Origin of the sequence: Microbulbifer sp. SH-1 (genome assembly GCF_011326135.1) — a bacterium.
GTDB lineage: Bacteria > Pseudomonadota > Gammaproteobacteria > Pseudomonadales > Cellvibrionaceae > Microbulbifer > Microbulbifer harenosus.
Map to the genome: position 1 here is coordinate 3,681,374 of NZ_CP046948.1, position 773,627 is coordinate 4,455,000.

The window sequence follows — 773,627 nt, forward strand, 5'->3', positions numbered from 1 at the left end:
TCTTGCAGGCGGGTCTGTGCGGGCCATTCCTTTTCCGGCAGCGGGGTTTTTTCCGCATAGCTCACCAGCTGGCACATGCCTTTTTCCAGGTTGAACGGCGCCAGTGCCAGTTCCGCGGCGTTCAGCTGCACCGCGGCGCGCAGGTTTTTCTGCAGCGCCAGGGTGTCGGCACCGGTGGTTTGCGCCACCCAGGTGAGGTTGGTCTTGCCGGACAGGGTGACTCTCTTCTGGTCTGCCGCTTGCGGCTCGTCGCTGGCGAATAGTGCTTCCTGCACCTTGGAGATTTCCACGCCGGTAAGGCCGCCGCTCAGCTCGCCGCGGGCGGAATCGCCGCGGGCGTTGAACACGCCGGTGCTGTTCAGCTCGCCGCCGTAGAGGCCGGCGGCCAGTTTGTTCAGCTGGTACAGGCCGTTGTTCACATTCACCGCCAGCTGGGGTTTGTCGATGTCGAAATCCAGTGCATGCAGTTTGTCGAGGGTCAGGTCCAGCTTGGCGTTGAAGCCGCGCATGGATTCCAGTGGCAGGGGCACCGGCTGGGCTGCGGCCACGTCGGCACTGAGTTCGCTCTGCTCCGGTGTGTCGACTGGGGGTGGGAGATAGTCGTCCACGTTCAACTCACCACCCTTGAGGCTCAGTGAAACACTGGGAACGTCTTTGGCGTTGGTGGCGGCCTGGAAGCTGGCGCTGCCGGTGAAGTTGTTGTCGTCGAGAGCCAGTTGCAGCGGTTCCAGGAACATCTGCTTGTCGGTGCCGCTGATGTCGGCTTCGATGTGCAGCTTCTTCAGGGCCGCGGTGCTTTGGGGCCGGTAATCGCTGCCGACGGCGGCGAGCCAGCCGGTGACGGGATTGACGTCCGCGTTGAGGTTGAGCTGGATCTGCCAGGGAGCGTCGGCCTTGGCGCGGCGCACATTGCCGCGCAGGTTAATCTGCGCCTCCGCGCCTTCGGCGCCGGTGAGTTTGATGTTGGCGGGCTGCACCCGCAGGCCGTTCAGGCCCTCGTCGATGGCGAGGTTGCTGTGGATGTCCAGGTTGACCGGCTCGGGGAAGCCGCTGCCTGCGAGCGCCGCGCGCAGGCGCACGTCGCCGGGTTTGCCGCCGGGCACCAGATTGTCGGCGCTGATGTGCAGTTGGCTGATGGCGTATTCGCTGCCCGCCTGCTTATCGGTGTAACGCAGTACGCCGTCTTCCAGGCGCAGCTTTTCCAGTGCCAGTTCGAGGCCGCCGGAGGTGGGCGCTTCTTCCTTGGGAATCTCGAGTGTGGGCGGCGTCTGCTGTTTCTGCTGTTCGTCCAGCTTGGCCTTGGCTTCGATGGCGTCGATAATCAGTTCCCAGTTGCCCTTGCCGTTTTGGTCGACGGTCAGTTCGACACGGGGGGCGAGCAGCACGATCTCTTTGGCTTCGACGCGCTTGTCGAGCAGCGGCATCAACGCCACGCCGACCGCCATCTTGTCTGCTTCCAGCAGCGATTCGCTGGGCAGTGCCAGTGGTGCAACCTTCACGCCTTCGAGCTTGAGCGCAATGTTCGGCCACAGCTGCCAGCCGATATCGCCGTCGAGGGTCAGGGCAATGCCCTGATCCGCGGCCAGCTGCACGATCCTGGATTTGTACTGGTTGGCGTCGAGACTGAATAGGAACCAGGCGATTACGCCGGCGAAGAGGAGAAACAAAACAACGAGGGTAATAAGTCCGCGTTTGATCCAGGCCATACAGAGGCATCCTTATTCTGGAGGGCACCTCCAAAAATCTACGGCGCGTGCGCCTTGCGGCGCCCGGCGGCCACCACCAGCCACCCGCGACGATTTTTAGAGATGCCTGGAATTGGCAGAGAGAAACGGCGCCCGGGAATCTTGTCTTGAGGTGGGTTCCCGGGCACCGCGGATGCAGACTATTGAAGCAGTTGCCGATCAGAAATGAAACCTTACTCCGGCTTCAATACTGCGTCCGGCTTCCGGCGCGAAGTCGCGCAGCAGTGAGGTGGCGTTGCGGATCTCTTCGTCCAGCAGGTTGCGCGCGTTGGCGAAGAGCACAGCGTCATTACCCGCCAGTTTGAAGTTGTACTGGGCGCTGAGATCCATACGGGTATAGGCGTCGGTGGCTTCTTCAAACGCGCCGGGGCGGTCCTGGGCGGTGGCGTGGGTGTTGCGCCACTGCCAGTTCCAGTTGGCGTAGTCGCCACCCAGCGCAAAACCGTAACGCAGTGGTGGCAAACGCGGCACTTCGCTCGACTGGCCGGCGATGGGGTCGTCGAAGCTCGCACGCACACTGTCGCCGAACAGGGTCACGCTGAGGCCATTGGTCAGCGGGAACTGCAAAGACGCTTCGGCGCCGTAGAAAGTGGCGTCGCGATTCTGGTAGCTATAAATGTCGAATTCGCTCTCCTCGTCTACGAGACCTGTGTTGGCGGCGTAGATGTAGTCAGCAATGCGGTTGTAGAAAACGCTGGCCTCTATCCTGGCCGCGTGCCAGCCGCTGGCCTCCTGGTTGTGGTGGTGATAGCCCAGCTCCAGGTTGACGGAGTTTTCCTTGTCGAGGTCTTCGCTGCCGATCAGGTAGCGGGACTCCGCCAGGTGTGCACCGTCGGCAAACAGTTCTTCCGCCACCGGCGCGCGCTCGGCACTGGTGAGGCCGAGGCTCAGGTGCTGATGCTCGGCGAGGAAGTACTGGATAGCGCCGGACAGCCCGATCAGATCAAAGTCTTTGTCGCTGCCGTACTCCGGATCGATGGTGACATTTTCCAGGCGCGCGCCCAGATCCATATGCCATTTTCCCCACTCGCGCTCCTTCATGGTGAAGGCGCCGATGCTGTCGGTGACGGAGGGGCGGATGAAGGCCTCGTCGCCAATCGCGGCAAAATCCTTGCGCGACAGCTGCAGGCCGTAGGCGCCGCGCCACTCGCCGCCGTCGTCGTGGGTCAGTTCTATGCGGCTCTCCCACGCCTTGTTGGTAAAGCGCGTACCCTCGTGGAAGTGGTCCTCGTGGGCTTCCAGTTCCACGTGCTCGTAGTCGTTGTGGCCGAGGCGAAAGCTGAGTTTGTCCCAGTAGTCGCTGTTGAAGTCGTGCTCGCCCTTCAGGTCGTAGCGGGTCTGGGCCAGGTCAATGCGCACGGCGCCGGGACCGTGTTCTTCGTGTTCTTCCTCGTGGCCTTCCTCCAGCGCGTGTTCCTCACCTTCCTCTTCTTCGTGGTGGTGCTCGTGGGTACCGAGGGGAATACCGTAGTTGTTCTCCAGGCGGTTGACGGAGAAACCCACAAAGCCGCTGTCGGTGATCCAGGACAGGCCGGCACTGCCGCTCTTGGCACGGGCGCTGGTGTTGCCGACGAAGCCGTCGGTGTTGAACTCCTCGTCGTGGTGTTCCTCGTGCGCTTCCTCGCCCTCGTGCTCGTGCTCTTCATGCTCGCGGATGGCGAGGCCGGGAATCTGGGTGTTGCCGTTCTCGCGGTAGACTCCGTCCAGGTACCAGGCGAGGTTGCCCGCGCCGCCCTGCAGGCGAAAGACGCCGGCGTCCTGGCCGTTGGCGGTGTCGTGGCGCATTTCCACCGCGCCTTCGATTGCCTCCGGCACTACGGTGGGAATACGGCCGTCGATCACGTTCACCACCCCGCCGATGGCGCCGCTGCCATAGCGCAGCGCAGCGGGACCGCGCAGGATCTCGATGCTGTTGGCCAGCAGCGGCTCGATACTGGCGGCGTGGTCGGAGCTGGTGTTGGAGGCGTCGGCCACGTCCAGATTGTCGCTCAGTATCTTCACCCGGTTGGCACTCTGGCCGCGAATGACCGGCAGGCCCACGCCGCCACCGAAGGAGGCATTGGCCACGCCCAGCTGGCTGTCCAGGGTCTGGCCCAGGGTGGCGGCGGCGGATTTGCGCAGCTCGTCGCCTTTCAGCACGGAAACCGGCGCGGCCACCGCATCGGCGGGCTTGGCCAGGGGAGAGACGGTGACGTTGACCTCTTCCAGGTTTTCATTCCTGTTGTCGGCCCCGTTTTCGGCGACCTGGGCGGAAACGGCAGAAGACAGCGCACAGACAATTGCCAGCGCCAGAGTATTTACTCGGTACATTGTTGGTTATTCCTGTCACGGACGGGCAGCAGCCACCCAAAGGCCGGTGCCGGAAATGCAAAAAAGTGGTTTTTTAGCGGAGTGACAGGAGTGCGGGCGGGCCGCGGGCGGACTGGCGTTCCGGCTGGCAGTCGAGTGCTACTGGGGACTGCTGTTCGGTATACAGCGGCGCCAGGTCTTCAGTGGCAAAGGCGAACTCACTGCCCACGGGCGCAGGCGTGTGGTTGTGGGACAGGTCGCACAGCTGGTGCGAGCGGTCGTCGATGTGAATATGCTCCGCCAGCACCGGCTGCGCGAGCGTGAGCGCGAACAGCAGCACAAGGCTGACCCAGACAGGGGTCTTATGGCGGGGGTACATAGTCATGGGCGGTATGATATTTGATATCAGTGACGAATCAAGTTTCATCTGAGACTAACCGCCAAATTCCGCCCCATTTGGGCGTATAATTCGCGCCTTCTGTCTCAGGCCGGCCAACGGGGCCGAACTGACTTGCAAACAAGCTCGCAATCAAGGATGCAGACCTCATGCGCACCGCCAGCGTCAACCGCGATACCCTGGAAACCAAGATCCAGGTCAGCGTCAATCTCGACGGCAAAGGCACCGGCAAATTCAACACCGGTGTACCCTTCCTTGAGCACATGATGGACCAGATTGCCCGCCACGGCATGATCGACATGGATATAACCTGCGACGGCGATGTGCACATCGACGACCATCACACCGTAGAAGATATCGGCATCACCCTCGGCAAGGCCATCAATCAGGCGGTGGGCGACAAGAAAGGCATGACCCGCTACGGCCACGCCTACGTGCCACTGGACGAGGCGCTGAGTCGGGTCGTCATCGACTTCTCCGGTCGCCCCGGTCTCACCATGAATGTACCCTTTACCCAGAAGCGCATCGGCAACTTCGACACCGAGCTGTTCTACGAATTCTTCCAGGGCTTTGTAAACCACGCGCTGGTGACCTTGCACATCGACTGCATCCGCGGCTTCAACGCCCACCACCAGATCGAAACCGTATTCAAAGCCTTCGGCCGCGCCCTGCGCATGGCCCTGACCCCGGACCCAAGAATGGAAGGCGCCATGCCCTCTACCAAAGGCGTACTGTAAGGAAACGACTGTGCAAAAGATCGTCGTCCTCGACTACGGCATGGGCAACCTTCACTCGGTTGCCAGCGCACTCAAGAAAGTCGCGCCCACTGACGAAGTTATACTCGCCACCACCCCGGAAGAGGCTCACGGCGCAGACCGCCTGATCGTCCCCGGCGTTGGCGCCATCCGCGACTGCATGGAAGGCTTCATCCGCCCCGGCTTCGTACCGCTGCTCAACCAGTGCATCGAAGCCGGGCTGCCGATACTCGGCATCTGCGTGGGCATGCAGATCATGATGAAACGCAGCGAAGAAAATAATGGCGTCGACTGCCTCGGCCTATTCCCGCAGCCGGTAAAATTCTTTGGTCCCGATCTGCATGAAAACGGCGCGCGCCTGAAAGTCCCGCATATGGGCTGGAACCAGGTGCAGCAGAAAATCGACCACCCGCTGTGGCGCGATATCGAAAATGGCAGCCGCTTTTATTTTGTGCACAGCTACTACGTGCCTGCGGAGAATAACAACGCCGTTGCCGGTGAGTGCGACTATGGTGTGAAGTTTGCGGCCGCCGTCACCCGCAACAATATTTTTGCCACCCAGTTCCATCCGGAGAAAAGTGCGGATGCGGGGATGCAGCTGCTGAAGAATTTTGTCGGTTGGAACGGCGCAGCATAGAAGTTGCAGACCGCTTTTGTAGGAGCCTGCTTGCAGGCGAATACCCGCGGTGGTTTTACAGGTTCGCCTGCAAGCAGGCTCCTACAGGTCAGTGCAAACACGGCTGACGAAGTAAAAAATTTGCATGCGAAGGCGGAGTGCCGGGGAAGGGGTTTCGGAAGCGTCGGCAACAGGGATGTTGCCGACGCAGCGTACAGGGACGTATTCACAGCGGTTCCGAAACCCCTTCCCCGGTGCTGCGCCGCCACCGGACCGGCTTAGAACGATGCGGGCCCGGATCAATCTACAGGAAGTGAATTCAAATGATCGTAATCCCAGCCATTGATCTGAAAGACGGCCAGTGTGTACGCCTGCGCCAGGGTGAGATGGAAGACGCCACTGTCTTCTCCGACGACCCGGTCGCTACCGCCGAACACTGGCTCAGCCACGGCGCCAAGCGTCTGCATATCGTCGACCTGAACGGCGCCTTTGCCGGCAACCCCGTTAACGGCGATGCCGTCAAAGCCATTGCCCGCCAGTTCCCCAAATTCCCGATCCAGATCGGCGGCGGTATCCGCGATCTGAAAACCATCGAGCGCTATATCGACGCCGGTGTTACCTGGGCCATCATCGGCACCGCCGCGGTGAAAAATCCCAAACTGGTGAAAGAAGCCTGTAGAGAATTCGAAGGCCACATCATCGTCGGCCTCGACGCCAAAGACGGTCTGGTCGCCACCGAAGGCTGGGCCGAAGTCTCCGACGTGCAGGCCACCGAGCTCGCCAAGCAGTTCCAGGATTGCGGCGTGAGCTCCATCGTCTATACCGACATCGCCCGCGACGGCATGATGCAGGGCGTCAATATCGAGGCCACCATGGACCTCGCGCGCGCCGTGCAAATTCCGATCATCGCCTCCGGCGGTGTCAGCTGCATCGAAGACATCCAGCAGCTGCTGGAAGCCGGCGACGAAAACACCGAAATTTTCGGCGCTATCACTGGCCGTGCCATCTACGAAGACAAACTCGACCTGCGCGCCGCGCAGGAACTGTGCGACAACTGGAAGAAGTAACTGCAGGGATTATTCAATGGGTCTCGCTAAACGCATCATCCCCTGCCTGGATGTCGACGCCGGCCGCGTCGTCAAGGGCGTCAACTTCGTCGACATTCGCGATGCCGGTGACCCGGTGGAAATCGCGCGCCGCTACAACGAAGCTGGCGCTGACGAAATCACCTTCCTCGACATCACCGCCACCCACGAAGGTCGCGATACGACCTTGCACACGGTGGAAAAGATGGCCTCACAGGTATTTATCCCGCTCACCGTGGGCGGCGGCGTGCGCGAGATCCAGGATATCCGCAACCTGCTCAATGCCGGTGCCGACAAGACTGCAATCAATTCCGCCGCGGTGCACAATCCCGACTTCGTGCGCGAAGCCGCCGAGCGCTTCGGCAGCCAGTGCATCGTTGTTGCCATCGACGCCAAGCAGGTAGGCAATGACAAAGAGCCCAAGTGGGAAATCTTCACCCACGGCGGCCGCAAACCCACCGGTATCGACGCGGTGGAATGGGCGAAAAAAATGGATAGCTACGGCGCCGGTGAAATCCTTCTGACCAGCATGGATCGGGATGGCACCAAGAACGGCTTTGACCTGGCCCTGACCCGCGCCATTTCCGATGCGGTATCGGTACCGGTGATTGCTTCCGGCGGTGTCGGTAATCTGCAGCACCTGGCGGATGGGGTCCTGAAAGGCGGGGCCGATGCTGTACTCGCCGCCAGCATTTTCCACTTCGGCGAATACACCGTGGGCGAAGCCAAGGCCTTTATGCAGCAGGCTGGAATAGAAATGCGGATCTGAGTCCGCAGGTCAGAATTTCTGTGTGCGATACCAATGGCGTGCGCGCTGGCTACCGAATGGCCGCACGTTGCCGGAGTATTTCTGCCGCGGATTGAGGTAGTTGTCCACGGCTTTTTCCGCCTCTTCGCGGCAGCAAAAAGGGCCGAAGGTCTTGCCGCCGCGCACGGTGAAATACCAGTCGTCGTCCACCTTGAAGAAGCGGTCGGCGCGGGGGGGGATCGGGGCTCCCTGTTCGCCACGACGATACTGCTGCATGACTACCTCGCTACTGCTTGTGGGGCCCAGCGCGACAACTATAACCAGATACCGCGCTTAACCCGACGATGGCCGGGCACCCCGGAATTCAGACGTCGCCCTATCTTAAAGGTCTTCCGCGCGAATCTGCGCAACCTGGTCTTTCACTGCCGGCGCACTGCTTTTTTCGCTCGGCACGGGCGCGCGGTACCCATAAAGGTTCAGGCCTTTCAGCACATTCAGTGCCTCGAATACCTGATTGTCGCGGTCATACCAGTCGTCCTTGTCCGCCTTGGCGCGTTTGCGGTCTTCCGACCCGCTCTCCTTGCCGCCGTTGCCGTTATCCAGATGTCCTGCCAGGTCCGCCTCGGTGGTGCGAGCCACGCCGTCCAACCGGGTGACCTGTACCCGTTCAACGGTGATGTCCGGCTTGATTCCCTGGGCCTGGATCGAACGGCCTTTGGGGGTGAAATAGAGCGCGGTGGTGAGCTTGATGGCGCGGTCGTCGGTAATGGGGATGACGGTCTGCACCGAGCCCTTGCCGAAACTGTCGGTGCCCATCACCACCGCGCGGCGGTGATCCTGCAGCGCGCCGGCAACAATTTCCGCGGCAGAGGCGGAGCCGTCGTTGATCAGTACCACCAGCGGTGCGCCATTGGTAATGTCGCCGGGGCTGGCGGAGTAGCGCAGGTTGGAGGATTCATTGCGGCCCTCGGTGTACACCACAAGGCCGTCCTCCAGAAAGGCGTCCACCACTTCCACGGACGACTGCAATACGCCGCCGGGGTTGTTGCGCAGGTCGACCACCAGGCCCTTGAGTTCGCCTTCTTTCTTGAGTTTTTTCATCGCCCGCATCAGGTCGCCGCCGGTGTCCAGCTGGAACTGACTGATGCGCACATAGCCGTAGCCATCTTCAAGCATCTCGCCGCGCACGCTGTATACGCGCACTTTGTCGCGCTTCACCGTGACATCGAAGGGCTCCTTGTGTCCCTTGCGTCCGATGGTAAGCGTGACCGAGGAGCCCACCGGGCCGCGCATTTTCTCCACCGCCTCATCCAGGCTCACACCGCGCATGGACTTGCCGGCCAGGCGCAAAATCACATCGCCTGCGCGCAGCCCGGCGCGTTCGGCCGGCGTGTCGTCCATCGGCGTGATGATGGTGATGTAGTCGTCCTCGACCCCCACCTCGATACCCAGGCCGGCAAACTCGCCGGTGGTGTTGGCCTGCAGATCGTCGAACGAGCGGCTGTCGAGATAGGCGGAGTGCGGGTCCAGCCCCTGCAGCATGCCCTTGATGGCGTATTCCAGCAGGGTGCTGTCGTCCACTTCGTTGACGTAGCCCTGGCGTATCTGCTCGAACACCTTGGCGAAACTGCGCAGGTCTTCCAGAGGCAGGCGCGCCTCGGCTTCCAGCGAGGTGCGCTCGCTGCTGCCGCCCTGGCTGAGTCCCATCAGTGGCAGGGCGGTGAGAGCTGCCGCGCCTATGAGGCTGGCGAGCGTTTTGCGGGTGAACATAATCTGCACGTCCTTGGCAATTATCTTTACTGTCTACAAATTCGGGATGCTCAAAAAGATTGTAGACCCGGCACTCCGGCCGGGTTTGAAGTTGGCGGATAACTGATCCGGCGCGGCGGGATGACAAATGTTCGCTGCCAGGTCTTTCATGTCGCAAGGGCAGAAACACCCCGGGGCACGCGACTACGGGGCCGTCGCGGAGGTTTGGAGGGTCACGTTCACGCCTGCCAATCGCCGACCATTTCGACATAGCAGTAGCCGCTGACATTTTCGCCGCGCACTGAGCCGCTGACCGAACTCGCGCCCTCGTAGCGCGCATGCAGGCCCCTGACTTCCTGCTCGCGCGGTCTTGCGATGACCTGCAACCGCATATCGAGCGCAGGCACCAGCACCTGCCATCGGGTCGGGAAGCGGGCGCCGGATTGCGGGCTCAGCCAGTAGTCGCAGGCGCCCTCGGCGAGTGGAATCAGGTCGGCGACGAGGTGCTTGCCGCTTTCATCAATCACGGTAACCCAGGCATCCGACTTGCCGTCGACGCCTGTCGCATCCCAGAGACTGATCCGCCAGCCGTTGCTGAGGTTGAGATCCATCCACGTCCACCTGCCGCGCGGTGCGCCCAGCGGTTGGTTCTGCCATTGTCGATCGAACCAGCTCATGCCCGATGCCCGGAATTCGCGACCGTCGATGGTGAGACTCCCCGTGGTTTCCAGCGTCGGGATGGAATACTGGAACACGTCCATGCCCAGCATGTCGAACCGACCCGTGCCCTTGTTGTAGAGCGGGTGGCCGACCGCTCTCAGGACCACGTCGATGCTGGCACCCTTGATTTGCGCACGAACATGCATTTCGTCGAGCGTTCCCGAGAGCGAAATGTGCGGCGTTGTGACCAGCAGTCGATCCGAGCGAGCGTTCGCGCGAAAGACCGGGTGAAAGCCGTGCCGTACTCCGTACCAGCCCGTAGTCTCGTCGGTGATGCTGGCCGCGCTGTCCACGCCCACCGTGATCCCGCCGATGCTGAGCGCAAACAGGTGGACGAGATAGTTGAGCGTGTGACCCTCGGACTCAAAGTGGCCGACCACGAACCAAGAGTTGAGCGTGTAGTCGCGCTTGTGAGCCAGATCCGCCGCTATGTCGAGGGCTGGAGCGGCCCCCGTTGGCGTTGTCGCCAGGTTATTGGTCAGTAAAGGGATGTTCATAGGCTTGCTTCCAGAGTTGGGTTCTGAACACCGCACGCCAGGCGTGGCGGTGTATGACGGAGGCAGTTGTTGCTGAGCCTTCCGACTGCGCGATTCACTCGCGAAGGATCACGAGGCCCAGGATGTGGAATTCCTCCATGTCATGCGCGTCCGCCAGTTGCTTGATGTTCTGGTCGGGTGTCGCGGTGACGCCGTGTGTTTTGAGCCTCGCTAGAAGCTCCGCCGGTTCTGTGCGCGTCACGTCAGCGAGTGCGGACAGTGGGGCCTCGATAAGCGCATTGGAGATTGGCCACTTCAATTGAGGGGCCGTGATGCGCCCGAAAGAGAACATCGAGACCAAAAGAATGATTGCGAAGATGGCAACGTTGGCTCTCCCCCAGTTCGATTTGAGATGCTTCGCCAGAGGACGGATGTTCACCGCGATATGACCGCCTGCGCCGACAAGAAAGAACCATGAGAACCACTCGTGTGCGAAGGAGAGGTAACCCGGCACTACGTCGAAGAACATCAGGGCACCGGTAACGGCCATCAAAATGAAGGAGCCGATGGTCAGTGGCGTGGACCAGGTGCGCAGAGTGAAAGGTTTGGTTGTTTTCATCTCAGTTCTCTGTCGCGTCGATCGCTGGTTGCTGTGGCGTGATGACGATGCGCTCACCGGATCGGGAAGCCTCGCACCACACCTGCTCTACGTTGCGAAGTGGCACGGCCTTCACGTCGATGCGGAACGTGCCGCGTGTGATCTCTTTCGCCAGCGCGGGCAGTTCCGTGAGAATGTCGCGGCCGGACACCGAGCCGTGCCCGCTGCCCACGATATGGAGATTGGCAGAGCGCAGGAAGGCGCCGGGAATGGCGGCAACTTCACCAGCCATTGAGCCGACGTGAATCCAGGTGAGGGGCCGGCTGCGATCCGCGCGCTGCTTCAGTACGGTTTCCATGACACGCAGCGAACTGTCGCCCCAGAGGAAGTCGAGTACGCAATCGACTTCACATGCGACGGCACCCGCCCCATGCTGCGCATCACTCAACGTCATGATTTCTGTGGCACCGAGTGCCAGCAGTTTCCCGAGCCTCTGCTCGTCGCGCCCCACGGCGATGACTTGCGACGCGCCGAGATGCCGGGCGATCTGCACGGCCATGCTTCCTGAACTTCCGGTGGCGCCGAGGACGAGCACCTTCTGTCCACGCTCAAACGGAACGCGGCAACGCAGTGCAAGCCAGGATGCCATTGCCGGGTTCATCGCGCCGGCGATGGCGACCGGGTCGCTTTCGCTCGACAGCTCGATGCTGTGGTCGAGTTTGATCACTGTCTTGTCGGCCATCGTGCCGATCTGGCCGGGACTCTGTGCGAAATAGCGCAGCTTGCCGTCGGCGTCACGCCCGACACCATCGACACCCACAACGAGCGGGAGCCCGCGGGTGCTGGAGTAATGCGTGCCTGAAGCTCTCCCTCGGGTGAGGTGATGCAGGCCGACAGCGAGCACTTCAACAAGTATTTCTCCGGGTCCATTGGGCGTCGGATCAGGGAAGTCGCTGTAGCGCGGCGGTTGGTCGGACGAAGTGATGACGGCTGCTTTCACGGGGCTCTCCTTGGGTGTCTGGGTGGGCGCGCAGCCCACATAGTTCGTATTACGATCAATTATTGATGCGTAATACGAACCATGTCAAGATCGGGCCACGATGAAGGAGCAAAAATCCATGAAAGAACCCCACTCACCCGGTGAAGGACTGGCCGACGCACTCGTGCCAACCGCCTTTGTCACCATGGCCGTGCTCAACAAAATCGGCGCCGAGAACGACCTGTCTCTGACGCTGATCCGCGTCCTGGGCATCCTGTCGGACCAGCGCCCGCGGATGACCGAACTGGCCGACTACCTTGGGTTGGAGAAGCAAACGATGTCGGGGCTTATTGCCCGAGCGGAGAAAAAGGGGCTCGTAGCGCGCGCACCCAACGCGGAAGACGGCCGGGCGACGGATGTTTTTCTGACAAGTGAGGGGGCCAGGCTCGCCAAACGCCTGCATGCACAGACGCAACAGGCATTGGCGCCGCTCACCGAACAGCTCAGCGCGGCAGATCAGCGACAGCTTCAGGAACTGCTTCAGCGCATGCTTGAGAGCCGGAAGAGTTGAAGGCCAGGTGATTGTCGGGCGGAGTTGGCCCCGGCGCGATCAGCCGCGGCACCAGGCGGTGGGGTCTTGGGGTTTGCCGTTGCGGCGGATTTCAAAATACAGGCCGGGCTGGCTCATGCCGCCGGTATTGCCGACGCGTGCGATGGTATCGCCGCGCTCCACCCACTCGCCGATGGCGCGGGTGAGGGACTGGTTGTGGCCGTACAGGCTCATGTAGCCGTCGCCGTGATCGAGGATGATCAGCATGCCGTGGCCGCGCAGGTAATCGGAAAATACCACTCTGCCGCGGTGGATGGCGTTGACCGCGTTGCCCTCATTGGCGCGGATGGTGACGCCGGTCCAGGTGATGCCGTTGGCGCGGCGCTGGCCATAGGCATTGGCGCGACGACCGGCAACCGGCCACTGCATGCGGCCGCGCTGCTTGGCGAAGGGGGTCTGGTCGCTGGGGTTGATCAGGCTGGCGATGGCGCGGCCCACCTCGTCGACAAGCCTCTGCAGGCGGCCGCGGTCGCTGTGCAGCTGGTTCAGTTCGCCGCTTTTGCTGGCGAGCTGCGAAGCCAGTTTGTCGAGGGTGCGCTGGCGGTTTTTCTGCGCGCTGGCCAGCGCCCGGTGTTTCTCCTCCAGCTGGCTGCGTTCGCGCGCGAGGGTGTCCTGTTCGCGCTGGATGCCCGAGCTAACGGTGGAGAGTTGATCGAGGGTGCTGACGTAATCGTCGATGACGCGGCTGCGTTGCTTGAGGAAGTAGTCGTGGTAGCGGAGTTGGCGGGCGATGTGCTGAGGATCTTGTTGATTGAGGAGCAGTTTTATCTGCTCCTGGCGACCGAGTCGGTAAGCGGCGGCGACTTCCTGCTCGACCCGCCGCTGCATACTTCGGCGGGAATCCTCGAGCTGCTGCTCTTCCTTCTTGAGTTCCTGCAGTTTGTCGCCGCGGCTCTTCATGTCCGCCTTGATCTTGTCGATACGTTGCAGCAGTTCCGAGATGTCCTTCTCGTTGGATTCCAGGTCTTTGAGCAGCTGGTCGCGCTCGCTTTTCACCTGGTTCAGCTCCCGCTGTAGCGTTTCGATGCGCTGTTTGATTTCCGCGAGCCGCGCCTGCTGCGCCTCGTCATCCGCCTGTGCGAAACAGGCGGGAACCAGGACCAGAGACAGCAGGGCTGCGATGACAAAGGCAGAAAATTTCATAGCGTCGGCTGCGGTTTCGTTTTGTTGCGTTCTTTCTATTGAACAACTTAGTTGAGTTTGACCAGCGGCTCGCCGCTCATTTCCACCGGCTGCGGCAGGCCCATCAGCGCCAGCATGGTGGGCGCGACATCCGCGAGGCTGCCGCCATCGCGCATGGTCACACTGCGCTCGCCAATGTACACGAAGGGCACCGGCAGGGTGGAATGCTGGGTGCTGACCTGGCCGGAACCGGCGTCGAACATCTCTTCCACATTGCCGTGGTCGGCGGTGATCAGCACTTCGCCGCCGGCAGCCAGTGCGGCCTTGGTGACGCGGTCCACGCATACGTCCAGTGCTTCGACGGCTTTTACCGCAGCCTCGAACACGCCGGTGTGGCCCACCATGTCGCCGTTGGCGTAGTTGCAGATGATCGCGTCGAACTTGCCGCTCTCAATTGCGGCTACCAGCTTGTCGGTGACCTCCGGTGCGCTCATCTCCGGCTGCAGGTCGTAGGTGGCCACGTCCGGTGATTTGATCAGGATGCGCTCTTCGCCATTGTAGGGCTCTTCGCGACCGCCGCTGAAGAAGAAGGTCACATGTGCGTACTTTTCTGTCTCGGCAATGCGCAATTGGGTCTTGCCCTGGTTCTGCAGGTACTCGCCGAGGGTGTTGGTGAGGCTCTCCGGCGGGAAGGCGCAGGCCGCGTCGATGTCGCTGGCGTATTCGGTGGTCATCACGAAGTCCGCCAGCTTGGGGGTGGCGGCGCGCTCAAAGCCATCGAAATTCGCGTCGGTAAAGGCGCGGGTGAGCTGGCGCGCGCGGTCCGGGCGGAAGTTCATGAAGATCAGCGCGTCGCCGTCCTGCATGGGGGCCGGCGCGCCGATCAGAGTCGGCGCCACGAATTCGTCGTTCTCGTCGCGGGCGTAAGCGGCGGCCAGGCCGGCCAGCGCATCGTCCGCCTGGTATTTTGCTTTGCCCTGGGTGATCAGGTCATACACCGGTTGCACGCGGTCCCAGCGGTTGTCGCGGTCCATGGCAAAGTAGCGGCCGCTGAGGCTCGCGATGCGCGCGGTACCGAGGGCGTCGCACACCTGGGTGAGACGCGCCAGCGGGGTTTCCGCGCTGCGCGGCGCGGTGTCGCGGCCGTCGGTAAAGGCGTGGATATACACCGCCTTGGCGCCGCGCTGGGCGGCGAGAGTGGCCATGGCGACGATGTGGTCGTCGTGGCTGTGCACGCCGCCGTCCGACAGCAGGCCCATGATGTGCACCGCGCGGTCGTTGGCCACGGCCTTGTCCACCGCGGCGGTGTAGGCCGGATTGGTAAAGAAGTCGCCGTCTTTGATCGCCTTGTTGATGCGGGTGAAGTTCTGGTACACCACGCGGCCGGCGCCGAGGGTCATATGGCCCACTTCGGAGTTGCCCATCTGGCCTTCCGGCAGGCCCACCGCCATACCGGAGGTGTGGATCAGGGTTTTCGGGCGGGTGGCCCAGATCTGGTCCCACACCGGGGAGTTCGCCGCGGCAATGGCGTTGTGTTCGGCGTGTTCGCTATAGCCGAAACCGTCCAGAATCAGCAATACCAGGGGGCGTTTGGACGAAGACTCGGTTGCCATGGGATCAGACTTCCTGTGTTGGGTGTTGTAGGTCGGTGCTGCGGAATACGTGGATGGTGGATCGTTCGGCGTCACTGCCAGAAGACGGAACTCTTGCACGAGTTGTACCGCAGGTGGCGGATTTTAACCTGTTTGCACCGTCGGGGTCAGTATTTGCGCAGCGATCGGGGCAATAATCGGGGCAATAAACGCGAGACAACGCGGGTAAAAGGCTGATTAAGAAATGGCCATTTCCGTGTATACTCCGCCCCCTTCGAGCCGTCGGCGTTAATGTTTTACAATGCCCGGCGCAAACGTGACCGACCGAGCAGTCGGTGGTCGCAATCAGAACAACAAACCAGAGATTTTGGGGGCGGAGTTGGATTTTTTCGTCTTTATCAGCGAGCAGTGGCTGCTGGTGAGCCTGTTGGTGGCGCTGATCTACGCGCTGGCCATTTCCGAGCGGATCAGGGCGGGCAAACCGGCGTCGGCCCACGAGGCCACCCTGCTGATCAACAGGGATGGCGCCAAGGTCATCGACCTGCGCGATCGCGCCGAATTCACCGCCGGGCACATTGTGGACGCGATCCACATCCCCCATGGTGAGGTCGAGAAACGCATGGGCGAATTGGCACCTTATAAAGAGAAGACCCTGATCCTGGCCGACAAGATGGGCCAGCACGCGGGCCCGGTAGGTCGCCAGCTGAAAAAAGCCGGCTACACCGTGCGCCGCCTGGAGGGCGGTATGTCCGAGTGGACCAACCAGAAACTGCCGCTGGTGAAAGGCTGATCGGCCTGAGCCCGCCGAATTGCAACGCAAAGAGGTTATCCGGTCGTGAAAGACGTCATTATTTACACCACCCGCTACTGCCCCTTTTGCATCCGTGCCAAGTACCTGCTGGACAACAAAAACGTCTCCTACACGGAGATCTCCGTGGATGGAAAACCGGAGCTGCGCGCGGAGATGACCGCCAAGGCTGGGCGACACACCGTGCCGCAGATCTGGGTCGGCGGCCACCACGTGGGTGGCTGTGACGAGCTGATGGCCATTGAGCGCAGCGGCGAGCTGGACAGACTATTGGCGTAACGCGCCATTCCAGTCGGTAAATTCATACCCTACGCCTTGAAAGGGTATTTCGAGGCCCCCATAAGTAAGGCTCTTACAGGGAGTCTTCTTTCAGGGAAGGCAGTCAAAAACTAATTCGATAACAGGCTTTAACATGGCTGAAGAACTCAACGGCGCCGCGGCGAGCACCGAAGCGCAACAAGTCCAATTCGCAATGCAGCGCATCTACCTGAAAGACCTCTCTTTCGAAACCCCGATGGGCGCCGAGGTTTTCAAAAAGCAGTGGAAACCGCAGGTAAACCAGGAACTGAACACCAAAACCGCCAAGATCGACGAAGATCTTTACGAAGTGGCCCTGACCCTGACCATCACCGTAAAAATCGAAGACGACACCGCGTTCCTGGTGGAAGTGCAGCAGGCCGGCCTGTTCGGCATCAAAGGCCTCGAAGGTGCGCAGCTGGCCCAGGCCCTGAACACCGCCTGCCCGACCATCCTGTTCCCCTATGCCCGCGAAGTCGTGGACAACGTTGTGACCAAGGGCTCCTTCCCCGCCCTGATGCTGCCGCCGATCAACTTCGACGCCCTGTTCGCCGCTGCCATGCAGCAGGCCCAGCAACAGGCCGCCGCGCAGAGCGCAGAGAAAACCGACGCTTAAGTCGCGTTTTTCCAGAGAAAGGCTCCTTCGGGGGCCTTTTTTGTTTCGGTGGCCCCATAGTCAAGGGCGAAGGTGCTGATGCCAGGTGCGCGTCCGCCACAGGCCGATCTACGGAGTACAATTTCCATGAACTGGGACCTGCCCCAACCCTATATCCAGAAAGTCCGCGTGGAACCGGAGCACGTCGACGGCCTGCACCACGCCAATAACGCCGAATACGTGCGCTGGTGCGAGCGCGCCGCCTGGTCCCACAGTGTAGAACTGGGCCTGGATGTCACCAATTACCAGTCGCTGGACCGGGGAATGGCCATCCGCCAGGCGGAGTACGACTATATACTGGCCGCCAGAGAGGACGACGAACTGCTGATCGGCACCTGGCTCACCATGGTGGACGGCCGACTCAACATGACCCGGAAATTCCAGGTATTTCGCGCCGGCGACCAAGCCCTGATCCTGCGCGCCACCTGGCAGATGGTGTGTATCGAACTCTCCAGCGGCAAACCCAAGCGCATGCCGCAGACCTTCAAAGACATCTACTGCCCTGCGGTGGTGGCAGAGCTGTAATCGCCGCAAAATCGGAAAACGCCAACGGAGCGCCCGCATGAGCGAAGAGATCACCCTCACCAAAAACACCGGCGCCCTCAAGGGCAAAACCATCTTCATCACCGGCGCCAGCCGCGGTATCGGCCGCGCCATCGCGCTGAAGTGCGCGGCCGACGGCGCCCATATCGCCATCGCCGCCAAATCCGCCGAACCGCACCCCAAGCTCCCCGGCACCATCTTCAGCGTCGCCGAAGAGATCGAAGCCGCCGGCGGCAAGGCGCTGCCGATGCAGGTGGATGTGCGCGAGGAAGACCAGGTAGCGGAGGCGCTGAAAAAGACTGCCGATACCTTCGGCGGCATCGACGCGGTGATCAACAATGCCGGCGCCATCAACCTCACCAACGTCGAGAACACCCCGCCCAAGCGCTACGACCTGATGCTGGATATCAACGCCCGCGCCGTGTACCTCACCGCGCACCTGGCGATTCCCTACCTGAAACAGGCGGAGCGCGGGCATATCCTCAGCCTGTCGCCGCCGCTCAACCTCGAACCGCGCTGGCTGGGACCTTTCGCCCCCTATGCGCTGTCGAAGTTTGGCATGACCATCCTGAGCCTGGGGCTCGCGGAGGAGCTGCGGGAAACCAACATCAGCGTTGCCACCCTGTGGCCGCGCACTCTGGTGGCGACCGCCGCAATTGAATTCGCGGTGGGGAACCGCGAGATGTTTGAGCAGAGCCGCAAGCCCATGGTGATGGCGGACGCGGCCTATGAAGTGCTGATCACCCGGAACCAGGGGCTCAACGGTGCGCAGCTTATCGACGAGGAACTGCTGCATGAACGGGGGGTGGAAGATTTCACCCAATATGCGCACAATCCCGCCAAGGCCGGCCAGTTGGCAGTGGATCTGTTTCTCGATCCCTGAGCGACTGCCGGCGCGAGAGGTACGGGGGAGAATGTGGACAAGACCGATCTGGATGAATTTCGCGGCGCCATGGGCGCGCTCGGCGACGTAAAGCCGCTGGCGCCTGCGCAGCAGGAGCGCGCCCTCAGAAAAGACACCTCCGACCGCGTAAACCAGCGCGCCCGCCGCGAGGCCGCTACCGCGCAGACCCAGCGCGAACTGAACCCGCTCGGCGGCGAATTCGTCGAGCCGGTAGAACCCCACGACCCCATCGAATTCAAACGCGACGGTGTGCAGAACGGCGTCTACCGCAACCTGCGCCTCGGCAAATACACTGTCGATGCGCGCCTCGACCTGCATCACCACACCGTCGACATGGCCCGCAGCGCGCTGTACCAGTTTGTGCGCGATTGTATGGAAGCGGATGTGCGCTGCGCGCTGGTGACCCATGGCAAAGGCGAGGGCCGCAAGACCCCGGCAATGCTGAAAAGCTGCGTCAATGCCTGGCTGCCGCAACTGCAGGAAGTGCTTGCTTTTCACAGTGCACAGAAGCAGCACGGCGGTCTGGGTGCCACCTATATTCTGCTGCGCAAGAGCGAGCGCAAGCGCCAGCAAAACCTGGAACAGCACCAGCGGCGCAAGCGGCCCTGAGGTATTCAACAGGTAGTTTGTAAAAAAATTACCGGGAAACAAGAAAATTTCCTGTTTCGTAATCTGATTGTCACGTCTGACAACTACTCTGTACCCACAACGAAATTTTGCTTGTCCGGCTGTTTCATCGCTCAGCCGCTTAAGTTTTCGTTGTTCTTCTCTCTTTGCATCGCACCAATTTTATTGGTGATTTTATGCTTCCGAGTTTGGAAGTGCCTCCAGTTGGAGGACTGGTATCGAGATCCGCACTTGCGGGTGGAGATCCTTCTTGAATGATTCAGGCGGCCCCAGTGGCCGCCTTTTTTATGGGGTCGCTGCCAAAGAATTCGGTGTCAGGGGGCTACTTGATCACCCGCCTGCTTAAACTCCAGACGGGTGCCGTCGCTGCCTTCGAGAATCAGCATGTCGCCCTGGGTGTGAGCGCGGGAGATGCGGGGCATGGCCAGCAGGAAGTCTTTTTCCAGCGCATCGCTGTCGCGGCGCCCCGCCATGCGGGAGATTTTTGGCGGCTTCAACCAGCGTACACTGCCGCTGTCCGCCAGCTCAAATTTGCCGAGGTACGGGTTGGCGCCGGCGCTGCCGCGCACAAAACCGAGCTTGTCACAGGTGAAGTAGGGGCGGTCCCGCCACATTTTTTGCCAGAACATGCGCGGCTTGTGCTCCCGTCCGTCCACCGTGAGGCTGTCCAGAATCCACTGGTGTTCGCAGATGCTGCGGCCGCCGGTTTCAGCCATCGCCGCTGGCTGGCTGCTGTGGTTGCCGCAACCGCTGAACGCCAGGGCAGCGACCAACAGTGAAAGCAGGCCCAACACAGGGCGGGGAAAGCGCGTTGGGGAAAGCGGGGACTGAAGCAGGGGAAGCATGATTCCATCCGGTGGCCGTTTGCGCCATTTAACACGAAATGGCCGCCGGCGTCTGTGACCCCATCGGTCTGATGTGTGGCCGGTCAAGTCACTGGCGCGGCGTGCGCGGCGGCATCACAGCCCCGCTTTGATGTACTCGAGATAGATGTTGCCGGAGGCATCCCGCAGGATCAGCCGGCCGCCTCCCCCTTTCACAAACGCCTGACTGGTGCCGGACAGTGCCCGCAGATACTGGTTTTCCTGCTCCATCAGTTGCGGCGGCCCGGCCATCTTGGTGGAGGCAAAACTGGCGGAATCCCACAGCAGGCCCCCATTGGCAGTGATCTGCAGGGTGCCGCGGTAGGTATTGAGGCCGCTTTTGCCCATGGCCTCGCCGCCGGCGTTACACAGAAAAGTGAACTCCCGCGGCTGGTCGACAGGCACGGCCTGGCCGTTGATGCGCAACAGGCGCAGCTCCCACTTGTGGCCGCACACGCTGTTCATGGAACCCGGCGTCTGGCTCGGCCCCGAATCCTTGCCGCCCATATTCATACAGCCCGCGATAACAATCGCGAGGCCGAGAAACCACACCGGAACCGCTTTGCTCATTCTCTTCCCCTTTCCCTGGTTTTGGCCGTTCCCTGGCAGATAGATCAAGCTTAGTCAGTCCGCCAGCGGGCGAGAGGATTTTGGCGACTAAGGGGGAATGAGCGCTCGCACGGACAGGGGCTGGTTCCAGCCTGATATCGGCGCCGAGTGGATTAGTCCGGTTGGCGCACGCAGCGCACCACCACCTTGGCATCCAGCTCCTGCTCGAAGCAGCGAAAGCGGGTGCCGTTGACATTCAGTGAGCGCGGGGCGTCTCGTCTGCCACTGCGGGGGCGGCGGTCGGAAGATCTCACTGAAAACTGTGCGGAATCCATATGGGGGGGAACGGCGCTGCTGAAAGCGCGGTTTGCATGACTTTCCATAGGCGCGGTTGTGGTGCAACCGGCAACAACTCCTGTCGCTATCGCCACAGCCAGCAGAATACGACTCAATTTCTGCACGCTGGTACCTCGATGGCTGGTAAGAGAAGCGGCGTCACTGCCGCCCTCTCATTTCAGGTTAGAAGAGGCTTCCGCCAAAGTGAGGAAATTGATGCCAATTTGTTTAAGTCCGCGCCGGACTGGGGATTGCTGCGACAGGGAAGTTTGAAGACGGAGAGGAGAGCAAAAAAGGGGCCCAGTGGGCCCCGCAATGATAGTGCAATGAGATGACGTCAAAGACGAGAGACTAGAAGTTGTAACTACCGGTGAGGGCGATGGTGCGCGGAGCACCGTAGAAGGCTGTATTGAAGGCGCCGCCGAAAGCGTAGCCCGCCACTCGATACTCTTCGTCCGTCAGGTTTTTACCCACCAGGCTTAAGTTCCATTTGCTGTCCGGGCTGTAGTATGTCGCGGTCATATCCACGAGGGTGTACGCCTCCTGGTCAAGAGCGCTGGGTGTTTCAAAGATCTGGGTATCTGCTCGATAGGATACCGTCGGCAGGAATACCAGTTCTGCACCACTGTTCATTGGCACCGAGTAGTTCAACTGGAACATCGCCGTGGTATCGGGCGTGTTCTGCATGTCGCGGTCATCCGACACGTCGACGCCGCCGGAGATGAACTCCAGAAACTCGGTATCGGCGAGACCCAGTGACATATTTGCCAGCAGGTTGTCGGTCAGCGCCAGCGTGGCCTCAAGCTCCAGCCCCTGGATGCGCGCCTCACCGGCATTGAGTACCGCACCGGAGAAACCGCCGCCGGGAGTGAATTGCTGAACGGTGATCTGCATGTCCTTGTAATCCGCGCGGAACGCGGCGGCATTCAGGCGCAGCCGGTTGTTGAACAGATCGGACTTCACGCCGAATTCATAGGTATCCACCGTTTCCGGGTCGAAGCCATCAACGGTGGAGGGCAGCACACTGGCATCGCCGCGCATGTCAAAACCGCCGCTTTTAAAGCCGGCGCTGTACTTGGCGTAGACCATGTTGTTGTCGTCAATCTGGTAGTCCAGGCCCAGGTGAGGAGTGAATTCGCCCCAGCTGTCGCTGTTTTCGTAGTCGGTCAATGCTCCGAGGAATACTGCGGCGGGTTGGCCGGGATTGTACTTGCCAGCAAATAGCGGGCTGTAAACACCGGCAAAGTTGCCCTTGAAGACAGACGCATCCTTGTCATCTTTGGTGTAGCGGCCGCCGACGCTCAGGTTCCAGTCCTGTGCGAACTGCCAGTTGTAGTGGGCATAGGCGGAAAGGCTGGTGGTATCGACAGAGCCCGCCACCTGTTGTGTCAGATTGATGTAGCCAAGAACCGCGTCGAATGCGCCGGCGGCCTTACCCGTGTAGTAGTACAGGCCGCTGACCAGGTCCGCATTGTCGCCCTCCCAGATTAGCTGGAATTCCTGTGTGGTCTGGTCGTCTTCATAGTAGGCGGGCACATCAAAATCCGGGCGGTTGACACTGTCGAAATCAATCGCGGTTTCGGTTTCCCCGCTGCGGTAGGCGGTAATGGATTTGATGGTGACGCTGTCAGACATTTCCCATTCTGCGGTCAGCGACATGCCGCTGGTTTCCACGCGGTTTTCGGAAGGCATGTTGGATTCGGTATCGTAAATGCTGTCCAGTACCGGTTCCTCCCCCAGGCCCGGAGCTAGGCGGTGGCCATGGCGGGGTGCAGATTCATCAACCGTCTTGTCTCCGGCCAGGCGTACCCAGACGGTGTCCGAGGGATTCCACTCCAGCGCGATCCGACCGCTGAAAATGTCCTTGTTGTACTGTTCCGCTCCAGTAATGACATTTTCACCGTAGCCGTCGCGCTGGAAGCTGGCGATCGCGCCACCGATATTCACGGTATCGGATACAGCGGTAGAGGCGGCAATTTTAAGGTCGCGCTGATTATAGGAACCAAGGGCACCGCCCACGTTGATTTCGGTATCGCCGGTCATCTTTTTGGTGACGTATTTGACTGCCCCACCAATGGTGTTCTTGCCATACAGGGTGCCCTGGGGACCGCGCAGGATTTCCACGCGCTCCACGTCGAGGATGTCCAGGACGGCGCCCTGCGGACGTGCGATGTAGACGTCATCCACGTAGATGCCGACGCCCGGCTCAAAGCCCCACAGGGGGTCCTGTTGGCCGATGCCGCGGATAAAGGCGGTCAGGGTGGTGTTGGTACCGCGGCTCACTTGCAGGGTGGTATTTGGGGATAACTTTTGGACGTCGGTCAGATCGGTGACACCGTTTTGCATCAACTGATCCGCGTTGATGGCGGTGACCGCCACCGGTACTTCCTGCAGCGACTGCTCGCGTTTCTGCGCGGTTACGGTGACTTCTTCCAGCTGTGGGTCTGCGTAGGCGAGGGTCGCGCCGCAGGCGAGCATGATGCCCACGGCGAGGGGATTGAACTTGATTGTTTTGCGCATGGCTCTCTCCGATCACCAGATTATGGTTATTTTGTAGTTTCGGATCTGCACTCTATCGGTTGGCCGAGGCCTTGCCTGCTAGACCAAGGTATGACGCATGCGAGCCTCTGTAAGCAGGACAAAAAATACCCGATGGGTTAGGCTTCCAATCATAAACAGAATAATGAAAGAGGCGCCAATTGTTCAGCCTTACCCTGCTTGCCACTGTGGGCCTGAGCTATCTGCTGCTGCTGTTCGCCATCGCCTTTTGGGGTGACCGGCTGCCGGCGGCGCGACTCCGCCCGGTGAAACCCCTGCTGCTGGCGCTCGCCGGTACCTATACCAGTGCCTGGATGTTCTTCGGCGTGCCCGCCCAGGCGGTGAGCGAGGGCTGGCTGGTGCCGCCCACCTTTGTCGGCGCCTGCCTGATGCTGATCTTCGGCGCGCCCCTGTTGATGCGCTTTGTGCGCCTGTCCAAACAGCAGGGCTCCACCTCCATCGCGGACTTTATCAGCGCCCAGTACGGCGGTTCCCAGTGGTTGGCGGCGGCGGTGGCACTGCTGGCGGTGGTCGCCATCGTGCCCTATCTGTCGCTGCAGCTGCGCGCGGTGGCAGACAGTTTCCTGCTGTTGGCCCGCAGCGCCGAGTACCGCGAGCTGAGCGCCTCGGTGGTGACCGCCGTGGTGGGGGCGACCCTCGGATTGTTTGCGCTGTTGTTCGGCACCCGTCATATCGACAGCAGCGTGCACCGCAACGGCATGTTGCTGGCGGTGGCGTTCGAGGCGCTGGTGAAGATCGGCGCGCTGGTGGCAGTGGCCTGGTTTGTGGTGCACTCCGCGTTCGACGGCACCGCGGAACTGGCGCGCAGCGCGCTGGCAAGCCCGCGGGTGGGGGCCATGGCCGAGGCGCGCCCGGCGGATACCGGTTACTTCGCGGTGGTGGTACTGGGGATGGCAGCGATCTTCTGCCTGCCGCGGCAGTTCCACATCCTGATGATCGAAAGCGACGGTGAGCGCGATATCGGCCCGGTGCGCAAACTCATTCCGCTGTATCTGGCACTGGTGTCGGCGGCGGTTCTCGCTGTTGGCTACGGCGGGCTTTTGTGGCTCTCCGACAACTACAGTAATGCCGAGCGCTTTGTGCTCGGCATACCCCTGGAGAGCGGCACTCCCTGGCTCGCGCTGTTGGCGTTTATCGGCGGTCTCTCCGCCGGTTCCAGCATGGTGATCATTGCCACCATCGCGCTGTCCACCATGATCGCCAACACCATGGTGGTGCCCTGGTGGCTGAAGCGGCTGCAGCAGCGCCCCGCGGGTGTGGCGCTCGGCAGCGACCTGCGCCGGGTGCGGCGGGTCATCATCGGACTGCTGATGCTGGCGGCATTTGGCGTGAGCGAGCTGATTGGCTCTGGCGTCAGCCTGGGTACCTTTGGCCTGCTGTCGCTGGCACTGGTGGCGCAGCTGGCGCCGGCGATGGTCGCGGCGGTGACCTGGCCCGCGCGCTGGCCGCGGCTGCGCGCCGCCGGCGTGATGGCGGGGCTGCTGCTGGGTGCACTGGTGTGGGCGCTGTCCGCACTGCCTGTCGCCCTCGGGCAGGAGGACCTGATCGCCACCGCACTGGGGCTCAAGTGGAATGCACTGACCACCAGCTGCGTGTTCGGCCTCGGCCTCAACGGTGTCGCGCTGGTGGCCGTGTCGCTGCTGTTCGCCCGCTGGCAGCCCGGCGGCGCCGCGCTGCCGTCGGCGCCGGTGGACAAGACGCGCCTGCGCCAGCTGTTGGCGCGCTTTGTGGGCGCGGATGCGGCGGAGCGCGCGCTCATCGAAAATACCGAGGGCAAATCCGCAGCGGCGGACTACCGCGAAACCGTGGAGAAAATTCTCGCCGGTATCGTCGGCAGCACCAGCGCCCAGCGCCTGGTGCGCCAGTTGAGTGAGCCGGAAATAGCCGCGCAGCAGCTGGACCAGGCCTCCGACATCTATCAGTTTGGCCGCGGCCTGCTGCAGAGCAGCATCGACAATATCGACCAGGGCATCTCAGTGGTGGATGCCAACCTCAACCTGGTGGCCTGGAACCGCCGCTACCTGGAGCTGTTCCACTATCCCGAAGAAATGATCTACGTGGGCCGGCCGGTGGCGGAACTGGTGCACTACAACGCGAGCCGCGGTGAGTGCGGCCCCGGTGAAGTGGAAGAGCATGTGCAAAAGCGGGTGGAGCACCTGCGCAACGGCACCGCCTACCGGGTGCAGCGCAACCGCACCGATGGCACGGTATTGGAAATTCGCGGCAACCCGCTGCCGGGCGGCGGTTTTGTTACCACCTATACCGACGTGTCTGACTACCAGCGCGCGCTCGCCGAGCTTACCGAGATTCGCAATTCCCTCGAGCAGAAAGTGGCGCACCGCACCGCCGAGCTGGAAGCGGTGAATGACGAGCTGCAGGACCTGAACCGCGAACTGCAGGCGGCGAGCGCCGGCAAGACCCGCTTCCTGGCCGCCGCCAGCCACGACCTGGTGCAGCCGCTGAACGCCAGCCGCCTGTTTATCGACGCCCTCGCGGCGCACCCGCTGGAAGATGGCAGCCGCCAGCTGCTCACCCGCGCCGACCGCGCGCTCGCCTCCGCCGAGCAGTTGATCACCGATATGTTGCAGATCGCGCGTATGGACGCGGGGGATATCCGCCCCAGTTTTACCGCAGTGTCCCTCGACAGCATCCTCGACGACGCCGTGGCCCAGGCGCGCCTTGCCGCCGGCAGTCGCGGCATCCGCCTGCGCTACCGCCGCAGCCACCTGTGGGTACACAGCGACGAGAAAATGCTGCGCAGGGTGATTCAGAACCTGTTGGACAACGCGGTCAAATACACCACCCGCGGCGGCGTGCTGGTGGCGGCGCGCAGGCGCGGTGCGGATATTTCCCTGGAAGTGTGGGACACCGGCGAGGGCATCGCCCGCGCGCAGCAGCAGGCTATCTTCCGCGAGTTCTGCCGGCTGACACCACAAACTGCCCCGCAGGATTCCCCCAATACCGCCCGCCAGCACGGTTACGGCCTCGGTCTCGCCACCGTGGAGCGCCTGTGCCGCTTGCTCAGCAGCCCCATCAGTCTGTCATCGGTGCCGGGCCGCGGCAGCGTATTCCGGGTGCGCCTGGCGCGGGCCAGCGCCCGGATGGAATTCCGCCCGCCGATTGCCGCGGTTTCCGGCCGCGGTGCAAAGCTGGACCTGCGGGTGCTGTGTGTCGATAACGAACCCTCGATTCTTGAGGCCATGGCGGCACTCCTCGGCGGCTGGGGCTGCAGCGTGCACTGCGCGCGTACCCGCACTGAGGCACTGGCGGCGACGGAGCCGGATCTGCTGTTGATGGACTTCCACCTCGACGACGGCGACAACGGCATTGACCTGGCGGCAGAGCTGCTGTCCCACTGGGGCGGCGAAGGTGGTTGTAACGTGCCCTGCGTGATCATCTCCGCGGAAAACACCAACACCGTAAAGTCCCGCGCCCACAACGCCGGCTGGCAGTTCCTGCAAAAACCCCTGCGCCCGGCGGCGCTGCGCGCGCTGTTACAGCAGCGGCAGAAAACCCGCCGCGAACCCCGTGCGACCAAGGTCGTATAGCGATGGGGGGGTGCGGAGACGCACTCTTGTGCGAATTTATTTTTGGAATGGGTTCGCCTGCAAGCAGGCTCCTACGGGCGCGTTGTAGGAGCCTGCTTGCAGGCGAACCAGCGTGAATACATTCAAAGCAAAGGCGGTATAACAATGAAAAAAATCCTGCTCGAAATCCTGATGTTCAGCGCCTACGCGCTGTTCGCCGCGAGCTGGGTGTCCGGGGCCATCCTCACCCCGGCGATCCAGGCGTCCTTCGGAGAAGAGGGCTTCGCCAATGCCACCTGGGGCAGTAATGTCATCACGATTGCCAAGATCGTCGGCAATCTCGCCGCCGCGGCGCTGCTGATGCGCCTCGGCGCCAAGCGCGCCTTTTCTATTGCCATTGTGTTGATTGCTGCCGGCGGTTTCGGCGCGCTCGCCGACAGCTATGGCGGCTGGCTGCTGTCACGCCTGGCGCTCGGCCTCGGCGGTGCACTGGCCATCGTATATTTCGCACCGGTGGTGCTGCACTACTTTGCAGCCGACGAGCGCCCGCTGATCAACGGCATCAACGCCGCTGCCTTCAATACCGGCAACCTGCTCGCGCTGCTCACCACCTCCGCGCTGCTAGCCTGGCTCGGCAGCTGGCAGTCGGTCGTCGTACTTTACGGGGTGATGGTGCTGGCACTGGGGGTGCTGTGGTGGCTCACCGCGGAAAACTTTCCGCTGTCTGGCGGCAGTGGCGCGCCGCAGGAAAGCTACGGTTTTAAGCAGGGCGTAAAAGAGAGCTTCAACTGGTGGCTGCCGCTGGCCTACTGCGGCGTATTGTTTTGCTACATCGCGGTGTTTGCGCTGTTCCCGCTCATCGACGGTTTTGCGGTGGCGAGCCACCACCTCTCCGCGGTGATGATCGCCGCCGGCATGGTGGGCACCGTGGCCGGCATTATCGTCACCAAGCGCTACGCGCTGCGCCTGCCGGTGCTACGCTTCGGTGGTCTGGCGCTGGTGGTGTTTGCCGCACTTATGGTCACCAGTCGCGATCCCATCGTCGCCTACAGCGCCGCCGCGCTCGCGGGCTTCTGCATGTTCCTGCCGATGACCGCGCTGGTGACTTTGCCGCAGGAACTTCCCGGCATGACCCCGGCAAAAATCACCGTCACCTTTGCGATGTTCTGGTCCATTTCCTACGGAGTGGAAACTGCGCTGATGTACGGTGCCGGTGTACTCGCGGATATCACCGGTGAACCGGCGAGTGCGGCCTATTTTGCCGTGGCCTGTTCCGCTTCGCTGTTCGTGTTTTCTTTCCTGCTGCCAGAGAGCGGCAAAAAAGCCACCGTGGAGAATCTGGAGGTCGACAATGCGGCAGCTTGAGCCGAAGCTTGAGGAGTGGTTGGCGGCGGTCAACACCCAGATTGCACAACTGAAAGCCGCAGGTTTTGAAGCTACGCCGGTCAACGCGCGCGAAAGCCTCGCCAACCTCACGCGCACGTTCGTCGAGCCCGGCCCCGACATGGCGGTGGCGGACACGCTGGTTACCGGTGGGGAGTATGCGGTGCCGGTGCGGGTTTATCAGCCTGTAGATGCTATCGATGGTGCCGCGATCATTTACTGCCACGGCGGCGGCCATATGGCCGGCAGTGTTTCCGTCTACGATCCCATATGCCGCCGCGTGGCTGCGGCCTGCCAGCGCCCGGTTATTTCCGTGGAATACCGCCTGGCCCCGGAAAACCCCTATCCCGCAGCGCTCAACGATCTGATCAGTGTGGTGCGCCACCTCGGTACGGCACTCGACCGCAAGGGCGTTGCCCACAACGGCCGCTGGATTCTGATGGGCGATTCCGGCGGCGGCGCACTCTGCGCGTCCGCCTCCCGACTGCTGCAACACCAGCCGCACAATATCGACGCCCAGGTACTGATTTACCCGAGCCTGGACTACACCATGCAGACGCCGTCTATTGAGGAAAACGGGCGGGGTTATCTGCTGGAAAAAGAGAAAATTCTCTGGTACTTCCAGAATTATTTTCAGCACGCGGAAAATCCATACCAGGCGTCACCGCTGCACGGCGAGTTTACGCGGAACATGCCGGCTGCGCTGGTGGTTACTGCGGAGTTCTGTCCGCTGCGGGATGAGGGAGTGGAATATGTACGCAAGGTGCGCGAAGGTGGCGCCAATGCCGAGCACCTGCACTTTGGCGATATGATCCATGCGTTTTTGAATATTGAGAGTCTGGTGCCGGAGGCGTGTGGGCGGGTTTATCGCCACGTTGCTGAGTATTTGCGGGGCGTTTAGCTTTGTGGTTTTTCGGAGCTCTGTTTATATTTCTGTGGCGGCAGGCTACCGGGTGCGGGTTTTCAGGACCGCTGTAAACCCATCCCTGGGCGCTGCGGCGCAAACATCCTGTTTGCGACGCTCCTGAAAACCCGCACCCGGTATCCTGCCTTAATTGAAAGCGATTTACTCCGTAAGCGGGTAGAAAAATATCGAGCTAACGGAGTACAAAAATTTGAATTGAAGGCTAAGTGCCGACGCAGCGTACAGGGATGTATTGAAGGGGGGCGCCTAGCCCGGTTTTGAAAACAGATACCCGGTGCTTTGCCGCCACCGGGTTCCAAGCAAAGCTCGAAACGCTACGAAGTGCAAACCAAGAATCAAAGCTGAATCAGCGCCTGAGCCTCACGAATCAACTGCTTGCGATCCCGCAGCTCAAGCTTGCGCAAAATCGCCGTAACGTGGCTTTTCACCGTGGGCTCGGTGATATCGAGATCAAACGCAATCTGCTTGTTCAACATCCCCTGCGCAATCATCTGGAAAATTTTCAACTGCTGCGGGGTAAGCTGACTCAGTTTTTCGGCCAGCTGCGATTCCGTCTCCGCCTGCAACGCCTCCTCACTGAACCACTGATCCCCCGCAAGCACACACTCAATACACTGCAGGATTTCATCCGGCCGCGCCGTCTTGGAAAGAAAACCACTCGCCCCAAGCCCCGCCGCCTGCTGGATCACCGCATGCTTGTCACTACCGGACACCACCACCACCGGCACCGCCGGAAAATCATTGCGAATCCGCGCCAGTCCACTGAAACCCTCACTGCCCGGCATATTCAGATCCAGCAGCAACAGGTCGATTTCATTCTGGGAAAGGCGCTGCAGGGTCGAATCCAGATCCTCACTCTGCAACAGGTCCGAATTCGGGAAATGACTGGAAAGCGTCGTCGCCAACGCATCGCGATACAGCGGGTGATCGTCAGCAATCAACAATTGATAATTCACGGCAGCACCCTGAAGAAGGAAAGGAGCGGGTGCAAAAGATACTACTGCGCGCTCCATCCACCGTCCACCGGCAGAGCCGCACCGGTAATGGTGCTGGCGAAGTTGCCACACAGATACAGCGCCAGTTCACCGATGGCATCGGGACTTGTCGCCTTCGCCATCGGCTGCTTCGCGCCGACCAGTTCCGCGCGCGCGGCTTCTATATCCACCTGCTGCTCGCGCGCAATGGCCTCGATCTGGGGTTGGATCAGTGGTGTCTCCACCCAGCCAGGGCAAATGGCATTAGCGGTGATATTGCGGTCCGCATTTTCCAGCGCCAGCACTTTGGTGAGCCCTACCAGTCCGTGCTTGGCTGCACAGTAGGCAGCCTTGTGTTCCGAGGCCACCAGACCGTGTACGGAAGCGATATTGATGATGCGCCCCCAACCGGCGTTGCGCATGGCGGGGAGCAGGTCGCGGGCGAGAAAAAAACCGGCGCTTAGGTTTATGGCGAGGATCTGGTGCCACTTTTCTGCGGGAAATTCGTGGGCCGGCGCGGTGAACTGGATGCCGGCGTTGTTGATGAGCACCGAGGGATTGCCAATGGCCTCGCGGGTATCCGACACCAACTGGGCGCAGCCGGCTTCGCTGGAAATGTCGGCGCTACTGAAGCCGGTGCGGCCGGAGTATTCCGAGAATTCAGCCAGCAGTGCCTGTTCGGCAGCCGCATCGGCGAGTCCATGCAGCATCACCTGGTGACCGGCGCGGGCAAAGCAGTGGGCTATGGCGAGACCTATTCCGCTGGTGGAACCGGTAATGAGAACGGTGTGTGGCTGACTGGGCTGCACGGCAAACTCCCGCATGCTTATTCATTCTTTGCAGAAATCCTAGCAGTGGCGGGAGCTGCGGGTCTGTATGACCAAGGTATGAAGTGGGCCTCACACCGAGGTCAGTTTGCAGGAATCAGCGGCGACGATGCACGGTGCCATGGGAGCGGCCGTGGTAGCTCGGTCTCGCCGGGCGATTATAGCCGGGGCGATTGTAGTGCCGTCCAGGGCGGTTGTAGTGGTACCCCGGACGGTTGTAGTACCCGGGACGGTTATAGTAGTGGCGGCCGTGATAGCGATAGTAACCGCCGCGGTAATAGCGCGGGTAGTAACCATAGCGGTAGTAGCGCGGCGATGTGTAATAGAAGGAGACATTGCCTGCGGGATAGACGTAGGGGCGCGAGTAGGGATAGGTGGAGTATCCCACGCTGCCGGAGCTGTAGTAGCCATCGGACACACAGGCTCCCAGAGTGAGCGAGCCAAACACGGTTGCGGCCAACAGGCCTTTTTTGACGAGTCTGTTCATGCGAGACCTCCGCGGACAGAAAGCCGATGCAGTACGGCGCTCGCCGTTACACCGGTGTTTGAATTGCATTGAAAAGAGCGGTTCAGCGTGGCGGGTTGACGCGTGATGAGCGTACATCCATACGGTAATCGCTACCGTGTATGTAGTAGGTGGGGTGCCGCACATTGTGGCAGCGACCATTTTCGTGGCAGTGGTAATAACGGCCCTGAATGCTGTAATAGCCCGGGCGTTTGTCCGGATTGATGGCCGTTGTGGTGCCAGTCATGTCGTCCATGCTGGTGCAAGCGGATAGCGTCAACAGTATCGCAGCCCCCAGAGTACCTGCTAATCCTGCGAGTGAACGCGTCATGAAAACCTCCACGCCGAGTGGCGGGTGCGCCTTTTCAACTTTCTTAAATTTTCGATCCGATCACTCGCCGGAAACGGCGGGCAACAAACCGAAACCCAAGTGGAAGTTATTTAAGCGTCGCGAAACGGCGATCACGAAGATTTTCGCTGAATATCAACAACTAAAATGAAATAAAAAGCGACTGGGTTAGGCTGAAATCAACTGATGTAACTGGTTGTCCAGCAACTGCTGCAATTTCGGATTGAGTCCCGTGACCTCCGCGCCCCAGCTGGTGGTGTGGCATTGGATGCGATTTTCCAGCGACTCGTCGGCAATTAACTGCGGGTGCAGAGTCAGGCCGCGGGGCTGGCTCAGCAGTTGCTCGCCGTTGAGGTCGAATTCGTCCGGTTTTGTCGGCAGTACCGCCAGTGCCAGCTGCAGTCCGGTGGCGCGGCTGGATTGTTGCAGGCCGCGCAGCAGCAGGCCTGCACAGATTGCGCGGAAGGCGGCGTCGTCGCCGGCGAAGCCGAGTCCCACGGCGGGACCGGCGCTGGGGAGCGGGCGGGCATCGTAGATACGGGTGAGAAGTTGCAGGCGCTGTTCCAGCTCGGCCTGCAGATTGTCCAGTGCGCTGCGCGACAGCTGGTTGCCGAGCTGAGCCCAGTTCAGCGGGCGCAGGTACAGGCCGGCGGTCACTTCCGGTGGCGGTTTGGGTTGGGCCTTGGGCACCAGCAGTGGTTTGCGTTTCGGCTGCGCCGACTGCAGCTGGGTGACCACCAGAGCGCACGTGGCGCTGAACGGCAGGGCGAAGATCAGGCACAGTAGCAGGCTGGCCCAGGGGTAACCTGCGCTGGCGCCGGGCTGAATGTTGAGCGCCACACTGCCGGCCAGGCTGTCATGCAGCACCACCGGCTCGGTAATCACCTCACCGCGGTCCCGTTCGCCGGCCTGAGCCAGCGGGCTTGAGTCCACATCCTGGATGGTTACTCCGCGCACCGCGGGCAGTGCGAGGGCCTGCTGGGCCAGCAGCTGCAGGCTGATCCGGTCGCCGGCGACGATCTGCTCCAGGCTCTGGCTCGCCAGCAGCTTGGCCATGGCGGCGGCGCTGGCGCGGTCGCGTTGAGTCGTGGCGGCTTTCTGCTGGCCCCAGGCGTGACCGAGGGTGGCTAAAGCGAAGCCAGCCAGCGTCAGCCAGATGGCGGCGGCCAGCAGCTGGCGCTGTTGGTTGCGACTCAGACCCCTGAGCCACTGGGGCAGGCTGGTGGACAGTTCAGACAGGCTGGCGAGGAGCTTTTTCATCTTGTTATCGACCGCGGGCAGTTCAGGGAACGGATTTTAACGCATTCTTAACCGGCTTCTTCAGCGAAAAAAGGCGCCGGGCTATAATACGCGGCCAAGTCGCCGGCTATCGCCGGCCCGCCTACCGAGAATCCAGCAAGAGTCCGCCATGGAAGCAACCGCTCACTCCGACCTCTTTTCCTCACTGGCCAGTCTGTGTCAGCAGAATTTTTCCCTGCCGGTTGAGGGTGGCGCTCCGACGGACGTGACCGCCCCATGGTGCCTGACGCTGCTGGCGATGGAGATTGAAGGCGCGCAGCTGGAAAAACTGGCGGAATTCCTGCGCGAGTGCCGCTGGCAGCCGGTTGCCACGGATATTCTCGCCGCGCGCGACGGCTGCTGTGTGGTGCGTTTACAGCTCGACGGCGACCTCGTGTTCAGCGACGCGCGTCTGGCGCTGCTGGAGTTGGGCCAGGAGTTGGGGCTGGAACTGGTACTGCAGGCGGGCCACACCCAACGCGCGCCGAAACTCGCCTGCTTCGATATGGATTCCACCCTGATTCAGGCGGAGGTTATCGATGAGCTCGCCAAAATCGCCGGCGTTGGCGACCAGGTGGCGGAGATTACCCTGTCTGCCATGCGCGGCGAGCTGGATTTCCAGCAGAGTTTCCGCAAGCGCATGAGTCTCCTGAAAGGCTTCACCGAGGCCAGCCTCGCTGAAATTGCCCCGCGCATCCCGCTGATGCCCGGTGCCCAGCGTCTGCTTCTGGCCCTGCGTGCGCTGGGCTGTAAAACCGCCATACTCTCCGGCGGTTTCACCTATTTCGCCCACTATCTGCGGGACAACCACCTCGCGGTGGATTTCGTGCACGCCAATCAGCTGGAATTCAACGGCGGCGCGCTTACCGGCGGTGTGATCGACCCGATTGTGGACGGCGCACGCAAGGCGCTGCTGTTGCAGGAAATTGCTTCGGAGCTGGATCTGTCACTGGATCAGGTGATCGCAGTGGGAGACGGTGCCAACGATCTGCCGATGCTGGCGTTGGGGGCGCTGGGTATTGCGTTCCACGCCAAGCCCAAGGTGCGCGCCGAAGCGCCACAGGCGATCGATGGCTTTGGTCTGGATGCGGCACTGTACCTGTTTGGTCTGAACGACCGTCAGATCAGCGCGCTGCTAGGCGAGTCTGCCGAATAACTTCAGGAATAACTTCAGTAAGGGTGGGCAAGTGCGAGTAGTGGCGTGATATCGCTGCCGATGCTGGCGAAGGGAATAGTCGGCTTGCGCCCCCGGTCGCCGTCCCCGTAGCAGACCTGCCGATCACAGGCCATGGCGGCCATTGCCATGAATATTACCAGTGCCGTTGCGATGAGCTTGCGCATGGGGTTCCCTGTGTGCGAGTTGCTGTGTCTTCCGGGTTGATGCCAGTTAGACGACCAGTGGGGGTAAATAGTTGCGGTCGGCGCAAGAGATTAAGAGAAATACGCGGCATTGGATAGCCGCATGAGGAAACAGGCGCCACTCCTTGCTGAGCGCTCGCGGATTGATCAGTTGGAAACTGGTGTAGCGACTGGCGTGTGACGCCTGCAGCTGGTGTTCGTTCCCGATACCAGCTGCAGGCTGCGCTTTGAAGCAGATGGCTTCGCAGCGCTGGGTTGAATCAATCCCCGTAAATTACTTTACTGTTTACCTTCACCGTCAGCGGGTGGTAGCCCGGTTTGGCTTTCTCGAAAATGCGCTTGGCTTCGTCTTCCATGCCATTTTCCATCATGGCGCGGTACAGCGGACGCACGAACTTGTTGCGGCCGATGCCCACCAGGAATTCTTCCAGGCGCGCATTGGCGGGCGCGTAGTTGTTGCGCACTGCGATCATCAGCCAGCTGAACGCCACTTCATTGTTTTTCGACTGGGTGAGTTTGAAGGTGCTGTCCAGTTCCTTCAGCTGTTCGTCACTCAGTTTTTCCGGCATGCCGTCGAGGAAGTATTTCCACTGGTGGAAGGTCCAGCCTTTGGTATCGATGTCGCTCGCCTTGATCTTGCCGTCCAGCCACTGCTGGCGCACGGGGTCGATTTTGCTGAACGCATCCGACTGCGGGTGCGGGGCGCCCTCGGGAATGCCCGGCTCAAATACCCACTGGTTGATGCGCTCGCGGCTGAGTTTATCCGGGTACTGCTTCAGCAGGGTTTCATCCAGGTACTTGAGGAAGTCTTCCGTGGTGATGCTCTGGAAGGCGAAGTTGTTGAAATAGTCCATCAGGAATTTGTCGAAATTCTCGCGGCCGACTTTCTGCTCCAGTTCGTACAGGAACAGCGAACCCTTCTCGTAGGGAATATTCGAGAAGACTTCATCCGGATCGCGGCCGCGCATGTCGATGGCCATGATCTCGTCCTTGTCCGGGCGATCGTTCAGGTCCGCCTGCAGGTCGTCGTAGCCCAGCGCCATCTCCATGTTGTAGCGCTCGTCGCCATATACGAACTGCATGATGCGGTTGGTGAGATAGGTGGTGAAGCCCTCGTTCAGCCACAGGTCGCGCCAGCTGGCGTTGGTGACCAGGTTGCCGGACCAGGAGTGGGCCAGTTCGTGGGCGATCAGGGCCACCAGGCTTTTGTCGCCGGCGATTACGGTGGGGGTGATGAACGACAGGCGCGGGTTTTCCATGCCGCCGAAGGGGAAGCTCGGGGGCAGGATCAGCAGGTCGTAGCGATCCCAGCGGTAGGGGCCGTAGTTTTCTTCGGTGACTTCGAGCATGTCCTCGGTGTCTTCGAATTCCTTGGCCGAGGCGTCGAGCAGTTCCGGCTCGGCGTAGACGCCGGTGCGCTCGCCCATGGGTTTGAACTCGAGGTTGCCGATGCCGAGTGCGATCAGGTAGGACGGGATCGGCTGCGGCATGTCGAATTCATACACGCCGTCTTTTTCCGTTTCAGGATCGTTGTTGGCGCTCATCACCGCCAGCAGTTCTTTCGGGGTGCGGATGGTGGCCTTGTAGGTCATGCGCACCTGGGGGGAATCCTGCAGCGGGATGAAGCTGCGCGCGTGGATGGCCTGGGCCTGGGTGAACAGGAAGGGGTGTTTTTTGCCGGCGGTCTGCTGCGGTTCCAGCCACTGCACGCCGGAGGCGTCCGGGGAGGTCTGGTACTGGATGGCGACGCGGTTGGCGCCTTTGGGCAGTTCGATCTTGAGCGGGGTGCCGAGGTGCGGGTCGGTTTTGCCGAGGCTGAATTTCACGTCTTTGAGGTTGTTGCCTACACCGGCGCGCACGGCTTTGATGTCGAGGTCGCGGGTGTCGAGGATCAGCGACGGGTTTTTCTGGGTGAGGCGCTGGATGTCGAGGATGGCTTCGCCCTTGAGCACTTTGTTGTCGAAGTCGGCGGTGAGGTCGAGGTCGAGGTGTTTGACGCGGTAGTCGTCGGTGTTGGCGAAGGAGTGGTAGTCGACGCCGGATTTGGGCTCGGCGTCAGCGGTTTTCTCCGCGGGGGCGGCGTCTTTTTGTGGCTGATCGGCGGTGGCGGCCGGCGGTTCTTCAATCTGCTTCTGCTGTGCAGGGTCTTCGGATTTGCTGCAGGCGGTGAGGGTAGTGAGGCTGCAGGCGAGCAGGCCGGCGCCGATCAGGCGGCCGAGGCTTGGGGTAAACAATTGGGGAAGCATTCGGGGCTCCATGATTGTTGTATTGGAAAAATTGGAATTGGGTAAATTCGTCGCGGCACAGAATACCCAATTGAGGGGGCGACGTGGAAATCCGGATTCAGCTTTGCTGTTTAAAGTAGACCCAAATCGGGTGAAACGGCGGGCTGTTAAAGTGTGGTGGCGGAGCAGCTACCGTGCACCCATTCGCGAGACACGCCGTGAACCCATCCCTGGGGGCTCTTCTAAAACATCCCTGTTTTAGACTAAGCAGAGTAACTGCTTAGGACGCCGCAGGCGCCCGAAGGGTGAGGGCCCGAGGCCCGAATCAACGTCTCGCGAATGGGTGCACGGTATCTGCTCCTTCGCATCCAGTTCAGTGGATCTGAACGATCAATCCAGACTGAAATCAAAATCCATCTCATCCCCCGGCGGCTGCACATAGTAGCCCTGGATGTAGTCGGTGCCGGTCTGCCACAGGGTGGGCAGCATGCTGGCCTGTTCGACGTGGGGGACGATGACCTGGGTGTTGATTTCCTTGAGCTGGCCGACGAGTTTGACCAGCGCGTCTGCGCCCTCGCCTTCGTCCTGTACTTCGCGCACGAAGGAGGCGTCGATTTTGGCGATGTCGACGTTGACGTGTTCCAGCGCTTTGAATGGGCTCAAGCCGGTGCCGAAGTGACACACGGCGACGCGGCAGCCCATGTCCTGGACTTGTTTGGCGAAGTCGCGGGCGGCGTGCAGGTTGCTGTTGATGTCTTCGGCGCGCATCTGGAAGGTGACGGTTTTGGGGGGCACTTTGGCGGCCTTGAAGGCGACGCCGAGCCACGCAGGGAGACTGGGGTCTTTGAGGGAGGCGGCGGTGAGGTGCAGCAGCAGGGATACGTCCTGACCTTTGGCGATCTGCGCGGCGGCGGCTTTGACGGCGGCGAGGATTACCCAGCGGTCCATTTTGGTGGAGAGGCCGGCGTCGCCGAGGGCTTCCAAAAAGGCGATGGGGGCGAGTTCGTCCTTGCCGTCCACCAGGCGTACCAGTACTTCGTAGATTTTCTCGCCGCTGCCCTGCAGGCTGAGAATCGGCTGGAACAGCAGTTTCAGGTTGCCGGCTTCCAGCGCCTGGACCACGCGGGCGCGGTGGTAGGTGTCGGTGTCGCCCTGGGTGTCGCTGTCGGGTTCGAACAGGGCGAAGGTGTTGCCGTCGCCTTTGCCTACGGCCTGGCTGTGGGCTTTGGTGGCCTGTTCCAGCACCTTGTCGGCGTTGCCGGAGGTTTCGCTCAACAGGGAGATGCCGGTGGAGGCGGTGATGTGCAGGGTTTTGCCGGCGGCTTCGAAGATGGTGTCGGCGACTTTCTGCAGCAGTTCTTTCGCGCGCGATTCGGCGCTGTCCGGGGTGGTTTCCGGCATCAGCAGGCAGTAGCTCTGTTCGCCGTAGCGGGCGATGATGTCGCCGCGGCGCACGCCGGCCTGCAGCAGTTCGGCGAATTTCATGTGCAGGTGGTCGGCACCGGCGACGCCGACGATCTGCTGCACGGATTCCTCGAAGCGGTCGATTTCGATATACATCAGGCCGCCGGTGCGCTGGGAGCCGGCGGCAGACTGGATGGCGTTGTCGAGCAGCTGTACGAAGCGCTGGCGGTTGTACAAGCCGGTGGCGGCATCGCGGAATTTGGCTTCGTTCAGCTGGGCTTCCAGCTCCTCGGTGTTGCCGCTGCTGGCGGCGATGCGCACCTGCAGGCAGCGCTCTTCTTCGTACACGGTGGAGAGCACTTCGGCGCGGGTGGGCAGCGGCGCGCCGTTGACGGTGCGCGCGGTGAATTGCCACTCCTGGGCTTCCACTTCGTTGTTGCTGATGGCGCACTGGCGCAGGAATTCGCGGGCATCCGGCTGCTCACCTTCGGTGAGCATATCGATCAGCGGTTGGTATTCGATGTCGTCGCGGTCTTTGTAGCCGAAGCGCTCGGCGAAGGAGTCGTTGGCGTAGACGATCAGGCCATCGGAGACGTAGGCGATGGCGTCTTTGGAGCTGTCGAGCAGCTCGCGGGTGCGCTTGAGGGTGGCGACGTAGCGGCGCTCGTTGAGGCGCGACTTGCGGCGCTCTTCCAGGGCGATGAGTTCGCGCTGAATGACCAGCAGCAGATGCTGGTCTTCATCCACGGTGACTACGTCGCGGGCGCCGATCTTGAGCCCTTCCACGGCGGGTTGCGCCCCTTCGCGCTCGCTCAGCAGGATGACAGGGACGTCTTTCTGCAGCTTGCTGATGGTGCGGATGGCGTTGGCCGCCTCCAGCTGTTTGGTCTGCTCTGTGGCGATCAGCAGGTCCCAGGTGTGTTCCTGCAGGAGTTTGGTCAGGGCCGCCTCACTGGCCACGTGCTGGGCCCGGTTGGGACGGCCGGCGTTCTGTAGCATGCTCACCAGGCGCTGGGCTTCGGCGGGATTGTCGTTGATCAGAAGTAGGCGGATGGTGTTGTCGCTGCTCATTATGTTCCTGTTGTACTGCGTTGCGGCGGTGCTGTCTGGTTATGTAATACCGCTTCCTTGCCGTACCTGGGATCTGTTTGAAATCTGTCGTGCGGAGCGGCCCAGGTGTTCCTGCCATCAGCCGCGAACCTGGTAGTTTGTCTGCCGCGGGCCGCGGGCACAAGTGCGGGGGGCGCACTCTGCGATGCGGTTCGCCAAATCCACAGCGGATTATTGCGGTGATATGCGTTTGCTGCGGCCCTTCAGGCGCACTCAAATATCGCAATTGAGGAGGGAGGTGACTCTTTTGGACTGGCCCTTCCCTTCGGATTACACCGGCGTTTTTGACTTTTCTGCGGGGATTTCCCGCACCAGTTTCGGCACCAGATAACCGGGCAGGCGCTGACGCAGGGCTTCCACCAGCGCGCGCGCGCGCTCGTCGCTCACCTCAAAATGCGCGGCGCCCTGTACCCGGTCCAGCTGGTGCAGGTAGTAGGGCAGTACACCGGCATCGAACAGGGTTTCCGATAGTTCCGAGAGTGCGTCTTCGCGGTCGTTCACGCCTTTCAGCAGTACCGACTGGTTGAGCAGGGTGACGCCGGCGGCCTTGAGTCTGCCCAGTGCCGCGCGCACTTCGCCGTCGATCTCGTTGGCGTGGTTGCAGTGCAGTACCAGCACCGGTTTCAGGCGGCTGCCCGCGAACCACTGGAGCAGCTCCTGGGTGACCCGCGAGGGCGCGACAATCGGCAGGCGGGTGTGGACGCGCAGCTTGTCGAGTTGCGATATCTGTGCCAGTTCGCCGGCGAGCCAGCCGAGCTGGCGGTCGCTCATCACCAGCGGGTCGCCGCCGCTCAGAATCACCTCGCGCAGATCCTGCTGTTCGCGGATATAGTCCAGTGCCCGCTGCCATTGGCTGCGGTTCAGGTGGTTGTCGTTGTAGGGAAAGGCGCGGCGGAAGCAGTAGCGGCAGTTCACTGCGCACTGGCCGGCGGCAATCAGCAGCAGGCGTCCGCGGTATTTGTGCACCACGCCTGGTACCGGGTTGGCATTGGCCTCTTCCAGCGGATCGTCGCTGAAACCGGGGGTGGGCTGTAGTTCGGCGGCGCTCGGTAATACTTGCAGCAGCAGCGGGTCGCGCGGGTTGCCGCGCTCGATACGGCGCAACAGCGGACGGGGTACTCGCAGCTGGAACAGGCCGGCGGCGGCGCTGAGTTGCGGCAGCTGCGAGGGGGCCAGCTGCAGCAGCTCGAGCAGTTCCTGCGGGTCGGTGACCAGGTCGGCCATTTCGTCCTGCCAGCGGCGCGTTTGGGTGTCGTCGCTGCGCTGGCGGGCGATTTCGATGCGGCTGATTTCACTGGGGGGCTGGGCGTGCTGTATCATAGGCGGCTGTTTTTGGCGCGGTCGGCGGCGGTACTGCTTTTGTGACGGGTATCTTTACTGGTCTGACCCGGTGTGGGGCGCGCGAAGTTTAATCAATCTGACGGCAGAATGCTGAATATTTCGAGGAACCCATGGCTAGTTATTCCACTAACGAATTCAAAGGCGGTCTGAAGGTGATGCTGGACGGCGACCCCTGCTCCATTGTGGAGAATGAGTTCGTGAAGCCCGGCAAGGGCCAGGCGTTCAACCGTGTGAAGCTGCGCAATCTGAAGACTGGTCGCGTGTGGGAGCGCACTTTCCGTTCCGGTGAGAGCCTGGAGTCGGCGGATGTGATGGACCGGGAGATGGAGTATCTCTACAACGATGGTGAGTTTTACCATTTCATGGAGCCGGAGTCGTTCGAGCAGCACCAGGCGGATGTGAATACGGTGGGCGATGCGGCGAAGTGGCTGAAGGAGCAGGATATCTGTGTGGTGACGCTGTACAACGGTGCGCCGCTGGCGGTGACGCCGCCGAACCATGTGATTCTGGAAATTGCGGAGACTGATCCGGGTGTGCGCGGTGATACTGCCCAGGGTGGTACTAAGCCGGCGACGCTGGTGACCGGTGCGGTGGTGAAGGTGCCGCTGTTCCTGGAAATTGGTGATTCCATCAAGGTGGATACCCGCTCTGCGGAATACCTGGGTCGCGCCAAGGAAGATTGATTTCCTGAGCTTGCTGACTCAAGGGGCGGGTACCTTCGGGGCCCGCCCTTTCTTGTTTTGATTCTTTCGTTTTAGTTCCGTGCCGCCCTGGCCCCGTGATTTGCCTGGCTAGCCCGCCGGCGGCAAAGCACTGGGTGCGGGTTTTCAGGACCGCTGTGAATACCCGCGAGCGGGCCCGGCCACCAATCATAGATTGGTGTCGTTAGACTGCACGCGAAGCAGTGCTTCGCAAACGTTTGCCTAACCCCTGTACGCTTCGTCGGCAACATCCCTGTTGCCGACGATCCTGAAAACCCGCACCCAGCACTTTGCCTTCGCTTCCAAGTTCTGTGCGGTTGGCCAACTAGACTGAACCGAACTCTTATATCCGTTGCGAACTTATGTCTGAAACTTCAGTTTGGCAGCCCACTGCCCCGCTCGAAAACCTCCGTCGCCGCGCGGCTCTGCTCGCAGATATCCGCCGTTTTTTCAGCGAGCGCCAGGTACTGGAAATGGATGTGCCTATCCTGTCCCGCCGCGCCACCAGCGATCCGCATATCGATTCGATTACCGCGAATTGCAGTGGCGAGCCCGCGTATATGGCGACGAGCCCGGAGTTTGGGCTGAAGCGTTTGGTGGCCGCGGGGATTGGGGATTGTTACTACCTCGGCAAGGCGTTTCGCAATGGCGAGGCGGGGGGGCGGCACAATCCTGAGTTTTCGATGCTGGAGTGGTACCGGGTGGGGTGGGACGATCACCGCCTGATGATTGAGGTGGGGGAGTTGCTGTCGTGGGTGCTGAGGATTCCGCAGGTACATTCCTACAGTTACCGCGCGCTGTTTTTGCAGCATGTGGGGCTGGATCCGCACCGGGCGTCGTTTGCGGAGCTGAAGGATGCGGTGGCGCGGGTGTTGGAGTTGTCGTTTGAGCCGGCGGGGCGGGATGAGTGTCTGGATCTGCTGATGAGCCACCATATCGAGCCCCAAATGGATGGAGATGGAGGCGATAGGATCACCCTGGTGTATGACTTTCCGGCGACCCAGGCGGCGCTGGCGCGGGTGGAGGAGGATGAGCTGGGGGTGCCGGTGGCGCGGCGGTTTGAGGCGTATGTGAAGGGGATGGAGCTGGCGAACGGTTACTGGGAGCTGACGCACGCGCCGGAGCAGCAGCGGCGCTTCGAGGCGGATCACCGCTTCCGCGAGGCGCAGGGCAAGCCGGTGTATCCGTTTGAGGAGCGGCTGGTGCAGGCGCTGGAAGCGGGACTGCCGAATTGCGCCGGGGTGGCGCTGGGGTTTGACCGCCTGCTGATGCTTGCGTGCGGGGCGAGGCGTATCGACGAGGTAATTGCATTTCCCATCGACCGCGCCTGATTTAGGCAGCAAAGAGGCTCAGTTCAGGCGCTCTGGCGGTCGTCGTCGTCCGTTTCGCCGTTGGGGATATGGGCGCTGCCGCGCTCGGGGATGAAATCGTAGCGGGCCACTTCGCCGACGGCGTAGAAACCGGCATTCAGCCAGATATCCTGCTGTTCTTCCCCCACCAGCGCCACGGCGTGCTTGTGGTGGCTGTGCAGTACTTCGTTGACCAGGTGTTGCATCATTGTGGTGCCGATGCCGCGCCCGCGGTAGGCGGGTAGGGTGCCGAGGTCGTAGAAGCCGAGTGCGTCGGCGGAAGAGAAGAGGCAGCCGGCAGCGGCGGGGGTGCCCTGGAATTCGCCGAGGAAATACTTGAGCCGGCTGTGCTTGTGTTCCGGCAGTTCGGCAAGCTGGCGGTAGAATTTCTTGATCTGGGCGGTCTCGCGCGGGCAGTTCTGCATTTCGGCCACCAGGTCGCCATAGACCAGCAATTCGTCGGCGCTGTGCACCGCCTTGATCTCCAGCCCTTCCGGCATTTTTTCATCGGTGGCCAGTTGCTTCACTTCCGCCGCCATCGCGATCATCGGGGCCTGGCGGATCAGGCCTAGCTCCGCCAGCGCTGCGTCATCCAGCGGTTTGCTGGCGCAGTGCCACAGGGCAAAGGGGCTGTGGCGCTCGGCGAAGTAATCCACAACAAAGCGCTGCAGGATACGTGGCTGCATCACGGTGTTACTGACCACCTGATTGAAGCGGGTGGAGAGCAGGCCGCTGTCGGTGCGCAGCAGGCCGGTAATTTCCTTGCTCTGTTTAGGGTTGAGCAGGTCGGCGCAGTACCCGGCTTTGTTCTCCAGGTTGCGGCACACGAGATTCTTGGCGCTGAGACTGTATTTCATGGTTACAGGATAGTCCTGCCGTTGCCCGGCGTTTCTTTTGTTCGCATCCTGTGACAGCAGAATCAGCGCAATTGATCCACCTGCGACAGCGCGCATTGGTCCATGGACAGCGCCGGCTGCTCGCAGCTAGCGGTGCCGATCACTTTCGCCGGCACTCCGGCCACCAGCGATTTCTCAGGCACGGCCTTCAGCACCACGCTGCCCGAGGCAATCTGCGAGCAGCGGCCGATTTCGATATTCCCGAGAATTTTGCTGCCGGCGCCGATCAGTACGCCGCAGCGCACTTTCGGGTGGCGGTCGCCGGATTCCTTGCCGGTGCCACCGAGGGTAACCGACTGCATGATGGAGACGTTGTCTTCCACCACCGCGGTCTCGCCGATGACGATGCCGGTGGCGTGATCCAGCAGGATGCCCTGCCCAAGTTGTGCCGCCGGGTGAATATCCACCCCAAACACCACTGAGATGCGGTGCTGCACAAACAGCGACAGCGAGCGGCGCTGCTGTTGCCAAAGCCAGTGCGCCACGCGCCACGCCTGCAGGGCGTGGAAGCCTTTGAAAAACAGGAAGGGTTCGTACAGCGAGTGGCAGGCGCTGTCGCGCGCCTCAATCGCGGCGAGGTCCGCGCGCGCCGCCAGTCCGATGCCCGGATCCGCCTCCAGCGCCTCGTCGATCACTTCGCGCACCAGCAGTGCTGGAGCCACCGCGCTGTCGAGTTTGTTGGCGAGGTGGAAGCTGAGCGCCGATTCCAGCGTCGAGTGGTTGAGGATGGTGGCGTGCAGGAAGCTTGCGAGAATCGGCTCCCGCTCCACCTGCACCGCGACATCCCGGCGAATCTGTTGCCACAGCTGATCCTGTACTGCGGCAGGTTTGAGACTTTCCATGATGAACTGCTCCTTATGCGATTACACCGAGCCCAGCGTGAGCGGCGGCTCCTGCAGCGCCGACAGCTGTTCGCGCAGTGCGAGAATGTGCTCCGCCCAATAGCGTGGCGTGTTGAACCAGGGGAAGGCCCGTGGGAACGCCGGGTCCTGCCAGCGCCGCGCGAGCCACGCGGCGTGGTGCATCTGGCGCAGACAACGCAGTGGCTCGATCAGCTGCAGCTGCTGCGGATCGAAAGGATAGAAGGTCTCATATCCCTCTACCACCGCGTCGAGATAAGCGGTCTGCTCCGCGCGATTGCCGGAAATCAGCATCCAGATATCCTGGATCGCCGGTCCCTGCAGGCAGTCGTCGAGATCCACAAACCAGGGAGTCTCGTCGCGCCACAGGAAGTTGCCGCTGTGGCAGTCGCCGTGCAGGCGCAGCGTGGTCCACTCGCGCTCAAACAGCGGCGCGATGCGCTCGATGATGTGCGCGGAGGTGGTCGCGTAGGCTTCGCGGTTCTCCCGCGGCAGGAAATCCCCGCCGAGAATGAATTCGCGGCTGTCGATGGCGAAATGCTGCAGGGTCAGCGTGGGGCGAAACTCAAAGGGTTTGGTCGCGCCGATGGCGTGGATGCGCCCGAGCATGGTGCCTACCTGCTCCAGGTGGTCGAAGTTGTCCAGCTCCAGCTGGTGGCCGCCGCGGCGCGGAAACAGCGCAAAGCGGAAGCCGTGAGCCTCGTGCAGGGTGTGGCCGCCGTATTCAAGCGGTGCCACCATCGGGATTTCCGCGTCGGCCAGCTCCAGCGCGAAGCGGTGTTCCTCAAGGATCTGCTCGTCGCTCCAGCGCCCCGGGCGGTAGAACTTGGCGATCAGAGGCTGCGCCTCGTCGATACCCACCTGGTAGACGCGGTTTTCGTAGCTGTTGAGAGGGAAGATGCGCGCGTCCGAGAGCAGTCCCACGCTCTCCACGCAGTCGATCACCCGGTCCGGGGTGAGCGCATCATAGGGGTGTGACATATTGGTCATGTCGGTCATGGAAGCGCTCCGGTGAGCCTCGCGAGGCTCATACAAATTGGGGCGCTATGCTAACGCGGTTACCCGATACCACCAAACCCCCAACATCACATGTAGGAGCCTGCCTTGCAGGCGAACCAATAGCCGGAATGCACTATGAAATATATCTTCGAAGTGAAAATCCGCGAGGGCCACACCGCCGAAGAATACGCCGACGCCTGGGTGCGCGCCTCCGAACTGATCCAGCAGGCCCCCGGCGCCCTCGGCACCGAGCTGCACCGCAAGATCGGCGAACCGGACAGGCTGATCGCCATTGCCCACTGGGCCAGTAAGGAACAGCGCGACGCCATGGAGGCGGTACACGATCCGCAGATCGACGCCATCATCAAAAGTGCCGCGCCGTTTGTGGAAATCCGCAGCCTGGGCGCGTACGAGGAACCCGAGTGGGTGGTGATGCCCGCTATACCGCGGCACCACACATGATGCGAATTTACAGGCCTTCGCTCGACCAGACCTTCTGGGTCTGCACCGCGAGTAGCCGGCACACCCCGTTCATTTCCACATAGGTGCGCATGAACTGGTAGCGCAGGGTGCGGAAGCTTTCGCCACCGGGATTCCATTTTTCCACGCTGCTCAGGCCCTGCAGCACCGCGGTGTTGCCGAGACGTTGGCGGGAAATATCGTGGGAGCGTCGCTGCTTCATGGGCCCAGGGCCTTTGCCCAGCCGCGCCAGCAATTGCGCCTTGTTTTCTTTCATGCTGGCCAGATTGTGCACCCACACGAATTCCGGCGCGAGAAGCTCGTCCAGCAGCGTGACATCTCCGATTTGCAGGGCAGTTTCGTAGCGGGTATCGAGTGCCAGTAACTGGTCGGGCTCGAGGCAACTTTGCGCCTGGGCAGCCGGTGCCAGCGCAGCGCCCAACGCGATTATGGCCAGTCGTTTTTTCACGCCGCTCACACCGCGACTTTCTCTAGCGCCAGGCTGCCGATGGAATAGCCCGCTCCGAAGGAGCAGATCACCCCCCTGCTACCGACCTCCAGATCGTCGCTGTGCAGGTTGAACGCGATCACCGAACCGGCGCAGCCGGTGTTGGCGAAGCGGTCCAGTACGATGGGGGCGCGCTCGGGGGTGGTGTCATCGCCCATCAGCTTTTTCGCAATCAGATGATTCATGTTGATGTTGGCCTGGTGCAGCCACCAGCGGTCGATGGCATTGGGCTCGAAGCCCAATTCCTGCACCTGGTTTTCCAAATGCGCCGCCGCCATCGGGCAGACTTCCTTGAACACCTTGCGGCCGTTCTGGCGAAACAGCTTGCCCTCGCCGAACGGATCCACATCTGCCGCGCGCGAGGTGTAGCTGACGTTGGAGCGGATATTGTTGGAGAACACGGTCTTGGCCTTGGTGCCGAGAATTTCCCAGGCGGTGTCCGCGCTACAGCTCTCTTTGCGCTCCACCACTGTGGCCACTGCTACATCGCCGAAAATAAAGTGGCTGTCGCGATCGGTGTAATCCACCTGCGGTGACGCCAGTTCCGGATTGATCACCAGCACCGCTTTGGCGGAGCCGGAGCTGATGGCATCCACCGCGCGCTGCAGCGCAAAGGTGGCGGAGGAACAGGCCACTTCCATGTCGAAGGCAAAGCCGTCGATGCCGAGAGCGCCCTGGATCTCAATGGCGATGGCGGGGTAGGCGCGCTGCAGGTAAGAGGCGCCGACGATTACCGCGTCGATGTCTTCCGGCTTCTTGTTGGCCTTTTCCAGCGCGCGCCTGGCCGCGTTCAGGCCCATTTCCGCCTGCAGGCACAGCTCGTCGTCGGCGCGTTCCGGCAGGTAGGGGCGCATGCGCTCGGGGTCGAGAATGCCCTCTTTGCTGATCACATAGCGGCTCTTGATACCGGAGGCCTTCTCGATGAATTCCGCGGAGGAAAACGGCTTGGCGGCGAGTTCGCCGGCCTCGATGGCGGCGGCATTCTCGCGGTTGTACTTCTCCGCGAAGGTGTTGAGTGCGTGTACCAGCTCTTCATTGCTGATCACATCCGGGGGCGTCCACAGGCCGGTGCCGCTGATCACGATGCCCCGGGGCATTTTGTATTCGCTCATCATGCTAAATCCCGTACTTCACGCCTGCGCGGCGAGCTTCTTTTATAACGTTAGCAGCCGGTGATTTTTTGCACAGCGGCTGTAAAGGGCGACTATTGTGACGCCGAGGGTCACCTTGGTCTACGAATGAGTACGCGAGTACCGAATGGTCATTGGGGGAGATTGGCTGAGTGCTAGGGGGTTCTGGCCAGAGCGTAGGTGCTCACGCGAACTGCACCGGAATGGAGGAGTGACTGAGTGGCCGCTTCCACCGTAGCACCAGTGGTGATCACATCGTCCACCAGCCCGATATGCAGTCCAGCCACCCGCGGGGAGGCAGCAAAGCTGCGCGCGAGGTTTTTCAATCGCTGGCTGCGGCGCAGTTGCTGCTGGCTGCCGGTGTGAGTCACCTTGCGCAGGGCGCGGCTGTCTACCGGGATCTGCCAGTGTTTGCCTAGGATGTCGGCGATCAGCTGGGCCTGGTTGTAGCCGCGGGTGAGTTGCTTGCGCCAGTGCAGGGGTACAGGAATGAGCAAGTCCGGACGCTCGCTGCTGTGGAGTTTCCGCCCGATCTGCTCCGCGGCCAGCTCCGCGAGGGTGCGGCCGGCGGCGAAGTCGCGCCGGTATTTGAAGCGCTGCACCAGCTGCGCCACCGGGTAGGCGTAGTTCCAGCAGACGTAACTGCGGCTCTGGGGTGGAGGCTGTTGCAGGCAGCGCGGGCAGGTGTGATCAGAGGCGTTTTTGAGCGGCAGCGCGCAGCGCGCGCAGGCGTGCTGAATACTGGGCAGGTCGCCTTGGCAGGGTGCGCAGATTCCCGCGTGGATCTCTTCGCCGGTGCCGCACAGAAGGCAGCGGGCCAGACGGCGGTCCAGCAACTGGTCCAATAATTTCAGCATCCGTGGCAATCCTCCCTGATTGCATGGGGCTTTTGCCGGCGTGCGGACTTGTAAACCGCGCCGGGTTCTCTCAGTTGACAGCGCAGAGGCCACCGCTACACTGGCAGGCCTTTACCGACCGAAAAGTCCGATCCCCGGCCGCGTAGTGACCATCAGGTCCCGCGGCCACCGAGGAGAGTAATCCCTGTGACCGCCAACCCGCAAATGTCTTCCGCTTCGTCCCAGTACGGCCAGGTCCGCCACGACTGGACCCGCCAGCAGGTGCTGGATCTGTTCGCACTGCCGTTCAACGACCTGCTGTTCACCGCGCAGCTGGTGCACCGTCAGCATTTCGACGCCAACCGGGTCCAGGTGAGCACCCTCTGCTCCATCAAGACCGGTGCCTGCCCGGAAGACTGCAGCTACTGCCCGCAGAGCGCCCGCTACGATACCGGCCTCGAGCGCGAGAAGCTGATGAAGGTGGAAAAAGTGGTGGAAGAGGCGCGCGCGGCTAAGGCCAGCGGTGCCACCCGCTTTTGCATGGGCGCCGCCTGGCGCTCGCCGAAGAACAAAGATATGCCCTACGTTACCCAAATGGTGAAGGAAGTGAAGGCGCTCGGTCTCGAGACCTGCATGACCCTCGGCATGCTCAGTGACGAGCAGGCAAAAGATCTGGCGGACGCCGGCCTCGACTACTACAACCACAACCTGGACACCTCGCCGGAATACTACGGCGACATCATCACCACCCGTACCTACGAAGACCGCCTCAATACCCTGGCGAATGTGCGCGCGGCGGGTATGAAGGTCTGCGCCGGCGGCATCATTGGCCTCGGCGAGGAGGAGAAGGATCGCGCGGGCCTGCTGATGCAGCTGGCGAATCTCGCGGAGCAGCCGGAATCCGTGCCGATCAATATGCTGGTGAAAGTGGCCGGCACGCCGCTGGAAAACAACCAGGACCTCGACCCGTTCGAATTTATTCGCTGCATCGCGGTGGCCCGCATCATGATGCCGAAATCCCACGTGCGCCTGTCTGCCGGTCGCGAGTCCATGAACGACGAGATGCAGTCGCTGGCATTTCTCGCCGGCGCCAACTCGATTTTTTACGGGGAAAAACTGCTCACCACTGCCAACCCGGAAACCAACAAGGACATGCAGTTGTTCGCGCGCCTCGGCATCAAGCCGGAGGAGTACCAGCAGCACGCCGACGAGTCCGCGGTGGAGGCGGAACTGCAGGCGCAGATCACTGAACAGCAGAACGACCAGTTCTTTTACGACGCCGCCAAGGCGTAAACATTGATCTGTTGTGAATGATGTTGTGACCAGCCTGCAGGATTTTCTCGAAGCGCGTCTGGCCGAAGGCCGGGCGCAGCAGTTGTACCGTTACCATAAACTTCTCACTGCGGCCCCGGGGCCGCTGGCCGTGGTGGACGGGCGCGAGCTGGTTACCTTCAGCAGCAACGATTATCTCGGTCTCGCCACCCACCCCGAGGTTATCGCCGCGCAACAGCGCGGCGCAGCACTCGGTGCCGGTGCCACCGCCTCGCACCTGGTCAACGGCCATTTCGAAATCCATCAACAACTGCAAAATAAAATTGCCGAAGTCACCGGCCGCGAGGCCGCACTGCTGTTTGGTAGCGGCTATATGGCCAATGTCGGAGTGATCAGTGCGCTGGTGGGGCGCGGCGATGTGGTGGTGCAGGACAAACTCAATCACGCCTCGCTGATCGACGGCGGGCGGATTTCCGGTGCCGATTATCTGCGCTTTGCTCACAACGATGTGGCGGCGCTGGAAATCCAGCTGCAGCGCGCGCGCGAAAAACGCGACGGAAAAATTCTACTGGCGGTAGACGGTGTCTACAGCATGGACGGCGATACCGCGCCACTTGCCGAGATGGCCGGCCTGTGCAAGCAGTACGACGCCTGGCTGATGGTGGACGAGGCCCACGGTTTCGGCGTGATGGGCAGCGAACAATTTCCCTCTGCCGGCAGTGCCGCCGCCGCGGGGCTGGATCAGGATACCGCGCCGATCATTATGGGGACCCTCGGCAAGGCTGCCGGCAATGGCGGTGCATTTGTCGCCGGCTCCCGTGCGCTGATCGACTATCTCACCCAGTTCGCGCGCACCTATATCTATACCACCGGCATGCCGCCGGCGGTGGCGGCAGGAAATCTGCGCGCGCTGGAGTTCATGCAGGAATTGCCGTTGCGTGAGGCATTAAACACGCGTATCCGGTATTTCCGCCAGCGCGCGGCCGCGTACAGTCTGCCGCTGGAAAATTCCACCAGCGCCATCCAACCGTTGCTGCTCGGTTGCGAGAAAACCGTGCTGGCAGTCAGCGAACAACTGCAGCAGTCGGGTTTTCTCGTCGGTGCCATCCGCCCGCCCACGGTGCCCGCGGGCACGGCGCGTTTGCGCATCACCCTGTCCGCCGCCCACAGCGAGGCGCAGATCGACGGCCTGCTCAGTGCGCTGGCAACCGCGCTCCAGTCTGTGGCGGTGCCCGTATGAATCTCGCACTGATCCACGGCTGGGGCGGGGATTCCCGCTGCTGGCAGCCGCTGCTGGATGAATTGAACAGTTTTCCCCGGCAGGTGGTGAGTATAGAACTGCCGGGCTTCGGTGCGCGCGCGCAGGAATCCTGGCCGGATTCGGAAGCGCTGCTTGCCGAACTGGACGCGCGGCTGCCGCCGGACTGTCTGCTGCTGGGGTGGTCGCTCGGTGGCATGCTGGCGGTGAAGCTCGCGGCAATGAGCAAAAAAGTCCGCGCGCTAATTACCATTGCTGCCAACGGCAGTTTTGTTGCGCGGGGGGATTGGCCCGGGATGGATGCCGAAGTCTTTGCGGAATTCTGTCGCGCCCAGCGCGACGCGCCTGCGAAAAACTGGCAGCGTTTCTGTGGTCTTGAAGCCCGCGGCGACTTGGAGATGCGCGGCCTGTTGAAAACTCTCAAGGACTGGCAACCGGAGACGATTCCCCGCAGTTGGGGCGATGCGCTCGACTGCCTGGGCGAGCTGGACAATCGCGTGTTGCTCTCCGATCCCGGCGTGCCGGCGCTACATATTTTCGGTGAAAATGATGCACTGGTACCGGTGGTAGCCGCGCGCCAGATTGAAAGCCTCGGCGCTCACGTAAAAATCATCCCCGGTGCGGGCCACTGCCCGCACTTGAGCCGCCCTGTAGAATTTGCTGCACTGATCGAACGCTTCGCCACGGGGCTGGAGCAGCCCGCACCGCTGGAAAAAAATGCCGTGGCCCGCGCCTTCGGTCGCGCCGCCGCGAGTTACGACGCCGCCGCACATCTGCAGCGCGCGGTGTGCCGCGACCTGCTCGGCCGCGCCGGTGAGCACTGGTCGCCCGCGCGGATTCTGGATCTCGGCAGCGGCACCGGCTACGGCAGTGAACTGCTGCGCAGACGCTTTCCCGATGCGGAGATCATCGCGCTGGATCTGGCGCCCGAAATGCTGCAGTACGCCCGCCTCCACCGCCCGGTCAGCAATGGCTATGTGGCCGCAGACGCGGAACAGTTGCCGCTGGCGGACCACTCGTTTGACCTGGTGTTCTCCAGCTTCGCGCTGCAGTGGTGCTACCGACTGCCGCAACTGTTTGCGGAAATCCGCCGGGTGATGGCACCCGGTGCCCACGCACTCATTTCCACGCTGGTGCCCGGCACCCTGGCAGAGCTGGAAAGCAGCTGGGCTGCGGTGGATCGCAATGTACACGTCAACCGCTTCCTTTCCGTGGACGATTGGCGGAGGGCCTGCGAGGGCAATCTGTTGGAATGCTCAGCAAATGTGGAACAGCGCGCGCTGCATTTCGACGATGTGAAAACCCTGATGCGCGAACTCAAAAGCATCGGCGCCCACAATGTCAATCGCGCTGCGGGCAAGGGATTGTTGAGCCGGCAAAAGCTGCGCAGGCTCACCGAAGCCTATGAACAGCAGCGCACCGCAGCCGGCCTGCCGGCGACCTATCAGGTGTTGTATCTGCAACTGGTGCGGCGCCAGGAAAATATTGCGGCGCCGGGCGCGGCGGCTTCCGGCTGAAACCGTTATTTTTCCGGCAGAAAAGCTACGACTCGCGTAGGCCCGCCGCTGCCGCCGCGGATCTTCATCGGCAGTGCGATCAGTGTGAAGCCCTTCTCCGGCAGTTCCGCCAGATTGGCGACATTTTCCAGCGCCGGGATGTTGCGCTCGAACAGGGCGCGGTGGGTTTCAAACATTTGCGATGCGCCGTAATCGATACTCGGTGTATCCAGCCCCACCGCCTTGACCCCGCGCTTTTCCACCAGGAACTGCGCTGCCTCCGGTGACAGGCCGGGGAAGTTCAATTTTGCCACGGCTGCCTCACCGCGCTCCGCGGTGCCCAGGTATTTCACCGGGTCCGGCCAGAATTGCGCACTGCCGGTGTCGAACAATACGATGCTGCCGTGTTGGATAACGCCGTGCTGCTTTTCCCAGCGCTCGATGTCGGCAATGGGAATCTGGTAATTGCGGTCCCGACCGATGCGATCAGCTACCCGGACTACGACGCCGGGACCGATCAGCTGTTCCAATGGAATTTTGTCCACAGACTGGCGATCGCGCCCGAAGTGCACCGGTGCGTCCACATGGGTGCCGCCGTGTTCCGCCGCCGCGAGATTGTAGGCGGAGTAGTAATAACCTTTTTCGGTCTCGCCCGCGAATACCGTGGTCTTGGCGAACTTGTCCGCGGTGGGCCAGTACAGGGTGTCGTCGGCAAAATCGTGTGAGAGATCCACCCAGCGCCCCTGGGGAAACCCTTCGGCCGCGGCGTTGGCTGCGCTGAGCAGGAGCAGTGTTAATGTGAGGGGAATGTAGTAAGGCATCCTGCGGAGCATAGTTTTCTCCAAGAAATTTCCATTATTTTGCGACCGGCAGTGCTTGAACCTGATGGTCGGTAGGAAGATAGTGGACCGTGCCACTATTATTTCGACTCCATTGACGGAAGCACCGCTGTTGAAAGCCTATACCAAAGTGTCACCACTGCCAGTGGCGCGCGCCCGCGCACTGGTGCTTGCGCGCCAACATATCCACAACCCCTGGGATGGCAGCCTGGCGGATCTGATCACACACCTGGGCGCCCTGCAATTGGACGCCATTCAGGTGATCACCCGTGCCCACCTGCATCAACTGCACATCCGCCTGCCGCGGCTGCGGGAGGCAAAGTTGCTGGACACGCTGGAGCGGGCAGAACGTGAGCGGCAGATTTTCGAATACTGGTCCCACGCCGCCGCCTACCTGCCTGTGGAAGACTACCGTTTCGCGCGGGTGCGCATGGACCGCATCCGCAAGGGGCAGAATCACTGGTTCAAAAAAAACGCGAAGCTGTGCCGCTTCGTACTCGACCGCATTCGCGCCGAGGGCCCGCTGAAGGCGAGCGACTTTGTGCGCGCCAAGGGTGGCTGGTGGAGCTGGAGCGAGGAGAAAAAAGCGCTGGAGCAGCTGTTCCACGAAGGCGAGCTGATGGTGAGCCACCGCGAGGGCTTTCAGAAAGTGTTCGATCTGCCGGAGCGCCTGCTGCCTGCGAGCGTGACAACCGCCGCAGCCAGTGAAACCGAGTACGGGCAGCATCTCGTGCGCCGCTTCCTGCGCGCCCAGGGGCTCGGCCGCGCTGAGGAGATGAGCTACCTGCGCAAACACGATAAACAATTAGTATTGGACGCGACCGCGGCAATGCTGAAGAGCGGCGAGCTGACTCCCGTTGGCAAGGAGTGGATGCTGACAGAGGACCTGGAAATGGACCCGCCAGCGGCACCGCGCAAGGTGCGGCTGCTGTCGCCCTTCGACCCGCTGGTACTGCAGCGCAAGCGCCTGAAGCGGCTGTTCGATTTTGACTATCAGCTGGAGTGCTATGTGCCGGGTCCCAAGCGCAAGTTCGGTTACTTCTGCCTGCCGATCCTGTACCGGGACAGCTTTGCGGGGGTGGCGGATCTCAAGGCGGACCGGGAGGCGGGCGTGCTGCGGGTCAAGGCGCTGCACTGGCGGCAGAAACCGGGGGCCGGATTACTGGCCGGATACAACAAGGCCCTGGGTGATTTTGCCCGCTATCACGGACTGGTCACCGAGAGCCCCTAAAACTACTGCGCGGGTGGCTACGTTTTAGAGTAATCAGAACTCCATTTAAACCTGGACCACCACGTACACCTCGTGTCCGTCGCGCTGGGTGGGCATGAAGTAGTGACCACCGTAGCGGTAGTACTGGATACCGTTGATCACTTCCGCGGTGTAACCCACCGGCAGTTCATTGACCACCTGTCCCGGCGCGTAGGCCGGCTGGGTCGCACCCACCACGGGGGCTGCGGCCACCGGTGCAGCACTCGCGACTACGGTCACCGGCTGTGGCACCACTACATAGCGGCCCATGTGTGGCTGCCACTGGTAATAGGCACTGTCGTACTGGTAATAGGTGAATCCACCGATCTGCACCTGCACAGCGCTCGCCGGCAAGGTCACTACCGCCGCACCCAGTGGCGCATTAACCACCACGTAGCCGGAAGGTGCCGGACGGTAGTAATACCCGCCGTGGTAGTAGTAGGGCACACCGCCTACCGCCAGGTTCACAAAGCCCGCGGGTAGAATGGGTACGGTAAAGCCGATGCCGATACGCGGACCGCGGTAACGCGGGCCCCAATAACCGTGGCGGTGGCCATGGCCGTAGCCGTGCCCGTGATAATGTCCCCGATGGCCTGAATGCGCATCGGCTGGTGCCGCAAAGGCAAAAGACAATAGAGCGACAAGTCCTGTTCCAAACAGTAGGAATTTGACTGCCTTGTTCATGAAATCCCCCGCGAGCGAGTACTTACTATCTGGATAAATAATAACCGCATTCCCGGGCAGGCGCTACGCAACGGCAGCGCTTGAACGTTAAGAATTGTCAGATCACCGCTAAAGTTATCCACAGGTACGGCGCCGGGCGATGGCAATTTTTCTGACCACCCGGTGCTTTTCCACAGGGTCAGCGCTGGTTGCGCTGGACGATACCCATCAGTTTGTACAGCAGATGCGCCGCCCCAAACTCGTAGGCGTGGAAGCCTTCGATGGGGGCGAACTCCAGCAGATCAAAGCCGATGATTTCCCGCTGCTTCGCCACCGATTCGAACAGGTTCAGTGTTTGATACCAGCCGAGGCCGCCGGGTACGGGAGTGCCGGTGGAGGGGAAGACCGACGGGTCCATGCCGTCGATGTCGAGGGTGAAGAACACTTTGCTGGGGAAATTTTCCGGCAGCTCGAAGGACTGCACCTGGGTGGGCACCAGCTGGTGGGCGTCCAAATAGCCGACGTTGTACTGCTTGCGCGCTTCCATCTCCTCCTCGCAATAGGCGCGGATGCCGAGCTGGAACAGCGGTATGCCGGCTTCGCACACGAGGCGCATAACGCTGGCGTGGCTGTGCTTGTGGCCTTCGTAGCGGTCGCGCAGGTCGGCGTGGGCGTCGATCTGCACTACACCGAAGTCGGTGATGCCGGCGTCCAGGTAGCCTTTGATGATGCCCCAGGTGACTGAGTGTTCGCCGCCGATGCCGACGGGCATTTTGCCCATGGCGAGGATCTCGCGGGTGGCGCTGGCGATGTTTTCCATGACCTGCTCGGCCGGGCCGCTGACATCCACGGCTTCGCGGGTGTAGATGCCGAGTTCGCAGGGGGAGGAGAAGTTGTCGAAGGTCTCCAGCTGGTGGGAGGCTTCGATGATCGCCGCCGGACCTTTGCCGGTACCGCCGCCGTAGGAGACGGTTTCTTCGTAGGGGATTGGCAGGATATGGAACAGGGCTTCTTCCGGTTTCGGTTGTTCGATTTCGGAGCCCAGGAAAATGTTGGGGTCTTCGTTGTGCATGAGTTCTAAATAACCTTTGGTGGCGACAGAGCACCGGGTGCGGGTTTTCAGGACCGCTGTGAACCCATCCCTGGGCGCTGCGGCGCAAACATCCTGTTTGCGACGCTCCTGAAAACCCGCACCCGGCACTCTGCCTTCGCATCAAGTGTTTTACTTCGTAGCCTCAAGCCGTCATTCAACCCAAGTCACTAACGAAGCGACGAAATCAGAAGTAAAGGTGAAGCGCCGGGTGGAAGGTTTCAAAAGCGTCGGCGACAGGGACGTCGCCGACGCAGCGTACAGGGATGTATTCACAGCGGTTTTGAAACCTTCCACCCGGTGTTTCACCGCCACTGCACTTAAATCCAAGCGAGAAGCGGCGGACTAACACCAAATCAGGAAAGACGACCTTTAAAGTCCTCATAACCAAATTCTTTGATGACCTGAAGTTCATCGGTATCGGAATTCCATAGTGCAATGGAAGGCAGCGGAATGCCGTTGAATGTGTTGGTCTTGACCATGGTGTAGTAGGCCATCTCCTCAAACACAATTCGGTCGCCGATTTTCAGCGGATCGGCAAAACTGTATTCGCCGATACGATCGCCGGCGAGGCAGCTTTGTCCGCCCAGCTGGTAGCTGTGTGGCAACTCGCCCGGCAGCGACGCGCCGGTGATTTCCGGGCGATAGGGCATCTCGATCACATCCGGCATGTGGCAGGTGGCCGACACATCGAGGATCGCCTGATTCTTTCCATTCCAGGTCAAATCCACAACCTCGCCCACCAGCACACCGCAGAACAGCGCAACTGCTTCACCGGGTTCCAGATAAACCTGCACATCGTGCTTTTCGGAAAACGCCTTTACCGCTGCAATCAGCTCTTCCACCTGATAATCACAGCGGGTGATGTGGTGGCCACCGCCGAAGTTGATCCACGCCATCTGCGGAATCAGATCGCCAAATTTTTCCTCTACCGCCGCAATCGTGCGCTCCAGCGGTTTGAAATCCTGTTCACACAGGGTATGAAAGTGCAGGCCGCTGATGCCGGTGAGATCCTCGCCGTCAAACAGTGAGCGCACGATGCCCAGGCGCGAGCAGGGCGCGCAGGGATCGTAAATCGGTGTGTGGCCCTCGGAGTGTTCCGGGTTGATACGCAGGCCGAATTGCAGTTCCGGGCGTTTTTTTTGCGCGTCCAGGCACAGTGACTTGTAGCGTTTCCACTGCGAAAACGAATTGAAAATCACGTGGTGGGCAAACTCGAGGATTTCCTTCAGCTCCTGCTCCTTGTAGCCGGCGCTGAACACGTGAACTTCCTTGCCGAGATCCTTGCCGCCGTACTCCTCGAATCCCAACCTGGCTTCGTTAATACCACTGGCGCAGGTGCCGGAGAGATACTCGGCAACGATGTGCCCGACGCTGAACATGGAAAACGCTTTCAGCGCGGCCAGTACCTTGGCGCCGCTGCGTTTCTGTACATCGGCCAGGACTTCGAGGTTGTCGCGCAGGGCGATTTCGTCCACCACGAAACAAGGCGTGGTTACGCGGGTTGGGTCGAATTCGCCGAAGTAGTCTTTGCGGGGGGTTAAATCCATTGCGAGGTGCCCATCGTCCGAAAATGTTGGGCACGCTGCGCTTTGCCCAACCTACGTAATCTCTGTAGGAGCCTGCTTGCAGGCGAACGGGCGTGGTGCCGGGTTCGTTCGCCTGCAGGCAGGCTCCTACAGGGTGGTCGTCGTCATGCCGGCGCAGGCCGGCATCCAGTGAAAGATCAGACGAACGGCTTGTCGAGCCAGGTCTCCTGCCAAGGCAGGCCGTACTGGTTCAGATCGTCCATAAAGGGATCCGGGTCCAGTTGTTCCATGTTCCACACGCCGGGTTTCATCCACTTGCCTTCCATCATCATCTTCGCGCCGATCATAGCCGGTACGCCGGTGGTGTAGGAAATCGCCTGAGACTGCACTTCCTTATACGCTTCCTGGTGGTCGCAGATGTTGTAGACGTAGTAGATCTTGTCTTCACCGCCACCTTTCGGCGTACCCTTGATGATATTGCCGATACAGGTCTTGCCTTTGGTCAGCGGGCCGAGGCTCGCCGGATCGGGCAGCAGCGCTTTCAGGAACTGGATTGGAACAATCTGTTGGCCCTGGAACTCCACGGGCTCAATGCTGGTCATGCCCACGTTCTGCAGCACTTCCAGGTGCTTCAGGTAGCTCGCACCAAAGGTCATCCAGAAGCGCGCGCGCTCGATTTCCGGGAAGTGTTTGGACAGGGATTCCAGTTCCTCGTGGTACAGCAGGTAGAGGTCTTTTTCACCGATGCCTTCCGGGAAGGAAAACACGCGCTTTTCTTCCATCGGCTTGGTGGTTACCCACTGGCCGTTTTCCCAGTAGCGACCGTTCGCGGTGATTTCGCGAATGTTGATTTCCGGGTTGAAGTTAGTCGCAAACGGCAGGCCGTGATCGCCGGCGTTGCAGTCGAGAATATCGAGGGTCTTGATGCGGTCGAAGTGGTGTTTCTTCGCGTAAGCGGTGAACACGCTGGTGACGCCCGGATCGAAGCCGCTGCCGAGCAGTGCCATCAGGCCGGCTTTTTCGAATCTGTCCTGGTAGGCCCACTGCCAGCTGTACTCGAACTTGGCCTCTTCCGGCGGCTCGTAGTTGGCGGTATCCAGGTAGTGCACGCCGGTTTCCAGGCACGCATCCATGATGTGCAGGTCCTGATAAGGCAGCGCGACATTGATGACCATGTCGGGCTTGACCTTCTCGATCAGCGCGACCATCTCGCTCACGTTATCGGCGTCTACTTCCGCGGTGTCGATTTTGCGCGGCAGCATGTCGGCGATCTTGTCGCACTTACTTTTGGTGCGGCTGGCGAGGGTAATGTTCTCGAACACTTCCTCTACTTGCGCACACTTGTGTGCTACCACCTGACCGACGCCACCGGCGCCGACAATCAGAACGTTGGCCATTTATTTCTCCCTTTTTTGGGTGCTAACGGGGTTCGGGGCCCCGCTAGATGGTTACCGGGCGGGCCTGCTGCCGGGATTTGTTTGCGGGACACGCCGTAAACCCATCCCTGGGGGCTCGGCTGCGGCCATCCAGGCCGCAGACGGTCCCGCAAACAAATCCCGGCAGCACGCCCTTCGCATTAAATCGCGTACTCCGACACTAGCAACGCAGTGCATCGCTACGAAGTGCAGAAATTTAAAGTTAAGGCGGAGTGATGGGGATCTGTTTTCAAAAGCGTCGGCGACAGGGATGTCGCCGACGCAGCGTACAGGGACGTATTTACAGCGGTTTTGAAAACAGATACCCAGCGCTCTGCCGCCACCGGACCAGCGAAAGAACTCGGTCTCCGCCGCCCTAGCAACAAGGTGGAGAGGCCATTTACCAATCCACCTAAAGAAAATTCCAACTAAAAAATCATTTCTCGAAGTAGGTATACCCACTCATGCTCGCCGTATAAGTGTGCAGAATTTCCTTACGCTGCTGCGCGGTAATTCTGCCACTCTTCACTGCGCTCTCCGCCAGCTTGCGGAAACGCTCGAACAGATCCTGCGGCGAATACTCAACATAGCTCAACACATCGGCAATGCTGTCACCGTGAATCTCACGGCTGTAATTCACATGGCCGTCTTCCTCAATGTGCACACTCACCACATTGGTATCGCCAAACAGATTGTGCAGATCGCCCAGAGTCTCCTGGTACGCGCCCACCAGGAACGCCCCAAGAATATACTCCTCGCCATCCTTCAGCGCATGCAGCGGCAGCGTCTTGCGCACATCCTGACGGTCGATGAAACGGTCGATCTTGCCGTCGCAGTCGCAAGTAATATCCGCAATGATCGCCGAGCGCGTCGGCGCCTCATCCAGGCGGTGTACCGGCGCCAGCGGGAACAGCTGGTCGATGGCCCAGATATCCGGCAGCGACTGGAACACACTCATGTTCGCGTAGTAAATGTCCGACAGCACCTCCGGCAGCGCCTGCAGGTCCATCGGGATTTCCTCAACCTCGTCCAGCAGTTTGCGGATCTTCTGCGCGCATTGCAAAAACAGGTTCTCCGCCAGCGCGCGATCCCGCAGGCTCACCTGACCGTGCAGGTACAGCGCGCGGATCTCATCGCGGTAGTAGAGCGCATCATTGTAGCTCTCCTGCAGATTCTTCAGCGCCACATTCTTCAGCGCATGCTGCAGGTACTTCAGCATCGGGTGCGCGTCCTCACCGATCTGGTCGTCCTCAAGCTCAATGGGCTCAAAGCTGGTGGTGTCCAGGATGTTGAACAGCAGCACCGACGAATAGGCTACCGTCGCGCGGCCCGACTCGGTAATGATTACCGGGTGTTCCACGCCCTCGCTGTCCATGGTGCCCATGATGGCTTCCACCACGTCCACGCAGTACTCGTCCAGCGAGTAGTTCTTGGAATGGGTGTAGTTGGTCTTGGAGCCGTCGTAGTCCACCGCCAGGCCGCCGCCCAGGTCCAGAAAACCCATGGCCGCGCCTTCTTCCACCAAATCCGCATAGTAGCGACAGGCTTCCAGCACGCCGGTACGGATATCGCGGATGTTCGGCACCTGTGAGCCCAGATGGTAGTGCAGCAGCTTCAGGCAGTGCAGCATGTTGTGGTCGCGCAGTTTGTCGACCATCGCGATCAGGTCGTTACTGCCGAGGCCGAAAATGCTGCGGTCGCCACTGGTGGCGTTCCAGTAGCCGCCCACCTTGCTCGCCAGCTTCACGCGCACGCCGATATTGGGCTCCACCTGCTCGCGCTCGGCACAGCGGATAATGGTGTCCACCTCAGAGGGCGTCTCCACGACGAAGAACACCTGCACGCCAAGGCGCTGGGCCTGCAGGCCCAGATTGATGAACTCCTCATCCTTATACCCGTTGCACACGATCAGTGCCTCGGTGTTGTCGAGGATCGACAGTGCCGCGATCAGCTCTGCCTTGCTGCCCGCCTCCAGGCCGTGGCCGAACTGGCGGCCGACCTTGGCGATCTCCTCGATCACCTGGCACTGCTGGTTCACCTTGATCGGGAACACGCCGCGGAACTTGTTGCGGTAGCCGCAGCTCTCGATGGCGCTGCGGAAAGAATTGTTGATGCGCGCCACCTGTGCCTCGAGCAGATTCTCGAAGCGTACTAGCAGCGGCATGCCAAGACCGCGGGCATTGGCGCCGTGGGCGATGTCCATCAGCGACACGGAATGCGTGGTGCCAGCGGTGTTCGTTACCTCAACCGTGATCTCACCGGAGTCGTTCAAATTGAAATAGCCGGCACCCCAGTTGCGGATGCCATAGAGATCTGCGGAATCTTCGCAGGTCCAGTTTTCGATCTGTTGCTGTTTCATGGCGCCTCGTTCGTGAAATGAGGGACGGTAAGGGTAATCAGGGGCGCGAATCTTGGGGCCTGAGTATGTGGAAAGCAATAACTATAGAAAAGAAAAATGGCCGTTTTTTAAAGGATAAAACTAAATTTTTATTCGGTTTATTAGTCGAAAATAAACTATAGCGCCGGATTCCTGCCAGCCCAATAGGAGAAAAATTTCGTCGCAGCAATAAAAAAGGCGACTCCGAGGAGTCGCCAGGGGCAACAACCGGACTTTCATCCGGTTTTGGGGTTGGATGTGACAATCCGTCCTGTGAGACAGGGTGTGCGTTGCGAGTACTGATTCAGAGAAAGCCGGGGTTGGGCACGACCAGGTAGCCACGGCGGTGATCGTCCCAGCGGTAGTAGGTGTCATAGGCCACGTAGTAGCTGAGGCCGTTGAAACTGACGTTCACCGCAGTGCCTGGCAGGGCCTGCACAAAGGCGCCGACCGGCGCTTGCGCCACCACATAGCCAGCGCCGTAGGGGCGGTAGAAAATGCCCTCACTGAAGTAGTAACCCAGGCCGCCAAAACTCAGGCTCACGTAAGTCCTGGGCAGGCGTGTCCAGCGGTAGCCGTAGCCATAGTGGGCCGGGCGCCAGCGGTGCTTGTGCGGCAGATGCACCGGGCGGTGGGGCTTGTGATAGCCGTGACCATGACCGCGATCATGACCGTGTCCATGACCTCGATCGTGGTGGCCGTGGCGGTTCCTGTCGTAGCGCGGGTCGTAGCCGACGTATTTGACGAACTTGTGGTCGTCCTTGCCCCGGCGGTGATCGCGGCGATCGTCGCGTCTGTCTTCACGTCTGGCTTCGCGTCGATCCTCTCTTCTTTCTTCCCGCTTGTTCTCGCGGTACTGTTCACGCCGCTCCGCGCGCCACTCATCGCGGCGGTCGCGCTGTTGCTGCACGAACTGGCGGCGGTGGTCGTTGTTGTGGTGGCGCTCGTCCCTGTCTGCCAGCGCCGGCACAGCGCCGAGCAGCAGGCTGGCGGCGGTAACGGCTGAGATCAGTGTTTTCATGGTCGCTCTCCACGGCCGCCGGGGCGGCTTCAGGGGTGTTTTCTCTTACTGTGGGAGCCATTCTGCTCTCTGTACACTGAATCCTTCCTGAACCGTCCCGGGGAATTTGCCTACCGGTGCACGAAAAACCGAATTTGACGGCGGTTTTTGACTGCTCGCTGCGCATTTGTTCCCATCGGCGCCGGGGGGTAAGATGCCGCGCGTAGCAACCTCTGGCGGAACTCCGGCAATGCAAGTTTTTCACCACGTGGCCAGTCTGCGCGAAGCGCTGACCGCGGCCCGCCGCGACGGCAAGACCATCGGCTTCGTGCCCACCATGGGCAATCTGCACGACGCCCATATCGAGCTGGTCAAGCGCGCCCAGCAACTTTGTGACGTGGTGGTCGTGTCCATCTTCGTCAACCGTCTGCAGTTCGGCCTGAACGAGGATTGGGACAAATACCCGCGCACCATGGAGCAGGACATGGCGCGCCTGCGCGCGGCCAACTGCGATTTCCTGTTCCACCCGGACGAAAGCGAGATCTACCCCAATGGCATGGACCAGCAGACCAAGGTGATCTGCCCGGCGATGACCGACGTGCTGTGCGGCGCGAGCCGTCCGGGGCATTTCGAGGGAGTCACCACGGTGGTGGCGAAGCTGTTCAATATCGTGCAGCCGGACAAGGCCGTCTTCGGCATCAAGGATTTCCAGCAGCTGGCGGTGATCCGCCGCATGGTGGAGGATCTGTGCATGCCGGTGGAAATCGTGGCGGCGCCGGTGCACCGCGAGGACGACGGCCTGGCGATGAGCTCGCGCAACGGTTATCTCACCGAGGAGGAGCGCCCGAAGGTGGCAATCCTGAACCAGACGTTGAACTGGGCGCGCTCGGAGATCGAAAAAGGTCGGCGTGATTTTGCTGAGCTGGAGGCTGAGTCGAAATCCCGCATCGAGAACGCGGGTTTCCGGGTGGATTATTTCTCCATCTGCAATAGCCGCGACCTGCAACCGGCGGCGCACGACGATCGCGAGATCACTTTGCTGGGTGCGATGTACACCGCCGGTGCGCGCCTGATCGACAACGTTTCTCTGAAAATATAGTTTCCCTGAGTATGTGACGGGAGGATTCTGCTGATGCAAATCGAGATGCTGAAAGGCAAGCTGCACATGGCGGCGGTGACGCAGGCGGAGCTCTGGTATGACGGTTCCTGCGCGATCGACGAGGATCTGGTGGAGCTGGCGGGCCTGCGCGAGTTCGAGAAAATCGATATCTACAACGTTTCCAACGGCGAGCGTTTCCACACCTATGTAATCCTCGCCGAGCGCGGTTCCGGCATCATTTCCATGAACGGCGCCGCCGCGCGACGTGTACAGGTTGGCGACCGTGTGATCATTGCCGCTTATGCGCAGATGTCTGAAGCCGAAGCGGATTCGTTCAAGCCCAAGTTGGTTTATTTGAATGAGAAGAACCGGGTTGAGCGGAGTACCAATACCATTCCGGTGCAGATGCCTGAGCCTGCCTGACTTCGGGCTTTTTCTTGGGGGGCGCTTTGAAGCTGGTTCTGTGGCGGCGGAGTGCCAGGTATAGGCTTTCGGAACCGCTGTGAATACATCCCTGTACGCTGCGTCGGCGACGTCCCTGTCGCCGACGCTTCCGAAAGCCTATACCCGTCACTCCGCCTTCAATTTTAACTTCTGCACTTCGTAAGTATTTTTCTTACTCGGTTATAGTCGTAACTGTTCAGCCAGATTCGCTCACGAAGCACAAGACTCTAAGCGAAGGCAAAGTGCCGGGTGCGGGTTTTCAGGAGCGTCGCAAACAGGATGTTTGCGCCGCAGCTCCCAGGGATGGGTTCACAGCGGTCCTGAAAACCCGCACCCGGTGCTTTGCCGCCACAAGACCCGCTAAGTACCTGACCACCGCAGAAGGGTTGTGACCACAAGGCCACCCGCCTACCATGAACACAACAAAAAGGTAGGTAGCCAGTCAGAGCAATGTCATCCCTGTCCCATCCAAAAACCGGCGACCCGATCCCCTGGGATCAACTGCTGAAAAGCGGCTGTCGGATATTCCTCGGTTCCCACGCCGCCGTCCCCAATCAACTGATGGCCGACCTGATCGCTAACAGCCGCGGTCTCAACGACATCGAAGTCACTCAGGTATTCACCCTCTCTGACAACTTCTGGGCCGAGCGCAAATACGCCGAACTGTTCACCGTCAACGCGCTTTATATTGGCGGCACTGCTGTGCGCAACGCCGTGGCGGAAGGGCGTGCGGACTACACGCCGACGTTTCTTTCCGAAGTCCCCAAATTATTCAGCGACCATGTGCTGCCACTGGATGCCGCGCTCATCATGGTCAGCCCGCCGGATAAACTCGGTTACTGCTCGCTCGGCGTCAGCGTGGACGTGGTTTCCTCCGCGGTGAAAAATGCCAAAACCGTCATCGCCCAGATCAACCCCAGCATGCCGCGCACCAATGGGCACAGCTTTATCCACCGCGACCAGATCCACGCCTGGATGACCGCGGACGCACCGATTCCGGAATCGCCGCCGCCGGAAATGGACCAGGCTGTGGAACAGATCGGCCAGTACGTATCCGTGCTGGTGGAAAACGGATCGACCCTGCAGATCGGTATGGGCAAGGTGCACGACGCAGTGCTGCGCTACCTGGGAAACCACAAGGATCTCGGCGTGCATTCGGAAATGATTTCCGATGGTGTCGCGCGGTTGATGAAAAGCGGCGTCATCAACAACCGCAAGAAAACCTTCCACCGCGGAAAAACCATCACCAGCTACTGCATGGGATCCAAAATGCTGTACGACTTTGTCGACGGCAACCCCCATGTGGAACTGTACCCGGCCGAGCATGTCAGCTCACCGGTCAATATTTCCCGCAACGAGAAAATGGTCGCGATCAACAGTGCGATTGAAGTGGACCTGACAGGACAGGTGGTATCGGATTCCATCGGCCGGCTGTTGTACAGCGGTATCGGTGGTCAGGTGGATTTTATCCGCGGTGCGGCCCTGAGCATGGGGGGGAAGCCGATCATCGCGCTGCCGTCTACAGCCAAAGACAAGAATGGCAAATTGATTTCCCGCATTGTTGCCTCCCTTACCCCGGGTAGCGGTGTGGTCACTTCGCGTGCGCATGTGCACTACGTCGTCACCGAATACGGCATCGCCTCGCTGCGCGGAAAAAGCATTCGCGAGCGCACCCTGGAAATGATCCGCATTGCCCACCCGGAATTCCGTCGCGAATTGTTGGAAAAGGTGCGGGAATTTTACTGGGTACCGGAATACCAGGAGCAGGCACCCACTTCGGTTCCCGAGCTTGGGCCGGTAGAGCAGAAGAAGTATATTTTTGGCGGCATCACCTATACCCTGCGCCCACTCAGACCTGCGGATGAACGGCTGTTGCAGGAATTTTTCTACACCCACAACAAAGAAACCCTGCTGATGCGTTACAACCACCATGTGACACAGATGTCCCGGGAAAAATCCTGCAGCCTGGTCAGTGTCGATCAAAGGCGGGATCTGGCGCTGTGTTTTACCGACCGCGACGGCGCGCGGGAAGTGATTCAGGGAGTGGGGCGCTACTATTTTTACGAAGCCGACAACAGCTGCGAAGTGGCGTTTGTCATCAAAGAGAGCCGCCGTGGCAAGGGCATTGCCTCCACCCTGTTAAAAGAAATGGAAAGCATCGCGCGCAAGCGCGGCATTGCAAAAATGTTCGCCTGCGTGCGCCGCGACAACAAGCCCATGCTGTCGATTTTTGAAAACAACGGCTTCACCACCCGCGCCGGCGACAGCATGGACGAACTCTATCTCGAACTCGCGCTCGACGGAGAAAAGGACTGAACATGGCCAACGTAGGATTTTTCTCCGACCCCGCCTGCCACCGCCACGATATGGGCGAGGAGCATCCCGAGAGCCCCGCGCGACTCGATGCCATTCAGGATCAACTGCTCAGCAGCGGCATGGAATACGTGCTGCGTTTCTTCGACGCGCCCCAGGCTACGCGAGAACAACTCCGGCGGGTACACACCGCGGAATATATCGAATCCATCTTCAACCGCGTACCGAGGCAGGGAATCGAAATCCTCGACGAGGACACCCGCATGTGCCCGCATTCACTCACCGCCGCGCTGCACGCCGCCGGTGCCGGCATTGACGCCGTCGACCGCGTAATGAGCGGTGAAATCCACTCCGCCTTCTGCGCCGTGCGCCCTCCCGGCCACCACGCCGAGCGCGACAAGGCTATGGGCTTCTGCCTGTTCAACAATATCGCCATCGCCGCCGCCCACGCCCGCGAACATCACGGCCTAGAGCGCGTCGCCATCCTCGACTTCGATGTGCATCACGGCAACGGCACCGAAGATTTTGTCGCCGGCCGCGAAGGCTATTTGCTCTGTTCCAGCTTCCAGTCCCCATACTACCCATTCACCGGCACAGGCAATCTACCCGACAACATCGTCAACACGCCGCTCGAAGCCGGTGCCGGCGGCGATGCACTGCGCCAACTGGTACAGCAGGAGTGGCTGCCGGCACTGGAACAATTTCAGCCGCAGATGCTGTTTATCTCCGCCGGCTTCGACGGCCATATCGAAGACCCCATGGCGCAATTGCGCTTCCGGGAAGAGGATTATTTCTGGGTGACGGAAAGGCTGCGGGAATATGCCGACTGCAATTGCGAGGGGCGAGTGGTATCTATGCTGGAAGGAGGTTATGCGCTTTCCGCGTTGGGTCGCAGTGTGGTCGCACATCTAAAGGGGCTAATCGGCAACTAAAGGACCGGACGCAATGGGCGTGACGCGAAGGCTGAGTGGCGGCCCCGCCTTCCGCAACCCGCAACAACTTCACCGCCATATCGCCCACCTCAATGTCAAAATAGAAATGTGATCACTAACTTCGGCCATTTTGCCCACCCACCCCAAAAAAGGCACGGTATTCCAGACTCAGGGGTGGGAAACCAAAAAGTCGTCAGGCTATGATGGTACGACAGGACTTGTGACAGCGTTGTCATTCAGCGGCTGCCAGTGGTATAACTTATCGGGATTCGTGCACCTAAAAAGATGGAGTGCACAACTGCAATACCTGCAGTCAACGGGTCTCCAGCAGCGAGACCGCGCAGCGCCCGATAATACTAATAAGGGAGAAAATGATGTCTGAAGTGCACACTTACCCGGTGCCCGAAACCTTTGCCGCCAACACTCTCGTCAGCAGTGACGACTACCAGCGGATGTACCGCCAGTCGGTGGAGAACCCGCAAGCATTCTGGTCCCAGCAGGCCAACGACTTCCTGCAGTGGAGCAAGCCCTTTACCAAAGTGGTGGAGGAAGACCTCAAGAAAGGCCACGCCGCCTGGTTCGCCGATGGAGAACTGAACGTCTCCGTCAACTGCATCGACCGCCACCTGCCGGCCCGCGCCGGGCAAACTGCCCTGATCTGGGAAGGCGACGACCCCGCCGACAGCAAGAACATCACCTACAAGGAGCTGCACGAGCAGGTATGTCGCCTGGCCAACCTGCTCAAAGCTCGCGGCGTTAAGAAGGGCGACCGCGTGTGCATCTACATGCCGATGATCCCCGAAGCGGCCTACGCCATGCTCGCCTGCACCCGCATCGGCGCGGTGCACTCGGTGGTGTTCGGCGGCTTTTCCCCGGATTCACTCAAGGATCGCATCCTCGATTCCGACTGCCGTTTGGTGATCACCGCCGACGAGGGCGTGCGCGGCGGCAGAAAAGTGCCGCTCAAGGCCAACGTGGACAAGGCACTGGCCCACTGCCCGGATGTGCACACCGCCATCGTGGTCAAGCGCACCGGCGCCAACATCGACTGGGACAGCAAGCGCGACATCTGGTACGCGGAATCCGTTGCCGAGCAGAGCGTCGAGTGCGCGCCGGAGCCGATGAACGCGGAAGACCCGCTGTTTATCCTTTACACCTCCGGCTCCACCGGCAAGCCCAAGGGCGTGCTGCATACCACGGCGGGCTATTTGCTGATGTCCACCATGACCTTCAAATACGCCTTCGATTACAAGGAAGGCGATGTGTTCTGGTGTACCGCCGATGTGGGCTGGATCACCGGCCACAGCTACATCGTGTACGGCCCGCTGTGCGCTGGCGCGATCTCGCTGATGTTCGAAGGCGTGCCCACCTATCCCGATGCCTCCCGCTGCTGGCAGGTGGTGGATAAGCACAAGGTCAATATTTTCTACACGGCACCCACCGCCATTCGCGCGTTGATGGGCGCGGGCGACGACTTCGTCACCCGCTGTGACCGCAGCTCGCTGAAACTGCTGGGCACCGTTGGCGAGCCGATCAACCCGGAAGCCTGGGAGTGGTACTACCAGGTGGTCGGCGAGAAGCGCTGCCCCATTGTCGACACCTGGTGGCAGACCGAAACCGGCGCCCACATGATCACCCCGCTGCCCGGCGCCACCGCACTCAAACCCGGCTCCGCCACCCGCCCGTTCTTCGGCGTGCAGCCGGCGCTGCTGGACGAGAAGGGGCAGGAAATCGAGGGACAGGGCGAGGGCGCGCTGGTGATGAAGGCCAGCTGGCCGAGCATGATCCGCAGCGTATACGGCGATCACCAGCGCATGATCGACACGTACTTCTCCACCTTTCCCGGCTACTACTTCACCGGCGACGGCGCGCGCCGCGATGCGGACGGCTACTACTGGATTACCGGTCGTATCGACGATGTACTGAACGTCTCCGGCCACCGCCTGGGAACTGCAGAAATCGAGAGTGCGATTGTGCTGCACGAGGACACGGCCGAGGCGGCTGTGGTGGGCTACCCGCACGATATCAAGGGGCAGGGCATTTACTGCTACGTCACCCTGAAAAACGGTCGCGAGCCGTCCGAGGAGTTGCGCAAGGAGCTGATCGACCTGTGTGTGAAGGAGATCGGCCCCATCGCCAAACCCGACATCATCCAGTGGGCTCCGGGTCTGCCAAAAACCCGCTCTGGCAAAATCATGCGGCGCATTTTGCGCAAGATCGCCTGCAATGAGTTGGATTCGCTGGGAGACACTTCGACGCTTGCCGATCCTTCGGTGGTTGATGAGTTGGTAGATCATCGGGCTAATAAATAGCTTTGATCTCCGCCACTGGGTGCTCTAAAGCTGGTCCGGTGGCGGGCAAGCACTGGGTGCGGGTTTTCAGGACCGCTGTAAACCCATCCCTGGGAGCTGCGGCGCAAACATCCTGTTTGCGACGCTCCTGAAAACCCGCACCCAGTGCTTCCCCTTCAGTTTTCACTCCTCGACTTCGTAAGTGTGTAAGGCTCTCTCCTCGCCAGCTCACGAAGCGCTTTGCTCAATGCGAAGATGGAGTGCCGGGTATAGCTTTTCGAAAGCGTCGGCGACAGGGACGTCGCCGACGCAGCGTACAGGGATGTATTTACAGCGGTTTCGAAAAGCTATACCCGGTGCACCAGCGCCACGGAGGTCAATCAAGGCGGACCTCGGACTATCCAACGCCCAATTGACCTGAACCCAAGACAAACTTGAGATCCGGTGATTTAATTGCCTGCAAAGGTATTGATCAGATCCCAGTAGCACCGGAGGCCGCATGCAGAACATTCTCGTCATCCTCGACAAGCCCAAGCACGAACAGATCGCCCTGCAGCGGGCGCTGGAACTGGCGGAAAAGTCCGGCGCAAAACTGCATCTGGTGAGCTTTGTATACGAGCCATTGGCCTCCATGCCCATGCTCTCCAGCTCCATGCTGAATGTCAGTGAAGAACTGGAAAAAGAGCGCGGCAAGTGGCTGCAGGCCCTGCAGAGCGAGCACTCCCTCCCCCCGGGCTCCACCGCCGAAGTCATCTGGCACCACGATATCACCTACTGGACCCTGGAATATCTCGACGACAACCCCTGCGACCTGGTGGTAAAAACCGCGCAGAAGCAGTTCGGACGCGGCGGATTCGGTTCCATAGACTGGCGCCTGATCGAAAGCCTGCCCACCGCTCTGTGGCTTGCCGTCAGCACCCACTGGGTCAAACGCGATCGCATTGTCGCCGCACTCGACCCGGCGATTGATAACCCGCTGCATGTAGAACTCAACCAGCGTGTGCTCAGCCTCGGCGGCATCCTGTCCAAATTGCTCGACGCTGAACTCGAATCGGTCGCCTGTGTGCCCGTGCACAGTGAAGTGGCCGACCTGGATAAATTCCGCGAAGAAACCGGCGCCTTGCTCAAGGCCGTGGACAAAGTCATCGCCGACAGCGGGGTTAACTGCAGCCGCACCCATTTCGTTACCGGTAAGCCCGCTGCCGAGGTCAACCGCGTGGTAGACAGAAACAAGGCACGCGCTATTCTGGTCGGGCGCGGTGTGCGCAAGGGCCCCAAAGGATTCCTGCTCGGCAATACCGCCGAGCGTATTCTCGGCCGCGCCAATACCGATGTGTTGATCGTACCCTGAGAGATTGGCGGGCAGTGAAGCGATGCAAAACGAACAGCAGTACCTGTGTGATCACTACCGCTTTAACGCCGAGCAGCGGCTTAAGGCGTTCAATTTCTTCGTCGTGCTGTCCATGTTTGTGGATGGTGGCGTGTTTACCGCGGTGGAGAAAAATTTCCACCCGCTGATCGTGATGTTGCTGGGCGGCTTTGTGGTCATCGTTTCCGCGGTGTTTTGGGTGATGGACCTGCGCAGCCGCCAGCTGTTGAGCCTGGCAGTGCCCGGACTTCGCGCCTTGGAGCAGCATTTGTCAGAAGAGGCGCGGGTATTTACCCGCGACCTCAACTCCCACAGCCGCTTTATTCGCTATACCTTCGCCATCCGTGCGCTGATTCTCGGGCAGCTTCTGTGCGGGACAGCGGTGGTGCTATACGGCCTGGTTACGTTTTTCAGTTCCCCATAATTTCTTTTTTTCCTCATCTCCTGCGGCCGTCGGCGCTTCTATACTGAGTTTCCGAATTGCAGAACATGCTGGCGACAGGAGATTTCCATGCTGGACCATATTGGTCTCATCGTGCACGACTACCAACGCAGCAAGGCGTTTTATCAGTCTGCGCTGGCGCCGCTCGGCTACGAGCTGGTGATGGAAATGGGCGACTGGGCGGGTTTTGGCTGGGGAGACAAGCCGCAACTGCTGATTAAGGGCGGCTCCAGCACCGCGCCGGCGGTGCATATTGCATTCAGTGCGGAAGACCGGGAGACGGTGCGCGCCTTTTACGATGCGGCGCTGAAAGCTGGCGGCAAGGACAGCGGCGCACCGGGGCTGCGCCCCGAGTATCACGATCATTATTACGCTGCTTACGTGCTGGACCCTGACGGCCACAAGATCGAAGTGGTGTGCCATATTCCCGCCGACGCCTTTTGACCGTCATCGGATACCGAACAAAATCTTTGCTGTCTGCGTTATTTGACGCAAGAAGGACCTTTCCTGTTCTGGCAGTCTAACCCTCCCTGATTATCCCGAAGCGCGGCCGGTTTACATTGATCGCCGCTTCTCTGCCCAATCGTCCGCAAAAAAATAATCCGAGGTATGCATGTCCCTTGCCCTGGTCCTTTCCCTTGCCGCCAATGGCGCCATTGAATCCGCCAACCCTCTGCCGGGGCCGGTAAATGGCGAGGATTTGGTGGAAGAGATCTCGGTACTCGGCCGCCAGCTGAACCTGAACGGTGAGGCGATTTCCGCCTCTCAGGGGGAAGTCGGGCCGGCAGAAATTGGCGCCTGGCCACTGATCCGCACCGGCGACCTGATGGAATTTGTGCCCGGTATGGTGGCCACCCAGCACTCCGGCAGCGGCAAGGCCAATCAGTACTTCCTGCGCGGATTCAATCTGGATCACGGTACCGACTTCGCCACCTTCGTCGACGGCATGCCGGTGAATTTGCGCACCCACGGCCACGGCCAGGGATACACCGATCTCAATTTCGTGATTCCGGAAACCGTCGCCCGCCTGCGCTATCGCAAGGGGCCCTATTACGCGGACGTGGGGGATTTCTCCTCCGCAGGTTCCGCCAGTTTTATGCTGGCGGAGAAACTCTCCACCGGTCTCGCCGAGCTGAGCGTTGGCGAGCATGGCTACCGCCGTGGCGTAGCGGCAGACTCGGTGGAGACCGGCAGTGGCGACCTGTTGTTGGCTGCGGAGTGGCAGGCCTATGACGGCCCCTGGAGCGATATTCGCGAGGATGTAGGCAAGGTCAATCTGCTGGGCAAGTTGTCTGGGGATCTCGCCGGTGGCCGCGCGCATCTCACCTTGATGGGATATGACAACGCCTGGAATTCGCCGGACCAAATACCGGCGCGGGCGGTGGCGCAAGGTGCTATCGACGCCTACGGCTCCCTGGATACCAGCCTCGGCGGCGATACCCGTCGCTACAGTCTCTCCGGCGGCTGGAATGGTGCATTTTTCCGCGGCGAACTGGCGGCCAGTGCCTACGCCGTCGACTACGACTTCAATCTCTGGTCGAACTTTACCTATGGTCTGGAGCACCCGGATACCGGCGATCAGTTCCTGCAGCGAGACGCGCGCCGCATCTATGGGTTTGACGTGACCCAGCAGTGGCAGCGGGAAGCTACCCGCTGGCAGCTGGGGTTGCAGGGGCGCCGCGACGACATCGACCGCGTGGGGCTTTACCACACCGCCGACCGCGAGAGGCTTGGTGTGGTGCGGGAAGACGCCGTGGTCGAAGACAGCCTGGGGCTTTTCGCCGTCAACCAGACCCAGTGGAGCGATACCCTGCGCAGTTATCTTGGGCTGCGCTACGACCGCTACGCGTTCGATGTGAATGCGGGGCTCGTCGCCAACAGCGGCCGGCGCAGCGACGGCAAAACGTCACTCAAAGCGAGCCTTGCCTGGCAGCCGTGGCCGGTTTCGGAGTTCTACCTGAGTTACGGCCAGGGTCTGCACTCCAACGACGCCCGCGGCACCGTGATCAAGGTCGATCCACTTTCCGGCGAGACAGTGGATCCTGTGGATCCACTGGTGGAATCCCGCGGGGCTGAACTGGGTTCGCGCCTGTTCATCACCGACCAGCTGCACGCCACCCTGGCCCTGTGGCAGCTGGATCTGGACTCGGAACTGTTGTTCGTGGGCGATGCCGGCAACACTGAGGCCAGCCGCCCCAGCGAGCGCAAAGGGGTGGAGGCGGGGATCTACTGGTTCGCGTCCGAGCGCGTCAGCGGCGAGCTGGAGGTGTCGTACACCGATGCGGCTTTTGCCGATAGCGACCCTGCGGGAGGCAAAATTCCCGGCGCCATACCGCTGGTGGCCAGTGCCGCGCTCAACTACCGCGGTGACGGCGGCTGGTTTGCCGCCCTGCACCTGCGCCATTTTGGCGCCTATCCGCTGATCGAAGACGGCGGTGTTGAGTCCGCTGGTTCCTCCCTGGTGAATCTGCGTTTGGGGCGGGAAGTCCTTCGCTGGCGCCTGCAACTGGATCTACTCAACGCCCTGGATTCCGACGACCACGATGTAGACTACTTCTATGCCTCGCGCCTGCCAGGCGAGAGCGCCGATGGCGTGGAGGACACTCACTTCCACATTTTTGAGCCGCGCACCCTGCGCGCCTCCTTGCGCTACCGCTTCTGACTGAGTGGACATGCCGGTATGACATCGCCGCGGGTCAGCCCGCGGTGTCCCGGTCGGCGATTTCCGCATCCAGCCGGGCCAACAACTGCTCCGCCCAGCGGATCCAGGTCTTTTCCGTTTCGATGCCCAGCAGCAGCGGCTGGTGGGAAATCCACAGCTTTTGCTGCTGTTCCGCCGGGCGACGGTAGAAGCGCGCGTTCTGCGCCTCGTAGGTGGCGAGCTTGTCGCGGTGCTCACTAAGGTGACGCTGCAGTTCCACGCGCATCTGCGCGGGGGGGAGGTGGTGGCCGGCAAACACCTGGATCAGGAATGGGTCGCGGATCTTCTGTGCAGCGGCAGGTTTCGCTACCCAGGCCTCCAGCGCCCCGCGTCCGGCCGCGGTGAGGCTGTAGACCTTCTTGTCAGGACGTCCATCCTGTATCTCTTCCACGCAATCCAGTAACCCCTCGCCGTGCAGTTTGTGCAGCTCGCGGTACATCTGCTGGTGGCTGGCGCTCCAGAAGTGATGAACGCTGCGCTCGAAGCGGCGCTTCAGGTCGTAGCCGCTACCGGGCTCAATATCCAGCAGGCTCAGTACGGCAAATCTCAGTGACATGGTTCAGATGTTCGCGGCGTATCGGTTGTTGTGAATACCCGGTCCGGGGTGCAACCGGTCTCCATGCGGGCAGAGGTACAGCGTGGCGCAGTGTACTGGCTCTTGCGGCTACTGGCACAGGGCGCGAGGGGTGCAGGGGCAGCCTGATTGGGATGTTCATATCAGAAACAAGAATGAAATGTTATAGGTATCCTTCATTGCGCATGTATTTAGGATGGTAATAGATTGAATAACAAAAAGTTAATATGGGGATACTAGTAATTACCACGCTGGTGGATATAATCGCCAGCGCCACCAAAAGTGGTCGAATATTGTGCAGTCACTATCCCATCGTCCAGTAGTACCGCGGCCGTCCGCCACAAGCCCAGCGCCGCCTCTCAGGTAAGCAGTCACCATGTCGCCGCAATCTCTGTCTCAGGCTACTGAAGCCATCCCTGTCTCGCCGCCTGTAATGGTGCTGGAAGACGAACAGCCGGTTGAGACACCTCAATCCACCAACTCCCAGCGCAATCGCCGTACCCGTTGGAATGAGTGGCTGTTGGACGTGTTTGCGATGAACAGCTTCTCCTGGGCGATCGCAATCCCCATTGAGCTGATGCTGGCGGGCATGAGCTGGCGTGAACACCTGAAAGTGCGCCTGCTGGCGGTGGTGTTCAATACCCTGATTGCCCGCCCGTTCAGTCTCTATCGCAACTGGATACTGGTGCGTTTTGGGCGCGGCAGCGCCATGCACAACTATGCCGTGGACACCTTCGTATTCCTTAGCTTCCAGCTGCCGCTGTACATCCTGAATATGCTGCTGGGAGGCGCTTCCAGCGGCGAGATTGCCACCGCCTGTATCACCTTCATGCTGATCGCCGGCGCACTGGGTCGCCCTTACGGCATGTATCTGGATTGCCTGCGCCGCCTGTGGCTGGGACGCAGGGCGGTGGCGGATGCAGCGGCCATTGCTGATTGAGCGGATGTAACCGGTACGAGTGTTTATTTGCAGGCTATCTACCGACATGACACGGTTTATCTGGAAGATGGCGTAGAATACACTTGTTTGTCGCGGTACTTTGCAGTATCAATCGCGCTGAATACCCAAGACTCAACATGACAGGTAGTCATTGATCGCTGAGATGGGTTCACAGGTTTGAGCAAGTAGGCTCCACTTACCCAGCGGGCTGCAGGATTGGCCCGCCGCACCAAATGTGGTTACAAGGATGAATAACACCATACCCTTATCCCGCCCCCTGGGCGGTTGTCAGTCTGTTATTTCTTTTTCCCGATCGCTGTTACCGGCGGCGCGAGTGTCTCTCGGCGGGCTTGCCGTCCTGTTGCTAAGTCCGGCGGCCCAGGCCCAGGTCGGTGCCGGGCTTCTGGAAATCCAGATACCGCTGCCTTGGGCGCTGGTACTACTGCTGGCTGCGACGGGGTTTGCGGCGGCATGGTTGGCGGCCAGAGTCAGGGAGCGCGCAACCCGTGAAGCGGGAGCGGTTCAAGTGACCGATCTGCAGGTGGAAAATGCCAAGCTGTTTCGCCAGGTGCAGTCGAGGCTGCACGAGTTGATGGCGCGGGACAAACTGCTGGACGAAGCCAGGCTGGCGGCGGAACAGGTGCGGGAGGATCACTGCGATTTTCTCTCCATTACCAGTCACCGTATGCGCAAACCCCTGGAAACCCTGGTCAGCACCATGAACTTGCTCGCCCGTGCCACCAATGGCGAAGTGCGGCAACTGGCCGAGGCGGCAATCGGGCAATGCCGGCAGCTGCGCAGCTGTATTGAAGAACTCCAGCGCTCGGGTCAGCAGGCCGTGCCGGGGGCCGCAAGCGCCTCGATACCCGAACCGAGTCTGCGTGAGATGGCTATCCTGCTGGTGGAAAATGATACCCACACATCACTTTGCCCGCGGCTTGAAGCCCGTGGCCACAAGGTGCGCCGGGAAACCAATGGTGTCGATGGCGCCGACGCGGCGCTGCGCGGAAAATTTGATCTGGTGCTGATCGACGTGCGGCTGCCATTGATTGATGGCGTGGAAACCGCGCGCAAGATTCGCGGGGATTTCGGCAACTCCGAACTCCTCATCGTCGGGTTGGTGACGGATATTCGCGCCGGAGACCAAGAGCGGTACGTGCAGCGCGGGCTTTCCGGTGTGTTGCCGCTGCCCGCGAGCGATGCCCAGCTGTCGCAGATACTGTCGTGGGCGGAACAGAAAACGCGCCAGGGCTCCGTTGCCGCCACGCCCGGGCGCACCGCTAAAATGCTGAACCCCAGTACGCTGGAGCGCCAGCGCGACACCCTCGGGCATCTGGCCTTCGCCGAGCTGCTGGGAGACCGCGTCGCCAATCTGCCGAAAAAGATCACTGCCTTTACCAGTGCGCTGACCGGCCGCCACTGGCTGGATGCCCAGCAGCAGGCCCAGGCCATTGCTGCACAAGCGGAGAGCGTGGGGCTCGAAGTGGTGGCCAACAGGCTCAAGGCGTTGTCGGCGCGACTGTCCATCGACAGTGAACGCGATTACTGCCGCCACCAGCGTACCGAGATCCTGGCGCTGATGCGCACCTCAATCCAGCAGCTGAAATCCTGGCGCGAAAAAAACGTGCACACGGAGTGGGCTTTGAGGTAGACGCCGCGCTAACTGCGACCGGGCGCCGTCCCGCGCGGTTATCGTCAGCGCGATTTGCGCCTACACTTAGCGCTTACCTTTCACAATGGAACCTCTGCCCATGTCCGAGCAGTACCCCGCTCCGCAACAGATCGAGCGTGAACGCGCCGGTCGCGACATCGCCACTCTGGTCTACCTGATCCAGGCCATCAGCCTGTTTACGGCGGTGCCTTTTTTCATCGGGGTGATCATCAATTACGTCAAACGCGGCGATGTGCGTGGCACTCTGGCGGAATCTCATTTCCGCTGGCAGATCCGTACCTTCTGGTACAGCCTGTTGTGGTTTGTTGTGGGCTGGGCCACGGTGTGGATTCTGGTGGGCTTTGCGGTATGGGGTATCAGCTGGATATGGATGGTGTATCGCGTGATCCGCGGCTGGCTGACCCTGGCGGACAATCGCCCCGCCTACGGATAAACGAAATCGAGCCTGCGCTTTCAGCTTATGCCGGTAAACGGTGAGAGAAACGTTGGCTGACAATTCATGAGAGAAAACGTTGAGCGGCCCGAAGGCCGCTTTTTTTTGTGGGGGCGGCGGAAGGGGAAATCAGAAACCGCTGGTCATTGCCAGTATGAAAAGGTCGGCCGGCAATAACTGGCCGTTGACCTGAAGATTGCCGCGTTCCAGCTGCAGCAGCATATTCAGTTGCCCGTCCCTCTCCTGCAAAAAGCCGTACTGTTTCAACGCGCTGGCCTGGGCAATCAGAGGTGACTGCATCAGCGCCTGCTCCGCAGCACTGATGTTGGCCGTGCCGTTCAGGTTATCGAGCCAGAACAGTTTGTCGTTCTGCACCGAGTGGTTTTTCGGTGTGCCTTTCCAGTCCACATCCAGCTGCAGCTGCATAGGACCGTTGGCGGTGGCGATATCCAGTTGCTGCTGCAACTTGAGCGGGCGCGCGAATACCTGCGGCCAGCTGCGCTGCGCGGACGGGCTGAGCAGCAGGCTGTAGAGGTAGTGGTGCAGGTCGTCGTAGCTGATCTCCGGCAGGTTGACCCGCTGGGTCAGGCTGCTGGCCGGGGTGGAGGACTGAATTTCCGGCAGCGACAGTTCGGTTTGCACATTCAGGGTGTGCCTGGCTACCAGTTTACCGGTGTAGCTCAGAGTCACATCCCGCAGCTCCAGCGGTCCGGAATCGTTGTTGGTGCGCACCAATGGCAGTTTGAGTTGCAGGGTACCGGCGCCGCTCGGGTCCAGCTTGAACTCGCCACTGCCAGACTGCAGGTAGAGCGCTTCGCGGTGGCCGTCCATACGCACGAACTCGCCGAGCTTGAAGCTGCTGTCCTGCTGCTGGCCCCGATAGTCGGTGACCAGGCGGATGCTGGCTCCCTCGAACTGGATCTGCTGGTCGCCTTCATTGCGGTCGATGGGCTGCAGGCGCAGGGTGTTGGTGACACGGTTATTGGCGCCAACCACGGTCTCTACCAGGATCGGGCTGTTCTTCAGCCCGGGGCCCAGGTCGTCGAGGGAGCCGTAATAGGCCTCCAGCTGACGGCGCAGCGCCGGTTCCAGCTCGTTGCCGGTCAACCGGGTCTTGGCGTAGAGCACACCGATGCGGGGGCCGCGGCTGGTGAACAGCAACGGGCCGTGCTTAATCTCGCTGAAGACCTCGGTCGCGCCGTCCTTGCCCTTCAGCAGGGTCAGGGCCTCAGCGCTGAACCAGCCGCGCTGGTAGCCGGTCAATTCGATGTTGGGCTGGTTGGCCAGCTGCTGTTGCAGCACTTCTTCCACCTTCGGGCCAATCAGGCGGGGCGCAATCAAGGCGGCCAGCAACAGCAGGGCGGACACGGCGATGAGGAGGTAACGTAGGGCTTTCATCTATCGACAACTAGTTTGGGGGCGAATTGGGAACAAACAAAAAGGGCGTTCTTGTGAGAACGCCCGATGTTAGCAGATCGAGATGAATCCAGAGACTCCTAATCGCCCTCGATGGTTCCGCACTCGCCAGCAATAGCCCTTGCCACTTTCGAGTTGCTCTCGCGCCCGAGCGCGCGGGAGATGAAGTTGCCGGCCTCCGCCAGCTTGCCCAGGTCCACGCCGGTGTGAATGCCGAGGCCGTCGAGCATGTACAGCACGTCTTCGCTCGCCACATTGCCCGAGGCGCCGCGGGCATAGGGGCAGCCGCCGAGCCCGGCGACTGCCGAATCCACCACACTGACACCCGCCTGCAGCGCCGCATAGATATTGGCCAGCGCCTGGCCGTAGGTATCGTGGAAGTGCACCGCGAGTTTTTCCATTGGAACCTGCCGCGCCACGGTTTCAATCATGTAGCGCGCTTTTTCCGGGGTGCCGACACCGATGGTGTCGCCGAGGCTGATCTCGTAACAGCCCATGTCCAGCAGCGCGCGGCTTACTTCCGCCACTTTTTCCGCGCGGATCTCACCCTCGTAGGGGCAGCCCAGCACACAGGAAACATAACCGCGCACTGGAATGCCGTCGGCGCGGGCCTGTTCGGCGAGCGGGCGGAAACGTTGCAGGCTCTCCTCAATGGAACAGTTGATATTTTTCTGCGTGAAACTTTCGGAGGCTGCGCCAAACACGGCCACCTCGTCCGCGCCGGCGTCGCGCGCGCGCTCGTAACCCACCATGTTGGGGGTAAGCGCACTGTAGATGACGCCCGGTTTGCGCTGGATGCCGGCGAGCACCTCTTCGCTTGCCGCCATCTGCGGCACCCACTTCGGGCTGACGAAACTGCCGGCTTCGATCACTTTCAGGCCGCTGTCACTCAGCAGGTCGATCAGCTGTATCCGGGTCTGTACCGAGATGGGTTGCTTTTCATTTTGCAGGCCATCGCGGGGGCCCACTTCGACCATTTTTACCCGATCCGGCAGGCTCATGGTGTCTCCTCGTGTGTGTTCTCCGCAGCGAAGTCGATCAGCAGGCTGCCGCCATCCACCAGTTCGCCGGCGGCGCAGAAGAACTGATTCACGGTACCGTCCGCCGGTGCGCGCAGTGTGTGCTCCATTTTCATCGCCTCCATCACCAGCAGCGGCTGATCTTTTTCCACCGCCGCACCGGGCTCCACCAGCAGCGCAACAATGGTGCCGTTCATGGGCGCTTCCAGGCCGTGGGCGGCATCCGCGCTTTCGCCGATATCCGGCGGCAGAATTTTGAAATCCAGCTGTTCACCGCTGATAAATACCGTGCCCTCGTTGTTGTGGGCGACGCTGGAGTAATTCACCCGGCGGCCATCCAGCACTGCCACGCCCTGGCCGTGAAATGCCGTTATGTTGCCGCTCTGCGCGTCCACCGCGGCGCTGCACTGCCATTGCAGATTGCTTTCACTTCCCGCAAAGCGGATCTCGATCTCACGGCCGTGTACTTCCACTTTCTGGCTGCGCCACAAGGTCAGGCCGTTGCGCCAGTTGCTGCCGCTGTGCCAGGGCGAGAAGGGGTCGGTCTTGGGCGCGGCGCGGTGCTGGGCGCGCGCTTCGCGGTGGTACAGGAAGGCGGCCATGGCGGCGCACTGCTGTGAGCGCAGTTGCTGTTCCTGTTGCAGGATTTCCTGTTCGTGGTCGCCGATGAAATGGGTGCTGACGCGGCCATTTACAAACGCGGTGTGGTTGATCACCCGGCGCAGGAATTCGATATTGTGGCGCAGCCCGGCGATCTGGTATTGCTGCAGCGCGCGGTCGAGTTTGCCCAGCGCCTCGCGGCGGTTGCGCCCGTGCACGATGAGTTTGGATATCATCGGGTCGTAATGCACGCTGATTTCGTCACCGGTCTGAACGCCGGTGTCGACGCGCACGGATTTGTCTTCCATCGGCGGCTGGTGCCGCAGCAGTTTGCCGGTGGCGGGCAGGAAGTCGTTGTCCGGATCTTCTGCATAAATGCGCACTTCGAACGCGTGGCCGACGATGTGCAGGTCGTCCTGCTCCAGTGGCAGCCCGTCGCCGGCGGCCACCGCCAGCTGCCAGGCCACCAGGTCCTGGCCGGTGATCATCTCGGTCACCGGGTGCTCCACCTGCAGGCGGGTGTTCATTTCCATGAAATAAAACGCACCGCTGGCATCCAGTAGAAATTCCACTGTGCCGGCGCCCACGTAGCCGATGGCATTGGCGGCGCGCAGGGCGGCCTCGCCCATTTTCTTGCGGGTCTCCGCGGGCAGGCCGGGGGCTGGTGCTTCTTCCACCACCTTCTGGTGGCGGCGCTGTACGGAGCAGTCGCGCTCAAACAGGTACACGCCTTTGCCCTGCTTGTCGCAGAACACCTGGATTTCCACATGGCGAGGGTTGACCACGTAGCGCTCGATCAGCATGTGGTCGTCGCTGAAGGCGTTTTGCGCTTCGCGCTTGGCGGCGGCGAGGGCCTCGTGGAAGTCGTTGGGCTTGTCGACCCGCCGCATGCCTTTGCCGCCACCGCCGGCGGCGGCTTTCAGCAGTACCGGGTAGCCGATGCGGTTGGCATGGCCTTCGAGGATGCCGGGATCCTGATTGTTGCCGTGGTAGCCGGGCACCAGCGGTACCTTGGCTTCTTCCATGATGCGCTTGGCGGCGGATTTGGAGCCCATGGCTTCGATGGCGGCGGCGGGGGGGCCGACAAAGATGATGCCGGCTTCTTCGCAGGCGCGGCAGAATTTGGCGTTTTCGCTCAAGAAGCCGTAGCCGGGGTGGATGGCGTCGGCGCCGGTCTGTTTGGCGGCGGCGAGGACTTTGTCGATGTCGAGGTAGGATTCCCTGGCGGGCGCGGGGCCGAGGTGCACGGCTTCGTCGGCCTGTTGGACGTGCAGGGCGTTGGCGTCTGCGTCGGAGTAGACCGCGACGGTGGCGATGCCGAGGCGACGCGCGGTGCGGATAATACGACAGGCAATTTCGCCGCGGTTGGCGATCAGCAGTTTGCGAATCATGTCTGGCTCTGTTCGTTTCTACCCAGGTTTTTTGGGTGCTCTGTTCTTGGTCTGTGGAGGCGGTGAGTGGTGCTCTGTTGCCGCGCCGTGGCGGCCGGTCACCGGGGATGGGTTTTCAGGACCGCTGTGAATACGTCCCTGTACGCTTCGTCGGCAACATCCCTGTTGCCGACGATCCTGAAAACCCATCCCCGGTGCCCGGCCTTCAATTCAAATTTTTGTGCTTCGTTAGCTCTGGATTCCGGATGCTTTTGTCATGCCGGACTCGATCCGGTACCGGAATGACGAGACTTGTAAATCACTTTGAATGCCGTCATCCCGGACTTGATCCGGGATCCAGCTGCGAGGTTTATTCCTCGCTGGTATTCATCCAACTGGGCGCGCGCTTCTCCAAAAACGCGCTCAACCCTTCCTGCCCTTCCGATGAAACCCGCACCGCCGCAATCAACGCACTGGTCTGCCCCTGCAGCTCTTCATTAATCACCCGGTTCGACATGGACATGGCCAACTGCTTAGCCATGGTCACGGCGTTGGGGCCGTTGTCGACGATGCTGTTCACCAGTTTCTGCACGGTCAGGTCCAGTTCACCTTCCGCCACGACCTCGGAAACCAGCCCGATTTCCCGCGCACGCTCGGCGGAGAAGCGCTCCGCGGTGACGAAGTAGCGGCGTGCCTGGCGCGCGCCAATGGCGTTGATCACGTAGGGGCTGATGGTGGCGGGGAGCAGGCCGATCTTTACTTCGCTCAGGCAGAAGCTGGCGCGCTCGGCGGCGACGGCGATATCGCAGCAGCTCACCAGGCCGACCGCACCGCCGAACGCCGCGCCCTGTACTCGGGCAATGGTGGGTGCCGGAAACTGGTCGAGTTTGTGCAGCATGGCGGCGAGCACCGCGGCGTCATGGCGATTTTCCTCTTCGCTGTAATCCGCCATGCGCTTCATCCAGTTGAGGTCGGCGCCGGCGGAGAAGTTCTTGCCAGTGGAGGCGAGGATCAGTGCGCGGATGCCGCCACTGCGGGCGAGGTTATCGAAAGTCTCGCCGAGCTGGCGGATCAGGTCATCGTCGAAGGCGTTGTGAATTTCCGGACGGTTCAACGTTACCGTCGCTACACCTTCGTTGTCGATTTCGCACAGCATTTTTTCGGTCATGGCTTTTTCGCTCAAAACAGTTCCTTGATTCTCTGGCTGGCAGGACCTCTGGGTTCGAAGCTCGAGAGGTCCTGATGCCGGAACTTGTTTGCCGGACCTTCTAAAACAGGGACGTTTTAGAAGAGCCCCCATGGATGGGTTCACGGCGTGTCCGGCAAACAAGTTCCGGTAGCAGGGCCCGCACTGAACTTAGAACGGACCACCAAGCTACATTCGAAAGACCCCGAACTTCGTTTCCTCGGGTTCCTTGTACGTCGCCGCCGCAAGACACAGACCCAGTACGGTACGGGTATCTTTCGGGTCGATCACGCCGTCGTCCCACAAGCGCGCGGATGCATAGTAGGGGTGGCCCTGGTGTTCGTAGTCATCGATGATCGGCTGCTTGAACTTCGCGATCTCTTCCGCGCTCCAGTCCTCGCCCTGCGCCGCCATCTGGTCCTTCTTCACCTGTGCGAGCACGCCCGCCGCCTGCTCGCCGCCCATTACCGAAATGCGTGCATTGGGCCACATGAACAGGAAATTCGGATCGTAAGCGCGGCCGCACATCCCGTAGTTGCCGGCACCAAAAGAGCCGCCGATCAGGATCGTGATCTTCGGCACCTTCGCCGTCGCCACCGCCGTCACCATCTTGGCCCCGTGCTTCGCAATACCGCCCGCCTCATACTGCCTGCCCACCATAAAACCGGTGATGTTCTGCAGGAATACCAGCGGAATATTGCGCTGCGCACACAGCTCAATGAAGTGCGCGCCTTTCTGCGCACTCTCGGCAAACAGGATGCCATTGTTCGCCACGATACCCACCGGATACCCGTGAATACGCGCAAACCCAGTCACCAGTGTCGTACCGTACAGCGCCTTGAATTCATCGAACTCGGAACCGTCCACCACCCGCGCAATAATCTCGCGCACGTCAAACGGCTGGCGGGAATCCTTTGGCACAATACCGTAAATCTCTTCTGGTGAATAAATCGGCCCCACCGGCTTGGTGACGTCCAGCCCCGGATTCTTCACCCGATTCAGCCGCGCCACCGAATTGCGCGCGATCTGCAAAGCATGAGTATCGTTATTGGCAAAATGGTCGGCAACCCCGGAAATCTTGCAGTGCACCTCCGCACCCCCGAGATCCTCCGCGGAAACCTCTTCCCCGGTCGCCGCCTTCACCAGCGGCGGTCCCGCCAGGAAAATCGTCGCCTGTTCCTTCACCATGATCGACTCATCCGCCATGGCTGGCACATAAGCGCCGCCGGCCGTACAGCTGCCCATCACCACCGCAATCTGCGGAATGTTCTTCGCCGACAGATTGGCCTGATTGAAGAAGATACGCCCGAAGTGCTCGCGATCCGGGAACACCTCGTCCTGGCGCGGCAGGTTGGCACCGCCGGAGTCGACGAGATAAATGCACGGCAGATTGTTCTGCTCCGCAATCGTCTGCGCGCGCAGATGCTTTTTCACCGTCAGCGGATAATAGGTACCACCTTTCACCGTCGCATCGTTGGCCACGATCACACAGGGCTGGCCAGACACAGTACCGATACCGGTAAGAATACCGGCTGCGGGCACGTCTTCACCGTACACCTCATAGGCGGCGAGCTGGGAAAACTCCAGAAACGGACTGCCCGGGTCCAACAGGGCATCGATGCGATCCCGCGGCAACAACTTGCCGCGAGAAACGTGCTTCTCCCGCGCGCGCTCATTGCCGCCCTTGGCGATGGTTTCCAGCTTTTCCCGCAAGTCGTCGACGATCTTCTGCATCTGCGCGCGGTTTTCAGCAAATGCAGGATCGCGGGAATTAATCTTGCTCTGAATCTGATTCATAAAAATTACGAGGCCAATTCGTAGTCAGAACCTGGATGCGAAGGTGCTGATGCCGGGGCGGGTTTGCCAGACCTTCTAAAACAGGGATGTTTTAGAAGAGCCCCCATGGATGGGTTCACGGCGTGTCTGGCAAACCCGCCCCGGCAGCAGCACCGCCACCAAAATAAAAAAGAACTTAGCGGGTCTCGTTGAACAGCTCGCGGCCGATCAACATACGACGGATTTCAGAAGTGCCGGCGCCAATCTCATACAGCTTGGCATCGCGCAACAGGCGACCAGTAGCGTACTCATTGATATAGCCATTGCCACCCAGCGTCTGGATTGCCTGCAACGCCATCTGCGTCGCACGCTCCGCAGTAAACAGGATTACCGCCGCAGAATCCTTGCGCGAATCCTCACCGCGGTCACACGCCTTCGCCACCGCATACAGATACGCGCGGCTCGCATTCAGGTCCGCGTACATATCCGCCACCTTGCCCTGCATCAGCTGGAACTCACCAATCGCCCGGCCAAACTGCTTACGCTCGTGCAAATAAGGCACCACGATATCCAGACACGCCTGCATGATCCCCACCGGGCCACCGGACAAAATCGTGCGCTCGTAATCCAGACCGCTCATCAGCACCCGCACACCGCCATTCAGCTGACCCAGGATATTCTCCTCCGGCACCTCACAATCCTGGAACACCAGCTCACAGGTATTCGAGCCGCGCATCCCCAGCTTGTCCAGCTTCTGCGCCTGAGTGAACCCCTTGAAGCCGCGCTCCACAATAAATGCCGTAATCCCGCCGGAACTGATACCCGGCTCCGTGCGCGCGTAAATCACATACGTATCCGCATCCGGACCATTAGTGATCCACATCTTGTTGCCGTTCAGGATAAAACGGTCGCCTTTCTTCTCCGCCTTCAACTGCAGGCTCACCACATCGGAACCGGAATTCGGCTCGCTCATCGCCAGCGCGCCGATATGCTCACCGGAACACAGCTTTGGCAGATACTTTGCCTTCTGCTCCGGCGTGCCGTTCTTGCGGATCTGGTTCACACACAGATTCGAATGGGCGCCGTAGGACAGGCCCACCGACGCAGACGCGCGGGAAATTTCCTCCATCGCCACCGCATGGGCCAGGTAGCCCATGTTCGAGCCGCCGTACTCCTCCTCCACGGTCATGCCGAGCAGGCCCAGATCACCGAACTTCTTCCACATATCGGCGGGGAACAGATTGTCCTCGTCGATCTGCGCCGCACGCGGGGCCAGTTCCGCCTGACAGAACTTGTAGACCATGTCCCGCAGCATATCGATGTCTTCGCCGAGGCCGAAGTTGAGGGTTGGGTAGGGTGTATTCATGGATTGCTCCGCTTGAAGTCAGTCAGAGGTTTAAAACGGTCAGATTCAGGATGTCTGTTCTTTCAGCGCCGCCCGGGTGCGGGCGGTTGCCTCATCCAGCTGCGCGAGCATCTTCTCGATGTCCCGCTGCTGCTGGCGCAGCTGCTGGCGCTTGGCGTCGATGCGTTCAAGGAGGCGGTTCAACTGGTCCACATTGCCCTTGCTGGGATCGTACATGTCGATGATTTCCCGGCTCTCATCCAGCGAGAACCCGAGGCGCTTGCCGCGCAGGATCAGCTTCAGGCGCACCCGGTCTTCCGGCGAGTAAATCCGCGTCTGCCCGCGCCGCTCAGGGCTGAGCAGCCCCTTGTCTTCATAGAAGCGGATGGTGCGGGTAGTGATCCCGAACTCCTGGGCGAGCGCTGAGATGCTGTAACTGGTAGTGGTTGTACTCATGGGGTTGGGCCGTTGTATGGGGCATTCCTCAGATGTGTCTGAAGGATAGTTGACCTTTACGTTAACGTAAACGTCAATCTGAGCCAAAGAGTGACTGTTGGTGGGATTGTGGTTTCCAAGTGTCTCGGGAGTGTTAACTTGGCAAAATTCTATCTTGCCAATGGGTTGGCGGGACTGTCGCGGATCAGCTGGAGATACCCCCAGCTATGCATAGGGGAGAGTTTAAAATTCAACCAGTTCACAGGCCTCCAATTGCGTGTCTTGGGTGTTGAGATGAGAAATAAGTCGCTGTGCCGGGCTGTCGTCAGGCGCGTTCGCGGGCCACACGGCGTAGGCGGGCAGCGGGGGTAGCTTCCATTCCGGTAGCAGCTCTTCGACACCGTCAGCGGTATCAAACAGAAACCTTGGCGGCACAGCCAAGCCGAGGCCGCACGCGGCCAAACGATAAGAGGCTTCGACGCTATCCACCGTTGCGACTGGATTATAAAAAATCTCGAAGCTGCCCTGGCTCGGGTGAAAAAAAGTGCGGCTGCTTGGGCGCATGGTGAGACCGATCCACGGGAGCTCCTGTAAATCCCGGGGGTGTTTCAGTGGCCCGTAGCGGCGCAAAAAATCAGTACTGCCAACTAGGACTCTGTCCAACATAAAGATCTTACGTGCCTTGAGACCGCTATCGGGCATATCGCCGAGACGGATCGCGAGGTCGATACCCTCACCAATGATGTCGTTGTGATGATCGCTGCACTGCAGGTGCAAATGTAAATCCGGCTCGCGAGCGGCAAATGCAGAGATCTTACATACCAGTCGACTGTGTATAAGAATGGCTGGAATGGCAATTTTTAGCCTGCCGCCTCCCCGTCTCTTGGCATTCTTGTAATCACAGAGATTGTCGGAATACAGCTGAAGCATTTGCTGCGCGACTTCAAATACGGCCTTTCCATCCTGCGTTAGTGAAAGCTTGCGTGTATTGCGATACAGAAGCGCGATACCGAGGCTTTCTTCCAGCTTGGAAACGTACAGGCTGGCACTGGATATAGACATATCCAATGCTTGTGCTGCAGAGCGAAAAGAGCCTTCCTCAACTACTTTCGCGAATACGATCAGATAGCGGACATCCCTTAACACGCCAATAACTCCATTTATATGACCTGAGCCATGTTGGTAAATAAAAAGTATATTTTAATTTTTCGTGGGTAATCAATTGGAAGTGTCTGGGATAGAGTCTCCGACCGATGAGCAGCACTATCCGGGCTGTATCGCTTATCCAGGAAAGTTGCCAAAAAGGCACTGCATCATAAGTGTGATCAAAAATGGTGCGTTACGGCTTGTATCAAAAATATTCTGCTTGCCGGCTGTAACTTCTGTGGATCATTGATGAATGGATTAGATGCCGATAAGGGGCCGTATCATGTCTGATAGAAAATGTGTGCTGATTATAGATGAGGACCTACCGGTTGGTGTGGTGGCCAACACCGCCGCTGTTTTGGCTGTGAGTATCGGTAAGTTCTGCCCGGATATTGTTGGTAGAGATCTGTTCGACTGTGCCGGGGATGTGCGCCGTGGAATCACAACCATGGCTTTGCCGACCCTAAAGGGTAGTGGCGAGTTACTGCGGGATATGAGAGGCAAGCTGAAAGAGTATGAGCCGGACCTCGTGGTGATAGATCTTGTTGGCGCTACCCGGGTAACCAAATCCTATGAGGAGTATGCCGAGGCGCTCGCGGAAACACCAGAGGAAGAACTGCAGTATCAGGGTATCGCATTGTACGGCGATAAAAGGATTGTAAATAAGTTCAGCGGTAATCTGCCTTTGTTGAGGTAGTTGAGATAACCAGTCGCTTAGTGATCAACCAACAGTCAAGGAGAGTCCTGTGGACACAAGAGATGTAGCTGAAGTGAAAGCCGTAGAGGGTGCAGCAGTGAATCGCGAGGTGAGGTATCTGATTCCTGAGAGCGTTTACGATTACGACCATCCGGAAGTCATCTACTGGACCAAGTATTTCCAGGAAGAAGCGGCAAAGCACAACGTATTTGTCAATATCAATGCCACTATACAAAGTAAGCGCAGCATTACTGCCGCAGAAAGTATGGCTACCGCCTGGTATGACTTCACTCGTTACGTTCCCGTATTTCTCTGTAAGGCAGTTGCTCTCACGACCGATCCGGAACGTCAGCATCACCTGATCCAGATCGCCTATGACGAGCTCGGTGGGCGGGATAAAGAATATATTCATTCCAACTTGTTTCTCGATGCCATTAAGGATGCGGGAATCAATCTGATCAATGAGTCTGCCGCCTCAATAAAAGAAGTGCTTTCCGGTCTGGACCGGACGCTGGTGGGGATCAGTAGCCAGTTCGGGATCGTTGGCCTTCTTCTCAGTTTTGAAATTATCGCTGAAGAAAACATTGAGACTCTGTTCAATTGCCTTTGTCATGATAAAAAGTGTGAAAAGCCCTTGTCAGATAGCCCCTTCTTCAAGATACACAGAGCGGACGAGACGGAGCATATCAGGCATTCGGTTGCCAATTACTTGCGTTTTTGTAAAACAGAGACGCAGAAGCGCGAGTTCAAGCAATCATTCGATGCAGGTATCGATTTCTGGCAGCGTTTCTGGGATCAAAACGCCCGTATTATCAATATGGAAACCGATCTAAGAGCGACAGCGTGAGAGGGCGGTGCCAATGACTACAGTCGTGTTTATTGAAACGAATTTCAGTGGCTTGGATGCCATCCTGTACTGCAAGTCGAAGGGGTACAAGTCTGTGCTGGTGAGCGACAGCCACGAACGCTTCCAGAAATGGTTCCCGGAATCCTGCATGTACAAACTGGGTCAGGTGGATCAGCTGATTCAAGTCAGAAATTCAAATGACATCGCTGAGGTCAAGCAGGCTCTCGAGGATAACCTGGACAGGGTCGACGCCGTACTCACCTTTGCAGAAATACGCACGGAGATGACAGCGCGTCTCGCGCGAGATCTGAAACTCAAGGGGCCGGATCCGGAGTCGATTCAGATCGCGCAGGACAAATACCGGTTCCGCGAAGTCTTGTTGGAAAAAGGGGTGGATGATGTTGGCTGTATCAAAGCGGATACGGCCGAATTTCTGGCTGCGGTTAAGAATGACATTGCCTACCCCTGCTTCATCAAGCCGGTTCAGGGGCATTCAAGTATCGGCGCCGTGGTCTGTCGGGGAGAAGATGACATGGAGGCCCTGATCGGAAAACTTGCAGGTATAGATGAAGATTGGATTTCCAAGGCATTTGTAGTCGAGGATTATCTGCAAGGAAGGCTGGTCAGTGCGGAAATTCTTACCCTCAGTGAAGGGATCCATCAGGTCGTCGGTATCGCGGACCGGGATCTTATCAACGACTGTGTGGAAGTTGGTGCTTCTTTTCCTCTCCAGCATCCGTTGGCGGAGCAAATCGAAAAGAAGGCCTGCGCCGCCCTGGATGCCATCGGTTACCACCACGGCCCCAGCCATGTGGAGATGATAATCACCGAGACTGGTCCACATTTGGTGGAAATCAATACGCGGGTTGGTGGTAGCGGCCACTCCATTATGCAGGACCTGACGACAGGTCGGTCGATTGTTGGCGATTGCGTGGAGCTTTGTCTGGGTAATCTGGATAAAAACACACGTCTCTACCGACACAGCAAGGGCGCTGCCTGGAAGTGTTTGGTGTCCAGTGAAAGTGGTGTGCTTGAGGCCTTGCCAACGGAAGAGGAGGTTGCCAGCTTGCCGGGTGTCGAGCATGTTTGGTTGCACAAGAAGACCGGTGAAAAAATCGACGCCGCGAGCTCCAACTATCACTGGATACTTCAGGTAATGTGCACTGGGGAGCACCAGGTGCAAGCCAAGATAAATGCGGACAATGCCATTAAGAGAGCCGCAGAACTTACCCGTATCCGCAAGGAATAAGGCGGGCATTGCCCTGCCGGCTTAGGCAGGGCTTTCTTCCATGGAGGGAGGCGGGTTCCTTCGATTCAGGAACGTTGTTGCCGCATATTTTGCGTTTGAGCGAGTCCCACGGATTTTTTTGGCACTACCTAAGTGCAGGTTACTATGAGCACATTGAATGACGCCGTGGTTTTCCGCGGAAGACTGAATCTTATCCTTGGTGCGACTGCATTCACTATATCTTCGGCGGGGTCTGTGCTCTTGCACATTGTTCTCGCTCTTGCCATATATGGTGAAACAGGATCCGGTTTGGTTACTGCTATATTTATTTCTCTGCAATGGCTTCCCGTATTTATCGTTATTCTGTACAGGAGCGATTGGGACTTTGGCATGGAGCCGCGTAAGCGCTGGTATCTTCTGGATATCATCAGTGCCTTGTTGACGTTGCTGATTATTCCGTTCGTCGGCGAAGGAAACTACATTGCTATTGTTTTACTTCTTCTGCTGCGTGGTCTGTTTGATCATGTAAGTAGAATTACCAAGACTGTTATCGTTCCTTACATATTTCCCAGAGAAAAGCTCAGTTACTACGCCTCGTTCATGCAGAGCGGCTATCATGTCGGAATAGCCATGGCTGCAATTGCGGGTGTATTCCTGGTTTCGTCAGTGAGCCTGGAGACTGCAGTTCTGTTTGATGCCGTAACATTCCTCGTTTCTGCTTTTCTTGTATATTTGATCCGAAATGTCAGTGAAGACAAGTTCCCGGAGTCAGGTAGAAAGCGTCCTATTGGGCAGAGATGTGCGGACTATTTTTCAAGTCTGAAAAGTGATCCTCGGCTTTTTTTCTGCTGCATGCTCCCTCCGCTGACTGCTGCATTTTTCCAGGGCACTTACAGTGTTTTGCAGCCTATTTATCCGGGCGAGCAGTTTGCACTGGGTTCGTCGGCAGTATCCGCCTCATACGTCATGGCGAGCATCGCAATTGTTCTGGGTTCTTCTCTATTTGCAGTATTTTGCAAGTACTCCAGGATTTTTGAGCGGGAATTCTCCGGTGTCCTCCTGGTTGCTTTAGTCGGGTCATTACTTGCTTGCGGAAGCTACTTGGCCTCAGTCTATACCGGTTCGGCAATCGCCTGTGCAGTATTTTTCATCATTATGGTATTCCTGTTCGAGTTTGTGTGGATGCTTGGATACAGCGGAATTGTCACCCTTTCGCCGAAAAATCGCGTGGGATCAGTATTTGCAATTACTTTTGCCGTAGGCTGTTTTCTCGGCAGCGCCACAGCGCTCGTTACTGGTGCCTTGTTGGATATGTTCAATAACAACTTTGTTTATACCGTCAGTATATTCATGACCGTATATGGCGTATTGATTCTGGTGAGTTACGCGCTTTACCGACGCTGGTCATATTCCGTTGATCGCGCACAGCTTTCCAGAGCTTCCGCGGGTTAGTGAAAAAAGGAACAAATGGAGTTGAAGATGGGAAATTGGATATCTAGTGAGTTGCATGATCTGACGCCTGAGAACATGAGCTTACTGTTGGAGCACAAAATTCCGGCTATCAGAGTGCAGGATTTTGTCGATCGGAAAGTCTGTGATGTGGTTGCTTCACGTCTATTGGAGATGCGATTTGCCAACTATGACCATCTGAAAGACATCCCAGTGCACCAAATTGGCTTGTGCCACAATCAGTGGGCGCACGATGATAAAAGCATTTACTTCGGGAAGTGTGAGGAAGCCAAAAGGATTGTTGACGAAATCTACCATGAACTGAATATAGATCCGGTTCAGATGGTGATTCAGTCCATCCGCGACAATGGTGGTCGGCAAGTCTCTGTATTTCACGAGGACGGCTTTGGGGAATATTTTGCCGGTGCCTTTCGCAGCTTCAAGGGGCATGGAAAGCTACATGCTGATCATGCGCCCAGTCATATCAGCACTCCCTGGTCGGTGACGAAAATTAGCAAGCAGCTCACCTGGAACATCTATTACTGCGCCGAATCGGATTCCGGGGAGCTGGTTATCTACGACACCATTCATACTCGTGAAAACGACAAGTTGAAAGTCGAGGGGGACTACTATTTCCCTTACGAAGTTTTGGAGCGGGAGGATTGTGTGAGGATTATTCCGAAAGTGGGGGACCTCATTATTTTCAATACGCAAAACTTCCATGAGATCCTCGGAACCCCGGATGGTAACCGGATTTCGCAAACATCGTTTATCGGTTTGCGAGAGGATGGCAGCCTGGGGCTCTGGTCTTAGACAAGAGTGTGGCAGGTATAGCCGCGGTAATCCTGTGTCATTTTATAAGTGAAATGAAGAACCGAAACTCCGGTATTAATCATGAATAAAGTATTTGCATTGCTGACGTTTTACTCGGCGGTACTGGTGTCAATGCCAGCTTTTTCCGCGAGCAACCTGGTTTACTGCTCTGAAGGAAGTCCTGAATCCTTTAACCCGCAGATAACACTGTCTGGAACAGCGAGAAATGCTACTGCCCCAACGCTGTACAATCGTTTGCTGGACTTTGAACCGGGTACGACCAAACTGGTCCCATCACTGGCAAAGCGCTGGGAAATCTCTCCGGACAACCGCAGCTACACCTTTGAACTGCGTGATGATGTGTCCTTTCACAGTACCGCCTACTTCACGCCAAGTCGCAAAATGAATGCGGACGATGTGCTCTTCTCCTTCAATCGACAGCTGGACAAGGAGCATCCGTATCACATGGTGGGCGGCGGTACTTACCAGTACTTTCAGGGCATGGGTATGGATAAATTGATCACCAAGGTGGAAAAATTGGGAGATCACAGGGTGAGAATCGAGTTGTCACAACCCGAGGCTCCGTTTTTATCCAACCTCGCTATGCCATTCATGTCCATTCTTTCCAGTGAATATGGCGAGCAATTGCAGGGGGAGAACCGCAAGGCCGATATCGACATGCTGCCGGTGGGTACCGGGCCGTTCAAGTTCCGCCGTTACCAGAAGGGCACCAGCATCCGCTACAAAGCGAATGAAGCTTACTGGCAGGGGCAGCCAGCAATAGGCAACCTGGTTTTTTCCATTACCCCGGACCCCAGTGTCCGTTATATGAAGCTTAAGAAAGGTGAGTGTGATCTGGTTGTCTACCCGTCTCCCAGCGACATTGCACAAATCAAGTCTCAGTCCGGCATGGTACTGGCGGAGGAGGACGGTCTCAATATTGGCTACTTGGCGATGAATACAGAAAAGCCGCCTTTCGACAATGTCCAGGTACGCCGCGCCATTGCACACGCACTCAATAAGCAGGCGTATATCAATGCGGTTTATCTCGGCAACGCGGAGCTCGCGATTAACCCCTATCCCCCGAGCATGTGGTCCCATAACGACGAGGTCGCGCAGTACGAGTACAACCCGGAAAAAGCCAGGAAGTTGCTTCAGAAAGCGGGCTACTCCGATGGTTTCAAAGTGACACTCTGGACCCTGCCGGTCAGTCGCCCGTACAACCCCAACGGTCGGAAAATGGGCGAGATGATGCAACAGGACCTGGCCAAAATTGGTGTCGAGGTCGAGCTTGTCAGTTACGACTGGGGCACTTACCTGGATAAGGTCAAGCGTGGCGAGCACGACATGGTGCAGCTAGGTTGGGCCGGTGACAACGGTGACCCTGACAACTTCTTGTACACCCTGTTCAGTTGCGATTCGGTACAGCGTGGGTCGAATAATTCCCGCTACTGCCAGCCTGAGTTTGAATCCCTGATCAAGCGGGCGCGGCGAGAGAGTGACCTGGCTACCCGCGAGCAGCTGTACCGCGAGGCGTTGAGAGTTTTCAGTGAAGACGTACCGGTTATTCCCATCGCTCATTCGAAGGTTTTTCGTGCGCTGAGCTCAAGGGTTGAGGGTTATGTAATGGATCCCTTCGACGTGGACAACTTTTTCCCTCTGTCCGTTTCGAGCAATCGTCAGCAGTGAACATGCTTCGTACCATAGGGCTCAGGCGGTTGCTGGAGGTGGCTACCACATTGTTGGGGGTCTCGCTATTGGCATTCTTCCTGATCCGCGTGGCGCCAGGCGACCCGGTGCTGTTGCTGATCGGTGAACGTGGTTCAGACCCTGAACAGTACCGGGAAATGGCCGCGCATCTTGGCCTGGAGCAGCCGCTGATCGCACAGTATCTGCAGTTTGTCGCCAATGCGCTGCAAGGCAACCTCGGTGTTTCCGTGGTTTCCCAGCAGAGTGTCATTGAGGAGTTGTTGGCGCGCTGGCCCGCGACCATTGAGCTTGGGGTCAGCGCGCTACTGATCGCCTGTGTTTTGGGAATACCCGCCGGTGTAATTGCGGCCGTCTACCGCAACAGCGTGGCGGACTTTCTGATTATGACAGTTTCGATCTTTGGTTATTCGATACCCGTGTTTTGGTGGGGCCTGGTGTTGATCCTGTGCTTTTCGATCGGACTGGATATCACACCGGTAGCTGGGCGCATCGACATCCTCTACGACATAGCGCCCATAACAGGCTTCATGCTGGTGGATACGCTGGCGCCGCAGGTAGTGCAGGAATACGGCTTCTCCGCGTTTGGCAGTGCTCTGGCGCACCTCGCCCTGCCGGCCCTAACCATGGCTACTATACCGCTTGCCGTGTTTGCCAGAACAACGCGTTCGAGCATGCTCGAAGTGCTGTCTGAGGACTATGTCCGAACTGCGCGTGCCAAGGGTTTGAGCGAATTTTGGGTTATATGGCGTCACGCTTTTCGCAATGCGCTGATCCCGATTATCACCGTGGGCGGTGTGCTGTTTGTCACTACAGTGATCACCGGTGCCATTCTGACGGAGACTATTTTCGCGTGGCCCGGTGTTGGGCGCTACATCGTTAACAGTGTTTATGCGCGCGACTATCCAGTGATCCAGGCCAGCATTCTGCTGATCGGTATTTTTGTGGTGCTGGTAAACGGGCTGATCGAGTGCGTTTATAGAGCGATTAACCCCGCAGTTGGGAGGGACAGTGCAAACTAGTATCACGGCTGTTCATCGCCTGATGCCGGGCGGCTGGGGAAACATCGGCTTTTTCGCGCTGGTTACCATGGTGCTATTGGGGTTCCTGGCGCCGCTGCTGCTGGACCTGTCTCCCTATCGGATCGGTGCCGAGCTGTTGGTACCGCCGAGCTGGAACCCGCTTTCAGCGCCGATACTGGGCACGGACGATCTGGGTCGGGATATGTTTGCGCGGCTCGTTTACGGTGCGCGCTGTTCGCTCGGTATTGGTTTTGTGGTGGTGGCGGTATCGCTGGTTGTCGGTGTCGGACTCGGGCTGTTGGCCGGCGTCTATGGCGGCTGGCTGGATGCCGTGATCATGCGGCTGGTGGACTTGCTGATGTGCCTGCCCAGTATCCTGCTGGCCATTGTCATCGTCGCGGTGCTTGGTTCCGGATTGGTCAATGCCGTTGTCGCAGTAACCATTATTGGTATTCCGCGGTTTGTGCGCGTGGTCCGCTCGGTCGCGATTCAGGAAATGCAGAAAACCTATGTGATGGCAGCCTTCGCTAGCGGCAGCTCCCGCTTCCGCGTGCTTTGGTCCGAGGTGCTGCCGAACTGTGTACCGCCGGTAATAGTGCAGGCGGCCCTCGGCTTCAGCGATGCGATTCTGGAAATTGCTGCGCTCGGATTTCTCGGGCTCGGTGCTAAGCCCCCGGTGGCGGAGTGGGGGGCGATGCTCGCAGACGCGCGCCCGTTTATCGAGTCTCACCCTCTCCTGGTTGTGATGCCAGGTGTCTGTATCCTGATTACGGTTCTTAGCTTTAATTTGGTGGGAGACGCGCTGCGCGACCGCCTCGATCCGAAGTTGGCAAGGCTATGATTCTGTCTGTCAAAAACCTGTGTATCGCAATCGACGGAAAACCGGCGGTGCGCGATCTGACATTTTCTGTGGCGGCTGGGGAAGTTCTCGGGGTTGTTGGCGAATCGGGCTGCGGGAAAAGCATGGTCAACATGGCCTTGATGGGGCTATTGCCAGACGGTGTGAGCGCATCTGCCGAGCGGATGGAGGCCTGCGGGATCGACCTGTTGCGGGCAAGGTCACGTGACTGGCGTGCGCTGCGCGGTGGCAACATGGCGATGATATTCCAGAATCCCATGAGTGCCCTCAATCCCTGCCTGACGATCGAGCGTCAGCTGACTGAATCCGTATTACACGCGCATAGCGGTCTGAGCCGCGCCTCCGCTCGTGCCGAGGCACTTCGCTTGCTGGACCGAGTGGGAATCGCCCACGCCAGCGCGCGACTGAAAAGTTATCCGCATGAGCTGTCCGGCGGCATGGCGCAGCGAATCATGATCGCCATGGCGGTGGCCTCCGCGCCACAATTGCTGATTGCCGATGAGCCGACCACCGCACTCGATGTCACGGTGCAGGCGCAGATACTGCAGCTGCTGGAGGAGATCCGCCAGGATACTGGCATGGCGATGATGATGGTGTCTCATGATATCGGCGTCATTGAGCAGTGCGCGCACCGGGTACAGGTAATGTATTCCGGGCAAATAGTGGAGAGTGGGAATGTTGGTGAAGTCATCGCCTCACCCCGCCACCCCTATACGAGAGGTCTGGTGGCGGCCCAGCCTGGCCGCAACAGCCAGCGGCCTAAGAGTCGGCTGACCACGATTGATGGCAGCGTGATACCGATAACCGAAGAGGTCGAAGGTTGTCGCTTTAGATCGCGCTGTAGCCGTACCGATCACCACTGCGTGCAGCCGCCGACGATGCAGCGTACGGAGGCGAATTCGCACAGGGAAAGCCGATGTCACTGGTAAGCATACCCAGCGCTGACACCAATGAAGTGGTGCTACGCGTCGAAAATCTATGCAAGGTGTTTCGCCTGCCGGGGGCGCGCAGTCAGGTATTTAACGCGCTCAACCAACTCAATCTGGCGGTGACCCGTGGACGCACGCTGGCGGTCGTGGGGGAGTCGGGCAGTGGTAAGAGCACTATGGCGCAGCTGATTATGAAGCTGCAGAGACCGAGCGCCGGCCGGGTTAGCTTGCGTATGGACAGTGGAATGCGCGATGTCGCCGATCTTCCAGCACGAGACCTGTACCGAAAGGTCCAAATGGTGTTCCAGGATCCTTACGCCTCGCTCAATCCGCGCCAGAGAATCTGGCGCATAGTGTCGGCCCCTCTCTGCAATTACGAGAACTTGAGTCGTGACGAGCGCTGTCAACGCGCGCTTCACTATCTGCAACAAGTAGGGTTGGGGGAGACCCAGTTACACGCCTTTCCCCATATGCTTAGCGGCGGCCAGCGCCAAAGGGTGAATATTGCCCGCGCTTTGGCCACGAATCCGGAAATTCTGATACTGGATGAGCCGCTATCTGCGCTGGATGTTTCTGTGCAGGCGCAGATCATAAATTTGCTACAGGATCTCCAGCGAGACTTGGGTCTTACATACATTTTTATATCTCACGACATTGCCGTGGTGCGTCACTTTGCCGATCAGGTACTGGTGATGAAGTCCGGTGACATGGTCGAGTGGGGTGATGTGGATCAGGTGCTCGAAAATCCGTCCCAAGCCTATACCCGGCAGTTGTTGGGTAGCATGCCGGGTAGGCCCAGGGAATTGCCGGTGCGAAAGGAGTCGATAAACGTGATAGCCGGTGGTTGACTGTCGCGGGTTTTCAGGGAAACGGGCCGCCCTCTGTGAGGGTCGGGCCAGGAATAGATCGGGGGCAAACATGGAAGCTGAAGCGCTGTTGCACGAACGCGAGGCAGACAGTGATCTCGTCCGCCTGAGGGTCACCATCAATGGCCACAGGCACGAGGGAAAGGGAAGCAAGAAGCTGACGATTCTCGAAAACATCGAAAAAATGAGGCTGCCAATTCGCAGTTCCTGCCGCAGGGGCCGTTGCGGATCTTGTCGGGTAAGGGTTCTTTCCGGAGAGCTTCGCGATAACGGTGTTCGTCTAAACGAATATGTACTTTCCTGTTCCTCTTATCTGCAAGGGGATGGGGATATTTTGCTACCTTATTGAACCTTTTTTCTGGATTCCATTCTCTACGGTATTTCGCTGCGCAACCTGCACTTGCGTGAGATTCCACATGTATACCTGTATGGTGAAAAATTGGTGAGTATAATATGTCAGACTTAATTGAAAATATTCTTACAAGAAAGTCCCAGCCGATAATCGACGGCGATATTGCTCTGTCGGATATAGAGCGTATCGTGCAGTGTGGACTAACCGCACCCGATCACCGGGCGCTGCGACCTTGGCGATACATTCTTTGCTCGAGGGAGGATTGCGAAAAACTGGTTCGCAGGGTGGGGTTGGTGGCCCTGGCGCAAGAGGCCGGTGATACCTCAGTTGAGGAAATTACTGAGGCATTGCAGCGGCTGTTTGCTACGGCGCCGCGGGTTGTCATCTGTGTGCTGGATGTGGATCGAAGTGGCCGAGTTCCGGAAATCGAACAGGTACTTTCTGCCGGTGCCGCTATCCAGAGTATGCTGATAGCGGCGGAAGCAATGGGCCACAGTGGTTACTGGCGGACCGGTAAACTGGCCTACAGCCCGCTTTTGTCTGCAGCTTTGGGATTGGAGGAAAACACGTTGATCTGCGGACTGTTGTGTCTGGGGCGTTTGCAGAAGCGATCACCACTGCCGGCTGCGCAGCGACCGGAACTACATCGGCATTTTTTTAATTTGAATTCGATGCCGTGCGGAGACTTTATCTAAACTTTTTTTGAACATGGCAGTTCGGGTCCACTTTCAGTGGGATTTCAGCCTTCTGGGGCGGACCCGGGTGCTACCCTAAAGCCGGATAATCACAATAAATTCAGGAATTGGCTATGTCACTTTTTTTTGCAATGTTCGGTTTTTCCCTGGTTATGTCGATCACCCCTGGGCCTGTAAATATGGTGATTGTATCCTCTGGTGTCAGCCATGGATTCGGACGCACCATGCCGTTTGTCTCCGGCGCAACCATAGGATTTACCCTGCTGTTGGCGGCCATTGGGTTTGGCTTCTACCAGCTACTGGAAATTTACCCTCAGTTTCTCAAGTACCTGGCGCTGATTGGCTCGGCCTATGTTATTTACATCGGCAGCAAAATCGCCGGGGCGTCCGGATCTATCGATATCGCCGAGCGCGCCAGACCCCGCTTTCACGAGGGCTTCCTACTGCAGTGGCTGAACCCCAAGGCCTGGGTGGCTTGTGTTTCCGGAGTTGCGTTGTTTTCCAGACCCGAAAGCCACGCCAGCCTGATTGCCTTCGTTTCGATATATTTTCTGGTTTGCTACGCTTCGCTTGCCTTGTGGGCCCTGGCGGGGGACCGGGTACGGCTGTTGCTGGGTACCGAAATGCGGGTACGTATTTTCAATGTGATTATGGGAAGCCTGCTGATTGCCTGCGCTGCATATCTGGTTTACTTGCAATTCTTTGGCAGCTGACCGGCTGCCGGTTTACAGTGCCGGGCGTAGATACGAAGAGGCCGGGAAAATTCCCGGCCTCTCTATTTTAGATAGCCGACACTCATTTGTGCTGGGTTAAGAATGTGCGAAATCCCTGCGGCTTGCGCTGCAGGCGAGGCGTCAGACGCTTGGCAGTAGTCCCGCCGGCGTAAAGTCCAGATAGTTGCCGCTGGCTATCAGTTGCTTGGCCTCTTCGATATCCGGCGCGAAGTAACGATCTTTATCATAGAAAGAAACCCGCTCGCGCAATTTGGCCTTGGCGGCTTCCAGTTTTTCCGTCGATTTCAGCGGTGCGCGGAAGTCGAGGCCCTGGCAGGCGGCCAGCAGTTCCACCGCGAGAATGCCACAGGTGTTGTCGGCCATGTCGCGCAGGCGGCGGCCGGCGAAGGTCGCCATGGATACATGATCTTCCTGGTTGGCGGACGTCGGCAGGGAGTCGACGCTCGCCGGGTGTGCGAAGGTCTTGTTCTCGCTCGCGAGTGCCGCGGAAGTGACCTGCGCGATCATGAAGCCGGAGTTGACCCCGCCGTTGTCCACCAGGAACGGCGGCAGGCCGGACAGGCTCGAGTCGATCAGCAACGCCATGCGGCGCTCGGACAGGGCGCCGATTTCCGCAATCGCCAGTGCCAGGTTGTCCGCCACCATCGCCACCGGCTCCGCGTGGAAGTTGCCTCCGGAAATGATGTCGGAGTTTTCCGGGTTTTCCTCATCCGTGAATACCAGCGGGTTATCGGAAACGCCGTTGGCTTCTGCCAGCAGCACCTCGGCGGCGAAGCGGATCTGCTGCAGGCAGGCACCCATGACCTGGGGCTGGCAGCGGAGGCTGTAGGGGTCCTGCACCTTGGCGCAGTCGTGGTGGGATTCACCGATCTCGCTGCTGTCGCCCAGCAGGTCGCGGTAGCTCGCAGCGACATCGCGCTGGGCTTTCTGACCGCGGGCGGCGTGGATGCGGTCGTCGAACGGACGGCGCGAGCCCTTGGCGGCCTCCAGGGTCAGGGAGCCGGTTACCACTGCGCCCGCGAACAGGTCTTCGGCGGCGAACAATCCTTCCAGTGCGAACGCGGTGGACGCCTGGGTACCGTTCAGCAGGGCCAGGCCCTCTTTTGGCGCCAGCACCAGCGGGCGCATTTCCGCAAAGCGCAGACCTTCTGCGGCGGATTTGCGCTCGCCATTGATAAAGCACTCACCCTCGCCCAGCAGCACTACACTCATGTGCGCCAGCGGCGCCAGGTCACCGGAGGCGCCCACGGAACCCTTCTCGGGGATTGCCGGGTAAACGCCGGCGTTGACCAGTTTGATCAGCGCTTCGATCACTTCCAGGCGGATGCCGGAAAAACCGCGCGCGAGGGAGTTGATCTTCAGCACCATCAGCAGGCGCACGGTATTCTCGCTCATGAAATTGCCGGTGCCGGCGGCATGGGAAAGTACGATGGCCCGCTGCAGGGTTTCCAGGTCTTTCTTTTCGATACGAGTGTTCGCCAGCAGGCCGAAACCGGTGTTGATGCCGTACACGGTGCGGCCCTGTTCCAGCACATCGGCCACGGTTTTAGCTGAGGCGGCGATGGCCGGGTGTGCGTCCTTGTTCAGGCTCAGCTGCACCGGCGCGCGGGCGACGCGGCGCAGTTGTTCCAGGCTCAGTTGGCCGGGGGTGATTTCCAGTTGGTACATAAATTTTTTACCGAAATCCGAAATTGATTCTTGCCTGTAGGAGCCTGCCTTACAGGCGAACAGTCTTGGCGCTTTGCCCGGTTCGCCTGCAAGCAGGCTCCTACAGGGTGGATATGTTCAGGTTCTGGGGTTAGTCCTTGAGCATGGGCAGATCCAGGCCCTGTTCTTTCGCACATTGTTTGGCGATGTCATAGCCCGCGTCCGCGTGGCGCATCACGCCGGTGGCCGGGTCATTCCACAGTACGCGGCCGATGCGTTTTGCCGCTGCCTCGGTACCGTCACATACGATGACCACACCACTGTGCTGGGAGAAACCCATGCCCACGCCGCCGCCGTGGTGCAGGGACACCCAGGTGGCACCGGAGGCGGTATTCAGCAGTGCGTTCAGCAGCGGCCAGTCGGAGACCGCGTCGCTGCCGTCCAGCATGGATTCGGTTTCGCGGTTGGGGCTGGCCACGGAGCCGGAGTCGAGATGGTCGCGGCCGATCACTACCGGTGCTTCCAGTTCGCCGTTCGCCACCATCTCGTTGAACGCCAGCGCCAGACGCGCGCGGTCTTTCAGGCCGACCCAGCAGATACGCGCGGGCAGGCCCTGGAACTGGATTCGCTCGCGCGCCATATCCAGCCAGTTGTGCAGCTGCGGATTATCCGGGATCAGTTCTTTTACCTTGGCGTCGGTTTTGTAGATGTCTTCCGGGTTGCCGGACAGGGCCGCCCAGCGGAACGGGCCGATGCCTTCGCAGAACAGCGGGCGGATATACGCCGGTACGAAGCCGGGGAAATCGAATGCGTTTTTTACGCCCACTTCAAACGCCATCTGGCGGATGTTGTTGCCGTAGTCGAGGGTGGCGGCGCCGCGCTCCTGCAGCTTCAGCATGGCTTCGACCTGGATACCCATGGATTCCTTGGCCGCTTTAACGACTGCCGCCTCGTTCTTTTTGCGCATTTCGCCGGCGTATTCCATGGTCCAGCCTTTCGGTAGGTAGCCATTCAGCGGGTCGTGGGCGGAGGTCTGGTCGGTAACGCAATCCGGTAAAATGCCGCGCTCGACAATTTCCGGGAACACATCGGCGGCGTTGCCGAGCAGGCCCACGGAAATGGCTTCGCCCTTTTCCATCGCGGCGTTGATCATCGCCAGGGCTTCGTCGAGGCTGGTGGCTTTCTTGTCCACGTAGCCGGTGCGCAGGCGGAAGTCGATGCGGGTTTCGTCGCACTCGACGGCGATCATGCAGAAGCCGGCCATGGTGGCCGCCAGTGGCTGCGCGCCACCCATACCGCCGAGGCCACCGGTGAGGATCCATTTGCCTTTCGCTATTCCGTCGAAATGTTTGCGCGCAACCGCGGCGAAGGTTTCGTAGGTACCCTGGACGATGCCCTGGGAGCCGATGTAAATCCAGGAGCCGGCGGTCATTTGGCCATACATGGCGAGGCCCTTTTTATCCAGCTCGTTGAAGTGTTCCCAGTTGGCCCAGTGGGGGACGAGGTTGGAGTTGGCAATCAGTACACGGGGGGCATCGGCGTGGGTTTTGAATACGCCGACGGGTTTGCCGGATTGCACCAACAACGTTTCGTTGTCTTCGAGGCGTTTGAGTACTTCGACAATTTTGTCGTAGCACTCCCAGTCGCGCGCGGCGCGGCCGATACCACCGTAGACCACCAGATCTTCCGGGCGTTCGGCAACATCCGGGTGGAGGTTGTTCATCAGCATGCGCAGCGGCGCTTCGGTGAGCCAGCTTTTTGCATTCAGTTTGGTGCCGGTGGGGGCGATGATTTTGCGGCTGGGGTCGTGACGTTTGTCGGTCATTTTGGCCTCGCTGTTTCCAAATTCTGTGGATAACTTTGAATCGGAGTTCTGTGGGCTTTTGGCCCGGAGTTTTAAAACTGGTTTCGTGGCGGCGGGGCACCGGGTGTAGGTTTTCAGGACCGCTGCGAGTACATCCATGTACGCTTCGGCGCCGCCATCCATGGCGACGACGATCCTGAAAACCTACACCCGGCACCCCGCTTTAAATTCGTATTGCTGCGTTCTTAACTAGAGGCACCCCGTAGGAGCCTGCCTGCAGGCGAACCGCCGCGGCCTGCGACGAATTAGAAAAACTTAAAACCTGATCTGCGCGCCCAGCCGGTATCTATTCCCCGGATGCACCAACCGCGCAAAACTCACCGTACCCGCACTGCTTTTCGTGCGCCGCCAGATCTGCAGGCAGGCCGTCCCCGGTTTGATTTCCAATGCCTTCCCAACCGCCTCATCCGCACCAATCGCCTCTACCGTGGTATCCACTTCCGTCAGCGGCGCCACGCGGGTGAGATATTCGTTGGGAGTGGCCGCGGTGAAGTCCTGCTGCAGGTATTCCGGCACCAGTGTCGGGCTGGTATAGCGTTCCTCGAACTGAATCGGCAGGCCGTTGTCCAGGTGCACGATGATAGAGTGGAACACAACACTGCCTTCGGTCAGGCCGAGGGCGACGGCCACTTCGGTGTGGGCGACGGCCTGCTCCAGTTTGAGGATGCGCGCGGCGTAACTGTGTCCGCGGGCGGCGATTTCGTCGGCGATGTTGCGCACTTCCAGCAGGGAGCCGGCGGGGACCGGTTCGGCGACGAAGGTGCCGAGGCCCTGGGAGCGCATGAGCACGCCTTCGTCGGTGAGCTCGGACAGGGCGCGGCGGGCGGTCATACGGCTGACCCCGAAGTCCTGGGCCAGCTGGTTTTCCGAGGGCACACGGAAGTGCGCGGGCCACTCGCCGCTTTCGATCTGCGCGCGGATATGCGCCTTGATCGCGGCGTAGCGGGGCTGGCTGCTGCTTTCTGCGGCTGTCGTTTGACTGCTCATGCTTGTATGGTCTTCGTCTGCTCGGGTAAAGTGCCTGTCCTGTTGTACATTCTTGTATATACAAGCTTGTGGATGGTGCAACTATGGATTTGGTGGGGCCGGCTGTCAATGGGGCGGGTGTTCGCCTGCAGGCAGGCTCCTACGGAGAAAGGACGGTGCGGTTTCGGATTCGGAGCGCTGAAATCGGAATTGAAGGTGGAGTGCCGGGTATGGCTTTTTGAAAGCGTCAGCGGCACGGACGCCGCTGACGCAGCGTACAAGGATGTATTGAAGGGGGGCGCCTAGCCCGGTTTCAAAAAGCCATACCCGGTGCTCAACCGCTGCAGGTTCAGAACAGTGCGATTGAACAAGAGAATCCACGCCAAAAAATCCCAACCCGGGCTATTGTTAGAATTAACGCCAACTCAGTGAGCGAAGATGACTGAACGCTGTGATCTGCTGATTACCAATGTGCACGCGGCCACCATGGACCCGTCCCTGCCGGGGGCCTACGGTGCGATTGAAGACGCTGCGGTGGCGGTGACCGGCAACAGAATTGTGTGGATAGGTCCGCGCCGCGAGCTGCCCGAGACTGCCGCCGACCAGATCGTCGACGGCGAGGGCCAGTGGCTGACCCCCGGGTTGATCGACTGCCACACCCACCTGGTCTACGGCGGCCACCGCGCCGGTGAATTCGCGCGCCGCCTCGGTGGCGAAAGCTACGAAGACCTCGCCCGCGCCGGTGGCGGCATCCTCTCCACCGTGCGCTCCACTCGCGCCGCCAGCGCCGCCGACCTCTACCGCAGTGCCGAGCCGCGCCTCAAAGCTCTCATCCGCGAAGGCGTCACCACCGTCGAAATCAAATCCGGCTACGGCCTCGACCTCGACACCGAACTCAAACAGCTGCGTGTCGCCCGCCGCCTCGCCCAGCACTACCCGGTAAATGTGACCACCACCTGCCTCGCCGCCCACGCCCTGCCACCGGAATACGACGGCCGCGCCGACGACTACATCGCGCTGGTGTGCGACGAAATCCTGCCCGCGGTGGCGAAAGAGCAGCTGGCGGATGCGGTGGACATGTTCTGCGAAAACATCGCGTTCTCCGTCGAACAGTGCCAGCGCGTCATCGACGCCGCGCACAGGCTCGACCTGCCGGTAAAAGTCCACGCCGAGCAGCTCGCCAGTACCGGCGCCACCCGCATGGCGGCGCGCGCCAGCGCCCTGTCCGTGGACCACATCGAATACATCACCGATGAGGATGTCGCCGCCATGGCCGAGAGCGGCACCGCCGCAGTGCTGCTGCCCGGCGCCTTCTATACCCTGAAAGAAACCCGCGTGCCGCCGGTGGACAAGCTGCGCGCCGCCGGCGTGCCCATGGCTATTTCCACCGATCTGAACCCCGGCACCTGTCCTATTGCCTCCCTGCGGCTGATGATGAACATGAGCTGCAACCTGTTCGGCCTGACCCCGGCGGAAGCCCTCGCCGGCGTGACCCGCGCCGCCGCTCGCGCCCTCGGCATCTGCTGTTCCCGCGGCGTGCTGCGCGCCGGCCTGCGCGCCGACATGGTCTTGTGGCCGATGGAGAGCCCGGACCAGCTCGCCTATGAACTGGGCGCGCTACAACCTGCAGACGTATTTTTTGGGGGTCGCCATGTTACAGCTGGCTGATATGCGCTTATGGAGCGGTCGGATCGACAGGGAGGACGGCAAGGCCGGCCGCCGCTGGCACCAGGACATCGTGCCGCTGCACCTCGACAGCCCGCCCGGTTTTGCCATCCTCGGCTTTGCCAGTGACGAAGGGGTGCGCCGCAACAAGGGGCGCATCGGCGCGGCCAAGGGCCCGCGCATCCTGCGGCTGGCGCTGGCGAACCTGCCGAAGACCTTCCGCGCACCGCTCTACGACGCGGGCAATGTGCGGGTGGAGAAGGAGGACCTGGAGTCCGCCCAGGCGATGCTTGGCGCGCGTATCACCGAACTGATGGCCGCCGGCCACTTCCCCATGGTGCTCGGCGGTGGCCATGAGATTGCCTACGGCAGCTATCAGGGCATTGCGCGCTGGATGCGCGAGCAGCACCGGGACAGGACCCTCGGCATCATCAACTTCGACGCCCATCTGGATATCCGTCTGCCGGCACCGAAAGGTTCCTCCGGCACGCCGTTTTACCAGATTGCCGAGCAGTGCGACCTGAACGGTCGCCCTTTTCACTACCTGTGCGTGGGTGCCGCCGCCACCGCCAACACACCCGCGCTCTACCAGCGCGCAGAAGAGCTGGGGGCACAGGTAATCTCCGATCGTGAGATCGTGCCCTGGCGCATTGAACTGGTACAGAAACAGATTGCCGACTTTATCGACCGGGTGGATTTCGTGTATCTCACCGTCGACCTGGACGTGTTCCCCGCCGCCATTATGCCGGCGGTGAGTGCGCCCGCCGGGCGCGGGGTGGCGTTTGAATTGTTCGAACCGCTGCTGGATACGGTGCTGGAATCGAAAAAGGTGTGCCTGGCGGACATCGCCGAGTTCAACCCCTACTTCGATATCGAGGACCACGCCGCGCGCACCGCGGCGCGGGTGATCTTCCAGATCGCCAACGGCATCAAGGGCTGAACGGCGGCCGCCCCCTCAGGGTGACTGCCGCTCCGGTGGCGCCGCTGCCGGCGGCTCTTCCGGGGGCAGCTGCCGCGGCGGACGGCGCATTTCCAGATACCGCTTGATATACGGCTTGTGGGTGTAGATCACATCGTCCGGCAGCCGGTGCAAGTCGAAGAAGCGATAACCGTAGATTTCCCCGTCGCCAATGGCGATGTGCTGATCCTTCAGGCGTCCGCGAATGGCGATATTAATGATTCCGGAGCGCGGCACCTTGTTCACCTCCAGTACCTCGAACTCGTCGATCTTGATATTCAGTTCCTCGCGCAACTCGCGGCGCGCCGACTCCTCGAACGACTCATTGTGCTCCATCCAGCCCCCGGGCAGTGCCCACTTGTCCTGGTAAGTGTGGCGCACCAGCAGCAGCTGATTGTTGCGCTCGACGAAGTAGACCATCCCCACCACAAACTTGTCGGTGAGTGCGTAAGAGATATTCCAGCGTATTTTCGGCGGCAGCTTGCGATAGAGCTCGTATTTGAGCCCGGGAAATACCACAAAGGCGCTCGCCGTCAGCAGACCCAGCGCCAGCAGTAGGAGAATGGCTTTTTTCACAAATGATCGCATGGTCCCGGGACTGCTTCTTTCACCACAATGACTGTCAGAGTGTATCCGACCCGTGTCGGCGCTTTCGAGTTCGGTTGCGGGCCCGGAATTTGTTTCGGGCTATAGTGCACTAACTGCCCGCTGCATGGTCAGACCCCAATAATAACCCGCGGTTTCGCCGGCCCCGTTACGCGGCAGCCCGCCAAGGAATCACGTTATGTCGTCAATTCGTTCCCGGATTCTGGCTGCCTGGCCTCCTCTCACCGGTCTGCTCATGGCGGGGGTGGTTGGCCTCGCCTCCGCGCAGGCAGCGGAAGACGGTCCGGCTGCTGCCGCCACTGAGCCCGCGCGGCTCGAATCCGTGGTCATCGCCGCGATTGAGCCGCTGGTGGAAAAATACCAGATACCGGGGATGGCGCTCGCCCTAACTATTAACGGTGAACCCTTTTTTTTCAACGTCGGTGACACTGCCCTCGAAGGCGGGGTGCCGGTCACCGAGCGCACCCTGTTTGAAATCGGCTCGGTGAGTAAAACCTTTACCGCCACCCTGGCCGCCTACGCGGCGGTGAAAGGTTCGCTGGATCTCGGCGAGCCCGTGAGTACTTATCTGCCACCGCTGCGTGGCAGCGCCATGGATTCCGTCTCTGTACTCAACCTCGCCACCCACACCGCCGGGCATTTCCCGCTACAGGTGCCGGCGGAAGTGCGCAGCGACCAGCAACTGCTGGACTATTTTCGCACTTGGCAACCACAGTACACACCCGGCAGCAAACGCACCTACTCCAACCCCGGCAGCGGCCTGTTGGGGTTGGTCGCGGCGCGCAGTCTGAACCAGCCCTTCGCCCGCGCGATGGAGGAGCACATCTTCCGCGGCCTGGGGTTGTCCGAGACCTATATCGACGTGCCGCAGGAGAAAATGTCGGGCTATGCCGAGGGTCACAACAGCAGTCACCAGCCGGTGCGCCTGGATATGGGGCTATTGGGGAGGGAAGCCTACGGCGTGCGCTCAAGCGCCGCCGACCTGACCCGCTACCTGGCGGCGCAGATGCAGATGGTTAAAGTGGGGGCGGACCTGGGGCGAGCGTTGCAACAGACCCGTCACGGCTATTTCGAAACGGATTACTATGTGCAGGACATGGTGTGGGAACAGTACACACTGCCTGTGGATCGGGGCCAGCTGCTGGCGGGAAATTCGCGGGCGATGATTGCCGGCGACCACCCGGTGCGCGGGATTGTGCCCGCGCTGCAACCGCAGAACAATGTCCTGATCAACAAGACCGGCTCTACCGGCGGCTTCTCTACCTATGTGGCGTTCATTCCGGAAAAACGCTTCGGTTTCGTGCTGCTTGCCAACAAGTATTTTCCCAACGAAGAGCGGGTAGCGGTGTTGTATGAAATTCTGGAGTCCTTGATCCCCCAGGCTACTGCGGCAACCACAGAAAAGGAGTGACCTTGTGAAACCAACCTATGTCCTGATGGCAATCGCGGCCACGGCGCTAGCCGCGTGCAGCAACCAGCAGCTATACGATGGCATCCAACAGAATCGCATACAGCACTGCGAGCGGTACCCGGACAGCCAGTATGCCCAGTGTGTGGCGCAATACCAGAAAGATTACCGGGAATACGAGCGCGAACGGCAGGAGCTGCTGAACGAAAGCGGAAACTGATGGTGTAAGCAGGAATATCGCATGCGCGACGCAGCCGCGAAGAAAATGTCGGTGAATGAACGCCCCTTTGTCGGCACGGTGCACTCCGAAACGGACGCGAGAACCGGCGTGCGCCATGTGCGCTGTGAATTTGATTCTGCCGGCTACCAGGCGACGTTATACGCGGAGCTGGGCATTGCCATGCCCGAGGCTATCGCGCGTTCGGTGCCCAAACGACAGGCAGAGTTTCTCGCGGGGCGCTACGTCGCGCGGCTGGCTCTGCAGGACCTTGCGCCGGCGCACTACCGGGATATGCAGGTGGGGATTGGCGAGCAGCGCAATCCGCTGTGGCCGGACGGTGTGGTGGGCTCCATCTCCCATATGGACCGTGTGGCGGTATGCGCGGTGAATCACCGTGTGGACATGGATTATCTCGGTATCGATGTGGAGGCTCTCATCCCCGCCCGGGTCTGCCGCGAGATCGCCACAATAGTGGCAACTCGCCAGGAGCGGGAACTGCTCAGCAATCAGGGACTGTCCGAGCGGGTCGCGCTCACACTCATCTTTTCCGCCAAGGAGAGCCTGTTTAAAGCGCTGTATCCTTCGGTGCGGGATTATTTCGGTTTCGAAGTCGCCGAGGCCGTCGAACTGCGCCTTGAGGAGCAGACGCTGGTGTTGCGCCTTACCGAGCACTTCGCCGCGAAACACGGCCTGCCGCGGGATTACGTCTGCCAGTTCACGCTGGGTGAGAAATGGATTCAGTCGGTCACCTGTGGCAAGTTTCCTGAACCTGTGTGTTAACGAGTTGTTGAATAGGATGTCGGTCTGCTTCCTGCATGGTTGATCCCCCTGGGCTGTTTGCCGGATTTTTCTGACCGGCCGCAGCCCGCTCTTCCGGGCGTGGTGCTCCCCCCGTCCAGCCTATATGATGGACCGCAGGCGGCCGCACAATGAACAAGGCCGCCTGCGGTCCATCTTTTTGTCTGTATGCAGTGTAAAAATAATGAAGCAGATGTTGCTGCCGCGCCGCGTCGCGCGCGTCTTGTGGTCAATTGTCACCCTTCTGGTCATATTCTCAGCCGAGGCAGAGCCAGTGAGCACGGCGGAATACCAGGTGGCGCCGCGCCCCGACTGGGTGCAGCCGCTGGCGCTGCCGGAGGGCGAGAGCCGCGGCGAGGCACCGGCGGACGACGGCCTGCGCAATCTGCTGCTGGACAGCCAGATCAATCTCGCCGGCGACAAGAAAGAGCGCTTTTTCCGCTTCGTGATGCAGCCGCTGCGCCAGCAGGGCCTGCAGCAGATTTCCAGCATCAGCCTGGGCTTCTCCCCGGCCTATGAAGAACTGATCATTCACGATGTCAGCGTGGTGCGCGACGGTGTGCGCAGCGACCGACTGCAATCGGCGGACATCAAATTGTTCCAGCGCGAAGAGGAGCTCGACAAGGATCTGTACGCGGAGCGCTGGACCGCGATGCTGCTGCTGAAAGACCTGCGTATCGGCGATATCGTCGAGTACAGCTACACCGTGCGCGGCAGCAATCCGGTGCTGGGCGACCGCTTCTTCGGCCGTGAACTGCTGGCCTGGGGCGTGGCTATCGAACGGATATACATCGGTCTGCTGAGTCCTAAGGCACAACCGCTGTATGTGCGCACCAGCGATGGCATCACCAGGGTCAAAAAACGCAGTGAAGGCGAACTGACCCGCTACTTTGTCGACATCCGCAACAGCGCGGCGCTGCGCCAGGAAGACGGCGTGCCCGAGTGGCTCTCCCCCTATCCCTATCTCGAATACACCCAGTACGCCGACTGGCAACAGGTAAACGGCTGGGCGAATACTCTCTACGGCGCCGCCGCCGATCCGGTGCCGGCGGAGTTTGGCCGCTGGCTGCAGGAACTGCGCGGCAGCCCCGCGCACAAGGCCGCGGCTGCAACCCAGTGGATTCAGGAGCACATCCGCTATTTCGGCATCGAACACGGAGTGAATTCCCACCTGCCGTCATCGCCGCTGGAAACCTACGACCGGCGCTTCGGCGATTGCAAGGATAAAACGGTGCTGCTGATCGCGGCGCTGCGCCACCTCGGCATTGAGGCGCACCCGGCGCTGGTGTCTTCGGTGGAAAACCTGGACCTGGATGCGCGCTTGCCGTCCCCGGGTCAGTTTGACCATGTGATTACCACGTTTGAACTCGACGGCAAGCGCTACTGGGTAGACCCCACCGCTACCAGCCAGAGCGGTGCGTTGCAGGCCATGTCGCTGCCGGATTTCAACTGGGCGCTGGTGGTCGACGGCGAGGGCGAAAACCTCACCAGAATCGAGCCGGTAGCGGCGGAGCAGCTGAGCGCGCGCATTTCCGTACAGGAAACCCTGACCCTGGATCACAACCGCCAGTCGGCGGTGTTCGAAGTAGTCAGCCACTATGTGGGCTGGAGCGCGGAAGACATGCGCGCTTACGCCGGCTATCGCGATGTGGACACCGTCACCAATGATTTCCTGCAGTTTTACGCGCGCTATTTTCCCTCCATCGAAAAGCTCGAACCGGTGGAAATCACGGAAGTCGAAGGGAGCAACGAGCTGCGTGTGCGGGAAAAATATCGGCTGCGCAATCTCGGCGAGAACAGCGGCGGCCAGAACCTGCTGAAGCTCGCTGCCGCCAGCGTGGTGGCGAATATTTCTCTGCCGAAGGCGCGCCAGCGCGAACACCCATTTCGCTTGCCGGGGCAACTGCAGGTGGATGAGCGCTTCACCGTGATCGCCAAAAACAGCGGCGACCTGCGCTGGCTGAATGGACAGAATGCCGAGACCATCAATAATCCCTGGTTCGAATTCTCCCGCGATGTGGAGAAGTCGCCGAAACAGGTAACGGTGAATTACCGCTATCAGTCACTGGACAAATCCGTTGCGCCGGAGCGCTTCGGCGAATACCTGCAGGCCATCGACCGGCTCGACCCCAGCCTGACCTATTCCATATGGCTGGCACCCGCATCGGTGACACCGAACGAGCGGCGCGACCGCGCGCGCAACCTGGCGCGGGAGCTACTCGAGCGCAAATAGCGATGCGAGAAAATCAGACAGGAAAAATTATGGCCAATTTCAAAAGACACTGGCTGTGGGCGGGGTTGGCTGCGTTGCTGAGTGGCTGCGCGGCGCCCGGGGCTGTGGACTCCGGCACACCGCTAACGTCAACGCGCGAGTCGCTGCCCGCTGCGGCACCGGCCGATACCAGCGCCTTTTCACCGGAAATGTATCGCGAGGCCAACGCAAGGTTGGACGAGCTTGCGCAGAGAATACGACGCGATCCCGACGCGGTGCCCTTCGCGGAATTCTGGTCCGCGTATCTCCAGAGTTCGTACCTGCTGACCGCGGTGGACGATCGCGAGTCCTTCCAGGCGGAAATGGCCCGGCTGGCCGCCGATGAAAACAACGATTGTTCCGCGATGGACTGGGAGCTGTGGAGCGCGCGGAGTTTCTTCGAGCTTGAACCACACCTGGCGGCGCAGGAGTGTTATCAGTACCTCGGTGAGACCGAGCTTGCCCGCCAGCACGAGAACGCGGTGCAGTATATTTTGCGCGGCGTGCTTGGCAGTGGCGACGGTCAGAGCATAGACACCGCCTATGAAATCGCGCTGCTGGACCACGCGGGTGAAATCCTGCATCTCGCCGGCTATCAGGTGCGCGACAGTGTGTTGCAGCCGGTGGTGGGCGGTATCGGGCTGGTGTACGTGGTGACCGCGGAAGACCCGGACACTGGTGTGCAGCGGGAAGTATTCTTCGAAAACGAGCGCGCGATTAATGTCCTGCTCGGCGCAACTTATCCCTTTGCTGGTGTCGGTGGCAATTACGTCGAGCAGATCGTGCGTCCGCTGGCCGAGAGCGCTACCCCCTCGGCACAGATCGGGCTCGGGCGGCTGCTGGAAGACAGCGGTGAGACGGAGCTGGCGGCACAGCAGTTTTTAAATGCCACTGGCGCCGGCAGCGAGACGGCCGAGTTTCGCCTCGGGATACTCGCGCTGACCGGTAAGCTGGCCTCGCTGTCGCAGGCGGAGGGCGTCGATTTCCTGATGTCCGCCGCGCAGAAAGGCAGCGCGAATGCCATGGTCGGGCTTGCATTTGCCTATCGCCAGGGCCTCGGCGTTGAACCGAATGAGGAACTGTTTGAGCAGTTCATGGCGGCGGCGGACCAGCGCCTGGAGCCCGGGCGGGCGTGGATGCTGCTCTCTACGTACTTTTTTTCCGAGCGCTGGGATGCCTCACTGCACCAGGGCATTCCGTATGTGCGCCGGGCGGCCGAAGAGGGATTCCTCCCCGCGCAACTGCTGATACTGCAATCTGAACTGAAGCAGGGATGGCAGGACGCGGACCTGGAAGCCCTGTTGCCGCGTCTGCAGCCGATCGCCGAAGCGGGCGACACCGGTGCCCGCGTCGCTTACGCGCGCCGGGTGCTGACCGCACCCTCACCGCAGTCCGCTGCGCGCATCGCGCTTGCCAAGACTTATTTGGACGCCGCGCTGGCGGTGCACTCGGATGCCGCCTACGCTCTGCAGGGCGATCTGAGATGGGGCGAGCGCGATTTCCCGGGCGCTGAAAAAGCCTACTGGCAGGCCGTGTCGGATAGCGCCGGCCAGTTAGGGATGGCGAAGCTGCACCAGCAGCAGCGCCTGCCCGGTGCCGACCCGGAGCTTGCGGTGCTCTGGTACATGATGTGCGCCACCGCCGGAGACAGTGAGTGTCTCTACCAGATGGGCAAGCTGTTCCTGAGTGGCGAGGGCGTGGATCCCAACCCTGAGCTGGCGCGCACAGCGTTTAGTGAGGCGGCACAGAAGGGGCACCGGCAGGCATTGCTGGAGCTGGAAAAGGAGAGGTTGCGGCAATAAGCGCTTGGCGGGCATTCAGGCGGCCGTCTGAGTCACCGCGGTCGCGCTCAGTGGGGAAAGTGGCATTTCGGCGGCGTTTTATTGCACGTTTGACCAATAAATGACCTTTGTATAGGGTTGCGCCTTTATGTACTGAAGTACAAGGTTCCCCAGAATTTTCGCCCGAGGCGTGATCCATGGTTTCCAGTAGTGGAACTCAGCACAAGACTTCAGCCAGTGGTGGCCGCCAGTCGACCGTCAACAAGAAGGCAGAGAAGCGGGAAATCGCCAAGCGCAAGATCCTCAACGCCACTCTGAACCTGATCGCAGACGAAGGTCTCTCGTCTCTGTCGCACCGCAACATCGCCAAAGCCGCCGGCGTGCAGCTGGCGATGACCACCTATTATTTTCAGACATTCGACAATCTGCTGTTGTCGGCTTTTCATCTGTTTCTCGAGAATCTGCAGCCGGTGCTGGCGGAGCTCGGTGAGAATCAGAAGACGCTGATGCGGGAATGTGTAAACAGGGATGGGGTGCTGGTAGAAAAGGAAGCCTACATCACTGGCATCGGCGATCTGTTTGAGGCGTATTTTGACAGCGCGCTGGAGTCGCGGCGGCGGCAGCTGACCATTGAGAGCCAGTTCATGTTTGCGCAGTTCCTGCCAGACGTCCTCGCACGCGAAGTTCAGCAGTACACCGCCACCCTGAAAAAAGTCGCGGAACAGTTTTGCGCTCCTCTGTCGAACCACCACCTGAAGACCGATGGCGCCCTGCTGCTGGCGGTAGTTCAGTATCTCGAGTTCAGCGCCGTCGGCAGCGCCCCCTCTGACCGTCGCGAGGGCCGCGAGATGGTCGAGCGCTTGTTGCGCGGCTTCCTGCGGTCGTAACCGGCAGAGGGCTGAGTCCGCGGCCGGCAGCACCGGAAATCTGAGGTAATGGCCAAGGCCCGGTCGCGGTCGTTCAATGGTTTCCTGAACCTGACGGGGGACCTATGCAGAACTTCACCTTTTCCACCACCAAAACCATCGTGTGTGAGGCCGGCGCTGCCAGGCTATTGGCAGAGAGCTGCCGCGCCGCTGGCGCGGGCCGGGTTTTGCTGGTTACCGATGCCGGTATTCTCAATGCGGGTCTACTGGACGGCGTGCTGCCGGGCTTTGACCGTTCGGATCTGCGCCTCGGCATCTTCGACCGGGTGGAGGCGGACCCCAGCAGCGCCACGGTGGAAGCTGCGGTACATGCAGCGCGTGCGCTCGGAGCGGAAATGATCGTCGGCTTTGGCGGCGGCAGCGCCATGGACGTGGCGAAGGTGGTCGCGGTGCTGGCGCACCCCGATTGTCGCCAGTCACTCGATGAGCTCTACGGTGTTGGTAGCATCTGCGGACCGCGGCTACCCCTGTTGCAGGTGCCCACCACCGCCGGTACCGGTTCCGAAGTGACGCCCATCGCCATCATCACTACCGGCAAAACCACCAAGGCCGGTATCGTCTCCCCGCACCTGCAACCGGACACTGCGCTGCTGGACCCACAGCTCACCCTGGGGCTACCGCCGAAGGTGACTGCGGCTACCGGTATCGACGCTATGGTGCACGCTATTGAGGCCTATACCTCCGCGCACAAAAAAAATCCGGTCTCCGACATGCTGGCGCGCGAGGCGCTGCGGTTGCTCGCTGGCAATATCGCCAACGCCACCCACCGCGGGGATGACCTGAACGCCCGCAGCCAAATGCTGCTGGGCGCGCTCTATGCGGGCCAGGCATTCGCCAATGCACCGGTGGCCGCCGTGCACGCGCTCGCGTATCCGCTGGGGGGCTACTTCCATATTCCCCACGGCCTCAGTAATTCCCTGGTGCTGCCGCATGTTCTGCGGTTCAATGCCTCGGCGGCAGCCCCACTGTACGCGGAGCTGGCGCCACTTGTGATGGGTGGCCAGTGTGTTACCGGCAGCCCGCAGCAGAAAACCGGGCAGCTAATCGACTGGCTGGAAAGCCTGATTGTCGAACTGGGCCTGCCCAGCCGCCTGCGGGACTGCGGGGTAACGGAAGATCGCCTGCCGCAACTGGCAGAAGATGCCATGCAACAGCAGCGACTGCTGGTCAACAACCCCCGCGCTGTCACCGAGGCAGACGCCCTGGCGATCTACCGCGCCGCCTTCTGAAGCACCGGGAAGTAAGCACAGCCATGACCCATGACGATACGTTCACGCGCGATCACTACCGCGTGTTTTACCCCATCACCACCCGCTGGCACGACAACGATATTTACGGCCATATCAACAACGTGACCTATTACAGCTATTTCGACAGCGCGGTAAACCGCTACCTGATTGAAGAGGGCGGGATGGATATCCACAGTGCGCCTGTTGTCGCCTTCGTGGTCAACTCCAACTGTGATTACCGCGCCCCCCTGGCCTACCCGCAGCAACTGGAAGCTGGTATCCGGGTGGAGAAGCTGGGCAACAGCTCCGTGGTGTACCGGGTGGGAATCTTCGCTGCGGGGGAGAGGCAGGCGGCCGCCAGCGGAAGTTTCACCCATGTGTTTGTCGAGCGCGCGGTTCAGCGTTCCGCCCCGATTCCCGCCGATATCCGTGCGGCACTGGAGAGCATCACCTAGCGAGACGACAGGTTTGTTGCCTGTCTCCCGCAATCCCGCATCTGGCAGTTGTTCCCGGAATGGTCGACACCTGCTTTGACCGTTGCCGATATTTCGGTTAAATTAATTTGAATTGCAAATCAATTTATTGGCCGGATGCTATGACCAACCATTCAAGTAACGTGCGCGAACACTTTGGTATCCGCTTTTCCCTGCTGGCGCGGCGCTGGCGCCGTGCCATCGATACCCATCTCGCTGCGGCGGGGCTCACCGACGCCACCTGGGTTCCGCTGGTGCACCTGCAGGAGAGTGGCGATGGCATGACCCAGAAAACGCTGGCGGCACTGGTGGGCATCGACAGCTCCAGCCTGGTCCGGCTGCTGGATATCCTTTCCCGCGAGGGGCTGCTGGAGCGCCGTGCCGATACCACCGATGGCCGCGCCCGCCGGATCTACCTCACTCCTGCCGGCAGAAAACGCGTGGCGGAAATTCGCGCGCAGTTGTTGCGGGCGGAGGAAGCGCTGCTGGCGGATCTGTCTGATGCGGAGATCAGCACTATGCTCGGGCACTTTGAACACATTGCGCAGCGGATCGATGCACTGCAGCCGGAAAAACCGGAGGCGCAGTGAAGAGTCGGTGGTGGCCAACCGAGGGCCGTGCCGAGCCGGTACGACGTAGGGACGCAGCACGCCATCTTCTGCGCCCTGCGCGTGTACGCGAGAGCCTGGCATTGGCGCCGCAACCATTTATGCGCAATTCCGCCCTGGCGGGTATGCAGGCGGCGCTGACAGGCGTTATCGCGCTGCCGCTGGTGTATCTCTCCCCCTGGTCGCACCTGATTGGCTACGCGTCCCTCGGTACCCTGGCGGCACTGTTCGGGCGTTTCGCCCAGGGTACCGGGCGCAACCGGATCGTACTGGCCAGCGGTTTCTGGCAAACCTTTGCGGTGCTCAGCGTGTCCGCGGCCATCTGGCTCGGCGCGCCGTTTGCGGTGCAACTGCTACTGCTCGCGGTGCTGTGTGGACTGTTTGCGGTGGTGGCCGTGCAGGGGAAGTTCGGTCCCCCGGGTCCGCTGATCTTCATCTTCGCGGCCGGCGCGTCGATGAGCGAGGTGCAGAGCTGGCAGGCGGTGCTGGAGCGTGGCGCGGCGACGGCCGGTGTGGCCGCACTGGCCTGGGTGGTGTGTGTACTGACGGAATTTATCCGCCAGCAAGCGCGCGACGGCATCTCCTTCCCCGCTGACCCAGTGCGGTCTCCCCGCCAGCACCTAGTGGTTGCGATGCGCATCGGCAGCGGTGCACTGGCTGCGGCCTGCGCGGCTAAAGTCATGGGCGCACACTTTCCCGCCTGGGCCGCAATGGGCGCGGTGGCGGTGATGCAGGGGGCACATCTGCACACCAATATGCACCGTGCGCTGCAGCGTATGCTCGGCACCGTGCTGGGCGCGGGGTTGGTTTGGTTGATCCTGTCATGCGGCCCCTCGGTCTGGGTGCTGATCGCGCTGATCGCCATATTCCAGGTTGTGACAGAAATCGTGATTGGCTCGAACTATGCTCTTGGGCAGATCCTGGTAACGCCCATGGCACTGCTGATGACTTATCTGGCCAGCCACGGAGAAGCCGCAAGCGCGCAACTGGTACCCGAGCGAGTGCTGGATACTCTGGTAGGTGCGGTTGTCGGCATGCTGCTGGCGGTAGTGTGTTCCACATTGGAAGACCGGGCGTCCCTCGCGCGCCACCTTGTCTCCTCGGAGCAAAATTGAGGGCCGCTTTCGCCGCTGCACAAGCGCAATCGCGGCGTGAGAACAACGCTTTGTGTTATTGCGGTTAGTGTCTTGTTGTTAACGGAAGGATGGCAAATCATGCCGGAAAATATCCTGCAACCGGAAATTCTGTTTGTGTCTCACGGTGGCGGACCACTGCCGTTGCTCGGAGACCCGGGGCACCGGGAAATGGAGGTGTGCCTGCAAAATATTGCCGCTCGTCTGCGCAAACCATCCGCGATACTGGTTGTCAGCGCCCACTGGGAAGAGCGAGTACCCACCATCACTGTCGCCAGCAATCCGCCGCTGGTTTACGACTACTACGGTTTTCCCGAGGCGGCTTACCATATCCAGTACCCGGCCCCTGGCGATCCGTCGCTGGCGCAACAGGTCTTTGAGACGTTGTCCGGAGCCGGTATTGAAACCGCGAGGGATGCGAACCGGGGATTTGATCACGGCCTTTTCGTGCCATTGAAAATCCTGTTTCCAACGGCGGACATTCCCTGTGTTCAGCTATCCCTGAAGCGCACCCTGAACGCGCAGGAGCATCTGGAGATAGGCGCCGCACTTAACGAATTGAAATGGGAGAACCTGCTGGTTGTGGGTTCCGGCTTCTCATTCCACAACATGCGCGCTTTCTTCGCCGAGGAAACGGAGGAATCCCGCGGGCTAAACATCGCGTTCGAGCAATGGCTGCAGGAAACCTGTGCCAGCGAGGCGATGTCCGAATCCGAGCGGATGCAGCGGTTGGCTCTCTGGGAAAAAGCGCCGGGTGCCCGTTTTTGCCATCCGCGCGAAGAGCACCTGTTGCCACTACATGTCTGTTGCGGGTTGGCGAGCAGACCCTGTACAGAAGCGTTTATGTTAAACATTCTCAATAAGAGAGCGAGTATGTATCTCTGGCAGTAACCTTATCCTTGACGATACCTCTGGGGGTGCAGGATGAGACGCTGGAGAAAGCGCGCCTCTCTACTCGCGTATCGTTCAGGGCTTTTTTGCGCTGAGTCTTGGCCAGACCTGAGTGGTGCCAGCAGCGAACAGCATCCCAATCCCCAGGCATATCCCCGAACTGACGAGCCAGAACAGCAAACTGTTACCCGGAAACAAGGCGGTGATACCGAAAAAGGCAACACCGCGCAGAAGAAAGATAGAGGAAATAGTGCACAAGCCTGTGCGCAACAGCGGTAGCCGGAGGATCACGCGAGCGCCAGAAAGAGCATAAAGCGAGCACAGCAACAAAATCGCGACGATAGTTGAAGTTACTGCGGTGGGATACCAGTGGCCCTGTTCAGACAGCTGGGCCATTTCCTCCCCCGCGCCAAAGAAACGATACCAGTCGCCACCAAAAACAATACATCCAAGGTGAGCAATTGCCGCAAGAGCCGTGCACATTGCCGCTAAAATAAGCAGGCGGTTTTTATCCGAATCCATGGTTCCTTCCTGATTCCAATGGCGAAACAAATCGCATCCACGCTTTACGAGTTTAATAAGGCCAATTTAGCTCCGAAGCCAAGAAAGAAAACGCCGGTGACGGATTTCAGCCATCTGGAAAATCCGGTGCTAACTGACAGCCCTTTCAGCTGAGTCAAAAGAATGACCATGGCTGAAAACCAGACCAGGTTAACGGCGGCGTGGGCGGAGACCAGAATATAAGCAAGTGGCGCGCTATCGCTGAATGGCAGAAATTGCGGAAAAGCCGCCAAGTAAAACATGGATACTTTCGGGTTTAGCGCATTGGTAATAAAGCCTTCAAGAAAAGCTACGCGCATAGATTTTCTATTCTCGCGCGGATCGGAAGGCGAACTCGCTGCGTTCGGTGCGACTCTCCAGGCGGACAGGATTGATTTAATACCAAGCCAGCAGAGGTATGCTGCGCCAAGAATTTTAAAAACAAAAAATATCTCTGCTGATTGTAAAAGCAGAACCGAAATACCGAATACAGACAGCGTTCCGTGAACATAAAATGCTGCAATGAACCCCAAGATATTGGCAAACCCCGCCTTGCTGCCAGAGGTGGGTACTGTTTTTACGATCAGGGCACCATTGGGGCCGGGCGATATCACAAGCAGTGTCGCCATGAGTACGAACGTAGCTATATTTACCAAGTCCATGTTCAGAGTCTATCGTGTATAAATGTTACTGGTGGAAACTCGCAGAGCCAGCAGGATCAAAGTCCGTGAAACCGCGCTGCGCATAAAAATGGCTTTCCACCTGGAGCGATCTGGCGCAACCAGTAGTGGCTGCTGACTTTGTCAGATTTTTTCCGGCAGGGCGGGAAACTCGGGACTGTCCTGTATGCTCTCAACCCAGGTGCACCTGTCTTCGCAAAATATCCTGTCATCCGGTGCAATTTGCAGATTCTCGTTGAGGCTTCCCGCTGGGATTACCAGGCGTGTACCAGCGCGATTTATATAGGGAACCCCGGAACCACAAACCTTGCAGAATTGTTTTGCCCAACTCTGGGCTGAGGCCAACTCGAAGCGTTGAATGGAATCCTCTCCAGATATCCAGCAGATATTCTTGGGGTCGGTAAAGAGGTTTGATGCATGGGCGGAGCCGGTAGAGTGCCTGCAGCGGGAGCAATAACAAATATGGAATGCTGATATTGTGCCGTTTACTTCAAATCTAACGGTTCCACACAGGCACTGGCCGGAAGCTCCTGCTAACTCTTTGCTCATAATCTGATCTCAGTTCTTGGATCCCTGGTTTAACCGCTCCGTGGGCTGTCGGAAAAACAGCCTGCCCGACCGGGCCGAGGGTGGCCGCCTTCTGCGGTGTTAGGTATTTCCCCCCGGGTGGGCGGTTAAATATATCTGCAAAGCCGGTTTATGTTCGATTTTTTTCTTCCGATCTGAGCGTAAGTACTTCGCAGCCCTGATTCGTCACCAGCACGGTATGTTCCCATTGCGCAGACAGTTTTTTGTCCCGTGTTACCACTGTCCAGCCGTCTTTCTTGGTTTTGGTTTTATACGTGCCCTGGTTGATCATGGGTTCGATGGTGAAGGTCATACCTGCTTGCAGTGCTTCACCGGTGCCCGGGCGGCCATAGTGGAGGATCTGCGGGGCTTCGTGCATTTCGCGGCCGATGCCGTGGCCGCAGTATTCCCGTACCACGCTGTAACCTTGCTTCTCTGCATACTGCTGGATGGCGTGGCCAATGTCGCCGAGGGTTGCCCCGGGGCGCACGGTTTCAATGCCTTTCCACATGGCCTCGTAGCTGGCCCGCACCAGCTGGCGGGCGGCGGGGGCAACGTCGCCGATCAGGTACATTTTGCTGGAGTCGGCAATAAAACCGTCTTTCTCCAGGGTGATGTCCAGGTTGACGATATCGCCGTTTTTCAGCTTGCGTGAGGCGCTTGGCATACCGTGGCACACGACTTCGTTGATGGAGCTATTCAGGGAATAGGGGTAGTCGTACTGACCTTTACTGGCGGGGCGTGCCTTCAGGGTGTTGGTGATGAAGTCCTCCACCTGGCGGTCGATTTCCATGGTGGTGATGCCGGCGGCGACGAAGCCGTCCAGCATCTGGAAGACCTGACTCAGAAGCTGTCCGGAATGACGCATCAGCTCCTGCTCCCGCGGCGTTTTCAATTGCACCTTAGTCACGGGTGAGAGCCTCCAGGCTGGGAGCGGGGTTGCGCAGCAGCATTTTGCACAGCTGGTTGTAGGTAAGGTCCGGGTTGAGTTCTGCGAGCATGCCAATCCGCACCCAAAACTCGGCCTGAGCGTTGATGGAGCGCGACATGACCGTACTGGCCTGGCGGATCTCATCGTGCAGTGCATCGGATATTTTGACGATTCCCATGGTGGTCTCCGCTTGTGTGATTGCACGCATTATATATGGATCGTATATGAAGCGTATATCCCGGTGGGGTGGCATGTGGCGACGGTGATTCTGCCGTGCGCGCAGTCCGGTGGAAAATTGCGTAAGCTTGCGGATTCCAACAACCCCGATGTTCTCCGAGTTCTGTTTTGCGCCCGTATTCCCCGCCTGTCGAACCTTATCTCGATGTTGTCTACAGCGATGCCTACCTGTTGGTGCTGGACAAGCCCAGCGGCCTGCTCACCGTGCCCGGGCGCCATCCGACCCACAGGGACTGCCTCGCCAGCCGCGCGCAGGCGGAATACCCGGATGCACTGATCGTGCACCGCCTGGATATGGATACCTCTGGGTTGGTGGTAATGGCGCTTGGGTCGGAAGTGCATCGACAACTGAGCGCGCTGTTCCAGAACCGACAGGTGGAAAAAAGCTATCTTGCGCAGGTGTGGGGAGAGCCGGGAGAGAGCAGCGGTGAGGTAAATCTGCCGCTGATCTGCGACTGGCCGAACCGGCCAAAACAGAAAGTGGATTTCGAGCACGGCAAGCCGTCGCTGACCCGCTGGCGGAAACTCGACAGCGACGGCGCAACGAGCCTGCTGCAGTTGACCCCGGTCACGGGTCGTTCCCACCAGTTGCGTGTACACATGCAGGCCCTCGGCCACCCGATTCTGGGTGATCCTTTCTACGCCCACAGGGAGGCGCTCGCCGCGGCACCGCGTTTGCTGCTGCATGCGCAGGAACTGGGTTTTGAGCATCCGGTGCTGGGAAAAGAAATGCACTTTTTGTGCAACCCGGGAGCGGAATTTCAGCTCGGGAAAAATTGAACGAATAGGGTGGTAAAAGATTCGACGCGGAGGAAACACGCCTCGCCTGTCCAGGCACTTCTTATGACTTGTTGACGCCACCCGCGCTCACAAATTTGATCACATTTTAAGGCGGGGATAAACATGCCCCCGAGCATGTCGCTCTAGACGTCCCGCATGAACTTCTGCATGAACTTCTAAAGGTAACTGGGTATCATTCCCGCTCCGGCACAAGGTTTGCAAAAGACACTGCGCGGAAGACGCTGCAGAAGTCGCTGTATTAGGTGCGTACAAAAATAGAGTCAAAGGGAGTTCGACGGTGGTTGTCTCTATTCAAACCCTGGGCGGTTTGGCGCTTTTTAATGACGGTATTGAAGTCAAATTACCGGCCTCAAAACGCACGCGCGCACTGCTTGCCTACCTGGCCATTACCGGCCGCCCCCATCGCCGCGACAGCCTTTGTGAAGCCCTGTGGGAGACCCCGAATGACCCGCGGGGAGCGCTGCGTTGGTCGCTGAGCAAACTGCGCCCCCTGGTCAATTCGCCGGAGCGAGAGCGCCTGCAGGCCGACCGCGAGCGCGTATCACTGGTGATCACCGATATCGCCATTGATACCCATAACATTGCCGAAGAACTGCAGAATCCCGAGTTGCCCGCCTCCCGGCTGCAGGAAATCATCAGGCTCCTCAGCACCCCCTTTCTCGAAGGCCTGGACCTGCCGGAACAGAATGTGTACCAGCTCTGGCTCAATGCGGAGCGCCGTGCGCTGGAGCGGCTGTTCGCCGGAGTCTGTGCCCGCCTGGCGCGTCATAACGAGAGCCCTCTGGATGAACAATTGCTGTGGGCCCGGCGCTGGCACGAACTGGAGCCGTTGAACCCGTCCGCTGCGACAGCACTGGTTACACAACTGGATCGCATGGGGCTGGCCCTTGAGCTCGCCTCTCTCGGCGCTGAGCTCGACAGCCGGTTCACCAAGGCCGGTATCAGCTGGTCTGCAGATGCGCGCGCCGCGGCGGACAGCAAAAGCAATCCCTCCGCGGGCCCCACGGAGCGCGAGCTGCTGGCACGGCAGAAAATCCACTTCTGCAAAGCTGCAGATGGGGCGCGCATTGCCTACGCCTCGGTGGGAGAGGGAGCGCCCATCGTCAAAGCCGCCAATTGGCTGACACACCTCGAGCACGATTGGGACGCGCCCATCTGGAGCCCGCTGTTTCGCGATCTCGCGTCTGACCATCGTTTTATCCGCTACGACGAGCGCGGCAACGGTCTGTCTGACTGGAATGTCAGTGATATTTCATTTGATGCGTTTGTTACCGACCTGGAAACAGTGGTGGATGCCTGCGGGGTGGAACAATTTTCCCTGCTCGGTATTTCACAGGGCGCAGCGGTATCCATTGAATATGCGGTGCGCTATCCCGAGCGGGTGAAGCACCTGATACTGTTCGGTGGTTATGCGGCCGGGTGGCGTATTGGCGCCAGCGAAGCGCTAACCCGCGAGCGGGAAGCGGTGATGACTCTGACCGCCACCGGCTGGGGGCAGGATAATCCGGCCTACCGCCAGATTTTTTCTTCCACGTTTATGCCCACCGCCAATGCCGAAGAGTTTGCCTGGTTCAATGAATTTCAGCGGTTGACCACATCGCCGGAAAATGCGGTGCGTTTCCTGTCGGTGTTTGCCGACATCGACGTGCGCGAACAACTGGCCAGGGTCAAAGTACCCACTCTGGTGATCCATTCACTGGGTGATCAGCGTATTCCGGTGGATGTGGGGCGAGACCTCGCAGCGTCGATTCCCAATGCGGAATTTGTCGGGTTGGACAGCAACGGCCATTTGCTGTTGGGGCGAGAGCCTGCATCCAAGTTGTTTGTGGAAACCGTGCGCGAGTTTATTGCCCGGAACTAGCGCGCTTTTACCGCTGGCGCCACTGCCTCGAATTCCTGGTTGGCGATGTCAGCGATCCTGCATTCTTAGCGACGACATCACGTTTTCTTTTCAAGTATCTCTTCCATGCGGGATTTCCACGCCACTCGCGTTATTTTCATTCCAATTACCACGGTTGTTACTACGCTCGCTACCACACCGCTCGGCTAACCTCCATCCCGCAATCGAAGCTCTCACAGGCGAAGTACGGATCACAGGATGGATACAACATGAGCGAGCACGCGCGCCTGGCCAAACTGAACGTCTCGCTCGCATTTACCTCGCACCAGTCGAACATTCTCTATCGCCACCAGGCGACATTGGGAATGCGCTACGCATTCTGAGCCAGAGGTAAAACTACCTTTTTCGCTATCGGGGGGCTTATGCCCCCCTTTTTTTTCGCTGCGCCCTCAGGTGGTGACATGCAGGCGCACGTCGATATTGCCGCGGGTGGCATTGGAGTAAGGACACACCTTGTGCGCCTGCGCCACCAGCGCTTCTGCATCAGCCTGGGCAAACCCGGGGAGGTTTACGTGCAGGTCGACCTCAAGACCAAAGCCGCCCTCCACCTGGCCGATACCGACCTCGCCGCGCACGCTGGCGGTTGCCGGGATTGCGACCTTGGACTGGCCGCCGACAAATTTCATGGCGCCGATAAAACAGGCGGAGTAGCCCGCGGCGAACAGCTGCTCCGGATTGGTGGCCGCGCCGCCACTACCGCCCAGTTCTTTCGGGGTGGTGAGCGCGAGGTCCAGCACGCCGTCTGAAGAAACGGCTTTGCCGTCGCGTCCACCGGTCACTGTGGCTGAAGCGGTATAAAGAGTTTTCATGATTCCATCTCCTCTGTCGTTCGTGTTTGCGGTGATGCCGGCTTGCATCGTCGCTGTCGTGATTGCGGGAATAAAGTTATCGCGATAACAGTTATTGCGATAATTGATTGTGGCTATGTGCCCGATAGCACTGCCGGGTTGTCAGCGGCTCGGGAGGCAGGGTGGTCCTGCTCGCGGTGATGGACTGGGAATCGCGACTGGGCGCTAACGATGGGCGCGGGTGAAGGTCAAAGATGGGTATTGAGCGTATCGCGCAGTGTATCCAGCTGCAGCTTCAGTTTGCGTGCGGTTTTCTCATCCAGCCCGCTGATGCAGAACACCCGTTCGGGGATATCTTTGGCCTGTTGCTGCAGCCTGCGGCCCGCCGCCGACAGCTGAATCAGTACCCGGCGGTCGTCTTGCGGGTCGCGCTGGCGCTCGATCAGGTCCTGGCGCTCCAGGCGGCGGATGACTGGGCTCAGGGCACCCTTGTCCTGCATCAGGCGGGCACTGAGGTCTGTAATCGTGATGCCGTCCTGTTCCCACAGCACCATCATCATCAGGTACTGGGGGTAGGTGAGTCCCAGCTCATCGAGAATCGGCTTGTACAGTTTTCCCATCGCCAGCGAGGTGGAGTAGAGACTGAAGCAGAGCTGGTTGTCGAGTCTGAGGTTGTCGTCTTGAGATTTGGCCATTAGCGCCGGACGCCTTGCATCGAACGTGGATGGCAAGTGTAAAACAAGCCGGCGCGGAATAGGCATGATGCCCTGAATGAAAAAGGGCGGTCCGAAGACCGCCCTGTCGCTTGCGCGGCCAGTTATTTCTTGCCTTTCATCGCCGCCGCCAGTAGGTCGCCCATGCTGCCGCGGCCGCCGTTGCCCGCGGGTTGCTGGCGATTTTTGTTATTGTGGCGCTGCGCCTGGCGAGACTCGCGATGGTCGCCCTTCTGCACGCCGCCGCTGCCCTGTTCGCCGGGCTCGTCGCTCATGCGCATGGACAGGCCGATACGCTTGCGCGCCACGTCCACTTCCATCACTTTCACCTTGACGATGTCGCCGGCCTTCACCACTTCGTGCGGATCCTTGACGAATCGCTCCGACAGCGCGGAGATGTGGACCAGACCGTCCTGGTGTACGCCGATATCCACAAATGCGCCGAAGTTGGTGACATTGGTGACGGTGCCTTCCAGCACCATGCCCGGGCGCAGATCCTTGATCTCTTCCACGCCCTCTTCGAACTTGGCGGTGCGGAATTCCGGGCGCGGGTCGCGGCCGGGTTTTTCCAGTTCGGCGATGATGTCTTTTACCGTGGGCAGACCGAATTTTTCATCGGTGTAGTCCATCGGGTTCAGCTTGCGCAGGAACGCGGAGTCGCCGATCAGGCTGTTGATCTCGCGGCCGTTTTTCTCGGCGATGCGCTTGACCACAATGTAGGACTCCGGGTGCACGCCGGAGCGGTCCAGCGGGTTCTCGCCGTTGTTGATGCGCAGGAAGCCGGCGGCCTGTTCGAACGCCTTGGGTCCGAGGCGCGGCACTTCCTTCAGCTGGTCGCGGCTCTTGAAGGCGCCGTTCTGGTCGCGGTAGGTCACAATGTTGGCGGCGATGGAGGCGGTGAGGCCGGACACCCGCGCCAGCAGCGGCGCGGAGGCGGAGTTCAGTTCGGCGCCCACGCCGTTCACACAGTCTTCCACCACCGCATCGAGCGAGCGCGCCAGCTGGGATTGGGATACGTCGTGCTGGTACTGGCCCACACCGATGGACTTGGGGTCGATCTTCACCAGCTCCGCAAGCGGGTCCTGCAAACGGCGCGCGATGGAGATGGCACCGCGGATGGTCACGTCCAGATCCGGGAATTCCTTGGCGGCAAATTCGGACGCCGAGTACACCGAGGCGCCGGCCTCGTTGACCACAACTTTCTGCACATTGAGTTTGTACTGCTTGATGGTGTCGCCGACGAACTTGTCGGTCTCGCGGCTGGCGGTGCCGTTGCCGATGGCGATCAGGCCCACGTCGTATTTGTTGCAGAAGGCGGCGATGATCGCGGCGGATTCCTGGATGCGATTCTGCGGCGGCGTGGGGTAGATGGCGGTGTGGTCCAGCACCTTGCCGGTGGCGTCCACTACCGCGACCTTGACGCCGGTGCGCAGGCCCGGGTCGAGGCCGATGGTGGCCTTCTGGCCGGCGGGGGCCGCCAACAGCAGGTCTTTCAGATTGCGGGAGAACACCTTGATGGCCTCTTCTTCCGCCATTTCGCGCAGCTGGCCAAGCAGGTCGGTTTCCAGGCTGGTGAGCAGCTTGATGCGCCAGGTCCAGCGCACCACTTCACCCAGCCATTTGTCGGCGGCGCGGCCCTGATCTTCGATCTCCACGTGGCGCGCGATCATCGCTTCGCAGGGGTGCGCCTGCGAGGGCGTGCGCTCTTCGTCACCGTCGAGGCCCAGGTTGATGGCGAGGATACCCTCGTTACGGCCGCGGAATATGGCCAGCGCGCGGTGGCTGGGCACCTTGGAGAAGGGCTCGGCGTATTCGAAGTAGTCGCGGAACTTGGCGCCTTCCTCTTCCTTGCCCTCCAGCAGCTTGGACTTGACCAGGCCGTCGCGGCTCAGGAAGTCGCGCAGCTTGCCCAGCAGTTCGGCGTCTTCGGCGAAGCGCTCCATCAGGATGAACTTGGCTCCGTCCAGCGCGCTCTTGATGTCTTTCACGTGCAGGGCGGGGTCTTCGTTGTCGCTGGTGAGGTACTTCTGCGCTTCCTCTTCCGGGTTCAGGGCCGGGTCGGCATAGAGGGCGTCGGCTAGTGGTTCGAGGCCTGCTTCGATGGCGATCTGGCCCTTGGTGCGGCGCTTGGGTTTGTAGGGGAGGTAGAGGTCTTCGAGGCGGTTCTTGGTGTCGGCGGCGTTGATCTGCGCGGCCAGTTCCGGGGTCAGCTTGCCCTGCTCGTCGATGCTTTTCAGGATCGCGGCGCGGCGCTCTTCCAGCTCGCGCAGGTAGCGCAGGCGCTCTTCCAGGGTGCGCAGCTGGGTGTCGTCCAGCTCGCCGGTCACTTCCTTACGGTAGCGGGAAATAAAGGGCACGGTGGCGCCCTCGTCCAGCAGGCCCACGGCAGCGGCCACCTGTTGCGGGCGCACGTTGAGTTCTTCGGCAATACGGGCGTTGATATCCAGCATATTGTTCTTTACATCCTCGGGAAGTCATCAGGGTTCACGGTTCGACGGCCGCGCCGGACCCGGTCGCAAATACGGGCGCGCTAATGGGCCTTGGCAGCGATAGCGGGTGAACGGTTAGTGTCCAACTGCGGGTGCTGACCGAAAAAATTCGGCGGCCATTATGGGCCATGCGAGGGCACTGACCAACATGGAAAGGGCGTGAAATTGTGCGGCGTGAATTGCGCACAGTACGCATTTGCGGTCAAGCGCATTTTGCTGCGACGGCCTGCACCCGGGGACAGTTCCAATGTTGTGCAACACCTGTAGAATGCCCGACTAGTTAAATTTTGATCAGTGGAAGCATCTGTGAATCCTTCGAACAAAAGTACAAGTAAAAACAAAGTCTTGGGTCTTGTGGTTCTAGTTGGTGCGGCTGCGATAGCCGCGGTTGTGTTGATGGCGCCAAAACCTGAGGAAAAAGTTGCTGAAGCGGCGGTGCCGCCGGTGGCGGATATTCTCTACGCGGAGCCTGGCCGCCACACGTTATTGGTACCGAGCCAGGGTTCGGTGCACGCCCGTCACGAGATTGAAGTGGTGGCGCGGGTTGGCGGCGTGATCGAGAGCGTGAGCGATGCGTTCGTGCCCGGTGGCTTCTTCAAGCAGGGCGATTCACTGATCCAGATCGAGTCCGCGGACTACCGTCACCAGCTGACCCGCACCGAATCCCAGGTGGCTACCGCCGCCGCGTCCCTGGCCCAGGAGCAGGGGATGGCGAAGCAGGCCAAGCGCGAGTGGCGAGACCTGGGCACCGCCACCGCCAACGATCTGTTCCTGCGCAAGCCGCAGCTGGCCGCCGCGGAAGCCGCGCTGGCCGCCGCCAAGGCGGACCGCGACCAGGCCAGGCTGGATCTCGACCGCACCGCGGTGAAAGCGCCGTTCGCCGGCCGCGTGGTGGAGACTCTGGTGGATATCGGCCAGTTCGTGTCGCCGGGCACCAAGCTCGCGCGCATTCACAGCACCGGTGTGGCGGAAGTGCGCCTGCCGCTGACGGACCATCAACTGTCGCTGCTTGAGCTGCCGCTGGGCCGCGCCATCGACAATGGCCCGGCCGTGCGCATGACCGCCAACCTGGCCGGCCAGCAGCGCGAGTGGCGCGGGCAGATCGTGCGCACCGAGGCGGCGATCGATCCCAACAGCCGCTTTGTGTACGCCGTGGCGCAGGTCGCCAACCCCTACCAGGGTGAGGCGCCGCTGATCAACGGCCTGTTCGTGGAAGCGCAGATCGCAGGCAAGACCTACGACGACATCACCCTGCTGCCGCGCCAGGCGCTGCACGAGGGCAACCATATCCTGGTGCTGAACGAGGAAAACCAACTGGGCTTCCGCGACGTGGAACTGCTGCAGGCGGTGGGTGACCAGGTGTGGCTGCGCGGCGATATCGCCACGGGTGACAAGGTCGTGGTCTCGAGCCTCGGCTATTCCCGCGAGGGCATGGTGCTGAGCCCGAACCCGCTGAATGAAAAGCCCGCGTCTGGCCTGATGCTCGGTGACAAGGCCCCGGAGTCCGATGACGTCGCCGAGCAAGGCGCCAAGGGCAGCACCGCCTCCGCACAGGGAGCCTACTGATCATGCAGCGCATCATCGGATGGTTCGTCCGCAACAGTAAAGCCGCCAACCTGCTGATGTTCATGATCATCATCGGCGGGATCTTCGGCATCATGCATATCGGCCGCGAGGTGTTTCCGGCCATCAATCCCGGCGTGGTCAAGGTCGATATCAGCTACCCCGGCGCCGGTCCCGCGGAAGTAGAGCAGCAGGTTACCCAGCGGGTAGAGCAGGCCATTTCCGAAGTGAAGGGGATCAAGGAAATCAACTCCTGGTCCGCCCGCAGCCACAGCACCGTGCGCATCCAGGCGGTGGACGGCTACGACGAGCTGCGCCTGCTGAATGACATCAAGGTGCAGGTGGACTCCATCAACACCTTCCCGGGTGATATCGAGCGCCCGGTCATCGCGCTGGAAGAGTGGGAACAGCAGATGATGATGATCGCCATCGGCGGTCCCGTCTCCCCGCGCCAGCTCAAAGAAACCGCGATGGACCTGCGCGACAAGCTGATGCTGCTGCCCGGTGTGCGCCGTGTGGACGTGTGGGGCGACCGCGCCGATGAGGTCTCCATCGAGGTTTCTGAAATCGACCTGCGCCGCTACAACCTGTCGTTCGACGATGTCGCCGGTGCGGTGCGCCGGTCCTCCCTGGACCTGCCCGCGGGCATGGTGCGCTCCGACCGCGGCGACATTCAGGTGCAGACCCGCGGCCAGGCCTACAACGCCGAGGACTTCGCGCGCATCCCGGTACTGAGCCGCCCCGACGGCACCCAGCTGCTGCTGCGCGACGTGGCCACCATCAACGACGGTTTCGAGGAAGAGGGTTCCATCATCCGCTTCAACGGCAAGCCGGCGATGAACCTGCGGGTGATGCAGGGCGAGCCGCTGGATGTCGTGGCCACTGCCGAAGCGATCCGCGAGTTTATGAAAGAGGCGCGCGAGACTCTGCCCCCGGGCATGGAGTTCGAGGCCTGGTTCGACTTCTCCGAAGCCTACGAAAGCCGCATGAGCATGCTGTTCTGGAACGCGGTCACCGGCCTCGCACTGGTGTTCGTGTTGCTGATGCTGTTCCTGCGCCCGGCGCTGGCAGTGTGGGTGACCATCGGCATTTTCACCGCCTTCATGGGCGCCTTCTGGCTGCTGCCGATTACCGGTATCACCCTGAATATGCTGTCGCTGTTCGCCTTCCTGATGATTCTCGGGATCGTGGTGGACGATGCGATCATCGTCGGCGAGGCGGTGCACGCCGCCCACGACCGCGGTGAGGTGGGGCTCAAGGCGGCGGAAGCGGGGGTAAAAAATATCTCCGCGCCGGTGATCTTCGCCGTGGTCTCCACCATGGTGTTCTTCGTGCCCATGCTGTTCCTGCCGGGCTACACCTCGCAGATGATGATGTCGCTGCCGGTGGTGGTACTGCTGAGCCTCACCTTCTCCCTGGTCGAATCCCTGCTGATCCTGCCGGCGCACTTGGTAGGTCTGAAACCCGAGAAGCCGGCGACGTCCGGCTTCGGCAAAAAAATGCAGGACATACGCGGCAAGTTCGCCTCGGGCATGAAGGCCGCCGGCGACAAGTACTATCTGCCGCTGCTGGAGAAAACCCTGAGCAACAGCCGCGCCACGGTCATGATCTTCTTTATGGCGCTGATCCTGTCGTTCGCACTGTTTGGCGGCGGCTATATCGGCAAGGCCTTCTCGCCGGAAGTTCCCTCTGATCTGCTGGAACTGCGCACCACCATGGCTCAGGGCGAGTCGTTCGAAGAGACCAAGCGGGTGATGGAGAAGTTCGAACAGGCCGGTGAAATCCTCGCGAAAGACCCCGAGATGCTGGCGCTGAACGGCGGCAAGGAATTTGTCGAGAACACCATGGTGTTCCTGTGGCGGGGCAACGTCACCGTGCTGCTGCAGCTGACCGACGGCGAGAATCGAGATGTGACCTCCGAGCAACTGGCGCTGAAGTGGCGCGAGTATATCGGCGAGCTCCCCGCCAGCATCGAGGAGATGAACATCCAGCACACCATCAACGATGGCGGCAAGGGCATGTCCCTGAACCTCAGCACCTCCTCCGGCAACATGGACGAGCTGCGCCGCGCCGCGGACGAGGTGAAGCAGGCCCTCAACAACTTCTCCGGTGTGTACGACGTGCGCGACAACCTGATTGCCGCGCGCCAGGATATCGAGATCCAACTGAAACCCCACGCCACCAATATGGGCATCGGCCTCGCCGATGTAGCCAAGCAGGTGCGCCAGGGTTTCTACGGTGAAGAAGTGCAGCGCATTCCCCGCGGCCGCGAGGACGTGCGCGTGATGGTGCGCTACCCGCAGGAAGAGCGCGCCAGCGAAGACCAGATCGACCGCATTCGCATCCGCACCAGCGAGGGCGAGATTCCCTTCAGCGCGGTGGCGGACGCCGTCTATGTTCCCGGCTACACCACCATCCGCCGCAACGACCGCGAGCGCACGGTGCAGATCACTGCGGAAATGATTCCAGGCACCTCACCGGCAAACGAGATCCTGAAGGAGCTGCGCGACAAGAACCTGGCAACCTGGGAGAGCCGCTACCCCGGTTTCAGCCTGAAGACCGCGGGTGAAATGCAGGAGGAGGAAGAATTCAGCACCTCGATCATCGCGTTCTTCTTCCTGTCGATCTTCGCTATCTACGGGCTGCTGGCCGTCGCCTTCCGCTCCTACTCGCAGCCGCTGCTGATCCTGACCGCGGTGCCGTTCGGCTTCTTCGGCGCGATCCTTGGCCATATGTTGATGGGTTACGACATCAGCATCATGTCCATGCTCGGCTTCCTCGCTGCGGCGGGCGTGGTGGTGAACGATAATCTGGTACTGATGGATCGCATCAACCAGTTGCGCGCTGAGGGTGTGGCGGTGATGGACGCGGTGGTACAGGCCGGCCGCGACCGCTTCCGCCCGATCATCCTCACCTCCCTCACCACCTTTATCGGGCTGGTACCGATCATGTTCGAGCGTTCGATCCAGGCGCAGTTCCTGATCCCCATGGTGGTGAGCCTCGCGTTCGGCGTCCTCTGTGCCACCTTCGTCACCCTGCTGCTGGTGCCGAATCTGTACAAGATCATCGAGACCCTGCGCATCAAGGTGAAGGGTGACAAGATCCACGAGGAGCTGCCGGTGAGTTTCGAGAAAGGTTGATTGAAGTGGTGCGCCGCAAGCTAGTTTGGTGGCGCGCCCTTATCGGGCCGGGGTAATCCGGTACTCAACAACCTGTCGGCAATCGTTTCGCACCGAATCACCCCGTCCCGATAAGGGCGCTTCGCGTTGAAGCGCGTGATGTCCTTGAAAGGATCGAACGGCTTACGAAGTACAACGCTTCGAATTAAAGGTGGAGTGCCGGGGATTCGTTTTCAAAAGCGTCGGCAACAGGGATGTTGCCGACGCAGCGTACAGGGATGTATTCACAGCGGTTTTGAAAACGAATACCCGGTGCTCCGCCGCCACAACACTCCAAACAGAGCTCAAACAAACCCTGAACAGAGCACCAAAAGACCCCGAAGCGCCCTACAACTTCTCCCGCGCCTGTATTACCCTTCACGCAACTCCAATTCCGCACGACAGGATGAACCGTTGCGAATCCCCCGTATCTTCTCCACCGAACCGCTGGCGGGTAAATCCGAAGTCCGGCTGGACGAAGCCGCCTCCCGCCATCTGGTCAAAGTCCTGCGCCTCGGCCCCGGCCGCCCGCTGATCCTGTTCGACGGCACCGGCGGAGAGTACGAAGCAGAACTGCTGGAAGCCGGTAAAAAAGCGCGGGTGCAAATTGGCGCGCATTCCGCAGAAGACAACCAGTCTCCACTGGCCATCACCCTCGTCATCGGAATCTCCCGCGGCGACCGCTTCGACTGGGTCATCCAGAAAGCCACCGAGTTGGGCGTGAGCGCCATCCAGCCACTGTTTACCGAACGCTGCGAAGTCAAACTGAGCGGCGAACGCATGGACAAAAAACTCGGCCAGTGGCAACAGATTGCCATTAGCGCCTGCGAGCAGAGCGCCCGCAACCGCGTGCCGCAAATCCTGTCGCCACAGAAATTCCACCAGTATCTGGAACAGGCGAAAGACGACAACGCGCTCAAGCTCGTGCTGCACCACCGCACCAAAGCAACACTGGCAGAACTGGAACAGCAGGCGGGCAAGCCGCAGGCCACATTATTATTGGTGGGTCCCGAAGGCGGGCTCTCCGCGGACGAAATCGAACTGGCCATGGCGCAGGGCTTCCATCCCCTGCGCCTTGGCCCGCGCGTACTGCGTACCGAAACCGCGCCGGTAGCCGCGCTTTCGGTACTGCAATTCCAATGGGGCGACTTTTAATCGGAGCACACTATGAAAATACTAGTCTGGTTGATTGGCGTGGCGATCACCGCTATGTCCATTCTCGTAATCCTGAAACCGCAGATCGCCCGCGATCTGAGCGAACGCATGAACCCACGGATGTTCTATTTTGGCGCCTGGGCTCGGATCGTGATCGGCATGATTTTCCTGGTGATCTCGGAAACCCGCAGCTGGGCCACGCTGTTCAATGGGCTCGGGATTCTGCTGGTGGTCGTCGGCGCCTATGCACTCCAGTCCGGCTATGAGCGCACGCGGGAATTCGTGCTCCGCGTCGTGCACGGCAATGAAAATGTGGTGCGCGTTGCCGGCGCGGTCGGCGTACTGGTGGGCATTCTTCTCATCTCCGCAACTTGATGGCACGCCGATGGTGAATCCCTATTCAAACACCCGGCTGGTGATTTTCGACTGCGATGGCGTACTGGTAGACAGCGAAATCATCGTCTGCCGGGTGCTGGCCGAGGAAATGACGAGGCTCGGTATGCCGGCGACCGCGGAAGAACTGGACGAGCAGTTCAGCGGCCGCCCGTCGCAAGACTGCATTCTCGATATCGAGACCCGCTACGGTGGGCCGCTGCCGCAGTCCTACTTCAACGCCACCGAGAAGCGTATCCGCGAAGCGTTCCACAACGAACTCGAAGCGGTGGCGGGCATTCGCGAAGTGCTGGAAAAACTGCAGACCACCGACCTGCAGACCTGCGTGGCCTCCTCCGGCCCGCACGCGAAAATGCAGATTACCCTGAACAAAACCGGGTTGTGGGAGTATTTCGCTGGGCGCATTTACAGCGCCGACGATGTGGGGCGCGGCAAGCCCTGGCCGGACCTGTTCCTGCACAGCGCGCGTCAGTTCGACATCGCTCCCGAGCACTGCCTGGTGGTGGAAGACTCCATCGCCGGCGTGAAGGCCGCGGTGGCCGCCGGCATGCCGGTGATCGGCTACAGCCACAACGGCGCGCGCGCCCGCCAGCTGGAAGCCGAGGGCGCGCGGGTAATCAACGATATGCAGTTACTGCTGGATTATTTTTGACGCCTGCCGGCGCCGCTAGATCAGATCCTCACTGCCCTACGGATCAACATTCGCCGATCCTACAATCCGCCGTACGCTTACCATCCTGATCAGCCATCTGACACAGAAGGAGCCGGCCTCATGTCTGTTATCCGGCAGAGCCCCCTTTGGGCATCGATATTAGTGGTTGTTTCCGCACTGTTGCTGTGCGGCTGCCCCGACCCCACCAAGAAGTACACCCTTGATCCTCGCGAACTGGTGAGTAATGGGTTTGGGGAGAAAGTCGCGCGCGAGTCGGAACCTTTCGGTGACGATATGGTGCGCTACCTGATGGGGCAGCAGCGTAAGGACGGCGCACTGTTCGTGCTGGATGTGGATTTCGAACCCGGCGGCTTTGCGCCGAAGATGGAAACCCTCGGAGACATCGAAGCGCTGCTGGTGATCATGCGGGACTTCCCTGCGCTCAAGATTGTGGTCGAAGGTCACACCGACAATGCCGGCGACCCGGAAAAAAACCGCAAGCTGTCGGAGTGGCGCGCCAACTGGGTGCGCCAATTTCTGCTGGAGCGCGGGATCAGCGCCGAGCGGGTGGAGGCCGCGGGCCTCGGCGATTCTGATCCGGTGGCAGACAACAGCACGCCGAAAGGCCGCGAGCAAAACCGCCGGTTGGTGGTGCGGGTGATCGACTTCGACGGCAAGCCGGTCAATGTGGGCCTGAATCGCGAAAAACCGAAGCGAGCAGAGTAATCAGCTTTTTCTGGCCAGGTACCAGAAACACAGCGCAAACCCCGCCAGACCAAGCCAGGTTGCCAGGGCAAAGTCGCCAAGGTAGGGCACTCTGCCCGGCGCGCTCACCGCCAGTATGGCGACAATCACGCCCATCAGCGCCTCGCCGGTGATCAGGCCCGATGCCAGCAGCAGACCCTTGCCCTCCGCCTCATGGGTACCGCGGCGTTTCTGTTGCCAGTGTGCCAGTAGCCCCCCAAGAAAAATCGGAATCGACAGCCCGAGCGGCAGATACACGCCAACCGCAACTGCCAGCACCGGGAAGCGGAACAATGCGCCGCGGCGTTTCTGGATTTCGTCCAGCAGGATTAGCACTGCGGCGAGGACAAAGCCGATAAAAATGTAGTTCCACTCGATGCCCGCGCCAAAAATGCCGGTGGACAGGTCGCGCATCAGGCTCGCCTGAGGTGCGGACAGCGGTGTCGCTTCCGGGTTGAGTGGGCTTACCCGGCCGATGCCGTAGCCCTGGTCGAGAATTGACAGTACAAATGGAATCGCGCCCGCCGCGGCGACAACGCCGATAATCTGGAACACCTGCTGGCGCCAGGGCGTGGCGCCGAGGATATGGCCGCACTTCAGGTCCTGCATATTGTCGCCGGCAATGGCGGCGGCGGAGCAGATCATCCCCGCCAGGTACATCACCGCGATCGGGCCGAGCCTGCCAGCGATGCCCTCGTTGCCCATCAACTGCAACAGGATCAGTGCCGACACAATCACGGTAGCAATGGTGACGCCGCTGATGGGATTGTTGCTGGAGCCCACGAGACCCGCCATATATCCGGCAACGGACGCGAAAATGAATCCCAGTACCAGCATCAGCCCCGACATGATGGCCGCGATCCAGTAGCGTTCGGGATAGCCGTCCAGCGCGTGCAGGAAGATGAAATACAGCGGTATCGCAGACAGCAGTACCAGCAGGCTCACATAGGGAATTGGCATGTCCTGTTCGGTGCGCAGTGCCACCTCGCCGGCCTTGGCCTGGCGGTGGGCGTGCAGCGACGCCTTAACCCCGGCGATCAGGGGGCCGGCCAGTGTGATCAGCGACCACACTCCACCCACCATCATGGCGCCGACACCGATGCGCCGGCACTGCTGCCAGGAGGCACCGGCGAGATTTTCCCAGTCCTGTGCGCTCCAGCCCGCCATATTGCCGCTGACACCGGCGAGCTGCATCAGCTCGTCGCTGTTGATCAACCAGTTGACCGGGACGCCAATGAGCGTACCGATCACCCCGCCGATAAACACCAGCGCCGCCACGTTCAGGCCGACGATATAGCCGACGCCGAGCAGTGCCGGACTCAGGGTGATATTGCCGGTAAACAGCCAGTTGCCACCGAGCCAGCTTTTGGTCGCGGCGACGCCGCCGACCAGCAGGCCGACGCCGGATTCCAACAGTTTGATCAGGCCGCCGAGACCGGCCGCTGCCAGCAACACGCGAAAGCCGCGCTTGGCCTCCGCACTGGGGCGGTACTCCGGGTGATCCCTGTCGGTTTGTATACCGCCGGTTTTCAGTACCTGGGCGGTGGCCACCCCTTCGGGAAACGCCAGCTCCGTTTCCACGATCAGCGCGCGCCGCAGCGGAATGGTAAATGCCACCCCAAGCACCCCGCCGAGCAGCCCGATCAGCGTCATGGTGCCCCAGTGATAACCGCTCCATGCCCCCATCATGACCAGCGCCGGCAGAGTGAAAATGATCCCTGCGGCGAGGGACTCGCCGGCGGAAGCGGAGGTCTGCACCATGTTGTTTTCGAGGATGGTGGAGCGGCGGAACAGCCGCAAAAGCCCCATGGAGGTGGCGGCGGCGGGAATGGAGGCGGAAACGGTGAGGCCGACCAGCAGGCCGATATAGGCGTTGGCCGCGGCGAGCACCGCCGAGAGTACCGCGCCGAGGATCAGCGCTTTGAGGGTGATTTCGCTGATCACCTGATCAGCGGGGACGAGGGGACGATCGGCCATGGACAACTCCCTGTCGGTGAGTTTTGAAATTATTTCCTCTCAAGATAGCAAAAAGGGGCGCAATGCCCCTTTTTTGTTGGATTTGTGTGGCCAGATCAGATCGCGCGATCGGCGAAATTCAGCGCGCGCAGTATATCGGCGCTCGGCGCCACCTGGTTCATGGTGTAGAAATGCAGCCCCGGGGCGCCGCCTTCCAGCAGGGTTTCACACAGGTCGGTGACGATTTCCAGGCCGAGCTTTTTCACATCTTCCGGATCGCGGTAGCTCTCCATACGGTACTTCAGCCAGCGCGGAATTTCTGCGCCGCAGTTGCGGGAGAAGCGCGCGAGGTTGGCGAAGTTGGTGATCGGCATGATGCCGGGGTAAATCGGTGCGTCGATCCCGGCCTTCTCGCACTGGTCGAGGAAGTAAAAATACGCATCCGGGTTGTAGAAGTACTGGGTCAGCGCGCTGTTGGCGCCGGCCTCGAACTTGCCTTTCAGGAAGCGCAGGTCGGCATCGTAGCTTTCCGCTTCCGGGTGGATTTCAGGGTAGGCCGCCACTTCCAGGTGGAAGTGATCGCCGGTGTGGCGGCGGATAAATGCCACCAGCTCGTTGGCGTATACCAGCTGTGCCACCGAACCCATACCGGAAGGCATATCGCCGCGCAGTGCGACGATGCGGTCCACGCCGGATTCTTTATAGCGTTTGAGCAAACCGAGCACGGTTTCTTCATTGTCGCCGCCAAAGGACAGGTGTGGCGCAATGGAAACACCGTCGCGGCGCAGGTTGCACACGATGTTGGCGGTGGTGTCGCGGGTGGTGCCGCCGGCACCATAGGTTACGGAGAAAAACGCCGGATTGAACGCCTGCAGTTCCTCTCGGGTCTTGTACAGTTTTTCCCGGCCCTCTTCAGTCTTGGGGGGGAAAAATTCGAAGCTGATTCTTAAGTCGCTCATGGTTCACTTCCACTCCCTCGGGCTGGATTCCGGCCTGCGCCGGAATGACGGCATTGGTCATCCCGGGCTCGACCCGGGATCCAGAACGGAGGTCAATTAATACTTGTAACTTTCCGGCTTGTAAGGGCCGTCCACAGAAACGCCAATATAGTTGGCCTGGGTCTCGGTCATGCGGGTGATTACACCGCCGAAGCCTTCCACCATGTATTTCGCCACTTCTTCGTCCAGTTTTTTCGGCAGTACTTTTACGTACAGCGCGGACACTTTCTGGTCTGCTGGCAGGTCGGCGAATTTTTCCTGGAACAGGTGAATCTGGGCCAGTACCTGGTTGGCGAAGGAGCCATCCATGATGCGGCTGGGGTGGCCGGTGGCGTTGCCCAGGTTCACCAGGCGGCCTTCGGACAGCAGCAACAGGTGATCGTTGGTTTCCGCGTTGCGCACGATCTTGTGGACCTGCGGCTTCACTTCCTGCCACTCCCAGTTTTTGCGCATGAAGGCAGTGTCGATCTCGTTGTCGAAGTGACCGATGTTGCACACCACCGCACCGCTCTTCAGCGCTTTCAGCATGTTGGCGTCGCACACATTGACGTTGCCGGTGGTGGTTACCAGCAGGTCGGTGTTGGCCAGCAGCTCACGGTTGATGCAGGACGCATCGCCGGTGTTGATGCCGTCGATAAACGGGGATACCAGCTCGTAGCCGTCCATGCACGCCTGCATGGCACAGATCGGATCGATCTCGGTCACTTTTACGATCATGCCTTCCTGACGCAGGGACGCCGCGGAGCCCTTGCCCACGTCACCGTAGCCGATCACCAGCGCTTTTTTGCCGGACAGCAGGTGGTCGGTGCCGCGCTTGATGGCATCGTTCAGGCTGTGGCGACAGCCGTATTTGTTGTCGTTCTTGCTCTTGGTGACCGAGTCGTTGACGTTGATTGCGGGCACTTTCAGCGTGCCGGTTTTCAGCATGTCCTGCAGGCGGTGCACGCCAGTGGTGGTCTCCTCGGAAATGCCGTGACACTTGTCCAGCAGCTCCGGGTATTTGCGGTGCAGCAGTTCGGTGAGGTCACCGCCGTCATCGAGAATCATGTTCGGCTGCCAACCGGCCACGTCGGCGCCGATGGTGCGCTCGAGACACCACTCGTACTCTTCCTCGGTTTCACCTTTCCAGGCAAACACCGGAATACCGCGCGCGGCGATGGCGGCAGCGGCGTGATCCTGGGTGGAGAAAATATTGCAGGACGACCAGCGCACTTCCGCACCGAGAGCCACCAGGGTTTCGATCAGCACCGCGGTCTGGATGGTCATGTGGATACAGCCCATGATGCGGGCGCCCGCCAGCGGCTGCTCCGCGCGGTATTTTTCCCGCAGGGTGATCAGCGCGGGCATCTCGCCCTCGGCAATTTCAATTTCCTTGCGGCCCCAGTTGGCCAGTTCAATGTTCGCGACCTTGAAGTCTTTGAATTCGGTGCTCATCTGGTTCATTACTTAACTCTCTGAAATTTCGTCGCCGTCATACCGGCGCATGCCGGTATCCAGTTTCGTGGCAGCTGGATTCCGGCATGCGCCGGAATGACGAGTGTATGTAAATTAAATTCCGGCCTGTGCGCGCAAAGTTTCCGCCTTGTCGGTTTTCTCCCACGGGAAGGCGGTGAATGTTTCGGACTGCTCGTGACCGTTGCTGTCGATCCACTTGTAGGTATGCTCGAACGGCTCGCGACCGAAGTGGCCGTAGGCGGCGGTGAGCTGGTACATGGGGTGCAGCAGGTCCAGCGCCTTGGAAATGGCGTAGGGGCGCAGGTCGAAGTTTTCGCGGATCAGTTCGATCAGCTTGTCATCGCTGACCTTACCGGTGCCGAAGGTGTTCACGGAAACCGACGTCGGTTCGGCTACACCGATGGCATAGGACACCTGGATTTCACAGCGCTTGGCGAGCCCGGCGGCGACGATATTCTTCGCCACGTAACGGCCGGCGTACGCCGCGGAGCGGTCCACTTTTGACGGATCCTTGCCGGAGAAGGCACCGCCGCCGTGACGGGCGGAGCCGCCGTAGGTGTCGACAATGATCTTGCGCCCGGTCAGACCGCAGTCGCCCACCGGGCCGCCGATCACAAATTTGCCGGTGGGGTTGATGTGGAACTTGGTATTTTCATGCAGCAGTTCCGCCGGCAGCACGTGGTGCACGATCAGTTCGAGCACGGCTTCGCGCAGGTCTTCCTGGGAAACTTCCGGGCTGTGCTGGGTGGATAGCACTACGGCGTCGATGGCGCAGGGCTTGCCGTCTTCGTCGTAACGGAAAGTCACCTGGCTCTTCGCATCCGGGCGCAGCCACGGCAGCAGGCCGGACTTGCGCGCTTCGGCCTGACGTTCTACCAGGCGGTGGGCGTAGTAGATCGGGGACGGCATGAAGGTGGGGGTTTCGTCGGTGGCGTAGCCGAACATCAGGCCCTGGTCACCGGCGCCCTGGTCTTCGGGCTTCACGCGGTCAACACCCTGGGCGATATCCACGGACTGTTTGCCGATGACGTTCAGCACACCACAGGTCTCGCCGTCGTAGCCGACGTCGGAGGAGGTGTAGCCAATATCGGTGATGACCTTGCGCACCAGATCTTCGAGATCGACCCAGGCGGAGGTGCTGATTTCACCGGCGATGATGGCGATACCGGTTTTCACGAGGGTTTCGCAGGCAACACGGGCGTTCTTGTCGCGCGCCAGCAGTGCGTCCAGGACTGCATCGGAAATCTGGTCGGCGATTTTGTCCGGATGGCCTTCGGAAACGGACTCCGAAGTAAAGATGCTGTATTCACTCATTGTGAGTTTCTCCTTTTTCCCGCTGCTGGCGGTTGCGTAAAACTTGTTTTGTGCTCCGTAGCTTTGGAGCGCTGTTTGTATTCTGGTGGCGGCCAAGGGGGCGGTGAAAGGTTTCAAAACCGCTGTGAATACATCCATGTACGCTGCGTCGGCGACGTCCCTGTCGCCGACGCTTTTGAAACCTTCCCCCGCCCCCTTGGCCTTCAATTCGTATTGCTGTGCTTCGTCGCTAACTTTGCTTACGAAGTAAATGAGCTCATCGTGAAGCCAGAGCACCGGGTGCACCTTTTCGGAAGCGTCGCAAACAGGATGTTTGCGCCGCAGCTCCCAGGGATGGGTTCACAGCGGTTCCGAAAAGGTGCACCCGGTGATCTGGCGCCCGGTACTAAAAACAGAGCACCAAAGCTACGAAGCTCAGGACTTTACAAATTCCTGAATCTGAATCTGAAACCCGTTGCGCAAAGCACTGTGCACACTGCGGCCTTTCGATAATCCTGCTTCAGAAGCCCACTCAACCAACTGCTGTGGCGCAAACCCAAGCCACAGATCGCCACAGGCATCCCGTGCCCAGTCCTGCTCGTGGTCGTGCAGTTCCGTAATCAACAACTGCCCCCCCAGCTTCAGGGACTTCTGCAAATCCTGAAAAATCTGCGCCGGCTCCGGGGTGTGGTGCAACACCATATTCACCACAATCGCATCGCAACTCTCCGGGCGCGACGCCGCCGCGCGGGTGTCGTCGCACACAAACTCAATATTCTGCAGGCCTTTCTCGTCCGCAAACGCCTGCGCCCGCTCCAACATCGTCTTCGACAGGTCCAGCGCCGTCACCGTGCCAAAGCGATTCGCCAGCTCCGCCAGAAATTCACCCTCACCGGGTCCAACTTCCAAAGCGTGACGCCCCGGTTTCAGCAACTGCGCCACCTGTGGGCCGTACACGCTATAACTGGCGATCAACTCCTGCTGCTCGCGGAAGCGGTTGCCGTAGTCCGCAAAGAAGCGGCGCGACGCCTCCGCGCGCTCCGCCGCAATCTGCGCCACGGTCTCCGCGCGCTCCTCGGTCAGCGGTAACAGGTCGAGGCCGGCAAACAACTGCTGCAGCAGCTCGCTGCCCGCGGTGCGGCGGTAAAAGAGGTTGTTCCCCTCGCGGCGCTTGCTCACCAGGCCCGCCTGAGTCAGCACCTTCAAATGGTGCGACAGGGCAGGTTGGCGCAGATCAAAGATGCGGCACAGCTCCAGCACGCTGTAAGAGTCCTGACTCAGCAGGCGCAGGACCTCCAGGCGCAGCGGGTCGCCGGCGGCCTTGAGGGTCGCCGCCAGTTGCGGAATCTGGTCGCTCGCGCGTACTTCGCGGCTGGCAGGGGCGTGGCTGGAGTCAAACATGGTGGGGAGTCTAGCAGCGGCCTGAATCTATATCAAAATTTTTTGATTTAGGTGTATCAAAAATAGTTGATAGAGGTGGGAGTGGGCCATCGGTTTGCCAAAAGATCGCCAAACACCGGGAAAATGTTGCATTGCTGGCCGTGAATTGAACCCTCAGCCTTTGCGCCGGCGGGGCGATTACGGGAAAATACCGCCCCCCGTTTGTCACAGGCTCCTGTTTTACTACCGGCGCCGCAGACCGCAACGGGGCCGCGGCAACTGGCCGTCAGAGCCGGGCTCGCAGCACATCTGATGAACCGAAGACCCCAAACCGAGAGATCCCTATGTCTTCTACTCCGTCTCGCACAGAAAAGGCCAATGCCATCCGCGCCCTCGCCATGGACGCGGTCCAGAAAGCCAATAGCGGCCACCCCGGCGCCCCCATGGGCATGGCCGACATCGCCGAAGTGCTGTGGAACGACTATCTGAAACACAATCCGGCCAACCCCGAGTGGGCGGACCGCGACCGCTTCGTGCTGTCCAATGGCCACGGTTCCATGCTGCTGTACTCCCTGCTGCACCTGACCGGTTACGACCTGTCCATTCACGAGCTGCAGAACTTCCGCCAGCTGCACTCCAAGACCCCGGGCCACCCCGAGTACGGCTACGCCCCGGGTGTAGAAACCACCACCGGCCCTCTGGGCCAGGGCATTACCAATGCCGTGGGCATGGCGCTGGCCGAGAAAGTGCTGGCGGCCCAGTTCAACCGCGAAGGCTACGAGCTGGTGGACCACCACACCTACACCTTCCTGGGTGACGGCTGCCTGATGGAGGGCATCTCCCACGAAGCCTGCTCCCTGGCTGGTACCCTGGGCCTCGGCAAGCTGATCGCGTTCTACGACGACAACGGCATTTCCATCGACGGTGAGGTGGAAGGCTGGTTCACCGACGATACGCCTAAACGCTTTGAAGCCTACGGCTGGCACGTGATCCCGGGTGTGGACGGCCACGACCCGCAGGCGATCAAGGCCGCCATCGAGGCCGCCCGCGCCGAGACCACCAAGCCCACCCTGATCTGCTGCAAGACCGTCATCGGCTTCGGCTCTCCCAACAAACAGGGCCGCGAAGAGTGCCACGGTGCGCCGCTGGGCGCGGAAGAAATCGCGCTGGTACGCGAAACCCTCGGCTGGAAACACGAGCCCTTCGTGATTCCCGAAGACCTGTACCACGCCTGGGATGCGCGCCCCAAAGGCGAAGCCCAGGAAGAAGAGTGGAACGATATTTTCGAAGACTATAAAGAAGCCCACCCGGAGCTGGCGGCCGAGTTTGTGCGCCGCATGAAGGGCGAGCTGCCGGCAGACTTCCTCGCCAAGGCCGACGAGTACATCAAAAAGTGCCAGGCCGACGCCGAGAAAATCGCCTCCCGCAAGGCCAGCCAGAACACCCTGAACGCCTTCGGTCCGCTGCTGCCGGAATTCCTCGGCGGCTCCGCTGACCTCGCCGGTTCCAACCTCACCATCTGGTCCGGTGCCAAAGGCGTCACCGCGGACGATGCCAGCGGTAACTACGTCTACTACGGCGTGCGCGAATTCGGCATGAGCGCCATCATGAACGGCGTCGCCCTGCACGGTGGCCTGGTGCCCTACGGCGCCACCTTCCTGATGTTCATGGAATATGCCCGCAATGCCGTGCGCATGGCCGCACTGATGAAACAGCGCGTCATCTTCGTGTACACCCACGATTCCATCGGCCTCGGCGAAGACGGCCCCACCCACCAGCCGGTAGAGCAGCTCACCGCCCTGCGCGTGACTCCCAACCTGCACACCTGGCGCCCGTGCGACGCCACCGAATCCGCGGTCAGCTGGAAAATGGCCGTGGCCCGCAACGACGGCCCCAGCGCCCTCATCTTCAGCCGCCAGGGCCTTGCCCCGCAGCCGCGCACCGATGAGCAGCTGGCAGCGATCGAAAAGGGCGGCTACATCCTGCGCGACTGCGACGGCACTCCGGAAGCGATCATCATCGCCACCGGCTCAGAAGTAGAACTCGCCACCGCCGCTGCCGACAAGCTCGCCGGCCGCAAAGTGCGCGTGGTTTCCATGCCGTGTGCCGAAGCCTTCAGCGCCCAGCCCGCCGATTACCGCGAATCCGTACTGCCCTCCGCCGTGCGCGCCCGCGTTGCGGTCGAGGCCGGCCACAAGGACTACTGGTACAAGTTCGTCGGCTTCGACGGCGCCATCATCGGCATGGACACCTTCGGTGAATCCGCCCCGGCCGGTGACCTGATGAAGCACTTCGGCATCACCGCCGATAAAGTCGCCGAGGCCGTCGAGTCTCTGCTGAAGTAACGCCTGGCACCCTGTAGGAGCCTGCCTTGCAGGCGAATTGGATGAAGCAAACCAAGCAACCGTCCATGGAGCAATGTCCGGCCAGGCCATCCTTGGCCTGGCGTCAGCTAGAGCAGCGAGCAGTGCTCGCTAAACACTCTGGCTGACCCTGCAAGGCAGGCTCCTACAGAGTCCGACTCCGAATCAGGAATCCATGATAAGACTCGCCATCAACGGCTACGGCCGTATCGGACGCAGCGTCCTTAGAGCCCTCTACGAATCCAACCTGCGCGACCAGCTGCAGATCGTCGCCATCAACGAACTGGCCGACTGCGCCACCATCGCCCACCTCACCAAATACGACACCGTCCACGGCCGCTTCCACGGCGAAGTTGCGGTGCACCACGAAACCCTGCACATCAACGGCGACAAAATCGCCGTCACCCACCACCGCAAACTCGAAGCCCTCGACTGGCGCAACCCGCAGGTAGACATCGTCCTCGAGTGCACCGGCAGCTTCAGCGAGCGCGAGCGCGCCGAGCTGCATTTAAAGGCCGGAGCAGAAAAAGTCATCTTCTCCCAGCCCGCCAGCCGCGACGTCGACGCCACCATCGTCTACGGCATCAACGACACATCGCTCAGCGGAAAAGAGACCATCGTCTCCGCCGCCTCCTGCACCACCAACTGCAGCGTCCCCGTGATCGCCGCACTGGAAAATGCCTTCGGCATCGAAGCCGGCGTCATCACCACCATCCACTCCGCCATGAACGACCAACCGGTAAGCGACGCCTACCACCACACCGACCTGCGCAAAACCCGCTCCGCGATGAACTCCATCATCCCGGTCGACACCGGCCTCGCCCGCGGTATCGAGCGCATCCTCCCCGGCATGGCCGGCAAATTCGAAGCCCAGGCCATGCGTGTGCCCACCATCAACGTCTCTGCTATCGACCTCTCGGTGCAGTTGAAAAAACCTGTCACCCAGGCCGAAGTCAACACTGTACTCAAAACCGCAGCGGAAACCCGCTACTCCGGCGTGCTCGGTTACAGCGAAGAACCCCTTGCCTCCTGCGACTACAACCACGACCCCCGCTCCGGCATCGTCGACGCCAGCCAGACCCGGGTCGCTGGTGGCAAGCTGGTGAAGGTGCTGATCTGGTTTGATAACGAGTGGGGCTTTGCCAACCGGATGTTGGACGTGGCGCGAAAACTTCAGGTCTGAATCCGTGCAGATTATTCTGCTGACCCACGAGCGCGAAATGGCGCGGCCGAGCAATACCGGACAACTGGTGTTATCCGCAGTTTCTGAGGTCGGTGTAAGCGCAGAGCGCCTGGCCTGGCGACGCACTGAGCCGGATAAAACCTTGCTCTCGATACTGGGTAGCCCCTGCACCGGTCTTGTGTATCCGGATACTGAAACCGCGGGCACGCCGTACAAAGCGCTGGGTATTGAAACCTGTGAGCGGTTTATCCTGCTCGATGCCACCTGGCAGGAGGCGCGCAAGATGTACAATCGCAGCCCGTATCTGCACGCGGTGAGTAGGGTGACTCTGAATTCAGCGCGGGGCTCTCGCTATCGCCTGCGGCGCAATCAGAAGAAAGAAGGGCTGTGCACTGCGGAATGTGTGGTGGAAATCCTGCGGAGCAAAGGCCGTAAAGAGCTCGCCGACAGGCTCGAAGAGCAATTTATCCAGTTTAATGTGGCCGGCGGCTAGCGGGTGCGCGATCTCTATTGTTACCGCACACCGCAACAACCCTGTGCCACTGTCTGCCACCGGCCTGGCTATACACTGCCCTCATGTTCCACGACCAGTACACGCACTTCACCTTGGGGGTGCGCAACATGCTCGGTTCCAACTGACGCAAAAAATATATCGCCGGCTTCCAGTGTCACCGAGAACTCTTCGCCATTTTCTCGATAGCGCATTTCTACAATGCCATCTAAAACAACGAAAACCTCTTCCCCGTCATTTACGTGCCATTTGTACGGCGCATTCGTCCAGTGTATTTTGGTGGTAATTCCGTGCATGTTCGCAATTTGCTTTGCGCCCCACGCACGTTCCGAAATGAATTTCTTGCCTCTTACTACTTCCATTCTCTACTTCTTTTTTAACAACAACTTAACGAACCAGGAAATCTCTAACCATTGGGCGTTTCCAGTACATGAGCAACCGTTACATCCGTCGTCACGGTTTCGTGCTGGTATAAACAATGTTTCATCTATTGTCCGGCGAGGAGTTTTTGCCCGCTGGTAACCACATCAACAGCGCGATCCCTGCGACGGCGGAAAAAGCGGATGCGAGTAAAATTCCCAGTTTGGCACTATCAATCAAGCTCTCACTGAAAGCCATGTTCGCAATAAACAGCGCCATGGTAAAGCCGATTCCAGCAAGCAAACTGCCACCGGCGAGCAACCCCCAACTGAGTTCCGGGGGACGAACCGCGATGTGCGAACGCACGGCCAGCCAACTGAACAACAGAATACCAATGGGTTTACCCAGTACGAAGCCACAGAAGACCGCCACAGTCACCGAGCTGCCAAGGCTATTTAATGTGAGAGACAATCCGGCGTTGGCAAGTGCGAACAGCGGCATGATGACAAAGCCCACCCAGGGGTGTAGCGTAATTTCCAGGCGCTCTACCGGAGAGAGCGTTTCGCGCGCGGCGACCTCCGCCATCTGCAATGTCCGCCGGTCTTTCGTGTCCGCGCTGCTTTCGTCACCGGCAGGATGCGCAATGACTTGATTCAAGATGGCATACAAGCGTTCATCGCTAACCCATCGACGCGCTGGCGTCATCAATCCAAGTACCACCCCAACGACAGTGGGGTGAATCCCGGACGCATCAACCGCCAGCCAGATGCCCGCCCCGGCCAGTATATAGAGTGGAAAACCGCGAAAGCCGAGTATTGCCATGGCGCGAACAATAGCCACGCCAAGCACGGCCACCGCCAACGGCCACCACGCGATGTGGCTGCTGTAGCCAATGGCGACGACAAGAATGGCACCGATATCGTCAACTATCGCCAGAGAGAGCATGAATACACGCAAGCTGCGCGGGATTCGCGCACCCAGCAGTGCCAGGGAGCCGATCACAAACGCGGTGTCGGTTGCCATGACGGTACCCCACCCGCTCTGGCCCGGTTGACCTATCTGCAGTGCCAGATATATCGCTGCGGGGACGATCATCCCGCCGATGGCGGCAGCTATGGATAGTCCTGCCATACGAGGCTTTTTCAGTTCCCCGAGAACCAGCTCCCGTTTGAGCTCCAATGCGACAAGAAAGAAAAACAGCGTCATCAGCCCGTCGTTGATCCACTCGCGCAATGAGCGCATAAACGTGAACGAGCCAAGCTGAACGCTTAACGGCGTTTCCCAGAACTGTTCGAACGAGTCGGTCCATGGCGAGTTGGATAGTGCAAGTGCAACCACAGCGCACAGGAAAAGAACGGCCCCACCAGCGGACTCAATGTGCAAAAAACGCACAAAAGGATTCGCCAATCGTTCAACAAACACCTTTGGCAACCCAGTGGCTTCTGGATCTGCTTTCTGATCTTTGATCATCAACTGTCTTTCCGGCCGTCAAGTGCTCAGGTCGAGCCCTACCCATGTACCAGACTAGCTGCCGCCTGAGTTCTTCAGGCGACAATTAGGCGGATACAAAGCGGGATTATGCAGCATGTTCCTCAGAGGCTGACTCTTCCTGGAAAATCAGTCCCTGAGGAAGCCGGCGTGGTTCATTTGACGCAGGTTGATCAGGTCAGCCGGACTTAAATCTGGCTTGCCCGTGGTAGGATTCGGCGGCTAACTGAGCCAACTGAATGTGCAGGTTGTGGTGATCACCACGGGGACAAGTGGAAGAGCGGGCCCAGGCAGGCTGGCGCCTGTGCCGTCGCCTTGTATGGCGCAATTAACCGAATCAACACCATTTATGTTGCCGGAATGCGAGCCATTGCAAAGTCCGCCTAATGGGGAGTCCGGAGAGCAGGTTGCCGAAAAAATATTGCCGGCGCCTACAGGGACGGCATATGCGCCATTGACTACTCTGTCAGTCGTTTGACCAACTTGAACGGCCGTCACAGTTGCTTGCATTGGATAGGACACGTTGGGTGTTTCGACTTCGAGATTGGCGAAGCAAAACTCCTCCTCACCGCCAGACGTCGCGATCAGCTCTATGGTCGCAGTATTGGGAGTCCGCGTGCCTGTGTAGGTGCAAGTGTAGCCTGCCTCGGCATTATCGCTGGCGCCAAGTAGCCCCACGCCTGCCAAGATGCAGATGCCTGCTGCACGCAGGGCTGATGGGATTCTGCGAAAAATGTGTTGTGCAGATAATTTCATGGACGTTTCCTTCATGTGCTGGACTATTTTTTCAAAAAACCGCGAGGTTCTTGAGGAAAGGAAATACACATCAATCAAAAAGCTTCTAAAGAGTGATGTGGTAACGTCGCAGATCTTAAATACTTCATTGCGCTCGGTTACGGAAATAACTTTATCCAAGTAATTTTTCTAAATAGAGGTGTTTTTTACAGAGAAATAAAAACTGCTTATTGATTAGCAATCTGACAGGGTGTGGCGCGCCAAGGTGCTGAAAACATAATTGCCTGTAAGGGGGTTCCCGATAGCGGGTTCAGCAGGGGTGGCGGCTATTTAAGCTGGAGACGAGAGCAGTCGATGATCGAGATGCCGATTCGACAAAAATTTGTGAAGGTGCAGTCCAGCGTAATTCGAAGCACTTTGCGTTGTTTGGCTAAAAGTGATCTTCTTCGGGAATTCTGATCAACAGATCAGTCACACCAACATCCCTGCCTGCCTGAGACAGCAGCGTAGAAACCTGCCCACGATGATGGGTTTGATGATTAAAGAAGTGGAGAATCACGCTCGAAAATCGCTTGTTGGCCGGTACTCCCTTGGTGCTGCGGTAACTCAACACAGAGTCCAGATCAGCTTCGGTGAGTGTATCTATCCAGTGGATGATCTGGCTGTCCAGCCAGACCCTGTGCTCAGTGAGAGCTGCAAAATCGTTAAAGAGTATCTGATCCAGACTGTCAGGATTCGGAAGTACAGAGATCTCACGTAGAGACGTCCGGCTGGATGGGTGTGTCGCGAACCGCTTCAACCATATGGTGTCACCAACCAATATATGATTGAGGGTGCCCAAAATAGATCCAAAATAGGCCTGACGATCTTCGGCTAACTCTTCAGCACTGAGGTGGCCAGCGGCTCCATAGATCTGTGAATTCATTGACTGATTGTAATCAGCCATCATTTGAAAATGGTTTTTCAGGCTCATCGGAATCCCTTCACATATACAGGTCCGGCGTTCGGATAACCTATTCGCGCACGCCAGTCATCCGGCACTATTAACAATATTGGATGTTCTAGAGAACTGAACTGACTTCAGCGTAGAAGTCTTCATATATACACGCCGGGAATTAGAATTCCCAGACGCTTGATGCACCAACGTACCATCCGGAGCCGATGCGTCTCAAATCCGCGCTAGATGATTGGCATCCCCGTGACATGTCCGCTCACTCATCGACGGTTGACTGTTGGTAGCGGTAGCAGTTTTTGTGGCGAGAGCTCCTTTTTTACAACTTGCAAACGCTAAGCATTCTCATTAGCATCGCTTTTTTATGAAACCGATGGGAATACAGGATGTACAAAAAAACATCAGCCGGATGCCCGTGTTTTGCACGCCGGAGTCTCGCTGCGGCGATTGCCTGTGCCGCGCTCAGCCCTCTGGGACATGCGCAGTCTTCTGGAAACCCGCACGCTGAAAAGCAAGCCATAGAGGAGGTGGTGGTGATCAGCCGCTACACCACCAAAGACCGTCTGGATACCGCAACCGGACTCGGTCTCACCCTCTATGAAACGCCGCAGTCCGTGAGCGTGGTCACTGCGCAGCGTATTACCGATCAGAACCTGGAATCCCTGACGGACGTTATCAACAATGCTACCGGTGTTTCCGCCCGCGGCCAGGACAGCACCCGGCATACCTATTCCTCCCGCGGATTCGCGATCAACAACTACCAGGTGGACGGTATTCCTATCTACTGGCAGCCGGGTGGCAACGCCGGTGAAACCCAGTCCGATATGAGCCTGTATGAGCGGGTGGAAATTGTGCGCGGCGCCACCGGCCTGCTGACTGGCGCCGGCAACCCTTCTGCGTCGGTCAATCTGGTGCGCAAACACGCAGACAGCAGGACGTTCACCGGTAATGCAGATGTGTCCGCCGGCCGCTGGAACACCTACTCTGCCACCGCCGATGTGAGCACACCGCTGAATGCCAGCGGCTCTGTCCGGGGGCGATTTGTCAGCCATATTCTGGACGGAGACTCTTTCCGCGACCTGGCAGGCGAACAAAAAACTGTATTTTACGGCGTGGTTGATGCCGACCTTACCGACAATACCCTGTTGCGGATTGGTGCCAGTCGGCAGGAAAACGACCCCACCGCATCCACTTGGGGTGGCCTGCCCACCTGGTATGCCGATGGCAGTCGCACCGAGTGGGCTCGGAGCAAAACCATAGGGGCGGACTGGACGTCCTGGTCCTCCACGGTGGAACACTACTACCTGGATCTGGTGCAGCAGTTCGGTGGTTGGACCGCCAAGTTCAGTGTCAATAACAACCGTAACGCGTCAGATCAGAAGCTGCTGTACCTGTTCGGTACCCCGGACAGGGAGACCGGACTCGGTATGGGTGCCTCTCCGCGCAATGCGGCCACTGACCGCGATCAGACCAGCGTCAGCCTCCAATTGAGTGGAGCCTACACGTTGTTGGGGCGAGAGCACGAACTCACCCTGGGTGCGATAGACCACAAGGACGACAGCTACGCAACCTCCCGCTCCCGCAGCAATGTTGCTCAGGTGGGTAATTTCAATACCTGGGATGGCCATTATCCCGAAGCCACCTGGGGGGACAACAATCTCGACATCGATCAGACCACGGAGCAGTTCGGCCTCTATGCCGCCACTCGCCTTTCCGTCACCGACGATTTGAAGGTGATCGCCGGCGGGCGTGTCGCAGACTGGGAACAGCGGGGCTTCTACTACGGTGCTCAGCAGTCCTTTGGCGACGACGATGTATTTATCCCCTACGTCGGTGCACTGTATGAATTCAGCGACCAGCACACCGTTTACGCCAGCTATACAGAAATCTTCCAGTCGCAGAATCTGCAGAACCGCCACGGTGATTTTCTCGATCCGGTTACCGGCGAGAGCAAAGAACTCGGTCTGAAAAGCCAGTTTTTTAACGGAAGTCTGCAGACCACGGTATCCGTGTTCGATATTCTGCAGGACGGACTCGGCCAGCCCGATGGCAACTTGCCGGTACCCGGCATTGAAAACAGTCAGGCCTATTATGCCGCGGAGGGTGCCAGCAGCCAGGGATATGAACTGGAAGTGGTTGGTGAGCTGAAGCCCGGTTGGGATCTCAGCTTCAGTTACACCAGTTTTGACGCAGAGGATGCTGCAGGCAACGCGGTCAACACCAGTCAGCCCAGTGAGTTGTTAAAGCTGTTTACTACCTATCGTTTTGCCGGACAGCTGGAAGGGCTGATTCTGGCCGGTGGGGTCAACTGGCAGGGGCGCAACTTCACTGATACCACCAACCCCGTCACCGGCCAGGCGGAACGGCTGGAGCAAAAAGCCTACAGTCTGGTCAGCCTGATGGCCCGCTACCGATTCAGCGAGCAGATTTCCGGCCAGATCAATTTTGACAACCTGCTGGATGAGACGTACTACAGCCAGATCGGCTTCTATAACCAGCTTGAGTATGGAGAGCCGCGCAATGTCACAGCCTCCGTCACCTATCAGTTCTAATCCCGTCTGAGTTGACTGACGGAAACGCTAAGGCCCCGATGACAATCTCATCGGGGCCATTCTTTTGTACAGTAAACAAAAAAGTATCGGGGGCTCAGATATGGGGTTGCACGGCTGGCGGCTGATCTCGCTGATCGGTGCCGCGTTGTTGGGAGGATACATACTGGCGACTGCCGCGGGCATCTTTCTCGCCGGTGTGCTGCCGTTCTCTATCGCTGAAAATACCCTGATCGGACATCTGTCGGGGTTTGCGTTTTATACCGGCGCCATTCTATGGGTATTTCATACGCGCAGACCCGGCGTCGCCTGGGCGAGCCTCATACTCGCCAGCACTTTGCTGGCGAGTATCGGTCTCGCACTGCGTCAACCGGCAGTAGGCTGAAAGCGGTAAACAGTATGGCCAAAGAAACAGATCGCAACGTCGCTCCTGCCGTGAAAGCGGGGTTCCGTCAGACCATGTCCTGGGTACACACCTGGGCGGGACTCACCCTGGGCTGGCTGTTGTACTTTATGTTCGTCACCGGCACCGCCGGTTACTTCGATACAGAAATCGACCGCTGGATGCAGCCGGAGTTACCACCGGCGCAGATCAATCGCGACCCCACGCAAAGTGCAGCCATTCTGCTGGATAAACTGCAGACCGAAGCTCCGGGTGCGGAGCAGTGGCTGCTCACGCTGCCTGCTGACCGCAACCAACCCTTCGCGGGTATTTACTGGCGTGGTGCAGACCTACAAGCCGGCGCGGGCGCCGCCAGTGGCAATAAGCTGGTGGACCTGAATACTGGCGCAACCTTGCAGGCGCGAGAGACTGGAGGCGGCCAGCAGCTTTACCAAATGCACTGGTTGCTGCACTACACCTCTCGCAGCTATTCCGACTGGCTGATCAGTATCGCCACGCTGTTCATGCTGGTCGGCTTGGTTACCGGTGTCATTATTCACAAGAAAATTTTCAAGGATTTCTTCACTTTTCGCCCGAACAAGGGCCAACGCTCCTGGCTGGATGCCCACAATGTACTGAGTGTGATCACGCTGCCCTTTCAATTGATGATCACCTATTCCGGGCTGATCTTCATGGGCTTCTCCTTTATGCCGTTGATCGTCGCCGCCCAGTACGGCGGCGAGGGCCGCGGCCAGTTTTACAATGAAGTGTTCAGCCCGCCGGGGATGACTGATGCGGCCGGCAGTCCCGCAAGGCTCGCGCCACTTGCACCCGTCATTCATCTGGCCGAACAGTACTGGGGGGAGGGACGAATACGCAGTATTGATATTCGCTACCCCGGCTATAGCAACGGGCGCATCGTACTTTCGGAGAGCATCGATGGCACTGTTGCCACCGGTGCTGGCCGTCTGGTGTTCGACGGTGTGACCGGTGAGTTGCTGCACAATGCGCCGTCCGGCTCGTCACCGGCCAAGCGCGTGCGCGACGTATTTCTTGGCCTGCACGAAGGCCTGTTTGCCGCGCCGGCAATCCGCTGGCTGTATTTTTTCTCCGGCTTGCTCGGCACCGGTATGGTTGCCACCGGTCTGATCATGTGGGCGGTAAAACGCCGCCAGCGCGCTGAACGCACTAGCGGCCATCGTCCGCATGGTCTGGTGCTTGTGGAGAAGCTCAATGTGGGAACCATTGCCGGCCTCCCCACTGCCGTCGCTGCCTATTTCTGGGCCAACCGTCTGTTGCCCGCAGACATGCCGGCACGGGCCGACTGGGAAGTGCACGCGCTGTTTCTCACCTGGCTGCTGATGCTGGTGCACGCGGCGCTGCGCCCAACCCGGCGGGCCTGGACGGAGCAACTCGCAGCCGCCGCGTTTGCGTTTGCGGCGATACCGCTTATCAATGCCCTGTCCACCCCGCGGCATTTGCTGCACAGCTTCGTCAGTGGGGACTGGGTGTTCGCCGGGTTTGAACTCACCGCGCTCGGCATCGCGAGTCTGTTCGGCGGCGCCGCGTGGCTCTCCCGCATATCGCCACGAGCAGCGCGTCGCGTAAACGCTGCTGACCATCCGGCAGCTTCTGCCGCCGGTGCCATAGGAGATCTTTCGTGAGCACGCCATCCCTTGCCCTGCTGGCTCAATGTCTGCTGGTATTGTCCGCGTTCGCGGGATTCTGTCTCGCCGGTAAAAACCCCGGGCCGAAGGGTGGCGCTACACACTTGGTGAGGTGGCGCGGATGGCTGCGCGGTTACGGCTGGATCACATTGAGCGCCACCGCCGTTATTGCAGTACAGGCTGCGGGATGGGGGCCGGGGCTGGCCGGACTTGTGGGGGTGATCAGTTTCGCGGTGTTTATCGTGATCGGTCTGGCGACTTACCGGAGGCAATTTCTGCCGCGAGTATTTGTAATTGCGGCGGCTGCGGGTGCAGCCACACTGGTGCCACTGACTCGAGCTTGGCTTTGAACTGCAGCCGCGGGCCAGGTCTTGCGGGGCGCCCTGGCCAATTCGCGGCGCAGTAACAAGGGCGCCTAGCGCACGCCGCAGGAACCAAGCCGCTGTTTATAGGGTTGGTGCTGGCTGAGAAAAGTATTGTATTCCTTGCGGAAATCCGCACAGGATTGAGTGCTGTCATCGGAGCTGCCACAGCAGCGGATGGTCTCATCGAGCTCGCGCACAGACACACTGTCAAACGCCTGCGAATGTCCCGCACCGTACATAATGCTGTCTGACCAGGTCTTTACCGGTCGCCAGGAATTATTTCCGTAAGCGCCGCCATAGTAGCAGCCCGCGCCCTCCAGGCAGTCCAACCCTATGTCTTCACTGCCCCAGGCCGGTGTGCACTGGGAGGCGAAGTAATCGTCCTTGGCTTCGTCGGACCAGGCGCAGCACTGGTAGTTACCGTCGGCGTCTTTTGTACACGCGCCAGTTTCGGAGCGATTAAAACTGGTGCAGCTGTCCCTGGTGGTCAGCGTGGGGCAGGTGGCGCTGGCAGACTGGGTATACTCCGACGCGGGTTTGTAACTGCCGCACCACTTGCTGCAACCCGGGCCGTCGAGGTTGCGCCATTCCCGGGAAAGCTCGCTCGGCCAGCCCTCGACAGCGGTGCCGCTGTCATCAATACCGGTTTCGTATAGATCCGCAAGTCCGAAGTTGTGCCCGACTTCGTGAACGACGATATTGCGCAAATGGCGCAGCGCAGTGGTGGCGTCGGGCCAGCTGCTGTCGCTGCCGAGATAGATCACCTCGCCACCGGATGCCCCGTAACCGGTATCTGCCACCACAATCTTGATGATGCCGTAAATGTCATCCGCGCCGCACTGTTGATCCATTGCCTGCATGACCTTCGTATCATCACACGCGAATGCCGTTCCTTCCTGAGCCTTGCAGCCCAGCGCGGCAAAGTCCTGCAGTTCAATGCGGTAAAACGCAAAACGGGAAAACTGTTCGGCGAATGGCGACAGAGCCCGGAACTGATTGTCGATGGCATCGGTGACGATCTCATCGAAATACGGGGCGTTGTCCAGATTGGCGAGCAGGACCTTGAACTCTGCGGTTTCGCTGCCGGCAATTGGTGTGCATCTGCTCAGGCTGGCGTAATCGCCGGGCGCCACTGCGGTAGCGTTGCTGGGCGTTGATACCTCTCCGGTAGTGCCACCGGAGGAATTGTTGGAGCCCGGCGCCGTGGATGTCGGTGGCGCTTCGACCGGTTCCTCCGGCGGTGCGATATCGCTGTCACCCGCGCTGCTGCCGCCGCCGCAACCGGCGAACAGCAAAGGCAGAGTACAGAGAGAAACAAGAAAAAGGTAATGGCGGCCCTTGGCCAGCCAACTGGATGACCAGGGTGAAACGATGGATGAAATCATAATACGGCGTAGGGGGTTTTATTGTGTTAATCCCTGCGCCTAGATACCAGTGACCGACTGGTATCCGCTTCCGTGAACTTTTGGGTGCGCGAAAAAAGACCCGATTCTAAAACCGAAAAACGATTGAAGCCAGCGGCGAAAACACCGAAACTGATTGTGAATTACCGGTCGGAAATCCAGGTAAAAATCACCCGTGTGAGAAGGTTCTGTTAAAGGAGAAGAATATGAGAAAGCTGTTCTACGGAATGTTGCTGTTAGTAGCAGTGGTTCCTGCTATGGCCGTTGAAGTGGGCGAGCCGGCGCCGGAATTTTCGTTGCAGGCGTCCGATGGAAAAACCTACACGCTGTCGGATTTCAAAGGCAAGCAGGCAGTGGCCATTGCCTGGTACCCCAAGGCGTTCACCAAGGGTTGCACCATCGAGTGCAAATCCCTGGCGGAAAACGGTCATTTGATTCGCGAGTACGACGTCGCCTATTTTATGGCGAGCACCGATGAGGTGGAGGAGAACAAGAAATTCGCGGCGGAACAGAAAGCGGATTTCCCGCTGCTGAGCGACCCCACCGGTGCCGTCGCCGAGACCTACGGCGTGAAAATGCCGGTATTGAATATGGCCAAACGAGTCACCTTCTACATCGGCAAGGATGGAAAGATTCTGAAAATCGATGAGAACATCAAGCCGGCTACCAGTGCCGAGGATATGGCGCGCACTCTGGGTGAGTTGGGTGTGGCAAAAAAACAATAAAAAAAGGCCGCATATTGCGGCCGAACACTTGGGGGTGTTGAGTAATCGGTAGCAGGACCATCGGCGGTCCTGAGGAAATTATTTTTTGGCAATCAGTTCCATTCCCAGCAGTTCAGGGATGGACTGATGCAGTTTTGTTTCCAGTTGGTCCAGCGCGTGCAGTTGTTGGCACAGTGACTCCGTGCGGGCTTCCAGTTTTTCCGCTTTCATTTCTATTGCCGCTTCGGCGGCCTCTGCCGCGGCTTCCGCGTTCCTTTCAATACTTGCACCACCGGTAAATACCGCTTTCATCGCGTGCCAGGAAATATTACGGGCAGACTTCATCGCCAGTTTTTCGATCTGTGGTTCCAATTCTCTTTCGAAAGCTCCTCCGAAGGAGTCGCCAACCCATGGGGTGCCGAAGGTATATACGTCGCCTTGCCGCTTGGTCTGCGCCAGCAGTTTTTCCCGCAGCGCTTCGGACGATTGCAGAAACTCCTGGGTGTCTGAGTCATCGGGACCGGCAAGTGCGGCGAGGGCAATGCCGACGCCGTTCATGGCGATATCCATGGCATCCATCGCAATCTGCGACACCTGGCGCCCGGCCGTGTGCAGTCCCTGTTGGTAGGACTGCATCATTTCCTGTTGCTGGCGATTGAGAAGCAGCCCTGTATCGCCCACCGCCAGTTGGTCCGGGGCGTTGTAGGCGAACAGCGGTTGGTTATCGTCTCCGTCGCGGGCTTCCATAAAGTCCGGCCCGACGGTGATCTGCTGGTGGATATCCACGTCGCAATAGTGATGGTCATCCGAGTCCAGATGGATCTCGGCTGCCTGCACCGGCGCGGTGACGGAAAGGGCCATTAAAGAAGCGAGGGTCAGCAGGCGAATCTGGTTCATCATCATGTCCGGTCAGAAACTGTTCCAGGTGGAATAAGAGGCTTGATCTGCAGGTATGACGCAAGCCATTGCCATTCTGGATGCAGTGGATGCGAAAAATGATCAGAAATTTTCTGGCACGCATATTGCTGAATTTAGGTTAAGCCGTACCGACGGGCATTTAGTGCCGCCGTCAGGCGCAGAAGGGCACAGGTCGCAATGACCGTCACTGACCCTTAACAGAAGTATCCGTTGTACCCGATGTCCAGTTTCACCGCGCAATCTGATACGTACGCGGTGCGGGGTTTCTTTGCCCGAAAAAATCAAAACTCAACAAAAAGTTATGGCGTTTTTTTAATAAAGAGGGGTGGCTCATGAAGCGGAAGTCTCTAAGTTGTGCTGTGGTAGCAATTATCGCCGGAGGTGCCATGGCACCGGTTCCAATGGTGGTGGCAGATGAAATAGAGGAAGTAGCGGTGACCGGAGTGCGGGGCAAGCCGCGCTCGGTTTCTGATTCGCCAGTGCCGGTGGACGTATTCGGCAGTGAGGCGCTGGAGTCGGTTTCCCACACCGATACCAATGATGTGCTGATGACCCTTGTTCCCTCCTACAGCCTGGCGCGCCAGCCGATCAGTGACGGCGGTACCTTTATTCGCCCGGCACAGTTGCGCGGTATGCCTACGGATAAAACCCTGGTACTGGTGAACTCCAAGCGCCGCCACCGAGCCGCACTGGTGGAGATCGGCGGTTCCGGTACCCAGGGCCCGGATATCGCGACCATCCCCAGTTCCGCACTCAAATCCGTCGAGGTGCTGCGCGATGGTGCGGCGGCTCAATACGGCTCCGATGCCATCGCCGGTGTGATCAACTTTATTCTGAAAGACAATGATGAAGGCGGGTCTTTTGGCGTTCGCACCGGTGAGTACAGCGAAGGTGATGGCTTCCAGACCACCGCCACCGGCAACGTGGGTATGCCGCTTGGGAGCCGTGGCTTCCTGAGTATTTCCGGTGAGGTGTCTTCCGCGGATTTCACATCCCGCTCAGAACAGTACTGCGAAAGCTGGTTCTGTATCGACGATCAGGATGCGGCGTATATCGAAGCGGCAAAAAAAGCATCTCTTGAAGGGGATGTGGTGCAGCCCTGGGGGCAGCCCAATTCCGAAGCCGCGCGGCTGTTCTTCAATGCCGGCTACGATCTCGGCGAGGGCAGGGAACTCTATACGTTCGGCAACTACTCCGAAAGCTCGGCGGACGGTGGTTTCTATTACCGTTATCCGGGCAATGGCACTATTGAAGACTTGCGGCTGGAAGACGGTTCCATCTACAGTCCGCTAGAGAAATTCCCCGGTGGCTTTACCCCGCGTTTTTTTGGCGATGTCACTGACTATGCGCTGGTCTCCGGGCTTAAGGGCGAAATGATTTCCGGTCTTGCCTACGATCTGAGTGCGCGCTACGGCTACTCGGAGGTGAGCTATACCCTGAAAAATACCATCAACCCGTCCATGGGACCGGATAGCCCCACATCCTTTAAGCCGGGCACCCTGGCGAATGAGGAAGTCCAAATCCAGGCGGACTTCTCCAAAGAGTTAATGCTGGGGTTAAGCAGCCCGGTGGTGGCCGCGTTCGGTTTCAGCTATATGGATGAATCCTACGAGCTGACCGGCGGTGACGAGGCTTCCTACGAGGCGGGCCCATATGCCACACCAGATCCCTGGGGCCTCTGCAATGCCGATGGCACCGCCTCCAGCGCGGGTCTTGCTGCCATTGCCGATGGCTCCAGTCTCGATTGTGCCGATCCGGATGATGCGGTCTATCAGGTGGTGGGTGTGGGTTCCAACGGTTTTCCCGGGTATTCGCCGGAATACAGCGGCAGCTATTCCCGCGACTCCTATGCCATCTACGGCGATCTGAGCACCGACCTCACCGATCAATTGTTTGTGCAGGCCGCTATGCGATTCGAGGATTACTCCGACTTTGATTCGGAGCTGGTGGGCAAGCTCGCGATGCAATACGACATCACCGACAGCATCGGGCTGCGCTCCTCAATCGGCACCGGCTTCCGCGCACCAACGCCGGGCCAGCAGGGTACCACCAACGTGTCCACGCGCCTGCCAAACGGCTTCCCGGTGGCGACCGGCCTGTTTCCCGCCAGCAGCAGTGTCGCCCAGGCGCTGGGCGCCGAAGCCCTGAAGCCGGAAACTTCAACCAATTTTACCTTTGGGTTCACTGCGGATTTTGACAAGTTCAATCTGACGGTGGATTTCTATCGCATCGACGTGGACGACAGGACTTACGCGATCTCCACCCTGGATGTTTCCGCAGATACTGACAGTGGCGCGGCCTACGAAAACTATCTGGCACTGGTGGACGCCGGTGTGGTGGGGGCGGAATCCATTGGCGGTGTCTTTTACTTCACCAATGCCTTCGACACACGTACCCAGGGCGTAGATTTGGTGGCGACCTATCCACTGGAGTGGTCCGCAGACAACACCACCAACATTACCGCTTCGCTCAATTACAACAAGTCGGAATTTACCTCGGACCCCAGTGAATACCTGAACGAGGAGGATCAGCACGACTTCGAAAACTTCGACCCGAAACTGCGCGGCGCCGTGACCGCGATGCACGATATTGGCCCCGTCTCGCTGATGGCCAGGGCCAATTGGTACGGGACTTCGGAAAATTACGAGGATGGCGAGGTGCAGAAGTACGGCTCCGTGGTACAGGTGGATCTGGAAGGTAAATACCACTTTACCGAAGCCACCAGTGCCAGTATCGGCGGTCGGAATATTTTTGACGAATACCCAGACGAGGATCTACTGGGCGACTACTGCTGCGGTGCTATCTATCCCACCGGTTCCATCGTCGACTGGCAGGGCAGTTTTTACTACCTGAGTCTCCAACACAATTTCTAGTCTTCCATTGCCTTTCACGTGCTTGATCCCCGCTTTGCGGGGATTTTTTTGCGCGACAGAAGTTTGTCGAGCCGGTACTCACTTGCGAGTCGGTTGGATTAATCACACTAACCGTGCGCAGTATCCGGATTTCCGCAAATCACGGCCAGTATGCTCGTTTGCCTGTGGCGGCGGGCGCTGCGTGACGCGAACTAAAAGCGATAAACGTTTTCGCGAATCGGATACCGGCAGAAAAATGGCCAGCAGTGCTGGCCATTTGGAGGAACAGGCGTTTGCTCAGCCCAAGCGATGAAGAACTTTTGGCAGTGCGGAAGTGTATTTCTCCACATCCTCGATAAAGCCCATACTGACCCGCGACCAGTTGGTGTAGTCGCGGTAGATACCGCGGATAAACACACTTTCTTTTTCCATCTCCGCGCGGAAAGTTTCCGCATTGAGATCGCCCAGATTGACGAACATGAAGTTGGTGACGGAGGGGAGCGCAGTTAGCCCATTCTCTTTAACCGCCGCACTGACCATCTCCCGCGCTTCTTTCACCTTGTTGCGGCAGTAATCCATAAACGTGTGGTCTTCGTAGCTGGCGATGGCGGCGGCGAGGCCGGCCTGGTTGAGCCCGTACCAGCCCACACCGTACTTTTCGATTTCTTCTATCTTCTCCGGTTGCGCAATCAAGTAGCCCACGCGCATACCCGCAAGCCCGTAGATTTTGGAGAAGGTGCGTGCAACGATAATGTCATGTCCCTGCTTCACCAGGGGAATGACGGTATTGGCATCGCTGTTGTCGGTGAGTTCGTTATAGGCCTCGTCCGCCAGCACGGTACACTTTTTGGAAGCTTTGATGCAGAAATTCCGCATAGCGATCGGGTCAATCAACAGACCCGTGGGGTTGTTCGGGTTGGTGACCTGTACCATGGAGATGGAATCGTCAATGGCTGCGTACATGGCATCCAGGTCGATCTGCAGAGACTCCAGTTTCGGCAGCCTTTTGATTTCGCCCAGCTCCTGAACCTCCACTACCTGAGCTGTGGTATCCCAAAACAGATCGGGACCGAGAATGTTGCCCTTGCGCCCGGCGACGATGGCGGCCGCTGTGAGTCCTGCACTGCTGCCAGAACCGAGGGAAATGTAATCCGGTGTCAGACCGTGGCGTTCAGCAATCATTTCCTTGAGCCGCGTTACACTGTCGTAAACGTAGTAGGCCCCTTTCTGGCTTGCCTCCATTATGGCTTTGAGGGCGGCGGGACTGGGCCCGTAGGGATTTTCGTTTGCGCTGAGCCTGGCCACACCCGGCGGTGGGCCGTACAGCGGTTTGGGTCTGATAATTTCCTTGGCGGAGGCGCTGCTCGCAAGTCCACCCATGGTAGCCGCGGAAAAGGCCGCTGTTGCCCCTTGTAAAAACAACCTTCTGCTCAGTGATTTGTGCATTATTCTGCTCTCCTGGCTGTGTGTTTTGTGTTTTGTGTTTTGTGTTTATGTGTGTTGGATTAACGCTGTAATCAGGCCTTGGCAAACATCGCCAGGGAGACGGCAATCAGGTACACCCCGAACAGCCGCTTCAGATGCAGCTCATTAAGACTGTGTGCCCAGCGCGCACCGATAGGCGCGGAAATGATAGAGAACGCGGAAATCGCAATCAGCGCCGGGATATTGATGTAGCCGATGGAGCCCATGGGCAGATTCGGTGCGTCGAGCCCCATAATGAGGAAGCCGATGGCTCCGGGCAGACCGATCAGAAAGCCGATACCAGAAGCGGTTGCAACCGCCTGATGCGCAGGGCGGTTGCACAGCACCATGGTCATCACGGTAATGGTGCCGCCGCCGATGCCGAGCAGAGACGAAAACCCACCGAGAAAACTGGCGAGCCCGGCGCGGGCGAGGCCGGTAGGCATTTCGAGTTTGCCCTTGAGGCCATCGAACAGATTCGGAAACAGGAAATAGATGGAGTAGAGGAGTACACCGGCCGCAAATACATAGACAAGGCTTTTGCTGTCGGTAAACGAGGCAATATACAGACCGGCGCCGACGCCCAGCACAATCCATATCGACCAGTCCCGCAATACCTTGAAATCCACCGCCCCTCGCTTGTGGTGCGCCTGCACCGAGCGCGCCGAGGAAATCACGATGGAAGCGAGGGAGGTACCCACAGCGACCCGCATCATTTCATCCGAAGCGCTGTGCAGAAAGGGAAATACGGCGAGCAACGCGGGCACTACCACAAAGCCTCCGCCATTGCCGAACAGTCCCGCGGTAATTCCCGCGATAAGACCTGCGGCGCACAGCAGCAGGATGAACAGAGATACTTCCTCAATACTCATAAATTTCCCCGTTTGTTCCCCGTTGAACAAAGGGTGAAAAGCATTAAACGTGCCAAAAGCCGGGCATACGCGGTGAGTGGAGTCGGGGCGAAAGAAATCAGGGATCGGGGGAGTGGGATCTGAGAATGCGAACAGTATGCACGTTGCAGTTCGGCCGCCAATTCGCTATCAAGCTCGCGCCAATTTTAAGTTGGCGAAATTCCGGTACTTCATTGGCCAGAGGAAACGTTAAGTCGGTGCTGCCTGTTTTGCCGATATGATTAGCCGCCCGGGTTCTATGACAGACGTAGGGGCGAGAAACCATTAACAGGCCATCGAAGATAGTGGAGGCAGTAAATGAATCCTTGTCGAAGCGGATCGGAGTCGAGGTAACGGGTATAGTTCTGGTTGATTATCACTCATATTGTGGTTTTACTAACTCTTGTGTTTTTTTATTGTTCGTTTTGTATTTTTTGTGGTCGGCTCTAACGAAATTACACTTCATTACACGCTCTGGACTGGCGTCGATCACTGTTTTAGCCTTGATCGCTATTTTCTGGGGGGCTTCGCCGTCACTGTAGTCTGGTTGTTCAGGGGCTCCAGTTATTGCTGCGCGCAATGACCTCTGGCTGTATTTGACGTTAATAACCGGATTGCCCATGAAACACGGACTTTTCTCCCGAAATCTTTTCACTTTACTGTTTTCAGTTGTGCTGGCGTTGTCGGGCTGCGGCGGCGGGGGCGGATCGAGCGAATCGCCCCAGACTGGTGGTTCCAGCAGCTCAAGTTCGGGCAGCTCCGGGGGCGGATCCAGCAGTTCCAGTGGCGGTGACGTTGTGTCCATGGATGGCATATTCCTGGACAGCCGCGTGGTGGGACTCTCCTACACCACCACCTCCGGCCTTGCCGGTACCACCGATGCCCGCGGGAAATTCCAGTTCAGGCAAGATGACCACATTGTCTTTTCAGTGGGGAATATCGCTTTTCCGGAAGTAGCCGCCTTACCGGTAATGACGCCTTTTGATTTGTTTGCGCTCCGGGATTTCAGCAGCAATGAAGTGATCAACACGCTTGTGCTGTTACAGACCCTTGATGACGATGGTGATATTGAAAATGCCATCGTTATCCCGCAGGTGAATATTGATGCACTGGCCGCCGCCGACATTAAATTGGCCGATTTGTCCGAGTCATATAAGACGTTTCTGGCTAGCGCAAAGGTCAAGGCTCTTATTGCGTCGCTGCCAGGAAGAGACGGCCCGGTGATGCCAGCCAATGCCATTCGACACTTTTCCCGTCAGTTGGCGGAATCCACGCTGCTCGATTTTGACGGCGATGGTCTGATGAACAACGTCGACCCGGATGATGATAATGACGGTGTCGCGGATGAACTCGACCAGTTGCCTTGGAACCCCGATGAACAGCGGGATTTTGATGGCGACTATCTGGGGGACAATACCGATAAAGATGACGATCAGGATGGACTGGAAGACGCAACCGACAACCTTCTGGAGCTGGTGCATATTGGTGCCAGCGCAGCTGAAGGCATTGCCGATACCTATGTAGATGCGGATCGTGGCCTACTCTACATATCCAATAAAAGCAGAAAGCGTGTTGAAGTACTGGATCTATACTCCGGCGACCTTTTGCAATATTTCACCTTTGACCACGCTCCCGAGCGGATGGCGGCTACTCCGGATGGGCGCAAGCTTTATGTGGCGCTTCTGGAGCAGGAACATAGCTCCTACTGGTGGGAGGAAGATCAGCTGGGCCACGTAGCGATAGTCGACCTCGAGTCCCGCACTCTTGTTAAAACCCTCACACTCAATATCGATCCATTCGATCTGGTAGTTACCAGTGGCGGAAAACTGGTAGTGACGTCGGGATCCGGGCAGTGGACCAACATCATCGCCTACGATGCGGATACTGGCGTAGAGCTTGGCCGCATGAGCAATCACATTTACCAGGGTTCATATATCAGCCTGCACTCGGATGAACAATCCGTATTTGTCTCCAGGTCCAGCTCATCGGAAATCGAAAAGCTGGATATCAGTGGCGCGGGTATTGTGCGCCCCTCTAATGTATCCACCAACTACAATCATCGCGCTGGTTACGACGTCTGGACCACGCCAGATGGTAAGTATGTCATTGCTGGTGCCGGGGACCTGTTCTTAGCCAGTGACCTTTCCTATGTAAAAAGTATTACTCCGCCGTCGGTAACGATCCATCACGTACATTTTGATACTGCGCGGGGTCTTGCCTGGCTCATGCTTTCCGACAAGAGCATTCTGATTGTCAATCTGTCTACCTTCGAGGCAGTAACCACAGATATGTATTTTGGCAATGCTCTCGGAGTCCATACCCATGGGGACAGTGTCAGTTACTTTCTGGTTGACCAGAATGAACTAATCACCATCAAGAAACAGCACCCCTGCGCCGATTGCGGTAACAATTCAGCACCCGTCGCGCGCTATGCTTACACTCCGACCGATGGCAACACGACCGATCTATACACGTTCGATGCATCGACCAGTAGCGATAGTGAAAGTAGCGTAGGGCTTAAGTACCGCTGGGATATCGACAACGATGGTCAGTGGGAAGCGGACTTCTCTTCCAGTCCGATATTGAAGCATCGCTTCACACTGGCGGGCTTGCGCTTTGTTCGCCTGCAGGTAAAGGATCCGGGGGGGGTGGTTTCCACGGCTGTCAAGAGCGTCAACGTTGCGCAGGGGATTGATCCCGGTGTGGTTGTAGAGGATGCTGTCGCCAATAGCCTGAACTTCAATGTTACCGAAGTACAGGAGGACAAAGCGCGCAACCTGCTCTATATCACCGACAAGGCCGGCAAACGTCTGTATGTAGTGAATGTCACCACCGGCCTCACCGAGCGATATTTCGAATTCGATTTCATGCCTGAGCGCATGACCATGACATCCGACGGTTCTACCCTGTATCTGGCATTGCTTGCCCAGGAGCACAGTTCTTATTGGTGGGAGGAGGAGCAGTATGGTTATATCGCAGAGATCGACCTGCAACAGCTTGCATATGTCCGCACATTCAAGATAAATACCGACCCCTACGATCTGGTGGTTACAGACGCCGGCAAGCTGATCGTGTCGTCGGGTTCTGGTCAGTGGACCGATATCTACGCGTACGAAGCCAGTACTGGCAAGGTTCTCGGCAATGCATCCATTAGTCAGGCATCCCGCCTAACTCTCCATCCGTCCCAGAATTGGGTGTTTGCGGCGGACACGGGTTCGTCTCCATCCGATTTTGAAAAATTTGATATTAGTGGCGCAGGTATTGTGAGTGTGGGTGACTCCCCCTACCACGGCGACCACCGTATAAACGGCAACGTATGGGCTACGCCGGATGGAAAGTATCTGATCACACGCGGTGGTGATATTTTCAATGCCTCCGACATGACGTTTGTTACGAACCTCACCGCCCAGGGTGTTTACATTGAACAGCTGACTTTCGATCCGGTGGAAAACACGGCTTTCGCTCTGACGTCTGCCGACAGCCTGCAGTATTTCAATATGACCAGCTGGTTACAGGTTGGCAGTGTTCCTGTACTGAATGGGAGTGAATGGATTTCCGTAATGGGTGGCAAAGTCGTTGCTCTGGCCGGTACGGAGTCTGAATCCCTGCTTACGGATATGGAGCATCCCTGTACGGGTTGCGGTGCTAATACTGCACCTACGGCATCTTTTGAGTATGCCCCGGAAACAGGTAATACCTCGAACGTATATGAGTTTGACGGTAGTGCAAGTAGTGATTCCGAAGATGGGAGTGCAGTGCTCTATCGCTGGGATCTGAACGGTGACGGAAAGTGGGACTCGGCGTTCTCCAGCAACTCTACCGCGGAACAGAAATACCTGCTCTCGGGCAGCTATCAGGTGCGTCTTCAGATCAGGGATTCCGGCGGTCTGACCTCCACCAGAACAAAGGTGGTTTCGGTTGCCCAGGGCATCGACAATGGTGTTGAAGTCTCAGACAGCGCGGCCCATTTGCTTGACTTCACTGTGACAGAAATGGAAGTCGATCTTCTGCGCAGCAAGGCTTACATCAGCGATAAATCGGAAAAGCGGTTATATGTAGTCGACCTGTTAACCGGATTGACTGAACGTTACTTTGAATTTCCGGCAATTCCGGAGCGCATGGCGATTACTCCAGATGGCAGTAAGTTGTATCTCGCGTTACTTTCTACGAGTTCTAATGCATACCGCAGTTTGGAAGAGCAGCTCGGCTATGTTGCTGTGTTTGATCTCGAGCAACAGGCCCATGTAAATACACTGCCGGTTGCGATTGACCCCTATGACCTCGTGGTGACGGATGCAGGGCAGCTGGTTGTCTCTGGACGTTGGAATCACGTCCAGGCATATGATGCTGACAGTGGCAATCTGCTTAGTAGTCTCAGTGTGGCAAGCCAGCTCGTGTTGGCCTTGTCTCCTTCGCAGAAGCAGGTGTTTGCGGTTCAGTCCGACTCATATTCCTATATCTACAAACTGGATATATCGGGTATTGGTATTGATGATTCGGTGGATTCCGTTTATCTGAGCAATCATCGCGTGAATGGCAATATTTGGGTTTCCCCAGATGGAAACTACCTGATCAGCCGCGGCGGCGATATTTTTCGCACATCAGATCTCTCCTTTGTGTTTGGGTTGACCTCGGAGGAGGTGCGGATAGAGCAACTGGCTTTTGATACAGCGGAAAAACTGGCGTTTGCGCTATTGTCAGACGGAAGTGTTCAGTACTTCAATCTAAGCAGTTGGTTGCAGGTTGACACCATGTCGGTGCCGGCAGATACGGTATCCATTTCCGTAGTTGGCAGCAGTGTGTTCGTTGTTTCCGAAGGGCAGACGGCATTCCAGCTGAGTGAATACGTACATCCCTGCATTGGCTGCGGCGCTAACACCGCGCCGGTGGCCGCGTTCAGTGTTGATGCAGCGGCGATGGATACGGCGAACACATTTACCTTCGATGCCTCGGGCAGTATTGACAATGAGGATGGTGATGCACTGCAGTACCGCTGGGACCTGAACGGTGATGGTGAGTGGGATGGTGACTTCTCTACCAGTTCTTCTGCCAGTCACAACTATATACTGGCGGGTAGCTACCTCGTTCGCATGCAGGTCCGCGACTCGGGAGGGCTTGCTTCGATTGCGCAGAAGAGTCTCTCTGTCGCGCAGGGTGTGAACACGGGGATAGAGGTAACGGGCAGCATTGCCAATCAGCTGGATTTTGCCATAGCCGACTTTGTGGTGGACCAGACGCGGAATAAGGCTTACTTCAGCGATAAATCAGCTAAGCGTCTATATGTGGTAAATCTGTTGAGTGGTCTTACCGAACGCTACTTCGAGTTTGAACAAATGCCGGAGCGATTGGCGATCACACCAGATGGCAGCAAGCTCTATCTTGCGCTGCTGGTGCAAGAGCATAGCAGTTACTGGTGGGAAGAGGACCAGTATGGTTATGTGGCTGAGTTTGATCCTGAGCAACAGGCCCATATCAACACTATCCTGGTGGCGACAGATCCTTACGATCTCGTGGCTACTGATTCCGGTAAACTGGTGGTGGCGTCGGGTTCCGGCCAGTGGACAGATATCCTCTCTTATAATGCCGAGACCGGCGTCCTGCTTGGGCAGAATGGCATCCGGCAGCGTTCACGCCTCGCGTTGCACCCATCGCAGAACTGGGTATTTGCCGCGGACAGTGACTTATCTCCTTCCGATATTGAAAAATTCGACATTAGCGGTACTGGCATCACCCGTCTCGGCGATTCACCCTATCACGGATACTACCGAATGAATGGCAACATCTGGGCGACGCCTGATAGCCAGCACGTTATAACCCGCGGTGGCGATGTATTCCTCGCCTCCGACATGACCTATGTCCTCAGCCTGACTGCGACTGGCGTAATGGTGAACAGCTTGGTGTTCGATGAATCTGCCGGTGAAGTTCAAGTACTGGGCTCGGACGGCACACTGTATGAGCATGACTATCTTACGAGCTTTGCCCGTACTGGCAGCGCCAACAATCTGGTAAATCCACTGCATCTGTTGCGCAGCGGAGACAAACTGTATGTTATCTCCCAGGGAATCAGTGGTCTGGAGTTACAAGAGCTGAGTCAGGAGTAAGGTAATTCGGAATAAAACAACGGCACCGAAAGGTGCCGTTGTTTTATTACCTCGCCAATTAAGCAAGAATTGCGACTGATTAATACCGGCTATACTAACCGCGCACAAACTGCGACTTTCTGATCCAGTGCTTACCGCGATAACTGCGGGTGGACGCCGAGGTGGTTTTCGCCCAGAAGTATTCCCGGTTGAACTGAAATTCCACTTCATAACCTTCCGCGAGTGCCGCCAGCGGCATGGCCTGCCAGCTGGACTGGCGCCGTTTGCTGGTGGCTTCGAGCAGGTATTCCGTGTTATTGACAACAGCCACGACCCAGGCGTGGCCCTCACCCTTATGGGTACCAAGTGCGACCCGCGCATCCACCCCGAGATTGATCAGCCAGTCCGCCAGCAGGATGGCGTGGTCTTCGCAGTCACCGCGTTTCTGGTAATACGCTTGGCGGGAGGTCTGCCAGATATCTGCAAGCCCTGCGTACTGCAGATGGTCGTACTGGTATTCCTTGCGCATGGCGAGAGTGTACAGCGGGACCCAAAGCTCCTTGGTCTCAAAAGGCTGGAAGCCGACGAGATAACTGTTGGCGAAGTGATGGTGACTGTCGAGGCCGCGGGCAGAGGCGGTGACGTTTTCCAGCCCTTGCCAGTTCCAGATAGAAATGTAGCCGCTCTCTGCATCCGAGCGTTTCCCCACCGCCTGTTGCACCATTTGTTCCGTGAGTGGCGAGCGGCTGCCTTCCACCAGTACAGTGCCGCGCTGGTTGTCGCTGACATCGGTAGGTTCGCCCTCCCCAGCGGCGGCGCGCTGGTGGCTCAGAACAACGCTGTCTCGCAGTAACTGGTTCCGCTGTTGGAGCAGCTCCGGCAGCATCATCAGTATGCTCAGTAGTACTCCGGTGAGCAAAAGGCGCACGGGAAATTAACCTCAACCTTTCAAACCAAAGGAAATGATCATTGCTACAAACACCAGAATGGTGGAAGCAAATATCGCTACGGCGATGTTGCCGTTTTTGAGTTCCTGTTCGATATCCACATGTTTCAGCAGCTTTTTGTCGATCACGAGCAATGCAACCATACCCACGATGATGGCCAGTACGGTGTAGAGCAGGTTGATACCGAGATTGAACAGGGTGGCGGTAAGAAATTCTGGTTGCACGTTTTTTGTCCATTTTGAACCAATAAGGACTCAATTAGATCATATTGAAGACCAGTTTTCCGCTTTCTTAAAATGCGCAGTATTGACAAAACCAGGCTTCTGAAAAGGGTCGGTTGTGAACCACCGGATCAGAAAATTTATCGGGAAATTCGTTGGGGACGGCGGTCGGGCGTGAGTAGACTTCGTGGCACGTTGGAAGAGGAGGAGTTTTCCATGCGTTACTTAATACCTGTAGTACTGTTCTGTTCACTTTCCGGTGCCGCCCTGGCGCAGCAGCCGATATCCCAGCTTCCTGCTGGTGCTTCGGAAGTTCAGATCATGGGCACCACCTACTGGAGAAGTGGCAATAATTTCTATCAGTTCAACCAGGACACCGGCCTGTTCTATCAGGTACCTCAACCTACCGTACAGGCTCATAAGGACCGTGTATTGCAAGCGCATATGTATCAGCGCAGCCAGACATTGCCGGGTACAGGCCTGAGCAGTGATCAGCTTGAGGGTTGTCGGAACGTGGCAGCGGATAAATCCAATGCGGTCCCGAACCGGGGCAGTGAGGTATTTATCAATGCCTACAACAGCTGCATCCGGGATCTGCAGCGGTAAACGTCAAAGGATCTGTGAGAGCGAAAAGGTTTGCCGGTTAGCCGGCAAACCTTTTTATTGGAATGGTATCTGGTGGTCCATGCGGCATCAGATTCCCGCGAGATGTGGGGACGCGTTAGTTACGACTTCATTAAAGTCCAGCGCCATACTGACGCTGAGTGCGGTGATGATAAAGATAGAAAACGCGAACACCTGTCGCGCCCAGCTGTGAATATCCACATCCCTCCGGTAACCCCGCAGTGCCATCACCAGCCACCAGAAACTGGTGGTGCAGGCCACCGCCGTAAAAGCCACGCCGGTATAGCCGTTCAGTGGCAGCAGGATGCTGACCAGTGAAAACACCGCGATATACAGCACGATATGTAGCCTGGCCTTGCCGACGCCCTGCGCCACCGGCAGTACCGGGATATTCGCCGTTGCGTAGTCGCGGAAACGGAATATCGCAATGGCGTAGGAGTGCGGCATCTGCCACAGGCAGAACATCAGCAGCAGGATCAGGGCCGCATTGTCGCACTGGCCGGTGACCGCGCAGTAACCCACCACCGGCGGCACTGCACCGGAGAGCGCGCCCACCAACGTGCCGTATACGGAATTGCGCTTCATATACAGGCTGTAGACAACCACATAAATCACAAAACCCAGCGCAGCGAAAGCGACGCTGACGGCGTTGGTGAATACCGCCAGCAGCGCAAATCCCACAACGCCGAGCGCTATTCCAAACACAAGCGCCGCGCGCACCGAGAGGGCGCCGGTGACGGTCACCCGATTGCGGGTACGCTGCATACGCGCGTCGATATCGCGGTCGATGCAGTTGTTGATAGCGCAACCGGAGGCCACCACCAGTGACAACCCGATTACCGTGGCGGAAAACAGCTGCCAGTCGATGTCCCCGCGGGCGGCGAGAAAAAATCCCCCGGCGACCGAGATCAGGTTGCCGGCGATGATGCCCGGCTTGGTGACGTGAATGTAATGTTTGAGCATAGCCATTCCCGAATCGCCAAAAGCGTCAGTGCATCATCATGGCGTTGGAGGCGTAGATGATCCATATCGACAATCCAACCACCATGACGATGATCAATGCGGTAAACAGGAAGGCGAATGTGTTCGCACGCCCTTGTTCGGAGAAGTTCAGGTGCAGGAAATATTTGAGATGCACCACCACCTGCACGATTGCCATTGTCACCATCAGCCAGATATTGGTGGCCTTGTCGAATTGAGCGGTCATCACCGCCCAGAATGGAATGGCGGTGAGAATGACCGACAGTGCAAACCCCACCAGGTAAGACTTGACGCTGCCGTGATCCGTTTCATGAGAGTGATCGGCATGTAAATCTGTCTGCGCGCTCATTAAAGAACCCCCATCAGGTAGACAACGGTAAATACACACACCCAGACGATATCCAGGAAGTGCCAGAACAGGCTCAGGCAGGACAGCCGCGTGATGGTCTGTCTGCCGAGACCGCGCTTGACCACTTCGATCATCATCACCGCCATCCAGATCAGGCCGGCGGTAACATGCAGACCGTGCATGCCGACCAGAGCAAAGAACGAAGACAGGAAGGCGCTGCGCGACGGGCCATTACCCTCGGCGATCAAGTGATGGAACTCATTCACTTCCATGCCGATAAACACCGCGCCGAAGGCAAAGGTCACCAGCAGCCATCCGAGGGTGGCACCTTTGTTCTGGCGGTGTGCGGCGATCATCGCAAAACCGTAGGTGATGCTGCTGAACAGCAGTGCCGCGGTTTCGATAGCGACATAATCCAGTTCGAAAATATCGCGTCCAGATACGCCACCGGCAGTGTTCATAAACAGGACTGCGTAGGTGGCGAAGACTGATGCGAACAACAGGCAGTCGGTCATCAGATAGAGCCAGAAACCGAAGATGGTGTTCTCACTCGTGTCGTGGTGGTGATGATCGTGGTGATCCAGTGTCGTGTTGGCACCCTGATGTACGTGAGCGATCGCGGTCATGCGGACACCTCCTCGATAGATTCTTCGGCAGCTTTTTTGCGGCGCTTGGCCGGGGTGGCCTGGTGGTGAGCGGGAGCGGGATTCACATGGCGCAGGTGCGCGTATTCGATACGTGCGATTTCATCCGGTTGCACGTAGTAATCCACATTCGAGGCGTAGGCGCGCTGCAACAGAAAGACCACCGCGGCCACAAGGCTCGCCACCGCCAACCAGGTGATATGCCACACTGCGGCAAAGCCGAACGCGGTGGCTGCACTGGCGATTAGAATTCCGGCAGCGGTATTTTTGGGCATGTGAATGGGCGCATATTTGGCGGGGCGCTGGTATGCGGTGCCTTTTTCTTTCATATCAGTAAATGCATCGATGTCGTCCACCTGCGGCAGCACCGCAAAGTTGTAGAACTGCGGTGGCGAAGCGGTGGACCACTCCAGGGTGTGGCCGTTCCAGGGATCGCCGGTGAGGTCGCGGTTCTGCTCGCGGTTGCGAAATGCCAGATACAGCTGCACAAATTGCAGCACGATGCCCACGAGAATCACGAAGGCACCGGCACAGGCGATATACAGCCAGATATTCCAGTCGGGGTTGTCCGTGTGGTTCAGACGGCGGGTCATGCCGAGGAAACCCAGTACGTACAGCGGCATGAACGCCATATAGAAACCGATCTGCCAGCACCAGAAAGAGGCCTTGCCGATGCGCTCGTTCAAGTGGAAGCCCATGGCCTTGGAGAACCAGAAGGCGAAGCCGGCGAGGTAGCCGAACACCGCACCGCCAATGATGGTGTTGTGGAAGTGTGCGATCAGGAACAGGCTGTTGTGCAGCACATAGTCCGCCCCCGGCACTGCCAGCAAAACCCCGGTCATGCCGCCGATGGTGAAGGTCACCATAAAACCCAGCGTCCACAGTACCGGCACCGTCATACGCAGGCGGCCGCGATACATGGTGAACAGCCAGTTAAACAGTTTTACGCCGGTGGGTACCGCAATGATCATGGTCATGATGCCGAAGAAAGCATTCACATTGGCGCTGGAACCCATGGTGAAAAAGTGGTGCAGCCACACGATGAAGCCGAGGATGGAAATCGCACCGCTTGCCCACACCATGGATGTGTAACCAAAAAGACGCTTGCCGGTGAAGGTGGAAATTACCTCGGAGAAAATCCCGAACGCGGGCAGCATCAGGATGTACACCTCGGGGTGACCCCAGGCCCAGAACAGATTGATATACATCATGGCGTTACCGCCAAGATCGTTGGTGAAGAAGTGGAAATCCAGGTAGCGATCGAGGGTCAGCAGGCCCAGCACCGCCGTCAAAATCGGAAAGGAGGCCACGATTAGCACGTTGGCCCAGGTGCAGGTCCAGGTGAAAATCGGCATGTCCATCAGCTTCATGCCCGGTGCGCGCATCTTGAACACGGTCACCAGAAAATTCACCCCTGTCAGCAGCGTGCCGACGCCGGAAATCTGCAGTGCCCAGATATAGTAATCCACGCCCACGCCGGGACTGAATGACAGCTCCGACAGCGGGGGATAGGCGAGCCAGCCGGTCTTGGCAAATTCACCGAGACCGAGGGAAATATTGATCAGCACAGCGCCGCCCGCAGACAACCAGAAACTTAGATTGTTCATGAACGGGAAGGCCACGTCGCGCGCGCCGATCTGCAGCGGCAGCACGATGTTCATTAGCCCGATCATGAACGGCATCGCCATGAACATGATCATGATCACCCCATGGGCGGTGAATATCTGGTCGTAGTGCTCCGGCGGCAGATAACCGGCGGCGCCGTTGGTGGCCATGGCCAGTTGCGTGCGCATCATAATTGCGTCGGAAAAACCGCGAATCAACATGATCAGCGCCAGCAGGATATACATCACGCCCAAGCGCTTGTGGTCGACGGACGTTATCCAGTCAAACCACAGGGTGTCCCACTGTTTCGCGCGGGTGATGGCGATGGCGATGAGAATGCCGGCGATGCCGACCACCGCAAGAGTGCCCATGATGATGGGCTCATGATAGGGAATGGCTTCCCAGGATAAGTTTCCGAGCAGATTCATGGGTTACTCCTCCGCTTTGCCATGATGCATGGTGGGGTGCATGCCAGTGGCACCGTGCCCCATTTCTTGATGGACAGGGGCCTTGTTCCAGGTGTTGTAGTGCTGCATGTACTTGAACATGATCTGGTGGAACAGCCCGTCGCTCACCGCGCTGAAATATTCCACTGGGTGGTCTTCGCTGGGCTTGGCGAGCTCGGCATAACGGGTACTGTCGAGGGTTGGATGACCTTGTTTCATATCGCTTGCCCAGCGCTCGAATACTGCTTCGTCCACCGCTTTGGTTTCGAAGTGCATACCGGAAAACCCCGCACCGCTGTAGTTGGCCGAGAAGCCCTCAAAGGTGCCTGGCTCGTTGGCGATCAGGTGCAGTTTCGTCTCCATGCCGGCCATGGAATAGATCTGACTTCCCAGTTGCGGAATGAAAAACGAGTTCATGGTGGATTCGGAGGTGATCTTGAAATTCACCGGCACGTTAGTGGGGATCACCAGCTCGTTGACCGCGGCTATGCCCTGTTCTGGATAAATGAAGAGCCACTTCCAGTTGAGGGAAACCACTTCCACGGTGAGCGGTTCGCGCTCGTGTTCCAGTGGTTTGTAGGGATCAAGACTGTGGGTGGAGCGCCAGGTAATGACGCCGAGAATGACCACAATCACCACCGGGATAAGCCACACGGTGGCCTCGATCTTGGTGGAGTGGGCCCATTTGGGCGCATAGATTTCATGCTCCCGCCCTTCGCGGTATTTCCATGCGAAGTACAGGGTCATGACGATCACCGGGATCACCACCAGCAGCATCAGCACGGTGGAGATGATAATCAGGGATTTTTCATCGACACCCACTTGTCCCTTGGGGTCGAGCACGCCGCCGTCGCATCCCGCCAGTGCAAGCACGGCGGCAGACAGCGCAGCGTTTCTGAGGCTACGAATAAACACGAGGAGCATTCCTCTCGCTATGGAGGTTGATAACAACTACCGGGGGTAGTGAGAAATGCGCTGGCTAATTTCGAGCGAACAAGTCCAGCCCCTGCTGCCGCAGGCAGTCAGGTCAACGGATTTGTTGATTCCGGAAAAAATCAGCGCGCACGGTCGGAAAGACCGAACTGTTTACGCGCGGAAGGGGGGCGCCCGAGAGGAATGGGCGGAGCGGTGTGCGGAGCACAGTGCCGGAGTCGGCGGTTGCTGTGCGCGGAGAAAATGTTTGAAAACGGCGCGCAGGCTTCTGAAAAAACTGAGCAGCAGTTGCAGCCAGAAATGCCGGAAAACGAAGATGCTGGTAATCAGCAGGGCGGCGCAGGCAAGCGCGACGATGGTTTCCGAGGTGATGCCGCTTTCAAGGATCGGCATAAATTCAGCGGGGTTTGGCGGAAACCCGAATTGCAGCAGCAGGTTGGAGAAACCGAAGAAGGCGCTGCCCAGCAGCCAGAATACGAATGCCGCCTTGACCTTTGGGTCAAGGTTGGCCGGAGGTATTCCGGGGGCATTGGTAAGACGGCTGATCGCTTTCAAAAACTCATCCAGCGGGTAGTGCTTGCAGGTGACACCCTGCGTCTTGAACCGGGGATTCGTTCAAAGAATGTACTTTCCCCGGCGGTTGCGCGCGAAGCCTACCAAACAATCCCGGGGTGTACAAAGGGAAACCGTCTGCTGACCGGTCAGTAGGCGCCGCGGATCAGCTCGATTCCCGGTTCGAGTGCCCGGCGCCAGGCCTGCGCGGTGGCGTCCTCAAAGTACGGGTCGTATTGCTGCAGTGTTGCCAGCAATGCGTCGAGCCACAGGCCGTACCATTTCGGGCGGATATTGTAGCCGCTGCGGGAATGACTACATCCCAGCGCGCGCAGCTTGGTATCCGGCATGCCGCGAGCGTGCAACACCAGCTGCATGATGCCGTTGCGCAACAGATGCCGCTGGGCGGCCATGTCGGTATTGGCGAACAGTGCACGGATTTCTTCGGAGCTACCCATGAAACGATCATAAAAATCGACAAAGAAATGTTCGTTATTACAGCAGCGTCCATAGCTCTGAAACACCACATCGCTGTCGGCATTCCCCATCGTGGATCTCCGTGAATTTTGATACCAGTAAATACGGTCGGCGGTGCACCGCCCTCTACGCACGTCGCTGATCGAGGCGGGGGGATTCTATTGGCAGGGTTTTTGGAGAAAATTGATCTAGATCAAGCCGGTTGATTAAATTGATCTGGATCAATTCGCTCTTTCTGGTAGTAAAAAATTTTCCATGGGCTCGGAAATAGAAAAGGGGCCCATTTGGCCCCTTTCTTTTGCTTGTTGTACTCAGCTGCAGTTTTTGCCTTTGTTGGGACTTTCCCGGTAGTTGTTCAGCTGCCGCCCGCTATTGGGTGTCCGTCCACATTCAGCTCGGAAATAGTTCCAATTTCCAGTTGTGCGATTTTTTCTGCAATTTTTTCCTTGTCACCCACTATCACCCACACAAATTGTTCCGGCTTGATGGTCTGCTTCGCCAGTTTGCGTACCCGCTCCAGGTCGATACCGCGCACCTGCTCGGCGTAGCTGTCCATGTAATCCAGTGGGCGTTCATAAGTGACGAGGGATGACAGGGCGCCGGCCACAGCGTTGATGGTTTCAAAGCGCCCTGGCAATTCGTTGATGCGTTTGTCCTTCAGTTTCTGCAGTTCATCCGCCTTGGCTGGATTACTGCCGATATACGCGCGCAGTTCCTTTTGCAGTTCCGCGAGGGATTCACTGGTCTTGTCGGTCTGCACCGGGGCATACACCAGCAGTGGTTGCTGGCCTTTGGCGCCGGTGAGGAAGGAGTAGGCGCCGTAGGCCCAGTGCTTGTCCTCTCGCAGGTTCATATTGATGCGCGCGGTAAAGGTACCGCCCAGAATATCGTTCATCATGTGCAGGGTTTCGCGCTCGGGGATTTTCTCCGAGGGTGCGAGCAGGCCGCCGATGATGATGGACTGTTCCGATCCGGGTTTGTCGATCAGGTAAACGCTGGCTTTTTCCGGCAGCGCCACCTGCGCGAGATTTTTCATCGGCTTGGCAGATTGCGGTGCGGTCCAGTCGGCGAAGTGCTGCTGCAGTTTTTCCTGCAGTTGCGGCATGGTGATGTCGCCGGCAACGATCAGGGTGGCATTGTCTGGGCGCAGCCAGGTTTGGTGGTAGTTCATCAGGTCGCCGCGGGTGAGTGTGGCGATGGACTCCTCGGTGCCGCTGCCGGTAAACGGAATGCTGTAGGCATGCCCCTCACCGTACAGCAGCGGCGGCAGGTTGCGCAGGGCCATCTGCACCGGTTTGGTTTTTTCCTGCTGGATGCCGGCGATCCAACGGCTGCGCTTGCGCTCGATTTCTTCATCGGCAAACGCGGGGTTCAGCAGCACATCCGCGAACAGTTCGATGGAGGCGTCGAGATTACTGGTGAGGGCGTTCAGGCTCACGCTGGAAGTATCGAGGTCCGCGCTGGTACCGATGGTGGCACCGAGGATTTCCTCGCGCGCGCTGATCTCCAGTGCACTCAGGTGTTTGGTGCCTTCCTTCAGCATGGACATGGTGTAGCTGGACGTGCCGAGGCGCGCGCCCTGGTCCGCGGCGTAGCCCGCGTCAAATTGCAGCTCCATGTTCACTACCGGCACCGAGTGACGCTCGGCCAGCACGATCTTCAGGCCGTTGGGCATTTCCGCGGTCTGGATATCCGGGAAGGGCACTGACGGGAAGTCGCCCAGCGCCGGCAGTTTGCTGCGGTCGGCGCCGCTTGCAGCGGTTTTGTATTCAGGGAAGGGGTGCACTTCGATCACGTGATCACCGCTCGACAGCCACCTCTGTGCGGCGGACTGCACCTGCGCCTGTGTCAGTTGCTGGCGGTGCGCCATCGCTTCCAGGTAGCCGTTGGGGTTGTCCAGATAGAGCTCGCCGCGGGCGAGGATCACGCCCTTGCCGCTCCAGCCGCCCACTTGTTCCAGGGCACGCGCGGTGGCGGCGTAATCGGTCATGTTGACCCGCGCCAGCTCTTCGCTGCTCGGGCCCTCGGCGAGAAACTTCTGCAGTTCCTCGTCGATAGCCGCTTCCACAGTGGCGAGATCCACACCGGGTTTGGCGTCGGCCACCACCTGGATCATCGACGCCAGTTCAAATTCGTATTCAGACACGTACACACTGGTGGCGATCTGGTCCTGGTAGACCAGGCGTTTGTACAGCCGCGAGTTTTTGCCATCGCCGAGGATGGAGGCGGCGAGGTCGATGGCTCCCGCGTCTGCGTGGCCGATGTTGGGGGTGTTCCAGGCCTTGTAGATGCGCGACTGCGCCACGCGGTCAAACATACTCTCGCGGGTGGACTGGTCGCGCTTGGCGATCCACGAGTCCTTCTTCGCCAGCGGCGGGCCCGCGGGAATATCACCGAAGTATTTGCTCACTTTCTCTTTCGCGGTGGCGACATCGATGTCGCCCGCCAGTACCAGCACAGTGTTGGCCGCGCCGTAGTAGGTTTTGAACCACTCGTGCACGTCTTCCAGGCTCGCTGCATTGAGATCTTCCATGGAGCCGATGGTCTCCCAGGAATAGGGGTGGCCGGCGGGGAAAATGGCCTGCTGCATCTTGCCCATGACCTTGCCGTAGGGTTGGTTTTCCCCCTGGCGCTTCTCGTTCTGCACTACACCGCGCTGCTCGTCGAGTTTTTCCTGGGTGATCACACCGAGCAGGTGGCCCATGCGGTCGGATTCCATCCACAGGGCCATGTCCAGCGCGTTGCTCGGCACCGTTTCGAAATAGTTGGTGCGGTCGAGCCAGGTGGTGCCGTTCATGCCGGTGGCGCCGGCCTGTTCGAAGGGCTTGAAGTATTCGTCGTCGTAATTCTCCGAGCCGTTGAACATCAAATGCTCGAACAGGTGGGCAAAGCCGGTGCGCCCGGGTTTCTCGTCCTTGGAGCCCACGTGGTACCACACGCCCACAGACACGATTGGCGCCTTGCGATCCTCGTGCACGATTACCCGCAGGCCATTGGGCAGGGTGAATTTCTCGTAATCGATACTGAGTGCTTGCGGGGTGGCTGCGGTGGACTGCAGTACTTCTGCGGCGCCTTTGTCGGGCGTGGAGATCTTGCCGCTTTCGTTGCCGTTGTTGTTGGGGTCGCCGCAGGCGGCGATGGCGAGGGCCAGGGTGGCTGGCAGCCAGAGTCTGTTTGCCATAACAGGTTTCCTTATTGTATTGGCTTTCATTATTCAGGGTGTTGTGCGTTCGAGACCGCACCGCGGAGATATCCCGCGAACTTATGTCGACGCCTGTTTATAGTTGCCGGTGGGAGAGGCTGCAATGCCGGGGGACCATCTCCCGGCTAAACGTCGCCCTCGTGCTTGAACTCCACCGTCCAGTGGCCTTCCATATCCTCACTCACCAGAACCTGGATGGGCCGACAGCACACAGCACAGTCTTCGATGTAGTGCTGGCTGCCGGCGGAAGTGTCGATGAGCATCAGGATGGTTTCGCCGCAGTAAGGGCAGCGATCGCTGAACTCCTCAATCTTTCCTGTGGGTCTATTCATGGCTCCTCCTCTGAACCGGTTGCCGCGGGCAGGGCCTCTAGGTAAGGCGCGGCCCAGGCCGCGAGGGTGTCAGCCACGTACACCGCGTCTTCCCGCCGGGTGAGCAGGTGATCGGCGCGATCCAGGCTGATAAAGCTTTTGGGATGCAGGGCGCGGTTGTAGATATCGGCAGCCTCGTCGATGGACACCACCTGATCTACCGGTGAATGGTAGATCAGCAGCGGCCGTCCCAGACGGTGGATATAGCCCTCGACGATGGATTCCACGTCGTCCACGAACTGCTTGCGGATGATGAACGGTCGCCCGGACAGTTTCACCTCCGCCCTGCCCTCGCTCTGGATGGTGTCCAGTGCGCAGGAAAACTGTTTCAGCACATGTTCCGGGTCCGCCGGTGCGGCGATGGTGACGATGGCCTTTGCCTCAGGCACCGATGCCGCTGCCGCGAGCACGGCAGCGCCGCCCAGACTGTGGCCGATCAGCAGGCTGGCGGGTTGATATTCGTCGCGCAGGAAACTGGCGGCACTTTCGAGGTCTGCCACATTGCTGGAGAAGTTGGTGTCGCTGAAGTCTCCCTCGCTGTCGCCGAGGCCGGTGAAGTCGAAGCGCAGGGAGGCGATGCCGTGATCCGCCAAGCGGCGGCAGATACGGGAGGCGGCGAGCACGTCTTTGCCGCAGGTGAAGCAGGGGGCGAACAGCGCGAAACCGAGCGGGGAGCCCGCCGGAGTTTCCAGAATCCCGGCCAACCGTTCGCCGCGGGCATTGGGGAAGGTCACTTTGTGGCGGCGATTGCGGCCGCTGCCGGCGTCGGACATGGACACTCCTGTCTATGGGTAATGGTGCGCATCCGCGAGGGGCTTCCGGGCAATGGTAGAGAGCCGGAATTACCCGGGCAACGCACCACCGCGAACTTTTTTGCCGTCTTGTAATAATGACAGCGGTGTCAGATCGTTTTGCGGAGTGTGCGGTAATTCATTTACAAAACGGGTTGATATACTCCGCGCCGAATGCCCAGTGGCCCCCGTGTGGGCAGGGACAATCGCAACAGCTTATAATCCGCGCCCGCTTTCTCTGGCCTGAGCTGGGAAGGTCGGAGTGAGTAAGTATTCAGCAACCAGAAAGCAAAATGAGGATTGGCTATGGCGGTTAAATTGATGAAGGACCAGGATCTGGCGGGCAAGCGCGTACTGATCCGCGAAGACCTGAACGTGCCGGTAAAAGACGGAGTGGTGACCTCCGACGCACGCATCCGCGCGGCACTGCCCACCATCAAGGCCGCCGTAGATGCAGGCGCCAAAGTCCTGCTGATGTCCCACCTGGGACGCCCCACAGAAGGCGAGTATGAGGAAGAGTTCTCCCTCGCGCCGGTGGCCGCGCACCTGGGCAAGCTGCTGGGCAAAGACGTGCCGGTGATCAAAGACTGGCAGAGCAGCGCGGAACTTGCCTCCCTGGAAAATGGCGAGGTCGCCCTGCTGGAAAACGTGCGTTTCAACAAAGGCGAGAAGAAAGACGACGAGGCGCTGGCCAAGCAATACGCGGCCCTGTGTGACATCTTTGTAATGGACGCCTTCGGCACTGCACACCGCGCCCAGGCCTCCACCCACGGAGTGGCCAAATTCGCCCCCGTCGCCTGCGCCGGCCCGCTGCTGGCGGCGGAACTGGACGCGCTGGAAAAAGCGCTGGCGAATCCGGCGCGCCCGATGGTGGCCATCGTCGGCGGCTCCAAAGTCTCCACCAAACTGACCGTACTCGAGAGCCTGTCCGACAAGGTGGACCAGCTGATCGTGGGCGGCGGCATCGCCAACACCTTCCTTGCCGCCAGCGGCAAACCGGTGGGCAAGTCCCTGTGCGAGCACGACCTGATCGACACCGCCAAGTCACTGATGCAGAAATGCGATATCCCGGTACCCACCGATGTAGTGACCGGTAAGGAATTCAGTGAATCCGCCGCGGCGGAGACCAAGCCGGCCGACGCCGTGGCCGAAGACGACATGATCTTCGACATCGGCCCGGACACCTCCGCGGCGCTGGCGGAAATCCTCAAAAACGCCAAGACCATCATCTGGAATGGCCCGGTGGGCGTGTTTGAATTCGACCAGTTCGGCGCCGGTACCGAGCACCTGTCCCGCGCCATCGCCGCGAGTGACGCCTTCTCCATTGCCGGCGGCGGTGACACCCTGGCCGCGGTCGACAAGTACGGCATTGCCGACCAGGTTTCCTATATTTCTACAGGAGGGGGTGCCTTCCTTGAGTATGTGGAAGGCAAGGAGCTGCCGGCGGTAGCGATTCTGGAAACCCGTGCCGGCGAGTAATCACCCGCGTTATTGGGCATCCGGGACGCGCAATCGTCCCGGATGCGCAGCAAGAAGTACTCGTTTGTAAGTAGTACCCATCATTAAAAAGAGATGCGGCCGGAGCCTGGCTCGAGGAACCGCACAACTGAGTGGGCCGCTCATAGAGTTCTGTTACCGACCTCTATGAGCGGCCCACTCCAATACCAGCTAAATTTCGACGAGAAAGGGTTTTTTTTCATGGCTTTAATCAGCTTGCGCCAACTATTGGACCACGCTGCCGAGTTCGGCTACGGCGTGCCCGCGTTTAACGTTAACAACCTGGAGCAGATGCGCGCGATCATGGAGGCGGCGGACCAGACCAACTCCCCGGTCATCGTGCAGGCATCCGCCGGCGCACGTAAATACGCCGGCGCCCCCTTCCTGCGCCACCTGATCCTGGCCGCAGTGGAAGAATTTCCACACATTCCGGTGGTCATGCACCAGGATCACGGCACCAGCCCCGCCGTGTGTCAGCGCTCCATCCAGCTGGGCTTCAGCTCGGTGATGATGGACGGCTCGCTGATGGAAGACGGCAAAACTCCGTCCTCTTACGAGTACAACGTAGACGTGACCCGCCGCGCGGTGGACATGGCGCACGCGTGCGGCGTGTCTGTGGAAGGTGAGCTGGGCTGCCTGGGTTCCCTGGAAACCGGCATGGCCGGCGAGGAAGACGGTGTCGGCGCCGAGGGCAAACTGTCCCACGACCAGCTGCTGACCGACCCGGAAGAAGCCGCCGACTTCGTCAAGAAAACCCAGGTGGATGCGCTCGCTATCGCCTGTGGCACCAGCCACGGCGCCTACAAGTTTTCCCGTCCACCGACGGGCGACATCCTCGCCATCGACCGTATCAAGGAAATCCACGCCCGCATCCCGGATACTCACCTGGTCATGCACGGCTCCTCTTCCGTACCGCAGGAGTGGCTGAAGGTGATCAACGAGTTCGGTGGCGAGATCCCGGAAACCTACGGTGTGCCGGTAGAACAGATTTGCGAGGGCATCAAATACGGTGTGCGCAAGGTCAATATCGACACCGACCTGCGCCTTGCTTCCACCGGCGCGGTGCGCCGCTTCCTGGCGGAAAACCCATCTGAGTTCGACCCGCGCAAGTTCCTCGCCGCCACCACCAAGGCCATGAAGGAAATCTGTGTGGCCCGCTATGAGGCCTTCAACACCGCCGGCAATGCCAGCAAGATCAAGCCGATCAGCCTGGAAACCATGTTCCAGCGCTATGAAAAAGGCGAACTGGTGCCGAAGATCAATTGATCTCAGTGGCATGAAAAAAGGGCGAACTTCGGTTCGCCTTTTTTTTAGAAAAAGCAGTACCATTGGGTCATGGATCTGCTCAACGACCTCAATGCCGTCGAGATAAGTCCGGTTATCCGCCGGCCGGATTACTCCGCCCTGCGCAGCCAACTGCCGCAACTGGACTTCGCCTGCGACCAGCCCCTACCAAAATCGGTAGTCTCCTACCGCAATTTCTATCGCCTGAATTTTGATGAAGCCAGCGCTACCGGAATTGGTACTTTCAGCGCCGCCGGCTTTGAGCTCGTCGCCCAGTACTGGCTGGTGCAGAACCCCACAGGCACCCTGTTTATCTGCCACGGCTACTTCGATCACACCGGCGTCTACGCCTCCGCCATCCGCTTTGGTCTCGAACGCGGTTTCAATGTCGTTGCGGTGGATTTCCCCGGACACGGATTGTCCAGCGGTGAGCCGGTGGCCATCGACAGCTTCATGCAGTACCGGGAAGTGCTGGAAGCCCTGCTATGGCGAGCGCGGGACCGTATGCCGCAACCCTGGCACGGGCTGGGGCAGAGTACCGGTGGCGCCACGCTGCTGGCCTACCTGCAGTTCAGTCACTGGCAGCCGTTCGACAAGGTCATGTTACTCGCGCCGCTGGTGCGCCCGGCCAACTGGCATTTGCGCAAGTGGATGTTCTACCTGGGACGCTTCCTGATGCCTCGCCCCAATCGCGGTTTCAATATCAACACCCACGATGCGGAGTTCGCCCGCCGCCAGGCCCACCGCGACCCACTGCAATCGCCGGTGATGTCGATTCGCTGGCTTGGGGCGATGGTGGACTGGTTGCATCTGTTTCCCAGGTCCGCGCGCAACCTGCGCCCGATTCTCGTGGTGCAGGGCACCGACGACAAAACCGTAGACTGGCGCTACAACATGCGCGTGATCCGCGACCGTTTTCCCAACAGCAAGCGGGTCATCGTGCGCGGTGCGCGCCATCAGATGATCAATGAGACCCAGCCCTACCGGCAACAGATCATCGCTGCCCTCGACGGCTGGCTCGCGCAGTAATTCCTCTTCTCGATTTCCCTACAGTGCCGTCTTCCGCAGCTGGTGCCGTTTGCGCCGCTGTAACAGTGCGTCCGCGGAATACAGCAGCAGCGCAAACCACACGATGGCGAAGGTGATGAGTTTGTTATCGCTGAGCGGTTCGCCGTAATAAAAGGTGGCCAGCAATAACATCAGGGTCGGTCCCAGATACTGCAGGAAACCCACGGTGGAGAGGTTGAGGCGGCGCGCAGCGATATTGAACAGCAGCAACGGCGTCAGGGTGACGGGGCCGGCGAGCAAAAGCAGGCCGTTCAGTTCCCAGCTGTTGTGCAGCAGGTTGCTGCTGGGGCTGTCGGTCCAGATCAGGAAACCGACGGCGAGCGGCAGCATATACAGGGTTTCCACCGCGAGCCCGGTGAGACTTTCCACCGGCGCGCGCTTGCGTACCAGGCCGTAGAAACCGAAGGTCAGCGCCAGGAACAGCGCGATCATTGGAACCCGCCCGAACTGCCACAGTTCATAGCTGATTCCCACTGCGGCGATCGCCACCGCCAGCCACTGTAGCGGGCGCAACCTCTCCCCCATAAACAGCACACCCAGCAGTACGCTGATCAGCGGGTTGATGTAGTAGCCGAGGCTCGCATCCAGAATGTGCTGGTTGGTGATGGCCCAGATGAATACCAGCCAGTTGCTGCCGATCAGCAGGGTCGACAGCAACAGCGTGCGCATTTTCCTGCCAGAGCGCAGCGTGCCGCGCAGGTCTTCCAGCTTGCCCATGGCCGCGAGCATCAGTAGAGCCAGTACAAAGGCCCAGATACTGCGGTGGCTCAGGATTTCCGGTGCGGAAATACCGTCCAGCAAATTGAAATACAGTGGTGCCAGCCCCCAGATAAGAAAGGCACCAATGCCCGCCAGCAGACCGCTGGCGGCGGATTCGGGATTCTGGTTTTGCACGTGGAAACCGCCTTGGCGCACCGGATGGGAAAACGGTGGGCCGTAAGATTCGGGAAGACAGGGAAAAAGAAACCCGGACTTCGCAGCTGCTGGTGCAGTGCGCCGTCCGGGTTCGGGAGAGTTTAACAGACGCGTCTGCGCCCGTCAGTCTGCGCCCATCAGATTGGGGATCAGAAAAGTACGCGACAGCGCAGGGTGCCGGGAATGTTTTTCAGTTTTTCCAGCGCCAGGTCCGAGTACTCTGCATCCACGTCGATCACCACGTAACCGACGGTCTCGTTGGTCTGCAGGTACTGGGCCGAAATATTGATGCCGTTTTCCGAGAACACCTGGTTGATGGCGCCGAGCACGCCGGGCACGTTCTTGTGGATGTGCAGCAGGCGGTGCGCGCCGGCGTGGCCGGGCAGTGCCACCTCGGGGAAATTCACCGAGCTGGTGGTGGTGCCGTTGTCGGAGTAGAGCGCCAGTTTGTCGGATACTTCCACACCGATATTTTCCTGGGCTTCCACGGTAGAACCGCCCACGTGCGGGGTCAGCAGAGCGTTGTCGAGGCCGCGCAGGGGCGACAGGAACTCGTCGTCGTTGCCGCGGGGTTCCACCGGGAATACGTCGATGGCGGTACCGGCCAGGTGGCCGCTCTTCAATGCTTCCGCCAGCGGTTCGATCTCCACCACGGTGCCGCGCGAGGCGTTGATCAGAATCGCGCCTTTCTTCATCTTCGCGATCTGCTCGGCGCCGATCATCCACTTGGTGGAGGGCAGCTCTGGGACATGCAGAGAGACCACGTCAGACTGCGCCAGCAGCTCGTTCAGGCTGTTCACCTGAGAGGCGTTGCCCAGCGGCAGCTTGGTGACCACGTCGAAGAAGATCACGCGCATGCCGATGCCTTCGGCCAGGACAGAGGTCTGGGAGCCGATGGCGCCGTAGCCGACAATACCCAGGGTTTTGCCGCGGGCCTCGTAAGAGCCCACCGCGGATTTCTGCCAGCCGCCGCGGTGGCACACCATGTTCTTCTCGGGGATGCCGCGCAGCAGCATGATCGCTTCGGCGATCACCAGTTCGGCTACGCTGCGGGTGTTGGAGTAAGGTGCATTGAATACCGCGATACCGAGCTCGGTGGCGGCTTTCAGGTCCACCTGATTGGTGCCGATACAGAAGCAGCCCACGGCGATCAGTTTGGGTGCGCTCTCGAGTACCTTGCGGGTCAGCTGGGTGCGGGAGCGAATCCCGACAAAATGCGCGTCGGCAATCTTCTCGATCAGTTGGTCTTCTGGCAGCGCGGATTTGATGTATTCCACATTGGTGTAACCACGGGCAGACAGCAGATCCACCGCGGACTGGTGAACACCTTCCAGCAGCAGGATACGGATTTTGTCTTTCTGAAGAGAAGTCTGAGGAGCCATAACAGGTCTCTTGGCCGAGCGCGAAAAAACCGCGACAGTTTAGCGAAAGTCGTTGGGAATCGCCGGGGACCCGGCGAGGGCGGCATCATACCACAACGGCTTTGCAAAACTTTATACGCAATTTTTATCCTAGTTATCGAATTTGGTTATGTATAAACACGCTTTCACCTGCAAATCTCCCGTCGAGCTGCCTCTCCGCAAGATCGTGTGTGTCGGGCGCAACTACGCCGCCCACGCCGAGGAACTCGACAACCCGGTGCCGGAAGAGCCGCTGCTGTTCATCAAGCCCGCCACGGCGGCGGTACCCATGGCTGAGCCGGTGCACCTGCCGCGCGGCCGCGGCAGCTGTCATTTCGAGGGCGAGCTGGCACTGCTGATCGGCGAGAAACTGACGGACGCCAACGCCTCCGAAGTGGCGCCGGCCATCGCCGGCCTCGGGCTGGCACTGGACCTGACCCTGCGGGACCTGCAGGCGGACCTGAAAAAGCAGGGCCACCCGTGGGAAAAGGCCAAGGGATTCGACGGCTCCTGCCCGTTGTCGCCGTTTGTAAAGCTGGACTGGCTGCCAGACTGGGACAACCTCACCTACACCCTGTGGTTGAACGATGAGATCCACCAGCGCGGCAAGACCAGCCACATGCTGACACCGATTCTGGATCTGGTGGCGTATATCAGCAGCTATTTCACTCTGCTGCCCGGCGATGTGGTGCTGACAGGCACCCCGGCCGGTGTGGGTGAATTAAAGGCCGGGGATAAGATCGCGATGGGACTGGAGGACGACTGGCTATTCATCGAGTCTCGCGCTGTGTGATACGCCCGGCGGGCCGGGCGCGAAACAGCTGGGTGCAAAATTACCTGGTGGAAATAGCCAGTCACCGAAGTATTTGCGCGGTTAGATACCGCGGCGGAAACTCGCGATCTGAAAACGGTGCTCGAAACCCAGTTGTCGATAGAGCCCCTCACCCATGCGCGAAGCCTGCAGCGTGGTGTAGCGTGCGCCGGAGGCTTGGCAGTGGGTGAGCACCGCCTGCATTAGTGAGCGCGCGATACCGAGGCCGCGAAAATCCTCGGGCACGCCCACCATGTGGATGCCAGTGACCACTCCGGTGCGAAACAGCAATGCGGTGGCCACCATCTCACCGTTGCGCTCCGCCCACCACAGGCTGGCATCGGGATGCCGGACGAGCTGTTCGATTACCGCGGCGTCGATGTGGTAGCTGAATGCCGCGCTGCACACCTCGGTCCAGCTTGCCGCTTCATCGGCGGAGCGGACCCGGTGCAGTGGCAGTCCCCCAGCGGCCGGCGCCGGCTGCCAGTGCGCCAGGTCCAGATGCATCGCCTGCTGTTCCAGAGCGACTCCATAGCCAGCGTCCCGCAGTCCCTGCTCCAGCTCCGGATCTTGTGCAAAAACGGGCACCATAGCGCGGGCGGGTAGTTGACGTAGCAGTGTCTTCAGAGACTCGGCCGCTGGCAATGCGCCCTCTCGGGGAAACCAGAAGCGGTTTGGCCAGCGGTCGCAGGCAAGCACCCCGGCATGGTCGGGTAGGGGCGTTGCCCCCATCGCCGTCCACAGCGCGGTCAAGTTGTCGATATTGGCTTTGTCCAGCGCGTCGCCGTTTAATTGGACTTCAATCATATTCCCCGGCGTCAATAGCTTACCCATGTGTTACTCCCAGTTGATCAACAATATGCCCGCTGCAAGTGCCGCCACACCCAGCCCGCGGGCCCCGGTGATTGGCTTTTGCGGAAGATCGAACCAGCCGAAATGGCTGCTGATCATGGCCACCAGAATTTGCCCGGTCAGGGCAAAAGACATCATCTGTCCCACGCCCATGCGGGGAATCAGGAAATAAAACATCCCTACACCAAACGCACTGAGCAATCCGCCAAACCACAGATAAACCGGCACCGCCTGGAGTACCGAATACGAAACGGGTTGTCGCAACGCAGTTAGGGCCGCACCTGTCGTTACCAGGCAGCTGATACCAAACACGATGGCGGTGGCGAGCAGGGAGTTGCGCAGCAGGACGCCCAGTTGCGCGTTCATGCCGGCCTGCAGCGCAATGGCGGCTCCGGCAGTCATGGCCAGGGCAGCGAACCACACGCTACACCACCTGCACGAATTCGCGCGGTGCCAGGCGCACTTTGGGGAGGTCTGCCTGATCGTCGTCCGGGTGGCGGTGCCCCAGCACGCACAGCGTGGTTGCGGTCAGCCCCTGTTCCGGCAACCCCAGCACCCGGTCAAAACCCGCCGCTTCGAATCCGGTGATCGGGCAGCTGTCAATGTTCTGCAGCGCGGCGGCGGTCAGCAGTGTGCCGAGGGCAATAAAGGCCTGCTCTCTGGCCCACGCCTGGCGCTCTGTCGCCGTCATCCCGGATAGCACCGTTTTTATATGGTCGGCCATGCCGGACTGTGCTTCCGGTGTCAGATCGTGCAGGCGGCCTCGCAAGGCCATATAGCGATCAACCGTCGCGTCACCGGCGTTGGTTTCCGTGGCGAGGACCAGCAAATGTGAGCATTCCAGTACCTTTTGCTGCCCCATTGCATGGGGCAACAGCTGCGCGCGGAGCGCCAGGGAATCCACCTGAATCAGGCGGTAGGGCTGCAATCCATAGGATGATGCGCTCAACCGCGTTGCTTCGACCAGGCTGTGGATAACCTGATCGGGCAGGCGCGCCTGCGTAAAGCGGCGCGCCGCGTAGCGCCAGTGTAGTGCGGACAACAGTTGCATGGCTTTCTCCCGAGTATCCAGCGGAGCCGGAGCGGCTCTGTGTGATGCGGGCGAGTGTAGGCAGCCGATGCGGTAGAAGCATTTACATAGGTTGATCGATCCGTTTTTTTCTTATTCGGCTGAGCTGTGTGGGGGTAACCCCCAGGTGGGAGGCGATGTGATATTGGGGCAGCCGGGATACCAGGGTCGGATAGTCCTGCATAAATTTTTGGTAGCGTGTGCCGGCGTCATCCTGCACCAGGGTTACTTCGCGGATGTCCTTGTCCAGTAGCCAGTGCCGTTCAAGGTACTGGATGTGATACAGCTTGAGATCGTCGTATTCCTCCAGCAGCCGGCGATACCCCGCGTGATCAATTTCGATGATGTCAGAATCTTCCAGCGCTTCGATGACGAATTGCGAGGGCTCCCCGCGCAGCAGCGCGGTCATGGCACCGGGAAAGCGGCCCTCGGGGAAAAAATTTTTGTTGTACTCGGTCCCTTTCTTATCCAGCACATAGGCGCGGAACAGACCCCGATAGACATAGGCAAAGGAGCGCGGTGTTTCTCCCGCAGGGTAGAGGATCGCCCCCTTATTGATCTGACGCCGATTGCAGATCCGGCGATAGGCGGCCCAGGTGCGTTGAGTCAGCGGATAGTAGCTATTGAGCTGCTGACGCAGGGAAGAGAATGCGGCATCTTCTATTTGTTCGGACACTGGTAGCTCTGCGATTCGTGGGAACTTGGGGGCGCGGGTTATGTCCCGGTGTCGGAGTGCGAAGAGTATATAGGGTAAGCGGGGAGAACGGACGTTGTACCGGGCCGCTTACCGCGAGTGGCGAAACAGGATGCGAGTCGTTCAGGTTGAAACTAAGATTGTCCCGCTCCGCAACCCCCTCTAAGATGCGCAGGCTTGTACTCAATCAGCGGGAAAAACGATGACAGATCTCAACCAAAAGACCACCATCCGCATCCTCACCACCGGTGGCACCATCGAAAAGAGTTATTGCGAATCCGATGGCACCCTCAAGAACCGCGCTTCCATCATTCGCGACGGTCTGATCAGCAGCCTGCGCCTGCCCTATACCCATCTCGAGCTGGAGAGCGTGCTCAACAAGGACTCTCTGGAAATGGACGACAGCGACCGCGATCAGATCTGCGCCGCCATTGCCCGCACTGCGGAGAAGGGGGATCCCATCGTCATCCTGCACGGTACTGACACCATGTCCGTGACGGCGGACTACTGCCACGCCAAGATGGGCACGCCGAAAGTCCCGGTGGTCTTTACCGGAGCCATGAAACCTATGGGTTTTATCGACTCCGACGCCCGCCAGAACGTTACCGAAGCCCTGTTGGCGGCGCGACTCGTGCAGCCCGGCTTTTACATCGCCTTCCACAACCGGGTGTTCCCCATCCCCGGCGCGCGCAAAAACCTGGAAGCCGGCACCTTCGAGGCGGTTTGAGCCATCCCCGGTCTATCCTAGAAGCCTGTAGGAAGCCGCTGTGACCGCCATGGGCGGCGGGATGCCGCCCAGCAGAAATGCAAATTTTGCAGGAGCAAAAATTTGTCAGGCGAACTCCGGCGCTGCAAATCCCGGATTTTGATTTGTGATCACATTTCATATATAAACTGAGCAATCCTTCAGTTTACTTTGCAACCCAGGAATCGAGGTGCGCATGACCGACAACCGGACCCAGAAGCCAGTTCCACAGACGCTCCAGGAATGGCTCGCCCTGGCCGAAACCCTCACCATCGAGGGCCGCGCCTTTATCAACGGTGAGTACGTGGACGCCTTGAGCGGTCAGACCCGCCCCTGTACCAGCCCCGCCGATGGCCGTGTGCTGGCGCAGATCGCCAATTGTGGCCCGGAAGACGCCGAGCGTGCGGTCAAGGTGGCGCGCGATACCTTTGAATCCGGCGTCTGGTCGCATATGCCGCCCATGGACCGCAAGAAAATCCTGGTGCGCTTTGCCGAGCTGATCGAACAGAACAAGGTGGAAATCGCGCTGCTGGAAAGCCTTGATGCCGGCAAGCCCATCAGCGACACCATGAATGTGGACGTGCCGAGCGCCGTGACCACCATCCGCTGGAACGCCGAGGCCATCGATAAGATCTACGACGAAATCGCCCCCACCGGCCCCAACGAAATCGGCCTGATCACCCGCATGCCCCTGGGCGTGGTGGCGGCCATCGTGCCGTGGAATTTCCCGCTCTCCACCACCGCCTGGAAGCTGGGGCCGGCGCTCGCCACCGGCAACAGCGTGATCCTGAAGCCCGCCTCCAACACCCCGCTCACCGCCATCAAACTGGCGGGGCTGGCGAAAGAGGCCGGTCTTCCGGACGGCGTGCTGAACGTACTCCCGGGCCCCGGCAGCACTCTCGGCAAGGCGCTGGGTTTGCACATGGATATCGACGGCCTGACCTTCACCGGCTCCACCGAGGTGGGCAAGACGCTGACCGAATACTCCGGCCAGTCCAACCTCAAGCGCACCTTCCTCGAACTCGGTGGCAAGAGCCCGAACATCGTGTTTGCCGACGCCGATCTGGACAAGGCCGCCGAGGCCGCGGCACTGGCGGTGTTCTACAACCAGGGCGAGACCTGCACCGCCGGCACCCGCCTGCTGGTAGAAAAGAGCATTGCCGATACCTTTATCGAGAAAGTCGCCAAGGCCGCCGAGCGCTTTGTGCCCGGCCACCCGCAGGACCCGAACACTGTGATGGGCGCGCTCATCGACCAGAGCCAGTTCGATACTGTCGAGTTCTATGTGGCGAAAGGACTGGAGCAGGGCGCGCGACTGGTTTGTGGTGGCAAGCCCGCTGCGGCGGTGGAGGGGGGGCACTATTACCAGCCCACCATTTTCCGCGGCGTGAACGGCGATATGAAGATCGCCCGCGAGGAGATCTTCGGGCCGGTGCTGTCGGTGATTGAATTCGAAACCGAGGAAGAAGCACTGAAAATTGCCAACGATTCCATCTACGGCCTCGCCTCCGGTGTCTGGACCCGTGACATCGGCCGCGCCCACCGCATGGCGCGCGATATCCGCGCGGGCTCGGTGTGGGTGAACAACTACTTCGGTGGTGACATCACCGTACCCTTCGGTGGCTTCAAACAGTCCGGCAACGGTCGCGACAAATCATTGCACGCGCTGGATAAGTACTGCGAACTGAAATCCACCTGGATTGATATCAGTTGATCCCGGCACCGTCGGAATCCGACTCTATTGGGCCGCTATCGCGGCCCTTTTTTGTGCCAGGTCTGGATGCCGCGGCGGCGGTAATTTTTTGCGTGATTCAGACTTGATTCAGCTGTCGTGGGCGAACATGCTACAAGCACTTTGTATCGAGACCGGGAGCCGCCATGACTCAATGGAACAGGAACAATATTGCCGCCGCTGCCCTGCTGGGCATTGGTGTACTGCTCGGCCTGGCTGTGTTGGGCGGCTTTACTGTGAAAGCGGTGGAGCGGTTCAAGGGTTACGAGCGCACGGTCACGGTCAAGGGGTTGGCGGAGCGCGAGTTCCCCGCGGACATCGCCATCTGGCCGATCCAGTTCACTGCCGCGGACAATGACCTGGCGGCGCTCTACCAGACCATCGCCAGCAGCAGCGAGAAAATCCAGAAGTTCCTGCAACAGCAGGGGATCGACGCCGCCGCGATCTCGGTGTCTATGCCGTCAATCACGGACAAATCCGCGCAGCAATACGGCGGCAACGAGAATTCCCCATACCGCTATACCGCGTTGCAGACGGTCACCGTATATTCCGACAAGGTGGCAACAGTGCGCGAAGCGATGAACGGACTCGCGAATCTGGGGCGCGACGGTATCGTCTTTTCCCAGGGCAATTATCAGGCGCAACCGGAATATATATTCACCCGTCTGAACGAGGTGAAACCACTGATGGTCGAGGAAGCCACCAAGCAGGCGCGCTTCGTTGCGGAAAAATTTGCCGAGGATTCCGGCAGTCGCCTGGGCAAGATCCGCCGCGCGTCACAGGGGCAGTTCACGATCGGCGACCGCGACAAGAACAATCCGCACATCAAGAAAGTGCGGGTGGTATCCACCATCGAGTATTACCTGGCAGACTAAAAGGTTAGTGATATGCAACATCCGCTTCTTTCAGTACTTCTGATCGCGTCTTTGGCAATGGGAACAACCGCAGCGATTGCAAAGCCGGACAAAAACGGTGAACTTCCCCCGGGACTGCAGAAGAAAGCAGAGCGCGGTGGTGAACTGCCCCCCGGCTGGAAGAAGAAGCTGGTGCGCGGCCATGTACTGGAAGATTCGATCTACAGTCATGCGGTCATCGTGCAACCGGTAGACCGCCACGGCCTGGTCACCGTGCGGATTGAAGGCGAGCTGGTGCGGCTGGTGCACGCCACCCACGAAATCGTCGACATTCTCTCCCATTGATCCCTTCCCACTGAGCGGGGAGCCGGAAATTTGCCTTCTGGCGGAAGCCATCCTATACCAGCGGGGAGATTGAATTCTTCCGCCAGCAGGTTCCGCCATGAGCGAATTTCAGCACGGATTTTCCATCAGTATCCAGCGCACCGGCGACGAACGGGTGCTGCTCGCCATGCATGCCCGCGGTAAACTCGAACATCAGGATTACGAAACCCTGGTGCCGATGCTGGAGTCCGCGATTGCCGGTATGCAACACCCTAAAATCGATGTGCTGATGGATTTGCGCGAGCTCGAAGGCTGGGAGATCCGCGCGGCTTGGGACGATCTCAAGCTGGGTTTGAAGCACGGGCGCCAGTTCAACCGCGTGGCCATTGTAGGCAACAAATCCTGGCAGGAAACCGCAGCCAAAATCGGCAGCTGGTTTATCGGCGGCGAGGCCCGCTTTTTCGAAGACAGGGCGCCGGCCTTGGCGTGGCTGCAAGAAACCGCATAAACTCCCTTCCGTTTCTAATTCTCCCAGCCGGGCCCGGTTATAGCGCCCGGCTTCCTCACAATAACGTCACAGGAATTTGTGTATGTTCGAATGGATTGCAAGCCCGGAGGCCTGGATTGCGCTGGCCACGCTGGCTGCCCTGGAAATTGTCCTGGGTATCGACAACATCATCTTCATTTCCATTCTGGTAGGGCGCCTGCCGGAAAAGCAGCGCGAGTCCGCGCGCTTTATCGGCCTGGCACTGGCGATGCTTACCCGCTTGGCCCTGCTGTTTTCCATCGCCTGGATCATGGGGCTTACGCAGCCGTGGTTTACCCTGTTTGGAGAGGAAATCTCCGGGCGCGATGTCATCCTGATCGGCGGTGGCCTGTTCCTGTTGGCCAAGGCCACCCACGAGATCCACAACAGTCTGGAAGGCGCCGAAGGTGGGCACAGCAGCGTCGCCACCGCGACCTACGGTATGGTGCTGGTACAGATCGCAGTGCTGGATATCGTGTTTTCACTGGATTCGGTGATCACTGCTGTGGGCCTGGTGGACCACGTTTCCATCATGGCCATCGCCATCATCCTGGCAGTGGGCGTAATGCTGGTTGCCGCCAAGCCCATCGGCGATTTTGTCGATCGCCACCCCACCATCAAGATGCTGGCGCTGTCGTTCCTGATCCTGGTGGGGGTAACACTCATCATCGAAGGGTTCGATGTACACGTACCCAAGGGTTATATCTACTTCGCCATGGCGTTCTCCGTGGCCGTGGAGATGCTCAATATCCGCCTGCGCAAGAAACAGGTGGAGGCGGTGGAGCTGCGCAAGCCGTACCGGGAAGACTGAAAAGACGGAAACCGGGCGTGGATTGCCGCAGGCTACATCCTCCCGGTTGCCATTGCTGTTGTACTCCCCCATATAACTGCATAACTGCCGCCGGTCGGGGGAGGGTTGCGCTCACGCCACCTGTCGCAGGCGCCGCCGGGGTGTGCTCGGGCGTGTAGGGTAATTGGGGCCGGTGGGCGTCGAACTCTGCTGTAGGTATTGGAGAATGGCATCGCGCAGTTTTGCTGTGCCACCCTCGATCCCCTGATTGCCAAACAAGCGGTTGAACTCAATCACATAGGGGTGCTCACCCACCATGGCGATGTCCCAGCCCGCGTGATTGATGTCGAGGGTGCGCGCCAGATGCAGCGCCAGGTCGATTGCCGCCTGTGGTACCGGGGCGCGATCCACCGTGCCGCCCTTGGATACGTTGTTGTAAAAGCCCTGCGCTGCCTGCAGCCGCCAATAGGCCGTCACCACCTGGTCGCCGACGATCACGATACGGATATCGCGGTCGATGGGGAGCCACTCCTGTACGTACAACACATCGGTTTTTCCCAGGTAACTGCGCCAGTCGTCGCAGCTTTCGATCAGCCATACACCGCAGCCGCGAGAAGCCTTCGGCAGCTTGGCGACAAATGGGTGGTCCATGGCCTCCCACAGACGGGCGGCATTTTCCGGGGTGTTGGCGAGGATGCGTGTGCTGGGCGTATTGCCTGGTGCAACAAGCTCGAAAGCGCGGGTCATTTCGATCTTGTTGTGTCCCAGCCGGTAGCTGGCTTCACTGGGAAAGACGCGGGCCTTGAGGCCATAGGTCAGCGCGTTCAATTGCCAGTACTCGGGGAACAGCACCCATTCCGCCTCGGCAATTTCCGCTTTGTATTTGAAGACTTCTTCGGGTTTCAGTTGCAGGGTATCTGCGAAACCGAGGGTTCTGAATACGTCAAAAGAGATCCAAGCCACCGGTCAAAACACACACAAGTTGAGATGCGCGTTTTTACGGCGGCCCGGGTTTTTCGTCAAGCGGATTTATATCCGCCGGCGAGAAAAATGCCGCTATTTGGGTAACCGTGCGGTCACCTGTACTTCGATCTTCATCGCATCATTCAGCAGGCGCGCTTCAAACACGGTGGCGGCCGGCCGCACGTCACCCAGCCACTTCTGGAACACCGGCCAGCAGGGTTCGAAGTCATCGCGGTTTGGCAGGATATAGGTCACGCGCACAATGTCCGCCACCTTGGCACCGGCCTGCTGCAGGGCCTGCTCGATGTTGGCGAAACACTGGTCCGCCTGCTCCACCACGCTGTCGCTGATGCTGTTGGTTGCGTAGTTGAAACCGGTGGTGCCGGAGACAAACACATAGTCGCCGTCCACTACCGCACGGGAATAGCCGATCTTGCTTTCAAACTCCGATCCGCTGGAAATCAGTTTTCTGCTCACAGAAATGCTCCTTGGAGAAAGGCTCTGGGAGAGCCGATAAAGCGCCACGGGTGTGGCCGGTTACAGGTTGGGCGCGGGATGATGCCATAGGCCAGAGAAATCCCCTAGTGGCACAAGGTGTCGGGGAGCGCGAATGCGGTGTTGGGTGCTTATTAGCACCTTTGAGCGTTGAATGGCCAGGTTGAGCAATTTTTATCTGATTCTAGCGGTAAAAATAACGAAATAGAGCCATTGTGGCGCGCTTTTGTGTCATGCATCATGTGCCCCGGCGCGGCCAATGAGAATTGCATCACACACTTGGCGCGGCTTTGTTTGAGTAAGTCACACGGTTCGTACCGCAGTCTGCGGACCTGGAATACGGACTGCGGGAGTTATCTGAGTGACTCTTTGTTAAAGGAACGGGGGAAAATAGGAATGTACAAGAAACTCGCATTGGCCTTGGCGGTCACGGCGCTCACTGCCTGTGGAGGCGGCGGTGGCGGAAGCTCCGATGGCGGCGGTGGCAGCTCAAGCAGTAGTTCCAGCAGTGGTGGCAGCTCGAGTTCCTCCAGTTCTAGCGGCGGCAACGGCAGCCCGGTTTCAATTGGCGGCACTGCGGCCAAGGGCATCATTTCTGGCGCACTTGTGGAGGCGCACAAAGCGGATGGTACCGTGATCGGTACTGCCACTACTGCGGCCGATGGTAGTTACCGTATCGATCTCGGAAGGTATAGCGGTGCGGTAAAGCTGGTGCTGACGAATCCGGCCGAAGGCAAGGCGATGGTGACCTGTGACACTGCCAGCTGTCGCGCCGCCGGTACCGATGATGCCGACACCGATAGCGACGGTGTGATTGAGTTCGGCGAGCAATATGCGCTGGATTATGAACTGAGTTCCGTCGTGTACGTAGACGAAACCGCGACCGAAGTATCCAGTAGCATTACCGCGCTGACTACGCTGGTTTCTGAAAAGGCGGGAGTTCAACTTGACCAGGCGAGCATTGCTGCGGCCAACAGCTTTGTAAAAAATGCCCTGGGGCTGGATGCCAACCCGGATACGATTGCGCCGGTGGATCTTACCAAGGCTACTGAGGCGAACGAGCAGCAGTTGCGCTTTGCACTGGTTAACGCCGCGATAGAGCAAGCGGCAGACGGAGATGTAGCGGCACAATTGGCGGGCTTGACCGCAGGCTTTGCTTCCAACGCGATAGGCGCCACTGCGCTGCAGGGAATCAGCAATGCTATTACCTTAGTGGCGGAAACCGCCGGTGCCAATAACACTGCACTGGGCGGTGTTGCCGATGCCGCGGCTGGCGCAGGACAAGATATTGCCAGTGCGATAGAAGACAACTGCAGTGACAGTGGAACCTGCCTGCCACCGATAGAGTTCAGCGGAGAGCTGGCCACTAATCTGCAACAAGCCAAGGCTCTGGTTGCTACTGCGCGTAAAGTTTCCGTAGAAGCCCTGGCTGCTATAAATGCGGAAATCGATGTGGACTCCGAGAGTTACAATCCGGACAACATTGTGGTGAAACTGCAAAGTGCCGAGTCGCTTCTCGACAGTGAAACCCAGCATGTATTGACCGCCTTCCGCGAAGTCAGCGATGTACTGGTCAATCAGATTTCCGCAGTAGAGTTCGGTGTAGAGCCTGCGCTTGAAACACCCTTCTTCAACCTCAGCGACGCGGCGGGCTATCTCTGGGACAAGTATCTCGAAGATACCGACTACGACTCACGCGCGAGCGCTATGGCGCACTTTCCCGCTGGCAGCATTGTCAAAAATGGCACTGTGTGGACCCTAAGCAACGGCGTCTATGATCTGGATGGCAGCCATTTCACCACGGATGACCAGGTCGCGGTAAATATCACAATTACCCTTCCCGACCTGAGCGGTGAGCCCGGTAGCATTTCCATGCCTGCGGGAGAAAATATCCTCTCCATCGAAGGCGCGACGGTGCTCGGAGATAATCGGTTTGCGCTGGGTGATGGCTCTAAAGTAACCCTGGCATTGGCGGAATCCTTTGCCGAAGATGCTGAAGGCGATCCGATAATCGAGAGTGTCAGCATCGCAGTGAACGGTAGCCTGGAAAATGCCAGCTACGGTTTTGAAGGCGCGATTGCGCTGGCATTGAGCGAAGGCGAGTCCTATCAGCAAATGATGCCGGATAACGACGCGCTTTTGCTGTTACCGGAAAAACTGTCCCTGCAGGGTACATTTACCGACAAGGCGAAGGTCACAGACGTAGCGGCGGGTGTTACCCTGACCATCGACAACGTCAATGAGTACGGCTTTTACCCGAGTGGCTATCAACGGCAGGATCTTGTCAGCTATGTTTACGACGAAACGGATAACAGCCTGACAGTGACTTTCGGTACCGAAGCAAATCAGGTCGTCGCCCGGTACACCTTGTCCGTGGATTCAACCGAAACCTATACCGACTACTACATCACTGCCGAATGTGTCAGCGTAATCGGTGAAGCAGAGTGTAATCTTCCTGCGCGTACTTACTTTGGGGGCCTCGCTACCGCCGAGCAGATGTCCTATGACGATTGCTGGAGCTTGGACTTTGCATGGAACTGGGAGAACGGTATTTGCTACTACAGCATTCTCGCGCAAGACACCGGCGTTCAACAGGATATCCGTGTGGCATTCGACGAGTACTATGGCGAGTGGTTGTTGGCCGGCAGCCTGAAGGCGCGTGTGCCGGGAGAGGGCACCTATGTCCCGGGACCTGACGACTGGTACGAAACACTCGGCTTTGCTTCCATTGTGCCATCCGATGCCGCAACAGGTGCCATCTCTGCGACCCTCATTTATCCGGAAATGGATGTGGACGCCGAAGGCCGTTATGCCAAAGCCACCTTCCGTGCAAATGCCAGCGGAAAACTCTCCGCCACCCTGCCGGAGATGGATATCGAACTGGTGCTCAAGCGCACCGGGTACGAGGTGGCAGATCTGTCACTTGCGCTGGCATGGGGCAGTGACTCGCTACGTGTGGAGTACACCTACGAGGGCGAAGACAGCGCGCCGGTAATTTTGCTCACCGATGGCGAAGGCAGCGTGTTCGAGCTGAGCTTCAGCAGCGAAGGCGAAGCCGTCGGCACCATTAGCAAGGATGGCACCGTCTACGGCACCCTGACGGAAGAAGGTGACGATATCTACGTGATTACCTGGATCGACAATGCTATCGAAACTCTGCTCTAAGCGGGGGAGATCGCAACGTCATGCAAGAGGCCACCATTGGTGGCCTCTTCTTGTTCTGGCGTCTGCGAGCCTGCCTGTACAGTCCGTCGCCCAGCCGGCCGGCATCACGCTGGATTTTACCAGCCGCACCGTTAGTGAAGCATTGCCGATCAGTGAATTTGCCGGTGACTGGAAAAACGCCCCCGGCGCCGGCGACAGCACCTGGACGCGCAACCGTCTGGAGCTGGGTGCCAACTATGGCAACTGGACGGTCGGCTACACCCAGCGTTTTGACTACCGCCTCGAATACAACCGCGACACTGCGGACCTGTATTACCGCAATGAAAATAACTTGCCTGCAAGACAGGGGGATGTGCCGGTTTTCCTGCGTATCGACCAGCTGCGCGCGCAAGGGTTCAAAATCGGTTACCGCCACCGGTGGCAAAGCGGCATCTTTGCGCGTGTCAGTGTCACCGCGCTTGAAGCCAGCGATTTTCAAGCGGGGCAACTGACAGGCACCCTGAATGCGGAGGGCGACTTTTTCTCCGGCACTGCAGACCTCGACTATCGCTACACCGAAGACCTGTTGTTGGAACACCAGTTCGACATGCCCCAGGGGCGGGGCTTCACGACAGATCTCGCCGTCGGCTACAGCGGCAGTGAACGCACGATACAGATACAGCTGCAGGATCTATACAACCGCATCGACTGGGAGCTGGCGCCGCACACGTATGGTAAGTTCGACACCATCGACCGCGATGTGGAAGACAAGGTACAGCTGAACCCGCTGTTCTCCGGCAAGCGCCTGCTGGAAGATTTCCGGCAAACAATACCGATGTACGGGCTCGCCAGCTACACCGAACATGCCCGCGGCGGCGCCGATGTGAAGCTCGATGTCGAGTACTACGGTAACGACCTGCGCTATACGACGGGGCTGCTCTGGGACCATGTCCCGGGAAACCCCTATCTTGGATACGAATTGGTGGATCGGCAGTGGTTGTTGTCTGTTGGTGATGACAACGGCATTTGGAAATTACAGCTGGGGTTCGACGATCCCGATCTGGAAAAGGCGCACAGCCTGACCATTGCCATGGCGGTGGCGGCGTATTGGTAAAGCGGTGTGACGCACGTAGAAAATTCACTCTGACACGATTTTATAATTGCTGAGCTTGGCGGCAATAAGTGATGTAATACGGGCCGGTTTTCCAACGGCCTCCGCCAACGCCGACGGGCGGACGCCATCACGGACTGAATACAATCACAGGAGGTGACTGCCGTGCCCGTCTTTGCCTATCAATCCCTCAATTCCGGCAACCATACCGATCACGGTGTACACGCATCGAATTCACAAGGGTTTACTGAGAAGACCCACAACAACATTGCCGCCGGCGGCGGCCGCTGGATGCTGGCGATGCCGGTTGCCGACAGTGCGGCGCCGGATATACCGATACACGGCCCCGCGCAGTTACTGCCCAGCGCGCAAAAAAACTACATCCAAAAAGGTAAACACACGGATGTGAGCTTTCGCAAGATGGTGGAAGGCAAAGCGCGACAGACTCACCAACACCTGATCCGCTCCCTTGGGCAGTGCAGCCTGATGGTCTACGGGGAAATGGATGGCAACCACAGCGACTGGCAGAGTATGCAGAATCACGCCGGCAACCTGCTCGGTGCTTTCAGTTCCGGCAAGGCGTGCAACAGTTTCAGCGTACATACCAATGGCAGTGGCAGCCACCAGATTCTCGGGCAGGGGATGGGCTGGATCGCCATTAAGAGCGATGGAATCCGCGCTCTGTTTGTGCATGTTCCGAACAGCGTGGCCACCCAGGAAGCGCTCACGAAAAAGTTTTACCGCGATATTCAAGACTCTCTACTGGGCGTTGCCGGTGGCGGCGTGATCGATGTCATCATGGGCGACACCAACCAACCGCGCCTTGGCTACACCCAGGAAGTGGTGTCCGCGGCGACCGGGCAGAATTTTTCGGTGTTTCACCAGGGGAAGAATATTCAGCCGGAAGACGCCCACCAGCGCAGCTTTGGTGGCACCAACAGTAATGCCTCAAAAAAATACGATGTAGCTGTCTACAATACCGCGACGGTAACAATCGAAGATCTGGTCTATCTGTCCCAGTGCACGGAAGTGGCTGGTGAAAACGGCAGTCTCGCCGCTGCGGTTACCGACCATATGGGTATTGGCATCAGAGTAGTTAAAAACTGAGTCTTTGCCAGGGTCGGGAGCTCTTGACAGTATCGGGTAGTATTTCGTTATGCTCTCGACTCCGGCATGTACTTGGGTGTGACTGTCAGTAAAAACAAAAAGGCCGCAGATGACTAATCTGCGGCCTTTTTGTTATATCGCTTGTTGAGCGTTACTTATCCGTTTCCGGCAGCTTTGCTTCCGCTTCCTTGCGAAGGAAGCCCGCCGCTTCCTCGTCGTGTACCAGACTGTGATCGTCGGGCATGGCGCGGGTCTGCTGATTCAGTTGGTGAATCTGCGAGGCGTTGCCCAAGTCGCGGTTGCTGGTGATGGAGGCAATGGACTCGCGATCCTTCAGGAAATTCACCACGTCATTCTTGATGCTCTGAAGTTCGCGCTCGTCCCGGTGCATTTCCAGAATGTGACGCGGATGCTCCAGGTTTTTCATACCGGTTGAGGCGAAGGTGCTGGAAACGATGCGAGATACAACCACCCAGGGGGTAATGCTGCTGCGCACCAGGGTGTTCTCGGAGCGGGTGCTGTCGTGAATACCGGTACCGGTGGAAATCTTCGATTCGGTAAAGGTGCCCTCACATTTGAAATACACCAGCAGGGATTCAAATTGGATCTCGGCAAAGTGCAGGTGCGCCGCGTTAGAGAGTAGCTGTCCAAAGGACTTCAACAGGAAGCCAATCAGGAGGATATGCACTGCGCCCATGCTGAGGCCCAGCAGCGTGAACACCTGCTCGCTGTTCAGGATCTGCTTGATGGAGCCGGTAGCGGGGTTGGCAATGAAGCTGTAAATATCCACCGCCTTGTAAGCCAGCATCAGCGTGAAGGCAATGGCGATTATGCTCAGAACATTGCCCGCAACCAGGGCGGCAAAACGCGCTTTGCGGAAGGTCTCGCCGAGTTCCATGGGCTTTACGCGGGGCTGGACCTCCTGAATCATTTCACCGCGAAACCCGCCCTTGCCATCGGTCTGTTCCTGCAGCTGCGGGTCGAGTTCGCGGTACACGCGATTGGGAACTTCCTTGTAGCGGCGGTTGGCCATTACCAGGTTGTCGAGATTGATGAAAATTTCGTTCGGGTGAACCGACTCCTGCCAGTTCTCGCGCAATTCCGATACCTCTGCCACCGGATTGGCGACGGTGAGGCGCTGGCGCAAAAGTACAAAGCACAGCGCACCGCTGGCCGCGCCGAGCAAAAGTGCGGAAATGATGTACAGTCCCGGATTCAGGTTGGGCACCTGGGCCAGGAAGCCGTCCAGTTGCTCCGGGGTGACACGGCTCTTGGCAAGCATCCAGGAGACGGCGAGGCCGGCCAACACGGGCACGATCAGGGCCAGGGTAATTGCTCGGGACAGTGTGCCGCCGCCGAGAGATTCGATGTTGTGCTCGGCACTGCGCTGGATCGGCTTGCCCGCGCGCCGCCAGATTGCCAGCAGATAGACCATCAGCAGCACGGAATATACCGGGAACAGCAGCTCCCCGGCTGTGCCGGCGAAACCCGCCAGGGATACGAATGCCACCAGGGCAAAAGCCACAAGTGCGAACAGCGTACTGGTCCAGGCTCCGAACAAACGCTGGGCGAAGTTGCGCACCGGGTAGGGCATAAACAGCAATTTGGGGATGAAGGTGTGTAACAGGCGCGCCAGGAATCCCTGTGGCTCGGTAAATGTCGCATTCTTGCGGCCAATGAGCATTTCTTCCAGCTGCTGCGCGTTGTAGGCCACATAGGCGGCCTCTTCCTTGGCGGTACTGCTTTCCGATTTGCTGCGGTTTGGGGCCAGCGAGGTGGGGTGGTTGCGGCCCACGAAGTAACGCAGCACCGCGTAAATACCGCCAGCGAGTACACGGATGCCCGAGCCTAACAGAAACAGGCCGAACGCCATCAGTATCCAGCCGGCACCGGCATTTTCTTTGACCGTGCCCGCGGCAGAAATCAGCAGCACCAGACCGGAAATGGTCTGCAGGCCGCCGCGGATGGCGGTGACAGTGCCTTCGGTTTTGAATGGATTTTTAAGCCCAAGATCGATCGATCCATAATCGAACGCCATGCTTGTCCCCTCTTGTTTTAAATACTCATGAATCCGCACTGCTAACGCCGCGGATTATCGGTGTTACTGATGAAAAAAACGGTGACTGGTCGCACTGAAAACTGTGACTCAGTGCGCAATTATCTGGCGGAATGGGTTATACCACGCTTGGATTGCGGGCGCGAGAATCGAGATCACTGCGAGGAATTGAAAATGAAATCTTCGCTACTGTCGGGTTGTCACTCAGCCCCCTGAATTTCGGGGGCTGAGTGAGTGTGGCTAGCGTTTTGTCGAAGCTCAGTTATTGGCCTGGTGCTGTAGCGTATCCATAGCTCTGCACCATTCGCTCTGCTGGCGGCGATCTTTCAACACGCGGCCCAGGGCCGGCATGAGATTGGTGCTATTGGTGAGCGCACTGTTGTAGGCCGCGATATCCTCTTTAACACACACCACCGGGAACAGCATGGCGTAGGCCTTGTTGTAGAGGGTGTCGCCGGTGCTGCTGACCTGCGGCACCGCGGCAAACAGGCGCGGGGCGAGTTGGCGGTAAAGGTCGAGCTGTTCCGCCGGGAACAGGCTGCCGGCAGCGGCGCGGATCTGGCTCAGTTTGAGGGTGTCGCGCTTGTCGAGGATGTTATCCAGCCACAGGCTTTTTGCCTCCAGGGTCGGGCGGCCGGCACGGGCACTGATGGCGGCAAGTTGCGCCCGGTCACTGCTGTCGTTTTCCAGCTGCCGGTTGATGCGCTCTTCATAGTCGCCGAACAGATTGCGATTCAGCAGGGCGATCAGCGGCCAGCTGCGGTCCTTGTCGATCTCCAGGCCTTTGATTGTCATTTTATGGTCGAGCAATCGCTCGGCACGCTTCAATGCGGTCTTGCTCTGGGCGAGATCAGACCAGGTCTGGAACCAGGTTTTCTGTGCATCACTTTTTTGCGGTGCCGCATTCAGCTGCCTCCAGGCAAAGTCCTCGATGGCCTGCAATTTTTCCTTGCGCAGGGATTGCGGAATATCCAGGCGGAACAGATAGGCGCGCGCGCTTTCCAGATGGCCGGCAATCAAACGGATGACGTTGATGTCGGTTTCCTTGCTGGCATTGGCGAGGGCAAACTCGATCCAGTCGGTAAGCGGCAGCTTTGCATCCGTGACCGAATCGTACAGGCTCTGCCACAGCATCAGGCGCGTGAACGGGCTTTCGATGTCGTTGATATGGCGGTTGATGGCCGCCACAGAATTGCCGTCGAGACTGGTTTTCACGTAGGCCCAGTCTTCATCGTTGGGGCTCAGGATCTGCGGGCAGGGCATGCCGACGGCATCTTTCACTTCCGTGCGCGCGCCGCTGTAGATCGCGGGCACCTTGGCGACCCGGGTCATCTTGCCGCCCTGCATACGGTAAATACCCAGCTGCACCTTCTGCGAGCGCAGTACCGGGTACTGCTCCGGTGCGCTCTGCTCGATGGTGAGCGAAGTAATGCGGTCGCGGTCGCACTGAAAGCTGGCGGAAATGGTGTTGACGCCGGCCTTGTACAGCCAGTTCTGCGTCCACTGCTGCAGGTCCTTGTTGGCGGCCTTGCCGAGCGCGCCCATAAAGTCGTCGAGCTCCGCGTTGCCGTAGGAGTACTGCTTGAGATAGTTGCTCACGCCTTGGCGGAATTCTTCCTTGCCCAGGTAGTAGGGCAGCTGGTTCAGCACCGAGCCACCCTTGCCGTAAGTGATGCCGTCGAAGTTGGAGAAGGCCTCGTCGGTATTCGGCACCGGCACTTCAATGGGATGGGTGGTGGGCAGCTGGTCGGCGCCGTAGGCCCAGCGCTTGGAGCCCAGGTAGAAGTTCTGCCACACATCCTCGAATTCGCTGTTTTCCGCCAGGGCCAGCGATGCCATATAGGTGGCGAAACTCTCTTTCAGCCACAGGCCGTTCCACCACTTCATGGTTACCAGGTCGCCAAACCACATGTGCGCCATCTCGTGGGCAATCACATTAGCGAGGCGCTGGCGCTGGGCCTGGGTTTTGGCTCCGCGGCTGACGTAGGCGGCTTCATTGAAGGTCACCGCGGCGACATTTTCCATGGCGCCGATGGTGAAGTCCGGCACGATCACCTGATCGTATTTGCCGAACGGATAGGGAATGTCGAAATACTTCTGGTAGAAGTCAAAAGACTCGCGGGTGAACTTGAACCAGTCTTCCGGTTTGACGTACTCCGCCATCGCCTTGCGCGCGAACAGGCGCAGGGGAATACCGTTGGCGTCGCTCTCCCACACGGCATAGGGGCCGGCGTGCAGCGGGAAGATGTAGGAAGAGAATTTCTTGGTCTGCGGGAAATACCAGCGCTTCAGACCATTTTCCACTTCCTTCACTTTTTCTTCGCGCGCGGTAGTGATCACCTGCCAATCCGCCGGCGCGGTCACTTCCACGGTGTAGCGGGCCTTGAGATCCGGCTGGTCGAAGTGCGGGAAAAAGCGGTTGGCCTTGTAAGGCTCGAAGTGGGTGTAGAGGTAGGTGCTGCCGTCTTCCTGGTCCTTGAAGCGGTGCAGGCCGGAGCCGTCGCTGGAATAGGGATGGCTGTATTCGATGACGATGCTGTTCTCGCCCTTACGCAGATCCCGCGGGGCGATACTGATGAAGTTGCCGTTGTAGTGGAATTTGACCGGCTTGCCGTTGGCGCGTACCGACTTCACGTCACCGCCGGCGAAGTCGACCGTCAGCGGCTGTTTCAGATCGTGGGCGAGGGTGGTGTCGGCGGTGACCACGCCGGTGAAACTCTCGGCATCGCCGTCGAGTTTCACCGCAATGGTGTAATCCACATCGGCGATCTGCGCGCGGCGCAGCGCCGCGTATTCCGCCGTCAGCAGCGGTGCATTCGGCCGTTCGATCAGACTTGCTTGGTTATTGTCACGTGCCACTGCCGCTGCAGTGACACTCAAGGTGCTGAAAACAACCCCGGCAATGGCGGTGCGACGGATCGTACTGACGAGTGAAATTCGGGGCATTGAATTCTCCGGTAGGTATTTCAGTTGTGCAGCGCCCTGTATTCAAAGTATTCCGTGCCCGGATGACCAGCGGCGTGAGAGCACACAGGATACCCCAGACCGTTTGGCCATCCCATTGCCGAATCGAATTACCTGGGCTGTACCGGCGTGTCGCTGCCAAGCAGGAACAGCAGCGGCTCTGCAAGTCGCAGGCGCCAGGAGTCTTCATCGTGAGCGTGACCTTCGAAGGTGCGCGTCTGCCAGTCCGGGCTGTGGTAACCGGCCTGCTGCATAATGGTATCCACCTGCTGTTGCAGTGGCGGATAGTAGGCGTCCAGGGTTTTGGTGCCGTAATCAAAATAAAAGCGGTGTGTGCCAGGCTCCGGCAGATTCTGCTCCAGATAAGCGCGGATGCTCGCTGCTACAGGGAGTTTGTCTTCCGGGCCTATCCCCGGCCAGTGGGTGGAGATCGCAGCCACGGCGGAAAACACTTCCGGGTATTCCAGCGTGGCATACAGCGAGATAAGGCCGCCCATGCTGGAGCCGGCGATAAATGTGTGGCTCGCATCCCTCGCGACCTGGAAATTGCGGTCGATATACGGTTTCACTTGCGTGACCAGAAACTTCAGGTAGTTATCTGCGCGCAGTTCCGCCTGGTTGAACGGGTGTTGCTGAGCCTGCGCCGTTTCGGGCATCAGTGCCCGCGCCTTCTGCGGAAAGTAGTCCTGGTGGCGGGTTTCGCTGATGTTTTCGATGGCCACCACGATGAAGGGTTTTACCTTTCCCTGGCGCTGCAATTCTGCGGCAACTTCATCCACGCCCCACTCCTGTTTGTTCCAGGTGGTGCGGCGGTCGAACAGCATCTGCCCGTCGTGCATGTAGAGGACGGAATAGGGCTGCTGTAATGGGTATCCCTCAGGCAGCCACACATGCACGGGACGCGCCGCAATATCGTGAAATTCAAACGCGGGCAAGGTCATCAGCTTCCCCGACGAAACTTCCATGGCAACGACCGGCAGGCCGGGGAGGAGTAACCACAAAACACTGAGATTTCGGAACAACCGCTGTAACATTTTTATTTCCTCGCGTGTGAATGTTCAGTGCGGATAGTGGTCGGCGCGCGCCTGAAGTGCATCCGCCTGCAGGGGGGGGAGGGTATCCGATAGATCGAAGGACTTGGGCGCTGAGTCGAGTGTCGCGCGACGTGCAATAAAAAAGGCCCCGCAGGGCCTTTTTTATCCGCTGGCCGATCAGCCGGCGGTGTTGCCGTTGATGGCTTCCGCCATGTCCAGGCAGCTCTGGTTCTTGAAGCGGCGGTTTTTCAGCGCTTTTTCCAGCAGCGGGTTCAGGGTTTTGCCGCTGTCGAGGATCTCGCTCACCTGCTGTACACCCTTATCGCTGCAGTTCAGCGGGAACAGGCGCGCGTAAGTGCCGACAAACTCGGAGGCGTCGCTGGAATTTACGTCGTCCAAGGCAGCGATGACGCGCTCGACATTGGCGTCATACAGGCTGCCCTGCTCGGTGGGGAATAGGGCATCGGCGGCGTATTTCAGCTGCGCCAGTTTGAAGTTGTCGCGCTTCTCCAGCAGGTTTTCCAGCCACTTCACCTTGGCTTCCTGCTGTGGGCGGATGGCTTCCGCGGCGATGGCGTTCAGCTGCGAGCGGTCGGAGTTGTCCTTCGCCAGCTCGGTCTTGATCGCCTGTGCGTAGTCGCCGAAAAGACGCTGGTTCTGCAGAGTGATCAGGCTCCAGCGCATATCCGGGTCGAGCTTCAGGCCGTCGATGACGAGCTCACCGCGCAGCAGGTTGCGGGCGTTGGCCAGCGCCTTGTCGGTATGGGCAACACCGGTGAAGGTGCTGAACCAGGTCTTCTGCGCATCGCTGCCCGCCGGCGCTTTCTGCAACTGGTCCCACACGAAGGTTTCAATAGCCAGTTGCAGGCGGGTGCGCTTGGCGTCGTCCATCTGGAACTGATCGAGGAACGCATAGGAAGTGCCCAGGTAGCGGGACACCAGACGGATCACGTTGATATCGGTTTCGACACCGGCGTTGTTGATGGCGAAGCTGACGAATTCGTCCAGCGGCAGCTTGGCGTCGCTGACGGAGTCGAATAGGCTCTGCCACAGCATCAGGCGGGTGAACGGCTTGTCGATGTCATTGATGTGCTTGGACATGTTGTCCACAGATACCTTGTCCAGGTTTACCTTGGCAAACGCCCAGTCGCCCTCGTTGGGGTAGACGATCTGCGGGCAGGCCTCGCCCTTGGCCGCGGCCACTTCGGTGGAAGCGCCGGCGTAGGTCACCGGAATGGCCTTGCTCAGCACCATTTTGCCGCCGGCCATGTTGTACAGGCCAACCTGGGTGCGCTGTTCGCGCAGCACCGGGTAATCCGCGGGGGCGGACTGCTTGATGGTCAGGCTGGCAATCTTGCCGTCTTCACACTGGAAGCTGGCGGCGATGGTGTTGAGACCGGCGTTGTACAGCCACTGCTGCTGCCATTGGTCCAGGTCCTTGCCGGCGGCCTTGCCCAGGTGACCCATGAAATCGTCCAGGGTGGAGTTCTTGTAGGACAGGTCCTTCAGGTAGTTGGATACACCCTTGCGGAACTCTTCCTTGCCCAGGTAGTAGGGCAGCTGCTTGAGGATGGAACCGCCCTTGCCGTAGGTGATGCCGTCGAAGTTGGCGAAGGCCTCATCGGTGTTTTGCACCGGCAGCTGGATCGCGTGGGTGGTGGGCAGCTGGTCTTCGCCGTAGGCCCACTGCTTGGTGCCCAGGTAGAAGTTTTCCCACACATCGTCGAACTCGCTGTTTTCCGCCAGTGCCAGGTTGGCCATGTAGGTGGCGAAGCTCTCGTTCAGCCACAGGTCATCCCACCAGTTCATGGTGACCAGATCGCCGAACCACATGTGCGCCATCTCGTGGGCGATCACGTTGGCGAGGCGCATGCGCTCGGCCTGGGTTTTGTCGCCGCGGGATACGTAGCGCTCGCTGAATGTCACCGCGGCCACGTTCTCCATCGCACCGGCATTGAAGTCGGGCACGATCACCTGGTCGTATTTCACGAAGGGGTAGTCCACTTCGAAATACTTCTGGAAGAATTCAAAAGACTGTTTGGTGAAAGTGAACCAGTCGTTCGGCTTCACGTATTCGGCCAGGGTCTTGCGCGCGAACAGGCGCAGCGGGATGCCGTCGGCATCGTTTTCCCACACGTGGAACGGGCCCGCGTGCAGGGAGAAAATGTAGGAGGAGAATTTCTGGGACTGTGGGAATACCCAGTGATTCACCTCGCCCTTCTGCTCGACGTTCTTTTCACGCACGGAGGTGATCACGCTCCAGTCTTTCGGCGCGGTCACGTCCAGGGTGTAGTGCGCCTTCAGGTTCGGCTGGTCGAAGTGCGGGAACAGGCGGTTGGCATCGTAGGGTTCGAAGTCGGTGTACATGTACACCTCGCCATCCACCGGATCCTGGAAACGGTGCAGGCCGGAACCGTTGCTGGAGTAAGCGTGGGTATAGTCCACAGCGATCGCGTGTTTGCGGCCTTTCAGGTGCTCGGGGGAAATGGTGATGAAGTGGCCATTGTATTCGAAGGGTACGGTCTTGCCGTCCACCTGCACGCCCCGCACTTCACCACCGGCGAAGTCGATGGTCAGAGGTTGCAACAGGTTGCGACGGAACTGGGTATCCGCGATCACGCGGCCGGAAAATGCCTCGCCGGTTTTGGCGATAGTGACAGACAGCTTGTAGTCCACCTGCGCAATCTGCTGTTTGCGCAGCTTGGCGTACTGCTCCGACAGGCCCGGTGCGTTGTCGCGCGCGGCTGCGGACTCGGCCAGTGCATGGGCGGTGCTGGTGCCGGCGGTGGCCTGCAACTGGTTCGGCTCCAGGCTACAGGCGGCGAGTACCGCACTGCACAGCACGCCGACGGCGAATTTTCCGGATCTGTTCATGGGAACCCCTTGGTCACTTCTATAGGTTATTTGTAACGCGGGCGACCAGATGATCCGCAGAAAATCTCAAGGAACCCCCGCATGGGAAGAGCCACCTTATATCACGCTCCCCGTAAATTGAGCCGGCGCTTTGTCCCGCCGATTGGGCGCTTTATCGCGGGGTGAATTTTCTGAATATTTCGCGCTGACAGCGCCCCTGAAAATTGTTTTTTATTTCGCAGGAGCAGCTTTTAATGGTCAAAAATATTGGGGGCAGGAACAATGCCTGCGCGATTCGCCGGCATTGTTCCGCGGGTAAGCGCGCCGGGACATATTTCCATATATTGTAATGTGTACATCACTGCACTTTCGCCGTTGAATGCTTTTCCCCCGGAAAAACCGGGGGAAAATTTGCACAGAGATCAGTGGTTCGGGAATGAGAACTGCGCACCCTCGCGCACGCCGCTGGACGGCCAGCGCTGGGTGATGGTCTTGCGGTTGGTGTAGAAGCGCACACCGTCCGGCCCGTAGGTGCCGAGGCTGCCGAACAGCGAGCGCTTCCAGCCGCCGAAGCTGTGGTAGGCCACCGGTACCGGCAGCGGCACGTTGATGCCCACCATGCCCACGAGGATGTTGTCGCTGAAGTAGCGCGCCGCTTCGCCGTCGCGGGTGAATATGCAGGTGCCGTTGCCGTATTCGTGATCGTTGATCATCTGCATCGCCTGTTCCATGGACTCGGCGCGCACCACCAGCAGTACCGGGCCGAAGATTTCCTCTTCGTAGCAGGTCATGCCGGGTTTTACGTGATCGATCAGGGTGCCGCCCACATAGAAGCCCTTCTCGAACCCCGCGACTTGCGGGTTGCGGCCGTCCACCACGATGGTGGCGCCCTGCTGTTCGGCGCTGGCGATATAGCCATTCACCTTATGCTTGTGCGCCTCGGTGATCACCGGGCCGAAGTCGTTGCTGCTGTCGGTGTAGGCACCCACTTTCAGGCCGGTCATGGCTGTGGACATTTTTTCGATAAAGGTATCGGCAGCCTCGTCGCCCACACACACGGCGACAGAAAGCGCCATGCAGCGCTCGCCGGAGGAGCCGAAGGCGGCGCCCGTCAGTGCGGCCACGGTGTTGTCCATGTCCGCGTCCGGCATGATGATCGCGTGGTTCTTGGCACCGCCCAGCGCCTGGCAGCGTTTGCCGTGGGCTGTTGCGGTGGAGTAGACATATTCGGCAATGGGGGTGGAGCCGACGAAGCTCACCGCCTTCACGGTGGGAGAGGTGAGCAGGGTGTCCACCGCCACCTTGTCGCCGTTTACCACGTTCAGCACGCCGTCCGGCAGGCCCGCTTCCTGCAGCAATTGTGCCAGCAGCAGCGAGCAGGAGGGATCGCGCTCGGAAGGCTTCAGCACGAAGGTGTTGCCGCACACGATGGCGAGCGGGAACATCCACAGCGGCACCATGGCGGGGAAGTTGAACGGGGTAATGCCGGCCACCACACCCAGCGGCTGCATCTCGCTCCAGGAATCGATACCGGGGCCCACGTTGCGGCTGTGTTCGCCCTTCAGCATCAGTGGGGCACTGCAGGCGAATTCCACATTTTCGATGCCGCGGGTCAGTTCGCCCATGGCGTCGTGGGAAATCTTGCCGTGCTCCTCGCCGATCAACGCGCAGATCTTCTCCGCGTTGTCTTCCAGCAGTTGCTTGAACTTGAACATGATCTTGGCGCGCTTCGCCGGCGGCGTGTTGCGCCACTCCGGGTAGGCAGCTTGCGCGGCGGCGATGGCTTCTTCCACCGTGCTTTTGGCAGCGATCGCCACCTGGCGGACGACCTCACCGGTGGCCGGGTTGAAAACATCCTGGGTGCGCTCGGCGGTTTCCACCACCTCGCCGTTGATAAAGTGGCCGACTGTGTTCATGTTTTTCTCTCTCAAGTCTGATGTTCTTCTTCGTCATACCGGCGAAGGCCGGTATCCAGTGCTGCGAAGCCGGAAGTTACCGCGCCCACTGGATCCCGGATCGAGTCCGGGATGACGGTGGTAGTTGGTTAGCCCGCAGCAACCTCATTGATTGCATCGCCCAGCGCACTGACCAGTGTGTCGACTTCTTCCGGGCTCGCCACAAACGGCAGCCCCAGCTGGATGGTGTCGCCGCCGTAGCGGACGTAGAAGCCCTTCTGCCACATGTTCATCGCGATCTGGTATGGGCGCAGCAGCGGCTCGCCGGGCGCCGCCTCGATGGTGAGGCCGGCGGCCACACCGCAGTTGCGGATATCGCTGATCAGCGGGGTGCCTTTCAGCTGGTGCACGCGCTCTTCCAGTACCACCGCCAGCTCCGCCGCGCGTGCAAACAGGTTTTCCTTCTCCAGGATATCCAGCGAGGCCAGTGCCGCGGCACAGGACACCGGATGCGCGGAATAGGTGTAGCCGTGGGGCAGCTCCAGCAAATATTCGTGACCGCCGTTTTCCATAAACGTATCGTAGATTTCCTGCTTGGCGATCACCGCGCCCATGGGTACCGCACCATTGGTCAGCTGCTTGGCGACGTTGAGAATGTCCGGCGTCACCCCGAAGGTCTCGGCGCCGGTTGCGGCGCCCATACGACCGAAGGCGGTGATTACCTCATCGAAAATCAGCAGGATGTTGTGCTGGGTACAGATTTCCCGAAGGCGCTGCAGGTAACCCACCGGCGGCGGCAGCACCCCGGCGGAGCCCGCCATCGGCTCCACGATCAGCGCGGCGATATTGGAGGCGTCGTGCAGCGCGATCATTTCCAGCAGTTCATCCGCCAGATGCGCACCTTCCTCCGGCATGCCTTTGCAGAACCTGTTCTGAGGCAACACCGTGTGCGGCAGGTGGTCGGCATCCACCGCGGTGCCAAAGAGCGCGCGGTTGGCGCCGATGCCGCCGACGCTGATGCCACCGAAGTTTACGCCGTGGTAACCCTTGGCGCGGCCGATCAGCTTGGTCTTGGAGGCAAAACCCTTCTTGCGCCAATAGGCGCGGGCGATTTTGAGTGACGTTTCCGCGGATTCGGAACCGGAGCCGGTGAAGAATACGCGGTTCAGCCCGTCTGGCATGAATTGGGTAATGCGTTCGGCCAGTTCAAACGCCTTGGGATGACCGAACTGGAAGGCCGGCGAGTAATCCAGGGTACGCAACTGCTCACTGACCGCATCGGCGATCTCCGCGCGATTGTGGCCCGCCCCACAGGTCCAAAGACCGGACAGCCCGTCGAAAACCCGGCGGCCGTCGGCGCTGGTGTAATAGCACCCCTCTGCCCCGGTGATGATCCGCGGGTCCTTCTTGAACTGGCGGTTACCTGTATAGGGCATCCAGTGGGCATCCAGCTGAGACTGGCTGAGCCCGGCAAACTTGTCGCTCACTCTTCTTCTCCGGCTCGTTCGACGATTGAGTTGCGGTAACTGTAGATGAGCTTTAATGTTTCATGAATTGTGACTTATAAACGTTAAGTTTCACTTACATGAAACTAAGCTTTGCCCTATTGTCGCTCCCTTGTAGGAGCCTGCCTGCAGGCGAACCGCCGCGACGCGGCGCCCACCCCCGGATTCGCCTGCGGGCAGGCTCCTACAGAGAGCGCGCACGTAACGAGATATCCATGGCAAGAACCCAAACCGCCCTGCTGGGCCAGCTCAGCGACATCGACCTGCGCCTGCTGCGGGTCTTCCGCGCCGTGGCCGAGGCGGGCGGCTTCTCCGCTGCGGAGCTGGAGCTGAATGTGGGCCGCTCCACCATCAGCCGCCATATCAAGGATCTGGAAGTGCGCCTTGGAGTAACCTTGTGCCAGAGGGGGCGAGGCGGGTTTGCGCTCACCCGCGAGGGCCGGCAGATTTACGAGGCCACCCTGCGTTTATTGGCCTCTCTGGACACCTTTCGCGGTGAAGTGGCGGACGTACACCGGCGCATGACCGGCCACATCTCCATCGCCCTGTTCGACAAGATGGTCACCAACCCGGCCGCCCATGTGGCGGAAGCCCTGCGCCAATTCGACGATCTGGCGCCGGAGGTAAGCCTGGACATCCACATCGAACCGATCAATGAAATCGAGCGCGGAGTCATGGAGGGGCGCTTCCAGCTCGGCGTGATTCCCGCGCATCGCACCTCGCCGAGCCTCGAATACCAGCACCTGTTCTACGAGCAGATGTATCTCTACTGCGGCTACCGCCACCCGTTGTTCGGCACCGCGGATATCTCCATCGACGACGACGCCATCCGCGTGAGCAAATACGCTGGCCTCGGTTACCACTCCCCGAACATGGAGGTAGGCAACCGCCTCGGCCTCAAGCGCGATATCACCGTCAACGACCAGGAAGCCATCGTCCACTGCCTGCAGTCCGGTCGCTATATCGGCTATCTGCCGGACCACTATGCGGAAACGTTTTTGAAAAAAGGAGAAATCCGCGCAATCTGCCCGCAGCGCTACCAATACGAGTGCGATTTTGTTGCGATTCGCCGGCTGTCGCCGCGGCCTTCAAGGATTGTGAAGGTGTTGTGGGATTGTTTGGTGGAGGCGCACTACTTGGGTAGCTCGAGATAGTCATGTATGTTGAGCGACCTCGGCAGGGGTGCCGGGACTGTTAATGGGTTTCAGGGGAGTAAAGTAGTGAGGCGAATTGATCGGCTGGATGCACTGCGGGGAATTGCCGCGTTGCTGGTCGTGTGGCAACACACCTCCGAGTCGTTTGTAAGAATTCCAGGTGTGGCGGACAAAGGAACGTGGCTCGCCGATGTGGCGTGGAGTGTCGATTTTGGTCGAATCGGCGTGGTGTGTTTCTTCCTGATTTCCGGTTTTATTATTCCACACAGTTTTTCGGCTGGCGCCGGCGCTGTGAAAAAATTCGCGGTAAGACGATTTTTCAGATTGTACCCGGTCTATTGGTTTTCTATTTTCCTGGCGGTATTCACTGGGGCAATTTTTGTCGGTAAGCAATGGACCATCTCCGAGATAGGTATCAACCTTACGATGTTCCAGTCACTGTTGGGTATGCCTCATATACAGGGATTGTATTGGACCCTGCAAGTTGAACTGGTTTTCTATATTTTGTGCGGTTTTCTGTTTTATATCGGGAAAATGCACGACGGTCGGTTCCTGACTGTGTTAGCCGGTGTGTTTCTATCAGTTTTTGTTGGTCAAAAATTGCTCGAAAAAATGTTTGGCTATCAGAGTTCGCTATCGCCGGAGCATCAATATATCCCCTACTTGCTTGCGATCATGCTCTGCGGAACGATTTTGCGCGAAGTCTTGTTTGGTACCCATACCACAGCAACAAAACTGTTTTTCCTGATGGCACCCGCTACAGTATTTGGTCTGCCCGCGCTTGCGCTGATGCTCCATGCTGCTGGTGTCAACCTTGTCGACCAGCCCATAAGGTTTGGGGCAGCACATCTTATTGCGCTTGGTGTCTTCTGCATGGCTATCGGTTTCCACTGGCGGGTACCAGCAATGCTGGCTTGGTCGGGTGTTGTGAGTTACTCCGTCTATTTATTCCATCCGGTGGCAATGACGGTCGTCCATTGGTTGCGTCACCAAACGTGGGCAAGCTTTACCGGAGATTGGGCGCTGTGGGGATATATGGCCGTGGCAATAACACTGACCATGGTGATTGCTATCGCGACATACTACCTGATTGAGCGGCCCGCCATTGAGGCCGGACGCCGCCTGAGCCGGAATAGCGTGGACAAAGATCTGGCGGCGGTCGCTTAATATTTAACCTGGCAATGAGATATTGGCGGGGCAACAGTGACAGATCATGCCCACTCATTCATCCCGGACGATATGAAACCTGCTGCGGCGCGCCATGGCATCTTCTGCGCGACGGCGGGTTTGGCGCTCAAGACGGCGGCGCAGCTTTTCCTCATCGCTTGGCCAGCGATCGGCTTCCTGGAGGGTGTGACGCACGGCTTTGAACAGCTGTGCGCAGTCCAGCCGCAGCGGGTTTTGGATGATGGGGTAGCGATGATCGGCATCGCACACCTTTAGCCAGCCGTGCAGCCGGTGATGCACCATCAGCGTAGCCCTGACTTCACCACCGCTGGCGGCAAGGCGCACGAACGCAGCGTGCAGTTGCGCGCGAAAACTGCACTCACCGGCGGCGAAATCCGCGGAGTCTTCGCGAAATTGCAGTTTCAGTTGGTACCACTGGTTAGAAAACATGGTGCATTGGATTGGTCGTATTCAATAAGAGTTCCGAGCGCCGGATTGGGCTGGAGTCATAGCGCAACCGCTGTCAGGCACTCTAACCGAAACACGGTTTCAAGTACATTTGGCGCATAACCGGCTGTTGAAAATGATGCAGGTACCTCCCGGCAGTGTTCTGCGCCGCTTTCCGGAGAGGTCGATTATAGAGGGGTACTGATCCTTAATCTAAACTCCTTACAGGACGCACCGTGGGCGCGATCACTTTCACCCTGAACCAACTTCAGGAGATAGGATGAAATCCAACTGTATGCACCTGGCCATTCCCGCCGGGGATTTGGAAACTGCCAAGGAGTTTTACTGCGACATACTCGGCTGTAAGACCGGTAACAGCGAAGCTGGGCACTGGATCGACATCGACTTCTGGGGCAATGAACTCACCCTGCATCAGAGTACTGAGCAGTTGCCCAATGTGCGTCATGAAGTTGATATGGGCGCAGTAGCGGTACCGCACTTTGGCGCACATCTGCCCAATGAAGAATTTCAGGCGCTAAAGGCACGTATCGAAGCTGCGGGTCTGGAATATCTGGATAAACCCTATCGACGATTTGTTGGTAGCGAATATGAGCAGGAAACATTTTTCATCAAAGACCCTAACGGCAATGTGCTGGAGATGAAGTCGATGAAAAATCCGGAGCTTATGTTCAAGTAGTTAAAGGCTGCCGGAAGCGTATTTTTTCGCAACCCTTTCTCGTGTTCATGGTTTTCATTAAACGCCGAGAAAGGGCTGTTCTTCAATTATAAAATTTCCATCACGCCTATACCTGTTTGTGATTCAACACCAGGTGCGACCAGGCAACTCAAAAGATCGAGCGATGCCTGCACAAGCTGTTCACTAAACGTCAAACCGGCAAACGGCCCGGAAATGATCGGGCCCGTCAGCAGGTGCACGGTTTGCCCTGCGGTATCCGTACTCTGCGTGGTGGCATCCACAACGCTTGTCTGACCGTTATCCCAGTAAATTTCAATGGTTGCCGAGCCGCTGGGCGGTAGTGCAAGACAACTGCGTGAACCGGTAAAACTGCCTGAGCGGCTGCCACCGGTAATTGTCGATCCGGTCAAGGAGGTGCACCCTGAATAATCCACATCAAAGCTGATGTCAGTTTGTTGCGAGAACAAACGCAATCCGGGTGAGTAAGAAATGTCAGCGCTGGCCGTACAGGTGAGTTCACCAACCGCCAGCGCGTTGTTGAATGGAAGCGCTACAAATAGAAGAGTGAATATTTTAATAAAATTCGCAATTTTCATGATGCCTTCCTGAAGGTTGAATAATGGGCGAGATGCTATGAAAATTTTGCAATACCTTTATGGATGGTAAATCTCTATTCAGAAAGGATTGCCAGGCTGATTCTAGTGGTGGTGTCCGAGTTGTCCGCTTTTGACAAGGAAAAGCGTGTCTGAAATCTGTTTTTGCTAACTGCTGAGCAAAACGACTTGGATTTATCTTCCATTCAATGCTAATCCTGGGGTGGATATCATGTGCTCTGTATGTACATCGGAATAGTGATATGGAAGACCGGGAGGTTTAAGGCAACGGTTGATAGGCTGATAAAGCCTGGTGTGACCAGGTAAGTGATAAGTTTAAATCGTGCATGTTGTCGACACCTCGGTTTCAATGCAGTGTGCGGATATTCAGGTACGCACAAAGATCCAGTCCGAGAAGCTCGAAGCAGAGAGCGGGATTCTGGTGAGCCGATGGTCCATGGGCGAAGTCCGGTAGCATTAGGCCCCGATCCGGGAAGTATTCAGTGAATCCCTGGTTTTGCGTTCACTGTGTCTTGTCCTTATCTTCGGAAATAGATAGCAGCCCCGCTACTCTGAATGGGTATATACAGATTCTTGAGGCGCAAAAAACAACGAACTAGGCTAATTGAACCAACATGGTCAATGATGTAGAGGTTTCTATGAGTTCTTGGAAATACCTGGTCGCCTGCATGGGGTTGTCAGGGGTTCTCGTCGCTCTTCCCGGTCAGGCCGATGCGGCGATAGTCAACTATCAAAAACACGATCACTCCGAGAGGTTTGATAAGTTCTGGATGACGCTGGAAGAAAAGCTGGCGCTCAGAAAGGAGCAGAAGGAGGAACTCAGAAAGCATCGAGAGGCGGTAAAGGAGGAAAGAAAGAAACTGAAAGAAGAAAGTAAGAAACTTCACAAGCAGATCAAAGATGCGCTTGAGTCCGGGGCGGACCGGTCCACGCTCGATAGCCTGGGTGCACAATGGGGCAAAGTCCAGGTGGCGAAAATGGAAATGGCTCACAAGTACCAGAAGAAATTCAAAGAGATCCTCGATGAAGAGCAGAAAGCCAAGCTTGAAAAGTTCAAGGCTGAACATCGGGATGAGTGGGAGAAAAAATATCGGGGAGGAGACGACGATTAATGTCGTGTCAACCTGAATGAGAAGTCATTCTTTTTGATGCCTTTTCACCCCAGCAACAACGGCGACGGTTAAACCGTCCCCGTTGTTGCCTGATTCGGAATACATCGTCAGGAAGACGTTCTTCCTGAGTGACTGAATGCCGGGCGCGGTGGTGAAGGCGGCTCCGGGTGGGCCGCAAAATATGTGATCGCGCGCCGGATATCCTCCGTCAGGAGTGCGGCCATATCGCGGCTGATACCGTGGCGGACCATGATTCTCTGAATCACGGTGTGTTCCCGGTTTGTCGGCAGCGGGTAGGATGCAATCTGCCATCCACGCATGCGCAAATGGTCGGAGAGATCGTAGAGATTGAAGCCCCAATCGCCGGGTTTTTGCGTATAGCTGATGGCTGGCAGACCACCTTCTCCATTGTAAAACAGCTCAAACGGCCCCATATCCGCAATTTCCTTACCAAGCCAGATTGCGGTATCTATGCAGCTCTGCTGAATTTTTCGGTAGCCGTCGAAACCGAGGCGAACGAAATTATAGTACTGGGCGATCACGCCACCGCCGGCACGGCTGAAGTTCAGGGCAAAGGTAGGCATATCGCCACCGAGATAGTCCACGTGGAATATAAGATCCTCAGGTAGCTCGGCAGCATCTCGCCACACCACCCACCCCACACCGAGCGGCGCCAGGCCGTACTTATGTCCGGAACTGTTAATGGATTTCACTCGCTTTACGCGGAAATCCCACACCAGATCCGGTTGTACAAACGGCGCCACAAATCCGCCGCTGGCGGCATCCACATGAATGGGGATGTCAAAACCGGTGTCTGCTTCAATCTGGTCCAGGGCGCGGGCGATTTCCTCTACGGGTTCGTAAACACAGGTGAAGGTTACACCGAGGGTGGCAACTACACCGATGGTGTTTTCGTCGACATACTGATGAATTTTCTCCGCACTCAAGCAGACTTCATCGCCATCAAGTGGTACCTCGCGGAGTTCCACATCGAAATATCGCGCGAACTTGTGCCAGCAGACCTGGACCGGCCCGCAAATCAGGTTGGGCTTGTCCGTGCTTAGATTCAGCTTTTGCCGCCGCTTGCGCCATTGCCATTTCAATGCCAAGCCACCGAGCATCGCGGCTTCGGATGAGCCTGTGGTGGAACAGCCGATGGTGTCTTCCGCATCCTGTGCGCCCCATAACGCGGCGAGCATATGTACACACCGGGCTTCGATTTCTGCCGTTTGTGGGTACTCGTCTTTGTCGATCATGTTTTTGTCAAAACAATCCGACATCAAACGATGCACTTCGTCTTCGGCCCAGGTGGTGCAGAAGGTGGCTAGGTTCTGGCGGGAATTGCCGTCCAGATACAGCTCATCTCGCACCAATTGGTAGCCGGTCGGCGCAGCCATCGAATGAGTGGGCAGGCTGTAGCGGGGTACGCTGTGGCGACTGGCGCTGTCGGCGAATATGTCCTCGCCGACATCCCGCGAGACATGCTTACGCTTACTTTTCCGGTGTAATGGCATCGGTGAATCCTGATTCGCTGCGCTAGGCGGACATAAAGGCAAATGCAGGAGTCGCGACAAACCTGCCACTCACATCTCCTACCAGGTCCTCTTGGCTGAGATCCAGCTTCTGGCTTTTACTGAGATCCAGTTTGTGAAGCTGTACCCAGATGATGTCCGGGCTGAAGGAAGATTCGAACGCGTAAACACCGCGTTTGAGATCGATCAGGGTACGCCAGATGGTCATGGAGATATGCGGGCGGGCCGGGTCGGCGACACCGAAGGGTTGTGCCGCATTGCGCATTACGCTCAACAGTGCTGCATAGGCCTGCCTCGGGGAGTCCGCCGGTGGCAGTTTCGAAAGGTAGTAGCTCGCACGAACAAACCGGTCTGCCGCCTCAGTAGTTCCTGGCAGTGGGAGGTCTCCCCCCAGCCCCTGATACTTGGCCAGGTGCTGCAGCTGCTGATCAAATGGCGGTGAATTGGTCATCACTGTGTATTTCCGGCTGTGATGCACCTTCGCCACGCCGTCGATATATTCGATCACCGCGGAATCGCCGGTAGCATCACTGAGCGCCAAGTGCACCGTTGACCAACGGCCGGACACCGGGTCGCCCTGAGGTCGTACTTGAATCTGGTGTTTCTTGGTATAGGCAACACAGGCTTCGACGCTGTCAAACTGGTCCAGATAAAACTGGGCCCACAGAGAGACGGACAATCCCAATTGTGCCGGATCGCGCTCGCCGTAGTCGGATTCGGTGAGCCACAGCACATGGGTTGCCAGGCCCTTCTCATTCAGGCCATCTACCGTTGCCAGATCGTATGCGGTGGCGACCAGGCTTGCGTGTTTTGACTTCCACTTCAGCGGGTTCGGGTCCTTGTCGATACCGGTGCGTTCTGCGCCCGCCGGCAACACCCAGAGATTGGTTCCCAGGCTCTGCGCCCAGTCCATGTTGCGCCCCGCAATGGGGCCTTGCCCACTTTCAAGCCATAGTGTTCTTGTACACATAGTGTTTTTCCAGGGTAGTACTCTGTCGACCTGTGCGGCGACGTTGTGTGTGGAGTAATTTTCCGAACGGTTGGTTCGGCCTCAGAATTTGTAACTGAACCCTATGGCCGGCCCATGTAGTGTGGCATCGAAACGGTAGAGCGAATTACGGTAGTCGATACTTATGCGGCGGAATCCGGCCATGATTGCGGTGCAGTCATTTATCCGGAAGCCCGCAAATGCGGTGAGATCTGTAGTGCGATCGGAGCGCGTTCCGGTCAGGGCCATGCCTTCAATATAGAAGCGTGAGGAGAGGTTCGCGTGACCGCGAATGCCGAGTTGCCCGTCATGCCAATCGGCGCCCTCGGAAACATCCAGATTGGCAATTGGCACCGAGATATCCACGTCGGTTTCTATCGACCAATAGCGGTAGCCGGCCATCAGGTCCACAAAACCGCCCGGTCTATCCAGGACTCTGAATGTCGCTGCGAGCAAACCGGTGGAGGTTTTGTTAACGATATCAATATCCACGGGGAAGGGCAGTGGCAGGTTGGTTAACGACACATCATCGGAAAGATCGACGTAAAGCCCATCCACCAGAATTCCGAACTTGCCCTTTTGTGCTTGAAAGGCCCCCATGCCACCCCAGTTAAGGTCAGACCACAGGTCGCTGAAACTGGCGTCTGCTATGAAGTGGTACGGGCCGTGGGAAATGTTTCCATCAAGACCCAGCCCCCAGGCATAGGGCGCGATATAGAATTCCCAGTCAGCGGTCTCCGCCTGTACATGGGTGGGATTGCATTGAAAAGTAAGCAGCAGAGCGTGCGCAACAAGCCATGTACTAAGGCCATTTCGATAGCGATGTCTAAAGTCAAAAGTGAACAATCCCGCCATGCGCGAAAAATCCTCTGCCGTTTAATCTGAAAGTCTAAAAATCTTAGACTGTCAGGTTGCGGTCGGAGGAAAGCGACGGGTACTTGGCGCGCAAATATGGCGGAAGTGTTCTTGCTGTATCGGAGTCGTCAGAAAAATTCAGAAACTCCGGTACCGGTCTGCGTCTCGTCAGAGCGAGAAAATGAACGACTCAATGGCTACAGAGGGGCAGTTGTGGGGCAGGTAAACAGAAAAGGAAATGTCAGCACGTTGCTCTGCTGACATTTCACTGCGGAAAACTATGCGGCGCGCGCCGTGCTTTCCCGGTGCGCCAGATACTCTTCATAGGTTCCCTGGAAGTCGATCAGGGTCTGGTCCTTGATTTCCAGCACACGGGTTGCCAGTGAGGAAACAAACTGGCGATCGTGGCTGACAAATATGAGTGTGCCTTCATACTTGGCCAGTGCCTTGTTCAGTGCTTCGATGGATTCCATATCCAGGTGGTTGGTGGGCTCGTCCATGATAAGCACATTGGTGTCCATCATCATGAGTTTGCCGAACAGCAAGCGGTTCTTTTCACCACCGGAACACACCCGTGCTTTTTTATTGGCGTCGTCGGCGGTAAACAGGAGACGGCCGAGCATGCCGCGCACTACCAGGTCGTCGTGCTTGGGCGAGCGCCATTGTGACATCCACTCGAAGATGGTGAGATCGTTATCGAAGTCGGCACTGCTGTCCTGTGGACAGTAGCCGATGGCCGCGTTTTCGGACCATTTGAGCACGCCGCCGTTGGCCTCGAGTTCATTGACCAGGCAGCGCAGAAAAGTCGTTTTGCCCACGCCGTTTTCGCCAATTACCGCCAGGCGGGCGCCTGCTTCCAGAATCATCTCGCCACCGGCAAACAACATCTCGCCGTCAAACCCGTGAGTCAGTCCCTCCAGGGTCAGTGCCTGGCGGTGCAGCTTCTTGCACTGTTGGAACGTGATGTAGGGTTTCACGCGGCTGGAAGGCTTGATTTCCGCAAGCTTGATTTTCTCCATTTTCTTTGCCCTGGAACTCGCCTGTTTGGCTTTGGAGGCGTTGGCAGAGAAACGGTTCACGAAGGATTGCAGCTCTTCCAGCTCCGCGCTTTTCTTGGCGTTCTCCGCATGGAGCTGTTCTTGGATCAGGGTGGATGCCGCAACAAAATCCTCGTAATTGCCGGGAAAAATACGCAACTCGCCGTAGTCGATATCCGCCATGTGCGTGCACACCTGGTTCAGGAAGTGGCGGTCGTGGGAAATGATGATCATGGTGGACTTGCGCTGGTTCAGCACTTCCGCCAGCCAGTGGATGGTATGGATATCCAGGTTGTTGGTGGGCTCGTCCAACAGCAGGATGTCCGGATCGGCGAACAGGGCCTGTGCCAGCAGCACCCGCAGTTTCCAGCCCGGAGCCACCTGCTTCATCAGACCGAAGTGAAAGGACTCCTCAATACCCGCCTGCAGCAGAATCTCACCCGCGCGGCTCTCCGCGCTGTAGCCGTCCAGTTCGGCAAACTGCACTTCCAGTTCCGCAACACGCATACCATCTTCCTCGCTCATCTCTGGCAGCGAGTAGATGCGGTCGCGCTCCTGCTTGATTGCCCACAGGCGCGCATCGCCCATGATTACCGCGTCTACCACGGTGTACTCCTCGAACGCGAACTGGTCCTGGCTCAAGATGCCGAGGGTACAGCCGGGCGCAATGGATACATTGCCTGCGGTGGGCGCCAGCTCACCACTCAGGATCTTCATAAAGGTGGATTTGCCGCAGCCATTAGCCCCGATCAGGCCATAGCGGTTGCCGTTGCCGAACTTTGCGGAGATGTTTTCAAACAGCGGCGAGGCACCAAACTGCATGGTGATGTTGGCGGTGGTAATCAAGAGTCTGTCCCGAGGGGTATAGCTGAAAAGATGCGCCGGGTTAATGCCGTGCAAGGACACATGGCGCGGGTCGCGAACTATACGGCGACAGTGGCGGAGTGTCGAGGGATTTGTTTGATAAATGAGCAACTCCGGGGCCGCATGGCGTCGCCCCGGGGTGTCGCATCAGAAACTGGCCACACTCGCCAGCCCGGCGATTGCAGCGGCTGAGCTCAACAAGGCGATATAGACCACGCCGAGTACGAAAAACTTCATTGCGGTCATGGGCCAGCCCTGCCGGTATACGCGTTTCTGCATCAGCAACAAGTAAACCGGCACCCACAATGCGAGCGCCAGTAGCGCCAGATTGAACAGCGCGTGCGGCAGCGTGTGTGGTTCGCTGAGCCAGGCGCGCAGATCGAACAGCAACACCGCCAGCAGCAGCGAGAGGGACAGGAAGGCGTGACTGTGAAGCGCGACGATCAAATGTTCCATATACAGGCGGCGTTTGAACACATACAGCACTCCCAGGCTCAGGGCAAAAAACGGCAGCATGACAAACAGCGCGGACGGAATGGCTCCGAACAGGGCGTCTTTGAGCAGGTTCGGGTCCTTCTCAATGCGGGAAATATTCAATGTCAGCCGCGCACTCTGGCGGACGAACCAGGCGTTGACCGCCGACGGCGCACCGTCGATCTGCAATGGCTGAATTTCTACCTGTCCCTCCTCCGCCAAGTGCTGCAACGCCGTCGGGTCCAGCTGCGCGATGCGCTGGTTCGCGTGTTTGCGTACGATCTGCTCCACGCCGTTCATTAAGCCGGAAATACCGGGCACATCGCTGCTTTCGCGTGCCACTTCGGCGATTTCCGCCAGCGCCAGATCGCGCTGCCGCAGCACCTCTTCCACACTGGTGGCTGTGGCGATGGAATGCTCCATCTGGTCCAGGTTGGACTCGGCCATCGCCTGACTGGTGGTGGAATCGTTGAAGTTGAAGGTGGTTTTCCAGTCGCTGCTGAGTTTCGCCGCAAAGAACGCCGTGAGGCACAGGAACACAAACAGGCGCACCGGGCTCACATAGCGCACACGGCGACCGGCGAAATACTCATTGGTGAGAAAGCCTGGGTTCAGCAGCAGCGGGCCGAAGGTGCGCGCAATGCGTGAATCCAGCCCGAACACGGTGCCGAAAAAATCTCCGAGTAGCTCTGGGAATTGTCGCACCAGGCTCTTTTCGGGCTGTCCGCAGGCGTAGCAGTGGGGCCCGAGCAGTGGCTCGGCGCAGTTGCCACAGCGGGCGGCATTGGGTGCCGCGGAAGGTATATCACGGATGGCCTGTGCGGGTTCGGTCTGCGAACGGGGTCCGGCCGCCAGGTCCGGCTTGATGGGACTTGCAATTTCACTCATGGCGCACCAACGCGAAAGTCGTGGATTTCAACATGCCAGTGGCAGTTTGCTAGGAAATGAACGCGATGGTGCCATGAAATGGCGCGCCGGTTAATCTCTGCTTCACCGCTGGTGGGCCACAAACAAAAACGGACCCCGAAGGGTCCGTTTTCACATCCGAAGCGCGATTACACGACTACGATGTTTTCTGCCTGCGGGCCTTTTTTGCCCTGAGTTACGGTGAACTCAACGGCTTGACCTTCGGTCAGGGTGCGGAAGCCGGTGCTGGCGATTGCGCTGAAGTGTGCGAATACGTCTGGGCCAGACTGCTGCTCAATGAAACCAAAACCTTTCGCTTCGTCGAACCACTTAACGGTTCCTCTTACTGCATTAGACATTTTTAAATCCTGAGATTGAATCGGGTTGTGCCTGGTAATTCAGGCGGGTGGTGCTTGGAAAATTAGCCGCGACTTAAAAACTGCAGGACGAGGTATTACGAGTAAAACAGCGAAATGTAGCGTGTAAATGTGAGGCTTTCTTTCTAGCAGGGAGCAACTCTACTGGGTAAGGGATAGGGTTGTCTACAAATTGTTCTGCCAATCCGCGTTTGGCCCCGAGCCGGCATTGCCCCATATACTGGGTGACCGCGCACTCCGTTTCGCAAACAGACGTAAAAGTAGCCAAGAATGCCAAAGATGCAGGATTCCTCCACCAGTCATGCCAGAATTGACCCATCGGCCACACATCCCGCTGCGGCCTCCAGCATGAGCGCCCGCGCCATGGTGGCGGTGCTCTGGCGGTTTGTTCGCCCCTATGGCGGCGTTCTGTGCGGTGCCGGGGTGGCGCTGGTGTTTACCGCAGGCGTTACCCTGGCTATTGGCCAGGGAGTGCGCCTGTTGGTCGACCAGGGTCTGACCGGGGATTCCAGCCAGGCGCTCGGCCGTGCGGTGCTGGTCATCATGGCGCTGGCCTTGTTGATGGCTGTTGGCACCTACGCGCGCCATTATCTGGTGTCGTGGCTCGGCGAGCGCGTGGTGGCAGATCTGCGCAAGGCGGTGTTCGACCACATCATTACCCTGCACCCGAGTTTTTTCGAGACCAATCGCAGCGGCGAGATCATGTCCCGCCTCACCACCGACACCAGTCTCTTGCAGCACATCATCGGCACTTCCTTCTCGATGGCGCTGCGCAGCGCGCTGATGTTTGTGGGTGCACTGATCCTGCTGTTGTTCACCAACCTCAAACTGAGCGTGATGGTACTGGTGGGGGTACCCCTGGTATTGCTGCCGATCGTGTTCTACGGTCGCCGCGTGCGCAGGTTGTCCAAGGCCAGCCAGGACTCCATCGCCGATGTGGGCAGCTATGCCGGCGAAATCATCCAGCACATCAAGACCGTACAGAGCTATACCCGCGAGCAGCACGAGCAACAGGCCTTTGCTGCCGAGGTGGAAACCGCGTTCAACGTCGCCCGCCGTCGTATACGTCAGCGCTCACTACTGGTGGCGGTGGTAATACTGCTGATGTTCGGCGCCGTCAGTGCGCTGTTGTGGGTGGGAGGCAATGACATGATCGCCGGGCGCATGAGCAGCGGCGATCTCGCCGCCTTCGTGTTCTACGCCATTATGATGGGTTCGGCGGTTGCGACTATTTCAGAGGTCTACGGCGAACTGCAGCGCGCCACCGGCGCCACCGAGCGGCTGGTGGACCTGCTGAATGTGAAAGCGGAAATCCCGGCGGGCGATCGCGACGCGGTCACCGGGTCTCTCACCGGCGAAAATGAAGCGCAGGTCGAATTTGAGAGCGTGGAGTTCAGCTATCCCTCGCGCCCAGACCAGCCCGCCATTCTCGGCCTGGATCTGAGCGTGGCTGCTGGCAGGAGCCTCGCTCTGGTCGGCCCCTCCGGCGCGGGCAAATCGACGCTGTTGGAATTGCTGCAGCGCTTCTACGACCCGCAGCGGGGACGCATCACGCTGAACGGGACCGATATTCGCGATTTCGACACCGCCGACCTGCGCCGCCAGATGGCAGTGGTACCGCAGCAGCCGGCGCTGTTTACTGCGGATGTCTGGTATAACCTCCGCTACGGTAAACCCGATGCGAGCGATGAAGAGGTCATCGCCGCCGCCAAAGCCGCCCACGCCCACGACTTTATCCAGCAGTTGCCGGATGGCTACAACAGCCATCTTGGTGAGCAGGGCACCCGTCTCTCCGGCGGTCAGAAGCAGCGCCTCGCCATTGCCCGCGCAATTCTCAAAGATCCGAAGATCCTGCTGTTGGATGAAGCCACCAGCGCGCTGGATGCCGAGAGCGAATACCATGTGCAGCAGGCATTGCAGGCGCTGATGCACAACCGCACCACGATCGTCATCGCGCACCGCCTGGCCACCATCCTGCACGCGGACAATATCGCGGTACTGGAGCATGGGGGGGTGGTTGCACAGGGAACTCACACAGAGCTTATACAGGCTTCGCCACTGTACCGGCGGCTGGCGGAACTTCAGTTTCAGAGTCCGGAGTCGCAGCAGCCGGTGGCGGAGTAAACCCCGTAAGCTGATCGGCGTAATTTGTCTGTAAGCGCATGTAATACCGTGTAATCGGCAGTTACTTTTTTAATTTATTTTCCAAATCAGGAAGTTGTCAGAGACGGGCCCATAGATTTTTTTCACGGCGATTTTTTCTGTCGCGATAAGCGTTTCGTGCAATTGCCGATAAAAATATTACTCTGCTATTCTCGCCGAACTCTGAAACAGAGCCCGCAAGTTACTTCGGGCACTGCAACTGCCTTTCTCTCCCAGTTCTGAGTTCAGAGCCATTTCAAACGCTGTCTGGTTTTAGCAGGATTTAAAGCCAGGTTTGATCGTTACACTCATCCATAAAAAGGACTTTAGCGATGCCAGATATCAATGAACCCAAGGCAATTCAGTTCAGCGAAGCCGGACAGCCAGCAAAAATCAATTATCAGGTGCCATTGCCCGGCGCCCATACCGGGCGGCGGATCATTGAGTTGGATCTGGGGCTCGGCCACAAAGACTTCACCGCGCTGGCGAGAACCGCCGGCACCTCCTACAAGGATTCGCTCGGCATAGATCCGAAAGTGAAAGACAAAATCCTGCCCAACAACACCAAGGTGCAGAATTTTCTGAGCGAGAGTATTCACCGTATCAGCACGCGGATAACCCGGCTGCCGGAGAATGTGAAGCCTCAGCGCGCGACGCTGGATAAAGCAGCATCAGGCAATACCAGCCCACAGATGAAAACCATCACCGCGCTGAACAACGCCATCGATGCGGATATCTTCAAGGAAAACATCCATGTTGGCATGGTCATGGTCCCAAGTGTGGGCTGGGCGGGCAACCTGACTTACACGCCCCACCCGGTTGATTCCCCGGAAAAACCGAAGATATTCCTGGTGGAACGCTACGGTGTCAGCTCCTTCCTGGGTGACTATGGTATGGGCAAAACCGTGAAGACCTTCACGCTGTTGCCGGGAGAGACCACAAAGATTTCCATGCGCACCTGGCAGAGTACCAAGGAGAGCCGTCAGGAATCCTCCAGCATTATCGACTCCCACGAGCAGTCCGCGCGCGAGCGCTTCGCCGACAAGATCCAGAACGAGACCACCGACAAACAGACCAAATCCAAGACCGAAGAATGGCATGTGGAAGCGGAAGTCTCTGCCAGCTGGGGCTTTGGCAGCGCCAGTGTTTCTGGCGGGGGCAGTGGCGAATACTCCAGTGGCCGCGAGCAATTTGCCAAGCAGGCCGCAGAGTCCGTCAAGGAACATGCCGCGGAGGCATCCAGCAAACGCGAAATGTCCGTAACCAGCAGTTCCGAGCGCGAAGAGGAATCCGGTTCCGAAACCATCATCGAACGCACCATCAGCAATGCCAATATGCGGCGCGTACTCAACTTCATCTTCCGCGAGCTCAATCAGGAATACATCACCAAGCTACACCTGAAGGACGTGCGCGTGGCATTTACCAACGGCCGCCGCGACTCCTGGCGCGAAGTGCCGATCTCCGGGCTGCTGGGCTTTCTGCAGGAGTTCGTGGTCGAAGCAAAAATCCCGAAAGTAGCGCGCGCCATCTTGAAGATTGCGGGGTTTATTGCCGATAGCGAAGACGTAATGGTGCCCACGCTTGAGCGGGTAAATCTGGTCGACCACGGCACGCGTATTGAAATCACGCCGGCCACCCTGGACGAAAACGGGGAGTTCCCGGTGCCGACCCCCAATAGCTACTACCGCTTCAAAACGGGGCCACTGCACCAGGACGATGCCAGCAATCCGGTTGACGGCGTGCTGTTGAATGAATCGCGTATCACCATGCGCACCGACAGCGTCATCGTCGAAGCCCTGCTCGGCCAGGCCGATGCGCTGGATGAATACGCAATGTCCATCCAGCGCGCCGCCGCCAACAAGGAAACCCTGGCCAACGACCGTGAGCGGCTAGTGCAAGCCGCCATTGCCGAAGCCAAGCTCGAGGACCGTCTTGAGACCATCGTGGATCTCAATCGCCTGTGTGCACTGGAAACGGCGGAATAAGGAGGAATCCCCCATGCCTCCAAGACATCCCGTTACCGATGTTGGGAGGGTGCTCAATGCGGCCACCCTCACCAACTCACCGGTGAGCGACACCAAAGCGGCCACCGGTGGCGGATCGCCCGCAACCGCGGGGCCAACAATTCATACACTGATGGTGTACGACAGCAGTGACGCCAGGATCAGTGCATTCGCCCCGATTCTGGCGCGGGCATACTATCCCAAGGCAAAACTGGTTGGCATCAAGTCACTGTCAGCACTCGCTTCCGCACTCAGTAAATACAGCAGGATTGATACGCTGATCATCGACGTGCACTCCGGGCCGGGTTTCCTGCTGATCGGCGGCGCGAGTCCCTCGCTCTCCACCGTGCAGCAGGTGCTGGCGAAATCCGGAGTCACTGTACAATCGAAGATCGTTTTCGAAGGGTGCAAGGTCATGGAAGATCCCATCGGCACCTGCCAAATGGTGGAGAAAATCTGTGGACCGAAAACCCAGGTGGTGGGCTTTACCTATTACAGTGTCACCACCACATTTGATATCGACTTCACCGACTTTGACGACGCCGCGGAGATCCAGTCGTTCTATAACGACTTCTCCATGCCATACATGGTTCCAGGGCTTCCCAGCGCCGAAAACTCGGTGGGCAAGGTCATTACCCACGGGCGGCGCTGGTTTCGGGACGAGTACGATGCCACGCTGCCGGAGGACGGTAACTTCCGGCATATCGAGAGCCTGGAGAGCCTCAAAAGCTATACCATCAACACTGCCGAAGAAGCCCGGCGGGCACAGGCAGAGTTCTCCGGTCCGGTTGTACCGGGAGCCAAGGTAACGGTAACGAATGTCTCTGCGGTTGCCAGGGCAAACAAGGAGGTGGAAGCGACGGCAGAACCCTGAGTGGGTACATTCTCGAAAAACTTAAAGGACTGCGGAAATCACCGCAGCCCTTTTTTAACAGAAAGAATTTTCAATACCGCGTCTGTTAAAGGGGCAGTTCGCCATTCACACCAACGGCCGCCAAAAAGACCGGGTCGTGAGAAACAATGAGGAAACTACCCGGATACTCCCGCAGTGCGCCTTCCAGCAGTTGGCGTGAATCCAAGTCCAGGTGATTATCTGGTTCGTCCAGCAGCAATAGGTCCGGCGCCTGCGCACCGCGGGTGACGGCGAGCAGCGCGACCTTTAAGCGCTCCCCGCCGCTTAATGTATTCAGGGGGCGAAGCGCCAACTCACCGCGAAGTCGCATGCTGCCCAGTGCCGTACGCCAGTAGGTCGCATCCTTATCCGGATGCAGGCGCAACAGGTTGTCCAGTGCCGAACAGTGAATATCCCGCAGCGTGAAATCCTGATCCAGGTATAGACAGGTACCGTGTACATGACATTCACCCGATTGCGGCCGCATTTCCCCGCTGATCACTTTCAGTAGAGTGGATTTTCCACTGCCATTGGCACCATTGATATGCCAGCGGGCACCACTGTGCAAGGTCAATGAGATCGGTTTCCGGCTGCCGAACGGTAAACGCAGATTTTCCAGATGCAAGCGGATGCCACCGCGCAACCCCGAGCTGGTCACTGCCAGGCGCTGGATACGATGCTGTTCAAGCTGGCTTTTATCATCGGCCAATTTTTGCTGCAGATGAGCCTGCCGATGAGAATGCTGTTGTTTTAGTTTGCCGAGGCTGTTCCCGGCACGGTTTTTTTGGGCGTCGAGAAGCAGCTTGCTCTGTGAGCCTCGATCATTCTCTCCTTGGCGCTGTCGTTGTGCCGCACGCTGCAAGGCCTTCTGCTGCTGCTGTTCCGTGAGTTGGATTTCTTTGCGTGTGTTTTCCAGGCGCTGCTCCAGTCCTGCAAGCTCCGCGGAGCGAACTTGCTGGTAGAAACTGTAATTACCGCCGTAGTGCCTAAGGCCGGATTCGCCGAGCTCAAACAGGTTGTCCATACACTCCAGTAATTCACGGTCGTGACTGGCAACCAGCGCGCCACCGGGATGTGCGCGCAGCTGTGCGCTCAGCCAGGCACGTCCATGTCTGTCCAGGTGATTGCTGGGTTCATCCAGTAACAGGTAGTGCTCCCGGTGCATAAATGCCGCGGCAAGCGCGAGCCGCGTACGCTGTCCTCCACTCAATTCTGTAACCGGCGCATCCAGCGGACCATGCAGGCCCGCGCTATCCAGTTGTTGCTGCCACAACGCGGGGAGGTGCCAGTAGTCTGCAACAGCGACGAGGTCCGATTCGCTACCGCAACCGGCTTCAATGCGCTGGAAGCAGTCGAACAATTCGCCGCAGTACAGCGCGTCCACCAATCTGTGCCCCCGCAAGCGCTCCAGCTGATCAACGACATAGAATGTGCGACGCCACTCGATTCCGCCATCGTCCGGGCGCCAGTGCCCGGATAGCAGTTTCAACAGTACCGACTTTCCGCGACCATTGGGTGCAACGAGCCCGGAAAGACCCGCTGGCAGGTTGGCACTGAGATTGTCGAGAACAGAATGCCCGTCCAGAGTCAGGCTAATGTTGTGTATGTTACAGATGGTTGTCATAGGCCCCTCCGGGGATCGGAGCGGGCAGCGCATCGGGTGGTATTGCCCGGAAACCTGGGCGAAATAGGTCTCGGGAAAGAGAGCGTTGGAATGGCCATGCGCCGCCTGCCACAGGAATCAGATAGCTCCAGGCTGGAGCCAGTCGGTGTCCGGTGTAGTGCAGGGTTAATTCATCGGCGTAAGGCGTCTCTGAGTGGGAAATGGAGTGGACGGGAAGAGTAGCGAAATCCGGCGAAATGCGCAATGTGACGCATGGGTTTCCTTCTGTCGCGACGTGATCAGTTCGACTTTGGGGGCGTGGGTTACCTCCATATTCCGGGTATTGTGCCCAGCCAAATCGGGGGCCAGCGGGCCTGACTGAAAAAATTTTCAAAAAAATCGTAGATCTGTCGAATTTCGCCAGCGCCATTCGACTAACTTCAAACGGCAGGATCTTACCGGTCCGCTGCAGCTTGAGGGTTCACGCCTCGCGCGGGAACTGACAGGACAAAAAACCAGGCCGGTGGCAGCGCCGGTTGAATCCATAGAAAAACATCAGGAGAAATAACATGACTGGCACCGTAGGTTTACACCGCGTCCTGCGGGCGCCCGCCGAGCGGGTATACCGCGCCTTTATGGACCCGCATGCCATGGCCAAATGGTGCCCGCCAGACGGTTTCTACGCCATCTACGAGCACCTGGAGCCTAAGGTGGGCGGCACTTTCAAGGCCTCGTTTACCAACTTTACCACCGGGCAGAGCCACTCCTTTGGCGGTGAATTCAAAGAACTGGTGGAGAACGAACTGATTCGCTATGTCGATACTTTCGACGATCCAAATCTGCCCGGCACCATGAATGTGACCGTCACGCTGAAGGCCGTCTCTTGCGGTACCGAACTCAGTATCGTTCAGGAAGGCATCCCGGACGTGATTCCCGTAGAAATGTGCTATCTCGGCTGGCAGGAATCCCTGGCGGCACTGGCCCGCCTGGTGGAGCCGGAAATTAGAGAATGACGATTGTTTCGCACCGTAAACCGTAGAAATAACCTAAGGAGAAAACATGAAAAACTTCCTCGCCATGTATCTCGGCGCCCCGGACTCAATGAAAGGATGGGAAAACCTGTCGGAAGACGAGCGTCAGCAGCGTATACAGGAAGGCATGGCTGCCTGGGGCGGCTGGATGGAAAAACACAGCGATATTCTTGTCGCCGAGGGCGGCCCGCTGGGCAAAACCAAACGTATTGACGCCACTGGTATCGCCGATGTCCGCAACGAGATGACCGGCTACGTCATCATAAAAGCGGAAACCCACGACGAAGCCGCGAAGCTCTTCGAAGACCATCCGCATTTCAGCATCTTTCCTGGCGACTGTGTAGAAGTAATGGAGTGCATGCCCATTCCTACACCGTGATTCCATCCGCCCCGAGGTTCGCCCGCAGTGACAATTGCCGGCAGACCTCGACCAAGCCACAGCTGAAAATATGTGGAGCTTATAATGATCAAACTATACGGAACACCTCCAACCCGTGCTTTGCGTGTAATCTGGCTGCTCAATGAGCTGGGCGTGGAATACGAAATGCTGCCCATAGATGTTGCCAACGGCGAGTGTCAGGAGGACAGATTCCTTGCGCTCAACCCCGCCGCTAAAGTTCCGGTGCTAGTCGATGGGGAGCATGTGTTGACCGAATCCGCTGCCATCCAGCTCTACCTGGCGGATAAATATCCTGAAGCTGGCTTTATTCCGGATACGGTGGAAGATAGAGGACAGATGCACCGCTGGATATTCTTTCTGATGACCGAAATCGAGCAGCCGTTGTGGCGTATTGCTCGTCACACCTTCGTGTACCCGGAAAGCAAACGAATACCTCAGGATGTCGAGCTCGCTAAGCAGGAGTGTTCAGCAATGCTTGCCGTGCTGGAGAAGCACATGGCGGATCGCGAATTTATGGTGGGAGACCGGGTAAGTGTTGCCGACTTTAATGCCGCCTACACCCTCGACTGGGCAAATGAAGAGGAATTGCTCAAAGACACGCCGAATTTGAAAAATTACCTGAAATCCATGTACGCCCGACCCGCAGCGCCGATGACCCTCGCCGAGGGGTTCGCGGCTATGGAGACCCAGTAGCCGGCGCGCCTCCTGACCCTTATTGACGCTCCCGACCTGTCTATCGCCGTTAAGTTCTATTGCAGCGCGACAGGTCTGGAGCGTTTCCTATTAAGGACAAGGGCAGTATGTCACCAGGTGGCGATATATCTTTCCGACAATCAGCTGGACTGTTGCACGGCGGCGGGGTCCATCCACATGATTTCCCAGATATGTCTGTCCAGATCCCGGAAGGAGCGGCCATACATAAAGCCATAATCTTCCGGCTCGCGGAAGTTACTGCCGCCGGCTGCTACGGCCTTGCTGAGCAGCGCATCGACCTCCGCGCGGCTGTCCGCAGACAGGCACACCAGCACCTCGGTGCTCTTGCCGGTATCGCAGATTTCAAGACCGGGCGCAAAGCCGCTGAACTTCTCACGGGTGAGGAGCATGACGAAGTTGCTTTCCCCAACAATCATGCATGTGGCCGTTTCATCGGTGAACTGTGGGTTGAACTCGAAGCCGAGTTGAGAGAAAAACTCGATGGATTTCCCCAGATCGGCAACAGGGAGGTTCACGAACATCATTCTGGACATAGCAATTCCTCAGGTAGAGTCAACACAGGATTGCGTTGATACACAATAGTCGCAGCAATCAGTGGAAAATCGACAGTAACGGAAAATTTTTTTGGCGGATAGTGCTGAGATACTCAGAAGCGTGTCTCAGTCGTCATTTGTGCAACGGCCTCAAAAAGGGAAGTCTCTATGGTGACCCAACAGCGCTTGCAGTGAGGCAGAGCCCTCAGCGGAGTGCAACCAGATCAAAGCGCCGAGGTTGCCAAGCACGGTAAACCAGAAGATGAACCTGAATGGCTGCTTGCGGGTTTTGTGTCTCAGCCGCTGTTGCGCCAGTAAGGCGCCGGGCCAACCGCCCAACAGTGACATCAAGTGCAGAGTACTTTCCCTGGTGCGCCAGCTGCCATTGCGCGCCGCGGATTTGTCGAGGAAATAAAGCAGATAGGTCAGCAGGCTCATGAAGATGTAGAGCATTGGCACCAACGGAGGCAATTTACCGAGCGTCGTCGAGCCGACCACCAGACCAAAAAAGGCCAGGCCGACCAGCAGCGGGCGCGAACTGCCGGCATTAGTGCCCGCTGATTTGTGCTTTACCTTCGTCTTTCCCGAGCGCGACATCTATCCTGACACCGGGGTGCTTTTGTTGTCGAAGTCGATCATTTTTTAATGGCTCCCCAGGGTGTTTTACTGGCAGGCTGCGCGGGCTTGGTCGCGTGGCGCGGTTTCTTAATGTCGCCAGTGCTTTTACCACTTTTCGGTGAAAAGTTTAAATTCGACGGCGGCAGGTCCTTCACCACGGGAAATTCCTCAATCGTCACGCGGTCGATGATCCTCCCCAGCCGCCGCTCGACCGCGCACAGCCGTTTGAAATCGTCTTTGGAGACCAGCGACACCGCCTCGCCGGAAAAGCCGGCGCGTCCTGTGCGGCCGATGCGGTGAATGTATTCGTCGGCATCGTCTGGCATGTCATAGTTGACCACGCGCGCGAGCCCATCAATATCAATGCCGCGTGCCGCAACCCCGGTCGCCACCAGCAGACCGATCTTGCCGGATTTAAAGTCTTCCAGTATCCGCGTGCGCGACGCCTGGCTCTTGCCACCGTGAATGGATTCCGCCGCAATACCGCGCTTCTCCAGCTGGCTTACCAACTTTGCCGCACCGTGTTGTGTGCGGATAAAGATCAGCGCCTGGGTCCAATTGCGCTCGCTCACCAGATGGCTGAGTAATGCCGACTTATTGTGCTTGTCCACCGCAATCAGCCACTGAGTAATTCTGGGTGCAGTTTTCTGATGGCTGGCGATGGATACTTCGAAGGGATCTTCGATAACAGATTTCGCCAGCGATCGCACCTGGCTCGACAGGGTTGCGGAGAACAACAGGCTCTGGCGCTGTGCGGGCAGGCGCGCAATGATTTTGTTGAGGTCGTCGATAAACCCCATATCCAGCATCCGGTCGGCTTCATCCAGCACCACCACTTGCAGCTCATCAAAATAGAGGGCGCGCTGATGGGCCAGGTCCAACAAGCGACCCGGCGTGGCCACCACAATATCCACACCTTCGATCAGCTGCTGCTTCTGGGGCTCCAGGTCAACGCCGCCCACCATGCTCATGGAGGTCACCGCCAGATGCTTTCCGTACAGCTGGATATTCTCTTCCACCTGCATCGCCAGTTCGCGGGTGGGCACCAGAATCAGCGCGCGGAAGCGTTTGGCGCGCCGCTTGCGCTCACCGCGCAGTGCTTCCAGTATCGGCAACACAAACGCGGCGGTTTTACCTGTGCCTGTCTGCGCAGTCGCGATCACGTCCCGGCCCTCGACAATGGCGGGGATCGCCTTGCGCTGGATCTCGGTGGGGGTTGAGTAGCCTTTCTCTTCAAGGGCTTGCAGGATCGGGTTGCTCAATCCTAAGGTACGGAATGTCATCTGGGTTCTCTGTACGGGCGTTGGCCGATAATGGATCGGCGGCTGGTTTTAGCGCGGCATGGTAACAGCAATGTACAGAATAGTTGGCAGTCTTTGAGCCCTGGGGCACAGGAGCCAGCGACTGTGAATTCGCAATCGGGGCAGGGGCTCGCTTTCGGCGAGAACTAGTCCATCTGCGACGGGTGGTATCCGAATGGCAAGTCTGGCCGGCCCGGTCTATAGGCCAGACAAATCAAACAGAGCATTCATTTCTTTATCGCTGGAAACCGGGTACTCCATGCCCTCTATTGTTTCCAGCACCGCGCGCCATATATACGGATCGTTCTTCTTGCTCCGCTGTTCCGATTCCTCCCAGTTTGTGCTGTTTATACCTCTATCTTTCGCGGCAATGCGGTCCAGTTTTCCAAGCGTCTCCAGTAACTTTCTAATGAAATTTTTTCCAACATCCGCTCTATCACAGCGCAGTATCAGTTCGTTCCAAAACGTGTTTGCCGCATAGGTTTTACTGAATAATTCTCGCTGTTGAGTACTGGTGCGAGGAAGCGTGCTCCCGGGGCCAAGACGGCCATTCATCACAAACTCAGACCACCTGGCGGTCCCCTCTGTATACCAGGGATTTTTGAAATAGGTATATCCGTTCTGGTAAAGATGAAACAACTCGTGCTCAACAGACCGGTTCTCCCAGCTGAGCGAAGCGGATAAATCAATCAACAGAACGTTGACCGAGTCTTCGCCTGCCGCAGCCCGGTCAAGCTTCGGCGTGCCATCGTAGGCGATGCCATTCATCGGGCCATTTTTGTGGGCGGGTAGGTTCAGCAGGTTTACATCAATATACAGCGCGTGTCCCCGGTACCGATCGCCATCCAACGGCGATATCAGCCCCACCTCCTCTCTGTAGAACTTGTCTACCCGTATGAATCGCTGCGCCAGTCTCTCTATATAATCCGGGGTACCGCTGTTATCCAGGTCCACATGCCGTTCGGCTGGCAGTGCATCCACTCCCTGCAAGGCGTAAAAAAATCTAAAGCGATCATATATCGCCACCTTGTCCAGATTTTCTCGACGAGTAGCCAAAACTTCACCACTAACCAAGTCTGAGAACATTAAAACAAGTACTGAAAATAGAGTTTTCAAAAGTGTCGAGTGCTAGAAAATCATCGTTCTACTAATACTAGCTGAGTGGAAAAGTGCGCCAGGCACTTTTCCGCCACGGAAGAAATTTACCTAGTTGGTGGCGCAATTTGCGTCTGGATTTCGGTGGCGTGCAAATCTCTAAGGTTATTACTTGGATATTTACTTAGGTGGCTGGATGGGAAAAATGGTTATCAGGATTTCACCCGTGCGGCAAATCACAACGCTGTTTGCAGCGTTACCGATGTCGTATCTGAATTCGGATCCAATAGATCGAATATCCCTTCCTCCCGCAATACCCGCATTCCTAGCCGTTGATCGGAAATACCCGGGCGCAGTCGGTAATCAAAGAGCAGCCGCTCGCCTGTCTCCACCGCCTCGAAATAGCGGCAGTCGACCTGGTTGTGCAGCCGTTGCAAATCATCGCTGAGTTCGATGAGGTGGGAGGAAAACATGAATAGACAATTGTCCCGCCTGGAGAAACGCTCGAGGATCGCCAAGGATGCTTCGAATGCGTCTTTCACGTTGGTTCCCTTGAAGGGTTCATCCATCAGCGCCAAGACCCGCTCCCCCCGTGCCACGGCCTCAGCCACTGCTTTAACGCGCAGCGCCTCCGCACGGAAGTAGCTGACGCCCCGCCGCAAATCGTCGGTCAACGAAATGGAGCTGAATAGCCACTGCACCGGCACAAAGCGAAACGTCTGTGCGGGTACGCCCATCCCCAGGTGGGCGAGGTAGAGCGCGGTGGCAAAGGCGCGCAGATAAGTGGTCTTGCCGGCCATATTGGGTCCGGTTAGGAACAGGATGCGGTGTTGCTGGTTGAGTGCAACAGGATTGGCGACAGGGTTAGCGAGATACGGATGGTAGAGGCCTTCGGCTTCAACCTGCATCTGGCCGGTGCAGATTTCGGGTATAGAAAAGTTGTGTTCGCAGGTGGCATCGGCCATGGATACCAGTGCTTCCAGTTCATAGTTGATTGCCAGCAGGCGGTTGAGGGCGTCCTTCTCTTTAACGCGCAGTATTTGGTCGAGTTTGAGCATTTTCCAGGTGCCCCAGGCGCCCACATCATAGTCGGGTATCAATCGGAAGTTCGGACGTGACAAGTGCGCGCGCAATCGTTGCAACAGCGGCCCCAGTTCGCCGGGCGGCTTTTTCAGGGACGGCTGTGTCACAAATGCCCTCAGCGCCTGAATTAATCGGCAGGTCGCCTGGGCACCGCGCACAATGCTGAAATAGTGACTGTCTTGATTGGCCCAGACCTGAAAGGCACCCAGAACAAAATCCAACCGGTTGCGGAAGTCCAGATTTGGCAGAATTTCCTGCAGATAGTTCTGCGTACCTTCAACTGCATACACGGAAGGCATCTGGTTGAACAGTGCGCGCCACTCTGTGATATAGCGAATAGCCTGTTGGGTGAATTCAATACGCTCGCCACTGGCCCAGGGATTTTGCATACGCCGCCGTAAAACCACCGCGCCACCGACGGATCGCGTTCGATTACAGAAATCGAATAGGCTGGCATCGTCAGTATCGGACTCGAATATTTCAAGGTCTTTGACGGTGTGGGAATCGATACCGAGAATATCGGAACTAATAGGGCCAGGCAGCATAAGCGGGATTCCGGTTTGCAAAGCGAAACCGCGATGGAGGCGATCGCTCCCGCAATTCCGATCAAATGGTTATTGTCATGTGCGTTGACTATACAGGATTGCTGATTATAGATGGATATGGCTACCCCATCCTGCCTGCCAACTTACGCTGCCGTCATCGTCAATAGTCTCTCCGCATGGCGATGCAGCTCATCTCGCAGGGCAGATGGCGTAAGAATCTCGAACGCAAAGGGCAGCCGCACCAGTTGGGAAGCGAGCCAGTTCAGGCAGCCGGTGTGGGCGCGCCATAGCACAGCCTCCCCTTTAGGCGTAAGCAGGCCCAGCTCATCACCGAGTACGGCGCTGGCGCTCGCAAGGTCCGTGTGCAGCAGCAGCTCTACTTCGTAGCCTGAGTCCATACTGGCAAAACTGAAGTTGAGGTAGGCGGCGGCATCGAAGTCCTGGGGTCGCTGAAAGGGCGTTTCCAGTTGACGTAGCTGCTGGATACGGTCCAGGCGGAAGGTGCGGAGCTCGGCACGCAGGTGGCAGTGGCCCACCGCGTACCAGCGGCCACGGCGGAACACCAGGCCATAGGGGTCGAACTCACGCCGTGTTGTTTCCTGGTTCCCGTCGTCCTTGCCGTTGCCTTTACCGCTGCCGCCAACGTAGTCGAACACCGTGCGGCACCGGTTCTGGGTGGCGGCGGCCAGAGTTGCCAGCGTGGCACTCTCCGGTGCCGCGCTCGGTACCAGATCCAGCGTGACACTCTTGTCGAGTGCACGCAGCTGTTGTTTCAGTTTCTCAGGCATCACCCGTTCAAGTTTTGCCTGGGCACTGGCTGCAGCGGTGGATATCTCGCCTACACTGAGGCTGCGCGCCGCCAGCAGGCCAAGGGAGATGGCCAGTGTTTCGTCGTTGGTAAACATCATTGGCGGCAGTTTGTAGCCAGATACCAGCCGATAGCCGCCGTGTCGCCCACGTTCGCTCGTCAGTGGTATACCAATCTCTTCCAGCGTCGCGATATAGCGGCGCAGGGTGCGGCCATCCACGCCCAATGTCTGTGCCAACTCGCTACCACTGGCATTGCCATTGCTCTGCAGCAGCTCCAGTAGCGCCAATACACGCGTCGTCGGATTCGACATAAATTTCATCCCGCCAGATTTATTAGGGCGGAATATAGCCTATTTAGCATTTACAGTGCTCGCACTCGGGCCACAAGCCCCCAAACAACCCATGAGCAACGGAGAGCTGCTATGCAAGATGAAGTCATCCTCTATACCAACCCCCAGTCCCGTGGTCGTATTGCGCGCTGGATGCTGGAGGAAGTGGGTGCGCCGTACAAAACGGAAGTACTCGAATACGGCGGCAGCATGAAAGCGCCGGCTTACCTCAAGATCAACCCCATGGGCAAGGTGCCGGCCATTGTCCACCGCGGTGAGGTCGTAACTGAAGGCGCGGCCATCTGCGCCTACCTGGCGGAAGCCTTCCCGCAAGCGGGACTGGCACCTAAGCCCGAGGAGCGCGCCAGCTATTATCGCTGGTTATTCTTTGCCGCCGGGCCGCTGGAATCGGCAATTATCGACACCAAGACATTCGGCGTGGAGCCGGATGCAGAAAAGCAGATGATGGTGGGCTACGGTAGCTACGCTGCAGTGCTCGATAATCTCTCCAACTGGTTTATGGGCCACACCTATGTCACCGGCGAGCGCTTTACCGCTGCCGACGTCTATGTGGGAGCGCAGATCAACTGGGGCCTGAATTTTGGCACTATTGAAAAGCGCATCGAATTCATCGACTACGCCAAGCGAGTCACCGACCGCGACACCTACCGCCGCGCCATGGAAAAAGACGACGCACTGGTGGAGAAGGCCTGATGAAAAAGACCTACCAAGGCAGCTGCCACTGCGGCGCCGTGAAATATGAAGCGGATATAGATCTCAGTGCCGGCACAGGCAAATGCAATTGCTCCATCTGTACCAAGACCCGCGAGTGGGGCGCGATGATCAAGCCGGCGGACTTCCGCCTGCTGCAAGGGGAAGACGCGCTCAGCAACTATCAGTTCGGCAGCAAGCAGGGACACCATTTGTTCTGCAAACACTGCGGCGTGCGTTCGTTCGGCAAAGGCTATGTGGAAGAAATTGGCGGTGACTTTGTCGCCATCTATGTGTCCTCACTGGACAATGTCACCCCGCAGGAACTGATCGACGCACCGATTCAGTATTTCGATGGGCGCAACGACAATTGGTTTAGCGCACCAGCGGAAACCCGCCACCTGTGACCATCTGGGCGGCTCGACTAAGTGTTGGGTCGCCACTTTCTATCAGCCAGAGTGCAATGGACTGCGCCTGGCGGATTAGTGACTCGAAATTCATCTATCTCAGAATTCCGCATTCAGATTTCTATTCCGATAAATATTCCACTCTGACACGAATTTAACTAACCGCACCTGCTGATTTCCTTTCTTGACATGGTTGGTTAGCATCTCATTTTCCTGCTAGAACTATTACTTTCCTCCTTGGTTGCAAAGCTAATAACTCTATGGGATAAAAACCGTCTTTATCGATGTGCCGTTCAAGTAGATTTAGATCAATTGGTACAAAAATGAAGTTTACTGGTCGGCGGATTTGACGAAGTTTTAATTAAAGGGTGCGAAAATGTCTAAAAAACGTAGTTTTGATGGCTTTTCGATGGGTGAAATCGCTGAAATTGCATCTGAGGCTGGCCTTAAAGCCCGTAAGGAAAGCCTGGAGGCTGGGCTGGAAGTCCTGTCACAAGCCCCGGAAACAGGAGATTTTTTTTATGAAAAACTGGATGAAGAGGGGAATGTTATCAAGCGAAAAAAGCCAGTTCTACCTTCTTGAAAATACTTCTATCGGGCTGGGGTTAAACTGGAACGTTTAAGGCCAAATTGTCAACAAAGGACGTGAACCATGTTACATAAATTAATTCGCGATCGTCACCTTACCCTACCTCCGTTCGATCAAGCTCCTTCCGGGGTAAACCAGAACTTTCCCAACGATTTTTCCCCTGTGCCAAACCGAAATTACAATATTCAGCAGTCGACAAATATCGGAAGTTTCTTCCATCGTAAACGATCCAGTCAGATCGTCGCGGGTGCTCATGGAAATAAAGCACACCGCACCTTTCGATGGCTGCCTTGGATTATCGGTAAGGTAAGCTGTGTGCCACTAGCGGGGGCGGATATTCTGACCGGGAGAATGAGTGGCTGTTGGCTTGTCATTTTTCGTTTCCAAGGTGTGGATTACGCCGGTCATATAGGTACTGATACCGCTCCTGATACCCCGGCCTCTCTCCAAGCGAAGGCGGCTTGGCGTAATGCAGTCAATACGCAGCAAATACAACCCATTGCAGCATTCAATCCTGTGGGCCCCAATCTCCCTGCAACGAATATGCTTAACATCAGGGGGGAGGCGCCGGAATTCTACGGTGCGTTCGAACAGTCCGGGCAGGTTTACACCGTAGTCCTCACCGCGCCTGGCTATGGCGGTACTGCACGGCGAATAGCGCGCGTAGTTCAAATGCAGACAACGCAGGATGTAACCGATTTCTAAAATTAAAAATTCGCGAATAAGTTAGAATGTTATCCATAAAGCGTATGAAGGTTTTCGTCAAACCGAAGATTTAAAAGGGATTTCATAAGTGGCGCCATAGATAGGGAACCTTGGAAATCCAGCCTGGTTCTCATAACGAGTACGCGTTTTTCGATAGTTGAACTTTTGTCGCGTCTCTCTGCAAATGACTTCGCAAGTAATATTTTGTTCTCTTCATATTCTAGGTTAGTGGTGCTCTGACACGTTCAGCCGGTAATCATCCTTATGCATAGGAAAATGGCACAGCAACGTTCAGGTATATAGCCATTTCCTACCGCCATATTGAAGCCGAGTAATTTCATCAGATCATCTACACGCCTGGCTGGTTCAGGTAAAGCCTGCGGCGCCTACGTTGTCATCTACTTCTCAAAAACCTGTTAACTCGCAAGTGTTACTTGCATATTCCTCAGCAGCAAGCAGGGACACCACCTGTTCTGCAAACACTGCGGCGTGTGCTCGTTCGGCAAAGGCTATGTGGAAGAAATTGGCGGCCCAGCAAGTGCTGCGCCGCCGCTTCGCACCAGCTGGTATGTAAAAGAGGGGATAAATGTCTGGCAAGCGCGCGCCTACGCTACTCTTTGTAGCGCAGCATCAGTATATGGTTATTCTCTTGGTTGATAGCGAAGTACACCAAGTGATCACCAGCGACCATCAGGTAATCGTTGTAACCGGCTTTGGGGATCGACATCTGGCCCAGCGGCTCACCGGCGGGAGAGTAGCGCACCAGGCGGCCTGCTTCCCGATCCAGATGGTAGAGGTGCTCACCAAACCAGGTAGTCGTCGCGGGAGAGAGACCCGGAACTTCCGCCACCATATTCTGGAAGCGATCAATGATGCCCTCGCTGGTCAGGGCCAGCTGGCCATCGGTAGACACTGCGGGCCAAGTGCCTGTGTCATCAAGTGTGCGTCTGCAGGGATCAGCCTGCGGATCTCCGCTGTCGTTGGCAACAAAAGTGCCGCTTTCCGTGTCGAAGTAGAAGCCGCTGGTGCAGAATGGGCCAAGATCGTGCGATCGGAAATTGATGTCATCACTTGCCGCATAGTCGCTTGGCACTTCACTGACGTAGCGATCAAGCACTTCTCCATCTCGCCCGACGGCGACATAGTTACGCTTTGTTCTGAAGGCCGAGCCTAAGATCAGGGCAGACCCGGTATGATCAAAAACTCGGCTTTGCATCCCCAGTTCCAGGGCAGCAAAGCCTTCCTCGTCGAGAAAGAGTGTTTCTGCAAGTCTGTCGGTCAGGTCGATTCGCATCATAAACCGGGTTTGAAACGATGAGCCTAAAAGCACATAGATCGCATCCTGTAAGGGCGTGTTGATGAGCGTATTCTTGTCGGAATAATATACTTCACCAAGGGCACCAGGATTCATATCTACCGGCTCAAGAAAGTGCCCGCTCTTGGAGTCCCAGCGATACATATCCTGCACATCGGAGTGCCAGAAGTAGACGATGCCGTCGCTACCCATAAAGGCGCTGCGTCGATCGTAACCGCTGCCCAGCACTACTCGCTGCAGGCACACTTCCCCATTCGTATCGCTTTCGATACTGCAAAGAAAATCCAGGGGCTGAACGTCATCGGTATCCACGACACCATCCCCGTCGTCGTCCTCATCGGCGTTGTCGTCAATGCCATCGCCATCCGTATCCCGCCATTTAGAAGGATCCATTGGCCAAGGATCATCGTCGTTGCTGACGTCGTCACCATCCTTATCCGAATCGAACAGATCCGGATTTCCGTCCCCATCCGTGTCCAGGTATACGGGCATTTCCACCAGCAGTGTTTCCTCGGAAACTTCGCCGTGACGATTGCGCGCCGTCATCTCAAAGGTGTACACCAGCAACGGACTTTGGATCTCCGAGGAAAGAACAAAATGGCCCGCGTGATCCTGTTCCAGCTGAAAGTCGACAGACTCCCGAACCTCGATCTCCTCTCGGGGATCGGATAATTTATCTCCCAGTACTTCCTCCGCTTTTGTCAGTGCCGCGGAATAATTCAACAGGTTTCCACCGGGGTCGCGGAAGAAGGGCGCTGCATCAAAACCGGCACGAGTAGCTCCCAGGTTCTCCACATCCTCCGCCCTATTCGGGCTGGAGCCTCGCAACAGCGGTGTTGCGAGACCGCCCCTGGCAAATGGCTCCTCCAGGTACTCATCCAGCGTGGCAAACAGGGTGTTATCCCGATAGCCATCCCCATCGCCATCAAAGCCCAACTGCATATACATGTTGTTGGGATACCAGCCCCCCACGAGCATACTGGCAGCGGCTTCAGTAGCACCGCTAAAGCGCAGCGCCAGCGGCTCCGTACCGGAGTGCAGAATCTCTACCTTCCCGTCGGAAAACTCAAGGGTACCGGAAACTCTTTCAATCACATTATGGAAGTAGACCCCGTACTGGTTCCGGTACAGGTCGAACAACAGGTTTTCCGCGCGGATATGGAAGCCGCTGTCGTCACGAATGGAGAGGTCCAGCAGCACATCTCCCGGGCGTCCGTCGATGCGCGAGTTGAAGAGTTCGGTAACTCCGTCTATAGCCAGGGTTCCGCTATCGGCGACTATGCGATAACCGTCGTATTCGTGCCGCATATAGCGCTCACCAGCTTCATCCCACAGAAAGCTCTGGCGCTCCGCTCCGGACAGGGTTACCGGCCCCTCGATCCCCGGGAGGCTCTCCACACAGTCAGAGTAAAATGCGGATAAGACGGTATTTCCTTCGGAGTAACGCATTTCCAGGGAGCCACCATAGCGGCAGTCGAAAACACCATTCTGGACATCAAGGGAATTAAAACCCCAGGTATATTCGTCGAAGTAGGTATAGTAGAGCTCTTGCGCAAGCGCGTAGAACTCATAGAAGCTTCCGGAGAGCAGCGGTGTGTTTTCCAGAGTGATTTCTGCCGGGGCGCTGTCGATGGCGACCCGATCGCGCAGCTGCTGTGGAGTGGCTGTAAACTGGGAGGGCTCCGGCGGCTCATCTCCACCGCTGCTCTGCCCGGGACCGCTGGAACTCGACCCCCCGCCGCCGCAACCGGTAAGCAACAACAGCAGGGTCCACAAAAACCCCTTTCCTGAAAATCCGTTTTCGCACATTTATTTTCCAACATTGATTGGTTGACTATTTGATTGGCAGAAAACCATAAATGGCGCACGAGAACCAGCTCATACAGCGCTAGTTTGATGAAATGGACGCCACTACTGGCAAATGCGATGTGATCACAGCGAGCAATGAATAATGAGTGCGTGAATTGGGGCAGAATACTGACTTTGAACTTCTTTGATTATTGACCTGGCCCAATTTGCTTCGATCTCAGTTCTGCCCGCCTTGTGCGCAAAAATGTGTAAGAAAGGCCTGGACTTTAGGCGAATCCGCTAGCCTGCCATGATAAACAGCATGAATGGCTTGTCTTCCCCAGTCCACATGCCTTGCTATAGCCACTAGCTCGCCCCGTTTTAACTCCTCTTTGACCTGATATTCAAAAAGCCTGGCCACACCCATGCCGGTCAGACACAAGGTCTTCAAGGTCGCATAACTGTTTGCGCTGTAGGCGGTGCGAGTGGCAAGTTCATGATGGATGTTGTCATGAACATAATCCCATTGATCGTACAACTCTCTGTGCCGAAAATTCAGGCAGGCATGATGGGTGATTTCCTCCGGCTCCTGCGGAGTGCCCGCTCTTTCCAAGTAAGTTGGCGACGCTACTACTACCCTGGCTACTTCAAATAGTTTTCGGGACGTTAACGTCGAATCTTCCAAGACCTGGCTGCTGCGAATGGCAACATCAATATTTTGAGAGGGTAATCGCAGCATCGTATTGCTGAATAGCAGGTTTACCCCTATCTGCGGAAATTGCCGGGCAAAATCCGCCAGCGACGGGGCAATCAAGTATTCTCCAATGGTTGAGCTGGCAGTAATGGTTAGGGTTCCGGCCGGCGCTTGATCAAAGGCACCGACATTTTCTACTAACGCCTCCAGCGCCAGAAGCTGTTTGAGACCTTCAGCGTAGATGTATCGCCCCACCTCCGTAATCTCAATTGCCCTCGTCGTGCGGTTGAAGAGCCGCTTGCCAAGCAGCGTTTCCAGCCTGGCTAATGACTTGCTGATCGCCGGGGGCTGTACATCCAGGCGATCCGCTGCCGCTGACAGACTTCCAGCTTCAGCCACTGCACAAAACACACGCAATAGTGCTAGTAGATCTTTATCCATTGATTCCTTGCTGGAAAATATCAAATTCCGTAACAAACCTTAATCGGAAATTATATGGGGCCCATACTAGCGCCACAACTATTGGAGACTGTCTGATGATACTAAAGCTTAAGAAAAGAAATCCCGTCAATAAGGCGTTGCAGGTAGCCTACATTGCTGCGGCTGTTATCTGCTCAGCAATTTGTGCTCCGAGCCTTGCCGGCGTTGTGGATACCAGCCGCACCGAGTTGCTTGACTTGAAATTGCCAGAAAACTGGTATCTCGGTGAAGTCGCGGGGCTGGAGTTTATGCCATCCGGCGATCTTGTAGTTTTCAATCGGGGCCTGCATCCGCTGATGCTCTTCAACCGGAAGGGCCATTTCAAGCGCGAACTGGGCATCGGATTGTTCAAAATGCCGCACGGACTATCTGTCGATAAGGAAGGCTATATCTGGACCACTGATCAGGAGACCCACCAGGTGCTCAAAATGGATATAGAGGGTAAGATCCATCTGATCTTGGGACGTCGCGACTCTCCGGGGACCGGCTGGTTTGATAACGGTTACCAACTTAACTTGTTGAACGCTCCCAGTGACGTAGCTCTGGATAGCAATGGCAATATTTACGTGGCTGACGGCGGAAACTTTCGGATTGTTAAGTACGACGCGGATGGCAATCTACTGGGCACCTGGGGGCACAAAGGCGAAGAGGCTGGATTATTCAATTTTCCCCACTCTGTCTACATTGACGAGCGGGATCGGATCTACGTCACTGACCGGCAGAACGCCCGCATCCAGATTTTTGACACCGACGGTCATTTCATCAATCAGTGGCGGGATATCGGTTACCCATATGAGTTGGAACGCTATGATGAAAACACACTGATCCTGACCGACGCCAGAAGTGGTGAAATCAACAAAGTGAGCATGGATGGTGTTGTGATCGAGCGTTTTGGAAAGTGGGGCAAACGTGAGTCGGAATTCGGCTTTCCGCACGGCTTGGCTGTCGACAATCAGGGTGTGGTCTATGTCGGCGAATTGCTGAACTGGCGCACCCAGACTTTCAGGTAATCCACCCCGGCTCCAGCGCAAACACCAGCACACCGTTCTAGACCAAGCAAGGATAACGAGGGTGATAAAGATCGCCAGTACGGCGAAATAGGTCTAAGCGGGTATGGTTTCAGGATCGGCGACCAGTAAGAAGCACCAAAAGCACAAGGGCGTACCCATGTCTATTGCGCGGAGTTCCGATTACCCTACCAACCAGGTCTGGAGTGCCGACGCGACGTATATTTGTCTGGTTCGAGGCTTTGCTCACGGGATACATTCAAATAGTGTATCCCGGTACCTGATTCCATTTTAGAAATGATTTGCCGCTTTGCGCTTCAATACAGCCCGGCACTGTGTTCACAGCGCATAGCGCGCAATATAGTGCGAAATATCCACGAGCCGTGACTTGCCACTGAACTCGAAACGCACCTTGCCAACTTCAGAGAAATACATCTCCAGCTCGCTGTCGATATCGAATGTGCCGGAGGTTTCTACCGACCAGGCCACGATATTCTTGTAGGGAAGGGAAGTGAAATCTTTCTTGCTACCGGTAAGGCCTTGCACATTCAACGCGATGATACGTTTGCTCGTAAATACCACGCCGTCGCGCATGGATTTGAACGAGTCCAGCACTTCTTCACCATCCAGAAGCAGCGGTGCCACCTTCTCGGCGAAGTCCGAATTCTGTTTGAGCTTGAATACGCTCTTATTACTGAAATCGATCATTTCTTGGCGGCTCCCTGGGTCTTGCGCAGTCATTGAACAACATACGGCAAGTCAGGCTACCCTTTGACGTAGGTAAAGCCGTTGCCGTTATTTTCATTGATGGTAACTTCATAGCCTATATTTTTATAGCAGTTTATCCATGCGTCAAAAAAACTATAAGGATCGGCTACATGGTAAACGCCACAGTTTGAATCGAAAAAGTAAAGTTTATCGCCGCGGCTTCGGTAGGCTCCCACCGCATGGCCACCTCCCTGCTTGCCTTCGACAGTAGAGCGCAAGGTAAAACTAATATAAACACCGCGGCCCATCTTAAGATGTTCTCGCTCGCAAGCATTTAATATAGAAGGCAATACCTCGATTTCACGCAAAAATCCGCGTTCTACATAACCGCTCATTGTTGTCCGTTGGAAGGGCGTCATTTTAGTTACAAGGACATCGTTACCATCTGGGTAAGAAAGAGGCTTGAGTCCGTATAGTTTAATAGGGGAGTTTTTCTGAAAATTAGATACGTACTCAATCTGGTATGTTGCCGCCGCAGCCACAGTATCAAGGTTTTTACCCGTGTGGATATTACCGCCGGCGGAGTTTCCCCTGAAAGAGTTCCCGCTGGTTTGCTTTTCTTTAAGCCAGGCGCAGGTTAAGGATGCGCAAACACCACCCTTGATTAGATTGAACTGATCACTCGGCAACGCGACATGGTTGATGGCTCCACCATTTATTTCTCCATGGGGATCCAACGCGAAAATAGATTTTCCCTGTTGAAACTTATAAACCTTCTGTGAAAACTCGCGCAGGGATTGAAAATTGTTATTACCGGCCATAGCGTCTTCCTTTGTCACATTGGCGTTGATCCTAGGATTTCCCTACACATAAGATCCCGTTTTTCCGTCAAGCTTTGCGTGGGCTTTTTGTTATGTTTCTCGGTAAAGATTAGTCGCTGATACAAAACCTTGGGGCGCGGATTGGCTTCTGAAGCATCCAGCTTCGCAATAGGCAATTTCTTTCGATGCGCCGCTTTCAGAAGTTATAAATCACGCCAAGTCGTTAAAATCGCGCGTTCCATAAAATTACTGACTCTGTTTGAGCCATTCCAACATTGGGGCGAGACCATTTACGCTGATCAGACTTTGCCCCTGTCCGATCTGATCCACCTTACGGACTTCGAGTTTACCTCCAATCGGTTTGAAATAATAACCATCGTAAGCGCAGAATGACCCGGTTTGGCTGTAAAGCAGGTTTTCACGCGCCGGTGCAACAAAGGTGATTCCTTCCCGGGTAAGGGCACAATTGGAGATGGGAAGTTCCTCCGCCCAAGTACCGGGTTTACTGCCGCGTCCGTAATAGTATGCCAGGCCGGCTAGAGACGGTGGCTCATTGAAGCCGAATATGAATGATTGCTTCTCATGATCGAACAGGAGCTGTGATCCATCTGTTAGAAGAAGGGCGGAACTCTCGCCGTGATGCACGATGTGTGCAATGGAATTACGACCGAGCAGGGGGAAGTGCTTTCGAAGCGAGGCTTCAAATTTATCCTGCGTGTAGAAGTTGGCCATGTCAGGCCCCATGGTTGCCAGCGGCTCTAGAGGTTCTTTCCTGTCCAACTTCAAGCCCAACCGATCAACCGCATGCTTTACAACCGCCTCTCGCTCCGAGTCGACGGTGTTTTGGTAGCAGAGCATGCTGGATTTATCAGAGATCCCCTCGAAACAGAGATATTTTTCTTTCGCCCAGATATCGGATGATCCGAGAGATGCTAGAAGTATCAGAATTGATTTCGCCGCAATGGCGGTTCCGTGATTTCGATTCATTGTTTTCCAGAGTTTGCCAATATGCGAGTACGTCCAACCCTTGTGCGGTTTTAAGGGAATCTCCGCTTTCAAGTGTTGTGATAACCATGCTAAGTAATACTTAGTGGTCGGACAAGCAAAATCTAAACCTGTCTTAAGCTTTGTACAGCGGCTAAATGTCTGTTATTGGGAAGCGGCTAAAAGAAGCTCGATCACGCCTGGGGCTCTCTCAAGAGCGTCTCGGTATTCTGGCCGGCATAGATGAAATGTCGGTCAGTGCGCGGATGAGCCAGTACGAGCGTGGGGTTCATACGCTCGGGTATCCACTGGCAGAGCGCTTCGCCGAGGTATTGGAAGTGCCGGTTGAGTATCTCTATGCGAAAGACGACGCCACAGCGGAGTTGCTACTGTATTTCCATCGGCTGTCTGCAAAAGATAAAGCGCGAGTTGTAGAGATAGCGAAAAACATAGACCTTGAAAAATAAGCCCTCGATGTACATCTTTGTACCAGCGGCATGATCATGGTCTTGCTAGTTGTTGTTTTGATGTTATGTGAAAATTTGCATCCTAGCCCCATGTGGCGGAGTGGTGGACACCGCCAACAGAATTTACTACTGATTCCACTCAGGCAATTGCCCATGCAATGAGTCCTAGCACCAGCCCTACCAGCAGGAAGATCAAGCCTTTGATCATCAGTGATTTCGGGTATGAGGCTTCCTTGTAAATTAGGGAGTATGGAAATCCCGTTATCGGACCGAGAATAATCGCCGATAAGCCCCAACCCCAGCGGTTGTTACCCAACGCCGTAAGCGCAGCCATCAGGCCACCGAACCAGAAGAGCGTAATACCGATTACCAGGATGATGAATATCGGTATGGTCAGCCACTGGTTGGCGAGAAACACCTTTAGAATTTCTTCTTGCATAATTTTTCCGAGACATATTTTGTCGCGAGTGTAACAGGGTTGAGTACAACAGAGTACAGGCCGTACTACCAGACGCCCGCGCTCCGCAAGGCCTGCATCAATTTCTCGGCAATCTCAAACCGTGGCACCTCCGCCGCATTGGTCAGCACTACGATACCGTTGCGTTCCTGTGGATAACTGATCAGCAGCGACTTGTACCCGCGCAGACTACCCAGGTGCTGGGCTACGACTCTGTCGTCTTTCTTATAGACCTGCCATGCCAGTGCAACCTGGACATCTCCCCATGGCGTGTCCGCACGTGGTTGCAGCATTTCCGCATAACTGGGCGCGGTCAGAATACTGTCGTCCTGGTTCAGTGTGGCGCTGAGCCAAAGACCCAGATCTCCGGCACTGGAGACCAATCCTTCACTGGGATAAAAGCCAGGATCGAAAGCCCGCCGTTGCGCCTGAGTCAGAACCTTACCCTGATAGGTTGGCTGTGCAGAGGGTGCTATACCATGCTGACCATCATAGTAGCCGCTGTGTCGCATATGACTGGGCTCCAGTATGTGTTGTTCCACATACTGATCGAAGGGCATACCGGACACCGCACTGACGATGGCTCCCAGCAGGTTAAATCCGGTATCGCTGTATTCGAAATTATGAACGGCAGTATCAGGCGTGCCTTGAGCCACTATCAGCGACAGATAATCGGCTTGCGAACGACGCTGTGAAGTGTCCACAGGCCGTACTGCATCCTTGATTCCCGCAGTATGGGTGAGCAGTTGGACGATGGTTATAGGGGAACCCTCGAACAAGGGAAGATGCTTTGATACCGGGTCGGACAGTTTTAGTTTTCCTGCCTCCACCAGCTGCATGATGGATTGCGCGGTAAAAAGCTTGGAAATAGATGCGATACGAAACGTAGTCTCGCTGGTGACCGGCAACTGCCGATCTTCATCGATGTAACCCGCACCGCCCGCATACACCAGTTCCCCGGAAGCGATCACCGATACCGCCAGTGCCGGAATCTGAAACCCGGCTCTTAACTCGGCGAGCGTTCGATCAAGTGCCGCCTGTGCGGGCTCATCAATAGCCAGCCCCGGCTGTGACAGCAGGGCGAGCAACAGCAGAAGTGCTCTGAACGGATACAATGGCTATCTCCTTATATATTCGGGGTTACCCCGTCCTGCCGGCGCTGATGCAGGTACTTCCTGCAACTGCTATTGAGGCCGAGTTCAAATTCACGTCTTGAACCCGAGCGGTCGCTTAATCGGTAGCCAGCCGAAGTGCACCAGTAGAATCCAGTTCATTATTCAGAGCGGGCGCCTTGTCCTTGAGTACTTTCATCGCCGCACGCTTGGCAGCAGGCTGGACGAGGGTAATGCTGTCTACTTGCTCGACTTCGAGTGTTGACCAAAGTTCACCCAGTACGGTGCCGATACGGATGAGGAAGAAATCGCTATTGATGTTACACATGGCCATATACTCGAGGGGACCAAGAATATCCCCAATGTCATGCTTGAGTATTTCAGGAAGTACCGCCAAACGCTGGTCATCACTCAGTTTGTCATCGTCCAACTGATCCAGCAGTTTAAAAAGCTCTCTCTTGTTTTTGTCGAGAGACCGTTCCTGAATTTTTTTGTAAAGCAGCTGCAGAGATAACAGCGAAAAAAGAATCATCGCCGGCAAGGCGTAGCGCATTGCATTTTCGTGCTTGCTGCGAATTTTCGGAGCCACATCCTCATAGGCAATGATCTGCTGGCCGTCGATGGTTAGATCCCAGAGGCGATAACTGTCGCCTTCCGGCTTGCCAAGGGCCGTAACCCGCATATCTTTTTCAAACAGCTTTTCGCCCCATTTGTGGTTGCAGAGGCAATCGTAACTGACGTCAAGGTTGCCGCTATCGGTGCGAATTACTCCGCTGCTCTTGCCGATTTTCTGTACTGAACCACTTATTGGAATCAGGTTGTGCTTTTCTGGGGCTGGATTCATGAATGCTTCGAAAGAAGTACAAAGCAGAAAAAGCGCTACCCATGGAGCGATGTTGACAAAAAACTGGTAAATCGGATGCGAGAATAATTTCTGCATTTTTCTTCCTTGAGATTACAGCAGGAGAATGTGCGAATTTACTAAGATGGAACTCAAATCGGTATCAATACCTGTGTCCATTTATGGGGTCATGTTAATGGTTGAACCATTCTGCAATCTGGAAATGCCGAACAGCCCAAGAATTTCTTGCCCGCATTCGCACCACGCTTGCTGGTGCGCTTGAGCATTCTGCACCCACATTTTGGGCAGAGCTTTTCCGCCAAAGGATTATTGCGGGCTTCAAGTTGTTGCACATGTCGCCGATGCGTATCCCGTGTGGGCGCAAGGCGGCCGGATTGGATCTGGTCAACAATGGCCTCAACTTCGTTTTCGGTAAGCACTGGTGTCGTGAATGATTTAACGTAGCGGATATAACCGCCTTCTTTGGTGACGTTGGCTGGCATCGGTGTTTTAAAGGTACTATTCCCGACAAATACCACTACGGAGTGAATGGTATCTGTGGAAACATCAAGCAGCGCTTCCAACGCCTTTACATGCTTGTAGTTCTGTCTGAGAGGGTTCTGGAACTTGAATGACTTTTTATAGATCCGCTGGGTCCACTGTGCCTGATTCTCGCCACCAAAAATCCAGCCTTGCATATTCTTGGTTTCCACTACGAAAATGCCGAAGCGTGACACAAAGATATGGTCTATCTGCGTGGAGCCGCCCGGGGTCTCCAGCGTAACATTGTGTACTCGTCGATATACGCCTGCGGGTAGAAGTAATCGGCCAAAAAATTTGGCCAGTACCTCACCCCAGAATCCTTTGAACCAAGGTGATTTCAAGATGCTGGCGATCATGGCTATAGGAACTAGCCAGGATGCTATCGACAGTACTTGATTGATGAGTGGATCGAAATTCATTTTTAATTTCGTTAAGTCAAGACTTAATCTTTGTCCGTTTGCGCCATAGCCACTTGTTTAGAACTATGGTTTGCAAAGTATATGAGCTTGGACCCCAAAATCTTTACATGAACTAATAAAAGTGTTGATTAACCATATTAGTTGTATATAGTGGGGTTTACATTTCTGACCGCTAGCGAGCTTGGTTAGCTCACTATGCAACTGTATTTTCCTCAGGAATGGTGTTGCTAAAACTACTTTCTTTATTGAGTTAGGGTTCTGATTAACAGAATCAATAGCTTGTCCTAATTCCGACCAATCATTAGCGCCAATAACTCTCTTAATTCCTGTGTCTTCATAGTTTTTACACCACTCATTATCGTACTTCACTTTGTATGAACTTTTTTCCGCTTGGGTTCGTCCAATATTTTTCAAAGCTTGCGCAACCACTTCATGAAAAGCGCTAGCTCCATAAGTATCTTTTTTAATGAATTTAGAATGTATAAAGGAGATAGAGGGAGTAGCACTAGACTTATCAATGGCAATATGATCGGCCCACTCATCATTCATATCATCACATATGATAATATCGTGTTGGCTACAATACTTGTCTTCTATAGCTCTAAATAAAGATTTTTCTGGAAATCTTGTCAAATGAGTAGCGTGTGGTTTTTCCTTTTCACTAGAAACACTAGAAAAATCATAGCTGTCATCAAACACATTCAGAATAGATGGGATATTGTTCAGCAGCTGCTTGTCTTCAAAGCATGACCGGGAGAAATATGAATATTTGGGAGAGTCAAAGACTGCAGAAAAAGGTTTGCTTCTATTAATAAAAGATCCAATGCTAATATTTGGAACTCCATTTTCCACAATAGTAATCTGATCTAGTATCTTATTTTTAATAGTTATCACACTTTTTGAATAACTCACCTTTCCGGCTAAGATTACCCCCTTACTTTTCAAAACGTCTCCGTCGACCTGTAGAGGCGCCTTTAGATGGTTGAAGAATCTATTGAGCTCTTTCGTGTTAAACTTTTTTCCGTTTTCTCTTTGTAGCTCGGCAACGCCGGAAATAACTTTGTTCTCTATTTCAGTCAAATCTAGCAAAATAGCTACAACTTTATGGCCTCTATCAATAATTTCCTTCAAGCAAATAGGGGAGGAGAAGTTACTTATAAACTCACATGAATCTGTTGTTGCCTTTATTTCTTCTTTTACTTCAAACGCCCAATTAATTAATTCATCAAGTCCGTTTTTTTTATCGCGATGGATAACCCTTGAGGTACTCGGAGTTAGGGTGTATGAGTTTTGTCCAACTCTCATTCTGAAGCTAGTAGGGATTGATCTGCTTGAGGAATTAGTGGGTAGTATCCCATTTAAATTTTTTGCTTCTAATGACCGAGCCTTAATAACAGAATTAGATATGTTCATATTTCTCATTGTTACCCGCTCGTATTCTGGATTTTTATTTCCATGTAAATGACAAAATTTTTCGTAATCATATTCATCAATGAATCTAGAAAAGTAATCCTCTGGAGAATTCACATATTTTTTTAGGATTATCAATGCATCATCAAGCTCAATTAACAGTAAATAAGCATACTTATATTCTTTAGTGGTAGTTCCCTCTAAAAAAGATGGTTCAGTTTCAATTTTATATGAGCACAAAGAATATGTTGCTTGTCTTCCTGAAGTTGTTTGAAAATCTTCCTTTATATCATTTATTAAGTAGTTTCCAATGCGATTCTTGGAAATGTCTCTAAAGGAGTCGGTAACCGATTGGCGGCTCAAGGGTTTTTTCAAACTATAGAATTGTCCATTTTTCTTTAAGCTCAAATTTTTTATCATTTTTAGAAGCCTTTTCTTTGTGGATTCGAAGGGGGTTAAATGGGCCGAATTTCTAGATTTTTTGGTATCTGATTCTATTGTTATTGCGTTGATTATTTTCCCAGTATTTTTGTACTTACCGCCACGCACCGATGATTACTTGTAGTCTTACTTAGCAAAATCTTTGGCTGTCAATTTCAAGTACTCTTTATTTTCACCAAAGCTAGCCAACGCTAAGATTTGTTGTCCTAATCAGAGCTAAAAGCGGACTACAGATCGCTGCGCCTACGTGGGATCGATAATATACGTGCTCGGATATATCAAATTGATGGTATGGCAAGATAGTGGTCATGATTTATCCTTTTTGTTGGTGACCTACCTAGATAAGAAATGGGACGTTCGTCACAGTTTCTGCCTTTCTCGTTTTATAGCGCGCGGGCTGTCGGCTGGCAAGATATGTGTAAGCGCGTGTAATTTCCGAAGTTTGCACTCACTTACCTCGTGAGGCGCAAGTGCATTACATATCTGAACATTGTCGTAGAGGCGTTCGCGAATTTTATATGCGGGGTGAGGATGTTTGGCCTGACAGAAGGTGCTGGCCATTGCTTTACTTGTCGGGAATTAATGCGCAAATGGGAATCCACTGCACGGGATATGACGCTAGAACAAGCCCGGGACCTTCCCGGGCAGGTTTTATAAGGTTACCTCAACCAATCGGACAAGCCGCATTCTCCCCCTCACCCCAAGCCATCACCGGCTGCATAAACCAGTCTGAGCCCCACGGCGAATAGCCGGTAATCGACACGCCGGTATCCTGCTGCTGCTCCACATTGATCACTGCGACGATATTGCCGCCTTTGTGTTGTGGGCCGGTGAGGCCCAGGGCTTCTCTGCGGATGGTGAACTGGGTGAGGGTGTCGGTGACGGCGGTGATGGCGTAGTGCCAGATGCCGGAGGCGCCGCCGATAAGGTTGTCGAGGGTATTGATGGTGGCGTCCTGGCGGATGCCTTCCACACAGGTGTCCATATTGATCTGCAGGTTGCGCACGGAATCCCGGTAGGGGATGGCGGGGGTGGTGCTGTATACCCGGCCGAAGGCGGAGTCGCTCAGTTTTTCGGCAAATTCGTCGGGGTTGTTGGGGGGCAGCAGTGTGGCGCAGCCCTGTAGAACGGTGGCCCCAAGTAGCAGGGAAAGAGTCTTTTTCATGTGGGATCTGCTCTTTTAGTGTTGTTTATTATCTGGCGGCGGAAGCGTGCTTCCGGCAGAACGCTGGACCGGTTGGCCGGTCGGAATGGCGTCTGCAGGCCGTTTGACGTGTGTTATATCACGCAAGCCGTTGGCGGACGATAGTGCGTGCGCGGATATGTGGACTACGCCGATCCGGCGCTCTCACTGAGGGCGCCTGTGGAAGCGGCACAGAGAAAGGAGGGCGGCATTGCTCTTTGCCGCCCTCCGGGGTTGTGGATCAGTCGGTTACTCTCAGTAAGCTTGCTTGGCGTGCCCTGCCAGCGTATCGCAATAGCCGCTGTTGCTTGCGGGCATATAGAAGGCGCGGTCGACCGCCTCGTAACCAAAACTCGCCACCTGCGCATCGGCTTCCGCGCTGTAGCCCTGGCCGATCAGGTCGAAGTAGGGGCGATAGTCCAGGCCGGTGGCGCGGCTAGCGGTGATCAGCAACCAGTCGTTGTTGTCGATAGCGTTGGCCTGGGTGCGGGTGTAGCTGCCGAAGCCCAGTGCGTCCTTGCCGGCGGCCCAGTCGGTGTCGTTGCCCTTCGCGGCGTTGAACGTGCGCTCGAGGATGTGCAGCCTCGGGATCAGGTTCCAGCCGTCCGTCAGTGCGCCCTCCTCTTCGGCGTGCATCATCATTTCAATGATCAGCGCTACGCCGTAGTTCCAGCTGCTGTAGCCGCGGGCGGCCATATAGGCGGCGGGGTCGGGCTCACTCCGGCTGGCCTGGATGTCGGCACTGATGGTGTCAAACGGCAGGCTCTGGCAGTTGGCGGCCACACCGTCTTCGTCCTGCGCGCGGGATTTGGCGTAGTAGGAGTAGAAGTTGGTGGTGGCGTGGCCTTCAAAGCCGTTGAACTTGAAGCGGCCGCTCTCCACGGTGTGCCCGACTTCGTGCAGGTCGCCGTGGCCGAGGATGGAGAAATCCCAGGTGGCGTCGTAGGGGTTGCCGGAGCAGCCGGCACCGCAGGCGGACTGGTCCATATTGCCGTGGTGCACCTGGTCCCAGGTTGCGAGAGTGAAGCCGTTGCCGGTGGCGAAGTCGTGTATCTCCGGCACGGCGTCGATGTCTTCACCCTGCACGCCGGTGAGTACGCGGAAGTAGTTGTGGTGGTACTTGGTGAGATAGCGTTCCAGCTCGCTCGGGGTGTCCCAGCGGCTGTCCTGGGCCAGGGTGTTGGCCATGCGGCTGTTGAGGGAGTGGATCTCGAAATAGTCGGTGGCGATCTCCGCCCAGTCGTACTGGTCTGAGGCCAGTGCCGCGGCGAACGCCGCGTCGTCACCGCCGGTTTTCCAGAAGGGGTGCAGGCCCACGTTCTCGAAGGCGAACGTCATGGCGGTGCCCTTGTCGGCGAAGCCGATCTGCACCGGGCCGCCGTAGGGGGAGGTGAGCACCAGCGTTTCCCCGGCCTTTATCGGTATGCGCTGGGACTGCAGGAACTTGGGCCGCACGTAACCCCATGTGTTGCCACTGGTTGAGGGGTACATATGGCGGGTGGAACTGTCGCGCTGGGTGTTGATGAACACGCTGGCGGCAACCCCGCTGTTGTTGTCGGTGCGGGTGACGGTGATGGTCTGGCCTGGCAGGGCGTAGACGCCGGCGGCGCGGAACGGGCGGCGGCTGGTAACGGCGACGGTTTTGTTCGCGGGCGTAATATGGCTGAAGTCGGAACGGCTGAAGCTGCCGAGGTCCGGCTGCCCTGGGTTGTGCGCGCGGGTGGTGTACACCATGCCGTCGGCGAAATAGCTTTTCAGGAAGTCGACCGTGGGGGTCTGGTCTTTCCACATGGGGAAGTCCACGGTTTCGCGGTACTTGTCGGCAAGCAGGATCAGCAGTTTTTCGAGGTGGTATTTACCGGTTACCGCAAAGATATCCACAGCCCGCTGATCGAAGCGCTGAGGGATACCGCGCAGCGTATTGGCAATGGTGCGGAATTCGCTGTCGTAGGCCGGCAGGTTGCCGCAGTTGTTGTCCTCGTCGGCGCATTGGCTGATCTGGAAGCTAAAGCTGTTGTCCTTGAAGCGCCCTACCAGTCTGGCCACCCCGGTGAGGGTGGAGTGGCTTGCGCGCATTTCGGTGGCGGAGGTCCACTTGGCCGCGTCTTCAGAGAAGTAGTTGCCTGCACCGCCGGGGCTTTCCGTCTGCACCTCGAAGAAATGGAGGATGGGATTGGTGAGCGCGGTGGAATTCCAGCTGTTGGTGTGCACATACAACAGTGACTGCTGGTTCGCCACCGCATGCGCCAGCGCCGCGGAAACGGATGCCTCCGCCATGGCGGTATCGGCCGCGCCGGTGATGATCAAATGGGCACCATTGAGGCAGCCGGCCAGCTCGGCCTCGACGGTACAGCGGGTAATGGCGACGTTGGGGTTCTGCGCCTGCAGCCAGTGCTCGCTGGCGTTCATGTTGCTGGAACTCATCTGCATCAGTGCAATGTTCACGGTGCCCTGGTTGGAAAGAGCCACGCCTTTCGGGGCCAGCAGCCAGTCGAGCAGGCTTACCATCGGCTGCGCAAATGCCGCGTGGCCGCCGCCATCGAGCTCGACAATCACATTGTCGCCGAGGGCGACGGTGCGGTACTGGTCTTTATCGGTGGCGGTGACAAAGCTATTGCCCTTGTTGCCCACCACCACTTGCAGCACGTCGCCGAGGCTGTCGAGGGAGAAGTAACGAGAATTCCTGCCGGGATCGAATACCACCGCGTCTGCCCCAAAGATTTCTTCGTGCAGTGCGGCAATGCTTTGCTGGCGTTCGGCAACCCGTTCGAGGATACGCTGTTCCAACTTGCTCGCGTCTGTCGGCAGTAGTGTGGGGTCGCCGGTGTGTACGGCTTCGGCGATGCGGTCTTTGAGGGTGACGGTGATGGTGTCGCTGTCGCTATCACTGGCATTGCTTGCGGTAAGGCGGAATTCGAAAGTCTCCGTCTGCATGGAGGGGGCGTAAGTCACATCGGTCGCCGCCGTATTGGGTGTGGCAAAGGTCACGCTTGGGCCGGATACCTGCTGCCACTGGTAGCTGAGGGGGCCGTCGCCGGTTGCACTGCCGCTCAGGCGGAGCGCCTGGTCGTTGTACTGGGTGATCTGTTCCGGCAGATCCACGGAAAGCGGGGATGGGTTGGAGTCGTCACCGCCGCCTCCACCGCCATTATCTCCGCCGTCGTCGCCGGGTGTTTCCACGCTGTCGCCCGGCGAGGCGTTGTCAGATGAGCCGCCACCGCCGCCACCGCAGCCGACGAGTGCGAGGAGCGCGAATATCAGGAATGATTTTTTTATGTGGTGAGTGAGCATTGTGTTCCTTGATTGAAACTTCACATCCAGGTTCATTTTTTCAAGAGGGAGCGCCGATTCTACGGGCGATTGAAGTGGCGCATTGTGCGCAATTCTTCACAACGCGCTTGCGCTCTGACGCTTGGGGAGGAGTTTTTGGTGCGTTTGGGATATCGGTCATCTTTTGAAGATGCTGACCGTGGAATTGGCTGGCAGGGGCAAACAAAAACGGGCGCCGCAGCGCCCGTTTTTTAGTGGGTGAATCTAGCCCGGGACTAGAGCTGGTAGCTCCAGCCCAGCTGCAGTATCTCGTCGTCTACCCCAAAAGGCAGCCGCCCGGAGGAATATCCCACGAAGGCGTAACCGCGTTTGTTGTCGCTGGGCATACGCAGGGAGAACTGCGACAGGCGGCTGCGGTGCAGGTTTGCGTCTTCGATGGCTGCCTCGGCATCAATTTCCCGGAAGTAGCGGTAGTCATACGCGAGGATCACGTCCTTGCCATCGAATTGTGCCAGTGGCGTGGTGAGGGATATTTCCGCGGCGCCGCGGTAGTAACTGTCCAGTTTGCCCAGCAGTTGCTCGCGCACCGTGTCTTTCTGCGGGTCCACTTGCCCCGCGGTGAAGGATACGATCGGTTCCTCAAGCAGCAGGTCGTCACTGCCCGGGCGGCCGGTGGTGGCGCGGATGACACTCGGGACAAAATCCAGCAGGGAGTAAAATTGCCGGAATACATAGCTCTCGTGCGCGGATGGCATCTCCCACGCGGCGGTCAGGCCTGCGACGGTATTTTTGTTGGAGAAATCCTGGTCTGTCTCGTAGGTGAGTTCAGACATCAAGCGCCAACTACCGAAGGGGCATTTGTTGCGCGGCGGGGTATCTGTCACGGTGCCCGGCACCGTTCCCGGCACCGTTCCCGGCACCGTTCCCGGCACCGTTCCCGGTTCAACCGCAATCGGGCCGCCGTCATCCAGCGGGACATCGTAGCAGTCGCCCGTGGTCACCAGTGAGACGTTCATGCCGAAGCTCATCAGGTCTTTTGCGCGAATCTTGTCATCGAACGAGTAGGTGCCGCGCGCGGAAAATTTCACGGCCCCGAGCTCGAGATCCTGCACATTGAAATCCACGCCGATACCGGTGCGCTGGTTTTCACTGGAAGTCAGCGAGACGAACTTGAATGTGTTTTTGTCCGTACTTTCCGCCGTCACGGCGGCCGCGCACAACATGCCAATGGCGCACAGGCCCGACTGAATGCGTCTGTTCATTACGCGGTCTCCAGTTCATCGGCAAACACCAGGTGCTCGTCCAGCAGTTCCGCCAGGTCATTCAGGGTTTTGCCTTCCGGGGCCTTGAACAGTTCCGCCAGTTTGGTCTCCAGGGCTTTGAGGCGCGATACACGATCTTCGCCCGCAGGCAGGTTTTCGAATCCCGGGCGGTAGAAGTGAAACAGGTAGGCGGTGAACTTGTCGGCCAGATTGACCGCTTTTATATCCTGATGCAGGTCCGAGGCGTGCGGGTTGTAGTAGCGCAGCATGGCCAGTGAGTAAGTGCCGGCGCTGGCAAAAGGTGTCAGCTCCTGGTTGATCTGTGCCAGATCGTGATGCGCCAGAATGCCCCAGGCCGCACCGGCGGCCATGTTCGTTTTGTTCCATGACATAGGAATATCCCCTGATTATTGTTGTGTGGTCGTGCTGCATAGTGAGAACTGCGTCACGCAGGAGGGTACTGTGCCGCACCTGTCGCGAAAAGAGCAATTCCGGGGCTGTGGGGAAATTTGGCGGCAATTTCGTTTTTTAGGGCGAACGGACTACTGCCTTGGGCGACGCGGGCATCGGGCTTCGAGCGCGCTCTGTCTCCCGGTCACTGTCGCCCGGCGCCACCAGTCCTGCTATCTTCCAGCGCATCAAAACGCACAGGAAAGCACCATGTTCAGGAATCTTCTGGCCCCGGCAGCGTTCATTGCTGCGGCCATTGGTCTGGTCGGCTGTGACAGGCCGGCGAATGAGCCCGCCTCCAAATCCGCATCCCAGGCTGAATTCGCCATCGACTATCAACAGTTCCAGCTCGAGAACGGGCTCAACGTGCTGTTCCATGTGGACCGCTCCGATCCGGTGGTGGCGGTGTCGCTGACCGCGCATGTGGGCTCGGCGCGGGAGAAGGCCGGGCGCACGGGGTTTGCGCACCTGTTCGAACACCTGCTGTTTCTGGAATCCGAGAACCTGGGCAAGGGCGGGCTGGATGCGATGAGTGCACGTATCGGCGGTTCCGGGGCTAATGGTTCCACCTCTCGGGACGTCACTAATTACTACCAGACGGTGCCGAAAGACGCGCTGGAAAAGATGCTGTGGGCGGAGGCCGACAAGCTGGGCTGGTTCATCAACACGGTGACCGAGCCGGTACTGGCGAAAGAAAAGCAGGTGGTGAAGAACGAGAAGCGCCAGAGTTACGACAACCGCCCTACGGCCACACCCAGTACGTGATCGACCGCAATCTGTACCCGGCGGACCACCCCTACCACTGGCAGGTGATCGGTTCGCTGGAGGATCTGCAGAACGCGACCCTCGACGACGTGAAGGAATTCTTCCGCCGCTGGTATGTGCCGAACAATGTGGTGCTGGTGGTGGCGGGGGATTTCGATACCGAGCACGCCCGCACGCTGGTGGAAAAATACTTCGGCGAAATTCCCACCGGGCAGGCCATCGAGCGCGCGGCGAAGCAGCCGGCGGAATTGAAAGAGTCCAAACGCCGCTATCACGAGGACAACTTCGCCCGCGAGCCTGCCCTGACCCTGGCGTGGCCGACGGTGGAACGCTACCACCCCGACAGCTATGCGCTGTCGGTGCTGACGGAATACCTGTCCAACGGCAAACGCGCGCCCCTGTACCGGGTGCTGGTGGAAGACCAACAGCTGACTGCCGACGTGAACATGGGCGGCTACGAATCGGAACTGGCGGGGCAGACCCAGCTGGAAGTGCAGGCGTTTGAGGGCCGCGATCTGGACGAGGTGTACGCGGGGATCGGGAAGGCGTTCGCGCTGTTCGAGAAAGAGGGCATCGCCGAGGAAGACCTGCAGCGGATAAAAGCGGGCCAGGAGGTGGCCTTCTACAACAGCCTGTCCAGTGTACTGGGCAAGGGTTTCCAGCTGGCTCAGTATGAGGTTTACGCGGATAACCCCGGTTATGTCACCGAAGATATCCAGCGCTTGCTGGCCGTGACTGCCGAGGATGTGCAGCGGGTTTACGAAAAATACATCAAGGGCAAGCCCTATGTGGCGGCGAGCTTTGTGCCCAAGGGGCAGAAGGAGCTGGCGCTGGCAGACTCCACCGTGGCGGAAGTGATGGAAGAAAAGATCGTCAACGGCGCCGAGGAGCAGTTTGATGCATCCGCACAGGCGCAGTACGAGAAGACCGAGTCCCGCTTCGACCGCTCCAAAGAGCCGGCCTACGGCGATCCAGCCGAGACCGCGGTACCGACGGTATGGCGGGATAAATTCGACAACGGCCTCGCGGTATACGGTATCGAAAGCAGCGAAGTGCCCACGGTCAATTTCAGCATCGTGGTCGACGGCGGCCAGCTGCACGAGCAGCTCGACAAGACCGGCGTGGCCAACCTCACCGCCATGTTGATGGAGCGCGGCACCGCCAAACGCACTCCGGAAGAACTGGAAACCGAAATCCAGAAACTCGGTGCCAGCATCAACGTGTCCACCGGGCAGGACAGCTTCCGCTTCGACGTGACCACCCTGGCGCGCAACTTCAACGAGGTGTTCGCGCTGTTGCAGGAAATGCTGCTGGAGCCGCGCTGGGATGCGAAGGAACTGGAGCTGGCGAAGAAGAACGTCACCAGTCAGATCAAGCGCGCCGCCGCCGAGCCCAACGCCATCGCCAGCAAAACCTTTGCGCGGTTGCTGCACGGCAAGGACAGCATCCGCGGTCACAGCGGCCTCGGCACCGAGCAATCGGTGGCCGCCATCACCATGGATGATCTCAAGGCCTACTACAAAAATTACCTGTCGCCGTCCGTGGCGCGTGTGCATGTGGTGGGCGACATCAAACAGGTCGATTTCCACAGCGCACTGGCGGTTCTGGTGAAGCGCTGGCCGGCAAAGCCGGTCACCATCCCCGACCCCAAATCCGTTTCGGCGGAACCGGGTATTTATTTTGTTGATGTGCCGGGGGCCAAACAGTCCGTGCTGCGCATCGGTCGCCCGGCCATGAGCGCGCTGTCGCAGGATTATTACCCGGCGGTGTTCAGCAATTACATTCTCGGCGGTGGCGGCTTTGCCTCGCGCCTCACGCAACAGCTGCGCGAGGGCAAGGGCTACACCTACGGGATCGGTTCCAGCGTGTCTGGCGACAAGACCGAGGGTCGGTTCGCCATTGGTACCGGTGTGCGCGCGAATGTCACCGCGGAATCGGTACAGCTGATCCGCGACATTCTCCAAGACTACGCGCCCACCTACACCGAACAGGATCTGGCGACCTCGCGCTCCTATCTGACCCGCAGCAACGCCCGCGCCTTCGAGACCGCCGGCGCCAAACTCGGCCTGCTGGAAAGCATGAGTAAATACCGCTGGCCCGCGGACTATGTGCGCGAGCGCGAAGCCATCGCCAGAGCGATGACGGTAAAAGACGTGCAGGACATTGCCGACCGGTATATGCAGCCCGATTCCATGATCTGGGTTGTGGTGGGCGACCGCGCGAGCCAGTTCCGCCGCCTGGAACAACTGGGGCTCGGTAGGCTAACGTTACTGGAAGACGAAAAGCGGGTGGAGGACGCGGCATTGTCTGCTGTGGACTGAATCCCGCAAAGGCCCGGCAGCTTTGCTGCGCCGGGCCGTTTCACGGAAGAAATCCCGGGAGGTACCATGGACTACAGGCTCTATTACTGGGACCTGCCGTTTCGCGGCGTGTTTATCGAAATGCTGTTGGCGGATGTGGGTGCGGGCTACAGCAATCACGACGCCAGCGGCATTTACCCGGAGCGCAGTCTCAAACTTCACAATCCGGGCATGGCGCCGCCCTATCTCTACGACTACAAGTGCAAAAAATATTTCGCGCAGATGCCAGCCATCCTGATGCATCTGGCGCGAGACTATGACTATCTGCCAACCCGCGCCGAACTCCACACCCTGGCACTGAAGACCATCCTGGACTGCAACGACATCCTGCTGGAAATCACCAATTACCACGGCGTGAAAATGTGGGATAAAAACAGCTGGGAGGAATTCCGCCACGGCCGCCTGGCGGAATGGATGCAGATATTCGAGCATACCGGCCGCGAACACGGGTTGAAGATCGGCGACGGTTATCTGCTGGGCCCGACTATTTCCGTGGCGGACATCGCTACTGCGGCACTGTTTGGTACTTTGCTGTATGCATTCCCCGCATTGCGACAAGATCTGCAGGACAATGCTCCGCACATCGCCCACCTGGTGGACAAGGTCGAGGCGCGCGACTCCATCAAGGCCATGCTGGAAAAGCGCCGGGCGCACTGGGGGCGAAACTACTGTGGCGGGCAGATAGAAAAGTCGCTGCGCAAGATGCTGCCGGAGGGCAGCGGAGACTGAAGCGGAAATCTCAGGGTTTGATCCAGGGATTGTCCTCGCAGAAGGTGGCGATATACAGCGCTTCCACCTTGCTGCGCGCCCAGGGCGTTCTGCGCAGGAACTTCAGCGTGGATTTCACCGACGGGTCGTTCTTGAAGCAGTTGATATCTATCCGCTCCGCCAGCCCTTCCCAACCGTAGTGCTCTTCCAGCGCTTCGACAATGTCGGCGAGCTTGACTCCGTGCAGCGGATTGTTCGGTTGAGCGTCTTGCATGTCGGTATTTCCCGGGCAGAGTGTTGAAATTTTCCCGAGCGGATTATGCGTCGGTGCCCCGCCGGTATCCACATTTTCAGTAGGCATCGGGGTTGCGGATGATGGCGCGGGCGCGCTGTTGCAGCGCGGCCAGCTCGTCGCGGCGGGTGAGGAAGTGCTCACTGTCATACGTCTATGTTTCGATTCTCAGGTCATCGGCTAGCTGTTTGAGCTGCTGGTCGAGGCGGTATTCGTCGGGCAGCTGGTACTCGAATTTACGGATACCATGCTGCTGGATCAGGTTGGCAATATTGGTGCCGAGTTTCTGGGCGTTTTCCGGATGGTCGAGCCGGTAGTGGACGACTTGTTTACCGCGGACGCGCAACCATTCGGCGAAGGCCTCCATGGCCTCAAAAAAGGCGACCACCTTCTGGATATGGTGTTTTACATAGTCTGTTTCCTGGCGCATTTCAGCGATGAAGTACAGGGTGTCTTTATCGTCGCTGCGGTACCAGGAATGCTGGTGATTGAGCTGGTCGCCCAGAATGAGTCGCAGGGTTTTCACGTTGGCGCGCCAGCTCGGTAATACAGACAACCGGGCTGTACGCATACCGGTGCTGACTGGATCATTTTTCCTTGAGCAACTCGCGGGAAATGATCAGTTTCATAATTTCGTTGGTGCCAGCGTAAATACGCTGCACCCGCGCGTCCGCCCAGGCGCGGGCGATGGGATATTCCCACATATAACCGAAGCCGCCGTGCAGTTGCATGCACTCGTCCAGTAGCTTGCACTGGAAGTCAGTGGCCAGCAGTTTGGCCTTGGCGGCGGTGGATACGTCTAGTTTTTCCTCGTAGTGCAGTTCCAGACAGCGATCGACGAATACGCGCAGCGCGCTGAGTTCGCTGTCCAGTTCGGCGAGTTTGAACTGGGTGTTCTGGAATGCGGCAATGGGTTTGCCAAAGGCCTTGCGCTCGCGCACATAGTCAATGGTCCAGCCGATGGCGGCTTCGCAATTGGCGATGGCGTTGAGCGCGACGCTGAGGCGCTCCTGGGGCAGTTCCTGCATCAGGTAGATGAAACCCTGGCCCTCGCCGCCGAGCAGGTTTTCCGCGGGGATCTTTACGTCGTCAAAGAACAGCTCGGAGGTGTCCTGGGCTTTCATGCCCACTTTTTCCAGGTTGGTGCCTTTCTTGAAGCCGGGCCAGGCGGCCTCTACCAGAAACAGGCTGGTGCCGGCGGCGCCGGCCGCGGCATTGGTTTTGGCCACCACCACCACCAGGTCCGCATGCTGGCCGTTGGTGATGAAGGTTTTTGATCCGTTTAGCACATAGTGATCGCCATCTTTCACCGCGGTGGTGCGCACGCCCTGCAGGTCCGAGCCGGCACCGGGTTCGGTCATGGCGATGGCGGTAACGATGTCGCCGCTGATGCAGCCGGGCAGGTATTTCTGTTTCTGCTCCTCGGTACCGTAATTGACGATGTAGGGCACCGCGATGTCCGAGTGCAGTCCCCAGCCGATGCCGGTGAGCCCCTGGCGTGAGATTTCCTCATCCACGATGGCGTTGTAACCAAAGTCCAGCTCAAGGCCGCCGTAGGCTTCCGGCACCTGCGGGCACAGAAAGCCCATGGCACCGGCTTTGCGCCACAGTTCGCGGTCAACCTGGCCATCTTTTTCCCACTGGTGGTGAAACGGCGCCGCTTCGGTTTCGAGGAATTTACGCACGCTGTCGCGGAACTGTTCATGCTCGGGGGTGAATACGGTTCTTGGGATCATGCTGACTTCCGCTTATGGTGGCTTTTGTGGGGCTTCCGGTCTGGTGAAATGCGGTTCTGATAACTTAGCCCAAGTGGCTTCTATCGCCACGTCTTGATGCAGATTGAAGCGCCATTCGGAATCCTGCTAGATCTCCGGGAAGCTTATTCAGAATCAACCTAACCGGTGGATTTTGCTGCCGTACACTGTTGAGAGTGGTTCCGCTGGGAGCAATGGTCGCGCACAACGGCCACAAACAACGTGAGGTACACAAATGGCTGACAATCTTCTGGAAATGGCGGTTCGCCATTTGGGTTCATCTGGTCTCGGCGCTCTCGGTAACGCCCTGGGACTGCCGGAGGGGAAGAGTGAATCGGCGTTCTCGACCGGCGCTGCGACAGTGCTGGCGGGCATGCTGAACAAAGCCGGCAGTGAGAGCGGGCTGGGCACACTGCTGAATATGGCCACCAAAAGCAACAGTATGGACCTGTCGAACCCCGCCGATATTTTTACCAGCCCGGACAAAATGACCAGCCTGCAGGAAGTGGGGGGCAACCTGGTTGAATCCATATTCGGCGACAAGCGCGAGGGTGTTATCAGTACGCTGACCAACTCCCTGGGCTTGAGCGGCAGCAAGGCCACCAGCCTGTTGCGGATTGCCGCACCGGTGATCATGTCGCTGGTGGGCAAACTGGTGAAAAGCAAAGGGTTGAACATGGAGGGGCTGGCGGCGCTGCTGCTCGGCCAAAAGGCACATATCAAAGACAAGATTCCTCCGGGCCTGCTGAGCCAGCTCGGCGCGTCCAATCTGGATGAGCTCGCCGAGCGCACCGTGGTGGAAACCACGCCGCGTCCGACCGGGAAAGTGAGGTCCGAACCGCCGCCGGCAAAAAACAGCGGCTGGGGCAAATGGCTGTGGCCGCTGCTGATTGCGCTGGGCGTGCTGTGGGCACTGAACATGTGCGCGAAGAAAGAGCGGATGGATGATGGCACCGGTGCCGTGATCACCGAGCAGGACGAAGTGATCGTGGAGGAAACGCCGCCGACCCCGGACACTACAACCACACCGGTTCCCGATACCACCGAAGCGCCCGCCGCGACCGGTGACTTCGGTCAGCAGTTCCGCGACTATCTGGCCAATGCCAGCCGCGATCCGAACCGCGAATTCCCGCTGAACATCGAGTTTCCCACCGACGGCAGCATGCCCAATGCCGCGTCACTGCCGGATGTGCAGACGCTGATTGCGATCATGCAGGAAAACCCGGGTCTCGCCATCGCCATCGAAGGCCACACCGATTCCGACGGTGACGCCGGTGCGAATCAGAAACTGTCTGAATCCCGGGCCCAGGCGGTGATGAAAATGCTGACCGATGCCGGTATTGATGCAAGTCGTGTCACGGCAGTGGGGGTGGGGTCCGCTAACCCGGTTGCGGACAACAGCACCGAGGAAGGCAAACAGAAAAACCGCCGCATTGCGGTGAAGGTGACAACCTACGAGCAGCAGTGACCGCAGCTCGACGTTCGTGGAAAAACCCGCGGTTCGCCGCGGGTTTTTTGTGCGCAGAAATAAACTGAAAAATCAGCTGCGGTGTTTTTCCCGGTAGGCGCCGGGGGCGAGGCCGGTCCACTTCTTGAAGGCGCGGTTGAATGCGCTGGGCTCGGAAAAGCCCAGGCGCTCGGCGATTTCCGCCACGGCAGTTTCCTGTTGTTTCAGCTGGTACATGGCCATGTCGCGGCGCACCGAATCCTTGATGTCCTGCCAGCTGTTGCCTTCGTCTTTCAGGCGCCGGCGCAGAGTCTGCGGCGAGGTGAACAGGCGCTCGGCCACGTCGTCCAGGGAGAGGTTTTCGATACTGTTGTGGCTCTGCAGCATGCGGCGGATGCGGCCGGTAAAGCTGTTGTCGGATTTGTACTGGGCGAGCAGGCACTCGGGTGCGCGGGCGAGAAAATCACTCAGCTGCTGCGCGTCGCGCACCAGCGGCATGCCAAGATAGCGGGTGTTGAACACCAGGCATGTTTCCCGTTGCTGGAAGTAGTGACGACAGGGAAACATATCGTTGTACTCCTCGTCGTAATCCGGCGGCGGAAATGCGAGGTGCACCCGTTCGAGCAGTATGGTGCGGTCGATCAGCCAGCTGAAAAACCGCAGCCAGATCACCGCGAGGGACTCGACGAAATTCTGGTTTGGCAGCTGCTTGTGGTTGCCGTGATGGAAGATCAGTTTGGCTTCCTCACCGTCTTCCACCAATTTGATATGCAGATCGTCGCTCACCATGGCGACGAAGCGCGCGGCGCAGGGTGGGACAGTCGAGGGTGGCGTGGCCCATCATGGCGAAGGTGCCGGGCAACCAGGGGCGCGCCAGGTAGCCGCCGGATTCGTCGTTGAGCTGGTCCCACAGCAGCCGCAGTAGCCGCGCCAGCTGTTCGCGGCCGATGCGGGCGTCTGCCTCGCGCACACTGGCGGGGGTAATACCGGCGTCCAGCAGCAACTGGTCGCAGTCAACGCCGGCGGCGCGGGCGCCGGCCAGATGCGCGAAAACCGCGGCGGCGAGAATGCCGCGCGCCTCAAAGCCGGGGGCGGCTTCGTAATCTGTTGTTATGGAATCTGTCTCCACGGTCACACTTCCCGATGGCGGCATCTGTAATGTATGTGACTGGATTATGCAAAAGAGTGCATAAAAAGTCCCGCCCCGAAACAGTGCGGTGCGGCGAATGGGCGTCTGCGGCTTGCGGATGTGGGTATATGGTGTGCTACAAATGACCGCAGAATACCTGATTCATACCGGAACAGTGGAGCTGTCATGGCCGCGAATGCTTACCGCGAACTCAATCCCACCATCTGCCGCCGCCTGCTAATCGCCTATCTGATCGAGCGGCTGCCGCGCCCCAATAATCCCGCGCTGGAAGAAGTGACGGGCTGGCCCCGCCGCACCATTCAGGACGTGATTGCCAAGGGGTTACCGGGGCACGGAACCCTGGTGGAGTTTGTGCAGGAGGGGGTGCGCAATAACGATGGTTATTACGTGCTGAAAGACTGGGGATCAATTGACGGCGACTGGGTGCGCGCCCACCTGGACGCAATCACCCGGGTGCTGGAGCTGGCGCCGGAGCGATTGCCGGCGCCATAGCGGTTTTGGGCGTTACTGGGCGGCGGCGGTTTTCTGCAGTATCTCGTTTACCCTCTGCAACAGCTCCGGGTCGCTGCGCAGTTTGGTGGCAATCTCCTGGTACTGCTCCTTGCTCAGTCCCGCGCCCTGCACCGCGGACAGCATTTTCGCTTGGGCTTCCACATTGATGGCCTCGGCGGCGGCCGCATCGGCGGCGGTCTTGATCTTGGGGGCATACTCCTGGCTCAGGACCACGATGGAGCGGTAGGCGTCGGCAAATTTCTGCAGCTGCGCGTCGGACACGGCAGTTTCCGCAAAGGCACTGGAAACAGCGAGAGCCAGGGCGAGTGCGGCGGAGTAAATGGCGGTTGGCTTCATGAGCACCTCGGTTTATGGAGATTGCGCTTCTGTGCATCGTGCACGCCCAGCGTCGCGTGAGGGCTACAGGCCTTGGTAACGATCTAGAAATAACTATCTGGCAATAACTATGCGTTGTAGCAAAGCGCTGTCTTGCAAAGGGTAGTTGGTATTCCGGCGCGGTTGCGTTTTTTGCCGCCAGTCTGCGCGTCCCTGCGTCAGACCGTTGGCAGGCGGGGGTAGGGGTTTAGAAAATACCGAGGAATTTTTTCCGCTTTTTCAGCGAGGCCTCGCAACTGTTCAATTGCTGCTGATAGGTCTGCGCCCGCGACGATACCTTGTGGGCCACGTTCTGTAGCCATTTTTTGTTGCGGTAGGTGCGGCGGTTAAAACCGCCCTGACCCTCGTGATAGGCGAGATACAAGTGGTAGGTGTCGTTGGGCTTGATGTTGCACTGGCGTTGGCTGGTGTTGTGGTACCAGCCAACAAAATCGATGGCATCGGCGAAATCGTCGCGGTCAGCGCCGTAGCTGCCGGTGGCGCGCTGGTAGCCTCTCCAGGTGGTGCCGAGTGCCTGGGAGTAGCCGTAGGCATCGGACGGGCGCGGGCCGGGGATGATCCACAGGATCTTGGTGCGCGGTGGCTTGGCATCGTGCACAAAGCGGGATTCCTGGTGCAGCGTGGCCATCATGGTGGCGATGGGGGTATTCCACTTGCGCGAGGATTTGGCGGCATCGTGATACCAGTCGTCCTTTTCGCGAAAAATTTCGCACAGGTCGTCGGTATTACTGGGCGGTGTGGTGGCGCAGCCCGCCGCCAGAAGCACTGGCAGGGCGAGAAGCGCCAAGGTTAATTTTTTATATTTATCAATCATCAGCTCACAGGCAGGTCATTAAATTTTTGATTTGATGGTCTTCACGCCGTCGGCGGTGCCGAGCAGCAGGATATCCGCCGGGCGCGCGGCAAACAGGCCGTTGGTGACGACGCCGGTGATGTTGTTGATGGCCTCTTCCAGCGCCAGCGGTTTGGCGATCTGCATATTGTGCACGTCGAGGATGACATTGCCATTGTCGGTGGTCACTCCTTCGCGGTACACCGGGTCACCGCCCAGCTTGACGATTTCGCGGGCCACGTAAGAGCGCGCCATGGGAACTACCTCCACCGGCAGCGGGAAGTTGCCCAGTACTTCCACCCACTTGCTTTCATCGGCAATGCAGACAAACTCATCAGAGCAGGCCGCGACGATTTTTTCCCGCGTGAGTGCCGCGCCGCCGCCCTTGATCAGTTGCAGCAGCGGGTTGGTTTCATCGGCGCCGTCCACGTAAACGCGCACGCTGTCGACGGCATTGAGGTCGTAGACCGGGATGCCGTGGGACTTGAGCCGCTCGGCGGAGGCCTCGGAGCTGGCCACGGCGCCATCAAACAGGCCCTTCTTCTCCGCCAGGAAGTCGATGAAGTAGTTGGCGGTGGACCCGGTGCCAACACCGACAATGGTGTCCGCGTCCAGCATGGGGGTGATGTATTCCACCGCGGCGCGCGCGACGGCCTGCTTGAGTTGATCCTGATTCATGGGCTTCCTGGGTCCTTGTTCACGGGGTTAGCGCAATATTTGCCATTAAAATACCCGCTTGCGAATATTTTTTCGCGCAAAAATGGCTTAAAAGTGGCTTTGCTGCTGTATAGCGATTAGACTGGCGGGCTCGTTAACATTCATCGGCTGCCGATTTCTGCCATGCCCAAGTCCTATATAAAGCGCATTCTAGACGCGCGTATTTACGATGTCGCCATAGAAACCCCGCTGGAGCCCATGCGCCAGCTGTCCTACCGCTTTGGCAACCGCATTCTGCTGAAGCGCGAAGACCTGCAGCCGGTGTTTTCCTTCAAGATTCGCGGTGCCTACAACAAGCTGCTCAAGCTTGCGCCGGAGCAGCGCGCCAGGGGGGTGATCTGCGCCTCCGCCGGCAACCACGCGCAAGGCCTGGCACTGGGTGCCCAGCAGCTGGGTGTGCGCGCCACCATTGTGATGCCTTCCACCACACCGGCGATCAAGGTAAACGCGGTGCGCATGCGCGGCGCGGAGGTTGTCCTGCACGGCGACACCTTCGATGAGGCGGCGGCGCGCGCGCGGGAACTGGTGGAAGAACGCGGGCTGGTATTTATTCACCCCTATGACGATCCGGATGTCATCGCGGGACAGGGCACGGTGGCCATGGAGCTGCTGCGGCAGCACCCGGGCAACCTGGATGCGGTATTCATTCCCGTGGGTGGCGGCGGCCTCGCCGCGGGCATGGCCGCCTACATCAAGTATGTGCGTCCGGACATCAAGGTTTTCGCGGTAGAGCCGGAAGACGCGGCCTGTCTCAAGCTGGCGATGGACGAGGGCAATCGCGATGGGCGACTGCCCCAGGTGGGGCTGTTCGCCGACGGTGTGGCGGTGGCGCAGATTGGCGAGGAAACCTACCGCGTGCTGCGCGAGACCATCGACGGTGTTCTCACCGTGACCACCGATGAGATCTGCGCGGCGATCAAAGACATCTTTGAAGACACCCGCTCCATTGCCGAGCCCGCCGGTGCGGTGGGGCTCGCGGGGCTGAAGAAATACGCGGAGCAGCAGGGGGAGCAGAATCTGACCCTCGCCACCGTGTGCAGCGGCGCCAATACCAACTTCGATCGCCTGCGTTACATCAGTGAGCGCACCGAGATTGGCGAGAAGCGCGAGGCGGTGCTGGCCGTGACCATTCCGGAGCGACCCGGCAGTTACCTGCAATTCTGCCGCGACCTGGGCGACCGCTCCATCACCGAGTTTAACTATCGTTTTGCTGGCGGCGCCGGGCGATCCGGCAACAGCGGGGAAGCGCATATCTTCGTCGGTATGCAGGTCGCGACGGATACGGACCGCGCGCAGCTGGTAGCGCAGTTGCAGGACAAGGGCTATCAGGTCGCCGATCTCACCGACAACGAGATGGCCAAGCTGCATATCCGCCATCTGGTCGGCGGGCGCGCACCGGGGATAAACGACGAGGTGGTGTACCGTTTCGAGTTTCCCGAGCGCCCGGGAGCGCTGCGCAAGTTCCTTGAGCAGCTGGCGGGGCGCTGGAACATCACCCTGTTCCACTACCGCAACCACGGCGCGGCCTATGGGCGGGTACTGGTGGGCTTGGCGGTGGCGGAGGCCGAGCGTCCGGCACTGAAAGCGCTGCTCGACCAGCTGCAGTATCCCTTCTGGGAAGAGACCGATAACCCGGCCTATCGCCTGTTCCTGTCCCAGTGTGAATGAATTCTGATGCTGTCGGCAGATTCAACGGTGAGCGGTTCACCTGTTTTTGCGGTGAGTAGTTCACACTCCCGGATCTGTCGAACTTGTATTTTTGAAAACGTGACATTTCTCTCAAAAAAAAGTGCTTGACGGGTTACTATTTGGCCACCGATCGAGTATCTTTTGAGCACTGTTCAGCCCTTGAGTATCAGATGAAAGCGGCGGGCTGCCGCGGGTATTTTTTACCGCCTGCGGTGGAACTTCCCTCCTGTCTCTGGTCTAACAGCGCACCGGCGGCGTAGATCGCCGGGCAAAAAGAACTCGGTTTAGAAGTTCGATAACGATTCAAAAAACAAGAATTCGATACCTTACAGGATGGTCCCCATGAAACCCGATGCATTGACACTCGCGGTAGTTGTCTTTGTTGCGGGCGTGTTGCTTAGCAGCAGCGGTTTGACCGAGGTGTTCTCTTCCGATCAGGAAGAAGCGCCTTCAGCCCTGCAGCAGGGCGTGGTCACTCGCTGATCGCTTCCGGCCGCACGCCACAAAAAAGCCGAACCCCAGACTCTGTGGTTCGGCTTTTTTGTGCCTGTAGGAAATGTGGGGGGGGCGGTGGCTGCGGTCAGCGGCAGCGGTACAGGCGCTCGTCGGTGGCCACCAGCACCAGCGGGATGTCCCAGCTTTCCAACGGCAGCTGCGCCACGCACTGCAGCTGGTGTGCGATACCCACGAGCACCGGACCCTCGCCGGGATTTCTTCGCTTGAAGGCGAAGCTGCGGTCGTAGTAGCCGCCCCCCATGCCGAGGCGTGCACCTTTCGGGTCGAAGGCCACCAGCGGCAGCAGTACCAGATCCAGCTGCGCCGGCGTGCGCTGCTCGCTGCGACCGGCAATCGGCTCGGGAATACCGTAGCGGTTGCGAAAGCGCAGGCGGGCACCCGGCGGCCAGTGCCGGAAGGTCATGGTGTTGCGGGAGGCACGCGGCAGCACGGGAAGATAAAAACGCTTGTGTGGGAAGCGCTGCAGCAGCGGGCGCGGATCGATTTCACCGTCCATCGGCCAGTAAATGCCAATGTGCTGCGCGCGCTTCAGCTCCGGGCTCAACGCCAGGCGCGCGCACAGTCGCTGGCTGGCCAGGCGCTGCTGGTAGAGGCCAAGCGCACGGCGCGCGGCGCGGATCTGCTGGCGCAACTGTTGCTTGGAGGGCGCGGGCATAGGTGTCTGGCAATCTGGGTGCGGATATCCGGTTGCCTGGCGGAGCCAGTACCGGGGAAGGAAGAATCAGGAGCCCCGAAATGCGGCTGAAGACGTAGCCTTGAACCGTAAGGCTCAAGGTGGGGGCTCCCGGAATGCATTAGGCTTTCCGCTACAAGGCGGACTTGCGCACCAACATCCGCTGGAAGCCTCCAGGGTAGAATTATCGGCTCGAGGACATAGTCAACTGGCCAACACTTCAGGGCGAGTGGGAAGTATACCTCTTCGAGCCGGTATTGGCTAAACGCACTTTCGCGCCAAATTGTGCTTTTTCGCGATAGTCAAGTTTGCCTGCAGCCGGGAAACGCTAAAGGTTTCCCGCAGCGAGGAGGACGTGTAAAAAATTGGGGAAAACGGTTGTGGATCAGGCTTTGTCGATTTTCGCCAGCGCGGCCTGAACTTTTTCGTGCAGGCGGTCGAGCATTTGCTCCTCCACCGGCTGACGCGCCAGCTCGGCCTTGGCCTGGATTAATTCGTGAGCGATATTCAGTGCCGCCATTACCGCAATGCGCTCGGCACCGATCACGGAACCACTGAGGCGAATTTTTGCCATGCGCTCGTTGAGCAGCTTTGCGGATGCCTGCAGCCCGGCCTGTTCTTCTTCCGAGCAGGCAACGCGATACTCTTTGTCGAGGATCGTTACGGCTACGGCGGAAGAATTGTATTTTTTGCTGCTCATGAGGTTTCTTGGCTCAGGCCTTTGAGCCGGCTGATCATGGTCTCAACCCGGCTGCGGGCCACTTCATTGTTTTTGATCAACCGTTGGCGTTCGCGCTGCCACTCGCTTTCCTGCTCGCGCAGCATGCGATTGTCCGCCGCCAACTGCTGGCACTGTTGTATCAGGGAGTCCAGCTGGTGTTCCAACGCCTGTAGTTTGTCCATAATTCCTGCGTATTCGATGCGCCGCCTGCTCCTGTGACCTGCGCAAGCTGGGGGATTCCGCTACTATATTGCCGGCGTATTTGGGGGTCAATTCTCCCGTACGGCCAAAAAATCAGTTCGCACATTCGTTTTCCACCTCCGTATTGTCCGGCAGTGCCGGCGCCATTTCCCGGGTACCGTTCAAATTTCGGGCGGAAAAATGGCGTAACTAATGTGTGTGTTCATTGAACAGCCATAAGCGTATGGCGTTCGAGTCTGCCCGCTACTGCGTCAGGAGTCGTTTATGTCCGCACCCCAATTATCCTTCGACGATCTCGCCAATCAGATATTGGCGGCCGGGGGCGGCATTGGCCCGAGCGAACTGCACGGTTTCATCTGCGGGTTGCTTGCGGCCGGGGCGCGCCCGGACAAGTCCCGATGGCACAGAGAACTGGCGGAGTTTCTCGACCTGGATGCGATCCCCGCGGATCTTGCGCGCAACGCCCTGGCGCTGGCGGAGCAAAGCGAGCGGGATCTCGGCGACCGGAATTTTTCCTTCCAGCCACTGCTGAGTGGCAGTGAGGAACTGGCCGAGCGCGGACAGACCCTGTGTCTCTGGTGCGAGGGGTTCCTGCACGGCTTTGGCATCGGCAAATATACCGGCGAGTTGCTGCCCACCAGCAGCGAAGCGCTGCGGGATCTGGCGGAAATCGCCCAGTTGGATGCGGCTTCCATGGAAAACGGTGCGGAGCAGGAGCGCGAGCTGTTCGAAGTCCAGGAGTATGTGCGCATGGCGGCACTGAATATATTTATCGAGTGCAGCCCATCTCCCGCGAACGGGAGCGACGGCTCCGTCTCCGGCCCCACCCTGCACTGACTGGCTGCCGCCGATGAGTATCAGCAAGGCCGAATACGCCCGCCGCCGGCAGCGCCTGGTCGAAGGGCTGCCGCCGAACAGTCTTGCCATTGTTCCCGCGGGGCGCGAGCAGCTGCGCTCGCGCGACACCTATTTCCCCTTCCGCCAGGACAGCGACTTTCTCTATCTCACCGGTTTCGGTGAACCGGAATCCCTGCTGGTGCTGGTGCCTGGGCGCGGTGCCGGTGAAACGCTGTTGTTCTGTCGCGAGCGCGATGTGGAAAAGGAAATGTGGGACGGTCCACGCCTCGGTCCTGAGCGTGCCGCCGAGGCCTGTGGTCTGTGCGACGCATTTCCCATCGGCGATCTCGACGATATCCTGCCGGGGCTGATGGACGGGCGGGATTTCATTTACTACACCATGGGGCGCTACCCGCAGCTGGACCGGCGCCTGCAAGGTTATCTGAAAGCGATTGAGCAGGCTCCCGGGAGCTGTCTGCCGCCGGAAATGGTCAGTCTTGATCCTCTGCTGCACGATCTGCGCCTGTTCAAGAGCGCCGCAGAAATCCGCCTGATGGCCCGCGCCGCCGAGATCAGTGCCGCGGGCCACCGCCGCGCTATGCAACGCTGTCGCCCGGGGATGTACGAATACCAGTTGGAGGCGGAGCTGCTGCACACTTTTGCGACTCTGGGGGCCCGCGAGCCCGCCTACCCGAGTATTGTCGGCGGCGGGCGCAATGCATTGGTGATGCACTACATCGCCAACAGCGCACCACTCAAAAATGGCGATCTGGTATTGATCGACGCCGGCTGTGAATACCGCGGTTACGCGTCGGATATCACTCGCACCTTCCCGGTCAACGGGCGCTTCAGCGGTCCGCAGAAGGCGGTGTATGAAGTCGTACTCGCCGGCCAGCAGGCGGCCATCGATAGCATCGCGCCCGGCAGCGACTGGGACCGCCCCCATCTCGCCAGCGTCGAGGTGATCGTACGCGGTCTGAAAGACCTGGGGCTGCTGAACGGCGACGTTGATGGTCTGATCGAGTCCGGCGCCTATCGCCGTTTCTATATGCATCGCGTGGGCCACTGGCTGGGAATGGATGTGCACGATGTGGGCGATTACAAGGTGCACGGCCAGTGGCGCCAGTTGGAGGTCGGTATGGTGATGACGGTGGAGCCGGGGATTTATATCGGTACGGAGGACGGCGCGGTGCCGGAGAAATTCCGCGGTATCGGCATTCGCATCGAAGATGATGTGGCACTCCTGAAAGACGGCGCGCAGGTACTCTCCGCGGGCGCGCCGAAAACGGTGGCGGATATTGAATACCTGATGCGCGAAGGCGACCTGATCCAGGAGGCGCTGCTGTGACCGATCCGCGAACCCAGACAAGTTCAATGCCTATAACACATACCGATGTCGCGATTGTCGGCGGCGGCATGGCGGGCGCCTGTCTCGCGCTGCTGTTTGCGCACCACTGCCCGCAACTGCGTGTCACCCTCCTGGAGCGACAGCCGCTGCCAGACAGCAGTGCGGCACTGAACCTGCCGAGTTTTGATACCCGCGCTACCGCCATCGCTGCCGGCAGCCTGCGAATTTTTGACGAACTGGGGTTGTGGCCGCAGTTGCGCGAATTCGCGGCGCCGATCACGCGAGTCCAGGTATCCGACCGCGGCCACAGTCTCGGTGCCAGCCTGGATGCGGGGCGGGAAACGGGGGCGAGCTTCGGCGGAATGCTCGGCGCGGTGATCGAAAACGCCGCCCTCGGGCCGCTGCTCTATCGCGCACTGGGAAACACGTCGACAGAAATTTTGGCGCCAGCGGATGTCTCTTCGGCAACCATGACCGCCGCAGGTGCCACACTCACGCTGGCGAACCGCGGTGAGCAGTTGCATACCCGGTTGCTGGTGGTGGCGGACGGTGTCGGCTCCCCCCTGTGCCGCCAGTTGGGGATTGCCAGCGACGAAGTGGACTATCAGCAGGAGGCCCTGGTCACCACCGTCGGCCTGCAGCAAGACCACGCCGGTGTGGCTTTCGAGCGCTTCACCGACAGCGGCCCCATGGCGCTGCTGCCCCTGCCGCGGCGCGACGGTATACACCGCGCGGCGCTGGTGTGGACCTGCGAGCGGGCCGACCGCGCGCGTCTCGAGGCGCTGCCGGAAGCGGAATTCATCCAGCACCTGCAGCGCGCCTTTGGCTGGCGTGCGGGCCGATTCCTGCGCGCGGGGCGGATACAGGGCTACCCGCTTAAACTGTCGCTGGCGCGCGAGCAGGTGCGCCGCGGACTCGCGCTGGTGGGCAACTGCGCCCACTTCCTGCACCCGGTGGCGGGACAGGGCTTCAACCTGACCCTGAGGGATTGCGAGGCGCTGGCCCGCACGATTGCGCGAACGATGGCGCCGCAAGCCCCGGAATCCGGGCAAGCCGACCCCGGCGAGCTAGACTTACTTGAGGCTTATTGGCGCGAACGTCAACATGACCAGCGGCTCACCATCGGCTTCAGCGACCGGATTCCGCCGCTGTTCGCCTCCCGCAGCCTGCTGACGGCTGGCCTGCGACAGGCGGGACTGCTTGGTCTCGCGCTTGTTCCGACGCTGCGAACGGCATTTGCCCGTCAGGCGGCTGGGCTTGCGCCATAAGCACACTATAACGGTGCAGATCGCAGTTGCGGATTGGGGATGATTCGAGTCCGGCACGCGACCTTCTACAAAAAATCCATCCCGGAGAAATTCTGCCTATGAACAGACAGCGAATGGACGTGACCATCGTCGGTGGCGGTATGGTGGGTATGGCGCAGGCGGCACTGCTGGCCGTGCGCCACCCGCAGCTGCGGATTTCGCTGCTGGAGTCCTCCACGATGGAGCCGCAGGTCAGCGCGGACGCATACGACGCGCGCGTAGTGGCTCTCACTGAGGCGTCGCGGGCACTGTTGGAAGAAGTCGGCGCCTGGCAGTTGATTGCCGGCCAGCGCGAGTGCCCTTATACGCAGATGCGGGTGTGGGACGCGGAAGGCACCGGCTCGGTGTACTTCGACTGCCGCGACGTCAAACTGCCGAACCTCGGGCATATTGTCGAGAACAATGTGATCCTCGCCGCCCTGCGCACGCGCATCGGCGAGCTCAGCAATGTGGACATGGTGACGGGCTTCAAATTGGAGAGCTGGTGGCGCGACTGCGGCCTGTGGCATCTGCAATCCCGCAGCCCGGATCGGGATGCGGTGGAGGGGCTCGACACCCAATCGCCGGTGTTCACCACCCGCCTGCTCATCGGTGCCGACGGCGCCCGCTCGCGGGTGCGCGACCTGCTGCGCATCCGCACCCGGGACGTGGAATACCGGCAGACCGCGCTGGTGTGCGTGGCAAAGTGCGAACAGTCGCACCAGTTCACCGCCTGGCAGCGCTTTCTGGATACTGGCCCGCTGGCGTTTCTGCCGCTGTCCGGTCTCGGCGACGACCGCCACTGCGCGGTGGTGTGGTCTGCGGATGACAGTCTCGCGCGCGAGCTCGTCATGCTCGACGACAAGGCGTTTGCACTGAATCTGGAGAAGGCGTTTGAAAGCCGCCTGGGCGCCATCGAATCCGTCAGCGAGCGTTTTTCCTTTGCGCTGCGCGCGCGCCACGCGGAATCCTACTTCGGCCCCGGCGCGGCGCTGATCGGCGACGCCGCCCACAGTATTCACCCGCTTGCGGGGCAGGGCGTCAATCTGGGGTTGATGGACGCACTGGTGCTGGCGGAGGAGATCGGCCGCGCGCTCAAGCGCGACATCTCTCCCGCCCACGCGTCGGTATTGTCGCGCTACCAGCGCCGTCGCCGCGGCGAAAATGCGGCCACGCTCAAGGCCATGAGCACGTTCAAGTCCCTGTTCGGTGCCGGCGACCTGCACTGGCGCTGGCTGCGCAACACCGGCCTTAGCGTGGTGGACGCGAGCCCGCTGCTGAAAAAACGCATTATTATGCGCGCCATGTCGGTGTGATGGCGCAGCCGGTGATAGACAAAACGCGGCCCCCGCCGCGTTTTTCATATCTGGTCGATTAGTTTGGTACAGTCCCCCGTCCGATATTTTTCCGATACCCGATTTTGCATTCTGTTGAAAGGACCCGGATTTGAGTAACTGGATTACCGTGTGCGAATTTCCGCTGCAGCAGGATCTGTCTGCACTGGCGGCGTTCATCCAGCGCCACCAATTGCCTTTGCGTATCAGCGAGGAGAACAATCGCCAGCGCGTGGCGAGTCTGGCGCCACAGCTGGTGCAGCCGATGCAGCAGTTGCTGGAGCGCTGGCAGGCGGGGCAGGTGGACCTGTCGCAGTTGACTGTGCATGTATACGACGAAAATCCGGCAGCGTCGGCCCAGGAAACGGCGACTTCCGCAGCGGAAAGTGGCGTCGGGGAACATCAACCACAAGGCCGCGATACCGCCGACGATGTCGCGGATTCTGCCGATGCCGGCCGGGGCCCCGCCGCCGCATTTACCGTGATTCCCCAGTGGCCGCTGCGGCAGACGCCGGTCTGCCTGGTGCTTATCGCCCTGTGTTTTATTGGCTGGCTGCTGCTGCGCCAGGGCTGGATTGAGGCTCTGGTCATTTTCCCGCAGCGCGACGGCGGTTTCGATATGTCCGGTTCATCACTGGCGTGGCATCTTTCCCGGGGGGAATTCTGGCGCTTGTGGACACCGGCCATCATTCATTTTTCGCTGCCGCACGCGCTGTTCAACAGTCTCGGGATCTGGATTGTCGGCCGTTCTCTCGAGGCCCGTGCCGGCAGCGGGTGGTTTGCGTTGCTGGTGTTGCTCAGTGCGCCGGTGTCGAATCTCGCACAGTACCTGTGGTCGCCGCAGACGTTGTTCGGCGGTATGTCCGGCGTGGTGTACGCACTGGTTGGCGCCGCCCTGGTGATACAGCGCTGGCAGCCTCAATGGCGCGATGTGCCGGCCTCTCTCATTTGGCTGGCGGTGGTGTGGTTGCTGGTGTGTATGCTGGGAGTGGTGGACTATTTCATCGCCGGCGGCATCGCCAATGCCGCGCATATCGGCGGTTTTGCCGTGGGGTTGATACTCGGCCTGTTGTTCTGCGTTGCTGGTGGTGGGCGGCGCTATTTTTCCGGAAACGTCGCCGAAGCGGTGGGTACCGGACCTACACACAAGATATTCTGATTCATCATGTTGCTACTGATTATTTATGTACTCGTCGCATTGGGGTTTTCCTTTCTCTGCTCTATCGCCGAGTCGGTCATCCTGAGCGTGACCCGACCCTACATCACTCTGCTGGAGCGGGAGGGGCACAAATCCGGGCGCCTGCTGCGCCGGTTGAAAGACGATATCAATGCGCCGCTTGCCGCCATTCTCACCCTCAACACCGTGGCCCATACCGTGGGTGCCGCCGGTGCCGGCGCCCAGGCCGCGACGGTATTTGGCAATGAGTATCTGGGCATTGCCTCGGCGATCCTGACGCTGTTGATCCTGGTGTTTTCCGAGATCATTCCCAAAACTCTCGGTGCTATGTACTGGCGGAAGCTGGCCCCGGCCACCGGTTACTGCCTGCGTTATATGGTGCTGGTGCTGAAACCCTTTGTGTGGTTGTCGGAATGGCTCACCCGGGGGTTGTCGTCGGGGCACACACTGACCGGTTTCAGCCGCGAGGAATTTGCCGTGATGGCGGAACTGGGCGAGGCGGAGGGACAGCTCGATCGCCAGGAGTCCAGTATTCTGCGCAACCTGTTTTTCACTCTGCGGGATCATACGGTGCGCGAAGTGATGACGCCGCGCACTGTGGTGTTTTCCCTGTCTCAGGACATCACGGTTGCTGATGCCTATGAGGCGGTGGAAAACAGCCGCTTTTCCCGCATCCCCGTCTACGAACACGACGACCCGGATCTGGTGGTGGGGTTTGTACTGAAGCAGGACCTGTTGCAGGCCTTTTGCCGCGGCGAACGGGATGGTCAATTGCGCGAGTTGCGCCGGGACCTGCTGATGCTGCCGGAGACGGCGGCGATCTACCAGGCATTCCACAAGATGCTCGCGCGACGGGTACAAATCGCCGCCGTGGTGGACGAATACGGTGGCCTAGAGGGGCTGTTGGCGCTCGAAGACATACTCGAGACCCTGCTGGGGGAAGAAATTGTGGACGAGGCGGATAAAACCCCCGACCGCCAGGAACTGGCCAAACGCCTGTGGCGTCTGCGCGCCAAGCGCCATGGACTGCGGGTCGACGAAGCGGCCCAGCGCGAGCAGGAAGGCCCCGAGCCGCAGGAAAAACTGCAGGAAGAAATGCGCCGGCATGTACAGCAGGCCGACAAACTGTACGGGGAACAGAATTCCTCACAGCAGGGAGCAGACGCATCCCCATCAAAAAAGTCTGCGAACAAAGCGGAAAAAAGTTAGAACCTTGGTGCTGATATCGGGTCTCAGTTGCCGTGGCAGTTGTGCGCTGCCCACGGCGTTCATCTTGCGCTGAAGTGAAAAAAACAACGGTTCACCGCAAGCCCCTTGAAAAAACACGTCTGCGGGCGGATAACAAACAACCTGTCACAACGAATTTTTAGTGAGCATGTAACGTGCGCTTTGGAATCCTGCTGATACTGCTGCAATCCATGCTGCTCTGCGCCGAAGGTCGCGCGGAGTCGCAGTCTGTGCAGCTGGATTCCGCCGACAAGGTCGTGCGTGTTTTGCTGCACAGTGGCAACCAGCAACAGCAGGAGGAGACCGACTCCGCCGCGCTGGCTCCGCCACAACCCCGTGTCGTCCCGGGCGCGCTGGCCGAGCCCATTGCCAGTCCCGTCGCTTTTCCGTCTTCCGCGGCTCGCGCCGCCCACACCATCCGCGGTCCACCCGCCCGCCAATAATTTTCTTTCTTACACATGTTATCGAACGGCGTCGGCAGCGTATTTGTTCGCTGAAGGCTCTCCGCTTTGCCGCCGGCGCCGACAGACTCATTGGGTCGCATACGCGTGGGGTTTCCGCTTTCTCCCCTCAGCGGCAGTTTGCGCCCGAAAAACCGAAGAGAATTGTTGTCATGAAAAAACTGGATCTGATTCCGCTGGAAGATGCGGACAAACTGGTTTTCCCGGAAGAATTTCACGAGCTCACGCTGGATTCCCCGGCGCTCAAATTCGTTACCGATTTCAAGAAGCATCACCCGGCGGTGCTGACCGCTTCCATGTCTGCTCTGGACGCCGCGCAAGTACTGCGCACCGGGCATCTTTCCTGGGTGCTGGTGATGGATCACCGCGGGGATTTTATCGGCCTGCTCACCGCCGATGATGTTTCCTACCAGCGCGTCATGCAGTGTGTGGCGGCGGGGCACAATCGCGGCGATTTGACCGTGGGCGACCTGATGCGCCGTCGCAATCGCCTGCAGCAGCTGAGCTACCAGCAGCTGCGCAGCGCGTCGATCCGCGATGTGCTGGAAACCATGCGCCGCAGTGGTTTACACCACTGTCTGGTGGTGGACGTGGACAATCACCATGTGCGTGGCGTAATCAGCTCGGAAGATGTGGCCGCGCGTTTGCAGCTGGAGTTCGCCATCGACCGGCCGGAGAATTTCGCCGAACTGCTGCGCGCGGTGGCGGCGGTTCATTAAATGAAGTGAATTTAGGTTTCGAAAAAGAAAACGTTGTAGAAAATTAGGTGGAGGTGCTGCTGCCGGGTGCAACCTTGTGAGAGACGCCGTAAATCACTCTGTAACCGTTGATATTACAGGATTTTTCACTAGCATTTTTCGCGGGTAGGCCGCCCGGTAGGCCACGCATTCGACATTTGGCCTACTTGGTGGATCAATACGCCAAGTAAGGCCGCTTCTGGCAGATTCTAGCTCTTTTCCGGTTGGGATTCGCGTCTGGGGTGATATTGGGTGGGACTATGCGCCAGGGTTGGGCCGCTGCTTCTCGTCTGCCGGTATGATAGATGGAACCAATCAATGATAATCACATAGTTTACGTGGATATTACCCTCTATTGTGTTCTACGCCATGGCAAAAGGAGAAATGGAGTTGACGGCCTATAAGCTAAGGATGCGTGATGATTTGGAGCGTAGGTATGCCCAACTACGCCGGCAATCTATACAGATGGCCAATCAAGCGTTAAGAGTCCCTGATACCAGACTCGCGCTTGTTGATCATGCCTCATATACCGCCTTTCAACGCTGGCAGAATCATCCCGACAGAAGGGTTGATTGGGATTGGCCAACTTCATGGCAAAGCTGGAAGCTCAACTATCCCAAGCGTTTTGAATGCGCAACATGGAAGGGTGATCGGTTGATCGGCTTTGCGATGGGGCGGCCAACATATCAGGCAACGGGGCTGAGACTGGATTATATAGAAAAGTCACCTGAAGCCAATGAGCCGCATTTGGATTTGACATATCTTGCCCTTTACGCCTACGCAACTTTACTGGGTGCCACACATGTTAAAATCTTGAACCCAATAAATAATGATGTTCGCGATTATTACGAACAAAAAGGCTTCAGGTATGATCCGAAAAGTAATAGCTGTATTCGGAGGATTGTATGAGGGATAAAAAAGTTAAAGATTTTGATTCTGCGCACAAAGAAAAACTCGGGCATCTATCCAAAGAGGAGCGAGCTAAAGCTGGATTGAAAAAGCTGGCTCAGGAGCTGGAAGCAAGCCGGGATAAAATTAAAGAGCCCAAGGGGTTGGCCTCTGGAAAAACTGACAAAAATGGGAAAATGATTGTTGACCTAGAGGAGGATTGCGACGATGAACGATAAGCCGTTAACGGACAGGGAAAAACAATTTACTGTTCTGCCGGAGGAGGCAGACCCCAAAAATGCTTTAGCAAAAGCCAATCAAGCTGTGATCAAGGCGCTTGCGGAAATAAAAAAAACAAAGCATCCACATTAAGCCAATAAATATCGGGGGCTTGTTAGAGCCCCTATCTTCCAATGGTGGCACCGCCCATTATCCTGGCTGGTGGTGAACTTTCATCAGGGCGCTGCTTTCTCGGCAATCCGCCCTGTCCACGCTGGCGAGGATCATCCAATTTTCCGGTAAGCCATGCTCTGTTGATCTGGCAGAACGGACCGCAAATCTCACCCCTGAAATGGCCGTATACCTGTTCCGGCGGCTGGGGTGCTGGCGGTGGCTCCGGGGCCAGAACTTGGGGCTTTTCTCCGGGCCTACAGGCCACACCAAACCGGCTGGTATTGTCAGGGTGCCAGCATTCCAAGCCGTCGCTGTAGAGTGTCTCAGAAGGCTTCACCGAGATGCCGAGTTCGATAGGCTGGCCGAGTATGCCACCAAGATTCAGCAAGCACTGGAAACTGAGTAACCCAGCGCTGGTATCACAGAAAGCCGCCCACGGGGCGGTTTTTTATGTGCGGCACGAACAACCGACAACTACGACTACTTGGTAGGCACCAATCCTTGCAGGAAAGGTAAAAGCCATTGGGTGGGCAGGGCTTTTTCCCGGGGCGCCTTCAGGGCAATAAAAAGACGAAGATAAAGCGAATTCGCGAACAGTAATTGTTGGCGCTAAAAATTTTCTTAAAAAAACCAGTAGTCAACGTTCCTGATCGTTTTTTATACCCGCTTAGCAACTACGGACGTCGCAGACTAGGGACAAACAACACGGCACAGTCTGCCCACAAATTACCCACAGGTTATTCAGTAGTTACCCATCTTGAATTAGCATCCCAATCGCATTACCTTGTCGAATATGGACGGGAAAGACGATTAAGTCTGAAAAGGTGTGTGGATAAAGTGAAAATTTTATTCAAACTACTTTTTGTACAGCTCGGACCCCGAAAAAAGAAAAGGCCCGAACGGGTACCAGCCATTCGAGCCTTTTCATCCCCACACGGGTGATCAAGTCACACCCAATATGTATGGGGGCCAGACCGAAGTCCGGCGCACTTCATGTAGCAATGCAACTGTGCCCCATGGGTTCGGCAGGTGTCAAGATGACTTGGCTTGCGGCTTAATAGCCGGGGGTCACTATTTGAACCAAGACCGTATTGCTCGATTGGGCAAAAGTTGGTATCTGCTAGGTGCAATTTGCATCACATCACTAGCTAAGATGTACATGAACGGATCTTTAATTATCGTTGTAGTGCAAATTAGCTAATCAAGGAAGCACCATGTCGGATTGTATTATCGGCATGGTGCGACTTCGCCCGCACCAGAAGCTGATTGCTATTAAGTTGGCATATAGATCAGCCAAAGGGTGCCCCCCAACTCGGAAGGCGCACGACATACCGTTAGTAGGCCCCATCTGGCATATAGGTCAACCAGAGGGGGCCAATGTCGGATGGCTGGCCTACGGGCGGCCTACCCGTGAAAATCGCCAGTGAAAAATCCTGTAATATCAACGGTTACAGGGTGATTTACGGCGTGTCTCACAAGGTTGTCCCGGCAGCAGTGCCGCCACTCAACCAACTCGTAGCCCCTCATCAGCGGGCAGGATCAATGGTCTCGCCGAGACTGTTGTTCACCCGGAACCAGCCGGTAACGCTGTAGCGCGGCCGGTTGCTGGTCAGTACTTCGTGGGGGAATTCTTCCGAGAGGAAGATCACCATCTGCCCGAACCTCGGTGCCACCTTCTCGATCACCGTATCGCTCTCCGGAGCATAGATCTGCAACTCGCCGCCATCCTGCGGCTGCCAGTTCGGCGTCAGGTACAGCACCGTGCTGACGATGCGATTGGTGCCGCCCTTGAAGGCATCCATATGCTTTTTGTAGTAGCTGCCGCGGTCGTAGCGCGCGTAGTGGCACTCGTAATCGAACAGACCGAGGAACAGCCGGCGGTTCAGGCCCAGGCGCAATGTCTCCGCCCAGTTCAGGTAGGCCGCCACCGCCGGGTTGGACTTATCCAGCCAGAAAATCTCATCGGTGCGCACAAACTGGTTCAGCTGGTGCTCCTGATCGCGACCGACACCGGCGCTTTGAAAGCGCGCGCGGTCGATGGAACGGAAATGCCGCAGTAGCGAACCGAGCAGCGCCGGGGGAAGAGGCGCGGGCAGAACGATATACCCGGTTTCACGCAAGGCGCTGGCGATGCGATCCAGCGGGTCTTCGTCGTCGGGTCCGCGGCGCCAGGTTTCGTCCACAGGTGACAGGGCTGCGTCGGCAATGGCAGAAGGTACAGAGGGTACGGCGTTCAAACGGGTATTCCGGGGTGCGCCAGGGCGGCGGGTTGAATCGGTCGCTATTTATACAGCCGGTTCCCCCGCCGCGCCAGCAAAAATACCCAGGCCCGGATTATTTCGCCGCGGTCAGATCCCAGCCGGTGAGCAGGATGGTGATGGTCACCGCGCCCACCAGTAGGTTCATGGGCAGGCCCACTTTGAGATAGTCCGAGAACTGGTAACCGCCGGGGCCGTACACCATCAGGTTGGTCTGGTAACCCAGCGGTGTGGCGAAGCTTGCGGACGCACCCATCATGATCGCGAACATAAAGGGCTCCGGATTCAGTCCGGCACTGCCGGTCATCTGCAGCACAATGGGCACCATGATGATGGCGGCAGCGTTGTTGGTGACCATTTCTGTCAATGTGGAAACACACAGGTACACCAGAATCAGCATCAGCCACGGATAGCCCTGGGACAGGGAAATGACCGTTTCCGCGATCGCGCCGGCGACACCGGTTTTCTGCAGTGCGACGCCCAGCGCAAAAGAGGCGGCAATGGTGATCAGTACCGGCAGGTCGAGGCTTTTCTGCGCCTGGTTCACCGAGCAGCAGCGGGCAATCAGCATGGCGCCGGCGCCGAGCAGCGAGGCGTTCAGCATACTGATCACACCCGTACCGGCGGCGAGCACGATGGCAATGAGAATCAGCCAGGCGGTGAGGCCTTTTTCGTGACGCGGGCTCTCAGCTTCCAGATCGTTGATCAGCAGGAAGTCCTTGCTGTAGCGCTGGCGCAACACGAAACCCGGGCGGGCTTCCAGCAGCAGTGAGTCGCCCGCCTTCAACTTTATGCTGCCGAGGTTGCCGGGCACTCGCCGGCCTTCCCGCGCCACCGCCAGGACCGCGGCGCCGTAGCGCTTGCGGAACTGGGCGTCGCGGATACTGCTGCCGATAACATCGCAATGGGGCGAGACGACCACTTCCACCAGGCGGCGCTCTTCCGTGGATGCTTTGAGCGTGGCCTCGCCATCGTCATGATCCGAGGGCACGATACCGCGCATGCGCAGCAGATCGGAAATGGCCTCGGTATCGCCGGCGAAGACCAGGCGATCGCCACCGCGCAGTTTTTCGTCCGAGCGGACCGGCGCAATCGCGCGATCACCGCGCTCGATTTCCACCAGGTAGACCCGGCGCAGGCCCCGCAGGCCCGCGTCTTCCACTGTCTGGCCGACCAGGGGGCCGCTGCTGTCCACCGCTACTTCCAGGGTGAACTCCCGCAGATTGCCGAAGGGCTTTTTCTCGCGTCGGTCCGGCAGCCAGCGGGGGAAAAAAACCAGCATGAACGCCACGCCGATCAGCGCCGCCGGCAAACCCACCGCGGCGATGGAGAACAGCGAGAACCCCTCATTGCCGGTGATGGCCTGGTACTGGCCGTTGACCACGAGATTGGTGCTGGTGCCGATCAGGGTAAGGGTGCCGCCGAGAATCGCGCCGTAGCTGAGCGGGATCATCAGTTTGGAGGGGGCAATGTCGATGCGCTTGGCCCAGGCGTTCAGCGCCGGGATCATGGTGGCTACCACCGGGGTGTTGTTGAGATAGCCGGACAGCGCCACCACCGGCGCAAACACGCGTAGCATGGCGCCGCGGATGGTTTTGGGCCGCCCCAGCAGGTGTCTGACCAGCATGTCGATGCCGCCGGACGCGTGAATGCCGGTGGCCACCACAAACATCGCGGCAACGGTGATCAACCCGCTGTTACCGAAACCGGAAAGGGCCTCCTCCGGAGTGAGGATGCCGCTGACGCTCAGCAACGTGAGCGCGGCCATCATCACCAGATAGGCCGGGATACGGGTGAAAATCAGCGTGGCCAGTACGGCGAAAACGAGAAACAGGGAAAACCAGCCAGACCAGTCCATAGCAGCGTGTATTTGTCCGAAACGATTGACGGCTAAAGCTACTGCAATCGCCTTAGTACCAAAAGTTCTTTTTTCGCATATTTATATAGCCTGGCGCCGACCAAGGGCCTGCTGTGCTGCCAGTCGCGGGCGGTGGGTAATATTTTTCACTGCGGCTGCTAGGCTTTGCAGAGGTTTGGCGTCTGGCTTCCGTGGTTGTGCGGCCGGTAGAATACGCCGCTTTGCCGGCAGGCCGGACCCAGGCCGCCACTTTGATTTCACCACACGGGATTCAGCACAGAATGGGAAATAAAACCGCGCTTTACGATACCCACGTCGCCATGGGCGGCAAAATGGTGGATTTCGGCGGCTGGGACATGCCGCTGCACTACGGTTCACAACTGGAAGAGCACCACAAGGTGCGCAAAGATGCGGGCATGTTCGACGTTTCCCACATGACCGTGGTCGATGTGGATGGCGCCGGTGCGCGCGACTACTTGCGCACCCTGGTGGCGAACGACGTCGCCAAGCTCGACGGCAATCCCGGCAAGGCGCTGTATACCGGCATGCTGAATGAAAAAGGCGGCGTGGTGGACGACCTGATTGTGTACCTGCGCGATCCCGGTTACCGAGTGGTGGTGAACTGCGCCACCCGCGAGAAAGATCTTGCGTGGATGAACGCGCAGGCGGGCAATTTTGACGTCACCCTCACCGAGCGCCCGCATCTCGCAATGGTTGCTATTCAGGGGCCGCAGGCCATCGACAAAGTCAAGCAGGTGCTCGGCATCGATTGGACCGCTGCCATCGACGGGCTGAAAGTCTTCAGCAGTGTCGCCCGCGGCGACTGGTTTGTGGCGCGCACCGGCTACACCGGTGAAGACGGCCTTGAAATCATGCTCAACAACGAAGATGCCCCCGGTTTCTGGCTGGCACTGGCGGATGTGGGTGTGGCTCCCTGCGGCCTCGGCGCGCGCGACACCCTGCGTCTGGAAGCGGGCATGAATCTGTACGGCCACGAGATGGACGACGACACCTCGCCGCTGGAGGCGAATATGGCGTGGACCATCGCCTGGGAGCCGGCGGAGCGCAAGTTCATCGGCCGCGAAGCGCTGGAGCAGGAAAAAGCGGCGGGTGTTGCCAACAAGCTGGTCGGTCTGGTGCTGGAAGACCGCGGTGTTCTGCGCGCCGGACAGCAGGTAGTGGTAGACGGCGCTGAAAGCCGCGGTATCATCACCAGCGGCACATTCTCCCCCACCCTGGGTTACTCCATAGCCATGGCCCGTGTGCCGGTGAGTGTTGGTGACACGGCGCAGGTGGAAATCCGCAACAAACTGGTTCCGGTGCGGGTGGTGAAGCCGAGCTTTGTGCGCAACGGCAAATCGCTGGTGTGAGTCTGGTGAGCGGCGCGGCCGCTCGCCGCAATGAATACCGAATACACTGTTTAGCAGCTTAATTTTTAAGCCAATTTTGAGGGAAGAGCCCATGAGCGAGATTCGCAGCGAACTGAAATACGCCTCCAGCCACGAGTGGGCGCGTCTGGAAGAAGATGGCACCGTCACCGTCGGTATCAGCGACCACGCCCAGGATGCGCTGGGTGATGTGGTGTACGTGGAAACCCCGGAAGTGGGTCAGGTCCTGTCTGCCGGTGAAGAGGCCGGTGTGGTGGAATCCGTAAAAGCCGCCAGCGATATCTACTCACCGATTTCCGGTGAAGTGATTGCGGTGAACGAGGAACTGGCCGATGCGCCGGAAACCGTGAATTCCAGCCCCTACGACGACGGCTGGTTCTTCCGCATCAAGCCGAGCGACGAGAGCGAGCTGGACAAGCTGCTGGACGCTGACGCGTATAAAGCGGAGAGCGAAGAGGACTGATTTTCCTCTGAGCAGATGCAAAAACGCCGGGCAATGCCCGGCGTTTTTGTTGGTATGAACTATGCGGAGTTTGAATTGAGTGGCGGACAAGCACCGGCTTGGGCATTTCGAAATGCCCAAGCCGGCACTTGCCCTTCGCGTCTAGCTCAGTGGTTTGAACGCTATGATCCGGAACTGACCTCAGTCTGTTGCGGTTGCACAAGCCCGCCGATCCCCAGGTCCTGCAGATAGCCCCGCAATTTCTCCTCGATCTGCTCCGGCGACTCCATCAGCAGCACCTGCTGCAGCAACCGGTCCAATTCCGATTTGTTCACTTCCCGCAATGCAGCTTTTACCCGCGGCAGGTTGGTGGCGTTCATGGAAAGCACGTCGTAGCCCATCGCCACCAGCAGCAGGGCACCACCCGGGTCGCCAGCGAGTTCGCCGCAGATACCCACTTTGGTACTGGTCTCGTGGCCCGCGGTCACCACCTGCAGCAGCGCTTGCAGCACCGCCGGGTGGAAACTGTGATAGATACTGGCGACACGGCTGTTGTTGCGGTCTACCGCCAGCAGGTACTGGGTCAGGTCGTTGCTTCCCACCGACATGAAGTCCACGCGCTTGGCCAGCTCTCGCGCCTGGTACACCGCCGACGGCACTTCCACCATGATGCCGAGCGGAGGTCGCTGGATCTGGTAACCCTCGTCCAGCAATTCGTCGTAGGCGCGGTCCACCAGTTTGCGTGCGGCTTCCAGTTCGCCCACACCGCTGATCATCGGCAGCATGATGCGCAGGTTGTCGAGGCCGACGCTGGCTTTCATCATCGCGCGCACTTGGCCCAGGAAGATTTCCGGGTGGTCCAGGGTCACACGGATACCGCGCCAGCCGAGGAATGGGTTGGTTTCCTCGATGGGGAAATAGCTCAGCGCCTTGTCGCCGCCGATATCCAGGGTGCGCATGGTGACCGGGCGCGGGGCGAAGGCCTGCAGCTGTTCGCGGTAGATTTCGCGCTGCTCCTCTTCGGAGGGGAAGCGATCGCGCAACAGGAAGGGGACTTCGGTGCGGTAGAGGCCGACACCCTCGGCGCCGCGCTCAAGCGAACGCACCACATCCGCCATCAGTCCGGTGTTCACCCACAGGCGCACGCGATGGCCGTCGGCGGTCTCGCCGGGAAGCTTGGCCAAGTGGTCCAGATTGCGCGCAAGCTCGCGCTCCTCCTCGACAATGGCGTCGTAGCGGCGCTTCAGCTCCGGCCCGGGGTGGATGTACAGCTCGCCGCGGTAGCCATCCAACACCAGGTCCACACCGTCCACCTGCTCCCAGGGCAGCTCCTGGGCGCCCATCACCGCGGGCACGCCCATGGCGCGGGCGATAATCGCCACGTGGCTGTTGGCGGAACCCTTGACCGAGATCAGCCCGGCGAGCTTTTCCCGCGGCACTTCGGCCAGCACCGAAGCGGTTAATTCCTCGCCGATCAGGATGGTGTTTTCCGGGTAGTCGCGCTGGCTCTGTTGTTGCTGGCGCAGGTGCATCAGCACCCGCGCGCCGAGATCGCGCACATCGGCAGCGCGGTCGCGGAAGTAGGAGTCAGACATGGCCTCGAAGCGGCGCACATGCTCCAGCATCACTTCCGCCCAGGCGCGGCTGGCGGTGAGTTGCTGGCGGATGCGCTCGCACACTTCGACGGCGATGGAGCTGTCGTCGAGCATGCTGATGTAGGCATCGAACAGCGCGCGCTCTTCCTTGTTCAAATCGTTTTTGAGGCGATCGCCCACATCGCGGATTTCGCTGCGCGCCGCGCCCAGGGCCTGGTGGAACAATGCCAGTTCGGCATCGATATCCATGGTGCAGGCATAGGGTACGGTGGCCAGGTTTGCCTGCGGGGCGATGATGTGAGCGCGGCCGATGGCGACGCCAGGGGAGGCGGCGAGGCCGCTGAATTTGGTTTCGTTGCGCTGCTGGCCCATGGTGGCCAGGGCACCGGTGGCCTCGGCGTGGGCGATAACCCCGGCGAGCTGGGCGGAGAGGGTGACGAGAAAGGCCTCTTCGCCCTCGTCGAAGCGGCGCCGCTCCGCCTGTTGTACCACAAGCACACCGAGTACCACGCGGTGGTGAATGATGGGGGTGCCGAGAAAGGAGGAAAAGCGCTCTTCGCCGGTGGCGGGGAAATACTGGTAGGCGGGGTGGGCTTCGGCCTGTTCGAGGTTGATCGGCTCCTCGCGGGTGGCGACGTTACCGACAAGGCCTTCGCCAGGGGCCAGGTGCACCTGGCCCACCGCGTCCTGGTTGAGGCCCTCGGTAGCCATCAGTACATAGTTGCCGGATTGTTTGTCGCGCAGGTACACCGAGCACACTTTGGTGTGCATGACCTCCCGCACCCGCCGGACAATGATGTCCAGCACCGACGGCAGGTCCCGTGCGGTGTTGACTTCCTGAACGATACTGCGCAGTGATCCAAGCAAAGTGGCTTTCCTCGCCGTCGTTATCCGACTCCGCGCCGTGTGCGGAGCCCCGCTGGGCCGATGCCCGCCTGCGATACCCGGCGCCGGCCGGGTGTCACGAGGTTACTGGGTGCGATTCAGCCAGCGTCTTTCCAATTGTATTTGCGTGGGCGCCAGCTCGGTGAGCGCGCGCCGGTAGACCTCCCGCTTGAAGGTCACCACTTTGGTCAACGGGTGCCAGTAACTCACCCATCGCCAGTGATCAAATTCCGGTTTGTAACCATTATTGAAACTGATGTTGCTTTCATCGGCGGCCAGCTGCAGCAGAAACCATTTCTGCTTCTGACCGATGCACAGCGGCTCTGAGCGCTTGCGCACCAGCCGCTGCGGAAGCCGGTAGCGCAACCAGCCGCGGGTACTGCCGAGCAACGTGACCTGGCTGCGGGTCAGCCCGATTTCCTCGTACAGTTCGCGATACAGCGCCTGTTCCGCTGTCTCACCGGGATTGATGCCCCCCTGGGGGAATTGCCATGCGTCTTTGCCGCCGACCCTGCGCGCCCAGAGAGCCTGTCCGCGCTCGTTCAGAACAATGATGCCGACATTGGGACGAAAGCCCTCGCTGTCGATATTGTTGCTGCTGTCTGAATTGGTACCAGCGGTCTCCGCGCCCGGCCTGCGGGCTGGTTTGCCGCCGGAATTGTCCTGTTGCGCGGAGGCTCTGGCGGGTCTGCGGCGGTTCTTTCGCCCGGCGGATGTCTGCTTGCCGTCGCCCAAAATGCCGTCCTCAAATTTTCGTGGTGCGGATTGCCAAGGCTTTGGTTGCCCCGCACACCATAATGTTCTGCATTGTTCCACAGGGACTGAATTACGGCAATTCAGTGACGCCAGTCGGTGTAAGCCCGGCGGCGTCGGGGTAAAATCTCCCGCCTTGGGCACTTTTCCGCGCCAGCCGGTCACACCGCGCGGAAATGGCAAGATCGGGCGTCAGAAATGCCCTGTGTGCCCTATAGTCAACTAAGGAGATTTTTGTGCAGCTGGCGATTTTTGATCTGGACAACACCCTGATCGGTGGCGATAGCGACCACGCCTGGGGGGAGTTCCTGGTGGCTCGCGACTGCGTGGACGGCGAGCGTTTCCGCAGTGAAAACGACCGCTTCTTCCGCGACTACCAGAGCGGTGACCTGGATATTTTCGCCTATCTGACATTTGCCCTGGAGCCGCTGGCGCAGTTGTCCCGCGGTCAGCTGCAGAGCCTGCAGCGGGAATTCATGCAGGAGGTGATCAGCGAGATCTGGCTGCCCCACGCCGAGACCCTGATCCAGAACCACCGCGACGCCGGTCACCACATCATGGTCATCACCGCCACCAACCGTTTCGTGGTGGAACCCATCGCCGCGCGGCTCGGCGTCGACACCCTGCTCGCCACGGAGCCCGAGGAAGTGGACGGCCGCTTCACCGGACAGGTGGCGGGGCATCCCTGTTTCCAGGAGGGCAAGGTGGTGCGCTTGCAGCAGTGGCTGGAGCAGAACCCGCAGTACGCCCGCGGTGAAAAATGGTTTTACAGCGACTCCATCAATGACCTGCCACTGTTGTCTCAGGTGGAACACCCGGTAGCGGTGGACCCCGACGCGCGGCTGCGCGATGAAGCCTTGAGTCGCGGCTGGCAGGTGATCAGTCTGCGTGGCGATATCGACGCTTTCGTCAGCGCATTGGATCTTTGAGCGGGCGGCTGCTACAGGGCAATTGCCGGACGCTTTGAAGCACAGTCATTCAATGTTCAGGAATTCGGGACAACACGTGAAAAGCGCAGTACACAAGCATCATTTTTTCCACGCTGTCTTATTTCCCCGCACCGCACTGGCACTGGCCGTGTGTGGGTTGTTGTTCGCCGCGGGTTGCGAGCGCCAGAAGGTCGAAACCGGCGCGGAGCAGAGTGCGCCGGCAGCGCCCGCCGCGGTGATTGATCAAGCCGCGGCCGAGGGTTTTTCCACCGAGTACTGGAGCGCCGGGCAGGCGCAGGTGATCGACGCCGAGGCGGCGGCCCAGGCGCTCACCCGCGCGGTGACCCAGCTGTTGGCGTCGCCGACGGAGGATCACCTGGAGGCGGCGAAGCTGGCGTGGCTTGACGCCCACCGCGAGTTGGCCGCGGCACTGCCGTTTATCAAGGTGGCTTTTTCCCCGGCGGACCTGCAGCACGAGGGCAGCGAATTGCTGCTGGCCCTGAACAGTTGGCCCGTGCAGGCCGGGTATCTGGATACCGTGCCGGGCTATTCCAACAGTGGGATCGTCAATGACACGGCGATCGAGCTGACGCTGGCCAACCTGCGCAAGCAGCACCGCCTCACTGCACACGAGGAGGCCAGTACCGGGTTCCACGCGTTGGAGGTCATGCTCTGGGGGCCCACCAGCGAGCGCAGTGCGGAGCAGTTTGTGGCTGCCAGCGGCGGTGAACAGCCGGAGGCCCAGGCCGCCAACCGCCGCCGCGAGCTCACTCGTCTTATTGCCGAGGGAATCAGCGAGGACCTCGCCGCGCTCGCCGCCCGCTGGCCGCTGACGGCCAACGACCTGTCGCAGCGCTACCTGGCGCAGGTGCCGGTGGCGCGGGTGCAGTGGATTCGCTCGGCGCATCTGGACATGCTGCGCAATGAGGTGTTGCCGCGAATTCCGGAAAGCTCCGAAAGCGATGTAGAAAGCCCGCTCGCCGCGGATTCCAAACAGGCGCTGCTGGCGATGCTGCGCAACCTGCAGGCCTGTTGGCTGCCGGAGAGTGGCAGTGGTCTCGCGGAATTGCTGCTGGACCAGCGCCAGACTGCCGCCCTGGCGCAGACCTTTGGCGAGCTTGAAGAGCGGCTGCTGAAAATGGAGGACCCGATCGAACTTGCCGCTCCTGCGGAATTGCAGCGCAGCCGTCAGCAGATCGACGTTCTGATTGGGCTGATCTCCGGTGATACCCGGGTACCGGCGCGGGAAGAGGACATCACTCCGGTTAGCCTGCAGGCGCCAGCGGAGTAACGCGGCACCCCACGCCGGCATAAAAAAACCCAGGGGAACCTGGGTTTTTTCGTTTCTGGCGGTTGTCGCTGATTACCAGCGGCGAACCGGGCCAGTGTCTACGTGCACAAAGTTGCTCTTCGGGTAGTAGCCGACACCACCTGCCTTGAGGTCCAGTGCCGCCTGGCGCAGCTTGGCCAGCGAGACACCCGGCATGCGGATGTCGAGCGCCATACCGCGAGTGTGGTAGCTGCGGCGCGCCACGCCGCGGCCCGCTGCGCGCAGCTTGGCGTTGGTCTTCGGCGAACGGTAGCCGGAGATGATTTCGATCTCACCGTTGAAGTTCAACTTTTCTTTCAGTTTGTAGACAATGTCGAACAGCTTCGGGTCCATGCGCGTCACTTCGTTGGCGCGGTGGTCCCGCAGCAGCCGGTTGAACTGCTTGAGGCCGCTGCTGTCGTAGTCGCCCCCCGCCCAGTAGGCGGCATTCAGGCGTTCACCTGTATGCAGATTGCGCATTTTGAGGTTGCGCGACGTGCCAACTTTTGCCAGCGCGGGGCCGGCCGAAACCGCCGCCGCGGTAGCTGCAGAAACTGCCAAAAACCTGCGTCTGGAAAGTTCTTTCATACCCTGTTACCGCCTTTGGTCTGTAGTGAGTGTGTCTTTCAATCCTCTGAATCGTGAGTTGCTTCCTGTGCCAACTCGGTATGACAGCACTGTACAAAAAATAATCTTTGGTTACAAACCAGGCAGAGCTAATGACGTATTGATCGAAAAACAGCCTTGATATTTTTTTCTAGCACGCTAACGGCGGTGAATTTTTTTTGCCTGTTCTGGTAGGAAATTACCCGGAAACCTGGTGACAACGTTGTCATAGTTGGAACTTTATTTTTTTGCGACCGAAGATTCAGCTTTTCCGGAGGGTGGGATATCTGCCTGGGGAACGGCTTCGGAGCCTTGGATTCCCTGGCTTTGGTGGCGCTAGGTAAGTGCTGCAGGTGGCGCAGCCGGTTTGCATGCCGGGGTGGACAATATACTCAAATCGGTGAGATCCGGATGCCGCCGTTGGCGTTCCACTACGGAAACCGGCGCGATGGTTACTGGTCCCGATGGTAGATGTCGGGTCGGAACTGCACGCGCCCCAGCGCATCCACCCAGGCGGTCAGGTAGGTGATGAACAGTCTCGGCGGATTTTCTACCTTGATAGTGAGAGATTCATCCCCGGTGGCGGCCTGGGCGACCTGGGTGCGGTCCCAACCCTGTGCGGTCAGCAGCGCGTAGGCCAGTTCCTCCGGTTGCTGCAGGCGGATGCAGCCGTGGCTGAAGGCGCGGTGACGGTGCTCGAACAGGCTCTGCGCCTGGGTATCGTGCAGGAAGATCGCCTGTTTGTTGGGAATCACAAACTTTACCCGCCCGAGGGTGTTACCGGGACCCGAGATCTGGCGCAGGGTGGCCTTGCCGCTGGCGGCGCTCTCGATACTCTCCTCGCTGATCGGGGTGGTGGTATTGGTGCCGTATTTCACCACCCGGTAGCCCCGTTTGTGCATGGCCTCGGGGTTGTTGCGCGCTTTGGGTAAAAGGTCCGTGAGCAGGATGCTGCGGGGCACGGTCCAGGTGGGGTTGAATACCACCGATACAACCCGGGTGGTCATCTCCGGGGTGCGCTTGCTGCTTTTTCCCACCACGGTTTTCATACTCAGCACCACCTTGCGGCGGTCGACCAGTTGCAGCTGGTAGTCGGGCACATTTACCAGAATGTAGCGGTTACCGGGGGCGGCCGGCAGCTGGTCCCAGCGCTCGGCGTTCAGTTCCAGCAGGCGCGCCAGCTCCTGTGGCGGCTTTGCCAGTTCTTTCAGTGTGGATCTGTCCACCCGGCCGGTGACTTCCATACCGTGGCGGCGCTGGTAGGACTCAACCGCCAGCTGCAGGCTCGCGTCGAAACGCTGGCGGTCGACACCACCTGCGGTCAGCGGGCCGGGTTGTCCGGTGTAGTCACCGTATTGCTGCAGCAGTTTGCGCAACTGTGCGACTCGCGGGCCGCGATCGCCGGGTTTCAGCGGTGCGCCGGGGGTTATGGCCTGCCAGTGGCTGGTCAGTGCGCGGTAGCGCGCGGCCTGTGCGCGCAGGGCATTGCCCGCAGTGGCAAAGTCAATGGCGCTGTCTTTGTCCGGGTGCCGGTCCAGAGGCTGGCCGTTGTTCGTCGCGGCGGGTGTGCGCTCGCCGGACGGGGCGGATTCCCCGGGGGGCGTGTCCCGGCGGTCGCTGTCATTTTCACGCTCTTCGGATTCCTGGCCGCTGCTGGAGGATTCCGTGCGGTCGACGTCAATTTCCGCATTTACCGCAATATCCGGGTCGTTCACGATCTCACTGGCATGGGCCGCGAGGCCCGCCTCTTTGCCGGCTCCGGTGGGGCCGGTTTCTGGGGCTGCGCTGGTGGTGGCCTCGGTCGGCAGTGTCTCGCCCCGGGCAATCTCCGCCATGGGCAGTAGCGCGCAGCAACCGAGCGCGACCATCAGGGAGAGATGGCGGGCACGGATGTGCAGCGGGATGGGCTCTGTGGTGCAGTTTTTATGGCGCATGGGACCCCCGTTTCTCACTCGTCGGCGGCGCGTGGATCTTCGCCGTCAGCGCGTACAGCGGCACTGTCTTCTTCCGCGGCCTCATCTTCCACTCGGTCGCGACCATAGATGTCCGGGCGGAAATTCAGCATTCCCTCTTGATCCACCCACGCGGTCCAGTAGGCGATATGCACGGGGATGGGCTGCTCGAGGGTAACCGCGCGGGTGCGGGTGCCACTGGTATAGCGGGTCAGGCGTTCGCCGTTCCACTTGTGCGGCTTGGCGGTATGGCTGGCGAGAATGATCTGTGCCAATTCCTGGGGCTTTTCCAGACGCACGCAGCCGTGGCTGAAAGCGCGCTGGCTGCGCCCGAACAGTTCCTTTTTCTGGGTGTCGTGCAGGAAGATGGCCTGCTGGTTGGGGATGACGAACTTGAAGCGCCCGAGTGCATTGCCCTCGCCCCCGCGCTGTTGCAGCGCCACGCTGCCGAGGCGCAGGGCGCGCAGGTTGCCGCCGCTGAAGGGCACCGATTTGCCGCGGTTGTTGACCAGCCGGTAGCCGCCTGCACTGAGATTGGCGGTGCCCTTTGGCAACAGCTCGCGCACGGCGATATTGCGCGGCACGGTCCAGGTGGGGTTGAACACCACCTGGGTCATGCGGGTGCTGAGTTGTGGCGTCGGGTGCTTGGCTTTGCCCACCACCACACGCATGCGGTACTGCTCCTGCTCGCCATCCACCAGGCGCAGCGTGTACTCGGGGATATTCACCAGAATGTAGCGGGAGCCGAGATCTTTGGGCATTTTCTGCCAGCGCTGCAGATTCGCGGCAAGTGTGGTGAGTCGATGCGCCGGCGGTGTGTTCAGGTGCTCGCGGGTCGAGCGGTCGACGATGCCATCGGCGCGCAGCCCGTGGCGGCGCTGGAAGCGTTCCACTGCCTGGCGCACGCTGTGATCGTAGAGCTCTGCGGGGGCGTTGTCCCTTTGACTACCAGGCGTGTGCGCGGCATCCGCCATGTCTCCGTTCAGAGGGAGGTCGCCGTACTGCATCAGCAGCCCGCGCAGTACTTTGACGCGGGCGTCGCGCACACCGGGGGCGAGGGTCTGCCCGTCGGGCAGTGGTTGCCACTGGTCCCCTTGGCTGAGGGCGCGATAGCGGGCCAACTCTTCCCGCATCAGTGCATACTGCCGTCCATAGGGCGTAAAGGGGCTGTAAGCATTGTCGGGAGCGTCAGTGCTTCTGGCGGTCGGCGGCGATGTGGTGGCCTCTGCGCCGGATGACTGGTTGGCCAGTGTTTCCGCGGTGAACGTCAGTATCACGGCGGCGCTGAAACCCAGTGGAAGACCCAACTTGTTTCCCATCTCTGACCCCTGAACTACCAATTGCTCGAACCGAAATACACAGAAACCGAGATTCACAGCGCGCGCTGGGCGGAAACTGTGTTCCTAATTGGTAACTTGTGACCGGATTGGCGCCAAATACGATTGGGGTATTCGCAGAGGGGACTTCGGGTCCTTTCGGAATAACTGCCGGGTGTTTCCTCCACCCGGCAGTGTGGTGGGCAGTGAGAGAAGTGGGGTTGAGGGGATCAGTTGAACTGGTTGGCGGCGAGCCCGTCCTTGCCGTAGATGTCCGGGCGGAAGTGCATCCGGCCCTGGCCATCGACCCAGGCGGTCCAGTAGGTGATGTAGACCTTCACGTTCTGGCTCATTTTCACCTCGGTGGTCTCGTCGCCGGTGGTCAGTTGCTCAATGCGGTAGCGGCTCCAGTCGCCCGGTTCGTCCCGCAGCAGTATTTCGGCCAGCTGGCGCGGTTTGGCCAGGCGCACACAGCCGTGGCTGTAGTCGCGGTCGGTGAGTCCGAACAGGCTCTTGGCGCGGGTGTCGTGCAGATAGATGTCATCCGAGTTCGGGATCTCGAACTTGACCCGGCCGAGGATATTCTGCTCGCCGCCCTTCTGGCGCATCAGGAAACCGCCGGCCGCCGCAGACTTGAGGTTCTGGGAGGTGAGCGGCAGATAGTCGCCGCTGCCATTTACCACCCGGTAACCCATGTTTTCCATGCCGTGGGGATTGGCGCGGGCCTTGGGCAGTATTTCGTTCACGAGGATACTGCGGGGCACTGTCCAGGTGGGGTTGAACACCACGCGTGCGACGCGGGTGTTGATCTCCGGGGTCTGGTGCACCTTCTTGCCCACCACCACGTTCATCGACAGCTTGATCCGGTCATGTTCCACGTAGTTGAGGGTGTAGCCGGGCACATTCACCTGAATGAAGCGGCTGCCGAGGTCCGCCGGCAGTTTTTCGCGGCGGCGGATATTGGTCTCGATGATGTGGGCGCGCGCGGAGGGCGACATGTTCATGCGCTCCCGGGTCTGCTTGCCCACGATCCCGTCGGGTTTGAGACCGTGGCGGATCTGGAAGCGCACCACCGCCTCGTGCAGCCGCTGGTCGAACTTGTTGCTGCTGAAGTCGGCGCCGTAGCCGTAGCTCGGATAGTCGCCATACAGGGCCAGCATGTTGCGCAGGTGCACGACATTGGCGTGTTTGGCACCGAGGGTCATCGCCGGCCCCGCGGGCAGAGGCCGCCACTGGCCGGTTGCGGCCATATCGCGATAGCGCGCCAACTGTTCGCGCAGGGCCTGGGCGTCGCTGCCAAAGGGGGTGTTCTCCTCGATCAGCATGCCCTCGCCGTGGGCGGGAGCGAGACCTGTGCCCTCATCCTGCAGGTTGCGGAATCTCGGCATCACCCGCGGATAGCTCTGCGGATAGGCGCGTGTGGAATAGCGCGGAGCATAGCTGCCGCCGCCGTAACTGGAGCTGTAGCTGGAACCGCGGCTGTAACTGCCGCCCTGGGTGACGTAGCGGGAGCGGTCGATGGTCTGTGCGCTGCGGTTTTCGCGGTTATAGCCGCGGAAATACTGGCGCCCGGTGTCGTTGGCGGCGTAAAGAATTTCCTCCGCGGCATCACTGCGGGCGCTGGCCATCTGGAAGCCGCCGTCGGTGAGGTTCACCGGAGTGATGTCGCGGCCGCGCAGTCGCGGCTGGTTTTTTCGCCCATCCGGTCTGAGCTTGTCCAGCTGGGTATCCTGAGCATAGGAAATGAACGCATCGGTGAGCAGCACATCCAGCACCGCGGCCATCTGCAGGCGCTGCGGCGTATCGCGCAGGGTGCGGTCGAAATAGCCCAGGTGGTAGCGATAGTCCACCATGCTACTCGGGTTGCCGGAGCTGGATGCCGTGAGCTGCTTGAGCAGGTCGTTGGCGGTATCGCTCAGGTTGTAGTTGTCGAACCACAGCAGCCGGTAGTCGGTGCGACGGTAGATGCGGCGCACTGCCACCGGGTTGAAGATCGGGTCCTGGGCGGGCCATGCATCCGGATTGTCTTCCAGCCAGTTCACCAGATGCGGGCGCACGGCATTTTCCGGCAGCACCGGTACCGTTTGCTGATTGGCATTAAAGGCGTAATAAAGCGCGAAAGCGCACAGTCCGCCGAGAAAGATGGCCGGCAGTGGCGATTTGCGTTTGCGTCGCTCTGGAATGAAATATGACATGGTACCTCAGCGATACTGCAGGGCGCCGGATTACAGTGCGGAAGCCGGGGGCCCGATCGTTCATACCTTCCCAACCTTCGGTGCACCTCTCCCGAAGCCCCGGCGATGACTGCTCACCGCCGACGGCGCACCTAAGCCGAGCATCCCGCGCGACCTTCCTTTTATGTAGGCGGAATTCGAGTGCGCATTGCGCGTTTCTCAACATCCGCGTGCCTGTGAAAATAAGTATGGCAACAAATACGGAATTTGCTTGGCGCCAACTTCATTTCACCTTAGGGAGATGTAGAGCGTGCAGAGGGGAGGTAAAAGTGTCGCAGCGCACCGCTGACCAGTCCGTCGGCAAAGCCCTGCTCCCACAGTTGCACTCCTCCGTCGCTGTCTACGGCTACCAGCGTGCTGGCGCGGGTGCCGTAGCCGTCGACCATCGACGGACGGTCGCGGGCAAGTTCCTGCGCGGTGATGCGCACGAAGATGGAAGAGAGCGCGGACTCCATCGCGGCGCTCACGCCGGTTTCCGGCAGTTGTGACGGCGGTGCGCGTTTGGTGTCAGCGAGCAGGGCGAGCGCTGGTGCGGCAAAGTTCTCACTGTCCAGAGTTTCGGGGAGGTTCTGTACCAGCGCCGCCAGTGCGTTGCAGCCGCGCGTGACTTTGGGCCAGGGATCGTCCGGCGCGCCGTTGGAGATGCCGTGGAGGCCCGGTGTCATGGCAAACGGGTGGTGGCGGTTGCCGGCGCACACCAGCGGCGGCTCCGCCCGCGGGTCGAACAGCAGGGCGTTGAAGCCCCGGTAGCGCGCGCCGGGCAGGGCGTGTGCGTAACTGGTGGGATTGGTATTGCCGGTGAGAAACCCTATGGGGATTTCACCGCGGGACAGCAGATCGGCGGGTTCCGGCGCTCCTGGCTCGCGCATGTTGGTCACCGCCGCCACTCGGCCGCCGGGGGCGATACCCAGCCAGGTACCGCCCGCCTCCAGGTCCCGACCGGCGACGACGTTGCCATCTTCCCACGGTTGTGCGGGCGCGGTGGGGCGGCGGTAAAACTCATCCCGATTGGCCAGCAACAGCAGTGGATAGCGGGGGTGCTGGCGGTAGGCAATCAACAGCAGGCACATGTCAGCTCGCATTCGTCATTTTGTCAGTGCCATAATAACGCCCACTTTGAACAACCGCGGTTTGAGCATGCTGACTTACCCCGAGATTGATCCCGTTGCCCTGGCCATCGGCCCGCTCAAGATTCACTGGTACGGGCTGATGTACCTGGCGGGGTTTGCCGCCGCCTGGTGGCTGGCCATGCGCCGGGCCGCCAAGCCCTGGTCACCGGTAATCAAGTCCGAAGTCGAGGACCTGATCCTGTTCTGTGCCATCGGCGTCGTGGTGGGCGGTCGTCTCGGTTACATGTTCTTTTACAACTTCAATGAGTTGATCGCCCACCCCCTCAGCCTGATCAAGGTTTGGGAGGGGGGGATGAGCTTCCACGGTGGTCTCATCGGCGTGATGGTGGCGGCCACCATATACGCGCGCAAGATCGGCACCACCTTCCCCACTCTGATCGATTTCGTGGCGCCGCTGGTTCCCATCGGCCTCGGGCTTGGGCGTATCGGCAACTTTATCGGTCAGGAGCTGTGGGGTCGGGAGACCGATGTGCCCTGGGGTATGGTCTTTCCCCGCGACCCCGAACAACTGGTGCGCCACCCGTCCCAGCTGTACCAGGCCTTGCTGGAGGGGCTGGTGCTGTTCGTGGTGCTGTGGATCTTCTCCAGCAAGCCGCGCCCGCGCCTTGCCGTCGGCGGCCTGTTTGTCCTGCTGTACGGCATCTTCCGCTTCCTGGTGGAGTTCGTGCGCCAGCCGGATGTGGGGGTGCCGGTCCTGTTCGGCTGGTTGACCCGCGGTCAGCTGCTGTGTCTGCCAATGATTGCCGCCGGCATCATCATTCTGGTGTGGAGCTACCGCACCCAACCGCTGCCCGACGGGCGGGGACAGGGTGAGGCGGCAGGCAAAGACACCGCCAGGCTGAAAAAAAGCGCTGCCAAATAAACCGGATTCAAGAACACGTATATAGATGAAGCAATATCTCGACCTGATGCGCCATGTGCGCGACAACGGCACCCTGAAGAGCGACCGCACCGGCACCGGCACCCGCAGTGTATTCGGCTACCAGATGCGTTTTGATCTGTCCGAGGGGTTCCCCCTGATCACCACCAAGAAGTGCCACCTGCGGTCCATCATTCATGAGCTGCTGTGGTTCCTGCAGGGGGATACCAATATCGGCTACCTCAAAGACAACGGCGTGCGCATCTGGGATGAGTGGGCCACCGAAGACGGCGAGCTCGGCCCGGTCTATGGCTACCAGTGGCGCTCCTGGCCCACCGCGGATGGCCGCCATATCGACCAGATCAAGGAGCTGGTTCATCAGCTCAAGACCCGCCCGGATTCCCGCCGTCTGATCGTCAGTGCCTGGAACCCTGCGGACCTGCCGGATGAGGGTGTTTCGCCGAGCGCCAACGCCGCCGCTGGCAAGATGGCGCTGGCTCCGTGCCACGCCCTGTTCCAGTTCTACGTGGCAGACGGCAAGTTGTCCTGCCAACTGTACCAGCGCAGCGCGGATATCTTTCTCGGAGTGCCCTTCAATATCGCCTCCTACGCTCTGCTGACTCTAATGCTGGCGCAGGTCTGCGATCTGGAGCCCGGCGATTTTGTGCATACCTTTGGCGACGCCCACCTGTATTCCAACCATGCGGAACAGGTGGAGGAGCAGTTGTCGCGGCAGCCGTTGCCGCTGCCGCAGATGCGCCTGAACCCGGAAGTGAAGGACCTGTTCGAATTCCGCTTCGAGGATTTCGAACTGCTGGGCTACGAGGCGCATCCCCATATTCCCGCGCCGGTGGCGGTGTAATGGCTGCGGTCGATAAACCGCTGGCGATGATTGTCGCCATGGCGCGCAACCGCGCCATCGGCCGCGAGAATACGCTGCCCTGGCGGATCTCCGGCGACCTGCAGTTCTTCAAGCGCACCACCCTCGGCAAGCCGGTGGTCATGGGGCGCAAGACCTTCGAATCCATTGGTCGCCCGCTGCCCGGGCGCGAGAACATCGTTATCACCCGCAATCCCGACTGGCGCGCGCCTGGGGTGGCGGTGGCGGCATCCCTGGAACAGGCGCTGGCACTGGCGCAACAGGCGGCTGTGCGCGATGGCGCAGAAGAGATCATGGTGATTGGCGGCGCGGAGATCTACCGCCAGGCCATGCCGCTGGCACGGCGTTTGTATATCACCGAAGTGGATGCGGAGGTGGAGGGAGACGCCTTCTTTCCGGTGCTGGACAGCGACTGGCAGGAGTCCGGGCGGGACTGTTACCCCGCCTCGGATAAGGATGAATACAACTACTGCATAGTCCAGTACGACAGGTTTAATAAAAAACAGGTTGACTAAAAAATACCCAATCGGGTAGTTTTGGCCAACTGTTGCACAGCGTAATCCGCCGCAAATGTGTGCATGAAACCCGAGGGTGTTACCCGAGTGTTACCCAGCTACACAGCTTCGGCGGTGCAGTCAATCGGCATTTGAATAATCAAATCGGCTGTTTACAATGTGCGGCTCTTAGCTGTCTTCAAGCCTAAAACTACCGCGTTGTGGCAGCTAATTCATCGCGACCATGTTGTGAAATATCGAACCCACTGGGGGGTCTAATGAAAACCAAGCGATTCATGGCTGTGGCGCTGACCACTGCGCTGTCTGCCGGCGCACTGTACGGTAGCGTAGCCACTGCGGATACTCTCGACACCGTACTCAAGGTTGGCGAGCAGAAAACTGCTGCCGCAACTGCATCTCAAAAGCGCATCGACAAGATCGCTCAGGAAACCTCTGACCTGCTTCAGCAGTTCAAAGTGGTAAACAAAGAGATCGACGGTCTGCGCGTATACAACCGTCAGCTCGAAAAGCAGCTGGCCAACCAGCTGGCCGTGATCAAGGATCTGGACGAGTCCATCGACCAGGTAACCGTGATCGAGCGTCAGATCCAGCCGTTGATCCTGCGTATGCTGGACGGCCTGGAGCAGTTCATCGAACTGGACGCCCCCTTCAAACTGGCCGAGCGTAAGGCCAACCTCGAAGGCGTCAAGAATAATATGGACCGTTCCGATATCACTGTAGCGGAAAAATTCCGTCAGGTGCTGGAACTGTACAACTTCGAAGCGGAATACGCGCGTAAGATCGACAGCTACGGCGACACCCTGAACGTGAACGGTCAGGATCGCGAAGTAAACGTGCTGCAGGTTGGCCGTATTGCCCTGGTAGCCCAGACCACCGATTCCAAAATCTCCCTGGCTTACGACAAAGATCAGAAAGCATGGGTTGAGATCGACGCTGGCGAATACCGCCGCGCCATCATGCAGGGTCTGAAAATTGCCAAGAAACAGGCTACTACCGACATCATGACTATGCCGATTCCGGCTCCGGAGGCTGCGCAATGAAAACCTCTATCGCCAAACGCGTCCTTGCCGTAGCGGCGGCTGGCCTGATCAGCGTTTCCGCTGTGGCCCAGGACAAAGCTACCTCCCTGGACCAGCTGCTGAAGATGGTTCAGCAGTCCAAAGTTGCAGAATCTGCCGAGCACAAGAAGCGTGAAGACGACTTCCGTCGCCAGAAAGCCAACCAGGCTTCCCTGCTGAGCCAGGCCGAGAACACCCGCACTTCCGAAGAAGCCCGCTCCGCGGCGCTGGAGAAGAAGTACGAAGAACAGGAACTGCTGGTTCAACAGAAGCGTCAGCAGCTGGACGAGCGCCTCGGTTCTCTGAAAGAACTGTTCGGTCACCTGACCTCCACCGCTGGCGACCTGCGCGCCAATCTGGATACCTCTCTGGTATCCGCCCAGTATCCGGGCCGCGCCGAGTTCCTCGATCAGCTGATCGACAAAATGAACTCCGCCACCAAGCTGCCAACCATCCAGGAAATCGAGCGTCTGTGGTACGAACTGCAGCGTGAGACCGTGGAATCCGGCAAGGTTGTGAAGTTCAGCGGCACTGTGATCAAGCCCGACGGCGAGCAGGCCGAGCAGGAAATCGTACGTGTTGGTAACTTCAACCTGGTTTCCAACGGCAAGTACCTGGAAATGAACGAAAACCAGAAGATGGCGGAACTGATTCGCCAGCCTGACGGTAAATACCTGAGCATGGCGGCTGACCTGCAGGCAGCGACCAGCGGCTTCACCCCCTTCGGTGTTGACCCGACTGGTCCTACCGGTGGTTCTTACCTGAAAGCCATGATCGCAAGCCCGAGCATTGTCGAGCGTTGGCACCAGGGCGGCATCGTAGGCTACATCATCTCCGCGGTTGGTGTTGTTGCTCTGCTGCTGGCCGTATGGCGTCTGCTGGTACTGTCCGGTGTGAATGCCAAGGTAAATGCACAGCTGCGTTCCTCCACTCCGAACACCAACAACCCGCTGGGTCGTGTTCTGGCTGTGGCGGAAGAGAACAAAGGTGTAGACGGTGAGACCCTGGAACTGAAGATGGAAGAAGCGGTGCTGAAAGAGCGTCCGGCCATCGAATCCGGTCTGAACCTGCTGAAGATCATCGCCATGGTGGCCCCGCTGCTGGGTCTGTTGGGTACCGTTACCGGTATGATCATCACCTTCCAGGCGATCACCATCTTCGGCGCGGGCGATCCCAAGGCAATGGCCGGCGGTATCTCTTCTGCCCTGGTGACCACCGTTCTGGGTCTGGTTGTGGCTATCCCGACCGTGCTGCTGCACACCATCGTGAACGGCCGCGCCAAGCGTATCCTGCACATCCTGGACGAGCAGAGTGCCGGTATCGTTGCAGAAAACGCTGAGCGTAAATAAGAGGAGGCGGCAACATGCACGCATTGAATGACGCATGGGCCGCCGTCAACGCCTTTATGGCGTCGGGCGGGCCAGTACTACTCCTGATCGCCGGCCTGACCTTCTTCATGTGGACGCTGATTTTCGAGCGGGTCTTTTACTTCAAAGGTGGTCTGAAGCGCGATGTTCAGACTGCCATGGACGCCTGGGAGGCGCGCCCCGAGCGCAAATCCTGGAACGCCCACCAGATCCGCCACGCACTGGTTTCCCGGGTATCCGAGAAAATCGACTCCAACTTGGACATGATCCAGACCTGTGTCGCCCTCGCGCCGTTGTTCGGTCTGCTGGGCACTGTTTGGGGCATGATCAACGTGTTCGAGGTTCTCGCGATCACCGGTGGTGGTGATGCCAAGCAAATGGCCAGCGGTGTATCCATGGCCACCATCCCGACCATGGCGGGTATGGTGACCGCACTGTCCGGGGTGTTTGCCAACACATACATCACCCGTACCGCACAGCGTGAAACCCAGCTGCTGGAAGACCATCTGACGATGGATCACTGACGGCACCACAGTAAAGGTGCGCGGGCCAGTCTCCCCGGAGACGGGTCCGCGAACCGGAAGGTTTAGCCAATTCAGGGCGCTCTCACTGTCACGTTGTGAGGTGAGGGCGCCACAAGGCCAAATCTCGCTAATAGCATTTCGCTAGAGAGAGTTGCAATGAGCAGAAAACAGACTACGGCGGAAGAAGAAGGGCAAGCGATTGACCTCACGCCCATGCTGGACGTGGTGTTCATCATGCTGATCTTCTTCATCGTCACCGCGACCTTTATCAAGGAACCGGGCGTCGATGTTGTCAAGCCGGAAGCGACTACCGCTGACCTCAAAGCCGCCTCTATTCTGGTAGCGATTAACGACAACGACGAAATCTGGATTGCCAAAGAGCAGGTAGACGATCGCCTGGTGAAAAACACCCTGGAGCGTCTCTACGCGGAAAACCCGACTGGGTGGTTGGTGATTCAGCCCGATAAGAAAGCGAGCATCGAGAAGGTTGCCCTGATCGCGGACGCGGCCAGGAAGATCGGAATCGATAAAGTGTCGGTCGCTACAGAGAAGAGTTAACAGCTATGAACCCGGTAAGACTTGTAGGGGCGGGTGCGCTGGCGGTAGCCACCACTTTTGCCCTGATCTTCACCATGCATGCGCTGATCGAAGCGAACCTTGGTGCTCCGAAAGAAGAGGAGCAGATTAAGGTAGCCGACGTTGTGATGCCGGAGCAGAAGATCGAAACCCAATACGATACCAGCAAACCGGACAAACCAGACGAGCCCGAAACACCGCCACCGGAAATGCCGGAGCCGGAGTTTGACCAGCCGGATGTAGACAATGCCCTGAACATGTCTGCCCCAGCGGCCAATGCCGATCTTAAGGTCGGTGGCATCGGTGGCTTCGCCTCTGAGGGCGATTACCTGCCGATCGTAAAGGTCCAGCCGGAGTACCCGCGTCGCGCACTGCAGCGTGGTATCGAAGGTTGGGTGGTTGTGGAATACACCGTGACCAAAAACGGTTCTGTACGGGACCCGAAGGTAGTGGAAGCCTTTACCCTTGACGGCAACCCCACCACCATCTTCAACAGTGCTGCCGTTAAGTCAGCTCTGAAGTACAAGTACAAGCCGCGTGTTGTTGACGGTGAGCCGATTGAAGTACCTGGTGTAAAAACCAAGATCAGCTTCAACATGGCCAAGAACTGATAGGGGACGCATATGAACATGACGACCGTGACGAAAGGCCTGTCCAGATTCGTCCTGCGCACGTCCGTAGCGCTGCCCCTGCTGCTGGCACCGGCCGTGAGCGTGACCGTACTGGAGGCCGTCGGTGTATCCGGTTCTTTTGCCCAGGCGCAGGCCGCCGAGCAGAAGACCCGTAAGACCCCGGCGATGCGCGAAAGTGCGTTCAAGTATCTGGGCAAGGCGCAGGAAGCTGCGGATGCCCAGAACTGGCAGGCGGCACTGGCTGCGCTGAAAGAAATGGAAGCCGGTAAGGACAAGCTGAACGGCTATGAAGCCGCGCAGATGTACTACTTCTACGGCTACGTTTACTACAGCATGGAGAAGTATCCGCAGGCGATTAGCTACTACAAGAAAGTACTGCAGCAGGGTGAAGAAAACCTGCCGGTAGCGCTGGAAGTAGGAACCCTGTTGACCGTTGCCCAGCTGTACTTCGTGACCGAAGACTACAAATCGGCAATTGACTACCTGAATCGCTGGTTCAAGGTTTCCGATACCGTTAACGCCGACTCTTACGCGCTGCGCGCCCAGGCTTACTACCAGCTGGGTGACAATGCCAAGGCACTGGCCGATATCAATCAGGCCGTGTCTATGTACGAAAAAGAAGGCAAAGTGCCTAAGGAAAACTGGTTCGGCCTGCAGCGTTTCCTCTACTACGAGAAAAACGACTACAAGCAGGTAGCCAATATCCTTGAGAAGCTGGTGAAGCACTACCCGAAAGGCGAGTACTACAAGCAACTGGCGGGTATGTACGGCGAACTGAAACGTGAAGACGACATGCTTCACATGATGGAAGCCGCCTACATTGCCGGTGCCCTGCAGAAAGAGAAAGAGCTGTTGAATATGGCCTATCTCTTCATGGGCGCGGAAACCCCGTACAAAGGTGCCAAGGTCATCGACAAGGGCATCAAGGAGAAAAAGATCGAGCGCACCTCCAAGAATCTGGAAACCCTGGCTCAGGCTTACCAGATGGCTCAGGAGCTGCAAAAGTCGATCCCCGAGCTGGAAGCGGCCGCAAGTATGTCCGACAAGGGCGAGATCTACTCTCGTCTGGCCAGTATCTACCTGGACCTGGACAAGAACGAAAAAGCCGTAGACATGGGTGCGAAAGCGCTGAAAAAGGGTGATCTCAAGCGCCCGGACCAGCTCTACATCGTGCTGGGTATGGCCAACGCCAACCTGAAAAAGTACGACGACGCCTTGAAGTACTTGAAGAAAGCAAAGGATGACAAACGCTCCGAGAAGTTTGCCTCACAGTGGATTGCTTTCGTAGAAAGTGAAAAGGAGCGGGAAGAACAGCTGGCGATGTAGTTGATAGATTCGCTGGAGGTTTAGACCGAACCGGGAAGGGCCGCACTTGTGCGGCCTTTTTTTCGTCTGCAATTCGGCATTGCTGGCGCAAATATAGACAATTATTGAGAATTATTTGCACTTTCGCTCAAAACAACTAAATACTGTAAGTAGCTGATCAGCTTTTTCCGCCGCAATGCCACATACCTTTTGCGTATGCAGGCTGTGCGATCTTTCAACACCCTAAAATAAAAAGTGAGGTGTTTATGGAACAGGCTTATCCGCCCAAAAACCTTTCTGCCACCCTATCTGCGATAGCCAATCCACAACTATTCAATCCGCTGTCTTTCACCATGACTTCCGCGCAGCTGCTGCGCAGTGGGGCGTTTGCCCTGGGGGTAACCGGGCTTCTGCTGCTGGGTATGACCCAGCTGATCGCCACGGACTATCGGGCGCCGCCCGATGAACTGCCGCCGAAAGTGTTGGGCATCCACATGCCGAAAATAACGCCGACGGTGCAGAAATCCGATCCGGTGCTGAAGCCGCAAGACGTACCGCCACCGCTGCCGCGAGTGGAGATCAACCACAAGGTAGAGCCACAGGACCTGCCGACAGTCATCAGTCCACCGGTGGTGGGAAATGAGCGCAGCGGTCCGATTCCGATCACCGCGGACCCACTGCCCATCTACAAGCCGGCACCGCAGTACCCGCGCCGCGCGCTGGCGAGGGGCATTGAAGGCTATGTGGTTGTGGAGTTCACCATCACCAGCAATGGCAGTGTGAAGAATCCGCGGGTCGTCGGTGGCTATGACAGTGCCGGCGCTCCTACGGATGTCTTTAACAATGCGGCATTGAATGCGGTGGAGCGCTTCAAGTACCGCCCGCCGATGTCGGAAGGACAGGCCGTGGAACAGCACGGTGTGCGCAACCGTATCAGTTTCAAGTTGGCTGAATAACAGGAGAGATAAAGAAATAGCGGGCTAAGCCCGCTATTTCTCATTTGAGATCAGTCGATTTCCCGCACCGCACCGCGATCGGCGCTGGTGGCGAGCAGGGCGTAGGCCTTGAGGGCCTTGCTAACCTTGCGCGGGCGTGGTTTGGCCGGTTTCCAGCCGTCGCTGCCTTTGTGGTTCATGGCCTCGCGGCGGCGGTGCAGTTCCGCTTCCGGGATATCCACTTCGATCCGGCGGTTGGGGATGTCGATACGCACCAGGTCGCCATCCTGCACCAGGCCGATATTGCCGCCGCCGGCCGCTTCCGGGGAAACGTGGCCGATGGACAAGCCGGAGGTGCCGCCGGAGAAGCGGCCGTCGGTGATCAGCGCACAGGACTTACCCAGACCCTTGGACTTCAGATAGCTGGTTGGGTAAAGCATTTCCTGCATGCCAGGGCCGCCTTTCGGGCCCTCGTAGCGCACGATTACCGCTTCGCCTTCTTTCACCTTGCCCTCGAGAATGTGCGCGACGGCATCTTCCTGGCTCTCGACAATATGCGCCGGTCCCTCGAAGTGCCACAGCTCTTCCTCCACCCCGGAGGTCTTTACCACGCAGCCATCCGGTGCCAGATTGCCGAACAGCACCGCGAGGCCACCCTCGGAGGAATAGGCGTGCTCGACGGAGCGTATACAGCCATTTTCGCGGTCGCCGTCCAGGTTGTTCCAGCGGCAGTCCTGGCTGAAGGCCTGCTGGGTGGGGATGCCGGCGGGGCCGGCGCGGAAAAACTTGTGCACTTCCGGATTGTCGGTGCGGCGAATGTCCCACTCTTCCAGCGCTTCGCGGAAGGTGCGGCTGTGCACCGTGGGCAGGCTGGCGTCGAACAGGCCTCCGGCTTCCAGTTCGCCGAGAATCGACATCACGCCGCCGGCGCGGTGTACGTCCTCGATGTGGTACTTCTGGGTATTGGGCGCGACCTTGCACAGTTGCGGGATCTTGCGCGACAGGCGGTCGATATCCGCGAGGGTGAAGTCCACCTCGCCTTCCTGGGCGGCGGCCAGCAGGTGCAGGATCGTATTGGTGGAGCCGCCCATGGCGATATCCAGCGCCATGGCGTTACTGAACGCAGCGCGGCTGGCGATGGAACGGGGCAGCGCGGACAGATCGTCCTCTTCGTAATAGCGCTTGGCCAGGGCGACGATCTCGCGGCCCGCGCGCAGGAACAGCTGCTCGCGGTCGGCGTGGGTGGCGAGCATGGTGCCGTTGCCGGGCAGGGAAAGACCCAGCGCTTCCGTCAGGCAGTTCATGGAGTTGGCGGTGAACATTCCGGAACAGGAGCCGCAGGTGGGGCAGGCGGAGCGTTCGTACTCGGCAACTTTTTCATCGCTGGCGTCGTCGGTAGCGGCGATCACCATCGCGTCCACCAGGTCCAGCTTGTGGTCGGCGAGCTTGGTCTTGCCCGCTTCCATGGGGCCACCGGACACGAAGATCACCGGGATATTCAGGCGCAATGCCGCCATCAGCATTCCGGGAGTGATCTTGTCGCAGTTGGAAATGCACACCAGCGCGTCGGCGCAGTGGGCGTTCGCCATATACTCCACCGAGTCGGCGATGATCTCGCGGCTGGGCAGGCTGTAGAGCATGCCGTCGTGGCCCATGGCGATGCCGTCGTCCACGGCGATGGTGTTGAACTCCTTCGCCACGCCGCCGGCTTTCTCGATCTCCCGCGCCACCAGCTGACCCATGTCTTTCAGGTGCACATGTCCGGGCACGAACTGGGTAAAGGAGTTGGCCACGGCGATGATTGGCTTGTGGAAGTCTTCATCCTTCATGCCGGTGGCGCGCCACAGGGCGCGGGCGCCGGCCATGTTGCGGCCGGCGGTGGATGTGCGGGAACGGTACTGAGGCATAGTGGTTCTTGATCTGTCTGTGCGAAACGCGATTCGGTTACGGGCGCCGCGTGCGCGGCAAGCGCATCAGAGTAGCAAAATGCAACGAATTTTGCGCGGCTCCCGGCCCGCCGGGGAAATCGCGCAAGGCCTGTCCGAAACAATGGGTTATCTCGGCAAACCTATTGCCGGGCGAGCCGCTTGCGCAAAACGCGGGAATTGCGCTGGATGTTGTACATCGACTTGCGGGTGGCGGGCAGGTCGCTCACCTCCACCTGGGTAAAGCCGTGCTCGATGAACCAGTGTTCGGTCTGGGTGGTGAGCACAAAAATCTCTGGCAGTTCCAGTGCCTTCGCCTGCCGCTCCATATGCGCGAGCAGCTTGGCACCGCGGCCGCCGCCGCGGAACTCCGGGTGGATCGCCACGCAGGCGATCTCCGCGGCGACCGTGTCACCCTGTTCGTCGAGGATCGGGTACAGTGCGGCACAGGCCACCGGAGTACCGTCCACTTCCACCAGGGTGAAATGGTCGATCTCCGCCTCAAGTTTTTCCCGCGAGCGGCGCACCAGGATGCCCTGCTTCTCCAGCGGCCGGATCAGGCCGAGGATCCCGCCGACGTCGTTGATGCGCGCGCGCCGCACCACTTCGTAACTGTCGCGGTAGATCATGGTGCCGGTGCCTTCGCGGCTGAACAGTTCCTGTAACAGCGCGCCGTCTTCCGCATAGCTCAGCAGGTGCGCGCGCGGTATGCCAGCATTGCAGGCGAGGAGCGCGCAGTTGAGGGTTTCGCTGTCGATGGCTTCCGCTGCTTCCTCGGCCTGGTTGATGCTGAGGTCGTACACCGCCTCGCCGTCGATTTCGAGAAAAGGCTGATCGCGAAACAGGATCAGCTTTTCCGCCTTCAGCGCCCTGGCGGCCTCGGCGGCGAGATCGAGGTAATTGAGGCTGAACAGCTCACCGGTGAGCGAGGTGCCGAGTGGCGAGAGCACCACCAGGGAGCTTTCGTCCAGCGCGCGGGTGATGGCCGATACCTCCATGCGCCGCACCTTGCCGGTCCAGCCCATGTCGGTGCCGTCGATGATGCCTACCGGGCGCGCGGTGACGAAGTTGCCGGAGACCACTTTCAGCGCGGAGCGCGCCATGGGGGAATCCGGAAGCCCTTGGGAAAATGCGGCCTCGATTTCAAAGCGCAGTTTGCCGATGGCGGCCTTGATAATTTCCAGGGTCTCGCGGTCGCTGATGCGGGTATTGCCGTAAAAGCGACTCTGGATACCGGTGCTCTCCAGCGCGCGGTTCACCTGCGCGCGCGCACCGTGCACCAGCACCAGGCGCACACCGAGACTGATCAGCAGGGTGAGGTCGTGCACCAGGTTGCGGAAGTTTTCGTGCTCAAAACCTTCACCGGGAATCGCAACCACCAGGGTTCGCCCGCGCAGGTCATTGATGTAGGGGGCGGCGTTCCGGAACCAGTTGAGAGTTGAGTTTTCGGTTTCCAATGTCTCTTCGCTTCAGCAGGTAAATTCGTTAGCGGTGCAATATACCGCATTTTCTGCAGATTTGTTCGGGGCTTGTACAGATCTTCGGCGGACTCTCGCTGTAGGAGCCTGCCTTGCAGGCGAACAGTTCAGTGCTCCGGTCCATTCGCCTGCAAGGCAGGCTCCTACAAGTTCAGAGGCAGAACCTGCCGATCACTCCCCGCAAAATCTCCACCATCGGATCAATCCGCTCCAGACCCAGATATTCATCCGGCTGGTGCGCCTGGTCGATATCGCCGGGGCCGAGCACGATGGTTTGCATCCCCAGCTTCTGCAGGAATGGCGCCTCGGTGGCAAACGCCACGCTCTCCGCGCTGTGGCCGGTCAGCTTTTCCGCTACCTTCACCAGCTCCGATTGCGCGGGCTCCTCGTAGGCTTCCACATCGCCGATCAGTGGCGCCAGTTCGAACGAGATTCTCTCGCCGTGAATGCAGTTTTGCAGTCGCTGGTGCAACTCCCCGCGCAGCGCCTCCATCGGCATCCCTGGCAGCGGGCGCAAATCGAACTGCAGCTCGGTGTGGCCGCAGATGCGGTTGGGGTTGTCACCGCCGTGGATGCAGCCGAGATTCAGCGTCGGCACCTGCACCGCAAAACCGGGATTGCGGTAGCGCTCCTGCCACTCGCTGCGCAGCTTGAGAATCTCGCCCATGGCGCCGTGCATGGCTTCCAATGCACTGGCCCCATAGGCGGGATTGGACGAGTGGCCCGCCTGTCCGGTAATGCGCAGTGCATGCATCATCATGCCCTTGTGCATGCGGATGGGTTTCAGCCCGGTGGGCTCGCCGATGATCGCGTAGCGCGCCTTGGGCCTGCCTGCTTTTACCAGCGCGCGGGCGCCGGACATGGAGGTCTCCTCGTCGGCGGTGGCGAGAATAATCAGCGGCTGTTGCAGCGGCTTGTCGACAAAGCTTTTTGCCGCCTCAATGGCGATGGGGAAAAAGCCTTTCATATCGGTGCTGCCGAGACCGTAAAAACGGTTGTCGCGCTCGCTCAGTTTGAACGGGTCCGACTGCCAGCGGTTGTCATCATAGGGCACGGTATCCGTGTGGCCGGCGAGCACCAGGCCACCGTCGCCCTGTCCCAGAGTGGCAATCAGGTTGGCTTTGTGGGGCTGGCCCTCGATGGGCATGATTTCAATATTGAAGCCCAGGGTTTCCAGCCACGCCGCCAGCAGGTCGATGACGCCGCGGTTGCCCATGTCGAGTTTCGGATTGGTGGCGCTGACGCTGGGGCTGGCGACCAGTTGCTGGAGCTGTTGCTGCAGTGAGGGCAGTGTGCGGGCGTTCATGGTAACGATCCTTGCGTGAACGATTTGTGATGCTACTGGCGTTTACTGTGCCATTCACTGAAGGCAACTGCGACAAAAATTAGCATACCGCCGGTGAGCAGTCTCGATAGATCCGCGTCGCGATTCCAGATCAGCAGGTTCACCAGCAACCCCGCCGGAATCAGCGCATTGTTCATCGCTGCCAGGGTACCGGGGGAAACCTGGGTGGCGCCCTTGTTCCACAGGAAATAGCCGAGTCCCGAGGCTACGGCGCCGAGCCACAGTAACACTCCCCACTGGACTGGCGTGGTGGGGTATTTGGCGGTGCCGAGGGCGAACCAGGCAATACCGGCCACGATACTGGCGCCGATAAAAAACCAGCCGAAAGTCTGCCGCGGCGGCAGCGATTTCGTGCGCGCGTGGGAGGATTGCATAAACTGCCTGTAGGCCACCTGGCCTGCCGCAAAGCAGAGGTTGGCGCCCTGCACCACAAAAAAGCCTTTCCAATAATCGCCGTTCAGGTTGTCCCAGCGGATGATGGCGGCACCGAGCACGGCGGTGGCGGCCACCAGTAAATTCCAGGGCGAGAAGCGCCGCGCCAACAGGTCGTAGATCAGGGCGATGTACACCGGCGTGAAAATGGTAAACAGCAGTACTTCCGGTACGCTCAGCAGCAGAAAAGATTGATAGTAGAACAGATACATCAGTCCCAGCTGCACGGCGCCGATGGCGATAAGCGTCAGCGCGATGCGCGGCGGTGTGCGCCAGTTGAGAAATGGCAGGAATACCAGGGTGGCGAGTAGTACCCGGGTGAGTACTGCAAAATAGCTGTCGACCTGGCCGGCGAGATAGACGCCGATCAGGCTGAAGGAAAGGGCCCACAACAGGGTGATAAGTATCAGCAGAAACATGAATAGGAAGTTTGTCCGGTGACGATTGGCCTGGATTACAAATCGCTCGCGGCGTTGGCGCAACTGTGCGAGCGGTTAAAGAAAGTCCGCGCTTTCAGTTTCAATGCCAGCAATGGTCCGGGCTCGCAGACCAATTGGCGTGGGCATGGGCGCGGGGAGGTGGAGGTTACCAGTTTTGGCGCGCACATTCTGTTTGCGGAGCGGGCTAAGTTTACCGATGCGGATGGCCACAAAATTGATTTGCAAAATACTTACCGCTGGACGCGCTGTGTGGACTTTGTGCGGCTGGAGCATCTGCGGCGGGAGGAGCCGGTGATGTTGTTCAATCTGGTGCCTGTTACCGAGCACGGGTTCCGTCACCAGTCGCCACATCTGTGTGGGGAGGATACCTACACCGCGGATCTGATTCTTCATCCGGATGAGATTGAGTTGATCTGGCAGATTGATGGGCCGCGGAAGAATGAGCGGTTGCATTACCATTACTGGTAGTTTTTGGCGTGCTTCGTAGCTGGCTTGGTGGCGGTGCCACTACCGGTGCAGCCTTGCAAGACACGCCGTGGACCCATCCATGGGGGCTCTTCTAAAACATCCCTGTTTTAGAAGGTCTTGCAAGGCTGCACCGGTAGTGGCACCTTCGCGGCGAGTTCTGACATTCATCCCACCAGTTACAGGCTGATTTGACCTCTTAAGTAAGTCACCGCGCGCCCGCGCATGACTACCCGCTCACCTTTCAATTCACAATCCAGCTCGCCACCGCGCGGTGAAATCTGTTTTGCCTTGAGTGAGGTCTTGTCGAGTTTCTGTGCCCAGAACGGCACCAGCCTTGTGTGTGCGGAGCCGGTCACCGGATCTTCGTCGATGCCGATGGCGGGGGCAAAGAAGCGGCTGACGAAGTCGCAGGCGAAGCCGTCGCCGGGAGCGGTGCAGATCAGGCCTTTGTAGGGCAGGTTTTTTACGGCGCGGAAGTCCGGGGCGAGCTCGGCGACGATGTCGGCGGAGGGGAACTCCAGCAGCAGCTGGTCGTTGGAGCCGACCACTTCCATGGCTTTGACTGGAGCTGTACCGAGTGCCTGTGTGTAGCTTTCGTCGAATGGGATTTCGCTGTTTTTCTGCGCGGGGAAGTCCAGTGCCAGCAGGTCGCCCTCTTTGCGCACGATCAGCTCGCCGCTGCGGGTGTGGAAGTGGATTTCGCTGTCGGTAAAACCCAGTTCGGTCCACAACAGGTGCGCGGTGACGAGGGTGGCGTGGCCGCACAGGGGGACTTCTTCACCGGGGGTAAACCAGCGCAGTTCGAAGCCGTTGCCGGCGGGCACGGTGAAGGCGGTTTCGGCGAGATTGTTCTCCGCGGCGATCTGTTGCATCAGCGCGTCGTCGAGCCAGCTTGTGAGGGGGACGTAGGCGGCGGGGTTGCCTTTGAACAGTTTGGAGGTGAAGGCGTCGGCCTGGTAGATGGACAATTGCATGGAAATTTTTCCTCCTCGACTGCGGGAATGAATAACAAATAAAAAAGGGAGCGCGAGGCTCCCTTTGTAGCAGGCGATGGCACTAGTGGCCATCGCCAATCGGTATGTGGCCGCCTTACCAGCCAAATACACCTTTGAAAAAGAAGAAGAACAGGATGGCCAGGCCCGCACCGGCGGGCAGGGTGACGATCCAGGAGGCGACGATGGTGGTGATCATGCGCAGGTTGAGTGCGCCGATACCGCGCGCCAGTCCCACCCCGAGTACCGCGCCCACCAGGGTGTGGGTGGTGGAGATGGGAAGGCCGGTGCCGGAGGCCAGAACCACGGTAGAGGCGGCGCCCAGCTCGGCGGCAAAGCCGCGGCTGGGGGTCAGCTCAGTAATCTTCTGGCCGATGGTGGCCATCACCTTAAAGCCGTAAGTGGCGAGGCCCACCACGATACCGACACCACCGAGCAGCAGGATCCACGACGGCATCACCGCTTTGGCAGTTACCGCACCCTGCTGCACCGTGTTTACAATCGCTGCCAGTGGGCCGACGGCGTTGGCCACGTCGTTGGAGCCGTGGGCGAAAGCCATGGCGCAGGCGGTGAAAATCATCAGGATGGCGAACACCCGCTCCACGTTGGCAAAGCGGTTGCTGCGCTCGCGCTCGGGGTCGCGTTTGATGCGCTTGATCATCGCCATGCCCACGCCCATCACGATCAGGCCGACAACGCCGGCGATCAGCGCGTCCTGCCAGAAGACCAGATTGATGTTCGCGTCTTTCAGCACGTGCTTGAGGCCCTTGGTGAGGGTCACCATGGCGATCATCCAGCCCACTGCGAACATATAGACTGGGATGTAGCGTTTGGCGTTGGTAAATGGATCTTCGGTGTTGAGGATCAGCCGTTGAACGCTGCGGAACAGCAGGAATGAAAAGGTGCCAGCCAGTACCGGTGAGACGACCCAACTGGCGACGATACTGCCCACCTTGCCCCAGGCCACCGCGTCTACGGAAATGCCCACCGCCGAGAAGCCAACGATGGCGCCGACGATGGAGTGCGTGGTGGACACTGGCCAGCCCAACACACTGGCGATGGCCAGCCAGGTACCGGCGGCCAGCAGCGCAGAGAGCATGCCGTAGATCAGCAGTTCGGGATTATCGGTAAACAGATCCGGGGAAATGATCCCCTTGCGAATGGTGGCAGTTACTTCGCCACCGGCCAAATAGGCGCCGGCGAATTCGAAGATCATGGCGATGATGATCGCCTGCTTGATGGTCAGCGCGCGGGAGCCTACGGAGGTTCCCATGGCGTTGGCCACGTCGTTTGCGCCCACGCCCCAGGCCATAAAGAAGCCGAAGACGCAGGCCAGAATCAGGAAGATGTGGCCGTACTGTGCAATGATTTCCATGGAATTCCCCCTTTAACGCGCCAGCAACAATTGCAATCGGTTGCCGACAGCGTGCGCGCGGTCGGCCAGGTCGCCGACCCACTCGATGACGCGATAGAGGAAAATCACATCCACGGGAGGCAGTTCTTTTTCGATCTTGAACAGGGCAGCGCGCACCTGAACTTCGAGTTTGTCGGATTTGCGCTCGAGTTCGTCCAGCTCTTCGGTCATGCGCTGGGCGATATCCACTTCGCGCCCGGCGAAGCCGGACTCCAGCAGCTCATCCAGCTCGTTAATGGCGGTGAGGGCCTGGGCGGAGGCGGCTACGGCGCTCTCGACGAAGGTCTGCATCTGCGTGCGCAGAGCCTCGGGTACCAGCATCTGGCGGCCGATGGCGAGACCGGCGATGTCCTGGGCGGTGTTGGCCACTTCGTCCTGGGCGTGCAACAGCTCCAGCAGGTCGGTGCGGGAAACCGGCATGAACAGACTGTCCGGCAGGTGCAGGCGCAGATCTTTCTTTATGTCGTCGGCGCGGTTCTCGGTCGCGGAGATGCGCTGCTGGATGGTTTTGGCGGTGTCGAAGTCCTCATGCATAAGGGCTTCGAAGAAGGGCACCAGATCCGCTGACGCCTCGTGGGCGGTCGCCATGTGCTCCTTGATGGGCTTGATCGGCGAGCGGCCGAACAGGTTGGCGATATTGGACAGGGGCATGGTCTGTTCCTTTTTCCGGTCCTGACAGTTGGTTGAAAAGCCACCGGGGCGGCCAAATTTGGCGGCATGGTACCCCAACATCTGCCGAGGGCACAGTGACGCCTGTTTTTGACTAAAGGGTCTCGGCAATTTTCTGCGGACCGGTCGCACTGTTGCCGTCCGCCATAAAAGCTACAATGCGCCATCACACTAAGCGTAGACGGGTGCAAGGGTATGGCTGTGAGCAGAATGGCAGACAGGTTTCTCGACCTGGCGGGGTTGCTGGAAGACCTGGTAAGCCAGGGCTATGTGGGCCGCCCGGACGCCAATCGCCTGATCGGCACCCCGCGCACCGCGGAGCAGGCGCAGATGCACCCGCTCAGCTATATCGCCAGCTGTGAGCTGCCCAACCTGAAAAAGCCCGGCAAGGTGCTGGATGCGTTCTTTCTTACCCAGTGGCTGGCGGATACCTCCTCTCACGGCCTGTACCACATCGACCCGCTGAAGGTGAACGTAGCGGCGGTGACTGAGGTGATGAGCTTCCAGTTCGCCAAGCGCCACCAGATCCTGTGTGTGGAGGCCAGCAAGGAGATGTTGCTGGTGGCCACCGCTCAGCCCTACACTTCCGGCTGGGAGGAGCAACTGGAACACACCAGTGGTCGCACCGTGCAGCGGGTGGTGGCAGACCCCGCGGATATCAAGCGCTATTGCACCGAGTTCTACTCCCTGGCCCACTCCATCACCGGCGCCAGCGGTCTCAAGGGCACCTCCGGCGCCAACAATTTCGAACAGCTGCTGGAACTCGGCAACCTGAAGGACCCGGAAGCCAATGACCAGCACATCGTCAATATTGTCGACTGGTTGCTGCAGCACGCCTTCGACCAGCGCGCCAGTGACATCCATATCGAGCCGCGCCGGGATGTGGGGCGCATCCGCTTCCGCATCGACGGCATCCTGCACCCGATCCACGAACTGCCGGACCAGGTCAACGCCGCTGTCACCAGCCGCCTGAAAATTCTCGGGCGCATGAACGTGGCAGAGAAGCGCAAACCCCAGGACGGCCGCATCAAGACCAAGCGCCCGGACGGCAGCGAGGTGGAACTGCGCCTCTCCACGCTGCCCACCGCCTTCGGTGAAAAGCTGGTGATGCGGATCTTTGATCCCGAGGTACTGGCGCGCTCCTACCACGACCTGGGTCTCGCCGGCGAGGATCTGGCCCGCTGGCAGACCATGCTCGGGCGCCCCAACGGTATTGTGCTGGTCACCGGCCCCACCGGCTCCGGTAAAACCACCACCCTGTATACGGCGCTCAAGCAGCTGGCCTCCACCGAGGTGAATGTTTCCACCATCGAAGACCCTATCGAGATGGTGGAGGAAAACTTCAACCAGACCCAGGTGCACCACAGCATTGGCCTGGATTTCGCCGCCGGCATCCGCACCCTGATGCGGCAGGACCCGGACATCATCATGGTGGGGGAGATCCGCGACCTGGAGACTGCACAGATGGCGGTGCAGGCCGCGCTCACCGGTCACCTGGTGATTTCCACCCTGCACACCAACGATGCGCCCACCGCCGTGACCCGCCTGCTGGACCTTGGCTTGCCGCACTACCTGCTGAAATCCACCGTGCTCGGGGTGATGGCCCAGCGCCTGGTGCGCACCCTGTGCCCCAACTGCAAGCGCAAGGCAGAGATCAGCGACGAGGACTGGCAGGCGCTGGTGAAACCCTGGAAGGCGCCGAAGCCCGAGGTGGTGTATCAGCCGGAGGGCTGCCTCGACTGCCGCAATACCGGTTACCGCGGCCGCCAGGGCATCTACGAAATCCTGCCGTTTTCCGAGGGTGTGCAGGCGCTGGTCACCCACGACTGCGACCTGCAACTGGTGCGCCGCCAGGGCATGCGCGAGGGAATGAATAGCCTGCGGTTATCCGGCGCGCGCAAGGTGGCAGCGGGAATTACCACCGTACAGGAAGTTCTGCGGGTGGCGCCGCCGCCGGATATCGCTTTCTGATTTCGCGCGGTGTGTTTGCATTCTCGCGCCGATACGCCATAGTCAGGGAAGCGACCGCAATGACGGATAAACAATAAAAAGGACGATAAAGATGACGATTGAATACGCTTTGCTGGATGTATTTGCCAACGCCCCATTTCAGGGCACCCAGATCCCGGTGGTGAACCTGGCGGGCCACACTCTGGATGAAGCGGCAAAAAAAGCCATCGCCAGCGAATTCCAGCAGACCGAGACCGTTTTTATCCAGCCGGAACATCCGGTTCCCGCCAGCGTATACACCGCTAAAGGCCCGCAGCACTTTGGTGCCCACACTATCCTCGCCGCTTCATTTATGGCCTTTGAGCTGGGCCTCAGTAAAAGCGAAGGGGCCTTTGCCTCGTTTCTGCTGCAACAGGACAGTGGGCTGATCGAAAGCTTTATCGATGACCGGGACGGTGTGCCAGGCGCGATCCAGTTTGCCCGCGTGCTGTCGCCCACTGTCGACCGCTACACCCCGGAAGTGGCCCGCCTCGCGGCGGCGCTCAACACCGAGGAAAAACATATTTCCTTCAGTAAATATAAACCCATGGTGGTGAGCGTCGACCGGCCCACTCTGATCGTGCCGTTCACCCGCCCCGAGCATGTCGTGGCGGCGAGCCTGAATCACGAGCGCTGGGCAGAATTACTGGGAGATATGTACACTTCCGAGCTGTTCCTGTTTGCACCTGGCTCCATTACCGGCGGCACTGAGTTTCACGGTCGCCTGCTGAATCCCGGTTTGGCGAAAGACGTGTATCCGCCCATCGGCAATGTAATGCCGGAATTCATTGCCTACCTTGCCGAGCAGCAGGAAACCGCCACGGGCACCCACACCTTTTCCGTAGATCGCGGCAGTGTGGCCACTCGCAAGAGTGTGCTGCATGTGGAGTTTGATAAGAAAAATGGCCGGGAAGTACGCTGCCGTATCGGCGGCAATGTGATCAAGATGGGAGAGGGCAAGCTGTTCTACTCATGACCTTGCTCCGCAATAATGAGCACCCAATAAAAAACCGCGCGTTTGCGCGGTTTTTTATTGGCGAGTGAATTACGCGGCTGGATCTTCCAAATCCTCCTGTTTATCACCTTCCGCGGTTTGTTCCTCTTCCTCCCGCTCCACTAGTACCAGATTGTCGTGGCGCTTGTCCGTTACGCGATCGAAATCGTACTTGGCGATTTCAAACGCCTGCTCGCGGTCACTCCGACGCACATAGTATTTGTCGTCCGCGTGCAAGAAGCGGTAGCGCAGTTCGCCGTCTTTGGTCTGCACAAGTACTTCGGTTTCCTCGACTTCTGGTACCTCGGAAACTGGTGCGGTGATACGCAGCTTCTCCAACGTACTGGCGAGCTCGCGGGCTTTGCCGGGATCGACTGCGGGTACTGCGTCACTTCCAGTGTCTGCGAATTTCCAGTTTTCGCCATCTTTGCGCAGCTGGTAGTCGGGTCCGTCGATGCGCTGGATGTCGCCGGCGGCGAGCAGGGATTTGTCCAGCCAGCTGTCGGCCTTTTCCGGCAGGTCGAAGCTATTCAGCTCCACCGCATAGATGGCGTCGTCATCCGCGCGGCGCACGTGCACTTTGCGGAAACCCGGCGAGGTACCCACAAATAACTCCAGCGCTGGCGTGTCGCCCTCCGCGGTGTACAGCTTCAGGTGTTTGCGGAATTTGTCTTCCGCCACCTCAAAGCGCTCGCGGGCGCTCGCGCTGGTGGCCACCGGCCAGTTGCCTTTGAGCGCGCTGAGCTTTTCCAGCAGTGTGTCGAGCTTGTCGCTGTCGACCGGCAGATCGTGCAGGTTCGGCAGCTGCCACTGGCCGTTTTTTCTGGCCAGGGTGACGCTGTTGCCGTCGCCGGCAATTTCCAGACGCTTGAGTGCGTCGGTTTCGGCGTCTACCAGCCGGGTCTGCTGGGCCTGCGCCTGTTGCCGGGAGGTCGCATCCCAGAACAGGCCCGCGGCGAGTACCAGCTGCAGTGCCAGCACCCCGCTCAATATTTTTTGCAGATTCTTCATGCTTCAGTTCCTCCTCAGCCGGCCAGCAGCTGCTGATAGCGCTGCTGGCGGGCGCGGCTGCGCAGGGTCTGGATCAGGGCGACGATGCCCAGTGCCAGCAGCGCGGCAATGTAGTTCAGGGTTTCCCAGAACAGGCGGCTGTCCTGTTCCATCGGCGGCAGGGTGCGGTTGAAGTGGCCGCGCGCGCGGATGCCGAGCAGGCCCGCGTCCTCGAGAGACCAGTCCACACTGTTGGCCGCCAGCTGCAGGGTGTTGAGGTAGTCACCGCCGGCGGCCGCGCCGCTCATGCGCACCACCTGATCGCGCAGGAAGTCGTTGGAGGCGAACAGGATGATGCGCGCGGACTCCGGCGAGCGGCTGATCTGGCTGGGCAGGTTTTCCAGTTTGGTGGCGTCGCTCGCGCTGTCGGCTTCGCCTTCGGCCTGCTCTTCTGGCTGTTGGGCCAGCGGCAAGGGCTTGTCGGCAAAGTAGGAGTCAAAGCGCCCGGCACTCACCACACCCAGCAGCTGGGAGGCGCGCTTGCCCTCCGGGGTAAACGCGCTGATCTGCCCGTCCACATAGCGCGGCATCACGCTGGTACTGCTGGACAGCCAGGACTCGTCGGAGCTGTGCAACAGTGGAGTGATGGTGCGTTCTGTGGACTTCTCCTCGTCCACACGAATGGGTGAGGCCCAGCTCAGGGTGGCCTGGGGCAGGCTGCCGGTGATGGGGTTGTCGGCGTTGAGGCCGTCGCCGCGCACATCGATAAAGTAGGGGTAATCCAACATGCGCAGCTCCTGCAGCTGGAAGCCGCCCACATTGCGGGTCACCGGTACCGGGAAGGCGCTGTTCTGCGGATCCAGCACCAGTTGGTTGTCCACCTTCAGGCCCATGTGTTCGAGCCAGGGTTCCAGGCCGCTGTTGACCCGGTTCAGGCTGAGGCTGCGGTTGGAAAGGTTGGCGCTGTAGGGGGAAGTGGCGGCGATCACGGTGCCCCCCTGCATCAGGAACTGGTCGACGGCATACAGGGCCTTTTCGCTCAGGTTGCGCGGCGCCAGCAGCATCAGGATATCCGCATTGCCGGAAACGCGGCCGTCACTCAGGTCCTCGCGCTCCACATTCAGCTCGGCGCCGAGCAGGGTTTCCAGCTGGCTGAAGCGGGCACCGCCGCCCATACCCTGGCTGAAATCGTCCGCCGGCGTCACCAGCGCCACGGTCTTGGTAAAGCCGCTGGCGAAGCGCTTGATGCCCGCTTCCAGGTTGCGCTCGAAGGTGTCCGCGCTGAGGTCGTCCAGGGGAATCTGCACGATCTGGTCATCGCGGGCGAGGGTCAGGTAGAAATAGAAGGGGCGCCCGATCAGGCTCGCGGCCATGGGCTGGAAGCCGAAGTCCTCGGCGATCTGCTGTGCCACCATACCGCCGTCCGCTTGCGGGTCCACAAACTCGACGCTCAGGCGATCGCCGGCGTCCGCCTGCATGTTCTCCACGGATTCGCGGATGGCCTGTTTGAATTCCGCCAGCTGTTCGGGCAATTGCTCGTCGGCGGAAACATAGGCGGTAAACGCCAGCTTGCCCTGCACCGTGTCGAACAGGTTGCCCTCGCTCTGGTAGCTCTGCAGAACTTTCTTGATCGCGCGGGTGAGGTCGTATTCCGGGTTGCGCAGCTGCACGTCGATATCCGCCTCGCGCTCCGCATTCACCTCGATCAGATCGCGGAAGCCCAGTACCTCGTACTCGTCACCGTACTGCACCAGCACATCGAAATAGGAGCTGACGATGGAAGCCTGGTAGCGGTCCGCCACCTGGAAGGGCACCGGCGCTATGCCGTATTTGCGGTTGGCCTCTTCCTCCAGTTCGGGCTCTTGGGTCGGATCGATGATTTCCACCCGCACGCGGCCGTCGCCGGCCACTTCATATTCGCGCAGCAGATCGCGCATCTGTGGCACCAGCGGGGCGAGCAGCGGATGGGTTTTGCCGCTGAAATAACCGCGGATCAGCAGCGGCTCCTGCAGCTGGTTCAGATACTGCTCGGTGGCCGGGGAGATGGAATACAGGTTGCCCTCGGTCACATCCGCGCGCAGGGATTTCAATTGCCCCAGCCACAGGTTGGCCCCCAGGGCGTTGACCACCAGCAGCGCGGTAACCGTCTGCCAGGTCTGGCGGTGCTGGCGATCGCCGCCGGCGGCCCAGCGCTCGCGCTCCAGCACCAGCGTATTGAGGGCCAGGAACACCGCGCACAGGCTCAGGTAGTAATAGAGGTCCGGCAGATCGATGACGCCGCGGGTGATGGCGTCAAAGCGCGCACCGGTGCTGAGACTGCGCAGCCACTCGCCGGCGCTGTTGCCGAAAAAATCGGTGAGCAGCGGTGTGCCGACCAGGTAGAAAACCCCGCACAGGGCCGATGCCACAATCAGGCTGACGATCTGGTTGCTGGCGCGGGCGGACACGAACAGGCCGATACTCAGATACGCGGCACCCAGCAGAAAGGTGGCGAGATAACCCGCCCACACCGGGCCCCAGTCCAGCTCGCCGATCAGCGCCACGGTGATGGGCAGCGGCAGGGTGATGGCCAGCGCAATGCCGAGCAGCGCTAAGCAGCCGACAAACTTGCCCACCACAAACTGCCACAGCGGAGCGGGTTGGGTGAGGACATGTTCCAGCGTGCCTTTGGCGCGCTCGTCGCTCCACAGGCGCATGGTGAGCGCGCTGCTAAGGAAAATCAGCAGCAGCGGCATCCACTCGAACAGTGGGCGCACGTCGGCGATGTTGCGGGCAAAAAAGGCCTCGCCCCAGAAAAACACGAACAGGCTCACCGCGGCAAAGGTGGCGAGGAACAGATATGCCACCGGCGAGGCAAAAAACAGGGTGAGTTCTTTGGCGGCGACACGCTGGATCAGTTGTCTGCCGCTGACTTGAACGTTGGAATCAGGCCGCATCTTCCATTGCCTCCGTGTGTTGTTCTTTGTTGTTTTCATTTACCTGACGGAACAGGCTTTCCAGATCCCGCTGTTCCGGTTGCAGGCGGTAGAGTTCGCCGCCGGCGGCAATCAGCGTGCGCGCGATGATCGCGCTGGCGCTGCGCAGGTTGGCACCCTCTGCGAGGACGATGCGGAACTGCCCGGCAGTTTTCAGAGCCTCTACCCTGTGAATACCCTGCTCCTTGCCAAGGCGCGCGAGTACGTCGCGGGCATCGGTGGCGGAGGTCTCAAGCCAGATACTGTTGGCGCGGCGCAGGCGGTCGAGTTTTTCATCTACCGCGAGGCTGCCACTGTGAATGATCAGCACCCGGTCACACAGGGCTTCCACTTCCTGCATGATGTGGGTGGAGAGGATCACGGTGGCTTCGCGCGCGATGTCTTTTATCAGTGCGCGCATCTGCCGGGTCTGTGTCGGATCGAGGCCGTTGGTGGGCTCATCCAGGATCAGCAGCCGCGGGCGCCCGAGGATGGCCTGCGCGACGCCGACGCGCTGTTTGTAGCCCCGTGAGAGGGTGTGGATGCGCGCGTGCAGTTTGTCGCCGAGCTCCGTGGCTTTGATGGCGCGGCGGATTTCGTCGATTTTTTCCTGGCCGTCGAGGCCTTTCAGTGAGGCGGCGTAGTCGAGGTAGTCGGCGACGCTCATCTCTCCATAAACCGGAAGATTTTCCGGCAGGTAGCCCAATTGCCGTTGCAGGGTTTTGGGCTTGTCGGCCATGTCGATGCCATCAATCTTTACGCTGCCGGTATCCGGTTCCAGATAGCCGGAGAGCATTTTCATGATGGTGGTTTTGCCGGCGCCGTTGTGGCCGAGCAGGCCGACAATTTCGCCTTTGCCGATGTTAAAACTGACGCCGTCGACGGCTTTGAAGTCGCCGTAGCAACGGCTGAGGTGGGTGACTTCCAGCACCTTGTCCTCCTTTTGGTTTGGTTGTCAGGGGGTGGTTGGACTGCGTGAATAGTTTCGTGGCGGTGCCGCTACCGGGTACCGCCTTTTGAGACACGCCGTGAACCCGGCCCGGCCGTTCCGTGCACTCACGGCGCCTTCGGCCCATGGGGGCTCTTCTAAAACATCCCTGTTTTAGAAGGTCTCGCAAGGCTGTACCGGACAGTGACGCCTTCGCGCGAAGTTGAGTGGTAATAATTCGAAAGTGATTACGGTGGTGGACGCGAGATGGGCAGGTAGATGGGTACGCGTCGCATGGCGCGGCGACAGGTTGCCGCGGCCCGGAAGTTATGGGGGTGCTTGAGGTGAAGTGTGTAATCAGTCGAAATAGTCATGCTCGTAAAACGGGGTGGCCCGCAATAAAAACAGGGTTCTGACGAAAGATTGGTGGCAATGGATCGTCGGTTAGATAGGGTCTTCTAAAGAAAGTTCAAGAGCGCGGGCGCAGGGCGGCGAGGATTCCGGTGACGGCCAATGTATACTCAGGCTCTTACCGTAAAGATGGGCTGGAGCCCGTTCACAGGAGAAGCCCGGATGCCATTGACCGATCTCTGCCCCCCGCAACACCAATCCCTGTTTGCCCAGCGCTGGAATACCTGGAGCGCTGCAGTCGGTATGGAGGCTGCTGCGCAGGTTGAGTCTTTGCTGGCGGATAGAGCGAAGGCCATGAGTGTGGCCCGGGGGTTTGTGGGCTCGGATTTTTTTGTGCAGCAGTGCACGCGCCAGCCGGATCTGTTGCCGGCGCTGCTGGCGGAGGGCGATTGCGGCCTGGTGGCTCCCGCGCTGGATGAACTGGAGAGCGAGGAGCAGCTGGAGCGGGCGCTGCGTCGGTTGCGCAACCGGGTGAATGCGGAGGTAATCTGGCGGGATTTTGCTGGCCAGTGGGATATTCCCGCTGCCTGTGCGCGACTTACCGGGCTGGCAGAAGTGTGCATTCAAGCAGCGCTCGATTGGCACTGGCAGTCGCTGGTTGCGCGTCATGGGCAACCGCGCAACCGCGAGGGCGTCGCGCAGCCGATGATCGTGCTGGGCATGGGCAAGCTGGGGGCGCGGGAGCTGAACCTGTCGTCGGATATCGATCTGATTTTTGCCTACCCGGAACCCGGACAGAGCGATGGGCAGAGCCCGTTGGAAAACCAGGCGTTTTTCCAGCGCCTGGGCCAGCGGCTGATCAAGTCCCTCGACGCTACCACCGCCGATGGCTTCGTATTCCGCGTGGACATGCGTCTGCGCCCCTACGGCGACAGCGGTCCGCTGGTTAGCCACTACGCCGCGCTGGAGGACTACTACCAGACCCAGGGGCGCGAGTGGGAGCGCTACGCCATGATCAAGGCGCGCCCGGTGGCCATGAGTGGTGAAGGTGCGGCGGAGGCGGCGGAGGAATTGATGGAGCTGCTGCGCCCGTTTACCTATCGCCGCTATATCGATTTCAGCGTGATTGAAGCGCTGCGGGAAATGAAAACCCTGATCCAGCGCCAGGTGCGCGCGCGCGGCATGACCGACAACATCAAGCTGGGCCGCGGTGGTATCCGCGAGGTGGAATTCATCGCCCAGGCCTTCCAGTTGATTCGCGGCGGGCGCGAACCAGACCTGCGGGTGCGCAATATTCTCAAAGTGCTGCCGCTGCTGGAGGCCGGTGGGCATCTGCCCGAAGGTTGCGCGGCGCAGCTGCGCGAGGCTTATCTGCTGTTGCGCCGGGTGGAGCACGGCCTGCAGGCGGAAAAAGACCAGCAGACCCAGACCCTGCCAGCGGAGCCTGCGCGTCGCGAGCAGTTGGCGTTCGCTCTGGGCTATGCCGACTGGACGGCATTGGCGCGGGAACTGGCGGAAGCCCGCGCGGTAGTTGAGCGGGAATTCGACGAGGTGATCGCGCCGCCGGAAGAGAGTGGCGAGATCAATCCCAGCGAGCAGTGGCAGATGTTATGGGCCGGTTGCGCGCGTGCGGAGGAGCGGGATACCTGGCTGGAACAGTTGCATGAGGGCGGCTTTCAGCCCGCGTCCAAAGCACTGGAAATCCTCGCCGAGCTGCACGGAGACCGTATCGTTGCCGCGCTGCCGGCGTCCGGTCGCCAGCGTCTGGACCAGACCATGCCGCTGTTGCTGGCGGCGGCGTCCGAAGTGAGTGAGCCATTACTGGCGCTGGCGCGGGTGATGCCGCTACTGCGCTCGATATTGCGCCGCAGTGCTTATCTGGTACTGATCATTGAGAACCCGCCGGTGCTGGCGCAGCTGCTGCGGCTGTGCAGCGCTTCGCCGTGGATCGCCGAGCAACTGGCGCGCCACCCGATCCTGCTGGATGAAATGCTCGACCAGCGCCGCCTGTTGCAGCCGTCCACGGCAAAGGACATCGCCGACGATCTGCGCCAGCACATGCTGCGGGTGGACCCGGAAGACCTGGAGGCGCAGATGGAAGCGTTGCGCCATTTCAAGCAGGGGCAGAGCCTGCGCACCGCAGCCCAGGAAATTACCGGCGCGCTGCCGCTGATGAAAGTGAGCGACTCGCTGACCTGGCTCGCCGAGGCGATACTGCAGCAGTCGCTCGCGCTCGCCTGGCAGCAGGTGACGGAAAAACATGGTGCGCCGGCGGATACCAGCGCAGAGGAAATGCGCTTTGCCATCGTCGCTTACGGCAAGCTCGGCGGTCTTGAGCTCGGTCACGGCTCGGATCTGGATATCGTGTTCGTGCACGACGCCGAGGCGCAGCAGTACACCGACGGCGAGAGACCTATCGACAACCTGAGTTTCTACACCCGTCTCGCCCAGCGCCTGATTCATATTCTGCAGACCCGCACCCTGAGCGGTCCGCTGTATGAAGTGGATACCCGCCTGCGCCCATCCGGCAATTCCGGCTTGCTTGTCACCTCGCTGGCCGCGTTCGAGAAATACCAGCGAGAGAGCGCCTGGACCTGGGAGCACCAGGCGCTGGTGCGCACCCGTCCGGTGGCGGGCAGTGAACGCCTCGGCGCGGCATTCGAAGCGCTGCGAACCGACCTGTTGTGCTCCCAGCGTGACGAGCAGAAATTGCGCGATGAGGTGGTAGAAATGCGCAATAAGATGCGTGCACAGCTGGATAAGAGCAATGATCGGGAATTCGATCTCAAGCATGGTCGGGGCGGTATTGTCGATATCGAATTTATGGTTCAATATGCCGCATTGGCCTGGGCGCACGGCGCCCCATCAATCGTGCGATATACCGACAATATCCGCATTCTTGAGAGCCTCACCGAGGCGGGCCTGATGCCGGCCCACCAAGCCGAGCATTTGATCGACGCCTACAAAGCCTACCGATCAGAAGGTCATCGCCTGGCATTACAACAGCTGCCGGGGGTTGTATCCGGTGACCACTTCGAAGCGGAAAGAAAGACCGTTGAAAAAACCTGGCAGCAGATACTGGGCTGAAGCATCCCCCGGGAGAGTTTCCATAACCCGTGTCTAAATTGGCTGCCCGCTTAAACTGTTTTTCACTGGCTCTGTGCTGTAGGAGCCAGCCTGCTGGCGAACTGATTCGATCCTCCCGCTTGTTCCGGGCTCGATTTCCCTCCCCAGGCCTAGACTCCTACAGAGTGCGTAACTGAATTCTTGCAGGAGTTTCCCCATGTCTTTTGCCGATAGAGACGGCGTTATCTGGTTTGATGGTGAGCTGGTTCCGTGGCGCGATGCCCGTGTCCACGTACTCACCCACACTTTGCACTACGGAATGGGCGTGTTTGAAGGCGTGCGCGCCTATCAGACCGCCGACGGCGGCACCAGTATCTTCCGCTTGCAGGAGCATACCCGCCGCCTGTTCCGCTCCGCCAAGATCATGAACATGCCCATGCCGTGGGATGCCGAGCAGCTGAATGAAGCTCAGCGTCTGGTGGTGCGTGAAAATGGCCTGAAGGAGGCCTACCTGCGCCCGATGGCGTTTTACGGCTCCGAAGGCATGGGCCTGCGCGCTGACAAGCTTGAAACCCATGTAATTGTCGCCGCCTGGGAGTGGCCGAGCTACATGAGCCCCGAGGCCCGCGAGCTGGGTATCAAGGTCAACACCTCGTCCTACACCCGCCACCATGTGAACATTGCCATGTGCAAGGCGAAGGCCAATGGCAATTACATCAACTCTATGCTGGCGCTGCAGGAGGCAATCCGCAACGGCTGCGAGGAAGCCCTGCTGCTGGATCCGGAAGGCTACGTGGCCGAGGGCAGCGGTGAGAACTTCTTCCTGGTGAGCGACGGCGTGATCTACACCCCGGAACTGACTTCCTGCCTCGACGGGATTACCCGCAAGTCGGTGATCCAGCTGGCGGAGGAGTGTGGCTACAAAGTGGTGGAAAAACGCATTACCCGCGACGAGGTGTATATCGCCGACGAGGCCTTCTTCACCGGCACCGCCGCGGAAGTACTACCGATCCGTATGCTCGACGGCCGCACCATCGGTGCCGGCCGCCGCGGACCCATCACCAAGCGCCTGCAGCAGATGTACTTCGATGCGGTGCAAGGTAAGAGCCAGGCGCATATGGGGTGGCTCAGCGACGTGTTTAATGACGGAATCAATGAGCGTCTCGCCGCAGTTTAATCGTTCAAAGCTCTTCTCCGTGTAGGGGGAGAGCTTTTCGCCTTTCTTTTTTCTCTCTCTTTATTTCATTCCCTGAAATTTGTCTGTCTCTAAATATTAAGTTTCTCGATCTGAATTGGGGTCGTATTTTTCCACGGAGAGCAATACAGGATAGTGGTTCGGTCTATTAATTGCTTACATTTATTCTGTAGCTTCTGATACGTGAGTGCCAGTTCCGGAATTTTTCCGATACGTTCGTGCCTATTGCGCTGGTTCTGTCTGCATTTTTTGAAAAAACTTGCTAATCCGCAAAGATTGCGCTTTACGCGTCTAATTTCAATGCTTAGTATCCCGCCGCCTAAAATCATCAATGGAAGGTGAAACTATTTATGCGCAAGAGTATTTGTTTTTTTCTTTTTATTGTTTTTCCCGCTGTAGGGTTTGCAAAAAATTACTGGCAGGGACCTGTCGGCGGCACTGGGGGGAATTATTTTCAGACCGTTGTGGCGGATCATGAGCGTGTCTGTGGGGTTTATATTCGACATGGAAGTCGGATTGATGCGATTCAATTGAAAGTTTGCGACAACAGTGGAAATTCGTATCGTTCACAGAGATTTGGTGGGGGTGGCGGTAGTGAGTCCTTTTTTGCCATTTCCAGTGCTGAATATCTTAGTGGCTTGAAGGTCTACCTTGGTAGGCGAGATGGCGGTGAGCGCATTTTTGGGTTGCAGCTTGAAAAAAATAGAATTGGAAGCTCGTCTTCCTCCTCCAGAGTCACTTCACCACTCTACGGAACCAAAACAACTAAGCTTCTCATTCAGGATGGTGTGTCATATCAATCAATATCCCCCTTTGATTATTCCGTTCCGGGAATTGTGGGGCTTTTCGGGCGGGCAAACAAAGAGCTGGATGCAGTGGGTCTGGTGTTTTCTGATGGGCAGCGCGGCAATGATCCAGATAATTTATTGCGCACCGCTATCGGCGGGAAGAATGGAGTTTATGACGACTTTTTTCAATTTACCGATGGGAATATTTGCAGGTTTGATGTTCGCCATGGAAGTCGAATCGATGGCTTGAGGTTCAAGAAGTGCACTGATAATGGTGGTTCCTTATATTCCCCGTGGTACGGCGGTAGCGGCGGTTCGATAAGTAGTTTTATCCTTCAGGATGGGGAGTTTCTTGTTGCGATAAGGGGGTCGCTGGTTACCCGTAATGGTCGCGTTACACTATCTTCCATCTATTTTGTAACCAATAAAAGAGTGTCTCCGATATTTGGGGAGACTACATCTCGTGAATACAAAGTGGAAATTCCTGTGGGTAAGGCAGTGTATTTATTGCAGGTAGAGAGCAAGGATGAGATAACCTCCTTGGGGGTTTGGACTTTGTAAGTTCTGAGTATACGTATCCATTGGTCCGGCTGTGCAGGTTTACCTGTGCAGCCGAAGCGTTGATGTTTTCCTGCTTTTTAACTTGATTTTTTGTTTGCTTGCTTTTGGCCTTTCATTTTTTTGCACAGATCGTAGAAGTTGTCAGCTATGTCGTTACGGTTATACTTTTTCATCTGGTTAAACGCGAGCGCGACTTCCCTGTATGTTTGATTAATTGCCCAGTTTCTTATGGAGTTTGCCAGTGATTCAGGATCAGGAGGGAAGTACTCTATCGCTTTGTCGAGAGGGCTTTCGATTATGTAGTTGGAGGGGATTAGCGACGGTTTTCGATATCGTAAAATGTCGTTTTCAACTCCTGACATTTTGCTCTTGCCGTAAACTTCCCGATATTTTTTGAAGTGAGTATCAATCTTTATTGGAGCGATAAAAAAATCCACTGATGCCACCTTCTTTTCAAATTCCTCTGCTGGCACGTAATCAGTGCTGTAATCTAGGTGGAATCTGTCAGATGTCAGGCTCTCAAAGTTCCGGATAATATTGCCAACCTGCTTGTGTCCGGCGTTGCCCAGTAGGGTCAGTTTGACTCGTGGGGAGTTGGGGTCTTTCAGGTATTTTCTAAGCGCGCGGTAAACCAAAGTGAAGTCTTTCTTGCTGTTGGTCACTTTGCCAGTGATGGCAATATTGATTGTATCGCGTTGGTTGATGTCGGGGATTTTCCTGAGTTCTTTTTCTCCAAGGTAGCCAAAAGGCAACACCGGGTCGAGAATCTTTTGTGGGTCTACCCAGTTGTGGTCTTTGACATAGTGAGTGATGGTTTCATTAGGAAACATCACATAGTCAATTTTTTCAAATAGGCTTTTCCTGAGGTTCCACTCCCGGCCGATCAGCACTTTGCGCAACAGGTGGGAGAGTATGGCAGGGCTGTTTAATACCGGGTTCCGAAAGTGTCTGAGCGGGCTCAGGTCGCAGTGAGCATTGTGGATCCTGATGATCGCCGGAGCGGTAAAGCGAATGCGGTTTACCTCTTTCCAGTAACCGGCGACGGTATTGAAGTAGATGATGTCGGCAGATGCGAAGATCGGTGCCATTCTCTGTAGAAAATCGGCAATGTATTCTTCCGGCTTCTTGAGTTGAATATCAAGGCGCGGGTCACTGCCTGCTGAAGGCAGGCCAGAATCTTTGTAAACCTTGGGTATGGTGACAAGGGTTAGCTTGAAATTATTCAGCTTCAGGGTGTCGTAAAGATTCTTCAACAGTTCACCGTGGTGGTGCAATTCCAGCACCACCAGATGAATAATTTCAGGGTTGCCTTGTTCGGGCATATGGGACTTTCTCTAAATGGAACTCGGTTGCGTTGCTGGGGGGAGGCAGGCTTCAGCTCGCGGGCGCCCCACACAGAAATATTCAAACCCGGCTTCTGCCATATCCAGCGGATCGTAGAGGTTGCGACCGTCGAATACCACCGGCGTTTTCAGGCTGTCGCGTACGGTATTGTGGTCCAGTGATTTGAACTGCTGCCACTCGGTGGCAATGATCAGCGCATCCGCGCCGGACAGGGCGCTGTCGCGGGTGCCGCACAGTTGCAGGTCGTCGCGATTTCCGTAGATGCGCTCGCACTCGTGCATGGCTTCCGGGTCAAACGCGCGCACCTTCGCTCCCATCTCCCACAGGTTTTCCATCAGCACGCGGCTGGGTGCCTCGCGCATGTCGTCGGTGTTGGGCTTGAATGACAGGCCCCACAGCGCGAAGGTCATACCGGAGAGATCCTTGCCGTAGCGCTGCACGATTTTTTCCAGCAGGTAGTGCTTCTGGCGCTGGTTGCGCTCTTCCACCGCGTTCAGGACTTTGGGTTCGAGCCCCAGCTGGGTTGCGGTGGTTTTCAGAGCCTGCACATCTTTGGGGAAGCAGGAGCCGCCGTAGCCGATGCCGGGGTAGATGAAATGGTAGCCGATGCGCGGGTCGGAGCCGATGCCCTGGCGCACGGCTTCAATGTCCGCGCCCACTTTGTCGGCAATCACCGCCATCTCGTTCATGAAACTGATTTTGGTGGCGAGCATGCAGTTGGCCGCGTACTTGGCCAGTTCCGCGCTGCGCACGTCCATCACGATGACCTTGTCGTGATTTCGGTTGAAGGGCGCATACAGCTGGCGCATCTTCTGCTCGGATGCGTGTTCGCTGGTGCCGATAATGATGCGGTCCGGCTTCATACAGTCCGCCACCGCCGAGCCTTCCTTGAGAAATTCCGGGTTGGAAATCACATCGAACTCAAGGTTTAGCGCGTTGCGCTCCTGCAGTGTGCGGGTCACCTGCTCGCGTACCTTGTCTGCGGTGCCCACCGGTACGGTGGATTTGTTAATGATGTATTTCTTGCCACTCATGTGCTCGGCGATGGTGCGCGCCACTGCGAGTACGTAGCGCAGATCGGCGGAGCCGTCCTCGTCCGGTGGTGTGCCGACGGCAATGAAAATCAGGTCTCCGTGGGCGACGCCAGCGGCGGCATCGGTAGTGAAGTTGAGATTGCCGGATTCGTTGTTGCGCTTGACGATCGGTTCCAGGCCCGGCTCGAAGATCGGGATATGACCCTGCTTCAGGCGCTCAATCTTGTTTTCGTCGATATCCACGCAGGTAACCCGGTGGCCGGCTTCCGCCAGTACAGCGGCTTGTACCAGGCCCACATAGCCGGTGCCAAATACGGTAACGTTCATTTGTCAGAACCTGTTAATTTTGAAATTTTGGATTGGGATGATCGGCATTTATACGGCTGGTCAGCTGACTGCGTGCCAGCAAAACCGCCAGTGGTATCCAGTAAAAGAACCAGATATAGCTGGGTTTTACCAGGGGTTGTTGAGCGTAAATCAACATCGCGAGGACACCGAAACCAAGCCAAATAGCGTAGAGTCCGGGGATCCACTGGGTCCAGGTTCTACGGTGACGCATTGGCCAGGCAGCCGCAAATAATTGAGCCAGAGCAGCAGTAACGCCTATCAAGCCGGTAAAGCGTGCGATATCGAATAAGTAGTTGTGGGGGTGCGGCAGTACGGCTGGACCCAAATTAAGGAATTGCTTGTACATCAGGCCCGAGCCAACGAGCGGCGATTCGGCAAACTGATTGAAGGTCATGAGCCAGAGGTCGATGCGGGCGGAGTAGGCAATGTCTCGGTGTAAAAGAGGCAGGTCGCCGTATATAGCCAGATAGATAAGGGGCAGGGCGATGACTCCGCCGACCAGTAGCAGCGCCTTCAGCCAGCGAGAGCCGCCGCTGATTAGTGTTGCCAGAATTATGGCTACAAGCACCATCACAATCGGGATTTTCGTTTGTGATAACAGTATGTAAATGCAGCAGAGCAAGAGACCGGTCCAGGACAGCCAGCGCCAATACTTGCCTAATGTAAGACCGTAACAGCAAAAGAGTGCGAGGAAACCGTAAAGCATTCCGGTCTTGTCGATATCTCCTTCGAGCGATATGCCGCCAATACGGCGAAAACTCTCCAGGCCACCCGCTACTACATAATTAATTAAGGAAATTGCACAGGAAATGATCCCGATGGGGATCAGCCACTGGAAGATGCGAACTAATATTTTATCGCCATGCTTTTCCAGTGTCAGATACAGGGCCACGTAAAACAAAGCCAAATAAAGTGTGACTTTCAGGTAATAGGAAAACTCACGCTGAATATCCGCCTCTTCACTCGAAGCCCATAGCGAGGATATTGCCAGTAATAAAGGCAGGGTGCAGAAAACGACAAATTGCCATGACAGTAGAAAGGAAAGATCCCGCCTTGTCATCAATAACAAGAGTGCTGGGAGCAGCAACGTAAGATAAAAGGCTGTCTGGAGTTTGGCGACGTGTGGAACGACATAGAAACCGCACGCCAGGATAAGTAATCCCACCCCAGTTAATTTCAGCAATCCGGAAGCCCAGCGTTCGCTCCAGCGGTAATCGTTGGCGCAGGAGTCGAGAGTGATGCTATTTGATCCAGACATAATTATGGCTATACGGCAGGTGCATGGCGCTCTCGACGATGTATTGGGCGTAGAGCGTATTATTGATTTCACGGTGAAAGAAGTCGCGGCATCGCGCAGCCCAGTGCCGACGCTTATCGTCGTCATGATGGAATTCTAAAAGGCGTGCTTCCAGCGAGTCTTTACCGTCGAAATATACCAGTGTCTCCTCCGGCATGAAATCATCAAAGCGGGCTGCGGCGTGAGTGAAGACCAATAAGCCATTGCCGGCCATCTGTGCAATACGGGCAGAGGAGTACCACTGGTAGCCTTCCTGACGATTCAGGTTGAGGCCCATCTTGCTTGCGGCCAGCTTGTGTTCGTAATCGCGTCCCCACAGGGTAGGCTGATCGAACATGCCGGGTGTGTGGAAACGGAAATCCGCGGGCAGGTGCTCACGGAGCTCACTGACCAGCTGGCCGCGTTCGGTGTATTGGTGTGACTTGCTACAGAACAGCAGGTCGGTCTGCAGCCGCGGGTCGTCGGCCGCCAGTGCACTGGCGTCCGCAGTCTCCACCGCTGGGTCCACTGGATTGGGCATATGCCAGAGGCTTGCGCGTTTACCTTTGAAAATCTGCAGATCGTCGACGCCGGTGGACACAAACATAGCGTCGGCGATTTCACAGCGCTTTGCGATGTTGGCAGCATTCGTGGGCACGAACAGTGGGTCGTTGTTGCATGCGGCAATGACGATGTCCGGGTGCCGCTGCCGAATTGTTGCGAATGTCTCATTGTCGATCAGGTCGCAGTGGCCGATCACAACCAAATCGGGCTCGAAGGCCTCCACTGTCTGCAGCAGGCGCAGGTTGGTTTTCTTCCTCCCCAGTTCGCGGATGCGAAGCGGCGCCTCGAATGCGGCGACGTCACGGTCACTGAACGCCAGAACATTGTGACCGGCGCGTACCAATCCCGTGTATAGCTTGAGGGCCCAACTGACGCGTGTGTGACCGTATTTTCGCTGCTGGTGATTGTCGACGTGGATGATGCGCATGGAGATTTTGTCGGTGATGAGCCGGTAGGGGGGCCGCTGCGGAGAGAGTGGGCATTATACTGACGACCTCGATGCGAGCAAATTGAAGGTATGTTTCCGGCAGGTTTGATGCATTACCTCGGCGGACTGAGTTAGCATGCGCCGGAAAGCTGGCTTCGGGTGCTGATATTCAAAGCGAGATGCACTTCTCAACGGCCATTTGCGGGAATCTGGAGAACTACTGTTGCGGCTCATCATCTGGCGTTTTCTCGACGGCAATCGCGCCCATGAAAAACAGAGTGCGGCTCTGGTCAGCGGGCTGCGCAGTTGTCTCGGCTCGGACTCGGTGGATTGCCACGACCTCCACTGCCTCGAGTTAAGCATCTCATTGTGGCGTGGGCTACCTGAACAGCTGCACCAGTTGCCTAAACCGGACCTGATCGTGGGTGCCGGTCACCGTAGTCACTGGCCTATGTTGCGCGCCCGTCGCCAATTCGGTGGTCGCAGTGTGGTAATCATGCAGCCAAGCCTCCCTCTGCACTGGTTTGATTTTGCCATTATTCCTGAGCACGACCGCCCGCCGCCTCTGGAGAATGTGATTCTGACCCATGGTGCACTTGCCGAGCCATTGCCGGATCTGGAGCCGGAAGCTGGGCGCGGCCTGCTGCTAATCGGCGGACCCAGCAGGCATTACCGTTGGGATACACAAGCGGTGGCTACCACCGCGGATCGACTTTTTGAGCAACCCTTGCGTTGGGTAGTGTCGGACAGCCGCCGCACACCTGCAGACACGCAGGCAATCCTGGCCGGCAGCAAGGCCGAGTTTTACAGCTGGCGCAGTTGCCCGCCCGGGTGGCTGGCGGAGCAAATGGCGAGGTCGGCACAGATATGGGTGACCTCGGATAGTGTGTCGATGATCTCTGAAGCCCTGCAGAGTCGCGCCAGGATCGGCGTCATCCCGTTGCCGAGTCGCACCAGGGCTAACAAGGTGCGCAGCGCCGTGCAGCGCTTCATGGATCTGGGGCTGTTGAGCGATCGCCCAGAGGAGATTGGCGGTGCCTGGGCGCCGCGGGAGCCGTTCAATCAGCAGATAGTCTGTGCGCGGGCACTGTTGCGTCGCTGTGGCCTCAACACATTGAAACAGGTGGAAGCGGACGGGCAACTGTTGTGATCGTTAGTTCAGACATCGTTCCGGTAGAATCACCTCTGCGCATTTGTCACCTGTTTACCAGCCAGGAGACGGGCGGGCTGGAAAAGCATGTACAAGAGCAGTGCCAGTGGCAGTTGGAGAGCACGGATGCCGAGATATTTGTAATCGCGCATCCGAGATATCGAGCCATGTTTCCCGAGGGGGTGCGGTTTCTGCCGATGAATACGGACCGCAGCCGCCGCAATCCAGTGCTGAATCTTGCCCTGCTACGGCAATTGCGTCGCTACCGCATCGACCTGGTTCATGCTCACGGCGGTAAACCCGCCCACTTGCTGTGGAACCTGCGACGTTTTCTGCGGGCGCGGGTGGTGATTACCCGTCACAACCGACACCACCCCAAAGACAAGATTGCTCGCCATTTTGAGCACCGCATTGCGGTCAGCCTCAAGACGGTTGCGAACTCTTCTCTGGACTGGACGATTATTCCCAACGGCACCCGCTTGCCGTCCGCCGGTGAGCATCACTGTGACCAAGTTGACTGCAATCGCGCAGTGGTGATCTCGGTGGCGCGTCTGGTGCCCGCCAAAGGCGTAGATGTCCTGCTGCGGGCGTGGTGTCGTGCTCAAGTGAACAGCGCTGTGCTCTATATACTGGGCGACGGTCCTGAGCGTGCGGCGCTGGAGGCGTTAGCAGCGGAGCTGAACCTGGAAGAGAGTGTGCGTTTTATGGGGTATCAGCGGCAGGTGGCGGATTGGTACCGCGCTGCCGACCTGACGGTAATCGCTTCGCGTTATGAAGGCGGCCCCTATACGGTGGCGGAAGCGTTGCTGGCGGGGTGCCCGGTTGTGTCGACGGACGTGGGCTATGTGGCGGAAAATATCCCGGCGCAGTATCTGGTTCAAATAGAGGATGTCCCTGCGTTGGCGGTACGTCTGACTGCTGCTCTGGGAGACGTTGAGCGATTGCGTGGCGAATTTGCGCCCTATATTGCCCGTGCCCGCAACAGACTTACTCTAGAGGCTATGGCTGGGGAAACCTGGAAAGTCTACCTGCGTGCTCTTAGCGGCGACTGAGTTTTTCCGCCTGTGCCCATGATAGTGAACGGTCGGAAACTTCCCAGTGAATGCGTTTCCACATTTTCTCGATACGGCGCTCGATATAGCGCCGGCGGGAAAAAGCGAAATACTCCGCAAATGGCAGGAAGGCCGCACTGCCGAGGCCGTCAATCAGAAACAGCTCCGGTTGGCCGTGGCGATGGCTTAGCACCAGATTGTGCGGCAGCAGGTTTTTGGTCAGTACACCGGTGGCGCGCAGCCATTGTGAAAAGCGCGCCAGCGCGCCGCGGATCGTGTCGTCCAGTCCGTACTGCTGCAGGTAATTTTCCAGCGTGATGCCGGGTGCTCCGTCCGCATCCAGAATCAGCTCAGACACCGCGCCCACGCCGATACTCGTGTCCTCCACGCCATACCAGCGCGGCAGGTGCGCCCACACCGGGCTCGCCGGCTCCGCATTGTTTAGCACCTTCTGCCGGTAGCCATCCACTTCGCGCGCGTTGTCGTCGAACTGACGGTCACTGCCCAGCGCCTTATACCAGGGAGCACGTCTGCGCAGCTCGGCGACGCGCCCGGGTCGCATCACCTTTACGCAGCGATCCGCGAACTGCGGGTGGCGGTAGCAGTGGCGGTTGCCGCCGGAGGCGAATGGTTCGGCGTTGGTAAGGTCGATCAAAACGTCAGCTCTATGGGTGTGATGGGCGCTGTTCTAAAAGACGCTGGTACAGCGCCATGGTGCGTTGCGCCAATGTGTCCAGGGTGAACTCCGCCGCGAGGTGTGATAGCTGCGGATTCGCGAGCAGGGCGCGGGTTTTCTCAAGCAACTGCCTGCCGTTGCCGTTTTCCACCAGCCCCTGTGGGAAGCACGCACGCAGCGATTCCGCCGGTCCGCCGATGTCGTAGCCGATGATCGGCTTGCCCATGGCGGCGGCCTCAATCACTGTGCGTCCGAAGGGTTCGGGTTTTTTCGACAGGTTGAATACCAGTGCTGCGTATCGGTACCACTCGCGGATGTCGCTGCGGTGTCCGGTGAAGGTGATTTTGTCGGCGACACCGAGTTCTGCCGCCAATGCGTGCAGTTCCTCGGCGAAATGCTCTTTGTTTTTTTCCGCCCCGCCGAGCACGATCCCGTGGATGTCCGGTTCCTGGCGCGACAGCGCGGCGATCATGTGGATGAAATCTTCCTGTCCCTTCCAGCGGCTGAGACGTCCGGGCAGTAATAACCAGCGGCGATCACGCAACGCTGGGAATTCCCCCAAGGTGTTTTCCAGCCAGTCCACCGGCGGCGGAGTATCTGTGGAAAACTCCTCGGTATCCACACCGCGGTAGATCACCTCTGGCTCTGCGCGCAGGTCCGCGGCGTAATTCGCCAGCAAATAACTCTTCACGCAGTCCGAGATGGCGATTACCTGTTCGGCCTTGGCCATGATCGCGCTGTAGCGGTTGATGGAGTAGAGACCGTGGGCGGTGCTTATCAGGCGCGGGCGGGTGCGCGGGTCGAGTTTGTTCCAGGCGAGCCAGGTAAGCCAGGCGGGTACTCGCGAGCGCACGTGCAGAATATCCGGCTGCAGTTCGCGGATGAGCCGGCGCAGTGGGCGCACCTGCAGTAGGCTCGCGAGCGATTTTCTGTGAACCGGCAGCGCGATATGCCGGCTGCCTTCCATTTCCAGTTGCTGCACCAGGCGCCCGCCACTGGAGATGACGATGGAGTCGTGGCCCGTGCGCACCAGGGCGCGGGCCAGGTCCAGGGTGCCCCGTTCCACACCGCCGGAATTGAGGGCGGGCAGTAGCTGGATGACTTTCATTGATGGGGGTCCGTGCGGGCGCGAAGTGGAGAGAATGGTGCTATGTAATCCGCGCAGAAGTATACCGATGTAGTCATGTTCGCGCAAAAAATAGCCATTCTAGACATCCCGGAATTGGGGGTATAGTCTGCCGGCCCTGGTTTGAGGGAGCCGCATGCTCCAGAGGGGCGGAATTGGATAGGTTACTGAATATCGGTGTCTGTAGTTATCGGCGACCGGATCAACTGAGGCGTCTGCTGCAAAGTTTCGCAGGTATGAGAGTTCCCTCAAGCCTGCAATTGCTTGTCACCGTGATCGACAATGATCCCGCCGGCAGTGCGCAACCGGTGGTTGCCGAAATGAAGGCGTCGTTGCCTTTCTCTCTCGGCTATTGCCATGAAATGCGCAGGGGTATCCCCTGTGCCCGCAATCGGGCAATCGCGGAGGCGCTCATCGCTGAGGCTGACTACCTGGTTTTCGTGGACGATGACGAATGGGTCGAAGTGGACTGGCTGGAACAGCTTTATAATTACGCCCTTTTAAAAGACGGCGCGGTTATTTGTGGGCGGGTCAAAGCTGAGGTGCCAGAGGGAACTCGAGCGGTGATGGCTGAGTTCTTCGAGCGCAAGGTATATCCGACAGGTGCGCGGCGCGCCTATTGCGCCACGAACAATGTACTTATCCCAATTGCGGTGGTGCGAGACCTCAGCTTGCGTTTTGACGAAAGTCGCCCTTTTGCGGGAGGGGAAGATACTCTCTTTTTCACCGAGGTCTCGGCGAGGGGAGTTGAAATTCTCTACTGCGCAGAAGCGGTGGTCCATGAGGTAATTCCAGCAGAGCGGATATCGGTGCGCTGGCAGTCCCGCAGAAAATTTGCGGCGGGAACGACACAAGCGGTGCAGAAGCGTGCCTGCGGTCGTGGCCGCATGGGGATCATTCAGTCCGGTGTGGCGCAGTTGCTGGGAGCCTTGATCAGTGCGCCTTTGTACTTCGCAACAGGGCGGACAGACAGCGGGTATCGCAGCTGGTTAAAAGCCTGCCGCTCAGCCGGGTTGATCGGCGGTGCAATCGGGGTTCGATCTGATTTTTATCGCCAAATTGCTGAATAGCAAGGTTAACGTAGTCTTGTCACGATTGGGTGCAACAACATACTAGATGCGTCATCTATACACTTGGTTTTTCCGCCTCACACTCCCGCTGATGCTACTGCATCTGTGGTGGCGCGGCCGCGCTGACCCCGCTTACCGCAAGCGCTGGAGCGAGCGCTTCGGGCTGGTGCCGTCGCGCCCGGGTGCCCGCCGCCGCTGGCGCGAGCGTTTCGGGGTGGTGCCGGACCGCGCGAGCCGCGCGCCGCTGATCTGGATTCACTCGGTATCGGTGGGGGAAACGCTTGCGGCCATCCCGCTGATCAAGGAACTGGCCGCGCGCCATCCGCGCTGGCAGTGGTTGGTAACCACCACTACCCCCACCGGTTCACAGCGGGTGCACGATGCACTTGAACCCATCCTCAATGGGCGGCTGCTGCACTATTACCTGCCGTTTGATCTGCCGGAATGCCTGACCCCGTTTCTGGATGCGCTGCGCCCGAACATTCTGGTGAGCATGGAAACGGAGCTGTGGCCGAATCTGTTGGCGATCTGTGATAAGCGCGGTATCCCTGCAGTACTTGTGAACGGTCGTCTCAGCGCCAAGTCTGCGAAGGGGTATGGGCGTTTCCCGGGGCTCGCCCGGGACATGATGAAAAATCTCATGAAGGTGGTTGCCCAGTATCCCGCGGATGCCGATCGCTTTGTCGCCCTGGGAATGCCGTCAGACAGGGTGGTGGCTGTAGGCAATATCAAGTTCGACCTGCATATCGGCTCCGGACTGGAGAGCGAGGCGCAGGTATTGTCGCATCAGTGGCGCGGGGCTGCGAAACGGCCTGTGTGGCTCGCCGCCAGTACCCACGGCGGCGAGGACGAGCCGGTGCTTGAGGCTCACCAACAACTGTTGCGGGAGTTTCCCGACCTGCTGCTGGTACTGGTGCCGCGCCATCCGGTGCGTTTCGACAGTGTGGCGCGCCTGTGCCGCGAGCGGGGGCTTTCCGTAGTGCGGCGCAGTGACGGGCGCCCGCCCGCGGCCGGTGATCAGGTGTTACTGGGAGATTCCATGGGGGAGCTGCTGCGCTTCTACGGTGCGTGCGATGTGGCCTTCGTGGGGGGTAGCCTGGTGCCGGTAGGGGGGCACAATATGATTGAGCCGGCGGCCTGGGGTGTGCCGGTAGTGTGCGGCCCGCACCTGCACAATTTCAGCACCGTTGCGAGCCTGATGCAGGAAGCCGGCGGTCTGGCAGTGGTGAACGATGCCTCGCAGCTCGCGGCGCAGCTGGCCCAGTGGCTGCGGGACGCCGCGCTGAGGGAAGAGGCCGGTGCTCGCGGCCGCGCGGTGGCAGGGCAGAACAGTGGTGCGCTGGCGCGCACCGTGCAGGAAGTTGAATCCATGATGCCTCGCTGAGCCGGTGTGTTCCGGCAAACGCCGCACACAAACGAAAAGGCCGACCGCTTCCGCGGTCGGCCTTTTTCATTATCGGGGAGTTGTGCCCGCTACTGGCTCTTGTCCGTCGCCTTGCGCACGCTGCTGCGGATCTGGGTATTGAGCCTGCTGCCGGTGTATCGCCCCTTGCTGATATGGCGGATGCGGTAAACCCCCGGGATTTCCAGCGGTGTGCCCTGAGTGCCCAGCAGCCAGCGGAAAGCGCGGTCCTCGTGGGCTTTGCACCAGCTGTCAGCGGGCTTTTGGTAGTAGGCGAGGCAGTCGCAGTAACCGCCGGCGCGGGCCACGTCGCCGTGGGCAATCTGCAATGGGCCTGTGGCGCGGTCGCGCGTCTGCTCCACAAAGCGCGTATCGTCGATGTCGGCGATACGCAGTTCCGCCGGATCGAAGTTCAGCATGGGATCGTCGTCGGCCAGCAATGAGGTGATGCGCTCGCGGGATGGGAACACCAGGCTGTCGCGGCGACCCTGTAGCAGGTCTGCCAGCTGGTCGATGCAGTTCTCGCGGAACATCAGGTCGCAGTCGGTGAACCAGATCCAGTCGGCTTTAGTGGCGAGTGCGGCCTGATTGCGGCCGATGGCGCGGCGGAACAGGGACTCTTTGGGCAGTTCACACCAGTTCCAGGTCACACCGGGAACCTGCTGGTGGCCGATAAAATCGAGCACCGCCGCGGTGCGGGTGTCTTCGCTGTTGTAGTAGACGGTCATGGTGACCGTCGCTTTGGTGGGCGGGAACAGCGCCAGCGAGCTCAGCTGGTAAATCAGGAAATGCGAGTACTGCCAGCAGTGGCTGACAATCTCGATATCCAGCACACCGGTGCGCGCCGCGCGCTGTGTTTCCGTCGGCAGCGGTTTCTGGAACAGGGACGGCGGCACCAGGCCGCTGGCGGCGAGGCGCAGGAAACGGCTGACGAAAGGGTCGGACCAGTGTTTGTGACTTGTCATGGGCGTTCTGAGTTAATTGGCGTTCGGGGTTATTCGGGGCGCGGATTATTCAGGGGGCGCACTATTCAGGTTGGTAGCCACTTTCCAGCAACTGGCGGATTCCCTGCGGGGTTTCAATGACGCCCTCTCTGGCGACTCGCAGACGCAGTGCCTTGTTGCGTGCCACGATCGCCGGATCGGCGTAGCCCCGCGGGTGATCCAGATGCACGCAGATGGCGTCGAAACGCACATGTCGCGGCCTGATGCCGGCGTTTTCCAGGCGCACACCGAATTCGCGGTCGAGCCCGCCCCAGGCCATGCGTTCGTCGAAACCATTCACTTTCAGGATGTCGGCTTTCCAAGCGGACGCATTGGAGCCCTTGAGGTTGCACGCGGTGGGGGTGAGGCGATTGAGCAGCGGTGCCCAGCGTGCACTGGCGCGAAGTTTCAGGGTCTTGCGGCGGGTTTTGAGGCCGTTGGCGCGCAGCCAGGCATAGTCGAAGCAGCGCCCGGAGAGAATGTCGTCTTTGGTGATGGCTTCGCTGGTGCTCATGGGCAGCTTGAAGTAACTGCCGGAGAGAAAGTAGCCCGGCGCGGCGCGGCGCTTGTGTACCGCGAGGAAGTCCGCGCGCGGAATACAGTCGCCGTCGGTGAAGACGATGTAGTCGCCGCGGGCGTGGAGGATTGCCTTGTTGAGAATCCGGCACTTGCGAAATCCGTCGTCGCGCTGCCACACATGGCGGATATCCAGCCCGGTCTCCTCCCGCAGCCGCGCCACCAAGTCACCGGTTTCCGGGCGCGAGCCGTCGTCGGCGACGATCACTTCCAGCGGCATTTCCGTCTGGCAGCTGTAGCCCCACAGCACTTTTTCCAGCCATACGGGGGAGTTGTAGGTGGTCATGATGACGGACAGGTTCATGGATATTCCGAGTGATTCCGCTGTTACTTTACCGCCGCCGGGGGCGGGCCGGGGAATTTAACCCATTGCCAAGGGTATTGCGACCGTCCAACTGGCCCCATTGGCCTGAGGCGTGGGTTCATCCGGGTGTCATCTGGCGTTGCCACGCTATGGCGGTGCAGTTGTGGCTGGGAGCGATAAGTCACGGCAGTGGCAGGCAGCTTTTGGTATGCTGCGCCGGCCCAGCAAACTGCACTGTGTAAGCCGAGAGCCCATGCATATTTTTGTTTTTTCCTTCAATCGTGGCCCGTTTCTGGAGAACTGCGTCCGCTCCATTGAGGCCTGCGCGCCGCAGTGCAGGTTGACGGTGATCGACGACGGCAGCAACGATCCGGAGACCCGCCGGATACTGGCGGACATTGCCAGGCGCCATGAGGTCATCGACAAGACCGCGGACTCCGGCCACAAACTCGGTGGCCTCTACGCGAATATGCAGGCCGCGTTTGAGATGGCCGCAGACGACCAGTTGATGTGCTTCCTGCAGGACGACACCCAGATGGTGCGCGCACTGTCCGATGAAGATGTGCAGGACCTGCGCCGGAGCTTCGAGCAGCAGCCGGATCTCGGTTTTGTTTCGCCGGCCTTTGTGCGCGGCTTTTCCCTGCGCAAAAAAGCCGATCGGGATTTTCGCTTTGACCGCGAGCGCGGCTACTGGTTCTGGTATCCACAGAAGCGCTCCACCGGCACCTGGTTTTCCGCGCTGCTGATTGCCGACCCCAAGCGTTTGCGGCAGGTGGAGTGGCGCTTTGAGGTGGGGGAGTCGGTAAACAACCGCAAGGCGGCACAGCTGTTCTGCCGCATGGCGCGCATGCGCGCGCCCTTTTCCATGTGGCTGCCCAATGGGCGCGCCTACCGCGGCAAGCAGAAGTCGCTGGCGCTGCGCTTTGGGGAGTGGTCGCGCCGCTGCGGCCTGTATCCGCTGCAGATTATGCCGGATAGCGAAGTGCAGGCGCTGAAGCAGGCGGATCCCGTGCGTCTGCCAGTGGCGGAAGATTGGCTCAAAACGACCCGTGGCGAGTTGAAAACGCCCTGGGCTTACGACCCCATGCAAGGCGCCGGCTGGTTAAAACTGCTGGACCGTCTGGAGCGCAAACTACGCGGGCTGTTCGGCTGATCGGGACGGGCGCGCTATTGGGGGCTGGCGCGGACAGCGGTAGAATGCGTAGGACTTTTGTTTCCAAAATAAGACCTGAGACGGAACCGGGTTGCAATATAAAAGCAGGATGACGGCAAAATTAGGGTAAATATTCCGTGGGGTATCGGCAGTTCACAAGCAAGCTCGCCCGGGTGATCTACGACGATGAAGTGGTGGATGCCGGCTGCGAAAAGCTGTTCCATTGCGATTGGCTTGCGGCCAACAGCCTCTGTGCGCTGGTGGAGCGGGGTAAGGCGGTCATGTTCGCGTACCGCGGCCGGGAGCTGGTGTTCAAACAGTATCACCGCGGCGGACTGGTCGGACGTCTGGTGGAAAAGACCTACCTGTACAGCCCTCTGTCCAACACCCGCGTCTGGCGGGAATTCAATATGCTGCGGGCCATGCGCGAGCTGGGTCTGCCGGTGCCGCGCCCGGTGGCGGCGCGCTGTGTGAGTGTGCCGCCGCTGGCCTACCGGGGCGCACTGATTACCGAGCGGATTCCCGATTCGCGCACCCTGACGGAAATACTGTGCGAAAGGCCGCTGGATAATGCAACGTGGGCAAAACTGGGCGCGCTAATAGCCCATTTTCACCACAAAAATGTGTATCACGCCGATCTGAACGCCAGCAATATCCTGTTGACTGGCAGCGGCGATTTTTACCTGATTGACTTCGACAAGGGCGCCATCCGCCGCGCTCTGTCCCGCCAGGATGCCAATGCCAATGTGGCGCGTCTGCGCCGCTCCCTCTGCAAGCTGCAGAAGCGGTGTCCCGAATTCCACGTTGCGGAAGACAACTGGCAGGCGCTGGAGCGTGCCTATCGCGCCGCGATTGACCAGCCTGAAAATCAGCCAGGATAGTGGTCACACCGAATAGTACTCCCGGTACCAGTCCACGAATTTCCGCACCCCCTCGCGCACGCTGGTGTCGGGTTTGTAGCCGGTGGCCTGTTGCAGTCTGCGGGTGTCCGCGTGGGTATCCGGAATGTCCCCCGGCTGCATTGGCAGCAGTTCGCGAATCGCCTTTCTCCCCAGCGCGTCTTCCAGTGCGTCAATATAGTCCGACAGCTGCGCCGGGTCGCCGTTGCCAATATTGAAAATACGGTAGGGCGCGCTGCTGGTAGAGGGGGTCGGGGCGTCTCCGGACCAGTCGGCGTCCGGGCTCGCGATCTGGTCACTGGACTGGATCACACCCTGCACTATGTCATCGATATAGGTGAAATCCCGGCTGTGGTGACCCCGATTGAACACCGGGATTGGCTTGCCCTCGAGAATCAGACGGGTGAACTTGAACAGCGCCATATCCGGGCGTCCCCAGGGGCCATACACGGTAAAGAAGCGCAGTCCGGTGGTGGGCAGGCGGAACAGGTGGCTGTAACTGTGGGCCATCAGCTCGTTGGCCCGCTTGGTGGCGGCGTAGAACTGCAGCGGGTGGTCGGCGCCGTGATCCTCGCTGAATGGCATGCGGGTATTGCCGCCGTATACGCTGCTGGTGCTGGCGTAGGTCAGGTGCGGGATGGCGGCCTGGCGACAGGTTTCCAGCAGGTTGGAGAACCCCACCAGATTGCTCTCGACATAGTCTTCCGGGTGGTCGATGGAGTGGCGCACTCCGGCCTGGGCGGCGAGGTGGATCACACGGTCGAAACGGTGTTGTTCAAAGCAGCGGTCGAGGGCAGCGCGATCGGCGATATTGGCGCGCACAAACGCGTATTCGGCACCGCTTTGCTGGGCGGTGATGTCCAGCGCGCGCAGCCGATCCTCCTTCAGGGCCGTATCGTAGTAGCCGTTGACATTGTCGATGCCCACGACGGCATCTCCCCGCGCCATCAGGGTGTTCGCCACATGAAAGCCGATAAAGCCCGCATTGCCAGTGATCAGATACTTCATGGATTGAGTCAGACCGCAGTTAGCCAGTGGGTGTGGCGGACGTACATCCCCGGATTTCGCAATGGATGTCCCGACATTGTAGTCAGCCCATAAAAAAGGCCGGCACTATAACAGTGCCGGCCTTTGATTTCTGCGCGGGTATTCTGATTTGCCTACCTTATTTGCTGAGGGGCGCGGCACCGCTGTCGAGGATATGTGCGCGGGACACCGGCATCGCCGGGTTCAGGCTCGCATCCAGTTGTTGCAGATCCGCTGGTCCCAACAGCCCCGCCACCAGCTTCAGGTTCAGGGTGTTGAGGATGTAGTCGTACAGTGCATTGGCGTAATCGGTCTGGGACTGTGCCAGGGTGCGCTGGGCCAGCAGCACGTCGACGATATTGCGGGTGCCTACCTCGTAACCGGCCTGGGTGGCATCCAGTGCACTTTTGGCGGAAACCACCGCCTGTTCGCGCGCCTCCACACGCGCGGTGTCGGTAGTGACAGCGCGGTGCAGGGTGCGGGTGTTCTGGATGGTATTGCGCTCGGTCAGGTTGCGCAGGTCTTCCGCCTGGAATGCCAGGTTGCGCGCCTCGCGGCGGCTGGCGCTGAGGCGGCCGCCGGTATAGAGCGGCATGTTGAGGGTAATGGCTGCGACAGTAACTTCGGTGCTGCCGTCCGCGGGAATGGTGGTGCGGAAGGTTTCATCCAGAATGGGCACCCGCGTGGTGGTATTGCGGTCCCCCTCGTCCTCGTCATTCTGATAAATGATGGAGCCGCCCAGGGTGGGCAGGTGTTCGGCGGCTGCGGCGCGGGCGCCGTAGCGGGCGGCATCAGCGGACAGGCGCGCGGCCTTCAGCGTGTAATTGTTGGTCAGTGCGAAGTCGACCCAGGCGGCGCGGTCCGCGGGGTTCGGCGCGGCGACCGCAAAGCTCGGTTGCAGCGGTGCCACCACGTCGTGGTGTGTACCGGTCAGTACGGACAGCGCGTCAAACCGGCTCAGCAGGTCATCCTGCGCGGTGAGTCGGCGTGCCACGGCACTGTCGTAAGCGGAACGGGAGTCGTACACGTCGGTAATCGCGCTCAGGCCCACTTCGAAACGCTGCTGGGTCTGCTCCAGCTGTTTGGCCAGGGCTTCTTCCTCGGCGCGGGCTGCTTCCAGTACATCGTGGGCGCGCAGCACGTCAAAGTAGGCGCTGGCAACGCGGAGCATCATGTCCTGCTGGTTGGCGCTGAATTCGGCGGTGGCCTGCTCGCTGACGGTTTTGCCCTGTTTGTAGCCGAACCATGCGGGCAGATCGAACAGCGCCTGATCAAGGCGCGCACCGTAGGAGGTGGTATCGACCTTGCTATCACCGGACTGGATAGATTCCAACACCCCCAGAGCATTGTCGAACTGTACGCCTCTGGACTCAAAATCGGTTTCGGTCCTTCTTCTTTCCGCGGAGGCATTGATCTGCGGCAACAGCGCAGAGCGGCCGAGGTTTTTCGCTTCAAGGCCGGCGCGGTAGGCGGCGCGGTCGGCGGCCAGCTGCGGGTCGTTGTCGAGCGCCTGCAGGTACACTTCCCACAGGGTATCTGCCTGGGCCTGTACCGCGCCGAGACCGGTACCCAGGCCGATGACAGCGGCGGCGAGCAGAGATTTGAGCGGGCGGCCAAATTGGTGAGCGAGGCGCCCTTTTGCACTTCTTGTCATTACTGTTGATTTCCTGTGACAGCTGCGGTCTTCAAGTTTCCGGTAGCAATGGATTCTGCCCCGGGCTTTCCTGTAAACCCCGCTTTCCTTGTTATAAGGAGTGGAGCCAGTCTGTAATGTGCTCTGAAGGCGTCGCTGGCTTGGCCCGGGGCGGTGTTGTTATTCCGCTGAATACATGGATTCAAGACGGAGTCCGGGCCTGCGGTCGCGAGAGTGTACCCTCCGGCCGCAGGAGCGTCGAGGCGACGGTCGGGGCAAATTGGTATATCTTCGTTAAGCTGACGCGAATGTGCGTCCAGTAACCAAAATCAACCTCTGACCGGCACGCCTGGGCATTTCCCGACCTTTGTGACGCGGTATCGACCGCTGGCGGATGCAGTCCTGGTGCGGCCGCGGCGAAATATTCTAACGAGCAGGAAGTTGGCGGGACATGGAGCAGGACTCCGGGCAAGACGCACAGCAGTACAGGCCGCAGCTATTAGATGCCGGGCAGTCCCGCGTCTGGCAGCGCGCCTGTCACCAGTGCGATCTGTTGCTTACCCGCGCCCATGCGCCGGTGGGGCAGCGGCTGCTGTGCCCGCGCTGCGGGGCCACGCTGCATCGCAATATGGAGCGCAGTGTTGCCCATACCGCGGCTCTGAGCCTGAGTGGACTGCTGCTGTTTATTCCCTCTGCAACCCTGCCGTTGCTGGAGTTTTCCCTGTTTTCCTTCGGCGCCGAAAACACTCTGCTGAATGGCGTGCAGGCACTGTTTGCCGCCGGTTATATATGGCTCGCGTCGATCGTACTGTTCTGCAGTGTGCTGGCACCGCTCGGCAAATTTCTGCTGCTTGCTTTTATCTGCTGGGGTAGCGGCTGGGCCTCGCTGGCAAAGCCGGTGGCGCGCGCGTTGCGCTGGTATCACCACCTGCAGGAGTGGGGCATGTTGGATGTTTACATGCTCGGCATTCTGGTGGCGCTGGTGAAAATGTCGGATCTCGGCAAGATGACGGTGGAGCCGGGGCTCTATTGTTTTGTTGCGATGATGGTGATTTCCAGCGCGGCCACCGTGTCGTTCGATGCGGAAACCGTGTGGGCGAGGTTGGCGCGGCGCGCGGCAGCGACCGGCGGCGGAGACAAAGATAGGAAGGCAGCACAATGAACCGACCGGCGCGCGCCCTGTCTCAGGGATTCTGGACCTGCCTCGGCTGTCGCCTGCTGGTGAAGGCGCCGGAAAAGCGCAATACCCTCTCCTGTCTCTGTCCGCGCTGTGGCGCGCGCATGCACGGACGGGTGGAGGGCAGCATCATGCTCACCTGGGCGCTCACCATCACCGGCGCGCTGCTGCTGATTCCGGCGAATATCCTGCCGGTCATGACGGTGATCTACCTGGGCGCGGGCGAGCCGAGCACCATTGTCGGCGGCACGCTGGAGCTGTATCAGAACGGTCTGTGGGGTATTGCTCTGATCGTGTTTGTGGCGAGTGTCGCGGTACCGGTAATGAAACTGGTGGGGCTGGTGATCCTGTGCCTGATCGTGCAGTGGCGCCTGGACGTGGCGCCGCGCCAGGCAATGCGGATTTACCGGGTGGTGAATGCCATTGGCCGCTGGTCGCTACTGGATCTGTTCATGATTTCCATACTGGTGGCGTTGGTGGATATGGGAGCCATCGCCGAGGTGGCCGCGGGCGCAGGCAGTACGGCATTTGCCACCGTCGTGGTGGTCACCATGTTTGCGGTGCGGGCATTTGATCCGCGTTTGATCTGGGATATTTACGAAGAAAAAATGGCGGCAGTCGACAGCAAAGCCCGGGATGAGGAGCGCGAATGAGCGATCCTCAGGTCGAATACGATACCCAGCCGGAAGGTGTGGCGCGCCGCAGTCGCGGCCTTTCGCTGGTGTGGCTACTGCCGTTGATCGCGGCCCTGATCGCTGTGTGGCTGTTGTACAAGGATTTCACCCAAGGCGATATCCGCGCCACCATCCTGTTTTCCAGCGGCGATGGCCTGGTGAAAGGAAAGACGTCGGTGAAATACTCCGGCGTGGAAATCGGCGTGGTCAACGATTTCAGGCTTGTGCCAAACGCCAAGGAACTGAACGGCCAGGATGGGGTGCTGGCGGAAGTTACCTTCAACCGCAGTGCCGGTTATCTGCTGACGAAAGACACCAAATTCTGGGTGGTCAGGCCGGAAGTTTCCCTCACCGGGGTGCGCGGCCTGGAGACGCTGGTTTCCGGTAACTACATTGCGGTAGAGCCGGGCAGCGGTCCGCCGCAGAGGCACTTCGTCGCGGTGGCTGAGCCTCCCGCCTATGTACGCGGCGACGGTCTGCGAATCACTCTCAAGTCCGCGCGTCTGGCCTCTCTCAGCCGGGGGTCCCCGGTGTACTACCGCCAGCTGGAGGTGGGGCAGGTAGAAAATTACCGCCTGGCGGAAGACGCCAGTGAGGTGGAGATCAATCTGTTCATCCGCCGTGAATACGCGCATCTGGTGCATCGGGGCAGCCGTTTCTGGAATGCATCCGGCGTGTCGATTCAGGGCGGAATCAGTGGCGTCAATGTGGAGCTGGAGTCTCTCGCCTCGCTGATTGCCGGCGGCGTGAGCTTCTATACCCCCGATTCCCAACAGAATTCACCACTGGCGGTGGATGGCAACGAATTCAAGCTGTACAAGAGTTTTGCCGAGGCGGATGCCGGTATTCCCATCACCCTCAACTTTGATCGCGGGGTCAGCCTTTCCGAGGGTTCCACCCAGGTGATATATCAGGGCATCCAGGTTGGGGAAGTGAGCAGCGTCGAAGCCAACAAGAATATTGACGGCATGTCGGTGAAGGTTCTGATGGACCCCATTACCGACGACCTGTTGAGTGAAAACACCCAGTTCTGGCTGGCGCCGCCAACACTCGATTTCACCTCCGGGGTCAACGATTTACTCAAGGGCAACCGTATTGAGGTGGACCTGCGCCGGGGGCAGCGCTCGGTACGGGAGTTTGATGCCCACGCGTCGCCGCCGCCGCGGGATCCAAGGGTGCCGGGGCTGCACCTGACACTCACCGCGCGCAATACCGGGTCGCTACAGCGCGGCGCCTCGCTCTACTACCGGCAGATGGAGGTGGGGCGCGTGCAGGGCATGGCATTGAAGGGAGATGGTTCGGGCGTTGAGGTGTACGTGGTCATCGACCCGCCCTACGCCCACTTGGTGAACAATGAAAGTCGCTTCTGGAATGTAAGCGGCCTGCGCGCCAGCGCCAGCCTCAAGGGCATCGAAGTGGAGACGGATTCTCTATTGTCGATGGTGCGCGGTGGCATTGCCTTTGGCAGCGGCCCCCACGACAGTAAGAGCGCCGGGCAGGCGGTCAGCGGAGACAGTTTCCCGTTGTATGGCAGCCGCGACGAGGCCATGGAGGAGGGTATCAATATCTACATTGACCTCACCGGTGACGAAGGGCTCAAGGTGGGGGCGCCGCTGCGCTACCGCGGCATTCAGGTGGGGGAAATCACCGCCATGCGGCTCAATCTGAATCTGGACGGTGTGCGCGCCCGCGCGCGACTCTATCGGCGCGCAGAGCGCTTTGCCCGCAGTGGTACGCGGATGTGGGTGGTGGGGCCGAAAATCGGGCTCGGCGGTGTCGATCATCTGGATACTCTGGTCACCGGGCCTTTCCTGGAGCTGGAACCCGGCGCCGGCGGTGAACCGCAAACGGAATTCGTCGCGCTGGCCGCGAAGCCGGAACCGGATCTGGCGGACACCATGATGATGCCGGGGCTGGCGCTGATTCTGGACGCACCGCGGCGAGGCTCCCTCAAGCGTGGCAGTCCGGTCTACTACCGCCAGGTGCAGGTGGGGCAGGTGACCGGCTACCAGTTGGGGGAACTGGCGGACCGGGTTTACATCTATGTTTATATTGAGCCGCAGTTCCGCACCCTGGTGCGGGAACACTCGAAGTTCTGGAATGCCAGCGGGGTGGACGTGAATTTCGGGGTGATGACCGGGCTCGACGTGCACACGGAATCCGCCCAGGCGCTGCTTGCCGGCGGTATCGCCTTCGCCACACCGAACAATGCGGAGATGGGGCTTGAAGTGGAATCCGGCAGCCACTATCCACTGTATGGCAAGCCGGAAAATGACTGGCTGCTGTGGAGCCCGAAAATTGAGCTTTACCCGGCGCTGGAAGAAAGTTTCAAATAAATCCAGAAGCCTGTCAGTGATTCGTCACCCGCGGTTTCGGGATCCGTCAGGTTCGTCGCTTCGAGCAAGTACACATAGAAAGGGAGAACGGATGCGCAATTCAAATACCGGGCTGACAGCCACCAGTCTGTTGGCGGGGGTTGTCTTGTCCCTCGGCCTCGCCGGCTGCGGCACGCCCACACAGATAGACCGTATCGAATCGCGCAGTGCGCCGGTCAGTTTCCAGACTTACGCCTGGGGCACCGAGGCGCTCAGCGCCGAATCCGGCGCCCCGGCGCAATTGGTAGAGCTGGACAGTGAGCTGCGCCAGGTGGTCGGCGCGCTGATGCAGTCGCGCGGCTACCGTCAGGTGCAGGGCACCGACAATGCGCAGATGGTGGTGGACTACCAGATATCGATTGTCGAGGAGGAGTTTGCCAGCGAGGACAATAACACCAGCTGGGATGCGCAGTTCGACAGCAACGCCCAGCGCGGCGTGGTGGAGCTGCCCGACCGCAGTGGCGCACCGCGAGTGACCCTGTCGGTCGGTATTGGCCCCCAGCACGGCATGCCCATTTGGGGTGGTAGCGCCACCAAACTGATTGTGCGCCCGGAGGACAGGAGCGAGCGCCAGCGCATTCTCAACAATGCCGTTGGCGAACTGCTCAGGGACTTGCCGCCGGCGGCCTGATACAGTTCGTGCGAGAACATTTTCAAAAACGGATCGGCAGGGACGCCGTTCTCTCAACGCATCAGCGGGAGTACACATGGCTTCACTGCTCAGATTCTTTTCCGTCGCCTTTCTCGGCCTGTTACTGGCCGCGGGGCTCGGCGGCTGTGCCGCCCCCAATCCGGTCGCGGTCGATTACGATCCCGGCTTTAAATTTGCCAACCTCCGCAGCTACCATCTGCTGGATACCCTCGCCAACGGCCCGGTTTCCCCTTTTGAGAGCAAGCGCGCCAGCCAGGCCGTCGACGAAATGCTGAGAGGCACATACACCCCCGCCGCCAGCCGCGATGCGGCGGATTTCCTGGTGCGCGTGCAGCTGTTCAGTGCCGACAAGGTGGCGGTATACGAAGACCCGTTCAGTATCTACGGCGGCTACCGCTACTTCGGTTTCGGCTGGCGCGCACCGCTGCGGGTGCGTGAATACCGCGAAAATACCCTGATCATCGACGTGCTGTCGCCGGAAGAGGCGCCGCTGTGGCGCGGCAGCATGCCGTCCACTGCCACGCGCTACGAATCCCCGGAGCAGCAGATGTTTCGCCTGCGCGAAGAGGCGGCCATGATTCTCGCGCGCTTCCCGCCGTACAACGACGTCGGCTACGACTGATCCCGGTAAAGGGCCGCCCCTGCAAGGATTTCCATGAGCGATAAACCGGACCTGAAACCGCCGTTCACCCGCGGCGCAGTGGATATCATCTCCCGCAAAACGGTGTACGACGGCTTCTTCAAAATGCACAAGCTGCGCCTGCGGCACCGCCTCTATCGCGGTGGCTGGGGGGGAGAGATGGAGCGCGAACTCTTCGTGCGCGGCAACGCGGTGGGGGTGTTGCTATACGATCCGCAACACCAGCTGGTGGCGTTGATTGAGCAGTTTCGCATTGGCGCACTGGAGCGCGAAGCCGGACCCTGGTGTCTGGAAGTCGTGGCGGGTATGGTGGAGGAGGGTGAATCCATTGAGGACGTCGCCCGCCGCGAACTGCAGGAAGAGGCTGGACTCGAGGTGCAGGGCCTGCACTTCATCCGCAGTTACCTGCCGAGTCCCGGCGGCGCCTGCGAGCGCATGTATCTATTCTGCGCCTGCGCGGATCTGCGCGGTATCGAAGGGTATTTCGGTCTCGCCCACGAACATGAAGATATCCGCCTGCGGGTTTTCCCTCTGCAGGTGGTTCTCGACGCGGTCAACAGCGGTGATGCCGCCATCGACAACGCGGCCAGTATCATCAGCCTGCAGTGGCTGCAACTGAATCGCGACCGCTTGGGCGGATGATATTCTTTCCGGGCTGTTTGACAGCAGGCAGATTTGCGTCAATAGCCCTTTGGGGCCCTACAATTCGCAGGTTGGAAGCGCGATTTCGTCGAATCGCGGACAATTTGAGAGATCAATCACGGCGCGGACAGAACAGGAGTGTCGATAATGGCGGTACCCGCTGGCACAGACCGCAACAAGACTGCGGTTCAGGCCCGCACCGGTGTGAATAAAGAAACGGGGGGCGGCGCCAAAGCGCGCTACCGAGTTGACTTGTCCAATTATCACGCCGACTGCGATGCCAACTACCTGCGTCTGTGCAAGCTGATGCCAGAACTCGCGAGCAATCAGTGCTGGCGCTATCAGGTACCCGGCGGTTTCCTGGAGGTCGCGGTGCTTGAGCGCAGCCGGTACACCACCGAGGTCAGTCTGCAGGCGTCTGCGGAGCCCGGCAGCCGGGGCCGCAACTGGCTGCGGCCGCCGCCCATCACTGTTCGCCTGTACCACGACGCACGCATGGCCGAGGTAGTGGCGGTGGATGGCCAGGGGCCGGTAGGTGGCGATGGACTGAACTTCAGCTATCCCAATTCGGCCATGCACAATGAGGACGAGCGGCAACAGGTCAATCGCTACCTGAGTGAATGGCTGGCCCACTGTCTGGCGAATGGTCGCGTCGACGTCGAGCTCACCTTTGGTGACCGGCGACGCTGAGTACACGCCGGGCATCGCAAAGATAACACGGATGTTTCGGCAAGGTGAGAAAGTGAAGATCGAGGCAGTACAACCGGCAAACCGGCTGATCCAGATTACTGACCCCCATATTGGCGGTCGGCCGGATTACCAGTTGCTGGGCCTGGATACCGGCCACACGCTGGACGAGGTTCTCGCTGCCATTGCCGCCGCTCCCTCGCAACCGGAGCTTATGGTGGTGACCGGCGATGTTTCCGCCAACGGCGCTGAAGCCGCCTATCGCCGTTTCCTGCACAAGATGCAACCGGTTGCCTGCCCCTGGTACTGGCTGCCGGGCAATCACGACAACCCCCAGCGTATGGACGAGATAGCGCCGAAACGCCGCCCGGAGCTGGTGGCGCTCGGCAACTGGCGCCTGCTGTTACTGGATACCAGCGTGCCCGGAAATATCTGCGGCGGGCTCAGCGAGGCGGAACTGGCGCGTGTGGCGCAGCTGATCGAGGCCCATCGCGCGCACCCGGTCCTGCTGATGATGCACCACCAGCCGGTGCCTGTCGGCAGCCACTGGATCGACGGCCATATGTTGAAAGAGGGGCGCGAGTCGTTCGTCGACCTGATCCAGCGCGCTGACAATGTCCGCGCCGTGTGCTGGGGGCATGTGCACCAGCAGTTCGACGACGAGCTGGGGCATGTCGGTCTGCACGCCACGCCCTCCACCTCGGTGCAGTTCACTCCCGGCAGCGGCCCATTTGCGGTCGACAGCGAGATGCCCGGCTACCGCTGGTTCGAATTGCGGGACGATGGCAGCTACGAGACCGGCGTCGAGCGGGTCACTGTCGCTGAGTACAGCGTCGATCTGGCATCTTCCGGCTACTGAGAACCGAGCGTCGGACCGTTTCCCGGGTTGCCGGGTGACCGTTCGTCGAATCATCGTGTCCGCCTGACTTTCATGACTTCCCGGCCTGTTCTTTACTTGTAGAATGGCATCCGAATCCGCGAATGTGTGGTACCGGATTTGGAACGCGGCCGGGTTGTCTAATGGCCGCGCGTTTAACTCCCGGAAACAGGAAGTGAGGTCACCATGCACACAATCCATAACAAACTGCTGTCTCCACTGCTTCTTTCGTTCGTGCTACTGGCCGGCTGTGCCCAGCAGTCCGCGATCAGCCCGGAGGATGCCAAAGACGGCCTGCTGCCGCGCCAGACCGGCCTCGACAGCGTCAGCGCGGCCTATGCCTTCGACCTGAGCGGCGCCAAGGTTTACCTCGAGCCGGTTGGCGTCGCCTACAACAAACGCCACACTAACCCGGGTTCGCCATTGCGCGCGGAAGATTACGAGCTGAGCGAGAAGGATCTGGCGCGGCTGCAGGAACTCATGGGGGAAACTTTGAGTGAGCGCTTCCTCGCACCGCGGCAGAGCCAGTTGGTGGCGGACAAGTCCGAAGCCGACTACGTCCTGCAGTTGGATCTGAGCCGTTTCGCCCTCGGTGCACCGCTCGACCCACAGCCCTGGCTGTGGCGCGTCTACACCGACAAGAGCGCCTACGGCGTGTTGTCCGGTGAACTGCAGGACAACAGCGGCAACGCGGTGATGCGCTTCAGCGACCGCCGCGATATCGGCGACAATTTCGCCGGCCTCGGGCTCGCCGGCCGTATGGACCGCTTCACCAGCGTTACCTTCTGGCACGATATGAAAGTGGATCTGCGCCGCGCGTTTGGCAGCCTGGATGAATCCCTGCGCTAGTTGTTCGAGCCAGCAAACGCAAATAGCGCAAGGCTGCCGGTGCATCTGCCGGCGGCCCCGCTATAATCCCCGTCCATGCAAGCACCACAACACTCGAACCGCGAACGCCCGCTGCTGATCTATTTGCACGGCTTCCTGTCATCCCCGCAGTCCTACAAATGCCAGCTGCTGAAAGACTGGCTGCAACAGTTGCGCCCAGACATCGTATTCTATGCACCGATGATCTCGCCCTATCCCGGAGAAGCGGCGATGGCGCTGGGGCAGATGCTGCGGGATTTCCGCATCAACCACCGCGGTCCCATTGGCCTTGTGGGCAGCTCCATGGGGGGCTTCTGGTGCACCTGGTTGGCGGAACAGCATGGATTGCCCGCCGTGGTGATCAACCCCGCGGTTGAGCCTTCCCGTTTCATCCCGGGTTATGTAAATCAGGACTTGAAGCCCTACAGTGGCGAGATGCAGACCTATCGTCTGCGCCCCGCGGATGTGGAAGACATGCGCAGGCTGGAAGCCTCGGTTCCAGCCGACTTGCAGGGGCGCTACTGGCTGCTGGCCCAGCGCGGCGATGAAACCCTCGACTGCCGCGATGCCGAGCAGTTCTACCGCAGTCAGCAACAGACTATCGAAGATGGCGGCGATCACAGTTTCCAGGGATTTGCCCGCTACACCGAGGCACTGGTAGATTTCCTGTTTCCCCAAGAACTGAACACCACAAAGCAGTACGGCGAATAAAAACTCTATGGCCAATTACTCCGCAGAAGACATTGAGGTATTGACGGGGCTCGACCCGGTGAAAAAACGCCCGGGCATGTACACCGACACCACCCGTCCCAACCACCTGGCCCAGGAAGTCATCGACAACAGCGTCGACGAAGCCCTCGCCGGCCACGCCAAAAAAATCGAAGTGGTGCTGCACAAGGACCACTCCATCACCGTCAGCGACGACGGCCGCGGCATGCCGGTGGATATCCACCCGGAACAGGGCCGCCCGGGGGTGGAAGTGATCCTGTCCACCCTGCACGCGGGGGGCAAATTCTCCAATAAAAACTACCAGTTTTCCGGCGGCCTGCACGGTGTGGGCATCTCGGTGGTGAACGCGCTGTCGAAGGTGCTGGAAGTCACCATCCAGCGGGACGGCCAGGTGCACCGCATCGGTTTCCAGAATGGCGACAAGGCATCCGATCTGGAAGTCATCGGCGAGTGCGGCAAGCGCGCCACCGGTACCAGCGTGCGTTTTTTGCCGGACCCGCAGTACTTCGACTCCTTCAAGTTTTCCGTGCCGCGCCTGCGCCACCTGCTGCGCGCCAAGGCGGTGCTTTGCCCGGGCCTCAGCGTCACCTTCATCAATGAGCAGGACGGCGAGTCCGACCAGTGGTACTACGAAGACGGCCTCAAGGACTATCTCGCCGCCGCCAACCAGGGCTGGGAAGTGCTGCCGGCGGAACCGTTTGTGGGAAGCTTCGCCGCCACCAGCGAGGCCGCCGACTGGGCAGTGCAGTGGCTGCCGGAGGGAGGTGAAGTCACCGCGGAATCCTACGTCAACCTGATCCCCACCGCCCAAGGCGGCACTCATGTGAATGGCCTGCGCGCGGGCCTGCTGGACGCCATGCGCGAGTACTGCGAAATCCGCAACCTGCTGCCGCGCGGTGTGAAACTCGGGCCGGAAGATATCTGGAACCAGTGTTCTTATGTGCTCTCCGCCAAGCTCGCCGACCCGCAGTTTTCCGGCCAGACCAAGGAGCGCCTGAGCTCCCGCGAGGCCACCGCATTTATTTCCGGCGTGGCGAAAGACGCCTTCGGCCTGTGGCTCAACCAGCACACTGAGGAGGGCGACAAGCTCGCCGAGCTGTGTATCAGCAATGCGCAGAAACGCCTGCGCTCGGCGAAAAAAGTCGCGCGCAAAAAAGTCACCCAGGGGCCGGCGCTGCCGGGCAAGCTCGCCGACTGCTCCAGCGGCGATGCCAGCCGCTCGGAACTCTTCCTGGTGGAAGGGGACTCCGCCGGTGGCTCCGCCAAACAGGCGCGGGACCGCGAATTCCAGGCCATCATGCCGTTGCGCGGAAAAATCCTGAATACCTGGGAAGTGGACTCCAACGAGATCCTCGCGAGCCAGGAGGTTCACGACATCGCCGTTGCTTTGGGGGTGGATCCCGGCAGCGACAATCTCGAAGGTCTGCGCTACAACAAAGTCTGCATTCTCGCCGACGCCGACTCCGACGGCCTGCACATCGCCACCTTGCTGTGCGCGCTGTTCCTGCGTCACTTCCGCCCGCTGGTCACCAATGGCCATGTGTACGTCGCCATGCCGCCGCTGTTCCGCATCGACATCGGCAAGGACGTTTACTACGCGCTGGACGACGCCGAACGCCAGGGAATCCTCGATCGCATTTCCGCCGAGAAAAAGAAAGGCAAGATCCAGGTCACCCGCTTCAAGGGCCTCGGTGAAATGAACCCGCTGCAACTGCGGGAAACCACCATGGACCCGAACACCCGTCGCCTGGTGCAGCTGTATATCGACGCCGGTGACGACAGCAATCAACTGCTGGATATGTTGCTGGCGAAGAAACGCGCGGGAGACCGCAAGCAATGGTTGGAAAGCAAAGGTAACCTCGCCGAGATCAGTTAAAAATGCGGATTTTACCGAAATCTTATAAGTTTGCAGGGAAAGCTTATAAAATTTGTGGGGGAAAGCTATAAGCGGACCGTATAATCTGGGCAAGGATGCTCAGAGTACGACGAAATATGAATATTCCCGCCCGCAAGCTCAAGAAATCATCTGTTAAGAATATCAATCGTTTTACGCCCACAAAGGCAAATGGCGGGAAGACCATCTTGGTAGAGTCTTGCTTAGAAGCTCTGTACTGCTACCACCTAGAATTTGACCCCAACGTAGAAACATATTTTCCTCAACCGCGAACGTTTACCGTTTCTAATGGTTTTGAGGAAAATACATACACGCCGGATTTTTACGTCCGTTACTTTTGCGGTGCTCAAAAATACATCGAAGTCAAACCGCAAAAAAATGCAGAATTAGATAGTTTTCAGAGCCTTTTTATTCGGTTCAAAGAATCACTTGTAAATACCAATATTGGTTTTTTGGTGGTTAATGAGCTCGATATCGAGAAAGAACCGTTAATTTCTAATTTCCAGAAGCTCTATCAATTCAAAAAACGCCCGACGCTAGATCTGAGTAAACTCTATCGGTGCTCTGAAAGTATCAGTACTTCCCTATCGTTGGGAGCATTGATTAAAAGTCTAGAAGGAAAAGCGAACTTAAGAGAGATATATACCTGGTTAGCTTTGGGATACCTTGTTTTTGATATCGAATCCGAAAAACTAACTGTAAATACGCTGGTGGAATTTCATGTCAATTGAGCTTTGGGTCGAAGGTGTAATAGTCGAGTTCAAAGGTGGTGAGCCTTGTCTGAGAGCAATCGTAAGGCATTCCACAAAAAATGAAATTGTCCTGGCGGATATTAAAAAAGGGACTGTATTAAAATATCCAAGAAAGGAATTGGAAGAAGCATCTAGCCAAGGTCGAGTTAAATTTCTGGCAGAGTCACGTGATTTTGGTGATCTAACATTTTTTGATCTTACTGAAAATGAGCAGAGAGAAACGAATAGAAAGTATCGCTACATAAAAGCCCTGCAGGAAAGTGGAATAAGCAAAATTACGGAAAAATCCTCTGAGGACGTAGTTAATAAAATCGCAATGGAGCTTGGGGAAAAGGCTCCACATTGGCAGTCAGTAAGAGGTTGGTACAAAAATTATGTTGATTCGGGTCGAAAAATGCGAGGCCTCTACCCAAAGCATCGTCTTAAAGGATCTAGAGACCCAAAAATAGATCCAAGAGTCTTAGATATTATCAATCAAGAGTCTAAGAGATACTACAAAGTCAACCAACCAACTATGGCTTCGATCTTTCGAAATGTTGAAGAGAAAGTCATCGCGCATAATCTCCAAAACCCTAACGATGTTCTACGTGTGCCAACTTACAAAACAGTCCAATCTAGAGTACTTGATCGGGACTATAAAAGTAGGCAGAAAGGAAGGAAAGGTAGAGAGTTTAAAGCAGAACTATCGGGAGCAAACAGTGGAATTGAAACTACAAGGGTGTTAGAACGAGTCGAAATTGACCATACGTTACTTGATATACATGTAATTCATGATGATCTCAAGTCACTACTTGGGCGTCCAAGCCTAACAGTTCTCATCGATCACTACTCGCACATGGTTCTCGGGTTTCAGATTTCATTTGAAAAACCTTCGTTTGCATCTGTCTCAATGGCTTGCCTAAATGCATTTCTTCCCAAAGAAGAATTTATGAGTAATTTGGGGTGTGAATCTCGCTGGCCTGCTCACGGAATACCTTCAACAATTGTAGCCGATAACGGTAGTGAATTTTGGGGTGATGCATTTATTGGTGTATTGGATGAGCTTGGATCAAACTTGCAATATTGCCCAATTAGGAAAGGAAACTACAAAAGTCGAGTGGAGCGCTTTTTTTTGCGGGTGAACTCGATGGTGCTTGATGACTTACCTGGGGTAGTTCGCAAGCTTGGGAAGAGTGGTGAAGAATACGATGCTAGGCAGGAAGCGAAGATGACCTTTGGAGAGTTCAAGGCCTATTTCGTAAATTGGCTAACTGGAGTTTATCACAATCTTCCGATTGAATCGAAAGGCATGACGCCTAATGAGCTGTGGGAGCAATCAGCAGGAATTTTTCCAATTGCAATTGAAGATGAAGCTGAGTTAACCCAAATTCTAATGGCGAAAGAAGAGCGGAATTTAAGTAAAGACGGCATTAGAATTTTTTCCTTGGACTATAATTCGGCAATACTCAAAGATATTTATCGAAGGGATGGGCCGGGAGCTGTAACAGTAAAATACAACCCTTTTGATATAGGGTACATACTGATACTAGACAGGTTGAACAATGTATATATAAAGGTAGATTGTGAAAATTTTGCATATGCATCTGGACTATCTTTGTTTGAGCATAGAAAAATTAGATCTGCTGCAAAGGAAATAGTTAAATCTAAGATGGAAAGCCTACCTCTTCAGCAGACGAGAGTGAAGTTGGCAAGGCAGCGTGATGAACTGCATTCCAGAAATTCGAGAAGAAAAACACAGGTAACAACATCAGGTGCGGCAAGATCGGAAAAAATAGGGGTAAATAATATTAGGTTGGTGGCTGACAATACGAAGAAAGCAGTTAATTTTGATGCTGAATCCATTGAACTGGATTTGGACGGTTGGAGTGCTGAGTAATGAGCAGTGCTTATATTGAACACCCCTTCATTAAAAATCCGTTCACAATGGAGATGCTCAAGCTTTTTGATACGTTGCGTTATAAAAAAACAAACTTCAACGTTCAATCGTGTGCACTAATTACGGGGGAGTCAGGTAGCGGTAAAAGCGGGCTGGCCAAATTTTTTTTGAAAAAAAATCCAGTAATTGAGCAATCTCAGCGGACATATATCCCAGTCTTTTACTTCAAAGTCATTTCTGTGTCTAAGGCTGAGTACCTATTAAAGTCAATATTAGTAGAACTTGATGATCCACAGATGGGAGAGGGAGATACTGACCAGCGTAAACTTCTTACAAGGCTGGTTACTTTGCTGAAATCAACCGGGGTTGAACTAATTATTATCGATGAAATTCAAGTGGTCTTTGAAAGACGTAGTGCAAAGATAATTAGCGGAATTGCTGATTTATTTAAAGACCTGATTGAAGAGTCGAAAATACCAATTGTATTTATGGGGATGCCATGGAGCACATATTTGGTAGAGTCAAATAGTCAATTGTCTACGCGCATTTCACATCGCCATACTATACCGCCATACAAAATAAGTGACAATAAATCAAGGGATGATTATCGCAGACTTCTTCATTTTGTCTCGAGTGCATACGGGTTCACAGAGAGCATTAAACTTGAAGAAGTTTCTACAGCTTTTAGATTTTTCAGCGCTACCAGCGGGAACTTAAAACTCACCTTAAAATTAATTCAAGATGCATTTATTCAACAAAAAATGACTGGAGAGAAAGTGGGTAATAATCTCTTTGCTGATATTATAAAAAGCTATGGTGTAATCGACGAATGCAATCCGTTTTTGTTGCCTGTCGAGCGATTGGTTCTTAGAGAGCTCGTTACGCATTCTGATTTCCATTTTGGATACAGAGCAAATAAGAATGCAATTATTGATGCTGAGTATATAGAATTCGGAGTCTCGAAAAGTAATAAACTATACGTTGTTAATAATGTAGCTTAATTTATGGGGGATTTTTGAAGCTTCTATATCGAGGGGATAAATTCAATGATGAGAGTCTCCCTGATTATATTTTTCGATTAGCCTATTGGAATGGGTTTGACAGCGGAAGTCGTTTAATAGACTTACTCCGTATTCATTACAAAGAGTTGGCTAAGCACTACTTCTGTGATGAGCGTTTGCATGTCGCGAAAAAACTTTCGGTGTGGTATGAGTGCAAAGTTGCATTAGAATTTATCCTCAACAAGTCGTTTCATGAGTCAGAGCTAAATCTAGAAATTGGTTTACTTATTAAAAAAAAATATCACACCCACTGGATTTGTTCTGAATGTTGGAAGGAATATGCTTACGTCCGCTTCTATTGGCACAGTTGCGATTATCGCAATTGTCACGTGCATGATAAGCGGTTGCTCCAGGTAGAATTCATACCATATGAGCCATCTTTGAATCCAGAGCGTATAGCTATGTCGCCACAAAGGGATTGGCCTTTTCCAGATTGCGAGGTGACACCGATTTTTTTGAAAAAGAGGATTGGGAATAGCTGCAATTATTCTGATATTGAAAATGAAAAAAGTATTTCAATAGATGAGGAAATGTTTTGGTGGAATGTAATAGTTTTTTTACGAGATAGGTTCAAGATTGATTTTAAAGTTGATAGTGTGTATGAGTTGATACCCATAGATGAGCTAGTCGGAGCTCCTGTTACACAAAGATTACAAAAGGTAAAGGATTCATTAATTCGCGAGAAAGAGGTGTTTGCGACATTAATTTCCGTATCGATTGTTGCAAAAATTATTCAAAAGAGAATGTTTGGATTTGAAGATTATGGTTATTTACTTGGCTCTCGCGAATTAAAAAATTGGCTGCTATCTGAAGCATATTCAGTAAGTCGCAATTTTTATACTTATTTGGTGGGTGTTGGTGATCACATATTTTTTGGATCGGAAAATCTTGTCGATCGTAGGGTTCCCCCAATTGATTTAAGAAAAGTTTCTGATAAAGGTTTATGTCAATTTATTCTTGAATCATCAATTTTAACGCCTCAAGAAATAAGAGATATTACTTCGGAATGGGAATGCACGAGCAATAGTGCTATTAAAATTGAAGGCTACGTTGGGCGTCGTCATTATTATTATAATAAATATATCCAGGCCGCTGATTTAAATGTTTTTGATATGGAGCCTGAGCCTAGGTGATTACAATCTTCCTCGGAATGAGACGGTGGTGGTTTCGATGGCGAAATTGTTATACCGACCTGAAATGTTCTCGGATGAATGTTTGGCCAGCTATCTAATTCGTGTCTCCGGAGGAAACGGATTTAAGCATATTGGATACTTTTTAAGGTATGCGGGGCTCGGATGGAAAAATAATCGAGCCCCAATACATGGCTTGCTAACAGGGAAATCGGACCTTTCTCAGACTCTTTCGCAATTTGGGCTTCATATAAGAATATCGAGAATAAAAGACACGTTTCTAACGTTAAGGAAAGTTATTGATACTCCATATCTGGTAGCTTCAAATCCAAAAATTTGCCCGGATTGCATTGAAGAGCTTGGTTACTGTAAGTATCAATGGTCTATATATCCTTCTATCGCGTGCGCTAAACATAATAAAAATTTGGTAGATGTAGATCATCGTACTGGAAGTCGACTAAGTTGGTATCGTCGAGAATTAGATTATTTTGATGGTAGCCACAAAAAAATTGTTTCGCCTTTCGAATTTGCAGATCCTACAGTGATAAATATATCGCGGTATTTTGATTCTCTTTTGGCCGGCGAGAAAAAATGTAGTTTTAGTCCATTAATACTTCATGGTCTTGAGCTAAGAGAGTCGCTGTCTCTTATTCACTTTGTCGCTCATTTTCAGTCAAGAATGTTCGGAATATCATTCAACCCAAGTGGGATGGAAAATAGCGAATTAGGTCAGCACTATAAGAAAGTATGGGATATGCTTACGGGTTGGCCTGATAGTTTTTACCTTTTTTTGAGCCAATATATTGACCATCCAATGAGCAATAAGGGGGTAGGGGGATTAAATAAACATTTCCGAGACCTTTATGAACAACTCCATCGTCAAAGGGAAAACAATGGTATCGCGCGAATAAAAAAAGATTTCGACCATTTTATAGATTCACAATGGCCAGGATTAATAGATCCCGGGCGAATGAAACGTATACAGTTATCGTCATCATCAAGAAATATAATATCAAAAAAGGAAGCAGCAAAAATACTAGGTTGTCGACTGGCTCGGTTTGATAAATTGATCTATCAATCAAAGCTGAAAGTCGTGCTCTTTAAAGGAAAAGCACATTATTTTCGAGATCAAGTCGAACAATATTCAGAGTTAATTAAGTCAAATTGGACAATGATAGAGGCCTGTGAGGCCTTGCAGTTATCTCGGTATCAATTAAAACAACTATTGGATGGTGGTATTATTGGAACCTTACAGGTACCAAGCGATTTAAATCGCGACTGGGTTATAGATAAAGACCAGTGTAAAGTCTTCATAACTAAATTGCTTAGTGGAGCTCGGAATACCTCACCCTCTAAAGACGGACTTTCGCTGGCCGGAATTCATCGTAATGGCTTCTCAATAGTCCAACTTGTTTTGGCGATGCAGTCGGGACAGGTAGAATATAGCACCTTGCCAAATCCAGAATATCCTCTGAGTTTTAAGCAATTTACTAACTTTTCAGTGTGCTAACTGAGCAGTAAGCCATTGGCGTAAAAGTGTTCTTCCTGGTTGGCGTTGGGTGCATACTCTAGTATTAATGTGTGGCAGTACTAGCTTGATTTGATAGCTACGGGTTTTTGGGTGGAGGAAACTAGGGGCTTGCCGGATCGTTCTAGAACGCTAACACTAACACTGATCCCATCGGGGTCACCAGCAAACCTCGCTGCCGTTAAAATATAGTCTGTCGGCTCGACCACAAAATTATCTGACTCTTCATCGAAATAGGCCAGATCATGGACGTAAATGTCGATCGACGTAGTCGTGGAAGACATTGCTTCTACAGCTACTCGCTTGAAAGCTTTCAGTTCCGAAGATGGTCTGTCGACGCTTGAGCAAGGTACATTCACGTAGATCTGAACAACTTCTTCACCCTTGAACTGACCATTATTGAAAATGCTAAGTGTAATTTGTATAACCTCATCGGCATACACGCTCTCAGACGATACTTTAATGTCTGTATAGGTATATTCGTTGTAACTTAAGCCAAAGCCAAACGGAAAAGCAGGGATATTGTTGTCAGCATCGAGCTTTCTATAGCCATGCCATAGGTCATAAGTTATTTCTTTCGCGTCCTTATCAAAGCTGGGGAGTTGTTTGGAATATTTTGGTATAACAAATGGAAGCTTCCCACTCGGAGTGCGATCACCAAAAACAAGTTCCGCAAACGCATTCCCACCTTCCATTCCTGGATACCACATCATTAGAATTCCCTGAGGGAAATCCCTCCATTCTTCCATAGTAACAGCGCTTCCAGACATTACTGCTACAACAACTCTGTCATTCAATAGGCATGCTTGTTCAATTAGGTGCACATCCTTCTCAGACAATCCAAGGGAAATGCGATCGCCACCTTTCCCCAATCTCGACTTCCCAGAAGGGTTGTTCTTTTTGTTCTTTTTATCTTTATACCTAAGTATTTTTTTGTTGATCTTTGGCCACAGATTTTTGGTAAAAGAATTAGTGAAAATCCAGCTAATAGCGGGCGGTGGTGGAATTTGCCGGGCAAAATCAGACAGCTGTGGTGGCTCGATATGCTCCCCTTCATCAAGGTAGGTATATCCAACTACTACGATAACGGAATCTGCTTTACTGACCGAATGACAGATTTCTGCGTTATCGATATTTTCAAAGTGCTGAATATTTGATCTGGCCAGGTTTCTAAGGCCTTCTAGCGGAGTGATAACATAGTCCGGCCTGCAGTCAGACGATCCACGGTCACCTAAATTTGGTGTATCCGCCAATTTGCCAAGTACAACGATTTCGTCCGACTTACTCAGCGGAAGTACCTGATTCGAATTTTTTAGAAGAACCATTCCCTGGCATGCTGCTTCTTTAGCTATCGCTCTATGGTCAAAATTCTCGAGTAGATTTTTTTTGTAGTTATCGCCATTCGACAATCCCAATTGTGGAGTAATTAATCTGACCAGTGAAGAATCAAGTTGCGACTCAGATATTTCGCCACACTTTACTAAGTCGAGAAGATTGCTCCCCCAAACCATAGAAAAAGGCATCTCCAAATCCAGTCCATTCTCTTTTGATTTTTTGGGATCCCTGACGCCAAATACGAAATCACTAAGAACAAACCCAGTGAACTTCCAGCGATCTTTCAGTATGTCTACAAGTAACTCTCGATTCTCGCCACACCACGCGTCGTTGACAGAATTATAGGCAGTCATTACTGCAGACGCGCCAGCATCAATGCACCTTTTAAAATGTGGAAGATACATCTCGTGAAGAGCACGCTTCGAGATATTCACATTCACTTGGAATCGTGCATTCTCGATAGAGTTTGCTGCAAAGTGCTTCACGCAAGCCAGCGCATGCCTTTCTACCCCTCTTGTCAAAGCTGCTCCCAAGATTCCGACATGCATCGGATCCTCACCATATGTTTCTTGGGCGCGTCCCCAAGACGGATGTCGCAGCAAATTTATACAAACGCCACCAAATAGGTTCCCGCCTAAAGCACGTAGCTCCTTACCAATAACTTCTCCAACTCGTTCTTCCAGTTGTGGATTCCAAGTGGCACCGCGAGCCATTGTGACAGGAAAACAGGTAGCTCCACCCTTTAGAACTACACCTCTTGGCCCATCAACGAACGCAAGTCCAGGGATCCCCAAGCGTTTGTTCGCAGCTGCTAGAAATGGTTTGTTGTGATAACAGTCTTCTTTAATTAGTGCGTGCATCCCTCGGTAAAATTCCATATCACCTGACAGCATGGATATTTTTTCTTCAAGAGTGAGATCTTGTACTAATTGCAATGCACTATTCATTTCAGATGCTATCTATAGGCTTACACAAAGAAAGTGTATTTCGATGGGTGTTAGAATGAAATTGACAGGTAAAACAGACAGAGGCCTTAAATTTATAAAGCTCTGCCGTTTAAATCATTACAGTCTATTTGATAAAAATATCTGTAAGATCCGTATCTGCTGAACTTCCACCAACATAAACAGTAAATTTGCCCTCTGGAATAATCCAGGTTCTCTGCTTGGTGTCGAATGATGAAATTGCCAATGGATAGTATTCCACTGCCACGGTCTTACTTTCGCCAGCCTCAAGAGTTACGCGGGACCAGCCTGCTAGTTGTCGTGGAACCAATTGTTCACGGACAGGAAGCGACACATACACCTGAGCTACTTCAGTGCCCTTGATATCCCCAACATTCTTGAGCGTAAACTCCACGCCATTTTCTGTCGTGATCAAATCCGAATATTCAAATTCAGTGTAAGAAAGTCCATGACCGAAAGGAAATAGGGGTTCCTTACCATTTTTTTCAAACCATTTGTAACCAACTAGAGCACCTTCACTGTAATGGATGTCAAAAGGTGCTTTAATCTTAAGGTTAAGATCAGGAAATATAGAATTCGTATCAGGAACCATAGGGACATCGATTCCATGTATTACCGGATGCGGCAAGTCAATTTCAGATTTCGGAAAGGTTATCGGCAATTTACCACTAAAATTGACATTTCCAAGCAGTAGATTTGCTATCGCTTCGCCACCTGCGGCGCCAGGAAACCAAGCAGCAATAATTGAGTTGACCTTATCGACCCAGGGCATTTTGACTGCACCCGATGTTTCCAATACAACGACAGTTTTATTATTTACTGCTGCAATGGATTCAATAAGTTTGTCTTGTTCATATGGCAATTCAAGACTAGTAACATCGCTATGTTCTGCAGATGGTGAGTATGCAAAAACAATGGCCATATCCGAGTCTGTCGCCAAAGCCGAAGCTTTCTTCAGATCGTTACCGCTATCGTACACAAACTGAATATTCGGCGCTCCGGCACGCAATGCCGCTAGAGGTGATGACGGCCACCAAATTTGCGGAAAGTGAATTTCTTCAGGTGTTATGAGTGTATCTGTCCCTTTGGATTTAACAGCATTTCCCCCCGGGGGATCTACCTGTCCGGAACCACCACCAGTTAGAACCCCTACATCTGCATGACCGCCAATTACCGCTACAGTTTTCATATTCTTTGCAATCGGTAGTAGCGAGCGTAAATTTTTCAGAAGAACGGCCCCTTGCTCTTCAACAGTTCGAGCGACATTAAGGCCATTCGCAACGTCAACAACGTGCATTTTGGGGGGGTTATCTACCACTCCAGTAGAAAACATACTTCGCAGTATTCGACGAACGGAGCTATCGATCTTGCCTACAGGAACTTTACCAGCTAGAACAGCTTGTTTTAGAGGTTCACCAAAATACTTTGACCCCGGCTGCTCTTGATCAAGGCCAGCCATAATGGAATTCACGGTTGAATGGGCTGCGCCCCAGTCGGTAACAACCCACCCCTTGAACCCCCATTCATCTTTCAATGTATCGCTCAACAGTTCCTTATTTTCACATGACTGTTGTCCCCAGACACGGTTATAGGCACACATAACCATAGCTGGTTGGGCCTCCCGTACGGCAATTTCAAATGCCAAAAGGTCACTTTCCCTAGCCGCGCGATAATCAATCTCTATATTTGCACTATGTCGCCCGGTTTCCTGATCATTCAGCGCAAAGTGCTTTAAATTCCCGATAACATTCTGATCCTGCATTCCGCGTATTGCGTGAGCGGTCAAAAGGCCGGTGAGAAGTGGATCTTCCCCTCTATATTCGAAGGCCCGACCATTCCTCGGTTCGCGCATCAGATTCGCACCTCCAGCTAATGAGGCATTGTAGCCCTGAGCGCGTAACTCCTGCCCCACCAGAGCCGCATAATCGTATGCAGCCTTCTGACTCCATGTGGAGGCCTCAGCAATTGTCGAAGGCATTAGAGTTGAATAGCGACTTTTCGTCGCCCCCCTTGTCACCCCGACGGTTGAGTCGGCCATATTGAGATCGGGAATCCCTAAGCGCGCTATACCAGGTACAAATCCTGCTCCTCCGTTTGAGCCCTCTGGTATAGGAAAGAATCCCCCCCCATGCAGAAGTTGAATTTTTTCTTCCATAGTCAGTTGGTCAAGAACCAGCTTTGCCCTGGTATCTGGATCAAGCTTCCGATTCATCCATGGAAAGTCTTTTTCTGATTCGGCCGCACTGCGAGAAAGATCCATGACGATCGGTTTGGTATTCCGATCTCCACTCTGAAGTTCTCCATGAGCTAGCGTGGATAGAAACGCAGCCAATGTCCCATAAATGTATTTTCGTAGTTGCGAAATATTGATAACTCTGGTTGCCACGGAGCCATATTTGTCTGAGTGGGATACAGGATAAAATTGTTTAGTATTGTCAATACGCCGGCGTATACATTTAAACATTCATTACTTACCACAAAGAGGATATATAAATAATTTTTTATCTACTGAAATTTGTGAAACTAGGCCTGATAAGAAGTAAATCACCAAAGCGACTGTAGTCATTATAAATATGAAACTGGATACGTTACATATTCTTAAATTGACACGTTGTGTTTCCAAGAAAAATGGCCTCTATAAGAGGCCATTTTTCTTACATCAATGAATCCAGCAGTATGGATTTAGCATAATCCATTGCGCATAGATCTTATCTGGAGAGCTGTAGCGATGTTTCCAATTAAAACTTCTTGTTAATTCCTAGGATTGCCAGTCGACCTAACGTTGAACCGTTGGTAAACCCTGGGAGACTACCGAGCTCTGTGCCACTAAAGAACGGCGGTTCCTCATCCAATACGTTTTTTACATTGAAAGTTAGAGAGGTGTTTTCAAGAGCCCCTTGGCTTTCAAGGTTATACTTGAAGAACAGGTCCATGGTGTCGAATGAGCCTACTTTGCCTTGCTCCCCGAACCTTGCGGTAGTTACAACGGGATCAAGTTCATAGCCACTCGTGTGGTTCCAAGTTGCCTTTGCCGTGAAGTTGTCGAGCTGCCAGCTTAAAGATGCTTGCAGAGCCAATTCGCTTTCCCCTGGGGCCTCCAGGACATCTACGAACTCTTGTCCAGGTCCGGACATAACTTCACGATGAAGGGTATAAGTACCACCCAGTGTCGCCAGTAAACTACCGCTCGCTACATCTGTCAGATAACTGGCATTGAAGTCAACGCCATTCTGCTTTACTTCTGCAAGGTTGTTTCTGCGGAAGTCCAGAATTGCGTATACGCCATTGCCGAATCCAGGTGTGTACAGTGTCTCAATGGGGACCCCAATATACGGAGCCCCAGCGACTGCAGCCTCAACCTCTTCCTGTGACGGGTTCATCACCCAGTAAGGTGCTGTCGCGTCTGTATAAAATGAAGTATTTAGGGAAATCTGATCCTCGAAATGAATGTCGTAGTATGAAGCACTAAGTGTCAAACCGGGCACAAACGGCAGGTCAATCTCGGCACCCAATGACCACGTTTCAGCCTTTTGTGGATCCAGATCAGGGTTACCACCCAGCAGCGTAATCAAATTCTGGGCCATTGATGCCGGGGGAACTGCCGGGTTCAACGCCAGGAATGCAGGCAGTGACTGAGATCGTGTATCAGGTGCGTGTGTATCTGCCAGGCTCGGCGCCACAAATGACTTACCCCAGTTACCGCGGATGGTCACACTGTCGACTGGAACGTAAGTAAATCCAACTTTGGGATTTGTGGTGTCGCCGAAATCGGAATAGTTGTCATAGCGACCGGACACGGACAGTGTAAGCTCCTGAATACCGGTAACCGCATTTTGACCACTTACTACAGGGACAACAAATTCAGCAAATACCGACTCGATGTCACGGTCAGCGCTTGTTGTATTGGCGCCTGCGGCACCAGTTGTAGCTGGGAACTCACCATAAATAATGTCACTGAGCCCCTGCGCCGTGTATTCCGCTCCAAAGGCGACACCTACAGCACCTGCGCCAGTTTCAAACCAATCGCCATCCGCAACAAAGCGGACATTTGTCATTTCCTGTGTTCCAGAACCGATAAAGTTTCCGAAAGCACCGACCACCGCATTGGGGTCCGTTGAACGGGGGTCATATGGGTTAAGTGCGCCAGAAGCAATTACAGCACGCTGTCCTGCCCCATTGACCAACTGGTTAAATGACTCGGTTGAGCTTTCACCATAACTAGCTTGCGCTTGCAGTCTCCAACCATTCGCCAGAGAGAAGGTCAGACTTGGCAGCACTTGGAATGCTTCCATGTTGTTGGTTTCCCGATCATCAATCAGACCGGCATAATTAAACTTAACAGTTTGGAATCCCACATCACCGGCGACTGGGGTATAGCCCGGGAACACCACACCACCTAACGCACTACAAGTAGCCCCCAAAGCTGGCGAACAAATTACGACAGTCTGACCGCCGCCGCCGGCATCATCGCTTTCGGGATCTGCCCACGATATGCTTTCACGGTCAGAATAAAAGGCTTTCAGGTCGAAATTGATATTCTCAGAGATATCCTGAGAAAACCCGGCGAAGACAGAATGGCGAGTTACCTCTGGATAGAAAGTAGCGTCATCAGTCACATCACAATCTGTGATTGTACCCGGTTCCAGATTTGGTAAGGCATGAGGTGTCGAGCCGGAAAAAACTGTTCCGGAGCCACACTGGCCACCGTTAACAGTGACTTGCTGCATGAAGTCTTTATCTCGCCCATAGATCGCTTCGTTTCCTGCATAGGTATAAGAAACAAAGGCAGACCCCGAACCCCAGTCATGTCCAGCGCTGAGATTCAAATCGACCTGGTCGTACGAACTCTCTACACCGTAGTTCGCTGATATCTCTACGCCATCAAAATTTTTGCGTGTGATAAAGTTAATTACACCACCAACAGCATCCGATCCATAGATGGAAGAACCCCCATCAGTAAGCACCTCTACGCGCTCAAGCATTGAAGGAGGAATTACGTCGGGGTCAGGAGAAGTAGCGAGAAGCCCGGCGTTGATAAGGCGGCGCCCGTCCATAACCACGAGAGTTGTCGCGGCAGCAGAGGGACCAAAATTGCGCAGGCTTGGAGCAAGATTCAATGCACCGCCACCAGTAAGTGCGCGAACATTGTTAAAGTTACTGGATACTTGTGGAATTGATGCTAGCGCCTCACTGGCAGACATTGCACCCGTGGCTTCAATGCCTTCCAGGTCCAGGGAGACGACGTTCGCACCGGTTGGTGCTATGCCCCGTATTAATGTGCCGGTAACTGTGACCTCTTCGAGGTCAGTTTGCTGAGCATCAAATGCGCCATTCTCAGCTTGCTCCGATTGGGCTACCGATTTAGCCGCTATCAGCATCATCATGGCCGTGTACAAAACACGTCTTTTGCTATTTATCATTATTATCCACCTATTTTTACAGGCTATTGTTATAAGCCCCAAATAATGAGGCTCACTCTCCGATCATCATTTCGTCACACACTATCATTACCAATCATCTTAGGTCAACAAGATCCACATTCGATCTTCGTGCGTGCCGAGTACTGTAGAAAAGTGCGCCATACAGCCAATATTACCACGACAACAGAAGTACTGATCAAAAGGTGATCAGTCGACTCGTACAGCTCGAAGATACGTGATTCATCTTCGTAATAAGTAGGCCCCAAACCAAGTAAGCCTCATGTTTCTGCTCTTCCCTCTTGCCGCTATCTAAGTGCACCCTGAAGGTGCTACTAAGTAAGAACTGACCAGGAGTTCAGTCAATTCCATGCACAAACCGTTGCATAATCAATCACAAACAGCTAAATTTCGCTGAATTTGATTGATACGAAGGCGACCACTCAGTGCTGGAAAAACAACGACATCAGCTCATACTCGATATTCTCGATGAGCGGGAATTCGCTAGCGTGCGACACCTAACTGAGGAGCTGAATTCATCGGAGGCAACCATTCGCCGTGATTTGCTGAAAATGTCCGAGCAACAGCAAATCGAGAAGATTCGAGGTGGAGCTCGCTCGTTACATACGAAAGGCTCTATTCACCGCCCCCATATCAGCGGTGACGCCTTCCTGGTATCAAAAGAGAAACAATCGGACGCCAAAAGATTGATCGCTAAACGAGCCGTGGAGCATTGTGAGGATGGCGAGTCCATCATTATCAATGGCGGCAGCTCAACCTTTATGATGGGGGAGTTCTTAGCGCAGCGTGAATTGAGCATTCTTACGAACTCATTTGTGCTTGCTCAAGAGCTGATTGAAAATAGTAGCAATCAGGTCACCCTGCCGGGTGGCGAAGTGTATCGTCGCCAAGGCATTATTCTTAGCGCGTATGAGCAGGACGCCATTCAGCATTATTCCGCCAGCAAGATGTTTATGAGCACATCCGGAATAGTAGAGATGGGAGTTACAGAGTCGGACCCTCTTCTAATTACCGCGGAGCAAAAATTACTTCGCCAGGCCGAGCAGCTTATTATCTTGGCTGACAGCTCGAAGCTGGACAAGCGCAGCAAGTTTATACTGTGTCCGCTTGATCAAGTAGATCTACTCATCACAGATAGCAAAGCTGATCCAGCTATTATTAAAAAACTAGAAAAGAGAGGGGTAAATGTTGAGGTCGTGGAGCTTCCGTGACCCTTGAATGTTGTTTTTGTGATTGAGTTTTAACCCGGAAGATTACTCTATAACCTGGCATTGCCAATGATCACGTCAATGAAAATCAAGGCCCCTGCTTTACGGGCGGCTCAAATGAATCCTGTTAGCTAAATCCATACTGGCGCTCCAAAGGAAAATTTTCACTGTCCGTTTGAGTGCACGTAATCATCCCCATTCGACATTAAATTATAAAAACACCATGAATTTAATGCTGAGATAGAAATGCCCTCTAAAGGATACCACCAGCATACCCCCCTCTCTATCTCAAGGGGCAATGCCGGCACAATGTTTTCTTGACTACCATTTTCAGGTATAAAATTTACCGCCAATGCAACTCCGGAAGCTAGGGCCGCGCCATTAAAAATTTTCATGGTAAGCCCTGGTGAAAGCTGGCGTTTCATTTAGAGCTCGCCTGCAATTTGACGCTCTTTATAATGCTGAGCCGCTAGTTGATTTCTGACCACGTAACGCTGAACCTTACCCGAAGGAGTCTTCGGTAAGGATTCCAAGTAATGTATTCTCCGCGGATAGGCATGTGCGGCGTACTTTTTCTTAACCCAATCCTGCAAGGTAGCAGTAAGGCTTTCGGATGATGGGGTGCCGGAACGCAGTACGACTGCAGCAACCAGTACCTCACCTCGAATTTCATCAGGTACAGCAACGACCGCGCACTCGATAATTGATGGGTGGCTGGCAAGGACTGACTCGATTTCAAATGGGCCGATTCGATAGCCCGCCATGATAATTATGTCGTCATCGCGAGACGCGAAGAAAAAATCACCTTCACTATCAGTGCGAGCTAAGTCCCCGGTAAGATACCAACGTCCATCCTCAGAAAATTTTTCTGCAGTTTTAGCTGGCTCATTTACATATCCATCAAACCAGGCCAGCGGGCTATGATGTAAATCAATAGCTACGCATCCCAATTCTCCTTCGTCGAGAGCCTCCAGATTTTCAGTAGAGACCACTTTTGCAGACCAGCCGGGAAGTTCGCAGCCCATAGATCCATCCTTAAGGTTGCGGCTCAGCGGTGTGTACTGGAGGTTGCAAATGGTCATCCCGGTCTCTGTCTGCCCGTAGTGATCGTGAACTTCCACGCCCAAATTGGCTGAAGCCCATTCGTTTACTTCTGGCGTTAAGGGCTCCCCTGCACTGGAGGCGCAGCGCAGGGAAATTCCTGCAGGAACGGGGGCAGATGAAGCGCGAAGAGATCTATAGACCGTTGGCGCTGCAGCAAAATTGGTAACTTTAAATTTGGAGAATATATAGAACGTTGCCTCAGCAGAGAAATTTCCTTGGTACATCACACTTTTGACGCCGGTCAAGAAGGTGCCAATTACCCCGTAATAAAGGCCGTATGCCCAGCCTGGATCAGCACCGTTCCAGAAGACATCATCTGGATTCAATCCCAAGCCGAACTCCATATATGCATAAAAGGAAGCTAAGGCGCGCTGAGGAACGATGACCCCTTTTGGTGTACCTGTTGTTCCTGATGTGTATATCTGTATCAGGGGGGCATTTCCACCTAACGTGGCACGCTCAATCTTGGGATAGTTGGTTTCAACCAAGATACGAAATGATTCAGCTTCCGAGGTGGTATCGCCCGTCGTTATCACTCGACAAGGAAATCCCTGAAGCTTGCTTCGTTGATCTTCATCGCATACCACTAAGCGACTTCCACTTGCTTCCAGCCGCATTTCGATGGCAGGTGGAGCAAAAGCCGTGAATAACGGGACGTGTACAGCTCCCAAGCGCCAAATTGCTTGTAGGGTCACCAAAAATGATCGGCTTTTACCCATAAGAGTCGCTATCCGATCACCCGCCCTGAACCCGATAGCATAAAAGGCTGCAGCAAGTTTCTCTGACTCCTCGCGCAGCTCGCCATAGGTGATTGAACTAGCTGTTAAGTCCGATGCTATTAAGGTATATGCCGTGAGCTCGGGAGGGTGCCGATCGCAAAGAAGATAGGAGGCACTAGCTTCTGGGGCGCCGTACTCACCTAAAAGCTGCTTAACTCGCTCAAGGGAGGCTGGGGCCGTGCCCCTATTTGTCACTGTCATTCTGAGACCCTGCCAAATTTCTTGGTGTTGTTATTGTGTGCAAGTTCTGGGAAGTGACCATCCGCGAAACCGGTGTGGCGATAATGGGAGGGGACGCATGAGCACTTCATCGCTCATGATAAGTCATAATCCACCAAAAGCAATCTCATTGCTTCAGGCCGTACCTGCGCCGATGTACAGCTCGAACACCGACGACTTGCAGGCTTTTCGGTAACCGGATGCCCTCTCTGCCACGAAAAGCTTGTGAAGTTTTCTCTGGAGCTGATCCAATTTTCCTGACTGACCGGTTTCTGTTCCGGTGGTACCCGCAGAACTGGCCGCCCCCCCCTGAAATCATTCAATAGTTCTTAGGGGGGTACACCCGACCACATTTGATGCCATCTTCCCAGCCAATCCTGTTTGATTGATTTCCAGCCCTTTCGGGCCGGAAAATCACCTTGTAACGATCACTTGCAATCATTTAATTGCACCTGCAATCACACATCGCTACAATCGATCGAGTTTCGACTATTGCTAAATCGGACTGTACTCGAGTCCGGAGTGCCCAGGGCCGCCACACTGGGGCCCCAAATATAAGAAAAATGAATAAGCCGCCACGTCGCGGCCCGCGACAAAAATGTATAAGCTGACATTTCACAGCTACTCATAAAAACGTATAAAAAGTGAGCATGATGAGCACCCAGGAATTTGAGAGAGAACCGGTCCGCCCGGAAAAACTGCAGCCCGCCAGAAACTTTGCCGCAAGCTACGCAGGTGAGCATGTTGCGGGTACTGAATTTGTGATTGGCGCCATGTTCGTCACATGGGGAGTGGGCACCGGAGACATACTTACCGGGCTACTTTTGGGTAACCTCCTTGCCGTCCTTAGTTGGGCATTGATCTGTGCACCTATAGCGGCAGACACCCGGCTAACGTTGTATGCCTACCTCGAAAAGATCGGCGGACCAGGCACCGTCAAAATCTATTCTGTTGTTAACGGGATACTGTTCTGTATTCTGGCTGGCGCCATGATTACGGTATCTGCCTCTGCGGTACGCATCCTGTTCGATCTCCCGTCGCAGGTTCATTGGTACCCAACCAGCGTCGGGTTTGTACTGGTTGCTCTTCTCGTAGGTATCGTTGTCGTCGCTATTGCGATGCGGGGGTTCAGACGTGTGGCTCAATTCGCCGAAGTCTGTGCTCCTTGGATGATCCTGATGTTCCTTGCAGGCTCCCTCAGCATGTTACCTGTACTCGTCGGAGCAACGCCGGGTATCAGCTCCATTGAAAACTTTTCTCAGTTTAAGGCTATCGCTGACACCTATATTTGGGTCGAAGGTGAGAGTGAGATGGGGATGTGGCATGTGGCCGCATTCGCATGGATCTGTAACCTCTCAATGCATGGCGGACTGTCTGACATGACCGTCCTGCGATTTGCCCGAAAAAAGCAATACGGATACTTCTCAGCGTTTGGCATGTTCGTAGGCCACTTCCTTGCGTGGATTTGGGCTGGAATCATGGGGGCCGGGGCGGCGTTGCTCATGAAAACCACTGTCACGGAGCTTGACCCTGGCGCAGTGGCATTCCAAGCACTGGGCGCTGCGGGAATCTTGGCAGTAATTATCGCCGGCTGGACTACGTCAAACCCCACAATCTACCGTGCGGGCCTGGCCTTCCAATCGATAAACCCATCATGGAATCGGACGAAAGTAACGGCGGTAGTGGGAGCTGTTACAACCGCCATTGCCTGCTTCCCATTTGTATTCAGCAAACTGATGGATTTTGTAGGTCTGATGGGGCTCCTTCTATCTCCCGTCGGCGCAATTATCGTAACTGAACACTGGGTATTTCCAAAAATTGGAAAAACCAGATATTGGGCTCACTATAAGAAGCTTACGACCAACATTGCTGCAATTTTTACCTGGATGAGTGCACTACTTATTGCATTTGTACTCAATCAGTTGGGTTTACACCTGTTCTTCCTTTTGATTCCCACGTGGATATCAGCAATGCTGATATACACGGTCATGGCATCACGGATGGGTGCGGCTGGTGATTATCGAGAGCAAGCAGCAATCGATACCGCGGCCGAAGAAAAACGAAAGAATGAAGAAAAACGGTACCTGCAAGAACTTGCCGATAGCAAATTCAAGGGCCATGGGAATATACAGCCCAGCATTTTTATGAATATGTGGGGGGCATTATCTCTCGTAAGCCTTGGCGCATGCCTACTTCTCGCTGTATTGGCCTATGTCGGCATCATCACGCTTGATGAATTCCGAAATGTATTAATTTGGCCGACTCTACTGTACTTCGTCAGTGCAACTCGCTGGGTTATTTACAGAGAGTCGACTCAAGAGTCTCATTCTTCAGTGAATGTGGCCGGCGACACCCCCGACTTGGCTTAACTTGTCAGCGACGTTTCATGCATATGGCTCACCAAACCAGGTGAGCTATATGCAGCGTTTTCCGAAGTTTTAAGGAGTTTTCCATGTTCAACCCTAAACTGATTTACGCCGGGCTGGTCAGTGTCTCGCTTTGTATTGATGCGGCTTTTGCCCAAGGGCTGGATCCCAAAGTGTTCATGGAGCCGCCTTCAATCTACCGGCCGACGATTACCATTGACGAAGGCGCTGGCTACAACGCCCCCTTAGAGCAGGCGGCCGAGCGGGCCATAAAGGACCTGCAAGCAGGTGGAATTCTCGTAAGTCCACAAGGCGACCCAGAACGGAAAAAGCCTTTTGATTTCGCGACCCTTTCCAAGCTCCGTGTTGGATTGCTTGACGAGTATCCAGAACACGCGAGTCCATGGTTACCAAAAGCACTTCCCGGTGAAGCACGGTTTGGTAGTTACCTCAATGATGGCAATGCCGGGCCTGGAAAGCCGCCGAGCCTTGGGTATATGACGCCTGAGTGGTTCTCCACAATAGATAAAATACTAGATGACACGAAGTCAAATGACCTTTATGCCATCTATTACGATGAGGCAGGCTTTCCAAGCGGAAGTGCTGACGGAACAATTCCTCCGGAATACTACCGGAAAGTTCTACATCGTCAGGAGCTAACTGTTTCTGGAGGACAACCCTACAGTTCTGAACTGGATCCAGAAACGAAAACTTTGGCTTTAATCGCAACTGATACATCAACCGGGGAGCGTGTAGATCTTCTCGCTACCGCAGAAAACAAAAAGGTCTCTTGGGTGGCACCTCCGGGAAATTGGAGGGTTCAGCATTATTACGTTGCCACCTCATCAGCGAAGGGCACCAGCCCGGACTATTACGGTACCGCGGACTACCTAGATCCAGAGGCTACAAAATGGTTTATCAACGCCAGCTATAACCGTGCGCATGAAGGATTTTCAGATCATTTCGGATCAACAATCAAATATACATTCTTTGACGATGTGGGCATTTTCAATGACGAAAAAACCTGGCACCCATCTATAGATGAGCGTTTCAAGGAAATAACGGGGAAGCCCGCGGCGAAATACTATCCTGCGCTATGGGAAGATATTGGGCCAGAAACCGCGGCGGCTCGTGTCGGATTCTTCAAAGCAAGATCGGAAATTCTAGGCGAAACCTTTCCTAAGCTCATTACCGATTGGGCACACGAACACGGCGTAAAATCTACTGGGCACGCTCCGGGCAACTATGATCTGCAACCAACAGACACCATTGGTGACCCCTTCAAGTTTTATGCCTACACAGATGTCCCAATGGCTGACGTACTTTGGGGGGTAGGCTTTGCAAGAGGGGGGTTCAAACTGATTAGTTCCGTCTCCGCAGAAAGAGATCTTCCACTTACTGCTGCTGAAGCATTCAGTGTCAACAATGACGCCAATGGCTATCGTCGGATGATCGAACTATATATCAGAGGTTTCAATCACTTCATTACCGGTGCTCGGCAACCATCCACACCGATCAGTACCCCGGCAGAATTCAACCGCTGGGCAGGTCGAAGCTCTTACCTTCTTCAGGGAGGCCGGCACGTAGCTGATATTGCCATTCTATTCCCAATTGAGTCTTTGCAGGCGTTCTATGCATTCAATGCGAAGGAACATTCGGCAGATCTTCCATCAGGAACTTTCGCCTACCAAAATGCGGACTATCAGGCGATTGGTGAAATGTTAGTTAGTCAATTACATCGCGATTTTACTTTTATCCATCCTGACACACTCGCAAGCGATAAGATAAAAGTGGAAGGTAAGTCACTGGAGATGAAAAATCGCGTCAACAACGAAAAGTATAGAGCCCTGATTCTTCCGGGTGGAGACGTCATATCTGCTGATACGCTGCTAAAAATCAAAGAATTCTGGAATAACGGTGGGACTGTAGTTGCAACTTCCCAGCTGCCTTCTCGATCAGCGGAGTTTGGAAGAGACTCTGAAATTCAAAGTTTGGTGTCCGAAATTTTCGGAAGCTCCCCGAGCTCCAAGATAAATTTGAATTCATCGGGCGGAAAATCTGCATTCCTTGAAAAGCCTGATCCAGTCTCAATTGAGAAAGTACTTGGCCAGGCAGGGATTACTCCCGATGTCGCGTTTTCCAATAAACCGATCCCAAAATCTGGAAATGGTCAGTTTGGATACATTCATCGTCAGCGCGAAGGCAACGATATCTACTATTTTGGAAATTCCAGCGATGAAACTGTAGAGACGACAGTGAAACTTCGTGGTCAATTCAAAGCTTTATCTCTGTGGAATCCTCATAACGGAACATCAGTGCCGGTCAAGAAATCACGTAGAGTCAAGCACAATGGTGAAATCTACACAGAAGTTTCATTGTCAATACCAGGGGTTTCATCCATGGCCATAATTGGCTCACAGGGTTAAACGTCGAATAAGACTGGAGGCTGTCCCTTACAGAGCGGGCAGCCCAAGCTATTTCAACTCACAATCTCCCTGATTAACCACATAAAACGGTCTCGAAGCCAGCAACAACTACAACTTCTGGCCGCCAAAAGACCGGTTACATGAATTAGAAATAGCGTGGTAGATATTGATGAAGCCGACGAGACTTTTCTGTGCCTTCTTATTGACATCCGTCTTAGCAGGCTTCCAATTCCAGACTCAGGCAGCGGCGTCTTCGCCAAAGCCGCCTCCACCCGCTGCACTGACTGTTAATGAGGGTCGAGTAAATCCTGTAGGGTTTCACGATAGTACCCCCAGATTTTCGTGGAAGCTTCAGGATGGTAGGGTCGGGGCGCTCCAATCGGCATATCAAATACAAGTCATTGAAGAAAATTCAACAAAAGAATCCATTCTATGGGACTCAGGCAAGGTAGCGTCAGAGCAGTCCGTGTACGTAGATTACAAAGGACCTGAACTGGAATCACGCAAGCGTATTGGTTGGAAGGTGCGCTACTGGGATCAATTTGACGAAATTTCAGATTGGTCAAAAATGTCAACTATAGAAATGGGGCTAATCAATCCTGATGATTGGAAGGCATCATGGATCCATGCAGATACGGAAAACTTCAAAAGTAATAACCACGGAAATCCGGCGGTATATCTTCGCAAGTCATTCAATATCGAAAATGTACCTGATTCTGCACGACTCTATTTGACCGCCAAAGGACTTGTTGATTTTCGAATCAATGGTCAGAAGGTGTCAAGTGATGCATTCATCCCTGGGTGGACTAATTACAATCAGCGAATAGACGTGTACACCTATGAGGTTACTTCGCTATTGAAACCAGGAGAAAACATCCTCGCGGCTAGCATCGCAGATGGGTGGTATGCAGGAACTATATCCGGACAGCACTACGGAAAATACCCGGAACTACTGGCACAGCTCGAATTCCTTACAAATGAAGGAAAGATCGAGAGGACGATCGTAACAGATAAGTCATGGTCCTATACGCTGAATGGACCAATTACCATGGCGGATATTTACCATGGCGAAGACTACGATGCGCGCAAAGAAATCATCAACTGGGATACCTCCTCAGCATCTGGCAAAGATCAATTTTCGCCAGTTGCCGAAAAAGCACTAGATGACGATGTACAGTTATTGCCAAAGCCATTCAGAAGCGTCCGAGCAATAGAATCTCTTCCATCAAAGTCCGTTCATCGGACAAAAGATGGAAGCTTAATCTTTGATATCGGCCAGAATATTGCTGGCTGGATTCACATCAATCTTCCGGGAAAAAGTGGACAGCAAATCCAGATCCGGATGGCTGAAATGTTAGAAAAAGACGGAACCCTATACCGAGATAGCTATCGTACGGCACGATCGATGGCAACCTATATTCCCAAGCGAGATGGGCTTGTCGATTACAATCAAACGTTCACATTTTTCGGATTCCGATATGTAGAGATATCAGGTTACGACCAATCCAAAGAGCCTAATTTGGATTGGGTAACAGGAAATGTACTCCATACTGATTTCCCAAGAACTGGAACGTTTACATCCTCAAACAATAAACTCAATCAACTCTATCAAAACATCGTCTGGGGTCAGAAAGGGAATTTTCTCGATATACCTACGGATTGTCCTCAACGGGATGAGCGTTGGGGTTGGACAGGCGATGCTCAAGTGTTCACACCTACCGCACTGTTCAATTTCGATTCTCATGCATTTCTGGTCAGCTATCTCGATACGATGAGATCAGAAATGGGGAAGGATGGCAGTGTGCCATCTGTCGTTCCAAAGGCCCACCTTGACATCTTTGGAAATTCTGCGGGATGGGGTGATGCGGCATTTATCATTCCATGGGAATTGTATCTCCGTACTGGAGATCTTGAAGTATTAAAGAATTTCTACTCCATGATGGTCCGTCACTTTGACTACTACGATCGAAAGGCAAAAGGAGGGCTAGTGGATGAACCAAAAAGTTTTGCCGATTGGCTACAGCCAAAGCGTTATGGTAGCGATACAGTAGGTTGGGATGAGCGCAGTGGAGAAACATCAACGTATCTCATCGCCAGTAGCTACTACGGCCTCGGAGCCATGATTCTGGAAAAGTCTGCAATGGCATTGGGGAAGCAAGACGATGCTGCACGCTTTAGCATTGCATTTACAAAAACTTCGAGTGCAATCCAGAATACATTTTTTGATTCCAATGGAAAATTTATAGCAGGTACAGAGACACAGACCGCCTACCTTCTTCCATTAGCGTTTGAATTGTTGGATTCCGAGTTTTCCAAAAAGGTCGCCGCACGTCTTTCCGAGCGTATTCGACAGGATGGAAATCAATTGAATACCGGATTTCTTGGGACGTCTGTTCTCATTTCTACTTTGGAGAAATATGATCTTTTAGATCAAGCTATAGCTATTCTTTTTTCAAATGAATATCCAAGTTGGTTTTATTCTATTGATCAGGACGCAACTACTATCTGGGAAAGATGGAACAGCTACTCCAAAGAAAGTGGTTTTGGCGATGCCAGTATGAATTCTTTCAACCACTACGCGTACGGTGCGGTAGGAAAGTTTCTATTCGAAAGGTTAGCCGGTATCACACCTACAGAACGCGATCCGGGCTATAAGCAAGTTTTGATCAAGCCTGTTCTCAACGACCTTGTGCCTTTACATTCAGCTGGCGCCACTTTGGAAACTCGATACGGAACAGTTGAAAACAGTTGGAAACGTATGCATAACGGCTGGGAAGTAACATCTACTATCCCCCCAAATTCGACAGGTAAAATCATTATCTCCGCACTGCCATCTGATATTTCTCTATTATCTGGGGATCTAGATTTTACGAAAAATTCTGAGCAGTCAGAGGCCATAGCGGGTCCAGGAACCTTTAGATTCTTCGTAAAGCAAAAAGGTGGTTGATCTAAAACGCGGAACTTATAGAAAAGTTTCGAAGGTGCCAGGTAGTTTAACTAGCACAAACCATTGAAGAATAATTTTGTGCTTAAGTGAGCGTTATCATTTAAGCCTTACATTGCGAGAGGTCATTTTTGATGTCGGCTAATACACAAAAGAATACGTCAGAACCGGGCATCGGAAGAATCATAAGTTATGGTTTTGGTGATTTTGCGTTCAATCTAAGCTTTACATTCTGTTCACTTTTTCTACTTTATTTCTACACTGACATTCTCGAGATAAAGGCCAGTGTGGCCGGCATGATCATAATGATCGCCCTGGCATGGGAAGGCTTTACGGATCCAATTATTGGCATGATTGCCAATCGAACCTCGACAAAATGGGGGAAGTATCGTCCTTACCTCTTGTTTGGATGTATTCCCCTAGCCATATCCATAGTTGCGATGTTTGTTCCGACAGGACTTACCGGTACAGCACTGGTTGTTTATTGCTTCGTAACACATCTTATCTATCGCACATTATTTACTGTGGTAAACATTCCATACATCGCTATGTCTGCTCAAATGACACGGAGTAGTGATACGCGCGGTAAGCTGGCTGCCGCGCGAATGATTTTTGCAATCATCTGTGGATTGATGTTAGCAGCATTAACTCTTCCTCTGTCCAATACACTTGGGGGAGGAAAAGTTGGATTTTTCTACCTGTCTATCGTATATGCATCGATAGCGACACTCATATTGCTGTTCTGCTTTTCAACAACAAAGGAGGTTGTAAAGGCTGAGAGCGAAAGCCACCCAAGTGCTAAAGAAATGATCAAGATGCTGGGGATTAACCGGCCATTTCTTCTTCTTTTTATCGCTACCATACTCGGCGCTACTGGCTACACCATGTCAGGAAAGGCGTTAATCTATTACTTGAAATATTGGGCTGGATCGGAGGCGGCGGTAACTACCGGTCTGGTTGTCACACTGGGTGCTGCTGCGTTGGCGATGGTTCCGTGGGTTCTGATTTCTCGCAAGACCAGTAAGCGATTGGTGTGGATTGCCAGTGTTGCCATCAATATCCTGTGTTATCTGGTATTTTTACTCGTTGCTCCAAAGGAAGGCCTACTTCTTTGGTCACTGCTGTTCTTAATTGGCATAGGTAATGCCGGGTTTATTTTGACGTTCTGGTCAATGCTTCCAGATACTGTCGAGTATGGCCAATGGAAGACTGGTGTGCGTGCGGAGGGTGCAATTTTTGGTCTCATTGCCTTCGCTCAGAAAGTCGCTCTTGGACTTGGTACTGGCCTCATCGGCGTTTTTCTTGATTCTATCGGATATATTGCAAATCAGCCGCAATCTGAAGGTACGCTCCAGGGCATTGTCTCTATTTATGGCGGTGGGCCATTGCTACTATTTCTGGCGAGTGTCGTCGCAATCTGGGCATATCCCATTAATCAGAAGACACATCTCGAACTTGTGGAAGCACTTGATTCTCGAGAGGTCAATCGTGACTTCGCAAATAATAACGACAGCCTTCCGGGTAATGCCTCCACCACTTAACCCTATTTATGGTTGGTAGTCAGCATTGGAATTTTGTTTAACGGGCCTTTTATAGAATTGGATTTATGAGTTCTAACAAGAGTAAGCGCCGCAGCCAATTGAGCTATGGAAAATTGGACAAAGATGGATTTATTCACCGCTCGTGGATGAAGGCACAGGGGTATCCGGATCATTGCTTTGATGGTCGTCCTGTTATTGGTATATGTAATACCTGGTCAGAAATAACGCCTTGTAATTCAGGTTTGAGAGAACTCGCTGAATATGTAAAGCGCGGTATTTGGGAGGCCGGTGGCTTACCCCTGGAGTTTCCGGTAACAAGTCTTGGTGAGACGCAAATGCGCCCTACCGCCATGCTCTTTCGTAATCTGCTGTCCATGGATGTTGAGGAATCAATTCGTGGTAACCCGATTGATGGTGTCGTTCTTCTTGGAGGCTGTGACAAAACTACTCCTGGGCAGTTGATGGGCGCAGCCAGTGTCAATTTGCCGACTATCGTCGTCTCCTCCGGACCAATGCTCAATGGTAAGTTCCGTGGAAGAGATATTGGCTCTGGGACAGACGTATGGAAGTTTTCCGAAGCCGTCCGAGCTGGAGAAATGAGCCAGGAAGATTTCATCGCGGCTGAAAGTAGTATGTCGCGCTCCCGCGGTGTGTGTATGACTATGGGAACCGCCTCTACAGTGTCGAACTTGGTCGAAGCTATGGGGCTATGCCTTCCATATAATGGCTCAATTCCGGCGGTTGACGCGCGCCGCCAAGCTATGGCGCACATGAGTGGTCGTGAAATTGTCCGGCTCGTACATGATGGTGTACGGATGAAGGACATTGTCACTAGAGATTCTCTTATCAATGCCATCAAGGTGAACGCGGCGGTTGGAGGTTCTACCAACACAGTAATGCATCTGCTCGCATTGGCCGGGCGACTGGAAATCGATCTTCAGCTTGAAGACTTTGATCGCTACAGTCGCGACTTACCGTTGATCGTAGACCTGATGCCTTCGGGGCGGTTCCTGATGGAAGATTACCATTATGCGGGTGGCCTACCCGCGGTGATGAAAAAGGTGCGAGGCTATCTCAATCTGACAGTAAATACCGTTAGCGGCATCAGCCTCGGTGAACAGATTGAAAATGCCGAGTGTTACAACCACGAGGTCATCCGCGATATTGACAACCCTGTAAAGGCGAACTCTGGTATCTGGGTATTGCGCGGAAATCTTTGTCCTCAAGGGGCAATTATAAAACCCAATGCAGCATCGCCAGAATTATTGAATCACACTGGCCGCGCGGTGGTATTCGAGTCTATCGAGGATTACCACGCTCGGAAGGACCTACCGGATCTGGATATCGACGAACATTGCATCATGGTTCTTAAGGGCTGCGGTCCTAAGGGCTACCCTGGTATGCCCGAAGTTGGCAACATGGCACTGCCGAAAAAACTCCTTGAAAAAGGTGTCAAAGACATGCTTCGGATATCGGACGCACGCATGAGCGGCACTGCGTTCGGCTCTGTAATCCTTCACGTAGCACCGGAAGCCAGTGCTGGCGGCCCGCTGGCCGTTGTGCAGAATGGAGATCTAATTGAGTTTAATGGTGAGGCCAGGAGTCTTAACCTCAAGATCTCTGAAGAGGAACTGCGGTCACGCTTAGATAATTGGCAAGGCAACAAACCGCTATCTACTTATCAGCGAGGCTACGCAAAACTCTACGTGGACACTGTACTACAAGCAGATCGAGGAGCAGACCTTGAGTTCCTTGTAGGTGGCTCTGGAGACGATGTCTCGCGGGAGTCACACTGATTCCGAAAGGGACTAAGTCAACGAAAATCGGGAGGGATTCACATCCCTATCCGTATAAATTTTTCTGAGCTTTTCACATCCAGTTAAGAGCGAAAATTCCTATACATAAGCCAAAGTCATGGTCTGTGCAGATCACGTGCCAGCAGTTCCGTCTGTAGAAACTCTCTGGATTGACCAAATCAACTGCTTTGGGGCTCTGGATAAAATTGAGCCCACGCCCACATCAATAGAGAAGATAATTCTATGACTTCGAACCAGCTTGACGATTTTGACCAAGTATTTTCCAGTGGTGAGCTGGAGAAGGTCACTCGATATCGGGACCTTGAGGGAAAGCGAGTATTTATCACGGGAGGAGGCTCAGGAATAGGTGCCTATCTGACCGCGGCTTTTGCACTACAGGGTGCTCAAGTGGCCTTCGTGTCTTTACGTGAAGCACCGGCACAATTGCTGTGCGACCAGATAGAGACGCGTACCGGGATCCGCCCACATTTTAAAGCTTGCGATATTCGTGACTTGGATGCATTAAAGGCCGCCATGGATGATATGGTTTCGAAGCTCGGTGGTCTGGATGTGTTGGTCAATAACGCTGCACGGGATACCCGACACTCCATCGGCAATCTCACCGTTGAGGAGTGGGACGACGCACTGAATACGAATCTACGTCCGCAATTCTTCGCTCTACAGTGGGCAGAGCGGGAGATGGAAAAGGCCGGTGCGGGCAGTATCATCAACTTAGGATCTATTTCTGCCAACTTGGCCCTGGCCGGCTACCCGGCTTATGTGACCGCAAAAACGGCCATAGTCGGCCTTACACGGGCGGCCGCACGTGAGCTCGGCGCGAAGAATATCCGTGTGAATACACTGATTCCCGGCTGGATTATGACTGAGCGGCAGAAGCGCCTATGGGTTACCGAGGAGGCACTGGAAGAATGCCTGGCCGAGCAGAGCCTCAAATTTGCGCTCGAGGGTGAGGATCTAGTGGAGTCAGCATTATTTTTGGCTTCCCGTGCATCACGGGCGATTACCGGGCAGCAACTGATTGTCGATGGTGGTCGTGTCTGAAGGGTGAACACGAGCGAACCATATCAAATTTATTGATAATGCGGGTTATGGATATGTACATAATTAATCCGCCAACAGATCAAAGATATTTGATCGCACCTGTCGGATAAAGTATTTATAGAGTCTCGATCGGTTATGTGATCAAGTGGGAGCTGGTAGTCCGGATAACAATATCCGGACTACCAGCTCCTGCATCCTGAGAGATACAGTTAAACGTCAATTACTACATACAGCTATAGCTCGCGGCATCGGTCGACGATCCTGAACCATTGTAATGTGCAGTTTGCGGCCACGGGCACGCCGGATGGTTGGATGTTGATCCTTCATCTGTCACCACAATCCGATCAGGAGCTTGTCCCTGCTCGACCCAATTTTCAAGGTGCTGTACAGCGTCAAAACTACCTGCACAATGTTGCTGCCCCGGCATCATGAAAAGTCGCACATTATCTTGAACGTTTGGACCTAACGCATTCGCGACCGATTCATAATAACGTACCGAGTTAGCGCCAGGTACGATAGCGTCATTCCAACCGTGATAAATGATGAGCTTGCCACCATTCTGAGCGAACGCGCTAATGTCAGGGTCATCGGAGTTTACAATCGGTTGTACAAGCGCACGTGAGTTGGGGTAGTCGGTATCGAGGTTGAAACCAAAACCACTCCACCAAGAGTTGTTGTACACCATATACTTGTAGTATTGCTCGCCTCCCGCCAAGTCAGTAAGAGCGGCAGCCGCCCATCCCATTCCTTCACTACCAACGGCCAAACCGGGAATGACTTGCTCACCATTGGAGAGCTTTGGCCCCGCGTAAATTTTTCTTAGTGCACTGATTTCCTGATTGGTCAGGCAGGAATTATTACTAAAAAAGCCGCACTTGATTACCGCAGGATCAAAGTTACAGTTCTGTGGATTTTCAAGTACACCATCAGTTACGCCATCTAGGGCATCGCACTTATTCATGACCGCAGCGTTGATTGCGCTCATTTTGTTAAGTAGGTTTGGGGCCCAGAAAGCGACTTGTCCACGCCAGATCTGGCTGGACATAAGTTCACCCCAATGCATCGGCGGAGCGCCTGCAATGACACCATCGTAGTCCTGAGGATAGCGGCTGACTTCCATCAAAGCCTCTCTGCCACCGCCCGAACAGCCTTGGAAATATGCTCGGCTCGCAGGAATTCCGTAGTAGTCGTTGATTACTTGTTTGGCTGTGACTGAAACCAAGTGGTTGGCTCGGTGACCAAAGTCGACGACTTTCTCTGGCTGGTTGAGTGCCCATTCCACACTTGCGCCGGCTTCATGCCCCAAATCACTTGTCGCAGCCACATATCCCCGAGCCAAGCCGTCGTTCATACCCTCTTCACTTTGGCCAAGTCCACCGGAGTAGCCACCCCCGCCGTATGCGAACATTTTTTCGTTCCAGGCATCCGGCAACCAGACATCAACATTGATTTCTGAACTGGATGTGGGAGTCAGCACCATGCTTACGCGGCAAAAATCAGCCGCTGCGTCGACAGGAACACCACCCCAGATATTTCCAGCGGTAATCGAGTCTCCCTGAGATACTCGAACAGCGTTGGTCACAACGCCTGTTTGGACTTGCAGGCCAATTAACTCTGCACAACTTACAGCAGGGGGAGTGTTTTGGGCGTTTGCAACACCCGAAAAAAGACCTGTGATGAAAAGACCCGATAGGGCACCAACTTTCATACACAGCTTTACGGTATTACTTCTCATTATTTTATTCTCCGTATGTTTTACTTCTCTATACATCGCTATTTAGTTATTTGGCGAAGAAAACCGCTACCCTCTTGTGCCCTCCAATTATCAACAGCATAAAAATTCTTGCTGCCCATAGCAGCGCACAGATAATTCCATCAGGACGCTTCGTTCATCCTTGCCAATCAAGAAACCGCTGTTGACCATCTTTTTGATAAAACTTTACTGCTAAATCAGCAGGCGGCTTCCAATGAACAAGCTAACTTCTGAATCAACCATAGTCAATCATAATTGGTCATCGGCGATCTTTGGTCGTCAATATCGAGCGGCAGTTGGAGTAAATGGCGCCAAGATCTTTCCGCTGCTTGAATTTATTTGTGAGTGTCGCGATAAGGTGCCTACCCCCCTAAAGCCCCAGAAAAATCAGGTATCTGAGCGGAAGTGTTAATTGATGGACCCCAATTAGGGATTTAAAGCACTCCAAAGTTGTCATTTAGAGCTACATAGCTTTCGCAGATCCTTTGACTGTTCTCGATACTGATGAAGAGCGTTTGAACCTGAGTTAAGGAACTGCGGCACCACGTGCTGGATTTTTCGCTTCCATCTTCATGATAAAGGCGCTGATTTGGCGCTGAGGGTTTCACATAGGCAAAGCTAGGCTGGCCGCGATGAGGTCCGGGAATGGGTGGCACTGGGCTTAGGCCCGAAGACGTAAAACAGGTACCCAGTGAATCCATCCTGACGCGACATTGGTTAGTAGATACGGGCTTTTTGATTCCGGCACCGCAAGGGCAGCCCCCAGACGTGGAGTCACGGTATACGATTAGCGGGCATGCAATTGATGCGTTCGGCAGTAGGCTAGAGGGAGCCCGACCGCTGCGTCACTACATACATGGAAGATCCCGCTCGTTGCTTTTCGATTTTCTGACATCCGTCTCACTGTCCCAAGGAAAAGAAGTTCCTTTTCCCTTTGGGCCACCGCACGACTCTATATTGGGCTTATTCGCTTTGTCCTTTAGTCGCCATCTGAATGGCGGCCAAGCATCCTGATAGTTGGGCAGGCTAATCCTGGGAGAGATGAAAAATAGACGGGTAGGTAACACAATTCATGAAACCTGAACTGGGAGGCGTATTAGGGCTACCATTTTTATGCCTCGAGTTAGCCGAATGAGGACATTTCTCCATGAGTGGACCGCGTGAAAATACACATCAAACCGCTGAAATGCTGCTCCGACTGTTTGGACATTGGCGACTAACTCTTAGCCAACAACTAACGGTACTGGGGCTGTCTGATACCAGCGACACCGAGCTTGGGAAGTACTTAAAACATTCTTTCTCCATAGACAGGGATAAGCTTGAGCGCGCCAACATCCTACTGGGGATACACAAATCCCTCCGAGTACTGTTTCCGCAGAATCGAGATTTAGCATATCGGTGGATTTCGCAACCTAATAAAGCCTTCGACGGTTTGCCTCCGCTGAAGGTTATCGAGCGTCAAGGAATGCTCGGGATGTATATGGTGCGCGATTACCTCGATCAGTATGGCGCTACAGAGGGGCTGACAATTGAGGCTCTGATCGAAGGAAGCCCTGACGTCAAGTTGATGCGCAGTGAAAAGGAATGGATTGATGAGGTACCAGTAGGACGCGAACTCCCGGATGGCGACAGAAATTTCAAGAACGAAGAAATTTGCGCGATGCTTGATGTTTGGACGGCTGTATTACGGGTGTTTGAAAATGAAAATCATGCAAAGCACTGGATTAAGACTATCGTACCCGCGCTAGGGTGCACGCCGATCGTCTTATTACCCCGCAAGGATGGGCGCGAAAGAATAATGGATGTACTAAAACGAATTGAGCGGTCAGACTTCGGCTGACAACTCCGGAGAGTGGCTGCCGCGAGAATTGTCGAGAAGCTAAAGAATTAATGCACCAAATGATAATTTTTTACATCATATCCGCGGTGCGTATCCAATGTCCGTATGGAGTATCTAATTAGCATGTTAACTCACACTTTCGGCGTTGCAGTATTAAAATTTGGGCAGGAAATTTTTAATCGTGGACATCGATCGAATTTTTAGCGAGTGGTGTCATTGGAGAAAATATGTATAGCCGATATTATAGATAATTATAACCGCTGGAGATTGTTATGGGTAAGACCGCAAGCCCTATACGTCTGGATCAGGATCTTATGGATAGTGCCGCGCACGCAGCGCTCATCGAATCGCGTTCTGTAGCAGAACAAATCGAATACTGGGCGCGCATTGGCCGGGTCGCATCACGCTTTCTTACACCCAGCGACATCACGCTGCTTGTCACCGGAGGCGTCCAACTGACGTTGAAAGTTAAGCCCTATGTAACTCCAGACCCAAAGCAAGTGTTCGATGCTGTGGAAGCAGCGCAGAACAGTGGAGACTTGGCAAGTTCGGTTACAGGAGCCTCCGTCCGCTATCAGGCATCCAAGACACATCCGGGCGAATTGGAGCGTATTGACGATCTTGGAAAGGTGACAGTTGGCACATTTCAAGGAGGCAAATTCCAACCAACTAAGGGTAAGGATTGAAGATCTGCCGCAAGTCAGGCTTCTTGGTGACCGTCGGGCAATCCCATCTTCCCAACCAGATTACGCGATGTAGTTTGGGGGGCGTCTATCAAAACAACGCATAGTTTTCGTTAACTGGCCAGCAGGTTAATAAATTTCACCCGCGCCTGAGTTTTGTTCAGGTGCATTAATCGATCATTCTCAATGCAGAGCTGATTAATTCGACGGATAATCCTGTTATTTTTCAGTACTCTGAAGTGCGCTAAGGCCAGTGAGTTAGCGTTAAGTTAATTTGAATCCGAAAAACTAAATGGTCTAGAACCGCGCGAATATTATATTCTGGGTTGCCGCAAGCTTCCTCGGTCAGAAATAGTTGAAATCATTGTGATGGTACTGCTCTGCAAATTTCGAGTTTCGCAATGATCAGGTAAACATGCCTATTTCGATGATCGGGAAGCCGGATCTCTTATCTAAATTTGTTCCCCTATCGTTCTTCTGTCAGTAAGCGGACAGGACCCAACAATCCGGAGGGTTGTAGTGGACTGTTTTCATCAAAAGGGTTGTACGCGGCTTGCGCATATTGACGTTTCGCATCGGGCTGCCGATCGCCGATAAGTCGATTGGGCCAAAGATTTGCAACCGCGATTTCAATCTGGTTATTACCCTCATGTGCGAGTTCGGTAATGTCTAATTGATATGGAGCTTTCCACGCAATACCTGCAGTACTTCCGTTGACTGTGACTTCCGCGACATTGGCGACGTTCCCGAGGTCGATCAGGAGGCGCTCTCCCTTTGATATCTTGTCAATTGATACCGTCTTGCTATATCGGGCAGTCCCAGAGAAATAGCGAATACCTGCGGACTCGCTTTCTGTCCATGAGTACAGATTGTCAAAGATTACTGTACGTGGTGTGCCCCGATCGTCAGGGAAACTGAGCTGCCAGGGCCCAGTTAGGGTTTGTAGTGTTGTGTGCTTAATTGCAGGCATATGATGCGCTGTCGCACTTGCAGACTTCCGGAACATCACGAAGATCGCGTCGTGCGCGGTAAGTGTCAGCGGAACATTTGTGCGACTGTCGATGATGTCATAACTAGTAGTTTCTACCGTGCCGCTGTCTGCCCGCCAGACTTCAGGAGTCTTTTCGGTAACCCTGAATGAGGCCACTGCGTCGAAATCTTCATCACTCAAGTTTGCGATGAAATAGAGATCACCATCCAACAGTTTCCGGTGAACGAAAGACAGTTCTTCTCCTTCGAACTTCACGTCTGGTTCAAGCTTTAACGACGAGACTGCCGCTTCAATTGTTAGAAAGGTCTGACCTTTCCTACTCCATATGGCTTCGGTAAGCGTGGAAAATTCACCGGTGTCGTCCGCCAAGCTGGGAGAGTGTGTGGGCTTGGGCCCAGCTATGACCAGCCCCGCAGTGGAAAGCGCATCGAGCTTGCGTAAAGTCGCTAGCGTGATCCGCTGTACATTGGGATCGATGGCGAGCAAGCGATACGTAGCGCCACTGGGCGCCACCAGATTTTTGTTTTCCATGAACAGCAGGGAACGAATCGCATCTGCATTGACGAAGTCAAATGCATAGCCCTTCGGAACGGTCGGAGGTCGCTCATCATAGAGTGCTGTGATGTTGTCGTCCTCTCCATAGAACCAGGCGATATCGGCGGAGAACCGGCCTTGCTGTAGGAGGTAACTTGACCGGGCGAGATATTCCATCCACGGACGGGCCATCTCTGCCCAGGTTTCCTTGCGTGTGAACCATTGCCCTACAGCCCCCAAACCGATACCAGGTCCTGGAGCATCATCGGGCTGGTGGGCTGAGGTATGTATCACGAACCGGTTTACGCCGTTCGCCATCATTTTATCCGCGATTGGCTTCAGTCGCGCAGGATCGAAGCCGTATGCAGGAAAGAGCCCGGTGAATGACTCCGCTGCGACAATGTTCTGCCCATAGAGATGTGCGACTGAGGCCGATTCACGTAAATCTGGAAGCTGCCTGGGAAGATTCGGCATGGCCCAAGTGGCGCCCATCGGTACATCGGCAGTTTTCTTCACTTCCATACCATCGCCGACGAATGCGCGCAGGGCTTCATGGGATTCGCCATAGCGGCCCATTCCGCGGGCGTGAAGCTCGTCTGAGATCGTTCCGTAGTGCTCTTCGGCGATGAGGTCAGCGAGCGTCCGGCGGTAATCCCAGAGGAAACGATCACTTTCTTCAGCGCTATTTACGATCCGCCCTGTCAGCACGGGCAGCCACGGTGTGGGGCTGTAGCCCCGGCGGTGCTTGAACTCCTCCAGCATGTCATCGGTCCAGTTGGCGGCCATGGCTTCATAGCTGTCATTGAGCATGTAGCGAATCCCGCGCTCCCCCATATTGGCTTGGCCGACAGCCTGCTCGTAGATACCGAGATAGGCGTCCATATAAGCCTTCACGTGCTTCCTGTTGAGCTTATCAACCTCGAGCCCCGTCCCCTCTTCGGAAGCCGGATTGTTCTGCTTGCCAGTGAGCGACCACCCCATCCGGAGGATACGCCATCGGCCTTCCGGAGCTGCCCAACGGAGGGTGCCGTCAGCCTCCATCTTGTCACTGATATCCAGGACGTCATTAGCCTGCACGACGGAATCCGCATCGGCTGGTGGCGTCTGTACTTCGCTGAGTCCTGGAATCGTGGACCATCCAGCCTTGTCTTCAAACCGGTGAACACGAGCCTCCGAAACAAATTTGATCCTGGCTATTTCATGCGCAGTGATCAGCATTTCAGGGGGAGCAAAGGCCTTTACTGGAAATGGGCTGAAACGTGGTTCAAGGGCCAAGCGAAAGTGCTGTGCCGTGGTCGCAGGAAAGGCAACAGTTTGCTGTGGTGCGCCGCGAGCCGGGAGCTCGGCGACTTTCCAATACCTTTGGCCATCGTCGCTTGCCTCAATACGACCTCTTGGCCACGATGGGTAAATCGGCCCGATGCGTTGTCCGGGTTGCAGTACGAGTTCAACTGCACGCATTGTTACTGGCTTCGAATACCCAAAATCGACCCACGCGAGTTGTTCTGGGTCTATTTCAAGCTTTTGGAAATGGGTTCGCCCCCCTTCTTGCAGTCGAGTGATGTCCAGTGGACTTGAGGAAGTGATTTGCGCTTCTCTATTCTGATCGGCAGTCGGTATGCGGTACGCAATTACTCGGCTATCGCGATAGAGCATTGGGAGATCGGCAGGAGGCACTTTGGAGGGTTCAGAGCCTCCGCCGGGGATATCCTGAAATGGGCCACTTGTGCTCGGAGGTAAAGGCAGCAGCTGAGATATTGACTGACCACCTTGGATCTCGGTTTCGCTCCATGCCAGCTTCTTCATTGCCTGCTCGGGGCGTACCCAAGGGCCGCCTGTCTCGCTCCAGCCTGGGGAGCTGGCAATAGTAAACTCGAGATTGTGCGTTTCAGCCTCGTTGACTGCGTGACGGATCACCGTGCGCCATGAGTCACTAAGGAAGGGCACACGAGTCTCAACGATTTGGGGGGTCTCCAGTGATCCGTCGAAGTACTGTATTCCTCCAATTCCGACCCGCGTCATCCAGTCCAGATCTTTCGTGATCCCCTCTTTGGTGACGTTGCCATCCATCCAGTGCCACCATACGCGAGGTAATGTGTGAGAGGGTGGACTAGCGAACTCCACTAAAAGTTGATCGGGTGCTACTTCCGCCGAGCGCCCTGCAGATGTACTACTGGAATCACACCCTGAATGGAGCATAACCAATGCCAGCGGTGCAAAGCTGGCTAGACTGCAAATGCGCTTGCGAAGGAAGGGAACCTGAAAACTTATAAATGAAATTTTTGACAAAACAACGCACTCAAAAATTGGTTAACGAGACCAGGAAAACAAGAGTTGGTAGGAGAGATTTGGCTTTAAAAAAGATTGGATGCTCCTATAGCAAAGCTACCAGGAGCAGATCCAATTATGTAACGCTATTAAATGCCGGCACCAGCTTCATCAGATGTACATACAAAGCTTGTGTCGACAGCGCTATCTCCGTGTCCCTTATACTTGGCGATTTTTGGCCAAGGACAAATTGGTCGCGTAATCACCGGCTTACCTTCGGGATCACTATCAGAGAATTTACTTACTACGATTTGATCAGGGGGCGTACCTTCTTCAACCCACATATCGAGTACGCTCAATGCATCGAATGTGCTGGGGCCTGGGCCACCGCCACAATGTCCGACACCAGGCATCATAAACAGCCGGGCACTATCATTTATTTCTGAGCCCATTTCAGATTCAAGGTCCGAATAATATTTGATTGATGCACCGGCGGGGATTGCGGGGTCCTCCCAGCCGTGTGTCATCAATAGTTTTCCGTGGCGTTCCACAAAACCACTTACATCTGGATTGGTTGCATCAATAGTACTCCCGAGCTTGGATTTGGCCTTGTCATAATCTTTCTGAACATCAAAGTTTTCGATGACCCAATCCGAATCACCTGCAACAAACCAGCGGAAATAGGGAATAGCTAGCCGTTTGGCTCCAAGCCCGCCGGGAGTAATAAACGTCTTCCACCCTAGTTCGCTACCCATGGGGAGGCCTGGAAAGGGCACCTTTTGAGCACCAAGCTGGGCTCCGGCATACAGTTCTTTTGCTGCGATAACCTCCGCATCCGTGAGGCAGGAATCAGACTCATTGCCCTCAGCACACCGAAGAGACTCCGGGCTAAAATCGCAGGCTGGGGGATGGGAAACTATGCCATCTTTTACTCCATCGATTTCATCGCAATGTTCGAGTACCGCAGCATTAAGAGCCTCAGCCTTGTCTGTGAAGTTCCCGGAAGCTGGTAGGCGATACTCGCGAGTTGCGTTCCAGAGGCCGGCTGAAAATAGACCGCTCATATCTCCAGCAGGAGCCCCGGCGATAATACCGTCGTAGTCCTGAGGATACATTTGTGCTGCCATTAGTGCCTCGCGACCGCCACCCGAACAGCCTTGGAAGTAGCTGCGAGTGGGGGCTTTTCCATAATGCTCAGAAATAATACTTTTCCCTGCATTAGCAACGATATGGTTGGCTCTGTGTCCAAAGTCAGCTACTTTATCGTTGTTTCCATTTGCCCATTTTCCGGGAGAAAATAATGATCCGTCATGACCAAGGTTACTTGTTATTCCTGCATACCCTTTTGCTACCGCTTTAACAAGGTCTGACTCTGTATTGTTAAGGCCACCGTTAATTCCACCGCCTCCTTGGCCAAGCATTTTTCCATTCCAATCTCGCGGAAGCCACATCTCGATTTTGATCTCTGAAGTGCCAGTTGTGGTTGCTTGAATACGACATAGATCAAGTGGGGCAACAATTTTCTTTATAAGAAAGATTCTCTTTATCTTGTCTCCCTTCTCAATAATATCTGCGGAATCAATGATTGCAGAGCCAATTGTTTTTCCCTCTAATCCAGAACATTCTTCCTTGAATATCTGGAATCTATCGTCTTTGACATCAGCGGTCGTTGGTAAGCATATTGCGGAGAGCAGAATACCAACACCAATTAATGAAAGGTTCGATATTGAGCTATGAGACTTTAAGGGTTTTTCATTCATTAGATGTAGACTCTACAACTTGCTTATTAATATATGGATCGAAAGTGAAATTGAATTCATATTAACCCTTGTGATCTCAACCAGGATTCAAACTCCTGTGGCCAAGAGTCAATCGGCATTCCCTGCGGCCGCATGCCGAATCCGTGACCACCTGTTTCATAGATGTGGAGTGCGGAAGGTCGATTTATATCATTCCACAACTCGAATATTTCAATACTACTTTGCACTGGAATGGTTGAGTCATCTTGCGCTGCCACGATAAAAATAGGTGGTGCATCTTTGGCTGGAGTGCCAGAAATCATTGTCATTCCGTAAATGGGGGCAGCAAAGTCAGGTTGGTTCTTTCGAGGTGACTCCAGTAAAACTCCCATCGTTGTCACTGCACCAGCAGAAAAGCCAATCATCCCTACTTTATTTCTGTCAATCTCAAGCGTGTCGGAATTCTCGCGAATAACCTTGATGGCTTGTGTTGCATCGGCAACGGCGATTTTACGCCCCGGCTCAAGGATTTTTATAAGGTCATCCAGAGACATCGGTACGTTATCTCCAGCCGAAACAGGCCAAGATTTAACGCGATACTTTAAGAGGAATGCAGTGATTCCTCTTTCCGATAGCCACTGAGCTATCTCAGTTCCCTCCACATCCCATGCCAAAGCACCAAATGCACCACCGGGGAGAACCAGCATCGATGTATTATTTCTTTTCTCCGTGGCTGCGGGGAAAACAGTCAGTGTTGGGGTGGAAACATTTCTCTTCAGGATGACTTTACCTGCGGGTAATGTTTCGGTAGTGGTTTCCTCCCTGCCACTCCAATTCTCAGCTCCTGGTGCGCCACTAGGCCAAATTTCAATGATCTTGTTGTTAACTTCACTCGCCAGCGAAGGGCTGGGGGAAGTCGCGCACAGTACTGAGCAGGTGACCATTACGTTAAGCAAAAATTTCATCTTATTTTTCAATAGTTGCAATCAATAGAAATTTATTAGATTTTGGTTGGGGCGTGATGGATCATGGAGGTAGATGCAGAGAGGGGCGGCGGATTTCCATTTCATGATGAATATCCGCCTTCAGCTTTTTATTTACACTGGAAGCTGCTTGCCACATCCTCAGGGCCAGTACCATCGTATGTTGCGACTTTCGGCCAGGAGCAAAGCGGGCGTGTTCTCACCACGGTTTTTCCGGGAACAGGTATTATCTGAGTGGTCTCAAACTGAGTGGCAACCAATTCCTCGGGAACCTGATCTTTTTCAACCCAATCTTCGAGTGCTGTAAGGGTATCAAAAGATGTGGGTGCGTCTCCCCCGAAGCAATGCTGCATACCTGGAACCATAAACAAGCGCGTATTCTGTGACGCAATGGGTCCAGTAACTTCCTGTACCTTATTGTAGTAATCGATGGTGGCCTGCGGAGAAATTGCAGCATCATTCCACCCGTGATAGATGAGCAATTTGCCTCCATTATTCATGAAGGTAGACAGGTCAGGCTTGTCGGAATTGAACACGGCCTCAACTTGCTTTAATTTTTTATGGTCATTTTCCAGATTGAATTTGGTTACATCCCATTCCGGATCGCGCTGCACCGCCCACTTCATGAACTCTTCGCTCATATGCATGCCAGGACCATTTTCCTTGGTAATCCAAAGGTCCCAGTTGTTTTCGAGTGCTTCTCCGCCTTTAGCAAAGCCCGGATACAAGGGGCTCCCATCCGAGAAAACTGGCCCTCGGTAAATTTTAGTTACTGCTTCAACTTCCTCAGCAGTAAGACAATTAGATGTATCACCGTCCGAGCATTGAAGTTCTATAGGATTAAAGTCACAAATTGCGGGGTTTTGAATCAGGTTATCCTTGAGGCCGTCGATAGCGTCGCATTTCTCCATCACTGCATTCTGAATAAGTGGTAGCTTCTCTTCCAAGTTATCGGTTTCCGGGCTACCCAACACGGAAGTTTCAAGCCAGGCAAATGTGGAGGTAAGTTGGATCCATGAAGAAGCCGGAGCGCCGGCGATAATGCCGTCGTAGTCGTCGGGATATCTTGATGCTTCCATGAGAGCATCTCTGCCGCCATTCGAGCAGCCGTGGAAGTAAGCTTTTTCTGCTTGTGCGTCGTAGTACACGTTGACCAGCTCTTTGGAAAACTTGGCTGCTACGTGGTTTGCGCGGTGAGCAAAATCGGTAAGTTGCTCAGGATTATCATATGCAAACTTACCTGAATCGCTCTCTTCGTGACCCGCATCGGTGACGAAAGTTGTGTATCCCCGGCCGAGAGGTGAGGCCATCATCATCGGAGCTGTCGCGGTAAGCCCACCGTTCAGGCCACCTCCACCAAGTGCTAAGAGCTTGCCATTCCAATACTGGGGCAGCCAGGCTTCAACAGTGATCTCGGAACCGCTGACGGGCCGCAATTTGGCGGTAGCACGGCAGAATCCCAAGGGGGCCTGCAGTCCGTCAAAGTCAGGTACGAAAAAGCCGATCATTGTCCGCTGGAAAAAATTGTATAGCTCATCCCCTGCATTGACGTACTTAGTTTCTACGATCGTACCGTTGTCGATGGATGCGGTGGTTAAGGATTCGCAACGCTCCGTGCCGTCAATCGTTGCAGCGGCGTCAGTCTGAGTGATTGAGACTGTTGGGCGGATTGGGCTATCTCCAGAAGGGGTGCACGCGGCAAGGCAACTGGCAACGGCAAGTACTTGGGGCAATGTCTTTACTTTAAGCATGGGTCCACCTGCTAATTGTTATTACTTATGTTGGGCCTGGAAGCTGACTGTTCAGTCCGCTGCGTAGTTGGATTGGGCTTAGGAGGAGTTGAATCTGACTGCCTATCCCACCATCGAATGATCAATGGCTGAACAAAATTCTAAGTTTTCAGCTAAAAATCAGTTCTGAATTGACTGGCGGCTCGAATACTTCTTGGACTCTCATCCTATATCCCCTTTTTATATTCTTGATTCATCCTTTCGATCAGGCCTTTGGATGCCAAGGCTGCTGATGTGTTGGTGATCATGAGGTTTTCTTGATTCTACGATCAAAAAGCATCATGAGCAATCATCTCGAAGCAACCTAGATAAAAGGTGGATTTAGCTAGATTTTAACCATATGTCTGGTTGCATCTAAGAGTAATGGGAGAATTCTGGGCTTTATGACTTTGGCGAGGCCAAAGTTGGGAAGCGGAGCGCACCACAATTTGAGGTGTCTACATGACTGAAAATGATTGACGGTGACTGACTGGTGAGGGACTATGTAGAGATTGTGTTCAATTCCGATGACCGCTGGTCAGGAGTTTTGCGGACAGTTAGAGCTTCAGAGTCTCGGTGGTGTATTGCCTGGCTCTACGACGGCAATGTCAGGTCTCAATGCAAGACTTGAACCAAACAATGATAAGTGATGATCAAGAGGTGTTTATGACAGTCGGTTTTCCCGAGGGTTTTATTTGGGGCGCTGCGACCGCTGCCCATCAGGTTGAGGGCGGCAACAGCAATTCCGATGCATGGGTACTCGAGCATGCCGTACCCTCTATCTTCCGCGAGCCATCAGGTGATGCAATAGATCACTGGAACCGATTCGAGGACGATGTTGCTCTGTTGGCCGCACTTGGCCTGAGAGCGTACCGTTTCTCGATTGAGTGGGCTCGGATTGAGCCGCGCGAGGGGGTATTTTCCAGGGCGGCTATTGATCACTACCAGCGATGTATAAATGCTTGCCTTGAGCGAGGCGTGCAACCAATCCCGACATTTCACCATTTTACAGCGCCGATCTGGGTCGCGCGTGATGGCGGGCTTACGAGCGCCAAGTTTCCTGAGCGATTTGCGCGCTATTGCGAGAAGGTGGCGCGGGAGCTAAGTGGATTCCAGTACGCGTGTACGATTAACGAGCTGAATCTGCCGTTGTTCATGAGAGAGAAGTTGGTTGCCGCGGTGAATGGTGACCTGAAAGCTGCAGCGGAAGCAGCACTTGGCTCTAGTCTTGACAGTTTCTTCCTGTTTTCACCCCGAGAAGCCATCTTAAAACAAGGTCTGAAAGCGCATGCACTGGCACGGGATGCGATCAAGGCGCAGCACCCGAATTGCCAGGTTGGCGCAACGCTGTCTATTCAGGATGAGCAGGCTGAATCGGGCGCAGAAGCATTTCGAGATGAGAGAAATGCACAGTTCTACGATGAGTGCCTGGATGCATTGAAGAATGATGATTTCATCGGTGTACAAACCTACACGCGCCTGATAGCGCGAAAAGACGGCTCGGCGACTGGTGCAGAGGGCGCCCCGCGAACAATGATCGGTTGGGAGGATTATCCGCAGGCGCTTGCCAACACATGTCGGTATGTATTCGAAAGAACGGGTGCGCCGATTGTCATCACCGAGAATGGTTGGGCGGGTCTTGATGATACTCGGAGATCGGAATTTATCCGTGAGGCACTTCAAGGAGTGCATCACGCCATTCAAGATGGCGTGGATGTCCGCGGGTACTTGTACTGGACGCTATTTGACAATTATGAATGGATGTCTGGTTACGAGCCCAAGTTCGGATTGATAGGTGTAGACAGAAACACTCAGGCGAGAAAGATAAAGCCTTCTGCATTAGTTTTGGGCGATATAGCACAGAACAACTCGCTCGTGGCGCCGGACATCGTGCCTACGCCCACGAGAAATTTTTCTCCGGATCAGGAAAGCTCTCCAGTTGGTATTGGGTGACTGGAATAAAGGGTTTCAAAACGTATTGATTTCCTAGGCTCAGTCGTTTTAATGGACTATACGTTTGAGTCTCAGTTTAGATCCAAATTTTCTTTCTATTTGATCCCGACAAAAATAACTAAGGTGTCGAACGTTGAATAAATTAAACAACATCATATGTACCGCAAGTATTGCCTGTTGTGGTGTTCTGTCTGGATGTGACTCAGTTATAAATCGAACAGACACTGATAATTGCAATTCTTTAACAGGTATTCAATCGACCTTCGGAGTTATTGAGAAAGCAGAATTGGTAGAAGAGGGAAAGCCATTTATAGGGTTCTTTAAACGTGCATTCCTAAAATTTGCGGCGCCGGGATTTCCTGAAATGCGCGCATCCGCCAATTTCTGTCGTGTGACTGCAAAATTACACCCCGAGCCAGGATCAGAGATCACAGCGGAAGTATGGTTGCCCGAGAAGTGGAACGGAAAGATGGTTGGTTCTGGCGGTGCTGGATTTAACGGTGGACTCTCCGGGGCTGGACTATCTCTAAACTCACCTTTAAAAAAGGGATATGCCGGTCTGGTTACCGATGCGGGACATCCGGAAGATGTAGAGACATTCAAGTTTGCGTATGACTCAAGTCAGCAGCTTATTGATTATGCATATCGAGCTAATGAGGTCGGGACACTGTTTGCGAAGAGCTTGATTGCAAGGTACTACGGTAACCCAGTCGAGCACGCATACTTTATGGGCTGCTCCAATGGCGGGCGAGATGGATTGATGCTTGCTCAGCGTCTTCCTGATGAGTACGACGGAATCATTGCAGGTGCTCCTGCAGCTGGATATTCAAAGTTGGCGGTTAGCTTTGCTTGGAATCAGCAGGCAGCATTAACAGCCCCTGGGTTGAAAGAAAAGCTGACTCTGATATCAGACGCCGTCATAAAACGGTGCGATACAATCGACGGTGTCGCTGATGGGATTCTGGAAAATCCATTGCAATGCGATTTTGACCCAGCTGAACTTCTATGCAAGAACGGTAGCACGTCTAATTGCCTTCTCGAAAATGAGGTCGCAGCGTTAACAAAAATATACGAAGGGCCACGATTGGACAATGGTAACCCAGTATACCCTGGCCTCTCTGCTGGTGGAGAATCGTTGGAAAGCAATTGGGATGAGTGGGTTATGGGAAATGTTCCCATCGCAGCGGAACTCTTCCGTTGGGCGGTGTACAAAGATCCTAACTGGGATATTGGTCGTTTTGAAATTGATAAGGATTACTCCGCAGCCGTAGAACAGATGGGCCCGATTTTAGACGCCGATGACCCGGACTTGAGTGAATATTTCGGCAGTGACGGAAAGTTGATCCTCTACCACGGCTGGAATGATGCGGGAATTCCATCCCGGGCATCAGTCAACTATGTTGAGGCAATACATGGGATTTTTGGAGATAGTGCTGAAAATCACGTGAAGCTATTTATGGTCCCTGGCTTGATGCATTGCGCTGGTGGGGTTGGAGCAACAAGCTTTGATATGTTTGATCATCTGGTGGAGTGGGTTGAAGAAGATAAGGTTCCAGAGCAGGTGATTGCAATGGAAACAGATCCGCCTTCATTTTTTGGGCTTGTCCGACCAGATGTTGAAGTAATTCGTACACATCCACTGTGCCCTTGGCCACAGGTCGCGATTTACAATGATAAGGGATCAATTACTGAGGCAGAAAGTTACTCTTGCGGAATTCCTGAAGGTGTAAGCAATACCAAGGCTGTAGCTGATCTATAGGACGAAAGCTGCCTCTGATCGGTAATAGGCCAGAGGCTTTTTTTCAAGCGTTATGCTTCTGACTGGAATAAAATGAAATACTTACATGGTCGAGGCTGGTCGAGACGGTAAGGGAAACCACTATAGATCTAGTAAAATAACAGAGGGTGCTTAATATTTTCAGAATTACCCTCGTGGAAAGTTGTGTGGTCTTCTACCGGATAAAGTGTGTTGAGGGCTAAATTTGGATCAGATGCAAATGAAGCCGGTCCCAAAGCTCCGACCATGAGGCTAACAGAGTAAAAATTTCTTACTTCGCCCTGATATTCCAACTCGACGCGGTAGCTGGTCATCGGTTCCCGTTTGGAGGCTGACTGCTGCCAATCAACTGGAACGTCCGGGAGGCTGCTCAGTTCGCGAACCATAGCAAAGTAGGCAGGATCGTTGGTCAACAAAGCCTCTTGTTGGGTAGACATCAATATTACAGCTAGGGTGTTTTTCCATTGATTTGAGGCCTTACTGGAGCGAGGGCGTGTAAAAAGCAATTCGTAATGATTTTTTACATTGTCAAGATCGTTTTTAGAATATACGTCTTGATGGAAGCTAACCCAACTCCTGTTTACCATCAGTAAGTTTCCATATCTATCCATCAGTGACGAAGGGTTTGGGTCCATAGCCTTGAGAGATAGAAGCATCGCTTTCCGAAGCCATTTATAGTTTGGCGAGTGTAAATCCAAGCTTTGGCCTTTGGTTAGGTAGCCCGCAGATAGACGTAAGTAGCACTTGTCACGTTCACCAAGATTTAATTCTTCGGCCAACGCATCGACCAATACTTCACTTGGGCGAGATTTTCCAGTTTCGATGAAACTGATATGGCGGGTGGAAAAACCTAGGCCATGTGCCAGATCTTCTTGAGTCTTATCCCGGATTTTTCTCCAGAATCTCATTAAGTTACCGAATGCACTCTGTTCCGTAATAGTCATTCGCACTCCAATTCAGACTGATAAATAGCGTATTTCACAGGATATTACAGCGTGTCGATGTTAACCCAACAGGTCATGGTTCGGCTAAAGAAATGAGATGACAATGGGTGTGCTCCTGGTGTTTTATCTAGTTCAATTCCTATACAGAGGTGTTAAGTGGAAGATAAGGTTCTCAATCAGCGTGACATTGATTTCATGCTTTATGAACTGTTTGACGTCGAGTCGCTGAATAGTCGAACTCGTTATGCAGATCACAGTCGAGAGACGTTCAACGCCGCAATTGACACAGGTAGGGCGGTAGCTTTCAAACACTTTCTTCCCATAAGGAGCAAGATAGATGCTCGTGAGCCCACGTTTGATGGTGAACGCGTTCAACTTATTCCTGAAATAAAGCCGGCATTAGACGCTGTTTTTGAATCCGGTCTTGCCACCTCTACATTAGATTACGAATCCGGTGGCATGCAGCTACCCATGGTTGTAGCTAATGCGGCTCAGTCCTATCTTTCTGCGATTGCGAGTACAACTCTTGGCTATATAACGCTTACCGGAGCTAATGCCAATTTAATTGAGGCTCATGGTACGGAGGAGCAGATCAAGAAATGGGTTGTTCCCATGCGAGAAGGACGTTTCATGGGGACCATGGCAATGACGGAGCCTGGGGCGGGGTCAGGGCTGGCTGATATCACGACTTCTGCGACTAGAGATGAGTGTGGTGTGTATCGTATTTTCGGAAATAAGATATTTATTTCTGGTGGCGATCATGATTTGAGTGAAAATATCGTACATTTGGTGCTAGCTCGGATTAAGGTTGCTCCCAAAGGGGTTAAGGGGATCTCACTTTTTATCGTTCCCAAATATTTGGTGGACGAAAGCGGGAAAGTAAAAGAAAAGAACGACGTATCACTCGCAGGATTGTTTCACAAGATGGGTGGCAAAGGACATACGTCAACTGCGCTATCTTTTGGTGAGGGTAATGGTGCGATAGGTTATCTCGTTGGAGAGGAGAATAAGGGGCTATCGTACATGTTTCATATGATGAACGAAGCCCGAATAATTGTGGGGACTAATGCGGCATTAACGGCATTGACGGGATTTCAATATTCCCTCTCTTATGCCAGGGAGCGTCCACAGGGCCGCCTTCTGTCAAATAAGGATCCTGATTCATCAGCGATCAATATAATTGAGCACCCTGATGTTCGCAGAATGCTTTTGGCCCAAAAGGCGTATTCAGAAGGAGCTTACGCTTTGTGCCTATACGGCAGTCTTCTCGCTGACAATGAAAAGACAGCGGAGAGTGAGGCTGAGAGAAAATACGCGAAAAATCTACTCGATTTTCTCACTCCAATTATTAAAAGCTGGCCATCAGAGTATGGTCTAAAGGCAAACCATCTTGCAATTCAAGTACTTGGTGGCCACGGATATATCAATGAGCACCCCGTAGAAATGTTCTATCGGGATAACCGATTAAACCCAATTCATGAAGGAACAACAGGGATCCAGTCTTTAGATTTACTTTGTCGAAAAGTTCCCTCAGGTGGTTTTTCAGGATACAAAGCAATCATAGCTGAAATAGAATTGACGATAGATGATGTTAAAAATACTCAACTAGAACCTTTCGGTGAGCAACTTTCAAGTGCACTATCTATATTGCAGACTACAACGTCATCGGTATATTCCGCAAAAGATGACCTATCCCCAGACTTGGTGTTCTCGAATTCTGTCAGCTATCTAGAAATGTTTGGACACATAGTGATTGCCTGGATGTGGCTCCGGCAGGGAATTGCAGCAAATCAAGGAATGAGTGGAAACCCACACGACCTGGATATGAAATTCTATCTTGGAAAAATTCAGGCAATGAAGTTTTTCTTTAGGTCGGAACTTCCAAAAATTCATCACTGGTCAAAACTTGTTAGTGATATAGATAGCACAAGTTATGATATGAGAGATTCGTGGTTTTAACTTTTATATAAACTCGATTTTTGGTTAACATTCTAAAGTAATTGAGCGCGATCTAAACAATCGCGCACAACAACTTTTACAAACATCAACTATTCAAGACCGAGTGGCCTAGCTAATTGAGCTGGCGCGCCTTGCTGCATCAACCATGATCTTCGCTTTGTATGCAATTTGTGTAGCATTATCGCCCGGGGCGTAGATGTTAGGCGCCAAACCAAATCCACGTGCGCCAGCTCTCCAGAACTCTTCCATATTATTCTCGGTTACTCCTCCTACCGCCAATGTCAGTATGCTTTTCGGGATCACTGCGCTTAGAGATTCGAGATATTGAACCGGAAAATCCGCAACGGGAAACATCTTTAAAACTTGCGCTCCTGCTTTCAATGCACTGAATACTTCAGTCGGAGTTAGGCACCCGGGTACAGAAATCAAATTTTCACTGAGCGTTTTTTTGATTATCTCGGGATCACAATTTGGCGAAACTATTAGCTCGCCCCCCGCATTTTTTACGCTATCAACTTGTTCCGCTGTTATGACGGTACCAGCGCCACAGACTGTGAGTTCTTCAAAATCATCCATAATTGCGGCTAATCGCTCTAGGCTTTTTAGCGGCTCGACGGGTGAATTAAGTGGAATTTCAATAGCTCGAACGCCGGCGTCCAGCAATGTATTGGCCACCATATCAATCTCACCTGGAGTGACACCCCTGATAATCGCGATGATTGGGCATGAAGTTAGTGACTGCCGCATTTTTTCCAGCATATTCGCCTCCCTTTTTAAGGTTATTCTTTAGCAATCTAAAATCCGAACATCGATTAAGTAGGATAGTTTCCGGGCAACTTAGCCAGTCGAGAAATATGGCTTGAGTTGATATCGGAAATTTTACTTACACCTAGAAGAGTCATTGATCTCTCAATTTCACTTTTCAAGATACTTAAGCAACGTTCCACACCTGCCTGGCCTCCTGCAGCGAGTCCAAATAAGTAGCCTCGTCCGATGGAGCAAGCATCAGCACCTTGTGCTATTGCTTTTATTACGTGGGTGCCGCGTCTGATGCCGCCATCAACAATAAGCTCTAGCTTGTCTCCTACTTTATCCCGTATCGCTGCCACTGAATCAATTGGTGCGGGTGCGCTCTCAAGTTGTCGTCCGCCATGATTGGATATCATGATGCCTGACGCTCCAATCTCCATGGCTTTTTGTGCATCGGACGGTGATTGAATCCCTTTTATAATGAACGGGCCATCCCATTGTTCGGCGAGCCATGCGGCGTCTTCCCAGGTTACACTGCGGTCAAACTGGCTATTAATGTAATCTATAAGTGCCATTGATCCATTGCCTAGAGCGTCAACACGATGTGCAACGTTTGCCAGTTTGAAATCTGGGTTCAATGCCATATTGAATAGCCATTCAAAACTAGTGGCATAGCTGAAGAAATTTTTGAAGCTTGTCACTTTCGGCGGCATGGTCATTCCATTGACAAGGTCTCGTTCGCGGTTCCCTGCGACCATCGTATCTACAGTCAAGCAGAGGGCTTGATACCGACTTTTTTTGCAGCGTTGCACGAACTCTTTAGTCAATTCTCTGTCTTTCAGGATGTAGATCTGGAACATTTTTGGACCGCTTGTCTCTGCAGCGATATCTTCAAGACTTGTTGTGGCAAGTGTGGAGAGGCTATAAAGCGTCCCAAATTTATCGGCCGCTCTGCATGCTGCCGGCTCTTTCTCATGATTGAATAAGCGAGACATCCCTGTAGGGGATAGAAAGAAAGGAAGTTCCAATTCGCAGCCTAAAACCTTGGTTTTCAGGTCAATATTAGAAACGTTCCTTAAGTAGTTAGGCTCTAGCTGATAGTCATTGAAGGCTTCGGTATTTCTCCTTAGAGTCCATTCATCATCTGATCCACCGTCAATATAGTGAAACATCGGAGCTGGCAACTTACTTTTCGCTAGCTTACGAATGTCGGATATGTTGTTGCACTTTTTCAGCTTGTTCATTTTCGCTACTTTCCAATTTTTTTGTTTATTGGTGTATTACTTAGAAAGACAGATGCTTGGTTGAACACAAAGTTCTGTCCATCGTTCTTTATACTTGTTTAGGTTATTGAGCTTTATTGCCGGAATCTTAGTAGATGTCATCACAGGCGTGGCATGAACCTTGTTGGTTAACATTACCGAACCGGTTACTGTTCCTGTTTCATCATGAGAGATGAAAACTTCTTGATTGCCGCGCAGAGCAGTAAAAATTTGTAGTAGCAGCATGTTTTTTTGATAAGCCCCTTCCAAAAAGATTGGGCCTTTTGAAGAGATGAGTTCAAGCTGCGTGTCGAGCATTAGTGCCAAATATAGTGTTGCGAGCGCTGCAGGTGGTGTACCTTCCGGAAGTTCTCCTGCTATGCATCCTTGAGCGTCAGGGTAAGGACCTGTACCTTCCGCCCAAGTCGGTAAGCAATAGCAGGCATGGTCGATTACATTCTGTATGTCCGACTTTGTAAATTTTTCTTCAATATCACCTTTCAAGAAGCGGCAAATCAATTGTGCTTCGCGACCTGCCATAAACCTTGAGCACACTATTGGCGATCCATGCGCATCAACATTCAAGAGAAGATCCCTCGTTTCAGGAAGCTTCTCTGGAGATGAGTTGTTGGACATGGCAATTGACCAAGTACCAGTTGAGATTACCGTGAACTCTTCATGTTGCTTATGGGCCAGATAGCGGTAGTAGCTCGCGTTGCTATCGTGAATTCCAACGTACACTTTGCAGGTGTCGGAAATTCCAGTGGAGGCAACGACATCGGGGGAAATAGAACCGGCGATATCGCTAGCTTTTCGCAGCGGTGGAAAAAGGTGAGTCCATCCCATTTTCTCTACAAGGCTGGAGAAATTTCCATTCTCAGGATCCCACAAATCGGTGTGACAACCGAGAGACGTAACCTCTGAAAAAACACATCCAGTCAACCGCCAAGCCCAATACTGCGGGTACATCAGTATCTCGGTTACCTTGGCGAATTCATCCGGAAACGTTGATTGTTGCCAAAACAACTGTTTGGCGAGGTTAAGTCCTGCGGGCAGGTTGGGTGAGCCCGTTTCTGCGAAGCTAGGACGGATTTTTTGATAGGAGTCTTCCGTACACTCTATTCCGATGTACTCGTAGTCGAGAATCGGTAGAACCAGTGGGTTCTGAGGGGAGCGGCGGTTTATAAGTGCCGCCGTTGCGCCATGAGTAGTAATAATGATCTTGGATATATTTCTGTTGACTTGCCAGCTGCGGAGATTCTCGATTATCCATTCCCAAGTACTGTCAACGTCGAAGTGGGGATATGGTGGTAAGTTAGATACGGCATTGGGCTTGGTGACTTGCGTTACAGGGACTCCCACTTCTGAGCGCAGATGTAACTTTATATTGGTTTTGCCTATGTCCAGTACTGCAATGTGGTTCATGTTCGAGTTCTTCTAATTGTTAACTATCGGAGCTCATGGCTCTGGTCCTGACAGCCACATCCAGCTTCTACCAAAGCCATGGGAATTTGCAGCACTGATCTGTGGCGGGAGGCGGTTTCAGTACCTGAACCGCCCATCTTCACGAATTCAAGATCAAAATTTGCGCGCTTCCATGATTGAATTCGGTGTGGCTGGTTGGTCATGACTTTTTGATGCTGCTCAGTGCCCGAATGATGGGAAAGGTTATCCGTGAGTGATCGTTGTTACAACAAAAATATCGAATATGATTGCTTGCGGCCCTAAAACCAATCAAATACAATCGTACTCAATCGCGCTGGGGTCCGTGAATGTCGAATCCGCGCGTTCTTGATGGTCGGGGCACACGACGGTGATGTTCCCGATGGACCACAGCTGACGCACATACAGTGAAGTAATAACTGACAATAATGGGTTTTACGATGACCTCTACCCTCTCTAACCTTTGGGATGACGCCGCGGCCTCGAAACTGGGCGAGCCAGAACTTTTGCAGTACAGATCAAACCTCCTGGGCAGTGATCTGCGAATTACCAACTATGGTGGTGGTAACACATCCGCGAAAATTGAAATGCAAGACCCTCTAACCGGATCTGGGGCCACCGTTTTGTGGGTGAAAGGTTCTGGTGGAGATCTTGGCTCTATCGAGCTGGATGGGTTCTCAACGCTCTATATGGACAAGCTGCAGCAGCTCAAGTCCCTTTATCGTGGAAAAGAGTACGAGGATGAAATGGTGGGGTACCTTCCCCATTGCACGTTCAACCTTAATTCTCGCGCGGCGAGCATTGATACTCCCCTGCACGCGTATATCCCTCATCCCCATGTTGATCACATGCATCCTGACTCCGTGATTGCTATTGCTTGTACCAGCGATAGTCGGAAACTGACAGCAGAGATTTTTGAGGGAGCTCTCGGTTGGTTGCCATGGCAGCGTCCTGGATATGATCTGGGTCTTAAGCTTGAAGCCATTTGTGCAGAGAACCCGACAATCAAAGGCGTTGTACTCGAGGGGCACGGATTGTTCACGTGGGGAGAGACGTCTAAAGATTGCTACTTGAATACCATCGAAGTGATTCAGAGAGCATCAGATTGGCTTGCGCGAAACAATAGCAAGGAAGCTTTCGGTGGATCTTCAATCGTGCTCGGTTTGCACCAGGGCTCTCGTGAGCGTGTTGCCACGCGGCTGATGCCATTGATTCGTGGGAAAATAACTCAAGGACAGAAAAAAGTCGGTCATCTGAACATGTCCGAAACTGTGCTTCAGTTTGTTAATTCTGTGCAGTTGGAAAAACTCGCCGCTATGGGAACTTCGTGTCCCGATCACTTTCTGCGAACCAAAATCCGTCCCCTAGTGTTGGATTTTAACCCCGACGCAGTTGATCTGGAGAAGGAAATTGACCGTTGTGTGGACGGCTTAGATGCACAGTTGGAAAGCTACCGCGCTGAATATGCAGCATATTATGAGCGCTGTAAAAATCCTTCCAGCCCGGCAATGCGCGATCCAAATGCTGTTGTGTACCTTATTCCTGGTGTGGGAATGGTGACTTTCGCGAAAGACAAATCTACAGCTCGTATTGCTGGTGAATTCTACGTAAATGCAATAAATGTAATGCGTGATGCCAGTGGCGTCAGTAATTATATGGGCTTGGACGAACAAGAGGCGTTCGATATCGAGTACTGGTTGCTCGAAGAAGCTAAGCTGCAGCGTATGCCAAAACCCAAATCATTGGCTGGCCACGTGGCATTTGTATCAGGCGGTGCTGGTGGAATTGGAAAAGCAACAGCACGTCGTATGCTGGATGAAGGTTGTTGTGTAGTACTGGCCGATATCGATGCGGAAGCACTGAGTATCGCTGAATCGGAACTATCGAAAGCCTATGGTAAGGACGCTGTGCGCAGCATCGTTTGTGATGTAACTAGTGAAGATAGTGTCGTCGCTGCATTCGCTGCTGTTGCCCGCGAGTATGGCGGGGTGGATATTGTCGTTTCAAATGCGGGAATAGCTTCATCAGCACCGCTGGATGAAACTTCGCTGGAACTTTGGAATAAGAATATCAGTATTCTTACAACAGGTTATTTCATTATCAGCCGTGAGTCTTTCAAATTACTGAAAGCCCAAAATACGGGTGGAAGTTACGTGTTTGTTGCAAGTAAGAATGCGCTTGTAGCTTCACCGAATGCCTCGGCGTACTGCACTGCGAAGGCGGCAGAAATTCAGTTGGCTCGTGCCGTCGCCCTTGAAGGGGCGCCTTTCGGAATCCGCTGTAATGTAGTCAATCCGGACGCAGTTCTGCGTGGTTCCAAAATCTGGACAGGTAAGTGGAGGGAGGAACGGGCTGCAGCATATAACATGGGCGAGGAAGAGCTTGAGCAGCATTACCGCAACCGTAGTATGCTGAAGCTGAACGTTTTTCCAGAAGACATTGCCGAAGCTGTCTATTTTCTTGCCTCAGACAAGTCTTCTAAATCTACTGGCAATATCATAAACGTCGATGCCGGGCATGCCCCGTCGTTTACCCGATAGAATTCACCCGATAAGTTAAGGGTATACAATGGATAATAAAATCAATATAGACATGGTCGCTGAGCACAATGCGGCCAGAATCAGCGCGCTGGAAGAAGATTTTTCCTATCTTACACGTCGCCTCGCCCGGGATGGGATCGACTCCGAGACCCTGGTTGAGAAGGCCCAGAAGTTTCAGATTGCGGTGCCGTCATGGGGTGTGGGTACCGGCGGTACCCGGTTTGCGCGTTTCCCTGGCATTGGCGAGCCGCGCAATATCTTTGAAAAGCTCGAAGATTGCGCTGTAATCAATCAATTGTCGACATGTACGGAAAGTGTATCTCCGCATTTCCCGTGGGATGTCGTCGATGATTTTACTGAGCTGAAGCAGTACTCTGACGCCTTGGGTCTTAAGTGGGATTCTATTAATTCCAATACATTTCAAGATCAGACTGGCCAGTCTAAATCGTATAAGTTTGGTAGCTTGACCAATACAGATGCCAAGACCCGAGATCAAGCGATCGCTCATAATATTCAGTGTATAGAATGGGGCGAAATTTTAGGTTCCAAGCGCTTAACAGTCTGGATTGGTGACGGATCTAATCACCCTGGTCAGCAACATTTCCAGAGAGCATTTGAGCGTTATCTCGATAGCATGAGGGCTATTTACCGCGCTCTCCCGTCGGACTGGGAGCTGCATATCGAGCACAAGATGTTTGAGCCCGCATTTTATTCCACTGTTGTTCAAGACTGGGGCAGCAACATCCTTGCAGCAATCGAGCTCGGTGACAAAGCCAAATCCCTGGTTGACCTCGGGCACCACGCACCCAACGTAAATATTGAAATGATCGTATCCCGTTTGATTCAGTTCAAGAAACTGGGGGGGTTCCATTTCAATGATAGTAAATACGGGGATGACGATCTTGATAGCGGATCTATTCATCCGTATCAACAGTTCCTGATTTTCAATGAGCTTGTGGACGCTGAAGCCCGTGATCAAGATGGTTTTGCTCCTTCTTATATGCTGGATCAATCCCACAACGTTACCGATCCTATCGAAAGTTTGATCAATTCCGCAATTGAAGTGCAGCGCTCCTATGTCAAAGCTTTGCTCATTGACCGTGATGCTCTTTACGAATACCAAGAGAGAAACGATGCATTGATGGCAAGCGCAACACTAAAGCAGGCGTTTAACATTGATGTAAGCCCCATACTGGCAATGGCTAGGTACCGTAATGGCGGTGCTATTGAGCCAATATACTCCTATCGTCAGTCTGAATATCGCGCACGTGTAGCAAAAGATCGCCCTGCCGTGGCAGGTAGTGGTTCAGGTATCGTGTAGCTCCCCCTTCCACTCATCATCTCGTCGCTTGGATGGAGACCTTGTATGCGCCGCTTTGCGGCGCTTTTTTTTGAATGAATTCGCGTTTGTCATTTGGTGGGCATGCTGTTGTTTGTGCAAAAGTGATATTAGTTAGATTCGAAACCGAGTAAGTCAGTGGGGATTTAATGCTAGAAAGCGAACGGCATCAGTTAATTCTAAGCACGCTGTCTGAGCATGATTTCATTAGTGTTCGTACACTTTGCGGTCACGTCGACGCTTCTGAGGCAACAGTTCGGCGAGATTTGATTCAGCTTGAGCGAGAGGGGAAATTGACGCGCAGGCGCGGTGGTGCTGAAATCTCGGATACTGAGCGTGCCAAGCAACTACTTCAGCGGCGGAGTGGTGGTTTTTTATTGGATCTTGAACGGAATATTCCTGAAAAGCGTCAGTTAGCCCGACGCGCCGTGGAGATGTGTGATGAAGGAGAAGCCATAATTATTAATGGTGGTTCGTCCACATATATGATGGGGGAATTTTTAAAGAACCGAAAACTAAGTATTCTTACAAATTCCTATTATTTGGCATTAGATCTAATTGAAAATAGTGAAAACCAGATAACACTGCCCGGAGGCGAAATCTACCGAAAGCAGGGGATTGTTCTAAGCCCATTCGAAAGCGATACAATACCATTTTATCATGCCAGTAAAATGTTCATGGGAACCCCTGGGATAGGAGGTTTTGGGGTTATGGAATCCGACCCCCTACTCATACGTGCGGAACACAAATTGCGAAAGCAAGCTGAAGAATTAATTGTTCTCGCGGACAGCTCGAAGCTTGGAAAACGCAGTAATTTTATATTTGAGCCATTGGAAAACGTTGACGTGTTAATTACAGATTCGTTAGCTGATGATCGCTATGTTCAAATGTTTGAGCGGAGTGGTATTGAGGTTATTTTGGTAGAGTGTTAGGTGCCGGAGTGATAGAAATATATAGCGCACTAATAGCGACGAGCAAAAACTACCTGGTACAGGGGTTACATCACTCTACGTCACTTGATTGCTAGTCGAAATGTAGCTGCTTGGTGCTTTCAGGTTGGATTCAATTAAAGAGCTGGGCTAGGAACTTGGTGTTTGATTTTTGTTCAGATTGAGATGCGTGTCATAAGTAGTCGCTTTTCTCGCTTGTGACCAATTGGTCAAGCTGCACAATCTTACATCCTTTTAAATCATAAGATTAGGAAAATGGTGCTATTGGTTTTTGTAGGGGGAAAACATAAGATCTGCTGAACTCTCGTTACCAAATCCCGTAATTTTCCCGCCTTATAATAGGCAGGGTCGATAACTTAGAGAGTTGCTGTAATGCACAAGGTTGGAGGTCCGCGCGATAATGCTCAAGATCTCTCGAATCAGCCCATCACCGGGGGAATTGACAATGACTCGTAATGCCGAGAGTAAGTACTTGGCCGTGGATGGGAGCGCTATCATTGCTTCTCAAGCCGTTCCCGGCGTTCAGTGCCTTGTGGACCCTTTTGCGATCCAAGTCTGGATTGGTGACAAAATATGCACATTGCACTGTGTCGCGTTCGTACTGGCCTGTTCTCGCCTGAAGTATGTAGGTCTATCACTCCATCCTTTGGATCAAGAGAGTTTTATCCATCTGCATGACAAAGCTTTCCGGTATTTTGGAGGGGTTACCTTCGAATGCCTTTATGACCATGCCGTTCTGACGACTATTGACGAACAATGCCGCAAGCTGCACGTAAGTCAGGTTTTCAAGCAGTACGCCACCACTGCCGGTTATCGTATACGCACTTTTGGTTTTGATTCGAAGAGCAGATGCTATTTGGAGCGTGAGGTCAATTTCATCTCGCGGGCATTACAGAAAGTCTTCGATGTCGCGCGCTTTGCTGATGATGGAGCTGTGCACGCGTATATAAGTGATTGGCTCGAGGTAGACGCCAACGCCCGCCTTCACGACACCACGTTGCGCGTGCCACGTGAACATTTCGTTACTGAAGAGCAATCCCAGCTTCGTCCTTACCTGGTACCGGACAGTTTGCTGTACAAGAACTTGGCCAAGGACACACAGCAGGTCAACAAAACCGATCCGCGCGCCTAAAAATTAACAAACTACAAGAGATGAATTTTCACTGAAGCAGGCAGGCTGGAGCCTGCAGTCTACTTCGGGGAAAAAGGTGGGGCGGGCAGGAACATCCGCCAACGGCGTGGATAAGTAGTTCGACATGTTGACCACTACAAGGTAAATCTTGAATTAACTGTGAGTATCTTGTTTGGGTTGGAAGTATGGGCTTCTGCAACATTGAAATGTGTTATGGAGGTGCTTATGAAAGGTTCATTCGTTAAGTCATGCGTATGGTGCGGGGTGGCATTTATGCGGGGCCATGGTGGGACACTTCCAATCCAGATGAGAGGTTAGCGGTTATAAATGAATTTTCCTGGCTGGGAAAAATGTAGAGAGGTGCAAGTCCTCTCCCTCGCACCATATGTTTCGTGAGTGCGATGGATGCGCTCACTCGGTTGATTAAAGCGATAGGCAATGAAGCAGAAGATTGAACAGGTTCTAAGCGCGACGCCAGGGTTAAAGGGGCGTCAGATCGCCCATAAGTTGGGGTTGGACAAAAAGGATGTGAATTCGTATCTGAACAAGCAGGATGGTCATTTCTTCAAAGATGAAAACCACTGCTGGTTTGTCGTTCAAAATGAGCTCATGGAAATTCATCTTGATGGTGAAACCTGGATAGACGGCTTGGCATTGGATCGTTCAATCGCTAAGGTCGGATCACCATTGGAGTCAGCGTGTTCTTCTATCCATTTCATTGTGCCTGAGAGCTGTAAAATATTTCTAGATGCGGAAGCAAGGTTGCTCGCATATTCAAATCAGTGCATTCATGCCGGAAAGCGCGTTGTAATTGATTTTAATAATTGCATGAACACGCTGAGCTGGTTCGATAGAAATGGCTTTTTTGAAATGCTACATAAGGACGTTGTGGTAAAACCCAATCGTCCGATGTTTTCTAGCGCAGAGTTATTTAAGGGTAATAGTGAAGCCGTTTATGAGTTCGGTGAGGTTGACCCTATGGATCTCGATGAGGATATTCCCCAGCGATTAAAGCACAGTTTTGTGAACTATGCTGGCGTGCAATATTCGCAGCCAGCTTTTACTGTTTTATCCGAATTATTCGGCAATGTTCGCGACCACTCTGAATCCCCGATACCTGGATATATAGCGCTTCAGCACTATAAGGGCTTTAAGGGGAGGAGAGGCTTTGGCGGCGTTAAGCCCCATATTCAAACTATTGTTTCTGATAGTGGGCGCGGGATCACGGGGACGCTAAAGCCGGTACTTCAGGCGCGGTATCCCGAGATTTTCAGCATGTTCGATTTCTCTGATCCAAAGTCTGATCCCTTGCTTGTGCGAGAGGTTTTTAAAAGAGGGCGGATTTCTCAATCTAGCGATGAAGGTCGCGGTTTGGGTCTAAAACGAAGCGGAGATGTGGCCGCATCTTATGACGCAGTAATCTTCGTGAGGGAAGGTAAGTTTGAGCTTAAGCTCAATTATAAATCCGGAAAATTACACAAGACAGATTACGAATTAGGTCTTCCAAAATTGATGGGAACGCATATTTGTTTTGACTTCATTCTTGCGAAAGATTAGAAGATCTGGTTAAATTAAGAAGATGAACCAGAAAGTGATTCCTATGCGCCTTCGCGATTTTACTAAAGACGATCATCCCTTCGGTAACAAGCAGGGGAGAGAAGTGCTTTCATTACTTTCTGATTATGTCGATGATAATCCTTCGGATATCTACGAGATTTCTATAGAAGGTATTGAAGCCACGGATGCTTCTTTTCCTAGAGAGAGCGTGATCTCGCTGGCCAAACTTTGTAAGGGGGAGAAGGGATTTTATCTGAGCGGTTCATTCACCAAAGACCTTCTTGATAACTGGCACTATGCCGCCATAGCCAAGGAGCAACCTCTTATTCTCAAAACTGATGATGGATACTCGGTTATTGGCCCGGCTCTGAGTAAAGGGGCAAAAGAACTGCTCGACTTCATTATGAAAGAGGGAGAAGTTACCACCTCTAAGGTCGTTCGGAAGTTTGGTGGCTCGGCTCAAAATGCGAGTGCTAAGCTCAAAAAGCTCTATGCTACCGGCCTGATTTTAGGCAGTAAGGCTGTTGCCGAGTCTGGTGGTCTGGAATTTGTCTACAGAGCAATCAAATAAATCTGTTAAAACGGGTTGACTTTAGCAGAATTGATCAGGTATTCTCTGATTCATGGGCTTAAGAGCCTTTTTTATTGGGGTCTGGTAAAACAGATTAAGTTTAGCAGAAGTGAGGGGAATCGCATGGCTAAAAATCCACCAGTAGGAGACGGACACCGCAAAGGCGCGGTTAAAGGACGGTCTCAAACACAAACGCCCTCAGGGCACTATGTGAAGCGTGATACGTCCACAGGCAGATTTATGGATGTGAAAACGACTGACAAGACGCCTTTCAAGGGCGTTCGCAAGGAGAAGTAGCATGGCCAATGGAGCTGATCATATTGCGGCAGGCGCATTAACAGGAGTGGCGATGGCGTGCTATGGCCAGAGCCAGAGTGAGAACGTTAATCCGTTACTGGCAATTGGTGCCAGCACAGTTTTTTCCAAGTTGCCCGATTGGATAGAGCCAGCCACCAATCCGCATCACCGACAGTTTTTCCACAGTGTTAGCTTTTTGGCGATGCTGGGTTATGGCTTGAAGAAGGCCTATGACTGGAAGCCCAATGATAAAGAGGGGAGGTTATTGCGGTTTCTGACCTTATGCGCAGGAGCTGGTTATATCAGCCATCTGGTGCTTGATGGGCTGACGCCAAGATCACTGCCCTTGCTGGGTAAAGTGTAAGGACGAGAGGGAGTAGTCATGGTTTCAGAGGTTACGAGGCATATAACCGATCAGGTTCAGCGAGAGCTATGGGCGCGGGCTGCTGGCCGCTGTCAGTTCGAAGGGCATAACAGGCTGCTCCATACATCCTGTGTGACGAAAGAATCTGTCAATGCAGCGCAAAAAGCTCATATCTACGCATTCTCGGAGAACGGGCCTCGGGGGCATGGGCCGTACAAAGCTAATCGCGAAGCCCTCAATGATGTTAGTAATCTGATGCTGATGTGCTATGACTGCCACAAAAAAATCGATCAGGATGGCGGCGGAGACCGATATCCTGCTGACCTTTTGATTGCATGGAAAACGCAGCATGAACAGCGAGTGGAAATTGTAACGGGCATTGCTCCTGACAAAAAATCCAATGTCGTGCTGTATGGAGCCAATATCGGTTCTGAGAAATCGCCGATCCAATACCATGCCTGTGTTGAGGCCATGTTTCCGCAGTGGTATCCAGCTACCGAACGCCCTGTGCCCGTTTCCATGACCTCGGAGCTGAATGACAGCTCACCGCAATATTGGCAAGCAGAATCCCAGCATCTTCTGAAAGCCTTTCAGCGGAAAATTCTATCGATTATCGAAGATGAGCCCTGCAAGCATTTTTCTGTGTTTGCGCTCGCACCCCAGCCAATGTTGATACAGCTCGGTGCTTTGCTTACGGATAAAATCGACGTGGAGACCTACCAGCTTCATAGAGAGCCTAAGGGCTGGGTGTGGCAGGACTGCGCAGATGAGTTTGATTACATCATAAACAGACCAGATAGCTTTGACGGGAAGCCTGCACTGATTGTATCGCTGAGCGATCACGTCTCGCCTGAGCGTATTACCAGGGTGATCGGTGAGGACACGTCGATCTGGGAAATAACCCTTAAAAATCCGCACAACGATTTTATGCAGGCCAAGCAGCAACTTTCTCTGTTCAGAAAGCGCCTGAGAAGCTTGATTGTCGAAATCAAGCGCGCGCACGGTGAAGCGACGCCGCTTCATATATTCCCCGTGATGCCGGTGTCGTGCGCTATTGAATTCGGGCGGGCAAGAATGCCCAAGGCCGATATGCCGTGGTTGATTTACGACCACGACATGAAGACTCAGGAATTTATTAAAGCTATTGAACTGAAAGGCGATTTACATGATGTCTAATCGAAGTAACGAAGTGCTGAAAGGCATTCTTGAAAAAATTGAACTGCCCAATGGCGCCTATGAAAAGGCGGAAAAGCGGTATAAGGATATTGGTGAGTGGTTGCACCGTGAGGATTCAAGCTGTCTTGAATATGACCCGTTTGTTTTCTCGCAAGGCTCGTTCAGGCTGGGCACGGCTATTAAGCCTGATGCCGGTGAAGGATATGATCTCGATATGGGGTGTAACCTGCGCCAGGGATTGGGCAAAGGCGATATCACGCAAGAGCAGCTTAAAAACCACGTCGGGGCTGAATTGGAGCTGTATCGCAAGGAGCGCGGCATCAAGGAAGATCTTTCCGAGAAAAAGCGCTGCTGGCGGCTTGAATATGCCGATGGGCTGAGCTTTCACATGGACATCGTGCCATGCATTCCTGAAAGCGAAACCGGCAGGGGCGTTTTGAAGAAGCGCATGGTTGAAAACTCCCGCTTTGATGATGCGCTTGCTCAAAACGTATCCGAGCTGGCGGTGTTGATCACCGACAACACTAATCCTGGCTATAAGATCACGACGGATGACTGGCGTATCAGCAATCCTGAGGGCTATGCGCGCTGGTTCGAGATGCGTATGAGAACCGCGCAATCGATCATCAACGAGCGTGAGATGAGCTTTAATGCCAGTATTGATAGCCTGCCTTACTATCAGTGGAAAACGCCATTGCAGCAGGCCATTCAGCTCTTAAAACGTCACCGCGACACTATGTTCAAAGATAACGAGGACAGCAAACCCATCTCGGTGATTATCACCACCTTGGCGGCAAAGGCCTATAACGGCGAGAGTGATCTTGCATCGGCCTTGACCAATATCCTCTCGCGCATGGGTGATTACATCAATGGCTCAGTGCCTTTGGTACCTAATCCTGTAAACCCTGCGGAAGACTTTGCGGATAAGTGGTATGACGAGGGCTCGGCCAAGCATAAATTGAAGGAGAACTTCGACAAGTGGCTTTATCAGGCCAGAGCCGACTTCAAGGCCTTATGTAGCAAGGATAATAGCCAGCTTGTAGTTGAAGCGGCAGATCGTGGTCTGGATGTCAGCCTGGACGCCATGTCTGTTGCACTGGCCTTGGGCTTGTCTGCGGCAGTGATTACGCCGACCAAAGAGATCCATGCCTCTGATCCGAAGCCGTGGTTTGATCAATAGATGCGCCATTGGGATGCTTTAGGACTTGAAGACTTTCTGGCGGCTCATCCGCGGATCAGGATTTTGGAAATCAACGATGAGCGGCTTGTGCTCGCAGGCGAGTACCATTTAAGGGCTCAGCTAGCAGGTAGTCAGCTCGTTGAGCAGGCCTATCGACTCAAGTTGATTTGTCCTCGTGATTACCCTGTAAAGCTGCCTAAGGTTATTGATGAGGGAGAGTATTTCCCGCGTAATCAGGAACATCATACTTATGCCGATGGCTCGTTTTGTCTTGGCTCAGAGCTGAAAATTAAGTCACTGCTAAAGGGTGATCATTCACTTTCGGCATTCTTTGAGAAAATTGTTGACGGGTTCTTATACGCTGTAACACACCGCGGTGAATTTGGGAGTTTTCCCTATGGAGAGCTCGCTCATGGTGAGCAGGGCTTGATCGATGACTACGGGGACATGTTCGGCCTTAGAGGAAAATTGGCGGTATTGCGTGCATTACAGGCTCTTGGCAAGCGTAAGCGGGAAGCCAATAAACTGCCTTGCCCGTGCGCTTGCGGCCTGAGGCTAGGGCGTTGTGATTACCGCTTTGTCTTGAGCAAGTTCCGTGATATCGGGCGCCGTCGCTGGTTCAGGCAGCATTTAAAAGCCTCCTTCAAACCGATTGAAAAAGCCAAGAAGGCTAAAAGCAAAGCGGGTGTTTTACGTACGATGCGTAAAGCGGCTTGAGTTCTTTTTAACCAATTCATTCTGAATATTCTCAATGCTAGCCAGGGCGTTTCGGCGCTGATGGCTGTCAGGCTTGCTTTTGGCTAGTTCGTTGAAGGTGGCGCACAGTAAAATGTGTAGCTCCTCCACTTTCATGGCGGCCAGTGGTAGCTTTGCCGCGGAATAGGTGGCAGGCTTCGCGTGGAATCAGTGGCAGGCTTGGTCTGATATACGCGCCCTGAATCACCTCCCAAAGGACCAATCTGAAAATTTTTATAAGCTTTTCCTATAAAATGGCTTATAGGCTTTTGGTAAAAACGACCGAAATTAGGTGGGTGTAGGTCGCTTCTTCTATAATGTTTTCCTAAAATCCACAAAAAAGGAGCCTGCTTCAAAGGGCTTTGTTATTTAATGACGGGACAGGGAGAGAGGTTGATGGAAACTGAGTGCAGGTTTCAGGCGGAGCTGTTGCAGCCGGTAAGCCCCGGCGAGAGTTCATCATGGTTGTTTGTCGTTTTGCCAAAGGATGTGAGTGATACACTTCCGCGTCGCGGCCGAACGACGGTGGAGGGCCTGCTCAATGGCCATGCATTTCAGGTAACACTGGAGCCAGATGGTAAATTGAGTCACTGGTTAAAGGTCGGCAAGGAACTGCAGCAGGCTGCGGGCGTTGCTGCTGGTGATTCGGTTACGCTTGAAATCCGGCCGGTGGAGAAGGAGCCGGAGCCTGAGGTGCCTGGGGATCTGCAACAGGCGCTGGCTGCCAATCCTGAAGCGCGCAGTTCCTGGGAGGCGACCACCACGATCGCGCGGGTGGACTGGATACACTGGATCGTCTCCGCCAAGCAGGCGAAGACCCGCGTGAAGCGGATCAACGATGCCTGCAATATGCTGGCCGAAGGTAAAAAGCGGGTGTGCTGCTTTGATACTTCGGGTTTCTACAGCAAGGCGTTACGCGCGCCGGAACACGCGTAATCGGTTGTTGCGCAATCAGTCTGTTCCGTCGAATGAACGGTGCAGGAAGCTGATCATGTCGTCCAAGGTGTCCGGCGCATCCCGGTCAAAGCAGGTGCCGAGATACTCGTTGCAGCCGTTGTCCAGAAACGCGTGGTTTTTCCCCGGATAGAGTCTGAATTCGGCCGGTTGGCCTGCGGCGCGCAAGCGCTCGACAAAATCCTCGACCGCCGCGGGCGGGGTGGTGGCGTCTTTGCTGCCGACGTGTGCAAATACCGGTGGTAAACGGTAGTCCGCGGCTGCGGGAATCTGATGGATGGGGGATACCGCCCGGTAGAGTTCCGGCTGCTTCTCCACGCTGTAATTTTTGCCGAACAGCCCCCGTGCCTGCGTATTCCCCATTTTCCAGAAAATATTCTGCGGGCTTTCAAAACCATTCTGGGCAGCATTGAAAATATCGAAGGCGCCGTAGCTCAGTACCGCCGCCTGCACCCGCAGGCCGTCTTCCGCCGCAATCTGCTCCGGGGTTTTTCCGCTGGGGATGTAACTCGGCTTAAAGGCGAGGTTCGCAGGCGAGAAGTCCTCGCTGCTGAGATTGCGCGCGGCCAGTAATACCATCGCGCTCAGATGCCCGCCGGCGCTGTCGCCAGTGACGGCCACGCGTGCAGGATCACCGCCGTAGCGTGCAATGTTTTCTTTCACCCACAACAAACCGCCCAGTGCGTCCTCGACGATGTCATCCATCGTGGTGGTGTTGCCATTGTCGCCGAGCAACCGGTAGTTCATGTTGGCCACCACGAATTGTCCGTGGCTTGCGAGATATTGGGCGGTGGAATCCATGATGCGGTTGTCGTTAATCAACCAGCCGCCACCGTGATAGATCACGACAACCGGCAGGGGTTTATCGGCGTCCTTTGGTGTAATGATATCGGCGGTCAATTGCCGGTCGCCGGCTTGGGTCCAGGGGATATCGCGCTGGATCGAGAGCGCGGAATTCTTCTGGGAGATTTCCGCGGTGCAGGCGGATAGGAAGAGCAGGCCGAACAGCAGCACCGGGAAGCGGATCTTCAGAGATTGGAACATGGGTATGCCTTATCGGAAAACAGGTGAGACACACTTTATTGCGCAACGTCAGTGGGTGCCAGCGTTCGGGCGTGCCATGTTTATTCCGGGACTGTGTTTGTGCGCTCGGCTACGAGTTCTGGTTCCGGCTTCTCGCCTTCTGCCCACCTGCGCGCGAAGGCTACCAGCAGAAAGCCGATAGGAAACATGATTACGCCGTAAATGGCGGAGGGAATGGACATATCGCCGGACTGCAGCAGCGTCAGTGTCACCATCAACCCCAGGGTGCCATTCTTGATGCCCAGTTCAGTGGCGATGGCGATGCCCTCGCGTTTGCCCAGCCCTATCATTCTTGCGCTGAAAAATCCGAGCGCAATACCGAGCAGGTTCAACGCAATGGTGGCCGGGCCCGCCTGGATCATCAGATCAAGAAAGCGATCGCGCATCCCGTATACAATACCGATTACCAGCGCCGCCAGCACCAAGCCACCGAAGACACTTACCAGACCTTCCGCGCGCGCCGCGAGGGCGGGGCTCGACCGCTTTACCAGCATGCCGATGGCGACCGGCAGCAGCACAATCAGTGACAGCATCAGCACGGTTTTCCCAAACGGCAGCTCAATGGCCTGCTGGGTGCCGTAATTCAGCTCCAGGGCATAGTTCGCAAATATCGGCAGGGTCATGATGGTAATCAGGCTGGCGGAAATCGTGAGCACTATAGAGAGCGCCACATTGCCACGGGCTAGCAGGGTGAACAGGTTGGACGTGGTGCCGCCGGGGCAGGCGGCAATCACCACAAGTCCCACCGCCATTGCCGGCGGCAGTCGCAATGCCCACGCCAGGGCAAACGCCGCCGCAGGCATCAGCAGTATCTGGGTGACTGTACCGAGGATCAGGCCCGCGGGTTTGACCGTGACCTGGTGAAAGTCCCGCGCAGTCAGAGTCATGCCGATACCGATCATGATGATGAACAGGGAGATCGGCAGGCCGATAGAAATCAGGGGGCTCGATTCCATGGGAGGCTCCGGAAATTATTATTAGATCTTGTGTTTATAGCCCACAAAGCGCAAATGCATTGCCGCGGATACTCCAGAAAACGCGCGCGGGGCGAGAATGTCAACGAGTTTACGCCTGGTCGGGCGGGGTTTGGCGGTTTCGATGTCTGCGCTGCAATAGCGGTACCGGGGCCTTACTGAAGTTAAAACTGGGCAGTCTGCGGCACTGTGGTATAGTGCCGCGGCTGGCACTAGCGCCAGTTGCGTCATCTGTAGGCTGGAATGTTTTCTGGCTCCTTTCTGAAACACTGCACCCAGCGGTGTGTCCGAACCCTTTCTACTGAATGCCGCACCCGGTCGAATTGAAATCTTCGACCACAGCCTTTGGCGGCAACTTGAGCTCACCCGTGGAACACCGGAGTTTTCTGCTTCTACCTGGCGAGTTTTCCGAATTTTTATCCGGCAGCCTGTGCTGATTCAGCGCCCGGCCCCGGTCATCTGTAAGAAGAAACTTTATGCTGTTTGAAGATCTCGGCCTTGTGCCGGAAATCGCCCGCGCCGTAGCGGAGCAGGGCTATACCCAACCCACCCCGATCCAGGCGCAGGCCATCCCCGTGGTCATGCGTGGGGGCGATGTGATGGCCGCGGCCCAGACCGGTACCGGCAAGACCGCCGGCTTCACCCTGCCGCTGCTGCACCGTCTGTGCGCCGGCGAGCGCGCGCGCAACAATCAGGTGCGCGCTCTGGTACTCACGCCCACCCGCGAACTGGCGGCGCAGGTGTTCGACAACGTGCAGAGCTACTCCAAGTACCTGCCGCTGCGCCACAGCTGCGTATTTGGCGGCGTGAAGATCAATCCGCAAATGATGCGCCTGCGCGGCGGTGCGGACATTCTCGTGGCGACCCCGGGCCGCCTGCTGGATCTCTACAACCAGCGCGCGATCAAATTCGACGCTCTGGAAGCGCTGGTGTTGGACGAAGCCGACCGCATGCTGGACATGGGCTTTATCCACGACATCAAAAAAATCCTGCGGGTGCTGCCGGCCAAACGCCAGAACCTGTTGTTCTCCGCGACCTTCTCCCCGGAAATCCGCGCCCTCGCCAAGGGCCTGGTCAACGATCCGGTGGAAATCGATGTGAGCCCGCGCAACAGCACCACCAAGACGGTACAGCAGAAGCTGCACCCGGTGGACAAGGCGCGCAAGACGGCGCTGTTGAGCCACCTGATCCGCGAAAACAACTGGCACCAGGCGCTGGTGTTCAGCCGCACCAAGCACGGTGCCAACCGCCTGGCACAGCAACTGGAAAAAGACCGTATCACCGCTGCAGCCATTCACGGCAACAAGAGCCAGAATGCGCGCACCAAAGCCCTGGCGGATTTCAAAAGTGGCAAGGTACAGATTCTGGTGGCAACGGATATCGCCGCCCGCGGTATCGACATCGACCAGCTGCCGCAGGTGGTCAATTTCGACCTGCCGAACGTGCCGGAGGATTACGTGCACCGCATCGGCCGCACTGGCCGCGCCGGTGCCAGCGGTCAGGCGGTTTCGCTGGTCTCGGCAGACGAGATCAAGCAGTTGCGGGATATCGAGCGCCTGATCCAGAGACCGATTGAGCGCGAGGAAATTGAAGGCTTTGAACCGGACCACCAACTGCCGCTTTCGGATGGAAAAGGCGGTGGCAAAGTCGGCAAAGGCAACCAGGTGCGCCGCGGTGGCAACCCGCGTCCGCAATCTGCGGGCAATGGAAATTCTGCTGGCAGCGGCCGTCCGTCTGCCAACCGCTCCGGCAATCGCAGTGGAAATGGCGGTGGCGAGGGGCGCGCTGGTGAAAACCGCGGAGGCAATCGTCGCGGCGGTAATGGTTCCGGTGGCAATGGTGCTGGTGGCAATGGCGGCGGACAGAGCCGCAATCGCAACAGCGATGGCCAGGGCGAGAACCGCTCACAGCAGAACCGCCGACGCCGTCCGCAGCGCCGTCCGGAAACGGCGTGAGTCGATAGCAACAAAAAAGGCGATCACTGATCGCCTTTTTTGTGTCTACCTGTTTGTCGCTAGGGTTTCGCCTGGCTGGCAAAATAATCCAGCGTCAGCTGGGTAATCGCTTCAGTACCTACTTTCAGCGCGCTTTCATCCACATAAAAACGCGGCGAGTGGTTGCTGGCCGCTGTGGCCGGGTCGGTGCCCTTGGGAGTGACGCCGAGAAAGTAATAAAAACCGGGAATCTCATTGGCGAAGAAGGAAAAATCTTCGGCGCCGGTCACTTTCGGTACCACTATGACCTTGTCTTTACCGGCCGCTGATTGCAGCGCGGGAATCGCGGCCTGGGTGAGCGTGGGGTCATTGGCGGTCACCGGGTAGCCTTCGATGATTTCCACTTCGGCTTCTGCACCGCTGCTTTTGGCAAGGTTTTCCGCCGTCACTTTAAGGCGTTTGAAAATTTCCTGGCGGTTGTCCATGTCGAAATTGCGGATAGTGCCGTTCAGGAACACGCTGTCGGGGATGATATTATTGCGCACACCGCCGTCGATTTTGCCGAAGGAAACCACGGCGGGTTCCTTGGTGATGTCGATCTGGCGGCTGACAATGGTCTGGGTGCCCATGATGATCTGCGCCGCTGCGGTGATCGGGTCGACACCGCCCCAAGGGCGTGAGCCGTGGGTCTGGCGCCCCTTTACGTTGATGCGGAATTCATCGGAGCTCGCCATTAGCGGGCCGGAGCGGTAGCCGATCATCCCCGCGGGCAGGCTCGAGGTCACATGCTGGCCAAAGGCCACGGCCGGTTTGTATTTCTTGAACAGCCCTTCCTTCAGCATCAGCTCCGCACCACCTTCCTCACCGTCCGGTGCACCTTCTTCAGCGGGCTGGAAAATAAACAGCACATTGCCGGCGAGTTCATCGCGCATGCCTGCCAGTACCTGTGCCGCCCCCATCAGCATGGCGACATGGGTATCGTGGCCGCAGGCGTGCATCACGCCCACTTCCTCGCCGTTGTATTTGGTTTTGGCCTTGGAGGCGAAGGGGATGTCCACCTGCTCGGTCACCGGCAGCGCGTCCATATCCGCGCGCAGTGCCACAGTGGGGCCGGGCTTACCGCCTTTCAGAAAACCGACCACGCCGGTGTGGGCGATGCCTGTCTCCACCTCCATACCGAGGGATTTGAGGTGTGCGGCTACGTATTTGGCGGTTTCGAATTCGCGATTGCCCAGTTCCGGGTTCTGGTGCAGGTGACGGCGCCACTCGATGACCTTGTTTTCGGTCTGTGCCAGTTGTTTTTCCACATCGGCGGCCTGAGCCTGAGTGGCGGCGAGCGCAAGAGCGAGTGAGAGTAAGGTTTTTTTCACGCGGAATTCCTTGGTTGCAGTGCATGGCCGGCTCACAGGAAACCATGCACTGCCGCGGGAATCAATCCTTACGCGCGTTGACGGCCTTTACCCGCTCAGGGAAATCGGAGACGCCTTTCTCGGTGCGCTCGACTTTCTGGATGGTGCCATCATCATTGAAGTACAGGTACTCCGCCGCGGAGTGGCGCTGGCGTTTTTCGCAGCTGGAGGGGTCGGATTCCAGCCAGCGGTGGTAGAACAGAATCCACTGGCCTTTGTACTCGACGATGGAGTGGTGGTTGTTTGCGTTGTGCTCTTCGTCCATGAAAATCCCTTTGTATTCCCAGGGACCCTTGGGAGAATCGGACATGTAGTAGGCGAGGGCGCGGTTATTTTCCGGCATGGTGAAGTAGTACTTGTCCCCGCGCTTGAATACCCAGGGGCCTTCCATTTTTGGCTCGTAACCGCCCATGTCCATTTTGTGGAAATCGCCCTTGATGCTGCGCATGTCATCGGCCATCTCGACCACGTAGTAATCGAATTTGGTGCCGTGGAAATACAGGTAGGCCTTGCCGTCGTCGTCCATGAACAGCGCCGGGTCATTGGCGTAGGGCTTGCGCCACAGGGGGCCGCCGATGACGTCTTTGAAGGGACCGGTGGGGGAGTCGCTCTCGGCGATACCGATGCCCATCCATTTGGTGCTCTTCTCCGGGTTTACGCGGTCTTTGTGGCCGGTGCCGGCGGGGAACACGAGATAGTATTTGCCGTTTTTGTAGGCGGCGTCCGGCGCCCAGGCGTAGTTGTCGGCCCAGCTGAGGTCGTCGACGGACAGCACCGCGCCGTGGTCTTGCCAGTTGACCAGGTCTTTGGACGAGAACACGTGCCAGTTCTTCATCCAGAAGTCTTCCTGGCATTCCTCGTCGTGGGAGGTGTAGAGATACATTTTGCCGTCCTGCCACACGTGGCCGGAGGGGTCGGCGGTTTTGATATCGCTGCCGAAATTCAGGGGGTTTTGTGCTTGGGTCGCGCTGGAGCCGAGCATCAGCGCCAGCAGGGCTGTGTGAAGTTTGTTTATTTTCATGGGTACTCCGTCATCGCTGTCAGGTAACTGTCAGGCCGTTTATTTTTTTGGTCTGGCCGATTTTACAGGTCGCGTAGTGAAAATAAAGCTCTGTGCCCTGTTTTGGTCTTTCGGGGTTCTAGGCTGGGGTGGTGGCGGCAGAGCTCCGGGTATGGGTTTTCAAAACCGCCATGAATACATCCCTGTAGGCTGCGTCGGAAACATCCCTGTTTCCGACGCTTTTGAAAACCCATACCCGGATCTCTGCCTTCGATTCAGTGCAAAGTGCTTCGTAAGCAAAGAGTGAGGAGAGGCAAAGAGCGGGAGTTGAGAGAAAAAGCCTGGGAAGCAAAAGCTAACGAAGTGCAGTTCTGTGAATTGAAGGGAAAGTGCTGGGTAACCCTTTTTGAAAGCGTCGGAAACAGGGATGTTTCCGACGCAGCCTACAGGGACGTATCTATGGCGGTTTCAAAAAGGGTTACCCAGTGCTTTCCCGCCACCGGAGGTCAGTCAAAACCACCGAAAACCCATAAAACCCGAATTACATGGAGAAGTAAGTAGCAGCCCCAGGCCCAACCGGAAGCCCCGCCACAAACACCCACAGGAAAAACAGCGCCGTCCAACCCACAAAGAAGAATATGGAGTACGGAATCATCGTCGCAATCAGCGTCCCGATGCCGAGATCTTTCTTATAACGGGTGGCAAAGGACACGATCAGGCCGAAATAGCTCATCATCGGCGTGATGATATTGGTCACCGAATCCCCAATCCGGTAGGCCGCCTGGATCACTTCAGGGGCGTAGCCTACCAGCATCAGCATCGGTACAAAGATCGGCGCAGTCACCGCCCACTGCGCAGACGCGCTGCCCAGGCTCAGGTTCACCACACCGCACATCAGGATAAAGAAGAAGAACAGCAGCGGACCGGTGAGGCCGATGCTCTGCAGCGCTTCCGCACCCAGCACCGCGAAAATAGTGCCCAGGTTGGTCATGGAGAAGAAGGCCACGAACTGCGCCGCAAAGAACACCAGCACAATGTACATGCCCATGGTGCTCATACTCTTCGACATGGCGTCGATCACATCGCGGTCGTTGTTTATGGTGCCCACCACCTTGCCATAGACAAAGCCCGGGATCGCAAAGAACACCACGATCAGCGCCACAATACCTTTCAGGAATGGTGAGCCGGCGACTTCGCCCGTGGCCTGATTGCGCAGCACGCCCCACTCCGGAACGATGGTGAGTGCCAGCAAACTGCATACTCCCAGTACCGCAATGCCGGCAAATTTTAAGCCGCGCTTTTCGGTGTCGGTCAGGTCGGTCATCTTGTCCTGGGACAGGTCCACCGAAGCCTCGCTGTTGTCGTACTTGCCCAGCTTGGGTTCGACGATCGCCAACGTCACCCAGCTGCCGACAGCGGTGATCAGGAAGGTGCTGGCGATCATGAAGAACCAGTTTACCTCCGGGCCTACCACATAGTTGGGATCGACCATGTGCGCGGCGGACTCGGTGATACCGGACAGCAGCGGGTCTACGGTGCCGAGGAACAGGTTGGCGCTGTAGCCTCCGGACACCCCGGCAAAGGCGGCGGCGAGGCCCGCCAGTGGGTGGCGGCCGAGGGAGTGGAAGATCATCGCCGCCATCGGGATCAGCACCACATAGCCGAGTTCGGACGCGGTATTGGAGATGATGCCCGCGAACACCACGATCACCGTCACCGTGCGCTTGGACGCCTGCAGCACCATGCCGCGCACCGCGGCCGAAAGCAGCCCCGAATGCTCGGCAATACCCACGCCGAGCAGTGCCACCAGCACCGTGCCCAGCGGTGCAAAGCCGGTGAAATTGGTGACGAGTGAGGTGACGATGGTGCGCAACCCTTCACCGGATAGCAGGTTTACCACGTGGATAACCCCATCGGCGGAGCGACCGGCGGCGCCTTCAGGGCGCGGGTCGACGACAGACAGACCGAAATAGGAGGCTATGCCGCTCAGGACCACCACGCCCAGGGCAAACATCGCAAACAGGGTAATCGGGTGGGGCAACAGGTTGCCGAGCCACTCGACGGTATCGAGGAAGCGGGTAAATGCGGTTTTCTTGCCAGAGCCGGCGGTCTGTACGTCACTGGGGGAAGCGGAAGTTGTCATTATTTCTCCTGAGTGTCGCCCGCAGGCCAAAAAATAGTCAGTTGCGCGCCATCATACACAAAATATGACAGCGATAGTTTTTGTGGATGGAGAACCGGTGTTTATTCTCGAAATTCGTGAATTTTCAGCAATGATCGCTTCAATTCTTAGGTTGAAAAAGGTCTGAGTGCCAGTGCAGCGGCGGCGGAAGCGACGTGTGGCGTTGAGAATGTGATTCAGCGGCGCCAGGGTAAGCGGTCGAGTGCGGCGGAACGGCGAGGCAGAGGGGCGGGCGCGGTGCTTCCGCTGGAATCTGTCAGAACTTATAGCCGAGACCGACGGAATATACCCAGGGGTCTATGTCTACATCGGTTCTGATCCGTGTTTCGTACCCCTGTTCGCTGCGGAAATAAATCTTGGCGTCGCTGTCGATGTCCAGATACCACACCGCGGCATTGAACAGCCAGTTGCTTTCGCGGCCGAACAGTATGTCTATGCCGAGTTCGCCGGCGAGCCCCCAGGAATCGTCCAGTCTCAGATCCGCGGGCGTCCAGGCGTCGAGAGCGTCCGCGAAGTACTCGTCGGCGGTGCTGCTGATTTCCTCGTTGCTGAAGGTGGTAAAGTTCACTCCGAATCCCACGTAGGGCTGTACCCAGGATTCCTTACACACCGGGAACCACTGCACCGTCAGTGTGGCGGGGAGATGCTCCAGGCTGCCGAGATCCACCTGGCCGAGGCGGGCGTCGGGGTTGAGTGGGTCGGGCAGTCCCCCCACTTCCAGATCGTGCTCGAATGGCAGTGCCGCCAACAGGCCGAGGCCGAAGTGGTCGGCGAACAGCCAAGTGGCGGTAATGGTGGCGCTGTCACCAGTGTCCACGTACACGCGGGTGTCGGGCAGTTGGCCAACGCCGTCGATGGCGAGCCAGTCGGATGCGTCGTCGGGGTCCACATAGCCCCAGCCGACACGCAGGACAAAGTCGCCCTGTTCGTAATCCGCCAGGCAGGGGCTGGCGCCGAGGATGGTGGCCAGTGTGGCCGCGATGACGGAGGTCGCCTTGCTGGCTGTTTTCATGAATCCGCTCCTTGAACTCCCCGGGGGTGAGGCGCAACACTTTGATTCTAGCCGGGCCTTTAAATCTGCGATGTTTTCGCGTTTTATCTGGTGTCAGTCCGGACCCGCTTGAGGGTCACGGGGATGGGCGCAATAATGTGATCACATGTTTGGCTATCAGTTGTCTCTGGAAATGGGTAAGTAAAATGAAGATAGGTGTTCTGAAGACCGACGATGTCCGCCCCCAGCTGGTGGGGGAGTTTGGCGAATATCCGGAGATGTTTGCGTCGCTGCTGCAGCGTGAGGAGCCGTCGCTGGAGTTTGTGACCTATGAGGTGCAGCACGGGCACTACCCGCAGGATGTCGACGAGGTGGACGCTTACCTCATTACCGGTAGCAAGACGGGTGTTTACGACGATAAGCCGTGGATTGCGCCGCTGATGGAGTTCGTGCGCGAGCTGCACCGGCGCGAGAAGCCGACACTGGGGGTCTGTTTCGGCCACCAGTTGATTGCGCACGCGCTGGGTGGTGAGGCGCGCAAGTCGGAGAAGGGTTGGGGCATTGGGGTGCACAGTTATGAGGTGCAGGAGACGCCGGTGTGGATGGTGGAGCCGCAGGGCCAGTTTAATCTGTTGGTGAGCCACCAGGATCAGGTGACGGCGCTGCCGCCGGGGACGAAGGTGATTGCGTCCAGTGATTTCTGTCCCTATGCGATGTTGCAGGTGGGTGAGCACATGCTCACCATGCAGGCGCATCCGGAATTCACCAAGCCCTATTCCCACAGCCTGATGGAGCTGCGCCGCGAGATGTTCGGAGACGAGATGCTGGAGAGGGGCAAGGATTCCCTGCAGAACGATATTCATGCGAGTGCGGTGGCGCGCTGGATGCTGGCGTTTTTGAAAAGCGCTTCGTAGTTTTTGGTATTTTGAGCAGGTTTGGTGGCGCCAGAACACTGGGTATCTGTTTTCGAAACCACTGTGAATACATCCCTGTACGCTGCGTCGGCAACATGGCCCGGCCGCTCCATCGCGGCGCCTTCGGCCCCTGTTGCCGACGCTTTCGAAAACAGATACCCAGCACTCTGTCTTCAATTCAAGTAATTTACTTCGTTAGCAATCTTTGCTTTCAACCTAATCCAGAAAAAATCAGGCCTGGTTTGTCAGGATGAAACTCCCTCGTTCATCCTGCCCATATTCTCTCCGTCCACTGCGCACGGGCTCCCTTCACAATCTACGTCAAATGACGCATACCCCTCCCCGGGGAATCTTGTTTCCATTGGCTCTGAATCCATCCTGTGGCTCCGGCTTTCAATGCGGGCGGCGGGTTTGAGCTGCTGGTCTGTAGATGAATCAACTCGCCATTGTCGATATTCCCAACATTGCCGAAGCGCGGGGCACGCAGGCCAGTCGCTGGTATGCGGATCTGGAACTGTGGTTCGAGCGCGACGCGCGCGGTTGCCGGCTGGCGCGCAACCGGCACAGCGGGCCGCTGTATGTGCAGAAGCCGTTTTTCCCGGAGGGCCGGGACCTTGCCCATGTGTATCTGTTGCATCCGCCCGGGGGACTGGTGTCGGGGGACCGGCTGGATATCCGTGTGGAAGTGCGTGAGAACGCGGCGGCGCTGGTGACGACGACGGGGGCGGGGCGGGTTTACCGGGCGCGTCCGGACGGGTTGTTGCAGGGCCAGAATACGGTTTTGCAGGTGGCGGCCGGGGCGAGCCTGGAGTGGTTGCCGCTGGAGAATATTGCCTATCCCGGAGCCAATGGCGCGATGCACACGCGAGTGGATATCGCTCCCGGTGGGAAATTTGCAGGGTGGGAGATCACATCGCTGGGGTTGCCGGCCTGTGATGAACCGTTTGCCAGCGGCCGGTTGACACAGCGGCTGGAAATTTTTCGCGCGGGGGTTCCGCTGTTGGTGGAATCCCTGCGGATCGGTGGTGCGGACGACAGTGTCCTGAACGCGGGTGCCGGGCTGAGGAATTTTCCGGTTAACGGCCTGCTGGTGATGGGACCGTTTGCTGCAACCTTGCCGGAGGAGTTGATGACGAGCTGCCGGGAAATCATTGCCGGCTACGGGCAGCGTTGTCTCGCGGGGATCACGCAGGTGGCGGACATGTTCGTTGCGCGTGTGCTGGGGCATTGTGCCTTTGACGTGCGCCGGCTGCTGACGGCCTTGTGGGCGCAGCTGCGCCCGGAACTGCTCGGGCGCGAGCCCTGTGCGCCGCGCATCTGGCGCACCTGAATTAAAAATTTTCACTGCAGGTTTTTGCATGGAATTACTGCCGAGAGAAAAAGACAAGCTGCTGATCTTTACCGCCGCGGTACTGGCGGAGCGACGGCTGGCGCGGGGGCTGAAGCTGAATTACCCGGAGGCGGTGGCGCTCATCACTATGGAAATCATGGAGGGCGCGCGGGACGGAAAAAGTGTCGCGGAGTTGATGGGTTACGGCCGCGAGATCCTGCGCGTGGACCAGGTCATGGATGGCGTGGCGGAAATGATTCACGAGGTGCAGGTGGAGGCCACGTTTCCCGATGGCACCAAGCTCGTCACCGTGCACAATCCGATCAGCTGAATGGCCGCGGAGAAAAAAATGATTCCCGGAGAAATCCAGGTTGCGTCAGACAAAGGCGACATCGAACTGAATGTTGGCCGCGAGACCCGCACCCTGCGGGTGGAAAACATCGGCGATCGCCCGGTGCAGGTAGGTTCCCACTATCACTTTTACGAAGTCAATCCGGCGCTGCGTTTCGAGCGTGAACAGGCGCGGGGGTTTCACCTGAATATCGCGTCCGGTACCGCGGTGCGATTCGAACCGGGGCAGGGGCGCGAGGTGGAGCTGGTGGCCTACGCCGGTGAGCGCGTGGTGTACGGCTTTCGCGGTGAGGTAATGGGTGCATTGGATGAAGTGGGAGTCGTTGAAACATGAGCCGTATGGATCGCGAAAGCTATGCCCAGATGTTCGGTCCCACCACGGGCGACCGTGTGCGTCTCGCCGATACCGAACTCTGGTTGCAGGTGGAAAAGGATTTCACCCGCTACGGTGACGAAGTGAAATTTGGCGGTGGCAAGGTGATCCGCGACGGCATGGGCCAGAGCCAGCGTCCTTCGGCGCAGACGCCGGACCTGGTGATTACCAATGCGCTGATACTGGACCACTGGGGCGTGGTGAAGGCGGATGTGGCGGTAAACGCCGGGCGCATTTCCGGCATCGGCAAAGCGGGAAATCCCGATGTGCAGGAAGGGGTGGATATCGTCATCGGCCCGGGAACGGAAATCATTGCCGGTGAAGGTTCCATCCTCACCGCCGGTGCCATCGACGCGCACATTCATTTCATTTGCCCACAGCAGGTGGAAGAGGCGCTGATGTCCGGCGTCACCACCATGATCGGCGGCGGCACCGGCCCGGCCACCGGCACCAATGCCACTACCTGCACCCCGGGACCGTGGAATATCGGCAAGATGCTGCAGGCCACCGACAGCCTGCCGATGAATTTCGGCTTTCTCGGCAAGGGCAATGCGAGTCTGCCACACGCTATCGAGGAGCAGCTGGAAGCGGGCGCCTGCGGCCTGAAACTGCACGAAGACTGGGGCACCACGCCGGCGGCCATCGACTGCTGCCTGACGGTTGCCGACAAGTACGACGTGCAGGTAGCCATCCACACCGACACCCTGAACGAATCCGGATTTGTGGACGACACCCTGAATGCCTTCAAAGGCCGCGCCATTCACACCTACCACACCGAGGGCGCCGGCGGCGGCCACGCGCCGGATATTATCAAGGCGTGCGCGTCTTCCAACGTGCTGCCGTCGTCGACCAATCCCACGCGCCCCTATACCGTCAATACCGTGGATGAGCACCTGGATATGCTGATGGTGTGCCACCATCTGGACACCAGTATCCCTGAAGATATTGCCTTTGCAGATTCCCGCATCCGCAAGGAAACCATCGCCGCGGAAGATATTTTTCACGATCTAGGCGCCTTCAGCATGATCGCGTCGGATTCGCAGGCCATGGGGCGCGTGGGCGAGGTGATCACCCGCACCTGGCAGACCGCGCACAAAATGAAAATGCAGCGCGGAACTTTGTCCGAGGACACGAAAGGCGATACCGCCGGAGCCGACAATTTCCGCGCGCGCCGCTATATCGCCAAGTACACCATCAACCCGGCCATTACCCATGGTATCGCCCATGAGGTGGGCTCGATCGAAGTGGGAAAATTCGCCGATCTGGTGCTGTGGAAACCGGCCTTCTTTGGCACTAAGCCGTCGATGATCCTGAAGGGCGGCATGATCGCCGCCGCACCCATGGGTGATCCGAATGCCTCTATCCCCACGCCGCAACCAGTGCACTACCGCCCCATGTTCGGCGCCCTCGGACTGGCCGCGGCAAAAACCTCACTCACGTTTGTGTCCCAGGCAGCGGTGAAAAATGATGTGGCGAAAAAGCTCGGTCTCAGCCGTACCCTGGCGCCGTGCAAGAACACCCGTACCATCGGCAAGAAAGACATGTTGCTGAACGATTGGCAACCGGAGGTCAGCGTAGACCCGCAAACCTATGAAGTGCGCGCCGATGGCCAGTTGCTGACATGCGAGCCCGCAAGGGAATTGCCTTTGGCTCAGCGCTACTGCCTGTTTTAATTTTTTTGAGGACTGATTCGTGACGCTGGACGTCTACCAACGGCTTGGGTTCAAGCCCGAAATATCTGCAGACTGCTGCATAACCCTGGATCATCTGCAGCGGGATCGCGGCCGCCTGCGCACCTCCGCCAATGACGGTAGCGAAGTGCGTATTTTTCTTGAGCGCGGCAAACCGCTCTTGGTGGGTGAATTACTGCAGAGCGAATGTGGCAAATTCATTAAGGTGGTCGGCGCCGAAGAGCTGGTGACCACCGCCCGCTGCGACAACTGGATCACCTTCAGTCGCGCCTGTTATCACCTGGGCAACCGCCATGTGAAGCTGCAGATCGCAAATAATGACGAGGGCGGATATTGGCTGCGCATCACCCCGGATCATGTGCTGGAGGAAATGCTGGAGCTGCTCGGGCTCGCGCTGGAGAAAGAACTGGCGGTATTTATACCGGAATCTGGCGCCTACCGTGGCGGCCATGGCCACTCCCATGGACACGACAGCGGCCATTCGCACTCCCTGCATCATCGCCACGAGCAGCATGAGCATCACCACCACTGATGTCGCGCTGCTGCGTCTGTTGCAGCTTTCCAGCGCCAGCCTGCCGGTGGGCGGTTACGCCTTTTCCCAGGGCCTGGAATATGCGGTGGATGCGGGCTGGATAAAAAACCTGGCGGACACTCGCGAGTGGTTGGGGACACAGCTGATGGCATCCATTACACAGGTCGACGGCCCGCTGCTGTTGCGCAGCCACCGGGCACTGCAGGCGGGTGACGAGGCTAAACTGTGCTATTGGAACCAATACGCCCTGGCCTGCCGCGAAACGCGCGAGCTGCGCCTCACCGACACCGCCACCGGAAGTGCATTAATGCGACTGCTGGCACAACTACAGATCGAAACACCGCGGATTTCTGGCGATATCAGTTTTGTCACCGCCTTTGCCATCGCCGCCTACCGCTGGCAACTGAGTGAGGAGGCCGCAGTGTTGGGGCTGGTGTGGTCCTGGCTGGAAAATCAGGTCGCCGCCGCCACCAAGCTGGTGCCCCTCGGCCAGACCCAGGCACAGCAATTGATCGGCGAGATTCAGCAACAGGTGCCCGCGGCAATAAAACGCGTGCGGCAATTGCACGACACTGAACTCGGTGCCGGCCTACCCGCTCTGGCCATCGCCAGCGCCAGACACGAAACCCAATACAGCCGCCTGTTCCGGTCGTAAATATTCCCGAGCGTAAACTGAGGAAACAATAAATATGCATGCCGCGAGAAAACAAACCCTGCGCGTCGGTGTCGGCGGCCCTGTCGGCTCCGGAAAAACTGCCCTGCTGCGTGAACTCTGCGCCGCCATGCGCGACCATTACCACATCGCCGTCGTCACCAATGACATCTACACTCAGGAAGATGCCCAGTTCCTGACCCGGCACGAAGCCCTCGACGCCGACCGCATCATCGGCGTGGAAACCGGCGGCTGCCCCCACACTGCCATCCGTGAAGACGCCTCCATGAACCTCGCCGCCATCGACGAACTCATCGCCCGCCATGGCGATCTCGATGTCGTGTTCGTAGAGAGCGGCGGCGACAACCTGAGCGCGACCTTCAGCCCCGAGCTCTCCGATCTGACCCTCTACGTCATTGACGTTTCCGCCGGCGATAAAATCCCGCGGAAAGGGGGGCCCGGCATTACCCGCTCCGACCTGTTGATCATCAACAAAATCGACCTCGCCCCACTGGTCGGCGCCTCTCTGGACGTCATGGACCGCGACGCCACCAAAATGCGCGGCGAACGCCCCTTTGTCTTCTCAAACCTGAAAGTGCAGAAAGGGCTGAAAGAAATCATCCAGTTCATCGTGCGCGAAGGCATGCTCGAAGAGAAAGCCATTCCGGCCATCGCGTAAATTTATCCATTAGGAATATCTAGAAGTAGAGACCAACATGACACTGAAAAATCTGCTGCTTGCATTTACCACGTTAGTTGCCACCACCATGAGTCTGTTCTCCCAGGCCCATGAAGGCCACGCGCCTGCCGGCGTGGTTCACGAACTGCACCATATGCTGTGGCTGGCAATGGCGCTGGCCGTGAGCGCCGTGGCTGTTTTCCTGATCCGCAGGGGTGGCAAGAAAAAAGAAAACTCCCGGGACTGAATGGCGGCGATGCTATCTACACGAGGGCGAGGCAAGCCCGTTTCACCAGTGCCGGTTATTCGGCTTGCTGAGCCCTCTGCTTGAGTTTGTGCCCGACCTGTACGATGGCTTCAATGGCCGGTTTCAACTCCGCGCCCAAGTCGCTCAGACGATATTCCACACTGGGGGGAGACGTCGGCTTTACCTCCCGGATCACCACGCCGCGCTCTTCCAGCTGCTTGAGGCGCGTAGTCAGCATCTTCGCTGAAATCCCCGGAATATCACTTTTCAACTCGGTAAAGCGCCGCGCCCGCTCGCTCAGATACCAGATGATATTCGGCGTCCAGGCGCCGCCGATAACCTCCATGCAGGTGCTTAATGGGCAGCTCACCGGCGGCGTTTGCACCGGATTCTTACGTCTGGGCAGCACTGCAACCCTCCTTGCTGAGATCTATCAATAAATGCGAAAAAGCCATCGGTTACCGAGTGGTAACCAGGTTTCCAACCTGTAACCGCATATTCTAGTTACAAGTCCTCTATAAGTATATTTTGGTAACTCCCACCGCTAGACTGCTTCCCGAACCTGAAAACTAGGGAAGAATCATGGGACATGACAACTGGCGGAGCAGCGCCATTACCCGGAATCTGGGATTGCGCTTTCCGATACTGCAGGGCCCTTTTGGCAGTGGCCACTCCAGTGCAGAACTCGCTGCAGCAGTCACCAATGCCGGAGGCCTTGGCGCCTATGGTGCGCACCACTTGTCCGGAGAGGAAATTCTCGCGCTCGCCGGGGATATCCGCCGGCGCTGCGACGGCCCCTTCAATCTCAATTTGTGGATACCGCGCGAAAAGGAGTGGGGGCCAGCCTCGGACCCGGCACGCGAGCTGGCCTATCTACAGCGGCTCGCGCCGATGTACCGCGAACTGTCATTGCTAGAGCCGGCGCACGCAGAAAATCCACTGCACCGCTTTGAGGACCAGGTCGAGGCAGTACTTGAGGCGCGGCCGGCCGTATTCAGTTTTGTATTCGGAATTCCCACACCGTCGATTCTCGCGCGCTGTGCAGAGCGTGGTATCAGAACGCTGGGCGCGGCCACGACCGTGGCCGAGGCGGTTGCGTTGGAGGCGGCTGGTGTCGATATGGTGATTGCGTCGGGGCTGGAAGCCGGCGGCCACCGCCCGGCATTTCTGACCGAGCCCGACCCGCGTTCGCTGCTCACCACCTTCACTCTGTTGCCGCAGGTACGCGATGCCGTATCCATCCCGGTGATCGCCGCCGGAGGCATTGCCGATCGCCGCGGCGTGCGGGCGGCCATGGCACTGGGGGCGGATGCCGTGCAGGTCGGTACCGCATTTCTGGCCTGTAACGAGTCTGGCGCAAGCCGGTTGCACAAGCGTCTGCTGCATCAGCAGGGGAGCACTGATACCGTGCTGACCCGCGTGGCTTCCGGGCGCATGGCGCGCTACATACGCAACCGTCTGACGGAATCCAGCGCCGGCTGGCCGGACCCTGCACTGCCCTACCCATTCCAGATGTCGCTGACCCAATCCCTTTCCCGAGCGTCGATGGACAGGAATCTTCCCGATTTCGCCACTATGGCCGCGGGCCAGACCGCTGGCCTCTGTCGACATTTCAGTGCAGCGGAACTGATGGCCGCACTGATCGAAGATCCGGCCCAAGCCGCCGCCCCGACAACCTGAATACCCCTTGCAACCCGACCAACCACAAGAGGAACGAACGATGTACAAACTCTATTACATGCCCGGTGCCTGTTCGCGCGCAATTCACGCGCTGCTGCTGGATCTCGGGCAGCCGGTAGAACTGATTGCCCGGGAGTCAGTGGAAAATTTCCGCGAAATCAACCCCACTAATCAGGTTCCCGTGCTCACCGATGGCGACTTGGTGTTGCGTGAAGGTGCCGCCATTGTTTTGCACCTGCTCGACAAGCACGGCGCTCCGGAGTTACAGGGCACCGCCGGTCAGCGCGCGGAATTTACCCAGTGGTTGATGTTTGCCAACGCTACGCTGCACCCGGCCTATAGCCTGCTGTTTTTTGCCAGCCGCGGTCTTGAATCAGAGGACGCCAAACAAGAAGTACTGCAGAAAGCCGCGGCGCGGCTCACCGGCCTCTGGGGTATCGTGGAAGCGCGTCTGCAGAACAGGGAATTTGTCTGTGGCGAAAAAATTTCCGCGATAGATCTGATGCTGGCGGTCTATGCCAACTGGGGAAATTATTTTCCGCTGGACATTGAACTGGGGGAAAGAACACGGAAGCTGCTGTATCGTGTAGCGGAGTACCCGGCGTTTGTGCGAGCGGTCGAAGCCGAGGAGGCAGTCGCCGCCTGACGAGGTGATGGCAGAGAGGCGGCCCCGGCTTCCTTTCTGCCTTTCTATCTTTCTGCCTTTCTGCCGCGCGTGCCATTGTCAGGCATCCTGGTTAAGTGTGCGGATGGCAATTCCCGCCGCCGCGGTTCGGTTCTCAACCCCGAGTTTGGAAAACACTCCTTCGAGGTGTTTATTCACGGTCCTCGGGCTCACATCCAGAATCTCCCCAATCTCCCGGTTCGTCTTGCCGTTCGCAATCCAGAACAGTACCTCGGACTCCCGCTTGGTCAGTGCCAGCTTTTTCTGCAGCACCTCCTCACCCGCGGGCCCTCCATCGTCCTGCAGCTTCAGCAGGTAGGTACCGGTGTCCCGGCGCTCGACAAACACCACCGCGAGGGATTTCTGCAGCCCCTCCCACTTTAGCCGGTTTCCCGCTGCCGGATTGCGCCGCAACCACAGCTGCAATTCAGTGATCAGAGGCCGCCGCAGCCCCCCGTCCAGTGCTCCCGCACTGCTCAGCAGTGCATAGGTCTGCGGTGTGGCCCACTGCATCTGCCCCGATGTATCCACCGTAAACAGAAACTGTCCGGTGGAATCCAGAGCCTGGTGTGCACTCGACGTCAGGCGTGCATTGCTCAGGTGTACCTTCATCCGCGCCAGCAGCTCGTTCGGCTGGATCGGCTTGGTCAGGTAATCCACTCCACCGCTCTCGAGCCCGCGCACAATGTCCGTCGAATCCGTCAGCCCCGTCATGAATATGACCGGGATGGATGCCAGCGACGGATCTGCCTTCAACAGGCGGCAGGTTTCAAAGCCATCCAGCCCCGGCATTATCGCATCCAGCAGAATCATGTCCGGGCGCAGGCGGCGCGCAATGTTCAATGCCTGGCTGCCATCCAACGCTACCAGCACATCAATGCCCGCCTGCTCCAGGGTATCGTTGATCAGGCTCAGGGTATCCGGCGAGTCATCCACCACCAGCACAATGTCACCGGTGTGCGCGCCGGGCTTCTCCGTATGCGCCGTTTGCGTGCTTGCGCGCGGCGATTCCGTGTCGTCGCAGATGCTCATGGGGATTCCTTGTGTGCAAGCGCTTCGCTCAGTTGCTCAAAACGCATGGTGTCCGCCAGCTGGCGGAGTTTTTCGATCTGTGGTGCGGGCACGACCGTCTCGTCGGCAATCCGGTCGAGGGTGCGGTGTACACCGCTGCGATAGCCGATGCGCGCATAGGCCAGCAGCTCTGCCAGCAGCGGGTGTTCCGGCAGGGGGGCATCGTCGCGGGCGATCGCTGTATTGTTCGCAGTACCGGTCACCGGGTGCACGGCCTCGGGCGTGTCGTCATAGCGCCACTCGAGATCCAGCCACTGCGCCAGGGTGTCGAACAGTTTCTGGTTCACCAGCGGTTTTACCAGGTAGGCATCGTGGTGAGCGCGGGGCGCGTCGCCGGGTTTCAGGTGGCGCTCCTTGGCATCGGCAGAGAGCATCACAATTGGCGCACCGATGCCCCGAGCGCGCAGTATTTCCGCCAGGGCCAGACCATCCGTACCGGGCATGCTTACGTCCAGCAAAAAAAGGTCCGGTTGCTGCTGCTGCACCAATGCCAGGCAGTCTTCTGCACTCTGCGCCTCCATCAGTGAAAACCCCATGGGAATCAGCAGGTCGCCAATGAGACCGCGGTGGATGGGATCGTCGTCCACCACCATCACACGGCGCCGCGCGCCGGCATAGCCGCTGATCCGGCGCGCGGGTGCCTCGCGCCGGTGGTCTGAATTCACCCACGACAACAGCAGTGAAACCGTAAAGCGGCTGCCCTTGCCGGGTTCACTGTGCATTCGCAGCTCTCCGCCCATGATTTCTGTCAGCAGGTAGGCGATGGTGAGGCCGAGCCCGGTGCCGGTCACCGTCGGGCCATTGCCGTTGCGCACCCGTTCGAAAGGTTTGAGGATACGTGCCTGATCCTCCGGGTGAATGCCCACACCGGTATCGGCAATGGTGAATTCCGCCACCTGGTTGCGATAACGGATATGAAACTCCACCTGGCCTTCGCAGGTGTATTTGATGGCGTTGGACAGAAGGTTGATCAAAATCTGGCGCAGGCGCTTTTCGTCGGCGATTACGGTGGAGGGCAGCGGGCTGTGAATATGGCAGTGCAGCTGGATACCCTTGGCCTCCGCCTGCGGGCGAAACATGTCCACCATCTGCTCCAGCAGCTCGGGAAGACGCACCTGGTTGCGATAGATATCCAGGCGCCCGGCCTCGATCTTGGAAATGTCCAGCAGCCCCTCGATGAGATCTGTCAGGTATTCGCCGCTGCGCTTGATAATCCGCAAGCCGTTGCGGTGTTTTTCCGGAATATCCGGCTGCTGGTTCAGCAGCTGCGCGTAACCGAGGATGGACTGCAGTGGCGTGCGCAGCTCGTGGCTGATCCCAGACAGGTAGCGGCTTTTGGCACTGTTGGCGTTCTCCGCCTGTTCCTTGGCCTGTTGCAGCGCGCGGTCGGTTTCCTTGTGCGCTTCGATTTCGTTCAGCAGCAGGCGGGTCTGCCGGTTGGATTCCGTCTGCGCCACCACGCGACTGTCGTGGGTGAGCAGTAACAGCCAGCACAGTACTCCGGCGATCAGCACCAGCAGCACAAACAGCGTCCACAACGCCTGTTGCAACATGGCTGCCTCCGCCGCGGTGGATGGAGCCATTTGCCCGTATATCAACGACAGCATGCCGGCGATACAAGCAGCAGCTCCGAGCAGCAGTGCCGCAAAACGCCCGAGGCGCGCGTCCACATTGGGACGCATCGGCGCGGGCACCAGCATTTTTACTTTATCGAGCAGCTGCCGGGAAAAGCGCGCATCCGGCTTGCAGGTGTCGAGGCAGCGGGAATCCAGTGAGCAGCACAGGGAGCAAATGGGGCCCTGATAGGCCGGGCAGTGGCTCATGTCCGCGGGCTCAAAATCGTTCTCGCAAATGCAACAGGTCTTGGCGCAGTGAATGGTGCTGTCATGGGATGCGTCGCTGCCATCCAGCGAATCCCGGTGGCGGGCGAGATAAAAATGCCCGCGGGTCAACGCGCCGAGAAAGGGCACCATCACAAAACAGATGGCGAGACTGATAAAGCTGGCAAAGTTTTTCGCGCCGTCGCCGAACTGCCCCAGGTAACACAGAATCCCGACGATGGAGGCGAGCAGCATCGACCCTACACCCACCGGGTTGAAGTCGTACAGGTGCGAGCGCTTGAATTCCACATAGGGCGGGCTGATTCCCAGGGGCTTGTTGATCATCAGGTCCGCCGCCAGGCACCCGAGCCAGCTGATTGCCACCAGTGAGAAAATCCCCAGCACGCCCTCCAGCGCACGATAGATGCCGAGCTCCATCAGGATCAGCGCGATGCTCACATTGAACACCAGCCACACCACCCGCCCCGGGTGGCTGCGGGTGAGGCGTGAAAAAAAGTTCGACCAGGCGATGGAGCCGGCATAGGCATTGGTCACATTGATCTTCATCTGCGAGATCACCACCATCACCCCGGCGAGGATCAGCGCCATGGTGGGCGACTGGGTGAGGTAGTTGAACACCATCTGGTACATGTATACCGGGTCCGCCGCCTGCAGGCTGGAGGCGCCGCGGGTGATGGCGAGATAGGCGAGGAAAGAGCCGAACAGCATCTTGATCAGGCCGATAAAAATCCAGCCCGGTCCCGCCAGCGTCAGCCAGAACCACCAGCGCGCGCGATTCTCGCGGGTCTTCTCCGGCATGAACCGCAGGTAATCCACCTGCTCGCCGATCTGCGCCACCATGGCGAAAAATACCGCACTGGCGGCGCCGAACAGCATCCAGCTGAACGCGGCACCCGCCGGATTGTGTTGCGGGGCGTAGCGCGCCCAGTCTTCCACCCGGGAAATTTCAAACCAGGCGGCAATGCCGAGTGCGAGGCACTGCAGCAACAGCCACAGGGGCTGGGTGCCGATCTGGAATTTGCTCACCGCGCGAATGCCGTGGGTGACGATGGGAATCACCGCAACGGCGCACAGGATGTAGCCGACCGCCGGTGGTATGCCCAGCAGGGCGTGCAGGGCGGAGGTGAGGATCGCCGCTTCGATGGCGAAGAAAATGAAGGTGAAGCTGGCGTAGATCAGCGAGGTGATGGTGGAACCGAGATAGCCGAAGCCGGCGCCGCGGGTGAGCAGGTCGATGTCGAGGCCGTGTTTGGCGGCGTAGTAGGTGATGGGAAAGCCGGTAATGAAAATTACCGCGGCCACCGCGAGCATGGCGGCGATGGTGTTGATGAAACCGTAGTTGAGGGTTACCGCAGCGGCGATGGCTTCCAGCGCGAGAAAGGCGGTGGCGCCGAGGGCGGTCTTGGCCACCTGTTCGATGGTAAAGCGGCGCCCGCGCACGGCGGTAAAACGCAGTGCGAAGTCCTCGAGGGTTTCGTCCCCTACCCACTTGTTGTAGGTCCGCCGTACGCGGAAAACCTGTTGTGCGGGTCGCATGGCCTGTTGTTCGTTGTCGTTATTGTCGCCCGTAAAAATGCCAATCACCGGGTGCTGCCTACCGCCTGTTTCTCGTCATTATGTTTTCTGATGCAATAAGAATACCGGATTTTGTCCGGTTTACTGACGTCTTTAGTGTACGTCCCCATTCCCTCTGGAAAACCGTCAAATGACGTAGTTGCCCACTCCATTATGCGTATGGCCGCCCTGTGCCCCGGGTCGAATAATCGGTATCGCCAGAAAATAACCAATAGATACCAACGATTCGCAAGAGGGGATGAACATGGAGACGGTGTCATGGGGTGCTCGACTGCAAGCTGAAACTCAGTCGAAACAGCGTTTACTCAGCAGTGTGTGTACGCTGGCCGTGATGGCCGGCGCGGTGATGCCGCTGTCCGCGGTGGCCGGGGCCTCGTTTGAATCCGAGGGTGGGCAGACGTTCAGCGTCGGCGCCGGGTTCCGTGGGCAGTTCCAGTCGGTGGACGGCGACAGTGAATTTACCCTGCCGGATATCCGTATCTACACCAGCGGCTCGCTGCACGACAATGTGAAATTTACCTTCAACCTACAGCAGCGCGACGGCGATACCGCCGACGTTCTGGATGCGATCGCGCAGTTTGAGTTCTCGCCCGGGTTCAACATCTGGGTCGGGCGCATGCTCACCCCGGCGGACCGCATCGAAATGAGCGGGCCCTTCTACGGCCTCAGCTGGAACCAGTATCGCCAGCCTCTCTATGCCTCCGACCAAAGCGGACAGGCGGGGTTGATCGGGCGCGATGAGGGGGTCACCTTCTGGGGTACCGCCGGCAAGTTCCAGTATGCCGTGGGCACTTTCTACGGCGTGGATGAGTACAGCAACCAGGACGACAATCCACTCTACGCGGCGCGCTTTGCCTACAACTTCCTGAACATGGAAGCCAACCCCGGCTACTACACTAGCTCCACCTACTACGGCGGGCTCGGCAATATCCTGACCCTCGCACTCTCCCTGCAGAGCCAGGAAGACGGTGTGGGCAGTGAGTTCGAGGCGGGGGATTTCTCCGGCTGGACCATCGACCTGCTGTCGGAAACCGTACTCACTGGCGGCGGTGTGGTAACGCTCGAAGCCGAATACAAAAGCTTCGATGCGGATTACACATTGGCTTCGCAACCGCTCACCGGCGACTGCTTCTGCCTGTTCGACGGCGAGTCCGCCTTTGCCACCGCCGCCTACCTTTTCCCCACTGACATTGGCCCCGGCAAGTTCCAGCCCTACGTGCGGCTGGTAGAAAACAGTCCCTCCGATGCCGCCAGCAGTAGCGCCACCGAGTTCGGTCTCAACTATGTGGTCAATGGCCACAACACCCGGCTCAACTTCAACTATGTGTCCGGTGATGCCAACGCGTCCGGCTACGCCGGCGCCGACGTCGATGTGCTGAGCCTCGGCATGCAAGTCCAGCTGTAAATCAATCCCGCAAGAATCTGGAGCAAAAGTATGAAACTGAAGAAATTCGTTGCCGGCCTCGCCTTCGCTGCCGGCACCAGCGTGATCAGCAGCGCCGTGCTCGCCGCGGAAACCATTAAAGTGGGCGTGCTGCACTCCCTGTCCGGCACCATGGCTATCAGCGAAACCACGCTGAAAGACACGGTGCTGATGATGGTGGACGAGCAGAACCGCAAGGGCGGCCTGCTGGGCAAGAAACTGGAAGCGGTGGTGGTAGATCCGGCCTCCGACTGGCCACTGTTTGCGGAAAAGGCCCGCGAACTGCTCACCAAGGACAAAGTAGACGTGATCTTCGGTTGCTGGACATCGGTATCGCGCAAGTCCGTGTTGCCGGTGATCGAGGAACTGAACGGGTTGATGTTCTACCCGGTGCAGTACGAAGGGGAAGAGTCCTCGAAGAATGTGTTCTACACCGGCGCCTCACCGAACCAGCAGGCGATTCCCGCGGTGGATTACCTGATGTCGGATCTGGAAGTGGAGCGCTGGGTGCTCGCCGGTACCGACTATGTCTATCCGCGCACGACCAACAAGATTCTGGAAGCCTACCTGGAATCCAAGGGCGTGGCGAAAGAGGACATCCTGGTCAATTACACCCCCTTCGGCCACTCCGACTGGCAGAGCATCGTTTCCGATATCAAGAAGTTCGGCAGTGCCGGCAAGAAAACCGCGGTAGTGTCCACCATTAACGGCGATGCCAACGTGCCCTTCTACAAGGAACTCGCCAACCAGGGGGTCAGCTCCGAAGACATTCCGGTAGTGGCCTTCTCCGTAGGCGAAGAGGAGCTCTCCGGTATCGATACCGGCCCGCTGGTAGGCCACCTGGCGGCGTGGAATTACTTCCAGGGCATCGATAGCGAAGCCAACGAGTATTTTGTGCAGCAGTGGAAGAAATTCATCGGCGACGAAGAGCGCGTGACCAATGACCCCATGGAAGCGACCTATATCGGTTTCAATATGTGGGCCAAGGCGGTGGAAAAGGCCGGAACCACGAATGTGGATGCGGTGGAGCAGGCGATGATCGGCATCGAGTTTCCAAACCTGACCGGTGGCGTGGCGAAGATGAACAAAAACCATCATCTGTCCAAGCCGGTATTTATCGGCGAGATCCAGGACAACGGCCAGTTTGAAGTGGTGTGGGCCACCGATGATGTCGTCGCCGGCGACGCCTGGTCCGACTTCCTGCCGGGCTCCAAAGATCTGATCGCCGACTGGACTGCGCCGATCAAATGCGGCAACTACAACACCGAGTCCAAGGCCTGTAGCGGTCAGGCCAAGTGACCGCTCGCGCCTGATGTCACAAGTAACGCGGTAACACAATTGCGGAGAAGGTAGTGAAATTTTTACTACACAGCCTTTGGCTGGTGGCGGCCCTGCTGCTGCCAGCCGGCAGCCCGCTGGCGCAAACACCGCCCACAGCACCCGCTGTGGGCGAGCTGCTTCAGCAAATCCCGAATGCCAGCCTGAAGAAAACCGGCGAGCTGGTACAGCAACTGGAACAGGCCGGCGGGGCGGAAATGCGCCCACTGTTTGAGGCCATGCTGGCGGGGGAACTCTACGCCGTCAAAGAGAGCGACAAACTTGTCGCGGTAACAAAAGACCGTGCGGGAAGGCTCGTCGGCCGTGAGATTTTCAATGACAGAGAACTTACTGCATTCGCCTCCCGGGATCTCAAAAAAATCCGAGTGAATAACCGTCTGCGCAGCCAGTTGCGCGACGCCATCGCGCGTATCGATCTCCTGCACGGCAGCGAAGAGCAGCAACATGCCGCAGTGCTTTCGATCCTGGATGACCTGAGCAGCCAGAATATGCGCCTGCTGCGCAGCGCGGAGACGGCGGGTGCCAGTGCGCAAGTACAGGAGGTGATTGCGCTCGCCGACGCCATGGTGCAACTGCGCGACAACCGCGTGCTTGAAGAGCGGCTTGCCGCCATTGAAATCATGAGTGGACGGCTGGAGGCGCCGGTGCGCAACCAGTTGCAGCGGCTGCTGAACGACGACGGCGAGCAGGAGGTTGCGGTAAAGGTCGCCGCGCAAAAGGCGCTGGATAAGATTGCCGGGCGCGTGGAATTTTACGCGCAGATGGAGCAACTGTTTTTCGGCCTGAGCCTGGGCTCGGTGCTGCTGCTCGCGGCCATCGGCCTCGCCATCACTTTCGGTGTGATGGGCGTCATCAATATGGCCCACGGCGAAATGATCATGCTGGGGGCTTATACCACTTACGTGATCCAGCAGCTGATGCCCGGTGCCATCGAATACTCGCTGTTGCTGGCGGTGCCGGCGGCCTTTCTGGTTTCCGGCGGCGTGGGCGTGCTGATCGAACGCGGCGTCATTCGCCATCTGCAGGGGCGACCGCTGGAAACCTTGCTGGCCACCTTCGGCATCAGCCTGATCCTGCAGCAGGCCGTGCGCAGTATTTTCTCGCCACTGAATATGCAGGTAGTCACGCCGGGCTGGATGAGCGGTTCGCTGGTAATTAATCCGGTGTTTTCCCTCACCTACAACCGCCTGTACATCCTGCTGTTCGCGCTGGCGGTATTTGCCGCGCTGGTGGCGATTCTTAAAAAATCCTCCCTCGGCCTGAATGTGCGCGCGGTGTCCCAGAACCGCGATATGGCCAAGGCCATGGGGGTGCGCACGGAACTGGTGGATGCCATGACCTTTGGCCTCGGTTCCGGTATCGCCGGTGTTGCGGGAGTGGCGCTGTCGCAGCTGACGAACGTGGGGCCGAACCTCGGCCAGTCCTACATCATCGACTCGTTCATGGTGGTGGTATTTGGCGGTGTGGGCAACCTGCTCGGCACTTTGGTGGGCGGTTTCTCGCTGGGGGTGGCGAACAAATTCCTCGAGCCTGCTACCGGTGCAGTGCTTGCGAATATCATCGTGCTGGTGTGCCTGATTCTGTTTATCCAGAAGCGGCCGAAAGGGCTGTTTCCCCAGCGCGGGAGGGCGGCGGAATGAATACATTGAGCGCTCTCAGATCGTTCGGCCAGTGGTTCGCCGAATTTCGCCAACCCGGGCGCGGCAGCTCCTGGCTGGTGGGCATTCTGTTGCTGGTAACACTTACCATGTCCGCGGCGAACCTGCTGCTGCCGGCGGACTCGCCGTTGTATGTCAGCACCTACACCATCACCCTGATGGGCAAATACCTGTGCTTCGCCATGCTCGCCATGGCGGTGGATATCATCTGGGGATATTGCGGCATTCTGAGTCTCGGCCACGGGGCATTTTTTGCCCTCGGCGGCTACGGCATGGGTATGTACCTGATGCGTCAGATCGGTGACCGCGGTGTGTATGGTAACGCCGACCTGCCGGATTTTATGGTGTTCCTCAACTGGCAGGAACTGCCCTGGTTCTGGTTCGGCATGGATCAATTCTGGTTTGCCGTACTGATGGCGCTGCTGGTGCCAGGGTTGCTGGCATTCGGTTTCGGTTGGTTGGCGTTTCGCTCCCGGGTTACCGGTGTGTATCTGTCGATCATGACCCAGGCGTTGACCTATGCGCTGATGCTGGCATTTTTCCGCAATGAAATGGGTTTTGGCGGCAACAACGGTCTTACAGACTTCAAGGATATTCTCGGCTTTGATCTGCAGGCGGATGGCACCCGTGTGGCACTGCTACTCGCGACCACTCTGCTTCTGGTGCTCGCGTTCCTCTCCAGTCGCGCCATCGTGCAGTCGCGCCTTGGCCGCGTGATCGTTGCGGTGCGTGATGCGGAGGCGCGGGCGCGTTTTCTCGGCTACCGCACCGAACACTACAAGGTGTGGCTGTTTGTGTACTCCGCGCTGATCGCGGCGGTGGCCGGCATGCTGTATGTACCGCAGGTGGGCATCATCAATCCCGGTGAATTCTCGCCGCTGAACTCCATCGAGGTCGTGGTGTGGGTGGCCGTGGGTGGCCGCGGCACGCTGTATGGCGCCATCGTCGGTGCGCTGCTGGTGAATTACGCCAAGACCCGTTTTACCGCGCTGATGCCGGATGCCTGGCTGTTCGCCCTGGGCGCGCTGTTTGTGATCGTGACTGTGTATCTGCCGCGCGGGCTGGCGGGAATCTTTGAGCGGTTTGCCATCGGCATGCGCAGGGAAAAACACGGTGAAAAAAGCTGGCGCGAAAATTCTGGCCAGTTGTCCGCGAGGGAGGTAAGCGCGTGAACAGTATTCATCAATTGGCTGGGCAGGCGCGCGAGGTAATGCGCCGGGATACCACCTGGCCTTTCCTGATTCCGCGTCGGCGCACGGTGGATGTGTCGAAAGACATCATTCTCTATCTGGAGGACCTGAATGTCAGCTTCGACGGTTTTCGCGCACTGAACAATTTAAACCTGTACGTGAACGACGGCGAGCTGCGCTGCCTGATTGGCGCCAACGGCGCGGGCAAGACCACACTCATGGATGTCATCACTGGCAAGACCCGCTGCGACAGTGGCAGTGCCTGGTTCGGCCAGAATATCGATCTGCTGGCCCACGACGAGGCGGAAATCGCGCAGCTCGGCATCGGCCGCAAATTCCAGAAGCCGACGGTATTCGAGGCGCATACGGTATTCCACAATCTGGAGCTGTCCCTGCGCTGCGGCAAGGGGGTATGGCGAGCGCTCACCGCAAGATTGTCCGGCAGTGAACGCGACCGCATCGACGAGGTGTTGAGCATCATCGGTCTTGAATCGTCACGCCATCAACTGGCGGGTGCACTGTCCCACGGACAGAAACAGTGGCTGGAAATCGGCATGTTGCTCGCCGCTGAACCACGCCTGTTGCTGGTAGATGAGCCGGTGGCGGGGATGACGGCGGAAGAGGCGGAGCGCACGGCGGAGCTGCTGACGTCGCTCGCCGGAAAACACACGGTGATTGTGGTGGAGCACGATATGGAATTTGTGCGCAGCATCGCGCGCACGGTGACGGTGCTGCACCAGGGGGCGGTACTGGCGGAGGGCACCATGGATCAGGTGCAGAACAACCGGGATGTGATCGAGGTGTATCTGGGGGAGGGAGCATGATCCGTATCGAACGGCTAAACCAGAAATACGGCGGCACGCAGATTCTGTGGGATCTGGATCTGGAGATCGAGCGCGGCTCCTGCACCTGCATTATGGGGCGCAACGGGGCGGGAAAGACGACGCTGTTGAAGTGTCTGATGGGGCTGTTGCCGGCGAGCAGTGGACAGATCCTGTTTGAGGATAAGCCCATTGAGGGCAGCGCGGCGCAGGCGCGGGCGAAGATGGGCATCGGCTATGTGCCTCAGGGACGGGACATTTTCCCGCTGTTGACGGTGGAGGAGAATCTGCAGATCGGGTTGCCGGCACGGCGGGATGGTTTACGCAGGATTCCCGAGCGGATTTTTGAGTTGTTTCCGGTGTTGAAGGATATGTTGCACCGGCGAGGGGGGGATTTGTCCGGTGGTCAACAACAACAGTTGGCGATCGGACGCGCACTGGTGATCGATCCGAAGGTGTTGATTCTGGACGAGCCGAATGAGGGAATTCAGCCCAACATAGTCCGCCAGATCGGGGATGTGGTGACGCAGCTCAACGAAGAGGATGGATTGACGGTGATTCTGGTGGAGCAGAAGCTGGGGTTTGCGCGTCGGGTGGGTAGGGAGTTTCGCTTGATGCAGAAAGGCTCGGTGGTGGCGGCGGATAAGATGGCGAATCTGGATGATGAGTTGATTCGGCAGTATCTGGCGGTTTAGTTAGGTGCTCCGCGAATAGCTTTGTGGCGGCGCCGCTGCCGGGTACTGGTTCGTGAGACACGAGCTGGGCGCCCCCCCTCAACCCATCCATGGGGGCTCGTCTGCGGCCGTCCAGGCCGCAGACGGTCGCGCGGGGCTATACCCGGCATCGCCACCTTCGCATCAAACTTTTGAGTAAAAAATAGCTATTTCTGTATGCGTTTTTAATTGAAAACCTGCAGGTAATCACTGTTGCCGTAATAGTGAAATTCCTCGAGGGCGCTGTACGCAAGCTTGATGACATGGTCATCGTCACTGCGCAGTGCCCTTTCCCTGATTTTTTCCTGCCGCTGTGGAATGTTTTTTATCTCTTCTTCATCTACGGGCTCGATGACTTTCGGACCGGTGCTCAGATACGCAATGGCGAGCCCCTGCCAGAAATAGCGCAGTGCGGCTTCGCGGTCGTTGCAGTAGGGGAGTATCAGGCGCAGTGCGTGGCAGCCGGTGACGCCGTGGAGTAGGGTGAAGTCTTTGGTTCCAAGGTAGGCTGTGATCGCTACTGAGGCGATGTCTTCGAGTCCCAGCAGTTGCGGTTGGATCGGGGTGCTCATCCAGCCCGGCTGGCCGGTGACGGCTTGCATATGGTCGGCGATATTGCCCGGTGCAATGGCAATGTCGGGATATTGTTGCGCAAGTCGCGGGAGGATGTCGGCCGCGGCGGCGGGGGTTTGTTCATCGCTGCTGTTCAGCTCGTGATAGTCGAGGTTCCAGTAGGCGAGCCCCATGGCAATTTCCTCGAGGTGCCGCGCGTCGACGCCGTAAGCGGTGCGGATAAGGCCGTGGAAGGCGGCGGTGGCGATGGCGGGGAGCAGCGCGGGCAGTTCCCGCTGCAGGCATTTGGCGATGCCGAGTTGCCGGAGCTGCTGTTCGTAGTAGTGCAGTGCGCTGGGGAATCGGTCGTCGCGGTTGTGGCAGTGTGCGGGTTCTGTGATTTCTTCTACGGGGCTGCCGGGGCGCAATTGCAGATGTGGTGTGCTGCGGTCGAAGGCGTGTTTGAGTTGTACGGGGCGCGCACCCAGCTTATCCAGGGCGATCAGGACCATGGGCAGGTGGTTGGCGAGGCGATCGCCATAGTGCACGTGGTAGCGGCTGCCGGCTTCCAGCAGTTGTGCACAGTCGCGGGTGATGCTCATGCAAGGGCCCCCGTTCGTCGATGGTCGGCTCTCAGCGGACCTCCACTTTGTCGCTCAAGTGTATGGTCGGCGGATTCTCGTCCCCAAGCCACGCGGCGGTGGCGGCGTCTGGGGCGAGGTTCATACCGAAATAGATCTGTCCGTCCGCCCAGCGCCGGTAACTCGCCAGGGTGCGCAAGGGCTCTTTCTGCGCGCGGCCGGTAAACGGGTGCAGGCCTGGGATGGCGCAGCGGGCGCAGGGATGGGTGCAGTCGAACACCAGCGGACCGTCGTGGGTATGAACGGTAAGGGTTTTCCAATGGTCTTCGGCGAAGGGTTCGCAGCCGCTCACTACCAGGTTGGGTCGAAAGCGCAGCATGGATACCGGTTCGGGCAGGCGGCTGTTGAGGTCGTCGAGAGACGCCTGGCTGATCACCAGCAGCGGTGCGCCATCGGCGAAGCCAACCTGGCGGTCGGCGCGCGGGGCCTTTAGTGGGCGGCGAAATTCATCGCCCATGGCGACCAGGCGTACCGGCGACTGTAATTGTTCGCTCAGCCAGTGCGCGGCGTCGTCGCCGGCGTCGCGGGCGGTAACGTCATCGTGCCACACGCGCACCGTCTTCAACTCCGCTTCGCGACCGGGCTGGCGGATTTCAAGGCGCAGGCCCTCGGGATTTTCAAATCGCACACCGTCTCTGGTCGCGGTGGCTTTGAGTTGCGCCATGGCGCGCAGGCGGCGCTGGGTGACGAACTGGTTGTCCGCATCCACCAGCATCCAGCGGCGGTCGTTGACGGCACCATACTGGTCCAGCGGTAGAGACTTGCATTTGTGCCCCTGCAGGGATTTGACCGGGAAGTGATACAGAGCGGAAATTTCCACCACTGGCTCCTGAACACATGACTGGAGATGGCTAGGGTATAGGCAAGTGGCGGAACAAAAAAGACCTGTGCTGTTAAAGGCCCCGGTGTCTGCCACCGGGGGGGAAATCACGGTTCTGAAGGTTTGCCGAATTCCGGGAAACCTTCGTGGTTCCAGCGGATGGTTTTTACAAAGGTGTGACGGTTCGGGTCCCACAGGGGGTCGCCGACAATTTCGGTATAGGTGCGGGCGTGGAACACCAGAATGTCTTCGCTGCCGTCTTCGGATACCGTGAAGCTGTTGTGGCCCGGGCCATAGATACCGCGCTCATAGCAGCTCTGTAATACCGGTACCGGGGATTTTTCCCAGCTCGCCGGATTCAGCAGGTCTGCGTTTTCATCCGCCCACAGCAGGCCCATGCAGTAGTTGTGGTTGGTGGCGCTGGCGGAGTAGCCGATAAAGATCCGGCCGTTTTTCTTGATGACGGCAGGACCCTCGTTGACGAGGAAGCCGATCACTTCCCAGTCGTATTCCGGTTTGGTCAGCAGTACCGGCTCGCCGACGATGGTGGTGGGGCTGTCCATTTCGGCGATGTAGAGATTGGAGTTGCCGGGGATGTCGGGGCCTTTCTGGGCCCACAGATAGTAGTGTTTGCCCTGGTGTGTGAACACGGTGGCGTCGAGGCAGAAGCTGTCGATGCCGGAGTCCACCTGTTGCAGGGACCACTCAGCCTGCATTGGGTCGGCGTCGGTGGTGGTCAGCGCGTACATGCGGTGCTGGAACAGGTCGTGTTTGATTTCCCGCGACGGTGCTGCGGCGAAGTAGATGGCCCAGGTGGGTTGCTGTCCTTCGATGTGGATATGATGAATTTCGGGGGCCCAGATGAGGTCGGAGTAGGGGCCGGTGTCGGGTTTGGTCCACACGGTGACTTTTTCTGCATCGGCGAGGCCAGCGATGGTGCTGGCGCGGCGCAGTTCGAGGCGGTCGTATTCGGGCACCGAGGCGATGAAGTAGTAGTTGCCGTCGGTGTGCTTGTAGATATACGGGTCGGCGCGCTGTTCGATCAGTGGCTTGATCAACGGTTCTGCGGTTTTTTCTGGAATCACTTTTTAACTCCGAGGTACAACTTGGTGGTGTTCTTAACGAGTCAGGTGGCGGTAGTGCTACCGGGTCCAGCTTTGCAAGACATGCCGTGAACCCATCCATGGGGGCTCTTCCGCGAGGTCCCTCTCGCGGAAGGTCTTGCAAAGCTGGCCCCGGTATCACCACCTTCGCGGAAAATTCAAATTTCTAAATGAGTTGTTGTATTTCAGGTTGTCGGTACAGAAAGCGGGTTCGCTTCAGGTGCACTCTCTGGCTTCAATTTTCCGTTCTTGAGTTCCGTGTAATACGCATCGGTAATCACAAATTTCCGCATCAACAGTCCCAGCAGAAAATGAAACAGACCGGGAATGATCGTCAGCATCAGCGCGATACCAGTGAGGGTAAATTCGCTCTGGTTTTCTCCGGCCTGGTAGCCGAAATACGTGAGTAGCAAGCCGGTGATAAATCCCGCGAGACCGGCGCCGGCCTTCTGGCAGAAGGAGATCCCGCCGAAGGCGAGACCGCTGACGCGCTGGCCGTTTTTTACGTGGCCGTAGTCGACGGCTTCGGCAATGGCGGACCAGAAGATGGGGGCGTGCAGGTCGACGACGAACGAGAGAATTATGTAGAGCACAAAGGCGAGCGCGATGTCACCGGGGGAGACGGCGAAAAACATGAGCAGGCTGATGGCACCGACGAGCATTTGCGACCAGCTGAACAATTTGATTTTGCAGAAGCGTTTGGTGATCCAGGTGGAGGCGACCATGGAAACGATGGAAGCGGCGATACCGGCACTGGTGAACTGGGCGGCGAGGGCGTCGTTGCCGTCGAGATAGTAAATGGCATAGTAAAAGGCGACGCCGCCGCGCAGGGCATAGCCGATAGTGCCAAGAATGCAGGCACCGGCGAGGATCAGCCACTGGTCGTTTTTAAGCAGCAGTTTCAGTTGTTGCGACAGAGGTTGCTGGTCCACCTGATGCTCGACGCGTTCGCGAGTGGTAGCGAAACACATCATCAGCAGCAATACGCCCACCAGAGACATGAAGCCCATGGCGAGCTGGTAGCCTTTGGCTACGTCGTTGCCGCCCCAGGACTGCGCCAATACCGGCACCGAGGCGACGATGATGACGTTGGCAATCTTGGCGAAGAACATGCGATAGCCGTTGGCCGACAGGCGCTCCTGTGGGTCGCTGGTGAGTACGCCGATGTAGGAAATGTACGGAATGGCCACGCCGGTAAACATGAGCGTGGCGAACAGATAAGTGACGTAGGCCCATACCAGTTTGGCGTTGTAGTCGAGATCAGGGGTGGTGAACAGCAGGAAGACCGCGAAGCCATAGGGCACGGACAAATACAGGAACCAGGGACGGAAGCGGCCGTGGCGGCCTTTGAATTTGTCGGTGATCAGGCCCATCAGGGGATCGCTCAGCGCATCGACAAAGCGCGCGGCGAGGAACAGTGTTCCAACATGGACGGGCTTGAGACCAAAAATGTCCGTATAAAAGTACTGCATGAAGTAGAACATGGCCGCGATCATCACGTTCACCGCCATATCGCCGGCACCGAAGCCGACTTTCTCCACCACAGACAACTTGTTCGACTGTTGCATGGTGCTTTCTCTCTTATCTTTATATCGCTGTATTTGCCGCGTGAGCCACGCGCACCAAGTTGCTGTTTGGGCGCGACAACGATATATATATTATTGTAGTATTAAAGTCAAAGAGCAGGTTCGAACCGATGGTATGTCCCGGCCGCGGCTTTTATCTGACCGGAAATAGGCGTACATTTCGCAATTCAGCCCCGCTTCGTGGGTTGGACTTCAATATCCTGCCGCTCGGTAGCGCATAGAAGCGCTTTGATCGTACCAGTTTTCATGCAGTTCCGGATGCGCGGAGTGTGACCGGATTCGTCATAAAGTAAGGTAAATGCAGTTTCAGAGCGGTACAGGGTGATCGTGCGGCGAACTCGCGGTTGGCAGCACCAGTTAAGGCAAGCATTATGGTTAAACAAATCAGGGAAAATCGGCCGCGCAGCGTGCATGCATGGGTGGCTTATGAACTGGGTACCCGCATTGTGACCGGGTATTACGAACCCGGTGCGTATATTCCCAACGAGGCCACTATCGGCGAAGAGCTGAATGTGTCCCGCACGGCACTGCGGGAGGCATTCAAGATTCTTACCGCCAAGGGCCTGATCGAGTCGCGCCCGAAACTGGGTACCCGGGTACGCCCGCGGGAGTTCTGGAACATGTTCGATTCCGATGTGTTGCGCTGGTGCTTTGACTCAACGCCCACCCCGGAATTTTTGCGCTCCCTGTTTGAGGTGCGCGAAATGATCGAACCCACTTCCGCTGCGCTTGCCGCCAAGCGGGCGACCGACGAGCAGATTGAGGCAATGGAAAAGGCCTACCGGGCGATGGAGACGGCGGAACCCGGCACCGAGCAGGTCATCCTGACAGATATCGAATTCCACATGGCGATTCTGCGGGGCACCAACAACGAATTTATGATTTCCCTCGGCGAGTCTATCAAGACTGCGTTGATGGGACTCTTTCGTATCAGCAGCTCCAAGGAATCCGCCTATCAGGCGTCCCTGCCGGGACACTATGCCGTGTATCTGGGAATCCGCGACCGCGACTCCGAACGTGCGCGCTTTGAAATGAAATCCTTATTGTCCAAATCCGTGCGCAAGGCGCTGGACCATCTGGCGGATGACGACGGCGGTGGCAAGGTGGATATGGCGGTCTGATCCGGCCATACCAGGCGAATGCGCAAAGGGCAGCTCAATGAGCTGCCCTTTGTTTTTGCGGGGAAAAGCAAATCGTTACAGGGTTTTTACTTTGGGAATCACGCGCTCTACCACCTTCAATGAATTGCGCAGCGGGCGGCCAAAGGTTTCTGACTCAATTTCAAAGCGATCGCCAGCCTGAGGCTGGATACCATCGCCGAAACTCAGTGTGGCGGTGCCAAAGAAGTGAACCTGAACGTGTCCCGGGCGGCAGAAGTTGTGGTACTTGAAGTGGTGATCTTCCAGGTTCTCAATGGTGTGCGACATGTTGTCTTCCCCACTCAGAAAGTTCTTTTCCCAGATCACCTCTTCACCGCGCACGATGCGCGATGTTCCCTCGATATGTTTGGGCAGATCGCCCAGTAACAACTCGGGTCCAAACGAGCAGTGGCGCAGCTTCGAGTGAGCCAGGTACAGGTAGTTCTGCCGCTCGGTGACATGGTCTGAGAGTTCATTGCCGATGGCGAAGCCGATTCGGCAGGGATTACCGCCGGCATCGTTGATGTAGATACCGGCAATTTCCGGTTCCTCGCCGGCGTCCAATGCAAAAGAAGGGCTCGGAATGGAGGCCTCCGGAGGAACCACACTGTCTCCATCACCCTTGTAGAACCACTCCGGCTGCACGCCGGTTTCCCCCTTTGCCGGCTTGCCGCCTTCAACTCCCATCTTGAACATTTTCATTGTGTCGGTCATGTCTTCCACCTTGTTGGTGGAATTCTGCGCGTGCATCGCCGCGCGGGTATCGGCACTTCCCAGATGGGTGAGGCCGGTGCCCGCCACCATCATCCGGGTTGGCTCAGGGTGGTCGATGGGGGCGAGAAGGCGGCTTTCATCGATGATTTTCTGGTAGTCCAGGCGGATATCGGAAAGCAGTTCGGTAGCCAGTGCTTCGAGGCCCGTAGCACTGTCTATTGCACGCTGCGCCAACTGGTAAATGGTCTCCACGTCTTTCAATTGTTCGACGGTGTTGTTGTCGACCACGGCGCCTACTGCGCGCTGGCCGGATTCGGTGGTGAATTGGATCAGTCTCATCGCTGTTTTCCCTTAATTATTTGCACGGGCCTCAAGGATCGCCGCTGGAACGGAGGCGGATGATTTTTATATATTATTGTAATACTTATTGCAATTGCGGATACGGAATCCGCTGTCTACTGATCCCCTCGTAGACGATTACGCCAATGGCGAATACAGGGCAGCTCGCACTTTATACGGGTCGTGCAAATATTCATACAATAATATTGACATTTGGTGGTGCCCTCTGTAAGTATAAATGGTAGCGGTAACATCCGTGGTGTTAAATCAATAATAATCATGCCGTCGTGAAGCCCTGGGGTTGTGACAAAGGGGCGGCAGCGGCAAATAGCGAAAAGAGGAGAGGGCTGCCACCTGGGGCTGTCCCGGCGCTGGCTGCCGTAAAAAAATGCAGAATAAGCACTCGTTATCCCCTTCCGACACTCTCATAAATAGTTCTGCCCGTCCGGGCCCGTTGTTCAGGCGCTCATTGCTGGCCGCAGCGATCATGGCCTGCGCTTCACCGTTACTGGCGCAAGAAGTCAAAGGTACAGAGGCGAGCGATCAGGGTGGCGCTCCCAAAGTTATTTCCGAAAGCGGTGGCGCTGCCATCGACTCCGATTCCATTGAAGAGGTCACTGTCACCGCTCAGCGCAGGTCCCTTGAGACGGCGTTGGAGCTAAAGCGTGCATCGGATACCGTCAGTGACTCCATTGTTTTGGATGAGGCCGGTAAAGTCCCCAGCACTTCGCTCCTGGAAATTCTGCAGCGTGTGCCGGGCATTACCATCAATCGGGTCAGGTCCGCCGGCTCGCCGGATCAATTTACCTTTGAAGGCTCCGGGCTTCAGATCCGCGGTTTGAGTGGAACCAAAGGTCTAATCAACGGAAGGGAAGTTTTTCAGGGCGGTCTAGGCTGGTCTGACATTGGCCCGGAACTGTTGAAAGGTGTCACTACCTACAAGGCCAGCCGGGCGGATCTGATTGAGGGGGGGGTTGCCGGCACCATCGACCTGCAGACACATATGCCGTTCGATTTCGATGGCACGGAAGTCAGTGCCGCGGTGTCTGGCAGCTACGGCGATTTCTCAGAGAAAACCTCCCCGAGCGCCTCGATTCTGGCTTCTACACGCTTCGATACCGACATCGGTGAATTCGGCGTTCTTGTCGATGGCGCCTATTCGCGCATTGAATCGCAAAATAGCTTTGCCCGCTTCCAGCCTTATTTCCAGACTGAGTATCAAGGGGAAAGGGCATTTGCGCCGGGCGGATTCTTTGCCGGCAGCGACCAGTTTGAACGGACGCGCGAAGGTTTTTACGGTGCGGTTCAATGGCGGCCCACAGAGGAACTTGAATTCTTCCACACTACGTTCATTTCTGGCAGGGAGAGTGTCCGCGATTCTCAATTTATCTCTCCGGTCAGCACCAGCATCGGCTTGGCCGATGGCAGTGTGGTCGATGACGACGGCGTATTCGTGCGCGGCTCCATTATCAACAGCGCTGACCCGGCAGGTGGTATTCCGGTGGGCAGCACTAGCAACCACACACCGTCGGAAAACCAGGCCCGCGATTTCAGCCAGGGATTTACCTATGCGTCCGGCCCGTGGGAGGTGCGCGGTACCTACCAACACGTCGAAACCGAATCGCACACATCCAAGTACGGTATCAGCCTCAATGGTCCCGGCGTGGTTCAGCAGTACATCAACACCACCGGTTCCGGCCCGAGAATCGGCTTTGACGGGTCGTTTCAGGCGGACCCGGCGACCACCGGACTCTCCAATTTTGCCTGGCTGAACCAGGACAACAAGGCCCGCACCGACGCAGTTACCCTCGACGTGAGCTACGATTTCGACAACGGCTTCTTCAAGAAGGCTGCTGCAGGTGCGCGGGTCGCGCGCCGCAAGGAATCCGATAGTTTCGTCGGCACCTGGTGGTCGGCGTCGGGGCGCGGTTGGAACGGGGTGCCGCAAACGTTCGTTGCCACGGCGCAGGAAGGTGATTTCCGACTCGAGGAGTTTTCAGACTTCTTCAAGGGTGATGTCGATGCGCCGACGTCTGCCTATGTCGCCGATCCTTCCGTTCTAAAAGGCAGTCAGCTCGAGCGGGTGCTCAACACCTATGCGGCGTGTGCGCCCGATTTACCGGTCCAGTGCAGCGACCCAACGCAAAGTTCCTACCTCTACGGAAACCCTGTGGATCCGACGTTTGGACTTCAGCCCAGCTTCAGCACCACGAGACCGGATACCCAGTCGGCGTATGTCATGGTCGGGTTCGAGAATACCAGTGCGAATCCATTCCTGAACTTCTCCGGTAATGTCGGTATGCGCTATGTGCGCAACGAGGTGGAGAGTGTCGGGAACTTCGTTTTCGGCGGTGGAGCCACCTACTACCAGAGTCTGGAGGATGCGGCGGCTTCGCTGGAAATGATTGGCGGTATCGATAATCTGGAAGCGTGGCGAGAGGCGCATCCGGACGAAGAATTGCCGCTGACTCTGACCAGTGTGCCCAGTTCTTTTGACCGTACCGAAAGTTATACCGGCGACTATTTCCTGCCCTCGTTCAATATCAAGTTCGCTCCATTCGACAACTGGATTTTCCGCTTTGCGTTGACCAAGACATTAACCCCGCCCAACTACGGCGACATCCGCGCTCAAGGTAACGCGGGAATCAGTTCCGTGGAGAATCCCTACGGCGGGGGGAGCGAATCCGGATTGCCCGGCATTTTCAGCGGCTATGGCTATACTTCCGGAAATTCCAATCTCAAGCCGGAGATTTCGCTGAATAAAGACTTCTCCGTTGAGTGGTATCCAAGTCGCGGTACAACCATGCATATGGCCCTGTTCCACAAGGCGATTGACGACAAGGTGCTCTACAACGATGTTGACTACACCGCAGCCGATGTTTTCAGCGCGGACAAGCCGATGTCTGTCAGTACAGACAGCGGTGAAATGGTATTTGTAAATGGGCCGATTAACGGTGCCGCGAGAATTAACTCGTACAAAACATCGACCGTAAAAGGGATTGAACTTGGAGGGCGTACTTATTTCGATAGCCTGCCGGGACGGTTGAGCGGTCTGGGTATCGATGCCAATGTTACCTACATCGACAGCAGTGCACCGGATTCACTGGCGTTCGATATGACCGGAGCCACCATGACCGGGCTACCGCTTCCCGGCATGTCGAAGCTGAATTACAACGCGACGATGCTTTACGACTGGGATAAATTCAGCGCGCGTCTGTCCTGGCAGTGGCGCGATCGCTATCTGATCACGACAAACGATTCCAGTACCACCAATAGCTATTCCATTCCGGGATCTGCTGATCCGATTCAGTATTCGCTGCCCGTGTACGGTGCAGCCGATGGTCGTCTCGACGGCAGTATCGCTTATCAGTTCACTGAGAACGTGAGCCTCAAGTTCAATGTGGCGAATATCACCGACGAGATTACGGAAGCTGAAATGGAAGTCCTACCGGGCAAGTTTGTCACCCGGAGTCATTTCATTTCCGACCGTCGCTACAGTCTGGACCTGGGCATCAGATTCTAAATGACGGAACCGGCGCTTTTCGGAGCGCCGCGTCGCCTCGCGCCGTGTTCGTCGGCGCGGGGCGACGGTGACTTGGGGAATCGGAATGACCAGAAAGATCCTTATTGTTGGAGGGGGGACCGCAGGCTGGATCAGCGCGGCCTACCTCGCACAGATGCTGTCTGCGGACCTCCCCGGCGGTGCGTCGATTACTCTCGTGGAATCGGAGGAGATTGGTATCCTCGGTGTTGGTGAGGGCACCTTTCCGATTATTCGCAGGACACTCAGTCGCATTGGTCTTGATGAAACAGACTTGATTCGGGAGGCCGACGCCACCTTCAAGCAGGGCATCCGCTTTCAGGGATGGAAGTCCAATCCGGGTACTGGAAACGACGATTGGTTCCTTCATCCATTTCAAGTGAACGCTCAACACACGGATATGGACCTCTTGCCTTACTGGTTGCTCGGTGTCGCCGGCAATGTGCCGTGGGCCGAGGCCAGTACGGTGCAGGGGCGTGTGGTTGCGGCCATGCGCGCGCCGAAGTTGATTACCCACCCGAACTTTGACGGCCCGCTCAATTACGCCTACCACTTCGATGCGGTGAAATTTGCCGCTGTGGTTCGCCGCCGCGCGATGCAATTGGGTGTAAAGCGGCTTGTCGACACCATCGACGAAGTCCGCCTGGACGAGCATGGCGCTATCGCGTCATTGCAGTCGCGAGAGAATGGAGAATTGCGCGCGGATCTCTATATCGACTGCAGCGGCTCCCGGGCGCGCTTGATCGGTGAGGCACTGGGATCGGAATTTACCTCCTATCGCGATCAGCTTTTCTGCAACCGCGCCCTTGCCATACAAGTACCCTACGACCGGCCCGACACGCCAATTCCATCCTGCACTTACTCCAGTGCGCAAAACAGCGGATGGATCTGGGATATCGGACTGCAAAGCCGTCGCGGTATCGGTCACGTCTACTCTTCAGATCACTGTAGCGATGACGCCGCACTGGCGGCACTGTATCGATATCTGGGACCTGATGCCGACGAGCTGCCGTACCGAAAATTGTCGTTCGAGGCGGGATTTCGCAAAACGCAATGGCACAAGAACTGCGTCGCTATAGGAATGTCCGCGGGCTTCATTGAGCCACTGGAGGCTACCGGTATCAGTTTTGCCGAAGTCGCGGCGCTGATTCTCAGCGGTCTGTTTCCCTGGTCGGGGGATTACGAGTTGGCCGCAAAGCAGTTCAATGCACAGATGACTACCCGCTACGAGCACGTGATCGACTTTATCAAAATGCACTATTGCCTGAGTCAGCGAACGGATTCTGCATTCTGGCACGATAATCGTGCGTCTTCCTCTATGTCCGAAAGTCTGCAAGAACGACTGGCGCAATGGCGGCACCGACCGCCGTCGTTTCTCGATGTGGATGCGAGCCACGATATCTTTGATGAGACCAGCTGGCAGTACATTCTTTACGGTATGGGATTTAAGACCGATATCGGCCCCCGAGCCGGAGCGCTGCGTTTCTATGAAGATGCGCAGCGTGAGTTCGACAGCATTCGTCGCCAGAGCGAGAAGGCGATCAGTGTCATGCCGGCGCACCGTGTGCTGGTGGACCAGGTGGTTGCCAGTGGCTTCCATCCATCGCGGGAGGCTCGACCATGAATCCGAATGCGCAGCCTGATACGGCGCAGGTCAAGCGCGTGGTTATCGTCGGCGGTGGCACCTCCGGCTGGATGTGTGCCGCTGCCATCGCACGTATGGCGCCCGCCGGTCTGTCTGTCACCCTGGTGGAGTCGGAGGAGATCGGTGTAATCGGCGTCGGCGAAGCCTCCATTCCCACATTGATTAAATTCAATGATTTTCTGGGGCTCAATGAGAACGACGTGCTGCGGTATTGCCGGGGAACCTTCAAGCTCGGGATCGAATTCGTCGATTGGCTGGGTGCGGGGGAGCGCTACTTCCACCCGTTCGGCCTGTTTGGTCGCGACACGCCGGAATTTGCCTTTCATCAATTGTGGCTGCGATTAAAAGCCATGTCGGCGAACGGCACGGCGCCGCCCGACGCCGCCGGTGGCATTCACGATTACAACCTCTGCTCAGCGGCGGCGGCCCAGGGACGGTTCTCTCCGCCGAATGGCGGGAGTGACACCATTCTTTCGACCATGCGCCACGCCTATCACTTTGATGCCAGTCTCTATGGACAGTTGCTGCGGGGCTACGCCGAGCAAAGAAACGTCAGCCGGGTGGAAGGGAAAGTCGTTGACGTGATGCGGGATCCGGAGCTTGGCATGATCCGGTCGGTAAGTTTAGGGGACGGGCGGGTACTTGCCGGCGACCTGTTCATCGACTGCAGCGGTTTTCGATCGCTGTTAATCGGAGATGCTTTGGGTAGTGATTTTGTCGACTGGAGTCACTATTTGCCCTGCGACCGCGCGCTCGCATTGCCTACCGAGCGGACCGGGCTGCCGACGCCGTTTACCCGGGCCACCGCAGACCGGGCGGGTTGGCGCTGGCGGATTCCGCTGCAGCAGCGCAACGGCAACGGCTATGTCTTTGCCAGTGACTTTATCGATTGGGACGAGGCCCACCGGCAGCTCCTCGACGGCGCCGAGGGCGCATCACTTGCAGAACCTATGCCTTTGCGTTTCCGTACCGGTCACCGGCGTGCTTTCTGGGAGAAAAACTGCATTGCCATCGGCCTTGCTGGTGGTTTTATCGAACCGTTGGAATCAACAAGTATCCATCTCGCACAAGTGGGTATCCAGCGGTTGATCAACCTGTGGCCGGGATGTGGCATCAACGCTGCGGAAGTGACGCACTACAACCGGGCGATGTGTGCCGACTACGAGCGCATTCGCGATTTTATCGTACTGCATTACCACGCCGCTCAGCGCAAGGACTCCGAGTTTTGGCGCTATGTCAGCAATATGGCGATCCCGGATACCCTCGCAGGCAGGTTGGATATGTTTCGCGCCCATGGGCGGATCATCCCGGATCCGGAAGATTTATTCAGCGAGCACAGCTGGTTGGCGGTGATGCTCGGACAGGGCATCCATCCGCGAAACTACGATACCTTGGTGGATCGCATACCTGCAGACACTCTGATCCATCACATGCGCTTGTTGAAAAATGCCGTTGCGAAAACGGCAAGCACTCTACTTATTCACCAGGAATACATTGATCGCCATTGCGCCGTATGAGTATCACTATGAAAAAAAATAAAATTCTTTGCACGCTATTAATGTTGTCTGTTTGTACAACTTACTCCGTATCCGGGGTTGCCAATACGTTCAAGTCTGGTGAGAACCCAATTTTCAGAAATATTTTTACCGCCGATCCATCCCCTCTGGTTGTTGGCGATACGCTGTACGTCTATGTCGGCCACGATGAAGCAGGCGAAGGCCAGATGTTCAATATCACTGAGTGGGTCGTTTACTCCACTACGGATATGAAAAACTGGACCTTTCACGGGTCGGTCATGAAGCCTACGGATTTCGATTGGGCGGTCAGGGATGCCTGGGCTTCCCAGGTGATCGAAAAAGACGGCAAGTTCTGGTTTTACACGACGGTGGAGCATGGGCCACCGCACAACGCCAAGGCCATTGGCGTTGCCGTTGCGGACTCACCCTTGGGGCCGTTCAAGGATGCCAGGGGTTCCGCCCTGGTTCACGACGCAATAACCCCCACGCCGGAAGACCCGCATGACTGGGATGATATCGATCCGACTGTGTTTACGGACGACGACGGCACGACCTGGATCGCCTGGGGAAACATGCATCTTTATCTGGCCAGGCTAAAGGCCAATATGATCGAATTTGACGGGCCGATTCAGGAAATATACTTGCCCAACTATACCGAGGGACCATGGCTGCATAAGCGCGAGGATGTGTACTACCTGACCTATCCCTGCTTCGCGCATCAGAATATGTATGAAAAAATGTGCTATGCCACGGCGCCTCGAATCACGGGTGAATGGACCTACCAGGGCATTCTCACCGACCGCACCGAAAATAGTTTTACCATCCATCCAGGCATCGTCGAATACAAGGACCAATGGTACTTCTTTTACCACGACGCCAAGCTTTCAATTGATGGCGTCCCCGGAGCCATGGGACGACGCTCTGTTGCCGTTCAGCATCTTTACTACAACGAAGACGGGACCATCAAACCGATCCCTCAAACGAAGCAGGGCGTGAGTTTGCCGCCCGATCCGCCCGGAAGTTACCAAGGGCCGGTTTTCAATCCTGCGGGCCCTTTGGCTGAGGTAAAAAGCGATGTGCATGTCGCGCAAAATACGGCAACTGCGGCAACAAGATGGAAAGGAACACCGGTATTACAGACCACCGCTGATCCTTACCAGACGGCAATCGTCCCGGAGAGTTTTAATCGTGGCGATAGTGGTGCTGCCACTCTGGGGCAGGCGTTCCGTCCGGATGTCGATTTCAGATTACGCGAAATCAACTTGTACGCCGGAGATGGACTCGGCACCACTGAATCTGAACCTGTAACTTTAGCCTTGTATGGACTTCATGAAGGCGACGCAGGCGGACACCTCGCTGACTCCTATGGGACAGGAAAGAACCTGCTGGGGCCGGGTGACGGATTGAAGATTAATTACGTACCGCAGGCGCAGGGATTGCTTCAACTGCGGTTGGAGGAAAGCCGTCAGCCGGTATTGCATGCGGGTAAACGTTATGTGTTGGAGCTGCAGGGTGTGCGTGGTTCGGCGCCACTTTTCTGGCGCAGGACAAAGTCGGATACCTACGCAGACGGTACGGCTTATTACGACCGGTCACCAATGAAAAACGTACAAGGAGCAGGCGATTTTAGCCTGGCACTATATGGGGATACGCTTCTAGAGCGATGATCTCAATATGAACGGTATTGTCTTCAATATTCATGATGTCGCACTCCTGTTGATCGCTGGTGAGTGCGGCATGTTGGCAATGCTGTTTTTTGCGTACAGAAGCAATCGGCGCTTGGCGCACTCCCTCATGGCAATTTTTATGCTTATGAACATGCTGATCGCGATCGATACGCTAATATGCCGGGGTGAAGTATTTCGTTTTTGGGTGTTTTTTGTCTCGCCTGACCTGTTTTTTCTTTTTGGGTTCGCCTATTTTTTGCTGGGACCGGCGCTTTACTTTTATACGCGTGCGGTAATTTTTCGCGAATCTTCATTTCGCCGCTTGCATGCATTGCACTTGATTCCGGCGGCTACCGCGCAGCTGTATCTGTTCCTTGTGTACCATCGCTACCCCGCGGATGTCCAAATTAACCTGGTTCTGGGGAAGAGCGTTTTCCTTTTCTCGGGCGGGTATCACGATCTTTTTTGGTTGGCGCAAAAAGCAATGGTTGTGGTTTACGGAATTGCCTGTTTTTTTCTGCTTGCGCGCGATCTTGTGCTGCCCAAACATCAACGTTCGATCAGCAAGAACAGCATTTTCGTCTGGCTGCACTTGCTGATCGGAGGATTCCTACTGGTCTGGATCTGGAGTTTGGCCGCGCACATATGGAGTGTATTCCGGTCCGTTGATGCCAGTAACGTGATGGGAATCACCGGCAATTACATGACCGTTTTGCTGACCACTGTTCTGATGTTCTACAGCCTGCTTGGCTCGGGCCTCCTCGGAGGCCTCCGGCCAGGTAAAAATACCAGCCGTGGAGACCCTGCGCCGATGGATCAGAGTCTTATCGAGAGAATCTGTGCCGCGATGGAAAGCGGCAGACTGTTTCTCAATCCCAGGCTCACCGTAGAAGAGTTTGCCGGGCACGTAAAACTGCCGCCGCGCCAGGTTTCTTCGGCGATCAAGAGCCGATACGGGTGTAATTTCCTTGAGTACGTCAACAGCTACCGCGTGCAGGAGGCAAAAATCGGGCTGGCCGATCCCGCGAATCGCGACGAATCGGTACTCGATATCGCGTCTAAATCCGGGTTTAACAGCAAGGCCACCTTCAATCGGTTCTTTAAGAAGTTTGCCGGTGTTACGCCGACGGAATTCCGGCGCCGCTGCCTGTCCGGCTTGCCTGATTGAGTGTGGTGTTATGGGTTTGCTATGCGTCTCAATTTTTGTTCGGCAAAAATTGCAGCTTTACCCGCTGCGGCAGCCGTATCAGGCTTTGGGAGCCATCGTCTGACCGACAATTCGTCTTATGTAGTACAGGCGAAGGAGGTCTGAACTACCTGAGTAGCGCCGGGCGTATCGGAGTTGTACCCAGGCGGATACAGAAGGCGGTTTCAGGTTCCGATAAAGATTGTTCACATCTCCAGGGAGGAGAAAACGTGTTTCATTCAACCGTTCTTGTATTACGGACGGCATTAATAGCCGTCGCGGCACTTGGGTCTTTGGCAGTTGGCGCCAAACCATACAAGGCCGCGGAAGTTTTTACCAACAACAGCCAACTCTACGGTAAGTATGTGTTTCGGATGCGTGCGGCTGAAGGCAGCGGGATCATCTCGAATTTTTTCCTGTGGAAAGAAGGGTCTGAACTTGCGGGTGTGACTTGGGAGGAGGTCGACATCGAAGTCTTTGGTAAGAACCAGGCCCGCTCATGGCAAAGCAACATCATTACCGGCCTGGACAACCGGATCACTTCCGAGCAGGTGCACAACGCTGGCGTGTCTCTTGCCGATGACTACCACACCTACAGCATAGAATGGACGCCGCAATGGGTTCGCTGGCTGGTTGATGGGCAGTTGGTGCGCGAAACGCAGGGCGGCCAAGCCGGCGACCTGATCAACCCATCCCAGGCTCGTTTCAATTTCTGGCCACCGAATATTCCCTCCTGGGTTGGCCCCTGGAACGACAGCATTCTTCCTGTGCATATGTTCGTCAACTGGGTGGAGTATCACAGTTGGAACGGTGCCGGGTTCACTTTCGAGTGGCGGGATGATTTCAATGCATTTGACAGCGGTCGCTGGGGAGTGGCTGACTGGACCTTCGCGGAAAACCGCGCGGATTTCGCCCCGGCCAACGCGACAACCGTCAACGGCTATTTGGTGCTGTCTCTGACCCACGAGGGCCAGGAAGGCTTTAATGGTGTTCCTCCGGGAGATAGTGGCGGTAGCTCGGGCTCATCGTCCAGCAGTTCATCCAGTTCATCGTCAAGTTCTTCCGGCGGCAGTTCGTCTTCCAGTTCATCCAGTGGCAGTTCGTCCTCCAGCGGCAGCTCATCTTCCAGTGGATCGGGCGGCGGCGCATACCCGGTGATATCCGGCGGGCAGTCAGGCAATTTCAACACCAGTGGAGCTTACGGTTTCCGCACACAGGATTCGATTTCCGGCTGGGGTGTGTCGAACTTTTCCGGGCGCACAGTTTCCGTGACGGTGAACGGCTCTGGCGCAGCGGTAACTTCTCCCGGCGCACCGTTGCCGCCGAAAGGGGCCGGCGACTACTACGTTTTTGAAGCCACGGCCGGAGATTTTCCATGGGCCTCCGTCTATTGGTGGTAGAGCCTTATTTCAGTAAAGCGATGATGTAAATATTTTAATTAAAAGATCTCAATAGAGAAAACTGCGGTAACAATAAAAATCAATTCCGGAGAAAACGTATGAAGCTAAAAAAAATAATTCCATCGTTTATGCCATCGGTGGGCAGTTGTATGAGAACTGCTGCGGCCATGTTTGCGCTTTCGGCTTCCGCCGTCTGCCTGGCTGACAATCCGTTGGTATCCCAAGTCTACACGGCGGACCCGGCTGCACGGGTATTTGACGGCCGCGTATATGTCATTGTTACTCACGACCAGGATACCCAGTCGGATTACAGCGAGCTTCACGATTACTACATGTTCTCTTCGGAGGACATGATCAACTGGCAGGATCACGGTGTGGTCTTCGATGCGCGCACCGACAGCAGCTGGGCCAATCTCGCCTATGCGCCGGACATGATAGAGCGCAATGGGAAGTATTACCTGTACTTTCCCAATGGCGCCAACTCAATCGGTGTGGCGGTGAGCGACAGCCCCACGGGGCCGTTTACCGATCCGCTGGGTGGTCCCCTCATCGATCGCAATACCCCCAATGGGAATGTGGATTGGGTGTTCGACCCGGGTGTGTTTATTGATGACGACGGCCAGGCCTATTTGTATTTCGGTGGCGGTGGACCGGGTAACGCGCGTGTTATCCGCCTGAACGAAGACATGATAAGCACCAGTGGCTCTGCAATAACACTCGACGTGCCGAATTTCTTTGAAGCGCTGTATATGCACAAGCGCAACGGTACCTACTATCTGTCGTATTCCACCAATACCGCGGGCGGGCTGGCGATTGACTACATGACCAGCAACAATCCGACATCGGGATTCGTTCACCGCGGCACGGTGCTCCCAAATCCCTGGGAGAACAACAATAACAACAACCATCAGTCCATTCTGGAGTTCAACAACCAGTGGTACATCTTTTACCACAATCGCGCAGTGGCCAATGCGCGCGGTGCCAGTACCTACCAGCGCTCCATCAATGTGGATCGACTTTTCTATAACAACGACGGCAGCATCCAGCAAGTCGCTGCCGGGTCGGCGGGTGTGCCCAAGCTGAAAAACGTGGATCCCTTTGTCAGGAACGAAGCGGAAACCATTGATAAAGAGCAGGGTATAGAAACCGAGGGTCCCGCCACTGGTACCAGGAATCTGGCATTTATCCAAAACGGCGACTGGGTAAAAATTTCCAACGTTGATTTCGGATCGGGCGCTACCGGCTTCGAGGCGAGTGTCGCTTCCGATACGACGGGTGGTGCTATTGAGATCATTATTGATGATGTAAACAATGCGCCGGTCGGCAGTCTCAGTGTCGGCAATACCGGTGGATGGCAGAGTTGGCAGACTGCGTCAACGCAAATCAATACCGTGACCGGGCTCCACGATCTGTATCTGCGATTTTCCGGTTCGGCCGACTATCTGCTCAATCTGGACTGGTATCGGTTCACTGGTGGCGCAGGTCAGGGCAGTACGCTTGAGGTGGAATTGGAAAGCCTTTCCGGGCAGAGCAGTTTCTCTCCATTCAATGTTGAGTTCGATTCCGCCGCTTCCGGCGGTCAGTATATAGCGTGGCCGAACAACGGGGTCCAGATACTGAGTTCGCCTGCGGATGGTGAAACTGGCCAGGTCGAGATCCCGTTCACTCTCTCGCAATCGGCGGACGTGCAGTTTCAGATCCGGGCCAATATGGCCAACGGTGACAACGATTCCTTCTATTACAAACTGGATTCCGGCGCGTGGAGTACCCAGAACAATACCGCTACAAGTGGTTGGGAAACGCTGATGCCGACCACCTTCGGCAACCTGGCGGCAGGTGATCACACGCTGCGTATTTTGCGGCGCGAAGATGGTGCGGGGCTGGATCGGGTTACATTGATTGCGTCTGCCGGAGAGATCACAGCCTCTGGCGCTGGTGGTGACAACAATATTGTAGTTCGCGCCCTCGGTACCACCGGCACCGAGTCCATTACCCTGCGTGTGGGTGACACGGATGTGCAGAGCTGGACTCTTACCACGGCCATGATGGACTACGCAGCTTCCACCGACCTTACCGGCGACGTCACCGTTGTTTTCACCAACGATGGCGGCGACGCGGACGTGCAGGTGGATTACGTCGAGATCAATGGCCAGGTCCGCCAGGCTGAGGATCAGAGCGAAAATACCGGTGTCTGGGGCAATGATCAGTGTGGCGGCGGCTCAAACAGTGAGTGGCTGCACTGCAATGGTCACATCAATTTCGGCCCCATTGCCAGCACCATCACTGTGCGTGCCCGGGGCACCACTGGTACCGAGTTGATTACCTTGCGCTCGGGTGATTCGGACCTGCAGAGCTGGACGCTCACCACGGCCATGGCCGACTACACGGCGACTACCAATCTGACTGGCGACGTAATCGTGGCTTATACCAACGACAGTGGCGACGCAGATGTACAGGTTGATTACGTGGTGGTAAATGGCCAGACCCGCCAGGCCGAGGACCAGAGCGAAAATACCGGTGTTTGGGGCAACGACCAGTGCGGTGGTGGCGCGAACTCTGAGTGGTTGCATTGCAGCGGTCACATCAACTTCGGACCTGTGTTCGGTGCAAACCCCGGCCCGTCTCCTATCCCGTTCTTTGTTGGCAACATCACTACCGGTGGTCAGGTTCGCTCCGACTTTATGCAGTACTGGGACCAGATCACACCGGAGAACGAAGGTAAATGGAGCAGCGTGGAAGGAACCCGCGATCAGTACAACTGGAGTGGCCTGGATGCGGCCTACAACTTTGCCAAGCAGAACGGTATTCCGTTCAAGCAGCATACCTTTGTATGGGGAAATCAGTCACCGAGTTGGATCAATAATCTCAACCCCTCGGAGCAGGCCGCGGAAATCGAAGAGTGGATTCGCGATTACTGTGCACGCTATCCGGATACCGAGATGATCGATGTGGTCAACGAGGCTACTCCAGGCCATGCGCCCGCCGGCTACGCGCAAAGCGCTTTCGGGAATGACTGGATTATCCGTTCGTTCCAACTCGCCAAGCAGTACTGCCCGAATGCCGTACTGATTCTGAACGATTACAACGTGCTGAGCTGGAACACCCAGGAGTTTATCGACATGGCCAGACCGGCGGTTGAGGCTGGTGTGGTGGACGCCATCGGCCTGCAGGCGCACGGCCTGGAGGACTGGTCCCTGAATGATTTGCAAAGCAAGCTCAACGCGGTGGCCGCCCTCGGCTTACCCATTTATATCTCTGAGTACGACGTCAATCACGCCGATGACCAGAGACAGCTACAGATCATGCAAGAGCAGTTCACGATGTTTATCAATCACCCTTCCGTTGTCGGGATTACGCTGTGGGGTTATGTGCATGGCCAAACCTGGGTGCCCAACAGTGGCCTTATCCGCAGTGATGGAACACATCGCCCGGCCATGACCTGGTTGATGAACTATCTGGGTCGGTAGCGCGCCCGGTGATTACCGAGTCTGAACGCCGATAACAAGCAGCGCCCTTTTAACCAAGGGCGCTGCAATCAGTCCGGCGGCAGGATGTCGCCCCGGCGAGAGGGCTCGGTTTTTCTCAATGAACCAATTACATGAATAGCAGCGGAGGAATTTCTTATGACTGTCTTCAAGCGCAGTCTGGCTGCAGTACTTTTGTGCCTGACGTGGTCAACGGGACACGCCGCGCAGGGCTCCATGACCATCGTCAACGACTGGGGTTCGGGTTTTCAAGGCGAGGTGACGGTTACCAATGACGGCAGCAGTGTTCTCACAAACTGGACGGCCGAATTCGATATGGCCATTTCCATCGACAACATCTGGAGTGCGCAGGTCCAGTCGAGCAATGGGAACCATTTCGTTATTGAACCGGTCGCCTGGAATACTGAGATAGCACCCGGGGCCTCGATAACCTTCGGTTTTAACGCGTTACCCGGCAATCTGTCTGCGGTGAGCGTTACGATCAATGGTGACACCAGCTCCAGCTCATCCAGCAGCTCAAGCTCTTCCAGTAGCAGCTCCTCGAGCAGTTCCGGTTCATCAAGTAGCTCGGGTTCATCAAGCGGATCAAGCTCCAGTGGTGGTAGCAACGCAATCACCGTACGCGCCCGCGGCACCACTGGCAGCGAGTCCATCACACTGAGTGTAGGCGGTACCGAAGTACAGAGCTGGACGCTCACAACCGCCATGATGGATTACATTGCCACCACCGACCTGGACGGCGATGTCACGGTGAGTTTCACTAACGACGACAACGGCGATGCCGATGTGCAGATTGATTACGTGGAGGTTAACGATCAAATTCGCCAGGCTGAAAATCAGAGTGAGAACACCGGCGCCTGGGGCAATAGCCAATGTGGCGGGGGCTCGCACAGTGAGTGGCTGCACTGTAACGGTTATATCAATTTCGGCAGTTTGTCGGGTTCAGATCACGGTGGATCGGCCGGGTGCGGTACGGCTTTGGGATTGAGCAACGGCCGGCACAGTATCAATGTCGGCGGGTTGAACCGGGAATACATTATCGATATCCCGAGCAACTATGACATGAACAATCCCTATCGGCTCGTTTTCGCTTGGCATTGGCGCGGCGGATCGGCGGCTAACGTTGCAAACGATGCGTATTACAACCTGAAAGGGCTGTCGAATGGCACGGCCATCTTCGTGGCGCCCGACCGATACGTATCTCCCACGGGGCAGGACGACAACGGTTGGCCCAACACGAATGGGCGGGATATGGATTTTCTGCGGGCGATGCTCAATGAGTTCAACAATGCATTGTGTATCGACGAAGAGCGTATCTTCTCTGCTGGCTGGAGTTACGGCGGAATGATGTCTTTCGCTGTGGGCCGCGAGATGGCCGCAACCTTCCGCGCTATTGCCCCTTCATCGGGCGCACTGTGGACGCCGTACAGCGACAGCGGTTTACCAATGGCCGCGTGGATATCTCACGGGACCAGTGACAGTGTCGTTGGGTTTGGTAGTGGGCAGGAGGCAAAAGATCTTTACGTCTCGGCCAATAACTGCTCCAACACGACGGTCCCCGCTGACCCGTGGCCTTGTGTGGAATATCAAAACTGTGATGCTGGACATCCCGTTGTCTGGTGTCCGTTTAATGGAGACCACACGACGCCGTCGTTTTACTCCACCGCCGTCTGGGATTTCTTCAGCCGGTTCTGAGCCCGGCCCGGTCTCACGAAGAATGTGACTGGAGAGGCAGCGCCCACCGCGTATAGCGGCGGGCGCTGTCATTTCCGTCTCTGTGCAGGAGTGATCTTCGCGGGACGGCCAACAACTTCCAATGTGCAATCAATAAATCAATAGCAGGATATTTATGAGCCTGACCAGAATTACAACCCTCGCTTCACTGCTTGTATGTGCTGCAAGCGCGCTCGTCTTTGCTGCACCCGCAACGGCGCAGGACGGAACCATATACCCGCTGCAAGCCCCCGAGGAGCCGAAAGCCATTCCTTTGGGTACCGGTGGCGTCGAGGGACAGACCGTTCCCGAGACCTGGTTCCGCCAGTGGGGGGATCCTATGGCGAGGAATATCTCTAAAGCAACGCTCACTCCCTTCCTGCCCGAACCGGGCAAAGCAAATGGTGCGGCGATCATTGTGGCTCCCGGTGGCGGCTTCAGATGGCTGTCGATAGACAATGAGGGCTGGGAGGTCGCGGAGGCCCTTGCCGAGCAGGGGATCGCAGCCTTTGTGCTCAAGTACCGCCTCCAGCCGACACCGGAATCACTGGACGGCTTCAGGGAATCGATGAAGCAACTTTTCGCCGAAGCTGGTGCGACGCCTGACGCTGAGAAAAAAGACGAGAATCCGTCACGCCCGCCGCGTTGGGATCTGTCCAATCAGTTGGAGGATGCCGAGGCTGCCTACGCTCTGATCGTCGAGCGCGCCGGCGAGTGGGGGGTGGATACCGATCGCCTGGGTATGATCGGCTTTTCTGCGGGCGCCGCGCTCACGATGCACTCGGCGCTTAATTCCAAGACCATGGATCTGGCCTTTATCGGGCCTGTTTATGGCGGCATGGGTCCGGTCAAGGTGCCGGCGGATGCGCCACCTATGTTCAATGTTATCGCCACCGATGATTTTCTCTTCCGGGGCCAGTTCGGTGTGGTCAAGTCCTGGTTCGAAGCGGGCCGGCCGGTGGAGTTTCACCTCTACCAGAATGGTGGCCACGGTTTCGGTCTCGGCAATCCCGACCGCACCAGCAATCGCTGGTTTGATGCCTTTATGCATTGGTTGAATGTGAATGGTTTTCTCGCAGCCAAGGCGTAGGAGTGGTATCGGGCGATGAAAATGAAACAAGATGTACAGGCCGCTGTGTATCGGCGATCACTGCTTTGCGTTCCGGTGATCGCCGCGCTGTCGCTCGGTCTGCCGGGGTGCGGAGCGGAAAGTGCAGGGCTGCGCGCATCTGCAGGCAGCGATACTTTTAATAGGGCCTCGGGCGTCAACAGCGCCGCAGGCGTCCCCGAGGCTGTCGCAACACGCAACCCCATAGTTTGGGCGGACGTTCCCGACGTGTCGGTAATTCGCGTCGGCGACAACTACTACATGAGCAGCACCACCATGCACATGAATCCGGGATTGCCGATCCTGAAATCCCGGGACCTCGTGAACTGGACGCTGCTGGGATACGCCTACGACACACTGGTCGACAACGCTCAGATGAATCTGGAGGACGGCAAAAATGCCTATGGCAAAGGCTCCTGGGCGAGCAGCCTGCGCTATCACGACGGCCGGTTTTATGTGTCCACCTTCTCCGCCACTTCCGGCAAAACCCATGTGTACAGAACGGACGACATCGAACGCGGGAATTGGCATGAGACCGCCTTTGAGCCGGACCTGCACGACCATTCACTGTTTTTTGACGACGGCCGCGTCTTTATGGTTTACGGCAGTAACGAAATTCGGTTGGTCGAGCTGGAGGAAGATTTCTCGGGAATAAAAGCCGACGGCATCAATCAAGTGATCATTGCCGATGCCGGCAAAGTGGCGGGGGAAGACATCCTGCTACCGGCGGAGGGATCGCAGCTTCACAAAATAGATGGACGCTATTACCTGATGAACATCACCTGGCCACGCAACGGTATGCGTACGGTAGTGATTCATCGCGCTGATCAACTTACCGGACCATACGAGGGCAGAGTTGCGCTGCAGTATCAGGGGATCGCCCAGGGCGGGCTGATCGACACGCCGGAGGGAGATTGGTATGCGCTGCTGTTTGGTGATCGCGGCGCGGTGGGGCGCATTCCCTATCTGGTACCCGTCACCTGGAAAGAGGGGTGGCCGATACTGGGGCGGGAAGGTGCGGTTCCCACCACCCTCAATGTTCCGGTGAATGGAAAACCAGTGGCAAACACGAATGTTGCCGGTATGGTCACTTCGGACGAGTTCGACCAACCCAGGCTGCCCCTGCCTTGGCAGTGGAATCACAATCCGGATAACGATCACTGGTCTCTGTCCGCCCGCCCCGGATATCTGCGTCTGACCAATGGCCGCGTGGATACCGATCTCCTACAGGCTCGCAATACCCTGACTCAGCGCACCTTTGGCCCGGAAAGCACTGCGGAAGTGCGTCTCGACCTGTCGGCGATGCACGACGGCGACGTTGCCGGCCTGACACTGCTGCAGAAGCACTACGGCTATGTCGGTGTGGTGCGGGAAGCGGGGGAGCGATTTATCGTCATGATGAGCGCGGAGGGGGAGTCGCCGCGGGAACTCGACCGCGTGCGTCTACAGGGCGACGTGGTCTATCTCAAGGCGCACGCGGATTTCCGCGACCTGAAAGATACCGCACACTTTTCTTACAGCACGGACGGCGAGGCGTGGCTTGCTATTGGAGCGCCGCTGGCGATGACATACACCCTGCCACACTTTATGGGCTATCGCTTCGGCCTGTTCAGTTTCGCGACCGCGGAGCCGGGAGGCCACGTGGATTTCGACTATTTCAGGCTGGATAAGCCTGCACCCTATATGCGGGGCCCGACACTGCCGCTGTGATGCTGTAGGGGCCTGCTTCGCCCGGTGCGGGTGGTTGCCCACTGTGCTGGCGGCGGGGGCTCCCTGGTCGCCATCGAATGCTTGGGGGCTTGTTCCCGATTTTAATAAGTCATACAATAACATTTATGTGAGAACGAATGGGGTTCATTAATAATGGCCAGTGATAAGAAAAAGACGGTACTGCGGTCGGCCAACTGGTTCGGAACACGTGACAAGAACGGGTTCATGTATCGCAGCTGGATGAAGAACCAGGGTATCCCCGAGCACCACTTTGAGGGCAAACCGGTCATCGGTATCTGCAATACCTGGTCCGAGCTGACCCCGTGCAACGCCCACTTCCGCAAAATTGCCGAGCACGTCAAGAAAGGTGTGATCGAGGCCGGTGGTGTGCCGGTTGAATTTCCGGTGTTTTCCAACGGCGAATCCAACCTGCGTCCCACTGCCATGTTCACCCGCAACCTCGCGGCGATGGATACCGAAGAGGCTATTCGCGGTAACCCGATCGACGCCGTGGTGTTGCTGGTGGGGTGTGACAAAACCACGCCAGCCCTGCTGATGGGGGCCGCCAGCTGTAACCTGCCGACCATCGTGGTTACCGGCGGACCAATGCTGAATGGCAAACACCAAGGCAAGGATGTGGGTTCCGGCACTCTGGTGTGGCAGGCCCACGAAGAGTACAAGGCGGGCAACATCTCCCTGCACGAGTTCCTCAGTGCCGAGGCCAGTATGTCCCGCTCCGCCGGTACCTGTAACACCATGGGTACGGCATCCACCATGGCGTGTATGGCGGAATCTCTTGGCACCAGTCTGCCGCACAACGCCGCGATTCCCGCGGTGGACTCCCGCCGCTATGTGCTGGCGCACCTCTCCGGTATGCGCATTGTCGACATGGTGCACGAAGACCTGACCCTGTCGAAGGTGCTTACCCGCGAGGCTTTCCTCAACGCCATTCGCACCAATGCGGCCATCGGTGGCTCCACCAATGCGGTGATCCATCTCAAGGCCATCGCCGGGCGTATGGGCGTGGATCTGGATCTGGACGACTGGAAAGAAGGCCGCGGTGTACCGACGCTGGTAAATCTGCAGCCTTCCGGTCAGTACCTGATGGAAGACTTCTACTACGCCGGCGGCCTGCCCGCGGTGCTGAAGCGCTTGGGGGAATCCGGTGTTCTCAACAAAGACTGCCTCACCGTCAATGGCAAGACCATTGGGGAGAATGTTGCGGACGCGCCTTGCTATAACGACGATGTGATTCGTCCGCTGGACAACCCGCTGGTAGCAAACGGTGGCATCTGTGTACTGCGCGGCAATCTGGCTCCGCGCGGCGCCGTGTTGAAGCCATCCGCGGCCACGCCGGCGCTGATGAATCATCGCGGTCGTGCGGTGGTGTTTGAAGACTTCGAGCACTACAAATCCCGCGTTGTCGATCCGGATCTGGACATCGACGAAACCTGTGTAATGGTGTTGAAAAACTGCGGCCCGAAGGGTTATCCGGGCATGGCGGAAGTGGGCAATATGGGCCTGCCAGCGAAGATCCTGAAAAAGGGTATCAAGGATATGGTGCGTATCTCCGACGCGCGCATGAGCGGTACCGCTTTTGGTACCGTGGTATTGCACACCGCGCCGGAAGCAATGGAATTCGGCCCGCTGGCCGCAGTGCAAGATGGCGATATGATCCACCTGGACGCGCATAATGGTGTGCTGCACCTCGAGGTGCCGGATGAGGAAATTGCCGCGCGGCTGGAAAAGCTCAAGGCCAATCGTGTTATCGCCAGTACCAGCGGTTACGAAGCTATGTACCGCAACCATGTGATGCAGGCGGACGAGGGTTGTGACTTCGACTTCCTGGTGGGGTGCCGCGGTGCGGAAGTGCCGCCGCACTCACACTGAGCATGCCATGTTTCTTTACAGATAAGCGCAGTCCGGTTTATCACGTTTGACTCCCTGCGCCCTCCGGGGCGCCTTTTTCTCGCAAACGTCGCTGGCATAAGCGGTAGACTGTGTGCTGCAGGAATCTGTATCGCGGTCCCACAGAGGGCGTGAGTAACAATGAATCAAGTGAGCGAATGATGACGCTGACCAACCAATACCCGAGCCTCAAGGGCCGGACTGTATTCGTCTCCGGCGGTGGTTCCGGCATCGGCGCCAGCCTGGTGGAGGCTTTTTTTCAGCAGGGGGCTAAAGTAGCCTTTGTGGATATTCAGGAGGATGTCTCTAACGCTCTGGTAGCGCGCCTCGGCAGCGACGATGTGCGCTTTTATCCGTGCGATCTGACCGATGTCGCGCGCCTGCAGGCGGTAATTGCACAAGCGGCTGACGATCTGGGGCCGATATCGGTGCTGATCAACAACGCCGCCAACGACACCCGCCACGATTTCCGCGAAGTCTCCCCGGAACAGTGGGACAAGTGCCTGGCGGTCAACCTGCGGCATCATTTCTTTGCCGCTCAGGCCGTGTACCCGTACATGAAGCAACTGGGCCGCGGTGCGATCATCAATCTCGGCTCCATGAGCTGGCACGCGGGGCAGGGCGGTATGCCGGGCTACACCTGCTCCAAGGCGGCCATCGAGGGCCTGACCCGCGGTCTCGCCCGCGATATGGGCCCAGACAGAATCCGCGTGAATTGCCTGGTACCCGGTTGGGTGATGACCGAGAAACAATTAAATGAGCGGATTGATGCCTCCGCACGCGAGGCCATCGACAAAGGCCAGAGCGTGAAAGACCCCTTGATGCCCGAGAGCATCAGTGCGATGGCGCTGTTTCTGGCCTCTGATGATGCTTCGATGTGTACCGCACAGAACTTCATCGTAGACGGCGGCTGGATCTGAGCCCTGACCGTAGGAGCCTGCCTACAGGCGAACCGAGCACGCACAGAACCAGAAAAGTTCGTCTGCAGGCAGGCTCCTACAAAGAAGGCAGCCGCACGAAACATCGAAAAAAATTCAGGAGAAACCAATGACCATTACCGGAAAACAACTTATCGCAGGCAACTGGACCGATGGCCGCGCCGGCAATTTTTACGGTGTGAACCCCGCGACCGGCGAAGACCTGCAACCGGCGTTCACCGCGGCCGATGAATTCCAGGTGGCCGAAGCGGTCCATGCCGCCAGTGCCTGCGCGGGCGAGTTTGCCAACCTGGCACCGGCAAAACGCGCGGAGTTCCTGAATACCTGCGCCGATGAAATCATGGCGCTCGGTGACGAACTGCTGGAGCGGGTATCCGCCGAAACCGGATACCCGCGCGCCCGCGCCGAGGGCGAACGCGGGCGCACCTGCGGCCAGCTGCGTCTGTTCGCCGACTGGATTGTCAAAGGCGAGTACCTCGATGCGCGCATCGACACCGCGCTGCCGGAGCGCCAACCGCTGCCGCGCCCGGACCTGCGCAGCTTCAACCAGGCGCTGGGACCGGTGGCGGTGTTTGGGGCGAGCAATTTCCCACTGGCGTTCTCCGTCGCCGGCGGCGACACCGCGGCGGCATTTGCTGCCGGCTGTCCGGTAATCGTCAAAGGACACAATTCCCATCCCGGTACCAGCGAACTGGTGGCACAGGCTGTGGCTAACGCGGTGAAAAAATGCGGTCTGCCGGGAGGTGTTTTTTCCCTGATACTCGGTTCTGGAACCCGCGTTGGTGCGGAACTGGTCAAGTCGCCGGGTATCAAAGCCGTCGGGTTTACCGGTTCGCTGCAAGGCGGTATGGCGTTGTTCAAACTGGCCAATGAGCGTCCGGAACCCATCCCGGTATTTGCGGAAATGGGTAGCATCAACCCGGTGGTGCTTTTGCCGGAAGCGCTGAAGGCGCGCGCAGAAGCCATCGCTGAAGGTTTTGTGGGTTCCTTGACCCTGGGCACCGGCCAGTTCTGTGTGAATCCGGGGCTGGTGATTGCGGTGGAAGATGAAGGTCTGGACCGTTTCATCGCCGCCACCAGCGCCGCGCTTGCCAAGGTGCCGGCCGGTGTGATGCTGAATAAGAATACCCTGGCCGGCTATCAGAGCGGTGTCGCTCGCCTGCGCGACCAGGCGGGTGTGGAGCAGGTCGCCACTGGCGAGCCAGCCCGCGGCGACGGCGGTTTTACTTGTCAGGCGGGGCTGCTCACCGTGACCGCAAAAGAATTCCTGAGTAATCACACGCTGCAGGAGGAAGTGTTTGGCCCCATGTCCCTGGTAGTGAAGTGCCGCGACCGCAGCGAACTTCTGCAGGCGGTGTCGGCGCTGCAGGGCCAGCTTACCGGCACTTTGCAGTGCACCGAATCCGAGCTGGTTAACTACGGCGATCTGGTGGACGTGCTGCGCCAGAAAGTGGGCCGCGTTGTGTGCAACAACTTCCCCACCGGGGTGGAAGTGTGTCACTCCATGATGCATGGTGGCCCCTTCCCAGCGGCCACCGACGCGCGCTTTACTTCTGTTGGCACTATGTCCATCGCCCGTTTTGTGCGCCCGATCTGCTTCCAGAATTACCCGGAAGCGCTGCTGCCGGACGCACTGAAAAATAGCAATCCGTTGAATATTTGTCGTCTCGTCAATGGTGAAAAAACCTGTGATGCCGTCTGAATTGAGCCTGACGCGGGGGATTGTTGCCTCTGAAGTGTTTACTCGCGACGGCAGTCTGCCGCTGCAACTGGTGACGTTGGAAAATGGCCGCGGCACGCGGGTCACCTTGTGTGACCTGGGTGCCAGCCTGTATTCCATTCACACCAGGGATCGCTACGGCCACAGCGACAATATCCTGCTGACCTATGCCGACCCCCAGCACTGGTTGGAAAATCACTGGTATCTGGGGGTGACCGCGGGACGCGTCGCCAACCGCATCGGCGATGCGCGTTTCACCCTCGGCAACGAGACCTATCTGCTGCCGGTAAATGACGGCAAAAATCATTTGCACGGTGGCCCGCAGGGGCTGCATACCAAGCGTTGGCAGGTCGTACAGAGTGAATCCTCCGCGCGATTCCAATCGGTAACCTTTCGCTGTGTGAGCGAAGATGGCGAAGGCGGATACCCTGGCAATCTGGACATCGAGCTGACCTACTGTCTGGACGAAGACGATGCGCTAACGCTCGAATACCGTGCACTGACCGATGCAGATACGCCGGTGGTCCTGACGAACCATTGCTACTGGAATCTGGCGGGTGCCGACGGAATTCTTGAGCACGAGCTGGAGATTCATGCGAACCAGCTGCTGCGGCTGGACGAGCAGCTGATTCCCACCGGTGAGTTATTCAACGTTGCGGGCACTCCGGTGGATTTCCGCAAGCGCAAGAAAATCGGCCGCGATATCGACTGGTGGCCGGGAGGCTATGACAATTTCTGGGTAGTGGATGAGACTGCTGAGAAAACACTGAAGCCGATTGCTTCGCTGGTGCACCCCGCATCCGGGCGCTCGGTGAGAGTCGTTTCCAGCGAAGCCGGAGTGCAGTTCTACAGCGGCAACTTCCTGGATGGCAGCCGCAACCGCGACAGTGGATCGCCCATACACAAGTATGCTGGCCTGTGTCTGGAAACCCACGGATTTCCGGATGCACCCAATCACCAGAATTTCCCTTCGGTAATCCTGAAGAAGGGGGAAGAATACCGGCAGACGACGATCTATCAGTTTTCTGCGGAGTAAATTGGCTTTTAGCTAGAGGTGGTGGCCCTCCGGATTGGTTGGCGCTACCTCTCACCGGTATCGGGAGCTTCGCATTGAAGTTCTTTGTGTTCATTCTGAGTAGTTGGATGGACCGAATAGGGAGTTTGCTCCCCAAAATAAATATAAACAGACAATCCAAAGTGATGAGGAGTCCGATATGAAGATCTCTCAATTCCTGCCCGCCGCAATGGTGCTTGTCCTTTGTGCCAGTCACAGCGCGCTTGCCACCACCATCGGTTTTTCCCAGGTTGGTTCGGAAAGCGGTTGGCGCACGAGTTTCAGTGAATCAGTAAAAGCCGAAGCCAAAAAACGCGGTATTGAACTCAAGTTTTCCGACGCCCAGCAAAAGCAGGAGAATCAGATTAAAGCCGTGCGCAGTTTTATCGCCCAGGGCGTTGACGCGATCATGATCGCGCCCGTGGTCGAAACTGGTTGGAAGCCTGTGCTGCGGGAGGCCAAGCGTGCGCGTATTCCGGTGGTAATTTTGGATCGCAATGTAGACGCCAGCGGCGATGGACTCTTCCTCACCCGTATCGCCTCCGACTTCGTCGAAGAGGGCCGCCGCGCCGCCCGTTGGCTGATGGACGAGACCGACGGCAACTGCCGTATTCTTGAGCTGCAGGGCACCGTCGGCGCCACTGCGGCGATCGACCGCATGAAGGGTTTCAATGAAGTCATCGCGGATTTTCCCGATGCGACCATCGTGCGTAGCCAGACCGGGGAGTTCACCCGTACCAAGGGCAAGGAAGTAATGGAGGCCATGTTGAAGGCGGAGAATGGCGGCAGGGACATCTGCGCACTCTGGTCTCACAACGATGAAATGGCCATCGGTGCCATCCAGGCGATCAAGGAGGCGGGGCTGAAGCCGGGCACAGATATGCTGGTCGTGTCGGTGGATGGTGTACCGGATTACTTCAAGGCCATGGCAGATGGCGACGCCAACGCGACGGTGGAATTGAACCCGCACCTGGGCGCGCCGGCCTTCGATGTGATCGAGGCCTATCTGAAAGGCGACCGCAAAGTGGAAAAGCTGATTACCACTACCGGGGATCTGTTTACCCAGGCCACCGCCGCGGAAGAATATGCGAAGCGCGCCGGGAAATAATGAATTACTAATAAAAACCACAAGTACTGACAGGCCTGAGCTATGAATTTATTGAGCCTGAGCGGGATGGAAAAGCGCTATCCCGGTGTGAAAGCGCTGGACGGCGTGGACTTTCAGTTGCGTGCGGGAGAAATTCACGCGCTGCTGGGAGAGAATGGCGCTGGCAAGTCGACGCTGGTCAAGGTCATGACTGGTGCGCTGCAAGGTGACGGCGGCAGCATGTCATTTCTCGGTGCGCCGCTGAAACTGAAAAGTACCGCACACGCCCAAAGCGTGGGTATCAGCACGGTTTATCAGGAAGTAAACCTGCTGCCGAATCTCACCGTGGCACAGAATCTCTATCTGGGACGCGAGCCGAAACGCTTCGGGCTGATTGACTGGAAGCGAATTAATCGGCAATCGCGCGAGGTGCTGAAACGATTCGATCTGGATATTGATGTTTCCCGCCCGCTGTCGAGCTTCTCTGTGGCGGTGCAGCAGTTGGTAGCAATTGCGCGCGGCGTGGATATGTCGGCGAAGGTGCTGGTCCTGGATGAGCCTACCGCCAGTCTGGACGCGGATGAATGCGAACAGCTATTTGGCGTGATGCGCGAACTCAGGGACAAGGGTATCGGCATTGTGTTTATTACCCACTTTCTGGATCAGGTCTACGCGGTGTGCGATCGCATCACTGTACTGCGTAATGGCCAACTGGTTGGTGAGTTTGAGGCCGCCACCCTGTCACGCAGTGAACTGGTTGGGCACATGCTTGGCAAGGAACTGCAGGCTCAGACCCATGGGCGCGAACACCGGGAAGAAAAATCACTGACGCAACCGCTGTTGGAGGTTCAGGAGCTTGCGGTGTCTGGTTCGCTGCAGCCTACTTCTCTCTGCGTGCGCCGCGGGGAAGCGGTAGGCCTTGCCGGCCTGCTGGGCTCCGGGCGCTCGGAAGTGTGCCGGGCGGTGTTCGGTGTGGATCGGAAGACGTCCGGCACGCTCAAGGTCAACGATGCCGAGAAGCATTTTCTGCAACCCGCGGATGCCATCAGCGAAGGTCTGGCGCTATGTCCGGAAGATCGGAAAACCAGCGGGATCGTCGGGCCGCTTTCCATCCGTGAAAACATTGCTCTGGCGCTGCAGGCCCGGCGCGGCTGGTGGCGCCCTATCAGCCGGGTTGAGCAGGAACGGCTGGCGCAGCGCTTCATTCGTGAGTTGCAAATCGCCACGCCGGATGCCGAGAAACCCATCGAGCAGTTGAGTGGCGGCAATCAGCAGAAGGTTATTCTCGCTCGCTGGCTCGCCACCAGTCCTCAGCTGCTTGTTCTGGACGAACCCACGCGCGGCGTAGATATCGGTGCGCACGCGGAAATTCTCAAACTGATCAGGCAGTTCTGCCGCGACGGCATGTCCCTGCTGGTGACGTCATCCGAACTGGACGAACTGGTGGCCTTTTCCGACCGCGTGGCCGTCATGCGCGATCGCCGCAAAGTCGCGGAGATCGAAGGTGATGATATCACCGAGGGCAATATCATGCGTGCCATCGCCGAGGCGTAACAATGAGTAACTTGAATACTACCGCGGGCCGGCCTCCGGCCCCGGCAAAAATAAAACTACCCCGGGTAAACGGCCGCTATCTGTGGCCGCTATTGGGGCTTTTTCTCCTGCTGGCGGTGAACCTCGCCATCACCCCTGAATTTTTTCGTATCGAAATCCAGGACGGCCGCCTCTACGGCAGTTTGATCGACGTGTTGAACCGCAGCGCACCGGTGGCGCTGTTGGCCATAGGCATGACGCTGGTGATTGCCACCGGCGGTATCGATCTGTCCGTGGGAGCCACCATGGCCATCGCCGGTGCGGTTTGCGCCAATCTGATCGTAGGCGGGGTCGACAGTATTTTCCTGGTGGTCGCTGCGGGACTTGCCGCTGGTCTGATGGCTGGTGCCGTCAATGGTGGACTGGTGAGTTATATGGGCATCCAGCCGATTGTGGCCACCCTTATCCTGATGGTGGCTGGCCGCGGGATCGCGCAGTTGATCAATGCAGGACAAATTGTCACTTTCCAAAGCGAGGCGTTTGCCTTCATCGGTACTGGGACCTTGCTCGGTCTGCCGTTTCCTATTGTGCTGGTACTGATAGTGTTTGCACTGGTGCAGCTGCTGATGCGCAAAACCGCGCTGGGCCTGTTTGTGGAGAGTGTCGGCTGCAATGCCGGGGCCAGCTACTATCTGGGGATCAACCAGCGTGCGGTGAAAATGGTGGCGTACTGTATCGCCGGTATCTGCGCCGCGCTGGCCGGTATGATTTCCGCCGCAGATATCCAGGGCTCGGATGCGAACAATGCGGGCCTGTGGCTGGAGCTCGATGCAATTCTTGCGGTGGTGATCGGTGGTGCATCGCTGATGGGCGGGCGCTTTTCAATACCGCTTTCTATTGTGGGCGTGCTGGTGATCCAGTGCCTTGGGACAACAATCATCATGAGCGGCCTGCCGGCAAAATTTAATCTGCTGATCAAGGCTGTGGTGGTGATTTTCGTGCTGCTGCTGCAATCGCCACTGTTCCAACAGCAGATGGGTGCACTCTTTGCCCGGTTTCAGAAGCGTACTAATACGGAGGCGAAGGTGTGATGCAATCTCTGTTTTTATCCCGGTTTTCGTCACTCTACATCACCACCGCGCTTTTTTGTCTGCTGTTTCTGGTTGGTGCTTTCCAGTTTGAAGGCTTTGGCAGCAGCCGGGTTGTAGCCAACCTGTTTTCGGATAATGCCTTTCTGGTGATTACCGCCATCGGCATGACGTTTGTGATTATTTCTGGTGGTATCGACTTATCGGTGGGTGCGGTGATCGCACTCACTGGTGTGGTGTGCGGTCTTTTGATCGGTGAGCTGCAGATGCACCCATTGCTGGTATTTCCTCTGGTACTGGTGGGTGGCGGCCTGTTCGGCGCGGCCATGGGGGCACTGATTCACTATTACCGGTTGCAGCCGTTTATCGTTACGCTCGCCGGCATGTTTCTGGCCCGTGGTCTGGCGACCACGCTCAGTGAGGAGTCGATTCCTATTGAGCACGCGTTCTACGATGCCGTGTCCGACTTCGGCATGCTGCTGCCCGGCGGCGCCTGGGTGGGAGCATCTACGCTGATCCTCTTGCTGGTGTTGGTGGCGGCGGTGATACTGGCCCATTACAGCCGCCTTGGTGGATATATATACGCCCTCGGCGGTAGCGCTCAGTCTGCGCAGCTGATGGGGGTACCTGTCGCTCGCACCACCGTCAGCATTTACGCTATCAGTGGATTCCTGTCGGCGCTTGGTGGGATCGTCTACTCCTTTTACACGTTCTCCGGGTACTCCCTGGCTGCCGTGGGCATGGAGCTTGACGCCATTGCGGCGGTGGTGATTGGTGGTACCCTGCTGAGCGGAGGTTCCGGCTATGTGCTGGGGACCGTAATCGGCGTATTGATTATGGGCGTCATTCAGACGTATATCTCATTCGATGGCACCCTCAACAGCTGGTGGACCAAAATCGTCATCGGTCTGCTGCTGTTCGCCTTTATCGGCATGCAGCGTTTGCTGACCCGGCAGCAGGCCGCGCGCCTTGCTACCGGCGCGGCACACTAATTGCTTCGTAAGACCCGCCGTTAAACAACGAAGCGACCGACAGTAAAGAGGCTCATATGCTGGAAGTACAACGCATAGATGCAATCGAAGTGGGCAACACCCTCGGTGAGGGTGTACTGTGGAACCACAAAGAGCAGAGCGTCTGGTGGACGGATATTCACGCGTGCAAGCTCTATCGCCTTACCTGGCCCGGGCGCGTGCTTGAGGTATTCGACACACCAGAGCGGCTCTGTGCCTTCGCGTTTACCGAGCGCGACGATTGCATCGTTGCCGCGTTTGAGACCGGTTTTGCCCTGTTCGACTATCGCCGCGGCAGGATTCTGTGGCGAAAAACCCTGTTGGAAAAAGGCTGCGGGGTGCGTTTCAACGATGGCAAGGTCGACCGCCAGGGGCGCTTCTGGGCCGGTACAATGGCAGAAGACGGCCGCGAGGAACCCGCCGGAGTACTCTACTGCCTGGAGGTCAACGGTGTGGTCAGCGAGCAGGTGAAAGGTGTCCACATTTCCAATGGATGCTGCTGGGATGTCAGTTCCAGTCATTTCTATTTCGCCGACTCGCCGCGCCGCAGCATCTATCGCTACAAGTTTGACGCCCGCCGTGGTGATCTGGGTCGGCGTGAACTGTTTGCCCGCACCATGTTTGGTATTTATCCTGATGGCGCCACAGTGGACGCAGAAGGCTACCTGTGGTCTGCACAGTGGCGCGGCGCGCGTATCCAGCGCTACAGCCCAGACGGCAAACTGGCGGGAGCGGTTCCCGTGCCGGTCAGTCAGCCCACCTGCGTCACTTTTGGTGGTCCAAACATGGATTTGATGTTTGTCACCAGCGCCAGGGAGTCCCTCAACGAGTGGAGCCTGGATCGCGAGTGGCAGGCGGGCAACCTGTTTGTGTTTCAGACACCGTTCAAAGGCGCCATGGGGTTCCGCTTCAGTACCAACCAGCTACTGGAAAAAATAGCCGAGCCGGAACCTGCTTGAGAGCAATTCTGACGACCTGACCTTTTCCAACAGTTACAGGGCAGACAAATGGACTTGTCGCTCACGCTCCGCGATCTCGCCCCAGGTTCGGGAGTTTCTACGATTCGGGTTTTTTCTCAACGCTGGCTGGCGGCACTTCTGTGGGCCGCTACGTTCTCCCTTTGCTCTGCAGCAGAGCCGCCCGCTTGCCCGGAGTGGAGCCCGGCGCGCGCGCAGAAAGAGATTGCACAGCTCGGCACGCAGATTGAAACCTGGGATCACGCCTTCTATGTCGAGCACCGTTCTCTGGTTGACGACGCGGTGTATGACCAGGCGCGCAGCCGGCTTGCCAACTGGAACATGTGCTTCCCGATGGTCGCACACAACGCGTCGCAGTCACCGGTACGTTACCCACTGAGTCACCCGATAGCGCAGACGGGGTTGGATAAACTCCGCGATGTCGCGGAGGTACGCCGGTGGTTGGCGCTGCGAGAAGACGTCTGGATACAGCCCAAAGTGGATGGCGTGGCGGTAACGCTGGTGTACCGGCGCGGAAAACTCGCGCAGATGATCAGCCGCGGTAATGGCGAGCGCGGTCAGGACTGGACCCATCACGCACTGGTAATTCCCGCTATTCACAACTCGATTCCCGACCGCCGTGAGGAGCTGGTACTGCAGGGCGAATTGTACTGGCAGCTTGATGGCCACATTCAGGCGGAGAGCCACTTCAACGCCCGTGGCCGCGCTGCCGGCGCCATGGCTTCGAACAATTTGTCCGAAAAGCAGCGCTTATCTCTTGCCGTGTTTGTATGGGACTGGCCGCGCGGCCCTGCCTCCATGCCGGAACGCCTTTCCGCACTGAAAACATTGGGTTACGACACCTCTCCCTATACCCATCCGGTAGGCAGTGTGGAAGATGCGCAGAAATGGCGCGAGCTCTGGTATCGTCAACCGCAGCCCTTTGCCACCGATGGTATTGTGCTGCGCAGGGGTGATCGCCCCGAGGGGAATAGCTGGCAGGCGCAACCGCCCACCTGGGCTGCGGCCTGGAAACACCCTGCGATCAGCGCATTGGCGGAAGTGACAGGTGTGGAATTTCCGGTAGGGCGCACCGGCAAAATTGTGCCGGTCGTAACGCTCGCGCCGACGCAGCTTGGCGACCGCGAAATTCGCCGGGTGAGCAGTGGATCCTTCCAGCGCTGGTTGGAATTGGATGTGCGCCCCGGCGACCAATTGCGCATCGGGCTTGCCGGGCAAACCATCCCGCAGATTCGCGATGTCATCCTGCGGGCGACCGAGCGCGCTCCGCTAAGGATACCTGATCCGCACCAATACCATATGCTCAGCTGTTGGCGACCCACGGTTGGTTGCGAACAGCAGTTCCTGGCACGGGTACATTGGTTGGGTGAGCAGCTGGAATTTCGCGGCATGGGAGAAGCGCGCTGGCTGTCACTGCTGGAGGGCGGATTGCTGCCCGATCTGCTGGCGTGGTCTGAACTTTCATCTCGGCAATTGACTCGGGTGCCCGGTATCGGTGACAAGCGCGCGGAGAAAATAACGGATAGCTTTCAGCGTGCGCGGGAGCTCAGTTTCTACCACTGGATGCGCGCGCTCGGCATGCCCGCCGCAAGCAGTTTTGATGAACACTTCTGGCGCCGGGAAACTTTTGCAAGCCTTGTCGATCGCGATCCGGAAGAGTGGCAGAACTTCCCCGGTATCGGTGCAAGCCGGTCGCAGGAAATCGTCGCCTTCCTGCAGCATCCGGAAGTTGAGCAACTACAGCGGAAATTATCCGGAATGGGTATCAGCGGATTCTAGATTATTCTCACCCTCTCTCAGTAAGCGCACACCGTAGATAGCACCGGCAACAGCGTTCTTTTCCGCAACAAATTTGAGTTCGATGACTCCGTCCCTGGATTGCTTAAATACAGCTTCCGGTACCGGATAGTCCACTTCGAAGAAATCATCGCCATGGCTGCCATCCAGTGAGACCTCGGCAATTTCCACTCCGTTGGCGAGAATATGAAAACGACGGTTGTTGTCCAGACCGTAGTAAGTAATACGCAGTGTTTGCGCTTCATTACCCGGATCTTTCAACTGGTAGCTGAACCAGTCGCTGGTGTGGCGCCAGTGGCGGCCACGATGAACACCCGCCTCGCTACCCACGCCGGCAAAAAAATGATCCGCCTCCGGTTGCTGCTCTCCCGGCGCTACTTTGTCGATGGTCTGTTGCGCCAGTGCCAGCTGCGCGCGATCCTTCGCTTCGCGCTGTTGTTGTTTCTCTGCCAGTTTCCGCTTCGTAGTGTGAGGCCAATACACGGTGTATCGGGATTCATGTACGCGGTGGAAGGGAATCAATTCCAGGTCGCTATCCGACGAAACAGTTTGCGTCCCCACGACTTTCAGGCTTGCCGGTGCGGCAAAACGCAGCTCATCGCCGGGCAGGCGTTGCAGACTGCGGACAAAATCCCGGTCGTCGCTGATAAAGGTAGGTGTCATTTCCTGTGGGCACATGGGTCCGCTGGCAACGTGCCCCATGCGGCTGTCGTCGGAAAAATAATCCAGTTGTTCACCGGAAACGGGGTCGGTTTTTGCCGCAAGCACCACCGGTCCATAGGTGAGCGCATAGTAGTCTGACTGGTCCGGCAGCTGTTCGGCCTGCGGGTGCATGGGCAGGTGTACCTCAACGCGATCGCCGTCTTTCCAGTGGCGCTCGATGGTGATATAGCTTCCAGGCGCTTGCTCAACAGAGAAAACTTCTCCGTTGACGGTGAGAGAGAGCAAACCTTCCTTCACCCAAACTGGATAACGCAGTTTCAGGCTGAAATCGCCGTTGCCGGTGACGGTGAGTACCGTGCGCTCGGTATCAGGGATATGATTCTTCTGACTGATCTGGAGTCCTTTTTCTTTCCAGTCCAGGGTGGAGGGAATAAACAGATTGACGAACAGCTCATCGCCGCGATGGGCATAGATCATTTCGCCATATTTACTGTGGTTCTCGATTCCCGAGCCCACGCAACACCACATGGCTGCCTGCGGTTGCGAGTACATGCGATAGTGATTGGGGCGCATGGGTGTGAAGTACACGAGACCACCGGTGTCCGGATTTTGCGAAGACAGGATGTGGTTGTAGAGCGCGCGTTCGTAGTAATGTACGTAGCGTGTATCCGGTTCGCTCAGGTATAACATGCGGGTAAGCTTCAGCATGTTGTAAGTATTGCAGGTCTCCGGCCCTTCCACGTCTTCGATCATCGGTGCAAAGTCGTCGGCAGGGTGGAAGTGTTCACGCACACTGTTACCGCCGATGGCTACGGTGCGGTGTTCTACAACCTGGTTCCAGAAATACGCTGCTGCATCCTGCCACTGCTTATCGCCGGCGAGATCGCCCACTCGCTTGTAGCCGATTACCTTGGGGATCTGAGTGTTGGCGTGCAGGCCGGTCAATGTGTCCTGTTGCTGTTTCAGCGGTTCGAGAATGGCGCGGTGGGAAAGCCGTTTGGCGACGGTCAGATATCTCTGTTCTCCGGTAATTTTCGCTACGTCCGCATAAATCTCGTTCAGGCCGCCGTGTTCGCTTTTCAGGATCTGTTGGATCTGTTCATCTGTCAGGGACTCGACCAGCAGCGCACCCCAATCCGACAGTGAAACCAGCATGGCCAGTGCCTGCTGGCTGCCTGCATATAAATACGCATCGCGCAGCCCTGCATAGATTTTGTGAATGTTGTAGAGCGGTACCCACTTTTCATTGAGCGTAAACAGGTCCGAGCGGATGCTTCCCTGTGCCAGTTCCTGCCACATCGCCTTGCCAGCGGGAATGCCCCCAAGATATCCATTGCCATTTTTGTCCTGGGCGCGCTTCAGTTCATCCAGCATGTAATCGAGACGCTGCTTGATTTCCTGATTACCGGTAGCGGCCCATGCAAGGCTGAGTGCTGTCAGGTAATGGCCTCCGATATGGCCGTCGAGCCCACTATTTTCCCAGTTGCCGTAGTTGTCCGCTTTGGGTTCCAGCCCCGCGTCCTTCAAATAGGGAGCTAGCAGGCGATCCGGGTTCATGGTGAGGATATATTCGATGTTTTTATCCTGAGCATGTTTAAAGGGGCTATCCAGCAGTCTCACCTCAGACAGTGGAAATGTCTCCAGTGATGGGGTTTCTTCATTGCTGCAACCCGTGAGTGTGATTGAGGCCAGGGCCAGGCTCAGGAGTATTCTCTTCATAACGATATGCTTTTAGATTTATTGTTGTGGATGTAGAAAAATTCCAGGTCTATGGGTGCCGCTTCCAGTAACTTCTTCCGGTTACCGGACTTTGAACCCCTGGTAGGTGTCGAGCTGGGAAATATTCACCACCGGCCAGAGATCCTCATCCCAATCCATGTCCATTATTTTCAGTTTCTGCAATCCATTGTCGGCAGATTCATACGCGTGCAGCACAAGATAGTCTTTGCCGTTAAAGGTGTAGGCACTGTTGTGTCCAAGCCCCGGCCAACGTTCATTGCCAGAAATCAACGGCGTACCACCACCATTCGCCATGTCTATACCATTCTTGTCCAGATATGGCCCGGTCACGGATTTGGACCGGCCGACGGCAAGTCGATAGGTGCTGTCATCCCCCTTGCAGCAGAGCCCCCGGGAAATGAACAGATAATAGAAACCGTTTTTGCGGAAAATAAACGGTGCCTCAATCTCTTCCGAGCCCGCCATATCCACCGGATGGAATTTTTGCCGGTCGCCCCGCGCAATTGTGTGCCATTCCTGCGGCTCCGCCAGGCTCGTCAAGGACGGGTCCAGCTTCACCAGTTTCAGCCCTTCCCAGAAAGACCCAAAACTCATCCACGGGGTGCCGGACTCATCAAAAACGACCGCCGGATCAATCGCATTCCAGTGATCCCGGTGAGGAATTGACTGCACCACAATACCCTGGTCCCTCCAACCGTACTCCGGTGAATTCGGGTCCAGAGTCTCGGAAACCGTTACGCCAATGGCCGAAGTATTCTTGCCGAAGGCTGAAACCGAGTAATACAGGTAAAAGCGTCCATCGTGCTCGATGATATCCGGTGCCCACAGATGGCCATTGAACGTGGGCGAAACACGTTTCGCCCAGTGCGGCTCTGTAGCAAAGGCGCGGTCTGAGAATTTCCACTGGCGCATGTCTTGAGAGCGATAGATGGTAATGCCCGGGCCAGTGCTGAACAGGTAAAAGGTATCACCTTCTTTTGCCATTGTCGGGTCGTGGACATCGATTTGGCGTTCGTGTGCTGTGTCACTTTCGGCGCAGGCCGTCAGGGCGAGGCCTGCACTCAGAAGGGCGGCGGCACGGCGCCACAGAGCGAGTCGGAGCATATCTCTTCTCTTACGTTTCTCTTTATTTAATTCACGCGCTTTTCTCAATTCCTCGCCCATTGCCACAGTAAGGACAGCAGGGGTTGGCAGGTTATTGGTAGTATAATAATATTGTTCTCGTTCCGGCAACCGAGAGTGGCGGCGGGACCCAATATCAGAACAAAGATAACGAATAAACCAAGCGATGAAGATTCGATACCTGCACAGAGCAGCGCTCGGCGCCGCCTTGCTGTGGCTGGCGGCACCGCCGGACACCGTGATGGCCGATTCCCCCTCGGCAGCGCCGCGATCCGCGCCGGCCGAGAGTCTTGTTTACCCCAATCCGCTAGTACCGCGACGGGCCGACCCGTGGATGTTGCGGTATCGGGATCACTATTACTTTATCGCCACGGCACCGGAATATGACCGTATCGAGCTACGCCGTGCCGATACCATTGCCGGTATCACTGCCGCAGAGCCCGAGGTTCTCTGGCGTAAGCACACCACGGGTCCCATGAGCGAACATATCTGGGCACCGGAACTGCACCGGATCGACGGAGCCTGGTATATCTATTTCGCGGCCGGTGAGGCGGAAAATCCCTGGAAGATTCGCATGTATGCCCTGCGCAACCCGGCGGAAAATCCGTTGCACGGTGAATGGGAGGAGATGGGGACTATTGCCACACCGGTAGACAGCTTTTCGCTGGACGCCACCAGTTTTGCGCACAACGGCAAGCGCTACCTGGTGTGGGCCCAGTACGACACTCAGAATGACCTCGGCTCCCAGTTGTTGATGGCCGAGCTGGAATCGCCGACAAAAATCCGCGAGCCGGTCGTCACTCTGTCGACGCCGACATTCGACTGGGAAATTCAAGGCCACAAGGTCAACGAAGGCCCGGCAGTGTTGCAAAAAGACGGTCGCATATTTATCACCTACTCGGCCAGCGCCACTGATGCCAACTATGCCATGGGGCTTTTGTGGGCCGATGAAGACGCCGACCTGATGAGCGTGAGCAACTGGCACAAGTCCCCGCAGCCCGTATTCGCCAGCAATGCCGATGTGAAACGCTATGGCCCCGGGCACAACAGTTTCACCCTGGCAGAAGACGGAAAAACGGATCTTCTGGTGTATCACGCGCGCGATTACCGCGAGATTAAGGGTAATCCGCTGAACGATGGTAATCGTGCGACCCGGGTGCGTGTGCTGCACTGGGATGAAACCGGTATGCCGGATTTTCGTCAGCAGGAACCCGATTGATCGTTTTTTGCAAGGGCCTGCAGGCAGGCTCCCATGAAATGTACTGAATAAATGAATTAACGCGAGTGAGAAAGATGAGAAAGCAATTGATCTCCTGCCTTGGCACACTTGGCTTGGCGAGCGCGGCGACCACTGTGCTGGCAGCCAACCCAATCATCACCGATGTTCTCACCGCTGATCCGGCTGCCATGGTGCACGACGGCACCGTTTACCTGTATACCGGCCACGACGAAGCCAAAGACAACAAGGGCTTCTACGAAATGCACAAGTGGTTGCTGTTTACCTCCACCGATATGGTGAACTGGAAAAATGAAGGGTCTCCGCTGGCGGTAAAGGATTTCAAGTGGGCGAGAGGCGATGCCTGGGCCAGTCATGTGGTGGAGAAAGACGGGAAATTCTATTTTTACACCACCGTGCGTCACGATGAGAGCAAACCTGGTTTTGCCATCGGTGTAGCGGTTTCCGACAATCCGAGAGGCCCGTTCAAAGATGCTCTTGGCCGCGCACTGATCAGCAACGACATGACCACCGATACCGAAATCGACTGGGACGATCTGGACCCGGCGGCGTTTATTGACGACAACGGTGAGGCCTATCTGTTCTGGGGCAATACCAAACCACGCTGGGCCAAACTCAAGGATAATATGATTGAGCTGGATGGCCCCATCCACAGTCTGGACCTGCCGAACTTTACCGAGGCGCTTTACGCGCACAAACACGGCGATTACTACTATCTGACCTACGCCATGGGCTTCCCGGAAAAAATAGGCTATGCCATGAGCAAGTCCATTGAAGGTCCCTGGGAATACAAGGGAATTCTCAACGAGCTGGCGGGAAACTCGAACACCAATCACCAATCCGTTATCGACTATAAGGGCCGCTCATTCTTTATCTATCACAACGGCGGTACCCCTGAGGGGGGCAGTTTCCGCCGATCTGTGTGTATTGACGATCTGCACTACAACGAAGACGGTACCATCAAGCGTGTAGTGATGACATCTGAGGGTGTGGCGCCGGTCAAATAATCCGGTCTCCTTTACTGGGACCCGTGACTGGGACCCGTGACTGGGCTTCCGCGAAAACAGAGCACGACAGTTTTACGCCAGAATAACTTATAACCAGGCACTACTGCGATGAGAAAATACCTGATCCCGGCACTGATGCTGGCCTATATATTGGCCATTACTGCCTGCGAGCAAAAAACAGACTACAAACTACAGAGTCCCGACGGGAGCCTGGAGGTAGTCTTCTTCCTCAACGATTCCGGCGAGGCCCGCTATGCTGTTCGCCGCAATCAGGTAACAATACTGAACAATTCGGCTCTCGGTATTGTCCTGGACGAGCGCGACCTGAGTAGTGATTTATCGCTAGTATCGGTAAGTAACCCCAAGCTGGTACACGACGAGTATGAATTGCATCACGGTAAGCGCCGACATAATACCTACACCGCCATGGAGCAGGTATTCCAACTGCAGAACAGTGAACAACAGAAACTGGAAATCGCTTTTCGTGTCTCCAACGACGGCGTGGCCTTCCAGTACCGTCTACCGGGAAAATCAACTGAGATCGCAAGCGTAACCGCGGAGAATACCAGTTTTGGTTTCGCCGAGACCACAAAAGCCTGGCTGCAACCGGTGGCTGTGGCGCAGACTGGTTTTGCCAACACCAACCCGTCCTATGAAGAACACTACCGTATGGACATCCCGGTGCGCGACGTCGAAGCCAGCGCCGCGGGTTGGGTGTTTCCGGCACTGTTCAAAACCGACGGCGGCTGGGTGCTGATCACCGAGGCGGGAATGGACGGCCACTATCACGCTTCACGCCTGCAGGGTGAAGTTGACAATGGCGAGTTTCGCATCGGCTACCCCATGGATGCGGAGCGTTTTACAAATGGTGCGCTGCTGGCGCAGTCGCAGCTGCCATTCCAATCTCCCTGGCGGATCATTGTCGTAGGTGGGCTCGACACGATTGTTGCTTCCACGCTTGGTACCGATCTAGCCGAGCCCGCCATCGCACCGATGGAATGGGTAAAACCCGGGACAGCCAGTTGGAGCTGGGCGCTGCTGAAAGACGACTCCGTCAATTACGACACCCAAATGCGTTTTATCGACTATGCCGCTGACATGGGATGGCCCTATGTGTTGGTGGACGCCGACTGGGATCGAAAAATCGGGTATGAAAAAATCGACGAACTGGCAGACTATGCCGCACAGAAAAAGGTGGCCCTGCTGCTGTGGTACAACTCCTCTGGAAGTTGGAACACTACCGAGTACACGCCGAAGAGTGCACTGCTGACCCGGGAACAGCGCCGCGCGGAATTCGCCCGTTTGCAGCAAATGGGCATCGCTGGGATCAAGGTGGATTTCTTCGCGGGCGATGGTGTTTCCATGATCGATTACTACCGCCAGATTCTCGCCGATGCCGCGGATTTTGAATTACTGGTGAATTTTCACGGTGCCACCTTGCCGCGCGGACTGCAGCGCACCTTTCCGAATTTCATGACCGCGGAGGCGGTGCACGGCTTCGAGATGATCACCTTTATGCAGTCGTCTGCCGACAAAGCCGCCGCGCATATGGCGATGCTGCCGTTTACCCGCAATGTCTTTGATCCCATGGATTTTACTCCCACGGTATTTTCCGCAATCCCAAATATCGAGCGCCGCACCAGCAATGGATTCGAGCTGGCACTACCGGTACTTTTCCTGTCTGGTATACAGCACATCGCCGAAGTCGGCGAGGGCATGGCACAGGTGCCGCAGTTTGCGCGCGACTACCTGCGGGATATTCCTGCAATCTGGGACGAGAGCCGCCTGCTGGATGGCTACCCGGGTGAGTTCGCGGTGATTGCCCGTCGGAGTGGTGACAGCTGGTATATATCCGGCATCAACGCCAGCGAGCAGAAAAAAACATTGCAATTGGATCTCTCATTTATTGGTGCCCGGCTCGGCAGCCTGATTGGCGATGGTTCCAATGCGAGAGAGCTGGTGCACAGCGAGATAGAAAGCGGCAGCAGTGTGAGCATTTCCATGGCATCCAGCGGCGGATTTGCGCTGCTCTTTCCCGCGGACGCACTGGCAAAAAACTGAAACTCAGGTAGTACCATGCACAGACATATACCGTCTATTCCCAAGTCTATTTTTGTTGGAATGGCCCTGGCGGCACTCTCTGCCTGTCAGCCTTCCGCCGACAAGGGAGAGGCAGCGACCGAAGCTGCACTAATGGGCAGCACACCGCTGACGGGCGTACAACCGGCGCAGGCCCAGGCGACGCCGGAAGGTATGTTCGCCAACCCGTTGTTTGCCAACGGTGCTGATCCGTGGCTGGAGTACTGGGACGGAAACTACTATCTCACCACTACTACCTGGACGTCCCAGCTGGTAATGCGCAAATCGCCAACGCTCGATGGTCTCGCCACCGCCGCGCCGATCAACATCTGGTCCGACACCGACCCGGCGCGGTGCTGCAATTTTTGGGCGTTCGAGTTCCACCGCCTGAATGGTCCCAACGGTTGGCGCTGGTATCTGATGTACACCTCCGGCCAGCACGGCACCCTCGACCACCAGCATCTTTCGGTTCTGGAAAGTGTCGGCGACGATCCCATGGGTCCGTATGTCTACAAGGGATCGCCTATGCCAGATTCCTGGAATATCGACGGTACCTACCTTGAACACAACGGCCAATTGTACTTGCTATGGTCAGAATGGGTGGGTGACGAGCAGCTGAACTGGATTTCCAAGATGACCAACCCCTGGTCCATCGAAGGGCCGCGGGTGGTCATTACCCGTCCAGAAGCCGAATGGGAGCAGAGTGGTCGCAAGGTGAATGAGGGCGCGGAAATTCTGAAAAAGGATGGCCGCACGTTTATGATTTATTCCGCAAGCTCCTGCGACACACCGGATTACAAGCTGGTAATGAAGGAACTCACCGGTGATGACCCCATGAATCCGGAGCACTGGACCAAACACCGCGAGCCGGTGTTCCAGCGCGGCAACGGCGTATTCGGCCCCGGCCATAACGGCTTCTTCAAATCGCCGGACGGCAGCGAAGACTGGATCGTCTACCACGGTAATTCCAGAGAGACCGATGGTTGCAGTGCAACCCGTTCAGTGCGCGCGCAGAAGTTTGACTGGAAGGATGACGGTACCCCGAATTTTGGCGTGCCGGTTCCGGAAGGCGAACTCCAGAAATTGCCGGCGGGTGAAAACGGCCCGATCACCACTCGGGTGCAGGGCGCGCGTTGGACACTCGCCAGTGCGGTGAACGATCTGTGCCTGACGGGCAAGGGGACCGGAAACTGCGAATCCGCTGACAGCGAATGGGTTCTGGATAGTACCGCCGATGGTGCCTACCGCCTGGCCAATGCTGTCAGTGGAAATTTCCTCGACGGCAGCGGTGAACTGGCCCCCTGGACCAATACCGATGCGCAGCGCTGGACGTTACAGCAGAGCGACAATGGCTGGGTACAACTGTTGAACCGGCGTTCCGGAAAGGCTCTGCAGGCGAAAGACTGCAGTGGTGATGGTTGTACACAGTGGGCTCTGCAACCAGCCGGCGAAGTGGCAATTGCCAGTGTGCAGAGTGGACGCGTATTGCAGGTGGCGGGATGCGCCGCGGGCGGGCAGGTAAGTCAAGGTGCCTGGAAAGGAGAATCCTGCCAGCGCTGGAATCTACAGCGGGAGGATGAGGGTTTTGTGAGTATCCGCAGCGGCGAACGGTGTGTGACGATTGCCAGCAACGCGGTCGTTCCCGGTGCGCCAGCAGTGCTCGGCCGATGTGACACAACCAGCAGCCAGTGGTTGCTACAACCTTTGGCGGACGGCAGCTTGCAGATCAAAAACCGCGAGAGCAAGCACAATCTGGATCTGGCCCACTGTGGACTCGCCGAGGGCAACACCTTTGCCCAAGCACCGGCGGCGGATAATGACTGCCAGAAATTCCAGCTGCGAGAGATTCCTGTGCGCGGCTGAGTTCGACCCTGCTAACCGAGTTTATCGGGCTTGGGTGGCTGCAGCGATGTAGACCACCCCTTTTTATTTGAAAACTTGCAGTAAAAAAATAATGGAGAGAAAAGTATGAAACTGAAACACTGCCTTGCCGCCGCGGCAATAGGCCTGTCTTTTTCCGCCGCGGCCGCGGAGGAAAATCTGCGCATCACCATCGATGCCACGAATCCGGGGCCAACCATCGACCGGGATATCTACGGCCAGTTCGCCGAGCATCTGGGGCGTGGGATCTATGAGGGTATCTGGGTCGGGAAAGATTCGGATATCGAGAATATTAACGGCTTCCGCACCGATGTGGTGGAGGCCCTGCGCAAGATCAATGTACCTCTGGTGCGCTGGCCCGGTGGATGTTTCGCCGATGAGTACCGCTGGCGCGATGGAGTTGGTCCGCGGGATCAGCGCCCGGTGCGGGTAAATACCCACTGGGGCGGGGTGGAAGAAGATAATGCCTTTGGTACTCATGAGTTCTTTGAACTGGTGGAACTACTTGGTGCCAGGGCCTATGTAAACGGCAACCTGGGAACGGGCAATCCGCGGGAAATGGCCGAGTGGCTGGAATACATCACCGGTACCAGCAATTCCGCCGTGGTGGAAGAGCGCCGTAAGAATGGCCGCGATAAGCCATGGTCTGTGGCCTATTTTGGTGTCGGCAACGAGGCGTGGGGCTGCGGTGGCCATATGCGCCCGGAGTACTATGCGGATCTCTACAACCACTTCGCCACGTTCCTGAAAACTCCCCGGGGTAGTGAACCCAAATTTGTTGCCAGTGGTGGCCACACCACCGATACCTCCTGGACCGATACGCTGAGTAAAAACATCCAGCGGCAGATGGACGGCATCAGCTTTCACTTCTACACGCTGCCGACGGGAGAGTGGGACGACAAAGGCGCGGCCATCGGTTTCGGTGAGGACCAGTGGTTTTCCACACTCTGGCAGACCATGCGCATGGACGAATTTATCCGCCTGAACAAGAAGGTGCTGGACAAGAATGATCCGGAGAAAAAGATTGGCTTCTACGTGGACGAGTGGGGCACCTGGTACAACCCCGAGGAAGGGCGCGAACCGGGGTTCCTGTACCAGCAGAATACCCTGCGCGATGCTGTAGTGGCTGCGGTTAATTTCAACATTTTCCACCAACATGCCGATCGCGTGCACATGACCAATATCGCGCAGATGGTGAATGTGCTGCAGGCGATGATTCTCACCGATAAAGAGAAAATGGTGCTGACGCCCACTTACCATGTTTACGACCTTTACCAGGTATTCCAGGATGCCAGCGCGCTACCGTTGGAGATTTCCAATCCTGTGAGTTACCGCAAGGGCGGCAAGTCGCTGCCCGGCGTGAGCGCATCTGCCGCAAAGGGCAAAGACGGCAAGCTGTATCTGTCGCTGGTAAACCTGGATCCGTCGAAGGCACAGACGGTTTCTGTGGATGTAAACGGGTTGGAAGTGACTGAGGCCACGGGGCGGTTGCTCACCTCCAGCCGCATGGATGCTCATAACACCTTCTCCTCTCCGAAAAACGTTGGCCCTGCGAACTACCACGCTGCCGAAAGCGCGGGGGAATTGCAGTTGCAGCTGCCCGCCAAATCCGTAATGGTGGTGGCGCTGGGTCAGTGATCTCTGACGAATAGCGCAATAAAAAGGGGCTGTTGTCATGCAGCCCCTTTTTTGTATTTGGCCGCTTGATGTAAGACAGGTGTTCGGAAACGGGAGCTGTTGCCGTTAGAATATCCCGTCGCAGGGTCGCTACGCTTACGGCGGAAACGCAGATCGACTGCAGGAAGAATAAAAAACAACCAAAAAAGAAGGTGGCAAATGATTGCTCGTCTACGTCAATGGAAGATGACCGCGCTAGTCGCGATCCTGCTGTTCCCTCAAATGGTGCCGGCCAAAGAACAGTCCTCAACGGAAGGGCTGACAGCGCGGGATTACGGTACTCTCCCCAGTATCAGCATGATGACAATTTCCCCGAGCGGTGAGCGTATCGCCTACCGTAGCACCGCCGACGGCAAGGATTTCGCCATTATTTACTCGCTGGGTGATAAGCGTCACGTCGCGTCACTGGATCTCAGTGAAACTACCCCGCGCAATATGTATTTCGCCACCGATGATGAACTGATACTGGTGGCTTCCGAGGTGCGCAGGCTCTATGGGTTTCGCGACAAGCTGAATCTAAGCACCGCCTATGCCTTCAACCTTGAGCGGCGCGAAGTACGCCAGCTATTGACTCCGGGCGACCTCATCTATCGAGGCCAAAGCGGTCTCGGACGCATTGCCGGCTTCTCACCGGACAAAAAGTTTGTCTATATGCCGGCCTATGTACCGGACGACAAGTATGACCAGTCGCCGCGCATGTCCCTGGTGCAGGTGGAACTCGACTCGCCGCGCCGCCCCCGCGTCCATTTCAAAGGACGGGACGAATCTATAGATTTCTTCCTGGATGACAAAGGCCGGGTGATCGCCCATGAACTGTTCGATAATCGCAAAAATCGACACACGATTCTCGCGCTTCAGGGCGACGAGTGGAAGGAAATCTACCGCGAAGACACCGAACTCATGAAAATCTCCGTGGTCGGCCTGACGCCGGACCGCGAATCGCTGGTGGTTGTGGCAAACAACTCCGGGACCAATCGCGATGACTATTTCATCATGGATCTCGTCACCGGCGAGATCGAGAATGCGGGGCTCGGGCGAAGCGATGCCGATATCGAAAGCACCTTCACCGGCATGGACCGGGTTGTGTGGGGCGTGAGCTATTCCGGATTCAACCCTTCCTACAAGTTTTTCGACGAAGACCTCGACAAACGCATGACGGAGATCCAGGCCTACTTCCCCGAACACTCTGTCTGGTTGCGTGACTGGAGCGAGGGATGGGATGACCTTATCGTGTATGTAGAAGGTTCGAATGTCGCCGGTATCTATTACAAATTCAGTAAAGGACAGCCACCGACACAGATGGCTTCCGCACGCCCGAGAATTGCGGACGAGATGGTGCATCCGATTGGGCGCATGAGCTTCAGGGCCAGAGATGGAATGATCATTCCCAGCCTGCTCACCATCCCAAGAAACTCCGTTGCAGAGCTGAAAAATCTTCCCGCGGTGCTGATGCCGCACGGTGGCCCCGGCTCCTACGACCGCGTGGGTTTCGACTGGCTGGCGCAGGCGCTGGCCAATCGTGGTTACCTGGTGATTCAGCCGCAGTTCCGCGGCTCCACCGGTTTTGGCCTCGCGCATTACACTGCGGGACATGGCGAGTGGGGCGGTAAAATGCAGGATGATCTCACCGATGCGGTGAGCGTGCTGGCAAAAAAGGGAATTGTGGATCCGGAGCGCATATGCATTGTCGGTGCCAGCTATGGCGGTTATGCGGCACTGGCCGGAGGAGCCTTTACTCCGGAGCTTTATCAGTGTGTGGTCTCCATCAATGGAGTTGCGGATTTGGAGGATATGCTGCGGGATGAGGAGCGCCAACACGGCGACGATCACTGGGTAGTGGCGTACTGGCAGAAAAATATCGGCAAGGGCGAAGCGTCCCGGGATCTGTTGCGCAAGGTATCGCCAGTGCGGTACGCGGACAGTTTTCAGGCTCCGGTGCTGTTGATCCACGGTGAAGATGATCTCACCGTACCTTTCTCGCAATCTAAGGATATGTACAAAAAACTCAAACGCGCGAAAAAGCCGGTGCAACTGGTAGAGCTGAAAGATGAAACCCATCATCTGCTCCACAACGAAACCCGGCTGCAGACAGTGGAAGCAGTAGTGGATTTCGTAGACCAGTATCTGCAACCAAGCGCAGAATGACCGTATTTTCAGCCCGCTTTTGCGGGCGCCTGAAACCAATTGGAATTATGCGATGAGAATGACCGCAGCAGCTGGCGCTCCGGTGCAGATTAAAAAATGGCTGTCGACCCTGCTTCTTCCGACCCTGCTCTCAGCCCCGATCAGTGTTGCCGCTCAGCCATTTACCGTGACTACTGATCTGTTCGATAGCGCGAAGCCGGATACGCTGGGACTGTCGATGCCGGAAGGCGTTGAACACGTTACTGTTTACACCGGCGAAGCGGGCAAGAGCCAATATAACCACGGCGCGGTCCTGTATGCCTTTGCGGGCAAATTGTATCTGCAGTGGCAGAGTTCCAAGCGTGACGAGGATGCGGCGGATACTTCCGTACTCTACGCCAGCAGCCGCGACGGGCTGCATTGGAGCGAGCCTGCGGTGCTGGAAAAGGCACGCAGCGACGCGTTGGTGACCACTGGTGGCTGGTGGTCAACGGGGGATACACTCTACGCATTCCTCAATGTGTGGCCAAACGATCTGCAACCCCGCGGTGGCCATGTGGAAGTGCTGGCGAGTAGTGACGGTGAGCACTGGAAAAATGTTGGCCGCCCCATTTTTGCCGATGGCCACCCGCTGGACGGTATTATCGAGCAGGATTTCCATCGCTCCCAGCGGGGCCGTATCGTCACGGCACTGCACCGGCAGCCGGGTTTGCGCGCGACTCCGGTTTACACCGATGACGCATCTGCACTTTCAGGCTGGAAGGTCGGTGCATTTACCAATCACTCGATCGAAAAGGCAGTGAGCCGCGAGCTGGAGCCAAGCAGTTTCCGGCGCGAAGACGGGGCCCTGGTAATGGTGTTTCGAGACCAGCAGGGTAGCTTCCGCGTGCTGGCGTCACTGAGTTGGGATAATGGCGAGACTTGGTCCAGCGCGCAGCCTACCAACCTGCCGGACTCCCGCGCCAAACAGAGTGCGGGCAATTTGCCAGATGGCACTGCATATCTGGTAAATAATCCCAGCGGCTCGAAAAACCGCGAGCCGCTGGCGATAACCTTGAGCGGCGACGGTGAAATGTTTGACCAGGCTTTTCTGCTGCGTGCGGGCGGCGCGCAACTTGCGGACCCCCGCTATGATGGTCTGTACAAACGCAGGGGGTTTAGTTACCCGAAATCCTTTGTGTGGAAAAACCATCTGTACGTGGCATACGGGGAAAACAAGGAAGACATCGTCGTTACCCGGGTGCCTCTCGCCAGTCTTCAGGCAGATTGATGGTTTTCTGTTCCATGGATTGTCGCTGCTTATAAGGCTGATATCCCGCGGCTATTGGTTTTCATAATTAAATTGTCACTGTTAATAAGGTCGATAATAACCTCTAATTTCAACGTGATTGTGTACCTCTATAGGATTCTTTTGTCCGATGGATGAAACTATAAGGAACGCAATCCAATGCTCAAGAAAGCCCTGTCACTGGCGGTGACTCTGACAACCGCCATCTCCATTAACGCCAACGCTGCTGCCACTGTCGAGGCCATGTCCAATCAGGACTGGTGGCCCAACCGTATCGATCTGCAACCACTGCGTATGAACGCGGCGAAATCCAACCCGATGGGGGGAAATTTCGACTATGCCGAAGCCTTCAGCAAGCTGGATCTGGCTGCCGTTAAAAAAGACATCGAGACGGTACTCACCACTTCTCAGGATTGGTGGCCTGCGGACTATGGCCACTACGGTCCATTTTTCATCCGTATGGCCTGGCACAGCGCTGGTACCTACCGCGTGTACGATGGCCGCGGCGGTGCCGGGGGCGGACAGCAGCGTTTTGAACCGTTAAACAGCTGGCCCGACAACGTCAGCCTGGATAAGGCCCGCCGCCTGTTGTGGCCGGTAAAGCAGAAATACGGCAACGCCATTTCCTGGGCAGATCTTATGGTGCTGGCCGGTAATGTTGCCCTGGAATCCATGGGCTTCCAGACATTCGGTTTTGCCGGTGGTCGTGAAGACGACTGGGAAGCTGACGTGGTGTACTGGGGATCCGAGCGCGAGTGGCTGGGTAACAACAAGCGCTACGATGGCAAGACGCTGGAAAAGCCGCTGGCAGCCGACCACATGGGACTGATCTACGTGAACCCGGAAGGTCCCAACGGGAACCCGGACCCGAAACTGGCGGCCGCGCGCATCCGCGATACGTTTGGCCGCATGGCGATGAACGACGAAGAGACCGTGGCGCTGATCGCTGGTGGCCATACCTTTGGCAAGGCGCACGGTGCCCACAAGGCCGACAAATGTATCGGTGAAGCGCCCGGCGGCGCGCCGCTGGAAGAGCAGGGCCTCGGCTGGAAAAACAGCTGCGGCAAGGGACATTCCGAAGATACCATCACCAGTGGTCTCGAAGGTGCCAGGACCTCCAATCCCACCAAGTGGACCAACGAATATCTGACCTGGCTGTTCACCCTGGACTGGGAAAAAACCAAGAGCCCCGGTGGTCACATCCAGTGGACGCCGAAAAATGCGGAGCAGATGCAGATAGTTCCGGATGCGCACCTGGCCAGCAAGCACCACGCGCCGATGATGTTCACTACCGACCTGTCTCTGCGTTTTGACCCGGAATACCGGAAAATTGCCGAGCGTTTCCACAGGAATCCGCAAGAGTTTCAACTGGCGTTTTCCAAGGCGTGGTTCAAACTGACCCACCGCGATCTGGGCCCGCGTGCACGCTATCTGGGTGACGAGGTGCCGGAGGAAGTGCTGATCTGGCAGGACGCGATTCCTGAAGTAGACTACACGCTGATCGACGACAAGGACATTGCCGTGCTCAAAGCGCAGGTACTGAAGAGTGGCCTGACGATCCCGCAACTGGTGCGCACAGCCTGGGCTTCCGCCTCTACATTTCGAGGTACCGATATGCGCGGTGGCGCGAACGGTGCGCGCGTGCGCCTGGCGCCGCAGAGCGGCTGGGCTGTGAACAATCCGAAGGAGCTGAACCGCGTGCTGGAGCAGCTGGAGAACATCCAGAAAGACTTCAATCGCAAAGCAAAAAATGGCAAGCGGGTTTCCCTGGCTGACCTGATTGTCCTCGGCGGGGCGGCAGCCATTGAGCAGGGCGCGAAAAAAGCCGGCTACACCGTAACCGTGCCGTTCAAACCGGGCCGCAACGATGCCACTCAAGCAATGACCGACGTGCAGTCCTTTGCGTTCCTTGAGCGCAAGGCCGACGGTTTCCGCAATTACTACAGCGAGGAGGCTCACCTGGCACCGGTGGATATGCTGATCGACAGCGCTAACCTGTTGACCCTGAGCGTACCGGAAATGACGGTGCTGGTAGGCGGCATGCGCACCCTTGGTGCCAACTATGGCGACAGCAAGCACGGTGTATTCACGGATAAACCGGGCACCTTGAGCAATGATTTCTTCGTAAACCTGCTGAGTATGGATACCAAATGGTCCCGGTCTTTCAAGGAAGATGGCTTGTATCAGGGGCTGGATCGCAAAACCGGTAAACTGAAGTGGACCGCCACTCCGGTGGACCTGATTTTCGGCTCCAATTCTGAGTTGCGCGCGGTGGCCGAGATGTATGCCACCAACGACAATGGCGAGAAATTTGTGAACGATTTCGTCCGCGCGTGGACCAAAGTCATGACCCTGGACCGCTTCGATCTGCAGTAATCCGATCTCTCACAGGATGGATTTGCCATAGTGCGAAATGCCGCTGACAGGATGCGGCCAATAAAATGGGCGGCCACTGGCCGCCCATTTTATTTCTTTCGCGAGGCGTCAAACGAGATGTCTGTTGATTGCGGAAATCAGTTGTGGAAAGGCAACGGGTTTGGTCAGGTAGTCGTTCATACCGGCGTCGAGCGCGGCGCTTTGCTGATCCTTGAATGCCGCGGCGGACAGCCCGATGATCGGAATGTGGCGGAGTTCGGGGTTCTGGCGAATCCGCTTGGTGGCTTCGATACCACTGAGGCCGGGTAGCTGCACATCCATAAAAATCATGTCCGGACGAATTTCCTGCGCTTTTTTGACCCCTTCGAGACCGTCGGCCACGAATGTAGCAATCAGCTTTAGGTCGTCGCAGAACGCCTGCATCAGAGCCTGATTCAGCGTATTGTCCTCGAAAATCAATATCTGGACCCCCTCAAGAGCCGGGCCAGGTTGCCGGTGCTCTTCCTGCTGTAGACTGGGCCGTGTCCCTTCCCGCAACGGCAGCTCGACGGTGAAGCGTGCACCGACATTCTCGTTGCTCTCAAGGCTGATGGTCCCTCCGAGCAGTTCCACCAGGCTGCGCGTGATGGGCAGGCCCAACCCTGTTCCCCGGGATTGCCCCGCGAGGGATTTATCAACCTGCTCGAAAGGTTCAAAAATGATGGCCTGCTGTTGCGGGGCAATACCGATTCCATGGTCTGCCACTGCAATCGATAAAATGTTGCCGTGCCGTTTTTCCAGTGTGATGGCAACGTCACTATTGGCTGGAGAAAACTTGATGGCATTACCAATCAGATTGATCAATATCTGCGAAAGTTTTCCGCGATCGATACGAATAAATTCAGGTAAGTCTGGATCTATATCGCAGTGCAATCGCAGGTGCTGGTGGGCAGCCTGGGGTTCACACGATGTCAGTATGTCCTGGATCAGGCCGCAAAGCTGAAAGTCCTCGTCTATTGCCTCGATCTTGCCAGCCTCAATTCTGGAAATATCCAGCACGTCGTTCACCAGCTCAGCCAACTGCTGGCCACTGGTGGCAATTTTCTCCAGAAAGCCGTGAAACTCCTGTGGCAGCCCGAAGCTGCTACTGCGATGGTTCAGCACTTGGCTGAAGCCGACGATGGCATTGAGCGGGGTGCGGATCTCGTGGCTCATGTTGGTCAGGAAGCGGGTTTTCGAGCGGCTGTAAAACTCGGCTTTTTCCTTGGCCTGCATTAGATCGCGTTCGAGCGCCTTGCGTTCGGTGATATCCAGGATCACACCGATGAGGCCGCCGAGGCGACCATCCTGTAGCGCGTATGCGGCTTTATTGAAAATGACATCGTGCAGGCTTCCGTCGGCGTAGACCACCTGGGATTCGTAGATCTGTTGCCCCCGCTGGCGCATCAGTTCGATGTCTTTCTCGTGGTAAACACGCGCCTGGGGTCCCGGCGATACGCCGTAAACGGATCTGCCGATAATCTCCTCCCGGGGCTTTCCCAGGAAGGTTTCAAACGCTCGGTTGCAGCCGGTGTAAATACCGTCGGCATCCTTGTAAAAAATAGGGGCGGGGATGGCATCCACGAGAATCTGAAGAAACCGTAACTGGTCGGCAAGCGCTTGTTCGGTGGTTTTATGTTCACTCAATTCACGCTGAAACTGCTCGCGGAGTTCTTCCTGCTCCACCAGCATCCGGATACGCTGCCGGCGATAGAGCAGGTAGCAGCTGAATCCCACCAGTGCGGCGGCCAACGTCATCCTTACGGCCAAACCGGTCAGCCGTGAGTCCTGCGCTATCCAGATAGCGATCCCCCATTCACAGGCACCCAACACGGCAAGAATTACAAGGCTGCTCGGCAGGAGGTAGCGATATAGCGGCAGCTGCGCCCTGTTTAAGCGATCCATGGCAAGGTCTGTATTGGCGTCGGTATCCCGCCACCCTAATCAAACATGCCGAGCTCGGCAATCTTTCTGTTTTTCATAATGGTGGCGCGATTTTCTTTTAACCCGGGGCGCCCCAGGTGCAAACCCCGAGCGCAGCGTTCACTGTGTGCCTACTCCACCCGTTTTTATACAGGATTGGGAAATACGTATTTTTCCTTTTCCCGAACCGCTTCAATCTGTGATGTATGTCTTTTTTTTATGATGAGTTTTGCGCCATTGGCCGTTTTTAGCGCGATTGCGTTCGGCACTTGTTGACACGGGTTGAGTGTGAACCCATTTTGTTAGCGCTAACATGTTGGCTGTATGAGAGGGCTTTTCCCGTATCTGCGCAGCGGGACCTCTCCAAAAAAATAATGATTCTCAACATGGAGACGCGATCTGATGAGAAATCTTCGCAATCTGTTCACGCCGTCGCTCGCAGAGTGCAGGCCCGCAAAACAACGCAACAATCTCCGGCCCGGTGGCAAAATGCCAGCGCTGGTATTGTCACTCGTCACGGCCCTGAGCGTACTCACGGCCAATGCCCAGACCCTCACCTCCAACCAGACCGGCAACCACAACGGTTACTACTACTCGTTCTGGACCGATGCCCCCGGCACGGTATCCATGACCCTGGGCGCCGGCGGTAATTACAGTTCCAGCTGGAGTAACACCGGAAATTGGGTGGGCGGCAAGGGCTGGAATCCCGGTGGACGCCGCACGGTCAGCTACTCCGGTACGTTCAATCCGTCGGGCAACGGTTATCTGACTTTGTATGGCTGGACCCGCAATCCACTGGTGGAGTATTACATTGTGGATAACTGGGGAACCTATCGCCCGGGTGAGAGCGGCACCTATTACGGCACTGTCAATTCCGATGGCGGTACCTACGATATCTACCGCACACAGCGGGTCAACCAGCCCTCCATTGAAGGCACCGCGACCTTCTACCAGTACTGGAGTGTGCGCCAGCAGAAGCGCACCGGCGGCACCATCACCACCGGCAACCACTTTGATGCCTGGGCGAGCCACGGCCTGAACCTCGGCACGCACGATTACATGGTGATGGCCACCGAGGGATACCAGAGCAGTGGTAACTCCAATATCACGTTGGGCAGCAGCGACGGAGGCTCGGGAGGGAGTTCCGGTGGCAGCACGCCATCCAGCACGGATATCGTGGTGCGCGCGCGCGGCGCTGCCGGCGGCGAGCACATCAATCTGTTGATCGGCGGCACGGCGGTGGCGAGCTGGAACCTCACCACCAGCAACGCGGATTACACCTACAGTGGCAGCGCCGCCGGTGATATCCAGGTGGAATACGACAACGATGGCGGCAGCCGCGATGTCATCTTGGATTATGTCTACGTCAACGGCGAAACCCGTCAGGCGGAAGACATGGAGTACAACACGGCGACTTACGCCAACGGCGAATGTGGCGGCGGTTCCTATTCCGAAACCATGCACTGCAATGGGGTGATCGGTTTTGGTGATACAGACGCTTGCTTTAGCGGCAGCTGCAGTGGTGGTGGATCTTCCGGCGGCGGTGTCGGCAGCAGCTCATCCGGTGGTGACACCTCGGGGAATATCGTGGTGCGCGCCCGCGGCACCAGCGGCAGTGAACATATCAAACTGATTGTTGGTGGGACTGTAGTTGCGGACTGGACACTGAGTACCAGCGCCCAGGACTACACCTACATCGGCAGTGCGTTTGGCAACGTCGATGTCGAGTATGACAACGATACCGACGGTCGCGATGTGATTCTGGATTATGTCCAGGTCAATGGCGAACTGCGCCAGGCCGAAGACATGGACTACAACACGGCGACCTACGGTAACGGTGAATGCGGCGGCGGCTCCTATTCCGAGACCATGCACTGCAACGGTGTGATTGGCTTCGGACACACGGACGACTGCTTCAGCGGCAACTGCGATTCGGTTGCTGACGGTGGTGGTAACACTAATTGTAGCGGCTATGTCGGAATCACGTTCGATGACGGCCCCAACAGCAACACCGCAAGCCTTGTCAGTTTGCTTCAGCAGCACAATCTGACGCCGGTGACCTGGTTCAACTGGGGGCAGCGGGTAGCCAGTAATCCAGGGCTGGTATCCCAGCAGCTGAGTGTGGGAGAGGTGCAGAATCACAGTTATACCCATCCGCATATGACCAGTTACAGCTACCAGCAGGTTTCCAGCGAAATGAGCCAGGCAAACCAAGCCATAGTGAATGCGGGTGCGCCTACACCGACTTTGTACCGACCACCCTATGGCGAAGTGAACGGCACTATTCAGCAAGCGGCACAGGACCTGGGAATGCGGCTGGTGACTTGGGATGTGGACTCGCAGGACTGGAATGGTGCGAGCACTTCTGCGATCGTCAATGCCGCCAATCAACTGCAGGATGGCCAGATCATTCTGATGCATGATGGATATGCGAGCACCAACAATGCGGTTGCACAGATCGCAGCCAACCTGAGTGCGCGGGGGCTTTGCCCCGGGCGGATTGATCCGGCCAGCGGACGGGCGGTGGCTTCTTCCTAACGTCTGATTTTAGGCTTCAGCAGCATCTGCGGTGGATAAACGCAGATGCTTGCTGGAAATCACCGCCCGCTGTTATTGGCCGGCGGCGCTCAGTTTGTACGCGCGGCTTAGAAACGCCGGGTAGAGTGCGTCGCGCTGATACATATTCACGTAAAACAGAGCGATCAGATTATTTTCGGGATCGATGATGTATTCCGTACCCATCATTCCTCCCCAGGCGAAGGCAGAGTTCGATACTTCCGGTGCGGGTTTTTTGTGTTCGTTATAGAGTTCGAATCCAAGGCCGAAGCGAAAGCTATTGTCACTGTTTTTTGGTTCCGGTAAGCGATTGACAGTGGTCATCAGCTTCACGGTTTCCGGTTTCAGGATGCGATGCCCATTGAATGTTCCCTTGTTGAGCAGCATCTGGCAGAACTTTGCGTAGTCCCCAATGGGGCCGTTCAGGCCGATAGCCCCCTCCGCGTAGGTTTGCTGAGTGCTTACGGCGCCCCTGCTGTACACGGTTGACCCGGGAATCAATTTACCTTCCGCCAGACTGTAGGGCGTTACGAAACGCTCAAATACTTCCGGTTCGTAGTACCAGTCTGTCTCGTTCATGCCGAGCGGTTTCAGTACTTTTTCCTTCACATATTCCTGCAATGTCGTGCCGGAGATTCGCTCTATCATATAGCCGAGCATGTTGGTGCTGATATGGTAGTCCCATGCAGAACCGGGATCGAAGCCGAGGGGATATTTCGCCAGGTCGAGCATCTCTTCTTCCAGGAAGCGCGCCGCGTAATTGCCGCCGCCGGTGTGCTGGCCACTGGGCTGTATGGCCGGTTTTTTGCCGTCGAATCCGAGCGGTGCGCCCGATTTTCCGCTGTCAGCCAGGCGCGCCTGGCCGGCGAGGCCGGCATTCAAACCAGAGGTGTGCGACATCAGGTGGACGAATGTCATGGGCGTGGAGGCGGGCCGGGTTTCGTAGCTGCCGTCTTCATTTATGGCGGTAATCACCTGGTTGGGAATACCGGGAAAATATTTCGAGACCGGATCGTTGATATCCACCAGTCCCTGCTCCACAAGAGTCATGAATGCAACGGTTGTGATGGCTTTGGTCTGGGAAAACAAAACGTAGTAATCCTCCACTGAAGCGGGTATCCGACGTTCTTTGTTTTTCCAGCCAAAGGCGTTGGAATAAAGTACCTCGCCATCTACGGCCACAAAGCCGGCCACGCTTCCGGTCTTTTCCTTGTCCACGTAGGATTGCAGTAAATCGTTGATTTCCTTTACCACCGGCGCTTCTGCATATTGCTGTGCTTCGCGATAGATAAACTGTTGCGGGGTACGGTTTTCCGGTGCCATTTCCATCGCATGCACGGCGGCCGCAGTCGCGACCAGTATGGACGCGGTTGCGATCCTCAAAATAGGCAACTTCATAAATTTTTTCCTTCCTGTTGGATGCTGGAAAAGGGCGCTCGTGAGAGCACCCTTGCCGCTGCAGCTTATTGCTCGGCGAGCAATTCTGCTTCGTAGAGTTTTACCATATCAGATGCCGGGATCGCGTCCGCGTAGATTTTCAGTTCGTCCATCATGCCAGCGTAAGGTGTATCCCAGAAGTTTACGCCGAGGGCGAAGTGGCGTTCGGCGGCAGGACCGAAAACATCCGGGAAGTTACTGCCACTGAAGGCATTTTCACCGTTGATATACACACTTACGTCCCCGCCACTGACGGTTACCGCCAGCTGGCTCCAGTTATCCTGCGGAATCTGTGCCCCGGTGTTGGCATCGTACCAAGCGGTACCGGACCACAACATGGTGTCGTTGCCGAAACCGTTGGGCAGCAGGCTGATCCAGCTGGAATCGGAGGCCCAGCCGAAGAAGCTGGTGGTATAGGCGGTCAGCGCCGATGGGCTCAGCCACAGGGTGAAGCTGTAGTTGTTATCCGCGATCAGGCTGTCGGGCAGTACCACACCGGAAGCGCCGTCGAATACCGCAGCCTGGCCAATGACACCTTGGGCGTAGGTAATGGCTCCGCCGGTTTCGTTGATCAGCTTGCCAACGACGGTACCACTGCCGAAGTTACCGGTGGTTTCATCCAGATTCTGCTCAAAACGATAGTGGGCTATGGGTTCAGGCAGACCGGAGGATTTCACCGTGGCGATGAAGGACTTCGTTTCCTGGGCGCCGTTCAGGGTCACAATGGCGGTAAGTGTGACTTCCGCATCGGTGCCTTGCGGGCGAGTGACGATTGCGGTATCGCCGGATACCTCGATTACTGCGGGGTCCGACGAGGTCCAGTGAATGGCCGCGGCGTAGGGGCCGGTAACGGGTAACTGGATATTTTCGGCAATCGCGGAGAGGTCGCCGAGATCGAGGATCGCTGCGGCGGAAGCCAACAACTCCGCATCAGATTTGTTGTCGATATCCAGGAAGCGGACTTCTTCCGCAGTCAGCGCGGCCTCGTAAATCTTCAGCTCGTCAATCATGCCAGTAAAGGGCGTATCCCAGTAATTGACGCCGAGGGCGAATTTTCCGGTGTTGTTGCTGAAGAAATCGCTGAGGCTGCCTCCGGAGAATTTCTGCTCGCCGTTCAGGTACACATTCACCAGTCCTTTATTGACGGAGAAGGCCATATGGGTCCAGGTTCCCTCAGCGATACGCTCGCCGGCGGAACCGTCGAACCAGACCTCGCTGCCGCTCCACAGCATGGTGTTGCCGTCCCAGCTCTGGGGCAGGAAACTGACCCAGTTGTTGGAGTAGGGTGCGTTATTCGCATCTATCTGCTCGTTTACCGCGCCGAAGAAGGCGGTAGTAAAGCCGGTGACAATACTGGGGTTGGCCCAGAAGGAAACCGTGTACTCGTAGTTGTTGATCAGCCCTTCCGGCAAGAGCACCCCGTTGCTGCCATCCAGTAGCAGTGCCTCTCCAGCCTGACCTGCGCCGTAGGCGATGGTTCCGGTGCTGTTGATCCGGTCGCCGGTCTCAGTAGCCGGATCGAAACGGCCGGCGGATTCTGTCAGGTTGTTTTCAAATGGGAACCAGGCGGTGCGGTTGTAGGCCTGTCGTTGCGGGATGGTGATGTCGAAGGACTTGCTGCTGGTCGCGCCGTTCAGCTCAATCGTGGCGGTCAGGGTAACGGTCTGATCTCCGGCGCCGACATTGGGGCGCACTACATCGCCATTGGGTTTTATCACCTGCTCATTGCTACTGGCCCAGGTAATTTCTGCGGCGCGGGTCCCGCGGGTGGGCAAGGTCAGGCGGTTATCGGTGCTGCTGGCCGGCAGAACAAGAGCGTCGCTGATGTTTGCCATCACTTCCGAATCCGCCAGGCTCTCCATCTTCGAGCCCCAGATGGACTCGCCGCTGCCAGACACGGCGGTGAATACCGGTACCAGACTGTCCGACACTTCGCTCCACTGCCACTGGGTTACCCCCTGATAAGTGACGCTTGTACCGTCGATGTTTAGTGTGAAGCTGATCCGTTCCGGATTTTCTACATCGTGCGCATATTCACCGCTGACCTCGCCGCTAATCGTGCCGTCGTCATTCAGGGTGACGTACTGCGTGGGCTTGGCGGTGCGGTTTATATCCTTGCCGTGATTGATGAGCTTGTAGGTGCCGTTCAGATCGTTGCTGTCGACAATGTTGTCGCCGGCAATGGGCGCATAGCGCTGCGGCGACGCCACCAGCCAGCCATCGGCGTTCACATACAGCTCGTGCACCCGCACAGAGTGCTGTTCGCCACGGTTCGGGAAGCGGGTATGCGCAATCAGCAAATGCTTGCCGGTGTTTGCATCGTAATAGGCGGAATTGTGGCCGGGGGCCAGGTAACCGCGGCTGGCCACGGTGTCGCCCACGTCGGATTCGAATTCAAACCCGCCCATCAACTTCACACCGTAGGGGGCAATACTGTCCCAATTGCCGCGGGCATCGACCATGTCATTGCCTTCGGCGTCCAGGAAAGGACCGTCCGGGTTTTTGGAGCGCGCTACGCGGATGTTATAGCCGTCGGTGGAGACGAAGCCGCCGAAGGACATAAACAGGTAGTAGTAATCGCTCTCCGGGCTGTACAGCATGTAGGTGCCTTCGATGGCACTGTGGTCACCGCCGGTGAGGTGCTTGCCATACCCCTGACCAGGGAGCGGTTTGCCGGTAGTCTCGTCCATTTCCAGAATGAAGATGCCGCCGGAATAGGAGCCGTAGGTCATCCACAGTTTGCCGTCTTTATCGTGGAAGACATCCGGGTCGATGGCGTTGGGGTGTATCCAGGCGTTGTATTCGGTTTCGCTAAAACCCTCTGGTCCATAACCCGCGGCTACTTCCTCGGCCGTGAGGCCAGAGCGCAGAAAAATACCGAGATCGGTGTAAGGGCCCTCAATGCTTTCAGAAACCGCGACCCCCAGATAGGAGCGGGGCGTATTGCAGTCGCCGGTCTCGCTCTCGGGATTGGCGCAGTGGTTGTAATAGAAATAGTACCTGCCGTCGTTCAGCTTGATTACGTCCGCAGCCCAGGATCCTTTGTGGCCGCCTACCCACTCGATGCCTTCGGAGATTTCGCTGGAGTAGGTATTGAACAGTTTGTTCTGGTCGACCGTATCCGCGGTTATCCCGGGCGCAACCTCTTCCCAGATCATCAGATCACGGGACCTGGCCGCGGCCAGGTGGGAGCCAAATACGTAAAACACACCGTCATCGTCGCGGATTACCGAGGGATCGTGCACAGGCATGTCGTTATAGAGGATTGCCGATGCTTCGGCGGTGGGGTCTGCTGTATCTGGAACTTTTTCTCGTTCTGGTTCTGGCTCTGGAAGAGGTGCCGGTTTTACCGTGGGATCACCGCCAAAGTAGCTGTTGCCGGTGTCTCCACAGCCAGATGCTGCGACAAGGGTGGATAGAATTATGGCCAGGTAACCGGCCCGGTTTGTAGTCTTCATGGGTGAAATCCCTCTTTTACTTATTATTCAGGAGCTTTCTCTCTGTTGTTCCCCGCCCGTTCTGCGCAGGAACACTGCAGCGACTACGCAAGACTCGGGTATACAGGGAGCTGCAATCTTGCCAATCAAGATATGGTATTACAATATTATTTTCATTATGGTAGAGGTCGAATGCCCGCCGGGGGATTTGTCGTGTCTGTTTGCAATGAACTACTTGATGAAAGTCAGGGTGTTGATTTTTTGTGCAGTTTGTGAGGATATTGACGCCAATTCCTCTGGTACTTGCGTCGTGGCGGCTCCACTAGGCTGTGATCATCCGCGGTTTGGCCGTGGGCCTTCCCCGCTAAGTGGACAGCTGAGGGTTGGTCAGGAAACATCATCTACGACGGGTTTAAGTAATAAGGTATAACAAAAGGGCTGTTTTTGGCGTTGACTGACTTTGATTAAGTGGCTAGGATGTCAATTCATAATACAAATTGATCTGTTACTTGTGGTGCAGGCACCATGGTAGTGCACCATGGATCCGATGAAGAAGAAAAGAGTCCACAAATGAGGCTCTTCTAAATAATAAAGAGAGACGAGGTTGATGCGATGATCGAGCTGCGCAGTGTCCGCAGCGGTTCTGGCCGCCGTTGCCCCTGCTGCTATCTCCTCACTGTTTCCCTCAAACCGCCATATGCAAAGGCGCTCTCCTGCCCGATTCCGAGATGGGTTTGTACTCAGCGAGCACAAACCAACCTGTGATGTCAGTGCATTTCTGAACACAATCCGCGAGCAGAAACTGGTCCGGAGGGTGTCTGGCGCTGACGGGATTCCGCGCTGAAGTCTAGCGCGGCAGACGGTGGATCTCATGGCCTGGCCGTGAATCCCCAGCATCGGCAACACAATAAAAACACCCTTGATGGGAGAGATAATATGTTCAAGCGACACCTATTGAGTTCATCCATAGCTATGGTGACCGCCATTAGTGGTTTCTCCACTATAGCCATGGCGCAGGAAGATGCAGCACTAGAAGAGGTAGTGGTAACCGGCGTGCGTGCGAGTCTTGAAAAAGGCATTGATATCAAACGCGAGAGCTTTCAGATCGTGGATTCCATTGTTGCTGAGGATATCGGCAAGTTTCCCGACAACAATGTGGTGGAATCCCTACAGCGCGTAACCGGTGTGCAGGTTACTGATCGCGGTGCGGGTGAGGTCAGTACCGTATCTATCCGCGGTCTCAATGATGTGACCACCACCGTCAATGGCCGCAATATTTTCACTGCGTCTGGTCGATCTGTAGCGCTCGCCGATATCCCCGCGAGCTTGTTGGGGCAGGTGGATGTGTACAAAACCCGCTCCGCAGATCTGATTTCCAGCGGAATCGCCGGCCAGATCGATATTCACACGCACCGGCCGTTTAATTTTGAGGGCAGCAAAACTGTTATTGCTGCACGCGGTATCCATCAGGAGCAGGCCGATGCCACCGATCCGAATATCAGTGCCCTGGCCAGCAACCGTTGGGAAACCGGTATTGGCGAGATTGGCGCACTGGTAAACGTATCCTACGCCAGAACCACGTTCCGGGATCAGGGGGCCAAAGCCGGTGCTGCGGTGCCATTTGCTACGCTGGCCGCTGACGAACCACTCTTGCGCTATTTCTCTGGTTGGCAACCTGGGACGGATCGTGGTTTGCCATTTGAAGAGGGGTCTACCTTCGAGGATGGAACCGAGTACCTGCTCGGTCGAGATGCGGTGATCCTAAATGATTTTACCGGTGAGCGTGAACGCCCCGCAGCGAATATCTCTCTGCAGTGGGCACCTAACGACTCGTCTGAATATCTGTTCGAGGCCTTCTACAACGGTTACCGTCAGGAAAGCGAGAACAGTATGATGCTGACATTCACCGACGCTTGGTGGGCGGTTGATCCTGCGGACCCGGTAGTGCTGTTTGACGGCACCAATATTATCAAAGAGCGCTATGTAAATGCGACTAACGGGTTTGCCAGTGGCGATTACACCAAGGGTAAAACCGACAGTTTCGTATATGCCTTGGGTGGGAAGTGGGACATCAATAGTCGCCTGCGCCTCGAATCCGAAGTGGTTTACCAGAAAAGTGAATTCGAAGATGAATTCATGGCGCTCCAGACGGCACGCGCCCCTAGCGGCGTAAACCGGATGTTTGTCGATTTTAATAGCGGTGACGGGGTGCCGGAAATGGTGTTCTACGATGATCCGAATACCCCGGACATCGATGAAAGTGATCTCACCAACGCTGCTCTCTGGCACATGAGCGCCATGTTTGACAATGCGAGCGCCCGGGAAGGTGATGCCGTTACCTTTACCGTGGACGGTAGCTATGACGCGGATTGGGGTATTTTTAATACAGTTGAGTTTGGCCTGCGCCACGACAGCCGCTCAGCTTCAGAAAGTTCAAGGGTGGCAAGTGCGGGGTGCGATACCTTCGCAGAAGAAAATCCCTGTACACTTAAAGTTTCCGATTTCCCCGGTATTCTGACCGGCACAGAAGGCTTTTTTGACGGCCGATCCGGACTGCCAGGTGGTTGGGCAGTTGCTGATGCCGATTGGTTGAGCGCCAATGGAGATACCTTACGCGGTGCCTATGGACTGTCGCTTGCTGCGCAACTTTCTCTCGCAAAAAACTTTGACATTGACGAAACCCAGACTGCGATTTATGCCCAGACCGAATTCTTCACTGAGATTGGTGGTCGCGAGCTGGATGGGGAGTTTGGCCTGCGGTACCTTACTGTCAGTTCAGATCTTGAGTTCACAGGGGATACGTCATCCAGTGATGTGTCACGCCTGCTACCGAGCTTGATACTCCGTTATCATTTGACTGATAACCTGATGGCACGTGTCAGCTACGGTGAAACTCTGCGTTTACCAAATTTCATCGACCTGAATCCGACCATCGTATACAACCCTGATGTGACCGACATCGGCTACGGAACTGCTGTCGGCGGAAATTCCCAGCTGGAACCAACCGAGTCACGCAATCTGGATGTCTCACTGGAATATTACTTCGGTGATGCCAGCGCGCTCTACGCCACTTGGTTCAAACGAGATATCTCTGGATTGGTAGTGCCTTTCCGCAATTCCGTAACCGTGGACGTACCCAACGATATTCCCGATATCGGTGAATACACTTATATCCTGAGTCAGCCGGACAATGCATCCGATGGTGAACTGAGCGGTGTCGAGTTGGGCATAACCTATTTCCCAGAGAACCTGCCGGCGTTACTGGATGGCTTTGGGGTCCTGGCAAGTTATACCGTCCTCGATTCAGAGCAGGATATCCCGGTTGTCAATGACGAAGGTGTCGTGACAGGTATTGATACACTGCCTATGTTCGGTGTGTCCGATACCTCTTACAGCGTCGTGCTCGCCTATGATAAGAATGACCTTGACATGCGCCTATCATATGTATGGCGTGAGGATTTCCTCTACACCAATGAGGCGCCACAATTTGCCAATCCTCTAGGTATCTATCACAGTCCCGAATCTAGCCTGGATTTCCAGCTGAGTTACGACGTGAGCGATAACTTGGTGGTAACTTTCGATGGCACCAACCTGACCGAGGAGATGTCTCATGAGTACTATGAGTATTCAGACCTCTACAACTTCGGCAACTTCAAGTTCAGCCGCACCTTCGCCCTGGGCGCCCGTTATTCGTTTTAATAAATCTTTCTGATTGGATCGTGACCCTCTTCAGGCAGCCTTCGGGCTGCCTTTTTTGTTGCCGGGGCTTTGAGGGATGGTGTTGAACTCGAGTTCCACAGTCATTGCACATAAAAAAAGCCCGCGTATGCGGGCTTCATGATTCTACTGTGGGTCGAAGAACTATCAGGTCTTCAACTTCTTATACTGCATCCGATGCGGCGTGGCATTCTCTCCATTCCGCTTCACGAAATCCTCGTGGTACTCGGTGTAGTTGCCCTCAAAGAACACGACACTGCTGTCGCCTTCGTAGGCCAGGATGTGAGTCGCCACGCGGTCGAGGAACCAGCGGTCGTGCGAGATCACCATGGCGCAGCCGGGGAAGCTCAGCAGGGCTTCTTCCAGGGCGCGCAGGGTTTCGATATCCAGGTCGTTGGACGGTTCGTCCAGCAGCAGCACGTTGGCGCCCTGCTTCAGGGTATAGGCCAGGTGCAGGCGGCCGCGCTCACCACCGGAGAGTTCGCCCACGCGCTTCTGCTGATCACTGCCCTTGAAGTTGAAACGGCCAATATAATTGCGCGAGCCCACTTCGTAGTTGTTGATCTTGAGAATATCGTGGCCGTCGGAAATGCACTCCCATACGGTCTTGTTGTTGTCCAGGTTCTCACGGCTCTGGTCAACGCTGGCGATCTGCACGGTTTCCCCGATTTTGATCTCACCGGAATCCGGCTGCTCTTTGCCGTTGATCATGCGGAACAGGGTGGATTTGCCCGCGCCGTTGCCGCCGACGATACCGACAATCGCGCCCTTGGGTACGCGGAACGACAGGTTGTCGATCAGCAGGCGGTCGCCGAAGCCCTTGGACACGTTGTTGAATTCAATCACGTTGTCGCCCAGGCGCTCACCCGGCGGAATGTAGATTTCGTTGGTCTCGTTGCGGGCCTGGAATTCCTGCGACTGCATTTCTTCCAAACGGGCGAGACGGGCCTTGCTCTTGGACTGACGGCCTTTCGGGTTCTGGCGGGCCCACTCCAGTTCCTTCTGCATGGCCTTGGCGCGGGCCTGTTCACCCTTCTGTTCCTGTTCCAGGCGCTTCTCTTTCTGCTCCAGCCAGGTGGTGTAGTTGCCTTCCCACGGAATGCCGTGGCCGCGGTCCAGTTCCAGAATCCAGCCGGCGACGTTGTCGAGGAAGTAGCGGTCGTGGGTGATCGCCACCACGGTGCCGTCGAAGTCGTGCAGGAAACGCTCCAGCCAGTACACGGATTCCGCGTCCAGGTGGTTGGTAGGCTCGTCCAGCAGCAGCATGTCCGGGCGCGACAGCAGCAGGCGGCACAGGGCCACGCGGCGCTTCTCACCGCCGGACAGGTTGTTTACATCCGCATCCCACGGCGGCAGGCGCAGGGCGTCGGCGGCTACTTCGAGACGGTGCTCGAGGTTGTGCGCATCCCAGGCCTGGATGATGTCTTCGAATTTCTGCTGTTTCTTGGCCAGTGCATCGAAGTCGGCATCGGGTTCGGCGTAGTCGGCGTAAACCTGCTCCAGGCCGGCGAGGGCGTCGATAGCCTCACGCACGCCGTCTTCCACGTTGCCGCGTACGTTCTTGGCCGGGTCCAGCTGCGGCTCCTGGGGCAGGTAGCCGACCTTGATACCGGGCATGGCGCGGGCTTCGCCGTTATAGTCCTGATCCACGCCGGCCATGATGCGCAGCAGGGTGGATTTACCGGCGCCGTTCAGGCCCAGTACGCCGATTTTGGCGCCGGGGAAGAAGGACAGGGAAATATCTTTCAGGATTTCGCGCTTGGGAGGAACAACCTTGCCCACGCGGTTCATGGTAAAGACGTATTCAGCCATTAGAGATCGATTCCAGTCGGTCAGAATTTGGGCGCAAGTTATCAGGTTGGCGGGAAACTTCAACCTGCGATCGGACCTACCCGTGGGCGAGCTGGAACACCGCAGGGGAAGCCCCGGGTAATGCCACCCAGCCCCCATCTATGTTTAACTTTGCCCCACACCAGACAACCGGAAAACAGTATGACCCAGGAATCACCCGTGCTCGTCGAGCGCCAGGGCGCCATCGGCAAGTTGACGCTCAATCTGCCCAAAGCCCTCAACGCCCTCAACCTCGACATGATCGACCGGATGGCTGCGCAGCTGGACGCATGGGAAACCGATGACACCGTTGCCTGCATCTGGATCGAAGGCGCCGGCGACAAGGCCCTGTGTGCTGGCGGCGACGTGGTGGCGCTGCACCGGGAATCCGGCAGCTACGGCGAGCAGGGGGCCAGCCAGTTCGTGCAGGACTTCTTCACCCGCGAATACCGCCTCGACTATCGCATCCACACCTACCCCAAACCCATCGTCGTGTGGGGCAGCGGCATCGTTATGGGCGGTGGCATCGGCATTATGAGTGGCGCCAGCCACCGCATCGTCACCGAGACCACCCGTATGGCCATGCCGGAAATCACCATCGGCCTCTTCCCCGATGTGGGGGGCAGCTGGTTTCTGAACCGGATGCCGGGCCGCACTGGCCTGTTCATGGGCCTCACCGGCGCACAGTTCAATGGCACAGATGCGCTTTACTGCGGTATGGCGGATCGCCTGTTGCCCGCCGCCGGTAAAGAAGCCCTGCTTGATGCACTGGCCGCATTGACATTCACCGCGGACGAGGATCAGAACCATGTACTGGTGAGCAAGGCGGTCCAGTCGCGGGAAATGCCCGCCGGTGAACACCCGGCACCGAATCTGCGCGTCCACTACGATGTGATCCAGGAACTGACCGACGGCGCGACGCTGCCCGACGTATACCAAACCATCGTCAACTATAGTGGCGACGATGAATGGCTCCAGCGCGCGGCCAAAACCCTGCGCGCGGGCTGCCCCCTCACCGCGTGGATTGTGTGGGAGCAGCTGCGCCGCAGCAAACACATGTCGCTCGCGGATGTACTGCGGATGGAGTTGGCACTTGCGGTAAATATGTGCAGCAATGGCCAGGTAAAAGAAGGGGTGCGCGCCCTGTTGATCGACAAGGATCGCAATCCCCGCTGGCAACCGGCGAAGCTTGAAGATGTTACGCGCGCGCAGGTGGACGCGTGTTTCGCCGAGCCCTGGAGCCGAAGTCCGCTGCAGGATCTGTAATTGACGCGTCCGCCGGCGGCGGAAGTCATCCCTTAGGAAAAATAATAAAGAAACGGAGTTGAAAGAATGGAACAGTCACAAAGAATCGCCTTTCTCGGTCTCGGCAACATGGGAGGGCCGATGGCGGCAAATCTGGTGAAACACGGTTTTTCAGTCACCGCGTTTGACGTGTCGAAACCGATGCTGGAAAGTGCAGTCGCCAATGGCTGTCGTCGGGCAGACAGCGCCCATGCCGCAATAAACGGCGCAGATGTGGTGGTGTCGATGCTTCCCCACGGTGAAGCAGTGCGGTCTCTGTATCTCGGTGTACACGGCCTGTTGCAGGCAATGGATGCCAAAACCCTGCTGATCGACTGCTCCACCATCTCCGCCAGCGACGCCCGCCAGGTGATTGCCGCTGCCGGAGAGCGCGGTATCGACGCGATTGATGCACCGGTTTCCGGTGGTACCGCGGCGGCCGCTGCGGGGACACTGTCATTTATGTGTGGCGGTGAGGAAAAAGCACTTGAGCGGGCGCGCCCGGTGCTCGAAGCCATGGGCGCGAATGTCTTTCACGCGGGCCCCGCCGGCAGCGGCCAGGTGGCGAAGATCTGCAACAATATGCTGCTCGCGATTCACATGATAGGCACCGCCGAAGCGCTGCAGATGGGGGTGGATAACGGGCTCGACCCCAAAGTGCTGTCGGACATCATGCGTGCCAGCTCTGGCGGCAACTGGTCGCTGGAAAAATACAATCCCTATCCGGGCGTGATGGACAATGTGCCGGCGGCGCGGGACTACCAGGGCGGTTTTTCCGTGGCGCTGATGCTGAAGGATCTCGGGCTCGCCATGGATACCGCCGCCGGCAGCGCTTCTTCTACACCACTGGGGGCACTGGCAAAAAACCTGTACCAGTTGCACGGCGGCGACCCCATCAACCGCGTGCTGGATTTCTCCAGTATTCAGAACCTGTTCCGCCGCCCGGTGGGCAATTGAGCGCGGGTGAATTTTGCCCAGACTTGATCCAGATCAAGAAGTGAATCGGCGGCTCCGTTAGCCTCCGCCTGCTTGCCACCGAGGTCAGAAACCGAGGTGAAAACAGGAGGCTGACGGAAATAGACATGGAAACTGCGGAACTGCGTTCGCCGGCATTGCTTACGCCCGAGCTCTTGGAGCGCTATGCCGGCCCGTGCCCGCGCTATACCTCTTACCCCTCCGCCGACCGCTTTGTGCCTATGCACGCGCGCGGGGGTAGCTCCGGTGCGCCGCCTTGGGCGGCGTTGCAACAAGCGCAGACCTTGTCTCTTTATGTGCACATACCATTCTGCCGCTCCCTTTGCTACTTCTGCGCCTGCAACAAGGTTGTCACCAAAAGGTACGATTCCGCAGCGAGTTACCTGGAGACTGTGTTGCGAGAGGCGCGCTGGTATCGCGATTGTGTCGTCGAGGCGCCTGTGACCCAGCTGCATCTCGGCGGCGGCACCCCAACGTTCCTTAACGACGGCGACCTTGAGCGGTTGATCCTTGGTCTCGGTGAAGTCTTCCCGTTGCAGGTCGGGGACGATGTTGAGTACAGCGTGGAAGCGGACCCGCGCACCCTCGCACCGCACACGCTGGACAACTTGCGGCGCCTCGGCTTCAACCGCTTGAGCATGGGGATTCAGGATTTCAATCCGGCTGTGCAACGGGCCGTCAACCGAATCTGCCCCCCTGAAGACGTCCTTGCACTGACTGAGGGTGCGCGGGCGCGGGGCTTTCGTTCCATCTCCTACGATCTGATTTACGGACTTCCGGGGCAGAGCGTGACGAGCCTGGAGCAGACCATCGACATTGTGTTGGAGCACGCCCCTGACCGCATCGCGCTGTACCACTACGCCCACCTGCCGCAGCGCTTCAAGGCCCAGCGCCTGATCAGCTCGGATCTGATTCCCCCACCTGCCGACAAGATCGCCATGCAGCTTGCCGCCACCCGGCGGCTGACGGGGGCGGGCTACCACTTTCTCGGTATGGACCATTTCGCGCGGCCGGACGACGGCATGGCGCAAGCTGCCGCCGAAGGGCGCCTCGCGCGCAACTTCCAGGGATACACCCTGATGCCGGCGGATGCGCTGATCGGCCTGGGTGCCTCCGCCATCAGCTACAGCCGTGACGGCTACTGGCAGAACCAGCACGGCGTCAAGGATTACACCGCGGCGGTGGGCGGATGTGGCAACGCCATTTCCCGCGGTTGGAAGCTGAGTGACGACGACCGCCTGCGCCAGTGGCTCATTATGGAACTGATGTGTCGGTTGCGCGTGGAGCGGGGGGAGGTCGAATCGCGCACCGGCGCGCCCTTTGAACACTACTTCCGCGATGAACTGACGCGCCTGCAGCCCATGTTCGATGACGGTCTGGTGGCGCTGGATGAGATTGGTCTTCACGTCAGCGAGCGCGGGCGCTGGTTCCTGCGCAATGTGGCCGCCGCATTCGATGCGCACCTGCACCGCAGCGGCAGCGGCGGGCGCTATTCGCGGGTGTTATGACACGACAGGGAGGATACAATTTGCCAGAGGGAGTCAACGCGGTGCGGTTCAGCAGCAAAGCGGTAGCTAGAGTGGCCGCCGGGAGAGTGATCGGTTTGAGTAATGAGCAAAAATCGGCGGAACAGGTCTCAAAGGTCAGTTGCAGCAACTGCTCGGTCAGGGCGCTGTGCCTTCCCGCGGGCCTTACCGCGCAGGATATTGACCGTCTCGAACAGATCACCCGCAAGAAAACCGTGATCAAAGCCGGCGATCAGTTGTTTCGCGCTGGCGACAAATTCACCAGCCTGTACGCCATCCGCTCCGGTAGTTTCAAGTCTGTGGTCATCGCCGCCGATGGCAGCGCCCAGGTTACCCATTTCGCGCTGCCGGGCGAACTGCTCGGCCTCGACGCCTATAGCACCCAGGCCCACCCCAGCTATGCCGAGGCGCTGGAAAACAGCAGCGTGTGCGAATTGCCCTTTGCGCAGCTGGAAATCCTCGCGCAGCAGGTGCCTGGGTTGCAGAAGCAGATTTTCAATCTCTTCTCGGAGGAACTGCGGCAGGAAAAAGACGTGGTCATGCTGCTTGGCAAGCGCTCCGCAGAAGCGCGTTTGGCGGCCCTGTTGATCAATATCTCCGAGCGCTACACGCGGCGCGGTTACTCGGCGACCGAGTTCAACCTCACCATGCCGCGCATCGACATCGCCAATTATCTCGGGCTCACCGCGGAAACCGTCAGCCGCTTGATTTCCCGCTTCCAGAAACAAGAGCTGATCAAGGTGCAGGGCAGAGCCATTACCCTGCTCGACAAACCCGGCCTCGCAACCCTGGCCGGCGTCAGCTGCAGCGATTGACCGGGCAGGGCGGAAAATCAGAAGTAGTAGTCTTCCAGGTCGATTTTTTCCCAGTCGTACACCAGGCGCGGGCCGTCGGCGGTCACCAGGCTCACCTTGTTCGCCTCCAGGCAATCGGACCAGTCGACCCGGTTCAGGTCCACCATCTCTGCGCCGCCGTGCACCTTCACGATGGAGTCCTGCCACGCCTGGTGGCAGTAACTGGGAATCTCCCCCTGAATCAGCAGCTCGTAGCCGAGGTATTTTTCATAGTTCAGCTGCGGCATACGGTTCAGGTGATACCGATTGTCCTCCCCCAGCAGAAAATATTTGCCGTTCTCCTGCACCAGCGTACCGGTTGCTGTCAGCGGCTGCTGCGCCGGATTGGCGGCGCAGGCGGAGAGAAAAACGAGTGGCAGCAGATAGCCTTTACGGGAATCCATGTTGGTTACTCTTTGGTTATTTGTTACCAAAATAGCAACTGACGATTGCAGTTGCGTTTCAGTTTTTTTGCCGCCACCGGATTCGCTGGATCACGTCGCAAAGATCAGGCCGCGTCGCTGTCCTTCTCGCGGTGGCCGTCCTTGAGGTGCAGGGCTACGTGCTTTTCCAGACCTTCCAGTGCATACGCTTGGCCAAAACCCTTTACATAGCGGCCTGCGCTTGGCTTCAACTCGAACAGGTGGAAATCCTCGAGATTTTTCAGATGATCCATCACCGGTCCGAATTTCTCCCGCAGTTGCTCGATGCGCTCCCGCCATAACGGCAGCTCGCGACCGATCATTCCCGCCTCCACGTTGAAGGTCACCCGCAAGCGCGCAAACGCCTGCCTGGTATCCGCCTCGTCCGCATTAAATATCACAGAAGCCTTACGGTGCGCTTTCAGGTTCGCCGCATGCTCGGAAAGATCGGAAATAAACAGGTAAAAGTTGCCATCCGCCGCCAGGAAAGGTGCCGTGCTCGCGTGCGGGTAGCCGTCTGGCGTCAGGCTCGCCAGGTTCAGCAGTCTTCGTGTGGCGATAAAATCGCGCACCTCCGCCACCAGATCTGCACCGTCGTCAGTTTTTGGATGTTCAGTCTGTGTCGCTTTGTGTTCGCTCATGGTCAGATTCCCCCTCAGGAATGTGCAGTGCCGGCGGTTGCCAGCTGCTGCTTTAACTGTTTGAAACGCGCTACCTGTTCCGGAATCAGCTGGCGCTGTGTATCCCGGCCCAGAAATACCTTGAAGACACAGTTGCCACTGGGCGCGAGAAACACCATGGAATGGCTCTCCGCGCCGCGGTGGGGCTTGCTCACAAAGGCCACTTCCACAATGCCGTCCACCAGCAGGTGGCCATGGAAGGGACTTTTGTGGTGCATGAAGTTGTAGTAGCCATGGGCAATGTTGCCCTTGGGGAACTCGCCCTTGAACTCGAATACCGACCCCTCGCTTTGCACGATGGTGGTGACCTTGCCCCAGCTGGGCAGTTCTTCAATCAAACTCCAGACGTATTCACCACCAGCGAGCGAGGCCATCTCCGCGGGTAACTGGGCGATGATCTCGCGCACACTGGTGTCGAGCTTGTCCGCCATCTGTTCCAGCGTGTAGCCGGATTCACTGTCGAGTAATTCTTTTATCTGCTCTTGCATAAGCAATTCCAAAACTATTTCAGTAACCACCAAACCAGCCGAAGCAGTGGTGGCCATTGCGCAAACGATTGCCGACAGGTTGTTTGCGCAATGGCCACCACTGCTTCGGCGGGCTACGGAGTTCACTTGTAGTGGAGCTCCGTAGCAGCGCGGCCCCAGCGGTAATGTTCCGGCAAACAACCTGTCGGCAATCGTTTGCCGGAACATTCCCCCTGGGGCCGCTCAGGTCGTGCTAAATCCTGTGCTGAATTTAGAAGCGGTAGCTCGCGGACAGTTTAATGTTGCGGCCCGGCATATACAGTTCCTGGAAGGCCACGCGGTATTCCTCGTCTGCCAGATTGTCCAGCGCCAGGGCCAGTTTCAGGCCGTTCAGGCTGCCGGTGGCCGGCTCCCAGGTCACGTAGGCGTCAGCCAGGGTGTAGCTGTCGAACTCGCGGGTCTCGGATTCCGGCAGTTGCTCCTGCGCGGAAACCATCGAGGTGCGCAGGCCCGCCTTCAGGTCGCGCTGCAGGAAGTAATAGCCCAGGTCCAGTACCCACTTGTCTGCCGGAATATTGCTCAGGTAGCTGTCGTCGGAGAGATCGCGGCCCTCGGTCTGGCCGTAGGAGAGGCCCAGCGCCAGATCGTTCACCAGATAATTGGCGCCGAGTTCAAACCCCTTCAGCTCCGCTTCGTCCACGTTCTGGTACGTGGTATTCATGGGGAAGCCCATTGTGGCGTGGGGATTCACCACCAACTGCTCAATAAAATTGTCCACCTTGTTGCGGAATACCGCAGCGCTGGCGGTCAGCTCGTCGTTGCTGTTGACGAGGCCGCGGAAGGCGAAGTCCGCACGCAGCTCGGTATTGCGGGCCTCCTCTGCTTCCAGATCCGGATTGGGGATAAAGGTGTTACAGAAGGGGCCGAAGTAGCAGAAGTGCGTGCCCTGGGTGTACATCTCTTCCACCCCCGGTGCGCGGAAGGCCTTGGCGTAGCTGGCGGTCAGGGTCATCCAGTCGCTGGCTTTCACCGCTGCGGTGAGGGATGGCGACACTGCGCTGTCGTCGCGGGCGGAGTCCGCCAGTTGCTGGCTCTTGGCTTCAAAGCGGTCGTAGCGTACGCCGGGGGTCAGGGTGAAGACGTCGGCGAAGGTGAAGTCGGCCTGGGCGTAAAGGCCCAATACGTCGGTGTCGGCGTTCAGGTTGGCGGGGCGATTATCGCCGTCGCGCACCGTGGTCACATCGTCCTGATACCAGTCGAGACCGTAAATCCATTGGCCACCGAAACCGTCGGTGGCCCAGTCAGTAGAATTGGTGAGGGCGATACCGGTTGTCTGTACTTCGGTGTTGTCCTGTTGCCCCTCACCCTGTGTCGGACGGAACTCGTCGAACTGGGTGTCGTTTCGGTACAGCGTGAACTTTGACGTGTGTTTGCCTTCCAGTGCTTGCAGCAGGTAGTTGGCGGTCACATTCTGGTCGGTGATATCGCGCTCCACCAGCGGCGAGCGGGCGCCCACATTGCTGTTGGGGTTGGAGGGCACACCCTCCTCACGGTTGTTGTGGCGGAAGGAAATGTCGAAGCGCTGGTTGTCGCTCAGCTGGAAGCCGGCCCGGGCGAGCAGGGCGGTGTTTTCGCTGGCGCTGTTTTCCAGTTCTTCGCCGCCGCCGATTTCCAGGTTGTCGTGATCGGCAACGCTGCCATTCACTAAATAATCAAAGCGGCCAGACAGTCCATAGATCGCGGCGGTGGTCTCGGAGGAATCGCCATTGCTGCCGAATTCCTGTTTCAGATAGCCACCAAACGTATCGCCACTTTTCAGCAGGTCGGCGGAGCTTTTGGTGGTCATCGCCACCACGCCGCCGACGGCGCCGGAGCCCCACAGGCTGGAGGCCGGGCCTTTTTTCACTTCCACCTGCTTCAGCAGTTCCGGGTCCAGTTGGTAGGTACCGCGGTGCCCGGAATTGAAGTTCTGGCGCGCGCCGTCGATGGTCTGCAGGACGCGCAGACCGGACAGGCCGCGGATATTCGGGGACTGGTTGGAGTAGCGGGGGCCGCCTTCCACCTGCACGTTCGGTTCGTATTTCAGCGCCTGGGCAATGGATTCCGGCTGCTGCTCTTCCAGTTGTACACGCTCCACCACCACCGTGCTGGGGTCTTTCTCTTTTGCCGACGGGTTGCGGTCGGCGGCCACCACCACTTCACCGAACTGGATGATCGGTTGCCCGCTGTCGGCGGTCTGCGCTGCGACACCGCTGGCGCTCAGCGCCAGTACCGTGGCGGCCAGAGGGTTGAGAGTAAAAGTCTTGATTTGGCCCATGGAAGGTGTCCCCTTTCTGGAAATTGTCCATTCTTGGTGTGCGATTGTTTCCGTGGCCGCCGATTTTTTCTGTGGCTGGCGGTTGGTACGGTTGCGGCGAATGGTAGTAATTGAGGATCTGATTGTAAATGCAAACAATTATCATTTGATAAAAAATTGGCAAATTGCTAGGCTCGCTGCCGTAGTTCACTAACTGGGGCGCTCGTACCTGTTCGCCCCGGATTACTTCACATTGAATTTCTATGGCGTCTGCGGATGCGAATGAGGGTTGCGCGTGAAATTGCGCCTGACAGTGATGGTCGTCTGCTCCCTTGCGCTGCACGCGTGGCTGTTGTGGGCGGCACCGGCACAGGAGGTGCGGGCGCCATCTGGCACGGTGGCGCTGAAGTTGGGGCAGCTGAAACTCGCGGCGGAAACGCAGGAACAAGAAACCGAATCCCAACCGGTGGAAAGGCTTGCCGAGCAGCAAGCGGTTGAGGTTCCCGCGCCAAAAAAAGAGCGGGGCAACAAAGAACCGGTGAAGACACTGGACGGGAAAGCGCCGGAACAAAAGGCACCGGTGGCGAATGAAGAGGTTGCCGCACAGCGGGATTCAACGTCCGGGAGCAAAACAGATTCCGCTGTGAAAGCGCAGGCTAATGTTGCTGCGGCCCCGGTCCCGCAAAGCGCCCAGCGAAACGTGAGTGAAGAGCCGGTGCTGGTGGAGCGGCCGGTTTTCGCCCACCCGCCCGGCGCGCCGGTGTATCCGGAGCTGGCACGCCAGCGCCGTCAGCAGGGCACCGTAGTGGTGGAGGTGCAGCTCGATCATACCGGGGCGCAGCTGATGCGGCGGTTGTTGCAGTCGTCCGGTGTCGACAGTCTCGACCAGGCGGCGTTAACCGCGGTGGCAAAGTGGGAGTTCCTGCCCTACCGGGAAGACGGCCGTGCGCGCCTTGCGCGCGTGCAGTTACCGATCCGCTTTTCGCTGTAGGGAATACATCGGTGCTGCGTTATCGCGTGGCCGCTTGAAAGGCAGTGGCACCGTCAACACAAGAGAGCGACATGTTCGAGCATCAAACCTGGTCTGAACTTTTTTCCCAGCTCGGCCCTGTGGGCTGGCCGCTGCTGCTGGTGTCGGCGTTGGCGTTGGCGCTGCTGGGGGAGCGCCTGTGGCTGCTGTTGGGCACCGCACACCGTGGTATCAGCGGCTCGTTCAAGCGCCTGCAGTGCACCGAGGAATCCGGCCTGGACCAGCTGGCACAGCAGTGTGAACAGGAGCGCGCACTGGCGAGCCGCGCCATCGCGCTGTTGCTGCAGCACCGCCATATGGACAAGCCGCAGCGCGAGGAAATCGCAGCGGTGTGGCTGCAGGATCAGCGCCGCCAGCTACACAGCGGCCTGCGTCTGTTGATGGTGATCGGCATCATCAGTCCGCTGCTGGGGCTACTGGGTACAGTGCTGGGATTGATCGGGATGTTCGCCGGTCTTTCTGGCAGCAATGAACCGGTGACGCCGGCACTGTTGGCGGATGGCCTCGGTATGGCGCTCAGTACCACTGCGGCCGGTCTGATCGTGGCGCTGCCGGCCATCGCGGGCGCGCACCTGTTGGCGATCTGGAGTGACCGGGTGGTGGCGGATCTCGAGCATCTGTTCAATCGCGGCAATCTGTGGCTCGAGGGGGTGGACCCCTGCTGTAAAACCCCGGATTCCTGCACGCGTGCGCCGGTGAATCTTGCGGTGCCGGCGCGATGATCAATATCAATCCCCCGGGCGAGCGGGCGTTTTCTCTTGCCAACCTGGCGCCGGACCTGACACCGCTGCTGGACATAATTTTTATTGTGCTGGTGTTCCTGTTGCTCACCGCAAATATGCGTCTGCCATCGCTGCCGATGGATTTGCCGGCGAGCGAGCATGCCGCTTCGTCGATGCCGACGGACCCGCTCACTGTCTCGCTGTCAAACCGCGGCCCCGACCTGTGGGGTATCAACGATCGTGGCTACAGTAATCAGGTGGATTTTGAGCAGGCGCTGCTGGCGGCATTGGTGGCGGAGCCTGCGCGCCCGGTGGCGCTGGCTTCCGATCGCAATGTGCCGGTGCAGCGCATGCTGGATCTGTTTGCGCTGCTGCAGAAGCAAGGGGTGGAAGTGGCGGAAATCGCCCTACACCCCCGCGCGGCCGATGCACGGTAAGTAATCCGCAACCCCCATGTTTATCGACGGGACTCGAACTATGACGCTTTCAAACCTCCAGCCGCTGACGCGTGCACTCTGTTGCTTTTTCTCGGCCGCCGCGCTGGTATTCACCGGGGCTGCCGCCGCCGCGGCACCTGAGCGGGTGATCAGTGCCGGCCACTCCATCACCGAACTGGTGTTGGCACTCGGCGGCGGCGACAGCCTGATCGCGGTGGATTCCTCCACCCGCCTACCAGCGGAGTTCCGCCCGCTGCCGGTGGTGGGGTACTACCGCCAGTTACCGGTGGAGGGGCTGCTGGCGCAGAACCCGCAGTTGCTAGTGGGGGGCGATCACATGGGGCCGGCGACTACCCTGAAACTCCTGCAGGATTCAGGCGTAAAAATCCTGCAACTGCCTGAGGCCGGGAGCGGGGAGGAGCTGCTTCGCAATATTGATCGGCTAGCACAGGAGCTGGACAAGCCGGCGGCGGCCATCAAGCAATCCGTGCAGGCGCAGTTGCGGGCACTTACTGCGGCGCGGGCCGCGCTGGCGCAACCGCCGCGCATTTTGTTCGTGCGTGCACAGCAGGGGCGCGGGCTAAAGGCCGCAGGCACGGGCACCAGCCCCGACAGCCTGATCCGCCTCGCCGGCGGTGTGAATGCGGTGGCGTTTGAAGGGTATAAACAACTGTCGGATGAGGCACTGGTGGAGCTGCGCCCGGACTGGATTCTGTTTTCCAGCGATCAGGCGGAGCAGCTGAACGGTGGTGCCGAGTTGCTGCAGTGGCAGCCGCTACTAAAACTGACCCCGGCGGGCAAGCGCAGTGCTTTTTATTCCGTGGACGGTTATGCACTGCTGGGGGGGATTGGCCTCGCCAGCCTCAAAGAGGCGAAAAAGCTGAACGAAAAATTCGTTGCTAAATGATCGAAAGAGCATATTCCTGTAGGAGCCTGCCTGCAGGCGAATCGCGGTGCATCGGTGCTGCACGTTCGCCTGCAGGCAGGCTCCTACAAAAAATCCGCGCCCGTTCTTGAGGTAACCCGCCGTTGGAATTCCGTCTGAGTGATAAAAGCCTGCTGCCCGCACTGGTCGCACTGCTGCTGCTTGGCAGCTGTGTCTCCCTTGCTGTGGGCGCCATGACCATCGGCTGGCGGGATGTGCTGGCAGGCCTGATCCACTGGAGTTGGCCCGGTTTTCTTGAGCTGGATGTGCCCGAGCAATACGCATTGGTGCTGGGTGAAATCCGGCTGCCGCGACTCGTAATGGGGTTGATGGTAGGTGGCACCCTGGGACTCTGCGGTGCGGTTATGCAGGGGTTGTTCCGCAACCCGCTGGCAGACCCGGGAATTATCGGTGTTTCTGCTGGGGCCGGTGTGGGGGCCGCGTTTGTGCTGGTATTTGCCAGCGGTGCCGCGCTGACCACATTTGCCGGTGGCATATTCAAGGACCTGCAATGGTTTCTGTTGCCGCTTGCGGCCAGCCTCGGCGGGGCGCTGTCTACCTGGCTGGTATATCGTCTCGGCGATCGCGGCAAGTCGGTGGTAATGATGTTGCTGGCCGGTGTTGCGATTAATGCGTTGGCGGGCGCGGCGATCGGCCTGCTCAATTATGTGGCAGATGACCGCGCCTTGCGGGATATCACCCTGTGGCAAATGGGTACCCTCGGCGGTGCTACCTGGGGAACGGTGGCCGTGTCTGCATTGGTCCTGATGATTGGCGGCGCGTTATTGTGGCGGCGCGCTCCGGCGCTGAATGCGCTGCTGCTGGGAGAATCCGAAGCCCGCCATCTGGGGGTGGATGTAGTGCGGCTCAAGCAACTGATGATCGTATTGACCGCCATTGCCATGGGGGCTGCGGTTTCTGCGGCTGGGATGATCGGCTTTATTGGCCTTGTCGTCCCGCATACCATTCGCCTGCTGCGCGGGCCCGACCATCGTTATCTGCTTCCCTATAGTGTTCTCGCCGGCGGTCTGCTGCTGGTGCTCGCGGATACCGTGGCGCGCACCTTGGTGGCGCCGGCGGAAATGCCGGTGGGTATCATCACCGCATTGTTGGGTGCGCCCTTCTTCATTTACCTGCTGTGGCAGCAGCGCCAGCAGATATTCTGAGGGGACAACCGTGTTGCTCGAAGTCACCGACCTCACCATCCAATATCCCCGCGCGACCGCGCCGCTGCTGGAACACATTTCCCTCGGCTTTGCCTGCGGTGAAGTCACCGCGCTGCTCGGGCCCAATGGTTGCGGCAAGACCTCTTTGCTGCGCGCCATCAGCGGCGAACTGGATTACCGCGGCAACATCCAATTGTTCGGCCGCCCGCAGGCGGACTGGTACCGCAGCCAGAATGATCACCGCGCACTGGCGCGGCGCTACGGCCTGCTGCCACAGCACTCGAACCTAAATTTTGCGTTTACCTGTGGCGAAGTGGTGCAGTTGGGCCTTGCCCCCGGCAGCCTGTCGCGCGCGGAGCAGGAAGAGCGCATCGCGCACTTCATGCAGCGCGCCGACGTGTGGCACCTTCGCGACCGGCTTTTCCCCAGTCTCTCCGGCGGGGAAAAGCAGCGGGTACAGCTGGCACGGGTGCTGTCACAACTGAGCCTTGCCGACGCCGGCGACAAAAAAATCCTGCTGCTGGACGAGCCCACTTCCGCCCTCGACCTCAAACACCAGCACAACGTGTTGGCGCTCGCCCGCGAGGTGGCCGGCGACAATACCGCAGTGGTCACCGTGCTCCACGACCTCAACCTCGCCGCCCGCTATGCCGATCGATTGGTGATGCTGGCCAATGGTCAGGTACAGGCCGACGGTAACCCGGCGGAGCTGCTGCAGCCGGAACTGGTAGAGCAGGTTTACGGCTACCGCGGACAGCTGGTGGATGTGGCTGGCTACCGCGCGCTGCTTTGACCAGTTCATTCGACGCTCGGACTTTCCGCAAAGGTGGCGATGCCGGGTACAGCCTGGTGAGACCTTCCGCGAGAGGGGCCGAAGGCGCCGCGAATACATGCAGCGGCCGGGTTACCTCGCGGAAGAGCCCGCCATGGATGTGTTCACGGCGTGTCTCACCAGGCTGTACCCGGTAACGCCGCCGCCGCTCAACTCGGCTATATCCTCCTGCCATCGAACATGAACAAAACCCGGCGCTGAATTGAATTTGTTTCACATGCATCCTTTGCACTGCGGGCTACCCCTTGGTGTACAATGCGCCGCTTTCTGGGGCGGGCCGGTCACAAACGGGTCGGTAAATGCCCTTGCCGAGATTATGCTTGCGCGATCTGCGCCTTATCCGAGGGATTACCATGTTTGATAAATCAGTCACTCTCGCCTCCTACGACGCCGACATCTGGAGCGCGATTCAGGAAGAGAATCGCCGCCAGGAAGAACACATCGAGCTGATTGCCTCGGAAAACTACACCAGCCCGGCTGTCATGGAAGCCCAGGGCACCAGCCTGACCAACAAGTACGCCGAAGGCTACCCGGGCAAGCGCTACTACGGCGGCTGTGAATACGTCGACAAGGTGGAAGCGCTGGCCATCGAGCGCGCCAAAGAGCTGTTCGGTGCCGACTACGCCAACGTCCAGCCGCACTCCGGTTCCCAGGCCAACGCCGCGGTGTACCAGGCCCTGTGCGCCCCCGGCGACACCGTGCTGGGTATGAGCCTGGCCCACGGCGGCCACCTGACCCACGGTGCCAAGGTCAACTTCTCCGGCAAAATCTACAACGCCGTGCAGTACGGCCTGAACCCGGAAACCGGCGAAGTGGATTACGAGGAAGTGGAGCGCCTGGCGCTGGAGCACAAGCCGAAGATGATCGTGGCCGGCTTCTCCGCCTACAGCCGCATCATGGACTGGGCCAAGTTCCGCACCATCGCCGACAAGGTGGGCGCCTACCTGATGGTGGACATGGCCCACGTGGCGGGCCTCGTGGCTGCGGGTGTCTACCCGTCGCCGATCCCTCACGCGGATGTGGTGACCTCCACCACCCACAAGACCCTGCGCGGTCCCCGCGGCGGCATTATCCTGGCCAAGGCCAACGAAGAGATCGAGAAGAAGCTGAACAGCGCGGTATTCCCGGGCGGCCAGGGTGGCCCGCTGATGCACGTGATCGCGGCCAAAGCGGTTTCCTTCAAGGAAGCCATGAGCCCCGAGTACAAGGCCTACCAGAAGAAAGTGGTGGAGAACGCGCGCGCCATGGCGGCCACCTTCCTGGATCGCGGCATCAACATCGTGTCCGGTGGCACCGACGACCATCTGATGCTGGTGGACCTGATCGGCAAGGAATACACCGGTAAGGACGCGGACGAGGCCTTGGGCAACGCCAACATCACCGTGAACAAGAACGCCGTTCCCAACGACCCGCGCTCCCCGTTCATCACCAGCGGCCTGCGCGTGGGCACTCCGGCCATCACCACCCGCGGTTTCGGCGTGGAAGAGACCAAGCAGCTCACCCACTGGATCTGCGACATCCTCGACGCGCTGGAGAAGGGCAACGCCGAGGCTACCATCGCCGACGTGAAAGGGAAGGTGTTGGAAATCTGCGCCCGCTTCCCCGTCTACAAGTAATCGCCCGCGATTCGCTGCAGACAACGGCCCCACTTGGGGCCGTTTCTGTTTGCAGCTGGCGCGTGCGGCGCAAGATCGCCTGAAATGCGGTCAATGGCCACGTGTGTGGTAAACTGCCGCCCATTTTCCAAAGGGCTCACTCCTCATGCACTGTCCATTCTGCAGCGCAGAAGAAACCAAAGTCGTAGACTCACGCCTCGTCGCCGATGGCGATCAGGTGCGGCGCCGTCGCGAATGCCTGCAGTGCCACGAGCGCTTCACCACCTTCGAGACCGCCGAGCTGCTGCTGCCGCGCGTGGTCAAGCAGAACGGCCAGCGCGAGCCCTTCAACGAAGACAAGCTCCGCGCCGGCATCCAGCGCGCCGTGGAGAAACGCCCGGTCAGCACTGAACGGGTGGAAGCCGCCGTCGCCCAGATCAAGCACGCCCTGCAGGCCACCGGCGAGCGCGAATTGCCCGCCATGCATATCGGCGAACTGGTCATGGAACAGCTGCGGGAACTGGATCAGGTGGCGTTCGTGCGCTTTGCCTCCGTTTATCGCCGGTTCGAGGACGTCAGCGACTTCAGTGATGAGATCGAACGCCTCAATACCCGCAAGGCCAAGAGCGAGGAGCGCGGGTGAGCCCTCGTGAACTGATGGCCCGCGCCATCCAGCTGGCCGAGCGCGGCCTTTATACCACCATGCCCAACCCCCGCGTCGGCTGCGTGATTGCCGACAGCGCAGGCAATATCGTGGGTGAAGGCTGGCACAAACGCGCGGGCGAAGGCCACGCGGAAGTGGAGGCGCTGAAGGACGCGGGCGAGAAGGCGCGCGGCAAGATCGCCTACGTGACCCTGGAACCCTGCAGTCACCGTGGCAAGACCGGCCCCTGCGCCGATGCCCTGATTGCCGCCGGTGTCGCCAAAGTCGTTTACGGCATGGAAGACCCGAACCCCACCGTGGGTGGCAATGGGTTACAGAAACTGCGCGATGCGGGCATTGAAGTCGAAGGCCCGTTGCTGGAAGAATCCTGTCGCGCGCTGAATCCCGGGTTTATCAAGCGCATGACCCTCGGTCTGCCGCTGGTGCGCTGCAAGTCCGCCATGAGCATCGACGGCCGCACCGCCATGGCCAGTGGCGAATCCAAGTGGGTCACCGGCCCCGCCGCGCGCGCCGACGTGCAGCGCCTGCGGGCACGCAGCTGCGCCATCGTCACCGGCGTTGATACTGTCCGCCACGACAACCCAAACATGAACCTGCGTCCGGAAGAGATGGGCCTGCCGGCGGAGGAAGCCGCCGCTGCGGCACACAAACAACCACTGCGAGTGGTGGTGGACAGCAAACTGCGCACCCCGGCCAAGGCCTTTATATTGCAGGGCGACGCCCCCACATTGGTGGTCACTACTGAGGCATCGGACCCGGAGCGCCGCGCGCGGCTGCAGAAGAGTGGCGCCGAAGTGCTGGTACTGGACGCGGACAAAGACGGCCGCGTACATCTGGGCGCACTGTTAAAGGAGCTCGCGCGCCGCGAGTGCAATGAAGTGCTGATCGAGAGCGGCGCGACCCTATCCGGTGCCTTCATGTACCAGGGGCATGTGGATGAAATCATCGTCTACATGGCCCCCAAGATTCTCGGCTCCAGCGCCCGGCCGCTGTTTGAACTGCCGATCGAACGCATGGGCTCGATGCTGCCCATCACCATTACCGACATGCGCGCGGTCGGCCACGACTGGCGCATCACCGCCACCACGGATATTGAGCGGTGACTGATAGGCGCGAGGGTGCTTCTAAAAAGCAGGATTTTCGCGTGAGGCTGGAAAGCCCCGCGCGCAGGACCGGAATGTATATGAATACATGAGGATCCGAGCACGGAGCTGACGACGCCCTCGCGGGAAAAGACAATTTTTAGGAGTGCCCGGGTTGTTTACTGGAATCATTGAAGCGGTTGGCACCATCACCGCGCTGCAGCCCAAAGGCGGCGACCTGCGCCTGCGCGTGAATACCGGCAAGCTGGATCTCACCGACGTCAAACTCGGCGACAGCATCGCCACCAACGGCGTCTGCCTGACGGTCGTGGATCTGCCCGGCGACGGCTACTGGGCCGACGTATCCGCTGAAACCCTGGCGGTGGCGACCCTGAAAAACTGGAAGCTCGGCGACCGGGTCAACCTGGAGAAGGCCTTGACGCCCCAGACCCGCCTGGGCGGGCATATGGTGAGCGGTCATGTGGACGGTATCGGTGAAGTGGTGTGGCGCAAAACCACCGCCCGCGCCGAACAGTTCCGTCTGCGCGCCCCGGATGAGCTGGCCAAATACATCGCTCACAAGGGTTCCATCACTGTGGATGGCACCAGCCTTACGGTAAATGCGGTGGACGGTGCCGAATTCGAACTCACCATCGTGCCCCACACCATCGCGGAAACCGTGATCGGTGGTTATCAGGCGGGCACCAAGGTGAACCTGGAAGTGGACCTGATAGCGCGCTACCTCGAGCGACTACTTTTGGGGGATGCCGCGGCCAAGCCCAAAAGCGAAGGCCTGACCATGGAATTCCTGGCCCAACACGGGTTTTACAAGGCCTAAACGAAGCACCCTGTAGGAGCCTGCCTGCAGGCGAACCGAACAGTGCCACAAAGGTTCGCCTGCAAGCAGGCTCCTACGAGAAATTGTGGCTGAAAAAATTTCCAAACACGATTTGAGAGAGTTATGGAACTGAACAGCGTTGAAGAACTGATCGACGATATCCGCCAGGGCAAAATGGTCATCCTGATGGACGACGAAGATCGCGAGAACGAAGGCGATCTCGTCATGGCCGCCGAGCAGGTCCGCCCGGAAGACATCAACTTCATGGCCACCCACGCCCGCGGTCTCATCTGCCTGACCCTCAGCGCCGAGCGTTGCAAGCAGCTCGACCTGCCGCTTATGTCACGCGAAAACGGCGCCCAGTTCAACACCGCCTTCACCGTCTCCATCGAAGCCGCCGAAGGCGTCACCACCGGCATCTCCGCCGCCGACCGCGCGCGCACCATTCGCGCCGCCGTCGCCCGCAATGCCAAGCCGTCCGACATCGTGCAACCCGGCCACATTTTCCCGATCAAGGCCCAGCCGGGCGGCGTACTCAGCCGCGCCGGTCACACCGAAGCCGGCTGCGACCTCTCGCGCCTTGCCGGCTTCGAACCCGCCGCTGCCATCGTAGAAATCATGAACGAAGACGGCACCATGGCGCGCCGTCCCGACCTGGAAAAATTCGCGCAGCAGCATAACCTCAAGATCGGCACCATTGCCGACCTGATCAACTACCGCGCGCTGAACGAGAAAACCGTCGAATGCGTCAACGAGCGCAAGGTGCATACCGAATTCGGCGACTTCAAACTGCGCACCTACCTCGACAAAGCCCGTCGCGAACGCCACTTCGCGTTCTATTTAGGCGATTTCAAACCGGAAGAGCCGACCCTGGTGCGCGTCCACGTCGCCAGTACCCTGCGCGATGTGTTCAGCCTTCGTCGCGGCGACGAGAAATACGCCCCCTGGACCTTCCGCAGCGCACTGAAAAAAGTCGCACAGGAAGGCAAGGGCGTGGTCGTGGTGATCTGCCACAACGAAACCACCGATGAAATCGAAGAGAGCATCGACTGGCTGATCAGCGGCAAGCAGCAGCGCCCGAGCCAGGACCTGGTATACAAGCAGGTTGGCACCGGCTCGCAGATTTTGCGCGATCTGAAAGTGCGCAAAATGCGCCTGATGAGCGCCCCGTTCAAGTTCAGTGCAATCTCAGGCTTCGATCTCGAAGTCGAGGAATACCTGAACGCGGAAGAGATCTAACAAACCGCACCCTGTAGGAGCCTGCCTGCAGGCGAACAGATTCGGAGCACGGACCGTTCGCCTGCAAGCAGGCTCCTACAAGGCAACAAAAAATTAAATGGAAAACGTCATGAGCAATATCAAAGTCATCGAAGGGGATTTCGTAGGTTGCACCGGCAAATTCGCACTGCTGGTAAGCCGCTGGAACAGCTTCGTAGTGGAGAGCCTGAAAGACGGCGCGCTGGACACCCTGCGTCGCAAAGGCATTAAAGATGAAGACATCACCATCTACTACGCCCCAGGCGCCTTCGAATTCCCGCTGGCCGCACAGAAAATTGCCGAAACCAAAAAATTCGATGCCGTTATCGCCCTTGGCGCCGTTATCCGCGGTGGCACCCCGCACTTCGAATACGTCGCCGGCGAATGCACCAAAGGCCTCGCCCAGGTCTCCATGAACACCGGCATCCCAGTGACCTTCGGTGTACTGACCGTAGACTCCATCGAACAGGCTATCGAACGCTCCGGCACCAAAGCCGGCAACAAAGGCTGCGAAGCCGCAGAAACTGCCCTGGAAATGGTTTCCCTGCTGGGCAAAATCTGACTGAGAAACGACTGAAATGACCGTAACCGCATCCGCCCGCCGCAAAGCCCGTCACTACGCCATGCAGGCGCTTTACCAGTGGCAGATGGCCGGCGCCAGCCTCAATGCCATCGAAGCCGAGTTTCATGCCGACAACGACATGAGCAAAACCGACGTGGCCTACTTTCGCGAACTGTTCCACGGCGTGGCCAAAAACCTCGACGACGTCGAGGGCACCTATGCGCAGTATCTGGACCGCAGCGTGGAAGAACTCGACCCGGTGTCCCGCGCACTACTGCGCATGTCCACCTACGAACTGAAAAACCGCGTCGACGTACCCTACAAGGTCGTCATCAACGAAGCCGTTGCGCTGGCCAAGAAATTCGGCCCCACCGACGCCTTCAAATTTATCAACGGCATTCTCGACAAGGTTGCGGCAAAAGAACGCAGCGTCGAAGTCAAAGCCGATAAAGGCTGACACCCGCCATGGCCGGGCCCGGAGAATTCGAGCTGATTCGGGAGTATTTTACCTCCCGGTTTCAGCCTGACGCGGAGACCGCCTCGGCGGCGGTGGGCCCGGAGTTCGAACAAGGTGTGGAGCTCGGCATTGGCGATGACTGTGCCCTGCTGATTCCTCCCGCCGGCAAACGGCTCGCCACCAGCGTGGATACCCTGGTGGCGGACGTGCATTTTCCCGCGCACGCCGACCCCTACCGCATTGCCAGCCGCGCGCTGCGCGTGAACCTCTCTGACCTCGCCGCGATGAACGCCGATCCCCTGTGGTTTACTCTGGCGCTCACCTTGCCGCAAAGCGATCCGAATTGGCTGGAACCCTTTGCGCGAGGGCTCGCGGAGACAGCGCGACGGTTCGGCATTACCCTCGTCGGCGGCGACACTACCAAGGGACCGCTGTCCATCACCATCCAGGTCACCGGCGCCTGCGAAAAACCTCTGCGTCGCGACGGCGCCAGTGCAGGGGATACGGTATTTGTCTCCAACAAACTCGGCGCGGCCGCCGCTGCACTGCCCATCGTGCTCGGGCAGGTGACCGGCAGCGAACAGCAGCAACAATGGGCGGATGCCGCCTATTATTTTCCCGAACCGCAGTTTGCCGTCGCCCGAGCAATCGGCCAGTACGCCAGCGCGGCGCTGGATATTTCCGATGGATTGCTGGGCGATATCGCGCATATTTGCAGCGCTAGCGGACTTGGTGCCGAGCTGCAGCTGGAAACGCTGCCGCAGGCGGAACTCGTAGCGGAAATAAACGGCGGAGACGCGCTGGAAACCGCGCTCACCGGCGGCGACGACTATCAACTCTGTTTTACCGTGCCGGAAAAACATTTATCCGCGCTGGCGGCGTTGCAACTACCGATTACCGCTATTGGCCGCATGACCGCGGACAAGGGCGTGCGCTGCCTGCTGAACGGCGAGCCCTGGCAGGCCCGCGGCAACGGTTACCGGCACTTCTGAGCGGTGGAGAATTACAGCAAGATGACCCCGACGTTTTCCCAGCTGATACGCAGCCCGGTGTTGTTTCTGGCCTTCGGTTTCGGCTCCGGCCTCGCGAAAAAGGCCCCCGGCACCTTCGGCACCCTCGCCGCGGTGCCGCTCTGGTACGGGCTGCAGCTCCTGACGCCGGCACTGTATCTGGCGGTGCTTGTTATCACTTTTGCCCTGGGTTGCTACCTGTGCGGTGCCGCCTCGCAGAAGCTCGGGGTACACGATCACGGCGGCATCGTGTGGGACGAATTTGTCGGTTACTGGCTCACCATGTTTATGGCGCCGGCAGGCTGGCTCTGGGCCCTGTACGGCTTTGTGCTGTTCCGGATTTTCGATATTGCCAAACCTCAACCCATTGGCTGGGCAGACCGCCGCGTACATGGTGGTCTCGGCATCATGCTCGACGATATACTCGCCGGCATCTACGCCGCGCTGGTGTTGCAGGGCACGGTTTATCTGTTAACGATTTTCTGAGGCCGGATGCCCATGAAATTCCGATTTCCGCTACTCGTACTATTTCTGGCTGTCCTGCCGCAGCTTTCCGTCGCACAGGAAGTGCGACTGCAGGCCATCTTCGGCACCAGCGCCATGTTCGAAATCGACGGCAGGCAGCGGTTGCTCAAAGCCGGCAAGACCTCGCCGGAAGGCGTAACACTGAAGTCGGTGACCAGTGACTATGCCTTGGTACAGATCGATGGCCGCGAGCAAAAATTGACATTGGCGGCGCCGGTGGCGGCGAGCTATGCCTCGGTGGAGCGCGCGGAAGTCCGCCTGAGCGCGGATAGCCGCGGCCACTACAACACGAGCGCCTGGATCAATGGCCGCCGGGTGGAGGTGATGGTAGATACGGGCGCGACCAGCATTGCGTTCAATTATCCCACCGCGAAAAGCCTCGGCCTGGATCTGGCCCGCGCGCAGCCGATGACGGTGTCCACCGCCAGTGGCGTGGAGCGGGCCTACCGCCTGCAACTGAGCAGCGTCACCATTGGTGGCATCACGGTGCACAATGTGGATGCGACGGTGCTGGGCAATGATTTTCCCCGGGTGACTCTGCTGGGTAACAGTTTTTTGAGCCGTGTGGATATGCAGCAACAGGATGGCCTGTTGCTGCTGCGCGCGCGCGATTGATGACATACATTGATGGATCGCGAGGTATCGGTTTGACCATTCGCTATGTGGAATCCTCCAAGTTGCCCACTTCCTGGGGCATGTTCGAGATGCACGGATTCGAGGAAGTGGAGACAGGCAAGGAACACGTTGTCCTGTCCATGGGCGACCTGGACACCGATGAACCGGTGCTGGCGCGCATTCACTCCGAGTGCCTGACCGGTGACGCGCTGTTCTCTCTGCGCTGCGATTGCGGCGCGCAGTTGCAGTACGCGCTGCACCGGATTGCCACCGAAGGCCGCGGTGCGGTGTTTTACCTGCGGCAGGAGGGCCGCGGTATCGGCTTGTTGAATAAGATCCGCGCCTACAAGCTGCAGGACTGCGGTGCGGATACGGTGGAGGCCAACGAGCAGCTGGGTTTTGGCGCGGATATGCGGGATTACTCGATCCTGAAGCCGATGATCGAGCATCTGGGGATCAAGTCTATCCGCCTGATGACGAACAATCCGCGCAAGGTAAAGGCGCTGCAGGATCTCGGAGTGAATGTCACCGAGCGCCTGCCGCACCAGTCGGGTCGCAACCCGCACAATGTGAATTACCTGTCCACCAAGAAGGGTAAGCTCGGGCATCTGTTGGAGGACGATGAGGACTCCGACAAGTAACGCGCCCCAGGCTGTTTTCGCTGTCACAAACCCTTCATAAGAGTGTCACTTGCAAGAAACCAATTAACGCCATTCTGTGCTGGAGCAAGGCGCTGATCCCGCGGATTGCCAGGGAAGAGCAAAACAGTCATTTACGGAATGGCGGGATCAGAGAGTGCGTCTATACTCAACTTATCTGAGCGCTTGAAGTCGAGAAAGGTGATGTACTGACAGCGATCCGATATCAAGGCCGGCTAAATGCCGGCTTTTGTTTTCGTGCCTCCGCCAGTAGCACTTCGCAAATAATGTGGTGGCGGCAAATCACAGGCGGGATGGTTTCGGAACCGCTGTGAATACATCCCTGTACGCTCTGTCGCAAACGTCCCTGTTTGCGACAGTTCCGCAACCATCCCGCCTGCGCTTTGCCTTCGATATAACCCACATCGCCTTGTTCGACCAAGGTCCGGCATCTATTGTTCGTAAAGTAAAACGCTGCTAAATTGCGCAAAATTCTACCAGCGGAGGATTGTTGATGATTGTATCCAAACCCCGTCGGGCCAGCCGCGACTGACATCGCCCTCCGCCCGGCAATTTTCTTTTGTCGGGTTTCCCCATTCCATTGGAAACCCTTTCCGAAAGCGCCCAGACTTGGGTATGAATGATGTGTACCTGCGCATTGAGCGTGCAGGATACTTTTGAGGGTTCAGAACCTTGAGTAAATCCCTGATTTCACGCCGCCCGTCTTTCCGGCGCGGTGCTTTCGCTGGCAGCCATGAAAAGGTCGTCAGCGCGGAAACTCCACTGCGCGCACTGGGCTGGAAGCCGTTCTTCCAGCAACAGCTGTCGCTGGAAGAGCTGACGGATTGTGAGCCGCTGCGGGTGATGGCGGTGCATCGCAGCCAGATCGAAGTTTCCGGCGAGCGCGGTGACGAGGTGATACTGGTCAATGGCCCGCTGTTTGACGACGCGCTGGAGAAGCCGACCGTGGGCGACTGGCTGTTGCTCGAACGCGACAGCCGTAAACCGGTCCGCCGCCTCGAACGCAGCAGCCTGTTCCGGCGCATGGCGCCGGGGGCGAAGCAGGTGCAACTGATTGCGGCGAACATCGACAATGTGCTGATCGTCACTTCCTGCAACGATGATTTCAATCTCTCGCGTATCGAGCGCTATCTGGCGCTGGTCAAGGAAGCCGGCTGCCGTGCGTGCGTGGTGTTGACCAAGTCCGACCTCTTGAGCGAACACGATCAGTATCGCGAAGCCCTGAAAGGCTATCGCGACTTGCCGGTGGTGCTGGTCAATGCATTGGACCGTGCCAGCGTCGAACCCCTGCGGGATTACTGCCGCAGCGGTGAAACCCTCGCGCTGCTCGGCTCCTCCGGGGTCGGCAAGTCCACCCTGCTGAACAGTCTCGCCGGCAGCGAACTTGCCGCCACCGCCGGCATCCGCGAAGACGACAGTAAGGGCCGCCACACCACCCGCCATCGCGCGCTGTATATCATTCCCGACGGCGGACTGCTGCTAGACAGCCCGGGTATGCGCGAGCTCGGCCTCGCCGATATTGGCGATGGGCTCGCGGCGGCGTTTTCCGATATCAGCGAACTTGCCACTCAGTGCCGCTTCGCCGACTGTGCCCACCAGACCGAACCCGGCTGCGCCGTGCGTGCGGCGATGGATGCCGAAGAGCTGGACGAGCGGCGGGTGCGCAACTGGCGCAAGCTGGAGCGGGAAGTAAAGCGGAATAGCCAGACGCTGGCGGAGTCCCGTGCAGACGAGCGTGCCTTTTCGCAATTGGTGCACAGTGCGCTGAAAGATTCACGCTCGCGCAAAAACAGGATCTGACGGCCTTTCTGATTCTGTCCACAACACACAAGCGGCGACCGGTGGCATAGAGAAAATGCCAGTGGTCGCCGCCTTTTTGTCTGGGGTTTTGGTAGTCTGTCTGCCAGTTATTCCAGCCAGATTTCTGTGCCGCCATGAACCCCGCCCCCACGCGCGTTTTATCCACAGCTCCCGCCCGTATCCTGATTGCCGAAGACGATACCGAACTGAACCGGCAGATTGCCGCGATGATGCGCGAGGCCGGTTATCAGGTGGACAGTTGTGTCGACGGTGAGGCGGCATTACTGGAAGCCTCAAAGCAGCGTCACCAGCTGATCCTGCTGGACCTGATGCTGCCGGGGCTCGACGGGTTGTCGCTGCTGCGGTTGCTGCGCAAGACCAGCCAGGTGCCGGTCATCATCGTGTCGGCGAAGGGCGCGGAAGAAGAGCGGATACAGGGGTTGCGCCACGGCGCGGACGACTACATCGCCAAACCGTTCAACCGGGTGGAATTGATGCTGCGGGTGGAGGCGCTGCTGCGCCGCAGCCAGTTGGTGGCGCCGGCCCATGGAGATGTGCTGGCGATCGAACAGCTGGAGCTGCGCCTGTCGGATCAGCAGGCGGCGGTGGGTGCGCGGCAGATCGAGCTCACCGCCATCCAGTTCAATCTGCTGTGGGAGCTGGTGGCAAACCGCGGGGAGGTGCTGAGCAAGGCCTATCTCTCACGCGAGGTGCTGAACCGCCCCCTCGGCGCCTATGACCGCAGCCTGGATATGCATCTCAGCCGGGTGCGGCGCAAACTCTCCGAGGCCGGCTGGCGCGGTGAGCGCCTGCAGACGGTGCGCGGACAGGGGTACTGTCTGAAATGAACCGCCGATTGTTGTGGAAACTGATCCTGCTGATCACCGCCGGCATCGTCGCTATGTTTTATCTGATCAACTACGTCACCGTGCGCGCCGAAGAAGAGATGAGCATGTTGAGCCAAGCCCACCGCGACGAGCTGCGCGGCTGGGGGCGCGAGGCGCAGGCGCTGTATTCTGCCGGCGACGCGGCATCGCTGGAGCGCTGGCTGGATGCCCTGCAACAGCGGGAGTCGACCCTGGCGGCGGTGGTGGGATACAACATCCATCATGTGGCCGGCAGCCGCGGCCTGGAAGACCGCTACAGCGGCAACAATCTGGGGCGGGACGTGGAGTGGAAAATCCACCTGTATTTTGAAGCCAACCCGGTGATGGAGATCCCGTTCGAGGATTCGGACACCAGCTTTATTGTCCTGCTCCCGGACCGGATGCGCCCGGGCAGTTACTGGCAGACGACCCGCCTGCTGTTACAGATTTTCCTGCCGGCGCTGATCCTCGCCATTTTGTCCGTGCTCCTGTACCGGCACATCATGCAGCCGCTCGGCAGCCTGCAGCGGGCCACCCGGGAGTTCAGTCGCGGGGACTTTTCCGTGCGGGTGCGCCCGCAACTGGGCTCGCGCCGGGATGAGTTCAGCGAGCTCGCGTCCACCTTCGACCAGATGGCGGCGCGCATCGGTGAGCAACTGCTGAATCAGCGCCAGCTGATCGCGGATTTCTCCCACGAATTGCGCACGCCGCTGACCCGTCTGGAAATCGCGATCGAGAGTCTCGGCAAGCACTACCCCGACGACCCCAATGTGCAGCGCCTGTACCGGGAATCCCGGCATTTCCGCAAACTCACCGAAGATACCCTGGCGCTGGCGTGGCTCGACAACGAGCAACCGCGTCTGACCCAGGAATCCATGGACCTTGTCGACCTGATCGATGTGATCGTCGACGACGCCCGCTTCGAATTTCCCGACCGTCCGATACAGACCCACCTGCCGGATTCCGCCGGGCTCCACAACAGCAGCCACCAGGCCGTCGGGCAGGCGCTGGAAAATATCCTGCGTAATGCCCTGCGCTATAACCCGGTGGGCAGGGCGGTGGAGGTTGCCCTCGAGGACTGCCAGCTGGCGTCGGGGGAGCGCGGGTTTCAGGTCACCGTCAAAGACTGTGGCCCCGGTGTGCCGGAAGACCTGCTGGAAACCATCTTCCGGCCCTTTTATCAGGCCGATCCTTCGCGCAACGCGCGCGGCACCGAGTCCGGCGGTGTGGGGCTCGGCCTGGCGCTGGCGCGGCGGCAGCTCAAGGCCGTGGGCGGCCAAGTGGTGGCCAGCAACCGTTCGGGCGGTGGTCTGTGTATGACCATCTCACTACCGGCCAACTGATACTGCAGGAATTACCGCGACTTTCTATCAGGTTTCCGCCACGTTTCCATCTGGGACTAGCGCCCAATGTAACAATTGCAACAGCGCTGTACTTTGATAGGGCTAATGGGAATAATTCGCGTTTACGGTTAATAACCCCTGCGAATCCACCCGGAAGGAATGCCCAATGCCCAACAAGACCCTGCTCAACCACTGCGCGCTGCTGCCGCTACTCGCTACCGGTGTATTCGCCGCAGCCCCCGCGTTTGCCGAAGAGATGCCCGCCCTGGCCGCGGAGAAAAAGGCCGCGCGGGACAACCTGGAAACCATGGTCGTAGTCGGCGTGGCCACCGATACCGAAATCACCCCCGAGCAACTGGAAAAACAGCAGGCCAACGATCTGGCCGATATCTTCCGTCACATTCCTTCGGTGTCCGTGGGGGGCTCCCTGGGTATCGCCCAGAAGGTCTATATCCGCGGTATGGAAGATACCCTGCTGAACGTCACCGTCGACGGCGCCCCGCAGACCGGTACCCTGTTCCACCATATCGGTCGCGTTTCCATCGAACCGGAGTTGTTGGACACCGTGGAAGTGCAGTCCGGTGCCGGTGAAGCCACCAGTGGTCCCGGTGCCATCGGTGGTGCCATCCGCTTCAAAACCAAAGATGCCAACGACCTGCTCCGCAGCGGCGAGCAGTTTGGCGCTCGACTGAAGGGCGGCTATTTCAGCAATGACGGTACCAAGGGGAGCGCCTCCGTCTACGGCAAACTCGGCGCGAACTGGGGAGTGATCGGCTCCTTTGTTCAGGTCGAGCGGAACAATATGAAGGACGGCGCCGGCAATGAAATTCTCGCAACCGCTGCCGACCAGAACCTGGCATTTGTCAAAGTCAGCGGCGACATTACCGAGAACCAGAAGCTGACCGTCAGCTACGAACAGCGTGAAGAGTCCGGCGAACTGGGTCGCAGACCAAACTGGTTCGTACTGGAAGGTGACACGCTGTATCCGATGGATGCCGAGCGCGAAACCCTGGTGGCCAACTACAGTGCCAGCCTGAATGATGCCGTGAACCTGGAAATTACCGCCTACGACACCAACTCCGACATGGTGCAGGATGGCCCCTGGGGACTGTACGGCGGTAATACCGCGTCGATTGGTTTTGATATCCGCAACACCAGCAGTTTCGGTCAGCATACCTTGACCTATGGTATTGAGCGGCGAAATCAGAAGGTGGTTGCTGGTGGGCGTGAAGTGGATTCCACATCCAGTATTTCCGAGACCGGGCGAGTGCAGGGCGCCTACATTCAGGATCACTGGCAGGTGACCGAGCCCCTGCTGCTTAGCTTCGGTGTGCGTTACGACGCTTACGAACTGACACAGAATAATTTTGACGGTGAGTTCAGTAGTGACGATGTCAGCCCGAATGTCGGTTTCTCCTATGCACTGAGCGATACCTGGACGCTTTCTGCGGGCCATGCCCAGGCTGTGCGCGGCAAGGAAGTTGGTGATTCCTTTACCCTGGAAAGCGCCGATATCGATCCGGCCCTGAAGGCAGAGTCTGTCGACAACAATGAGCTGGCCCTGGAATATATTGGTGGTTCCCTGGCGGTGAAGGCTGCGGTTTACCAGAGCACCATTGACGATGTTATTTACGACGAAGACCTGTTTGAGAATATCGGCAAACTGGAATCCGATGGTTTCGAACTGAGCGCCGCTTATTCCTACGAGAGCTGGTATCTGACAGCTGCCTACAGTCACAACGACTCTACCCTGAATGGCAACGATATCGAGGGCTACGAGCACAACGGGCTGGGTAATACCCGCGGTGATACCCTGACACTCGCGGTAGATTACGCGCTTACTGATCGCCTCGACCTGGGTTGGAACCTGACCCAGGTTCAGGGGATCGACGTTGAGGTACTGCATCGCTCGGTTGAGCTGGGCTGGATTGACAGCGTGCAGACGATCGACAAATCCGGTTATCAGCTGCACGACATCTATTTGCGTTGGCAACCACTGCAGGACGAGAGCCTGGCAGTAAACTTTGCCGTGCAGAACCTGTTTGACGAGCACTACCGCGACCACTCCAGCGTAGGGGATTATTCCGATATTCCCGGTTGGGGCATTGTTTCCGGTGTTTATGAAGCGGGTCGCGACGTCCGCCTGTCTGTAGATTATCGTTTCTGATTTCTGCCGGTAGCGAAAATAGAGGCGCGGTGTGCGAACACCGCGCCTTTTTCTTTACCGTGGGAGTGTTTGTTGTTGGCGTCTTTGAAAATTAAATAAAATTATGAAATCCAGAACCCGTTTTCTGTGGATAAAACTCCACACGTATTTTTCCTGCTTCTTCCTCCCTTTGGCGATAATGTATCTCGCCACCGGTATGCTGCATATGATGGATGTCGACGGTGGTGTGCGCAGCGAGAAGCAATTCGAAGTAACCCTGCCCGATGGCATTCCCGAAGCAGAGGAGGATGTGCGGGCCATCATGCTACCACTGATGCGGGAAAAAGGGCAGGATATGACGTTGCCTGCCGATTACTACTACGAACCCAAAGAGCGTTATATCGGTTGGTACGGTTACAAGGGGCAGGTGTACTTTGAGCCGCTGGCAGAACCGGAAAAGGCGATTCTGCACATTAAAAAGCACGACTTCTGGCACCAGTTCCTGCTGATCCACAAGGGGCATGCGGGGCCGATTTTCTGGGTGGTGGGATTGCTGTTCGGGCTCAGCCTGCTGTTCAGCCTGGTCAGTGGGCTGGTGATTGCCATTGCGGTGCCGATGTTCCGCAGAACATCGATCGTATTTACCCTGCTCGGGGTTGTGGCGCTGACGGTGGGGATTACGCTGGGGGTGTGAGGCCTGTTGTTATTTGATCGCCCCGGAAAGCTCCGGGGCGATCTGTTGTTTAGCAGAATTTTGTCAGCTGGAAGCCGCCTTTGTGGCAGGCTGTGGATTGATCGGCGCCAGGCTAATTTCCCCACGCTGAGACTCGATCCATTTATTCATGCGCGTCTCCAGCACATTCAGCGGCAGCGCACCCGCGCCCAGCAGCGCATCGTGGAAGCGGCGGATATCAAAATTGTTCCCGAGCGTCTTTTCTGCGCGCGCGCGCAGTTCCTTGATTTTCAACTGCCCGATCTTGTACGCCAGCGCCTGCCCGGGCCACACCAGATAGCGGTCTACCTCCACCACGATATCGTGCTCCGGCTTGGGGCTGTTTTCCTTGAAGTAGGCGATGGCCTCATCCCGGCTCCAGCCGAGCTGGTGCATACCCGTATCCACCACCAGCCGCACCGCGCGCCACATGTCGTAGGTCAGCGCACCGAACTCGTTGTACGGATCCTTGTACAGGCCGAGATCATATCCGAGGCTCTCTGAATACAGGCCCCAGCCTTCCACAAACCCCGTGTACATCTTGGTGCGGCGCAACGGGTGAATATCCTTTTGCTCCTGCGCCAGTGCAATCTGCAGGTGGTGCCCCGGCATTGCTTCGTGCACCGTGAGCGCTTCCATTTCCCAGGTCGGGCGGCTTGCCAGGTCATAGGTATTGGCAAAGAATACACCCGCGCGTCCGGCTTCCATCGAACCCGGCTGGTAGTAGGCGGTGGTCTGGGATTTCTCCGAGTAAGCAGGGATCGGCTTCACGCCATAGGGCAGGCGCGGCAGGGTGCCGAACAGCGCGGGCAACTCGCCGTCGATACGCTTGGCTATGTCCCGGTAGTTTTTCAGTAGCTCTTCTTTGCTCTGGTAGTAAAAACGCGGATCATTGCGCAGGAAATCGTTGAACTCCTGAAAGCCGCCGGTAAATCCGGTTTTTTCTATAATCGCTTCCATTTCGCTGCGGATACGGCGCACTTCGGCAAGGCCGATGCGGTGAATTTCCTCCGGGCTCAGTTCGGTGGTGGTTTCCTCGCGCACTTTGTGGGCGTACCAGCGAACGCCGTCATCATTCCTGGTGAACGCGGTTTCCGTACTCGCATTGGGAATATATTCCCGCTCCACGTACTCCGCGAACCTCTGCCAGTTTGGTACCAGAGTTTTCTGGTAAATATTCTGTGCTCGCTGGCGTAGGCGAGTCTGTTGTGCGGCGGGAATACTTGCGGGCATTTCGTTAAATGCCTTTAACAGCGGGCTCTGCTGCGGATCGGCGGGAATCAGCGCGCGGATCTGGCCGGGGAGGTCGCGCAAGGTGATCTGCGGCGGGGTCAGCTTTTGCTTCAGGCCCTTTTCCATCAGGATTTGGGTCTGCTCGATCAATCCGGGCAGTTTTTCCAGGCGCGCAAGGATGTTTTCATAGTCTGCGGCATTGCGCTTGGGCATGGCGCTGAGTACGGATGGCACGCTGCGCTGGATGCCGCTCATGTGGTTTACCGGCAACAGGTGGTCGGGGAACTGGTAGCCGCGCACCTGGAGCAGGAGGTCCTGGTACAGCAGTTGGTAGTCGAGTTTTTCGTTTTCGAGCAATCTCGATTCATCAATGTGGCGGCTGGCGGCGAGCAGTTCGCGGGTCTGGCCTTTGCGCCGCTCTATGCCTTTGGTGGATTGATCGGTCCACTTTTTTTCCACCCCGGGGTAGCCTTCGTAGGTTCCTCTTTCCGGGTAGCTTTCCATGATCCAGCGGTAGCGCAGGTCCTGCAGGGCGTGAAGCTTTTCGCCCGCGCCTTTTTTGGAGAGCGCGTTCAGGTCTTTTTCAAAAACTTTCTGGTCCATGGCTTGGACGTTGAAGCTTGCGGCCATGATGACGACGGATAATCCGACGGATTTAGAGTTCAGGATTTTTTTGAATGGAGTGGGAAAAAGCATGGTACTTCCTGTCTCTGATTGTTCTATTTGTAAATAATTTTTGTATTCGGAGCACCGAGACTGCGCTCTGTTCTGGCGGCTGTGGCGGCCAGGCATCGGGTATTCGTTTTCGAAACCGCTGTGAATACATCCCTGTACGCTGCGTCGGCGACGTGGCCCGGCCGCTTCAACGCGGCGCCTACGGCCCCTGTCGCCGACGCTTTCGAAAACGAATCCCCGACACCCGGCCTTCGCTTTAAGTTATGTACTTCGTAGCGGATACGTAATCAGATAGCAGCAGCCTGGCCGTTGAAATTGTTGTTGGCCATGGCTTCGATTCGTTTGCGGATCTGTTCTTCGATGCCTTTGGCATCCAGGCCGATTTCCGCGAGTAATTTCTGGTGCTTGCCGTGCTCGATGATTTTATCCGGCAAACCCAATTGCAGTAGTGGAACAGGTCTGATTCTCTGGTTCAGATATTCCGCTACCGCGCTGCCGGCGCCGCCGGCAATGGTGTTTTCTTCCAGGGTGACCAGCAGATCGTGGCTGTCGGCCATGCGGGCGATCAGCTCCTCGTCCAGCGGTTTTACCCAGCGCATATCCACCAGCGTTGCGCCGAGCCTTTCCGCCGCCTCGCGCGCCGGCGCCAACAGGGTGCCGAAGCTCAGGATCGCCACACTGGCCCCCTCGCGGATGACCCGCGCCTTGCCGATTGGCAGCTCGGTCATTTCCTTTTCGATCTCCACCCCCGGGCCGGTACCGCGTGGATAGCGCACTGCGGCGGGACCTTTGTGCTGGTAGGCGGTGTAGAGCAGCTGGCGGCACTCGTTCTCATCGCTGGGGGCGGCGATTACCAGGTTCGGCAGGCAGCGCATGAACGTTAGGTCGAAGCTGCCCGCGTGGGTGGGGCCGTCTTCGCCGACGAGGCCGGCGCGGTCGATGGCAAAGGTCACATCCAGATTCTGGATCGCCACGTCGTGCACCATCTGGTCGTAGCCGCGCTGCAGGAAGGTGGAGTAGATCGCCACGACCGGCTTCTGGCCCTCACAGGCAAGACCGGCGGCGAGGGTGACCGCGTGCTGTTCGGCAATCGCCACGTCGTGGTAGCGCTCGGGAAAACGCTCGGCGAAGTCCACCATGCCGGAGCCCTCGCACATGGCGGGGGTGATGGCGACGAGCTTGTCGTCCAGTGCGGCGGTATCGCACAACCACTGGCCGAAAATATCCTGGTACTTCGGACCTTTCTTTTTGGTCTCTGGAGCCGCGACCTGAACCTTGGGTTCCGGTTCGAGCTTGTTCAGTGCGTGATAGCCCACCGGGTCTTCTTCCGCCGGGCCGAAACCCTTGCCCTTGGTGGTGACGATGTGCAGTAGCTGCGGGCCGCGCTGGTTGCGCAGGTTGCGCAGGGTATGCACCAGATCCTGCATATTGTGGCCGTCCAGCGGGCCAACATAGTTGAAGCCCAGCTCCTCGAACAGGGTGCCAGGTGTGATCATGCCCTTCACGTGTTCTTCGGTGCGCCGCGCCAGCTGCCAGGCTTTGGGAATCACCGACAGGATCTTGCGGCTGCCCTCGCGCATGCTGAGATACGTTTTGCTGGCGAGGATGCGCGCGAAGTAGGTGGCGAGGCCGCCCACGTTCTTGGAGATCGACATGCGGTTGTCGTTCAGCACTACCAGCATGTCTCTACCGGTGTGCGCAGCGTGGTTCAGGGCCTCGAAGGCCATGCCGGCGGTCATGGCGCCGTCGCCGATGACGGCAACCACCCGGCGCTCGTCCGGGGAGCCCAGTGCCATACCCAGCGCCGCGCTGATGGAGGTGCTGGAATGGCCCACGCCGAAGGTGTCGTAGGGACTTTCACTGCGCTTGGGGAAGCCGGACAGGCCGCCCTGCTGGCGCATGCTCAGCATCTGCTCGCGGCGGCCAGTGAGGATCTTGTGGGGGTAGGTCTGGTGGCCAACATCCCACACCAGGCGGTCTTCCGGGGTGTTGTAGATGTAGTGCAGGGCGATGGTAAGTTCGACGACGCCGAGGCCGGCACCGAAGTGGCCGCCGGTCTGGCCCACACAGTACAGCAGGTATTCGCGCAGTTCGGTGGCCAGCTGGGGCAGTTGTTTTTCCGGCAGGGCGCGCAGTTGAGCCGGATCGTCGATCTGGTCGAGCAGCGGTGTATGCGGGCGCTGGCGGGGTATCTGGTCGAACATCTAGGGTCCTGAATTCGGGCGTTCGGGCCCGTCTTCACGCGCCGCTTGGCGATGGCAAGCGGCGCTGGGCCCAAAGTATCAATTGCAACTGATAATGGAAGGGGATTGTATGCCCACGGGCGCGAGATTGCATCCCGTGGGCTGGAGACCGGGATCAGTGATCCCGATGGACTATATAGTCCGCCAGCTGCTGCAGCACGGCGGTGTTGCCGCCCAGTTGCGCGAGAGCGTCAGTGGCTTCGCGGTGTAGCTCGTCGGCCTTGGCGCGGGCGCCGTCGAGGCCGAGGAGGGAGACGTAGGTGGGCTTGTTGCGGGCGGCGTCGGCGCCCTGGGTTTTGCCCAGAGTTGAGGTATCCGCGGTCACGTCGAGGATGTCGTCCTGCACCTGGAAGGCGAGGCCGATGGCTTCGGCGTAGCGGGTGATGGCCGCCAGTTGCGCCTCATTGGCGCCGCCGATCAATGCGCCCATTCTGGCGCTGGCGCTGATCAGGGCGCCAGTCTTGAGGCGGTGCATCTGCTTCAGTTGTTCCAGTGACAGGGAGTGGTTCACTGCGGCGAGGTCGATGGCCTGCCCGGCGACCATGCCGCGGGCGCCGGCGGCGTGGGCCAGTTCGGCAACGAGGCGAATGCGCAGTTCCGCGGACAGTGGTGCGCCAGCGAGGAGTTCGAAGGCCTGGCATTGCAGGGCGTCGCCGGCGAGGATCGCGGTGGCTTCATCGAACTGGATATGGCAGGTGGGGCGGCCGCGGCGCAGGTCGTCGTCGTCCATGGCCGGCAGGTCGTCGTGCACCAGCGAGTAAGCGTGCACACACTCCAGCGCGGCCGCCGCTTCATGGCTTTGATCTGCGGCGGCGGTACCACCAAGGGCTTGGGCTGCGGCGTACACCAGCGCCGGGCGCAGGCGCTTGCCGGGGCCGAGGGCGGCGTAGTTCATGGCGGCGAACAGCGCGCTGGCATCGGACTGCTCCGCCAGCGCCGCTTTCAGGGTCTGTTCGACCTGGAGGCCGGAGGATTGCAGGAAAGCTTTGAGTTTGGCGGGTATTGCGGCCGGAGTATGGGCTTGGGTGGAAGTGCTCACTTACTCCGTATCTCCGGAGAATTCGTCTTCCGCGTCGAATGGCAGTTCCTGTACCTTGCCGCCTTCTTCCATCAATACCTTGACCTTCTGCTCGGCGCTCGCCAGTTTCTGCTGGCACTCGCGGGTGAGCTTCACGCCCCGCTCAAAGTCCGCCAGTGCCTCGTCCAGCGGCAGGTCGCCGCTTTCCAGGCGCTCCACCAACTGTTCCAGTTCCTCCAGTGCGCTCTCGAAGGTAGCGGTTTTCTTTTTCGCGGCCATGACGTTGTCCCGATAATAGTCCCGATAAATGGCGTGGGTATCCAATTGCGGGCAACCTTAGCGGCTGCGACGGAGGGGGTCAATTGGCGGCGCAGGTCACACCCCCTGCGACAATATGGCGCACTTGCGCGGGCGGCGTTTCCGATAGCATTTCCGGGTTTAGAAAAAAGGAAATTGCCGTGCGCCCTGCCGTTGTGTTGTTGCTGAACCCTTTTGCCCTGACCGTGTCTGTCGCTGCACAGGCGGAAACCGTCCACCACGCTGACAACGCGCTGGAGCAGGTCATTGTCACCGCCACCCGCGAGGCCAAGGCTCGCTCGGAGCTGGCGGAATCCGTCGGCGTAATCAGTGAAAAGGAACTCGCGCACATCGCCCCGGCGCACCCCGCGGACGCGCTGAACCGAGTTGCCGGGGTGCACGTGAACAATCTGGGTGGGGAGGGGCATATGACCTCGATCCGCCAGCCCATTTCCACCGCCGGGGTCTACCTGTTTCTGGAAGACGGCATCCCCACCCGCCCCACCGGTTTCTTCAACCACAACGGCCTGTACGAGATCAATGTGCCCCAGAGCGCGCAGCTGGAAGTCACCAAGGGCCCCGCATCCGCGCTGTATGGCAGTGACGCCATCGGCGGCGTGATCAATGCCGTCACCCGCGCCGCACCGGAATCCGCGGAAGTGAGTCTCAACGGAGAGGTGGGTGCAGACGGCTGGCAGCGCGCGCTGATTTCCGGCGGCAACCGTATCGGCAGCGACAGCGCCTTGCGCGTGGACATCAACAGCACCACCAGCGAGGGCTTCCGCGAGGCGTCGGAATACACCCGCACCTCCGTGAGCGGTCGCCTCGACAGCAACCTGGCGGAAGGCCTGCAGAGCAAAACCGTGCTGTCCTACTCCACCATCGACCAGAGCGGTGTCTCCGGCCTCGAGGAGGAGGATTACCGCAACAACGTAGAAAAGAACCAGTTCCACGGCGACATCGGCTTCCGCGAGGTGGAAGCCCTGCGCTTGTCGTCAGAACTGGCCTACACCCCGAGCGACCGCAGCCTGATTACCGCCACCCCGTTCGTGCGCCACAACAGCATGGTGATGATGCCGAGCTGGATGGTGACCTACGATCCGAATATCCGCGATACCGAATTCAGCTCCTACGGACTGCTGCTGAAATACCGCCGCGACTACGACCGCGGCGAGGTGATCGTGGGCGTGGACGCGGACTACACCCCCTCGGAATACGCCGAAGAGCGCATTACCGTGAGCCAGCAGGGGGATATCTATACCGATTACCAGCGCACCGGTGTGCTCACCTACAGGTTCGATTCCGAACAGACCTCGGTGTCGCCCTACATCCACGGCGAGCTGGAAGTGGGCGACGCCTGGCGCCTGAGTGCGGGCCTGCGCTACGACCTCTTCAAGGTGGATTACGAAGACCGGCTGGATACCCCGAACACCGACGCCTCCCACTACCGCCCCGAATCCCAGTCGCGGGACTACGACAACCTGAGCCCGAAACTCGGCGCGGTGTACCAGATTGCCGTCAATCATCAACTTTACCTGAGCTATCGCCACGCCTTCCGCGCTCCCACTGTGGGCACTCTGTTCCGCCCCGGTTCCACCCAGGACACCACCGAGCTGGACCCGGTGACCAGTGTCAGCCAGGAAATCGGCCTGCGCGGCCTGCTGGCCGAGCGGGTCAACTACGAGCTGGCGGTGTACGACATGACCACCGAAAACGACATCGTCAGTTATATCGCCCCAATCGAGGAGGGCAGCGACCGCAAGACCACCAACGCCGGCGAGACCAGCCACAAGGGCGTGGAGCTGAGCCTGCAGGCACCCATCGGCGAGGAGTGGCAGCTGGGGCTTTCCTGGGCGGCAATGCGCCAGCAGTACCGGGACTTTTCCTATGTGTTCAGCCGGTTTGATCGAAGCTGCCGCTGCATGGTGAGCGAGAACCTGAACTTCGCCGGTAACGACATCAGCGGCGCGCCGGAAACCCTCGGCAACGTTACCCTGGCCTACACACCCGTATGGCTCGCGGGCCTGCGCATGGAGTTGGAGTGGTCGCACATGGGCAGCTACTTCACCGACGAAACCAACAGCCAGCAGTACGACGGCCACGAGCTGGTCAACCTGCGCGCCACCCACGAATTCAGCGACGACGTCTCGGTGTACGCGCGCCTGTCCAATGTCACCGACGAGCGCTACTCCACCTACACCTCCAATCAGGTGGGCGACGAAGACCTGAGTTACCGACCGGGCCTGCCGCGCTCCCTGTTCGCCGGTGTGCGCTACCGCTTCTGAGCACGGAAACAATAAGAAGAAACAACGATGAATCTGAAAAAACAGTGGCTTGAGTGGCACAACCGACTGGGGTGGTGGGCGCTGGCGGGTATTCTGATCTGGGCGCTGTCCGGCATCAGCCACCCGATGATGGCCTGGTTCGGGCCGCAGGCGGCGAAGTTCTTCCCGCCGTCGGTCAGCCTGCAGCCCGGGGAACTGGCCGGACTGCCGCAGTTGCTCGGTGATCCCGGTACCGTGGCCGGCGCCAGGGTGGTTAAAGTGGTGCCGTCCGCAGGCGGACCACTGCTGCAGGTCACCGACAGCGAAACCGAGCCGCGCCGCTACTATCGCCTGAACGACGGCAATCAAGTGCTCGATGGGGATCTCGCGCAGGCGCGCTGGCTGGCGGGCTATTACAGCGGCCGCAGTGACGACCAGATCGCCGATGTGCAGGTGCAGACCCGCTTCGACAACGACTATCCCTCGGTCAACCGCCTGCTGCCGGTGTATCGGGTACGCTATCAGGGCGAGGATGACCTCACCCTGTTCGTCCACACCGAAACCGCCGCGCTGGCCTCCATGAGCGACAGCAGCAAGTCGCTGCTGCAGGGCATCTTTCGCCAGCTGCACACCTTTGCCTGGTTGGATGACCTGGAATACGGCCGCCTGATCCTGATTGCGCTGTTCATGCTTACCCTGACCGCCTTCGCCGCCACCGGCCTCGCGCTGGTGCTCGCCCTGAAAAGCCGCATGATCAAGGACGGCAAGCGCCGCTACCACCGCGTGCTCGGTTATGCCCTGTGGCTGCCGCTGCTGGGCTGGTCCACCAGTGGTTTCTACCACCTTTTGCAGTCGTCGCTGGTGGACGAGGTTCAGGGCCTGCGACTGGGGCAGGCCGGTGGATTCGCCAACCTGAGCGATGACTTCCAGTGGGTGCAGAATCTCGATGGGCGCGCCATCAACAGCCTGTCGCTGGTGACCGGCCCCGAAGGCGCACCGCTCTATCGGTTGGGACTGGCCCCCGCGCAAAGCGGCGCGCCCGTCAGTCGCAACCAGCGCTTTGACGGTCTGCCCGCGGAAGTCGGCGCGGTGTTCGTGGATGCGCGCAGCGGTGCTGTGCTGGGCAGCTTTGGTGATCGCGAGCAGGCGCAGTGGCTCGCCGCGCGCCACGCCGGCATCAAAGTCGCAGATATCGCGAATATGCAGTTGGTGACCCACTACGGGCCCGATTACGACTTCCGCAACAAGCGCCTGCCGGTGTGGCGTATCGATCTCGCCGACACCGACAAGCGCATGCTGTTTGTGGACCCGGTGACCGGGGTGCTGGTGGACCAGACTCGCGGCATCGACCGCGCCGAGCGGCTGTCTTTTTCCCTGCTGCACAAGTGGAACCACCTGGCGCCGTTGATCGGCCGCGAGGCGCGGGACTGGCTGATCGTATTCACCCTGGTAGTGCTGCTTGTGAGCAGTGTGCTGGGCGGCCTCATGCTGGTCGGGCGCAGGAAACGCGGCCGCGCGACGGACAGGGCCCCGGAGCAGCCGCCGGTTAGCGCTGGCCCTGATGCCGCGCCGGCGACACAATAGAACGCTGAATTCGTTGTCGAGGACCGGTCGTTGTGACTTCCGAATTGCCGACGCCTGCTTTACTGAATCCGTCGCAGGCCGGGGATAAAACCGCCATCACCAATCTGCGGCGCCTCACTGTACTGCGCGCCCTGGCGCTTAGTGCCTATATCGGGGTCAGCCTGTGGCTGGCGGATGCGCTGAGCGGTGGCGCGCTGGTGTTTGTATTGTTGGGGGTGATTACCACCCTGGTCAGCGTCTGGCGCGCCCGTGGCAGTGTCGCTGTCGGTCGTGCCGAATTTTTCGGCCACCTGCTGATGGACTGGCTGTGGCTGCCGCCGCTGCTCGCCTTCAGCGGCGGCGCTGCGAACCCATTCGTCACCTATCTGCTGGTCCCCCTCACCATCGCCGCCGCCACCCAGCCGCGTCTTTACGCCTGGTTGATGGCCGCCATCAGCATCGCCATCTACACCGCACTGATGATCTTTTTCCCCGGTGTTGATGGCGGTCACAGCGGCCACACAGCGCCCGATATGCCAGCGGCCAGCAGCGAGTTCTATCGCCACCTGATCGGCATGTGGGCCACGTTTACCTTTTCTGCGCTGCTGATTGCGGGATTTGTTAACAGCATGGCGGAAGCCCTGCGCAGGCGCGACCGCCACCTGCACAAACTGAGGCAGGAGCAGGCGCGGCGGGATCAGGTGTTGTCGCTCGGCACCCTCGCCGCGGGCACCGCGCACGAACTGGCCTCGCCGTTGCAGACCATTGGATTACTTGTGGAAGAATTGCAGGCCCAGCGCGATCGGGATAACGACATCGACGAGCAGGATCTGGCTCTGCTGCAGCAGCAGGTCGGCCTGTGCAAGCAGGCACTGGAGCAGTTGAAGAGCCGTGCCCGCGACCCGGAGGGCCGCGACGAATTCCAGCCGGTGGCGAAATTTCTCGAGCGCAGCCTGGAGCGCTGGCAGCTGCTGCGCCCAGACGCGCGTTTTGCACTGGTACAGCAGGGCCCCGCAACCCTTGAGGCGCGACTGCCGCTGACCCTGGAGCAAACCCTTATCAACCTGCTCAATAATGCGCTGGATGCCTCGCTGGCGGCGGGGAAAAAAGCACCGGTGGACATAAAGGCCCTGTGGAACGGCGAGCGCCTGTCTGTGGAAATTGCCGATAGTGGCGCGGGGCTGAATGTCGGCAGTCTGGAACCCACGGGTTTTGGTATCGGTCTGATTCTGAGTAAAACCGCGCTGGCGCAATTGGGGGGCCGCCTCACCTTGAAGGCCCGCGAGCGGCTTTCCGGCACCGTGGCCATCATCGAACTGCCACTCGCCACCAAGCCCAGGGAGATATTGTTGTCGTGAACAAGCCGCGCCTGTTGATTGTCGACGACGAATCCGGCACCCGGGATATGCTGGAGCGGGCTATGTCCCGCCGCGGCTTTGAGACCCGGGTGGCGGCAAATGTGGATGAAGCGCAGGGTATCATTGCCCGGGAAAGGTTCGACAGCGCGCTGCTGGACCTGAAAATTCACCACGACAGCGGCCTGGAGCTAATCGCGCCGCTGCGCTCATCGAATCCCCGTGCGCGCATCGTTCTTCTCACCGGCTATTCCAGCATCCCCACGGCGGTGGCGGCGATCAAACTCGGTGCGGACGATTATCTGTGCAAACCCGCGGGCGGTGATCAGCTGGTGGCGGCGCTGCTCGGGGATTCGGGTGCCCGCCATGAAGCGCCGCCGCTGCCGGATATTGCCAGTGCGCCACCTTCGGTAAACCGGCTGGCGTGGGAGCATATCCAGCGGGTGCTCGCGGAGAATGATGGAAATATTTCCGCCACTGCCCGGGTGCTGGGAATGCACCGGCGCACGCTGCAGCGGAAATTGCAGAAGCGGCCGAAAGTGCAGTAATACTGGCGATCGTCATACCGGCGCAGGCCGGTATCCAGAGTTTGGCTTTGGTGGAGCTGGATCCCGGCTCAAGGCCGGGATGACCTACTCAGGGTAGGAAATTCTGGATCTGTCGCCCGCCGCCTTGAATCTCCCGCTCCATCAGATAGTGCGCCAGCGCCCGTTTCTGACTGTTGCTAAAGCCATAGTTCGGCATCGGCGGTGTGGGGGTGTCAAAGTAATCTGCCAGCTGTTTGAGCGTGTACCTGCGGCTCAGGTTTTCCAGCGGTAATTGCTGGTGGCAGCGGATGCAGTTGCGTCGCTCGAAAATCTGCGCCCCCTGGCGGGCGGCGTCACCATCTATAGCGAGTGGCTTTTTGGGCGCGGTGATTGAGGGGCGCTGGTCTGCGGGTGCGGCGGATGCATCCGGTTTCGCCGCGCCCGGTTGTACCCGGTACACTGCGCCGGCGTAGTCGTCGGAGATGTAAATATTACCGCGCGCATCTTCGGCGATATCCACCGGGCGGCCGTACACCGTACTGCGGTCATCCCCCAGAAATCCCCATAGGAAATCTTCCGCGCGGATCTTGCCGCTGCCGTCCCAGTGCAGCGCCACCACTTTGTAGCCGTCTTTCACATCCCGGTTCCAGGATCCGTGCAGTGCCACCAGCGCGGCATCGCGGTATCTCGCCGGCTGTTCCGGACTGCGCAGAAAACGCATACCCAGCGGCGCGTTGTGAGCGCGAAACTCGTATACCGGGGGGATGGATGCGGCGATTTTCTGCTGGATGTCCGAGTTTTTCCCCTCGCCAAAATCCGGATCGGGTACGCGGTCGCCGTTGGCATAGGGCCAGCCGTAAAAGCCGTCTTGCACAATACGGTTCAGCTCGCAGGGCGGAAAGTCGTTTCCCAGCCAGTCGCGTCCGTTGTCGGTGGCGTAGAGGGCACCGTCTTTCGGCGACCAGTCGAATCCCACACTGTTGCGCAGCCCCGTGGCGTAAATCTCGAACTGACTGCCGTCCGGGCGAAAGCGCATGATGGCAGCGCGGTGCGGGTCTTCCTCTTTGCACACATTGCAGGTGGAGCCGCTGGAGAGGTACATCCAGCCATCCGGCCCCATGCCGATGGTCTTGGTCCAGTGGTTTCCGGTATCCGCCAGCCCGGTCACGATCTTCTGATAGCGACCGGCGATGCGTCCGTCGGAGTGGTCGAATAGCGCGCGGCCGACACCATTGCTTTCGGCGATGTACAGCCAGTCCTCAAACAGTGCCAGACCGTGGGGACGCTGCAGGCCATCGATCAGTACCCGCTGGCCGTCGGCCTTGCCATCGCCATTGCGATCCGCCAGCAGTAGGCTCACCTGTCCGAGCCTGGGCTGTGAAACCAGCAGGTCGCCGTTGCGGGTTACCGCCATAAAACGCGCGTTGGGTACTTCGTCGCTGTAGAGATCCAGACGATAACCCGGTGCCAACTGCAACTGGTGCCGCACCGTCTTGTCATCGGTATGCGCGCCCAGCAACTGACCCCAGGGCAGATTGACACCGGGAATCAGGCCAGCGACGACCGCCGCCACCAGTAAAACAATGCTGATGGCGGCAAATGCTGCCAGGAAATAAAAAGTTAGCGCGCTTTTCGACGAGGCTCTCACAATCGTCTTGATCTCGTAACAAAAGTAACTATAGTAGGCCGCTAAATGTCGCACAGCAGTACCAGTTGCGACACACGACACCGCTCCCCCGAATCCCTTTCCAAGAAAAGTGTGACGCCAGTCACATGTATGTAAGACATCTCTTACATCAAGTTCAGCACTTTCCCACTACCCGAATTTTCTCCAGCGACCATAATGTAATTGCAAGGACGGATAACGGATTGCACCGGCGGCAAGGACAGGTTCCCAAGGATTGGAGACCGCGCTGCCAGCCTGAATGGATTTGGGCACCATCCTGTGAGACGCACCGCTTGGGCTGGACTGCTCAAGCGGTGTTTTACATTTGGGGCGCTGCAAATTCCCCCTCCGGCCGCCGATTCCATTCTGCCACTCCCGCGCGTTCTCCCTCATTTAGCACATCCTGTAATTGGTGCCGATCGTGACACTTTGCCGTTCTGCACCAAAGATCTGCACCACATTCTGCCGGCTGTCTGGAAATCGTAACAAACCTCCGCTTTAATCAGCACAAGACGGTCCAAAAATTGTGGCCGCGGAGGATAAAGCATTCAGTAATCTACTGCTGTATTCGTTTGTTACGCAGCCACCCTGGCATCATTGGTGGTCAAGCCTTCATCGCTTCCAGATTTCGTCTCTTTTCCCCAGTTTCTCTCGCGCCACCGCATTTTCCCGCTTTATCCGCCGTTATTTCCCGCTCCAGTCCCTGTCCCTGTTTCAACGCCTTTTCCTGCTCCGCCACCAGAACCGCGCCGGAATTCCTTCGGGGCTCTGTGGTTTTCGGAGTATGCCAATATCGGAGGTGAACACATGCAAGCACAAATCCTGAGATTGAATCTCGCAGGACAGCCGTTGGAGTGGTTGAGTTGGGAGGAGGCCGCCTGTCTGTATGTGCGCGATCTGGTCACCTGGACCCTTGGCGGTGTGGTGCAGACGGTGCGCGGCGGCGTCAACCGCAGTGGTGAGCGCTCGCGGCTGGATCTCGCTGCGATCATCGCCTGCGGTGGCGAGCGCATGGCGCGCCCACGCAATCGCCCTCCGCTCACCAACCGCGCTCTGTTTGCAAGAGACGAACACACCTGCCTCTACTGCGGCAGCTGGTTTCCGCTGCGCGAACTGACCCGGGACCATGTACACCCGGTGTCCAAAGGGGGGCGCGATGCCTGGGAGAATGTAGTTACTGCCTGCCGGCGCTGCAATCAGCACAAGGGAAACCGGCTGTTGCAGGATATTGATATGGAGTTGCTGGCGCTGCCGTTTGTACCCAATGCGGCGGAGTACCTGGCGCTAATCAACAGTGTGCGAATTCGCGGCGACCAGATGGAGTTTCTGCGCGGCCAGTTTTCCCGGCCGCGGCAGGTGGGGTGGCTATTGGCAGACGGGCTGCCGAAAGCGGGTTGACCGCTGCGGTCTCACACCGCACGGCGGATCAGTGCGGTGAGGTAGGCGCAGAAGTCGTGCCCGTGGTTCTGCAACATTTTCGGGAACATGGAAATGGGCGTCATCCCGGGAAAGGTGTTGACTTCGTTCAGATAGATTTCGCCGCTCTCGGTGAGGAAGAAATCAATCCGCGACAGGTCTTCCAGTTGCAGGCCGACAAAGGCCCGCCGCGATGCCGCGTCAATCCAGCCCAGCTGGGCTTCAGACAGCCCCTCCGCCACCACATGAGTCAGCGCGCGGCTGCCCTCCGCGTATTTTTCATCGTAGCTGTAGAAGGTATCTGACGGCGCGCAGACTTCGCCGGGCGCGGTAATCACCAGCTCTCCCTCATAGGTGTAGGCCGCGACTTCCAGTTCGCGCACCTTGAGGCATTTTTCCACCAGCACATAGGGGGACAGGGTAAAGGCTTCCTGCAATGCGCTTTCCAGCGCGGCTTCGTCGCTCACCTTGTAGCAACCCACAGAGGAACCCTGGTTGGATGCTTTTACAAACACCTCGCCCCACAGCTTGAGCGCGTCGTGGGCCTTGGCGGTTTCCTCCGCGGTGTTGGCGCAGAGGAACTGGTAAGGGGTATTGTCGATACCGAGCGCGCTGAGCCACAGTTTGGTGGTGATCTTGTTGAAGCAGATCTTGCTGGCCTCGGGACCGCAGCCGTAATAGGGCAGGCCGAGTATCTCCAGCTGCGACTGCAGATCGCCGGTTTCACCCGGATAGCCGTGAATGGCGGGGATGACGTAATCCACCGGCTGCGCGGCGCCACTGGCGCTGTAGAGCAGCTTGTCCGAGCGCAACTCACGCAGGGTACCTTCGGCATCCTGCAGCCGGCCGGCGCTGTCCATGGTGACCCGGGTGAGCTGGATGCCTGGTGATTTCGCCAGCTCGCGCTGGATGAAATCCGCGGTGCGCAGGGATACATCGTGTTCGCTGCCGCCACCGCCGCAGATCAGCAGTACCTGGATATCATTCTGTTGGCTCATCGGGCTCTCATCCGTCGAATTCTTATCAATCGGTCTATTTGTCAGGGCGCCGCCGGTGCGGAGAGTACCTGCGCACATTGTGCCGGCATTTCAGGCTTTTTCGGCGGTTTCTCCGGTTTTGGTTTTGCCGGCGCAGTGCCGTTCAGGATGGCGTAAAACTCATCGCTAAACCACCAGTCCAGGCCGCCTTCACAGGGTTTGCCACTCACTTTGGGCTGCGGCACACAGCTGCTGTCTCCCGGCGGGCAGTTCAGGCGCACATGAAAATGATAGTTGTGCCCCCACCAGGGGCGCACTTTGCGCAGCCACTCGTTGTCGTTACCGGCAATATCGCACATTTTCCGCTTGATGGTAGGGTGCACGAAGATTCGCGCGACACGTGGGTCCTCGGAGGCAATGCGCAGAATGCCGGGAATACGCGGATCCCAATTCCGTTTCAACAGAATGTGTTTGCGGTCGTCGGCGATGGGGGTGGCGGATATGTTGTCCCGTTCCCATGCGGTCAGCGGGCGCTCCGCAGCACGCTTGTCCTGGGAGAACCAGATATCCGCGTCCAATCCCATCTGATGGCTGGCGTGGCCGCTGCTGAACGGGCCGCCGCGGGCCATCGACATGTCGCCGATCTGCAGGCGGCCTAGCCCGTTTTCTGCCACCGCGTTGGAAAAGTCCTTGAGGAACTCCACCAGGTAGGGGCTGCCGTAGTGGCGGTTGCGCCCGGTGCGCACCAGTTGGAAACCCTCCCCCCGCAGCGGCATCTTCTCCGCGCCACTCAGGCAACCATTGCTGTAGCTGCCGATACTTTCGGGTAACTGGTTTGACGGGCGCTTTATCGCCTCCCACGGATTCTTGGCCAGAGCTGGAGCCGCGCTACCCACAAGCAGTGCGCTGAACAGCGCCAGGCAAAGGAATCGGGCGGCGAGTGAATGGGGCGTTACTGAAATGCTGATTGGCGACATGATGTACTGCGATTGTGTCGGTTAGTGTTTTTGTGCCCGGAGAATTATAGAAGTTCCGCCGGCGACTTCTGTCGAACGATCCGCTTTCATGCAGATTCACGAATATTGCCCCGGCACAAATCCACTATGTTTGTGATTGACCCGCTGAACTCCCGCGGGCGAAACAAGCCGCGGAATCCTGCCATTCTATGACCCTCGACCAGATCGTAATTCTCGCGATTATTGCCGTCACCATCGTGCTCTTTATCTGGGGGCCCTGGCGACACGACATGGTGGCGCTGGCTTCCCTGCTGGCCTGCGTGTTCACCGGGCTGATCGAACCGGAAGCGGCATTCAGCGGTTTTGGCCATCCCGCCGTTGTCACCGTCGCCTGTGTGCTGATCCTGAGCCGCGGGCTGCAGAGTACCGGCGCGATGGACGCACTGGCGCAGAAAGTCGTCCCCAGGCGCGGTGGTGTCACACTGGCCATTGCCTCGCTCACGGCGCTCGGCGCCGGTATGTCTGGCTTCATGAACAATGTCGGCGCCATGGCGCTGTTGATGCCGGTGGCCACGGATATGGCTGATCGCTATGAACTGCCGCCGGGCAAGGTGCTGATGCCGCTGTCCTTTGGCACCATTCTCGGGGGGATGACCACCCTGATCGGCACACCGCCAAATCTGATCGTATCCGGCTTCCGCGCCAATGCTGGTGCGGGCAGCTACGGCATGTTCGATTTCACGCCGGTGGGTTTGGTGGTGGCGCTGGTGGGGGTGTTGTTCGTGGCACTGATCGGCTGGCGCCTGGTACCGGCGCGCACCCAGGTGGGAGCGAATACCTTTGAAACGGGCACCTATCTTACCGAGGCGCTGGTAGGGGAAAAGAGCGCCGCCATCGGCAAATCGCTGGCGGAGCTCGTGAAAATGATCGGCGACGAGGATGCACAGGTAATTGGCCTCGTACACAACAATGCGCGGGTCTCAACCGCCATGCCGGGGCTCAGGGTGCGCGCGGGGGATTTGCTGGTGATTGAATCCGAGCCGGAAGCCCTGTCGGCGGTCCTTTCGAGCCTGGGGTTGACGCTGGCGGCGGACACGGAAAAAACGGACAGAGACAAGGACGGAAAGGAAAAGAGCGAAAAAGACAAAAACGGCGAGGACAAAAACGGCAAGGACAAAAACGGAAAGGACAAAAACGGAAAGGACAAAAACGGCAAGGATAAAAACAGCGAGGATACACCGGGGGCGCGGGAAAGCAGCGGCGCCAGTGCCGGCGGGACCGCCGACAAGCCCCCCACGCCAGCGACCAACGACTCTGGTGCCCCTCGTGAACTCGTCGGTCCGGGTACCGTGGATATACCTCCCGAGCTGGGGCGCGCGGAAGAGAGAGCGAAGAGCGCCGCTGAAGTGGGAGAGACAAAGCGCGGACAGGAGAGAAAAGAGGCGGAGGAGAAGCGCGCCCGCGATCGCGCCGAGATGGTGCTGCGGGAAATGGTCGTGCTGCCGGACTCATATCTGATCGGGCGCACCGCGGAAAATCTGCGGCTTGCCGGCCGCTATGAAATCAACCTGTTGGCGCTGTCGCGCCAGGGACGTCGCTCGGTCAAGCGCCTGCGTTCCACACCGCTGACCGGTGGCGATGCGTTGCTGATGATGGGTACCGAGGAAAACCTGCGCAACTTCGCCAACGAACAGCGGTGCGTGCCTCTGGCGCAGCGGGACATCACCATTCCCAATAAGGAAAAGGCGTATGTAGCGCTCATTGCGATGGCACTGGCGGTGGCGGGGGCGGCGTTTGGTCTGCTGCCGGCGGCCATTTCCTTCGCCACCTGTGTGCTGGCCTATATGGCGCTGAAGGTGGTTCCGCTGCGACATGTGTATGAGTCGGTGGATGGATCGGTGATTGTGCTGCTGGGGGCGCTGATTGCGGTGGCGGAGGTGATGGATTCCAGCGGCGCCGCCGACGTGGTGGCCAAATCGATGCTGGACAATGTGGCGCAGGGGCAGCCGGTGGTGGCGCTGGTGCTAATACTGGTGGTGACCATGACCCTGTCGGATTTTATGAATAACGCGGCGACGGCGGCGGTGATGTGCGCAATCGCGCTCAGTGCGGCGGGGCAACTCGACGTGAATCCGGACAGTTTCCTGATGGCGGTGGCCATCGGAGCCTCCTGTGCCTTCCTGACACCAGTCGGCCATCAGAACAACACGCTGATTCTGGGCCCGGGCGGGTTCAGGTTTGGGGATTACTGGCCGATGGGATTGCCGATGGAACTGCTGGTTATCGCGGTATCGGTACCGATGCTGTTGTGGGTCTGGCCCCTCTAGGCCACATCGTCGTCCGGTGCCGCCGCCAGGTCCGCAAGATATTTTCCGCAGAAGCGCAGTGCATCGGTGACCGTGACTATCCCCGCAAGCTCGCCTTCTTTCATCACCAGCACCGAACCTATCCCTGTCTCCGCCATGGCCAGCAGGATCTTGTCGAGGGGGTCGTGGAGGTCGGCAATGTAGGGGCGACGGGCGCAGACGTCGCGCACATAGAGCTGTTGTTCTTCCAGCCGGTGACCGGGAGAGCGCACGCGGTCTATGTCGCCCTGGGAAATGACGGTTTCCAGGTCGCCCTCGCGGGTGACCGGCAGGTGGTGGACGCGGTGTTCCTCCATCAGCGCCTCCGCGGCCTCAATGGGGGCGTCGATGTCGATATGGTAGGGAAATGGCGTCATTAACGCCGCCAGTGTGGGCATACGGTGGATATCCCGTATTTTTGCCATAAGCCTCGGTACTCCCTAACGGATTGCATCTCGATGTTCTGTTGCCGGGCAGCGCGCCGTTCCGGCAACGGGTTCAACAAGAATAGAACGAGGTCGAATCAATATCTGCTAAATAAAAAATTATTCGCCCTGTTGGCTATTCATAAACAAGTCAGTATTATGCGCAGCGCCTGGCCGGAGGTCTCATATGCTGGGGCCTTGTAACGCGGCGGTCTGGATTTGGCATCCGGGCCCGGGTTGAATTTCCGGAAACAGGCATTATCTATAGCCATATCTTGTGATCTTCATTTAACTGAACAGTCGGCCTTATGCTGTTTTTAGTCGAGTGTTTAATTATTACCAGTAAGTGGAAACCGTGGATATGGAATATCGGTGAACACCGGTGGTCTATCGTCGAATGGCCGGGGCTGAGCGTTGGCTTTACACTGTTTTGAATTGATATTTCTTTACACAGCAAGCACTTGACGTGCCGATATAACGGAATTTGGGTGGTATTTCTCAGGGCTTGGCGTGCATCGTTCGACGCCTGTTGAATTCCGCTTGGACTATTTCGTTTGTGTCTATCTTAATAAGGTGGGTGATATACGGCGTTTCGGGTCAGCTTGCGCGCGATTGATTCAAGACGGTGGATTGGAAGTCGCGAAGTCTGTCCGGCGGAAATTTTATCGGGATTGAACACCGCTAAACCGGTGATTCTTCATTAAAACACACTATCAAAAGCATAAATCTTTTATATATATCGAGGCTCAATATATATGTTTCAGGAATACGACCAGATCGAACAGCAAATCGCCGAGCACCAGGCCAGAATTGAAGAGCTGCAGGAGCAGATGGCCAAGGCCGAGCGCAAGAAGCAGGGCGTAATCGCGTTCGACAAGGCGTTGGTCAATCTGGCGGCGGAATATGAAATGGAAGAGGAGGAGCTGTACTCCGCGCGCGGTGAGCAGATCGTCGAGTGGCTGGTTGGTCAGCTGAACAATGACGATGCGCCGGATTACATCCGTACCCTTAAGGCCCGCGTTGCCCGCACACTGAAGCGCGAGGGCGAGGCACCGCGCCGTAGCGCTGGCCGCCGCGCCACCGCTTCTGCCAAGCCGGCGGAGCCCAAGCTGGAGACCGGTCACTACCGCAACCCCTATACCAACGCCACCATCGAAAAGAAAAAGCGCAACCCCAAACAACTGAACCAGTGGGTTGCCGAGCACGGCCTGGACAAGGTGCAGAGCTGGAAAATCTGACTCCACCTGCGCACTGACGTATAAAAAAGCCCCCGGTAGTCCCAGCTACCGGGGGCTTTTTGTTTTTCTGGTGCCACTTTTTCAGGCAATGCCGCTCGATTTACGCCAATCGGAATATTCCCGCGCTAGCCGGTAAACGCGTGTAAAGCATTTCAACAATACTTTTCGGAGTCTCGAGCCTGCAGCCATAAACGCTCAGCTGCGAGTTCCACGTTGAAGTGCGTCAACAAGGAGTACCTTGTGCCAGTGAGGTTAGCTTTACCGGGTATCGGCCATTTTTTCCTGCCTTGTTGCCGGTGCATGCGCGCCGCGTTCAACCTCGTGTTTCTCCTGTGCCTGTTGCTTGCGCTCGGCGGCTGTGGTTCCGGCAGGACCGGTACTGACCGTGCGCTCGGCAGCGGCAGCTCGAGCAGTGGCGGATCAAGCTCTGGGTCCAGCAGTGGTGGCGGGGTTGGCAGTGGGCCGGAGCTGACCGGCATTCTCGCCGGCAGTATCCAGGGCCTGTACTACGAGACGCCGAGTTTTTCCGGCCTCACCGATGCCAGCGGTACCTTTCGCTACCGGAAGGGCGAAGAGGTGCGATTTACCCTCGGCGATATCGACTTTGGTAGCGCGCCGGGAGCGCCGGAACTCAGTCTGTTTGAACTGGCGGACAGCGCGCCACTGACATCGGAACTGGACCTGCGAGTGGCGCTGGAAGACCACCAGCGGGTGAATGCACTGGATCTCGTGTCGAACAGGATGTTGCTGCTGCTCACGCTCGACCGCGACCAGGATGCGACAAACGGCATCGACCTTACCGACTGGAACCGGGATCTCTCCGATTACCAGGTGGACTTTGCCTACGATCTTTACGCCTTTCCCTTTCGTCGCGGTGTGGATTCCCTGCCCGCCATCAAAAGCGCGTTTGCCATCAAATATCAGGTGCCGCTCGATGCGCCACTGCTGTACCTCTACGATGCGCTCGGCATAGTGGTGCCGGTGCACGTGCCGATCAGGGAGACCCGCGACTTCAACGACGACGGCAGCATCGAGCAGGAAGTGCGGTGGAAGTACAACAGCCTCGGCCTGCCGCGGGACATTCGTTTCACCCTGGAGCCGGACAACACCGACTTCTGGCGCGAGCGCGTAGTGCTCGAATACGACGGTCTGGGCCGCCGTACAATCATGCTGCGGGAAACCGACATCGACGAGAACGGCAGCGTAGAATATTTCTACCGCTCCGAAAACTTCTACAGCGGGCGCGGATTCCTGGTGGAAGTTCTTGAGGAAGACGGCCAGTTGGAAGTGAGCGAGCGCCGCCGCTATCTGTTTGAATACGACGATGGCGGGAATAATTCACTGTTCACATTCGAGCAGGACAGCAGTGTGGGCACCGGCGTCGACGCCGCCGTTGATGGCATACTCGACACCATCTTTCGTGTGCGCAGCTTTTACGACGACCGCGGATTGCTGGAAGTGCGGGAGGAGGAAACGGATCTCGACGCCGATGGTCTCATCGAGCGCCGCCGGATTTTCGAATTCGGCTACAACAACGCCGGGCGTCTACTGGAACAGGTGGATACTCTCGACAATGGCGTAACCATTGCCGTGGATGGTGTGGTGGATGCGCGTATTGAGGTCGGCTACCGCTACAGTGCCAGCGGGCGCCTGTTGAAGGAGATACTGCGCTTCGACGACAACGGCGACGGTGAGGTGGACCGTGAAAACACCTACGAATTTGTGTATCTGAGCAGCGGCTTGTTGCGCGAGCAGACGTGGTCCTTCGATGCGAACGCAGACGGGCGGATAGATTCCCGTCGCACCTTCACCTACCGCTACCGCAGCGACGCGTTGCTGAGGCAGGTGAAGATGGAACTGGACAGCGACGCCAGCGGCACCACCAATGCCAGTGAGGTGACCGACTACCTCTACAACAGCCGCGGTCAACTGCGGGAGACCGTCGTCGCCACATTCAACAGAGCCGGCGAGCGCCAGAGTCTGCTCACGGTTACCCGTGTCTATGGCGCCAATGGCCAGTTGCTCGACTGGTATCGCGAGGGCGAGGGCTTTACCGGCACCACCAATACGCTGCTGCATCTGCGCTGGCAGTACCTGCCGCTGGACGACGGTCTGCGCTACCTTGTCGACCACTACGGCTATCGCCAGCCGGCGTACACGGAAATCGGCATCACCGATGTGTATCTGCCGTGTATCAATTACCGCTTTGCGGAGGGCGGGACCTTGTGCGCGAGGAGCTGGCCGCTGGAGTGGAAGTTCCGCTGGGCGGAGGTGTGGAAGGCGCCGGGAGTGAATCTCGGTGGCCCGGTGGTGATCCGGCCCGGCGATGTACCGGAAGCAGTGTATTGAACAAGGGAACGTCGCGCTGGAGCGGGTGCTTCAGCGCGACGGCCTGGATCAGTGCATTTTCAGGCGCGGCTTGACGAAGCGGTTTGCCTGCCCGATCAGGTAGAGCAGCATGGCCTTGGGCCAGCCGTGCAGGGCCGCCAAGTGCATGCGGTACAGCGAGCGGTAGGCGAGGCCGGCGAGGCGCCCTTCAATAGTGAGACTGCCTTTTACCAGCCCGCCCATCAGGCTGCCCACCGCATCGAACTTGGACAGCGAAACCAGAGAACCCCGGTCTTTGTAGGTAAACTGCTGCAGCGGTGCTTCCGGTGTTTCCACCAGGCTGATCAGATTGTCGCGCGCGGTCTTTGCCATCTGCTGCGCCGACTGGGCCCGCGGCGGTACCTTGTGCTCCTGTGCATCCAGGCAGCCGGCGCAATCGCCAAGGGCAAAAATATCCGGATCGCTCTTGCTGCGCAGGGTCGCCTCCACTTCGATCTGGTTCTGGCGGTTCAGCGTCAGACCGTCCAGTTGCTGGAGAAAATCCGGCGCCTTCACCCCCGCCGCCCACACACGAATATCCGCGGGAATCACTTCGCCGTCTTTGGTGGCAAAGCCTGTTGCGGTGGCTTCCGCCACCTGGGTACCGGTCAGTACGCGCACACCCAGGTTGCTGAGTTCCTTGGCGGAGCTGTTGCCGAGGCGCGGCGGCAGGGCCGGTAGCAGGTGCGGCCCGGCTTCGATCAATGTCACCTTGAGGTCGCCGTTCTTGATGCGCCCGTAATGGCCCATCTCGTGTACCGCGTCCACCAGTTCCGCCGCCAGTTCCACGCCGGTGGCGCCGCCGCCAACAATGGCAATCTCCACCTTGTCGCGCACGCGGTTTTCCAGCTGCAGGAAGCGGTCCAGCAGTTTGTTGTGGAATCTCTGCGCTTGCTCCGCGCTGTCGAGAAACAGGCAGTTGTCGCGCACCCCGGGGGTGTTGAAGTCATTGCTCTGGCTGCCCAGCGCAATTACCAGATAGTCGTATTCCAGTTCGCGCGTCGGCACCAGTGGTTTGCCGTCTTCGCCGCTAACTTCCGCGAGTTCGATGGTTTTCGCTGCACGGTTCAGTCCCTTCAGGCTGCCCAGCTCGAATTGGAAACCGTTGGCGCGGGCGTGCACCTGATAGTTGAGAGCATCGAGACTGGAATCCAGCGCGCCGGTGGCCACCTGATGCAGCAGCGGCTTCCAGATGTGGGTGCGGTTGCGGTCGATCAGGGTGACTTCCGCCGCGGGGGATTTATTGCGACGGTGAAAACGGTTGAAGGAGAAATGGCGCCCGAGGCTGGTGGCGAGCTGCAGCCCGCCGGCGCCGCCGCCGACAATGACGATTTTTTTCATGACAGAGATTCCTGTAGAGCTAAAAAAATTCTGTGCTCTTCCCGTCCGCTGCTGCGGCTCGCGCTCTGTAATGACCTTACGGTTCTGCTTTTTGACGTGTTCCGCTCGCGGCCTTCGGCTGAGCCGCGGATGTTAGCGGCGAATATTACCGCGCCGGCGGCATTTCGCAATCAAAGAATGGTTACAGGAGAAATGGTCTCCGTAGCAACCCGGCTCGGGCGGGGGCAGGGGATCCCGGTGAGGCGTATGGCGTCAGACCGGGGCGTTCAGAACGCAACAGGCGCTGGGAGTACTGCAAAAATTGCGCGATGAACACTGGCGCGACAGCTCACCGGTGACGGCTGGTCTTTACTGTAGGAGGTGCGCAGACCGTACTGAAATGCCATTTGCGCGCGAAACTTCCTGTGCGTCGAGCTTAGATGTCCACATCGTCAGAAAAAGAATCCGCCGAATTCAGAGGATCCCGCCGCCTGCTATGGCTGCTGGTATTCCTGTTGCTGTTAATTGGCGCGCTGAATTTCTTTGTCGCCACGTTACTGCCCGGCGCGGTGCAGCGCTGGCTACACGAGCGCGGCCTGGAAGCGCGGATCGAGCATATGGAAATCTCACTGCCAAGCCTGCGTGCTCACTTGCGCGGTGTACAGGTGCGCAACAAATCCGATCGCGGTTTCCAGGTGGGTGAAGCCACGCTTGGACTCAGCTGGTTGCAACTGTTGCGTGGAAACATACACGTAAAACTGGTGGAGCTCGAAGACGTCTACATGGATCTCGAATCGGCGCCGGGCGAACGCGGGCGGGTATGGGAGATCGGCGGCTGGCGCTTGCGCGAAGGGGAGGTAAAGCCCACTAACTGGCGGGTGGACCTGACTGCTGTGCGGGTGCGCAACGGCGTGGTCTGCTACCAGCACAAGCCCCAGTGGGAAACCCCCACCTGCGTGCGTATGGGGCAGCTGGAGCTGGATGACTTTTTTGTCAGTGGCTTCCGCGAGGCGCAGGAGCCGCTGCGTTTTGCCATCGGTGCCGACGATCTCGCGTTGGATAACCTGCTCGCCTGGGACGAGCAGCCCCAAAAAACGTCGCCAGCATCCGCGGGCGCACGGGCCCAGGAACCGGGGGAGGGGGATATGTTCCGCACACCGGGAGAAAATCCCACGGTGGCACTGGTGCGGCTCAAGACCGATGACATCCGCTTCGAGCGCCCGGGCAACCAGCTTACGATTGCGGAGGCCTTTGCGCGCAAATTTGCCGGCTGTCCGCCGGAGCGCTGGGCAGAGGCGGCGCCGGGATTGCGGCGCATCATCGGCCATTGCGCCAGCGCGCGGCGGCTGCAGATACGCGGCCCCACGAATTTCAGTTTTGGCAAACAGTCGGAAATCACCTGGCATCGTATCAATGGCCAGGAAGTGCGCCTGCGCTACAACAACCGCCGCCACCCCAACTGGCACGCGCAGTCCATCGCCATTAACGATTTTGACTTCCAGCGCGAGCAGAAATCCCTCAATTGGAAGAGTGCCGGTGCCAGCGGTTTCTCCTGGTGCCCGAGTGGTCTGCGCAGCGACAAGCATCACTACTGCGTGAATGCCGGTAGCCTGCGCCTGCCTCAGCCCACGCAGTTTGCATGGCGCGATGGCTTGCGCGTGACACTGGCGGAAGCGAGCCTGGATCAGGGCACTGTGCTGGATATGGAGGCGCCGCGCCCGCACCCGAAGGCGCTCAACACCCATGGCCTGCGGCTCGGTGCCCTGACCTACGCAAACAACCGGCGCCGCCTGGAACTGGAACAGCTGGTGCTGGACGGCGCGGCGGGCTGTGTGCCCGGGGATCTGTGGGGACGCAACGATTACTGTGTGACTGTAGCCGAGCTGAAGCTGCCGGAAAATTTCGCGCTGCAGTTCCCGCGCCGCGTTGCCGCGGACAACCGGCCGGTGCAATCCTGGCAACTGGAAAGTGGGCCTCTGCAGCTGGCCAAATTCCAGATGCGCGAGGGCGACGCCACCGCCTTTCTACTCAGTCGATTCCGCTGGGCGCGTGCGGAAATGGCGCCCGATGAGCGGCGCTATCTACTGGAGGATTTCGCGCTCGAACGCCTCGCGGGCTGTGTACCCGACGGCTGGCTGCCACAAAGGATATCTCCCCTGTGCGCGCGCCTGTGGAAACTGGCAGGGCGCGGCGATTTTATTCTCGACCTGAAGGAATCCCCCTATCTGGTGCTGGGTGAACTGCAACTGGCGAGCATGTTGCTGTCGGATCACCTGAGCGCGGACCCGGCGCAGCAGACCGGTCTCGCCCTCAACGAACTGCACACCGGCAATGGCTTCTTCCACATGCGCCGCCAGGCACTGCAGCCGGGGGAGTATTTCGCCAGCGGCGATGCCCACTGGTGGGGAGAGGCGGAGCAGGCGCCAGCGGACGATGCCGACGGCGCGGAGAAAGGCCAGTCGCCAGCGGAGCTGAAAGCCGCGCGCGCGGCGGCAGACGCCGCAGCCCGCGCCGCCATCGGCAAATCCCACCGTGTGCGCGAAACCGAACTGGAACTCGCCTCCCTGTCGCTTATCAGCCTGGATGGCTGTTTGCCCACATCGTGGCAAGTGCTGCTCGCCAGCGGCGGAGAGCGGCGCCCGGAATGTTTTGCGGTGCACCAGCTGCGCCAGCAGCAGCCTCTGCGGTTGACGCTGGAACAGCGCATCGACGGCAAAAGCGAAAGCAAAAAAGCCAGCGGTTTCCGCCTGGGGTTCAGCGCCGCGGAATTGACCCTCGCCAACGCGGATATCACCAGCGCCAGTGGCGAACCACTGCTCGAAGTGGCACAGCTCAAACTGCCGCAGGCGGATATCCGCCTGCAGTCTCCGCCGACGCGCGCGCGCCTGCAGCTGCCAGGTGCCGCGCTGGATAGGGCCGCCTTCTGCCTGAGTCCCGGGCGCTGCGTGGATGCGACGTCGCTGCGCACCGGCGCGCGCTTTGCGCTGGACTACGCACCCGGCCATTTCACTGCGGACCTCAATGATCTCGCGCTGGCGCACTTCTCCCTGAGCGGCGGCAAAAACCAGTTCACCGCGGAAATCGACCAGCTCGCTGGCAAGGCCCTGCAGGTCAGCCTTCCGCGCACACCTGGCGCCCGCGCCGATTGGACATTGCAGCAGCTGCAGGCAGAAAAACTGGCGCTGTGCTGGCCTGAGACCGGGGACCCGGAGCGCCGGTTGCCGCGCTGCGCGCGCGCCGAAGGGCTGCAATCCGAAGGCGGTGGTATTGCCGCCACTCAGCTGACACTGCACCGCGCGTTGGCCGACCCGGCACAGCTGACCCTGGGACGCCTGCGTATCGAAACGCTGGGGGTGGTGCAGCACGGCGCTGCGGGCAGTAATCCCGTGCAGCTGAACCTGCACAACCTGCGTCTCGACGCCATAAACGGCTGCGGTCTCAACGACTGGCTCGCGGCGGGTGGAAACACCAGTGCCCGCTGGGGCGGTTGCCTGTCGTCCGGGCAGTTGCACTTGAGTGGCGACAATCTGGTGCTTCTGGGCAGTGGCCAGACGGGTGCTGATCGCATCCGTCTTGGCCCGCTGCAGGCGGCCGACCTGAAACTGGTACCGGCGCGCGGGAAAACGCCAAGCTTGCGCCTCGCGCAACTTGAGTGGCGGTCCCTGGGCTGGCCCGGCGGCGCACGGTTGCGGGTGGAAGATCTGTTTGCCAGGGATTTATATGGGTGTCTGCCAGCGACCCCGGGCGAGATCAATCGCGACCCTGTCTGCGTCGCCATCGGTCAACTGCAGGTGGCCGGTCCACAAACCCTGGCATTGGGCGAAGCCCTGCGCCTCAACGGCCAGCTGCTGGTGGAGGATTTTGCCCTGAGTCAGGGGGAACGCCAGCGTCTCGCGTTCAACCGTTTAGGGTTGGACAGCCTGGCATTCTCCGCCGGGACCCTGGAGCTGCAGCAGGGGGAATTGTCGGGACTCAGCGGTTGCCTCAGCCCGATGAAACTGGGCGAGAAACCTCTAGCGCCGTGCTATGAAGTGGGCCGCATTACCGTTGCTGGCGAACACAAAGTGACGCTGGGCGATCTACCGCGCGGCGCATCACAGCGCTACTTTCGCGATGTCCGTATCGAAGGGTTGCGGATAACACAGGCAGACTACCCCGCAGGGCTGCCGGCGGACCTGCTGCAAATAGAAAACATCGAAGCGGCGCAGCTGGGGTTCGGCGCCCGAGAGCTGATTGGCGAAAACCTGCGGTTGAAGAATCTCAGCAGCTGTATCCCGGATGGCTACATCAATGGTGTTGACCATTGCGTCAACGCACAGGAACTGCTGACCACCGGTCACTTCAATTTTGCCGAGCGCAGACTGGAGTTGGCGCAGGCGCGCGTGGATCAACTGATTGTGCTGGGAAGAAAGGGCGACCGCCTGCTGGAAACCGGGTATGCCGATGCGCGTGCGCTCACCGTGGCCAAAGACGTAATTCGCCTGCTGTACCTGGAAATTGCCGACAGCAAGTTGTTTCGCCGCAGCGAGCGGGCGCAGGAGTTCGTCAATCATCAATGGAATACGGAAATCGAGCTGCTGCAGGTGAATCAGTTTGAATATTTTCCCGGAGATCGAATCCTCAATATCGACGCCATTGATATGATCCGGCCTCGCAGCATCCTGGCGCGCGGACGCGAGGGTGATTTCGGTGCCTGGGAACGCCTGCGCAGCGAAACGCCGCCACCCGGCCACCACAAATATGTACGCGGGGATATCGCAAGAAAAGCCAACCGGTTTCTCTACCGCATAAACCAGGTCACTGTGAATCGCGGGCGCTTCCTGTGGCTCGACAACGCCCGCGATCAGGAAGCCAAATTACCACTGCGCCGTATCAATCTTTTGCTGCGCGGGCTCAGCAATTATCACCAGGACCCACCGGCACTGGTGATACTGAATGGGCGGCCAGGTGGCTTTAGTGAGATGCATCTGGCCGGGCAGATCAATCTGCTGGAGAACAACCACTGGGACGCGGGTTTGCTAGGCTATGTGGATGGCGCCAACCTGATTCCGGCAACCCCGTATATCGCCGCACTGCTCGGTTACAAGATCCTGCAGGGCCAGCTGGACGCACTGGTGGACATCCGGGTAGACAACAACCAGGTCGATGCGCTGGCAAAAATGAAACTCGAGCGCATCCGGGTACGCCGGGTGCGCGACAGCGACCAGCTGAATGTGAAACGAAGCATCATACCGCTGAGCCTGGCTCTGGCACTACTGAAAGACGGTAACGGCGATGTGCGTTTCGAGATGCCGGTGTCCGGCGATCTCTATGATCCCAAGTTCAATTTCAGTTTCATTTTCAGCGAACTGTTGCAACGCGCCATTCTTGAAGCGCTGTTCGCCTACTTCACCCCGGTGGGTTTCTACAGCCTGGCGAAACTCGCGTGGGCCAGGTTCCGCGCCGTGAGTTTCTCCGACCTCGAGTTTGCGCCGGGCAGCGATGTGCTGAGTGAATCGGCGAAAGCGAGCCTTAACGGCATGATCGAAAAACTGCGCGATAACCCGCAAGCGCGCCCGGGCATCTGCGCCGTGGCAACCGCGCAGGATATGGAAGTTATGTTCCCCCTCGAAGTCAATGCCGCGCGCGTAAGCCGCGAGCAGCGCAGAGAGTTGTACCACAACCCGCCGCGGGGACTTCGCGAGGAGCTAATGCAACTTGGCAATCGTCGCAGCCGCCACGTGCAGCGGTTTCTGATTGAAGCCGGACTCAATCAGGACGACTTTATCCAGTGCGCGCCGGACTTTATCGGCAGCGATTCCGGTGCGCCCAGAGTGGAATTCTCCAACTGAAGCGTGTCACGTCGCAATGCGGCGTAATAAAGAAACAGCAGCGAGGCATTTATGGCAAGGAATCTCACCCAGCAGCTGATCGAGCAGCATCTCGTCAGCGGCCGCATGCAGGCGGGCGAAGCGGTTAACCTCAAAATCGACCAGACCCTGTGCCAGGATGCCACAGGTACCATGGTCATGCTGGAGTTTGAAGCGCTTGGATTGGCGAAGGTCAAAACCGAGCTGTCGGCTCAGTATGTGGATCACAACATGATCCAGGCGGATTTCAAGAATGCCGACGATCATTTATTCCTGCAGAGCGCTGCGCGCAAATGGGGATTGTGGTTCTCCCGCCCTGGCAACGGCATCAGCCACGCGGTGCATATGGCCTGTTTCGGTATACCAGGCAAAACCCTGCTGGGTTCCGACAGCCACACCTGCGCGGCGGGTTCCATGGGCATGTTGGCCATGGGCGCCGGCGGCCTGCAGGTGGCGCTCGCCATGGCGGGCATGCCGTTTTCCCTCACCATGCCGGAAATCATCGGCGTGGAAGTTACCGGCACGTTGCCGCCCTGGGTGAGCGCCAAGGATGTGATTCTGGAAATGCTGCGCCGTTACGATGTAAAGGGCGGTGTGAATAAAATCTTCGAGTACTACGGCCCGGGGCTCGCCAGCCTCACCGCCATGGACCGCCATGTAATCGCCAACATGGGCCAGGAAATGGGCGCGACCGCCAGTGTTTTCCCCGCGGATGAGCAGGTGAAAAATTTTCTCCGTCAGCAGGGGCGCGAGCAGGATTACGTGGAAATGAAAGCGGAACAGGGTGCGGGCTATGATCAGCGCGACAGCCTGGATCTCTCCAAGTTGGAACCCTTGATCGCCTGCCCATCGAGCCCCGGCAAGGTAGTCACGGTGCGTTCGGTTGCCGGCAAACCGATCTATCAGAGCTATATTGGTTCTTCCGCCAATCCCGGTCTGCGGGACTTTGTGGTGCCGGCAAAAATGGTGGACGGGCGCCGCATACCCGAACAGGTATCGCTAGACATCAACCCGAGCAGCCGCCAGTTGCTGGAAGAAATCAGCCGCAACGGCGACCTGAACCGCCTGCTGCAAGCGGGCGCGCGCCTGCACCAGACCGGGTGCAACGGCTGCATTGGCATGGGCCAGGCGCCGGCCAGCGGCCGCATCAGCCTGCGCACGGTGCCGCGCAACTTCCCCGGCCGTTCCGGCACGCCGGAGGATCAGGTCTACCTGTGCAGTCCGGAAACGGCCACCGCAAGTGCGCTCAGCGGAACTATCACCGATCCGCGGGATATGGACATGGAGTACCCCGAATTTCACGAACCAGAAACACTTCAGGACATGCGCCCGCTCATGCAGCCGCCGCGGGATTTTTCCAAAGAAGTACCGGTGGAAATCGAACTGATAAAAGGCCCCAATATCCAGCCGCTGCCCGAATTCGAAGCGCTGGCGGAAACCATCACAGGGCCGATTTTGTTGAAAGCCGGCAACAATGTATCCACCGATGAAATTCTTCCCGCCGGCGCCGAGATATTGCCGCTGCGCTCGAATATTCCCGCGATCAGCCACTATACCTTTTCCCGCATCGACGAGACGTTCTACCAGAGGGCAACACAACACGCTGGCGATAGCTTCGTCATCGGCGGGGAAAATTACGGCCAGGGTTCCAGCCGCGAACACGCCGCCATCGCACCGCGCTATCTTGGCGTGCGCGCCGTAATTGCCGTCTCCATGGCACGTATCCACCGCCGCAACCTGATCAACTTCGGCATAGTACCGCTGCTGTTCGCCAAACCGGAGGATCTGGTGCGATTAAATCAGGGCGATGTACTGGCGGTGAATGATTTTCCCGCGCAGCTGAAACAGGGGAATCAAATAGTGGTGCAGCTGGCCGGCGGTGAAATCCTGAAGGTGACCCACAACATGAGCGAGGAAGAGGTGTCCACCGTCATTGCCGGCGGCCTGATCAATCAAGTACGAAAAGAGCACCTTATTAATTAGCGGAGTCAGCGAATATGAGCAATCACGAAATAACGGCGCTACAACAGCAGATCGGCGAACTCAAGAATAAACTGGCGGCGCTTCAGAAACAGTCCGCGGGCGAAGAAATTCCTGACTACACCTTCAAAACTCTGGATGGTGAAGTCCACCTGCGAGACCTGTTCGGCGAGCACGACACATTGCTTGTTATTCACAATATGGGGCAGGGCTGTCGTTACTGCACACTATGGGCGGATGGTTTCAATGGTCTTCTGCCGCACCTGGAATCGGCCATGTCGGTCGTGTTGGTTTCGAAAGATTCGCCGGAAGTACAACGCCGCTTCGCCAACAGCCGCGGCTGGCGCTTCCGCCTCGCGAGCCACGGGGGCGGTGACTATATCGAGCAGCAGAGCGTGATGGCGGGCGGCGGCAACATGCCAGGCGCAGTGGTTTACGAGCGCAAGGGCGAGAACGTCTTCCGCAAAAATGCCAGTGTGTTTGGCCCCGGTGACAATTATTGTGTCATGTGGGATCTGCTGAATATGGCGGGCCTAAACGGGGACTCGTGGACACCGCAATTCAATTACTGGCAGCGCCCCAAAAAAATGGATGACGGTGGGGAAAATCTCGTCGAATAGGGTCCGGCATCGAGCGGTATATCACCTGAGTGTGTATGCCTGAGTAGCGAACCTTGTATAATTACGCGCCAGAATTTCTAATGTCCCGCGCCTACAAACCGGGTGCGGGACATTAGTGCTGCATGCGCATTTTGCATAAAAAACAACCAAGAAGAACAAATAGATTTACAAGGGGTAAGATTTTGATTCGCAACCGGAACCTGCTCGTGGCCGCCCTGGCCACACTCATTTCGTCCACCACCGCTGCGCAGGAGATGAACACTTTTGAGCCGGTAGACAGTGTCTACCGCGGAAGCTGGACTTTCCATGGAGAGCTCTTCAACTTTGACAAGCAAGTGGCGCGTTACGAAGGCATATCTGACAGCGGCTATGGCCTGGGAGCCGGGTACAGTGGTGAAAAAGGGCTGTTCAATTTCAATGTCGGCCTGGGCGTGATCCTGATCGACGATAAAGACAAGTTCGACCAGCTTGTAGAAGACAATGATGGCGATGTCTCAACGAAGAGCTCTTCCATCAGTGCCGTTACTGCCAATATTGACGCCGGCATACAATACCCGGTAAGCAGAAATGGAAATTTTGTTCTCGGCCTGAATGTCGGGTTCCGGGAATTGGAAGCTGAACGGGAAATTTCCAACTGCAGAAACTGCTACACCGAAGGAGTGGGGCTTGGCGGCGAGACGTACTTCAAACCATTCGTCAAGATGACATTCAGTAATCGCTTCGACGGAACCCTGGCTCTGTACAGTTATACCGGTGACAAAGGACTGGATAATTCACTGCAGTTTAATTTTCACTGGAAAAGATAAGCCCTTCTTGTCGCCATCCTTCCAGCGTATTCTGTAGGAGAAGTGGCGCCGTGGACAGTTCACCCGGCGCCATATTTCAAGCTGAATAGTCTACAGAGAAGAACTTAAAAAAATAACAAAGAAAGTTCTAATGGCTTTATCGCCCCTCGTACTCACTCGCAACCTTAGCTGAGGTAAGAATTATGCATGTTAAATTACTAACTTCAGACGAAGACTTGAATGAGATCGGAAAGGTCCTTTTGCAACTTCGACCTCAGTACAACCTGGAAAACCTCAAAGCCCAAATTAAATTGCAGCAAGAGTCTGGCTATAACCTTGCGTACGTTAAATCTGATGGGCGTATTTTATGTGTGGCTGGATTTGTTATCGGTCAGAAACTGGCGTGGGGCAAACATATCTATATTGATGATCTGGTCACGGATGAAAATCATAGATCTACAGGGGCCGGAACACTTTTGATGAATTGGCTGAAGGAGTACGCCAAGGAAATCGGCTGCGGCCAGGTGCACCTTGACTCTGGTGTGCAGAGATTTTCGGCGCACAGGTTCTACCTGCGAGAACGATTCAGCATTGCCAGCCACCACTTCTCTATTACCGAGCTGTAACTCGGTGAACAAACGCCAGCAGTACCGCAAATCACAAGCGGTAATGGTCTTTATCTGAGCGAAGATAAAAAAGCGCGATGACCCGTTATGGCGACGAATTCGGTCACCGGTTCCGTCGCCTTTGTGACATATATTGCGTTTCCCTCCCCCCGCCCTGTTACCGATTGAAGAGCCCTGTGGGTTGCCCTAATCTGGGGCAGCCTCCGATGCTGTCTATTGTTTGACGCATAGAAGGTGACACGAAATGGCAAATAAATAGAAATACATATCCCAGTTAATTAAAAAATAATAGGACGGGAATCTATGAATAATTTTAATAAGAATGCAATTTCTTTCGCCGTAGCGGCTGCGATGTTGATCCCGGCAGGCCGGGCAATGGCGCAGTCCGATGACGAGAACCCCAATAGCGATCAACAGGTAATGGAAGAGGTGATCGCCACCGGTACCCGTAAAGCCGGGGTGCTACCCACCGAAACCCTGTCGCCGGTAGACGTGCTCGGCGGCGCCAATTTGGCTGAGCAGGGCAGTTTCGACCTCACCGACTCCCTTTCCAAAATCGCCCCCTCGTTCAACACCCAGCGCTTCCCCATTGCCGACGGCACCGCCTTTATCCGCCCGGTAACCCTGCGCAACCTGTCGCCAGACCAGACCCTGGTACTGGTCAACGGCACCCGCCGCCACCGCTCCGCACTGGTCAACCTGCAGCTGGCGCCGCTCGGCACCAACAACCAGGGCGCCCAGGCGGTAGATTTTTCCGCGATTCCCTCCGCCGCCATTGCCCGGGTGGAAGTGCTGCGGGATGGCGCATCGGCCCAGTACGGCTCCGATGCCATTGCCGGCGTAGTGAACGTGATCCTGAAAGACGACGCCGAGGGCGTAAGCCTGAGCGCGCAGACCGGTGAATACTTTGAGGGGGATGGCACCCGCACCAGCCTCGCCGCCAACGCCGGTTTCGGCCTGGGCGACAGGGGCTTTGTAAATGCCACGGTAGAGCACTCCACCGCGGATAAAACCTGGCGCGGCGCCGCGCGCCCGGATGCAGAGTTTGTCGGCTCCGTAGTGGGGGTAGACCTGGTGCCGCTGGATGGCCTAGGCCAGCGCTGGGGCGATCCGGACGTGGAGACCACCAAGCTGTTCATCAACACCGGCTACGACCTTAACGAAAGCGTCGAGCTCTACGGTAACTTCGGCTACTCCGATAACGCGACTATTTCCGACTTCTTCTACCGCGGCCCGGTACTGGACCCCGAACACGCGTTCGAAGCCCGCGCCACCCTGCAGGCAGACGCAGACGGCGACTTTATGCCAGACAACGCCCCGATGGATCTAGTCAACAGCATCCTCGGCCAAAACCTGAACCCCGCCGACTACCTGGTAGCCGACAGCAACAGCCCCAGCGGCTACGTACTGCGAAACCCGATTTACACCCAGTTCCCCGGCGGCTACAACCCGCAGTTCGGCGCCGACATTGTGGATATCTCCGCGGTGGTGGGTGCCCGCGGTGAACTGGCTTCCGGCATGACCTGGGACCTGCGCGCACGCACCGCCGAGAACGAAGTCACCTATGTACTGAAAGACTCCATCAACCCGAGCCTGGGTCTGCTTTCTCCCACCAGCTTCAACCCCGGCACCCTCACCCAGCAGGAGACCAGCGTGAACGCCGACTTCGTACAGCCCATCGAAGTCGCGGCACTGGCCACACCGCTGAACCTCGCCTTCGGTGCCGAGTGGCGGGACGAGACCTACAAAATCGGCGCCGGTGATGAGGCCTCCATCGCAGTCGGCCCCACCGCAGCGGTATTCGGCGTGGGTTCCGATGGCTTCCAGGGCTTCCCCACCGAAGCCGCGGGCAGCTATAGCAGCGAGAGTATGGCCGCCTACGTGGACCTGGAAGCCGACCTCAACGACCAGTTCACCGTCGGCGCCGCGCTGCGTTACGAGGACTACGACCTGTTCGGCTCCACCGCCAACTGGAAGCTCTCCGCCCGTTACGACGTCTCCGAGGCCTTTGCCCTGCGCGCCACCGCCAATACCGGCTTCCGCGCCCCCACCCCCGGGCAGGTAAACACCCTCAACGTCACCACCACCGCCAACCCCGACGGCAGCCTGACCCCCAGCGGCACCTACCCGGTAGACCACCCGGTTGCCCAGGTGCTGGGCGCCCAGGCCCTGAACCCGGAAGAGTCCACCAGCTTCACCCTGGGTGCCGTGATCAACCCGCTGCCGAACACCAGCATCACCATCGACTACTACAACATCGACATCGAAGACCGCCTCGCACTGCGCAACAACACCATCGGCGCGGATGAAGTGGACCTGCTCACCAGCGCCGGTGTGGAAAATGCCAACCTGCTGCTGAACAGCAACGTCAACTACTTCACCAATGCCTTCGATTCCACCGTGCGCGGTATTGATCTGGCCGTTACCAGCGATTTCGATCTCGCCGGCGGCCTGCTGGTGGTGGACCTGCGGCATAACTTCAACGAGCAGGAAGTCACCGACGTAGCCCCCAACACCGTCAACGCCACCCGCGTGTTCGACTTCGAAAACCAGGTACCCAACCAGCGCAGCACCCTCACATTCGATTACGACACCGGTGGCATACTGCAGGGCTACCTGCGCTTCAACCGCTACGGTGATTGGCAATCCACCGGCGGCCAGCTGGAAGCCGACGGCAACGACACCTCCAACGCCACCCGCTACAGCGGCGAAATCCTCACCGACATCGAAGCCCGCTTCACCTTCGCAGAAAACTATACCCTTGCCCTGGGCGGCGAGAATATTTTCGATGTGGAAGCCGATGAAGAGGGCAACGGCACCCTGCAATTCCTCGGCGTACGCCAGTCCCTGACCTCACCGTTTGGGTTTAATGGTGGCTTCTGGTATTTGCGGGCCAGTGCGAATTTCTGATTGGCAATTTGCCCCACCAATGAAAAGGCCACCCTTCGCGGTGGCCTTTTTTGTTATGGAGATTGTTTGTGGAATAGCCCAATAGGGCTAATGCTGCTGATCAATTAACCGGTGTAATTGGGTGTAATGGATAAGCGAGACTGAAAACGTGACGTATGTAGCATTTTGTGGCTAGATAGTGGTTTGTATCTAAATGCAGACACATTACTGGAGTGGGTGCGTATATGGATACTTTGTGGGCAGATGTAGACACTTTGGTGGTTCCTATATATGCACACGCTCATGATCAAACTGTTAGTGCAAAAGGAAGCTGAATTTGTCAATTTACGTAAAACGTGAGTCTGATAATGAAAATATCGCCTGGATTGCGAAAGGTGAATGGGAGCTGCCCACCCAGATTGAGAGCCTAGAAAAATGGCTGATAGAGCATGAAGAAAATCTTCCCTCTTCAAGCTATATTGCGGATATTGGCTTTAGTATGCGAGAAAATGCTTGTGGTGGCGGGGCTATATTAAGTGTCCGCGCCATGTCAATAATGTCGAAGCTGGGTATTAAATTGTATCTGTCGGAGTATCCCGATGATTAGTTGGTGCGTCGGCACTAACCAGGGGCTGCACCGGACGGCCAACGCTAAGCACCTTTGTGCTGGTCGCTGCGCGCCCATTTTTGCACAAAGGTACTTAGCATTGTCCGCCGGTGAGCCCGGCGTTAAGCGGCTCAGGAGATATTGTGAATAATCGTCCACCTATTCCAAATGAAATAAAAAGAGCTGTCCGTCAACGCTGTGGTTTCGGCTGTGTAATTTGCGGTCTTCCATTATATGAATATGAACACATGGAAGAATGGGCTATTGTTCAAAGACATAAAGAGGATGAGATTACTCTTTTGTGCAGGATGCATCATGGAATGAAAACTGATGGGCTTCTTCCAGTAGAAGAAGTCAGAATTGCCAATAACGATCCATACAATAAAAAAGTTGGTGTGTCTAAGAACGTCTTGATGAGTTATTCGGGACAGGATGTTTCATTTTACTTGGGGACTAGCCTCTTTAAACTTCATGGTTTGCAAGATGGATCATTTTTCACCCCGTTAGTTGTTGACGGTTTGCCTATGGTTGGGTTTCGAGTTGAGCAAGGGAAATTACTTCTTAACTTTATCGCTTTTGATGAATCTAATAAATTAATTCTAAAAATAGAAGATAGCGAATTGGTATATGATACCAATCAATGGGATATCGAATGGATTGCACAATCTCTAACAATAAGAGAAGGCAAAGGAAAAATACTATTGCAGTTAAAGTTTGATCCGCCGGGGATTATTAGATTTGTTAAAGGTCGAGTTTTGAGGAATGGGATAGAGCTGCTAGTGGGAAAAGACTATTTATTTAACACCAATAATCGAAATTTCTTTGGTAGTATCCATACTGAGAATTGTGGGATTGGATTTTCTATAGGTGACCCTATTCCGAATGGTGGTGTTGGGGTTGCACTGAGTAACATTAACCGTTACCAATTTGATAGAACCGAAGCTCGTAAATTTTTGAGGAAGTCCTTAAGTGATCGCCGCTTAACGAGTCAAAGCACTAGGACGCAGTAAACTGCGCCTGTGTTTGAGGCGTTAAGCATAAGGAGCAATCAGTGCATTTATCCAGAATCATTTTAGCGATGGCTATTATTTCTTCAGCATGTGTGACTATTGCAAATGATGCTGCTGTCGAGAAATACCGAAATTACACACCACAGCAATTAGCTGACTTGCCTGAAAAGGAGCGTAGCAGCTCAGTTCCTATGATGTATTCTTTTGCTGCAAGAAACGGACTTTCAAAAGGAGCTGATTTATTGTTTGCAATGCAGTTGAATACTTTGATGTACGCAGGTGTAAGTGATTATGAAGGAGCTGTGAAATCATTCCAGAAGGACTTGGGCGATAAAGCTACAGGAGTTTTAACTGTTTGGCAGATATACAATCTGGAGAAACGCTCAGATTTTCAAAAATTATCAAGAGTTTCGTTTCCTTCCGATTATAGCAGTAGAAAAACTGATAGCTATGCAACCGTTAGCGGAACCATGATGATTCACGATGAGCGAATTGCTTGGCCAGTTAACCATGTCCAGCTTAAGTGCTACAAGGCAGACAAATACTGCGAGCTAAATCAACTATACCTAGTATTTCCAAAAGATGACTCGTGGAGCCAGACATTTAACGTAATGCAAGATACTCCTCAGTATTACGATATTACAAATTGGTCTGATGATATTGTAGATGCAGTGCCAAGTGATCCAGGCAGCGGATGTAGAGTTACTGCCTTAAACCTAAATTTCAAAACGAAGGAATTTTACCAAATTACGAGGAATGGCACCGGCGAGTGTGAAACGATGGGGGTTACTTTTCCAAAACTAGAAAAGCCACGAATCGCTCAAATTGTTGACGGTGAAGAAATCATAAATAAAGAGTTTGGCGACCTCCGTCAGAAGGCATTTTCGTTTTTATCGAGCGCGTTTAGAGCAAAAGTTGAAAAGCTTGAGGCGGAGAGTAAGTAAATGCTTAACAAGGTGCTGCTAGGGACAAACTTACGCTGCGCTCCAGTTTGCCCCAGAGCACGGCGTTAATTGCGACGTGAAGTCGTATAAATTTCTGTTACACACTCTGATAAATCACAGGAGGTTATTTCTCAGAACGATGTAACCCGATGTTCTGCCATCGGTTTCCTACCGGCACATGCGTGGAGAGTAATTTCGGGGTGTGAAGCTGCCGGGACAATGTAACCTGCGGGCACAGCCCGGGAGAGAATAACCGCGAGGCATTCTCAACTCTGCCAGCACCAAGGCGGTAAGGGGCTAGGAATGGATAGTATGGTCAACTCAGGTGAACTGCTGCACTCCCGTTATGCGCAAGAAGCCAAAGGTGCTGGCAGGCTTTAACCAAAAGGTGCGTGGACAAGTTGGTGGGCTTTTAACGTCTCACCACGCAGATGTTGCTCCGCCGGGGGACAGGCAGGACCTAACCTATCCCGAGATTTATACGGAACACGATAACCCCGTATCGTACCGGGCAACCGGAAAGCGAGCCGTGAGGCAAGCTGATTATGATGCGGGTGTAGGAGGCTGGAAGAAGCGAATGCCGCGCTGTAATGACGCGGATACGGGTTCCAACTTTGCCCGGCGCGAAAGCGAGCAGACGTCCAGCTGGTGCCTCATCGCGAGAGAGGTTGGAGAACCGGTTTTGTGGGGGAAAGCAAATGACGGCGATCGTGGAGCACCCGGAGACGGACAGGCCGCGTTCCAGTGCCGGTGCGCCCCCAGCGGGAACGGCGAGCCAGACCGACAGGCCGGCAATGGCCATCGAGACAGCCCGTTACCACGTCCACCGGCTGCAGCGGCGTATCGCGAAGGCGGTTGAAGACAAACGTTACAACAAAGCCCGCGCACTGCAACGGCTTCTCACCAGCTCCCATGCTGGCAAACTGCTGGCCGCGCACCGTGTCATGCACAACCGCGGCCGCAAGACTCCCGGTATCGACGGTATCACCTGGCAGTGGCCGCAAGATCGCGCTGAAGCGATACAGTCCCTGCAGCGGCGAGGCTATCGCGCTCAGCCGCTGCGCCGCATCTCCATCCCCAAGGCCAATGGCAAGGAGCGCCCCCTGGGCATTCCCACCATGGTCGACCGCGCGGCCCAGGCCCTGCAGCACCTCGCGCTGGAACCCTGGGCAGAAGCGAAAGCCGATCGCCATTCCTACGGCTTCCGCCCCAAACGCTCGACCGCAGATGCCCTGCAACAGTGCTATATCGCCCTGTCCCGCAGAACCTGCGCTGAATGGGTATTGGATGCGGATATCAAGGGCTGCTTCGATCACCTCAGCCACGAATGGCTGCTAGCGCATATCCCCATGGATAAACACCTGCTACAGCAGTGGCTGAAGTGCGGCTACATCGATCGACAGGTCTACTACCAGACTGACGAAGGTACGCCGCAAGGTGGCATCATCAGCCCACTCCTCGCCAACATGGCTCTGGACGGACTGGAAGCTGCCATCGAGGCTGCCGTGCCCAAGAGTGGCAGCCGCGTCAATATCGTTCGCTACGCGGACGACATCGTCATCACCGGCGCCAGCCGGGAACTACTGGAGCAACAGGTAAAACCCGCTCTCGAAGCCTTCCTGGCCGAACGCGGACTCATTCTGTCTCCCGAGAAGACCCGCATTGCACATATCAACGAAGGGTTCGACTTCCTCGGCTGCAACCTGCGCAAGTACAGTGGCAAGCTGCTGACCCGGCCCGCCACGGACAAGGTCCGGGCCTTCGCAGGAAAGATCCGCACCCTCATCAAGCGCGGCGTCGCGCTACCCACCTTCCAGCTGCTCACACGCCTCAATCGCGTGTTGCGAGGCTGGTTCAACTACTACCGCCCCTGGGTATCCAAGGCGACCTTCGCCTTGATCGATACCCTGGTTTACCGGGCGCTGTGGTGGTGGATGCGACGGCGACACAAAAACCGTCAGAAACACTGGCTTTACGGTCACTACACCCGTCCACAACGCACGCCCAACGGCAGCTATCGGCGGGTGTTCACCGGCCAGACCCGCACCGCTCTGGGGATTATCCGCAGGATAACCCTCTTCAAACTGAGCGACCTGCCAATCCGGCGCCACACCAAGATAGTGGCAAAGGCTACCCCACATACGCCGGGCTGTGGAAGCTACTTCCGCAAGCGCTGGCAACAGGGGCAGAGCAACCGCAGGGCAGACCGGGCCTACCTTGCCAGATACCAGCTGGCGGCGTAATGTGGAAAGCAAAATTGTTTATAACGAGTCAAACTGCCGGGTTCCTTGAGCCTTTGAGGGGCTTGAGCCGTATGCGAGGAAACCCGCACGTACGGTTCTTAGAGGGCTGGGAGTCGGTAACGGCTCCTGGCTACTCGGCGCGTAGAGGAGAAACATGGATTATCCTGGCGAAAAGCTACTTTTAAAAATGTGGGAAACTCTAGCTGAAAAAGGAGTTGGTTCACTGCTGGCCCCTTGGCAAGAAAAACGCATTGCTGCAGCAAGAGCCGAAATACGTCGAAGAGAAATGTTGACTCTCGCTCAAGCAGAAAGAGAGGTAGAGGCGATAAAAGCTGGAAAATCAGCTTTCCAAATTAATCCTGAAAGAAAGCTTCTTGGAAATTCCACCGAAAATGCGCGTGGTATTGAGCGAATAGAACCCACGCTTGACCTATCGGTTATGGCTGAATCAATAGCGAACAGAGATCTCTCAGATTCGATTCGCAAGGAAACTAACGTCGCAAGAGCCATTATCAAAGCTGAAGATATTTTAAGAAATGACAAGCAAGATCCTCCTGGTGATGAGCTTGATGATGATTGGCTATATTCCTGGAGAGATTATGCCGGCCGAGTATCGGTTGATGAACTTCAAGATATGTGGGGGAGGATATTAGCTGGAGAAGTTAAACAGCCTGGGTCCTATTCACTTAGGACCTTGGAGTTTCTAAAAGGGCTATCGAGGCAAGAAGCTGTACTTATTAGTAGTGCCGCAAAGTTTGTTGTCGGCGGCAGAATATATAGAAAAAAGGATGAATTTTTAGAGAGAGAAGGAATACAGTTTGCGCATTTAATGCTTCTTCAGGATATAGGAGTTCTCTCGGGTGTTGAAGCCATTGGGCTAAACACAACGTACCAGTCATCACGTGAAGACAGGTTTTTTCGCCCGTTAGTTGCAGCAAATAAGGCTTTGCTGGTAGAGCATGAAAATGCATCAAAGGTATTAAAATCCGAAGTGTACCTATTAACTCAGGTGGGGTTAGAAATACTTAAAATAGCTAGTTTCCATGTTGATGAAGGGTACTTAATGTCAGTCGCACAAGATTTCGTAAAGCAAGGATATACGGTGACGGTCGGCGATTGGGTCCAAGAAACAGCAGATAGGGGCAGTATCTTGAACCCCCAGAAAGTCATGGCTCCGGAAAATGCTTAACAAGCAGCGGCAGAGCGACAGCCAACGCTACGCACCTTTTGTGTTACTCGCTGCCGCTCAAACATTAACACAAAAGGCGCTCCGCGCTGGCTGCGCCTGCGCTGGACGTTAGGCCTCTAGGAGGAGGCGATGGAAATTAAACAAAAAAATATTGGTGATAACCAGACCGTAATAAATAACGAGTCAGGTGTTGTGAATGTTGATCAGTCTAGGAAATACACAAACCTAGCAGATGAAAACACATTACATATATACAAAGAAATATCCCAGGCAGAACAAGGAAAGTTCGTTGCAGGTTTTGTAGTCGCCTGTTTGGTTCCTGGATTAAGCCTTGTTGCAGATTTCATGCAAATTCACCCTGCAATAGACTTACCTCTTTGGGTATATGTGGTCGCCTTTGGCGCAATCTTTTTTGTCGTTTTAATTGGTTTCTTTGATAACCTTAAAATTTTGACATCAGAGTCACCAAGGGATGGCGAGTGTAGGCAGCTATATTCGGATAGGCTGTTTAGTCGTACTGAAGATGGTTACACAATATTTACACATACGAATAACTGCATCTATCCTGACTGCAAAGGCAAAATCGTAATATCTTCATCACCAGAAAGATACAATGGCGAGTTTTCATTTTTTGGCAAATGTAGTTTAGCTGGTGGGCAGCATTCATATGGTATTGATTATAATTTCAAGGCATATCCCATTGATGTTGATTGGCGGCCTATACCAAGGCCTAACAAGTAGCTGCACAGAAAAAATTACTCGCTGCGCTCACAATTTGCCTGTGAGCTAGGCGTATGGAGCAGAAGAGTACTCTTGGATGCCCTTGACCAAATTCATGCATTAGCTGGAAGAATAGGAGAAAAAGACGTGAAAAACTTAGTATTGATCTTGATAATTTTTGGCTTATTCGGTTGCGCGACTTCATACGCACCGAAATCCTTCTGGAATGACGGCGGATTTAGTGAAACGGAGGTCCAGCCTGGGCTCTTCATGGTCAGGTTTGTTGGCAATGAATTTACTTCGTCAGAGAGAACTGCAGATCTGGCAATGCTTCGTGCGGCGGATCTTTGTTTGGCGCAAGGAGCGGAGTTTATGTTTTTGGGAAACATCGCGACGGAGGTTGTACAGAGTGGCTATATTCCCGGTTCTAGCAGCACGACAAGCAGTGCTACAGGTTATGGTGCTGGAAGTATTGCTACAGCATATGGAACTTCACAGACGACGATAACACCACCAACTGCACTTTACAGCCCTGAAACTGGGCTCACAGTTGCCTGCTCCGAAGAAAAAGCCGATGGAGCTTGGAATGCGGCATTCCTAGCCCAGAAAATGCGAACGAAGTATAAGATCAGTTCCAATTAGATGCTAAATAAACGTCGTTTCATGTATGTAGTCGCGTTTTCTTTAGCCTTGTGAACCAAGAACCATAACCAAGCGCTGCGCCGGACGGCCAACGCTAAGGACCTTTGCACTGGTCGCAGCGCTCTCATTTTCGCACAAAGGTGCTAAGCATTGTCCGCCGGTGAGCGCGGCGTTAAAAATCAGGGAAAACTATGGCGAGACCTGCAATCCCAGTAGAGATTAAGCGAGCCGTTTTGGTTGAAGCTGGCCACCGTTGTGCTATTCCTCGATGTGGTGAAACAGAGCTTGATGTACACCACATAGTTCCCTGGGAAACGTGCCAAAAACATGAGTATTCAAACCTAATTGCGCTTTGTCCAATCTGCCACCGCAGGGCTCATAAAGGTGAGATTGATCGTAAGGCTTTGTTTCAGTACAAAGCAGCGCTCACCGCAGGTAGTGGGCCAGGCATGCAAGCGAATTTTGAGGCGCCAATTGTTGAGATTCGAAGGCGAATATTTGAAAATAACACGGATGTGCCAGGTTACACATTCCAGTTCGACTTTCCGGACTTTGAAGGCCTAGTACAACGCATTGTTTCAAAAAATATAGAGGCCTGGGGATATGAGCTCTTAGCAGATTTTAGGCATCATCAAGAAACATTCATTCCTGTTGAGGCAGAACGCGATACAGAAATCGAGAGCTTTTATAAAGTCCCCAGCCACTTGAGTGGCAGTTACCGAATCATTCGTAATGATGATGTGGTTATTAGCCTTGAGTACACACTAGATAGATTCTTCACTGGCTCTGCACACGGTGGCCGTAGCACTCGCGTTCAGAATTTCTTGGTCAGCCCGTTCCAGCCTATAACCGCTAAGGACCTTCTCGCCGAAAACTCGTCGCTAGTGGACCTTTCAGAATTGGTTCGAAGCAGACTGCTATCAAATCGGCAATATAGTGAAAAGTGGGTTGTGAAAGGGACCGAGCCAAAAGACGCTAATTTTTCCAAGTTCGTTTTAGAAAAAAACGGTATCCAGTTTATTTTCGATGAGTATCAAATTGACTGCTATGCCGCAGGAAGGCAAAAGCTTTGGATAGGTTATGACCAGTTTTCGGGTATTGGGAAACCATCATTATTTTCGAAGCTGGCGAGTAATGATTTTTAACCAGGGGCTGCAGCCGACCGGTTTTCCGCTCCCGCTCCAAACCGGCGGCTGAGCCCAGGCGTTAATCAGATAGCGAGGTTCAAAAGTGGAAGTAAGTTCGCTTCAAATGTTGTTTTATATCGTGAGCCCCATTGGAACGTTCCTCGCGGTTTTCACTGCTTATCTAGCACTGTCTAAACAGTCAAAGCCGCTTGTTTTGGCGTACTATGAGCCGAGCGCTGACGTGGGAAGCTTCATTGATCTGGTCATTTGCAATCACGGCAATGGAGCAGCGAGGAACGTACATTTTTCGGAACCTATTCCAATCAACTGTTATGGAATCGAGGGACCAAGCGATGTAAGAGAGGAAGACTTCATGTCAGAAGTAATTCCTGTTCTGGCGGCAGGGAAGGAGTTGAGATTTTCCGGAGGTCAGTATGGGGGAATATTCTCTGTAGTCGGGAAAGGTAAGTCAATCCATGCTAACTATGAATATAAAAGCCCTCTTCGTTTCAAGAAGAAAGGGCGCGACCAATCTCTTTTGAATGTCACCTATATGCAGCAGATGACCTCAAGGAATAGTGCCGCGCACGACCTGTCTGACGCAGTAAAAGGTAGAAACAATACAGTTTTCGCACAAATGGTTAAGAATCTTAGCGCAATTAACCGGTCTTTAAACACAATATCCAAAAGTATTAGCGCTAATGACGACCAGGCCATCACCTAACCATCAGCAGCAGTCGGACGCCAAAAGCGACGCTGTGCAGCACATTACACCTCAAGAAGAGCCACAAGGAGAGAGCCGTGATTAAAAAATTGTCAAATAGATATGATCAGCTTTCAGATCAGATTCGTGAGGTAGAATCCACGAAGGTGACTAAACACGGATCTTATACGACTTATGATCAGGTCGATGAAGTTATGCTTGATGAATGGAAAGTCAAAGCCAGATCCCTCATCGTTAAAACATGCGGAGAGGATAGCGAGCATATAAAAGCTTTTATTGACGCAGAGAGGACAAGAACGCTTGATGATAGCTATAAGGTTCTTAAAAGAGTAAAGCCTGTATTCTTTGCAGCTAAAGATGATTTTCAAGGAGGCTATTTGTCTTCTGTCAAAAATCTTGTCCAAGCTGAACTATTTGATTCCGAGCTGGAACAAGCATCTGAGTTGCTTGCAAGCGGCTATAAAGGTCCAGCGGCTGTGGTTGCTGGTGTTGTTTTGGAAACAGCGCTAAGAGATCTTTGCTCACATCATAATCTGTCGCGTGGCAAGTTAGATAAAATGAACTCGGATCTAGCAAAACTTGGTATTTACAACAAGTTGCAACAGAAAAAAATAACGGCTTTAGCAGATATAAGAAATAGCGCAGCTCACGGAGATTGGGAATCCTTTAGCAATGAAGAAACAAGAGAAATGATCAGAGATGTTGAGAGCTTTTTGTCTACCCATTTAGTGTGACAAAGCGCTGCAGACCGACGGCCAGCTTTGCGCACTTTATGCGCGGTCGCTTCGCTCCCATTATCGCGCATAAAGCGCCCAAAGTTAGCCGCAGCTGAGCGCGGCGTTCAGCGTTCAGTTAGCGCCAAAGTCATAGATTAGGAATTAGTATGAATAGAAAGTTATTTGAGTTGGCGTTAGATCACCGAGTTACCCACAGAAAGTAGACCATGGATTCTCGCGATTTTTAATATATTACGGGCTTGGCATCCCTGTTTGGGTTCATTGCTCAGGTACTAGATTGGTTCCCACATCACAAAGATCTAAGAAGAAGTGAACCGCCCGGGTTTCGCGGACGCCGGGGCAATCCAATCAGAGGGCAGCATAACAATCACGGGTAGTTAAACTCTGGCTCTTCGGCTCTCAGAAGGGCGCTCAGGCTGAAGAAAAACTCGAGCACCACTTGCACAGACTAAGTTGTCCTGATGAGAGTGCCCTGAAATTCCTTTCGCCATGAAAAGTAGGTTCAGAATTCAGATTGACGCGCGGTTTTCTGCGCAAAATACAAACAGAAGGAAGAGGCAGGAGTTTTTCCACAGTCTCGCTATGTGAAGGAGAACAAATGAGCTTTCTTGAAGAATCTTGGGAAGAAAGAGAAGAAAAAGCATACAAGGAAATATTTGGTGACACCGGGCTAGGTATATTCACTCTTTCAGGTGAAATGTTTTACCGAATGAATGCAGAAGGCATGGATCCACGCTGGCTCACGCATGGTGTTTTTAAATGCCCGCCAACTGGAAGCAGAGATAAATGGGCCTATGTAACCTCTGGGATGTCTAATCCTTGGGAGGAGGAGAAGCCCGAAGAGTATTCTGGTCTTGGCGTAGAGTTTGTAATGGAAACGGAAAATGAAGAAACGTGGGCAATCAAGGTTCTTCAGACGCTCATGGCTTACAACTTATTGCTTGCAGCGGGTCAAATGGGAAATTTTCCTCCACTGAATTGTGGGCATCGCGTGTCTTTAGCATTGTCTGAGTCTATAAGAACAATGATGTTTGTACGTCCAGTTAATTTCCCAAGTGCTTTCTCAATAAAGTCAGGTAACGTTGATTTGTTGCAGGTGGTAGGCCTTACTTCCTCGGAATTAGAGGCTGCAAAGCAAACTTCATCCGAAGAAATTAGAGAAAAATTAATAAGCGTAACTGGCGGTTTGGTTGCGTGTAAGGAACGAGTCAGTGTCGTTTAGATCCGCTGCAGCCGTATTTAAAGACAAGAACCAAATTGCGGCTGAAGATGAACGAAAGGATTATGGAGAAGTAAGAATGCAAGTCATTGGTGAGGCAAAGCCTGGTATTCTTTTTGTCGTTTATACAGAGCGAGACTCCGGGAATGCAGTTCGGCTAATTTCCGCCAGAAAAGCAAATAGAAAAGAGCGGGCAATTTACAATTCATTGCCTGGAGTTTAGTTTTATATGTGCATGAAAAAATATTCAGAAGAAGAGTTAAAGAATCTTGAAGACAAAACAGACTACGAAAAGGTAGATAACCTCACAGAGGAAGAAATTGAAGAGGGCTCTAAGTCAGACCCGGATTCAATAACCCCATCAGATGAAGATCTTAAGAAATTTAAGAAGGTAGACAAAGAATGAGTACTACAAGGAAAGTATCTGATTCCAAAATGCTCCTAGAAAAGGACCAAACTGATTGGGAACGAGTTATTTCCGAACATCAGGATGTTGTGGAGCATAAATCATATTCTGATAAGGAGAACCCCGTTCTTCATGAGCGGAAGTTCGTTAAGCAAGAAAAAAACTAACAAGGAAATACAATGCTCTGCAGGCCGACAAATTATTTTGCGCACCTTTTGAGCGGTCGCTGTCGCTCCCATTTTTGCGCATAATACGCGTAAAGTAAGTTGTGGCTGAGCGCGGCGATATGTCATTTCTAAATGGGGTTTTCGTGAAATTTAAAAAGTATAACGCACTGGGAAATTCATACCTGGTGATTGAAGAGAAAGATCTCGACATGGATCTTTCGAAAGAAGCAATCTCAATTCTATGCTCGAAAAACTTCGGAATTGGTTCTGATGGAATTTTGCTAAAATTGATGGATCCAGTTTCTTCTGGATTCAGAATGAGAATATTTAATCCAGATGGCAGTGAAGCTGAGAAAAGTGGAAACGGGATAAGAATCTTTTGTAGATACCTTTTTGACAATGGGCTTGTGAACAGCGAGCGCTTTACCGTACTTACAAAAGGTGGCACTGTTAATTGTCAAATTATGGACTGCGGTAGCAGAGTCAACGTTGAAATGGGAACGGCAATTTTTGATGTTGAGTTAATCCCAGTATCAAACGTTGCCGGAGAGGCTCTTAATCAAGAGCTTGTCATAAATGACGAAAAAATAGCTTTTAGTTCTGTGTCAATGGGGAATCCACATTGTGTAGTTTTCGTTGATCATCCCTCCAAGGAGCTTGCATATAGACTGGGGCCTAAAATAGAGGAGCACTCAATTTTTCCTAATAGAACAAATGTACAATTTGTAAAAGTTATTGGCAGCAATCTCATACAGATCGAAATTTGGGAGCGCGGAGCAGGCTACACCTTAGCATCCGGCAGTAGTAGTTGTGCGGCTGCTGCGGTGGCAAAGAAGCTAGGTTACTGCGATAGTGAAATTGTCGTTCGTATGCCTGGTGGAGAAATTGAGATCAAAATTGATGAGAATTATGTAGTTACAATGGAAGGCCCGGTGACGAGCGTGTGCTCCGGAACTATATCAAGTGAGGCATTACTGCAATGCTTGTAATACTGCACTGTGCTATATTCACGGTCGCTTCGCGGCTTCAGACAAACTCCGATTAAGTTCGTTGCATTAAGAGTTGGAATTTAGAAAATTAACAGGGAAAAGTATGAAAACTATGTTTCTATTGTTGTTTCTATATAGTGGATTGAGTTACGGATCGACTCCAGAGGCGGTAGCAAGTAAGTATCTGGAAAACTTTTCTAGTCATCGCTATTCTGCAGCAGCAAAAATGATCTACTGTGGCGAGGGGCTAAGTGAGGCTGAACTTAGCGATAAGTATGCAGGTTTAAGTAAGGAACTCAAGTTTCTAGACGATGAGTTTGGGGCAGTTACTCAGTACAATGTTTCTAATGACCATATGTATGTAGCTGCTACACTTGGTTGTGGCTCTCATGACTTTCTGGAAACGAATCTTGGCTCAGCGAAAGTTGTTGTATTTGGTGTTACCTATAATAATAAATCACCAGGATACATCGTGGTTAAATTAATTTCAGTCAATGACAAGTTTTTGCCAATTACTGTTGACCATGGAATTCCAATGGACGGTCTGTTTTCTACCGCTAGAATCATGTCTGTATACAAAAAGCTAACTGAATTATAGATTCCTATTGCGGCTTGGTTTCAGGCTGGAATTACAACACTTATGTAAGAATCGCAGTGGTTGGAGTGATCTGCATTTCGTAAATTTTATGTTATTTTGCTTCACTCGTTTATTGCATAAAATTTTCTTCATTGCGTTTATCTATTGATCCGGACGCCCAACAAAGTTAAGGAATTTTCATGTGATTCTATGAAAAAGAGCCATGAAAAATTCTAAAAATGCTCGATATGGACGGTGTAAATGAAGCTCTTGCTGTTTTCGTTTCTAAGTATGGCCGTGCTATTGGCGTTTTGCTCGCCCCCCTTGGTGTCAAGCGACGAAAACTCGTTGAAGGAAATCAATGCAAGTAAGCTAACCCATAAGGATGGCTCGTCTGCGAATACGTCATTCCCGGTTCTCTACTCACAGGAAGTATCCTTGTGGCCCGACGATTCCAAAGTAATCGCGGATGGGATCAAGAAAATCGAAAATGACGACTACGCTAAAGAGCACCCGTGGCTAGTCATCACCCATCCCACATTTATACGCTATGCGCCGAAGGGGCCATCTGCCCGGGCGGCAGTAATTGTGTTTCCCGGTGGCGGCTACAAGGGAGTAGCTATTGGCCAGCAAAGTACTATTGGCTTTAACGGCGCCGATGTTTGCCAGTGGCTGACGGAGGTTGGTGTTACTTGCATCCTTGTGAAGTACCGCGTTCCCAATTCCGGCTGTAGCTGGGATAAAAAATTGCGCAAGCACGTAACCCCCGAGATTCCATTGGCGCTACAAGACGCACAGAGGACGATTTCTATCGTTCGGTATAATGCGAAAGAATACGGTATCGATCCCGACAAGATTGGCGTCATGGGATTTTCTGCAGGTGGGAATCTGGCGGTGCTTTCCAGCACGGCGTTCGACAAACGTGCCTATGACACCGTCGACGAAATCGATCAGGTCAGCAGCCGGCCCGACTTCGCGATACCGGTCTATCCCGGCCATTTGACGATGGAGCACAAGAACAAACGGCCAAGAGCAGTCGCTGCTCAGGAGCTGAATACGGATATCAAGATCTCACCCAATATCCCGCCAACACTTCTTGTGCACGCCAAAGATGATCCGATTGATCCGGTTCATTATTCAGAGGTGTATGCGAGGGAATTGAGAAAGGCTGGAATAGACGTAAAGGTCCTGCTTTACGAAACCGGCGGTCATGCCTTTGGAGTCAGAAAGCAGGAAAAAGACACCGATAGGTGGACTGCTGATGCAATCGAGTGGCTGAAGGAAATCGAGGTACTTTGATATTTTCGGAAAAATGCGGTTCAAGATTAAAAGTGCGACGATTGAGGAATAAATGCTTTTTCCTCGAAAGGAGCTGAGTGTTTACTAAAAGATCACGAAGAACTAATGAGGGAGGCCCATGTTTCGCGGAGGATCCATTCTCCCAAAAGGAGAGCCTCCGCGAAGCCCAGGGAAGTTCAGTTGGCGATAAGTTCGGAATTAAAATTTAGGCCTTCTAGCTCAAACTCTTCACATAGATCTTTAAATTTCTGGTTGCAAAAGCTTGCCGTGCAACCTTCCCAGCGACTTCTAAACAAAAGCTTTTGGTTTGCTCCGTTGCTAAATTCCAGGGCTCCCACCGTTTGTATGTCTGGGTTGCTATAAAAGCTTTTTGATAAATCCGGGTTCAAATCAGTTAAGTTGTTGAATAAATAGTATGTGAAGCCTGAAACTTTTATTGGAAGAAACTCACCATAGTCGGCTAGCATCAGGCGAAAAACGGCGTATGCTCTTTCTGAAAACACCAGGTTAGGCCCAGTCCAAACACTTATAGCAGGGACTTTGATGGCCTCAGGGAACGCTGGCGAAGGCTGAAATGCCGTAACGATTTCCCCCCAAAGATCGGCGATTTTCTTTTCCTTTACCCCCATGTAGACGAAATCCATGACATGCGCATCAGCATTTAACTGATCAGCAATATCTTCCGCGTCAAGAGGTATTTCCTTATATATTGCAGGGTCGGTGGTTAATCTATAGATCTGATTCATAGTCCATTCCAATCGGCCTTTTTAGGCTGCAAAATTTCTTTCGGGTATCCGCCACCTTTCAGTTGATTCTTTAACTCTTTTAGCGCATTTAAAAACATCTCATCGGCTAAGGTGAGTTTCATATTTGTTATAACCCAAGTTTCATAGTTGAAGCCGTGTAAAGGATTGTGAATCGGGCTATCTGGTGTTGCCCAGTGCTTAACGACATCGGGGTGGAGCCAGACTCCATTTCTGGGGTCATTGATCCTCACATTGCAGTCGAATAAGCGCAACCTAACTCTGGTCATCTCACGTTTTCGCCAGCGTCCTTTACCCATAATTATATGGTGTGCCACATGGTCTGCTGTTGGCGGAGGATCTCGATCAGCGATCAAGTTTTTGCGCAATACTGTTGTTGGGTGGTGCTTTTCCGTCCTCATTTTGGCAAGGCGCTCTTCAGAGTCATAGATACCAAGCTCGGTTCTATACTGTGCCAATCCATCCTCGAGGGCTGCTAGCGTATCGATTTTCATGCGCAATGAGTCTAGATACTCTTTGGCCTCCTGCCATTCCTTTTGGAGCCGATTTTTCTCTTCCAGAGTGGCGGTACGAAATGCTAGCGCTTTTTTATGGAACTCATCGGCTTTAATTTGATATTCCTGTATCACCAATGTAAGCGCCGTTGCAGCTTTTACGGGGGCATTGGGAGCGTCTGGTTGGCTTATCCGCATGACAATATCCGTTTGACATGAAAAGTTCTTTATTGTATCGGAGTAAAATCATCAGGTATACGAAACGGGCGTTCCAATAATGGCTGAATAACAAAGCGCAGAAGGCCAGCGGCTAACTTTGTGAACTTTATGCGATAAAGCGATTTCACTTTTTGAGAAACCGGTAACTGTCAGATTAAGTCTGAGCTACTACGTCTGATGCCCTGCTCACGTCTTCGATTTTTTCGTTTACTCGATGATTGGATGATTGCTAAAAGTCAAAGGCTCCGAATTGTGCTTCACTTATATCGATCCGATCGCGGTATGGCTTTTCGTTTTAAAGAGACAGATTTCCTTAAAACGATATTGATTGATAGAGCTAAGGCCCTGACTTCCAATGCTTGCCAATCGGCGAGTATGGCGAGTTCCTGGCTCTTGAACCTGCGCTTTGCTTTTACCCATGTGGTGATCCGCCTTCGTTTGATCAGCTGCTCTGTCTCCCCGTGAGTAATATTCACGGTATGGGAGTCGCGAGAACTTAGCCAGTCATGTATCACCTCTCCCAACGGAATCGACTCCGCACAAATAAAATTAGCCAAGTCCGCAGACGAGTCGCTCGCCCTTTGGGTAAGGGCGTTCATCCTTTTTAGTAGCTTATCAATATCTTCCATTATTGGCCTCGGCTACCGGACCGCTTGCGAGTGGAGGCTTGCTAGCTTCTGACTCTTCCCCTTCACCACTCCCACCCTGCCGTTGCATCCAGCAAGTTTCATGGTCTGCATCGACGGCACTTACATAGCCTGCACGTCCCGCCTCTCCTTCTACACGCAATTCGCGAGTAGAGTGCTGTACTATACCCCAATAGATCCAAAATGGTATATTTTTGCAATAATCTTCCCTTTTGGTAGGTGTCGTTTGGTGCCCTATGCTTGCGCGATGCCAAACATCTACCCATCCCAAGACGTCCTTATTCGCCTCCTCCGAGAGGTCCGCAAAGAGCGGCAAATCAAGCAGGAGGAGTTGTCAGAGCGTCTCGGAAAGCATCGGACCTTTGTTACCAAATACGAGTCAGGGGATCGAAGACTGGATGTATTCGAGCTTTTGGCTATCTGCTCCGAGCTCTCATTGGATGTCCACGCGGTAGTGGACGCGATAGTAGGGAAGACACCACCTGGTACGTACCAACACGAGGAGTACCTTCACGGCTTTGCAAAGGGCTTTCTTATCGGGAAGGGATACAAAGTGGAAGGTGGGGTGTTTGCCGAGAACAATGGCGAGTGAGCCTATCCTCTCTGCAACTCATCAATAATGATGCCGGCAAAAGGCTTAATTTCTTTTCTCGATTGTGCCGGGAGTTTCCAACTGTATAACCGATCCAGCGCTTGCCGAGCTGATTGCAGGCACTGCGCGGTCCCCGGTTGATATGCAGCACCTACGCGATAGTGATTGCTCACTACTGTGTAGGTGCACACTCTGAGACGAATGCTTGGGACGGCGCGAGCAGCCGGCCTTCGATCCACTGGCGGCGGTGCTCGAAACACCGCCGGTATAGTGGACCCCTGTCGATTCAGTTTTCAACAAACCTCAGTCACACCGGCGCCGGATTGCGCTCGGAGAACTGGCCATTCCAGTAGGGATAGTAGGGGTATGGCGGGGTTGCAGCACTCGCTGCATCCAGGCGCGTGATCTGGTCTTCGTTGAGGCTCCAGCCGACGGCACCGAGATTTTGTCGCAGCTGGGCTTCGTCTCGGGCGCCAATCAGTACGGAGGATACGGTCGGTCGTCGCAGCAGCCAGTTGATTGCTACCTGCGGTACGGTCTTTTCGACTTCTTCTGCAATCTCGAACAGCACATCCAATACCCGGTACAGCCGCTCCTCCTGTACAGGCGGTGCAAACGCTTCCGTCTGGTGAAGGCGGCTGCCTTGAGGTATCGGTTGGCCGCGGCGGATTTTTCCGGTCAGCCGCCCCCAGCCCAGCGGGCTCCACACCAGAGCGCCAAGGCCCTGGTCCTGCCCCAGCGGCATGAGTTCCCATTCGTAGTCCCGGCCCAGTAGGGAATAGTACGTCTGGTTTGCCACAAAGCGTGTGTAGCCGTAGCGCTCAGCGATGCTCTGGGATTTCATCAGTTGCCAGCCGGAGAAATTCGACGCACCTAGATAGCGCACCTTGCCCGACCGCACCAGGTCGTCCAGCGCCGACATCACGTCTTCCACCGGAGTCATGGCGTCGAAGTGGTGCAATTGCAGCACATCTATATAGTCTGTTCCCAGCCGTTTCAGGGCGCGCTCGGTAGCGCGGATCAAATGGTGACGCGAGCTGCCGACGTCATTTGCACCTTCTCCGCTGCGCAGCGACAGTTTGGTGGACACAATCACTTCTTCACGACGGCCTTTGATCGCCGCACCAAGGATCGTTTCCGAGGCGCCATCGGAGTACACGTCGGCGGTGTCGAACAGGTTAACGCCGGCATCCAGGCAGATGTCGATGATCCGCTTCGCGTGCTCTACGTCGGTATTGCCCCAGGCGCTGAACAAAGGGCCCTTTCCACCAAAGGTGCCGGCCCCAAAACCCAGTTCCGGAACCTTGAAACCGGACCGTCCTAGATAACGATATTCCATAACTCGTACTCCTGTTCGTTGGAAACTGAAGGGACGGGTCGAGCGACCCTAGCCCCGCTCTTGCTCGGTTGCGCTGGCAACCGGGTGGCAAAAGTTGACGACCGCTATGCTAGACCCGTATTTCTCTTGTTGATATTTTAAATATCTTTAATCACTTTCAATGTTTTCTTGATAATAGGTGGCTATGGATCGTTTGAGTGACATCGCCTTATTTCTTCGCGTGGTGGATCTGGGGACGATCAGCGCGGCCGCTCGCAGTCTTGACCTATCGGTAGCCGTTGCCAGCCAGCGTCTGCAGCGGTTGGAGAAGGGCCTGAATGTGCGGCTGTTGCATCGTACGACCCGGCGCCTCCACCTCACGCCTGAGGGGTTGGCGCTGGCGGAGAAAGGGCGCGACCTGGTGGAGGGCCTGGAGGCGCTCACGCAGGATCTGCGTGGCAGTGCCGACAATGTCACCGGCACCCTGCGCGTCACCGTGCCGCACTCCTTCGGGCGCCAGTACATTTCGCCGCTGTTGCCGGAATTCCTTCACCTGTATCCCCGGCTGGATTTGCATGTCAGCCTCACAGACCAGGTGGTGGACTTGGTTGGCGACGGCTATGACCTGGGTATCCGTATCGGTGTTCTGGACGATTCCTCCCTGGTGGCCAGGCGCTTGGCAGATGATCGCAGGGTCTTGTGCGCCACTCCCGGCTACCTGGAGCGCCACGGTACCCCGCAAACCCCTGGCGATCTGGCGGGCCACCAGTGCCTGGTGCTCTCCAGCACACATCGCCGGCAGGATGTCTGGCACTTCACTGACAAGCTGGGGCGCAGCGAGACGGTGCAGGTAAGTGGCCGTATACGCAGCAACCAGGGTGAGATGCTCACCGACGCGGTGCTCGGCGGTTTGGGTATCGCGCAACACTCGGTATGGCATATCCACGAACACTTGCGCAGCGGAAAACTGAAATCGGTGCTGCCGGATTACAGATTAATGGAGACTGGTATCTATGCTGTGATGCCTCAAAGGCATCTGGTTCCTCCCAGAGTGCGGGCCATCGTGTCGTTTCTGGAAGAGAGGCTTATCGAGCATCCAGTCTGGGCGTTACCGTTGGAGGATCTATAAGACTTGTCTCGATCTTCTACAACGTTTTGGCCCAGATCTGAAAGAAAAGTGAGGCTCCAGACCGTAGAAACCGATATGCGCCGGCTGAGTTGATCTCATCGGTCGACAGCCGTTTTGTTATCCGAAGAAGATTGCTCGGTAATCCAAAAAATATATGGAGAGCATTTATGTTGCGGTCAAGCAGAGAGCATCTGAATGAGGCTAAAGAATCCTACTTCGAGCATCAAGGTGTTGCGTTTCGCTATGGTTGGACCTGTTTGCAGGCGGCAATAATGGCTTTCATACACGGTGTGATTCCCGGCGCGTACAAAACGGGTGCAAGCGATTTAGTTAAACGCCTAAGTGCCGGGCGGCGGGCGGTAACGACCAGTCCGCAAACAGGCGAATAGGTGGGCCACATTTAGCAAGTGACCAAGGCTCCTCCGGGCGTGCGCCCGAGATGATCCAGTTGGTCCGGTTCAATATTCGTCCGGTTCAATATTCAGAGGTATATGCCGGGGATTTGGAAAGGCTGGCATAGACGTAAAGATCCTGCTCTACGAAACCGGCGGCCATGCCTTTGGAGTCGGTACTCAGGAAGAATAATGCCGGCAAGCAGCTTAATTTCTTTTCTCGACTGTGCCGGGAGTTTCTAGCTGCGTAACCGGTCCAGCCGCAGCCGTTCCCGTCCGTCGAACAACCGGCGCGCACACAGCGCCACCGCCGCAAAGGTGCCAAAGCCGGTGCCGGCGGCGATGGTGAACATGATCAGTATCTGGTATTTCACCGCCAGTGCCGGCGAGGTGCCGGCGAGTATCTGGCCGGTCATCATGCCCGGCAGGGAGACGATACCCGCGGCGGCCATGGCGTTGATGATTGGGGTGAGGCCTGCGCGCATGGCGTCGCGGCGGAACTCGCTCAGTGCCTGCTGCGCGGTTTCCCCCAGCATCAGCCGGTTTTCGATAACGGCGCGGGAGCGCCGGGCGCTCTCTGTCAGCCGGTCCAGAGACAGGGAGACGCCGGTCATGGTGTTGCCGAGCAGCATGCCCAGCAGGGGGATGGCGTATTGCGGTGTGTACCAGGGTGTGGGGCTGATCACGGCCACCAGGGTAAGCACAGTGACGGCAAAGGCGGAGATAAACATCGACAGGGTGCCGATACCAAAACCCCAGCCGCCGCGCAGATTGTATTTCTGCCGCGCCACCACCTCGCGCCCGGCGAGCAGCAGCATGCCGATGCCCATCAACGCCACCCAGTGCAGGCTGCCGACGGAAAACAGGGCTTCCAACACCAGGCCGACGAGGGCGAGCTGAATCGCGGTGCGGGCGGCGGCAATCAGCAAACTTTTGCCCACGCCCAGGCGCGCGAAGAAGGTACATGCCGCCAGGGCGATGACCAGCAATGCCGCCAGTGCCAGCTGCCACCAGGAGAGTTCGATAACGTTCACGCGGTCATCTCCTGTTCTTCGATCCCGTTATCCACAATATGAAAGTGGCGGTCGGCCACACGCGCGATCTGGTCTTCGTGGTGAGCGACCCAAATAGTGGGGAGCTGTTGCTGGCGAATGCGGTCTCGCAGCCAGCTTTCCACCCGCTCGGTGCTGTCTTTGTCCAGGTTTGCGGTGGGTTCGTCCAGCAGCAGCGCCGCCGGTTTGCGGGCGAGGGCGCGGGCCAGGGCGAGGCGCTGCTTTTCCCCGGAGGAGAGGCGGGCTACCGGCCAGTTGAACGCGTCCGCGTCCAGGCCGAGTTGTTGCAGTGTTTCCTCCGGGTGTTCGGAAAAGTGTTCACCCACGGTGTCGTACCACCAGGCACTTTCCGCCGGCACCAGCATCACCATGCCGCGCCAGCTGTGGCCTGGCACATCGCTCTGGCTGGTGTCCCCCAGGTGCACATTGCCACTGTGCCGATCCAGATCGGCAATGGCGCGCAGCAGCCGGCTTTTGCCAGAACCGGACGCGCCAGACAGGCACACGATTTCTCCCGCAGCCACTTGCAGGTCGATACTTTTCAGGCCGCCAATGGCGAGACTTTTGAGTGTGAGGGTTGCCAATGCCGAGTCCGTGTTAGCCGAAATAACCAATCCCTTTGGCCATCAGCGCGGCGCATAGGGCCATGCCGACAATGGCGGTGAGTTCGGCATGCACGATGATACGCATCCAGCGGCGTTTGCGGTCGCCAATTTCCGGCACTTCTCCCTGCCTGAGGCTCTTGCCCCAGCGTAGAAACTGGATGGTGGGATAAATGGAGAGCAGCGCGGCGATGACAAACAGCGTCAACTTCGCGTGAAACGCCCCATTGTGAAAGTAGTAGCTCGCACCTTTCTCAAAGAAAAACACACGCAAAAAACCGACGACCAGCAGCAGTACTGCAGATATGCCCAGAATACGGTCTGCGATGCGTATCTTGCGGGCATTTTGCAGGGTGAAACTTTGCCCCAATAGAATCAATTGCATAGTGAGGACAGCCGTCATAGACAGGAAGGCCAAGTGATGCAGGAAAGCAAAGAGTGCGGGCATAACCATTCCCCCGGGTGTTGGTAGACCCGGGAGAAGTTATCACAGGTTGTGGGTATTTGTGTTTACCGGTTAAGCATCAAGCGGCTACATGTAGTCGGTGCGCCAGAGTATCTGCCAATTGTTCTGTTTCCCGGTAAGCGCGCTCAATGGACTCTTGATGTCGCGCATCGCCGAACTCCTGATATTCAATTCGAATCTCATGATACGCATCCGCACCCAGGTAGTGACCCAGTGTACGAATATGTGGACCGAGGTGGTTCATGTGCTCGCGTATACCGCCGGGGCCAAATCCGAATTCGCCGCAGGATGACAGTAGTACTAGCGTCTTGCCGGAAAAGATTGGCTGCAATGGGAAGTCGCCGCGCGCCAGATCGAAACTAAAGGTTTTGTTGACCCGCACCACCTGATCAAACCAGGCCTTCAGGCAGGCGGGCATTCCGTAGTTGTACATGGGCGAGGAAATCAGAATCACATCCGCCTCGGCGACTTCGTCGATCAGCTGGTCGGAAAGTACCAGCATCGCCTGTTGCTCTGGGCTGCGGCGCTCTTCCGGTGTGAACACTGCTGCGATCCAGTCCTGACTGACAAACCCTGGCGGTTCCAGACCCAGATCTCTACAGGTGATTGAAACTTGTTTGTTATTCGCATGCCAGCGATCCAGGAAGTGCTGAGACAGAAGTTTGGAGAGCGAGCGATATGCCGCTACCTCGTGATCTACCAATCGCGCGCTGGCATCTAATTTCAGGATTTTTGTCATGCTGTACTCCAGGTTTCAGGGTGGGTGTGGAGTAAATATCGTGTTTGCTGTCGCCGTTGACAAAGGGTCTTTTCTCACTTATAGGTGAATAAAATTCACTTGTTGGTGTGGTATGTACAGTCGTCTGAGCAACTTGAATAGTATCCGCGTGTTTGAAGCCGCAGCGCGTTTGGGCAGCTTCAAGGGGGCAGCGAAAGAGTTGCACCTCACCCCGACTGCCGTGTCCCACCAGATACGCAACCTCGAGAGCCAATTGGGCGCGGCATTATTTGAGCGGCGAACCCGTGCGGTTTTTCTGACCGCTGCGGGGCGGGAGCTGGCCGATGCTGCCCGGCTTTCTTTGCAGACGCTGGCCGAGGCGGTGGAGAAGATTTCCGGTCAGCCGGAAGTGTTGACCATCAGTACCACCAACGCATTCGCTTCTCTTTGGCTGGTTCCGCGGTTGCAGGCTTTCTATCAACACTACCCAGAATTAAAGGTGGTGGTGCAAAGCGATGAACAGTTGGTGGATCTGCAGCGTGACCGGCGTGTGGATGTAGCTCTACGCTATGGCAGCACCGTCGAGGGTGCCGGGTTGCTGTTAAGTGAAGAGTTCGGGTTGTTCGGAACAAGCGACAACATAGCGAGGGCTGAAAGCGGCGAAGCCTTGCCCCTGTTTGAAACCCAATGGAAAAACCCTGAGTTGCCGGCAGTGCCTGTGCAGGCTTGGCTGCGCCGTTTTGCGCCCAAATGGAAACATGGCGGGATTCAGGGGTACGACCAGGAGCTACATGTAATTCAGGCGGCACTGGCAGGCCAAGGGTTGGCGTTTGTCAGTAATCTGTTGGTGGAATCCGCGGTACAGCACGGATGGCTGCAACCATATAGGGCAGAATGCCGCTTACCGGGGTTCGGCTATTACGTTCTCTGCGGCGAGCAGCCGCGGACAAAGGTTCAGCAGTTCTGCGCTTGGTTAAAAGATCAGGCGCTGAGCCCGGTGTAGCTATTGTGACGAAATGATTCAGTACAAAAAACAGCCGGAAAATGCGGCCCCGCATCGCGAGCGGAGAACGCCCTTTGAACCCGCTGCGCCACTCCGCCATAATCCAGCTCTTTCCGCAGAATAACGAGACTCTCGCAGTATGACCGAGCCTTCCGTCTACGACGCCTCCGAGCGCCAGCACCTGGCGGCTTACACCGAGAAGGCGTACCTGGATTACTCCATGTACGTGATCCTCGACCGCGCCTTGCCCAATATCGGCGACGGCCTGAAGCCGGTGCAGCGCCGTATTGTCTACGCCATGAGCGAGCTGGGGCTGAAGAACTCCGCCAAGTACAAGAAGTCCGCGCGCACCGTGGGCGATGTAATCGGTAAGTACCACCCGCACGGCGACAGCGCCGTGTACGAGGCCATGGTGTTGATGGCGCAGCCCTTCAGCTACCGCTACCCGCTGGTGGATGGCCAGGGTAACTGGGGCTCGCCGGACGATCCCAAGTCCTTCGCCGCCATGCGTTACACCGAATCCCGCATGGGCAAGTACGCCGAGGTGCTGCTGTCCGAGCTGGGGCAGGGTACCGTGGACTGGCAGCCGAACTTCGACGGCACCATGGACGAACCGGCGGTACTGCCGGCGCGGGTTCCCAATATCCTGCTGAACGGCACTACCGGTATCGCCGTGGGCATGGCCACGGATATCCCGCCGCACAACCTGCGCGAAGTGGTGAATGCCACCGTGCATATGCTGGAAAACCCCAAGGCCACGGTCAGCGAGCTGTGCGAGTACATCCTCGGCCCTGATATGCCTACCGAGGCGGAGATCATCTCGCCGCGCAGCGATCTGCAGAAAATGTATGAGACCGGCAAGGGCTCGGTAAAAATGCGCGCGGTGTGGACCAAGGAGGATGGCGATATCGTCATCACCGCATTGCCCTATCAGGCCAGTGGCTCCAAGGTGCTGGAGCAGATCGCCGCGCAGATGCAGGCGAAGAAACTGCCGATGGTCAGCGACCTGCGCGACGAGTCCGACCACGAGAATCCCACGCGGCTGGTCATCGTGCCTAAATCCAACCGGGTGGATCTGGAACAGGTGATGAACCACCTGTTTGCCACTACCGACCTGGAGAAGAGCTACCGGGTCAACCTGAACATGATTGGCATCGACGGCCGCCCGCAGGTGAAGTCCCTGGACAAGATCCTGTCCGAGTGGCTGAGTTTCCGCACCGTCACCACGCGCCGGCGTCTGCAGTTCCGCCTCGACAAGGTCGAGAAGCGCCTGCACCTGTTGGCCGGTTTGTTGATCGCGTTCCTCAATATCGACGAGGTAATCGAGATCATCCGCACCCACGATGAGCCGAAGCAGGAGCTGATGCGCCGCTTCGAGCTGAGTGATGTGCAGGCGGAATACGTACTCGAAACCAAGTTGCGCCAGTTGGCGCGCCTTGAGGAAATGAAGATCCGCGGCGAACAGGCGGAGCTGGAAAAAGAGCGCGATATGCTCACCAAAACGCTGGAGAGCGAGCGCCGTCTCAAGACCCTGATCAAGAAGGAACTGCTGGAAGCGGCGAACGAGTTCGGCGATGAGCGCCGTTCGCCCATCGTCGAGCGCGAGGAAGCCAAAGCCTTCAGCGAGACCGACCTGCTCACCTCAGACCCGATCACCGTGGTGCTGTCCGACAAGGGCTGGATCCGCCAGGCCAAGGGCCACGATATCGACCCCACCTCGCTCAGCTACAAGGCCGGCGATAGCTTCAAGTTCGCCGCCCACGGCAAGAGCAACCAGATGGCGCTGCTGCTCGACAGCACCGGGCGCAGTTACTCCATTGCCTCTCACACGCTGCCATCGGCGCGAGGCCAGGGGGAGCCGCTGTCCGGGCGCATTAATCCGCCTTCAGGCGCCACCTTCGAAGGCCTGCTGATGGGCAATGACGATCAGCAAGTGCTGCTGGCGTCTGACGCCGGCTACGGCTTCATTGCCCGGTACGCCGATCTGCAATCGCGCAACAAGGCCGGCAAGGCCATGCTGAGCCTGCCGCAGAACGCTCGCGTGTTGCCACCTCAGGAAATCAGTAATCCGGAGAAGGCACTGCTGGCGGCAGTGTCCAGCGAGGGACGCATGCTGGTGTTCCCGGTCGCCGAACTGCCGGAACTGGCGAAAGGCAAGGGCAACAAGATCATCAATATCCCGTCGGCGCGCGCCGCCAGCCGCGAAGAAATCCTCGTCGGTATCGCGGTGCTGGAAGGCGACGACCAGTTGGTAATCCACGCTGGCAAGCGCCACACCAAGATCAAGGTCTCGGAACTGGAACACTACCAGGGCGAGCGCGGCCGTCGCGGTAATAAACTGCCGCGCGGGTTCCAGAAGGTAGATAAAGTAGAAGTGCAGAGAAAGTAATTAATCTGAAATACGTTATTCGCGCTTCAGATAAAAAAGCGGCCCCGGAAACGGGGCCGCTTTTTTTTTGCACCCGTTACAGAGCGCCAATCGCTGCTGTCACCTGTAGGAGCCTGCTTGCAGGCGAACAGTTGCGGAGTTCTTTTCCGTTCGCCTGCAAGCAGGCTCCTACACGCCGTTTATGAATTCTCCGTCACGAGCCACTCGTTGATTTTTCAGCCTCAATTCCACTATGCAGGGCGAAGCCTCCGCACTGTACTACTGTTTATGCGCAGACTTTTCTCTGTCACCGGCAATCGCCGGTGCTCGGAAATAATCACAGGGACGACACCATGGTATGCCTTCGCTCTCCACAGTTCTGGACAAGGACAATTTTCGCAATCTGGATCGCACTTGTGGCCGCTTCCCGCCACAGGTGACCACCGAGAGCCCAACAGAGGAGCCGCCACGGGACACCTATATTTATTATCCGGACGCGTTCGGCGTGTTCTTCGCGCACGGTTCGCGCTTTGGCGGCCACTCTCTGTTCCTCAAGGACGGCGCTGAACGATACCGAATTCGGCGTCGGGCAACTGGCCACGCTCTCGTCTACTACAACGGCAGCTACGGCCACTATACCTATTCCAGCAACCCGGGCTGCCAGGTGGTGGACACAGAGGACAGAAGTATCGCCTCAATCAACCACCAACTGAGCACCGGCGCAAACTATTGCCGAAGCAAAATGAAATAGGCGCTAACCTGTTCTTCGTTTCTTGTGGGTCATAATGGGAACGATTACATTGCTGTGAGTCTGGATCGGCGGTCGCAAGCCTGAGCCTTCGATACCGGTATGCAACGGGCCTAATGAGATGAAATGAAAAGTGGCCTGAGAATATATAAAAAATAAAAAAATATTATAAGAAGGTATCCGGCTGATCCTATCGGCCAGGCATATCCAATTCTATTTCCACACCTCACGCTGGTAGAGCGAAGCGTCGCCGGTATCCGCCGGTCGTCTCTGCGTTCCACTTCAAGTCGCCGGTAAACTCCGGGGGCTAAACAGTAGACGCGCCGCCGCAATACGGTGGCATCCGTTTACATTGCAACGGTGCAGGAAATAATAATGAAAAGTCCCATCCAGAAAATCTCATCATTATTGCTGCTCTTGTGCGCATGCTGTTCCACGTCAGCGGCGATCGCTGCGACCTGCGAGTACGTCGTGGTCAACGACTGGGGCTCCGGCGCACAGACGAGTATCCGAATCACCAACAACGGCACCAGCCCCATCAACGGCTGGGAAGTGAGTTGGGAGTACAGCGACGGCACCGTGGTGACCGATAGCTGGAATGCCGAAATCTCCGGCGACAACCCCTATACCGCGAACAGTATTTCCTGGAACGGCAATCTCCAGCCGGATCAGCTTGCCGAATTCGGCCTGCAGGTCAGCAACGGTGCCGGCAGTGCTTCGGTGCCGACTATAACCGGTTCCGTTTGTGAGGGAGGGAGCAGTTCCAGTTCAAGCTCGTCCAGCAGCGGTTCGGGCTCAAGTTCCAGTTCGTCGAGCTCCAGCTCTTCAAGTTCTTCCGGCAGCTCCAGCTCTTCCGGCAGCTCCGGCTCTTCCGGTAGTTCCAGTTCCTCCAGCGGCGGCCCCAGCGGGCCACCCCCGGCGGTGGAGTTGGAGCGGGCGTTCCCGAACCTGACCTTCAGCCAGCCGCTGGGCCTGATGCAGGCGCCGGGGGACGATTCCCGCTGGTACGTGCTGGAAAAAACCGGCACCGTCTATTGGATCGATGCCAACGACAACTCCACGGCCACCAAGAACACCTACCTGGATCTGTCTGGTCTGGTGGATACCGCGGTCGAGGGCGGTGTGCTGGGGATGGCCTTCCATCCGGACTACCAGAGCAATGGCCAGGTGTTCCTGTCGTTCACCACGCCGGCTTCGGAGCCGATGACCTCGGTGATCGCGCGCTTTACGGAAAGCGCGGGCGGTGCCAGCCTGAACGCCGGCTCGCGCCAGGATATCCTCACCCTGCCGCAGCCCTACGCCAACCACAACGGCGGTCACATCGCTTTCGGGCCCGACGGCTACCTGTATATCGGTTTCGGTGACGGCGGTTCCGCCAACGATCCAGAGGCCAACGGCCAGGACACCAGCAACTGGCACGGCGCCATGCTCAGGATCGATGTGGACAGCGGCTCTCCCTACGCTGTTCCCGCGGACAACCCTTTTGCGAACGGCGGCGGCCTGCCGGAGATCTACGCCTACGGCCTCAGAAACCCCTGGCGCTGGAGCTTTGACAAGGCCAGCGGCGATCTTTGGCTGGCGGATGTGGGCCAGTCCGGGTATGAGGAAATCAATGTGATCGAAAGCGGCGGCAACTACGGCTGGCGCTGTCGGGAGGGCTTTCACACCACCTCCAACAACTGCAACTCCAGCGGCCCTTACGACGATCCAGTGTTCGAATACGATCACGGGCAGGGGCAGTCGGTTACCGGTGGTTACGTCTATCGCGGCTCGCAGATCGCGGGCATGAACGGCGCCTATATTTTCGGCGACTACGTCAGTGGCAGGGTCTGGGCCTATACCGATGCCATGTACCAACTGGTGGATACGGATCTGGGGGTTTCATCATTCGGTGAATCCAACAGCGGTGAAATCTATCTGGTGGATATCATCGGTGGCACTCTGCACCGGATCATCGGGGATGGCGGCACCAGCTCAAGCAGCTCCAGCTCGGGCGGCTCCAGCAGCTCCAGTTCAAGCGGCTCCAGTTCAAGCGGTTCCAGCTCAAGCGGTTCCAGCTCAAGCGGTTCCAGCTCAAGCGGTTCTTCGTCCAGTGGCTCTTCGTCCAGTGGCGGTAGCGGTGGTGACGGCGTCTCCTGCGAAGTCACCTACGAGAATGTCTGGGATAGCGGTTACCAATTGGACGTCACCGTGAGCAACGCTGGCACCAGCGCGGTGAGCGGCTGGGAGATTGCGCTGCAGTTCAGCGAGGCGCCGCAGATCACGGGCTACTGGAATGTGGACCTGGCGGTTTCGGGCAACACCGCCAGCGCCCGCGACGTCGGCTGGAATGGTGATCTCTCCCCTGGAGACAGCGTCAAGTTCGGCTTCCAGGGCGACCATGACGGCAGCTTCGCTCCACCGGATTGCCACGGATCCGGCGGCTCGTCGAGCAGCAGTTCGAGCTCGTCCGGCGGCTCCAGCTCCTCGTCCGGCAGCTCCAGCTCTTCGTCAGGCGGCTCCAGTTCCTCGTCCAGCAGCTCCAGCGGCGGCACCGGCAATATGACCGGCGGCGAGATCTATGCGGCCTACTGCGCCCACTGTCACGGCTTCGCCGGCGACGGCGGTTCCATCGGCATTCCGCTGACCACGCCTCAGGACCTGGATTTCATGATCGGGTTTATCGAGGACACCATGCCCCAGGATCAACCACAGGTCTGCGGCGCGGACTGCGCGGACAAGGTGGGCAACTATATCGCCGATACCTTCTGGGAAGACCAGCAGCCGCTGAATTGCGAGATGGTCCGCTACGGCGCCCGCCAGTTGAAGATCCTGACCCGTGCCGAGTACCAGAACACGGTCGAGGATCTGCTGGGGGTGAATTTCGCCGCTGCCGAGAGCCTGGCTGAAGACAGCCAGGTGGGCTACTTCATCAACAACGCCCACGCCTCGATGGTGACCAGCACCTACGATCGCTACCTGACGGCGGCCGAGGAAATAGCGGCCTGGTCGGCGGCGCGCGACTTCTCGCCGGCGCTGAACTGCGGTTCCTTCAACCAGAGCTGCGTGGATCAGTTTATCGGCGACTTTGCGCCGAAACTCTTCCGGCGACCACTGGACACCCAGGAAGTGGCCACCTACTCGGAACTGGCCAATGGCACCTTTACCGAAGGTGATGTACAGGCGGGTATGCAGCTCGCGCTGATGACCATGCTGTCCTCACCGCAGTTCCTGTATCGCCACGAATTGGGTGAATCGAATCCGGCCAACAGTGCAATAGACATGGACGCCTTCGAGTTGACCTCCCACGAAATGGCCACCTGGCTGAGCTACTCGTTCGCCGGTTCCACCCCGGATGACATCGCCCTGCAGAAGGCGGCCAACGACCAGCTGCGCGACCCGGCGCAGATCACCCAGGAGGCGCAGCGGCTGCTGGATCTGGCCGAGGCCCGGGACACCATGGGTGACTTCGTCGGAAGCTGGCTGGGCACCGATAGCCTGGAAAAAGCGCCCAAGGATACGGCAGTGTGGCCGGGTTTCGAGAATGTGGCCCCGCATATGGAGCGGGAAATCCGCGAAGTCTTCGCCGAGGTGATGCTGAACGGCAACGAGTCTTTCGCCTCCCTCTATGACGCCAACTGGACCTTCGTCAATGGACCCCTGGCGCAGCACTACGGTATTGGCGGCGTTTCCGGCGACGACTTCCAGCAGGTCACCACCAGTGATCGCGGCGGCATCCTCACCAGCGGCGCCTTTATGGCGCGCTGGGCGGAGCTGGTTGAAACCTCGCCGATCCGGCGTTCGGTGCGCGTGCGCCGCCGCATGCTGTGCCAGGACCAGCCGGATCCGCCCGCCGGTATCACGGAAAGCCGCGCCGAGCGACTTGAGGAGTTGGCGGACCTGATCGCCGATCCGGCCACCACCAACCGCATAAAGTACGAAGCGCTCACTTCCGTGGCACCCTGTCTGAACTGTCACCAGGAGTGGATCAACCCCCTCGGCGGCGGCATGGAAGACTTCGATGCGGTGGGCAACCCTCGCAGCGTCGACCTTAACGGCAATCTGATAGACGCCAGCGGCGCGTTGTACGCACCGGATGTGTTGAGCAACCGCGGCGAGTCGATCGCGTTCGAGGGTTCGCGCGGCCTGGGCCAGCTACTGGCGACCCTGCCCAGTGCGCAGTCCTGCGTATCGCAGAATATGTTCCGCTTTATGCTCGGGGTGGGGCACGACAGCATCGACAACGCCAACCCGGAAGGGCGGGCGCTGGATCCGGTCGAGGAGGAGGGTTACGCCTGCACGGTGCAGGATATGACCGACACCCTGGTGCAGCAGAGCCCCCGGGCGATGCTCGAAAACATGAGCACTCTGGATGCGGTGCGTTACCGCAAAGAGTGGCAGCGCTGAGGCAGCCGGACCCAGCCGATCAGCCATATAAACAGAATAAGGGCGCAAGTTATGAAAAAGCCATACAAGAATGTGTTTGATAAAAGACGCAGGGATTTACTGAAAATCTTGGCCGCCGCGGGTATTGGCAAGGGACTGCTGCGGGCCTCGCCGCTGGTCGGGGGCATGATGGCCTCCCGCCTGGCCGAGGCGCAGACGGGCCCCAACAAATCGGTGGTGATCTACGTGCCCGACGGCGCCTTGCCTGAGCACTGGTATCCGAACGGCGACCTGACCAGTTTCGGGGCCATGTCCCAGCCCTACAGCACCGTCGCCAGCGAGTGCAACTTTCTCAGAAGCATGGGGCACCACCGCGGCGGCCACGGCGTCATGCCCACCATCATCAACAACAGTTGGGGCGGTGACAGTTTCGACGTGAACATGGGCAGAATCCTCGGCGAGAACCTGCCGTTCACCTATGTCAACCTGGGCGTGCACAGCAACGGCAACGGCGTTCTGACCAAGGACAACGGCTCGGATGTGCCGTTTGAGGACAATCCCTTCAACGCCTTCAACCGGTTGTTCGGGAATCTGCAGGCCGGCGGTGGCGGCGACCCCAAGCTGAACGCGGTGGACGCGCACTTGGAAGCGGTCAACGCCCTGAAAACAAAACTGGGCACTTACGAACAACAGCGCCTCGATTCTCATTTGACGGCGATCGAGGAAACCCAGCGGCGCCTGCAGGATCTGGGCGGTGGTGGCATGTCCTGCGCGGCCGCCAGCCCACCGGCCGAATTCCCGATTGAATTTTCCACCTTTCAACAACAGGCGGAATTACAGGCGGATATCATTGCCCTCGCGCTGGAGTGCAACTTCACCGCCTCCTGCTCCCTGGCGCTGGGCAACGACGGTGCCGAGTTCACTCTGCCCTACCTGGATTTCCAGAACACCTATCACTCATCCATCCATGGCGGCAACGGCGGCGATCCGACTTACCCTCACTACCGGGAGACGCGGGCCCACCTGAGCAGCCTGTCGGCCTCACTGATCGGCCGCTTGCGGGACCGCGGCATACTCGACAGCACCATCGTCTGCGAGGTCACCGATATGGGCAACGGCGACGCCCACAGCAACAGCGACATTCCGCTGATCATGGCCGGCGGCGGCGGCGCCATACAGCGCGGCGTATCCAATGCCGGCGGCGCTTCGTATACGCCGCTGCATCAGATACACACGGCGGCGGTAGCTTTGCAGGCCCACCAGCATCCGCTCTACCAGGGCTATCAGAGCGAGGTGATTCCGGGGGTTTTGACCTGAATATGTTCGGGGATAAAACTGCGAAGGTCATTGCGCTGGCTTTGGCGATCACCTGCCTGAACGGATGCTCGGAATCCGGGCGGGAATCCTCGCCACAGGCACGGCTCAACGATACCGGTATTACCTGGGGCGCCAATTATCCCAGGGGCGTCAATAGCGATTGCACCGCAATCATTGACTTCGAGCGATTGCCCGACGGGGAATCCGTGGCGGGTGATATCCTCAGTCAGCAGGACTGCAACCAGGGGCGGGACACCGCCACCGGCAAGAGCGCCGATGGCACGACCGGCTTCGCCTATCGCAAGATCGGCGCCGCGGGCGAACCGTTGCCTGCGGACGCGCAGAGTTGGCACTGTGTGCTGGACGAAATCTCCGGGCTGGCCTGGGAAGTCAAACAACCGGGCGACGGTGTCTACGGCAATCGCGGACGCCACGACGCCGACGATGTGTTCACCTGGTACAACCCGGACAAAAACGCCAACGGCGGCGCCATCGGCGACTGGAACAGCCGCTATGCGCAGTGCACTGGCTACATCGAAGGCCAGCCCGCCACCTACTGCAATATCGAGGAATTCGTCAGCCGCACCAACCGGCGGGGCCTGTGCGGCTTCAACGACTGGCGTGTACCGACCATGGATGAACTCTCCGGCCTGGTGAACTTCGGGCGCAGCGCCCCCGCCATCGACACCACTTATTTTCCCAACACCAAAGACGGTTTTTACTGGAGCCATTCGCCGGACGCCGGATTGCAACAGAGGGCCTGGGCGGTCAACTTTCAGTTCGGCTACTCCGCGCCCATGCCGCGGGACAACGGCCGCCATATCAGGCTGGTCAGGGATTGGGCGGGCGGGTCCGGGAAAAGCGAACCCAACCCGGCTTCGGTACCGCCGCTGTCGGCGGCCCCGGCCCCGGCGCCGGCCGCTCAGGGCTGCAACAGCGAACAGATCCCGGCCTCGGCACCCACCTCCCGCTATCGTCAACAGGACGACGGTTCTGTTGCCGACACCAAAACGGGCCTGATCTGGCGCGCCTGCCTGGAAGGGTCCGCGGGAGCGGCCTGCGACCGGGGCGAACCCCTGGCGCTCAACTGGGCCGAGGCTCTGACCTATGTGGCGGCACTCGACAGGAAGGGCGCCGCCACCGGCGACGGTGATTGGCGCCTGCCGAATATCCGCGAGCTGGGCAGCCTGCTCGAACTGCAGTGCGCGGGACCGGCGATCAACCGCGTGCTTTTCTCCAGCGCCGCCTCAATGGACGTCTGGTCCTCGTCGCCGGCCAATTTCCATACCCACTATTCCTGGTATGTGGATTTCGCCAGCGGCGCACTCACCTACGGCGAACGGGAAAAACCCAAAGCCATCCGCCTGGTGCGCGACGCCCGATAAAAAACCGCCCTGTCCGCAATGCAACAAGACACTAAAGGCCATCCAAGGGGGTGGCCTTTTCTTTTTGTAGGGAAGGTACCGGTGGTTCCCCGACCTGGAGAGTGCGGTGGGTTTGCAATATTCATAAGCATGCTTATAATTCGCGGCCTTGAGTACCCATCTCCTCGCGCCAACTTCTGAGTGCCCATGAATAATACCGATAGCGCGGCCCAGCTCGGTTTTGAGCTGCATACCGCCGCACGCCTGCTGAAACGTAATTTCGACCGTCGGGCCAAGTCCCACGGTCTTACTCGCGCCCGTTGGCAGGTGCTGTGGATCCTGAACAAGGAACAGGGCATGAAGCAGGCGGAACTGGCGGAGCGTATGGATGTGGCGCCGATCAGCCTGGCCCGCCAGATTGACCTGTTGCAGGCCGAGGGGTTGGTCGAGCGCCGCCAGGATCCGCAGGATCGGCGCTGCTATCGGATCTTTCTCACCGATGCGGCGGCGCCGGTGCTGGACACCCTGCACGGCCTCGCCATAGAGGCCCGCGCCCAGGCCCTGGCCGGTATTACCGCGGAGGAGCAGCGGCAACTGATGCATTTACTGAGCCGGGTACGTGAAAACCTGAGCCGAGAGGAGACTGTTGAGTGACTGAGGTTGTAAGTGAGGTTGTGAATAAATCCAGATCCCGCCGTTTGGCTTTAGGGCTCGGTATCGCCGTGGCCGGTGCGGTGGCGGCCTGGTGTATTTGGGGCGGCGGCGGTAGCGTGCACACAGACAACGCCTACGTGAAGGCCGACAAGCTCGCCCTCTCCCTGGAAGTGAGCGGCATCGTCGCCGAGGTGCCGATCAAGGCCAACCAGCACGTCAACAAGGGCGATCTGCTGGTGCAGCTGGATGACACCAGCTTCCGCCTCGCGGTGGCGGAGGCGGAAGCCCATCTGGCGCAGGTGAAAAACCAGGTGCACGCGCGCCAGGCGGATTACGCCGAGGCGGAAGCGGAGTTGCAACAGGCCCAGACCGATGCGGAGTTTTACCGCCGGCAGCTGGACCGCAATGAAAAGCTCGGCAAGGTGGCGCTGTCGGAAGCCCAGCTGGATGAATCCCGCCAGAAACTGGATCAGGCCAAAGCAAAAATCGCCATCAACTCGGAAAAGCTTGCCAGCCTGCGCGCGGAACTCGGCGGCAACTCGCAGGTGCCGCTGGAGCAGCAGGCGGATGTGATGGTGGCCCAGGCGCAGCTCGACAAGGCCCGCTATCAACTCTCCCGCACCCGTATTGTCGCGCCGGTTTCCGGCGTGGTCGCCAACGAGACCCCGCAGGTGGGCGAGCTGGCGGTGACCGGCATGTCTGTAGTGACACTGCTGAGCAGTGACGACATGTGGGTTGAGGCCAACCTGAAAGAAACCCAGTTGGAGCATGTGCAGGCGGGGCAGCAGGCGGAAATTACCGTGGACGCCTACCCCGGAGTGAAATTCCAGGCGCTGGTGGAAAGCCTGAGTGGCGCCGCCGGCAGTGAATTTGCACTGATTCCGGCGCAGAACGCCAGTGGCAACTGGGTGAAAGTAGTGCAGCGGGTACCGGTGCGCCTGCGCCTGTTGCCTGTGGACCATATTGCTGACAGCCAGGCCCCGGTACTGCGCGCTGGTATGAGTGCGGAAGTCGTCATCGACACTACCGAAGACAAGAAACTGGTCTCCGCCCGCGCTGCCAATGGCAGTGACAGCCGCGTCGTACTCTAAGCGGGCGCGGCGGTTATGAGTCACACGGCACAGCCAGCAGGCGCTCTGTCCGCGCCGGGCACGCAGAGCAGAGCGGGTGGCAGCGAGCTGCTGATCGCGCTCAGCGTGATGCTCGCCACCATCATCCAGGTGCTCGACACCACCATCGCCAACGTGGCCCTGCCGCATATGCAGGGCAGCCTCGGCGCCAGCAGCGACCAGATCACCTGGGTACTCACCTCCTATATCGTCGCCGCCGCGATCATGACCGCGCCGGTGGGATATCTCGCCCAGCGCTTCGGCCGCCGCCAACTGTTCCTGTGGTCGGTGGGAGGCTTCACCGTCACCTCCATGCTGTGCGGCCAGGCCGGCAGCCTGAATGAAATGATCCTGTGGCGGCTGCTGCAGGGCGTGTTCGGCGCCTCCCTGGTACCACTGTCCCAGGCCACCCTGCTCGATACCTTCCCGAAGGAAAAACACGCGTCCGCCATGGGTATCTGGGGCGTGGGCGTGATGATCGGCCCGATCCTCGGCCCGACCCTGGGTGGCTGGCTTACCGAGTACTATTCCTGGCGCTGGGTGTTCTACATCAACCTGCCGTTCGGCATCCTCTCGATGCTCGGCATTTATTTCTTCGTACCGGAAACCGAAACCCGCAAGCAGCGCTTCGACGCCTTCGGCTTCGCCATGCTCGCGCTGGCAGTGGGCGCCCTGCAGATGCTGCTCGACCGCGGCGAACAGGTAGAGTGGTTCGAAGCGCTGGAAATTCAGCTCTACGCCATCGCCGCCGCGCTGGGTTTGTATCTTTTTATCGTGCACTCGCGCACCACCAGCAACCCGTTCCTGTCACCGGGGCTGTTCCGCGACAAAAACTATGCGTCCGGCGTTGCGTTCATTTTCGTGGTCGGCATCACCCTGCTCGCCACCATGGCCCTGCTGCCGTCTTTCCTGCAGCAATGGAAAGGCTACCCGGTGGTCACCACCGGCCTGATCCTGATGCCACGGGGCATCGGCACCATGATCTCGATGATGCTGGTGAGCCGGTTGATGCAGCACTTCGACGCGCGCGCGTTGATCCTTTTGGGAATGGCACTGATCTCCCTGTCCCTGTGGCAGATGACCGGCTTCAATCTGCAGGTGAGCCAGCACGACCTGATCGTGAGCGGCGTGGTGCAGGGGCTCGGGCTCGGCCTCGTGTTCGTACCCATTTCCACCCTGGCCTACGCCACCCTCGAACCGCGCCTGCGCGGCGAAGCCACCGCGCTGTTCAGCCTCTCGCGCAACCTCGGCAGCAGTATCGGTGTGTCCATCGTCATGGCCGCACTCACGCGCAACCTGTGGATAAACCAGCAGCAGCTGGGCGAACGGGTGCAGATCCCGTCGGGCATGAGTATGCCCTCGGCCGACCAGATTGCTGCGTTACCGGCGGAAGTGATGAACACCATCACCCAGCAGGCGGCGGAGATCTCATATGTGAACGATTTCCAGATGCTGATGTGGATCAATATCGCGGCTATGCCGCTGGTGTTTTTGTTGTCGAATCCGGATCGGAAGGGGTAGGGTTTTTGGTTCGGTAGCGGGTGGCACGGTAGCGGGTGGCACGGTAGCGGGTGGGGTGGCAGCCTCTTGGTGGCCCTGTGCTCCACAACCTCATCGGCAATCGTTCCGCACAGGGCCACCAAGAGGCTTTCGCGTCGGGACCAAGTCCACAGAACTCAGAATTGAAGGGCTGGTGCAGGGAGGCGGGTTTTCGGAAGCGTCGGCGACATGGACGTCGCCGACGCAGCGTACAGGGATGTATTCACAGCGGTTCCGGAAACCCGCCTCCCTGTGCCAGACCGCCACGAAATTGAATTCAGTGCTTACTCAGTTTGCCGGATACCACGTCTGCGTGCGGTAGAAGAACCCGAGATAACCTCGCACCATCAGATTGCCGCCTTCCAGCCACATCTTGCAGTCGTACACCTTGCCCTTCGCCGGGTCGAGAATCTTCCCGCCCTCATACACATCGCCCTTTTTCACCATATCGGTAATCACATTCATACCGACAATTTTCTGGCCCTTCAGCGCCCCCGGGCAGGCATCGCACACCGTATCGTCCGGCTTCATCAACAGATCCACCACGCGGCCGTAGTATTTTCCGCCCTGCTCGTAAATCTCCACAATCGACTTCGGCTGGCCCGTCTCATCATCAATGGTCTTCCAGCGTCCCACCACATCGGCAAACGCCAGCTGGGTAGACAGCAAAAGAGAAGCGAAAACGGCAGCGACAGCAAGGAATAGCTTTTTCATAAAAGAGTCCATCACAGGTAAACAGGGTGTGACCATATCATTTTTTTAGGTCACTTCCTGCATCGGAAGATTCACTTTAGTGTAGATGCTGTAATTCCGCACACCGGGTAGGCAAGAAGGGACTGGCGCTGCGGGACACCGCGTTCTGTGGAATAATCCGCAGCTTTAACGCAAAACAAAATACCCGGCCCTGGGGATAGCGGTAGAATCCGGGGGCGCCGGCAGCGGACATACAACGGAACTATGCAGACCCCGAGACACGCACTCACCGTAGACAACGTCATTTTCGGCTTCGACGACGGCGAACTGAAAGTACTGATCGTCAAGCACGGCGAGGGCGAGAGCCGTGGCCGCTGGGGCCTGCCCGGAGACTGGTTGAAAGAAGGGGAAACCCTGGAACAGGCCGCCAGCCGCGTACTGCTGGACCGCACCGGGGTGCGGGATATTTTTCTCGAGCAGCTGCACGCCTTCAGCGAGGTGGAACGACACCCGGGGGAGCGTATCATCACCGTCGCCTTTTTCGCCCTGGTGCGCTCAGATGCCCATGTGCTTTCCGTGGGTAAATCCGAACTGGATGCGCGTTGGGTCAATGTGCGCGAAACCCCGGAACTGATTTTTGATCACGGCAGCATTCTCAGCAAAGCCCTGGCACGGCTCAAGCACAAAGTGCGCCACGAGCCCATTGGCTTCAATTTACTGCCGGAAAAATTCACGCTGTTTGAGCTGCAGCGGCTGTACGAAGCCGTGTTGGATATCACCCTCGACAAACCCAACTTCCGCCGCAAGATGATGAAGATGAACCTGCTTGTGTCTACGGATGAAAAACAGTCTGGCGTCAGTTACCGCGCCGCCAATCTGTACCGGTTTGACCTGAAGGTATACCGCGAACTCACTCAGCAGGGCTTTGTATTTGAGGTCTAGAGCCGACTACCGCTAAATAAAAAAAAGCCCGGGGTAAAGCACGCCGGGCGAAGGGTTTGTGAGAGAGACTACTCACCATTACAACTTCTGAAGATCCTGTGAGGATTTGCGTTTCCGGCCTACCGGTTAACGCTCGAGATACTCAAAGAAATCAAAATCCGCCGGGCAATTCGCCCCGGAAATATCCTGGCAGGCCATGCCCACGAAGGCGCCGGTAAAGCTCGCGCCCTCGCCGCGACCCGCCTCGTCGGAGACAATGCTGTAGTCCAGCGTCTCCCCGACTTGCTGCCATTTTTCCCCGTCCACTGACCACAAGAAATCCAGTTTCTCGTAGTTCACCTGTGCGCGCAGGTAAATTGGCGTACTCGCTGGCAGCGGCACTACTTTTTCTGAACCCGAGCCGTAATTTCCCAGCGGGAAGTGCAGGTCGGTTACCTCACCTTCGCTGTGACTCATTATGCCGAGATGCTTACCGTGCTCATCGTCGTGGGAGATATACAGATAGTGGAATTTCTGCCCATTGTAGTAACAGGTCAGCCCCGCCATCTGCTGGAAGGTTTGCGGCACAAACTCCACTTTAGTGGTGGCCGTGAAGCAGAATGCCTGCTGGCGGCGGGCGATCAGCGCTTGTTCAAAGCTGCTGCCGATGGATTGTTTACCGAACAGGCGCAGGAAACCGGGGCGGTCCTGCAGGCTGTAAAAGTTCTCCGGGTAGGGAGTGCGCAGCCACTGGTAGTGCATTGGCAGTTGTGCACTGTCGAATTCATCCAGCGCAGGATCTTGCGGCCACGGGTGCGGCGGCAGGTCCGGGGCGTCGACATTCGCCTGGGGCTGGTTGTTGCCGTGCGCCAGCCGCAGCCAGCCGTCTTCGCCCCACTCCGCGCGTTGAATTGCGGTTTCGCGTCCCAGTGGGCTGCGTTTGATTCCGGGCAGCGGGCGGGTGGCAAGATGCACCGCGAAAATCTCGCCCTGCGGGGTTTCCACGAAGTCTCCGTGACCGGAGCGCTGCAGCACCAGATCCGGGTTGTCTACCGAGGTCAGGAAATAGCCGTGTGGGTCCAGTTCGTAGGGCCCGTCGATATTCTTTGACCGTGCGAACGTCATACGGTGCTCGTAACCGGTTCCGCCCTCGGCGGTGAGCAGGTAGTAATAACCGTTGCGCTTGTAGATGTGCGGCGCTTCGGTCAGGCCCGCGTCGGTGCCGAGGAAAATATTGGTGATGGGGCCGACGAGTTTTTTCGCTGCCGGGTCATACTCCTGCAGCAGGATACCGCCGAACGCATTCTTGCCGGTGCGATGGTCCCACACCATATTGGTGAACCACTTGCGGCCGTCATCGTCGTGAAACAGGGATGGGTCGAAGCCGCTGCTGTTCACATACACCGGATCACTCCACTCGCCGTCAATGGTAGCGCAGGTGGTGATGTAGTTGTGTGCGTCCTTGAAACTGCCATTGAAGCGTTTTACATCCGTGTACACCAGGTAAAACAATCCGTCACACCAGGACAGGCAGGGCGCCCAGATACCGCAGGAATCCGGGTTGCCGCGCATATCCAGCAGCGCCTCGCGGTTGAGCGGGCGGCTGACCAGTCGCCAGTTCACCAGATCTTTGGAGTGGTGAATCTGTACCCCGGGGTACCACTCGAAGGTGGAAGTGGCGATGTAATAGTCGTCGCCCACCCGCACGATGGAGGGGTCCGGGTTGAAACCTTTTAAAATTGGATTGTTCATCACGTCCTTCGTCACATTCTTACGTCACATTCTGTTATCGCCATTTGCGGCGGAACATGGGATTAGTTGGAAACTGCGTTTGCAGTATCGGGAGAGTCGGCCGCGTTTTCAGCGCGCATGCCGGTTGCCATAAAAACATTGGTGAGCCGGTAATTGCGGAACAGCGCCATGGTGATCAAGGTGCAGACCACCGGGCCCGCGGCGTAGATCAGCACGATGCCGTCGAGGGTGCGCTCGCTCTGCTCGGCGTTCGGCACATAGTCGAAATAGCCCAGCAGCCAGCCAGCACTGGCACCGCCGAAGGCGAGGCCAAGCTTCAAGGCCATTAAATGTCCGGAGTAGGCCATGGCCATTTTTTTCGGGTGGCCTTTGCTGGCAAACCAGTCCACGGTGTCTGGCACCATGGAGAAGATCAGGGGAATAGCGATCATATGTACGAAGTTTGCGGCCATGGCGAGTGCCAGCGCCAGGTACACCTGATCCCTTCCCAGTGGCAGCAGGGCGGCATGAGTGACAATCACCCCGATCATTGCCCAGTTGAACAGGCGCGCCTTACAGAAGCGCTTGGTGAGAAAGTTGGTGCTTACCGCGCCGGCTACACCCGCGAGCATGGGCAGGGTGACGAACATGCTGACCAGGCTCTCTGACTGGAAGTAGTAGGTCACGTAGAAAGGCGTCACCGCACCCCGCATGGCGACGAGTACCAGCAGGAAAAAAGTCGCCGCAGCGATGATCGCCCACTGGCTGTTGCGGAACAGGTTGAAAAAATCCCCGGCGAAGTTCTTCGCGATATTGCCTTTCGAGTCGGCCACCGTGTCCGGCGCAACCCGCTCGCGGGTGCTCCAGAAGCAGATAAAAAAGCACAGCGCCGCAATCGCGGCCATGACCGCCATGGCCATCTGGTAACCAAAGGCCTTGTCGCCCTGGCCGAGCAGATTCACCAGCGGCAGTGTCAGTGCGGACACCAGCGCACCGCCCACCATGGCCATGGCAAAACGGTAGGACTGAATAGACGCGCGCTCGGTGGTGTCTTCGGTAATCACACCGCCCAGGGCGGAATAGGGAATATTGATGGCGGTATACACGGTCATCAACAGGGTATAGGTAATGTATGCATAAACCAGCTTGCCGTTCTCGCCGAGATCCGGGGTGGTAAATGCCAGTACGGCAAGGCCCGCATAGGGCAGTGCCATCAGCAGCAGATAGGGCCGGTAGCGTCCCCAACGGGAGCGGGTGCGGTCTGCCATGCCCCCTACCAGCGGATCGGTGATACCGTCGAATATCCGCACCACCAGCAGCAGCGTGCCCGCGGCAGCGGCGGAAATACCGAACACATCGGTGTAGAACACCAGCAGGAAATTGATCACCACCTGGAACACGATGTTGCTGGCGGTATCGCCCAGGCCGTAGCCGATTTTTTCGCGAATGCTGATACTGGATGTGCCCATGGCGGCTTCTCTCACTCGTTATTGTTTTTTATCGTTGTCTTTTCTGGTGCTTACGCTGGATTTCGTTGCTTAATCATAATAGTCTCGGTGACTATAACACAGCATCAGGAGCTGTCTAGCCTTTTGCGACCGCTGCTACACCGCTCCGTACAGACTAAAAAATAAACAAAAGAATAAAAAGGTGAAATAGAGGTAGGAAAATGAAAAAAACAACGATGATGAACCAGCAGCGGCGATTGTTCCTGCGCAGCGCCTTCACTGCCGCCGGTATAGGCCTGGTACTGGGCAGCGCGAGCCCCAAACGCCTGCTGGCGGAGGCACTTGCCGGCCAATCCGGGGCTTCAGCACCGGGGCTGGGTGCCCTGTTCGGCGGTGACTTCAAGGTAGGCACTGCGCTGTCCAACAACACCCTGCAGGCCCAAAACCCTGGTCTGGAAGCTCTGGTGGCGCGCGAGTTCAGCGCCATCACCGCGGAAAATGCGATGAAATGGGAAGAGGTGCACCCGCAAGCGGATGTTTGGGACTGGCAGCGTGCTGACCACTTCGTAGACTTCGGTCAGCGCCATCAGATGTACACCATCGGCCACACCCTGGTGTGGCACTCGCAGATGCCGGAATCGGTCTTCGTCGACGGCCACGGTCGGTTGCGCAAGCGCAGTGACATCGAGCAGACCATGGAGAGTCACATTGCCGCATTGGCAGGGCGTTACCGCGGCAAAATCCAGGCGTGGGATGTCGTCAACGAAGCGGTCACCGACGACGGCCAGTGGCGCAAGAGCCACTGGTACAACGCCCTTGGGGAGAACTACTTTTCCCGCGCCTTCCACCTCGCCCGCGAGGTCGACCCCAATGCAGAGCTGCTGTACAACGACTACAACATGACGATCCCGGCGAAACGGGATTTTGCCCTGGAGCAGATCGTAAAATTCCGCAAGCAGGGTATGCCGGTTCACGGTGTGGGTATGCAGGCGCACGTACATTTGAGTGAGCCCGCCATCGCCAAGATCGAAGCCAGTATTGAGGCCATTGCCGCTGCCGGTCTCGATGTGCATATCACCGAGCTGGATGTGGATGTGTTGCCCCAAGCCTACGACTACATGGGTGCGGAGATTTCCACCAACTTTGCCTACTCGGAAGAACTCAATCCTTTCCCCGAGCAGTTGCCGGAAAAAATCGTCGATGAACTGGCGGCGCGATATGAATCCCTGTTCAAACTTTTCCTGAAACATCGGGACAAGGTTCGTCGGGTTACTCTGTGGGGCACTACGGATGCGGAATCCTGGAAAAATGATTGGCCTGTGGTTGGGCGGACCAATTACCCGCTGATTTTTGATCGGGATGGCGAGCCGAAGAAGGCGTATTACGCTGTTGCGGGTTTGAAAGTTGCGGCTAAGTCCAGTTGAGTCAGGGCTTCGTAGTTACTGCGTGGCGGCGCCGCTACCGGGTGCTGCCTTGCCAGACACGCCGTGAACCCATCCCTGGGGGCTCTTCCGCGAGGTCCCTCTCGCGGAAGGTCTGGCAAGGCAGCACCCGGTATCGGCGCCTCGGCGGATAGTCCAGATTTCTACACAACCCGAAAAGAACTTTCGCTGTTGACTAACGAAGACTTGAACTTCAAATCGAAGGTGGAGTGCTGGGGATGCGTTTTTGAAAGCGTCGGAAACAGGGACGTTTCCGACGCAGCCTACAGGGATGTATGCATGGCGGTTTCAAAAACGCATCCCCAGTGCTCTACCGCCACCAAACGAAAATAAAACGGACCCCAAAATCAGGACGAACAACTGATGGGCAAATGTTTACCCAACTCAGTGGGAGCAGCCGCCCAAGATTCAAACCCGGGATGCTCATCAAACGGCGTCTGCAACAAATCAAAAAACGTCCGCAAAGGCTGAAAATCCCCGGCCTCAGCGGCTTCAATCACCCGCTGCGCCAGATAATTCCGCAATACAAACTTCGGATTCGTCCGCAACATATCCCGGCTGCGCTGCTCCGGGGAGCGGCTCTCCTTCTGCAGCCGTTGGTCATAGCGGGAAAGCCAGCTCGTCAAAGCCTCGTGCTGCGAAGGTGAAACAAGCTCCTCTAAAGCAGTAGCCGGACGCTCCCCGCAATAACGGCTCAGCGCGCGGAAAAACAGCGAGTAATCCACCCGCCCCGATTCCAGCAGCTCCATCAGATCCGCGCACAGCTGCTGATCGCCCTCATCCTCAAGGGCAAGCCCAAGCTTGCGCCGCATCAACCCCGAGTAAAACTCAATCAACAACGGCTGATACTGGCCGAGACAATCCTTCAATGTCTCCACATTCAATAGAGAAGAAAACGCATGGGCCAGCGCATTCAGGTTCCACAGCACCACCCCCGGCTGCGCATCAAACGCATAGCGGCCCGTGTGGTCCGAATGGTTGCAGATAAAACCCGGCTCATAATCGTCGAGGAAACCGTAGGGACCGAAATCAAATGAATCCCCGATGATCGACATATTGTCCGTATTCAAAACCCCATGGGCAAAGCCTACCGACTGCCAGCCCGCAACCAGCTCCGCACTGCGCTTCACTGTAAACCGCAACAGCGCCTCCGCCTGTTCCTGCACAGGCTTATCCACAAATTCTGGCAGAAACTGCGCACACACAAACTCCACCAAACGGTGCTGCGCCTCCAGCTGGCGGGTGTAGAACAGATACTCGAAATGCCCGAAGCGGATATGGGAGCGAGCCACGCGTATCAGCGCGGCACCGGTTTCCAGTTTCTCCCGCGCCACCGGCTCCTGACTTCCTACCATACACAGCGCGCGGGTGCTGCGGATGCCGAGTGCCGTCAGCGCTTCGCCGGCAAGATACTCGCGGATGGTTGAACGCAGCACCGCACGGCCGTCGCCAAACCGGGAGTAGGGCGTCTGGCCGGCACCCTTGAGATGCAGATCCCAGCGCTTGCCGTTGCGCTCAACTTCACCCAGTAACAGCGCGCGCCCGTCGCCAAGCTCGGGGTTGTAACTGCCAAACTGGTGACCGGTGTATTTCATTGAAAATGGCACGCTGCCCGGGAACAGTTTTGCACCGCTGCCAAGCAGCGCCCAGTCCGGGTTGGTAGCCTCGCGCGGGTCGATTCCGAGCAGTTCCATCACCGTTGGATTGACGTGGATGACGTGCGGGTTCTGCAGCGGAGTCGGGGGAAGTGACGTGCCGAACACCGGTCCGAGATCGGCGTAGTGGTGTTGCAGCTTCAATTGATCGAGTGACAGGAAATTGGAATCGCTCACGAGCCACCCAGTGTTAGTTTGATGTTTTTTTCCGCCCAGCATTCTACTTCGAGTTCCAGAAGATCTTCGATTGCCGGATTGTCGTACAGCCAGTCGGAGGGGATTTCCAGCCGATAGCCCGGGCCATCGGCCGACAGCGCGAGCCCGTCGATGGGGCGGTCCATATGATCCCGGTGCACGATGCAGGCGAGGCGCAGGCACAACAACAGGTCGTTGTTTGGATGAAAGCCGTAGTGCTCCTGCACCGCCTTGATATCACCGCGCTGGTTGCGCACCAGGTACGCCAGGTTTTCCTGCTCGCTGCGACTGAACCCCGCCATGTCCGCATGCTCGATCATAAAGGCGCCCAGCTTGCGGAAATTACTGTGGGAAAGCGCGAGACCGATCTCGTGCAGATCTGCCGCCCAGCGCAACATGCGGCGCTGGCTTGTCACCGAGTGCGGATTCAGCTGGCCGAAGAACTGCAGCGCAGTGTTGGCCACCCGCTTCGCCTGATTGCGGTCGATTTCTCCCTTCTCCATCAGGTTGGAAATGGTGTCCGCGCGACGGTCTCCGCCGTGCGCGCGGCCCGCGAGATCGTGGACGATACCCTCGCGGATGGCAAATGGCGAAACGTGCATGACTTCAATGTCCAGTTCGCGAAAGATACCGTGCAGAATCGCAAGGCCGGCGGCGAATACCGGGCGGCGCTGTGGTTCGAGGTGAGGCAGATCGATGGCAGCCACTGTTTTGCAGTTGGCCACCCGGTCCGCCAGCTTGTCCAGATCGCGGCGGTGAATCGGCAACAGCTCGCCGTCGTTCAGTACCCGCGCGACAGATTTGATGGTCCCGGAGGCGCCGATGACCAGGGCCTCGTCGGCCATGTGTCGCAGCTCCTGCAACTCCGCCTGGGCGGCGCGACGGGCGCGCGTGAAACTGTTGCGTTTCCCCAGGTCGATTTTGCCGCTGTCAAAAAAGCGACGGTTGAATGCCACGCACCCGACATTTACGCTCTGCAGTTGTCGAGGGCTTTCCACGCCGCGCACAAACTCCGTGGAGCCGCCGCCGATATCCACCACACAGCGCAGCCGCGGCGGACCTTCGGCGGCGGCCATAACGCCGGAATAGATCAGCCGCGCCTCCTCGATACCGGAAATGATCTCAATGGGGGCGCCCAGGATAGCCTCGGCGGCCTCGAGGAACCCATCCGCCTGGGTGCTGGCGATGCGCAGGGTATTGGTGCCCACGATGCGCACATTGTCGGCGGGTAGCCCCCGAATCACCGGCGCGAACCTTCTCAGTGCTTCCAGCGCGCGTTCCGCGACGTCCGGCGCCAGGTTGCGCTCGCTGTCGAGCCCCTCGGCGAGGCGCACCATGGCGCGGTCCGTGTGCAGGCGCACCATGCGCTGGTCGCGGAATTCTGCCAACAGCAGGTGAAAGCTGTTGGAGCCCAGATCCAGCGCTGCATAGCGCTCGTTGCCCGCGTCCGCGTTGTTATCCATTGTCATGTTTTTTCTTGTCAAATACCTGAAACAAAAATGTAGCAAACTGCGCAGCCATCACCTTGTCACTAGCGTGTCCATATAAACTTGAAAACGATAGAAGCCGCATTCCCAATTGGCGTCGAATCCCCGGCTGAGTCCGGGGCTGGCGAACGACTTGCAGAAGAAGCACCGGAAAGTATGGCAAAAGACATCCCCCTGTATCCCAAAGAGCTGAGCTGGCTCTCGTTCAATGCCCGGGTATTGCAGGAGGTCGAGGACGAGAGGGTGCCCATCATCGAGCGGGTGCGCTTTCTTGGCATCTTTTCCAACAATCTCGACGAATTCTACCGCGTTCGGGTGGCCGATGTACGGCGCCTGGCCACGTTTGCCAAAGGCGGTCGCCAGAAGGAGCGCTTTGGCGAGCTGCTGGGGAGTATCAACGAAAAGGTGCTGCGCCTGCAGGCCCGCTTCGGCAATGCCTACAGCAAGGTGCTGAAAGATTTGGGGCGGCACAATATCCATCTGATCAACGAGCGCCAGCTTACCGATAACCAGCGCGTGTACGTAGAGGAATTTTTCCACCGCGAAGTGTTGCCGGAACTTGAACCCTTTTTCATTGATGATCGTGAAACCATGCCGCTTCTCAACGAAGCGAGTATTTACTTTGGCATTTACCTGGAGCTGGAGGACGGCAGCCTGCGCTTTGCGGCGTTGGAAATTCCCACAGACATCCTGCCGCGGTTTATCGCGATTCCGCACCGGGAGAAAAAGCACGAAAAAGTCTACATTGTTCTCGACAACGTGATCCGCGCCTGTCTGGTGGATGTGTTCCGCTATGTAATGCCCATTAGCAAGGCGTCTGCCTACACCTTCAAAATCAGCCGCGACGCGGAACTGGAACTCGGCGAACACGTGACGCAGAACATCGTAGACCGGGTGGCGAAGTCACTGAAAAAACGCAAGCAGGCGGAACCGGTGCGGCTTGTGTACGATTCCACTATGTCCGAGGCGCTGCTGCAGCTGATCAAGAAAAAGCTCAAGATGGGCAGCTACGACAGCTTTACTCCCGGCGGTCGCTACCATAATTCGAAAGACTTCATGAGCTTCCCGGCAGACAGCCGCCAGCACACCTACCGCCGTATCACGCCGCTGCCCACCCTGCCGGACAGCGCCAATATCTTCGCCTGGCTGCGCGAGCGCGATCGCCTCTGCTATTACCCGTATCACGACTTCCGCGTAATCACCAAATTGCTTGCCTCCGCAGCCATTGACCCCAAGGTGCGGGAAATCCGCATCAACCTGTACCGGGTGGCGAAAAACTCGCGCGTGGTCGCCGCACTGGTCAACGCCGTGCGCAACCAGAAGCTGGTGACCGCGGTAGTGGAACTCCAGGCGCGCTTTGACGAGCAGGCCAACCTGCACTGGTCCAGTGAGCTGAGCGATGCCGGTGTGGAAGTGATCTATGGGGTGCCCGGTCTCAAAGTGCACTGCAAACTCATCTCCATCGTGCGTGAAGAAGACGGTCGCGACCGCTATTACAGCCACTTCGGTACCGGAAATTTCAACGAGAGTACCGCGCGTTTTTACTGCGATTTCAGCCTGCTCACCGGCGACAGCAAACTGGGCGAGGACGCTTACCGGGTATTCGACTTCATTAAGCAGTCTCACCGGCAGCCGGACTACCACCACATCTGGGTTTCCCCTCACTCCAGCAGACCAAACCTGCTCGCGGCCATAGATCGCGAGATTTCCGCAGCGGTGGCCGGCAAGCCGGCGGACATCTTCATCAAGTGCAACAATCTGGTGGACTCGGAGGTGATTGAGCGTCTGTATCGCGCGGGAGCCGCCGGTGTGCGTGTGCGGATTATCGTGCGCAGCATGTGCGCACTGATGTGCCAGACCCAGGGCGTCTCCGACAACATCGAAGTGATCAGCCTGGTGGACAAGTTTCTTGAGCATGCCCGGGTATATGCGTTCCACAACGCGGGGGAACCCAGGGTGTACCTGTCCTCCGCTGATCTGATGACGAGAAACCTGGATCACCGGGTGGAGGTGACCTTCCCGCTGCTGTCGGCGGAGCACCGCAAGACCGTGTTGGATATTCTCGAGCTGCAGTGGCAGGACAACCAGAAAGCGCGGCTGATGGACGCGGACCAGAGCAACAGCCTGATTGCCAATCGCCATAGCAAACGCAACGTGCGCTCACAGGATGCAATTTATCGGTATTTAAAAAAGCGGGAGGTTTGATCGGAGAAGAACCTGCGGCGAGCCACAAGCAACACCTTTATGGAACGCTATATTTTGCGTGCTAGTTCCTACTGAAACCCACCAGCTTCCCGTTCTCAAACGAAAAGCGGTAGCGCTCGCCAACCTTCAGCCGCTCCTTGCAGCGGGATTCAATGGTGATGCGAGGGAACTGGGGGGTGACCACCCAGGTGGTAAAATCGCCCTCCGCTCCACGTTTGATCAACCAGTAATGATCGCCGTGCTGACAGGTTCCACGCGCCTTGCAATTGTCATAACCCCACACAAACGCGCGCACATCGTATTTGCTGGGCAGGTTCGCGGCGGGTTGGAAAGGGTGCTTGGGGTCGTTGGTGAAAGTGTAGAGATCGTCAAATTTCAGCAGCTTGAAATTTTTGGCGCGCACGTCGCAACCAACGGCATGCAGCGCTACCCCTGCCGCAGTTTCAGGGGGGTTGGAATTGTGGTTCTTGGGTTTGCCCTCCATCTCACTGGGCAGATAACCGCAACCGCTCAGAGCCAGACTCCATAGCGCCAGCGTCACACACAACCCGCCACAGGCGAAATACCGCACGTGCAACCTCCATCGGAACCAAACCGCTTTTCTAACTATAGCCACTGTTGCGCTCCCGACTGCGGGCAGCGGGGCTTACAGCGCAATGCTGTCGCCTCTTAGATCGCTGGTGGTCTTTCCGCTCCAGTTTTTTACCGCCCGGCGCAGGCTTGAGGCGCAGGAAAAGCCGGTGTAGCGTGCAATTTCTTCCACCGCCAGGCAGGAATTGCGCAGATGGTGCAGTGCGATTTCCATGCGGATCTCGTGCAGCAGACCGCGAAAGGTGACGCCATCGGCCGCCAGCCGGCGTGAGAGGCCGCGCGGCGAAACCTGCAGCTGCTCGGCAACCTGCTGTAGCTCCAGCCGCGGGTTGAAGTGTGAGCGCATGTGCCAGCGTACCCGCTCGGTGAAACTGAAATGCTCCGCAAAGCGGTCCAGCTCCTGCTCGCACTCTCGCTGCAGGCGCTCATAGGTGCGCCGGCGCATGGGGCGGAACGGTGTGAACACCAGGTCGATACTGCCGGAAATGGTGGAAGTGTTGCCATCGAACTCAAGGGACTGGCAGGGAAGCCTGTCGTAAAACTCGCGATCGGCCGGGCGCGGCTGGTCCAGGCGCACGTGGATTTCCGGGTCTTCCACCGACTTGTTCCCGCACTCGTCCCAGATGCGCAAGGTAGTGGCGAGGCGGAACTGGCGCAGGAAATCCCGCAATACCGGATCGGCATCCTGCGATGTGGAATAGTTGAGAGGTTCCACCACCCGGTTGCCGCGGTCGAGATAACTGTTGGAGCGCGCGGCGTGCAGCGCGTAAAAAGGCTGTACCGTCACCATGTAGCGGCGGAAGGATTCGGCAATATCCTTGAGGCTCGGACTGCACTCGATCATGAATCCCATCGGACCCCAGAAACTCCAATGAAACCTGAGACCGACGATCAATCCGAGTTGGGGGTGAGCGCATTGTCGCACGCCATTTTGCAGCAGTACCCGCCATTGGCTGTAGCTGATGCGGGCCTCCTGCAGATCGAACAGGGCGGGTGTGATGCCGGTGCCCTGGAGCAGGGTGCTCTCGCTGGCGCCGAGTTCGCGGAAGACCTCGATGAATCCGAGCGGATGGCGGTGCAATGGAATAAGGCGTGTGTCGTAATCCATAACGGCTCCCAGAATTATTATTATTGCCGGGAAAAATAGTGCGTTATCACGCGCGCTGATGGCGCGCGATAACCACCTGTGTCGCTATTTGTACTGATTCCCCGACGCGCCTACAAGCCGGTAGATGTATTTAGTGTGACGTACGTTTGATCGGCAGGCGGCGGAAGCGCACCTTGCGACGGTAGGGGAAGGTGCTTTCCACGCGACCAGCGCGGATGCGCTCTTGTAGCCGTTGCCAGTAACGGTAGTCGTAGAGGTCGCTGTGCTGGTCTTCAAACGCCTTGCGCGCAATGGGGTTGCCGGAAAAAAACAGGCGGAATTCCTCCGGGAACACATCCGCTTCGGCCACCGTGTACCAGGGGCGGTCCGCCAGTTCCTGCTCCTCGTTTTGCGGCTCGGGAAGCTTGCGGAAATTGCACTCGGTAAGTGGGCAGAGTTCGTCGTAATCGTAAAACACCACGCGTCCGTGGCGGGTCACGCCGAAGTTTTTTAGCAGCATATCTCCGGGGAAAATATTGGCTGCCGCCAATTGTTTGATGGCGTTGCCGTACTCCTCCATTGCCTCGATTGTCTGCTGGTCGTCCGCTTTATCGAGGTACAAGTTGAGTGGTTCCATGCGCCGTTCTACATACAGGTGCCGGATGATCACCCATTTATCGTCCAGGTGCAGCTTACTCGGCGCCAGCTTTTGCAGCTCTGCAAGCAGTTCATCGCTGAAACGGTTGCGATAAAAAATAAAGTTGGTGTATTCCTGGGTGTCCGCCATGCGCCCCACCCGGTCGGCGCGGGATACGAATTTATATTTTTCCTTGACGATTTCCTCGGTGACGGTTTTCGGTGCGTCGAAGCGGTCCTTGATTACCTTGAACACCACCGGATAGGACGGAAGCGTAAACACGCTCATAACCATCCCCTTGATGCCGGGAGCAATCACAAACTTGTCATTGCTCACTTTCATGTGCGCGAGGATATGGCGATAGAACTCGGTCTTGCCGTGCTTGTGGAAGCCGATGGAGTTGTACAGCTCGGACTTTTCCTTGAGTGGCATGATGGTGGAGAGGAAGCGCACAAAGCGCGAAGGAATTGGCGCGTCCACCATGAAATAGGAACGGGTGAAACTGAAGATGATACTGGCGGAGTCGTTGTTATAAATAAGGGTGTCAACAAACACCTGGCCGCGGCCGTTGTTCAGGCAGGGCATAATCAGCGGGATCACTTCGCCGGCAAACATCAGGCGTCCCACCAGATAGGCCGCTTTGTTGCGGTAGAACACGGATTCCAGCATGTCCACCCGTAGCCGCTGCTCGTCCTCCTCCGTTTCCAGTTTTCCCGCCAGTGGACCTGTACGCAGGGCGTCGCAGATATGGTCGAGGTCGCGCTGCAGGTCTTCCCAGGGAATGGAAAAACCGTAATCGGCGAGGATGTCCTCGATCATCGCGCGCATTCCGTCGCGGCCGCTGTAGCTGATGTAGATACTGTAATCCCGCAGCGGTTTTTCATCCGGGGCGCGGGAGGACTTGACGAAGATATGGCTGTCGTGGATATGCGCGTGTTGAAACTGGCTGCAGAATACCGAGTTGAAAAACGTCTCGGCGATTTCGTAATTGTTGTTGTTGGCGATCAGCTGCGCGTACGTTTCCTTGGCCTGGCCCCACAGCTCCAGTTGTGTGGTGTCTTTGCTGGTTACCGAGTGCACCAGTTTTAGCACCTGGTTCACTTTTACCTTGTACAGGTCTATGCGTTCCTTGTTGGCCTCGTGCACACCGGGCCAGGCGGCGGTTTCAAAACGCGCCTTGGCGCCCAGGGTAATATTCTGGAAATCCGCGAAGTAGGCATCAAAGCCATTGAGAATGGTTTTGGCAATGCGCCGCGCTGTCGGGGAATGATTTGTCATGCACTAGACTCAATTAGATCGGCTTTCATACTATACAAGGGATGTTAGCACGGGCACTTGGGGTCTCACTTGAACGATTGGATCAGCAGCTTTGTCTTTTTCTTTGCGGTAATTGACCCGGTGGGTACCCTGCCGGTGTTTATTGCCGTGACCAGTCGCCACGAGGAGTGGCAGCGGCGCAAGATTGCCATCCTCGCGGTGGCGGTGGCCACGGGCATCCTGCTGTTCTTCCTGTTTGCGGGCCAGTTCCTGCTGGAAGTGATTGGCGTGCCGCTCTCTGCCTTCCAGGTAGCGGGGGGAATCGTGCTGTTCCTGTTTGCGTTGACCATGATTTTTGGCGAGGGCAAGCCAGAGCAGGAGGTGGGCATCGTGCGCAGCGGGCATGAAACCGCGATCTTCCCCCTGGCGATCCCATCCATCGCTTCCCCCGGCGCCATGATGGCGGCGGTGGTGCTGACGGATTACCATCGTTTCGATCCTATCCATCAACTCGATACGGCTAGTGCGATGCTGGCGGTATTGGGGATTGTCCTTATCCTGCTACTTGCCTGCAATTGGATTTATCGCTGGATTGGCGATGCCGGTGCCAGTATCGTGAGCCGGGTCATGGGGCTGATTCTCGCATCGGTGGCCACCACCAATGTGCTGTTAGGCATCCAGCAGTTTTTCATTGTGTGATTCGAACCCAGCGGTAACACTGCTTCGAGTCTGTTAATCAAGCGGCATTGCGATTGTCGGGGGAACCTTTGCATCACGATATTTCTCTGATCACCACCATATCCGTCGCGTTGGGACTGGCGCTGGTGCTTGGTTTTGTGGCTGCGCGCCTGCGTTTACCGGCACTGCTCGGCTACATGATCGCGGGGGTGGTCATCGGTCCGGGTACCCCGGGGTTTGTTGCCGATATGGCGCTGGCACAACAGCTGGCGGAAATCGGCGTGATCCTGCTGATGTTTGGCGTTGGCCTGCACTTTTCCCTGTCGGACCTGATGGCGGTGCGGCGCATTGCCATTGTTGGCGCACTGGCACAGATTGCCGTGGCCACTCTGCTCGGGTTCAGCGTCGCGCGCTGGTGGGGCTGGGACATCGGCGCCAGCCTTGTGTTCGGGCTGGCGCTGTCGGTTGCCAGTACCGTGGTACTGCTGCGGGGGCTGGAGGCGCGCGGCCTGCTGGACAGCGCCAACGGGCGCATCGCCGTCGGCTGGCTGGTGGTGGAAGATCTGGTGATGGTGTTCGTGCTGGTGATACTGCCGGCGCTAGCGGGCTGGCTGGGCGGTAGGCCGGTCGATGCCGGGGGCGACGCCGAAGCTGGCGGTCTCGCGCTCGCCGTCGCGATTACGCTCGGTAAGGTCGCGGTTTTCGTGGCGCTGATGCTGGCGGGTGGTCGGCGGCTGTTTCCCTGGTTGCTGTGGCAAGTGGCGCGCACCGGGTCGCGCGAGCTGTTTACCCTGGCGGTGGTCGCCACGGCCATGGGGATTGCCTATATCGCCTCCATTATCTTTGGGGTGTCGTTTGCGCTGGGCGCCTTTTTCGCGGGTATGGTGCTGCGTGAATCGGCGCTGAGCCATCGCGCCGCGGAGGAATCGCTGCCGCTGCGGGATGCCTTCGCGGTACTGTTTTTCGTGTCCGTGGGTATGCTGTTCGACCCGGGCATGCTGGTGGAGTCGCCGGCGAAGGTGCTGGCGGTGGTGGCCATCATCGTGTTCGGCAAGACCATCGCGGCCTTCGCACTGGTGCTGCTGTTCCGCTATCCGCTTAACACCGCGCTTACGGTATCTGCGAGCCTGGCACAGATCGGCGAGTTCTCATTTATTCTCGCCGCCCTTGGCATATCCCTTGGGCTGCTTTCTGCCGAGGGGCAGAACCTGATTCTCGCTGGCGCACTGATTTCTATTGCGCTGAACCCGCTGCTGTTCAATGCGCTAGAGCCACTGCAGCGCTGGATTCGCGGGCGCTCGTCACTGGCGCGGTTTATGGAGCGCTCTTCGGACCCGCTGGCGGAGCTGCCTATGTCCACGGACCTGCGCAGGCTGACCGGGCATGCGGTGGTGGTCGGTTACGGCGAAGTGGGCTCGCGGGTGGCCGGCGCACTGACGCAGAGCGGTATCTCGGTAGTGGTGGCGGAACAGAACCGCGAACTGGTGGAACAGCTGCGTGCGCGCGGCCTGGCTGCGGTTTCCGGCGATGCGGCGGAGCCAGAGGTGCTGATTCAGGCCCATGTGGCGCGTGCACGCCTGCTGATAGTCACCATCGCCGACACCCTGCGCACCCGGCGGATGATGGAGACCGCCCGCCTGCTGAAACCGGATATCCAGATACTGGCGCGGGCCAGTGGCGACGAGGATGCGCGAATGCTCACCCGCGACGGCGCCGCGCAGGTATTCGTGCGCGAGCAGGAGTTGGCGCGGGGAATCAGCAACAGCGCTATCGAACTGCTCGCGGCTCGCGACGCCACGCAAGACCAGCACTGATTCGGCGCGGCTGCGTTCCCGAGACGCTTGGTCCACCGGCGGGTGCCGGTTAGCATATGGCGAACGTCTGATATCCACAGGCGCCAAATAATAATAGAGAGCAGTAACCCGTGATGAGTACCCGAGGTATTTCCTTCCATCATCCCTTTGCCTTCTGGTTGGGATGCGCCGGCATTACCGCCGGTGTATTGGCACATATCCCCATGTTCATGCACGCCGCGCACATGAACTATCACATGGCGGGTATGCCCATGGACACCACCATGCTGGTGGGGATGGGGTTGATTCCGCTCGGGCTTGTGCTGGCCACATACGGTCTGATGCCGCGTATGTCCGATTTGGCGAGCCCTGGCGACGTACAGTTTCATGTGGCCGATCGCCTCCCGCTCAACCGCGAACACTGGAAGCTGGTGTTGGTACTGGTGGTGACGGTGGCGGTGGATGTGATGAAACCTGCAACCCTGGGCTTCGTCATGCCGGGGATGACGGAAGAGTACGAGATCACCTCCAAAAGTGCCGGCACCCTCGCGCTGGTAGCGCTGACAGGAACCACCTTGGGTTCGGTGATGTGGGGCCTGGTGGCGGACCGTTTTGGCCGCCGCGCGGCAGTGTTGCTGGGAGCGCTGATGTTCATCGGTACCGCCATCTGTGGCGCCATGCCGTCGTTCGAGTGGAACCTCATCATGTGCTTCCTGATGGGCTTGTCTGCCGGCGGCCTGCTGCCGATTACCTTTGCTCTGATGGCGGAAACTATTCCCGCCGCACACCGTGGCTGGCTGCTGGTGGCGCTGGGCGGTGTGGGTACCGCAGGCGGCTACCTGCTCGCCTCCGGGGCTGCGGCCCTGCTGGAACCCATGTTTAGCTGGCGTATCCTGTGGATGCTTGGCCTGCCCACCGGCCTGCTGGTCATTTTTCTCAACCGCTATATTCCCGAGTCTCCCCGCTACCTGGCCGGGCGCGGTATGGCGGGTGAGGCGCGCGCGGTATTGGCGAGATTTGCCGGACAGGGCGGGCAACGGGGCTCCGCGGTTTCTGCTGACGTCGTTGAAGAGACCGTGCCGGCGCAGGCGCCAGGCGGGATAAGGCAGTTGCTAAGTGGTTCCTACGGGGCGATCACTCTGGGGCTTGTTGCCGCGGGACTCGCCTGGGGGCTGGTTAACTTTGGCTTCCTGTTGTGGCTGCCCACCAACCTGCGGGAACTGGGCATTGCGGAGAACGCCGATGCGCTGCTGGCGCGCTCCGCCACCATCGCACTGCCCGGCGTATTGCTGGTGATCTGGCTCTACCACCGCTGGAGCAGTATTTACACCCTGGCGACCTTTATTGCCTTCACCGCCATCGCGCTGCTCGCATTCAGTCTGTGTCTGTGGTTCGGTTTCCACGCCCTATGGACCATCGCGGCGGTGACTGCACTGCTGCTGGTCAGCGCCAGCGGCGTCATCGCCATGTTGATTCCCTACGCGGCGGAGATCTACCCGGTGCATTTGCGGGGCACTGGTGCGGGGTTGGTTGCGGCGAGCTCCAAGGCCGGTGGCATCCTCGGCGCTGGGGTGGGTGTGCTTGGATTGTTTGAAAATATGGCGCTGGCCGCGCTGGTGATTGCCCTGCCGCTGTTGGCGGCGGCCGCCGGCCTGTGGCGCAATGGCATCGATACCCGCGGGTTGCGCCTGGAAGACATCGGGCAGCTACTGGCAATGCGCAAACGCCGCACCGGCGCGCGCTTGGAAAGCGGCACCGGCGCGGAAGAGGCCTCCGCCTGAAGGCGGAGATTACGGTCTTCGTCCCCGCACCAGTCGCAGAATTAGCAGGATTACAGCAATAATAAGCAGTATGTGCAGGAAGCCACCCATGGTATAGGAGCTCACCAGCCCCAGTAACCAGAGCACAACCAGAATAACGATAATTGTCTCGAGCATATCAGCCACCTCATTCGGGTTGCCCGTGGAGGCTCGGGAAGAGAGCCCACTACATTGGTGGAACAGTAGTCTGCCGTCCAGCGCACCACCAGCAAAACTGTTCCACATTTCGATTGGGTCTAAGTCCGCGCAGAACTATTTTGAACAAGACTAAAGTGAACAAAATGGGACTGGCGCGCTCTTATTATCCTGAGCCGGTGCGATGGCATCGCATAGGACAAAATCGCCAACAGAGAGACGGCCCATGCTGATCAAGACACCCGCCCGCAGTGACCTCAGTGAAGCGCAGACCACTCCCGAGACGGCTTACGTCTCCCGCCGCAGCGTTATCCGCGGGCTCGGCGCTGGGCTCGGTGGGCTTTTAATGTCTGGCGGCGCTGTCGGCATGAACCTGTTTGGCAGCGATAAACAGGCGTCGGGCAGCGCACCGCGCAAACCGCTGCAATTTTCCCCGCAAAAGCCGGCGCCGGATCTGGTGCTTACACCGGAAGCAAAGGTTACCAACCACAACAACTTCTATGAGTTCGGCACCGGCAAGACCGATCCCGCCGAGAACAGCCAGGGCTTAAAAATCGAACCCTGGACCCTGACCGTGGAAGGGGAGGTGGAAAAACCGGGTACCGTGGATGTGTGGAAACTGATGAGCGACATCGGCCTGGAGGAGCGCATCTACCGCATGCGCTGCGTGGAAGCCTGGTCCATGGTCATCCCCTGGGCCGGCTTCGAACTGGGAAAATTCCTGCAGCGCTTCCAGCCCACCAGCCGCGCCAAATACGTCGCCTTCCAGACACTCTTCGATCCGGAGCAGATGCCCGGCCAGCGCAACCGCTATATCGGTGGGGGTGTGGACTATCCGTATGTGGAGGGGCTGCGCATGGACGAAGCGATGCACCCACTCACCATCCTGTCCGTCGGCCTCTATGGCAAAACCCTGCCACCCCAGAACGGCGCGCCGATCCGCTTGGTGGTGCCGTGGAAGTATGGCTTCAAGGGCATCAAGTCCATTGTCAAAATCCAACTGGTGGAAAAAATGCCTCCCACCAGCTGGAACAAACTCGCTCCCAATGAATACGGCTTCTACGCCAACGTCAACCCGGATGTCGATCACCCGCGCTGGTCCCAGGCCAGTGAGCGCTATATCGGCCCCGGCGGCCTGTTCTCGGTCAAGCGCCAGGAAACCCTTCCGTTTAATGGCTACGGAGATGAAGTGGCTTCGCTCTACAAAAACATGGATCTGAGGAAGTTCTATTGATGGCGGCGAGCTGGAAAAAGAACGCAGCGATCCTGTTGCAGATCGGCGTACATCTGGGCGCACTGGCGCCACTGCTGTGGCTGTTCTTTGCCATCAGCGACGGCCGCCTCGGCGGCGATCCGGTAAAGGAACTGATCCACTACCTGGGTATGGGCACCATCCGCCTGCTGTTGCTCACACTGCTGGTTTCACCACTGGCGAAATCCCTGCACTTCGGCCAACTCAACCGCCTGCGCCGACCGCTGGGCCTTTGGTGCTTTACCTGGGCAACCCTGCATTTCAGCGCCTGGCTGGCACTGGACCTCGGCCTCGACTGGTCATTGATTGGCGAGGAGTTGGTCAAGCGCACTTATATCCTGCTGGGGTTTTCTGCGTGGGTAATTCTGTTCGCGCTGGCAGTTACCTCGATACCGGCCGTGCTCCGGAAAATGGGGCGCAATTGGAAAAAACTGCACGGGCTTTTGTATGTGGTGGTGTTGCTCGCCTGCTGGCATTTCTGGTGGTCGGTGAAAAGTGGCTGGATTGAGCCGGCGATTTATTTTGCCGTTGCGCTTTTGTTGTTGGTTTGGCGGCGGGATTCCGTTGGCCGCTGGGTGAGGTCTTTGCGTAACTGAGAGTTGGGAAAGTTTCGCAGCGGGTGCAGTGGCGGTACTGCCACCGGGGATCTGTTCGCGAGACACGCCGTAGACCCGTCCCTGGGGGCTCTTCTAAAACATCCCTGTTTTAGAAGGTCTCGCGAACAGATCCCCGGCGTCAGCACCTTCAGCCCAACCATTGCGGCCCGAACAAAACGCATTGGATTCGAAGTGCAGAAGTTTGAATTGAAGGCCAAGTGCCGGGTACGGGTTTTCAGGAGCGTCGCAAACAGGATGTTTGCGCCGCAGCGCCCAGGGATGGGTTCACAGCGGTCCTGAAAACCCGTACCCGGCACTTGGCCGCCAGCGCGCCAGCTTCAAAACCCAAACAAATGCGGTATCAGCGACCCACCACTCCCCCGTCTTTACGGCGAATCGCCAACACCGAAGGACGAGGCGGCAATCCGGGATCATTGTCCGGCCACCGGTGCAGTGGATTATCAAACGTAGAGTTATCGGCATCCGCCGGATGTTGCACCGAAACAAATAAAGTCGTCCCGTCCGGAGTAAATTCCGGTCCGCAAATCTCGCCACCCTGCGGGCAGCCAAAAAAGTGCTTCGGCGCCGCGCGCAATTCGCCCTCGGTCGCCATCGCCCAAAGTCCATCGTGGAAACCGAAACTCTCACACCCGTCGGTCGCAATCCACATATTGCCGCGCATATCGAACGCCACATTGTCCGGATTCGTAAACCAACCGTGAGGGGAAATGGCACCCGGAACCTGCTGGCCGTAAGCCCCGCGCTCCGCCGGGTCCTCCGCATTCGGATTGCCCCCGAGCAAAAACGTATTCCAGCGGAACGAATCACTTACATGATCCCGCTCCCCACTGCGCCCCGGCGGCACAATCTCCAGCACATGCCCCGCTGAATTGCGCGCGCGCGGGTTCGCTGCATTCTCATCACCCTCCGCACGCTTCCTGTTCTTCGTCAGCATCACATAAGTGCAATCGTTCACCGGATTCGTCTCTACGTCTTCCGGCCGGTCCATCGGCGTCGCACCGATCAGTTTCGCTGCGCGCCGGCAATCGATCAGCACATCCGCCTGATTGCGAAAACCGTTTTCCTCAGTGAGCGGTCCCTGCCCGAACACCAGCGGCAACCACACCCCGGCCCCTCCCTCGCGGAACTGCCCGGCATACAGCGTGCCCTCGGTCAGCAGTGCGCGGTTGTGCGCCTGTTCTCCCGGGCGATAGATACCGCTGGAAACAAACCGGTACACAAACTGGTGTTCGTCGTCGTCGCCGCCATAGGCCACGATGGGCTGACCGGGTTTGCTCACCAGAGTGAAACCCTCGTGTTCGAAGCGGCCGAGGCCGGTCAGTTTGCGCGGTTTGGATTGGGGATCGTAGGGATCGTATTCCACCATCCAGCCGAAACGGTTGGGCTCGTGTGGTTCCACCGAGATGTCGAAGCGGCGGTCGTAGTTGCCCCAGTTGCGGTTTTCCGGCGAGATACCGAAAGCCTGGTGATTCTGTGCTTCCACCTCGTCCGCCACCTTGTTTGGGTCGCCCTGGAAAGCGCCGCCGAAACCTTCCTCCGCAATCAGCACCGTACCCCAGGGGGTTTTGCCACCGGCACAGTTGCCGACGGTACCAAATACCCGCATGCCGCTCGGGTCCTCATTGGTCCGCAGGCGGGTGTCGCCGGCGGCGGCGCCGACGATATCCATTTCCGTAGTGAGCGAAATACGGCGGTTATAGGGGCTACCCAGCACGGGCTGCCAGCCCCCACTGGTCTTCTCGATTTCCACCACGCTGTGGCCGCAGGCCTGCTGTTCCACCGCGATGTGCTGGTCGCTGGTGCCGCGAATGGAAGCGGCCTCGCTGTAACCGGCAAACATCAGGTGCGGTTGGGTGTATTCGTGATTGACACACAGCAGGCCGCGTTCGCTGTTGCTGCTTCGGCAGTGTCGGTCGCCCTCGCCGGGGCCGGCGTCGGGGTCCAGCGGCATGAACGCAATAAAGTCGTTGTTATAGCCGAAGCGGCGCGACTGCTCGGTGGCATCGAGCTTTTCCGGTACGAAGCGGTCGGCAAAGGCATCCAGCGGATCGCCCCAGCGCAACAGCAGGTCGGCGGTGTAATCGTCGGGAAGATGATGGCGGTGATCCAGGCGGTGGGGAATTTCCGCAAAACCCAGGTTGGTCTGTTCTTTTCCGATGCGCGGGCCGCAGCCGGGTATCAAGCTTGCGCCGGCGGTGGCGATGCCGACGGCGCCCACTGCCTTGAACATGGAGCGGCGGCGGGGATTTTCTGGTTCCGTGAGCGGGTTCTGTGGGTTGTCTGTCATGAATTGTTCACCTGACTGCAATATTTGCGGCCGCACTGGCGTGCACCAGTAGCTGTGGAAACGTCGTCTGCGGTCCGCTTCAAGATGCACCAAGGTTAGCGGGGCAATATGACAAATTTAAAAAAAACGTAACCAAATTTTCATATCTCAAGACTAGCCTGCGCCCCATCAAAATAACCGCCAACGTTACAAAGGACGGGGAACATGACTAAGTCTGTATTCAATTTGAGCATGGTTGCGCCACTGGCGGCGGCCATCATCAGCGTCAATGCCGGTGCGCAAACTTCCGCTGAAATGACCGCTATGGCTGGCACTGGCGCGGTGGAAGAAATCGTGGTGACCGGTACCAACGTGTACCGCGACCGCACCGACGATATCAACCCGACGCTGTCGTTCAACCTCGACTTCTTCCAGCGCTTCGAGCCGTTGACCGTGGGTGAAATGTTGAAGCGCACGCCCGGCGTTACCTTCACTTCCGACGTACTGGAGTACGATGCGGTGCAGCTGCGCGGCATGAACGCGGAATACACCGAAGTATTGATCAACGGCCGCCCGATTCCAGGGCAGGGTGCGGACCGCACCTTCTTTGTGGACCGTATCCCCTCCGAGCTGGTGGAGCGCATTGAAATCATCCGCTCCCCGTCTGCCGATATGACCTCCCAGGGCGTGGCCGGAACGCTGAACGTGATCCTGAAAGACGGCGCCAAGCTCGACGGTATCACCACCCGTCTCGGCAGCACCTACTATGCCGACAGCGAGGAGTTCCGCAATATCGGGTCCGCCGCTATCGCCCAGGCGGGCGAGAGCTACGACTTCTGGCTGGGCGCGAATATTCAGGAACGCTACAACCCCAAGCGAAAGGTGGAAGAGTACTTTGACGACGAGGAACTTGAAGGTTTCGCGTTTGAAAACGACACCCGCGACGGTCGCGACAGCTCCCTGAATGGCTCCGTAGGCTTCCAGCTGGACGAGCTGTCTGAGCTGCGTTTCAACGGCTACTACGTGTTCACCGACCGTGAGGAAAATGAGGTGGTCACCGAGTACGAAGGTACCGCGGTGAGCCGTACCGAGGGCGATCTGGTCAAAATCGAGACCCAGGAAGAGCAGATCGACCAGACCAGCTGGGGCATCGACGGCCTCTACACCACCAGCCTAGCCGGTGGCGAGCTTGAACTTTCCGCAGCGCTGTCGCGCTTCAAGGAAGACACCGTTAACTTTGAAACCGAGGAAGAGTTTGAAGACGGCATCTCCCAGGGTGTGGAAGATGGCGACGAAACCCTCGCGATCGAAGACGAGAACTACGCGCTGGAAGGCAGCTATACCGTGAATTGGGGCGAGACCGAGCTGAAAACCGGCCTGTCCTACGGCGTGAGTGAGCGCAGCGGCCTGCAAACCGGTCTGTTTGATGTGGATGCGGACATCGAGGAAACCCGCATCGCCCCCTACACCAAGCTGACCTATGCCCTCGCCGACAACCTGAGTGTGGAAGGCGGCCTGCGCTACGATATCTACGAGCGCGAAGTTTCCAACGAAGACGGTCGCGGCAAGCACGACAGCAACGAACTGCTGCCGTCCATCAGCCTGCGCTGGGATATGGACGGTGAAAACCGCATCACCGCGTCCGTCGCGCGCACCCTGCGTCGCCCGGAGTTTGATCTGGTTTCCCCATTCGAGGAAGAGGAAACTCCGGATGACGAAGATGTCACCATCGGCAATCCGGATCTGGAATCCGAGCTGGCCTGGGGCTTCGACCTCGGTTACGAGCACCGCCTGCCGGGCCGCGGCATCGTTGGCGTGAACGTCTTCTACCGCGACATCGACGATGTCATCGAACTGACCGATACCGGAATCGACACCGAAGCCGGCGGCGCACTGTTCATGCCGATGAATATCGGCAGCGGCACCTCCCGCGGCGTCGAGTTCGACATTTCTATGCCGCTCGCGTTCATGGGGCTGGAAAACACCGGTTTCTACGCCAACTACGCGTACCTCGATTCCGAGATCAAGGACCCGTTCACTGGCGACACCCGCACTTTCCGCAACCAGCCGGATTCCGTGTACAACATCAGCCTGACCCAGGACCTGCCGGGCTTCGGCGGCGCCGGTATCTCTTATCAGAAGCGCAGCGAGTCGCTCGCCACCGAGTTTGAAGAGTATGTGGTCACCGAGTACGACGGCAACCTGGAAATGTTTGTGGAGTGGAATGTCACCGAAAAATCCGTCCTGCGCTTCAGTGGCACCAACCTGCTGGACCAGGAGAAAGTGGAGCACATCCGCGATTACGGAGAGCCGGTCAACGAGATTCAGATCGAAGAAAGCAGCCCGACCTACACCGTAACCTGGCGCTCCGCGTTCTAAGGAACGTTCGCTCCAACGGGCAGAAAGCCCGCTGCCGGTCACGCCCGGCGGTGGGCTATCTGCTATTTTTTTACATGGAATTCCACCGTCATCTGTTTGCCACAGTTTCGTCATCCGCGCGGCGTAAAGTTGCCGGAACCGCTGTCGAAACCCCGGTCAAACCCGCAATCAATGAAAGAATTATGGCGCGTAAATACTTGCTTAAAACTGCTGTCGCACTGGCCATCGCCGGTCTTGTCAGCGCCTGTGGCCCCCGAATCGAACAGGCCGCATCCAGTCCCAAACCCATCGCCCCGCAACAGGAGCTGGCGCTGACCAATGTGGTCTCCAGCCAGTTGGCACCACTTACCATGGGCAGTACCGACTACCTGCTGCTGGCCAGCGAGGCGCGCGGTCTGGTGCTGGTGGACGCAAAGGGTACGGAAAAGCTCGCGCTGGACGGTGGCACCGTGGAGCGTTTTGCGCTGCACCAGCTGGCGGACGACAACTGGCTGATTGCCCTTTACGACGAAGACAGCGGCCAGTTGCAGCTGCGTCAGTTGGACCTGGAAGAGGGGAGTCCGCGCATCCGCTATCTCGGCGCCATGGCCACCACCTCGCCGCAGGTGGCCATGTGCTTCTCCCGCCAGGCCGACCGCACCCACTTGTTTGCCATCGACGAAAACGGTCTCGGGCACGAATACGTGGTGCACCCGCGCGAGCAGGCGTGGGAATTTACCGGTGTGCGCCCGCTCTACTTTGGTGAACAGGTTTCTTCCTGTGTGGTGGACGACCGCAGTGGCAAGCTGCTGGTGGCACAGCCGCCGCTCGGTATCTGGAGCCTGAATGCGGATGCGGAAATGGACGAGGCGCGCGAAGTGTTCGCCGCTTCCGGTGAACTGGCGGCGGACGATTTCGGCGGCCTGTGGCTGGATGGTGCCAGCGGCAACCTGTGGCTGACCGCCGGTGACAAGGTGTATGCCTACAATATCAACAATCCGCGCCAGGGGCCGCAGTTCGTCACCGCGCTGGCGGATCTGGAGCCGGTCTCCGCGGCGATTCAACAGGGCGTATTGTTGGCGCTGGAAGAAGAGAGCGACAGAGTGCTGCAGTTTGCGGTCAAGCTGCCGGAGCCGGCGGCGGAGATGCAGACCTTCCGCGGCCCGGTGGAAATCCCGCGGGTGCGCGCCAGTGGGCAGACCGCGCCGGTGAGTTCCGGCGGTGACGCTGCCGACGACCCGGCCATCTGGGTCAACCCGGTCAACCCGTCTGCGAGCCTGATTCTCGGCACCGACAAGAAAAGCGGCCTTAGCGTGTACAACCTGAACGGCGAACTGATCGAGCACTTCCCCGTCGGGCGCGTCAACAATGTCGACCTGCGCCCGATGCAGCACGGCAAGTATGTCGCCATCGCTGCCGCCAGTAACCGCACCGATCCCGGTGTCAGCCTGTTCGGCATCTCCGCGGACGGCAAGGTGGACGACCTGGGGCTGCGCAACCTGGACATGGGCGACCCCTACGGTCTGTGTGTCTATCGCCGCGGCGCCGACCTGATGGCCTTTGTTTCGGACAAGGATGGTGCGGTGCAGTTGCTGCAGATCGTTCCGGGCGAGGGCAATGTGGACTGGCGCTTGCAGAAAGTGGCGCAACTCGAAGTGGATAGCCAGGTGGAAGGTTGTGTGGTGGATGACGAGACACAGATGCTGTTCTTCGGCGAGGAAGACGCGGGTATCTGGCGCCTCGATATCGCCGCGTTCCTCGCCAGCGGCGTCCGGCCGCAGCTGATTGCACAGGTGGATGGCGAGCGGCTGGCTGCGGATGTGGAAGGCATGGGTCTGTACCATGCGGGCGACAGGAGCTACCTGGTGGTGTCGAGCCAGGGTAATAACAGCTACGCCCTGTTCAGCCGCGATGGCAGCGAGTTTGTCGGCCACTTCAAGGTGGATATCAATCTGGACAAGAGCCTAGACGGCAGCTCGGAAACCGACGGTCTGGAAGTGTCCAGTGCGTCTTTCGGCAGCCAGTACCCCCAGGGGCTGCTTGTGGTTCAGGACGGCCGCAACCGCATGCCGAGTCAGACCCAGAACTTCAAGTTGGTGTCCTGGGCGGATATCGCGGAGAAACTCCAGCTGAAATAGTCTGTACCTGGAAACCAGCCCTGCCGGGGTGGAGTAATCCCCGGTAAATCTATGCGAAAATCCGCCGGATTCTTTTGATCCGGCGGATTTTTTATGCAGCGAATTGCCTCTCCCCTCATTCCCGAGTGCTCGTTTTCCCGCATCGCCTTCGGCCTGTGGCGCCTGACGGACTGGAATTATTCCCCGCGCGAGCGAGCGAACCTGTTCGAGCAGATGCTCGATCTGGGGGTGACCACGTTTGATCTGGCGGATATTTACGGGGATTACCGCTGCGAACAGTTTTTTGGTGAGGGGCTAAAACTGCAGCCTGAGTTGCGCGCGCGCATGGAGATCGTGAGCAAGTGCAGTATCCGCCTCGCGGGTGCGGCCTCCGGCGCGCGTATCAATCACTACGACACCGATGCTGCGCACGTGCGCAAATCCGTTGAAACCAGTCTGCGGGATATGGGCATTGAGCAGATGGATCTGCTGTTGCTGCACCGCCCGGATCCGCTGATGGATGCGGATGCACTGGCGGCAGTCTTGGAGCAACTGGTGGCGGAGGGCAAGGTAAAACATCTGGGCGTTTCGAATTTCCTGCCGCACCAGACCGATCTGTTGCAGTCGCGCCTGTCATTGCCTCTGGTGGCCAACCAGATCGAGGTTTCCCTGCTGCATTCCCAGCCGATGTTCGACGGCCAGCTGGATCACTGCCAGCAGCACAGAGTCATTCCCATGGCTTGGTCGCCGTTCGCCGGTGGTCGTTTGTTTGCCGGGGATGATGCCGACTCGGTGCGTGTGCGGAAATGTCTTCAGCAGCTGTGCGAAGCGCGCGGCTTGAATGCGGATGACGGCGTCATGCAGCTGGCGCTGGCGTGGTTGCTGAGGCATCCATCGCACATGGTGCCGGTGCTGGGGAGTGGTAACCCTGCGCGTTTGGTAGCGGCGTTGGCAGCGTTGGAAATGGAATTGGATCGGGAAGAGTGGTTTGAGCTGCTGCGTGCGGGGCGTGGGCGGGATGTGGATTGATTGGGTTCCAGTGGTATCCATTTTTCGTTAGTCCGGTGGCGGCGCTGCCGCCGGGGATCTGTTCGCGAGACACGCCGTGAACCCGTCCATGGGGGCTCTTCCGCGAGGTCCCTCTCGCGGAAGGTCTCGCGAACAGATCCCCGGCGTCAGCACCTTCGCGAAAGGCGTGCACTTCGTTAGGAGGCGGGTAGGAGTCAAAGGAGAGTTGTCGAAAGTTGCTTACAGCGCTCGGCAACTTGAATTGAAGCTGGGGTGCTGGGTATGGGTTTTTGAAAGCGTCGGCGACAGGGACGTCGCCGACGCAGCGTACAGGGATGTATCCACAGCGGTTTCAAAAACCCATACCCAGTGCGCCAGTGCCACATGATTTAAAACAGAGCGCGGAAAATTGCGGACTCAGAATTACCCGGCGTAAGCGTTCTCAGGCACCAGATCGTAATTCACATCCCCGAGATCAAACTGCTCCAGTGGGGCGAGCTGCATGGGTACCCGGTAGCAGCGCAGCAGTTCGCTGTCGCGGCGGTCCATTACTTCGAGGTCGTCACCGGCGATGCCGTGCAACAGGCGCTCAAATTCGGTCATTGCGGAGGCGATCAGGGTTTTGTATTCGAGTTCATCGCCGAGCTTGATGTAGCGCGCTTCGGCGCCGACCTGCTCAATACGCAGCCAGCCCGGTCCGCGCTCTGCGCCGGTAACACCCAGCACTAGCGGGCCCAGCTGATCCTGGCAGAGAGAGACCAGGCTGTGCACCGAGGGCTCCGCGTCCACTTCGTAGCCGACCCATACCCAGCCCGGCAGGCCGAGACGGGTGAGGTGCCATTCCGACAGCCATACCGTCTGATCGTCGTCCACGCGAAACTCGCTATACTCGCGCTGGCCGTTGCGGCTCGCCAGATTTACGTTTGCCTCCGGATTTTCCTGGCGGAAACTGTGCAGCTGCTGGGTCATCTCGTAGTTCACTTCCCAGTGCTTCTGCAACCGCCACTGCATCGGGTACTCGCCCCACTCCACCAGATACTCCTCGCGCTCGCGCAGGGTTTCCGCCACGCGCCAGAAAGCCCCGTCGATCAGGATGCAGGTATCGCCCGGCTTGCTGCCGGGGGCGATGATGCTGTGTTCCGGAGAGGCTTCCGAGGCGTTGACCACATGTTCGCTGCGACCCTCAATCACCTCATACCAGGGGAATCCGTGGCGCAGGGGAGGGGGGAAGGCGAGGGGCGGGCGGCCGGCGAGCAGGCGGCGGAACAGCACCGACTTTTCGATTTCCAGATCAGACAGGGTGTAGCCTTCTTTCTGGGTGATCTGCCCCCAGGCAAATGCCGCCCTTATTAATTGTTTTTCTCGGTCTGAAAAGCTCATTGTTCGCCAGGGTGTCGTTGACTGAAATTCATTCGAATAGGCAAATGACCGCAAACCTTACCACTGCCCGCATTGCGGCGCCATGGATATTCCCCACCGTGCGCGGCCAGACGTACAGGGTGCGCCTTGGGCGGGCGCGGAAAAACTCCGGTAGACTGGGCGGGTTTTAATATGACGGATAACAGAGTGAAAAAGGAGCGCGCATTGAGCGGGAGAAAACGGTCCGCCACCCGGCTTCTAACGGGGGCGGCGGTGTTAGTTGTTGCGACTTCGCTGGGGGCGCAGGCCGAGCCGGCGGCGTCTGCAGGCCCGGCCGCCGAGACCTGCTACGCCGATGGCTGGTCCGAATCCCTGCGCTGCTATCGTATTCCCGTCAGTGCCGATGGCGAGGTCGCGCTCTCGGTGCTGGTGGCGCCGGCGGTGAATGGCGGCCAGCGCGAGCCCCTGTATCTGCTGGCTGGCGGTCCCGGACAGGCCGCCAGCGACCTTGCGCGGCTCCTGAATCCCCTGCGCAAGTTGAACCGCGGGCGCGACATCGTGATGGTGGACCGCCGCGGTGGCGGCCGCTCGGATGCCTTCGACTGTGGCCTGGGCGCGGAGACCCCCGCCAGTATTGAACGGTTTGTCGGTAAGCTTGCGACCTGCTATCAAGCGTCCGGTGAGCGCCCGTTGACCATCAACAGCCGGCAGACGGTGGACGATCTGGAAACCGTGCGCAAAGCGCTGGGACACTCGCAGATCTCCCTGTGGGGTGGCTCCTGGGGCACGCGTACGGCGCTGTTGTATCAGCAGTGGTATCCGGAGTCTCTGCAGAGTCTGGTGCTCGACGGCGTCGCACCCATCGATACCAAGGTCTTCCTCGCCGCCTCGGCCACGGAATCCGCACTGGTGGCGTTGCAGCAGGCCTGCAGCGACGACCCGGTGTGCGCGGGCTTCGGTGACTGGCGCGCGCAATTGGATACGCTACTGGCCAGTTGGGGTGAGGAGCAGGCGCGCAATTTCCCCGATCCGCTCACTGGAAAAACCGTCGACGAACCCATTGAGGCCTGGATGCTGGCGGGCGCGGTGCGCACCGCGCTGTACGACCCGGGTGCCGCGGCGCAGCTGCCGTTTGCGGTGGCTCAGGCGAGCCGCGGCAACTATGCGCCGCTGTCTGGGATTGTCGGCTTGTTTGCGGAAATGGAGGGCGCCATGGCCATGGGGCTTACCTTCTCCGTGGCCTGTGCTGAGGAAATGAATCGCATCAGCGCGGAGGAGATCGCCAGCGACGCGGCGGGCACATTTATCGGCGATGGATTTATTCGTGTGTTCAGCGAGGGCTGCAAGGTGTGGCCGGTACCGGCGCTGCCCTATGAGGCTCCGCAGCCGCGCCATCACCCGGTGCTGCTGATTTCAGGCTCCGCCGACCCCATCACGCCGCCGAAGTATGCTGACGAACAGCTCGCCTACCTGGACCACAAACAACACCTGGTGGTACGCGGCGGTGGACATATCAATTCCGCACGCGGCTGCGTGCCGGACCTGATTCTCGAGTTTCTCGATCAACCGCAGGTGCCTCTGGATCAGGAGTGCCTGGCGGATATCCAGCGCCCGCCTTTTACCGCGGGCAATTACGGCCCCGCGCTGCTGCCGCGGGTTCCGGAAGCCGACTCGAGGCTCGCCGAGGAGCAGCAATCGGGATCAGAAAGTGCCGGCCGGGAAGTCGCGCGTGAAGTAGAGGGGGGCTCGCCGTGATCCGTGTCGAGAATATCAGCAAGTCATTTGCCGGCACGCCGGTGTTGCGCAACCTCAGTTTTGACGTGCCCGACGGGCGCATCACGGCACTGCTGGGTGCCAACGGCGCCGGCAAGACCAGTTGCCTGCGCATTGTCTGCGGCCTGCTGAAGGCGGATTCCGGCCGAGTGCTGGTAGGCGATGCCGACCCGGCCCTCGACCCCATGGGTGCGCGCCGCCAGCTCGGGGTGGTGGGCGACCGCGAGGGGTTGTATGAACGGCTCACGGTGCGCGAGTATCTGGAGGTCTTCGCGCGGATGCAGGGGCTCGGCGGTACGGCACTGGCGGAGGCGCTCGCTGCGGTGCGCGAGGAGTTGGAGCTGGCCGCCCTGTGGGACCGGCGCACCAAGGGGTTTTCCCAGGGGGAGCGCATGAAGGTCTCGCTGGCGCGCGCGCTGGTGCATCGCCCGCAGCACCTGATTCTCGATGAGCCCACCCGCGGCCTCGATGTGCTGGCGGTACGGCTGCTGCGCAAGACGCTCTTGCGGCTGCGTGCCGCGGGTACCACTATCCTGTTTTCCAGTCACGTTATGCCGGAAGTGGCGGAGCTGTCGGACCGGGTGCTGGTGATGGCGGCGGGGCAGCTCGTCGGTGCCGGCACACCCGAGCAGCTCGCGGCGGAGACCGGCTGCAGCACCTTGGAAGACAGTTTTGTGGCCCTGGCCTACGGCCAGCGCGCCAGTGCGGCGCGGGTAGAAGGAGAGCCGGCGTGAACAGGATATGGCGTGCGCAGGCGGTGATTGCCGGCCTGCAACAAATGGCGCCGCTGCTGCGCAAGGAATTGCTGGAAGCCTGGCGCGACCGGCGCGCGCTTCTGATGGCGGTGTGTTTTTCGCTGATGTTTCCCGCGGCGCTGGCGGGCGGGACCATCTTCATGGTGAAGAAACAGAGCGAGGACGTCACCCGGTTGGCCGTGATCGGCGCCGAGCGCGCGCCGCTGATTGCTGAACAGTTGCGCTCGCCCGGGCTGGACGTGGAGGCGCTGGCGGAGGGTAGTCCGCGCGCGTTGCTCGCCGGCGACTACGATCTGGTATTGCAAGTCACCGACGACTTCGCCGAGCGCTATCAGGACTTCCGCGCGCCGCGCCTGTACCTGTATGTGAACAGTTCCGACACCGGCAGCGGCCGTGCACAGCGCGCGTTGCAGGAGCGCCTCGGCGCACTGCAGCAGATGGTGGTGGCCCAGCGCCTGTCTGCGCGGGGCGTAGCGCCACAGCTGCTGGCGCCCTGGCGGCTTGAGACCCGCGATGTGAGCACGCCGTCGAGCCGCGGTGCGCTGATCCTGGCTACGGTACCGGGCCTTTTGATCATGACCCTGTTTATCGCCTGTCTCGCCACCGCGGTAGACAGCTCCGCCGGCGAGCGCGAGCGCCTGAGCCTGGAGCCTCTACTGGTGCAGCCGCTGGCGGGTTGGCAGATCATCACCGCCAAGACCCTGGCCGTGGCGAGTCTCGGCTGGCTCGGATCTCTGCTGGCGATCGGCGCGCTGGTATTGCTGATGCCGTTGATGCCACTGGCGGAGTTTGGGATACAACAGGCCACTACCGTGGCCGGCGTCGTTGCCATGGGGCTGGTGCTGTTGCCGCTGGCGCTGCTGGTGGCCGTCGTGCAGATTTTGCTGGCGCTGCGCTCGCAGTCGTTCAAAGATGCCCAGACCCAACTGAGCATCTTGCAGATTGCACCGGTGGTACTGTTGATGGTGCTGGACATGGCGCAGATCAAGCTGGCCGACAGCTGGCAGTTGTTGCCGCTGATCGGCCAGCAGCAATGGCTCAAAGGGCTGTTGGTCGGCGACTGGGTGTCACCCCTGTGGATGCTGGCGGGCTCGGCCGTGACCCTGGTATTGGTGGTGATGGCGATTCTTGTAGGTGCCCGCGCGTTGCAGCGGGAAAGTCTGTTGTCAGCCAGTTGAATCCGGGTTGATCGGAAAGTAAGGCGGGTAAGCGTGAGCGTACTGGAACTTGAGCACGAGGGGTTGTTGACTGTCGACCTTGGCGCCATCGCCGATAACTACACCTGGCTGCGCGCGCGCCTGGCGGACGGCTGTCGCTGCGCGGCGGTGGTCAAGGCGGATGCCTACGGTCTCGGTGTCAGTCAGGTGGCGCCGGTGCTCTATCGCAGTGGTTGCCGGGACTTTTTTGTGGCGACGCTGGCAGAGGGCGAAGAACTGCGCGCGCTATTGCCTGCGGATACGACCATCTATGTGTTGACCGGCATTCGCCCCGGCTGCGAGCAGCGGTGCGCGGCGGCCAACCTGATCCCGGTGTTGGTTTCCACCGAACAGCTGCGTCAGTGGTGTGTACACACTGGTACCGATACCCGCGCGGCGCCCTGTGCACTCAAGGTGGATACCGGAATGACCCGGCTCGGTATGGGCGCCGATGAATTTGCGCGCTTGCTGCAGGCGCCGGAACTGCTCACGCGCGCGAATGTGCAGCTGATCCTGAGTCACCTGGCCTGTGCCGATGAGCCAGAGCACCCGCAGAATCCGGCCCAGCTCGCTGCGTTCAATGAATTTGTCAGTGCGTTGCGTCGGATCAGTCCACCGGTACAGGCAAGTTTTTCCAATTCCTCCGGTATCTGTCTCGGCGACGCCTATCACTTTGACCTGGCCCGCCCGGGCTCAGCTCTATACGGCATCAATCCGCTGCCTGGCAGCGACAACCCCATGCGTCCGGTGGTTAACCTGCGTGTGCCGGTGCTGCAGCAGCGCGAGATCACCCGCGATTGCGCAGTGGGCTACGGTGCTACAGGCAGCGCTGCCGCGGGCAGCTGGCTGGCGGTGGTGAGAGGCGGTTACGCCGACGGCATGCTGCGCACCCAGAGCGGTCGCGGGCGCGCTATCGCGATCGCGGGCGATGAAAAAATTGCTGTATCCATGCTCGGGCGTGTGTCCATGGATACCTGTGTCTTTGATATCTCCGCGCTCAGCGCCGCCCAGCGCGCGCAGCTGGAAGTCTTCGAGCTGCTGGGCGACGACTGGACGGTGGACGATATGGGGGCCGCCGCCGGCACCATCGGCTATGAAATCCTCACGTCCCTCGGCCGGCGCTACGGCCGCCGCTATCGCTGAATGTTCGCGATTGTTTTACCGATGGAGAACCGAGTGTCACGCAAATCTGACGAACCTTCTGTGTCGAGCACCGACCTGCTCGGCGGGCGCCTGCGGCCGCTGCTCAATCTGCTGGCTGACGGCGAAGTGCATTCCGGGGAATCCCTCGGCGACGTGCTGGGGGTGAGCCGCGCCGCGGTGTGGAAACAGTTGCAGAAGCTGGAATCCCTGGGGCTGCAGGTGATATCGGAGAAAGGCCGCGGCTATCGCCTGTGCGGCGGGCTGGATCTGCTGGACGAACACACTATTCGCGAGCAGCTTGCGCGCGACGTCGCGCCGCTGCTTTGTGGCTTGCAGGTTGTAGACCAGGTGGACTCCACCAATGCGCGCATGCTGGCGGCTCTGGATGCCGGCGCCGGCCATGGCCAGGTGCTGCTCGCCGAGCAGCAGACCGCCGGCCGCGGTCGTCGCGGGCGCGCCTGGCAGAGTCCGTTTGCATCCGGCATCAGTATTTCTATCGGCTGGCGCTTCAGCGGCGGTGTGCAGTTGCTGGAGGGCTTGAGTCTCGCGGTTGGCGTGGCGTTGGCGCGCGCACTGGCGCGGTTTGATGTCCCGGACCTTCGCCTCAAGTGGCCCAATGATGTGTGGTGCCGCGGGCGCAAACTCGCGGGCGTGTTACTGGAGCTGAGTGGCGATCTCACCGACCGCTGCGCGGTGGTGATCGGCATCGGCCTGAATATGCGCCTGCCCGTCGCGGCGGCAGAGGCGATAGAGCAGCCCTGGATCGATCTCGCCGAGGTGCGCCCGGGGATTTCGCGCAACCTGCTGGTGGCGGCGATGCTGGATGAGTTGCTGCCGATGTTGTCGGCCTACCCCGATTCCGGCTTTGGCGCCTGGCGCGAGGCGTGGCAGGCGCTGGACCAGTTCGCCGGCGCTGAAGTGTGTTTGCAGTCGGCGCAGCAGCGCTGGTGCGGCATAGAGCGCGGCGTAGATGGCAGCGGCGCGCTGCTGCTGGACATCGACGGTGAATGTCGGGCTTTTCATGGCGGTGAGCTCTCCCTGCGTCCCGCCGGGAGCCGTGCGCCGTGATTCTGGAGTTGGATCAGGGTAATACCCGCGGCAAGTGGCGCTTGATTCGCAATCAGTCTGCCGCGGGGGAAGCTGAAGTTGTTGCTCGCGGCACTTTCGCCCCTGGGCCTTGGTGGCGGGAGGCGGCGTTACCGGCGGCCTGGATAGAGCGCGCCCCCACGCGGGTGCGCATCGCCAATGTGGCAGGTGGCGAGGTGGAGCGTGCAATCAGTGCGCGCCTGCAGCTGGATCTGGGCATTGCGGCGGAATTCGCGCGGGTAACCGCTGAGTGCGGCGGTGTGCGCTGCGCCTATTCACAGGTGGAACGGCTTGGGGTCGACCGCTGGCTGGCGGTACTCGCTGCGCACCACCGCTCGCCCGCACCGGCACTGGTAGTGGACTGCGGCAGCGCGGTGACCTTGGACCTGCTGGGTATCGGTGGCGAGCATCTAGGCGGATATATCCTGCCGGGTCTCGGCTTGATGCGCCGCGCATTGTCCAGTGATACCGACGCGGTCAAAGTGGCCGAGTGTTTTGCGCCGGGTATGTCCCTCGCCCCCGGGAGGAATACCGCGGATGCGGTCAATCGCGGACTGCCGCTGATGGTTCTCGGTGCGGTGGACCGGGCTCTCGATTTCCTGCGTCAGCATTGCGCAGCAGGTGGGGTTTCGGCATCCCGACTGATATTGACCGGCGGCGACGGCGCGCTGCTGGCATCTTTCCTACCGCAACCTTACCTGCTGCTTCACGATCTGGTGATGGAGGGGTTGGCGCTCACCAACCCCTGATGATCGGTTGCGCGGCAGTTGCGACTGTGCGCCAGTCGCTGCCAGCGCTGCTGGAGTAAGGCTAGAATCCGCACTTCCCGAATTCTGTGGCGATGAGATATACGTGTTGAGCGTCAGCGCCGCACACTCTGGGTAACCCGGTAGTGAATAACGTCGGGTCGACGGCAAAAATCCCGAAATTGACAGGTACCACTGACTGACGGCTATGCGTTGGATATTTTTATTTTTAGCGGCTGCGAATCTCGGCCTGCTCGCCTGGTTTGTAACCACGACATCTGCGCCTGCGCCGACAGCGAAGAGTGTGCCGTTGGCGGAAGAGGAGGGTGCCGGCAGCATCATACTGTTGAGCGAGGCCGACCCGGCACAGTTGAGAGCCGGAAAGCAGAAGCCCGCGGCGGCGCCCAGCGATACACCGGCAGAGAGGGCGGATACTCCGCCCGCGCAGCTGTGCAGCCTCGTGGGACCATTTGATGAGGCCTACCAGGGCGAGGAGGTGGCGCGGCGGCTGCAGGCATTGCAGGTGCCCGCTGCAATGAAGGAAATCGAGATGCAGGGGCAGATGCGCTACTGGGTATACCTGGCGCCCTTGAATTCATCCCAGCAGGCTTTCCGCAAGCTGCGGGAGTTGCAGGCCGCGGGTATCGACAGTTACGTAATTCCCAAGGGGTCCCTGGAAAATGGGATTTCATTCGGGATTTTCTCCGAGGAGGAGCGCGCCCGCTCGCTGGCCAGGGATCTGCAGGGGCGCGGATTCGCAGCGGAGTATCGCGAGGAGCCGCAGACTTACCTCGAGCGCTGGGTGGTTGTGGAAAGTACCGGTGTCAGCCAGGTTGCCGAAGCATTCTGGCAGCAGCTTCAGCTGGATTATCCGGACATCGGCCGCCGCCAGAATCTGTGCAGTGAGATTCGCGAGAAAGAAATCGAGTGATCCGGGCGGTTCAGCCTTGCGCAATTTTTGATGCCTGCAATCGAGGTGAAGAAAAGCGACAACAGGCTGTTGCGTGTCGAGAACACTTCCCCTAGAATCCCGCCTCCACTTAAGGGGGTGTCAACTACCCCGGTGGAAGAGTCGGTTTGAAAGAGCCGATACGGAAAAGGCTGGCGTAGCTCAGTAGGTAGAGCAGCTGACTTGTAATCAGCCGGTCGGGGGTTCGATTCCTCTCGCCAGCTCCATTTCTTTCCGTCGCGCAGTGCACTGACAAATTCAGGTAAGTGTGTGAATTTGAAAGAAAAAATGTTGACAGCGAAAAGGATGGTGTGGAGAATGCGCACCACCTTGAGGCAGGGGTTCCCGAGTGGCCAAAGGGATCAGACTGTAAATCTGACGCGCAAGCTTCGGTGGTTCGAATCCACCCCCCTGCACCATTATTTAGATGCCTATGTGCTGGCATCGAAGATGAAAGAGAGGTTTGCTCTTTTGTCTGGAGGTTTCGCACGCGATAGCGCGGGCATAGTTCAATGGTAGAACCTCAGCCTTCCAAGCTGATGATGCGGGTTCGATTCCCGCTGCCCGCTCCATTTTTAGTGCGGAGCTTGGTTGGTTGTGTGTGATGACCTTTTGGTTGTCGCGCTGCGCAGGCTGCCCCGCCTGCTCCGGCACTGAGTGCTGGTATTCGGAGTAAGCTCATGTAGCTCAGGGGTAGAGCACACCCTTGGTAAGGGTGAGGTCGGCGGTTCAAATCCGCCCATGAGCTCCATTATTCGTGGCCGCGGTGACCTGTGTCTCCGCGGTTATTTGTATCCGGCTTATATGCTTTTGCGGGTCGGATGCGTCGGTTCCCGAGTGGGCTCTTTGGAGTGGATGCGCGGGAGCTGTTCTAAGGTAAGGTCGCTAGTTCGGCTCACGCTTATATTGGGAGGCCCGCAATGGGAAAAGAAAAGTTTGAACGTTCCAAGCCCCACGTAAACGTGGGCACCATCGGTCACGTTGACCACGGTAAAACCACCCTGACTGCTGCGCTGACCCGCGTATGTTCCGAAGTGTGGGGTGGCGCTGCCGTTGCCTTCGACGGTATCGATAACGCACCGGAAGAGCGCGAGCGCGGTATCACCATCTCCACTTCCCACGTGGAATACGAGTCCCCGACTCGTCACTACGCGCACGTTGACTGCCCGGGACACGCCGACTACGTGAAGAACATGATCACCGGCGCGGCGCAGATGGACGGCGCGATCCTGGTATGTTCCGCTGCTGACGGCCCCATGCCGCAGACCCGCGAGCACATCCTGCTGTCCCGTCAGGTAGGTGTACCGTACATCGTGGTATTCCTGAACAAAGCCGACATGGTCGACGACGAAGAGCTGCTGGAGCTGGTAGAGATGGAAGTTCGCGAACTTCTGGACCAGTACGAGTTCCCGGGCGACGACACTCCGATCATCGTTGGTTCCGCGCTGATGGCGCTGAACGGCGAAGACGACAACGAAATGGGTACTACTGCCGTTAAGAAACTGGTGGAAACCCTGGACGCCTACATTCCGGAGCCGGAGCGCGCTATCGACAAGCCGTTCCTGATGCCGATTGAAGACGTATTCTCCATCTCTGGTCGCGGCACCGTAGTAACCGGCCGTGTAGAGCGTGGTATCGTCAAGACTGGTGATGAAATCGCCATCGTTGGTATCCGTGACACCACCACCACCACCTGTACCGGTGTGGAAATGTTCCGCAAGCTGCTGGACGAAGGTCGTGCTGGTGAGAACATCGGCGCCCTGCTGCGCGGCACCAAGCGTGACGAAGTAGAGCGTGGTCAGGTACTGGCCAAGCCGGGTTCCATCACTCCGCACACCAAGTTCGAAGCGGAAGTGTACGTACTGTCCAAGGACGAAGGTGGTCGTCACACCCCGTTCTTCAAGGGCTACCGTCCGCAGTTCTACTTCCGTACCACCGACGTAACTGGTGCGTGTGAACTGCCGGAAGGCACCGAGATGGTAATGCCGGGCGATAACGTTCAGATGACCGTTACCCTGATTGCCCCGATCGCCATGGAAGAAGGTCTGCGTTTCGCGATTCGCGAAGGTGGCCGTACCGTTGGTGCTGGCGTTGTGGCCAAAATCATCGAGTAATCGGTGAATAAGTGCGGCTTTCGAGTGAATCGTAAGTCGCACTTGCAAATGCTGGGGTGGGTGGTATTATCCGCCCCTCATTTTTTCCGGTAGTGGCGCAGTCCACCTCCGGAAGTGTTCCAGGCCAGTAGTTCAATTGGTAGAGCACCGGTCTCCAAAACCGGCTGTTGGGGGTTCGAGTCCCTCCTGGCCTGCCAACTTTCAGATGCCCGCAAGGGGCCTGCAGTTGGGCTATCCTGTACTGCTGTCGCTCTTTGTGGTCGTTGGCAATAAAGGCGCCTTGCGGTAAAGGGGCGCGCTAAAGGCTTCTTTGTATGAATGCTAAAGTAGAGGCGAAAACCTTTCGTCTTGACGGCCTGAAGTGGCTGCTGGTTGTGCTGCTTGTCGGTGCCGCTGTGGCGGGCAATTCCTACTACGCCGAAATCCCCCTGTTGTATCGTGTCCTGGCAATTGTTGCGCTTTGCCTTGCGGCGGCATTTGTTGCTGTGCAGACAGAGAAGGGTAGTAGCTTCTGGAACCTGCTGCGGGAAGCTCAGAATGAAGTGCGTCGGGTGGTATGGCCGACTCGCCAGGAGGCAACGCAGACCACGTTGATTGTGGTGGTGTTCGTGCTGTTGATGGCGGTTATTCTGTGGGGGCTGGATACCGGCCTCGGCTGGCTCGCTTCCAAGATCATTGGCTAAAGGTTAATCCATGGCAAAGCATTGGTACGTGGTTCAGGCTTACTCCGGTTATGAGAAACGCGTGGCGTCTTCTCTGAAGGAGCGCATTGAGCTGCACGAAATGGATCACCTGTTTGGTGAAGTGCTTGTCCCCACGGAAGAAGTGGTGGAGATGCGTGCCGGTCAGAAGCGTAAGAGTGAGCGCAAGTTTTTCCCTGGTTATGTACTGGTGGAAATGGAGCTCAATGACGACACCTGGCACCTGGTGAAGGAAACTCCCCGTGTGCTGGGCTTTATCGGCGGCAAGGCGGACAAGCCGGCGCCGATTACCGATCGCGAAGCGCAGGCCATCCTGAATCGTATGGATGACGCTGCGGAGAAACCCAAGCCCAAGACCCTGTTCGAGCCGGGTGAAATGGTACGGGTTATCGACGGTCCGTTTAACGATTTCAACGGTGTGGTGGAAGAGGTCAACTACGAGAAGAGTCGCCTGCGGGTGGCGGTGTTGATCTTCGGTCGCTCTACGCCGGTAGAGCTGGAATTCAGTCAGGTAGAGAAAGGCTGATTTCGAGCTGGAAGGATTCGGCCCTCTTTCGCTAATCGCGGAAGGGGGCTTTCGCGTCCCTGAAAACTGTGTTGCCGATTTGGTGAGCGGTGGCAGGGGTACAAACAGGGGAGCTGAGCGTTGCACGTTTGTAAAAGTGTACAGCGCAGGCGCTAATACCCAGTTAAAGAGGAAGCTGTAATGGCTAAGAAAGTAGAAGCTTACATCAAGCTGCAAGTGAAGGCCGGCCAGGCCAACCCGAGTCCGCCCGTTGGTCCTGCGCTGGGTCAGAAAGGCGTGAACATCATGGAATTCTGTAAGGCGTTCAACGCCCAGACCCAGGGTATTGAGCCGGGCCTGCCGATTCCTGTTGTGATCTCTGTATACAGCGATCGCTCTTTCACCTTCGTTATGAAGTCCCCGCCCGCCGCGGTTCTGCTGCGCAAGGCTGCCAAGATCAAGAGCGGCTCCGGCCGTCCGAACACTGAGAAAGTGGGCAAAGTAACCCGCGCTCAGATCGAAGAGATCGTGGAAATGAAGAAAGCTGACCTGACTGCATCCGACCTGGAAGCAGCTGTGCGCACCATCGCTGGTTCCGCACGCAGTGCCGGTATCGAAGTGGAGGGCGTGTAAGTGGCCAAATTGACCAAGCGTCAGCGCGCTATCGCTGAAAAACTCCAGTCTGGCAAGGCATACGGTATCGACGAAGCGGTATCCCTGCTGAAAGAGTTCTCCAATGTCAAATTCGCGGAAACCGTTGATGCCGCCATCAACCTGGGTATCGATCCGCGCAAATCCGACCAGGCCGTTCGCGGTGCGACTACTCTGCCGCACGGTACCGGTAAAGACGTGCGTGTAGCCGTATTTACCCAGGGCGCCAACGCTGAAGCTGCCAAGGCAGCTGGCGCTGAACTGGTGGGTATGGACGAACTGGCTGCCGACATCAAAGCCGGCAACATGGACTTCGACGTGGTTATCGCCTCTCCGGACGCGATGCGCGTTGTTGGCCAGCTGGGCCAGATCCTCGGTCCGCGCGGTCTGATGCCGAACCCGAAAACCGGCACCGTAACCCCGGACGTGGTAACCGCGGTTAAGAATGCCAAGGCCGGTCAGGTGCGCTTCCGCGCTGACAAGGGCGGCATCATTCACGGTGGTATCGGCAAAATCGGCTTCGACGCCAAGCTGCTGAAGGAAAACCTGGAAGCGCTGGTAGCGGATCTGAAGAAAGCCAAACCGGCTTCTGCCAAGGGCGTGTATCTGAAGAAGATCACCCTGAGCACCACTATGGGCCCGGGTCTGACCATCGACCAGGCTTCTCTGGACGTTAAATAACTTTCTAGTGGGGTTTTCCCAAGAAAGTTAGCAGCGTTCAGTAAAAAGAACTTTGGGGTCCGCCGCTCTGGTTTACCGGGTGGCGGGCCGTCAAAGACCGTAGGCGCGGCGGGTGTTTGAGGTTTAAATGCCCACTGCTTAATCCGATACGAGGCCAGGTTGGTCAATACGGTATCGAGCCTACGCAGACGGTGTGCCCAAACCAGTATTTTTACTGGATTTGAGCTTAAAGCACCGGAACGGGTCGGGTGACATGTGGTTCCCGGCCTTCATTCAAATCCAGGAGTGACACTATGGCTATTGGACTCGTAGACAAGAAAGCGATTGTCGCGGAAGTCCAGCAGGCTGCTGAGGGTGCTCTGTCTGCGGTTGTTGCGGATTCCCGCGGCGTAACCGTGAATGACATGACTGCCCTGCGCAAAGAGGCTCGCGAACACGGCGTTTGGCTGAAAGTTGTTCGTAATACTCTGGCGCGTCGCGCTCTGGCCGGTACCGAATTCGAATGTCTCGTTGAGAAATTCGTCGGTCCCAGCATCATTGCTTTTTCCAATGAACACCCGGGTGCCGGTGCGCGCATCCTGCGTGACTTCGCGAAGAAGAATGACAAGCTGGAACTGAAAGGTGCCGCCTTCGAAGGCGTAGCGACTGACGTCCAACTGTTGGCAAGCCTGCCGACATACGACGAAGCAATCGCCCAGCTGATGAGCGTGTTGAAAGAAGCCTCTGCTGGCAAGCTGGTCCGCACCATTGCGGCCGTTCGCGACCAAAAAGAGCAGCAAGCTGCGTAATTGTTTCGCTTCGCGAAATCGCAGTTTTCAACGACTTTTTATTGAATTTACGAGCAGCTTGCTGCTCACACGAAATCAGGTACTAACTCATGTCTCTGACTAAAGAAGATATCATCAATGCGATCGCCGAGATGTCCGTTAAGGACGTTGTTGAGCTGATCACCGCTATGGAAGAGAAGTTCGGCGTAACTGCAGCTGCTGCTGTTGTTGCTGCTGGCCCGGCTGCTGAAGCGGCTGAAGAGAAAGACTCTTTCGACATCGTTCTGACTTCCGCAGGCGACAAGAAAGTGAACGTGATCAAGGTTGTTCGCGGCATCACCGGTCTGGGCCTGAAAGAAGCCAAAGAACTGGTAGACGGCGCTCCGAGCACTCTGAAAGAAGCTGCAGCCAAGGCTGAAGCTGAAGATGCGAAGAAGCAGCTGGAAGAAGCTGGCGCTACCGTAGAACTGAAGTAATTCGGATCTACACAGCACCGCCAGTGGCTGCGTAATCAACCGCTGGCGGAAAGGCTGGTGGACTTTTGTCCGCCGGCCTTTTTGCCGTTTGCGACACCGGGCTTTTCCCGTTACGGGAAATGAAGAAACCTCCGGTTCCAAGGCAAATTTATAGAGACGTTTGCGCAGATTTCGGTACGCTTTTTGATCAGCTTCTTAAAGCGTAGCGCAATGTGCAGAGACTTCTCGCCCGGATGGGCTGCGTATCGTCACCGTGTTGACCGCAGTTCTAAGGAAGTCTTGTCACTGATCAAGCTGGGGAATATGAATGGCTTACTCATACACTGAGAAAAAACGTATCCGCAAGGATTTTGGCAAACTGCCTAAGGTCATGGACGTACCTTTCCTGCTTGCGATACAGCTGGACTCGTATCGCAAATTCACGCAGGCCGACACGCGCCCGGATGAGCGCCTGGATATGGGTCTGCAGGCGGCGTTCAAGTCTGTATTTCCGATCGTCAGCTACTCCGGCAACGCCGCACTGGAGTACGTGAGCTACACCCTCGGCAAGCCGGTATTCGATGTCAAGGAATGTACCCTGCGCGGCGTTACCTACGCGTGCCCGCTGCGTGTGCGCGTGCGCCTGATCATTTACGATAAAGAATCTGCGAATAAGTCCATCAAGGACATCAAAGAGCAGGAAGTGTACATGGGCGAGATTCCGCTCATGACTGAAAACGGTACCTTCGTAATCAACGGTACCGAGCGCGTGATCGTGTCCCAGCTGCACCGTTCCCCGGGTGTGTTCTTCGATCACGACAAGGGCAAGACTCACTCCTCAGGTAAGCTGCTGTACGCCGCACGGGTGATTCCTTACCGTGGTTCCTGGCTCGACTTCGAGTTCGATCCGAAAGATCTGGTCTACGTGCGTATTGACCGTCGCCGCAAACTGCCGGCGACCATCCTGCTGCGCGCCCTGGGCTTCAGCTCCCAGGAAATGCTGGAAATGTTCTTTGAAACCAGCAAGTTCACCCTGAACAACGAAACCGTCAGCCTGAAACTGATCCCGTCGCGTCTGCGCGGTGATGTGGCCTCCTTCGACATCAAGGACGGCAGCGGCAAGGTGATTGTCGAGGAAGGGCGCCGTATTACCCCGCGCCACATTCGCCAGCTGGAAAAAGCCGGGGTGGAAACCCTGGAAGCGCCGGTGTCTTACGCCAATGGCCGCGTACTGGCCCACGACATCATCGACGAGTCCACCGGTGAAGTGGCCATCGAATGTAATACCGAAATTACCGATGAAGTCATCAACAAGCTGCGCGTCCTGAACATCAAGCAGTTCGAGACCCTGTACACCAACGATCTCGACTGCGGTCCGTTCGTGTCCGACACCTTGCGCGCCGATCCTTCCCGCACCCAGCTGGAAGCGCTGGTAGAAATCTACCGCATGATGCGCCCGGGCGAGCCGCCCACCAAGGAGTCCGCGGAGTCCCTGTTCGAGAACCTGTTCTTCTCCGACGAGCGCTACGATCTGTCCGCGGTTGGTCGCATGAAGTTCAACCGTCGCCTGGGTCGCGAAGACGAAACCGGTCAGGGCACCCTGAGCAAAGAGGACATTGTTGACGTTCTGAAGACCCTGATCGAGATCCGCAACGGTCGCGGCATGGTGGACGACATCGACCACCTGGGTAACCGTCGTGTGCGTTCCGTGGGCGAAATGGCGGAAAACCAGTTCCGCGTCGGCCTGGTACGCGTAGAGCGCGCGGTGAAAGAGCGTTTGTCCATGGCGGAGTCCGAAGGCCTGATGCCGCAGGACCTGATCAACGCCAAGCCGGTAGCGGCCGCGGTGAAGGAATTCTTTGGTTCCTCCCAGCTGTCCCAGTTTATGGACCAGAACAACCCGCTGTCCGAGGTGACCCACAAGCGCCGTGTATCTGCACTGGGCCCGGGTGGTCTGACCCGCGAGCGCGCGGGCTTCGAGGTGCGCGACGTGCACCCGACCCACTACGGCCGCGTGTGTCCGATTGAAACGCCGGAAGGTCCGAACATCGGTCTGATCAACTCTTTGGCCACCTTTGCCCGCGCCAACCACTACGGCTTCCTTGAGAGCCCGTACCGCAAGGTGGTGGACGGCCAGGTGACCGACCAGATCGAATACCTGTCCGCGATCAACGAAGCGAACTACGTGATTGCACAGGCGTCCGCTGCAATGGACGAGAACGGTCGCTTTACCGATGACCTGGTCAGTGTGCGTCACCAGAACGAATTTACTCTGAAGACCCCGGACGAAATCCAGTACATGGACGTGTCTGCTCGTCAGGTAGTGTCTGTGGCCGCGGCGATGATTCCGTTCCTCGAGCACGATGACGCCAACCGCGCACTCATGGGTTCCAACATGCAGCGTCAGGCGGTTCCAACCCTGCGCGCTGAGAAGCCGCTGGTGGGCACCGGTATGGAGCGCACCGTAGCGCGCGACTCCGGCGTTTGCGTGGTAGCCAAGCGCGGCGGCGTGATCGAGCGTGTGGACGCGAGCCGTGTAGTTGTGCGTGTGCACGACAGCGAGGTAGAAACCGGCGACGCGGGTGTGGACCTGTACAACCTGACCAAGTACACCCGTTCCAACCAGAACACCTGTATCAACCAGCGCCCGATCGTGAAGACCGGCGATGTGGTTGAGCGTGGCGATATCCTGGCCGACGGCCCGTCCGTTGACCTGGGTGAGCTGGCGCTGGGCCAGAACATGCGCATCGCGTTCATGCCCTGGAACGGCTACAACTTCGAGGACTCCATCCTCGTATCCGAGCGCGTTGTGCAGGATGACCGCTTCACCACCATCCACATCCAGGAGCTGACCTGTATTGCCCGCGACACCAAGCTGGGCAGTGAGGAAATCACCGCGGATATCCCCAACGTGGGCGAATCGGCGCTGAACAAGCTGGACGAGTCCGGCATCGTGTACATCGGTGCGGAAGTGGGCGCTGGCGACATCCTGGTCGGCAAGGTGACCCCGAAAGGCGAAGCCCAGCTGACCCCGGAAGAGAAACTGCTGCGCGCGATCTTCGGTGAGAAGGCGTCCGATGTTAAAGACACCTCCCTGCGTGCGCCCTCCGGCACCCGCGGCACCGTGATCGACGTACAGGTCTTCACCCGCGACGGCCTGCAGAAAGACCAGCGCTCCATCGCCATCGAGAAGGCGCAGCTGGACGAAGTGCGTAAGGACCTGAACGAGGAATACCGCATCGTCGAAGGCGCCACCTTCGAGCGTCTGCAGGCAGCACTGGAAGGCCAGAAGGTTGCCGGCGGCAAGGGCGTGAAGAAAGGCGACGAGCTGACCGCAGAAGTGCTGTCCAGCCTGCCGCGCGAAGACTGGTTCAAGCTGCGCATGGTGGAAGACAGCCTGAACGAGCAGCTGGAAAAAGCCGAAGCCCAGCTGAAAGAACGTCGCAAACTGCTCGACGAGAAGTTTGAAGACAAGAAGAAGAAACTGGAATCCGGCGACGATCTGGCACCGGGCGTGCTGAAAATCGTCAAGGTTTACCTGGCGATCAAGCGTCGCATCCAGCCCGGTGACAAGATGGCCGGTCGTCACGGTAACAAGGGTGTTATCTCCGTGATCAAACCGGTGGAAGACATGCCCTACGACGAAAACGGCGTGCCGGTAGACGTAGTGCTGAACCCGCTGGGTGTTCCGTCCCGTATGAACGTGGGTCAGGTACTGGAGATGCACCTGGGTATGGCGGCGAAGGGCCTCGGTGCCAAGATCGACCGCATGATCAAGGAGCAGCAGGAAGTGGCGAAAGTCCGCGGCTTCCTGGAAGAGGTATACAACTCCACTGGCGGTAACAAGGAAGAGCTGGACCAGCTGACCGACCAGGAAATCCTGGCGATGGCTGAGAACCTGCGCGGCGGTGTGCCGATGGCCACGCCGGTGTTCGACGGTGCCGCGGAATCCGAGATCAAGCAGCTGCTGCGTCTGGCGGATATCCCGGATTCCGGTCAGATCACCCTGCACGACGGCCGTACCGGTGATGCCTTCGAGCGTCCGGTCACCGTGGGCTACATGTACATGCTGAAACTGAACCACCTGGTGGACGACAAGATGCACGCGCGTTCTACCGGTTCCTACAGCCTGGTTACCCAGCAGCCGCTGGGTGGTAAGGCCCAGTTCGGTGGTCAGCGTTTCGGTGAGATGGAGGTGTGGGCACTGGAAGCTTACGGTGCCGCCTACACCCTGCAGGAAATGCTCACGGTCAAATCCGATGACGTGGAAGGTCGTACCAAGATGTACAAGAACATCGTGGATGGCGACCACCGCATGGAGCCGGGCATGCCCGAATCCTTCAACGTACTGGTCAAGGAAATCCGCTCGCTGGGTATGAACTTCGAGCTGGAAAACGAATAAGTCCTGAAGCAAAAGTTGTAGGAGCCTGCTTGCAGGCGAACAGAAAAGTGCCGGTAGCGTTTGTTCAACGCTGCCGGCCTTCCCGGCCCAGGCTGCAGCGGCCGGGATGACCACCCCCCAGTGGAGGAAAGGCCTTGAAAGATTTGTTAAACCTGGTGAAAGCCCAGGATCAGCTGGAAGAATTTGACGCGATCCGTATCGGTCTGGCATCCCCGGACATGATCCGCTCCTGGTCCTACGGCGAAGTGAAAAAGCCGGAGACCATCAACTACCGTACCTTCAAGCCGGAACGCGAAGGCCTGTTCTGCGCCAAGATCTTTGGCCCGGTCAAGGACTACGAGTGCCTGTGCGGTAAGTACAAGCGCATGAAGCACCGCGGCATCATCTGCGAAAAGTGCGGCGTGGAAGTGACCAAGGCCAAGGTGCGCCGCGAGCGCATGGGCCACATCGAACTGGCATCGCCGGTTGCGCACATCTGGTTTTTGAAATCGTTGCCGTCCCGTATCGGTCTGCTGCTGGACATGACCCTGCGCGACATCGAGCGCGTGCTCTACTTCGAATCCTACGTAGTGACCGATCCGGGTATGACTACCCTGGAGCGCGGTCAGCTGCTGAACGACGAGCAGTACTTCGAGGCGATGGAAGAGTTCGCCGACGAGTTCGAAGCCAAAATGGGTGCGGAAGCCATCCAGGAACTGATGAACGATATCGACCTGCCGTCTGAAATTCAGCGTCTGCGGGAAGAGATTCCGTCCACCAATTCCGAGACCAAGATCAAGAAACTGTCCAAGCGCCTGAAGCTGCTGGAAGCCTTCTACAAGTCCGGCAACAAGCCGGAGTGGATGGTTATGCAGGCGCTGCCGGTGCTGCCGCCGGACCTGCGTCCGCTGGTACCCCTGGACGGCGGTCGTTTTGCGACCTCCGACCTGAACGATCTGTACCGCCGCGTGATCAACCGCAACAACCGTCTGAAGCGCCTGCTCGAGCTGAACGCGCCGGATATCATCGTGCGCAACGAAAAGCGCATGCTGCAGGAGGCGGTAGACGCCCTGTTGGATAACGGTCGTCGCGGTCGCGCCATCACCGGTTCCAACAAGCGCCCGCTGAAATCCCTGGCCGACATGATCAAGGGTAAACAGGGTCGTTTCCGTCAGAACCTGCTGGGCAAGCGCGTTGACTACTCCGGTCGTTCCGTGATCGTGGTAGGTCCGACCCTGCGTCTGCACCAGTGCGGTCTGCCGAAGAAAATGGCCCTTGAGCTGTTCAAGCCGTTCATTTTCGGCAAACTGGAAGCCCGCGGCCTCGCCACCACCATCAAGGCGGCGAAGAAAATGGTCGAGCGCGAAGAAGCGGTGGTGTGGGATATCCTCGACGAGGTGATCCGCGAGCACCCGGTACTGCTGAACCGCGCCCCGACCCTGCACCGTCTGGGTATCCAGGCGTTCGAGCCGGTACTGATTGAAGGTAAAGCGATCCAGCTGCACCCGCTGGTGTGTGCGGCGTACAACGCCGACTTCGACGGTGACCAGATGGCGGTACACGTACCGCTGACCATCGAGGCGCAGCTGGAATCCCGCGCGCTGATGATGTCCACCAACAACATCCTGTCGCCCGCCAACGGCGAGCCGATCATCGTGCCTTCCCAGGACGTGGTACTGGGTCTGTACTGGATGACCCGCGAGCGCGTGAACGATAAAGGTGAAGGCATGTTCTTCACCGATATCAAGGAAGTGAGCCGCGCCTTCTACGCCAAGCAGGTTGGCCTGCAGGCGAAGGTGAAAGTGCGTATCGACGAAGTGGAAATCGGCGAAGACGGCGAGAAGCGCAAGACCCGCACCGTGTACGACACCACTGTCGGCCGCGCGCTGCTGTGGAACATTGTGCCGGACGGTATGCCCTTCGACATGGTCAACCAGCCCATGAAGAAGAAGGCGATTTCCCGCGTTCTGAACGAGTGTTACCGCAAGGTGGGCCTGAAGGCGACCGTTATCTTTGCTGACCAGCTGATGTACACCGGTTTCGACTTCTCCACCAAGTCCGGTTCCTCCATCGGTGTGAACGACTTCGAGATCCCGGCGGCCAAGGCCGACCTGATCGCTTCCGCGGAAGAGGAAGTGAAAGAGATCGAGAGCCAGTTCGCCTCCGGTCTGGTAACCGCGGGCGAGAAATACAACAAGGTTATCGACGTGTGGTCCCGTACCAACGACAAGGTTACCCAGGCAATGATGGCCGGCATCCGCAAGGAAAAGGTCATCAACAAGGCCGGTGAGGAAACCGAACAGGACTCCTTCAACTCCGTGTACATGTACGCCGACTCCGGCGCGCGGGGTTCCGAGGCGCAGATCCGTCAGCTCGCCGGTATGCGCGGCCTGATGGCGCGTCCGGACGGCTCCATTATCGAAAACGCCATTACTGCGAACTTCCGTGAAGGTCTGAGCGTACTGCAGTACTTCATCTCCACTCACGGTGCGCGTAAAGGTCTGGCGGATACCGCACTGAAAACCGCGAACTCCGGTTACCTGACCCGCCGTCTGGTGGACGTGGCCCAGGACGTGGTGATCACCGAGATCGACTGTGGCACCGACGAAGGTCTGACCATGGCGCCGGTGATCGAAGGCGGTGACGTGATCGAATCTCTGGGTGACCGTATTCTCGGCCGTGTCGTGGCCCGCGACGTGCCCAAGCCCGGCAGCGACGAGATCGCGGTACCGGCCGGCACCATGATCGACGAAGCGTGGGTAGAGCGCATCGAAGGTATGGGTATCGACGAGGTGATCGTGCGTTCCGCGATCACCTGTGAAACCGGCCACGGTATCTGCGCCCAGTGTTACGGTCGCGACCTGGCCCGCGGCCACCGCGCCAACCCGGGTGAAGCCGTGGGTGTTGTCGCGGCGCAGTCCATCGGTGAGCCGGGTACCCAGCTGACCATGCGGACCTTCCACATCGGTGGTGCGGCTAGCCGTGCTTCCGCGGCGGACAGCATTCAGGTGAAGCTGGGCGGTACCGTACGTCTGCACAATGTGAAGACGGTCAAGGCGGCAAACGGCAATCTGGTGGCTGTTTCCCGCTCCGGTGAGCTGGCGCTTGCCGACAGCGCCGGTCGCGAGCGCGAGCGCTACAAGCTGCCCTACGGTGCACAGATCAGCGTTGACGAAGGTGCCGAGGTTGAAGGCGGCAAGATCGTCGCCAAATGGGACCCGCACACCCACCCGATCATTACCGAGGTGGCGGGTTGGGTGAAACTGTCCGGTATGGAAGATGGCCTGTCCATCCGCAAGCAGACCGACGAAATCACCGGCCTGTCCTCCATCGAGGTGATCGATCCGGCGGAACGTCCTGCTGCGGGTAAAGACCTGCGCCCGGCGGTAACCCTGGTGGATGAGAACGGTGAAGAACTGACCCTGGCGAGTTCCAGTGCCCCGGCGCACTACGCGCTGCCGCCGCGCGCGATCCTGAGCCTGAAAGAGGGCGACAAGGTGAACGTGGGTGACGTTATCGCCCGTATTCCGCAGGAATCCGGCGGTACCAAGGACATCACCGGTGGTCTGCCGCGCGTTGCCGACCTGTTCGAAGCACGTAAGCCGAAAGAGCCGTCCATCCTGGCGGAGATCTCCGGTACCGTGTCCTTTGGTAAAGAGACCAAGGGCAAGGTGCGTCTGCAGATCACCCCGAAAGACGGCAAGCCGCTGGCCAACGGCAAGGACTCCTACGAGGTCCTGATTCCGAAGCACCGCCAGCTGACCGTGTTCGAGGGTGAAACCGTGGAGAAGGGGGAGGTCATTTCCGACGGCCCGTCCAACCCGCACGACATCCTGCGCCTCAAAGGCGTTGAGGAACTGGCGCGCTACATCACCAATGAGATCCAGGAGGTTTACCGCCTCCAGGGTGTGAAGATCAACGACAAGCACATCGAAACCATCGTGCGTCAGATGCTGCGCAAAGTTGAAATTCTGGAGATGGGCGATTCCGAGTTCATCAAGGGTGAGCAGGTCGAGTACCAGGCGGTCATCGAAGAAAACGAGCGCCTGCGTGCCGAAGGCAAGCAGCCGGCTCAGTACGAGCGCCTGCTGCTGGGTATCACCAAGGCGTCTCTGGCGACCGAGTCCTTCCTGTCCGCGGCCTCCTTCCAGGAGACCACCCGCGTACTGACCGAAGCAGCGGTGACCGGCAAGGAAGACAGCCTGCGCGGCCTGAAGGAGAACGTGGTTGTGGGTCGTCTGATCCCGGCCGGTACCGGTCTCGCCTACCACGCCGAGCGCAAGCGCAAGCGCACCCAGCAGGTGAGCTTCGGTTATGCCGAAGGCCCGTCTGCGGAAGAGGTGGAAGCGGCGCTGACCGAAGCCCTGAAATCATCCGGGGAGTAAGTCGGCCGCATGTCGCCGACCGGGCGGTTCCGCCCGGTCGGTACCGAATCGCAGTCACCGTGGCAGTGAGTGTTTATTGTCCATGGTGATTGACTAGGGGTGTCGCAGTTTATAGAATGCGGCCCCCGCTAATGGGGTGGAACCGTCCGCTGTCTTCGGATAGCCCGGGTGGTTACGCACTGACGATAGGCCCTCACTGCAGTTGATGGTGGGGGCGTTTTATTTTTGGAGTGATTTTTAATGGCAACGATCAACCAGTTGGTTCGTAAGCCGAGAAAACGCAAAGTTGAAAAAAGCGATGTGCCTGCATTGCAAGCTAACCCGCAGCGTCGCGGAGTCTGCACTCGTGTGTATACCACTACACCGAAGAAGCCGAACTCTGCACTGCGTAAAGTTTGCCGTGTGCGCCTGACCAACGGTTTCGAAGTAACTTCGTACATCGGCGGTGAAGGCCACAACCTGCAGGAGCACAGCGTGGTGCTGATTCGCGGCGGTCGTGTAAAAGACCTGCCGGGTGTGCGCTACCACACTGTACGCGGCGCACTTGACTGTGCCGGCGTAAACAATCGCAAACAGGCCCGTTCCAAGTACGGTGTCAAGCGTCCTAAGGGTTAATTCCCTAGGTCACAATTTGCGTTTCGGTTTAACGAATAACCGGAGTAAGGCTGAGCTCGCCGAGTTGTAACTGTTTACGGCGGCGTCTCGGAGTAACCCTGAAGAGAGGCAATCCCATGCCAAGAAGACGTGTAGTCGCCAAGCGCGAAGTGCTGCCCGATCCCAAGTTCGGGAATGTGACTCTGGCCAAGTTCATGAACCATGTCATGATCAGCGGCAAGAAGTCCGTGGCGGAAAGCATCGTATACGGTGCACTGGATCTGGTTTCAGAAAAACTGAACAAGGATCCGATTGAGATTTTCGAAGAGTCCCTGGAAAACATCGCCCCGATGGTGGAAGTAAAGTCCCGTCGTGTTGGTGGTGCTACCTACCAGGTGCCGGTAGAAGTGCGTCCTGCGCGTCGTACCGCTCTGGCAATGCGTTGGTTGGTGGATTTCTCCCGCAAGCGCGGTGAAAAGTCCATGGCGCAGCGACTGGCCAATGAAATGATCGACGCTTCCCAGAACAAGGGTGGCGCGGTCAAGAAGCGTGAAGACGTGCACCGTATGGCGGAAGCCAACAAGGCGTTCTCTCACTATCGCTTCTAAGATAGTGACGCTTCCAAGTCTGATGATTACTACCATCGGAAATTAATACCGAAAGGCAGCAAGGAAGGTTCCGCGCTGCCTTTTGCCGTTATATCGAGGATACAACTGTGGCACGTAAAACGCCTATCGCACGCTATCGCAATATCGGTATCTGCGCCCACGTAGACGCCGGTAAAACCACCACCACCGAGCGCGTCCTGTTCTACACCGGTCTGTCCCACAAAATTGGTGAGGTGCACGAGGGTGCGGCCACCATGGACTGGATGGCACAGGAGCAAGAGCGTGGTATTACCATCACCTCCGCGGCGACCACCTGTTTCTGGGCTGGAATGCGTCAGCAGTTCGACCAGCACCGCATCAACATCATCGACACCCCCGGACACGTTGACTTCACCATTGAAGTAGAGCGCTCCCTGCGTGTACTGGACGGCGCGGTTGTTGTGCTGTGTGGTTCCTCCGGTGTGCAGCCGCAGACCGAAACCGTATGGCGTCAGGCCAACAAATACGAAGTACCGCGCATGGTCTTCGTTAACAAGATGGACCGCACTGGTGCCAACTACCTGAACGTCGTTAAGCAGCTGAAAACTCGTCTGAACGCGAACGCAGTTCCGCTGCAGATGACCATTGGCTCTGAAGACGAGTTCAAGGGTGTTGTTGACCTGGTCAAGATGAAAGCCATCATCTGGAACGAAGAAGACCAGGGCATGACCTTCAGCTATGAAGATATCCCCGCTGATATGGCCGATCAGTGCGCCGAAATGCGCGAATTCCTGATGGAAGCTGCGGCTGAAGCCAGCGAAGAGCTGATGGAGAAATACCTCGAAGAAGGCGAGCTGTCCGAAGAGGAAATCAAGGCGGCAATCCGTCAGCGCACTCTGGCCAACGAAATCGTACCGGTTCTGGGCGGTTCTGCATTCAAGAACAAGGGTGTGCAGGCGGTACTGGACGCGGTTATTGAATACCTGCCGGCGCCGACCGAAGTTAAGGCGATCGAAGGTACTCTGGATGACGGTGAAACCATCGCTACCCGTGAGGCTGACGACAACGCGCCGTTTGCTGCGCTGGCATTCAAAATTGCCACCGACCCCTTCGTTGGTACTCTGACTTTCTTCCGTGTTTACTCCGGTAAACTGGAGAGCGGCACTGGTGTGTTCAACTCCGTGAAGAGCAAGCGCGAGCGTATCGGCCGTATGGTGCAGATGCACGCGAACAACCGTCAGGAAATCAAAGAAGTACTGGCTGGTGACATCGCCGCGGCGATCGGTCTGAAAGACACCACCACTGGTGACACCCTGTGTGATGAGGCCAACAAGATTGTTCTCGAGCGCATGGAGTTCCCGGAGCCGGTAATCTCCGTAGCGGTTGAGCCGAAGTCCAAGCCGGATCAGGAAAAAATGGGTATCGCTCTGGGCAAGCTGGCTCAGGAAGACCCGTCTTTCCGTGTGAAGACCGATGAAGAAACTGGTCAGACCATCATCTCCGGTATGGGTGAGCTGCACCTGGACATCATCGTCGACCGTATGCGTCGTGAATTCAACGTGGAAGCCAACATCGGTAAGCCGCAGGTTGCCTACCGCGAGCGCATCACCAACAAGTGTGAGATCGAAGGCAAGTTCGTGCGTCAGTCCGGTGGTCGCGGTCAGTACGGTCACGTATGGATTCGCTTCGAGCCGAACCTGGACGAGGATGCGGAAGACGGTCTGGTATTCGTGAACGAGATCGTGGGTGGTGTGGTTCCGAAGGAATACGTACCGGCGATCCAGAAGGGTATCTCCGAGCAGATGCAGAACGGCGTACTGGCGGGTTATCCGCTGCTGGGTCTGAAGGCTACTGTGTACGACGGTTCCTACCACGATGTGGACTCCAACGAGATGGCGTTCAAGATCGCTGCGTCCATGGCGACCAAGCAGCTGGCCCAGAAGGGTGGCGCTGTACTGCTTGAGCCGATCATGAAGGTGGAAGTGGTAACTCCGGAAGAGAACATGGGTGACGTGGTCGGTGACCTGAACCGTCGTCGTGGTCTGATCCAGGGTATGGATGAGAACTCCTCTGGCAAGGTGATCAACGCAGAAGTGCCGCTGGCTGAAATGTTCGGCTACGCTACCGATCTGCGCTCCGCCACCCAGGGCCGTGCTACCTACACCATGGAATTCCAGAAGTACGCGGAAGCACCGAAGAACGTTGCTGACGAAATCATCGCCAAGAACAAGGCCTGATAGGTTCGCAACCCTATGACGGGGAGTCCTGCGGGGCTCCCTTGCTAGAATTTTTTTCAGACAAGCTTTGATCTAGAGGACATCTGAGATGGCAAAAGAAAAGTTTGAACGTTCCAAGCCCCACGTAAACGTGGGCACCATCGGTCACGTTGACCACGGTAAAACCACCCTGACTGCTGCGCTGACCCGCGTATGTTCCGAAGTGTGGGGCGGCGCTGCCGTTGCCTTCGACGGTATCGATAACGCACCGGAAGAGCGCGAGCGCGGTATCACCATCTCCACTTCCCACGTGGAATACGAGTCCCCGACTCGTCACTACGCGCACGTTGACTGCCCGGGACACGCCGACTACGTGAAGAACATGATCACCGGCGCGGCGCAGATGGACGGCGCGATCCTGGTATGTTCCGCTGCTGACGGCCCCATGCCGCAGACCCGCGAGCACATCCTGCTGTCCCGTCAGGTAGGTGTACCGTACATCGTGGTATTCCTGAACAAAGCCGACATGGTCGACGACGAAGAGCTGCTGGAACTGGTAGAGATGGAAGTTCGCGAACTTCTGGACCAGTACGAGTTCCCGGGCGACGACACTCCGATCATCGTTGGTTCCGCGCTGATGGCGCTGAACGGCGAAGACGACAACGAAATGGGTACCACCGCCGTTAAGAAACTGGTGGAAACCCTGGACGCCTACATTCCGGAGCCGGAGCGCGCTATCGACAAGCCGTTCCTGATGCCGATTGAAGACGTATTCTCCATCTCTGGTCGCGGCACCGTAGTAACCGGCCGTGTAGAGCGTGGTATCGTCAAGACTGGTGATGAGATCGCCATCGTTGGTATCCGTGACACCACCACCACCACCTGTACCGGTGTGGAAATGTTCCGCAAGCTGCTGGACGAAGGTCGTGCTGGTGAGAACATCGGCGCCCTGCTGCGCGGCACCAAGCGTGACGAAGTAGAGCGTGGTCAGGTACTGGCCAAGCCGGGTTCCATTACTCCGCACACCAAGTTCGAAGCGGAAGTGTACGTACTGTCCAAAGATGAAGGTGGTCGTCACACCCCGTTCTTCAAGGGCTACCGTCCGCAGTTCTACTTCCGTACCACCGACGTAACTGGTGCGTGTGAGCTGCCGGAAGGCACCGAGATGGTAATGCCGGGTGATAACGTTCAGATGACCGTTACCCTGATTGCCCCGATCGCCATGGAAGAAGGTCTGCGTTTCGCGATTCGCGAAGGTGGCCGTACCGTTGGTGCTGGCGTTGTAGCTAAGATCATTGAGTAATTTCTACCTTTGATCTGAAGCGGAAAAGCCGCGGTGGAAACGCCGCGGCTTTTTTTGTGCCCGTTCAGAACCAGTCGCGGCTCAGGTCGCAGTGTTGGCAGTTGGACATCAGTTGCTGGAAATCCCTGCCGTCGAGCGCAACCAGGGATTCATGGTCACCGGATTCCAGGTAGATGGTGTCGCAGCGGGCAAGGCTGTGGTCTACGAGGGTGGTGATGCCATAGGCTGGGCCCAGTGGGGGCAGTGCGCCGACTTCGCAGTCGCTGAAAATTTTGCCGAACGCCTCTTCATCCACCATTTTCAGGTGGTTGCGGCCGGTTTCATCGTGAACCGCGCTCATGTTCAGGCTGCTGCTGGCGGGAATAATCGCCATTACCATTCCCCGGTCGTCCTCCAGTAGGATGGCTTTGGCGACTGAATCCTCGCGGACGCCGGCCTTGTGTGCGCTTTCCCGGCTGGTGGCGCTGTGGTCATGGGGGATCACCCGGTAATGTATCGAGTGATCATTCAGGTAGTGACTGATGGTGGAGGCTATGGTCATGACTATTGCTCCTCCTGAGGTTGCTGATTTCCCAAGTGTAGGTTCGTTTTGCGCCTCCCCGCAGGGGGTGTGTGGCTTCTTTTGGCCCGGTGTTGACAGATCAAATAATCACCCGTAGACTTCGCGCTCCTTTTCGCCCGCCCTCGGGGCTGTGTAAAAGGACGTTCTTTAAGCTTTATTGATTGGAGTTTGATTCCATGCAGGGTCAACGCATCCGAATTCGCCTGAAGGCGTTCGATCACAAGCTGATCGATACCTCTACTCAGGAGATCGTAGAGACGGCCAAGCGCACCGGCGCTCAAGTACGCGGTCCCATCCCGCTGCCGACTCGCAAAGAGAAGTACACCGTACTGATTTCCCCGCACGTCAACAAAGATGCGCGTGACCAGTACGAAATTCGTACTCACAAGCGTTTGCTGGATATTGTCGAGCCTACCGAGAAAACCGTCGACGCGCTGATGAAGCTCGATCTGGCGGCCGGTGTTGAGGTTCAGATCAGTCTCGGCTAACACTTCAAATTAACTACCGAATCCCAGGCGAAAAAGGTCTGGGTAGTGTAACGCTCTGAAATTGGGCGGCCGCAGTGGGTTAAAGCCCCGTGCACTGAGAGGTTGAAAAGATGACTATAGGTATTGTCGGCCGCAAGAGCGGCATGACTCGCATCTTCACTGAAGATGGCGCGTCTATCCCGGTAACTGTTATCGAGGTAGCTCCGAATCGCGTCACTCAAGTGAAAACTCTGGAAACTGATGGCTACTCCGCGGTTCAGGTAACTGTGGGTTCCCGTAAGGCTTCCCGTGTCTCCAAGCCCCTCGCGGGCCACTTCGCCAAAGCCAACACTGAGGCTGGCTCTGCACTCTTCGAACTGCGCACTGACGCTTCTGAAGAGTCCTTCGAAATCGGTTCTGAAATCACTGTTGCTGGCTTTGAAGCCGGTCAGAAGATCGACGTAACCGGAACTTCCAAAGGTAAAGGTTTCCAAGGCGCTATCAAGCGTTGGAATTTCCGTACCCAGGACGCCACTCACGGTAACTCCCTGTCTCACCGCGCTCCCGGTTCTATCGGTCAGTGTCAGACTCCTGGCCGCGTGTGGAAAGGCAAGAAAATGGCCGGCCACCTGGGTTCCGAGCGCGTAACCGTGCAGAACCTGGAAGTGGTTCGAGTTGACGCCGAACGCAATCTGCTGCTGGTTAAAGGTGCCGTTCCCGGTGCGCCCGGCGGCGACGTAATCGTTCGTCCGGCAGTTAAAGCCTAAGGCTGAGGGTAAATAGATATGGAACTGAATATCGCTACTCCCGAAGGCGCTAAAGGCACTGTTGCAGTTTCTGAAGTGACTTTCGGTCGTGAATTCAATCAGGACCTGGTGCACCAGGCAGTGGTTGCCTACATGGCAGGCGCTCGTCAGGGTACCAAGGCTCAAAAGACTCGCTCCGATGTTTCCGGTGGCGGCAAGAAGCCGTTCCGCCAGAAGGGTACTGGTCGCGCTCGCGCCGGTACTACCCGCAGCCCGCTGTGGCGTTCTGGTGGCGTAACGTTCGCTGCTGTACCGCGTGATCACAGTGTCAAGCTGAACAAGAAAATGTACCGCGCTGCACTGCGCTGCATTCTCTCCGAGCTGGCTCGTCAGGAGCGTCTGGTTGTGGTTGAGTCTTTCGACGTTGACGCGCCGAAGACCAAACAACTGGTAACCAAGCTGGCTCAGTACGATCTGTCCGACGCGTTGATCGTGACCGAAGAGGTAAATGAAAACCTCTACCTGGCCGCGCGCAACCTGCACAAGATCGATGTTCGCGACGTACAGGGTATCGATCCGGTAAGCCTGATTCGCTTTGACAAAGTCGTGGTTACCGTTTCTGCACTCAAGAAAATTGATGAGGTGCTGGGATGATCCAAGAGCGACTCTACAAAGTACTGCTGGGCCCGGTAATTTCCGAGAAGGCTGCTGTGCTGGCGGATTCCGCCAACCAGGTAGTGTTCAAAGTAACCACCGACGCTTCCAAAGCCGATATCAAGGCTGCGGTAGAAAAACTGTTTAACGTTTCCGTTGAGCAGGTTCGTACCGTGAACGTAAAAGGCAAGACCAAGCGCACCCGCTACGGCATGGGCCAGCGCAATGATTGGAAAAAAGCCTACGTTCGTCTGGCCGAAGGCAGCGACATTAACTTCGAAGCTGCTGAGTAAAGGGGAAAGTTGCAATGGCTATTGTAAAAACAAAACCGACCTCAGCCGGCCGTCGTCACCTGGTCAAGATTGTCAACGCCGAGCTGCATAAGGGCGCGCCCTATGCACCGCTGGTCGAGAAGAAGTCCAAGACCGGTGGTCGTAACAACAACGGTCGCATTACCACCCGTCATATCGGTGGTGGTCACAAGCATCACTACCGCATGGTGGACTTCAAGCGCAATAAAGATGGCATTCCCGCCACTGTTGAGCGCCTGGAGTACGATCCGAACCGCAGCGCACACATCGCTCTGGTGTGCTACGCCGACGGCGAGCGTCGTTACATCATTGCGCCGAAAGGTCTGCAGGCCGGTGCAAAAATCCAATCTGGTGACGCTGCGCCGATCGCTGTAGGTAACACCCTGCCGCTGCGCAATATCCCGGTTGGTTCCGTAATTCACGGTATCGAGCTGAAGCCTGGTAAAGGTGCTCAGCTGGCCCGCTCTGCCGGTGCTTCTGTTCAGCTGGTTGCCCGTGATGGTCAGTACGCGACTATTCGTCTGCGTTCTGGTGAGATGCGTAAGGTTCTGACCGAGTGCCGCGCCACCCTGGGTGAAGTGAGCAACTCCGAGCACAGTCTGCGCAAGCTGGGTAAAGCCGGTGCTAAGCGTTGGCGTGGTGTTCGCCCGACCGTTCGCGGCGTGGCGATGAACCCGGTAGATCACCCGCATGGCGGTGGTGAAGGTCGTACCTCCGGTGGTCGTCATCCTGTGACGCCTTGGGGTGTTCCGACCAAGGGTAAGAAAACGCGTAAGAACAAGCGCACCGACAACATGATTGTGCGTCGTCGCGGCAAGTAATTCTCTATAGGAGAATGGCCGAGCGATGTGTGAGCAGCTAAGAGGAATCTAAAGTGCCACGCTCATTAAAGAAAGGTCCCTTTATTGATCTGCATCTGATCAAGAAGGTGGAGGCGGCGATTGAATCCAATGATCGTCGACCGATTAAAACCTGGTCCCGCCGTTCCATGATTATGCCGGAAATGGTGGGCCTGACGATCGCCGTGCACAACGGCCGTCAACACGTACCCGTGCTGGTCAACGAAGAAATGGTTGGCCATAAGCTGGGTGAGTTTGCTGCTACCCGCACTTACCGTGGTCACGCCGCGGATAAGAAAGCGAAGAAGCGCTAAGCCGAGGTTATAGAGATGGAAGTACAAGCAAAATTACGCGGTGCTCGTCTGTCGGCACAAAAAGCGCGTCTGGTAGCAGATCAGATTCGCGGTAAAGGTGTCGAGGAAGCCCTGGATATCCTGGCTTTCAGCCACAAGAAGGGTGCTGCGATCGTCAAGAAGGTTCTGGAATCCGCGATTGCCAACGCCGAGCACAACGAAGGTGCCGACGTTGACGAGCTGAAGGTTTCCACCATCTTCGTGGATGAAGGTATGACTATGAAGCGCATTAAACCGCGTGCCAAGGGTCGTGCCGACCGCATTTTCAAGCGTACTTGTCACATTACTGTGAAAGTAGCCGAGAAATAAGAGAGCAGGCGAGAAAACCATGGGACAAAAAGTACATCCTACCGGCATTCGTCTGGGTATCGTTAAAAAGCATACCTCTGTTTGGTATGCCGGCAGCGACGAGTACGCAGACAAGCTGTACACGGATCTGAAAGTTCGCGAATACATTCGCAAGAAACTGGCCCACGCTTCCGTGAGCCGTATCGAGATCGAACGTCCGGCCAATACCGCACGTGTGACCATTCACACTGCGCGTCCGGGCATCGTAATCGGCAAGAAAGGTGAAGACGTAGAGCGTCTGCGCAACGACCTGACCGCTCAGATGGGTGTTCCGGTGCACATCGACATCGAAGAAGTGCGCAAACCGGATATGGACGCCACTCTGGTAGCCCAGAACGTTGCTCAGCAGCTGGAGCGTCGCGTTATGTTCCGTCGCGCCATGAAGCGCGCCGTACAGAACGCCATGCGCCAGGGCGCAGAGGGTATCAAGATCCAGGTTAGCGGTCGTTTGGGCGGCGCCGAGATCGCGCGTACCGAATGGTACCGTGAGGGTCGTGTACCGCTGCACACTCTGCGTGCCAACATCGACTACGGCACTGCTGAAGCCAGTACTACCTACGGCATCATCGGTGTGAAAGTTTGGATCTTCAAAGGCGAAGTCATCGGTGACGAAATCCCCGAAGAGAAGCCAGCGAAGACTCGCAAGAAAGCTGCTAATTAAGGGGTGCGCAGATGCTACAACCGAAGCGTACAAAATTCCGCAAGGTACAGAAGGGTCGCAACCGCGGTCTTTCCCAGCGCGGCTCCAAAGTGAGCTTTGGCGAGTTTGGCCTTAAGGCCATCGGTCGCGGTCGCATTACTGCGCGCCAGATCGAGGCGGCTCGTCGCGCAATGACTCGTCACGTTAAACGTGGCGGCAAGATCTGGATTCGTGTGTTTCCGGACAAACCCATCACCAACAAGCCTCTTGAAGTGCGGATGGGTAAAGGTAAGGGTGGCGTTGAGTACTGGGTTGCCCAGATTCAACCGGGCAAAGTCCTCTATGAAATGGAGGGTGTTTCCGAAGAACTGGCTCGTGAGGCATTTGATCTCGCTGCAGCCAAGCTGCCTGTAAAGACAACTTTCGTTAAGCGTTCGGTGATGTAATGAAGACTGCAGATCTACGCTCAAAGTCAGTTGAAGAACTGAACCAGGAACTGCTGAGCCAGCTTGAAGCTCAATTCAAGCTGCGTATGCAGAAGTCCACCGGTCAGCTGACTCAGACCCATCTGCTGAAGCAGACTCGTCGCGACATTGCTCGCATTAAGACTGTTTTGACTGAGAAGGCAGGTAACTGATCATGGCTGAAGCAAAACTGAAGCGTACTCTGACCGGTAAGGTCGTGAGTGACAAGATGGATAAGACCATCACCGTTTTGATCGAGCGCCGTGTGAAGCACCCGATCTACGGCAAAATCGTGAGCAAGTCCACCAAGCTCAAGGCACATGACGAAAACAATGAATGCGGCATCGGTGATGTCGTGGTCATTGAAGAATCTCGTCCGCTGTCCAAGAGCAAGTCCTGGGCCTTGCAGCAAATTGTAGAGCGTGCGGCGAAGGTTTAACCCCTAGCGCATTGGCATTGACTGTGAAGGCCTAAAAAGGTCTTCGGAGAGGAACAATGATTCAAGCAGAATCCTACTTAGAAGTAGCCGATAACAGTGGGGCTCGCCGTGTCATGTGCATCAAGGTGCTGGGCGGCTCCCACCGTCGCTACGCTGGCGTTGGCGACATCATTAAAGTGACCGTCAAGGAAGCAATTCCTCGCGGTAAAGTGAAAAAAGGTCAGGTAATGAACGCCGTTGTGGTTCGCACTAGAAAAGGTGTGCGTCGCGCCGACGGTTCCCTGATCAAGTTTGACGATAACGCAGCGGTGCTGCTGAACCAGAACCTTGCTCCGGTCGGCACCCGTATTTTTGGCCCGGTAACTCGCGAGCTGCGCGGTGAGAAGTTCATGAAGATCATCTCACTGGCTCCCGAAGTTATCTAAGCCACGAGCGGAGAAAAGACATGCGCAAGATCAAGCGTGACGACGAAGTGATCGTTATCGCCGGTCGCGATAAAGGCAAGCGTGGCACCGTACGCAAGGTGCTGAACGACGGTCGCCTGATCGTATCCGGTGTGCAGATGATCAAAAAGCACCAGAAGCCGAATCCACAACTGGGTGTTGCGGGTGGCATCGTTGAGAAAGAAGCCGCTATCCAGGCTTCCAACGTGGCCATTTTCAACCCAAGTACCCAGAAAGCTGACCGGGTAGGCTTTAAAGTACTGGAAGACGGTACTAAGATCCGCGTCTTCAAATCCAGCGGCGACGCCGTTGACGCATAAGTCAGGTGGAAAAAATGGCAAGGCTTAAAGAGCTCTATACCAAAGAACTCGCGCCCAAGCTGAAAGAAGAGCTGGGCATCGAGAACGTGATGGCAGTGCCGCGCATCACCAAGATCACCGTCAACATGGGTGTCGGTGAAGCTGTTGGTGACAAGAAGGTACTGGAACACGCAGTCAGTGACATGACTGCGATCACTGGTCAAAAACCCATCATTACCAATGCGCGCAAGTCGATTGCGGGCTTCAAGATCCGTGATGGCTGGCCGATCGGCTGTAAGGTAACTCTGCGCGGCGAGCGCATGTACGAGTTCCTGGAGCGTCTGATCGGTATCGCGATTCCGCGTATTCGCGACTTCCGTGGCGTCAGCCCGAAGCAGTTCGACGGTCGTGGTAATTTCTCGATGGGTGTAACCGAACAAATCATCTTCCCGGAAATTGACTACGACAAAGTAGACAAGATTCGCGGTCTGGATATTTGTATCACTACTACAGCAGCCAACGACGACCAAGGTCGTGCACTGCTGAAAGCATTCAACTTCCCTTTCAAGGGTTAAGAGGATTCCATGGCGAAGAAATCCATGATTGCGCGTGAGAACAAGCGCGCTCGAACCGCAGCTAAGTACGCCGAAAAGCGTCAAGAGCTGAAGGCGATCATCGCCAGTGCCAGCGCTTCCGATGAGGAGCGTTGGGAGGCTCAACTCAAGCTGCAACAACTGCCGCGCGATGCAAGCCCGACTCGTCAGCAACGCCGCTGTCGGATCACTGGTCGCCCCCACGCTGTCTATCGCAAATTCGGCCTGTGCCGTAACAAACTGCGTGAAGCAGCCATGCGTGGAGATGTCCCCGGCCTGGTTAAATCCAGCTGGTAATACGGCAGACTTGAGGAGTCTTAAGTAATGAGTATGCAAGATCCGTTGGCAGACATGCTGACCCGCGTCCGCAACGCCCTGGCGCGCGGAAAGGGCAGCGTTTCTATGCCTTCTTCAAAACTGAAAGTAGCCGTGGCCAACGTTCTGAAGAGCGAAGGTTATGTGTCTGAAGTTGCTGTTAGCGAAGGTGCCAAGCCTGAACTGACCATCGAACTGAAGTACTTTCAGGGCAAACCGGTTATTGCCGAGCTGGATCGGGTTTCCCGTCCGGGCCTGCGTAACTACGCCGGTAAAAAAGCACTGCCTTCCGTTCGCGGCGGCCTGGGTATTGCCATCGTCTCCACCTCTAAAGGTGTGATGACCGATCGCGCAGCCCGTCAGGCTGGTGTCGGCGGCGAAGTGCTCTGCACCGTATTCTAAGCGGGGGTTGATATGTCTCGAGTAGCAAATAGTCCCGTAAGCATCCCCGCTGGCGTTTCCGTGAGCCTTTCAGGCCAGGATATCGCTGTTAAAGGCGGAAATGGCAACCTGAACTTCTCTGTTCACAGCGATGTGGAAGTGAAGCAGGAAGACAACCAGTTGACCTTTGCTGCACGCAATGGGTCCAAGCAGGCACGTGCCCTCGCCGGCACTACCCGCGCTCTGGTTAGCAATATGGTGGTCGGTGTCAGTCAGGGTTTCGAAAAGAAACTGCAACTGGTCGGCGTGGGTTACCGTGCAAAAGCAGCCGGTAAGTCCGTTAACCTGAGCCTCGGCTTCTCCCATCCGGTTGATTACGATCTGCCGGAAGGCGTTAGCGCCGAAACTCCGAGTCAGACTGAAATCGTACTGAAGAGCAGCGACAAGCAGCTGTTGGGTCAAGTGGCCGCTGAGATCCGCGCGTTCCGTCCGCCGGAGCCCTACAAAGGTAAGGGCGTCCGTTATGCAGACGAGCGTGTGTATCGCAAAGAGGCCAAGAAGAAGTAAGGCATAGATATGAACGTTAAGAAGCAATCTCGCTTGCGTCGTGCACGTCGTGCCCGCGCCAAAATGCGTGAGCTGGGCGCCGTTCGCCTGACAGTGAACCGCACGCCCCGCCACATCTACGCACAGATCCTGTCTGCCGATGGCGACAAGGTATTGGCCTCAGCCTCTACTCTGGACAAGGACCTGCGTGAAAGCAAAACCGGTAACGTCGACGCTGCTACAGCCGTTGGCACCCTGATCGCTGAGCGCGCGAAAGCCGCCGGCGTTGAAGCGGTAGCCTTCGATCGTAGCGGCTTCAAATACCATGGCCGTGTCAAGGCCCTGGCAGACGCTGCCCGTGAAGCCGGTCTGAAATTCTAAGGGTTGAGTTATGGCTAGAGAAAAAGTCGAGAAAGGCAATGACGAAGGCCTCCAGGAAAAGCTGGTCCAGGTCAATCGTGTTGCCAAAACCGTAAAGGGTGGTCGTATTTTCGCGTTCACCGCTCTGACCGTAGTTGGCGACGGCAATGGCCGTGTCGGTTTCGGTCGTGGCAAGGCGCGCGAAGTACCGGTTGCCATCCAGAAGGCAATGGAAGCTGCGCGTCGCAATATGATCCAGGTAGACCTGAACGGTGACACCATTCAGTACGCTACCAACGGTCGTCACGGCGGTTCCAAGGTTTACATGCAGCCCGCTTCCCAGGGTACCGGTGTAATTGCCGGCGGTGCCATGCGCTCCGTACTGGAAATGGCTGGTGTCCACAACGTACTGGCCAAGTGCTACGGCTCTACCAACCCGGTAAACGTCGTGCGCGCAACCTTCAGTGCGCTGGGCAAAATGAGCAGCCCGGAAGATGTAGCCGCCAAGCGTGGCAAGTCTGTGGAAGAAATCCTGAACTGATTCGGATTCGGGCCGTGGCAGCAGAATCGCTGCGGTCCGTTCTGAAACTTGCTTTGAGTGAATGAGTCATGGCTAAGAAGACCATCAAAGTCACCCAGGTCAAGAGCGTCGCCGGTCGTCTGAAGAATCATCAGGCGTGCGTCGCTGGTCTGGGTCTGCGCCGCATCGGTCACACTGTGGAAGTGGAAGACACTCCCTCTGTGCGCGGCATGATCAACAAGGTGAATTACCTCGTAAAAGTGGAGGAGGCATAACATGCGTCTGAATGAATTGTCTCCCGCGGAAGGCCACAAGCACGCTAGCAAGCGTGTGGGTCGTGGTATCGGTAGCGGCCTGGGTAAAACCGGTGGTCGCGGCCACAAGGGTCAGAAATCCCGTTCCGGCGGACGTGTACGTCCGGGCTTCGAAGGCGGTCAGATGCCTTTGCAGAAGCGCCTGCCGAAGTACGGTTTCACCTCTCGCGTTGGCCGCTTTGTGGCGGAAGTGCGTCTGGCGGAGCTGGCGAAGGTGGACGGTGACACTATTGATTTGGCAGCGCTGAAGAATGCCGATATTATCGGCAGCCACATTAAGCGCGCCAAAGTGTTCCTGTCTGGTGAGCTGACCAAAGCGGTTACCGTGAAAGGTCTGAGCGTCACCAAGGGTGCTAAAGCGGCCATTGAAGCTGCTGGCGGAAAAGTAGAAGACTAAATCGAGGCCCCAATGGCACGACCAGGATCTGGTGTTAACTCCCTGGGCAACGGCAAGGGATTAGGCGAGCTTTGGGCTCGCCTTCGTTTTCTGTTTCTCGCGATACTCGTGTATCGCATTGGAACTCACATTCCGGTGCCCGGTATTGATCCGGAGAAGCTGGCGAACCTGTTCAACCAGAACCAGGGAACCATCCTTGGTCTGTTCAACATGTTCTCCGGTGGTGCACTGGAGCGGATGAGTATTCTGGCCCTTGGCATCATGCCGTACATCTCCGCGTCTATCATCATGCAGTTGATGACCGCGGTAACGCCTTCTCTGGAGGCGTTGAAGAAGGAAGGTGATGCAGGGCGCCGTAAGATCAACCAGTACACCCGTTACCTGACGGTGCTGCTGGCTCTGATCCAGGGTATCGGTATGACCTTTGGTCTCGCCGGTCAGAACCTGGCTTACTCCGCTGAGCCGGCATTCGGATTCTACTTTGTGGCGGTAGTGTCACTGGTGACCGGTGCTGTATTCATGATGTGGCTGGGTGAACAGATTACGGAGCGCGGTGTTGGCAACGGCATTTCCATGCTGATTTTCGCCGGTATCGTCGCAGGTCTGCCCAGTGCCATTGGCCAGGCTTTCGAGCAGGCGCGCCAGGGTGAGCTGCATATCCTGATGCTGCTGGCAATCGGTTTTGTGGCGATTGCTGTGGTGTACTTCGTCGTGGTGATGGAACGCGGTCAGCGCCGTATCACCATCAACCACGCACGTCGACAGGCGGGACGTTACTCCCAGGCGCCGGCGGCTCAGTCCAGCCACCTGCCGCTGAAGGTGAATATGGCCGGCGTTATTCCGGTGATTTTTGCCAGCAGTATCCTGCTGTTCCCTGCGACTCTGGCGCAGTGGTTCGGACAGGGGGGCGAGGGTGTCGGAGCGCAGATCCTGCAGTGGATGGCGCTGCAGCTGGGTCCCGGTCAACCGCTGAACATCATTCTGTTCGCACTGTTGATTGGCTTCTTCTGTTTCTTCTATACGGCGTTGATGTTCAACCCGAATGAAGTAGCAGACAACCTGAAAAAATCCGGTGCCTATGTGCCCGGTATCCGCCCCGGCGAACAGACCGCGCGTTATATCGACACCGTTCTGACTCGTCTGACTCTGGTGGGTGCCGTATACATCGCACTGGTCTCCCTGCTGCCGCAGTTCCTGGTGGTCGGGCTGAACATTCCTTTCTATCTGGGTGGTACCTCGCTGCTGATCGTTGTGGTCGTGGTGATGGACTTCATGGCGCAGGTTCAATCGCACCTGTTGTCTCACCAGTACGAAGGGCTGATGAAAAAGGCGAATCTGCAAGGCTACGGCCGCCGTTGATCGGCAGCCGCCGCAGCAGGAGTGAATTGAGGTAAGGTCATGAAAGTACGCGCTTCTATCAAAAAGATCTGCCGTAACTGCAAAATCGTACGTCGCAAAGGCGTTCTGCGGGTAATCTGCAGCGCCGAGCCGCGTCACAAGCAGCGGCAGGGCTAATCGGCGCACTCAAACAGCGAAGCTGTTTGCGCCGATCGGCAGCCGGCCAGGGAGGGCCGGCACGGTGTCCACTCCCGAGAGGGGCCAGTTGTGACACCGATCTGTGCAGAGTCTTTTTCGGATTCTGCACAGAGTGTTTATAAATTTGCCTTCTTGCACGGCCCCGTGTACAAAGGCGCACCGCAAACCTCCCGGTCTGCGGCGAGACCGAAAAGTCACTAATAAAATGACTTCCAGGTTTCAAAAAAGGGGGCGTTGACTGTCGTCTATTTTCCCAGGGCTGAGGCCTTGGGAGGGTGGGCTATTGCAAATTGGTGTATGAAAAGCTATTCTTGCGCGCCTTTTTGGTGGTGCTGGTGGCTTTTTATTCGCTGTCAGCGCCGAATTGAGAATTGAACCGCGCCATTACCAAGTAGCGCCGGTTCACAATACGTGGAGTATGCCTCTATGGCACGTATTGCTGGTGTAAACGTACCAGACCACAAGCACGCCGTGATCTCCCTGACCCATATTTATGGTGTCGGTCGCACTACGGCCAAGTCTATTCTGGCAGCGGTAGGTATCGCTGAATCCACCAAACTTCGTGATCTGTCCGAAGAGCAGATTGAAACCATCCGCGGTGAAGTTGCAAAACTGACCGTTGAGGGTGATCTGCGTCGTGAAGTATCCATGAACATCAAGCGTCTGATGGACCTGGGTTGCTTCCGCGGTCTGCGTCACCGTCGCAGCCTGCCGCTTCGCGGTCAGCGCACCAAGACTAACGCCCGTACCCGCAAGGGTCCGCGCAAGCCCATTCGTAAGTAAGATTGGGTAAGTAATCGCGCCGCGCGAGTCTTAACAAGTACAGGATTTAGGATACAGGTATGGCTAAGCCAAAAACTACTGTTCGCAAAAAGGTCAAAAAGACCGTTGTCGACGGTGTTGCCCACATCCACGCATCGTTCAACAACACGATCGTGACGATCACTGACCGTCAGGGCAACACTCTGAGCTGGGCTACCGCTGGTGGTTCCGGTTTCCGCGGTTCTCGCAAGAGCACCCCTTTCGCAGCCCAGGTTGCCGCTGAGCGCGCAGGTACTGCCGCTCAGGAGTACGGCCTGAAAAACCTTGATGTCGAAGTGAAGGGCCCGGGCCCCGGTCGCGAATCTGCTGTTCGCGCCCTGAACAACTGCGGCTACAAGATCACCAACATCACCGACGTGACGCCAATTCCGCATAACGGATGTCGTCCGCCCAAGAAACGTCGCGTGTAAGAGGGGGTTGACGAAATGGCACGTTATATTGGACCAAAATGTAAACTTTCCCGCCGGGAAGGTACTGATCTTCAGCTGAAATCTGGCGTTCGCCCGCACGAGTCAAAGTGCCGCGCGGAAACCAAACCCGGTGTTCATGGCGCCGGCCGCGGTCGTCTTTCCGACTACGGTGTTCAGCTGCGTGAAAAACAAAAAGTGCGTCGTATCTACGGCGTGCTGGAAAAGCAGTTCCGCAACTACTATAAGCAAGCTGCGCGTCTGAAAGGCGCAACTGGTGAGAACCTGCTGCAACTTCTCGAAAAACGTCTCGACAACGTGGTTTACCGCATGGGCTTTGGCTCAACTCGCTCTGAAGCGCGTCAGTTGGTTTCCCACAAGGCGATTTTGGTGAATGGCGCTGCGGTTAACGTTCCTTCCTACCAGGTTCAGGAAGGCGACGTGATCTCCATTCGCGAGAAGGCCAAGAAGCAGATGCGTATCCAGAACTCCGTTGCCCTCGCTGCACAGCGCGGTGACGTTGAGTGGGTAGACGTGAACGCGAGCAAGCTGGAAGGTACTTTCAAGCGTGTTCCCGATCGCGTGGATCTGCCGGCAGAAATCAATGAAAACCTTATTGTGGAACTCTACTCCAAGTAAGGCTCTGTTCCATTTAAGGAATAAAACTGTAATACAGGTATGGCTATGCAGACTGCTGTCAACGAGTTTTTGACACCTCGTCGTATTGACGTCACCGAGTACAACCAGAATCACGCCAAAGTGGTTCTGGAACCGCTGGAGCGTGGTTTCGGCCACACTCTCGGCAACGCACTGCGCCGCATCCTGCTGTCTTCCATGCCCGGTTGCGCTGTCACCGAAGTGGAAATCGATGGTGTGGAGCATGAGTACAGTGCCATCGAAGGTGTGCAGGAAGATGTTATCGAAATCCTGCTCAACCTGAAGGAAATTGCGGTGGTGATGCACGGCAAGGACCAGGCAGTGCTGGGTCTGAGCAAGAAGGGCCCGGGTCCGGTGACCGCTGGCGACATCCAGGTGGATCACGACATTGAAATCGTGAACCCCGAACATGTTATCGCCAACATTACCGGCGATGTGCAACTCAATCTGCGTCTGACCGTTGCGCGCGGCCGTGGCTATCAGCCCGCCGACGCCCGCCGCGAAGACGAAGATGAGACCCGTTCTATCGGCCGTCTGCAGCTGGATGCCTCCTTTGGCCCGGTTCGTCGCGTATCTTACAGCGTGGAATCCGCGCGTGTTGAGCAGCGCACCGACCTGGACAAGCTGGTTCTGGATCTGGAAACCAACGGTACTCTGGACCCGGAAGAAGCGATCCGCCGCGCCGCCACCATCCTGCAGCAACAGCTGGCAGTGTTTGTGGATCTCGAAGGCGAGAAGGATTCCCAGCCGGAAGCGAAGGAAGAGGAAGTCGATCCGGTGCTGTTGCGCCCGGTAGACGACCTGGAGCTGACCGTGCGTTCGGCCAACTGTCTGAAAGCGGAAAACATCTACTACATCGGCGACCTGATTCAGCGCACCGAAGTAGAGCTGCTGAAGACGCCGAACCTGGGCAAGAAATCCCTGACCGAGATCAAGGATGTTCTGGCCTCCCGCGGCCTCTCCTTGGGTATGCGCCTCGAGAACTGGCCGCCGGCCAGTCTCAAAGGCGACAGCAAGCTGAGCTCCCTGTAAAGCATTTGTGGCGCGGGTACTGCCCGGCCTTGTGAAGAAAACCGAGTGGTGTGCGCCGCAGGCTATCACCACTCCCAGACGACTTGCTGAGAAAGCAATGAAAGTCGTGAGGAATTGAGTTATGCGTCATCGCTATAGTGGCCGTAAATTCAGTCGTACCAGCTCTCACCGTAAGGCCATGTTCAAGAACATGACCGCTTCTCTGGTAGAGCACGAACTGATCAAAACCACACTGCCGAAAGCCAAGGAGCTGCGTCGCGTTGCCGAGCCGCTGATCACCCTGGCCAAGAAAGACAGTGTTGCCAACCGCCGTCTGGCTTTTGCCCGTATCCGCGACAAGGATGCCGTGCGCAAGCTGTTCGACGAACTGGGTCCCCGTTACGAAGCCCGTCCCGGCGGATACATCCGCATTCTGAAATGCGGTTTCCGCGCCGGTGACAAGGCTCCGATGGCTTACGTGGAGCTGGTTGATCGTCCGGTAGCGGGCGAAGCCGTGGAAGCTGCGGAAGCCTGAGGCCCTGTGCTTTAGGTTGATCGGTACATAACCTGTGCCGAGCGAGGGAAAGCCGGTCACTGACCGGCTTTCTTTTTTTCAGCTTTAGAGTTTTTGACGCAGTTGTTTTTTTACGGTACTCCCGATGTTCCAGTCCCTGGATGAATTGCTGAAGATCCTCAACCCGCAAATCGTCGGCAGCCTCAAGCGGGCAATTGAGCTGGGTAAGTGGCCGAATGGCGTCGCCCTGTCGGCGCAACAGAAGTCGCTTTGTACAGAAGCCGTTGCCTACTGGGAGCAGACACACACCGCGCCCGCTGATCGGGTTGGTTATGTGCCGCCCAAAGCTACTCCTTGCGCCGACAAACACGACCACGAGCCAGTCACCTGGGTGGACTCGTGAGCCCGCTCATCCGCGCAGCATATTGTGCTCAAGTCCTGGCTTGATAGTCACCAGCATACGGATCGGGTTGACAGAAAAGGTATCACCGGGCGCGGCGTGAGCGCTGCCGCCGGGCTGGCGCTCAAAGCAGTTGCGGCAGTGTGGCGAGCAACTGTGATTTCTGTTGGAGAATTCGGTGCGCGGTGCTCCGGTCGACGGGTGTGAAATCCAGCTGAGCACCGGCGGACAGCTGGCCGAGGCGGTGGAGGTCCGCGCTGATGACGTGGGCGATTCGGGGATAGCCACCGATAGTCTGCCCTTCCACGAAGCTGATGATAGGAAGGCCGTTGGGGGGTACCTGCACTGTGCCCGCGCACAGCCCGGAGGAAATCTGCTGCGGAAGTCCTGTCACCGGCAGAGGTTCGCCCTGCAGGCGGATGCCCATGCGGTTGCTCTGCGGGGAGACCGTAAACCCGCCTTGATAAAATCCCCTCAGTGCATCGGCGGAAAAGTCCCGCGCCTCAAGCCCGGGAATCACCCGCAGCAGTGGCCGTGCACGGTAATCCAGGCGAAATTGCGCTGGCAACGTCCGCTGCCGCACTTGCCGGCAATGGCGCAATGGGATCGTGTCTCCGGCCTTAAGTGCCCGCCCGCACATACCTCCGAATCCGGCGATCACATGGGTGGACAGGCTGCGGAACATCGCAGTGAGCTGCATATCTCCGGCGAGCGCGACGTAGGCGCGGGCACCGGATCGAAGCGCTCCAAAACGGAGGCGGTCGCCGGCGTGTACCGAGATGACTTCATCGTTGGTGACGGGGGTGTCGTTGTGAAACAAATCGAAGCGGGCGCCGGTAATGGCGATCGAAATATTTGCGCGGAAGTCTATCTCCGGGCCTGTCAGTGCGACCTCAAGGCAGGGGTGGTCCGGTGGGTTTCCCAGCAGCAGGTTGCCCAGTGCCATGGCGAAGCTGTCTGCGGCACCACCGCAGGATAACCCCCAGCGTAAATAGCCCGGTCGACCGCCGTCCTGCACCGTGGTCTGTAATCCCGGTTTGACGATGTGCAGTGTCATCGTCCGTGTTCCACTACTTTGGCATCCGCCAGCGGGATTTTCTCCGGCGCAGAGAGCGGAGCAATCGCGGCAAACTGTTCAGTGCTGATGGGTACAAACTGGATGTAGTCCAGGGGGCGGGCGAGAAATGCGGGTGTCTGCGTGGGACGGAACAGTGCCAGCGGTGTGCGGCCGATAATCTGCCAGCCGCCAGGGGTGTCCTGGGGGTAGATGCCAGTTTGGGTGCCGCCAATACCGACCGATCCCGCCGGTACGCTCAGTGCCGGGCGCGTCTTGCGCGGGCACTGCAGCCGCTTGTCCAGTCCCCCTAGGTAGAGAAAACCGGGCGTGAAGCCGAGCATGTGCACCAGGTAACGGGGGGCGGCATGACGCGCGATGATCTCCTGCTCCGAGAGGCCGGACTGCGCGCGCAGTGTTGGCATGTCCGGTGCAAACTCGCCGTCGTAGCACACCGGAATCCGGATTACATGGCGCTCACGGACGGCGGGTGTCTCATCCTTTAGCACCTTCTCGGTCAGAGCTTTCAGTGCCTGTTCCAGCGCCGCGGTGTCGGGATCGCCCGAATGGGTTTGTGGCAGCTGCAGGGGATCAAAGCAGACGGTAAGACTCTGGTAGGCGGGCACCAGTTCAGTGACCGATGTCAGAGATGAAGATTCGACGGTCTCCGCGAGCGCGATAATGCGTTCACTCAGATTTTCCCCCGGCGTTTCCTCAAAGCGGATATCCAGCGCGGTGTCGCCGTTTGGCTGCAGCTCGAAGGTCTGATTCAGCGGCATATTTGTATCCCGGCGCGCAACATTGCCCCCTGCAGTTCGCGGGCGATGGTTACTGCCTGCGGGTTGTCGCCATGCAGGCAGATGCTGTCGACGGTAAATTGCAGCGGCTTGCCTTCGGCGGAGAGGAACGGCTGGCCAGTGGCCAGGGCCTGGGCTTGCGCCACGCACAGAGCAAATTCATGGATCACCGCGCCGGGTCTACCGCGTGGAGACAGTTGGTGATCGTTGAGATAGCGCCGGTCCATGAATCCTTCGCGGATCACCGGGTGGCGGCATTTTTTTGCGGCCCGCTCCATTGTGGCGTTGGCCAGCGCGAGTACCGCAAGACTGGGAAATTCTCGCGTGATCAACTGCACAAGATCTTCAGCCAGATCCTCATTCGCCTCCGCGTCGTTGTACAGCGCACCGTGGAGTTTTACATGTGTGAGGGGTATCTGCTGCTCTGCGGCGAATCTCTGCAGGGTCTGTATCTGTTCGCGCACCGAGGCGAGCAGGTCCCCGCGCGTAAGCGCCAGGGACGTGCGGCCAAAATTTTCCCGGTCGGGGTATCCTGGGTGCGCGCCGGCGGCGATCCCGTTTTCGCGCGCATGTTGTAACGACAGCGCCATGGTGGTGGCGTTGCCGGCGTGACCTCCGCAGGCAATATTGCAGCGGGAAATAAATGGCATGAGCAGAGCGTCGCGGGTGCAATCCGCCGCAGTGTTGCCTTCGCCCAGATCGCAGTTGATGTCGACGGTTGTCATTTCACCACCTTTTGCTCTCCCTGAAGCAGTGGAGCAGCCCGACCATCATCCGTGATCGGGCTGCGCATTCATTTGACCTTCAACATCGGTTTCAGGAAGCGTCCGGTGTGGGAGGCTTTGATTTTTGCCACCTGTTCCGGAGTCCCCGCGGCGATGATCTCGCCACCGCCAGAGCCGCCCTCGGGGCCGAGATCCACGATCCAGTCGGCGGTCTTGATCACGTCCAGATTGTGTTCGATCACCACGATGGTATTGCCGTGGTCGCGCAGGCGGTGCAGTACATCCAGCAGCAACTGGATATCCGCGAAGTGCAGGCCGGTGGTGGGTTCGTCGAGAATATACAGGGTCTGGCCAGTGTCGCGCTTGGACAGTTCGCGCGACAGCTTCACCCGCTGCGCCTCACCGCCGGACAGGGTGGTCGCCGCCTGGCCGAGTTTGATGTAGGACAACCCCACATCCATCAGCGTCTGCAGCTTCTTGGCGATGGCCGGCACCGGGTCGAAAAATTCCCGCGCGTCCTCCACGGTCATTTCCAGTACTTCATGGATGCTCTTGCCCTTGTACTGCACCTCTAAGGTTTCGCGGTTGTAACGCTTGCCCTTGCAGGTGTCGCAGGGCACGTAGATGTCCGGCAGGAAGTGCATCTCCACCTTGATCACGCCATCGCCCTGACAGGCCTCGCAGCGGCCGCCCTTTACGTTGAAACTGAAGCGCCCGGGTTTGTAACCGCGGGAGCGGGCCTCCTGGGTGCCTGAGAACAGCTCGCGGATAGGGGTGAAAATGCCGGTGTAGGTGGCGGGGTTGGAGCGCGGGGTGCGGCCGATCGGGCTCTGGTCGATGTCGACGCACTTGTCGAAATGCTCGAGCCCCTTGATGGCCTTGTGCGGCGACGCCTTCAGCGTGGTGGCTTTGTTGAGCGCAGTGGCCGCGAGCGGGTACAGGGTGGTGTTGATCAGGGTGGACTTACCGGAGCCGGATACACCGGTGACACAGGTGAATAGACCAACGGGAATTTCCAGGTCGACACTTTTCAGGTTGTTGCCGCTGGCACCCTCGATACGCAGGAGCTTGTCGCTGGCTTTGACGCGCTTCGCCGGTATGGCGATCTGTTTCTTGCCTGACAGGTATTGCCCGGTAAGTGAGCGCTCGCAACTGGCTACCTGTTCGTGGGTGCCCGCAGCAACCACTTCACCGCCGTGCACACCGGCGCCGGGCCCGATGTCGATCAGGAAGTCCGCCGCGCGGATCGCGTCCTCATCGTGCTCCACCACAATGACCGTGTTGCCGATATCCCGCAGATGGGTGAGGGTATTCAGCAATCGCTCATTGTCGCGCTGGTGCAGGCCGATGGAGGGCTCGTCGAGAATGTACATAACGCCGACGAGACCGGCGCCTATCTGGCTCGCCAGGCGGATGCGCTGGGCCTCGCCGCCGGACAGGGTTTCGGCGCTGCGGTTCAGGGTGAGGTAGTTGAGGCCCACATCCACCAGAAAGCGGAAGCGGTCGCGCAGCTCCTTTAAGATCTTGTCGGCGATCTCTTTCTGGGCGCCTTTGAACTTCAGCTGGTTGGCGAAGTAGTCGAAGGCATCGCCCACCGGCAGTTCAGTGATCTGCGCCAGAGTGCGGTTGTCTACGAACACGTTGCGCGCTTCGCGCCGCAAACGTGTGCCCTCACACTCCGGGCACTTTTGAGTGCTCAGGTATTTTGCCAACTCCTCGCGCACGCTCTGGGATTCGGTGTCGCGGTAGCGGCGCTGGAAATTGGGGATGATGCCCTCGAAGGTGTGGCGGCGGATGGTGACGTCGCCGCGCTCATTGACGTAGCTGAAGTCGATGGGCGTATCGCCGCTGCCGTGCAGGACCACTTCCCGGTCTTTCTTGCGCAGCTTCAGCCACGGCTTGTCGACATCGAAACCGTAGTGCTCCGCCAGCGAGGTGAGCATGTGATAGTAGTAAATGTTGCGCCGGTCCCAGCCGCGGATGGCGCCCTCGGAGATGCTGCTCTCCGGATCCAGGATCACCTTGTCCTCGTCGAAGAACTGTTTTACACCGAGGCCGTCGCAACCGGGGCAGGCGCCTGCCGGGTTGTTGAAGGAGAACAGACGCGGCTCCAGCTCGTCCAGTGAGTAATCACACACCGGGCAGGCGTGACGGGCAGAGAACAGGTGGTCGTCGCGGTCGCCGTCCATGAAACTGATAGAGGCGATACCGTCGGTCAGGTTGAGTGCGGTCTCGAAGGACTCCGCCAAGCGCAACTGCAGGTCGTCGCGCACCTTGAAGCGGTCCACGACCACTTCCACCGTGTGTTTCTTGCGCTTGTCCAGTTTCGGCGTGTCGTCGAGGTCGCACACGGTGCCGTTGATGCGCGCGCGCACAAAGCCGTCCCTGCGCAATTGCTCGAATACATGCAGGTGTTCTCCCTTGCGGTCGCGCACCACCGGCGCCAGCAGCATGATCCTGGAGCCCTCGGGCAGCGCCAGCACCTGGTCCACCATCTGGCTGACGGTCTGTGCCTGCAGCGGCTCGTGGTGCTCCGGGCAGCGCGGTTCGCCCACGCGGGCGAAGAGCAGGCGCAGGTAATCGTAGATCTCGGTGATGGTGCCCACGGTGGAGCGCGGGTTGTGGGAGGTGGATTTCTGCTCGATGGAGATGGCCGGCGACAGCCCCTCCACCGTATCCACATCCGGCTTTTCCATCATCGACAGAAACTGGCGCGCATAGGTGGAGAGAGACTCTACGTAGCGACGCTGGCCTTCAGCATAGAGGGTGTCGAACGCGAGTGAGGACTTACCAGAGCCAGAGAGGCCGGTAATCACGATCAGCTTGTCGCGGGGAATATCCAGGTCGATATTCTTCAGGTTGTGGGTGCGCGCACCTCTGACGTAAATCGTGTCCACTCGGCGTCCTGTATTTGCTTTGCTGCTATGAGGGCGCCCGGGGGGTAAGAACCGGGCGGAAGGAAACGGTCAAGTATAATCCGGCGGGCGATTGTGCCAAAATGCCTGCCGCGCTCTTTTCCATTGAATAACCCTGTGTGGATACGGAAATCATGATCCCCGTCATTCTCTGCGGCGGTACCGGTTCGCGTCTGTGGCCGCTTTCCCGGGATGCCTACCCCAAGCAATTTCTCGCTCTCGCCGGCAGTCAGACCATGCTCCAGGCCACGGCCTTGCGACTCGACGGACTGCCAGAAGTGGAAGCGCCGATCCTGGTGTGCAACGAATCCCACCGCTTTGCCGCGGCCGAGCAATTGCAGGAAGTGGGGCGTGCGGCCCAGTCCATCCTGCTGGAGCCCTGTGCCCGCAATACCGCCCCGGCCATCGCGCTGGCGGCACTTCGCGCGGTGGAGCAGGGGCAGGACCCGCTGCTGTTGGTGCTGCCGGCGGATCACGTGGTGGCGGATACCGCGGCCTTCCAACAATCGGTAGGTGCGGCTAAAAAGCTGGCAGAAGATGGTCTGCTGGTCACCTTTGGTATCGTGCCCACCTGCGCGGAGACCGGCTACGGCTATATCCGCAGCGGTGACGCACTGGCCGGTGGCTGGAAAGTGGCCGAGTTTGTGGAGAAGCCCGATCTCGCCACCGCTGAAAAATACCTCGCCAGTGGCGAGTACAACTGGAACAGCGGCATGTTCCTGTTTCGTGCCTCGCGCTATCTCGAGGAGCTGGCCCAGCAAAACCCCGCAATGCTCGACGCCTGCCGCGCCGCTCTGGCCGGCGCCGCCCGCGACCTGGATTTTACCCGCGTCGACGCAGATGCCTTCCGCCGCTGTCCGTCCGATTCCGTGGACTACGCGGTCATGGAGAAAACCGAGTCCGCCGCAGTGGTGCCGATGCAGGCGGGCTGGAGCGATGTGGGTTCCTGGTCCGCGCTGTGGGAGCTGGCGGAGCGGGACGCGAACGACAACCTGCTGCGCGGCGACGTACTGGCAGAGGATTCCCGTGGTTGCCTGGTGCACGGTGCCGATCGCCTTGTGGGCATCCTCGGCGTGCAGGACCTGGTGGTGGTAGACACCGATGACGCCCTGATGGTGGCGCACAAGAGCCGCGTGCAGGACGTGAAAAAACTGGTGCAGCGGCTCAAGCAGAGCGAGCGCAGTGAAGCGGAAAATCATCGCAAGGTGTTCCGCCCCTGGGGTTACTACGATTCTATCGACGCCGGCCCGCGCTTTCAGGTGAAACGCATCGTGGTCAAGCCCGGCTGCCAGTTGTCTCTGCAGATGCACCATCACCGCGCTGAGCACTGGATTGTGGTGCGCGGCACGGCCAAGGTGACCCGCGGAGACGATCAACTGCTGCTGACCGAGAACGAATCCACCTTCATTCCCCTCGGCGTGGTCCACCGCCTGGAAAATCCCGGCAGTATCCCCCTGGAGCTGATTGAGGTGCAGTCCGGCAGCTACCTCGGCGAGGACGATATCGTCCGTCTCGAAGACAAATACGGGAGAGAGTGAGGGCGCAAACGGCGGGATTGCGTCGATAAATCTGCGCTATCCGCTCGTTAGGCAGCGGGGAGTCCTATCTCCGCTGCTGTGGCTGCTACAATGCGCCCCGTTTTTTTGCCGTGTCCGGAACCTCTGCATGAATTCCACTGAACGCCGCGCACTCGCCGGCCTCGCCTCCCTCTATGTCTTCCGCATGCTGGGCCTGTTTATGGTGCTGCCGGTGCTGTCTCTGTACGGCGCCGACTACCGCGGCAGTACTCCCGCGCTGCTGGGGCTGGCGCTGGGCGCCTACGGCCTCAGCCAGGCGCTGCTGCAGATCCCCCTGGGAATGCTGAGTGACCGCTGGGGGCGCAAGCCGGTGATTTTTCTCGGGCTGGCGGTATTCGCCATGGGCAGTGTGGTGGCGGCACTGACGGACTCGGTATACGGGCTGATTGCCGGACGCATACTGCAGGGCGCTGGCGCTATCGCCGCGGCCACTATGGCACTGGCGGCGGACCTGACCCGGGACGAAAACCGCGGCAAGGCGATGGCGGTGATTGGCGCCTCCATCGGCGTGGCGTTTGTGCTTGCAGTGGTGCTGGGGCCGCTGGTGGCGGGTCTCGGTGGTCTTTCGGCCATATTCTGGCTCACCGCGCTACTGGCGCTGGTGGGCATGCTGCTGGTGTGGCGGCTGGTGCCTAACCCGCAACAACTGGCCCCGCGCGGCCCGCGCCAGGGAGATTTCTCCCGGCTGTTGCGACAGGGGGATGTGTGGCGGCTGGTGAGTGGAGTGTTTTTCCTGCACCTGCTGCTGACCATGATGTTCGTGCCGCTTCCGCACCTGCTGGTGGATCAGTTGCACCTGGCCAGCGACCAGCACTGGAAACTTTATGGCCCGCTGATGCTGGGCGCCTTTGTACTGATGCTGCCGCTGATGCGCGCGGCAGAAAAACGCCAACAGGTTCCCGGTGCCATGCGCCTGGCCCTGCTTGGGTTGGTGTTCGGCGGGGTGGCGCTGATGCCAGAGGTACGGGGAAACTGGATAGTGTTGTGCCTTGGGGTGTTCTTCCTCGCCTTCAATCTACTGGAGGCACTGCTGCCCGCGCAGCTGACCCGGGTGGCGCCTGCGGAGTGCCGCGGTGCCGCCACCGGTCTCTATGCGACCCTGCAGTTTCTCGGTGCCTTTGCCGGTGGCAGCCTCGGCGGGGTAGTGTACGGCCAGGGCGGTGCCGGGGCTGTGGCCACCCTCGCGCTGGGAGTTCTGCTGCTGTGGTCCATCGCCTGGTGGCAGATGCGCGGCACCCGCGTACCGCTTGCAGGCCGCTGAGAAGGATCTTTTTCCGCTGGCGTCGGCTCGCCCGGGGTAGCGGTGACGGCCCCCGCCCGAGTGTTGTATGCTGCTGGATAAAAATACACTGTTGGCGAGGCCGGCAGCTGGCGGATCATGGACCGCGGCGCCGGTTTCCCGAATCTGAATTTTTGAACTCTGAACCTTTGAACAATGAAATGGGCCCGCCAGAGGGCACACTGAGAGGAGAGGCTTATGGCCAGGGGCGTTAACAAAGTAATTCTGATTGGCAATCTGGGCGGCGACCCGGAAACCCGCTATCTGCCCAGCGGCGGCGCCGTTACCAATGTCACCCTGGCGACGTCTGAAACCTGGAAAGACAAGCAGACCGGCCAGCAGCAGGAGCGCACCGAGTGGCACCGCGTGGTGTTCTTCAACCGTCTGGCGGAGATTGCCGGCGAGTACCTGCGCAAGGGCAGCAAGGTCTACCTTGAGGGCTCTCTGCGCACGCGCAAGTGGCAGGACAAGCAGACCGGCCAGGACCGCTACACCACCGAAATCGTCGCCAGCGAAATGCAGATGCTCGACGGCCGCGGTGAGCAGAGCGGCGGCTATCAGCAGCAGGGCGGCCAGGGCGGTGGCTACCAGCAGCAGGGCGGCGATTATAACCAGGGCGGTTACCAGGACGAATACGCTCAGGGCCGCTCCGCACCTTCTCCCATGGCGCCGTCCAATCCTTCTTCAAACCAGCCGCAAAATCGCCCCGCCGGCAACCAGGCACCCATGGGTGGCTTTGATAACAGCTTCGACGACGACATTCCCTTCTAACGCGGGCCGTCTCCTCCATGCATCACACGGGTTATCAGCCTGACACCGCCGTGCTTATCGGTGCCGGCAATGCCATCGACGGACCCCTGCAGAAGGGGTTGCAGAGGGTGGGTTTCCGGGTGCAATTGTTGGGGCTTGAGCAGATCGCGGCGGCACCCCTCGGTATTCGCGAGGGTAGCCTTGTGATCAACGCCGCCAGCTGTGCTGGCAGCGCGCGCATGCACGAGGCCCGCGCGGTGTGTGAGGCCCTGCGGAACCAGCCCTGTGCGGCGTTGCTGCACCTGTCCTCCTACGGGGTATTCGGGCGCGCCCGCAGCCGGAAAATCGACGAGGAAACCGCGCCAGAGCCCAGCTCGGAAATCGGGCGGCACTGGCTGGACTGTGAGCGGATTCTTACCGGAAGCAGCCCGGCCGCATACGGTGTCAGCATCCTGCGTCTCGGCTGGCAGGTGGACCGCAGCGAGCGTGCGTTGCTGGCGCGGGTCATCCGCGGCCTGCTGAATCACAAGCCGGTTACGCTTGACGACGTGAGCCGCGGCAATCCAGTCACGGTGGCGGACCTGGTGCGGGTGGCTGTTGCCATGGCCCAGCAGTTGGCGAGCGGCGCGCCGAAGTCCGGCATTTACCACTACGGCGCGGCGGACAACTGCAGTGCCATGGAATTTGGCCGTGAAGTGGTCGACCGGGTGCGCTCCCTGTATGGCGAGGATTACGCCGCGGATTTGCGGCCGGTTGAGCCCGCGCCGGAGGACCGCTCCTCGGTGCTGAGCTGTGAGCGGCTGCGCGACGTGTTTGGTATCCAGCAGCGCAGCTGGCGTCAGGGGCTGACCCGTCAGGTGGAGCTGTGGCTGGAGCGGCTGCAGAAAGCGGAAAGCTGACCGCGACGTTGATCAGGGTGCTGGATCAACAACAAAAAGGGCGAGCCGCTGCGCGGCTCGCCCTTTTTGTTTGGCGGAAAGCCCGAGGTCAGATCTTGTCGAAGATCAGACTGGCGTTGGTGCCGCCGAAGCCGAAGCTGTTGGACAGCGCCCGGCGGATCTGGGTCTCGCGCAGCTCGGTAACCAGGTCGAGGCCCGCCGCCGCTTCGTCCAGCGTCTCCACATTGGCGGAGGCGGCGATAAAGCCGTTCTGCATCATCAGCAGGGAGTAAATGGCTTCCTGCACACCGGCGGCACCCAGGGAGTGACCGGTGAGGGACTTGGTGGAGGCGAATGCCGGCACCTTATCGCCAAACACTTCTTTCATCGCGCGCAGCTCGGCTACGTCGCCCACCGGGGTGGAGGTGCCGTGGGTGTTGATGTAATCCACGCCGCCTTCCAGGCCCTTGCCGTCCATGCCGGCCAGCGCCTGCTGCATGCAGCGCGCCGCACCCTCGCCGCTAGGGGCGACCATGTCGTAGCCGTCGGAGGTGGCGCCATAGCCCACCAGCTCGGCGATGATGTTGGCGCCGCGGGCTTTTGCGTGTTCATATTCTTCCAACACCACACAACCGCCACCGCCGGCGATCACGAAGCCGTCGCGGTTGGCGTCGTAGGGGCGGGAGGCCTTGGTGGGGGTGTCGTTGTATTTGGACGACAGCGCGCCCATGGCGTCGAACAGATGGGTCAGGCTCCAGGCCAGTTCCTCACCGCCGCCGGCAAACACGATGTCCTGCTTGCCCATCTGGATCAACTCTGCGCCGTTGCCAATACAGTGCGCGGAGGTGGCACAGGCCGAGGAGATGGAGTAGTTCACGCCTTTGATCTTGAAGGGAGTGGCGAGACACGCGGATACCGTGCTGCCCATGACCTGTGGCACGCGGAAGGCGCCGACTTTACGTACACCTCGGGTCTTGGTGATCTCGGCGGACTCGATGATGGCCGCGGTGGACGTACCACCGGAACCCATCACCAGGCCGGTGCGGGGATTCGAAATGTCGAACTCTTCCAGGCCCGCCATGCCAATGGCCTCGGCCATGGCGATGTACGCATAGGCGGCGGAGTCGCCCATGAAACGCAGGTGCTTGCGGTCGATGTGTTCCTTGAAATCGATGTCGACCACACCGGCGACCTGGCTGCGCAGGCCCAGCTCGGCGTATTCGTCCATAAAGCGGATGCCGCTGCGGCCGGCCTTCAGGGAGGCCAGCACTTCCTGCGTATTGTTACCGATGCAGGAAGTGATGCCCATTCCGGTAATGACTACCCGGCGCATAGTGATCTCCAATAAAACTTGTTGTGTGAATTGTTATTGTTTTGTGTGACAGACCGACAGATCAAAAGTTGTCTGTGCGGGTAAACAGGCCGACACGCAGATCCGTGGCAGTGTAGATTTCGCGCCCGTCGACAGACACGGAGCCATTGCCGATGCCCATCACCAGCTTGCGTTCCACCAGCCGGCTCATCTGAATATGGTAAGTAACCTTCTTATTGGTCGGTAGGATCTGGCCGGTGAATTTCACTTCGCCGCAGCCCAGGGCGCGGCCGCGACCGGGGTTGCCTTTCCACGCGAGAAAATACCCCAGAAGCTGCCACATGGCATCCAGGCCGAGGCAGCCGGGCATGACCGGGTCACCGGGGAAATGGCAGTCAAAGAACCACAGGTCGGGGGTGATATCCAGCTCGGCAATCAGCTCGCCTTTGCCGAATTCACCGCCGTCTTTGGAGACATGGGTGATGCGGTCGAGCATCAGCATATTGGGGGCGGGCAGCTGGGCGTTGCCCGGGCCGAACATTTCTCCGCGGCTGCAGGCCAGGAGCTCTTCGCGGGTGTAGCTGCTTTTTTGAACGAAATTACTCATTGGGTCCCCGATTTTGGGCATTCTTTACACGAGCCGGCATTCTAAGGGCTAAGGATAGCTTGTCCAGTCGGTCATAACCCTTTTTGTGACCGGAACTGTCTCAAATAGCCCTTGACCCGCGGCTTGTGGCGGGAAACTCCGGACATCTTGCCAGTTTGCCCCGGGTCATGGGCGGTCTGATTCTTGCCTGATCATTATCATGGTTTTGTGATAACTTGCGGCCACTCAGCGCAGGAGAGCGCTGGTGGAAGAATTTCAGCGAGGGTGTGATGCTCAAAAAATGTCTTTTTCCCGTGGCCGGTTACGGAACCCGCTTCCTGCCGGCGACCAAGGCCATGCCCAAGGAGATGTTGCCGCTGGTCAACAAACCTCTGGTGCAATACGGCGTGGAAGAGGCCATTGAGGCGGGCCTGACTGAAATCGGCTTTGTCACCGGGCGCGGCAAGCGCGCCATTGAAGACCATTTCGATACCAACTTCGAGCTTGAGCATCAGATCGCCGGCACGGGCAAAGAGCGCTACCTCGACAGCGTGCGCAAGGTAATCGACCGCGCCAGCTTTTCTTACACTCGCCAGGGCGAGATGCGCGGTCTCGGCGACGCCATTTTGCAGGGGCAGCGCCTCATCGGCGACGAAGCCTTCGCCGTGGTGCTGGCAGACGACCTTTGCCTCAATGATGGTCCCGGTGTACTCGAGCAGATGGTGCAACTGTACAAGCAATTCCGCTGCAGCATTGTCGCGGTAGAGGAAGTGTCAGCGGACCAGATTCACAAGTTCGGTGTTATTGCCGGCAATGAAATCAAACCGGGTCTCTATCAGGTCACCGACATGGTGGAAAAACCGGCGGCGGAAGACGCGCCGAGCAATATGGCCATCATCGGCCGCTACATTCTCACGCCAGATATTTTTGAATTGATCCGCGAGACCCCGCCGGGGAAAAACGGTGAGGTGCAGATCACCGATGCGCTGCTGACGCAGGCGCAGCGCGGTTGTGTTCTCGCGTATAAATTCAAGGGGCGCCGCTTCGATTGCGGCTCCGTCGACGGCTTTATCGAAGCCACCAATCACGTCTACAAAACAATGTATTTACCGGGGGGAAAGGGCTGAAATGTCTGAATTGACCTGTTTTAAAGCGTACGATCTGCGCGGCCGCGTGCCGGACGAGCTGAACACCGATGTGGCCTACCGTGTAGGTCGCGCCTTCGCCCAGTTTCTGGGGGCGCGCCGCGTGGTGGTGGGGCACGATATCCGCCTCACCAGTGGCGAGCTGACCGACGCCCTGGCCAACGGCCTGCGCGACGCCGGGGCCGATGTTTATCACATCGGCGAATGCGGTACCGAGGAAATCTATTTCTCCACCTTCCATGGCGACTTCGATGGCGGAATCTGCGTTACCGCGAGTCACAACCCCATGGACTACAACGGCATGAAATTCGTGCGTGCAGGCTCCCGCCCGATCAGTGGTGACACTGGCCTGCTGGACATTAAAAAGCTCGCGGAAGACAACAATTTCCCCGCAGTGGAAAAGCGTGGTGAGTTGCACACCTTTGCGCACCGCGACGATTTCGTAAAACATCTGTTGGGTTACGTCGACGTTTCCACACTGAAACCGCTGAAACTGGTGGTTAACGCGGGCAACGGTGGCGCCGGTGCGGTGGTGGATGCCCTGGCTCCGCACCTGCCGTTTGAATTCGTGCGCGTGCACCACGAGCCCGATGGCACCTTCCCCAATGGCATTCCCAACCCGATCCTGCCGGAAAACCGCGAGTCCACCGCTACTGCCGTACGCGAGAGTGGTGCGGATTTCGGTATTGCCTGGGACGGTGACTTTGATCGCTGTTTCTTCTTCGATGAGCGCGGTGAATTCATCGAGGGCTACTACGTAGTTGGTTTGCTGGCGGAAGCCTTCCTGGCCAAGCACCCGGGTGCCAAGGTGGTACACGACCCGCGCCTGACCTGGAATACCGAAGATATCGTGAAAGCGGCGGGCGGCGAGCCGGTGCAAAGCAAAACCGGTCACGCCTTTATCAAGGAGCGTATGCGTAAGGAAGACGCCATTTACGGCGGCGAGATGAGTGCGCACCATTACTTCCGTGATTTCGCCTACTGCGATAGCGGTATGATTCCGTGGCTACTGGTGGCGGAGCTGGTGAGCCGCAGTGGCAAACCTTTGTCGCAGCTGGTGGGCGAGCGCATGAAAGCCTTCCCGTGCAGTGGTGAGATCAATTCCAAGGTCGCCGACCCGAAAGCCCTGTTGCAGGCGGCGGAAGAGAAGTACGCGGCCGATGCCAACAGCGTCGAGCATGTGGATGGCCTGAGCGTTGCCTTTGACGATTGGCGTTTCAACCTGCGCATGTCCAACACTGAGCCGGTGGTGCGCTTGAATGTCGAGTCTCGTGGGGATGAGGCGTTGATGAAGGCCAAGACTGAAGAGTTGCTGGTTCTGATTCGCGGATAGTTTTTTACTTCGTTGTGGGCACTGTTGCACTTCGTAGTGGAGTTCAATGGCGGCCCTGCTACCGGGTACTGCCTTGCGAGACACGCCGTGAACCCATCCATGGGGGCTCTTCTAAAACATCCCTGTTTTAGAAGGTCTCGCAAGGCAGTACCCGGTAGCAGGGCCTTAGCTTTGAATTTTCGACTTCGTTTTTGGCAATAGAGTCGAAGTTCAAAAGTGCGATGCGAAGGCGGGGTGCCGGGTGCGGGTTTTCAGGAGCGTCGCAAACAGGATGTTTGCGCCGCAGCGCCCAGGGATGGGTTCACAGCGGTCCGGAAAACCCGCACCCGGTGCCGCGCCGCCAGCGGACCTGATTTAGAACCACGCTTCAAAAGTCTATCAGCCGCCTCCACGCCAGCTTCAGAGCCGCAAGCAAAAAGCCCCGAAGATACTCCGGGGCTTTTTGTTAAGTGGTCCGCTGAATCGAAAATTCCGCTAACTGTCGAAGCGCAGTCTTGTGCTCCCCGTCCGGCAAAAACTCCAGTTTCTCCAGCGCGAGTTCGACTTCTTTTCTGGCGCGATCAAAGGTGTAATCCAGCGCACCACAAGACTCGATAGTCGCAACAATCTCAGGAAGTTTATCCGCGGATTTCTGTTCAATTGCCTCCCGCACTAAAGCTGCCTGTTCTTCAGTGCCATTCGCCATCGCGTAAATCAGCGGCAGGGTCGGCTTGCCTTCGGCCAGGTCGTCGCCCACATTCTTGCCGAGCTCTTCCGAATTACCGCGGTAATCCAGTGCATCGTCCACCAGCTGGAAGGCAGAGCCCAGATGGCGACCGTAGAGCTTCAGGGATTCGCGCTCATCCGCGCTGCAGCCGGCCAGAACCGCTGCGGTTTCACAGGCCGCTTCGAACAGCGCGCCGGTCTTCTTATGGATAACGTTCAGGTAATTGGCTTCGGTGACTGCAGGATCGCCCGCATTCACCAGCTGCTGCACCTCGCCCTCGGCAATGGTGTTGGTGGTGTCAGACAGGATCGCCATGATGTCCATGTCCTTCAGCGCCACCATCATCTGGAATGCGCGGGAATAGAGGAAGTCGCCCACCAGCACCGCCGGCGCATTGCCCCACTGGGCGTTGGCGGTGATGCGGCCACGGCGCATATCCGAGGTGTCCACCACATCGTCGTGCAGCAGCGTCGCCGTGTGGATGAACTCAATAATCGCCGCCAGCGGGATATGATCCTCGCCCCGGTAGCCCGCCGCACGGGCACACAGCAGCACCAGCAGCGGGCGCAGGCGCTTGCCGCCGGCCTCAACCAGATAGTGGCCAATGTTTTCCACCAGGGGAACGTCTGAGTGCAGTTGATCAATGATGGTCTGATTGACCGCCGCAAAATCGTCGGCGGCTACCTGGTGGAAAGGCAACATGCGGGTTCCTTATACATCGCTTTGGTATTCTGTCGGCGGCAAGACTAGCGGTTTTGGACGCGGGCGGAAAGGCGCGGGCAGGCTGTTGCCCGAAAAGCGCGCTATTGTGCCGTGCGGCCTAATTGATTAGAATCTGCGCCCCGCTCGCACCGGGTTCGCCTGTCATGTTAGTTCATGGGGTGACCTCTGGGCCGGGAAGACGTTTTAAACACACGGCGCAAGCTCCCAAAATGCTGGCTGAGTGGTCACCGATTGTTGGTGATTAGACCCTGTCGCTGCTTCGTGTCGTCCATTTTGTTGGAGCATAGAAATATGTACGCAGTTATTGAAAGCGGTGGCAAACAACACCGTGTTGTAGAAGGCGAAGTTCTGCGCCTGGAAAAAATTGAAGCTGCTACCGGTGAATCTGTCGATTTTGACAAGGTTCTGATGGTAGTAAACGGCGACGCCATCAACATCGGTGCGCCTGTAGTGGAAGGTGCCAAGGTGACTGCAGAAGTGCTGAGCCACGGCCGCGGCGACAAGGTGAAAATCATCAAGTTCCGTCGTCGTAAGCACTCCATGAAGCGTCAAGGTCACCGTCAGTGGTACACCGAAGTTAAGATCACTGGCATCAAGGCATAAGCAGAGGAGTAACGACTCATGGCACACAAGAAAGCTGGCGGTAGTACGCGCAACGGTCGCGATTCCGAAAGTAAACGCCTGGGCGTGAAGCGCTTTGGCGGTCAAGCTGTCTCCGCAGGCAGCATCATCGTGCGTCAGCGCGGTACCAAGTTCCACGCTGGTGTGAATGTTGGTATGGGCAAAGATCACACCCTGTTCGCTACCGCCGATGGCGTGGTGAAGTTTGAGGTGAAAGGTGCGAATAACCGGAAGTTTGTTTCTATCGAAACTGCCTAAGCGGTCACAGCGCCCGATAAAAAGCCCCGCAATTGCGGGGCTTTTTTGTATCTTGCCCACTTTTTTGTATTGATCCCGGGCAAATTACACTGAAGACCGGGTAACCGGTAAGTAGAGTCATGAAATTTGTAGATGAGGCACCGATCAAGGTGCAGGCCGGCAACGGCGGTAAAGGGTGTTGCAGCTTCTGGCGTGAGAAATTCATTGCCAAGGGCGGCCCCGATGGCGGCGACGGCGGCGACGGCGGCTCCGTCTATCTGGAGGCCGACGAATCTTTGAATACCCTGGTGGACTACCGCTTCCAGCCCAACCATCAGGCGGAGAACGGTGAGCCTGGACGCGGCCGCAACTGCACCGGCGCCAAGGGTGAAGATCTGATACTGAAGGTGCCCGTGGGTACTACCGCCATCGACGTGGATACCGGCGAGACATTGGGCGACCTGTTGGAGCCGGGGCAGCGGTTGCTGGTGGCCCAGGGTGGCTTCCACGGCATTGGCAACACCCGTTTCAAGTCCAGTACCAACCGCGCGCCCCGTCAGACCACGCCGGGCTACCCGGGCGAGTTCCGCAATCTGAAGCTGGAACTCAAGGTGCTGGCGGATGTGGGCATGCTCGGTCTGCCGAATGCGGGCAAGTCCACCTTTATCCGGGCGGTGTCTGCGGCGAAACCGAAGGTGGCGAATTATCCGTTTACCACCCTGGTGCCGAACCTCGGGGTGGTGAAGGTGCAGAAATACCGCAGCTTCGTGATTGCCGATATCCCCGGTCTGATCGAGGGTGCCTCCGAGGGGGCGGGGCTGGGTATCCGCTTCCTCAAGCATCTGACCCGCTGTCGTGTGCTGCTGCACCTGGTGGACCTGGCGCCGTTCGACGGCTCCGACCCCGTGCAGAATGCGCTCGCCATCGAGCGCGAGCTGGAATCTTTCAGTCCGACACTGGCCGGGCGCGAGCGCTGGCTGGTGCTGAACAAGACCGATCTGGTGCCGGCTGCCGAGCTGGATGAACGCTGCCAGGCCATCGTCAGCGCCCTTGGCTGGCAGGGGCCGGTGTTCCGTGTCGCCGCGATTCGCGGTGAGGGCACCGATGTGCTCTCCGGGCAGCTGATGGATCACCTCGAGGGCGTGAAGCAGCGGGAAGAGCTGGATGGTGATCTGTTCGAGGCCGAACAGGAAGCCCAGCGGCAGATGCAGCGCGAGGCGCGTGAGCGCATCGAGGAGGTGCGTCTGGCGCAGCGTGCGAAGCGTATGGGGCTGGAAGAATCTGACGAGGATGATGAAGATTGGGACGACGATGACTACGACGTAGATATAGAATATCGTCGCTAAGTTTTCTGCCCTTCCAGAGGATTGTCCTGACTCAGGGATGACCTGCAGGGGCGTGTCCTGATATGAGGAATAAATGGACTCCACTTCGTCGCGTCAGCAACTCTCCGCCAGCAAGCGCTGGGTGATCAAAATTGGCAGCGCCCTGCTCACCGACAATGGTCGCGGCGTCAATCGCGCCGCGATCCACAACTGGGCGGGGCAGATCAGTGCCCTGCGCCGTCAGGGTATTGAGGTGCTGCTGGTATCCTCCGGTGCCGTGGCGGCGGGCATGGACCGCCTGGGTTGGCGCAAACGCCCCGAATCCATCCACCAACTGCAGGCCGCCGCCGCTGTGGGGCAGAGCCATCTGGTGCAGGTGTATGAGCACGCGTTTGGACAGTACGACTGCCGCACGGCGCAGATCCTGCTGGATCATGACGATCTCTCCAACCGCACCCGTTATCTCAATGCCCGCAGCACCCTGCGCACCCTGTTGTCGCTGGGTGCGGTGCCGATCATCAATGAGAATGACACGGTAGTGACCGATGAGATCCGCTTCGGCGACAACGACACTCTGGGGGCCCTGGTGGCCAATCTGGTGGAGGCGGATGTGCTGCTGATTCTCACCGACGCAGAGGGTTTGTTTACCGAGGACCCGCGCGACAACCCGGCGGCAGAGCTGGTGCGCGAAGCGGTGGCCACAGACCCGCGTCTGGTGGCAATGGCGGGCGGCTCTCGCAGCGGCCTCGGCCGTGGCGGCATGGCTACCAAGGTGCGCGCGGCTCAGCTGGCGGCGCGCTCCGGTGCGCGCACGGTAATCGTTGGCGGTGGTGCGGAGGCGGTGATCGAGCGTGTGGCGGCGGGAGAGGCGCTGGGCACATTGTTGATGCCCGAGGCGGACCCGCTGACGGCGCGCAAGCGCTGGCTGGCTGGGCAGCTGCAGGTGCGCGGCAGGCTCTATTTGGATGCCGGCGCGGAGCGCGCATTGCGCAACCAGGGCAAGAGTTTACTGCCGGTGGGCGTGGTGGGTGTTGACGGGCGCTTTCATCGCGGCGAGCTGGTGAGCTGTGTCAATGCCGGCGGCGAGGAGATCGCGCGCGGGCTGGTGAATTACGGCAGTGGTGAGGCGTCTAGGATCTGCGGTCAGTCATCAGAGCGGATTGTGGAGTTGCTCGGCTATCGCGACGACGATGAGTTGATCCATCGCGACAATCTGATCCTGCTGTGACTGGGTTGGTCGTGGAGCCCTGAGTGGCGGGCCCTTCTCGGAAGGGTCGTTACGCTAAATTGAGGCAATAAAAAACCCCGCTATCGCGGGGTTTTTTGTGCTCAGTCAGAAATTGGCTCAGGCGGCCAGCTTCTTGATCTGGGCGTTCAGGCGGCTCTTATGGCGAGCTGCCTTGTTCTTGTGAATGATGCCTTTGTCGGCCATGCGGTCGATGACCGGCACAGCAGCCGCGTAAGCGGTTTTGGCTTTATCAGCGTCACCTGCATCGATGGCTGCAACTACCTTTTTGATGTAGGTGCGCACCATGGAGCGCAGACTGGCGTTGTGATTGCGGCGCTTGTCATTCTGGCGCGCGCGTTTCTTCGCTTGAGGTGAGTTGGCCACCGGTTGCTCCTGTCTGGATCTTGATAACTCGAACAATCGGGCCGGGGGCCCGTTTGGGACGCGACATTATCCCCAGCGTTGTTTGTTTGTCAACCGCCGGCGCGGTGAGTTTGTGACTGCGGGGGCTGCGCGCTGCTTATCCCAGTAGCGCAGTCATGCCGGACTTGATCCGGCATCCAGCTTCGTAGCACTGGATTCCGGATCAGGCCCGGAATGACAGTTGTCCAGGGTAGTACCTGCCGTCTCAACGGGGCAGGGCTAGTGTAAACACGACGCCACTACCATCTTCGTGATTGGCGGCACTGAGCTCGCCGTGATGAAAGTCGGCGATCAGTCGCGCGATATGCAGGCCAAGCCCCAGGTGTCCGGCCTTGCCGCCGTCGTCGCGCACCGAAACGAGGGAGTCGAACAGCTTCTGGCCAAAACCGCTGGGCAGCAGCGGTCCGCTGTTGCTGACGCTCAGCAGGTATTCCCTGCGCTCGGGTGTCAGTGCCATATGGATTGTGCTGCCCTCCGGGGCGAAGCTCACCGCGTTGTCCACCAGCTTGTCCAGTAGTTGCGCGAGCAGTTCTGGAGCGCCGTTGCAGGGTTGTGGCGTGTCGGGGCACTGCAGTTCGAAGTGGTGTTCGGGGTGGGCGTCGGCGTAGCTCTGGTTGAGTGCCTGTACCAGGTCCGCGAGATCGAAATCTTCGCGGTCGGCCTGGCGGATGCTCGCTTCCAGGTGATTGGCGGCGGACAGGGCATTGAGGATCGACGACAGGCGGGCGCCGCCGTCGGCGGCGCGCTCGGCATAGCGGCGGCTGTCGCTGTCGAGGTCGCCGGCGGCAAGGTTGTCGAGGGACGAGCGCACCACCGCCAGCGGGGTGCGCAACTCGTGTGAGAGCTTGCTCGCGAGGCTGCGCAGGTACTGGTGATAGTGGTCCAGCTCGGCGAGCAGACTGGCAAAGGCGCGGTTGAGGGCGCCGAGTTCATCATTGATAAGAGGGCGCGGGAAATCCCCCCGCAGGCGACCGCTGGCATCCACGGCATTGCTGGCGGCGCGGTGGAGCTGGCGAATGCGCCAGGACAGCCAGCTGGCGTAGCCTAACAGCAGCAGCAGAACCAGGCCGGCAGCGGCGGCGGTGGTGAGCCACAGGCGGCGGGCGGCGGATTCGGTGAGGGACCGCAGGGCACTGGCGGACTGGGCGGTGATCACCCGCCCCAGCAATGGGCGCTCGATAATATCGTCAGCGCGGGTTACCACCGGCACGCTGACGGCGCCAATACGCTCATCGCCAGGGGTACTGTCGGGATCGCTGTCCGGGGCGCCGAACCACTGGCTGGCAGTTTCCCGGTTTTGGGTCAGGTTGTCCGGAAACCGGTCCCGGGGCAGCGGCGATAGCGCAGCGGTGGCGAGTATCTGCCGGTAGAGCCAATCCCGCAGCCAGGGTTGCGCCTCGCCCGCGGGCGGTTGGTCGTCCCCGGTGGCGTGCCAGTCAATACCGGTGCGGGCAAGCACGAAGCCCTCCTGATCCACCACGGTGAGCTGCAGCTCCGGGCGCGCGAAGTGTTCCAGTTCCCGCTGCAGTTGCGGCAGTGGTTCCACCAGTACTCCGGGGCGGCCGTCGTTCGGCAGGGTGCCGGCGACGCGCGCGGGGGTGCCTCCGTCGCTGTGTGTGCGGTCCAGCACGCGGACCGCCAGTTCGCCGTCGCTCAGGGCGGCGGGCAGTGTCAGCTCCAGCTGATAGCCGCGCGGGGAGGCGGTCCAGCGGCCGCGGATACGCAGTTCGCGCTCGTACCGGCCGCGGCGGGGGTTGTACCACATGGCGTGCACCGGTCCCTGGCTCGCCACGGGCAGGGTGTATTGTTGGCGCGCGGTATAGATTTCCACCGTGTCACCGCTGGATATGCCGCTGCTGCGCGGGTCGTGATAGCTGGGGCTGCGGTCGCGGGCGGTGAGCAGCATATAGATCTGGCTGCCACGCCGGCCGAGGGTGATTTGCGCGAAGGGGTCGCCTGCCTGATCGAGCAGCTGTCGTGGCCGCAGGCGCAGCGCGCGCCACTCCTCGCCGTAGCCATCCAGCACCGGCGTTTGCGCAAGAGGGTTCAGGTAGAGCTGGGCACCCGGTGGGCGGCCGTTGCGGCGAGGATCCGGTGCTATGAGTTCGGGGGCACTGGCGAGGCGTGCCGCGATGGCGTTGCCGGTGGCTTCAAGCGTCTGCATCTGCCCCTGGGTGAGGGCCTGGTCCACCTGGCGCAGGTATTGGCAGCCGGCCCAGGGAAGGGCCAGGGTGCAGAGACTCAGCAGGACCAGTTGGCGACGCAGGTTCATGACAGTCGGGTCGGGGTTCGGGCTGGCGGCGGTTACACCTGCCAGCGGTAGCCCATGCCATAGGCCGTGCCGATGGCATCAAAACTTCCGTCGACGGCCTGGAATTTGCGGCGGATGCGCTTCACATGGGAGGTGATGGTGTTGTCGTCCAGCACCACCCGCGCGGCTTCCATCAGCTGGGTGCGGGATTTCACATGCCCGGGGCGCTTGGCCAGGGCGTGCACAATCCAGAACTCGGTCACGGTGAGGTCCACGGCCGTTCCCTGCCAGTGGCAGTGCAGGCGCGATACATCCAGCGCCAGGTTGCCCTGGGTGAGCGTTTCGTTGTCATCGCTTTTGGACTGCATGATGCTCACCCGGCGCAGAAGGGCGCTGATACGGGCCTGCATGTGCGGCAGGGAGATGTCCTTGGTGAGATAGTCGTCCGCGCCCAGGCGCAGGCCGGAGATAATGTCCAGTTCCGAGTCCCGCGCGGTCAGGAACAGAATGGGCAGGGTGGGCGCCATGGCGCGCAGCTCCCGGCACAGATCGAATCCGCCCTCGATTTCCGCCCCGAGGCCAACATCGATAACCGCAAGATCCGGCAGCCGCTGTTGAAATGCGGCCAGTGCTTCCGGGCGGGTATGGTAGAGCTGTACCTGATAACCGGTGCGGCGCAGGGCATCGCGGTAGTTCTCGGCGATGGCAATTTCGTCTTCGACAATGGCGATGGTCGGGCTGTTCATACGGGCTTTGGCACTGATATCTGCTGGCATGTGGCGGAAAATCATGCCCGAACATTGGGGCCGCTGGCAAAAAATGATGCGCACAAAAAAGCGTGCCACGTTTTAGCGGCACGCAAGGTCAGGTTTTACAGGGCTTTGGAAGTCGGGTTACGTGGGACTGTTGTGAACTATCGGCCACCGTTTTTGCAGAACGGGGGCCGATGGGTTGATGTTCAGAAGTTGCCGGCTGTGGACTCCGGCAGGCCGAAGTGAATATCGACCCGGCGCTCGAGCGCGTAGGCGTCCAGATCGCCCTTGCCAGCTTTGGAGCGACTGGCACCGAGGGCGCGGCGTTCGATACGTTCAGGTGCTACACCGTAGGCTTCCAGGGCGCGCTGCACACTGAGGGCGCGCTGGTCGGAGAGTACATTGTTGTATCCGTCACTGCCGCGGGGGTCGGAATGACCTTCGAGCAATACCTGCAGTTGCGGGTGACGGGTGAGGAAATCGGCCATCGCGGCAACCTGGCGCTCCTGTGCTTCCTGCAGCTGGTCGTCGCCGGTGGTGAACAGCATCTGGAACTCAAGGCTTTCCAGTGCCAGCGTACGGGCGTCGTTGGCCGACAATTGCGCCATGTCCAGTTGTTGTGCGAGGTTACCCAGTTCTGCGCGGCTTTCGGTCAGTTGTGTTGCGAGCATGTCGGCCTCTTCTGCTTGCTTGATCTGTTCGCCCAGCCAGGCACCACCGAGGGCACCGGCAATGAAACCGACCGGGCCACCTACGGCGGCGCCCGCAACTGCGGCGCCGGTAAATACAGTGGCCTGTTTGGCCGGGGTCAGGGCTGAGCCCTGAAATTTTGTCTCGGTGTTTTTGGCGGCCTCGGGCGCGGCGAAGCTGTTCAGGGCCAGACTGCTCAGGGTTACTGCCAACAACATCTTTTTCATGATCGTGTTCCTTGCGATTTGAGTTTATATGACTGCTCTTCGGTGCCGATCGGGTTGGTGTTTCCGTCTCGGTTGAGAGTCATTTAAACCCCGCAAGGAGGCACTGGCGTGGCGCCAGTGGGGCAAATTGCGCAGCAATTATGGCGAATTGTGGCGAGGCGCCCTGTGATTCAGTTCAGCCTCCGCAAAGATCGCGCTGCAATCACTCCACGCGCCGCCGAAAGCGGCTGCCGCGGGACTGGTCGATACGCACCCGCACCCGTTGAGGTCGCGGGCCCATGGCGACAATGGCGTACAGCAGGATCGCCAGGAGCAGTGCAATCATCAATGCGTTAATGGTCATTCCTTTTCTCCTCTGTTGCCGCCAATCCCTGCGGTTCGCCAACGGCTTACACTGAGTATAGTTTCGTATTGCGCCAACCGTAGCGCGGCTGCGCTGCAGAGGGTTCGCGAGCGGATCGGGTGGCCGCGGCGGTGCTTTGCGGTAGACTTGCCGCCCATTATTTCCTTCTGCATTCAAACTTCTGGCCGGAACCCGGCATTGACCTTCAGGAATCAGGGACGTGGCAGCACCTTCGCCCGAACAGGAACCGCCCAAACCGAGCCCGGATGACCCGGCACTGCAATCGCACGGAGCACAAGGTGCCGGGTTGCAGGAAAAAAAAGATAGCCCTCAGCGGGGGTTGCTGCGCGGAACCTCTGTGGTCGGCGGCGCCACACTGTTGTCGCGGATCATGGGATTGGCGCGGGATGTGGTATTTGCGCGACTCACCGGTGCCGGTGAAGCCGCCGATGCCTTCTTTGTGGCCTTCAAAATCCCCAATTTCTTCCGCCGTCTGTTCGCCGAGGGCGCATTCGCCCAAGCGTTTGTACCGGTGCTGGCGGAATACCGCCAAAACGGCGGCCTGGCCGCGGCAAAAGAACTCAATGACCGGGTGGCCGGAGCGCTCGGGGGCACGCTGTTGCTGGTCACGCTTTTTGGGGTGTTGTGCGCGCCGCTGGTAACAGGCATCTTCGCCTTTGGCTGGTGGTGGGGCGGCAATGAGCCGGCCAAGTTCGCGATGGCCACGGACATGTTGCGCATCACCTTCCCCTACCTGATGCTGATCTCGCTCACCGGTTTTGCCGGGGCCATCCTCAACAGCTTTGACCGCTTCGCCATCCCGGCCCTGACCCCCATCCTGCTCAATCTGGTGCTGATTGCCGCCGCCACTGTGGCCGCCGGCTGGTTCGATCCCTCGGTCATGGCGCTCGCCTGGGGGGTATTGGTGGCCGGCGTGGCGCAGCTGCTGTTCCAGATCCCGTTTCTGATGCGCGAGGGGTTGCTGCCGCGCCCAAAATGGGACTGGCAATACCCTGGCGTGCGCAAGATCCTGCGGCTGATGGCACCGGCGATCTTCGGTGTGTCGGTCACCCAGATCAGCCTGGTTCTGGACACGGTGCTGGCTTCCTTCCTGCCCACCGGATCGGTGACCTGGCTGTATTTTTCCGACCGCCTGACCGAGTTGCCGCTGGGGGTGTTCGGCGTTGCGGTGGCCACGGTGATCCTGCCGAACCTGTCGCGCCAGCACGCCGGCGGCGACCCGCGGCGCTTTCGTCACACCATCGACTGGGCGCTGCGCTGCGTCACTCTGATCGCGCTGCCGGCAGCTGTGGCGCTGTTTGTGCTCGCGGAGCCGCTACTTACTTCACTGTTTCAGTACGGCAACATGACCGCTCGGGATATGCAGATGGCGGCCTGGTCGCTGCGCGCCTACACCTTCGGGCTGCTCGCTTTCATGCTGATCAAAGTGCTGGCGCCCGGCTACTTCGCCCGCCAGGACACCGCCACCCCGGTGCGCTTTGGTCTTATCGCTATTGCCTCCAAGATGATACTGAGCCTGTTGTTTGTGGTGCCGCTGCACCTGTATTTTCAGCTCGGCCATATGGGGCTTGCCATGGCCACCGCCGGCCAGGCGGCGATCAACGCCTGGCTGTTGTACCGCGGGCTGCGCCAGGGCGGGGTCTACGCACCGGAAGCCGGCTGGCGCTCGTTTCTGGCGAGGTTGCTGCTGGCTAATCTGGCCATGGCAGCGGTATTGCTTGGCGTATTGCACTACTGGCCCGACTGGAACGACTGGCCCTGGTGGCAGCGTGCCTGGCGCATCGGCGCGCTGGTAGCGGCCGGCGGCGCCACCTACCTGGGGGTGTTGCTGGCCAGCGGCCTGCGCCCGCGCCATTTCCGGGCCACCTCATGAGTGACCGAAATCCCCAGAGAGCGGCCAAATCCGTTATACTGCGCCGCTTGATTTTGCAAGGCCGATCAAGAGTGACTAGTAGGGTGAGTGAAGCACTGTGACCGAGCAACGGGAGCTGATTCGCGGGTTGCACAACCTGCGGCCGCGCCACCACGGATGCGTGGCGACCATCGGTTCATTCGATGGCGTGCACCTGGGGCACCAGGCCATCATTACCCAGCTGCGGGCGCGGGCCGCCGAGCGCAAACTGCCCTCGGTAGCGATCATCTTCGAGCCCCAGCCCCATGAATTCTTCTCCGGCGAAAAGGCGCCGGCGCGGCTGATGCGCTTCAAGGAAAAGGTGCTTGCGCTGTTTGCCGCGGGGGTGGATCGCGTGCTGTGCCTGCAGTTCAACGAGCGGTTGCGCCACCTGAGCGCGAAAGCGTTTATCCAACAGGTGCTGGTGGATGGCCTCGGCGTGTGCCACCTTGTGGTGGGCGATGATTTCCGCTTCGGCTGCGACCGCAGTGGTGACTACGCGCTGTTGCAAACGGTTGGCGCGGAAGCGGGTTTTACCGTGGAAGACACCGCGACCCTGGAAATTGCCGGCGAGCGCGTAAGCAGTACCCGCATCCGCGAGGCCCTGCAGAATGCGGACTTTGCGCTGGCGGAACAGTTGCTCGGCAAGCCCTACCGGATTACCGGCCTGGTCGCCCGCGGCCGCGCCCTTGGGCGTCAGCTGGGTGCGCCCACGGCCAATGTGCGCCTGCATCGCTATCGCTCACCGCTGGTGGGCGTGTACACGGTAACCGCAAAGCGCACCAACGGCAGCCCGATGAGTGGCAGCTGTATGGAAGTGGCCGGCGTGGCCAATGTGGGCTTTCGCCCGACGGTGGAAGGCGAGGGTGCAAAACCGCTGCTGGAAGTGCACCTGTTCGATTTCAGTGGCGACCTGTACGGCCGCGAAATCGCCGTCACCTTCCACCATAAATTACGCGATGAAGAAAAGTTTGAGTCCCTGGAAATCCTCAAACAGAAAATTGCCGAAGACATCGCCAACGCGAAAGCGTGGTTTGCCAGCGGCAAACAAAAGTAAAGAAATTACCCCTTCGCATCAGAATACTCCAACACTCAGATGCGAAGGCAGAGCACCGGGGACAGGTTTTCAGGAGCGTCGCAAACAGGATGTTTGCGCCGCAGCGCCCAGGGATGGGTTCACCGCGGTCCTGAAAACCTGTACCCGGTGCTCTGCCGCCACCGAACTGGCCGAGCTGGGACCCCGGGGTCCGATATTAGAGCTCTGTTCTACGTCCGGTGGCGCGGAAGCAATGGGTATCAGGTTTCAAAAACGCTGTGAATACGTCCCTGTACGCTCCGTCGGCGACGTCCATGTCGCCGACGGTTTTGAAACCTGATCCCCATCACTTCCGCTTAAATTTTGAGTCTTGTGCTTCGTAAGCCTTAGGGTATTTTTGAAGTGCGGGGCGGCATTGAATGCTGAATTATTTTCGAGCTACAACCGAAGTAGATAACCAATGACCGACTACAAAGCGACCCTGAACCTGCCCGAAACCGACTTTCCCATGCGCGGCAATCTGCCGAGCCGGGAACCGGAAATTCTGAAGCAATGGCAAGAAGGCAAGCTCTACGAAAAAATTCGCGAGGCCCGCGCCGGTCGCGAACAGTTTATCCTGCACGATGGCCCCCCCTACGCCAACGGCGATATTCATATCGGTCACTCGGTCAACAAAATTCTCAAAGACATCATCGTCAAATCCAAAACCCTGAGCGGACTGGATGCCCCCTACGTGCCCGGCTGGGACTGCCACGGCCTGCCCATCGAACACAAGGTGGAGCAGAAAGTCGGCAAGGCCGGCACCAAGGTCGATCACAAAACCTTCCGCCAGAAATGCCGCGAATACGCCGCAAAACAGGTCGAAGGTCAGAAGAAAGACTTTATCCGCCTCGGCGTGTTCGGCGACTGGGAAAATCCCTACCGCACCATGGACTTCGAATTTGAAGCCGACATTATTCGCGCTCTCGCCGGTGTGGTGAAAAACGGCCACCTGTCCCGCGGCTTCAAACCCGTGTACTGGAGTGTGGTGGGCGGCTCTGCGCTGGCGGAAGCGGAAGTGGAGTACCAGGACAAAACCTCCTACTCCATCTACGTCAATTACCCGGCCACCGAAGAAACCGCGCTCGCCATCGCCGACGCCGCTGGCGGCCACGCCGGCGAAGGCCCGCTGTCCGTAGTGATCTGGACCACCACCCCCTGGACTCTGCCGTCTTCCCAGGCCGTGTCCGTCAATGGTGAGCTGGAATACGTCGTAGTGCAGGTCGATGGCAAGCGCCTGCTGCTGGCGGAAGCGTTGAAAGATGCGGTACTGGCCCAGGCCGGTCTCGAAGGCAAGGTCGTCGGCCATATCCGCGGCGCCGCGCTGGAACACCTGAAAATCAAGCATCCCTTCTACGACAAGGAACTGCCGATCATCCTCGGAGACCACGTCACCACCGACGCCGGTACCGGCTGCGTGCACACCGCGCCCGACCACGGCCCGGACGACTTCAACGTGGGCAAGCGCTACGGTATCGACACGCTCAACTATGTGGACGACAACGGCGTCTACCGCGACAGCACACCGCTGGTCGCGGGCGAACACGTGTACAAGGTTGACGACAAGATTGTCGAGCTGCTGAAAGAAAACGATGCACTGTTGCATCAGGGCAAACTGGTCCACAGCTATCCGCACTGCTGGCGCACCAAGACCCCGCTGATCTACCGCGCCACGCCGCAGTGGTTTATCAGCATGCAGCAGAACGACCTGCTGGATCACGCGCAGAAAGCGGCTGATGAAGTGCAGTGGATCCCGGGCTGGGGTAAGGCGCGCATCGATTCCATGCTGAACGCGAGCCCCGACTGGTGTATCTCCCGGCAACGCACCTGGGGTGTGCCCATCGCGCTGTTCGTGCACAAAGAGACCCACGAAATTCACCCCGACACCCCGGCGCTGATGGAAAAAGTCGCGCAGCAGGTGGAAAAGGCGGGCATGGACGTGTGGTTCGAGCTGGATGCAAAAGAACTGCTGGGTGACGACGCGGACAACTACCAGAAAGTTACCGATACCCTGGACGTGTGGTTCGATTCCGGCGTGACCCATCACGCGGTGCTGAAGCGTCGTGAAGCCCTGCGCTTCCCGGCGGACCTGTACCTGGAAGGTTCCGACCAGCATCGCGGCTGGTTCCAGTCCTCCCTGAAAACCTCCATCGCCATCAACGACTGCGCGCCGTACAAGCAGGTGCTCACCCACGGTTTCACCGTGGACGCCCAGGGTCGCAAGATGTCCAAGTCCATCGGCAACGTGGTGGCGCCGCAGGATGTGATCAACAAAATGGGTGCGGACGTGCTGCGCCTGTGGGTAGCGGCCACCGACTTCAGTGGCGAGATGGGCGTTTCCGACGAGATCCTGAAGCGTACCGCGGACTCCTATCGCCGCCTGCGCAATACCGCGCGTTTCTTCCTGTCCAACCTGGCCGGCTTTGATCCCGCAAAAGATCTGCTGCCGGCGGATGACCTGCTCGCACTGGACCGCTGGGCCATCGAGCAGGCGGCGAAGCTGCAGGGTGAAATCGTAGCGGCGTACGACCGCTACCAGTTCCACCAGATCTATCAAAAACTGCACAACTTCTGTGTGGTGGAGATGGGCGGTTTCTATCTCGACATCATCAAGGACCGCCAGTACACCACCCAGGCCGACAGCGTTGCGCGTCGCTCGGCGCAGACTGCGCTGTTCCACATCGTGCAGGCCTTCGTGCGCTGGGTGGCGCCGATCCTCAGCTTTACCGCGGAAGAGCTGTGGCAGTTTATCCCCGGCAACCGCGAAGACAGCGTGATGCTGGCGGAATGGCACCAGTTCCCCGAGCTGCCGCAGGACAATGCGATGGACGCAGAATTCTGGGATGCCATCGCCGATGTGAAAACCGCGGTGAACAAGGTGCTTGAAGAGCAGCGCGCGGCGGGCAAGATCGGTGGTTCCCTGCAGGCATCCGTGACGCTGTTTGCCGACGAGGCCCTGCAACAGAAACTGGATGCGCTCAAAGACGAGCTGCGCTTTGTGCTGATCTGCTCCTCCACTTCCGTACAGGCGCTTACCGATGCTGCCGGTGCCGAGAAAACCGAGCTCGCCGGCCTGCGGGTGGCGGTACATAAAGTGGACGCGCCCAAATGTGGCCGCTGTTGGCACTACCGCGAAGATGTGGGCAGCAACAGCGAGCATCCGGAACTCTGTGGCCGCTGTGTTGAGAACGTGAGTGGTTCCGGTGAGGAACGCCACTATGCCTAAATTGCTGTCTTCGCCACTGCGCTGGTATCTGCTGGCACTGCTGGTGATTGTGGTGGATATCGCCACCAAGGTATGGGCGGTTGAGCGCTTTATGTATGGCCCTGCGCTGCAGATTATTCCGGGTTTCCTGCAGTTCACCTATGCGGAAAACTACGGGGCCGCGTTCAGCTTTCTCGCCGATGCCGGCGGCTGGCAGCGCTGGTTCTTCGGCGCTATCGCGGTGGTTTTCAGCACCGTAGTGGTACTGTGGATCAAACGGTTGCCCGCAGCCAGACGTTGGGAGCCCACTGCGCTGGCGCTGATTCTCGGCGGCGCGCTGGGCAACCTATGGGACCGCATGCTGCTCGGCTATGTGCGCGATTTTATTTCTGTGTATTACGGCAACTGGCATTTCCCTGTATTCAACGTGGCCGATATGGCCATCTCTGTCGGCGCTGCCATGCTGGTGATCGAGCTGCTTTTTTTTAAAGACAAAGGCGAAGCATCCAGCAAAAACAGCGCGGAAGTGTAAGGTTCCAGAGCAGTAGCATTTAGAGACATCTATGAGCAATAACGTTATCGGTGAACACAGCCGTGTCACCCTGCACTTCAGTCTCAAGCTGGATGACGGTTCCGAAGTGGATTCCAACTTCGAAGGTGACCCAGCCACTTTTATTGTCGGCGACGGCAACCTGCTGCCGGGTTTTGAACAGGCCCTGTTCGGGCTTAAAACCGGTGACGAAGCGGAAATCGAGATCCCACCGGAAGGCGCGTTCGGGCAGCGCAACCCCGCGAATATCCAAAAGGTACGCCGGGACATGTTCTCCCCGGATATGCAGCTGGAGGAAGGGCTGGTGGTGTCTTTCGACAACGGCAGTGGCGAGCTCCCGGGCATCATCCGCGACATCGGTGAAGACGAAGTGGAAGTGGATTTCAACCACCCGCTCGCCGGGCAGACCGTGTTCTTCCACGTAAAAATTCTCGAAGTGGCCTCCATCAACTAGGTCAAGGACAGAACAGCATGCAGATTCGCCTCGCCAATCCCCGCGGTTTCTGTGCCGGCGTCGACCGCGCCATCGACATCGTCAACCGCGCCCTCGATGTCTTCGGCGCGCCCATCTATGTGCGTCACGAAGTGGTGCACAACAAATTCGTGGTCGACACTCTGCGCGAGCGCGGTGCGGTTTTCGTCGATGAACTGGATGAAGTGCCGGACGATGTGATCGTCATCTTCAGTGCCCACGGTGTGTCCAAAGCGGTGCAGGATGAGGCGGCCAGCCGCGGCCTCAGGGTGTTCGATGCCACCTGCCCGCTGGTCACCAAGGTGCATATGGAAGTGAGCAAGTTCAGCAGCGACGGCGCCGAGTGTATACTCATCGGCCACGAAGGCCACCCGGAAGTGGAAGGCACCATGGGGCAGTACGACACCAGCAATGGCGGTGCCATTTATCTGGTGGAAGACGAGCAGGATGTGGCGAAGCTCCAGGTCAAAGATCCGGACAACCTCACCTTCGTCACCCAGACCACGCTTTCTGTCGACGACACCTCCCGCGTGATCGACGCCCTGCGCACCAAATTCCCCAATATCCGCGGCCCGCGCAAAGACGACATTTGCTACGCCACCCAGAACCGCCAGGACGCCGTGCGCCAGCTGGCGCTGGAGTGCGATCTGGTACTGGTGGTGGGCAGCCCCAACAGCTCCAACTCCAACCGCCTGCGGGAGCTGGCGGAGCGCTGTGGTACCAATGCATATCTGATCGACGGCCCCGATTGCGTTGATCCCACATGGCTGACTGACAAAAAAATCATCGGTATCACGGCTGGAGCCTCCGCGCCGGAAGTACTGGTGGAGCGGGTGATTCAGAAGCTGCGTGAGCTCGGCGCCGAAGCGCCGAACGAGATCGCGGGTATTCCGGAAAATATCAGTTTCAGTTTGCCGAAAGAGCTGCGTTAAGCCCTCTCTGCGGGTCGCCCTTAAACCGGTCGGCCCCCGCCCGCCTGTCGCTCCTGTACTGCCGTTTGTCGGCCCCATCCTGACATTGTGATGGGGTTGCTTCCATCTTTCGAAGCAATTGATATAAAGCTCTAGTGCACAAACTGGCGTTACGAAAGTTCGTTCGCCCTTGGCTCGAGAGTAAATCCCTGATGAACAATTCTTTTCGCCAATTCGGTTTCACATTGGTTGAGCTGATGGTGGTCATTGCCGTTCTCGGCATTATCAGCGCTATTGCCGTTCCTTCTTTCCAGTCGGTGATCAAGGATTACCGGATCGTCACCACCACGGATGAAATCAACAGCAACCTGCAATTTGCACGTGCCGAAGCCGTTCGTCTCGGTGGCGGTGTACGAGTGGGAGGCGTTGGAAATGACGTTGCCAATGGCCTCAGAGTCTGGGTGGATGGCAATGACAATGACAGCTATGACGATGGCGAAGAGCTGCGCGTGTTCAGTATTGAGAATGCCAGCCTTGCTCTGACATCGGATGTCGGCGGCACCGATACAGCAAATCTGCAGCTTGTTTTCAATGCGCGTGGAGAAACAGGGCTTGCCGGTACGCTGACCCTGGGATTGTGTGACGACCGCACCGGAAACCATGGCCGCCAGCTTGAGATGCTGGTTTCCGGTTCTGTGCGTTTGATAAAAAATACCGCGTGTACCGACTAAGAGGATTGGGAATATGAAACAACAGCAGGGTGCTACCTTGATTGAAGTTCTGATCTCGGTGCTGGTACTGGCAGTTGGTCTGTTGGGGGTTGCTGCAACCCAGACGCTCAGCCTTAAAAATGGTAACGGAGCCAATCAGCGTTATATGGCGGCCCTGGCGGCGCAGGATATTGTTGAGCGCATGCGTGCAAATCCGAGTGGCCTGGAACAGGGCAGCTACGACGGCACAGTGACAGGGGGCGAAACGCTGACCAAAAACTGTAGCTCAGCGTGCACCGTAACCGAATTGGCCAGTCTCGATTTGTATGAGTGGGGGCAGCTGATCAAGACAAACCTGCCATCCGCGACAGGTACGATTGGTCGAAATGCTGACGAGGTGACCGTGACCATTGCGTGGAAGCAGCAGCATACTGGCGAAAACTACGGGAGCTCCAATGGTGGAGCGGAAGATACCAATTTTGTCATGATTGTGGAGCTCTGATATGCCATTGCTGACCAGACAGCGCGGGCTGTCGTTGATTGAGCTCATGATTGGGATGCTATTGAGCTCACTTTTGTTGCTCGGAGTGCTGCAGGTGTTCCAGAGCAATACCAGCACCTCTAGGACCCAAACGGCTCTTTCTCGTGTGCAGGAAAGTGGCCGATTTGCTATTGACCTATTGAGCAAGGAAATCAGGGCCGCGGATTATTGGGGCTGCGCCCCGGATGAGGACAGTATTGTCAACAGCCTGACCTCTCCGAGTGCGTTTTTTGCTTCTGTGGGGGCAGACGGTGTACAGGGGCTGAATGACGTTGCTACTGGCCAGAAAATTGGGACTCTGGACGTTGTTGCCGGTACAGATGTTTTGATTATCGGAAGCTCAATTGATGCTTGTGGTGGTGTGGGGCGGATCGTGAATCCTACCAATCCACTGGCACCAGAGGTCAGCGCCAATTGCCCCATTGCTGCAGGCGATGTTGTTTTGATCGCGAATTGCCGGGCGGGCGATGTTCTGGCCATCACCGGAGTTACCGGTGATCTCGGTGCAGGGAATCGCGTGATCTCACACGGTGCAACCCTACAGGAAGCATACGGTGCTGATGCCAAAATTCTGAAGCCCTATCAGCGCACCTATTTCATTGCAGAGAGCACCGCGGGCGGCAATTCACTGTTTATGCGTGATGAGAATGACAATACCCAAGAGCTGGTTCCCGGTATTGAAGATATGCAGGTTAGTTACGGGCGCGACACTTCAGGGGATGGCGTGGTTGATATCTGGCAAGCGGCGGATGGCAACTTGGATAACATGGCAGAAGTCACTGCGGTTAAATTGCAATTACTGGTAACCAGTGAAGATGGCGCAGGTGTAGCCAGCCAGACCGTGACAGAGTTGGACGGAACCGAAACAACTTATTCCGATGGTCAGTTGCGCAAACTGTATGTTGCCTCTGTCAAAGTGCGCAATCGGGGGAGCATGTGATGAGAAGAGTAAATAGTCAGCGAGGGGCGGTGCTGATTGTCAGCCTGGTTCTGTTGCTGGTACTTACCATGATCGGCGTTGCCGGTGCCCGCGGTGTCATGATGGGTGAGCGCATGACCTTTGCTTCGCGCGACGCCAAGATTGCACTGGAAGTGGCGGAATCCATGGCGAGGCAGGGGGAAGCCTATATCGACGGTCTCAGTGATATCACCGGTTTTGGTACAACCGGCTGGTTGCGTACCGCAGGTGATGGTCCGGACGACGTGTTTGCCGATGCCACATGGACGAATACCAATTCTACTGAGCGTGAAGTCGGCATGCTGGGAGCGGACGGTAGTACCAAGCTGAAAGGGCGGATGTATATAGAGCTCGCTGGCCTGGCCTCTGACGATTCCAATGCCGCCGATGTGGATTTGAGTACCGGTAACACCGGGCTTGAGTTTGACGATACCCGGGTATTCAAAATCGTCACTCGCGGAGAGGGCATCGGCGGGACGGAGCGAATCATTGTGACCATGTACGGAAAGACCATGTAAGCCTGCCGCGGCAACTTTTCGAATAGAGAATCAGCCATGAAATGGAATAACAATATTAAACTGCAATCGACTCTTCGTTCACTGAGCTCGGCATTTCTGTTGACGCTGGCCACCAGTGCTTCCGCAGCCCCGGGTGATTTGTCCGATGTGCCGCTGTATACACGCGGTTCAGCAGAACCGAATATTATGTTTGTACTGGATTCATCTGGATCCATGAATGAGACTGTTTGGCCCCCCAGCGAATATGACGCGACGGCTACGTATGGATCTTGCGCGACTCCGATTTCAAGTACTTATACCTATACTTATGACGAGCGAGTTTGTAATAGAAGGACATGCTGGTATGAGGAGCGCGAGGCAGAAGCGACCAATACAATAAGTTTCCGAGTGAGAACCAGTGATGGTCGTGTAGAGTTTAACACCACAGAAGATGACACTTGGCGAACCTGGAATTCTTCCAACAGTTGTTTCGATCCGAATGATGGCGGCTATCGGGCCTGGGTTTATGCGGCAAGCGGTAATAATTATAGTGATTATTATCAGACGGGGAGCAGCTCAAATTATTATAGGAAAGATTCCGTTAGCGGAAAGGAGTTGAACTGGTTTTTCTCTCAGTCAAACGGTGCAGGTGGTTTTGAATCGGCAACTTTTGTTGACTCAGAGAATAATGTCGCTAGGTCTAAGGTTGACGTGCGTCGCACGGATATTATGAAAACCGCCGCCTTGGATCTCGTGGCAGACCTGGAAGACGTGCGTATTGGTCTGATGCAGTTTGACGGAAATGATGGTGCGCGGGCGTTACGAGGGCTGGATGGCGTTGATGAAGATAATCGAGCTGATTATCTGAATGTAATTAAGGGGATTACAGCAGATGGAAATACGCCTTTGGCAGAAAGCTTTACCGGTGTTGGACGCTATTTTATCACTGGCTACGAGGATAATAATCTTTCGTACGTCGGTAGCGATGGCGGCACTGTTTCTGCGGCAGGTGAGGATATTTTCGATTTTCAGCCCGATTGGGATGATGTGACCCCGAACGTTCCTAGGCCTACTAACAGTACGGATGGCGCTGCGATCCAGTATTACTGCCAGAAAAGTTTTATGGTGGCGCTGACTGATGGTCAGCCTACTCAGGACGACAGTATTAGTGACCACCTGAAGGATTACGATTACAGCTGCGCAAGTAACCCCGGCGGTTGCACTGGCAGCGAAATGGATGACGTCATCAAAGCGCTCTATGACATTGACCTTAGGCCTGATTTGAAAGAGCCCGATGGCACCCCGGTAAAGCACAATATCATCAGTTACATTATCGGATTTGCGGAGGACGGCCTCAGTGATACCGATGTGATGAAAAATGCCGGAGCGCTCGGGGGTGGTGGTGTGTACGATGCCAGTAATGCGGCCGAGTTGAAGGTGACCTTCAACCAGATCATCAGCAAGGTCCACGCCATTGTCGGCAGTTCCAGCTCGGTTGCCTTTAATTCAACCTCGCTTGAAGCAGACTCCGCGATCTACGCCGCCAAGTTCGATAGCGGTGACTGGAGCGGCGAGTTGTCGGCTTTGGCAATCGACAGTGCCGGCAATATTTCCACCACCGCGTCTTGGGAAGCTGGCACCATCCTTGATCAATCCGCGCCGAGTTCGCGAACGCTGCTTACGTATAAATCTGGCACGGGTGGCGTTGCATTTACTGCTACCGGACTGGATTTTACCGGTGCAGATGGAAGTGCCGAACTAGATTTGAATATCAATACGTCTACCGGTGTATCCGTAGCGGATAACCGTGCGTCGGAGCGTGTTGATTACCTGCGTGGTGATCGCACCAAGGAAGGCAATGGCAGTGATGAATTTCGACAGCGCGGTAGCCGTCTTGGCGATATTGTCAATTCGACCCCAGTGTATGTGGGCGAGCCGGTTAGTAAGTGGGAGAATGCGGAATTTCCGGAGGCAAGCAGTTATGCGGCCTTCAAAAGCGGTAAGGCGAGCCGCACACCGATGGTATATGTGGGCGCGAATGACGGTTTCCTGCACGGCTTCAATGCCTCGACCACTGGCAGCAATGCCGGTAAAGAGCTGATCGGTTATCTGCCTTCTGTCCTTGCCAGCACAGAAACCGAGCTCGGATTGCACGCATTGTCCTCACAGAACTATCTCCACAAATACTATGTGGATGGTACGCCCACTGTGGGCGATGCGTATATCAACAGCGCGTGGAAAACGGTTCTAGTTGGTGGCCTGAGCGGTGGTGGGAAGGGATATTTTGCGCTCGATATCTCCAACCCCTCTTCATTCAGCGAGGCGAATGCCGGCTCCATTGTTTTATGGGAATTCACCGACAGCAGCAATACTAATCTCGGTTACTCCTACAGCCGTCCGCAAATAGGCCGCATGTCAAACGGCAAGTGGGCAGCGATTTTCGGTAATGGGTACAACAGTCATACAGGTGATGCCGGCCTGTTTATTGTTTATCTGGATGGCACTGGACACGTCTACTTGTCAACCAGTACTGGCAGCCAGGCAGATAAAAACGGGCTCTCGACCCCGGCCATTATCGATACGGATCTGGATGGCACAATTGACCGTATTTATGCCGGTGACCTGCGCGGCAATATGTGGGCATTTGATGTGGAAACCAATGCGAAATGGACTTCCGGCGTTGCTACAGGAACTGTGAACAAGCTGTTCACAGCGACCGGAGAGCCGATCACTGGCGCACCGTTGGTGGCGAGAAATACCGCGAATGAAAATGGCGCATCTCCCAATTTGCTGGTGACATTCGGTAGTGGCCAGTATCTGACCGATGCGGATACCGCAAATACCGCTGCTGGTGGCTTTTATGCGGTTTCGGATAACGGAACCTATAACCTCGGTAAAAGCAATCTGGAGTCGCGCACCATTGGTACAAAGAATGTCAGTCAGAGTAGCGGCGGTGTGATATCACATCGCACACTCAGTGGGGCAGAGTTGAACTGGAGTAATAAATCCGGTTGGTATATTTCTCTGGTGGCTGGCATCTCCCCGGATGGCGGTGAACGCGTTACTACTCGTCCTGACCTGCTGCGCAATGTGCTGTTCTTCAATACTCTCATTCCTACCGGTCAGGTTTGTTCCGCGGGTGGATACGGGTGGTTGATGTCGGTGGATGTTCGAACCGGACTCGCACCGTCAGAGTATGCGGTGTATGACGCGAACAACGATGGCGTAATCGATAGCGCAGATATGGGCGTGGTGGGAGAAATGGTGAATGAGGGTATTCCGAATAAACCGGGCTTCCTCGGCGGCAAGAGGCAGTATACCTCTACCAGTGCTGGCACCATCAATGATCGCGATATCAATGTGGGCGGCGGCGATCGCGAGGGTCGACTGTCTTGGGAAGAAATGATTCCTAACTGATTCAATGCAGGGCTTCTGATTTCGAATTTGGAGGCCCTTCCAGTGTAACTACGGGATTTGAGGTCGATTGCAAATATGAAAAAGCAGTTGGGATTTACCCTTATTGAATTGATGATCGTTGTGGCGATCATTGCAGTTATTGCCGGTATTGCCTTGCCTTCCTATCAGGAGCATGTGAAGACCTCGCGCCGGGCGGATGCCCAGGGCGCTCTTCTGGGGCTGGCTCAGGCGATGGAGCAACATTTTACCGAAAACGGGACCTACGCTGGTGCAGCAGATGGCAACGGTGTTCCATCTATCTTCGCAGATGAGGCGCCATTGGATGGCGGCACAAAGTTTTATAATCTCAGGGTCACCGCGTCGGACGGCAGTTCCTACACGCTTCAGGCGCAGGCCAAAAATGCCCAAGCGGATGACGGTGACCTACAGTTGAGATCGACTGGTGAAAAGGGATGGGACCGTGGAGATGATGGCACATTCGGAGCTGGAGATATGTGCTGGAACAAGAGCTGTAGCTGATCAGTTTTCAGCTGGGCAGCTGAGATTTTCCCCGCTGCCCGTTTCCCGCACACCATCTCCGTCATTATCTTTGCCGAAATAGGGGCGTCCTATGGCATTTAGCACGATAACCCAACCGTTTTTAGCCTCTCCATCCGGCGGGCAATAAGAAAAATTACCGCTTTGAGCTGGTGTAGTCCCGTCCGGACGAAAGAAGATATAGCCTCGGTTGTTGAATGCCCGCCAGCGCAGAGAACCGCCTTCTTCCGCTCCCGAAAAAATTTTCTCTATAATTTCCCCTGCGTCCTTTTCGCCGTCACCATCGTGATCAGCAAATAACAGCGCCCCAGAAGACCAGTCATTTCCGCAATTTACACCATCGCTACTGGGGCAGAGTGAATATTTCTGCCGCTCGCTGTAGGCGCGGCTGCGCATTAGCTGCAAAAGATCGAAGAGCTCCCGTGCCTTTGCTTCTGAGCGGTAGCGACGTACGAGCTCGGACATACTGGGTGCGGCGAGAGAAACGACAATAGTGAGAATTGCAACTGTAATAATCAGTTCAATCAGGGTAAACCCGGGTTGGCGTCGCATGACTGTATTTCCTCATCCTTGAGTATTTCCGCAGCATATCAAGGGAGGGAAAAAATCCAATCACAGGCCATTACAGTACGCTTGTACCAGGTAGGGGCTAGTCCTCCAGATTCAACTTCTTCAACCGATACCGCAATGATCGAAAGCTGATCCCCAACTTTTCTGCCGCAGCTGTCCTGTTCCAGCCGGTCTCATTCAGCGCACTTTCGATAGCCTCCCGCTCTATGGACTGAAGAAAGTCATCCAACGTTTCAAATTCGGAAGTGGCAAACTGACCCGGGTAGCCGGTTTGATGTCCATACGCCGGGAGTAGTAACACGACGTCAGAAATAGGTTTTGCGTTCCCGGGAAGGACACAGTCGCCAATCTGGTCACCCGGAATCGGGGACGCGGCGGGAATGATGAGATCCGAGGCATAGAGCGTGCTGCTTTCACCAAGCGTGACAGCGCGCTCCAGAATGTTTTCCAGCTCGCGGAGATTGCCCGGGAATGGATAGGCCTGCAAAGCCTGAATAGCATCCTGTGATGCCTTCGGTGTAGCGCCTCTGGATTCGGCGCTGATGCGGCGCAGCAGGTTTCTGGTGAGTAGTGGGATATCTTCCTGACGCTGGCGCAGTGGCGGTATCGCCAGTTCAATGACATTGAGGCGATAGTAGAGGTCGCTGCGGAATGCGCCCCTGCGCGCTTCGTCGGCGAGACGTTTGCGCGACCCGGTGATGATCCGGATATCCAGTTTGATCTTTTCACCGGTAGCCGAATTCGCAAAACTCTCTTCCTGCAAGGTGTTCAGCAGTTTGGTCTGTAGCTCTTGCGGCAATGCGTTCACTTCATCGAGATACAGGGTGCCGCCATTTGCGGCATGCAGTTGTCCCCTGTCGTATTCGTCGCCAAACAGATGCCGTTCCAGTTGCTCGGCGGCGATACTTTCGCAGTGCAGAGTAATAAAGGCCCGGTTGCTGCGCGGCCCCTGTTCATGGATACACCGCGCGGCGAGCTCCTTGCCCGAGCCGGGCTCACCCGTGATATGTACGGGTGCATCACTGCGGGCAATTTTTTCGATTTGCGCCCGCAGTGTCTGGATAGCCTCGGACTGCCCCTGGAACAGGGCGGGAAACTCCTGGCTTTCCAGAAAACGCCCTTCAGTCAGGCGCAGAGCCAGCTGTACAAGACTGCGCAGGCGCTCGAGGTTGACCGGCTTGCTGACGAAATCGAAGGCGCCGAGTTTGAGGGCGGTAATCGCGCTATCCATATTGCCATGGGCAGTTATGACGGCGACCGGTAGCGCACGGTCGGCAGGCAGGTCCTGGATCGTTTCGACAATCTGCAGGCCGTCGCCATCCGGCAGGCGCATGTCGGTGAGGCAAAAATGGTACTGTTTTTCTGCGAGGCGACGTCGCGCTTCTGCAACAGACATGGCGATATCCGCGCGTACATTCATGCGCTGCAGTGTCATGGAAATCAGATTGCAGATGTCAGGTTCGTCATCCACTATCAAGGCAATGGGTTGTCGGTCGGGCATGGCGATCGAGTTTATTGTTGTTGTGGCTATTAGAAAATTTGTTCTGCGTTGGCGAATTCTACTCTGAAGCAACTGCGGCTGTCTCGGCTGCGGCAGTAATAAAGACTCGCGCGGTTGGACTCACACAGCTCTCTGGCGATATACAGGCCAAGGCCCGCACCGGACGCTTCTGTTGTGAAGAAGGGTTCGAAAATCTGTTCTCTGTGTTCGTCAGGTACCCCAGGGCCGAGGTCGAGTACATCGAGCTGGGCACACTCGCGTTCAGTATTGACGCTTATCGCGAGCTCTGCGCTGGCGCGCCCGGTGCTGAGCTGGGAGTGCCGCAAGGCATTGTTACAGAGATTTGTGACAACCTGTGTAATCTGATGTGGATCAAAACGCGCATGTACCGACACGGCAGGCAGCGTAAGCACAATATTACTTTGTGGATTGCCGATCTGATAATCCTGCAGAAATTCCTCGGCCCACTGCCGCAGCTCGAGCCGCTGCGGCTCCGTCGTGCGGCGGCGTGAAAGCTGCATGACATTTTCGACGATTTGATTAACGCGTTGGCTGTGTCGGCAAATGATCTCGGTCAGTTGCCGGTCCTCGTCGGAGATGCCGGCGGATTCTGCCAGTAGCTCTGCCGCGTGATGAATTGCCGATAACGGGTTGCGAATTTCGTGGGCAATGGAGGCGGTGAGCCGTCCGAGAGAGGCGAGCTTCAATTGCTGGGCCTGCTGCGCCAGTTTGCGGTTGTCCTCCAGAAAAACCAGTGAACTGACACGGTTGTTATTCGACAGGGGGGCGAGGCCTACCCGCAGTTCGCTTTGGCCGGCGCCCTGAATAACGCTGCTGTTCTTGTCGACCTGGGCATTGAGTGTATCCAGCGCCTTTAGCAGTTCCGGGCTCAGCTCGTCCGCAGTTCCCCGTTTCATTCCCAGCAATTGCTGTGCCGCGCGGTTGATCAGCTCGGGGCGGCCTTTACCGTCCAGCACCAGAACGCCGGTGCGCATCTGCGCGACGATCTGCTGGGTCAGTCGCTGCAGATGTTGTGCCTGCCGGCGCTCCTGCTCGGCTTTCTGATTGGCGAGGCGGATATGGGTGGAGAGATACTGCAGGGCGGTGACACAGGTAAACAGCAGAATACCCAGGCTGCCTGCGGAGACGATATCCTGAGTATCCGCACGCCCGGTCAGTATCCCGAATAACTGTTGCGCAATAACCGCGATGCTGGCAATAGCGGCGAGGAACGCACCCATGCGCCGGTCCAGCAGCAGCGAGCCCACGGCACAGGTGGTGAGCATCAGGTAGCCGACACCGGAGTCGAGCCCGCCGCTGGCCTGAATCAACAGCAGAAAGGCGAGGATGTCGCTGCCGAGAATGCTGCCGATGCGCAGCGGCGTGGTCTGGAAGCTGATCGCGTACAGGAAAAGAAGCCAGACGACATTCAGAACGGCATAGGTAATGGCGGTGTTCAAGTAGAGCGCCGGGTGCAGTGTACCTACCGCGCCGCGGCTGATTCCGGAGGCAAAGAGTCCAAGCAGCACCAGCGCGATGACAACCCGATACCAGGCATAAATTTTTAGCAGGTCGCGCTGACGCATTCGCGGGCTGCTGATACCGGTGGCGGGTGAGTGCCGTGCGGTTTCATCGTTGTGTGCGACAGCGCCCTGTGACGCTGTGCCGGCCTGGAAAGTACTGCTCACTTTTTATTCTCGTTTGCGGGTGAGGGGAGCTGATTTCGGGCAGATGTTGTACCCCCGGGTAGCGTGGCTACAATAGCCGCCTCAGTCCAATGGGGTAAAAAGATGTCTACTTTGCAGCTAGTGCTGGCGCAAATCAATCTGCTGGTGGGGGATATCCCCGGCAATACCGACCAAATAGTCGAGGTCGCCCGCCGCGCCCATCGCGAGCACGGCGCCGATTTGGTGCTGTTTCCGGAGCTGACCCTGTGCGGTTATCCACCGGAGGATCTGTTGTTTCGCCCCAGTATGCAGAAACGCATTGATACTGCCTTGGCGAAACTCCAACAGGCAAACCTGCCCTGCGCTGTGCTGGTGGGCTACCCACGGGTGATTGCGGGCACCGTGCTCAACATGGCCGGCCTGATCCAGGATGGCCGGCTGGTGGCGGAGTACGCAAAGCAGAAGCTGCCCAATTACCAGGTGTTTGACGAGCTGCGGTATTTCGTCCCGGGCGACAAACCCTGTGTCATCGACATCAAGGGTATCCCGACAGCCATCACTATCTGCGAAGACATCTGGCATCCTGAGCCGGTGGCCCAGGCTGAGCGCGCGGGTGCCCGATTGATGCTCAATATCAATGCTTCTCCTTTCCATCGCGGCAAGGCGGGGGAACGTCTGGCACTGCTGGCGCGCCAGGCGCAGGCGGGCAATATGCCGATTGTGTACGTCAATACGGTCGGTGGGCAGGACGAACTGGTGTTCGACGGCGGCTCATTTGCGGTAGACAAGAATGGCGAGCTGCGGGCACGCGCGCCGGAGTTTGTGGAGAGTCTGTTGCCGGTCACTGTCCAGGCGGACGGCGACGATGTCTCGCTGGTGCAGGGCAACGACGCGGCTCCGCTGAAGGCGCTGGCCTCGGTGTACCAGGCACTGGTACTCGGCGTGCGCGATTATGTAAACAAAAATGGCTTCAAGGGCGTCGTTCTGGGGTTGTCCGGCGGCATCGACTCCGCGCTTACCCTGGCGATTGCGGTGGATGCCCTCGGCCCTGATCGTGTGGAAGCGGTGATGATGCCGTTTCGCTATACGTCGGACCTGTCGAAGAACGATGCCGCGGACCAGGCCAAACGCATGGGAATCCACTACCGCATTATCAGTATTGAAGGCATCTTCGACGCGGCGATGAAAGCGCTGGAGAGCGAATTTGCTGGCAGCGCGCGCGACACCACCGAGGAAAACCTGCAGGCGCGCTCCCGGGGTATGTTGCTGATGGCCATTTCCAACAAAAAGGGCTTTATGGTGCTGACCACGGGTAACAAGAGCGAGCTGTCGGTGGGATATGCAACCCTCTACGGTGACATGGTGGGGGGGTACAACGCTCTCAAGGATGTGCCGAAAATTCTGGTATACGAGCTGTCCCGCTATCGCAATACCGTGTCGGAGGTGATCCCTGAGACGGTCATCACCCGCGAGCCCAGTGCGGAGCTGGCGCCGGGGCAGGTGGATTCCGACAGTCTGCCGCCCTATGAAATTCTCGATGAAATTCTGCGGCAGTACATCGACTGTGACCACAGTGCCGCGGACATTATCGCCATGGGCTTTGACCGGGAAACGGTGATGCGGGTGGTGCGCATGGTGGATCGCAACGAGTACAAGCGCCGCCAGGCAGCGGTGGGCGTGCGAATTTCCGAGCGCGGGTTTGGCCGCGACCGCCGTTATCCGATTACCAATGGGTGGAAGGCTGGTGAGTAAATGCGCTGGGCCTTTTGACGTATCATTGTAGGAGCCTGCCTGCAGGCGAAGCGCCTGAGTTCTGGACTGTTCGCCTGCAGGCAGGCTCCTACGCAAAAGAAAAGGCCCCGCTGCTTCCGCAGCGGGGCCTTTTTCATAGCGCTTTCGCGACCGCTTACAACTCCGGCGGCAGCGGCGCGTTCTCCGGCCGGTACTCGGCATTGTAAATCTCGCGACTGTCGAATCCGCGCGGGTCGGACTTCTCAAACAGGCCGAGGGTCATACGGTGGGCCAGGCTGCGGCCCTTGGCGCCGGCGTAGTATTTGTAGTTGAAGCTGCCGTCCTTGTTGAACGCGGGATGATCCGGGTAGTTGGTGCGCAACACTTCGAGCGAGGTGTTCTCCAGCTGCGACATATCGAGCAGGTGGTAGGACTGCACCATCACCGCCAGCGCGTCCGGTACCGCCGGGGTCTGTTGGAAGTTTTCCACCACAAAGCGACCGCGGTTGGCGGAAGCGAGGTAGGCGCCGCGCTTGAAATAGTAGTTGGCCACGTGGATCTCATAGCGCGCCAGCAGGTTGCGCAGGTGGATCATGCGCTTCTGCGCATCCGGGGCGTAGCGGCTTTCCGGGTAGCGCGCCATCAACTGGGCGAAATAGGCGAAAGACTCACGGGCGGAGCCCGGGTCGCGACGGGTCATGTCGGTGGGCAGAAAGCGCTCGAACAGGCCACTGCCTTCGGTGAAGGAGGCCAGCCCCTTCATGTAATAGGCGTAATCCACATTGCGATGTTGCGGATGCAGGCGTATAAAGCGGTCTGCTGCGGAAATGGCCGCATCGTTCTGGTAGTCGCGGTAGTAGGCGTAAATCAGTTCCAGCTGGGCCTGTTCCGCGTAGTTGCCGAAGGGAAAATTGTCTTCCAGCGCCCTCAGGTTCTTGATCGCCAGCTCCCACTGGCTGGACCGGAGCTGGCGCTGTGCCGCCTCGTAGAACGCCTGTTCGGTGCGGCTACCGGAGGGAAGACCCTCTTCTTCTTCGTCCGTGCTGGCGCAGGAGGCTACCAAAACCGCCAGCAATGCCAGCAACAGCACTTTCCATGACTGCCTATTCCAGGACTGCATTGCCCCTCGCTCTATCATTATTTGTCTCAACCTTATTAAACTAGCCGCCCAAAATTCACCGGGGCCGAAGGGCAGCTATTTAACCACAGCGCCCCCGCCAGCCCAAAGTATTAGACCCACTCGGATGAGCAATCAAATACATCTCGATATCGAAGTGCCCGCGGAGTACGCCGGGCAGAGGTTTGACCAGGTCGCAGCGGATTTGATCCCTGAATATTCCCGCGCGCGCCTGCAGGCCTGGATAAAAGGCGGTCAACTCACCGCAGATGGTCGCACCGCTAAGCCCAAGGACAAGCTGTATGGCGGTGAGCAGCTGCGCCTGCGCGCGGAGCTGGAGCCCCAGGGCGAGTGGCTGGCGCAAGATATGGCGCTGGATATCGTCTATGAGGATGACGCTATCCTGGTCATCAACAAGCCTGCCGGACTGGTGGTCCATCCGGCCGCCGGTAACCCGGACGGTACCCTGCTGAACGGCCTGCTGGCCCACTGCCCCGGGCAGCAGAACATTCCCCGCGCCGGCATCGTGCACCGCCTGGATAAGGACACCAGCGGCCTGATGGTGGTGGCCAAGACTCTACAGGCCCAGGCCGACCTGGTGGACCAGCTCAAGGAGCGCACCGTGACTCGCCTGTATGACGCGATCGTGCACGGCAATCTTAGCGGTGGTGGCAAGGTGGATGCGCCCATGGGCCGACACCGTACCAACCGCCTGAAGATGGCCGTGCTTCCCAATGGCGGCAAAGAAGCAATCACACACTATCGCCTGCAGGAGCGTTTCCGCGTCCACAGCCTGCTGCGTTGCCAGCTGGAAACCGGCCGCACCCATCAGATCCGCGTGCACATGGCCCATATCCGCCATCCGCTGGTGGGCGACAGCCTGTACTGCACCCGCGGCAAATTGCCCACCGGTGCGGACCCGGAGCTCGTCACCGCGCTACAGAAGTTCCCCCGCCAGGCGTTGCACGCGGCGGAACTGGCACTGTTCCACCCGGAAACCGGCGAGCCCATGCACTGGGTGGTGCCGATGCCGGAGGATATGCTGCAACTGCTCGCACTGCTGCGCGCAGACAACCGCTGATCATGCCGATACTACTTTTTACTACTCCGCGTTTTGCGAAGGACATCCCATGGCTGCCGACCACTACTTGAAGCCCGATTGGCCCGCCCCGACCAATGTGCGTGCCTTTGTCACCCTGCGTCACAACGGCCACAGTGCCGGCGGTTACGCGGCGTTCAATCTGGCGGATCATGTGGGCGACGCGCCAGATGCCGTGAGGGCCAACCGCGCCCAGTTGAAGCAGGAGCTGAATCTGCCCAATGAGCCCCAGTGGCTGGAGCAGATCCACAGTGACAGGGCGGTGGCGGCCCACAACGATGGCATGGTGCGCACGGCGGATGCGAGTTACACCGCGGAAGCGGGCATTGTCTGCGCGGTGCTCACCGCCGATTGCCTCCCGCTGTTGGTGTGTAATCGCGACGGTTCCGAAGTGGCCGCGATCCACGCGGGTTGGCGCGGGCTGACCGGTGGAGTGATCCGCGAGACCATCCATGCCATGGCAAGTGCCCCGGAAGACCTGCTGGTATGGCTCGGCCCGGCCATCGGGCCTGAGGCATTTGAGTGCGGGGTGGAGGTGCTGGAGGCGGCGTTTGAGTCTTCCATGAGTGAGTCTCACGCGGAGGCTATTGCAAAATGCTTTGTGCCGCACTCTAAAAAGCCACTGCATTTTCTGGCGGATATCTATGCCCTCGGGCGTGCCGAGCTTGCGGAGTTGGGGGTGGCGCAGGTTTTTGGTGGTGACCGGTGTACCGTTACCGAGGCGTCGGAGTTCTTTTCTTATCGCCGTGACAAGGATACTGGGCGCATGGCGTCCTTAATTTGGTTCGAGTGAGCTTCAGGTTTCCTTCTTAAGCAGGTCCGGTGGCGGGTAAGCACTGGGTACCTGTTTTCGAAACCGCTTTGAATACGTCCCTGTACGCTGCGTCGGCAACATCCCTGTTGCCGACGCTTTCGAAAACAGATACCCAGCACTTCCCCTTCAATTTTCCCCTCGTCTCTCAGTAAGCTCTCCTGCACCCACCAAATACGAAGCATTGAGGTTTAATGCTAAGGCTCGGTGCTGGGTGTTGGGTTTCAGGACCGTCGCAAACAGGGACGTTTGCGACGGAGCGTACAGGGATGTATTCACAGCGGTCCTGAAACCCAACACCCAGCATCGGGCCGCCACGAAACCAGCTTCAGAACGAATTCATAGCTACGAAGCACGGAAGCTTGAAAACCCGCCACGAGCCCGCAAATTACTGATCAGCACTAGACTGTATTCGTCATTGCGTTACCGCGCGTCGTCTAACTTTCTTTCCGGCGCGCCAATGATCAGGAGAGGGAAAAACACAATGCGCATCGACCGAATGACCAACCCACTGCAGGCCGCCATTGCCGACGCACAATCCATTGCCGTCGGCCGCGACCACAACCAGATTTATCCCGAGCATTTACTGCAGGCGCTGCTGGATCAATCCAATGGCAGCACCACCGCATTTTTGAACCAGGCTGGCTTTAATATCAACGGCCTGCGCAACGACCTCGCCAAACGCCTCGACAACCTGCCCACCGTCAGTACACCTACTGGCGATGTCGGCATGTCGCAGGAACTGATGCGTCTGTTCAACCTGGCGGATAAAAAGGCCCAGAAAAATGGCGACAGCTATATCGCCAGCGAAACCGTATTGCTTGCGGCCTTCGATCCCGCCGCCGGCGAAGTGTCGAAAATTCTGAACGCCCACGGCGATCTCAAACACCTGCAGGATGCCATCACCAAAGTGCGCGGCAGTGAAAAGGTCAATGATCCCCAGGCGGAAGAAGCGCGCCAGGCCCTCGACAAATACACCATGGACCTGACCGCCCGCGCTGAGGCCGGCAAGCTCGACCCAGTGATCGGACGCGACGACGAAATCCGTCGCACCATCCAGGTCCTGCAGCGCCGCACCAAAAACAACCCGGTGCTCATCGGCGAACCCGGCGTTGGTAAAACCGCCATTGTCGAAGGACTTGCGCAGCGCATCGTCAACGGCGAAGTGCCGGAGGGACTGAAAGACAAACGCTTGCTGTCGCTGGACCTCGGTGCGCTGTTGGCCGGAGCCAAATTCCGCGGTGAATTTGAAGAGCGGTTGAAAGCCGTACTGAACGAACTGTCAAAACAGGAAGGTCGTGTCATCCTGTTTATCGACGAGCTGCACACCATGGTGGGCGCCGGCAAGGCCGAGGGCGCGATGGATGCGGGCAATATGCTGAAGCCCGCGCTCGCCCGCGGCGAACTGCACTGTGTCGGTGCCACCACACTGAACGAGTACCGCCAGTACATCGAAAAGGACGCGGCGCTGGAGCGGCGCTTTCAGAAAGTGCTGGTGGACGAGCCCACGGAAGAAGACACCATCGCCATCCTGCGCGGCCTCAAAGAGCGCTACGAAGTACACCACGGGGTGGACATCACCGACTCCGCGATTATCGCAGCCACCAAGCTGTCCCAGCGCTACATCACCGACCGCCAGCTGCCGGACAAGGCCATCGACCTGATCGACGAGGCGGCGAGTCGCATCCGTATGGAAATCGACTCCAAGCCGGAGGAAATGGACAAACTTGAGCGTCGCCTGATCCAGCTCAAGATTGAGCGCGAGGCGGTGAAAAAAGACAAGGACGACGAGGCTGCGAAGAAACGTCTGCACAAGCTCGAAGACGACATCGACAAAATAGAAAAAGAGTACGCGGATCTAGAGGAAATCTGGAAGGCGGAAAAAGCCAAGCTCGCCGGCAGTGCGGACATCAAGAACAAGCTGGAACAGGCCAAACTGGACATGGACGCCGCGCGCCGCGCCGGCGATCTCACGCGCATGTCGGAAATCCAGTACGGCGTGATCCCGCAGCTGGAAAAGCAGCTGAAAATCGCCTCGGACACTTCCGACACCAGCGAGAACCAGCTGCTGCGCAACCGTGTCACCGACGAGGAAGTGGCGGAAGTCGTTTCCCGCTGGACCGGTATTCCAGTGTCGAAAATGCTCGAGGGTGAGCGGGAAAAACTGCTCAGAATGGAAGAAGCACTGCACAAGCGCGTTATCGGCCAGGACGAAGCGGTGGAGGCGGTCTCGAACGCCGTGCGCCGCTCCCGCGCGGGGCTTTCCGATCCCAATCGCCCCAATGGCTCCTTCCTGTTTCTCGGGCCGACCGGCGTGGGCAAAACCGAATTGTGCAAGGCGCTGGCGGGATTCCTGTTCGATACCGAAGACGCCATGGTGCGCATGGATATGTCGGAGTTCATGGAGAAGCATTCCGTCGCCCGCCTGATCGGCGCGCCGCCCGGATACGTAGGTTACGAAGAGGGCGGCTATCTCACCGAAGCGGTGCGTCGCAAACCCTATTCGGTACTGCTGCTGGATGAAGTGGAAAAGGCGCATCCGGATGTATTCAATATTCTCTTGCAGGTACTGGAAGACGGTCGCCTCACCGACGGCCAGGGTCGCACCGTCGATTTCCGCAACACCGTGGTGGTGATGACGTCTAACCTCGGTTCAGACCTGATCCAGAAATACGCCAGCGCCCGCGACGACGATGAAGTCGACAGCGAAATTCACTACCGCCAGATGAAAGCCGCAGTGATGGATGTGGTCGGCGACCATTTCCGTCCGGAATTTATCAACCGTATCGACGAAGTCGTGGTCTTCCACCCCCTGGATCGCGCGGAAGTGCGCTCCATCGCCGAGATCCAGCTGCAGAACCTGCGCAAGCGTCTGGCGGATCGCGACCTGAAATTGGATGTTTCCGAAGAACTGCTGAACAAGCTGGCAGACGTAGGTTTCGATCCTGTGTACGGCGCGCGCCCCCTCAAGCGCGCGATCCAGATGTGGCTCGAAAACCCACTGGCGCAGGACGTACTCTCCGGTAAGTTCGCACCCGGCGATACCATTCACGCAACGCTGGACGGAGACAAGGCAGTTTTCAACAAGTAGATACCCGGTAGCGACACCGCCACGGGCTTTCCAACGACGTAGGAACGCGCCAATGGACCTGATGTATGACACTGGCAAGGCAGCTGTTTAACCGGCGCATGTTGTGGATGCTGCTGGGCTGCCTTGTGGTGTTCGGCGGCATCTTCGGCTTCAAGTTTTTCGGCCTGTACATGATGAACCAGTTTATGGACAACATGTCGCTGCCGCCCGCCACCGTCACCACCGCCCGCGTCGAACAGCAGCGCTGGCAGACCCGCCTCAGCGCCGTGGGCAGCCTGCGCGCCGTCAACGGCGTCAATGTCACCACCCAGGCCCAGGGTGAAGTCAAAGCCATCTATTTTGAATCCGGTCAGCCCGTCGACAAGGGCACCGTACTGGCTGAACTGACTGCCGATCCTGAAACCGCACAGATCGAAGTGCTGGAAGCCGAGCGCCGGCTGGCGGAACGGGATTACAAACGGATTTCGGAGCTGTACAAAAAAGGTGTGGCCACCCTGCGCGAACTGGATCAGGCTCAGGCGACGCTCGATCAGGTACTCGCCAATCTCAGCGTGCAACGCGCCACCATCCGCGAGCGCACCATCACCGCGCCATTTTCCGGTCAGCTCGGTATCCGCCAGATCGACCTCGGGCAGAATGTGGCGCCGGGAGATGCGGTGGTATCCCTGCAGCAACTGCACCCCATCTTTGTGGATTTTTCCCTGTCTGAACGGGACTTTTCCCGGGTGCGCGAGGGGCAGGGGATCGAGCTTACCGCCGCGGCCATTCCCGGGCAGAATTTTTCCGGGCGCATCACGGCCATCGACCCCGCTATAGACCCCCGCAACCGGACCTTCCTGCTCCAGGCCACAATGGAAAATGCCGAGCGCAAGCTGCGGCCCGGCATGTTTGCGGATGTGGCGGTAAAAGTGGAAAAGTTTCGCAATGTGCTGGTCGTGCCGCGCACCGCCATCAGCTTTGCACCCTATGGCAATGCCGTGTTTGTAATCCGCAAGGCAAAAAAACAGCCGGACGCTGTCCCTCAGAAAAGTCCAATGGGGGAGGCCGCGCCGCCTGAGTGGGTGGCGGTAAAGCGTTTTGTGAAGACCGGCGAGGTGCGCGGCGACCTGATTGAGATTACCGAAGGCGTGGAGGCCGGTGAGCAGGTGGCGACTACGGGATTGTTGAAACTGCGTAACGAAGGCGGGGTCATCATCAACAATGAAAACCCGCCGCCGGATCAGCTGAATCCCAAACCGGACAATAGCTGAGCCATGATTATCGCAGGCAGGGACGCCGTGTGAATTTTACCGATATCTTCATCCGCAAGCCGGTTCTGGCCTGTGTGGTCAGCCTGTTTATTTTCCTGCTGGGGTTGCGCTCGGTCTCTGAACTCAATGTGCGCCAGTATCCCGAGCTGGAAAATGCCGTGATCACCGTGAGCACGGTGTATGTGGGCGCGGATGCGGACCTGGTGCAGGGGTTTATCACCACACCATTGGAGCAGGACATTGCCAGCGCCGACGGCCTGGACTACATCGTCTCCACCTCCATCCAGGGGATCTCTGTCATCCAGGCATACGTTCGCCTCGATTACGATCCCAATGAAGTGCTCACCCAGGTGGTGGCCAAGGTCAACAAACTGCGCAATGAGCTGCCGCTGGAATCGGAGGATTCTGTTGTGGACCTGGCGGTAGGGGAGACCATTGCCGCCATGTACCTTTCCTTCTCGTCGGAAATACTCGACAACAACCAGATCACCGATTACATCACCCGTGTGGTGCAGCCGAAGCTGTCTACCGTGCCCGGTGTGCAGCGCGCGGAGTTACTGGGCAACCGTACCTTCGCCATGCGTATCTGGCTGAAGCCCGCGGAGATGGCAGCGCAGGGCGTGACTGCCGGAGACGTAGCCAGTGCACTGCGCCAGAACAATGTGTTGGCGGCGGTGGGTAGTACCAAGGGCATGCGAGTGGCGATGGACATACGGGCAGATACCGATATCGCCTCCGAGGAGGCGTTTCGCAAACTGGTGGTGCGCGCGGATGGCGATCAGCTGGTGCGTCTTGAGGATGTGGCGGAAGTGGAGTTGGGGTCGGAGTCCTATGATACTTCGGTGACGTTCAACGGGCGCTCGGCAACCTTCGTCGCGGTGGAAGTGGCGCCGGATGCGAATGCGCTGGATGTGATTGCCGATGTACGTGAAAAACTGCACCGCGAAATTTTCCCGCAGTTGCCCGAGGGTATGCTGGGGGAAATCCCCTACGACAGCACCGAATACATTCAGGACTCCATTAACGAGGTGGTGAAAACCATCGTTGAGGCGGTACTGATCGTGATCGTGGTCATCTACCTGTTTCTCGGTTCATTGCGTAGCGTAATCATTCCGGCGGTGGCCGTGCCTCTCTCTATGGTTGGGGCGCTGTTCCTGATGTTGCTGATGGGTTTTTCCATCAACCTGCTGACATTGCTCGCTATGGTGCTCGCCATCGGCATAGTGGTGGACGATGCCATTATCGTGCTGGAAAACGTGCACCGGCATATCGAGGAGGGAATGACACCGCAGGATGCCGCATTGAAAGGTGCGCGCGAACTGGCTTGGCCCATTGTCGCCATGACCACCACACTAATTGCGGTGTACCTGCCCATCGGTTTTCTCGGAGGCCTCACCGGTACCCTGTTTGTGGAGTTTGCCTTTTCTCTGGCGGGGGCTGTGCTGCTATCCGGCGTGGTGGCGCTCACCTTGTCGCCGATGATGGCGGCAAAGGTGTTGAGAGCGGAAGATGGTGAGCGCAGTAACCGTTTTGAAACCTGGCTTGAAGCCCGGCTCAACCGTTTGGAGTCTGGTTATCGACGCAGGCTGCATCGCGCCTTGGACGAGAGGCTGGTCATTCTGGTGTTTGGCCTGATTGTTCTCGGCAGTTGCTATTTTCTGTTTGTCACCTCGCCCAGTGAACTGGAACCCAAAGAAGACCGAGGTTTTGTTCTGGGCATCGCCAGCGGTGATTCCTTCGCCACCCTGGATTACATGGAGCAGTACACCCGCGAGATAAACGCTGTACGCGACCGACACCCGGAAGTGGAAAATCTGTTCCTGCTGAACGGCGTCGGTGGGTCGGGTAACAGTCCCAACAGTGCAATTGCCGGCTTCGTGCTCTCGTCCTGGAACAAGCGTGATAAAGATACCCAGGAGATGCAGGAGCTGATCAATGGAGAGGTCTCGCAGATTGCGGGCCTGAAAATCGCGACGTTTGTGCCACCCAGTCTGCCCACCGCCGGCGGTACCCTGCCTGTGGAATTTGTCATTGGGACTACCGAGCCGATTTCCACTCTCGCGGGATTCGCCGACGACATCATGGAGCGGGCGCTGGCCAGTAAGCGTTTTATCTTTCTCGATGCAGATCTGAAGCTCGACAAGCCGAGACTGACGGTCGCGATAGACCGCGACAAAGCCGCCTCCATCGGTGTCACCATGGCGGACCTGGCGCGGGAGCTGGGGGGGATGATGTCTGGCGCGTACACCAATCGCTTTTCACTGGAGAATCGCAGCTACAAGGTGATTCCACAGGTTGTGCGTGCAGAGCGCCTTACTGGCGATCAGCTGAAGCAGTATTACATCCGCGCTGGTGATGGCACTCTGGTGCCGCTGTCTACACTGGTGCGATTGGAAGAAACGGTCGAACCCCAGCAGTTGAAACGCTTTCAGCAGCTGAACGCCGTGACCATCTCGGGGGTGCCGCGCCCGGGGGTGCCTCTCGGTGAGGCGCTGGGCATTCTCGAAAGTGCGGCGGAGGAGGTTCTGCCTCGGGAGTATTCAACGGATTATTCGGGCCAGTCGCGGCAGTTCAAAAGTGAGGGCTCGGACCTTCTGGTAACATTCTTCTTTGCGCTGATCGTGATTTACCTGGTGCTGGCGGCACAGTTTGAATCCTGGCGCGATCCCCTGATTATGTTGGTGACCGTACCCATGAGTGTGTGCGGGGCGATGATCTTTGTGAGCCTCGGGCTCACAACCCTCAATATCTACACGCAGGTCGGGCTTGTCACCCTGATCGGGGTTATTTCCAAACACGGTATTCTGATCGTGGAGTTTGCCAACAAGCTGCAGCTGCAGGGCAGGAGCAAGCGCGAAGCTATCGAAGAAGCGTCCAGCATCCGACTGCGCCCAATCCTGATGACAACGGCTTCGCTGGTGCTGGCGATGGTTCCATTGTTGATCGCGGCCGGTCCCGGCGGTGGGGCGCGTTTCGCCATGGGGTTGGTGGTGGCCTCGGGAATGACGATCGGCACCTTGTTCACTTTGTTTGTGGTGCCGGCGATGTATCTGTTACTGGGGCGGGACTACTTAGCGACGGCGGCGGGTTCAGATGAGAACCCGCCGGCAGCCAACTAATTCAAGCGTTAGCAGTTGTTCTGCAGTACATCTTTTGTTTGCTGGATTCGCTGCTGGCGCTCCTCTTCCGGGAGTACCCGGTAATTGCCGCTGGCATCCACTTCGCGTACGCGCGGGCGAGACTGGAGCTCCTGCAGCCGCTGCTGGGCACTGCGACAGCGTTGCGCGCGGGCTGCCTTTTCCGCATCGCTGGTATCGGCCTGCGCGGGCTGCTGCTCTTCTTGGGTTTGCGGTTGGGCTTCGGGTGTGTCTGTGGAGCTGGCGTCCGATGCTGTGGTCAGTTTGCGCTGGGCAGTCAGAGCGTTCTGTTCCTGTTGCCACTGCTTGAAACGATCGGATTTGGGCGCCTTGACCACTTCCACCTGTTCCTGCTTCGGCGGTTGTGAGCCAAAGTGCACAACCCCGTTCTCATCCACCCATTTGTAGATGCCGTCTGCCTGAGCCGATACCGCCAATCCCATACCGAGGATGAGGGGGGTGATGAAGTTGCGCATGTAAGGGACTGCCTTGTGTTGTTTTTGCATTTTGCCCGCAGTGGCTAACACTACCGTATTGCGGGCCGCTTGTAAGGCCCGATTGTAGCGGGCCACAGTTGAGAACCTGCGACAGGGTTAACAGTTTGTCCTCCGGATGTGCGGTGGCCGGGTGAACTATGCGATAGACCTTGCTCCACAATGGAGCAAAACAGCCTTCTTCTATTGACACCCGGGTCTCAAGCTGGACAATTTAGCGTTCACTCGGCGAAGTAGATGTCACCACAACACCCTGTGGTCCGCATACGCTCTCCGGTGGGTTAAGCGCCCACCACCTCCTGTCGAGGAGGCCCTCCCCATCTGGAGGCCTTGGAGCCCAAAACCAGTTTCATTACTGGCCGGGTTCCGCGCAAGTTTGGCATTGCCGTGAAGCTATCCTAAAAAACGGGCTAAATCTGCGTTTAAGGCTGATATTTATCACGCTTTTCCTTTAGAATCGCCATCTGGCTTTCGCGCCATGTGGTTTTCTGTGGCCTGTGGATGATGCAGGTCCTAAGAATTGGGAAATTTTGAGGGGGCTCAAGTGGAATTACTCTCCGGCGGCGATATGTTGGTTCGCGCGCTGCAGGATGAAGGGGTGGACCTGATATTCGGTTACCCCGGCGGTTCGGCACTGCACATTTACGATGCCATCTTCCGGCAGAAGGGCATCAAGCATGTGCTGGTGCGCCACGAACAGGGGGCTACGCACGCCGCGGACGGCTACGCCCGCGCCACCGGCAAGACGGGGGTGGTGCTGGTGACTTCGGGCCCCGGTGCCACCAATGCCATTACCGGTATTGCCACGGCCTACATGGATTCCATCCCGATGGTGGTGATCTCCGGTCAGGTGCCAACCGACAAAATTGGTGAAGATGCCTTCCAGGAAACCGACATGGTCGGCTGCTCGCGGCCGATCGTGAAACACAGCTTCCTGGTGAAAAACGCGGAAGAAATCCCCGAGGTTGTCAAAAAGGCGTTCTACATTGCTTCCACCGGTCGCCCCGGCCCGGTCGTGATTGATATCCCCAAAGATGTCACCAATCCAGTGGATCGCTTTCCGTACAAATATCCGGAAAAGCTGCGCATGCGCTCCTACACCCCGGCGGGTAAGGGGCACACCGGCCAGATTCGCAAGGCGGTTGCGCTGTTGCTCTCCGCCCGGCGCCCGGTTATTTATGCCGGCGGCGGCGTCGTGCAGGGGGATGGCGCGGATCTACTGACGGAACTCGCGCAGCATCTGAATTTCCCGGTAACGAATACCCTGATGGGGCTTGGTGCCTACCCGGGAACGGACAGGCGTTTCCTCGGTATGCTCGGCATGCACGGGACCTTCGAGGCCAATACCGCGATGCACCATGCGGATGTGATCCTTGCCGTGGGGGCGCGCTTCGACGATCGGGTTACCAACACCCCGAATAAGTTCTGCCCGGGGGCCAAGGTTATCCACATCGATGTGGATCCGGCGTCCATTTCCAAAACCATCACTGCCGACGTGCCCATCGTAGGCACGGTGCAGTCTGTTTTGAAAGAAATGCTGGAGATGCTCAAGGCTTCTCGGGAAATGCCGGATCAGTCCGCGATCGTCGACTGGTGGCGCCAGATCGACGACTGGCGTGAGCGCCACGGTCTGTACACGGCGCCTCGCTACCGCACCGACGGTGACATGATCATGCCGCAGGAGGTGATTCGGGCGGTGCATGAGATCACCAAAGGGGACGCGTATGTGACCTCCGACGTGGGTCAACACCAGATGTTTGCTGCCCAGTATTATCTGTTTGACAAACCCCGTCGCTGGATCAACTCCGGTGGTCTCGGCACCATGGGCTTTGGCCTGCCCGCGGCGCTGGGGGTGAAGATGGCATTTCCTGACTCCGAAGTCGTATGCGTGACCGGTGAGGGCAGTATCCAGATGTGTATCCAGGAGTTGTCCACAGCGACTCAGTACCACCTGCCGGTGAAAATTCTGTGCCTCAACAACCAGGCGCTCGGCATGGTGAAGCAGTGGCAGGAAATGCAGTACGAAGGCCGCCTTTCCAACAGCGTGTATGAGGAATCCCTGCCGGACTTCATCAAGCTGGCGGAGGCCTACGGCCATCTGGGCATGAAGATCGAGCATCGCGACGAGTTGCACGGCAAGCTTGCTGAGGCGTTCGCGATAAAGGATCGCACCGTGTTTATCGACGTTTACGTCGATCCGTCGGAGCATGTCTATCCCATGCAGGTGATGCCGAATGGCTCCATGCGGGATATGTGGCTCAGCAAGACGGAACGGACGTAAGGGGAGTTAGACAGAATGCGCAGAATTATTTCAGTTCTGATGGAGAACGAACCTGGTGCGTTGTCGCGGGTAGTGGGTCTGTTTTCCCAGCGAGGCTATAACATCGAGAGTCTCACTGTGGCGCCTACTGAAGATGCGACCTTGTCGCGCCTGACGCTGACCACCATCGGGGATGATCACAAGATCGAACAGATCACCAAGAATCTGAACAAGTTGATCGATGTGGTGAAGCTGGTGGATCTCACCGAGGGATCACATATCGAGCGCGAGTTGCTGCTTGTCAAGGTGCGTGCGACCGGCGCGCAGCGGGATGAAGTCAAACGCAGCGTAGATATTTTTCGCGGTCAGATCGTTGATGTCACCAGCAACATGTACACGGTACAGGTGGCCGGTACCAGTGAAAAACTGGATGCCTTCTTACAGGCGCTGGGCGAGCACACCATAATGGAGGTGGTCCGCACTGGTGTTTCAGGAATCGCCCGCGGTGAGAAAGTTCTCAGTATCTGAGCGTCGAGCCCGTCAATGAATTCATCAATGCTGAGCAATCAGCACGAAATGACCTTTTAATGTACTTTAAGCAGGAAGTAAGTTATGCAAGTTTATTACGATAAAGACTGTGACCTTTCTTTGATCAAAGCCAAAACCGTTGCCATTGTGGGCTACGGCTCCCAGGGGCACGCGCACGCGAACAACCTGAAAGACTCCGGTGTAAGCAATGTAGTTGTCGGTCTGCGCAAGGGCTCTGCATCCTGGGCCAAGGCTGAGAAGGCTGGTCTGCGTGTTGCTGAAGTTGCCGATGCGGTGAAAGATGCCGACGTGGTCATGATCCTGACCCCGGATGAGTATCAGGCTGCGGTGTACCGCGAGCAGGTAGCTCCGAACCTGAAAGCCGGCGCCGCTCTGGCATTTGCGCATGGTTTTAACATCCACTTCGAGCTGATCCAGCCGCCGAAAGATGTGGACGTGATCATGATCGCCCCGAAAGGTCCGGGTCACACTGTTCGTTCCACATATCTGGAAGGGGGCGGTGTTCCGACCCTGATCGCGATATACCAGAATGCTTCCGGTAGCGCGAAAGAGCTGGCGTTGTCTTACGCTTCCGCAAACGGTGGCGGTCGCTCCGGTATTATCGAGACCAATTTCCGCGAAGAAACCGAAACCGACCTGTTTGGTGAGCAGGCCGTGCTCTGTGGTGGTGTTTCCGCACTGGTTCAAGCGGGCTTTGAAACCCTGACCGAAGCGGGTTATGCGCCTGAAATGGCATACTTTGAATGTCTGCACGAGCTGAAGCTGATCGTCGACCTGATGTATCAGGGTGGTATTGCGGATATGCGCTACTCTATCTCCAATACCGCGGAGTACGGTGACTACGTGACCGGTCCGCGTATTGTTACCGAAGAGACCAAGGCGGAAATGAAGCGGGTTCTGAAAGACATTCAGACCGGTAAGTTCGCCAAAGACTTCATGCTGGAGTCTCTCGCTGGTCAGCCCCGCCTGAAAGCTGAGCGCCGTATCGGTAGTGAACACCAGATCGAAGAGGTTGGTGCCAAGCTGCGCGCGATGATGCCCTGGATCAAGGCCAACAAGATCATCGACAAGACCGAAGGCAACAGCTGATCGCTGCACTTTGTTGATAAGGGCGGCGGGACCAGGTGGTCCCGCCGCCTTTTTTTTTGCCGGCTCGCCACTGTACACTCGCAGACATATCAATCTCACTGGGTTTTGGAAGGAAGCTGTATGAGCGATAAACCGGAAGTTCCGGGGTCAGAAGGTCCGCGCGCCGAGGAGGAAATCCGCCTTCCCGTCGATGAGCACATCGAAGAGGAGGTTTCGGCCAGCGGCAAGAAAGTACGCACAAAAGGCATTTACTTGCTGCCAAACCTGATCACCACAGGCGCGCTGTTCAGCGGCTTTTATGCCATCGTTGCGGGGATGGGGGGCAATTTTGAGGCGGCGGCCATTGCGATTTTTGCGGCAATGATCCTGGATGGCCTGGATGGTCGGGTGGCCCGCTTAACGGACACCCAGAGTGCATTTGGAGTCCAGTACGACTCCCTTTCGGATATGGTCTCCTTCGGGCTGGCGCCGGCACTGGTTGTATTCAGCTGGGGGCTCGGGCCTCTTGGCAAGCTGGGATGGGCGGCGGCCTTTCTCTACGCCGCTTGTGCCGCATTGCGCCTGGCTCGTTTCAATACGCAGGTGGACACCGTCGACAAAGGCGTATTTATCGGTCTTGCCAGCCCAACTGCCGCGGCGATTGTTGCCAGCATGGTGTGGGCGGGGCACGATGCGGACGTTGGTACGGGCCTCGCGATTGTGGCCGCGTTAGTTACCGTGGCAGCCGGTATGCTCATGGTATCTAACTTCCATTACACCAGCTTCAAAAAGCTGGACTTCAAGGGGCGGGTCCCCTTTGTAATGTTGCTGGTCATTATCCTTGTGTTCAGTCTGGTGACCATAGACCCCCCTAGGGTCCTATTGGTGATTGCTGTCATTTACACTTTCTCCGGACCGGTCATGTGGGCGTGGAAAGGAGTGCGCGAACGCCGTAAAGTCCGGCAGCTGGTAGAGGCTTCGTCGGGCGATGCATCATCTGGAGATGGTGACCCAAAAAGGTGACCCTGCATAGCTAGGTATCC

Annotated in this window: 648 protein-coding genes, 5 tRNA genes, 1 other RNA gene and 3 pseudogenes (1 of these 657 cut by a window edge); 407 read left to right on the forward strand and 250 right to left on the reverse strand. The window is 57.6% G+C overall.

Annotated features, from left to right (window positions below; all coding sequences use genetic code 11):
- From GNX18_RS15135 to GNX18_RS15145, 3 genes are all read right to left on the reverse strand, one after another.
- On the reverse strand, nucleotides 1-1,706 hold the 5' portion of the coding sequence (locus GNX18_RS15135; RefSeq protein ID WP_166219127.1) for an AsmA family protein. It extends 439 nt beyond the left edge of the window; the window shows 1,706 of its 2,145 coding nt (coding positions 1-1,706); it begins with the start codon at nucleotides 1,704-1,706; the stop codon falls past the left edge of the window.
- A 198-nt stretch (nucleotides 1,707-1,904) separates the two neighbouring features.
- The gene (locus GNX18_RS15140) at nucleotides 1,905-4,055 is read right to left on the reverse strand and encodes a TonB-dependent receptor (protein WP_166219129.1); all 2,151 of its coding nucleotides are present in this window, start codon (nucleotides 4,053-4,055) and stop codon (nucleotides 1,905-1,907) included.
- A gap of 73 nt (nucleotides 4,056-4,128) precedes the next feature.
- Nucleotides 4,129-4,419 (reverse strand): hypothetical protein, encoded by a 291-nt coding sequence (locus GNX18_RS15145; protein WP_138234353.1) that lies wholly within the window; start codon nucleotides 4,417-4,419, stop codon nucleotides 4,129-4,131.
- 161 nt (nucleotides 4,420-4,580) lie between these two features.
- On the opposite strand from GNX18_RS15145, the gene hisB reads away from it, so the two are divergent.
- The 4 genes from hisB to hisF all read left to right on the forward strand — a co-directional run bounded on the left by hisB (nucleotide 4,581) and on the right by hisF (nucleotide 7,656).
- Nucleotides 4,581-5,168, forward strand: a complete 588-nt coding sequence (gene hisB, locus GNX18_RS15150) for an imidazoleglycerol-phosphate dehydratase HisB (protein WP_105102396.1) — start codon at nucleotides 4,581-4,583, stop codon at nucleotides 5,166-5,168.
- A 10-nt stretch (nucleotides 5,169-5,178) separates the two neighbouring features.
- Nucleotides 5,179-5,823 (forward strand): imidazole glycerol phosphate synthase subunit HisH, encoded by a 645-nt coding sequence (hisH, locus tag GNX18_RS15155; RefSeq protein WP_166219131.1) that lies wholly within the window; start codon nucleotides 5,179-5,181, stop codon nucleotides 5,821-5,823.
- Nucleotides 5,824-6,125: 302 nt separating this feature from the next.
- Nucleotides 6,126-6,869, forward strand: a complete 744-nt coding sequence (gene hisA, locus GNX18_RS15160; RefSeq protein WP_138234355.1) for a 1-(5-phosphoribosyl)-5-[(5-phosphoribosylamino)methylideneamino]imidazole-4-carboxamide isomerase — start codon at nucleotides 6,126-6,128, stop codon at nucleotides 6,867-6,869.
- Between the two features lie 16 nt (nucleotides 6,870-6,885).
- Nucleotides 6,886-7,656 carry an imidazole glycerol phosphate synthase subunit HisF gene (gene hisF, locus GNX18_RS15165; RefSeq protein ID WP_138234356.1) on the forward strand — a complete coding sequence of 257 codons (771 nt, stop codon included), beginning with the start codon at nucleotides 6,886-6,888 and terminating at the stop codon, nucleotides 7,654-7,656.
- Nucleotides 7,657-7,665: 9 nt separating this feature from the next.
- On the opposite strand, the gene GNX18_RS15170 is transcribed toward hisF, so the two are convergent.
- The 5 genes from GNX18_RS15170 to GNX18_RS15190 form a co-directional block, all read right to left on the reverse strand.
- Nucleotides 7,666-7,911: a DUF6316 family protein gene (locus tag GNX18_RS15170; RefSeq protein ID WP_138234357.1), complete on the reverse strand. Its 246-nt coding sequence runs from the start codon at nucleotides 7,909-7,911 to the stop codon at nucleotides 7,666-7,668.
- 105 nt (nucleotides 7,912-8,016) lie between these two features.
- Nucleotides 8,017-9,405, reverse strand: a complete 1,389-nt coding sequence (locus tag GNX18_RS15175; RefSeq protein ID WP_138234358.1) for a S41 family peptidase — start codon at nucleotides 9,403-9,405, stop codon at nucleotides 8,017-8,019.
- Between the two features lie 218 nt (nucleotides 9,406-9,623).
- A complete protein-coding gene (locus GNX18_RS15180; RefSeq protein WP_138234359.1) occupies nucleotides 9,624-10,601 on the reverse strand; it encodes a lipocalin family protein in 978 nt (325 codons plus the stop codon).
- A gap of 94 nt (nucleotides 10,602-10,695) precedes the next feature.
- Nucleotides 10,696-11,199 carry a DUF4405 domain-containing protein gene (locus GNX18_RS15185; protein WP_138234360.1) on the reverse strand — a complete coding sequence of 168 codons (504 nt, stop codon included), beginning with the start codon at nucleotides 11,197-11,199 and terminating at the stop codon, nucleotides 10,696-10,698.
- A 1-nt stretch (nucleotide 11,200) separates the two neighbouring features.
- Nucleotides 11,201-12,178: a zinc-binding alcohol dehydrogenase family protein gene (locus tag GNX18_RS15190; protein ID WP_166219133.1), complete on the reverse strand. Its 978-nt coding sequence runs from the start codon at nucleotides 12,176-12,178 to the stop codon at nucleotides 11,201-11,203.
- 118 nt (nucleotides 12,179-12,296) lie between these two features.
- Between GNX18_RS15190 and GNX18_RS15195 the strand changes: the two genes are divergently transcribed.
- Nucleotides 12,297-12,728: a MarR family winged helix-turn-helix transcriptional regulator gene (locus GNX18_RS15195; RefSeq protein WP_138234362.1), complete on the forward strand. Its 432-nt coding sequence runs from the start codon at nucleotides 12,297-12,299 to the stop codon at nucleotides 12,726-12,728.
- 39 nt (nucleotides 12,729-12,767) lie between these two features.
- Here the strand turns inward: GNX18_RS15195 and GNX18_RS15200 are convergent, their stop codons facing one another.
- Both GNX18_RS15200 and gpmI read right to left on the reverse strand, forming a co-directional pair.
- Nucleotides 12,768-13,910, reverse strand: a complete 1,143-nt coding sequence (locus GNX18_RS15200) for a murein hydrolase activator EnvC (protein WP_166219137.1) — start codon at nucleotides 13,908-13,910, stop codon at nucleotides 12,768-12,770.
- A 47-nt stretch (nucleotides 13,911-13,957) separates the two neighbouring features.
- Complete coding sequence (gpmI, locus tag GNX18_RS15205; RefSeq protein ID WP_166219139.1) at nucleotides 13,958-15,502, reverse strand: 2,3-bisphosphoglycerate-independent phosphoglycerate mutase; 1,545 nt, start codon at nucleotides 15,500-15,502, stop codon at nucleotides 13,958-13,960.
- A 358-nt stretch (nucleotides 15,503-15,860) separates the two neighbouring features.
- On the opposite strand from gpmI, the gene GNX18_RS15210 reads away from it, so the two are divergent.
- The 6 genes from GNX18_RS15210 to smrA all read left to right on the forward strand — a co-directional run bounded on the left by GNX18_RS15210 (nucleotide 15,861) and on the right by smrA (nucleotide 19,297).
- Complete coding sequence (locus tag GNX18_RS15210) at nucleotides 15,861-16,271, forward strand: rhodanese-like domain-containing protein (RefSeq protein WP_138234564.1); 411 nt, start codon at nucleotides 15,861-15,863, stop codon at nucleotides 16,269-16,271.
- A 45-nt stretch (nucleotides 16,272-16,316) separates the two neighbouring features.
- Nucleotides 16,317-16,568, forward strand: coding sequence for a glutaredoxin 3 (gene grxC, locus GNX18_RS15215; protein ID WP_166219141.1), 252 nt, complete (start codon nucleotides 16,317-16,319; stop codon nucleotides 16,566-16,568).
- 118 nt (nucleotides 16,569-16,686) lie between these two features.
- Nucleotides 16,687-17,202 carry a protein-export chaperone SecB gene (gene secB, locus GNX18_RS15220; protein ID WP_371808111.1) on the forward strand — a complete coding sequence of 172 codons (516 nt, stop codon included), beginning with the start codon at nucleotides 16,687-16,689 and terminating at the stop codon, nucleotides 17,200-17,202.
- Nucleotides 17,203-17,328: 126 nt separating this feature from the next.
- The gene (locus GNX18_RS15225) at nucleotides 17,329-17,766 is read left to right on the forward strand and encodes a thioesterase family protein (protein ID WP_138234367.1); all 438 of its coding nucleotides are present in this window, start codon (nucleotides 17,329-17,331) and stop codon (nucleotides 17,764-17,766) included.
- A gap of 37 nt (nucleotides 17,767-17,803) precedes the next feature.
- Nucleotides 17,804-18,667 carry an NAD(P)-dependent oxidoreductase gene (locus GNX18_RS15230; protein ID WP_166219143.1) on the forward strand — a complete coding sequence of 288 codons (864 nt, stop codon included), beginning with the start codon at nucleotides 17,804-17,806 and terminating at the stop codon, nucleotides 18,665-18,667.
- Nucleotides 18,668-18,700: 33 nt separating this feature from the next.
- A complete protein-coding gene (smrA, locus tag GNX18_RS15235) occupies nucleotides 18,701-19,297 on the forward strand; it encodes a DNA endonuclease SmrA (RefSeq protein WP_256367335.1) in 597 nt (198 codons plus the stop codon).
- A 332-nt stretch (nucleotides 19,298-19,629) separates the two neighbouring features.
- On the opposite strand, the gene GNX18_RS15240 is transcribed toward smrA, so the two are convergent.
- From GNX18_RS15240 to GNX18_RS15255, 4 genes are all read right to left on the reverse strand, one after another.
- Nucleotides 19,630-20,160 (reverse strand): META domain-containing protein, encoded by a 531-nt coding sequence (locus GNX18_RS15240; protein ID WP_166219145.1) that lies wholly within the window; start codon nucleotides 20,158-20,160, stop codon nucleotides 19,630-19,632.
- Between the two features lie 114 nt (nucleotides 20,161-20,274).
- The gene (locus GNX18_RS15245; RefSeq protein WP_138234370.1) at nucleotides 20,275-20,748 is read right to left on the reverse strand and encodes an META domain-containing protein; all 474 of its coding nucleotides are present in this window, start codon (nucleotides 20,746-20,748) and stop codon (nucleotides 20,275-20,277) included.
- Between the two features lie 152 nt (nucleotides 20,749-20,900).
- Nucleotides 20,901-21,041 carry a hypothetical protein gene (locus GNX18_RS15250; protein WP_166219147.1) on the reverse strand — a complete coding sequence of 47 codons (141 nt, stop codon included), beginning with the start codon at nucleotides 21,039-21,041 and terminating at the stop codon, nucleotides 20,901-20,903.
- Nucleotides 21,042-21,414: 373 nt separating this feature from the next.
- The gene (locus tag GNX18_RS15255; RefSeq protein WP_166219149.1) at nucleotides 21,415-23,583 is read right to left on the reverse strand and encodes a TonB-dependent receptor; all 2,169 of its coding nucleotides are present in this window, start codon (nucleotides 23,581-23,583) and stop codon (nucleotides 21,415-21,417) included.
- 179 nt (nucleotides 23,584-23,762) lie between these two features.
- Here GNX18_RS15255 and GNX18_RS15260 point away from each other — a divergent pair, with 179 nt between their 5' ends.
- From GNX18_RS15260 to GNX18_RS15270, 3 genes are all read left to right on the forward strand, one after another.
- Nucleotides 23,763-27,170, forward strand: a complete 3,408-nt coding sequence (locus GNX18_RS15260) for a PAS-domain containing protein (protein WP_166219151.1) — start codon at nucleotides 23,763-23,765, stop codon at nucleotides 27,168-27,170.
- 144 nt (nucleotides 27,171-27,314) lie between these two features.
- Nucleotides 27,315-28,514, forward strand: a complete 1,200-nt coding sequence (locus GNX18_RS15265) for an MFS transporter (RefSeq protein WP_166219153.1) — start codon at nucleotides 27,315-27,317, stop codon at nucleotides 28,512-28,514.
- On the forward strand, nucleotides 28,501-29,433 hold the full coding sequence (locus GNX18_RS15270; RefSeq protein ID WP_166219155.1) for an alpha/beta hydrolase: 933 nt from the start codon (nucleotides 28,501-28,503) through the stop codon (nucleotides 29,431-29,433). The genes GNX18_RS15265 and GNX18_RS15270 overlap by 14 nt, the downstream gene beginning before the upstream one ends.
- 359 nt (nucleotides 29,434-29,792) lie before the next feature.
- Here the strand turns inward: GNX18_RS15270 and GNX18_RS15275 are convergent, their stop codons facing one another.
- The 5 genes from GNX18_RS15275 to GNX18_RS15295 form a co-directional block, all read right to left on the reverse strand.
- The gene (locus GNX18_RS15275; protein ID WP_205827952.1) at nucleotides 29,793-30,413 is read right to left on the reverse strand and encodes a response regulator transcription factor; all 621 of its coding nucleotides are present in this window, start codon (nucleotides 30,411-30,413) and stop codon (nucleotides 29,793-29,795) included.
- 41 nt (nucleotides 30,414-30,454) lie between these two features.
- A complete protein-coding gene (locus GNX18_RS15280) occupies nucleotides 30,455-31,240 on the reverse strand; it encodes a 3-hydroxybutyrate dehydrogenase (RefSeq protein WP_240914031.1) in 786 nt (261 codons plus the stop codon).
- 115 nt (nucleotides 31,241-31,355) lie between these two features.
- A complete protein-coding gene (locus tag GNX18_RS15285; protein ID WP_138234377.1) occupies nucleotides 31,356-31,745 on the reverse strand; it encodes a hypothetical protein in 390 nt (129 codons plus the stop codon).
- An 82-nt stretch (nucleotides 31,746-31,827) separates the two neighbouring features.
- Nucleotides 31,828-32,094 (reverse strand): hypothetical protein, encoded by a 267-nt coding sequence (locus tag GNX18_RS15290; RefSeq protein ID WP_138234378.1) that lies wholly within the window; start codon nucleotides 32,092-32,094, stop codon nucleotides 31,828-31,830.
- Between the two features lie 186 nt (nucleotides 32,095-32,280).
- On the reverse strand, nucleotides 32,281-33,372 hold the full coding sequence (locus GNX18_RS15295; RefSeq protein WP_166219159.1) for a hypothetical protein: 1,092 nt from the start codon (nucleotides 33,370-33,372) through the stop codon (nucleotides 32,281-32,283).
- A gap of 148 nt (nucleotides 33,373-33,520) precedes the next feature.
- On the opposite strand from GNX18_RS15295, the gene serB reads away from it, so the two are divergent.
- Entirely contained in the window at nucleotides 33,521-34,546 is a 1,026-nt protein-coding gene (gene serB, locus GNX18_RS15300) for a phosphoserine phosphatase SerB (RefSeq protein WP_138234380.1), read from the forward strand.
- Nucleotides 34,547-34,560: 14 nt separating this feature from the next.
- Here the strand turns inward: serB and GNX18_RS15305 are convergent, their stop codons facing one another.
- The 4 genes from GNX18_RS15305 to epmB form a co-directional block, all read right to left on the reverse strand.
- Entirely contained in the window at nucleotides 34,561-34,731 is a 171-nt protein-coding gene (locus tag GNX18_RS15305) for a hypothetical protein (protein WP_166219161.1), read from the reverse strand.
- A gap of 278 nt (nucleotides 34,732-35,009) precedes the next feature.
- On the reverse strand, nucleotides 35,010-36,995 hold the full coding sequence (locus GNX18_RS15310; RefSeq protein WP_205827954.1) for a M1 family metallopeptidase: 1,986 nt from the start codon (nucleotides 36,993-36,995) through the stop codon (nucleotides 35,010-35,012).
- A gap of 369 nt (nucleotides 36,996-37,364) precedes the next feature.
- Nucleotides 37,365-39,449, reverse strand: a complete 2,085-nt coding sequence (locus GNX18_RS15315; RefSeq protein WP_166219163.1) for an EAL domain-containing protein — start codon at nucleotides 39,447-39,449, stop codon at nucleotides 37,365-37,367.
- Between the two features lie 309 nt (nucleotides 39,450-39,758).
- Nucleotides 39,759-40,808, reverse strand: a complete 1,050-nt coding sequence (gene epmB, locus GNX18_RS15320; protein WP_166219165.1) for an EF-P beta-lysylation protein EpmB — start codon at nucleotides 40,806-40,808, stop codon at nucleotides 39,759-39,761.
- A gap of 131 nt (nucleotides 40,809-40,939) precedes the next feature.
- Between epmB and efp the strand changes: the two genes are divergently transcribed.
- The gene (gene efp, locus GNX18_RS15325; protein WP_138234383.1) at nucleotides 40,940-41,512 is read left to right on the forward strand and encodes an elongation factor P; all 573 of its coding nucleotides are present in this window, start codon (nucleotides 40,940-40,942) and stop codon (nucleotides 41,510-41,512) included.
- A gap of 380 nt (nucleotides 41,513-41,892) precedes the next feature.
- Nucleotides 41,893-42,861, forward strand: coding sequence for an EF-P lysine aminoacylase EpmA (gene epmA, locus GNX18_RS15330; RefSeq protein WP_166219167.1), 969 nt, complete (start codon nucleotides 41,893-41,895; stop codon nucleotides 42,859-42,861).
- Nucleotides 42,862-42,884: 23 nt separating this feature from the next.
- On the opposite strand, the gene GNX18_RS15335 is transcribed toward epmA, so the two are convergent.
- From GNX18_RS15335 to GNX18_RS15345, 3 genes are all read right to left on the reverse strand, one after another.
- Nucleotides 42,885-43,736 carry a GNAT family N-acetyltransferase gene (locus GNX18_RS15335; RefSeq protein ID WP_166219169.1) on the reverse strand — a complete coding sequence of 284 codons (852 nt, stop codon included), beginning with the start codon at nucleotides 43,734-43,736 and terminating at the stop codon, nucleotides 42,885-42,887.
- Between the two features lie 62 nt (nucleotides 43,737-43,798).
- Nucleotides 43,799-44,617 carry a serine O-acetyltransferase gene (gene cysE, locus GNX18_RS15340; RefSeq protein WP_166219171.1) on the reverse strand — a complete coding sequence of 273 codons (819 nt, stop codon included), beginning with the start codon at nucleotides 44,615-44,617 and terminating at the stop codon, nucleotides 43,799-43,801.
- A gap of 21 nt (nucleotides 44,618-44,638) precedes the next feature.
- Nucleotides 44,639-45,625 (reverse strand): serine/threonine protein kinase, encoded by a 987-nt coding sequence (locus GNX18_RS15345; RefSeq protein ID WP_205828172.1) that lies wholly within the window; start codon nucleotides 45,623-45,625, stop codon nucleotides 44,639-44,641.
- Between the two features lie 144 nt (nucleotides 45,626-45,769).
- Between GNX18_RS15345 and GNX18_RS15350 the strand changes: the two genes are divergently transcribed.
- The gene (locus GNX18_RS15350) at nucleotides 45,770-46,096 is read left to right on the forward strand and encodes an antibiotic biosynthesis monooxygenase (protein ID WP_166219173.1); all 327 of its coding nucleotides are present in this window, start codon (nucleotides 45,770-45,772) and stop codon (nucleotides 46,094-46,096) included.
- A 7-nt stretch (nucleotides 46,097-46,103) separates the two neighbouring features.
- Here GNX18_RS15350 and GNX18_RS15355 read toward each other — a convergent pair whose 3' ends face one another.
- From GNX18_RS15355 to GNX18_RS15365, 3 genes are all read right to left on the reverse strand, one after another.
- Nucleotides 46,104-46,562 carry a nuclear transport factor 2 family protein gene (locus GNX18_RS15355; protein ID WP_166219175.1) on the reverse strand — a complete coding sequence of 153 codons (459 nt, stop codon included), beginning with the start codon at nucleotides 46,560-46,562 and terminating at the stop codon, nucleotides 46,104-46,106.
- A gap of 5 nt (nucleotides 46,563-46,567) precedes the next feature.
- A complete protein-coding gene (locus GNX18_RS15360) occupies nucleotides 46,568-47,713 on the reverse strand; it encodes a beta-ketoacyl-ACP synthase III (protein ID WP_205827956.1) in 1,146 nt (381 codons plus the stop codon).
- A 173-nt stretch (nucleotides 47,714-47,886) separates the two neighbouring features.
- Nucleotides 47,887-48,588 (reverse strand): ComF family protein, encoded by a 702-nt coding sequence (locus GNX18_RS15365; protein ID WP_240914032.1) that lies wholly within the window; start codon nucleotides 48,586-48,588, stop codon nucleotides 47,887-47,889.
- Between the two features lie 204 nt (nucleotides 48,589-48,792).
- Between GNX18_RS15365 and bioB the strand changes: the two genes are divergently transcribed.
- From bioB to bioC, 3 genes are read left to right on the forward strand one after another with little or no spacing between them, the layout of a single operon-like run.
- Complete coding sequence (bioB, locus tag GNX18_RS15370; protein WP_166220690.1) at nucleotides 48,793-49,860, forward strand: biotin synthase BioB; 1,068 nt, start codon at nucleotides 48,793-48,795, stop codon at nucleotides 49,858-49,860.
- A gap of 25 nt (nucleotides 49,861-49,885) precedes the next feature.
- Complete coding sequence (gene bioF / locus GNX18_RS15375) at nucleotides 49,886-51,079, forward strand: 8-amino-7-oxononanoate synthase (RefSeq protein ID WP_371808077.1); 1,194 nt, start codon at nucleotides 49,886-49,888, stop codon at nucleotides 51,077-51,079.
- Nucleotides 51,076-52,614, forward strand: coding sequence for a malonyl-ACP O-methyltransferase BioC (gene bioC / locus GNX18_RS15380; RefSeq protein WP_166219179.1), 1,539 nt, complete (start codon nucleotides 51,076-51,078; stop codon nucleotides 52,612-52,614). The genes bioF and bioC overlap by 4 nt, the downstream gene beginning before the upstream one ends.
- A 5-nt stretch (nucleotides 52,615-52,619) precedes the next feature.
- Here bioC and GNX18_RS15385 read toward each other — a convergent pair whose 3' ends face one another.
- Complete coding sequence (locus GNX18_RS15385; RefSeq protein WP_240914033.1) at nucleotides 52,620-53,426, reverse strand: cyclase family protein; 807 nt, start codon at nucleotides 53,424-53,426, stop codon at nucleotides 52,620-52,622.
- Nucleotides 53,427-53,496: 70 nt separating this feature from the next.
- On the opposite strand from GNX18_RS15385, the gene GNX18_RS15390 reads away from it, so the two are divergent.
- Complete coding sequence (locus tag GNX18_RS15390; protein WP_240914034.1) at nucleotides 53,497-54,663, forward strand: winged helix-turn-helix domain-containing protein; 1,167 nt, start codon at nucleotides 53,497-53,499, stop codon at nucleotides 54,661-54,663.
- A 45-nt stretch (nucleotides 54,664-54,708) separates the two neighbouring features.
- Here GNX18_RS15390 and GNX18_RS15395 read toward each other — a convergent pair whose 3' ends face one another.
- From GNX18_RS15395 to GNX18_RS15420, 6 genes are all read right to left on the reverse strand, one after another.
- Entirely contained in the window at nucleotides 54,709-55,365 is a 657-nt protein-coding gene (locus GNX18_RS15395) for a DUF6515 family protein (protein WP_166219183.1), read from the reverse strand.
- 178 nt (nucleotides 55,366-55,543) lie between these two features.
- Complete coding sequence (gene speB / locus GNX18_RS15400; protein ID WP_166219185.1) at nucleotides 55,544-56,416, reverse strand: agmatinase; 873 nt, start codon at nucleotides 56,414-56,416, stop codon at nucleotides 55,544-55,546.
- A 374-nt stretch (nucleotides 56,417-56,790) separates the two neighbouring features.
- Nucleotides 56,791-57,984 carry a carboxynorspermidine decarboxylase gene (nspC, locus tag GNX18_RS15405; protein ID WP_166219187.1) on the reverse strand — a complete coding sequence of 398 codons (1,194 nt, stop codon included), beginning with the start codon at nucleotides 57,982-57,984 and terminating at the stop codon, nucleotides 56,791-56,793.
- Nucleotides 57,985-58,160: 176 nt separating this feature from the next.
- Nucleotides 58,161-59,360 carry a saccharopine dehydrogenase family protein gene (locus tag GNX18_RS15410; protein ID WP_138234394.1) on the reverse strand — a complete coding sequence of 400 codons (1,200 nt, stop codon included), beginning with the start codon at nucleotides 59,358-59,360 and terminating at the stop codon, nucleotides 58,161-58,163.
- A 454-nt stretch (nucleotides 59,361-59,814) separates the two neighbouring features.
- Nucleotides 59,815-61,737, reverse strand: coding sequence for a biosynthetic arginine decarboxylase (speA, locus tag GNX18_RS15415; protein WP_138234395.1), 1,923 nt, complete (start codon nucleotides 61,735-61,737; stop codon nucleotides 59,815-59,817).
- Nucleotides 61,738-62,059: 322 nt separating this feature from the next.
- Entirely contained in the window at nucleotides 62,060-62,776 is a 717-nt protein-coding gene (locus tag GNX18_RS15420) for a DUF6515 family protein (protein ID WP_166219189.1), read from the reverse strand.
- Nucleotides 62,777-63,005: 229 nt separating this feature from the next.
- Between GNX18_RS15420 and panC the strand changes: the two genes are divergently transcribed.
- The 9 genes from panC (at nucleotide 63,006) to GNX18_RS15465 (ending at nucleotide 74,307) form a co-directional block, all read left to right on the forward strand.
- Entirely contained in the window at nucleotides 63,006-63,854 is an 849-nt protein-coding gene (gene panC / locus GNX18_RS15425; RefSeq protein WP_166219191.1) for a pantoate--beta-alanine ligase, read from the forward strand.
- A gap of 33 nt (nucleotides 63,855-63,887) precedes the next feature.
- Nucleotides 63,888-64,277 (forward strand): aspartate 1-decarboxylase, encoded by a 390-nt coding sequence (gene panD / locus GNX18_RS15430; protein ID WP_138234398.1) that lies wholly within the window; start codon nucleotides 63,888-63,890, stop codon nucleotides 64,275-64,277.
- A 471-nt stretch (nucleotides 64,278-64,748) separates the two neighbouring features.
- On the forward strand, nucleotides 64,749-66,614 hold the full coding sequence (locus tag GNX18_RS15435; protein ID WP_166219193.1) for a bifunctional acetyl-CoA hydrolase/transferase family protein/GNAT family N-acetyltransferase: 1,866 nt from the start codon (nucleotides 64,749-64,751) through the stop codon (nucleotides 66,612-66,614).
- Nucleotides 66,615-66,616: 2 nt separating this feature from the next.
- Nucleotides 66,617-67,543 carry a histone deacetylase family protein gene (locus GNX18_RS15440; protein WP_166219195.1) on the forward strand — a complete coding sequence of 309 codons (927 nt, stop codon included), beginning with the start codon at nucleotides 66,617-66,619 and terminating at the stop codon, nucleotides 67,541-67,543.
- Between the two features lie 374 nt (nucleotides 67,544-67,917).
- Complete coding sequence (gene acs / locus GNX18_RS15445) at nucleotides 67,918-69,855, forward strand: acetate--CoA ligase (protein WP_166219197.1); 1,938 nt, start codon at nucleotides 67,918-67,920, stop codon at nucleotides 69,853-69,855.
- 478 nt (nucleotides 69,856-70,333) lie between these two features.
- Nucleotides 70,334-71,185 (forward strand): universal stress protein, encoded by an 852-nt coding sequence (locus tag GNX18_RS15450; RefSeq protein ID WP_166219199.1) that lies wholly within the window; start codon nucleotides 70,334-70,336, stop codon nucleotides 71,183-71,185.
- A gap of 22 nt (nucleotides 71,186-71,207) precedes the next feature.
- Nucleotides 71,208-71,627 carry a hypothetical protein gene (locus GNX18_RS15455; protein WP_166219201.1) on the forward strand — a complete coding sequence of 140 codons (420 nt, stop codon included), beginning with the start codon at nucleotides 71,208-71,210 and terminating at the stop codon, nucleotides 71,625-71,627.
- A gap of 87 nt (nucleotides 71,628-71,714) precedes the next feature.
- Nucleotides 71,715-72,089 carry a VOC family protein gene (locus GNX18_RS15460; RefSeq protein ID WP_138234403.1) on the forward strand — a complete coding sequence of 125 codons (375 nt, stop codon included), beginning with the start codon at nucleotides 71,715-71,717 and terminating at the stop codon, nucleotides 72,087-72,089.
- A gap of 169 nt (nucleotides 72,090-72,258) precedes the next feature.
- Nucleotides 72,259-74,307 carry a TonB-dependent receptor gene (locus tag GNX18_RS15465; RefSeq protein ID WP_166219203.1) on the forward strand — a complete coding sequence of 683 codons (2,049 nt, stop codon included), beginning with the start codon at nucleotides 72,259-72,261 and terminating at the stop codon, nucleotides 74,305-74,307.
- Between the two features lie 34 nt (nucleotides 74,308-74,341).
- On the opposite strand, the gene GNX18_RS15470 is transcribed toward GNX18_RS15465, so the two are convergent.
- Nucleotides 74,342-74,902 (reverse strand): PadR family transcriptional regulator, encoded by a 561-nt coding sequence (locus GNX18_RS15470; RefSeq protein ID WP_166219205.1) that lies wholly within the window; start codon nucleotides 74,900-74,902, stop codon nucleotides 74,342-74,344.
- Nucleotides 74,903-75,296: 394 nt separating this feature from the next.
- Between GNX18_RS15470 and alaE the strand changes: the two genes are divergently transcribed.
- The 3 genes from alaE (at nucleotide 75,297) to GNX18_RS15485 (ending at nucleotide 77,965) form a co-directional block, all read left to right on the forward strand.
- Nucleotides 75,297-75,860, forward strand: a complete 564-nt coding sequence (gene alaE / locus GNX18_RS15475) for an L-alanine exporter AlaE (protein ID WP_166219207.1) — start codon at nucleotides 75,297-75,299, stop codon at nucleotides 75,858-75,860.
- A 247-nt stretch (nucleotides 75,861-76,107) separates the two neighbouring features.
- Nucleotides 76,108-77,511: a response regulator gene (locus tag GNX18_RS15480; protein WP_166219209.1), complete on the forward strand. Its 1,404-nt coding sequence runs from the start codon at nucleotides 76,108-76,110 to the stop codon at nucleotides 77,509-77,511.
- A 100-nt stretch (nucleotides 77,512-77,611) separates the two neighbouring features.
- Nucleotides 77,612-77,965 (forward strand): hypothetical protein, encoded by a 354-nt coding sequence (locus tag GNX18_RS15485; RefSeq protein ID WP_138234408.1) that lies wholly within the window; start codon nucleotides 77,612-77,614, stop codon nucleotides 77,963-77,965.
- Between the two features lie 129 nt (nucleotides 77,966-78,094).
- On the opposite strand, the gene GNX18_RS15490 is transcribed toward GNX18_RS15485, so the two are convergent.
- From GNX18_RS15490 to GNX18_RS15525, 8 genes are all read right to left on the reverse strand, one after another.
- Nucleotides 78,095-79,363, reverse strand: coding sequence for a DUF945 family protein (locus GNX18_RS15490; protein ID WP_166219211.1), 1,269 nt, complete (start codon nucleotides 79,361-79,363; stop codon nucleotides 78,095-78,097).
- Nucleotides 79,364-79,461: 98 nt separating this feature from the next.
- Nucleotides 79,462-80,382, reverse strand: coding sequence for a hydroxymethylglutaryl-CoA lyase (locus tag GNX18_RS15495; RefSeq protein WP_166219213.1), 921 nt, complete (start codon nucleotides 80,380-80,382; stop codon nucleotides 79,462-79,464).
- Nucleotides 80,379-82,391, reverse strand: a complete 2,013-nt coding sequence (locus GNX18_RS15500) for an acetyl/propionyl/methylcrotonyl-CoA carboxylase subunit alpha (RefSeq protein ID WP_166219215.1) — start codon at nucleotides 82,389-82,391, stop codon at nucleotides 80,379-80,381. Before GNX18_RS15500 ends, GNX18_RS15495 begins: the two co-directional genes overlap by 4 nt.
- Nucleotides 82,392-82,740: 349 nt before the next feature.
- The gene (locus tag GNX18_RS15505) at nucleotides 82,741-83,538 is read right to left on the reverse strand and encodes an enoyl-CoA hydratase/isomerase family protein (protein ID WP_138234412.1); all 798 of its coding nucleotides are present in this window, start codon (nucleotides 83,536-83,538) and stop codon (nucleotides 82,741-82,743) included.
- A 207-nt stretch (nucleotides 83,539-83,745) separates the two neighbouring features.
- Nucleotides 83,746-85,353, reverse strand: coding sequence for a carboxyl transferase domain-containing protein (locus GNX18_RS15510; RefSeq protein ID WP_166219217.1), 1,608 nt, complete (start codon nucleotides 85,351-85,353; stop codon nucleotides 83,746-83,748).
- 175 nt (nucleotides 85,354-85,528) lie between these two features.
- Nucleotides 85,529-86,698, reverse strand: coding sequence for an isovaleryl-CoA dehydrogenase (locus tag GNX18_RS15515; RefSeq protein ID WP_138234414.1), 1,170 nt, complete (start codon nucleotides 86,696-86,698; stop codon nucleotides 85,529-85,531).
- A gap of 45 nt (nucleotides 86,699-86,743) precedes the next feature.
- Nucleotides 86,744-87,133: a MerR family DNA-binding transcriptional regulator gene (locus GNX18_RS15520; protein WP_138234415.1), complete on the reverse strand. Its 390-nt coding sequence runs from the start codon at nucleotides 87,131-87,133 to the stop codon at nucleotides 86,744-86,746.
- Nucleotides 87,134-87,355: 222 nt separating this feature from the next.
- On the reverse strand, nucleotides 87,356-88,258 hold the full coding sequence (locus tag GNX18_RS15525; RefSeq protein ID WP_166219219.1) for a LysR family transcriptional regulator: 903 nt from the start codon (nucleotides 88,256-88,258) through the stop codon (nucleotides 87,356-87,358).
- A gap of 283 nt (nucleotides 88,259-88,541) precedes the next feature.
- Here GNX18_RS15525 and GNX18_RS15530 point away from each other — a divergent pair, with 283 nt between their 5' ends.
- The 13 genes from GNX18_RS15530 (at nucleotide 88,542) to GNX18_RS15590 (ending at nucleotide 100,435) form a co-directional block, all read left to right on the forward strand.
- Nucleotides 88,542-88,955 carry a DUF2000 domain-containing protein gene (locus tag GNX18_RS15530; protein ID WP_166219221.1) on the forward strand — a complete coding sequence of 138 codons (414 nt, stop codon included), beginning with the start codon at nucleotides 88,542-88,544 and terminating at the stop codon, nucleotides 88,953-88,955.
- 49 nt (nucleotides 88,956-89,004) lie between these two features.
- The gene (locus GNX18_RS15535) at nucleotides 89,005-89,802 is read left to right on the forward strand and encodes an iron-containing redox enzyme family protein (protein WP_205827961.1); all 798 of its coding nucleotides are present in this window, start codon (nucleotides 89,005-89,007) and stop codon (nucleotides 89,800-89,802) included.
- Between the two features lie 25 nt (nucleotides 89,803-89,827).
- The gene (locus GNX18_RS15540) at nucleotides 89,828-91,051 is read left to right on the forward strand and encodes an ATP-grasp domain-containing protein (protein ID WP_166219223.1); all 1,224 of its coding nucleotides are present in this window, start codon (nucleotides 89,828-89,830) and stop codon (nucleotides 91,049-91,051) included.
- Nucleotides 91,052-91,195: 144 nt separating this feature from the next.
- Entirely contained in the window at nucleotides 91,196-92,482 is a 1,287-nt protein-coding gene (locus tag GNX18_RS15545) for an MFS transporter (RefSeq protein WP_166219225.1), read from the forward strand.
- 27 nt (nucleotides 92,483-92,509) lie between these two features.
- Nucleotides 92,510-93,292, forward strand: coding sequence for a hypothetical protein (locus GNX18_RS15550; protein WP_166219227.1), 783 nt, complete (start codon nucleotides 92,510-92,512; stop codon nucleotides 93,290-93,292).
- An 81-nt stretch (nucleotides 93,293-93,373) separates the two neighbouring features.
- Complete coding sequence (locus GNX18_RS15555; protein WP_166219229.1) at nucleotides 93,374-94,981, forward strand: ABC transporter substrate-binding protein; 1,608 nt, start codon at nucleotides 93,374-93,376, stop codon at nucleotides 94,979-94,981.
- Between the two features lie 2 nt (nucleotides 94,982-94,983).
- Complete coding sequence (locus GNX18_RS15560; protein ID WP_138234421.1) at nucleotides 94,984-96,021, forward strand: ABC transporter permease; 1,038 nt, start codon at nucleotides 94,984-94,986, stop codon at nucleotides 96,019-96,021.
- Nucleotides 96,011-96,862: an ABC transporter permease gene (locus GNX18_RS15565; protein WP_205827963.1), complete on the forward strand. Its 852-nt coding sequence runs from the start codon at nucleotides 96,011-96,013 to the stop codon at nucleotides 96,860-96,862. Before GNX18_RS15560 ends, GNX18_RS15565 begins: the two co-directional genes overlap by 11 nt.
- Nucleotides 96,859-97,809, forward strand: coding sequence for an ABC transporter ATP-binding protein (locus GNX18_RS15570; RefSeq protein WP_166219231.1), 951 nt, complete (start codon nucleotides 96,859-96,861; stop codon nucleotides 97,807-97,809). The genes GNX18_RS15565 and GNX18_RS15570 overlap by 4 nt, the downstream gene beginning before the upstream one ends.
- Nucleotides 97,797-98,657, forward strand: a complete 861-nt coding sequence (locus GNX18_RS15575) for an ABC transporter ATP-binding protein (protein ID WP_166219233.1) — start codon at nucleotides 97,797-97,799, stop codon at nucleotides 98,655-98,657. Before GNX18_RS15570 ends, GNX18_RS15575 begins: the two co-directional genes overlap by 13 nt.
- A 70-nt stretch (nucleotides 98,658-98,727) precedes the next feature.
- A complete protein-coding gene (locus tag GNX18_RS15580) occupies nucleotides 98,728-99,024 on the forward strand; it encodes a 2Fe-2S iron-sulfur cluster-binding protein (protein WP_138234424.1) in 297 nt (98 codons plus the stop codon).
- Between the two features lie 104 nt (nucleotides 99,025-99,128).
- Nucleotides 99,129-99,722, forward strand: coding sequence for a nitroreductase (locus GNX18_RS15585; RefSeq protein WP_138234425.1), 594 nt, complete (start codon nucleotides 99,129-99,131; stop codon nucleotides 99,720-99,722).
- 113 nt (nucleotides 99,723-99,835) lie between these two features.
- Entirely contained in the window at nucleotides 99,836-100,435 is a 600-nt protein-coding gene (locus GNX18_RS15590; RefSeq protein ID WP_166219235.1) for a LysE family translocator, read from the forward strand.
- A 141-nt stretch (nucleotides 100,436-100,576) separates the two neighbouring features.
- Here GNX18_RS15590 and hutH read toward each other — a convergent pair whose 3' ends face one another.
- From hutH to hutC, 3 genes are all read right to left on the reverse strand, one after another.
- Complete coding sequence (hutH, locus tag GNX18_RS15595) at nucleotides 100,577-102,124, reverse strand: histidine ammonia-lyase (RefSeq protein WP_166219237.1); 1,548 nt, start codon at nucleotides 102,122-102,124, stop codon at nucleotides 100,577-100,579.
- Between the two features lie 130 nt (nucleotides 102,125-102,254).
- Nucleotides 102,255-103,928, reverse strand: a complete 1,674-nt coding sequence (gene hutU, locus GNX18_RS15600) for a urocanate hydratase (protein ID WP_166219239.1) — start codon at nucleotides 103,926-103,928, stop codon at nucleotides 102,255-102,257.
- Nucleotides 103,929-104,222: 294 nt separating this feature from the next.
- Nucleotides 104,223-104,954: a histidine utilization repressor gene (hutC, locus tag GNX18_RS15605; protein ID WP_166219241.1), complete on the reverse strand. Its 732-nt coding sequence runs from the start codon at nucleotides 104,952-104,954 to the stop codon at nucleotides 104,223-104,225.
- Nucleotides 104,955-105,371: 417 nt separating this feature from the next.
- Here hutC and hutI point away from each other — a divergent pair, with 417 nt between their 5' ends.
- Nucleotides 105,372-106,601 carry an imidazolonepropionase gene (hutI, locus tag GNX18_RS15610; protein WP_166219243.1) on the forward strand — a complete coding sequence of 410 codons (1,230 nt, stop codon included), beginning with the start codon at nucleotides 105,372-105,374 and terminating at the stop codon, nucleotides 106,599-106,601.
- Nucleotides 106,585-107,538: a formimidoylglutamase gene (gene hutG / locus GNX18_RS15615; protein WP_166219245.1), complete on the forward strand. Its 954-nt coding sequence runs from the start codon at nucleotides 106,585-106,587 to the stop codon at nucleotides 107,536-107,538. Before hutI ends, hutG begins: the two co-directional genes overlap by 17 nt.
- Before the next feature lie 15 nt (nucleotides 107,539-107,553).
- On the opposite strand, the gene GNX18_RS15620 is transcribed toward hutG, so the two are convergent.
- Nucleotides 107,554-108,144 (reverse strand): NUDIX hydrolase, encoded by a 591-nt coding sequence (locus GNX18_RS15620; protein WP_138234432.1) that lies wholly within the window; start codon nucleotides 108,142-108,144, stop codon nucleotides 107,554-107,556.
- Between the two features lie 196 nt (nucleotides 108,145-108,340).
- Between GNX18_RS15620 and ampC the strand changes: the two genes are divergently transcribed.
- The 11 genes from ampC to GNX18_RS15675 all read left to right on the forward strand — a co-directional run bounded on the left by ampC (nucleotide 108,341) and on the right by GNX18_RS15675 (nucleotide 119,880).
- The gene (gene ampC / locus GNX18_RS15625; RefSeq protein WP_240914035.1) at nucleotides 108,341-109,573 is read left to right on the forward strand and encodes a class C beta-lactamase; all 1,233 of its coding nucleotides are present in this window, start codon (nucleotides 108,341-108,343) and stop codon (nucleotides 109,571-109,573) included.
- 4 nt (nucleotides 109,574-109,577) lie between these two features.
- A complete protein-coding gene (locus GNX18_RS15630; RefSeq protein WP_166219247.1) occupies nucleotides 109,578-109,790 on the forward strand; it encodes a hypothetical protein in 213 nt (70 codons plus the stop codon).
- A gap of 21 nt (nucleotides 109,791-109,811) precedes the next feature.
- Nucleotides 109,812-110,570 carry a 4'-phosphopantetheinyl transferase gene (locus GNX18_RS15635; RefSeq protein WP_166219249.1) on the forward strand — a complete coding sequence of 253 codons (759 nt, stop codon included), beginning with the start codon at nucleotides 109,812-109,814 and terminating at the stop codon, nucleotides 110,568-110,570.
- Between the two features lie 202 nt (nucleotides 110,571-110,772).
- Nucleotides 110,773-112,821, forward strand: coding sequence for a DUF3857 domain-containing transglutaminase family protein (locus GNX18_RS15640; protein WP_166219251.1), 2,049 nt, complete (start codon nucleotides 110,773-110,775; stop codon nucleotides 112,819-112,821).
- A gap of 29 nt (nucleotides 112,822-112,850) precedes the next feature.
- Complete coding sequence (locus GNX18_RS15645) at nucleotides 112,851-114,641, forward strand: SEL1-like repeat protein (protein WP_166219253.1); 1,791 nt, start codon at nucleotides 112,851-112,853, stop codon at nucleotides 114,639-114,641.
- Nucleotides 114,642-114,817: 176 nt separating this feature from the next.
- A complete protein-coding gene (locus GNX18_RS15650; protein ID WP_166219255.1) occupies nucleotides 114,818-115,507 on the forward strand; it encodes a TetR/AcrR family transcriptional regulator in 690 nt (229 codons plus the stop codon).
- A gap of 104 nt (nucleotides 115,508-115,611) precedes the next feature.
- Nucleotides 115,612-116,775, forward strand: a complete 1,164-nt coding sequence (locus GNX18_RS15655; protein ID WP_166219256.1) for an iron-containing alcohol dehydrogenase — start codon at nucleotides 115,612-115,614, stop codon at nucleotides 116,773-116,775.
- A 23-nt stretch (nucleotides 116,776-116,798) separates the two neighbouring features.
- Nucleotides 116,799-117,230: a thioesterase family protein gene (locus GNX18_RS15660; RefSeq protein ID WP_166219258.1), complete on the forward strand. Its 432-nt coding sequence runs from the start codon at nucleotides 116,799-116,801 to the stop codon at nucleotides 117,228-117,230.
- A 140-nt stretch (nucleotides 117,231-117,370) separates the two neighbouring features.
- On the forward strand, nucleotides 117,371-117,838 hold the full coding sequence (locus GNX18_RS15665; protein WP_138234440.1) for a MarR family winged helix-turn-helix transcriptional regulator: 468 nt from the start codon (nucleotides 117,371-117,373) through the stop codon (nucleotides 117,836-117,838).
- Nucleotides 117,839-117,957: 119 nt separating this feature from the next.
- Nucleotides 117,958-118,971: an FUSC family protein gene (locus GNX18_RS15670; RefSeq protein WP_138234441.1), complete on the forward strand. Its 1,014-nt coding sequence runs from the start codon at nucleotides 117,958-117,960 to the stop codon at nucleotides 118,969-118,971.
- A 99-nt stretch (nucleotides 118,972-119,070) separates the two neighbouring features.
- The gene (locus GNX18_RS15675) at nucleotides 119,071-119,880 is read left to right on the forward strand and encodes a class III extradiol ring-cleavage dioxygenase (RefSeq protein ID WP_166219260.1); all 810 of its coding nucleotides are present in this window, start codon (nucleotides 119,071-119,073) and stop codon (nucleotides 119,878-119,880) included.
- A 75-nt stretch (nucleotides 119,881-119,955) separates the two neighbouring features.
- Here GNX18_RS15675 and GNX18_RS15680 read toward each other — a convergent pair whose 3' ends face one another.
- From GNX18_RS15680 to GNX18_RS19710, 5 genes are all read right to left on the reverse strand, one after another.
- Entirely contained in the window at nucleotides 119,956-120,402 is a 447-nt protein-coding gene (locus tag GNX18_RS15680; RefSeq protein ID WP_166219262.1) for a hypothetical protein, read from the reverse strand.
- Nucleotides 120,403-120,446: 44 nt separating this feature from the next.
- Complete coding sequence (locus GNX18_RS15685; RefSeq protein ID WP_166219264.1) at nucleotides 120,447-121,082, reverse strand: LysE family translocator; 636 nt, start codon at nucleotides 121,080-121,082, stop codon at nucleotides 120,447-120,449.
- Between the two features lie 141 nt (nucleotides 121,083-121,223).
- Nucleotides 121,224-121,649: a GFA family protein gene (locus tag GNX18_RS19880; protein WP_138234445.1), complete on the reverse strand. Its 426-nt coding sequence runs from the start codon at nucleotides 121,647-121,649 to the stop codon at nucleotides 121,224-121,226.
- Between the two features lie 148 nt (nucleotides 121,650-121,797).
- Nucleotides 121,798-122,577 (reverse strand): type I methionyl aminopeptidase, encoded by a 780-nt coding sequence (map, locus tag GNX18_RS15695; protein ID WP_371808078.1) that lies wholly within the window; start codon nucleotides 122,575-122,577, stop codon nucleotides 121,798-121,800.
- The gene (locus tag GNX18_RS19710; protein ID WP_240914036.1) at nucleotides 122,570-122,776 is read right to left on the reverse strand and encodes a ParD-like family protein; all 207 of its coding nucleotides are present in this window, start codon (nucleotides 122,774-122,776) and stop codon (nucleotides 122,570-122,572) included. The genes map and GNX18_RS19710 overlap by 8 nt, the downstream gene beginning before the upstream one ends.
- A gap of 167 nt (nucleotides 122,777-122,943) precedes the next feature.
- Between GNX18_RS19710 and GNX18_RS15700 the strand changes: the two genes are divergently transcribed.
- Entirely contained in the window at nucleotides 122,944-123,615 is a 672-nt protein-coding gene (locus GNX18_RS15700) for a pseudouridine synthase (RefSeq protein WP_166219268.1), read from the forward strand.
- 298 nt (nucleotides 123,616-123,913) lie between these two features.
- A complete protein-coding gene (locus GNX18_RS15705; RefSeq protein ID WP_240914037.1) occupies nucleotides 123,914-125,497 on the forward strand; it encodes an alpha/beta hydrolase in 1,584 nt (527 codons plus the stop codon).
- A 428-nt stretch (nucleotides 125,498-125,925) separates the two neighbouring features.
- Here GNX18_RS15705 and GNX18_RS15710 read toward each other — a convergent pair whose 3' ends face one another.
- The 3 genes from GNX18_RS15710 to GNX18_RS15720 all read right to left on the reverse strand — a co-directional run bounded on the left by GNX18_RS15710 (nucleotide 125,926) and on the right by GNX18_RS15720 (nucleotide 129,487).
- Nucleotides 125,926-126,345, reverse strand: a complete 420-nt coding sequence (locus tag GNX18_RS15710) for an organic hydroperoxide resistance protein (protein WP_166219270.1) — start codon at nucleotides 126,343-126,345, stop codon at nucleotides 125,926-125,928.
- A gap of 227 nt (nucleotides 126,346-126,572) precedes the next feature.
- Entirely contained in the window at nucleotides 126,573-127,019 is a 447-nt protein-coding gene (locus GNX18_RS15715; RefSeq protein WP_166219272.1) for a MarR family winged helix-turn-helix transcriptional regulator, read from the reverse strand.
- 122 nt (nucleotides 127,020-127,141) lie between these two features.
- Nucleotides 127,142-129,487, reverse strand: a complete 2,346-nt coding sequence (locus tag GNX18_RS15720) for a Tex family protein (protein WP_138234450.1) — start codon at nucleotides 129,485-129,487, stop codon at nucleotides 127,142-127,144.
- Nucleotides 129,488-129,922: 435 nt separating this feature from the next.
- Here GNX18_RS15720 and GNX18_RS15725 point away from each other — a divergent pair, with 435 nt between their 5' ends.
- The 6 genes from GNX18_RS15725 (at nucleotide 129,923) to GNX18_RS15750 (ending at nucleotide 137,173) form a co-directional block, all read left to right on the forward strand.
- Nucleotides 129,923-131,092 carry an efflux RND transporter periplasmic adaptor subunit gene (locus GNX18_RS15725; RefSeq protein WP_240914038.1) on the forward strand — a complete coding sequence of 390 codons (1,170 nt, stop codon included), beginning with the start codon at nucleotides 129,923-129,925 and terminating at the stop codon, nucleotides 131,090-131,092.
- A gap of 2 nt (nucleotides 131,093-131,094) precedes the next feature.
- Entirely contained in the window at nucleotides 131,095-134,229 is a 3,135-nt protein-coding gene (locus tag GNX18_RS15730) for an efflux RND transporter permease subunit (RefSeq protein WP_166219274.1), read from the forward strand.
- A 432-nt stretch (nucleotides 134,230-134,661) separates the two neighbouring features.
- Complete coding sequence (locus GNX18_RS15735) at nucleotides 134,662-135,402, forward strand: 16S rRNA (uracil(1498)-N(3))-methyltransferase (RefSeq protein WP_166219276.1); 741 nt, start codon at nucleotides 134,662-134,664, stop codon at nucleotides 135,400-135,402.
- Between the two features lie 12 nt (nucleotides 135,403-135,414).
- Nucleotides 135,415-135,777 carry a hypothetical protein gene (locus GNX18_RS15740; protein ID WP_138234455.1) on the forward strand — a complete coding sequence of 121 codons (363 nt, stop codon included), beginning with the start codon at nucleotides 135,415-135,417 and terminating at the stop codon, nucleotides 135,775-135,777.
- A 10-nt stretch (nucleotides 135,778-135,787) separates the two neighbouring features.
- Nucleotides 135,788-136,447 carry an HAD family phosphatase gene (locus GNX18_RS15745; protein ID WP_138234456.1) on the forward strand — a complete coding sequence of 220 codons (660 nt, stop codon included), beginning with the start codon at nucleotides 135,788-135,790 and terminating at the stop codon, nucleotides 136,445-136,447.
- 120 nt (nucleotides 136,448-136,567) lie between these two features.
- Entirely contained in the window at nucleotides 136,568-137,173 is a 606-nt protein-coding gene (locus GNX18_RS15750) for an OmpA family protein (protein WP_166219278.1), read from the forward strand.
- Here GNX18_RS15750 and GNX18_RS15755 read toward each other — a convergent pair whose 3' ends face one another.
- The 5 genes from GNX18_RS15755 to GNX18_RS15775 form a co-directional block, all read right to left on the reverse strand.
- A complete protein-coding gene (locus GNX18_RS15755) occupies nucleotides 137,174-139,168 on the reverse strand; it encodes an OPT family oligopeptide transporter (protein ID WP_166219280.1) in 1,995 nt (664 codons plus the stop codon).
- 95 nt (nucleotides 139,169-139,263) lie between these two features.
- A complete protein-coding gene (gene metF, locus GNX18_RS15760) occupies nucleotides 139,264-140,106 on the reverse strand; it encodes a methylenetetrahydrofolate reductase [NAD(P)H] (protein ID WP_166219282.1) in 843 nt (280 codons plus the stop codon).
- A 96-nt stretch (nucleotides 140,107-140,202) separates the two neighbouring features.
- Nucleotides 140,203-141,588: an adenosylhomocysteinase gene (gene ahcY, locus GNX18_RS15765; protein WP_166219284.1), complete on the reverse strand. Its 1,386-nt coding sequence runs from the start codon at nucleotides 141,586-141,588 to the stop codon at nucleotides 140,203-140,205.
- 105 nt (nucleotides 141,589-141,693) lie between these two features.
- Nucleotides 141,694-142,914: a methionine adenosyltransferase gene (gene metK, locus GNX18_RS15770; protein WP_138234460.1), complete on the reverse strand. Its 1,221-nt coding sequence runs from the start codon at nucleotides 142,912-142,914 to the stop codon at nucleotides 141,694-141,696.
- 414 nt (nucleotides 142,915-143,328) lie between these two features.
- Complete coding sequence (locus GNX18_RS15775; protein ID WP_138234461.1) at nucleotides 143,329-144,294, reverse strand: metalloregulator ArsR/SmtB family transcription factor; 966 nt, start codon at nucleotides 144,292-144,294, stop codon at nucleotides 143,329-143,331.
- Nucleotides 144,295-144,617: 323 nt separating this feature from the next.
- On the opposite strand from GNX18_RS15775, the gene tkt reads away from it, so the two are divergent.
- The 3 genes from tkt to GNX18_RS15790 all read left to right on the forward strand — a co-directional run bounded on the left by tkt (nucleotide 144,618) and on the right by GNX18_RS15790 (nucleotide 148,312).
- Complete coding sequence (gene tkt / locus GNX18_RS15780; protein WP_166219286.1) at nucleotides 144,618-146,618, forward strand: transketolase; 2,001 nt, start codon at nucleotides 144,618-144,620, stop codon at nucleotides 146,616-146,618.
- A gap of 193 nt (nucleotides 146,619-146,811) precedes the next feature.
- On the forward strand, nucleotides 146,812-147,819 hold the full coding sequence (gap, locus tag GNX18_RS15785) for a type I glyceraldehyde-3-phosphate dehydrogenase (protein WP_166219288.1): 1,008 nt from the start codon (nucleotides 146,812-146,814) through the stop codon (nucleotides 147,817-147,819).
- Nucleotides 147,820-147,823: 4 nt separating this feature from the next.
- Nucleotides 147,824-148,312, forward strand: a complete 489-nt coding sequence (locus GNX18_RS15790) for a DTW domain-containing protein (RefSeq protein WP_205827967.1) — start codon at nucleotides 147,824-147,826, stop codon at nucleotides 148,310-148,312.
- A gap of 68 nt (nucleotides 148,313-148,380) precedes the next feature.
- Here the strand turns inward: GNX18_RS15790 and GNX18_RS15795 are convergent, their stop codons facing one another.
- The 4 genes from GNX18_RS15795 to GNX18_RS15810 all read right to left on the reverse strand — a co-directional run bounded on the left by GNX18_RS15795 (nucleotide 148,381) and on the right by GNX18_RS15810 (nucleotide 151,886).
- Nucleotides 148,381-148,692, reverse strand: coding sequence for a cupin domain-containing protein (locus tag GNX18_RS15795; RefSeq protein ID WP_166219292.1), 312 nt, complete (start codon nucleotides 148,690-148,692; stop codon nucleotides 148,381-148,383).
- 121 nt (nucleotides 148,693-148,813) lie between these two features.
- Nucleotides 148,814-150,160, reverse strand: coding sequence for a Na+/H+ antiporter NhaA (gene nhaA / locus GNX18_RS15800; RefSeq protein WP_166219294.1), 1,347 nt, complete (start codon nucleotides 150,158-150,160; stop codon nucleotides 148,814-148,816).
- Between the two features lie 240 nt (nucleotides 150,161-150,400).
- Nucleotides 150,401-151,093: a hypothetical protein gene (locus tag GNX18_RS15805; RefSeq protein ID WP_166219296.1), complete on the reverse strand. Its 693-nt coding sequence runs from the start codon at nucleotides 151,091-151,093 to the stop codon at nucleotides 150,401-150,403.
- 250 nt (nucleotides 151,094-151,343) lie between these two features.
- Nucleotides 151,344-151,886, reverse strand: a complete 543-nt coding sequence (locus GNX18_RS15810; RefSeq protein ID WP_166219298.1) for a DinB family protein — start codon at nucleotides 151,884-151,886, stop codon at nucleotides 151,344-151,346.
- A 512-nt stretch (nucleotides 151,887-152,398) separates the two neighbouring features.
- Between GNX18_RS15810 and GNX18_RS15815 the strand changes: the two genes are divergently transcribed.
- The 4 genes from GNX18_RS15815 (at nucleotide 152,399) to GNX18_RS15830 (ending at nucleotide 156,813) form a co-directional block, all read left to right on the forward strand.
- The gene (locus tag GNX18_RS15815) at nucleotides 152,399-154,417 is read left to right on the forward strand and encodes a TonB-dependent siderophore receptor (RefSeq protein WP_205827969.1); all 2,019 of its coding nucleotides are present in this window, start codon (nucleotides 152,399-152,401) and stop codon (nucleotides 154,415-154,417) included.
- A 100-nt stretch (nucleotides 154,418-154,517) separates the two neighbouring features.
- Entirely contained in the window at nucleotides 154,518-154,799 is a 282-nt protein-coding gene (locus GNX18_RS15820; protein ID WP_138234467.1) for a hypothetical protein, read from the forward strand.
- A gap of 14 nt (nucleotides 154,800-154,813) precedes the next feature.
- Complete coding sequence (locus tag GNX18_RS15825) at nucleotides 154,814-156,460, forward strand: PepSY domain-containing protein (RefSeq protein ID WP_205827971.1); 1,647 nt, start codon at nucleotides 154,814-154,816, stop codon at nucleotides 156,458-156,460.
- Nucleotides 156,457-156,813: a DUF3325 family protein gene (locus tag GNX18_RS15830; RefSeq protein WP_166219302.1), complete on the forward strand. Its 357-nt coding sequence runs from the start codon at nucleotides 156,457-156,459 to the stop codon at nucleotides 156,811-156,813. Before GNX18_RS15825 ends, GNX18_RS15830 begins: the two co-directional genes overlap by 4 nt.
- Nucleotides 156,814-156,878: 65 nt before the next feature.
- On the opposite strand, the gene GNX18_RS15835 is transcribed toward GNX18_RS15830, so the two are convergent.
- Entirely contained in the window at nucleotides 156,879-158,213 is a 1,335-nt protein-coding gene (locus GNX18_RS15835) for a hypothetical protein (protein ID WP_166219304.1), read from the reverse strand.
- Nucleotides 158,214-158,437: 224 nt separating this feature from the next.
- On the opposite strand from GNX18_RS15835, the gene GNX18_RS15840 reads away from it, so the two are divergent.
- On the forward strand, nucleotides 158,438-158,956 hold the full coding sequence (locus GNX18_RS15840; protein WP_240914039.1) for a peroxiredoxin: 519 nt from the start codon (nucleotides 158,438-158,440) through the stop codon (nucleotides 158,954-158,956).
- A 78-nt stretch (nucleotides 158,957-159,034) separates the two neighbouring features.
- Here GNX18_RS15840 and GNX18_RS15845 read toward each other — a convergent pair whose 3' ends face one another.
- Nucleotides 159,035-159,832, reverse strand: a complete 798-nt coding sequence (locus tag GNX18_RS15845) for a DUF2884 family protein (protein WP_166219306.1) — start codon at nucleotides 159,830-159,832, stop codon at nucleotides 159,035-159,037.
- 407 nt (nucleotides 159,833-160,239) lie between these two features.
- Between GNX18_RS15845 and GNX18_RS15850 the strand changes: the two genes are divergently transcribed.
- Nucleotides 160,240-162,726, forward strand: a complete 2,487-nt coding sequence (locus GNX18_RS15850) for a TonB-dependent siderophore receptor (RefSeq protein WP_240914040.1) — start codon at nucleotides 160,240-160,242, stop codon at nucleotides 162,724-162,726.
- 276 nt (nucleotides 162,727-163,002) lie between these two features.
- On the opposite strand, the gene GNX18_RS15855 is transcribed toward GNX18_RS15850, so the two are convergent.
- The 3 genes from GNX18_RS15855 to GNX18_RS15865 form a co-directional block, all read right to left on the reverse strand.
- Entirely contained in the window at nucleotides 163,003-164,151 is a 1,149-nt protein-coding gene (locus tag GNX18_RS15855) for a histidinol-phosphate transaminase (protein WP_138234472.1), read from the reverse strand.
- 71 nt (nucleotides 164,152-164,222) lie between these two features.
- Nucleotides 164,223-165,041, reverse strand: coding sequence for a sulfite exporter TauE/SafE family protein (locus tag GNX18_RS15860; protein ID WP_138234473.1), 819 nt, complete (start codon nucleotides 165,039-165,041; stop codon nucleotides 164,223-164,225).
- A 394-nt stretch (nucleotides 165,042-165,435) separates the two neighbouring features.
- Nucleotides 165,436-165,864, reverse strand: a complete 429-nt coding sequence (locus GNX18_RS15865; protein ID WP_166219310.1) for a hypothetical protein — start codon at nucleotides 165,862-165,864, stop codon at nucleotides 165,436-165,438.
- Here GNX18_RS15865 and GNX18_RS15870 point away from each other — a divergent pair.
- Nucleotides 165,863-171,160, forward strand: coding sequence for a PKD domain-containing protein (locus GNX18_RS15870; protein ID WP_166219312.1), 5,298 nt, complete (start codon nucleotides 165,863-165,865; stop codon nucleotides 171,158-171,160). The two genes, GNX18_RS15865 and GNX18_RS15870, sit on opposite strands and share 2 nt — an antisense overlap.
- Before the next feature lie 94 nt (nucleotides 171,161-171,254).
- Here the strand turns inward: GNX18_RS15870 and GNX18_RS15875 are convergent, their stop codons facing one another.
- Entirely contained in the window at nucleotides 171,255-172,067 is an 813-nt protein-coding gene (locus tag GNX18_RS15875) for a transglutaminase-like domain-containing protein (RefSeq protein WP_240914041.1), read from the reverse strand.
- A gap of 12 nt (nucleotides 172,068-172,079) precedes the next feature.
- Nucleotides 172,080-172,310: a DUF350 domain-containing protein gene (locus GNX18_RS15880; RefSeq protein WP_105103243.1), complete on the reverse strand. Its 231-nt coding sequence runs from the start codon at nucleotides 172,308-172,310 to the stop codon at nucleotides 172,080-172,082.
- Nucleotides 172,311-172,523: 213 nt separating this feature from the next.
- Between GNX18_RS15880 and GNX18_RS15885 the strand changes: the two genes are divergently transcribed.
- Nucleotides 172,524-172,913: a hypothetical protein gene (locus GNX18_RS15885; RefSeq protein ID WP_138234476.1), complete on the forward strand. Its 390-nt coding sequence runs from the start codon at nucleotides 172,524-172,526 to the stop codon at nucleotides 172,911-172,913.
- Nucleotides 172,914-173,000: 87 nt separating this feature from the next.
- On the opposite strand, the gene cyoE is transcribed toward GNX18_RS15885, so the two are convergent.
- Genes cyoE through cyoA form a run of 5 tightly spaced genes read right to left on the reverse strand, consistent with a single transcriptional unit; the run spans nucleotide 173,001 to nucleotide 177,871 of the window.
- A complete protein-coding gene (cyoE, locus tag GNX18_RS15890; protein ID WP_138234477.1) occupies nucleotides 173,001-173,894 on the reverse strand; it encodes a heme o synthase in 894 nt (297 codons plus the stop codon).
- Between the two features lie 25 nt (nucleotides 173,895-173,919).
- Entirely contained in the window at nucleotides 173,920-174,261 is a 342-nt protein-coding gene (gene cyoD, locus GNX18_RS15895; protein WP_138234478.1) for a cytochrome o ubiquinol oxidase subunit IV, read from the reverse strand.
- Nucleotides 174,261-174,887 (reverse strand): cytochrome o ubiquinol oxidase subunit III, encoded by a 627-nt coding sequence (cyoC, locus tag GNX18_RS15900; protein ID WP_166219314.1) that lies wholly within the window; start codon nucleotides 174,885-174,887, stop codon nucleotides 174,261-174,263. Before cyoC ends, cyoD begins: the two co-directional genes overlap by 1 nt.
- Nucleotides 174,884-176,938 (reverse strand): cytochrome o ubiquinol oxidase subunit I, encoded by a 2,055-nt coding sequence (gene cyoB / locus GNX18_RS15905; RefSeq protein WP_166219316.1) that lies wholly within the window; start codon nucleotides 176,936-176,938, stop codon nucleotides 174,884-174,886. Before cyoB ends, cyoC begins: the two co-directional genes overlap by 4 nt.
- A gap of 3 nt (nucleotides 176,939-176,941) precedes the next feature.
- On the reverse strand, nucleotides 176,942-177,871 hold the full coding sequence (cyoA, locus tag GNX18_RS15910; protein WP_166219318.1) for a ubiquinol oxidase subunit II: 930 nt from the start codon (nucleotides 177,869-177,871) through the stop codon (nucleotides 176,942-176,944).
- Between the two features lie 261 nt (nucleotides 177,872-178,132).
- Here cyoA and GNX18_RS15915 point away from each other — a divergent pair, with 261 nt between their 5' ends.
- Nucleotides 178,133-178,597 carry a hypothetical protein gene (locus GNX18_RS15915; RefSeq protein WP_166219320.1) on the forward strand — a complete coding sequence of 155 codons (465 nt, stop codon included), beginning with the start codon at nucleotides 178,133-178,135 and terminating at the stop codon, nucleotides 178,595-178,597.
- Here GNX18_RS15915 and GNX18_RS15920 read toward each other — a convergent pair.
- The 4 genes from GNX18_RS15920 to GNX18_RS15935 form a co-directional block, all read right to left on the reverse strand.
- On the reverse strand, nucleotides 178,591-178,989 hold the full coding sequence (locus GNX18_RS15920; RefSeq protein ID WP_166219322.1) for a globin: 399 nt from the start codon (nucleotides 178,987-178,989) through the stop codon (nucleotides 178,591-178,593). The genes GNX18_RS15915 and GNX18_RS15920 overlap by 7 nt on opposite strands.
- A 284-nt stretch (nucleotides 178,990-179,273) precedes the next feature.
- Nucleotides 179,274-182,099 carry a pitrilysin family protein gene (locus GNX18_RS15925; RefSeq protein WP_166219324.1) on the reverse strand — a complete coding sequence of 942 codons (2,826 nt, stop codon included), beginning with the start codon at nucleotides 182,097-182,099 and terminating at the stop codon, nucleotides 179,274-179,276.
- A gap of 146 nt (nucleotides 182,100-182,245) precedes the next feature.
- On the reverse strand, nucleotides 182,246-182,452 hold the full coding sequence (locus tag GNX18_RS15930) for a CPXCG motif-containing cysteine-rich protein (RefSeq protein ID WP_166219326.1): 207 nt from the start codon (nucleotides 182,450-182,452) through the stop codon (nucleotides 182,246-182,248).
- Nucleotides 182,449-183,264, reverse strand: a complete 816-nt coding sequence (locus tag GNX18_RS15935) for an alpha/beta hydrolase (protein ID WP_166219329.1) — start codon at nucleotides 183,262-183,264, stop codon at nucleotides 182,449-182,451. The genes GNX18_RS15930 and GNX18_RS15935 overlap by 4 nt, the downstream gene beginning before the upstream one ends.
- 324 nt (nucleotides 183,265-183,588) lie before the next feature.
- Here GNX18_RS15935 and GNX18_RS15940 point away from each other — a divergent pair, with 324 nt between their 5' ends.
- From GNX18_RS15940 to GNX18_RS15950, 3 genes are all read left to right on the forward strand, one after another.
- Nucleotides 183,589-184,761, forward strand: a complete 1,173-nt coding sequence (locus tag GNX18_RS15940) for a phosphoglycerate kinase (protein ID WP_166219331.1) — start codon at nucleotides 183,589-183,591, stop codon at nucleotides 184,759-184,761.
- 219 nt (nucleotides 184,762-184,980) lie between these two features.
- On the forward strand, nucleotides 184,981-186,045 hold the full coding sequence (fba, locus tag GNX18_RS15945) for a class II fructose-bisphosphate aldolase (RefSeq protein ID WP_138234489.1): 1,065 nt from the start codon (nucleotides 184,981-184,983) through the stop codon (nucleotides 186,043-186,045).
- A 69-nt stretch (nucleotides 186,046-186,114) separates the two neighbouring features.
- A complete protein-coding gene (locus tag GNX18_RS15950; RefSeq protein WP_166219333.1) occupies nucleotides 186,115-187,092 on the forward strand; it encodes an alpha/beta hydrolase in 978 nt (325 codons plus the stop codon).
- An 18-nt stretch (nucleotides 187,093-187,110) separates the two neighbouring features.
- On the opposite strand, the gene rarD is transcribed toward GNX18_RS15950, so the two are convergent.
- Both rarD and serA read right to left on the reverse strand, forming a co-directional pair.
- Nucleotides 187,111-188,025 (reverse strand): EamA family transporter RarD, encoded by a 915-nt coding sequence (gene rarD / locus GNX18_RS15955; RefSeq protein ID WP_138234491.1) that lies wholly within the window; start codon nucleotides 188,023-188,025, stop codon nucleotides 187,111-187,113.
- A gap of 170 nt (nucleotides 188,026-188,195) precedes the next feature.
- Entirely contained in the window at nucleotides 188,196-189,428 is a 1,233-nt protein-coding gene (serA, locus tag GNX18_RS15960; RefSeq protein ID WP_138234492.1) for a phosphoglycerate dehydrogenase, read from the reverse strand.
- Between the two features lie 148 nt (nucleotides 189,429-189,576).
- On the opposite strand from serA, the gene GNX18_RS15965 reads away from it, so the two are divergent.
- Entirely contained in the window at nucleotides 189,577-190,239 is a 663-nt protein-coding gene (locus GNX18_RS15965; RefSeq protein ID WP_166219335.1) for a fumarylacetoacetate hydrolase family protein, read from the forward strand.
- Between the two features lie 81 nt (nucleotides 190,240-190,320).
- Here GNX18_RS15965 and GNX18_RS15970 read toward each other — a convergent pair whose 3' ends face one another.
- From GNX18_RS15970 to GNX18_RS15985, 4 genes are all read right to left on the reverse strand, one after another.
- Nucleotides 190,321-191,091, reverse strand: coding sequence for a GNAT family N-acetyltransferase (locus tag GNX18_RS15970; RefSeq protein ID WP_166219337.1), 771 nt, complete (start codon nucleotides 191,089-191,091; stop codon nucleotides 190,321-190,323).
- A 3-nt stretch (nucleotides 191,092-191,094) separates the two neighbouring features.
- Nucleotides 191,095-191,532 carry a DMT family transporter gene (locus tag GNX18_RS15975; protein ID WP_240914042.1) on the reverse strand — a complete coding sequence of 146 codons (438 nt, stop codon included), beginning with the start codon at nucleotides 191,530-191,532 and terminating at the stop codon, nucleotides 191,095-191,097.
- A 1-nt stretch (nucleotide 191,533) separates the two neighbouring features.
- The gene (locus GNX18_RS15980) at nucleotides 191,534-192,160 is read right to left on the reverse strand and encodes an NAD(P)H-dependent oxidoreductase (protein ID WP_166219339.1); all 627 of its coding nucleotides are present in this window, start codon (nucleotides 192,158-192,160) and stop codon (nucleotides 191,534-191,536) included.
- 82 nt (nucleotides 192,161-192,242) lie between these two features.
- Nucleotides 192,243-192,854: a Crp/Fnr family transcriptional regulator gene (locus GNX18_RS15985; protein WP_240914043.1), complete on the reverse strand. Its 612-nt coding sequence runs from the start codon at nucleotides 192,852-192,854 to the stop codon at nucleotides 192,243-192,245.
- Nucleotides 192,855-193,074: 220 nt separating this feature from the next.
- Here GNX18_RS15985 and GNX18_RS15990 point away from each other — a divergent pair, with 220 nt between their 5' ends.
- From GNX18_RS15990 to GNX18_RS16015, 6 genes are all read left to right on the forward strand, one after another.
- Nucleotides 193,075-193,599 carry an asparaginase domain-containing protein gene (locus tag GNX18_RS15990; RefSeq protein WP_166219341.1) on the forward strand — a complete coding sequence of 175 codons (525 nt, stop codon included), beginning with the start codon at nucleotides 193,075-193,077 and terminating at the stop codon, nucleotides 193,597-193,599.
- A 214-nt stretch (nucleotides 193,600-193,813) separates the two neighbouring features.
- Nucleotides 193,814-195,331, forward strand: coding sequence for an aldehyde dehydrogenase (locus GNX18_RS15995; RefSeq protein ID WP_166219343.1), 1,518 nt, complete (start codon nucleotides 193,814-193,816; stop codon nucleotides 195,329-195,331).
- Between the two features lie 164 nt (nucleotides 195,332-195,495).
- A complete protein-coding gene (locus tag GNX18_RS16000; RefSeq protein ID WP_166219345.1) occupies nucleotides 195,496-196,224 on the forward strand; it encodes an SIMPL domain-containing protein in 729 nt (242 codons plus the stop codon).
- 12 nt (nucleotides 196,225-196,236) lie between these two features.
- Nucleotides 196,237-196,548: a hypothetical protein gene (locus tag GNX18_RS16005; RefSeq protein ID WP_138234499.1), complete on the forward strand. Its 312-nt coding sequence runs from the start codon at nucleotides 196,237-196,239 to the stop codon at nucleotides 196,546-196,548.
- Between the two features lie 97 nt (nucleotides 196,549-196,645).
- Nucleotides 196,646-197,035, forward strand: coding sequence for an STAS/SEC14 domain-containing protein (locus GNX18_RS16010; protein ID WP_166219347.1), 390 nt, complete (start codon nucleotides 196,646-196,648; stop codon nucleotides 197,033-197,035).
- 82 nt (nucleotides 197,036-197,117) lie between these two features.
- Entirely contained in the window at nucleotides 197,118-197,864 is a 747-nt protein-coding gene (locus GNX18_RS16015) for a TerC family protein (protein WP_138234501.1), read from the forward strand.
- A gap of 111 nt (nucleotides 197,865-197,975) precedes the next feature.
- Here GNX18_RS16015 and GNX18_RS16020 read toward each other — a convergent pair whose 3' ends face one another.
- Together GNX18_RS16020 and GNX18_RS16025 are read right to left on the reverse strand one after the other, a co-directional pair.
- Nucleotides 197,976-198,806 carry a RimK family alpha-L-glutamate ligase gene (locus GNX18_RS16020; protein WP_138234502.1) on the reverse strand — a complete coding sequence of 277 codons (831 nt, stop codon included), beginning with the start codon at nucleotides 198,804-198,806 and terminating at the stop codon, nucleotides 197,976-197,978.
- Between the two features lie 93 nt (nucleotides 198,807-198,899).
- Complete coding sequence (locus GNX18_RS16025) at nucleotides 198,900-199,283, reverse strand: RidA family protein (RefSeq protein WP_138234503.1); 384 nt, start codon at nucleotides 199,281-199,283, stop codon at nucleotides 198,900-198,902.
- A gap of 414 nt (nucleotides 199,284-199,697) precedes the next feature.
- Here GNX18_RS16025 and GNX18_RS16030 point away from each other — a divergent pair, with 414 nt between their 5' ends.
- The 3 genes from GNX18_RS16030 (at nucleotide 199,698) to GNX18_RS16040 (ending at nucleotide 204,663) form a co-directional block, all read left to right on the forward strand.
- Nucleotides 199,698-202,466 carry a hypothetical protein gene (locus GNX18_RS16030; protein ID WP_166214651.1) on the forward strand — a complete coding sequence of 923 codons (2,769 nt, stop codon included), beginning with the start codon at nucleotides 199,698-199,700 and terminating at the stop codon, nucleotides 202,464-202,466.
- A 142-nt stretch (nucleotides 202,467-202,608) separates the two neighbouring features.
- A complete protein-coding gene (locus tag GNX18_RS16035; RefSeq protein ID WP_166219349.1) occupies nucleotides 202,609-203,559 on the forward strand; it encodes a hypothetical protein in 951 nt (316 codons plus the stop codon).
- Nucleotides 203,560-203,721: 162 nt separating this feature from the next.
- Nucleotides 203,722-204,663 (forward strand): hypothetical protein, encoded by a 942-nt coding sequence (locus GNX18_RS16040; protein WP_166219351.1) that lies wholly within the window; start codon nucleotides 203,722-203,724, stop codon nucleotides 204,661-204,663.
- A 151-nt stretch (nucleotides 204,664-204,814) separates the two neighbouring features.
- Here the strand turns inward: GNX18_RS16040 and GNX18_RS16045 are convergent, their stop codons facing one another.
- The 6 genes from GNX18_RS16045 to GNX18_RS16070 form a co-directional block, all read right to left on the reverse strand.
- Entirely contained in the window at nucleotides 204,815-206,701 is a 1,887-nt protein-coding gene (locus tag GNX18_RS16045; RefSeq protein ID WP_166219353.1) for a hypothetical protein, read from the reverse strand.
- Nucleotides 206,702-206,977: 276 nt separating this feature from the next.
- Nucleotides 206,978-209,665: an aminopeptidase N gene (gene pepN, locus GNX18_RS16050; RefSeq protein WP_166219355.1), complete on the reverse strand. Its 2,688-nt coding sequence runs from the start codon at nucleotides 209,663-209,665 to the stop codon at nucleotides 206,978-206,980.
- A gap of 128 nt (nucleotides 209,666-209,793) precedes the next feature.
- Nucleotides 209,794-210,717, reverse strand: a complete 924-nt coding sequence (locus GNX18_RS16055) for an alpha/beta hydrolase (RefSeq protein ID WP_166219357.1) — start codon at nucleotides 210,715-210,717, stop codon at nucleotides 209,794-209,796.
- 177 nt (nucleotides 210,718-210,894) lie between these two features.
- Nucleotides 210,895-213,591, reverse strand: coding sequence for an aminopeptidase N (gene pepN, locus GNX18_RS16060; protein WP_166219359.1), 2,697 nt, complete (start codon nucleotides 213,589-213,591; stop codon nucleotides 210,895-210,897).
- A gap of 401 nt (nucleotides 213,592-213,992) precedes the next feature.
- Nucleotides 213,993-215,486: a CoA-acylating methylmalonate-semialdehyde dehydrogenase gene (locus tag GNX18_RS16065; RefSeq protein ID WP_166219361.1), complete on the reverse strand. Its 1,494-nt coding sequence runs from the start codon at nucleotides 215,484-215,486 to the stop codon at nucleotides 213,993-213,995.
- 128 nt (nucleotides 215,487-215,614) lie between these two features.
- Entirely contained in the window at nucleotides 215,615-216,901 is a 1,287-nt protein-coding gene (locus tag GNX18_RS16070; protein WP_240914384.1) for an aspartate aminotransferase family protein, read from the reverse strand.
- A gap of 284 nt (nucleotides 216,902-217,185) precedes the next feature.
- Here GNX18_RS16070 and GNX18_RS16075 point away from each other — a divergent pair, with 284 nt between their 5' ends.
- Both GNX18_RS16075 and GNX18_RS16080 read left to right on the forward strand, forming a co-directional pair.
- Nucleotides 217,186-218,124, forward strand: coding sequence for a LysR family transcriptional regulator (locus GNX18_RS16075; protein WP_166219365.1), 939 nt, complete (start codon nucleotides 217,186-217,188; stop codon nucleotides 218,122-218,124).
- A gap of 6 nt (nucleotides 218,125-218,130) precedes the next feature.
- Nucleotides 218,131-219,291 carry an acyltransferase gene (locus GNX18_RS16080; RefSeq protein ID WP_166219367.1) on the forward strand — a complete coding sequence of 387 codons (1,161 nt, stop codon included), beginning with the start codon at nucleotides 218,131-218,133 and terminating at the stop codon, nucleotides 219,289-219,291.
- A gap of 54 nt (nucleotides 219,292-219,345) precedes the next feature.
- Here the strand turns inward: GNX18_RS16080 and GNX18_RS16085 are convergent, their stop codons facing one another.
- A complete protein-coding gene (locus tag GNX18_RS16085; RefSeq protein ID WP_166219369.1) occupies nucleotides 219,346-219,741 on the reverse strand; it encodes a hypothetical protein in 396 nt (131 codons plus the stop codon).
- A gap of 277 nt (nucleotides 219,742-220,018) precedes the next feature.
- On the opposite strand from GNX18_RS16085, the gene GNX18_RS16090 reads away from it, so the two are divergent.
- Nucleotides 220,019-220,435: a VOC family protein gene (locus tag GNX18_RS16090; RefSeq protein WP_166219371.1), complete on the forward strand. Its 417-nt coding sequence runs from the start codon at nucleotides 220,019-220,021 to the stop codon at nucleotides 220,433-220,435.
- Nucleotides 220,436-220,521: 86 nt separating this feature from the next.
- Here the strand turns inward: GNX18_RS16090 and GNX18_RS16095 are convergent, their stop codons facing one another.
- Nucleotides 220,522-221,031 (reverse strand): hypothetical protein, encoded by a 510-nt coding sequence (locus GNX18_RS16095; protein WP_166219373.1) that lies wholly within the window; start codon nucleotides 221,029-221,031, stop codon nucleotides 220,522-220,524.
- Between the two features lie 632 nt (nucleotides 221,032-221,663).
- Between GNX18_RS16095 and GNX18_RS16100 the strand changes: the two genes are divergently transcribed.
- Nucleotides 221,664-222,161: a Spy/CpxP family protein refolding chaperone gene (locus tag GNX18_RS16100; protein ID WP_166219375.1), complete on the forward strand. Its 498-nt coding sequence runs from the start codon at nucleotides 221,664-221,666 to the stop codon at nucleotides 222,159-222,161.
- Nucleotides 222,162-222,268: 107 nt separating this feature from the next.
- On the opposite strand, the gene GNX18_RS16105 is transcribed toward GNX18_RS16100, so the two are convergent.
- The 6 genes from GNX18_RS16105 to GNX18_RS16130 form a co-directional block, all read right to left on the reverse strand.
- The gene (locus tag GNX18_RS16105; protein ID WP_166219377.1) at nucleotides 222,269-223,675 is read right to left on the reverse strand and encodes a glutamate decarboxylase; all 1,407 of its coding nucleotides are present in this window, start codon (nucleotides 223,673-223,675) and stop codon (nucleotides 222,269-222,271) included.
- Between the two features lie 22 nt (nucleotides 223,676-223,697).
- The gene (locus tag GNX18_RS16110; protein ID WP_138234519.1) at nucleotides 223,698-224,663 is read right to left on the reverse strand and encodes a linear amide C-N hydrolase; all 966 of its coding nucleotides are present in this window, start codon (nucleotides 224,661-224,663) and stop codon (nucleotides 223,698-223,700) included.
- An 81-nt stretch (nucleotides 224,664-224,744) separates the two neighbouring features.
- Nucleotides 224,745-225,536 carry a hypothetical protein gene (locus GNX18_RS16115; RefSeq protein WP_166219379.1) on the reverse strand — a complete coding sequence of 264 codons (792 nt, stop codon included), beginning with the start codon at nucleotides 225,534-225,536 and terminating at the stop codon, nucleotides 224,745-224,747.
- 278 nt (nucleotides 225,537-225,814) lie between these two features.
- Entirely contained in the window at nucleotides 225,815-227,419 is a 1,605-nt protein-coding gene (locus GNX18_RS16120) for an ABC-F family ATPase (protein ID WP_138234521.1), read from the reverse strand.
- A gap of 165 nt (nucleotides 227,420-227,584) precedes the next feature.
- On the reverse strand, nucleotides 227,585-228,799 hold the full coding sequence (locus GNX18_RS16125; RefSeq protein ID WP_166219382.1) for a DUF3667 domain-containing protein: 1,215 nt from the start codon (nucleotides 228,797-228,799) through the stop codon (nucleotides 227,585-227,587).
- Between the two features lie 167 nt (nucleotides 228,800-228,966).
- Nucleotides 228,967-229,176, reverse strand: coding sequence for a cold-shock protein (locus GNX18_RS16130; RefSeq protein WP_138234523.1), 210 nt, complete (start codon nucleotides 229,174-229,176; stop codon nucleotides 228,967-228,969).
- 288 nt (nucleotides 229,177-229,464) lie between these two features.
- Here GNX18_RS16130 and GNX18_RS16135 point away from each other — a divergent pair, with 288 nt between their 5' ends.
- The 3 genes from GNX18_RS16135 (at nucleotide 229,465) to GNX18_RS16145 (ending at nucleotide 234,213) form a co-directional block, all read left to right on the forward strand.
- Nucleotides 229,465-231,318 carry an ABC transporter transmembrane domain-containing protein gene (locus tag GNX18_RS16135; protein ID WP_240914045.1) on the forward strand — a complete coding sequence of 618 codons (1,854 nt, stop codon included), beginning with the start codon at nucleotides 229,465-229,467 and terminating at the stop codon, nucleotides 231,316-231,318.
- Between the two features lie 350 nt (nucleotides 231,319-231,668).
- A complete protein-coding gene (locus tag GNX18_RS16140) occupies nucleotides 231,669-233,321 on the forward strand; it encodes a hypothetical protein (RefSeq protein ID WP_166219384.1) in 1,653 nt (550 codons plus the stop codon).
- Between the two features lie 13 nt (nucleotides 233,322-233,334).
- Nucleotides 233,335-234,213: a hypothetical protein gene (locus GNX18_RS16145; protein ID WP_166219386.1), complete on the forward strand. Its 879-nt coding sequence runs from the start codon at nucleotides 233,335-233,337 to the stop codon at nucleotides 234,211-234,213.
- 85 nt (nucleotides 234,214-234,298) lie between these two features.
- Here the strand turns inward: GNX18_RS16145 and GNX18_RS16150 are convergent, their stop codons facing one another.
- Nucleotides 234,299-235,855, reverse strand: a complete 1,557-nt coding sequence (locus GNX18_RS16150; RefSeq protein ID WP_166219388.1) for an ATP-binding cassette domain-containing protein — start codon at nucleotides 235,853-235,855, stop codon at nucleotides 234,299-234,301.
- Nucleotides 235,856-236,403: 548 nt separating this feature from the next.
- Between GNX18_RS16150 and GNX18_RS16155 the strand changes: the two genes are divergently transcribed.
- The 3 genes from GNX18_RS16155 to GNX18_RS16165 all read left to right on the forward strand — a co-directional run bounded on the left by GNX18_RS16155 (nucleotide 236,404) and on the right by GNX18_RS16165 (nucleotide 237,958).
- Nucleotides 236,404-236,847, forward strand: coding sequence for an SRPBCC family protein (locus GNX18_RS16155; RefSeq protein WP_166219390.1), 444 nt, complete (start codon nucleotides 236,404-236,406; stop codon nucleotides 236,845-236,847).
- A gap of 46 nt (nucleotides 236,848-236,893) precedes the next feature.
- The gene (locus GNX18_RS16160) at nucleotides 236,894-237,244 is read left to right on the forward strand and encodes a YciI family protein (RefSeq protein WP_166219392.1); all 351 of its coding nucleotides are present in this window, start codon (nucleotides 236,894-236,896) and stop codon (nucleotides 237,242-237,244) included.
- Nucleotides 237,245-237,328: 84 nt separating this feature from the next.
- Nucleotides 237,329-237,958, forward strand: coding sequence for a glutathione S-transferase family protein (locus GNX18_RS16165; protein ID WP_166219394.1), 630 nt, complete (start codon nucleotides 237,329-237,331; stop codon nucleotides 237,956-237,958).
- Nucleotides 237,959-238,098: 140 nt separating this feature from the next.
- Here the strand turns inward: GNX18_RS16165 and GNX18_RS16170 are convergent, their stop codons facing one another.
- From GNX18_RS16170 to GNX18_RS16195, 6 genes are all read right to left on the reverse strand, one after another.
- On the reverse strand, nucleotides 238,099-238,512 hold the full coding sequence (locus GNX18_RS16170; protein ID WP_166219396.1) for a VOC family protein: 414 nt from the start codon (nucleotides 238,510-238,512) through the stop codon (nucleotides 238,099-238,101).
- Nucleotides 238,513-238,662: 150 nt separating this feature from the next.
- On the reverse strand, nucleotides 238,663-239,109 hold the full coding sequence (locus GNX18_RS16175) for a DUF1294 domain-containing protein (RefSeq protein ID WP_166219399.1): 447 nt from the start codon (nucleotides 239,107-239,109) through the stop codon (nucleotides 238,663-238,665).
- A 38-nt stretch (nucleotides 239,110-239,147) separates the two neighbouring features.
- On the reverse strand, nucleotides 239,148-240,413 hold the full coding sequence (locus tag GNX18_RS16180) for a DEAD/DEAH box helicase (protein ID WP_166219401.1): 1,266 nt from the start codon (nucleotides 240,411-240,413) through the stop codon (nucleotides 239,148-239,150).
- A 216-nt stretch (nucleotides 240,414-240,629) separates the two neighbouring features.
- On the reverse strand, nucleotides 240,630-241,547 hold the full coding sequence (locus tag GNX18_RS16185; protein ID WP_166219403.1) for a hypothetical protein: 918 nt from the start codon (nucleotides 241,545-241,547) through the stop codon (nucleotides 240,630-240,632).
- A gap of 215 nt (nucleotides 241,548-241,762) precedes the next feature.
- Nucleotides 241,763-243,154, reverse strand: a complete 1,392-nt coding sequence (locus GNX18_RS16190; protein WP_166219405.1) for a hypothetical protein — start codon at nucleotides 243,152-243,154, stop codon at nucleotides 241,763-241,765.
- 143 nt (nucleotides 243,155-243,297) lie between these two features.
- A complete protein-coding gene (locus tag GNX18_RS16195; protein WP_166219407.1) occupies nucleotides 243,298-244,275 on the reverse strand; it encodes a YafY family protein in 978 nt (325 codons plus the stop codon).
- A gap of 111 nt (nucleotides 244,276-244,386) precedes the next feature.
- Between GNX18_RS16195 and GNX18_RS16200 the strand changes: the two genes are divergently transcribed.
- From GNX18_RS16200 to GNX18_RS16215, 4 genes are all read left to right on the forward strand, one after another.
- Complete coding sequence (locus GNX18_RS16200) at nucleotides 244,387-245,007, forward strand: glutathione S-transferase family protein (protein WP_166219409.1); 621 nt, start codon at nucleotides 244,387-244,389, stop codon at nucleotides 245,005-245,007.
- Complete coding sequence (locus GNX18_RS16205) at nucleotides 245,007-245,411, forward strand: GFA family protein (protein ID WP_166219411.1); 405 nt, start codon at nucleotides 245,007-245,009, stop codon at nucleotides 245,409-245,411. Before GNX18_RS16200 ends, GNX18_RS16205 begins: the two co-directional genes overlap by 1 nt.
- A gap of 376 nt (nucleotides 245,412-245,787) precedes the next feature.
- Nucleotides 245,788-245,994 (forward strand): hypothetical protein, encoded by a 207-nt coding sequence (locus GNX18_RS16210; RefSeq protein WP_166219413.1) that lies wholly within the window; start codon nucleotides 245,788-245,790, stop codon nucleotides 245,992-245,994.
- A 69-nt stretch (nucleotides 245,995-246,063) separates the two neighbouring features.
- Nucleotides 246,064-246,705: a hypothetical protein gene (locus GNX18_RS16215; RefSeq protein WP_166219415.1), complete on the forward strand. Its 642-nt coding sequence runs from the start codon at nucleotides 246,064-246,066 to the stop codon at nucleotides 246,703-246,705.
- A 610-nt stretch (nucleotides 246,706-247,315) separates the two neighbouring features.
- Here GNX18_RS16215 and GNX18_RS16220 read toward each other — a convergent pair.
- Together GNX18_RS16220 and GNX18_RS16225 are read right to left on the reverse strand one after the other, a co-directional pair.
- Nucleotides 247,316-249,796: a hypothetical protein gene (locus GNX18_RS16220; protein WP_166219417.1), complete on the reverse strand. Its 2,481-nt coding sequence runs from the start codon at nucleotides 249,794-249,796 to the stop codon at nucleotides 247,316-247,318.
- A 250-nt stretch (nucleotides 249,797-250,046) separates the two neighbouring features.
- On the reverse strand, nucleotides 250,047-250,943 hold the full coding sequence (locus GNX18_RS16225) for a LysR family transcriptional regulator (RefSeq protein WP_166219419.1): 897 nt from the start codon (nucleotides 250,941-250,943) through the stop codon (nucleotides 250,047-250,049).
- A gap of 95 nt (nucleotides 250,944-251,038) precedes the next feature.
- On the opposite strand from GNX18_RS16225, the gene GNX18_RS16230 reads away from it, so the two are divergent.
- Nucleotides 251,039-251,992 carry a peptidyl-alpha-hydroxyglycine alpha-amidating lyase family protein gene (locus tag GNX18_RS16230; RefSeq protein WP_166219421.1) on the forward strand — a complete coding sequence of 318 codons (954 nt, stop codon included), beginning with the start codon at nucleotides 251,039-251,041 and terminating at the stop codon, nucleotides 251,990-251,992.
- A 336-nt stretch (nucleotides 251,993-252,328) separates the two neighbouring features.
- On the opposite strand, the gene GNX18_RS16235 is transcribed toward GNX18_RS16230, so the two are convergent.
- From GNX18_RS16235 to GNX18_RS16245, 3 genes are all read right to left on the reverse strand, one after another.
- Nucleotides 252,329-252,697 carry a PH domain-containing protein gene (locus GNX18_RS16235; RefSeq protein WP_138234543.1) on the reverse strand — a complete coding sequence of 123 codons (369 nt, stop codon included), beginning with the start codon at nucleotides 252,695-252,697 and terminating at the stop codon, nucleotides 252,329-252,331.
- Between the two features lie 56 nt (nucleotides 252,698-252,753).
- Complete coding sequence (locus GNX18_RS16240; RefSeq protein ID WP_166219423.1) at nucleotides 252,754-253,518, reverse strand: hypothetical protein; 765 nt, start codon at nucleotides 253,516-253,518, stop codon at nucleotides 252,754-252,756.
- Between the two features lie 246 nt (nucleotides 253,519-253,764).
- Complete coding sequence (locus GNX18_RS16245; protein ID WP_166219425.1) at nucleotides 253,765-254,577, reverse strand: hypothetical protein; 813 nt, start codon at nucleotides 254,575-254,577, stop codon at nucleotides 253,765-253,767.
- Between the two features lie 83 nt (nucleotides 254,578-254,660).
- On the opposite strand from GNX18_RS16245, the gene GNX18_RS16250 reads away from it, so the two are divergent.
- Nucleotides 254,661-254,969, forward strand: a complete 309-nt coding sequence (locus tag GNX18_RS16250; RefSeq protein WP_166219427.1) for a helix-turn-helix domain-containing protein — start codon at nucleotides 254,661-254,663, stop codon at nucleotides 254,967-254,969.
- Between the two features lie 139 nt (nucleotides 254,970-255,108).
- Here GNX18_RS16250 and GNX18_RS16255 read toward each other — a convergent pair whose 3' ends face one another.
- From GNX18_RS16255 to GNX18_RS16295, 9 genes are all read right to left on the reverse strand, one after another.
- Nucleotides 255,109-255,408 carry a hypothetical protein gene (locus tag GNX18_RS16255; RefSeq protein WP_240914046.1) on the reverse strand — a complete coding sequence of 100 codons (300 nt, stop codon included), beginning with the start codon at nucleotides 255,406-255,408 and terminating at the stop codon, nucleotides 255,109-255,111.
- Nucleotides 255,409-255,473: 65 nt separating this feature from the next.
- A complete protein-coding gene (locus GNX18_RS16260) occupies nucleotides 255,474-256,541 on the reverse strand; it encodes a serine hydrolase (protein WP_166219429.1) in 1,068 nt (355 codons plus the stop codon).
- Between the two features lie 115 nt (nucleotides 256,542-256,656).
- Nucleotides 256,657-257,478 carry a hypothetical protein gene (locus GNX18_RS16265; protein ID WP_166219431.1) on the reverse strand — a complete coding sequence of 274 codons (822 nt, stop codon included), beginning with the start codon at nucleotides 257,476-257,478 and terminating at the stop codon, nucleotides 256,657-256,659.
- An 89-nt stretch (nucleotides 257,479-257,567) separates the two neighbouring features.
- A complete protein-coding gene (locus GNX18_RS16270) occupies nucleotides 257,568-258,341 on the reverse strand; it encodes a nuclease-related domain-containing protein (protein ID WP_166219433.1) in 774 nt (257 codons plus the stop codon).
- Nucleotides 258,342-258,404: 63 nt separating this feature from the next.
- Nucleotides 258,405-260,300 carry a hypothetical protein gene (locus tag GNX18_RS16275; protein WP_205827973.1) on the reverse strand — a complete coding sequence of 632 codons (1,896 nt, stop codon included), beginning with the start codon at nucleotides 260,298-260,300 and terminating at the stop codon, nucleotides 258,405-258,407.
- A 556-nt stretch (nucleotides 260,301-260,856) separates the two neighbouring features.
- On the reverse strand, nucleotides 260,857-261,357 hold the full coding sequence (locus tag GNX18_RS16280; RefSeq protein WP_166219435.1) for a hypothetical protein: 501 nt from the start codon (nucleotides 261,355-261,357) through the stop codon (nucleotides 260,857-260,859).
- Between the two features lie 273 nt (nucleotides 261,358-261,630).
- Nucleotides 261,631-264,666 (reverse strand): ImpA family metalloprotease, encoded by a 3,036-nt coding sequence (locus GNX18_RS16285; RefSeq protein ID WP_166219437.1) that lies wholly within the window; start codon nucleotides 264,664-264,666, stop codon nucleotides 261,631-261,633.
- A gap of 254 nt (nucleotides 264,667-264,920) precedes the next feature.
- Nucleotides 264,921-265,907, reverse strand: coding sequence for a hypothetical protein (locus GNX18_RS16290; protein ID WP_166219439.1), 987 nt, complete (start codon nucleotides 265,905-265,907; stop codon nucleotides 264,921-264,923).
- Nucleotides 265,907-266,299 (reverse strand): hypothetical protein, encoded by a 393-nt coding sequence (locus GNX18_RS16295; RefSeq protein ID WP_166219441.1) that lies wholly within the window; start codon nucleotides 266,297-266,299, stop codon nucleotides 265,907-265,909. Before GNX18_RS16295 ends, GNX18_RS16290 begins: the two co-directional genes overlap by 1 nt.
- A gap of 268 nt (nucleotides 266,300-266,567) precedes the next feature.
- Between GNX18_RS16295 and GNX18_RS19455 the strand changes: the two genes are divergently transcribed.
- The 3 genes from GNX18_RS19455 (at nucleotide 266,568) to GNX18_RS16305 (ending at nucleotide 270,211) form a co-directional block, all read left to right on the forward strand.
- Entirely contained in the window at nucleotides 266,568-267,122 is a 555-nt protein-coding gene (locus GNX18_RS19455; protein ID WP_205827975.1) for a pitrilysin family protein, read from the forward strand.
- Complete coding sequence (locus tag GNX18_RS16300; protein ID WP_205827978.1) at nucleotides 267,119-269,443, forward strand: pitrilysin family protein; 2,325 nt, start codon at nucleotides 267,119-267,121, stop codon at nucleotides 269,441-269,443. The genes GNX18_RS19455 and GNX18_RS16300 overlap by 4 nt, the downstream gene beginning before the upstream one ends.
- A gap of 66 nt (nucleotides 269,444-269,509) precedes the next feature.
- Nucleotides 269,510-270,211, forward strand: coding sequence for a glutathione S-transferase family protein (locus GNX18_RS16305; protein ID WP_166219443.1), 702 nt, complete (start codon nucleotides 269,510-269,512; stop codon nucleotides 270,209-270,211).
- 10 nt (nucleotides 270,212-270,221) lie between these two features.
- Here the strand turns inward: GNX18_RS16305 and GNX18_RS16310 are convergent, their stop codons facing one another.
- The 3 genes from GNX18_RS16310 to GNX18_RS16320 all read right to left on the reverse strand — a co-directional run bounded on the left by GNX18_RS16310 (nucleotide 270,222) and on the right by GNX18_RS16320 (nucleotide 272,218).
- Nucleotides 270,222-270,464 (reverse strand): VF530 family DNA-binding protein, encoded by a 243-nt coding sequence (locus tag GNX18_RS16310; protein WP_138235734.1) that lies wholly within the window; start codon nucleotides 270,462-270,464, stop codon nucleotides 270,222-270,224.
- A 172-nt stretch (nucleotides 270,465-270,636) separates the two neighbouring features.
- On the reverse strand, nucleotides 270,637-271,053 hold the full coding sequence (locus GNX18_RS16315; RefSeq protein ID WP_240914047.1) for a cryptochrome/photolyase family protein: 417 nt from the start codon (nucleotides 271,051-271,053) through the stop codon (nucleotides 270,637-270,639).
- A 16-nt stretch (nucleotides 271,054-271,069) separates the two neighbouring features.
- Nucleotides 271,070-272,218 (reverse strand): acyl-CoA dehydrogenase family protein, encoded by a 1,149-nt coding sequence (locus GNX18_RS16320; protein ID WP_138235732.1) that lies wholly within the window; start codon nucleotides 272,216-272,218, stop codon nucleotides 271,070-271,072.
- Nucleotides 272,219-272,471: 253 nt separating this feature from the next.
- On the opposite strand from GNX18_RS16320, the gene GNX18_RS16325 reads away from it, so the two are divergent.
- Entirely contained in the window at nucleotides 272,472-273,704 is a 1,233-nt protein-coding gene (locus tag GNX18_RS16325) for an OmpA family protein (RefSeq protein WP_166219445.1), read from the forward strand.
- 72 nt (nucleotides 273,705-273,776) lie between these two features.
- Here GNX18_RS16325 and GNX18_RS19885 read toward each other — a convergent pair whose 3' ends face one another.
- On the reverse strand, nucleotides 273,777-274,250 hold the full coding sequence (locus GNX18_RS19885) for a helix-turn-helix domain-containing protein (protein WP_371808112.1): 474 nt from the start codon (nucleotides 274,248-274,250) through the stop codon (nucleotides 273,777-273,779).
- Nucleotides 274,233-274,836: pseudogene (locus GNX18_RS19720) on the reverse strand (AraC family transcriptional regulator); the annotation flags it as partial. The gene GNX18_RS19885 and the pseudogene GNX18_RS19720, both read right to left, overlap by 18 nt.
- 162 nt (nucleotides 274,837-274,998) lie before the next feature.
- On the opposite strand from GNX18_RS19720, the gene GNX18_RS16335 reads away from it, so the two are divergent.
- On the forward strand, nucleotides 274,999-275,325 hold the full coding sequence (locus GNX18_RS16335) for a helix-turn-helix domain-containing protein (RefSeq protein ID WP_166219447.1): 327 nt from the start codon (nucleotides 274,999-275,001) through the stop codon (nucleotides 275,323-275,325).
- Nucleotides 275,326-275,337: 12 nt separating this feature from the next.
- On the opposite strand, the gene GNX18_RS16340 is transcribed toward GNX18_RS16335, so the two are convergent.
- The 3 genes from GNX18_RS16340 to rpiA form a co-directional block, all read right to left on the reverse strand.
- Nucleotides 275,338-275,682: a DUF4168 domain-containing protein gene (locus tag GNX18_RS16340; RefSeq protein WP_138235728.1), complete on the reverse strand. Its 345-nt coding sequence runs from the start codon at nucleotides 275,680-275,682 to the stop codon at nucleotides 275,338-275,340.
- A gap of 226 nt (nucleotides 275,683-275,908) precedes the next feature.
- Nucleotides 275,909-276,535 (reverse strand): hypothetical protein, encoded by a 627-nt coding sequence (locus GNX18_RS16345; RefSeq protein WP_166219449.1) that lies wholly within the window; start codon nucleotides 276,533-276,535, stop codon nucleotides 275,909-275,911.
- Nucleotides 276,536-276,553: 18 nt separating this feature from the next.
- Nucleotides 276,554-277,231: a ribose-5-phosphate isomerase RpiA gene (gene rpiA, locus GNX18_RS16350; protein WP_138235726.1), complete on the reverse strand. Its 678-nt coding sequence runs from the start codon at nucleotides 277,229-277,231 to the stop codon at nucleotides 276,554-276,556.
- Nucleotides 277,232-277,393: 162 nt separating this feature from the next.
- Between rpiA and ilvA the strand changes: the two genes are divergently transcribed.
- Nucleotides 277,394-278,938 (forward strand): threonine ammonia-lyase, biosynthetic, encoded by a 1,545-nt coding sequence (gene ilvA / locus GNX18_RS16355; RefSeq protein ID WP_166219451.1) that lies wholly within the window; start codon nucleotides 277,394-277,396, stop codon nucleotides 278,936-278,938.
- A gap of 363 nt (nucleotides 278,939-279,301) precedes the next feature.
- The gene (locus GNX18_RS16360) at nucleotides 279,302-279,442 is read left to right on the forward strand and encodes a hypothetical protein (protein ID WP_166214653.1); all 141 of its coding nucleotides are present in this window, start codon (nucleotides 279,302-279,304) and stop codon (nucleotides 279,440-279,442) included.
- Nucleotides 279,443-279,539: 97 nt separating this feature from the next.
- Here GNX18_RS16360 and GNX18_RS16365 read toward each other — a convergent pair whose 3' ends face one another.
- From GNX18_RS16365 to GNX18_RS16380, 4 genes are all read right to left on the reverse strand, one after another.
- The gene (locus tag GNX18_RS16365) at nucleotides 279,540-280,130 is read right to left on the reverse strand and encodes a 5-formyltetrahydrofolate cyclo-ligase (RefSeq protein ID WP_166219453.1); all 591 of its coding nucleotides are present in this window, start codon (nucleotides 280,128-280,130) and stop codon (nucleotides 279,540-279,542) included.
- Between the two features lie 68 nt (nucleotides 280,131-280,198).
- Nucleotides 280,199-280,378, reverse strand: a non-coding RNA gene (gene ssrS / locus GNX18_RS16370) — 6S RNA.
- 155 nt (nucleotides 280,379-280,533) lie between these two features.
- Complete coding sequence (locus GNX18_RS16375; RefSeq protein ID WP_138235723.1) at nucleotides 280,534-280,848, reverse strand: cell division protein ZapA; 315 nt, start codon at nucleotides 280,846-280,848, stop codon at nucleotides 280,534-280,536.
- A complete protein-coding gene (locus tag GNX18_RS16380) occupies nucleotides 280,845-281,051 on the reverse strand; it encodes a TIGR02449 family protein (RefSeq protein WP_138235722.1) in 207 nt (68 codons plus the stop codon). The genes GNX18_RS16375 and GNX18_RS16380 overlap by 4 nt, the downstream gene beginning before the upstream one ends.
- A gap of 283 nt (nucleotides 281,052-281,334) precedes the next feature.
- Here GNX18_RS16380 and GNX18_RS16385 point away from each other — a divergent pair, with 283 nt between their 5' ends.
- From GNX18_RS16385 to GNX18_RS16435, 11 genes are all read left to right on the forward strand, one after another.
- On the forward strand, nucleotides 281,335-281,907 hold the full coding sequence (locus GNX18_RS16385; protein WP_138235721.1) for a UPF0149 family protein: 573 nt from the start codon (nucleotides 281,335-281,337) through the stop codon (nucleotides 281,905-281,907).
- A 13-nt stretch (nucleotides 281,908-281,920) separates the two neighbouring features.
- Complete coding sequence (gene pepP, locus GNX18_RS16390) at nucleotides 281,921-283,255, forward strand: Xaa-Pro aminopeptidase (RefSeq protein ID WP_138235720.1); 1,335 nt, start codon at nucleotides 281,921-281,923, stop codon at nucleotides 283,253-283,255.
- Nucleotides 283,256-283,281: 26 nt separating this feature from the next.
- Complete coding sequence (locus GNX18_RS16395) at nucleotides 283,282-284,523, forward strand: FAD-dependent monooxygenase (RefSeq protein ID WP_138235719.1); 1,242 nt, start codon at nucleotides 283,282-283,284, stop codon at nucleotides 284,521-284,523.
- A 98-nt stretch (nucleotides 284,524-284,621) separates the two neighbouring features.
- Nucleotides 284,622-285,857 carry a UbiH/UbiF/VisC/COQ6 family ubiquinone biosynthesis hydroxylase gene (locus GNX18_RS16400; RefSeq protein WP_240914048.1) on the forward strand — a complete coding sequence of 412 codons (1,236 nt, stop codon included), beginning with the start codon at nucleotides 284,622-284,624 and terminating at the stop codon, nucleotides 285,855-285,857.
- A gap of 130 nt (nucleotides 285,858-285,987) precedes the next feature.
- Nucleotides 285,988-287,034 carry a rhomboid family intramembrane serine protease gene (locus GNX18_RS16405; RefSeq protein ID WP_166219455.1) on the forward strand — a complete coding sequence of 349 codons (1,047 nt, stop codon included), beginning with the start codon at nucleotides 285,988-285,990 and terminating at the stop codon, nucleotides 287,032-287,034.
- Between the two features lie 6 nt (nucleotides 287,035-287,040).
- Complete coding sequence (locus GNX18_RS16410) at nucleotides 287,041-288,261, forward strand: hemolysin family protein (protein ID WP_166219457.1); 1,221 nt, start codon at nucleotides 287,041-287,043, stop codon at nucleotides 288,259-288,261.
- Between the two features lie 173 nt (nucleotides 288,262-288,434).
- Entirely contained in the window at nucleotides 288,435-288,722 is a 288-nt protein-coding gene (locus GNX18_RS16415) for a hypothetical protein (RefSeq protein ID WP_166219459.1), read from the forward strand.
- A gap of 170 nt (nucleotides 288,723-288,892) precedes the next feature.
- Nucleotides 288,893-289,459, forward strand: coding sequence for a CBS domain-containing protein (locus GNX18_RS16420; protein ID WP_166219461.1), 567 nt, complete (start codon nucleotides 288,893-288,895; stop codon nucleotides 289,457-289,459).
- Between the two features lie 387 nt (nucleotides 289,460-289,846).
- Nucleotides 289,847-290,386, forward strand: coding sequence for a hypothetical protein (locus GNX18_RS16425; RefSeq protein WP_166219463.1), 540 nt, complete (start codon nucleotides 289,847-289,849; stop codon nucleotides 290,384-290,386).
- Nucleotides 290,383-290,604: a hypothetical protein gene (locus GNX18_RS16430; RefSeq protein WP_166219465.1), complete on the forward strand. Its 222-nt coding sequence runs from the start codon at nucleotides 290,383-290,385 to the stop codon at nucleotides 290,602-290,604. The genes GNX18_RS16425 and GNX18_RS16430 overlap by 4 nt, the downstream gene beginning before the upstream one ends.
- Nucleotides 290,594-290,737, forward strand: coding sequence for a hypothetical protein (locus GNX18_RS16435; RefSeq protein ID WP_166219467.1), 144 nt, complete (start codon nucleotides 290,594-290,596; stop codon nucleotides 290,735-290,737). The genes GNX18_RS16430 and GNX18_RS16435 overlap by 11 nt, the downstream gene beginning before the upstream one ends.
- 1,547 nt (nucleotides 290,738-292,284) lie before the next feature.
- On the opposite strand, the gene GNX18_RS16440 is transcribed toward GNX18_RS16435, so the two are convergent.
- Together GNX18_RS16440 and GNX18_RS16445 are read right to left on the reverse strand one after the other, a co-directional pair.
- Nucleotides 292,285-292,995 carry a 2OG-Fe(II) oxygenase gene (locus GNX18_RS16440; protein ID WP_240914049.1) on the reverse strand — a complete coding sequence of 237 codons (711 nt, stop codon included), beginning with the start codon at nucleotides 292,993-292,995 and terminating at the stop codon, nucleotides 292,285-292,287.
- A gap of 97 nt (nucleotides 292,996-293,092) precedes the next feature.
- Nucleotides 293,093-294,874, reverse strand: a complete 1,782-nt coding sequence (locus GNX18_RS16445) for an SLC13 family permease (protein WP_166219469.1) — start codon at nucleotides 294,872-294,874, stop codon at nucleotides 293,093-293,095.
- 281 nt (nucleotides 294,875-295,155) lie between these two features.
- Here GNX18_RS16445 and gcvT point away from each other — a divergent pair, with 281 nt between their 5' ends.
- Nucleotides 295,156-296,244 (forward strand): glycine cleavage system aminomethyltransferase GcvT, encoded by a 1,089-nt coding sequence (gene gcvT / locus GNX18_RS16450; protein WP_166219471.1) that lies wholly within the window; start codon nucleotides 295,156-295,158, stop codon nucleotides 296,242-296,244.
- A gap of 91 nt (nucleotides 296,245-296,335) precedes the next feature.
- A complete protein-coding gene (gcvH, locus tag GNX18_RS16455) occupies nucleotides 296,336-296,725 on the forward strand; it encodes a glycine cleavage system protein GcvH (protein WP_138235712.1) in 390 nt (129 codons plus the stop codon).
- Between the two features lie 161 nt (nucleotides 296,726-296,886).
- Here gcvH and ptsP read toward each other — a convergent pair whose 3' ends face one another.
- Together ptsP and rppH are read right to left on the reverse strand one after the other, a co-directional pair.
- Nucleotides 296,887-299,166 (reverse strand): phosphoenolpyruvate--protein phosphotransferase, encoded by a 2,280-nt coding sequence (ptsP, locus tag GNX18_RS16460; RefSeq protein WP_166219473.1) that lies wholly within the window; start codon nucleotides 299,164-299,166, stop codon nucleotides 296,887-296,889.
- 102 nt (nucleotides 299,167-299,268) lie between these two features.
- The gene (gene rppH, locus GNX18_RS16465) at nucleotides 299,269-299,772 is read right to left on the reverse strand and encodes an RNA pyrophosphohydrolase (RefSeq protein ID WP_205828181.1); all 504 of its coding nucleotides are present in this window, start codon (nucleotides 299,770-299,772) and stop codon (nucleotides 299,269-299,271) included.
- Nucleotides 299,773-300,173: 401 nt separating this feature from the next.
- Between rppH and GNX18_RS16470 the strand changes: the two genes are divergently transcribed.
- Both GNX18_RS16470 and GNX18_RS16475 read left to right on the forward strand, forming a co-directional pair.
- Nucleotides 300,174-300,866, forward strand: a complete 693-nt coding sequence (locus GNX18_RS16470; RefSeq protein ID WP_166219475.1) for an HAD family phosphatase — start codon at nucleotides 300,174-300,176, stop codon at nucleotides 300,864-300,866.
- A gap of 76 nt (nucleotides 300,867-300,942) precedes the next feature.
- Nucleotides 300,943-302,157, forward strand: coding sequence for an imelysin family protein (locus tag GNX18_RS16475; protein ID WP_240914050.1), 1,215 nt, complete (start codon nucleotides 300,943-300,945; stop codon nucleotides 302,155-302,157).
- Between the two features lie 72 nt (nucleotides 302,158-302,229).
- On the opposite strand, the gene GNX18_RS16480 is transcribed toward GNX18_RS16475, so the two are convergent.
- The 5 genes from GNX18_RS16480 to GNX18_RS16500 all read right to left on the reverse strand — a co-directional run bounded on the left by GNX18_RS16480 (nucleotide 302,230) and on the right by GNX18_RS16500 (nucleotide 309,365).
- On the reverse strand, nucleotides 302,230-302,763 hold the full coding sequence (locus GNX18_RS16480) for a DUF882 domain-containing protein (RefSeq protein WP_138235707.1): 534 nt from the start codon (nucleotides 302,761-302,763) through the stop codon (nucleotides 302,230-302,232).
- A 470-nt stretch (nucleotides 302,764-303,233) separates the two neighbouring features.
- Nucleotides 303,234-304,715 carry a murein L,D-transpeptidase gene (locus tag GNX18_RS16485; RefSeq protein WP_240914051.1) on the reverse strand — a complete coding sequence of 494 codons (1,482 nt, stop codon included), beginning with the start codon at nucleotides 304,713-304,715 and terminating at the stop codon, nucleotides 303,234-303,236.
- Between the two features lie 14 nt (nucleotides 304,716-304,729).
- Nucleotides 304,730-306,052 carry a murein L,D-transpeptidase gene (locus GNX18_RS16490; protein ID WP_166219477.1) on the reverse strand — a complete coding sequence of 441 codons (1,323 nt, stop codon included), beginning with the start codon at nucleotides 306,050-306,052 and terminating at the stop codon, nucleotides 304,730-304,732.
- A 227-nt stretch (nucleotides 306,053-306,279) separates the two neighbouring features.
- Complete coding sequence (locus tag GNX18_RS16495) at nucleotides 306,280-308,244, reverse strand: murein L,D-transpeptidase (RefSeq protein ID WP_166219479.1); 1,965 nt, start codon at nucleotides 308,242-308,244, stop codon at nucleotides 306,280-306,282.
- 272 nt (nucleotides 308,245-308,516) lie between these two features.
- Entirely contained in the window at nucleotides 308,517-309,365 is an 849-nt protein-coding gene (locus GNX18_RS16500; RefSeq protein ID WP_240914052.1) for an NRDE family protein, read from the reverse strand.
- 55 nt (nucleotides 309,366-309,420) lie between these two features.
- Here GNX18_RS16500 and lgt point away from each other — a divergent pair, with 55 nt between their 5' ends.
- The 10 genes from lgt (at nucleotide 309,421) to GNX18_RS16550 (ending at nucleotide 318,085) form a co-directional block, all read left to right on the forward strand.
- Nucleotides 309,421-310,275 carry a prolipoprotein diacylglyceryl transferase gene (gene lgt / locus GNX18_RS16505; RefSeq protein WP_166219481.1) on the forward strand — a complete coding sequence of 285 codons (855 nt, stop codon included), beginning with the start codon at nucleotides 309,421-309,423 and terminating at the stop codon, nucleotides 310,273-310,275.
- A 25-nt stretch (nucleotides 310,276-310,300) separates the two neighbouring features.
- Entirely contained in the window at nucleotides 310,301-311,134 is an 834-nt protein-coding gene (locus tag GNX18_RS16510; protein WP_138235703.1) for a thymidylate synthase, read from the forward strand.
- Complete coding sequence (locus GNX18_RS16515) at nucleotides 311,134-311,667, forward strand: dihydrofolate reductase (RefSeq protein WP_138235702.1); 534 nt, start codon at nucleotides 311,134-311,136, stop codon at nucleotides 311,665-311,667. The genes GNX18_RS16510 and GNX18_RS16515 overlap by 1 nt, the downstream gene beginning before the upstream one ends.
- Before the next feature lie 257 nt (nucleotides 311,668-311,924).
- Nucleotides 311,925-312,707 (forward strand): DUF3450 domain-containing protein, encoded by a 783-nt coding sequence (locus GNX18_RS16520; RefSeq protein WP_138235701.1) that lies wholly within the window; start codon nucleotides 311,925-311,927, stop codon nucleotides 312,705-312,707.
- Nucleotides 312,704-314,074: a MotA/TolQ/ExbB proton channel family protein gene (locus GNX18_RS16525; protein ID WP_166219483.1), complete on the forward strand. Its 1,371-nt coding sequence runs from the start codon at nucleotides 312,704-312,706 to the stop codon at nucleotides 314,072-314,074. The genes GNX18_RS16520 and GNX18_RS16525 overlap by 4 nt, the downstream gene beginning before the upstream one ends.
- Before the next feature lie 14 nt (nucleotides 314,075-314,088).
- Nucleotides 314,089-314,616 (forward strand): MotA/TolQ/ExbB proton channel family protein, encoded by a 528-nt coding sequence (locus GNX18_RS16530; RefSeq protein WP_138235699.1) that lies wholly within the window; start codon nucleotides 314,089-314,091, stop codon nucleotides 314,614-314,616.
- A gap of 156 nt (nucleotides 314,617-314,772) precedes the next feature.
- A complete protein-coding gene (locus tag GNX18_RS16535) occupies nucleotides 314,773-315,174 on the forward strand; it encodes a biopolymer transporter ExbD (RefSeq protein ID WP_138235698.1) in 402 nt (133 codons plus the stop codon).
- A 5-nt stretch (nucleotides 315,175-315,179) separates the two neighbouring features.
- Nucleotides 315,180-315,803: an energy transducer TonB gene (locus GNX18_RS16540; protein WP_138235697.1), complete on the forward strand. Its 624-nt coding sequence runs from the start codon at nucleotides 315,180-315,182 to the stop codon at nucleotides 315,801-315,803.
- 12 nt (nucleotides 315,804-315,815) lie between these two features.
- The gene (locus GNX18_RS16545; RefSeq protein ID WP_138235696.1) at nucleotides 315,816-317,150 is read left to right on the forward strand and encodes a tetratricopeptide repeat protein; all 1,335 of its coding nucleotides are present in this window, start codon (nucleotides 315,816-315,818) and stop codon (nucleotides 317,148-317,150) included.
- Between the two features lie 245 nt (nucleotides 317,151-317,395).
- Nucleotides 317,396-318,085 (forward strand): energy transducer TonB, encoded by a 690-nt coding sequence (locus GNX18_RS16550; RefSeq protein ID WP_138235695.1) that lies wholly within the window; start codon nucleotides 317,396-317,398, stop codon nucleotides 318,083-318,085.
- A gap of 50 nt (nucleotides 318,086-318,135) precedes the next feature.
- Here the strand turns inward: GNX18_RS16550 and ilvD are convergent, their stop codons facing one another.
- The 4 genes from ilvD to GNX18_RS16570 all read right to left on the reverse strand — a co-directional run bounded on the left by ilvD (nucleotide 318,136) and on the right by GNX18_RS16570 (nucleotide 323,663).
- Nucleotides 318,136-319,971, reverse strand: coding sequence for a dihydroxy-acid dehydratase (ilvD, locus tag GNX18_RS16555; protein WP_166219485.1), 1,836 nt, complete (start codon nucleotides 319,969-319,971; stop codon nucleotides 318,136-318,138).
- Between the two features lie 161 nt (nucleotides 319,972-320,132).
- Nucleotides 320,133-321,446 (reverse strand): amino-acid N-acetyltransferase, encoded by a 1,314-nt coding sequence (gene argA, locus GNX18_RS16560; RefSeq protein ID WP_138235693.1) that lies wholly within the window; start codon nucleotides 321,444-321,446, stop codon nucleotides 320,133-320,135.
- 172 nt (nucleotides 321,447-321,618) lie between these two features.
- Complete coding sequence (gene argE / locus GNX18_RS16565; protein ID WP_166219487.1) at nucleotides 321,619-322,773, reverse strand: acetylornithine deacetylase; 1,155 nt, start codon at nucleotides 322,771-322,773, stop codon at nucleotides 321,619-321,621.
- A gap of 32 nt (nucleotides 322,774-322,805) precedes the next feature.
- Nucleotides 322,806-323,663, reverse strand: a complete 858-nt coding sequence (locus GNX18_RS16570; protein WP_166219489.1) for a carboxylate/amino acid/amine transporter — start codon at nucleotides 323,661-323,663, stop codon at nucleotides 322,806-322,808.
- Nucleotides 323,664-323,681: 18 nt separating this feature from the next.
- Between GNX18_RS16570 and GNX18_RS16575 the strand changes: the two genes are divergently transcribed.
- Complete coding sequence (locus GNX18_RS16575; RefSeq protein WP_166219491.1) at nucleotides 323,682-324,152, forward strand: DUF6314 family protein; 471 nt, start codon at nucleotides 323,682-323,684, stop codon at nucleotides 324,150-324,152.
- Between the two features lie 176 nt (nucleotides 324,153-324,328).
- Here GNX18_RS16575 and GNX18_RS16580 read toward each other — a convergent pair whose 3' ends face one another.
- The 3 genes from GNX18_RS16580 to GNX18_RS16590 all read right to left on the reverse strand — a co-directional run bounded on the left by GNX18_RS16580 (nucleotide 324,329) and on the right by GNX18_RS16590 (nucleotide 327,209).
- Nucleotides 324,329-325,126, reverse strand: a complete 798-nt coding sequence (locus GNX18_RS16580; RefSeq protein ID WP_166219493.1) for a PhzF family phenazine biosynthesis protein — start codon at nucleotides 325,124-325,126, stop codon at nucleotides 324,329-324,331.
- Nucleotides 325,127-325,241: 115 nt separating this feature from the next.
- Nucleotides 325,242-326,519: an inorganic phosphate transporter gene (locus GNX18_RS16585; protein WP_138235668.1), complete on the reverse strand. Its 1,278-nt coding sequence runs from the start codon at nucleotides 326,517-326,519 to the stop codon at nucleotides 325,242-325,244.
- A 12-nt stretch (nucleotides 326,520-326,531) separates the two neighbouring features.
- The gene (locus GNX18_RS16590) at nucleotides 326,532-327,209 is read right to left on the reverse strand and encodes a TIGR00153 family protein (RefSeq protein ID WP_138235667.1); all 678 of its coding nucleotides are present in this window, start codon (nucleotides 327,207-327,209) and stop codon (nucleotides 326,532-326,534) included.
- Between the two features lie 213 nt (nucleotides 327,210-327,422).
- Here GNX18_RS16590 and GNX18_RS16595 point away from each other — a divergent pair, with 213 nt between their 5' ends.
- Together GNX18_RS16595 and GNX18_RS16600 are read left to right on the forward strand one after the other, a co-directional pair.
- Entirely contained in the window at nucleotides 327,423-329,198 is a 1,776-nt protein-coding gene (locus tag GNX18_RS16595) for a GspE/PulE family protein (RefSeq protein ID WP_166219495.1), read from the forward strand.
- Between the two features lie 91 nt (nucleotides 329,199-329,289).
- Nucleotides 329,290-330,192, forward strand: coding sequence for a PhzF family phenazine biosynthesis protein (locus GNX18_RS16600; protein ID WP_166219497.1), 903 nt, complete (start codon nucleotides 329,290-329,292; stop codon nucleotides 330,190-330,192).
- A gap of 69 nt (nucleotides 330,193-330,261) precedes the next feature.
- Here GNX18_RS16600 and GNX18_RS16605 read toward each other — a convergent pair whose 3' ends face one another.
- The 3 genes from GNX18_RS16605 to GNX18_RS16615 are packed head-to-tail and all read right to left on the reverse strand — an operon-like array spanning nucleotide 330,262 to nucleotide 335,085.
- Entirely contained in the window at nucleotides 330,262-331,221 is a 960-nt protein-coding gene (locus GNX18_RS16605; RefSeq protein WP_166219499.1) for a DUF4340 domain-containing protein, read from the reverse strand.
- A 14-nt stretch (nucleotides 331,222-331,235) separates the two neighbouring features.
- The gene (locus GNX18_RS16610; RefSeq protein ID WP_166219501.1) at nucleotides 331,236-334,136 is read right to left on the reverse strand and encodes a Gldg family protein; all 2,901 of its coding nucleotides are present in this window, start codon (nucleotides 334,134-334,136) and stop codon (nucleotides 331,236-331,238) included.
- Nucleotides 334,126-335,085, reverse strand: coding sequence for an ABC transporter ATP-binding protein (locus GNX18_RS16615; RefSeq protein ID WP_166219503.1), 960 nt, complete (start codon nucleotides 335,083-335,085; stop codon nucleotides 334,126-334,128). The genes GNX18_RS16610 and GNX18_RS16615 overlap by 11 nt, the downstream gene beginning before the upstream one ends.
- Before the next feature lie 570 nt (nucleotides 335,086-335,655).
- Here GNX18_RS16615 and glnE point away from each other — a divergent pair.
- The 3 genes from glnE (at nucleotide 335,656) to GNX18_RS16630 (ending at nucleotide 341,043) form a co-directional block, all read left to right on the forward strand.
- Nucleotides 335,656-338,520, forward strand: coding sequence for a bifunctional [glutamate--ammonia ligase]-adenylyl-L-tyrosine phosphorylase/[glutamate--ammonia-ligase] adenylyltransferase (gene glnE, locus GNX18_RS16620; protein ID WP_166219505.1), 2,865 nt, complete (start codon nucleotides 335,656-335,658; stop codon nucleotides 338,518-338,520).
- A 196-nt stretch (nucleotides 338,521-338,716) separates the two neighbouring features.
- The gene (locus GNX18_RS16625) at nucleotides 338,717-339,676 is read left to right on the forward strand and encodes a branched-chain amino acid transaminase (RefSeq protein WP_166219507.1); all 960 of its coding nucleotides are present in this window, start codon (nucleotides 338,717-338,719) and stop codon (nucleotides 339,674-339,676) included.
- Nucleotides 339,677-340,044: 368 nt separating this feature from the next.
- Nucleotides 340,045-341,043 carry a jacalin-like lectin gene (locus tag GNX18_RS16630; RefSeq protein WP_166219509.1) on the forward strand — a complete coding sequence of 333 codons (999 nt, stop codon included), beginning with the start codon at nucleotides 340,045-340,047 and terminating at the stop codon, nucleotides 341,041-341,043.
- 77 nt (nucleotides 341,044-341,120) lie between these two features.
- Here GNX18_RS16630 and GNX18_RS16635 read toward each other — a convergent pair whose 3' ends face one another.
- Genes GNX18_RS16635 through GNX18_RS16650 form a run of 4 tightly spaced genes read right to left on the reverse strand, consistent with a single transcriptional unit; the run spans nucleotide 341,121 to nucleotide 346,036 of the window.
- Nucleotides 341,121-342,365, reverse strand: coding sequence for a glycosyltransferase family 4 protein (locus GNX18_RS16635; RefSeq protein WP_166219511.1), 1,245 nt, complete (start codon nucleotides 342,363-342,365; stop codon nucleotides 341,121-341,123).
- 12 nt (nucleotides 342,366-342,377) lie between these two features.
- Nucleotides 342,378-343,748, reverse strand: coding sequence for a UDP-glucose/GDP-mannose dehydrogenase family protein (locus GNX18_RS16640; protein WP_166219513.1), 1,371 nt, complete (start codon nucleotides 343,746-343,748; stop codon nucleotides 342,378-342,380).
- 13 nt (nucleotides 343,749-343,761) lie between these two features.
- Nucleotides 343,762-345,027 carry an O-antigen ligase gene (locus GNX18_RS16645; protein ID WP_138235656.1) on the reverse strand — a complete coding sequence of 422 codons (1,266 nt, stop codon included), beginning with the start codon at nucleotides 345,025-345,027 and terminating at the stop codon, nucleotides 343,762-343,764.
- Nucleotides 345,011-346,036 carry a glycosyltransferase gene (locus GNX18_RS16650; protein WP_166219515.1) on the reverse strand — a complete coding sequence of 342 codons (1,026 nt, stop codon included), beginning with the start codon at nucleotides 346,034-346,036 and terminating at the stop codon, nucleotides 345,011-345,013. The genes GNX18_RS16645 and GNX18_RS16650 overlap by 17 nt, the downstream gene beginning before the upstream one ends.
- A 223-nt stretch (nucleotides 346,037-346,259) precedes the next feature.
- On the opposite strand from GNX18_RS16650, the gene GNX18_RS16655 reads away from it, so the two are divergent.
- Both GNX18_RS16655 and GNX18_RS16660 read left to right on the forward strand, forming a co-directional pair.
- A complete protein-coding gene (locus GNX18_RS16655) occupies nucleotides 346,260-347,186 on the forward strand; it encodes a mitochondrial fission ELM1 family protein (protein ID WP_166219517.1) in 927 nt (308 codons plus the stop codon).
- A complete protein-coding gene (locus GNX18_RS16660; protein WP_166219519.1) occupies nucleotides 347,183-348,238 on the forward strand; it encodes a glycosyltransferase family 4 protein in 1,056 nt (351 codons plus the stop codon). The genes GNX18_RS16655 and GNX18_RS16660 overlap by 4 nt, the downstream gene beginning before the upstream one ends.
- On the opposite strand, the gene GNX18_RS16665 is transcribed toward GNX18_RS16660, so the two are convergent.
- Nucleotides 348,225-348,893: a YrbL family protein gene (locus GNX18_RS16665; protein ID WP_166219521.1), complete on the reverse strand. Its 669-nt coding sequence runs from the start codon at nucleotides 348,891-348,893 to the stop codon at nucleotides 348,225-348,227. The two genes, GNX18_RS16660 and GNX18_RS16665, sit on opposite strands and share 14 nt — an antisense overlap.
- Nucleotides 348,894-348,903: 10 nt before the next feature.
- On the reverse strand, nucleotides 348,904-350,022 hold the full coding sequence (locus tag GNX18_RS16670; protein ID WP_166219523.1) for a glycosyltransferase family 4 protein: 1,119 nt from the start codon (nucleotides 350,020-350,022) through the stop codon (nucleotides 348,904-348,906).
- Nucleotides 350,023-350,195: 173 nt separating this feature from the next.
- On the opposite strand from GNX18_RS16670, the gene GNX18_RS16675 reads away from it, so the two are divergent.
- On the forward strand, nucleotides 350,196-351,110 hold the full coding sequence (locus GNX18_RS16675; RefSeq protein ID WP_166219525.1) for a glycosyltransferase family 2 protein: 915 nt from the start codon (nucleotides 350,196-350,198) through the stop codon (nucleotides 351,108-351,110).
- Between the two features lie 46 nt (nucleotides 351,111-351,156).
- Nucleotides 351,157-352,494: a lipid IV(A) 3-deoxy-D-manno-octulosonic acid transferase gene (gene waaA / locus GNX18_RS16680; protein WP_138235649.1), complete on the forward strand. Its 1,338-nt coding sequence runs from the start codon at nucleotides 351,157-351,159 to the stop codon at nucleotides 352,492-352,494.
- A gap of 89 nt (nucleotides 352,495-352,583) precedes the next feature.
- On the opposite strand, the gene GNX18_RS16685 is transcribed toward waaA, so the two are convergent.
- Both GNX18_RS16685 and GNX18_RS16690 read right to left on the reverse strand, forming a co-directional pair.
- Nucleotides 352,584-353,477, reverse strand: a complete 894-nt coding sequence (locus GNX18_RS16685; protein WP_138235648.1) for a glycosyltransferase — start codon at nucleotides 353,475-353,477, stop codon at nucleotides 352,584-352,586.
- Nucleotides 353,478-353,538: 61 nt separating this feature from the next.
- Nucleotides 353,539-354,375 (reverse strand): glycosyltransferase family 2 protein, encoded by an 837-nt coding sequence (locus GNX18_RS16690; RefSeq protein WP_166219527.1) that lies wholly within the window; start codon nucleotides 354,373-354,375, stop codon nucleotides 353,539-353,541.
- 253 nt (nucleotides 354,376-354,628) lie between these two features.
- Between GNX18_RS16690 and GNX18_RS16695 the strand changes: the two genes are divergently transcribed.
- Both GNX18_RS16695 and GNX18_RS16700 read left to right on the forward strand, forming a co-directional pair.
- On the forward strand, nucleotides 354,629-355,528 hold the full coding sequence (locus GNX18_RS16695; protein ID WP_166219529.1) for a glycosyltransferase: 900 nt from the start codon (nucleotides 354,629-354,631) through the stop codon (nucleotides 355,526-355,528).
- Nucleotides 355,529-355,665: 137 nt separating this feature from the next.
- Entirely contained in the window at nucleotides 355,666-356,409 is a 744-nt protein-coding gene (locus GNX18_RS16700; RefSeq protein WP_166219531.1) for a 3-deoxy-D-manno-octulosonic acid kinase, read from the forward strand.
- 3 nt (nucleotides 356,410-356,412) lie between these two features.
- Here the strand turns inward: GNX18_RS16700 and GNX18_RS16705 are convergent, their stop codons facing one another.
- Together GNX18_RS16705 and GNX18_RS16710 are read right to left on the reverse strand one after the other, a co-directional pair.
- The gene (locus tag GNX18_RS16705) at nucleotides 356,413-357,435 is read right to left on the reverse strand and encodes an NAD-dependent epimerase (protein ID WP_166219533.1); all 1,023 of its coding nucleotides are present in this window, start codon (nucleotides 357,433-357,435) and stop codon (nucleotides 356,413-356,415) included.
- 157 nt (nucleotides 357,436-357,592) lie between these two features.
- Entirely contained in the window at nucleotides 357,593-359,107 is a 1,515-nt protein-coding gene (locus GNX18_RS16710) for a TolC family outer membrane protein (protein WP_166219535.1), read from the reverse strand.
- A gap of 430 nt (nucleotides 359,108-359,537) precedes the next feature.
- On the opposite strand from GNX18_RS16710, the gene GNX18_RS16715 reads away from it, so the two are divergent.
- The 16 genes from GNX18_RS16715 to GNX18_RS16790 all read left to right on the forward strand — a co-directional run bounded on the left by GNX18_RS16715 (nucleotide 359,538) and on the right by GNX18_RS16790 (nucleotide 376,629).
- Nucleotides 359,538-360,248, forward strand: a complete 711-nt coding sequence (locus GNX18_RS16715; protein ID WP_166219537.1) for a paraquat-inducible protein A — start codon at nucleotides 359,538-359,540, stop codon at nucleotides 360,246-360,248.
- Nucleotides 360,245-360,916, forward strand: coding sequence for a paraquat-inducible protein A (locus GNX18_RS16720; protein WP_240914053.1), 672 nt, complete (start codon nucleotides 360,245-360,247; stop codon nucleotides 360,914-360,916). The genes GNX18_RS16715 and GNX18_RS16720 overlap by 4 nt, the downstream gene beginning before the upstream one ends.
- Nucleotides 360,913-363,273: a PqiB family protein gene (locus tag GNX18_RS16725; protein WP_166219539.1), complete on the forward strand. Its 2,361-nt coding sequence runs from the start codon at nucleotides 360,913-360,915 to the stop codon at nucleotides 363,271-363,273. Before GNX18_RS16720 ends, GNX18_RS16725 begins: the two co-directional genes overlap by 4 nt.
- A gap of 91 nt (nucleotides 363,274-363,364) precedes the next feature.
- Nucleotides 363,365-363,943 carry a DUF4136 domain-containing protein gene (locus GNX18_RS16730; protein ID WP_166219541.1) on the forward strand — a complete coding sequence of 193 codons (579 nt, stop codon included), beginning with the start codon at nucleotides 363,365-363,367 and terminating at the stop codon, nucleotides 363,941-363,943.
- Between the two features lie 76 nt (nucleotides 363,944-364,019).
- Nucleotides 364,020-364,586 carry a DUF4136 domain-containing protein gene (locus GNX18_RS16735; protein ID WP_166219543.1) on the forward strand — a complete coding sequence of 189 codons (567 nt, stop codon included), beginning with the start codon at nucleotides 364,020-364,022 and terminating at the stop codon, nucleotides 364,584-364,586.
- Between the two features lie 33 nt (nucleotides 364,587-364,619).
- Nucleotides 364,620-365,246 carry an NUDIX domain-containing protein gene (locus tag GNX18_RS16740; RefSeq protein ID WP_166219545.1) on the forward strand — a complete coding sequence of 209 codons (627 nt, stop codon included), beginning with the start codon at nucleotides 364,620-364,622 and terminating at the stop codon, nucleotides 365,244-365,246.
- Between the two features lie 147 nt (nucleotides 365,247-365,393).
- Complete coding sequence (locus GNX18_RS16745; protein ID WP_166219547.1) at nucleotides 365,394-365,936, forward strand: DUF1249 domain-containing protein; 543 nt, start codon at nucleotides 365,394-365,396, stop codon at nucleotides 365,934-365,936.
- A gap of 31 nt (nucleotides 365,937-365,967) precedes the next feature.
- A complete protein-coding gene (locus tag GNX18_RS16750) occupies nucleotides 365,968-366,792 on the forward strand; it encodes a phosphodiesterase (protein ID WP_138235636.1) in 825 nt (274 codons plus the stop codon).
- 204 nt (nucleotides 366,793-366,996) lie between these two features.
- Nucleotides 366,997-367,659, forward strand: coding sequence for a hypothetical protein (locus GNX18_RS16755; RefSeq protein WP_166219549.1), 663 nt, complete (start codon nucleotides 366,997-366,999; stop codon nucleotides 367,657-367,659).
- A gap of 75 nt (nucleotides 367,660-367,734) precedes the next feature.
- Entirely contained in the window at nucleotides 367,735-368,388 is a 654-nt protein-coding gene (locus GNX18_RS16760) for a YqiA/YcfP family alpha/beta fold hydrolase (RefSeq protein WP_166219551.1), read from the forward strand.
- 7 nt (nucleotides 368,389-368,395) lie between these two features.
- Nucleotides 368,396-370,282: a DNA topoisomerase IV subunit B gene (parE, locus tag GNX18_RS16765; RefSeq protein ID WP_166219553.1), complete on the forward strand. Its 1,887-nt coding sequence runs from the start codon at nucleotides 368,396-368,398 to the stop codon at nucleotides 370,280-370,282.
- Between the two features lie 116 nt (nucleotides 370,283-370,398).
- Nucleotides 370,399-371,031, forward strand: a complete 633-nt coding sequence (locus GNX18_RS16770; protein ID WP_166219555.1) for a TnsA endonuclease N-terminal domain-containing protein — start codon at nucleotides 370,399-370,401, stop codon at nucleotides 371,029-371,031.
- Entirely contained in the window at nucleotides 371,021-372,928 is a 1,908-nt protein-coding gene (locus GNX18_RS16775; RefSeq protein WP_166219557.1) for a Mu transposase C-terminal domain-containing protein, read from the forward strand. The genes GNX18_RS16770 and GNX18_RS16775 overlap by 11 nt, the downstream gene beginning before the upstream one ends.
- On the forward strand, nucleotides 372,928-373,929 hold the full coding sequence (locus GNX18_RS16780) for a TniB family NTP-binding protein (RefSeq protein ID WP_166219559.1): 1,002 nt from the start codon (nucleotides 372,928-372,930) through the stop codon (nucleotides 373,927-373,929). The genes GNX18_RS16775 and GNX18_RS16780 overlap by 1 nt, the downstream gene beginning before the upstream one ends.
- Nucleotides 373,930-373,943: 14 nt before the next feature.
- Complete coding sequence (locus tag GNX18_RS16785; protein WP_166219561.1) at nucleotides 373,944-375,122, forward strand: hypothetical protein; 1,179 nt, start codon at nucleotides 373,944-373,946, stop codon at nucleotides 375,120-375,122.
- 64 nt (nucleotides 375,123-375,186) lie between these two features.
- A complete protein-coding gene (locus tag GNX18_RS16790) occupies nucleotides 375,187-376,629 on the forward strand; it encodes a TniQ family protein (protein ID WP_256367393.1) in 1,443 nt (480 codons plus the stop codon).
- A gap of 80 nt (nucleotides 376,630-376,709) precedes the next feature.
- Here the strand turns inward: GNX18_RS16790 and GNX18_RS16795 are convergent, their stop codons facing one another.
- The 3 genes from GNX18_RS16795 to GNX18_RS16805 form a co-directional block, all read right to left on the reverse strand.
- A complete protein-coding gene (locus tag GNX18_RS16795) occupies nucleotides 376,710-378,929 on the reverse strand; it encodes a glycoside hydrolase family 3 C-terminal domain-containing protein (RefSeq protein WP_166219565.1) in 2,220 nt (739 codons plus the stop codon).
- A gap of 124 nt (nucleotides 378,930-379,053) precedes the next feature.
- Nucleotides 379,054-381,411, reverse strand: coding sequence for a beta-glucosidase (locus GNX18_RS16800; RefSeq protein WP_166219567.1), 2,358 nt, complete (start codon nucleotides 381,409-381,411; stop codon nucleotides 379,054-379,056).
- 274 nt (nucleotides 381,412-381,685) lie between these two features.
- Complete coding sequence (locus GNX18_RS16805; protein WP_166219569.1) at nucleotides 381,686-384,367, reverse strand: TonB-dependent siderophore receptor; 2,682 nt, start codon at nucleotides 384,365-384,367, stop codon at nucleotides 381,686-381,688.
- A gap of 443 nt (nucleotides 384,368-384,810) precedes the next feature.
- On the opposite strand from GNX18_RS16805, the gene GNX18_RS16810 reads away from it, so the two are divergent.
- On the forward strand, nucleotides 384,811-385,596 hold the full coding sequence (locus GNX18_RS16810; RefSeq protein WP_166219571.1) for a DeoR/GlpR family DNA-binding transcription regulator: 786 nt from the start codon (nucleotides 384,811-384,813) through the stop codon (nucleotides 385,594-385,596).
- 161 nt (nucleotides 385,597-385,757) lie between these two features.
- Here the strand turns inward: GNX18_RS16810 and GNX18_RS16815 are convergent, their stop codons facing one another.
- Entirely contained in the window at nucleotides 385,758-386,018 is a 261-nt protein-coding gene (locus GNX18_RS16815; protein ID WP_166219573.1) for a hypothetical protein, read from the reverse strand.
- Entirely contained in the window at nucleotides 386,019-387,677 is a 1,659-nt protein-coding gene (locus GNX18_RS16820) for an AMP-binding protein (protein WP_166219575.1), read from the reverse strand. It lies immediately after the preceding gene.
- A gap of 671 nt (nucleotides 387,678-388,348) precedes the next feature.
- Here GNX18_RS16820 and GNX18_RS16825 point away from each other — a divergent pair.
- The 6 genes from GNX18_RS16825 to GNX18_RS16850 all read left to right on the forward strand — a co-directional run bounded on the left by GNX18_RS16825 (nucleotide 388,349) and on the right by GNX18_RS16850 (nucleotide 399,830).
- Nucleotides 388,349-390,064 carry a cytosine permease gene (locus GNX18_RS16825; protein ID WP_205827980.1) on the forward strand — a complete coding sequence of 572 codons (1,716 nt, stop codon included), beginning with the start codon at nucleotides 388,349-388,351 and terminating at the stop codon, nucleotides 390,062-390,064.
- An 83-nt stretch (nucleotides 390,065-390,147) separates the two neighbouring features.
- Nucleotides 390,148-392,487 carry a glycosyl hydrolase gene (locus GNX18_RS16830; RefSeq protein WP_166219579.1) on the forward strand — a complete coding sequence of 780 codons (2,340 nt, stop codon included), beginning with the start codon at nucleotides 390,148-390,150 and terminating at the stop codon, nucleotides 392,485-392,487.
- Nucleotides 392,488-392,953: 466 nt separating this feature from the next.
- On the forward strand, nucleotides 392,954-395,434 hold the full coding sequence (locus tag GNX18_RS16835) for an alpha-L-rhamnosidase (protein WP_166219581.1): 2,481 nt from the start codon (nucleotides 392,954-392,956) through the stop codon (nucleotides 395,432-395,434).
- Nucleotides 395,435-395,565: 131 nt separating this feature from the next.
- Nucleotides 395,566-396,972 (forward strand): MFS transporter, encoded by a 1,407-nt coding sequence (locus GNX18_RS16840; RefSeq protein WP_166219582.1) that lies wholly within the window; start codon nucleotides 395,566-395,568, stop codon nucleotides 396,970-396,972.
- 65 nt (nucleotides 396,973-397,037) lie between these two features.
- On the forward strand, nucleotides 397,038-398,768 hold the full coding sequence (locus tag GNX18_RS16845) for an IlvD/Edd family dehydratase (RefSeq protein ID WP_166219584.1): 1,731 nt from the start codon (nucleotides 397,038-397,040) through the stop codon (nucleotides 398,766-398,768).
- Nucleotides 398,769-399,011: 243 nt separating this feature from the next.
- Nucleotides 399,012-399,830 (forward strand): SDR family NAD(P)-dependent oxidoreductase, encoded by an 819-nt coding sequence (locus GNX18_RS16850; RefSeq protein WP_166219586.1) that lies wholly within the window; start codon nucleotides 399,012-399,014, stop codon nucleotides 399,828-399,830.
- 223 nt (nucleotides 399,831-400,053) lie between these two features.
- Here GNX18_RS16850 and GNX18_RS16855 read toward each other — a convergent pair whose 3' ends face one another.
- Nucleotides 400,054-401,565, reverse strand: a complete 1,512-nt coding sequence (locus GNX18_RS16855) for a tannase/feruloyl esterase family alpha/beta hydrolase (RefSeq protein WP_166219588.1) — start codon at nucleotides 401,563-401,565, stop codon at nucleotides 400,054-400,056.
- Nucleotides 401,566-402,730: 1,165 nt separating this feature from the next.
- Between GNX18_RS16855 and GNX18_RS16860 the strand changes: the two genes are divergently transcribed.
- Nucleotides 402,731-403,423 carry an MbcA/ParS/Xre antitoxin family protein gene (locus GNX18_RS16860; protein ID WP_166219590.1) on the forward strand — a complete coding sequence of 231 codons (693 nt, stop codon included), beginning with the start codon at nucleotides 402,731-402,733 and terminating at the stop codon, nucleotides 403,421-403,423.
- A gap of 272 nt (nucleotides 403,424-403,695) precedes the next feature.
- On the forward strand, nucleotides 403,696-404,109 hold the full coding sequence (locus tag GNX18_RS16865) for a hypothetical protein (RefSeq protein WP_166219591.1): 414 nt from the start codon (nucleotides 403,696-403,698) through the stop codon (nucleotides 404,107-404,109).
- Between the two features lie 463 nt (nucleotides 404,110-404,572).
- Here the strand turns inward: GNX18_RS16865 and GNX18_RS16870 are convergent, their stop codons facing one another.
- From GNX18_RS16870 to GNX18_RS16885, 4 genes are all read right to left on the reverse strand, one after another.
- Entirely contained in the window at nucleotides 404,573-407,830 is a 3,258-nt protein-coding gene (locus GNX18_RS16870) for a glycosyl hydrolase (RefSeq protein ID WP_256367394.1), read from the reverse strand.
- 218 nt (nucleotides 407,831-408,048) lie between these two features.
- Nucleotides 408,049-409,659, reverse strand: a complete 1,611-nt coding sequence (locus GNX18_RS16875; protein WP_166219595.1) for a tannase/feruloyl esterase family alpha/beta hydrolase — start codon at nucleotides 409,657-409,659, stop codon at nucleotides 408,049-408,051.
- 56 nt (nucleotides 409,660-409,715) lie between these two features.
- A complete protein-coding gene (locus GNX18_RS16880) occupies nucleotides 409,716-410,603 on the reverse strand; it encodes an alpha/beta hydrolase (RefSeq protein ID WP_166219597.1) in 888 nt (295 codons plus the stop codon).
- 128 nt (nucleotides 410,604-410,731) lie between these two features.
- Nucleotides 410,732-412,372, reverse strand: a complete 1,641-nt coding sequence (locus GNX18_RS16885; RefSeq protein WP_166219599.1) for a tannase/feruloyl esterase family alpha/beta hydrolase — start codon at nucleotides 412,370-412,372, stop codon at nucleotides 410,732-410,734.
- A gap of 684 nt (nucleotides 412,373-413,056) precedes the next feature.
- On the opposite strand from GNX18_RS16885, the gene GNX18_RS16890 reads away from it, so the two are divergent.
- Both GNX18_RS16890 and GNX18_RS16895 read left to right on the forward strand, forming a co-directional pair.
- Nucleotides 413,057-414,343: a glycoside hydrolase family 1 protein gene (locus GNX18_RS16890; RefSeq protein ID WP_166219601.1), complete on the forward strand. Its 1,287-nt coding sequence runs from the start codon at nucleotides 413,057-413,059 to the stop codon at nucleotides 414,341-414,343.
- A gap of 133 nt (nucleotides 414,344-414,476) precedes the next feature.
- Complete coding sequence (locus tag GNX18_RS16895; protein WP_166219603.1) at nucleotides 414,477-416,102, forward strand: tannase/feruloyl esterase family alpha/beta hydrolase; 1,626 nt, start codon at nucleotides 414,477-414,479, stop codon at nucleotides 416,100-416,102.
- 128 nt (nucleotides 416,103-416,230) lie between these two features.
- On the opposite strand, the gene GNX18_RS16900 is transcribed toward GNX18_RS16895, so the two are convergent.
- Nucleotides 416,231-417,064: a helix-turn-helix domain-containing protein gene (locus tag GNX18_RS16900; protein ID WP_166219605.1), complete on the reverse strand. Its 834-nt coding sequence runs from the start codon at nucleotides 417,062-417,064 to the stop codon at nucleotides 416,231-416,233.
- Between the two features lie 156 nt (nucleotides 417,065-417,220).
- Between GNX18_RS16900 and GNX18_RS16905 the strand changes: the two genes are divergently transcribed.
- On the forward strand, nucleotides 417,221-419,023 hold the full coding sequence (locus tag GNX18_RS16905; RefSeq protein WP_166219607.1) for an acyl-CoA dehydrogenase: 1,803 nt from the start codon (nucleotides 417,221-417,223) through the stop codon (nucleotides 419,021-419,023).
- Between the two features lie 108 nt (nucleotides 419,024-419,131).
- Here GNX18_RS16905 and GNX18_RS16910 read toward each other — a convergent pair whose 3' ends face one another.
- From GNX18_RS16910 to GNX18_RS16920, 3 genes are read right to left on the reverse strand one after another with little or no spacing between them, the layout of a single operon-like run.
- On the reverse strand, nucleotides 419,132-419,782 hold the full coding sequence (locus GNX18_RS16910; RefSeq protein WP_166219609.1) for a 2-dehydro-3-deoxy-6-phosphogalactonate aldolase: 651 nt from the start codon (nucleotides 419,780-419,782) through the stop codon (nucleotides 419,132-419,134).
- A 53-nt stretch (nucleotides 419,783-419,835) separates the two neighbouring features.
- Complete coding sequence (locus tag GNX18_RS16915) at nucleotides 419,836-421,017, reverse strand: alpha-hydroxy acid oxidase (protein WP_166219610.1); 1,182 nt, start codon at nucleotides 421,015-421,017, stop codon at nucleotides 419,836-419,838.
- A 36-nt stretch (nucleotides 421,018-421,053) separates the two neighbouring features.
- Nucleotides 421,054-422,460 carry an FGGY-family carbohydrate kinase gene (locus GNX18_RS16920; RefSeq protein WP_166219612.1) on the reverse strand — a complete coding sequence of 469 codons (1,407 nt, stop codon included), beginning with the start codon at nucleotides 422,458-422,460 and terminating at the stop codon, nucleotides 421,054-421,056.
- A 458-nt stretch (nucleotides 422,461-422,918) separates the two neighbouring features.
- On the opposite strand from GNX18_RS16920, the gene GNX18_RS16925 reads away from it, so the two are divergent.
- The 11 genes from GNX18_RS16925 (at nucleotide 422,919) to GNX18_RS16975 (ending at nucleotide 435,255) form a co-directional block, all read left to right on the forward strand.
- Entirely contained in the window at nucleotides 422,919-425,018 is a 2,100-nt protein-coding gene (locus tag GNX18_RS16925; RefSeq protein ID WP_166219614.1) for a bifunctional rhamnulose-1-phosphate aldolase/short-chain dehydrogenase, read from the forward strand.
- Between the two features lie 28 nt (nucleotides 425,019-425,046).
- Nucleotides 425,047-426,339 (forward strand): L-rhamnose catabolism isomerase, encoded by a 1,293-nt coding sequence (gene rhaI, locus GNX18_RS16930; RefSeq protein WP_166219616.1) that lies wholly within the window; start codon nucleotides 425,047-425,049, stop codon nucleotides 426,337-426,339.
- A gap of 167 nt (nucleotides 426,340-426,506) precedes the next feature.
- The gene (locus tag GNX18_RS16935) at nucleotides 426,507-427,289 is read left to right on the forward strand and encodes a DeoR/GlpR family DNA-binding transcription regulator (RefSeq protein ID WP_166219618.1); all 783 of its coding nucleotides are present in this window, start codon (nucleotides 426,507-426,509) and stop codon (nucleotides 427,287-427,289) included.
- 463 nt (nucleotides 427,290-427,752) lie between these two features.
- Nucleotides 427,753-428,439, forward strand: a complete 687-nt coding sequence (locus tag GNX18_RS16940) for a transposase (RefSeq protein ID WP_166219620.1) — start codon at nucleotides 427,753-427,755, stop codon at nucleotides 428,437-428,439.
- A 438-nt stretch (nucleotides 428,440-428,877) separates the two neighbouring features.
- Complete coding sequence (locus tag GNX18_RS16945; protein ID WP_166219622.1) at nucleotides 428,878-429,996, forward strand: ATP-binding protein; 1,119 nt, start codon at nucleotides 428,878-428,880, stop codon at nucleotides 429,994-429,996.
- Between the two features lie 22 nt (nucleotides 429,997-430,018).
- The gene (locus GNX18_RS16950; protein WP_205827982.1) at nucleotides 430,019-430,567 is read left to right on the forward strand and encodes a helix-turn-helix transcriptional regulator; all 549 of its coding nucleotides are present in this window, start codon (nucleotides 430,019-430,021) and stop codon (nucleotides 430,565-430,567) included.
- 298 nt (nucleotides 430,568-430,865) lie between these two features.
- On the forward strand, nucleotides 430,866-431,228 hold the full coding sequence (locus GNX18_RS16955) for a metal-dependent hydrolase (RefSeq protein ID WP_166219624.1): 363 nt from the start codon (nucleotides 430,866-430,868) through the stop codon (nucleotides 431,226-431,228).
- 18 nt (nucleotides 431,229-431,246) lie between these two features.
- A complete protein-coding gene (locus GNX18_RS16960; protein WP_166219626.1) occupies nucleotides 431,247-432,404 on the forward strand; it encodes an SAVED domain-containing protein in 1,158 nt (385 codons plus the stop codon).
- The gene (locus GNX18_RS16965; RefSeq protein WP_166219628.1) at nucleotides 432,394-433,584 is read left to right on the forward strand and encodes a nucleotidyltransferase; all 1,191 of its coding nucleotides are present in this window, start codon (nucleotides 432,394-432,396) and stop codon (nucleotides 433,582-433,584) included. Before GNX18_RS16960 ends, GNX18_RS16965 begins: the two co-directional genes overlap by 11 nt.
- Nucleotides 433,585-434,301, forward strand: a complete 717-nt coding sequence (locus GNX18_RS16970) for a hypothetical protein (RefSeq protein WP_166219630.1) — start codon at nucleotides 433,585-433,587, stop codon at nucleotides 434,299-434,301.
- Between the two features lie 414 nt (nucleotides 434,302-434,715).
- Entirely contained in the window at nucleotides 434,716-435,255 is a 540-nt protein-coding gene (locus GNX18_RS16975; protein WP_138235632.1) for a YdeI/OmpD-associated family protein, read from the forward strand.
- 15 nt (nucleotides 435,256-435,270) lie between these two features.
- Here the strand turns inward: GNX18_RS16975 and GNX18_RS16980 are convergent, their stop codons facing one another.
- Both GNX18_RS16980 and GNX18_RS16985 read right to left on the reverse strand, forming a co-directional pair.
- Nucleotides 435,271-436,317, reverse strand: coding sequence for an alpha/beta hydrolase (locus tag GNX18_RS16980; RefSeq protein WP_166219631.1), 1,047 nt, complete (start codon nucleotides 436,315-436,317; stop codon nucleotides 435,271-435,273).
- Between the two features lie 80 nt (nucleotides 436,318-436,397).
- On the reverse strand, nucleotides 436,398-437,312 hold the full coding sequence (locus tag GNX18_RS16985) for a bile acid:sodium symporter family protein (RefSeq protein WP_166219633.1): 915 nt from the start codon (nucleotides 437,310-437,312) through the stop codon (nucleotides 436,398-436,400).
- Nucleotides 437,313-437,806: 494 nt separating this feature from the next.
- Between GNX18_RS16985 and GNX18_RS16990 the strand changes: the two genes are divergently transcribed.
- Nucleotides 437,807-439,285, forward strand: coding sequence for a DEAD/DEAH box helicase (locus GNX18_RS16990; protein WP_166219635.1), 1,479 nt, complete (start codon nucleotides 437,807-437,809; stop codon nucleotides 439,283-439,285).
- A 59-nt stretch (nucleotides 439,286-439,344) separates the two neighbouring features.
- Here the strand turns inward: GNX18_RS16990 and GNX18_RS16995 are convergent, their stop codons facing one another.
- From GNX18_RS16995 to GNX18_RS17010, 4 genes are all read right to left on the reverse strand, one after another.
- Entirely contained in the window at nucleotides 439,345-440,634 is a 1,290-nt protein-coding gene (locus GNX18_RS16995; protein WP_166219637.1) for a M20 family metallopeptidase, read from the reverse strand.
- Between the two features lie 61 nt (nucleotides 440,635-440,695).
- Nucleotides 440,696-441,694 carry a family 43 glycosylhydrolase gene (locus GNX18_RS17000; protein ID WP_166219639.1) on the reverse strand — a complete coding sequence of 333 codons (999 nt, stop codon included), beginning with the start codon at nucleotides 441,692-441,694 and terminating at the stop codon, nucleotides 440,696-440,698.
- 520 nt (nucleotides 441,695-442,214) lie between these two features.
- A complete protein-coding gene (locus GNX18_RS17005) occupies nucleotides 442,215-443,816 on the reverse strand; it encodes an AbgT family transporter (RefSeq protein ID WP_138235626.1) in 1,602 nt (533 codons plus the stop codon).
- A gap of 295 nt (nucleotides 443,817-444,111) precedes the next feature.
- Nucleotides 444,112-444,867: an OmpW family protein gene (locus tag GNX18_RS17010; RefSeq protein WP_166219641.1), complete on the reverse strand. Its 756-nt coding sequence runs from the start codon at nucleotides 444,865-444,867 to the stop codon at nucleotides 444,112-444,114.
- A 185-nt stretch (nucleotides 444,868-445,052) separates the two neighbouring features.
- On the opposite strand from GNX18_RS17010, the gene GNX18_RS17015 reads away from it, so the two are divergent.
- From GNX18_RS17015 to GNX18_RS17055, 9 genes are all read left to right on the forward strand, one after another.
- A complete protein-coding gene (locus GNX18_RS17015) occupies nucleotides 445,053-445,760 on the forward strand; it encodes a gamma-glutamyl-gamma-aminobutyrate hydrolase family protein (RefSeq protein ID WP_138235624.1) in 708 nt (235 codons plus the stop codon).
- Nucleotides 445,761-446,190: 430 nt separating this feature from the next.
- Nucleotides 446,191-447,090 carry an urease accessory protein UreD gene (locus GNX18_RS17020; protein WP_166219643.1) on the forward strand — a complete coding sequence of 300 codons (900 nt, stop codon included), beginning with the start codon at nucleotides 446,191-446,193 and terminating at the stop codon, nucleotides 447,088-447,090.
- 28 nt (nucleotides 447,091-447,118) lie between these two features.
- Nucleotides 447,119-447,421, forward strand: a complete 303-nt coding sequence (gene ureA, locus GNX18_RS17025; RefSeq protein ID WP_138235622.1) for an urease subunit gamma — start codon at nucleotides 447,119-447,121, stop codon at nucleotides 447,419-447,421.
- Nucleotides 447,422-447,439: 18 nt separating this feature from the next.
- On the forward strand, nucleotides 447,440-447,775 hold the full coding sequence (locus tag GNX18_RS17030) for an urease subunit beta (protein WP_166219645.1): 336 nt from the start codon (nucleotides 447,440-447,442) through the stop codon (nucleotides 447,773-447,775).
- Nucleotides 447,772-449,487, forward strand: coding sequence for an urease subunit alpha (gene ureC / locus GNX18_RS17035; RefSeq protein ID WP_166219647.1), 1,716 nt, complete (start codon nucleotides 447,772-447,774; stop codon nucleotides 449,485-449,487). Before GNX18_RS17030 ends, ureC begins: the two co-directional genes overlap by 4 nt.
- 19 nt (nucleotides 449,488-449,506) lie before the next feature.
- On the forward strand, nucleotides 449,507-450,037 hold the full coding sequence (locus GNX18_RS17040) for an urease accessory protein UreE (protein ID WP_205827984.1): 531 nt from the start codon (nucleotides 449,507-449,509) through the stop codon (nucleotides 450,035-450,037).
- Nucleotides 450,018-450,692: an urease accessory protein UreF gene (locus tag GNX18_RS17045; protein ID WP_138235619.1), complete on the forward strand. Its 675-nt coding sequence runs from the start codon at nucleotides 450,018-450,020 to the stop codon at nucleotides 450,690-450,692. The genes GNX18_RS17040 and GNX18_RS17045 overlap by 20 nt, the downstream gene beginning before the upstream one ends.
- A gap of 34 nt (nucleotides 450,693-450,726) precedes the next feature.
- Nucleotides 450,727-451,368: an urease accessory protein UreG gene (gene ureG, locus GNX18_RS17050; protein WP_166219649.1), complete on the forward strand. Its 642-nt coding sequence runs from the start codon at nucleotides 450,727-450,729 to the stop codon at nucleotides 451,366-451,368.
- A 37-nt stretch (nucleotides 451,369-451,405) separates the two neighbouring features.
- The gene (locus tag GNX18_RS17055; protein ID WP_166219651.1) at nucleotides 451,406-451,615 is read left to right on the forward strand and encodes a hypothetical protein; all 210 of its coding nucleotides are present in this window, start codon (nucleotides 451,406-451,408) and stop codon (nucleotides 451,613-451,615) included.
- Between the two features lie 55 nt (nucleotides 451,616-451,670).
- On the opposite strand, the gene GNX18_RS17060 is transcribed toward GNX18_RS17055, so the two are convergent.
- Entirely contained in the window at nucleotides 451,671-452,024 is a 354-nt protein-coding gene (locus GNX18_RS17060) for a helix-turn-helix domain-containing protein (protein WP_205827985.1), read from the reverse strand.
- Nucleotides 452,025-452,197: 173 nt separating this feature from the next.
- Between GNX18_RS17060 and GNX18_RS17065 the strand changes: the two genes are divergently transcribed.
- A complete protein-coding gene (locus tag GNX18_RS17065) occupies nucleotides 452,198-453,295 on the forward strand; it encodes a nitronate monooxygenase family protein (RefSeq protein ID WP_166219653.1) in 1,098 nt (365 codons plus the stop codon).
- Nucleotides 453,296-453,335: 40 nt separating this feature from the next.
- The gene (locus GNX18_RS17070) at nucleotides 453,336-453,941 is read left to right on the forward strand and encodes a glutathione S-transferase family protein (protein WP_166219655.1); all 606 of its coding nucleotides are present in this window, start codon (nucleotides 453,336-453,338) and stop codon (nucleotides 453,939-453,941) included.
- Nucleotides 453,942-454,019: 78 nt separating this feature from the next.
- On the opposite strand, the gene GNX18_RS17075 is transcribed toward GNX18_RS17070, so the two are convergent.
- Together GNX18_RS17075 and GNX18_RS17080 are read right to left on the reverse strand one after the other, a co-directional pair.
- Nucleotides 454,020-454,991: a response regulator gene (locus GNX18_RS17075; protein WP_166219657.1), complete on the reverse strand. Its 972-nt coding sequence runs from the start codon at nucleotides 454,989-454,991 to the stop codon at nucleotides 454,020-454,022.
- On the reverse strand, nucleotides 454,988-458,455 hold the full coding sequence (locus tag GNX18_RS17080; protein ID WP_205827987.1) for an ATP-binding protein: 3,468 nt from the start codon (nucleotides 458,453-458,455) through the stop codon (nucleotides 454,988-454,990). Before GNX18_RS17080 ends, GNX18_RS17075 begins: the two co-directional genes overlap by 4 nt.
- A 235-nt stretch (nucleotides 458,456-458,690) precedes the next feature.
- On the opposite strand from GNX18_RS17080, the gene GNX18_RS17085 reads away from it, so the two are divergent.
- The 6 genes from GNX18_RS17085 to urtE are packed head-to-tail and all read left to right on the forward strand — an operon-like array spanning nucleotide 458,691 to nucleotide 465,571.
- Nucleotides 458,691-459,851, forward strand: coding sequence for a hypothetical protein (locus GNX18_RS17085; protein ID WP_166219659.1), 1,161 nt, complete (start codon nucleotides 458,691-458,693; stop codon nucleotides 459,849-459,851).
- 30 nt (nucleotides 459,852-459,881) lie between these two features.
- A complete protein-coding gene (gene urtA, locus GNX18_RS17090) occupies nucleotides 459,882-461,168 on the forward strand; it encodes an urea ABC transporter substrate-binding protein (RefSeq protein WP_166219661.1) in 1,287 nt (428 codons plus the stop codon).
- A gap of 53 nt (nucleotides 461,169-461,221) precedes the next feature.
- On the forward strand, nucleotides 461,222-462,847 hold the full coding sequence (gene urtB / locus GNX18_RS17095; protein WP_166219663.1) for an urea ABC transporter permease subunit UrtB: 1,626 nt from the start codon (nucleotides 461,222-461,224) through the stop codon (nucleotides 462,845-462,847).
- Nucleotides 462,844-464,037 (forward strand): urea ABC transporter permease subunit UrtC, encoded by a 1,194-nt coding sequence (gene urtC, locus GNX18_RS17100; protein ID WP_166219665.1) that lies wholly within the window; start codon nucleotides 462,844-462,846, stop codon nucleotides 464,035-464,037. The genes urtB and urtC overlap by 4 nt, the downstream gene beginning before the upstream one ends.
- Nucleotides 464,038-464,075: 38 nt before the next feature.
- Nucleotides 464,076-464,879 carry an urea ABC transporter ATP-binding protein UrtD gene (gene urtD / locus GNX18_RS17105; protein ID WP_166220733.1) on the forward strand — a complete coding sequence of 268 codons (804 nt, stop codon included), beginning with the start codon at nucleotides 464,076-464,078 and terminating at the stop codon, nucleotides 464,877-464,879.
- Entirely contained in the window at nucleotides 464,876-465,571 is a 696-nt protein-coding gene (gene urtE / locus GNX18_RS17110) for an urea ABC transporter ATP-binding subunit UrtE (RefSeq protein ID WP_166219667.1), read from the forward strand. The genes urtD and urtE overlap by 4 nt, the downstream gene beginning before the upstream one ends.
- A 203-nt stretch (nucleotides 465,572-465,774) precedes the next feature.
- Here urtE and GNX18_RS17115 read toward each other — a convergent pair whose 3' ends face one another.
- The 4 genes from GNX18_RS17115 to GNX18_RS17130 form a co-directional block, all read right to left on the reverse strand.
- Nucleotides 465,775-466,743, reverse strand: coding sequence for a questin oxidase family protein (locus GNX18_RS17115; protein ID WP_166219669.1), 969 nt, complete (start codon nucleotides 466,741-466,743; stop codon nucleotides 465,775-465,777).
- Between the two features lie 31 nt (nucleotides 466,744-466,774).
- Nucleotides 466,775-467,602 carry an MOSC domain-containing protein gene (locus GNX18_RS17120; RefSeq protein WP_166219670.1) on the reverse strand — a complete coding sequence of 276 codons (828 nt, stop codon included), beginning with the start codon at nucleotides 467,600-467,602 and terminating at the stop codon, nucleotides 466,775-466,777.
- Nucleotides 467,603-467,709: 107 nt separating this feature from the next.
- Nucleotides 467,710-468,687 (reverse strand): family 43 glycosylhydrolase, encoded by a 978-nt coding sequence (locus GNX18_RS17125; RefSeq protein ID WP_240914057.1) that lies wholly within the window; start codon nucleotides 468,685-468,687, stop codon nucleotides 467,710-467,712.
- Nucleotides 468,688-468,890: 203 nt separating this feature from the next.
- Entirely contained in the window at nucleotides 468,891-470,273 is a 1,383-nt protein-coding gene (locus GNX18_RS17130) for an MFS transporter (protein WP_166219672.1), read from the reverse strand.
- A 389-nt stretch (nucleotides 470,274-470,662) separates the two neighbouring features.
- On the opposite strand from GNX18_RS17130, the gene GNX18_RS17135 reads away from it, so the two are divergent.
- Entirely contained in the window at nucleotides 470,663-471,412 is a 750-nt protein-coding gene (locus GNX18_RS17135) for a FadR/GntR family transcriptional regulator (RefSeq protein ID WP_138235605.1), read from the forward strand.
- 75 nt (nucleotides 471,413-471,487) lie between these two features.
- On the opposite strand, the gene araD1 is transcribed toward GNX18_RS17135, so the two are convergent.
- Nucleotides 471,488-472,483, reverse strand: coding sequence for an AraD1 family protein (gene araD1 / locus GNX18_RS17140; protein WP_138235604.1), 996 nt, complete (start codon nucleotides 472,481-472,483; stop codon nucleotides 471,488-471,490).
- A gap of 487 nt (nucleotides 472,484-472,970) precedes the next feature.
- Here araD1 and GNX18_RS17145 point away from each other — a divergent pair, with 487 nt between their 5' ends.
- The 20 genes from GNX18_RS17145 to ligB all read left to right on the forward strand — a co-directional run bounded on the left by GNX18_RS17145 (nucleotide 472,971) and on the right by ligB (nucleotide 504,549).
- Nucleotides 472,971-476,006 (forward strand): TonB-dependent receptor, encoded by a 3,036-nt coding sequence (locus tag GNX18_RS17145; protein WP_240914058.1) that lies wholly within the window; start codon nucleotides 472,971-472,973, stop codon nucleotides 476,004-476,006.
- Between the two features lie 85 nt (nucleotides 476,007-476,091).
- On the forward strand, nucleotides 476,092-477,648 hold the full coding sequence (locus GNX18_RS17150; protein WP_166219676.1) for a tryptophan halogenase family protein: 1,557 nt from the start codon (nucleotides 476,092-476,094) through the stop codon (nucleotides 477,646-477,648).
- On the forward strand, nucleotides 477,645-479,186 hold the full coding sequence (locus tag GNX18_RS17155) for a tryptophan halogenase family protein (RefSeq protein ID WP_166219678.1): 1,542 nt from the start codon (nucleotides 477,645-477,647) through the stop codon (nucleotides 479,184-479,186). Before GNX18_RS17150 ends, GNX18_RS17155 begins: the two co-directional genes overlap by 4 nt.
- 8 nt (nucleotides 479,187-479,194) lie before the next feature.
- Entirely contained in the window at nucleotides 479,195-480,853 is a 1,659-nt protein-coding gene (locus GNX18_RS17160; protein WP_166219680.1) for a glycoside hydrolase family 43 protein, read from the forward strand.
- A gap of 7 nt (nucleotides 480,854-480,860) precedes the next feature.
- Complete coding sequence (locus tag GNX18_RS17165; RefSeq protein ID WP_166219699.1) at nucleotides 480,861-482,021, forward strand: AraC family transcriptional regulator; 1,161 nt, start codon at nucleotides 480,861-480,863, stop codon at nucleotides 482,019-482,021.
- A gap of 35 nt (nucleotides 482,022-482,056) precedes the next feature.
- Nucleotides 482,057-483,439, forward strand: coding sequence for a family 16 glycosylhydrolase (locus GNX18_RS17170; protein WP_240914060.1), 1,383 nt, complete (start codon nucleotides 482,057-482,059; stop codon nucleotides 483,437-483,439).
- Between the two features lie 149 nt (nucleotides 483,440-483,588).
- Nucleotides 483,589-486,906 (forward strand): endo-1,4-beta-xylanase, encoded by a 3,318-nt coding sequence (locus GNX18_RS17175; protein ID WP_166219701.1) that lies wholly within the window; start codon nucleotides 483,589-483,591, stop codon nucleotides 486,904-486,906.
- A 156-nt stretch (nucleotides 486,907-487,062) separates the two neighbouring features.
- Nucleotides 487,063-488,619 (forward strand): cellulose binding domain-containing protein, encoded by a 1,557-nt coding sequence (locus GNX18_RS17180; RefSeq protein WP_166219703.1) that lies wholly within the window; start codon nucleotides 487,063-487,065, stop codon nucleotides 488,617-488,619.
- A gap of 154 nt (nucleotides 488,620-488,773) precedes the next feature.
- The gene (locus GNX18_RS17185; RefSeq protein ID WP_166219705.1) at nucleotides 488,774-489,727 is read left to right on the forward strand and encodes an alpha/beta hydrolase; all 954 of its coding nucleotides are present in this window, start codon (nucleotides 488,774-488,776) and stop codon (nucleotides 489,725-489,727) included.
- 15 nt (nucleotides 489,728-489,742) lie between these two features.
- Nucleotides 489,743-491,455, forward strand: a complete 1,713-nt coding sequence (locus tag GNX18_RS17190) for a glycoside hydrolase 43 family protein (protein ID WP_240914062.1) — start codon at nucleotides 489,743-489,745, stop codon at nucleotides 491,453-491,455.
- A gap of 153 nt (nucleotides 491,456-491,608) precedes the next feature.
- The gene (locus GNX18_RS17195; RefSeq protein WP_166219707.1) at nucleotides 491,609-493,345 is read left to right on the forward strand and encodes an IlvD/Edd family dehydratase; all 1,737 of its coding nucleotides are present in this window, start codon (nucleotides 491,609-491,611) and stop codon (nucleotides 493,343-493,345) included.
- Nucleotides 493,346-493,521: 176 nt separating this feature from the next.
- Nucleotides 493,522-494,283 (forward strand): SDR family NAD(P)-dependent oxidoreductase, encoded by a 762-nt coding sequence (locus GNX18_RS17200; protein WP_240914064.1) that lies wholly within the window; start codon nucleotides 493,522-493,524, stop codon nucleotides 494,281-494,283.
- Nucleotides 494,284-494,410: 127 nt separating this feature from the next.
- A complete protein-coding gene (locus tag GNX18_RS17205) occupies nucleotides 494,411-496,003 on the forward strand; it encodes an aldehyde dehydrogenase (NADP(+)) (RefSeq protein WP_138235594.1) in 1,593 nt (530 codons plus the stop codon).
- Nucleotides 495,993-497,057, forward strand: a complete 1,065-nt coding sequence (locus GNX18_RS17210) for an aldose epimerase family protein (protein ID WP_166219709.1) — start codon at nucleotides 495,993-495,995, stop codon at nucleotides 497,055-497,057. The genes GNX18_RS17205 and GNX18_RS17210 overlap by 11 nt, the downstream gene beginning before the upstream one ends.
- Before the next feature lie 178 nt (nucleotides 497,058-497,235).
- Nucleotides 497,236-498,183, forward strand: a complete 948-nt coding sequence (locus GNX18_RS17215) for an ABC transporter substrate-binding protein (RefSeq protein WP_171018953.1) — start codon at nucleotides 497,236-497,238, stop codon at nucleotides 498,181-498,183.
- A 42-nt stretch (nucleotides 498,184-498,225) separates the two neighbouring features.
- A complete protein-coding gene (locus GNX18_RS17220; RefSeq protein WP_166219711.1) occupies nucleotides 498,226-499,716 on the forward strand; it encodes a sugar ABC transporter ATP-binding protein in 1,491 nt (496 codons plus the stop codon).
- Between the two features lie 2 nt (nucleotides 499,717-499,718).
- A complete protein-coding gene (locus GNX18_RS17225; RefSeq protein ID WP_166219713.1) occupies nucleotides 499,719-500,786 on the forward strand; it encodes an ABC transporter permease in 1,068 nt (355 codons plus the stop codon).
- Nucleotides 500,786-501,775 (forward strand): galactofuranose ABC transporter, permease protein YjfF, encoded by a 990-nt coding sequence (gene yjfF, locus GNX18_RS17230; RefSeq protein WP_138235757.1) that lies wholly within the window; start codon nucleotides 500,786-500,788, stop codon nucleotides 501,773-501,775. Before GNX18_RS17225 ends, yjfF begins: the two co-directional genes overlap by 1 nt.
- A gap of 56 nt (nucleotides 501,776-501,831) precedes the next feature.
- Complete coding sequence (locus GNX18_RS17235; protein WP_166219715.1) at nucleotides 501,832-502,752, forward strand: SMP-30/gluconolactonase/LRE family protein; 921 nt, start codon at nucleotides 501,832-501,834, stop codon at nucleotides 502,750-502,752.
- A 48-nt stretch (nucleotides 502,753-502,800) separates the two neighbouring features.
- On the forward strand, nucleotides 502,801-504,549 hold the full coding sequence (gene ligB, locus GNX18_RS17240; protein ID WP_166219717.1) for an NAD-dependent DNA ligase LigB: 1,749 nt from the start codon (nucleotides 502,801-502,803) through the stop codon (nucleotides 504,547-504,549).
- Here the strand turns inward: ligB and GNX18_RS17245 are convergent.
- On the reverse strand, nucleotides 504,520-506,949 hold the full coding sequence (locus tag GNX18_RS17245; protein ID WP_166219719.1) for a glycoside hydrolase family 127 protein: 2,430 nt from the start codon (nucleotides 506,947-506,949) through the stop codon (nucleotides 504,520-504,522). The two genes, ligB and GNX18_RS17245, sit on opposite strands and share 30 nt — an antisense overlap.
- 81 nt (nucleotides 506,950-507,030) lie before the next feature.
- The gene (locus tag GNX18_RS17250; protein WP_240914066.1) at nucleotides 507,031-508,329 is read right to left on the reverse strand and encodes an arabinan endo-1,5-alpha-L-arabinosidase; all 1,299 of its coding nucleotides are present in this window, start codon (nucleotides 508,327-508,329) and stop codon (nucleotides 507,031-507,033) included.
- Nucleotides 508,330-508,333: 4 nt separating this feature from the next.
- Between GNX18_RS17250 and GNX18_RS17255 the strand changes: the two genes are divergently transcribed.
- From GNX18_RS17255 to katG, 8 genes are all read left to right on the forward strand, one after another.
- The gene (locus GNX18_RS17255) at nucleotides 508,334-509,311 is read left to right on the forward strand and encodes a family 43 glycosylhydrolase (RefSeq protein WP_166219721.1); all 978 of its coding nucleotides are present in this window, start codon (nucleotides 508,334-508,336) and stop codon (nucleotides 509,309-509,311) included.
- A gap of 74 nt (nucleotides 509,312-509,385) precedes the next feature.
- Nucleotides 509,386-510,336 carry a glycoside hydrolase family 43 protein gene (locus GNX18_RS17260; RefSeq protein WP_138235586.1) on the forward strand — a complete coding sequence of 317 codons (951 nt, stop codon included), beginning with the start codon at nucleotides 509,386-509,388 and terminating at the stop codon, nucleotides 510,334-510,336.
- A gap of 108 nt (nucleotides 510,337-510,444) precedes the next feature.
- On the forward strand, nucleotides 510,445-512,397 hold the full coding sequence (locus tag GNX18_RS17265) for a glycoside hydrolase family 97 protein (protein ID WP_166219723.1): 1,953 nt from the start codon (nucleotides 510,445-510,447) through the stop codon (nucleotides 512,395-512,397).
- Between the two features lie 15 nt (nucleotides 512,398-512,412).
- Nucleotides 512,413-514,278, forward strand: coding sequence for a family 43 glycosylhydrolase (locus tag GNX18_RS17270; RefSeq protein WP_240914068.1), 1,866 nt, complete (start codon nucleotides 512,413-512,415; stop codon nucleotides 514,276-514,278).
- A gap of 105 nt (nucleotides 514,279-514,383) precedes the next feature.
- The gene (locus GNX18_RS17275; RefSeq protein WP_138235584.1) at nucleotides 514,384-515,934 is read left to right on the forward strand and encodes an alpha-N-arabinofuranosidase; all 1,551 of its coding nucleotides are present in this window, start codon (nucleotides 514,384-514,386) and stop codon (nucleotides 515,932-515,934) included.
- A 198-nt stretch (nucleotides 515,935-516,132) separates the two neighbouring features.
- Entirely contained in the window at nucleotides 516,133-518,118 is a 1,986-nt protein-coding gene (locus GNX18_RS17280; protein WP_166219725.1) for a S9 family peptidase, read from the forward strand.
- A gap of 52 nt (nucleotides 518,119-518,170) precedes the next feature.
- The gene (locus GNX18_RS17285) at nucleotides 518,171-519,367 is read left to right on the forward strand and encodes an exo-alpha-sialidase (RefSeq protein WP_205827989.1); all 1,197 of its coding nucleotides are present in this window, start codon (nucleotides 518,171-518,173) and stop codon (nucleotides 519,365-519,367) included.
- A 177-nt stretch (nucleotides 519,368-519,544) separates the two neighbouring features.
- A complete protein-coding gene (gene katG, locus GNX18_RS17290) occupies nucleotides 519,545-521,761 on the forward strand; it encodes a catalase/peroxidase HPI (protein WP_166219727.1) in 2,217 nt (738 codons plus the stop codon).
- Between the two features lie 108 nt (nucleotides 521,762-521,869).
- Here the strand turns inward: katG and GNX18_RS17295 are convergent, their stop codons facing one another.
- On the reverse strand, nucleotides 521,870-523,684 hold the full coding sequence (locus GNX18_RS17295) for an ATP-binding protein (protein ID WP_166219729.1): 1,815 nt from the start codon (nucleotides 523,682-523,684) through the stop codon (nucleotides 521,870-521,872).
- A 507-nt stretch (nucleotides 523,685-524,191) separates the two neighbouring features.
- Here GNX18_RS17295 and GNX18_RS19725 point away from each other — a divergent pair.
- The gene (locus tag GNX18_RS19725; protein ID WP_240914386.1) at nucleotides 524,192-526,240 is read left to right on the forward strand and encodes a glycoside hydrolase family 11 protein; all 2,049 of its coding nucleotides are present in this window, start codon (nucleotides 524,192-524,194) and stop codon (nucleotides 526,238-526,240) included.
- Between the two features lie 72 nt (nucleotides 526,241-526,312).
- Here GNX18_RS19725 and GNX18_RS17305 read toward each other — a convergent pair whose 3' ends face one another.
- Both GNX18_RS17305 and GNX18_RS17310 read right to left on the reverse strand, forming a co-directional pair.
- Nucleotides 526,313-527,656: a serine hydrolase gene (locus GNX18_RS17305; RefSeq protein WP_166219731.1), complete on the reverse strand. Its 1,344-nt coding sequence runs from the start codon at nucleotides 527,654-527,656 to the stop codon at nucleotides 526,313-526,315.
- A gap of 65 nt (nucleotides 527,657-527,721) precedes the next feature.
- Nucleotides 527,722-531,153 (reverse strand): LamG-like jellyroll fold domain-containing protein, encoded by a 3,432-nt coding sequence (locus GNX18_RS17310; protein WP_166219733.1) that lies wholly within the window; start codon nucleotides 531,151-531,153, stop codon nucleotides 527,722-527,724.
- A gap of 915 nt (nucleotides 531,154-532,068) precedes the next feature.
- On the opposite strand from GNX18_RS17310, the gene GNX18_RS17315 reads away from it, so the two are divergent.
- The gene (locus tag GNX18_RS17315) at nucleotides 532,069-534,831 is read left to right on the forward strand and encodes a TonB-dependent receptor (RefSeq protein WP_166219735.1); all 2,763 of its coding nucleotides are present in this window, start codon (nucleotides 532,069-532,071) and stop codon (nucleotides 534,829-534,831) included.
- A 165-nt stretch (nucleotides 534,832-534,996) separates the two neighbouring features.
- On the opposite strand, the gene ettA is transcribed toward GNX18_RS17315, so the two are convergent.
- Nucleotides 534,997-536,661, reverse strand: a complete 1,665-nt coding sequence (gene ettA, locus GNX18_RS17320; protein WP_138235577.1) for an energy-dependent translational throttle protein EttA — start codon at nucleotides 536,659-536,661, stop codon at nucleotides 534,997-534,999.
- Between the two features lie 180 nt (nucleotides 536,662-536,841).
- Between ettA and GNX18_RS17325 the strand changes: the two genes are divergently transcribed.
- From GNX18_RS17325 to fnr, 4 genes are all read left to right on the forward strand, one after another.
- Entirely contained in the window at nucleotides 536,842-537,945 is a 1,104-nt protein-coding gene (locus GNX18_RS17325; RefSeq protein ID WP_166219737.1) for an enoyl-CoA hydratase/isomerase family protein, read from the forward strand.
- Nucleotides 537,946-538,011: 66 nt separating this feature from the next.
- Nucleotides 538,012-538,920 carry a 3-hydroxyisobutyrate dehydrogenase gene (mmsB, locus tag GNX18_RS17330; RefSeq protein WP_166219739.1) on the forward strand — a complete coding sequence of 303 codons (909 nt, stop codon included), beginning with the start codon at nucleotides 538,012-538,014 and terminating at the stop codon, nucleotides 538,918-538,920.
- A gap of 125 nt (nucleotides 538,921-539,045) precedes the next feature.
- A complete protein-coding gene (gene hemN, locus GNX18_RS17335; protein ID WP_166219741.1) occupies nucleotides 539,046-540,446 on the forward strand; it encodes an oxygen-independent coproporphyrinogen III oxidase in 1,401 nt (466 codons plus the stop codon).
- 95 nt (nucleotides 540,447-540,541) lie between these two features.
- Complete coding sequence (gene fnr, locus GNX18_RS17340) at nucleotides 540,542-541,279, forward strand: fumarate/nitrate reduction transcriptional regulator Fnr (RefSeq protein WP_240914069.1); 738 nt, start codon at nucleotides 540,542-540,544, stop codon at nucleotides 541,277-541,279.
- Between the two features lie 17 nt (nucleotides 541,280-541,296).
- Here the strand turns inward: fnr and GNX18_RS17345 are convergent, their stop codons facing one another.
- The 4 genes from GNX18_RS17345 to GNX18_RS17360 all read right to left on the reverse strand — a co-directional run bounded on the left by GNX18_RS17345 (nucleotide 541,297) and on the right by GNX18_RS17360 (nucleotide 545,183).
- Nucleotides 541,297-541,701, reverse strand: coding sequence for a hypothetical protein (locus GNX18_RS17345; protein ID WP_138235572.1), 405 nt, complete (start codon nucleotides 541,699-541,701; stop codon nucleotides 541,297-541,299).
- A 104-nt stretch (nucleotides 541,702-541,805) separates the two neighbouring features.
- Complete coding sequence (locus tag GNX18_RS17350; RefSeq protein ID WP_166219745.1) at nucleotides 541,806-542,360, reverse strand: HugZ family protein; 555 nt, start codon at nucleotides 542,358-542,360, stop codon at nucleotides 541,806-541,808.
- 14 nt (nucleotides 542,361-542,374) lie between these two features.
- On the reverse strand, nucleotides 542,375-542,887 hold the full coding sequence (gene hutX / locus GNX18_RS17355) for a heme utilization cystosolic carrier protein HutX (protein ID WP_166219772.1): 513 nt from the start codon (nucleotides 542,885-542,887) through the stop codon (nucleotides 542,375-542,377).
- Between the two features lie 250 nt (nucleotides 542,888-543,137).
- Entirely contained in the window at nucleotides 543,138-545,183 is a 2,046-nt protein-coding gene (locus tag GNX18_RS17360) for a TonB-dependent hemoglobin/transferrin/lactoferrin family receptor (protein ID WP_166219774.1), read from the reverse strand.
- 274 nt (nucleotides 545,184-545,457) lie between these two features.
- Between GNX18_RS17360 and GNX18_RS17365 the strand changes: the two genes are divergently transcribed.
- The 22 genes from GNX18_RS17365 (at nucleotide 545,458) to GNX18_RS17470 (ending at nucleotide 566,387) form a co-directional block, all read left to right on the forward strand.
- On the forward strand, nucleotides 545,458-546,153 hold the full coding sequence (locus GNX18_RS17365; RefSeq protein WP_166219776.1) for an energy transducer TonB: 696 nt from the start codon (nucleotides 545,458-545,460) through the stop codon (nucleotides 546,151-546,153).
- A 71-nt stretch (nucleotides 546,154-546,224) separates the two neighbouring features.
- Nucleotides 546,225-546,914 (forward strand): MotA/TolQ/ExbB proton channel family protein, encoded by a 690-nt coding sequence (locus GNX18_RS17370; RefSeq protein WP_166219778.1) that lies wholly within the window; start codon nucleotides 546,225-546,227, stop codon nucleotides 546,912-546,914.
- Nucleotides 546,911-547,351: a biopolymer transporter ExbD gene (locus GNX18_RS17375; protein ID WP_166219780.1), complete on the forward strand. Its 441-nt coding sequence runs from the start codon at nucleotides 546,911-546,913 to the stop codon at nucleotides 547,349-547,351. The genes GNX18_RS17370 and GNX18_RS17375 overlap by 4 nt, the downstream gene beginning before the upstream one ends.
- 40 nt (nucleotides 547,352-547,391) lie before the next feature.
- Entirely contained in the window at nucleotides 547,392-548,258 is an 867-nt protein-coding gene (locus GNX18_RS17380) for a hemin ABC transporter substrate-binding protein (protein WP_166219782.1), read from the forward strand.
- 122 nt (nucleotides 548,259-548,380) lie between these two features.
- Nucleotides 548,381-549,442 (forward strand): iron ABC transporter permease, encoded by a 1,062-nt coding sequence (locus GNX18_RS17385; protein WP_138235564.1) that lies wholly within the window; start codon nucleotides 548,381-548,383, stop codon nucleotides 549,440-549,442.
- Between the two features lie 10 nt (nucleotides 549,443-549,452).
- Nucleotides 549,453-550,235, forward strand: coding sequence for a heme ABC transporter ATP-binding protein (locus GNX18_RS17390; protein WP_166219784.1), 783 nt, complete (start codon nucleotides 549,453-549,455; stop codon nucleotides 550,233-550,235).
- Between the two features lie 392 nt (nucleotides 550,236-550,627).
- Complete coding sequence (gene glyA, locus GNX18_RS17395) at nucleotides 550,628-551,890, forward strand: serine hydroxymethyltransferase (protein ID WP_138235561.1); 1,263 nt, start codon at nucleotides 550,628-550,630, stop codon at nucleotides 551,888-551,890.
- A 145-nt stretch (nucleotides 551,891-552,035) separates the two neighbouring features.
- Nucleotides 552,036-552,512: a transcriptional regulator NrdR gene (gene nrdR, locus GNX18_RS17400; protein WP_138235560.1), complete on the forward strand. Its 477-nt coding sequence runs from the start codon at nucleotides 552,036-552,038 to the stop codon at nucleotides 552,510-552,512.
- Between the two features lie 14 nt (nucleotides 552,513-552,526).
- A complete protein-coding gene (gene ribD / locus GNX18_RS17405; protein ID WP_166220745.1) occupies nucleotides 552,527-553,636 on the forward strand; it encodes a bifunctional diaminohydroxyphosphoribosylaminopyrimidine deaminase/5-amino-6-(5-phosphoribosylamino)uracil reductase RibD in 1,110 nt (369 codons plus the stop codon).
- Between the two features lie 154 nt (nucleotides 553,637-553,790).
- The gene (locus tag GNX18_RS17410) at nucleotides 553,791-554,453 is read left to right on the forward strand and encodes a riboflavin synthase (RefSeq protein ID WP_166219785.1); all 663 of its coding nucleotides are present in this window, start codon (nucleotides 553,791-553,793) and stop codon (nucleotides 554,451-554,453) included.
- A 123-nt stretch (nucleotides 554,454-554,576) separates the two neighbouring features.
- Nucleotides 554,577-555,692: a bifunctional 3,4-dihydroxy-2-butanone-4-phosphate synthase/GTP cyclohydrolase II gene (gene ribBA / locus GNX18_RS17415; RefSeq protein WP_138235558.1), complete on the forward strand. Its 1,116-nt coding sequence runs from the start codon at nucleotides 554,577-554,579 to the stop codon at nucleotides 555,690-555,692.
- 109 nt (nucleotides 555,693-555,801) lie between these two features.
- Complete coding sequence (gene ribE, locus GNX18_RS17420; RefSeq protein WP_138235557.1) at nucleotides 555,802-556,272, forward strand: 6,7-dimethyl-8-ribityllumazine synthase; 471 nt, start codon at nucleotides 555,802-555,804, stop codon at nucleotides 556,270-556,272.
- Nucleotides 556,273-556,288: 16 nt separating this feature from the next.
- Nucleotides 556,289-556,729, forward strand: coding sequence for a transcription antitermination factor NusB (gene nusB / locus GNX18_RS17425; RefSeq protein WP_138235556.1), 441 nt, complete (start codon nucleotides 556,289-556,291; stop codon nucleotides 556,727-556,729).
- A gap of 8 nt (nucleotides 556,730-556,737) precedes the next feature.
- Nucleotides 556,738-557,721, forward strand: a complete 984-nt coding sequence (gene thiL, locus GNX18_RS17430) for a thiamine-phosphate kinase (protein ID WP_166219787.1) — start codon at nucleotides 556,738-556,740, stop codon at nucleotides 557,719-557,721.
- A gap of 21 nt (nucleotides 557,722-557,742) precedes the next feature.
- A complete protein-coding gene (locus tag GNX18_RS17435) occupies nucleotides 557,743-558,225 on the forward strand; it encodes a phosphatidylglycerophosphatase A (protein WP_166219789.1) in 483 nt (160 codons plus the stop codon).
- A gap of 12 nt (nucleotides 558,226-558,237) precedes the next feature.
- Nucleotides 558,238-558,879, forward strand: a complete 642-nt coding sequence (locus tag GNX18_RS17440; RefSeq protein ID WP_166219791.1) for a TIGR02281 family clan AA aspartic protease — start codon at nucleotides 558,238-558,240, stop codon at nucleotides 558,877-558,879.
- Nucleotides 558,880-558,911: 32 nt separating this feature from the next.
- Nucleotides 558,912-559,520: a GTP cyclohydrolase II gene (gene ribA / locus GNX18_RS17445; RefSeq protein ID WP_138235552.1), complete on the forward strand. Its 609-nt coding sequence runs from the start codon at nucleotides 558,912-558,914 to the stop codon at nucleotides 559,518-559,520.
- A 690-nt stretch (nucleotides 559,521-560,210) separates the two neighbouring features.
- Nucleotides 560,211-561,338 (forward strand): ribosome small subunit-dependent GTPase A, encoded by a 1,128-nt coding sequence (rsgA, locus tag GNX18_RS17450; RefSeq protein WP_166219793.1) that lies wholly within the window; start codon nucleotides 560,211-560,213, stop codon nucleotides 561,336-561,338.
- Nucleotides 561,339-561,472: 134 nt separating this feature from the next.
- Nucleotides 561,473-562,186, forward strand: coding sequence for a response regulator transcription factor (locus GNX18_RS17455; RefSeq protein ID WP_138235550.1), 714 nt, complete (start codon nucleotides 561,473-561,475; stop codon nucleotides 562,184-562,186).
- A complete protein-coding gene (locus tag GNX18_RS17460) occupies nucleotides 562,183-563,547 on the forward strand; it encodes a histidine kinase sensor domain-containing protein (RefSeq protein WP_138235549.1) in 1,365 nt (454 codons plus the stop codon). The genes GNX18_RS17455 and GNX18_RS17460 overlap by 4 nt, the downstream gene beginning before the upstream one ends.
- Before the next feature lie 166 nt (nucleotides 563,548-563,713).
- The gene (locus tag GNX18_RS17465; protein ID WP_240914070.1) at nucleotides 563,714-565,714 is read left to right on the forward strand and encodes a TonB-dependent receptor domain-containing protein; all 2,001 of its coding nucleotides are present in this window, start codon (nucleotides 563,714-563,716) and stop codon (nucleotides 565,712-565,714) included.
- A 103-nt stretch (nucleotides 565,715-565,817) separates the two neighbouring features.
- On the forward strand, nucleotides 565,818-566,387 hold the full coding sequence (locus GNX18_RS17470; RefSeq protein WP_166219795.1) for a hypothetical protein: 570 nt from the start codon (nucleotides 565,818-565,820) through the stop codon (nucleotides 566,385-566,387).
- 63 nt (nucleotides 566,388-566,450) lie between these two features.
- On the opposite strand, the gene GNX18_RS17475 is transcribed toward GNX18_RS17470, so the two are convergent.
- The 4 genes from GNX18_RS17475 to xseB all read right to left on the reverse strand — a co-directional run bounded on the left by GNX18_RS17475 (nucleotide 566,451) and on the right by xseB (nucleotide 571,853).
- On the reverse strand, nucleotides 566,451-568,334 hold the full coding sequence (locus GNX18_RS17475) for a DUF885 family protein (RefSeq protein ID WP_166219797.1): 1,884 nt from the start codon (nucleotides 568,332-568,334) through the stop codon (nucleotides 566,451-566,453).
- 266 nt (nucleotides 568,335-568,600) lie between these two features.
- Nucleotides 568,601-570,517, reverse strand: a complete 1,917-nt coding sequence (gene dxs, locus GNX18_RS17480; RefSeq protein WP_166219799.1) for a 1-deoxy-D-xylulose-5-phosphate synthase — start codon at nucleotides 570,515-570,517, stop codon at nucleotides 568,601-568,603.
- A 154-nt stretch (nucleotides 570,518-570,671) separates the two neighbouring features.
- A complete protein-coding gene (locus GNX18_RS17485; RefSeq protein WP_166220747.1) occupies nucleotides 570,672-571,559 on the reverse strand; it encodes a polyprenyl synthetase family protein in 888 nt (295 codons plus the stop codon).
- Between the two features lie 36 nt (nucleotides 571,560-571,595).
- The gene (gene xseB, locus GNX18_RS17490; RefSeq protein WP_166219801.1) at nucleotides 571,596-571,853 is read right to left on the reverse strand and encodes an exodeoxyribonuclease VII small subunit; all 258 of its coding nucleotides are present in this window, start codon (nucleotides 571,851-571,853) and stop codon (nucleotides 571,596-571,598) included.
- A gap of 179 nt (nucleotides 571,854-572,032) precedes the next feature.
- Here xseB and GNX18_RS17495 point away from each other — a divergent pair, with 179 nt between their 5' ends.
- The 4 genes from GNX18_RS17495 to GNX18_RS17510 are packed head-to-tail and all read left to right on the forward strand — an operon-like array spanning nucleotide 572,033 to nucleotide 577,601.
- On the forward strand, nucleotides 572,033-574,156 hold the full coding sequence (locus GNX18_RS17495) for a TonB-dependent receptor (protein WP_240914075.1): 2,124 nt from the start codon (nucleotides 572,033-572,035) through the stop codon (nucleotides 574,154-574,156).
- 27 nt (nucleotides 574,157-574,183) lie between these two features.
- The gene (locus GNX18_RS17500) at nucleotides 574,184-575,719 is read left to right on the forward strand and encodes a PepSY-associated TM helix domain-containing protein (protein ID WP_166219803.1); all 1,536 of its coding nucleotides are present in this window, start codon (nucleotides 574,184-574,186) and stop codon (nucleotides 575,717-575,719) included.
- A 32-nt stretch (nucleotides 575,720-575,751) separates the two neighbouring features.
- Nucleotides 575,752-577,056, forward strand: coding sequence for a sensor histidine kinase KdpD (locus GNX18_RS17505; RefSeq protein WP_166219805.1), 1,305 nt, complete (start codon nucleotides 575,752-575,754; stop codon nucleotides 577,054-577,056).
- A complete protein-coding gene (locus GNX18_RS17510) occupies nucleotides 577,053-577,601 on the forward strand; it encodes a response regulator transcription factor (protein ID WP_166219807.1) in 549 nt (182 codons plus the stop codon). The genes GNX18_RS17505 and GNX18_RS17510 overlap by 4 nt, the downstream gene beginning before the upstream one ends.
- An 88-nt stretch (nucleotides 577,602-577,689) precedes the next feature.
- On the opposite strand, the gene GNX18_RS17515 is transcribed toward GNX18_RS17510, so the two are convergent.
- Nucleotides 577,690-579,282, reverse strand: coding sequence for a PQQ-dependent sugar dehydrogenase (locus GNX18_RS17515; RefSeq protein ID WP_240914076.1), 1,593 nt, complete (start codon nucleotides 579,280-579,282; stop codon nucleotides 577,690-577,692).
- Nucleotides 579,283-580,053: 771 nt separating this feature from the next.
- On the opposite strand from GNX18_RS17515, the gene GNX18_RS17520 reads away from it, so the two are divergent.
- Complete coding sequence (locus tag GNX18_RS17520) at nucleotides 580,054-580,644, forward strand: HNH endonuclease (RefSeq protein WP_166219809.1); 591 nt, start codon at nucleotides 580,054-580,056, stop codon at nucleotides 580,642-580,644.
- Between the two features lie 11 nt (nucleotides 580,645-580,655).
- Here the strand turns inward: GNX18_RS17520 and GNX18_RS17525 are convergent, their stop codons facing one another.
- On the reverse strand, nucleotides 580,656-581,660 hold the full coding sequence (locus GNX18_RS17525) for a D-alanine--D-alanine ligase (RefSeq protein WP_166219811.1): 1,005 nt from the start codon (nucleotides 581,658-581,660) through the stop codon (nucleotides 580,656-580,658).
- 41 nt (nucleotides 581,661-581,701) lie between these two features.
- Nucleotides 581,702-582,616, reverse strand: coding sequence for a penicillin-insensitive murein endopeptidase (gene mepA / locus GNX18_RS17530; RefSeq protein WP_166219813.1), 915 nt, complete (start codon nucleotides 582,614-582,616; stop codon nucleotides 581,702-581,704).
- Nucleotides 582,617-582,804: 188 nt separating this feature from the next.
- Between mepA and GNX18_RS19730 the strand changes: the two genes are divergently transcribed.
- A complete protein-coding gene (locus GNX18_RS19730) occupies nucleotides 582,805-584,922 on the forward strand; it encodes an SLC13 family permease (protein ID WP_166219815.1) in 2,118 nt (705 codons plus the stop codon).
- Here the strand turns inward: GNX18_RS19730 and GNX18_RS17540 are convergent.
- A complete protein-coding gene (locus GNX18_RS17540; protein WP_240914077.1) occupies nucleotides 584,919-585,365 on the reverse strand; it encodes a CBS domain-containing protein in 447 nt (148 codons plus the stop codon). The genes GNX18_RS19730 and GNX18_RS17540 overlap by 4 nt on opposite strands.
- A gap of 755 nt (nucleotides 585,366-586,120) precedes the next feature.
- Here GNX18_RS17540 and GNX18_RS17545 point away from each other — a divergent pair.
- Together GNX18_RS17545 and GNX18_RS17550 are read left to right on the forward strand one after the other, a co-directional pair.
- Nucleotides 586,121-586,603, forward strand: coding sequence for an ABC transporter C-terminal domain-containing protein (locus GNX18_RS17545; protein ID WP_138235539.1), 483 nt, complete (start codon nucleotides 586,121-586,123; stop codon nucleotides 586,601-586,603).
- A gap of 240 nt (nucleotides 586,604-586,843) precedes the next feature.
- Entirely contained in the window at nucleotides 586,844-588,952 is a 2,109-nt protein-coding gene (locus GNX18_RS17550; RefSeq protein ID WP_166219817.1) for a hypothetical protein, read from the forward strand.
- Nucleotides 588,953-589,000: 48 nt separating this feature from the next.
- On the opposite strand, the gene GNX18_RS17555 is transcribed toward GNX18_RS17550, so the two are convergent.
- Nucleotides 589,001-590,311: an NAD(P)/FAD-dependent oxidoreductase gene (locus GNX18_RS17555; protein ID WP_166219819.1), complete on the reverse strand. Its 1,311-nt coding sequence runs from the start codon at nucleotides 590,309-590,311 to the stop codon at nucleotides 589,001-589,003.
- A 419-nt stretch (nucleotides 590,312-590,730) separates the two neighbouring features.
- Here GNX18_RS17555 and GNX18_RS17560 point away from each other — a divergent pair, with 419 nt between their 5' ends.
- The 22 genes from GNX18_RS17560 (at nucleotide 590,731) to GNX18_RS17670 (ending at nucleotide 617,639) form a co-directional block, all read left to right on the forward strand.
- Nucleotides 590,731-596,121, forward strand: coding sequence for a DUF748 domain-containing protein (locus GNX18_RS17560; RefSeq protein WP_166219821.1), 5,391 nt, complete (start codon nucleotides 590,731-590,733; stop codon nucleotides 596,119-596,121).
- A gap of 51 nt (nucleotides 596,122-596,172) precedes the next feature.
- Nucleotides 596,173-598,122, forward strand: a complete 1,950-nt coding sequence (locus GNX18_RS17565; protein ID WP_166219823.1) for an aconitate hydratase — start codon at nucleotides 596,173-596,175, stop codon at nucleotides 598,120-598,122.
- Between the two features lie 14 nt (nucleotides 598,123-598,136).
- On the forward strand, nucleotides 598,137-598,739 hold the full coding sequence (locus GNX18_RS17570) for a DUF899 family protein (RefSeq protein ID WP_166219825.1): 603 nt from the start codon (nucleotides 598,137-598,139) through the stop codon (nucleotides 598,737-598,739).
- A 122-nt stretch (nucleotides 598,740-598,861) separates the two neighbouring features.
- Nucleotides 598,862-599,545, forward strand: a complete 684-nt coding sequence (locus GNX18_RS17575) for a hypothetical protein (protein ID WP_138235533.1) — start codon at nucleotides 598,862-598,864, stop codon at nucleotides 599,543-599,545.
- 182 nt (nucleotides 599,546-599,727) lie between these two features.
- A complete protein-coding gene (locus GNX18_RS17580) occupies nucleotides 599,728-600,150 on the forward strand; it encodes a GNAT family N-acetyltransferase (protein WP_166219827.1) in 423 nt (140 codons plus the stop codon).
- Nucleotides 600,151-600,453: 303 nt separating this feature from the next.
- On the forward strand, nucleotides 600,454-603,060 hold the full coding sequence (locus tag GNX18_RS17585) for a TonB-dependent siderophore receptor (RefSeq protein ID WP_166219829.1): 2,607 nt from the start codon (nucleotides 600,454-600,456) through the stop codon (nucleotides 603,058-603,060).
- A gap of 316 nt (nucleotides 603,061-603,376) precedes the next feature.
- Nucleotides 603,377-603,646, forward strand: a complete 270-nt coding sequence (locus GNX18_RS17590; protein ID WP_166219831.1) for a hypothetical protein — start codon at nucleotides 603,377-603,379, stop codon at nucleotides 603,644-603,646.
- Nucleotides 603,647-603,789: 143 nt separating this feature from the next.
- Complete coding sequence (locus tag GNX18_RS17595; protein WP_166219833.1) at nucleotides 603,790-604,656, forward strand: HNH endonuclease signature motif containing protein; 867 nt, start codon at nucleotides 603,790-603,792, stop codon at nucleotides 604,654-604,656.
- Between the two features lie 41 nt (nucleotides 604,657-604,697).
- Nucleotides 604,698-605,600 carry a hypothetical protein gene (locus GNX18_RS17600; RefSeq protein WP_166219835.1) on the forward strand — a complete coding sequence of 301 codons (903 nt, stop codon included), beginning with the start codon at nucleotides 604,698-604,700 and terminating at the stop codon, nucleotides 605,598-605,600.
- 698 nt (nucleotides 605,601-606,298) lie between these two features.
- Nucleotides 606,299-607,843, forward strand: a complete 1,545-nt coding sequence (gene ltrA, locus GNX18_RS17605; RefSeq protein ID WP_205827996.1) for a group II intron reverse transcriptase/maturase — start codon at nucleotides 606,299-606,301, stop codon at nucleotides 607,841-607,843.
- Nucleotides 607,844-607,997: 154 nt separating this feature from the next.
- Entirely contained in the window at nucleotides 607,998-609,032 is a 1,035-nt protein-coding gene (locus GNX18_RS17610) for a DUF2806 domain-containing protein (protein WP_166219837.1), read from the forward strand.
- A gap of 129 nt (nucleotides 609,033-609,161) precedes the next feature.
- Entirely contained in the window at nucleotides 609,162-609,773 is a 612-nt protein-coding gene (locus tag GNX18_RS17615; protein ID WP_166219839.1) for a hypothetical protein, read from the forward strand.
- Between the two features lie 72 nt (nucleotides 609,774-609,845).
- Nucleotides 609,846-610,394 carry a hypothetical protein gene (locus GNX18_RS17620; RefSeq protein ID WP_166219841.1) on the forward strand — a complete coding sequence of 183 codons (549 nt, stop codon included), beginning with the start codon at nucleotides 609,846-609,848 and terminating at the stop codon, nucleotides 610,392-610,394.
- A gap of 191 nt (nucleotides 610,395-610,585) precedes the next feature.
- A complete protein-coding gene (locus GNX18_RS17630) occupies nucleotides 610,586-611,539 on the forward strand; it encodes an HNH endonuclease (RefSeq protein ID WP_205827997.1) in 954 nt (317 codons plus the stop codon).
- 355 nt (nucleotides 611,540-611,894) lie between these two features.
- The gene (locus GNX18_RS17635; RefSeq protein WP_166219843.1) at nucleotides 611,895-612,245 is read left to right on the forward strand and encodes a hypothetical protein; all 351 of its coding nucleotides are present in this window, start codon (nucleotides 611,895-611,897) and stop codon (nucleotides 612,243-612,245) included.
- A gap of 77 nt (nucleotides 612,246-612,322) precedes the next feature.
- Nucleotides 612,323-612,979: a DUF4145 domain-containing protein gene (locus GNX18_RS17640; RefSeq protein WP_166219844.1), complete on the forward strand. Its 657-nt coding sequence runs from the start codon at nucleotides 612,323-612,325 to the stop codon at nucleotides 612,977-612,979.
- Nucleotides 612,980-613,580: 601 nt separating this feature from the next.
- Nucleotides 613,581-614,204 carry a suppressor of fused domain protein gene (locus GNX18_RS17645; RefSeq protein WP_166219846.1) on the forward strand — a complete coding sequence of 208 codons (624 nt, stop codon included), beginning with the start codon at nucleotides 613,581-613,583 and terminating at the stop codon, nucleotides 614,202-614,204.
- Nucleotides 614,194-614,424, forward strand: coding sequence for a BrnT family toxin (locus GNX18_RS17650; RefSeq protein ID WP_166219848.1), 231 nt, complete (start codon nucleotides 614,194-614,196; stop codon nucleotides 614,422-614,424). Before GNX18_RS17645 ends, GNX18_RS17650 begins: the two co-directional genes overlap by 11 nt.
- 6 nt (nucleotides 614,425-614,430) lie before the next feature.
- Nucleotides 614,431-614,607 (forward strand): hypothetical protein, encoded by a 177-nt coding sequence (locus GNX18_RS17655; RefSeq protein WP_205827998.1) that lies wholly within the window; start codon nucleotides 614,431-614,433, stop codon nucleotides 614,605-614,607.
- 310 nt (nucleotides 614,608-614,917) lie between these two features.
- Nucleotides 614,918-615,763, forward strand: a complete 846-nt coding sequence (dapF, locus tag GNX18_RS17660) for a diaminopimelate epimerase (RefSeq protein ID WP_166219850.1) — start codon at nucleotides 614,918-614,920, stop codon at nucleotides 615,761-615,763.
- A 103-nt stretch (nucleotides 615,764-615,866) separates the two neighbouring features.
- Nucleotides 615,867-616,361, forward strand: coding sequence for a hypothetical protein (locus tag GNX18_RS17665; protein ID WP_166219852.1), 495 nt, complete (start codon nucleotides 615,867-615,869; stop codon nucleotides 616,359-616,361).
- 240 nt (nucleotides 616,362-616,601) lie between these two features.
- Nucleotides 616,602-617,639 (forward strand): alpha/beta hydrolase, encoded by a 1,038-nt coding sequence (locus tag GNX18_RS17670; RefSeq protein WP_166219854.1) that lies wholly within the window; start codon nucleotides 616,602-616,604, stop codon nucleotides 617,637-617,639.
- A gap of 176 nt (nucleotides 617,640-617,815) precedes the next feature.
- On the opposite strand, the gene GNX18_RS17675 is transcribed toward GNX18_RS17670, so the two are convergent.
- The 3 genes from GNX18_RS17675 to GNX18_RS17685 all read right to left on the reverse strand — a co-directional run bounded on the left by GNX18_RS17675 (nucleotide 617,816) and on the right by GNX18_RS17685 (nucleotide 619,745).
- Nucleotides 617,816-618,385: a hypothetical protein gene (locus GNX18_RS17675; RefSeq protein WP_166219856.1), complete on the reverse strand. Its 570-nt coding sequence runs from the start codon at nucleotides 618,383-618,385 to the stop codon at nucleotides 617,816-617,818.
- Nucleotides 618,382-619,095, reverse strand: coding sequence for an AHH domain-containing protein (locus GNX18_RS17680; RefSeq protein WP_166219858.1), 714 nt, complete (start codon nucleotides 619,093-619,095; stop codon nucleotides 618,382-618,384). The genes GNX18_RS17675 and GNX18_RS17680 overlap by 4 nt, the downstream gene beginning before the upstream one ends.
- A gap of 278 nt (nucleotides 619,096-619,373) precedes the next feature.
- A complete protein-coding gene (locus tag GNX18_RS17685; protein WP_166219860.1) occupies nucleotides 619,374-619,745 on the reverse strand; it encodes a hypothetical protein in 372 nt (123 codons plus the stop codon).
- Nucleotides 619,746-619,845: 100 nt separating this feature from the next.
- On the opposite strand from GNX18_RS17685, the gene GNX18_RS17690 reads away from it, so the two are divergent.
- On the forward strand, nucleotides 619,846-620,355 hold the full coding sequence (locus GNX18_RS17690) for a helix-turn-helix domain-containing protein (RefSeq protein WP_205827999.1): 510 nt from the start codon (nucleotides 619,846-619,848) through the stop codon (nucleotides 620,353-620,355).
- A 307-nt stretch (nucleotides 620,356-620,662) separates the two neighbouring features.
- Here the strand turns inward: GNX18_RS17690 and GNX18_RS17695 are convergent, their stop codons facing one another.
- Nucleotides 620,663-621,694, reverse strand: a complete 1,032-nt coding sequence (locus tag GNX18_RS17695) for an aldo/keto reductase (RefSeq protein WP_166219862.1) — start codon at nucleotides 621,692-621,694, stop codon at nucleotides 620,663-620,665.
- 184 nt (nucleotides 621,695-621,878) lie between these two features.
- On the opposite strand from GNX18_RS17695, the gene GNX18_RS17700 reads away from it, so the two are divergent.
- Complete coding sequence (locus GNX18_RS17700) at nucleotides 621,879-622,802, forward strand: LysR family transcriptional regulator (RefSeq protein ID WP_166219864.1); 924 nt, start codon at nucleotides 621,879-621,881, stop codon at nucleotides 622,800-622,802.
- Nucleotides 622,803-622,969: 167 nt separating this feature from the next.
- Nucleotides 622,970-623,191, forward strand: a complete 222-nt coding sequence (locus GNX18_RS19890) for a DUF6356 family protein (RefSeq protein WP_371808079.1) — start codon at nucleotides 622,970-622,972, stop codon at nucleotides 623,189-623,191.
- 242 nt (nucleotides 623,192-623,433) lie between these two features.
- Here GNX18_RS19890 and fetB read toward each other — a convergent pair whose 3' ends face one another.
- From fetB to GNX18_RS17720, 4 genes are all read right to left on the reverse strand, one after another.
- A complete protein-coding gene (gene fetB, locus GNX18_RS17705; RefSeq protein ID WP_138236986.1) occupies nucleotides 623,434-624,228 on the reverse strand; it encodes an iron export ABC transporter permease subunit FetB in 795 nt (264 codons plus the stop codon).
- Entirely contained in the window at nucleotides 624,225-624,830 is a 606-nt protein-coding gene (locus GNX18_RS17710; protein WP_138236985.1) for an ATP-binding cassette domain-containing protein, read from the reverse strand. The genes fetB and GNX18_RS17710 overlap by 4 nt, the downstream gene beginning before the upstream one ends.
- Before the next feature lie 13 nt (nucleotides 624,831-624,843).
- Entirely contained in the window at nucleotides 624,844-625,296 is a 453-nt protein-coding gene (locus GNX18_RS17715; RefSeq protein WP_205828000.1) for a DUF2214 family protein, read from the reverse strand.
- 76 nt (nucleotides 625,297-625,372) lie between these two features.
- Complete coding sequence (locus GNX18_RS17720) at nucleotides 625,373-626,053, reverse strand: FMN-dependent NADH-azoreductase (RefSeq protein WP_166219868.1); 681 nt, start codon at nucleotides 626,051-626,053, stop codon at nucleotides 625,373-625,375.
- 112 nt (nucleotides 626,054-626,165) lie between these two features.
- Here GNX18_RS17720 and GNX18_RS17725 point away from each other — a divergent pair, with 112 nt between their 5' ends.
- The 10 genes and pseudogenes from GNX18_RS17725 (at nucleotide 626,166) to GNX18_RS17765 (ending at nucleotide 640,481) form a co-directional block, all read left to right on the forward strand.
- Nucleotides 626,166-627,035, forward strand: coding sequence for a LysR family transcriptional regulator (locus tag GNX18_RS17725; protein WP_166219870.1), 870 nt, complete (start codon nucleotides 626,166-626,168; stop codon nucleotides 627,033-627,035).
- Nucleotides 627,036-627,174: 139 nt separating this feature from the next.
- The gene (gene parC, locus GNX18_RS17730; RefSeq protein ID WP_138236981.1) at nucleotides 627,175-629,424 is read left to right on the forward strand and encodes a DNA topoisomerase IV subunit A; all 2,250 of its coding nucleotides are present in this window, start codon (nucleotides 627,175-627,177) and stop codon (nucleotides 629,422-629,424) included.
- 337 nt (nucleotides 629,425-629,761) lie between these two features.
- Entirely contained in the window at nucleotides 629,762-630,154 is a 393-nt protein-coding gene (locus tag GNX18_RS17735; protein WP_166214657.1) for a hypothetical protein, read from the forward strand.
- Nucleotides 630,155-630,526: 372 nt separating this feature from the next.
- A pseudogene (locus GNX18_RS19895) lies at nucleotides 630,527-630,886 on the forward strand (cellulose binding domain-containing protein); the annotation flags it as partial.
- A gap of 237 nt (nucleotides 630,887-631,123) precedes the next feature.
- Nucleotides 631,124-634,537: pseudogene (locus GNX18_RS17740) on the forward strand (PQQ-dependent sugar dehydrogenase); the annotation flags it as partial.
- Nucleotides 634,538-634,588: 51 nt separating this feature from the next.
- Nucleotides 634,589-635,833 (forward strand): DUF1552 domain-containing protein, encoded by a 1,245-nt coding sequence (locus GNX18_RS17745; RefSeq protein WP_205828001.1) that lies wholly within the window; start codon nucleotides 634,589-634,591, stop codon nucleotides 635,831-635,833.
- A 2-nt stretch (nucleotides 635,834-635,835) separates the two neighbouring features.
- The gene (locus tag GNX18_RS17750) at nucleotides 635,836-637,218 is read left to right on the forward strand and encodes a DUF1566 domain-containing protein (RefSeq protein WP_166219874.1); all 1,383 of its coding nucleotides are present in this window, start codon (nucleotides 635,836-635,838) and stop codon (nucleotides 637,216-637,218) included.
- A 186-nt stretch (nucleotides 637,219-637,404) separates the two neighbouring features.
- Entirely contained in the window at nucleotides 637,405-637,851 is a 447-nt protein-coding gene (locus tag GNX18_RS17755; protein ID WP_166219875.1) for a MarR family winged helix-turn-helix transcriptional regulator, read from the forward strand.
- Nucleotides 637,848-638,942: an HlyD family secretion protein gene (locus tag GNX18_RS17760; protein ID WP_166219877.1), complete on the forward strand. Its 1,095-nt coding sequence runs from the start codon at nucleotides 637,848-637,850 to the stop codon at nucleotides 638,940-638,942. The genes GNX18_RS17755 and GNX18_RS17760 overlap by 4 nt, the downstream gene beginning before the upstream one ends.
- Before the next feature lie 15 nt (nucleotides 638,943-638,957).
- Nucleotides 638,958-640,481 (forward strand): DHA2 family efflux MFS transporter permease subunit, encoded by a 1,524-nt coding sequence (locus GNX18_RS17765; protein WP_166219879.1) that lies wholly within the window; start codon nucleotides 638,958-638,960, stop codon nucleotides 640,479-640,481.
- Between the two features lie 306 nt (nucleotides 640,482-640,787).
- Here GNX18_RS17765 and GNX18_RS17770 read toward each other — a convergent pair whose 3' ends face one another.
- Nucleotides 640,788-641,213, reverse strand: coding sequence for a DUF2147 domain-containing protein (locus GNX18_RS17770; RefSeq protein ID WP_166219881.1), 426 nt, complete (start codon nucleotides 641,211-641,213; stop codon nucleotides 640,788-640,790).
- A gap of 243 nt (nucleotides 641,214-641,456) precedes the next feature.
- On the opposite strand from GNX18_RS17770, the gene GNX18_RS17775 reads away from it, so the two are divergent.
- On the forward strand, nucleotides 641,457-642,134 hold the full coding sequence (locus tag GNX18_RS17775; protein WP_138236974.1) for an NUDIX domain-containing protein: 678 nt from the start codon (nucleotides 641,457-641,459) through the stop codon (nucleotides 642,132-642,134).
- A 126-nt stretch (nucleotides 642,135-642,260) separates the two neighbouring features.
- On the opposite strand, the gene GNX18_RS17780 is transcribed toward GNX18_RS17775, so the two are convergent.
- Nucleotides 642,261-643,865, reverse strand: a complete 1,605-nt coding sequence (locus tag GNX18_RS17780) for a glycoside hydrolase family 43 protein (protein WP_166219883.1) — start codon at nucleotides 643,863-643,865, stop codon at nucleotides 642,261-642,263.
- Between the two features lie 62 nt (nucleotides 643,866-643,927).
- Nucleotides 643,928-645,313: a glycoside-pentoside-hexuronide (GPH):cation symporter gene (locus GNX18_RS17785; RefSeq protein ID WP_166219885.1), complete on the reverse strand. Its 1,386-nt coding sequence runs from the start codon at nucleotides 645,311-645,313 to the stop codon at nucleotides 643,928-643,930.
- 200 nt (nucleotides 645,314-645,513) lie between these two features.
- Here GNX18_RS17785 and GNX18_RS17790 point away from each other — a divergent pair, with 200 nt between their 5' ends.
- Complete coding sequence (locus GNX18_RS17790; protein WP_205828002.1) at nucleotides 645,514-646,716, forward strand: endo-1,4-beta-xylanase; 1,203 nt, start codon at nucleotides 645,514-645,516, stop codon at nucleotides 646,714-646,716.
- Between the two features lie 365 nt (nucleotides 646,717-647,081).
- Here the strand turns inward: GNX18_RS17790 and GNX18_RS17795 are convergent, their stop codons facing one another.
- Both GNX18_RS17795 and GNX18_RS17800 read right to left on the reverse strand, forming a co-directional pair.
- Nucleotides 647,082-648,566: a YdiU family protein gene (locus GNX18_RS17795; protein WP_240914080.1), complete on the reverse strand. Its 1,485-nt coding sequence runs from the start codon at nucleotides 648,564-648,566 to the stop codon at nucleotides 647,082-647,084.
- Nucleotides 648,563-650,053, reverse strand: coding sequence for a Ppx/GppA family phosphatase (locus tag GNX18_RS17800; protein ID WP_240914081.1), 1,491 nt, complete (start codon nucleotides 650,051-650,053; stop codon nucleotides 648,563-648,565). The genes GNX18_RS17795 and GNX18_RS17800 overlap by 4 nt, the downstream gene beginning before the upstream one ends.
- Nucleotides 650,054-650,227: 174 nt before the next feature.
- Between GNX18_RS17800 and ppk1 the strand changes: the two genes are divergently transcribed.
- The gene (ppk1, locus tag GNX18_RS17805; protein WP_166219888.1) at nucleotides 650,228-652,276 is read left to right on the forward strand and encodes a polyphosphate kinase 1; all 2,049 of its coding nucleotides are present in this window, start codon (nucleotides 650,228-650,230) and stop codon (nucleotides 652,274-652,276) included.
- Between the two features lie 61 nt (nucleotides 652,277-652,337).
- On the opposite strand, the gene GNX18_RS17810 is transcribed toward ppk1, so the two are convergent.
- From GNX18_RS17810 to aceK, 3 genes are all read right to left on the reverse strand, one after another.
- The gene (locus tag GNX18_RS17810) at nucleotides 652,338-652,847 is read right to left on the reverse strand and encodes a hypothetical protein (protein WP_166219890.1); all 510 of its coding nucleotides are present in this window, start codon (nucleotides 652,845-652,847) and stop codon (nucleotides 652,338-652,340) included.
- 75 nt (nucleotides 652,848-652,922) lie between these two features.
- Entirely contained in the window at nucleotides 652,923-653,975 is a 1,053-nt protein-coding gene (locus GNX18_RS17815; protein WP_166219892.1) for an AraC family transcriptional regulator, read from the reverse strand.
- 130 nt (nucleotides 653,976-654,105) lie between these two features.
- Entirely contained in the window at nucleotides 654,106-655,869 is a 1,764-nt protein-coding gene (gene aceK, locus GNX18_RS17820) for a bifunctional isocitrate dehydrogenase kinase/phosphatase (protein ID WP_166219893.1), read from the reverse strand.
- A gap of 69 nt (nucleotides 655,870-655,938) precedes the next feature.
- Here aceK and GNX18_RS17825 point away from each other — a divergent pair, with 69 nt between their 5' ends.
- The 3 genes from GNX18_RS17825 (at nucleotide 655,939) to GNX18_RS17835 (ending at nucleotide 660,100) form a co-directional block, all read left to right on the forward strand.
- On the forward strand, nucleotides 655,939-656,547 hold the full coding sequence (locus tag GNX18_RS17825) for a MarC family protein (protein WP_166219895.1): 609 nt from the start codon (nucleotides 655,939-655,941) through the stop codon (nucleotides 656,545-656,547).
- Nucleotides 656,548-656,615: 68 nt separating this feature from the next.
- Complete coding sequence (gene ybaL, locus GNX18_RS17830; RefSeq protein WP_166219897.1) at nucleotides 656,616-658,340, forward strand: YbaL family putative K(+) efflux transporter; 1,725 nt, start codon at nucleotides 656,616-656,618, stop codon at nucleotides 658,338-658,340.
- A gap of 113 nt (nucleotides 658,341-658,453) precedes the next feature.
- Nucleotides 658,454-660,100, forward strand: coding sequence for an MFS transporter (locus GNX18_RS17835; protein WP_166220763.1), 1,647 nt, complete (start codon nucleotides 658,454-658,456; stop codon nucleotides 660,098-660,100).
- 9 nt (nucleotides 660,101-660,109) lie between these two features.
- Here the strand turns inward: GNX18_RS17835 and GNX18_RS17840 are convergent, their stop codons facing one another.
- Nucleotides 660,110-660,256, reverse strand: a complete 147-nt coding sequence (locus GNX18_RS17840) for a lmo0937 family membrane protein (protein WP_138236966.1) — start codon at nucleotides 660,254-660,256, stop codon at nucleotides 660,110-660,112.
- Nucleotides 660,257-660,500: 244 nt separating this feature from the next.
- On the opposite strand from GNX18_RS17840, the gene msrP reads away from it, so the two are divergent.
- Together msrP and msrQ are read left to right on the forward strand one after the other, a co-directional pair.
- Nucleotides 660,501-661,508, forward strand: coding sequence for a protein-methionine-sulfoxide reductase catalytic subunit MsrP (gene msrP, locus GNX18_RS17845; protein ID WP_166219899.1), 1,008 nt, complete (start codon nucleotides 660,501-660,503; stop codon nucleotides 661,506-661,508).
- Entirely contained in the window at nucleotides 661,508-662,122 is a 615-nt protein-coding gene (gene msrQ, locus GNX18_RS17850) for a protein-methionine-sulfoxide reductase heme-binding subunit MsrQ (RefSeq protein WP_166219901.1), read from the forward strand. Before msrP ends, msrQ begins: the two co-directional genes overlap by 1 nt.
- 361 nt (nucleotides 662,123-662,483) lie before the next feature.
- Here msrQ and GNX18_RS17855 read toward each other — a convergent pair whose 3' ends face one another.
- Nucleotides 662,484-664,430, reverse strand: a complete 1,947-nt coding sequence (locus tag GNX18_RS17855) for a PhoX family phosphatase (protein WP_166219903.1) — start codon at nucleotides 664,428-664,430, stop codon at nucleotides 662,484-662,486.
- A 204-nt stretch (nucleotides 664,431-664,634) separates the two neighbouring features.
- Between GNX18_RS17855 and GNX18_RS17860 the strand changes: the two genes are divergently transcribed.
- From GNX18_RS17860 to GNX18_RS17870, 3 genes are all read left to right on the forward strand, one after another.
- Nucleotides 664,635-666,788: a TonB-dependent siderophore receptor gene (locus GNX18_RS17860; RefSeq protein WP_166219905.1), complete on the forward strand. Its 2,154-nt coding sequence runs from the start codon at nucleotides 664,635-664,637 to the stop codon at nucleotides 666,786-666,788.
- 182 nt (nucleotides 666,789-666,970) lie between these two features.
- Entirely contained in the window at nucleotides 666,971-668,905 is a 1,935-nt protein-coding gene (locus tag GNX18_RS17865; RefSeq protein WP_166219907.1) for a phytase, read from the forward strand.
- 93 nt (nucleotides 668,906-668,998) lie between these two features.
- A complete protein-coding gene (locus tag GNX18_RS17870; protein ID WP_166219909.1) occupies nucleotides 668,999-669,913 on the forward strand; it encodes an aldo/keto reductase family oxidoreductase in 915 nt (304 codons plus the stop codon).
- Between the two features lie 402 nt (nucleotides 669,914-670,315).
- Here the strand turns inward: GNX18_RS17870 and GNX18_RS17875 are convergent, their stop codons facing one another.
- Nucleotides 670,316-671,272, reverse strand: coding sequence for a hypothetical protein (locus GNX18_RS17875; protein WP_166219911.1), 957 nt, complete (start codon nucleotides 671,270-671,272; stop codon nucleotides 670,316-670,318).
- Nucleotides 671,273-671,524: 252 nt separating this feature from the next.
- Here GNX18_RS17875 and GNX18_RS17880 point away from each other — a divergent pair, with 252 nt between their 5' ends.
- The 25 genes from GNX18_RS17880 (at nucleotide 671,525) to tuf (GNX18_RS18000) (ending at nucleotide 698,239) form a co-directional block, all read left to right on the forward strand.
- The gene (locus tag GNX18_RS17880; RefSeq protein WP_240914083.1) at nucleotides 671,525-673,006 is read left to right on the forward strand and encodes an alpha/beta hydrolase; all 1,482 of its coding nucleotides are present in this window, start codon (nucleotides 671,525-671,527) and stop codon (nucleotides 673,004-673,006) included.
- Nucleotides 673,003-673,758, forward strand: a complete 756-nt coding sequence (locus GNX18_RS17885) for an ATP-binding cassette domain-containing protein (protein ID WP_166219915.1) — start codon at nucleotides 673,003-673,005, stop codon at nucleotides 673,756-673,758. The genes GNX18_RS17880 and GNX18_RS17885 overlap by 4 nt, the downstream gene beginning before the upstream one ends.
- Entirely contained in the window at nucleotides 673,755-674,957 is a 1,203-nt protein-coding gene (locus tag GNX18_RS17890; protein ID WP_240914086.1) for an ABC transporter permease, read from the forward strand. Before GNX18_RS17885 ends, GNX18_RS17890 begins: the two co-directional genes overlap by 4 nt.
- 33 nt (nucleotides 674,958-674,990) lie before the next feature.
- The gene (gene alr, locus GNX18_RS17895; protein WP_166219916.1) at nucleotides 674,991-676,118 is read left to right on the forward strand and encodes an alanine racemase; all 1,128 of its coding nucleotides are present in this window, start codon (nucleotides 674,991-674,993) and stop codon (nucleotides 676,116-676,118) included.
- Nucleotides 676,119-676,151: 33 nt separating this feature from the next.
- Entirely contained in the window at nucleotides 676,152-677,186 is a 1,035-nt protein-coding gene (gene birA / locus GNX18_RS17900) for a bifunctional biotin--[acetyl-CoA-carboxylase] ligase/biotin operon repressor BirA (protein ID WP_240914088.1), read from the forward strand.
- Complete coding sequence (locus tag GNX18_RS17905) at nucleotides 677,183-677,953, forward strand: type III pantothenate kinase (RefSeq protein WP_138236955.1); 771 nt, start codon at nucleotides 677,183-677,185, stop codon at nucleotides 677,951-677,953. Before birA ends, GNX18_RS17905 begins: the two co-directional genes overlap by 4 nt.
- A gap of 205 nt (nucleotides 677,954-678,158) precedes the next feature.
- Nucleotides 678,159-678,881, forward strand: coding sequence for an SPOR domain-containing protein (locus GNX18_RS17910; protein ID WP_138236954.1), 723 nt, complete (start codon nucleotides 678,159-678,161; stop codon nucleotides 678,879-678,881).
- 169 nt (nucleotides 678,882-679,050) lie between these two features.
- Nucleotides 679,051-679,126: transfer RNA gene (locus GNX18_RS17915), tRNA-Thr, on the forward strand.
- A gap of 108 nt (nucleotides 679,127-679,234) precedes the next feature.
- Nucleotides 679,235-679,318 (forward strand) — tRNA-Tyr (locus GNX18_RS17920).
- A 79-nt stretch (nucleotides 679,319-679,397) separates the two neighbouring features.
- Nucleotides 679,398-679,471 (forward strand) — tRNA-Gly (locus GNX18_RS17925).
- 104 nt (nucleotides 679,472-679,575) lie between these two features.
- Nucleotides 679,576-679,650 (forward strand) — tRNA-Thr (locus GNX18_RS17930).
- Between the two features lie 169 nt (nucleotides 679,651-679,819).
- On the forward strand, nucleotides 679,820-681,013 hold the full coding sequence (gene tuf / locus GNX18_RS17935) for an elongation factor Tu (RefSeq protein ID WP_166219918.1): 1,194 nt from the start codon (nucleotides 679,820-679,822) through the stop codon (nucleotides 681,011-681,013).
- A 121-nt stretch (nucleotides 681,014-681,134) separates the two neighbouring features.
- A tRNA-Trp gene (locus tag GNX18_RS17940) sits at nucleotides 681,135-681,210 on the forward strand.
- 117 nt (nucleotides 681,211-681,327) lie between these two features.
- A complete protein-coding gene (secE, locus tag GNX18_RS17945) occupies nucleotides 681,328-681,696 on the forward strand; it encodes a preprotein translocase subunit SecE (protein ID WP_138236948.1) in 369 nt (122 codons plus the stop codon).
- Nucleotides 681,697-681,706: 10 nt separating this feature from the next.
- On the forward strand, nucleotides 681,707-682,240 hold the full coding sequence (gene nusG / locus GNX18_RS17950; RefSeq protein WP_105101983.1) for a transcription termination/antitermination protein NusG: 534 nt from the start codon (nucleotides 681,707-681,709) through the stop codon (nucleotides 682,238-682,240).
- A 180-nt stretch (nucleotides 682,241-682,420) separates the two neighbouring features.
- Nucleotides 682,421-682,852: a 50S ribosomal protein L11 gene (rplK, locus tag GNX18_RS17955; protein ID WP_138236947.1), complete on the forward strand. Its 432-nt coding sequence runs from the start codon at nucleotides 682,421-682,423 to the stop codon at nucleotides 682,850-682,852.
- Complete coding sequence (rplA, locus tag GNX18_RS17960) at nucleotides 682,853-683,551, forward strand: 50S ribosomal protein L1 (protein WP_138236946.1); 699 nt, start codon at nucleotides 682,853-682,855, stop codon at nucleotides 683,549-683,551.
- Between the two features lie 293 nt (nucleotides 683,552-683,844).
- Nucleotides 683,845-684,339 (forward strand): 50S ribosomal protein L10, encoded by a 495-nt coding sequence (gene rplJ / locus GNX18_RS17965; RefSeq protein WP_138236945.1) that lies wholly within the window; start codon nucleotides 683,845-683,847, stop codon nucleotides 684,337-684,339.
- Between the two features lie 89 nt (nucleotides 684,340-684,428).
- Nucleotides 684,429-684,794, forward strand: coding sequence for a 50S ribosomal protein L7/L12 (rplL, locus tag GNX18_RS17970; RefSeq protein ID WP_105101979.1), 366 nt, complete (start codon nucleotides 684,429-684,431; stop codon nucleotides 684,792-684,794).
- A gap of 307 nt (nucleotides 684,795-685,101) precedes the next feature.
- A complete protein-coding gene (rpoB, locus tag GNX18_RS17975; protein WP_166219920.1) occupies nucleotides 685,102-689,175 on the forward strand; it encodes a DNA-directed RNA polymerase subunit beta in 4,074 nt (1,357 codons plus the stop codon).
- Between the two features lie 134 nt (nucleotides 689,176-689,309).
- Entirely contained in the window at nucleotides 689,310-693,539 is a 4,230-nt protein-coding gene (gene rpoC, locus GNX18_RS17980; protein WP_138236943.1) for a DNA-directed RNA polymerase subunit beta', read from the forward strand.
- 240 nt (nucleotides 693,540-693,779) lie between these two features.
- A complete protein-coding gene (gene rpsL / locus GNX18_RS17985; RefSeq protein ID WP_105101976.1) occupies nucleotides 693,780-694,154 on the forward strand; it encodes a 30S ribosomal protein S12 in 375 nt (124 codons plus the stop codon).
- Between the two features lie 116 nt (nucleotides 694,155-694,270).
- On the forward strand, nucleotides 694,271-694,741 hold the full coding sequence (gene rpsG / locus GNX18_RS17990) for a 30S ribosomal protein S7 (protein WP_010130334.1): 471 nt from the start codon (nucleotides 694,271-694,273) through the stop codon (nucleotides 694,739-694,741).
- Between the two features lie 107 nt (nucleotides 694,742-694,848).
- A complete protein-coding gene (fusA, locus tag GNX18_RS17995) occupies nucleotides 694,849-696,957 on the forward strand; it encodes an elongation factor G (RefSeq protein WP_166219922.1) in 2,109 nt (702 codons plus the stop codon).
- An 88-nt stretch (nucleotides 696,958-697,045) separates the two neighbouring features.
- Nucleotides 697,046-698,239, forward strand: a complete 1,194-nt coding sequence (tuf, locus tag GNX18_RS18000) for an elongation factor Tu (RefSeq protein WP_138236941.1) — start codon at nucleotides 697,046-697,048, stop codon at nucleotides 698,237-698,239.
- A gap of 64 nt (nucleotides 698,240-698,303) precedes the next feature.
- On the opposite strand, the gene GNX18_RS18005 is transcribed toward tuf (GNX18_RS18000), so the two are convergent.
- Nucleotides 698,304-698,780 carry an aminoacyl-tRNA deacylase gene (locus tag GNX18_RS18005; RefSeq protein WP_138236940.1) on the reverse strand — a complete coding sequence of 159 codons (477 nt, stop codon included), beginning with the start codon at nucleotides 698,778-698,780 and terminating at the stop codon, nucleotides 698,304-698,306.
- Nucleotides 698,781-698,977: 197 nt separating this feature from the next.
- On the opposite strand from GNX18_RS18005, the gene rpsJ reads away from it, so the two are divergent.
- The 29 genes from rpsJ (at nucleotide 698,978) to GNX18_RS18150 (ending at nucleotide 713,580) form a co-directional block, all read left to right on the forward strand.
- Nucleotides 698,978-699,289, forward strand: coding sequence for a 30S ribosomal protein S10 (rpsJ, locus tag GNX18_RS18010; RefSeq protein WP_066967210.1), 312 nt, complete (start codon nucleotides 698,978-698,980; stop codon nucleotides 699,287-699,289).
- Between the two features lie 110 nt (nucleotides 699,290-699,399).
- On the forward strand, nucleotides 699,400-700,035 hold the full coding sequence (gene rplC, locus GNX18_RS18015) for a 50S ribosomal protein L3 (protein WP_138236939.1): 636 nt from the start codon (nucleotides 699,400-699,402) through the stop codon (nucleotides 700,033-700,035).
- Between the two features lie 18 nt (nucleotides 700,036-700,053).
- Nucleotides 700,054-700,668 (forward strand): 50S ribosomal protein L4, encoded by a 615-nt coding sequence (gene rplD, locus GNX18_RS18020; RefSeq protein WP_138236938.1) that lies wholly within the window; start codon nucleotides 700,054-700,056, stop codon nucleotides 700,666-700,668.
- On the forward strand, nucleotides 700,665-700,961 hold the full coding sequence (gene rplW, locus GNX18_RS18025; RefSeq protein ID WP_138236937.1) for a 50S ribosomal protein L23: 297 nt from the start codon (nucleotides 700,665-700,667) through the stop codon (nucleotides 700,959-700,961). The genes rplD and rplW overlap by 4 nt, the downstream gene beginning before the upstream one ends.
- 14 nt (nucleotides 700,962-700,975) lie before the next feature.
- A complete protein-coding gene (gene rplB, locus GNX18_RS18030) occupies nucleotides 700,976-701,800 on the forward strand; it encodes a 50S ribosomal protein L2 (RefSeq protein ID WP_138236936.1) in 825 nt (274 codons plus the stop codon).
- Nucleotides 701,801-701,853: 53 nt separating this feature from the next.
- On the forward strand, nucleotides 701,854-702,132 hold the full coding sequence (rpsS, locus tag GNX18_RS18035; protein ID WP_105101967.1) for a 30S ribosomal protein S19: 279 nt from the start codon (nucleotides 701,854-701,856) through the stop codon (nucleotides 702,130-702,132).
- A gap of 15 nt (nucleotides 702,133-702,147) precedes the next feature.
- A complete protein-coding gene (rplV, locus tag GNX18_RS18040) occupies nucleotides 702,148-702,480 on the forward strand; it encodes a 50S ribosomal protein L22 (RefSeq protein ID WP_105101966.1) in 333 nt (110 codons plus the stop codon).
- A gap of 19 nt (nucleotides 702,481-702,499) precedes the next feature.
- Entirely contained in the window at nucleotides 702,500-703,180 is a 681-nt protein-coding gene (gene rpsC, locus GNX18_RS18045) for a 30S ribosomal protein S3 (protein WP_105101965.1), read from the forward strand.
- Nucleotides 703,181-703,191: 11 nt separating this feature from the next.
- A complete protein-coding gene (rplP, locus tag GNX18_RS18050) occupies nucleotides 703,192-703,605 on the forward strand; it encodes a 50S ribosomal protein L16 (RefSeq protein WP_105101964.1) in 414 nt (137 codons plus the stop codon).
- On the forward strand, nucleotides 703,605-703,796 hold the full coding sequence (gene rpmC, locus GNX18_RS18055) for a 50S ribosomal protein L29 (protein WP_043320803.1): 192 nt from the start codon (nucleotides 703,605-703,607) through the stop codon (nucleotides 703,794-703,796). The genes rplP and rpmC overlap by 1 nt, the downstream gene beginning before the upstream one ends.
- Nucleotides 703,797-703,798: 2 nt before the next feature.
- Nucleotides 703,799-704,062 (forward strand): 30S ribosomal protein S17, encoded by a 264-nt coding sequence (gene rpsQ, locus GNX18_RS18060; RefSeq protein ID WP_138236935.1) that lies wholly within the window; start codon nucleotides 703,799-703,801, stop codon nucleotides 704,060-704,062.
- 56 nt (nucleotides 704,063-704,118) lie between these two features.
- Nucleotides 704,119-704,487 carry a 50S ribosomal protein L14 gene (rplN, locus tag GNX18_RS18065; RefSeq protein WP_138236934.1) on the forward strand — a complete coding sequence of 123 codons (369 nt, stop codon included), beginning with the start codon at nucleotides 704,119-704,121 and terminating at the stop codon, nucleotides 704,485-704,487.
- A gap of 20 nt (nucleotides 704,488-704,507) precedes the next feature.
- Nucleotides 704,508-704,825 carry a 50S ribosomal protein L24 gene (rplX, locus tag GNX18_RS18070; RefSeq protein ID WP_105101961.1) on the forward strand — a complete coding sequence of 106 codons (318 nt, stop codon included), beginning with the start codon at nucleotides 704,508-704,510 and terminating at the stop codon, nucleotides 704,823-704,825.
- Nucleotides 704,826-704,839: 14 nt separating this feature from the next.
- Nucleotides 704,840-705,379, forward strand: a complete 540-nt coding sequence (gene rplE, locus GNX18_RS18075) for a 50S ribosomal protein L5 (RefSeq protein WP_138236933.1) — start codon at nucleotides 704,840-704,842, stop codon at nucleotides 705,377-705,379.
- A 9-nt stretch (nucleotides 705,380-705,388) separates the two neighbouring features.
- Nucleotides 705,389-705,694 carry a 30S ribosomal protein S14 gene (gene rpsN / locus GNX18_RS18080; protein ID WP_105101959.1) on the forward strand — a complete coding sequence of 102 codons (306 nt, stop codon included), beginning with the start codon at nucleotides 705,389-705,391 and terminating at the stop codon, nucleotides 705,692-705,694.
- Between the two features lie 27 nt (nucleotides 705,695-705,721).
- Nucleotides 705,722-706,114, forward strand: coding sequence for a 30S ribosomal protein S8 (rpsH, locus tag GNX18_RS18085; protein WP_138236932.1), 393 nt, complete (start codon nucleotides 705,722-705,724; stop codon nucleotides 706,112-706,114).
- Between the two features lie 12 nt (nucleotides 706,115-706,126).
- Nucleotides 706,127-706,660 (forward strand): 50S ribosomal protein L6, encoded by a 534-nt coding sequence (gene rplF / locus GNX18_RS18090; protein WP_138236931.1) that lies wholly within the window; start codon nucleotides 706,127-706,129, stop codon nucleotides 706,658-706,660.
- 9 nt (nucleotides 706,661-706,669) lie between these two features.
- Nucleotides 706,670-707,020 carry a 50S ribosomal protein L18 gene (gene rplR / locus GNX18_RS18095; protein WP_138236930.1) on the forward strand — a complete coding sequence of 117 codons (351 nt, stop codon included), beginning with the start codon at nucleotides 706,670-706,672 and terminating at the stop codon, nucleotides 707,018-707,020.
- A 10-nt stretch (nucleotides 707,021-707,030) separates the two neighbouring features.
- Nucleotides 707,031-707,540, forward strand: coding sequence for a 30S ribosomal protein S5 (rpsE, locus tag GNX18_RS18100; RefSeq protein ID WP_105101955.1), 510 nt, complete (start codon nucleotides 707,031-707,033; stop codon nucleotides 707,538-707,540).
- A 68-nt stretch (nucleotides 707,541-707,608) separates the two neighbouring features.
- On the forward strand, nucleotides 707,609-707,794 hold the full coding sequence (gene rpmD, locus GNX18_RS18105) for a 50S ribosomal protein L30 (RefSeq protein WP_105101954.1): 186 nt from the start codon (nucleotides 707,609-707,611) through the stop codon (nucleotides 707,792-707,794).
- Nucleotide 707,795: 1 nt separating this feature from the next.
- Nucleotides 707,796-708,230, forward strand: a complete 435-nt coding sequence (gene rplO / locus GNX18_RS18110; protein WP_138236929.1) for a 50S ribosomal protein L15 — start codon at nucleotides 707,796-707,798, stop codon at nucleotides 708,228-708,230.
- A gap of 12 nt (nucleotides 708,231-708,242) precedes the next feature.
- Nucleotides 708,243-709,589: a preprotein translocase subunit SecY gene (gene secY, locus GNX18_RS18115; RefSeq protein WP_166219924.1), complete on the forward strand. Its 1,347-nt coding sequence runs from the start codon at nucleotides 708,243-708,245 to the stop codon at nucleotides 709,587-709,589.
- A 39-nt stretch (nucleotides 709,590-709,628) separates the two neighbouring features.
- Nucleotides 709,629-709,745: a 50S ribosomal protein L36 gene (gene rpmJ, locus GNX18_RS18120; protein ID WP_105101951.1), complete on the forward strand. Its 117-nt coding sequence runs from the start codon at nucleotides 709,629-709,631 to the stop codon at nucleotides 709,743-709,745.
- Between the two features lie 447 nt (nucleotides 709,746-710,192).
- On the forward strand, nucleotides 710,193-710,549 hold the full coding sequence (gene rpsM, locus GNX18_RS18125) for a 30S ribosomal protein S13 (RefSeq protein ID WP_138236927.1): 357 nt from the start codon (nucleotides 710,193-710,195) through the stop codon (nucleotides 710,547-710,549).
- A gap of 59 nt (nucleotides 710,550-710,608) precedes the next feature.
- Nucleotides 710,609-710,998 carry a 30S ribosomal protein S11 gene (gene rpsK, locus GNX18_RS18130; protein WP_043320820.1) on the forward strand — a complete coding sequence of 130 codons (390 nt, stop codon included), beginning with the start codon at nucleotides 710,609-710,611 and terminating at the stop codon, nucleotides 710,996-710,998.
- Nucleotides 710,999-711,013: 15 nt separating this feature from the next.
- Nucleotides 711,014-711,634 (forward strand): 30S ribosomal protein S4, encoded by a 621-nt coding sequence (gene rpsD, locus GNX18_RS18135; protein ID WP_138236926.1) that lies wholly within the window; start codon nucleotides 711,014-711,016, stop codon nucleotides 711,632-711,634.
- Between the two features lie 45 nt (nucleotides 711,635-711,679).
- Nucleotides 711,680-712,684: a DNA-directed RNA polymerase subunit alpha gene (gene rpoA / locus GNX18_RS18140; protein ID WP_138236925.1), complete on the forward strand. Its 1,005-nt coding sequence runs from the start codon at nucleotides 711,680-711,682 to the stop codon at nucleotides 712,682-712,684.
- 121 nt (nucleotides 712,685-712,805) lie between these two features.
- Nucleotides 712,806-713,198, forward strand: coding sequence for a 50S ribosomal protein L17 (rplQ, locus tag GNX18_RS18145; protein ID WP_105101947.1), 393 nt, complete (start codon nucleotides 712,806-712,808; stop codon nucleotides 713,196-713,198).
- A gap of 124 nt (nucleotides 713,199-713,322) precedes the next feature.
- A complete protein-coding gene (locus tag GNX18_RS18150) occupies nucleotides 713,323-713,580 on the forward strand; it encodes a DUF1315 family protein (protein ID WP_166219926.1) in 258 nt (85 codons plus the stop codon).
- Nucleotides 713,581-713,701: 121 nt separating this feature from the next.
- Here GNX18_RS18150 and GNX18_RS18155 read toward each other — a convergent pair whose 3' ends face one another.
- The 4 genes from GNX18_RS18155 to uvrA all read right to left on the reverse strand — a co-directional run bounded on the left by GNX18_RS18155 (nucleotide 713,702) and on the right by uvrA (nucleotide 719,050).
- Nucleotides 713,702-714,634: a biotin-dependent carboxyltransferase family protein gene (locus tag GNX18_RS18155; RefSeq protein ID WP_166219928.1), complete on the reverse strand. Its 933-nt coding sequence runs from the start codon at nucleotides 714,632-714,634 to the stop codon at nucleotides 713,702-713,704.
- On the reverse strand, nucleotides 714,631-715,410 hold the full coding sequence (gene pxpB, locus GNX18_RS18160) for a 5-oxoprolinase subunit PxpB (protein WP_166219931.1): 780 nt from the start codon (nucleotides 715,408-715,410) through the stop codon (nucleotides 714,631-714,633). The genes GNX18_RS18155 and pxpB overlap by 4 nt, the downstream gene beginning before the upstream one ends.
- On the reverse strand, nucleotides 715,401-716,153 hold the full coding sequence (gene pxpA / locus GNX18_RS18165) for a 5-oxoprolinase subunit PxpA (RefSeq protein ID WP_166219933.1): 753 nt from the start codon (nucleotides 716,151-716,153) through the stop codon (nucleotides 715,401-715,403). Before pxpA ends, pxpB begins: the two co-directional genes overlap by 10 nt.
- A gap of 68 nt (nucleotides 716,154-716,221) precedes the next feature.
- A complete protein-coding gene (gene uvrA / locus GNX18_RS18170) occupies nucleotides 716,222-719,050 on the reverse strand; it encodes an excinuclease ABC subunit UvrA (RefSeq protein WP_166219935.1) in 2,829 nt (942 codons plus the stop codon).
- Between the two features lie 152 nt (nucleotides 719,051-719,202).
- Between uvrA and GNX18_RS18175 the strand changes: the two genes are divergently transcribed.
- The 4 genes from GNX18_RS18175 (at nucleotide 719,203) to GNX18_RS18190 (ending at nucleotide 723,573) form a co-directional block, all read left to right on the forward strand.
- The gene (locus GNX18_RS18175) at nucleotides 719,203-720,606 is read left to right on the forward strand and encodes a mannose-1-phosphate guanylyltransferase/mannose-6-phosphate isomerase (RefSeq protein WP_205828004.1); all 1,404 of its coding nucleotides are present in this window, start codon (nucleotides 719,203-719,205) and stop codon (nucleotides 720,604-720,606) included.
- A gap of 127 nt (nucleotides 720,607-720,733) precedes the next feature.
- Complete coding sequence (locus tag GNX18_RS18180; RefSeq protein WP_138236919.1) at nucleotides 720,734-721,906, forward strand: MFS transporter; 1,173 nt, start codon at nucleotides 720,734-720,736, stop codon at nucleotides 721,904-721,906.
- Nucleotides 721,907-722,122: 216 nt separating this feature from the next.
- Entirely contained in the window at nucleotides 722,123-722,695 is a 573-nt protein-coding gene (ssb, locus tag GNX18_RS18185; protein ID WP_138236918.1) for a single-stranded DNA-binding protein, read from the forward strand.
- A 50-nt stretch (nucleotides 722,696-722,745) separates the two neighbouring features.
- Nucleotides 722,746-723,573 (forward strand): sugar nucleotide-binding protein, encoded by an 828-nt coding sequence (locus GNX18_RS18190; protein ID WP_240914090.1) that lies wholly within the window; start codon nucleotides 722,746-722,748, stop codon nucleotides 723,571-723,573.
- An 88-nt stretch (nucleotides 723,574-723,661) separates the two neighbouring features.
- On the opposite strand, the gene fabB is transcribed toward GNX18_RS18190, so the two are convergent.
- Complete coding sequence (gene fabB, locus GNX18_RS18195) at nucleotides 723,662-724,885, reverse strand: beta-ketoacyl-ACP synthase I (protein WP_166219939.1); 1,224 nt, start codon at nucleotides 724,883-724,885, stop codon at nucleotides 723,662-723,664.
- Between the two features lie 61 nt (nucleotides 724,886-724,946).
- The gene (fabA, locus tag GNX18_RS18200; RefSeq protein ID WP_138236915.1) at nucleotides 724,947-725,471 is read right to left on the reverse strand and encodes a 3-hydroxyacyl-[acyl-carrier-protein] dehydratase FabA; all 525 of its coding nucleotides are present in this window, start codon (nucleotides 725,469-725,471) and stop codon (nucleotides 724,947-724,949) included.
- Nucleotides 725,472-725,740: 269 nt separating this feature from the next.
- Here fabA and galU point away from each other — a divergent pair, with 269 nt between their 5' ends.
- Together galU and GNX18_RS18210 are read left to right on the forward strand one after the other, a co-directional pair.
- Nucleotides 725,741-726,577 carry a UTP--glucose-1-phosphate uridylyltransferase GalU gene (gene galU, locus GNX18_RS18205; RefSeq protein ID WP_166219941.1) on the forward strand — a complete coding sequence of 279 codons (837 nt, stop codon included), beginning with the start codon at nucleotides 725,741-725,743 and terminating at the stop codon, nucleotides 726,575-726,577.
- A 1-nt stretch (nucleotide 726,578) separates the two neighbouring features.
- Nucleotides 726,579-727,928, forward strand: a complete 1,350-nt coding sequence (locus GNX18_RS18210; RefSeq protein ID WP_166219943.1) for a phosphomannomutase — start codon at nucleotides 726,579-726,581, stop codon at nucleotides 727,926-727,928.
- Between the two features lie 445 nt (nucleotides 727,929-728,373).
- Here GNX18_RS18210 and ispB read toward each other — a convergent pair whose 3' ends face one another.
- Nucleotides 728,374-729,336, reverse strand: a complete 963-nt coding sequence (gene ispB, locus GNX18_RS18215; RefSeq protein WP_138236912.1) for an octaprenyl diphosphate synthase — start codon at nucleotides 729,334-729,336, stop codon at nucleotides 728,374-728,376.
- A 312-nt stretch (nucleotides 729,337-729,648) separates the two neighbouring features.
- On the opposite strand from ispB, the gene rplU reads away from it, so the two are divergent.
- The 4 genes from rplU to proB all read left to right on the forward strand — a co-directional run bounded on the left by rplU (nucleotide 729,649) and on the right by proB (nucleotide 732,768).
- Nucleotides 729,649-729,960: a 50S ribosomal protein L21 gene (gene rplU, locus GNX18_RS18220; RefSeq protein WP_138236911.1), complete on the forward strand. Its 312-nt coding sequence runs from the start codon at nucleotides 729,649-729,651 to the stop codon at nucleotides 729,958-729,960.
- Nucleotides 729,961-729,978: 18 nt separating this feature from the next.
- Entirely contained in the window at nucleotides 729,979-730,236 is a 258-nt protein-coding gene (rpmA, locus tag GNX18_RS18225; RefSeq protein ID WP_010132157.1) for a 50S ribosomal protein L27, read from the forward strand.
- Between the two features lie 119 nt (nucleotides 730,237-730,355).
- Nucleotides 730,356-731,561 (forward strand): Obg family GTPase CgtA, encoded by a 1,206-nt coding sequence (cgtA, locus tag GNX18_RS18230; RefSeq protein ID WP_166219945.1) that lies wholly within the window; start codon nucleotides 730,356-730,358, stop codon nucleotides 731,559-731,561.
- A gap of 73 nt (nucleotides 731,562-731,634) precedes the next feature.
- The gene (proB, locus tag GNX18_RS18235; protein WP_166219947.1) at nucleotides 731,635-732,768 is read left to right on the forward strand and encodes a glutamate 5-kinase; all 1,134 of its coding nucleotides are present in this window, start codon (nucleotides 731,635-731,637) and stop codon (nucleotides 732,766-732,768) included.
- A gap of 117 nt (nucleotides 732,769-732,885) precedes the next feature.
- On the opposite strand, the gene rpsT is transcribed toward proB, so the two are convergent.
- The 5 genes from rpsT to GNX18_RS18260 form a co-directional block, all read right to left on the reverse strand.
- On the reverse strand, nucleotides 732,886-733,152 hold the full coding sequence (rpsT, locus tag GNX18_RS18240) for a 30S ribosomal protein S20 (protein ID WP_138236908.1): 267 nt from the start codon (nucleotides 733,150-733,152) through the stop codon (nucleotides 732,886-732,888).
- Nucleotides 733,153-733,396: 244 nt separating this feature from the next.
- Nucleotides 733,397-735,463: an ATP-binding protein gene (locus GNX18_RS18245; RefSeq protein ID WP_166219949.1), complete on the reverse strand. Its 2,067-nt coding sequence runs from the start codon at nucleotides 735,461-735,463 to the stop codon at nucleotides 733,397-733,399.
- A 32-nt stretch (nucleotides 735,464-735,495) separates the two neighbouring features.
- The gene (pdsR, locus tag GNX18_RS18250; protein ID WP_240914092.1) at nucleotides 735,496-736,218 is read right to left on the reverse strand and encodes a proteobacterial dedicated sortase system response regulator; all 723 of its coding nucleotides are present in this window, start codon (nucleotides 736,216-736,218) and stop codon (nucleotides 735,496-735,498) included.
- 182 nt (nucleotides 736,219-736,400) lie between these two features.
- Nucleotides 736,401-737,111: an OmpA family protein gene (locus GNX18_RS18255; RefSeq protein ID WP_138236906.1), complete on the reverse strand. Its 711-nt coding sequence runs from the start codon at nucleotides 737,109-737,111 to the stop codon at nucleotides 736,401-736,403.
- Nucleotides 737,112-737,313: 202 nt separating this feature from the next.
- Complete coding sequence (locus GNX18_RS18260; protein WP_166219951.1) at nucleotides 737,314-737,454, reverse strand: hypothetical protein; 141 nt, start codon at nucleotides 737,452-737,454, stop codon at nucleotides 737,314-737,316.
- A gap of 343 nt (nucleotides 737,455-737,797) precedes the next feature.
- Between GNX18_RS18260 and murJ the strand changes: the two genes are divergently transcribed.
- From murJ to GNX18_RS18320, 12 genes are all read left to right on the forward strand, one after another.
- Entirely contained in the window at nucleotides 737,798-739,348 is a 1,551-nt protein-coding gene (gene murJ / locus GNX18_RS18265; protein ID WP_205828187.1) for a murein biosynthesis integral membrane protein MurJ, read from the forward strand.
- 97 nt (nucleotides 739,349-739,445) lie between these two features.
- Nucleotides 739,446-740,423 (forward strand): bifunctional riboflavin kinase/FAD synthetase, encoded by a 978-nt coding sequence (ribF, locus tag GNX18_RS18270; RefSeq protein ID WP_166219953.1) that lies wholly within the window; start codon nucleotides 739,446-739,448, stop codon nucleotides 740,421-740,423.
- Between the two features lie 439 nt (nucleotides 740,424-740,862).
- Complete coding sequence (gene ileS, locus GNX18_RS18275) at nucleotides 740,863-743,667, forward strand: isoleucine--tRNA ligase (protein ID WP_166219955.1); 2,805 nt, start codon at nucleotides 740,863-740,865, stop codon at nucleotides 743,665-743,667.
- Nucleotides 743,660-744,178, forward strand: coding sequence for a signal peptidase II (gene lspA / locus GNX18_RS18280; RefSeq protein ID WP_166219957.1), 519 nt, complete (start codon nucleotides 743,660-743,662; stop codon nucleotides 744,176-744,178). Before ileS ends, lspA begins: the two co-directional genes overlap by 8 nt.
- Before the next feature lie 31 nt (nucleotides 744,179-744,209).
- Nucleotides 744,210-744,650, forward strand: coding sequence for a peptidylprolyl isomerase (locus tag GNX18_RS18285; protein WP_138236902.1), 441 nt, complete (start codon nucleotides 744,210-744,212; stop codon nucleotides 744,648-744,650).
- 17 nt (nucleotides 744,651-744,667) lie between these two features.
- On the forward strand, nucleotides 744,668-745,600 hold the full coding sequence (ispH, locus tag GNX18_RS18290) for a 4-hydroxy-3-methylbut-2-enyl diphosphate reductase (RefSeq protein WP_166219959.1): 933 nt from the start codon (nucleotides 744,668-744,670) through the stop codon (nucleotides 745,598-745,600).
- Nucleotides 745,601-745,791: 191 nt separating this feature from the next.
- Entirely contained in the window at nucleotides 745,792-746,310 is a 519-nt protein-coding gene (locus GNX18_RS19470) for a GspH/FimT family pseudopilin (RefSeq protein WP_205828005.1), read from the forward strand.
- A 13-nt stretch (nucleotides 746,311-746,323) separates the two neighbouring features.
- The gene (gene pilV / locus GNX18_RS18300; protein WP_166219961.1) at nucleotides 746,324-746,791 is read left to right on the forward strand and encodes a type IV pilus modification protein PilV; all 468 of its coding nucleotides are present in this window, start codon (nucleotides 746,324-746,326) and stop codon (nucleotides 746,789-746,791) included.
- Between the two features lies 1 nt (nucleotide 746,792).
- Nucleotides 746,793-747,770: a PilW family protein gene (locus GNX18_RS18305; RefSeq protein WP_166220775.1), complete on the forward strand. Its 978-nt coding sequence runs from the start codon at nucleotides 746,793-746,795 to the stop codon at nucleotides 747,768-747,770.
- Nucleotides 747,770-748,306, forward strand: a complete 537-nt coding sequence (locus GNX18_RS18310; protein WP_166219963.1) for a PilX N-terminal domain-containing pilus assembly protein — start codon at nucleotides 747,770-747,772, stop codon at nucleotides 748,304-748,306. The genes GNX18_RS18305 and GNX18_RS18310 overlap by 1 nt, the downstream gene beginning before the upstream one ends.
- 36 nt (nucleotides 748,307-748,342) lie before the next feature.
- Nucleotides 748,343-751,702, forward strand: coding sequence for a pilus assembly protein (locus tag GNX18_RS18315; protein WP_166219965.1), 3,360 nt, complete (start codon nucleotides 748,343-748,345; stop codon nucleotides 751,700-751,702).
- A 75-nt stretch (nucleotides 751,703-751,777) separates the two neighbouring features.
- Nucleotides 751,778-752,221: a type IV pilin protein gene (locus tag GNX18_RS18320; protein WP_166219967.1), complete on the forward strand. Its 444-nt coding sequence runs from the start codon at nucleotides 751,778-751,780 to the stop codon at nucleotides 752,219-752,221.
- On the opposite strand, the gene GNX18_RS18325 is transcribed toward GNX18_RS18320, so the two are convergent.
- From GNX18_RS18325 to GNX18_RS18335, 3 genes are all read right to left on the reverse strand, one after another.
- Nucleotides 752,222-752,791, reverse strand: a complete 570-nt coding sequence (locus GNX18_RS18325; protein ID WP_166220777.1) for a GspH/FimT family pseudopilin — start codon at nucleotides 752,789-752,791, stop codon at nucleotides 752,222-752,224.
- Nucleotides 752,792-752,888: 97 nt separating this feature from the next.
- Nucleotides 752,889-754,310, reverse strand: a complete 1,422-nt coding sequence (locus GNX18_RS18330) for a sigma-54 dependent transcriptional regulator (RefSeq protein WP_166219969.1) — start codon at nucleotides 754,308-754,310, stop codon at nucleotides 752,889-752,891.
- A gap of 29 nt (nucleotides 754,311-754,339) precedes the next feature.
- Nucleotides 754,340-755,998, reverse strand: a complete 1,659-nt coding sequence (locus tag GNX18_RS18335; protein ID WP_240914094.1) for a PAS domain-containing sensor histidine kinase — start codon at nucleotides 755,996-755,998, stop codon at nucleotides 754,340-754,342.
- Nucleotides 755,999-756,100: 102 nt separating this feature from the next.
- Between GNX18_RS18335 and GNX18_RS18340 the strand changes: the two genes are divergently transcribed.
- On the forward strand, nucleotides 756,101-757,729 hold the full coding sequence (locus tag GNX18_RS18340; RefSeq protein ID WP_166219971.1) for an NAD+ synthase: 1,629 nt from the start codon (nucleotides 756,101-756,103) through the stop codon (nucleotides 757,727-757,729).
- A 154-nt stretch (nucleotides 757,730-757,883) separates the two neighbouring features.
- On the opposite strand, the gene GNX18_RS18345 is transcribed toward GNX18_RS18340, so the two are convergent.
- Nucleotides 757,884-758,828, reverse strand: a complete 945-nt coding sequence (locus tag GNX18_RS18345; protein ID WP_138236891.1) for an outer membrane protein assembly factor BamD — start codon at nucleotides 758,826-758,828, stop codon at nucleotides 757,884-757,886.
- Nucleotides 758,829-758,952: 124 nt separating this feature from the next.
- On the opposite strand from GNX18_RS18345, the gene rluD reads away from it, so the two are divergent.
- The 5 genes from rluD (at nucleotide 758,953) to GNX18_RS18370 (ending at nucleotide 768,195) form a co-directional block, all read left to right on the forward strand.
- On the forward strand, nucleotides 758,953-759,906 hold the full coding sequence (gene rluD, locus GNX18_RS18350; protein ID WP_138236890.1) for a 23S rRNA pseudouridine(1911/1915/1917) synthase RluD: 954 nt from the start codon (nucleotides 758,953-758,955) through the stop codon (nucleotides 759,904-759,906).
- Nucleotides 759,907-759,955: 49 nt separating this feature from the next.
- Nucleotides 759,956-760,717, forward strand: a complete 762-nt coding sequence (gene pgeF / locus GNX18_RS18355; RefSeq protein ID WP_138236889.1) for a peptidoglycan editing factor PgeF — start codon at nucleotides 759,956-759,958, stop codon at nucleotides 760,715-760,717.
- Between the two features lie 502 nt (nucleotides 760,718-761,219).
- On the forward strand, nucleotides 761,220-763,826 hold the full coding sequence (gene clpB, locus GNX18_RS18360) for an ATP-dependent chaperone ClpB (protein ID WP_166219973.1): 2,607 nt from the start codon (nucleotides 761,220-761,222) through the stop codon (nucleotides 763,824-763,826).
- A gap of 65 nt (nucleotides 763,827-763,891) precedes the next feature.
- The gene (locus GNX18_RS18365; protein WP_166219975.1) at nucleotides 763,892-765,076 is read left to right on the forward strand and encodes an efflux RND transporter periplasmic adaptor subunit; all 1,185 of its coding nucleotides are present in this window, start codon (nucleotides 763,892-763,894) and stop codon (nucleotides 765,074-765,076) included.
- Nucleotides 765,077-765,105: 29 nt separating this feature from the next.
- Nucleotides 765,106-768,195: an efflux RND transporter permease subunit gene (locus GNX18_RS18370; RefSeq protein WP_166219977.1), complete on the forward strand. Its 3,090-nt coding sequence runs from the start codon at nucleotides 765,106-765,108 to the stop codon at nucleotides 768,193-768,195.
- An 8-nt stretch (nucleotides 768,196-768,203) separates the two neighbouring features.
- Here GNX18_RS18370 and GNX18_RS18375 read toward each other — a convergent pair whose 3' ends face one another.
- Complete coding sequence (locus GNX18_RS18375) at nucleotides 768,204-768,689, reverse strand: DUF4124 domain-containing protein (protein ID WP_138236885.1); 486 nt, start codon at nucleotides 768,687-768,689, stop codon at nucleotides 768,204-768,206.
- Between the two features lie 562 nt (nucleotides 768,690-769,251).
- On the opposite strand from GNX18_RS18375, the gene GNX18_RS18380 reads away from it, so the two are divergent.
- The 4 genes from GNX18_RS18380 to pssA all read left to right on the forward strand — a co-directional run bounded on the left by GNX18_RS18380 (nucleotide 769,252) and on the right by pssA (nucleotide 773,607).
- Nucleotides 769,252-770,988: an acetolactate synthase 3 large subunit gene (locus tag GNX18_RS18380; protein WP_138236884.1), complete on the forward strand. Its 1,737-nt coding sequence runs from the start codon at nucleotides 769,252-769,254 to the stop codon at nucleotides 770,986-770,988.
- Nucleotides 770,989-771,003: 15 nt separating this feature from the next.
- Nucleotides 771,004-771,495: an acetolactate synthase small subunit gene (gene ilvN / locus GNX18_RS18385; RefSeq protein ID WP_138236883.1), complete on the forward strand. Its 492-nt coding sequence runs from the start codon at nucleotides 771,004-771,006 to the stop codon at nucleotides 771,493-771,495.
- 84 nt (nucleotides 771,496-771,579) lie between these two features.
- Entirely contained in the window at nucleotides 771,580-772,605 is a 1,026-nt protein-coding gene (gene ilvC, locus GNX18_RS18390; protein WP_138236882.1) for a ketol-acid reductoisomerase, read from the forward strand.
- Between the two features lie 120 nt (nucleotides 772,606-772,725).
- Nucleotides 772,726-773,607 (forward strand): CDP-diacylglycerol--serine O-phosphatidyltransferase, encoded by an 882-nt coding sequence (pssA, locus tag GNX18_RS18395; RefSeq protein ID WP_166219979.1) that lies wholly within the window; start codon nucleotides 772,726-772,728, stop codon nucleotides 773,605-773,607.
- The last annotated feature ends 20 nt before the right edge of the window (nucleotides 773,608-773,627 follow it).

Bases quoted from the DNA above. Each gene is read 5' to 3' on its own strand.
- GNX18_RS15195 (WP_138234362.1), top strand. From the start codon at position 12,297: ATGAAAGAACCCCACTCACCCGGTGAAGGACTGGCCGACGCACTCGTG.
- speA (WP_138234395.1), bottom strand. From the start codon at position 61,737: ATGAAACAGCAACAGATCGAAAACTGGACCTGCGAAGATTCCGCAGAT.
- GNX18_RS17645 (WP_166219846.1), top strand. From the start codon at position 613,581: ATGAGCTTTCTTGAAGAATCTTGGGAAGAAAGAGAAGAAAAAGCATAC.
- GNX18_RS16580 (WP_166219493.1), bottom strand. From the start codon at position 325,126: ATGCAATTGTCCATCTACCAGGCCGACGCCTTCACCTCCAAACTGTTC.
- GNX18_RS17235 (WP_166219715.1), top strand. From the start codon at position 501,832: ATGCTGGAAGTACAACGCATAGATGCAATCGAAGTGGGCAACACCCTC.
- GNX18_RS17435 (WP_166219789.1), top strand. From the start codon at position 557,743: ATGACCCCGACGTTTTCCCAGCTGATACGCAGCCCGGTGTTGTTTCTG.
- cyoC (WP_166219314.1), bottom strand. From the start codon at position 174,887: ATGACCGCGATCGCTCACGTACATCAGGGTGCCAACACGACACTGGAT.
- hisA (WP_138234355.1), top strand. From the start codon at position 6,126: ATGATCGTAATCCCAGCCATTGATCTGAAAGACGGCCAGTGTGTACGC.
- GNX18_RS15470 (WP_166219205.1), bottom strand. From the start codon at position 74,902: ATGTCACTGAGATTTGCCGTACTGAGCCTGCTGGATATTGAGCCCGGT.
- GNX18_RS19880 (WP_138234445.1), bottom strand. From the start codon at position 121,649: ATGAGCAAAGAGTTAGCAGGAGCTTCCGGCCAGTGCCTGTGTGGAACC.
- GNX18_RS17085 (WP_166219659.1), top strand. From the start codon at position 458,691: ATGGAGACGGTGTCATGGGGTGCTCGACTGCAAGCTGAAACTCAGTCG.
- GNX18_RS16845 (WP_166219584.1), top strand. From the start codon at position 397,038: ATGAGTTCTAACAAGAGTAAGCGCCGCAGCCAATTGAGCTATGGAAAA.
- GNX18_RS15225 (WP_138234367.1), top strand. From the start codon at position 17,329: ATGAACTGGGACCTGCCCCAACCCTATATCCAGAAAGTCCGCGTGGAA.
- GNX18_RS17375 (WP_166219780.1), top strand. From the start codon at position 546,911: ATGATCAATATCAATCCCCCGGGCGAGCGGGCGTTTTCTCTTGCCAAC.
- GNX18_RS17310 (WP_166219733.1), bottom strand. From the start codon at position 531,153: ATGAAGACTACAAACCGGGCCGGTTACCTGGCCATAATTCTATCCACC.
- GNX18_RS15440 (WP_166219195.1), top strand. From the start codon at position 66,617: ATGGCCAACGTAGGATTTTTCTCCGACCCCGCCTGCCACCGCCACGAT.
- rplK (WP_138236947.1), top strand. From the start codon at position 682,421: ATGGCTAAGAAAGTAGAAGCTTACATCAAGCTGCAAGTGAAGGCCGGC.
- GNX18_RS17270 (WP_240914068.1), top strand. From the start codon at position 512,413: ATGCACAGACATATACCGTCTATTCCCAAGTCTATTTTTGTTGGAATG.
- GNX18_RS16095 (WP_166219373.1), bottom strand. From the start codon at position 221,031: ATGAAAATTGCGAATTTTATTAAAATATTCACTCTTCTATTTGTAGCG.
- GNX18_RS17345 (WP_138235572.1), bottom strand. From the start codon at position 541,701: ATGGATTCCCGTAAAGGCTATCTGCTGCCACTCGTTTTTCTCTCCGCC.
- epmA (WP_166219167.1), top strand. From the start codon at position 41,893: ATGTCTGAAACTTCAGTTTGGCAGCCCACTGCCCCGCTCGAAAACCTC.
- GNX18_RS16850 (WP_166219586.1), top strand. From the start codon at position 399,012: ATGACTTCGAACCAGCTTGACGATTTTGACCAAGTATTTTCCAGTGGT.
- GNX18_RS17010 (WP_166219641.1), bottom strand. From the start codon at position 444,867: ATGAAAACAGCCAGCAAGGCGACCTCCGTCATCGCGGCCACACTGGCC.
- GNX18_RS15860 (WP_138234473.1), bottom strand. From the start codon at position 165,041: ATGAGTATTGAGGAAGTATCTCTGTTCATCCTGCTGCTGTGCGCCGCA.
- GNX18_RS17720 (WP_166219868.1), bottom strand. From the start codon at position 626,053: ATGACAAAAATCCTGAAATTAGATGCCAGCGCGCGATTGGTAGATCAC.
- GNX18_RS17210 (WP_166219709.1), top strand. From the start codon at position 495,993: ATGCCGTCTGAATTGAGCCTGACGCGGGGGATTGTTGCCTCTGAAGTG.
- lgt (WP_166219481.1), top strand. From the start codon at position 309,421: ATGCTGACTTACCCCGAGATTGATCCCGTTGCCCTGGCCATCGGCCCG.
- GNX18_RS17910 (WP_138236954.1), top strand. From the start codon at position 678,159: ATGCGTTGGATATTTTTATTTTTAGCGGCTGCGAATCTCGGCCTGCTC.
- GNX18_RS16645 (WP_138235656.1), bottom strand. From the start codon at position 345,027: ATGTCTGGATCAAATAGCATCACTCTCGACTCCTGCGCCAACGATTAC.
- GNX18_RS16065 (WP_166219361.1), bottom strand. From the start codon at position 215,486: ATGAACACAGTCGGCCACTTTATCAACGGCGAGGTGGTGGAAACCGCC.
- rplV (WP_105101966.1), top strand. From the start codon at position 702,148: ATGGAAGTACAAGCAAAATTACGCGGTGCTCGTCTGTCGGCACAAAAA.
- rpoA (WP_138236925.1), top strand. From the start codon at position 711,680: ATGCAGACTGCTGTCAACGAGTTTTTGACACCTCGTCGTATTGACGTC.
- GNX18_RS16545 (WP_138235696.1), top strand. From the start codon at position 315,816: ATGAACATGACGACCGTGACGAAAGGCCTGTCCAGATTCGTCCTGCGC.
- GNX18_RS17465 (WP_240914070.1), top strand. From the start codon at position 563,714: ATGCCCAACAAGACCCTGCTCAACCACTGCGCGCTGCTGCCGCTACTC.
- rpsK (WP_043320820.1), top strand. From the start codon at position 710,609: ATGGCTAAGCCAAAAACTACTGTTCGCAAAAAGGTCAAAAAGACCGTT.
- GNX18_RS17560 (WP_166219821.1), top strand. From the start codon at position 590,731: ATGTCCACATCGTCAGAAAAAGAATCCGCCGAATTCAGAGGATCCCGC.
- GNX18_RS17735 (WP_166214657.1), top strand. From the start codon at position 629,762: ATGCCTTCGCTCTCCACAGTTCTGGACAAGGACAATTTTCGCAATCTG.
- rpsH (WP_138236932.1), top strand. From the start codon at position 705,722: ATGAGTATGCAAGATCCGTTGGCAGACATGCTGACCCGCGTCCGCAAC.
- rplQ (WP_105101947.1), top strand. From the start codon at position 712,806: ATGCGTCATCGCTATAGTGGCCGTAAATTCAGTCGTACCAGCTCTCAC.
- GNX18_RS17205 (WP_138235594.1), top strand. From the start codon at position 494,411: ATGACCATTACCGGAAAACAACTTATCGCAGGCAACTGGACCGATGGC.
- rplP (WP_105101964.1), top strand. From the start codon at position 703,192: ATGCTACAACCGAAGCGTACAAAATTCCGCAAGGTACAGAAGGGTCGC.
- GNX18_RS15885 (WP_138234476.1), top strand. From the start codon at position 172,524: ATGCGTTACTTAATACCTGTAGTACTGTTCTGTTCACTTTCCGGTGCC.
- GNX18_RS19470 (WP_205828005.1), top strand. From the start codon at position 745,792: ATGAACAATTCTTTTCGCCAATTCGGTTTCACATTGGTTGAGCTGATG.
- thiL (WP_166219787.1), top strand. From the start codon at position 556,738: ATGGCCGGGCCCGGAGAATTCGAGCTGATTCGGGAGTATTTTACCTCC.
- hisF (WP_138234356.1), top strand. From the start codon at position 6,886: ATGGGTCTCGCTAAACGCATCATCCCCTGCCTGGATGTCGACGCCGGC.
- GNX18_RS15360 (WP_205827956.1), bottom strand. From the start codon at position 47,713: ATGAGCGAATACAAAATGCCCCGGGGCATCGTGATCAGCGGCACCGGC.
- GNX18_RS17285 (WP_205827989.1), top strand. From the start codon at position 518,171: ATGAGAATGACCGCAGCAGCTGGCGCTCCGGTGCAGATTAAAAAATGG.
- GNX18_RS17675 (WP_166219856.1), bottom strand. From the start codon at position 618,385: ATGAATCAGATCTATAGATTAACCACCGACCCTGCAATATATAAGGAA.
- GNX18_RS16585 (WP_138235668.1), bottom strand. From the start codon at position 326,519: ATGGAAATCATTGCACAGTACGGCCACATCTTCCTGATTCTGGCCTGC.
- parE (WP_166219553.1), top strand. From the start codon at position 368,396: ATGGCCAATTACTCCGCAGAAGACATTGAGGTATTGACGGGGCTCGAC.
- GNX18_RS18175 (WP_205828004.1), top strand. From the start codon at position 719,203: ATGATCCCCGTCATTCTCTGCGGCGGTACCGGTTCGCGTCTGTGGCCG.
- bioB (WP_166220690.1), top strand. From the start codon at position 48,793: ATGTCTTCCGCTTCGTCCCAGTACGGCCAGGTCCGCCACGACTGGACC.
- secE (WP_138236948.1), top strand. From the start codon at position 681,328: ATGAATGCTAAAGTAGAGGCGAAAACCTTTCGTCTTGACGGCCTGAAG.
- GNX18_RS15175 (WP_138234358.1), bottom strand. From the start codon at position 9,405: ATGTTCACCCGCAAAACGCTCGCCAGCCTCATAGGCGCGGCAGCTCTC.
- GNX18_RS16295 (WP_166219441.1), bottom strand. From the start codon at position 266,299: ATGTCATGGAACAAAACGAACATGGCCGCCGGTGCGGCCTGGGGCATT.
- GNX18_RS17055 (WP_166219651.1), top strand. From the start codon at position 451,406: ATGACACTGAAAAATCTGCTGCTTGCATTTACCACGTTAGTTGCCACC.
- GNX18_RS18155 (WP_166219928.1), bottom strand. From the start codon at position 714,634: ATGACACTGCACATCGTCAAACCGGGATTACAGACCACGGTGCAGGAC.
- GNX18_RS16595 (WP_166219495.1), top strand. From the start codon at position 327,423: ATGGCTGTGAGCAGAATGGCAGACAGGTTTCTCGACCTGGCGGGGTTG.
- pxpA (WP_166219933.1), bottom strand. From the start codon at position 716,153: ATGACAACCGTCGACATCAACTGCGATCTGGGCGAAGGCAACACTGCG.
- GNX18_RS16055 (WP_166219357.1), bottom strand. From the start codon at position 210,717: ATGTTACAGCGGTTGTTCCGAAATCTCAGTGTTTTGTGGTTACTCCTC.
- cyoB (WP_166219316.1), bottom strand. From the start codon at position 176,938: ATGAATCTGCTCGGAAACTTATCCTGGGAAGCCATTCCCTATCATGAG.
- GNX18_RS16490 (WP_166219477.1), bottom strand. From the start codon at position 306,052: ATGGGAAACAAGTTGGGTCTTCCACTGGGTTTCAGCGCCGCCGTGATA.
- GNX18_RS16205 (WP_166219411.1), top strand. From the start codon at position 245,007: ATGAAAAAGACCTACCAAGGCAGCTGCCACTGCGGCGCCGTGAAATAT.
- rplJ (WP_138236945.1), top strand. From the start codon at position 683,845: ATGGCTATTGGACTCGTAGACAAGAAAGCGATTGTCGCGGAAGTCCAG.
- rplB (WP_138236936.1), top strand. From the start codon at position 700,976: ATGGCTATTGTAAAAACAAAACCGACCTCAGCCGGCCGTCGTCACCTG.
- GNX18_RS15310 (WP_205827954.1), bottom strand. From the start codon at position 36,995: ATGCTTCCCCAATTGTTTACCCCAAGCCTCGGCCGCCTGATCGGCGCC.
- GNX18_RS17305 (WP_166219731.1), bottom strand. From the start codon at position 527,656: ATGAAGTTGCCTATTTTGAGGATCGCAACCGCGTCCATACTGGTCGCG.
- GNX18_RS16105 (WP_166219377.1), bottom strand. From the start codon at position 223,675: ATGCCATTACACCGGAAAAGTAAGCGTAAGCATGTCTCGCGGGATGTC.
- GNX18_RS17455 (WP_138235550.1), top strand. From the start codon at position 561,473: ATGAACCCCGCCCCCACGCGCGTTTTATCCACAGCTCCCGCCCGTATC.
- GNX18_RS16715 (WP_166219537.1), top strand. From the start codon at position 359,538: ATGGAGCAGGACTCCGGGCAAGACGCACAGCAGTACAGGCCGCAGCTA.
- fabA (WP_138236915.1), bottom strand. From the start codon at position 725,471: ATGAGTAATTTCGTTCAAAAAAGCAGCTACACCCGCGAAGAGCTCCTG.
- GNX18_RS16535 (WP_138235698.1), top strand. From the start codon at position 314,773: ATGAGCAGAAAACAGACTACGGCGGAAGAAGAAGGGCAAGCGATTGAC.
- GNX18_RS15665 (WP_138234440.1), top strand. From the start codon at position 117,371: ATGACCAACCATTCAAGTAACGTGCGCGAACACTTTGGTATCCGCTTT.
- GNX18_RS15365 (WP_240914032.1), bottom strand. From the start codon at position 48,588: ATGCTGAAATTATTGGACCAGTTGCTGGACCGCCGTCTGGCCCGCTGC.
- GNX18_RS17005 (WP_138235626.1), bottom strand. From the start codon at position 443,816: ATGACAACTTCCGCTTCCCCCAGTGACGTACAGACCGCCGGCTCTGGC.
- GNX18_RS15685 (WP_166219264.1), bottom strand. From the start codon at position 121,082: ATGGACTTGGTAAATATAGCTACGTTCGTACTCATGGCGACACTGCTT.
- GNX18_RS16215 (WP_166219415.1), top strand. From the start codon at position 246,064: ATGTTACATAAATTAATTCGCGATCGTCACCTTACCCTACCTCCGTTC.
- GNX18_RS16030 (WP_166214651.1), top strand. From the start codon at position 199,698: ATGTACAAGAAACTCGCATTGGCCTTGGCGGTCACGGCGCTCACTGCC.
- GNX18_RS16360 (WP_166214653.1), top strand. From the start codon at position 279,302: ATGAAACCCGATGCATTGACACTCGCGGTAGTTGTCTTTGTTGCGGGC.
- GNX18_RS16270 (WP_166219433.1), bottom strand. From the start codon at position 258,341: ATGAATTTCGATCCACTCATCAATCAAGTACTGTCGATAGCATCCTGG.
- GNX18_RS16005 (WP_138234499.1), top strand. From the start codon at position 196,237: ATGCAACATCCGCTTCTTTCAGTACTTCTGATCGCGTCTTTGGCAATG.
- GNX18_RS17470 (WP_166219795.1), top strand. From the start codon at position 565,818: ATGAAATCCAGAACCCGTTTTCTGTGGATAAAACTCCACACGTATTTT.
- GNX18_RS19710 (WP_240914036.1), bottom strand. From the start codon at position 122,776: ATGGGAATCGTCAAAATATCCGATGCACTGCACGATGAGATCCGCCAG.
- GNX18_RS16970 (WP_166219630.1), top strand. From the start codon at position 433,585: ATGCGCCATTGGGATGCTTTAGGACTTGAAGACTTTCTGGCGGCTCAT.
- GNX18_RS18345 (WP_138236891.1), bottom strand. From the start codon at position 758,828: ATGCAGTCCTGGAATAGGCAGTCATGGAAAGTGCTGTTGCTGGCATTG.
- pgeF (WP_138236889.1), top strand. From the start codon at position 759,956: ATGGCTGCCGACCACTACTTGAAGCCCGATTGGCCCGCCCCGACCAAT.
- GNX18_RS17075 (WP_166219657.1), bottom strand. From the start codon at position 454,991: ATGAGCATCTGCGACGACACGGAATCGCCGCGCGCAAGCACGCAAACG.
- GNX18_RS17325 (WP_166219737.1), top strand. From the start codon at position 536,842: ATGACCCAGGAATCACCCGTGCTCGTCGAGCGCCAGGGCGCCATCGGC.
- GNX18_RS15450 (WP_166219199.1), top strand. From the start codon at position 70,334: ATGCAGAACATTCTCGTCATCCTCGACAAGCCCAAGCACGAACAGATC.
- clpB (WP_166219973.1), top strand. From the start codon at position 761,220: ATGCGCATCGACCGAATGACCAACCCACTGCAGGCCGCCATTGCCGAC.
- GNX18_RS16520 (WP_138235701.1), top strand. From the start codon at position 311,925: ATGAAAACCAAGCGATTCATGGCTGTGGCGCTGACCACTGCGCTGTCT.
- GNX18_RS15730 (WP_166219274.1), top strand. From the start codon at position 131,095: ATGCAGCGCATCATCGGATGGTTCGTCCGCAACAGTAAAGCCGCCAAC.
- rpsN (WP_105101959.1), top strand. From the start codon at position 705,389: ATGGCGAAGAAATCCATGATTGCGCGTGAGAACAAGCGCGCTCGAACC.
- GNX18_RS18365 (WP_166219975.1), top strand. From the start codon at position 763,892: ATGACACTGGCAAGGCAGCTGTTTAACCGGCGCATGTTGTGGATGCTG.
- GNX18_RS17655 (WP_205827998.1), top strand. From the start codon at position 614,431: ATGTGCATGAAAAAATATTCAGAAGAAGAGTTAAAGAATCTTGAAGAC.
- GNX18_RS16430 (WP_166219465.1), top strand. From the start codon at position 290,383: ATGAGGGATAAAAAAGTTAAAGATTTTGATTCTGCGCACAAAGAAAAA.
- cgtA (WP_166219945.1), top strand. From the start codon at position 730,356: ATGAAATTTGTAGATGAGGCACCGATCAAGGTGCAGGCCGGCAACGGC.
- waaA (WP_138235649.1), top strand. From the start codon at position 351,157: ATGCGTCATCTATACACTTGGTTTTTCCGCCTCACACTCCCGCTGATG.
- ilvN (WP_138236883.1), top strand. From the start codon at position 771,004: ATGCGCAGAATTATTTCAGTTCTGATGGAGAACGAACCTGGTGCGTTG.
- GNX18_RS15295 (WP_166219159.1), bottom strand. From the start codon at position 33,372: ATGAAAAAGCTCCTCGCCAGCCTGTCTGAACTGTCCACCAGCCTGCCC.
- proB (WP_166219947.1), top strand. From the start codon at position 731,635: ATGGACTCCACTTCGTCGCGTCAGCAACTCTCCGCCAGCAAGCGCTGG.
- ligB (WP_166219717.1), top strand. From the start codon at position 502,801: ATGGACTTGTCGCTCACGCTCCGCGATCTCGCCCCAGGTTCGGGAGTT.
- GNX18_RS16290 (WP_166219439.1), bottom strand. From the start codon at position 265,907: ATGAACAGACGCATTCAGTCGGGCCTGTGCGCCATTGGCATGTTGTGC.
- GNX18_RS17460 (WP_138235549.1), top strand. From the start codon at position 562,183: ATGAACCGCCGATTGTTGTGGAAACTGATCCTGCTGATCACCGCCGGC.
- galU (WP_166219941.1), top strand. From the start codon at position 725,741: ATGCTCAAAAAATGTCTTTTTCCCGTGGCCGGTTACGGAACCCGCTTC.
- hutG (WP_166219245.1), top strand. From the start codon at position 106,585: ATGTTACAGCTGGCTGATATGCGCTTATGGAGCGGTCGGATCGACAGG.
- GNX18_RS16075 (WP_166219365.1), top strand. From the start codon at position 217,186: ATGGCAAGAACCCAAACCGCCCTGCTGGGCCAGCTCAGCGACATCGAC.
- GNX18_RS17860 (WP_166219905.1), top strand. From the start codon at position 664,635: ATGACTAAGTCTGTATTCAATTTGAGCATGGTTGCGCCACTGGCGGCG.
- GNX18_RS16235 (WP_138234543.1), bottom strand. From the start codon at position 252,697: ATGATCGATTTCAGTAATAAGAGCGTATTCAAGCTCAAACAGAATTCG.
- GNX18_RS17380 (WP_166219782.1), top strand. From the start codon at position 547,392: ATGACGCTTTCAAACCTCCAGCCGCTGACGCGTGCACTCTGTTGCTTT.
- GNX18_RS16780 (WP_166219559.1), top strand. From the start codon at position 372,928: ATGAGCAGTGCTTATATTGAACACCCCTTCATTAAAAATCCGTTCACA.
- parC (WP_138236981.1), top strand. From the start codon at position 627,175: ATGACCGAGCCTTCCGTCTACGACGCCTCCGAGCGCCAGCACCTGGCG.
- GNX18_RS16720 (WP_240914053.1), top strand. From the start codon at position 360,245: ATGAACCGACCGGCGCGCGCCCTGTCTCAGGGATTCTGGACCTGCCTC.
- rplX (WP_105101961.1), top strand. From the start codon at position 704,508: ATGCGCAAGATCAAGCGTGACGACGAAGTGATCGTTATCGCCGGTCGC.
- GNX18_RS17570 (WP_166219825.1), top strand. From the start codon at position 598,137: ATGAGCAATCACGAAATAACGGCGCTACAACAGCAGATCGGCGAACTC.
- GNX18_RS16345 (WP_166219449.1), bottom strand. From the start codon at position 276,535: ATGATTGATAAATATAAAAAATTAACCTTGGCGCTTCTCGCCCTGCCA.
- GNX18_RS17160 (WP_166219680.1), top strand. From the start codon at position 479,195: ATGAAAAAAAATAAAATTCTTTGCACGCTATTAATGTTGTCTGTTTGT.
- GNX18_RS16830 (WP_166219579.1), top strand. From the start codon at position 390,148: ATGTTCAACCCTAAACTGATTTACGCCGGGCTGGTCAGTGTCTCGCTT.
- GNX18_RS15995 (WP_166219343.1), top strand. From the start codon at position 193,814: ATGACCGACAACCGGACCCAGAAGCCAGTTCCACAGACGCTCCAGGAA.
- GNX18_RS16940 (WP_166219620.1), top strand. From the start codon at position 427,753: ATGACTCGTAATGCCGAGAGTAAGTACTTGGCCGTGGATGGGAGCGCT.
- GNX18_RS15740 (WP_138234455.1), top strand. From the start codon at position 135,415: ATGAAAATACTAGTCTGGTTGATTGGCGTGGCGATCACCGCTATGTCC.
- GNX18_RS16550 (WP_138235695.1), top strand. From the start codon at position 317,396: ATGGAACAGGCTTATCCGCCCAAAAACCTTTCTGCCACCCTATCTGCG.
- tuf (WP_138236941.1), top strand. From the start codon at position 697,046: ATGGCAAAAGAAAAGTTTGAACGTTCCAAGCCCCACGTAAACGTGGGC.
- GNX18_RS16610 (WP_166219501.1), bottom strand. From the start codon at position 334,136: ATGCGGCCTGATTCCAACGTTCAAGTCAGCGGCAGACAACTGATCCAG.
- GNX18_RS16920 (WP_166219612.1), bottom strand. From the start codon at position 422,460: ATGAACCACATTGCAGTACTGGACATAGGCAAAACCAATATAAAGTTA.
- GNX18_RS19725 (WP_240914386.1), top strand. From the start codon at position 524,192: ATGCCAGCGCTGGTATTGTCACTCGTCACGGCCCTGAGCGTACTCACG.
- GNX18_RS17190 (WP_240914062.1), top strand. From the start codon at position 489,743: ATGAAAATGAAACAAGATGTACAGGCCGCTGTGTATCGGCGATCACTG.
- cyoE (WP_138234477.1), bottom strand. From the start codon at position 173,894: ATGCTCAAACATTACATTCACGTCACCAAGCCGGGCATCATCGCCGGC.
- speB (WP_166219185.1), bottom strand. From the start codon at position 56,416: ATGCACAACGAAGACCCCAACATTTTCCTGGGCTCCGAAATCGAACAA.
- rpsC (WP_105101965.1), top strand. From the start codon at position 702,500: ATGGGACAAAAAGTACATCCTACCGGCATTCGTCTGGGTATCGTTAAA.
- GNX18_RS16915 (WP_166219610.1), bottom strand. From the start codon at position 421,017: ATGAACAAGCTGAAAAAGTGCAACAACATATCCGACATTCGTAAGCTA.
- GNX18_RS15590 (WP_166219235.1), top strand. From the start codon at position 99,836: ATGTCACTTTTTTTTGCAATGTTCGGTTTTTCCCTGGTTATGTCGATC.
- GNX18_RS18325 (WP_166220777.1), bottom strand. From the start codon at position 752,791: ATGCGACGCCAACCCGGGTTTACCCTGATTGAACTGATTATTACAGTT.
- GNX18_RS16230 (WP_166219421.1), top strand. From the start codon at position 251,039: ATGATACTAAAGCTTAAGAAAAGAAATCCCGTCAATAAGGCGTTGCAG.
- GNX18_RS17295 (WP_166219729.1), bottom strand. From the start codon at position 523,684: ATGGATCGCTTAAACAGGGCGCAGCTGCCGCTATATCGCTACCTCCTG.
- GNX18_RS17800 (WP_240914081.1), bottom strand. From the start codon at position 650,053: ATGACAATGGATAACAACGCGGACGCGGGCAACGAGCGCTATGCAGCG.
- GNX18_RS16860 (WP_166219590.1), top strand. From the start codon at position 402,731: ATGAGTGGACCGCGTGAAAATACACATCAAACCGCTGAAATGCTGCTC.
- GNX18_RS16410 (WP_166219457.1), top strand. From the start codon at position 287,041: ATGTTGCTACTGATTATTTATGTACTCGTCGCATTGGGGTTTTCCTTT.
- GNX18_RS15335 (WP_166219169.1), bottom strand. From the start codon at position 43,736: ATGAAATACAGTCTCAGCGCCAAGAATCTCGTGTGCCGCAACCTGGAG.
- GNX18_RS17045 (WP_138235619.1), top strand. From the start codon at position 450,018: ATGAGCATCACCACCACTGATGTCGCGCTGCTGCGTCTGTTGCAGCTT.
- GNX18_RS16115 (WP_166219379.1), bottom strand. From the start codon at position 225,536: ATGGCGGGATTGTTCACTTTTGACTTTAGACATCGCTATCGAAATGGC.
- GNX18_RS17840 (WP_138236966.1), bottom strand. From the start codon at position 660,256: ATGCTCGAGACAATTATCGTTATTCTGGTTGTGCTCTGGTTACTGGGG.
- pssA (WP_166219979.1), top strand. From the start codon at position 772,726: ATGAGCGATAAACCGGAAGTTCCGGGGTCAGAAGGTCCGCGCGCCGAG.
- efp (WP_138234383.1), top strand. From the start codon at position 40,940: ATGGCTAGTTATTCCACTAACGAATTCAAAGGCGGTCTGAAGGTGATG.
- GNX18_RS16825 (WP_205827980.1), top strand. From the start codon at position 388,349: ATGAGCACCCAGGAATTTGAGAGAGAACCGGTCCGCCCGGAAAAACTG.
- GNX18_RS15835 (WP_166219304.1), bottom strand. From the start codon at position 158,213: ATGATTTCATCCATCGTTTCACCCTGGTCATCCAGTTGGCTGGCCAAG.
- GNX18_RS17185 (WP_166219705.1), top strand. From the start codon at position 488,774: ATGAGCCTGACCAGAATTACAACCCTCGCTTCACTGCTTGTATGTGCT.
- GNX18_RS17630 (WP_205827997.1), top strand. From the start codon at position 610,586: ATGGCGAGACCTGCAATCCCAGTAGAGATTAAGCGAGCCGTTTTGGTT.
- msrP (WP_166219899.1), top strand. From the start codon at position 660,501: ATGCTGATCAAGACACCCGCCCGCAGTGACCTCAGTGAAGCGCAGACC.
- GNX18_RS16710 (WP_166219535.1), bottom strand. From the start codon at position 359,107: ATGACAAGAAGTGCAAAAGGGCGCCTCGCTCACCAATTTGGCCGCCCG.
- ribE (WP_138235557.1), top strand. From the start codon at position 555,802: ATGAGCAATATCAAAGTCATCGAAGGGGATTTCGTAGGTTGCACCGGC.
- GNX18_RS15925 (WP_166219324.1), bottom strand. From the start codon at position 182,099: ATGGCAAACAGACTCTGGCTGCCAGCCACCCTGGCCCTCGCCATCGCC.
- GNX18_RS16980 (WP_166219631.1), bottom strand. From the start codon at position 436,317: ATGTTCCAATCTCTGAAGATCCGCTTCCCGGTGCTGCTGTTCGGCCTG.
- GNX18_RS15580 (WP_138234424.1), top strand. From the start codon at position 98,728: ATGGAAGCTGAAGCGCTGTTGCACGAACGCGAGGCAGACAGTGATCTC.
- GNX18_RS15965 (WP_166219335.1), top strand. From the start codon at position 189,577: ATGTATAAACACGCTTTCACCTGCAAATCTCCCGTCGAGCTGCCTCTC.
- yjfF (WP_138235757.1), top strand. From the start codon at position 500,786: ATGCAATCTCTGTTTTTATCCCGGTTTTCGTCACTCTACATCACCACC.
- rplL (WP_105101979.1), top strand. From the start codon at position 684,429: ATGTCTCTGACTAAAGAAGATATCATCAATGCGATCGCCGAGATGTCC.
- mepA (WP_166219813.1), bottom strand. From the start codon at position 582,616: ATGTCGCCAATCAGCATTTCAGTAACGCCCCATTCACTCGCCGCCCGA.
- GNX18_RS15745 (WP_138234456.1), top strand. From the start codon at position 135,788: ATGGTGAATCCCTATTCAAACACCCGGCTGGTGATTTTCGACTGCGAT.
- GNX18_RS16800 (WP_166219567.1), bottom strand. From the start codon at position 381,411: ATGTTTAAATGTATACGCCGGCGTATTGACAATACTAAACAATTTTAT.
- GNX18_RS17280 (WP_166219725.1), top strand. From the start codon at position 516,133: ATGATTGCTCGTCTACGTCAATGGAAGATGACCGCGCTAGTCGCGATC.
- panC (WP_166219191.1), top strand. From the start codon at position 63,006: ATGCAAGTTTTTCACCACGTGGCCAGTCTGCGCGAAGCGCTGACCGCG.
- rplN (WP_138236934.1), top strand. From the start codon at position 704,119: ATGATTCAAGCAGAATCCTACTTAGAAGTAGCCGATAACAGTGGGGCT.
- GNX18_RS16110 (WP_138234519.1), bottom strand. From the start codon at position 224,663: ATGTGTACAAGAACACTATGGCTTGAAAGTGGGCAAGGCCCCATTGCG.
- GNX18_RS16900 (WP_166219605.1), bottom strand. From the start codon at position 417,064: ATGACTATTACGGAACAGAGTGCATTCGGTAACTTAATGAGATTCTGG.
- GNX18_RS18310 (WP_166219963.1), top strand. From the start codon at position 747,770: ATGAGAAGAGTAAATAGTCAGCGAGGGGCGGTGCTGATTGTCAGCCTG.
- GNX18_RS15530 (WP_166219221.1), top strand. From the start codon at position 88,542: ATGTCTGATAGAAAATGTGTGCTGATTATAGATGAGGACCTACCGGTT.
- GNX18_RS17315 (WP_166219735.1), top strand. From the start codon at position 532,069: ATGTTCAAGCGACACCTATTGAGTTCATCCATAGCTATGGTGACCGCC.
- ribD (WP_166220745.1), top strand. From the start codon at position 552,527: ATGGCCCGCGCCATCCAGCTGGCCGAGCGCGGCCTTTATACCACCATG.
- GNX18_RS16630 (WP_166219509.1), top strand. From the start codon at position 340,045: ATGCGCAAGAGTATTTGTTTTTTTCTTTTTATTGTTTTTCCCGCTGTA.
- GNX18_RS15950 (WP_166219333.1), top strand. From the start codon at position 186,115: ATGGATCTGCTCAACGACCTCAATGCCGTCGAGATAAGTCCGGTTATC.
- rpiA (WP_138235726.1), bottom strand. From the start codon at position 277,231: ATGAATCAGGATCAACTCAAGCAGGCCGTCGCGCGCGCCGCGGTGGAA.
- GNX18_RS16600 (WP_166219497.1), top strand. From the start codon at position 329,290: ATGACGATTGAATACGCTTTGCTGGATGTATTTGCCAACGCCCCATTT.
- ureA (WP_138235622.1), top strand. From the start codon at position 447,119: ATGGAATTACTGCCGAGAGAAAAAGACAAGCTGCTGATCTTTACCGCC.
- GNX18_RS16000 (WP_166219345.1), top strand. From the start codon at position 195,496: ATGACTCAATGGAACAGGAACAATATTGCCGCCGCTGCCCTGCTGGGC.
- GNX18_RS18305 (WP_166220775.1), top strand. From the start codon at position 746,793: ATGCCATTGCTGACCAGACAGCGCGGGCTGTCGTTGATTGAGCTCATG.
- GNX18_RS17715 (WP_205828000.1), bottom strand. From the start codon at position 625,296: ATGCCCGCACTCTTTGCTTTCCTGCATCACTTGGCCTTCCTGTCTATG.
- hutU (WP_166219239.1), bottom strand. From the start codon at position 103,928: ATGACCGACAAACGTCACGACCCCAGCCGCAAAATCATCGCCCCCACC.
- GNX18_RS17150 (WP_166219676.1), top strand. From the start codon at position 476,092: ATGACCAGAAAGATCCTTATTGTTGGAGGGGGGACCGCAGGCTGGATC.
- GNX18_RS17770 (WP_166219881.1), bottom strand. From the start codon at position 641,213: ATGAAAAAGCTATTCCTTGCTGTCGCTGCCGTTTTCGCTTCTCTTTTG.
- GNX18_RS15795 (WP_166219292.1), bottom strand. From the start codon at position 148,692: ATGGAAGTAGTAAGAGGCAAGAAATTCATTTCGGAACGTGCGTGGGGC.
- rpsL (WP_105101976.1), top strand. From the start codon at position 693,780: ATGGCAACGATCAACCAGTTGGTTCGTAAGCCGAGAAAACGCAAAGTT.
- GNX18_RS17165 (WP_166219699.1), top strand. From the start codon at position 480,861: ATGAACGGTATTGTCTTCAATATTCATGATGTCGCACTCCTGTTGATC.
- ettA (WP_138235577.1), bottom strand. From the start codon at position 536,661: ATGGCTGAATACGTCTTTACCATGAACCGCGTGGGCAAGGTTGTTCCT.
- pxpB (WP_166219931.1), bottom strand. From the start codon at position 715,410: ATGCCGCTGAATCAGACCTTCGAGCTGCAGCCAAACGGCGACACCGCG.
- rpmC (WP_043320803.1), top strand. From the start codon at position 703,605: ATGAAGACTGCAGATCTACGCTCAAAGTCAGTTGAAGAACTGAACCAG.
- GNX18_RS16725 (WP_166219539.1), top strand. From the start codon at position 360,913: ATGAGCGATCCTCAGGTCGAATACGATACCCAGCCGGAAGGTGTGGCG.
- GNX18_RS16150 (WP_166219388.1), bottom strand. From the start codon at position 235,855: ATGACAACCATCTGTAACATACACAACATTAGCCTGACTCTGGACGGG.
- GNX18_RS16750 (WP_138235636.1), top strand. From the start codon at position 365,968: ATGTTTCGGCAAGGTGAGAAAGTGAAGATCGAGGCAGTACAACCGGCA.
- nrdR (WP_138235560.1), top strand. From the start codon at position 552,036: ATGCACTGTCCATTCTGCAGCGCAGAAGAAACCAAAGTCGTAGACTCA.
- GNX18_RS17765 (WP_166219879.1), top strand. From the start codon at position 638,958: ATGAGTCACACGGCACAGCCAGCAGGCGCTCTGTCCGCGCCGGGCACG.
- GNX18_RS17670 (WP_166219854.1), top strand. From the start codon at position 616,602: ATGAAGCTCTTGCTGTTTTCGTTTCTAAGTATGGCCGTGCTATTGGCG.
- GNX18_RS16100 (WP_166219375.1), top strand. From the start codon at position 221,664: ATGGTCAATGATGTAGAGGTTTCTATGAGTTCTTGGAAATACCTGGTC.
- rplE (WP_138236933.1), top strand. From the start codon at position 704,840: ATGGCAAGGCTTAAAGAGCTCTATACCAAAGAACTCGCGCCCAAGCTG.
- GNX18_RS17815 (WP_166219892.1), bottom strand. From the start codon at position 653,975: ATGGATTACGACACACGCCTTATTCCATTGCACCGCCATCCGCTCGGA.
- GNX18_RS15645 (WP_166219253.1), top strand. From the start codon at position 112,851: ATGGCCAATTTCAAAAGACACTGGCTGTGGGCGGGGTTGGCTGCGTTG.
- GNX18_RS15515 (WP_138234414.1), bottom strand. From the start codon at position 86,698: ATGAATACACCCTACCCAACCCTCAACTTCGGCCTCGGCGAAGACATC.
- GNX18_RS16990 (WP_166219635.1), top strand. From the start codon at position 437,807: ATGCTGTTTGAAGATCTCGGCCTTGTGCCGGAAATCGCCCGCGCCGTA.
- GNX18_RS15480 (WP_166219209.1), top strand. From the start codon at position 76,108: ATGAATAACACCATACCCTTATCCCGCCCCCTGGGCGGTTGTCAGTCT.
- pilV (WP_166219961.1), top strand. From the start codon at position 746,324: ATGAAACAACAGCAGGGTGCTACCTTGATTGAAGTTCTGATCTCGGTG.
- GNX18_RS18315 (WP_166219965.1), top strand. From the start codon at position 748,343: ATGAAATGGAATAACAATATTAAACTGCAATCGACTCTTCGTTCACTG.
- GNX18_RS16960 (WP_166219626.1), top strand. From the start codon at position 431,247: ATGGTTTCAGAGGTTACGAGGCATATAACCGATCAGGTTCAGCGAGAG.
- tkt (WP_166219286.1), top strand. From the start codon at position 144,618: ATGTCTTCTACTCCGTCTCGCACAGAAAAGGCCAATGCCATCCGCGCC.
- urtA (WP_166219661.1), top strand. From the start codon at position 459,882: ATGAAACTGAAGAAATTCGTTGCCGGCCTCGCCTTCGCTGCCGGCACC.
- GNX18_RS15245 (WP_138234370.1), bottom strand. From the start codon at position 20,748: ATGAGCAAAGCGGTTCCGGTGTGGTTTCTCGGCCTCGCGATTGTTATC.
- GNX18_RS18210 (WP_166219943.1), top strand. From the start codon at position 726,579: ATGTCTGAATTGACCTGTTTTAAAGCGTACGATCTGCGCGGCCGCGTG.
- GNX18_RS17750 (WP_166219874.1), top strand. From the start codon at position 635,836: ATGTTCGGGGATAAAACTGCGAAGGTCATTGCGCTGGCTTTGGCGATC.
- ilvA (WP_166219451.1), top strand. From the start codon at position 277,394: ATGCCCAAGTCCTATATAAAGCGCATTCTAGACGCGCGTATTTACGAT.
- rluD (WP_138236890.1), top strand. From the start codon at position 758,953: ATGAGCAATCAAATACATCTCGATATCGAAGTGCCCGCGGAGTACGCC.
- GNX18_RS15465 (WP_166219203.1), top strand. From the start codon at position 72,259: ATGTCCCTTGCCCTGGTCCTTTCCCTTGCCGCCAATGGCGCCATTGAA.
- GNX18_RS16760 (WP_166219551.1), top strand. From the start codon at position 367,735: ATGCAAGCACCACAACACTCGAACCGCGAACGCCCGCTGCTGATCTAT.
- panD (WP_138234398.1), top strand. From the start codon at position 63,888: ATGCAAATCGAGATGCTGAAAGGCAAGCTGCACATGGCGGCGGTGACG.
- GNX18_RS15185 (WP_138234360.1), bottom strand. From the start codon at position 11,199: ATGAAAACAACCAAACCTTTCACTCTGCGCACCTGGTCCACGCCACTG.
- GNX18_RS15230 (WP_166219143.1), top strand. From the start codon at position 17,804: ATGAGCGAAGAGATCACCCTCACCAAAAACACCGGCGCCCTCAAGGGC.
- GNX18_RS16945 (WP_166219622.1), top strand. From the start codon at position 428,878: ATGAAGCAGAAGATTGAACAGGTTCTAAGCGCGACGCCAGGGTTAAAG.
- GNX18_RS16210 (WP_166219413.1), top strand. From the start codon at position 245,788: ATGTCTAAAAAACGTAGTTTTGATGGCTTTTCGATGGGTGAAATCGCT.
- GNX18_RS16840 (WP_166219582.1), top strand. From the start codon at position 395,566: ATGTCGGCTAATACACAAAAGAATACGTCAGAACCGGGCATCGGAAGA.
- GNX18_RS16265 (WP_166219431.1), bottom strand. From the start codon at position 257,478: ATGCAGAAATTATTCTCGCATCCGATTTACCAGTTTTTTGTCAACATC.
- GNX18_RS16570 (WP_166219489.1), bottom strand. From the start codon at position 323,663: ATGTTTCTGCTGATACTTATCACCCTGTTGTGGGCCCTTTCCTTCAGC.
- GNX18_RS18330 (WP_166219969.1), bottom strand. From the start codon at position 754,310: ATGCCCGACCGACAACCCATTGCCTTGATAGTGGATGACGAACCTGAC.
- GNX18_RS15720 (WP_138234450.1), bottom strand. From the start codon at position 129,487: ATGCTGGATATCAACGCCCGTATTGCCGAAGAACTCAACGTGCGCCCG.
- GNX18_RS18180 (WP_138236919.1), top strand. From the start codon at position 720,734: ATGAATTCCACTGAACGCCGCGCACTCGCCGGCCTCGCCTCCCTCTAT.
- katG (WP_166219727.1), top strand. From the start codon at position 519,545: ATGCTCAAGAAAGCCCTGTCACTGGCGGTGACTCTGACAACCGCCATC.
- GNX18_RS17070 (WP_166219655.1), top strand. From the start codon at position 453,336: ATGTACAAACTCTATTACATGCCCGGTGCCTGTTCGCGCGCAATTCAC.
- GNX18_RS15145 (WP_138234353.1), bottom strand. From the start codon at position 4,419: ATGACTATGTACCCCCGCCATAAGACCCCTGTCTGGGTCAGCCTTGTG.
- GNX18_RS16180 (WP_166219401.1), bottom strand. From the start codon at position 240,413: ATGACATTCCGTACCTTAGGATTGAGCAACCCGATCCTGCAAGCCCTT.
- GNX18_RS16690 (WP_166219527.1), bottom strand. From the start codon at position 354,375: ATGAACCTGTCCGTCATCATGACCACCTACAACTCCCCCGTATGGCTG.
- GNX18_RS15555 (WP_166219229.1), top strand. From the start codon at position 93,374: ATGAATAAAGTATTTGCATTGCTGACGTTTTACTCGGCGGTACTGGTG.
- GNX18_RS16950 (WP_205827982.1), top strand. From the start codon at position 430,019: ATGAACCAGAAAGTGATTCCTATGCGCCTTCGCGATTTTACTAAAGAC.
- ureC (WP_166219647.1), top strand. From the start codon at position 447,772: ATGAGCCGTATGGATCGCGAAAGCTATGCCCAGATGTTCGGTCCCACC.
- GNX18_RS15820 (WP_138234467.1), top strand. From the start codon at position 154,518: ATGGGGTTGCACGGCTGGCGGCTGATCTCGCTGATCGGTGCCGCGTTG.
- GNX18_RS15915 (WP_166219320.1), top strand. From the start codon at position 178,133: ATGTTTGAAAACGGCGCGCAGGCTTCTGAAAAAACTGAGCAGCAGTTG.
- GNX18_RS15990 (WP_166219341.1), top strand. From the start codon at position 193,075: ATGACAGATCTCAACCAAAAGACCACCATCCGCATCCTCACCACCGGT.
- GNX18_RS18245 (WP_166219949.1), bottom strand. From the start codon at position 735,463: ATGAACCTGCGTCGCCAACTGGTCCTGCTGAGTCTCTGCACCCTGGCC.
- urtE (WP_166219667.1), top strand. From the start codon at position 464,876: ATGATCCGTATCGAACGGCTAAACCAGAAATACGGCGGCACGCAGATT.
- GNX18_RS15715 (WP_166219272.1), bottom strand. From the start codon at position 127,019: ATGGCCAAATCTCAAGACGACAACCTCAGACTCGACAACCAGCTCTGC.
- rpmA (WP_010132157.1), top strand. From the start codon at position 729,979: ATGGCACACAAGAAAGCTGGCGGTAGTACGCGCAACGGTCGCGATTCC.
- GNX18_RS16045 (WP_166219353.1), bottom strand. From the start codon at position 206,701: ATGGCGTTCGATTATGGATCGATCGATCTTGGGCTTAAAAATCCATTC.
- GNX18_RS15670 (WP_138234441.1), top strand. From the start codon at position 117,958: ATGCGCAATTCCGCCCTGGCGGGTATGCAGGCGGCGCTGACAGGCGTT.
- serA (WP_138234492.1), bottom strand. From the start codon at position 189,428: ATGGCTCCTCAGACTTCTCTTCAGAAAGACAAAATCCGTATCCTGCTG.
- nusB (WP_138235556.1), top strand. From the start codon at position 556,289: ATGACCGTAACCGCATCCGCCCGCCGCAAAGCCCGTCACTACGCCATG.
- GNX18_RS15855 (WP_138234472.1), bottom strand. From the start codon at position 164,151: ATGCACAAATCACTGAGCAGAAGGTTGTTTTTACAAGGGGCAACAGCG.
- GNX18_RS16705 (WP_166219533.1), bottom strand. From the start codon at position 357,435: ATGAAGTATCTGATCACTGGCAATGCGGGCTTTATCGGCTTTCATGTG.
- GNX18_RS15640 (WP_166219251.1), top strand. From the start codon at position 110,773: ATGAAGCAGATGTTGCTGCCGCGCCGCGTCGCGCGCGTCTTGTGGTCA.
- GNX18_RS17875 (WP_166219911.1), bottom strand. From the start codon at position 671,272: ATGAGCTTTTCAGACCGAGAAAAACAATTAATAAGGGCGGCATTTGCC.
- GNX18_RS17865 (WP_166219907.1), top strand. From the start codon at position 666,971: ATGGCGCGTAAATACTTGCTTAAAACTGCTGTCGCACTGGCCATCGCC.
- GNX18_RS16770 (WP_166219555.1), top strand. From the start codon at position 370,399: ATGAATATTCCCGCCCGCAAGCTCAAGAAATCATCTGTTAAGAATATC.
- GNX18_RS16010 (WP_166219347.1), top strand. From the start codon at position 196,646: ATGAGCGAATTTCAGCACGGATTTTCCATCAGTATCCAGCGCACCGGC.
- GNX18_RS15435 (WP_166219193.1), top strand. From the start codon at position 64,749: ATGTCATCCCTGTCCCATCCAAAAACCGGCGACCCGATCCCCTGGGAT.
- GNX18_RS16130 (WP_138234523.1), bottom strand. From the start codon at position 229,176: ATGTCTAATGCAGTAAGAGGAACCGTTAAGTGGTTCGACGAAGCGAAA.
- fabB (WP_166219939.1), bottom strand. From the start codon at position 724,885: ATGCGCCGGGTAGTCATTACCGGAATGGGCATCACTTCCTGCATCGGT.
- GNX18_RS16965 (WP_166219628.1), top strand. From the start codon at position 432,394: ATGATGTCTAATCGAAGTAACGAAGTGCTGAAAGGCATTCTTGAAAAA.
- GNX18_RS17855 (WP_166219903.1), bottom strand. From the start codon at position 664,430: ATGACAGACAACCCACAGAACCCGCTCACGGAACCAGAAAATCCCCGC.
- GNX18_RS15810 (WP_166219298.1), bottom strand. From the start codon at position 151,886: ATGAGCCTGAAAAACCATTTTCAAATGATGGCTGATTACAATCAGTCA.
- GNX18_RS15395 (WP_166219183.1), bottom strand. From the start codon at position 55,365: ATGAACAAGGCAGTCAAATTCCTACTGTTTGGAACAGGACTTGTCGCT.
- GNX18_RS16875 (WP_166219595.1), bottom strand. From the start codon at position 409,659: ATGAATGAAAAACCCTTAAAGTCTCATAGCTCAATATCGAACCTTTCA.
- GNX18_RS15315 (WP_166219163.1), bottom strand. From the start codon at position 39,449: ATGAGCAGCGACAACACCATCCGCCTACTTCTGATCAACGACAATCCC.
- tuf (WP_166219918.1), top strand. From the start codon at position 679,820: ATGGGAAAAGAAAAGTTTGAACGTTCCAAGCCCCACGTAAACGTGGGC.
- GNX18_RS18375 (WP_138236885.1), bottom strand. From the start codon at position 768,689: ATGCGCAACTTCATCACCCCCCTCATCCTCGGTATGGGATTGGCGGTA.
- GNX18_RS16650 (WP_166219515.1), bottom strand. From the start codon at position 346,036: ATGCGCATCATCCACGTCGACAATCACCAGCAGCGAAAATACGGTCAC.
- GNX18_RS16485 (WP_240914051.1), bottom strand. From the start codon at position 304,715: ATGCGCCATAAAAACTGCACCACAGAGCCCATCCCGCTGCACATCCGT.
- GNX18_RS16955 (WP_166219624.1), top strand. From the start codon at position 430,866: ATGGCCAATGGAGCTGATCATATTGCGGCAGGCGCATTAACAGGAGTG.
- GNX18_RS15550 (WP_166219227.1), top strand. From the start codon at position 92,510: ATGGGAAATTGGATATCTAGTGAGTTGCATGATCTGACGCCTGAGAAC.
- GNX18_RS15940 (WP_166219331.1), top strand. From the start codon at position 183,589: ATGGCGGTTAAATTGATGAAGGACCAGGATCTGGCGGGCAAGCGCGTA.
- GNX18_RS15460 (WP_138234403.1), top strand. From the start codon at position 71,715: ATGCTGGACCATATTGGTCTCATCGTGCACGACTACCAACGCAGCAAG.
- GNX18_RS15545 (WP_166219225.1), top strand. From the start codon at position 91,196: ATGAGCACATTGAATGACGCCGTGGTTTTCCGCGGAAGACTGAATCTT.
- GNX18_RS16200 (WP_166219409.1), top strand. From the start codon at position 244,387: ATGCAAGATGAAGTCATCCTCTATACCAACCCCCAGTCCCGTGGTCGT.
- aceK (WP_166219893.1), bottom strand. From the start codon at position 655,869: ATGACAAATCATTCCCCGACAGCGCGGCGCATTGCCAAAACCATTCTC.
- GNX18_RS18320 (WP_166219967.1), top strand. From the start codon at position 751,778: ATGAAAAAGCAGTTGGGATTTACCCTTATTGAATTGATGATCGTTGTG.
- GNX18_RS16885 (WP_166219599.1), bottom strand. From the start codon at position 412,372: ATGCTTAAAGTAAAGACATTGCCCCAAGTACTTGCCGTTGCCAGTTGC.
- GNX18_RS17690 (WP_205827999.1), top strand. From the start codon at position 619,846: ATGGTCTGCATCGACGGCACTTACATAGCCTGCACGTCCCGCCTCTCC.
- GNX18_RS17700 (WP_166219864.1), top strand. From the start codon at position 621,879: ATGGATCGTTTGAGTGACATCGCCTTATTTCTTCGCGTGGTGGATCTG.
- glnE (WP_166219505.1), top strand. From the start codon at position 335,656: ATGCCATTGACCGATCTCTGCCCCCCGCAACACCAATCCCTGTTTGCC.
- GNX18_RS16145 (WP_166219386.1), top strand. From the start codon at position 233,335: ATGCCTCCAAGACATCCCGTTACCGATGTTGGGAGGGTGCTCAATGCG.
- pepN (WP_166219355.1), bottom strand. From the start codon at position 209,665: ATGCCCCGAATTTCACTCGTCAGTACGATCCGTCGCACCGCCATTGCC.
- araD1 (WP_138235604.1), bottom strand. From the start codon at position 472,483: ATGAGACTGATCCAATTCACCACCGAATCCGGCCAGCGCGCAGTAGGC.
- GNX18_RS17020 (WP_166219643.1), top strand. From the start codon at position 446,191: ATGAATCAACTCGCCATTGTCGATATTCCCAACATTGCCGAAGCGCGG.
- GNX18_RS18255 (WP_138236906.1), bottom strand. From the start codon at position 737,111: ATGAAAAAGATGTTGTTGGCAGTAACCCTGAGCAGTCTGGCCCTGAAC.
- GNX18_RS16175 (WP_166219399.1), bottom strand. From the start codon at position 239,109: ATGTCGCGCTCGGGAAAGACGAAGGTAAAGCACAAATCAGCGGGCACT.
- GNX18_RS17525 (WP_166219811.1), bottom strand. From the start codon at position 581,660: ATGAGCCAACAGAATGATATCCAGGTACTGCTGATCTGCGGCGGTGGC.
- GNX18_RS15305 (WP_166219161.1), bottom strand. From the start codon at position 34,731: ATGCGCAAGCTCATCGCAACGGCACTGGTAATATTCATGGCAATGGCC.
- GNX18_RS16925 (WP_166219614.1), top strand. From the start codon at position 422,919: ATGACCTCTACCCTCTCTAACCTTTGGGATGACGCCGCGGCCTCGAAA.
- fba (WP_138234489.1), top strand. From the start codon at position 184,981: ATGGCTTTAATCAGCTTGCGCCAACTATTGGACCACGCTGCCGAGTTC.
- GNX18_RS15485 (WP_138234408.1), top strand. From the start codon at position 77,612: ATGTCCGAGCAGTACCCCGCTCCGCAACAGATCGAGCGTGAACGCGCC.
- GNX18_RS17195 (WP_166219707.1), top strand. From the start codon at position 491,609: ATGGCCAGTGATAAGAAAAAGACGGTACTGCGGTCGGCCAACTGGTTC.
- GNX18_RS17540 (WP_240914077.1), bottom strand. From the start codon at position 585,365: ATGGCAAAAATACGGGATATCCACCGTATGCCCACACTGGCGGCGTTA.
- ispB (WP_138236912.1), bottom strand. From the start codon at position 729,336: ATGTTGCCTTTCCACCAGGTAGCCGCCGACGATTTTGCGGCGGTCAAT.
- GNX18_RS15345 (WP_205828172.1), bottom strand. From the start codon at position 45,625: ATGACCAATATGTCACACCCCTATGATGCGCTCACCCCGGACCGGGTG.
- GNX18_RS15660 (WP_166219258.1), top strand. From the start codon at position 116,799: ATGACCCATGACGATACGTTCACGCGCGATCACTACCGCGTGTTTTAC.
- GNX18_RS17580 (WP_166219827.1), top strand. From the start codon at position 599,728: ATGCATGTTAAATTACTAACTTCAGACGAAGACTTGAATGAGATCGGA.
- GNX18_RS17610 (WP_166219837.1), top strand. From the start codon at position 607,998: ATGGATTATCCTGGCGAAAAGCTACTTTTAAAAATGTGGGAAACTCTA.
- GNX18_RS15620 (WP_138234432.1), bottom strand. From the start codon at position 108,144: ATGCGATCATTTGTGAAAAAAGCCATTCTCCTACTGCTGGCGCTGGGT.
- GNX18_RS15510 (WP_166219217.1), bottom strand. From the start codon at position 85,353: ATGAATCAGATTCAGAGCAAGATTAATTCCCGCGATCCTGCATTTGCT.
- GNX18_RS16280 (WP_166219435.1), bottom strand. From the start codon at position 261,357: ATGAAAAAGACTCTTTCCCTGCTACTTGGGGCCACCGTTCTACAGGGC.
- GNX18_RS16985 (WP_166219633.1), bottom strand. From the start codon at position 437,312: ATGGAATCGAGCCCCCTGATTTCTATCGGCCTGCCGATCTCCCTGTTC.
- GNX18_RS19885 (WP_371808112.1), bottom strand. From the start codon at position 274,250: ATGTTTCCCTGTCGTCACTACTTCCAGCAACGGGAAACATGCCTGGTG.
- GNX18_RS16170 (WP_166219396.1), bottom strand. From the start codon at position 238,512: ATGTCCAGAATGATGTTCGTGAACCTCCCTGTTGCCGATCTGGGGAAA.
- GNX18_RS15255 (WP_166219149.1), bottom strand. From the start codon at position 23,583: ATGCGCAAAACAATCAAGTTCAATCCCCTCGCCGTGGGCATCATGCTC.
- GNX18_RS16225 (WP_166219419.1), bottom strand. From the start codon at position 250,943: ATGGATAAAGATCTACTAGCACTATTGCGTGTGTTTTGTGCAGTGGCT.
- GNX18_RS17555 (WP_166219819.1), bottom strand. From the start codon at position 590,311: ATGAAAAAAATCGTCATTGTCGGCGGCGGCGCCGGCGGGCTGCAGCTC.
- nspC (WP_166219187.1), bottom strand. From the start codon at position 57,984: ATGGATTTAACCCCCCGCAAAGACTACTTCGGCGAATTCGACCCAACC.
- GNX18_RS16540 (WP_138235697.1), top strand. From the start codon at position 315,180: ATGAACCCGGTAAGACTTGTAGGGGCGGGTGCGCTGGCGGTAGCCACC.
- GNX18_RS16510 (WP_138235703.1), top strand. From the start codon at position 310,301: ATGAAGCAATATCTCGACCTGATGCGCCATGTGCGCGACAACGGCACC.
- GNX18_RS16380 (WP_138235722.1), bottom strand. From the start codon at position 281,051: ATGGACAAACTACAGGCGTTGGAACACCAGCTGGACTCCCTGATACAA.
- gpmI (WP_166219139.1), bottom strand. From the start codon at position 15,502: ATGGCAACCGAGTCTTCGTCCAAACGCCCCCTGGTATTGCTGATTCTG.
- GNX18_RS17225 (WP_166219713.1), top strand. From the start codon at position 499,719: ATGAGTAACTTGAATACTACCGCGGGCCGGCCTCCGGCCCCGGCAAAA.
- GNX18_RS17755 (WP_166219875.1), top strand. From the start codon at position 637,405: ATGAATAATACCGATAGCGCGGCCCAGCTCGGTTTTGAGCTGCATACC.
- GNX18_RS17545 (WP_138235539.1), top strand. From the start codon at position 586,121: ATGTTTCAGGAATACGACCAGATCGAACAGCAAATCGCCGAGCACCAG.
- GNX18_RS15520 (WP_138234415.1), bottom strand. From the start codon at position 87,133: ATGAGTACAACCACTACCAGTTACAGCATCTCAGCGCTCGCCCAGGAG.
- GNX18_RS16070 (WP_240914384.1), bottom strand. From the start codon at position 216,901: ATGCCCTATACAGGTAACCGCCAGTTCAAGAAGGACCCGCGGATCATC.
- GNX18_RS17565 (WP_166219823.1), top strand. From the start codon at position 596,173: ATGGCAAGGAATCTCACCCAGCAGCTGATCGAGCAGCATCTCGTCAGC.
- GNX18_RS16820 (WP_166219575.1), bottom strand. From the start codon at position 387,677: ATGACAGTGACAAATAGGGGCACGGCCCCAGCCTCCCTTGAGCGAGTT.
- hutI (WP_166219243.1), top strand. From the start codon at position 105,372: ATGACTGAACGCTGTGATCTGCTGATTACCAATGTGCACGCGGCCACC.
- GNX18_RS15505 (WP_138234412.1), bottom strand. From the start codon at position 83,538: ATGACCGAAAAAATGCTGTGCGAAATCGACAACGAAGGTGTAGCGACG.
- GNX18_RS16445 (WP_166219469.1), bottom strand. From the start codon at position 294,874: ATGGACTGGTCTGGCTGGTTTTCCCTGTTTCTCGTTTTCGCCGTACTG.
- GNX18_RS17360 (WP_166219774.1), bottom strand. From the start codon at position 545,183: ATGGGCCAAATCAAGACTTTTACTCTCAACCCTCTGGCCGCCACGGTA.
- GNX18_RS17585 (WP_166219829.1), top strand. From the start codon at position 600,454: ATGAATAATTTTAATAAGAATGCAATTTCTTTCGCCGTAGCGGCTGCG.
- GNX18_RS15350 (WP_166219173.1), top strand. From the start codon at position 45,770: ATGAAATATATCTTCGAAGTGAAAATCCGCGAGGGCCACACCGCCGAA.
- GNX18_RS17265 (WP_166219723.1), top strand. From the start codon at position 510,445: ATGAGAAAATACCTGATCCCGGCACTGATGCTGGCCTATATATTGGCC.
- GNX18_RS17350 (WP_166219745.1), bottom strand. From the start codon at position 542,360: ATGAGCGAACACAAAGCGACACAGACTGAACATCCAAAAACTGACGAC.
- pdsR (WP_240914092.1), bottom strand. From the start codon at position 736,218: ATGCCAGCAGATATCAGTGCCAAAGCCCGTATGAACAGCCCGACCATC.
- GNX18_RS15575 (WP_166219233.1), top strand. From the start codon at position 97,797: ATGTCACTGGTAAGCATACCCAGCGCTGACACCAATGAAGTGGTGCTA.
- metF (WP_166219282.1), bottom strand. From the start codon at position 140,106: ATGAGCGACTTAAGAATCAGCTTCGAATTTTTCCCCCCCAAGACTGAA.
- GNX18_RS16795 (WP_166219565.1), bottom strand. From the start codon at position 378,929: ATGAATAGTGCATTGCAATTAGTACAAGATCTCACTCTTGAAGAAAAA.
- GNX18_RS15560 (WP_138234421.1), top strand. From the start codon at position 94,984: ATGCTTCGTACCATAGGGCTCAGGCGGTTGCTGGAGGTGGCTACCACA.
- cysE (WP_166219171.1), bottom strand. From the start codon at position 44,617: ATGGAAAGTCTCAAACCTGCCGCAGTACAGGATCAGCTGTGGCAACAG.
- epmB (WP_166219165.1), bottom strand. From the start codon at position 40,808: ATGATACAGCACGCCCAGCCCCCCAGTGAAATCAGCCGCATCGAAATC.
- GNX18_RS17175 (WP_166219701.1), top strand. From the start codon at position 483,589: ATGAGAACTGCTGCGGCCATGTTTGCGCTTTCGGCTTCCGCCGTCTGC.
- GNX18_RS15845 (WP_166219306.1), bottom strand. From the start codon at position 159,832: ATGAACCAGATTCGCCTGCTGACCCTCGCTTCTTTAATGGCCCTTTCC.
- GNX18_RS16090 (WP_166219371.1), top strand. From the start codon at position 220,019: ATGAAATCCAACTGTATGCACCTGGCCATTCCCGCCGGGGATTTGGAA.
- GNX18_RS15970 (WP_166219337.1), bottom strand. From the start codon at position 191,091: ATGGGTAAGCTATTGACGCCGGGGAATATGATTGAAGTCCAATTAAAC.
- GNX18_RS16515 (WP_138235702.1), top strand. From the start codon at position 311,134: ATGGCTGCGGTCGATAAACCGCTGGCGATGATTGTCGCCATGGCGCGC.
- GNX18_RS16605 (WP_166219499.1), bottom strand. From the start codon at position 331,221: ATGAAGAATCTGCAAAAAATATTGAGCGGGGTGCTGGCACTGCAGCTG.
- hemN (WP_166219741.1), top strand. From the start codon at position 539,046: ATGGAAACTGCGGAACTGCGTTCGCCGGCATTGCTTACGCCCGAGCTC.
- GNX18_RS15290 (WP_138234378.1), bottom strand. From the start codon at position 32,094: ATGACGCGTTCACTCGCAGGATTAGCAGGTACTCTGGGGGCTGCGATA.
- gcvH (WP_138235712.1), top strand. From the start codon at position 296,336: ATGAGCGAGATTCGCAGCGAACTGAAATACGCCTCCAGCCACGAGTGG.
- GNX18_RS15680 (WP_166219262.1), bottom strand. From the start codon at position 120,402: ATGGATTCGGATAAAAACCGCCTGCTTATTTTAGCGGCAATGTGCACG.
- hutC (WP_166219241.1), bottom strand. From the start codon at position 104,954: ATGAGCAGTCAAACGACAGCCGCAGAAAGCAGCAGCCAGCCCCGCTAC.
- GNX18_RS15570 (WP_166219231.1), top strand. From the start codon at position 96,859: ATGATTCTGTCTGTCAAAAACCTGTGTATCGCAATCGACGGAAAACCG.
- GNX18_RS15585 (WP_138234425.1), top strand. From the start codon at position 99,129: ATGTCAGACTTAATTGAAAATATTCTTACAAGAAAGTCCCAGCCGATA.
- GNX18_RS17520 (WP_166219809.1), top strand. From the start codon at position 580,054: ATGCAAGCACAAATCCTGAGATTGAATCTCGCAGGACAGCCGTTGGAG.
- GNX18_RS16590 (WP_138235667.1), bottom strand. From the start codon at position 327,209: ATGCCCCTGTCCAATATCGCCAACCTGTTCGGCCGCTCGCCGATCAAG.
- GNX18_RS16315 (WP_240914047.1), bottom strand. From the start codon at position 271,053: ATGCGTACAGCCCGGTTGTCTGTATTACCGAGCTGGCGCGCCAACGTG.
- ileS (WP_166219955.1), top strand. From the start codon at position 740,863: ATGACCGACTACAAAGCGACCCTGAACCTGCCCGAAACCGACTTTCCC.
- metK (WP_138234460.1), bottom strand. From the start codon at position 142,914: ATGAGTGAATACAGCATCTTTACTTCGGAGTCCGTTTCCGAAGGCCAT.
- GNX18_RS16335 (WP_166219447.1), top strand. From the start codon at position 274,999: ATGGCCGCGAATGCTTACCGCGAACTCAATCCCACCATCTGCCGCCGC.
- GNX18_RS17130 (WP_166219672.1), bottom strand. From the start codon at position 470,273: ATGCAACAGTCGAACAAGTTGTCTGTGGTGGAGAAAGTCGGCTTCGGT.
- GNX18_RS16195 (WP_166219407.1), bottom strand. From the start codon at position 244,275: ATGTCGAATCCGACGACGCGTGTATTGGCGCTACTGGAGCTGCTGCAG.
- GNX18_RS16365 (WP_166219453.1), bottom strand. From the start codon at position 280,130: ATGCCCGCGCCCTCCAAGCAACAGTTGCGCCAGCAGATCCGCGCCGCG.
- GNX18_RS16815 (WP_166219573.1), bottom strand. From the start codon at position 386,018: ATGAAACGCCAGCTTTCACCAGGGCTTACCATGAAAATTTTTAATGGC.
- GNX18_RS18340 (WP_166219971.1), top strand. From the start codon at position 756,101: ATGTCTACTTTGCAGCTAGTGCTGGCGCAAATCAATCTGCTGGTGGGG.
- GNX18_RS16890 (WP_166219601.1), top strand. From the start codon at position 413,057: ATGACAGTCGGTTTTCCCGAGGGTTTTATTTGGGGCGCTGCGACCGCT.
- msrQ (WP_166219901.1), top strand. From the start codon at position 661,508: ATGGCGGCGAGCTGGAAAAAGAACGCAGCGATCCTGTTGCAGATCGGC.
- GNX18_RS19890 (WP_371808079.1), top strand. From the start codon at position 622,970: ATGTTGCGGTCAAGCAGAGAGCATCTGAATGAGGCTAAAGAATCCTAC.
- GNX18_RS17370 (WP_166219778.1), top strand. From the start codon at position 546,225: ATGTTCGAGCATCAAACCTGGTCTGAACTTTTTTCCCAGCTCGGCCCT.
- GNX18_RS15200 (WP_166219137.1), bottom strand. From the start codon at position 13,910: ATGAAATTTTCTGCCTTTGTCATCGCAGCCCTGCTGTCTCTGGTCCTG.
- GNX18_RS17475 (WP_166219797.1), bottom strand. From the start codon at position 568,334: ATGCTTTTTCCCACTCCATTCAAAAAAATCCTGAACTCTAAATCCGTC.
- GNX18_RS15775 (WP_138234461.1), bottom strand. From the start codon at position 144,294: ATGTTTGACTCCAGCCACGCCCCTGCCAGCCGCGAAGTACGCGCGAGC.
- GNX18_RS16525 (WP_166219483.1), top strand. From the start codon at position 312,704: ATGAAAACCTCTATCGCCAAACGCGTCCTTGCCGTAGCGGCGGCTGGC.
- GNX18_RS16285 (WP_166219437.1), bottom strand. From the start codon at position 264,666: ATGCTCACTCACCACATAAAAAAATCATTCCTGATATTCGCGCTCCTC.
- GNX18_RS16305 (WP_166219443.1), top strand. From the start codon at position 269,510: ATGGACTACAGGCTCTATTACTGGGACCTGCCGTTTCGCGGCGTGTTT.
- rplW (WP_138236937.1), top strand. From the start codon at position 700,665: ATGATCCAAGAGCGACTCTACAAAGTACTGCTGGGCCCGGTAATTTCC.
- GNX18_RS15635 (WP_166219249.1), top strand. From the start codon at position 109,812: ATGCGCGACGCAGCCGCGAAGAAAATGTCGGTGAATGAACGCCCCTTT.
- GNX18_RS16085 (WP_166219369.1), bottom strand. From the start codon at position 219,741: ATGTTTTCTAACCAGTGGTACCAACTGAAACTGCAATTTCGCGAAGAC.
- GNX18_RS16740 (WP_166219545.1), top strand. From the start codon at position 364,620: ATGAGCGATAAACCGGACCTGAAACCGCCGTTCACCCGCGGCGCAGTG.
- GNX18_RS19455 (WP_205827975.1), top strand. From the start codon at position 266,568: ATGTTCAGGAATCTTCTGGCCCCGGCAGCGTTCATTGCTGCGGCCATT.
- GNX18_RS16325 (WP_166219445.1), top strand. From the start codon at position 272,472: ATGGCTGACAATCTTCTGGAAATGGCGGTTCGCCATTTGGGTTCATCT.
- ppk1 (WP_166219888.1), top strand. From the start codon at position 650,228: ATGGCAAAAGACATCCCCCTGTATCCCAAAGAGCTGAGCTGGCTCTCG.
- glyA (WP_138235561.1), top strand. From the start codon at position 550,628: ATGTTTGATAAATCAGTCACTCTCGCCTCCTACGACGCCGACATCTGG.
- GNX18_RS16640 (WP_166219513.1), bottom strand. From the start codon at position 343,748: ATGAACGTTACCGTATTTGGCACCGGCTATGTGGGCCTGGTACAAGCC.
- GNX18_RS16865 (WP_166219591.1), top strand. From the start codon at position 403,696: ATGGGTAAGACCGCAAGCCCTATACGTCTGGATCAGGATCTTATGGAT.
- GNX18_RS16240 (WP_166219423.1), bottom strand. From the start codon at position 253,518: ATGGCCGGTAATAACAATTTTCAATCCCTGCGCGAGTTTTCACAGAAG.
- ureG (WP_166219649.1), top strand. From the start codon at position 450,727: ATGCATGCCGCGAGAAAACAAACCCTGCGCGTCGGTGTCGGCGGCCCT.
- GNX18_RS17775 (WP_138236974.1), top strand. From the start codon at position 641,457: ATGCAGACCCCGAGACACGCACTCACCGTAGACAACGTCATTTTCGGC.
- GNX18_RS15980 (WP_166219339.1), bottom strand. From the start codon at position 192,160: ATGCAACTGTTGTCCGCACTACACTGGCGCTACGCGGCGCGCCGCTTT.
- rplF (WP_138236931.1), top strand. From the start codon at position 706,127: ATGTCTCGAGTAGCAAATAGTCCCGTAAGCATCCCCGCTGGCGTTTCC.
- ahcY (WP_166219284.1), bottom strand. From the start codon at position 141,588: ATGAACCAGATGAGCACCGAATTCAAAGACTTCAAGGTCGCGAACATT.
- GNX18_RS16140 (WP_166219384.1), top strand. From the start codon at position 231,669: ATGCCAGATATCAATGAACCCAAGGCAATTCAGTTCAGCGAAGCCGGA.
- GNX18_RS17115 (WP_166219669.1), bottom strand. From the start codon at position 466,743: ATGAGCATCACCCGCGACTGTGCACAACTGCTGGAAGCCGGCAGCCGC.
- rpsM (WP_138236927.1), top strand. From the start codon at position 710,193: ATGGCACGTATTGCTGGTGTAAACGTACCAGACCACAAGCACGCCGTG.
- rplU (WP_138236911.1), top strand. From the start codon at position 729,649: ATGTACGCAGTTATTGAAAGCGGTGGCAAACAACACCGTGTTGTAGAA.
- GNX18_RS18260 (WP_166219951.1), bottom strand. From the start codon at position 737,454: ATGACCATTAACGCATTGATGATTGCACTGCTCCTGGCGATCCTGCTG.
- GNX18_RS17745 (WP_205828001.1), top strand. From the start codon at position 634,589: ATGAAAAAGCCATACAAGAATGTGTTTGATAAAAGACGCAGGGATTTA.
- GNX18_RS17200 (WP_240914064.1), top strand. From the start codon at position 493,522: ATGATGACGCTGACCAACCAATACCCGAGCCTCAAGGGCCGGACTGTA.
- GNX18_RS15240 (WP_166219145.1), bottom strand. From the start codon at position 20,160: ATGCTTCCCCTGCTTCAGTCCCCGCTTTCCCCAACGCGCTTTCCCCGC.
- GNX18_RS16255 (WP_240914046.1), bottom strand. From the start codon at position 255,408: ATGCAAGAAGAAATTCTAAAGGTGTTTCTCGCCAACCAGTGGCTGACC.
- GNX18_RS15865 (WP_166219310.1), bottom strand. From the start codon at position 165,864: ATGGACACAACGTCACCGCCACTGGAACTGCTGGATCCGCCCCCGGAG.
- GNX18_RS15840 (WP_240914039.1), top strand. From the start codon at position 158,438: ATGAGAAAGCTGTTCTACGGAATGTTGCTGTTAGTAGCAGTGGTTCCT.
- GNX18_RS17275 (WP_138235584.1), top strand. From the start codon at position 514,384: ATGAAACTGAAACACTGCCTTGCCGCCGCGGCAATAGGCCTGTCTTTT.
- rpsD (WP_138236926.1), top strand. From the start codon at position 711,014: ATGGCACGTTATATTGGACCAAAATGTAAACTTTCCCGCCGGGAAGGT.
- ispH (WP_166219959.1), top strand. From the start codon at position 744,668: ATGCAGATTCGCCTCGCCAATCCCCGCGGTTTCTGTGCCGGCGTCGAC.
- rpsG (WP_010130334.1), top strand. From the start codon at position 694,271: ATGCCAAGAAGACGTGTAGTCGCCAAGCGCGAAGTGCTGCCCGATCCC.
- rpsE (WP_105101955.1), top strand. From the start codon at position 707,031: ATGGCTAGAGAAAAAGTCGAGAAAGGCAATGACGAAGGCCTCCAGGAA.
- pepN (WP_166219359.1), bottom strand. From the start codon at position 213,591: ATGAACAGATCCGGAAAATTCGCCGTCGGCGTGCTGTGCAGTGCGGTA.
- GNX18_RS16250 (WP_166219427.1), top strand. From the start codon at position 254,661: ATGTCTGTTATTGGGAAGCGGCTAAAAGAAGCTCGATCACGCCTGGGG.
- GNX18_RS16395 (WP_138235719.1), top strand. From the start codon at position 283,282: ATGCCTATAACACATACCGATGTCGCGATTGTCGGCGGCGGCATGGCG.
- GNX18_RS15650 (WP_166219255.1), top strand. From the start codon at position 114,818: ATGGTTTCCAGTAGTGGAACTCAGCACAAGACTTCAGCCAGTGGTGGC.
- GNX18_RS16635 (WP_166219511.1), bottom strand. From the start codon at position 342,365: ATGCCCGAACAAGGCAACCCTGAAATTATTCATCTGGTGGTGCTGGAA.
- GNX18_RS15825 (WP_205827971.1), top strand. From the start codon at position 154,814: ATGGCCAAAGAAACAGATCGCAACGTCGCTCCTGCCGTGAAAGCGGGG.
- GNX18_RS16190 (WP_166219405.1), bottom strand. From the start codon at position 243,154: ATGCTGCCTGGCCCTATTAGTTCCGATATTCTCGGTATCGATTCCCAC.
- rplD (WP_138236938.1), top strand. From the start codon at position 700,054: ATGGAACTGAATATCGCTACTCCCGAAGGCGCTAAAGGCACTGTTGCA.
- rpsQ (WP_138236935.1), top strand. From the start codon at position 703,799: ATGGCTGAAGCAAAACTGAAGCGTACTCTGACCGGTAAGGTCGTGAGT.
- rplO (WP_138236929.1), top strand. From the start codon at position 707,796: ATGCGTCTGAATGAATTGTCTCCCGCGGAAGGCCACAAGCACGCTAGC.
- rpoB (WP_166219920.1), top strand. From the start codon at position 685,102: ATGGCTTACTCATACACTGAGAAAAAACGTATCCGCAAGGATTTTGGC.
- GNX18_RS16135 (WP_240914045.1), top strand. From the start codon at position 229,465: ATGCCAAAGATGCAGGATTCCTCCACCAGTCATGCCAGAATTGACCCA.
- GNX18_RS16855 (WP_166219588.1), bottom strand. From the start codon at position 401,565: ATGAGAAGTAATACCGTAAAGCTGTGTATGAAAGTTGGTGCCCTATCG.
- rplC (WP_138236939.1), top strand. From the start codon at position 699,400: ATGACTATAGGTATTGTCGGCCGCAAGAGCGGCATGACTCGCATCTTC.
- GNX18_RS16775 (WP_166219557.1), top strand. From the start codon at position 371,021: ATGTCAATTGAGCTTTGGGTCGAAGGTGTAATAGTCGAGTTCAAAGGT.
- GNX18_RS17785 (WP_166219885.1), bottom strand. From the start codon at position 645,313: ATGGGCACATCCAGTATCAGCATTCGCGAAAAAATCGGCTACGGCCTG.
- GNX18_RS16805 (WP_166219569.1), bottom strand. From the start codon at position 384,367: ATGATAAATAGCAAAAGACGTGTTTTGTACACGGCCATGATGATGCTG.
- GNX18_RS15285 (WP_138234377.1), bottom strand. From the start codon at position 31,745: ATGAACAGACTCGTCAAAAAAGGCCTGTTGGCCGCAACCGTGTTTGGC.
- dxs (WP_166219799.1), bottom strand. From the start codon at position 570,517: ATGTTCGACCAGATACCCCGCCAGCGCCCGCATACACCGCTGCTCGAC.
- GNX18_RS17180 (WP_166219703.1), top strand. From the start codon at position 487,063: ATGACTGTCTTCAAGCGCAGTCTGGCTGCAGTACTTTTGTGCCTGACG.
- GNX18_RS17575 (WP_138235533.1), top strand. From the start codon at position 598,862: ATGCGCATTTTGCATAAAAAACAACCAAGAAGAACAAATAGATTTACA.
- GNX18_RS15180 (WP_138234359.1), bottom strand. From the start codon at position 10,601: ATGAACATCCCTTTACTGACCAATAACCTGGCGACAACGCCAACGGGG.
- secY (WP_166219924.1), top strand. From the start codon at position 708,243: ATGGCACGACCAGGATCTGGTGTTAACTCCCTGGGCAACGGCAAGGGA.
- GNX18_RS15750 (WP_166219278.1), top strand. From the start codon at position 136,568: ATGTCTGTTATCCGGCAGAGCCCCCTTTGGGCATCGATATTAGTGGTT.
- GNX18_RS15495 (WP_166219213.1), bottom strand. From the start codon at position 80,382: ATGAGCCTGCCGGATCGGGTAAAAATGGTCGAAGTGGGCCCCCGCGAT.
- GNX18_RS17685 (WP_166219860.1), bottom strand. From the start codon at position 619,745: ATGGAAGATATTGATAAGCTACTAAAAAGGATGAACGCCCTTACCCAA.
- GNX18_RS16975 (WP_138235632.1), top strand. From the start codon at position 434,716: ATGGAAACTGAGTGCAGGTTTCAGGCGGAGCTGTTGCAGCCGGTAAGC.
- GNX18_RS16495 (WP_166219479.1), bottom strand. From the start codon at position 308,244: ATGTCATATTTCATTCCAGAGCGACGCAAACGCAAATCGCCACTGCCG.
- GNX18_RS15490 (WP_166219211.1), bottom strand. From the start codon at position 79,363: ATGAAAGCCCTACGTTACCTCCTCATCGCCGTGTCCGCCCTGCTGTTG.
- hutX (WP_166219772.1), bottom strand. From the start codon at position 542,887: ATGCAAGAGCAGATAAAAGAATTACTCGACAGTGAATCCGGCTACACG.
- acs (WP_166219197.1), top strand. From the start codon at position 67,918: ATGTCTGAAGTGCACACTTACCCGGTGCCCGAAACCTTTGCCGCCAAC.
- GNX18_RS16320 (WP_138235732.1), bottom strand. From the start codon at position 272,218: ATGATCCCAAGAACCGTATTCACCCCCGAGCATGAACAGTTCCGCGAC.
- GNX18_RS17790 (WP_205828002.1), top strand. From the start codon at position 645,514: ATGAAAAAAACAACGATGATGAACCAGCAGCGGCGATTGTTCCTGCGC.
- GNX18_RS17615 (WP_166219839.1), top strand. From the start codon at position 609,162: ATGGAAATTAAACAAAAAAATATTGGTGATAACCAGACCGTAATAAAT.
- GNX18_RS17000 (WP_166219639.1), bottom strand. From the start codon at position 441,694: ATGAAAATAAACAAACTTCACACAGCCCTGCTGGCGCTGATGCTCGGC.
- GNX18_RS16935 (WP_166219618.1), top strand. From the start codon at position 426,507: ATGCTAGAAAGCGAACGGCATCAGTTAATTCTAAGCACGCTGTCTGAG.
- alaE (WP_166219207.1), top strand. From the start codon at position 75,297: ATGTCGCCGCAATCTCTGTCTCAGGCTACTGAAGCCATCCCTGTCTCG.
- ampC (WP_240914035.1), top strand. From the start codon at position 108,341: ATGTCGTCAATTCGTTCCCGGATTCTGGCTGCCTGGCCTCCTCTCACC.
- GNX18_RS18150 (WP_166219926.1), top strand. From the start codon at position 713,323: ATGTTCCAGTCCCTGGATGAATTGCTGAAGATCCTCAACCCGCAAATC.
- GNX18_RS15410 (WP_138234394.1), bottom strand. From the start codon at position 59,360: ATGGCCAACGTTCTGATTGTCGGCGCCGGTGGCGTCGGTCAGGTGGTA.
- GNX18_RS17145 (WP_240914058.1), top strand. From the start codon at position 472,971: ATGGCCTGCGCTTCACCGTTACTGGCGCAAGAAGTCAAAGGTACAGAG.
- GNX18_RS15755 (WP_166219280.1), bottom strand. From the start codon at position 139,168: ATGGCCGATCGTCCCCTCGTCCCCGCTGATCAGGTGATCAGCGAAATC.
- GNX18_RS15455 (WP_166219201.1), top strand. From the start codon at position 71,208: ATGCAAAACGAACAGCAGTACCTGTGTGATCACTACCGCTTTAACGCC.
- GNX18_RS16015 (WP_138234501.1), top strand. From the start codon at position 197,118: ATGTTCGAATGGATTGCAAGCCCGGAGGCCTGGATTGCGCTGGCCACG.
- GNX18_RS17870 (WP_166219909.1), top strand. From the start codon at position 668,999: ATGCAGCGAATTGCCTCTCCCCTCATTCCCGAGTGCTCGTTTTCCCGC.
- GNX18_RS16160 (WP_166219392.1), top strand. From the start codon at position 236,894: ATGAAAAACTTCCTCGCCATGTATCTCGGCGCCCCGGACTCAATGAAA.
- GNX18_RS15420 (WP_166219189.1), bottom strand. From the start codon at position 62,776: ATGAAAACACTGATCTCAGCCGTTACCGCCGCCAGCCTGCTGCTCGGC.
- GNX18_RS16670 (WP_166219523.1), bottom strand. From the start codon at position 350,022: ATGAAAGTCATCCAGCTACTGCCCGCCCTCAATTCCGGCGGTGTGGAA.
- GNX18_RS18005 (WP_138236940.1), bottom strand. From the start codon at position 698,780: ATGACCATAGCCTCCACCATCAGTCACTACCTGAATGATCACTCGATA.
- nhaA (WP_166219294.1), bottom strand. From the start codon at position 150,160: ATGATCAAAGATCAGAAAGCAGATCCAGAAGCCACTGGGTTGCCAAAG.
- GNX18_RS16695 (WP_166219529.1), top strand. From the start codon at position 354,629: ATGCATATTTTTGTTTTTTCCTTCAATCGTGGCCCGTTTCTGGAGAAC.
- gcvT (WP_166219471.1), top strand. From the start codon at position 295,156: ATGGGAAATAAAACCGCGCTTTACGATACCCACGTCGCCATGGGCGGC.
- GNX18_RS16685 (WP_138235648.1), bottom strand. From the start codon at position 353,477: ATGACAAGTCACAAACACTGGTCCGACCCTTTCGTCAGCCGTTTCCTG.
- GNX18_RS16165 (WP_166219394.1), top strand. From the start codon at position 237,329: ATGATCAAACTATACGGAACACCTCCAACCCGTGCTTTGCGTGTAATC.
- GNX18_RS19730 (WP_166219815.1), top strand. From the start codon at position 582,805: ATGACCCTCGACCAGATCGTAATTCTCGCGATTATTGCCGTCACCATC.
- GNX18_RS16730 (WP_166219541.1), top strand. From the start codon at position 363,365: ATGCGCAATTCAAATACCGGGCTGACAGCCACCAGTCTGTTGGCGGGG.
- GNX18_RS16385 (WP_138235721.1), top strand. From the start codon at position 281,335: ATGTCCGCACCCCAATTATCCTTCGACGATCTCGCCAATCAGATATTG.
- rplR (WP_138236930.1), top strand. From the start codon at position 706,670: ATGAACGTTAAGAAGCAATCTCGCTTGCGTCGTGCACGTCGTGCCCGC.
- GNX18_RS15725 (WP_240914038.1), top strand. From the start codon at position 129,923: ATGGCGCCAAAACCTGAGGAAAAAGTTGCTGAAGCGGCGGTGCCGCCG.
- GNX18_RS15655 (WP_166219256.1), top strand. From the start codon at position 115,612: ATGCAGAACTTCACCTTTTCCACCACCAAAACCATCGTGTGTGAGGCC.
- GNX18_RS15935 (WP_166219329.1), bottom strand. From the start codon at position 183,264: ATGTCCGACGCCGGCAGCGGCCGCAATCGCCGCCACAAAGTGACCTTC.
- ilvD (WP_166219485.1), bottom strand. From the start codon at position 319,971: ATGCCTCAGTACCGTTCCCGCACATCCACCGCCGGCCGCAACATGGCC.
- GNX18_RS17015 (WP_138235624.1), top strand. From the start codon at position 445,053: ATGAAGATAGGTGTTCTGAAGACCGACGATGTCCGCCCCCAGCTGGTG.
- GNX18_RS16420 (WP_166219461.1), top strand. From the start codon at position 288,893: ATGAAAAAACTGGATCTGATTCCGCTGGAAGATGCGGACAAACTGGTT.
- GNX18_RS18285 (WP_138236902.1), top strand. From the start codon at position 744,210: ATGAGCAATAACGTTATCGGTGAACACAGCCGTGTCACCCTGCACTTC.
- GNX18_RS15170 (WP_138234357.1), bottom strand. From the start codon at position 7,911: ATGCAGCAGTATCGTCGTGGCGAACAGGGAGCCCCGATCCCCCCCCGC.
- GNX18_RS17245 (WP_166219719.1), bottom strand. From the start codon at position 506,949: ATGAAGAGAATACTCCTGAGCCTGGCCCTGGCCTCAATCACACTCACG.
- GNX18_RS16080 (WP_166219367.1), top strand. From the start codon at position 218,131: ATGTTGAGCGACCTCGGCAGGGGTGCCGGGACTGTTAATGGGTTTCAG.
- GNX18_RS15675 (WP_166219260.1), top strand. From the start codon at position 119,071: ATGCCGGAAAATATCCTGCAACCGGAAATTCTGTTTGTGTCTCACGGT.
- GNX18_RS17780 (WP_166219883.1), bottom strand. From the start codon at position 643,865: ATGAACAATCCAATTTTAAAAGGTTTCAACCCGGACCCCTCCATCGTG.
- GNX18_RS17255 (WP_166219721.1), top strand. From the start codon at position 508,334: ATGGCCGATTCCCCCTCGGCAGCGCCGCGATCCGCGCCGGCCGAGAGT.
- GNX18_RS16125 (WP_166219382.1), bottom strand. From the start codon at position 228,799: ATGAGTGAAATTGCAAGTCCCATCAAGCCGGACCTGGCGGCCGGACCC.
- gap (WP_166219288.1), top strand. From the start codon at position 146,812: ATGATAAGACTCGCCATCAACGGCTACGGCCGTATCGGACGCAGCGTC.
- GNX18_RS15920 (WP_166219322.1), bottom strand. From the start codon at position 178,989: ATGGGGAATGCCGACAGCGATGTGGTGTTTCAGAGCTATGGACGCTGC.
- GNX18_RS16500 (WP_240914052.1), bottom strand. From the start codon at position 309,365: ATGCGAGCTGACATGTGCCTGCTGTTGATTGCCTACCGCCAGCACCCC.
- GNX18_RS17215 (WP_171018953.1), top strand. From the start codon at position 497,236: ATGAAGATCTCTCAATTCCTGCCCGCCGCAATGGTGCTTGTCCTTTGT.
- ssb (WP_138236918.1), top strand. From the start codon at position 722,123: ATGGCCAGGGGCGTTAACAAAGTAATTCTGATTGGCAATCTGGGCGGC.
- lspA (WP_166219957.1), top strand. From the start codon at position 743,660: ATGCCTAAATTGCTGTCTTCGCCACTGCGCTGGTATCTGCTGGCACTG.
- GNX18_RS17260 (WP_138235586.1), top strand. From the start codon at position 509,386: ATGAGAAAGCAATTGATCTCCTGCCTTGGCACACTTGGCTTGGCGAGC.
- urtD (WP_166220733.1), top strand. From the start codon at position 464,076: ATGCGCCGGGATACCACCTGGCCTTTCCTGATTCCGCGTCGGCGCACG.
- GNX18_RS16745 (WP_166219547.1), top strand. From the start codon at position 365,394: ATGGCGGTACCCGCTGGCACAGACCGCAACAAGACTGCGGTTCAGGCC.
- GNX18_RS17065 (WP_166219653.1), top strand. From the start codon at position 452,198: ATGGGACATGACAACTGGCGGAGCAGCGCCATTACCCGGAATCTGGGA.
- GNX18_RS17135 (WP_138235605.1), top strand. From the start codon at position 470,663: ATGGTTAAACAAATCAGGGAAAATCGGCCGCGCAGCGTGCATGCATGG.
- GNX18_RS17155 (WP_166219678.1), top strand. From the start codon at position 477,645: ATGAATCCGAATGCGCAGCCTGATACGGCGCAGGTCAAGCGCGTGGTT.
- serB (WP_138234380.1), top strand. From the start codon at position 33,521: ATGGAAGCAACCGCTCACTCCGACCTCTTTTCCTCACTGGCCAGTCTG.
- GNX18_RS16735 (WP_166219543.1), top strand. From the start codon at position 364,020: ATGGCTTCACTGCTCAGATTCTTTTCCGTCGCCTTTCTCGGCCTGTTA.
- GNX18_RS15140 (WP_166219129.1), bottom strand. From the start codon at position 4,055: ATGTACCGAGTAAATACTCTGGCGCTGGCAATTGTCTGTGCGCTGTCT.
- rpmD (WP_105101954.1), top strand. From the start codon at position 707,609: ATGGCTAAGAAGACCATCAAAGTCACCCAGGTCAAGAGCGTCGCCGGT.
- GNX18_RS15930 (WP_166219326.1), bottom strand. From the start codon at position 182,452: ATGAATAGACCCACAGGAAAGATTGAGGAGTTCAGCGATCGCTGCCCT.
- mmsB (WP_166219739.1), top strand. From the start codon at position 538,012: ATGGAACAGTCACAAAGAATCGCCTTTCTCGGTCTCGGCAACATGGGA.
- hisB (WP_105102396.1), top strand. From the start codon at position 4,581: ATGCGCACCGCCAGCGTCAACCGCGATACCCTGGAAACCAAGATCCAG.
- GNX18_RS17665 (WP_166219852.1), top strand. From the start codon at position 615,867: ATGAAAACTATGTTTCTATTGTTGTTTCTATATAGTGGATTGAGTTAC.
- GNX18_RS17030 (WP_166219645.1), top strand. From the start codon at position 447,440: ATGATTCCCGGAGAAATCCAGGTTGCGTCAGACAAAGGCGACATCGAA.
- urtC (WP_166219665.1), top strand. From the start codon at position 462,844: ATGAATACATTGAGCGCTCTCAGATCGTTCGGCCAGTGGTTCGCCGAA.
- ribBA (WP_138235558.1), top strand. From the start codon at position 554,577: ATGGAACTGAACAGCGTTGAAGAACTGATCGACGATATCCGCCAGGGC.
- GNX18_RS17725 (WP_166219870.1), top strand. From the start codon at position 626,166: ATGTACAGTCGTCTGAGCAACTTGAATAGTATCCGCGTGTTTGAAGCC.
- GNX18_RS16310 (WP_138235734.1), bottom strand. From the start codon at position 270,464: ATGCAAGACGCTCAACCGAACAATCCGCTGCACGGAGTCAAGCTCGCC.
- rpmJ (WP_105101951.1), top strand. From the start codon at position 709,629: ATGAAAGTACGCGCTTCTATCAAAAAGATCTGCCGTAACTGCAAAATC.
- GNX18_RS17680 (WP_166219858.1), bottom strand. From the start codon at position 619,095: ATGCGGATAAGCCAACCAGACGCTCCCAATGCCCCCGTAAAAGCTGCA.
- GNX18_RS15385 (WP_240914033.1), bottom strand. From the start codon at position 53,426: ATGCTCCGCAGGATGCCTTACTACATTCCCCTCACATTAACACTGCTC.
- GNX18_RS16425 (WP_166219463.1), top strand. From the start codon at position 289,847: ATGGCAAAAGGAGAAATGGAGTTGACGGCCTATAAGCTAAGGATGCGT.
- ltrA (WP_205827996.1), top strand. From the start codon at position 606,299: ATGACGGCGATCGTGGAGCACCCGGAGACGGACAGGCCGCGTTCCAGT.
- argE (WP_166219487.1), bottom strand. From the start codon at position 322,773: ATGAACGCCCGCACACTGCCCTCACTGCAGCAACAGCTCCAGCAACTG.
- GNX18_RS17835 (WP_166220763.1), top strand. From the start codon at position 658,454: ATGAGTACCCGAGGTATTTCCTTCCATCATCCCTTTGCCTTCTGGTTG.
- GNX18_RS16400 (WP_240914048.1), top strand. From the start codon at position 284,622: ATGAACAGACAGCGAATGGACGTGACCATCGTCGGTGGCGGTATGGTG.
- rhaI (WP_166219616.1), top strand. From the start codon at position 425,047: ATGGATAATAAAATCAATATAGACATGGTCGCTGAGCACAATGCGGCC.
- cyoD (WP_138234478.1), bottom strand. From the start codon at position 174,261: ATGAGCGCGCAGACAGATTTACATGCCGATCACTCTCATGAAACGGAT.
- GNX18_RS16155 (WP_166219390.1), top strand. From the start codon at position 236,404: ATGACTGGCACCGTAGGTTTACACCGCGTCCTGCGGGCGCCCGCCGAG.
- GNX18_RS17440 (WP_166219791.1), top strand. From the start codon at position 558,238: ATGAAATTCCGATTTCCGCTACTCGTACTATTTCTGGCTGTCCTGCCG.
- GNX18_RS15265 (WP_166219153.1), top strand. From the start codon at position 27,315: ATGAAAAAAATCCTGCTCGAAATCCTGATGTTCAGCGCCTACGCGCTG.
- GNX18_RS15710 (WP_166219270.1), bottom strand. From the start codon at position 126,345: ATGAAAACTCTTTATACCGCTTCAGCCACAGTGACCGGTGGACGCGAC.
- GNX18_RS16435 (WP_166219467.1), top strand. From the start codon at position 290,594: ATGAACGATAAGCCGTTAACGGACAGGGAAAAACAATTTACTGTTCTG.
- hutH (WP_166219237.1), bottom strand. From the start codon at position 102,124: ATGTACCAACTGGAAATCACCCCCGGCCAACTGAGCCTGGAACAACTG.
- GNX18_RS15500 (WP_166219215.1), bottom strand. From the start codon at position 82,391: ATGATTCGCAAACTGCTGATCGCCAACCGCGGCGAAATTGCCTGTCGT.
- ilvC (WP_138236882.1), top strand. From the start codon at position 771,580: ATGCAAGTTTATTACGATAAAGACTGTGACCTTTCTTTGATCAAAGCC.
- GNX18_RS17500 (WP_166219803.1), top strand. From the start codon at position 574,184: ATGAATCTGAAAAAACAGTGGCTTGAGTGGCACAACCGACTGGGGTGG.
- GNX18_RS16870 (WP_256367394.1), bottom strand. From the start codon at position 407,830: ATGCTCCATTCAGGGTGTGATTCCAGTAGTACATCTGCAGGGCGCTCG.
- GNX18_RS15850 (WP_240914040.1), top strand. From the start codon at position 160,240: ATGGCACCGGTTCCAATGGTGGTGGCAGATGAAATAGAGGAAGTAGCG.
- GNX18_RS16755 (WP_166219549.1), top strand. From the start codon at position 366,997: ATGCACACAATCCATAACAAACTGCTGTCTCCACTGCTTCTTTCGTTC.
- GNX18_RS16790 (WP_256367393.1), top strand. From the start codon at position 375,187: ATGTTCTCGGATGAATGTTTGGCCAGCTATCTAATTCGTGTCTCCGGA.
- bioC (WP_166219179.1), top strand. From the start codon at position 51,076: ATGAATCTCGCACTGATCCACGGCTGGGGCGGGGATTCCCGCTGCTGG.
- GNX18_RS16340 (WP_138235728.1), bottom strand. From the start codon at position 275,682: ATGAAGCCAACCGCCATTTACTCCGCCGCACTCGCCCTGGCTCTCGCT.
- GNX18_RS16880 (WP_166219597.1), bottom strand. From the start codon at position 410,603: ATGAAATTTTTGCTTAACGTAATGGTCACCTGCTCAGTACTGTGCGCG.
- GNX18_RS15270 (WP_166219155.1), top strand. From the start codon at position 28,501: ATGCGGCAGCTTGAGCCGAAGCTTGAGGAGTGGTTGGCGGCGGTCAAC.
- GNX18_RS16480 (WP_138235707.1), bottom strand. From the start codon at position 302,763: ATGAAAGAACTTTCCAGACGCAGGTTTTTGGCAGTTTCTGCAGCTACC.
- nusG (WP_105101983.1), top strand. From the start codon at position 681,707: ATGGCAAAGCATTGGTACGTGGTTCAGGCTTACTCCGGTTATGAGAAA.
- GNX18_RS17635 (WP_166219843.1), top strand. From the start codon at position 611,895: ATGTCAGAAGTAATTCCTGTTCTGGCGGCAGGGAAGGAGTTGAGATTT.
- xseB (WP_166219801.1), bottom strand. From the start codon at position 571,853: ATGGCCGCGAAAAAGAAAACCGCTACCTTCGAGAGCGCACTGGAGGAA.
- GNX18_RS16530 (WP_138235699.1), top strand. From the start codon at position 314,089: ATGCACGCATTGAATGACGCATGGGCCGCCGTCAACGCCTTTATGGCG.
- GNX18_RS16910 (WP_166219609.1), bottom strand. From the start codon at position 419,782: ATGCTGGAAAAAATGCGGCAGTCACTAACTTCATGCCCAATCATCGCG.
- GNX18_RS17220 (WP_166219711.1), top strand. From the start codon at position 498,226: ATGAATTTATTGAGCCTGAGCGGGATGGAAAAGCGCTATCCCGGTGTG.
- GNX18_RS16375 (WP_138235723.1), bottom strand. From the start codon at position 280,848: ATGAGCAGCAAAAAATACAATTCTTCCGCCGTAGCCGTAACGATCCTC.
- GNX18_RS16625 (WP_166219507.1), top strand. From the start codon at position 338,717: ATGTCTTTTGCCGATAGAGACGGCGTTATCTGGTTTGATGGTGAGCTG.
- GNX18_RS17695 (WP_166219862.1), bottom strand. From the start codon at position 621,694: ATGGAATATCGTTATCTAGGACGGTCCGGTTTCAAGGTTCCGGAACTG.
- rpsJ (WP_066967210.1), top strand. From the start codon at position 698,978: ATGCAGGGTCAACGCATCCGAATTCGCCTGAAGGCGTTCGATCACAAG.
- GNX18_RS15870 (WP_166219312.1), top strand. From the start codon at position 165,863: ATGGATGGCATATTCCTGGACAGCCGCGTGGTGGGACTCTCCTACACC.
- pepP (WP_138235720.1), top strand. From the start codon at position 281,921: ATGAGTATCAGCAAGGCCGAATACGCCCGCCGCCGGCAGCGCCTGGTC.